A 902,076-nucleotide genomic window follows, 5' to 3' on the forward strand; every position below is an offset into this window, starting at 1 on the left:
GGCCCGGGCCGACTGGATGATCGAGAACTCGCGCAACCTGTGCCTGTACCCCAACGTCTACCTGATGGACCAGTTCAGCTCGCAGATCCGCATCGCCCGGCCGATCTCGGTGGACCGCACCGAAATCACCATCTACTGCATCGCGCCCAAGGGCGAGAGCGACGAAGCTCGGGCCCGGCGCATCCGCCAGTACGAAGATTTCTTCAACGTCAGCGGCATGGCCACCCCGGACGACCTGGAGGAGTTCCGTTCCTGCCAGCTCGGCTACCAGGGCAGCAGCACGGCCTGGAACGACATGTCCCGCGGTGCCGAGCATTGGGTCCGCGGGGCGGACGAGGCCGCCAAAGAAATCGACCTGCAGCCGATCCTCAGCGGCGTGCGCACCGAGGACGAAGGCCTGTTCGTGATGCAGCACAAGTACTGGCAGCAAACCCTGCTGGCGGCCCTGCAGCGTGAAGCCTCACGGCAGATCGCGGTGGAGGCCGTGCAATGACTGTTTCCTACGACACCGTGCGCGATTTCCTGTACCGCGAAGCCCGCTACCTGGACGACAAGGACTGGGACAACTGGCTGGAACTCTACGCCCCGGACGCGACCTTCTGGATGCCGTCCTGGGACGACAGCGACCAGCTGACCGAAGACCCGCAGCGGGAAATCTCGCTGATCTGGTATGGCAACCGCAGCGGCCTGGAAGACCGGGTGTTCCGCATCAAGACCGAGCGCTCCAGCGCCAGCATTCCCGACACCCGCACCTCCCATAACCTGAGCAATATCGAGCTGCTGGAGCAGGGCGACGGCCTGTGCAAGCTGCGCTTCAACTGGCACACCCTGAGCTTTCGCTACAAGACCGTGGACAGTTACTTCGGCTGCAGCTTCTACACCCTCGACCTGCGCGGCGAAAACCCGTTGATCCTGGCCAAGAAAGTCATCCTGAAGAACGACTACGTTCGCCAGGTCGTCGATATCTACCACCTCTGAGGCGACTGCCATGAGCCATCAAATCGCACTCAATTTCGAAGACGGCGTGACCCGCTTCGTCAACGCCAACCCGGGCGAAACCGTGGCCGACGCCGCCTACCGCCAAGGCATCAACATCCCCCTGGACTGCCGCGACGGCGCGTGCGGCACCTGCAAGTGCCTGGCCGAGGCCGGGCGCTACGAGCTGGGCGAGGACTACATCGAAGACGCCCTGAGCGCCGATGAGGCCGAGCAGGGTTTTGTCCTCACCTGCCAGATGCGCGCCTTGAGCGATTGCGTGGTGCGGGTGCCGGCTTCGTCCCAGGTCTGCCGCGCCGGGCAGGGCAGTTTCCAGGCCAGCATCAGCGCCGTGCGCCAGCTGTCCGCCAGCACCATTGCCCTGTCGATCAAGGGCGAGGCCCTGAGCCAGCTGGCGTTCCTGCCGGGGCAATACGTCAACCTCGGGGTGCCCGGCAGCGAACAGACCCGGGCCTATTCCTTCAGCTCCTTGCAGCGCGACGGCGAGGTCAGCTTCCTGATCCGCAATGTGCCCGGCGGCCTGATGAGCAGCTTCCTCACCGGTCTTGCCAAAGCCGGCGACAGCATGACCCTGGCCGGGCCCCTGGGCAGCTTCTACCTGCGGGATATCCGCCGGCCCCTGCTGTTGCTGGCGGGCGGCACCGGGCTGGCGCCGTTCACCGCCATGCTGGAGAAAATCGCCGAGCAGGGCAGCGAGCACCCGCTGCATTTGATCTACGGCGTGAGCAACGATTTCGACCTGGTGGAGCTGGAGCGCCTGGAAGACTTTGCCGCGCGCATCCCGCAGTTCAGCTTCAGCGCCTGCGTGGCCAACCCCGAGAGCCAGTACCCGCGCAAAGGCTACGTAACCCAGCACATCGAGCCGGTGCACCTCAACCAGGGCGATGTGGACGTGTACCTGTGCGGGCCGCCGCCGATGGTCGAGGCGGTGAGCCAGTTCATCCGCGAGCAGGGCATTGCCCCGGCAAATTTCTACTACGAGAAGTTCGCCGCCAGCGCCGCCTGAAGGGCATTGCACTCTTGTGTAGGCGCTGGCTTGCCAGCGAAGGCGTCCATCAGGGCGCTGCAAGGCCCAAAGGCCCTTTCGCCGGCAAGCCGGCTCCTACGAAGTTCCACACGGCAAGCCCGGCCTTGTAGGAGCTGGCTTGCCAGCGAAGACGTCCAGCAGGGCGCTGCAAGGCTCAAGGGTCCCTTCGCCGGCAAGCCGGCTCCTACGAAGTTCCACACGGCAAGCCCGGCCTTGTAGGAGCTGGCTTGCCAGCGAAGGCGTCCAGCATGGCGCGGCAAGGCTCAAAGGCCCTTTCGCCGGCAAGCCGGCGCCGACGTCGGGTGGTGTTCTCCCTATCTTTTTGCATTCACGAGGTTTCCATGAACCGTTTCCACAACCAAGTCGCCCTGGTCACCGGCGCCGCCCAAGGCATCGGCCGTCGCGTTGCCGAACGCCTGGCCGAAGAGGGCGCCCGCGTGGTGCTGGTGGACCGCTCCGAGCTGGTCTTCGAACTGGCCGCTGAGCTGAGCCCCCGTTACCCGGTCCTGGCCCTGACCGCCGACCTGGAGCAGTACAGCGAATGCAGTCGGATCATGGCGGCGGGCATCGCCCACTTCGGCCGCCTGGACATCCTCATCAACAACGTCGGCGGCACCATCTGGGCCAAGCCCTTCGAACACTACGAGCCCGCGCAGATCGAAGCCGAAGTGCGTCGCTCGCTGTTCCCGACCTTGTGGTGCTGCCACGCCGCCTTGCCGCAGATGCTGGAGCAGGGCAGTGGCGCCATCGTCAACGTCTCGTCCATCGCCACCCGCAGCCTCAACCGCGTGCCCTACGGTGCGGCCAAGGGCGGGATCAACGCGCTGACCGCTTGCCTGGCCTTCGAAACCGCCGGCCGCGGCGTGCGGGTCAATGCCACCGCCCCGGGTGGCACCGAAGCCCCGCCGCGGCGCATCCCGCGCAACAGCGCCGAGCCGAGCGCCGAGGAGCAGGCCTGGTATCAGCAGATCGTCGAGCAGACCCTGGACAGCAGCCTGATGAAACGCTACGGCAACATGGACGAGCAGGCCGCGGCGATCCTGTTCCTCGCCTCCGACGAAGCTTCCTACATCACCGGCACGGTGCTGCCGGTGGGCGGCGGCGACCAGGGCTGAAGCCCGGCGGCCGCAGGCTGAGCTCCTGAGCCCGTCAGTAGAACAGCCGCGGCTCGGGTGAGGCGAGCAGGCTGGCCAGCTTGGTCAGGGCAAAGCTCAGTTCGGCGCGGCTCGGCGACATCAAGGCAATGCGCACGCCGCGGCTGGCCGTGGTGCGCTGAGCCAGGAACTGGCTGCCGCTGACCACGGTGACCCCCTGGGCGCGGGCCAGGTTGGCAAACTCATCGCAGTTCCAGGGCTCGGGCAATACCAGCCAGATGTGAAAGCTGTTGGGCTGGCTGCTGATCTGATAGTTGCCGAGAATCTCCCGCGCCATTTGCTGGCGCACCGCCGCCTCTTGCTGCTGGACCTTGATCAACTGCTCGCCGGTGCCGCTGTTGATCAGGTTGCTGGCCAGTTGCGCCATCATCGGCGAGGGCATCCATACACTGCTGCGGACCATGGACGACAGGCGCGAGAGGGTTTCGGGCGGGGCGTACAGGTAACCGATGCGCAGGGCCGGCAGGATGCTTTTCGACAGGCTGGTCAGGTAGATCGAACGCTCGGGGGCGTAGGCCGAGATCGGCTTGTGCACCGTGTGGGTTTCCAGAAAACCATAGATGTCATCGTCGATGATGAACACATCGTATTCGCGGGCGATCTGGGCGATGGCTTCGCGGCGCTCCGGCGGCATGATCGAGTTGGTCGGGTTCTGGTGAGTGGTCACGCACACCAGCAGGGCCGGACGGTGTTCCTGGCATGCGGCGCGGAAGGCCTCGGGCACCAGCCCGTATTCATCGATCTGCACGCCCATCAGGCGCCTGTCCAGGCTGTGGGCCAGGGAGATGATCCCGGGGTAGCAATGCTCTTCGCAGAGAATCAGGTCGTTGGTGTTGGACAGGCTGTTGATGGCCACCAGCAGGCCGTGCTGTGCGCCGCTGGTGAGCACGATCTGCTGCCAGCGCGCCTCGGGCAGGCTGCGCTGCACCCAGCGGGCGCCGGCCTGCTTGTGCACGGCGTGCCCGCCATCGGTGGCGTAGTCCAGAACCCGGTTCAGGTCGGTCGACTGTGCCAGCTCGCCAATGGAATCGCGCAGCCACATCCCGACGTTGGCGTCATTGGGCTTGATGATCGACAGATCGATCTGCGCGCTGTGGCTATCGGCGGCGGTTTGTGCTGCGACAGGTGCCGTCCTGGTCTTGGCCGGCAGGACAAAGGTCCCGCGTCCGACTTCCCCCACCACCAGCCCGCGCTTGGCCGCTTCGTCATAGGCACGACCCACGGTGCCGGGCGTGACTTTCAAGGCCTCGGCCAGCTCCTTGAGGGTGGGCAGCCGATCTTCAGGGCTCAGGCGCCCGGAGCGAATGTCTTGCTCCAGGGCGTCGGCAATCATTAGGTAAACCGGCTGCGCGTGGCCGCTGTATTGAGGAACCCACATAGGTAAAGCACCAGAGTCTGCACAAGCACGCAAGCCTAACATGAACCTGTGAAGGGGCGTAATCCTGTGGTAATCGAGGATATTGCACCTAATTGATGCGATTTAATTTTTTCGAGTAACCCAGTTTTTCCGTCGGTTTTGTCGCGCTGAAATTTTCTTTCACGAGAAATTTCAATAAATTCAATGACTTTAAAGCCGTGTGCGCGGGCTGTAGCACCGATCGGCAGAAATAAATTGAATCGAGTCTATTTGTGTAATTACAATGATTACGTCGATGTTGTTTCGAGATGTTATCGAGGCATTGGCGGGTTTGTCCCGGCATTACACGGGTGTCGTGTGAGCTGAATCACAAAAATACAACAGGTTGTGCCGCCTCCCGGGTCAGGCGCAACGCGCATCGAACTATGGAATTCAACTGAAATGGAAAGCGCACAGCACAAGCAGGCAGTCGAGGCCGTGGCAACGTTGGAAATCCGCTTGCCGTGGGTTATTTCCAGCGCATGGCAAACCGTCTTGAGTCAGACGCCTCTGGAATTCGAGGCCACCAAAGACATTTACTTTCAGCTCAAGGAACAGGCCCAGGATGTACTGGGGGCCGCCCTGACCCGACAGATCCGGGCATTTGTCGAAGACCCCGACATCACCTCGATGGTGATTCGCAACTGCCCGCGAGACCGGGACATTCCGCCGACGCCTTACTCCGGCGTGTTGAGCCCCAAGAGCACCCCCATCGCCTGCCTGGTCAGCCTTTCGCTGCAAAGCCTGCTGGGTATCCATCCGGTGGTCTATGAAGGGGAGAATGACGGGCGCCTGTTTCGCCATGTGATTCCTTCACGCACTTCTTCCAGTCAGAAAAGCTCGCACGGTTCGCGCCTGCGCTTCTCCTACCACGTCGACAACCCGGACTTGCCGCTGTCCTCCGAAGCGCTCGGCGAGCTTTCCTGCTGCCCGGAATACCTGTCGTTCTTCGGCATGCGTTGCGATCCACGGATCAACACCACGCTGGTCAATCTGGACGACGTGATCGAGCAACTGCCGGCGGCCACCGTGCGCGAACTGAGCCTGCCGCAGTTCGAAGTGCGCCGCCCGGACTCGTTCGCCAGCCAACGCCGTTCAACGCCCAACCTGGCGGTGTTGGTGCGCGGCGCGGCCAACGAGTGGCTGTGCCGTTTCGACAGTGAAAACACCTACGGCATGAACGCCACCGCCGAGCTGGCGCTCAATGCCCTGCGCACGCTGCTGGAAACCCGTCGCTTCGATGAACCGCACCTGCTGCTGCCCGGGGATTTCATGATCTTCAAGAACCAGCGAGTGCTTCACGCCCGGGACGGTTTCGAGCCGCAAAACGACGGCGCCGACCGCTGGCTGTTGCGCGTGTTTGCGGTCAATGACCTGAACCGCGTGCGCTTTGCGCGAGCCGACCATCTGTATGAAGTCCTTTGCTGATTCTTTTTTTCTTCGTGGGGTAACGCTATGGAACTGTTAGGAGCCTATTGGGCTGAACACTGGGTATTGGCGATTCTGCTGCTGGGCGCCATTGCTTTCGTCGCCGGCTTTGTCGACAGCATTGCCGGCGGGGGCGGGCTGTTCCTGGTACCGGGATTCCTGCTGGTGGGCCTGCCGCCGCAGGTGGCGCTGGGCCAGGAAAAGCTGGTCAGCACCCTGGGCACCCTGGCGGCGATCAGAAACTTTCTGGTCAACAGCAAGATGGTCTGGAAAGTGGCGCTGGTCGGCGTGCCGTTTTCCCTGCTCGGTGCCTACCTGGGGGCGCACCTGATTGTGTCGATCTCGCAGGAAACCGTGGGCAAGATCATCCTGGCGTTGATCCCCTTCGGCATCCTGATTTTCCTCACCCCCAAGGACCGGCCCGTGCAGGAGCACGTGCTGTCCGATGCCATGCTGTTTACCGTGGTGCCCCTGACCTGCCTGGTCATCGGCTTCTATGACGGCTTCTTCGGCCCGGGCACCGGCAGCATGTTCATCATCGCCTTTCACTACCTGCTGAAAATGGATCTGGTCTCCAGCTCGGCCAACTCCAAGACCTTCAACTTCGCGTCCAACATCGGCGCCCTGGTGGCGTTCATCATGGCCGGCAAGGTGATCTACCTGCTGGCCCTGCCATTGGTGGCCTGCAACATTTTGGGCAACCACCTGGGCAGTGCCCTGGCCATTCGCAAGGGCAACGACGTGGTGCGCAAGGTGCTGGTGCTCTCGATGATGTGTCTGTTCGCCAGCCTCGGCGTGAAATACCTGGCCTGATCGCCAGACAAAGGAGAAACCCATGAAAACCGCATTTGTGACCGGCGCCTCGGCCGGCTTTGGCCAAGCGATCTGTCGCCGACTGATCGCCGAAGGCTATCGCGTGATCGGTGGCGCGCGGCGCATGGACAAGCTCCAGCGCCTGGAGCAGGAGCTGGGTGAGAACTTCATCGCCCTGGAGCTGGATGTCACCGACAAGACCTCCCTGGAACGGGCGGTGGAACAGATCCATGAGGCGTCCCTGGCCATCGATCTGCTGGTCAACAACGCCGGGCTGGCGCTGGGCATCGAACGTGCCCAGCAAAGCAGCGCGCAGAACTGGGAGCGCATGATCGCCACCAACATCACCGGCCTGGCGCTGATTACCCAGCGCGTCCTGCCCCGCATGGTCGAGGCCAACAGCGGGCTGATCATCAACATCGGCTCGATTGCCGGCACCTATCCCTATCCGGGCGGCAACGTCTATGGCGCCAGCAAGGCCTTCGTCAAACAGTTCAGCCTGAACCTGCGCGCGGACCTGGCCGGCACCCGGGTACGGGTGACCAACATCGAACCGGGCCTGTGTTCCGGCACCGACTTCTCGGTGGTGCGGCTTAACGGCGACATGGAAGCGGTGCACGCCTTGTACAAGGATGTTGAAGCCATCCGCCCCGAGGACATCGCCAACACCGTGTGCTGGATCGCCCAGCAGCCGGAGCATCTGAACATCAACTCCATCGAAATCATGCCCGTGGCGCAGAGCAGCGCGGCGCTGAATGTGGTGCGCAACCTTTGAGGGCAGGGGGACGCTGCTGAGTGCGGCGCTCACGCAACCCTGTAGCCGCTGCCGCAGGCTGCGCACGGGCGCAAAGCGCTCGCTAAACCAGACGCTGCGATACCCCGGTGAGACTTCACCGGGCCGGTTTCTGATGGCTGGGCAATCCTCCGCCCTTAGCGGCGACCGTCTCCGTCGCCGCTAAGGGTTTACAGGCATGGGGTAGGGCAAGTCGATTGGCGGGGCGTCCGGCAACTGCCGCGAGGATTTGCGCATCAGATAGCCGATGATCTGCGGCGCAGTCATGTCCACCTGCAACATGTCCGGCTCGCCAAACCACTCGTTGGGCCAGAAGATCAGGTCCGAGGCATTGGCCTCGGGGAAGTTGGTTTCCAGCAGGCTCAAGGCGTAGTCCATATCAGACTCCGTGCCCTCGCATTGACAGATGAAACCCGCCAGGGCACACGCTTCGTCGAAGCTCAGGTCGTCAACGTAGCGCTCTTGATGAAAGGCAGTGCGCAGAAAGTTCTCCGCGCTGGTATGGCTGTGCATCACGAGAAACTCGTGGAACTCGAAAGGCCGGCCGGCGTGGCTGTTCCACTGCTGGATCAGCGCACTGATCTCGGGGCTTTCCCGGCCCTGGTTGTCCCAGATCCGGTCGAGGATCTGCTCCAGCAGGTCCTTCATCAACGCATTTGTTTTCGGCGTCGGTGGTGTTGGTTTCAGCCGTTCCGGCATGGCCATGGGTATCTCCCTGATTGTCATTGCATGTGGCTGGAGAGGGGGGCGCGAGATCGCCTTCGCTGGCAAGCCCGCTCTTACGAGGGATGGTGCCTGCCTGTGTAGGAGCTGGCTTGCCAGCGAAGACGCCCGCCAGACCACCCCCATTCCCGAGCGGCGCACAGAATAGTCCCTCTGCGCCGCCGACTAAAGCACCGGCCCCAGCCGCAACAACGCACACAGCCCGCCCTCAGGCCGATTGCGTAATTCCAGACGGCCACCGATCTTGCTGACGATCATCTGCACAATCGCCAGCCCCAGCCCGGCGCCATGGGCGTTGCCCTGGCTGTAGAAACGCTCCAGCAAACGTCCGCGATCCTTTTCGTCGATACCCGGTCCTGCGTCTTCCACGCACAGGTGCATCGCGCCATCGGCCTGGGGCCGCAGGCCGACCCGCACCTCGCTGCCCGCCGGGGCAAAGTTCAGGGCGTTGGTCACCAGGTTCTGCAGGGCAATGGCCAGGGCCACCGGGTCAGTGTCGATCTGCCAGCCTTCTTCGCCTTCCAGCACCAGTTCGACCTCTTTCTCCAGGGCCAGGGGCGTCAGTTCCGCCAGCTCTTCGCGCACCAGGGCGCTGAGATCGACCCGGCTCAGGCGCGGGCTGTTCAGCTGTGGCTCGATGCGGGCCATGGTCAGCAACTGGCTGGCGATGCGGGTGGCGCGGTCGACGCCGTTGACCAGAAAGTCCAGGGCCTCCCGGCGCTGTTCCGGGCTGCCGGCGCTCTGGGCGTTCTGCGCATGAATCCGCAGGATCGCCAGGGGCGTGCGCAGTTCATGGGCGGCGTCGGCGATAAAGCGCCGCTCGCGTTCCAGCAGGCTGTCGATCTGCGCCAGTAACTGGTTGAGGGCGGTCTGCATCGGTTCCAGGTCCTGGGGCAGGGGCTTGAGCCCGAGCGGCTGCAAGGTGTCGCTGCTGCGCCCGCGAATGGCCCGGGCCATGGCCCGCAGCGGCGCCAGGCCCCAGCCGATGGTCAGCCAGATCAGCAGCGCCAGCAGCGGCACGCCGATCAGGGTCGGCCACAGGGTATGGCGCACGATGCGCTGGATCAGGTCCTGGCGAATGTCGTCCCGTTCGCCCACCCAGATCAGCAGGCCCTGCTGCGGGTCGGCCAAGAGAAAGGCGCACCAGTCCTTGCCGTTTTCCAGGATGTCGTGGGCCCCCAGGGTGGTGGGCGGCGCGTCCAGCAGCGGGGCCTCGGCGGAGCGCATCAGCAACTGGCCGTCGTCGCGCCAGACCTGGAAGGTCAGGCGGGTTTCATAGGGGTGGGCGGCGCCGTCCACGCCGACCCGACTCATGGCCTGGTCGAAGGCCTGGTGCAGGCGTTCCCAGTCCGCCGCGTCCGTCTGTTGAGCCGGGTCGCGCTGGCGCAGCACCCCTTGCAGCAGCCGCGCGCTCTGGGCCAGCTGGGCGTCGTAGACCTCTTCGATTTCATGGTGGCTGTCGCGCAGCACCAGCCAGCTGATCAGCAAATCCCCCAGCAGCACCAGGACCAGGACCGGCAGCAGAATCCGCGTGCGCACCGAGTTCATGGCTTGAGCTCCAGCACATAACCGACGCCGCGCACGGTGCGGATCAGCTCGCTGCAGAGCTTCTTGCGCAGGTTGTGGATCAGCACTTCCAGGGTGTTGCTCTCGACCCGGTCCTGCCAGCCGTACAGCGCCCGGGACAGGCGTTCGCGGGTCACCACTTTGCCCGGGCGCACCATCAGCTGATGCAGCAACTGGTATTCCATGGGGGTGAGCACCACCTCGGCGTCCTGGTAGTGCACCTGCTGGTTGGCCGGATCGAGGCAGATACCGGCGTGCTCCAGCAGCGGCTGGGCACGACCCTGGCTGCGGCGCAGCAGGGCGCGGACCCGGGCCTTGAATTCCTCGACATCGAAGGGCTTGACCAGGTAGTCGTCGGCCCCGGCATCCAGCCCGGCGATGCGCTCGGCGGTGCCGTCGCGGGCGGTGAGAATCAGCACCGGCAGGTCCTGGCGGGCGGCGCGCAATTGCTGGAGCAATTCCAGGCCGTCGAGTCGCGGCAGGCCCAGGTCCAGCAGCAACAGGTCGAAGCTTTCCGTGCGCAGGGCATGCAGGGCGCTGGCGCCATCCTGCAGCCAGTCCAGGGTGTAGCCTTCGGCGCTCAGGGCCACGCGGATGCCCTGGCCGAGGGCACGATCATCTTCGACAAGCAGCAGGCGCATGGGGTGTTCTCGGTTGGGCGGGGGGCAGGGAAGGGGCGCATGATGACGCCGGCCAGGGGCTGCCGGCAGGGGTTTTAGGCGGGGAAAATGTTACCGCGCGTTGCCAACTAAGCTTTCACTAAGCTTGGTTTTGCACAGTGCAATCTCCCCCATTACCGGAGCGTTTCTCTATGCGCAAAGTCCTGCTGCTGTCCCTGGTTCTCGCCAGCCCCCTGGCCATCGCCGGCCCGCAATGCACCACCGCCGAACGCTCGCAATGGCAAGACCCGCAAGCCTTCCAGGACCAGCTCAAGGCCCAGGGCTACCAGATCAGCAAGTTCAAGGTCACCGACGGCAATTGCTACGAGATCTACGGCTTCGACAAGGACCAGCGCAAGGTCGAGATCTACCACGACCCGGTGACCGGCAAGGCGGTGAAGACCGAGATCAAAGGCTGATGCCGCACGCGTCCCTGCGGCTGTGGGACCCGCTGGTGCGACTGTTTCACCTGTCCATCGCCGGGGTCTTTATCGGCAACTACTTCTTCAATGAAGCCGGTGACGACTGGCACGTCTGGCTGGGCTACTACGCCATGGCCTGGCTGCTGCTGCGCACAGTCTGGGGATTTGTCGGGCCGCGCAGTGCGCGCTGGTCCGACTTCTGGCCGACCCGGGCCCGGCTGGCGCGGCATCTGCGCTCGCTGTGGGCCGGGCGCCCCGAGCACCGCTTGGGGCATTCACCCCTCGGGGCTTTGGTGATGCTGCTGATGCTGCTGGCCCTGGTGCTGATCGGCGTCAGCGGTTTCTTGATGGAGGAGGTCGATGCCCTGTGGGGCGCCGACTGGCCGCTGCAAGTGCACGAAACCAGCGCCGATGTGCTGCTGGGCCTGGTGCTGCTGCATGTGTGCGCGGCGATTTTTGAAAGCCTGCAGGTGCGCGACAACCTGCCGTTGTCGATGCTCACCGGCCGCCGCCGACCCTTGCCGGGTCCTGAGCGGCGCTGACGTTTTCCCTTGTTCCCAACCGGCACTTGCCACGGGCTCCTTTATGCGTGCGCTGTCCTTTCGCCTGAGCTTCATCTGCAGCAGTCTGCTCTTGGCCGCCGTCTTTATCGCCGCCTGGCGCAGCCATCCGCCTCACCAACTGGCGCCGTTCGCCCAGGCGGCCGTGAACAGCGACGCGGCCACGGCCAGCAGCACGCCGCAATACACCAGCCGCTTCGTCTCCTCGGACCTGGATGACTTCGTGCATTCGTCCTCGGTGACCGCCTTGCCCGGCGGCGACCTGATGGCCGTGTGGTTCGCCGGCTCCCGGGAAGGCGCCGCCGATGTGCAAGTGCGCAGCGCACGCTTTGACGCCCAGAGCGGCGAGTGGGGTGCCGAGCAGGTGCTGGCCACCCGCGAATCGACCCGTGACGGCACCGGGCGCTACATCCGCAAGCTCGGCAACCCGGTGATCGCCCTGGGCCCGGATCAGCGCCTGTGGATGTTCTACGTTTCGGTGTCGGTGGGCGGTTGGGCCACCAGCGCCATCAACCTGATGGTTTCCGACGACCTGGGGCGCAGCTGGTCGGCGCCGCGGCAGTTGGTGACCTCGCCGTTCTTCAACATCAGCACCCTGGTGCGCGCCGCGCCGGTGTTCCATGCCGACGGCGCCATCGGCCTGCCGGTGTACCACGAGTTCATGGGCAAGTTCGCCGAGTACCTGTACCTGAGCGCCGACGGCGCGGTGATCGACAAATTCCGCATCAGCCGCGGCAAGCACTCCCTGCAACCGACCATCGTGCCCCTGGACGAACGCCGCGCCGTGGCCATGCTGCGCTACGCCGGCGACACCCATCACAAGGTCCTGGCCAGCCGCACCGAAGACGCCGGGCAGACCTGGAGCGAGCCCTATCCACTGCAACCGTCCAACCCCAACTCCTCCCTGGCGGCAGTGGGCACCGACGACCAGGGCCTGCTGGTGGCCCTCAACGACCTGCAGGACGGGCGCTTCAGACTCAGCCTGTACGGCACCGACGCCGGCCTCAGCCAATGGCGCCCCCTGGTGGAACTGGACCAGTCCCCCGACCCTTTGGGGCAGCCGTTTTCCCACGAGGCCTACAAGGACATCATCGGTGAAGGCTTCCGCGCTTCCAGCGGCGCCCGACGCCTGCCCCTGGAACAGCGCTTCTTGAGCAACCTCGACTACCGGGTGTGCAAGCCCCAGGGCTGCGACTTCGAGTACGAATACCCCTACTTCAGCCGCGGGGCGGACGGCCTGTACCACCTGGTCTATTCCTGGAACAACACCTTTATCAAGCACGTCAGCTTCAACGCGGCGTGGCTGGCGGAGCGCCTGTGATGCTGTCCCTGTGGCAAGCCCACCTGAGTTTTATCCTCCTGGGTTTCGTGCTGCTTGGCAGCCTGCGCCTGACCGCGCCCTGGCGCCCCTGGCTGCTGCCCGTGCTGGCCCTGGTCAGCTTCATCCCACTGAACCAACTGCCGCTGGCGGCCTATGTGCGCAGCTTCACCGATGATCTGGCCATCAGCACCCTGGTGCTGCTGGGCTGGGTCAGCCTGCGGCACTTGGGGGTGATTGCGCCCTTGCCAGCCAAACACCGGGCGCAGGTCCTGCTGCTGTTTATCGGCCTGACCCTGAGCCTGTACCCCGCAACCCTGGGCCTGACCTACCTCGATCCCTACCGCTGGGGCTACAACCCACGGCCGATGATCGTGCTGATGGGCCTGGCGGCGCTGGTGCTGCTGTGGCAGCGCAACCTGCTGGGGGGGCTGATGCTGGCGGCCGGGACCCTGGCCTTCGCCCTGCGTCTCAAGCCTTCGGAAAACTACTGGGACTACCTGCTGGACCCGCTGCTGGCGGGCTACTGCCTGGTCGCCGGCAGCGGCGGTCTGCTGCTGTGGCTGTGGCGCCGCGTCACCCAGCGCAGCCGCGGGCAGCCCCTTGCCGGGTAAACCAACCGGCCGCGCCGCGGCCTTCGACAACACCACACAGAGGTCAATGATGGGCGGGTTGCAATCACGCCGCCTGCGCTACGGCGTGGGCGCAATCGGGCTGGTATTCGGCTTGTTGGCACTGCTGCGGCTGCTGTTCGCCGTGGGTTTTTCCGGGGTGGACCTGAGCGCCGCCGACCAGCGCGAGGCCATCCTCCAGACCCTCGGTATCGGCCTGCGCTTCGACCTGCGCCTGACCCTGCTGCTACTGCTGCCCCTGGCCCTGCTGGCCTGGCTGCCGCGCTGGAACCTGCTGCGCCTGCCGGCCCTGCGCTGGCTGGCCCGGGCCTACCTGCTGCTGGTGCTGGGCGGGGTAGGGCTGATGTACATCATCGACTTCGGCCACTACGCCTACCTCGGCGTGCGCATCAACGCCACCGTGCTGCGCTACCTGGACGACGCACAGATCTCCCGGCAAATGCTCTGGGAAAGCTACCCGGTGCTGTGGATCGTCCTCGCCTGGGGCAGCGCTCTGGCCCTGTGCTGCTACGCCTTGCTGCGCCTGGAACGCCTGACCCTCGACCGCCCGGCGCAACCCCTGGGCCGCTGGTCCCTGGCCAGCGTCAGTGCCCTGGGCGTTGCCGCCGTGTTCCTCGCCCTGCTGGGCCGGGTGGAAAACCTTAACCTGGAAAACCCCGTGCCCCTGCGCTGGAGCGATGCCTACTTCTCCGGCAACAGCCAGATCGCCGCCCTGGGCCTGAACCCCGTGCTGTTCTTTTACGACACCCTCAAGGCCGGCCAGGCCCAGTACGACGAAGCCCAAGTGCGCCAACACTACCCGGCCCTGGCCCGCTACCTCGGCGTCGACCATCCGGACCCGCAGCGCCTGAATTTCACCCGCCAACAAGGCGTGCAGCCGTACCGCATCGACCGCCCCCGGCCGCCCAACGTCATCTTCGTCATGCTCGAATCCCTCGGCACCAGCGCCGTGGGTGCCTACGGCAACCCGCTCAACCCCACCCCCAACCTCGACCGCCTGGCCCGCCAGAGCTGGTTCTTCAAACACTTCTACGTCCCGGTCACCGGCACCGCCAAGACCGTGTGGGCCAGCATCACCGGCGTGCCCGACGTCACCCGCCAAGAGACCGCCACCCGCCAGCCGCTGATCACCCGCCAACACAGCCTGATCAACGCCTTCAGCGACTACCACAAGCTCTACCTGATCGGCGGCAACGCCGGCTGGGCCAACATCAACGGCCTGATCCGCCAAAGCATCGACAACGTACGCCTGTACGACGAAAGCCACTGGCAATCGCCCCTGGTGGACGTCTGGGGCATCTCCGACCTCGACCTGTTCAAGGAAAGCGACCGCCTGCTGCGCGCCATCCCCCAGGACCAACCCTTCTTCGCCTACCTGCAAACCTCCGGCAACCACCGCCCGTTTACCATTCCCAAGGACAACGATGGCTTCCAAGCCCAGGACCTGCCCCTGGAACAAGTCCAGGCCGCCGGTTCCCGCAGCCTTGCGCAATACAACGCCGTGCGCCTCCTGGACTTCAACATCGGCCGGCTAATGGACATCGCCAAGGCGGGGGGCTACTACGACAACACGATTTTCGTGTTCTTCGGCGACCACAACACCCGCATCAGCCAGATCCCCCACATGGCTCCCGCGTTTGAACAGCTAGGGCTGGAAAGCAACAACGTACCGCTGCTGATTCATGCGCCAGGGATGTTGCAGCCCAGAGTGATCGAAGAAGCCGTCGGCCTCGCCGACCTGCTGCCCACCGTGGCCGGCATGGCCGGGATGCCCTTCACCAATGGCGCCATGGGGCGGGATATTCAACAGCCAGCGCCGGAGGGGGAGCGGGTGGTGCCGCTGGTATTGAGGGAGGGGACCTTTCCGGTGATTGGCGGCGTGACCAAGGACTTTTTGTTGCAGATGCAGCATGACGGCAGTGGCGCGACCTTGCATGATTTGGCGTCGAGCACCCCGCGGGAGGATGTGGCGCAGGAGCATCCGCAGGAGTTTGAACGGTTGCTGGAGTTGACGCGGGGGATGCATGAGGGGGCGCGGTTGATGTTGTATCGCAACGTTCGCTGACACCGCGTAGTCATCGGTTGACGCCAGCCCGTGTAGGAGCTGGCTTGCCAGCGAAGGCGGCTGCCTAAGCTCTATCGATCTCAAAAAAGAACGTCCAAAGCAGCCATGACATTAGTAGCGGTCCCTACAAGGGGGCCGTCACTGACCGAATATGGACAGGAAAATCCTTACAAGCTACCGTCACACTTCCTACAGCTATACACGCGATTTTCCTCTCATGGACGTCTTGAAATCTCTGCAGACGGAACTAGCCACCTTCGCTGCTGAACGTGACTGGGACCAATTCCACACCCCCAAGAACCTGGCCATGGCCTTGTCCGGTGAAGCCGGAGAACTCCTTGAGCGTTTCCAGTGGCTGACTCCCGAGCAAAGCGAGTTCAACGCCCTATCGAGCGAAGCTTTGCAGGCTATCGAAGAGGAAATGGCCGATGTGCTGTTGTATCTGGTACGGCTCGCTGATCGACTCAATGTCGATCTTGGAGCCATTGCGCAGGCGAAGTTGCAGCTCAACGCAGAGAAGTACCCAGTAGCAGAGGCCAAGGGGAACGCCGTCAAATATTCGAGGAGGGGCGAATGACGGCTCGAGTGATTTACCAGCCCTGCTCGGATGATGTCGCACGCAAGAACCTGCAGACCACGATCCTTAACCCTGTGCTGTTCAGCGAAATTGCAGATTTACTTGAGCCTGAACTGCAAGCTGAACTCCTCGCAGCCTTCCCGGATGGCAAATTGTTTATCTGGGGACTTGCTTCGCCTCGAACCAGAAATACCTGGCTCGCCGCAGAGCCAGGAGACACGGTGATCTTCAATACCAAGACGGTCATTACTGTTAGTGCCTGCTTTACCCATCGAACTCACAACCGCGATCTGGCGTTGAAGCTCTGGGGCTGGGCGGATAAAGAAAATGAAAGCACCTGGGAGAATATCTACTTCGTCACCGACGTACGCCACCAGGCTATCCGTTTCAAAGCTATTCAGGCGCATATCAACAGTCGACATGACAGGTCTTTCTATCGTTACGATGCCGCTCAAAGCGCCGCGATCCTGGAGCGCTTTCCCAGTCTCGATCACGACTACGCCGATAACGAAGTGAGCCTTGAAGAGGCGCAAAAGGATATCGAGGATCAATCAACAGACGGAATGGCCAACAGACCTACGCGTCTTGAGCACAAATACATCGTTCGCCACTTATTCCAGGGCAAACTCACTGGCCGTTGCTGTATTTGCCTTAATGAGTATCCCCGCCATCTACTAGTTGCTGCACATATTAAAAAACGCTCGGTCTGCAGTCAGAAGGAAAAGCTTGATATCAAGAATGTCGCTGTTCCTATGTGCCGACTCGGTTGCGATCCTTTGTTCGAGCATGGTTATCTCTCCGTCAAGGACGGCAAGGTGATCAAACACCCTTCTCGGGAGATGACTGCTGCAACGGCGAGTTATGTGAAAAGTGTGGTTGGAAGAGAGGTAAAGGAGTGGGCGACGAAGAGTCAGAAATATTTCGACTGGCACCTTAATGCTCATGGGTTTGAGCCTGGGGAGTTGGCAAAGTTAAAATAAAGGCAGCTATCTTTTAAAAGCGATTTGGGTCGATTTTTTAATGTGTCTCTCCTGTTATGGCGGTAATTTTGGTTCGTGTGTGATTGGTGGGGCTGGATTAGGTTGTTGTGCTTTTACTGTATATGGTTTAATTGAGTGTGTTTAGGGGGATGACTTGTTACATGCCATAGTGAATGATAATTTTGCTATGTTATTTTTATAAAAGTATCAGCGCTGGAGTGAAAATGTCCCCGTTTGTCATCGGCCAGGAATATGAAAGATCTAGCCTTCTTGAGTTCTTGGGTAGCAGGCAAGCGCAGTCAGGTGTCCTTTGGGGAGATAAAGAATCAGGGTGCCTTATATGTACATCGGGAGGCAGAAGTGGGAAGAAGGCTGGTTACTCAGACGAGCAACTCTCGGACGGTACTTGGTGGTATTTTGGCCAAGGACGCACTGGCGATCAATCTCTAAATAATGCTGCTAACTCCAAGCTCTCTTCAGGGAGGTTTTCAGTTTTGCTTTTCACTACAAGAGAACCAACCGCGAAGAAGGTGGCCGCTCGAGGTACCTACGGAAAGTTGTTTTCTTATCGTGGGCAGTTCAATGTCTTAGATGTTGATAGTTTCGTACCAATTGATGGTGGTCGTCAGGGAGATAAACTATGGCGCTTCCGTCTGTTACCTATTAGTGATGAAGTCTTGGGTTGTTGTAGTAAGCAAAGTAATCTGGATCTAGATGAGTTCACTGATTTGCGGGAGATGCAGTGTCGATTAATGAGTTTAGTCTTCCGAAGCTCCGGATCTCGGATAAGCTTGAAAGAGTATAGGTCTAGGAGTGCTGCCGTTCACCTATATGCATCGCGTAGATCAAATGGGCAGTGTGAAGCTTGTGGATCCTACGCTCCATTTAAGCTTCCTGATGGAAGCGGGTTTCTTGAAGTGCATCATCTCACTCGGCTTGCCGATGAAGGGCTAGATCTACCTTCGAATGTTGCTGCACTTTGTCCGAATTGTCATCGATGTGCCCACTATTCTGTTGATCGGAGGGTGTTCGGTGAGCGTCTAAAAGACTTAATTGCGATTAAAGAAAGTATTATTTCAGGTTGAAGGATAGTAATTTTTATCTGGTGGTTTTAAGTTAAAGTCAGAGGCGGTAGAGGTTTTTGTTTTTAAGATTTTTGCTGTTTTCTAATCATTTTTTATTCGGATCTTATTGATTTTTCAAGCCTCTCCCCAGTGGCTCTTGCTTTTTTTATGGACCCAACTTCACATTCCCAAACGATGAATACTTTCCATCCTGATGCCTTTAGAAGAGATGTCACCCGATTATCCCGGGCGACATTTTTCTCGAATTTCTCCACCCAAAATGCTGTATTACTTTTCGGTGTTGTGGCAATGCTACAGTTGGAATGCCGGTGCCAGAAGCATCCGTGAACGAAAACCACGGCCTTATACCTTGGAAATACAAGGTCAGGCTTGCCGGGCAAGCCAGCCCCATTCAGACGGTAGCGCATGCCGAGCCCATGCAACACTCTGCGCAGTGCTATTTCTGGGCGAGTGTTACTCCCCTTAATTCGGGCCATCCTCTCTGACCTTTCTTTAGGAGAGAGGAAGTCGGTCATATCCGACCTCCAGATCGAGAGCTCCTAGACCGGGCTTTCATCTCCCTCCTTAACCAGTTCGTAGAAAGGTAGGCCGCGAATTACCTCTCCTGAAACATCGAAAGACTTATATAGGCAGTGATGGTTAGGTAAGGTCTTCACATGCTCTGAAAGTTCAGCAAGATCCGATGTAAAACCTAGGACTCCCAGTTCGGCAGGCGTGATATTTGGTACCTTGTGGATGAACCAGGACAGTAGTGGTTCCCTGTAGTCGGTTGCACCGACCTTAAAGTGCCTAAGGAACTGCGATGCTAATATCACGCCAGTGCCAAACTCTCGGCCTTGTAGCAAAAGCTTGCGTAGAACGTCGAATTCATAACGCATGATATTGTCGGCTTCGTCCACCAATAGGTAGGAGTCGATTGCCCTGAGCTGCGGGTCGGTGCCCGTAAACGCTCGCTTGGGTACCCTGAGCATGTTCTCGTAAAACATGTTTAGCAAGATGGCGACGAGCATGTTCTTGCTGCGATCGTCTTGTCCCATGGAACTAAGGGATATCACCACAACACCATCGAAGAATTCGTCGAAAGGTTTTGTTTCACCTTTGGTCTTTGCAAACACCGCCATGTCCACCAGATCGTCAATGATCGCCATTGGTGCGTCCGACTTCTCGCCAAGTATTTCTCTGTACTCTGCGTGGATGTCGTAGATCGTAGGCTGGCGATCTTGAGCATTAGCAGCCTCGTAAGCGTTACGGACAGCTGCTTTGAGTTTGTCCCGCTGCACAGGACCTATGCCCGAGTAAACCTTGTCTAGGACATCTGCGAAAAACCTGAAGCGATCCAACCATGGTGCTGAAGATTCCCCCATTCCAGTGGTGTCGAAGAGGTTCAAGGGGAGGTGATAGGGTTTTACCACCTTTGCCCCGGTGGCCTCTACGAAATCCGAGCTACTAAAGTCGCTCTTATAATCAAAGATCAAAAAGCGTGGCTTGATCCCACGGTTTGCGTCGCTGGATCTGGATATCTGTAGGATAAGCGACTTGAGGAATTGGGTCTTACCTGTACCGAGGTCACCTGCCACACCAATGTTTAACTGATTGAGTCGAGTATCAGAAATGTTCAGGCTTAACTGTCTTGGTTCGAAACCATCAACTGTTTTGCCTACGGAAAGGATTATGCCAGCGCCTAACTCGTCAGGTGTTGAGGACGGTGCGACCTCTCCATTTGAATTGCTGGAGGATGTACCATCGTCGATTAATTGAACTACTGGTAGGTTGTTTGGAATTATCGACGGTTCTAGCGAATGTTCGCTTTTCGTTGCGGAGCTGCCGAAAGAAGGCAAGCTGGTAGTCTGGGGCAGCAGGGGAGGCAATAGTCCCCAATCACCCACCTTGGCACGCACGGCGTCGTAGAAGGACTGTGAGTCATAGTCAACTACGATACGACCTGCATCCTTGCTTGAAATGACAATCGTCTCTTCGAAATTGTCTCCATCACGATCGTGCGGGCCACTTAGGTTTGAATCGTCGACGACGATAAGTCGCCCTCTTAAATCTAGGCTAGGTCTCGAGTCCGGGTCGAGGATCGCTGCGGCGATTCGCTCGTGGTAACCCGCCCAGCGGATAGCCTGTCCCTCTAATGCTTGATGCTGACTGTAGACTCGTAAGCCAAAGCCAATCATAGAAAGTAGTAGGTGCTGGTAGGCAAGGCTCCATGCCATAGATTTACTGGCGCGTTCCTCGATTGCTTGTAAAAGCTTTGAGAGTGCTCTGGCCTGTGAAAGAGCTTCGATGGCGTCCGTGGCTCCGAACACGCTTCCTTGGCGGCACTTGACCTCTATAGGCGTCAGATGTAGATGGACTTTGTCGATACTGATTCGCACGCCGACGACAAGCAGGTCGGGCCGTGAAAGCGAGGTCTCTTTGCGCTCTTTGCCGAGGGAGCGTGCGAGGTCGGCAAGATAGCCTCTGAATGGGTCGACGGGAACGATTAATGCGATTGTAGATTCCTCTGACGACCCCGCAAGAACTGGTAACAAGCTGTCCAGATTTCCTTTAATGCGGAACTGGTCTTGAAGGAGTCGGGCCGCTAGGAAGAGGCCAAGGTCACCTGTAGCACCTGTATCGTCCCCAGAGAGGCCGCGTACAGTGGGGATTCCTCTCTTAGCGACCTCGAGAAGAAGCTGCTCGACCTTGGAGTCATCTAAGTTGTCGCATCCTGGGAGAGGCTTCAGTACACGGCGTAAAGCATCACGATCGGCTTGTTTGACTTGTGACAAGAGATAGTAGCCACTGGTATCTCCGGCGCGATGGGAGTACGAGGGGAGGTCGTAGTCCCATAGATAGGTGCCTTCGATCCATCCGGCCAAAAAACAAGCAGGGTCAATTGCAGAAGACGAGACTGCAACGTAACCGGCGCTATTTTCCTTAAGCATGTCTGACACTGCATGTACGCTAGGTGAGAACTGCAGGCCTACTTTATTGTCCCTCATTCTTTCAACCATAAGCATGCATGCTGACACCTTGTCAGCGAATGGTTCGCCAGAAGGAGGCATCTGCAGGCCTTGACGAGATTCACTTAGGAAAGAGCCTTGAAGCTGACGCCTGACCCTGTGCCTGATTAGGCCGCCAACGCCCATCGGTGAGAGCATGCCTACATCCTTGGATCCAGGTTCTGCCGAATCCAATTGTGCAATGATGCCTAGGTCCGGCGTCGAGCCTAAAGGTTGTTTGTCATACCAGCGGACGTGGTTATCGGTGTCCTCGGAGAGGTTGGCGATCGTGGCCTGGTCAGGCCTCCCTGAAAGCCTAGTATCGAAAACTTCCAAAATCTTCGCACCCACGCTCTGCATCGGTGTGTTCGCGCCTCCGTTACCGAACCGCTTTGTACACCAGTTGGTCAAACCCTCGTTGCAGGCATCAGTGGTACCACCTGCGCTAGACACCACTAGACTGATAATGGGCTTTGCTGCAAGAAGGTTGGTTACATCGTCGAGTGCACGCGAAACCTGAGCTGGGCTGAATCCACTTGAGATACCACCGACAGTTAGGCCGAAGGTGTTGTCGAATGGGGGGCGGCGGGTGCGGGCTGGTAACTGTCCGAGACGAGAGCCATTCCAGAGAACGGACCAATAGTCGGAGCTACATTCGACGGACAGAAAGTTTATTTGCTCTACGCCGCTTGGGGACTGTAGAGAGATGCTCAAAAGGTCGGGAACACAATCTGGGTCAAGAATACTTGCCGCTGGACAAGGTAAGGCTGAATCGCCTTCCACCTCATCCCGTAGGACTTTTTGGGCAAGACAATGCCATGCAAGTCGCAATGGATGAAGGGGGGAAAGGATGATGGCGTCTGGAGTTCTACTCAGGGTTCGTCCATCTAGTTCTAGCGCGCAGACCGCAACGGTGTCTACCCAACAAGCAATGTCCGGATCGGTGTCGAGCCAATACATGTAAGCATCGAGATAGGTTTCGACGAGTGCGCGAAACTCAGTATCCTCTGAGAGCCAGGCTCCTAGTGTCGCAGACTCGATGAGTCCCGACTGGTCATCGCCTCGAATGTATTTTGCAATCTCTTCGCGAGTTTCCACGAATCCTTTTGGTGGCTGGAAGCTCAGGATATTGGGGCGCGGGTCATGCAGGAAGCGGCCTTGCGAGAGAATGGGGCCATTAGCGGTATTCCAATTGGGTGGAACCCAACTAGATACGTAATCATCTGCTATCACTAGGGGTCTGAACGATTTGGCTACGTTCTGCTCCTCAAGTATCCAGGACTGCAGGCTTGAAGCACGCGCGTTCCGGTCCAGATGGACGACGGCCTTTGTGTCGAATTTTTCAAGATGTCGGCGGTTTAGCTTGATTAGGCGCTCGAACTCGCTCCGGCAGCCTTCCTCCTTTGCTTCATCGCAAGCGAGGTAAACTCTGCAGGCCTGAGGGGAGACCTCGCCCAAGAGGTTGAAGGCTATATCTAGTTGATACTTACCGTCGGCCTCAACTTCTACTAGATATTCGTCCTCTCCAACGAGGCGTGCGTCGATGGACTGTTGCTGTCCTTCTAGTTCAGTAGCATCGTCTGGCATACCCTCCACGTTGCCAATGGTTGCTCCTGGCGATAAGTGGAGACGCAGTTCATATCGTCCTGAACCAGGCAGCGAAAGGGATGTCTCCCAGTCCATCGCAGCAGTCTTTTTACTGGGTTTCTTGGGAGGTGATAGTTTTGTCGCTAGCCTACAGGTTACCAGTATCCCTGGCTTCCAGTTCATTAAGGAAATGACCCGGACGCTTGCAGGCTTGCACCCCGTAGAGGTGACCTTATAAGTTAAGGGGGTCTTGTGTGCGGGAGGGAGAAGATCTGTGTATTCATTAAATCCGCTAGAGGATGCTTGTAACGGGGTTGGCGCCTTACCATAGGAGCCCCCCGTAAGTAGAAACTCTTCTGGTTGACCGCTATCGCTTGTAGTGATGGCGAGCCCCACCTTGTCACGCACGATCGCAGGCAAGCCCTTGGTTGCAGGAATAATACTATTTGTGCATCGAATGCTGATCTCTCCGATGACTTCATCGGGCTCTTCGGCAAGCAGGTCAGTCCATTGCTCTATAGTTAGCAGCGTCCACCAACGGGGTGGAGAGGTTAGTTCTAGGGCTTTACCCGGCAAATAAAAAGCCTGGGTCGCACGTTCAAAGGCAGTAGGGACGTCGCAATTTGCTTGAAGGTGGTGGAGCAATTCTCGAAGAGCTTGAGCGATGTCGTCAGTGGCGCCGTGTGCTAGGCGTTCGATACCAGTCTTGAATCCATCAGCGAGCTCATCTGCAATTTTAGCTATGACAGAGAGCTGTGCCTTCGACGAGATCCCACTGTCCACCGTTGGGGGGAGACCGCATGCCAGGGCAAGCGCATTTCCAGATGAAAGATTTAGTTGTGTGGCGTCTATCGAAAATATGCGAGATAGCATGCGCCATGAAGCTGCGTGATTGGCGTGTTCTGGATCCACTTCGTCGATGGAACTAGCTGCTGCACGGATTAATTGCTTCGCATCGTCTCTCTGGAGATCTACGATTCCTGCGACTAGTAACGCCTCATTTACCGATTGCTGCACGAAACCGTCATCCCACCATTTTTCGAGATCGGCACTCATGCCGAATACGTCACTTGAAGACTCGATCGAAAGGTTGTTGTGCTGGCCTGCAGGAACTAGGGCTACGAAGCTGGAATTATTTGGATCATTTCGTACATCCAGCAAATGGTCGTTATCGCATTTACCAGACTCCCCGATACGAAGCTTATGGCTATTCATCTGGTCAGGGGGATACTGGAGCAGCACTGGTAGAGTCACCATACTGCCGTCTATTCCAAGCATGACTTGGATTCCCCCATCACGAGCGAGCTCCTCGTAAACTTGCTCAAGAATCTCGAGGGGAGGGCCACGGAAAATCAGTCGATACTCAAATTTCTTGCCGCTAAGCCCCTGTGTTGCACCCAAAGCTTTTTCACGGACAATTGATGCGAGCCAGTTTGCGAGTTTATTCATGTTCGTATTCCTGAAGGACTTGGCTCGTGTGGAACGGTGGCAATAGCAGCATGCCGCTCTCGGCATCTGGGCTATCGAGCACAAGACCGAGCATCCTTAGTTGGTGCCCCAAGTCATTCCTGGCTATTTCGTGTTTATCTACGGTAACGCCGTAGGCTTCGAGATGTAGTCCTAGTCTATGGATAGAGCGAGGCCCGCCCATACCGGCGAGGGCGCAGTGGACTAGAGCCAACACAGCTACAGGTCCAAGGGATACGATCCATGGACTGGATGGACTGCTTCCTTTCTTCTTGAGGATATATCCCTGGTCATACCCCCTGAGCAACGGGACTGCAGTCTGACGTTGCCCTAGCGCGTGCCTCGCGAACTCCAGCAGGTTCGAGCCGATGCCTTTCCTGCATAGCAACGCGCGAGCTTCTTGCTCGCGCACATCGATAATGGTTTCGAGAGTCCCTGCACGAACGAGGGCATTTCTATGGTTTTGGATATGCTGGCAAAGTGCGGCAATTCCTTTACTTGAGGAGAAGTCGCCCTCGTAGGGCGTTCCTATTTGCTTGAGTGACCAAAGCAGCGTATTGATTCCCAGCCTGGCGTTCAGGTAGCTGGAAACCTTGTCCTTGATACCTTGAAGGGCCTTTCCTCCGTAAGCCATGTATTGCGGAGCCTCAGGGAAAATGGCGATCCTTATCTCTTGCTCGTTAGGCGCTGAGCCTTCGGTAAGTGCTGCGGAGAGACAGCTCCAAATCCTTGCGTGGACGTCGCATAACCATGTCACATGGGAGACTGCTCCTAGACGCAACACCGCCTCTAATAAGCTAGTCCATTGCCGACGAGTCATGGAGTCTTTCGCCTGCATGATGGCTTGCAGGTCCTTGGCAAACCGTCTTGCTGGCAGGAAGTGAATTTCCTGAAAGTCGGACGCCGTCAGTGTTGCCGCTTCCTCTTCTGGAATCCGCGCTAGAGACCATGTGCCTGCGCCTTGATTCCACGACGATGTCTCCTGCTCAAGCCAGCGGGCGAAGAAGTCGTCTTGATCATTGACACTCAGAGAGTCAAAGAGATGTTTCCAAAGGCGCTGCGCTGATTCCTGATCCTTTGAACCCAGGCAGACCATGCGGCGTATCAAGCTGCCGGCAGGCCAGGAGTTGCTACTTAGACGAGCGGAGCCGGAGAAGATCGCTGCTCCTGGTACGAGAGGAGTAACCTGCACAAAGCGCTTAGAGGATTGGTTAGGGAGTTTTGGGCTCTCCAATATCCCGTGAAGCACGGTATGCCAGGCATCCACGCCGATCACCGCTCCACTTGGCGGCAGTTGGCTCTTTTCTCGAAGCTTCTGTATGCGTTTATCTAGATCACGTCCCGCCTGTGGTACGCTGCCTTCGCTTGCTGATTCAAAGCCAATTGTCCGGTAGAGCGAGGCCAGCAGGACCTCTGAGCTTGCGTATTCCGGCGCAGGACTCATAGCTAAAGCCGACTTCTGATAAATGCCATTGGAGAAGCGCCAGGGTGCTTGCTTGAATTCCATAAGGCTCATACGACATCCTCCTTGCTCGCGACTAAACCATCCCAAGAGCGAGCTACTACAGTGCCGTCTGACCCGATACGAATTTTGGCATGCTCGAGAAGTTCCTCATCCCGGACAATGGAACCAGAAAGTCGAGCTTTTGTTGTATCTAATAGGGCTAAGACCGTGCGAGGGAGAGAGGCAGGGGATAGCCCCCTCTCTAGCTCCTTCACTGCCTTGAACAAGTCATAGGTAAGAGGGATTGGTTGCGCCGATTGCATATGGCCGACCCCGAGGTAGCAGATTGGGGGGCGAGGTCGTCCTGGAGTGTTCTGGGGCAGCATCCTGACCTGGCGTAGCGGCACAACCAATGTCGCCTGACGTTGCTTGGGTGGAAGTGGTTGACCGAATGTGGTGGTTAGCGATACCTCGAATTCCTGACCGGTATTTAGCAGGCCCTTCACTTGCTGTACAACCTCGTAAAGCTGGTGCTTGTCATTCTCTTCGACGACCAGCTGAAAAGCTTGCAGGATCTTGAAGTCTGCAACTACTGCCGTTCGGGTACAAATACTTCTGCGGACTAGGCGGCAAGCAAAGTCGCGAAGTAAATGTTGAACACGACTCGCTGCGACGGGTCTCCTTCGTCGGACAATTGGCATAGAAAGCATTTCGTCTGCATTGGAAAGTCGCTTGAGTAACTCAATCTCGTTTCGCGATAACACCTTATATTTGCGTATGAACTCTATTCCGCCGGCGAGGGAGCGACTAAAGCGAATGTCGAGGTCGCTGAGGCTAATCATGCTTTGGCTGCTTACGGCGACCTGGCTGTCGGGACTTGCGAATGCTGGGTCTAATGTATCGACGAGGCCTTCCAGCAATGGCGCAATTGTAGCCGGTAGGTAATGTGTCTTTCTCTCTGCGAGAAAATGCACAAGCCCCATTAGGGTTCGCCCTGCTTCGGCATCTAGCTCCTTCTCGAGCCCTAGGTCCTTGAGATCACGGCGGAGCGAGGTCGCTGCATCCTTGTCCCAACGATGGAACAGTGCATGTTGGTAGCTTGACGTTGCTAGGTGGAAAATCGCAGTGAGAGTTTGCCGGTTGTGCTTTCTTGTGCCTGCTGCTTTTTGGTCAAGCTCGACGAGGTTCTCGGCCCATTGGCAAGGTGTTGATTGGTGCGTTTGCCTTGCTGAGTCATGAACTACAGGGTGGTGACCAGCCAACAAGTACGAGGTAAGGGAGAAAAGGTCACGGAAGCTCCAACGCTTGCCGCTGGCTAACTCATACCAGCGTAGAATCTTTAGTAGCGCAGTTCGGTGCTCGTCTCTAGCTAAGATGAGTTGGCTGGTACAGAAGGGGCATTTTTCGCCCGCTGGACATGCTCCCTTTACGGGCCACATTTCGGATGCAGTGGCTTGGCCGATGAGGATTTCCGCTGGCGCCGAAGTCTCATCGTCAGGCTTGACTAGTAGGGACTCTGCATCCATTGGCCAGACTGCAATCGATGGGAAACCTTCGAGTGGCCAGCAGGAAGGGGCATCGTACGCCAGGCTTACAGCCCTCGTAATAGCTTCGAGGATGGCGCGCGGTTTTTCCAGATTATTGTCGATAGCATGGATCAATGCATCATCAAGGACTCCCCGGTTAACGCAGCATAGATAAGCTTGAGATGGTGGTCCTTCCAGAAGACTGCTGAGCTCTTCGATAAGGAGTGCAGGTGCAGTGCTTCCCTCGTGGCCAGCTGTCGAAGTGGCGTCCTGAACTATATCCAAGCTCAGACTACTATCGAATCTCGAAAGGCTTCCAGCATCGACGCTTACTATCCGTGGGACTTTGAAACCAGCAAATGGATGGAACGCTTTTGACAACTCTTCAATGAGCCGTCCCTCACAGCCTAGGTTCGTATCTAGCCAGTGGATAGTGGACTCGATTGCTTCCGTTTTTCCATTCCCTGGTCCACCAACCAGAAGGATAATCCTTGGGATATTGGTGCTATCGCTTGAAAGCAGTTCGGTCCAGGTTTGTAGTCGGGCTAGAAGGCTCGTCCTTAGTAATAGTTTGTTAGGCTGACCGCTTTCGTTGTCTAAAAGCCGCTTCACTCCCCCCGAGTGATGGCCGGCCCAGTCGACAAGGGCTGCGGGGTAGCGTGCCCCTTCCAGTTGGGTGCTATCCATTCCCCTTGACTCCTATGTTTTCAAGCTATGGCTAAGGTTTCTTGTTCTGCTTCGGTGACTGTTTGTTGACTAGCTGCGGCTGTGGCTTCTTCTAGTAGCGATCTGATAGCTAGGCCAATGGCTCTTGCAAGATAAGGAGGGACTGCGTTGCCTACTTGTGTGTAACGTGGGCATTCCTTAGTTCGTTGGCTACCACCTGTAGTGAATTTACCGCGGAATTGGAACCAGTCGGGGAACGACTGTAGGCGTGCAGATTCTCGGACGGTCAATATTCTGGGCTCGCTGTAATGCAGCACGTCGTCAGGTAGCGTTGTAATGGTCGGTGCCGGATTGTCCGCTCGCATCAGGCAAATACGGTGTTTTTTGAGACCGTACTTTTCCCTTTGTGCAGCATGCATTACAACTCCTTTAGCGCATTCAGGGTCCTGAATGATCCTCATGAATCGTTCCCTGATTTCCGGTTTGTGTTTCGATAGACGCACGCTGTTCATGTCACTTTCAGCGCCTTGATGCATGAGAGATTGATAATGTGTCCGAGGTCTCGTATATGCGAGCTCTTGAAAGCCTGCGGGGGAAGAAGGGTCAGTGCATGGCTTTGTTCCGGCATACTCGATTTCGAGGTCAGAAATAGCATCCCGAGCGCTGATGATTTCTGGAAGGCAAAGTTCCTGCAGTTGCTTGATCCTGACCTCCTCTAGTAGTTCAAATGCTCTGGTGACGCCTCCCTGAAGGTGAAGAGCAAGACTCTTGTGGATCCCTATTACAATTAAGCGTGGCCGCTTCTGGGGAACACCAAAGAGTGAGGAGTCTAATATTCGGCCAAGAACCTGATAGCCGACTCTGTCCAAGCTTTCGACAAGCTTGTCGTAGTAGGACTGGGGCTTTATTTGAATACCAAGTTCCTTCCAGGATTTGGCCTTATGCGCGACTTTCATGCCCGGTACGTTCTCTAGAACGATGGCTGCAGGTTGAAGAGCCTTGACCATTTCCACGTACTTCTCGAACAGTTGGTTTCTCGGGTCAGACTCCAGCCGTCTACCTGCAAAGCTAAAGCCTTGGCAGGGAGGACCTCCAGCAAGAACGTGTACCTTACCCTTTAGCTCGAAAAGCTTAGGTGAATGCTTTTCAAGAATTTCGTCGATGCCCCAGGCTTTTTTCTCCAGCCAATCTGGCCAGGAAAACTGAGCTACGGGTACATCACGTTCTTGAAGAAGATTCGCAGATAGAGTGGAGAAAGCCATTTTATCGCGCTCTACGGCAAAAACACCATTTAGTCCAGCAAGCGACAGGCCGAGAGAAAGGCCTCCACAGCCGGCAAATAAATCTGCAAACATCAAAGGCTGCCCGGGAGCGGGTAGCGGGGGGGGGGTATCAATATTTTTCATGGGCTCCTGCCCGGGGATGGCAATGTTCAGGGTAGGGAGCGTCTCGCGAAGCCCTTGGGTATTGGCTATGTGGGTAGCCCGATGGTGGGTTTTTCTCGTCATCGATACCTTAGGTTTACTCGTTAAGCTGTCTAGAGATATCTCGATAGGCTTTGAAGGATGGATAGTGATAGATAATGGATTGCCTCGCAAGAAAACACAACGAATGGCGTGCTCAGGGTGAAGCTTGAAGTGGAGATTGAGGTTTTCTTCTATCTCATTGAAATTTTTAAAAAAATTTAATTTTGGTACCTCTACGGTGACTCTTTTTGGTGGCAGCATCGTCGATACTCCGTCAGATGGGCCCTAGCGGGTGTGAGTATTGATTTGTAAATGAATTGAGCACCTCCTTGCGTCCAGGCTCCTGTGTGGGCCTCCGCGGCAGGCGTATCGAGTTTCTACTGTATATGAGTACAGTATTCGTCGTGAGAAAAATTTCGCAAGGTACATTCGTCGAATGGATTGGTAGATTGGCGATAGCGGAGGGGATGACGTATATGGATATTGCCGTAGGGTATCTATGAAGTTCGGTATCCAAAGAGTGTTGTTTCTAGAGTGCGGATGTTAGGAGTTATGAGCTTCGCTTTTTCTAGTCTGACCGGAAGATCTATTAAATTATATTTTTAATATATTGGTTTTAAGGGGGTGGTTGTTTGATGTGTGGGTCTGGTGGGTTTCAATGCGCTGTGAGTGAACTTATTTGTATTGGCCTGTCACGAATTAAAATATTCATGCTGCGTAAGTGCTAATGATGTTGGCGGATGAAGTCAGGAAGGCTGCGTGGTTAGAGTTCATTAGGTGGTGCTGAGATGTTTTTTGGGTAAAAAGACCGGTCTATGACCGGTCTTCTTGAGTCAAAAGTTACCCTGCCCTTGTCTCAATCACTGTCAGTACATCTTTCACGTCCTGAAGCAACAAACACGCAACACTGATCACTATCTCGATATCTCTATCGCCTGAGTCTCTCAACCTAGTGCCGCTCATCAAGTTCAGATAATCAAGCGCAGTCACCAGTCGCTCACTCGCACACGCATGCAAATCCACCAACGGCGCCTGGCTGTCGATAAACAGCACCGGCCCATCGCTGGCGATAGGGGTCATAGAAATAAATCGTTCGGACAGATCTTGAGTATTCATGGCGTCATCCTTTTCAAGAATAGAAAAGTTGCCACCTGCTGCTGCGAATCAACGGGTGGCAGCTGTACGCGGGTTCGCAGACCGAGGAAAAGAACAAACCCGGCAGACCCGGAGGTCTCCCACGTACAGCCGCCATAAAACGAAACGCAGGCGAAGTGTGCCTGAGTTGGCTTGGACGGTGTAGTTCGACTTTTCTGTTGGGCTGCGAAACCCTGCCGCTGACAAAATTCAGCGAACGAGAAAACTATAGGGACAGGGCAGGTCCGGGACAATGGCGCTTCTGTAGGAACGGTCTCTATTGCGAGTAAGGGCCGGCTGAACTCTCCAGGGAATTCATATCCGCTGTGCCTGACACTGGCTGTATGGGCCTTTCAGCTTGGTGATCAGCAGCAGATTGTGGCTCCAAGGAAATTGTCCAACAGCCTGTTGGACAATTTCAGAATCGGGTCAGGCCTCGGCAAAACCATCTGACCTTCAATCGATTTTGCTATCCTGCGCCCCTTTTCCCCACCGCAAGGAACGCAGGCATGACCCAGCCCATTGGCGGCAGTCCACAAACAAGGGCTGGCCAACAGCGTCACCTGCCACACCTCCTGTTCCGTCTGACCACAGCACTCCTGCTAGGCCTCGGGCTCATCACCCCCACCGCCCAAGCCAACCCCACCACCACCTACCGCGGCACCCTCGGCGACACCCCGGTTGAACTGGCGCTCACCTACGACTCCCAATACGGCGGCGGTATGTCCGGCTATTGGTTTTCCGAGTCCGAGCGCTTGCCCATGGCGTTGGAGTCCACGCCTTTCCACCCTGGCTCCGCGCTGTTGATCAACATCATGGACAACCCGACCCTGCCGGCGACGGCGGTGTCGTTGCAGCCGTTCGCCGAGGGGGCGGAGGCGTTGCAGGGCAGTCTGGTGGATTTGCGCACGGGCACGCAGCAGCCGTTGCAGTTGCAGCGGGTGACGCGTTTTGGTGGCAGTCAGCGGGAGGCGTTTGAGGGGGAGTTGCTGCAGCCGGTGTTCGATCGGGATTTCTATTTCAGTGTGCATGCCGCGCGCAAGGCTGGGGAGGAGGTGGCGCAGGTGGACAGTATCCGGGTGATCAGCCGGGCCACCGGTAAGCGGGTGCAGGAGATTGGCGGGCAGTGGTGTCTGTCGTCCGTGGGCACCAGGACGCTGACCTTCGGGCATTTTCATGCCGAGGCGCGGATGGACTTTCAGGTCCAGGGCTATCGCGTGGGGGAGGCGGATGGACGGGTGTGGTGCTCGCCCACGCAGTATTACCTGTACAACCGGGATCTGCGGACCTATCGGCGTCATCCGCAGTTGGAGCAGTTCGCGGCGGACGGTGATCTGCGCTTTTCCCCCAGTGGGCAGATGGAGTTCAGCAAGCAGGACTTCATCAATTACGACCAGCGCACTCGGCGTTGGGATTATTACCGGGTGATCACCCCTGAGCGTTTGGAATATCTGTCGTCGGGCGAGGAGCGTTTCTGATGCGTGGGTTTGATTTTGCTCGGGGGCTGGCGGTGCTGGTGTTGGCGCTGTGGCTGTTGCCGGCGCAGGCGTCCCATGGGGTGTATGAGGGGACCTTGGGCAAGCAGGCGATTGTCTTGACCCTGGGTAGCCAGAATGCGGTCTACCAGGGCACCTATGCCTATCAGCGCTATCGCACGCCGATCCGCCTCAAGCCGACCTTCAGCTACAGCAACAAGACGCTGGCCATGGATGAGCTGGACGAGCAGGGCTTGCCGGTGGCGCGTTTGCAGTTCAATGACTTGATGAACTCCCGCCAGCAGGAGCAGGTGCGCGGCACCTGGACCAGTTATCGCACGGGCAAGTCCTTGCCCATTGCGCTGAAGCTGGTGGGGCTGGTGGATTCGGATCGCTCGTGGCCGCAGCCGGTCACCACGCTGTTGCAGAGTGCTTCCACCAAACGCTGGTATTTCCAGGTGCCGATGCCGGGCAATGATCAGCGGATCACGACGGTGGAGGTGATGGACAAGGCCACCGGCAAGTTGCTGGTGAGCCTGGCGATCGCGGCACCGGGCTGTCCGAATCAGGGGGTGGATACCTTGCAGTTGCAGGGTGAGGGGGAGCAACTGCGGATTGCTTTCAAGGACTGCACGTTTCCGGGGTTTCGGTGGAATGAGGGCGGTGGGAGCTTTGCGCCGTTGCCTTGAGGCCCGTTCGTTTGCGCCCTTTGGGGACGTGGCGGCTAGTGGATTAGATGAGTCTGGTGTTGAACCTGGAAGTTGTGGAGCCTCGTATGGATGACAAGCAATCCCCTGTGCTGATTCAGGTGTACATGGCCGATGACGATGGCGCCGTTCGCGAGGAGTTGCTGGCGCGGCGCATCGATGAGGATATTTACGAGTTGCTGTCCTCACCGGGCCTGGCGCAAAACCTGGCGCGGGGCGATATCGTTTCCATCCGCAATCCCGATGCGCCGGCGCAAGTGCTGAAGCGCGGCGGGAATTTCTGCATTCAGATCTATGCCGATTACATTGATCCGACGGTGATCAGTGCGCTTGAAAACGAGGTCGCTGGTGAACTGAGCGGAACCCTGGACGGGCTGTTCGAGGGGAACCTGTCATTCGCTGTTCCTGCAAGGAATGGCATGGACCGTATCAATGCGGTGTTCGATCGCTTCCGCGAGCAAACCGGGATCGAGTGGTACTACGCCAATGTCTATAAAAACCTCGATGACGATGAGGACGAGACGCTGTTGAACTGGTGGTTGGACTGCTGATCTTTCCCGAGGCCTGGGCATGCCACCCAACAAACCGACCAAGTAAGCGACCAAGTCAGCACCCGGTAGTGCTCCAGCGGCCGTTCTGTGGTGTGGGCCTGCATGGGCGTGGGGGAGCGCTAATCGTCCAACAGCGTGTTGGACGATTGAGACTTTTGTACTGGCATTGGAAAGAGGCGGGCCGACCTTTTGTTTGCTCAATCGTTGAGTGTGCTTTTTACCGGCGAGAGCGTGCTTGAGGACGCCTTCGCCGGCAAGCCGGCTTCTGCGGTGGATGTAGGAAGGGTCTGTCTTTTCTGTAAGGCAGGCTGGAGGCGCTGATTGCGGTGCTGTTCTGTGGGATAACCATCAGCGCAACCCTGGACGTACTGATCGATACCAGGGCGTATCCCACGCAGAGAGGTCGTAGCCATGGGCCAGGAAATGCGGCTGTTTCAAGAGGACTTGCTTAAGGCGGTTGCCGATATGAGCGCCGGTAAGGCTGTGCGCTCAGTGACGCTGTTCATGGCGACTCGTCGCCAAGGATGGGCGGGAGGCGCGCAAGGTGTGTTTGTCGAGATTTTGATGGCTGGCCTGTGCCGGCGCTGCAGTTTTTCCGGCAAGCCACAACGCCCGGGATTTCGTGGGCGTTGTAGCCGCTGCCGCAGGCTGCGATCGGCCCCGTAGGGGCCGTCTGCATCAGAAACTCACTGAAGCACTCAACCGCGCCGTCAACGGCGCGCCCTGGAACAGGTAGTCGTCGCCCATGTATTCCCCTGCATCGCGCCAGTAGCGTTTGTCGAACAGGTTGTCCACGGTCAGGCGGAACACCGTCTCGTAACCGTCAAGGCGGGTGCTGTAGCGGCTGCCGATGTTGAAGATGGCGTAGGCGCCGGTGGCGACGTTGCCCTGGCGGTCGGCGTACTTGCTGCCGCTGTATTGCATGCCGCCCAGCAGGGCCAAACCATCGAGCCAGGGCAGGGCGTAGTCGCCTTGGAGGCTGGCTCGTAGGCGGGGGACGTTGAGGGTTTGGTGGCCTTCATAGGCCGGGGTGCCGGTGTCCTCGACTCGGGAGCGAATCGCCGCGACGCTGGCGGCAATCTGCAGGCGCTGGGTGGCCCAGCCGTTGGCGGAGAGCTCCAGGCCGGTGTTCTTTTGCTGGCCTTGCTGGACGTAGGTGAAACCGCCGGAGGCATCGGGGCGCGAGTACTGGTAGGCCTGGCGCATCTGGAACAGCGCGGCGCTAAAACTCATGCGCTGCCAGTCGTACTTGACCCCGGCTTCGATCTGCCGCGAGACAGTGGGGGCCAGGGTGTCGCCACTGTTACTGGCGAACCAGGGCGCCTGACCGCCCAGGCTCAAGCCCTTGCTGTATTGGGTGTACAGCGACAGTTCGCTGACCGGTTTGTAGATCAGCGCGGCCTGGGGCAGGAATACATAGCGTTGGGTGTGGCGATCGCGCACGCCGTCCTTGTCGAAGCTCTCTTCGTCGAGGCGTACTTCGCGTCCGCCGAGAACGGTCTGCCACTGTTCGTTGAAGCTGATGCGGTCGCTGAGGAACAGACCGTATTGGCGGCTGTCGAGGCGTTTGTGGGAGTCGTTGAGGGCGCCGTTGTAGCGTTCGAAGTTTTCCGGCTCGCTCTGGATATTGCCCGTGCCAATCCATTGATTGATGGACTCGCGCCGGTCCACCACGCGGCGAAATGCACTGGTCCCCACGCTCAACTCATGGCCCAGGCCCGCTGCGTCGAAGCGGCCATTGAGCAGCGCCTGCACTTCATCGTTGCGCCGGGTGTCGTCGGGGCTGCGGAAGTCGTAGATGTCGTAGTTGCCTTCGGGGCTGAAGTAGTTGCCGTTGGCATTGATGCAGCCGGTGGTGCAGCCGCCCCAGGCAAACGAACTGTAGTCATCGATCACCACCTTGCTGCGGGACGCGCTGAGGCTGCCGGTCCAGTCATCGTTGAAGCGGTACTCGAAGTTGCCACCGATGTTCAGCGAGTCGTTGGTCACCGGCTTTGACCCGCTCTGGTGTCCCAGGAGTTTTTTCGGCGAGGCGTGGTGGGGCAGGCTGGAGCCGCCCAGCAGTTGGTAACCCGGGGCCGAGCGCTGCTGCTTGTTCTGGTATTCGATATCCAGTTGCAGCAGGGCATCGGGGCTGATGTTCCAGTCGAAGGCCAGGGCGGCAAAGTCGCGCTGGCCATTGGTGTGTTCGACATAGGAGTGCAGGTCTTCATGGGCCAGGTTGGCGCGCAGGCCGAACTGCTGTTCGCTGCCGAACCAGCCGCCCACATCGGTGGCCAGGTAACCGCTGCCGCGATCGTCGGTGGAAACGGTCACCGAACGAATGTCTGTGGGCCGCTTGGTCACGTAGTTGACCAGGCCGCCGGGCTCGCTGACCCCGCTTTGCAGGCCGGAAAGGCCCTTGAGCAGTTCCACCCGCTGTTTGTTTTCCAGGGCGACGTTCTGCTCGCCGGTGATGGTGCGGTTGTTGATCTTGTAGCTGCTGGCCGCGTTCAGGGAGAAGCCGCGCACCTCGAAGTTTTCGTAGTAGCCCACTGGCGCGTAGCTCTGGCCCACCGAGGCGTCGTTCTTCAGTACATCGCTGAGCAGTCGGGCCTGCTGGTCCTTGATCAACTCTTCGTTGATCACGCTGATGGAGGCCGGGGTGTCCAGCAGCGGTGTTTCGCTGAAGCCGCCCACCGACGCGCTGTCGGCTTGGTAGCCGGAAGGCGCTTGCGCGCTGACGGTCTGGCTTGGCAGTTCGGTGGCGGCGTTGGCCACGGCGTGGCTGCCGGCCAGCAGCAGGCCCAAGGTCAGGCGATGGCGCGGCAAGCCGGCGCTGGGGGCGGGTGAGCGGGACATCGAGTGAGCGGGGTTCATGAACATTCCTTGAGGGCAACGCGCTCTCTAGCGCAGGCCCGGGCAGGCCCTTGAAGCAGCGGATGACGGACGTGGGGAGTATCGAGGCCGTGCGGCGAGCATCCGGCTGTCCGGGGCGGTTGCAGGTATGCGCGGTCGGGCGGGCGCCATCATACAAGCTGCGGCGCGGGGGTAAAGGCACACAGGCACAGGGCCGGGGGGCGTGTGGTGGATGCCGGCCCTGCTGGAGGGAAAAGGCAGGGGTTACGGGTTGGACTCGGGAGGGTTCATTTGCAGGGACTCGATCTGCTGTTCCAGGGTTGCAATCTTGCCCAGCAGGATAGTGATGAGTCTTTCGTCGTGGCTGCGGGCTTCGGAAGCGACCAGGGATTTTTCCAGGCGGTCGACGATTTCATTGTTCATGCTGCGGTTTTCCTGCTTGGCGATGCGCTTGACTTGCGTGTGGAGCTCACCAGGCAAGCGAACGATGAATTTTTGAGCGGGGGCGCACATGCCGGACCTCGGGTGATATCAAAAAGAAACATCATAGAAAGGTCGCGGCAGGCAGGGCTTCAAGAAAATTCTGAAAAAACAGCAAGATCGGGCTTAGTTTCGCTGAGCAGGCTTGGCGATCCGCCGGGCCGCATCCAGGCATTGCGCCCCGTCAAGCCAGGCCGCTCAATCAAGAGTCGGGGGCGAGGCCGCCAGGCCCCTCGCCAGCGCTGAACGGCCGTTGGCAACCGGGCCTCTGGCCGCTGGCTGAAGCCCGGTGATCGACCTTAACGCCGATCCAGCCACACCGTCTGCGCATTGCAGAACTCGCGCACGCCGAAGTGCGACAGCTCGCGGCCGAAGCCGCTTTTCTTCACCCCGCCGAAGGTCACCCGAGGGTCGCTGGCGCTGTAGCCGTTGATGAACACGCCGCCGGTTTCCAGTTCGTCGGTCATCTGCCGGGCCCGTTCCAGGTCCTGGGTGAAGATCGTCGCGGTGAGGCCGAACTCGCTGTCGTTGGCCAGCGCCAGGGCGTGTTGCGCGTCCCGGGCGCTGATGATGGCGGCCACCGGGCCGAACAGTTCCTGCCTGAAGGCGGTCATCTGCTCGGTGACGTCGGCCAGCACCGTGGGCTGATAGTAGTTGCCGGCGCCTTCGACCTTGTCGCCTCCCAACAGCAGGGTGGCGCCTTCGGCCAGGGTGGCCTGGACTTGCTGGTGCAGCTCGTCACGCAGGTCGAAGCGGGCCATGGGGCCGAGGTAGGTGTCGCTGGCCAGCGGGTCGCCCATCACCAGGGCGCGGGTGGCCTCGACGAATTTGCGGGTGAATTCCGCGACTACCCCTTGCTCGATGATCAGGCGCTTGGCGGCGGCGCAGACCTGGCCGGTGTTCTGGTAGCGGCCGATCACCGCGGCCTTGACCGCTTCGTCGAGGTCGGCGTCGTTGAGCACGATAAAGGGGTCGGAACCGCCCAGTTCCAGTACGCATTTTTTCAGCGCGGCGCCGGCCTGGGCGCCGATGGCGATGCCAGCGCGCACGCTGCCGGTCAGGGTCACGGCGGCGATGCGGCGGTCGGCGATGGCGCGGGACACGCCGTCCGGGGTGACGTTGAGCAGCTCGAACACGCCTTCAGGGAAACCGGCGCGCTGCATGACGTCCAGCAGCAAGTAGGCGCTGCCCATGACGTTCGGCGCGTGCTTGAGCACGTAGGTGTTGCCGGCCAGCAGCGCCGGCACCGCGCCGCGCAGCACCTGCCAGATCGGGAAGTTCCACGGCATCACCGCCAGTAGCGGGCCCAGGGGGCGGTACTCGATGCGCGCCTTGTTGTTTTCCACCAGGGTCGCTTCCGGGGCCAGCATGGCCGGGCCGTGCTCGGCGTACCACAGGCACAGCTGGGCGCACTTCTCGATTTCGCCGCGGGCCTGGGGCAGGGGCTTGCCCATTTCCTGGCTGATCATCCGCGCCATGGCCTCACTGTTGTCCCGCAGGGCCTGGGCCAGGGCGGTCAGGTGCGCGGCGCGGGTGGCGACGCTCTGGCGCTTCCACAGGGCAAAACCGCGGGCGGCGCGCTCCAGGGTGGCGTCGCTTTCAGCCTGGGACTGGTAGGGATAGGCGCCGATCTGCTCACCGTTGGCGGGGTTGATCGACAAGGCGTGGGTGTGGCTGGAAGCGAGGTTCATGGCACCGTCCTGCAAGGTGGGAATGACGGCAGGTTACGGTGCTGGATCTTTGCTGAAAACTGAATAATATTGAGTGAGTCGTTCACGTTTGGAGAATGCTGTGGATCTGGTCCAGCTGGAAATTTTCAAGGCCGTTGCCGAGCAGGGCAGCATCAGCGCCGCCGCGCAGTTGATCCACCGGGTGCCGTCGAACCTCACCACGCGGATCAAGCAACTGGAGCAGGACCTGGGGGTGGAACTGTTCATCCGCGAAAAAAGCCGCCTGCGCCTGTCGCCCGCCGGGTGGAACTTCCTCGACTACGCCCGGCGCATTCTCGACCTGGTGGCCGAAGCGCGCCTGACCGTGGCTGGCGAGGAACCCCAGGGCCCGTTTGCCCTGGGGTCCCTGGAAAGCACGGCAGCGGTGCGCATCCCGGCGCTGCTGGCGGCCTACAACCAGCAATACGCCAAGGTCGAACTGGACCTGTCCACCGGCCCTTCGGGGACCATGATCGACGGCGTGCTCTCCGGCCGCCTGGTGGCGGCCTTCGTCGACGGCCCGGTGCGCCACCCGGCCCTGGAAGGGCTGCCGGTATTCGAGGAAGAAATGGTCCTGATCGCGCCCCTGGGGCACGCGCCGATTACCCGAGCGCGGGAGGTCAACGGCGAAAGCATCTACGCCTTTCGCGCCAACTGTTCCTACCGCCATCACTTCGAAAGCTGGTTCACCCAGGACGCCGCGGTGCCGGGCAAGATCCACGAAATGGAGTCCTACCACGGCATGCTGGCCTGCGTCAGCGCCGGTGCCGGGCTGGCGCTGATGCCCCGCAGCATGCTGGAAAGCATGCCCGGCTGCGCCACGGTCAGCGTCTGGCCGCTGTCCCCGCGCTTTCGCTTCCTGCGCACCTGGCTGGTCTGGCGGCGCGGCACCGTGTCCCAGAGTTTGAGCAGTTTTGTGAAGTTGCTGGAGGAGCGGGGGGCGGTGCTGGCTGAGGTTTGAGGGGCGCGATGTTCAACGCCTGCTCAAGGCCAGGCGCGCGGCGAACAGCACGAAGATCATCCCTGTGGTGCGGTCCATCCACTGGATCACCTTTTCCCGCTGCAGCACCCCGCTCAGGGAGCGGGTGGCGCCAATCAGCAGCAGGGACCAGACCAGCCCCAGCGCCACGTGGATGCTCACTAGACCGAAGGTCCAGAGCACCAGCGGCTGTCCCTGGGGAATGAACTGCGGCAGAAAGGACACGTAGAAGATCCCCACCTTGGGGTTGAGCACGTTGCCCAGCAGGCCCTTGAGAAACCAGTGGGTGCCGGGATTGCCGTCCGGGTTGGCCGGAGCAAACGAGCGGCGCGGGCGCAACAGCATGTTCAGCCCCAGCCAGGCCAGGTAGGCGGCGCCGCAGTACTTCAACAGGTTGAAGGCCAGTTCCGACACTGCAATCACGGCCCCCAGGCCGAAAGCCACGGCCGCGCCCCAAAGCAGGCAACCGGCGTTGATGCCCAAGGCCGCGCGCAGGGCCTGGTGCTTGCCTTCCACGGTGGCGGTGCGCAGTACCAGGGCAGTGTCCAGTCCCGGGGTCAGGGTCAGCAGGGTGGCGGCCAGGGTGAAGGCCAAGAGATTTTCAGTGATCGACATGGGCAGGGTTTCAGGCCGGGACGTTGGCGAACGTTAGCACAGCCGCGGAGTGCTGATGCGCGCCACGAGCGTGGTCATGTTTGTGGGAGCGAGCTTGCTCGCGATGCTTGCCAAAGCGCCGCCTATTCCCAATGAGTGCGCATTATCGTTGGCGTCCTTCGCGAGCAAGCGCGCTCCCACAAGGGTGGGTCAATACGGGCAGCGGGGTTCTGGGATGCCCAGTTGCTGTTGCCGGGCTGCGATCTGTTTGTCCAGGCTGTGTTTGCCACTGAGTAGCTTGAGGTGCTGCACACTGGGCGGCAGTTGGCTATCGATCAGTGTTAGTACATCCACCTGAGGAACCTTGATGAGGCGCAGGTCAGCGATGTTCGAGGTTTTCAGGCCGCTGATCTCCCCCAGGGTCTTGAGGTTGTTCAGGCTCAGCTTGCGCAACTGCGGCGCCCCGCCAAGGTCCAGCCGGCTCAATTGCGCCTGATCCTCGATCTTCAGCGCTTCAAGCTGTGGAAAGCCGTCCAGGTCCAGGCGGTTGAGGCCGTGAACCCGCATGATCTCCAGCTCCCTGACGTAGGGATTATGTAGCTCAGGCATCTGCTCACGGCTGCCGAACGCCACCGACAGGCTGCGCAGGCCGCTCATGCCGGCGACCATCCCCAGGGTTGTCTCGGCCGGCAGGCGATGCAGGCTCAGGGTGCTGATGCTCGGACACTGGCTCAGAATCTCCAGGTCATGGCTCTGCGGGCTGATGTGCAGGCTCTGCAACTCGGGCATGCGGGCAATCGGCGCCAGATCGATGGCCGGGCCCTGGTCCAGGGAGAGCCGCAGGCTGTGCAGGCGTTCGAGGTTGGGCAGCGCCAGAAGCCCGGGCAGCTCGGCGCGGAAGACTTCCAGAGCAAGCTCCCTGAGCAGGTGCAGGCTGCCAATGGCCTGGAAATGTTCCAGGGTTTCGAGGCCGTCCAGGCTCAGCGAGTGGACGTTGGGCAGGGCGAGCAAGGTCCGGCCATCAAAACCTCTGCTCGAATAGTGGTTGTAGAAACGCACGGTAAGGCGCTCGCCATAACGTGCGCAGAGGGCATCGAGCTGTTCCAGCAGTTGGCAATCGTATTGCTCGACGCTGTGCCACTGGACGATGACCCGGGCCCGCGGATCGGCCTCCAGCCGGGCACCGACCTGCAGGCGCAGGTCGGCCTGGGTAGGTGCTTTGATTCGATGGGGAAACATCAGCGGTCCTTGAAGATTGTCGCGCGGCATCATGTCATACAGCATGCCCGGCTACGCCACGCTGAGCGTCTGGCCACTGTCGCCGCGCTGTCGATTTCTGCGCAGGGGCGATGGGTGCACTGCAGGCCAGCCTCAGGCCTTGCACCGGACCAGCGCCAGATACACCCCCGAGCCTTTCCCGGGTTCGATGTAATGCGCGTCGTCCAGGTCGGCTATCCGAGTTGGTTTCATCATCAGTTCCAGCTCCGGTGCGCCGGCATACCATTCGTTGTTGTCGTTCAGGCCATTCTCGAAAGCGGCGAGAAACGCCGGGCAACTGTCGAACTTGCCGTAGCTGTAGTTGCCTTGCTGGTCGCTGTAGAAGCGTGAGTAGCTCAGCAGCACGATGCCCCAGCGCTCGATGCGCTCATCGGGACTGGTGCGGGGGATCTGCTTGACCAGGTCCTTGCGGATTTCCCAGATCTTGTAATAGGCATTCTTGTTGTTGTGCACCACCTTGAACTCGATGGCGGTTGCGGCCTTTTCGCCGTAGCTGTCCTCGACCCAGATATCCACCTTGCGCCGCTCGGCGGCGATCAGCCAGCGCGGGACGTTGCTGCGCGCAACGCTGATGTTGCTGGGGCGGTAGTCATCGCGTTGATCCAGCTGGCCGCCGAGGCCGAAGTGCTCGCGATTGATGTCCAGCAACGCCGCCGATTCCAGGCTCAGCCAGAGTTCGGGAGCGGCGCTGACCATGATGGATTTGAGGATGCGCTGGCGCTCGTCTTTTTTCAGGTGATTGAGCAGCAGTTCGGTAAAGCCGGGAACAAAGGACATGAGATCTCCTTATCAGGTCCGAAAGGGTGGAGCGGTGAGGTTGATGCTGTTCTGTAGGAGCGAGCTTGCTCGCGATGATCTCCAAAGCGCCGCAGGTTTCCTGTGAGTGCGGGTTATCGTTGACATCCTTCGCGAGCAAGCTCGCTCCCACAAGGGTGGGTCAATATGGGCCACGGGGTTCCGGGATGCCCAGTTGCTGTTGCCGGGCCTCGATCTGTTGGTCCACGGCGCGTTTGCCACTGTGCAACTTCAGGTGCTGCACGCTGGGCGGCAGCTGTTGCTCGATCAGGGCCAGCAGGTCCACCTGTGGGATCTTGATCAGGCGCAGGTCGGCGATTGTCGAGGTGTGCAGGTGGTTGATCAGCCCCAGGTTCTTGAGGTTGATCAGGCTCAGCTTGCGCAACTGCGGCGCACCGCTCAGGTCCAGTTGGCCGAGTTGCGCCTGGTCCTCGATCTTCAGCGCTTCAAGCTGTGGAAAGCCGTCCAGGTCCAGGCGGTTGAGGCCGCGCACCCGCATGATCTCCAGCTCCTTGACCTGCGGGTTGCGCAGCTCCGGCATCTGCTCGCGGCTGCCGAAGGTCACCGAGAGGCTGCGCAGGCCGCTCATGCCGGCGACCATCCCCAGGGGCGCCTTGGCCGGCATGCGGTGCAGGTCCAGGTGGCTGATGCCCGGGCACTGGCTGAGCACGTCCAGGTGATGGGTTTGTACGCTGAGGGACAGGGTGTGCAGTTCGGGCATGGCGGCCAGTGGCGCCAGGTCGATGGCCGGGCCTTTGTCCAGGGACAGGCGCAGTGTTTGCAACCGCCTCAAGTTGGGCAGGGCCAACAGGCCCGGCAGTTCGGCGCTGATGACCTGCAGGGCAAAGTCCTTGACCTGGTGCAGGCTACCAATGGCCTCGAAGTGCTCCAGGCTGTCGAGGCAATCCAGGCTCAGGGACTGCACATGGGGCAGGGCCAGCAACACCCGGGCATCGAACGCGCTGCCCGGGTAATGGCTATAGAAACGCACCTTGAGGCGTTCACCGAAACGGGCGCAGAGCGTGTCGAGCTGACTCAGCAGTTCGCCGTCGTACTGTTCGGCCTTGGCGAACTGGACGATGACCTGGGCCTGGTCATCGGCCTCCAGGCGGGCGCTCACCTGCTGTTCCAGGTCGGCCTGGCTGGGGGCTTGAATTCGATGGGGAAACATCAGCGGTCCTTGATGATTTTCGCCGCGGCATCATGCCATTGCGCACGCTTCATCACCATCTGCGCGCAGGCCCGGCCAGCTGCCGGGCCGCCTTGCCGGAAGCGTTACGGGTCGACCTGGCCCATCAGCTCGGCCACCGATTCCGGGCGCTTGGCGTAGCGCTGGGCCAGCACCGCGCAGACCATCAGCTGGATCTGGTGGAACAGCATCAGGGGCAGAATCAGCACGCCCATGGTGCTGCCGGCGAACAGCACCTGGGCCATGGGCACGCCGGTAGCCAGGCTCTTTTTCGAGCCGCAGAAGAGGATGGTGATGCGGTCTTCCTGGTCGAAGCCGAACAGCTTGCCGAGAAAGCTCGAGGCCAGCAGCACCAGGGCCAGGAGGATGCAGCAGGCCACCACCAGCCCGCCCAGTTCCCACAGCGGGATCTGGTGCCAGATGCCTTCGTTCACCGCCTCGCTGAAGGCGCCGTAGACCACCAGCAGGATCGAGCCCTGGTCGACGAAGCGCAGCCAGTGCTTGTTGCGCCCGACCCAGGCGCCGATCCAGCGCCGGGCGATCTGCCCGGCGATAAAGGGCAGCAGCAACTGCACGCTGATCTTGATGATTGCATCCAGGGTCGAGCCGCCATCGCCGTGCACGTTCAGCAGCAGGGTGACCAGGAGCGGGGTGAGGAAGATGCCGAACAGGCTCGACGCCGCGGCGCTGCAGATGGCCGCCGGGATATTGCCCCGGGCCAGGGAGGTGAAGGCGATGGCCGATTGCACCGTGGCCGGCAGCGCGCACAGATACAGCATGCCCAGGTACAGGTCGTTGCCCACCAGCGGCGACAGCAGCGGCTTGAGCGCCAGCCCCAGCAGCGGAAACAGGATGAAGGTCAGGCTGAACACCAACAGGTGCAGGCGCCAGTGACCGGCCCCGGCGATGATCGCCTCCCGCGACAGCTTGGCGCCGTGAAGGAAGAACAGCAGGCCGATGGCGAGGTTGGTCAGCCAGCCGAAACCGATCGCCACCTGGCCGCTGGCCGGCAGGAAGCTGGCCAGCAGGACCACGCCGATCAGGGTCAGGGTGAAGTTGTCGGGCAAAAGACGTGAGCGAGTCATAGCGGTTTCATCCGGGGGTTGCCAAGTGCAGTGGGGCGACTCTAACGTGGCTGCGGTTTACCGACTAACGCCAAGGAGCCCATTAATGCCGCCTAAAGGACATGAAAAGGTCGTCCGCCGCAGTATTCCCGGGCTGCCGAGTCTGCCGCGACCGGTGTACGGGCGCACCGAATCCTTGCCCAACCGGGCCCTGACCCGGCGCCACAGTCATCCCTGGGTGCAATTGTCCTATGCGATCCAGGGCGTGCTGGAGATCCAGACCCTTGGCGGACGCTTTGTTGCCCCGCCACAGCGCGCGGTGTGGATTCCCGCCGGGGTGCCGCACCGGGTGTTCAGCTCGCCGCGCACCGAAATGCGCAGCCTGTACCTGGATTGCAGCGTCACCGCCTGGGCGGCCACCGACAGCTGCCAGGTGCTGGCGGTCAGCAGCCTGTTGCGGGAACTGATCCGCGCCTTCAGCGAATTGCCGGTGGAGTATGTCGAGGACAGCGCCGACGGCCGCCTGGCCCAGGTGCTGCTGGACCAGCTGGCTGCCGCGCCGCAACTGGACCTGATGCTGCCGCTGCCCCTGGACGCGCGCTTGCGCACGATCTACCGCAGCCTGCAGGCGCACCCGGAGCAGCCGACCACCCTGGGTCAATGGAGCTACAAGCTCGGGGTTACGGAGAAGACCCTCAGCCGCCTGTTTCTCAAGGACACCGGGCTGACCTTTCGCGCCTGGCGCCAACGCTTGCGCCTGCTCGGCGCCCTGACCCCGCTGGAGCAGGGCGAGCGGGTCACCGATGTGGCCCTGGCCTGCGGCTATGACTCGACCTCGGCGTTTATCGCCGCGTTTCGCCAGCAGTTCGACGCCACCCCCGGCGAGTTCTTCCGCGACCTCTGAACCCCCGCGATTCCTGTAGCCGCTGCTGAGCCCGCGAAGCTGCGCAAAGGTCCGCAGGACCTTGCTTGACGACCTCCCGTCGAACCTCTATCGATCTTAAGAACCCTACGTCCCTTCGGGCCGTTCGCAGCCTGCGGCAGCGGCTACAGGGTGCGACGGTGCGGCAGGTGCGACGGTGCGACGGTGCGACGGTGCGGCAGGTGCGGCAGGTGCGACGGTGCGGCAGGTGCGACGATACGACGATACGACGATGCGGCAAGCGCGACAGACGCGACAGGTCAGGCCTTTGATGGGCGCAGCAGTGCGATCTGCTCCGGCGGCACCAGGGTGCGCAGGGTCTTGTACAGGGCCCGGGTTTCCAGCAGGTTCCAGATCCGCAGCAGGGTTTCCAGGGCGTCCAGCGGCTTGCTGATGAAGTCCCGCGCGCCCAGGGCCAGGGCCCGCAGGCGGGTGTCGCGGGTGGCGTCGGCGGTGAGCACCAGGATCGGCAGGTAGTCGTGGGCCGGAATCCGCCGGTTGAGCTGTTCGAGCACGGCAAAACCGTCGAACTCGGGCATGTGCAGATCGAGGATCACCAGGTCCGGCTCGAAGCTGTTGAACAGCTCCAGGGTGCGCAGCGGCTGGGTGCTGCTCAGGACGTTGTGCAGGCCTTCGCGGGCCAGCAGCTGCTCCATCAGGTCGAGGTTGGGGCGCTGATCATCGACGATGAGGATGCGCATATCGGCAGTCATAGGGGCTCCGCTAAACAGGCGTCCAGGTGGGCGAAGAACGCCGGGATGTGAATGGGCTTGGTGAGAATCGCCGTGGCGCCGGCTTCCAGCAGGCTGCGCTGGGTCAGCTCGCTGGCGTCGGCGGTGATCATCAGGATCGGCGTGCTGGCGGTGCTGCCGGAGGCCCGCAGCCGTTGCAGCACTTCCAGGCCTTGCAGGTCCGGCAGGTTGACGTCCAGCAGGATCATCTGCGGTGAGTGCTGGCGGGCCAGGTCCAGGCCCAGCTGGCCCTGCATGCTCGACAGCAACTGAATACCCGGACGGCGCTGCAGCAGGGTTTCGATCAGCGCCAGGCTTTGCAGGTTGTCTTCGATGCATAGGATCTTGCCCCGATAGGGGCTGGGCGTGGGCAGCGTCGGCGGCTTCAGCGCCGGGGTGGCCAGGGGCGTTGCGAGCGGGGCATCAGGCAGGCGCACACAGGGCAGCTCGAGGATGAAGCGGCTGCCGCTGCCCATTGTGCTGTGCACCTCCAGGCTGCCGTCCATCATCTCCAGCAGGCTCTTGCTCAGGGCCAGGCCCAGGCCGGTGCCTTCGACCTTGGGATCGGCGTCCAGGCGTTCGAAAGGCTTGAACAGGCGTTGCAGCTGGTCGGCGGCAATCCCGGCCCCGGTGTCGATCACGGCAATGCGCAGGCGCGCTTCTTCCAGGGTCACCTCGATGCTGACCCGGCCCTGGGCGCGGTTGTACTTGATGGCGTTGGACAGCAGGTTGAGCAGGACCTGGATCAGGCGTTGGCGATCGGCAATCACCCCGCTGTCGGCGGGCAGTTCCGGCAAGGCGCTGAGCTGGATGCCGGCGTCGGTGGCCATCGGCGACACCAGGGTCAGGGCCTCATGCAGCACCGCCGCCAGGGGCATGGGTTCGACGTTCAGCGGCAGGCGCCCGGCTTCGATGCGGGCGATGTCCAGCACCTCGTTGATCAGCCCCAGCAGGTGCTGGCCGGCCCGCAGGATATGCCCGACCTGGGGCCGCTGGCCGGCGCTGGAGTCCATGTCGAGCAATTGCGCGAAACCGAGGATGGCATTGAGCGGGGTGCGCAGTTCGTGGCTCATGCGCGAGAGGAACTCGCTCTTGGCGCGGCTGGCGCTTTCGGCTTCTTCGCGGGCGGTGCCCAGGGCGATTTCCGCGGCGCGGCGGTCGGTGATGTCCCGGGTGATCTTGGAGAACCCCCGCAGGGCGCCGCTGGCGTCGTATTGCGCAGTGATCACCACGCTGGCCCAGAAGCGGCTGCCGTCCTTGCGGCAGCGCCAGCCTTCTTCCATGTAGTGGCCGTGGGCGGTGGCTTCGCGCAGGGCCATGTCCGGGTGCTGCGGGCATTCTTCCGGCAGGTAGAACAGGGAGAAATGGCGGCCGATGATTTCCTGGTCGCGGTAGCCCTTGATCCGCTCGGCGCCGAAGTTCCAGGTGGTGACCATGCCGGCGGTGTCCAGGGCGAAGATCCCGTAGTCCTTGACCCCGTCGATGATCAGCCGCAGGCGTTCTTCGTTGTCGCGCAGGGCGCGCTCGCGCTCGGCCAGCAGTTGCCCGGCTTCCACCAGGCGCGTGCCCAGCTGACCGATTTCATCCAGCTCCGGGGCTTGCGGCAGCAGCGGCTGACCCAGGGCCAGGCGCTGGGCGTTGCCCTGGACCTGTTGCACCCGGGTGACGATGCCCCGGGACAGCAGCAGCACCGCGACGATGGCGCCGAACAGCCCGCAACCGGCGGCCAGCAGGGTGGCGAACAGCAGGCGCATGCGGGTTGCCGCCGCGGCCGCGGTGCGTTCGGCCAGCAGCGCGTCCTCGTGGATGCGCATGGCGCTGATCTGCTCACGCAGCACGTCCAGCACCTGCTTGTTGTCGATGAGGATCGCGGTCACCGTGGCGCTGTCGTCGCGGCTGCCGTTGCGCAGGGCCACCAGGCCTTCGAGCTTGGTCTGGATCAGCGGGGTGATGGTGTGCAGGTACTCGCGCATGCGCGTGTCGCGCACGTTGCGGTCCAGGCGTTGCAGGGCCGCTTCGATCTGCGGGCGGGCCTGGAGGTAGGCGGGCAGGAAGTCCTCGCTGCGGGTCAGCAGGTAGCCGCGCACGCTGGCCGCGGCCTCGGCCAGCAGGGTGTGCACGGTCTGGATATCGCCCTGCACCAGCAGCACCCGGCGCACGTCTTCTTCGGCGCGGGCGGTCTGGCGTTCGGCGCTGTAGATCAGCACCAGGGACAGCAGCAGGATCACCAGGGGCAGGGAGATCACCACCAGCGCCTTGCCCCGCAGCGGCAGGTCGGCCCAGCGCCGGGCGCTGCGCAGGTTCATGGCCACTGCCCGCTGGGCTGGGCCACCAGTCCCAGGGCGATCCCACGCACCGCTGCCTGGGTGCGGTCGGAGGCGCCGAGCTTGCCGATCACCCGCTCGACGTGGGCCTTGGCGGTGCCGGTGGTGATGCCGAGCTTTTCGCCGATCTCGCGGTTGCTGAAGCCGCCGGCCACCAGCCCCAGCACCTGGCGCTCGCGGGCGGTGAGGGCCTGGGCCTGGGGTATCTGGCCGCTGCCGCGTTCGGTCATGCGCCGCAGCAGGCGCGCGCTGACCGCGCTGTTGAGGGCTTCCTCGCCCTGGGCCACCCGCTGCAGGGCGCCGATCACTTCGTCGCGGCTGGCGTCCTTGAGCAGGTAGCCCACGGCGCCGGCGGTCATGGCCGCTTCCAGGTGATCGGGGCTGTCGTCCATGGTGAAGATCACCACCTTGACCTCGGGCTGGCGCTGCTGCAGAAGGCGCGCGGCCCCCAGGCCATTGAGCCGCGGCATGCGGATGTCGAGGATGGCGATGTCCGGGCGCAGTTGCTCGCACAGGGCCAGGGCTTCTTCACCGTCCCTGGCCTGGCCCACCACCTCGAACTCCGGGTTGCCCGCCAGCAGGGCGACGAAGCCGGTGCGGGTCACTTCATGGTCGTCCGCCAGGACCAGGCGTATCAAGCTACTCATGGCGCTTGCTCCAAGGGTTGCACGGGCACGCTGGCCAGCAGCCGGGTGCCGCTGCCGGGCCGGCTGTCGCAGCTGAAATGGCCGCCTAGCAAATGGGCGCGCTCATGCATGGCGACCTGACCCAGCTGCTCGGCCACCGGGGCCGGCGAGCTGACGAATCCGCAACCGTCATCGTTGACCCCGAGCAGCGCCAGGCCGTCTTCCAGGGCCAGGCTCAGGTGCACCTGCGAGGCCCGGGCGTGCTTGAGGATGTTGTTGATGGCTTCCTGGGCGATGCGGAACAGGGCGATCTCCACCGCATCGGGCAGGCGCTGCGGCGCGCGCTGCCCCCAGTACACCAGCAGACCGGCGTCGCGCAGGCGGTCGGCCTCGCGGTCGATGGCCCGCAGCAGGCCGAAGTCGTCGAGCACGTGGGGGCGCAAGCCGCCGATCAGTTGCCGGCCTTCGCCGACGCAGCCCTGGGCCAGTTGCAGGATGGTCTGCAGGTCCTGGTGCAGCTCGGCGGGCAACGGCGGACAGCGCCCGGCGAAGCCCTGCAGGCGCTGGTGCAGCCCGGCCAGGGTTTGCGCCAGGCCGTCGTGCAGGTCATAGGCGACCCGTTTGCGTTCGTCTTCCTGGGCGCTGAACAGGCGTTGCACCAGCTCCGACATGCTGCGCTCCCGGGCTTGCAGGTCGCGCAGCAGACGATGGTTTTCCAGGTGCGCCGCCAGCAGGGTGGCCAGCAGTTGCAGGGATTCCAGGTCTTCGCTGTCCGGCGGGCTGATGGGCACGCTGTTGGCCAGCAGCAGGGCGCCGAAGGCGCGGCCGTCGGCGCGGTGCAACAGCACGCGCAGCACGGCGCTGTCCGGGGTCGGCGGCGGCTCCGGCCATTGCGGGTGATCGGCCAGGGCGCGCAGGCCTTGCAGGCGTTCTTCATGACCCAGGGCGGCGCGGGTGTGGATCACGCCATCCTCGGCCCATTCCAGCAGCAGCCCGTGGTCCATGGCGACGAAGGCGCAGGCCCGTTGCACCACCCGCTGGCGCATCTGCTCGGGGGGCAGTTGCAACAGTTCCTGGCCGGTGTCCACCAGCAGTCGCAGGCGCGCGGCGCGGCTCTGGGACTGTCGATACTGGCTGCGCAGGGCCAGGGCGCTGGCGGGGTCGAAGGATGGGGTGGACATGGCGTTGCTCCAGTGCGGCGGCGCTGCGGTTGAACAAAAGCGGGCATTAGACCCGCTGCTGCACGTCACGCCTATCTGCCGAATGGCATAGGCCGAAAGCTCCAGTTGGCCGATGGCGCGGACGACGGCGATGGGCAAAGTGTGGCTCATTGAAACCCACTGGAGAAATCGTATGAAACTGAAAACCACTGCCCTGGCCCTGTTTTTCGCCTTCACCGCTCCACTGGCTGTGGCCGCCGAGGTCAAGCCCTATGTCTACAGCGCCGTTGCCGAGCAGCCGAAAGCGGCCCAGGACCGTGAGATCGCCGGCCTGTTCGATCGCTGGAACAGCGCCTTGCAGACCGGCAACCCGCAGTCGGTGGTGAGCCTGTATGCGCCGAACGCAGTGTTGCAGCCGACCGTGTCCAACCAGGTGCGCAGCACTCACGCCCAGATCCAGGACTACTTCGAGCACTTCCTGGCGTCCAAGCCGGTGGGGCAGATCAACTACCGTGAAATCCGTCACCTGGGCCCGGATGCCGCCCTGGACAGCGGCGTCTACACCTTCACCCTGACCGACGCGTCCGGCAAGAGCGAGAAGGTCCAGGCGCGCTACACTTTCCTGTACGAGCGCATCGACGGTCAGTGGAAGATCCTCAACCATCACTCCTCGGCCATGCCGGAAGTCCAGTCGCAGCTGGCCGCTCACTGATCCACCTTGCGTTCCCTTCACGCCGAGCCTGTGCTCGGCGTTGTCGTTTCCCGCGGCTCACTGCTCGCGGTAGCGCCCCGGGGTCATGCCGAACCAGCGCAGGCAGGCCTTGTGAAAGCTGCTCTGGTCGCGAAAGCCCAGCAGGGCGCCGATGTATTTGACGCTGCGCATGGAGTTGCGCAGGAAGCTGTGGGCCAGCATCAAGCGGGCTTCGTCCAGCAAGGCCGAGAAATGCACGTCTTCGTGTCCCAGGCGGCGTTGCAGGCTGCGGGTGCTGACCCCGACGATCTGGGCGATGTTCGGCAGGTCGCTCGGTGCACCCTGGGCCAGGCGTTCGGACAAGGCTCGACGGACCCGGGCGGTCATCGAACCGTTGTGCAGCAGGTTGAGGCGGTTACGCGCGTACTCCAGGTGCAGCACATCCAGGGCCGGGTCGGCGGTGGGCAGGGCAATGGCGCAATCCTGGCTGCTGAAGGACAAGCTGTTGTAGGGCGCGCAAAACTGCAGGTTGTCTCCCAGCAACTGGCGCAGGGACCCGGTGTCCAGCGGCTCCGGGTAGGTGAAGGTGGCTGTCAGGGGCCGCACTTTGTGCTGCGGCAACAGCCAGTGCAGCAGGCCCAGGGTCTGGGCCGCGCCGGCGTCGATAAAGGCCCGGGGCATCATCGAGGGTTCGCTGGCCACGTCGAAGCCGATCAGGGTCAGCATCTGCGGCTTGCGCTCCAGGCACATGCAGAAGCCGTTGCTGATCAGCGCGTGGTAATCCACCAGGCGTTGCAGCGCGATGCCCAGGGTGGCGCAGGACATCACCGCATACCCCAATGCCTCCAGGTTGGCCGGATGGGCCTTGCTGTAGGCCAGCAGGCCCAGGTCCGGCTTGCCGGTGCGGCGCACCGCTTCCTGTATCACCTGATAGACCAGTTCCAGCCTCACGCCCTTGGGGTTTTCATACACATCCCGCAGGCTGCTGCCCAATTGCTTGAGCAAGGTTTCGACGTGGGCGCCGCCCTCATTCATGACATCGGCAAGCACCCTAAAGCTGGCGCTGGTCATTCTATGCATAGGTCTTCCTGGACTGATGGCTTAGTGATATCGGAGAGGCCGTTGGCATGATTGCAATAAACACGGGGCCACAGATGATTCGGCAGTGCCGCGCGTTTCCGAGGACAAGCGAAAGGTATCCAGGAACACTTCCTCAAGGCCTGTGCCGGGGTCGATCATGTTCGGCCAGGGCCCTTGGAAAGGGTGACGGCCAGCGCGTCGCATCCGGTTCGCCGCGAGGGTGCCGTTGTCTTGCCCGGGGAGTTGTCATGCAAAGCGTCAGAGACTTTTATCGTGAACTGGCCCAGGGCCGCCTGATGCTGGCGTTCCAGCCGGTGGTGTGGCTGCCCGACAGCAGCCGCGTGCTGTACCACGAAAGCTTGCTGCGCCACATCGATGCTCAGGGCGGCGAAGTCTATCCTCTGGCGCTGCTGGAAAAACACCAACTGATGCGCGAGCTCGATCAAAGCGTGGTGCGCTGCGTGATCGATGCGCTGCACCGTGATGAACGCCTGCGCCTGGGGTGCAATATTTCCGCCCAGAGCGCGATCATCGACGGCTTCTGGTCGCCGATTCTGCAGGTGCTGCGCGACTCACCCTCAGTGGCCGCGCGCCTGGTGATCGAGATCACCGAAAGCGCCACGCCGCCGAGCATCGAGGCGGCCAGCGAGTTCGTCCTGTGCCTGCGGGAGCTGGGCTGCCGGGTGGCCATCGACGATTTCGGCGCGGGCCTGGGCACCCTGGAATTCATCCGCCAGACCCGGCCGGACATCGTCAAGATCGACAAGGGCTACATCCAGCGCGCCCGCAGTGAACTCAACAGCGCCCAGACCCTCAGCCACCTGGTGCAGCTGTGCAAGACCCTGGCGCCCTGCGTGATCATCGAAGGCATCGAGACCAGCACCGACCAGAACCTGGCCACGGCCTGTGGCGGCGAGTGGGGGCAGGGCTATCTGTTCGGGCGCCCGCAAGTCGATCGCCTCGGCCGGCGCTGCTGCCTGGAGCAGCAGATGGCGCCGCGGTGTGCGCTGGATCAGGCCTAGCCCGGTGGCGCCAAGGCACGGCGCGAGCCCGCCTGACGGGGTTCAATCAGCCTGTGGGGTGATGGGCGGGGTGTGGGCCGTCGGGTCTTGCACCTCGGCACTGATGGGCAATGCCGGCAGCTCTTCCTCGGGAATCTCCTTCATGTCCACGTGCAGGTTGCGCTTGGGCCGTTCCGGCTGGAACGCGTCGTAGGGCAGCAGCACGGTGTCGAGCGCCGCATCCAGGGGCAGGCTGGCGATCATCAGGATCGGGCACACCACCGTCACCCAGCAGCCGCCGGTGATCATGCGCGCGTAGCCCATGTCGTAGCCGGTGAGCACTTGGGCGTTGGTCTTGACGCTGCGGTAGTAGCGATCGTCGCGAAAGTCCAGGGCATTGCCGCGAGTCATGTAGGTGCCACAGCCGGACAGCAGCAGGGTGTTGAGCAGCAACAGGTAATGGAGGATTCGGATGATCAGGCTTCCACGCAGGGTCGAGGCAGGGGCCGGCGAGAATCAGTGATTCATCGCGTCATAGGGCAGCAGCGCGGTGTCGGCCACGGCGTCCACCGGCAGGCTGACGATGGCCACCACCGGGCAGACGATGCTCATCCAGCAGAAGAGCGTGGCGTAGCCGTCGTAGCCGCTGGCGCCGCGCATGGTCAGCAGTTCGATATTGGCCTGGGTGCCTTTGTAGTAGTCGTAGCCGCTATGGGCATTGGGCGTGCGGGCGATCAGGGTGCCGCAGCCCGCCAGGGACAGCATGGACACAACGAACAGGGCATTGAGGGCTTTGATGGCGCCATTCCTTAGCAAGCGGATTTTTCCGCGCGCATGGTCGCAGAAGCGCGGTGCAGACGCTAGATTGGGCGCTGAATAAATACTGGGTGCAGTGCCGGGAGGGTTCGATGAGGGGAGAGCGCAGCGTCGCACGGCTGTTTGCCGAGGAACCGCTGTCTTGGGGGTTGCGGGGTGACCCCTATCTGTGGCGAGCCATGGCCGCGCATCTGGCCCACACGTCCTGGCCGGCCACGGCGCAGCAGTTGGAAGCCCTGATCGTCCAGGCCTTCGAGCAATTGACCGGCAGTGCCTGGAGCTCGGCAGGGCATTTCTTCGTCGAGGCCTTTGCCCATGGCGGCATGTCCAGCGGCGGGATTTCCATGGTCTTCTGGCACGAGCACGGCCTGCCCCTGTTGCGCGCCCGTTGGGCGCAAGCCTGATCAGATTTCGCTGGGGATCAGCATAAGCAGGTCGGTATCGCCGACATCCGCCCCGGCCTGGGTCAGCAGGGTGCTGGCCTGGCCCCGGTGATGGGTCTGGTGATTGAAGAAATGCACCAGCAGGCTATAGAAATCGCGCTCGGCGACCACGCCCTGGGTGTTGGTGTAATGCAGGGTGCTGTCCAGGTCGGTGTCGTTCAGGGATTGGCTGAAATCGAGGATCAACTGGTCCAGCCACTGGCGTTGCTGCCAGAGCCCGCCCAGGTTTGGGAACAGCAGGGTCTTGAGGTCCTGGGGCAGGGCCACCTCTTGCAGCGGCGCCAGGGCCGCAAACCGCGCCGGGTGCTGGGCAAAACGCTTGAGCCAGATGGTGTCGCCGGCCAGCAAATGATTGAGGGTGCCGAGGATCGAGCCGAAAAAAGCCTGGCGATCGAGGACGATCTGCGCCTCGGGCAGGGGCATGGCGGCGTGGTACAGCTTGGTGTTCATCCATTGGTTGTAGCGGGCCATCAGGCACAGGTGCTCGGTGCGCTGCATTGTGGTTCCTCTGGGTTTTTGCGGGCGGGGGGGCAGCAGCTTCGCAAGTCTCGCTGCACGCCGGCAAGGGGCGCGACGAAAGCCTTGCGCGCCTGCTGTTTGCAGGGCCTTGCAGCCATTAAAAAAACCGCCCCTTTGGCCCCGATAACATCGTTTCTCGGGGCTTGGGCTTTTCTCTATATTGGCCACCAGATCCAGCGCGGCAACACGCCGCGCACCCTTTATGGTGAGCCGTTGCAATGAATAAAAAACCTGAACGCACAGGGCTGGAAAATCCCGGGACCGCTACCCGAGTGGTCTGGGGCGGAGAGCAAGTCCGTCACCCCTACAACGCCACGCAAACCCCGATTGTCGCCAGCGCCGCCTACGGCTACGACGACATCGACCAGTGGTACGACGTGGCCCTGGGCAAGGCCCCGGGCTTCATCTACAGCCGCATGAGCAACCCCACGGTGGAAACCCTGGAAGCCAAATTGTGCGACCTGGAAAACGCCGAATCGGCGGTGGCCTTCAGCAGCGGCATGGCGGCCATCAGCGGGGTGCTCTACAGCTTCCTGCGCCACGGCCAGCGGGTGGTGTCGACCAAGGACAGCTACGGCGGCACCAACAAGATTTTCGAAGAGTTCCTGCCGCGCATGGGCGTGGCCGTGACCCTTTGCGAAACCTTCGACCAGCAGCAGATCGAAGCCGAGATCGCCAAGGGTTGCGACCTGCTGTACCTGGAAACCCCGACCAACCCGACCCTGAAGATCGTCGACATCCAGCGTCTGGTCACCGCGGCGAAACAGGTCGGCGCCCTGGTGGTGGCGGACAACACCTTCGCCACGCCGCTGAACCAGAATCCCCTGGCCCTGGGCGTGGACGTGGTGATCCACAGCGCCACCAAGTTCCTCAGTGGCCACGGCGATGTGCTGGGTGGCGTGGCCTGCGGCAGCGAGGCGCTGATGAGCCAGGTGCGTCACTACCGGGAAATCAACGGTGCCAGCCTCGATCCGTTCTCGGCCTACCTGATCATCCGCGGGATCAAGACCCTGGCCCTGCGCATGCGCCAGCAACAGCACAGCGCGGCGCAGCTGGCGCAGTTCCTGCTCAACGAACCGCTGGTGGAGTCGGTGAACTACCCAGGCCTGCCGAGCCACCCGAACCACGCCGTGGCCTGTGCGCAGATGCGCGGTTTCGGCGCCATCGTCAGCTTTGTCCTGGTGGGCGGCATGGACAGCGTCAAGCTGCTCCTGCCGCGCCTGCGCTATGCCCACTGCGCCGGCAACCTGGGCGCGGTGGAAACCATCTACGGTCCGGCGCGCACCACCAGCCATGTCGAAAACACCCTGGAAGAGCGTCAGGCCCTGGGCATTTCCGAAGGCCTGGTGCGGATCTCGGTGGGCATCGAAGACACCGATGACCTGCTGGCGGACCTGCAACAGGCCTTTGCCTGGCTGCGCCAATCCCTCAAGCACAACCCGGCGCCCGGCGCCGTCCCTTCCCTGAATGCCCGGGTCGAGGTGGCCCACTGAAAGAGCGCGCAATACCCCCACAGCAAGGCAGCCAGTGGGGGCTTCATGAAGAGGAATAACAATAAAAACCTGATGGCATCCGATTTGTTTTCTGCCCATTTCCACAGTCGCAGAAATTGAGACTTGCCCTGACAACTTTCATGAGAACCATCATGTCCCTACAAGAACAACAGGCCGACTTGCGCGGCGGCTTCAAGCAAGAAATGCAGACCCGGCACATTGTCATGCTCGCCCTTGGCGGGGTGATCGGCACCGGGCTGTTCCTCACTTCCGGCTACACGGTGAACCAGGCCGGCCCGCTGGGCGCGGTGATCGCCTACATCATCGGCGCGCTGATGGTGTACCTGGTGATGATGTGCCTGGGCGAACTGGCGGTGCAGATGCCCGAGACCGGCTCCTTCAGCACCTACGCCACACGCTTTCTCGGCCCCGGCACCGGCTACACCGTGGCCTGGCTGTACTGGCTGACCTGGACCGTGGCCATCGGCTCGGAGTTCACCGCCGCCGGGATCCTCATGGCCCGCTGGTTCCCCGACACCCCGGTGTGGATCTGGAGCGCGCTGTTCGCCATGGTGGTGTTCCTGTCCAACGTGGTGTCGGTGCGGCTGTTCGCCGAAACCGAGTTCTGGCTGTCGCTGGTCAAGGTGGTCACCGTGCTGGCCTTCCTGGCGGTGGGGGGCGGGGCGATCCTCGGTCTTTTACACATCGACCAGGCCCACAGCATTGGCCTGAGCAACTTCACCCGCGAGGGGCTGTTCCCCACCGGCTTCATGCCGATCGCCATGACTTTGCTGGCGGTGGCCTTTGCCTTCTCCGGCACCGAGCTGATCGGTATCGCCGCCGGCGAAACCCGTGACCCGCAACGCAACGTGCCACGGGCGATCCGCACCACGGTGCTGCGCCTGGCGATCTTCTTCGTCGGCACCATCTTCGTCCTCGCCACCCTGTTGCCCCGGGAGCAGGCCGGCCTGGTGGAAAGTCCGTTCGTCACGGTGTTCACCTACATCGGCATTCCGTACTCGGCCGACATCATGAACTTCGTGATCATCAGTGCGCTGCTGTCCGCCGCCAACTCCGGGCTGTACGCCGCCTCGCGGATGCTCTGGACCCTGAGCGACCAGGGCCATCTGCCCAAGCAGTTCTCGGCCCTGACCCGCATGGGCACGCCGCTCAACGCGATCATCGTGAGCATGGCCGGCGGCGCCGCCTCGCTGCTCAGCAGCGTGTTCGCCCCGGACACCATCTACCTGGCCCTGGTGTCGATTTCCGGGCTGGCGGTGGTGGTGGTGTGGATGAGCATCGCCGCCAGCCAGATCGCCTTCCGCCGGCACTTCGTGGCCAACGGCGGCGATGTGCGCGACCTGAAATTCCGTGTCCGTGGCTACCCCTGGGTGCCGCTGGGGGCGCTGTTGTGCTGCGCCCTGGCCTGTGTCGGCATCGGCTTCGATCCCGAGCAGCGTGTGGCCCTGTACTTCGGTGTGCCGTTCATCGCCTGGTGCTACTTCGTGTATTACATTACCCGCAGTAGCCGCCAGCGGCGCCTGGCCCTGGCACCTCTGGCACGCTCGTCCGATGCCCTGCCGGGCTGACGGACGGCAACGGCATCCAGGGTGTCCATGAGAGCCAGGCCATGAAGCAGAAAAGCTTGCCCCCGCTGAACTGGCTGCGCGCCTTCGAAGTGTCCGCCCGCTGCCTGAACTTCACCCACGCCGCCGAGGAGCTGTTCCTCACCCAGGGGGCGGTGAGCCAGCAGATCCGCCAGCTGGAAAGCCACCTCGGGGTGGCGCTGTTCAAGCGCCTGCCCCGGGGCCTGGACCTGACCGAGGAGGGCCGCTCCTACCTGCCGGTGGTGCAGGATGCCATCACCCGGCTGGCGGTGGGCACCAACGAGATTTTCGGCCAGCACCAGCACCGGCCGATCAAGGTGCGCGGCAGCCTGGCGTTCTTCGTCCACTGGCTGGCGCCCAAGCTGCTGACCTTTCAGCAGGCCCAGCCCCAGGTGGACATTCGGTACATCAGCAATATCTGGGTCAAGGAACTGGACGGCGAAGACGACCTGGAAATCCGCTGGGGTCGCGGTCACTGGCCGGGGCTGGTGGCCCAGCGCCTGACCTGGGACAGCCTGGTCCCGGTCTGCGCACCGGCGCTGCTGGCGCACCTGCCGCTGCAGGTGCCGGACGATCTGGCCCGCCATCAACTGCTGCACGTGCTGGGCTACGAAGAGGGCTGGGGCTACTGGCTGGAACGGGCCGGCGCCAGAGGCGTGGACTCGTCCCGGGGCATGCAGTTCGACACCCTGATCTCGACCCTGCGCATGGCCGAACTGGGGCAGGGCGTGGCCCTGGCCCGTTCCTCGATGGTCGCCGACATGCTGGCCGACGGGCGTCTGGTGGAGCCCTTCGAGCAGCGTATCGAGGCCAGCGAATCCTTTTACCTGGTGCGCGGCGCCGATGCCGAGCAACACCCCGATGCGCTGAAGTTCTCCACCTGGCTGGTGGAGCAGGCCCATCGCTACAAATGACTGGCCGGAGCCAAGCATGCGCTATGTGAGTACCCGCAGTGCCGCCGAACAGGTGGATTTTGCAACCGTGGTTTTGTCCGGTGTGGCCTCCGATGGCGGGCTGTATGTGCCGCAGCGGCTGCCGTGTTTCAGCCCCCAGGAAATCGCCAACTGGTCGACCCTGGATTACCCCGAACTGGCCTTTCGCGTGCTCAGCCCCTTTGTCGGCGACAGCCTGCCCGAGGCCGACTTCAAGGCCTTGCTGCACCGTGCCTACAGCGGTTTTGGCCATCGTGCGGTGGCGCCTTTGCGGCAGATCGATCGCAACGAATGGCTGCTGGAGCTGTTTCACGGTCCCAGCGGTTCGGCCAAGGACTTTGCCGCACGCCTGCAGGCCCAACTGGTGAGCTACTTTCTCCAGCGCCGGCAGCGTCGCGGGGTGCTGGTGGGCGCCAGCAACGGCGACACCGGGCTGGCGGCGATCGACGCCTTCAAGGACTGCCCGCAGACCCAGGTGCTGGTGTTCTACCCGCAGCACGGCGTGCCCGAGCAGCAGGGGCGGCAGTTGCAGGCGGCGCATCACCCGGGGTTGTGGCGCTTTGCGGTGCAGGGCAGTTTCGACGACTGCCAGACCCTGGTCAGCCGCCTGCTGCGCCAGTGGCCTTTGCCCGAGCACGAGGCGATCGGCTTCAACTCCAGCAACTGGGTGGGGGTCATGGCCCAGCTGGTGCTGTATTTCCATGCCGTGCTGCAACTGGGCGGCGGTCAGCGGCCCATCGGCTTCAGCGTGCCGGCGGCGAGTTTCGCCGAAGTCTATGCCGGCTACATCGTGCAGAAGATGGGCCTGCCGATCACCCAGATGATTGTCGCCACCAATAGCAATGACGCGCTGCATCAGCTGTTCCTGAAGAACCGCTACTCCCGCGGGCAGGCTCGCCAGAGCCTGTCGCCGGCCATGGACCTGTCGCTGTTTGCCAACCTCGAACGCCTGGTCTGGGAGCTGTATGGCCAGGACCCGCAGGCGGTGGCGGCGCTGATGCGGGGGTTCGAGGACAGCGGCGAGATGAGCCTGAACAACGAGGCTTGGCTGCAGGCGCGGATGATCATCGACTCCTATTCGGTCAGCGACGAAGAGACCGGCAAGGAGATCGTCAGCCTGTATCGGGACACCGGCTACGTCATCGATCCCCACGCCGCCACCGGGGTGCTGGCGGCGCGCCTGTACCGCCGCAGTCTGGTGGCACCGATGGTCACCCTGGGGGAAATCGCACCGGCCAAGTCGGCGCGGCTGCTGGGCTCGCTGGGCATTCCCGGGGTGGTCCCGCCACCGGTGGCAGCGCCCTCGACGCAGCAGTGGCTGACCCTGGCGGCGGATGATTTTGCCGCATTGCTGCATTGCCTGAAGGCACTGTGATGGACCGGTTCAAGGGGGCTGTATGAAGCGGATTCTGGATCCTCTGGACGAGCGCATCCTGGCCGAGCTGAGCGTCAATGCCCGGGCGGCTCATGCCGAGCTGGCGGCCAAGGTCAACCTGTCGCGCAATGCCGTGCGCCAGCGCATCGAACGCCTGGAGCGCGACGGCGCGATCCAGGGCTACACCATTCGCGTGGGCGAAGGGCGCGGGGCGGATACCCGGATCAATGCGCTGATCTTCGTCTACCGCTACGACCGCATGCGTGGCGCCGAGGTGTTGCAGGCCCTGCGCTCGATGCCGGAGATCGTCCAGTGCGAAGTGCTCAGTGGCGAGTTCGACGTGCTGGTGCGGGTCAGCGCCGCCACCGCGGAGCGGGTGCACCGGGTGTGGAATGACATCGCCGCCTTGCCCGGGGTGGAAAACACCGTGACGTCGTTTGTCTTGTCATCGGTGAGTTAGGGCGCTGTTCGCCACGAAAAAAAGCCAACGCAAGTTGGCTTTTTTTATGCCCGCTCACCTGGCTCCAGGGTTGAGCAAAATGCTCAGCAAATACAGCAAAACGGCATATTTCACTGCCCGGCCCCGGCCCCTAACCTTGTCTCCATCAGCTTCTTCAACCCGGATGGAACACAACAAAAATGACTGAATACAACATTGCCCTGGTGGGCTTCGGCGGGGTCAATCGGGCCCTGGCGCAACTGATTGCCGAGCGCAATCAGGCATGGAAAAAACAGCTGGGTTTCAGTTTGAAAATCGTCGGCATCAGCGATCTGTTCCTCGGTTCCATCGTGGCTCCCCAGGGGCTGGATGCCGGTCTGCTGAGCAAGCTGCCGGCAACCAAAGGCGCGTTGGCGCAACTGCCGGGCGGTCAGGTGGAGGCGCTCAATGAACAGGTGATCAAGGACTCCGGCGCCGACATCATCGCCGAGGCCACCTTCACCAATCCGGTGGACGGCGAGCCGGCCAGTACCTTCTGCCGCTGGGCCCTGGAGCAGGGCAAGCATGTGGTGACCACCAACAAGGGGCCGATCGCCCTGCACGGCGCCGAGCTCAAGGCCCTGGCCCAGCGCAATCAGGCGGCGTTCGAGTACGAAGGCGCGGTGATGAGCGGCACCCCGGTGATCCGCATGGCCAAGCAGTCCCTGGCGGGCAGTGAGCTGCTGGGTTTCGAGGGCATTCTCAATGGCACCTCCAACTTTGTGTTGACCCGCATGGACGCCGGCCTGGGCTTTGCCGAGGCGGTGGCCGAGGCCCAGGCCCTGGGGTACGCCGAGGCCGATCCGGCCGCGGATGTCGAAGGTTTTGACGTGCGCTTGAAGGTGGTGATCCTGGCCAACGAACTGCTCGGTGCTCAGCTGACCGTCAGCGACGTCAGCTGCCGCGGCATCTCCGGCCTGACGGCGGCGGACCTGGAGCAGGCCCGGGCCGAGGGCGCGCGCTGGAAGCTGATCGGTTCGGCCCGGCGCCTGGCCGATGGCTCGCTGCAGGCCAGTGTCGAGCCGCGGCTGTTGCCCCTGGCTCATCCGCTGGCGGGTATTGGCGGGGCGATCAACGCGGTGTCGTTCAACACCGAACTGCTGGGCGCGGTGACGGTGTCCGGGCCGGGCGCCGGGCGCATCGAGACGGCCTTTGCCTTGCTCTCGGACATCATCCACATCCACCAGTCGCGCACCAGCCGCTAGGAGCCTGTCCATGAATCTGTCACGTCTGGCGCCGGTCGCCGATTCGATTGACGTCTACAGCCCCTTCGATGGTCGCCTGGTCGGGACCGTGCCACGCCTTGACGCCTGTGCCGTGCCCTACCTGTTGCAGCAGGCGCGCCAGGGTGTGAACGACTGCGCCGCGATGCCGCGCCATCAGCGGGCACGGATTCTGGAGCGGGCGGCCTTGAATATCGAGCGCGACGCCGAGCATTTTGCCCGGCTGATCGTCGATGAAGCGGGCAAGACCCTGAAACAGGCGCAGAAGGAGGTCAAGCGCTGCGTCAACACCCTCAAGCTCTCGGCCGAAGAGGCCAAGCGCAATGCCGGCGAGGTGCTGCCCTTCGATGCTTACGAAGGTTCGGAGAACCGCCAGGGCTGGTTCTCTCGCGAGCCTCTGGGGTTGATCCTGGCGATCACCCCCTACAACGATCCGCTGAACCTGGTGGCGCACAAGCTGGGCCCGGCCATTGCCGGGGGCAACGGGGTGATCCTCAAGCCGTCGGAGCTGGCGCCGCTGTCGGCCATCAAGCTGGTGGACTACTTGCGCGATGCCGGGCTGCCGACTTCGGTGGTGACCCTGGCCACCGGCGGCGCGGAATTGGGCAAGGCCCTGGTGGCGGCCCGCGAGGTGCGGATGATTTCCTTCACCGGCGGCTTTGTCACCGGCGAGCAGATCGCCCGCAGCGCCGGCCTGAAGAAGCTGGCCATGGACCTGGGGGGCAACGCGCCGGTGATCGTCATGGCCGACTGCGACCTGGCAGCGACGGTGGAAAGCTGCGTGTCGGGGGCGTTCTGGGCGGCGGGGCAGAACTGCATCGGCACCCAGCGCCTGCTGGTCCAGGCCTCGATCTATGAGGCGTTTCGCGAGGCCTTTGTGCGCCTGGCCCGGGAGCAGGTCAGTGGCGATCCATCGGCCGACAGCACGGATATCGGGCCGATGATCAGCCTGCAGGCCGCGCAGAACGCGCAGAAGGTCGTGGATGAAGCACTGCAGCAGGGCGCGCGGTTGCTCTGCGGGCATCAGCGCCGGGGTTCGTGCTACGCCGCCACGGTGCTGGAGAATGTCGACCATGGCAGTCGGCTGTGGCAGGACGAGGTCTTTGCGCCTGTGGTGGTCTTGCAGCCGTTCGACGACCTGGATCAGGCCATCGCCCTGGCCAACCAGCCCGAATACAGCCTGCATGCGGGGATCTTCACCAACGATCTGCGCACCGCCATGGACGCCGCGCGGCGGATCGAGGCCGGTGGGGTGATGATCAACGATTCGTCCGATTACCGTTTCGATGCCATGCCGTTTGGCGGCTTCAAGTACGGCAGCCTGGGCCGCGAAGGGGTGCGTTTCGCCTATGAGGAAATGACCCAGCCCAAGGTGGTGTGCCTCAACAGCCTGAGCTGAGGCCAATTGCAGCAACACGACAGGTCGTCGGGCACCGGGCAGGTTTGGTCACCTGCCCGGTGTTTTTTTGTCTGCGCGGCAGCGGATCGAATCGACCCGGGGAGCGGGGGTGGTAGAGTCCGCCCACCCAGGATGAAGGATGCGGGAAGCGCGAATGATCAAGCTGTTGTGGCAACAAGGGCGCGGGCTGTGGCTGGCGTTGTTTCTCGGGCTGCTGCCGGCGCCGGGCTACGCCGAGCCGGTGCCACCGGGGTTGGCGAGGATTGAGCTGGACCGGCGAATCATCGATCTGAGCGGCACGCTGGACGCGGCGCAGCAGCAGCGCATGAGCGAGAAACTTGCGGCCCTGGAGCAGCGCCGCGGTGCGCAGATCGCGGTGATGCTGGTGCCCAGCCTCGGCCAGCAAAGCATCGAAGCCCTGAGCAACCAGCTGTTTCGCGCCTGGAAGCTGGGGCGCAAGGGGATCGATGACGGCCTCCTGCTGCTGGTGGCGAAGAACGATCGCCAGGTGCGCATCGAGGTGGGTTATGGCCTGGAGCCGGTGGTCACCGACCTGCTGGCCGGACAGATCATCGCCCGGGACCTGACCCCGGCCTTTCGCCGGGGGGATTTCGCCGCAGGCATCGAACAGGCCCTGGATGACCTGATTGTGCTGGTGGACGGTGGCGAACTGGCGGAACCGGCGCCCTTGCAGGTGCCCTTGCAGATCCCCCTCGAAGTCTATGCCTTGCTGCTGGCCTTCATCATCGGGGCGGTGGCGGGAGTGATGCTGGCCGCGGGCTGGAAGTGGCGCCGGGTCCTGGTCGCTCTGGTGCTGCTGGTGGTGTTGCTGGTGGGCGCGGTGGGCGGTCGCGAGTGGCTGGTGCAATTGTTCCTGGTGCCGCTGTGCATGCTGGTGGGTGGGGCGACGTTCGCCGGGCTGTGGCAGGCGCGCCGGGTGTTCTACGGGGTGCTGGGGCTGCTGCTGTACATCGCTGTGTTGACCCTGGTCAGTCAGTTCCTGGGCCGTTCGACCTTCCTCTACGGGCTGGCCTGGCCGGCCGGCGTACTGCTGGTGCTGGGAGGGCATTGGCTGCTCTATCGCATGATGCGCAACCGCTGGCGCAAGAGCCCCAAGGGTTTTGCGTGGCGACTGGGGGCGCTGCTGGTGCTGATCCTGCTGATGGCCTGGGGTGTCGACGCCTGGAGTACGGCCCGGCAGTGGCTGACGCTGTTGCCGTTCGCCTACTTCCTCGGTTTCATGCTGTTTGCCAGTACCGGCGGTTTTCACTGGACCCGCGGCGGCGCCAGTGGTGGTGCCAGTGGTGGCGGTAGTGCCGGCAGTTCGAGCTCGGGAGGCGGGTTCTCCGGAGGCGGCGGTTCCAGTGGCGGCGGTGGAGCGTCGGGCAGTTGGTGATTCGCCTGTTGGCCTTTCCCATGGCGGACGGACCGGCCCAGGCGCTGCCGTGTCCGTCCGGGTTCGTGGATCAGACGACTTCGTCGATCAACGAGGTTTTTGGCGCCGTGACCGTGACCGGTGGCTGAGGCTGTTCCTTGGCCTTGTCTCTGAGTTTTTCCAGCGCCTCTTGCTGTTGCGCCGTCAGGGGCGGTGGGGTCAGCACCTTGCCCGAGTCAGGCAGCTTGATGCCGGGCTGAGAGCCGCCGGCGGTCAGGGGGGGAAGGGGACGGTTGTTTATTTCCATGTCACTGCATCCTTCAGTGGGGGGTGAATAAGAGATAACGGCCGTCTTGCGCCGATCTTTAGAGCCGATGCTCTAGATCGCCAGTCGCGGGCGGGTCGATGTGATCGGCAAATCCAATCCACCCTTCAAGGCATGCCGGGGCGGGGCAAGCAATCGCCACAAGGGTTGATCCAGTACCTGCTCCCGTTGGGTTCAGGGCGCCCGATACCCCGCAAGTACTGCCGGGCCCCTTGCTGGCTTAGCGGCCCAGGCGGGCGATCAGGGGCTCGAGCGTCGGACGTTTGCTCTGCCACTCCGCCTTGGTGATGCCCAGCAGGACCACGTCGATGCGCTGGCCATCCTTGAGGATGTTCTGGCGCCGCAGCCCCTCCTGTTGGAAGCCGAATTTCAGGTGCATGTTGATGACGGCCGGGTTACTGGCCAGCACCTCGCAGTTGAGCTTTTCCAGGCCGGCTTCGTTGAAGGCGTAGTCCAGCATCCAGAATTCGATCTGGCTGCCCAGGCCTTTGCCTTGCTGTTCGGCGTCCAGATAGAACGCCCAGTCGGCGGTTTTCTGGCGGGCATTGATGGCATTGAGTGACACGATGCCCAGGGCTCGGCCGTGCCCCATGACCACAAACACCGCCTGGGCCGGATTGCCCCGCAGCGACTCCAGCCAGCGCTGGTGTTCCTGCTCGCTGATTTCGTGGGCGGTGTACATGTACTGGCGCACCTCTTTCTGGTTGCGCAGCGTGCGTACGTGGGCCTGGGTGGCGGGGTCGGCATCGACCAGGGGGATGAACTGCATCCTGATGTCCTTCTCGGATGGGTAAGCGGTGGTGGCGCATGATGGCATATCCACGGCCGCTGCATGGATTTGTCTCGCGGGACAAGAACCGGTAGAAAGAGCCCTCGCATTCAGAAAACAGATACCTGCATGAGCAACATCGAGAAACCCAATAGCCGCCTGTTCGACCTCGACTTGCTGCGGGCCATTGTTACGGTGGCCGATTGCGGCAGTTTCACCACGGCGGCCAGTCGTCTGCATTCGACTCAGTCCACCGTCAGCCAGAAGATCCGCCGCCTGGAGGAGATGGCCGGGCACCGCCTGCTGGAGCGTGGCAATCGCGATGTCCTGCCCACCGATGCCGGCGCCACGCTGCTGGGGTATGCCCGGCGCCTGCTGGCGCTGAACGACGAGATGCTTGAGGCGCTGTCCGGCGCCACGGTGGCGCTGACGGTGCGGATCGGCGTACCGGATGACTTTGCCGCGGGGCGCACCACCGAGCAGTTGGCCGCCTTCAATCGCCGCTATCCCCAGGTCAAGCTGGAAGTCACCAGCGGCATGAGTCGCGACCTGAGCGCCAGCTATGACCGCGGCGAACTGGACCTGGTGGTGCTCAAGCAACTGCGCAACAGCCGCGAGGCCCTGGGCTGCTGGCCGGAGAAGACCCGCTGGGTGGACAGCGCGAAAAACCCCTGCATCGACCTCGACCCGCTGCCCATCGTCACCTTCCCGCCGCGTGGGGTGTACCGCGATGAAATGATCAATGCCCTGGAGTCCATCGGCCGGCGCTGGCACATCAGTTTCACCAGCTCCAGCCTCAGTGGCCTGCAGTCGGCGATTGCCGATGGCATGGGCATCGGCCTGCTGCCGATGCGCGCGGTGACGGCGGGGCATCAGGTTCTGGCCCGCAGCAGCGGGTTGCCGTCGGTGGATGTGTTCGAGGTGGCGTTGCTGCACCGTCCGGCGGCGGATCCCATGGTCAAGGAGCTGGCCCGGGTATTGTCTCGGGTGCTGGCCCAGGAAACCCGGGGCTGAGTCTGTTTGGTATTTGATAAATGAATATGCCGGATTCCGGTATTTAATTTGTGCATGAAAGCGGCGCTGGATATCGTGGTGCACAGCAGAGGTCCGCGCCGCCCTTCGTGGCGCGTCGACCCGCAGCTTTGTTGACCCCGACGGCGCTGCTGTACGGGGCAGCAAAACAACAATGAGGAGAGTCTCGATGTCCAAAACCACTTATTACGCACCCCACGGCGGGCACCCGGCGCAGACCGAAATGCTCACCGACCGTGCCATGTTCACCGAAGCCTATGCCGTGATCCCCAAGGGCGTGATGCGTGACATCGTCACCAGCCACCTGCCGCACTGGGACAACATGCGCATGTGGGTGATTGCCCGTCCGCTGTCGGGTTTTGCCGAAACCTTTTCCCAGTACATCGTCGAAGTGGGCGCCAACGGCGGCAGCGACAAGCCCGAGCAGGACCCCAACGCCGAAGCGGTGCTGTTCGTCGTCGAAGGCGAAGTCAACCTGACCCTGCAGGGCCAGGAGCACGTCCTCAAGCCCGGTGGTTATGCCTTCATCCCGCCGGCGGCCGACTGGAAGCTGCGCAACACCAGCGGCACCGAGGCGCGCTTCCACTGGATCCGCAAGCACTACCAGAAAGTCGACGGCGTGCCGTACCCGGACGCGTTCGTCACCAACGAGCAGGACATCGAGCCGCGGGTGATGCCGGACACCGAAGGTCGCTGGAGCACCACGCGGTTTGTCGACATGAGCGACATGCGCCATGACATGCACGTCAACATCGTCAACTTCGAGCCGGGCGGCGTGATTCCGTTCGCCGAGACTCATGTCATGGAGCACGGCCTGTATGTTCTGGAAGGCAAGGCGGTGTATCGCCTGAACCAGGACTGGGTGGAAGTCGAGGCTGGCGACTTCATGTGGCTGCGCGCCTTCTGCCCGCAGGCCTGCTACTCCGGCGGCCCGGGTCGCTTCCGCTACCTGCTGTACAAGGATGTGAACCGCCAGATGCGCCTGACCCTCAACGCACCGCATTGAGCCGATCGCCGGGCAGGGCCGCTCAAGGGCTCTGCAGCGGCGTGCGGCGAGGGATGAAAACCGGCGAATATTCGCCGGTTTTTTTATTGCTTGTCAGAACAATCACAGCGTTGCCGCTTGATTCGATAAGGCCAGCTTTCTAGAATTTTGCCGCCGCTTGAGCCGGACCAGTAAGCGCTTGTTTTTCCGCGAGACACAAGGAGGTGCCCTATGAGCCAGTTTCCAACGATGTTTCCACTACTGAACCATCAACAAAATTCTGGAGGGGCAATCACTGCTCCGCGGAGACACCCACATGCAAATGCTTTATCCCTCGGTAACCCTCACCCCCGTATCTACTTGCGATGAAGAAGCGCAATGTTGCGCGCTGCAAGTGCGCGACGAGCAAAGTGACTTCATTGCCAGCAACGCAGAATCATTGGAACAGGCCGACCAAAGCCCTTGGTGTGAACCCCTGGCGGTGCGCGCTAGCCATTCCGGTGAACTGGTTGGCTTCCTCATGCATGCCCTGGACCCTGATGATAATGGCCGATGGATCTATCGGCTGATGGTCGATCGACGCTATCAGGGGATGGGCTATGGGCGTGCCGCGTTGCGTGCACTTTTGGCCTATCTGAGGCCATTGCCGGGCGGTCCCTGGGTCACTCTCGGCGTTGCGCCGGACAACAGGGAGGCGCGCAATCTATATGCTTCGGAAGGCTTTCTGGAGACAGGCGAGGTGATTGATGGGGAGCTGGTGATGCGCTTGCGCCTGTCGTGAGCACCGACGTGAAATGAGGTCCCGGATCGGCTTCACTGTCTCCCGGGTTTCAGCCTGACGCATTTGACCATGAACGTTACCGAGCCCCGCCATCGTGCGGGGCTTTTTCATGAGCCGTTCCTGGACGGGAAGGTCGCAGAGCCACCTTGCGGCCCGGGCTGTACCTGCGCCTGGCGTTGGCCAGTGGGCCCTGGGAAGTGCGTTGAACAATCAATGCGCTGAAAAAGCCCGACGATCCCAGGGCGACTGTCTGGCAGTAGTGGTACCGTCTACGCTGCACTCCTGGAGCTTCCTTAATGAATCGCCAATGCCCATCTCGCCTTGTCACAGCGCCTCCAGCTGCGCCGGGCAACGACGATTTTGCTCCTCACCCACCTATTTGGCAGCAAGATCCGGACTTGCCGATCATGGGCAGCGCTGCAGCGGCCATCATGGGGTTCTGCTTCTTGGTGCTTTGGTCTTTCCCGGTCTTGGTGCTGACGATATTGCTCCTTCTGGGGGCCGAAGCGATGCTAGGTGAACCGCGCAGCGATGGGTCGAGTTTCACAACGGCGCTTCTCATCCAGTTCCTGCTGGGCTTTACCGTGCTCATGGGACTGGTCTTCGCGTGGATTTTCTCTGTGCCCAGAGTGCTGGCCTTCACGTTCGACGAAAACCAGCAACTGCTGACCCTTACCGTCAGCCGGCGCGGCCGTAAGCCCACCGAAGTACGGGTGCCATATAGCGACATCATTGGCATCTACCCTTACGTGTTCGCCAGTTATGACCGCGATGGCCATTTCAGCGTTTTGTGTCAGGGGCCAAGGGGCAAGCAGTCGCTATACCGATTGGCCGAGGGTACTTCTCTGGAAGAAATGGAGTTTCATTCGGCGTGGTTGCGAGGAGCGTTAGGCGAGCGGATGCATAACCTGGCGGATCTGGACAAATGAACCAAGCGCGCCCATCCCGCCACTTTTTCGGGCGTTTATCCGTTCGAGGCATTGGGGGAGGAGGTACATGATCCTTGAATTCATGGCCGCGTGGTTGATTGGGATGAGGGTGTTATGGGGGACCTGATAGGGGAGGCGTTGTTTCATGCGACCTGACTGGAACGGCCGGCCAATGAGGGTGAAGCGCATTGGCGTCCAGACAGTTTCTTGCTGTCGGCAAGGCAGTGAACGGCAACCTGGCTGAGGTGTCGTCAGTTCAACTATGTGCAACTTGAGCCTTGAAGGATAAGAGGACGCCACTTGTCGAACAGCCTGTGCGCGGCGTCTCTTGGTTGTTCAATGCACGCTGCGGGCGGCCTTCCAGAGGTCTTGCGCACCCAGGCCGGCCTGCCAGGCTTCGAAGCGGGATCGCCATTGTTCAAAAGCCGGGCCCAGGGGATGACGGGGGTCGCCGCTGAGTGAATAGGCCATACCCTCGATCAGCCATTTGGGCTGGGTGGCGACGGCCAGGTTGCCGAGCGCTTCCGCCTGCCGGTAATGGATCAGTTCGTGGGCCAGATAAAACGCTTTCCAGCCGCGAGGGGCGACGATCAAGCCAGCATCGCCAACGGCGGTTGCTGCGCGCTGGCCAAGTCCAAAGGATTCAGCGCAAGAGTCGGTTGCGCAAAACACCACCCGAGGCACACGGCGAAACGGTCCGACGGCAGTGGCGGCCGTTGCGTATCCCGCGGCATAGAGTTGTTGGGCCTCGGCCAGACGGCTGACGCTGTCTATGCAGATATCCGCAAGTGGGCACGTCACTGGCGCCACCAGCCCGGGCGCGACAACGCGCAGCGGTTTCACAACGGCCAGCACAGCGGCTGGTAGTGACAAGGCAGCGATGGCGGCAATCAGGAGCGGGCGCTTGAGTTTCATGAGGAAGCACGCGTCGGCAGGAGTGGAGAGGGGCGCGGGGCTTTTCAGGGGCGCCGCGTCTCGCCACTAGCCAGCAGACGAGTCAGCAACGGCCTGAGCGACCTCTGTGCCCCGTCGCTGATGCGCATTGCAGCCGATGATGGCCGTGGAGGATTGGAAAAACACGACCGGCGTCCACCGGAATGAACCCGACGAAGGGCTTTATTCGGGCGGCTCGATCAGTTTCAGCCCTGATGCCTGGCGTTGCCCGCCGGTGGTTGACCTTGAGCCAATGGTGATCTGGGCGAGGTGGTTGACCTTGCCAAGACCATCCGTGAAGTGTCGATGCGGTCGAGCATGGTCGCCGGCAAGGTGAGGTGCTGTTCATTGGCGACGCCGGCAAGGCTTGGGAACTAGGTCAGATTCAACCCGCCGTCCGAGAGGAGTATCTCGCCGGTCAAGTAATCCGACTCGACCAGCATGATCACGGCATGGGCGATGTCATCTGGGCTGGCGGCCCTGCGCATCGGGGCGCGAGTTCGCCACAACTCTTGGGCATCGGTCCACTCTGCGGTCATGGGCGTGTCGACCAAGCCTGGCGCCACAGCGTTTACGCGAATGTCTGGCCCCAGCGATAACGCGAGCAAGCGGGTCATGTGATTCAGCGCGGCTTTGCTGACCGCATAGGGAATCGACGCGCCTTTAGGACGGATACCGGCATGTGAACTGATGTTCACGACACAACCCGCTCGCCGCTGACGGGCGGCATCGCGCAATGCCGACTCGGCCAATGTGACGAGGTGGAACGGTGCCACGACATTCACCTCGTTCAGTTCGTGCCACACCATCGAGTTGGCCGAGGCAAGGTCGCCGTGGGGAATGACTCTGCTAATACCAGCGTTATTGACCAATACATCGAGCTGCCCCCACGCGGCGATCGCCTCGTTAACAAGCCTGACCCTGTCAGCTTCGACAGCAAGATCGGCTTGTACATAAACAGCCTGTTTCATTTCAGCGGCCATAGCGCGTCCCGTATCCGCAGAACTTCGCGAATGGAGCACCACCGCATAGCCTGCCTGGCTGAGTGCACGTGCAATGGCTGCACCGATGCCGGAAGTGGATCCTGTCACCAACGCGACGCGTAATCCGTTATCGATTATCGGATTGGGGGTCATATGGACTTCTCTGATGGGTTGCTGGAAAGCCGTTATCGGAACACCAAGCGGGCAAGGTTGGAACGGGTCGGCGTAACCAGGCACGGGCCTTGTTCATCAGCGTCTATTTCCCTGAGGGCCGAGTAGAGCGCCGCATGATAAGGGCTGCCGATTCCAAGTCCAGCATCCTGTCCGTTGGGCAGGTCGACAGGAGCCCTGTATGCGCAAAGATGGGAGCAGGGTTGCCGTTGAATCCGACGCCTGTTAGACAGCCGGCCCAAAGTGTCGCCAAGGACTGCAATCAATGTTTCTGCTAATGATGGTTCTCTCGCTCTGGGCGGAGGATCCTGCCTATGTCGTCAACGAAGAAAACTGCAAATTCGGGCATTTTGTTGAGCTACCGAAGGACAACAGACAGGGGCGGCTGATCAAGGCGTGCATCTAGCGAATGGAAGGTAAAACCCCGCCTCTTTTTGAACGCGTGCAGGCCAATCCTGTTCGGCCACTGACAGAACTCATGGAGGCGCCTGCTGAATTACGCTAACGCGGCTTGGCTAACCGTCCGCTGGAACTTGAGGAAAGTGCTGTGGGGAGGCTGGTTTTATTTCAGGCATGACTTTGATGAAGTCCTGTGCCGCTGCACGTGATGCCAGGAGAACAGACTTCAGAGTGTAGTAGCGATTGCCAGGGCCAGTTGTTCGTCGGTCATGTACGGCTGGCCATAGGCCGAGTGGTAGTAGCGAACGGCTTGCTCGAATTGAGCGCCGCGAATCTCGCCATTTGAGCCTACGAATGCCAGTGCATCAGCCTTGGCAGGCTGGAATTGCTTCACCGCCAGCTCAGATAGTCCGGTTGTTCCTGAAAGAAGCAAGGTTGGAGCCAGCGTTATCATCATCATCGAGTTTTGATAGGAGCCCTTGTTTTCCGCCGCGGCTTGAGCACCGGTCAATGCCAGGATGACGAACACTAGAGTTTTCCATTTATGCATTCCTCACCGCTTCCTTGCTGCCTGCCGAATAGTGGCGCAACGATACCAAGGTGGGTCGCTGTATAGATAGAAGAATCCCGGTGCCGGGCCGGGCTCGATAGGGAGGCCTGTCAATCATCAGCCGTTGTTCACCACATCGCCCCCGGCGGGTTTGGTCGTAGGCTCTATCAGTTCCGCCCCGTGGTTCCTGACGTTGCCGATGGCGGTGCTGACTCTGAACCATTCGAAGGCGTCGGCGGGCTCACCCTGGTGCAAGGCCATCTGTTCGGCGCGCTCCTTCGGCGTGGCTGGATCGAGCCATTCCCGGGCCAGGTCCGGCGCCAGGACCACCGGCCGGCGGTCGTGAATATCGACCATGCCACCTTGGGTGTCGGCAGTGATGATCACAAAGCCGTCGTGCTCTGCGCGGCCTCGCTCTGGATCCGGAAGTTGTCCGATCGAGGCACAGAGGATGGGGGAGCCGTCGCGGTGCCGGATCAGGTAGGGCTGCTTCTTCGCGCCGCCTTCATCCACCCACTCGAACCAGTTGTCGATCGGGCATAGGGCCCGGTGCGGCCAGATCTGGCGGAAGAACGGACCGTGGGCCACTTTTTCGACCCGGGCATTGAACGGGGTTGCGCGATCATCCGCCCAGTGCGGCCGCCAGCCCCAGCGCACGGCGTCGGCATGCAACGCTTCGCCGGCAACATGGAAGAGGGCAAGCTGCATTGTCGGCGCTGCGTTGTAGCGCCCCAGGGGCTGGTCGCCAACGCTGTTGACCAGTGCCCCTGGCATGCTCAGGGCAGCGACGAAGTCGTGGATACCGCGATACTGAGAAAGTCTTCCGCACATTGCTGTGCCCTCACGCTAGGAGCGTAAGCATAGCGCCGCCTGTGGGCTTCTATTCATCAGCGCGCTCAGTGGTGAAGAGATTTGGCATGGCGCAGCTTGGCTTGAACATCAATGGCGTTGAGGAGGTTGACGGGACCCTCTATGCGCCAGCGTGGTGGTACCGCGTCGAGTAGCGATGTGGTGTGTTTTTTTGTTCGGCAGGACGCCGGAGGAGGGTTGGTTAGGGAACACGTCCACAATAGTGATGGAACGCTTTGAGTGGAATGGCACCAAACCTGGACGCCAGACACAAAAAAGCCCTGAAAAATCAGGGCTTTCTCGTTGAGATTTGGCGGAGGCGTAGAGATTCGAACTCTAGGACCTGTTACAGTCGGCGGTTTTCAAGACCGCTATGCAAAGGCCCGTAGATCAAGAGGTCTAGAGTTTTTTCATTGCAAAACTTTGATTTTTTGAATGCTCTACAGGCCGCATTCTACAAGGGGTGTCTTTCGCGTTTTGTAACGGCTTTTCCTCCTATTTGGACGGTTGGGCAATAGCCCCGACTCGCCGGTATACGCGCTCCGTGATGTCGCCTTTGGTGTGCCCTAGGAGCAGGCTTGCCTCGTCGATATCGGTGATTTCTGACGCTGCTTTTGGCCTGATATCTCGGAACTGAAAGTTTGCGATCCTGCTCGCCATAAGCGTGTCGCCCGCTTCAATTGCCTCCGTCTTCGCCTTGTCCCTCGCCTTATCCCATCTGTCGCGCAGCATCTTGGCGGTCATGCGCTTACCTCGTGAGCTCACAATCAGGTAGCTACAAGGATGCTGAGCATTGCGCTTGTTCATCTGCGAAATTAGAAGTCCCAGGCTGTTGAGGACTCCGTTGGCTGATACCTGGATACGAAGCTTCTTGTGCGTCTTGTTCTGCTGCACTCCCAGGTAATCCCCCTCTACATCGTCCCTGCGCATAACCAGGACATCTGCAGGCCGCTGGCCAGTCAGATACGCCAAATCCATAGAATCCTTCAGTTCCTGGCACGCCTTCCGGTAAACCGCATCCCAAACCACATCATTTGCGTAATAGTCGCGAGGAGTTTCCTTATTCTTGCGTACGCCCTGGCAAGGGTTTTCTTTCGTGGTAAGGCCCCACTCGCGCGCCATGTTGAACACATGGGAGAGCGTTGCGATCTCTCTGTTCGCTCGTACTTTCGCCGTTCGTGCATCCCGATACCCGGCAATGGTTGCCGGGGTTATGGAGTCGATCGGGGCGCTATCGAACAGAGGGCGCAGCTGCTTGATCTCGGCGAGGTTGTCGCGCTGCGTGCGAGGGGCCTTCTTCGGGACGATGTCGCGGATGTACCGATCAAATATTCCCTTCATAGTGCGCAGATCCAGAGGCTTGTCCTTGGCTTCAAGCTCGGCCCATTTGAGCCGAGCCAGGTCGAGGTCCTTGCCGAGTGAGATGCGCTTTCCCGCTGAGTCCAGGTAGAAGTAAGCAGTCCATGCTGTGCCGTCTTTTCGTGGCCGGACCCACTGGTACATCCTGGGGGGCAGGTGTCGATTCTCGGTCTTGCGGGGGCGCATATCAGTTCACTCGCGAAAAGTCAGGCGTCCATGCCGGCGCTGCCGGCGGCGGGTTGGGGTCAAGGATTGCCGGAACCACGGCGCCAAGCTTTATGCGGGCGTACTGGCGACCCACTAGCGGCCGGCCGCCGCGGCTCTCGACATAAAGCCACTTTCGGTCGTCCAGCCAGCGTCTCTGGTGGAATCGACCCTTGTAGCCGGTGATGTCGGCTAGCTCTTCTTCCGAAAGGATCTCGGTTTCCATGGGGTTCTCCACGCCGCGCGTGGCGGCAGAAGGTGGTTACTTGTTTGGCCAGCCAATTGGCATGCCATCAGGGCGAATCAGGTGTGCTGGCAGGTCTTCACGCATGCACATAGGGACGGTGCCCGGTACTCCGCAGGTAGGGCATCCGGACGGGGAGCCGTGGCATACAGAATGGAGAACGGGAAACCCGCTGATGCAGCGAGCCTCCTTGGCGTCGTACTCACTACACGGAATTCTTTCGGACATAGGGATACCTCGCCCGCCATCGCCGGCAGGCTTTCCGATTGTTGAGCGGGGTGTTTAGAGTTGTTGCAGGATTCGCTGACCGATCCAGCGGACGACGGTCACGGCCTTGGAGTTGCCGATCGCCTTGTATCGTGGCCCGTCGGGGCATTTCTCGGCAGGTTTGCCGCGCCAGGGGATCAGCGTGTAGTCGTCGGGCATGCCCTGGAGACGTTCGCACTCACGGGGAGTTAGGCGTCGAACCTGAGCGGGGGTCAGCAGTGCCGGTGGTGGACTACATGCGTCAAGGGATGTTGTGTACTCCTCGTACCATTTTCCTGCGCCGAGTGCTGCGGTGTGGTGCAGTTTTGTCGAGTAGGCCAGTACAGCGTTCTCCTGGCCGCTATTGCGGCCCAAGGTTTGAGCCTGGTTGATGCTGACGCAAGGATCTTGTGTGCCGTGCACAACCAGGTGGCTATGACCGTGATTCGCGTCCTGGCCTGAGCAGCCCTGTAAGCGTCCATAGCTGGCGTCTAGAGTTGCGGCAACACACGGCACATCGTCGTAGCTGTAACCGCCATTCTTGCGGGCGCCGCCGGCCAACGTCGGTGCGATAAAGAAGGTTTCACTTTCGATATCGAGCCGGCTGTCCTTGGCGGTGAGCGTTGCAGCGCGCTCGATTGAGCCGCTCAGGCTGTGGCCGCCAAACGCTGGTATCCCGCCGAACATCCCGACCGCCGGCCCTTCGTCCCCCTCGCAGTTGGGGCAGCCAAACACACCTAGGGATTCGGCGAAGACGTATCCGCATCCACACTGGAGTGCAGGGCCGAAAGGAGCTGTTCCGGTAACGTCTTGCCCCTCGCCTCGGCGCGGCGCAGTATCCCGGCGCACGCCTTCGCGCTCAAAAAGTACCTCGGTGGGATCGAACCCGTCTCGAGCACTTGCGACAACGAACACACGACGGCGTCGTTGGGCCAGGCCGAAATATTGGGCGTCCAGGACCCGCCACGCGATTGTTCTTTTGGGTCCATACACACAACCAGCGTCCTGCCATTTCTTCCCTGGAGGCTGCAGCTCGCAGTCTTCCCCAGCAAGCGCGCCAAGAAAGCATCCGAAGGCGTTCCCTCTATCACTGAGGACGCCGGGGACGTTCTCCCAGACGATAACGCTGGCGGCCTTTCGCTGGCCGGCGCGAACATAGTCAACTGCATCTGCAAGCTCCACGTATTTGATGGTGAGGGCGCCGCGCGGGTCTGTGAGGCCTTCGCGCATGCCGGCCACGCTGAAGGCTTGGCATGGTGTTCCGCCGACCAGTATGTCTGGGGCCGTGATCTTGCCGGCCAGCACTTGGGCGCCGAGTTTTGTCATGTCGCCAAGGTTTGGCGTAGTTGGATAGTGATAAGCCAGCACCGCGCTGGGGAACGGCTCAATCTCGGCAAGCCAGGTAGCGCGCATGCCCAGCGGATGCCAGGCCATGGTCGCGGCTTCGATGCCTGAGCAAACCGAGCCATAGGTAATGGGCATAGGTGATCCTCGCCGGTGGCGTGAGGGTTGGTTTCGGGTTTGTCTGATGGGCCGCGGCGTTGCGCCTGGCTATTGTTTGCAGCGTTCGCCCGGTTCGTTGTCAGGCTGCTGCAGCGGCCGGCTTATGCCGGGCCGGGCGGACTCTTCAGTTCTTGTAGCCGCTGCTGATGCGGTCGGCGATCCCTTCCAGGCTTTCAGCCATTCCCCACATTTCGTTGTTGTCGCGGCGCGAAACCACTGCCGAGCGGTGAACGTTCCGGCCTGCCAAGATCCAGGCCGCCAGCCTGATCAGCCACGACTCTGCCTTGCGGCGAAAGAAGCTGCTCATGGCCTTGGCCCCGTGTAGATGTTCCAGGCGAGGTAGAGCAGGGCGGGGAGGATCATGGCCGTACCTCCATGTTGATCTGATCAATCCACTCGATATCGCGCAGGTCGTCATCGTCAATCTGATTTTCCTGGTGATCGATGCTGTTCTGAAGCTCGACAAGTTCTTCCTCGTCGAGCCCTTCAATCACCTTGCGAAACGTGACGACCGCTTTCCCGGTCAGGACGACTGTTCTTTTCATTGGGCAATACCTGTCCTTGGCCGCTATAGCGGCTGACTTGAAGGGGGAGGGGTGGGGTTCTTGCGGGTGGAGTACAAATGTACTCCTGTCAGGGTTTGTTGCCCTGGAGCTTCATCAGTGCATCGGTAACGTTGCCATAGCCCATGCCCCGGGCCAGCTGCCAGACCTCGTCGTACAGCTCGGCCTTGTACTTGTCACTCGTTGAGCTGACTGGTTCGGGCTGCTCGGCTGGGTGGGTGTAGAGCGCGCGCAACTCGTATTCCTCCGGCATGGACTGGAAGTCCTCCAGTGACCCGCTGCCGACTTCTTCCCAGCAGCAAGAGCCATGCGTTCGGACCATGTACACCGGCTCGGCCTGGGGCTTAGCGCCCAGCTCTGCGCTGGCGGATATGGCGGCCTTCATGCGCTGATTCCAGCCGGGAGTGGTGTGCTTTCCGTCCAGCACGTCACGCAGCAGCACATCCCGCTCTGCCAGCTTTGCCTGAAGCCGCTTTATCTTGGTCTGTAGGCTCATGGCGATTTGTGATGGCCGCTTGTCCAGTTCGGCTTGTAGCCTCTGAGCCTCCTCGAACCAGTCGCGCCTCGACAGCTCGCGCTCGTTGTTCTCTGTTGCTGCGTCGTCCAGGGCCTGGTCCCGGGCGTTGAGATCTGACTGAAGGGCAGCTACTCGCTGCTCCAGGTGTTGGGTTTCTGTGGGCATAGGGATACCTCGCGACGCACTCATTAGTCCGGCATAATCACCAGCCAGATATGGAGCGCTAGCGTTGATTAGAGATAGGATTATTTGGGGTGGTTGTGTCGGGCTTTTCTTAGCCGGCGGTCTTTTCTTTCGCGGGCTTTTTGGCGGCACCGATGGAGAGGAAATGAAGCTGGTTGACTGGTTCGCAGCGCTATCTGCGATCGCAACCGCGGTTGCGGCATTTGCAGCATGGAAAGCTGCTAGTGCCGCGCAGAAGCAGTCCTTTGACACTGGGCTTTCGACAAGGAGACAGACTTATAAAACTCACTCTGATTCATTTAATGAGTGGCTTGACGGAATTGAAGCGGAGTTCAAGGTGAAGTTTTTTAGGCGATACGAGTTGTATGATTCGATATTTCCTAACAATCGCAATCCAGACCTCGAATTCAGTGAGGTTGGAAGCGTTGAAGTAGAAGCCTGGCGGAACTCTTTCGAAAGCCTAGTCAGCATGGCTTGCAGGCCAGCGAGGCTGCACATCCGAGAAGTGGAGGGCTGGGCTGCTGACCATATGTTTCTTGCTGGGCATATGAGGTATAGCTACTTGGATTCGAGTGCAGTGCAATTGTTTTTTGACGATAGCATTCCTTCCGGCTTGTCGCTGGAGAACTATCAGTCTTCTCTGGGAGTGATGGGGGCGGTATTGACAGGGTTATCAAAGTTTTCGTTTCGCGGAGACTATGTTGGATCGCGCGGTTTTTCGAAAGAGTTCAATGAGTCGTTTATCGGTTTAATTAATCAAGTGGCCAATGAGTCTTGGCACCAACATAGCTACCGCCCTGGAAAATAGCTGGCGTCAGGCAATTGGTGTCAGTATGTAATTAACCCACCCCACCTTCGGCATCTTGGTTTTTTGATTAATCACTGTCTTGCCCTCGGCGTCGGTGATCTCACACTTTACCCTTATGTGCAGGTCGTGGCACTTGCCGGCGCGCTTGGCCAGCTCTATGAACTGCTGCGCGTAATGAGGTGCGTCGAACAGCTGGCTGAGCTGCTTTACCTTCTCGCCGTCGAAAATGGCCGCAGCCTGTTTTTCCACGGCTTCGTTCCACTCTGCGAGTTTCAGCTCCAGGGGGGGGGCGCCAGCCTTTCCGCTTGGCCTGGTGGTCTTGGTGATCTTCCTGGCCTCAGCCAGCGCTACACCGGCTGTCATGCCGAAGACTGCGAATGTGCTCATGATCGGTCCTCATCCTGTCTTTCCAAGCTGCAGAACAGCCTCACCGCCAGAAGCAAGGCCGGCGTTCAGCTCCACACGCTGGCCCGCCAGCAACCCCTCGATCTGTGCGTTCAGGTCGAGCTCCACTTCGCGCACCTTTCGTGCCTTGCCGATCTCCTTGCTCGCCAGGTACTGATCAACCAGGGCCTTGCTCTGGGCCTCAACCGCTACCAGGTCCCTCCCATTGGAATGCTGAGGCAGAGCCAGATCCTCCTCGCCGCGAGGAACCAGTTCGTGAATCTTGCCGTGCACGGCGGAAACCCATGCCAGCGCAAAGTGATCACCTGCGGTTTCAGGCGAATAGGCGCTGCGCTGCTTGCCTGACCGCACCCGCGATACATACTCGCGCCGGGCCTGGGTAAGCTTGGCCAGAAGCGTTTCGTAGGCATACATCGCGATTTGCGGGCCTGGGTTTATCCCGACGTACATTTCGCACTCAACTACACGACTGGCAGCGGTGCACCAGTGCCGGCGAGAGAAGGACCTGACGCTGAAGGCTTCGCCAATAACCGACCCGAGATTTCGGTCCCAGGTTGGCCGCCGCTTGGCCCTGGACATCTCCGATTCGACTTCCCCTACATCACTGAGGCGCACATCCATTTCGCTCAGGCGGTACTCGCGCATCAGTGACTGCGCCTGGCGCATGGCCGTGGCCGCCTCGTTCTCGTTCGAGCTCTGGGAGAGCGCCAGGCAGCGCTTAATCTTGCGGATGACCCGTTCGAGCTTGCTTTCGTCTTGCTGTTGTTCGGTCATGTTGTCATTCCTACAGGCAGCCGATGGCCGCGGCCTGGCTGGCGTGATCGAGGGGGTGGGGTGGGCGCTGGCGGGCAGCGCAGGATGGTCAGGTGGCTTTCGCTGCGTCTTGCTGGGCGAGGATCGCCTTGGCTGCGTGATTGATCAGGTACAGCCGGTTGATCAGGCTGTCGCGCGGCTTGTCGATGTTGATCTCCCAGTAGTCGCAGCCCAGGCCCAGCTCTTCGTGGTGCTCGCTCATCAGCAGGCTGGCCTGCTCGATGTACTCGACGTGTTCGGCCTCGTAAAGACGATCATTTAGCTCATCCCAGAAGTCATACCCACCCTCACCAAACTCAAGCGGCTTCAGCTTCGCTTCGATCAGCTCCCGTAGCTCGCTCCAGCGGCTGGCTTCGTTACGGCCGCCATCGTTGCGTACCCAATCGGGTAGCTTGCCGCGCTCATACTCGTCGACGTGTTCACATATCCTGTTGCACGTGCCAGTCACCAGGGCGGAGCGGAAGGCGTCCTCGTCGAATTCGCGCTCCTTGCAGTTCTGCTCCAGCTTCGAGTGGATGTAATAGCCGATGTCGTTACCAGCTAGGAACTCGATACCATAGGATAGGCCAACACTGAAGGTCAGCCCGTCGATGTCGCCGATAGTGGCGATGCCGAAGCGCGTCATGAGGATGTCGAAGGCGTAGCAGTTGGTTCCAGGGGCTTTGCAGCGCCATGCCTTCAGTTGATCGGTGTCGGCCAGGACTGTGTACTGGTGATCCTTCAGGCACTCCGCGGCGCGCTCACGGCGCTTGGCTTCTTCAGCTTTGCGCTTAGCGATCCATTCCTGATGGCGTTGTTCGTCGTTCATGGCTTTCTCCATGCATGCGCCGCCCTCCGTGGGCGGATTTGGTGGCGTGAAGTTGGTTTGTGGTCTATCTCTTGATGGCCCGGCATGGAGCCGGATAAAGGAGAGAGTCATGAGTAATCAGGCACAAATAGACGCACTGGAACACCTGCTGATTGCTGTTCTGAGCAGTACGCCCGGGGCACCAAAAAAATACCTGGTCGAAACGGCACAGGGATCTCTGCTGGGAAGTGATGGCCCTGGAGGCCCTGAGCAGAAGTCGGCAGCAGTCGACTATCTCAACTACATAGCATCCCGCATCCGTTAATCGGGCCTTTTGATTTCGTCATCAGGCTCAGGCGGATCGTCAGCGAGCGACTTCATTCCGGCCACTCTGATGAGTCGCGACACCTTTTCGCTTACAACAATAGGTGTCGTGACACAGCGCAGCATCGTTGCCTGCGTCTCAAAGTCTGCGCCGATGAGGTTGATCAGCAGTCGCTGGTGGATGTCCTGCTGATTGTTGATACCGTGAGCCCTCATGACCTTCTTGAGGTCACGCTTGAACACCCCGGCCACCTCAATCGTGAATTTCTCGATGCCAAAGGCGACATTCCTGGCCGCTTCCTTCTCGCGCTTTCTGCGCTGCTTGATGGCTTCCGCCGTTGGCTGTTGTTCTTCCTCGGCCATGGCCGCTTTCTCCAACTTCATGTGCTGGTAAATCCAGCCAAGTCTGCCGGTGCCGGCCGGCTGTCCTGGTGCTGATCCGTCTCAAGTTGTGCCCTCGATGGATATGTTGTTCTCGGCAGCGATCATCAGGACGCGCTGAAGACGAGCTAAACAGTACGTACTTCAAGTGGATGAGGCTCATTGCCGCGATCTCAATACTGCTATGGGGGGGCTTTCACAGATGATGGCAATTTGGTTATCCTTTGAAAAAATATGGAACTGAATATGGATTTTTTTAATAAGTTTGAGATTGATGCCGAAGGCATTAAATACGAGAAGCCACTTCCAGTGACGGCCGGAGTAGGGGGAGCTCTAGAAACTCCTTATTATCTTCATGTTGCGACTGATACTGATCTTGCAGTTCTTGTCCCCAGTGCAGCAGGAGTCTTAGTTGCACTCCTTGTGGGGGTGGTGACTATGTTATTTCAGTTTCGTCAGATACGTGCGAATATTACAAGTTTTAGGCACCAATGGATGGTTGAACTCAGAAGCTCTGCAGCGGAGTATTTGCAGATTCTTTATTCGACTGCACTATGCCTAACTGAGAAAGAAGGATACGCGCTAACCGATGCATATATTGAGAAACAAGAAAAAATTGCAATATTGACATTTAAAATCGAGCTTCTATTGAGTCGTGATGATGATGCAACGAAATCAATCTTCAAACTTGATAAGGAGTTATGCTCTAAACTTTATTCTTTAACATATAAAGCTTCTTGGAGTGAGTTTTTTCAAGATTTTTATAAACTCCGAGATTTGTTTCGCGTTGAATTGGAAGATGCTTGGCTAGATGTTCAGGTCGATTTGTCTACCAAGAAGAGAAATGCTGGTAAAGGAGATATTTTTCGGCGACTCTCACCTTTAATCGTCCGCTCGCCAACTCCTAAGGATCTAAGCACTGAACCCAAACAAGATTAGACGTATTGAATACGTCGTTAGCATAGGAGGGGGCGGGCCGCTCTCATATGACTTCTTGTTCATCTTGTGAATGATGCTGTGGAGTACTGGCATTGGGATTACCTCGGGCAGGCGCCGCCTTCCGCGACCGGATTTGCAGCGAGGAAGGGTGCTGATTGAGGAGAGCTATGCTTCAGGCTCAAACTTCACGAAAGGATCTCGCGATGGTCATTCGTAACGCGGCAAATCACGCAAAAATCGGCGCCAAAATTGGCTGGGAAGCTGAGGATGTCGGGCGGTTCATTGCCCATATAGAGCCAAAGGCTGACGGCTCTGGATATTTCCTATTGCCTCACCAGGACCTGCCGGGTGTCATGCCATACAAACCGCTTCGACTTGGCAGTGAGTGGGTGATACAGACCGGACCAATTGATCTTGAATGCGACTGATCTGGCTATGCTGGCTCGATTATTTCGTCGCCAGGTTCGCGCTTGAGTTCAGCCAAGCTCTCTTTCCGAAACATCCGCGCCACGTTTTCACTTATTGTCACTTTGTGGCGCGGACTTTCGATTGCTTGATAGGAAAGGGTCGGGCCCAGGGCGTGAGCGTTGAGGATCAGATTCTGGATCGCTTCGCTGATCTCTTCGATATCATTCCAGGCCATCAACTCCTCGAGCTTCTGCCGGGTGCCCAGTCGGCACCGATGTCGCAGCTCCTTCTCGTCGTACTCGATCCGTTTCGCGGCGGTTTTCGCAGATCGCTCTTTTCCAGTCTTGGTCATGGCCTACCTCTTCGATACCGCTGGCCGGTATCGTCGACCAGGTTTGACGTTTGCGCTGTTGCGAGCGGTTGTTGAAGCGCCTCAAGCTCGCTTCTCCCAGCGCTTGGGGAAGTTGAATTCGTAGTCGAGCACTAGACGGTTCAGCAGGGTGTCAGAGATCCCGACCTTCCTGCAGGCAGCGATGCGTGACACTCCAGCGTCCCGCAGGGCAGCTAGGCGCTCGATGAGCTTCAAATCCCGCTCCCTATCAACGACCTTGCTCTTGAACGTGAACCCGCCTTCATGGGCCGCCCGGCGCATGGCTGATTCCGACTTTCCAGTGGCTACCATGGCCTGATCGATGGTCATGGTCTTGGCGAGCTCGCGGATGGTGTCTACGTACGCCTTGCGCTCGACGAAGTGGTCTTCGTAGGTGCGCTTGGGCTGCGGGCGGGTGACGCGTTTACCATGCTGGCCACCCAGGTCCTTGCGTGGCCGGCGAGGCTGGAACCTGAAAGATTCCAGCACCTGGACCTTGTTGCCGGACATGAAGAAGGCAGCCTTAGCTGCCTCCAGTTCTGCCTGGCGCTCGGAGCAGACCAGGATGAAGTTGTTGCTCATGGTTACCTCACTTGATGCGAATCGAGCTCTCGCCGCGCTCCAGGTGGGCCCAGCTTGGTTCTTCCAGAAGTTCGGCTTCCGCGTCTTCACCTGCCTCCATTCGCTTGCGCACCGCCTCGTTGTGATCGCGGATTTCCTTGAGGCGGACGGCGATGGTTTTCTTGTCCGGGGTGATCACGCTCTTTAGCGACACGAACTCGTCAGGCACGGCCTTCTCGTCATCGACGATCACCTTTTCAGGCGACAAGGCGAGGGTGATGGTGAACAGCGGTCGTTTGATCGACTTGATGTCCGCGGCTTCCATATTCCGACGCAGGAAGTCGCTGAGCTGGCCCACGGTGTTCTTCTTGATGCGCTTGAGCTCGTTGAGGCGATCGACTTCCTTGTCGATGGCATCGATGTCGCCTTCGATGTTCCGGCGCAGCATGACGATGCTGTCGGCCTTCACTTCGAACTCGCCCTTGATGCCGTCCATGGTGTCTTGGATGGCCTGGCGCAGCCCTTCGTCATCGGTATCTGCCAGGGCGGCGAGTTCGGCCATCTGGCCAGTCAGTGCGTAGAGTTCGGTCATGCTGCACCTTCCATAGCGTCTTCAAGGTCCGCTTTGCGGGCGTCCTTGGCGCGGGTGAACTTGATTTTGTGGGCTTCGCGTTCTGAATCGTTCTGACGAAGGTCCAGTTTGCGCATGGCCGATTTGTAGAGCTGCTGCAGCTCGTTGAGCGACTGCGCGGTGCCGATCAGATGGAGCGTCTCAGCCAGCCATTCGCGGTACTCGGCGGCCAGACGCTCCTTCGCTTCGATCTTGTCCTCGGCGCGCTCGATCTCGGCTTCACCCAGGCGCTCGTTGACGTAGTGAATGTCGTCGTAGAGACCCAGACGAACGTCGGCAGAGAAGCCAAGCTGACTTAGGCATTTGCCGATCGCATCGGTGAGGGACTTCTTCGGCGCGTCGAAGTCGGTACTGATGCCGAAGCGGTTCTGAGTGATGAAGGGCGTGTGCCCGTAGTGCGTGATCGTCTTGCGTTCACCGTCGTCACCCAGGTACCACAGGGCGACCTTGAGGGTGTGTACCTGGGCATGGGCCAGCACCACGCCTTCCTTGTTCAGCAGTGGGCCGCCAATGTCGAAGCGCTCCTCGATCACGTCATAACCCCAGCCGGTACCGCATGGGCCGAACTTTTCCGTGGCGCGCTTGGCCAGGTACTGGGCATTCACCGCGGTACCCGTGAAACCACCGGGGCCGGTGTATTCCTTGGTGAACTTGGGGTCGGTCTTTTCGACCTCTTCCCAAAGGGCGAGGTTAGGTACAGGCATGACTATCTCCCGCCGCGCAGGTGCGCAGCTTTGAAAGATGTAAGTTATTGGGTGAGGTGATCGGTGAGGGTGCCGATCAGCATTGCGGTGGTGCAGAGGGCGAGGCCAGGGAAAGAGCTACGCCAGTAGAGAAAAGCGATCACGACTCGACCAGCGAGAGCAGGCGCTCGCCCAGGGTTATCTTGGCGTTGGCCTGCTCCTTCTTGATGCCGGTGGCCTGGGCCACCTCGGAAAGGGACAAGCCTCCGCGACGGAGTTTTGCGCAGCGGATCGCCAGTTGCTGGCCGCGCTTGTGTGCGCCGGCGCCGCTCATTGCTGCTGCTCCAACTTAGCCACTCGAAAGCGCAGCACCTGTAGCACCCGGCCCCGATAACCTGGCTCCGCGTACTGTTCAACTGGCGGCCCGTAGAAGCCACGGCGCTCGGCCAGGCTGTACGCATCACGCAGGTTGTGGGCGGTGATGTCTTCCAGCTGCTCCTCGATGAGCGACTTGACTGGGGAAGTGGTCATTCTGCCTCCTTGCGCCGGTGACAGGCTTCCATCAGGCGCTTGCAGTAGTGGGTGAATTCGTCAGTGGTGATTGCCCCGTCAGTGAAGAGGCGGGTGATCAGGCCTTGCACCAGGACATCGATGTCGGACTGGCTGTTGGGATCGGCAACGCCTTCGAGGGCTTGGTCGATGAGGATGTGCGGGCTCAAAACCCGCACTCCTGCTCTTGGCGCGCCTGCTCCTGTTCAAAGGCCACCGCGGCCTCTGCGTGAGGCTTCAAAAGCTCAAGCGCGATGTCCTTCAAGGCTGACTTCTTACCAAGCAGGTACACCGCCAGATCCATCAGGAGCCCCGAGCTGCGAAAACCCATGGCACTGATCACCAGCTGGCCGAAGGCGTCTTGCTGGTCCTCACCGTCAATCTGACGCTGGTTCAGGTGGTCCTGCACCGCCCTTGCAAAGTCGGCCTGGGTGACCTCGCCGCGCTCTGAAGGCTGGTAGCCCCAGGAGATCCGGTAGCCCATCAGCAGGCGCTCGGCGTTTGCCTCAATCCATTCCGATTCGGCCAGATCGTCATCGCTTACCGGTGGCGGCATGCGGTTGTCGTATTCGAGCTGTGCCTTGAGTAGTGCTGACATGATTGCCTCCAGGGCGGAGATGACGATGAGATAGACACAGTCATGCGCTCCGCCGGATGCCCTAAGGCGCGGAGTACAAAAGTGTCGGAGTGGAGGAGTAGGGGAGTGGCGCCGGCGTCGGGTCAGTGCCCGGTGCCGGCAGATAGAATGGTTATGGCAACTGCAGCGATGGTTACTCTACGCTGCACACCCACCGATGGTTATGCCGGTAAGGGGCGCGGATGAAGGTCACATCCGTCAGCAAAACCATACCTTTGTTCTGCAGGGCTTCGGTCAATTCAACAAGTGTCTCTGCTTCGATAGTCATTGCTGTTACCTCGTCAGATTTACTGTGTTCATAGTTGTGGACTGACCCCATGCTTGGGGAATTCAATTTTTCTATTCGGTTGATTGCGCAAGTGCAATTGAATTGCGGCGCTCATTACTCAGCGTCTGAGATGGCTTGCTGTAGTTTTGCGAATAGATCTGTAGGCAGGTTCAATGTTGGCCCTGAGTGTTCCAGGCAGTCCGGTGGTATAGCTTTAATGAAGTCCTGTGCTGCTGCACGTATCGCTTCGAGCCGTTGACGGGAGGTGGTAGGGCCACGCATTGATCCCGCGGTCACCTTGGACTTACCGGTCGCCTGGGCCTTTTGCAGCTCGCCACCAAGCACTTTGCCTGCTTCCTCGCCATGCTGACGCACTACCTGCACCGCCGTTGTAGCGGACACTTGGCCCGATGCAACAAGCTGTTGAACGTCTGTGTTGGCATTGCCGAGTGTCATCACTTGCTCAACATGCTGACGTGTTTTGCCGACCTTCTTGGCGATCTGATCAGGCGTCCAGCCAAATGCGGTGAGCCGCTTGTAGCCATCGGCCAGCTCAAGAGGTGAGAGCTTCTTTCCTTCCTGGCTGGTGATGACCCTTGCTACCCGTTCGGCGTCGTTGCCCTCGAAAGGAACAATCGAGATCCACGCCTCCAGGCGCTCTGGGTCGCCCTTGCTCGGCACTCTTGGAAGGCGACCTGCCTGATCCAGTTTTAAGTAGGCGCGGCGACGGCGGTGGCCATCGACAACCCACATGCCACCTTCTGCCCGGGGCCTGACCTCCAGTGCCGGAATCTGACCCCCGGCGAAGATGAACTCGGCCAGTGCGTTGATGCTTTCTTCCAGCTCTTCACCTTCAGCACGAAGGTTGAAACCGGGCTCTTCGTGTAGATCTTCCAGGCGGGCCTTCATCGCATCAGCGCGCTTGAGATCCCCGTCTTTGATCATTTGCTTGAAAGACTTGGCCATGCAATTTATTTCCAAGTGGTTGTCATCCCAAGCAGCCCTCGCGAGAAGGCTGCTCAGTGATACTTTTCATATTGCTCGCGCCTCCTACCGGGTCATTCGCCAGTTCGGTCAACACCTCGTCCGCCGTCGCAGTTCTGCGCGTTGGTAGCCTTTCCGGGCTATCGGATCGCCGGTCGCCAGTAGTGGCAGCGCGATTTTGTTCACCTGACTTTCTCTCGCCCCACAGGTGTGGCCGGGGCTGACCTCCCAGCGAATCGCTGGGTAATCGTTAATGGCGCAGGTTGTTAAAGAGCGGCGCGGCTTTCGCTGCTAGGCCGGTGTTGCGTTGGCTTGCGAATAAAAGTAGCAGTGCTGCTATTTTAAGTAAATAGCACTGCTAATAATATTTTCTTCGGACGCAAAAAGCTCGCGCAAGGCAGGCCTGGTAGAACTGCTGGATCAGTCAATGATTGGTGGGTATTTGCCGCTCACTGATTCTCTGAAGACGAATTCACTGAAGAGGCGAGGGCCGTCACGCAAAAACACCTGTGCGTGCTTGGCCTCATCCTTTGTAGCGAATGGGCCGGCGCCAGTGCTAAACCGATCGCCGGAACCGCAGGAAGCCTGGCATCTCAACTCGCCGCTACCAAGACGAGGGGCGGGTGTATAAGTCTGCACAGTGGTGGGTTAGGAGGCATCATCACGCCAAGCCCCCTCACCTCAATGGCATATGAGTTGATCAGCCCAATGAGGTTTTCCAAGCAGCTTCATAAGCATTAGGGTGTGGCGCTGCAGCGTGAGGGGAGCCAGCCGAGCGAGTGCCATTCAAGGTGACGAATGCTATCTGGTATTACCTTGATAGCTCTCTCGAATAAGGTTTCGTGAACCATCAAGCACAAGCTGATCTCCAACCACTACGCGTCCGCCATCCCTAATGACTACGATGGCAGTGTCGCGTACATTAAGCACCTCAAGCATGCTGCTATCCTACTACGGAAGGAACTCAGCGGCTTATGGTCCAGATTTTTTGCATCTGGCAAAGGAGTGCCCATGCTGCATATAGCTATAGAAGCCCCCTACATGACCACCAGTATTGCCCACACAAAAATCTTCAACTCGAGGCCTATTTCGCCTCTTGAGGAAATGTGTGCTTACGAATCGCTTTGGCAGAATCAAGGTGCTTGGTTTGCCAATCTCGCGGACCTTTTTAGAAAGAATCCAGGCGCTATTCCATCAGATCTAGTCGATGCAGACCGTATCGCAGACACGCTCGAGAACCTCAAAAAGGTGGTGGGTGAGGAAGCCTTGTCCTTAACTGGCATCAGAGTTCATGGGGCTGGTGAGTACCCTGAGAAACTTCGTGATGCGGACCATCCTGTAGAATTGCTTTACTTTCAGGGAAACTGGGAGCTTGTAGAGACTAACTGTGTAGCAATTGTTGGCACACGAAATCCATCTGAAGAAGGTGCATTCAATGCTGGTCGTATAGCTCACAGTTTGGTAAAAAATGGCTTTACTGTAGTTTCTGGTCTTGCAAAGGGCATAGATACTGCAGCTCATAATGCTGCGTTAGCTGCAGGGGGGAATACAATTGCTGTAATTGGCACCCCGCTGAATGACTACTATCCAAAAGAGAATAAAGAGCTTCAGGACCATATTGCGCAAAAGCACTTACTGATATCTCAGGTTCCCTTCCTTAGATATAAAGATCAGAGCTACAAGACCAATCGACTTTTCTTTCCTGCAAGAAATGTCACGATGTCCGCACTAACTAGCGCAACAATCATAGTAGAGGCGGGGAATACCTCAGGAACTTTGGTGCAAGCTAGAGCGGCCTTGGCTCAAAAAAGAAAGCTCTTTATATTGGAAAGTTGTTTTAGGAACACAGAACTGAATTGGCCTGCGAGATTTGAAAAGCTCGGAGCTATTCGCGTACAAAATGTTTCTGACATAATCGGACTGCTCACGGATGACAAGGCCAATACAGCTTGACAATGATTGCTACCGTTATCTCGATGAAGGCGATTTTTGCTATCATTTTTTGGAATACACATCTGGTGGAGGTTTCGGAGTAAGCCAGGGTAATCAACAGATTCTAAATCTGAAAAAGAGACCCTCTTCATCCGAACGTGAACTCTATTACAAAGGAAAATCAGTTGCTTTTTGGGGCGACCTTCTGGCAAGTGCGCTAAACTTGACCGCTGCCTCTGTAAACTCAACCTTCGTTCCGATGCCATGCTCTAAGCCTGTAGGGCATGTAGATTATGATGATCGGATGTTAAAAGTTCTTAGACGCATGAGTCGCTTGACTCCACAGCTGGATGTCCGTGAGCTGCTGGTGCAAGATGCATCTAGGACTAGTCAGCATGAAGGTGAAAGGCTTTCACCTGAGCAAATCGCTTCCTATATGTCCATCAATCAAGATGCTCTTGCGGCACCTATCAAGGATTACCTGATAGTTGTAGATGATGTCATTACAATGGGAGCGTCTTTTAAGGCTGCAAAAATCTTGATTGAGCGAGCCAACATTAGTTCTCAAGTCGTAGGTCTATTTCTGGCGAAGACTGTCTGGCCAGCGAGCGAGCTTGATGATTGGTTGGGCGCTTTATAGATAGATCTGTGACTTCCCTTAGCCCAGTTATCTGCGCAATGATGGCTCCACGTGGCCATCATTGGGGCGAAGTTTAAAGGCATGAGGGGCATTCTTGTGAATTATAGACGCAGCACTAAGGGCATTAAGCAGACAAAATACGATTAGCCCCCACCTGACTCCTGTGCTTTCTGCATTGTAGGCTGCGAATGCTAAGCCAAGGGCAAAGAGAATCATCACAACCGCCATCAAAGACCCCTACAAGTCAGAATTGTGCCATTCTCCTGATCAAGAGTAAGGGCCCTGTGACTCACACCCGTTTTGGTTCGATCCGATGCCAAGTTTAGCCAATATAGGGCATTGAAAAGGGCCTTCGCCTCGGTATCTCGTCCATCACCCCAAGGCCTCTCAGTCATCTTGTTGAGAGCCTGGATGAAGAGTTCGATATCAGTAGTCGTTGCTGCTTTGCTGTGCGCTGGTTTGTTCTTTGGCATTCAAGGCTTCCGCGGCGCTGGAGAATCAGCGAGCAAACATTCCCCACCAAAACACATGGCCCAGGATAGATATCTGCTGCTCCTGGACCTCTGCGAACGTGTAGTCCTCATCCGGGTGCTCGTCACGATTGAAGCTTCGCAGGCGGAGTCCTGTGGGTAGGCGATAGACCTGCTTCACGCGCAGCTGGCCGTTGTGGTTGATCGCATAGAGGTCGCCATCAACGATGTCGCCAAGCGAGTTCTTACCAGTGTTCACGCCGACCGTGGCGCCATCACGTAGTACTGGAAACATGCTGTTGCCGCGGACGATCACGCACCTGGCATTGCTGAACTGCACATTGTTACGGCGCAGATCGCTCTTGAAGAAGCGCAGCTTGGCTGTGTCGCTTTCCTCAATCACGAATCGGCCAGAGCCGGCCGCCAGCTCTACTTCGCGAAGGAAGGGGACGTAGACCTCGTCGTCGGTGAGGGGAGTCGCGTCGTCCCAGGTCTCGATTGTGCCCAGTTTTACATCGGGCCTGATGCGATCTTGCTGCACATTCGCGACGGTAGAAATCAGTCGGGAGCTGACCTCGCTTGCGTCGAAGTTCAGCGCCTTTGCGAGCTTTAGTAGCGCCTCCACATTCAGAGGGACCTTTCCGGTCGCGTACTGGCTGAATGCGCTCTGACCAGACCATCCGCAAGCTTCTGCAACATCGGCCTGCGTCAGGCTGCGCCCGGCAGCTTTCGCAGCCGATTTCCGCTGCTCGTAGATAGCCTTGAGCTTGGCGCTTTCGGCAACTTCTTCGGGGGTAAGGGGGCGACGTATTTTCATGGGGACAAGATTATTAGCAGAACTGATATTTACGCAAACAGCGCTGCTAGTATTGTGTTGCTGATAAAAAGCAGCGCTGCTACTATTTGTTGTAGATAACAAGTCGTGGAAACTCCATGAAAAAGATCCCTTTGAGCAAATACCTAGAAGAGCACGGCACCCAAGCCGCGCTTGCTGCTGCTCTCGGCGTGAACCAGAGCGCGATCTCGCAAATGGTTCGAGCCGGCAGAAGCATCGAAATCACCCTTTATGAGGATGGGCACGTTGAGGCGAATGAGATTCGGCCCATCCCTGCACGCCCCAAGCGTACAGCCGCCTGAAACAGGTGTTGCTGACTGCTTGAGCAAATGATCGCTGCTGCATGGGCAGGGCGCCACGGAAACAGAACTGAGGTTTTACGAATGGAAGATTTTCTGCGGTCCTGCCAGAGCGCTGTGCTGGACAACGAGGCGAAGGCCTTGGCCGCCAAGATGGGGGTTCCACATGTGAGCCTGCTGCAGCGCGCCAACCCGGACAACGATGCACACCACCTGACGGTTGAGCATTTGTTTGGGATTTTGCTTCACACCGGGGACATGCGCCCTTTGGCAGCACTGGCCAGTGAGTTTGGCTTCGACCTGGTGGCTCGCACCGCGCCAAAGCCGCAGGCCCTGACCAAATCACTGATCAGCGTTGGCAAGGAAGTGGCTGAACTGACCATCGCGGTACATGAAGCCCTAGATGACAACCACGTCAGCGCTTTCGAGAAGTCCCAGATCCGCCAAGAGATTCAGCATGTCCGCCACAGCCTCGACGTGATGGATGCGTCGGTGAAGGCGGCCTGACATGCAGTTCATCGCCACGATCAACAAGGTGAACGCGCGAGGGGGTGTTACATGAGCATGGGGCTTATGGTCGCCGCGATGAAGATTCGCGTAGGCAATCCATTGCGCAAGCTGGTACTGATCAAGCTAGCCGACAACGCCAGCGATATGGGGGAGTGCTGGCCGTCCTATCAGCATATCGCCGACCAGTGCGAGATCAGCAGGCGCTCTGTCATGAACCATATTAACGCCTTGTGCGAGGCAGGACTGCTTCGTAAGGAAATTCGGAAGGGTGGGCCGAAGGGTAACTCGTCGAACGTCTACTTCCTGACCCTTGATGGTGGTGCACCTCCTGCACCAGGGGTAGTGCAGCAGATTCACCAGGGTAATGCAGCAGGTTCACCCCCTAGTGAATCTCCTGCACCAGGGGGTAGTGCAGGAGCTGCACCCAGAACCAGTCACTCTTCTGAACCAGTCAATGAACCGGTCACTGAACCAATTGCGCCCCAGGCTTCCGCCAAGGTCGCGACGGGTCAGGTCGTTCCATTCGCTGCCCTGCAGCCACGCTGTGAAATCCCGGCCGATATGCCGGGCCCCAGGGACCAGTCCTGCAAGACCTTCAAGGCCTGGGCCAACTACGCCATGGCCTACCGCAAACGCCACGGTGCATGGCCAGTGTGGAACGCCAAGGTCGCCGGGCAGCTGGGCCAGGTCATCGACCGCCTTGGCATCGACGTCGCACACCACGTTGCCGCGTATTTCCTGACCATCAACGACTCCCGGGTTGTTTCGAACATGCACAGCATCGGCGACCTGCTGGCCAAGGCCGAGGCCTACCACACCCAATGGGCCACCAATCGCCAGATGACTGGGACCACTGCCCGGCAGATCGAGCAGACCCAAACCAACTTCAGCGCTGCCGAGCAGGCCCTTGAAGCGCTCCGAGCCAAGAAGGCTGCAGCCCATGCTGAATGACGCACAGCAAGAACGATTGCTCCTGTCCCTGTTTGCCACTGCCGAGGTGATGGGGCAGCAGCTCACCCAGGCTGCAGCACTGCTGATGGTCGAGGACCTGCGCGAATACACCGAGCCTGTGCTTACCGCAGCGCTTCGCAGCTGCCGTATCGAGGGCGGCCGCCTCACGGTTGCATCGATCCTGAAGCATGCCCAGTCGGCTGATGGGCGCCCGGGAAAGGACGAGGCTTGGGCCATCGCCATGACCGCCAACGATGAATTTGAAACGGTGGTGCTGACCGACGAAATCCAGCTGGCCCTGGCCGCGGCGAAACCCATCTTGGATGGCGGCGACAAAATCGGCGCACGTATGGCGTTCATCGACGCCTACCAGCGGTTCGTGAGTCAGGCCCGCGAGGATGCGAAGCCAGTCAACTGGCATGTATCTGTAGGCTTCGACGCCAACCGTCGCATCCAGGCTGTGACCAAAGCGATGGAGCTGAAACGCATCCCGCGCGAACACGCGCAGAAGTACCTGGCGGACCTGAGTGTCGAGCCGATCACCGAGGATGGTCGGGCCATAGCGGGTTTACTCACTGGCACAGTCACCCGGCCGGAGCCGGCGCTTCGCCAGAAACTGGAGCTCGTGAAAAGCTCGATGCTGGAAATGCGCAAAGCAAGCGCAGAGCAGAAGGACGAGATACGGATTGCAGCGGCAAATGAATTGGCTGATCGCCGGGCCCTGCTGATCAAGCAGGCCCGGGAACTGGAAGCGAAGAGGGCGGCGCAATGACCAAGCCAGCCAAGCCCCGCCCAATGCCCGTGTACCTGGTTCTGCGCCGCCTGATCGACCCAGCCACTGGCAAGGAGGTGGCGGCATTCGTGCCGTCCTCCGATGCCGATCGGTCGATACTTCGAGAGCGTGAGTTTCGGATCAACACGAAGATCCGCGCCGACCTCAAACAGCCGCGCAACCCACGGTTTAACGGTTTGGTCCACGGCTTGGGCCGGGTACTGAGCCAAAACATAGACCGGTTCTCTGGCAAGCAGTCCCACGATGCGATCAAGGCCCTGCAGTTGGAGTCTGGCGTGTACTGCGACGAGGAGTTGTTCGACATCCCGGGCCTGGGTCAGCTCACCCGCAAGACGCCGCGCAGCCTTTCCTACGACTCGATGGGAGAGGAGGTGTTCCAAGACTTCTGGCGCCAGTGCTGCGCGTACCTGGTGCTGAATGACTGGCCGTCGCTCACGGAAGAGCGCTTGACCGAAATGGCTGAGTTCGAAGCATTCAAGGAGGCCGCGTGAAGCGCACCCCACTACAGCGCAAAACCCCGCTCACGTCCGTCGGCAAACGTCGAAAGCGCTGTCCATCTTGCCGGGTTATGTTCACGCCCGTACGCGCCTCCCAGGCTGTGTGCGGGGAGATCGAGTGCGCCATCGCTCATGGCCAGTCAGAGAAGGGACAGGCAAGCGCCCGGAAAGCCCTGGCTGATGTTGAGCGCCGGGAGATCAAGGTCCGCAAGGAAAGGCTGAAGAGTAGGGCGGACCACCTCCGAGAAGCTCAGGCGGTGTTCAACGAATGGGTTCGCCTGCGCGATACTGATCTGCCCTGCGTCAGCTGCGGGCGGCACCACGACGGTCAATACCACGCCGGCCATTACCGCACCGTCGGCGCGAACCCAGAAATCCGCTTCGAGCCCTTGAACGTCTGGAAACAGTGCGCTCCCTGCAATACCCATCTGTCCGGCAACTTGGTGAACTACCGGCTTTCGCTCCTGCAGCGAATCGGCGCCGAGAAACTGGATTGGTTGGAAGGACCGCATCCCACACGCAAGTACACCATCGAAGAGATCAAGGCCATCAAGGCCGACTACCGCGAAAAGATAAAAGAACTGAAGAAGGGGATCGCAGCATGAAGCTGATCAATGCAAGGCAGGTATGGACAGAGGCTCAGCACGAATCGAATGCGTCGATCAGCGCTGTGGCAATTGAGCGGGCCGAGTCGGCACCGGTGAAGACTGGCGGCCGTATTGGAAAGCGCGAGGCGCAGTTTCCGGCGCTGGGCAGTGAGAAAGGGGAGGAGGCTGCGTGCTTCTCGGTTCCGGGGCAGCGGATCAGCATCAGCGAGACACGCCGCACGCCGATTGGCCGGTCCACAGCCCGTGCTGCGCACCTGGCCACGATCGGCAAGGTACTGCGCGCCATCGACACACTGCCGTTCCAGGTGCAGCAGTTCGGGCACTACCTGTACCACCCGGCAATGAACATGCGGCACCTGCTGAACGCAGTGCTGCTCGTCACCGCCAAGGCAGCGCTGCCCGATCTGACATCAGCCAAGCGTGTGAAGGCTCAATACTTGGTAACCCTGGCCCTGCAGTCCTACAAGGGTGAGGCTCACGGCGCGGTAGAGTGGGGGCCGGCCCGGGTCGCCTCCGAGATGAAGGAGTTCTTCGGCGTCACCATCGATCCCAAGAACTGGACGCGTGACTGGCTGGAGTTGTGGGAATCCCTGAAAGAGGTGATTAAGGAAGTGGATATACAGGCTCAGCAGCCAGTATGGCAGGTGATTCACTCGGAAAAAGATCAAGAGGCGGCATAATTGTATTGACATGACGGGGTTTTGTGCGTACTTTTTCCATAGTGCACAAGTAACGCGAAACGCACACGAAACCCTGAACCCGGCCAAGCGCCGGGTTTTTTATTGCCCGAAACTCGTCATCTTAGTTCCAGCGGTCGAGAAGTCGCCTTGTAAGCTGATGAGCTAAGTCGTTAGTGGGGTCTGGTGTGGCGTGATGGCTTTTGGCTGGCATGGCTTTGGGCTCTTGGATATGATCCGGCAAAGGGCCAATCACAAGGAGCTTCGAAGTGGCTGATGAGTCGAAACATGTCGCAAAATTCAGGGCCAAACATCTTCAGAGCGGTGAGCAGATTCTCGCCTGGGGTGAGGGCTACATCGGCGAAATGATGGGCAAAGGGAAGGATGCTCAACACAACGGTGTATTGATCATCACTGGCTCCAGGGCGGCTTTTTACCGGAAGGGGCTTTTTGGCGAGGTCATCGAGACCATGCCGCTGAAGGGCATCACCTCGATCGAGCGAAAGTCTTTCATGGGGCACCGTTCGCTCCGCCTACATACATCGCATGACGCGCTTGAGTTCAAGACCTTTAAAAAGGAAAAGGAGCAGGCGCTATTTGATGCAATTGAAGAGGGCCGCCATGCAGGCGCTCAACCGGCGGTTCCTGCAGCACCCCCGGCAGGCGGCGACGCCATGGCAACGCTAACTAAGTTGGGAGAGCTCAAGGCTGCCGGCGTGCTGACTGAGGAAGAATTCAGCGCCAAGAAAGCTGAATTGTTGGCTCGACTCTAAAGCAGCGGTCAATTGTACCTACTAGAGCCTCGGCATTTGCCGGGGTTTTTTCGTTTATGGCTTCCCACACCCTTTGCTTGGAGCTGCTAATACAGGTGGGCAAACAGGGCTCAAAATACTGGTTGCATGCACAGTATTTTGTTGAGATAGTCATTCCACTCCCCGGGTACACAGGATGCGGAGATCAGCTCGATATAGGTTCTGATCTACACGTGTCCTAGTGAAGGCCTTGAGCCTCGAACCATCGCCTTTGAGCGACATGAAAGCGGAACTATCCGCGCCACTCATTTCACTCAAAAGGTATATGTCATGACTCAGGTTACTGTGGGTAGCAAGTTCATCAACCAAGTAGGTTACAGGCAATACGTCAATGCTCTTGTAGAGCCTGCGGCAAACACTACTGGCATCGTCATTCGTACGGTCTCAGCATGCGGTGGCCGTTTGTATGCGGATACCGTGAAGCCGCCTCTCAGCCATCGGATGGATAGCTACCCTGCAATTTTTGCGGCGTCGTCCGGCTCCAACTTCGACACTCTTCCTTATGAGCTGGTGGTTCCGGCTGGGCTTGGTATTTTCTGGGCCCCAGGGAATGACAACTCCAGCGTATGGATGACCTACGACAACCTGTAAGCGTTCATGAGCGTCCGACTTTTGTGCCGGACGCTCTGCTTCCTGCAAAAAAGCATATGAAATCCTCAATCCCATTGTGCTTCCGATACCCCCTTTTTCTTGAATCGTGCCCACGGAGTCGAGCGCATGGAGTTTCTATACCGCCTGCTCGACAGGCTTGATACGTGGTTTACCGCGGGGTTGGTTGGCGCGTTCGCCGCGAGCTGGTGGCACCGTGACGACTTGGTCGACCGAAAGGCCTGGGCCGTCTTCATTTTCTCGGGTGCTGTATGCGCCCATTACCTGACTGGACTGGTTAGCGCTTATCTGGGAGTGGTCGAGCCACGCAGCGTTGCCGGTATCGGTTTTCTGCTCGGCACCTTCGGCGGCTCATTGATCGCTGCCATTACCCGGGCAATCAAAGCTGCTGACCTTTGGGCGTTCATTCGTTCGAAGTTCGGGGGAGGTGGCACATGATCCTGGAACACGTTGCAACGTGGTCGGCTGGCCTGATCGCGCTATGGGCGACCTGGTGCTGCTTGAGCGGGAAGGTCCGCGACGGGGTGCTGGGAAAGTTGATCTACGTGACTATCGCGCTGAGCGGCTATGCGCTCCTGGTGCGCAACGACAGGCTGATCATGTCTCAGTCGGTGGCTGAGGCGACCTTGTACGCCTCCCTGGCCCTGGCCGGTGTTCGGCACGTCTTCATGGTCACGTACTGGCAGCGGGTGAAGGTCTGGCTGTGCCGGACGCTGAACTGTGAGCACTGTCTGCGCTGTGACAAGGCGCCGGGCGGCATCGAGCGCCGGAGCAAGTAGCCAGCGCCACGTTATAGGGTGCGCCATTTCGTGACGCGAATTACTACGAGTTCTCAGCGACGAACCGCTGCAAGCCATCGATTGCGTAAGAGAGTTCGAATTCCACTTCGTGTAGCCCCCTAGCCCAAAGGTCGCTCTTCGGGTTTGTGTCAGCGCGCAAGCGGAAGTTAGCGGATGTGCTTCTGACTGCTGGCCCGAAGAAACACTGCTCCAGCTCGGTCTTTGCGATTTTTCGCCTCGATAGAGTTTCGTGCTTGGCGGCTTCTTTGATCTCGTTCTTGAGGTCGGAGAGGCGGCGTTTCATTGAGTCGATGCTAGTCGGGGAAAGCCTGGATTTGTCAAAGGCTTCGTCAGCCAAACTACGTGCTTCGTCGTGCCAGCGCTGAAGCTCGGCCTCAACTGCCGCAGCCTCAAGAAGATCAATTTCCATATGTGTACCATTTCATGTGATGAGTGCCGCAGGTGAGTACGGCACGCAGGGATTCAGTTACGGTAGGGCTCGACTGTTTGCCGCGAAGCAGGGAACCATAGCCACTCGCCATCTTGCAGTGGGGTGTGGAAATTCCGCTTCACCTCAAACACAAAGTCAGTTCCTTTGTGGCCGGTCACCGAAATGATGTGAGCCGAATACCAGCCGTTGAATGGTTCCGTCTTCAGGCCCAGCCATCCAGCACGTTGGACAATGCCGCCTGATCCATCTGCACCGGTGTAGAGAGAGCGTTCGCCCGGATTGAAATGGAACGGCACCGCAGAAAGCCTCACATGGCTATCTGATCCTTGGTCAACATTAATTTCCGCTGTTTCGAAATCCATCCCGCGGCTCCTGCGTTGAGTTGATTCTCACCAATACCGGCAACCCGCCACCATTTCAATCCCTGCTTTAGGCTCACCAGAGACAAATTATGACAACCAAGCAACCCGACTGGGAGGCGATTGAGCGAGCCTACCGGGCCGGCGCGCTTTCCATCAGAACCATCGCTGAGCGCCAAGGCGTGAGCGACACCGCGATCAGGAAGAAGGCCAAGGCCCTTGGATGGGCAAGAGACCTTTCTGACCAGGTGCGGAAAGAGGTTCGCAGCAAGCTGGTTCGCGGAGAGGTTCGCAACGACCAAGGCGCGAACCGCGAACTTGATGCAGAAATCATCGAGGAGGCCGCAGAGGAAGGCGCACAAGTGGTTCGCAGCCACCGCCGTGATATTCGCAAGGCCGCGAATATTGCGAACCTCCTGATGGATGACCTGCTCACCACGATCAAGCGCCGCGAGGAGATCGAGGACGCCATCGCTGAAGAGACTGCCGATGATGAGAGTGGCTTTCGTCGTAGCTCGATGTTTGCAGCTGTGGCCCTGCCCAGCAACGCCAAGACCCTTTTCCAGCTGTCCTCGGCTATGAAGAACCTCCAGGTGCTCGAGCGTCAGGCGTTCGGCCTGGACGAGAAGGAGAAGACGGACGAAGCGGACGAACTGTCCAAGCTGATGGATGAACTATCGAAGGAAGCCTGACCCATGAAGCCCGAGCACCTGAAACTGCTCCGGGATCGGTTCTGGCGGCTGAACAACCTCTACTTCATTACGGACAAGCAGGGCAAGAAGGTCCGCTTCCGCATGACGCAGGAGCAGGTCGATTACTTCCAGGGGATGCACACTCGGAACATCATCCTCAAGGCTCGGCAGTTGGGCTTCACCACGCTGGTCTGTATCGTCCAGCTGGATGCCGCGCTGTTTGAGGCCGCCAAGTGCGCCTTGATCGCCCACACCCTGAACGACGCCAAGCGCCTGTTCCGGGAAAAGGTGAAGTACGCCTATGACAACCTGCCCAAGGAGATCAGGGCAGCCAACCCGGCGCGCAACGATGCAGCGGGCGAGCTGGTGTTCAGCAAGGGCGGGTCGCTGTACGTCTCGACCTCCTTCCGGGGCGGCACGCTGCGCTACCTGCATGTGTCCGAGTTCGGGAAGATCTGCGCCAAGTTCCCACACAAGGCGCGGGAGATCGTCACCGGCGCTTTCGAGGCCGTGGCCGCTGAGTGCTTTGTCACCATCGAATCGACGGCCGAGGGCCGGGCCGGCTACTTCTTCGACTACAGCCAGTCTGCCGAGAAGCAGCAACTGGCCGGTGTGCCCCTGGGCCTGCTGGACTGGAAGTTCTTTTTCTTCAGTTGGTGGCGGAACCCGCTGTACTGGCTGGACGCGACTGACGTCACGATCCCGGATCGCCTGACCAAGTATTTCGACGAGCTGGCGGCAAAGCACGGCATCGTCACCAACCCAGGCCAGCGCGCCTGGTACAGCGCCAAGGAGAAGACCCTCGGCGACGACATGAAGCGGGAGTACCCGTCGATACCGGCTGAAGCATTCCAGCAGTCGATTGAAGGCGCCTACTACGCCCAGCAGTTCACCAAGCTGTATGCCGCTCAGCGCATCGGCTCGATACCAGACAACAGCCACTTGCCGGTGATGACTTTCTGGGACATCGGCGTCGGCGACTCCACGGCCATCTGGTTTGTGCGCAAGGTTGGCGAGCAGTACCACGTCATCGACTACTACGAGAACTCAGGCGAGGGCCTGCGGCACTACATGAAGGTGCTCAAGGATAAGGGTTACACCTACTCCGAGCACTGGGGCCCGCACGATATCGATAACCGCGAGTTCGGCAGCGATGCCAAGACCCGCCGAGAGCTGGCCCGTGAGGGCTACGACATCGATGGCGAGAAATACAGCATGACCTTCGAGGTTGTCCCAAAGCTTGGCGTCAACGATGGCATTGAGCAGGTTCGGGAGATTCTTCCGCACTGCGTGTTCGATGAGTCGAAGTGCGAGGAGGGCTTGGGATGCCTCGAGAACTACCGCAAAGAATGGGATGACAAGCGCGGCTGCTGGAAAGACAAGCCGCTTCACGACTGGACCTCACACGGTTCTGACGGATTCCGGTACTTCGCTGTGGCGAAGAGCGCCAGGAAGCCGGCCACCTCTATCAAAATGGGATACGCCCGATGAGCAACGACGTCTCCTTCAAGCGGGCGGACTACATCGAGGCTCTGGGCCGCTGGGCGACAGTCCGCGATGTGTGTGCCGGCCAGCACCGGGTTGTCGACCGACTGCCGTACATCAACGCACACGACAAGTCGCCGGAGAACCAAGACCGTAACCGGGCCTACCGCGAGCGAGCAGTGTTCAAGAACGCCACTGGGCACACCCGAAACGGGTTGCTGGGCCTGGCGTTCCACAAGGCCCCGACATTGTCGGTATCGAAGAAGCTGGAGTACTTGCAGGACAACGCCAACGGTTCTGGCGTGAGCATCTATCAGCACTCACAGGGCACGCTTGAGAAGGTGCTGGAGGCTGGTCGGCATGGCCTCTATGTCGACTATCACCAGGACGATGGCATAGGCGGCCACTCCGTGATCCTGTCCTACTGCGCTGAAGACATCATCAACTGGCGCACCGGGATGGTGAATGGCCACAGTGTGCTGACCCTGGTGGTGCTGCGAGAGGCGCCGGAGGAGGAAGACGGCTTCGGCTTCAAGGTGATTGAGCAGTATCGAGAGCTGGCATTGGAGCCCGATGGCTTCGTCTGCCGGGTCTGGCGTCGATCTGGCCCGAAAGGCGGCGGCCCGCTGGCTATCGTTGAAGAGTTCAGGCCGGAAGGCATTACAGGACGACTGAAAGAGATACCGTTCACCTTCGTTGGCGCGCAGAACAACGACCCGACCATCGATGAGTCGCCCCTCTACGACATCGCCATGATCAACCTGGGCCACTACCGGAACAGCGCTGACTATGAAGACAGCGTCTTCTGGTGCGGTCAGGCCCAGCCGTGGATCTCAGGTTTGACCGAGCAGTGGGTGAAGCTGCTGGAGGAAAAGGGCGTTTACGTCGGCTCTCGTGCGCCGATGCTGCTGCCGGTTGGCGGTCAGTTTGGTTATGCGCAGCCGGAACCGAACACGCTGGTCAAGGAGGCCATGGCCGACAAGAACCAGATGATGATCGAGCTGGGCGCTCGCATGGTCGTGGCGTCTCTATCGTCCAAGACGGCAACCGAGGCTCGCGGCGATCAGTCTGCATCGACTTCGGTCCTTGCCGGGTGCGTGGCCAACGTCAGTGAGGCTTACACCCGGTCGCTCATGTGGTGCTGTTCCTACATGGGCATCACTGACAAGAAGGTCTCCTACCAGGTCAACCAAGAGTTCGTGGAGCTGACAGCGGATCCGCAGATGATCACCGCGCTCGTTGGGCTCTGGCAGAACGGCGGATTCGCGAAGGCTGACCTGCGGGCCTACTTGCGCAAGCTGGGGCTGATCGCTCCTGAACGCACGGACCAGCAGATCGATGGCGAGCTGCAGGAGCAGGGCGATGGCCTGGGCCTGGACGACGAGGACGAACCAAATGGCGGCAAACCAAGCAATCCTTGACGCCACGATCCGGCACGCGGTCTTCCTCGAGAAACTGAAGGCGGGGGAGGTGGGCAAGTTCGCCCCCTTCCTCAAGGAGATTGATCGTTCGATCCGGGATCGGCTCACCCGGTCGGACCTGACCGAGTACAACGTCAAGCGCCTGGAAGCGCTGCTGAAGGAGGTCGATAGCCTGTTGCTGGGCATATTCGACCGCTACAGCACGCAACTGAACCTCGACCTGGTGGACATTGCCAACTACGAGGCTGAGTTTGAGGCTACGAGTTTGGCCAGGTCGGCGCCGGTTGGCGTCTCGCTGGATGTGGCGGCTCCGACTGTTGCAGCTGTTCGCACTGCGGTCCTGACAAACCCGCTCAGTGTGCGCGGCACCGGTGGCGGGAAGCTGCTGAAGGCCTTCATCAAGGGCTGGACCACCGCCGAGCGCGAGCGCGTCACAGGCGCGATCCGGCAGGGCTTCTTCGAAGGACAGACGAACTTCCAGATCATCCGCAACATCCGCGGAACCAAGGCGGCAGGCTACAAGGACGGTATCCTGGCCGCCACCAACCGCAACGCCAGTACCGTGGTGCACACCGCGATTCAGCATGTGTCGTCTCAGGCGCGCATGGAAGTGGCCAAGGCCAACACGGACATCGTGTCCGAGGTTGAGATGGTCGCCACGCTGGACAGCAAGACCAGCCAGACCTGCCGATCGATGGATAAGCGGCGGTTTCCGGTCGACTCCGGGCCCCGGCCGCCGTTTCACCCGAACTGCCGGACAACCTTCGTCCTCATCACCAAGCTGAGCGCGGCTTTCGCCAAGGGCGCAACTCGGGCCTCTGTCGGTGATGGCGGGCCCCAGCAGGTCAGCGCGAGCCTGGACTACTACCAGTGGCTTCAGCAGCAGCCTGCGGCGTTTCAGGACGTGGCAATCGGCCCTGTTCGGGGCAAGTTGTTCCGGGAGGGCGGATTGACCGTGGAGCGGTTCGCAGAGCTGCAGCTTGATCGTAACTTTGCACCGCTGACACTATCGAAGATGAAAGGGTTAGAGCCATTAGCCTTCGAGAGAGCGGGTATCTGAACTCAGAGTTCTGTACATTTCGCCCTCTTGGACTCGACGTCATTCATGATCTGGAAATAGAAAGTAGGCCATTTTTTTGCTGCGGCATTGAGTTCTTTGTAAACACGCATCTTGTCCTGTTCTGGGGCGTTGAAAGTTTCACGCATCAGGTTGGAGACCTTAAGGGTTTCGACGGATATCTCTGGGGCATAGACCGCAATCATGAATGCGTTTTCCATTAGCTTTTCTGCCCGTTCGCTCCAGCCTGCATCATTTCTCAGTGGGCTAACAGAATAGCTTGTGATGCTGGCGAGGTTTAGCAGGAACGCATCTCCTTTGGAGCGCAGTGTTTCTTCAAGCTTGTCCATGCGTTGTACGCAATTCTGTACTCGAATTTGATTCAGCGACTCTTTGTTCGCAAACAATGAGAGGGCTGAGCTACCAAAGGCGCCCATTAATGCCGCTGCGGAGCTTACGATTGCCACGATAACGGTCTCTGATTTAGGCAGGAACCGCTCTTTCCATGTGGGCTTACTCATCATCATCCTCGTTGGTCTATCTGGGTGGTGGATCGTTACAGCCCAGAAACATCAATACAACCCGCTCCGGCGGGTTTTTTTATGCCTGCAAAGCGGGCAACACATACCCAAGGGGTACATCAACGTGGCAGAAGAAAACGAAATCGACCTGGAAAACCCGGCAGTCAAGGCCGCTATCGCGACTGCTGTTGAGGCATCCGTTTCCGGGTTGAAAACCAAGAATTCTGAGCTGCTGGGCAAGCTGAAGGAAACCACTGGCAAGCTGACCCAGTTCGAAACCCAGTTCGAGGGCATCGATATCGACGCCGTCAAAGGACTACTGAGTCGTGCCGGCCAGGATGAAGAAACCAAGTTGCTGACTGAAGGCAAGGTGGACGAAGTCTTCAATCGCCGCACCGAGCGCCTGCGTGGCGACTACGACAAGCAACTGAAGACTGTCACAGCGCGCGCTGAGAAGGCTGAAGCCTTCGCTGCCAAGTTCCAGGGCAAGGTCCTGGGCGACTCGGTACGCGGCGCAGCGCTGAAGGCCGGCGCACTCCCTGAAGCAACCGACGACATCATCCTGCGCGCCAAAGGCGTGTTCACCCTGAACGAAGAGGGCGAAGCCGTTGCCGTTGATGAATCTGGCGAGATCATCCTCGGCAAGGACGGCAAGACCCCTCTGACACCGCTCGAATGGGCGGAGTCTCTGCGCGAAAGCGCACCTCACCTGTGGCCAAGGGCCTCAGGCACACAAGCCCCGGGCGGGGGTAGCGGCCAGGCTGCATTCAAGCGCTCCGAAATGACCGCCGAGCAGAAGCGCGACTACCAGCGCAAGCACGGCCAAACCGCGTACCTCGCATTGCCCAAGTAAGGGGATTCATCCATGCCAACCACTGTTAACAGCGACCTGATCATCTACAACGATGAGGCGCAGACCGCATACCTGGAGCGTGTCCAGGACAACCTGGACGTGTTCAACGCATCCTCCAATGGTGCCATAGTCCTCGACAACGAGCTGATCGAGGGCGACTTCCGCAAGCGCGCCTTCTACAAGATCGGCGGCTCGCTGGAACACCGCGACGTCAACTCCACCGGCAAGGTGATCGCCAAGAAGATCGGTGCCGGCGAGGCGGTGGGCGTCAAGGCTCCGTGGAAGTACGGCCCGTACCAGACCACCGAAGAGGCGTTCAAGCGTCGCGGCCGTCCGGTGGACGAGTTCTCCCAGATCATCGGCGCCGACGTGGCGGATGCAACCCTGGAAGGCTTCATCCAGTACGCCACCGCTGCGCTGCGAGCCTCGATTGGCTCCAACGCCGGCATGGTGGTCACCGCCAACATCGAAACTGACGGCAAAAAGACTCTGACCCGCGGCATGCGTAAGTTCGGCGACAAGTTCGGCCGCATCGCTCTGTGGGTCATGCACTCCAGCGCCTACTTCGACATCGTCGACGAGGCCATCACCAACAAGATCTACGAAGAAGCTGGCGTTGTGATCTACGGCGGCCTGCCGGGCACCCTCGGCAAGCCGGTATTGGTAACCGACACCGCGCCGGCGGACGTGATCTTCGGCCTGCTGCCGAATGCTGTGGTCATTACCGAATCTCAGGCCCCGGGCTTCCGCTCGTACCCTGTGAACGATGAAGAGAACCTGGGCATTGGCTACCGCGCCGAGGGCACCGTTAACATCGATGTTCTGGGCTACAGCTGGAAGGAATCTGCTGGTGGTGCCAACCCGACCCTGGCCGCCGTAGGCTCGGCCGCCAACTGGGCCAAGCACGCAGACAGCAACAAAGTCACCGCCGGCGTAATGATCACGCTGACCCCGACGCCACCGGCTGGTGGTTGATACCTGCCCCTGGAAGCGGTCAGCAATGGCCGCTACGGAGATTTCCATGGAACTGATTTACACGAACCAGCTTGAAGGCTTCGATCCGGACAAGCGGTACCGGACTGCAAGCCTGTTTCGGGGTATCGAGCGCGATGCGACGGCGGTGGCGGTCGTTGGCGACTATCCGGACATTGTCGCTGCCTATGAGGCAGCAGGTGTTGATGTTTCGGTCGTAGAGGCTTCAGCCGTACCTGTCCCAGGCGCCAAGGTGCCTGCATCTGGTGAGCTGGCAGACGAAGTTGCAAAGCTGCGAGCTGAAAATGGCGCGGTCATTCTCCTGCTTGATGGTCTGGATGCTGGCGAAATCCAGCAACCCGGGTCTGGCGAGCTGGCGACCCGCCTGTTTGAGGTGCTGGGCATCATCCATGCCTCAGTCGGCGAGCTGACAGCTGAGCGTGATGGCTTGCTCCTGACTGTCGACGCACTGCGCGGCGAGGTCGAAGCTCTGAAGAAGGCCGCACCTGCGCCGCAAACTGACGACGCTGGCGAAATCGCGGCGCTCAAGGCCAAGCTTGACGCAGCAAACGTGCAGTACCGGGCCAACGCCTCGAAGGAATCGCTTGAAAAGCTCATCGCTGAGCTGCCCAAGGCCTGATACTGCTGGCTGCCGGTGATCCGGCGGCCAATCCTCCACCCATTCCAGCGAGTTGACGCATGACACTCATCATTGAGGACGGCACCGGGAAGCCTGACGCCGAAAGCTACGCATCCGCCGAGGACCTGGCCTTGTACGCCGTCAAGTTCGGCGTGACCATTCCCGCTGAGGTGCCTGCCCAGGAAGCCTTGCTTCGCCGCGCGGCTCTGGCAATGGATGGCATGACCTGGAAGGGCCGCAAGACCAGCAGCGAGCAGGCTCTGGCCTGGCCGCGCCGGGAAGTGCTGCTGGATCAGGAGATCAAGCCTAACAACTACCTGCCGGCGCGGATTCAGTACGGCCAGATGGCCCTGGTCGCCGAGATTCACCAGGACGACATCGACCCGATCGAGAAGCGCAAAGGTGCGGTAACCCTGGAGCGTGTCGAAGGTGCGGTAACCCGCGAGTACGCCACCATCCCGAACACCAGCGGCCGACTTTTGCCGGCGGCGCCGGATCGGCCGAGCGCCACGCAGTTTGCCGATTATCTGCTCAAACGCGGGTTGTTTGCAGTTCGAGCATAGTGATAGCTTTATGCCTTCACTAATGGAGATGCACAAATGTCGGACGAGAGAAGGGTGTTTGCTAATGAGGCAGCCGCGTGGGATCAATATGCCGCAGCTGCGCTAGGCGCAACGATTGTAGGGAGCAAGTCGTCTGAACAGGCCGTTCAGGTTGCAGCTGATCTCGCTGATGGCCTGCTGCGTGAGCGCCAGAAGCGAACCAAAGCTGCAGGTGATTACCTTTCCAGCAAGACAAAGTAAATGTAGCCCAGCCATCGCGCTGGGCTTTTCACATCTGGAGCCTCCATGGCCTTCTACGACGAAATGGCCGTGATGGCTCTGGAGATGATCACAGAGTTCGGCCAGCCCGTAACCATCCGCGACATTAAGCCCGGCGAGTACGATCCTGATACTGACTCGGCCGGTCCTGACACCATCATCGAGCAGACGGCCCAGGGGATCCTTCTCGACTTCACAGGCCTGGAGTTCCAGAACAACAGCCTCATCAAGCTGGGCGACAAGAAGCTCAAGGTCGCCGCTCAGGGGCTGGCGTGGGCGCCGGATCTGCTGAACAAGGTGGTCATTCAGGGCCGGACCTGGTCCATCATCCCACCGCTGAAAGAGATCAACCCCGCCGGTACGCCGATTCTGTACGAGCTGCAGGTGCGGTCATGAACCGGTACGCGGGCAGGAACGGCAGCTTCGCCGAGAACATCCGCCGGTTCGCTGAGCAGGCCAAGGCCGGCATCGATGCCACCTTTCGCGAGATCGTGATCGAGATCGGCAGCAGCGTGATTCGCATGTCACCGGTGGGCAATCCGGAGATTTGGGCCGCCAACGTGGCGCACCGTGCGGCCAACACGCGGGCAGCCGACGACTACGACTTCAAAGTCTCGGTGCGCAACACACTGATCAACCTGGACGAAAGCAACTTCACCAAGGCCGGCAAGCTGCGCCGCGGCGTGAAGTACGCCAAGCCCCTGACCAAGACTGAGCGCGACCAGAACTTCAACGTGAACGGCCTGGTCGCCGGCAAGGACTATGTAGGCGGCCGCTTCCGGGGGAACTGGCAGTTCTCGATCGATACACCCGCCGACGGCACGCTGGATCAGGTCGATCCTTCTGGCGGTGTGACTCTGGCCAAGCTGCGGCTACAGGTCGGACAGCTGACAGCAGGCCAGACAGCCTACATCGTGAACAACCTGCCTTATGCGGTGCCACTTGAATACGGGCACTCCAAGCAGGCCCCCGGCGGCATGGTTCGAATCACGCTCGCCAGGTTCCAGCAGATCGTCGACGAAGCCATCAGGAACAACCAGGTATGAGTCATAACGTCATTGCCACGATCTACCAGGCCAGGGTTATCGGCTGGGCGAAAGCCAGGGTTCCGCCGCTGAAAGTGGTCGTCGAGAACGAGGCCTACACGCCGAAGGACGGAGAGACCCACATCAGGACCTACACGCTGCCGGCGGATACTGCGAGCAACACCCTGGGCGGCGATCACCGGCTGTACACCGGCGTCTTCCAGGCCAGCGTAGTAGTACCATCGGGTAAGTACCGCGGTCCGGCCGGCGGCTTGGCTGACGAGGTCAGCGCGCTGTTTCCGCTGTATGAACGGAACGAGAAGGCCGGCTTGACGGTGATCACCATGACGCCACCAGACCAAGCCCCTGGCATTCAGGGAGACACGACCTACACCGTGCCCGTGTCCTTCCAGTACCGCGCCGATACCAACTGATCGTCATCGCGCTAAAATCGCGTGCATTCAGATTGGGTGATCAGGGTTACGCCATGGATGCAGCAACAAAGGCACGCTTACAGTGGCTGGATGAGTCAGCCGATAACCACGGCTGGAACAATCGAGAGGAAATCAGTGCAAGTGAAAGATGCATCTGCAGCGCCTGCGGCCAGTGGTCTGTTCCAGCTCAAATAGCGAGATGGTACGAAGACAAGCATGCTTGTTGCCCTCACTGTGGACTGGCCGGCGTTGTCGTTGGATCCAAGTCTGGACTGCCACTTGAAGAGTACGAAGGCTGCCGATTTCCTGAGTAGCGCTTCTGCTCCATAAATCGCCCTTCGGGCAACCCTACAAACCCGCCATTGCGCGGGTTTTGTCATTTCTGAAGAGAGGAAACACCCAATGGGCTACAAAATTCCTAATGGCGGCACCTTCCAGCACGCCGCGACTTACGCCGCCGCTCTGTCCTTCACCGCAATTTCCAACGCCTCCGAGGCGGTCGCCACCGTTGTGGGTGCCGACCTGGACGCCGGCGACATCGTGCTGCTGACCTCCGGCTGGAGCAAGCTGGACGACAAGGTGGTGCGCATTAAAGCCGCGACTGCCACGGCGATCACCCTGGAAGGGATCGATACCACCGATACGCAGCTGTTCCCGGCTGGCAACGGTGCAGGCACCATGAAAAAGATCCTCACCTGGGTACTGATTCCGCAGGTCACCGATCTGGCTTTCTCCGGCGGCGAGCAGAACTATCTCGACGTCACCTTCTTGGAAGATGACCAGGGCAAGCAGATCCCTACCGACAAGTCCGCGGCGAGCATGGTGCTGACCATCGCAGATGATCCGGCCCAACCCTTCAACGCGGTGCTGATGGCGGCTGACGCCGGCAAGAAGGTACAGGCCGCGCGCCTCAACCTCCCCGGCAATGACACGCTGCTGTACGGGGCCTACACCTCGTTCTCCAAGCAGCCGGCGGTGTCCCGTAACAACCTGCTGACCCGCACCGTCAACCTGGCGCTGCAATCCGAGCCAACCCGCTATTTGACCTCGGTGTAACCCATGGCCAAGTTCTCGCTGATCCAGAATCCAATCTTCAAGGCCGACGTGCTGATCCCGCAGTTGGGCGGCGAGCCGGTGAAGGTGGGGTTTGAGTTCAAGTACCTGGACCGGACCGGTCTGGCCGAGCTTTACGCTGAGTGGGGCGAGCGCCACAAGGCTCTGGGGTTGAAGGCTGACGAGATGGACCTGAAAGCCTTCACCGCGGCCCAGATCGACCTGCAGGTGGATCAAGTTAAGGCGGTGGTGGCCGGCTGGGACTTCGAAGAAGAGTTCAACGACCAGAACATCCGCATTCTGGTCACCTCGATTGTCTCGATTCCCAGCGCGGTATTGGCGGCCTATTCCGAAGCCTTCAACCAGGCCCGCCTGGGAAACTCCTAAGCGCCGCGCGCGCACTCTACGAGCAGGGGCCTTCGGCTGAAGAGCTGAAGACCTTTGGCTTTCTGGTGGGTGATCTCACCGGCCAGGACTGCGAGGTCTGGCCGGACAACTGGCCGGCCTTCATTGTCTTTGAGGCGATGTACACCCAGTGGCGGGTCGGCGCGTGCGGCGCTACCGGTCTGGACTACGGCGTCCTGCCGAGCGTCATCCGAATGTGTGGTGTGCCGGCTGGCTCCAGGCAAAGCATTTTCAGTGACATCCGGGAGATGGAGGCCGAAGCCCTGCAGGTGATGGCGGAACAGTGGGAGAGTACGAGGGAGGCCTGATCCTCAAGTACAAACAAAGTCGGTTCAGTAATAGCTAGCTGTGCATAGGTGGGTTCGATATTACAAAGGGGAATGCGCCTACTTTTATCTTGCGCATCTTTCAAGCATGATTGATCACGGTCGTTGTTAGCTACAAGAAGCTCGAAGCCCTTGTCTATGAAGTTAATATCACACTTCGTATGACTCAAAACGCATAAGGTGATTACGATGAATAGTTGGCTTGTTAAAGGAGTTTTAGTTGCTGTCATATCGCTTTTTACTGGAGTGGCAGCAGCGATTCCATATGAGTTCGACTACGCGATCTCCAAGCAACTGAGGGCATATCTCGCAACGCAAGTACCTTCAGCCGTTTCCCAAATGAACCCGAGGTACGAGGTAGTTAATGGTGTTGTGCTTCTCACTGGCGTGCTGCCGAACAAAGCGGAGATCGAGCAGCTCGGCGCTTTTGCCAAGAATATACCCAATGTAAAGCGCGTAGAGAATGATGTGACGGTCGGCCGTACTTCTATTTCCCAGCAGAAAATTGATAACAGGATTGAACGAGACCTAGCGGCAATAGAACAAAGAAATCATTTTGTTCGAGCGGTAGCTAGTCAGGGCGTAGCGTATCTTCTAGGGTTTGTAACACGGGCAGAAAAGGACTCTATTACTGCTCAGGTTCAGCGCGTTGACGGCCTAAAACGAATCGTTTTGCTCTTCGAGTACATTGACACGCCGGAGCAGCTGACTGCCAGGGAAAGTTCGGTGCAGGCTGACCTGCCAGACGACCCCAAAGAGGACGAAGAGATGACACGGGATGAAGCCTTAAGCATCCTTGCTGGTGCCGTTCTGAATCAGGCTGCTAAGCAAAAGTCTTACCGTCAGAACAGAATCGCTCCTGAAGAAACTCTTTCGCCGCAACCGCAACGGGCTAATAAAGTCAATGACCCACGTGCACAGGAGAGACAAATTACTGGTGGGGTGGCCGCCGGTACTAGCTTCTCTACACCTGACTCCTCTGACAGCAATCTTGAATACGACCAAGCAGTTAGCGAGTGTGTAGTTTGGGAGAGGCACCCAACACTTAAAGCATACAAACAGTTCCGTAATACCTGCGGGTTTGAAGTATATGTTTTGCGCTGCATGAGTACAGATAACATTGACGGATGCGCAAATCGACAGTGGGGATCTTTCACGCTTAAGCCCTACGCGACGGACATTAGCACAGCCAAAAGTGTTAAGTGGATGGCATGTCGGGCACCTTATGTGGCGCTGGGCTCAAAGGTGACCTTTAATGGCGATAGGCTCTCTGTACCGTGCCAAAAACGCAAATCTTAAAAAGGCGTCCACCTGAGCCACTCACGAAAGTCTAACGCTTAAGGTAGAGCCGAAGCGATCTAAAGCAAGTATAGAGCCACGAGCTCCGTGCACTGTTGTAAAAGCAAGCCGCCTCTGTGCGGCTTTTTATTGCCTGGAGAAAACATGAGCACTACCTTCGCTTCGCTTGGCATTGCGGTTGAGTCGTCTCAGGCGGTCAAGGCTGCCGATGACCTGGATAAACTGGTCGACGCGGCCGAAGGGGCAGAGAAGGCCGTCGATGACCTTGGCAAGGCTGGGGAGGGCCTGGCCAACACCGGCAAGAATATCAGCCAAGCGGAGGCGGAGGCCGCCCAGGGCATCGATAAAGCGACCAATGCGAAGGAGCGCCAGGTCGATGCGAGCCGCAAGGCCGGGACAAGCGCCGCCAGCGAAATCGCAATCATCAGCCAGCTCGACAGGGCGATGACCGGCAATATCGACAGCATGGAGAAGCTGGTCCAGGCAGAGGGATTGCTTGAGCGAGCTCGCAAGGGTGGCCTGGTCACCATTGAGCAGCAGGAGGCCTATCAGGAGCGTCTCGGTAAATCCTTCGACAAGATCGAGAAGGCCGAAGCCAAGGAGACGGCGCAGAAGCAGCGCCTGATCAACGCCGAGAACCGGCAGATCGAGGCACTGAAGCGCACCGTCAACAGTATCGATCCGGTAACGGCGAAGCTAGCCAAGCTGGAGGTGCAGGAAAAGGCGGCTCATGAGGCGTTCCGCGTTGGTGCAATCAACGCTGACCGCTACAGCGAGGCCCTGGCCAAGGTCGGCAAGGATCGGGCCGGCATCACTGCTACAGAGGGCGCATTCGACAAGCTGAAGCTCGGCACCCGCCAGGCTCAAGAAAACGTCATGCAGTTGACCAACGCCCTGCAATCTGGGGATTGGGGGAGCGGTGCGCGAGCTATTGCACAGCTTGGCGCTGGAGCCGGGGCCTCTGCGAAGAGCCTTGCGGCCGCCCTGATACCCGCGGGGCTGCTGGCGGGTGTCATCGGTGGTCTCGGGTATGCCTACTTCGATGCCATGAAGCAGGCGCGGGAGTTCAACAGCGTTATCAATGGTGGTTCCAACGATGCAGGGCAAAGTGTAGCCAGCCTCAAGTCCATGAGTGATTCGGCGGGTACGCTGACCGGCAACCTGGCCGGTGCGCGCGAGGCTGTAATCGCTCTGGCATCTGGGGCGGCAACCAGCGGTGTCCAGATGCAGAACCTGGCCGAGGCCGCAGCGGCCATTGGCGAGGTTACGGGGAGGGGGGCGGGTGATATCGCGAAGTCGCTGGCCAATGCCGGCAACACCGCAACGGAAGCGGCCTCGAAGATCAGCGATCAATATGGGCTGCTGACCTACGAGCAGTACCAGGTCATCAAGGCCATCGACGAGCAGGGTGACCACCAGCGCGCGCTGGATACACTCAGTGAAAACCTGAATCAGTCTGCGCAGGAGCGGCTAAAAAACTACCGCGATTCGCTGTCGGACATCGAGCGTGATTGGGATCGGGTGAAGGTCGCCATCAAGGGTGCTTACGCCGAGATCCGATCTGAAATCTTCCCGGACCTGGCCAAGCAAATCGAGATCACCCAGCGGGTGCTGGATACCCGTAAGGGAGGCGGTGTCGCAGGCGCTGTATCGAATGGCCTGAGCTCCCTCAACTCCTTCCTTGGGTTGGTTGACGGGGAGAACGACGACTCCACGCCTGCGCTGGAAGCAAAGCTTGCTGCACTGAAGGCACGGCAAGCGGCCAGCCAAAGCAATGCGGTAGCAACAGGCGAGGAAACACGGGCGAATAAGGAGCTCATTGCGGTCCAGAAGGAACTGGACAAGCAGATGGAGAATTTGAACCCGCTCGCCAAGCGGCAGGAGGCTTACAAAAAGCTCGACGATCAGTTCACGAAACTTTTCCGGAGGAGCGAAGAGACAGGGAAAAAGGTTTCACTATTGGATGGGGTTCAGTTCGACGGCAAGAAGTTTTCCGGCGGAGCCTACGACCAGTTGCGGAAGGCGATCGACGAGCAGAAAAAGGACCCCAAATCTGCTGCCGGCGCGGTAGACCTGACGGCCTTCAACAACTCGAAAAACAACCTCACCGGCATCCTGTCCGAGTACAAAAACGCCCAGAAGGAACTGGACGCAGCGCAGAAGGCAGGGCTGGTGTCCCAGGCCGAATACCTGCTCAAGCGTGAGGCCATGATCGGCAATGAGCGGGACGAGGTCACGGCGGCCTATGAGGCGGAGATTGCAGCACTGGAGGCCGCTAAGGGTGAGGCCAGCACCTCTGCCGCCCAGCGCATCCAGCTGGACCAGAAAATCGCCGATGCCCGCGCCGCCATGGTCAAGGCTCAGCGGGACGCTGACACCGAGCTGAGCGTGCTGGCCAAGAACGAAGAGGGCCGGCTGAAGAAGCAGGAACTGGCAGTCAAGACCTACACCAGCGCCTTGCAGCAGCAAGTCGACACTCTGCGCGAGCAGGGCATGCGCGCTGCCGCCGGTCTTGGCCAGGGTGATCGCCAGCGCGATCTGACCAACCAGCAGAACGCTATCGACGATCGCATCAACCAGCAGAAGCTGGACCTGGCCAACCAGTACAGCGATGGCTCCCGGGGCATGAGCCTCGACGAGTACACACAAAAGCTGCAGGCGCTGGAAGCCACCCAGCAGAAGCTGCACGACACCGTGGTCAGCAACTATGACGATATGTCGGCTGCCCAGGGCGACTGGACGAATGGGGCATCTTCGGCCTGGCAGAACTACCTGGAGTCGGCGAGGGATGTAGCCGGCCAGACCAAGAGCCTGTTCACCAACGCCTTCGGCTCGATGGAAGACACGATCGTGCAGTTCGCGATGACCGGGAAGCTGTCGTTTGCTGACTTCACCAAATCGATTCTCGCAGATATGGCCAGGATCGCTGTTCGCCAGGCCAGCTCCTCGGCGCTCAGCTCGTTGTTCGGCATGGCGGCCTCTGCTGCTGCATCGTACTTCGGCGGCGGGGCGGCTTCGGCCGGATCAACGCAGGCCGGGTATACCGGGGTCGACTTCTCCAGCTACCAGGCCAATGGCGGTGCCTGGGGAGCTGGCGTGCAGATGTTCGCCAATGGTGGCGCCTTCACAAACAGTGTGGTCAGCAAGCCAACGGCTTTCGGAATGGCTGGCGGCCAGACTGGAGTGATGGGCGAGGCCGGGCCCGAGGCGATTGTGCCGCTGGCCAGGACGTCAGGCGGCCAGTTGGGTATTCGAGCGTTGGGCGGTGCTTCAAGCTCAAGCAATAACCAGGTGGTGATTCAGCAGACCTTCAACGTCCCTGAAGGGGGCGGCGGGGTCAGCGAAGCGGACGGCCAAGTTTTGGCCCAGGCCTATGCCAAGTCCGCCAAGCAGGGCGCCCAAGAGCAGATCGCTAAGGACCTCCGGCCTGGAGGCCAGATCTACATGGCCATCAGGGGGCGTGGTTGATTGGCGTTGCCCGCTTCGGCGGGCTTTTTTATGCCTGGAGAAAATATGGCAACTGAAACCTTTACCTGGAAGCCGAATAACGATCCCGCGGCGACCATTGCGTTTCGCACCAAGTCGGCCAAGTTCGGCGATGGTTACGAGCAGCGCGCCCAGGACGGAATCAACAACCGCTCGCAGTCCTGGCCCTTGACGTTCACGGGCCAGAAGGCGCGCATCAAGGAGATCATGGCGTTTCTCGACCGACATGCCGGCGCAACGCCGTTTTTTTGGTCTGACCCGCTAGGCGGTCAAATGCTCTACCGCTGTTCCGAGTATCAACCCAAGGCCATGGGGGGCGATGCCTACACCCTGACCGCAACCTTCGAGCAGGCATTCCACCCATGAGCATTGTTCCAATTGACGTTGGCCAAGAGCCAAACGACGAAACAGGCGACCCGTTGCGCGATGGCGGGATAAAGATCAATGCCAACTTCGCGGAGCTCGATACCCGAACTGCGGTAGCGCAAGCGAAGGCTGAGCAAGGTGTTGCGGACGCCGCGGCAGCACGGACAAAGGCAGATCAAGGTATAGCGGATGCTGCGGCGGCTAAGGCCAAAGCAGATGCAGCAGTGCCCGCGGCGGCACTTGGTACCTCCGTTGCTCAGTTGGTCAATGGAGTGGTGCCGGCTTCACAGCTGCCGAGTTTCGTCGATGATGTGTTGGAGTTTCCAGCGCGGGCCGATTTCCCAGCAATTGGCGAAACAGGAAAGATCTACATCGCAATCAACGACGGCGATAGCCCTACAAATCCGACACGTCAGTATCGCTGGAGCGGCGCGGCGTATGTGCTGATCCCGTCCTCGCCTGGCTCAACGGACCAAGTCCCTGAGGGGGCTACAAACCAGTACTTCACCGCGGCCAGAGTACGCTCGACGACCCTCGCAGGCCTTGGTGCACTGGTGAATGCCGCTATCGTGGCTGGCGACACGGTCTTGCAGGCCTTGGCAAAGTTACAGGGGCAGCTGAACGCAAAGCTGGGCAGGAGCGAAGTTGCGACGGACTCTGACAAGCTTGGCGGGCAGCCGGCGACGTTTTACACCGCTCCATTCGTCGGAGCTACCGCATCTACTGCCGGGATTAAAGGGCTCGTCCCTGCGCCGGCAGCGGGTGACCAACTCAAGTTTCTTGGCGCCGATGGGCTGTACCGGATCCCTGATGGTCCGGCTGAAGTAGTTACGAATGCCAACGGAACAGCCACCAAGTGGCCTGACGGGACGATGATTTGCCGCACTGTCAGGAAGGACTCAGGCCCGGCAACGACTGCGGTCGCTGCAGGGTTGTTTATCAATACCGGGGTTTCCTTTCAATGGCCGGTTGCTTTTGTTGGGGATATGCCAACAGCTATTGCCGCATCTGAATCCTATTCAGTTACGTTTAGTTGGGTAGCTCTAAACGTAGGGGCCACATTAACCGGGATATCTGATGTTCGAATCGTTTCATCTGGCAGTGGCGCACTATCGAAAGTATTGGTATCAGCGATAGGGAGGTGGAAGTAGTGATCAAGATTAACCTTTCTCCAATCCTCATGGGTGGAAGGCTTGAAGTGTCGGTCAGGGGGTTCGAGCTGACAGTTTGTTGTGAGGTTTTCGACTTCACACCTTTGAAAAAAGGGTATGAGCTATCTGCCGCAGATATAGGCTCTGAACTGTTTGCTGGCCCGGCCGTTATGTCGGGCGATGGTGATCTGGAGGTAACTCTATTGCTGCCGTACAGCGATCCTGATGCGCCTATGTGTGTCCGCTTCCCTGAGCCTATTTTCGTGACAGCTGATGGCCCGGTGGAGATTCCTAAAGAGATCCCAGCCGAACAAACTATCGAGAGGTAAACAATGGACTTCTCGCGGAGCAAGAAAACTTTCACTGAGCAGGACCAAAAGGCGCAGGAGGCGAGGGAGTACCTGCAGCAAACAGACTGGCTTGTTGTGCGCAAGCTTGAGACTGGCAAGGAGATCCCGGCAGATATTGCCGAGAAGCGTGCCGAGGCGCGCAGCCGGATCTAGACCTGCAACACCCAGCCAAGCCCGCCATTGAGCGGGATTTTTTTGCCTGAGGAAACAAGATGCCGATTACGGCCGACATCCAGACCCTGGAGCCTGGCGCGTGGGTGGAGCTTTTCGAGCTCGACGCTACTGCGCTGGGTGCCGAGCTGTACCGCTTTCACGGCTACCCAAAACAATCTTCGATCTACTGGCAGGGCGAGGAGTATTCGCCCTGGCCGATCCAGGCCGAGGGCTTCGAGATGACCGGGCAGGGCGCGCAGCCGATGCCGACCCTGTCCGTCGGCAACGTCGGCGGGTTCATCACGGCCCTGGTGCTGTACTTCGAAGACCTGGTCGGGGCCAAGTTGATCAGGCACCGGACGCTGGGCAAGTACCTGGACGGCCAGCCCGAGGCGGACCCCGACGAAGAGCTGCCGCCGGACATCTGGTATGTCGAGCGCAAGGCAGCCGAAAACAACGAAACGGTGCAGTTCGAGCTGGCCTCGGCCTTGGACTTCGCGGGCGTCCAGCTACCGCGCCGGCAGATCGTGGCAAACGTCTGCTGGTGGCTCAGTTGCGGCGGTTACCGAGGGCCCTGCTGCGGGTACAACGGCGGGCCCGTGGCGGATGAGAACGACATCATTGTCACCGACGCCGCAAAGGACAAATGCGGCGGACGGCTGAGCAGTTGCAAACTGCGTTTCGGCGAAAACAACCCTCTGCCTTACGGCTCATTCCCGGCCGCCGGCCTGCTTCGGAGCTGATCATGAACAAGTCCACCCGCGCCGCCATCGAGCGGCATGCGCTGGCTGAGTACCCGCGTGAGTGCTGCGGCCTAGTGATTCGCGAAGGCAGGAAAGAGGTCTACGTGCCTTGCCGCAACACGGCCTCGACGCCCAGCGAGCACTTCCGCCTGGCGCCCGAGGACTTCGCCGCAGCCGAGGACCGCGGCCAGGTGCTGGCGGTCGTGCACAGCCACCCAGACTATCCCGCAGCACCCAGTGAAGCAGATCGCGTCTCCTGCGAGGCCTCCGGACTTCCCTGGCACATCCTTGAGGTCCGCAAGGGCGATGACGAACAGGTACGCGCAGGTGAGCTTGTGAGCTTCACGCCGGATGGCTATCAGGCCCCTCTGATCGGCCGCAAGTTCGCCCACGGCGTGCACGACTGCCTGAGCATCATCCTCGACTTCTACTGTCGCGAAATGGGCGTCGACCTGGGTCAGTACGAACGGGAGGATGGCTGGTGGGAGAAGGGCGGTAACCTGTACCTGGAGAACTTGCCGGCGGCTGGCTTCACGCAGGTCAGTGCGCCGCGGCATGGCGATATAGTGCTGATGCAGATTCGCTCGAAGGTGCCGAACCATGCCGGGGTATACCTGGCCGACGGTGTGCTGAAGACCGAGCCTCAGCACTTTCCGGCGCCCGGGTCTATCCTGCACCACCTATACAACCGAGACAGCAAGCGGGATACCTATGGCGGCTATTGGCGCGAAGTCACGGTCAGCTACTGGAGGCACAAAGATGCAAAACAACAAACATAACGCGACAGGACCGCAAGATAGCAATATGTGGCAGCGTTAAATGCTGATGGCATTCTATCCACGCGGGATGCCTGATCAGGGGGGGGCGTGACGACACAAATCGTGAGCCCGATGGCTAGGTATTTATGCTGGCACTATGGTACTTTCCCGGCCCATTATGGAGGGGAGACTAGGGATGGGAACATTAGTAATCGGGAATGATGAGTCGGCACTGCTTCTACTGGAGACCCTTTTGCTGGATCCAGATGCAGTTGTGCCGGAGGTCAAGTTCGATAACTGGCCTAGATTTGAGATGCATGTCAAGGGCGAGCGCTATCATTCAACCATAACTCCCGAGCTGATGGAGTCGTTCCTTGATCTCCAAAAGACAATCAACAAATCGTTTGCATTGGTGCGTTACTCGGATTCGAGTAGGCGGCTTACAAACGCAGATCGTGATGATCTGAAGATCCTCGTTAAGGTAGGGGAAGGAAGTTCTGGCTTCGTAGCTAAGCTTGAGGAGCAAGCAACAGCGATAGCTGCTGGACTATGCGAGGGTTTCAAGGCCATGGATTCTAGGCACAAACTTATTACTTTTCTTGCGTTGGGGGCTATGGGCTTCGGCACCTTGGGCTTCAGCTATCATCTGGACCACCAGACTGAGGCGCGGAAGGCCGAGCTGGCCAAGCTTGAGTCGGACGCAGAGCGAGCCGAGCGAATGACGACGCTCGCGCTCGTTAAAGCTGCGTCTGTAAGCTCTTCAGATCGCTATGTTGCGTTAATGAATATGGTGGCAGAGCATACACCGCAGATCCAAACGATATCTGAGCACATGGCGGGTACCTATAATAAAATCATTTTTGCTACCAAGGACTCCGATTCGATTAATGTCCAGGGTGTGCTGGTGCCAGGCGCTGCGGTAGATGAGCTAAGCAATACGCCTCGGAATGTCTCTGTTGAGGATCGTTCTGCAGGCGTGTTCATGATTCGCGGTGTTGATCACAGGTCAAAAACTGAATACAAACTTTCCCTTTATGACGTTCTTAGAAAAAGCGAGATCACCGCAACGCTTCCCAGGGATGGCTCATTTGTGACTGACCAGATCCTGGATGTGATTCAAGAGGCTGAGTGGGGTGGGAAGGTTGTGATGCTTCACCTGATCACAAAGACTAGAGCCGGAAGACTGGTGAAGGCTGAGGTTGAAAAGGTTACAAGGATCACAGATCAAGATGCCTATCAGGATGTCTCTGGTGACCAGTTAGCTACAAGTCGATAAATGAAGCCCAGCCCCGTGCTGGGCTTTTTGCATCTTGCACAACACCTAAAGAGGGACTGAATCAGGAAAGCGCTCTAGGTAAAGCGCAAGCTCTTCTTTTGAGTGAGGTATATAGAAGGTATCTGAGCCAGGGTTTTTGACGATCTTGGGGAATGCTTCGTGAGTGCTCGTCAGCGGAAGAAAGATGTTGCCTTCCTTGAAGCCACTTTTGATCTTGGCTGCACCGCTATCGACGTAAAGCTGGACGCCATCGAACATGGTGGTGCGTTTTTCTAAAAGGGTTTTTACATCAAGGTCAACAATTTTTTCGAGATAAGGCTTGAGATCGTCAATCGAATCGAACGACCAAACCTGAAGGTGTTTGCTTCGGCGGTGAGCGAACCAAAACACCCGGCAAAATTCATTGTAACGTTCACTGTATTCATTTGAGTGGTAAAGCATGGGCAATCCTTGCTTGTTAGTAGAGGGGAAAACTCTTCCTGTCACTTCTTTGGGTAGCGCTTACGGGGCTGTGGGCCTTTCGGCGTTGCAGTGTTACCCACCATAACGTCCAAGGCTCGAAGCGCTTCGTATGCTCGATTGATGGCCGCGCTCATCTCCTCATGATCTTGACCTTCAATCGCGCTTCGATGAGCCTCATCGGTGTTTTGGATCAATGCTTGTTTATTGATGCTTGTCGTGAAAGGCATGGGAACCGTTTCAGATTGATCTTTGTCATCCGCGCCGTAGTTGAAAATCACCTCAACAGAAATTCCCTTTTCTTGACCCATTTCAATGAGCGCGTCCGTGAGTTCACCCATTCCCATCTGCTTTAAATGCGGAGGCGTGAAGCTTTCCTCAAGCCGGGAAATAATTTCCGCGTGCAGCGAGCGAGAACCTTGTCTGGCACTGTCATCGAGACGTTGACGAAGCTCATTAGGCATGCGTACCGGATAGGGAGATATTGCGTGTCGATCACTCATGACGGTCCCAAATTTTGTATTGCGGGCAGTATGCGAAATGAATCAAAAAGACTCAATGAGTCCACTTGACTCTTAAGTGGCATGAGTTAATATGAGTCCACAAACAGCAAGGAGAGGCGCATGAAAGACGCGCATAAGGTAGCGCCGTACAGCTTGAGGATTGCTGAGCAACTGAAGGCAAAGGCAAGAGACGCGGCCGTGATCCATCGGCGCAGCCTAAACATGGAGCTTGAGCTTTTGATAGAGGAGGGCTTCAAGTGGCGGGAAATGCAAAGCAAGCAGGCCATGGTCTGAAACGAAGAAGCCCCGACGAGGTGAGAGTCGTCAGGGCTTCGAGAAACGAGATCAACTTCGGAGAAGAAATCGTCATGGGCGATAATAGCACAAACGTAATTCCGTTCAATTTCGGCACGCAGCAGGTACGCACGCTGCTGATTGTTGATCAGCCATGGTTCGTGGCCAACGATGTTTCCGCTGCACTTCAGTACAGCGAAGCGTCCGCGATGACTCGCCACCTGGACGATGACGAAAAGGGTCTGTCAATTGTGCAGACCCTTGGCGGTGACCAAGAAATGCTGATCATCAATGAGTCTGGCCTTTACTCGGCAATCCTGCGCAGCCGCAAGGCCGAAGCCAAGCGCTTCAAGAAATGGGTGACCGCCGAGGTTCTGCCTGCTATTCGCAAGCATGGCCGCTATGAGGATGCCCAAGGCAAGATGCAGCCCATGCTGGATGAGTTACTTGGCCCGCAAGGCGCTCGAAAGCTCGGAAATATCATGCGCTGCCGAGTCGCCAAATTGGATACCGAGCATCAACGTATCGCGACTGCCAAACTGGCGTCGGCCCTGCATGCGCGTTTCGACGTCCCTCGCATGGAGTTAATCCCGGGCGATCAGTTGGATGCGGCCTGTAGCTTCGTCGCGGCTTACGCAATTGAAGGTGAATACCTGGGCAAGGAAGAAGCCAAGGTTGAGCAGCCGCTGAACATCCACTACCCAGTTGAAGCTCTCGCTCAACGTAGACCTGAAATGGTTAAGCCGCGCGGCGACGGCCATGCGTGGCTCAATGTGTCCCTTAACGATTTGCGCGAATTCCACGAGGGCAGCACTCCTTGCGAGGCCATTCTCATTGAGCTACGCAAGGCGGGCTATGAGTTTGAGGGCGCTTGGTGGGAGCTGCGCACCTATCGGAACAAGATGCGGGAGATCGCTAGCTTCGCCCATGGACTCACCTGCGTGATTGATGAACCTCACCGTTACGCGATCAAGATGGGAGATGCAGCATGAGCGCGCTGATGACTGTTCCGTTCCATGGTGTGAACCTGATGCTGGTCGATTTGGATGGTCAGCCATTTGTGCCAATGCGCCCAGTTGTGGAGGGCATCGGCCTTGATTGGGGAGGGCAGCACAAGAAGCTGACCGCCAACCCTGGGCGCTGGGGTGTCTCCGTTACGGAGATCCCTTCGGCTGGCGGTAGTCAGGATGCGGTATGTCTTCCTTTAAGGAAACTGGCCGGTTGGCTATCCACTGTGCAGGTGGCCCGGGTAAAGAGTCCTCAGGTCAAGAGCAAGATCATCGAGTATCAAAATGAGTGCGACGATGCACTCTGGCAATACTGGAATGACGGCCACGCTATAAACCCTCGAGCGCAGCTACCAGCGGCCAACGACTCTGCTGTTGAATTCGCCAAACTTGCGCTGGAGCACCTGCCGAACTTGGGCGATACCAGCAAGCAGGCTTTGCTCAGTCACATCTCGGAACTGGCCTACGGGCAGCGCTTGATACCTTTGCCAAAAGTAGAGGAGAACTTGCTCCTAGCTGGACAGGTGGGTGAGCTGTTCGGTGTGACTGGCAATCGTATCGGCAAGCTTGCGAATCAGCACGGCATGAAGATTGAGCAGTACGGTGAATATCGACTCGATAAGTCGCGGTACAGCAGCAAGCAGGTTGAGACATTTCACTACAACCAGGCTGCCGTAGAACGCTTCCGAGAGATCTTGCAGGACGTCTAACCCTCCCACTCTCATGAACCCCGCCCATGCGGGGTTTTGGTGCTTGTGCTTTGCAATGCTAGATTGCCCTCAAATCATATAGAGGGACCGACATGCGAATTCTGGTAGGAGCGGTTGCGGTGGCGCTGTTGGCGGGGTGCTCCTCGAATGCCATCACTGTTCAGCAAGCCAAGCAAGCGCCGAAGGATCAGGTGTATGCATTTCAGGCCCGACCTGCCGGTGCTTACGGAGCGATAACTGTTCTTCGAGATGGTGGCATAAACGCATCAGCTTGTGATTTCGTTATCTATGTCGATGGGAAAAAGGCTGCGAAACTTGGGTCCAGCCAGAAGGCCACCTTCTACGTTAAACCGGGATCTTTGAATCTTGGTGTAGGCCTGGCTGGAACGGGGCTTTGCATGGGGCAGGCGATTAGAACCATGGCGGCTGAAGCTGTGGCTGATCGAGAAACAATTTTCCGTGTCAGTTCAGATATGGCAGGTATGTATATAGGTCCATACATTGAGTACTAACTAAATTTCTAATGAGCCGCCCTCGGGCGGCTTTTTGTTGCCTGGAGGAAATATGTCTGCTGAAAAGATGCAAACCGTGTTGCTATCTGGATCCTTGGCTCGAAAGTTTGGGAGGCGTCACCGCATGGTCACTGGCGCAGGTTTCAATGATATTCGTGGTTATTTCAAACAGTTCCCTGGTTTCGAGCAGCACATGCTGGAGAGCGCCAGTAAAGGGTTGCGCTTCGCGATCTTTAACGACAAGCAGAACCTTTCCGAAGATGATCTCGGAAAACCAACGGGGCGAGGCGTAATTCGAATAGTCCCAGTAATTGCAGGCTCGAAGCGTGCCGGGCTATTGCAGACCATCGTTGGAGCTGTACTGATCATCGCTTCTTTTTTTGTTGCGCCTGGCGCTCAAGCAGCATTTCTCGGCGCAGGTGTTGGCATGACCGCCGGCGGCGTGATCCAGATGCTCAGCCCGCAAGCAAAGGGACTAGGCACCCAGGACACCCCCAACAACCGCCCCAGCTACAGCTTCAACGGAGCCGTAAACACCAGCGTCCAGGGCAACCCTGTCCCGCTGCTCTACGGCCGGATGATCGTCGGCAGTGCCGTGATCAGTGCCGGGATCTACTCCGAAGACCAGATGTAAGCCTAACCCGCCAACAGGCCCGCCGAGTGCGGGTATTTTTTTGCCTGAAGGAAAGCCATGAACCAGCACATTACCGGCAGCAAAGGCGGCGAGTCGAAGCCGCGGCCGTCTGTTGAGGCTCCGGACAGTCTCCAGAGCACTGCTTATGCACGCATCCTCGACCTGGTGAGCGAGGGCGAGATCCAGGGCCTGGTCGCGGGCGAGCGCTCTGTCTACCTTGACGAGACCCCCTTGACCAACGCCGACGGCACCCGGAATTTCAGCGGTGTCACCCTGGACGTCCGCACTGGCAGCCAGGATCAGTTGCATATCTCAGGCTTTCCAGCCGTTGAAAGCGAGATCGCGGTAGGGGTTGAGCTGAAGTATGGCCAGCCCTGGGTCCGCGCTGTGCAGAACCTGCAGCTGTCAGCGGTGCGCGTGCGCCTGTCGACGCCGCGCCTGGCCCAGACGAATACTAGCAATGGCGACACAAACGGCTACACCGTGCAGTACAAGATCGAGGTTTCCACCGACGGCGGGCCCTATGTGCAGGTGTTGGCCTCGGCGTTCAGCGGCAAGACCTCGACGAAGTACGAGCGTTCGCACCGGGTGGACCTGCCGCCGGCCAGCAGCAATTGGCAGATCCGCGTCACCCGCCTGACCCCGAATAGCACCTCTGGCGCCATTGCGGACAAGACGAACATCGACGCCATCACCGAAGTGATAGATGCGAAGCTGCGCTATCCGGGTTCCGCTGTTGTGGGCCTGCAATTCGATGCCTCCCAGTTCCAGTCGATCCCCACCAGGTCATTCGACCTGCGCGGCCGGATCATTCGGGTGCCGAGCAACTACGACCCAGAAAGCCGGCTGTACTCCGGCGTCTGGGATGGCTCGTTTAAGACGGCCTGGACCGACAACCCTGCCTGGATTTTCTACGACCTGCTGCTGCACTTCCGCTATGGCCTGGGCCACCTGCTGAACGAAGGCCAGGTGGACCGGTGGGAGCTGTACCGCATCGGCCAGTACTGCGATCAGTTGGTGCCGGACGGGAAGGGCGGCCAAGAGCCGCGGTTCACCTGCAACCTGTTCTTGCAGACTCGGGCCAACGCTCTCGACGTGCTGCAGGACCTGGCCACGACCTTTCGCGGAATGTCCTACTGGGCCGCCGGCTCGGTCATGGCTATTGCCGACATACCCGAGGACCCGGTTTACACCTACTCGAACGCCAACGTGATCGACGGCAAGTTCGGTTACTTCGGCTCGGCCAAGAAGACCCGTTACACCGTTGCCCTGGTGAGCTGGAACGACCCGGCCGACTTCTACCGGCAGAAGGTCGAGTATGTCGACGACCAGGCCGGGATCACCCGCTACGGCATCCAACAAACTGAGATCACCGCCACCGGCTGCACTTCCCAGGCCCAGGCGCAGCGCATCGGCAAGTGGGCGCTGCTGACCAACCGCCTGGAAACCGAAAGCGTGGGGTTCTCCGTGGGCCTGGATGGCACTCTGGCGCGCCCCGGGCAGATTATCCGCATCGCTGACAACGATAGGGCAGGGCGGCGCATTGGTGGGCGCCTGCGCTCGTCGACGCTCGATACCCTGGTACTGGATGCCGATGTGAAGGCATACCCCGGCGACACCATCACAGTGATCATGCCCACCGGTAAGGCGGTGTCTCGGGTGATCAAGTCCGTGGGCTACCCGGTCAAGTGGTCATCCAAGGGCATCAAGTGGTCCAGCGGCAGGATGACCATGGACACCACGGGCTTTCCGGCGGAAGTCCAGCAGGTTGTGCTGGGGAAGAAGTTGGAGGAGCGTCCACCACAGCATTCGATGTGGGCTATCGACTCGCCGACCCTCGCCACGCAGCTGTTCCGCGTCATGTCCGTGGCCGAGGACTTCTCCGACTCAGAGATCAAGTTCACGATCAGCGCGGTACGCCACAACGCGAGCAAGTACGGCGCAATCGACAATGGCACGCGCATCGAGCGGCCACCGGTGACGGTGATCCCGCCGAGCGTCCAGCGCCCTCCGGCGAACGTGACGCTGAGCAATGACCACTTCGTCGACCAGGGCAGCGCGGTCAGCGTCATGACGATTGAGTGGGAGAAGCCAGAAGCGGCGATCGCCTACGAGGTCTACTGGCGCAAGAACGACGGTGACTGGATCTTTGCAGGCCGCACGGGCGCCACGTCCATCGATGTGAGCGGGATCTACGCGGGCCGATATGTGGCCAAGGTGCGGGCCATCAACTCCCTGGACATCGGCTCTGTGTTCGCGACCTCGGTCGAGACCGTGCTGAACGGCAAGACCACACCGCCGCCGGTGCCGTCGTCCTTCACCGCCGCCTCGATCGTGTTCGGCATCAAGTTGGCCTGGGGCATTCCGGCAGGAGTCACCACCGCGGACCTGCAGCGGACCGAGATCTGGTACAGCCAGACTAACCAGGTAGCGACGGCAACCAAGTTCGGGGACTACGCCTATCCGCAGACCGACCTGACGATCATGGGCTTGGCCGCTGGTGTGCGGTTCTTCTTCTGGGCTCGGCTGGTGGACCGCATCGGCAACGTGGGGGCGTTCTACGGGCCGGTGATGGGGCAGTCCTCCGCCGATGCCGGCGTGATCCTCGAGTACCTGAACGATCAGATTACAGAGACGCAGTTGAGTCAGCACCTGCTTGAGAAGATCGACTCAGGCGGTGGCGCACAGGTTGAGGTCGAGGCGCTGAAGAGCGAGCTTGCGGCAATGTACTCGATCAAGACCCAGCTCACGGTCGACAACAAGCCATACCTCGCTGGAATCGGTGTAGGTGTAGAGAACAACGAAGGAATCATCACCAGTCAGGTGTTGATCGCGGCCAGTCGGTTCGCAATTGTCGACCCGAACGCCGCAGAGATCTATTACCCGTTTGTTGTTCAAAACAATGCCGCCTATATCGACACTGCATTCATCAAGAACGGCTCAATCGACATGCTCAAGATCGGTAGCAACTTGCAGTCGAACAACTACGAACCCGACGTTTCTGGCTGGGCATTTCGACCCGATGGAACCTTCCAGATGATGGGCAATACCCCAGGGGGCGCGAGACTCATGATCAACAACAAGGGGCTGTATGTGTTCCATCCGAATGGCGTCAAAGCCATCGATCTGAGCGTAGATGCAACATGACAGTAGGTCTTATAACAAGGGATAGTTCAGGCACAATTACCGCTGATATGACAAAGCATCTCAGTCAAGCTGAAGGTTTTGTCATTACAAACAAATCAAACGGTAGTCTATCAATTCAACTACCTTCAGGTAAAAATTACTTTTATATAATAACCGCTCTAGAGGATTCGGTTAGGACTGCTGGTAAAAAGCCTGGAGTTACACTAAGTCAAAATCTTATATCTTGGAGTTATGTTGTGCCAAGTGGTTTTGCTATGAATTGTAGGATAGATTACGGTTATTATTAGAGGGTGGTGAATGAGTAAGTCGGCTCTTGTTGTAAGAGATGCTTCTGGCAACATGCTTTATGACACATCAAAGACAATTTACGGTCTAATAAAAAGTGGTCCTGTTGAATTTGCAGGGAAGTGGAATAGATATCAATCAGGGATGGGTGATTACATATATGCGTTTAGAGTAACAAGCGCCGTAAGCCCAATTGTTTTTACAGTAGGTACATGTGGAAGGCCTTACCAATCTAAAGAAGGTAACGACACGGTATTTTATTTTTCTGGCCCAGTTAGTGGGCTGCGTGTGTACTGCTTTGACATTATGCGTCCTATATTTACTGGGCCAGCTCTTAAGACAAGAGATGAATCAAGTAACTTTACATTCAATAGCCTGCAAAGACCTCTTAACGTAAAAGGTACAACGGTATGCCCTCCGCCAACTGGCCCATGGGCACCACCACCTTCTGCTCAAGTGCCGACTACACCTGTTGGAATTCAAGGTGGCTCTAGTTATCACGCACAAGCACAGATCATTTCTCAGATGATTGCTGGATTTCGTGCCTATTACTACGATGCTCTAATAGATCCGACAAGACAAAAAGTTTTTGCGGCGCACATACCTTGGTCAAGGGGTTGCTGGATTTTAGGTGACGTCAATGAAGGTTCAGGGAGTTATTACATACAAGGCGGGGATGAGGGATGCAGTGGTATTGGCGGTGGGTTTATAAGGCACATATTTTGGGGGGCACCAGAAACCACTTATACATCTGTTGACGTAAGAAATAGGCCTGGCATGTATTCGCTAACTGTGGATCCTCGTCCGGCTTGCATGTATATAGATACGGCTGAATATCCGTATCCGTTCAATCCACAGTTGTAGCTGTAACTGTCGAAGACACCCGCCCCTGAGCGGGATTTTTTTTGCCTGGAGTTTGACCATGACCATTCAAAATGCCCGTGGCGTCCGCAACCGCAACCCTGGAAACATCGACTACAACCCACGCAACCAGTGGGAGGGCCAGCTCGGCAAGGAGCCGAACGGCCGCTTCGCTATCTTCGATACCGCCGAGAACGGCATCCGTGCCCTGGGCAAGCTGCTGCTCAACTATCGCGGCAAGGATGGCATGCCCGGGGTCGGCGGCCCAGGCATCGACACCCCTCGCGAGTTCATCACCCGCTGGGCGCCCGGGAACGAGAACGACACCGAGGCCTATATCGCTGCAATCGCTAAGCGTCTGGGCGTGAAGGCGAACGATGCTATCGATATCAAGAGCCCGGCGACCCTGCGCGCGGTGATGCTCGGGATCATCGTGCATGAGAATGGCGGCAACCCTTACCCGGATGCAGTGTTCGAGGAAGGCCTGCACAGGGCTTTGAAGTGAGCGCCGGCGCCTGGCGGGTGGTTGGCGTCCTGCTGGCCGTCGTCCTGGTGCTGGTCGCCGGCGCTGCCCTGGGGGCCTGGCTGGCTTCCAGGCATTACCGGCCGCTGCTCGACACCGCCCAGGAGGCTCTGGCCACGGCAAAGGCTGTCCGCGCCAATCTGGAAGCCCTGGCGGGGGAGCAAGGTCGAAAGCTGGGCGACTTGGCGCTGGCCGGCGAGGAACGGGAGCGCCGAGCCGCCCAGGCCCAGGCTGACGCCAAGGAGCTGGCCCGGCACGACTACTCGGCGGCGAATCGCCTACTGCAGGAGCGTACCGGTGGTGACCCGGTGCCGGCGGCCGAATCGATCATTGATCAGGAGCTTGGGTTATGAAGTGGCTGCTGGTGGGAGCCGTGGTGCTGATGGCAGGGTGTGCGGCGCGGGAGCCTGAAGTGCGTACCGTGCGGGGGGAAGTGCCGGTGCTGGTGCCCTGCAAGGTGTCAGCTGTGCCCGTGCCGGCCTGGGCCACGGGCAGCCTCAAGAAGACCGACAGCCTGGAGCTGAAGGTGCGGGCGCTTCTGGCAGAGCGCCGCCAGCGGATCGGGTACGAGCGACAGCTGACAGCAGCTGTCGCTGCGTGTCGATGATTCAGAACTCAGGAAGGCTGCCAAGGTTGTCGCGTTTTGAACCATTTCGATCTGTGGACAGGTACACATCATCTAGTACATGCACGTCCGCCCCCTTTTTATAAGTTCCATCTGCATTCATGACCCATGTTGAAAAGGTTGCCTTGTTCAGACGGATCAAATCTGCCACGAATCCTCTGGGGATAGCTCGCTTGGTTCCAAATTTCTGTGGGAGGTTTTCGCTGACTTCCACATAGGTGATGCGTTGGCGAGCGCCGTCGTATTGAACGCGAGTTATACAAAAATCCGTCATTTCTCTAATCCTTGATTGATGGCGAATTGCCTTGCGTAGAGTGATCAGGGACAAGTGATTTTGCAAGACTCAAGAGTGGTTCTGTTATCTAACGGAAAAGTATGGTGAACAGCAGTCATTGACTCAAACCCCCTCGACTTTCACCGCCTAAGATTCGTACCACTTTTTGTACCAGTTTCTGTTCCCCGCAGGGGGTATCAGGGTCATTTGAAGGCGCTGGAGCCCCCTGTTTACCGCTTTCCCAATACGCCAGCTAATCCGCACATCATCATTGAGTCGCTCTCAGCGTAGCTTTCCGCGTGCGCCGGCGGGTATCTGTCGGCGCAGATCCTCGTTAGCCCGGTCCTTGCTCCGAACACTCAGCTCAAGGTCGCTGACTTTCCGGCGCAGATCTGAAGCTTCTCCGGCCTTCTCACGAAGTCGTGCCAGGGCTTCATCACGATCCTTCACGGTCTGGGCTTGTATGTTCACCAGCTTGAAAATGTTTTCACGGGCTGCGCGCAGCTGCAGGTTCAGCTCTGCCACTTCATTTTCCAGCAGCAAGGCGTGCTGGCGGGCAGTTTCCAGGGGCGAAGGAATGCCCAGCCAATCGGCTGTGTCGTCTTCTGTGTGCACGGTACTACCTCGAATCCAATGCTGTATGTGCATACAGTAATTGAAGCTTGAGAGGCGCGCGATTTGCGCCGACGAACTGTAGGGGGAGGAGGTGGTGCTGGTTCGGCAGGACGCCGGAGAAAGGAAAGTTTTGTAACGGTTACCAAATAGTTTTGTAACGAGGACCAAGAAGCGCCGTTTTGAAAATCCGCCATAAACAAAAAAGCCCTGATAAATCAGGGCCTTCTCGTTGAGATTTGGCGGAGGCGTAGAGATTCGAACTCTAGGACCTGTTACAGTCGGCGGTTTTCAAGACCGCTGCCTTAAACCACTCGGCCACACCTCCAGATCGCATTGCGGGCGCCATAATACCCGAATGAAACACACTGTCAAACTCTCTGCGTCGCGAGTTACAGAGCCTCTGTTATCATCCTTGCCACTAAATGTTTCCCCCAACAGGAGTGTCGCCATGCGCGAACAGGATTACGCAGTTAACAACGGCGTGCAGGCCGAGCAGCTAGAGGTTAGCCGCGTCCTGCGCAACACTTACGGCTTGCTGGCCCTGACCCTCGCGTTCAGCGGTGTCATGGCTTATGTGGCGCAGCAGATGCGGGTCGGCTACCCGAACATCTTCGTGGTGCTGATCGGCTTCTACGGTCTGTTCTTCCTCACCAACAAACTCCGTGACTCGGCCTGGGGCCTGGTGTCGGCTTTCGCCCTGACCGGTTTCATGGGCTTTTTGCTCGGCCCGATCCTCAACCGTTACCTGGGCATGCAGGGCGGTGCTGAAGTGGTCAGCTCGGCCTTCGCCATGACTGCCCTGGTGTTTGGCGGTCTGTCGGCCTATGTGCTGATCACCCGCAAGGACATGAGCTTCCTCGGTGGTTTCATCACCGCCGGTTTCTTTGTCCTGATGGGTGCCGTGCTGGCCAGCCTGTTCTTCCAGATCAGTGGCCTGCAGTTGGCGATCAGCGCCGGTTTCGTGCTGTTCTCCTCGGTGTGCATCCTGTTCCAGACCAGCGCCATCATCCACGGCGGCGAACGCAACTACATCATGGCCACCATCAGCCTGTATGTATCGATCTACAACCTGTTCGTCAGCCTGCTGCAGCTGTTCGGCATCATGGGTCGCGATGATTGATCCTGCTGGTTGAGCCGCTAAAAAAGCCCGCTTCGGCGGGCTTTTTGTTGTCCGGGTTTCAGGAGTGACGAGGTTTCAAGGGCTGTGCAGCTGCAAGCGCGCGCTGGCCATGGCGTCCTTGTTGACTTCGATGGAGAACGACAGGACCGAGACGTGCTGCTGTTCCAGCTGGTCGATCCAGCTGATCAGGCCGTTGAGCGGGCCTTCCAGGCTGAGGTTGACCCGGCCCTGATCCTCCTGGTCCATGCGTTCGAGGTTGAGTCCGGCCTGGCTGCTGGAGCGGGCCAGCATGCCGGGCAGGGCATCGCTGGAAATGGCTGGGCCTCGAAGGGAGGAGGGGCTGGCGGGTAGCTGTTGTAGATCGTGAAGCAATTGCGTTTCCTCGGTATAGCGTTGCTCGGCCTGGGCCAGAGCCTGTTGTTGCGGTTGCCAGAGCAGGTAGAGGCTGGTCAGGCCGGCGAAGACGGTCAGGGCCTGCAACGCCCGTTGTTCGCGTTTTGCCAGACGCTGCCAGCGTTGCCGGAGTGGGTTCGTCAGGGCGTTTCGAGCCGGGATCGAGGCGATGGGGCGCTTCATCGCTTACTCCTTGATTTGAAAACGCGCGGAGACGCCTTGCGCATCACGCACGGATGAATCGGTGCTGACGTTCAGGCCCTGGTTGATCAGGCCCTCGCGCAGCAGTTGCAGATCGGCAAAGGCCGGGGCGCTGACTTGCAGGCTCCAGCCGTCCTCGGCCTGGTAATCCAGGCGCTGGATCTGAGACAGGGCGCCGCCGCTGGCGCTCCAGTGTTGTGCCAGTTGCGACAGGCGCAGGGCCACGCCGGGGGCTTCCTGCACGTGCTGACGTTGCTTGAGCCGCACCTGATGCGCCAGATCGGCGCTGGCCGGTTCATCGGCGAAACGTTCTTGCCAGAGGCTGCGGCTGGCCGCGTGCAACTGGTCGCTGCGCTGCTCCAGGTACAGTCGGTGTTCGACGTTCTGCAGCAGTTGCACGCCGCCGGCCATCGCCAGCACCAGCAGGACCACGCGCCAGGGGGCGCTCTGCCGGGTGCGGCGCTGGAACTGGCCCTGGCACAGGTCGATCGCCTGCAGGCTGCCCTGGCCGAGCACTTGCCAGGGCTGCGCTTCGGCTTGCCAGTGCGGCGGTTCGACACCGTCGAGGGTGGGGGCCTCGGCGCCCTGCCACAGCAGCCCGTCCGGCAGCAGCCGGCCCAGTTCGCCGAGCTCCTGCGGGTTGAGCGTCAGGCGCAGCGCAGCGCTGCCGCCCAGCAGCCAGCGGCCGTCCCAGGCCAGGGCGCGTGGCCGGTCCTGGGGCAGGCAGTCGGCGTCGATGTGCATGCGTGACGGTTGCAGCCCATGCTCGGCCAGGCGCTTGAGGCAACGCTGCAGGCGCTCGCGGTCGATGACCAGCACCGAGCAGTGACGTCCCTCACGCAACGGGCCATGGGCCAGGTGCAGATGCTCGGCGTCGTCGATCAGGTGTTCTTCCAGGGCGCTGTGCAGGGCCTGGCGCAACCAGCGACCGCTGCGGGCCGGGACGCTGACCTGATGAAAGCTGGCCATCTCCATCGGCAGCAGCAGGGCGAAGGCCTGCCCGCGCAGGTGTTCGGCGGCCTGCTGCAGATCGCCTTCCCGGGGGGCGCTGTCGGCAGACCACCAGTGGCAATGCCAGGGGCGGTCGCCCGGGGTATGGGGTGAAAGGTAAAGCCAGTGGCTCATCAATGGTTACTCGGTAAGCGAATGGTCGTTGAGCGGCAAGGGCAGCAAGGTGCGCTGCTGCACGCGGACCTGGTCGGCACTCATGACCCGCAGGTCGCTGACCAGACGCAGGCGTCGGCCATGCAGCTCAACGTCGATGGTGGCGCGGAACTGGCGGCTGTTGACGCTCAGCCCGCGCGCGGTGATGTCCCGGCCCTGCAGCATGGGATTGGCGAGAAACGCGGCGACCGTCGGGTAGCCCTTGGCCGGGCGTGTCTGGGCCAGGGTCCGGGCGGTCGGCAGATCGATGCCTTCGATGCTGGCCAGCACCAGGGCGTCGGCGGTGTTGAGGTTGATGTGCCCCTGATCGTAGGCCGCCACCAGCGGCGCCAGGCGTTGCAGGGTGTCGGCGCCCACCTCTGGCAGTGGCCGCAGTTCGCTGATATCGCTCAGGGGCAAAGGGCGGCCCAGGCGATCCCGGGGGCGCAGCAGCGCCGCCGGGTCGTGGGGCTTGATCTCGGCCAGGGCCAGCAGCCGCTGGTAGCGGGCCCGGGGGATCACATCATCCGGCACCAGCGTGCTGTTGAGGTTGAGCCGGGCGCCCAGATCGCTGATCCGGATCTGCAGCCGGCCACCTTCGACCGGGAACGCCGGGGCCGGCCGGGCCCAGTGCTGGCCCAGATGGGTCACCAGCAGGCCGCCTTCGCTGCGGGCATCTTCCAGCAACTGGCTGCGGGCCCAGCTCTCGCCGCTCAGGGCCAGTTGCCAGAGCTGCTGGTGCTGCACCAGGTGGCTGCTGCTGGCCAGGCTGAGCCGCTGGCGGGCAAGCATGTTGCTGACCACCAGGGTCACCAGTGCGGTGATCAGCAATACGCTGAGCAGGGCGACGCCGCGTTGGGCGCGAGGCCTATTCACGGGGCGGTTCCTCGTCCACTTCAGCGCCGCCGGGCAGCAGCATGACCCGGCGGATCTGGGGAAAGCCGGGCGCGCTGAGCTCAATGTCCACGGCGGCCGGCAGGCTCAGGGCCTCGCTGCCGATGGGCCAGCTGTCATGGGGCTGGCCCAGGGCGTCGATGAAGCGCAAATGGATCAGCTCGACCCCACTGAGCAAGGGTTGCACCTGACTGAGGCTGCCTTGTTCCAGGCCCTGGGCTTCGCGCAGCCACTGGCCGTCGCTGAAACGGTGGCTGACCTGCAACAGGTGGCTGCGGGGATAGTCCAGGGGGTTGCGCCAGCCGCCGCGCAGCAGGCGCAGCCCCTGGGGCTGGCTGATCAGCGCCTGGCTATGGCTGTGGTCGTCCTTGAGGGCGTGACGTTGCACCTGCACCAGGTCGCGTTCCAGCAGGCTCAGGGCCCGTTGCAGTTGGCGCAATTGCAGTTCCTGGGTCTGGATGCGCTGGTCGCTGCGCATCACCCGGTCCAGCAACTGATAGGTCGCCAGGCCCAGCAGGCTGAAGATGGCGATGGCCACCACCACTTCCAGCAAGGTGAAACCGCGCTGGTTCATGGGCTGGCCTCGATGTAACCCAGCAACTGCGCGCGGCTGTACTGCCGGGCCCGTTGCGGGTCCTGCTCGGCCGACACCCGCAGGCTGACCTTGAGCAACCGCGAGTCCGGCGCCGCTTCGATCTCGCTGAACAGCCACCAGCGGCGGCCGCCAAACTCGACCTGCCGTTGCTGGCGGCCGCTGCTGCGCGGCTGCATGCCGCTGCGCAGTTCATTGAGGTAGTTGTCGGCAATCCAGGTGGCCTGGGTGCGTTCGGCCAGATTGCCGCTGTTGATGGCCACATGCTGGATCGCACTGAACAGCGCAATCGACACCGTGGCGAAAATCGCCAGCGCCACCATCACTTCCAGCAGGGTAAAACCCCGCTCAGTTCGCGGTTTCAAGTCGGGGCTCCTGTATGCCGTCGCTGGACAGGGTCAGCAGCGCGCTGTTGCGGTGCTCGATCCGCAGGGTGAAGGCGCTGGTTTCGTCGCTGGACAGCACCAGCAGCTGGGGCAGGGCGCTGCGACTAACCGCCTGGCCCAGGGCCGGGCTGGCTTCGGCAATCTCAAGGCGCAGGCGCAGGCTGCCGGGCAGGCTCTGGGCACGCCAGTCGCGGTCGGCCAGCCATTGCCCCTGGTCATCCAGGCGCATCACGCTGTAGGCGTCGGGTTCGATGCGCAGGCCGTAGTCGCTGTTGCTCAATACCGCCTGCTGGCGCAGCAGTTGCAGCAGCGCCAGCAGGCGATCGCCTTCACGGCGCGCCTGACGGCTGGCGGAGTCGGGGTTGATCAGGCCGATCATGCCCGCGGACAGGGCGATGATCAGCACCACCACCAACACTTCGATCAGGGTGAAGCCCTTGCTGTGGGAGCGTTGCACCGCTCAGCGGTCCCAGTTGCCGATCTCGGCGTTCAGGCCGTCGCCGCCGAGCTTGCCGTCGGCGCCGAAGGAGAACAGGTCATAGCCCGTGCCGCGGGCGCCCGGCACGCGGTACTGATAGGCGTTGCCCCAGGGATCGATGGGCAGGCGCTTGAGATAGCCGTCGGGGTTCCAGTTGCGTGCCGGCGGGTTGCCGCTGGGCTTGCTGACCAGGGCGTCGAGCCCTTGCTGGCTGCTGGGGTACTGGTGGTTGTCGAGTTTGTAGATGTCCAGGGCCATGGCGATGGCCTTGATGTCGCTCTGGGCGGCGGCGGCCTTGGCCTGATCGGGACGGCTCATGATCTGCGGCACCACCAGGGCCGCGAGGACCCCGAGAATGACCACCACCACCATGATTTCAATCAGGGTAAAGCCGCGTTGCTGGTTCTGAGTCTGCACGTAGGGGGTTCCGGATTCAGGTAATCAATTGGTTCAGGCTGAGGATCGGCATCAGGATCGCCAGCACGATGATCAGCACCGAGGCCCCCATGAACACCAGCATGGCCGGCTCGAACAGGCCCACCAGCAAGGCGATGCGGTTGGCCAGTTGTTCTTCCTGCTGCTTGGCGGCGCGTTCGAGCATGCTGTCCAGCTCGCCGGAGCGTTCACCGCTGGCGATCATGTAGAGCATCATCGGCGGGAAACTGCCGTTGAGTTCCAGGGCCCGGGTCAGGCTGATACCTTCGCGCACCCCCCGGACGATGTCTTTCAGACCGGTACGAATTTTCTGATTGGCCACCACCTCGCTGGCGATGGCCAGGGCGTCCAGCAGCGGCACGCCGCTGCGCCCGAGAATCGCCAGGGTGCTGACAAAGCGCGTGCAGTTGCTGGCCCGGATCAGCCGGCCCAGCAGCGGCAGGCGCAGCACCAGGGCATGCCAGCGCTCGCGGGTGGCCGGGTTGCGGACGGCGGCGCGGGCGGCCAGCACCAGGGCCGCCACCAACAGCAGCAGGAGCAGGCCATAGTCCTGGAGGAAGGCGCTGCTGGCGATCAGGCCCCGGGTCAGCAGCGGCAGTTCCTGGCCACTGTCGATGAACACCTTGACCACGTCGGGCACCACGAAGCCCAGTAGGAAGCCGACGATGCTCACCGCCGCCAGCATCAGGATGCTCGGGTAGAGCATGGCCAGCTGGATCTGCTGACGGGCCGCTTGCTGGGCCTCGGTGTAGTCGGCCAGGTTCATCAGCACCTGGTCCAGGTGTCCGGAGCGTTCGCCGGCAGCCACCGTGGCCCGGTACAGATCGGGAAAGGCCCGCGGGTAGGCGGCCAGGGCCACCGCCAGGCTGTAGCCTTCCAGCACCCGCGAGCGGATGGCCAGCAGCATGCTTTTGATCCGTTGCTTCTCGCACTGCGCGGCGACCGCGGCCAGCACTTCCTCCAGGGGCAGGGCGGCCTGGACCAGGGTCGACAGCTGGCGGGTGAGCAAGGCCAGTTCGGCGCTGCTCAAGCCGCCTCCGGACATCTGCAGCAAGCCTTTACCACGCACGCGCTTGCTCTGCGCGGCGCTGAGCTTGAGGATCACCAACTGGCGCTCGCGCAGCAGTTGCCGGGCATGGCGCGGGCTGTCGGCCTCCACCACCCCGGTGGATTTCTTGCCGGCGGCGCACATGGCCAGGTATTCGTAGGCGGCCATGGTCAGTCCCTCTGGGTCACGCGCAGCAGTTCTTCCAGGCTGGTCTGCCCTTGCAGCACCATGGCCTGGCCGTCGTCGAACAGGCTGGCGCTGTGCTTGCGCGCATGCTCCAGCAGTTGGTGCTCGCCGGCGCCGGTGTGGATCAGCTGGCGCAAGGTGTCGTCGAACAGCACCAGCTCATAGATGCCGCGACGTCCGCGATACCCCGAGTGCTGGCAGGCGCTGCAGCCTTTGGGCCGGTACAGCTGCGGCGCGGCGTCGGCGCTCAGGCCCAGGCGTTCGCAGGCGGCGGCATCGGCGCTGTGGGGCTCCTTGCACTCCGGGCACAGCAGGCGCACCAGGCGCTGGGACAACACCCCCAGCAGCGAGGTGCAGAGCAGGAAGGGCTCGATGCCCATGTCCACCAGGCGGGTCACGGCGCCGATGGCGCTGTTGGTGTGCAGGGTCGAGAGCACCAGGTGCCCGGTGAGGGAGGCCTGCACGGCAATTTCCGCGGTTTCGCGGTCGCGGATCTCGCCCACCATCACCACGTCCGGGTCCTGGCGCAGGATGGCCCGCAAGCCCCGGGCGAAAGTCATGTCGACCTTGGCGTTGACCTGGGTCTGACCGATCCCGGTCAGGTGGTATTCCACCGGGTCCTCGATGGTCAGGATGTTGCGTTCCAGGCTGTTGAGGCTGGCCAGCCCGGCGTACAGCGTGGTGGTCTTGCCGGAACCGGTGGGGCCGGTGACCAGGAGAATGCCGTGGGGCTTGTGCAGGGCGAGCTCCAGACGCTGGCGCACGCTGTCGTTCATTCCCAGGTGGCTGAGATTGAGACGCCCGGCCTGCTTGTCCAGGAGGCGCATCACCACCCGTTCACCGTGACTGGAGGGCAGGGTCGAAACCCGTACATCCACCTCATGACCGGCGATGCGCAAGGCAATCCGCCCGTCCTGGGGAATGCGCTTCTCGGCAATGTCCAGCTTGGCCATGACCTTGATCCGCGACACCAGCAGGGTCGCCAGTTCCCGCCGCGGGCGCAGCACTTCGCGCAGCAGGCCGTCGACCCGCAGGCGCACCGACAAATGCTCTTCGAAGGCTTCCAGGTGCACGTCGGAGGCCTTGCTCTTGACCGCCTCGCTGAGGATCGCGTTGATCAGGCGGATGATCGGCGCGTCATCCTCCTGTTCCAGCAGGTCGGTGGTCTTGGGCAGTTGCTCGGCCAGGCTGTTGAGATCGAACTCTTCGTCGAACTGCTCGCCCAGGCCGTCGGCCACCTGTTTGGCGCCGTTCTGCCCGTCGCGGTAGTGGGCGGCCAGGCGCTGGGCGAAGGCCTCGTCGTCCAGCACCTGGCTGCGCAGCAACGCGCCGTTGAAGCGGCGCACTTCGGCCACCACCGACAACGGCGTACTGGCGCGGCAATACAGCACCGCGCCGTCTGCCTGATGGTCCAGCACCACGCCGTGGCGGCGCGCGTAGGCAAAGGCCAGACGCGCGTCTTCGTGGGTGGCGATCATGGCTGGCGTTGGGCGCCGGGGGCGCGCATGTCGATCAGGCCCGCATCGCCATCGCGCTGGGCGTCGAACAGGCGGTGGGCGTCGGCAGGCAACTGGCCGCCGGTCTTGCCGTCCGGGCTGCGCAGCGAGCGCATGTTGTTGTACTTGTGCTGGCTCATCTGCTCGGTGCTGGCGGCGTTGCGCAGCAGGGTCGGACGCAGGAACACCATCAGGTTGGTCTTCTCGTTGACTTCCTTGCTGCTGCTGAACAGACGGCCGACCCAGGGAATGTCCCCCAGCAGCGGCACCTTGCTGACCTGGACCTTGACGTTGTCCTTGATCAGCCCGCCGAGGACGATGATCTGCCCGTCGTTGGCCAGGATGGTGCTCTTGACCGAGCGCTTGTTGGTGATCACGTCGCTGGTGTTGATGCCCGGCGGCGCGGCGGCCAGCTCGGAGCTTTCCTGTTCGACATTCAGGCGCAGGAAGTTGCCTTCATTGATATGCGGGGTGACCTTGAGGGTGATCCCCACATCCTTGCGCTCCACCGTGGTGAAGGGGTTGCTGGCGCCGGCGGTGTCGGTGGTGTAGGAGCCGGTCTGGAACGGCACGTTCTGGCCGACGAGGATTTCCGCCGCCTCGTTGTCCAGGGTCAGCAGGCTCGGGGTGGACAGCAGGTTGTTGTTGGAGTCGCTGGACAGGGCGGTGATCAGCGCGCCGAAGTTGCTGCCGCCGATGCCGATGATCGCGCCATCGGGCAGGTTCGGGCGCTTTTCGTCCTGCAGGCTGTTGAGCAGGGTGCCGATGGACAGGCCGGCGCTATTGAAGTTGGCGGCGGCGGACAGCTTGCCGCGGTTGCCGGCCCATTGCACGCCGAGGGCCTGGTTGATGTCGCCGCTGACTTCGACGATCGCCGCTTCCACCAGCACCTGGGCCCGGGGCCGGTCCAGCTCGTTGATGATGCTTTCGAAGGTCGCCAGCTGGGCCGGCGAGGCCATCAGCACCAAGGCGTTCTGGCTGGTGTCGGCGCTGACCAGCACCGGGCTGTCGGGTTTCTGGCTGTCGCCGCCACGGTTGCCGGACTCCATGCGCTTGCCAATGCCGCCGAGCAGTTCTTCGAGTTTCTTCGCATCGCTGTGGTTGAGCCGGCGCACCCGCGCGGTGTCGCCGACATTGGTCGGCACATCCAGGCTCTGCGCCAGACGCTGCATCTGCTGGCGGACCGGCGCCGGCCCCACCAGGATCAGGCGGTTGCTGCGCGAGTCGCCAATGGCCTTGGCGCTGGTCATGGCACTGTTGCTGTCGGCCAGGCTGTCGGTCAGGGTCTTGGCCACTTCGGTGGCCCAGGCGTGCTTGAGCTGCACGATGCTGAACTGCCGGCCACCGGCGTTATCCAGCTCGTTGATCACCAGGCGCACCCGCTCGACGTTGTTGGCGCTGTCGGAAATCACCAGGGCATTGGAGGTGGTGGAAGGCGCCATGTAGGCGTCCGCGGCCACCAGCGGGCGTACCGCGCTGGCCACTTCGCTGGCGTTGGCGTTGTTCAGTTCGATGACCTGGGTCACGAACTCTTCACTGGCGCCGCTGGGCTCGGCGTGGGCCTTGGTCTTGGCTTCGGCCACCGGCAGGATCAGCACCCGATCGCCCTGGTCCATGGCGACAAAACCCTGGCTGCGCAGGGCGGTGAGAAACAGCGAGTAGATGCCCTGCTGATCCATGGCGGTGCTCGATTGCACCGTGACCTTGCCGTTCAGGCGCGGGTCCAGAATCATCGTCTTGCCGGTGATCTGGCCCACTTCGTTGACCAGGTCGCGCAGCTCGGCGTCCTTCATGTTCAGGGTCCATTGCTGGGCCGCGGCGGTTTTTTCCGTGGCGTACACGGGATTGATCAGGGTGCCCAGGGTCAGCAGGGACCCGGCGATAAAGGCTCGATTCATGATGCTCCAGGGGATTGCACAGACGGTTGCAGCAGGCTCCCGCTGCCTGGCTGTGGATGGGGTTGGGCCGCGGCGGCGTCCTCTGCCTGCGGGGTCAGCAACGGCGTTGCGTGCTGGGGCAGGCTCAGGATCAGTTCCTCGCCGAAGCGTTGCACCCGCACTTGGCCGGTGCCGATCTGGCGCAGGCTGCCCCCGCCTGGCAGGGGCTCGCCGATGCCATAGAAGCGGCTGCCTTCCGGCGATTCGATCAGGGCCCGGGACTGCTCCGGGTGAGCGGCCACTAGGCTGGCCAGCAGGCTCAGCGGCACCCGGGGCAGGTCGCTTGGGTGCTCTTGCAACTGGACGCCGAACAGCCGGGCGATGGCTTGCGGGTCGGGCTGGGACCGGGGGGCCGCCGGCACCACGGCGGGCGCCTGCAGGCTCGCCGGGTTCAGGCTTTGCCGGAACTGCCAGCTGCCGTACGCCAGCCACGCCAGCCAGGCCGCCAGAAACGACAAGGCGCCGACCAGCAGGCCAGCGCGAAGCGAGGGGCGAAGGGCGCTCATAAGCACAGGCGCCTCGGCAGGTTTTCACCCTGCCGGAGCAGGGTTCTTGAATAGGGGGTTGAGCTCATGGGGGGCTTGACCGCTAACAAGGAGCGTGGCGCCGTGGCGCCACGCTCGGGTGGTTGACGCTATGACTTACTTGGCGTTCCAGGCCGACTGCCAGGCGAAACCTATGCCCGGCTCGTAGGCGTTGGAGCCGCTGGTCCACTGGGTGCACCAGCCGGCGACGGCGCCAGGCTTGCACTCATAGGTCTTGCCGTCCTTGGGTTGCAGGACCACGGTGCCGGCCTTGTAGGATTTCAGGCCATTGGGGAACACGTAGTCGTACTTGGCGCCGCCTTCACCGCCGTTGCCGCCTTCGTTGCCACCTTCACCACCGCCGGCTTCGGCCTTGAGGGTGAAGCGGGCGGACTTTTGCAGCACTTCGCCTTTCTTCGAGGTGGCCACGACCACCAGGTCGTAGACCCCGGGGCTGACATTGTTCAGCGGCATGGAGAAGTGCGGGGTGTTGCCGGCCGGCGCTTGCTGGAAGGTCACGCTTTCGCCTTTGGCGTTGAACACGGTGGCCTTCACGGTGTAGTCGCCGTTCTTGGCGATGGCGTTGAAGTGCAGTTCGGTCTTGCCGTCTTTCAGGGTGTATTCGGACTGCATGCCGGTGATGGACAGCTCGCCCGGTTTGGCGGCCTGTTCCTTGTCGATCATCACGTTGACGATGTCGCTGCCTTTCTTGACCAGGATTTCGTTCCTGCCGAAGTTCGGCACCACTTCGTCCTTGTCGTTGAGCAGGCCCATCTGGTAGCCCTGCTTGGCGGCATTGACCTTCTTCGCCAGCTCGCGCGGCCAGACGTCGGCCTTGGCCAGTTCGGCGCTATCGATGTTCAGCACCACTTGCTTGGCGTGGAGCTCGCCCTGTGCGTTGAAGACGCGAGTCTTGACCTTGTCGCCGATGCTCAGCGCTTCAGGTTGTACCGCGCCCACGGTGTTCCAGTTCGACGGGATGACCGCGCCATTGTCGATGTTCAGGTCGACCACGCTGTAGAAGGTGGCGTCGGTGTCGTTGACTTTCCAGGTGGCCAGCAGCACGTGGTAACCGGAGCGATCAGACGGGATGTCCACGGTGTGATGGGTTTTGCCTTTGGACGGGGCCGGGACGGTGCCGGACGGCCATGGCTGATCCAGCAGCGGGGTCATTTCGAACGAGTCGCGGGTCAGTGGCTGGTTCGGATTCCAGTCTTTTTTGGTGATGTAGAACTGCCAGTAGCGGGTGGCGTGACCGGCTTCGTAGTGCCAGGTGAAGTTCTGCGGGCCCGGCTTGATGGTGGTCTTGGCCCAGCGGGTAGCACTCTGCTCGTTGATCGGGGAGAAACGCACCAGGCCGCCGGCGGCGATGGTGCCGTTAGCCGGGCCGCATACCTTGAAGTCGCCGGTGCAGGCCTGGGCGTTGCTTGGAAAGTGCTCGAGATCGTTACGGCCGGGCACGCCGATGTACTCGGTGCTTTGTGGCTCGTACATCACTGGACCGCAGTTGACGTTCAGTCTGCCGCCATCGGAACTGCACATGAAGGCGCGGGACTTGGGGCTTTCGATGTAACCGTGGGCCGAGGCTTGCTGGGCGGCCAGTCCCGCCGTCGCCATGGCGATGACGATCGGCAGTTTGAGGAAGGAGCGAGTCCGGTTGGAGTTGATCATGGTGTATGCCTTGAGCAATAGAAAAATGAGTGTTGAAGCGCTGCGAGGAGCCGGTGATGGGGGAATGGGACACCTTGGAGGTCCGCTGTTCCGGCAGCCTTGCCAGCGAGCACAGGCTACGTGCTGCTCCCGGGTGTTCCCATGGGACGAGTACGAGAGTCAAAGGGCTCTAGAACAAGCTTTTGCTGGATTCTTGGCGGACCGGCGCGACCCGTTTGAAGGGCCTTTGCAGGCGTGCAAAAGCGCGCCGGCCGGATAAAAAAAATGAGCGTGACGCTTGCGCGTCACGCCCCAAGGAGCAACTGGGGAGTTGCCGGATTACTTGAGGATCCAGGCCATCTGCCAGTGAGAGCCGGTGCCGGGTTCGTACTGGGTCACGCCGGCCTTCCACTGCACGCAGTAGCCGCTGTACGGGAACGGCTTGCACTGGTAGGTCTTGCCGTCCTTGGGCTGCAGCACCAGGGTGCCGGCCTTGTAGGACTTCAGGCCTTCAGGGAACACGTGGTCGTACTTGGCCGGCGTCTCGGGAGTGGTGCCGCCCTCGTTGCCACCGCCGCCCGGGGTTTCCTCAACCTCTGGCTCGGCCTTGAGCTTGAAGCTGATGGTCTCTTGCAGCAGCTCGCCTTTCTTCGACTTGGCCACCACCACCAGATCGTACTGGCCCGCTGTCACGCCTTTGAGCGCGAGGCTGAAGTGCGGCGTATTGTTGCCACTGTCGGCTTGCTGGTGAGCAACGGTTTCGCCCTTGGCATTGACCACGCTGGCGGTGATGGTGAAGTCGCCGTTCAGAGCGATGGCATTGAAGTGCAGGTCGACCTTGCCGTCCTTCAGGCTGTACTCGGACTGCATGCCGGAGACCTTGAGTTCAGCCGGCTTGGCGGCTTGTTCCTTGGCGATCAGCACGCTGTTGATGTCGCTGTTCTTGTTGACAAAGATGCTGTTCTTGCCGAACTGCGGCACCACCTGGTCCTTGTCGTTGAGCTCACCGATCTGATAGCCGAGCTTGGCCCGGTTGACCTTTTCCGCCAGCGCCTTGGGCCAGTTGCTTTCCTTGGCCAGTTCCGCGCTGTCGATGTTCAGGGTGACCTGCTTGGCCGACAGTTCGCCGTGCTCGTTGAACACCCGGGTCATGACCTTGTCGCCGATGCTCAGGGCCTCGGGCTGAACGGCACCGATGTTCTTCCAGCTCGACGGCGCGACTTCGCTGTTCTCGATGTTCACGTCCACCACCTGATAGAAGGTGTTGGTGTTGTCGCCCACCATCCAGGTGGCCAGGACGATGTGGTAGCCGCTGCGGTCGGCCGGAATGTTGACCTTGTGGCTGGTGAGGCCGCCGGTCTTGGTCGGCAGGGTGTTGTTCCAGTTGTCGGTCAGCAGCGGCGCCGCTTCGAACGAATCACGGGTCAGCGGCTGGTTGGGGTTCCAGTCTTTCTTGGTGATGTAGAACTGCCAGTTGCGCGTGGCGTGTACCGCGGTGTAGCGCCAGTCGAAGGTGTTCAGCCCGGGCTTGATGCTCATCTTGGTCCAGCGGCTGGCGGTCTGCTCGTTGAGGGCGGCGAAGTGCCGCAGGCCACCGGCGGCAATGGTGCCGTTGGCTGGGCCGCAGCGGGTGAACTCACCGTGGCAGGCCTGGGCGGTGCTGGGGAAACCGTCGCGGCTGGCGTTGGCCAGGTATTCGACGCTCTGTGGCTCGTAGGCTACCGGGCCGCAGTTGGTGTTCAGGTTGCCGCCCTTGGCGCTACACATGTACGAGCGGGACTTGGGGTTTTCGATATAGCCGTGCGCGGCCGCCTGTTGCGCACTGAGCGCCGCCATGCCGATAGCCATCGCCAGCGGAAGTTTGAGGAATGATTGGAAGGTTTGCCGCGTGATCATCGATTGTTCCCTGATTGGACGTTATTGGATTCAACAAGCAATCGAGAGCTGGCGTAGCGACTCGTCGGGAGTCTGGCGCCATTGACTGTCTGTGCTCGAAAGCCAGCGCAAGGTTAGGCAGCAGGGGGCGGCGGTTGAATGAGACAAGTACGAGAGTGGCGCCAGGGCCTGTTGGCCGGCCCAGGCACTCGGCGCACCGAGGTGCGGTTCAGGGTGGCGAGCCTTGGGTCTGTGCGCTCTGGGCCAGGGGCGGGCTGTCGCTGCCAAGGGGGTCGCGCAAGCTGGCCAGCTGGTTCCGGGCCTCTGCGTAAACCTGCTCCATGGCGCTGAGCAGCGCTTGCTGGCAGTTGCGCACGGACGGCGGATGGCTCACGTCGACCTTTCTCAGGGCGTCGCAGGTCCTGGCCATGTCCTGGGCGTTGATCAGGCAGGCCACGCCGCTCAGGCGATGGGTCAGGTCGTTGATCAGGTGCGGGGTATTGGCCAGGACGCAGGTGCGCAGTTCGGCGATTTCCTGCTGCAGGTTCTTGGTCAGTTCGTTGAGGATGCGTCGGTGCAGGGTCGGACTGTTTTCCCCCAGGTCCTTGAGGTGGTCGATGTCGAAGGCGCGCACCCGCTCTTCGCCAGCGCCAGTGTGGCTGCCCAGGACTTCCTGCAGCCGGGCCAGGGTCACCGGCTTGATCATCAGATCGTTCATCCCGGCGTTGGAGCATTGGGTCGCTTCGTTGCTCAGGGCGCTGGCGGTGTAGCCGACGATCAGCCGCGGCTTGGCCCCGCTCTGTTGTTCGGCCTCACGCACCGCCCGGGCCAGGCTGTAGCCGTCCATGCCCGGCATGTTGCAGTCGCTGATCAACACGTCGTAGTGGCGGTGGCGCAGCAGCTGCAGGGCTTCTTCGCCACTGCTGACGTGTTCGGCCACGTGACCGATGCGCTCCAGCTGCAGGGTCAGCACCAGGCCGTTGGTGGAGACGTCGTCCACCACCAGCACCCGCAAGGCTTTGCCGGTGATCGGCGGCACTTCCGGTTTTTCCGTCACTTCCGCGTTTGCCGTCTGCCAGCTCACCGGCAGTTCGACGTGGATGCAGCAGCCTTGTCCGGGTTCGCTTTCCAGCCAGATGCGGCCGCCCATCAGTTGCACCAGCTGGTGGCAGATGCTCAGGCCCAGGCCCGAGCCACCGTACAAGTGGGCGGTGCGCGCGGTGGCCTGGCGATAGGGCTCGAAAATCCCCGCCTGGTTGGCCAGGGGAATGCCGATGCCGGTATCGCGCACGCTCAGGGTCAGCAGGCTGTTGCTGTCCTGCACATGGGTTTCGCGCAGGGTGACCTGGATGTGGCCGCGGTCGGTGAACTTCAAGGCGTTGCTCAAGAGGTTGTGCAGGATCTGCTGCAGGCGTAGCGAGTCGACCCAGTACAGCCGGTTGGGGCTGGCCTGATAGTCGAAGTTCAGTTGCAGGCGTTTCTCCCGGGCTTGCACGGCAAACAGTCCCAGGCCGTTGGCGAGCAGGGGTTCCAGGGCGGTGGGGTGGGGTGCCAGTTGCATCAGGCCACTCTCTATTTTGTCCAGATCCAGGATGTTGCCGATCAGGTCGATCATCGAGGTCGCCGATTGCTGGGCCACCCGCAGGTTGTGCGACGGCGCCTGGCTGGCGCTGGTTTCCAGTTCCAGCAGACCGACCAGGGCATTGAGCGGGGTGCGCAACTCGTGGCTCATGGAGGCAAGGAACTCGCTCTTGGCGGCGCTGGCCTTCTGCGCGATCTGTTTGGCCTCGCGCAATTTGAGTTCCAGGTTCTTGCGCTCGGAGATGTCCAGCCAGCCCCCCAGCAGCCCCTGCAGGACTCCGCGGGCGTTGTAGAACGGCACCAGCCACTGATAGAGGCAGTACTGCTGCTCCTTGATCCACAGGCTGGTGTCGAGAAAGCGCGGCCGGTGATTGGCCAGCAGCAGTTGATGCTCCTCTTGCAGCACCTCGGCGAAGTCGCGCGGCATGTTCGGCTGCTCGGTGGGCAGGCAGCCCTCGACCTGCTCCTGGGAGGTGGCGAAGAACTCCTCATAGGCGCGGTTGCAGGTGCTCAACCGGCCGTCCAGGTCGCAGACATACAGCGGCGTCGGCAGGCCGTTGAGCAGGGAGAACTGGAAGGCCAGCTTGTCCTGTAGGCGGGTCTGCACGCAGATGGTTTCCCGCACCTGGATCTTCAGGCGCCAGTTCCAGATCAGCGACAGCACGAAGATGATCAGGATCACCACGCCCACATGCCAGGCCTGCTCGGCGACCCAGCTCCAGAGCGCGGCGCTGGACTGTTGTTTGGCGATCAGCTGGATGTCGCTTTGCGGGTTCCTGGCCATGGAGTCCAGCAGCTTGTCGAGCACGCTCAGCAACTCCCTGGCACCAGGGGCTGCGGCAAAGCGGTGGGGCGTGGGCAGGGCGTCGAAGGCCAGGCCGAACTGCAGCCCGGAACCGGACAGCGCCTCGGTGCCCACCGGGGTGTCCAGGGTGGCGTCGACCTGACGTTGCAGCACCAGGTTCAGGGCCTGGCGATGATCCTCGGTGAGCACCAGATGGATGTCCGGGTAGCGCTGTTTCAGGTGTTCGAGCAGCGGGTGGTTGCGCGGCAGCGCCAGGTGCCGTCCCAGCATGGCGTCCAGGGAACTGGGAGAACTGTCGCCATGACGCACCACAAAGGCCCAGTTGCGGGTGCCGTAGCTCTGGCTCAGGCCGATGCCCCGGGCGTTGTCGGGCAGGCCCAGGTCGCGGGTGGTCAGGTCGGCGTTGCCGGCGGCCAGTTGTTCCAGGTCGCCGGCCCTGGACAGACTGGGCTGAATGTTGAGTTGCAGGCGGAACGAGCTGGCCAGGGTGCGCAGGATATCGATGCTCAGTCCGGCCCACTGGCCCTCGGCATTGCGGTAGATGTAGGGCGGCGCTTCCTCCGCCAGCAGATTGATCTGCCGGTGCGCGGTGAGCCAGTTCAGTTCGCCGGGGGTCAGGGAAAACGACTCGGTCGGGGCGAAGGGAAAGGGCTCCTGGCTCGACTGGTTCTGGATCCGCCGCTTGTGCTCCTCGGGAATGGCGTTGAGCACGTAGTCGATCAGCGCCCGCAGGGTGGCATCCTCGCGCCGCACGGCGAAGGCGAAGCCGGCGTCGGGCAACTGTGGATAGAACTTGCTGTGCAGCCGCAGGTCGGGGCGGGCCTGCATGTACAGGGTGGTGCGGAAGCGGTCGCTGATAAAGGCGTCGGCCTGTTTGCCGGCCAGTTGCTCAAGGGCCAGGGCGGTGGTGTGCACGCCGCTGATGTCGGCCCGCGGATAGGTCTTGCTGACGGTCTTGAGGTCCAGGTAGTTGTCCAGCACCAGCACCCGCTTGTCTTCCAGGTCCGGTGGCAGGCTCTGGTCGTTGATGCGCCCGACGATGATCGGCTGGTTGTTCAGGTACGGACGGCTGAGGGACAGGCCGGGGGTCTGCGCTTCCAGCGCGGTGGCCCGGGGCAGTAGGTCGATACGGTGTTCGAGCAGGGCGCGGATCGCGTCCTGGGGCGAGGCCAGCTCGACGTACTCGAAGCGCAGGCCCAGCTGCTTGCCGATCAGCTTGAGGTATTCGTCGGAGATCACCTTGAGCACCTGGTTGCCGGCGCTTTCCAGGGGCCGCTCGGGGGGCACGATGGTCGCTACCCGCAGCACCTTGTGGGGCAGGGTGCTGCGCATGTCCAGCAGCCGGGCCAAAGACGGATTGCCCGGCTCTTGCGATTCGGCGCAGTGGGCGGGCAGGCTGAAAAACAGGCTGACCAGGACCATGAAGCTGAACAGCAGGCAGACACGGATCAGCCTCCAGAACTGGGGGGGACGGGAAATCAGGGGCATAGGGGGGAAGCTCCGGAGTTTTGAGGACCGCTCAGCTCAGGCCGTGTTCCTGGATGTACAGGAACAGGCTGGCCGAGGTGTCCAGGCCAAGCTTGCGCATGGCGCTGCTCTTTTGCGTGCTGATGGTCTGTTTGCTGCGGCACAGGTGCTGGGCGATGGCGCCGATGCTCATGCCGGTGCCATACAGGCGCAGCACCTCGATCTCTCTGGCCGACAACTGTTCGGGCTGCAGCAGCGGTTTGCCATGCAGGGCGGTGCTGGTGTCCAGCAGATGCTGGATCGACGGCGACACGAAGGGCGCGCGGGGGTTGGCGGCAATGGCCTTGGGCAGGTCGTTGAGCAGGCCGCGCTTGCTCACCAGGCCCTGGATTCCGAGCTTGAGCAGGCTGCTGATCAGCGCCGGGTTGTCGAGCATGGTGATCACCACGATGGCCAGCTCCGGGTAGCGTGAACGCAGGCGTCTGATCAGACGAATCCCATCCACCTGATCGCCACCGGGCATCATCAGGTCGGTCAGCAGCAGGTCGCAGGGCTGGCGCTGCAGGTTCTCCAACAGGGTTTCCACACTGTGGGCCTGGGCAACGATTTCCAGTTCGGCGCGGTTTTCCAGCAGGGTGTGTATCCCAATCAGGGTCAAGGGATGGTCATCGGCTATCTGCACGCGGATCGGCATGGGTTCTTGTACTCGGCTTTTCGACAGGCATGAGCCCACGACAATGCGCAGCTTCCGCAAAGGAGCAGGCATTTTGCTAGTGGGGTCGTCAGAGGATTCGCAGGGTATCACTGAAATTGACGCCAAAAAGACGTCTGGGAGATTTTAAGAATCGTCTTATGCCTAAGGGGAAACTTTCTGAAAAGTGCTCGAGAAGTCAGCTGGTTTTTCGTAAGAAACGCCTCTGGAACGGCCTTTTCACCCCGCAGTTGCAGGCCGTTTTCAGGGGTTTTTTCCGCGGTGAAAAAGCCCATTTCACGGGGTCAGTTCATGGGCGGCAACCGCCGCTTGATCGGCGATTTTTTGATGATCGCGGTGTTGGTTTCGGCGTCATGGTTGAGTCGGTCCAGCAAGCGGTCCAGCTGTTCCATGGAGCGCACCTGCAACCGAGCGATAAAGCAGTCTTCACCGGTGACCTTGTCGCATTCGGTGAACTCGGCAATCGCCAGGATCTGCCGCTCCACCTCCTGCAAGCGGCCCGGCAACGGACGAATCCGGACAATGGCCTGCAATTGGTAGCCCAGGGACTTGGGGTCGATTTCCAGGGTATAGGCGGTGATCACCCCGCGTTCTTCGAGTTTTTTCAGGCGTTCGGCCACGCTGGGGGCGGACAGCCCGCTGATCTGCGCCAGGGCCTTGAGGGAGCGGCGGGAGTCCTGCATCAGGGCACTGATCAGGGCCTGGTCGATGGCATCGAGCATGGCAACCTCGTTAGGTGATTGGGCGTTTATGCCTTGATAAAAAAGGCCTGAGTGCATACTAGCCCAGGTTTTGAACTGGCGATGGCCGTGTGCCGCTGGGCATAATCTGGCCCTTGTCAGAGGAGATTGATGATGGATGCACTGACCCGTCGCGGATCACTGGAAATGACCGCCGCGATGCTGATTTCCGGAACCATTGGCTGGTTCGTTCTGGTGTCCGGACAACCGGTGCTGGACGTGGTGTTCTGGCGTTGTCTGTTCGGTACCGGCGCGTTGCTGCTGATTTGCGGCGCTTTCGGTTTTTTGCGAAGGAATATTCTGACTCGGCGCAGCCTGTTTCTGGCGGTGCTCAGCGGCGTGGCGATTGTCGGCAACTGGGTGCTGCTGTTCGGTTCCTATTCCCGGGCCTCGATCGCCATCGGCACCGCGGTGTACAACGTCCAGCCGTTCATTCTGGTGGCCCTGGGGGCGTTGTTCCTGGGGGAGAAGATCACCCCGCAGAAGCTGTTCTGGCTGTGCCTGTCCTTTGCCGGGATGCTGGCCATCGTCAGCGCCCATGGCACCGAGGGCGACGCCGGCAGCGACTATCTGCTGGGCATCGCCCTGGCCCTGGGCGCGGCATTGCTCTATGCCTTCGCCGCGTTGCTGATCAAGCGCCTGAGCGGCACGCCGCCGCACCTGATCGCGCTGATCCAGGTCTGCACCGGGGTCCTGCTGCTGGCGCCCTGGGCCAACCTCGCCGAGCCACCCCAGCAGGCCACGGCCTGGGCCAGCCTGCTGACCCTGGGCATCGTGCATACCGGGGTGATGTATGTGCTGTTGTACGGGGCGATCCAGAAGCTGCCGACCGCGCTGACCGGCGCCTTGTCCTTCATCTATCCGATCGCGGCGATCTTCGTCGACTGGCTGGCCTTCGGGCATCGCCTGGGGCTGTTGCAGTGGCTGGGGGTCGCCGCGATTCTGCTGGCCGCCGCCGGGATGCAGCAGGGCTGGACGCTCAAGCGCCGGCGCAGTGTTCTGCAATGAGCGCAGGCTGAGGCCGGGCGGGGACCGGCAATAGGTTCCACGCTGGCGGGCCCGGGCGCCAGCGTCGCGTCTGTGCCGGTCGGCGCCTGAGCTTGACAGGCCGGGGCGCAGCGCTAGCTTTTATCCAGTGTCGGCACTGTTGCGACGCACTACCCCCTGTGATCCAGGCCCCTGGCAACCCGCCCGGGTACGCCTCGACCATCCGCAACCACCGACTCGCGTCGTGCCGGGTCGGCCCTGGAGCGATCATGAGCACTCGACGCAAGGTTCCCGGAATCCGCAACTACGATGGTCCCGCCGGTGGCTGGGGCGCGCTCAAGGCTACCGCCACGGCGGTGCGCGAACAGATGGACGCGCTCAAGGCGCCCCTGACCCTGATGCGCACCAACCAGCCCGATGGCTTTGACTGCCCGGGCTGCGCCTGGCCCGACAAGGAGCACAAGTCGACCTTCCAGTTCTGTGAAAACGGCGCCAAGGCGGTGACCTGGGAAGCCACCAACAAGCGGGTGACCCCGGCCTTCTTCGCCGAGCATCCGCTGACCTCGCTGCTGCAGCGTTCCGACTATCAGCTCGAAGACCTGGGCCGCCTCACCGAGCCCCTGGTCTATGACCGCGCCAGCGATACCTTCAAGCCGCTGGCGTGGCAGGCGGCGTTCGAGCGTATTGGCCAGATCCTGCGGGGCCTGCAGCCCGAGCAGGTGGAGTTCTACACCTCCGGCCGCGCCTCCAACGAAGCGGCCTACCTGTACCAGCTGTTCGCTCGGGAATACGGCAGCAACAACTTCCCCGACTGCTCGAACATGTGCCACGAACCCACCAGCGTCGGTTTGCCGCGCTCGATCGGCATCGGCAAGGGCACGGTGTCCCTGGAGGATTTCGACCTCTGCGAGCTGATCATTTCCATCGGCCACAACCCGGGCACCAACCACCCGCGGATGATGGGCACCCTGCATGAAGCCTCGCGGCGCAAGGTGCCGATCATGGTCTTCAACCCGCTGCGCGAGCGCGCCCTGGAGCGCTTTGCCGACCCGCAGAACATGGTGGAGATGGCCACCTACGGCTCGACCCGCATCGCTTCGTCCTACTTCCAGGTCAAGGCCGGCGGCGATGCGGCGGCGATCAAGGGCATCATGAAGGCCCTGCTGGCCCTGGAGGACAGCCTCGGGCAGGTGCTGGACCATGAGTTCATCGCCGAGCACACCCAGGGCTTCGAGGCCCTGGCGGCGGACCTGCACGCCACCGCCTGGGCGGACATCGAGCAGGCCAGCGGCCTGCACCAGGCGGACCTGGAAATGGTCGCCGCAGCCTACGCCAAGTCCAATGCCACCATCGTCACCTACGGCATGGGCATCACCCAGCACAACGAAGGCACGGCCAATGTGCGGCTGATTTGCGACCTGCTGATGCTGCGCGGCAACCTGGGCAAGCCGGGGGCCGGCATCTGTCCGTTGCGCGGCCATTCCAACGTCCAGGGCAACCGCACCGTGGGCATCACCGAGAAGCCGACGCAGGCCTTTCTCGACAAGCTCCAGCAGACCTTCGGCTTCACGCCGCCTTCGGCCCATGGCCACGATGCGGTGCAGGCCATGCAGGCGATGATCGACGGCAGGGCCAAGGCGCTGCTGTGCCTGGGGGGCAACTTCGCCGTGGCCCTGCCGGACCCGGGCCAGTGCTTCCCGGCCATGAGCCGGCTCGACCTGAGCGTGCACGTGGCCACCAAGCTCAACCGCAGCCATTTGCTGGTGGCCAGGGAGACCTTCATCCTGCCCTGCCTGGGCCGCACCGAGCTGGACCTGCAGGACGGCCTGCGCCAGGCCATCACCGTGGAGGATTCGATGTCCATGGTCCACGCCTCGGCGGGCAAGCTGACCCCGGCGTCGCCGCTTCTGCTCTCGGAACCGGCGATTGTCGCCGGCATGGCCAAGGCCACGCTGCCCGACAGTCGCGTGCCCTGGCTGGAACTGGTGGCCGACTACGACAAGATCCGCGACCTGATCGAACAGACGGTGCCCGGCTTCGACGACTACAACGCCCGGATCCGCGTGCCCGGCGGCTTCCGCATGCCCCTGGCGGCGGCCCAGCGGCAATGGCTGACCCCCTCGGGCAAGGCCGAGTTCTTCGTCTTCCCCGGGCTGCACGAGGACAAGGAAGTGGACGGCGCCGATGTCCTGCGGCTGATCACCCTGCGCAGCCACGACCAGTACAACACCACCATCTACGCCCTGGACGACCGCTATCGCGGGGTCTTCGGCCGTCGCGACGTGCTGTTCATCAGCCCCGGGGATCTGGCCGCCCGTGGCCTGGCCCACGGTGACCTGGTGGACATCGAGACGGTCATCGGCGGGCGGCGGCTGCGCTACGAAAACATCACCGCCATCGAGTACAAGATCGCCCCGGGCACTGTGGGCGCCTATTACCCCGAGGCCAACCGCCTGGTGCCCCTGGACTACCTGGATGTGGACAGCGGCACGCCGTCCTACAAATCGGTGCCGGTGCGGGTCTTGCGCTCGACCTTGGGCAGCGCCGCCTCCTGAGCCGGCAATGGGCGAGGGAGCTCGCTTCCGCTCGGACGCGCAGCGGCCGTAAAACCTGAATCTGCGGTCTGCCTGATAGGAAGGGGACTCAGGCATTGGGAAGGCTGCGCCTTCCAGCGGGAGCAAGCTCCCTCGCCACAGTAAGCGCTCTTGTCACAAGGTTTGTTCAACCTCACAGCTGGTGGCTGACAGCTTGCCGCTTACAGCTGCTTGTTTGTTCAGCCTCACAACTGGCGGCAACCCAGCGGCCGCAAGAACTGCTGCAAACAGCTTGTGGCTGGAAGCTTGCCGCTTGCAGCTGCTTGTTTGTTCAGCCTCGCAGCTGGCGGCAACCCGAAGGCCGCAAGAACTGATGCAAACAGCTTGCGGCTGGCAGCTCACCGCTTGCAGCTGCTTCCCTCACCACCGCCACAATCTGCTAATTTCCTGTCGGTGACTTTTCCGACCGCAGCCCGTGGACCCCACAATGACCCAGTCTTCCTCCCTGGCCGAGCGCAAGCCCGAGCCGCAAGCCATCTGCAACCCCATCACCCGCAGTGCAATTTTCATCGTCGCCACCCTGGCCCCCGGCGCCGCTGCCGCGCACACCCTGCGCGAGTGGTGCGCCGACGTCGCCGCGCTGACCCGCTCGGTGGGCAAGCGCGTGCCGGGGGGCAATCTGTCCTGTGTATGCGGCTTTGGCTCCGCCGCCTGGGACCGGCTGTTCGCTGGCCCGCGTCCGGCGTCGCTGCACCCCTTCATTGAGGTGGGCGTGGAGGGCCGGCGCGCGCCGTCGACCCCCGGCGACCTGTTGCTGCACATCCGCGCCGAGCAGATGGACCTGTGCTTCGAGCTGGCCACGCAATTGCTCAAGCCCCTGGGCGACGCAGTCAAGGTGGTGGACGAGGTCCAGGGCTTCCGCTATTTCGACATGCGCAGCATGGTCGGCTTCGTCGACGGCACCGAGAACCCGGAAGGCCGCGAGGCGGTGGATTTCACCCTGATCGGCGACGAAGACCCGTCGTTCTGCAACGGCAGCTACGTGCTGGTGCAGAAATACCTGCACAACATGACGGCCTGGAACGCGCTGACAGTGGAAGCCCAGGAACGCATCATCGGCCGCACCAAGCTGTCGGACATCGAACTCGACGAATCGGTGAAACCCAGCTGCTCCCACAGTTCCCTGACCACCCTGGAAGAGAACGGCGAGGAGGTGAAGATCCTGCGCGACAACATGCCCTTCGGCCGTCCGGGCGCCGGGGAATTCGGCACCTACTTCATCGGCTACGCGCGTTCGCCACGCCCGGTGGAGCAGATGCTGGAAAACATGTTCGTCGGGCGCCCGGCGGGCAACTACGATCGCCTGCTGGACTTCAGTACCGCAGTCACCGGCGGGCTGTTCTTCGTGCCTTCCGCCGATCTGCTGGAACAGCTGGCCGAGCGCGCGCCGACCGGCCAATAACCGCAAAACCCCGACCCGCTGCTGCGGGCCGGGGTTTCAGGGGGGACCGGCAATTATCAGTGGCTGTGCATACCGGCGGCCTGCATCAGCAGGCGCAGCAGGCCCGCCACCAGCCCCAGGCCGATGACGCTGGCCAGCCAGATGCCGAGCATCCACAGCAGGCGCTGCCAGCCGGGTGCCGGTTGCGTGGGGGGTGTGGTGAGTTTATCCATGGGCCAGCTCCAGCATCAGTGCGCCGCTGCAGGCGAGCATCAGCAGGGCGCCGATGAACAGCAGGCTCAGTTGCGCCACCGTCCTGTGCCAGGGCAGGGGCTTTGCCCGATCAATGGTAGCCATCGCCAATCCTCACTTTGCCGCGGAACACGTAGTAGCTCCAGCAGGTGTACATCAGGATGATCGGCAGGATGAACAGGGTGCCGATCAGGATGAACAGCTGGCTGGTCAGGGGCGATGCCGCGTCCCACAGACTGATGGACGGCGGCACGATGTTCGGCCAGATGCTGAACGCCAGGCCGATGTAGCCGAGGAACACCAGCACCAGGGTGAACACGAACGGCCAGTGGGAATGATGCTGGCGCAAGGTCCCCAGCAGCCCGCACAACGCCAGCAGGCCCAGCACCGCCAACGCACCGAAGATCACGATATGGGCATGGCTGAACCAGCGGGTGGCGATGTCCGGGTGCAGCACCGGGGTCCAGACGCAGAGCACCGCCACCACCGCCATCAGCGCGAACGCCAGGGGCCGGGTGTAGTGGCGCATGCGCGCTTCGAGCATGCCCTCGGTCTTGACCAGCAACCAGGTGCTGCCCAGCAGCGCGTAGGCCACGATCAGCCCCAGGCCGCAAAACAGCGGGAAGGGCGCCAGCCAGTCCAGGGCGCCGCCGGCGAACTGCCGGTTGAGCACCGGGATGCCGGAAATGTAGGTGCCGATCACGATGCCCTGGCACAGGGTCGCCAGCAGCGAGCCGCCGATAAAGGCCCAGTCCCAGACGTGCCGCCGCTCGGGGCTGGCCTTGAAGCGGAACTCGAAGGCCACGCCACGGAAGATCAGCCCCGCCAGCATGAAGATCAGCGGCAGGTACAGGGCTTCGAGGATCACCGAATAGGCCAGGGGGAAGGCCCCATACAGCGCCGCGCCACCGAGGATCAGCCAGGTTTCGTTACCGTCCCAGACCGGGGCCACGGTGTTCATCATCACGTCCCGTTCCCGGGCGTCGGGGATCAGCGGGAAGAGAATCCCCAGCCCCAGGTCGAAGCCGTCCATGATCACGTACATCATCACCCCGAAGGCAATGATCACGCCCCAGATCAACGACAGGTCTATGCCTTGAATCGTCATGTCGATATCCCTTGTTTCAGTGGTGGTGGTCGCTGGACGCAAAGGTCTCGGCGATCGCGGACAGCGGACGGCGCGGGGTCGGCTCCTGGCCGGCAGGGCCGCTCGGCGGATGCTCGTGATGGGGCTGCGGGCCCTTGCGCACCAGCTTCATCATGTAGCCGATGCCCACCGCGAACACCGAGAAGTAGATCGCCACGAACAGCGCCAGAGAGATGCTCAACTGCGCCACGCTGTGGTTGGACGCGGCGTCGCTGGTGCGCAGCAGGCCGTACACCACCCAGGGCTGGCGCCCGACTTCGGTGGTGATCCAGCCCGCCAGCAGAGCGATCAGGCCACTGGGGCCCATCCACAGCACCAGGCGCAGGAACAGGCGGTTGCGGTACAGCGCGCCGTTGCGCCGCAGCAGCAGGCCCAGCGCCCCGGTGAGGATCATCAACATGCCCAGCCCGGCCATGATGCGGAAGCTGAAGAACACGATGGCCGAGTTGGGCCGGTCTTCCCTGGGGAAGCTCTTGAGCGCGGGGATCTGCTTGTCCAGGCTGTGGGTCAGGATCAGGCTGCCCAAGTAGGGCACTTCCACGGCGTAGTCGGTTTTCTCCGTGTCCATGTTGGGAATGCCGAACAGCACCAGGGGCGACGGCTCGTTGCCGTGGTTTTCCCAGTGGCCTTCGATGGCGGCGATCTTCGCCGGTTGATGTTCCAGGGTATTGAGGCCATGGGCGTCACCGACCACCGCCTGGATCGGCGCCACGATCAGCGCCATCCACAGCGCCATCGACAGCATCTTGCGCACCGGCGGCGTGTTATTGCCCCGCAGCAGGTGCCAGGCGGCGCTGGAGCCGACGAAGAACGCCGTGGCGACAAAGGCGGCGATCGCCATGTGCATCAGGCGGAAGGGGAACGACGGGTTGAACACGATCGCCAGCCAGTCCATGGGCATGATCCGCCCGTCGACGATGGAGAAGCCCTGGGGCGTCTGCATCCAGCTGTTGGAGGCGAGGATCCAGAAGGTCGAGATCAGGGTGCCGATGGCCACCATCACCGTGGCGAAGAAGTGCAGCCCGCGGCCGACCCGGTTCCAGCCGAACAGCATGACCCCGAGAAAGCCCGCCTCCAGGAAGAACGCGGTCAGCACCTCGTAGGTCAGCAAGGGCCCGGTGATGCTTCCGGCAAAGTCCGAGAAGCGGCTCCAGTTGGTGCCGAATTCATAGGCCATGACCAGGCCGGAGACCACGCCCATGCCGAAGTTGACGGCGAAGATCTTCGACCAGAAGTGATACAGGTCCTTGTAGGTGTTGTTGTAGGTCTTGAGCCACAACCCTTCGAGCACTGCCAGGAAACTGGCCAGGCCGATGGTGATGGCGGGAAAGATGATGTGGAACGAGACCGTGAACGCAAACTGGATGCGTGCCAGGTCGAGCGCCTGTAGATGAAACATGACGAAACCCTCGTGATGGCTGGGGGCCCGGGCAGGCGCCGGCCGCCGCCGTGAACCAGGGTTCGCGGCGTACGGCAGAAGGCTGCGCGGGGCAGGCTGGAGCGGCGCCTTGGCCGCCCCGGCCGGGTCAAGCGCTGACGGACTGGATCAGGTTGCTGGCCGCCGCCGGCTCCAGGCGGATGGCGATGAACTTGGACGTCGGCGTATAGGTGCGGTCGCCATAGCTCTCCAGGGGCACCAGGGGGTTGGTCTCCGGGTAGTAGGCGGCGGATTGGCCGGCGGGAATGTCGTAGGCGATCAGGGTGAAACCGCTGACCCGACGCTCGCGACCGTCATCCCACAGCGAGACGATGTCGACCTTCTGCCCCGGTTCGAAGCCCAGCTGGCGAATGTCCTGCTCGTTGGCGAACAGCACCTCGCGCATGCCGTAGACCCCGCGATAGCGGTCGTCCAGGCCATACAGGGTGGTGTTGTACTGGTCGTGGGAACGCATGGTCTGCAGGATCAGGTCCGGCTTGACCTTGAGCTTGCGCACCCCGGCGCTGACCAGGTGCTCCGGCAGCACGCTGGGAATGAAGCGCGCCTTGCCGGTGGCGGTGTTCCAGCGCCGCTGGCTGGCGTCGTTGCCCAGGTGGAAGCCGCCGGGGTTCAGCAGTTTGAGATTGAAGTCCTCGAACCCGGGGATGGTGTCGGCGATCAGGTCGCGGATGCGCCCGTAGTCTTCGATCACCCACAGCCAGTCGATGGGGTGACGGCCCAGGGTGGCGTTGGCAATGCCGGCGATGATCGCCGGTTCCGAGCGCAGGTGCGGCGACTTGGGTTTCAGCTGGCCGTGGGAGATGTGCACCATGCTGAAGGTGTCTTCCACGGTGATGCCTTGCGGGCCGTTGGCCTGGATATCGATATCGGTACGACCCAGGCACGGCAGGATCAGCGCCTCGCGCCCGGTCACCAGGTGGCTGCGGTTGAGCTTGGTGGCGATGTGCACGGTGAGCTCGCAGTTGCGCAGGGCGGCGTGGGTCCGCGGGGTGTCCGGGGTGGCCTGGGCGAAGTTGCCGCCCAGGCCGATGAACACCTTGGCCCGGCCCTGTTCCATGGCCGAAATCGCCATCACCGTGTTGTGCCCGTGCTCCCGTGGTGGCTTGAAGCCAAAGCGCGCCTCCAGGGCATCGAGCAGCTCGCTGGGCGCCAGTTCGTTGATGCCCATGGTGCGGTCGCCCTGCACGTTGCTGTGGCCGCGCACCGGCGACAGGCCGGCGCCGGGGCGGCCGATGTTGCCCCGCAGCAACAGCACGTTGATCACTTCCTGGATGGTCGGCACCGAGTGGGTGTGCTGGGTCAAGCCCATGGCCCAGCACATGATGGTGCGCTTGGCCTTGCGGTACATGCGCGCCGCCAGTTCGATGTCGGCCATGCTCAGGCCGGACTGTTCGAGGATATGGTTCCAGGACGTGGCATCGACCTCGGCCAGGTAACTGTCCAGCCCCGAGGTGTGTTCGGCGATGAAGGCCCGATCGAACACTGGCTCGCCGTTGTTGGCCAGGGCTTCGCGCTCCCAGCGCAGGAGGAACTTGGCGATGCCGCGAAAGGCCGCCATGTCGCCGCCCAGGGCCGGACGGAAGTAGGCCGAGGAGGTGGGTTCGGAGCCGTTGGTGAGCATCTCCAGCGGGTGTTGCGGATGCTGGAAGCGTTCCAGCCCGCGCTCTTTGAGCGGGTTGAAGCAGATCACCTGGGCCCCGCGCTTCACCGCTTCGCGCAGGGGTTCGAGCATCCGTGGGTGGTTGGTGCCGGGGTTCTGGCCGATGACGAAGATCGCGTCGGCTTCTTCCAGGTCATGGAACACCACGGTGCCCTTGCCCACGCCAACGCTTTCGAACATGCCCACGGCGCTGGCCTCGTGGCACATGTTCGAGCAGTCGGGAAAGTTGTTGGTGCCATAGGCGCGCACGAACAGCTGGTACAGGTAGGCCGCTTCGTTGCTGGCCCGGCCCGAGGTGTAGAACTCCGCCTGGTTCGGCGAGTCCAGGCCCTTGAGGTGGCTGGCGATCAGCTCGAAGGCTTGGTCCCAGGTGGTTTCCACGTAGCGGTCCTGGGTGGCGTCGTAGCGCATCGGGTGGGTCAGGCGGCCCTGGTATTCAAGCCAGTAGTCGCTCTGCGCGGCCAGGGCCGATACCGTGTACTTGTTGAAGAACGCCGGGTTGACCAGGCGCCCGGTGGCTTCCCAGTTGACCGCCTTGGCGCCGTTCTCGCAGAACTTGACCATGCCGTTTTCCGGCGACTCGCCCCAGGCGCAGCCCGGGCAGTCGAAGCCGCCGTTCTGGTTGGTCTTGAGCATGGCGCGGATGTTCTTGAAGGCGTTCTCGCTGCCCAGCCAGTTCCTGGTCACCGCGATCAGTGCCCCCCAACCGGCGGCCGCCCCCTTGTAGGGTTTATATCGATCAACTTCGCTCATGATATTTCTCCAATACAGCGCACGCAGGCAACCGCCCGACAAATAATCGATGTCAGTGATTGTTTAACTGCACAGGCTAAATGCGGTTTTGTGGTGAAGCCGTTTAAGTTCGGACTGCTTGGGGCAACGGAATCACTTATAGGGCCCGTTTCATGGGCCGCGAATAAAGCCTATTCGGCGCCTGTGTCGGCTGTCTAATCGCAATTAATGACCGGTTGATCGAAAGCCTCTATCAAGTCTTTAATTCATTAAAAATCAACGATTTATCTTGTTGTTTGAATGCCGGTAAAGGGTGCTTTTGCCGCTGATAGATTGCATTGATCAATCGGTTGTTAATAGCGATTGGACGCCACTTTTAATCACTCTTAGTCTTGTCGCCAACAACTTGTCCAATGGCCGTTAATGGACAAAAACTGCAACTAAGACCCCAGGGTCGTAACCGTCGACAGAGGCTGTGATGTCAGATCAAGTATTGGTGGATGGCTTTGCCCGACGGATCGACTACTTGCGCATGTCGGTGACCGACCGCTGCGACTTCCGCTGCGTGTATTGCATGGCCGAGGACATGCAGTTCCTGCCGCGCCAACGCATCCTGACCCTGGAGGAGCTGTACCAGCTGGCCGCGGGTTTCGTCGCCCTGGGTACACGCAAGATCCGCCTCACCGGTGGCGAGCCATTGATCCGTCCTGGGGTGGTGCAATTGTGTCAGCGCATCGGGCAATTGCCCGGGTTGCGGGAGCTGTGCCTGACCACCAACGGCTCGCAGCTGGGCAAGCTCGCCGCGCCGTTGTTCGAGGCCGGGGTCAAGCGCCTCAACATCAGCCTCGACAGCCTCGACCCGGGGCTGTTTCGCCAGCTGACCCGCACCGGCGAACTGAGCCAGGTGATCGCCGGCATCGACGCGGCGATCGCTGCGGGCTTTGCGCGCACCAAACTCAATTGCGTGGTGATGAAAGGCCGCAACGACCGCGAGATCAACGAGCTGGTGGCCTTTGCCATCGACCGCGGCCTGGACATCTCGTTTATCGAGGAGATGCCCCTGGGCAGCATCAGCGAGCACAGTCGTCGCGACGCGTTCTTTTCCAGTGCCCAGGTCCGCGAGCGGATCGCCGAGCGCTACACCCTGATGGAGTCCGCCGAGTCGACCCAGGGCCCGTCGCGCTACTGGCGCCTGGCCGAGGCGCCGCAGATCCGCCTGGGCTTCATCTCGCCCCACAGCCACAACTTCTGCGGCACCTGCAACCGTGTCCGGCTGACGGTGGAAGGGCGCTTGCTGTTGTGCCTGGGCAACGAGCACTCGGTGGACCTCAAGGCCGTGCTGCGGGCCCATCCCGGTGACTCCGAGCGTTTGCAGCGGGCCATGGTCGAGGCGATGAAACTCAAACCCTACCGCCACCACTTCGAACTCAACGACGAGCTGCAAGTGGTGCGCTTTATGAACATGACCGGCGGTTGAAGCCCCGGTCTTTACCGCTTTCCTTCGTGCACAGGTTTCGCCGCGATGATCGTCCGATCCAAACCCAACCTGATCAGCGTGCTGATCTCCCTCAAGGGCTCGATTGCCAAGCGCATCGCCTTGCGCAGCCTGCTGGTGACCCTGCTGGCCTCGGCCATCGTGCTGATCGAGACCCTGCACCCGGCGTACTTTTCCAAGGTCAACGCCACGCCTTTCACCTTGCTCGGCCTGTCGCTGTCGATCTTCATGAGCTTTCGCAACAACGCCTGCTACGACCGTTGGTATGAGGCGCGCAAGGCCCTGGGCACGCTGGTCACCGAGGTGCGCTCGCTGATCCGCGAAACCCAGGTGCTGGAGGAGGCCGGGGCGCGCCGCGCGATCCTCGGCGACCTGTGCGGCTTTGCCCAGGCCCTCAAGGCCCGGCTGCGCCAGGAAGATGAACTGGGCGCTGCCGAAACCTGGCTCAGCCAGCTGCCGCCGGCCACCACCAGCAACCTGCCGGACAGCCTCCTGCGCCAGGTGGCGCGCCAGTGTTCGGAGCAGGCCCTGGCGGGCCGGATCAGCGAGTGGCGCTACCAGCAGCTGGCCAACCACCTGGCGGCGCTGACCGGCGCGCAAACCACCTGCGAGCGGATCAAGAGCACGCCGCTGCCGTTTCCCTACACCTTGCTGCTGCACCGCACCAGCTACATGTTCTGCATCCTCCTGCCCTTTGCCATGGCCGAGCCCCTGGGCTGGCTGACGCCGATTTTCACCGCCATCGTCAGCTACACCTTCTTCGGCCTGGACGCCATTGGCGACGAGCTGGAAGACCCCTTTGGCCACGACGAGAACGACCTGCCGCTGAACGCCATCGTGCGCAACATCGAGCGCGAGATCCTCGAGGCCCAGGGGGCCACCGAACTGCCGCCGGTGCTGTTGCCGGTGGACTATGTCCTGAGCTGAACCACTGTCCTTATCCGAGGTTGCACATGAACCCACTCACTCACCTGGATGCCCAGGGCCGGGCCAGCATGGTGGATGTCACCGCCAAACCGGCCACCGAACGCGAGGCCCAGGCCCGGGCCTGGGTGCGCATGCTCCCGGCCACCCTGCAGTTGATCCAGGACCAGGGGCACCCCAAGGGCGACGTGTTCGCCGTGGCGCGCATCGCCGCAATCATGGCGGCGAAGAAGACCCACGAACTGATCCCCCTGTGCCACCCGTTGCTGCTTAGCGGTATCCACGTCGAGCTGCAGGCGCTGCCGCCGGACCGAGTGCAGATCACCACCTGCTGCCGGCTCAACGGCGCCACCGGGGTCGAACTGGAAGCCATGACCGCCGCCAGCGTCGCGGCGCTGACGATCTACGACATGTGCAAGGCGGTGGACCGCGGCATGGTCATCGAGGGCCTGCACCTGCTGAGCAAGCAGGGCGGCAAATCAGGGGTTTTCATCGCAGGAGCAGCACAATGATTCTGGTCAACTACTTTGCCCGCTACCGCGAACAACTGGGCAGCGGCGGCGAGAAGCTGCCCCTGGACGCCGGCTTGCGCACCGTCGATGACCTGCGCCGGCGACTGATGGCCCGGGGTGAAACCTGGGCTGCGGTGCTGGGGGAGAACAGCCTGATGTGCGCGCTGAACCAGGATTTGTGCAAGCTCGACGCGCTGATCGAGGACTTCGATGAAATCGCCTTCTTTCCCCAAGTGACCGGGGGCTGAGGCATGGGCATTCAGGTGCAGACCCAGGCCTTCAACCTGGATCAACTCACTGCCGGCCTGCAGGCCGGCGACTCCAGTGTCGGCGGCGTGGTGACCTTCGTTGGCTATGTGCGCGATCTCAACCTCGGTGACTCGGTGCAGAGCCTGTTCCTGGAGCACTACCCGGGCATGACCGAGCGCTCGCTGCAGGGCATCGTGCAACAGGCCCAGGCGCGCTGGCCGCTGAACCGGGTGCGCCTGGTGCATCGGGTAGGGTTGCTGCAGGTGGGCGAGCCCATCGTCTTCGTCGGCGTGGCCAGCGCCCACCGCCAAGCGGCGTTCGAGGCCTGCGCCTTCATCATGGATTACCTCAAGACCCGCGCACCGTTCTGGAAGCGCGAAGTCACCCCCAGCGGCGAACGCTGGATCGACGGGCGCGAGAGCGACCGGCAGGCGGCCGAACGTTGGTAATCGTTTGCATCGCTTCTTGTGGCGAGGGACTCACACCGAGTGCGATGTCGAAAGGCTTTTTTGTGGTGAGGGCGCTCGCTCCCGTTGGAAGGCGCAGCCTTCCCAAGGCCTGAATCCGCGGCCTGTCAGCTGGATCGCGGATTCAGGTTCTGCGGCCGCTGCGCGCCCGATCGGGAGCAAGCTCCCTCGCCACGCTGGGGGGCTTACACCGAGTGCGATGTCGAAAAGCTTTTTTGTGGCGAGGAAGCTCGCTCCCGTTGGAAGGCGCAGCCTTTCCAAGCCCTGAGTCCGCGGCCTGTCAGCTGGATCGCGGATTCAGGTTCTGCGGCCGCTGCGCGCCCGATCGGGAGCAAGCTCCCTCGCCACGCTGGGGGACTTACACCGAGGGCGATGTCGAAAAGCTTTTTTGTGGCGAGGGAGCTCGCTCCCGTTGGAAGGCGCAGCCTTCCCAAGGCCTGAATCCGCGGTCTATCAGCTAGATCACAGATTCAGGTTTTGAGCCACCGAGGGGGATTCAGATCGGGCTGTAGATCCGCGGGGCATTGCGGTGGGGCACGTGGATCAGGTTCAGGTGGTGCTTGTTGGCCCATTGCACGGTCAGTGCGGTGGGCGCAGAGAGGCTGACCAGGGTGCCGAGGCGGGCGCGCACCGCCTTGTGGATCAGCTCCAGGCTGCAGCGGCTGGTGACCACGGTGAAACCCTGGCGGCCATCGATCCCGGCGTTCAGCAGGGCGCCGATCAGCTTGTCCAGGGCGTTGTGGCGGCCGATGTCTTCCTGGCACAGGCGCACCTCGCCCTGTTCGTCGAAGTACAGCGCCGCATGCAAGGCGCCGCTGCTGCGGGCCATGTGCTGGGCCTGTTCGATGCGCTCGCGCAGGCCCTGCAGGTGTTCGGCGGGGGGCAGGGGCGAAGGTTCGAGTATCTGCAGTTGCGGCAGCGCCTGTTCCAGGGCCTCCACGCCGCATAACCCGCAGCCGCTGGTCCCGGCCATCTGCCGGCGATGGTCCTTGAGGGCCCAGAAGGCCCGGCTGGAAATCTGCACATCGGCCTGGCAGGCCTGGGGAAAGTGGCTCAGGCGGATGTCGTAGATTTCGCTGAGGTCGCCGACGATGTCGTTGGTGATGCTGAAGCCGCGAATGAAGTCTTCCAGGTTGCCGGGGGACACCATCATCACCGCCTGGCTCAGGCCGTTGTAGGTGATCGCCAGGGCGATCTCGGCGGCCAGCGGCGCCTCGGCCAGCACCCCGTCGGGGCTGTACTCGCGATAGGCCACGCGCTGCGGCGCCGGCGCCGGCGCATTGGCTTCGGGTTGTTGCTGCGTTTGTTCGATCCGGCAAACCATGACCACACCTCGATACAGTCGATTCGCCCGGGCCATGGGCGGCCCGGGGCATGCATTCAGTCTTTGAGCGCAAACAGCTTCCTGGCTTCGGCGAAGCACTTTTCGGCAATCGCCGAGCGCGGTTCGGTCTTGCGCATCACCAGGCCCAGGGGCGCCAGCACGCTGGCATCCGGCAGCTGGATAAAGGCCAGGTTGTCGATGGGCGAATCCAGGCCGCTGTCCAGGGGCATGATCGAGCAGCAGAAGCCCTCGTGGATCGCCTGGAACAGCTGGTAGGTGGAATCGCTTTCCAGGATCGGCGTCGGGTTCAGGCCGCGGCTGCGAAAGCTCAGGTCGATGGACTTGCGATAGTGCATGCCGGTGCTGAGCATGCCCAGGGGCAGCTCGGCGGCGTCTTCCCAGCTCATTTCGCTGCCTTCGAAATGAAAGTGCCGGGTGTCGTAGAGCAGGCCGACCCGGGTCTCGCCGATCTCGAAGAAGTCCAGGTAGTTGGGGTTGACGTGGTCCAGGTAGCAGACCCCGAGGTCCAGCTGGTTGTTGCCGATGTCCTCGATGATCCGGTCGGAGCTGGCGGACGACAGGCTGAACTTGAGCTCGGGAAAGCTCGCCGAGAGCTTCTGCACATAGCTGATGGGGTTGAAGCCGCTCAGCGGCACCAGGCCCAGGCGCAGGTTACCCACCAGTTGCCCGCGGCAGGCGGCGGCCTCGGCGAACAGCCCGTCATGGGCCGCCAGCAGGGTCTTGGCCCAGGCCAGGACCCGCTCGCCGGCCTCGGTGAAGCCTTCGAAGCGCTGGCCGCGGGTCACCAGGATCAGGTCCAGCTCGTCCTCCAGGTTGCGCAGGCGCATGGACAGGGTCGGCTGGGTAATGTGGCAGCGCGCGGCAGCCTGGCCGAAGTGCCGGGTCTGCTCCAGGGCGATCAGAAACTTGAGTTGCTTGATGTCCACAATGGCACCTGTGGTGAAGGGAATCGGAGTCAGTATTAACGCAGGTGTCCGGTTCGTGGAAAGACGTTCAGTCTTCCCGGGCCGAACCCTCGGGGCACACCGTCGGCGTTCAGGCCACGGGCCCTTGGTCTGTTTCAGACAGTAGTTCAGGGGTGTTGAAGTTGCTCAGCCGCGGATCGTCGGCGGCGCAGGGCAAAGGTTTCAGGCCATGGGCGGCGAGGGCCCGCAGCAGGCTGCGCTCGCCGCGCTCCCAGGCGGCGCGCAAGCGGGCTGCCAGGGCCGTGGGTATCAGGCTGAACATGGGTTGCCACTGTCCGTCCTGCTGCACCATCAACGGGCTGAGGGGGTCCGCCGGGCGGGCATCCAGCAGCGCCTGGATCAGCGCGCCGTCGATCCGCGGCGCGTCGCAGGCCAGCACCAGCAGCCAGGGGTGCCGGGCCACTGCCAGGCCCGCCAGCACGCCGGCCATGGGGCCGGGAAAGTCTGCCTGCTCATCCGCCACCAGGCGATCGGCATAGGGCCGGTACTGCTCGGCGTTGCGGTTGCAGGAAATGATCAGGTCGTCGCTGAAGGGCCGCACCGTGGCCTGCACATGGGCAATCAAGGGCCGGCCCTGCCAGGTCACCAGGCCCTTGTCGCGACCGCCCATGCGCGAGCCGCGCCCTCCCGCCAGCAGCAGGATCGAGCAGGGCGGGGAGAGGGTCGGGGCAGGGCGGGTCGGGGTCATGGTCGGGTGCATATCCGGTGGGTGGCGCAACCATCGCATTGTCTTTCGAACGCGTCCAATCGCAAATGTTGAATGGCCGATCGATCCGGCTTATCGGCCGGGCCGCCGGGGCCCGGTGCCGATAGAGCGGATCGATAATCCGGTCAGCCAGAACGATTAGACAGCCGCGCTTTGGCGCCCTTAGCCTGAGCCCATGGTTTTTATCTTACCGGTCGGAGAATGACATGAGCGTGAAGTCGGATGCGTTGTTTGTACCCTTGAACATAGCCGTGCTGACAGTCAGCGATACCCGGGAGTACGCCACGGACACCTCCGGGCAACTGCTGGTCAGCCGCTTGCTGGAAGCCGGTCACACCCTGAGCGAGCGCAACCTGCTCAAGGACGACCTGTACAAGATCCGCGCCCGGGTGGCGGCCTGGATCGCCGACGAGCGCATCCAGGTGGTGCTGATCACCGGCGGCACCGGCTTCACCGGCCGCGACAGCACCCCGGAAGCCGTGAGCTGCCTGCTGGACAAGCACATCGACGGTTTCGGCGAGCTGTTCCGCGCCATCTCGATTCTCGATATCGGCACCTCCACGGTGCAGAGCCGTGCTTTGGCCGGGCTGGCCAACGGCACCCTGGTGTGCTGCCTGCCGGGCTCCACCGGGGCCTGCCGCACGGCCTGGGAAGGCATCCTCGCCGAGCAACTGGATGCCCGCCACCGGCCGTGCAATTTCGTGCCGCACCTCAAGCCGGTGCAGGCTTGCGAGTCGCGCGGATGAGCCAGGGTTCCCTGATGCCGCTGGAAGATGCATTGGCCAGCCTGCTGGCCATGGCCGATGCCCAGCGCCTGGCGGAGAGTGAAACCCTGGCCGTGGACAAAGCCCGGCAACGGGTGCTGGCCACTGACCTGGTGGCGACCCTGGACCTGCCGCCCTGGCCTAACAGCGCCATGGACGGTTACGCCCTCAACCTGCAGCACTGGGACGGCCAGCCACTGCCGGTGTCGCAGACGATCTTTGCCGGCCAGCCCGGCGATCCCTTGCAGCCGGGCAGCTGTGCGCGGATCTTCACCGGCGCGCCGCTGCCGGCCGGCGCCGATTGCGTGGAGATGCAGGAGAACGTCGAGCGGCAGGAGGATGGCCGGGTGCGCTTCACCCAGGCCCTGAAGCCGGGGCAGAACATTCGCCCCCAGGGCCAGGAAAACCGTGTCGGCCAGGTGCTGTTGCCGGCCGGCAAGCGCCTGGGGCCTTTCGAGCTGGCGCTGGCCGCGGCCCAGGGCTGCACCGAGCTGCAAGTGGTGCGCCGTCCGCGGGTGGCGTTGCTGTCCACCGGCGATGAGTTGCTGGAACCGGGCATGCCGATGCGCCCGGGTTGCATCTACAACAGCAACCGCACCTTGCTCCGCCACTGGCTCGACAGCCTGGGATGCGAGGTCATCGACGCCGGGATTCTGCCCGACCAGCCGCAGCAGACCCGGCTCAGGCTGGAACAGTTGCAGCATGGCGCGGACCTAATCCTGAGCACCGGCGGGGTCTCGGCGGGGGATGCCGATTGCCTGGGCCAGGTGCTGAGGAACAACGGCCGACCGCTGTTCTGGAAGCTCGCCATCAAACCCGGAAAACCGCTGACGGTGGGCCACTTCGGCCAGGTGCCGGTGATCGGCCTGCCGGGCAACCCGGCCTCGGCCCTGGTGACCTTCGGCCTGCTGGCCCGGGCCTACCTGTTGCGGATTCAAGGGGTGCAGGAGGTGGCGCCGCTGAGTGTCGCAGTGCCGGTGGCCTTCGCCTGGCCCAAGGCCGGCAGCCGCCGGGAATACCTGCGGGCGCGCCTGGAGCACGGCCGCGCCGTGCTCTATCCGAACCAGAGTTCCGGGGTGCTGTTGGGGGCCAGCTGGGCCGATGGCCTGGTGGAGGTGCTTGAGGGCCACACCCTGCAGGTGGGCGACTCGGCGCGTTTCATTCCCTTCAGCGAGCTGTTCTAGGCTCTGTGCGAAAAGTTTTGAGACGAAGGTCAGGCAAGGCGAAAACGCTCGAGGAACGGCCGGGGTCGCGTTCGACTTTACGGGTTGTCAATGAGCATTCCGATCGGACTCGCGCACGAGACCGTTTTCAACGCAGCATCACCGAGTATCAAGGCTTTTCGTACAAAGCCTAGGGCCTAGATCTTCCAATGCCGGGCGCTCTTGCCCAGGCGCTGGCGCATCTCGCCCAGGGTCGCCGCCAGCTGCCGGGTGAGCAGTCGGTAGCCGTCCAGGGCCGAATACACCGGCGCTTCCAGGGCGTTCTCGGGGCTGCCTTCCACGGCTTTTTCCAGGCGCTGGGTAACCCCCGATTGCAGGGCCCGGGCCATGCCGATCAGCTGTACGCGAATCTGCCGGTGTTCGGCCTTGAGCAGCTCTTGCATCTGCGCCATGGCCTGCCGGTCGCCGGCATCGGGGCGGGTGTTGCCGAGGATCTCCAGGGTGCTGATGCACATCCGCAGATTGCGCTGGATGGCGTCCAGCTCGGTCATGGAAATCCGCACTTCCTTGGACACCGACGGCATCAGCGAACGCAGTTGCAGCATGGCGGCGTTGACCCGGCCCAGGAGCTTGAGGTGTTCGTCGTCGGTCACCGACTGGCCCTGGACGATCCGCCCGTACAGCTGGGCGCAGTCGCGCAGGGCGCTGGCCAGGTTGTAGCGCCAGGAGTACACCGCGTACAGCGGAATGGCGAAGGAAAACGCCAGGGCCAGGGCAATGCCGATGAGGATGTCCACCGCACGCCACAGGCCGTCGCTGACCTGGTTGTCGCCGTGGCCGGCAACGATGAACACGGTGATCGCCGCCAGCAGCGCGGTGTAGCCGCCCTTGCCGATGGCGTGATAGGAAAAGTAGCCGCACACCGCCGACATCCCCAGGTAGGTCAGCCAGGGCTGGCCGAAGTACGCCTGCTGCACCACCAGCACCAGGCCGACCCCGGCGCCCACCAGGGTGCCGATGGCTCGCTCGGCGGCTTTCTTGCCGATGTTGCCGTGGTGCTGCAGGCCGCCGATCACCACCAGCATGGTCACCGAGGCCCATTCGCCGTGGGGCAGGTTGAGGCCGGTGGTCAAGAGGATGGTGGCGATCAGGCCGAGGGCGACCCGCACCGCGTGGATCAGCCGGGCGTGACGGTAGCGCCGGTACGGGTCCAGCACGGGACGCAGCAGGCGGCGCAACAAGGGGGGCAGGGTGAGGCTTGGCAAAAACTTGAACGGGCCCAGGCTGGTTTCTCCCAGTGGCATGAGTGGCAGGATCGGTGGCCGGGACTCGCCGCGTGGCGAGCCCCGGCCAGGCGCTTTTAGAAAATGTAGTCGGTGGTCAGGAAGCTGGAGTCGCGGTTGCGAATGATGTCACTGATCAGCTCCTTGTTGCGCTCCTGGAACTTGGTCGCCACCAGGGTGCGGATCGAGAAGGTGCGCAACGCATCATGCACCGACAGCGTGCCCTCGGCGGAGTTCTTGCGGCCGTTGAAGGGGAAGGTGTCCGGGCCGCGCTGGCACTGGGCGTTGATGTTGATCCGCCCGACCTGGTTGGCGAAGGTGTCCACCAGCCGGCCGATCACCGCCGGATCGCTGCCGAACAGGCTCAGTTGCTGGCCGAAGTCCGACTCCAGGACGTAGTCGATCACCGTGTCCAGGTCGCGGTAGGGCACGATGGGCACCACCGGGCCGAACTGTTCCTCGTGGTAGACGCGCATCTGCGGGTTCACCGGGTACAGCACCGCCGGGTAGAAGAACGACGCCCGCGACTCGCCGCCATGGGGGTTCACCACCTGGGCGCCGTGGGCCTGGGCATCGGCCACCAGGGTGTGCAGGTAGTCGACCTTGGTGTTTTCCGGCAGCGGCGTCAGGGCCACCCCCGGCTCCCAGGGCATGCCCGGCTTGAGGCCTTTGAGCTTGGCGTTGAACTGTTCGATGAAGCGCTCGACCACGGCTTCGTGGACAAACAGGATCTTCAGCGCGGTGCAGCGCTGGCCGTTGAACGACAGCGCGCCGGTAACGGCCTCGCTGACCGCGTTGTCCAGGTCGGCATCGGGCAGCACGATCCCCGGGTTCTTCGCATCCAGGCCCAGGGCCGCGCGCAGGCGGTGCGGCCGGGGGTGGAGTTTCTTCAGGTCGCTGGCGGCCTTGTTGGTGCCGATGAAGGCGAAGATGTCGATCTTGCCGCTGGCCATCAGCGCGCTGACGGTCTCGCGGCCGCTGCCGTAGATGACGTTGATCACCCCGGCCGGGAAGCTGTCGCGGAAGGCTTCGAGCAGCGGGCGGATCAGCAGCACGCCGAGCTTGGCCGGCTTGAACACCACGGTGTTGCCCATGATCAGCGCCGGGATCAGGGTGGTGAAGGTTTCGTTCAGCGGGTAGTTGTAGGGGCCCATGCACAGGGCCACGCCCAGGGGCACCCGGCGGATCTGGCCGAGGGTGTCCTGCTCCAGTTCGAAGCGGCTGGAGCGCCGGTCCAGTTCCTTGAGCGCGCCGATGGTGTCGACGATGTAGTCGCAGGTGCGGTCGAACTCTTTCTCCGAGTCCTTGAGGTTCTTGCCGATTTCCCACATCAGCAGCCTGACCACCGCCGTGCGCTGCTCGCGCATGCGCGCCAGGAAGGCTTCCACGTGCTGGATGCGCTCGGCCACGCGCATCGTCGGCCAGGCGCCCTGGCCGCGGTCGTAGGCGCGCACGGCGGCGTCCAGGGCGGTGAGGGCGGTGTCGGCGTCCAGCAGCGGTGTGCTGCCGAGGATCACTTGCCGGTCGCCGTCGGCGCCGCTCAGGTAGATCGGGCTGCGTACCTGGGCCAGGGGGCCGCTCCAGGTGCGCAGTTCACCGTCCACCAGGTAGTCGCGCTGCTCCACCGGGTCGGGCAGGCGATAGGCTTCGGGGATGTCGGCGGCAGCGGGAAACAGGTTGGTGAGGACATTGGCTGTGGTCATGACTCTACCCCGTGTTGGAAATGGCGGCGGCGCGGATGACAGTGACGCCATCGCTCCCAGGTTTATACGCCTGAATGGGCTGCGCCTTCAGCAGTTTCTGCGGGCGGCGCGCAGGCGGTCACGGTTCGAGATTAAACGTTTCAGCTGCTGCCCAGCAACTGCCGGATCAGGCTCGGGGTGCTGCCGGTCCAGCGCTTGAAGGAGCGGCGGAAATTGGCCGGGTCATTGAAGTTCAGGTACTCGGCCACCGCCTCGTTGCTCCAGCCCCTGATCTGGTACAGGTACAGCGCCACCTGCTTGCGCACCCGGTCCACCTGCTGCTGGTAGCCGCTGTGGTGCTTGCTCAACTTGCGCTTGAGGGTCGCCGGGCTCATGGCGAAGGCCTGGGCGGTCTGTTCCAGGCTCGGCGCATGCCGCACGTTGGCTTGCAGGTAGCGGTCCAGGGCATCGAGAAAACTCCCGGAAAAACCCAGCTGGCGCAGGTGTTCGTCGGCTTCCAGGCGCGCCACCTGGCCGGCGGTGGCCGAGGCCCCGGGCCAGGGCCGGGTCAGGTATTGCCGGGGGATGCGCATCAGGTCCAGGGGCCGCCGGAACTGGGTCTGTTCCCCCAGGTGCACCCAGTACTGCTCGACATAGCGCGGCTCGCCGTGGCTGAAGCTGCATTCCCAGGGCAGGCGCTGGCCGCTGAGCCACTGACTCATGGCCACCAGGGCGGTCATGCTGGCCTCCAGCAGGAAGCGCCCGTGCTCGCCGGCGCCGCAGCTGTCCAGCCAGTAGCAGTAGGCATGCTGTTCATCCAGCACCAGGCGCGGGCTGAGCAGGGGGCTGAGCAGGGCCTGCTGCTGCACCAGGGCGTCCAGGGCCTGCTGCAGGTTCTGTGCATGGCGCAGGGCGTGGCTGGCGGCGCCGTAATGCCCGGGCAGCAGGCGCTGGCCGAACAGGAAACTGCTGTCGTCGGCGTCCAGCAGGCGCCGGCTGTTGCCGATCAGCGCCAGGAACTGCTGCGGGCTGAGGCGGGTCTGTCCGGCCAGGATGTCCTCGTGGAACAGCCCGGTGCCGCGCAGCAGGCGGTGGCTGTCGATGTCCCGGGACAGCGCCAGGTCGATCAGTGTCGCCGGTTGATAGTGCCCGGGGATGAACCGGGTATCGCTTTCGTACCAGCAGGTCTTCACGGTCATGACGGCGCCTCAGGCGGTTTTTGCCAGGGGCTGCTTGGCCCGGGCCAGGGCCAGGTTGAGGCGTTTGAGCAGGACCTCCGGGGTTTCCTCCAGGGCCATCACCACCGCGGTGCTGGCCGCCAGGTACAGGCGCTCGCCGTGTTGCCGGGTCTTGTGCGCCAGGCCTTGCACCGCCTGTTGCAGCTCCAGGGCCAGCAGCCGGGCCTGGCTCTCGCCGGTGTTGGGCAAGAGCACCACGAAGCGGTCGCCGGCCAGCCGGCACAGCAGGTCCTGGCGCCGCAGGTTGAGCAGCAGCACATGGCTCAGGGCCTGCAGCACCGCGTCACCTTCGGCGTGGCCGTAGTGCTGGTTGATCGCGGCGAAATGGTCCAGGTCCAGGGCCAGCAACGACAACGGCTGCTGCTGGCGGCGACTGTCCTCCAGGCTGGCGGCCAGCTCGCGCTTGAGGTAGTCGGCGCCGGCCAGGGGCGTGAGCTTGTCGAACTGCCGGTGCTCGCGAAACAGCCGCTCCTTCTTTTCCATCTGCGCGCTGATGGCCAGCTGTTCGCGGTGCCAGTGGTAGATGCCGATGGTCAGCAGGATCATGCCGATGGGCATCGGCCCGGACTCCAGCCAGTGGTCCCAGGTGATGCTGGCGGGCAGGCGGATGAACTCGTCGAGGCTGTCGATCCACCAGGAAAAGAAAATGCAGCTCAGGCCCAGGGCCAGGTAGTTGGTGACCCGGCCGGCGGGGCGGCTCTTGAGCACCAGTGCGAGCCAGACCAGGGCCAGCAGCGCCGAGCCGCCTTCGCCGATGATGTCCAGCCATTGCCACTCGCTGACTGATTTCAGGCTGCCGCAAGCCAGGTGCAGCAACAGCCCGGCATTGGCCGCCAGCAACAGCGCGGCGAGTTTCCAGCGGTGGGGTTTGAGCACGCAGAACATGGCCGCGATCCTTTTTGCCAGGAGTGAGAGGGCGCCAGCACAGCAGATGTTTGTGACGGTGGGGTGACAGCGGAAAAAACCGTCGAGGGGTCGAATCAGCTCAGGGTTCAGGCGTTTTTTTTGCTGGATGGGGCCGCCTCGAGGGCCTCTTCGCGGGCAAGCCCGCTCCTACGGGGCGGCGGGGGCGCCACGGATGTGTAGGAGCCGGCTTGCCGGCGAAGGGGCCCGCAAGACCTGCGCCCGACGGGTGATGGCTTTTGCGGGCAAGCCCGCTCCCGCAGGGGTCAATTCAGCTCATTTGCCGGGGCTAAACCCGGAATAACGGCTGTTTTGGCGACCTGCCGACCAGGCCTGTCACAGAACCGTCATTCGCCAACCCTAGCGTGCCCTCCCAGTTGCCGGGCCCCTTGCCCGGCGTTGGCGGACTTTTGGGGAGGAACCTCATGTACAAGCGCAGCAGTCCCGGGCTGGTCAGCTTTACCTTGACCGCGCTGGCCATGGCCATCGCCAGTGAACGCTTGAGCGCCGCCGAAACGGCCGCCACCGAGCACGTCCAAGTGGTGGGCCAGGCGGCCAGCATCGATCAGGCGCTCAAGGAACAACGGCGTTCGGACAGCATCCAGAGCGTGGTACACGCCGACGGCGTGGCCCAGTTGCCGGACCAGAACGCCGCCGAAGCGGCGCAGCGCCTGCCGGGCATCAGCATCGAGCGCGACCAGGGCGAAGGGCGCTTTGTCAGCGTCCGCGGCCTGGGCCCGGACCTCAACAGCGTGACCATCAACGGCACCCTGGTGCCGTCCCCGGAAAGCGCGCGCCGCGCCGTGGCCCTGGATGTGCTGCCCTCGGAGCTGGTGCAGTCGCTGTCGGTGATCAAGACCCTGACCCCGGACATGGACGCCAACTCCCTGGGCGGCACCGTGGACGTGAAAAGCCTCTCGGCCTTCGACCACAAGGGCCTGTTCTACAGCGGCAGCAGCGAGGCCAGCTACGACCAGAACACCCGCCAGACCAGCCCGAAATTCTCCGGCGCGGCGAGCAACCGCTTCAGCCTCGGCGACGGCATCGACAACTTCGGCGTGGCCGCGGCCCTGAGCTGGCAGAAGCGCGATTTCGGCTCCGACAACGTCGAGACCGGCGGCGCCTGGGACTTCGAGCGCGGCGCCAGGCTGCAGGAGTTCGAGCAGCGCGACTACGCCATCAGCCGCGAGCGGGTCGGCGGCGGCCTGAACTTCGACTACAAGCCCGACGACAGCAGCAGCTACTACCTGCGCACCCTCTACAGTCGCTACAAGGACAGCGAGACGCGCAACTCCACCAGCATCGAGTTCGCCGACCCGCTGGCGGCCGGGGAGCGCGGCGACGCCGAGGCCAAGCGCAAGCTCAAGCAGCGCGAGGAAACCCAGGAGATCCAGTCCTACGTGTTCGGCGGCGAGCGCCAGTTGGGCCTGTGGACCCTCAGCGGCCAGACCGGCTACAGCCGCTCCAGCGAAGACAGCCCGGCGCATATCGCCGGGGCCACCTTCAAGGGCAACAGCGACTTTTCCGACAGCGGCTTCTACGACAATGGCAAGCCGCGCCCGGTGATCGGCTCAGGCTTCTTTGACGCGGCCAATTTCACCTTGGACAAGGTCGACTGGGAAAAGCAGAACACCACCGACACCGAGAAGAACCTGCGCCTGGACCTGGCCCGGGACTATGACCTCAGTGGCTACGCCGCGCAGTTCAAGTTCGGTGGCAAAGTCAGCCGGCGCAACAAGGACAACGACCTGGAAGCCTGGGTCTACAAGGACTTCGACACCCTGGGCTTCACCGACCAGCAGCTCAACCTCGGGCAGTTCCAGAAGGGCCGCGTGGACTATTCCCTGGGCCGCTTCGGCCCGGGCATCAGCGGCAGCGCCATCAAGCAACTGATCGGTGGCCTGAATCCGGCGGCCTTCTACGACGAGGAAGAATCCCGGGTCAACGACTTCAAGATCCGCGAAGACATCAACGCCGGCTACTTCATGAACACCCTGGACATCGACGACTGGCGCTTCATTGCCGGCCTGCGCTACGAGGGCACCGAGTTCGAGGCCAAGGGCACCGGGGTCACCGACGGCGCCTTCACCGCCACCGACACCAAGCGCCGCTACCAGCACTGGCTGCCCGGGCTGCACGCGCGCTACCAGCTGGACAAGAACACCCAACTGCGCGCGGCCTGGACCAAGAGCGTGGTGCGCCCGACCTTCGGCCAGCTGGCCCCGGGCTTTGTCATCGACGGCGACGAGGCGACCTTCGGCAACCCCGACCTCAAGCCCCTGGAGTCGAGCAACCTGGACCTGGGCATCGAGCACTACATGGGCCGCGCCGGCAGCGTCTCGGCCTTCGTGTTCTACAAGGACATCCAGAACTTCGTCTACAACACCGACCTGGCCGGCACCGGCGCCTGGAGCGGGTTCTCCGAGGCGCACACCTTCGCCAATGGCGACAGCGCCAAGCTGTATGGCCTGGAGCTGGCCTACTCGCAGAAGTTCGACTGGCTGCCGGCGCCGTGGAACGGCCTGCTGCTGGGCGCCAACAGCACCTTCAGCCGCTCCAGCGCGAGCATCGAAGGCTTCGACCAGAAGGCCGGGGTCAACCGCAAGCGCGACATCGACCTGCCCAATCAGTCGGACACCGTGGGCAACCTGATGCTCGGCTGGGAAGACGACAAGCTCAGTCTGCGCCTGTCGGCCAACTACAAGTCGGCCTACCTCTATGAGCTGGCCTCGATCGGCGACAAGGCCCACGACCTGCACGTGGACGCCCAGACCTTCGTCGATTTCAGCGCCAAGTATTCCCTGAGCAAGAACCTGCAACTGAGCTTCGAGGCGCAGAACCTCACCGACCAGCCGTACTTCGTCTACACCGGCAACCGCTCCTACAACGCCCAGTACGAGGAATACGGCCCGACCTACAAGCTCGGCCTGACCTTCACCCATTTCTAAGTACCGGGCCGTTGCCCGACTGCACCTCCAAGGATTGTGATGAGCACTGTATCGATCGCGAAAACCACCCTGCTGGCGCTGTGCATTGGCCTGGCCAGCAGTGCTGCCCAGGCCGCCCCCAGCGTGCCGGGCCTGACCCTCAAACCCTGGGCCGAGCAGACCCCGGGCGTTACCGGGCTGGGCTTCGTGCCCGCCGGCACAGGCGCCGACCGGCTGCTGGCCAGCGAGCGCGAAGGCCTGTTGCTGCTGGATGAACAGGGTCGCCAGTTGGCCCGCTTCAAGGGCTCGTTCAACGGCCTGGACAGCCGCGCCGCCGGCCAGCAACTGCTGGTGGCCAGCCTGGACAACGAACGCCAGCAGGCGCTGCTGCTGAGCCTCGACCCGAAGGCCCGGCATTGGGGTCAGCCGCTGTACCTGCCGCCCCGCGACTTCCCGGTCAACGGCCTGTGCCTGTACCGCGACGAGGCCAGCAACCTGTTCCTGTTCCTGGTGGGCGAGGAGGGCAAGGGCGAGCAGTGGCTGGTGGGCCACGGCGCGCAACTGAGCGCCGAGCCGCGACGGGTGCGTGGCCTGCCGCTGCCGCCGGAGGCCAAGTTCTGCCAGGTGGACGACGCCGCCCAGCAACTGCTGGTCAATGAACAGAACGTCGGCTGGTGGGCCTACCCGGCCCACGCCGAAGCCGACACCGCGCGCCAGCCGGTGGCCCTGCGCGCGCCCTTTGGCGAGATCAGGAAAAGCGCCGGAGCCATGGCCCTGGTGCCGGGCGGGGTGTTGGGCCTGGACCCGAAAGCCGCGCAACTGCATCTCTATCAGCAGCAGGAGCAGGGCTGGTCGGCCCAGGCCACCTTGCCCCTGAGTGGCCTCAAGGAACCGGAAAACATCGCTCTGCGCGCCAGCGCCAAGGGCCTGCAAGTGTTGCTGCGCGATGACGAGGATGGCCGCCTGTACCAGGGCCAGCTGGACTGGCAGGCCCATGCGCCGGTCCTGCCGCCGGTATTGCCCAACGTGCAGGCGGCGGTGCAGAGCGAACCGGTGGGGCGCCAGGGCGATGCCGCCGATGACCCGGCGATCTGGGTTCACCCGCAGCAGCCGTCCCTGAGCCGGGTGCTGGGCACCAACAAGAAGCAGGGCCTGCTGGCCTACGACCTGCAGGGCAAGCTGTTGCAGGAACTGGCGGTGGGGCGCCTGAACAACGTCGACGTGCGCCCCAACTTCAAGCTGGGCCAGCAGACCGTGGACCTGGCCGTGGCCAGCAACCGCGACCGCAACAGCCTCAGCCTGTTCGCCATCGACCGTGCCAGCGGCGAGCTGCGCGAAGCCGGGGAGATCCCCACGCCACTCAAGGCGATCTACGGGCTGTGCCTGTTCCAGCCCGCCAGCGGCGAGATCTATGCGATTGCCAACGACAAGGACGGCACCTTCGTCCAGTACCGCCTGAGTGCGCCGTCCGGCAGTGCCCAGGGCGAGCTGGTGCGCCAGTTCAAGGTGGCCAGCCAGCCCGAGGGTTGCGTCGCCGACGACCAGCGCCAGCGGCTGTTCCTGGGGGAAGAGGACGTCGGGGTCTGGTCCCTGGACGCCCGCCCCGAACAACCGGCGACCCTGCACAGCGTGATCAAGGTCGGCGGCCTGTTGCAGGCCGATGTCGAGGGCCTGGCCCTGTACCAGAGCAACGCCCGCGACTACCTGGTGATTTCCAGCCAGGGCAACGACAGCTACCTGGTGCTGGACGCCGAGCCGCCGTTCGCTTCCCACGGTGCCTTTCGGGTCGGCCTCAACGCCGCGGCGGGGATCGACGGCGCCTCGGAAACCGACGGCCTGGAAGTCACCTCGGCCAACCTCGGCGGGCCCTGGAGCCAGGGCCTGCTGGTGGTCCAGGACGGGCGCAAGCGCATGCCCGAGCAGACCCAGAACTTCAAGTTCGTGCCCTGGGCCGACGTCACCCGGGCCCTGAAGCTGCCCTGAGCGGCTGTCATCACCCGGTCATCGGCATGTCATCGAATAGCCCCGCCGGCACGGCTCAGGCCCCGGCGGGCACCCGCGAAGGAGTTTCACCATGCAAGCCACACTCGAACACATGAGCATCTGGGGGCTGATCAGCGATGCCAGCCTGTTGGTCAAGGCGGTGATGCTGACCCTGCTCCTGGCATCCCTGCTCAGCTGGTACCTGATCATCCAGCGCGGCGCCGTGCTGCGCGGCCGTGAGCGCCGTTGCAACGCGTTCATCCAGCGCTTTCGCGCCGCCCCCGAACTCTTGCCGCTGTACCGCGAAGTGGCCCGCAAGGCCGACGGCGAAGGCGGCGTGGAGCCGATCTTTGTCGCCGGCTATGAGGAATTCGGCCACCTGCACGGCGCGGCCGGCGGCGCCGCTGAAGGCGTGCTGGAGGGCGTGGAACGGGCCCTGTACGTGGCCATCAGCGAGCAGGAAACCCGCCTGGAAAAGGGCCTGCAGTTTCTTGCCACCGTGGGTTCGGTCAGCCCCTATATCGGCCTGTTTGGCACCGTGTGGGGGATCATGAACTCCTTCCTCGGCCTGTCCCAGGTGCAGCAGGCGACCCTGTCCACCGTGGCCCCGGGCATCGCCGAGGCGCTGATCGCCACTGCCATCGGCCTGTTCGCGGCGATTCCCGCGGTGATCGCCTACAACCGCTTCTCGGCCCGCAGCCAGACCCTGCTGACCCGCTACTACGCCTTTGGCAACGAACTGCAGGTGCGCCTGCACCGCACCTTGCAGGGCACCCCGAGCCACCTGGCCGTGGCCGCCTGAGAGAAGGAGCAAGCCGATGTTAGTCAGGCCGCAACGCAAGCACGGACCCAAGGCGGAAATGAACGTGGTGCCCTACATCGACGTGATGCTGGTGCTGCTGGTGATCTTCATGGTCACCGCGCCGATGCTCACCCAGGGGGTGAAGATCCAATTGCCCAAGGTCGCCAGCCAGGCCCTGGCCACCGACAGCCGCCAGCAGATCCTCACCCTGTCGGTGAAGGCCGAGGGCGGCTACTACTGGAACCTGGGCAGCGAACTCGACACCCGGCACCAGACCGACAGCGCCGTGGACCTGGAGCAGATGCGCGCCAAGGTGGCCCAGGTGATTGCCCAGCGCGGCGACACCCAGGTGTACATCCGTGCCGACCAGGACGCCGCCTACGCCAGCGTGGTGGCGGCCATGGCCGCGTTGCAGCAGGGCGGGGTGCACAACCTGGGGCTGGTGACCGAGGCCCCGCAATGACGGCGATGATCATCCACAGCCCCACAGTGCTGCCCATGGGGCCCGAAGCCTCCGGCTTCTGGCGCAACAGCCTGGCGGCGACCCTGGCCCTGGCCCTGCACGCCGGGGTGCTGGCGGCGCTGGTGCTGGGCTGGTCGGTGGACAAACCCCAGGTCGAGGCCCCGGCGGTGCTGACCACCCAACTGGTGATGCTGGCGCCTCCCGCCGCCCCCGCCGACCCCCTGCCGGCGGTGGCCGAGGTGGCACCGCCACCACCGCCCGCGCCAACGGCTCCGCCGCCGCCGAGTCAACCCCAGGTGGACCCCCAGGTGCAGGCGCAGAAGCTGGAACAGGCGGCCCTGGCGCGCAAGCGTGTGGATGACAAGAAACGTGAGCAGGCGCAGGAGCAGCAACGCCAGCAGCGCGAGCGCCTGGACGCCGAACAGCGCCAGCGCGACGCCGAGCAACGCCTGGCCCAGGAACAAGCCCAGGCCCAGCGCGCCGAACAGTCGCGGCTGGCCGCCGAGCGCGCGCGCCAGCAGGCGGCCCAGGCCGCCGCCGACAGCCGCCAGTACCAGCCCCTGAGCAAGGAGGCTCCGGACTACCCGCAGCGAGCCCTGGACAAGAACCTGGAAGGCGACTGCACCGTGGAATACAGCGTCAACCCCCAGGGCCGGGTGGAGAACCCCAAGGTCATCGACGGCTGCCACCCGCTGTTCATGCGCCCATCCCTGGCGGCGGTGGCGACCTTCCGCTACCAGCCTCGGCTGATCGACGGTCGGGCGGTGACGGTGCCGGCGGTGCGCAACACCTTTCACTATCGGATCCACTAGGGGCGCCCCGGCTTCGCCCGCCAGCGGCTGCCGGGCGGGCCGGCGGCCCCTTGGCGCAGGCCGGAGCTGTGCTGTTGCTGCCGGTTGCCAATCCGTTGCGCGACGGCACTGACGCCTGCGCCGCACAGCGGTAAACTCCCCGCCTTTATTCAGGAGTTCCCATGAGTTACTACCAGCCCGGCATCCTCGCTGCACCCGTTCCGTCCCAGGCCCGTCATTTGTTCTTTGCCCTCGAATCCATCGAGGCGTTGCCCCAGGCCCTCGACCAGTTGCTGGCACGGGTGGACGGCGCAACGGCGGTGGCAGGCTTTGGCGCTTCCCTGGTCAAGGCCCTGGGCGCCCGGGTGCAAGGGCTCAAGGCGTTCCCGGCGCTGACCGGCGTCGGTGTCGACAACCCTTCGACCCAGCACGCGCTGTGGGTCTGGCTGCACGGCGCTGATCGCGGCGAACTGCTGCACCGCAGCAACGAACTGGCGGCGGCCCTGGCCCCGGCCCTGCGCCTGGTGGCGATGAACGAAACCTTCCGCCACAAGACCGGCCATGACCTCACCGGTTACGAAGACGGCACCGAAAACCCTGAGGATGAAGCCGCCGTGGCCGCCGCACTGGCCGAGGGTGAAGACGGCCTGCGCGGTGGCAGCTTTGCCGCGATCCAGCAGTGGCAGCACGACTTCAAGGGCTTTGCCGCGATGCACCAGCAAGAGCGCGACCACATCATCGGCCGGCGCCTGAGCGACAACGAAGAGCTGGACGACGCGCCGGAGTCGGCCCACGTCAAGCGCACCGCCCAGGAAAGCTTCACCCCGGAGGCCTTCATGGTGCGCCGCTCGATGCCCTGGGTCGAAGGTGACAAGGGCGGCCTGATGTTCCTCGCCTTCGGTCACAGCCTGAACGCCTTCGAAGTCCAGCTGCGGCGCATGAGCGGCCTGGAAGACGGCATCGTCGACGGCCTGTACCGCATGAGCCGGCCGATCACCGGTGGCTACTACTGGTGCCCGCCGCTGCACAACGGCCAGCTCGACCTGCGCGCGTTGCAAGCGGCGAAATGAGCACCGAGGCCGGGCCGCTGCGCACCGTGCGCTGGGGCATGATCGGATGCGGCAGCGTCACCGAGCGCAAGAGCGGCCCGGCCTTCTACAAGGTCCCGGGTTCGGCGCTGGTGGCGGTGATGGGCCGCCGCGCCGAGGCGGTGCGCGACTATGCCCGGCGCCACGGCATTGCCCGCTGGTACACCGATGCCCAGGCCCTGATCGACGACCCCGAGGTGGACGCGGTGTACATCGCCACGCCCCCCGACAGCCACTACGCCTACAGCCTGCAAGTGGCCGCCGCCGGCAAGCATTGCTGCGTGGAAAAACCCATGGCCCTGCATGCCGGGCAGAGCCGGGCCATGCAGCAGGCGTTCCAGCAGGCCGGGTTGCACCTGTTCGTGGCCTATTACCGGCGTTCCCTGCCGCGCTTTGCCCAGGTGCGGCAATGGCTGGCGGACGGGCGCATCGGTGAGGTCCGGCACCTGCACTGGAGCCTGAGCAAGGCCGCCTCCGAGGCAGACCGCAGCGGCGCGGCCAACTGGCGGACCGACCCACGGATTGCCGGTGGCGGATATTTCGCCGACCTGGCCAGTCATGGCCTGGACCTGTTCCAGTACCTTGTGGGCGACATCGTCGAGGTGGCCGGCATCAGCACTCGCCAGGCCGGGCTGTATGCCGCCGAGGATGCAGTCAGCGCCAGTTGGCGCTTTGCTTGCGGGGCCCTGGGCAGCGGCGCCTGGAACTTCGTTGCCGACCGCCGGGTGGACCGGGTGGAGATCATCGGCAGCCAGGGGCGCATCACCTTTTCCGTGTTCGACGAGCATCCGCTGCAACTTGAAGCCGAAGAGCCCCTGAGCCTGGTCATCGAGCACCCCGAGCACATCCAGTGGCATCACGTGCAGGGCATGAACGCCCATATCCGCGGCGACGCAGTGCACCCGGCCCAGGCCTGCGAGGCGCTGAAGACCGACTGGGTCATGGATCGGATCCTGCAGCGCGGCTGAGCCAATGGCGGCGGTCTTTCGGGCCGCTTCGCCGGCAAGCCGGCTCCTGCGGGACTTGCGGGGCGCCTTGCCTGATGCCCGTCAGTTCAGGGCAAGCACTGTACCTGTGGCGAGGGAGCTTGCTCCCGCTGGGCCGCGCAGCGGCCCCAAAAATGCGACGGCTACGCCCCCGAGCGTCGGCCGCTCCCACGGGAGCAAGCTTGCGCGCCACAGGTTATGTTTCGTTCGTTCTAGCGCTTAACCGACCGGTCTCAGGTGCCTTGCCGGGGTGTTTGCTCAGGCTTTTGCAGGCCCTGGCTTGCCAGCGACGGCGGCCTTCGGGATGGGCATTCAGAAGGTCTTCTTGACGCTGGCCACCCAGGTCGCCCCGCACAGGTCGCTGAAGCCGTAGTTGCTGGTGCACTGGCTGCGAGACAGATCGGTGTCGATGTAGCTCAGGCCCAGTTCCAGCCCGGCAAGGTCCCGGGTCAGTTTGGCCTCCCATTCGTGGTAGCTGTCCTCGCCCTGGCCCGAGGCGCGGATCAGCCGCGGGTCCTTGAAGTCCATCTGGCCGTAGCGCAGGTGCAGCCCCAGGTCCAGCGGCAGTCGAGTCTCGTAGCCGAGGTAGCGGTACAGGGTGCTCTGCTGGCTGTCGATGCCGGGGGCATCGTCGGAGTAATAGGCCGCCAGCTTGACTCCGTAGACGCTGAGAATGCCGTACACCTCGCTCTGGTTTAACCCGGCTTCCCGGGGGTAGCTGTACTTCAGGTAGCCCAGGTCCAGGCTCAGGTCCTCGCTGGCCTGCCACAGCCAGCCGCCGTAGTAGTCGAGTTCCTGGCGGGTCTTCAGGCCGCCGCCGAAATCGACATTGGAGCTCCAGGTGCCCAGGTATAGGCCGCTGCTGTGCAGCAGGGTCGCGGCCGCCTGGGCCGCGGGGTCGTTCTGGGTCTGGGAGATGCCGCGGGTGCGGTAGTCGCTGGCCAGGGTCAGCTCCAGTTCCACGGCCAGGTCGTCGGTCAGGGGCAGGGCGTGGCCGGCCTGCGGCAGCAGGCACACGGCGCCCAGGGTGAGCAGGGTGAGGGTCTTCATGGTTTTCCCGTTGTTGTGATTGTTATGGGGGGAGCGGGCAAGGCGGCGCCGTGCCCCGGCGTCACCAGGGCGCGGGGCGGGCGGTGTAACGGTGGGGCGGGGTCAGAGTGGGCGGCTGTAGACCTCGCGGCCGGCGAACCAGGTCTGCAGCACCTGGGTTTCATGCAGGGCCTTTTCGTCCACGGCAAACACGTCGCGGTCGAGGACGATGAAGTCGGCCTGTTTGCCGGCGGTCAGCGAGCCGATCTGCTGCTCCAGGCCCAGGGTGCGCGCGGCATTCAGGGTGTAGGCATAGAACAGGGTTTCGCGGTCCAGGCGTTCGTCGGCGTTGAGCACCCCCAGTGGCCCCTGGCGGGTGATGGCCTGGGCCATGGCGTTCCACGGGTTGGGAGACGACACCGGCCAGTCGCTGGCGCCGGCGATGGTCGCGCCCTGCTTGAGCAGCGAGTGCGCCGGGTACTGGTAGCGGAACGCCAGGGCACTGACGTAGGGCTTGATCATGTCCAGGGTGTAGTCGTCGGCCGAGGCCCAGAGCAGTTGCATCGAGGCAATCACGTTGAGCGGCTTGAAGCGGGCGAACTCCTTGGGGTTGACCATCTGCAGGTGGGTGATGGAGTGGCTGATGCCGCTCTGGCGATCCTTGCGCGCCTGCTCGATGCCGTTCAGCGACTCACGCACCGCGCGGTCGCCGATGGCGTGGATGTGCACCAGCCAGCCGCGCTGGTCGATGGCGCTGACCAGTTCGCCAAAATGCGCCGGGTCGATCAGCAGTTCGCCGTGTTTGTGGGAGTTGTTGTAGGGCTCGAGCATCGCCGCGCTCTGGGCCGGGTATTCGATCACTCCGTCGGCGAAGATCTTGATGCCCGGCAGGGTCAGGTTGGGAATGCCCTGGAACTGCTGGCGCACCTTGTCCAGGGTGTTGAGGTCGGTGGGGCGGCTGCGGGGGTTGGCCACCAGCAATGCGGCGACGTGGGCGGTCAGCCCGTCGCTCTCGGCCAGGGCCTTGTAGGCCGGCAGCACGCCGACGGTGTGCTCGGTGGGCTTGAGGGCGAACACCGCTTCGCCGGGAGCGGCGTTGGCGGCGGGGTCCATCCAGGCGGTAATCCCCAGGCTGTTGTTGTAGTGCAGGGCCGATTGCGCGGCGCGCAGCATCTGTTCGGGGGCCGGCACCGGCATTTTCGCGGCCACCCGGTCCCAGCCGGCGTCCACCAGGAAACCGTTGGGGCGGCCGTCGGGCAGTTGGCCAATGGTGCTGCGCTCGGCCTCGGGCAGGCTGTTGAGCAGGGCCGCGTCGATTCCGGCGCGCTGGAGCATGAAGTCATTGGCCCAGGCGGTATGGTGATCGCTGCCGGTGAATACCACCGGTACGCTGGCCCATTCACCCTGGTTGAAACGCTGGCCCAGGGCCTGGGCCTGGGCCCAGTAGGCCGAGCTCATGCCGGCGATACTGAGCACGTCGGCATGCCGGGCGCTGCCGTCGTCACGCCAGGCGCGCAGGCGTTTTTCCAGTTCGTCGAGGCTGACCACCTCGTCCTGCAGGTTGGCGCTGGTCATTTCCAGGCCACCGAAGATCGCGTGGGAGTGGGTGTCGATCAGGCCCGGCATCAGGGTCTTGCCCCCCAGATCGACGACCCGGGTGTGGCTGTCGATCAGTGCCTTGATCTGCGCATCGCTGCCGGTTTGCAGAACCTTGCCGTTTTCCACCGCCAGGGCCTGGACCTTGGGCTGGGCGCGGTCGGCGGTGAAGATCTGTCCGTTGAGCAGCACCAGATCGGCGGCAGCCATGGCTTCCAATGAGGCAAAACTCATGGCGACCAGCAGCAGCGTAGGGGTCAATTTTTTCATTGAACATTTCCTTGTTATTACGTCTGATCGCCAGATTAGGGGCTGCCCGTAGCGGGCAGAACGGCCGATTCACGAAAAACATTTTTGCCTGAATGGAAAAACCATGGACAAGTGGAATGCCTTGAAGATGTTCGTAGTCACCGCTCAGCTGGGCAGTTTCAGTCGGGCGGCGGAGCAGTTGGGCAAGACCCCGTCGGCCCTGACCAAGGCGGTCAACCACCTGGAGGCGGAGCTGGGTTCGCGCTTGTTCGAGCGCAGTACCCGGCGCATCGTGCTCACCGAAATCGGCCGGCTCTACCTGGAGACCGCGCGCCAGGTGCTGCAGCGAATGGAGGAGGTGGGCGAGGAGGTGGAACAGTTGCAGCACGGTCTGCGCGGCAACCTCAAGGTCACCGCGCCGCTGGCCTACGGTCAGGCGTTTCTCGATCAGGTGTGTGGCGGGTTTCTTGAACAGTACCCGCAGATCAATCTGCAAGTGGACCTGTGCGACGAGTTCGTCAACCTGCTGGAAAGCGGCTACGACCTGGCCCTGCGCGAAGGCCATGACGACCTGCCGGGGCTGATTGCCCGGGTGGTCGGGAGCAACCGCCTGGCCCTGTGCGCCAGCCCGGCCTACCTGGCGCGCAAGGGCCGGCCGGTGAATCCTCAGACCCTGGAGGAGCATGAATGGCTGCTGTATCGCCACCCCTTGCTCAGCCGGGAATTCTGGTGGGTCGAGCGCGACGGCCAGCGCCTGAGCCTGCCCCAGCCCCAGGCGCCACGCCTGCGCAGTGACAATTACGACCTGCTGCTGGCCAATGCCCTGGCCGGGCGTGGCCTGCTACACACGCCGCTGTGGAGTGCCGCGCCGTACCTGGCTGATGGGCGCCTGGTGCGGGTGATGGCCGATTACGCGATCGACCCCGACAGCTTCGGGCCGCACATCCTCGCGGTCTACCCCAGTCACCGGCGGGCGACTGCCAAGGTGCAGGCGTTCATCGACTATGTCGGCGGCTTTCTGGCCCACCATGGCCTGGACTGATTGGCGGTTCTTGTCAGATAAATCCGAGAGGAGTACAAATGTACTCCATGACGACTTTATCCCCCCGCCGCAGTGCCATCCTGACCTTTATCCGCGAACGCATCGCCGATCATGGCCAGTCCCCAAGCCTCGCTGAAATCAGCGAGGCGTTCGGTTTTGCCTCGCGCAGCGTGGCGCGCAAGCATGTGCTGGCGCTGACCGAGGCCGGGTTCATCGAGGTCAACCCGCATCAGGCCCGGGGCATTCGCCTGCTCAATCAGCCGCGGCGCCCGGAGCTGCTGGAGATCCCGGTGCTGGGGCGGGTGGCCGCCGGTGCGCCGATTGGCGTCGATGCCGACATACACGGCCAGTTGTGGCTGGACCCGGGGATGTTCTCCCGCACTCCGGATTACCTGCTGCGGGTCCAGGGCGATTCGATGATCGATGACGGCATCCTCGACGGCGATCTGGTGGCGGTGCGCCGCAGCAGTGAGGTGCGTAACGGCCAGACGGTGATCGCCCGCCTGGACGGCGAGGTCACCATCAAGCGTTTCGAGCGCAAGGGCCAGAGCATCCGTCTGCTGCCGCGCAACCCGGCCTATCAGCCGATCGAGGTCAGCGCCGACCACGAACTGTTTATCGAAGGTGTGTTCTGCGGTCTGGTGAGGCCAGGCTGATGGGCGCCGTGGTCGCACTGGATACCCTGTTCAATGGCGGACGGGTATGGAAAGGCCGCCCGGCGGCCGCGCCGGCCAGCCTGCAGCCGACGGGGCATGCCGCCCTGGATGCGGTGCTGCCCACCGGTGGCTGGCCGGAGGCGGCGCTGACGGAAATCCTCATCGCTGCCCAGGGCCTGGGGGAGCTGCAGTTGCTGTGGCCGAGCCTGGCGCGGCTGACCGCGGCGGGGGAGCGGGTGGTGCTGGTGGCGCCACCCTTCGTGCCCTATCCCCAGGCCTGGCAGAACGCCGGGGTGGATGTGCGCCAGCTGTCGATCATCCAGGCCGGGGAGCGCGATGCCTTGTGGGCCGCCGAGCAGTGCCTGCGTTCCGGCAGTTGCGGCGCGGTGCTGTGCTGGCCGCGGCAGGTCGACGACCGCGCCCTGCGGCGCCTGCAGGTGGCGGCGGAAAGTGGCCAGACTCTGGCCTTCGCCTACCGGCCCCTGGACGCCGCGCACAACCCCTCTCCGGCGGCCCTGAGGATCAGCGTGCAGGGCCGCCCCGTGCAGTTGCGGGTACTCAAGTGCCGGGGCGGCCTGGCCCATCCGGCCCCGATTGCCTGGCCCGCCGGGCACTGAGGTTGGCATGCGCTGGGTGTGCATTCTGTTCCCGCAATTGGCGCTGGACGCCGTGCTGCGTCAGCGCGCCGAACCCGAGGCGCCCCTGGCGCTGCTCAGTGGCACCCCACAGCGCCGGGTGATCCAGGCGGTGAATGGCGCCGCCCGCGAGCTGGGCCTGCGCCCGGGGCAGTCCCTGACCGCCGCCCAGGCTCTGACCAAGGCCTTTGCCAGCGCCGAATACGACCCCCGACAGATCGAGCACTGGCAGCAGTTCCTCGCCGCCTGGGCCTATGGCTTCAGCTCCCAGGTCAGCGTGGCCTACCCCCGTACCCTGGTGCTGGAGATCGAGTCCAGCCTGGGCCTGTTCGGCCCCTGGCCGCAGCTGGAGGCGCGTTTGCGCCGGGAGTTGCAGGCCCTGGGCTTTCGCCATCGCATCGTTGCTGCGCCCAACCCGGCGGCGGCCCGGGTCCTGGCCAATGCCTATGACGGCTTGGCGGTGGCCGACGGCGAGGCCCTGGCCAGGGCCCTGGGGGCCATGCCCATCGAGCGCCTGGGGCTGGCCCCGGAGCAGGCCACGGCCCTGTCGCGCATGGGGGTGCGCAGCTTCCAGCAGTTGCGGGAGCTGCCCCGGCCCAGCCTGGCCCGGCGTTTTGACGGCAGCCTGCTCAAGCACCTGGATACCCTGCTCGGCGAGCGTCCGCTGGGGCTGGCGTTCTATCAGCCGCCGGACCGTTTCGACCTGCGCATCGAGCTGAATTTCGATGTGCTGTCCCATCAGGCGCTGCTGTTTCCCCTGCGCCGGCTGACTGCCGATCTGGCGGCCTTTCTCTGTGGACGCGACAGCGGGGTGCAGCGTTTTGCCCTGCACCTGGAACATGCCGAAGGCGCCGACACCCTGATCCCGGTGGGCCTGCTCAGCGCCGAGCGCGATCCGGCGATGCTGTTTGAACTGGCCCGTGGGCGCCTGGAGCGGATCCAGGTGCCGGCGCCGGTGCGCAACCTGCGGCTGGTTGCCGAGGACCTGCCGCTGTTCGTGCCCCGGCACACCGAACTGTTCGACGAGCGCCCGCAGCAGAACCTGCCCTGGGAGCAGTTGCGCGAACGCCTGCGGGCGCGCCTGGGGGATGACGCGGTGCAGGGCCTGGGGCACCGCGCCGATCATCGACCGGAGCGCAGTTGGCAACCCCGGGCCGACCCGCAGCCGTGTCCGGCCAACCCCGGGCTGCGCCGTCCCGGCTGGCTGTTCAGCGAGGTGCAGCCCTTGAACGAAGGCAGCGTGCGGATTCTCATGGGCCCGGAGCGCATCGAGTCCGGCTGGTGGGACGGCGCCGACGTGCGCCGTGACTACTACCTGATCGAAACCGCGGCCGGCCAGCAGGGCTGGGCCTATCGCCAGGTGGGCGAACCCGGGCCCTTGCTCCTGCAAGGCTGGTTCGCATGAGCGCCTATGCCGAGCTGCACTGCCTGTCCAACTTCAGTTTTCAGCGCGGCGCCTCCAGTGCCGCCGAGTTGTTCCAGCGCGCCACGGCCCTGGGCTACCAGGCCCTGGCGATCACCGATGAGTGCACCCTGGCGGGAATCGTCCGTGCCTGGCAGGCCTCACGCGATACTGGCCTCAAGCTGATCATCGGCAGCGAAATGCAGGTCGAGGACGGCCCGCGCCTGGTGCTGCTGGTGGAGGACCTGGCGGGTTACCAGGGCCTGTGCCGGTTGATCACCCGGGCCCGGCGACGGGCCGAGAAGGGCAGCTATCGCCTGCTGCGCGAGGACTTCGCCGAACCCTTGCCGGGGCTGCTGGCCCTGTGGCTGACGGGCGCCGACGAGCCGCTGGCCGAGGGCCGCTGGTTGCAGCAGGTGTTTCCCGAGCGCCTGTGGCTGGCGCTGGAGCTGCATTGCGGCCAGGACGATGCCCGGCACCTGCAACAGCGGCTGGCCCTGGCCCGGCAACTGGGGCTGCCGGCCGTGGCCTGTGGCGATGTGCACATGCACGTGCGCGGGCGCCGGGCCTTGCAGGACACCATGACCGCGATCCGCCATCACCTGCCGGTGGCCGAGGCCGGGCAGCGCCTGTTCGCCAACGGCGAGCGTCACCTGCGGCCCATCGAGGTGCTGCAAGGCCTGTACCCGCAGGCCTTGCTCGACGAATCGCTGGCCATCGCCGGACGCTGCGCTTTCGACCTCGGCCAGTTGCGCTACCAATACCCCCGGGAGCTGGTGCCCGACGGCCATGACGCTGGCTCCTGGCTGCGGGTGCTGACCCAGCGCGGCATTCTGCGGCGCTGGCCCGGTGGAGCCCGGGCCGAGGTGCTGCAGCAGATCGAGCATGAGCTGACGTTGATCAGCGACCTGGGCTACGAGAGCTACTTTCTTACCGTGCACGACATCGTCGATTTTGCCCGGCGCCAGCACATTCTCTGCCAGGGCCGGGGTTCGGCGGCCAACTCGGTGGTGTGTTTCGTCCTCGGCATCACCGAGATCGACCCGGACCGCTCGACCCTGCTGTTCGAGCGCTTCTTGTCGCGGGAACGCAACGAGCCGCCGGACATCGACGTCGACTTCGAACACGAGCGCCGCGAAGAGGTGCTGCAGTACGTGTTCCAGCGTTACGGCCGGCACCGCGCGGCGCTGACCGCGGTGGTCAGTACCTACCACGGCGCCGGGGCGGTGCGCGATGTGGCCAAGGCCCTGGGCCTGCCGCCGGATCAGGTCAACGCCCTGGCCGACTGCTGCGGCCACTGGAGCGATACGCCGCCCAGTGTCGAGCGTCTGCAGGAGGCCGGTTTCGACCCCGAGAGCCCGGTGCTGCGCCGGGTCCTGAGCCTGACCGGGCAGTTGATCGGCTTTCCCCGGCACCTGTCCCAGCACCCCGGCGGCTTCGTGATTTCCGAGCAGCCCCTGGACCATCTGGTGCCGGTGGAAAACGCGAGCATGGCCGAGCGCACGGTGATCCAGTGGGACAAGGACGACCTGGACATGGTCGGCCTGCTCAAGGTGGACATCCTTGCCCTGGGCATGCTCAGCGCCATCCGCCGCTGTTTTGACCTGATCCACGGCTATCGCGGCCAGCGCTACAGCCTCACCAGCATTCCGGCCGAAGACCCGGCCACTTACCAGATGATTGGTCGCGCCGACACCATTGGTGTGTTCCAGATCGAGTCGCGGGCGCAGATGTCGATGCTGCCCCGGCTCAAGCCACAGAACTTCTATGACCTGGTGATCGAGGTGGCCATCGTCCGCCCCGGGCCGATCCAGGGCGGCATGGTCCATCCCTACTTGCGTCGGCGTAACCGTGAAGAGCCGGAGACGTACCCGTCGCCGAAGTTGGAAGCGGTGCTCAAGCGAACTCTGGGCGTGCCGCTGTTTCAGGAGCAGGTGATGCAGATCGCCATTGTCGCCGCCGACTACACCCCGGGCGAGGCCGACCAGTTGCGTCGCTCCATGGCCGCCTGGAAGCGCCACGGCGGCCTGGAGCCGCACCGCGAACGGCTGCGCCAGGGCATGCGCAAGAACGGCTACAGCGACGAGTTCGCGGCGCAGATCTTCGAGCAGATCAAGGGCTTTGGCAGCTACGGCTTTCCCGAGTCCCATGCCGCCAGCTTTGCCTTGCTGACCTACGCCAGCTGCTGGCTCAAGTGCCATGAGCCGGCGGCCTTCGCCTGCGCCCTGATCAACAGCTGGCCCATGGGTTTCTACAGCCCGGACCAGATCCTCCAGGATGCCCGGCGCCACGGTTTGCAGATTTTGCCGGTGGAGGTGAGCGCCAGTGACTGGGACTGCAGCCTGGACGCTGGACAGGGCCTGTCCGGGCAGCCGGCCCTGCGCCTGGGGCTGCGCATGATCAAGGGCTTTCGCCAGGAGGACGGCCTGCGCATCGAAAGCGCTCGCCGGCAGCGGACCTTTGCCGACATTGCCGACCTGGCCGAGCGGGCCCGGCTGGATGTCCGGGCCCAGGAGCTGCTGGCGGACGCCGGCGCCCTGCGGGCGCTGGCCGGGGATCGCTACCGGGCGCGCTGGGAAGTGGCCGGGGTGGAGAAGCAACTGGGGCTGTTCGCCGATCTGCCACGCCAGGAGGAGGCCCCGGTGAACCTGCCCCGGCCGAGTGTCGGTGAAGACCTGCAGGCCGATTACCACAGCCTTGGCACCACCCTGGGGCCCCATCCTCTGGCGTTGCTGCGTGCGCAGCTCAAGGCCCGGCGCTGCCGCAGTTCCCGCGAGTTGCTGGCGGTGGAGCACGGGCGTTCGGTGAGCGTGGCCGGGCTGGTCACCGGGCGCCAGCGCCCGGGCACCGCCAGCGGGGTGACCTTCGTCACCCTGGAAGACGAGTTCGGCAACGTCAACGTGGTGGTCTGGCGCGATCTGGCCGAGCGCCAGCGCCGGGTGCTGGTGGGGGCGCAGTTGCTCAAGGTCGACGGCACCCTGGAGACCGAGGGCGAAGTGCGCCACCTGATTGCCGGACGCCTGACGGATCTGAGCCCGTTGCTGGCTGGCATCAGCGTGCGCAGTCGGGACTTTCGCTGACTGCCGCCGAGCCTCTGGCGATCTCAGGACTTTTGCGTCTCCTGCGTCGGAATGCCGCCCAAGCCGTTCACAGCCTGCGGCAGCGGCTACAAAGCCTGGCTCGGCACTGGCCTGTAGCCGCTGCCGAGCCCTGGCGAGGCTGCGCAAAGGCCCGCAGGGCCTTGCTTGGCGATCTCCTGCCGAGCCTCTGGCGATCTCAGGACTTTGCGTCTCCTGCGGAGCCGTTCGCAGCCTGCGGCAGCGGCTACAAAGCCTGGCTCGGCACTGGCCTGTAGCCGCTGCCGAGCTTTGGCGAGGCTGCGCAAAGGCCCGCAGGGCCTTGCTTGGCGATCCGCCGCCGGCCTCTAGCGGTCTCAGGACTTTGCGTCTCCTGCGGAGCCGTTCGCAGCCTGCGGCAGCGGCTACAAAAGTCAGGCTCGGCACTGGCCTGTAGCCGCTGCCGAGCCCTGGCGAGGCTGCGCAAAGGCCCGCAGGGCCTTGCTTGGCGATCCGCCGCCGAGCCTCTAGCGATCTCAGGACTTTACGTCTCCTGCGGAGCCGTTCGCAGCCTGCGGCAGCGGCTACACAGCTACCGGCCCCGAGGTTTTGCGAGCGGAGACAGGTGGACGCTGATGATTTTTTATTCCTTTTCGGCATGGTGGCGCTTTGGCATAATCGCCGCCGATGATGCCCCCTGCATCAAGTTTCAGAACGTCCCGCCGATGCTTTTCCTGCCCCCACAGACTGGGGCCAGAGGCTTACGGCAGGGCGAAAGTGCATCGAGACGGTGCACCCAAATGGATACTCAAAAAGGAACCTAGAGTGAGAGTGATCTCGAAGTTGATGTTGTCCGGCGCAGCACTGGCGGTGCTGACGGGCATGAGCGGTTGTGCCACTGAAAGCTCCCGCGCCTTGCCGGTGGAGAAGGTCCAGAGCGCCAGCCAGGTGTGGACCGGGGCCCGGGTGCCGATGGCGGTGGGCAAGTTCGATAACCGCTCCAGCTACATGCGCGGGATTTTCTCCGACGGCGTCGACCGCCTCGGCGGCCAGGCCAAGACCATCCTCATCACCCACCTGCAGCAGACCAACCGGTTCAACGTGCTGGATCGCGACAACATGGGCGAGATCCAGCAGGAAGCGGCGATCAAGGGCCAGGCGCAGAAGCTCAAGGGCGCGGATTTCGTGGTCACCGGCGACGTCACCGAGTTCGGCCGCAAGGAAACCGGCGACCATCAGCTGTTCGGCATTCTCGGCCGCGGCAAGACCCAGGTGGCCTACGCCAAGGTGGCGTTGAACATCGTCAATATCAGCACCTCCGAAGTGGTCTATTCGACCCAGGGTGCCGGCGAGTACGCCCTGTCCAACCGTGAAGTGATCGGCTTCGGTGGCACCGCTTCCTACGACTCGACCCTCAACGGCAAGGTGCTGGACCTGGCCATGCGCGAGGCGGTCAACCGCATGGTCGAAGCCATCGATGCCGGGGCCTGGAAACCCGGCCGCTGATCAATACTGCTAACAGGGAGATGTAAGCATGTTCAAGACCTTCACCGCGCGGCCCCTGCTGGCCGGCGCCTTGCTGGGCAGCGTTTTGCTGGCCGGCTGCAGCGGGCCGAAGACGCTGTACCAGTGGGAAACCTACCAGGCCCAGACCTACGAATACTTCAAGGGCGAGGAAGCCCGCGAAGCCCAGGTCGAGGCGCTGGAGCGTGACCTGCAGAAGATCAAGTCCACCGGCAAGGCCGTGCCGCCGGGTTACCACGCGCACCTGGGCATGCTCTACGCGGGCCTGGGCAAGGATGACCAGATGGTGCAGCAGTTCAATACCGAGAAGGCGCTGTTCCCCGAGTCCGCCTCGTACATGGACTTTCTGTTGAAGAACGCCAAGCAGGGAGCCGCTAAATGAACTTCACCACCTTGCGCAACCTCCTGGGTCTGTTGAGCGTCAGCCTGCTGGTGGGCTGCGCCGCGCCCAAGACCGTGGACTACTCGGCCTACAAGCAGGCCCGGCCGAAGTCGATCCTGGTGCTGCCGCCGCTCAATGAATCGCCGGACGTCAAGGCCACCTACAGCATGCTGTCCCAGGTGACCTTTCCCCTGGCCGAAGCCGGTTACTACGTGATGCCGATTGCCGTGGTGGATGAAACCTTCCGCCACAACGGCCTGACCAACCCGGCGGACATCCATGGCCTGTCGCCGGCCAAGCTCAACGAGATCTTCGGCGCCGACGCCGGGCTGTACATCACGGTCAAGGAATACGGCACCAGCTACATGCTGATCAGCAGCGAGACGGTGGTCACCGCCAGCGCCACCCTGGTCGATCTCAAGACCGGCACCACCCTGTGGACCGGCAGCGCCCGGGCTTCCAGCGAGGAAGGCAACAACGGCAACAACGGTGGCCTGGTGGGCATGCTGATCACCGCCGCGGTGAAGCAGATCATCAACACCACCACCGACGCCGGGCACCCGATCGCCGGCATCACCAGCCAGCGCCTGCTGTCGGCCGGGCAACGCACCGGCCTGCTGTACGGTCCGCGCTCGCCGAAATACGGCACCGACTGAGGTCCTGGCGGGCGGGCAATCCGCCTGTGGCCGGGAGGGCGCCTGCGGGCGTCCTCCCGGATCGGACGGCATCGCCTATCCTGTTGTTTCAGGCCCGCCCCGGGTCGGTTCAACGGGGCCGCGGCAATTTCCGTGAAACCATCGGCAGAGGCTGTGCTCAAAGGCTCTGGAGGCTGTGCTGCAACCTCTTGAAAATCCATGCTGTATCACGTTTTTCGCAGAGTCCGTTCATGCCGTTCTTATCAGATCATCACGGGTGCCAGGGGTGGAAAGGCGAGATGGCCGAACGCATCCGGGCCTTCGACTGGTCCGTCACCAGCCTGGGTTCATTGCGCAACTGGAGCCACAGCCTGCGCAGCACGGTGCAACTGATGCTCGGTTCGCCGGTGCCGATGGTGATGCTCTGTGGCCCTCTGGGCTACATGATCTACAACGATGCCTACGCGGTATTTGCCGGCGGCCGCCATCCCTATCTGCTGGGCTGCGCGGTGGAGCTGGGCTGGCCGGAAGTCGCCGAGTTCAATCGCGGGGTGATGAACACCTGCCTCAATGGCGGCACCTTGTCCTACCGCAACAAGGAGCTGGTGCTGCTGCGCAACGGCGAGCCGGAAAGCGTCTGGCTGGATCTCTATTACAGCCCGGTGGCCGGCGACGACCAGGCGCCGGCCGGGGTGATCGCCATCGTCGTGGAAACCACCGGCCACGTGATTTCCGAACAGCGTCGGCAGGCCGCCGAGGACAACCTGCGGCAGATGGCGCGCAGTCTCGAACAGCGGGTACTGGAAGAGGTCAACGCGCGTCTGGCCGCCGAAGAGCAACTGCGCCAGTCACAGAAGCTCGAAGCCATTGGCGGCCTCACCGGCGGCGTGGCCCATGACTTCAACAACCTGTTGCAGGTGATCGCCGGCAACCTGCACCTGCTGGCCCGGCACGAGCCGGACAACAGCAATGTGCAGCGCCGCACCCGTGCCGCGCTGACCGCGGTGGAGCGGGGGGCCAAGCTGTCGGCCCAGTTGCTGGCCTTCGCCCGGCGCCAGCCGCTGTCACCGGCGCTCTACGATCCCCGGGAGCTGGATCAGGGGCTGGCTGAACTGCTGCGACGGGCCCTGGGGGAAACCATTCGCCTGCAGGTGCAACTGCCCGCCGAGCCCTGGTGCATCCATGTGGATCGCAACCAGCTGGAGAATGCCGTGCTCAACCTGGCGATCAACGCCCGGGATGCCATGGCCGGCGAGGGCACCATCGGCATCAGCGTGGAGAATCTGCTGCTGGATCGACAGTTCTGCGCCGGCACGGACCTGAGCCCCGGCCAGTACCTGCGGCTGACGGTGGCCGACAGCGGTGGCGGCATGTCCGCCGAGGTGCTCAAGCAGGCCTTCGAGCCGTTCTTCACCACCAAGACCGACGGCCACGGCACTGGCCTGGGGCTGAGCATGGTGTTCGGCTTCGTCAAGCAGAGCGGTGGCCATATCGAGATTCTCAGCCGCCCGGGGCAGGGCACAAGGGTGCAGATGTACTTTGCCCGCAGTGTCGCCCAGCCCGCCTTGCCGGCCGTTGGCCCGGTGCCGCGGGCGAACGCGGGCCAGGAGCGGATCCTGGTGGTGGAGGACGATACCGATGTGCGCAGCGCCGCGGTGGAGATGCTCAAGCACGAGGGCTATCAGGTGTGCTCCGCGGCCAGCGGCGATGCCGCCATGCAACTGCTGCTGCAGGGGCTGGCGGTCGACCTGATCTTCACCGACGTGGTGATGCCGGGGCTGATCAAGAGCACCGACCTGGCCACCTGGGCCAGGACCCAGGCGCCGCCGGTCGCGGTGCTGTTCACCTCGGGGCATACCCGGGACATGATCTCGCGCAATCACCAGCTCAGCCCGGACACCCACCTGCTGAGCAAGCCCTACGCCCCCGAGGACCTGAGCGCCATGGTGCGCTCGTTGCTGGGGGGTTGAGCCGATTCCCACCGCCGCACCAGGGCGTGCCCCGGCACCGGCGGTTCGCCCAGGGTGGGTTTGCGTCCCTTCCGATCTCCAACTGCAGGCAGGTTCATGACTTCTTCGTCCCATGTCCCCCATGACGCCCTGGCGAGCACGCCACCTTCTGATCGCGACGGTTTCGTCCGGGTGCGCGGCGCCCGCGAGCACAACCTGAAGAATGTCGACGTGGACATTCCCCGGGATGCCCTGGTGGTGTTCTGCGGGGTGTCTGGCTCGGGCAAGTCGTCCCTGGCGTTTTCCACCCTGTATGCCGAGGCCCAGCGGCGCTATTTCGAGTCGGTGGCGCCCTATGCCCGGCGCCTGATCGATCAGGTCGGGGTGCCGGATGTCGATCGCATCGACGGCCTGCCGCCGGCGGTGGCCCTGCAACAGCAGCGCGGCACGCCGAGCACGCGCTCCTCGGTGGGCAGCGTGACCACCTTGTCCAGCTTGGTGCGCATGCTCTATTCCCGGGCCGGCAGCTACCCGCCGGGGCAGCCGATGCTCTACGCCGAGGACTTTTCACCGAACACCCCCCAGGGCGCGTGTCCGCAGTGCCACGGCCTGGGCCGGGTCTATGCCGTCGATGAAGCGAGCATGGTCCCCGATCCTTCGCTGAGCATCCGCCAGCGCGCCGTGGCCGCCTGGCCGCTGGCCTGGCAGGGGCAGAACCTGCGGGACATCCTGGTAACCCTGGGCTACGACGTGGACATTCCCTGGCGCGAACTGCCGAAAAAACAGCGCGAGTGGATTCTCTTCACCGAAGAGACTCCCACGGTGCCGGTGTACGCCGGGCTGACCCCGGAGCAGACCCGCGAGGCCCTCAAGCGCAAACAGGAGCCGAGCTACATGGGCACCTTCAGCGGTGCCCGGCGCTATGTGCTGCACACCTTCACCCACACCCAGAGCGCGCTGATGAAAAAGCGCGTGGCGCAGTTCATGCGCGGCAGCCCGTGCCCGCTGTGCGAGGGCAAGCGGCTCAAGCGCGAGGCCCTGGCGGTGACCTTTGCCGGGCTGGATATCGGCGAGCTGGCGCGCTTGCCATTGCTGCAACTGGCCGAGGTGCTGCGGCCGGTGGCCGCCGCGGCTTACCTGGAGCAGGCCACCGCCGATGAGCCGGTGCTGAGCCATGCCCAGACCCGCGCCGCGCGCCAGCAGCGCCATGCCCGGGGCGCTCCGGAGCATCGCGGCGCGCCGGATGTGCGGCACACCCCCAACCTGTCCCCGGAGAAACGCCTGGCCGCGCAACGCATCGCCCAGGACCTGCTGGAGCGGGTCGCCACCCTGACCGACCTGGGGCTGGGCTACCTGGCCCTGGAGCGCAGCACGCCGAGCCTGTCCAGCGGCGAGTTGCAGCGCCTGCGCCTGGCGACCCAGCTGGGCTCGCAGCTGTTCGGGGTGATCTACGTGCTGGACGAACCGTCGGCGGGCCTGCACCCGGCGGATGCCGAGGCGCTGTTCCAGGCCTTGCAACGGCTCAAGGCCGCCGGCAACTCGCTGTTCGTGGTGGAGCATGATCTGCAGACCCTGCGCCGTGCCGACTGGCTGGTGGACGTGGGGCCGGCGGCCGGGGAGCGGGGCGGCCAGGTGCTGTACAGCGGTCCGCCGGCGGGGCTGGCGGCGGTCACGGCTTCCCCGACCCGGGCCTATCTGTTCGCCGAGCGGGCCCCGGCCCGGCGCACCCCGCGCCAGCCCCGGGGCTGGCTGCGCCTGGAGGGGGTCAGCCGCAACAACCTCAAGGACCTGGATGCCGCGTTTCCCCTGGGTTGCTTCACGGCCGTGACCGGGGTGTCCGGGTCCGGCAAGTCCAGCCTGGTGAGTCAGGCCCTGCTGGAACTGGTGGGGGCCCATCTGGGCAAGGTGGGCGGCAGCGAGGAGGCGCCGGAGCTGGACCTGGAAGACGACGCGCCGCCAAGCAGCAGCGGTCGGGTCAGTGCCGGCCTGGAGCAGATCAAGCGCCTGGTGCAGGTGGATCAGAAGCCCATCGGCCGTACCCCGCGTTCCAATCTGGCGACCTACACCGGGTTGTTCGATCAGGTGCGCAAGCTGTTTGCCGCCACCCCCGAGGCCCGGGAGCGCGGCTTTGACGCCGGGCAGTTTTCCTTCAACGTGGCCAAGGGTCGTTGCCCGGCCTGCGAGGGCGAAGGCTTTGTCAGCGTCGAGCTGCTGTTCATGCCCAGCGTCTTCGCCCCATGCCCCACTTGCCAGGGGGCCCGTTACCACCCCGAGACGCTGGCCGTGACCTGGCAGGGCCTGAATATCGCCCAGGTGCTGCAGCTGAGTGTCGAGCAGGCCTTGCCGGTGTTCGCCGAGCAAGCGGGCATCCGCCGCGCCCTGCAGGTGCTCTGCGACATCGGCCTGGATTACCTGCGCCTGGGGCAGCCGGCCACCGAGCTGTCCGGCGGTGAGGCCCAGCGCATCAAGCTGGCCACCGAGCTGCAGCGCAATGCCCGGGGCGCGACCTTGTACGTGCTCGACGAACCCACCACCGGCCTGCATCCGCAGGATGTGGACCGGTTGCTTGCCCAGTTGGACAAGCTGGTGGAGGCGGGCCACAGCGTGGTGGTGGTCGAGCATGACATGCGCCTGGTGGCCCAGGCCGACTGGGTCATGGACATCGGCCCGGGTGCGGGGGACCAGGGCGGCACCCTGGTGGCCTGCGGCACGCCGGAGCAGGTGGCCCGGCAGCGCGACAGCCGTACCGCCGCGTTTCTGGCCCAGGCCCTGGCCGGGCATTGATCCAGGGCAGGGCGGGCGACGAACGGTTACCGCTGGTCTGATTGGCGGTCGACAGACCCGGGGCGCGAAGGCCATTCTGATCACCGGCAGGGGCGTTATCCGGCCCTTGCTGCCATCAACCACGGAGGTGTTCCATGCCGGTGACCCACGACCTTTACCAGGACCTGAGCTGCAGTAAGGAAGACATTCAAAAGCGTCGGGCCAGTGACCCCCACCTGAATGCTCTGTTCGACAAATACACCATCATCGATGATCAGGTGCTCAAGGCCGAAGCGGCGGCTGCTGCCGACGATGAACTGAAGAAACTCAAGGAAAAGCGCCTGCTGATCAAGGACGAGATCTCCGAGAAACTCACCGCCGGTTCCTGACCTTCCCCTGTGGCCAGGGCGCTTGCCCCTACCGGGCGCAGCCGCCCTGACGCCCGCCGGGCTGTCATGCCCCGGCGCGTCGCATCCCATCCCTCATCCGCTCAAGGCGCCAGTGCCTCCTGCAACGGCAGGCGCGCCATGTGCCGGGCCGTCAGCGACCCCAGGTACAGCGCATCGCCGTATTCGCGCACCGTGGTGATTGGCGAGTAGTTGCCACTGCTGGCGTCCTGCAGGTTGGCGATCACCCGGCCCTGGGTGTCCAGGCCCAGCACAAAGCCGCGCTTTTCCACCGGCTTGGGCAATACCGTCATCGCCCGCACCAGCATCTTGCGCACCAGCGGATAGGGCGCCGTGCCGTCGAGCAACGGGTTGCGCGGCGCATACAGGGCCACCCAGAAACGCCCGGCGCCGTTGAAGCTCAAGTTGTCCGGCAGCCCCGGCAGGTTGTCGATGAACAGGTCGTGCCGGCCGGCCTGATCGCCCTTGAGCCAGTAGCGGCTGATGCGGTAGGCGCCGGTTTCATTGACCAGCACATAGGCCTCGTCCGGTCCCAGGGCGACGCCGTTGGCGAACTCCAGGCCCTCCAGCAGCACCTCGGTCTTGCCGCTCTGGAAGTCGTAGCGCAGCAGGCGCCCATCGGCGCCGTGCTCGATCACCGCTTCACCGTCATGGCCGTAGCCCCAGCGGCTGCTGGCGTCGCTGAAATAGGCGTAGCGCCCGGCGGCGTCCACCGCCACATCGTCGGTAAAACCGAATGCCAGGCCATTGGCGGCGGTGCTCAGGGTCTGCAACTGGCCTTGGCTGTCCAGGGCCAGCAGGCCCTTGATGGCATCGGCGATGATCAGGCGTCCATCCGGGTGCCGGGCCAGCCCCAGGGGGCGGCCGCCGGTGTTGACCAGCACCTTGAGGGTGCTGCCGTCGAGGCGGGTCTGGATCACCCGGCCGTCATGCAGGCCGCTGATCAGTTGGTCCTGTTCCAGCAGCAGGGCTTCGGGGCCGTCGATATCCCGGGCGCCCACCGCTTGCAGCGCCTTGAGTTTCTGGTTCTCGGCGAACGCGCCCTGGCTCAGGGACGGTGCCGGCGCCGGTTGCCAGGCCACCGGCTGGACCCGGGTCGGCCACAGCAGCAGGAAGGCCAGGATCGCCAGCAGCACCAGCAGGACAATCCGCGCTGCGCTGAAACGTCGAGGGGCTATGTGATTCATGCAATGACTCCTGTCGGGGGCGGCCTCAGGCCGGGTGGCCTGGCGCCGGGGCGGGCGGCAGTGGAATGGCGTGCTGGGCCGTTTCGCACAATGCCAGCAATGAGGCGGCGGATTCTCGCTCAATCCGCCGCTTGAATAACAGCTGATTGCCCAGGCGCATCAGCAGAGGTTCGAAGCGATATTCCAGGGTGCGGATAAAGCGCGTGCGTTGGGCCGCCAGCGCCTGGCACTCATAGGTCAGGCGCAATGCCAGGCCATGCTCGCCCCGGGCGCTGGCGCGCCAGCGCTGCCCCGGCAGGTGCTCCTCGACCCGCCAGCTAAGGTGGCCGCTGCGCCCGCCGGCATGGATGTCTTCCTCGAAACCCTGCCCGGCGAACAACGGGCCAGCGTCGCCCAGCACCTGCAACGAGGACGGGTGCCATTGCGGCCAGCAGCGCGGACTGGCGGCATAGGCCAGGGTGGCCTCGGCGCTGCGCGGAATATCGACCTGATGCTGCATGCGGGTCATGGGCCTGGCCGGGTCGAAGGCGGTCGCCGCGGACGAAGACTCCTCAGGCTGCCAGTACAAGGTGCCGAACAGCCAGTCCATCAGCGGCAGGACGATATTGAAATTGCGCTCCTGCATCAGTTCCCGGCGGTGATGCAGCTCGTGCAGGCGGCGCATCTGCCGCACCCAGGGCAGGCGCGCCAGCGGGTGGCTGGCGGGCAAGTGCTCGCAGGCATGGAAGACTTCATAGGCCAGGTAGCCGATCAGGGTGCAGCTGGCGAACAGCGCCGCCACGTTGCCGTTCCACAGGCGCAGCAAGGCCCACAGCGGCAGGGCGAAGAGCAGGCTGTGGACCACGATCAGCCAGGCCGGAAACAGGATCACCCGCCAGTCCTTGCGGCCTTGATAGCTCATCAGCCCGGGGGCGAAGAAACTGTGGTGGTCGCCGGTATGGCGGGCATAGAACAGCCGTGCGAAGCGGCGCTTGTGATGCCCCAGCCAGCGGTGCACCAGGTAGATGCACAGGTTGAAGAACAGCAGCGCCAAGGGCACCGCCAGCCATTCCAGGGGCTGCACCTGACGCAGGGTGCTGCACAGGAGGACGACGCACAGCAAGCCATAGCCCAGGACAAAACCGCCATGCAGCCAGGGGTTGTAGCGCGGACTGACCGCGGCTCGATACTGCTCGCGAAAGTGTTCGATGGTGTCTCGCACGACGCTGTTCCTGTTGTTGTTTTTGTCGGCTGCAGCGTAGCCGCCGGCGCTTTATCCGGCCAATGGGCAGGGGGGCAACGGGCAAAAACTCATGAGGCAAGAAGATCGATGGCCGTGCACAATCCCGCCCTTTTACGCTTGCAAGGGCCTGCGCCATGACCGAGGTTCGTTACCCGCGCTTCAAGGTATTCATGAGCTTTATCCTGTGTCCCCTGGTGCCGGGTTTTGTCGCCGGGCTGATCAATAGCGTGCTGCTGGTGGCGCACATAGCCACTCATCCAAGGCTGATCGGCGAGGTGCGTGGCGGCGAGATCCTGCTGATGCCGTTGCTGACGCCGCTGGTGGCGGTCCTGGTGTTTTTCCTGCCGTTGCTCGGGCTGGCCCTGGGCGCGTCCCTGCTCAAGGTCAGGCGCTCGGCGCGCAGCTGCAATGCCCTGGCGCTGCTCGGCGCCGTGCTCGCCACCGGCTGGGTAGCGCTGTTTATCCGCGAGGTGGTCACGCACAGCGCAAGGGCCCGCTATGACGACTACTGGCTAGGGTTGTTCCTGGTGTTCCTGGCCGCCCTCGTCACCTGCTGGTCGACGGCGCGGCTGTTTCTGCCGCCGCGCCTCCAGGAGCCGCGTTCATGATGCCTGCTCGGGTCTAGTCGGGTCCGGCCAGGATCCAGCGCCGGGCTGGCGCTAGCTGGGCAGGGCGATCGGCGTTGGGCAGGCATCACGCGCACAGGCTCTGCGCCGAAAAAAAGCGCCCGGCGCGGGCTTCTTAGTTGTTGCAGGCCCTTCGGGCCAAGGCTTTCGGGGGGGCTCGAGGCCGAACGTCTTGATGGGCCTCCGGTTTGCAATCAAGAATCTTCTCGGTCACGCCCGAGAGCCGTCCTATCTCATTCACAAGTTAACGTTTGTAGGCTTTCCAGGCCTTGAGGAGCAAGGCAAACGTCAAACACGAGATAGGTATAAAACCCATGAAATTCATCAAGTCCGCACTGTCTGTCGCTGTGTGCTGTGTCGCTGCCCAGGCCATGGCGGCCGACGGCGAAATCAACTTCACCGGCTCGATCACTGCCAATACCTGTTCGGTGAGTGTCGGCGACCTCAACGGCGGTGCCGGCGTTAATGTTTCCCTGGGCAACGCGCCCGCCCTGTCGCTGAAAAAGGCCGGCGATACCGCTGGCGCCGGTTCCTTTGCCCTGACCATGACGGCACCGAAGGACGACAAGGATTGTGTGCTGACCGGCAAGACCGCCACCGTGCGCTTTCTCAGCATGAACGGTGCCGCCGGCCCCAACGGTGAGTGGCTGGCCCTGGAGGGCGCAGGCGGCGCCGGGGTGGCCAAGAATGTCGCGGTGCAGATTCGCGACGCCAAGGGCGTGGACGTGCAACTGGGCCGGGCTTCCAGCGAGTACGCGGACCTGACCCAACCGATGCGTTTCACCGCCAACTACATCGCCACCGGTGAAGCCACGCCGGGCACCGCCAACGCCAAGGCGTCCTTCAGCGTCGACTACAAGTAAGCGCGTTCCGGCCGGGGCTCCTGCCTGTGACTTGGGGGCCTCGGCATGCCCTGTTCCCTGCCTCAGGTTCTGATCGATATGACTACTTTCCCTCGCTTTCGCGGCGCGCTGCTGTGCGCGTCCCTGGCGCTGCTCTGGCCCGTCCCCCAGGCCAGCGCCGGCATCATGCTCAATGGCACGCGGATCATCCTCAACGCCGATGAACGCAGTGCCTCGACCATCGTCTCCAACCTCACCAGCAGCGATTACGCGGTGCAGACCTGGGTCAATGACGCCGCGGACAGCAAGGGCTCGCTCAGCCCGTTCATCGCCATGCCGGCGCTGTTCAAAGTGCGCGCGGGCGAGGAGCAGGTGGTACGGATCATCAAGACGCCCGGGCAACTGCCGGAGGATCGGGAGTCGGTGTTTTATTTCAATGCCCAGGAAATTCCCCTGCTGGAGCAAAAGCAGGAGAACACCCTGAAAGTGGCGGTGCGCACCCGGGTCAAGCTGTTCTATCGGCCCGGCCACTTGCCGGGCAGCGCTCAGGACGCGCCCGGCCAGTTGACCTGGAAACTCCTGGCGCAACCGTCGGGAACGGTGTTGCAGGTGACCAACCCGAGTGCCTATCACATCACTTTCATCGCTATCCGGGTGATGGATGGAGACACCCCGATCGAGCTGCAGGACGTCGACATGGTGGCCCCCAAGTCCACCCAGGACTTCCCTCTCAAACGCCGGCTCAAGTCCGGCAGCGCCACGGTGGAATTCTCGATCATCAATGACTACGGGGGTTACAGCGATCCGTTGAAGTCCAGTGCGACGTTCTGAGCCAATGACGTGCCTACGGAATGAAACCAGCGCAGTCATGCAGAGGGTCAAGTTCGGGATGTGTGTGTGTTTGAAAAACTGGGTCGGTTGTTTGGCCGGATCGCTATTGTTGGCCGCCCTCAAGAACAGCGCAGGTGTCGCCGCAGAGTTCGATAGCGGATTCGTGGCGGATTTTGGCGGCAGCGGTGCGCTGAAAAGCGATCTCGAAGCCATGCTCCATGAGCAGGACGTGGGTCCGGGCCGCTACCTGGTGGAGATCAGTCTCAACCGTGATTATTTTGCCCAGCGCGACCTCAGCTTTGTCCCCGGCGACAAGGGCCTCAAGGCCTGCCTGCCGCAGGCACTGCTGACGGAAATGGGAGTCAAGCTGCCTCCCTTGCAGGCCCCCGGCATCGATGAGCAATGCCTGGACTTGCCCGGGCTGGTGCAAGGCGCGAGCGTGAATTTCGACAGCCGCCAGCTCCGGCTGGACATCAGCGTGCCGCAGATAGCCATGAACCGCGATGCTCGGGGCTATGTGGCGTCCGAAGAGTGGGACAGCGGGGTCAATGCCGGCTTTCTCAACTATCAGTTCTCCGGATCCCAGAGCAGGAACCCGCAGCGCAACGCGGCCAACTATTACCTCTACCTCAATGGCGGTCTCAACCTCGGCGACTGGCGCCTGCGCTCCAGTTCGTCCTATCGCAAGGACGGCACCTGGGAGCGTGCCGCCAGCTATGTGCAACGCGACCTGCCGGGGACCCTGGGCAGCCTGACCCTGGGTGAAAGCGTGACCCCGGGAGACACCTTCCAGAGTGTGCCGTTTCGTGGCGTGCAACTGGCCAGCGACACGCAGATGCTGCCCGACTCGCTGCAGGGCTATGCGCCGGTGATCCATGGCGTGGCCCAGAGCCAGGCCCGGGTCGAGGTGCGTCAGCACGGCTATTCGCTGTACAGCACCTTCGTCTCCCCGGGGCCTTTCGAGATCCGCGACCTCAACGCCGCGTCCGGCAGTGGTGACCTGGAGGTGATCATCACCGAGGCCGATGGCAGCGAGCGGCGTTTCATCCAGCCTTACGCGACCCTGGGCAACCTGCTGCGCGACGGCACCTGGCGCTACAGCCTCAGCGCCGGCCAGTACCATGAGCCGAGCTCGCAGGTAGAGCAGCCGACCTTCACCCAGGCATCCCTGGCCTATGGCATGCCGCGGGACTACACCCTGTCCCTGGGCGGGTTGCTGGGGGAGGGCTATCGCGCCTATCAAGTGGGTGTGGGCAAGGGCCTGGGCACCTTCGGCGCTTTGTCCCTGGACGTGACCCAGGCCATGACCGACACCCCGCTGGGGTCGCTCAGTGGACAGAGTTATGGCCTGCGCTACGGCAAGGCGTTCGCCACCGGCACCAACCTGCGCTTTGCCGGCTATCGCTATTCGACCCCCGGCTACCGGGACTTCAGCGAGGCCGTGAGCCAGAGCACCTGGGACAGCGATCACGATGCGGACGGCCGCTATCGGCGGGTCAGCCGGCGCAGTCGACTGGAGGCCAACCTTTCCCAGGCCTTTGCCGACAGCACCTCGCTGTACCTGAACCTGTCGCAACAGGACTACTGGAACTCGTCCCGGCAGCAACGTCAGGTGCAGTTCGGGGTCAGCGGCCAGGTGCAGCGGGTCAACCTGTCGCTGTACGCCAGCAAGAGCCTGAGCGACAGCGATGACCAGGGCGTGCAGGTGGGCCTGACTCTGAGCTTCCCGCTGGGTCGGCAGAACGCCAGCGTCAGCCTGGAGCGCAATGCCGACGGCAGCCACGACCAGCGCCTGGGCCTGAGCGGCCTGGCGGGGGACTACCACAACCTCAGCTACAACCTGGACATGCTGCGCAGCGAGCATTCGGCCAACACCGGCTCGGCCTCCGTCGGCTATCGCGCGCCCTGGGCCAACCTCAATGCCGGCCTGAGCAGCAGCAGCGCCTACAAGACTGCCAACGTCGGCATCTCCGGCTCGGTACTGGCCCACCCCGGTGGTGTGCAACTGGGCCAGAGCCTGGGCGAAACCATGGCCCTGGTGGAGGTCAAGGACACCCCCAATGTGGGGGTCAACAATGCGCCGGGCACCTTTACCGATGCCAAGGGCTACAGCCTGGTGCCCTATGTGCAGCCGTACCGGCGCAACCGCATCAGCCTGGACACCAGCAAGCTGGACGCCAACACCGACATCGACAGCGGCGTGAGCACCGTGACTCCGCGGCGCGGTGCGGTGGTGCTGGCGCGCTTCAAGGCCCGGCACACCGAGAAGGTGCTGGCCAGCGTGACCCTGCCCGGGGGCGCGGTGGTGCCGTTCGGCGCGGCGGTGCTGGATGCCGCCGGGCATAAGGTCAATGCCGTGGGACCCATGGGTCAGGTGTTGCTGGCGGTGGGCGAGAGTCGCGACTTCCGCCTGGTCTGGGGGACCGCCGCCAGTCAGCAATGTGCCTTCACCCTGGACCTGCAACAGACCCGGGAACAGGAAGGCTTCAAGCTGGCGAACCTGCGTTGCGCGCCCTTGGGCCACTAGCGCCCGGTCCTGGCGTCAGACCCGGCCCGCAAGCTTCGGCTTGCGGGCTTTTTTGACTCTGCACCCGGGCTTGGTGCGCCCAGGGTCAATGCGGCTGGGCGGAAGTGGCCAGGGTGCTGTTGAGCTGTTCCATCAGGGTCCTGACCTCCTGGCACAGATGGGCCAGGGTGTCGACGGCGGCGTTGTCCGCCAGGGCTTGCTCCAGGGTTTCACACAAGCGCAGCAGGGCGTCGGACTGCATCATCTGCGCCGAGCTTTTCAGCTTGTGGGCCTGGCTGGCCAGGGTCTTGAAGTCGAGGCGGGCCATGGCCTCCTCCAGGGCCTGAAGGTCCTGCTGATTGCAGACGATCAGGTGGCCCAGCAGGCTGCGGCGCTTGTCCTCCGGCAGGTTGAACAGCAACAGCGCCGAGCTGCCGTCTTCCACTTCCTGCGGCGTCCTGCTCTCGCTGAACAGCGGCACGTAGCGGGCCAGCATCGACACGCTCAAGGGCTTGAGCAGGCAGGCATCCATGCCGGCGGCGAGGCCGGCCTGCATGTCCTCGCCCCGGGCGCTGGCGGTGGTGCCGATGATGGTGCAGGGGGGCATGCGCATCTGCTGTTCCAGGCGGCGGATCTCTTCGGTCAGGCCGATGCCGTCCAGCTCCGGCATGTTGCAGTCGGTGATGATCAGGTCGACCTCGTTGTCCTCCCAGATGAACAGCGCCTCAAGCCCATCGTGGGCCAGGATCGGCAGGTGGCCGAGCAGTTCGATCTGCTCCTTGAGCAGGGTCAGGCTCGGCAGGTGGTCCTCGACGATGAGGATCTTCAGGCGCCGCTGGATGGGCGCCGCCGGTTCGCTCTTGGGCAGCGCCAGTGGGGTGTCGCTGGGGGGGGCTTCTTCGGCGCAGGCGGTCAGGGTCATGGTGGTGCCCTTGCCCGGGGTGCTGTCCACCAGCAGGTCGCCATCGATGATCCGGCTCAGCGACTGGCAGATACACAGGCCGATGCCGGCGCCACTGTTGCGGTTGACGGTGACCCGGGAGAAGGGCGTGAACAGGCTGGCCATGTCGGCCGGATCGATGCCCGGGCCGGTGTCCTGCACGCTGATGGAGAAGGCGAAGCGCTGTTCGCCCAGCGCCACGCCCTGGACCCGCAGGGTGATGTCGCCACTGTCGGTGAACTTGATCGCGTTGCTCATCAGGTTGGAGAGGATCTGCTTGATCTTCAGCCGGTCCAGGCGCAATGGCAGGTCGGCGCAGGCATCGAAGTGGGTGATGATCGACAAGCCCTTGCGGGTCGCCAGGCTGTCGAAGATCCCGCGGATCGAGGTCACTATCTGCCGCAGGGTGCAGGTTTCCAGGTGCAGGCGGGTCTGCCCGGATTCGATGCTGGAGATATCCAGGATGCCCCCCAGCAGCTCCAGCAGGCTGACGGCCGCCTCGTGGGCCAATTGCAGCGATTCGAGGTTCTTGCCCTGGGGCGCCTTGCGGGTCAGTACCAGCTCCAGCATGCCGATGATGGCATTCATCGGGGTCCTGATTTCGTGGCTCATGGTGGCCAGGAAGGTCGACTTGGCGCTGTTGGCCCGGTCGGCGGCCTCCTTGGCCTGGCGCAGTTCTTCGAGGATGCGCAGGCGATCGCCGATATCCAGCCAGCCGCAGACCACGCCGAACACCTGCTGCTGATCGTCGCGCAGCGGCTGGATCCAGTGGTAGATATCCAGGCTCTGGCCGCCCAGGTGCAGGGTCTGGTCCCGGGCAATCGCGCTGCCCGATCGCACCACCTGCTCATAGTCGTGCTGCCATTGATTGACCACGGTGCGGCTGAGCAGCGCGTCGAGGACCTTGCTGTTGGTGCTGGAGGTGGCGCCAGGGGCGAAGGTCTGGGCGTAGGGGGTGTTGAACAGCAACAGCTCGCCGTCACGGTCACGCACGTAGATCGGGTGGGGAATGCTGTCGACGATGTTCTGGATCAGGCTCAGGCGCTCCTGCAATTGCTTGCGCACGATGGATTTCTTGAAGATCAGCTTGCGCAGGTAAAGGATCCAGATGCAGGTGGCCAGAAGCAGGACGAAGGAGACGCTGAGCACCTGATAGACCCGCAGGGTCACCTGTTCCCAGTACTTGTTGTCGGTGGCGGCGTTGGCCCGCCAGCGTCCGGAAATGGCCGCGGTCTCGCTCGGGGAAATGCGCAGCAGGGCCTTTTCGATGATGGAGATCAGCACCTTGTTCTGCGGCTGGCTGGCGAGGCCGATCCGTGCGTTGACGCCCTTGAGCAGGCCCGAGACTTTCAGCGCGTCCTCGTATTTGTAGGACAGGTAGTAGCGGGCCTGGTTGGTGGAGGTCAGGGTGAAGTCGCTGCCGCCGTCGCGTACCCGGTTCAGGGAGTCGGCGACGTTGTCGGTGGTGTGGATCTTCAGGTGCGGGTAGTTCTGGCGGATGTGTTCCAGCAGGGCGTCGGAGGTGGGCAGGGCGATGCTCTGCTCGGGACTGTCCTTGAGGTTGAATTCCTCGGGGCCGTTGTTTCGGGTGATCAGGGTATAGGGCGTGGTGATGACCGGGCGGGTAAACAGGTACTTGCGATCCCGCGAGTCGGTTTCCGACATGATTCCCAGGTCCACTTCGCCCTTGTCGAGCAGTTCCATGGCCTTGTGCACCGAGCGGGTGCGGACGATCTCGAAGCGCAGTCCGGAGTTCAGGCGCACCAGTTCCAGAATGTCGGACATGGTGCCGCCGAACTGGCCGCTGTTGTCGAACAGCGCGTAGGGCGCGAGGTCTTCGCTGACGGCGATCCGGAAGGGCCTCTTGCTCTGCAGCAGCTGCTTTTCCTCGTTGTTGAGCACGCTGACGAATTCGTCATCGCTGCACTTGAGGGTCACCACCCACCAGTTGACCATCCGGATGATCTGGCAGCGGCTGCGCGACTGCAGCTGCTGGTTGAGGATCGAGACCAGGCGCCGGTTTTGCCCGGTGTAGGCAAAGCCGATGTAGGCCTCCAGGCCGTTGACGCTGATGTTGGTCACCAGCTGATTGTTGAAGCTCTGGTTCAGCAGGTAGTTGGTGCTGACGGTGTCGCCCAGGTAGGCCTGGGCCTGCCCCTTGAGCACGGCGGCGATGGCTTCATAGGGCGACTGGTAGTTCTTGATGGTGGCGCTGCGGAAGATCTTGAAGGTGTTCTCGTCGATGAAGCCGTCGGGGGTGGAGGAAATCTGTGCCGCAGGGTCGCGCAGGTCCACGTCAAGCAGGCTGCCGGTGGTGGAATACAGGGCGATCTGGGTATAGGCGTAGGGCGAGGAGATTTGTACGCCGTACTTTTCCGCCTCCGGTTGGGTGGCGGCATCCACCAGATCGATTTCTCCCGCTTGCAGTGCCTTGAAGGCGCTCATGCGGTCCGGATAGCTGCTGATCTCGAAGCGGATGTTGAGGACTTTCTGCAGCGCCAGCAGGTTTTCCGCAAGGATGCCTTCCAGCTGTTTTTTCTCGGTGAAGATGGTCAGCGGCGGGTAGTCGGGGTAGGTCACGCCGATTCTGACCGGCTTGCGCTGGTTGAGCCAGGCCCGGTCTTGCTCGGTGACCTGGGCGGAGAACTGCAGGGCTTGTCCCCGTGACGATAACTGGAAGGGGTCGGCACCTTGGACAACGGCGGGCAGCAGGGCCGTGAACAGAGTCAGGAGTAGCGTCAGGTAGATGGAATTCATAGGGCGCAGGTCAAAGCAGATTCATTTCTTTGGCTATGCTGGCCAGCTCTATGGTAGTGCGTACCCCCAACTTGCGAAGAATGTTGATCTTGTGTCCGCTGACCGTCTTGTTGCTCAAGTGCAGGCGTTCACCGATGGCCACATTACTCAGTCCCTGGACCAGTAGTTGCAAAACGATGATTTCCTTATTGGTGAGTCTCTGCGAAGCCGACTCGTTGTTCTGCCCGTGTTCCATGTAATGGGCTAGTACTTCCTTGGGGAAGTAAAGATAACCGTCATTGATGGTGTTGAGCCCCTTCACCAGTTCATCCATGTTGGCGCTCTTGTTGATGAAGCCCAGGGCTCCGGCTTGCATGCAGCGGGCCGCATAAGTGCTGGCCAATTGCGAGGTGAAGACCAGGGTCTTGATCTTGAGGTTTTCCGAGTGGATGCGTTGCAGCACCGACAGCCCGTCCAGGCTATCGAGGCCGATATCCAGCAGCAGGTACTCCGGGGCCAGGCTGCGGATCTTGGCGAGGGCGTCCAGGCCATCGGTGGATTCGGCAACGACCTGATAGCCATGTTGCTCCAGCGTGACTCTGATCGCCCCGCAGATAATCGGGTGATCATCCACGATCAGTACGGTTCTCGTCATGGTTTCCTCATTCTGATTCTTACTTGGAGAGTGTTTATAGCGGTATACGATAAAGCTCCGGTTTAACATCCGAATTATACCTGCGCACCCTCTTGGACGGTTCTAAAGAGCAGTGCGCTGACGGACTTTTAAGGATGTTCTTGGTTTTCTACAAGAAGCTTCTTGGGTTTTTTGGCGGGTGCTTTTGTTAGCCTGTTGACTCTTTTAGTTGTGCTGGAAAAGAGCATCAGAGGCAGTTAATGCACGGTCGATTATTGTTTTTGCTTTGTTGCATAAGTGGCGGCGCCTGGGCCGATTGCACCGGTGGTGATACTGAAAATTATCTGGACTTCGACATGGGCACTCAGTATGTGCCCCGTGATGCGCCCATCGGTTCGGTGATCGGCACGGCCAATGTCCGTTATTCCTATCAGCACTCCAGCGATATCGTCTGCAATGTCGGCGATTTGTGGGAAGTCAGGATCAATGGATGGCCAAAGGTGAAGGGCATCACTCTGCCGCCGATTACTGGGCTGGAGATGAGCAATGCAATGATCTCCAAGACTAATGTGCCTGGCGTGGGCTTGGTGATGACGGCGCCGGGACGTTCAATGAGCAAGTGGAGTGCCGTCAGCGGAGTGAGTCCTTATGTGCCCTTCAAGCTGAGCAACACCCAGCCGTTGACTATTGTCGATCCGGTGATTACCACGTTTACGCTGGTCAAGATCAGCAACGAGATTCCCATGGGCACTTCGGCCATCAAAAGCAGTAGCTCGGCACTGGGTTTCTGGTCTGGCAAACGACGTTTTCACAGCGTGTTTCTGATGGGGACCGTGGTGCGTTCCGAGTGTTCTCTGGAATCGGCCAACACCGTCATCGAAGTGCCCATGGGCGAGGTCATGCGTCGCCAGTTCAACGGCAAGGACAGCCACATGGACAGCAAGGATGTGGTCATTCCCCTGACCAACTGTACGGCGGGCACCTACCCGACGGATCAGGGCTGGAACTACTATCAGAACGCCAACGCCCACCTGCGCCTGGAGGGCGTCCAGGGCTCGGCGATCCTCGACGCCCATCGGGGCATTCTCGGCCTGACGTCGGACTCCACCGCCAAGGGCGTGGCGGTGCAGGTCCTGCGCAAGGATGGCGTCACCCCCTTGCCCCTGGGGCAGGAGGTATCGATGGCCCGTCTCAGCGGCAGCCAAATGAACATCGAACTCAAGGCCCGCTACATCCAGACCTCCGATTCGGCGGCAGGCCCCGAGCCGGGCAAGGCCAATGCCCGGGCGGCCTTTACCCTGACCTACAAGTAACCGCAGCGACTGGTCACACCCGCCCCTGGGGGCGGTGGGGCCGGCAAGGGCATGAACTCGGAAAGCTCTTGCTCCGATTCAGGAAGCGTCCTGAGTTCAAGCGAAGCTGTTTTGGATAGGATGATTTTTTCCGGAGCTGTCTTGATGTCGACGTTGAGCGTACTGCTGTTGTGTTCGAACGCTTTTCGGGTTCGACGCCTTTCAAGAATACTCACAGCCTCCGGGGTTGCCCGGGTTCAGGTGATCGGTCAGGAAAGCCAATGGGCGCAGTTCCCGCCCGAGTTGGATGAACTGGACCTGGTGATCTGCGATTCCCTGCAGTCGCTGACGGCCATCTACTACCTGCGCCGGCTCTGCGAGCACTATGGCTTTTTCTCGATGATCGAATGCGAGGCCCTGGATGCGCCCATCCGCTGGGGGCTGGCGAATTTCCGCGCACATTCGGGCAAGTACTGCGCCGGCAGCTACAGCGACCTGGACACCACGCAGATCAGCGGCTTGCTGCTCAAGGCCCTGACCGTCAAGCGCGCGGTGCACAAGCACACCCGCAGCAGCACCCTGGTCGCGCCGAAACGCCCCCCCGCCAGCAACGACTGGGTGGCGCAACGGGATGTGTTTCAAGCCCTGGCCGCGCGGCAGTTCATTCCCTACTTCCAGCCTCAGGTGTGCCTGCGCACCCGACGCATCACCGGTGTCGAGGTCCTGGCCCGCTGGCAGCATCCCGACAAGGGCGTGCTGGGGCCGCAATTCTTCCTCGACCTGTTCGACAGTCCGTCGCGGCATCGCCAGTTGTTCGAGTGCCTGGTGCACCAGGGGCTGCAGGTGCAACGGCAATTGCAAGGCACGCCGGGCGGCGAGGCGCTGGTGTTTTCCTACAACATCGAGGCCAGTCAATTGACCGACCCCGAGTTTGCCGCCCGGGTGTTGCAGCAGATCGACGCCGCCGGGGTGCCCAAGACTCAGGTCACCCTGGAGATCACCGAGCGCCAGGCCCTGACCCTGGACATGCAGAGCATCGAGAATATCAGCGTTCTGCTCAACAGCGGGGTACGCCTGTCCCTCGACGACTTTGGCACCGGGCATTCGTCGATCATGCGTCTGGCGGACATTCCCTTCGGCCAGATCAAGCTCGACTCGGGCTTTGTCGCCAGTGCCCTGGGGCACAAGGAAACCCGGATCATCGAGGCCCTGGTGGGGCTGGCCCGTTCGCTCGACCTGGAGTTGGTGGCCGAGGGCATCGAAACCGAGAAGCAGCGCCGGCATCTGCAGCGCCTGGGAATCGATGCGGCTCAGGGTTATCTGTTCCACAGGCCGATGAAGGGGGCGGCGCTGGCCCGGCTGCTGGCCACGGACAGCCCGCCGCTGCGGCTGATCCGTCAGGGCTAGTGCCACTGCGGGCCGGCACCGCTCACAGCAGGTCCATCTCCTTGGCGATGGTGGCCAGTTCGATGGTGGTGCGCACCCCGAGTTTCTTCAGCACATTGATCTTGTGCCCGCTGATGGTCTTGTTGCTCAGGTTGAGCTTGCTGGCGATTTCCAGGTTGCTGTAGCCGCTGGCCAGCAATTGCAGGATCACCAGTTCCTTGTTGGTCAGGTTGTTCAGTGCGTCATTGGCGGCGTGGCCGATTCCCCGGTACATCTCCAGGACTTCCTTGGGGAAATACAGATAGCCGTCGGCCAGGGCATTCAGGCCCTTGACCAGTTCCTGCAGGCCGGCGCTCTTGCTGATGAACCCCATGGCCCCGGCCTGCATGCAGCGCACGCCGTAGGTGCTGGCGCGATTGGCGGTGAACACCAGGGTCTTGACCTCCAGGTGATCCATGGCAATGCGTTGCAGCACCGAGAGCCCGTCCAGGTTGTCCAGGCTGATGTCCAGCAGCATGTAGTCCGGGCGCAGCTGGTGAATCTTCTCCAGCGCGTCGAAGCCGTCGGAGGATTCGCCGATCGGCTTGTAGCCATGTTCTTCAAGCAGCTCGGTGACGGCGGCGCAGATGATCGGGTGGTCGTCGACGATCAGTACACGTTTGTTCTTCATGAGGCCCTCGGAAGACACGCAAGGGAGAGCAGGTGGTTTTCTTGGCGAAAAATGGGTCACTCGACGGTCACTGTCTTTGTTGTGGGGGGGCCTGGGCCTGATGACCCGTTGCAGGGGATCAAGGATTGTTTGCCTGGCCGAGGAGCGCCGGCATGGGCCCGGGGGCGCGAAGGCGTTGCCAGCGGCGCCAGCATGTTAGTTCAGAAAAACGGGCAATGGATTCGTGCAAGAAACGCCTTGTCGCTTTCCAAGAAGCTTCTTGCCGGGGCCTTCGCGCTGTCCTTGAGGGTCGTTCTCAAGTGGGAAGTTTGCGCTGTTGCACCTGCCGCTCAAGGACCGAGGGCAGGTGGCCGGCGTCAGATCGGAGGTCTGTCTGCGAGGGCTGGCAACGGGTTACGGCGCCTTCAGCAGCACATAGGCCTCACCGCCACGGCGATCGTGCATGAGGATGAAGGTCTGCCCGTCGAGGGTGATCTTGGTCGGCACGCTCTGCGCCAGCGGGGTGCTGGAGAACTTGCCGGCCATGCTCAGAAACTGCTGGGTCAGCGAGCTGTCGTTCTGGCTCGGGGTGGTGATTGCGCATTCCTTGCCGGCCTGGACCTGGACCCCCAGGGTCTGGTCCTCGTTCATGCCCATCTTGGCGAAGCCGGCATCGGTGAGTTCAAGAATGCCATGGGCCCGGGCGGCGGTTTCGGCACCGGCGAAGGACGGCGCGGATTTCAGGCAGATATCGCGAAAGGCCAGGATCCCGGCGGAGGTGATGGTGGGTTCCTGCCTGATTTCCCGGGTCACGCTGGAGCAGGCGCCGAGCAGCGCCAGAGCGGCGAGGAGTGAGGCTAGGGATGCGGTGCGGGGCAGAGTGTTCATGGAAATTCCTTGCAAACGGGCCGGCCAGGGCGCGGGGAATGGTGCTTGCCGAAGGAGGCGTCGGCGCTCTAGCAGGTTAGGCAGGGGCACCGTGCAGATCAATCTTTTGTGTGACATCCGCGGAGTCAGGAGCGATTGGCCAAGGGCTGGCGCAGTAATTGCGTGCCTGCTGGATCCGTTCAGCGAGGGGGCCTGTGGCCATGCAGTTACGAGCGTTGCGTTACTTCCACGAGGTGGCCCGGTGTGCCTCCCTGCGTCAGGCGGCCGAGCGTCTGTACGTGACGCCTACCGCCGTGAGCCGGCAGATCGAGCAGCTGGAGCACTTCTTCGGCACTGCGCTGATCGAGCGCGGCCCGCGGGGCATCCGCCTGACGGTGGAAGGCGAGTGCCTGGCCGAGCAGGTCAGCTCGACCTTGCGCGGCTTCGATCAGGTGCGCGATGTGATCGCCAGTCGCCAGAGCCAGGTGGCGGGTAACGTCAGCATCCATGTGTCGGAAAGTATCGTTTCCAGCGTGCTGGCGCCGGTGCTTGCGGCGTTCAACCGGGCCCATCCGAAAGTCACCTTCAATATCGTCATCGCCAGTGCCGGCGCCACCCTGGATGCCCTGTGCAGTGGCGAGGCCGACCTGGGGCTGGCCTTCTACCTGCCGGAGCGGGCCGAGGTGGACGTGACCGCCCATTGCCAGTTGTGGCACCGGGTGCTGGTCAGCGCCGAGCACCCGTTTGCCCAGTGCCCGAGCATTCGCCTGGCGGACCTGCAGGGCCAGCCCCTGGCGATTCCCGATTCGGCCTACGGCGTGCGCCAGGCCCTGGAAGGGGCGGCGAAGAAGCGCGGGGTGAGCATTCTGCCGGTGTTCACCACCAGTTCCCTGGAGGTGCAGAAAAGCCTGGCCCGCCAGCGCGCGGCGGTGCTGATCCTGCCCCAGGTGGATGCCGAGGCCCGGGACCTGGGGGATGGACTGGTGGCGGTGCCGATCGACGACGAGTCCCTGGAGCGGATCCGCGTCGACCTGTGCGTGGTGCGCAACCGGCCCCTGTCGGTGGCCACCCTGAAATGCCAGGACATGCTTGCCCGGGCGATGCAGCGCTACGCCCTGGTCGATTGAGTCCCTGCATACATGACCCTGTAGCCGCTGCCGAGCCTGTGGCGAGGCTGCGACAAGGTCCGCAGGGCCTTGCCTGGCGATCACCCGCCGACCACCACCGGGTGGATTTGAAATCGTTGCGTCTGCTGCGCAGCCGTACGCAGCCTGCGGCAGCGGCTACACAATCGTTCAGATGTGGCTGTAGCCGCTGCCGAGCCTGTGGCGAGGCTGCGACAAGGTCCGCAGGACCTTGCCTGGCGATCACCCGCCATCGCACCGCCCCATTTCTCAGAACAACTTGAACGGAAAGTTGCCCACCAGGCGGAACTCGTCATAGCTGCCGTCGATCTGCCCGCCGCTGGCGCGGTGGTTGTAGACGATGGTGCGCAGCACTGCATCCTTGAGCCGCCCGGATTGCACCACATACGCCAGCATCAGGCCGTTTTCGTCGTGCTTGGCGCCGTCCAGGCCGCGCACGTTGTAGCCGCGGTTGCGGCCGTTGCGATCGCCGTCGTAGTGCGTGCCATCGATGTCCCAGCCCTTGGCGTGCCACAGGCTGGCGCTCAGCCCGGGCACGCCGTAGGCGGCAAAATCCAGGTCGTAGCGCAGCTGCCAGGACTTTTCATTGGGGCCGTTGTAGTCCGAGTACAGGGAGTTGGCCATGTAGTTGCCGGTGGACTCCCAGACATAGTCGAAGTACTCGTTGCCGAACACCTGCTGCCAGGCCAGGGTCAGGCTATGGGCCTGATGGCTGCCGGTGATGGCCAGGCTCAGGGCGTCGTTGTCGATGTAGCCCAGGCGCTGCTGGCCCTGGTCTTGGGTGTGGTAGTAGTTGAACGCGGTCTTCAGCGCCAGCTGGCTTTTGTCCCCGGTACGGTGGGTCAGGCCCAGGTAGTACTGGTCCCACATGTTCTCGAAGCGCGAGGCGTAGAGGCTGCCTTCCAGGCCCAGGCCGGGTTTCACGGTGGCCCCCAGGTAGCTGATGCGCTCACCGCTGTAGGCGCGGTTGCCGAAGGTGGTGGTCAGGCGCTCGCTGCCGGTGCCGGTGCGCGGGATGGCCCGGTCGAAGCTGCCGGCCTGCAGCGCCAGCCAGTCGGTTTCGTTGCTGTACAGGCCCACGCCTTGAAAGCTTGAGGGCAGGGCGCGGTTGTCCTTGAAACGCAGCACCGGGTTGTCGGTCATCAGGCGCCCGGCCTTGAGCTCGGTGTTGGACAGGCGCAAGCGCACGTCGCCGATGCCCAGGCGGCTCCAGGTGGGCAGGGCGTCGCCGTCGCTGTCCACCAGCACCCGGTCGCCGCCGTTGGCCACCCGGCCATGACCGCGCTCCAGGTTCACCGCGCTGAACAGCGCGGCATCCACGCCCAGGCCGATCAGGCCCTGGGTGTAGCCTGAGCTGTACTTGAGCATGCCGGTCTGTACCCAGGTTTCCCTGACCCGGGTGCGTTCGATGCCGTCGGGCTTCTTGATGCTCAGGTAAGTGTCGTGCTGGGTGTGCTGGTTGGAATAGTAGTGACGCAGGTTGAGGTCCAGGTGGCTGCCCTGGATGAACCCCGGCGCCTGGTCCTGCTGGCTCGGGCGCGGGCTGTCCTGGGCGATGACGGCGCTACTGGCCGCCAGTGCCAGGGTGAACAGTACAGGCTGTTGCATGGTGCTTCCCCACAAATCAAAGGCGTCGGTCCTCCGCCCGACCGCGGTCATGCGCGGCCGGCAGGGTAGAGAAAAACGCGGTGCCGTAAAAGGGTGTCGGGCCGTGAGGCGAATGCTCAGCGGGCGCGGGCTTCTGCGAGCCGTTGGCCGGGGTGGCTGCGCCCGGGTGTCTGCGGGCGGGTTTCCTTGGCGAACCAGGCCGCGGTCAGGCACACCAGGTTGGCCACCAACAGGTAGCCCACCGGCGACATCGGGTTGCCGGTGGTGCCGATCAGCCAGGTGATGATGATCTGCGCGGTGCCGCCAAACGCCGCCACGCCAAAGGCGTAGACGATGGAGAAACCGGTGGAGCGCACCGCCTTGGGAAAGCTCTCCACCAGCAGCACGATCAGCGCCGCGCCGCTCATGCCGTGCAGGCCGGAGAGCACCGCCAGGGTCAGCAGGAAGGTGGCCGGGCTGGGGTGTTCGGTCATCAGTTGCAAGGCCGGGAACAGCACCAGCAACAGCACCACTCTTGGTGCCATGAGGATGGTGCGGCGGCCGAAACGGTCGCAGAGCATGCCGCCGGCAATTGCGCACACCGCCATCGCCGCGCCGGCCACCAGGGTCGAGAGCATGGAGATGCTGGTGGGCAGCTTGAGCTCGGTGAGGGCGAAGGTGGTCATGTAGTTGATGAAGTACTGGGTGATGGTGCTGCCGGAGAGAATCAGCAACCCCAGCACCAGGGCCCGGCGATGTTCGCCGAACACTTGGCGCACCAGGCTGCCGGTGCTGGCCTGCTCACCCTGGCCGTGGAAGGTTTCCGCCAGGTTGCGGCGGATGTAGATGCCGATCGGCAGCACCAGCAGGCCAAACACGAACGGTACGCGCCAGCCCCAGGTGTTGAGGTCCTCGGGGGACAGCACCTGGGTCAGGGTGTAGCCCACGGTGCCGGCGGCCATGGCGGCCACGCCCTGGGCCACCACCTGCCAGCAGGCGTAGGTGCCGCGCTTGTGCGGCGGCGCGGCTTCGAGGATGTAGGTGGTGGCGGGGCCGGCCTCGCCGCCCCAGGCCAGGCCCTGGATCAGCCGGGTGAGCACCAGCAGGATCGGCGCGGCGATGCCGATGCTCTCGTAGCTGGGCAGGATGGCGATGCTGCCGGTGCCCACGGCCATCATCACCAGGGTCAGGAGCATCGCCGGCTTGCGTCCGACCCGGTCGGCGTAGGCACCGATCAGCACCGCCCCCAGGGGCCGCACGATAAAGCCGACGCCGAAGGCGGTGACCGACAGCATCAGGCTGACGAAGGCACTGTCGGAGGGAAAGAAGGTGTGGCCGATCATCACCGCGAAGGTGGCGTAGACCCCGAAATCGAAGAACTCCACGGCATTGCCGAGGATCACCGCGAACACGCTGCGCTTGCCCCCTGCCGCGGTGGGCGTTTCGGGCTCGGGTGTGGTGGATGGATTGGACGCTTGGCTGTGCATACTGGCCCCTCGAATTTTTATTCATAGGTTGCCCAGGCCCCGGGCGGCGAGGCCCGGGGCAGGGGTGAAGGTGGCAGTTTCGGTGTGTCAGTGAGACGGCGGATTCGGCCAGCTGTGGATTGCTCCGCGCCAGCTCTCATAGGTCTTGGCCACTTGCAGCAGCCATTGATCGGCAAATCGCGGGGCGATCATCTGCAGGCCGATGGGCAGGCCATCGGCGGCAAAACCGCAGTTGATCGACAGCGCCGGTTGTTCGCCCATGTTCCAGGGCAGGGTGAAGACGATGTGCTCGAACGGTTGCTGCGGGTCGTTGCTCGGCGACGGCCACTGCGCGGGAAAGCTGTTGATCTGGTTGGTCGGCGACAGCACCAGGTCGAACTCGCTGAACACCTGGGCGGCGCGGCGGCGCATCTCGAAGGTCTGGTTGAAGCCCTGCACCGCCTCGACCCCGGACAGCTCGGCCCCCGGCGCCGCCCAGTCGCGGATATAGGGCAGCACCTTGGCAAACTGCTCGGCGCCCAGGGCCGAGAGTTCCGCCCATTGCCGGGCGCGCCAGAAGCGGTCCAGGCCGTCCAGTTGCGTGCGGTCCATGATCGGCGCCAGGGTGCGGACCTGGGCGCCGTGGCTTTCGAACCATTTCGCGGCGCGCTCCACCGCCTCACAGACAAAACCTTCCGGCTGCAGCCCGGCGCCGGGCTCCAGCATCAGGCCGATCTTCAGGCCGTTGACCGACACCGGTTCATCGCTCCAGTCGCCGGTCAAGGGCGGCAGGCTGGTGGCGTCGCGGGCGTCGGGCTTGGCCAGGTAGCGCATCAGCAGCACCGTGTCCTCGACACTGCGGGTCATGGGCCCGGCGCAACGCCCGGTGTAGTACGGATCGATGGGAATCCGCCCCAGGGTCGGCTTGAACCCCACCAGAGCGCACCAGGCGGCCGGCAGGCGCACCGAGCCGCCGATGTCGGTGCCGATGTGCAGCGGCCCGTAACCGGCCGCGGCGGCCGCAGCGGCGCCGGAACTGGAGCCACCGGTATTGCAGGCAGTGTTCCAGGGATTGCGAGTAATTCCGTGGAAGCTCGACAGCCCCGAGGACAACATGCCGAAATCCGGCACCGTGGTCTTGGCCAGGATGATCGCCCCGGCCTCACGCATCCGCGCGGCCGGTGGCGCATCCTGCAGGGCCGGCTTCAGGGCGGTGGCCGCGCTGCCCAGGGGAATCGGCGTGCCTTGGGTGGCGATCAGTTCCTTGATCGTCACTGGAATCCCGTCCAGCGGGCCGTTGGGGGTGCCCTTGTTCCAGCGCTCGGTGGAGGCCCGGGCCAGCAGGCGTACCTGCTCCGGATCGAAGGCGTAGAGCGCACGGATATGCGGCTCCCAGCGCCCGATATGGGCCAGCAGATGGTCGTAGTAGTCCAGGGGCGAGAGCTGGCGGCTGGCGAACTGCGCCAGCAACTGGGCGGTGGATAGATCGTGCAAATCAGTCATCGAACGCATCCTTGTGTCGGGCGTCAGTCGGGTTGCTGATGACCCGACTGTAGCGCTTGCACCTTAGCCCAACCATCACAAAGGACGCAGCGTGGTGTTGCGTTTTTGTGAGCACTGCGGCGGTGTCTCCCTGCATCATCCATTGCGGCCCCACGCATCCCACGTAATGCCGGAAACTTGTGTAGGAGCGGGCTTGCCCGCGAAGGCAGCCTCGGATTCTTCTAGTGATACAAGAACAGCAGGGGGCTACCGAGGCAGCTTTTGACTTCTTCGACCGACACGCACTGAGGGCCAACGCCTTCGGAGTATTTGCTGGTCAGTCGGGCAAAGCAGGCTGCATTGGTCAGGGCTTGTTGGTAGATTTTCGAGTTTTTAGTGGCAGATAAATCCAACTCGGCGGTCAGACTAAAGCCTGTTTCAAAGAGGCTTCCGACACTTTTCTCGACATCCAGCGCGAACAGGTATTTGTCCCAACAGGCCTTGTATTGCGGGGTGGAATAAGATGAATCGGTATGGAGGGATAACTTGCTGCGTATATTGAGATCGCCCACGATGAAGTAATACTCTGGCCGAGGAATCCAGGCTATTGCGTCTCCGTAGCCGCGGTAGTCTGCTTTTGCATAGTCGCCTTTGAGAAAAGCCGCTTTGCCCCGTGCCTCGGCTTCTTTTGCGTATTTGATGTTTTTCTGGTTGTTGATTCCTTTTTTATAATTCTTCACAACTCGCTTGAGTGCCTCCCAGTTTGTTATGTACCTGTCGTCAGCATCCATTGCGAATGCTGTTGCATCGTGGAGGGGAACCAGGGACATGCTAAAAAAACAAAGGATGTTAAGAGTGAGAGTTCTCATCATTGTGTTCTCGCTGGTTTGCCTTTGACAATAAGAGTTCCCACGCTGTTGCCATCGGGACTGCGATGACTGACAAGCGCTTCATGAATCGCAGACCATCGATTCAAACTGACAACGGTGACACATCCTTCCGAGACATTGCCGACGTGAACGTACCGGCTCCTATCTCCATGATCAATTGGAAACCACACTTGGTGGTGGGACAGGTTGGGGTACTCTGCCTTGTATGGCTCGGTATAGTCTTTTGCGTGTGGTACATCGGGTAAGAGGATGCTGTAAGTACCCGGCGGTATGGGAGAGTATCTAAGGTCCCAGACTGTATTCATGGCAGCTTCGAAGTGAATGCCATCGAGCGTCCCATTGGCCAGCTGTTGCGGTAATGCTCTATCTCTGGTGATTGACATCCACTTGTCATTGAAGCGCCCGTAGACCATGACAAGTTCGATAGGCTTCTTTTTAGGCGCAATTTTGCCAAGGTATTCCTTGGCATTGGCTTCAGATAGAAATGCGGTTTTACCTTTGTGCGCGCCCTCCAGAATCCTGAAGTATGTTTTCTGATTTTTTGTGAACGTTAATGTGACCTTGCAATACTTGAAAAGAAATGGCCAGTTCTCGCGAGGGACGTTGTCCATGCCAACAAGCAGCCAGCCACTTTCGTTGGGGACTTTGTTGATGTAGCGCGTGATATCCGCAAATACTTGCTGGATATGTCCTGGAGTAGTCGCTGTTGTGCCGCTGCCTGACCATAAAGGGTTAGTCATCGCCCAGTCTCCCTGAGTGTTTTTTTGATGAGCTGGTCGGTGATTGTATTGATCGTGAACTGTTGAGGCTCCATGCTGCTGGCAATTGAAAGTCATGGTGCGCGCGGGTTGAGTTAATAGCAGGCCGGCACCTGTTATTGGCTCAAAAAAACATCGAATTGCTTTGTCTCGAACAGTGAACGTGCGATCAAGTAGAGCTTTCAGAAGGCAGGATGTATGTGGGAGTTTTCTTATTGTCAGTGGTGACTGGTCTGTTAGAAGGCTGTTTTTCGGCCGCTCCATGTCGCCCGGTAGTTTGTGCTCGGAACGAAAGGAACGGCTTCAGACAAAACCTGTGTGCTGTTGCCAAGGGCGAGGCAATCAACCTCCTCGCTCAGCGCTTGCTTATGTAAGCACTGACTTGCCAGCGAAGACGGCTTTTCTGTACAAGGTTCGCGGACCTTTTTCGCCAGCAAGCCGGCGCGGCGGTTCATCTCAAGTTGTGCGCTTCATCGTGACAGGTATTCAAGCGGATTCAGGGATGGGGCAGAACAGCAATGACTAGCATCAGTGATACCTTCGACCAGCTCTGTGTACTGGTCGCTTTGTCCTATGACGAGACGGGTGACGGGGGCTTCGAGTCGCGTTTGCTGGATATCCTGAAACTGGTGAAGTCTCATCCACAGGCCCGGGATCTGTTTGTCGAGAAATTCAAGATCATGCTTTCTTCCCGTGTCACGCCCTTGGAAGTTGTGGAGTTCTGCATGCGGGAGCTGCAATGGGAGGAGGTCAAGTGCTTCGCCTTGGCGCTTTACCAGCCGTCCATCAATCCTCGCAGTCATGCCTTGGCGGGGCTTATCAGTGTTTACGAGGAGGTTTGGCCGGACGAAGACCTGTATCGGTACTACTGCGACCGATCGCTGTAGGAGCGGGCTTGCCCTCGAAGAGGGCCTCAGGGTTTGCACAAGGCTCACGGGCCTCTTCGCCGGCAAACCGGCTCCTACCGGTTCAGTGGGGCTGTGCTTGGAGTGAAGGAAAAATTTGCCCTAGTAACATTGGAATTGAGTTAGTGCGAAAACTACGAGTCAAAACCCAACTATTGCCGCCGCTGTCCAAATGAAAAATCTATTTTTTGTATTGTCTGTTCTGCTGGTCGCTTATCTATACATTGGTTTCTACGAAAAGATGGAGGACGCCTATCCGGAAAAAGTTTTTTTCATCAAGAGGTATCCAACTTTTCAAATGGCGTTTGAAAACATCTTTGCCTATGAATCAGACGATAAGTCGCTCTCCGAATTAAGCGACCTGGAGAGGCGGAAAGTTATTGCCTACTGTAAATATCGGTTGGGTTTGGCGACAACGTTAACCACTCAAGATGAGTTGGATAAATGTAAGGCCAGATAAGGTATGCCCTGATATCGGCTAGTGTTTTGCAAACCTCTCATCCGGCCCAGGTCAGCGCCCGCAAACGGAGCCTCGACAGTTCTAGTGCACGCAAGGCTTTCATGGGCGCTGGCTTGCCCGCGAAGGCGGCCTCAGAATTACACCCATGACCAGCCGATCCCTGCGCACGATGACTGTTGGATACCGGCCTCAGATTTTCTAGTGATACAAGAACAGCAGGGGGCTACCGAGGCAGCTTTTGACTTCTTCGACCGGCACGCACTGAGGGCCGACGCCTTCGGAGTACTTGCTGGTCAGTCGGGCAAAGCAGGCTGCATTGGTCAGGGCTTGTTGGTAGATTTTCGAGTTTTTAGTGGCAGATATATGCAACTCTGCAGTTAAGCTAAAGCCTCTTTCAAAGTGGTCTATTACGCTCCTGCGTGCATCCAGGGCGAACAGGTATTTGTCCCAGCAGGCTTTGTATTCTGGGGTGGAATAAGGTGATTCAGTATGAAGGTGCAACTTGCTGCGTAGTTGTATGTCGCCAATTATAAAGTAGTACTCTGGCCTGGGAATCCAGGCCAGTGCGTCGCCATAACCATGGAATTCAGCTTTTACATAATCATTGTTTAGAAATGCCTCTTTTCCCCTTGCTTCAGCTTTGCTTGAGTTTTCAATATCTTTTTTGTTTTTTATTCCGGATTTATATCTTTTTATGATCTGGTTGAAAAATTCCCAGTCGGTTATGTAGCGTTCGTTAGTATCTGATGCGCACGCATTTATATGAGGCAGGGTGGCGAGCGATGCAGTGAGGATGGACCATGCGTATAAATTTTTTTTGCGCATTAATTTGCTCTCTCTGGCTTGCCTTTTACAATAAGGTTGCCCACGCTTTTCCCATCGGAGGAGCGATGGCTAATCAGCATTTCTTGAATTTCAGACCATTTATCCAGGCTTATGACAGTGATGCACCCTTCCGATACATTACCTACGTGAACGTATCTGCTCCTGTCACCATGATCAATGGGGAACCATACTTGATGGTGAGACAGGTTGGGAAACTCTTTTTTATATTGTTGGGTGTAGTTTTTCGAGTGAGGGAAGTCAGGTAGCAATATCTTGTAAGTGCCAGGTGAAATAGGGAAGTATATACCGTTCCATACTGTATTCATCGTTGCTTTGAAGTTGATATTGTTGATGTTTCCATTTGCTATTTGTTGTGGGAGATATTCGTTTCTAGTTATTGATTTCCAGTTTTGGTCTAAGCGTTCATAGTTCATGACAAGCTCGATAGGCTTCTGTTTTGGTGCGATTTTTCCAAGGTATTCCTTTGCGTTTGTTTCTGATAGGAATGCAACTTTTCCTTTGTGAACTCCTTCAAGGACTTTGAAATAGGTCTTATTGTCTTTATTGTTTATTAGTGTGACCTTGCAATACTTGAAAAGCTGTGGCCAATTCTCGCGAGGGACATTGTCCATGCCAACAAGCAGCCAGCCACTTTCGTTGTGAATTTTATTGACGTACCGAGTTATATCAACGGTAACTCTCTGGGGGGCGCCGCGAGAGGGGGTCGTTATAGCGGTATGAGACCATAAAGGATTGGCCATTGCACAATCTTCCTGATTGTTATTGAACGATCTATTAATGTTCGTATCAATTGTGAGGTGTTGAGCTTCAATGCTCGTCGCAATTAGGTTTTTTGTCTGTGTGGTCAGACTGCTTGGCAAATTAGCAGGAGAGGTTTTAAGTCGGGGTGCAGTGTTTGTCCTCCAGGAAAATCGAAAAAGCTCGGATGATTAGATCTTTCAAAAAGCGTTATGTCTGTGAGGATTCTCTTATTGTATGTGGCGATTGATCTGGTAGTTCGGTGCTCTTCAGTTTCTCTATATGCCTGGATAGAGAAAGCTCAGGTAAAAACCTCTATTGGGCATATGACGTCCATGCAGTTGCCAATGGCGAGGGCGGCATTGCCCTCGCCGTTGACGGGGTTCAACTTATGGCCTGGGTGCGCAACTGACGACCCAGCACATCCAGCACATCGCAGCCATCGCGCAGCGGGATGGCGCAGATCAGCGCCAGCTCTTGCAGCACCACGGCATCGCCGGGGATGTCGGGGCGGGTGGCGAAGTTTTCCAGCAGTTGAGTGACGGCGCGGATGCGATAGGCGGCTGCTTCGTACAGCACATCGGCAGGGGCCTGGGTATCGATCAGCAGGGAAGGAATGGTGCAGTCGTGGCCGGTGATCGGCATGTATCTGTTCATAAGTAACGCCTCGGTCGGTTGAGAGCGCCACTGGATCGTCGCCAAACGAAAGGTGGCAGCTGTACGCAGGTTGGCGAACCGGGACCGGGGAGCCGGCAGACCCGAAGGTCTCCCGCGTACAGCCGCCATAAAGGCAGCGTTACGGATGCGAAAAGCCCTGCAAAGCAAGCGCAGGGCTCTCGCACACGGTCGTCGGGTCGCCAAACCCGTTCGTCATCAGGACGACCCGGGACTATAGGCATGCCCCCCAAAACGGAACAAGGCACTGACAGGGCAGGACTTTCTGAGTTTGCTGTAGGACTCAGGAGCGCGAGTGTGGATCAAGCGTGCCGCAGGTTCAATGGCGGGGCTCAGTCGAAGCCGACGCTTGCGCTGTGGCGGGTTTCGCGTTCGTGCAGCTGGTCGATATTGGTTTCGTAGGTGCACTGGCCGCTGCAGTGGTGCTCGTAGCTGATGGCCGGCTTGAACTGCAACTTGAGCTTCGGCGTGTCGCTCTCTGGTGCCGGGGCCTGGGCGGTGGCCGGCAACGGAGGCTGCGGGTAGCTCAGGTCAAGGCCGGCGGCCTGGGCCGAACAGGCTGCCATCAGTAACAGGCTGGGGAAAAACGCTTTGCAACTGAACATCATCGAATCCGCATGGCCATAAAAGGGTTGCCGATTATAACGAGCCAGGGGCGGAAAATTTAACCGCACAGGCTCTGGAACGGGCTTTGCACGGGGTTTTCGTCGCCGTGGACGTTTGCACCGTGAAACATTTGTCACGGGGCAGAGGGACCGCTCGCTCCTACACTGCAACTCATCTTCGTGGCCAAGGACACCTCCCATGCCGGCAAAGTCTGCACCCCGCCTTCTCGACACCCTTGAAGGCCAGCGCCTGCAAGGCAGCGAGGCCGAGCACTGGCGCCAGTGGGGGCCGTACCTGAGTGAGCGGCAGTGGGGCACGGTGCGCGAGGACTACAGCGCCGATGGCGATGCCTGGAGCTACTTCCCCCACGAGCATGCCCGTAGCCGCGCCTACCGCTGGGGCGAGGACGGGCTGGCGGGGTTTTCCGACAAGGCCCAGCACTGGTGCCTGGGGCTGGCGTTGTGGAACGAGCACGACAGCATTCTCAAGGAGCGTCTGTTCGGCCTGGACAATGCCGAGGGCAACCACGGCGAAGACGTCAAGGAGCTGTACTTCTACCTCGACGGCGTGCCCAGCCATGCCTACATGCGCATGCTCTACAAGTACCCCCAGGCGGCCTTTCCCTATGCCGACCTGGTGGCGGAAAACGCCCGGCGCGGCCTGAAGGATGCCGAGTACGAGATCCTCGATACCGGGGTGTTCGAGGACAACCGTTACTTTGATGTGACGGTGGAGTACGCCAAGCACAGGGCCGATGATATTTTCATGCTCGTCACCGTGCACAACCGTTTCCACCAGCCGGCGCGGTTGCGGGTGCTGCCTCAGGTCTGGGCGCGCAACACCTGGAGTTGGGGTGGCGACGAGCCGCGACCGAGCCTGCGCCTGGAGGGCGACAGGGTGCTGGCGCGGCACGGGCAACTGCCCGAGCGGCAGGTCACTGCCTGGGGCGCCGAGCCTTGCCAGTGGCTGTTCTGCAACAACGACAGCAACTTCCCCAAGCTGGACGGGCTGGCGACGCCGGGGCCGTTCAAGGACGGCATCAACGACTATCTGGTGGACGGGCAAGCCAGCGCGGTGGCCTTCGATGGCGGCACCCGGGTGGCGGCGCATTTCGTCCTGGAGCTGGCGGGCGGCGAGAGCAAGCGGCTGTTCCTGCGTTTTGCCCCGGCCGGCAGCGAGCCGGTCAGCGCCCGCCACCTGTTCGAGCAGCGGCGGCGCGAGGCCGATGAGTTCTACGCGGCGCTGCAGCAGGGCATTGAAAGCGCGGACGCGCGCAATGTGCAGCGTCAGGCCCTGGCCGGGTTGCTGTGGTCCAAGCAACTGTATGACTTCGACGTCAACCGGTGGCTGGACGGCGATCCCGGGCAGCCGGCGCCCCCCAGCGAGCGCAAGCACTTGCGCAATACTCATTGGCGCCATCTGTCCAACTGCGACATCGTTTCCATGCCCGATACCTGGGAATACCCCTGGTACGCCTCCTGGGACCTGGGCTTCCAGGCGGTGGCCTTCGCCCTGATCGACCCCGGCTTTGCCAAGCAGCAACTGCTGTTGCTGGTCAAGGATAGGTTCATGCACCCCAACGGCCAGCTGCCGGCCTACGAATGGCGCTTCGATGATGCCAACCCGCCGGTGCACGCCTGGGCCTGCTGGCGGGTCTATCAGCAGGAAAAGGCCCTGACCGGCGTGGGCGACCTGGACTTTCTCGAACGCATCTTCCACAAGCTGCTGCTGAATTTTTCCTGGTGGGTCAACCGCAAGGACGCCGAGGGCCGCAACCTGTTCCAGGGCGGTTTTCTCGGCCTGGACAATATCACCCTGTTCGATCGTTCCGCGCCGTTGCCTGATGGCTTCACCCTGGATCAGGCCGACGGCACGGCCTGGGTCGCGGCCTACGCCCTGGACCTGATGCGCATCGCCCTGGAGTTGGCCAAGCGCAATGGCGTGTACGTGGACATTGCGGTGAAGTTCTTCGAGCACTTCCTTTATATCGCCGGGGCCATCAACCGCGTGGATCAAAGCGCCGAGGGGCTGTGGGACGAACAGGACCAGTTTTTCTACGACGTGCTGCACCGTCCCGATGGGCAGAACGAACCCCTGCGCCTGCGCTCCATCGTTGGCTTGATGCCGCTGTTCGCGGTGCAGGTGCTGGAGCAGCACGAGCACCAGAACCTTCCGGGGCTGGCCCAGCGCCTGCTGGGCTTCTTGCATCACCGACCTGACCTGGCGAGCCTGGTGTCGCGTTGGTACGAGCCGGGCAAGGGCAACCGCATGCTCCTGTCGCTGTTGCGCGGCGAGCGCACCAAGGACCTGCTCAAGCGCATGCTCGATGAAAACGAGTTCCTCTCGGACTTCGGTATCCGCTCCCTGTCCAAGGCCTTCGAGCAGCCGTTCGCCATGCAGGTGGATGGCAAGCAACTGTGCGCCCGCTATGTGCCGGCGGAGTCCGATTCACGGCTGTACGGTGGCAACTCCAACTGGCGCGGGCCGCTGTGGATGCCGATCAACTTCCTGCTGATCGAATCCCTGCGTGAGTTTCATCGCTACTACGACGTCAACTTTTCGGTGGAGTACCCGCGGGGTTCGGGGTATCTGGCGTCCCTGGAGGAAGTGGCCGACGGCTTGAGCCAGCGCCTGACGCGATTGTTTCTGCTGGACGAGGACGGGCGCAGGCCGTCCATGAGCGGCTACCCACAGTTGCAGGTAGAGGCCGAGGACCGCGAGCTGGTGCTGTTCCATGAATATTTTCATGGTGAAACCGGGCGTGGGCTGGGGGCGTCCCATCAGACGGGGTGGACGGCGCTGGTGGCGTTGCTGTTGCAGCCACGAGGCTGAAGGCGTCGCCCGGCGAGCCGGGCGACGGTTGCGGAAGGGGAGGCTTTGGATCAACCCACCAGGGCGATGTCCTGGGGTTTGGCCCAGGCTTCGATCAGCCGTTCTGGCGTGCAGCAGGTCTTGCGCTTGTAGACGAAGTTGCTGCACTTCTCGGCGAAGCCCTTGCGGTTTTGCACCATGTCCATGTGCATCTCTTCCAGCTCGGCGTTGCGGCAGTGCTGCATCAGTTGCGGGTCTGCGTCCAGCTTGCGCTGGCGCAGGTGCTGGTAGCGCGGGTCGGTGAGTACGCCATTGGCCCGTTGCAGCAGCCACAGGCCGAACTCGTCCGGGCAGCGTGGGCCGATCTCCTGCACCATGCCCATCTGCAGGGCCTGGAGGGCGCTGATGGGCAGGCAGGCTTCGGTCAGTTGCTTGGCCATGGCCTGGCCGACGGCGCGGGGCAGGCTGTAGGTCCAGTACTCGGAGCCGTACAGGCCCATGCTCTTGTAGTGCGGGTTGTACACGGTGTCGGCGCGGGCCAGGACCACGTCCGCGGCCAGGGCCAGCATCAGGCCGCCGGCGCCGGCATTGCCGGTCAGGCCGCTGACCACCAGTTGGCGGGCGCTGAGCAGTTCCAGGCAGACGTCGTCGATGGCCTGGATGTTGGCCCAGGCCTCAAGGCCCGGCTCCGGGGCGGCCTGGATCACGTTCAGGTGCACGCCGTTGCTGAAGGCGCCGCGGCCACCGCGCACCAGCAGCACCTGGGTGTCTCGGGCCTTGGCCCAGCGCAGGGCGCTGACCAGGCGCTGGCACTGTTCGGTGCTCATGGCGCCGTTGTAGAACTCGAAGGTCAGCTCGCCGACTCGGCCGGCCTCGCGGTAGCGGATCGGCTGGTAGGGCTCGGTGCTGAACGGGCTGCTGGAGACCGACCAGTCCAGCACCGGTACCTCGGCCAGGCGCTCGCCGAGCACGTGGCGGGCCGGGCGCTTGAAGGTTTCCTCGCCGGGCTGGGGCTTGAGGCGCAGGGCGCCGATCCACAGGCTGTGGTCGCCGCAGGCCACCAGTACCGCATCGTCATGCACCGCCAGCAGTTGCCCGGGCATGCCGGTGCGCGAGTCCAGGTGGGCGTCGTACACGTAGTACTGGCCGCCGGCGAGGCTGGCCAGGACGCCGGGCTGGCCGTCGGCGGCGTCGATGCTGCGCTTGATGAATTGCGCGCTGTCGTGCCAGCTGAAAGTGCGGTCGCACTGCTTCATGTTCGGTTGCAGGCGGCCAAGCACCGCGGGGTTGTCGTAGTCCAGAGGGACCGGGGTAAAGCCGTTGCGGAATTTTTCCACCACGTCACGGATGCAGTGGATGGCGGCGTCGCTGACCAGGCCGTTGTACAGCTCGGACTTGCGCAGGCCGGCGGGCAGGTTGAATTCGTGGGTCGACCAGATTGGCCCGGCGTCCATTTCTTCCACCGCCTGCAACGCGGTGACGCCCCAGCGCTTGAGTTCCTTGCTGATGGCCCAGTCCAGGGCACTGGCGCCGCGGTCGCCGACAATCCCCGGATGAATGATCACCACCGGGCGCTTGGTGTTGCTCCACAGCCGTTGCGGCACCCGGTCCTTGAGGAACGGGCAGATCACCAGGTCGGCCTCGGCTTCTTCGATCTGCCGGCAGACGTCTTCTTCTCCGGTGAACAGCACCACGCTGGGGCGGTGCCCGGCCTGGCGCAGGTCGAGCCAGGCGCGTTGGGTCAGGCCGTTGAAGGCGGTGGACAGCAGGATGATCTTCAGTGATCGCATAAGCAGACTCTTCCGTGAGTGATAGCACAGTGGCAAAGGGTTCCGGCTGTGCCGTCCCTGGCCGCGATGGAGGCGCAAGAGTAGAGGGGTGCTGCGCTGGGATAACTGACCGAGATCAATCAAGCGTGCCGCCTGAAATGACGTTCCGCCCAGTGGTATTGACCTGGGGCAAAAGCTTGCGCCAGAGCCTTTGCCGGGAGCAGAAACGACAAATCCCGCCACAGGGGCGGGATTTGCATGCAGCCGGACCTTGTAGGGTCTTAGGCTGGGAACAGCTCGCTCAGCTTCATGGCCAGCATCATGTCGCCTTCGGCGCGCAGTTTGCCGCCCATGAAGGCTTGCATGCCGTCGGTTTCGCCGCTGACGATGCCGTCCAGGGTTTCGCCGTCCATCACCAGGGTGACTTGGGCGTCTGGGTTTTCGCCTTCCTTGAGTTCACAGGTGCTGTCCTTGACGACCAGCGAGAAGTGCTTGGAATCATCGATACGGAAACCGAAAACCAGGTCCAGGCCGGCAGCGGCAGCTGGGTTGAACTTGGCTTGCATGGCTTGTACGGCGTCAGCTACGGAGGTCATGGTTCGATCCTTTTATGGGTGGTTACAGCAAGGGTCACAGTAAGCCGGGCTCAGCGGAAAGTGATGAGCTCCGGAGCCTTCAACAGTTGCAGATGGGCATGACCGTTGAAGGAAGCCAAAGACACCTCGCGCCCGCGGAACTTCAGCTGGTTGAGCGAGGTGTTGACGATTTGCCAATTCAGTTCGAACGCCTGCTGCGCGGGCATCCGGGTGATCAGGTGGAGCAGGGCGGTGATGGTGCCGCCGGAGGTGAACACGGCAATCTTGTGCTGGTTGTCCGCGGCTTCGAGAATCCGCTGCAGGCCGCCCTGGACCCGTTCGACGAAGCCCAGCCAGCTTTCCAGCCCGGGAGGATCGTAGGTGCCGGCCAGCCAGCGCTGGATGATCAGGGCGAAGATGCGTTGGAACTCGGCGCGGTTCTGCGCGGCGTTGCGCAGGATGTTCAGGGCTTCGGGTTCCTGGGGCAACAGGTCGGGGAGCAGGGCGCGGATGATGGCATCGGCGTCGAACTCGTTAAAGGCTGAATCGATTTCCAATGGCGGGTGGTCAAACCCGGCGGCGCTCATCTGTTCCATCGCGGCCTGCGCGGTGTGCTGCTGGCGCCGCAGGTCGCCGGACAGGCAGCGATCGAAGCTGACGCCCAGCGCAGCCAGATGCTCGCCGAGCACCGCAGCCTGGCGCACGCCGGTGGCGGACAACACGTCGTAGTCGTCTGCACCGAAAGAGGCTTGGCCATGTCGAATCAAATAGATGCTGCCCACGTCCGTGTCGTCCCGGTACGTTGAAAGTTTTGCGAGGTTATGAGGATGCCGGTGAGCTGTCAATGAAAAAACATACGCTTGTTTGAAATGCTTGTTGGAGCCTCGTAACACGAGGTTTCGCGACTGGTGGCCGGCAGGTCGCGCCGGTATGCTTGAGCCCATTGCGCTGCTGGTTGGCAGCGGTTCATGTTTGAGGAGTCCCTGTGGAGTTTTTCACCGAATACGCCAGTTTCCTGGCCAAGACCGTGACCCTGGTGGTTGCCATTCTGGTGGTGCTGGTCACTGCCGCTGCCCTGCGCGGCAAGGGGCGCCGCAAGGGCGCCGGGCAGTTGCAGGTCAGCAAGCTGAATGATTTCTACAAGGACCTGCGCGAGCGCCTGGAGCAGAGCCTGCTGGACAAGGATCAGCTCAAGGCGCTGCGCAAGGCCCAGAGCAAGACCGAAAAGAGCCAGAAAAAGCAAAAGAAACAACCGGCCGAAGCCAAGTCCCGGGTGTTCGTGCTGGACTTCAATGGCGATATCAAGGCCTCCGCCACTGAAGGCCTGCGCCACGAGATCACCGCCTTGCTGAGCCTGGCCACGCCCAAGGATGAAGTGGTGCTGCGCCTGGAAAGTGGCGGCGGCATGGTGCACAGCTATGGCCTGGCTTCCTCTCAACTGGCGCGTATTCGCCAGGCCGGGGTGCCGCTGACGGTGTGCATCGACAAGGTGGCGGCCAGTGGCGGCTACATGATGGCGTGCATCGGCGAGAAGATCATCAGCGCACCGTTCGCCATCCTCGGCTCCATTGGCGTGGTGGCCCAGTTGCCCAACGTCAATCGCCTGCTGAAGAAGCACGACATCGATTTTGAAGTGCTCACCGCCGGCGAGTACAAGCGCACCCTGACGGTGTTTGGCGAGAACACCGAGAAGGGCCGGGAGAAGTTCCAGGAAGACCTGGACGTGACCCATCAACTGTTCAAGAACTTCGTGTCCCGCTATCGCCCGCAACTGGCCATTGATGAAGTGGCCACCGGTGAAGTCTGGCTGGGGGTGGCCGCGCAGGAAAAACTGCTGGTGGACGAGTTGCAGACCAGCGATGAGTACCTGGCGGAAAAAGCCAAGAATGCCGAGGTGTTCCACCTGCACTATGCCGAGCGCAAGAGCCTGCAGGAGCGTGTGGGGCTGGCGGCCAGCGGTTCCATCGATCGCGTGCTGCTGACCTGGTGGAGTCGCCTGACCCAGCAGCGGTTCTGGTAAGCCCCGGCTTCAGGAGCCGGTGTCCCAGGCGCCGGCTCCAGCGGTCGATGGGAGAGGCGGATACAAAAAAGCCCTGAACCGGTTTCCCGGTTCAGGGCTTTTTGTTGACGCCAGGGCTTAGCGGCGACGGAACAGCGGCAGCGGTTCGTCAGTGGCGGCCTGGTAGGTCACCGAGAAGTCCTTGAGGCTTTCCAGGGCTTCGTAAGGGTCCTTGTCGGCCCGCAGGGCGTAGGCGTCGAAGCCGCAGCGGTGCAGGTAGAACAGCTGGTCGCGCAATACGTCGCCAATCGCTCGCAGTTCGCCTTTGTAGCCATAACGGTCACGCAGCAGGCGGGCGTTGGAGTAGTTGCGGCCATCGGTGAAGGCCGGGAAGTTCAGGGCAATGACTTGGAAATGCTCGACGTCGTCGCCGATTTCCTCGGCTTCTTCGTCCGCATCCAGCCATACGCCCAGACCGCCATCGCGGGCCTTGAGGGCGTGAGCATGATCACGCCACAAGGCCAGCGGCACGATCAGGTCGTCGCAGTTGGAGATGCCGTCGAGGGTCGCGTCCTTGGGCAGCAGGTGCCAGGTCTCGTCGATGACCTCGTTGTTCTTAATGATTCGCTGCATAGACGCGCTCCTTGAAGAGGTCGATGCCAATACGCTGATAGGTGTCGATGAAGCGTTCGTCTTCGGTACGTTGTTCCACGTACACGTCGATCAGCTTCGAGATCACGTCGGGCATGTCGTCCTGGGCGAAGGACGGGCCGAGGATCTTGCCCAGGCTGGCGTCGCGGCTGGCGCTGCCACCCAGGGACACCTGGTAGAACTCCTCGCCTTTCTTGTCCACCCCGAGGATGCCGATGTGGCCGACGTGGTGGTGACCACAGGCGTTCATGCAGCCGGAGATGTTCAGGTCCAGCTCGCCGATGTCGAACAGGTAGTCCAGGTCGTCGAAACGGCGCTGGATGGATTCGGCAATCGGGATCGACTTGGCGTTGGCCAGGGAGCAGAAGTCGCCGCCCGGGCAGCAGATGATGTCGGTCAGCAGGCCGATGTTCGGCGTGGCGAAGCCGTTTTCACGCAGCTCGCCCCACAGGGTGAACAGCTGGCTCTGCTCGACATCGGCGAGAATCACGTTCTGTTCATGGGAGGTGCGCAACTGGCCGAAGCTGTAACGGTCGGCCAGATCGGCGATGGCGTCGAACTGCTTGTCGGTCACGTCACCCGGCGCTACGCCGGTAGGTTTGAGCGACAGGGTCACGGCAACGTAGCCCGGCTTCTTGTGGGCCAGGGTGTTGCGCGCACGCCAGCGGGCAAAGCCCGGGTGCTCCTTGTCCAGGGCCGCCAGTTCGGCGTCCTGGTTGCTCAGGGCCTTGTAGTCCGGGTCGACGAAGTGTTTGGCCACCCGATGCACTTCGGCTTCGGTGAGGGTGGTCTGGCCGCCGCGCAGGTGGACCATTTCCGCCTCGACCTTCTCGGCGAACACTTCAGGCGTCAGGGCCTTGACCAGGATCTTGATCCGCGCCTTGTACTTGTTGTCGCGACGGCCATAGCGGTTGTAGACCCGCAGGATGGCGTCGAGGTAGCTCAGCAGGTCCTGCCACGGCAGGAACTCGTTGATGAAGGCGCCGACCACCGGGGTGCGGCCCAGGCCACCACCCACCAGGACCCTAAAGCCCAGCTCGCCGGCGGCGTTGTACACCGGCTCCAGGCCAATGTCGTGGACTTCGATGGCCGCGCGGTCGGAGGTCGAGCCATTGATGGCGATCTTGAACTTGCGCGGCAGGTAGGCGAATTCCGGGTGGAAGGTGGTCCATTGACGGACGATCTCGCACCAGGGGCGCGGGTCGATCAACTCGTCGGCGGCGACACCGGCGAACTGGTCGGTGGTGACGTTGCGCAGGCAGTTGCCGCTGGTCTGGATGGCGTGCATCTGCACGGTGGCCAGCTCGGCGAGGATGTCCGGCACGTCTTCCAGGGCCGGCCAGTTGAACTGCACGTTCTGCCGGGTACTGATGTGCGCATAACCCTTGTCGTAGTCGCGGGCGATCTTGGCCATCATCCGCGCTTGGCGCGAAGTCAGTTGGCCGTAGGGCACGGCGACCCGCAGCATCGGGGCAAAACGTTGGATATAGAGGCCATTCTGCAGACGCAGGGGGCGGAATTCTTCTTCGCTCAGCTCGCCTGCCAGATAGCGTCGGGTCTGATCACGGAACTGCTTGACGCGGTCCTCGATGATCCGCTGATCGTACTCGTCGTATACGTACATATAGGTCCAGTTCTCAGGCTACAGGTGGCACACCAGCGCACACGCTCAACGCCACCCATGTAAGCAAATCTGCGCGCACGGCCGCGCACTCCCTTCGGAGCCGGCGAACGATACCAGTTTGTGGTTATGCGCAAAAGTGATGTTTGAGTATATGAAAAGAACCAAAACGACTAACGGTAGGGGAGATGCAGTAACCCCATTTGTGGTAGGGGCAATCCTGAGCTTAACTGTGATCGTGTCTTTGAGCAGTCACCGACAAAATCTACTAGAGGCGATGCTATGAGCCATCCAACCAAAACAAGGAAAAGTGACAGTAGCGTTGATGCTTGGGCCATTCTTTTTCTGATCATACTGGTCGTGGGTACGGCCGTGTTTTGGGTCAGTCACCAGTAGTCGAGTCCAACCCAGGAGCCCGAATTGTCGGACAATCATGACAATTTGCCGCCGTTGGCCAGTACGTTGCCAGTTATACTGCCTGGGATAATTCTGGGGCTCCTTTCGTAATGTTCAAGGTTCTGTTCAAGTGCTTGCTGCTTCTGAGTCTGCCGTTCTGGGCAGTGGCTCAGGCGACGACCGTGGTGTTTCTCAATCCCGGCAATTCGACGGAAACCTTCTGGGTCAGCTATTCGCAATTCATGCAGGCCGCCGCTCGGGACCTGGGCATGGATCTGCAGATTCTCTATGGCGAACGTAATCCCCAGAATTCTCTCGATCAGGCCCGGGAGCTGTTTCAGCGAGAGCAGAAGCCCGATTACCTGATGCTGGTCAACGAGCAATATGTCGCGCCACAGATCCTGCGCATGTCTCAGGGCACCGGGGTCAAGCTGTTCATCGTCAACAGCCCGCTGACCGAAGATCAGCGGGCCTTGATCAGCCAAAGTCGCAGCAGCTACTCCGATTGGATCGGCAGCATGATGGGCAACGACGAAGAGGCCGGCTATCGAATGCTCAACGAGCTGCTGCGCAAGCACGGCCCTGTGCCTGAAGGGCAGACCATCGACTTGCTGGCGTTCTCCGGGGTCAAAGTCACGCCGGCGGCGCAGTTGCGCGAGCAAGGGCTGCGTCGGGCCCTGGCGGAGCATCCTCAGGTGCGTCTGCGGCAAATGGTGTATGGCGAATGGAACCGGCAGCGGGCGCACGAACAGGCGCGGCAGCTGCTGCAGCGTTATCCGCAGACGCAACTGGTCTGGTCGGCCAACGATGAAATGGCCCTGGGGGCCATGCAGGCTGCCCGGGAATTGGGCCGCAAGCCGGGGATCGACCTGCTGTTCAGCGGGCTCAACAGTTCGCCCGAAGCTTTGCGGGCATTGATCGACGGGCAACTGTCGGTGCTGATGGCCGGGCATTTCACGATCGGTGGCTGGGCCCTGGTGGCCCTGCATGACGATGCGCTGGGGCTGGATCCCCGGCGCCTGGGAGGGCCCGACTGGCAATTGTCGCTGTTCCAGTCATTGACCCGCGCTCAAGCCCAGCAGCTCTTGCGCTTTGGCGATCAGGTCGGGGCCCGCGTCGACTTTCACGGGCTGTCCGCCCAGGGCAAGCCGGACAGCTATCGCTATCCCTTCGGTTTGCAGCTGTTGCTGCACTGACCCGCTTTCAGACCCCCGCCAGATGCATCGCCAGGTTGGCGATGCCCAACAGCACCAGGACGAACAGGGCAGTGAAGACAATGCCCAGCACGATGAAGTGACTGGGCTTGCCGTGGCTGAAGTCGCGGGCGCGGTTTTTCCCGCTTTGCACGCCAAAGGCCGCAGCCAGCACGCTTTGCAGCATCTGCAGGAAGGTTGGAGGCTGATGGTCGTTGCTTGGATCGTCCATAAATCCCTCGACACGGTGGGGTGTCAACAGAGCATAGACAATACGGCCGGTGATGGCGGACGGGTGCAGGAGCCGGCAAGCCGGCTCCTGCCGCGCCTGATCAGTTGTCGTAGCCCAGGTTCGGCGCCAGCCAACGTTCGCTCACGGCCAGGTCCTGGCCCTTGCGCTCGGTGTAGCTCTGCACCTGGTCCTTGTCGACCTTGCCCACGGCGAAGTACTGCGCCTGCGGGTGGGCGAAATACCAGCCGCTGACCGCCGCCGCCGGGAACATGGCGAAGTGCTCGGTGAGGAACACGCCACTGCGCCCGGCGCGGCCTTCGCTGGCCTCGGGGTCGAGCAGGGCGAACAGGGTGCTCTTCTCGGTGTGGTCCGGGCAGGCCGGGTAGCCTGGGGCAGGGCGGATGCCGCTGTACTGCTCCTTGATCAGCGCATCGTTGTCCAGCTGCTCGTCCTGGGCATAGCCCCAGTAGTCCTTGCGCACCTGCTGGTGCAGCCACTCGGCGCAGGCTTCGGCCAGGCGGTCGGCCAGGGCCTTGACCATGATCGAGTTGTAGTCGTCGCCGGCGTCCTGATAGGCCTTGGCCACTTCTTCGGCACCGATGCCTGCGGTGGTGATGAAACCGCCCACATAGTCGGTGATGCCGCTGTCCTTGGGCGCGACGAAGTCCGCCAGGGAGAAGTTCGGCTTGCCGTCGGTCTTGATGATCTGCTGGCGCAGGTGGTGCAGGCGGGCCAATGGCTGGCCGTCGTCGCCGTAGACTTCCAGGTCGTCGTCCTGCACCTGATTGGCCGGCCAGAAGCCGAACACCGCGCGGGCGCTGATCAGCTTCTCGTTGATCAGCTTGTCGAGCATCTCCCGGGCGTCCTTGTACAGCGCGGTGGCGGCTTCACCCACCACTTCGTCCTCGAGGATGCGCGGGAACTTGCCGGCCAGGTCCCAGGAGATGAAGAACGGCGTCCAGTCGATGTATTCGGCCAGTACCTTGAGGTCGATGTTGTCCAGCACCCGGGCGCCGGTGAAGGTCGGCTTGACCGGCTGGTAGCCGGCCCAGTCGAACTGCGGCTTCTTGGCGATGGCCGCGGCGTAGCTCAGGCGTTCGGTACGAGCGCTGCGGTTGGCGGTGCGCTCGCGCACTTCCACGTACTCCTCCCGGGTCTTCTCGACGAAGCCGGCCTTGAGCTCCTTGGACAGCAACTGCGTGGCCACGCCCACGGCGCGGGAGGCGTCGGTGACGTAGACCACCGCGTCGTTGCTGTATTTGGGCTCGATCTTCACCGCGGTGTGGGCCTTGGAGGTGGTGGCGCCACCGATCATCAGCGGCAGGTGGAAATCCTGGCGCTGCATCTCGCGGGCGACATGGACCATCTCGTCCAGGGACGGGGTGATCAGCCCGGACAGGCCGATGATGTCGCACTTCTGTTCCTTGGCCACCTGGAGGATCTTCTCCGCCGGCACCATCACCCCGAGGTCGACGATGTCGTAGCCGTTGCAGCCCAGGACCACGCCGACGATGTTCTTGCCGATGTCGTGCACGTCGCCCTTGACCGTGGCCATGAGGATCTTGCCCTTGGCTTCCGGCTTGTCGCCCTTTTCCAGCTCGATGAACGGAATCAGGTGGGCCACCGCCTGTTTCATCACCCGGGCGGATTTCACCACCTGGGGCAGGAACATCTTGCCGGCGCCGAACAGGTCGCCGACCACGTTCATGCCGGACATCAGCGGGCCTTCGATGACCTCGATCGGGCGGCTGAAGCTCAGGCGCGACTCCTCGGTGTCTTCGACGATGTGGGTGGTGATGCCCTTGACCAGAGCGTGTTCCAGGCGCTTGTTGACGTCCCAGCTGCGCCATTCCTCGGTTTCCGCTTCCTTGACGCTGCCGTCGCCCTTGAACTGGTCGGCGATGGCCAGCAGCGCGTCGGTGCCATTGGCGGTGCGATTGAGCACCACGTCTTCCACGGCGTCACGCAGCTGCTGCGGGATCTGGTCGTAGATCTCCAGCTGGCCGGCGTTGACGATGCCCATGGTCAGGCCATTGCGGATCGCATACAGCAGGAACACCGAGTGGATCGCCTCGCGCACCGGGTTGTTGCCGCGGAACGAGAACGACACGTTGGACACGCCGCCGGAGCTCAGGGCATAGGGCAGCTCATCGCGGATGTAGGCGCAGGCGTTGATGAAGTCCACCGCGTAGTTGTTGTGTTCCTCGATGCCGGTGGCCACGGCGAAGATGTTCGGGTCGAAGATGATGTCTTCCGGCGGGAAGCCCACTTCGTTGACCAGGATGTCGTAGGAGCGCTTGCAGATTTCCTTCTTGCGCGCCTCGGTGTCGGCCTGGCCGACCTCGTCGAAGGCCATCACTACCACGGCGGCGCCGTAGCGCTTGCACAGTTTGGCGTGGTGAATGAACTGCTCCACGCCTTCCTTCATGCTGATGGAGTTGACGATGCCCTTGCCCTGGATGCACTTGAGGCCGGCTTCGATCACTTCCCACTTCGAGGAGTCGATCATGATCGGCACGCGGGAGATGTCCGGCTCGCCGGCGATCAGATTGAGGAAGGTGACCATGGCCTTCTTCGAATCCAGCATCCCCTCGTCCATGTTGATGTCGATCACCTGGGCGCCGGCTTCCACCTGCTGCAGGGCGACTTCCAGGGCTTCGGTGTAGTTGTCCTCGCGGATCAGTCGGGCGAACTTCGCCGAGCCAGTGATGTTGGTGCGTTCACCGACGTTCACGAACAGCGAGTTGCGATCGATGGTGAAGGGCTCCAGGCCCGACAGGCGGCAGGCCTTGGGAATGTCCGGGATCTGCCGCGGGGCGTAGCCGGCCACGGCCTTGGCGATGGCGCCGATATGCCCCGGGGTGGTGCCGCAGCAACCACCGACGATATTGAGGAAACCGCTCTGGGCGAACTCCTCGATGACCTTGGCGGTTTGTTCCGGCAGTTCGTCGTATTCGCCGAATTCGTTGGGCAGGCCGGCGTTGGGGTGTGCCGAAACGTGGGTGCTGGCCTTGTTCGACAGCTCCTCCAGGTACGGACGCAGCTCACTGGCGCCCAGGGCGCAGTTCAGGCCCACCGAGATCGGCTTGGCGTGGGCCACGGAGTTCCAGAAGGCTTCGGTGGTCTGGCCCGACAGGGTACGGCCGGAGGCATCGGTGATGGTCCCGGAAATCATAATCGGCAGTTCGAAACCCAACTCCTCGAACACGCCCTGCACGGCGAAGATCGCCGCCTTGGCGTTGAGGGTGTCGAAGATGGTTTCGATCAGGATCAGGTCGGCGCCGCCTTCGATCAGGCCCTTGGTGGCCTCGGTGTAGTTCTCCACCAGTTCATCGAAGGTGACGTTGCGGTAACCGGGGTTGTTGACGTCCGGCGACAGCGAGCAGGTGCGGCTGGTCGGGCCCAGGACACCGGCGACGAAGCGCGGCTTGTCCGGGGTCTCGAGGGTTTTCGCATCCGCCACCTTGCGTGCCAGACGGGCGCCTTCTACGTTCAATTCGTAGACCAGTTCTTCCATGCCGTAGTCGGCCTGGGACACCTGGGTGGCGTTGAAGGTGTTGGTTTCGAGGATGTCGGCACCGGCATCCAGGTAGGCTTTTTCGATGGCGCCGATCACGTCGGGACGGGTCAGCACCAGCAAGTCGTTGTTGCCCTTGACGTCGCTGGGCCAGTCGGCGAAGCGCTTGCCACGGTAGTCCTGCTCCTCGAGCTTGTAGCTCTGGATCATGGTGCCCATGCCGCCATCGAGAATCAGAATGCGCTCTTTGAGGGCTTGCTGGAGAGCGTGGAGGCGAGCACTGCGATCAGACATGAGAACTACCTGGTAGGGCCATTACGAAGGGCGTGGATCATAACAAACCTGCATGGTTTTGCGGCATGTGCGGGTTTTGCATGAATATCGCTCATGTTGGTGGCCGAGCGACATCGGTAGAATCGCGGCGTTTTTTTTACTTTCGGGACCAGGGACATGCCGTACCGTTTTGTCGTTGCCAGCGCTTTGCTGCTGCTCAGTTCATTGTGCATGGCCCAAGGTCCCGCACCGGCCATTTCCTACACCCGCGACATCCAGCCGATCTTTACCGAGAAGTGCGTGGCCTGTCATGCCTGCTACGACTCCGCCTGTCAGCTCAACCTGGGCAGCGGCGAAGGGGCCGGTCGTGGCGCGTCGAAGATTCCGGTGTACGACGGTGAGCGCAGCAAGGCCCAGGCGCCCACGCGGCTGTTCTATGACGCCAGCGGCAAGGCGGCCTGGCAGCGCCAGGGCTTCTATTCGGTGCTCGACGCCCAGGGCAGCCAGGCAGCGCTGATGGCGCGCATGCTCGAACTCGGCCACCGCACCCCCTTGCAACCCAATGCCAAGCTGCCCAGTGAGATCGTGCTGGGCTTGAGCCGCGAGAACATGTGCCCGCAGCCGGGGGAGTTCGACGCCTATGCCGGTGCTCATCCCAAGGAAGGCATGCCCCTGGCCGTCACCGGCCTCACCGACCAGCAGTACCAGACCCTGCAACGCTGGCTGGCCTCCGGCGCGCCGATCGACGAACAGGGCCTGGCCCCCAGTGCCCGGGAAAGCCTGCAAGTGGCCCAGTGGGAGAACCTGCTCAACGCCCCCGGCGCGCGGGAAAGCCTGGTGGCGCGCTGGCTCTACGAGCACTGGTTCCTGGCCCATATCTATTTCGAAGGCGGCGAGCCGGGGCACTTCTTCCAGTGGGTGCGCTCGCGTACCCCCAGCGGCCAGCCGATCGATCTGATCAACACCCGACGCCCCAACGACGATCCGGGCACCCAGGTGTATTACCGCCTGTGGCCGGTGCAGGGGGTGATCGTGCACAAGACCCACATCACCTACCCGCTGAGCGCGGCGAAGATGGCCCGGGTCAAGACCCTGTTCTACAGCGGCGACTGGCAGGTCACCGCCTTGCCGGGCTACGGACCGGCGCGCCGGGCCAACCCGTTCGAGACCTTCGAGGCGATTCCGGCCAAGGCCCGCTACCAGTTCATGCTGGATAACGCCGAATACTTCGTGCGGACCTTCATTCGCGGTCCGGTGTGCCGCGGGCAGATCGCCACGGACGTGATTCGCGACAACTTCTGGGCGCTGTTCCAGGCTCCGGAACACGACCTGTACATCACCGACCCGGTCTATCGCGGCCAGGCCACGCCGCTGCTGGCCATGCCCGGGCAGAACGACGACGTCGGCAGCGTGCTCAGCCTGTGGCTGGCCTACCGCGACAAGCGCAACGAATACGAAGCCTTGCGCCGCGACTTCTATGCCCATGCCCCGGCGCCCAGCTGGTCCAGCCTGTGGACCGGCAACGACAACGCGCTGCTGAGCATCTTCCGCCACTTCGACAGCGCCTCGGTGACCAAGGGCCTGATCGGCGAAGTGCCGCAGACGATGTGGCTGTTCGACTACCCGTTGCTGGAGCGCACCTACTATCAGTTGGCGGTGAACTTCGATGTGTTCGGCAACGTCTCCCACCAGGCCCAGACCCGGCTGTATTTCGACCTGATCCGCAACGGCGCCGAGCAGAACTTCCTGCGCCTGATGCCGGCCGGCAGCCGTGAGGACTTCCTCGACGATTGGTACCAGAACAGCGGCAAGTTCAAGATGTGGCTGGATTACGAGTCCATCGACGACGACAAGCGCAGCGCGCTGAAGCTCGACCCCCAAGACCCGAAAAAGGACTTCGTCAACCAGTTGCTGACTCGCTATGGCGAGCTCAACGCCAAGCCGGACCCGATCAACCGCTGCAACGGCGCCTACTGTTCGCGCCCGAACATCGACCCGGCGCTGCAGGACGCCGAGCAGGCCCTGAGTCGCCTGGCATCGCGTCCGGCGGCGGGGCTCAAGGTCATCGAGCAACTGCCCGAGGCGACGTTGCTGCGTGTCCAGACCGCCAGTGGCAAGCGCGAGTTCTACAGCATGCTGCGCAACCGCGCCCACAGTAACGTGGCCTTCATGCTCGGCGAATCCCTGCGTTATCAGCCGGGGCTGGACACCTTGACGATTTTCCCGGGCATTCTCAGCAGTTACCCGAACTTCATCTTCAACGTTCCGGCCGATCAGGTGCCGGCCTTTGTCGAGGCGATGCAGGCGGTCCGGGATGGCGCAAGTTTCGACAGGGTGGTCGAGCGCTGGGGCATCCGGCGCAGTCACCCGCAGTTCTGGCAGTACTTTCACGATCAGACCCGCTACCTGCAGGAAGTCGATCCGCTGGAAGCCGGGGTCATGGACATGAACCGTTACGAAAACCTCTGACATAGCGCCGTGATCGGCCCTCGGGACGCCCACTGGCGGGCCCCGGGGGCGACCTATACCAAGGTCTATCCCGACAAAAATACTAGGACTTTGTCAGCGGCGTCGATTGGCGTAAACTGCGCCCACGTCTGCGAGGAACCACCATGAGCGCCATAACCATTACCGACGCCGCCCACGATTATCTGGCTGATCTGCTGTCCAAGCAGAACACCCCGGGGATTGGCATCCGCATCTTCATCACCCAGCCAGGGACTCAGTACGCCGAGACCTGCATCGCCTATTGCAAGCCGGGCGAAGAGAAACCCGAAGACAAGGCCCTGGGCCTGAAAAGCTTCACCGCCTACATCGACGCCTTCAGCGAAGGCTTTCTCGATGACGCGGTGGTCGACTACGCCACCGACCGCATGGGTGGCCAGCTGACCATCAAGGCGCCCAACGCCAAGGTGCCGATGGTCAATGCCGACAGCCCGATCAACGAGCGCATCAACTACTACCTGCAAACCGAAATCAACCCGGGGCTGGCCAGTCACGGCGGCCAGGTCAGCCTGATCGACGTGGTGGACGACGGCATCGCCGTGCTGCAATTCGGTGGCGGTTGCCAGGGCTGCGGCCAGGCCGACGTGACCTTGAAGGAAGGCATCGAGCGCACCCTGCTCGAGCGCATCCCCGAGCTCAAGGGTGTACGTGATGTCACCGACCACACGCAGAAAGAAAACGCCTACTACTAAGGCGTTCGCTGCGAACAAAAAAAACGGCGCCCCGTGAGCGCCGTTTTTTTATGCCCGCAAACCAGCTCCTCCCGAAATAAGCCTTCGTAGGAGCCGGCTTGCCGGCGAAAGGGCCCTCAAGCCTTGGGCCAATGCCGAGATTGCCTTTGCTGGCAAGCCAGTTCCCGCAAAGGGCTCAGGGGCGATAGAGGTGCGCGTGTCCGGCGCGGTACAGGGATGATTCGCTGAACGCGTCCGTGGCCAGCACCCGGCCCACCAGAATCAGCGCCGTGCGCCGGAAGCCCTTGGCCGCAACCTTCTCGGCAATGTCCGCCAGGGTGCCCAGGACCCAGTCCTGGTCCGGCCAGGTGGCCCGGTGTACCACGGCAATCGGGCAGTCGGCGCCGTAATGGGGCAGCAGCTCGGTGACTATCTTCTCCAGGTGGTTGACCCCCAGGTGAATCGCCATGGTGGCGCCATGGGCCGCGAGGCTGGCGAAGTCTTCACCGGCGGGCATGGCGGTCTTGTCCGCATAGCGGGTCAGGATCACGCTCTGGGACACATCCGGCAGGGTCAATTCGGCCCCCAGCAAGGCGGCGCAGGCGGCAGTGGCGGTGACGCCGGGGACGATCTCGTAGGGAATGCCCAGCTCCCGCAGGCAGCGAATCTGTTCGCCGATGGCGCCGTACAGGCTCGGGTCGCCGGAATGCACCCGGGCCACATCCTGGCCCTGGTCGTGCGCGTGCCTGATGGCCTCGATGATCTGTTCCAGGTGCAGTTCGGCACTGTTGATCACCCGGTCCGCGCTGTGACCTTCGAGGACGGCCGCGGGCACCAGCGAGCCGGCGTAGATGATCACCGGGCAGCGATGGATCAGGCGCTGGCCCTTGACGGTAATCAGCTCCGGGTCGCCGGGGCCGGCACCGATGAAATAGACAGTCATGGCTGTCTCCTGTGAAAAAAGGGCGGGAACAGGGTCGCAGATGAACGATGTTCATGTTCGCGACGGGGAATTGTCGGCCAGTCTACCGGCTGGCGGCCAATGCCAGGGTGGCCTGGGCGTATTTCTGGCGGGGGATCAACAGCCGGGCCGGGCCGGGGTGCAACTGTTCGGCCAAGGCCAGGGCGGCGCTTTCGGCAACGCCGTAGCAGCCGCTGTGTTCAAAGGCGATCTGGGAGCGGTGGCTCAGGCGCGAGGCAAAAGGCGCCAGTTGACTGCTGCTGAAGCAGGTCAGCGGCAGGGCCAGTTGATCCGCCAGTTGCAGCAGGCCGGGCTCGCTGCGCTTCAAGTCGATGCTGGCCAGGGCCAGGAGTTGCCCGCTCTCCAGGCCGTGGGCTTGCAGCACCTGCTCAAGCAGGGCGCGCAGCGTGGTCACCGGGCAGCCCTTCTGGCACCCCAGGCCGACCACCAGGGCCGGCGCCGCGCGCCTTTCGATCATGCCGGGTACAGGTCCGTGTTCTTGCGCCGGAACAGCCAGGCGCTGATCAGGCCCAGGGCCAGCCAGAAGGCGGCATTGGTCAGCTGCGAGGCAATCTTGAACTGTGCTTCCAGGGCTTCTGGCGCCAGCATCGAGTGCACTTCAGGTTGGGGCGCGCCGATCACGTGGGGCACGGCGATAATCGCCACGCCCAGCAGTTTCAGCAGCCAGTGGCCGGCGAACACGATCAGGGCAAGGCCCACGGCAGTAGAAGCGGCAGCGCCGATCCACCACACCTGGCGCTGCACCAGGTCGGCGGCTGCGGTTCCCGGCAATTCCGGCGGCAGGCCCAGAGTGGGGGCCAGGCAGAAGGTCGCATACCCGGCCAGCCCCCAGAGCAGGCCTTGCGAGGCACGGTTGGGCGCGCGCAGGGTGTAGAGCCCGGCCAGCATCAGGGCGAAGCCGACCGCCACTACCAGGTTGCCGCCGGTGGTGGACAGGGTGCGCTGCCAGCCGTCTTCCGGCTCCCAGGCCTCGGCATCGTGGCTGTGCGCGGCCATGGCGCCGGCGGCGTGCTCATGAGTTTGGGCGGCCGGGGCCTGTTCATAGGTTTCCGCCTGCAGGATCAGCGGAGCGACCCACAAGCTTTGCAGCAGGGTCAGCAGCAGGGCCGCCAGCAGCCCGGTGAACCCTGCGGTTTGCGCAATACGCTTGATCATGTCGGCAGGTCTCAGTGGCAAGGGAAGGCGGCGCTGTGACGGGTGTCGTGGGCGGCGTTGTGCACCGCTTCGATATGGGAGAAACCGGCGAAATACACCAGGCAGGCGCCCAGCAGCGACGCGCCGATGGCGGCCACCAGACGCTGGCTCAGGGTGGAGGTGCTGCTGGCGGAATGGCTGGTGCTGCTGATGATCGACATGGCGCTTCCCTTTGGATTGTCGGCGGGGGAGGAGCGCAGGAAAACCCCGCGTGAGGAGCACGCAGGGTTTGCAACAGCGCCCGCCCACCGCGGGTTTGTTATGTGTGTGTTGCGGGCCGGTCTCCGGGCTCGCGAGGGGCAGGGGGCGACTCATGTCGTACCGTGCCGGCAAGTGTCGCCTTCCCATGCCTTGGCACAGTGGATCTGACACTTCGCTCGCTTACCGTTGCGGGGGCAGCACCGGACTGGTCACGGCCTTTTTAGTTAAGCACGTGATTCACCGGTTTCCCGTTTCACCCTGTGAAGGGCACCCGTAACAAGGCGCGTAGCAAATCACGGGCGGGGTGATGCCGTCAATTGCGCGAGGCGCTGCATTGCCGATTGACCGTCCCCCGCGCTCTGCGTAGCCTTGCGCGTTCGAGGTTCTTCGGCCGGCGGTCGAAGCTAAGAAGGGAACGCGGTCGATGCCGCGGCTGCCCCCGCAACTGTGAAGGGTTTCGTTTCTGCAAGGCCACTGCCTGCGCGTCCAGAACGCCGGCGGGAAGGCGCAGCAACCGCCGGTCCGACGACTGGCAAGCCCTCAGCCAGGAGACCTGCCTCGATCCCAGATTCTCACTACAACCGGGCGGGGTGATCCGGTGGCGAAATCTCCGCGCGCCTCTGCGCTGCGGCTCTCGTCCCGTATGCCCGCCACCTTTGCCAAGGGGCATCCGATGAAAACACTGGCCAAACTTCCCGTCACCATCGTCACCGGCTTCCTTGGCTCGGGTAAGACCACCTTGCTCCGGCACATGCTGGACAACGCCCAGGGCCGGCGCATCGCGGTGATCGTCAACGAGTTCGGCGAGCTGGGCATCGACGGCGAGATCCTCAAGCAATGCTCCATCGGGTGCACTGAAGAAGAGGCCAGCGGCCGGGTCTACGAGCTGGCCAACGGCTGCCTGTGCTGCACCGTGCAGGAAGAGTTCTTCCCGGTGATGCGCGAACTGGTGGCGCGCCGTGGCGACCTGGACCACATCCTCATCGAAACCTCCGGCCTGGCCCTGCCCAAGCCCCTGGTCCAGGCCTTCCAGTGGCCGGAAATCCGCAGCGCCTGCACCGTCGACGCGGTGATCACCGTGGTCGACAGCCCGGCCGTGGCCGCCGGCACCTTCGCCGCGTTCCCCGACCAAGTGGACGCCCAGCGCAAGCTCGACCCCAACCTGGACCACGAATCGCCGCTGCACGAGCTGTTCGCCGACCAGCTGTCCAGCGCCGACCTGGTGATCCTCAACAAGACCGACCTGATCGACCCCGCAGACCTGGCCAAGGTGCGCCTGGAAGTGGCCGAAGAACTGCCGCCGGCGGTGAAAGTCATCGAAGCCAGCAGCGGCCGCCTGCCGCTGGACGTGCTGCTGGGCCTGGGCGCGGGTTCCGAGGAACACATCGACAGCCGTCACAGCCACCACGACCATCACCACGACGGCGATGACGATCACGACGACCACGATCACGACGCCTTCGATTCCATCTCCATCGAACTGCCCCAGGCCGACGAAAGCCTGCTGCTGGACGCCCTGACCCAGCTGGTGGTCAAGCACGGCATCCTGCGGGTCAAGGGCTTTGCCGCGATCCCCAACAAGCCGATGCGCCTGCTGATCCAGGGCGTGGGCACCCGCTTCGACAAGCACTTCGACCGCAAGTGGGGCGCTGACGAAGCCCGCACCACGCGCCTGGTACTGATCGGCCAGGAGCTGGACGCCGCCCAACTCGAAGCGCAACTGCGCGCCGCCCTCAGCGTGTAAGCCATGCACCTGCTCAGGACCCAGCCCGGCGGTTTCGTGTCGGATGACAACATTGCCGACCTTGGACAAACCCCCGCCGAGCTGGTGATCCTGTGCAGCGGCGACTCCAGCCTGGCGCTGCTGGCGGATGCCGCCGAGCAGTTGCCCGAGGATTACCCCAGCTTTCGCCTGGCCAACCCGATGCAGGTGCAGAACCACGCTTCGGTGGACCTGTATGTCGACCAGGTGCTGCGCCACGCCAAGGTGATCCTGATCTCCCTGCACGGCGGCATCGGCTACTGGCGCTACGGCGTCGAGCGGCTGGTGGAGCTGTCCCAGCGCGGGGTGCAACTGATCCTGGTGCCGGGGGACGACCGCCCGGACCCGGAACTCAGCGACCTGAGCACCGTGGGCCCCGTCGAGCGCGATCGACTGTGGCAGTTCCTGCGCCAGGGCGGGCGGGACAACGCGCTGAATTTCTACCGTTGCCTGGCCAGCGGCCTGCTGGGGCGCGACTACCCCTGGAGCGAACCGCAGACCCTGCCACGCACGGCGATCTATCACCCGCACAAGAGCCAGGCCGCCCTCAGCGACTGGCAGGCCGATTGGCAGCCTGGTCAAGCGGTGGCGGCGCTGCTGTTCTACCGCTCCCACCTGCAGGCAGCCAACACCGGATTTATCGACCTGTTCTGCCAGCGTTTGCTGGCGGTGGGCCTCAACCCCTTGCCAATAGCGGTGGCCAGCCTCAAGGAGCCCGGCTGCCTGAGCCAGGTGGAAGACTGGCTGGATGAAACCGCGGCCGGGGTGATCCTCAACACCACCGGCTTTGCCCAGTCCAGCCCCGAGGCGCCGCACTTGCGGCCGTTCCGCCGCAATATCCCGGTGATCCAGGCCATCTGCGCCCAGGACAACGAACCGGGCTGGCGCGACAGCGAGCAGGGCCTGGGCCCGCGGGACCTGGCCATGCACATCGCCTTGCCGGAACTGGACGGACGCATCATCAGCCGGCCCATCAGCTTCAAGGACCTGGCCTGGCGCAGCGAGCGCAGCCAGTCGGACGTGGTGTGCTACCGCGGCCAGCCCGAACGCATGGACTTTGTCGCCGAACTGGCCCGGCGCTGGGTCGAGCTGGGGCGCCTGGACAACGGCCACAAGCGCATCGCCCTGGTGCTGGCCAACTACCCGACCCGCGACGGGCGCATCGGCAACGGCGTCGGCCTGGACACCCCGGCGGCGGCGCTGAACATCCTCAAGGCCCTGCACGCCGAAGGCTATCCGCTGCCGGCCGAGTTGCCCGCCAGCGGCACCGAGTTGATCCAGCAGTTGCTGGGCGGGGTCAGCAACGACCTGGACAGCCTCGACCAGCGTCCGTGCCTGCAAAGCCTGGCCCTGGAGGACTACGCGGCAATGTTCCAGGCCCTGCCGCCTGCCAATCGCGAGGCGGTGCTGCAACGCTGGGGCGCACCCCAGCAGGACCCGATGTTCCGCAACGGGCGGATGATGATCGCCGGCCTGCGCTTTGGCCTGACCTTCGTCGGCATCCAGCCGGCCCGGGGTTATCAGGTGGACCCCAGCGCGGTCTACCACGACCCGGACCTGGTGCCGCCCCACGGCTACCTGGCGTTCTACTTCTGGCTGCGCCAGGCCTACGGCGCCCATGCGCTGATCCACGTCGGCAAGCACGGCAACCTGGAGTGGCTGCCGGGCAAGGGCGTCGGCCTGTCGGAGAACTGCTGGCCGGACGCGCTGCTGGGGCCACTGCCGAACATCTACCCGTTCATCGTCAACGACCCGGGGGAGGGCGCCCAGGCCAAGCGCCGCACCCAGGCGGTGATCATCGACCACCTGATGCCGCCGCTGACCCGCGCCGAAACCTACGGCCCGCTGCGCAACCTGGAACTGCTGGCGGACGAATACTACGAAGCCCAGCTGCTGGACCCACGTCGTGCCCGCGAGCTGCAACGGGACATCCTGCAGCTGGTGCGCGAAACCCATATCGACCGCGAGCTGCAACTGGAGGGCGCGCTCGACAGCGACGCCGACGCCGCCATCTGGCTGCCGCGGCTGGACACCTACCTGTGCGACCTCAAGGAGTCGCAGATCCGCGATGGCCTGCACGTGTTCGGCGAATCCCCCGAGGGCCGCTTGCGCCTCGACACCCTGCTGGCCTTGCTGCGCATTCCCCGGGGCGATGGCAAGGGCGCCCACGCCAGCCTGTTGCGGGCCCTGGCCAAGGCCTTCGGCCTGGGCTTCGATCCGCTGGACTGTGCCCTGGCCGAACCCTGGACCGGACGCCGACCGCAGCCGTTGCGGCAGATCAGCGATGGGCTCTGGCGCACCGCCGGCGATACGCGCGAGCGCCTGGAGCTGTATGCCGCCGAGTTGATCGAGGCGGCGCTCCAGGGCCCGCTGGCGCAGCTGGATGAACCCGGCTGGGAGCCGGTGCAGAGCATTATCGATGGCCTGCGCGAGGTGGTCGCGCCGCGCCTGGACGCCTGCGGCCCGGCGGAAATGCGCGGCCTGCTGGAGGCCCTGAGCGGGCGTTTCGTCCCCGCCGGGCCCAGCGGCGCGCCCAGCCGCGGGCGCCTCGACGTGCTGCCCACCGGGCGCAACTTCTATTCGGTGGACGTGCGCAACCTGCCCACCACCACCGCCTGGCGCATCGGTTTTCAGTCGGCGAACCTGATTCTCGAACGCCACCTGCAGGACCACGGCGATCACCTGCTGCACCTGGGCCTGTCGGTCTGGGGCACCGCCACCATGCGCACCGGCGGTGACGACATCGCCCAGGCCATGGCCCTGATGGGGGTGCGCCCGGTGTGGGCCACCGGCAGCCAGCGGGTCGACGATTTCGAGATCCTGCCCCTGAGCCTGCTGGACCGGCCGCGGGTCGACGTGACCCTGCGGGTGTCCGGGTTCTTCCGCGACGCCTTCGCCAACCTGATCCGCCTGTTCGACGCGGCGGTGCAGGCGGTGGCGGCCCTCGACGAGCCTGAGGACATGAACCCGCTGGCGGCCAGGGTCCGCGCCGAGCGCGCAGCCTTGATCGCCTCCGGCCTGGACCAGGACAGCGCGGCGCGTCAGGCCGGCTGGCGGATCTTCGGCGCCAAGCCCGGGGCCTATGGCGCCGGGGTCCAGGGCGCCATCGACGGTCGCCTGTGGCAGAGCCGCGAAGACCTGGCCGAGGTCTACCTGAACTGGGGCGGCTACGCCTATGGCGGCCAGGATGAAGGCACCGCCGCCCGCGAGCAGTTCGCCACCCGCCTGGGGCAAGTGCAGGCGGTGCTGCAGAACCAGGACAATCGCGAGCACGACCTGCTGGATTCCAACGACTACTACCAGTTCCAGGGCGGCATGCTGGCGGCGGTGGAAAGCCTCAGCGGAGCCAAGGCCGCCAGCTATCACGGCGACCACAGCCAGCCGGACCTGCCGAAGATCCGCACCCTCAAGGAAGAGCTGAACCGGGTGATCCGCTCCCGGGCGGCCAATCCGAAGTGGATCGAAGGGGTCAAGCGCCATGGCTACAAGGGCGCCTTCGAAATGGCCGCGACCCTGGACAACCTGTTCGCCTTCGACGCCACCACCGAGCTGATCGACGATCACCAGTACGCCTTGCTGGCGGACGCCTACCTGCTGGACGACTCGACCCGTGAGTTCGTCCGCCAGCATAATCCCCACGCCCTGCGCGACATGACCGAGCGCCTGCTGGAAGCCCAGCAGCGCGGCCTGTGGCAAGAGCCCGGCGAGTACCGCGAGGCCCTGGAGCACCTGTTGCTGGATATTGAAGAAGATTCCTGAGGCGGCGAGTGCTGCGCACTCGATCGCGAGCAAGCTCGCTCCTACAACGGCAATGCGATGCCTGTAGGAGCGAGCTTGCTCGCGAAAGCGTCCTCCTGGACACCACCGACCCGACCCAAGCGAGCCCCCGACATGAGCGACACCCCCCATTTTCCGCTGTCCGCCGTGGTCGGCGCCGAAGCGCTGAAACTGGCCCTGTGCCTGACCGCCATCGACCCGAAGATCGGCGGCGTACTGATCGAGGGCCCCCGTGGCATGGCCAAGTCGACCCTGGCCCGGGGCCTGGCCGATCTCTTGGCCAGCGGCCAGTTCGTCACCTTGCCCCTGGGCGCCAGCGAAGAGCGCCTGGTGGGCACCCTGGACCTGGACGCCGCCCTGGGCGAAGGCCGCGCGCAGTTTTCCCCCGGCGTGCTGGCCAAGGCCGACGGTGGCGTGCTCTACGTCGATGAAGTCAACCTGCTGCCCGATCACCTGGTGGACCTGCTGCTGGACGTGGCCGCCAGCGGCACCAACCTGATCGAGCGCGACGGCATTTCTCACCGCCATTCGGCGAAGTTCGTGCTGATTGGCACCATGAACCCGGAAGAGGGCGAACTGCGCCCGCAACTGCTGGACCGCTTCGGCCTCAACGTCGCCTTGAGCGGCCAGCCGGCCCCCGAAGAACGCGGGCAGATCATCCGCCGCCGCCTGGATTTCGACAGCGATCCTTTGGGCTTCTGCGCCCAGTGGGCTCCGGCCCAGGCCGCATTGCGCGAGCGTTGCCAGCAGGCGCGGGCGGCCCTGGCCGGCATCCCGCTGGACGACCAGGCCCTGGCGCTGATCACCGAGCGCTGCTTTGCCGCTGCCGTGGACGGCCTGCGCGCCGACCTGGTCTGGCTGCGCGCGGCCCGCGCCCACGCGGCCTGGCGCGGTGCTCCGGCGATTGCCGAGGAAGATATCGACGCCGTGGCCGAGTTCGCCTTGCGCCACCGGCGGCGGGAGACTGCGCCCAGCGCGCCGGCATCGGGGCCAAGCCCCCAGGCACCGGCATCCACCAACGCCAACCCCAGCGAAGGCCAGGGTCAATGGGGCGAAATGCCGGCCCAGGCCTTGCCCACCGGCGCCCGTCGAGAAGTGCCCAGCTGGCCAAAAAAGCCCTAGGCATCCGCCCCCAGAGTGACCGGGGGGCGGATGCCAAGCCCCGGGCGGGGCATCTGGATCAAGGTCGGCACGGCGCCAGTCGCACCGCCGGCAGCGGCGCGATCGACTGGCCCGGCACCTTGCTCAAGGGCCGGCCACGGCTGCGTGAAGACCTGCTGTTTCGCCTGCGCAGCCGCGCGCCCCATGAGCTGTGGCTGGTGATCGTCGACGCCTCGGCCTCGACCCGTCGTCACAGCGCCCTGAGCGACGCCAAGGGCCTGCTGGCGCAACTGTTCGACGACGCCTACCGCCAGCGCGCGCGCCTGGCCCTGCTCACCGCCAGCGGCCGCGCGCCGAACTGGCAGGTCCAGGGCCTGAAGGCCTCCAAGGACTTGCGGCACTGGCTCGACGGCCTCGGTGCTGCTGGCGGCACCCCCTTGCCACAAGCCCTGAGCGAAGCGGCCCGGTGGCTGGAACAGCGCCAGCGGCGCCTGCCGGCGGAACAGCAGCGCGTACTGCTGATCACCGACGGCCGCCTGAAAAGCCTGCCGCCGCTGCAGCCCCTGAACTGCCCGACCCTGCTGCTCGACATCGAACGCGGCCCGATCCGCCTGGGCCGCGCCCGGGAACTGGCCGCCGGCCTCAACGCCGCCTACCAACACATCGACCTGTAGCCGCTGCCGCAGGCTGCGAACGGCCCGCAGGGCCGCAAAAACCCTGAGAGCGCTAGAGACTCGTCAGTCGATCGCCAGGCAAGGTCCTGCGGACCTTTACGCAGCCTCGCCGAGGCTTGGCAGCGGCTACACCAATGCGAGGTTGTAGCCGCTGCCGCAGGCTGCGAACGGCCCGCAGGGCCGCAAAAACCCTGAGAGCGCCAGAGGTTCGTCGGTCGATCGCCAGACAAGGTCCTGCGGACCTTTACGCAGCCTCGCCGAGGCTTGGCAGCGGCTACACTGCCTGCGCCAACACAGGAGTGAAGCGATGCGGGTACTGGTGCGTAACGATAAGGACGATTTCCGGGTCAAGGCCTATGCCGGGACCAATGGGGTGTTGCTGGCCATGGATCTGGATGCGTCACGGCGCAAGGGGCTGCTGGGCTTCGCCATCGAGAAGCAGAGCGGCAGCAAGCCCTGGCTGTTCCTGTTCAACAGCCTGACCTTTCCCGGCAAGGCCCACAGCTTCCCGCAATACAACGCCACCCCCAGCGATCAGGCGCCGCTGCAGAAGTTTCGTTGGGCCGACTACGCGGTCCACCCCGGCACCACCCTCAACTACCGGGTGCACCTGGTGTACGGCAGCCCCGAGGCGCCGCAACTGGGCGAGGCCCTGGAACTGAGCATCGACGCCGACAACGGCCAGCCGCCGGGGCAGCGGGTGATCTTCAATCGCGCGGTGGCCGCCAGTCAGGCCTTCTCGCGCAAGTTTCCCGAGCTCGATGCGCTGCTCAGCGCCAACAGGAACCTGCCCATCGAGGACTGGCCGGACGCGCCCAGGCAATGGCTGGAAAACGGCCTGCTGGAGGAGCTGCTGGGCTTTATCCAGCGTGCCACGGACGCCAGCTGGAGCCTGGACATCGCCATCTACGAGTACCAGTTGCAGGCCGTCGTTGACGCGGTCAACGCTGCCTTCGATCGTGGCGTGCAAGTACGGGTGCTGTACCACGCTGGCCCCGGGGACGACGACACCACGATGAACCAGGCCAGCCTGCAGCACCTGCCCGAGGCCAACAAACGCGGGCGGGTGACCCACGCCATCTTCCACGACAAGTTCATCGTCCTCAGCCGCCTCGACGCCACCGGCCAGCGCCAGCCGCAATCGGTGCTCTGCGGCAGCACCAACTTCACCGCCAACGGCGTCTACCGCCAGGCCAACGTGCTGCACAGCCTCGACCGCGCCGAGCTTGCCGCGCGCTACCTGGAGGTGTTCGAACAGGTCTGGGCGACCCCGGCGGACGTCGGCGCCACCCGTCAATGGCTGACCCGGCACAACCCCATGCAAGCCGATGCACCGCTGTTCGCCGGGTTTTCCCCGCGCAGCGGCCAGGGCGACCTGAGCGAATTCGTCGAGATCATCAACGGCGCTCGCCGCGACCTGCTGTTCGTCACCGCCTTCGCCTTGCCCGACAGCATTCTCGATGCCTTGCTCGGCCAGCCCCATGACGATGTGCTGCGCTACGGCCTGCAGAACACCGCCAGCCGCATCACCGGTTTCCACGCCGACCGCACCGCCGAGTTCGCCGCCACCGCGCTGCTCAACAACGGCCTGGAGGGCTGGCTCAAGGAGGGGCTCAAGGGCCAGAAGGGCAACCTGCTGGTGCACACCAAGGCCATCGTCACCGACTTCACCAGCGACTCACCGGTGATCATCAGCGGCAGCCACAACCTCAGCGTCGGCGCCAGCCAGAGCAACGACGAGAACTTCCTGATCATCCGTGGCGACACCGACCTGGCGGACCGCTACGGCCTGGAACTGCTGCGCTTCTACGAGCACTACCGGTTCCGCTATTTCGCCAAACAGCTGGCCCTCAAGCAGGTGCAGCCGCTGGCGGTGGACGACAGCTGGAGCAACGCCTACTACCTGGAAGGGGATCTGCGCCAGCTATCGCGGCTGCGTTTTTCCGGGCGTTGAAGCCGGCGCAGGTTGGACAGGGGCGGCCCGACTGGGTAGTTTCCACCGACCGCGCACAAGGAACCTGCCATGGCCCCGGACCTGACTTCCATCGAGCTGTTTCTCAAGGCCCTGACCCTGGGCAACCTGTCCCGGGCCGCCGAGCAGTCGCACCTGTCGCTGTCGGCCGCCAGCCGGCGCCTGTCGCTGCTGGAGCAGCATTTCAAGGTGGCGCTGCTGATCCGTACTTCCACTGGGGTCCAGCCGACGGCGGCGGGGCAGGCCCTGGCCGAGCACGCGCGGAGCATCCTGCGGGCGGTGGATGTGATGCACGCCGACCTGGCCGACTTCGCCAAGGGCGCCACCGGCCGGGTCAGCCTCTATGCCAACAGCTCGGCGATGAGCCAGGAGCTGCCCCGGCAGCTGACCCAGTGGAGCGACCTGCATCCGGGCATTCGCGTGGACATCCGCGAGGAGCGCAGCCGCGAGATCATCCTCGCCGTGCGTGACGGTGTGGCCGATGTGGGCATCGTCACCACGCGCCCGCAGGGCCAGGACCTGCACTACATCCCTTATTGCCGCGACCGGCTGTGCCTGATCGTGCCCCGGGAGCACCCGTTCAGGATGAGCCATGCGCGCTTCCAGGACCTCTTGGGCTATGACTTCGTCGGCCTGGAGGACAATGCCGCCATCACCTCGCTGATCACCGAAGCCGCGGCTGCGGTGAGCATGCCCCTGCGCCTGCGGGTGCAGGTGCGCAGCTTCGAGGCGGTGTGCCGGCTGATCGCCGCCGGGCAGGGCGTGGGAGTGCTGCCCCTGGGCGCGGTGCAGATTTTCCGCAAGGAGATGGCCTTGCGTTTTATCGAAATCGACGATGCCTGGGCCGACCGCCAGATGTTCCTCTGCCGACGCCGGGAGCAACCGTCCCTGGCCAGTCGCGAGCTTTTCGACTACCTGGCCGGCTGCGGGCAGGCCGAGACGCAGGCTGGCTAGTCGTTGCTCAAGGCAGGACCTTTCTGACGCGCCTTCGAATTTTGCGAAGGCGGTTTCCACAATGAGCAATTCCCCTGGCCGCTTCCCCGTGCCCAGAATGGGCTCGCCCGTGCGCTTGACCTGCCTCCATAACAACAACACGTCAGACCAGGAGAGACGGCTTGTCCAGGATCAATCCCGCTGTAAAACCTCCCCATCGCATTGCGGTGATCGCCGGTGACGGCATCGGCCGCGAGGTGGTTCCCGAAGGCCTGCGCGTGCTGGAAGCCGTCAGCCGGCGCTTCGGCATCGCCTTGCAGTTCGATCATTTCAATTGGTGCAGCGAGCACTACCAGGCCCACGGCAGCATGATGCCCGCGGACTGGGCCGAGCAGATCGGCGACCACGAGGCGATCTTCTTCGGCGCCGTGGGCGCGCCGGACATCGTCCCCGACCACATTGCGGTGTGGGATTCATTGCTGAAGATCCGCCGCCAGTTCGACCAGTACGTGAATATCCGCCCGGTGCGGCTGATGCCCGGGGTGCCGTGCCCGCTGGCCGGGCGGGTGCCGGGGGACATCGATTTCATCGTGGTCCGGGAAAACACCGAGGGCGAGTATTCCAGCGTCGGCGGCCGCATGTGGGAGGGCACCCCGCGGGAGATAGCCCTGCAGGAGTCGGTGTTCTCCCGCCACGGCGTCGACCGGGTGGTGAAGTACGCCTTCGAGCTGGCCAGCCGCCGGCCCCGGCGCAACCTGGTGGCGGCCACCAAGTCCAATGGCATCGCCATCACCATGCCGTTCTGGGACGAGCGAGTGGAGGCGCTGGCCAAGGCCTACCCCGAGGTCGACACGCGCAAGTTCCACATCGACATTCTCTGCGCGCACTTCGTCCAGCACCCGGACTGGTTCGATGTGGTGGTGGCCTCCAACCTGTTCGGCGACATCCTTTCCGACCTCGGCCCGGCCTGCACCGGCACCATCGGCATCGCGCCCTCGGCCAATCTCAACCCGGAGCGCCTGTACCCTTCGCTGTTCGAGCCGGTGCATGGCTCGGCGCCGGACATCGCCGGTCTTGGGGTGGCCAACCCGATCGGCCAGATCTGGTCGGCGGCGCTGATGATCGAGCACCTGGGGCAGGGCGATGAGCTTTACCAGCGGGCCGCGGCGGCGATTGTCCAGAGCATCGAGACGGTGCTCGCCGAAGGCCCGCGCACCCGGGAAATGGGTGGCAACGCCAGCACCGTGGAAGTCGGGCGGGCGATTGCCGAGTGTCTGGCTGGCAACAGGAGCTGATGAAAATGAGCCTCGAACACTACATCGACAACCAATGGCAAGCCTCGTCCTGGGCCGAGGACATTCCGGTACTCGACCCCAGCACCGGCATCGCCTACGCGTGCATCGCCCGCGGCACCGCCGAGGACATCGACCTGGCGGTGCAGGCCGCGCAACGGGCCCTGGGCGACAACTTCGACGGGCCTTGGGGCGGCCTGTCGGCCCTGGAGCGCGGGCGCTTGCTGGCGCGCCTGGGCCAGGCGGTGCTGGAGCACCACGAAGAGCTGGCGCAGATCGAGGCCCGGGACACCGGCAAGGCGCTGAAGGTGGCCCGGGCCGACGCCACGGCCCTGGCGCGCTACTTCGAGTACTACGCCGGGGCCGCCGACAAGCTGCACGGCGACACCTTGCCCTACCAGGCCGGCTACACCGTGCTCACGGTGCGCGAGCCCCATGGCGTCACCGGGCACATCATTCCCTGGAACTACCCGATGCAGATCTTCGGCCGCAGCGTCGGTGCCGCCCTGGCGGCGGGCAACGCCTGCGTGGTCAAGCCTGCCGAGGACGCCAGCCTGTCGCTGTTGCGGCTGGCGGAACTGGCGGCCCAGGTCGGCTTCCCCGCGGGCACGATCAACGTGGTCAGCGGCTACGGCCATGAAGCCGGCGCGGCGCTGTGCGCTCATCCCGGGGTGGCGCATATCTCCTTCACCGGCTCCACCGGCACCGGCGCCCTGGTGGCCAAGGCCGCCGCGCAGCGCCATTGCCCGGTGACCCTGGAACTGGGGGGCAAGTCGCCGCAGATCGTCTTCGCCGACGCCGATGTGGAGCGCGCGCTGCCGGTGCTGATCAACGCCATCGTGCAGAACTGCGGGCAGACCTGTTCCGCCGGCAGCCGCCTGCTGGTGCAACGCAGCCTCTATGAACCGCTGCTGGAACGCCTGGCCCAGTGCTTTGGCCAACTGCGCGCCGGGCCCTCGGAGCTGGACCTGGACATGGGCCCGCTGATCAATCAGAAGCAGCTGCGCCAGGTCCAGGCGTTTGTCCGCGAGGCCGAGGCCGCCGGCATCCCGGTGGCGGCGCGCGGGCAGGTGGTGGCCGAGGCCGGCAGCGGCGGCTACTTCCACGAGGCGGTGCTGTTTCGCGATGTGCCGCCAGACAGCCGCCTGGCCCGGGAGGAGGTGTTCGGCCCGGTGCTGGCGGTGATGCCCTTCGAAGACGAGGCCGAAGCCATTCGCCTGGCCAACGACAGCGCCTTCGGCCTGGTGGCCGGGGTCTGGACCCGGGACGGCGCGCGGCAGTTGCGCATGGCCCACAAGCTGCGCTGCGGCCAGGTGTTCATCAACAACTACGGCGCCGGCGGCGGCGTCGAACTGCCCTTTGGCGGGGTCAAGGCCAGTGGGTATGGCCGGGAGAAGGGCTTCGAGGCACTGCTGGGTTTCACCACCTTGAAGACCATCGCCATTCGCCACGACTGACGGCCGCCACGGCGGTCCATAACAACAAAAACAGGAGTCACTTCCATGCGTCTAGCCAACAAGACTGCCATCGTCACCGGCGCCGGTTCCGGCTTTGGTGAAGGCATCGCCAAAACCTTCGCCCAGCAGGGCGCCAACGTCATCGTCGCCGACATGAACCCCGACGGCGGCCAGCGGGTGGTGGACGAGATCCGCGCCGCCGGCGGCCAGGCCCACTTCATCGAGGTCAACGTGGCCCAGGACGCCAGCGTTGGCGCCTTGCTGCGCAACACCCTGGAGCAATACGGGGGCCTGGACATCGTGGTCAACAACGCCGGCACCACCCACCGCAACCGGCCGATGCTGGAAGTCGACGAGGCCGAGTTCGACCGGGTGTTCGCGGTCAACGTGAAAAGCATCTTCCTCAGCGCCAAGCACTTCGTGCCGCATTTTCGCGGCCAGGGTGGCGGGGTGTTCATCAACATTGCCTCCACCGCGGCGATCCGCCCGCGTCCGGGGTTGGTCTGGTACAACGGCAGCAAGGGCGCGGTGGTGGTGATGAGCAAGACCATGGCCGCCGAGCTCGGGCCGGACAACATCCGCGTCAACTGCGTCAACCCGGTGGTGGGCGCCACGGCGCTGCTCAGTGAGTTCATGGGGGTGCCGGACACCCCGGAAAACCGCCAGAAATTCATGGCCACCATTCCCCTGGGGCGCTTCTCCACCCCCCAGGACGTGGCCAACGCCTGCTTGTACCTGGCCTCCGACGAAGCGGCATTCATCACCGGCACCTGCCTGGAAGTGGATGGTGGACGTTGCGTCTGATGATCTGTAAAACCCTCCAGGCCCGGGGGTAATCCGTGCTTTGTGTAGCCGCTGCCGCAGGCTGCGAACGGCCCGCAGGGCCGCACAGTTCCAGAGGGCGCCTGAGGGTGACGGTTGATCGCCAGGCAAGGCCCGAGCGGGTGCCGGGGGTTGACGGTTGATCGCCAGGCAAGGCCCTGCGGGCCTTTTCGCAGCCTCGCCGAGGCTCGGCAGCGGCTACAGCCAGTGCCAATCCGGGCTGGTGTAGTCGCTGCCGCAGGCTGCGAACGGCCCGCAGGGCCGCACAGTTCCAGAGGGCGCCTGGGGTGATGGTTGATCTCCCAAGCAAGGCCCCGCGGGTATTTTCGCCCGCTTCAACCCAATCAATGGAGTGCATTCGACATGTGTGGGATCGATAACGACAAGCACCACCCCAATACCCGGCAGTTGCTTGAAGGCCTGCCAAAGAACTGGGGCAAATGGGGGCCGGACGACGAGGTTGGCGCCCTCAACTACCTGCAACAGGCCGAGGTGCTGCGCGGTGTCGCCGCGGTGCGCCAGGGCAAGACCTTCACCCTGCAGGTGCAGATCGGCCACCCCGGCGGTGACCCGATGTGGCCGGCGCGCAACCCTTCGATGCGCTTCAATACCCTGGACCGCAGCCACTATCAGGCCGGCAAGCAGCCGTCGATGACCGGCGGTGCCGAGTACTGCGACGACGTGATCTTCATGCAGTTGCAGGGCTCGACCCAGTACGACGCCCTGGGCCACGCCTGGTACGACAACCAGCTGTGGAACGGCTACGACGCCAGCAGCACCGTCGGCGGCATGGCCAAGGCCAGCGTGCTGCCGATTGCCGAGCGCGGCGTGGTGGGCCGCGCGGTGCTGATCGACATGGCCCGGCATCGCGGCAAGAAGTACCTGGGCCGCGGCGAGACCTTCAATCACCTGGACCTGCTGGCTGCCGCGAAGGCCCAGGGCGTGGCCATCGAGAAACGCGACATCCTGATCATCCGCACCGGCTCCATGGGCGCCTTCTACGAGTACGGCAAGACCGAGTTCTTCAAGGACCTGGTGGAGCCCGGGCTGACCTACAGCCGCGAACTGGTGGACTGGTTCAACCAGATGGAGATCCCCAACCTGGTCACCGACACCATCGCCAACGAAGTGATCACCGACCCGGTGTCCGGGGTGCAGATCCCGCTGCACTGCGCGCTGATGCGCAACCTGGGGATCGCCTTCACCGAGATCGTGCTGCTCGAAGACCTGGCCGAGGATTGCGCCGCCGACGGCCAGTGGACCTTCCTCTACACCGCTGCGCCGTTGAAGATCGTCGGCGGCAGCGGGGCACCGGTGAACCCCATCGTCATCAAGTAGGCGGCGCTTGCTGGTGGAGAGGCGGGCGCAGGGTTTATCCTGCGCCCCCTCACCAAGACCGATAGGGATCATCGACCGATCATGCATGACGATTCGCACCCGCCGGACTGCAGCTGCTGCCTGGATCACGCCAATGCCCATCAGGGCGTACTCGATACCCTGGAGTTGATGGCCGACCACCCCGAGGCCAGCGAGGACGACATCGTCCAACTGCTGCAGGCGCGTGGCTACTCGGCCATCGCCGCGGAAAAACTCAACGCCTTCGTGCCATCGGCCCTGGCCTGGATCGTGCTCAAGCGCCTGGGGGTGAAACACCTGCCCAACCACTTCATCGCCCTGGATGAGGCGGGCGAGGAGGTCCGGGTTCCGGTGGCCGATCAGCACTACTTCACCGCCGCGCTGACCCTGGCCTACAACACCTTCGAAAACGGCTGGAGCGAGGTGCTGCCGCGCAAGACCTACGAAATGGTGGCTGGCCGCAGCGCCGAAATGGCCATGGCCAACGAGGCGCTGTATGCCGGGGAGTCCCTGCAGGGGTCCACCCTGGAGCCCGTGCAACTGCTGCGTCTGGATGCCAGGGCGGCGCTTGAGTAAGCGCCCGGGCACTGGCGGGCCGCAGGTCATGGGGTTACCCTGCGGCTGTTTTTTTTGAGACCGATATGGACCTTCGCCTCCCGTGACCGATACCTGCCCGCCCAACTGCGCGCATTGCGCCGATTACCCTGACCACCAGACCGCCCACCAGGCCGTGGTCGAAGCCCTGCAAGTGATGGGCGCCCACCCCAAGGCCAGCGAAGACGAGATCGTGCAGATGCTCCAGGCCCGTGGCTACTCGGCCATCGTCGCCGAGAAGCTCAACGCCTTCGTGCCCTCGGCCCTGAGCTGGCCGCTGCTCAAGCGCCTGGGGGTGGAGACCTTCGTCGGTCACTTCATCGCCTACGACGACAATGACCAGGAGGTGCAGATCCCGGTTTCCAGCCAGCACTATTTCACCGCCGCGCTGATGCTGGCCTACAACACGCTCGAAGCGGGTTGGAGCGAGGAGTTGCCCCACGGCACCTTTGTCAGCGTGACGCAACACAGCGCCGAGATGAACGCGGCGAACAAGGTGTTGAACCAGGGCGGCAGCCTGGAGGGCGGGACGATCGGGCCCTTGAAGTTGCTGCGGCTGAGCGCCAGCGAAGTGCTGGGGCAAGCCCCTAGCTGATGTAGATGATCTTCGACACCAGCTCGGCGCTGTTCTTGGCCTGCAGCTTCTTCATCAGGCGGGCGCGGTGCACCTCCACCGTGCGGTGGGAAATCGCCAGTTTGCGCGCCACTTCCTTGCAGGTCAGGCCGTTGACGATGTGCAGCGATATCTCGCGCTCGCGTGGGGTCAGGCGCACGGTGGGCGCCAGTTGCCGGTCCAGGCGTTCGAAGTGCCAGATCATCAGCCCGAACGGATCGTCCGGGGTCAGGGAAAAACCATGGGCCCGGGCCCAGAACACTTCGCCGTTGCGGTGCTGCATAAAGCGTTCGTCCGTGTAGGACGCGCCCTGGCCGTTGCGCAGCCAGTGTTCGCTGCGCTCGCCAATGCTCTGGTAGTCGGCCTGGGACGGGTACAGCAACAGGGTCAGGTGATCGAGCAACTGTTCGCGCTCATAGCCGAACAGGCGCAGGAACGCCTGGTTGCAGTCGAGCATGCGCCGATGCCCGGTGATCAACTGCGGTGCGGGGGAAACCTGGAAGGCCAGGCGCTCTAGGTCCTGGAGCTGCTGGGCATATACGGTCATGGGGCATCCTGCCTCGTGGAAGTCGTTGCGCCGCTCTGGCGCGGGGGGCACTACTTACTGTTGTACGTAGTTGCCCCAACTAGCGTCTGATTGTGGCGCTCGCCATTGTAGGGAACGTCCGCTTCAAGCACAGAAGAAAATCACCATGAATCATGCTTCCGTATCCATCGTCGCTGCCGCCCACACATCGTTCGGTCGTCTCCAGGGGCTGACCCTGGAGGACCTGATCGTCCAGGTCACCCGCGAGGCCCTGGCGGATGCCGCGATCGATGCCGCCGAGATCGATGCACTGTTTCTCGGGCATTTCAACGCAGGCCTGGTGCCGGACGGCTTTCCCGCCTCGCTGATGCTCCAGGCCGACCCGCAATTGCGCTTCAAACCGGCCACCCGTTGCGAAAATGCCTGCGCCTCGGGCTCGGCGGCGATCCTCGCGGGGGTCAATGCGATCCGCAGTGGCGCCGCTGAACTGGTGCTGGTGGTGGGCGCGGAAAAGATGACCAGCAACTCCACCGCCGAGGTCACCCAAGCCCTGGCCGGTGCCGGTTACCAGAACGATCCCGCGGAAGCCGGCCTGAGTTTTGCGCAGCTGTTTGCCCGGGTCGCCCAGCAGTACACCGAGCGCTACCACAGCCCGTTGGCCTCGATGGCGGCGATCGCGGTGAAGAACCACAGCAATGCCATGGCCAACCCGCTGGCGCAGATGCACCGAGCGATGGACTTCGAGCATTGCAACCAGGTGTCCCAGAGCAATCCGCTGATCGCGCCGTCCTTGCGCCTCACCGACTGCTCGCTGATCAGTGACGGTGCGGCGGCGATTGTCCTGGCTTCGCCGCAGCGCGCGCGTTTGTTCCGGCGCGAAGTGGCGATCCGCGCCCTGAGCCAGGTCAATGACCTGCTGCCGATGGCCAGTCGCGACATCCTGGCCTTTGACGGTCCGCAGCGGGCCATCCACGGCGCCTTGCGCGAGGCCGGGGTCAGCCTGGGAGACATGAGCTTTGCCGAGGTCCACGACTGCTTCACCATCGCCGAGCTGCTGATCTATGAAGCCATGGGCCTGGCGCCCAAGGGCGAAGGCCATCGGGCCCTGGACGAGGGCATCGTGCGCCACGGCGGCCGTTTGCCGGTCAACCTGTCCGGCGGGCTCAAGGCCAAGGGCCACCCGGTGGGGGCCACCGGCGTGTCGATGCATGCCCTGGGCTTTCGCCAATTGATCGGCGAGCCGATTGGCCTGGGCGTGCCCCGGGCCGAGTTCGGCCTGTTGTTCAACATGGGCGGGATGGCCGTGGCCAACTACGCCACGGTCCTGCAAGCGCTCAGGGCCTGAGCATGAACATCGCCCATTGGCTGCTGGACGCGGCCCAACGCTGGCCGCAGCGCCCGGCGCTGTTCGAGGGCCGCCGCCAGGTGGCCGACTACCAGGGTTTTGCCGCGCGGGTCCGGGCCCGCGCCCTGCACCTGCGGCACGACCACAGCATCGCCGCCGGGGACCGGGTGGCCTTGCTGATGAAGAACAGCTGCGACTACCTGGAACTGCTCTACGCCATCTGGTGGAGCGGGGCGGTGGCGGTGCCGGTCAACAGCAAGTTGCATCCGCGGGAGGCGGCCTGGATCGTCGGCAATGCCGGGGCCAGGTTGATCTTCACCGACGGCGGCCGGACCTTCGAGCTGCAGGATCTGCCCGCCGATTGCCGCGAGCTGCCCGGCGAAGTCATGCCGGCGCCGGCGGGCGCCCCGGACGGCGAACTGCGCGAGCCCTGGCCGTGCGCCGACGATGAGCTGGCCTGGCTGTTCTACACCTCGGGCACCACCGGCCGTTCCAAGGGGGTGATGCTGTCCCACGGCAACCTGATCGCCATGTCGCTGTGCTACCCGCTGGATGTCGATCCGGTGCAGGCCGGCGATGCGCTGGTCTATGCCGCGCCGATGTCCCACGGTGCCGGGCTGTACAACTTCATTCACGTGCGCTGTGGTGCCCGGCACGTGGTGCCGGAGTCCCGGGGGTTCGATGCGCCAGAGCTGTTCGGGCTGGCGCAGGAACTGGGGCAGGTCAGCCTGTTTGCCGCGCCGACCATGGTCAAGCGCATGGTCGAGCAGGCCCGGCAGCAAGGCTATGACGGCACGGGCATCAAGACCATCGTCTACGGTGGGGCACCGATGTACCGGGCGGACCTGGCCCAGGCCCTGGACACCTTCGGCCCGCGGCTGGTGCAGATCTACGGCCAGGGCGAGTGCCCGATGAGCATCAGCGCGCTGTCCCGGGAGCTGATCGCCGAGCGCCAGCACCCGGATTGGCCGGCGCTGGCGGCGTCGGTGGGGCGCCCGCATGCCTGTGTCGAAGTGCGCATCCTCGATCCCCGGGGACAGCCCCTGCCGGCCGGCGAGCCCGGGGAAATCGCCGTGCGCGGCGCCCCGGTGATGCACGGCTACTGGGACAACCCGGCCGCTACCCGGGCGACCCTGGTGGAGGGCTGGTTGCTCACCGGCGATATCGGTTTCCTCGACAGCCGCGGCTTCCTGACCCTGACCGACCGCTCCAAGGACGTGATCATTTCCGGCGGCAGCAACATCTACCCGCGGGAAGTGGAGGAGGTGCTGATGCAGCATCCCCAGGTGTTCGAGGTGTGCGTGGTGGGCCAGGCGGATGCCGAATGGGGCGAGTCGGTGGTGGCCTTCGTGGTTGCGCGCGACCCCGACGGCCTGGACCCGCAGGTGCTCAACCAGTGGTTCGTGACGCGCATGGCGTCGTTCAAGAAACCGCGCAAATACCTGTTTTGCGCCGAGCTGCCGAAGAACAGCTACGGCAAGATTCTCAAGACCCGCTTGCGTCAGTGGCTGCAGGACCCGACCGGGGCCGTTACCGACCGCTGAACGCACTTTCCCATGGACCGCAGTACGACAGGAGTCTCCCAACATGGACGTGTCCTCTTGCAACCCCCAGCGCCAGCGGCGCCGGGCCTTTATCGGCGCCACCTCCGGCCACTTGATCGAGTGGTACGACTACGGCGTCTACGGCTTTCTGGCGCTGTACATCGGCAAGGCGTTCTTCGTCTCCGATGACCCCACCAGCAGCCTGCTGGCGAGTTTCGCGGCCTTTGCCCTGAGCTTTTTCATCCGGCCCCTGGGCGGCCTGTTCTTTGGTCCGTTGGCGGACCGCATCGGCCGGCGCCGGACCCTGATCACGGTGCTGGTGCTGATGGCCGGCTCGACCTTCCTCCTGGGCCTGTTGCCGACCTACGCCAGCATCGGCATCGCCGCGCCGGTCATCCTGGTGCTGATCCGCTGTGTGCAGGGGTTTTCCGCCGGTGGCGAGATCGGCACCATCACCAGCTTCATTGCCGAATACGCCGGCCCCGGGCGCCGCGGCTTCGCCACTTGCTGGCTGATGGTCACCGCGGTGCTCGGTCTGTTGCTGGGCGGCGCGGTGGCCAACGGCATGACCTGGGGCCTGGGGGCGCAAGTGATGCAGGACTGGGGCTGGCGCATTCCGTTCCTGCTCGCCGGTCCTTTGGGCTTCATTTCCCTGTACATCCGCCTGAAGCTTGAAGACAGCCCGGAGTTCCTCGCCCTGGTGCAGGCCGGAGAGACCTCCAAGGCGCCACTGCGCGAAGTCTGGCAGTGGAAACGCTCGATTGCCCTGGTGTTTTTCATCATCACCCTGCATAGCTCGATCTTTTACCTGGTGCTGACCTTCGCCTCGACCTACATGTCCAACACCCTCAAGTTCGACAGTGGCACCACCTTGCTCTATGTGTTCGTCGCCAGCCTCTCGGCGGCCCTGGTCATGCCCCTGGGCGGAGCCTTCACCGACCGCTACGGCCGAAAGCCGTTCCTGATGGTGATCGGCACCCTGGCTACCCTGGCCATGTACTGGTTCTTCAAGACCGCGCCCAACGCCACTCCGGCCACGCTGTTCTGGCCGTTGATGGCGGTGGCGATCCTGTTCGGGCTCTACGCGTCGTCGACCTACGCGCTGATGAGCGAACTGCTGCCCACCCGCATCCGCTCCACTGGTATCGCCGTGGCCTACAACATTCCGGTGGCGGTGTTCGGCGGCAGCGCGCCGCTGATTTCCACCTGGCTGATCAAGCTCACCGGCGACATCACCGCGCCCTGGTACTTCTACGTGGCCACCGGCGTGGCGTCGCTGATTGCCCTGGTGGTGCTGCGCAAGGAAGACTTCGTTGCCTGTGCCACGGAGCACCCGGCAAGGCAGTCAGACGCCGCCTTGAGCCTGCCCACCGTCGGCGCATGAGCCAAGCGCGGATCTGGTCGGTGGCGCGACCGACCAGATCCGAGCTGTCACAACTGGGCGGGTTGATTGCCCGCTATCGGCATCGGCTGCCCCAGGCGCTCGCGGGCAGTCAGCAGGCGGATCAGCGGTGAGGCGATGAAGGTGCTGATGATCGCCATGATCACCAGGATGGTGAAGTACTCTTTGGGCAGCACGCCAAGGTCATAACCGACGTTGAGCACCACCAGTTCCATCAAGGCGCGGGTGTTCATGCAGACCCCGATCAGCGCCGAGTTTCGCGGGCTTTCTCCCAGCAGCCGGCTGGAACCGTAGGCCCCGAAGAACTTGCTGGCAAATGCCACCAGGCACACCAGCAGACAGTTGAGCAGGGCGTTACTGCCCTCCAACGAACCAACGTCGGTTCGCAGGCCCGTATAGGCGAAAAATACCGGCAGGAAGAACGCGTTGACCAAGCCGCCGACCTTGGCGTTCCACTGGGCGACAAAGGGCCGGTGAGTATGCAGCGCCACGCCCATGATGAAGCCGCCAATGATCGAGAACACCCCTATCAGGTTGGTGATGACGGCGCTGGCAAAGAGCACGATCAGCATCAGTGAAATGCCGTGTGCCGACAGGGGCCGACGCTCCAGGTCGCCGATGATCCAGCGCAGGATCAAGGGGCGGACCTGCCACAGCACCACGACGATGAACAGCGCCAGGGCCAGCATCCTCAGGAGCGAGGTCCAGACGTTGAAGTTCGAGGCAATGATCGAGGTCACGCCGCCCAGGATCAGCCAACCGCATACATCGTCGATTGCCGCGGCACCGATGGTCAGGGTCGCCACCCGTGATCGCGACAGGCCCAGTTCCATGAAAATGCGCCCCAGAATCGGCAGGGCGGTGATTGACAGGGCTGTGGCGAAGAACAGTTGAAAGGCCAGCAGCGGAGGCCGCTCACCGGTTATCTGCAGCCAGAAAAATTCGGCGCTGAAAAAGCCGCTGGCGAAGGGCACCAGCAAGCCCCCAAGACTGATGAAGATGATCGAACGCTTGCGGCCTTTGAGGTGCGCGCCAAATTCGAACTCCAGGCCCACCTGGAACATCAGCAGAATCAGCCCGACCTGAGCCGTCGCGATGAATGCGGTAGAGGTCTGCGGCACGAAGATGCTGTGCAACAGCTCTGGAAAAAAATACCCCAGCAAGCTTGGGCCCAGCACCAGGCCTGCAAGGATTTCACCGGCCACCGGGGTTTGTCCCAGGCAGCGGGTGCTGAGCCAGGAGATCACCCGGCTGACGGAAAAGATCACGATCAGCTGGATCAGGAACAGCAACGTCAGGTGTTCGGCCTGGGAGCCCACAGCCGATTGCCCCATGGGTGGGCTGGCGGGCTGTTGGGTTGTCGCACTGGTGGTTTGCATAGAGACTTCCTATCCCTTGAAGTGTGAAAGCGCTGGCTTGAGCCAGCCACCAAACTGAGTTTGCAGAAATACTGCGGCGTCCAGCAGCAAAGCGTCCTGGCCGGGTCCGGCGACCAATTGCACGGCCACCGGGCAACCTTGATCCAGGCGCCCCATTGGCACGCTGAGGGCCGGCAGGCCCAGGGCGTTGAACAGGGCGCAGTAAGCAACGTCTAAGGGGCGCTTGAGGGCATGCCCGTGTTCCGGCGCAACGCCTGGCGTGACGGGCATCAGCAGCACGCTATGGCCGTCGAAGAGCTCGGCGAAGGCTCGTTGCAAGTGATCGCGCTGGGCAAGAAAACGTCCCAGTCCCGGGTTGCCCAGGGCGTCGCCGACACTGTCCAGCCAGGTCGCCAGCAACGGCCCCGTAGCATGTCGCGCACGCCCTGCAAGGCTGGCGCGGGCTGCCCGCCAATAGCTCAGCGGCTGCCCATCGCCCAGGTAGTCCGCCAGGCGGACCTGCGCCTCAAGCTTGAGCACCGCCAGCCAGATGAAAAAGGCGTTGTGCATGCCCGGTTCCTGCCAGGCATGCAGCGTGGCGCCCTGGCTGGCCAGGCATTGCCCGGCGTCGTTCAAGGCCTGGGAGACAGCCTCGGACACCGGGCTGCTCCATTTCATCCTCTCAGGCAGGTACAGGTGTACCCGCCTCAGGCGCGCGGGTTCGGCAACGGGCGCAAACCGCGAATGGATATTGCGGTCGATGCCATCGGGCCCGGCGATGATCTGCAGGACTTCGCTCAAGTCCTCGGCATGTCGGCACAGTGGGCCAGCCGCAAAATGAGCGGATACCGCCTGCGCGTTCGCTTGCTCGCGACCACGCTCGTCCAGTGGCAAATGACCGCTCAAGGGCACCAGGCCGCGCGATGGCTTGAGACCGAAGACCCCATTGAACGCGGCGGGAATGCGCACTGAGCCAGCGCCATCGGTGCCGAGGGCAAAGGGCACGCAGGCGCTGGCCACCATGACCGCATCGCCGCCGCTGCTGCCTCCGGCGGTGCGCGAGGCGCGATACGGGTTGAGCGTGCGGCCATAGAGCAGATTGTCGGTTTCCGGCCACAGGGCCATCTCCGCCTGGTTGCCCAGCGCCACGGGAATGCCCCCCGCGCTGATCAGGCGCTGGGCAACCGTGGCCGTCGAGGAGGCCGTAACCTGCCGACGCAAGGTCGAGCCGCAGGTCTGTGGCCACCCCGCGAGCCCCAGGCCTTCCTTGATCGAGAAGGGCACTCCATGCAAGCGTCCCAGGGGGTGGCCCCGCAAGACATCAGCTTCTGCCCGACGCGCAGCGCTACGGGCGCAGCGGTAGAGTTCGACCGCTATCGGGTTGCACAGGGCCTGGATCTCTTGGCAGCGCTCGATGGACTGTTCCACCAGTTCGACCGGCGAGATGTCCTTGCGCTTGATCAGGTGCGCCAGTTGTACCGCGCTCAGCTCCAGCAACGCGGGCGGGCGGCCGCAGGAGGCCGACGGCGTCAGCGCGGACATCAACGGCGGGCCAGATCGAGAAAACCGCCGTCATTGCCAAAGGGCGACTTCAGCAGTTCCGGCGACTCGCCATATTTGTAGAACAGCGAGGGCTTGAGCCTCAGGCTCAGAGACCGCGCCAGATCCTGCACCACGCCGCAGCTGTGGCGCAGCAACAGTTTCAAGTGCCGCGGCGTCGCTGACCACTTGACCATCTTCATCAGGCGGACCCGCAGTGCGGCCGAACGCAGGTAGTAATGCGCGGCATACAGCGGCCGGGCGCGATGTTCGGCCTTGTACAGGTCGAAGTTGATGGTGCGCGAGTACAGGTTCGGCATCATCTCCGGGCTCAGGCCCGGGTTGGAACGGCGGACTTCCTGCAGCAGGCAGGCAAAGGGCAGGGGAGAAGGCTGCAACTCCCGGGGGTAGCGCGGCAGCAGGTCGGCAAACTGCTGGGCCTGGTGCCCATCGAGGAAGTCGCCGGTCATGTACATCGGCAGCACGACGTGGAAGTAGGCCATGTTGGCGAACAACAGGGTCCAGCCCATCATGAACGGGTCGTCCATGACCTCGTACCATTTGCTCCAGGTGTCCTGCAGCGCCAGTTGCGCTTGAATGTGAGACTCCAGGCAGTTGACATAGGCCGGGGTCAAGCTGGCATGGAGGTCCTTTTCGATCATGGCCGCGATCTGCGGAATCTGCTGTGCCACATAGGCCAGCCCGGCGCTGTTGGCCGGATCGAAGGTGAACGCGGCGTCGCCGAGCAGGAACCAGCCGTCGGTGGAGTAGTACTGCCGTGCTTCATACATGTAGTTGTACATGGCGTGGGCATCGACCACCTGGCCGCTGGCGATCAGTTCGGTGATCACCGGATGATCGGCCATGACCTTGTCGGTGAACTGTTCGAGGGTGCCGATCTTCTGCTCGATCATGTCCGGACGGTAGGTGATGCCGATGCTGATCATGTCTTTGCCATCGTCGCTGCGCATCGGGATCATCCAGATCCAGTAGCCCTTCCCATAGAAGTGATGGGTGACGTAATAGGGGTCGTAGCAGTGGTGCTTGACCTTGTGGATATCGATGGTGGACAGCAGGTTGCGGTCGAAGTCCTTGAGGCGGAACCAGAAGGTGCTGCGCTGATAGGTGGGTTCCTTGTGCAGCTTGAGCTTCTTGGCCATGAAGCGGTTGCGTCCGGTGGCATCGACGATCCAGTCCGCGGTCAGTTGCTGGGGCGCGTCGCTGTCGCTGCGCAAGGTCAGCAGGTGAGTGGCATGCTCGCCCTGGTGCAGGTCCACCGCACTGACGTCGGCCTCGATCATCTGCACTTGATGCTCGTCGACGATCCGCCGCAGGTCCCGGTCGAAACTGAACCGGTTGAGGTTGTAGGCCGGCATGCGAATCACCCCCGGCGCCTCATGCACCACATAGTTGCGGCATTCCGGGTTGTTGCGCAGCTTCAGGTAATAGGTCAGGCCGTACTTGTGGTAGTGCTTCTCCTCCAGCAGGCTGCCCAGTCCCAGGCCCTTGAAGAAGTGGGTGGTCAACTCAACCGTCGACTCGCCCACTATCGGGCGCTTTCGATCCGGGCGGCCGATCAGGATGACCTCGACTCCGGGGAGGCGTTTCTTGAAGTACAGGGCAGCCAGGTGACCGGCAACGCCGGCCCCCATGATAGCGATACGTTTCATTGGCTCAGTCCGTGAACAAATAGGGAGGGCCGAAGGTGCGACGGCCTTCGGCCGGGGGGTGAACGGTTTAGCGGCCAGCAGCCTCGATCAGGGTCGCGGGTTCGACGCGTTCCGAGTAGTCGACATTGACAAAGGCGTGGCGAATCACCCCGTCCTGGCCGATCACGAAGGCGCTGGCCATTGGCAGCGTCAGGGCATCCGAGCCGTTGAAGACTTTCAAGTCGGCGCCCAGCGAGCGGTAGACCGCGTCCAGTTCATCCTCAAGCTTGAAGACGATGCCGTATTGCTCGGCCAGGCGGTTTTCCGGGTCGCTGAGCAGCAAGTAGCGAATGCCCAGCGCCTCACGGGTCTTGGCCGAGGATTGCGGTGTCTGCGCCGATACCGCGACCAGGGTGGCGCCGGAGGCTGCCAGGTCGCCGACCATCTGTTGGTAGGCGCTCAAGGCCAGGTTGCAGAACGGGCACCACAGGCCGCGGTAGAACACCAGTACCAGGGGGCCCTTGTCGAGCAGTTGGCGCAGGTCGACATCCTGGCCATCCGGGTCCTTGAGCACCGCCAGCGGCGCCTTGTCCCGGGCTTTCAGGGCCTTGGCTGCCAGGCCGCTGTCGACCAGTGCCTGCAGTGAGGCCGCGAACTTCTGCAGGATCTCGCCCGGCAGTTGTTCGGCCATCTGCTGTTTTGCGCCTTGCAGCTTTTCCTTGAGAGACATGCGTAACTCCTTTTTTCTAGTGAGACAGGCTTCGGGTAGCCCGGGTGTGAATCCTGTGGGAGGCCTTGCAATCGGGTGGGTAACGTTGAAACAGCTGGCGAACCCAGTCCGGGCGCGTCTTGCTGGCATCGTTGAGCCAGTTGGCGACAGAGTCCTGGGGGTATTTCTGGCTTTCGGCGAGCAGCGGGATCAGTAGCGGCTCGGCTAATTCCGGGGTGTTCTTGAGGGCGGCGATGTGCTCGCACCAGACGCCTCGGGGGCGCAGGATCTCAATGCTGAAGCGGCGGATCAGCGGGTCTTCGCTGAGCGCGTATTGGCGCAGCAGGGGCAGGGCCGTCGCAAGGTCCTGGCTGAGCAAGGGCCGCAAGGCGATCCAGGCCCATTCGCGCACGCCGAAGTGGCTGTCGCAGGCAAAGTGCAGCTGGCTCTGGATCGCCGTGGCCAGGGATTGATTGCGTTCGCGGTAGGCATTGGCGAAGGCCGCCCAACTGCGCACGGTGTCCGATGGATGGGCCTGCAACAGGGTCCAGGCCTGTTGGCGAGCGGGCGGTGCGGCGAGCTCCAGCCATTGCCCGAGAGTCAGCCCCAGGGCGGCGATTCTTTTCGAAATGCCCTGTTTCTCGGTCGCCTGGGCGGCGGCGACCAGCGCCTGTCCCAGGCTCTCGTCGAGCTGGCCGGCAATGGCCGTGGCCAGCGCGGTCTGGTCAACGGCCAGGCACTGCGCCAGGTTGCGGGTCTCGATCAGTCCCTGATTGATCAGGTGGGTGGTGTCTTCACTCATGGCAGGCTACCGGCTCGGGGTTGGCAAGGGGCGCTCGGGTGTCGGCAGGCAGGCAGTAGCGGCCTGGCGAGAGCAGATGATGGGGATCAAGGGCGTGCTTGAGGCGTGCCCCCAGTTGCCAGGCGGGTTGTTGCCGGTCCGCCAGCAACGGCATGAATGCCACCGGCACGCGATAGGGCACGATCCCCCGAGCCTTGCCCAGTTGGAACAGTTGCTGATAGCAGTCATGGGCCCGTGCGGATGCCTGAGGGTCGCTGCGCGCAAACAGCAATGGCACGGTGCAGTCAATGGCCCGGGTCGAGAGCGTGGTCAGGGTGATCGGGCAGAGCATGTCCTGCATCTGGCACTGCTCGTTCATGGCCTGCAGGAAGTCTTCGATCAACTGCTTCTTGAACGGCAGTACCGGGGCGTACCAGATCAGCCCGCAGTGGTCGCGCGCGGGGTTCAGGCCAGGTCCGGGGGGCGGTTTGGCTCCGGCGCTGTAGGCCAGCGGCAGGGCCACCTCGTTGGGGCGCCCTTCCATCAGTTCAACGCCGAGCAACATCTTTTCCAGGGTCCGCTGCCAGCGCCGCGCCCAACTCCCCGGCAGCCGCTGCAACAGGCCGTGCGCCAGGTCCAATTGGCGGTGAGTCTTGAACATCGAGCGATCGGCAAAGCCCTTGAGTTCGCGCCGGATCATGCGCTTGAGCGATGCTTGCTGGTCCGCGTGGCAATAGATCGAACCGACCCCCATCCAGGCCGGCAGCCCCAGGCTATCGGCGGCCTGGCGCAGTTGTTCGCCGGAGCGTCCGGCGAGGCCCTGGCCTTCACTGGCCATGGTCAGCAGGCGAGTGCGGTTCATGAGGTTGATGCCGCCCACCTGGCCCTGGGCCTGTTCGAGGATACGCCGCACACCCTCCAGCGCCGGACCAAGCCTGGCCGGGTCTTCGATCCAGAAATAGAACGGCTGAATGATCTGGGGTTTTCTCACCAGGGCGAGGCTCATCTGGGTCACGATGCCCAACCCGCTCTGGCTGAACAGGCCGTCCAGATAGGGGCCCACGCCCCATTTGAAACACGGACTGGCGGCTCCCATCGACAGCGGCGAGCGGTAGATCTGGCCGTCGGGCAGCACCGCCTCCAGGGCCAGGACGGCTTGGAAGTGGTCGGTCTGCGGGGTGATGCCGTAACCGCGCTCCAGTGCGTTGCCCAGCAGGCTGCAAGAGGGACCGGCGCCGGTTACCGGGGTCAGGTAGGGCAGGCCACGTTCTTGCAGGTATTGCGCCAGCGCGCCTTGGGTAACGCCGGGCTCGAGTGTGACGACTGAGAGCTCCTGGTCGAACGACAGAATCCGCGTCATGCCCGACAAATCCATGACGACGCAGTGCTCGCGACCGGTCGCGGCACAACCGTAGCCCCAGTTGTTACCGGTACTGATGGGGTGCAAGGCGATGCGGTGCCTCTGGGCAATGGCCACACAGGCCGCCACTTGCTCGCTGGAAAGGGGCGCGATCACTGCCTGGGCATAGGCCGGTGAATGCATGGTGTCGTGCTGCACGTGGGCGATGCCGGCGTGATCGAGGCGCACTTGCGACGCTCCCAGAACGTCGCGCCACTGCTCCAGGGCGGCCTGCAGGCGGGTGCTTTCAGAAAGCACTGGCCAACCCTCCCAACCGCAGGAACAGGCGCAGTTGCTGTACATCGGCCTTGCGGCTGGCTGGCAGCGCGGCATAACGGCGCTTGAACTCCGGCTTCATGGTCTTGACGCAGCGTCGCTTGGGCGTGCGGATCACCATCATCAATGGGCTCAGTGCCGTGCTGTAGACCTTGGCGCAAGGCCCCAGGTAGCTGGCCGCCAGCGTCTGGAACTCTTCCAGGGAGAAGGCCGCCAACAGCGAGTGGCGGTAGTCCAACAGGGTTTCCCGATCGGCGCCGTCGCTGGCGCGCTGAACGAAATAATCCACCGATTCGGTTGATTTCAGGCGCCCGAAGTCATTCAGGTAAATGGCGCGATCGTTACGCAGCACCCGGGCAATGTTCCTGAAGGTGGACTCCAGCTGTTCCAGGCTCGCCAGGTGGTGCAGGGCCATGGAGGAAATCACCACGTCGACACTGCGGTCGCCGATCCGGCCCAGGCGAGACATGTCGTCCTCAATCAATTCAACGTTGTCGATGCCTTGTTGCCGAATCGAATCCCGGGCGATGTCGAGCATGTTTCTTGATAGGTCGACCCCCACGAATTCGGCCCGCGGGTTGAGTCGCGCCACCTGCAGCAGCAGGCTGGCGGGCCCGCAGCCGATATCCAGGACAACGTCCCCGGGCTTGATCAGCGCGCACATCTGCGCCGCGTGATACAGGTAGGTTCCAGAGAGGGCCTGGCCCTGTCCGGCACTGTTGGCATAGGACGCAACGCTGGGCTGGGCCTCCATGACCAGCTCCGGTTCCGGTGTGCGAATGAACGGCTGTTTAGTGGTGATTTCTCTGTAAATCGCCCGCAGCAATCCCGTATCCATGACTCATCCTCCATGAAATGATGTGTGAAATTCGGCAGGGGAAGGGCGTGTTTACGCCAGGGCCAGCGCCCGTTTGATGCGGTTGCTCAGGTGCCTGCCATGGACCCCGCAGCGGGCCATGTGGATCAGCACGTCCTGTTGCTGCCAGCGATGCACGCCAGCATCGGCCGGCAGGCGAATCGCATCGAAGTCGCGCTGGCAGAAAAATTCGAAGAAGTTGGTGCTCTTTCCCGCGACCGCCAATTTGACCCCGGAGGACTGATAAACGCTCTTGAAGCTGTCCTGGGCGTCTGCCAGCCCCAGTGACAAAGGCTGGGAAAGGGCGTCGTTGAGCTTGGTGTAGCGCTCCACACGGCCAATCGGCGAAAAGAACAGCACCTTGCGATAGAAGGAGCTGGCCCTGGGATGCACGGCAATCAGCAGCTTTTCAATCCCGCGGTAGTGCATTGCCCATCGGAACATCGCGTTGTAGAGCATCAGCGGCACACCCTTGCCACGGTAATGCGCGGATACCGCGAGGGTCCCGACTTCGGCCAGGCGCTGGCCCGACAGACGCTGCAGCAGGACTTCGTTGCCGTGAACTTCTTCCATCGGCAATCCCAGCATCGAGTCTTCGATCAATGACACCGTGCCGATGACCTGCTGTTCCTTGATCGCGACGAAGGTCGTGGTGCCAGGTAGCAGGTGAAAGGCAGAAAAACGCATGCCGGCACGGCAGACGGTGGAGATTCCCCGGCGTGCATAACTCTCGTTGACCAGTCGCAGGGCTTCTTCCAGCTCGAAGAGGCTTTGTATCGGGCGGAACTCGAAGCCCTCGATGGCCAGGGGCGCGCGGGCGATGCGCGTGAGAAACAGGTGGCGGTAGAGCGGGGGAGGAATGTAACGCTCCAATGAGGCCAGGCTATGCCTGAGCGTATCGACGCTACTGTGAAGACGCGGCTTCCTGCCGAAATTGGTCATTACCTTTTGACTCTGCAACATCAGTCACCTCCATGTGTTGCTACTACCATTGACGCCCGGCGCTAATCCCCGTCAGGAGGTTGCAGTGCCAGGGCGGGGCTTGCAGAAATGCAATAGATCGCTTCAGTCAGCGCCTGGCGTTGTTCCGCGCTCAGGCCTTCGATAATGCTGCAGATCCAATCGGTGTGATCGGCGAACACTTCGTCCACCACCTGCTTGCCTTCCGCGGTCAGGTTGATGATCAGCTTGCGTCGATCCGTCGGGTCTGGCTTGCGCTTGATGAAACCATCGCCTTGCAGGCCATCGAGCAGTCCGGTCACGGTGCCGGTGGTGATGGACAAGCGCGTCGCGAGTTCCAGTGGCGAGAGTTTCCCGCCCGCACTCTTGAGGGTCAGCATGATCACGAAGCGCCCCTCTGAAAGGCTGTAGCGGGCAAGCCGTACAGCACAGACGCGGTTGATGGTCGCTGCGGCCGAAAGCAGTTCGAAGCACAGTCTGACGCTCTCGCGAGCGTCGGGAGAAATGTTCTCCAGTGCCTGCAGCATGATGTGATGTTTGTTCTCTAAAATATTCATAAGGCGCAGTTTATCTTGGCGCCTTACTAAGTCAACGGTTAATTCTTTTGGTTTCTTTTGTTGGTTTTAACGTGTTGTTTTATATGGATTTAATTTGATATTTGCGGCGTGGGAGGGGGAGGTTTGGAGGGGCAATTGGTGACTTGTTTGTGTCATTCATTTGGCGCCATCAATGCGCCTTTGCAGCAGGGCGCGGCGCTTGATCTTGATGGCGAACAGGTAGCACCGTTCCTTGGTGCTAGCGGGGGCCGGTTGAGGTCATGAGCGCGCGGGGATCAACCTGCGCTTGCCGCGCCAACCCAGTTGATAGGCGATGCCCAGCCAGATAAACCACGCCGGCATCACGCACAGTGCCAGGCGGGTGTCCGGGCGCAGGGCCAGCAGGCCGAGGACGAACAGCAGGAAGGCCAGGGCGAACCAGGCCATGGGCACGCCGCCGGGCATCTTGTAGCGCGAGCGGGCGTGCAGTTCGGGGTGCTTGCGACGGTAGGCGATGTAGGACGCCAGGATGGTCGACCAGGTGAAGATCACCAGGATCGCCGACACCGTGGAAACGATGGTGAAGGCGGTCATCACCTCGGGGACGATGTACAGCAGCAGGACCCCCAGCAGCATCAGCAGGCAGGTGAAGGCCAGGCTGGTCACCGGCACGCTGTGCCGCGACAGGTGCTTGAACAGTCGCGGCGCGTTGCCCTGGTCGGACAGGCCGAAGAGCATGCGGCTGGCGGAGAACACGCCGCTGTTGGCCGAGGAGGCTGCCGAGGTCAGGACCACGAAGTTGACGATGCCCGCCGCCGCGGGAAAGCCGGCGATCAGGAACAGTTCGACGAAGGGGCTCTTGTTCGGCGACACCTGCTGCCAGGAGGTCACGGCGATGATGCAGGCCAGGGCCAGCACGTAGAACAGGATGATGCGCAGGGGGATGGCGTTGATCGCCCTGGGCAGGGTGCGCTCCGGGTCGCGGGTTTCCGCGGCGGCGGTGCCGATCAGTTCGGTGCCGGCGAAGGAGAAGATCGCCATCTGGAAACCGGCGAAGAAGCCCATCAGGCCGTTGGGCAGGGCCGCTTGCCGGTCCAGCAGGTGGCTCAGCGAAGCGCTCACGCCGGACGGCGAGACAAAGGCCGTGGCGATCAGTACCAGGCTCACGCTGATCAGGGTGACCACGGCGATGATCTTGATGATGGCGAACCAGAACTCCACCTCGCCGAACAGCTTCACCGTGAGCACGTTGAGGGCGAACAGGGTCAGCAGCATGACGATGGCGGGGATCCAGGCCGCGACGCCGGGGAACCAGTACTGGAAGAAGCCGCCCACCACCACCGCGTCGCCCACCACCGCCACACTCCAGCTCAGCCAATAGGACCAGCCGAGAAAAAAGGCCGCCCGCGGCCCCAGGTAGGCGCCGGCAAAATCGGCAAAGCTCTTGAACTTCAGGTTCGACAGCAGCAGTTCGCCCATGGCACGCATCACCAGGAACACGAACAGGCCGATGATCATGTAGATCAGGATGATCGAGGTGCCGGACATGGCGATGATCTTGCCCGAGCCCATGAACAGCCCGGTGCCGATGGCACCACCCATGGCCATGAGCTGGATATGACGGTTGTGCAGGGTGCGCTGCAGCGCCGGACGCTCGGCGGCGCCCAAGGTATCTGGAGTCATCTCAAAACCTCTTGATTTTATAGTTGTCGAGTTTTGGCAGTGAAAGGTGCTGGGGACTGCGCGCTGTGGTTGTAGGTCGGGGTGGCGCAGCCGGTTCGGAGCGGGCCGCTGAACCGGGGCACGCGGCGCTGGCCCGGTTCAGCGATCCCGGTGCTTTCAGCCGCTGGCCAACCGGCGCGGGGCGCCGGCAGCGGCTGTGGGGCACTGCTCGATCAGTTGGAACAGGTCCTTGATGTTGGTCGGGGTGGGCACCAGCCGGATCTGCTCGCCGATGCCATGCTCGCGTGCCAGGTCATGCAGGTAGCGCAGGGAGGCGAAGTCTTCCAGGGCAAAGCCCACCGAATCGAACACCGTGACCTGGTCGGCCTGCTCGCGGCCCGGCTCCAGGCCCTGGGCGATGCGGAAGTATTCGGTCACCGCAAAGTCCGCCGGCAGTTGCTGGATGTCGCCCTCGATACGGGTCTGCGGCTCGAACTCGACGATCACCCGGGCATGCCGCAGGATCTCGGCGTGCAGTTCGGTCTTGCCCGGGCAATCGCCGCCCACGGCGTTGAGGTGCATGCCGGGTTCGATCAGCTCCGGAGTGAGGATGGTGGCGTAGGCCTTGTCCGCGGTCACCGTGGTGACGATATCGGCACCCTTGACCGCCTCGGCCACGGAACCGGCGATGTGCACTTTTAGGCCCGGCCAGGCTTGCAGGTTGTGCTGCAGCTTGTGCGAGGCGGCCGGGTCGATGTCGAAGATCCGCAGCTCGTCGATGCCGAGCATGTCGTGGAAGGCGATGGCCTGGAACTCGCTCTGGGCACCATTGCCGATCAGCGCCATGACTCGGCTGTCCGCGCGGGCCAGGGACTGCGCCACCAAGGCCGAGGTGGCGGCGGTGCGCACTGCGGTGGTCAGGGTCAGTTCACTGAGCAGCACCGGGTAGCCGCTGTCGACGTCGGCCAGCACGCCGAAGGCCATCACGGTCAGCAACTGCCTCGCCGGGTTGCCGGGGTGGCCGTTGACGTACTTGAAGGCGTACTGCCGGCCATCGTCGGCGGGCATCAGTTCGATCACCCCGGTGGCTGAATGGTTGGCGGTGCGCGGGGACTTTTCAAAGGCCTGCCAGCGTCGATAGTCGGCCTGGATGTAGCCGGCCATCTCCCGGATCGCCCGGGCGATGCCCAGGTGTGCATACAGGGCCGCGGCGTGATCCACATCGATGAACAAGGTCATGGTGTTTTCCCTTTCGGTCAGTAGGTTGAGGGCTGTCTGGAGAAGCCCGGACGCACTAGCGGTTGGCGTGGCCGTGCAGCACGTTGACGGCGTTGATGCCGATCTCGTCGACCATGTAGCCGCCCTCCATGACGAACAGCGTCGGCGTGCCCACGCTGGCGATGACCTGGCCCATGTCCAGGAAGTCCTCGCTCTCCAGGAGGAAGTGGCTGATGGGGTCGTCCTTGAAGGTGTCCACCCCCAGCGACACCACCAGCAGCTCCGGGCTGAAGGCGCGCAGCCGGGCACAGGCTTGCACCAGGGCTTCGCGGTAGCGCTGCCAGGTGGTGCCCCGGGGCAGGGGAATGTTCAGGTTGCAGCCTTCGCCGGCACCGCTGCCGCGCTCCGAGGCGAACCCGGAAAAGTAGGGATAGGACACCGCCGGATCACCGTGCAGCGAGACGAACAGCACGTCGCCGCGGTCGTAGAAAATGTTCTGCGTGCCATTGCCGTGGTGAAAGTCCACGTCCAGCACCGCCACCCGCCCGGCGCCCCGGGTGATGGCCTGCTGCGCGGCAATCGCGGCGTTGTTCAGGTAGCAGTAGCCGCCCATGTATTCCCGCGCGGCGTGATGGCCTGGCGGGCGGCACAGGGCGAAGGCGCTGTCCTGGCCTTCGTCGATCAGCGCCAGGCCGGTGAGGGCGATATCGGCGCTGGTGCGTGCCGCGTCCCAGGTGCTGGCGGTGATCGGCGAGCCGGCGTCCATGGCGAAGAAACCCAGCTTGCCGTCGATGAACTCCGGCACCTGCTGGTTGGCCAGGTCGCGCACCGGCCAGACCAGGGGCAGGGCGTCGTGGCGGCGGCCGGTGGCGGTCCACTGGTTCCAGGCGTTTTCCAGAAAGGCCACGTAGCGTTCGCTGTGGGCGGCGACATAGCAGGCGCGGTCGAAGGCGCGAGGCCCGATGATCTCGCCAAGCCCCACGTGCCTGACCCGGTCACGCACCGTATCGGCCCGGCTGGGCTGCTCGAACGAGGGCTTGAGCACCCCGTCCTTCAATTCGGTGCCGTGGTGCAGGCGGTGGGATTCGCTGAAGACGGTAAGCATGCTGAAGGCATCCATTGTTGTTGTCCGGTGCAAATAGTTTGTTCCGGCATGGCGGCGATTTCTTTGCTTTGTCTTCGGATGAAACTAGAATTTTGGGTAATATTTTTCCCGTGAGTGGCTGATAGTGAAAAAAACTCCCAAGCGCGTCGCCCTCGACGACACCGACCTGGCGATCCTCGCCCTCTTGCAACAGGACGCGAGCATCTCCAATGCCGAGCTCAGCGAGCGCCTGTCCCTGAGCCTTACTCCCTGCTGGCGCCGGCGCAAGCGCATGGAAGAGGAGGGGGTGATCAAGGACTATCAGGCCAACCTCGACCGGCGCCTGCTGGGGCTGGACATCCTGGCGTTCGTCCATGTGCGTTTCGCCACCCACTCTGACCAGACCCCGGACGATTTCGAGAAGGTGATCATGCGTCTGCCCGAGGTCCAGGCCTGCCACAAGATCACCGGCGATGCCGACTACCTGCTGCAAGTGCTGGCCCAGGACCTGGACAGCTACAGCGACTTTGTCGAACACGTGCTCAGGCGCCAGCCGGGCATCGCCTCGATCCAGTCGAGCCTGGCGCTGCGCGAGGTCAAGGCCACCAGCCGCCTGGCGATTTCCCAGCCGCTGCCCAGGTAGGGCAGTGATTTCCCAGGTGATTACCCCTGTGGGGCCATGAAGCTCCATCTGTACAGCCATGTGCGCGCCGAGTGCGACGTTGCTCCGGTGCAGCGACGCCACTGGCTGTCGTTGTCCAAGCCCTAGCGCCTACTGGAACTCGCCGGACTCCAGGCAGAAGGCGACCAGCGCCTGGTCGCTGTCGAGGTTGAGCTTGCGGATCGCCGAGATCTTCTGCGCGCTGACGGTCTTCACGCTGCGCTTGAGGTTGGCGGCAATCTGCATCATCGACTCACCGCGTACGAAGTGCCGCAGCACCTCGTATTCCTTGGGCGTGAGGCTGCTCAGGCCGTCGGCCATGGAGCGCACCGGGCTGCTGTGGAATTCGTTCGGCACCAGGCTCGGCGGGTGGTGGATGCGTCCCAGCCGGACGTTTTCCAGGGCACTGAGCAGTTCGCTCATGTCGTGGCGCTTGAGCAGCACCGAGCGCACGCCGATGTCATACAGCGCGGCCACGATCATCGGGTTGGACATCATGGTCAGCACTAGCACCTGGACCCTGGGAAAGTGGCGGATCAGGTAGGTCACCAGGCGAATGCCGTCGCCGAACTTCTCGTCGCCCTCCATGAAGTAATCGGTGATCACCACATCGATCCGCGGGTCGTCCGCCAGTTGCTGGACCAGCGCGCTCGGGGTGGTGACGGCGGCCACGACTTCATATGTACCGGTCTTGTGCAACAGGTCGCTGACGGCAGCGAGCACCAGGGGATGATCGTCAGCCAGGGCAACTCGGATTTTTTTCATGGTGGACACGATCCATTTTCGTCAAAGGAGATGCGCAGGGATACGGGGGCTGCGAGAGGTCAGTCGGGCTGGCTGATGTCCTGCAAGGCGTGCAACAGTGTCAGGCTATTCGTGCGCGTGGTGGCCGTCAAACCGGCTTCGCGCAGGCTCTGGCCCAAGGCTTCCAACTGTTGGATCAGGGGCTCGTAGCCGGCGACCGCCAGCGACCCGCGAATCCGGTGCAGCAGGTGGAAGATGCGTTCGTAGTCGTGTTGATCAAGGGCCCGGCGCAGGTGTTCGAGGTCGAGCTTCATGGTGTGGGTGAAAATCTGTCGCAGGTTGGGCGGCAGGCTGCCGCTATCCGGGGGCGTCGGTGCGTCGGGTAGCGGGTCCTGATCGTCCTCGGGGGCCACCTGGGTGAGCCGCGCCAGGCTGGCCCGCAGGGTCTGCAGGGGCACCGGCTTGACCAGCCAAGTGTCCATGCCGGCGGCCTGGCAACGGGCTTCTTCATCGCACATGGCGTTGGCGGTGATGCCGATGATCGGCCGGTCATCCCCCGAGGCCCGCAGGATGCAGGTCAGCTCATAGCCGTTCATGCGTGGCATGTTGACGTCGGTCAGCAGCAGGTCGTAGTCGCCCACCCGCCACAGGTCGAGGGCTTCGGCGCCGTCGGCGGCCAGGGTGTTGCGACAGCCCAGTTGCTGCAGCTGATGGCTCAGGGTCGCCTGGTTGATCGGGTTGTCCTCGGCCACCAGCACGTTCAAGCCCAGGGCCGGCAAGCCGCTCAGGTCACTCGGCGACGGCTCGCTGGGCTCCGGTGCGCGCCCCAGGCGGCGTTCGATCAAACGGCCGATGGCCATGAAATCACAGGCCTCGGCCAGGCTCGTGCCCGGGGCCTGGTGCTGCCCGCCGAGGTCAATCCGCAGCAGGCCTGTGGCCGGCGACGGCGCTTGCGGGCCGTTGTCCAGCAGGCGCAGGAGGATGCCCTCGCCGTGGGGCGTGGCGGCCGCGGCGTCCAGGGGGCTGGCCTGGGCGCCCCATTTTTGCAGCCACAGGCACAGGTTGTCGGTCAGCTCGTGGTGCGGACTGTGGACATGGATCTGCGTGCCGCCGAGGTCCGGCACAGGCGCGTCGGGCACCTCGTCCGCCACCGGCAGTTCCAGGCTCATGGTGAAGCTGCTGCCCAGGCCCAGCTCGCTGGTGAGGTGGATCTGGCTGCCCATCAGTGCCGCCAGTCGGGCGCAGATCGACAGGCCCAGCCCGGCGCCGTGCACCGTGTGGGAGTGGGCGTCGATCTGATAGAAGGGGATGAACAGCTGCTGCTGTTCCTCCTGGCCGATGCCGATCCCGGTGTCCACTACCTGCAGTGACAAGCGCACCCGGCCCTGGCTGCCGGGCTCGCTGCGGGCCCGTACGATCACATGCCCGGAATGGGTGAACTTGACCGCATTGCTGATCAGGTTGGTGAGGATCTGGCTGATCCGCCCGGGGTCGCCCAGCAACGGCGGCAGCGCCGGGTCGACCGAGGCAAACAGCAGCAGGCCCTTGTTGCGGGCCGCGTCGACAAACGCCGCGGTACAGCGCTGCACCAGCGCCCTGGGGTCGAACGGCTGATCGCCGAGGGACAGTTGGCCGGATTCGATGCGGGTGATGTCGAGGATGTCACTGATGATCTGCAGCAACAGGCCCGAGGACACCTGGATGCGTTCGAGCAACTGGCGTTGCTCGCGGTCCAGGTCGGTGAGCCCCATCAGTTCCAGCGAACCGAGCACGCCGTACAGCGGCGTGCGGATTTCATGGCTCATGGTCGCCAGAAACACCGACTTGGCGCCGTTGGCCTTGTCGGCCGCCTGTTTTGCCTGGGTCAGTTGCTGTTCCATCTGGGCCCGCACGCTGAGGTCGGCGAAGGCGCAGACCAGCACGTCCTGGTTGCGGTAACGGGTCGGTGCGTAGGCGATGTAGAACGAGCGGCCATCGTGGCTCTGATAGTTCTCGATCTCCCCCGGTTCCCTGGCCTGGCTGATCTGCTCCAGCAGCCCCGGTTCCAAGCCGCTGTCCTGCAGGCTCTGGCCGACCTGGGTGTCGAACCACTTCAGCGCCAGGGTGTTGGCGAAGACAATCAGGCTGCGCTCGCGGCGCAACACGCACAGCGCCACCGGGGTGGTTTCCAGCAAGGTCCGGTTGAACTGGTCGCTTTCCACCAGCTCGCTGTGGGCCCGCTGCGCCGGCACGATGACCCGGCGCTGATACCAGCGTGCGTAGGCGCGGCCGGCCACGGGGCTGAGCACCAGCAGCAGGAGGATCCCCGCCAGGGGCCAGGAATGGCCGAGGAACAGGGTCCGGTAGCTCAGCAGGTAGTAGCCGGTCCAGGTGGCACTGTCGTCACTGACGCGAAAGACCAGGCCGTCGCTGCGCAGGTTGACCGCCCGGTCCATGTCCGCCGGTTGCGGGCGTTCCCCCAGCAGCAGGCCATCGTGCGGGCTTTCCAGCCAGAAGGCGTCATAGAAGGTCGGTTGCCTTGGCCGGGAAAAGACATCGATGCGCTGGCGGTAGCTCAGGGTGGCGGCGTAGGTGCCGGTGTCGGTGGCGCCGTTGCTGAAGCGCGGGTTGCGCAGTGCTTTGAAGGCCAGCAGGTGGCCGGCAAACCCCGGCAGGCGGATCCAGCGAACCTCATCGTTGCCGCCGCCGCGGGCGCTGTTGCGGATGGCCTGGATGCTGGCCATGACCTGGGCGGCGGACAGAGACGGCTGGTGCGCGCCGACGGTCGGCACGGTAAAACTGCTGCCGGTACCGGCATCCACCACCAGCAAGGCCGAGGCCGGGTAGCTGGAGCGGACCCAGAAGCTGGAGTAGAGGTCCGCCAGGTAGCGGCCGAAGCTTGCGGCCCGGGCGCTATCCAGGGGGCAATGGAGCATGTCCTCGCAGACCAGGGTGAAGGGGGTTTCCACAGGCGACGGGCTGCCCTGGAACAGGGTCGCGCCGAGCGCCTGCTGCTCGTCCATCAGGCGAAAGATGCGCGCCGTGCTCTGCGGGTCGTCGTCGCCGAACGGCTCGTTCTTCAGGCGTTCGAGCAGGGCTTTCTGCTCGCCCATGTAGCGGGTCAGCAGTTTGAAGTCCACGGCGATCCGTTCCTGCTCCTGGCGAATGATCCGTTGGCCACCCCAGAACAGGGCGCCCCCCATGATCAGCAGCAAGGGCAGGATGACGAACAGAACCAGATTCAGTCGTCGGAAGTTTTGTGCAATGCGTCGTAGCGGGATGTCTGGCATGGATGTGGAGAGACGGGCCGGGTGGGTGAAGAAAGAAGGGGTGTGACACTGCATCCCAGCAATTGTGTAAAAGCGTCCAGCTCCAATGCCGCCGAAATAAGATAGCCCTGGGCGCTATCGCAGCCAATCAAGCGCAAGAACTCCAGGTCGCGGGCCGATTCTACGCCTTCGGCCACCACTTCCAGGCCTAACTGCCGGCCCAGTTGCACCGCCGCTACCAGGGCCGCGGCACGGGCGTCATCGGCGGCGGCGCCATGGACGAAGTGGCGATCGATTTTCATCTCGGTGAATGGTGTGGAAATCAGCGCGTACATCGAACTGTAGCCCATGCCGAAGTCATCCTGAGCCAGGCCGAAACCTTTCAGGCGCAGGCGGCTGGCGCCCATGTGGTACTGGCCTGGGGACAGCGGCCGTTCGGTCTCCAGCAGCTCGAAGCACAGGTCGCTGGTGGACAGCCCGGCGGCAACGGTCAGGCGCTGCAACTGGTCCGGCAGGCCGGGGTCGTCCAGCAGCCCGGTGGGCAGGTTGACCGAGACCTTGAGGCGATAGCCCAGGCGCTGCCAGTGCTGCTGCGCCTGGATCGCGTCGTCGAGCATCAGCAGCAACAGTTGATGGTCCAGTTGGCAGCGGCTGATCGAGGCCAGGAACGAGTTTGGCATCAGCAGGCCGAAAGACGGGCTGTCCCAGCGCACCAGGGCCTCGGCGCCGACGATCCGGCCACTGCTCAGCGAGCGCCGGGGCTGGAACCTGGCCTTGAGTTCGCGACGCTCGATGGCCCGCTCCAGCACCTGGCGGTCGAACACCGCCGCATGCTCGGGCCGGGGCACGACCCCATGGCCTTGGTGGTTGCCGATGATGGCGCTGATCTGCTCGACGTGGGTCGCTTCCAGTGGCTTGGGGAAGGTCCCGAGCACCGCCAGGCCTTTCTCCTTGGCCATCAGGCTGACGCTGTTCATCAGCCGTCGCGAGCAGGAGGAAACGATCGCCAGGATCGGCACTTGCTCGACGCCGGTCAGGGCGTGGATGAACTGCACCCCATCCATTTCCGGCATGTGCAGGTCCACCAGCACCAGGTCATAGACCTGGCGGTGCAGCATGGCCAGGGCCTGGCGCGCGTCCAGGGCGCTGTCCACCGGGCCGAACCCTGCCTGCTGCAGCAGTTGCCGGGCCTGCATGCAGTGTATCGGGTGGTCGTCCAGCACCAGGACGCGCAGGGTTTTGGGCAAGCTCACATGACTTTCCTCTTGATGGATTGCAGTACCTCGCTCAAGGCGTCCAGGGGGACCGGCTTGAGGAGCAGTTGGCGGATCCCGGCCGCTTCGCAGCGGCTGCGCAGCACCGGTGACAGTTCACCGGTGATGCCGATGATGGGGCCGCAGAACCCGCGCTCGCGCAGGGTGCGGGCAAACGCCAGGCCGTCCATGTGCTCCATCTGCAGATCGGTCAGCACCCCGTCGAAGGACAGCAGGTCATCGCGTTTCAGGGCGTCGATGGCACTGGCACAGGCCACCATGTGGTTGCCCAGGTAGCGGCCCTGCTGAAAGATCACCTGCAGCGACAACGGGCTGTCGTCCACCGCCAGCAGCTTGAGGTCCAGGCTCGGAGCCAGGGCCTCGGGGGAGGCGAAGCGGCGCTCGGCGACGATGCCGGACTGGGCCTGGGCCACGGCATTGCGCAGGCTGTCGAGGCTGAAGGTGCGGGCGATCCAGCTGTCGCTGGCCTGGCGCTGCGGCGGGCCCATGCCGGGCGCGTGCATGATCACTCGCGGGCCACTCCAGGCCACCGGCCGCGATGGGCCGAGAAAGGCCTCGACCAGCACCGCCTTGCGGGACGGCGGGTCGCGCTCGGCGACATAGGGGGTCGCCAGCGCGCCCCAGCGGCGTAACCAGTGGCAGAGGTTGAGGTTCACTTCCTGGACATCACCGCGCACATACACCGGGGTTACCCCCAGGCGCAGCAGGTCCGGCGCCGGTGCCGCGTTGCAGGGCTCCAGGGCCAGGCTGAAACTGAAACTGGAGCCCAGCCCCGGCTCGCTGATGGCGGTCAACTGACCCTGCATCATGCACGCCAGCCGTTGGCAGATGGCCAGGCCGAGCCCGGTGCCTGAGGTCTTCTGGCCCAGCCAGTTGGGGACGCGGTAATAGGGCTCGAACAGGTTGGCCTGGAACTCCGGAGCGATTCCCGGGCCGCTGTCCACCACCTGGAAACGCAGGCGCGGAGCCTGGCCCGCCGGTGCTTCGGCATGCAGGCGCAGCACCACATGGCCGGATTCGGTGAACTTGATGGCGTTGCTCACCAGGTTGTTGAGGATCTGGCGAATGCGCTCGCCGTCGCCGAGCACCTGCTCGGCAACATTCGGGTCCAGGGTCACGTACAGGCGCAGGCCTTTGCTGCGGGCCCGGGCCGAGTAACTGAAGGCCACTTCCTCCACCAGCCGGATCGCAGAGAACGGTGCGTGGTTCAGGCTCAGCCGGCCGGACTCGATCAGCGACAGGTCGAGGGTATCGTTAATGGTCCGCATCAACGCCGAGGAGGCTTGTTGGGTGGCTTCCAGGTAGTCGCCCTGCTGGGTGCTGAGGGCGGTGGTACGGAGCATTTCCAGGGAGCCGAGGATGCCGTACATAGGGGTGCGGATCTCGTGGCTCAAGGTACTGAGGAACAGGGTTTTCTCGCGGTTGGCCTGGTCCGACAGCAGCTTGGCCTGCAGCAGCGACTGCTCGGCCACCTTGAAGTCGGTGACGTCGCTGATGCAGCACAGCACCGCCGCCACGCCGTTGTAGCCGGTGGGTGCGCAGGTCAGTTGGATGAACGTGCCATCCTCCAAGGCATGGTCGATGGCGTGCACGCGGCTATGCGGCTCGCCGAGAATCCGCTCGCACAAGCCGGGGACCGAGGTCAGCCAGCGCCGTCCGGACTCGTTGCAGAGGATCAGCCGGCCATTGTCGCGGCGCATCAGGCACAGGCCCACCGGCGCGACCTCGATGAAGCGCCGGTTGAGCGAGACGCTGTCCGCCAGGGCGCTGTAGTGGCGCATCGCCGGTTCCACCAGGCGCAGGCGGATATAGCGAGCGCCGAGAAAGATCGCCGCGAACAGCAGTAAGGTCACCAGCAGGGTGCTGTACAGCGGGCCGGAACTGTCTTGCAGCAGTTGGCTGACCGGCGCGTAGTACACCAGGCGCCAGCCGGCGTTGCCCACGGATTTGTTGAGCACGATGTAGTCGGGCAGCCCGCCCAGGCGGTGCAGGCCGAAGGAGTCTTCGTCGGCTTGCAGGCGCGCCAGGCTGCCGGGCACTTGCCAGTTGGCGCTGTGCAGCACCAGCGCGCCTTCGGCGTCATAGAGCAGGTATTTGCCCTGGTGCAGGCCCAGCGGGTCGAGCGCCAGGTCGATCTCGGTGAGTTCCAGGCCGAGCCAGCCCTCGCTGGCGTGATGCTCGTCCACCGGGCGCAGCAGGTACACCTGCTTGTTGCCGTCGGCACCGGCCCAGTACCACAAGGTGCGCGCCCCCGGGTGCAGGGTCAGCAGGTTCTGCGCGGCGCGCTGGTCAAGCTGCTTGAGCCAGGGGGCGGCGCTGGCGTTGTCGGATGGCGGGGTGGGTTGGCTGCCCGGCGGCTCGTAGAGGGTGCTGACCAGACCCTGTTCCGGGGCCAGGTAGAGCAGTTGGCTGTGGGTGTTGTCGACCTCGACCAGATCGCGGGCGGTGAGCACCAGCGCCCAGCGCGGTGACTCGGCACGGCCGAATGGCAATACCCGCAGTTGCTCGTTAGTTGCCAGAAAGTTGCGGGTGGAAGAACTAAGGCGATCATCGCTAGTGCGTACCGCCGAGGAAGAAATGGCCTTCAACAGGCTTTCCCGTTGATTGAAGAATTGTTGGGCGTTAAATGCCGCGGCGTTCATCTGCCGGCGATAGTTGGAAAGTGTTTCATTAAGTGACCATTGAATCACGAAGCCGGCGATGATCAGGATGCAGAACAGCAGGCTGTACATGAACAGCCGCAGCAGGACCACCGGAATATAGGACCCGGAAAAGTGGCTGGTAAGGGCTGGAAAATGGGCTGGTGTATGCATTGCTCTATGGTAAGGAGAACTTTCCATACCCATCTTCAGAATATTCTTAATGCCGGGGGGTTTAAGAAGATTCTCATTTGTTAGTTTGCCTATTGGCTCGACCATTTCTGCCTCTTGTGCTCTAACACAAAGGCTTGGAAGTTATGGTTGTGCTTAAGAAAACCATCAGTCTCGCGGTCAGCTCCGCGTTGTCGTTGATGACATTTGTTGCTCCATTCGCCACCGCTGCCGACTATGAAAACATCGATGTTTCTTCCGCCGAAGGTGAATCGCGGGTGCTGGATGACGCGCGCGTCGACCACGCCGGCAGCGGCCCGGCGGTGCGCGTCACCGGTTCGCAAAATCAGTTGCAGGGCAGCGGCTACGATATCCGCGCCACCGCGGGTGGCCCGAGCAACTCGGTGGTGGGCGTGCAGGTGGAGGCGGGTGGCAAGGCCCAGTTGTCCGATGTGACCATCACCACCGGCGGCTCCGATTTCGCCACTGGCGCCACGTCTGCTGGCGCCGGCAGCCGCTTGGTCCTGAACAACGTGAACATCACCACCCAGGGAAACCAGAGCCGCGGCGTGGTGGCCTCTGCCGGTGGTCAGGCGGAGCTGTCCGGGGGCTCCATCAGCACCTCGGGCAACCAGGCCTCGGCGTTGTCGGCCACTGGCAAGGGCTCGGCGATCAAGGCATCAAACCTGACCTTGAGCAGCACCGCGAGCGGATTTTCCTCGATCGTGCAGGCCCAGGACGGCGCGAGCATCGAACTGGAGCAGGTTGACATCAACTACCAGGGCTCTTCGTCGGCGCTGTCCGCCGATGGCGTGGGGTCGTCCATCAACGCCAATGGCGTCAACATCAGTGCCAGCAACGGGCGCGGCGTGGGCGTCAACAGTGCTTCGCTGACCTTCAGCAACGGCACCATCAACGCCAAGGGCGACGGCATCACCTTGAGCGGCCTGTACCAGAAGCCGGGCGGCACAGCGGTGGTCAGCAACAGCCGGATCACCTCGCAGAACGGCTACGGCATCAACGTCAACGCCGACCAGTCCGCCGCCGACCTGGACAACGTGCACATCACCACTCTGGGTGCCTATGGCTCGGCGATCTGGATGCCGGGCAGCAATACCCGGGTCGACGTCAAGAACAGCATTCTGCAAACCAGCGGCACCCAGGCCGTGGCCATCGACAACCGTGGCGGCGTGTTCAGCATGGACGGCGGCTCCATCATCACCCAGGGCAACAGCTCCCATGCGCTGTACGCCTCGCCGGACACCCCTGCCAGCCCCGGCGCGGTGTTCAACGTCAGCCGCGTGCTGATCGAAACCAGCGGGCGTGGCGCCGTAGGGGCATTGGCCCGGATGTCGGGGGCGAACATCAGCCTGAGCAACAGCCGCATCGTCACCCACGGTGATCTGGGCTATGGCCTGTTCGCCTCGGGCCGCGGCGCCAGCGTGCAACTGCTCGACAGCGACGTGCAGACCTCGGGCGCGCAGGCCCACGGCCTGGCCATCAGCAACAACGCGACCACCCGGCTGCAGGGCTCGACCCTGGTGACCGGCGGAACCGACGCCCACGGCATCGTCAGCTACGCCACGGGCGCCGGGGTGGTGAACAACGTCGAGGTCACCTCCAGCCATATCCAGACCCAGAACGGCGCCGGCATCCTGGTCAACGGCGGCGGCCTGACCACGCGCTTCACCGACAGCAGCCTGAGCGCCCGCAGCGGCGGCGAGCCGGGCATCGCCTTGTGGATCACCGACCGTGCCGATGGGGTGCTGGCCGGCGCCGTGCAACTGCAGGCTGTCCGGTCGCAGCTGGTGGGTGACGTGCAGGTGGACGGCGGCAGCCTGCAACTGTCCCTGGCCGACCATTCCAGCCTGGACGGGGCGATCAGGGGCGGCAGCCGGGACACTCAGTTGAGCCTGGATGACAGCAGCGCCTGGACCCTGCGTGGCGACTCGCAGCTCACGCGCCTGAGCAACAACGGCGTGGTGGAGTTTGCCGACCCCGGGCTGGCGGGCGCCTTCAAACAGTTGCACATCAGTGGCGATCTGAGTGGCGATGGCCGCTACATCATGAACACCGACCTGGGGCGCCAGCAGGGCGACCAGTTGCAGGTCGGCGGCCAGGTCACCGGCCACAACGACATCCTGGTGCGCAACTCCGGCGGTGAGCCGGGGGCTGAAGGGCAGAGCCTGACCCTGGTGCAAAGCGCGGGCGGCCCGGGTTCGTTCAGCCTGGCCAACCGTGGCGGCGTGGTAGATGCCGGGACCTATCGCTACGGCTTGCAGGCCGATAGCCAGGGCAACTGGAATCTGGTCAACGTCGGCCGGACCCAGCCGGCGCCAGGGCCGGACAACCTGTCCACCGGCGCCAGCGCGGCGCTCAACAGCAGCGCCATCGCCACCTTGCGGGCGACCTGGGACGCCGAGCGCGCGACCCTGGTACAGCGTCTGGGCGACCTGCGCGAAGGCGCGGATCGCCAAGGCCTGTGGATCCGTGGCTTCGGCCAGCAGCAGTCGCTGGACAACAGCGTCGGTCGCGATTTTTCCCAGCAGGTGCAAGGCACCCAGTTGGGCCTGGATACCCGGCTCGACACCGCCGGCGGCACCCTTGTGCTGGGCGCGCTGGCCGGCTACAGCCAGACCGACCGCGACTTCAAGCGCGAAGGCAGCGGTAAGCTCGACAGTTACCACCTGGGCGGCTACGCCACTTACCTGGATGATTCGGGCTGGTACACCGACACCCTGCTGACCCTGAACCGCTGGTCCACCCGCCTGGATGTGTGGGGCACCGACGGCGCCAAGGTTTCCGGGCATTCACGCAGCAAGGGCGCGGGCCTGTCGGTGGAAGCCGGCAAGCAGATCGACCTGGGCAATCGCTGGTTCGTCGAACCCCAGGCGCAGGTGTCCATGCTCTATGCGCGCTCCGACAACTACCGCCTGGACAACGGCCTGCAGGTGCAGCCCGGCGAGGGCCTGTCGACCCAGATCCGCAGCGGTGCCCGGGCCGGGCGCCACCTGCAACTGGACAATGGCACGCGTTTGCAGCCTTACCTCAAGGCCGGCTGGGTCGAGGACCTGTCGGCGCAGAACAAGGTCCGCACCAACGGCATCGCCAGCCGCCCCGATGGCAGCGGTGGCGGCTGGTACGCTGGCGCCGGCATCAGCGCCGAGCTGAGCCGCCGCCACCAGCTGTATGCCGAGCTGGAGACCAGTGAAGGCACGAACATCGACCGGCCGTGGGCGGCCAACCTGGGTTATCGCTTGTCCTTCTGAGGTGCATTCATCGCCGCGGCCAGGGTCTGGCGCACGCCGTCGGCATAGCGGGTCTTGGCGATCGGCCCGAGCAAGCGTTGCAGGGCCGAGTCGTCGAGGATCAGCGGCGAGCTGAGCAGGTAGTGCATCTCCACCATCTCCCGCAGCAAGGGGGCGAACAGTCCCAGCAGGCGCAGCAGGGTCTTGCCGATCACCCGTTGCTTGAAGGGCACGGCGCCGTGTTGGCGGATCAGCTCCAGCAGTTGGCGCTGGCTGGTGACCCCGGCGCCGCCCAGGTGCCAGGTCTTGCCGAAGGCGTCGGGCTGCTCGATCAAGCGGCAGACCACCGGGCCGACGTCGGGCACGAAGACGAATTCGTGAGGGCGATCAAGGGGGCCCACCAGGTTCGCCGTACCGCCCCGGACGGCAGCCTGGAACGCGCCGTGCAACAGGCTTTTATCGACCCCCGGGCCGTAGAAGTCCGGCAGGCGCAGCACCGTGGCCTGGATTTTTCCCTCGGCATGGGCCTGCCACAGCACCTGTTCCTGGGCCAGGCGCATGCGCCCCTTGTAGCTGTTGGGCCGGCGCGGGTGATCTTCGGTCACGGGATTGCTCTGGGCCGGACCGTAGGGATAGACGGTGCCGATCAGCAGGATCTTGCGCACCCCGGCGGCGATTGCCCCGTCCAGGGTCTTGCGCATCAGTTGCGGGTGCAGTTCGAACTGCCAGTAGTTGACCCCCACCAGATAGATCAGGGTGTCGATACCGGCGGCTGCGGCTTCGATGCTGGCGCTCTGCTCGGGGTTCCAGGTTACGCATTCGGCCAGCGGGTCGGCGCCGAACGCCTGTTGCAGGCTGGCCGCATCGCGGCCCACCACCCGATAGGCCTGTCCCTGGCTGCGCAGGCTGCTGGCGATACTTTGACCGATGGCGCCGACGGCACCCAACAGGGCAATTTTTGGCATGGCGAGGTTCCTTTTGGTTGACGAGTGCTTGCAGGGTGCAAAATCCTCGACTAAATGAAAATTGCCTGTTCCTTGATGGTCTCTATAAAAAAATGCATACCCAGACAGACAACACCCCCCACTGGGATTGGTACCGCAGCTTTCTCGCGGTGCTGGAAACCGGTTCGCTTTCCGCTGCCGGCCGCGCCATGGGCCTGACCCAGCCCACGGTTGGCCGGCATATCGACCAGCTTGAGGCCACCCTGGGCCTGAAGCTGTTCATCCGCTCCTTCGACGGTTACGCCGCCACCGAAGCGGCGCTGGAACTCAAGCCCTACCTGCTGCAGCTGGCGGCGGGGGAGGCGGCCTTGCGCCGGGTGGCCAGCAGCCACGGGCAGGGCGTGCAGGGCTGTGTGCGGATCTCGGCCAGCGAAGTCATAGGCGTCGAGGTGTTGCCGCCGATGCTCGCCCGCTTGCGCCAGCAGCATCCCCAACTGGTGGTCGAGCTGGTGCTGTCCAACCGTGCCGACGACTTGCTGCAGCGCGAGGCGGACATCGCAGTGCGGATGTTTCGCCCGACCCAGGAAGCGTTGCTGGTGCGCCGTGTCGGGGATATCGAACTGGGCCTGCATGCCCATCGCGATTATCTGGCGCGTGAGGGCACGCCGCAGACGCAGGAGCAGCTGGACGGCCATGCGCTGATCGGCTTCGACCGGGAAAGCGCCTTTATCCGACGCATGCAACAGCAGTACCCGCTGCTGTCCCGCGGTCGTTTTGCCCTGCGCAGCGACAGCGATCTGGCGCAACTGGCGGCCCTGCGCGCCGGGTTCGGCATTGGTGTCTGCCAGGTCCGGCTGGCCAGCGCCGACCCGCAGCTGGTGCGTGTCCTGGCCGCGGAGTTTGCACCGCGCCTGGAAACCTGGGTGGCCATGCACGAAGACCTGCGGGACAGCCCGCGTTGCGCGGTGACCTTTGCCGCGCTGGTGCAGGGGCTGGCGGCCTACGCCGAAGGCGGCTGACGGCCGCGAGCTTGAGAAGGGTTGTCAGGCGGCCCCGCCGGCGGTTTATCATACGCTGTATGTTTAAGCCCTCAGGAGGCAACGCCCATGGCATTCGGCAAGGTATTCATCGCCACTTCGGTGGACGGTTTCATCGCTCGCGACAATGGCGCCATCGATTGGCTGCCCAGCGGCGAATCCGGCGAGGACTATGGCTACGCGGCGTTCATGGACGGGGTGGACGGGATCGTCATGGGCCGCGGCACCTACGACAGCGTGCTGGGTTTTACCCCCTGGCCGTTCGCCAAGCCGGTGGTGGTGCTCAGCCGCACCCTTGGCCAGCAGGACGTGCCCCAGCGCCTGGAGGGCCGGGTGCGCATCAGTGCCGTGCAGCCTGTGGAGCTGGTCGCGCAGTTGCGGGCCGAGGGCTGGAAGAGCGCCTATATCGATGGCGGCACACTGATCCAAGCCTTTCTCCAGGCCGGCCTGATCGATGAAATGACCCTGACCCGGGTTCCGCTGCTGATCGGCAGTGGCCGGCCGCTGTTCGGCGCCCTGGCGCAGGACCTGCGCCTGAGTTGCATCGACTCCCGGCGCTATCCCGACGGGCTGGTCAGCACTCGCTACCGGGTCGAAGGCGAGGTCGCCCATGACTGAGCGCCCCAAGCGCAGCGGCCGCCCCGCGGCGGGTCGCGAGCTGAGCCTGGAACAGGTCCTCGACGTCGGTCTGGAATTGCTGGAGGAACTGGGCCCCCAGGGCTTCGGTGGCCGGGCCCTGGCGCGGCAACTGGGGATTACCCCGATGTCGGTGGCCTACCACGTTGGCGACCAGCACAACCTGATGCGCCTGCTGGTGGAGCGGGTGCACGCAGAGCCCTTGCCCGAGCCGGCAGCGTCGTTGCCGCCGGGACAACGGATCCAGGCGCTGCTGGGCGCCTATATGGCCCGGGTCCGGCGTCACCCGGCGCTGACCTTGTGCATTCTCGGTGATCCGCGGTTGTTCGGCGGCTCCCTGGCGGCCTTCAGCCAGCGCCTGCGCGAGGAAGTGCGCGCCTTCGACACCGACCCGGTGCTGTTCGACCTGCTGGTGGACTACAGCCACGGCCATGCCCTGGCGCTGGCCCTGGCCGGGGAGGCCGGGGCGGAACTGGACGGAGCCTTCGAGGCGGGGCTGCGGCGCTTGCTGCGCTGAACGGCGTTTAGCGGGGCGCGCCGAGCAGTGCGGCAGACCGCTCCGGGCGCGTTTTACATCCCTGCACGTTTGTTCACAGAAAATCACCGCTGCGCCACAGATTGCAACGCAGGCGCTGGGGATACTGGCGCCTGCTCCGCCGGAGCACCCCGGGCCCGACGCGACTGAAGGACGAACGACATGCGCGCACTGCTGACCTGCTTGCTGATCTCGACCCTGGGGGCCTTGCCCCTGGCCCATGCCGGCGCGCCCCCGGCGTTCCACAAGGTGTTCGAGGATATTGCGGCCGACCAGCCCGGTTGCGCCGCCGGGGTGATGCGTGGCGGCAAGCTGATCTGGAGCGCGGGCTACGGCCGCGCCAACCTGGCAACCGGCGCGCCGATCCAGGCCGACACCCTGTTCAACCTGGCCTCGGTGTCCAAGCAGTTCACCGGCTTCGCGATCCTCCAGCTCGAGGCCCAGGGGCGCCTCAGCCTGGATGACCCGATCCGGCGTTTTCTGCCCGAACTGCCGGCCTATGCCCAGGGCATCAGGATCCGCCATCTGCTGCACCACACTTCAGGGTTGCAGGACTACATGCTGCTGGCCGAGCTGGCGGGGATCCCCCTGACCCAGCGCTTCACCCAGCAACAGGCGCTGGACCTGCTGGTGCGCCAGGACAGTTTGATGTTCCCGCCCGGTAGCGAATTCAGCTACAGCAACAGCGGCTACCTGCTGCTGTCGAGCATCGTCGAGCGGGTCAGCGGCCAGCCGCTGAAGCACTACGCCCGGGCGAACATCTTCCTGCCCCTGGGCATGGAGCGCTCCAGCATCGTCGACCAGTACCCGGTGCAGTTGCCGAACCTGGCGCAGGGCCATGAACTGGACGAGCAGGGCAAGGCCCTGGTGGCGGTGGAGGCGCGCTGGGAACAGACCGGCGACGGCCAGGTGCACAGCACTGTGGCGGACCTCATGCTGTGGCTGCGCAACCTGTCCACCGGGCGGGTCGCCGGTCCGGCATTGGTGCAGCAGATGCGCCAGACCGCGCCCTTCAACGACGGTGACCCGGGCCACTACGGCGCGGGCCTGGTCAACCGCAGCTACCGCGGCCTGCAGGAGCTGTCCCACAGCGGCAGCTGGGCCGGTTTCAGCACCGACGTGGCCTGGTATCCCACGCTGGATGTCGCCACGGCGGTCTTGTGCAACCTGGAGGACGGCCAGGCGTCGGAGCGCGCTCATCGGTTGCTGGACACCTTGCTGGGCTCGCCCGGCGCTCCCGCGCCGGGTGATATTCCAGTGCCGCCGCCCAGCATCAGGGCGGTGCCCAAGGCTGCCCTGGACACCCTGGTGGCCGGCCTCTACCTGGATGCGTCGGGTCATCAACTCCAGTTGCAACGCAGCGGCCAGGAGTGGGCCCTGGAGAGCTTCCCCGATGTCCTGCCGCTGCTCCGCCGCAGCGACCGGGTGCTGGCGGCAGACAACGACGGCGCGCCGATCTACCTGGCGGCGGCTGGGCCAGGGCGGATCGTGGCCAACAACCCGGCTTCGAGCTATGCCCTGGCCCCGGCCTGGAAGCCGGCGGACATCCGCCCCTACGTCGGCCTCTATGCCCTGACAACCAGCCCCGGGCAGCTCAAGGTCTATGCCCGGCAAGGCAAGCTCTACGTGCGTATCGGCCCGCACACCTACCCGATGCAGCCGCTGACCGCGGAGCGCTTCAGCGCCGGGGAACTGGGGGTGCTCAGCTTTGCCGAGCAAGGGGCGGTACTGACCAGCAGCCTGGCGCGCAATCTGCGCTTCGGCAGGGTCCGCCAGGAGTAGCGCCATGCCTGGCGCGGCGGCGCCCGGAAGCGCTGGCCGCTTTGCTCAACGTGGCGCAAGTCCTGGAGCTGACAACAGGCCTCTTGTTCTTTTGTCGAACCCGCCAGGCTTGGCACCTTGCTACGTGGCCCGGGAGCGCGGAAAAGGCTGCAGCAACTTCGGCAGCCGGCTCAGGCCCGGTGTGCAACGTCCTCGCCGGTCACTGGGCCAGGTGCCGTATGGGCGACCGCAGAGTGGGTGGTGCCGATGAACAGGTACATGGCCGGCACCATGAACAGGGTCAGCAGGGTGCCGATGGACAGCCCGGCGAAGATCACCAGGCCCATGTCGTGGCGGCCCGCGGCGCCGGCGCCGGAAGCCCAGACCAGCGGCACCACCCCCAGGACCATGGCCGCGGTGGTCATCAGGATCGGTCGCAGGCGCACCGCCGCCGCCTCTTCGATGGCCTCGCGCTTGCTGTAGCCGGCCAGTTGCAACTGGTTGGCGAACTGCACGATGAGGATGCCGTGCTTGGTGATCAGCCCCAGCAGGGTCACCAGGCCGACCTGGGTGTACACGTTGATCGAGGCAAAGCCCATGGTGATGAAGGCCAGGGCGCCGAACAGTGCCGGCGGCACCGAGAACAGGATCACCACCGGGTCGCGGTAGCTCTCGAACTGGAACGCCAGGGCCAGGTAGACGATCAGGATCGAGAACAGCAGCAGGCCGACGAAGCCTCCGGATTCCTGGATGAACTGCCGCGATTCGCCGGCGTAGTCGCTGGAGTAGCCCGCAGGCGCCACCTGTTCCAGGATGCCCTTGAGCTTGGCCAGCAGCTCGCCCTGGGACAGGCCGCTGACGCCGGACAGGGTGGCCGAGTTGAGTTGCTGGAAGTGGTTGATCGACTCCGGTTCCGTGGACGTCTCGATATGGGCCACGGTGCTGGCCGGGATCATGCTCCCCGATGGGGTGCGGATGTAGTAGTCAAGGATCTGCTGCGGGTTCAGGCGGTCCACCTGCAGCACCTGGGGGATCACCCGGTAGGAGCGCCCGGCGGTGGAGAAGTAGTTCACGTAGTTGCCCCCCAGGGCCGCCGACAGTGCCGCGCCGACGTCGGCCTGGGTCATGCCCAGGGCGGCGATCTTTTCCCGGTCCACCACCAGTTTGGCCTGGGGCTTGTCGAGCTTGAGGTCCAGGTCGGAGAACCAGAACAGCTGCTGCTTGGTGGCTTCGGCCAGCACCGCCTGGGCCACTTCGTTGAGGTTTTCCACCGACTCGGTGGTGGTGATCACGAACTGCACCGGCAGGCCCTGGGCCCCCGGCAGTGACGGCAGGGGGAAGGCGGCGATGGCGGCGCCGGGCACCTGGTTCCATTTCTGCTGCAGGTCGAGGATCAGCTGCGCCTGGGTGCGGCTGCGGTCTTCCCAGGACTTGAGCAACACCCCGCCCAATCCCTGGTTCAGCGACGGCAGCCCGGTGAGCTGGAACATCTGCAGGTACTCGGGCTCCTTGTTGGCGATCTGGAACGCCTGGTCGGCAATCCGCTCCATCTGCTGCGGCGAAGCGGTGGGCGCGCCCTTGATCTGCATGAACACCAGGCCCTGGTCCTCGGTGGGCGACAGCTCGCTCTTGGCGGTCATGCCGCTGGCGGCCACCAGCAGGAACAGCAGGAAGCCGAAGGTCACCAGCACCGGCCAGATGTTCAGCCCGGCGGCCAGCACCCGGTGATAGTGCCCCCGCAACCAGTCGAAGCCGCGATCCAGGCGCTGGGCGAAGCGGCCTTCTTCCTGGCCGTTCTTGAACAATCGCGAGGTCATCATCGGCGACAGGGTCAGGGCGATCACCGCCGACACCGTCACCGCGCCGGCCAGGGAAAAACAGAACTCCTTGAACAGCGCCCCGGTCAGGCCGCTGCGCAGGCCGATGGGCACGTAGGCGGCGATCAGCACCACGGTCATGGCGACGATCGGGCCGCCCAGCTCCCGGGCCGCCAGCAGCGCGGCCTCCAGCGCTCCCTTGCCTTCCTCCTTGATGTGCCGGTCGACGTTCTCCACCACGATGATCGCGTCGTCGACCACCAGGCCGATGGCCAGCACCAGGGCCAGCAGGGTCAGCAGGTTGATGGAGTAGCCCAGCAGGTACATGACGAAGAAGGTGCCCACCAGCGACAGCGGGATCGCCACCAGGGGCACGATCACCGCGCGGAACGAGCCGAGGAACAGGTAGATCACCACCGAGACGATGACCATGGCTTCCACCAGGGTCTTGACCACCTCGTAGATCGAGGTGTTGATGAACGCCGTGGAGTCGTAGACGATCTCGCCGCGCACCCCGGCGGGCAATTGCGATTGCAGGTCGGGAAAGGCTTTGCGCACGTTCTCGGCGACATTGAGGATGTTGGCCGTCGGCGCCGCCTTGATGCCGATGAACACCGAACGCTTGCCGGAGAAGGCCACGCTGCTGTCGTAGCTTTCGGCCCCCAGGGTGACGGTGCCCAGGTCTTCCAGGTAGACCAGGGCGTCGCCGTTGTGCTTGACCACCAGGCGCTTGAATTCGTCCACCGTGTGCAGGTCGGTGCCGGCGGTGAGGTCCACGGTGATCATCTGGCCCTTGGTCGAGCCCACGGCGGACAGGTAGTTGTTGTTGGCCAGGGCGCTGGCCACGTCCTGGGCGGTGACGTTGTGGGCCGCCAGCTTGTCGGGATCGAGCCAGGCGCGCAGGGCGAACTGGCGGCCGCCGAGAATTTCCGCAGTCTGTACGCCTTCCAGGGAGTCGAGCTTGGGCTTGACCACCCGCACCAGGTAATCGGTGATGTTGTTGGTGGCCAGGGTGTCGCTGTAGAACCCCAGGTACATGGCATCGGTGGTCTGGCCCACCGCCACCGTCAGCACCGGCTCCTGGGCCTGGGCCGGCAGCTGGTTCTTCACCGAGTTGACCTGGGTGTTGATCTCGGTCAGCGCCTTGCTCGAGTCATAGTTCAGGCGCAGGGTCGCGGTGATGGTGGACAGCCCGGTGATGCTGGTGGAGGACAGGTAGTCGATGCCCTGGGCCTGGGCGATCGCCGCTTCCAGGGGCTGGGTGATGAAACCGGCCACCGTCGCCGCATCCGCGCCGTAGTAGTAGGTGCTGATGGTCACCACGGTGTTTTCCGTGCGCGGCCACTGGTTGACCGGCAACTCGAAGATCGAGCGCAGACCCAGGATCAGGATGAACAGCGAGACCACCACGGCCCAGACCGGGCGCTTGATGAAGGTGTCGGTGAAATTCATGGCCGGGCCCTAGTGTTCTTGTGGCGTCGGGGAGGGATCGTTCAAGGGCGCGTCGCGGTCGACGATCTTCACCGGCGAACCGTTCTTGAGCTTCATCTGGCCGCTGGTGATCACCAGGTCGCCTTCCTTGACGCCGGACAGCACCGCCACCTGGTCGCCCCGGGTCGGGCCGGTTTCGATAAAGGTCTGCTGCGCGGTGAACAGCGCCTCGCCTTGCTCGTTGTTCTTCTGGGTGGCGACGAACACCGTGGTGCCGTAAGGGTTGTAGGTGACCGAGGTCTGGGGCAGGGTCAGGTAGCGCTGGGTGCCGCCGGAGGCGACCACGGCCCGGGCGAACATGCCCGGCACCAGGCTGTGCCGGGGGTTGTCGACGGTGGCCTCCACCGTGACGTTGCGGGTATTGGCATCGAACTGGGTGTCGATGGAACTGACCCGACCGTTGAAGCGCTGCTTGGGCAGGCCGTCGGCGCTGACCGTGACGCTCTGGCCCAGGGCGATCTGCTGCACCTGGGTCTGGGGCACGTTGAAGTCGATGTAGATGGGGTCGAAGGTCTGCAGGTTGGCGATCTTGTCTCCGGGGTTGAGGTACTGCCCGAGGTTGATCCTGGTGATCCCGATACGGCCGGCGAAGGGCGCGCGGATGCTCTTTTTCGCCACCAGCGCGCGTTGCTGCTCGGCGGCCGCGAGCTTGGCCTTGAGGTCCGCCTCGTCGGCTTCGACCTGGGCCTGGGACACCGCATTCACCGCCAACTGTGCCCGGTCGCGCTTGAGCACCGTGGCGGCCAGATTGGCCGTGGCCTCCAGCGCGCGCAACTGGGCGATGTCGGCGTCGGCATTCAATTGCACCAGCAGGTCACCTGCCGCCACTTCCTGGCCGGGTTTGAAGCCGATGCTGCGAATGATGCCGCCGACCTCGGTGGTGACATCCACCCCGCGCACGGTCTTCATCGAACCGACGGCCGAGAGGCTCGGTTGCCAGTCTTCGTACTGCGCCTTGAGCGCGGTCACCACGGCGGGAGGCAGGGGCACCTTGGCCTGGGCGATCAGCTTGGAAATCTGCACGAACTTGACCCCGCCGATCACCGCGACAATCAGCAGCACCCCACCCAGCATGATCAGCATGGGCCACAGCAGGCGGCGCTTGCGCGGCGTCTGCGGGGCCGCGGCGGGGTGCGCGGTGGAGGGGCTGGAATTGACGTCGGCCATGGCGGATCTCACTTAGGGCAAGGGTGCAGGTCGGGTGGGGGCCGCCGGCGCGGGTGCCGCGGGCGCGACTTGAGCGTGGTCGCGGTCGTGCCCAGGGGCCGGCGGATACATCTCCTTGAGCGACGGCCAGCCGAAACGGTCGGGGCTGCCGAGGCTGGCGGGATCGACATCGCGGCGTTGCCACCAGCCGCCACCCAGGGCCTGGAACAGCGCGGCGGTGTCGCTGTAGCGGGCGGCCTGGGCCCGGACCCGGCTGACAATGGCGTTCTGGTAGGTCTGCTGGGCGGTGAGCAGGTTCAGGTAGCCCACGGCGCCCAGGCGGTACTGGGCCTGGGCCAGGTCCAGGCTCTGGCGCGCGGCGCTCTCGGCAGTCACTTGCTGCTTGAGGGCCTCGGCGTCGGCTTCCAGGGCGCGCAGGGCATTGGCCACATCTTCGAAGGCGGCGATCACCGTGCTGCGATAGCGCGCGGCGGCCTCATCGTAGGCGGCCACCGCGGCGCGCTTGCGATGCTCCAGGGCGCCGGCGTCGAAGATCGGCTGGGCGATCGAACCGGCCAGGCTCCAGACCCCGGTGCCCGAGGAAAACAGCCGGGTGCCGGCCAGCGCCGTGGAGCCCAGGGAACCGGTGATGCTGAACTGCGGCAGCTGATTGGCGATGGCCACGCCGATACTGGCGCTGGCCTGATGCAACTGGGCCTCGGCGGCACGCACGTCGGGGCGCTGCTCGACCAGGGCCGAGGGCAGACTCAGGGGCAGTTCCTGAGGCAGGTGCAGGGACGCCAGCTGGAACTGCTCGCCGCGGTCCTGGCTGGGCAGGCGGCCGAGGTAGGCCTGCAACTGGTTGCGGGTTTGCGCCAATTGCTTCTGCAGCGCTGGCAGGGTGGCGCGGGTCTGGGCCAGGGTCGCTTCCTGGGTCAGCAGGTCGCTGTCGCCGATGGCCCCGAGCCGGCGTTGCGCCCGCAGCAGGTCGAGCTGATCGCTCTGCAGGCCGATCACGGTTTCGGTGGCGGCGATCTGGTCGCGCACCGAGGCCAGGCTGATGGCGCTGTTCACCAGGTTGGCGGTCAGGGTCAGGTAGGCGGCTTCAAGCTGGTAGCGCTGGTAGTCCACCTGAGCGCCGCTGGCCTCGATCTGCCGACGGTTGCCGCCAAACACATCCGGCGCGTAGGACACCGTCAACGACGCCGAGTTGAGGGTGAAGATCTGCCCTGGCGAGCCACCGGCCGCCGCCGCGCCGCCGGCGCCCAGGGCGCTGGCGGCGGAGGCTTTTTCCCGGGTTTTCGACGCCGAGGCGCTGAGGGACGGGAACAGCGAAGCCTGCTCGGCATACAACTGCTCATTGGCCTGGCGCAGGGCGGCCTGGGCGGCGCTCAGATCCGGGTTGGCCCGCAGCGCTTCCTCCACCAGGGCATTGAGCTCCCGGGAGCGAAACAGCGTCCACCATTGCCCGGGGATGTCCATGCCGGCCACCCAGCGCTGCGCCGCGCCACCGCTGGCGATCTGCGCCGAGGCGGTGGTGGCGGGCAGGGGCGTGGCGCTGTAGCCGGCGTCTGCCGCGAGTTCGGGGCGAGTGAAGTCCGGCCCCACCGCGCAGCCGGCCAGCCAGGCGTAGCAGATCAGGCTCAAGGGCCGCAGGGCGAAGGCGAACAGAGCAGGGTGTCGGGCGGGTTCTCGACCGGCGCGGCCGCTGCACGGTCGCCGGCCGCCGGGGGATGGGGGCGGCAGCTGTCGCTCTTTCATAATCACTCGAATGGATCGAACGGTGAGTGGTTTCAACGACCATCTGGCTGCCGGGCCAACCGCAGGACAGGCATCCCCCTCACGCAGCAGGCTGCGCGAGGTGCCATGAACGTTAATGGATGACTGGACTAACCGCCAATAGAGGAAATCTTGTGCGGCGCGGCAATCGGTGGCCTGGAGCTATCTCCACCGGTGTCCATCGACCCCGCGCCTGCTCGGCGGCGCTGGCCCTACCAGTGATCGAACAGCTGCTTGACCTGTGCCGCTTCCTTGCAGCGCAACAGCGCCTGGCGAAAGCGCGGGTTGGAAAACAGCCGTGCCGTGTCCGCCAGCAAGTCCAGGTGCTGCTGATCGGCGGGGGCGGGCACCAGCAGCACGAGAATATCGCTCACCGGCTGGTGGTCGGGGGCGGCAAAGGCCATGGGGCTCTGCGGCCGCAGGTACAGGGCGTGGATGCCGTCCAGTTCTGCAAGCCGGGCATGGGGCAGCGCCACGCCATCGCCGATCGCGGTACTGGCGGCCAGCTCCCGGCGCCACAGACTGGCTGTGATCCCGTCGCCCGGTAACTGTCGCGTCTCCTGAAGATGACGGCCCACCTGTTCGAACAACCGCTGTTTGTTCGAGACGTTGACGGCCAGGAGAATGTCTTCGACCTGCAGGTAGCGGGCAAGCTTGCTCATGGTGTGCTCCGGGAGTTTCAGGCTTGGCGTGAGCGTTATTGAAGCGCATTTGCCGCGCCCAACGGGGGCCGCCGCGGCATTCTTTACGAACTCTTTAGGGCGGCGCCGGGCCCTGAAGTCGCTGCCTTCCAGCCCATGGCCGGGGCCCTGCGCCGCCATCGGGCGCCCGTTGGTTGATCCCTCAGGCAAAACGCGCCGGGCGGCAGCCGGCGAGTTCGGCGCAGTCTTGCCCCAGTGCCAGTTCCTGGGCGATCAGGCGCCCCACGGTGGGGGCGAGGGTCACGCCGGCGTGCATCACGGCCAGGTAAAGGCCCGGGTAGGACGCACAGCGGCCAATGATGGGCAACTGGTCCTGGGGCATGGGGCGCTGGCCGACTTCAACGCTGCGCAAGGCGATGCTCTCGGCGCCGCGGAACGCGCGCCGCAGGCTGGCCATGGCCTGCTGCGCGATGGCTTGCGGCCCGCGGGGACCGTCGGCGTCGAGGTAGTCTTCCGCCAGCAACAGCCTGCCGTCGGCCGCTTCGCGGATCTCCAACTGGTTGTTGGAAATCAGGGTCTTGACCAGGCCTGGCGGGGCATCGACACGGATCAGGATCGACGGCGAAGCCTGTACCGGCAGGTGGATGCCCAGGGGTTGGAGCAAGGCCGGGGTCCAGCAGCCGGTGGCCAGGACCAGGTGTTCGGCGCGCACCACGCCGGTGGCGGTTGCGACCCCGATCACCCGCCGGTTCTCGACGCACAGGCCCAGGCCCGGGCTCTGCTCGAACACCTGCGCCCCCAGGTCACGGGCGCCTTGCAGCAGGACGCGGGTGGCGGCGACCGGGTCCAGGCTGCCTTCGCCGGGGGCGTAGCGGGCCCGCTCCGGCAACGGTTGCAGGTGGGGTTCCAGCTCGGCGATCCGGGCCCGGTCGATCCACTGGGCCGACCCGCCGGGCAACGGCTCAAGGGGGCTGGCGGCACCTTCGGCGGCGTCATAGCACAGGGCGCCGGACCAGCGGATCTGCAGGTCCGGCAGTTCCTGCTGCAGCCGTCGATAGTCCGCCAGGGCCTGGGAGCGCAATGCTCGGGCGGCGGCGGGAAACGCGCCATGGGGGTTGATCCAGGCAAACGAATGGGCGGTGACGCCGGAGCCGGGGCCGGCCTGTTCCAATACCGTCACCGCCATGCCCTGGCGGGCCAGGTGGTAGGCAATGGACGCGCCGACAATCCCGGCGCCCAACACAATCACGGTTGCAGGCGGCATGTGCACCTCGTTACGGCATGAAGGGGGGGGCCGGGCGCACCTTAGTCGGGGACTGAACCCTGGAGCAATGGGCGCACTGTTATGAAATTGCAAGCGAACCTCGAGCCTTGTACCCGCTGGCGCACTGCGCCAGCGGGTACCAGGCGGCTACTCCAGCTTCAGGGCCAGCCCTTGCGCCTGGGGCAGGGGATTGCGCATCAGGCGCCCGACCACCAGCGCGCCGAGCAGGGCCAGCAGGCCCGCTACCGCCAGCACCAGCCCGAAGCCGCCGACGAACGCCTGCTGCGCCAGGGGCTCAACCAGGTCCCGGGCTGCCGGCGGCAGGCCAGCCAGGGCGCCTTGCATGTCCCCGGCCACCACCCGGGAGGCGATGTCCGGCGCGTGTAGCGCCCAGTTCCCGGGCAGTTGCCGCAGGCTGCCTTGCAACAGTTGCTGGGTATGGCTGGCCAGCAGCGCACCGAACACGCCGATGGCCAGCATGATGGCGCTGAAACGCATGGTGGTGCTCATGCCCGACGCCATGCCGGTGCGTTCCCGGGGGACGCAGGCCATGATGTTTTTCTGCGTGTCGCCGTTGAGCAGGCCTGCCCCGGCGCCGGTCACGGCGATCGCCAGGGCGAAGCTCAGGTAGCCGCCGCTGTGCACCGCCCAGGCGCTGAGCAGGTTGCCGCTGCCCGCCAGGGTCAGCCCGGCGGCCATCAGGGTTGCCGGAGCATAACGCCCCGCCAGGCGTGCGCCGATCCGGGGGCAGATCAGCATGGTCAGGGCGAAGGGCAGCATGCCCAGGCCCGAGGCAATGGCCGAGAAGCCCAGGCCGTTCTGCAGGTAGAAGGGCAGCAGGGTCATCATCACCTGGGCGCAGCCGGCGTAGGCGAACATGCCCAGCAGGGCGCCGATGAAACGCGGGTGACGGAACAGCTGCAGATCCACCATGGGCCGGCGTTGCAGGCGTTCGATCAGCACGAACAGGCCCAGTAGGGCCAGACCTGCCAGCAGTCGGGTGGTGGTGGCCGGGTGGCTCCAGCCGATGCGGTTGGCTTCGATCAGGCCCCAGATCAGGCACAGCAGGCTGGCGCTGAAGGCCAGGCTGCCCCAGGGATCGAGGCGGGCGGCCTGGGTATCCCGGGATTCGGGCACGTTGCGCAGCACGCTCCACAACAGCAGGGCGCCCACCGGCAGGTTGAAGTAGAAGATCCAGCGCCAGCCGCAGTATTCGGTGATCAGCCCACCGACGGTGGGCGCGGCGGTCATCGCCATGCCCATGCAGGCGCCCCAGAAGGCCCAGGCCCTGGCCCGTTCCGCCTCGTCATGAAAGGTGTGGCCGATGGAGGCCAGGGCCGAGGTCAGCAGCAGCGCCGCGCCCACGCCCTTGCAGGCCCGGGCGATATCCAGCAGCAGGGCGTTGGGCGCGGCGCCGCAGCCCAGGGAGGCGAGGATGAACAGACCGAGGCCGCAGAGCAGGGTCTTTCGGCGGCCGAAGCGGTCTGCCAGGCTGCCCGCCGGCAGCAGCAGGGCGGCGAAGGCCAGCATGTAGGCACTGACCACCCATTCGATATCGGCGAAGTTGGCCCCCAGGTCCCGGGCGATGCTCGGCAGGGCCACGGCGACGATGTTGGTATCCAGGACGATCAGCGAGCAGACCCCGGAGGCGGTCAGCAGGGTCGCGCGCGGGTTGATGGGGCGGTTCATGGCGCGGTCCGTCGGTTGAGGAGGGCATCGAGCAGGTTCTGGTGAGTGGCCAGGGTGGCGATTGCTTTGTAGGCAATGCCGACTTGAGTGCGCCCGGCCACAGCGTTATGTGGGCCGCAGCAGACGGTCATTGCCGTAAATAGAGGTTTGACGGGCATGGCAGAGGCTCTCTACTGTGAAGGTCCGCCCAGCTTATCCCGGGCTTTGCGGGCTTTTGTTAGCCGCCAAGCGCCAGTTCATTACCTTTGAGCTAATGCCGTTAATGGAAATTCGTCACTTTCGCTACTTCCTCGCCGTGGCCCGGCAACGCAATTTCACCCGGGCCGCCGAGCAGTTGGGGATCGCCCCGCCGACCTTGAGCCGGCAGATCCAGGACATGGAAAAAGCCCTCGGCACCCGCCTGTTCGTGCGTCAGCAGCGCGAGGTCAGCCTCACCGAAGCCGGTGCCACCTTGCTCCTGGAGGCCGAAGCCACGGTACGCCAGTTCGAGTTCGCCCAGCGCAATGCCCAGCGCGCCGGGCGGGGCGAGATCGGTCATATCGAGCTGGGTTATGTAGCGTCGGCGGTGTATGGCGGGTTGCTGCAGAAGCAGGTGCAGGGTTTCAGCCGCGATTGTCCGGACGTCAGCCTGAATGTGCGGGAGTGCCCGATGGCGACCCTGCCGGCGCGGATCGCCGACGGGCGCCTGGATGTCGGCTACATCCGCTCGCCCATGACCCTGCCCGAAGGCGTCGAGGCCATTGCCCTGGACGCTGAAGGCTTCGTCCTGGCGCTGTCCGCCGAGTCCTGGCTGTGCCGCCTGCCACAGATCGCCTCCGAGCACCTGCTCAATGAAACCTTCATCCTGCCGGAGCAGATCAGCGGCACCTTGCAGGTGGCGGCCCAGGGGGCCTACGCCCCCAAGCTGGGCGCCCAGCCCGGTGGCCTGGTGGCGGTGCTGGCCCTGGTTTCCCTGGGGCAGGGGGTGGCGGTGGTGCCCGAATCGGTGGTGGGCCATGTGAACCTGCCCAACGTTCTGTACCGGCCCATCGGCGGCAGCTCGGCAACCTCCTGGCTGTCGTTGATTCACCGGCGTTTCGAACAGGCGCCGGCGGTGGTGCGCTACATCGAGCAGGTGCGTCGCGAGTACCGGCGCAAGGCTTGATAGCGCATGTTCAAGGGCTCGCCCGGCGCGCATAATCCCCGGGCCGTTTCTTACCCTTCAGGAGTGATGTCGTTGATGCTTGATCACCTGGACCATCTGGTACTGACCACCGTCGATCCCGTGGCTGCCGAGGACTTCTATGTACGGGTGCTGGGGATGCGCCTGGAAACCTTTGCCGGAGGGCGCAAGGCCTTCAAGTACGGCAATCAGAAGATCAACCTGCACGTGCGCGGTCAGGAATTCGAGCCCAAGGCCCACCTGCCGGTGCCGGGGGCGCTGGACCTGTGCTTTATCGCCAGCGTGCCCCTGGAACAGGTGATTGCCCACCTGCAACAGGTCAACTGGCCGATCATCGAAGGGCCAGTGCCGCGCACCGGTGCCACGGGGCCGATCCGTTCGGTGTACCTGCGGGACCCGGACCTGAACCTGATCGAGATTTCCGAGCGGCTCTAGTGTCGACGTCAGGAACGCCGGATAAAGTTTTGTAATGATTTCCCGCTGGGGAAATACGCCGACGTCCCTGTAACCTCCAAGTCCGTTTTTTCACTCAGGACTTGCATGAACACGCTCTCGGAGCCCCCCAGTCGGCGCTCTTTTCTGGTTTTCCCCCATGATTTCTCAGGCCTGCCGGCCGTTCTGAGGTCCCATTCCTCAGGCTGCTATTCTCCTGGCCGCACTTCCCTGGCATTTGCCGCTCCCTATTGCGCTCAGTCCGTCCCCCCGCGTTTGCAGTCCCTGCTTACTGGCGCCGGCCTGCGTCTGGCCGTTTGAATTTTCCGGAGAACTTGAGTCGTTATGGAATGGATTGCAGACCCCACGGCCTGGCTTGGCCTGTTGACCCTGATCGTCCTGGAGCTGGTGCTGGGCATCGACAACCTGGTGTTCATCGCCATCCTCGCGGACAAGCTGCCGCCGGAGCAGCGTGACCGCGCGCGCTTGATCGGCCTGTCCCTGGCATTGCTGATGCGCCTGGGCCTGCTGGCCAGCATCTCGTGGATGGTGACCCTGACCCAGCCGCTGTTCGAGGTGTTCGAGCACAGCTTCTCCGGTCGTGACCTGATCATGCTGTTCGGCGGTGTGTTCCTGTTGTTCAAGGCCACCATGGAATTGCACGAGCGCCTGGAAGGCCATGTCAGCCAGCGCGCGGGCAGCACCACCTACGCCCTGTTCTGGCCGATCGTGGCGCAGATCGTGGTGCTCGATGCGGTGTTTTCCCTGGACGCGGTCATCACCGCGGTGGGCATGGTCGAGCATCTGGCGGTGATGATGATCGCGGTGGTGGTGTCCATCGGTGTGATGATCGTCGCCAGCAAGCCGCTGACCCGCTTCGTCAACGCCCACCCGACGGTGATCATGCTGTGCCTGGGCTTCCTGATGATGATCGGCTTCAGCCTGACCGCCGAAGGCCTGGGCTTCCATATTCCCAAGGGCTACCTGTACGCGGCCATCGGCTTCTCGATCCTGATCGAGCTGTTCAACCAGATCGCCCGGGCCCGGCGCAAGAAATCCATGCAGGGCCTGCGCCCGATGCGTGAGCGCACGGCTTACGCGGTGATGCGCCTGCTGGGCGGGCGCAAGCTGGCGGCGGAAGAGGTGGGCGAGGACATCGCCGACCTGCTGGAAGATGGCGAGGCCCCCAGCAGCGAGCTGTTCGACCGCCGCGAGCGGGTGATGATCAGCGGCGTGCTGCAACTGGCGGAGCGACCGATCCGCAGCCTGATGACGGTGCGCGCCGAAGTCGACTGCATCGACCTGACCGACAGCCCGGAAAGCATTCGGACCAAGCTGATGCATTCGTCCTACTCGCGCCTGCCGCTGATTCGCGACGGCGCGGTGGATGAGCCCCTGGGCTTCGTGCACAAGAAGGAGCTGCTCAAGGAGTACCTGGCGGGCAACGAGCCGAACCTTGAGCACCTGGCGCGCAAGACCATCAACCTGCTGGAGAGTTTTTCGATCCTCAACGCGCTGGAGCAGATGCGCAAGGCGTCGACCCACATTGCCTTCGTGATCAACGAATTCGGTGACTTCATGGGCATTCTGACCATGACCGACATTCTCGAATCCATCGCTGGCGAGCTGCCGGATGCCAGTGAGATCGAAGGGCCGGACGTGGTGGAACAAGAGGGCTGCTTTCTGGTCAACGGCGCGCTGAATCTGCCGCAGGTGCGCCAGCGCACCGGCTTTGGCGCCGAGCCCACCGAGGACTACCAGACCCTGGCCGGGCTGGTGATGAGCCTGCTGGACCGCTTGCCGGTCAAGGGCGATCGGGTGGAGTGGGACGGTTGGGCGCTCCAGGTCAAGGCCGTGGAAGAGCGCCGGGTGACCCAGGTGCTGCTGTCGCGGCAGGCCGCGGATTGAGCAAATGGCGAGGGCGCGAGCCTTGGCCATGCCCGTGATGGGATGTCGGCGGCGATGTGCTTGCGCCTATCGTCGCCGCTGTCGCGTGGCTAGGCTTCGTTGACCTGCTTGAGCGGGCCGTTCTCTGCCTGTGCAGGCAAGGCGCATGCTCTGTCAGGCCGGGCCCTTGCCTTGAGCCAGTCGTACAGGCGGCGGGCAATGCGTTCGCTGGCGTGGCCGTCGCCATAGGGGCTGAGTACCCGGCTCATGCGGGCATGGAGCTGGGCGTCGTCCAGCAGTTCACAGACATGGTGCACGATGCGCTCACGATCGGTGCCCACCAGCCGCACGGTGCCGCCCTCCAGCACTGACGGCCGTTCGGTGACGTCCCGCAGTACCAGCAACGGCTTGCCGATGGCCGGGGCTTCTTCCTGGACCCCGCCGGAGTCGCTGAGGATCAAGTACGAGCGCGCCATCAGCGAGACAAAATGCTGATAGTCCTGAGGCGCTATCAGGTAGATGTTGGGGGTATCCGAGAGCAGGTCACCGACCACGCTCTGCACCTGAGGGTTGAGGTGTACCGGGTAGACGAACTGCACATCCGGATAGCGCTGGGCCAGGATTGCCAGGGCCTGGCAGATATGGCGGACACCCTGGCCGAAGTTTTCCCGGCGATGGCAGGTGATCAGCACCATGCGCCGGTTGTGTTCCAGCACCGCCAGAGGCGAATCGATGGCGGGGCTCCATTGGCTCTGTTGCTGGTGCTGCCGCATCCACCGCAGCGCATCGATCACCGTGTTGCCGGTGACCTCGATGCTGTCCGCGGGCACGTTTTCCCGCAGCAGGTTGGCTTTGGCTTCGGCGGTCGGAGCGAAGTGCAGGTCGGCAATGACCCCGGTCAGGCGCCGGTTGGCCTCCTCGGGCCAGGGTGTCCTGAGGTCGCCCGTGCGCAGCCCGGCCTCGACATGACCGATGGGCAACTGGCGGTTGAAGGCGGCGAGGGCGGTGATGAAGCTGGTGGTGGTGTCGCCATGGACCAGGACGATATCCGGTTGCAGGCGTTCGAGGGTGGTGTCCAGGTGCTTCAGCAATTGTTGCGACAGGCCATTGAGGGATTGGCCGTGGGTCATCACTTCCAGGTCTTGGTCGACTTGCAGTTCGAAGGCGTCCAGGACCTGCTTGAGCATTTCCCGGTGCTGCCCGGTGGAGCATATATGCAGTTGCAGACCGGGCCAGTGCCGCAGCACCCGGGCCAGCGGCGCCATTTTGATTGCCTCCGGGCGCGTACCAAAAACCATCATGATCTTAAAAGGCATTGACTCACTCCCTGAGCGCACTGCAGCCGGACCAGGCTGTGAATGAAAGCAGTGGGAACCGCTCTTGTCCAACCAGCAAACCGAGAGCGTCGCGCTCAAGCACCAGAGCCAAGCACAAGAGGGCTGCTGGTGCGCGGCTGGCAAAGGAGATGGGGGCAGGTCGGAAAACGACGCGAAAAATGCCCAGTCATCTGGCCTCTGGCACAGCCCCGGGGGTGGTTCCCTGGCGCATACCCCAGGCGTTGGACCAGTTGGGCCCATCAGGTCGATGCCTTGGGGGCATGCTGGCGTTTTCCTACGCAGAAAATTTTGTGAGGTCCCGCGCCGGCCTTTATGCTCAACGCCCCTGTGACGCTAGAGCCTGTTTCAGGTCCAGGGGCCGAGGCCCTTTTTCATGGAGTGAACCGTGCACGCCCCCTTCACGACTGACCTGACCCGCGCCGTTCTGGCGACGCTGATGCTCGCCGGCCTGCTGGCGCTGGGCGCCTGCAAGAACGCCGCCCCAGAGACGCCGGAGCAACAGCAGCAGCGCCGCTACGAACACTTTCTCGACGCCTTCCGCCTGGTGCTGGACCAGGGCGTGCGCAACGCCGATCTCGATGGCTGGTCCGGCGGCGTGTCGCTGCGAGCGGTGATCGATCCGCTGAATCGGATGGTGGCCTGCAGCACCGAGGCACTCCCCGAATACCCGTTGCCGCGTTACCCGGATAACCGCCTACTGGCCGCGGCGGTGGAGCGGGTCTGTTGGGACTCGGTGTTCCCCAGGGCCGAACCGGCGCTGTTCTCAGGTCGGCCCGCAGCCAATCTTGAGGTGGTGTTGCCGGTGGTGGTCACCCGTCCCGGTCGCTTGCCCATGGAGCAACAGAAGGTTCGCGAGACGGTGCGCGAGTACAAGGCCCAAGAGCAGTATTTCTGGCAGCACCTGTTCGCCGTAGAGACCCTCGACAGCCTGGGCAGCGCCCGGATTGAGGGCCACGCCAACGCTCAGGGACAGGTGCAGGGTTGTCAGGTGCGACTGTCCGCCATTGCCGCCAGAGCCTCCGACTTCAAGCCGGACCCTGAACGGGTGCAGCGCCTGCAAGAGCGTTGCGCGGCCCTGGATGTGCGGCAGATGCCCGGCTTTTTCGCCTCGGAGACGGTGGGCGATCGATTCCTCGTCGAACTGCAGTACAGCCCCTGGAGGGGTGGGCCGAAGCGGCCTTGAGCAAGGTGCGAAATATCGGCTGGTAACAGAGCGGTGGAGGCAAGTGAAGCAATGGCTGGACCAACCATCAGTGTGCTGCTGCGTTTTGAGCCTGATCAGTCAACCGAAGAGCTTGTGCAGGCATATCTAGCCCAGCGCGCGGATCACCTACGTCCAGGTTGCCGCACCTTTTCGGTTGGCGGCTGTGCCTTGTTGTATGCGTTTGGCCCGCACTATCCCGAAGAGCTTGCGCATTACGCCGGGCTGTTGAAACTGCTGGACTGGAACCCCAGAGGCATCCTCAATCTGGCCGCCATGGGCAACGACCTCCCGGATCACCAAAGGCTCGGAGAAGTGGCGTTGGACATGACGCGGCGCTTGGATGGCGTAGTCGCCTTTGGCGGCAGAATCGGCGCGTATACGGCGGATGCGGTTTTTTTTGTCACGGCTTGCCGTTCTGGAGCATGAGGGTGAGTCGCTTTTCAGTGCTGGGGATTTCGAACGCTGGTTGCAGCATGCTGATTTTCGCTTGGTCAAATGATTTGGGGCTGATGGCTGATGGCTGATGGCTGATGGCTGTGGGTCGATGGGGTTTTCTAATCAATGATGAGGTCGGTCCGTGAGCAAACTAGTCTGCAGATGCGGTCATATCATTGTCGATCAGACCGATGATTTGCCTTACAAAGCCGCTTTGCTGCGTGAGCAGCACGAAGAGGTTTTTTTTTCCGATGCCTCGCTACTGGCCAATGAACTGCTGGCCGCCGCGAGTGCCGGTAGTGTCGATGAACTGCTTGAGCGGCACTATGGCAGGGGGGGCTGGCGGCCCAGGCCCACGGAGTTCTTCGGGGACAAGTTCACCAGTCTCTACCTGGCCTCTATTTCGACGGTTTATGAGTGTGAGTGCTGTGGACGCTTGTGGGTCCAGAAGAAAGGCGTCAACAGCTTCGTCTGCTTTACCCCTGAGAGCGGTCGGTATGAGTCGATCTTAAGCTCCCAGACTCCAGAGTAGGCGTGCGGGCACGCCGATTCATTGCGACTCGCGGTGTTCCGCAGCGTGCATCGCGAGGTAGGCGGTCAGGTTGGCGTCGCTGATGCCCAGGGTGCCGAGAATCTGCGCCATGAAGCTCACCGGGGCACTGCCCGGGGCGGTGATCACGCGCTGGTCCGCCACGGCGTGTGGCACATCCTCATAGTGCGCGGCGCCGGCATAACCCACCACCAGCAGGTTGTCCGCCGAATTGGAGGTGTGCTTGAGGTTATCCAGCACCCCGGCCCGGGCCAGTTCGCGGGTGCCGTCACAGATGGCGGCGATCACGATCTGGCGTGCCTGGGCGGCGCGCAGCAGGTCGCCGATGTCCGGTGCGTTGGCGCTTTGCCAAATGCTGCCGCCGCAGACCATCAGCAGGTCGACCTCATCCAGATGAATGTCTTCCAACGCCAGGTCCGGGGTCACCCGCAGGCCGCCCATGGAGGTGACGACGGCGCCCTTGGGGGTGGCGTAGCGGCAGTCGAAACCGTAGAAACCACGAGCGGTGGCGTTGATCAGGGCGGTTTCCCAGTCGGCGAAGTTGTCACTGAGCAGGGTGATGGCGCGGGTCATGGAGCTTCCTTCCTTGGGGTGATGAGCGGGTGGGGAGCGCCAGGGTAACCTGATTTTCGGCGGGCGGCCGGAGAAGCTTCTATGGCACCGTTGCCAATCGCGAGCCTGGAGCAGCGACGGTCGTGGCGTTGGCTTTCAACGTGGCTGTTGCTTTAGGATCCGGCCTCTTGAGGTCATTGAATGCAGAACAGGACGGTTCGTGAGTGAACCCATCAAAGGAACTGAACATGTACAACTGTCTGAACGGAACCCCGGCGCAGTGCGGGTTCCTGGTCGGGCTGCTGCTGACACTGTCCGGTTGCCAATCGGACTTGCCGGGCTCCCCGCTGTCCCAGGACGAGCAGCAACGACAGCTGGAGACGCAGTTCTATGCCAACGCGGTGCAGCAAGTGCTGTACCGCGAGAGCCTCAGGGCCAATGCCGAGCAACTGATGGGCAGCGTGGAGTTGGTCATGCGGTTCAATCGGCAGAATCAGGTCATCGGTTGTGCAGCGCAGAGCAGCCCCTTGCCTGAAGCGCGGGCTTATCCCTACAACCCGAAACTGGGCGAGATGCTCGAGGGTGTCTGCTGGAACACCGTGTTCCCTCTGGCGCCCGCCGCCGCCTTTGAGCCTGATGGCGTGCTGGAGGTCAAAGGGACGTTGATGTTCCCTCGCTTGACCCTGGAAGGCGAGCAATTGAAGGAGTTTGCCTTCGATACCGCTCAATACGCCAAAGGCCATTTCTTCTGGACGCACACCCTGGCCCAGTTGCCGCTGGACAGCGTCGGAGTGGCCAGTTTTGAGGTCAAGGCCGATCCCCGGGGCCGGGTGCAGGAATGCTGGGTGAACCTGCGGGCGGTGCGCTACCGACCCGAGTCATTCAAGCCCGACAATCAATTGCGCAATCGCGTCACCCAACTGTGTGAGCAGTTGGACCTGCGGCAAATGCCGGGTTTTGCAGCCGAGCAGGGCCAGGCGCAGCCGATCCATGCCAGCGTGTTTTACACGCCGTGGAAAGGCGGGCCGAACAAGGCCACGCAGCGTGTGCAGGCAAGCGGCGCCGAACCTTGAGCCTGGCTGGTGCGCATCGCTGATGCAGATTTCACTAAAGCTTCGGCTATTGGTTCGTTCAGTGATTGAGCCGGCCCTTTCCGGGGCGCGGGGCGTGGCCCTTGCGCCCGGTCATTGATCAATGAGTTCCCCATTCATGTCATTAGCATTCTTGCGCACCTCGACCCTGGCCTTGCTGACTCCGGCCGTGTTGACCCTGGGCGCCTGCCAGAGCAAGACTCCGGAGCAGAGCGCCGCCCAGGCCCTGGAAACCCAGAAAAGCCTGGAATTCTCTGTCGCCATCAGCGAAGTGCTGAGGCGCAACATGATGGCCGCCAACCATCAGGGCCTGAGTGGCGCGGTGAAGTTGCGGATCAAGCTCAATCGGCAGAACGACGTGCTCGACTGCACGGTACGCCCCGGCAGCGGTGATGTTTCCCAGGTCCTGGCCACCCCAACCCTGCTGCACCTGGCCCGACAGGTGTGCTGGAACACCCTGTTTCCTGCCGCCGCGCCCGAGGCCTTTGGCGATGGGGACATCATCAATGCGATTGCCAACCTGGAGTTTCCGCGCTTCAGCCAACTGCCCAGCCGTGAGCAGCAGGTGTATCGGCTGAGTTCCAGCCTCTACCAGCAAAGCCGGTTTTTCTGGGAGCAGGCAGTCGCCGGGCCGGGCATCGACAGCATCGGCGTGGCCAGTTTTTACTACACCGCCAATGCCCAGGGGCAGGTCCAGGAATGCCTGGTAAACCTGGAGCGCAGCGCGTTCCGGCCGGAAGCGTTCAAGACCGACGCCGCCCTGCGCCAACGTTTGACCCAGCGTTGCCAGCAGCTGGATCTGCGGCAGATGCCGGGCTTTGTCAGTCAGCCCGATGGCCTGAGCCGCGGTGAGGTGCTGGTGGAATACATGCCGTGGCGCGGCGGCCCGGCACCGCACTGACGCCACGCCGTCCGGCAGGCACCTCCCCAGGTGCCTGGGCAAATAATTTCCCCCGGGCTATTTACATCCACGGCGTCATTCCCCATTATCCGCGCCGTCTAAGTTTCGCTGCTGACCAGACAATTCCAGCCACCAAAAGGGTGGTTGTTTTGTTGCGTCCAAGAAAAGCAGTTGAAAATGACCAAGACTCCTCTGAAAAGAATTCAGCACAAGCTCGCCCGTTCCGGGGTGGCCATCGAACGCCTGAATTCCAATTCCCTCTCCATCTCTTCAATCAATGACGCCGGGCTCAAGGTGGAACTGTTGCTGCCCGAAAGCTTTGCCATCGAAGAAAAAGCCGTCCTGCAGCTGATGGATTTCGCCAAGGTGGCTCACCCCCATGGCGGCGAAGTGAAGTGCGCCTGCGCCACGCCGGACTTCCACACCGGCAGCCCGATTCCGGTGGGCAGCGTGATTGTCACCAGTCACGACATGGTGGTACCGCAGGCCATCGGCACCGACATCAATTGCGGCATGCGCCTGCACAAGCTGGGGCTGAACTACGAGCAGTTCATGGCGCAGAAAGCCAAGTGGACCGCCCTGGTGCGCGGCGATCTGCTGGAGGGCACGCGCAACATTCCCACCAGCCCAATGGCCATGACCGCGCTGTTTCAGGCCGGGCTCGGGGATTTCTGGGCCCAGGTGCAGCAGCAGGACCCGATCGGGTTGTTTGCCGGGGCGGACTTCGCCCAGCTGCAACGTGAGCTGTCGGGTTTGCATGAGTCGTCGTTCGCCCGCGGTAGCGCCGACTACGCGCCGGAAGCCTTGCAGGACCGTTCGCGCAAAATCCTCCGCGACCCGGGCCTGGGTTCCCTGGGCGGCGGCAATCACTTTGTCGAGATCCAGGTGGTCACCGAACTGGTGGATCGTCAGGCCTGTTTTGCTCAGGGCCTGTCGGTGGGGCAGGTGGTGATGATGATCCACACCGGCTCGCGCGACGTGGGCTTCTATGTCGGGCGGCGCTGGATGGACAAGGCCAAGGCCCTGTGGCCGGCGGGGATCAAACACCCTGATTCGAAGATCTTCGCCCTGTTTGGCGAGATGGCCGACGAGTACCTGCTGGCCATGCACAGCGCTGCCCACTACGCCGACGCCAACCGCGCGCTGATCGCCGAGATGGTGCGCCAGCGCACCCGGCAAGTGTTTGGTGCGGGCATCGAAGCACCGCTGATTGTCGATGTGCCGCACAACATCGTGCTGCGCGAAGAAGAGGGCAACGTGCATCGCAAAGGCGCGACACCGGCCTATGCCGGCCAGCCGCTGCTGATCCCGGGGAGCATGGGGCATGACTCCTACCTGCTCACCGGGCTGGGCAACGAGCGCTGGCTGCGTTCGGCCAGCCACGGCGCCGGGCGCTCGATGTCGCGCAGCGAGATTGTGTTCAAGGCCAAGAAGGACAAGGCATTCCTCGGCTTGCAGGGCGTGGAGTGCATCACCACCAAGGAAGAGCGGATGATCGAAGAGGCGCCAGGGGCCTACAAGGAAATCGGCCAGGTGATCCAGTCCCAGGTGGAAGAGGGCACGGTGTCGGTGATGGCGCGGTTTTCGCCGATTCTGACCTTCAAGGCGTAAGCGCGCTGCGCGGGTGCGGGCGGGGATGGTTTTCGGGTTTGCCGTGCAACGGTACGGCCGATACATTGTCGCCCCTCCCGGCCTGTTCGCTCCGAGCGGTGCCGTTGCAGTTGTCTGCGGTCGCAAAAGCCCAGGGTGCGGTAGCCGCTGGGGTGTTTGTCTGTTTGTGATCAACCTTCGGTGCTTAAGCATGAATCAAGATGAAAACCTGAAGCACGATGCGCTAGCGCCATTGACCGCTGCCAGCGAGTTTGTCGTCGACAAGCAGCCCCTTGCCGAACTGCTTGCGGTGCTTGCCCAGTGTGGCGAGGTGGTGTCCTGCTTCTTCAAGCCTGATCCCGCCATCAAGGTGTTGGGTGAGAGGCCGCGACTGACGGAGTTTCTCGAACGTTTCAGCGGCCTCGCCAGCTCGACGGCCATCGGGCAGATCGAGCCTGAGTTCGGGCCCTTTTCCATGCTCAATCGATACGAGTTCGAGGGCTCGTTGCTGGCGGCGCTGCTGCGGGGAGGGTGTCATCCGTCCAGCCGTGGAGGGTCCGTGGCCAATGCCCGCCAGGTGGTGTCCGAAGCGCTGGATGCTGTGTTTCCGGCGCCGTTTTCCGAGCTGGTGGTGTATCGGTTCGATAGTCCTGATTGGTGTGAGTTGACCAGGGATTCGACTATTTCTTCTGCCTATGTCGCCTGCCAGGGGGCGCGGAATCTGTGGTGGGTGTTGTGCGTGGCTGATGTTGATTGAGGCCCGGTGCGGCTAACCCGGCCTCCTGCCGGGTTGCCCACGGATCAATGCCTGCGTTCGGCCATTTTGGGCTATGCCGCCTCCACTGATACCGCAAGACGTTTACCTAGGGCTGCCAGGGCATTTTCCAGCTGTTCCATTTTGGAGCTGTGTAGAAAGTCCACCAGGCGATCTCCCTGGGCCTGGTGGATTCCGAGCAGTCGGCATAGATCGGCCTTGCGCATGTCCCGCTCCATCATCGTGTTCCAAAGCGCTATCTTGGCCACGGTCACCATTGGCAAATGAATGACCTGTTCCCCTGGTAGCGGCGCGGAGGCCGGGGGAATGGCGCGGCGCTGGTCGACGTAAAGGGACAGAGTGGTTTCGAGCGCGTCGATGGCCTGGTTGATGGCGTGCCCAGGATCATCGCCAAAGCTGTTGAGTTCGGGCAGATCGCGGCAGAAGACCGCCAGTCCCGGTGCACGGTCTTGCTCGAAGCGAAGGGCGTAGTCGTACATGGTCACTCCTCGGAGGCGATGTTTCAGCATGCAGAGAATGGATGTGAGTCCTAGAGCCCCAATTGCCTGATGATTGCCTTGCGGGTGGGTTCGGGCATTTCCTTGCTGCCGTGATCCGCGAAGGTGGTCTGGTTGCCGTTTGGGGCCGTAACTTTGAAGTGGCTGCCTTTACCGGCCTCGAAGACCACGCCTTGAGCTTTCAACCATCGTCTGAATTCGCTGAATTTCATCACCTCGCCTCATGGCTTGGATTTCTGCACGGTACAACATTCATATTTTTGTACAACACTTGTGTGTTGTTTTTTGCGAAGCCTGACCATTACTCCCGGGGCAGATCCATTGCCCGTTGCTCAACTGCATGCAACACATCGCAGCCGTCCTGCAACAACAGGGTCGCCACGCTGGAGAAGCGCTTGAGGTCGAGGTGATCGGCGTTGCGGCTGGTCATGTCGGCAAGGCTGTCCAGCATGTCCCGGGCGGCGCGGATGCGCAGGCCGGCGTAGGTCAGCAGGTCGAGCAGCGGCGCTTGTGGGTTGATGAAGGCGACGGGGTGATCGGTGGTGCAGGTGAAAGGTTGGAGATCCATAGCAGTGACGCTCCATGAAGGAATATTGAGGTGTGCTCATGGAGATTCGGACGGCCAAATCCGGTCGCGGACGGCTGCGACGCAACGGAATGTAGAAGGTGGCGAGCAGCATCACCAGGCATTCGGGCGTGCCTTCAGCAAATACAGAAATGCCTGACATTGGCTGATGGCCGTTTCTCATCTCTCCATTCCTCGTTCCGGAAAGTTTTTCCATCCCCCCTGTTATCTCCTTTGTGCTCCATGGCACACTCTGGCGCCTGTTCCGCTATTTGATATTTTATTCCGTTGTAGCGGAATGTATTTGTTCCACGCCTTTGCGTTTCCAGGCCATCGCGGGTTGCTGCGGCAGAGTTCGCGCAGAAGTCCGCGGCGAGTCGGGTGACGCTCGGGCAGGGCGGCCAGATGGTCAACCTTCAACCAGGAGAATCGCTCATGAGCATCACCCGTTACGGCACCGGTAGCACCGCAGGCGGTGGCCAGCCGCGTCCTTTCGCTCGCGCCGTCGAAGCCGATGGCTGGCTGCATGTGTCCGGCCAGGTGCCGGCGCTGGATGGCGAGATCATTCACGGTGGGATCGTCGAGCAGACGCATCAAACGATGCGCAATCTGGTGGCCATTCTCGAAGAGGCCGGGTACGGCCTGGAGGATGTGGTGCGGGTTGGCGTGTGGCTGGAAGACCCGCGGGATTTCTGGAGTTTCAACAAGGTGTTCGGTGAGTACTTCAAGCCCGAACACGCGCCGGCCCGGGCCTGTGTGCAGGCCAGCATGATGGTGGACTGCAAGGTCGAGATCGATTGTGTGGCCTACAAGAAGAAGGCCTGATGGCCACGGCCTGTAGGAGCTGGCTTGCCAGCGAAGATGCCCGTGAGGGCGACACAAGGCTTGAGGGCCTCTTCGCCGGCAAGCCGGCTCCTACGGGTCGATAGAGGGAGCGCAGGTAGATGAGCGAAGACAGCATCAAGCGCCGGGCCAAGGGCCTGGATCGGGCGTTCGATATTCTCGATTTCCTCAAGGAGATCGGCCAGCCGCTGCGGCCCAACGATATCGCCAAGGGCATCGGCAGTCCCAAGTCCACGGTCTACGAGCTGGTGGCGTCCTTGCTGGAGCGGCGGGTGCTGGAGCCGGTGGGCAAGGATGGCCATGTGTACCTGGGCCGCCAGTTGTACTTTCTCGGCCAGGCGCATTTGCGCCATTTCGATCTGAGCCGCGAAGCCGACCAGGCCTTGCAGGAGATCGTCAGCCAGACCGGGGAGACCGCGCAGATGTGCCTGCTCAACGGGCGCAAATACACCGTGGCGCTGATGAAAGAAGGCGAGCGGCATTTTCGCATCTCCTCGGACATCGGCGAGAACGCACCGATCCCCTGGACCGCTTCCGGGCGTTTGCTGCTGGGGCACATGAGCGATGCGCAGATTGCCGAGCTGATCGATGAGCGCGACTTCATCCTCCCCGATGGCCAGAGCCTGCCGCTGGCGACCTTCCTCAAGGAAATCCGTCAGGCCACCGAGGAGGGGTTCTTTTCCTTCGACAGTGTCGCCGACACCTTCACCCATTGTTTTGCCGCGCCGGTGCGCGATGAGCGCGGGGTGTGCATTTGCACCCTGTGCATCGTCGCGCCGAGGGCCGATGCGCAGAGCCATTACCAGGAATACCGCCGGGTGCTGATCGACAGCGCCAACCGCCTGGCCCGGCGTATCAACGATTGATGACAGTGTCGCGGCTGTGCGCAGCCGCCTTGATAAGGAGTGCCAACATGTCTTCCGCTTTGAATCTGCCCCTGGTGGAAAAGGGCGCCGCTGCCCACGCTGCAAGCCTGCTCAGCGACGTCAGCCTGCCCGCCCTGGTGCTGCACCGCGAGGCGCTGGAACACAACATCCGCTGGATGCAGAAGTTCGTCAGCGACAGCGGTGCCGAGCTGGCGCCCCACGGCAAGACCAGCATGATGCCCGCGCTGTTCCAGCGGCAGCTGGACGCCGGTGCCTGGGGCATCACCCTGGCCACCGCGGTGCAGACCCGCGCCGCCTACGCCCATGGCGCGCGTCGGGTATTGATGGCCAACCAACTGGTGGGCGCGCCGAACATGGCGCTGATCGCCGAGCTGCTGGCGGACGCGGATTTCGATTTCTATTGCATGGTCGACCACCCGGACAACGTCGCCGACCTGGGGGCGTTTTTCGCCCAGCGCGGGGTCACCCTCAAGGTGATGATCGAGTACGGCGTGGTCGGCGGGCGTTGCGGCTGCCGCAGTGAGCAGGAGGTGCTGGCCCTGGCCAAGGCGATCCAGGCGCAGCCGGCCCTGGCCCTGTGCGGCATCGAAGGCTACGAAGGGGTGATCCATGGCGATCAGGCCATCAGCGGCATTCGTCAATTTGCCGATTCCCTGGTGCGCCTGGCGGTGGATCTGCAGAGCGACGGGTTGTTCGCCATCGAGCGGCCGATCATCACCGCTTCGGGGTCGGCCTGGTACGACCTGATCGCAGAGTCGTTCGAGACCCACAACGCCAAGGGGCGCTTCCTCAGCGTGCTGCGTCCGGGCAGTTACATCGCCCACGACCACGGTATCTACAAGGAGGCCCAGTGCTGCGTGCTGGATCGACGCAGTGATCTGCACGAGGGCCTGCGCCCGGCCATGGAAGTCTGGGCCCATGTGCAGTCGCTGCCGGAGCCGGGTTTTGCCGTGGTGGCCCTGGGCAAGCGCGATGTGGCCTACGACGCCGGTTTGCCGGTGCCGCTGCGACGTTATCGCGCCGGGGCCGAGGCGGGCGCCGGGGATGATGTGACGGCGTGCAAGGTCACCGCGGTGATGGACCAGCATGCGTTTCTCACCGTGGCGCCGGGCGTGGAACTGCGCATTGGCGACATTATTTCCTTCGGCACCTCGCACCCGTGCCTGACCTTCGACAAGTGGCGCGTCGGGCTGCTGGTGGATGAGCACCTGCGCGTGATCGAGAACCTGGAAACCTGCTTCTGACGCCTTCGCTGGCGAGCCAGCGCCTGCAGGGTGGGTGCAATACACGATGTTGTAGGAGCCGGCTTGCCGGCGACGCGGCCCTTGGATGGGGCGCAGGTTTTGCGCATGGCTTTCGCTGGCAAGCCAGCTCCTACAGGGAGATGAACATGAATAACAAGAAACGCATCGCGGCCATCGGCGAATGCATGATCGAGCTGCAGCAGCATCACGATGGCAGCCTGCAACAGGGCTTTGGTGGCGATACCTTGAATGCGGCGGTGTATCTGTGCCGCGAGCTCGGGCCGCTGGCCGAGGTGGATTACGTCACCGCCCTGGGCCTGGACAGTTTCAGCGATGCCATGTGCCAGGGCTGGGCCGAGGAAGGGATCGGCCTGGGCAAGGTCCAGCGCCTGCCGGGGCGGTTGCCGGGCCTGTATTGCATCCAGACCGATGCCCGGGGGGAGCGGCGCTTCTTGTATTGGCGCAATGAGGCGGCGGTACGGGACTGTTTCAACACCGCGGCGGCGGGGCCGATCCTGGCGGACCTGTGCGATTACGATGTGCTGTATTTCAGCGGCATCACCCTGGCGGTGCTCGGCGAGGCGGGGCGCAAGAAGCTGATTGACCTGCTGGTGGAAGCACGCATCCGCCGGGCGCAGATCGTGTTTGACAACAACTACCGGCCAAGGCTCTGGGCCTCGGTGGAGCAGGCGCGGACGGCCTATGTGCAAGTGCTGGAGCATGTGGACCTGGCGCTGTTGACCCTGGAGGACGAGCAGGCGCTGTTTGGCCATGACTATGCCCATGGCGTGTTTGCGGCCTACCCGAACATTGCCGAGGTGGTGATCAAGCGCGGGGCGGATTCGTGCCTGGTGCGTTGCGGTGCCGAGCGCTACGAGGTGCCGGCGCTGCCGGTGCAGCGGGTGGTGGACACCACGGCGGCGGGGGATTCGTTCAGCGCGGCTTATCTGGCCTGTCGCTTGCGAGGCGGCAGCCCGGTACAGGCCGCCGAGGCCGGGCACCGGTTGGCGAGCCGGGTGATTCAGCATCACGGGGCATTGATTCCCCGGGAGGTCGATTTGTAGGAGCCGGCTTGCCGGCGAAGAGGCCTTTGAAGTCGGCGCTGTGCTTGCGGGCGCGTTCGCTGGCCAGCCAGCTCCTACGGCGGGGAGGTACGGGCCGGGGCTGGGGCGTCAGTCGCGGAAGAACACCTGCACCAGGTGATAGCCGAACTTGCTCTTGATCGGGCCATGCACGGTGCGCAGGGGCTTCTTGAAGATCACCTGGTCGATGGCGCCGACCATTTGCCCCGGACGCACTTCCCCCAGGTCGCCGCCGCGCTTGCCGGACGGGCAGGTGGAGTATTTCTTGGCCAGGACGTCGAAGGCTTCGCCCTTGGCGATGCGCTGCTTGAGCTGTTCGGCTTCTTCGGCGGTTTTCACCAGGATGTGGCGGGCTTGGGCTTTCATGGGCGGGTGACCTTGTAGCGGGAAATCGGCGGCCGCGGATTATGCCTGAATTCAGGGCTCGCAACCGATCATCTGACGAATCTTCTGCGCCAGTTCTTCAATGGAAAACGGCTTGGCCAGCAGGTCCATCCCCGGCTCCAGGAAGCCCTGGCGCTCGGCGGCCTTTTCCGCGTAGCCGGTCATGAACAGCACCTTGAGCCCCGGGCGCTGCTGGCGGGCAATCTCCGCCAACTGCCGGCCGTTCATGCCCGGCAGGCCGACATCGGTCACCAGCAAATCAATGCGCGTCGGCGACTCCAGCAAGGGCAGGGCGCTGCGCGCGTCCTCGGCCTCGAAGGCGCGGTAGCCCAGTTCGTTGAGCACATTGAGCACCAGCATGCGCACCGCCGGGTCATCTTCCACCACCATCACGCTTTCCCCGGCCATGGCCTGGGGCGCTGGCGGGCTGCCCGCCGGTTCCGCCGTTGCCGGGGGCGCGCTGTGCAGGCGCGGCAGGTACAGGCGCACGCAGGTGCCCTGGTCCGGTTCGCTGCTGATGGTCACGTGGCCGCCGGACTGCTGGGCAAAGCCATAGATCATCGACAGCCCCAGCCCGGTGCCCTGGCCGATGGGTTTGGTGGTGAAGAACGGGTCGAAGGCCTTGGCCAGAATGCGCGGGCTCATGCCGGCGCCGTTGTCGCTGACCCCCAGCATCACGTAGTCACCGGCCTTGACCGGTTCCAGGGTGCGGATGTCGCTGCCGTCGAGGTAGCTGTTGGCCGTCTCGATCAGCAGTCGGCCGCCGTGGGGCATGGCGTCGCGGGCGTTGATCACCAGGTTGAGCAGGGCGTTCTCCAACTGGCTGGCGTCGGTGTTCACCGGCCAGACATCGTCGGCCAGGTGCATCTGCAGTTGGATGTGCTCGCCCTTGGTGTGGTTGAACAGCTCGTGCAGCGAGCGCACCAGCTGGTTCGGGTCCAGGGGCCGGCGGTCCAGGGACTGGCGACGGGAAAAGGCCAGCAGGCGGTGGGTCAGGGAGGCGGCACGCTTGGCCGAGGACATGGCGGCTTCGGTAAAGCGGCCGATTTCGTCGCCGCGCCCGTTATCGATGTAGCGCTGCATCAGGTCCAGGCTGCCGATGATGCCGGTGAGCATGTTGTTGAAGTCGTGGGCGATGCCGCCGGTGAGCTGGCCCACGGCTTCCATCTTCTGCGCATGGCGCAGGGCGTCTTCGGCGCGCTCGCGCTCGAACATCTCGTTCTGCAGGCGCTGGTTGGCGGTGGCCAGGGCTTCGGTGCGCCGATTGACCCGCTCTTCCAGGGTTTCGTTGAGGTTGCGCAGGGCTTCTTCGGTCTGTTTGCGCTCGGTTTCATCGATCACGAAGATGTAGAAACCGTTGATCGCGCCGTCGGCGCCGTGGCGCGGCAGGTACTTCATCAGGGCATGGCGCGGACGGCCGTCGCGGTGCGGCGAGTTGGCCTCGAAGCTGCACGGCGTACCGGCCAGGGCCGCCTTGATGTTTTCGGCGCGGGTGGCGTAGATCTCGTCTCCCACCACTTCGCGAATGGTCCTGCCGTACAGCTCCTGCGGGGTCAGGCCGTACCAGTCCAGGTAGGCGCTGTTGTTCAGGCGAAAGCGTTCTTCGTGGTCGACATAGCCGATCAGCACCGGCATGGCGTTGATGATCAGTTGCAGCTCGGTCTGGCTCTGGCGCAGGGCCTGCTCCATCTGCTTGCGTTCGGTCAGGTCCAGGGCGGCGCCGAGAAAGCGCGTGGGCCGGCCATGGTGATCCTTGTAGCAGCGGCCCCGGGCGAACACCCAGCGCACCTGGCCGTCGGCCAGTTGCAGGCGGTACTCCTCGGCGTATTCGCTGCCCTGGGTGATGCAGTGCTTGATGCTCCGGGCCACCATGGCCCGGTCTTCCGGGTGCACGCCCTTGAGGTATTCACTGATGGGCAGTTGCCGGGATTGCTGCGGGTCGACGCTGTGCAACTGGGCAAAGTGGGCGTCGGCAATGAAGCGGTCTTCGCCAATGTCCCAGTCCCAGGTGCCCACCGCGTCGGTGGCCGCCAGGGCCAGTTGCAGGCGTTCTTCGGTTTCGTGCTGGGCCCGCAGACTGGCCTCGGAGCGCTGTTGCAGCTCCAGGGCGATGCGCCGGCGTTCGTTGGTTTCGATGGCGGTCACCAGGATCCCGGCGACGTCCCCGCGCTCGTTGCGGATCGGGCTGTAGGTCAGGTCCAGCCACAGGTCGTATTCGCTGCCGTTGCTGCGTTGCAGGCTGAAGCGCTGCTCGCTGAAGCTGCGCACCTGGCCGTTGAGCACCGCGCGGTAGACCGGGTCGGTGAAGTCCATCAGCTCCGGCCAGATCAGGTGCGCCGGCTGGCCGAAGGCGTGGGGGTGCTTGTTGCCAGCCAGCAGGGCGAAGCCGTCGTTGTAGATCTGGGTCAGCTCGCCGCCCCACAGCAGCAACATCGGCATCGGTGAATGGATCACGATGTCCACCGCGGTGCGCAGGCTCTGGGGCCATTGGCCGGAGTGACCGAGGGCCGTGGCCGACCAGTCCAGGCGGGCAATCAGGGTGGCGGCTTCGCTGCCGGAATGGGGGGCATTCATGTCGGGTGGGTCCTGGGCGCAGCGGTGTTACACGGCAACGTCATGGGTCGCGTACTGAAAAAGTCGCATGGACATGCCGTGCATATTCAAACGGATGGAGTCTAGGCGTTTATGACGCCGGCATTTTCACCCGCTTTTGCGGCGGATGACCAGTCTAGAGGGGCTGAACGGTTCCTGTAGCCGCTGCCGCAGGCTGCGAACGCTCCGGGCGGAAGCGCTGCCCTTGAGATCGTCGAAGGTCCTGCGGCCCTTTGCGCAGCCTCGCGGGCTCGGCAGCGGCTACAGTGCTGCGCCGTGAAGGGGGGGGCGGCGGTGGTTGGCCGTCGTCAGTGGCGCAGTTCCTCGCGGTCGCGAAACTGCTCCAGGGCCTCGGGGTTGGCCAGGGCGTCGGTGTTTTTCACCGGCAGGCCATGCACCAGGTTGCGCACCGCCAGTTCGACGATCTTGCCGCTGATGGTGCGGGGGATGTCGGTGACCGCGAGGATCTTCGCCGGGACGTGGCGCGCGGTGGTGTTGTCGCGGATCACCTGGCGGATCCGTTCCCGCAAGGGCTCATCCAGCACCACGCCGTCCTGCAGGCGCACGAACAGCACCACCCGCACGTCGTGCTCCCAGCTCTGGCCGATGGCCAGGCTTTCCAGGACCTGTTCCAGCTTCTCCACCTGGCGGTAGATCTCCGCGGTGCCAATGCGCACGCCACCGGGGTTGAGCACCGCATCGGAGCGGCCGTGAATCAACCAGCCGCCATCGGCCAGCTGTTCGGCGTAGTCGCCCTGGGCCCAGACCCCGGGAAACAGGCTGAAGTACGAGGCCTTGAGCTTGCTCTGGTCCGGGTCGTGCCACAGGCCCACCGGAATGCTCGGAAAGTGCCGGGTGCACACCAGTTCGCCTTTCTCGCCGATCACCGGCTGGCCCTGGTCGTTCCACACTTCGATGGCCATGCCCAGGCCCTTGCCCTGCATCTCGCCGCGGCGTACCGGCTGGATCGGGTTGCCGGCGACGAAGCAGGCGACGATGTCGGTGCCGCCGGACATCGAGGCCAGGCACAGGTCGCGCTTGATCTCGCGGTACACGTAGTCGTAGCTCTGCGGCGACAGCGGCGAGCCGGTGCACAGCAGGGTCTTCAGGCTGTCCAGGTGGTGGCTGTGGCGCGGCCGGCTGCCGGCCTTTTCCAGGGCGGCCAGGTACTTGGGGCTGGTGCCGAAGACATTGATGGCTTCGCTATCGATCAGGTCGATCAGGTGCTCGTTGGTCGGGTGGAAGGGCGAGCCGTCGTAGAGCACCAGGCTGGCGCCGGTGGCCAGCGCCGACACCAGCCAGTTCCACATCATCCAGCCGCAAGTGGTGTAGTAGAACAGCCGCTCGCCGGGGCCGAGGTCGGTGTGCAGGCCGTGTTCCTTGAGGTGTTGCAGCAGCACCCCGCCGGTGCCGTGGACGATGCACTTGGGCACCCCGGTGGTGCCGCTGGAATAGAGGATGTACAGCGGATGGGCGAAGGGCACCGGGACGAACTCGGGCTCGCCGCCGGGGCGGTAGAAGTCGTCCCACACGCTGACGCGGGCCTGGGTGCAAAAGTCCTCGACCCGGGCTTGCGGACGGGCATGGGGCACGATGAGCAACTGCTCCAGGGACGGCAGGCGCTCGAGGATTTCATTGACCTTGGCGGTCTGGTCGATGTCCTTGCCGGCGTAGCGATAGCCGGCGCAGGTGATCAGTACCTTGGGTTCGATCTGGCCGAAGCGGTCGATCACCCCCTGGGTGCCGAAGTCCGGCGAACAGCTGGACCACACCGCGCCGAGGCTGGTGCTGGCGAGCATCGCCACCAGGGTTTGCCAGGTGTTGGGCATGCAGGCGGCGACCCGGTCGCCGAGGCCGACCCCGGCCGCCCGCAGGCTGCGTTGCAGGCCGGCGACCTGGGCCGCCAGTTCGGCGTAGGTCAGTTGTTCGCGCTGGCGGCTTTCGTTGATCGCCACCACCGCTATTGCGTCGTCCCGGCGCTTGAGCAGGTGCTCGGCGAAGTTCAGGGTGGCGCCGGGAAACCACTGCGCGCTGGGCATCTGCGGGCCTTCGCGGAGCACGCATTCGGCGCTCTGGTGGAAGCTGACCTCGAAGAAGTCGACGAGGGCCTGCCAGAAGCGTTCGCGCTGGTCGATGCTCCACTGGTGCAGGCTGGGGTAGTCGTGAAGGTTCAGACCGTGGCGCTGATTAACGAAGCGGCGGAAGGCATCCATCCGCGTCTTGCCGATGCGTTCGGCGCTGGGTTGCCAGAGAAGGTCGGACATGCAAGGCCTCTATTTCTTCTTATGTTCGGTGTGCACTGTCGTTCATTGTGGCGAGGGAGCTTGCTCCCGTTCGGCCGCGTAGCGGTCGTCCACCAGACGACCGCGTTTTGTCGTTGAATCTCGGTTGCCTGGTTTTAGGGCCGCTACGCGACCCGGCAGGAGCAAGCTCCCTCGCCACAGAAAGAGTGGGGGGCAGGGGCGGGGTTATTGCGCCAGCCAGCCACCGTCGATGTTCCAGGCCGCGCCGCGCACCTGGGCGCCGGCGTCACTGCACAAAAATAGCACCAGCTCGCCCAGTTGCGACGGGGTGACGAACTCCAGGGACGGCTGCTTTTCCGCCAGCAGATCATGCTGGGCCTGTTGCGGATCGGTGCCCGCGGCGACGCGGTCGTCGATCTGCTTCTGCACCAGCGGGGTCAGCACCCAGCCGGGGCAGATGGCGTTGCAGGTGATGTTGCTGGTGGCTGTTTCCAGGCCCACCACCTTGGTCAGGCCGATGACCCCGTGCTTGGCCGCCACATAGGCGGCCTTGCCCACGGAACCGACCTGGCCGTGCACCGAGGCGATGTTGACGATCCGCCCCCAGCCCTTGGCGCGCATTCCCGGCAGCCCCAGGCGGGTGCTATGGAACACCGAGGACAGGTTGATGGCGATGATCGAATCCCAGCGCTCCACGGGGAATTCCTCCACCGCCGCCACGTGCTGGATGCCGGCGTTGTTCACCAGGATGTCGACGCCGCCGAACTCCCGTTCGGCGTAGGCGAACAGCTCGGCGATCTGCGCCGGGTCGCTGACGTCCGCCGGGTGATGGCCGACCTGGCCGCCGAATTGTGCGACCTCGGCGATCGCCTTCGAGGCATCGCCGAAGCCGTTGAGAATCAGCTTGGCCCCGGCCTTGGCCAGGACCCGGGCGATGCCCAGGCCAATGCCGCTGGTGGAACCGGTGACCAGGGCGGTCTTGCCAGAAAGAGTGCTCATGAATACCTCACACGATGCCGGTGGCGTAGAAAGTGGCGATGACGACGAACACCGCCAGGGTCTTGATCAGGGTGATGCAGAAAATGTCCTTGTAGGCTTCGCGGTGGGTCAGGCCGGTGACTGCCAGCAGGGTGATCACCGCGCCGTTGTGCGGCAGGGTGTCCATGCCGCCGCTGGCCATGGACGCCACCCGGTGCAGCACTTCCAGGGGAATGTTGGCGGCATGGGCGGCGCTGATGAAGCTTTCGGACATGGCCGCCAGGGCGATGCTCATGCCCCCCGAGGCCGAGCCGGTGATGCCCGCCAGCAGGGTTACGGTGATGGCTTCGTTGACCAGCGGGTTGGGGATGCTTTTGAGCCAGTCGGCCAGCACCAGAAAGCCTGGCAGGGAGGCGATCACGGCACCGAAACCGTATTCCGAAGCGGTGTTCATCGCCGCCAGCAAGGCACCGCTGACCGCGCTCTTGCTGCCCTCGGCGAGCTTGCTGCGAATCGCCGAGAAGCCGCACACCAGCACCATCAGGATGCCCACCAGCAAGGCCGCCTGCACCGCCCAGATGGCGGTGAGCTTGGCGATTTCGCTGGTTACCGGGGCGGCCATGCCCGGCAGGCTGAGGCTGTGGGTCTTGCCGTACCACTGGGGAATCCAGTGGGTGAACAGCAGGTTCATGATGCCCACCAGCAGCAGCGGCGACAGCGCCAGCCAGGGGTTGGGCAGCTTCAGGTCCTCGGCGGTTTCCGGTTCGTTGCGCAGTTCGGTGCCGTAGCCTTCACCGGCCTTCTGCGCCTTGTTGCGCTGGCGCTGCAGGAACAGCATGCCGGCGCAGAACACGAAAATGGTGCCGATCACGCCCAGCCAGGGCGCGGCCCAGGCGGTGGTGTTGAAGAAAGTGCTGGGGATGATGTTCTGGATCTGCGGGGTGCCGGGCAGGGCGTCCATGGTGAAGGAGAACGCGCCCAGGGCGATGGTCGCCGGGATCAGCCGCTTGGGGATGTTGCTCTGGCGGAACATCTCGGCAGCGAAGGGGTAGACGGCGAACACCACCACGAACAGCGAGACGCCGCCGTAGGTCAGCAAGGCGCAGACCAGCACGATCACCAGCATCGCCTGGCGAGTGCCGAGCAGGCGGATCGCCGCGGCGACGATGGAGCGCGAGAAGCCCGACAGCTCGATCAGCTTGCCGAACACCGCACCCAGCAGGAACACCGGGAAATACAGTTTGATGAAGCCGACCATCTTCTCCATGAACACCCCGGTAAAGGCGGGCGCCACGGCGGACGGATCGGTGAGCAGCACTGCGCCGAGGGCGGCAATGGGGGCAAAGAGGATGACGCTGTAGCCACGGTAGGCCGCCAGCATCAGCAGCGCCAGGGCTGCCAAGGCAATGATCACACTCATGGTGTGTCTCTCCAGGATTGTTATTGTTGTCGGGTGTTGCGTGTGGAGAGCGTTATAGCGAGAACTGTGCCATCTACTTAAGTTGTTGAAATGTATGAGTATTTTTATTTTTCTAAGGGCGGTTCGGAGTTGATTGTCTCTTTTTTGAGACTTTTTTGGATTGGTCGGCCGCTTCGCTGGCAAGCCTGCTCCTACAGAGATCGTTCGGAGCGCCGTAGGAGCTGGCTTGCCAGCGAAAAGCGCGGAGCACGCCGGTAACTTCTCTAAATAGAGATTGATGTCTCTTTATGGAGACTCAGCAATCCCCAAGGCCGCCATCTTCTTGTACAGCGTCGAACGGCCCAGCCCCAGGCGTCGCGCCGCTTCGTCCACCTTGCCGGCGCACTGGGCCAGGGTGGCGCTGATCAGTTGCCGGTCGAACCGTTCCCGGGCCGCGGCGAAGGTTTCCTGGCTCGGCGACTCGGCGGGCAGCGAGGCCGCATCGCGCTGCGCCGGGCTGAAGCTGCCGATTGCCGCGCGAATGTCCGCGGCAGTGAGTATCAGGTCGTCGCTGAGCAGCGCCGCCCGTTCCAGCACGTTGCGCAGCTCGCGGATGTTCCCCGGCCAGGCATGTTGCGCCAGCAGGGCCAGGGCTTCGCGATCCAGTTCATGCTGGCTGCGCAGTTCTTCGAGAATCCCTTCGCTCAGGGCCGGCAGGTCGTCCAGGCGTTCGCGCAGAGCCGGCACCTGGATCGGCAGCACGTTGAGCCGGTAGTACAGGTCGGCGCGGAACTCGCCGCGCTTGATCGCCGCTTCCAGGTCGGTGGAGGTGGCGGCGATCACCCGCACATCGCTGTGGATCACTTCGTTGGAGCCCACCGGCTCGAACTCCTTCTCTTGCAGCACCCGCAGCAACTTGCTTTGCAGGGGCAGGGGCATGTCGCCGATTTCATCGAGGAACAGGGTGCCGCCCTGGGCGATCTGCAACTTGCCGGCGCGCCCCTTGCGGTCGGCGCCGGTGAAGGCGCCGGGGGCGGTGCCGAAGAACTCCGCCTCCAGCAGCGCCTCGGGAATCGCCGCGCTGTTGATGCTGACAAAGGGCTTGTGGGCCCGGGGCGACGCGGCATGGATGGCCTGGGCCAGCAGCTCCTTGCCGGTGCCGGTTTCGCCTTGCAGCAGCACCGGGGATTCGGCACTGGCGCTGCGTCGGGCCCGGCGTTTGACTTCCAGGCTGGCGGCGCTGGTGCCGATGAAATGGGCGAAGTTGTACTTGGTCTGCCGGGCCCGCAGCAGGGAGCGGGTGGAGGCCAGTTCTTCCTGCATGCTCAGGTAGCGCTTGAGCATCGGCGACAGGCTGCGCAGTTCGTCGAACAGGGCAAAGCCGATGGCGCCGATCACCGTGCCGGCGGCGTCGTGGATCGGCAGGCGCATCACCACCAGCGGTTCCTTGGGGGTGTCCTGCATGTCCAGCAGGATCGGGCGTCCGGTGCGTACCACTTCCCGCAGCAGGCTGCCGGGGATCACGCTTTCGCAGGGCTTGCCGATGGCGAAGGCCGCCGATTCCAGGCCGAAGCGCCGGGCGTAGCGCTCGTTCATCCAGACGATATTGGCGTCGCGGTCGACGATCACCGTGCCTTCGCTGGACTGCTCGATGATCTCGAACAGCGAGCGGATCGCCAGTTGGCGCACACGCTGGTAATCCTTGAGGCTTTCGCTGTCGTTCATGGCGGCATCCTGAAAATGGGCGCGGCGATTATGCCGCAGTCTGCCCCGGTTGTTGCGCTGTAGCCGCTGCCGAGCCTGCGAGGCTGCGCAAAGGGCCGCAGGACCTTCGGCGGTCTCTAGGGCGGCGTCTGCTGCGCAGCCGTTCGCAGCCTGCGGCAGCGGCTACAAAGAACAGCGCGCCTTCTGTAGCCGCTGTCGAGTCTGCGAGGCTGCGTAAAGGGCCACAGGACCTTCGGCGGCCTTGAGGGCAGCGTCTGCTGTGCAGCCGTTCGCAGCCTGCGGCAGCGGCTACAAAGAACAGCGCGCCTTCTGTAGCCGCTGCCGAGCCTGCGAGGCTGCGCAAAGGGCCGCAGGACCTTCGACGGCCTTGAGGGCAGCGTCTGCTGCGCAGCCGTTCGCAGCCTGCGGCAGCGGCTACAAAGAACCGTGCACCTTCTGTAGCCGCTGCCGAGCTTGCGAGGCTGCGCAAAGGGCCGTAGGACCTTCGGCGGCCTTGAGGGCAGCGTCTGCTGCGCAGCCGTTCGCAGCCTGCGGCAGCGGCTACAAAGAACCGCGCGCCTTCTGTAGCCGCTGCCGCAGGCTGCGAAAAAGGGTCGTCGGCGGCGGGTCAGCCGGGATGGGCGGCGGCCAGCAGCTCCTGGGTGTAGGGGTGCTGCGGGTTGTCGAACACGTCGTGGCTGGCGCCGCGCTCCACCACCTGGCCGTCCTTGATCACGATCATGTCGTGGGCCAGGGCCCGTATCACCGCCAGGTCATGGCTGATGAACAGGTAGGTCAAGCCGTACTTTTCCTGCAGTTGGCGCAGCAGGGCCACCACTTGTTTCTGCACGGTGCGGTCCAGGGCCGAAGTCGGTTCGTCCAGCAGGATCAGCGCCGGCTTGAGCACCAGGGCCCGGGCAATGGCGATGCGCTGGCGCTGGCCGCCGGAGAACTCGTGGGGGTAGCGGTGGCGGCTGTCGGGATCGAGGCCGACTTCCTCCAGGGCGCGGATCACCTGTTCATCGCACTGGCGGGCGTCGTACTGGCTGTGCACTTCCAGGCCTTCGCTGATGATCTGCGCCACCGACATGCGCGGGCTGAGGCTGCCGAAGGGGTCCTGGAACACCACCTGCATCTGTTTGCGCCAGGGCCGCAGTTGTTTCTGGTCGAGGCCGTCCAGGGCCTGGCCCTGGAAACGGATGCTGCCCCGGGAATCCAGCAGGCGCAGGATCGCCTGGCCCAGGGTCGACTTGCCCGAGCCGGACTCGCCGACGATGCCCAGGGTCTTGCCTTGCTCGACGCTGAGGCTGATGTCGTCCACTGCCCGCAGGTATTGCTTGCGCCGGAACAGACCGCCGGCTATCTGGAAATCGACGCTGAGATTGTTCACCTCCAGCACGGTTTCCCGGCTGTCGCGACACAGTGGCCGGCCTTCGGGCTCGGCGTGCAGCAGCTCGCAACTGTAGGGGTGTTGCGGGGCGCGGAACAGGGTGTCGCAGTCGGCCTGTTCGACGATTTCCCCGGCCTTCATCACGCACACCCGCTGGGCGATGCGCCGCACCAGGTTGAGGTCGTGGCTGATCAGCAGCAGGGACATGCCCAGGCGCTGCTGCAGGGATTTGAGCAGCAGCAGGATCTTGCGCTGCACGGTCACGTCCAGGGCCGTGGTGGGTTCGTCGGCGATCAGCAGCTCCGGCTCGCAGGCCAGGGCCATGGCGATCATCACCCGTTGGCGCTGGCCGCCGGAGAGCTGGTGCGGGTAGGCCTTGAGCCGTTCACGGGGTTTCTGGATGCCCACCAGTTCCAGCAGTTCGAGAATCCGCGCCTGGGCCTGTTTGCCGCCCAGGCCGCGATGCAGCAGCAGGGTTTCGCCGATCTGCTTCTCCACGCTGTGCAGCGGATTGAGGGAGGTCATGGGCTCCTGGAAGATCATGGCGATGCGGTTGCCCCGCAGCTTTTGCAGGGTCGCCGGGTCGCTGCCCATCAGCTCCTGGCCGCGGTAGCGCACGCTACCGGAGCTGCTGCAGCCGGTCTGCGGCAGCAGTTGCAGGATCGAGTGGGCGGTCACCGACTTGCCCGAACCGGACTCGCCCACCAGGGCCAGGCACTCGCCGGGGCGGATGTCCAGGCTCAGGTCGCGGACCACGGTCTGTGCGCCGAAGCTGACCTTGAGCTGGCGGATTTCGATGAGGTTGTCAGTCATTGCTACCGTCCGCTTCAAGATCGTGGATCAAAGGCATCGCGCAAGGCTTCGCCGATAAACACCAGCAGCGAGAGGATCAGCGCCAGGGTGAAAAACGCCGTCAGCCCCAGCCACGGCGCCTGCAGGTTCTGCTTGCCCTGGCCGATCAACTCGCCCAGGGAGGCGCTGCCGGCGGGCATGCCGAAGCCGAGGAAGTCCAGGGCGGTGAGGGTCGAGATGGCGCCGGTGAGGATGAACGGCAGGTAGCTCAGGGTGGCGTTCATCGCGTTGGGCAGGATGTGCCGCAGGATCACCTTGCGGTCGCTCAGGCCCAGGGCTCGGGCGGCCTTGACGTACTCCAGGTTGCGCCCGCGCAGGAACTCGGCGCGCACCACGTCCACCAGGGCCAGCCAGGAGAACAGCGCCATGATCCCCAGCAACCACCAGAAGTTCGGCTCGACGAACCCCGAGAGGATGATCAGCAGGTAGAGCACCGGCAGCCCGGACCAGACTTCCAGCAGGCGCTGGCCCAAGAGGTCGACCCAGCCGCCGTAATAGCCTTGCAGGGCGCCGGCGGCGATGCCGATCAGGGCGCTGATGGCGGTCAGGGCCAGGGCGAACAGGATCGACACCCGGGCGCCGTAGATCACTCGCGCGGCCACGTCCCGGGCCTGGTCGTCGGTGCCCAGCCAGTTGACCTTGCTCGGCGGGCTGGGGGCGGGCTGGGTCAGGTCGTAGTTGGGTGTGTCTTCGCTGAAGGGAATCGGCGGGAACAGCAGCCAGCCACCGTCCTTGCGGATCAGCTGCTGCACGTAGTCGCTGCGGTAGTCGGCCTGGAACGGCAGCTGGCCGCCGAATTCCTGCTCGGTGTAGCGCTTGAACACCGGGAAGTACAACGAGCCCTGGTAGCTGACCACCAGCGGCTTGTCGTTGGCGATCAGCTCACCGCCCAGGGTCAGGATGAACAGGCCGATGAACAGCCACAGCGACCACCAGCCACGGCGGTTTTGCTTGAACCGGTCCAGGCGCCGGCGGGCCACGGGAGAAAGCTTGAGCATCAGGCGTTCCTCGCGGCGAAGTCGATGCGTGGGTCGACCAGGGTGTAGCACAGGTCGCCGATCAGTTTTATCAGGAGGCCGAACAGGGTGAAGATGAACAGCGAGCCGAACACCACCGGGTAGTCCCGGGACACCGCGGCCTCGTAGCTCATGCGGCCCAGGCCGTCGAGGGAAAAGATCACCTCGATCAGCAGGGAGCCGGCGAAGAACACGCTGATGAAGGCCTGGGGGATCCCCGACACCACCAGCAGCATGGCGTTGCGGAACACATGCCCATACAGCACCCGGCGTTCGCTCAGGCCCTTGGCCCGGGCGGTGACCACGTACTGACGGGTGATCTCGTTGAGAAAGGAGTTCTTGGTGAGGATGGTCAGGGTGGCGAAGCCGCCGATCACCAGGGAGCTGACTGGCAGCACCAGGTGCCAGAAGTAGTCGGCGACCTTGCCCAGGGTGCTCAGTTGCTCGAAGTTGTCCGAGACCAGGCCGCGCACCGGGAACCAGTTCAGCGAGGTGCCGCCGGCGAACAGCACGATCAGGAACATGGCGAACAGGAAGGCCGGCATGGCGTAGCCGATGATGATCGCGGTGCTGCTCCAGATGTCGAAGTGGCTGCCGTGGTGCACCGCCTTGCGAATGCCCAGGGGGATCGACACCAGGTAGGTGATCAGGGTGGCCCAGAGGCCGAGGGAGATGGTCACCGGCATTTTTTCCAGGATCAGGTCGGTGACCGTGGCGCCACGGAAGAAGCTCTTGCCGAAGTCCAGCCGGGCGTAGCTTTTCAGCATCAGCCACAGGCGCTCGTGGGCCGGCTTGTCGAAGCCGTACTGCTTCTCGATGTCCTGGATCAGTTTGGGGTCCAGGCCGCGGCTGGCTCGGGAGCCGCTGCTGCTCATGGCATCGGCGGAGCCGCCGACCGCGCCGCCGCCGATCCCTTGCAGGCGGGCGATGGCCTGTTCCACCGGGCCGCCGGGGGCGGCCTGGACGATGACGAAGTTCACCAGAAGGATGATCAGCAGGGTCGGAATGATCAGCAGCAGGCGCCGCAGGATGTAGGCCGGCATCAGTGGCGCCCTCCGGGTTGGCCACGGCGGATCAGCTCGGCGGCCATCTGTTCATTGGTCAGCGCGGTGCTGCTGACTTCCCACCAGCTTTCGATGGCTTCGTCGTTGCTCGCCGGCACCTTGGGCATGCCGAAGCGGTTCCACCACACCGTGGAGGTGCCGGGCGGGTAGTAGTTGGCGATCCAGTAGTAGTTCCACTGCAGCACCCGGTCCAGGGCGTGGGCGTAGCGCAGCATCTCCGGCTGGCTGGTGGCTTTCACCAGGCCGTTGAGCAGGCTGTCCACCGCCGGGTTCTTGAGCACCATGTAGTTGTTGGAGCCCGGATCGTTGGCCGCGGCCGAGCCGAAGTAGTTGTGCAGCTCCATGCCCGGTGAGGTGGTCACCGGGTAGCCGGTGACGATCATGTCGTAGTCCCGGGCCATCAGGCGGTTGACGTATTGCGAGGGGTCGATGCGGCGGATGTTCAGGCTGATGCCGATCTGCGCCAGGTTGCGCTTGTAGGGCAGCAGCAGGCGTTCGATGGAGCCCTGGGTGATGAGGAAGGTGAAGCTCAGGGGTTCGCCGTCGGCATTCACCAGTTTGTCGCCCTCGGCTTTCCAGCCGGCCTGTTCCAGCAGGGCCAGGGCCTGCAGTTGCTTGTCGCGGATCACGCCGCTGCCGTCGGTTTTCGGTGCTTCGAAGACCTGGGTGAAGACTTCGTCGGGGATCTGCCCGCGCAGCGGTTCGAGGATCTTCAGCTCTTCGGCGTCCGGCAGGCTGCGGGCCGCCAGCGGGGTGTTGGAGAAGAAGCTCTGCTGGCGGATGTAGAGGTTGCGCATCATCTGCCGGTTGCTCCATTCGAAATCCCAGAGCATGGCCAGGGCCTGGCGCACCCGGCGGTCCTGGAATACCGGCCGGTCGAGGTTGAACACGTAGCCCTGGGCCGGTTGCGGCGCCGATCGGGCCAGGTGGGCCTTTTGCAGGCGGCCGTCGTTCAGGGCCGGGCTGTCGTAGCCGATGGAATAGCCGGTGGCGGAGAATTCGCGGTTGTAGTCGTAGGCGCCGCCGCGCAGCACTTGCCGGGCGACGTCGATATCGCCGAAGTACTCGACACTGAAATGATCGAAGTTGTACAGGCCGCGGCTGACCGGCAGGTCCTTGCCCCACCAGTCGGGGTTGCGGGCAAAGGTGATGCTGTTGCCCGAATCCACCTTGGCCACCCGATAGGGGCCGCTGCCCAGGGGCGCTTCATAGCCACCGCCAGCGGCGAAGTCGCGACTCTTCCACCAGTGTTCGGGGAACACCGGCAGGGTCGCGATATCCAGGGGCAGGGTGCGGTTTTCGTTGCTCTTGAAGTCGAAACGCACCACCCGCGGCGATTCCACGGTGACGCCTTTGACGTCCTCGAACTGGGTGCGGTAGCGCATGCTGCCCTGGGTCATCAGCAGGTCGTAGCTGTAGCGCACGTCTTCGGCGGTGATCGGCGTGTTATCGGCGAAGCGGGCCTTGGGGTTGAGGTAGAAGCGCAGCCACAGGCCGTCTTCGGCGCGCTCCATCTTCTGTGCCACCAGGCCGTAGACGGTGTAGGGCTCGTCCAGGGAGCGCAGGGCCAGGGGCGAATAGACCAGGCCGTCGAGCTGGGAGACGCCGATGCCCTTGTCTATATAAGGCAGCACATGGTCGAAACGGCCGATCTCGATGGCCGAGCGGCGCAGGGTTCCGCCCTTGGGGGCCTGGGGGTTGACGTAGTCGAAGTGGCTGAAGCCCTGGGGATACTTGGCCGGTTCGCCGTAGACGGTCATGGCGTGTTGCGGTGCCGCCTGGGCACCCGCGGCGCCCAGTAGCAGGACGGTGAAAAGCACAGTGGAGGAAAGCAGTCGCATTGTCAGCCTTAGGAGCCGGGTGATCGATGACCACGATTTGTACGCTAGCGGCCTGTGACTGGCCAGCCGCTTTTACAAGCGCAACGGCCCACCAGGAGGCGGGCCGTTGAGCAGGCACAAGCGCGAGGGGATCAGTCCTGGCGGCTGGTGACTTCCAGCAGGTGGTAGCCGAACTGGGTCTTCACCGGGCCTTGCACGACGTTGACCGGGGCGCTGAACACCACGGTGTCGAATTCCTTGACCATCTGGCCCGGGCCGAAGGAGCCCAGGTTGCCGCCGTCGCGGCTGGACGGGCAGGTGGAGTTCTTTTTCGCGACTTCGGCGAAGTCGGCGCCGGCTTCGATCTCGGCTTTGAGTTCGTTGCACTTGGCTTCGCTGGCAACCAGGATGTGACGGGCAGTGGCTTTGGCCATGGATGTTGCTCCTTTCAAGAAAGTTGAGAGCCTACCGGATTCAGGTGGCTATTTCTTGTCAAAGTTCCTGCAAAGCGTTGCCGCCCGGCGCTTGCGCGGGCGGCGGGCGGGGTTGGGGCGGTGGCGGTCAGGCGGGGACGGCGGCGACCTTGCCTGCTTGTTGCAGTTGTTCTGCGCCGCGGCGCAGCAGTTGCTCGGTGGCGGCCCAGCCCAGGCAGCCGTCGGTCACCGACACGCCGTAGCGCAGTTGGCCGCTTAAGGGTTGGCAGCCTTCGAACAGGTGGCTTTCCAGCATCACTGCGACCAGCGAGCGATCGCCCTGCAGGCGTTGCTCCAGGACCTCGTTGAACACCGCCGGCTGGCGCAACGGGTCCTTGCCGCTGTTGGCGTGGCTGCAATCGACCATGATCCGTGCCGGGATCTTCAGCTTGTGCAGGTCGCGCTGGACCTGGGCCACGCTCTGGCGGTCGTAGTTCGGCCCGCGATGGCCGCCGCGCAGTACCAGGTGGGTGTCGGGGTTGCCCGGGGTCTGGATGATCGCCGGGTGGCCCTGGCTGTCGACGCCGAAGTGACGGTGCGGGTGCGCCGCCGAACGCATGGCGTCACAGGCGATGGCGACGCCGCCGTCGGTGCCGTTCTTGAAGCCCACGGGCATTTCCAGGCCGCTGGCCATTTCCCGGTGGATCTGCGATTCGGTGGTGCGCGCGCCAATGGCCACCCAGCTCAGCAGATCGTCGAAGTAGCCGGCGGCCATGGGTTGCAGCAGTTCGGTGGCGATCGGCAGGCCCAGGCGCAGCATCTCGCGCATCAGGTCCCGGGACAGGCTCAGGCCGCCGGCCATGTCGTCGCTGCCATCCAGGTGCGGGTCGTAGGCCAGGCCTTTCCAGCCGACGGTGGTGCGGGGCTTTTCCACGTAGGCGCGCATCACCAGGAGCATCTGGTCGCTCAACTCTTCGGCCAGGCGGGCCAGGTTGGCGGCGTATTCCAGGGCCGATTGCGGGTCGTGGATGGAGCAGGGGCCGACGACGACCAGCAGGCGTGGGTCGCGACCTTCGAGAATGGCGCGCACCGCCAGGCGGTGGTTGGCAACTTGCTGGCTCAGGGCCAGGGACAGCGGCAGTTGCTGCTTGAGCTCCAGGGAGCTGGGCAGGCGCCGGGTCAGGGGTTCATTGGCGCTGACGTGGGCGGACAGGGGCAGAGCGGATACGGACGAGTTCATGTGCGGTCTTCCTGGGCGGGCGGCGGGTGATGTCCCGCGCGCGGCCCTACTGGGGTGTTCGACAATTGGCCGTACTGGCCATCAGTGTGCAATTGCCACCGGTAGGTGACCGATCGGAGGCGGCAGGCTGTCCCGAGCGGAGGCTGCTAAATCGCCAGGCGGAAAACATGTCGTAGCGGTAATAGGTGGCGTAGTTCATGGGGCAATCCTCGGTAAGTTCGGTGTGTTGCAGAAAAGTCGTGGTTGAAAACGTGGTGCCGGAAAAAACAAAACCCCCGGTCGGGAGGCCGACCGGGGGTTGAGATTTCTCTGGTAGGCGACCCGTCAAAGTGGGCGCCGGTTGGGTATCAGGCGCGCCAGTGGCTAAACCAATACCCAAAATAAAAGTTGACCGGAGCCAGGTTGCCATTGACCCGGACAGCCGCAACCGAACGCAGTGCGCTGGCGGTGTGGCGGTGCAGGGAAGGGGTCTGGGACAGCATGGGGTTTCTCCGTGAAGTGGGGCGAGCTTACTAGAGGCCAGGGCCGCGATTCAATCAGTAATTTCTATGGACGCTGTTGTCTCGGGCGATGGATTAAGCGCCGCCAGGATTTATGCCACACTCGCCGCTCCCCCTCGTTGCCTCGCCAAGGAATCTCCATGACCGTGCTGACCCTCGCTGCCGCCCAATCGGTATCCATTGCTGGCGACTGGCAGGGGAATCTGGCCCGGCATCAGCATCTGATGCGCCTGGCGGCGCAACAGGGGGTGCAGGTCCTGGTGTTTCCCGAACTGTCCCTGACCGGTTATGAGCCGCCACTGGCCGCGCAACTGGCGCTGGCACCGGATTCCCCACGGTTGCAGCCGCTGCGGGACCTGGCCCGGGAACTGCTGATGACGGCGGTGGTGGGCTTGCCGATTCGCCTGGCGGAGGACGGGCCGGTGCTGATCGGGGCGCTGGTGCTGGCAGCCGACGGCTCGCAGGCGGTGTACAGCAAGCAGCATCTGCATGCCGGGGAGGAGCGCTTCTTTGCCCCCGGCACGGGCGGGGCGCCGCTGCAACTGGCAGAGGCGAGGTTGGCCCTGGCGGTGTGCGCGGATTTTTGTCATGCCAGTCACGTACAGGCTGCAGTGGCTGCCGGTGCCGACATCTATGCCGCCGGGGCGCTGATCAGCGAGGGCGGTTATGCCGCCGACAGCGCCTTGTTGCAAGGTTATGCCCGGGACTACGGCATTGTGCTGTTGATGGCCAATCATGGCGGTCCCAGCGGTGGCTGGGCCTGTGCCGGGCGTAGCGCGATCTGGGGCCGTGACGGCCAGTTGCTGGGCGCCGTGGAGGGGGTTGGCGAAGCGCTGTTGATTGCCCGCTGCGTGGCCGGGCAATGGCAGGCCCAGGTTGTGCCGGTGGCCGGCTGATGAATGCACTGCAATTGCGCCCGGCGTCAGCGGCCGACCTGGCTTTCGCCCGGGACCTGACCCGCTCGACCATGCTCGGCTATTACATTCGCAATGACCTGCTGTGGCTCGATGAGGCGTTCGATGTGGCCTGGGCCGGTCGCGAGAATCTGCTGATCTGCCAGGCAGACGAGGTGCTGGGCTATGTCAGCCTGAGTCGGGACCTGCGGGCCCTGTATATTCGTGAATTGCATGTGCTGCAGGCGTGGCGCGGGCGCGGTGCCGGCGCCTGGGTCCTGGCGCGGCTCTTGGAGCGGGCGCGCCAGGAGCACCTTGGCCTGTTGCGCCTGACCGTGTTCAAGGGCAACCCGGCACAGCGTCTGTATGAACGGATGGGGTTGCAGGTGGTGGGGGAGGAGGAGTGTTTCTGGCGCATGGAGCGTCCTACTGTCGCAGGCCCCGGACCCGGGTAGCGGGCCCCGGGCTGCCGGGGCTTGAAGGTGCGACGCGGCCTGCGGTCTGGCAGGCGGCGTGGCTTTATCGCTCGCCGATGAATTTTATATAGCGCTTGTGATTAGGTTTGTACGTCGCTTTTTTGCTAAGGTGTCCGGCAACCTTTAAAGACCAAATCGCGAGGTGTCTGCTTGATTAGGGTGCTAGTAGTCGATGACCATGATCTCGTTCGTACGGGCATTACACGAATGTTGGCTGACATCGATGGCCTGCAAGTAGTCGGGCAGGCGGAGTCAGGGGAAGAATCCCTGCTCAAGGCGCGGGAGCTGAAGCCCGACGTCGTCCTGATGGACGTCAAGATGCCCGGGATCGGAGGTCTTGAAGCCACGCGCAAACTGCTGCGCAGCCATCCGGACATCAAGGTCGTGGCGGTGACTGTCTGCGAGGAGGATCCGTTTCCGACTCGCCTGCTGCAAGCCGGCGCGGCGGGCTACCTCACCAAGGGCGCAGGCCTCAACGAAATGGTCCAGGCGATTCGCCTGGTATTTGCCGGCCAGCGTTACATCAGCCCGCAGATTGCCCAGCAATTGGTCTTCAAATCGTTTCAGCCTTCCAGCGACTCGCCGTTCGACGCGTTGTCCGAACGTGAGATTCAGATCGCGCTGATGATTGTCGGTTGCCAGAAAGTGCAGATCATCTCCGACAAGCTGTGTCTGTCGCCGAAAACCGTGAACACCTATCGCTATCGTATTTTCGAGAAGCTCTCGATCAGCAGCGATGTCGAGCTGACGCTGCTGGCGGTTCGTCATGGCATGGTCGATGCCAGCCTCTGAAATGACCGACCTGTTTGATCCCAGCGCTTTTCTTTCTACCTGCAGTGGCCGTCCTGGCGTGTATCGCATGTTCGACAGCGATGCACGCTTGCTGTACGTCGGTAAAGCCAAGAACCTGAAAAACCGCCTGTCCAGCTACTTCCGCAAGACCGGCCAGGCACCGAAGACCGCCGCCCTGGTGGCGCGTATCGCCCAGATCGAAACCACCATCACTGCCAACGAGACCGAAGCGCTGCTGCTGGAGCAGACGCTGATCAAGGAATGGCGGCCGCCGTACAATATTCTGCTGCGCGACGATAAATCCTATCCCTATGTATTCCTTTCGGACGGCGATTTTCCGCGATTCAGCATCCATCGTGGGGCGAAGAAGCAGAAGGGCAAGTACTTCGGCCCTTACCCAAGCGCCGGAGCCATCCGCGAAAGCCTGAGCCTGTTGCAGAAGACCTTCATGGTTCGCCAGTGCGAGGACAGCTACTACAAGAACCGTACCCGACCCTGCCTGCAGTATCAGATCAAGCGCTGCAAGGGGCCTTGTGTCGGCCTTGTGGCGCCTGAAGTGTATGCCGAGGACGTGCGCCACTCGGTGATGTTCCTGGAAGGACGCAGCAACGCCCTGACCGATGAACTCTCCAGCGCCATGGAAGCGGCCGCCGGCACCCTGGATTTTGAAAAGGCCGCCGAGCTGCGGGACCAGATCTCCCTGCTGCGCCGGGTCCAGGACCAGCAGAGCATGGAAGGCGGCACCGGCGATGTGGATGTGGTGGCCGCGTTCGTCAACCCGGGCGGCGCCTGCGTGCACCTGATCAGCGTGCGTGGCGGGCGGGTGCTGGGCAGCAAGAACTTCTTTCCCCAGGTGGGCATCGAGGAAGACGTGGCGGAAGTCATGTCGGCCTTCCTCGGCCAGTATTTTGTCAGCAGCCCGGAGCGCGACCTGCCTTCCGAGCTGATCGTCAACGTGGTGCACGACGACTTCCCGACCCTGATCGCCGCCATTGATGAATTGCGCGGGCGCGAGCTGACCATCAGTCACCGGGTCCGCGGCACCCGGGCGCGCTGGCAGCAACTGGCGGTGACCAACGCCGAACAGGCCCTGAGCGCGCGCCTGGCCAACCGTCAGCATGTCGCGGCGCGATTCGAAGCCCTGGCCGAAGTACTGAGCCTGGACGAGCCACCGCAGCGCCTGGAGTGCTACGACATCAGCCACTCCAGCGGCGAGGCCACTGTCGCGTCCTGCGTGGTGTTCGGCCCGGAAGGGCCGCTGAAATCCGATTACCGGCGCTACAACATCGAAGGCGTCACCGCCGGCGACGACTATGCAGCCATGCACCAAGCCCTGACCCGACGCTTCAGCAAGCTCAAGGAAGGCGAGGGCAAGCTGCCGGACATCCTCCTGGTGGATGGCGGCAAGGGGCAGTTGTCCATGGCCCGTGACGTGCTCAACGAGCTGGCGGTGCCGGACCTGATTCTCCTTGGCGTCGCCAAGGGCGCCACGCGCAAGGCCGGTTTTGAAACCTTGTACCTCAACGATGCGGCCCACGAGTTCACCCTCAAGGGCGATTCCCCGGCCCTGCATCTGATCCAGCAAATCCGCGATGAGGCCCACCGCTTCGCGATCACCGGTCACCGTGCCCGACGCGGCAAGACCCGGCGCACCTCGACCCTGGAAGGGGTGGCGGGCGTCGGACCCAAGCGTCGACGGGATCTCCTTAAACATTTTGGTGGATTGCAGGAACTGTCCCGTGCCAGCATCGACGAGATTGCCAAAGCACCGGGAATCAGTAAAAAGCTCGCAGAGTTGATTTATGCAAACCTGCACAGCGATTAGAATGCCCAATCACCTCGTAGCCAGTTGTGCCGATGAATATCCCGAATCTGATCACCGTTCTACGCGTCCTGCTCATCCCGATTTTCATATTGCTGTTCTATTTGCCCTATAGCTGGAGCTACATGGCAGCCAGTTCAGTGTTTGCCTTCGCGGCCGCCACGGACTGGCTGGACGGGTACCTGGCGCGACGCCTGCAGCAGAGCACGCCATTTGGCGCGTTCCTCGACCCTGTGGCCGACAAGCTGATGGTGGCGGTGGCTCTGGTGCTGCTGGTGCAAGAGCACGGCAACCTGTGGCTGACCCTGCCGGCCGCCGTGATCATCGGTCGTGAAATCGTGGTTTCGGCCTTGCGCGAATGGATGGCCGAACTGGGCGCTCGGGCTCAGGTGGCGGTATCCAACATGGGCAAATGGAAAACCGCAGCGCAGATGCTGGCGTTGGTGATTCTCCTGGCCAACCCATCGGATTTCAGTTTCTGGGTGCTGGTGGGTTACGCCTTGCTGCTGGTGGCGGCGGGGCTGACCTTGTGGTCGATGTTGCAGTATCTGCGGGCCGCCTGGCCCCACCTGAAAATCGACAACGAAAAAAAATAAGTTTTTTTGAATCAAAGGCTTGACGCGCATTCGGATTTCTATAGAATGCGCAACACCAAGACGTTGCGGGAATAGCTCAGTTGGTAGAGCACGACCTTGCCAAGGTCGGGGTCGCGAGTTCGAGTCTCGTTTCCCGCTCCAAACATAGCGCTGCAGAGTTCCACGAATTCTGTAGCGATCGCAAAAAGGACCTTCGGGTCCTTTTTGCGTTTCTGCGGGTTCCACTCGAATCCAGCACCCTCCAGCGCTTTCAAGTCCTGAATTGAGTCCGAATGAGCCTCTTGAATTCGAACGCGTATTGAATCGGTTTGTTGCTGGAGCCGCTTGTATAGCTAGACGAGCATTTGGCCCTGAGTCTGATCAGGCACTCGCCATGGCACTCTCGAATACCACCGCTGGGCAAGCCCTAATTACCGGCAATGATGACTCCCTCGGCGTCATCGATATCCTGTCCGAAGGCGTGGACCTTCAAGGCGCATCAGCCTCGCCACACCATGCCGAGCGCAATCTTCACCGACCTCACGCTAGCCAGTGACCCGCTTGAGTTCCGCTCGCAGACGACGCCGCTCAGCGTGTTGATCATCGTCCTGCTGCAATTCTTCTTGAGGAGTGCTGTAGCGCTTTATCCAGGCTGCGCCGCCCCCCCAAAAAAAGGTGTCTACCTAACCTGGGGCGATACAACTCATGTGGCTCCCGTGAAAGGGCTACCGGATGAGCGGGCGCTGTGGGCAGAAGACGTTTATAGGGGCTGCAGTACCCTGCGTGATCGCGGCTGCGGGCAGACGGTCAAACACCGTTCGGCATCTCGTGGGCATTTTTAGCGAACGCACCTTGAGAAAAAACGGACCACTGCTAGCGTACTGACAGTACTCGATGCCAGCAGTAAATGGCACCTACGCTATCTCCAGTGGAAGGTTCATATGCGCGCCAGGTTTTACTGCGGGTTTTTATTGCTATCGACCCTGATTCCCTCCATTGCCGCCCAGGCTCAAATCACCGGTTCGCTTGACTTGCCGATAGGCAGTGGCGTCGGCCAGGTCGGTGTCGAGCGCATTCCCAATGAAGAGTGCAGGGGGCCGACCACGATCGCTTCCGGTCCCGATGGCCAGTTGGCCATTCTGGATAGTGTCAACCATAAGATCCTGGTTGTCGGTGAAAAAGCCGCCACAGAAATCCGATTGCCCTCCGACCTGCTTGAGCCAGTCGATCTGGTCTCGACAACATCAGGCTATCTGGTGGCCGGGGCGCTGGGCGACGTAGTGCTGGTTTCAAAGGCGGCCAAGGTCATTGCGCGTACGTCCACCGGCTACGACCCCGAGTCGGGCGCACCCCGTTTCGTGGTGCTCTCGGATAGCAGGTTCACGCTTGAGAACCTCACCGGCAAACAAGTGCCCGTCGATATCGACAGCAAACGGTTGGGCAAGCTTACGGACCCTGGCCTGCTGGCTGCGGCGTCCTTTAATTTCAAACTGGAGAAGCCCACGCTCGCCGTGGGGAGCAACACCCAATCCAGTACCGGGTTGAAGCAGACGAGCATTGCTTCGCAGAGACGCCTGGTCGATGTGCGCATGCTCTGGGCGAACGCGATGGATGGCGCCCTGATTGCAACGCAAGAGACCGTGAAAGCGCCAGAAGAACAGAGTTTTGTGCGCCTGATCAACACCGATGCCCAAGGCACGCCCACCACCGAGGCGTACGTGGCGCCCAACGCCTATGCGTGCAATATCCGTCGCCCGTTCGCGCGATTGACCAACGGTGTGGTCGTCAGCCTGTTATTCGCCAAGGATGGACTGGTCACAGTTGAACCCATGGTGTTTTCCAAAGTCGGCACTGCCGAGCCGGTGGCCATCGCCCGGTCCTCCGATGTTCAACTTATTGCCTCGCAGACAGACACGCTCAAGCAACTGGAGCAGTTGAACGGAACCAGCGCTGTCGGACTGGTGGCTCTGCAGCAAGTCAGTCGCCAGAGCATTTTGAAAAAAGCGCTTGAGGCACTGGAGCTCAAGTGGATGATGCATGCCAGGAACTACAGCCGCGATGGGGTTCCCAACCTGTGTAACCCCACGGCCAATATCTGGCACCGGCCAAGCCGGCTGGATGCGTTCCTGGAGAAAGAAGTCACCGCAATTCCCTACCGGTGGGGCGGTTATGCCAGTTCACTCGAGACTTTTCGCAAACACCTCGATGACGGCAAGCTGGCGGGTTCGGATTGCACATGTCGCAATGCCGATTGCGTTTATTCCGGTGCAACGGGCCTTGATTGTTCGGGCTTCGTTTCCTACGCCTGGCAAACAGGGACCTACTACACCACAAGCAGCCTGCCGAATGCCAAAGTCAGTGCCGCGGTGCGTTGGGACGCGGTGCAACCCGGCGACATCGTGAACAAGGCCGGATCTCATGTTCGACTGCTCGAAAGCACCGCGAACGGTCCCAACGGACGCTTCCATACCGTCATCGAGTCAACCACCAAAACGTCCTGCGGCGGTGTTTGTCGCCGCTCGTACACCGAAGCTGAACTGATGCGGGATGGCTACAAGCCCCTGTCTCGGCTGAACCTCAATCCCTGAAGGACGTGACGCATGACCGGCATGAATCAACTCGCGATCACGTTGCTGTTGACGGCCATGCCTCTGGGCATGGCGCACGCCATGGACGTCAGCTGTCTGTTTCATCGCAACAAGGAAGCCATGACGCGCATCGATTACACCTGCATTCTGACCAATGGCGATGGCAAGTGTGAAAGCAGTGGTTCGGGTTTCATCGTGTCCGAATCGGGACTGGTCATCACCAACAATCACGTAATCAGCCCGGTGGGAAATGTAACGGTCGAATCCGAAAAGATCCAAGTCAAGGTCGGCAGCCGCGGGGCTGGCAACGTCCCGGCCACCGTGGTTGCGCGTGACAAGATCAGGGATATTGCCTTGCTGCAACTGGCGCCGCGTGACAACGGCGAGGGCTGGCAGACTGTTGCGATCGGTACGGCGGTGCCGACGCCGGTCGCGGCGCCATTGATGGCCCTGGGGTACGGCGGGTGGGAGCTGTCGCTAATACCTCCCGGTATGAAAACGGCGGAATTGGCCGAGGTCGATGGCGGATACAAGCCGTGGTGGCAAACCAACCTGGCCTTGAATGAAGGGAACAGTGGCGGCCCTGTATTTGGCAGCAATGGCACGGTCATCGGGATCTCTGTCGCCTATAAAAGATCCAGCCAGTTGGTCTCCTACGTCATCCCGATCTACTACGCCAAGCCGTTTCTTGATCAGGCAGGTGCCCGATCCGTCACGTACGGTAGTTGCGTTTCCGGCCAACTGGAAAAAGACCCGCAGTATCAAGCCTTATAAGGCCAATGACGCAGTCGGAAAAACACGGCGAGTAGCCATCGAAGAAATCCAGCAGCCCGTAATTTTGCAGCTCGTATCTTTCGAAGCTTGAAATACGCTATCCACAATCCGAATTCACTGACTTGGAATCCGACCAACGCATGAACAGCGTTTGGTTCTGGAGTAGTTGGCTGAGAGTAAAGCTGAAGGCCGAGACACAGAAGCAAAGGTGAACAGCAGCATTCAATCGCAAATCCCAGGTTGGGTACTTGTCTGCATTCATAACCGTCCGCTGTTTGTTCACACAGTTGACGGTAGCTCGATGGATTCGGCTCCCGCCAACGCCTGCGTCACAGAGCACAGGCTATGACAAAAGCTCATGGCCGCATGACTTTTAATGGTTACGGGCTCTAGCAAGCCCGGTGCTAAAACAACGCAAACACAGCTCATCCATAACAACAAAGAGCGTTTGCGCCATGACTCAGTCCGTTACCGCCCATTTGCAGAACCCACTCTGGGTTCATGTTCACTCGCGCTCTTTGAAACCAACCAATGAAAGGTAGTGGGACCAGGCACCGCCGATCCCGCGTCATTTCTTCCCTTGTGTCCTCAAAGAGTAAATCCCCATGCAACCACTCGACCTCTATATCGGCGAAGGCTTCGCAGGCCCGGGCGTGAATGCCGCTCACATCAACATTCTTCTCGGGCCGCGTAACGGTCCCGCCGGACAGGCCTTCGCCAACAGCCTGGCTTCGCCGAGTCAGGGCCATTGCCCGTTCATGGTGATTGCCCAGCCCAACATCCCGGTCAAGCCCATGACCCTGTACGTGAACAAGGCGGCGATCGCCAGCGAACTGCACGGCAACGCGACCTGGGGGGCATCCCAGGCAGGTATTGCCAAGGCGGTACTCGAAGCGCTGCTGGACGGCACCTTGCCGGCCGAAGCCGAAGATCAATGGGCGATCGTCACCGCCAACTGGGTCAATCCGGATTGCGATGATCTGGAGGCGGTCTACCACAACAACTACAACGCCTGCCGCACGGCGATCCGCGCGGCCCTGACCGGCCAGCCCGAGCGCGGCCAATTGGCGGACGTGGTGAACCAGATCAGCAACCCGTTCTACACCCCCAAGGCCTGAGGAGCGCAGCATGCAATACATTCGTTTGGGCCACTCGGGCCTGCAAGTCTCGCGCCTGTGCCTGGGCACCATGAACATGGGGACCCCGGACTGGAAACCCTGGATCTTCGACGAAAAACAGAGCGAGCCCATCGTCGCCCACGCCCTGGATCACGGGGTGAATTTCATCGACCTGGCGGACTTCTATTCAGCCGGGGTCGGCGAAGAGGTGGTGGGGCGCATCGTCAAGCGTCTGGCGCGCCGTGAAGACCTGGTGATCACCACCAAGGTCGGCTACGGCACCCGCAGCGCAATCAACGCCAGCGGGCATTCGCGCAAGCACATCCTCGACAGCATCGATGCGTCGCTCAAGCGCCTGGGCATGGATTACGTCGATGTGTTCATGCTGCATTACTTCGATGTGAACACCCCGGTGGAAGAAACCATGCAGGCGCTGGACGACATTGTCCGCGCCGGCAAGGCCCGCTACATCGGCGTCTCCACCATGCTCACCGGGCAACTGGCGAAGCTGCTCATGGCTTGCGAGCGCCATGGCTGGGTCAAACCGATCAACATGCAGCTGCAACTGAACTGCGCCTACCGCGAAGAGGAGCGCGAGATGATCCCGTTCTGCCGTGACCAGGGCCTGGGCGTTTCGGTGTTCAGCCCGCTGGCCCGGGGGCTGCTCACCGGTGATGTGCAGTCGACCCGCAATCAGACCGACTTCTTTACCCAACAAATGTACAGCGATGAGGCCTCGTTCCAGATCGCCCGCTCGGTGCAGCGCGTGGCCCGCGCTCGCGGTCTGTGCAACGCCCAGGTAGCCCAGGCCTGGGTGCTCAATCATGCCGGGGTCGATTGCATGCTGGTGGGCGCCGACACCACCGCGCAGTTCGACAGCGCCCTGGCGGCCCTGGATACCGCCCTGGATGCCGAGGAGCTGCACGAGCTGGAGCGCAACTACACCCCCTGCGATGTGATCAACGACTACAGCGCCGGCAAACGTATCCTGCGCACGGCCCGCCCCGGGCTGGAGCGCTTCTCCCCGAGTGAGGCACTGGCATGAGCGCATTGATCCGTACCGGCCATTTCATCGATGGCCAATGGTCCAGCGGCGGCGCCAGCTACCCGGTGTACAACCCGGCCAATGGCGAGTTGATCGTTCAGGTGCAAAAGGCCGGCGCCGCAGAAACCCGCCTGGCCATCGCTGCTGCCCAACGTGCATTGCCGGCCTGGCGCGGACTGACCGCCAAGGAGCGCAGTCAGCGTCTCAAGCGCTGGAGCGAGCTGATGCTCAGCCAGCAGCGCGAACTGGCCACCTTGCTCAGCCGCGAACAGGGCAAGCCCCTGGCCGAAGCCATGGGGGAGGTGGTCTATGCCGCGAGCTTCCTGGAGTGGTTCGGCGAGGAGGCCAAGCGCGCCTACGGGGATGTGATCCCCAGTCACAAGGCTGACGCGCGAATCATCGTGACCAAGGAAGCCATCGGCGTGGTTGCAGCGATCACCCCGTGGAACTTCCCCTTGGCCATGGTCACGCGCAAGGTCGGCCCGGCCCTGGCTGCCGGCTGCACGATGATCCTCAAGCCTTCGGAAGAAACCCCGCTATCGGCCTTCGCCCTCGGGGTGCTGGCAGAGCAGGCAGGGATCCCGGCCGGGGTACTGAACATCGTGTCCGGCGATGCCCCGGCCATTGGCCAGGCGCTGCAGGCTTCGAGTGCGGTGCGCAAGCTGTCGTTCACCGGCTCGACCCGCACCGGCAAGCTGCTGATGCGTCAGTCCGCCGACACCCTGAAGAAAGTCTCGCTGGAACTGGGGGGTAACGCGCCGTTCATCGTCTTTGACGACGCCGACCTGGATGCCGCGGTCAAGGGCGCCATGGCCTCGAAGTTCCGCAACACCGGGCAGACCTGCGTCTGCGTCAACCGTTTCTTCATCCAGGACGGCGTGTATGAGGCCTTTACCGCCAAGTTGGCCGAGGCGGTGGCCGCGCTGCGGGTCGGCAGGGCCCTGGACGGTGATACCGAGCAGGGCCCGCTGATCAATGCAACGGCCCTGGCCAAGGTCGAGGCGCATGTCGGCGATGCGCTGGAGAAGGGCGCCCGGCTGCTCTGCGGCGGTCGGCGCCATGCCCTGGGCGGCACCTTCTTCGAACCGACCATCCTCATCGAGGCCAGCGACCAGATGCAGATCGCCGCGGAAGAAACCTTCGGTCCGGTGGCGGCGTGCTTTCGCTTCAAGGACGAAGCCGAAGTGCTGCAGCGGGCCAACGACACGCCATTCGGCCTGTCGGCCTACCTCTACAGCCGCGACATTGGCCGGGTCTGGCGCATGGCCGAGGGTTTGGAAGCAGGCATGGTGGGCATTAACGAAGGCATCATTTCCACCGAAGTGGCGCCCTTTGGCGGAATCAAGGAGTCGGGCCTTGGCCGCGAAGGTTCCAGATACGGCCTGGAAGACTACCTGGAGATCAAATACCTGCTGATGGGCGGTCTTTGATCCTCAGCCCTCCCGCTGCAGGAGCTGGCCGGGCGGCGTTGCGCTTGCCAGCGCAAATGGCGCAAGGCTCAAGAGCCGTTTCGCCTGCCAGCCGGTTCCTGCGTGGTTCGATTCATCTCTTATCCAAGAACAATAAATGGAGACGAACATGAGCACTGCAACCGTCAAGATCGATGACCTGCCCATTGGCCGGTTCCACCTGAAGATTGCCGGCCTGACCTTTGGCGCGCACTTCACCGACGGCTACATCCTCGGCCTGATCGGCATCGCTTTCACCCTGCTTAGCCCCCAGATGCAACTCGATGCATTCTGGCAGGGCCTGATCGGTGCTTCGGCGCTGATGGGGCTGTTTATCGGCAGCCTGTTCTTTGGCTGGATCTCCGATCACCTGGGGCGGCAGAAGATCTTCCTGGTCAGCTTCGTGCTGATCACTCTGGCCTCGGTGATGCAGTTCTATGCCGAGACGGCCATGGGCCTGTTTCTTTGCCGGGTGCTGATCGGCATCGGCCTGGGTGGCGATTTCAGCGTCGGCCACGCGATGCTCGCCGAGTTTGCACCGAAGAAACACCGTGGCGTGCTGCTGGGGTCGTTCAGCGTGATCTGGACGTTCGGCTACGTCGCCGCAACCTTTGTCGGCACCGCCATGCTCAGCCTCGGCGACGATGCCTGGCGCTGGATGCTGGCGTCATCGGCGATTCCCGCCGGCTTGATCCTGCTGGCGCGCATCGGCACCCCGGAGTCGCCGCGCTGGCTGGTCAACCGCGGACGCATAGCCGAGGCCCGGGCCATCGTGCACCAGCACCTGGGGGCCCATGTGGAACTGGACGAGCAAGCCTGCGGTAACGCCCGCTCCGGCTATGCGGTGCTGTTCAGCCCCGAGTACCGCAAGCGCACCGCGTTCAACTGCCTGTTCTTCGTGTGCATTGTCATGCCGTATTTCGCCATCTACACCTTCCTGCCGTCGATCCTGCAGAAGATGGGGCTGGCGGAGGGGTTCGGCACCGAACTGATGCTCAACCTGCTGCTGATCCTCGGCGCGTTGATTGGCATCTGGTGCACGGTGAAGTTTTCCCGCCGGGGGTTCCTGATCAACGCCTTTGTCATCCTGGCGGTGGCACTGTTGCTGCTGGCGGTGTTGCCGGGTAGCGCAGCCTGGTTGATGGTGCTGCTGTTCGGGGTCTTTACCCTGGTGCTGTCCGCGGTGAGTAACCTGGTGGGAGTCTTTCCAGCGGAGAGTTTTCCCACCGAAGTACGTGCCAGCGGCATTGGCCTGGCCACCGCCGTCAGTCGCCTGGGCTCGGCCATCAGCACCTTTCTGCTGCCGGTGAGCGTGGCCGGGATCGGCCTCAGTCCGACCATGGGCATCCTCGCCGGGATCCTGGCTCTGGGGGCGCTGATTTCCTGGGCCTGGGCGCCAGAGACCAAGTCCCTCACGCTCAACCAGGCGTGCAGCGTGAGCGCTGCCGACTCGAACAGAAGCGAGCTGCCGAAGGTCGCCTCGCCGATCTGATGCCACCCCGCACCACCGTTGCCGGCGAAGAGGCCAGAGAGCTTGAGGTTGACTTCGCTGGCAAGCCAACTCCCAAGAGAAACCACGAGCCGTCAGGGATTGCTCACCAGCCCCAGCCATTGGGTGAACAGCTGCACTTTGGACAGTCCCTGTCTGTCATTCGCCACGTCCAGCCAGTAGCCATAAGGGCCGATCACCTCCACCGGGGTGATCGGCAGCAGGCGTCCATCCGCCAGTTCCCCCTCGATCATCTGCCGGTCGATCACCGCCAGCCCGCCACCGGCCAGGGCTGTGTGGATCACCTGGTCCAAGGTGCTGAATTCCAGACCTGCACGGGCGTCTACGTCGTCGCGACCCATGGCCAGCAACCAGTTCTCCCAGACCTGCAGGCGCTTGCCGTCATGCAGGATGTGCAACAGGGGAAAGCGCCCGAAGTCCGGCGCCTGGCCGTCGCTGAACAGCTCCGGGCTGGCCACGGCCATATGCCGCTCCATCACCAGCAGTTGGCTCTGGCAATGGGGAGCGGCCTGCTGGCCGAAGCGGATCTCGCAATCGACTTCGGCCGCGCTGTCGTGGCTGCTTTGCTGGGTCACGCTAAGGCTGATATCCGGGTAGCGCTGGCAGAAGTCCCGCAGGTGCGCCGACAGCCAGCGGGTGGCCCAGGTCGGCGGCGCGACGATGCGCAGGCGCTGGCGCAGATTGGGTACTCGCAGGGCTTGCAGGGCCCGCTCCATTTGATCGAAGGCCTGCCCCAGGCTTGGCGCCAGGGCCGCGCCGGCCTCGGTCAGCGCCAACCCTTGAGGGGAGCGGCTGAACAGCGCCACACCGAGGTAATCTTCCAGTTGTTTGATCTGTCGGCTGACCGCGCCCTGGGTGACGTTGAGGACGGGGGCGGCCTGGCTGAAGCTGCGATGGCGGGCGACTTCCTCGAAGACCCGGAGCATGTTCAGGGAGGGCAGTTGGCGCATGGCGGGCAGACTCCGCACCTGGCGCCAGGCTGTAGCGATCCGCGCCTGGCGGGCTGAGCGCTGGAAGTGGCGGGGCAGGTTTATTGTTGTTGTAGGGCACTTCATCTAGGGCGCCCATCTTAGCCTGTAGGTGCCCTTTGCGGAGGTTGGCTTGCCCGCCAAGAGGTCCGTGAGATCGCTTTCGCCGGCAAGCCGGCTCCTACAGAGAGATACATATTTTCCTGCCAACTGTAGGAGCTGGCTTGCCAGCGAAAGGGCCGGCAAGAATTCAGAAGTAGTAGCCGATATTCACATACACCTGGTTTTCCCACTGGTTGCTGCCTCCGGCCCCCAGGCTCTGGGCATAACTGCTACCGCCTATGTACGGATCGTTCTTGCCGAACAGCCATTCGGTGGCTATCCACAGTTTGCTCAGCGAGAACGAGCTGCCGAGGATCATCCGCTGGGATGTCTTGTAGTCGCTGGCCGATTTGTCGAAGGCGCTGTAGTTGGCGTACAGCTTGACCCCGCTGATCTGATCGAACAGGTACTTGCCGTCGACGTCGTAACTCAGGTCGGCGACATACAGGTTGCCGCGGCTGGCGACGTTGAAGGTGCCGTCGTAGCCGCCCAGAGTGACCAACTCATCGGTGCCCGGATTGCGTGGCGACATCTGCTGGCGCGCTGCCTGCAATTGCACGCCCCACGGGCCGTTCTTACCCAGGTAGTGGACGGCCAAGGCATTGCGTCTGCCGTCGTTGTGGGTGTCGTTGTTCTTCAGGGTCGAGGTCAGGCCCGAGACTCCGACTTCCGATGCCCAGTCACCCAATTGCACGGCCCGCGCCACCCGCAGCACCAGGGTGTTGCGTTCGCGGTTGTCGCTGCCGTCGGCCACGTAGCTGTCGGCCGAAGATACAACGCTGGAATAGGTGCGGCCGTTGCTGGTGCCCTTGCCCTGCCAGGCGGGACGCAGGTAGTAGCCGGCCTGGAGGTTCCAGTCCCCGCTCTGCTGGATGTACTTGGCACCGATCTGCTCGATGTCCTCCAGGCCCACCACGTTGCCCAGGGTTTCAAAAAAGGTGCTGCCAAAATACGGCTGCAGGCCGAAGGGAATCTGGTTCAGGCCGACCTGTACCTGCTGCTCGGGGTTGAACCGGTAGCCGATCCAGGCGCTCTCGGCAAAGGCGATGTCGCCCACCTTGTCGGTGTAGCGGTAGGGGTAGGCGCGCCCGTAAAAGCGGTACTTGGCGGCGCCGATCCAGGTGTCGGAGCTGTACTTGGCACTGAGAATCGCGGTGTCGAAGTTGAAGGTCTGGATATCCCGGTCCGGGTCGTAGTCCCAGCGCGCACGAACCGCGCCGCCCAGGTCCAGGTGGTCGGTGACTTGCACGGCCAGAGCGGGGGTGGCGAGGCTGCCCAGTAGGGCAATGTTGCACAGAAAGCCGGAGCGTTTGGAAAGCATGGGGTTTTCTCCCGGATTGTTATTGTCGGGTGCGATGAACCCGGCCGCGGCAAGGGCGGCAGCCAAGGGTGAAAGGATTGAGAGGGGGGTGAACGCTGTGGCTTCAGCCGGTGGCGATCATCGAGACAAGCGGGAAATGAGGCATGGGCGGTACTCGTTGTTGTTTTTGTAATGTGCCTGCAGTGTTGCTATCTGCTCTTGGCCCGACAAACGATTTATTCATCGCCTGCGCATGACAAAAACGAATGTTAGTCCCATGGATTCCGTCTACGGGTGCATGCGATGCTTTGCGCCTCCTGCAGCTGTCACAGAGAGACTGTCGTGAAACGCAAAATGCCTGCGCTCAATGCGCTCAAGGCCTTCGAGGTCGCCGGCAGCACCGGCAGCTTTACCCGGGCCGCCGAATTGCTCAACGTCACCCAGAGCGCGGTCAGCCGCCAGGTCCGGCAACTGGAGGAGCAGTTGGGGGAAAGCCTGCTGAAACGACGCCACCATCACCTGGAGCTGACCAGTGCCGGGCGAGTATTGCTGCGTGCCCTGCACCAGTCCTTCGACAAGATCGAGTTGACGTTGCGCGGCATTGCGCAAAAGTCCCACACCAATCGCTTGCACCTCAATGCACCGCCAACCTTCGCCAGTCGCTGGCTGTTGCCGCGCCTGGGACGTCTGCGTGAGCAGCACCCTGAATTGGAGCTGAGCCTGACCACGCGTTTGCAGGACAGCCTGGCGGAAACCGCGACCCTGGATTGTGCGATCCGCTTTGGTGACGGTGAGTGGGATGGCCTGGACAGCTCCCTATTGTTTCAGGAGCGGCACATCGCGGTCTGCGCGCCTTCGCTGCTGGCCCGGGAATCGGCGGAACAGGGCATCGATCTCAAACGCATGACCCTGTTGCATGTATTGGCCCGGGAAGACCAGCGCTACCTGACCTGGAAGCACTGGCTGGATGCCGCGCGGATCACCGGGGTCGATACTCAGGGCGGCTATGAGTTCGACCTACTGGATTTGGCCATCCACGCGGCCACCGAGGGCTTGGGGATTACCATTGCCGACTGGCACATGGTGGCGGCGGAACTGGCAGCGGGGCAGTTGACCCAGGTGCACAACGTGCATGTCGAGGGGCACCAGTCCTACTGGCTGGTGACACGTCCAGCCCAGGTTCCGTTGCCGCAACTGCAGGTATTTAGCCAGTGGCTCGAAGAAGAAATCTGGCTGGCGCAACGCCAGCTTGAGCCCTCCACAGCCTCAACACCCCTGGGCTAGAGGCCGCGCGACCGCCTTTGTCGGCAAGCCGATTCCTGCAAGTCCCCCATGCAGGGGCTGGCTCGCCAGCAAAGGGGCCCGTCAGGCCGTCATCATCGGTGCGCCGTAACCTGCGTTTTTTGCATGTTAGTCCGCGCAATTAATCGTTTGTCCTTGTCGTGCCGGACGACAAGACTGCCTGCACTCACATAACAACAACCCGAGTGCCCAGCCATGCCCTATCCGGTCCTTGTCGATTGCCTGTCGCTGCACCTTGCCCGCGGTTTCCCGCCTTGCCTGCAGGCCATAGCCCTGTCCGTCGATCGCTGCGCTGTGCCCGCTCGGCCACTCCAGACCCTTTGATCGCCGGGCCTGGATTGCGTCCAGGCTGCCTGCGCCACTTCTCTGCCAACGACGGGGCAACTTCCATGCAACTTGAACAGAATTTTGTTAACGGCGACTTCATCAAACCCGCCAGCGGCGTATCCATCGCGGTCTATGATCCGGCCGACGAAAGCCTTGTGGGGCATGTCTCGGCCGCCACTCAGGAAGAGGCCCATGCTGCGGTGACTGCCGCCTGTGCGGCGCAGAAAAAATGGGCTGCCTTGACCAGCATCCAGCGCGGTGACTATCTGCGCGCATTGGCCGATGCCCTGGAGTCGCGTGCCGACGCCATTGGCCAGGCGCTGGCGGCCGAATCGGGCAAAAGCCTGGCGGACGCCAGCAACGAAGCCCGTTACGCCGCGCAGATCACTCGTTATCACGCTGAATGGGCGCGCCGCATCGAGGGCGAGATCATTCCCAGCGACAGCCCCGACGAAAAGCTGTTTCTGCACCGCGAGGCGATTGGCGTCGTGGCTTGCCTTATCCCGTTCAACTACCCGGTCTATACCCTGCTGCGCAAGGTGGCGCCGGCGCTGATCGCCGGCAACACGGTGGTGGTGCGTCCGAGCAACAACACGCCGATCTCGGCTTTTGAAATCGCTCGGGCGGTCCAGCAGGCCGGCCTGCCGCCTGGGGTGGTGAACATCCTGACCATGGACCACGCCACCGCTGCCACCGTCTGTACCCACCCGGCAGTGGGCATGATCACCCTGACCGGCAGCGTCAATGCCGGGCGTATCGTGCTCGACTACTGCAAGGCCAATATCGCCAAGCCGTCCCTGGAACTGGGCGGCAAGACCCCGGCCATCATCGAGCCCGACGCCGACCTGGAGCAGGCCGCCAGCGCCATCATCGCTTCCAAGACGACCCACTGCGGCCAGTTGTGCACGGCAGTGGAACGGGTCTATGTCCATGAAAGCGTGCACGAGCGATTCCTGGCCCTGCTCAAGGACAAGATCGCCGCCGTGCAATTCGGTGATCGGCGCCAGGATCCGGGCCGCATGGGGCCTCTGGTGAGTGCGGCATCGCGGGAGGCGATCCATGGCCTGGTGCAGCGGGCGGTCGCCCAGGGCGCGGTGCTCGAAGCCGGTGGCGTGATGCCCGAGGGGCCGGGGCATTTCTATCCGCCGACGCTGCTCAGCGCGTGCCGCCAGGACATGGAGATCGTTCAGGAGGAAATCTTCGGGCCGGTCCTGCCGGTGCTCAAGTACCGGGATATCGATGAAGCCCTGGCCTTGGCCAATGACCACCAGTTCGGCCTGGCCTCGGTGCTCTACACCGAGAACTACCGCACCGCGATGAAAGTCGCCGGGGCCATCCAGGCCGGCGAGTTGTACGTCAACCGAACCCCGGCTGACCCCTACCAGGGCTACCACGCCGGCTGGAAGCGCTCAGGGCTGGGCGGTGACGACGGCAAGCACGGCATGCTCGAGTTCACCCAGACCCGCCTGGTGGTCATGCCTTTCTAAAGGCAGCTGCACGTTTCAAGCGGCAAGCACCCAGCCAAAGCGTGCAATCGATTTTGCCGCTTGCCGTCGTTGTATCAAGACAGCCGCAAGCTGCAAGCAAGAACACCGCAGTCGTTCTTGCCGCTTGAAGCTCCAAGCTTGCCGCTGCCCCACTAATAATAATGAGCGGCGCCGGTTACCGGCGCCCGAGGGCATCGTTATGTCTAAGCATGCAGCCGATCTGATCTCGGCCCAGGACCCCGCCGGGTTGCCGGTGAGCCACAGCGACAAGGGCAGTCGTTACTTTCAACTGATGCTGCTGGTGCTGGCCGCCGGAGCGATCTACCCGATCCTCTACCTGCGTCAGGTCTACCAGACCACCATGCTTGAGGTGTTGCACATCAACCACAGCGAGCTGGGTTATCTGTACTCCATGCTCGGCACCATTTTCCTGATCAGCTACCTGCCCAGCGGCTGGCTGGCGGACCGTATCGCTCCGCGCTTGCTGATATTTTTCTCCCTGGTGGCTACCGGTGCCCTGGGCCTGTGGTACTCCACTGCGCCATCACTGACGTCGCTGATGATCATCTTCGGCTGCTGGGGGCTGACCACCGGGCTGACGTTCTGGGCCTCGGTGCTCAAACGGGTAAAGATGATTGCCCGCCACAATGAGCAGGGGCGTTTCTTCGGCATCCTCGACGGCGGCCGTGGCCTGGTGGAAGCCTTGCTGGCGACCCTGGCCCTGGGTTTGTTCGCCCTGGCCACCGAGACCCGCGGCGAGTCGACGGCCGAGGGTTTCCGTCACGTGGTCTACCTGTATTCCTTTACCTGCATCGTCATCGGCTGCGTGCTGGTGCTGCTCAAGGACCCCAAGTCCCTGCAAGACACAGCACCGGTGGAAAAGGGGCGGTTCAACCTGCTCGGCGATCTGGCGACCCTGGTGAAAATCCCCGAGCTGTGGCTGGTGACCGCCATCGTGTTCTGCGGTTACCACATCTTTTGGGCTACCTACAGCTTTTCCGACTACCTGCAGGGCAACGGCATGACCGCGGTGATGGCCGGCACCATCACCACCATCAAGCTGTGGATGCGGCCGCTGGGTGGCATCGGTGGCGGCTGGCTGGGTGACCGTTTCTCGAATATCTCGGTGTTGATCGTCGCCCTGTTGCTGGCCACCCTGGGCATCGTCGGGCTGATCCTGTTCCCGGCCATGGGCAGCTTGGGCTTGTTGATCGCCACCGTGATCTTCATCGGTCTGATGACCTACGCCATTCGCGGGCTGTACTGGGCGATCCTCGACACCTGCCGTATTCCCCTGCGCATCACCGGTCTGGCCATCGGCATCGTCTCGGTGGTGGGCTACCTGCCGGACGCCTTTATCCCGCTGATCAACGGCTACCTCACCGAACACTTCCCCGGGGCCTTGGGCTACCGCTTGTACTTCGGCTACATCGCCGCGGTCGGCGCCCTCGGCACCCTGGCCGCGATCGCCTTGCGCGCTCGCATCAAGCGTACCCAGCCACATTCGCAAACAGGAGCCTGAGATGAAAATCGTCGCCCTTGAAACCCATATTGTCGCTGTCCCGCCACCGCATATCGGCGGCATGTACTGGCTGTTCGTCAAGCTGCGCACCGCCTGCGGCATCGAAGGCGTGGGCGAGATCTATGCCGCCACCTTCGGTCCCCAGGCGATGCGGCCGATCATCGAGGACGTGTTCCAGCGCTATCTGCTGGACCAGGACCCGCACCACATCGAACGCTTCTTCCGCCAGGCCTATTCCAGCGGGTTCACCCAGCGCCCGGACCTGACCATGATGGGCGTGGTCAGCGGCCTGGAGATGGCCTGTTGGGACATCATTGGCAAGGCGGCAAACAAGCCGGTGTACGAGCTGCTGGGGGGCAAGGTCCATGAACGCCTGCGCTCCTATACCTATCTGTATCCGCAGAACAGCCGCGGCGAATACGACTACGACGACCCGGACCTGGCCGCCGAATGCGCGGTACAGAACATGAACCAGGGCTTCACCGCCCTCAAGTTCGACCCGGCCGGCCCCTACACCGCGTACTCCGGGCACCAGTTGTCCCTGCAAGTGCTGGAGCGCTGTGAAACCTTCTGCCGCAAGATCCGTGAAGCGGTGGGCAATCGCTGCGACCTGCTGTTCGGCACCCATGGGCAGATGGTGCCGTCCTCGGCCATTCGCTTGGCCAAGCGCCTGGAGCAATACGACCCGCTGTGGTTCGAAGAACCGGTGCCGCCTGGCCAGGAGCAGGCCATGGCCCAGGTGGCAGCCAAGACCAGCATCCCGATCGCCACCGGTGAGCGCCTGACCACCAAGTACGAGTTCTTCAAGCTGCTGCAGGCCGGTGGTGCCTCGATCCTGCAAATGAACGTGGCGCGTTGCGGTGGCCTGCTGGAGGCGAAGAAGATTGCCAGCATGGCCGAGGTCTACTACGCGCAGATCGCCCCGCACCTCTACAACGGCCCAATTGGCGCAGCGGCGAGCTTCCAGCTGGCGGCCTGCACGCCGAATTTCCTGATCCAGGAAAGCATCATGACCTGGGGCGGCTTCCACGCCGAAGTGCTGACCAAGCCTTTGCAATGGGAGGACGGCTACATCATCCCGTCCAGCGAGCCGGGCCTGGGGGTGGAGCTGAACATGGACGTGGTACGCAGGCACTCGCCTTACAGCGGCGAACGTCTGCACCTGCAAATGGCCGCGACGCCGGCCGACGTCAACGACCACTCCCCGGCCAAGGGCTGAGCACTTCCCGCCCGGAGACGGGCAGGGCATGGGCAGCCGGCATGGCTGCCTTCAATACGACCTGAGCGGTAACCCTGCATGACATACGACTACATCATCGCCGGCGCCGGTGCCGCCGGCTGCGTTCTGGCCAACCGGCTCTCGGCCTCGGGCCAATACTCGGTATTGCTGCTGGAAGCGGGCGGCAAGGACTCATCGTTCTGGTTCAAGATTCCGGTGGGTTTCGCCAAGATGTATTACAACCCGCGTTTCAACTGGATGTACTACAGCCAGCCGCAGAAGCAGCTCAACGGCCGGGCGATCTACGCGCCGCGGGGCAAGGTCCAGGGGGGCTCCGGCTCGATCAACGCGATGATCTATGTGCGCGGCCAGGCCCATGATTTCGATGATTGGGCGGCCAATGGCAACGACGGCTGGAGCTTCGACGAGGTGCTGCCGTATTTCCGCAAGCTGGAGAATCACCCCCTGGGAGACAGCCAGTACCACGGCGGCAGCGGCCCCATCAGCATCACCCCGATGAAGGGGCAGACCCATTCCATCTGCGATGTGTTCCTCAAGGGCTGTGAGGAACTGGGCTATTCGCGCAGCGAAGATTTCAATGGCGCCCGATTCGAGGGCGCGGGGATCTACGACGTCAACACCCGCGATGGCCAGCGCTGCTCCAGCAGTTTTGCCCACCTGCATCCGGCGTTGCGCCGGCCAAATCTCAAGGTCGAGCATTACGCGCTGGTGGACCGGGTGCTGTTCGATGAGCAGCAACAGCGCGCCACGGGTGTCCGCGTGACCCAGCAAGGGGTGTTCCGGACCTTCAGCGCCAACAAGGAAGTGATCCTCTGTGCTGGCGCGGTGGACACGCCGAAGATCCTGCAACTCTCTGGTGTCGGTGATCGCGGGTTGCTGGCCCGGCACCAGATTCCTCTGGTTCGCCACCTGCCGGCGGTCGGGCAAAACCTGCAGGACCACTTGTGCGTCAGCTACTACTACAAGGCCAATGTGCCGACCCTCAACGACCAGCTCAGCTCGCTGCTCGGCCAGCTCAAGCTGGGCCTGCAATACCTGCTGACGCGCAAGGGCGCGCTGGCCATGAGTGTCAACCAGGCTGGCGGCTTCTTCCGTGGCGACCCGGGGCAGGAACACCCCAACCTGCAGCTGTACTTCAACCCGCTGTCGTACCAGATTCCCAAGAGCAACAAGGCCAGCCTCAAGCCCGAGCCGTATTCCGGCTTCCTGCTGTGCTTCAACCCCTGCCGGCCCACCAGTCGCGGCAGCATCCAGATCGCCTCGAACAACCCTCGGGATGCAGCGCTGATCGACCCCAACTACCTGAGCACCGACAAGGACATAGCCGAGGTGATCCAGGGCAGCCGGCTGCTGCGCAAGATCATGCAGGCCCCGGCGCTCAAGAGCATTACCCTGGATGAGGTGCTACCGGGGCCGGCGGTGGACAGTGATGAGCAGATGCTGCAGTACTTTCGCGAGAACTGCGGCTCGATCTACCACCTGTGCGGTTCCTGCGCCATGGGCCGCGACGAGCAGCGCTCGGTGGTGGACAAACGCCTCAAGGTGCATGGCCTGGCGGGGCTGCGCATCGTCGATGCCTCGATCTTCCCCAACGTCACTTCCGGCAACACCCACGCGGCGGTGTTGATGGTGGCGGAGAAGGGCGCCGACCTGATTCTTGAGGATGCCCGCTCGATGGTCGGTGGATGAGCATGCAGGAGCAGTGGCCTGAATGCGGCCCGCCTCATTCAGCCAGGTTCTCCGGCGCTACCACCCATACGCTGCACGGCATCCGGTACAGCAGGTGTTCCACCGTGCTGCCGATCAGGCGTCCCATGCCCCGGCGGAGGACCCGCCCCATGACGATCATGTCGACATCGTAGGCATCCGCATAACTGGCCAGCACCTTGGCCGGGTCGCCCATGATCATGTGCTGGTTCTCGGCGGGGATGCCATTGCGTTCGGCCAGTTCGCGAAAGGCGTCGCCCTGCGCTTCGAAGAACAGTTTGGCCGCGCTTGAGGAAAAGAACGCCGAGGCGTTGTTGAAACCGAATTCGGCGGCGCTGATGGACGACAGGTCATGGGCATAGATGACATCGAGCACCGCATTGCAGGTGCTCGCCAGTTTTGCGGCTTCGCGCAAAATCCTGTCATTCAGGCCCTGGTAGCGTCCATCGCGATGGAACGGGTCGACAGCGGCGACGATGCGGCGGGGCAGGGCGTGCTGCACATGGCTGACAAAGTGCAGAGGCACCGGGCACTCGCGCAGCAGGTGAACATCCAGAGGCGTGAACATCAGGCGCGACAGCGGCGACTCGTGGTCCAGCGCCTTGATCAGCGCGGCCATCGGTTGCTCCTTGAGGTGAATGAGGATCTCCTGCAGCGGGCTCTGCACCCAGACCACCTCGGTGGTGACCGTGACGCCGATCTTGCGTAGGGGATGGGCCTGCTCTTCGAGCCACTGGCGGTGACGTTCGACATAGCCCAGACGCATCTGCTCCAGGGCCTGGCCGTTGACCATGCCGGCAGTGGCCAGGCCTTCCAGGTAGTCGAACGCGACGATGTGCAGCGCTGAGTCCGAAGCCTTGGCCAGGGCCGCGGCCCGTTCGAAGGCTGGACTTTTGTGCATGAGGGGCGAGACGACGAGCATGAAGCGTGATGGCTCGGACATGATCAATCTCCGTCAGGTTAATGCAGCAACGCCGAGGCACCCGGGCAAGCCGGTGTACGGACATGGCGGCCACGACCCTATGCTGGCTTGAGTCGCGGCGACCGGCTTGATTTTTGTCAAGCCGGCGGGAGAGCGGAGCATGGGGCAGATCAACGGCGTCGTGTGCCCGGAAGATCTGCAACTGAACGTCGGCAGCCAGGAGCAGGCCAATGCCTTGGTTCGACCGCGCAAGGCGCGGTTCGAGGCGCCCCATGCCTGGTCGTGCGGCCACGGCACTTCAGGGCGTGAGCACGATGGCGCCGTTGAAGCGGCCGCTGCGCAAGCACGCCAAGGCCTGATTGGCGTCGTCCAGGGCAAAGCGGGTGATATCGCAGTGCACCGGCGTGTGTTGCAGCTCGGCAAAAAAGGCATGGCCGTCTTCGCGGGTCAGGTTGGCCACCGAGCGCACGCTGCGTTCGCCCCAGAGCAGGCGATAGGGAAAGGCGGGGATGTCGCTCATGTGAATCCCGGCGCAGATGACGCAGCCGCCCTTGACGGTGGCTGCCAGCGCCAGGGGCACCAGCGCCCCGACGGCCGCGAAGATCAGGCTGGCGTCCAGTTCATGAGGTGGCGGCTGATCCGAAGGTCCGGCCCATGCCGCGCCGAGGGATCGGGCATAGTCCTGGCTTTCCTGGTCATGCGGGCGGGTGAAGGCATACACCTGTTGCTGGCGCCCACGGGCGATCTGGATCGCCAGGTGTGCCGCCGCGCCGAAGCCATACAGCCCGAGGTGCTGCGCGCCTTGGGCCATGCGCAAGGCGCGAAAGCCAATGAGTCCGGCGCACAGCAATGGCGCCGCCTGGATGTCGCTGAGTGCGTCAGGGATGGGGAAGCAGAAGCGCGAATCGGCCAGGGTGTATTCGGCGTAACCGCCGTCCAGATGACAGCCGGTGAACTGCGCCTGATCGCAGAGGTTCTCGCGGCCCGCAAGGCAGAACGCGCATTCGCCACAGGTCCAGCCCAGCCACGGAACCCCAACCCGCCGGCCGATCCAGCCAGGGTCGACCTGGGGCCCCACCTCCGTGACTTCACCGACGATTTCATGCCCGGGCACCCGCGGCAGCAGCGCCTGCGGCAACTCGCCGTCCAGCAGATGCAAATCGGTGCGGCAGACCCCGCAAGCCAGCACCCGGATCAGCAACTGGCGGGCGCCGGGTTCGGGCAGGGCGCGTTCCTGTCGTTGCAGTGGCTGGCCCGGGGCATTCAGAACCATGGCGCGCATGAGGCGGCTCCTGGCAGTGGGCGGCCAGCGCCCGTGGGCGCTGATGCCGCCGAGGATGGATGAAACAGACGAGTCGTCATCCGCTCACCTGCGAAGGGCAGGCGGGCGTCACGCCGGTCCTTGCCATGCTCGTGGCAGCCGATTGCGCCGGCAGCAGCGCGGCGAACTCCTCGGGAGTCAGGGTTTCCTTCTGCAGCAAGAGACGGGCCCCGGCGTCCAGATCGGCCCGCAGCCGTTCGAGCAAGGCCTTGGCGCGCTGGTAGGCTTCATCGAGCAGCGCGCGAATGCCAAGGTCCACTTCCCGGGCGGTCTGCTCCGAGTAATCCTTCTCGCCCGTGCCTTGGATGCGTTCACCCAGGTAGGTGGCGTTGCGCTGTTCCAGCACGGCCTGGCCGAGTTCGGCGCTCATGCCAAACCGGGTGATCAGCTGGCGGGCGATATCGGTGGCATGGGCCAGATCATCGGCGGCTCCGGTCGAGGTCTGTCCATAGACCAGAAACTCGGCGGCGCGCCCGGCCATGAGCACGACCATCCGGTCCTTGAGCATCTGGCAGCTGATCAGGAAGTGGTCCTCGGTGGGGCGCTGCAAGGTGTAGCCCAGTGAGCCCATGGAGCGCGGCACGATCGAAACCTTGTGCACCGGATCCATGGCCGGCAGGTGGCTGGCGGCCAGGGCATGGCCCATCTCGTGATACGCCACGACCTGGCGTTCTTCCGGGCGCAGCACGCTGCTTTTTCGTTCGACCCCGGCCACCAGGCGTTCGATCGCCGCGGTAAAGTCGTCAAGCTCGACCGCCGCGGCGCCACGACGGGTGGCGACGATGGCAGCCTCGTTCACCAGGTTGGCCAGGTCGGCCCCGGTGAAACCGGTGGTCATCTCGGGGATCCGCTCCGCATCCAGGGCTGGCGACGCGGTTATCTTCTGCAGGTGGACCTTGAGAATCGCCTGTCGACCGGTGCGATCCGGCCGATCGATCAGCACCTGACGGTCGATGCGCCCGGCGCGCAGCAGGGCCGGATCGAGAATCTCCGGCCTGTTGGTCGCAGCCAGCAGCACCACACCCTCACGGGGGTCGAATCCGTCCAGCTCGGCGAGCAACTGATTGAGGGTCTGCTCCTTTTCATCGTTGCCGCCGAACGCGCCGACGCCGCGGGCTTTGCCCAGCGCATCGAGTTCATCGATAAAAATGATGCAGGGCGCCGCCTGTCGAGCCTGTTCAAACAGGTCGTGAACCCGGGCCGCGCCGACGCCGACGAACATTTCGACGAACTCCGACCCCGAAATCGAGAAGAACGGCACACCGGCTTCACCGGCAACGGCCTTGGCCACCAGGGTCTTGCCGGTGCCGGGCGGGCCGACCAGCAGCGTCCCCTTGGGAATGTGCGCGCCCAGACGGGCGTATTTGGCCCGGTCCTTGAGAAAGGAGACCACTTCCACCAGTTCGGCCTTGGCTTCATCGATCCCGGCGACATCGGCGAACCTGACCCCGGTATCGCGTTCGACGAACACCTTGGCCCGGGACTTGCCGATGTTCATCAAGCCGCCAAGCCCCTGCCTTTCGGCCAGGCCGCGAAACAGGAAGTGCCAGATCACCATGATCAGGACCAACGGCAACAGCCAGCCGATCAGCCCGCTCAAGAATGAAGAGTCGTTGACCCCGGTAAACCCGACGCCTGACTGGACAAGGTCGCCAGCCAGTGACGGATCGACCCGCACCGTGGTGAAGCTGTCGTGGCCGTCGATGGGAGCCAGCAGTCTGCCGCTGATCCGTTCCTTCTCGATCTGCAGGTCGCTGAGTTTTTTTTCGTTCAGCAGTTGCAGGAACTGGCTGTAAGGAATGTTCTGCGCGGCATGACGTTCGATGAACAGAGTCTGCACGAGCGTGAACAGCATAAAGGCGATCACGAAGTACGACAGGTTCCACTGGTGGTTCTTCTTCATGCTCATGACTCGACAAGGGCAGGGCCACGCAGCCCGTCACCAGTACCACGGCCTGGACAACGTGCTGGGCAGCACCACCGAACACATCCTCTACCAGGTGCCCTGCAGCGTCCTGGCGGTCAAGGCGCAGTCAGCGGTGGCCTCAAGCCGTTCGCCATTTGCAGCGCCGGGCGGGCACTAAAGCCCGATGGTGGAGCGACACATCGATCGTCTTCGGGCGGCGCCAGGAAAAAGCCCCTTGCCGCTGTTGCGGCAAGGGGCACCCTAGTGCGGAACCTACTCGCCCTTGATCGGCACGACTGTGTCCGCCTTCATGGCTTCAGGCTTTTTCGGCAGCGAGATGCTCAGCACGCCCTTGCTGAAACTGGCATCGATCTTCTCGGCGTCGACGCCTTTGGGCAGATTGAACACCCGCTCGAAAGAGCCGTAGTGACGCTCGCTGAGGTGATAGCCCTTGCGGTTCTCTTCCTTGTCCTCTTTCTTTTCGCCCTTGATGATCAGGCTGCCGTTGGACAGTTTGATCTCGATGTTCTTCTGGTCCATGCCGGGCAGTTCAGCGGTGATCTCGTAGCTCTTGTCCTTCTCGCAGATGTCCACGGCAGGCATGCCGTGGCCCATCAGTTCGCGGCGCCAGAAGGGTTCGACATCGAACAGTCCACGACCGAAGGGTGAAAGCCCCGAGCCGCGATTGAAGTCATCGAACAGGTGATCGACTTGTTGGCGCAGTTTTTCCAGGGGCCGCCAAAGGTCTGTGGCCAGCGGATGCCGGGTGGATTTGTCTTCAGTGGTGACCGGCATCTTCTTCACGGAGTTGCTCATTTTCGGTTCTCCTCTTCGGATGGCAGGCGGACGATGAACATCCTCTCTTCGAGCCGCCTGGGCAGATCGGATGTGCTTGCCGATTCAACGTCCAGCATCACGGCGTCCGTCCGGCGCAAGCCGCCGTAGCCAACGCCTGTGATGAAGCCGTTGCTGGGTCTTAATCTCGGCGCTCACCTCTGGGGAGTCGTTGATCTGGATCAGAAGAGCGGTGAACTGTCTTGGGCAGGCGATGAGATGCGCAAAGCCCCTCGGAAACAATTGGAATAATTTGCTCACAAACTCAAATAACCCCGTGCACGCAAGGGTGGATCCGCGGGCGGCGGCTGCCCCATCATCGGAGCCCTGCAAGCAGTGCAGTGGGGCTCCAGCAGCCGTTTATTCACCGACTATCGCTACCCGCCTGCGTCGATACAGGGACGTCATATGAACCCGGATGCCAATGCGTTTTTTGGAAGGCACACCCTGGGCGAGCTCTATCAGATCTCTCCCGAACAGCTCAACGACATAGAGGCCCTGACCCGGTTGCTGTGCGCAGCATCCGTCGAAGCCGGGGCCACAGTGTGCGGCACCATGACCAAGCGCTTCGAGCCGCAGGGGGCGACGGTGCTGGTGATGCTGGCGGAGTCCCATGCTTCCTTTCACACCTATCCCGAGCACGGTGCGCTGTTTCTCGACATCTTTACCTGCGGAACCCGCTGCGACCCGGTCAAGGCCTTCGACTACATCTGCGCCAGCCTGAAGTGCGATGTACGGGCGATGAAGATCGTCGAGCGCGGAGCGCCGGGCGGCGACAGTCAAGCGGCCAGGCCGGCGCTGGCGACTCCGGGGCTGCGCAGTTACTGAGCGAACACCCCAGGGGAGCGCAGGGCGCTCGCAGGTACATCGGTGGATGAACAGCCGATCAATGCGTTAAGCCAGTTTGTTGCAAGTCGATGTTTGTTTCAGGGGGTCTTGTTCATCCAGGACGTGATGGTCTGTTTTGGCATTGCCATTAAATGACCTGTCCGCTTGCAAGTTGCACTGTTTCTTTCAAGTTTGAAAGAGCAGGACCTTAGTTGATTGCTTTTTATAAGTGGTTATAGGCCAGTGGCCGGCTGGTGCCTGTTCGTAACCTGCTGTTCATTATGTTTATCTCTTGGGAGTGAATGATCATGGAAGATCAAAAGTTGAAGTTGCTGGTCTTCGGTGTCGATGGCGCCTCCCATGCCGTGCTCCAGCAATTGATGGCGCGGGGCCTGTTGCCCAACTTCAGCGCATTGCGTCGGCACGCCGCCCATGGGGTGCTGCAATCGACCTTTCCACCCCATACCGCACCGGGCTGGGCCTCCATGTTTACCGGGGTTTCCCCGGGTGAGCACGGGATCTACCAGTTCTGGTCGACCCACAGTGACGACTATCGTTTCAGGGCCATGAATGCCGCCGATTACGGGCGCGAGCCCTGCTGGCTGACCCTGCAGCGCCATGGCCTGAAAGTGGGTGCCTACAACATCCCCATGACTCATCCGCCGGCCGACTTGCAGGGCGGCTACATGATCAGCTGGCCCCTGGCAAAGACATTGAGATATACCGCACCCGGCAACTTGATGCATGAATTGATGCAGGCGGGCCTGCACTATCATTCCGATCTGGTCACCATGTATCGCGGTCAGGAAGATTATTGCGAGCAGGCGCGAAAGTTTATCGACGGTCGTGCTGAAACTTGCTGTTTTCTGCAAAAGAACCGGCCGGTAGATGCACTCTTCGTGGTCTTTACCGAAGTTGACCGGGTCAGTCATTACTACTGGGGCGATGCCCAGGCCCCCAGTGCGGCCGTGGAACAGTGCTATGTCGACATCGACCGGGCGCTGGGCACCTTGCTGACCCTGACCGACGACCAGACCCTGGTGGTGGTGGCTTCCGACCACGGCTTCGGCCTGTGCGAGGCCGACTTCAGCGTGCACGAATTCCTCCAGCAGCATGGCCTGCTGGCAACCCGCTTCGAACGGCAGCAGGACGGGGCCGAGACGGCGCACGACGATCCGGGCGCGCGCTCCTGGTTCGATGACCCCGCCAGCTACCGGCGGCTGATCGACTGGTCGCGCACCGACTTCTACATGCCCACTCCCGGCTGCTTCGGCCTGAACGCCAACCGGGTCGGGCGCGAGGCCCAGGGCCGCTTGACCGACGAGCAGTTGCCGGCCGCCGAAGAGCGCCTCAAGCGCGCCCTGGCCCAGGTGCTCGACGATCAGGGCCGGCCCTGGTTCAGGCTGGTCCGTGCCGACCAGGTCTATGTCGGGGCGCGCCTGTCGGATGCCCCCGACTACCTGCTGATCCCCAGGGACTTCAGCGTCATGCCGACCCCGAGCCTCACCGGGCAGGTCTGGAGCTCGCCGGCCCAGCGCGGGGTGCATCGTCCCGACGGCATCGTCTTCATCCGCGGTTCGAGCTTTGCGCAAGACGTCGCGCTGCAAGCGCGCATCGAAGACATCTACCCGACGATCCTCGCCCATCTGGGGCTGCCGGTGCCGGAAGGGCTCGAAGGCCACTGGCTGCTGGAACCGCCCCACGAGCCCCGGCGCGAGCCCGGGCGCAAAGGCAGTGGCGGGCCCCGCATGAGTGAAGAAGAGCAGCGCTTCATGGACAGCCAATTACAGCAAATTGGGTACTTTTAATGGAAACCGTACCGTTCACCAACGCCGCCGAAGGGCTGATTCCCCTGACCAATCTGGCCGAGTCGCTCGATGCGCCGGCGGCCAATCCACTGCATTCCAGTGTCGACTTCCGCAAGCCGCACCCCATGCGGGTGTGCTTCCCGGTGCTGCTCGACGGCGACCTGGTCATGAGCTCCGAGCACCTGGGCGTCAGTTACCTGGTGTCGATCCTGCGGGACCTGGGGGCCGAGTGCCTGGTGGTCGAGGTCAAGTCGATCCAGCACGGCGACGAGATCGCCATCGCCGAGGTGGTGGCCTTCAAGCCCGACCTGATCGGGTTCTCCCTGACCACGGTCACCGTCAGCCACGCCACCGCATTCGGTTCGGCATTGCGCGCGGCGCTGGAGCCGCGGGTGGCCTTTCTGGCCGGCGGTCCGCTGGCCACCTTCCTCGGCTCCAAGCTGTTGAGCAACCCCAACTGGAGCTTCCTCGACGCCCTGGTGCGGGGTGAGGGCGATGTGCCGTTAGTGCGCTACGTGGAGGCCTTCTGGGATCACGGTGACTACGCCTCGGTGCCCAGCCTGAGCTGGCGCGAGGAGGGCGGGTTCGTCATCGACAACCCCATCGGCAAGCCGGTGCCGGAGCTGGACATGCTGCCCGAACCGGCCCGGGATCAGTTCGAACTCAACCATGGCAAGCTGCCTTATCTGCGCCTGGCTACCACCCGCGGCTGCACCGCCCGCTGCACCTTCTGCAACGCCCCCCACGCCGGCAACAAGATCAACCCCGGCAAGCTGTGGCGGGCCAGGACCCCGGACAACATCGTCGACGAAATCGAGCGCCTGTATCACAAGTACAACTTCAACACCTTCGACTTCGTCGACTCCACGTTCGAAGACCCGGGTGGCGCGCCATTCGCCAAACAGCGCATCGCCGACATCGCCCAGGGCGTGCTCGATCGCGGCCTGAAGATTTATTACAACTGCTGCATGCAGGCCAAGAACTGGCACGCCGAGGACCAGCCGCTGCTGGACCTGCTGTACCGCTCGGGCCTGGAAAAAGTGCTGATCGGCATCGAGTCGGGTTCGCAGATCGGCCTGGACCGCTGGAAGAAGAAATCCACGGTCGAGGACAACAAGCGTGCCATCGAACTGGTGCGTGGTGCTGGCATCTACGTGGCCTTCGGCTTCATCGCCTACCACCCCTGGTCGACCTTCCAGGAGATCCGCGACAACAACCTCTTCCTGCGTCAGTACATGGGCTACAACCTGCGCCGCTACACCGTGCGCCTGGAGCTCTATCCCGGAGCCGAAGCCGTGGAGACCCTGCGCGCCGAAGGCAAGCTGCATGACGATTTCGACGTCTCGCTCAATGCCCTGAGCTACGACTTCGAAGACCCGCGGGTGCGCCAGCTGTCGTCCATCAGCGCCTTGCTCTACGGCGAGAAGTACGCCTCGGAAATGGTCATCGAGAAGGAACCGGCGGTGTTCGAGTTCGAGACCTACGACATCGTCATGCACACCTTCATGTCGCGCCTGCGCCGAGCGGTGCTGGATGACCCCCGGGGCCTGGCGATCCTGCAGGCGGGGGAAGCCAAGGCCACCGAGCTGCGCCGGCAGATGAGCGACTTCAACTATGAGCTGATTTCCCAGATGACCGACCTGGCCGAGGAGGGCACCCTCACCGAGGCCTATGCCCACGAGCGGCGGCCCCAGGTCGAGCAGTTCTACCGGGGCAAGCTCGGCGAGCTACGCCAGGTCCAGTTGGGCATCAGCATGCAGTTGCACCGCGCGGGCCTGAGCTTGCGCGATATCCAGTTCAGCAAGGAGGCCTGAGCCATGACCAATGCCGAACCGGTGAACTTCCTCGGCCACAGCCGCTTGCTGGGCAACGACCTGGTGATCAACGAGGATTCCTGCAACCTGGGATGCACCTACTGCCTGACCGGGCAGAGCAACATGAAGTCGTCCCACGAGGGCAAGTTAATCTTTCAACCGCCGGTGCATGACGTCTACAGCGAAGACAGCGAACTGGGCCAGCGCCTGCAGACCATCGTCGAGCGGGTCAACCGCACCTTCAGGCCGCCGCTGCTGAAACTCACTGGCGGCGAGATCTTCATCATCAAGGGCATCATGACCTTCATCGAGCGCATGGCGCCGCTGCACGAGGTGCTGATCGTCCAGACCAACGGCCTGCCGCTGACCCGGGACAAGGTGCGGCGCCTGGCCGCACTGGGCAATGTCGTGGTGCAGATATCCCTGGACAGCAGCCACTATGAGGGCAACAGCTACCGGGTCCTGTCGCCGCGCATCCACGAGATGATCATGGAGCGCATCGCCATGGTGCTGGAGGCCGGCCTGCCGCTGGAAATCTACGGCGTGCTGAATGATCGCAGTGCGCCTTACCTGCGGGAATTCGTCGAATGGTGCGCCCGCTTCGAAGACAATCCGCCGCAACTGTTTCCCTTCCCCGTGCGCGGCCCGGACAGCGACAGCTTCAAGGTCCGGCCCGAGCAGTATCCGCTGATCGATGAGTTGTTCGAGCTGCGCGAGCGCTACCCGCAGATCCTGCCGCCCAAGGCCTACCTGGACCGGCTCAGCTCGTTCTACCACCAGGGCCGGCGCACTTGGCGCTGCCACCTGCCGCGGCTGGTGCTGTCGACCTTCAGCGACGGCGTGGCCACACCGTGCCCGAACATCTGGTTCCACAACATGGGCAACCTGCTGGAGGACGACTGGAACAAGGCCCTGGCCCCGGTCAACCGTTCACCGTTCTATCAACTGTTGCTGGCCGAGCGGCCGCGCCTGGATGCCTGCAAGGGCTGCTTCACCCCCTGGGACACCCTGAGCCTGTACTTCGAGGACGCCATCAGCCTCGACGAACTGTGCCGCGCGCCGTCTTACGCCCCGGCAGCGGTCAGGAGCCTGCTCGAACACGCCAAGGAGGCCTATCGCAATGGTGCATGAGTTGCCTGACGACGAGCGCTGGTTCAGCGAAGTGACCGCAGGCCCGGTGCTGGCCGCCTTGCCTGCCGCCATGCGCGAGCGCTGGGTGCCGCCGCTGGCAGCGCTGGCCGACAGTGGTCAGCAGCGCCTGCTGCTGGTGTTCGACAGCTCCCTGGAGCATGTCGCTCTGCTGCTGATGCTGTTGCAGCACGGCCTGTCGCCGCTACTGGTGGCCAGTGACGCCCGGCCCGGGGAATTGCAGCGCTACGCGGCTCAGGCCGCCATCAGCCATTGTCTGGCGCTGGACCAGGGGCAATTGCAGGTGACTCGCCTGGAGCCGGGCACTGGCGTGCCGGCGCAGTTGCCGCAGCGGCGTGGCATCTATCTGTTGACCTCGGGTACCACCGGCGAGCCATCGCTGATCTTTCGCGACCTGCAAAGCTGGCGCGACGAAGGCCTGCGCTACTGCCGCCTGCTGCAACTGGGCCCCGAGGACCGGGTGCTGTTCATCGCTCCGGTGTATCACGCCTATGCGCTGGGCTGGTTATGGGGTGCGCTGCTGGCCGGGTGCCAGGTGCAGATCTGCAAGCCCACGGAGCTGGGGGCCGGGTTGCAGGCGTTACGCCACTGGGCCAGCCATGCCGTGGTGACGCCACTGCTGGCCGGTCTACTGGCCCAGCGCGGCGGACCCGGAACGCGTCCCGAGCGGCTCAAGGGGGTGATGTCCGGCGCCGGTCCCGTGGACGGACACCTCGACCAGCAGTTCCAGCAGGCCTTCGGCATCGGCCTGTCGCGCAACTATGGCAGTACCGAAAGCGGTGCCGTATTTGCCGGCGTCGCGCCGTTGCCGCCGCTGTCCATCGGCTTTCCCATGCCGGGGATCGAGGTGCTGCAGCCCGGGGCGCCGGGCCAGCCCTTCGCCCTCAAGGTACGACTCGAGGACGGGCGTCTCTACGACACCGGCGACATCGCCGAACAGAGCGCCGCCGGCTACAGCATCGTCGGTCGCGAAAGTACGGCGATCCGCCGTGGCGAGCGCTGGATCTCGCCGTTCGAGATCGAGTCGGTGCTGGGCAGCCACCCGGATGTGCAGGACTGCGCGGTGCGCGCGGTCAAGTCCGCCCAGTCGGGCAACGACCATGTCTTCGCCTTCGTGGTCTGGAACCCGCAACGCCCGTGGGACCCGCGACTGCTGCGCGAACATTGCCTGGCCCACCTGGCGCCGGCCAAGGTTCCCGATCGCTTCGAGCGCACGCCGCTGATCGCCCGCAGCGGCAACGGCAAGCCGCTGCTCAGCCGGCGTTATCGTCCGGCGAGCAATCAGGTGTTGCTGGAGGCTGCCCATGCCTACAAGCGTTCGCAGTTGCTGTTGGCACTGTGGGAGAGCGGGGCCTTGCAGCTCAGTGCCCAGGGCCTGAGCGTCGATCAGATCGCCCAGCGCACCGGCCTGCATGCCCACACCCTGGCAGTGGCCTTCGACACGGCCCAGGCCAACGGCCTGCTGCACGAGGCCCCGGAGGCCGAGACGCCGCGGGACCTGGAGGACCTGGCCGCGGTGCTGGACCTGGAGTCCTTCAACTGTCGCCACTGGAATCGCCTGGACGCGATGCTGGCGGTGCTGCACGACGGCCTTGATCGGCGCGCCTTCGAACAGACGCCCAAGCACCCGCAGCTGCAGCGGCGCTACCAGCGCGCGGTGGCCGGGGCGGACAAGCAGCTGGCGGCCCAGCTGACCTGGCGCAAGGCCCTGCACAACGCGCCCAGGGCCATCGCCCTGCTGGATATCTGCGCCACCGGCGCGGTGTACACCCAGGCCCTGCTGGGCCGTCGGCGCCTGGATTGCCGGGCCAGTCGGATCGTCCAGCTGGGCGGGCTCAATCCACCGGCGGCGGATATCCCGGTGCACAGCCACGAGGACCTGGTGCAACTGGACGCGCGCGGGTTCGACGTGATCGTGCTCGACAACACCCTGCATCAGCCCGGGGTGGCCCAGGCCCTGCCGGCCTTGCTCGAACGCCTGGGGCCCGATGGCCAGCTGATCATCGACGAGATCTTTTTCAACGACACGGCTTCGGCGGCCGTCGGCGTGGACTGGCTGACCCATGGCGGCTGCCAGTACCCGAGGCAGGCCGAGGTGGTGACGGCGCTGGCGCGCCAAGGATTCGTAGCCGAGCAAGTCTGGCGCCGCGAATCGACGATTTACCAATGCACGATGTTATTCACCAGGAGTTTAGAAAAATGACCGACACCGACCGCTTGATCAAAGTGTTCTCCAGCACCGTGGGCCGTGAACTGAACCGGGAAGACCTCTCGGGAGGGGATCTGATCGGCAGCCTCGGGCTGAACTCGATCGACGCCCTGCAACTGCTGATCCAGGTGGAAACCGAATTCGGCTTCTCCATCGAGGACAACGAGCTGTCCATCGAACTGGTCAATTCCCTGGAGCGTCTGGAGGCCTTCGTCGCCGACAAGACCCAGGCCCGGATTGGCTGACACGGCGGGCGGCCGATCCCGTTTGCCAAGGTCGGGCGTGCTGTTCTCGGCCCGTACCGACGAGGGAGATCCGGCATCCGCCGGATCACCCGGAAGATTCGAAAGACGAGGGAATGCGTGTGAACGACGTAAACAAGACCGCGGCGGAGTTTGCCAATCGTCCCGGCACCGACGCCCAGTTGCCCTGGCTCAACCAGTTGAACCGCCAGCGCCTGGCCGGCCCGGCGATGGCCAACAATCGTTGCCTGAACCAGGGCGAGACGGCAGCGACACTCTGTGTGCACGCCGGCACCTATGAGGACCCGGTGACCGGGGCGGTGGGCACGCCGATATTTCCCAGCACCACCTTCCGTTTCAGCCAGACCACCTACGAGTCGTTCCTGGAAGGCTATATCCGCGACATCCCGACCTACAGCCGCTACGGCAACCCGGGGCAATGGTCGGTGCAGTTGAAGGTGGCCGCGCTGGAAGGCGCGCAGAGCGCCCTGGTGCTGTCCTCGGGCATGGCGGCGATCTCCTCGACCCTGTTCGCCCTGACCAATCGCAACGGCCACATCATTTCCTCCTATGACCTGTACGGCGGCAGCTACAGTCTGCTGCACGCCGATATCGGTCAGGCCGGGCGCTCGGTGAGCTATGTCGATCCGCTGGACCTGGAAGAGATCCGCCGGGCCATCCGCCCGGAGACCCAGATCATGTTCTTCGAGCTGCTGTCCAACCCGTTGATGAAGGCCATCGACCTGGTCGCCATCGCCGCGCTGTGCAAACAGCAGAACATTCTGCTGGTGGTGGACAACACCTTCCTGTCCCCCATCAGTTGCCGCCCCCTGGAGTGGGGCGCGGACATCGTCCTCCACTCGGCCACCAAGTACCTCAACGGCCACAGCGACGCCACCAGCGGCGCCGTGGCGGGCAGTCGCAAGTTGGTGGACCGCATCTGGGCCCAGCTGCTGCGCTTTGGCGGCAGTCTCGACCCCTTCGTGTGCTTTCTCCTGGAGCGGGGCATGAAGACCCTGGCGGTGCGCATGCAGGCCCACGCCGCCGGCGCCCGGCAGGTCACGGCTTTTCTCGAACGGCATCCGCAGGTCAAGCGGGTGCATTCGCTGTACGCCCAGGACTATGCCCATCCCCATCTGTACCAGTACGCCGGCCAGGCCACCTGCGGCATGCTCAGCTTTGAGCTGGAGGGCGGCGATGCCGCGGCGCTGGCGCTGCTGGAGCACCTGCGGCTGATCACCTGCGCCACCAGCCTGGGCGGCGTGGAGTCCCTGGTGAGCCTGCCGTTCAACACCTCCCACAGCGGCTTGACCCGCGAGCAGCAGACCCGGATCGGCCTCAACCCCGGGCTGGTGCGGCTGTCGGTGGGGATCGAGGACCCCGACGACCTGTGTGCCGACCTCGAACAGGCCCTGCAGCAGGTCTATCAAGGAGGCGAGCAGCCATGAGAAACGGTATGAACATCTCGGGTTTCAGCGAGATCGTCCACGAGATCCAGCAAGAGCCGGCCCAGGCGATCTTCCGCTATGGGGCCTACGCCCAGTATTCGCCTGCCGCCGGCATGCTCGCCGGGGTCGCCCCGGCGACCATCGGCCTGCTGCGCGCGCCGCGGCATTTCGAGGTGCCGATCCGCCCGAGCCCGGCGTTGCAGTGCCAGGGCCTGCTGGACCCGGCGTGGCCCCAGGAACTGGCCCTGGCGGCGTTGTCCGGGTGCTTCCTGGTGTCGGCGGTTTCAGGGTTTTCCGCGCGCCGGACCACCGTGGATCACTTGTCCATGACCACCCGCGCGCACCTGCAGGAGGCCGGCGCCGCTGCGCCCCAGGTGCGCTACGAGATCCGCTCGGGAACCGACAAGAAGCTCAGCGAGGCCCTGGAGGTGATCGAGGCGGTGAAGACCCATAGCCCCAACCATCAGACCTTCGTCCAGCCCCTGGGGCTGGCGGCGCGGCTGGTGGACGCCGGGCGCCCGGGGGCCTGGCAGCACTTTGCGCCACTGGACAGCGCCCCCGCGTGCGCCGCTGAGGCACCGGGGCAGGCCCTGAGCCTGGATTGCCAGTGGCTCTACGGCACCCAGTTGCGCGCCGACTTTGCCGGGCAGGCGCCCGAGGATCGGCGCAGTTTTCCCATCGACCAGCCCAAGCAACTGGCAGGTATCGACTGGGGCCCCAACCCCCAGGAGTACCTGCTGATGGCCATCGCCGCCGATGTGCTTGCCCAACTCAGCCGCCGCCAGCAATTGCCCGGCGCGGTGCGCCTGGACATCCGCGCCATGGTGGACATCCGCGGCATGTGCGAGGTGGCACCGACCCCGGTGCACCTGCAGGACATCGAGCTTGACCTGCAGGTCGAGGGTTGGCCGGCGGCGCAACGGTCCCGGCTGCAGGCACAGCTGGCGGCGAGCATCGAGGCCTCGGTGGTCTGCGCGCTGATCCGGCACCGGGTTGCCTTCGAGTTCCAGGTCGGCGCCCGGCCGCAGCCCGAGGAGGCGCGCCAATGCCTGCCCTGTTGAGTGGCTCGACCCTGTGCTTCGTCACCCTGGCGGTACCCGACCTGGCCGCCGCCGAGGACTTCTACGTGGAGGTCCTGGGGTTGCGCGTCAGTCGGCGCTTTGCCCCGACCCGCTGGATCAGCCTGGACGTGGACGAGCAGGGCGGCGCCGGCTTCGGCCTGATCGAGGACCCGCAGCGCCCCTGGCCATCGGCGGCGGTGATGCATGACCTGCTGGTGCCCGGGCTGGATGCGCTGATCGCCCGGCTGCCGGCGGCGGTGCGGATCATCCAGCCGCCGGTGGCGACCCTCTGGGGCAGCTACAAAGCGGTGATCGAGGACCCCTTCGGCCACCGGCTGGGGCTGGTGCAGCGCGAGCCTCGGGACTTGGGTGCGCAACAGAACGACTAAGGAGCAGGGATGCTTAAGCAATATGAGTGCATGAACGTGCCGGACTGTGTCGCTGCCGATGGCGGCTGGGTGACCGTGGTGTCGGGGCTGCCGCGTTCCGGCACCTCGATGATGATGCGCGCTCTGGCCTGCGGTGGCCTGGCGCCGCTGACCGACCACCTGCGCCAGGGCGACGCGCGCAATCCCCATGGCTACTTCGAGTGGGAGGCGGTGAAGTCCCGGGACGGCTATCTGGGCTGGATGGATCAGGCCCGCGGGCGGGCGGTCAAGCTGGTGTCGCGCTTTCTCCAGCACCTGCCGGCGACCCATGGCTATCGGGTGCTGTTCATGCACCGTGAGATCGACGCGGTGATCCGCTCGCAGCGGGACATGGCCGAGCACCACAGCGGTCAGGCCTGGGGCGTGCGCGAGGCGCAGGACCTGGCCCGGCTGTATCGCGAGCACGTGGCGCAGGCCCTGGCCTGGGTCAGTCAGCGGCCCAACATGCAACTGCTGGAGCTGGACTATCAACGGGTGCTGCAGGACCCGCACGGCGAGTTCGCCCGGGTCGCGGCCTTCCTGGCGCCGCAGTCCCTGGCGCTGGCCCCCATGGTGGCCACGGTGGACCGTGGCCTGGATCATCAAGCGGCGATGGAGGCTGCGGCCCATGTCTGAATCTGCGATCAAGGCGGTCATTTTTGACCTCGACGGCACACTCATCGACAGCAAGCAGGTGATCCGCGAGGCCTATCACGCGGCCCATGCCCAGGTGCTGGGGGCGGATGTCGAGCCGCCACCCTTCAGCGAATACTGCAAGCACCTGGGCCGCAGCTTCGTGCAGATCATGAAGATCATGGGGCTGCCGCCCCAGATGCATCCGGTGTTCATGCGTGAAAGCAATGCGCGCATGCAGCAGATCCGCGTGTTCGATGGCGTTCGTCCGCTGCTGGCGGGGCTGCGGGCCCGGGGCATTCCCATGGCCATTGCCACCGGCAAGGATCACTCGCGCACGGTGGCGATTCTCGATCACCTGGGCCTGCTGGAGTACTTCGCGCGGATAGTCGGCAGCGACGATGTGGCCAACCCCAAGCCAGCGCCGGACATGGCCCGGATCATCGTCGAGCACTTGCAGGTGCCGGCTGCCGGCTGCCTGTTCATCGGCGACGCCCTGGCCGACCTGCAATGCGGCGAGGCGGCGGGCATGCAGACCGCGCTGGCGCTCTGGGACCATCCCGCCGAGGACATCCGGCGCTACCCCTGCACCTATCAATTGACCGATCCACGCCAGATTCTGGCCTTGCTGGAGGTGGCCAGCCATGCCGACGTTACTCCTGCTTAATGGCCCCAACCTGGGCCGCCTGGGACAGCGTGAGCCGCAGGTCTACGGCGCCAAGAGCCTGGCCGAGATCACCCGCGAGGTCAGCGCGGTGGCCGCCGCCCGCGGCTGGACGGTGCTGGCCCGGCAGAGCAATCACGAAGGCGAGCTGATCGACTTCATCGAAAGCCAGCACCAGGCCGAAGCCCTGATCATCAACCCGGGGGCCCTGATGATGTCCGGCTGGGCCCTGCGCGATGCGCTGCAGGATTACCCGGGCCGCTGGATGGAAGTGCACATATCCAACCTGTTCGCCCGCGAAGCCTTTCGCCACAACTCCGTGCTGGCGCCCCTGTGCCACGGCTTCATCGCCGGCCTGGGCAGCGACGCCTATGTACTGGCGGCCCGGGCGCTGCTGGGAGCCGTCCATGACTAGTGCAACCTCGACGGGGCCGTTGCAGGCCCGACTGCTGGACGACGTGCTGGGGCTTTGTGCCCAGTTGCTGAAACTGGCGCCGCATCAGTTGAGCGGTGCGGCCAATTTCTTTGCCTGCGGTGGTAGCTCGCTGCAGGCCCTGCAACTGTGTGCGCTGCTGGAACAACGCCACCCGCAGCTGTGGGGCCAGGACGGTATTGACCTGACCCTGATTGTCGGCACCGCCAGCCTCGGCGAGTTCGTCACCGCGCTGCTGCGCTCGGCGGACAGCGAGCCGCAAGCGCCGATGCTGGAGGGCGAACTATGAGTCAGGCGGTGGCGACACTGATCGAGCATTGGGAGCAGCGTGGCGTCCATCTCTACGAAGAGGCCGGGCGCCTGCGCTATCGCTGCGACGAGGCCGGGCTGCCCGAGGACATCCGCCACAGCGTGGGTCACGAAAAGCACCGTCTGCTGGATTACCTGGCGCCGCCCGACCCGCTGGCGGCACCCTTGGCCGGCCTGCGCCAGGCCTACTGGCTGGGGGAGCACTCGGCCTTCAGCCAGGGCAGCGCCGCCTACCTGCACCTGGTGTATGCCGGTGCCGTACCGACGGCGGCACAGCTGCAGAGCGCCCTGGCGCGGATGCTGGTCCGGCACCCGGTCCTGGGCTACACCCTGGACGCCCATTCACCGCGCTTCAAGCCCCTGGCCACCGGGTTGCCCGGCGTCGAGCAGCAGCTCGCCGTGGCCGGCGAGCGGGCGCGGCGTTGCGCCTCCCTGGCGGACAGCTCCATGCCCATTGCGCCTCTGGCCGCGGAACAGCCGCTGCTGCGCCTGGTGCTGGTGGAGGACCACCAGGAGCGCTGCCTGCACGTGGTCTACCGACTGGCGCTGTTCGATGCGTCGGCGGTGCAGATCTTCATCAACGATCTGCTGGCGCTGGTGACGCAGGAGGCCGACGGCGCGCTCCCCGGCTATGCCCCGGGGGCGCTCGCGGCCCTGAGCCGCAGCCGCCGCCTGGCGCGGTTCAAGGCCCGCCACTACTGGCAGCGCAAGATTCCCCAGCTGGCCGCCGGCCCCGATCTGCCCCTGGCCCGGCGCAGCCCAGGAGCTTCGGCGGCGCCGCGTTTCATCGAGCACCGGCGGGTCCTGGCCCCGGCGCTGCAGCAGGCCCTGGAGGCCGCGGCAAGACGCCATCAGGTGTCGCTCAACGCGACCTTGCTGACCCTGTTCCTGCAGACCCTGGCACGCTGGTCGGGCAAGGCCTCGGTGACCTGCAGCGTCATGTACAACACCCGGGCGCAGCTCGAACCGGCGCTGGCCTCGACCATCGGCAACCAGGCCGACACCCTGTTGCTGGATCTGCCGCCCCAGCCGCTGGCGTTCGCCGCCTGTGCCCGGCAGGTCCAGCAGGATCTGTACGCGGCGCTGCAGCATGGCGCCTACGACGGCGTGTCGGTGGTTCGCCAGTGGATCCGCGAGCACGACCAGCGGGCCAGCAGCGCCGAGCCGCCGATGCCCTATGTGTTTTCCTCGTTGCTGGAGATGGACCTGCCGGCCGCGCCCCTGCAGCAGACCGACCACGCGATGATGACGCCGCAGATCTGGATCGACGCCCAGGCCTTCGCCAGCGCCGACGGCCTGTGCCTGTCCTGGGACGAGCGCGAGGGGCTGTTCGAAACAGGGCTGATTGCCCAGGCCTTCGAGCATTTTCATGGCGCCCTGGAGCGCCTGGCCCTGCAGCCGCAGAGCTGGGACTTGAGCGAGCTGCCGTTGCCGCAGGCCTTGCTGGAACAGGTCGACCGTTTCAACCACCTGCAGCGGCCCCTGTCCGGGCAGACGCTGTATCAGGGGCTGCTGCATCAGGCGGCGCAACGCCCGGACGCCCCGGCGGTGTTGAGCGACGATGCCAGCCTGAGCTTTGCCCAGTTGCTGTGTCTGGCCAGTCGCCTGGCCAGCCACCTGAACGAGAACGGGGTAGGGCCCAGCGACCATGTGGTGGTGCGCGGCAGTCGTGACGTGGGCAACGTGGTGGCGATCTATGCAGTGCTGATGGCCGGTGCCACCTATGTTCCGGTGAGCAAGGCTTCGCCGCCGCGCCGGGTGCATTCGATCATCAATCAGGCCGCGGCCACCACGGTCCTGGGCGACGACGACGGCGACATTGCGGCGATCATCGCTTCGCCGGTGAACTGGTCGCTCAACTACCGGCACTGGCTGCAGTCGTCCGAGGCCCGGGGCCCGGCGATCAGGCCGGCCTACCCGGCGGTGGACACGGCCCTGGCCTATATCATGTTCACCTCGGGCACCACCGGTACGCCCAAGGGCGTGGCGATCAGCCATCGCGCGGCGCTCAACACCTTGCAGGACTGCCGCGAACGCTTTGCCATCGAGCCCGGGGACCGCTTGCTCGGGGTCAGTGAGTTCAGCTTCGATCTGTCTGTGTTCGACCTGTTCATGCCGGCCCTGTGCGGCTGCGCGCTGATCCTCGCGGCCAATGCCCAGCGCAGCGCTGATCCGCAAGCCTGGCTCGATGCGGCGCAGCGCCACCGGGCAAGTGTCTGGAACTCGGTCCCGGCGATCATGGAAATGGCCCTGGGCTACGCCCGGGCCGTGGACCGGCCGGACGCCCTCGCCAGCGTACGGCTGTGGATGGCCAGCGGCGACTGGATCGCCCTGGGCCTGCCGGAGCGTTTGCGGGAACTGGCCCCGGGCTCGCGCTTCGCGGCCCTGGGCGGGGCCACCGAAGCGGCCATCTGGTCCAATTGCTTCGAGGTGCAGGAGGTGGACCGGCAATGGCCGAGCATTCCCTACGGACGGCCCTTGAGCAATCAGCGTTTCTACATACTCGACGACCTGGGCCGCCGTTGTCCGCCCTCGGTCAAGGGCATGCTGTACATCGCCGGCGAAGGCCTGGCCGCCGGCTACATTCACGATCGCCAGCGTACCGATCAGGCGTTCTTCATCGAGCCCGGGTTGCAGCAGCGGGTCTACCGCACCGGCGACATGGGTCGCCTGCGCATGGACGGGGAGATCGAGTTCCTCGGCCGCCAGGACCTGCAAGTCAAGCTCAATGGCATGCGCGTGGAGCTGGCGGAAATCGAGGCGGTGCTGGCCCGGGCCCCCGGGGTGCAACAGGCGGCCACCTGCGTCGACGGCAGCGGCACCCTGTACGGCTTCTTCGTGGCCCGGGAGCCGCTGCCCAGTGGCGAGTCGGTGCTGGACTTCGCCGCCCAGTACCTCAACCCCTACATGGTGCCGGTGCGCCTGTTCGCCCTGGCGCAACTGCCGCTGACGGCCAATGGCAAAGTCGACCGCGGGGCGCTGCTGGCCTTGCTGCCGGGGCTCTGCGAGCCACAGGCACCGGCCGCGAATGCGCAGTTCTCGGCACGCCGGGACCTGCTGCTGGGCTGCGTGCAGCGGGTCCTGCCGGCGTTGCGCGAGCCCGACGCGTCCTGGTTCGACCAGGGGGCTTCGTCACTGCACGCGGTGCACATCCTGCTGGCGCTGAACAGCGAGCTGGGGCTGGACCTGAGTCTGGCGGACATCTACGCCTATCCCTCGGTCAATGCCTTGCTCGGCTACCTGCAGGGATGCGGGTCGCGGCCGCGCAATCGGGTGGACTTCTGCGCCAGCGCCGATGACCGCCGGCCGCTGCTGGTGCTGGTGCACCCGGTGGGCGGCGCGCTGTCGTGCTACTGGCCACTGATTCGCCTCATGCGCGAGAGCTTCGAGGTGATCGGCCTGTGCGCCGACGCCGGCCAGCGCTTCGACAACCTCCAGGCCCAGGCCCGGGAATACCTCGGGCAGTTGCAGGAGCGCCTGCTGGCCGGGCGCCCGGTGGTGGTGGCCGGCTGGTCGTTCGGCGGCGTGCTGGCGGTGGAAATGGCCCGCCTGCTGAGTGCCGACGGGCAGGTGCGGCCGGCCCTGGTGACCCTCGACGCGGGCGCGCCGCCGGAACCGGCTCCGGAGTTGCCGCCCAGCCTGTTGCAGCAACTGTTCCAGCGCGACCTGGAGCAGTCCGCACAGATCCAGGCCCAGGGCCAGGCGCTGCCGGCCATTGCCGAAAGCGCCTCCCAGGAGCGCTTTGCCCTGTTCTGTCGGCACTACGCGGCCCTGCTGGATTATCGCTACCGGCCGGTGAACTGCCCGAGCTGGCACCTGCGGGCCAGTGTCGAACACCGCTCCAGCGGCCTGCGGCCCCTGGCCGAGCAAGCCGTGGGCGAGCGTTGCCTGACCCTGACCGCGGATCACTACAGCCTGCTGTCCGGGGCCGCCCTGGAACAGGTGGTGCAGTGCCTGATGCAGGCGGCGGCCCGATGAAACCCGGGCGGCAGGGGCATTCAGTGCTGGCGCAAGTGCAGCCTTACCGGGAAAATCCACACCGGCTCGCGGGTGCCCTTCGGCACCACGAGTCGCATAAACAGAGCAATTAAGGAGTGACACTGTGAAGTTTGGATACACGATTGTTTATGTCCCCGATGTCGAAGCCTCGATCCGTTTCTTCGAAGACGCTTTCGGCTTCTCCCGGCGCTTTCTCGACGAATCCGGTGATTACGGTGAACTCGACAGTGGCGCCACCACCCTGGCATTCGCCAGTCGCGAACTGGCCCATTCCAACTGCGAAGGCGGCTACCAGTTCTGCAGCCCCCAGCAGCAACCCCTGGGTATCGAGATCGCCCTGGTCACCGACGACGTGCCCAAGGCCCATGCCAAGGCCCTGGCCGCCGGCGCCACGGAACACGCGGCGGTGCAGAAAAAGCCCTGGGGGCAGGTGGTTTCCTATGTCCGCTGCCCGGCCGGGACCCTGGTGGAACTGTGCACCCCGGTGGGCCAGTGATTGGTCGGCCCGACCCAAGACACCGGCAGGGAGTGCCCAAGCATGCGTAAAACCGAGGATGCCGTCCTGGCCTTGCTCGAGGACATCGGCAGTACCCACGGCCACCTGCTGCAGGTGGTGCAACGGGTACGCCAGGTGGTGGAGGAGTGCTGCGGCACGGTCGCCGAATCGGTGAAGTACGGGGGGATCCTGTTTTCCCGTGTCGCGCCTTTCTGCGGGGTCTATGCCTATACCGGACACGTGTCGGTGGAGTTTGGCCAGGGCTATCTGTTCGACGACCCGCATGGGGTTCTGGAAGGCTCGGGAAAGTTTCGTCGACATATAAAGCTGCTGACACTAGCGGATGTTCAAGACAAGCAACTTGCCGATTATGTAAGGCAAGCACTCAAACACTAGTTCTTTGAACTGAACACATAACTAACGGTTGTTTCCTGCGGGGGATTCTATCCCCCGCACGGGACCTCATTGCCCTTAAAAAACACAGAGTGGAACAGCACATGAGCGATGCCAGCACCTACGGCGAAACCCTGGCCGATATCTATGACGATCTGTATGGCGAGGCTCCGGCCAATGCCATCGAAGTGCTGGTGGCCATGGCCGGCACCCGTGAACCGGTCCTGGAACTGGGCATCGGCACCGGACGCTTCGCCTTGCCGATGCGCGAGCGCGGGGTCCAGGTGCATGGCGTCGATGCTTCGCCGTCGATGCTGGAGAAACTGCGGGCCAAGCCCGGCGGCGCCGAGCTGCCGCTGACCCAGGCCGACTTCGCCACCCTCGAAGGAGTCCGCGGCGGGCCCTTCAGCATGGCCTTCTGCACCTTCAGCTCGTTGTTCCTGCTGCCGTCCCAGGCCGCCCAGGTCAGTTGTTTCAAGGCCACCAGCGGCTTGCTCAAGACGCGCGGACGGCTGGTGATCGAAACCTTTTACCCGGACCTGTCGCGCTACGCCAAGGACCAGCCGGTGTACGTCGGCGGCCTGGAGCGCAACGAGGTGCTGCTGGAAGCCTCGCGCCTGGACCCGGTGGCCCAGCGGGTCAGCTGCCGCTTTATCCGTCTGCAGGCGCAGGGCATGCGGGTGATTCCGGTGGAGCTGCGCTACGCCTGGCCGGCCGAGCTGGACCTGATGGCCGAACTGGCCGGCATGCGTCTGCTGGAGCGCTGGTCGAGCTGGGACAAGACGCCCTTCGTCGAGGGCTCGTTCAAACATATATCCGTTTATGAAAAGTTGCCGCAGGCCTGAACTTATTGAACTTCGGAGTTGCTCATGGAAGTTCCGCAAATTGCAATTGATGCAAACCGGAAACAGCCTTCGGCCCGCGAACTCATGTTGGCCGGCGAATGGTTCTGCACCCCTGACATGGAGTTGGCACGGATGCGCATGCGTGCCCAGGAGTTACAACGGCTTTACAACAATTGTTCGCCGCTGGATATCAAGCAACAACAAGCCTTGCTGGCCCGACTGCTCAAGCGAGTGGGGCGCGACAGTTGGGTGGAAGCCAACTTCCATTGCGATTACGGCGTGCATATCGAAATCGGCGACGAGGTGTTCATCAACATGAACTGCACCTTTGTCGACGGCAACCGGATCGTCCTTGGCGATCGGGTCTACCTCTCGCCCAACGTGCAGCTGATGACCACCCGCCACCCGCTGCAGCCCGAGGCGCGCACGGTGCTGGTCGATGGCCGGCGCAAATGCGTGCAGCGCGCGGCGCCCATCGTCCTGGGCAACGACGTCTGGGTTGGTGCCGGGGCCGTGCTGCTGGGGGGCGTGGAGGTGGGCGACAACAGCGTGATCGGCGCCGGCAGCGTGGTCACCCGTTCGATTCCCCCCGGTGTGCTGGCGGCGGGTAATCCCTGCCGAATCATTCGCTCGGTCTATGAGTGAACCCATTGGATGTGCCTATGAGAGACGTGACAGTGAATATCGATGACATGAGCAAGGGCAACACCGGCGGCTTGGCCTGCGGTGGCGCAGCGGCGCTGGCCCACGGGCCGCTGTGCGTCTGGTTCACCGGCCTGTCCGGTGCCGGCAAGTCGACCCTGGCCAGGGCCCTGGAGGCTCGGCTGGGGGCGCTGGGGGCGCGGGTCAGGGTGCTCGATGGTGACGATCTGCGCAGTGGCTTGAACAGCGACCTGAAGTTCGCCGCCGCCGACCGCAAGGAGAACATTCGTCGTTTGGGGGAGGTCGCCCGGCTGTTCTACGACAGTGGCTACATCGTGCTGGTCAGCGCCATTTCGCCCTTTATCGAAGATCGCCAGCGGGCGCGGGCGCTGTTTCCTGGCGGGCATTTCCTTGAAGTGCACGTGGCCACCGCCCTGGCGCTGTGCGAGTCCCGCGACCCCAAGGGCCTGTATGCCCGGGCTCGCAGCGGCCAGCTGGCGCAATTCACCGGGATCGACAGCGCCTATGAGCCGCCACCGGCTTGCGAGTGCCAGATCGATACGGCCGGACGCAGCGTCGAGGAGGGCGTCGCCCAGTTGCTTGAGCTGATCGGTCCCGGTCCGGGAGGGCGCCGTTGATGGCCACTTCAACCTTCGAACGCTGGCTCAAGCGTTACCGCTTCTGGCTGTTCGCCCTGACACTGATTCTGGTGGCGGTGCTGTCCTGGGGGATGACCTCGATTCGGTTCGCCGCCGACTACCGGGCGTTCTTTCCCGAGGGCGAAAAGACCGTCGAGCAACTGGATGCGCTGCATCGTCAGTTCGGCAAGTCCGACACCTTGCTGTTCGTGATCAAGAACCCCAAGGGCACGATGTTCAACCGTGCCTACCTGGAACAGCTGCATGAGCTGACCCAGCGAGCCTGGCACATTCCCCACGCCTATCGGGTCGACTCGGTGACCAACTTCCAGCATGTGTTCGCCGAGGACGACACGGTGCACGTCGAGGCCCTGGTGCGCGAACCGGCGGACCTGACGCCGGCGCATATCCAGCTGATGGAGCGCCTGGGACGCAACGACATCGAGCTGGTCAAGCGCCTGGTGTCCAGCGATGGCCAGACCGTGGGCGTGCTGGTGACCCTGCAGTTTCCGCCCCAGACCCTGGACGCGGCGCTCGCCGCCACCGCCGAAGGCCAGCGCCTGCTGGATGACTTCGCGCGCAACAACCCCGGCCTGGAAGTGCACCTGACCGGGCTGGCCGCCGTGGAGGCGGCCTACCCGCAAGCCGCGCAACAGGACATGGCGGTGCTGACTCCGCTGATGTACCTGATCATTCTCCTGGCCAGCGTGCTGATGCTGCGCAGCCTTGGCGCGCTGCTGGTGGTGTTGATCGCCATCAGCCTGGCCACTGCCGCGACCCTGGGCGCCAGCGGCTGGCTGGGGTTCGAGGCGACGGCTCTGACCGGGCTGCTGCCGACCATCGTGCTGGCCACCTCGGTGGCGGAGATCATGCATGTGCTGTCGGCGGCGCGGCAGATGAGCGGCCAGTACGGCGAGCGCCGGGTGGACCTGGCCTGTGCGGCAATCAAGGACACCATCAAGCCCATCGCCATCGGCACCGCGACCAATGCCGTGGGCTTCTACAGCCTGGTGTTCGCCGCGTCGCCGCCCTACAAGGAGTTCGGCGTGCTGGCCGCCATCGGCGCGGTGATGGCGCTGCTGGTGACCCTCTCGGTGGCCGCAGTGTTGATTCCGCTGCTGCGCCTCAAGCCGCTGGAAGGCGCGGCCAGCCGCCGCTACTCGGCGTACATGGAGCCGTTGCTGCGCTACCCGAAACTCTGCCTGCTGGGGTTCGTGGTGCTGTTCGTGCTGGCGATCGAACCGGCCCGCCACAACCTGATCAACGACCGGATCGTCGAGAACTTCGACACCAGCATCCCGGTGCGCAATGCCACCGAGTTCGCCATGGACAACCTGTCCGGCATCTATCGCCTGGAGTACGTCGCCACCTCCAGCAAGGGCGATATCTCCGACCCGGCCTTTCTGCAGGAACTCGATCGCTTCGCCCAATGGCTCAGGGTCCAGCCGGAGGTCGATTCGGTGACCACCCTCGGCGATGCCCTTAAGAAGCTCAACCAGACCATGAATGGCGGCCGGCCCGAGGACTACCGCTTGCCGGTGGACCCGGCGCTGGCGGCGCAGATGCTGCTGGTCTACGAGATGTCGTTGCCCTTTGGCCTGGACCTGGGCAGCCAGATCAACATCGACAAGTCGGCGACGCGCCTGGTGGTGACCCTGACCCGGCTCGACACCCAGCAGATCCGCGACATCAAGCAGCGGGCCGATGACTGGTGGCAGGCCAATGCCCGGCGCAGCGCGCTGATCCCGGGCCTGGGCACGGGGGAGGCGGTGGTGTTCGCCAACCTGACCCACATCAGCATCGAGTACATGGTCAACGGCCTGCTGTTCGAGTTGCTGACCATCACCCTGATGGTGGCGTTCTTCCTGCGCAATGCCGGCCTGGGGCTGATCAGCGTGCTGCCCAACGTCTTTCCGTTCTTCATCATGTTCGGCCTCTGGGGCCTGTGGCGCGGCGAGATCAACACCGCGGCGATCAACGTCTGCGTGGTGGTCTACGGCCTGATCGTCGAGGCCACGATCCACATCATGAGCCACTACAAGGGGCTGCGCCTGGAGCAGGGCCACTCGCCCCGGGAAGCCCTGCGCCTGACCTACCAGCATGTGCTGCCATCGGTGTTCGCCAACTCGGTGATCCTCGCCTCGGGCTTCATGGTGATGACCCTCTCGCCGTTTTCCATGAACGCCGATTTCGGCCTGCTGGCGGTGATCGCGATCTTCCTCGGACTGATCTTCGACGCCCTGTGCCTGCCCCTGGTGCTGCTGACCTTCGACCGCTTTCTGTGGGGCCGTGCCGCCACCCGGCTGGCGGCCCGCGAAGCCTGACCCGACCCTCATTCAGACAAGGACTCGACCATGAATCACAAAGCCGCATTCGGCGCCTGCCTGTCACTGTGCGCCCTGTTGCACCAGGCACCGACCCTGGCCAGCCCGGAACAGGAACTGGGGCAGCAATACGCCCATCGCTGGCGTGACAGCGACCTGGGCTACCAGGACACCAGCGCGCGGATCCGCCTGACCCTGGTGGAGAAGGAGGGCGCCCGCACCGATCGCTTCATGCGCATGAACAGTTTCGAAACCGCCAGCACGGCGGTGGGGGACAAGGTGCTGCTGACCTTCGAGGCCCCGGAGAACATCAAGAATTCCCGGGTGCTGATCCACTCCAAGATCAAGGAAGGCGATCAGGTCTGGCTGTACCTGCCGGCCCTGAAACGGGTCAAGCGGGTGGCGGCGGCCGACCGTTCCGGCTCGTTCTCCGGCAGCGAATTCTCCTACGAGGACATCGGTTCGATGGAGGTCGGCAACTACGACTACCAGTGGCTGCGCGACGAGCCCTGCGGCGATGCCGAGTGCGCGGTGGTCAAGCAGGTGCCGCTGTACCCGTACTCGGGCTATTCGTCGATCTGGGTCTGGTACAACAAGGCCGACTACCGGCAGATGAAGACCGAGTACTACGACCGCAAGGGCAGCAAGTTCAAGACCTTGACCCTGGATGGCTACCAGCTGTTCCTGGGGCGCTACTGGCGCGCCCTGAACATGACCATGGTCAACCACATCACTGGACGCCAGACCATTCTGGTCAGCTCCGACGTGCAGTTTCGCACCGGCATCGGCGAGGACGCCTTCGAACCGGCCCGGCTCGGAAACCTGACCCAATGATCACCCGCCGTCCCGGGCTGGCGGCCCTGGTGCTGGGGCTGTGCGGCGCTGTCGCGCAGGCCCGGGCACAGGTCCAGACCCTGCCCCAAACCCAGGCGGCGGAGCAGGAACTGTCGGCGAAGATCGCCCTCAAGCGCTATTTCTTCACCTCGTCGCCCGCCGACGGGGTCGACGACGACAGCCTGCCCGGCACCGCGCAACTGGGCCTGGACTATCAGTACCTGCAGAGCTGGGACAACCTGCGCCTGCGGCTGGTGGTCAACCCGCGCTACCTCGCCAGCGCCAAGAGGGATCCGCGCCCGGACTTCTACTGGGATGAGCTGTTCGTGCTGCTGGAGCAGGACAGCCGGGAGCTCAAGGTTGGCCGGATCAAGGAACACTGGGGCGTCATGGAAACCCGTCAGTTGGTGGACGTGATCAACACCTACGACAACCTCGACGGCCTGCAACCGGAGGAAAAGCTCTCGCAGAAGGCCCTCAAGCTGGGCAGCAGCCTGGGCCCCGGGCACCTGAGCCTGTACCTGCTGGACGGCTTCGAACCGGTGCAGTTCTACCGCGAACCGGCACGCTTTGCCGCTTACCGGGTGCAGTCGGAGGCCGAGTATATCCACGGCGCCGACCGGGATGGACTGGATGTGGCGGCGCGTTATTTCGTTTCGGTGTCCGATCTGGACATCGGCCTGAGCTACTTCAAGGGCACCAACCGCGCGCCGGCGTTTCGCACCGCGGGCGACAGCCTGGTGGCCCAGTACACCGAGGTCACGCAGTGGGGGCTGGACGCCATCTGGGTCCGCGAGCAGTGGCTGTACAAGCTCGAAGCCCTGGACCAGCGGGTTTCGGACAGTGCCTACAACTCGCGCAAGCTGTCCGTTGGCCTGGAGTACGCCATCACCCGGGCCTGGCGTGACGCCGACCTGAGCCTGATCGGCGAGTACCACCGCGACCAGGATCAGCGCCTGGCCCCGGTGAGCATCTTCGACCGCAAGTTCCTGCTCGGCGCGCGCCTGGAACTCAACGATGCGCACCTGTCTTCGCTGTTCCTGGGCTACACCGCGCAGGCCTCGGACCTGGGCAACAACATGCTCAGCGCCTCCCTCGACCTGGGGCTCAGCGATGCCCTGCGGGCCGGGGTTTCCGCCGTGCTGGTCAACAGCTCCAGCAGCGATGCGGTGTGGGATGCGCTGGCCAGCGACTCCCACCTGGCCCTGGAACTTTCCTATTCATTCTGATCGCGCCGGTCACCACCGGGGCGATCCCATGCAGTCGCTATAAGGGGTAACGCCATGGAAACGCTGCTACAGATCGTCGGCTTCGGGCCCGCCGCCCTGGGCCTGTTCATTGCCGCGGACCGCAATGGACGCTTGCAGGCATTGCTCGACGGCGGGGTGCAGGTGCATGAGCGCAGTGCGTCCTTCAGTCAGTGGGCGTGCCTGGCCTACGCCATTGAGGCCAACTCGCCGATCGCGGACTTTCTCCGGGGCATCCGCAGCGATGGGGTGTTCGCCCAGTGTCTGCGCCAGCCCCGGGTGCAGCGCTGGCTGCAGAACCCGGAGCAGGTGGTGTCGCTGGTCGAAGTCTCGGCGTTCCTGCGCCAGCTGGCCCAGGTGATCCTCGATCTGTGCCGGGACCAGCCCAACGCGGCGATCCATTTTGCCCACCCGGTGGCCAGTGTTCGCAGCGCCGCCAGCGGTTTCAGCGTCCAGGGCGACTGGGGCAGCAGCCACAGCCGTTACCTGGTGCTGGCCTGTGGCGCCCGGGTGCGCGACCTGCAGCCGCAGGAGGGCGCGGCGCCAACGGCAAGCCTCAGCTGCGACCGGGTGTTGCGGGGCCAGGCCGACCCGCTGCTGCTGCAGGCCCTGGAGCAGGGCCGGCAACTGCTGGTGCTGGGGGGCAGCCACAGCGCCTTCTCCGTGGTCGGCTACCTGCTGGAACGTTTTGCCGGTCGCCTGCCGACGGGGGCGATCCAGGTGCTGTGCCGACAGCGTCCGGCACTGTGGGCGGCCTCGGCCGGGGTCGCGCCACCCTTGCAGGCCCAGGACCTGATCGACGAGGAAAGCGGCGAGGTCAACCGTTTCTGTGGCTTGCGCGGCGCCGCCCGCGACACCCTGCTGCAGATCGAGGCAGGGACCCGGGCCTGCGTCGAACTGCATATCGGCAGCGCCGATCCACGCCCCTGGCTCAGCCGCGGCGCGCTGCTGATCAATGCCACCGGCTACCGCCCGAGGGTGCCCGGGCTGCTGAATGCGGCGGGCGTCAGCCTGACCCTCGACCAGCGTGACGGCAATCTGTGCAAACACCCGCGAACCCACGAACTGATGGTCGGCGGTCAGGCGCTGCCCGGGCTGTTCGGTACCGGGCTGGGTTATGCCGACCGCCGTGGCGACACCCTGGAAGTCGGGGTCAATTTCTTTCATGGCCGTTGTGCCGGAAACATTCTGCATGCCGTGCTCTGACGGCATTTCACTTCAAGCAAAGCCACAGGAGGCTGCATGCATACAGTGACTGCAACACGTTCGGAACTTCAGGCGGCGCTGGCGACACTGCCCGGCGCGGGCGGCGCGCAACCGGCGGCGCTGGACGATCTGTTGGCCAAGCTCGGGCGCCCGCAGCGGATCTACCAACTGCTCTCGTCGCGCCTGACGGTGCGCCAGGTGCTCTGGTGCCTGGCGCAACTGCTGGCCGATGAGCGCGTGGGCCAGGTGCCGGGCACGGATGCACCGCGTTTCGTCTGGCAAGGCGCGCCGCACACGCCGGCGCCCGGGCAGGGGCTGCATCTGGTCAGCGATGACTGCCTGCAACTGAACCCGCATTTTCGCGAGATCCTTGCCGACCTCGTCAGCGACAAGCAGAACCGCTACAGCCAATCCATCGAGACTTACGAGACCCTGGTGCGGCGCTACAAGATCATGCAGAGCCTGGGCGACCTGAACCATGAGGCGCTGTTGCTGCTGGGGGACGACGCGTTGTTCTCGCTGTTTCTCGCGGTCCACGGCTACCGCCGGCAGATCGTGGTGGCGGACATCGATCCACAGTTGCTGGCGACCATCGCCCGGGTCGCGGCGCAACAGGGTTTCGACAATATCGAGGTGGTCCACTACGACGTCTTTGAGCCGTTGCCCCCCAGCTTGCATGGCCGCTTCGACTGCTTCGCGGTCAATGGCTTCAAGGACCTGGGGGGGCTGCTGATGTTCGTCGGCCGCGCCCTGCAAGCACTCAAGGCACCGGCGGCGATGGCCAGCGGTTACCTGAATTTCGGCAGCCACGAGGTGCCCTCGACGGCCCGGGTCCAGGAGGAGGCGGAGCTCTATCAGACGCTGTTGCGCTTCGGCATGTACCTGGATTACTGCGTGCCCTGTCCGGAAACCCATGTCGGCCCGGACTTCGAAGAGGCCTTCAGCGCTAGCGCCCGGCGCCTGGCCCAGGTGCCGCCGGCCTTGCGCCTGGCGGCCTGTGCTGTCGAGCTGCAGGGGCTGTACCGGGATTTCGAGCAACTGTCCTGGGTGCAGATGGCCAATTTCCCCGACATCCAGCTCTCGCCGCTGAAAATGGGCCGTTGCCGGGTGGTGGAGCGCAACGACCGGGAGATCTCTCGTTTCCTGCGCCTGGGCCAGCTCTATGCCGGCGGCGCCATCAATGCCCGCTGAGGCGCCGCGTGGCCGGGTGGTGGTGCTGTCGCCGCACCCGGACGACGCTGTCTGGTCGCTGGGCAGCGGCCTGGGACCCTGGGCCGGGGGGCGGGAGATCGTGCTGCTGAGCCTGTTCGCCGGCGACGCCGCTCCGGCAATCGCCCGGGCCCATGCCGGCGAACAGCGCTGGCGGTGTTTTTCCAGCCCCGGGCAGCGGCGCCAGGAGGATCAGCGCGCCGCGGCGGTCCTCGGTTACACCTGCTCGAGCCTGGGGGCGCAGGATGCCGCCTTGCGCCTGGATGGCCACGGCGAGTTCGTGCATGCCAGCCCGCAGTCGCTGTTTCTCCAGCCCGACCCGGCCTCCTGGCCGGAGCCCGACCCTGGGCTGCTGCAGCGCCTGCGCGGCTGCCTGCGGCCGCAGGATGTGCTGTGCGCGCCCCTGGCCATCGGTGCCCATGTCGATCATTGCCTGACCCACCGTCTGGCGCGCACCCTGGACAACCGGCTGTTCTTCTACAGCGATTTTCCCTACGTCGAACAGTGCTCCGCACAGCTTGAGCAGGCGCATGTGCAGGCCCTGGGCCTGCGCCTGCGGGCGCGGGACATTGCCTGCTCCTGGTCACGCTGGCGCGAGGCCGCGCTGTGCTACCGCTCCCAGGTGCTGATGCTGTTTGGCAGCCAGGGGCGCTTTCTCGATGCGCTACAGCGTCACTCCCGGGCGCAGGGGGAAAGCGCGTTCTGCCGGATCTGGTCGACCCGGGCGATGTAGCGCTGCAGCGACCCGGTGGGCGACAGCAACTGGTCCAGGGCCAGGGCCTCGGCGATGGGCGCCTGGGCCTGGAACAGCGCCAGGTTGTGCCGGTGATCCTGCCAGCGCTGGGGGTTGTGATGGGACATGTGATAACCGCAGGCGGCGGGGGCCAGACTGAGCCGGACCCCGGCCCGCCACAGGCGGTAGCCCAGGTCCAGGTCTTCCATGCCCCAGCGCCGGCCATAGGAGGCATCGAAACCGCCAACTTGCTGCCAGGCGCTGCGGGACACCGAGATATTGGCTCCGGCACTGGCCAGCCACGGCCACTGGCTGGCCCGTGGATGTTCCGCGGCCTGCTCCAGGGGATTGGCGACGACGCGCGCGCCTTCGGCGGTCCAGCGCCCGGCCAGCAGATCCTCCGGCAGGATCGGCGGACAGCCGGGGCAGCCCAAGGCCGGATCGCTCAGGGTGCTCAGGGCGATCAGTTCCCGCAGGCGGCCGTGGACCAGGCCGCCCTGGGCGCGCTGGGCCTGCAGGTGAGCCTCGAAGAAACCGTCCCGGACCAGGATATCGTCGTCGAGAAACAGCAGTACCTCGCCCTGGGCCAGGCTCGCCCCGAGGTTGCGCGCCGCCGCGCGCCCCAGGCCTGGCGAGTGGAGTATCCGCACATCGCTCAAGGCGGCGAGCTGGGCCGTGACCGCCGGTTCCGCGGCGTCGGCGACGATCAGGGTTTCGAATTCGCAACGTTGCTGCTGGCGGCGCAGGCTGGCCAGGGTCAAGCGCAGGCGCTCGGCCTTGGCGTGTACCGGGATGATCACCGAAAGCCGCATCAGACCCCCTCGTCGCGCAGGGCGGCGGCCGGAGCGGCCTGGGCAGCGCGTCGGTTGAGCTGGTAGTGGCGCTGGGTCATCAGCGCCGCCGCCACCAGGTTGCCGATCAGCATGGCTTCCACCAGACCGTTGAGGCCGCGCTGCCAGTGCAAGGTCAGCAGCCAGCCCAGGGGCACCATCAGCAGCAGATAGGCAATGCCGTGGATCAGGGTGGGCGCCAGGGCGTCCTCGCGTCCGCGCAGGGCATTGGACATGACGCCCTGCCAGGCGTCGAAGGGCAGGGCCAGGGCCAGCAGCAGCATGCTCGACAGCGCCGCCGCCAGCAGTTGCGCGTCATGGCTGTACTGCGCCAGCAGCGGTCCGGGCAGGGCGCCCAGGAGCAGGGCGCACAGCGTGCTCAGCGTCACCCCCAGCCACAGGCCGGCCTGGGTCGAGCGCTGGATGTCCGGCAGGTCGCGGTTGCCGTGGGCCATGCCGACCAGGATCGAGGTGGCAAAGCCTACGCCCATGGGAATCATGAACAGGATCGAACGGATGTTGACCAGCACCGCGCAGGCGGCGGCGATCAGCGGCGAGGCCACCCCGGCCATGACGGCGATCAGCATGAAGGCGCCGGCCTCGATGCCGAAGCTCAAGCCGCCGCCATAGCCGATGCGCCGCTGCATCTGCCATTGCGACCAGCCCCAGGCGAAGCGCCGGTTGATGCCGAAGTCGGCCCGGTCCGCCATGAAGCGGTGCACGTAGAGCACGATCGCCAACGCCATCAGCAGCCTGACCAGGGTGGTGCACCAGGCCGAGCCCAGGGCGCCCATTTCCGGCAGGCCGAAGGCACCGTAGACCATGGCGTAGCACAGCACCCCGTTGATCAGGTTGCCGCCCAGGATCACCAGTGTGGCGGGCATGGGCCGGGAGATGCCTTCGAGGAAGAACGAATAGGCGATGTAGATCAGGATCGCCGGCAACCCCAGGGCCACCACCCCCATCAGTTGCGCGATGGCCGCGGCCAGGTCTGCCTGGACCCCGAAGCGGCTCAGCAGGGGCAGGCTGGCGACGCTGGCCAGGGCACACAGCAGGCCCAGGCCCAGGGCCTGGACCACGCCGCGCTGGGCGGCCAGGCCGGCGGCGCGCGGGTCTTGCTGGCCGATGGCGATCGAGCCCATGACCAGGATGCCCAGCAGCAGCCCGGCGGCGATCAGCATGTAGGTGTCGGCGATGGCGTGGGTGATGGAGATCGCCGCCAGCGACTCGGTGGCGTAGCGCCCGACCATCATGGTGTCCACCAGCGACAGCAGCAGGAAGCCGATGCGCGATACCACGATCGGGCCGGAGAGTCTGGAGAGTTGCAGCAACTTGTCTTTGAGCAGGCTTGAATCGGCCATGGGATGGGCTCCTGGCTGCGGCGCGCGGTCATTGAACCGAAGGTTCGGCGCCGGATGACGATAGGTGGGGGTACAGGGCGGACATGGCCGAGGCCAGCGAGCGCAGCTTGCGGTATTCACCCTCGCGGGCCTGGGGGTTGCCGCCCAGGGTGGCCAGGTGCTGGCGGAGAAAGGTCCGGTAGGGGGCGACATTGTCCTCGGCGGCAAAGGCCAACGGGGTTTGCCGGCCGTCCACCGTCAGCGTCAGGCTGGGTTGCGCCACCCGGTTCAGGCTGAAGCCGAAGGTGGTGTGCAGGTGCAGTTCCCCGGCACTGCCGTACAGGGTGATCCGGGTGGCGTCCCGTTCCTGGTGCGAGGCCCAGGCCGTGCTCATGCGGATCAGCGGGCCGCCCTCGACCTTCAGGCAACTGAAGGACTGGGACTCGACCTCAATGCGTGCCTCGCTGGCCAGGGCCTGGTCGGCGCGCCAGCTGGCCTGGTGCTGCCCGGCGTCGTCTGGCGCGGCCACGTGGTGGTAAAGCGCGGCCTCGACCAAGGGGTAGTCCAGCACCTGCAGCGCCACCTCCAGCAGGTGCCAGCCCAGGTCGGCGCCGGACCCGGCCAGGGCTTGATCGGCCCGGGTGAACCAGGAGCCGGGGCGCGGTATGCCGCGTTGGCGCCGCCAGCTGATATCGAGGCAGTGCAGGGTGCCGACGGCGCCGCCGGCCACCGCCGCGACCAGGGCCCGGACATCGCTGCGGTGCGAGGCCGCGGCGCTGACCAGCAGCTCGGTTGCGCCGGCCCGGCTGCGCTGGATCAGGCATTCGGCGTCTGCCAGGGACAGGCAGGCGGGTTTTTCCAGGATCACGTGCAGGCCCTGGTCCATGGCCCGCAAGGCTTGGTGCACGTGATGCACATTGGGTGAACAGATCAGCGCCAGGTTGCAGCCGTGCAAGGCCTGGGTGCTCATGCAACGGTGCCAGCGCGGCGCCGGTGACAGGGCCGGGAAGGCCTCGGCGGCGTCGACCTGGGGGTCGATCACCGAGACGATCTGCGCGTGCTGTTGCACCAGCAGCGGCGCCCAGACCTGGCGCACCACCCACCCGGCTCCGACCAGGGCGACACGGGGCTCGATCATTGCGCGCCGACCAGATGCTGGTGGACCTTGGCGATTGCCGCGGCAATGTCCAGGGTGTCCTGCTCGCTGCCGAGCAGGGCCCGGTGATGGATCCAGATACCGCGCTGGGCCATGCGCTCGCTCACCGGGCAGGCGGCAATGCACTGCTCCAGGTCCTGCCGCGTCGGTGCCGGTGCCTGCCAGTAGCTCGGTATGCGGTACAGCGCCTGGTAGGCGCGAAATGCCGGAATGCCTTCGGCCACCAGGCAGTCCACCACCTGGTTGCGGTCCAGCGGCGGCTGTCCCGGGAGGTCGTCGAGGGTGAACAGGAACATGTAGTAGGGGTGGGTGTGGGCATCCGCGGTACGCACCTGCGGCGTCACCAGCCCCTGGCGCACCAGGGTTTCGCCCAGCAGGTGGGCGTTGTGCTGGCGTACCCGGGTCTGCTGTTCCAGGCGCCCTAATTGGGCACTGAGCACGGCGGCGCTGAATTCGCTCAAGCGGGCATTGGTGCCGACCACGGTGTGCTGGTAGCTGCGATCCCCCAGGGGCCGCCCGACGTTGCCATAGAGGAAGACCTTTTCCCGCAGTTCTTCATTGGGGCACAGCACCAGGCCGCCTTCACCGGCGGTCATCAGCTTGAAGTTCTGGAAGCTGAAGCAGGCCAGGGAGCCGTATTCGCCGATCCCGGTATCGCCCAGGCCACGTGCGCCGTGGGCGTGGGCGGCGTCCTGGATGATCACCAGTCGATGCTGGTCGGCGATGCGCGCCAGGCTGCGCATGTCGCATAGGTGCCCAGCCATGTGCACGGCAATGATTGCCCGGGTGCGCGGACCGATGGTGGCCTGCACCGCCGCCGGGTCAATGCACAGGGTATCGGCCAGCACATCCACGGCGATCGCCGTGGCGCCGATGCGCTGGCAGGCCATGGAAGTAGAGATGAAGGTGAAGGCCGGCACTATCACCTCGTCGCCGGGGCCGATACCGGCCGCCTGCAGGGCGATTTCCAGGGCTACCGTGCCGTTGCTCACGGCAAAGGCCGAATGGCCCCCATGAAGTCGGGCAAAGGCCTGCTCGAAATCGAGGTTCTCGCGGCCCTGCATGCGCCACCACTGGCCCTGATGCAGGCTGCGCAGCAGGGCGTTTTCTTCCTCGACGCCAAACTGCGGCCAGTCGGGGTAGGGCGTGTGTCGAACCGGGGTGCCGCCATGAATAGCCAGGGTCATATGTCCATTCCCTTGGAAAGGTTGAGCAAGCGACAGGCAAACAGGATCCGACCGAGATATCCGCGGGAAATCTCGGGGGCTGGAAGTGTTGTGCCTTAAGTTTTATCCGTTTGTCGGATTGGCTTGCGTTATTGCTTTTTAAGTTTCGATTAAAAGGCTGTTGGTGGGTGACTTTCAGCCAGGTGCCGAAGATAGCATGGGATTTAAAAGTCAATGCAAGGTTATTTTTAGCAATGCTTTGTAATATTATGAAATAAACTCGAAGTTGCAGTTATCGTGCGGGAATTAATTCCTGTGTTAAAAAATCGCAAACAACCTGAAGGGCCGGAAAGGCCCGTAATCTATGGGGTTTTCCTGGTTATTCAGTGGGCCTTGGTCTGCTGCTGCAAGTACTGCTGACGTCAAGGAAGTGGCGTCTTATATGTAAAATACTCTCTGCGGCAACTCTTTTAATCAAGGGAGTTGTTTGTGAGTGGCTGCCGTTTATCTGTTTTGTATATGTGTTGAAGTTCGCCTTGTTGCAAGGCGAATGTCATTTCGTGGTCATGTTTAAGTGTTGGTTCGATACTCGTTAAGTGTGTCGCAATCAAGGACGATAAAGGGCGAACCGCTATTATGAAAACGCTGATTGTCATTGCCGAAGGAATGGACCCGCAGGTCTTGGAGTCTGAAGTTGCCAAAGGACGGCTGCCCTGGTTTTCGCAACGCCTGGGAGCCAAGACGTACCGGCATCTGGACTGTGGTCCGGTGCCTTATGAGCCGAGCAACCTGGCAACCGCATTCTCGGGCGTCAACCCCGGTCGGCACGGCTGTTTTTCCTACTGGAGTGCCCACAGTTCGGGAGAGATCCCGCGGATTCTGGAAGCCACCGATGTCATGGCGTCCCGGCTCTGGGAGTGGCCGGAAATGGCCGACCTGCGTTTCGCCGTGGTCAACGTGCAGCTGACCCATCCGCCGCGGCCGCTCAATGGCACGCTGATCACCTACCCGATGCAGAACTCGATGAACACCAGCCACCCGCGCAGCCTGTTGCGCGACCTGAACGCTCAGGGGGTGCGCTATGCCCACGACGTTTCGCTGTTCTATACCGGCCAGCCCTTCGAGGAATTCGCCGCCCAGGCCATGCGGATCGCCGAGCACCAGCTCGACAGCGCCATGGCCCTGGGGGCGGAGGCGGACGTGATGATCGTCAACCTGACCCTGGCCGATCGCCTGTCGCATTTCATGTGGTACGAGATGCTCGACCCCGAACCGGCCCGGCGCCCGCAGATACTGCAGGCCTATGACTTCATCGATCGCGCCTGTGCCCGCCTGCAGACCCTGGCGCCGGAGTCGATGCTGGTGTTTTCCGAGATGGGCTTCGGCGAATTGAAGGGTTTCTTTTCCATCAACCAGCACTTGCAGGCCGCCGGTTTGCAGGTGCTCGACCCGCAGGGCCAGGTCGACCTGCAGCGCAGCGTGGCCTTGGAGACGGTGCAGGGCTCCCACGGGGTGATGCTGTGCCGCGACCTGTGCAATGAAGGGCGAGCCAGCGATGCCGAGCGCCAGGCGGTGATGCAGTGCCTGGAGGCGATGCGCTTTGCCGACGGCCAGCCGGCGCTGGCCGTCGTGCGGCCGCGGGAGGCGGTCTACCAGGGCCCCTACAGCCACCTGGCGCCGAGCCTGATCGTGACCCCGGCAGATGCCCGGCGCCCGCCGTTGGGCGACCCGCGCTGGGCCAGTCATGTGCGCCGCACCGCCCAGTCGGGATGGCACCGCGAGTGCGGCTTTGTGCTGCTGGACGGGGCCTGGATCGACGCCGCGCCGGGGCCTTTGCAGTTGCAGCAGATCGCCCCGACCATCGCCGGATTGAGCGGTTGCCAGGCCTCGGACCAGTGCGAAATGCCGGGTTTCGCATGCTGAATCCGGTCCGGCAGCGGCTGGACCTGGCCCAGGGCATTCTGCACAACCTGGCCAAGGTCGATGACCGGTATCGGCGCTTCAGCGTGGCCGCGGCGCAGGCCGGACTGTATGGCTTGGCCGCCGACGAACTCTCGGCCCTGGAGGCCATCGGCCTGGCCTCGCGGCACCAGGGCGAGGAGCGGTTCTTCGACCCCGACGATCTGTACAACCTGTCGCTGCACCTGCGTCTGCCGTCGTTGCACAAGCTGGCCATGCGCAGCTGGGCCGCGGCGTTTCGCCATTCCGAGCGCGATCGGCGGGTGGAGCTGGTCTACGCCCTCGACGAGAAAACCCCGCCCCGGGGGCCGATACAGGTACTGGTCGGCGATGAGCGTCTGTGCTCCCTGGAGGCCGCCGCGGGCGGTGACTTCCATCGCCAATGCCTAGTCATACCGGGCCGAAGACTGCTCCTGCCGAGCCCCTTTCGGGAGCTGGTCGAAGAGGTCTGCGCCGACATGCAGTTCTACATGCTGCATGACGGCATTCGCTGGGACCTCGACTTCATGCGCCGACACCAGTTGGCCGAATGCGGTGGATTTTCGAAATTGCTGGTCGAACAGGCACAGGCTCGTGGCCTGCCGGCCAGGCAGGTGTTCGGCCTGTTGCTCAGTTCACCCTATGCCACCGGCCATTACTGGGCCGAGCTGCAGATCTGTGGCGAGTGGGTCGCCGTGGACCCCCTGATGATCCGCCTGTTGTCTGAACAGGCGGGGCTTGGCTGTGGTCCGTGGCCGCTGCACCGGTCGCCGCTGGGCGCCCTGTTGCGGCTCTGTGTGGTCGATGCCTACGACCAGGACGGAGCGCCATGCCTGAGCTGTTTCGATGACAAGTACTTTCGCCAGCTTCCCGTGGCGACGGCAGGAACCACGCAGTACCGGGTGTCTTACAGGGTAGCGGTTCAGCTGCCCGCCTAAATCGATCGCAGATAGGGAAAATCATGCTGAAACTGAATGGACGAGTGTGCCTGGTCACAGGGGCATCCGGTGTGCTGGGCGCCGCGATATGTGAAGCGTTGGTCGCCGAAGGCGCATGGGTATTCGGGGTCTACCAGCACAACATCGAGCGTATGCAAGCTCTGGTCGCCAGGACCGGGGAACTGCCCGGCACACTGATTCCGGTGGCCTGCGACCTGACATCCGCGCAAGACACCACGCGCCTGCTGGCCACCCTGGCCGAGGGTTCGCGACCGGTCTACGCCCTGATCTGTTGCGCCGCCAGGATGCTGCGCAAGTCCGCCTTGCTCAGCCATCAGCAAGACAGCGAGCAGCTGTTCGATCTCAATGTGCAGGCCACGATACGCCTGGTGCGCCAGGTGGTGCGGCCGATGATCGGCCAGCGCGAGGGGCGGGTGGTGCTCCTGGGCTCGCTGGCCGGCGAAAGCGGCATGCCGGGACAGAGCCTGTACGCAGCGTCCAAGGCGGCCCTGCATGGCTATGCCCGCTCCCTGGCGTTCGAGGTCGGCGAGTTGGGCATCACCGTCAATGTGGTGGCCCCCGGCGCCATCGCCGCGCCGTCGAGCCACTACAGCGCCGAGGACGAGCGGCAGGTCTGCCAGCGCATTGGTCTGCGGCGCCTGGGGCGTCCTGAAGAAGTGGCGGCGGTGGTCGGCTTTCTGGTTTCGCCCCAGGCGTCCTATGTCAACGGCGCGGTGCTCGCGGTCGATGGCGGGGGGCGTTTCTGATGCATTGCGCAAGTGTCGATCTGGGTGGCAGCAAGATGGCCATCCATTGCAGTGTCGGCGGCCGGGTGGTGCAGCGTGAGCGCATCGAGATCGCGGCCGGTTGCAAGCCGCAGAGCATCATCGAGCAGGCGGTGGTCCTGCTGTATCAGCAGATCGCCCTGTACGGCCCGATCAATTGCCTGGTGATTGCCAGCGCCCCGACCATCAACGCCGACGGCACCATCATCCGCTGGCCCAACCGGCCGGACTGGGAAGGCCTGGCCATTGGCCCGGCGCTGCGCATCGAAGGGGTCGAGCGGGTGATCTGGTGCGATGACGGCACGGCCGCGACCTTTGGCGACGCCACGGTCATGCGCGCCTCCAATCTGGTGCATTTTTCCCTGGGCACCGGGGTCGGTGGCGGGGTGGTCTATCAGGGGCGCATGTTGCCCAATCGGGAGCTGGGACACCTGCTGGTCTGGCCCGGCGGCGCTCCCTGCTCCTGTGGCCGGGCGGGCTGTCTGCAGGCCTATGCCTCGTTTCGCTCGCTGGACAAGTTCGTCGCGTCGATGGGCTTTTCCGATGAGGCCACGCTCAATCACTGGCGCTTGCGGGCGGTACAGGCCCTGGCCCTGGCCACGGCCAATCTGGTGGAGCTGTTCCGGGTCGAGGTGATCTGCCTGGGCGGCGGCATGCTCGGGCGCTTTCCGGAAATTCCCCAGCAGGTGGGCATGCTGCTGCGCGAGCCGGGCTACCTGAAGCCGTCACTGACGCCGCCGCTGGTCATGCACTCGCCCCAGGGCACCGAAGCCACGGTGATGGGCGGCCTGTATCTGGCCCAGGCCAGCCCCGAGGTGCAGAACGAGATCTGCGACGGCGGCATCGACAATTCCAGGGTCACCATCCGCCATGTCAGCAACGGCATGAGTTTCATCTCCATGAGTGCCAAGTGAGTGCGCCATGCCAGACCTGCACGGACGTATCAATCATCAGAAGAGGGAAGCGCTATGACCCAGGAACAACACGTCGGGCCCAAGGGCATCAAGCAGGCACTGGCGGCCTCCGTTCGAGCCTGGCGCTCGCCGGACCGGCTGGCGATGTACTTGATAGGGGTAATGATCTTCTCCCTGGGGGCGCTGTTCTTCATCGTCAGCCAGTTGGGGACCGATCCGTTGGATGTGTTTGTGATTGCCCTGAACAACCAGCTGCAGGTCGGGCTGGGAGCCTGTTCGGCGCTGTTCTCGGTGGGTTTGCTGCTGTGGTGGGCGCTGTGGAACCGCCAGTGGCCGCCGCTGAGTCCGTTCATCACCACCACCCTGACCGGCCTGTTCATCGACCTTTGGCTACTGCTCGAGCTTGATCAGGCGCTGGCGGCGATCCTGGGGCCCTATGTACTGCTGAGCATTGGCCTGGCCCTGTGCGCCTATGCCTCGGCGCTGATCATCATGAGCGGCATCGGCATCCGGGTCATCGATCTGCTGGTGATCAGCATGATGAACAAGCTCGGCTGGTCCTTCACCCTGGCGAAGATGGTGCTGGAGATCAGCATCTTTCTTGTTGGCTGGGCCCTGGGTGGACCCTTCGGCATCGGCACCATTGCCTTTCTGCTGATCATTGCGCCGATGATCAAGCCGTTCATGAACATGAACGAGCGCTACCTGCGCATGGGCAACTATGGGCTCAAGCGGCGCAATGCCGAGTTTGCCCCGCCGGTGTCGCTCTCGGGCAAGTAGGCCCGGCAGGCTCAGGGGGCGATTGGCCATGGCGGCGCAGGTGGCTGTTGCGCCCTCGGGTGTCTGCGGTGTCTGTGCAAGGGGCCGGGTCAAGCGGCAGCGTCGGCCGGTGCCGCACGCTGCCGGTGTTTGAATATTCCCGGGAATAATGCTGTGATTGCGCCCCCGCCCCTGGGGCGACCGCGCTTTTACAGAGACACAACGAAATGGATAGCCAAGAGACGACAACCGGGATGTCGCAGTTGCCTCCCGGCAGCCAGGGGCGCGAGCGCCTGGAGGCGATTGCCGCCAGCTGCGCCCTGGTGCTGGAAACCAACAACCTGCGCGGCGGCAAGGATGCCCTGGAGGCCCTGCACAGTCTTGAGCGGCTGATCGCCCGGCTGGCCCGGCAGAGTCTGGCGCCCCAGTCCCTTGCCCAGTGGATCATCACCCACGATGGCCTCGACCTGGCGGCGCGCGAGGCCTTGTGCGCCCTGGCGGGGCGGCCCGTGGATTTTGTCGAGATCGATGGCGGCACCGGCTACTACGACGCCAAGAATGTCGGCTTTGACGCGGTCGACCGGCAGCGCTGCCAGTACGTGGTGTTTGCCGACGCCGACTGCATTCCCTGTGCCGGCTGGCTGGAGCAGTTGCTTGCCCCCCTGGCCGGGCCCGATGCGCCGCTGGCGGTGGCCGGGCGCACCAGCTATGCGCCCAGCGTCGCCGGCAGCGCCCTGACCGCCATCGACTTCATGTACTTCCCCAGCCCCTTGCGCCAGGGGGCCACGCGTAACTTCTATGCCAACAACGTGGCTTTTCGTTGCGACACCTTCGAGCACTACCGCTACGAGTCGCTGGACGGGGTGTACCGGGCCCATTGCCAGGTCATGGGCCTGCGCCTGCAAGCGGCCGGGGTGGCGGTGCTCTATGCCCCCGCCGCCCACACCGAGCATCGTCTGCCCGACAGCCAGGGCGAAGTGCTCAAGCTGCGCTGGCTCAGGGGCGGCGACAGCGTCGACCTGACCCCTTATCTGGTCCGCGCCTACCTGCCGGGCTGGCTGCAATGGCTCGCGCGCAGCGGGCCCCTCGGCCCCCTGTGCGTGATGCTTGGACGCCTGGGCTACAGCCTGCGCGCCCTCAATCACCAGGACCTGCCGCCCTTGCGCGGGCTGCGGCGCCTGGGGGCGATGGCCATGGTCACGGCCATTTCCCTGCTCGATACCGCCGGCGCCGTGGTCCGTGGTTGCGGACTGCAGATCGGCCGCGCCAGTGCTCGCCACAGTGAAGCGCTGTCCTACCACCGCCACCTGGATTGATCCGCGTCGCGCCGCATCGTCGCACGCCACCGGCGTGCCTAGAGGAAACTTCCATGCACAAACCTTCACTTGCCTCATTCGGCCGTTCCCTGCTGTGCCTGGCGGTGCTGGCCCTGGCAGCCCAGGCCCAGGCCGCGCCCAGCGAGTTCACCGGTCGAGGGGTGTATCACTTCGCCTCGGACAGTGGCTGTGCCACGCCTGTCTCCAGCGACATCGAGTGCAACCGGGTGGCCCTGGACGTGGCCGACGCCCGTGCCAGCGTCGACCGGCAAGCCCGATCCATCGTGATCGAGGCCGCCAGCGATCATGACGACAAGACCGTGATCGGCGACATCCTGCTGCACGGCAGCGGCATCGCCGGTGATGGCCAGCGCGTGCCCCTGAGCCTGCAGGTGCTGTTGCGCCGCTCCGGTCCCAAGTGGAAGACCGACACCTATGTGCATGCCCCGGTGCGCGGCGCGTTTCGCGACATCGCTCTTGATCCCTACCGCATCAGTGTCCGCGAGGGGGCCGGCGAGCGCCTGCTGCTGAGCGCCGAGCAGGCGCGCAAGGTACTGGCCCAGCCGTCGATCGCCGCGCGGGTGGCCAGCTATTTGGTGGTGGTGCGCCCCAGTGACGCGCAGAACCCGGCGGCCGACGACATCACCATCGGCCTGGGCATTGGCCGGGTGTCCAAGTCGCTGATGCGCGCCAGCTTCGACGCCAGGCAGGCGGACACCCAGGCCCTGCAGCAGGTGCTGGAGCAGGGCACCTGGAACCTCGACCTGCGCGCCCTCAGTGGGCAGATTCCGCGGTGGGTGGTGCAGCGCCAGCTGTTCGTGTTCGGCCTTGAGGACAGCCCGTTGCTCCAGGAGGTGCGCCGGCGCGGCCTGAACAAGCACGACAATCTGCAACTGGGCGCGGTCAACGGCCAGGGCTACCTGCGCTACAACGGCCAGGAGCAAGCCTTTCCCGGTGCCGCTGCCAGCGGTAGGGCCTTTATGCGCGACAGCTTCATCGGCCTGATCCTGGCCTGGCACCACAGCCAGCAGGCGAGCAGCGCCGCCGCGGCGCAGCCCGGGCAATGAGCGCGGAGCAAGGGCGGGTGGGCGCGGCCGATTTCAGCTGCCTGAACCAGCCCCGGGCCCGGGGCCTGGGGGCGCTGCAGGCGCGCCTGGTGGACCGCATCAAGCGCGCCGCGCTGCGGCGCCTGCACCTGAGCCAAAGGGGCGAGCGCCTGTTGTTGCGCATGTACCTGGCCGGCGAAGACGCCACCGAGCGGGCGCTGCTGGACGAGCTGCTGCCGCAGTCGCCGCCCTGGCTCGAACGTCAGGTGCAGCAGCATCTGGCCGATGAGCAGCGTCATGTGACCCTGTTCGCCGAGGCCCTGCGGGCGCTGGGCGACCAAGGCGCCCAGCGCCTGGAACCGGACTGGCTGAGCCGGCGCAAGATCCTGCGCTGGCAGCGGCTGGCCCATCGCTATGCCGGGTATTTCGAGCATGGCCTGCTGGTGCCGGCCTATGCCACCGGGCTCTGCGCCGAGCAGATGGCCGAGCGGGTGTTGCGCCGCCACTGCGCCGTGCTGGACCCCGGGCATCGCCTGTATCCGCTGTTGGCGCGGGTGCTGGCCGACGAGCAAGCCCACGTGCGCCTGTGCCAGAACACCCTGCGGCGTATCGTGGCGCCCGGGGAAGCGCACCGGCTGGCGGCCTTGCTCAGGGAGATACGCGCCGTGGATGCCAGCTTCGGCGTCAGCGGGGCCCTGGCCATGCTGGGCGCCGGCTGGGTACTGGGTGGCGTGGGCCGCCGCCGATGAGTGGGCGAATTCTCTACCTGGCCACCGCCGACGCCCGCGGCCACCTGATGCGCGCGCAGTTGCTGGTGCATGCCCTGCGTGCGGCCGGGGCCCAGGTCGAGGTGCTGACCACCTCGGCGCCGGGGCAGGCATTTCTGCAGCGCTTCGGCATCCAGGCGCAGATCCTTTCGCTGCACTACGCGGTGCAGTTCGACCGCGAACAGAACATGCAACGCCAGGCCACCAACCGCAATGTCGCCCATTACCTGTTCCGTCCCGGACGCATGCTGCGGGACATCTTGCACTTGAGGCGCCGCTGGCGCGGCGTCGACCTGGTGATCAACGATTCCTTCCACCCGGCGTTGCTGTACATGGGCATGCTGCCGGGGTGGCGGCGCAAGGTGGTGCATGTCTACGGCGCCAGCCTCAAGCGGGCGCTGCTGAACAACTTCGAGGGCTTGTGGCCGCGGCAGTTCGGGCGCCTGTTCGGCTGGATCGTCGGCCGCCAGATCGATGCGGCGCGGGCGCGTATCGAGCATGATTTTGCCTATGACGTCGATGATGCCCAGGCCCCGGCGCTGTATCGCCTGCCGACGCCGGTGGCCCTGGCCGAGGCCTTGCCGGACGCGCTCGGGGCGGACGCGGCGGTGTACCTCAATCCGCATTTTTGCGAGCTCGGGCTGGCCGACGCCTTGAGCGCCGGGCTGGGGGATGCCGGTCTGCACGGGCATCGGGTGGGCGAGGGGTATGCCGGGCACGATGGCTGGCTCGGGGTCGATCCGCACTGGGCCAGTCGTGCGGCCCGGGCCCGGCTGATGGTGTCGGCCCCCGGCATGGCCGCGCTGGCCATTGCCCGGGTCTATCAGCGGCCGATCATCCTGGTCCTCAGCGACCAGCCTGAACAGACCAGCAATGCCGCTCGCGCCGCCCAGCTGCAGGTGCTGCACCGGGTGGTGACCTGGCGCGGCGACGCCGCCGATTTTCGCCGGCAGGTGGCGCAAGCGGCGCAGCAGTTGAGCGCGGCGGCGCCGGCGCCCGACGTGGTGGCGGGCAACCAGCGTGCCCGGGCGCGGACCGATGCCTGGGTCAGCCGTTTGCTCGGCTTGTGAGGACGCCACCTTGAAGCGCCGTGCCTCCCCGCAACCGTCCCGCCAGTCGGCCTGCCAGTTGCAATGGCCAGCCCCTTGCGCCGCCTGATCCTGGCCGCCCGCCCCGGGCAGGCCCTGGCGGCAGCGTGCGCCCTGCTGCTGGGGCTGGCGCTGTTCATCGGCCTGCAGCGCCTGGTCAGGCCGCGCTACAGCTGGGTCACGCCGTGGGATCAGTGGATCCCGTTCGTGGCCGAGTCCTGGTTCCTGTATGTGCTGTTCTTTCCCTTTGTCCTGCTGGCGGCGGCCTACGCCAGCCCGGAGCGCTTTCGCGCGCTGCGCAACGCCACCGGTCTGGCCTTCGGCGTCGCGCTGCTGTGCTTCTGGCTGTTTCCGGAAGATCTGCCCCGGCCGGAGATCGGCGCCCTGGACAGTGCCTTCCTGCAACAGCGGCTGAGCCGCATGTGGCAACTGGACCGGGCCTGCAACGGCTTTCCCAGTCTGCATGTGGCGGTGACCTGCCTGGCCTGCCGGGCGCTCTGGGACCGCCCCTACCCATGGCTGAGCGCCACCAGCGGACTGCTGATCTGCCTGTCGACCCTGACCCTCAAGCAGCACACGCTGATCGATGTGGCGGGGGGCATGCTCCTGGCCCTGGTCTGTGCCCTGGCCACCCAACGACAAGGAAAACACCGCCGTGTCCCAGCCTGAACCCCGTGCCGGCGACAACCGCCTGCTGCGTGCCTTTGTCCCCGAGGCCGAGCTGTTCGTGCTCAAGCCGCGGATCGCCGTGCTGGCGCTTCTGGCGGACTGGGGCCTGATCGCTGCCGCATTCAGCGCCGCCGCGCTCTGGCCGCACCCGCTGACCTACCTCCTGGCGGCGCTGCTCATCGCCCGCAGCCAACTGGCCCTGGCGGTGCTCATGCACGAGAGTGCCCACGGCCTGCTGCTGCGCGGGCAGGCGCGCAATGATGCCGTGGGGCAGTGGTTGGCGGCCGGCCCGCTGTTTCTGTCCTTGGCGACCTACCGTGCCGGCCACCTGAAGCATCACCGCCAGCCGATGCAGCATGACGATCCGGTGATTGCGGTATTCGGCATGGGGGATTACCCGCTGCCGCGGGGCAAACTGGCCAGGCGCTTGCTGGCGGATCTGCTGGGGGGGGGGTACGTCATCAGTGCCTGCCGATTTGCCCGGGGCGACTACCGCGCGGTCATGCCCAGGGTCGACAAGTCGGCGAGGCTGCGGTTTTCGGAGTTCCTTTCCATGTTGCTGGGCAACGGCCTGCTGTTCGGCCTGCTGGCCTGGAGCGGGCACCCCTGGCTCTATCTCGGCTTGTGGCTTTTGCCGGCGATGACCCTGTTGCCGCTGATGGGCCGGGTGCGGGCGATCATGGAGCACGCCGGCCTGCCGGCCCATGCCGACCAGAGCCAGAACGCCCGCAGCATCGTGCGGCCAAACTGGCAGACCTTCCTCTTCGGCCCCCACGCCATCCACTACCACATCGAGCATCACCTCTATGTGCGCGTGCCGTTCTACCACCTGCAGCGTCTGCATCGGCAACTGGCCGCACGGCAGTTGCTGCCGGCAGGCAATCTCTACCGGGGCTACATCGGGGTGCTGCGCGATGTCAGCGATCCGTCCTGGAAGTCGTCGGCAGACTGAAGCCTGGGCCGAGCCTGGCGGCGTGCGGGGACGGGGGAAGGGAGGTGGCGCGCCCGTCCTCGCGGGCGGGCGCGCCGGGGCACTCAGAGCTTGGGCAACTGGCCGATGCGGCCCATCATTTCGGTGACGATCTGCAGGTCCAGCAGGAACTGCTCCCGGGTCTTGAACTCGTTGTCGGTGTGGCCGGTGTACTTGACTTCGGGCCGCGCCAGGCCGAACTGCACGCCGTTGGGCAGTTCATGCACCGAGGTGGCGCCGGCGGAGGTGCCGAACGTGTGCGCCATGCCCAGGTTCTCGCTGGCCACCGCCAGCAGCGCCTTGACCCATTCACCCTCGGGGTTGCGGTACATCGGTTCGGCGATCTTGGTGTCGATGGTCACGGCCACGCCGCTCTTCTTGCTCCAGGCCGCCAGCTTGTCGCTGATTTCGCCCTTCAGCACCTCCGGGGTCTTGCCCTTGGGCACCCGCAGGTTGACCGCCAGCTTGAGGTTCTGCTCATCCACGCTGACCAGGGTCGGCGAGGTGGTCAGCGGGCCCATGAAGTCGTCGGAAAAACCGATGCCCAGCTGCTTGCCCAGGTAGTCCAGGCCCCAGTTGTCGGCGAGGTAGCGGGCGGCGTCGGTGAAGGCGTTGTGCTTGAAGGCCACCTTGCCGTCCAGGCTGTTGATGAAATCCAGCATCCGCGCCACCGGGTTGACCCCGGACTCGGGCTCGGAGGAGTGGGCCGAGACGCCGGTGACGGTCAGTTGCACGTCCGCGCCCGCCACCTTGGCCGCGACCTGGAAGTTGCCGCCATGGGCCTTGGCGTACTCGGCCCCGGCCTGTTGCAGGCTGGCAGCCAGTTGCGCCGGGTTGTCGCTCTTCAGGGTGGCCACCGAGGTGGACGGGATCTGGTTGGTCGCCAGGCCACCGGTGAGGTGGGTGATCTCGGCGCCCTGGCCTGTGGCGGCGCGCCGGGCAAAGGTCGCCATCACCGTGCCGTAGCCTTTCTCGGCGATCACCACCGGGTAGCCGCCGTCCAGGGCCAGGTTGTAGTTGGGCGTCGGGTTGTGCTCGAAGTAGTAGGGAATGGCGTCGCCGCTGGTTTCCTCGGTGGTGTCCACCAGCAGCTTGAAGTGGCGCGCCAGGGGCAGTTGCTCTTCCTTGATGATCTTCATCGCGTAGAGCGCGACGACGATGCCGTTCTTGTCATCCTCGGTGCCGCGACCGTACATGCGGTCGCCGATCAGGGTGACCTTGAACGGGTCGAGGCGGGTGCCGTCTTCGAGTACCCAGTTTTCCGCGGTCACCGGCACCACGTCGGCGTGGGCGTGGATGCCGACCACTTCCTGGCCGGCGCCCTCCAGGGAGATCTCGTAGACCCGGTTGTCGATGTTGCGAAAGTTGAGGTTGAAGGCCTTGGCCAGCCCCTGGATCTTCTCGGCGATCTTGAGGAACTCGGGGTTCTTGTACTGCGGCACGCCGTCAACGTTGAAGGTGGGGATGGCCACCAGTTCGCGCAGGGTTTCGGTGGCGGCCTTGCCGTACTTGATCCGGGCGTAGAGACCCAGCAGGCGATGGATTTCGTTCTGCTGTTCGGCGCTCAGGGCTTTTTTGTCGAGGAAGGCGGCAATGGCCGGACCCAGGTTGGCGCTCTTGCCCGTTTCGCTCTTGGCCAGGGCGCCGAGGAACTGGCGGAAGTCGCCCGCCGGGGCGTCACTGAAGGTCTTGAGGATGGCCGCGCTTTGCTGCGGGGTGATGTTGGCTTGGGCGCTGCTGGTGAACGCGGACAGGCTGGCGAGCATCAGGGTGGCCGCAGCCAGGTGCTTGAGAGAGAAATCCATTACGGAGGGCATTCCTTTGCAGGGAGTGATTAGGAAATGTCTGAGCGATCAGACAGAAACCTGCTCAAGCTAACACTACGAAGGAGGAGGGCGGGAGCCCCGCCAGTGCGATCTGTCGCACAGAACGGCAAAAGCGACGCACCATCGACAATGGCGAAAGGGCTGCAACAGAGGGCGCCGTTGCCGGCGCCCGCTGCGGCTGGAGCTAGATCAGAGGGCGGCGTCCCAAGGACGATCGCCATGCTCGTCCTTGATCCGGGTCGGCAGGCCCATCACGTCCAGCGCCTTGAGGAACGGCTCGGCGGCCAGCTCCTCGACGTTGACCATGCGCTGCACGTCCCACTCGCCACGGGCCACCAGCAGGGCGGCCGCCACGGGCGGCACGCCGGCGGTGTAGGAAATGCCCTGGCTGTCGGTCTCGGCGTAGGCTTCTTCGTGGTCAGCCACGTTGTAGATGAAGACTTCGCGCGGCTGGCCGTCCTTGGTGCCCTTGACCAGGTCGCCGATGCAGGTCTTGCCGGTGTAGCCCGGGGCCAGGGAGGCCGGATCAGGCAGCACCGCCTTGACCACCTTGAGCGGCACCACTTCCAGGCCTTCGGCGGTCTTGACCGGCTGCTCGGAGAGCAGGCCGAGGTTGCGCAGCACGGTGAACACGTTGATGTAGTGCTCGCCGAAGCTCATCCAGAAGCGCACGTTGGGCACGTCGAGGTTCTTCGACAGCGAGTGCACTTCGTCGTGGCCGGTCAGGTACAGGTTCTGCGAGCCGACCACCGGCAGGTCGTCGGTGCGCTTGACTTCGAACATGGTGTTGCTGGTCCACTGGCTGTTCTGCCAGCTCCACACCTGTCCGGTGAATTCGCGGAAATTGATTTCCGGGTCGAAATTGGTGGCGAAATATTTGCCATGGGATCCGGCATTGACGTCGAGAATGTCGATGGAATCAATGCGGTCGAAATGCTGTTGCTTGGCCAGGGCGGCATAGGCGTTGACCACGCCCGGATCGAAGCCCACGCCGAGAATGGCGGTGATGTTCTTCTCCCGGCACTCCTCGAGGTGCTTCCACTCGTAGTTGCCGTACCAGGGCGGCGTTTCGCAGATCTTGCCCGGCTCTTCGTGGATCGCGGTGTCCAGGTAGGCCACGCCGGTATCGATGCAGGCGCGCAGCACCGACATGTTGAGGAAGGCGGAACCGACGTTGATGACGATCTGCGACTCGGTCTCGCGGATCAGCGCCTTGGTCGCTTCGATGTCCAGCGCGTTGAGCGCATAGGCTTTTATTTCAGCGGGCTGTTTGAGGCTGCCCTTGGCCTTGACGCTGTCGATGATGGCCTGGCATTTGGAGATGTTGCGCGACGCGATGGCAATACGACCGAGTTCGTCGTTGTGCTGCGCGCACTTGTGGGCCACCACCTTGGCGACACCTCCTGCACCAATGATAAGAACATTCTTCTTCAATTTATTTACTTCTCCTCGTGTCTGTCCGCTCAGGAAAGGCTGGACAGGTAGTCTTCGAAACCAAACTCGCGAACCACGTCGATGCTGCCATCGAGTTGTTTCACAACGATGGATGGCATTTTCAGGCCGTTGAACCAGTTTTTCTTGACCATGGTGTAGCCCGCCGCGTCGACGAACGACAGGCGATCGCCGATGGCCAGCGGACGTTCGAATTGATACTCGCCAAAGATGTCTCCGGCCAGGCAAGACTTGCCACAAATCATGTAGCTGTGTTCGCCGCTGCTGGGGGCCAGCTTGGCGTTCAGGCGATAGATCAGCAGGTCGAGCATGTGGGCTTCGATGGAGCTGTCCACCACGGCCAGGTGCTTGCCGTTGTACAGGGTGTCGAGCACGGTCACTTCCAGGGATGCGCTCTGGGTGATCGCCGCTTCGCCCGGCTCCAGGTAGACCTGCACGCCGTACTGCTCGGAGAAGGCCTTGAGCCGCGCGCAGAAGGCGTCCAGGGCGTAGTCCTCGCCGGTGAAGTGGATGCCGCCGCCGAGGCTGACCCACTCGACCTTGTGCAGCAGGTGGCCGAAGCGCTCCTCGATGGTGCTCAGCATCTGGTCGAACAGGCCGAAGTCGCCGTTCTCGCAGTTGTTATGGAACATGAAGCCGGAGATCTGCTCGATCACGCCTTCGATCTTCGCCGGGTCCCATTCGCCCAGGCGGCTGAAAGGCCGGGCCGGGTCGGCCAGCAGGTAGTCCGAGCTGCTCACCTGGGGGTTGACCCGCAGACCGCGGACCTTGCCCGCGCTGGCGCCGGCAAAGCGCTGCAGCTGGCTGATGGAGTTGAAGATGATCTTGTCGCAGTTGGCGAGCATCTCTTCGATCTCATCGTCGGCCCAGGCCACGCTGTAGGCGTGGGTTTCGCCGGCGAACTTCTGCCGGCCGAGCTTGAGCTCGTACAGCGACGAGGAGGTGGTGCCGTCCATGTACTGCTGCATCAGGTCGAACACCGACCAGGTGGCGAAGCACTTGAGGGCCAGCAGGGCCTTGGCGCCGGACTGCTCGCGCACATAGGCGATCTTCTGCATGTTGCTCAAAAGCTTCTGCTTGTCGATGAGGTAGTACGGCGTCTTGATCATTTCAGGGTCTCCGGCAGGGCCAGCCAAAAAGGTACGCATTGTGCCTTCAGTGCCTGCAGATCGAAAGCACGGAAATGCATTTTCGCCGGGTAATCATCTGAAAGGCCCTGGTGATCAGTCTGATCGCTCGGGCCGCTGCCGAGTGTGCCTGCGGGCCTTGCCCCGAGCCGGCTCAGGGACGGGTGCAGGCCCCGTGCTGCCTCGCTTTTTCTTATCCAGGGAGCACATTTTTAATAATTTTCCTTCGCGGGCGTCTGTCGCACCATCTGTCGCATCCGACTTATCCCGGGTTCCGAACCGCGTGTGCCAGGCCTTCCGGCCGGTGCCAATCGTCTCGCAGAAGGACACAGACATGACCGTAGAACAACAAATGCAAGTGGACACCCTGGTGGTCGGCGCGGGTCAGGCCGGCGTGGCCATGAGCGAGCACCTGAGCAAGCTCGGCGTGCCCCACCTGGTGCTGGAACGCAGCCGCATCGCCGAAGCCTGGCGCAGCGCACGCTGGGATTCCCTGGTGGCCAACGGGCCGGCCTGGCATGACCGCTTTCCCGGGATGCCCTTCGCCCTGCCGGACGATGCCTTTGCCGCCAAGGAGCAGGTGGCGGACTACTTCGAAGCCTATGCCCGTACCTTCAACGCGCCGATCCGTACCGGGGTCGAGGTGCGCAAGGTGCAGCGCAATGTCGGTCGTCCGGGCTTCACCGTCGAGACCTCCGACGGGGTGATCCAGGCCCGGCGCGTGGTGGCCGCCACCGGTCCGTTCCAGCGTCCGGTGATCCCGCCGATTGCCCCCGCCAATGGCCGCCTGACGCAGATCCACTCCGCCGAGTACCGCAATCCGCAGCAGTTGCCCGAGGGCGCGGTGCTGGTGGTGGGCGCAGGCTCGTCCGGGGTGCAGATCGCCGATGAACTGCAGCGGGCGGGGCGCCGGGTGTATCTGTCGGTGGGCGCCCATGACCGTCCGCCGCGTTCCTATCGCAACCGGGATTTCTGCTGGTGGCTCGGGGTGCTGGGGGAGTGGGATGCGGAGATCGCCAAGCCCGGGCGCGAACACGTGACCATCGCCGTCAGCGGCGCTCGCGGCGGCCAGACCATCGACTTTCGCGCCCTGGCCCACCAGGGCATCACCCTGGTCGGACTGACCCGGGCCTTTGCCGGCGAGCACGTGACCTTCCAGGCGGACCTGCTGGACAACCTGGCCCGGGGCGACGAGAACTACCTGGCGCTGCTGGACGCCGCCGATGCCTATGTCGAGCGCAACGGCCTCGACCTGCCGCTGGAGCCCGAGGCGCGCCGGCGCCTGCCGGACCCGGACTGCGTCAGGCAGCCGATCCTCGAACTGGACCTGCAACAGGCCGGCATCAACTCGATCATCTGGGCCACCGGCTACGCCGTGGATTTTTCCTGGCTGCAGGTCGACACCTTCAGCGAACAGGGCAAGCCCCTGCACCAGCGTGGCGTGTCCCGCGAGCCCGGGGTGTATTTCCTCGGCCTGCCCTGGCTGTCGCGCCGTGGCTCGTCATTCATCTGGGGGGTGTGGCATGACGCCAAGCACATCGCCGATCACATCGCCACCCAGCGCAAATACCAGGCCTATGGCAGCCCGGCCCCAGCCGCGGCGCCGCATCACAACCTCAGCAGCGTGGGAGCCCTCTGATGCCGACTCATACCCGTATCCGCATGTTCAACACCAAGGACACCTACCCCAACCAGTCCCTGGACAACGACCTGTGCCAGGCGGTGCGCGCCGGCAACACGGTGTACGTTCGCGGTCAGGTCGGCACCGATTTCGACGGCCGCCTGGTGGGCCTGGGCGATCCCCGGGCCCAGGCCGAGCAGGCGATGAAAAACGTCAAGCAACTGCTGGAAGAGGCGGGCAGCGACCTGTCCCATATCGTCAAGACCACCACCTACCTCACCGACCCGCGCTACCGCGAGCCGGTGTACCAGGAAGTGGGCAAGTGGCTCAAAGGGGTGTTCCCGATCTCCACCGGGCTGGTGGTCTCGGCCCTCGGCCAGCCGCAGTGGCTGATGGAGATCGACGTGATCGCGGTCATTCCCGAGTGAGCCCGACGCTGTTTTCACGGACGCCGCACCCGGCGTCGACGCAGGCCCGGCGGGCCAAGGAGTTTGCATGACTTTTTCCATCGTGGGCCGTTGCGCCGAAACCGGCCAGCTGGGCATCGCCATCAGTTCGTCGAGCATCGCGGTCGGCGCCCGTTGCCCCTGGGTGCGGGCCGGAGTGGGCGCGGTGGCCACCCAGAACGTCACCCTGCCGGCCCTGGGGCCGCAGATTCTCGACCTGCTGGAACAGCGCAAGCTCGACCCCGGCACCGCCCTGGAGCAGGCCCTGGGTCGCAACGGCTGGAGCCAGTACCGCCAGGTGACGGTGATCGACAACCAGGGCCGCACGGCGCTGTTCAGTGGCCAGCAGGCGTTGGGCATCCACCACGCGCTGGCCGGCGAGCAGTGCGTGGCCGCCGGCAACCTGCTGGCGGACGCCGGGGTCATCCAGGCCATGGTCCAGGCGTTCGAACAGACGCCGGGGATTCTGGTCGAGCGCCTACTGGCGGCGATGCACGCGGCCATGGCCGCCGGTGGCGAGGCGGGCCCGGTGCATTCAGCGGCGCTGAGCGTGGTGGACGACCTGACCTGGCCCATCGTCGACCTGCGGGTGGACTGGGCCGATGCCGACCCCATCGGCCAGCTCGACGGCCTGTGGCAGGCCTACCGGCCGCAGATGCAGGACTACCTGACCCGGGCCCTGGACCCCACGGCGGCCCCCAGCTACGGAGTGCCGGGCAATGAATGAGCATTCGAGCCGCGAGCTGTTGGCGCGGCTGGTGGGCTTTGCCACGGTCAGCCGCGATTCCAACCTGGAATTGATCGGCTTTATCCGCGACTACCTGGCGCGCCACGGGGTGGACAGCGAGCTGATCTACAACCCGCAGCGGACCAAGGCCAACCTGTTTGCCAGCATCGGCCCCAGCGATCGCGGCGGGGTGGTGCTGTCCGGGCACACCGACGTGGTGCCGGTGGACGGTCAGGCCTGGAGCGTCGAGCCGTTTGTCTTGAGTGAGCGCCAAGGGCGGCTGTACGGCCGTGGCACCGCCGACATGAAAGGCTTTATCGCCTCGGTGCTGGCGGCGGTGCCGGGCTTTACCCGGCGCCGCCTGCGGCTGCCGCTGCACCTGGCGTTTTCCTACGACGAGGAGGTGGGCTGCCTGGGCGTGCGACCGATGCTCGAACGTTTGCGACAGCGGCCACACCCGCCGCTGCTGTGCCTGATCGGCGAGCCTACCGAGCTGCGCCCGGTGCTCGGGCACAAGGGCAAGCTGGCGATGCGCTGTCAGGTGCGGGGCGCGGCCTGCCATTCGGCCTATGCGCCTTACGGGGTCAACGCCATCGAGTACGCGGCGCGGCTGATCGGCAAGCTGGGAGACATCGGCAGCCGGCTGGCGCAACCCGAGCACCACGACCCGCGTTTCGATCCGCCGTATTCCACGGTGCAGACCGGCACCATCCAGGGTGGCCGCGCGCTGAACATCGTGCCGGCCGAGTGTCAGTTCGATTTCGAGGTGCGCACCCTGCCGGGCCATGACGCCCAGGCCGTGGTGGCCCAGTTGCAAGACTATGCCGACACCGAGCTGGTGCCGCAGATGCAGGCGGTACGGGCCGACACCGGGATCGACCTGCACCCCTTGAGCGCCTACCCGGGGCTGGCCACCGCCGCCGACAGCCAGGCCGCCGAACTGCTGGCACTGCTCAGCGGCTCGCGGGAGTTCACCACCGTGGCCTTCGGCACCGAGGGCGGGCTGTTCCATGAGGCGGGCATCCCCACGGTGGTCTGCGGTCCGGGCAGCATGGACCAGGGCCACAAGCCGGACGAGTTCATCAGCCTTGCACAGTTGCACGCCTGCGACGCCCTGTTGCAGCGCCTGGGCGACTGGCTGGAGCACCCCGCCCGAACCTGATGCGGTTCCTGCACGTCGGCCAACGACGCGCTGCGGCGCGGGGACGGCGTAGGAATAGGGGAGACAAGGCTTCTTGTGGCGAGGGAGCTTGCTCCCGCTCGGGCGCGCAGCGGCCGCAAAGCCTGAATCCGCAATCCACCTGACAGGCCGCGGATTCAGGCCTTGGGAAGGCTGCGCCTTCCAGCGGGAGCAAGCTCCCTCGCCACAGGGTTGTGGGCTTTCGCCGTTACCTGGGGCTTTGGGTGGCGGCGTTTTGCGTGGGGGCGCCAAGCCGTCTGGCTACAGAGCTTTTTCATGGTGCTGGAGCATATTTTTAGTATTTTTCCTCTGGCTCGCGCTGACGCACCATCCCTCAGGACCCAATAACCAACAGGCCGTCGCAACGGCCGACGAGGGAGTGCAGCGTGTTCGAACTCGGTGACTGGCAGCAGCGGGCTGCCCAACAGACATTCATTGATCAGGCGCTGATTGGCGGCCAACGGATGGCCGCCCAGTCCGGCGCCACTTTCGATGCGGTCAACCCGGCCACCCTTGGGGTACTGGCCCGGGTCAGTGCCTGCGGCGCGGCCGATGTGGACCTGGCGGTGGCCGCCGCGCGTCGGGCCTTCGACCAGGGGCCCTGGGCGCGCATGGCCCCGCTGGAGCGCAAGAAGGTCCTGCTGCGCCTGGCCGAGCTGATGCTCGCCCACCGCGAGGAGCTGGCGCTGCTGGACTCCCTGAACATGGGCAAGCCGGTGATGGACGCCTGGAATATCGACGTGCCCGGTGCGGCCCACGTCTTCGCCTGGTACGCCGAGAGCGTCGACAAGCTCTACGATCAACTGGCCCCCGGCGGCCACAACAGCCATGCCAGCATTCGTCGCGAAGCCCTGGGGGTGATCGGCGCGGTGGTGCCCTGGAACTTCCCCCTGGACATGGCCGCCTGGAAGCTGGCCCCGGCCCTGGCGGTGGGCAACTCGGTGGTGCTCAAGCCTGCCGAACAGTCGCCGTTCTCGGCCCTGCGCCTGGCCGAGCTGGCCCTGGAGGCCGGCGTGCCGGAAGGGGTGTTCAACGTGGTGCCGGGCCTGGGCAGCGATGCCGGTCGCGCCCTGGGCCTGCACCCGGATGTGGATTGCCTGGTGTTCACCGGCTCCACCGAGGTGGGCAAGTGCTTCATGCAGTATTCGGCGCAATCGAACCTCAAGCAGGTCTGGCTCGAATGCGGCGGCAAGAGCCCGAACCTGGTGTTCGCCGACTGCCAGGACCTGGAGCTGGCCGCCGAGAAGAGCGCCTTCGGCATCTTCTTCAACCAGGGCGAGGTGTGCTCGGCCAACTCGCGGCTGCTGGTGCAGCGCAGCATTCATGACGAGTTCGTCGAGCGCCTCAAGGCCAAGGCCCGGGACTGGCGCCCGGGCAACCCGCTGGACCCGGCCAGCCGCGCCGGGGCCATGGTCGACGCGCGCCAGACCGCCCGGGTCATGGCCTATATCGAGGGCGCCCGGGAGCAGGGCGCGCAGTTGGCCTGTGGCGGCCGCCAGCTGCACATCGACGGCAGCGACAACTACATCGAGCCGACCCTCCTCACCGGGGTGAAGCCGCAGATGAGCATTGCCCGGGAGGAGGTGTTCGGCCCGGTGCTGGCGGTAATCCCCTTCGATGACGAGGAGCAGGCCATTGCCCTGGCCAATGACAGCGTCTACGGCCTGGCCGCCTCGCTGTGGACGGACGACCTCAACCGCGCCCACCGGGTGGCCCGGCAGTTGCGGGCCGGCACGGTGTCGGTGAACACCGTGGATGCCCTGGACGTCACCGTGCCCTTTGGCGGCGGCCGGCAATCGGGATTCGGTCGCGACCTGTCGCTGCATGCCTTCGACAAGTACAGCCAACTGAAGACCACCTGGTTCCAACTGCGCTAGCGCTACGGAGCCCAGGCGGCGCCACCCGGGCGCCGCTGCACCTGCCGCTGCCGCGGCAGGCCCACAACAATAAGAAAGGAGTGCGTGCGATGACTGCAAATCTCTCCCCGGCGGCCTTGAGCCCCACCAGCAACGGCGGCTTGCGCCGGGTCCTGGGCCTGGGTTCGCTGGTGTCGGTGGCCGTTGGCCTGGTGGTGTCCCAGGGGGTCATGGTGTTGATGCTGCAAGGCGCGGGGATGGCCGGGCTGGGCTTCTTCATCCCACTGCTGCTGGCCTACCTGCTGGCGCTGACCTATGCCTTGTCGTTCTCCGAACTGGCGCTGATGGTGCCCCGGGCCGGTAGCCTGAGCAGCTACACCGAAGTGGCCATCGGGCACTTTCCGGCGATCCTCGCGACCTTCTCCGGCTACATGGTGGTGGCGATGTTCGCCCTGTCCGCCGAGCTGCTGCTCCTGGACCTGATCATCGGCAAGGTCTACCCCGGGGTGCTGCCGCCGATGCTGGTGGCCTATGGCGTGCTCGGTACTTTCACCGCGCTCAACCTGCTGGGCATCGATGTCTTCGCCCGGCTGCAGACGGTGCTCGCGGTGGTGATGGTGGTGATTCTCCTGACCCTGGGCCTGGGCGCCATCGGCAGCCCCCAGGCCGACTTGCAACGGCCGCTGGACCAGGGCTGGAACCCCATGGAGATCGGCGCGCTGGCCTTGGCGGCGATGGCCATCTGGGGGTTTGTCGGGGCCGAGTTCGTCTGCCCGCTGGTGGAGGAAACCCGCCGCCCGGAACGCAATGTCCCGCGCTCGATGATCATCGGCCTGAGCATCATCTTCCTGGTGATCACCCTGTATTGCCTCGGCGCCTTGCTGTGCATTCCCCGGGAGCAACTGGCGAGCCATCCGCTGCCGCATTTCCTGTTCGCCACCACGGTGTTCGGCGAGGCCGGCAAGCTGTTCCTGGTGGGCGCGGTGATCACCGCCACCTGCAGCACGGTCAACTCGTCCCTGGCGGCGCTGCCGCGGATGCTCTACGGCATGGCCCAGAACGGCCAGGCCTTCCCCCAGTTCAAACGCCTCAGCCCGCGCAGCCGCACACCCTGGGTGGCGGTGCTGTTCGTCGCCGCGCTCACGGGGCTGCCGATCCTGATCCTGGGCCAGGACCCGGACTCCATCAGCCTGCTGCTGTTGGCCGCGGCCCTGGCCTGGCTCTTGGCCTACATCATCGTGCACATCGACGTGATCGCCCTGCGCCGGCGCTACCCCGACGCGCCACGGCCGTTCCGTTCGCCGTTCTACCCCTGGCCCCAGGTGCTGGGCATCGTCGGCATGCTGTTTGCGATCTATCACGTGTCGCCGTCCCCGGAGATGACCGCGCGGATCTTCGGCAGCGCCGGCGTCGTGCTGGGGGTGATCTCGCTGATCGCCGTGGTCTGGATCAAGTGGGTGATGCGCAAGCCACTGTTTGTTCCCGAACCGCTGCTGCCCACGGGGCCGAGTCCCGTCGCCACGCCTTCCCTTGAATCCACTTGTCGTGCAGGAGAATGACCATGAGTGCTGAAAACCCAACCGCCCAACGCAGTACCCAGGACTACCAGGCCCTGGATGCCGCCCACCATATCCATGCCTTCCTCGACCAGAAGGCGCTGAACGCCGAAGGCCCGCGGGTGATCGTCCGCGGCCAGGGCCTGCACCTGTGGGACAACGACGGCCAGCGCTACCTGGACGGCATGTCCGGGCTGTGGTGCACCAACCTGGGCTACGGTCGCCAGGACCTGGCGGCCGCCGCCAGTGCCCAGCTCGAGCAGTTGCCGTACTACAACATGTTCTTCCACACCACCCACCCGGCGGTGGTGGAGCTCTCCGAGCTGCTGTTCAGCCTGTTGCCCGGGCACTACAGCCACGCCATCTACACCAACTCCGGCTCCGAGGCCAACGAGGTGCTGATTCGCAGCGTGCGCCGCTACTGGCAGATCCTCGGCCAGCCGCAGAAGAAGGTGATGATCGGCCGCTGGAACGGCTACCACGGCTCGACCCTGGCCGCCACCGCCCTGGGCGGGATGAAGTTCATGCACGACATGGGCGGGCTGATTCCGGATGTGGCGCACATCGACGAGCCTTACTGGTTCGCCCACGAAGGCAACCTGACGCCCGCCGAGTTCGGCCTGCGCTGCGCCCGCCAGCTGGAAGAGAAGATCCTCGAACTGGGGGCCGAGAACGTCGCCGGTTTCATCGCCGAACCGTTCCAGGGCGCCGGCGGCATGATCTTCCCGCCAGACAGCTACTGGCCGGAAATCCAGCGCATCTGCCGCCAGTACGACGTGCTGCTGTGCGCCGACGAAGTGATCGGCGGTTTCGGCCGCACCGGCGAGTGGTTCGCCCATCAGCACTTCGGCTTCGAGCCCGACACCCTGTCCATCGCCAAGGGCCTGACCTCCGGCTACATCCCCATGGGCGGCTTGGTGCTGAGCAAGCGCATCGCCCAGGTGCTGGTGGAGCAGGGCGGGGTGTTCGCCCACGGCCTGACCTATTCCGGGCACCCGGTGGCCGCCGCCGTGGCCATCGCCAACCTCAAGGCCCTGCGCGATGAAGGCGTGGTGACCCGGGTCAAGCAGGACACCGGCCCCTACCTGCAGCAGTGCCTGCGGGAAGTGTTCGGCAACCACCCGCTGATCGGCGAGATCCAGGGCTGCGGGCTGGTGGCGGCCTTGCAGTTCGCCGAGGACAAGGCCAGCCGCAAGCGCTTTGCCAACGAGAACGACATCGCCTGGCGCTGCCGCACCCTGGGCTTCGAAGAGGGGGTGATCATCCGCTCGACCCTGGGGCGGATGATCATGGCCCCGGCGCTGGTGGCGACCCGCGGCGATATCGACGAACTGATCGACAAGACCCGGCGCGCGGTGGAACGCACGGCCCGGGAGATCGAGAGCGGGCAGTTGCTAACGGCCTGAGGGCCGGCGCTGGATCGACTGCTTGTCGGCGCCGCTGAAACACCACACCCCGCCAGAGTCCGACTCTGGCGGGGTGTGTTTTTTCGGCTCGGCTCGGGGGGAGCCATTTCCTGCTGTAGGGCCCGGTCCCGGGCCACTAATCTGTGGCCAGGGTGCACAACCGGCGGTTCAGAACTTACCGTTCAAAACTTGCCATTCAAACCCAGGCGGAAGGTGTCGTTGCGTTCGTCCGAGCCCAGGGCGGTCTTGTACGAGACGCCCAGTTGCCAGGCACGCCCGAGGTTGAAGTCGACGCCCATGTCCAGGCTGGCGAAATCGCTGTCCAGGGCGTCGGGCTTGAGCCGGTACAGCGTGCCTTCGTCACCCTGGTCGGTGTAGCGCATCTTGTAGTCGCTGCTGCTACTGAAGTTGTGGCCCCAGGCCAGGCCGACCTTGGGCGTGACCACGCCGATCCGGGTCATCAGGTCGTAGCCAGAACGTACACCGAGGTAGGAGGTGAAGTTCTGCTGGCGCTGTTCGTCGTAGGACAGGCCGTAAATGCCGCCGCCACTTTCACGGTAGGCATCCAGGCGCGTGGTGCTGGCGTTCAGGCGACTGTAGGGCGTCAGCGACAGCGGCCCCTGGCGATACTCATAGCTGGCGGTCAGGGAGGCGAACAACTGATCGGCATCCCGCGAGCCGCGGGCGTAGTCGTCGTTGCTGCCGGTGATGTAGCGGCGCGAGTCGAAGCTGATGCGGTTGTAGCCCAAAAGGCCGTCGACAAATACCTGCGGGGCCAGGTTCAGGCTCAGGTAGGTGGCGATGCCGATGGCGTCCCCATCGCTGCGGGTGTGGTTCTTGCCGATGTCGCTGCGGTCGTTGCCGTAGCCGATACCGACCCCGGCAATGGCGCTGGGCGACAGGCGATAGTCGACACCGACGCTCAGGCCCAGGGTGGTGAAGCTGTTGTCCCGCGCGCCCCGGGTGTGGGTCGAGCCGACGTTGACGAAGCCGTCGCTCCAGAACGCCAGGGCGTCCTGTTTGCAGTTGTCCTGCAGGGCGGCCGCGGCTTCGCGTTTTTCCTGCTCGGTCTGGTTGGCGGTGCCTCCCAACTGGTCCTGGACGGCTTTGGCGATTTCGCCCAGCGGCACGTCGCGGCCTTCCTTGCGCAAGCTGGCGTTGAACGAATTGCGCTCGCAACTGATCTGGTGCAGTTGCTCCAGGCGCCGGTTGAAGTTGTCCATCTGGGTGCTGGCAAAACGCTCGGCGGCGCGGGTCTGGGCGTTGAGCAGGCCGATGACCTCGGCGTCCTTGGTCGGGTCCGGACGCTCCTGGATCATGAAGCTGACGGTGCTCGCGGCGCTGGCGCCGCTGCCGTTCTGCAGGCTGAAGCTGACCACGGCGGTGCCGGCGAAGGCCGCCGAAGGCACGAAGCGCATCGAGAAGCGGCCGACCATCATCGCCCGCCCGGCCGATGCCGGGGTGACCGAGCCGAGGACGGCCTGGGTGAACGGGCCACCGGTGGCGCCCTGGGTCAGGTCGACGGTGGCCGACTGGCCCGCCGCGAGGATCTGGCTGGAAGCCGGTACGGTAATCGCCACGGCAGCGATGGTCAGGGTGTAGGTCTGTGAGCCGGTAGCGCCGTTGGCATCGGTGACGGTGATGCTCAGGTTGCTGCTGCCGCTGGTGGTCGGCGTACCGCTGATCAGGCCGCTGGCGGTGTTCAGGCTCAGGCCGGCCGGCAGGCTGCCGGAGGTGATGGCGTAGGTGTAGGGCGCGGTGCCGCCGGTGGCGCTGAGGGTGGCGCTGTAGGCGCTGCCTGCGGTGCCGGCCCCCAAGGACGCCGGAGTCAGTACCAGGCTGGGCGCGCTGACCGTGAGGGTCACCGTGGCCGGGCTGGAGGTGCCGCCGGCGTTGGTGGCGGTGTAGGTGAAGCTGTCGCTGCCGGAATAACCGGCGGTTGGGGTGTAGGTGATGCTGGTGCCGCTGGCGGTGGCGGTGCCATGGCTGGCGGCAGTGGCGATGGCCACGCTGCTGGCGGCGCCACCGGTGATGTTCAGGGTGATCGGGTTGGCGCTGCTGTTGGCGGCCACCGTGGCGCTGACGGCATTGGCCACCGGCGCCTGCACGCCGATGGTGATCGAGAAGGCCTGGGAGCCGGTGGCGCTGTTGGCGTCGGTGGCGGTGATGGTCAGGTTGAGGGTGCCGCTGGCCATGGGGGTGCCGCTGATGGCGCCGGTGGCGGTGTTGAGGATCAGGCCGGCCGGCAGGCTGCCGGAGGTGATGGCGTAGGTGTAGGGCGCGGTGCCGCCAGTGGCAGTGACGGTCTGGCTGTAGGCCGTGCCGACGCTGCCGTTGCTCAGGGAACCGGGGCTCAGGGTAATGCTCGGCGCACTGACGGTAATGGTCACGGTGGCCGGGCTGGAGGTGCCGCTGGCGTTGGTGGCGGTGTAGGTGAAGCTGTCACTGCCGGAATAACCGGCGGTTGGGGTGTAGGTGATGCTGGTGCCGCTGGCGGTGGCGGTGCCATGGCTGGCGGCAGTGGCGATGGCCACGCTGCTGGCGGCGCCACCGGTGAGGTTCAGGGTGATCGGGTTGGCGCTGCTGTTGGCGGCCACGGTGGCGCTGACGGCATTGGCCACCGGTGGCAGGCCGTTGATCTGCAAGGTGTAGGCGCGGGAGCCGGTGGCGCTGTTGGCGTCGGTGGCGGTGATGGTCAGGTTGAGGGTGCCGTCGGCCATGGGGGTGCCGCTGATGGCGCCGGTGGTGGTGTTGAGGATCAGGCCGGCCGGCAAGCTGCCGGAGGTGATGGCGTAGGTGTAGGGCGCGGTGCCGCCAGTGGCCGTGACGGTCTGGTTGTAGGCCGTGCCGACGCTGCCGTTGCTCAGGGAGCCGGGGCTCAGGGTAATGCTCGGCGCACTGACAGTGATGGTCACGGTGGCCGGGCTGGAGGTGCCGCTGGCGTTGGTGGCGGTGTAGGTGAAGCTGTCACTGCCGGAATAACCGGCGGTTGGGGTGTAGGTGATGCTGGTGCCGCTGGCGGTGGCGGTGCCATGGCTGGCGGCTGTGGCGATGGCCACGCTGCTGGCGCCGCCGCCGGTGATGTTCAGGGTGATCGGGTTGGCGCTGCTGTTGGCGGCCACGGTGGTGCTGACGGCATTGGCCACCGGTGGCAGGCCGTTGATCTGCAAGGTGTAGGCGCGGGAGCCGGTGGCGCTGTTGGCGTCGGTGGCGGTGACGGTCAGGTTGAAGGTGCCACTGACAGTCGGCGTACCGCTGATCACGCCACTGCTGGTGTTCAGGCTCAGGCCGGCCGGCAGGCTACCGGCGCTGATTGCATAGGTGTAGGGCGTGGTGCCGCCGGTGGCGGTCACGGTCTGGTTGTAGGCCGTGCCCTGAATGCCGTCGGGCAGTGTCGTCGGCGTTATCGCCAGGGTGGGTGCACTGACGGTGATGGTCACCGTGGCCGGGCTGGAGGTGCCGCTGGCGTTGGTGGCGGTGTAGGTGAAGCTGTCGCTGCCGGAGTAACCGGCGGTTGGGGTGTAGGTAATGCTGGTGCCGCTGGCGGTGGCGGTGCCATGGCTGGCGGCAGTGGCCACGGCCACGCTGCTGGCCGCGCCGCCGCTCAGGCTCAGGGTGATCGGGTTGGCGCTGCTGTTGGCGGCCACCGTGGCGCTGACCGGGCCGACGGTGGGGGGCGGAACGTTGTAGGTATAGCCGTTGGTCAGGGTCGCGGTGCCCCCTGGGGTGGTGACTACCACGTTAACCGCACCTGCGGCGTGGGCCGGGGTGGTGGCGGTGATGGTGGTGGCATTGTTGACGATGTAACCGGTGGCGGATGTCCCGCCAAAGCTCACCGCCGTGGCACCGGTCAGGTTGGTGCCGGTGAGGGTGACGGAGGTGGCGCCTGCGGTGCTGCCGTTGTTCGGAGTGACGGCGGTCAGGGTCGGGGTCGCGGAGCTGGTGACCACCAGGGTATAGGTGGCGACGCCGCCCTGATTCAGGCCGTCATTGAGGGTGATGCTGAATGTGTAGGTGCCGGCGGTGGTGGGCGTGCCGTGGAGTATGGTGTTCGAGCTGCCCGGTGACGGATCGAGGATCAGGCCCGGCGGCAGGCAGGGAGTCACGCCGTCGTAGTCCGGGTCATTGGCGTCGCACTCTACCCATTTGTCCAGTGGTTGCGCGCCACCGACGGAGTTGATGACGATGCTCATGGACTGGCCCACTGCCACGCTGGGCAAGGTACTGCCCGTAGCCGGGTTGGTGATCACGGGAGCGGCGGCCATTGCCTGGCTGCTCAGGGTCAACATGACCAGGAGCAGGAACAGTGAAGTCAGCGGGCGTGTCAGCCAGGTACCTAGCGTGGTCAGTGGTGTTCTCATGAGGGCTTCCTGCCTTGCGACCGGTTGAGGGTCGTATCCAGCGTAAGTGTTGATAAAGGTCCAGCGGTTACAGCACGGCTACAGCCGGCCCCTTGGGGGCTGGTCATAAACGATGGTCAGGGACTGTCGACGGCCTCCCGGGCGTCTAGCCGCGCGGGACGCTGCATCTGGGTGTACAGGCCGGTGTCGGCGCCGGCGCGAAAGCCCAGCCGCTCATACAGCCGGCGGGCACGGCTACCCTGTTCGACGCTCAGGCTGCAGGTCTGGCCCTGGGCGTCGGCCTTGGCCAGTACCCTGCGCAGCAACTCGGTGCCGATGCCCCGGCCATGCCAGTCCGGCAGCAGAGCAATATCGACTATGCGCACATCGTCGGCCGCGTAATGCACGCACAGGCGCCCGATCGGGCTACCGGCCTGCTCGACGATCAGAAAATCCGCGGCGGGAAAGTGCTTTTCATAATGCTGGCGCTGCAGTTCGGCCTGGGCGTGCAGGAAAGCCCGGCGCTGGACGTCGTTCCAGCCCGGCACTGCGCTGACTTCGGCCCAGCGGCGTGAGGCGTACAGCGCCTGGAGAAATCCCAGGTCGTGGCCGTCCTGCTTGCGCAGTACGGCCACGTTGCCCGCCGGCAAATGGGGAGGGCTGATGTGGGTCATGAGGCTCTGATCGGGTACTCGCCATCCAGGCAGATGCAGTAGGCCAGCGTCTGGAAGGGTTGCATGGTGTTACGCAAGGCCGTCGACGTTGCGCCAGTACCGGCGATGCCCACCGTGGTGGCCGCCAGCGTCTGGGTTGTCGTCGTTGGTGCGGTGTTGTTGTACAGGCGTATGTTGCGCGGCTGCGCCAGGAAGGCGGTGTTGTTGGGGATATCCAGAGCGGCACCCGATTCGCTGCCGTCCTTGACCATCACCGAATGGGTATGGGGGGCAAAATTGCTGGGCCCCATGGTTATCCGGTCGGCTCCGAGGGCCGTGCCAACGGGCCTGTCGGTCAGCCCGGGCGCCAGCCCGGCACCCATGGCCACGCGCCCGTTGAGATTGGGCAGCTTGAAGTTCTGGCCGGGGGTACCGCCATACAGGGTGCCAATCACCGAATAGAGCGCAGGATTCTGCTGGACCGTGATGGTCGATCCATCGCAATACGCCCAGTTTTGCGGGACGAAGTTGTAGGGGAACAGTCTGATTTCACCGGTAAACGCATCCATGATCGGTCATTCCAGATTGAGTAGAGGGGGTCACTGGTTTCGGGTCGGATAGAGGCCGAGCAGGCAAATGATGTAGTTGATCGCCAATGAGCCCATCAGGTTGCTATGGGGGGCCACGGCGCCAGTGGGCGTGCCCAGTGCCGGGTCGAGAAACTGCGGGTTCATCGGGACGGCGGCGGATGTTCCGGTGCCTGCGCTGTACAGCCCGGTGATGATCCCCGCGCCCGCGAATTTGCCAAAGGTCATGCTGTTGGGCGTCGCGGCAGGGGAGGGGGCCGGCGACGTGGCATCCTGGCCGCTCACCATGAAGCCATGGGTGTGGGGCGCGGTGTTTTCCGGCCTCATGGTCACCGTTTCCACGCCGAATTTCTGGCTCAGCGCCCTGGGGGTCAGGCCCATCCCGGTGCCCTGGCCAACCGGCAGGCGACCCCGGTAGTCCGGCAGGCCGAAGTTGGTGCTGCCGTTGCCGCCGTACAGAGTGCCGAGCAATGAATACAGGGCCTCAAAGCTGCTGATCGGCAGCAACGAACCGTCACAAAACGCCCAATTTTCCGGCGCGTAGTTACCGGCAAACATGCGGATCTCTCCGACAAAGGCTTCAGACATGTCAGTTTCCTTACTTGAGGGTCTGTGGACGGCCGTTACTGGCGCGGCGGGTAGACACCCGTCGTTGCGATGCAGAAGTAGCCGACGATGGAGGGCTGGATGTTGGGCATGGCCGCGCCCTGGGTTGTGGTGATGGTGGCACTGTTGAGGCTGGTCAGGGTGCCGGTTGCCGCGGTGTAGGTCGGTTTTGCCGCGACCCCCTTGGAGTTCGAGCTGACAGCGGGAATGTTGCCGTACGGACCATCATTGCCCGGGTCGTTGGAGACATGCGTGGCATGGTTATGCTGGGCCACCGAGCTTTGCGGCATCGTCACGGTTTCGCTACCGCCTTTGGTGCCCAGCGCGTGCACATCCATGATCGGATCGACGGTGGAGACTTTGTAGTTTTGTCCCAGGGCGACCCGGCCACGCAGATCCGGTATGCCGAATGTCGTGGTGCCGTCACCGCCATAGGTTTTGCCCAGCAGGGAAGCCAGCGCGACATTGCTATTGATGGGTAGAACCTGGCCCTCGCAAGGCAGCCAACCCTGGGGTGCCCAACCCCAGGGGAACAAGCGAATTTCTCCGATAAAGGGATCCATGTTCTTTTCTCCTTGAACAAGTTTCTGACGCCAGGAATCCGTCTCTCACTAATAGACTAGCAAGTGCGTAGGCGCACAATAAACAAAAGTGAATTTAGTGTGCAAATGTTATTTCAAGTTGTTTGCTGGCAATTAACAGAGGGGGTGTCTATTAGCAGGTAGTTGACGCTCTGGCTAAGAGATCTCAAGAGGGAAGTCTTTCTGAGTGTTACTGGTTGGCGCCCGCTCTAGGGTGTTTTGTCCAGCAGGGGCGGGGGTGTGGCTGATTGTTCAGCTTGGGGGGATAGGCTTGGGAGTTCGGTTTGTCGGACTTGTAAGTTCATTGTCAAGGAACTAAGCGTGCTAACGATCTACGCCTAAAGTATGGGTTTTCAGTCTGGGTTCTGGCGGGTTTACAGCGGGATTTAAGTGTGGCGGTAACATGTCTTAGTTACTGTATTGGGGTGGTTATTCCCAAGTTGCCAAGTAGGTTATTCTTTTGGCGGGTGGGAGTTGCGGTAAAGTCTTTTTGCTCTAAGGCCATGTTTTATTTGAAGTTGTTGTATTTTTTTTGACGCCGGCGGGACGCCGCTCCCCGGAGAGGAGCGGCGCGCCGTTACCGGATTACAGCCCGGCGCTTTCTGCCGCTACGCTCTTGGGCTTGCCGTAATGCCATTCATAGACCACGAACTTGAAGTCCTTGAGGTCGCCTTTTTCGTCGAAGCTCAGATCGCCGGTCGGGGTCTTGAAGGTGCCCTTGTGGATCGCCTCGGCGACTTTTTCCGGGTCTTCGCTCTTGGCCGCGGCGATGCCCCCGGCAATCACTTCCACAGCCGAGTAGGACGGCAGCACGAACGGACCGCTGGGGTTTTCCTTCTTGGCTTCGAAGGCTTCCACCAGGGCCTTGTTGGCCGGGTCCTGGTCGAAGGACTTGGGCAGGGTCACCAGCATGCCTTCGGAGGCGTCCTTGGCGATCTGCGAGATCGAGTCGTTGCCCACGCCTTCAGGCCCCATGAAGCGTGCGGTCAGGCCCTTTTCCTTGGCCTGGCGCAGCAGCAGGCCCATTTCCGGGTGGTAGCCGCCGAAGTAGACGAAATCGACATTGGCCTGCTTGAGCTTGGCCAGGATCGATGAGTAGTCGCGCTCGCCGACGTTGATGCCTTCGAACATCGCCACCTTGATGCCTTCCTTGCCCAGGATGTCCTTGACCGAGCTGGCGATGCCTTCGCCGTATTGCTGCTTGTCGTGCAGCACCGCGACATTGCTCGGCTTGAGCTGGGCGATGTAGCGCGCCGCGGCCGGGCCCTGGGCGTTGTCCAGGCCGATGGTGCGGAACACCATCTTGTAGCCCCGGGCGGTCAGCTCGGGGCTGGTGGCGGCCGGGGTAACCATCACGATGCCTTCGTCTTCGTAGATGTCCGACGCTGGCTGGGTGGAGCTGGAGCACAGGTGCCCGACCACGAACTTGACGCCGTCATTGACCACCTTGTTGGCCACGGCCACGGCTTGCTTGGGATCGCAGGCATCGTCGTATTCCACGGCCACCAGTTGCTTGCCGTCGACGCCGCCCTTGGCGTTGATCTGCTCGATGGCCATGCGCGCGCCGCTGAACTGCATGTCACCGTATTGCGCCACCGGGCCGGTCTTGGCCCCGGCGATGCCGATCCGGATGCTGTCGGCGGCCAGGGAATGACAGGCCAGGCCGGCCAGGATCATGGCGCTGAGCAGTTGGGTGGCTTTGTTATTGATACGACTCATGGGTTGTTCCACTCCTGTGGGTAACGGTTCAAAGGGTGTTGCAGGTGATGCATGGGCTGTCGCCGCCGCGCCTCGGGCACGGCCGCGACACCCCGGGGTGTTGTAGAGCGCCCGGACCCGGGCGGTACTGATCCCGCTCAAGGAAGGGCCTTGCCGATTCTGGGAATGGCCTCCAGCGCCGGCCGCGTCGCCGCGGGCTCGGCACAGGCATCCAGGGCCTGGGCGATATCGGCCAGCAGGTCGGCGACGTCTTCCAGGCCTACCGACAGGCGGACCAGGCCCTCGGAGATGCCGTGTTCGACACGCTCCTCGGGGCTGTAGGTGGAATGGGTCATGCTCGCCGGGTGCTGGGCCAGGGATTCGGCGTCTCCCAGGCTGACGGCGCGGCTGAACAATTGCAGGGCATTCATGAAGCGGGTGCCGGTAGTCAGTCCGCCCTTGAGCTCGAAGGCGATCATGCCCCCGGGCAACTTCATCTGCTGTTGCGCCAGGGCGTGTTGCGGGAAGGATGGCAGGCCGGGGTAGGCCACCCATTGCACTTGCGGCTGTTGCTGCAGGTATTCGGCGATGGCCTGGGCGCTGCTGCAGTGGCGTTCCATGCGCAGGGCCAGGGTCTTGAGGCCGCGCATCAGGAGAAAGGCGTCCTGGGGCGACAGCACCGCACCGGTCATGTCCTTGAGGCCTTCCAGGCGAATGCGCTCGGCCAGGCTCTGGCGGGTGACCACGACACCGGCGGTGATATCGCCGTGGCCATTGAGGTACTTGGTGGCCGAGTGCACCACCAGGTCGGCCCCCAGCTCCAGCGGACGCTGCAGGTAGGGAGTGCAATAGGTGTTGTCCACGACGAAGGTGATGCGCGGATGCTGGCGGGCGATTTCGGCCACCGCGGCAATGTCCACCAGCTGCATGTTGGGGTTGGCCGGGGACTCGCAATAGATCATCCGCGTGGCGGGGCTGATGGCGGCCCGCAGGTTGCCCAGGTCGCTCATGTCGACATGGCGCACCTTGACGCCGAACTCGGCCAGCCCGTGGTGCAGCAGGGCGAAGGTGCAGCCGTACAGGGTCCGGCAGACGATGATCTCATCGCCGGGCCGCAGCAGGGTCCACAGGGTGGCGGCAATCGCCCCCATGCCGGAGCCGAAGGCCACCGCCGCCTCGCCGTTTTCCAGGGCCGCCATGCGCGCCTCCAGCAGCGCCAGGGTCGGGTTGCCGATGCGGGTGTAGAAGTAGCCGGGCTCCTGGCCGGCAAAGCAGCCGGCGCCGTATTCGGCGGTGGCGAAAGTGAAGGTGGAGGTCAGATAGATCGGCGGGATCAGCGCGCCTTGATGCTCCTGAGGGTTGTAGCCGTGATGGATGGCGCGCGTGGAAAAACCAAGGTCACTGTTTTTATTGTTCATGGTGAACGCTCCCGGATTTGCTCTAATGCTATGCTCAAATCCGGCGCAATAATTGCTAATTTGGCTGATTAAATGCCATGTAATTGAAATAAAAATTCATAAAAACAAGATTAAGAGGCAAAACATGCCCAGTGGACTGGATCGAACCGACAAAGCCCTGCTGCTGGCTCTGCAGGACAACGCCCGCCTGACCACCGCCGAGCTGGCCGACAGCGTCGCCCTGACCACGTCGCCTTGTTGGCGGCGAGTGAAGATCCTCGAGGAAAGCGGGGTGATCACCGGCTATCAGGCGATTCTCTCGCCCAAGGCCCTGGGTTTTGGCGTCACCGCCTTTGTCAGCGTGATGATGGAATCCCACTCCCGGGAAACGGCCCGGGCCTTCGAGCAGCGACTGCTGGAAATTCCGGAAATCATCGCCTGCCACAACGTCTCCGGACGCTACGATTTTCTCCTCGAAGTGCTGGCCAGGGACCTGGAATCCTTCGGCGAGTTCGCCCGCGAAGTGCTGCAGACCCTGCCGGCGGTGAAAGAGATCTACTCGAGCTTTTCCTTCAAGTCGGTGAAGCCGTTGCGGCAGATTCCGGTGTCGCAGCCCGGCGCCTGAGGCCGGGGCCAGGTGCAGGGCCGACAGTGATTGCCAGGTGAAACAGAGCGGGCCCGCGATCTTGATCGCGGGCTTTTTTTTGCCTGCCCGGACCCGCGCCTGTCCGATCGCGGCCTTCGCTGGCAAGCCCGCTCCAGGGGTCAACCCGTGCGCCGGAAAGGGTCTTTCTGCAACGCGATGATTGACGCGGCAGCGGCGCCTCCCTATTCTTTGTCGACCAACAAAGAATAGGGAGCAATGCGATGAAAACCCTCAAGGGCCCCAGCCTGCACCTGGCGCAATTCAGTGCCGACAGCGCGCCATTCAACAGCCTGCCGGCGATGGCCCAATGGGCCGCCGACCTGGGTTTCAAGGCGCTGCAGATTCCCGCCTGGGATGCGCGCTTGTTCGATGTCGCCACGGCGGCCGAGAGCCAGGACTATTGCGATGAACTCAAGGGCCAACTGGCGCAGCAGGGCCTGCAGATCAGCGAGCTGACCAGCCATATCTTCGGCCAGCTGGTGGCGGTGCACCCGGCCTACGATGCGATGTGCGACAACTTCGCCCCCGAGGCGCTGCGGGGCAAGCCTCAAGCCAGAACCGAGTGGGCGATAGCGCAAATGAAGCTGGCGGCCAAGGCATCGCGGCGCCTGGGGCTGAGTGAGCTGGGCACTTTCTCCGGGTCCCTGGCCTGGCCTTACCTGTTTCCCTTTCCGCAGCGCCCCGAAGGCCTGATCGAGACGGCATTCGAGGAGCTGGCGCGCCGCTGGCGGCCGATCCTCGATGAGTGCGACGAGCAGGGGGTCAACCTGTGCTACGAAATCCACCCCAGCGAGGACCTGCACGACGGCACCAGTTTCGAGCGCTTCTATGAACGGGTGGACCGTCACCCACGCTGCAACATCCTCTTCGACCCCAGCCATTTCGTGCTGCAACAGCTGGACTACCTGAGCTACCTGGACATCTACCACGAGCGCATCCGCATGTTTCACGTCAAGGATGCCGAGTTCAATCCCACGGGGCGCCAGGGCATCTATGGCGGCTACAGCTCCTGGGTCGAGCGCGCCGGGCGCTTCCGTTCCCTGGGCGACGGCCAGGTGGATTTCAAGGGGATCTTTTCCAAGCTGGCGCAATACGACTACCCGGGCTGGGCGACCCTGGAATGGGAGTGCTGCCTCAAGGACCAGGAAGACGGTGCCCGGGAAGGCGTGGCGTTCATCAACCGCCACATGATCCAGGTCACCGAGCGGATCTTCGACGACTTCGCCGGTGCACGGATCGACCGCCAACAGATCAACGCCATGCTCGGCATGGCCTGAACCCCCTCAGCGAGAAAACCCATGAATGCTTTGACAGACAACACCCAGGCCGACACCGACGGCCTGACCCATCGCTATGTGCGCATCGATGGCCAGCGCATCCATTGCGTCAGCGCCGGCAGCGGCCGCCCGGTGCTGCTGATCCCCGGCTGGCCACAGACCTGGTACGCCTGGCGCGGGGTGATCCGGGCCCTGGCGGCCCAGGGTTTCCAGGCGATCGCCGTGGACCCGCCGGGCAGCGGCCAGTCCGACCGCCCGGAGCAGGGCTACGACACCGGCCATGTGGCCGAGGTGCTGCATCAGGTGATGCTGCAACTGGGCTTTGCCTCTTACAGCGTGGTCGGCCATGACGTCGGCATGTGGATCGCCTACGCCCTGGCCAGCGACCGGCCGCAGGCGGTGGAGCGCCTGGCGCTGACCGAGGCGGTGATCCCCGGGTTGGCGGAGGCGCCGCCGATTTTCGTGGCGCCGGAGCAGAACATCTTTCTCTGGCACTTCATGTTCAACCAGCTGCGGGATCTGCCCGAGGCACTGATCGCCGGGCGCGAGCGGGCCTACCTGAGCTACATCTTCGACCACTGGTCCCATCGCCGCGAAGCGGTGGCCGCCGAGGTCTACATCGACGCCTATGCGGCGCCGGGCGGGCTGCGGGCCGGCTTTGCCTACTACCGGGCGATTCCCGAGACGGTGCGCCAGAACCGCCTGCGGGCCCAGCGGCCACTGGCGATGCCGGTGCTGGCGATCGGCGCCGAACACGCCACCAACGATGCGCCGCTGCTGACCCTGCAAGGCCACGCCAGCGACCTGCGCGGCGCCATAGTGCCGGACTGCGGACACTTCATCATGGAAGAGGCACCCGAGGCATTTCTCGCGCTGCTGCTGCCGTTTCTGCAGGAGGGCCGTGACTGAGGCACGGCGCAGGCACGGCCGCGGGCACGGAAAATGGCCGCGGCCGGCGCAAATCTAATATCATTTCGTCCCGGCGCGCTGCGCCACCCGGCTGTTCGGCCTGCGCCGAACGCCTTCCCTGTCCTGACGAGATACCCGACCCCCATGGCTGGAAGACCCCGCGAATTCGATCGTGACCTGGCGCTGCGCCAGGCACAGGAACTGTTCTGGGCCCGAGGTTTCGAAACCACCTCCATGGCCGACCTGGTGGCGGCCCTGGGCATTGCTTCGGCACGCATCTATGCCGCCTTCGGTTCCAAGGAGGCGCTGTTTCGCGAGGCCATCGAGCTGTACGAAAGCCAGGAAGGCGGCTTCGCCGACCTGGCCCTGCAGGAGCCCAACGCCTACCACGCCATCGAGCGCATGCTGCAGGACGCGGTGGCGCTCTACACCCGCCCCGACGGTCCCCGGGGCTGCATGGTGGTGGCCTCGGCGGTGAACTGCTCGAGCGACAACGACAGCGTGCGCGAATGGCTGGCCGAGCATCGCCGGGCGCGGACCGCGAGCATCATCCAGCGCCTGGAAGCGGCGGTGCAGGCGGGTGAATTGCCTCGCCACAGCGATGCAACGTCTTTGGGCGACTATTACTCCATGGTGCTCCACGGCCTCTCGGTGCAGGCCCGCGACGGGGTCAGCGCGGCGCGCCTGCTGCAGGGCGTGGCGCTGGCCATGCAAGTCTTCCCGGGCGGCGTCCAGGGGCATTGAGGCGGCGCCCGGCAAGGCTCCGGGCAGCGGGCTTGGCTCGGCAACCCGGGGGCCGGCAAGGCTGGCCCGGGTTGTGCATTTTTTATCGGGTCCTGGACCTGTTCCATCATCCAAAGAGTACGACGCCCCCCATGAGCGATTCCCCGGCGACACCTCAAGGCAACTGGCAGCCGGTCATCGCACTGGCGCTGGCGGCCTTTGTCTTCAACACCACCGAGTTCGTGCCGGTGGGCCTGCTCAGCGCCATCGGCGCCAGCTTCGACCTGCCCACCGAGCGGGTCGGGCTGATGCTGACCATCTACGCCTGGATCGTGTCCCTGACCTCGCTGCCGGTGATGCTGCTGACCCGCAACGTCGAGCGGCGCAGGTTGCTCACGGTGCTGTTCGGCCTGTTCATCGTCAGCCATGTGCTGTCCAGCCTGGCCAACAGCTTCGGCCTGCTGATGCTCAGTCGCATCGGCGTGGCCCTGGCCCATGCGCTGTTCTGGTCCATCACCGCGTCCCTGGCGGTGCGCCTGGCGCCGGCGGGCAAGCAGGTGCAGGCCCTGGGCCTGCTGGCCACCGGCACCTCGCTGGCCATGGTCCTGGGGATTCCCCTGGGGCGTTTGCTGGGCGAGGCCCTGGGCTGGCGCACCACCTTCGGCGTGATCGCCGCCATGGCCGGCTTGCTGGTGCTGTGGCTGATGCGCACCTTGCCGCTGCTGCCGAGCCAGAACTCCGGTTCCCTGCGCAGCCTGCCGCTGCTGTTCAAGCGCCCGGCGCTGGTGGCGATCTACGTGCTGACGGCGCTGGTGGTGACGGCGCAGTTCACCGCCTACAGCTACATCGAGCCCTTTATCAAGGTGGCGGCGGGCCTGGGCGGCGAGGTGGTGACCCTGGTGCTGCTGGTGTTCGGCGGCGCCGGCATCATCGGCTCGCTGCTGTTCAGCGTCCTGCACCGCCACAGCCCGCAGGGCTTCCTGCTGACCGCGGTGCTGTTGCTGGCGCTGTGCCTGAGCCTGCTGTTGCCGCTCAATGGCCACGTCTGGTCGCTGGTGGCGCTGAGCGTGGTCTGGGGCATGGCGATCATGGGCTTCGGCCTGGCCCTGCAATCCAAGGTGCTGGTGCTGGCGCCGGATGCCACCGACGTGGCGATGGCGATGTTCTCCGGGATCTACAACATCGGCATCGGTGGCGGCGCGCTGCTGGGCAGCTGGGTTGGCGGGCAACTGGGTTTTGCCTATGTCGGCCTGGCGGGCGGGGCCCTGGCGAGCCTGGCCTTGCTGCTGTACAGCCTGGCCCTGCGGCGCATGGCCCGCACCAACGTGTAGCCGCTGCCGCAGGCTGCGAACGGCTCCGCAGGAGACGCGGCGGCCTTGCAGGCGCCGGAGGTTCGGCGGTCGATCGCCAAGCAAGGTCCTGCGGACCTTCGCGCAGCCTCGCCAGAGGCTCGACAGCGGCTACGGTGGGGCGATGTCGACCATGCGCGCCGGGCGCCCGCCAGGGTTAGCGGCGCCGGGCGTCGGGCCAGCAGGCCACCAGCACCAGCAGCAGCGCCGCCAGCAGGTAGGGCAGGCGCGGTTCCAGCCCGTAGATCAGGGTCCCGGCCAGGGGCCCGACCACCACCCCCAGGCCCTGGGCCGCGCCGACGGAACCGGCGGTGGCGCCTTGCTCGGCGGCGTCCACCGCGTTGCTGGCCAGGGCGGCGAACGAGGGGAAGATCCAGCCCATGCCCGCGGCCGAAACGAAGAACCCCAGCCACAGCACCCAGGCCTGGGCCGCGACGATGCTCGTGGCAAAGCCCAGCGCCGCCACCAGGGCGCCGATGCGAATCATCCGCAGCGGCGGCCACTCCAGCTTGCGCACCAGCAGTTGCGAGGCGATCAGCGCCACCCCGACCAGGGTCAGGGCGATGCCGGCGGTCTGCGCCGCGTGCGCCGGGTCCATGCCCAGGCGGTCGAGGGCGAAGAAGCCGACGGTGATCTGCGCCATGGCCACGCACAGCATGGCGACGAACGCCACCAGCAGCGGCCGGCGCAGGCGCGGGTCGCTCAGGCGCACCGATTTGGGCGGCTGCTTGAGGTGCAGCTCCTGGCGCGGCAGCCGCGCCTTGAGCAAGGCGAAACCCAGCAGCGGCAGCACGGCCAGCACGTAGAACGGCAGGCTCAGGCTGTGGCGCGCCAGCAGCGCGGCAATCGCCGGGCCCAGCACCAGGCCGCAGGCGTTGGCCGCTCCCAGGGACGCCATGGCCCGGGTCCGGTGCTCGGGTGCGATGTTGTCGGCGATCAGCGCGTAGCCGCCCACCGGGATCGCGGCATAGAACACCCCGATCAGGCCCCGTCCCAGCAGCAGCCCGGCAAAGGCCAGGATGGCCGAGGGCAGGGCGTGCAGCGCCAGGTCGATGAACAGGCTGAGGGCGACAAAGGCCAGGGTGAAGCCGCCGGTGCCCAGCAGCAGGATGCGCCGCCGGCCGAGGCGGTCGCTGGCCCGGCCCCAGGGCCGGGCCAGGAGCATCCAGATCACCCCGGAAACGGTCACCGCCATGCCCGCCTGCCAGGTGGCCAGGCCAAGAATCCGCGCGATGGGGCCGATCAGCGAGACAAAGGCCATCATCGCCATGGTGCAGGTCAGGTTGGCCAGCAGTAGCGGACGCAGGTCGAAGGCCGCCGCAGCCTGGGGCGTTTCCAGGGTGTCGATGGGCAGGTGTTGAGCGTTGGTCATGGTTTATCCCAGGGCAGAGTGAGAGGGCAGGCGGCCGTCGACCATCACCAGCGGTCGACCGCGCACCTGCTCCAGGCGGCCGTCGACGCCATAGACGTCGCGCAGCAACTGTTGGTTGATCACCTCCAGGGCCGGTCCGGCGGCGGCCACGGCGCCGTTGTGCAGCACCACCACCTGCTGGCTGAAACCCAGGGCCAGGTTGATGTCGTGGACCACCACCAGGGTGATCAACTGGCGTTCGCGGGTGGCCCGGGTGATGGCCTCCACCACCTGGCACTGGTGGTACAGGTCCAGGGCGCTGGTGGGTTCGTCCAGCAGCAGCACCCGGGGCTGGCGCACCAGGGCCTGGGCCAGCCCCACCAGCTGGCGCTGGCCGCCGGACAGGGCGTCGATCGGGCGGTCGGCCAGGGTGGCCAGGTCCAGGTCCTGCAGCACCTGTTCGACCCCGTGCAGCACCGCGGCACTGGGCCGCCCGGGGGCGAAGCCACCACCGCGATGCCCGGCCATGGCGGCGCTGAGCACCGCTTCGAAGGCGCACAGGCGGGTGCGTTCCGGCAGGCTCTGGGGCAGGTAGACGATGTGCTGCGCCCGTTCCACCTGGGGCAGGCGGTTCAGGTCGACGCCATCGAGCAGCACCTGGCCGCTGGTTTTCTGCAACCCGGCGATGCCCCGCAGCAGGGTCGACTTGCCCGCCGCATTGGGGCCGATCAGCGCGGTCACGCTGCCGCCGGCCAGGCTCGGCAGGGCGACGTCACGCAGCACCTGGCGGTTGCCGTAATGCATGTTCAGGCCGGTGGTGCACAGCCCGGACGTGGAGGGGGCGGTCAGGCTCACAGGACACCTCGACGGTTGCGCATGACAATGGCCATGAAAAAGGGAATGCCCACCAGGGCGGTGACGATGCCCACTGGCACCAGCACCCCGGGAATCAGGGTCTTGCTGGCAATGGAGGCCATGGACAGGATCAGCCCGCCGCTGAGCACGCTGGCCGGCAGGAACAGCCGATGGTCCTCACCCACCAACAGGCGGGCGATGTGCGGGGCGATCAGGCCGATAAAGCCGATGGTGCCGACAAAGGACACCGCCAGCGCCGACAGCAGGCTGATGCGCAGCAACGCCAGCAGGCGCAGGCGGCCGACATCGATGCCGAAGCTGCGGGCCCGTTCCTCGCCCAGGGTCAGGGCGGTCAGGGCCCAGCTCTGGCGCAGGGAAAACGGCAGGCACAGGGCCAGGGCCAGGGCCAGCAGGGCGAGCTTTTCCCAGGAGGCCCGGGCCAGGCTGCCCAGGGTCCAGAACACCAGTTGCTGCAGGCTGTCCTGGGTGGCGACGAACTGCAGCAGGGCCACCAGGGCATTGAAGGCGAACACCAGGGCGATGCCGAACAGCACCAGGCTCTCGACGCCGAAGCCGCGCCAGCGCGCCAGCAGGTACAGCAAGGCCACCGAGGCCAGGGCGAAGAGAAAGGCGTTGGCCGAGATCAGGTACTGCGCCGGCACCCCGGGAATGCCCAGGCCCAGGACAATCGCCAGGGCCGCACCGAAGGCCGCGGCGGCGGACACCCCGAGGGTGAAGGGGCTGGCCAGCGGGTTGTCGAGCACGGTCTGCATCTCCGCTCCGGCCAGGGCCAGGGCCGCGCCCACCAGCACCGCCATCAGCGCGTAGGGCAGGCGCACGTTCCACACGATCACCGCCTCGACCCGGGGCATCGAGCCCGGGTCCCAGAGCACCTGCAGCAGGCGCGAAAGGCTCATGCCCGAAGGCCCGGTGGTGATGTCCAGGGCCAGGGACAGCAGCAAGGCCAGGGCCAGGGCGGACAACAGCAGCACCCGGCGGCCATGGCGCTTGCGGTAATGCCCGCTGGCGATGCTGTCCTGCACCTCGGTGGCGGCCCGGGTCATGGTTGCAGGCTCGTGGCGAACACGCCGCTGGCGGGAATCGGCATGAAGCGCTGGTACAGCTCGCGGCGGGTCTGGTCCGGGTCCAGGTCCTTGAACAGCTCCGGGTGCAGCCACTTGGCCAGGGCCTGAACCGCGATCAGGTGCTCCGGCGAGTCATAGAAGATGTGCCACAGGCCATGCACATTGCCTTGGCGCACCGCCCGCAGCTCGTTCAGCGGTGGGCGCTGGGCGGCCTGGCGCAGACTGTCCCGGGCCTGCTGCAAGGTCGCCGAATAGCCCAGGGTCACGCCGCCCTGGCCGGCGGCGAAGACCCCGGTGGCGACGTACACGTCCGGGTCGCTGGAGAGGATGTATTCCACGTTGAGCACGCCAATGGGCCCGGGGATGCGCCCATCGGCGATGTTGCGTCCGCCGGCCAGCTTGATCATCTCGCCGAAGTTGCCGGTGCCCGGCGAGCCGCAGCAGTCCTGCAGCCCGGCGAGCATGTCGATGAATATCGTCGGCTGCTTGAGCGGCGCCGCCTGGGCCAGGGTTTCGGTGACCCGGGCCAGGGCCTGTTGATAGAAAGCGATGAAGGCCTCGGCCTGCTGCTCGCGGCCCAGGGCCTGGCCCAGCAGGCGCATGCTGGGCACGGTGTTGCTCAGGGGATGGTCGCTGAAGTCGACGAAGATCACCGCCACCCCGGCGGCTTGCAGCTGCTTCACCGCCTCGCTGTCGGGACTCGGCCCGTGGCCGCCGCTCAGGGCCATGATCGCCAGGTCCGGGTGCACCGCCAGGGCCTTTTCGACGCTGAAGGTCTCGGCGGACGTGCCGCCCACCAGCGGCACCTTGTCCGCCTCGGGGAAGACCTTGCGATAGGCCTCGTAGCCCTGCACGTCGAGGCCGCGAAAATCTCCCTGCCAACCGGCGAGACGGGCGAAGGGGTTCTGGCCTTCGAGCAGCGACAGCGAATAGATCATCCGCCCCTCACCCAGGAGGATGTGTTCAACCTTGTCCGGCACCTGGACCTGGCGCCCGGCCAGATCGGTGAGGGTCGCGGCGCCGGCCGTGGCGGCCCATAGCAGGCTAAGGGGCAGCAGGCCCCGCAGTAGCCCGTGCCGGGCGCGGCGCAAGAAATCACGGTGTGTCATGTCAGGTTTCCTTGAACGATTGGACGGCCCGGCGGGCGACGCGCTTGCGCCACCACAGCAACAGACCGGTGATGTACAGCAGGGGTAACGAAAGGCCGCAGGCAAACGCCAGCCAGGCGCCGGGAGCCCCCAGCAGCAAATGCCCGTGGGCGGCGGAGAACAGCGGCTTGAGCGCCATGGGCGGGGCGCCGGGCCAGGTGAACAGATCGGGGCGCGCCAGCCAGGCGCCGCTGCCGGCAATCAGCAGCAGCGGCAGGCACAGCCACGCGGCGGCCAGGTTGTGCCATTCGCGCAGGCGTCGGCTGCCCCGGCTGCCGGGGCGCAGGCTGGCGGCTTTCCACCAACTGCGCCGGCCCGGCCACCACAGGTACAGGCCGCTGCCCAGCGAGCCCAGCAGCACCAGGCCGCACAGCAGCACCAGGTTCGACCCCAACGCCTGGGGCAACAGCAGGCTGCGGTGCAGCGCCACCAGCTTGGCCAGCCACAGGTCCTCGAAGACGAAGAAGCCCCGGGGCTCGCCGTTGTAGGGATCGATCATGGCGATGCCGGTGCCGGGGCGCTCCTTGAGGGCACCGAAGACGATCACGTTGTCCGATTCAAGAAAGCCCTGGCGCGGCGGCGCCGCGCCGAAGACTTTCTGCAACTGCGGGTAGGCGCTGCTGGCCGCGCTGATCCAGGCGCTCTGCTCAAGAGGGCCGCCGTGTTCGCCGGGGGCCAGTTGCAGCATCGGCGCCCCGACTTCCCAGCGCAGGATCGGCCCCTTGAGCTCCAGCATCGAACCACTGAGGCCCAGCAGCGCCAGGAACAGGCCCAGGCTCAGGGCCAGCCAGCGATGCAGGCCGAGCCAGATGTGACGCAGGCGCAGCACGGCGGCTTACCAGCGGTAGCGCAGGCTGGCGATGACGCTGCGGTCATAGCCGGCGCTGCAGCTGGTCAGCGAGCAGCCTTCGTAATAGCGCTTGTCGGTGAGGTTGGTGGCGTTCACCGCCAGGCGCAGGCCCTTGGCCGCCGGGATCAGCTTGTCGAAGTCGTAGTGCACCGCCGCGTCCAGCAGGGTGTAGGAGGGCACGCTGACGGTGTTGGCGGCATCGGCTTCGGTGGAGCCGATGTAGCGCACCCCGGCGCCGAAACCGAGGCCGCTCAGGGGGCCTTCGGGCAGGGTGTAGTCGGCCCACAGCGAGGCCATCTTTTCCGGGGTGTCGGTGGGGCGTTTGCCCTTCTCCAGCAGGTTGTTGCTCTTGCTCACCTCGGCGTCGTTGTAGGTCAGCGCCGCCAGCAGGTCCAGGCCACGGGCCAGGCTGGCCTTGCCTTCCAGTTCAATGCCGCGCACGTTGATTTCGCCAGTCTGGAGCTTGTTCAGGCGTTCGGCCGGGTCGGTGGTCAGGACGTTTTCCTGGGTCAGGTCGAACAGCGACAGGGTGATGTAGCTGTCGATCCCCGGTGGCTGGTACTTGACCCCCACTTCCGACTGCTTGGCGCTGGTGGGCTTGTACGGCGTGCCGTAGAAGTTGGTGCCCAGCACCGGGTCGAACGAGGTGGAGTAGCTGATGTAGGGCGCCAGGCCGTTGTCCGCCAGGTACACCAGGCCGGTGCGGTAGGTGAACTTCTCGTCGTTCTGTTTGCTCCCGGTGTGTTCCAGGCGATTGTCGGTACGGGCGCTGGAGCGGTCCTGGCGTCCGCCGACGGTGAGCACCCAGTGCTCGTCGAAGGTGAACTGCTGCTGGGCATAGACCCCGACCTGATCGGCGCGCTGCACAGTGTTGGTGAACGGCGTGCTGGGGTCGAACACGCCGCCATGCACCGGGTGGTAGATGTCGATGGGCGAGGCGCTGCCGCCGCGCAGGTAGTAGTCCTCGCGGGTGCGCCGGTAGTCGACCCCCAGCAGCGACAGCATCTGCGTGCTGCCCAGGTTCCAGCGGGCCTGGGCGTTGTTGTCCAGGGAGTAGGTGTCGCCGACGATGCGAAAGCGGTAGGCGTCGCGCTTCAGGGTGCGCAGGTCCGACTCCAGGGCCCTGCCGCTGGCGGTGTTGGTCAGCAGGTTGACGTGGCCGTAGCGGGCGCTGGAGTTGAGGCTCCAGACGTCATTCAGGCGGTGCTCCAGCAGGTAGCCCAGGGAGTACTGGGTGCGGTCGTTGTCCAGCCCCGGTTCATCGAGGAAGACGTTGTGCTTGACCTTGCCATTGGGGTTGCCGAGCAGGGTGCCGCGGGCCGGCAGGAACACCCTGGGGGCGCCGAACGCATCCTGGGTGTAGTCGGCCAGCAGGGTCAGGCGGGTGTCGTCGTTGGGCTTCCAGGTGAAGGAGGGCGCGAAGTACTGCTTGTCGTCCTTGATGTGATCGAACTGGGTGCCGCTGTCGCGCTCCAGGCCCACCAGGCGGTAGAGGAACTGCCCCTCATCGTCCAGCGGGCCGCTGAAGTCGAACTGGCCCTGGGCCCGGTCGAAACTGCCGCCCTGGATCTGCACTTCATGGAAGGGCTGTTCCAGCGGGCGCTTGCTGATCTGGTTGACCACGCCCCCCGGCGAGTTCTGGCCGAACAGCACCGAGGCCGGGCCCTTGAGCACGTCGATGCGCTCCAGCCCATAGGCTTCGACCTTGGGCCAGGCCTGGGCGGTGTTGCCCTTGAGGCCGTCGCGCAGCATGCCGGTGGTGACGTCGAAGCCACGGATCGAGATCGTGTCGAAACGCTGGCTGGCGGCGGTGGTGTTGGCCTGGACCCCGGCGGTGTAGCGCAATGCCTCGTTCACCGACTGCACCTGCTGGGCGTCCATCTGATCGCGGGTGACCACGGAAATCGCCTGGGGAATTTCACTCAGCGAGGCGTCGGTCTTGGTCCCGCTGAGGCTGCGCTTGGCCACGTAGCCGCTTTGCTGGCCGGTCGGCGAGTCGATCTGGGTAGCGCTGATCACGCTGGTGTCCAGGGTCAGGGTGTGGTCCTTGTCGGCCTCGCCATCGGCGGCCAGGGCGGCGCCGGCCTGGGTCAGCGACAGGCCCAGGGCCAGGCCATGGATCAGGCACGCCAGCGGGCTGCGGCGCAGCGCCGGACGCAGGACCGGACAATCGGCCGGCCAACCTTGGGTGTTTTGGTGCGCAACGCGGCTACCCATGCTTCACTCCGTGATGGGGATTAAATGAGAATGCAAACGTATCTCATTTGTGCGCCTGGGTTGCCGGCTAAAACTTTGGCTTGAGCGACCATTTCTTTCGTTTGCGGCACCGCGCGGGCAGGGCGCCCTGGGCAACAGACGCGCGGTTCGACAGCGCCGGGCTGCGGCGTTGTTCAAGGTTCCAGGCATGCAAGGCCAGGGCGATTCAGCGCAAGGACTTGGGCGACACCCCGAAGCGCTTGCGAAAGGCGGTGGAGAAATGCGCCGGGCTGTAGCCGACCCGATAGGCCGCGCTGGAGACATTGGTTTCGCCGCTGGCCAGCAAGCGGTATGCCTCGCTCAGGCGCTGCTCCTGCAGGTAGGCATAGACGCTGGTGCCGAACACCTGGCGAAAACCGGCGGTGAGCTTGCGCGGGTTGAGGCCGACCTGGCGCGACAGCTCGGACAGCGACGGCGAGGCCTGCAAGGAACCGAGCAGCAGGTCCCGGGCGGCATGGATGCGCTCGATGTCCGCGGCGCTGCCGGGGCTGTCCTGCAGCGGCCGCGACTCGGCATGGGCGAGGATGCCCTCGACCCCCAGGGCGGTGAGCTCCAGGGCCTTGCCACCCAGGTAAAAGGATCGGGTCGGGCCTTGCAGCGGGCAGGTGAGGATCTGCTGGGCCAGGGCCAGCAGCGGCTTGCTGGCCGGCTGGCAGAACAGCATCGGCCCGCCGCCGAGCGGGTCCAGCAAGCGCTCGGGCTCCAGGCCTGCCTGGCGGATCGCCGGGAAGTCCAGTTGCACCGTGGTGTAGCGCACCGGCACGCCGCGGGCGAACAGATGGTCGCCGCAATGCTCGCCCTGGTTGGCCACGGCGCACAGGGTCGGGCCGCGAATCTCCACCTCCGGTTGGCCCTCGACCCGGCAGTTGAGCTGGCCGCTGAGCACCAGGATGATTTTCAGGCCTTGCCAGAGCGGTTCCTGCATCCACATCTGGCTGTCCATCAGCACCGTCCCGGTGGACAAGGTGATTTCCGGCACCACGGCCGCCGTGCCGGCGTGCTGCGGATTGGGAAAGTGCAGGGTGAAATCCCCTTGGACAGGCTGCGGCGCAGCGTGGGGGCTGAGCATGGCGAACTCCCTGTAGACCGGAAAAGAGGCCATACGCTATCAGGAAAATCCTTTCATGTAATTAAGAATGATTATCCTTTAGCTTCTGCGCCCCGTACTGCCGGGACTTGCCGCGCAATCAAAAGAAAAAGCCGCGCAAACGAATGTCCTGCCGATTGCCGGGCCCCGGAAATTACCGGTTAATAATCACTCTCATTTGCAAGCGCAGCCGCTCAACATGGACGACCCCGCCATCCGCCGCCCCGCAGGAGCGCCGACAGGCCCGCATTTTTCGCCGCGCTGACGGCTCATCTTTCCTTCATTCCGGGGGCCTGACATGTCAGGTCCGGGGCGGCCTTTTGCCGAAAAAAACTCAGGAGACAGCATGTCCACTTTCGACGATTCGCAGGATTGCCCCGCTTGGCCCGAGGCCTTCGCCCAGGCTTACCGCGAGGCCGGTTACTGGCGCGATGAAACCTTTGGCGATCTGCTGCGAGGTGCGGCCCGGACCTTCGGCGAGCGCGAGGCGCTGAGCGATGGCCAGCGGCGCCTGAGCTATCGGCAACTGGACCTGCGGGTCGACCAACTGGCCGCCGGCCTGCACCGGCTGGGGTTGCGGGCTGGCGACAACGTGGTGCTGCAACTGCCCAACGGCGTGGCCTTCGTCGAAGTCTGCTTCGCCCTGTATCGCCTCGGTGTGCGGCCGATCTTCGCGCTGCCGGCCCACCGGCACCTGGAAATCGGCCGCTTCTGCGAGTTCGCCCGGGCCCGGGCCTACATCTGCGCCGACTGCGACGGCGGCTTCGACTTTCGCGCCATGGCCCGCGAACTCAAGGCCGGCCACCCGTCACTGGAATGGGTGCTGGTGGCCGGCGAAGCCGAGGAGTTCAGCGCCCTGCACAGCCTGTATGACGACAGCAGCTCCTGCACTTTCCCGGCCCCCAGTGCCGACGCGGTGGCCTGTTTCCAGCTCTCCGGCGGTTCCACCGGGATTCCCAAGCTGATTCCGCGTCGCCATCACGAATACCTCTACAACCTGCGGGCCAGCGCCGAGCGTTGCGCTTTGTCCGACGCCAGCGTGTACCTGGTGGCGCTGCCCATGGCGCACAACTTTCCCATGTGCTGCCCGGGGTTCATCGGCACCTTCGCGGTGGGTGGGCGGGTGGTGCTGAGCCCCTCGCCGAGCCCGGAAGTCTGCTTCGAGCTGATCGAGCGCGAAGCCGTGACCCACACCGCCCTGGTGCCGCCCCTGGCCCTGGTCTGGCTGGAGGCGGCCCAGGCGCGCGGACGCGGGCTGGCATCGTTGCAACTGCTGCAAGTGGGCGGCGCCAAGCTCAGCTTTGAGGCGGCGCGGCGTGTCGAGCCGGTGCTCGGCTGTCGCCTGCAGCAGGTGTTCGGCATGGCCGAAGGGCTGATCTGCTACACCGACCCCGAGGACCCGCCACAGCGGGTGCTGCACACCCAGGGCCGGCCGCTGTCGCCGGCGGACGAAATCCGCGTGGTGGACGAGCACGAGCAACCGGTGCCGGTGGGGCAGGTCGGGCAGTTGCTGACCCGAGGTCCCTACACCATCCGCGGTTATTACCGTTACCCCGAGCACAACGCCCAGGCCTTCACCGCCGACGGCTTCTATCGCACCGGCGATCGGGTGCAGCTCACCGCCGACGGCTACCTGATGGTGGAAGGGCGGGACAAGGACCTGATCAACCGCGGCGGCGAAAAGATCGCCGCCGAAGAGGTGGAGAACCTGCTGCTCAGCCACCCGGCGGTGGCCGACGTGGCCCTGGTGGCGATGCCCGATGCCTTCCTCGGCGAGCGCACCTGCGCCTTTGTCATCCCCCGTGGCGCCGCGCCCCGCGCCCCGCAACTGCTGCGTCATCTGCGGGCCCAGGGGCTGGCGGCGTTCAAGCTGCCGGACCGCTTCGAGTTCATCCCGGCGTTTCCCCAGACCGGGGTCGGCAAGGTCAGCCGCAAGCACCTGCGCGAGGCGATCCAGGCCCTGTATTTCGGCAACCGGGCCCAAGCCCTGGAGGCCGCTGATGGCCGTGGCTGAACCGGCAGGACTGGCCGCACTGTTGCGCCCGGTGCGCGGGCGCCTGCTGGCGGCGATGCTGCTGCAAGTGCTGGCGGCGCTGGTGGGCCTGCTGCCGCTGATCGCCGTGGCCGAACTGGCGCCGCTGCTGCTGGCCGGCGAATTGGACCTGGAGCGCGCGGGTTTCTGGCTGCTGGCCGGGGCCGGGGCGCTGCTCCTGCGCCTGCTGGGGCTGGCGGCGGGGTTGCAGATCACCCACCTGGCCGACAGCGACCTGCAGCGCCATCTGCGCCAGCGCATCGCCGCCCATCTGGCGCGGGTGCCCCTGGCCTGGCTGGACGGCCAGCGGCAGACCGCCGAGCGGGTGCTGCTGGAGGACGTCGGGGCCCTGCATCAGCTGGTGGCGCACCTGCCCAACAACCTGGTCGCGGCCCTGGTGGTGCCCCTGGCCAGCCTGATCTACCTGCTGACGGTGAGCCTGCCCATGACCCTGGTGGTGCTGGCGCCGCCGATGATCGCCCTGTGGCGCCTGCGGGTGATGCGCACCCCGGCCTATCGCGACGAGCGCCAGCGCCTGGGCGGCGCCATGGGCGCGCTGTCGACGGCGACCCTGAACTTCGTGCAGAGCATTGCCATGGTCAAATCCTTTGGCCGGGTGCAGCGGGTACAGGACGAGTTCTTCAAGGCGGTGGAGGATTTTGCCGGGTTCTTCTCCCGTTGGGTCGAGCGCTGGGCGGGCCTGGGTGCCAGTGTCGAGGTGCTGCTCTCGCCCCTGCTGGTGCTGGCCCTGGTGCTGGTGGCCGGGGTGCCGCTGATCGCCGTCGGGGTCTTGCAGCCGCTGCAGTTGCTGCCGTTTGCCTTGCTGGGGCCGGCCCTGGCGGCGCCGGTGGCGGCCCTGGGGCATGGCGCCGATTCCCTGGTCCAGGGACGGGCGGCGGCGCAGCGCATCAGTGCGCTGCTCAAGACCCCGGTGCTGGCGCAACCGGCCTGCTCCCGGGAACCCGAGGGGGCTGTGGTGAGCTTCGACGCCGTGGACTTCAGCTACCCCGACGGCAGCCAGGTGTTGCACGGCATCGATCTGTGCCTGCAACCGGGCACCCTGACCGCCCTGGTGGGGGATTCCGGGGCCGGCAAATCCACCCTGGCCACCTTGCTCGCGCGCTTTGCCGATGTCAGCGCCGGGGCGATCCGCATCGGCGGTGTCGACCTGCGGGACATGGACAGCGCGACCCTGTATCGCCAGGTGGCCTTTGTCTTTCAGGAGGTGCGCCTGCTGCGCGCCAGCGTCCTCGACAACCTGCGCCTGAGCCGGCCCGGAGCCAGTCTGGCCGAAGTCGAAACCGCGGCCCGGGCGGCGCAGATCCACGAACGCATCTGCGCCTTGCCCCAGGGCTATCACAGCCAGCTGGGGGAGGGGCTGCAGCTGTCCGGCGGCGAAATCCAGCGCCTGGGCATCGCCCGGGCCATGCTCAGCCGCGCGCCGATTTTGGTGCTCGACGAGGCCACCGCCGCCAGCGATCCGCAATCGGAGGCGGCGATCCAGCAGGCCCTGTCGCGCCTGGCCCAGGGGCGCACGGTGCTGGTGGTCGCCCATCGCCTGAGCAGCATCCAGGACGCCGAGCAGATTGCCGTGCTGCAGGGCGGACGCCTGGTGGAATGCGGCCGGCATCAGGCCCTGCTGGAGCAGCAGGGGGTGTATGCCGGGCTCTGGGCCGCGGAGCAGCTGGACGCCGCCGCGCTGAACGGGAGCCGCCCATGATTGCCGCACTGTTACGCAGCCTGCAGCCGCGGGACGCCGCGCTGTTGCGCCGGGCCTTGCTGGCCATGGCCGCCAGTGCCCTGGCCCAGGGCCTGGCCCTGGGGTTGCTGCCGATGGCCCTGGCCAGCGCCCTGGAGGCCGCCACGGCGCGCACGCCCTGGCTCTGGGCCGCAGCCTTTGGCGGATTCGCCGGGCTCTGCCTGTGGCTGCGCCGCCGGGCGCAACTGGCGGGCTACCGGGCCGGGGCCGCGGCGGCGCGTTCGTTGAACCTGCGCATTGGCCGGCATCTGGCGCGCCTGCCCCTGGAGTGGTTTGTCGAGCGCCGCGGCGCCGAGCTCAACCGCCTGGTGACCCATACCGTGGCGCAGATCATGAGCGCTCCGGCGCACTTGCTGCAGCCCATGGCCAATGCCTTGCTGACGCCCCTGGCCCTGCTCGTGGCGCTGTTGTGCTACGACCTGTCCATGGCCCTGGCGGCCCTGGCCTGCCTGCCGTTGCTGGTGCTGTTCTATCACTGGGGCGTGCGCTGGGGCGGGCAGGCCGAGCAGCACAGCGAAGCGGCGGCCGGTGAAGCCGCGGCGCGGGTCCTGGAATACCTGCGCCAGCAGCCGCTGCTGCGGGCCAGTGGGCGCAACGGTGAAGGTTTCAGCCTGCTCGGCGCGGCGCTGCAGCAACAGCGCCAGGCCCAGCGCCGGGCGCACTGGCGGACCTTTCCGGCGGCCCTGGGGCTGGTGCTGGCGCTTCAGGCCGGCTACACCGCGGTGCTGTTGTGCGGGCTCTACGCGGTGCTCGGCGGCAGCCTCGGCGCCGTGCAATACCTGGCCCTGGCGGTGCTTGCCACCTGCCTGGTGGAACCCATGGGCGCCCTGGTCAACCTGGGCACCAGCCTGCGCCAGACCCGCCATGGCCTGGACAGCCTGCGCCAGTTGCTGGACCTGGCGCCGCTGCCGGAACCGGCCCGGCCCCGGGTGCCGGCCGACCGGCGCCTGGAGGTTCGCCAGCTGGGCCTGGAACGCCAGGGCCGGGCGATCCTGCAGGACATCAGCTTCACGCTGGAGCCGGGTTCGCTGAACCTGCTGGTGGGGCCATCCGGTTCCGGCAAGTCGAGCCTGCTGCGGCTGCTGGCGCGCTTTTGCGATGTCAGCCAGGGCGCCATCCTGCTGGGCGGTGTCGACTTGCGTGAGCTGTCGGCCAGCCAGCGTGATCGGGATATCGCTCTGATGTTCCAGGACTGCCCGCCGCTGGCCGCCAGCCTGCTGGACAACCTGCGCCTGGGCCGCCCCGAGGCCGACGAAGCGCAATTGCTGGAAGCGGCCCGCGCCACCGGCCTCGACCGGCTGGCCCAGCGCCTGCCCCAAGGCTGGCAGACCCGGGTCGGCGAGGGCGGCGTGAGCCTTTCCGGCGGCGAACGCCAGTGCCTGGCCCTGGCCCGGGTCATGCTCAAGGACGCCACGCTGATCCTTCTGGATGAGCCCACCTCCGCTCTGGACGCCATCAGCGAGGCCCGGGTCAACCAGAGCCTGCGGCAACTGGCGCGCAAGCACACGGTGCTGCTGGCGACCCACAAGCCGACCCTGGCTCCGTGCGCCGGGCAGATCCTCCTGCTGGACCAGGGCCGCCTGGCCCAGCACGGCACCCATAGCCAACTGATGACGGCCCCGGGCCGTTATCGCCAGTTGTTCCACGAGCGCGAAGCGATCAATCGCTGGCGCTTGCGCACACCTTCTTCCGTACCCCAAAGGACCGTCCACCATGACTGATAACCCAGCACTGGCATGCGCTCATCCCGCGCCCGCCGGCCTGAGTCATTCACCCCAAGGACTCTGCGAAGGCATCGCCCGGTTGCTCGGCTACGCGCCCGGGGACCTTGAGGCGGAGGCGTCGCTGATCGAGCAGGGCCTCGACTCGGTGAGCATCATGCGCCTGCCGGCGCTACTGGCCGGCGAAGGCGTGAGCCTGAGCTTCGCCGAGCTGATCCAGCAGCCGACCCTGGTCGCCTGGTGGGCGCTGATCGAGGCTCGCCGTGGCCTCGCGGCGCCGCGCCTGCAGGCCGTGGCCAGCGCCCCTGCCAACAGCGATTTCGCCCTCACTCCGCTGCAACAGGCCTACTGGTTCGGCCGCGATCCGGGTATGCCCCTGGGCGGGGTCGGCTGCCACCTGTACCAGGAGCTGGACGGCCACGGCCTGGAGCCCGAGCGCCTGGAGCAGGCCCTGCGCCGCTTGTGCCAGCGCCATCCGATGCTGCGCGCCTGTTTCATCAGCGACAGCTGCCAGCGCATCCTGCCCCAGAGCCCATGGCCCGGGCTGACCGTCCATGATCTGCGTCAGGCCTCCTGCGTCGGCGCCGCCGAGGCCCTGGAGCAGATCCGCGAAAACCTCTCGCACCGGCGCCTGGAGGTCAGCCGCGGGCAGGTGTTCGACGTGCAACTGAGTCTGCTGCCCGACGGCCGCAGCCGCCTGCACCTGAACATCGATCTGCTGGTGGCCGACGTGCTCAGCATCGGCATCCTGCTGCGCGACCTGGCGCTGATTCACGCCGGCGAGGAGCACCGCCTGCCGGCCCTGGAATGGACCTTCGCCGACTACCTGCGGACCGAGCAGGAACTGCGCGCGCCGCAGCTGGCAGCGGCCCGGGACTATTGGCTGGAGCGCCTGGAGGATCTGCCGGACGGCCCGCAACTGCCCCTGGCCCAGGAGCCGCAGCAGCTCGGCACGCCGCGTTTTCGCCGGCTGGCGATGCGCCTGAACCACGAGCAGTTGCAGGCCCTGGAACAGCGCGCCCGGCAACACGGCCTGACCCTGGCCAGCGTGCTCGCCTGCGCCTATGCCCAGGTGCTGGGGCGCTGGAGTGCCAGCCAGCATTTCCTGCTCAACGTGCCGCTGTTCGACCGCCAGGAACTGCACCCCTGCGTGCCCCATCTGCTGGCGGATTTCTCCAACCTGGTGCTGCTGGAAGTGGACCTGCGCCAGCCCGCGTCCTTCTGCCAGCAGGCGTCGGCGTTGCAGGCCCAGTTGCACCGCGACATCGCCCACAGCGCCTGGCCCGGGGTCGAGGTGCTGCGCGAGCGTGCGCGGCTGCGCCAGGGCGGCGGCCAGGGCGTGCCGGTGGTGTTCGCCTGCAACCTGGGCCCGGCCTTTGTCGACGCCACCTGCCGCGAGCAATTGGGTGAGCCCGGCTGGGCGCTGTCGCAGACGCCCCAGGTCTGGCTCGACCACCAGAGCTACCCGCTGGCCGACGGCCTGCTGCTGAACTGGGACGCGGTGCAGGGGCTGTTTCCCGAAGACCTGTTGGAGCAGATGTTCGACGCCTACCGCGGCTTGCTGCTGTGGCTGTGCGCCAACGACTGGCAACAGCCGGCGCCCTTGCCGTTGCCGGCGGCGCAGCAGCAACAGCGCCAGCGGGTCAACGCCACCGAACACCCCACGCCCGCGCAGTGCCTGCACCAGGGCTTCTTCCAGCAGGCGCGCCAGCGCCCCGAGGCGCTGGCACTGATCGACGAGCAGGGCCACCTGAGCTACGCCGAGCTGGCCCGGCAGTCCCTGCAACTGGCCGGGGCGCTGGTGCAGTGGGGCGTGCAGCCGGGGGATGCGGTGGCGATCACCCTGCCCAAGGGTCGCGAACAGGTGATCGCGGTGCTGGGGATTCTCGCCGCCGGGGCGGTCTATGTGCCGGTGGGCATCGAACAGCCGCCGGCGCGCCGCGACATGATCTATCAGCGCGCCGGGGCGCATTTGGTGCTCACCGATCAGGCCCACCGCGAGGGTGGCATCTGGCTGGCCGAGTTGCGGGTGGTGACCCTGGCCCAGGCGGCGCCGGCCCGCGCCCTGCAGCAGCCCCTGGCGCTGGCCGCCGACGCCCTGGCCTACGTGATCTTCACCTCGGGCACCACCGGCGAGCCCAAGGGCGTCGAGCTCTGCCATCAGGCGGCGATGAACACCGTCGAGGCGATCAACCGCCGCTACCAGGTTGGCGCCGAGGACCGGGTGCTGGGGCTCTCGGCCCTGGATTTCGACCTGTCGGTGTACGACCTCTTCGGTCCGCTGAGCGTCGGCGGCGCCCTGGTACTGCCGGCGGACAGCCTGCGCAAGGAGCCCCGGGAATGGCTGCGGCTGATCCGCCAGGAGCAGGTGAGCCTGTGGAACTCGGTGCCGGCGCTGCTGGAGATGCTGACCCTGCAAGTGCGCGACGGCGCCGGGCTCGGGGCATTGCGCCTGGCCATGGTGTCCGGCGACTGGGTCGGCCTCGACCTGCCACGGCGCCTGGAGCAAGCGGCGGGCCGCCCCGTGTCGTTCGTGGCCCTGGGTGGCGCCACCGAGGCGGCGATCTGGTCCAACTACCAGGAGGTGGCGGCGGTGCCCGCGCACTGGCGCTCGATTCCTTATGGCCGGCCCCTGGACAACCAGCGCTTCCGGGTGGTGGACAGCCAGGGCCGGGACTGCCCGGACTGGGTGCCCGGCGAGCTGTGGATCGGCGGCGCCGGGGTGGCCGCCGGCTATCGCGGCCTGCCGACCCTCAGCGCCCAGCGCTTTGTCGAGCATGACGGCGGGCGCTGGTACCGCACCGGCGACCAGGGCCGCTACTGGGCCGACGGCAGCCTGGAGTTTCTCGGGCGCCTGGACCATCAGGTCAAGGTCCGCGGCTTTCGCATCGAACTGGCGGAAATCGACCTGGCCCTGGAGCGCCATCCGGCCATCGACCGCGCGCTGAGCCTGGTGCTGCCCGGCAGCGAACCGCAGCTGGCGGCGGTGCTGCTGGCCCGGGAGCCGCTGCCCGAGCCCCAGGCCCTGCGCCAGTGGTTGGGGCAATGGCTGCCCGAGCACATGCTTCCGGACAGTTGGCTGACCCTGTCCGCGCTGCCCCTGAGCGCCAACGGCAAGGTCGATCGCGCGGCCCTGTCGTGGTTGCTGCAGGAGCAGCGCCGGGGCGTCCAGCCGCACAGCGCCGAACCGCCGCAAGGGGCGTGGGAGGAAGCCGTGGCCGCGCTGTGGCAGGAGCTGCTGCAAGTGCCCCAGGTGGGCCGGCATCAGGGCTTTTTCGCCCTGGGCGGCAACAGCCTGCTGGCGGCCCGGCTGATCGAACGCATCGCCCGGCAGTTCCAGCTGGAACTGTCGCTCAAGGATTTTTTCAACGCGGCCACCGTGGCCCTGCAGGGGCAGTTGCTCGCCTCGCGCCGGGAACAGCGGCCCGTCACTCAGAACGCAATGGTGGAGGGCGTGTTATGACGCTGCAACAACTGCAACAGGACCTGCAACAGCTGGGCGTGGAGCTCTGGGAAGAACAGGGCCGCCTGCGCTATCGGGCCCCGGCCGGGGTCATGGACGAGGCGCGCCTGAACCAGCTGCGCGAGCACAAGGAGGCGTTGCTGCAACAGCTGCAGGCGGCGCAGTTGCCGACCCTGGAGGCCGACCATTCGGCCCGCGAAGAACCCTTCCCGCTGACCGACGTGCAGGCCGCCTACCTGCTGGGCCGCACCAGTGCCTTCAGCTATGGCGGGGTGGCCTGCCACGGCTACCTGGAATTCGCCCAGCAGGACCTTGACCCGCTGCGCCTGGAACAGGCCTGGAACCAGTTGATCGCGCGCCACGAGATGCTCCGGGCGGTGGTGCTGGAGGAGGGCTACCAGCGCATCCTGCCCCAGGTGCCGCACTACAGCGTCGCCTGCCACGACCTGTGCGAGGACGACGGCAGCGCCTTGCAGGCCCTGCGTGAGGGCATGGAACTGCGCCGCGCCACGCCGCAGCAATGGCCGCTGATCGAGCTGTGCGTGAGCCAGGGCCGCGACACCTCGCGCCTGCACCTGTCGGTGGACCTGCTGGTGTGCGACTACCAGAGCGTGCGCATGCTGCTGGCCGAACTGCAGCAGCTGTATCGCGGCGAATCCCTGCCGGCACCGGCGCAGATCAGCTTTCGCGACTATGTGCTGGGGGAACGGCGCCTGCGCGAGCAACCGCGCTACCAGCGTGACCGCGACTACTGGTGGGCGCGGGTCGACAGCCTGCCGGGGGCGCCGGAGTTGCCCACGCTGGGGGCACCCAGCGGGCCGCGCTTCCAGCGCCGGGCCATGAGCCTGCAAGCCCGCGACTGCAACGCCCTGCGCCTGAACGCGGCGGCGGCCGGAGTCGGGGTGTCGGCGGCGATCCTCTCGGCCTATGCCGAAACCCTCGGGCGCTGGAGTCGGCGCGGGCATTTCTGCCTGAGCCTGACCCTGCTCAATCGCCTGTCGCTGCACCCCCAGGTCGACCGCCTGGTGGGCGATTTCAGCTCGGTGGAACTGCTGGAAGTGCAGACCCTGCAAGGCGGCAGCTTCGGCCAGCGCAGCCAGCAACTGCAGGAGCGCCTGTGGCAGGACATGGACCATCGCCTGTGTTCGGGCATCGAAGTGCTGCGCGAGCTGGCGCGGCGCAAGGGCCAGGAGGCGGCGCTGATGCCCTATGCCTTCACCAGCACCCTGGGCGCTGGCGGCGAGAGCGGCGGCGGGGCCTTCATGCCCGGTGCCGAGCTGGTGTTCGGCATCAGCCAGACGCCCCAGGTGCTGATCGATTGCCAGGTCAGCGAGCGTGACGACGGCCTGGCGATCAACTGGGACATCCGCGAGGGGGTGTTCAGCGAAACCCTGTTGGACGCGCTGTTCGACACCTTCGAACGGCTGCTCAAGCGCCTGGCCCGGGAGCCCTCGGCCTGGACCCTGGACGACTGCCTGGAGCTGCCGGCGGCGCAACGCCTGCAACGCGAGCTGGTGAACCAGAGCGCTGCGCCCTTGCCCGAGGGGCTGCTGCATGAGCCGTTCTGGCGTCAGGCGGCCGCGGCGCCGCAGCGTGTGGCGCTGATTCAGGGCGCCGCGCAGATGAGCTACGGCGAACTGGCCGGGCGCGCCGAAGCCGTGGCCGAGGCCCTGCTCGACGCCGGCTGCCAGCCTGGGGAGCGGGTCGCGGTGTGCATGCACAAGGGCCTGGAACAGGTGATCGCGGTGCTCGGCATTCTGCGTGCCGGGGCCACCTACCTGCCGCTGGACACCAACCAGCCCGAGGCCCGGCGCCAGCTGATCCTGGACAACGCCGAGGTCGGCCGGGTGCTCAGTCAGTCCTGGCTGGGCGATGAGCTGTGCTGGCCGCCGCGGGTGACCCAGGTGATCCAGGTCGACCAGGGCCCGCGGCTGCCGCAGCGGCCCGTGCCCGGCGTGGCCATCGACCCGCAGCAACTGGCCTACGTGATCTACACCTCCGGCTCCACCGGGGTGCCCAAGGGCGTGATGATCAGCCATCAGGCGGCGCTCAATACCGTGGTCGACATCAACCAGCGCTTTGCCATCGACGCCGATGACCGGGTGCTGGCCCTGGCCAGCCTGGGCTTCGACCTGTCGGTGTACGACATCTTCGGCCTGCTGGCGGTGGGGGGCGCCCTGGTGCTGCCGGACCCGCAGCGCCGCGCCGACCCTTCGCACTGGGCCGAGTGCGCCCGGGAACACGGGGTGACCCTGTGGAACTCGGTGCCGGCGCAATTGCAGATGCTCACCCACTACCTGCAGGCGCTGCCGTCCATGGCCCCGGCGACCCTGCGGCTGGCGTTGCTGTCGGGGGACTGGATCCCCCTGAACCTGCCGGCGGAGGCCGCCCAGCTGCTGCCCCGGCTGCGCCTGATCAGCCTGGGGGGCGCCACCGAAGCGGCGATCTGGTCGATCTACTACCCGATCACCCAGGTCGACCCGCAGTGGCGCAGCATTCCCTACGGCCGGCCGCTGGCCAACCAGCGCTTCATGATCCTCGACGAGCAGGGCCGCGACCGCCCGCAAGGGGTGGCCGGCGAGCTGTACATCGCCGGCAGCGGCCTGGCCCTGGGCTACCTGGGGGATGCCGAGAAAACCGCCGAGCGCTTTGTCGATCATCCGCGCAGCGGCGAGCGCCTGTACCGCACCGGTGACCTGGGGCGCTACCTGGAGGACGGCCTGATCGAGTTCCTGGGCCGCGAGGATTTCCAGGTCAAGGTGCGCGGCCACCGCATCGAACTGGCGGAAGTGGAAAGCGCCTTGCTCAGCCATCCGCATGTGGAATCGGCGGTGGTGGTGGCCGCGGGCGAGGGCGCCTTCGACCGGCGCCTGCAAGCCTGCCTGACGGCCAGCCTGCGCGACACGCCGCTGGCCTGGCCGGAGGCGCTGCTGGCGCGGACCCGGGCGGCGGCCCAGGCGGTGCGTGGCGACTTGAGCGATGCCTTGGTCAGCGAGATGTCGGCTTGCGTCGAGCGCGCCGCGCTTTTGTCCATGGGCCTGGCCCTGCAGCGTCCGGGGCTGTTCGACGCCGCGGGGCAGAGCCATGCGCTGGAGGAGATCGTGGCGCGCTGCGAAGTGGCGCCGCGCAATCAGCGCCTGATCCGCCGCTGGTTGCAGGCCCTGGCCCGGGAAGGCCTGGTGCACTGGGACCGGCACACCGGGCGTTATTCGGGCTTGCAGGTGTCGGCTGCGGAATACCGCCGGCAGTGGCAGCGCATCGACGCCCTGGAACCGTCCGTGGGCTGGGGCGCCGAGGTCCTGCGCTACCTGCGCGAAAGCCAGGAGCAACTGCCGGCGCTGATGAGCGACCGGCTCGACCCGCTGCACCTGCTGTTCCCCCAGGGCCGCACCGACACCGCCGAGGGCGCCTACCGCAAGAACCTGATCAGCCAGTACCTGAACCAGGCGGTGTGCGCCGCAGTGCAGGAGATCATCCGCCAGCGTCCGGCCGGCCAGCGCCTGCGCCTGCTGGAAATCGGCGCCGGGGTCGGCGGCACCAGCGCCGATTTGATCCCGGCCCTGGACGGCCTGCCGGTGGATTACCAGTTCACCGACCTGTCGCAGTTCTTCCTCAACGAGGCGCGGGAGCATTTCGCCGCCTACCCCTGGGTCAGCTACGGCCTGTTCGACCTCAACCAGGACCACTGGGCCCAGGGCGTGGCCGCCAACTCCCTGGACGTGATCCTCTGCGCCAACGTGCTGCACAACTCACGGCATGCCAGCCGGGTGCTGGCGCGGCTGCGGGAGATGCTGGCCCCGGGTGGCTGGCTGATCTTCATCGAGGCCACTCGCGACACCTACCAGATCATGGCCTCCATGGAGTTCAAAGAAGGCCTGACCGCCTTCGAGGATTTTCGCGCCGAGCAGGACACCACCTTCATCCGTCGCGAGCAGTGGCAGCAGTTGCTGCTGGAGGCCGGGGGCGAAAGCCCGCTGTGCCTGCCCGAGGCCGGCGACGCCATGTCGCAGATCGGCCAGCACCTGTTCATCACCCGCTTCAAGAGCCAGCGCCAGACCCTGGAGCCCGAGGCGCTGCGGGCCCACCTGGCCCAGCGCCTGCCGGACTACATGATCCCGGCGGACTGGCAGGTGCTGGATGACATGCCCCTGACCGCCAATGGCAAGGTCGATCGCCAGGCCCTGGCGCGGATCGGCGTGGCCGGCCCCGAGCAGCAGGTCAGCAGCGGGGCGGCGCCACTGGACGCGCTGGAGCGCAGCATCGCCGAGGTCTGGCAGACCCTGTTGCGGGTGCCGGCGGTGGGCCGCGACCAGGGGTTCTTCGAACTGGGCGGCGACTCGCTGCTGGTGGCACAGGTGGTGGGGCGTCTGCGGGAAGTCCTGCCCCAGGCCCGGCCGTTGCCCTGGAGCGACTTGCTGCGCCAGTTGATCAACCAGCCGACGGTGGCGGCCCTGGCCGACTACCTGCGCGGCCAGGGCGTGGAAGGCGATTCGCCGCTGGTGCGCATCAGCGACAAGGCCCAGGGCCCGACGCGGATCTTCGTCCACGACGGCAGTGGCACCCTGGCGCCGTACCGCGCCCTGTTCGCCGCCCTGGGGGAGGACGTGCCCCTGGAAGGGCTGGTGCTCAACGATGTACCGGGCTATCTGGCCCTGGAACCGGCCACGGCGATTCGCCAGTTGGCCGAGCGTTATGCCGACACCCTGCAGGCCGAGGGACGGCGTCAGGTGAGCATCGTCGGCTATTGCCTGGGTGGGCTGCTGGCCACGGAACTGGCGGCGTGCCTGGCGGCGCGTTCGATCCAGGTGCTGCAACTGAGCGTGATCAGCAGCTACCGGGTGCCGTTCATGATCGAGGACGACCTGTTGGCCGAGTACGTGTTCGCTCGGGTGATGCAGGCCGATCCGCTGGCCCTGGGGTACCCCGAGGATGAACAGGCCATGGAGCGCAGCATCGCCCGGGTCCTGGAGCAGACCCCGGGGCGGGTGCCCCAGGGGTCGCTGCTGGCCTTGAGCGAGGACGCCCAGTGCGCCCCGGCCCTGGCCTGCCTGCGGCGCCTGGCAGAGAAGACCCCGGAACAGCGCCTGCAGGCGATTGCCGAGGCCATGCGCCACGCCGGTTCGCCCCTGAGCGACCTGCGCTGGCTGGGCGAGCAGTTGCAGGTGCTGCGCCACAGCCTGGCGGCGGTGGCCCTGCACGAGGCCACGCCGTACCAGGGCGACCTGCTGTTCATTCGCCAGAGCGGCGAGGTGCAGGTGCTGCCCGGCATGCACCGCGACATGAGCGCCTATTGGCAGGCCCTGTGCCTGGGTGAACTGCGGGTGGTGGATGTACCCGGGGATCACTTCAGCTGCATGCAGCAGCCCCAGGTGCAAGCCGTGGCCCGGGCCTTCGAGGCGGTCGCCGAGGTGGCGGCATGAAGGAGGCGCTGATTGGCCTGGTCGGGGCCTATGGCAGCGTCGGCCGTCAAGTGGCGCAACTGCTGGCACCCAGGGTCGCCTTGCGCCTGGGCGGACGCGACCGGCAGCAGGCCGAGCAGTTGAACCGGCAACTGGGGGCGCGCGCCGAGGTGCGCGCCCTCGACCTGTGGGACTCGCAGAGCCTGGCGGATTTCTGCGCCGGTTGTGCGCTGGTGATCAACTGCGCCGGGCCCAGCTATCGGATCCTCGATCGGGTGGCCCGGGCCGCGCTGGCCGCGGGGGCCGACTACCTGGACGTGGGCGGCGACGATCCCGTGCATGAGCGCTTGTCGGGGCAGGTGCCGGCGGGGCGCCGGGTGCTGTTGTCGGCGGGCATGCTGCCGGGACTGTCAGGGCTGTTTCCGCGGTTGCTGGCGCAGTCCTTCCAGCGGGTCGACGCCATGCGCTGCTATGCCGGTGGGCTGGGGCGCTTGTCGGCCACCGCCGCCGAGGACTTTCTGCTGAGCCTGGGCAATGGCTTCGGTCAGGCCCAGTGCGCCTTCAGCCAAGGGCAGCAGGTGCGCAGCAGCGCCAGTACCCCGCAGCCGCTGGAGCGGCCCTGGCTGCCGGTGAGCGGCGTACCGGCCTATGCCTACCTGAGCTGCGAACAGCTGCGACTGTTTCGCGACCTGCAGGTTGGCCACGGGCAGGGCTTCAACCTGTTCGAGGGCGGTCAGCTGGCGGCGACCTTGCAACGGATCCAGGGCCTGGCGCCGCAGGCGCGCGACGCGGCGCAGAACGTCGCCGCGCTGGTCCAGGCCAGCGCCCTGGATGTGGCCGGGCGCCAGCCCTATCAGTTGCTGGCGGTGGAGATCGAGGGGCTGCGGGACGGGCGGGAACAGCACGCCTGCGCCTGGCTGCGGGCGTCGGACGGTTCACGCCTGACCGGCAGCGTTGCGGCCTTCTGCGCCCTGCACTGGGCGCAGTGGCCTGCAGGCTTGCATTACGCCGCCCAGGTGCTGGACCCGGTCGCCTGCCTGGAACAGCTGCAGCGCTGGCTGCCGGATACTCGGGTGCAGTTGCCCGACTTCAGCGGCGTGGCCCTGGTCGAGGCAGAGGAGGGCGTGCTGTGAGAAAGGCTCCCAGTGCCTGGCTGCGGCGTTACCCGCAGCCACAACCGCCGCGTTGCCGGCTGGTGTGCCTGCCCCATGCCGGGGGCAGCGCGAGCTTCTTCAATGACTGGCGCCACCTGTTGCCGACGGATATCGAGCTGATCAGCGTGCAGTACCCGGGGCGCGAGGAGCGCCTGAGCGAAACCTGGCCCGGCAGCCTGGAGTGGATGGCGGGCAACATCACCCGGGCCCTGTCGGACCTGGTGGAGCGGCCGCTGGTGCTGTTCGGCCACAGCCTGGGCGCGGCCCTGGCCTATGAGGTGGCCGCGCGCCTGCAGCAGCAGGGCTCGGCGCCGCAGCGCCTGATCGTGTCCGCGCATCCGGCGCCCCATCGCCAGCGCCACAGCGAGCTGCACCTGGGCTCGGACGAGGCGTTGCTGGCGGACGTGCGGCGTCTGTCCGACGGTGCGCCGTCACTGCTGGACGACCCGACGCTGCGCGACCTGTACCTGCCGGCCTTGCGCAACGACTACCGGCTGATCGAGTGCTATCGCGGCGCTGTCGGTCGTGCCCTGGACCTGCCCCTGAGTGTGTGCCTGGGGGGCCAGGACAGCGAAGTCGATGCGGACGAAGCCTATGCCTGGGCCGAGGTCAGTGCCCAGGTCACGGATTTCCAGACGTTTCCCGGCGGGCACTTCTACCTGCGCGAGCAGCAGGCCGAAGTGCTGCGGCACCTGACCCGACTGCTGGCGGGCCTCGGCGAGCAGCCGTGGCAGTGCTGGCCTTCGACCCCATGAATCTTTCTTTGGTAGACCTCCACATGAAGACCCCCGAGCAGTGCAGCGGCCTGGACGATGTCCGCTGCGGTATCGACGCCATGGACCGGCAGATCATCCAGGCCCTCGGCCAGCGCCTGGCCTACGTCAAGGCGGCGGCGCAGTTCAAGCCGACCGAGGACAGCATCGCCGCCCCGGAGCGGGTCGCGGCGATGCTCCCGCAACGCCGGCAATGGGCCGAACAGGCGGGCCTGGACCCGATGTTCGTGGTGCCGCTGTTCACCCAGATCATTCACTGGAACATCGCCCAGCAGGTGTGCCACTGGCGCCTGCAGCACGGGCTGCAGCAGGGAGCCGGCAATGAGTGAGTCGTGCCTGTGCGGATTGACCCGGGCCCTGCAACAAGGTGAAGCCCGGGCCCGGCGTGAGGGCCGGGCGGTGCTGGTGGTGTTCAGTCAGGCCGCTGAGCGCCTGCAGCCGCTGCGGCTGTTCGCCGCCAACCGCCAGGTGTTCGGCCAGAGCCTGTTCTGGTCCAGCGACCAGGGGGCGCTGGCCCTGGCGGGCTTCGGCTGCACCGAGGAAATCAGCCCGTCGGCGGGGGAACGCTTCGGCGCCAGCACCCGGGCCTGGCGTCAGTTGCTGGAGCGGGCCCATCAAGTGGGGCCGCGCCAGGCGTACCTATGTGGCGGGTTCGCCTTTGATCCCCAGGTGCCGCGCAGCGCCCAGTGGCAGTCGTTTGCCAGCACCTCCCTGGTGCTGCCGCGCCTGCTGTTGCTGGGCGAGGGCGAGCAGCAGCACTGGCTGTTCAGCCTGTGGGTCGAGCCCGGCGCCGATGTGGCCCAGTGCGCCGCGGCCCTGGAGGCGGAATGGAGCCTGCTGCTGGCGCGCTATCAGCACGCCCCGGCGGCGCAGTTGCCGGACGGGATCCGGGCCACGGCAGAGCCCCTGGCCGCCGAACGCTGGCAGGACTGCGTGGCCCGGGCGATCGGGCGAATCCAGGGCGGTGAGTTGGGCAAAGTGGTGCTGGCCCGGGAAGTCTGTCTGCAGGCGAGCCGCAACATCCCCTGCGGCCCCTTGCTGGAAAACCTCGGGGCGGCCTATCCCCAGGCCTTCCTGTTCGCCTTCAGCCGTGGCGACAGCTGCTTTTTGGGCGCCACCCCCGAGCGCCTGGTGCGGGTGGCCCGGGGCACCTTGAGCACCGTGGCCCTGGCCGGCACCTGCGCCCGAGGCCTGCATGAACAGCAGGACGCGGAACTGGGCCAGGCCCTGCTGGACAGCGCCAAGGACCGCCACGAACACGCCCTGGTGGTGCAGACCCTGCGCGAGTCGCTGCAGCCCTACTGCGCGATGCTGGAAATCCCGCCGCAGCCGCAGCTGCACCGCCTGGCCCACGTCCAGCACCTGCTGACCCCGGTGCTGGGACGCTTGCGGCCCCAGGTGGACCTGCTGCAAGTGGTGCAGGCCCTGCACCCGACCCCGGCGGTGGGCGGTTTGCCACGGGACAAGGCGCTGGGCTACATCCGCGAGCACGAGCAACTGGACCGTGGCTGGTACGCAGCGCCGGTGGGCTGGCTGAACGCCGAGGGCGATGGCGAGTTTGCCGTGGCCCTGCGCTCGGCCCTGATTCGCGGCAACCGCGCGCACCTGTTCGCCGGTTGCGGCATCGTCGGCGAGTCGGACCCAGCGAGTGAGTACCAGGAAACCTGCCTGAAACTGCGCACCATTAGCGAGGCGTTGCGCCCGTCAGCGGCTTCGCCGAGCGTGGCCGTGAGCGGCGGACAAAGCGCCTTGTAGCCGCTGCCCGAAGGCTGCGAACGAGCCGCAGGCTCGCAGCGATCCTGAGGGCGCCGAGGCCCCTTCGGTGCCTTGCGCAGCCTGCGGCAGCGGCTACACACAGGGTTTCCTGTAGCCGCTGCTGAGCCTGCGAAGCTGCGATAAGGCCCACAGGGCCTTGCCTGCCGAGTGCTTGGAGCCTTGGGCTGCAGGTTCAGCCAGTGGGCACCGTGAGCGCTGCCGGGCCGGCGATGCTGGACGCCGGCTTGGCCCGCAGCAGGGCGTTGATCGCCTGGGCGTAGTCCTTGCCCGCCAGGCTCATGCTGTTGTTGTGGGTGCCGCCGGGCACCAGCAGCAGCTTTTTCGGTTGCAGCGCGACCTTGAACAGTTCCTGGCTCAGGCGCGGCGGTACGTAGTCGTCTTTCAGGCCGTGCACCACCAGCAGTGGCATGCCGATGTCGCGGATCTTGTCGACGGAGTCGAACTTCTGCGACAGCACCCAGCGCACCGGCAGCGAGGTCTTGGTCACCGCCGCGGCGGCATCGGCCAGGGTGGTGAAGGTGGACTCGACGATCAGCCCGCGGGCGGCAATCGGGGTTTTCTCGGCGGCGGCCGTGCGCCCCAGTTCGGCGGCCAGGTCGATGGCCACCGCGCCGCCCAGGGAATGGCCGTAGATCAGGCGCTTGCGGGCGTCGGGCTGCAGCAGCTTGAGCCGATCCCAGGCGATGCGCGCGTCTTCATACACGCTGCTTTCCGAGGGCAGGTCGCCGTGGCTCTGGCCGAAGCCGCGGTAGTCGATGGCCAGCACCGAGTAGCCCAGGGCGTGCAGTTGCTCGATGCGAAACAGCTGGCCGGTAAGGTTCCAGCGCACCCCGTGCAGGTAGAGGATCGCCGGGGCGTCGGCGCGCGTGGCCGGCCACCACCAGGCGTGGAGGTTCTGCCCGGCCTTGAAGCTTTTCGGCTTGAGTTCCAGCTCCTGCACCGTGCTCGGCAGGCCGCGATACCAGCCGGCGGTGCCCGGCTCGATGCGAAACACCAACTTGCGCTCCTGGTGTTCGAGCACCGCGCAGCTCACCGGCAGGCCACCGACCAGCGCGGCCAGGCACAGCAGGGAAAACCAGCGACGGCGCAGGCGCTGGGACAGGGTTGGGGACATGGAAGGTTTCACCACGGAACGATCAGCCAGGAGTTTTAACAGAAGTGTGCGGATGGCTGTAGTGATTTTGCTGCCGTGGTCGCCGCATCGGGCTACCCGATACCAGGTGATTGTCAGCGGCCCGACCCTGCCCGATTGGGCAGGGTGCACCGATTGGGGGACTAGGTCTTAGAAGTCCCAGCGAGTGGTCACCATCACATTGCGTGGGTCACCGTAGTAGGCCGAGTCATAGAAACCGATGTTGGTGTAGTACGACTTGTCGAACAGGTTGTTGACGTTCAGGGTCGCCGAAAGGTTGTCGGTGACTTGGTAGCGCGCCATCAGATCCACTAGCCAGAACGGGTCCTGGGAGAACTTTTCGTAACGGTCCTTGCCACGGTTGTACAGCGTTTGCCAGCCCTCACCCTGCCAGCGGGCGCCACCGCCCAGGGTCAGTTTGTCGAGGCTGCCGCCGAGCTTGTAGCTGCTATAGAAACTGAGCTGATCTTGCGGTTCCCAGGTGGCCACCTTCACCCCGTCGGCATCACGGCTGACCTTGTGGGTATAGCCGGCCTGCAATTGCCAGCCAGGACGCAGCTCACCGGAGATCTCCGCTTCGTAGCCCTTGGTCTTGGTCTTGGTGGCGATATAGGAGAAGTCGACCCCAGGATTGGAGTTGTAGAGGGTGTCGGCGATTGGACGGTTTTCCTCGTGTACCTCGAAGTAGGCGAGGCTGGAGTTCAGGCGACCGTCGAAGAACTCGCCCTTGAGCCCGATCTCGTAGTTTTTCCCTTCGTTGGGTTCGAGCATCTTGCGCGTGCGGTCACGGTACTGGGTTTGCGGTTGGAAAATCTCGGTGTAGCTGGCGTAGGCGGAGACATTGTCGTGGAGGTCGTAGACCAGGCCGGCATAGGGCACTACCTTGCCGCTCTCCTTGGTGTCGCTGGTACCGGTGACCTGGAAATTGGCGACGCGGGTGCCGAGCAGCAGCGACAGGTCGTCCATCAGGCTGAAGCGGCCGGTGATGTAGGTGCCGGTCTGGCGCGTGGTTTCATCGTTGATCTTGGTCGGCTGGTTCCACAGGGGCTCGATGGCTTCGCCGTGCCAGTTGTAGAAGTCATAGGCGTTGTCGAAATAGGTGGCGTCGGAATAGTCCTTGCCCTTCCATTCCGAGATCGACAGGGACTGGCCCACTACCAGCTGGTGTTCTCGACCGAAGAGTTCGAAAGGTCCGGATGCATAGACGTCGAGGCTGTCACTGGTGGTTTCGCCAGTGTATTTGCGAGCGTAGATCGAACTGGTGGTAGCGGTGTCCTGGGAGACGTAGCCCAGGGGCGCGTTATAGCCGTTGATCTGGTGGTTGTACTGGGCCTTGGCGACCCAGCCATTGTCGAAGTTGTGCTCCAGGGTGGCGAACACGGTACGGGTGTATTGTTCCCAACTGCTCCACTTCGGACCATTGTTGAACGAGCGAGGCAGGTTCAGATAATTGCCGTCCGGGTCATAGACGGTACGTGTGCCGGTCCAGCTCGAGCCCTTCGGGTCGCTGTCCTGATAGTCGGCACCCAGGGTCAGCAGGGTGTCCGGTGACAGGTCGAATTCAAGGATGCCGTAGTAGACATTGGTCTTGCGCTGGTAGTGATCAAGAAACGATTTCTTGTCTTGGTAGGCGGCCACCGCCCGGCCGCGGACGTTGCCGGAGTCGGTCAGCGGCCCGCTGACATCAATCTGGGTGCGATAGTTGTCCCAGGAGCCGGCGCCGAGCTCGATGCTGCTCTTGAACTCGGACGTGGGCTTCTTGCGGATCAGGTTGATGGTGCCGCCAGGACCGCCGGCGCCGGTCAGCAGGCCGGTCGCGCCCTTGAGCACTTCGACGCGGTCGTACAGCGCCATGTCGGTCATGGTCTGGCCGGCCGAGTACTGGGCGTCACGCAGGGTCGGGATGCCGTCGTACTGGAAATTGACGATGGAGAAACCGCGGGAATAGTAGTTGGTGCGTTCGCTGTCGTAGGTGGATACGGTGATACCCGGCGTGTGGCGCATCACGTCGTCTATTGCCGTGAGGCCAAAGTCATCCATCACCTGGCGGGTCACCACCGAGATCGACTGCGGGGTTTGCCGCGGGGTCAGCACCAGCCGGGTGGCGGTGGCGATGGTGCCTGGGGTATAGGAACCGGTGCCTTCGGTAACGCTGCCCAACTGGTTGGCGCTGACCGTGGTCGCCCCCAGCTCGACCCGTTCACCGCCGCTGGCCTGGACCACCCGATAGCCCGCGCCCTCGGCCACGGCTTGCAGGCCCAGGGGTTTGAGCAGGCGCTGCAGGCCTTCGTCCACGCTGAAGCGGCCATTGAGGCCGGTGCTGCGCTTGCCGGCGCTGAGGCTGGCATCGATGGCGATCATGCTTGCCGATTGCTGGCCGAAGGCGCCCAGCACCTGATCCAGGTTGCCCGGGGCGATGGCGTAGTCGCGCTGCTGGCGGTCGGTCACGGCGGCGCCGGCTTCGGCGGCCATCAGCGGCAGGCTGGTGCTGGCGATGGACAGGCCGATGAACACCGGGCGCAAGGCCGCGGCAAGGGGCGTAAGGCGAATGTGCATAAGGGAAATCCATGGGTTGAGAAGGGTGGCGCTGAGCTGTTTTCCAGCTTCTTCCCTGGTCTTGATGCACGAGATTGAAAAAACTGCCGCCGCTTCGGAAAAAAACGGAAAAAATCAGCTGGCCTCCACGGTGGCCCAGTAACCCATCACCCGCCGGATGCGAATCGGCAGGGTCTTGGCCAACAGGTCGAGGCTGGCGTCCGGCTGGTCCAGGGAGAACGAGCCGGAGACGCGCAACCCGGCGACCTCGGCGGCGCAGCGCAAGAGGCCCGGGCGATAGCGGTCGAGCTCGGCGATCACCTCGCCCAGGGGCTGGCGCTCGGCGATCAGCAGGCCCTGGGTCCAGGCACTGGCGGTGGCGGGCACTGTGGTCAGGGCGCCGATCCGCTGCTGGTTGATTTCCACTTGCTGGCCCGCGCCCAGGCTCAGCGCGGGGTGCTGGGCGTTACTGAGCGAGCCGCTGCCGGCGAGCACCTGTGCCCGGGTGCCGTGGCTGCCCGGCCAGCCGACGCTGAGGATCAGTTGCGACTGGGGCGCCAGCAGTATCCACGCATCGGCGGTGACGATCCGCAGCGGCGCGGCGTTGCCCAGGGTCAACAGCAGGCGGCCAGTGTTGAGCCGCAGTTGCAGGCCCAGGGGGCTGTGCTGCTGATCGAGGCTGGTGCGGGTGTCCAGTTGCAGGCTGGCGCCCGTGGCCAGTTGCAGTTGGCGGCGCTCGCCGGTGCTGGTGTGGTAGTCGCTGAACAGCTGCGGCAACAGCAGCCGTTCACGCACGCTCCAACTGCTGGCGGCCACCACGCCGAGGCCGACGATGCCCTTGAGCAGGGTGCGCCGCCCAGGGTGGCTGCGGGCCTGCAGCAGCTGCCGGGCACGGGGCGCGGGCAGGCTGCGGGTGCTGTCACGCAGGTCCTGGCCGATGCCGACCAGGCGTTGCCAGGCCAGTTCGTGTTGCCGCTCGGCCCGGCGCCAGGCCAGGCAGGCGGCCTGCTGCTCGGGGTTGCTGATGCCCGATTGCAGCAACACCAGCCACTCCAGGGCCTGGTCCAGGACCTGCTGTTCCACGGCGCCCTGATCGTCCACCGGCTGGAAGGCGTTCATCCCGGGTACACCGCCGCGTAGCAATGGCGGTAGGCCTTGAGCATGGCTTTCTGCACCACGTTGACCGAGAGCTGCAGGCGCTCGGCAATCTGCGGGTAGGTCAGGCCTTCGAGCTGGGACAGCAAGAACACTTCGCGCACCCGGGCGCCCAGGCCATCCAGTACCTGGCCCACGGCGTCCAGGGCTTCGAGCACCAGCAGGCGGGTTTCCGGCGAAGGCTGGTGCTGTGGCTCCAGCTGCGCCAGGGATTCCAGGTAGGCGCGCTCCAGGGCCTGGCGGCGGAAATACTGGCCGCACAGGCGGCTGGCCACGGTATTGAGGTAGGCCCGGGGTTCACGCAACAGCGGCAGTTGCTCGCTGCGCAGAATGCGCAGGAAGGTGTCCTGCGCCAGGTCCAGGGCCTGGTCCTGGTTGCCGAGCTTGCGCCGCAGCAACTGCACCACCCAGTTGTGATGCTGGACGTAGAGCTCGCCCACGGCGTGCTGTAGCGAAGAATTGGGCACCATCGATAGAGGTTCCGGGACCGAGGCGGGCGAAAAGGGTGTTTATGGTAATGCTTCTCATTAGTGAGTGCTCGAGTTTTTATCGCTGCCGACCAGGGCCCGAGCACATCGGGCTTGTCGGCTATATAGTTGTAAGCTACAACTAAAAAGTCCACGAACGAGGTCACGCTTATGTCGAGCCCATCCGCAGGTTTCATCCCTCAATTGCGCCAAGCTTCCCGGCAGATGGTTCGCGAGCTGGGCTTCATGCACAGCACCCTGGCCGCCACCGACTACCCGCCCTCGGCGGTGCACGCGCTGCTGGAAATCGGCCAGGGCAATGCCTTGACCGCCAGTGACCTAGTGACGCTGCTGGGCCTGGAGAAATCCAGCGTCAGCCGGCTGGTGCGCAAGCTGGTGGAGGCGGGCGAGCTCAGCGAACAGGCCGATGCGCAGGATGCCCGCTCGAAGCGGCTGCACCTCACCGTCCAGGGACGCCAGACCCTGGCCGGCATCGACCGTTTTGCCCAGGCCCAGGTGGCCGCGGCCCTGGCGCACCTGAGCGCGGACCAGCAGCTTTGCGCCTCGACAGGCATCGCCGACTACGCCCGGGCATTGCGTGCGGTGTGCCTGGGCGAGGCGCCCGAGCCGCCCGAGTGCTGGTCCATCGCCCGTGGCTACCGGCCGGGGGTGATTGGCCGCATTGCCGAAATGCATGCCTGCTACTACGCCGCCCGGGCCGGTTTCGGTCAGCCCTTCGAAAGCCTGGTGGCGGCGGACATGGCCGAGCTGATGGGGCGTTTGCACAACCCGCGCAACCAGGTCTGGGTGGCGCTGCGGGGCGAGCGGATCGTCGGGTCCATCGCCATCGATGGGGAAGGCGAGGGCGGCGAGGCGATCCTGCGTTGCTTCATCCTCGATGATGCTGCCCGCGGTCGCGGGCTGGGCCGGCGACTGCTGGGCGAGGCCCTGGCGTTCTGCGACCAGTGGGGCTTTGCCGCCACCCGCTTGTGGACCTTCAAGGGCCTGGACGCGGCGCGCACGCTGTATGAGCAACACGGCTTCGTATTGGCGCAGGAGCAGGTGGGCGAACAGTGGGGTGCGACGGTGACCGAGCAGTGTTTTGTGCGAGCCAGGGAGGGGGAGCGTTGAAACCCGCTGAGCGTTGTAGCCGCTGCTGAGCCCGCGAAGCTGCGCAAAGGCCCGCAGGGCCTTGCTTGGCAGTCCCGAGCCGAGCCTCTAGCGGCACTGAGAACCTGCGTCTCCTGCGCAGCCGTTCGCAGCCTGCGGCAGCGGCTACAGATCGCCGGTATTGGTGGTAGGGTTAGCCCCCTGGACAATTATCGATCTGTGGAGACCCATTCCATGCAAGCCATCAAGCTCAGCCTGCCGGCATCCCTGGACAACCTGAAAACCGTGGAGCTGGCCGATCCCGGGCAACCCGGCGCCGGGCAGATCCGCGTGCGCCTGCATGCCTGTTCCCTGAATTTCCACGATTACGCCGTGGTCACCGGCGCGCTGCCGACTGCCGATGGGCGGATTCCCATGGCCGACGGTGCCGGGGTGGTGGAAGCGGTGGGCGAGGGCGTCAGCGAGTTCAAGGTCGGCGATGCGGTGGTGTCCTGCTTCTTCCCCCATTGGCACGATGGCGGCCCGGCGATTGCCGATTTCAGCACCACCCCGGGCGATGGCGTCGACGGCTACGCCCGTGAAGTGGTGATCCAGCCCAGCCACTGGTTCACCCACGCGCCCCAAGGCTACAGCCACGCCGAAGCCGCGACCCTGACCACCGCCGGCCTGACCGCCTGGCGCGCGCTGGTGGTGGATGGCGCGCTCAAGGCCGGGGACACCGTGCTGGTGCTGGGCACCGGCGGGGTGTCGATCTTCGCCCTGCAACTGGCCAAGGCCATGGGCGCCACGGTGATTGCCACCTCGTCCTCGGACGCCAAGCTGGCCAGGGTCCGCGAACTGGGGGCCGACCACACCATCAACTACCGCACCCAGCCTGAGTGGGGCAACGAAGTGCTCAGGCTCACCGGCGGGCGCGGCGTCGATCACGTGGTGGAAGTCGGCGGCCCGGGCACCTTGCCGCAGTCGATCACGGCCTGCCGCATCGGCGGGCATATCGCCCTGATCGGCGTGCTCACCGGCTGGTCCGGCCCGGTGCCGACGGCGGCGCTGATGGCCAAGCAACAACGCCTGCAGGGCCTGATCGTCGGCAGCCGCCAGCAGCAGATCGAGATGGTCCGTGGCCTGGAAGCCACCGGCATCAAGCCGGTGATCGACAGCACCTTCCCCCTGGCAGAGATCGCCAAGGCCTTCGCCCATGAAGCCTCGGGCGCGCACCTGGGGAAAATCTGCCTGACGTTCTGAGGCGTTGATCGCGGCAACGCCCGGGTGGCTCCGGGGGTTGCCGCAGCCCCGATGGCGCTTGTTACCGGGCGCAACCTGTATGCCCCACTTTGACTCACTGCCTGCGCGTTTTCGTAGCAGCCCGGCCTTGGCCGCGCTCCTGGCACCTTCCTGCTCATCGAGCACTGGTTCGGCAAATCAATGACTTGAGTCCGCTTGCGCAAAGCTGGCACGCATTCTGCTTTTTTGTATCTATGGATAATTGGATACAAAAATACAAAAGGTGCCTCTATGCAATTCGCTCCCGCCTACGTTGACCGCCAGCCGCTGACCGCCGAGGAGGAGGCCTACAACTTTCTCCTGGAGGCGATCTGCGGCGGCCGCTACCGCAAGGGCGACCGGCTGATCGCCGAGGACATCGCCAGCGAGATCGGCATGAGCCGCATGCCGGTGCGCGAAGCCTTTCGCCGCCTCGATGCCCAGGGCCTGGTGACCCTGCGGCCCAATCGCGGGGCGGTGGTCAGCGGCCTGGACATCGAAGAGCTGCACGAAGTGTTCGAGATGCGCAGCGCCCTCGAAGGCCTGGCGGTGCGGGTGGCGGTGGGGCGTATCGGCGAGCGCCAGCTGGCGGCCCTGGAACGGCTGCTGGACGAGATGGACGACTACCGCGACGAGAGCGCCGAGTGGGTCAGCCGCCATCGGGCCTTCCATGAATACCTGTGCAGCCTCAGCGGCCGGCCCCGGCTGATGAAGCAGATCTCGGCCCTCTATTCGCTGGTGGAGGCGCCCATGCGCCTGTGGCTGCAACACGGCGAAAAACCCCTCAGCGCCCGCCAGGAGCACGCGGTGATCCTCGATGCGATTCGCGCCGGCGATGCCGAGCGTGCCGAAGCGGTGGTGCGCGAGCACATCGAGGGCACGGTGCCGGCGCTGATCCAGTTTCTGCAAACGGAACAATAGAAGCGGGCCCGAGCCCGCCCCTTGTGTTGACTTTGAATCCTGCCCCCGTTGTTCAACGAAGTGGAGTGTCTGGTCATGCATAAACGCCGCGCCTTGCTGGTGGCCGTATCCCTGGGACTCTGTGCACAGTGGGCCGCCGCCGCGCCCCAGGTGCCGGAGCGCCTGCAACAGGTCGACAAGCTCACCTATTGCTCGGGGATGGATTCACCGCCCCTGGTGTCTTTCGACCAAGCCCAGAAGCCCCGCGGGCTGAGCGTCGACCTGGGCCTGGAAATCGCCCGCCGCCTGGGCAACAAGGAGGTGCAATGGCGGGTGATTCCGTTCTCCGGGTTGCTCCCGGCGCTGCTGGCCCGGCAGTGCGACATGATCGTCGACCAGCTGTTCGACAAGCCCGAACGGCGCGAAGTGATCGACATCGTCAACTACATGTATTCCAGCCAGTCGGTGGTGGTGCCCAAGGGCAACCCCAAGGCGATCAAGAGCCTGGATGATTTGTCCGGGCGCAAGGTTGCGGTGCTCAATGGCTCGACCATCAAGACCCTGCTGGACGCCCACAACGCCAGCCTCGCCCAGGCTGGCAAGGCACCGATGACACTGGTGGTCTACAACAGCGACACCGATGCCTTCCAGGCCTTGCGTATCCGTCAGGTGGACGCCTACGGCACCACCGTGGAAACCGCCGGCTACTACGCCGCCATGGCCCCGGACCTGTTTCAGGAAGGGGTGCCGGCCTTCAGCCGGATCCTCACCGGCCTGGGCATCCGCAAGGACGATGCGCAGTTGAGCGCCGCGGTGCAGCAGATCATCAGCGACATGCGCAGCGACGGCAGCTATGCCCGGTTGCTGAGCCAGTGGCAGGTCAGCAGCGACACCCTGAACTGAGGCAGCGCCGCGATGAATTTCAATTGGGATGTGTTCTGGCAGTACCTGCTGCAACCCAGCGGGGTGTACCTCACCGGGCTCTGGCTGACGTGCGTGATCAGTGTCCTGGGCATGGCGCTGGGCTGTGTCCTGGGGCTGGCGGCGGCGCTGCTGCGCCTGTCGCGCAACCCCTTGCTGCACCTGCCGGTACGTTTTTACGTGTGGCTGATGCGCGGCACGCCGTTGCTGGTGCAGATCGTCTTTCTCTACACCGCCCTGGCGGCTGGCGGGATCTTTCGCTTCGAGGACCTGCAACTGTTCGGCCTGGTGGTGCCGGGCAACATCCAGGCGGCGATCATCGCCCTGGGCCTCAACGAAGGCGCCTACATGGCGGAGATCATCCGCGCCGGGATCGGCGCCGTGGACAAGGGCCAGTACGAGGCCGGGCGCTGCCTGGGCATGACCTTCGCCAAACTGATGCGGCGCATCGTCCTGCCCCAGGCGTTCCGGGTGATCGTTCCGCCCCTGGGCAACGAGTTCAACGTGATGCTCAAGAACACCACCCTGGTCAGCGTGATCGGCGTGCAGGAGCTGCTGCTGAGCACGCAGATGGTCACTTCGGCGACCTTCCGGGTGTTCGAGCTGTACCTGGTGGTGGCCCTCTACTTCCTGCTGCTGACCACCCTGTGGGGCTTCTTCCAGCGCTGGCTGGAAAAGCGTTTCGGCCAGAGTGACCGACCCGCGCCGCCGGCCGCCGGCCACCGGATGTTCGGGCGCCACACCTTCAAATTGCTGCGGGGACGTTGAACATGGCACACCAGAGTGAAGACTTGATCATCGAGGCCCGGGACCTGCACAAGTCGTTCGGCGCCCTGCAGATCCTCAAGGGCATTTCCCTGTCGGTACGCCGCGGTGAAGTGGTGGTGCTGATCGGCGCCTCGGGCTCGGGCAAGACCACCTTCATCCGCTGCATCAATCTGCTGGAGCAGATCCAGTCCGGGCTGATCCGGGTCAACGGCCGGGCCATGGGCTATCGCGAGCGCGCCGACGGCAGCCTGGTGCGCGATAGCGAGCGCAACATCGCCCGCCAGCGCCGGGACATCGGCATGGTGTTCCAGCGCTTCAACCTGTTTCCCCACATGACGGCCCTGGAAAACATCATCGAGGCGCCGATCCAGGTCCTCGGCGTGCCCCGGGCCGAAGCGGTGGAGCAGGCCCAGGCCTTGCTCGCCCGGGTCGGCCTGGCGGACAAGGCCGGGCACTACCCGTCGATGCTGTCCGGCGGCCAGCAGCAACGGGTGGCCATCGCCCGGGCCCTGGCGATGAAACCCCAGGCCATGCTCTTCGACGAGCCCACCAGCGCCCTGGACCCGGAAACCGTGGGCGAGGTGCTGCAGGTGATGAAGCAGCTGGCGCAAGAGGGCATGACCATGGTGGTGGTCACCCACGAGATGGGCTTTGCCCGGGAGGTGGCCGACCGAGTGGTGGTGCTCGACCAGGGCGAGCTGATCGAGCAGGGGCCGCCGGAACAGATCTTCAGCCGCCCCAGCCACCCGCGGACCCAAGCCTTTCTCAGCCGTGTGCTGTGATTTTTTGCGGCCTCAACCCTTGCACGAGCCTTTGCCATGCTGAATTTTTCTGCCCATGAGTACCCCTACGCCTCACAACGCCAGAGCGTGTATGCCCGTCGCGGCATGGTCGCCGCGTCCCAGCCCCTGGCCGCCGAGGCCGGGATCGAGATCATGCGTGGCGGTGGCAATGCCATCGACGCCGCGATTGCCAGCGCCGCAGTGCTGACAGTGGTCGAACCCACGGGCTGCGGCCTGGGGGGCGACGCCTTTGCCCTGGTCTGGACCCAGGGCCAGTTGCATGGCCTGAGTGCCAACGGCCAGGCCCCGGCCGCCCTGAGCATCGAGGCAGTGCGGGCCGCCGGGCACGCGCAGATGCCGCTGTATGGCTGGACCCCGGTCACCGTGCCGGGCTGCCCCTCGGCCTGGGCCGAACTGTCCCGGCGCTTCGGCAAGCTGCCCTTTGCCCAGTTGCTGCAACCGGCCATTGAACTGGCCCGGGACGGTTTCCCCCTGTCGCCGGTGGTCGCCCGGCAATGGCAGATCGCTCTGGAGGAGTTCGCTCCCCACCGCGACCCGCTGCTGCAACCCTGGTTCGACACCTTCCTGATCGACGGCCGCGCGCCCCGGGCCGGGGAGGTGTTTCGCAACCCGGCCCAGGCGCGGACCCTGCAGGAACTGGCAGCCAGCCTCTGCGAGAGCTTCTACCGCGGCGAACTGGCCCAGCGCCTGGACGCCCATTCCCGGGCCACCGGCGGCTACCTGCGGGCCAGTGACCTTGAGGGCTACAGGGCGCAGTGGGTGCAACCGATCAAGGTCGATTACCGCGGCTATCAGGTCTGGGAGATCCCTCCCAGCGGCCAGGGGCTGGTGGCGCTGATGGCGCTGAAGATCCTCGAAGGCTTCGACTTCGACCAGCGTGACAGCCAGCAGACCTGGCACCGCCAGCTGGAGGCGATGAAGCTGGCCTACAGCGACGGCCTGCACCACATCACCGACCCGGCGCACATGCGCGTGGCGGTGGCCGATCTGCTCAGCGACGCCTACAGCGCCCGGCGGCGGGGGCAGATCGCCGAACAGGCGCAACCGCCCAAACCCGGCGACCCCCATGCCAGCGGTACGGTGTACCTGGCCACGGCGGATGCCGAGGGCAACATGGTGTCGTTCATCCAGAGCAACTATCACGGCTTCGGCTCCGGGGTGGTGCTGCCGGACAGCGGCATCGCCCTGCAGAACCGCGGCCAGGAATTCAGCCTCGACCCGGCGCACGCCAACGCCCTGGCGCCGGGCAAGAAGACCTTCCACACCATCATCCCGGGCTTTCTCAGCCAGGCCGGTGTGCCCCTCGGGCCGTTCGGTGTGATGGGCGGCTACATGCAGCCCCAGGGCCATGTGCAGATGGTCATGAACCTGGTGGATTTCGGCCTCAACCCGCAGGCCGCACTGGATGCGCCGCGCTGGCAATGGCTGGGGGACATGCGCGTGGGCATCGAGCAGGGCGCCTCGGGCGATCTGGCCAACGCCCTGGCCCGGCGCGGCCATCAGGTGCAGATCGCCCACGACTCGCTCAACTACGGACGCGGCCAGATCATCCTGCGCGACCCGGTCAGCGGCGTGTTCTGTGGCGGCACCGAGCCCCGGGCGGACTCCCATATTGCGCTGTGGTAGCCGGCTGTGGCGTGGGGACTGCCAGGCGGCTGCGCGGCGCCGGTCTGAACCTGGCCAGTGCGCCGATGGGGCATGAGCGGGGCGGGGCACGCCAGGACCAGGGCAACGAAAGAAGGTGTGCCGGCGAGCGATATTAAATAGAATGAGTCTCATTTGATTTAACGTGCCACGCCGGGTGCCCTTGCCATGAATGACGCCGTACTGCCAACGGAGCACACCTTCGACAACCTGTACCGTGAGCACCGCAGTTGGCTTGAAAGCTGGCTGCGGCGACGCCTGGGCAACGCCTGGGATGCCGCCGACCTGAGCCAGGACACCTTCCTGCGGGTGCTCGGCAGCGCCCAGCCCCTGGCCCAGTTGCAGGAGCCGCGGGCCTACCTGCTGACCGTGGGCAAGCGCTTGCTGATCAACTTCCATCAGCGGCGCAGCCTCGAACAGGCCTACCTCAACGCCCTGGCGACCCTGCCCGAGGCCTGCGTGCCTTCGCCCGAACAGCGCTGGATTGTCCTGCAAGCGCTGCAGGCGCTGGACGAGCTGCTCGATGGCCTGCCCCATCCGGTGCGCCGGGCGTTTCTCTGGAGCCAGCTGGAAGGCCTGGGTTACCGCGAGATTGCCGAGCGCCTGCGGGTGAGCGAGCGCACGGTCAAGCGCTACATGGCCCAAGCCTACGAACACTGTCTGCTGGTGGAGCTGTGACCTCGTCCACCGGCAGCGATCCGCGTCAGGTCGCCCGCGCCGCGGCGCGCTGGCTGGCCTTGCTGGAGTCCGGCAGCGCCAGCGAGAGCGACCAGCAGGGCCTGCAACAATGGCGCGAGCGCTGCGCCAGCCACGAACAGGCCTGGCAGAAAGCCCAACTGTTGCGCCAACGTTTCGCCGAGCTGCCCCCGGCCCTGGCCCTGGCCAGCCTCGACCGCCCACAAGTGGGACGTCGGGCCCTGCTCAAGCGCGGCCTGGGGGTGGCGCTGCTGGTGCCGAGCGCCTGGTGGCTGAGCCGGCAATTGCCCCTGGAGGCGTGGCGCGCCGACCTGCACACCGCCACCGGCGAGCGCAGGCAGCTGTCCCTGGCCGATGGCAGTTTCCTGCAACTCAATACCGCCACGGCGCTGGACCTGGACCTGGCGGCGCGCCGCCTGACCCTGGTGCAGGGCGAGATCGCGCTCAAGGTGCCGGGCCATTCGGCCCTGACCCTGTACACCGACTTCGGCCGGGTGCGGGTCAGCCAGAGCGAAGTCTGCGTGCGCCAGGAGCGCCTCGGCTGTCGGGTCTCGGTGGTCAGCGGCGTGGTCCAGGTGCAGCCCTTGCAGGGGCCGGCCCTGACCCTGCACGGCGGGCAGCAGGTCAGTCTGCAGGCTTCCGGCGCCGGGTTGCCGCAGGTCTTCGACAGCGCGATACCCGGTTGGCGCGAAGGGGTGTTGCTGGCCCAGGACCAGCCGCTGGGGGATTTTTTGCGCGAGTTGAGTCGTTACCGCCGCGGCGTGTTGCGCTGGGACCCGGAGTTGGAGGCGCTGCGGGTCACCGGCAGTTTCCGTGTCGAGGACACCGACCGGGTGCTGGCCTTGCTGGCCGCCAGCCTGCCGCTGGAGGTGCAGGCGCGGACGCGTTTCTGGGTCACGCTGCGTTCGCGTAAAAAACTCGCTTGAGGGCTGTCCCCTTTTTTCCAGGTGCCTGTCATTGCAGGTAAGTGAACAAAAAAGAGAGCCTCTTCAATGCCCTGCGTCATGCCTGCTGCTGTGCGTCCCTTGTTGCGTCTGAGTCTGCTGCTGAGCCTGAGCGCCAGCCCGTTGCTGGTTCCCTTGAGCTGGGCCGAGGAGGGTGGCCGCCGCAGCTACCAGGTGCCGGCCGGCAGCCTGGGCGCTGTCCTGACCCGCTTTGCCGGGCTGTCCGGAGTCGATCTGGCGGTGGACCCGCGGCTGGTCGAAGGGCGCAGCAGCCCCGGGCTTTCCGGTGAGTTCGCGGTGCAGGAGGGCTTTGCCCGGCTGCTGCAGGGTTCGGGCCTGCAGTTGCACGCGGTGGGTGAACAGGCCTACACCCTGGCGCCGGTCCCCGAGGACGGCGGCCTGGCGCTGCCCGCCACCTCGATTCTCGGCAGCGATCTCCCTGTCAGCGGCGAGCCCTATGCCGGGGGCCAGGTGGATCGCAAGGGCGGCCAGGGCCTGCTCGGCGACCGCGATTTCATGGACACCCCGTTCAACCTCACGTCCTACACCGCCGAGGCGCTGAAGAACCAGCAGGCGCGAACCTTGGGCGACGCCGTGGCCAGCGACCCCTCGGTCCGCACCACCAACCCGGCCAGCGGGCGTTTCGAGCAGTTCTCGGTGCGCGGCTTCAGCCTGTTCAACAGTGACGTGTCCTACGGCGGCCTGTACGGGATCCTGCCGACCTACGCCATCGACATGGAAATGGTCGGGCGCCTGGATGTGCTCAAGGGGCCGGGCATGCTGCTGGGCGGGATTGCGCCCCGGGGCAGCGTCGGCGGCGGCATCAACATCGAGCCCAAGCGCGCCGCGGACAGCCCCCTGACCGAGTTCACCGCGCTCTATGCGTCCGCCGGGCAGACCGGTGGCGCGGTGGACATCGGCCGGCGCTTTGGCGAGGGCAACCGCTTCGGCCTGCGTTTCAATGGTGTGCGCCAGTCCGGCGACACCGAGTGGGACCACCAGCAGCTCCAGCGCGAAACCGGAGTCATCGGCCTCGACCTGCGTGATGAGCGGCTGCGCCTGTCCCTGGACCTGGGGCACCAGGAACGTCACGCCGACGCGCCGATCGAGCGGGTCGAAGTGGCGGCCACGGCGAAAATGCCCAAGGCCGAAGACATCCGCCACAACATCGCCCAGTCCTGGACCTATGCCCATTCCAAGGACAGCTTCGGCGCGCTGCGTGGCGAGTATGACCTCAGCGATTCATTGATGGTGTACGCCGCCCTGGGGGCGCGCAAAGGCAACTACGACTTTCTGCGCCATGCGGTGCAGGTGACCAACAGCGCCGGCGACTTCACCGTGACCCCGCGCACCTTCCGTCGCGACGAGGACGTCAAGACCGCCGTCATCGGCCTGCGCAGCGGGTTTCAGACCGGGCCTGTCGGGCACAGCGTGAACCTGAGCCTGAACCGCTTCAACATGGATTTCGACAACGCCGGCGAGCGCTACCCGCGCGGTGTCAGCAACCTCTACCGACCGGTGGAGCTGCCGTTGCCCGGGCGTCCCAATCGCCTCGACACCAGCACCCACACGCAAAACCGCTTCACCAGCCTGGCCCTGGCCGACACCTTGAGCCTTGCCGAGGACCGGGTGCTGCTGACCCTGGGCGCACGCTTGCAGCGGGTCCAGGTCAGCACCTGGAGCGATGGCGTGCGCGAAGAACCGGTGAATGACGAGAAGGCCCTGTCCCCGGCCCTGGGCCTGGTGGTCAAGGTCACCGATCAGCTGTCGCTGTACAGCAACTACATGGAAGGCCTGAGCCAGGGCGCAACCGCCCCGACCACCGCCACCAATGCCAACCAAGTGTTCGCCCCGTATCGCAGCAAACAGGTGGAGGTCGGCGCCAAGTACGACCTGGGCCGTTTCGGCATGAGCGCCAGCCTGTTTCGCATCCAGCAGCCGTCCTATGTCTACGACGAGAACAACAACTACAAGCCCGATGGTCAGTTGCGCAACCAGGGCCTGGAGTTGAATGTCTTCGGCGAGCCCCATGACGGCGTGCGCCTGCTGGGCGGGCTGATGCTGCTAGACAGCGTGCAGACCGAAACCGGCCAGGGCCTTTATGACGGCAATCGCGGCACCGGCTCGCCGGTGGTCAACGCCAACCTTGGCGCCGAATGGGACATCGACAGCCTGCGCGGCCTGACCCTGACCGCGCGGGCGATTCACTCCAGCTCGCAATACCTGGACCCGGCCAACCAGCAGAAAATCCCCGGCTGGGAGCGCTATGACCTGGGGGCGCGCTATGCCTTCGAGCTGGGCAAGAAACCGATCACCCTGCGCGCCAGTGTCGAGAACGTGCTCAACACCGCCTACTGGGCCTCGGCCGCAAGCTCGTCCGACAGCGCGGCGGGGTTGACCTTGTCGACGCCGCGCACCTGGCTGGTGTCGGCGACGGTGGGATTCTAGGGCCGTCCTCGAACAGTGCGCAGTCGCGGGCCAAGCTTGTTGGCGCGGTTACCGGGAGCCCGGTAACCGCCCTGTGCAAGGTTCAATGCGCAGGCTTGAGCTCCGGCGTGGCGTTGGCCCGGGCGATGACCGTGAGGATCGACAGCGCAGCGATGACCAGCCCTGGCGAGGTGGCCAGCAAAACCCCGGCGGTGCCGGCGCCGGCGGCGAGGATCTGCCCGGCGGCCAGGGGCCCGGCCACCGAGCCCAGGCGGCCGATGGCCACGGCAGCGCCCACGCCGGTGGCACGCACCGCGGTCGGGTAGGAGGGCGGTGCCAGCGCGTAGAGCACCAACTGTGCGGCCATCACGAACAGCCCCGCGGCAAATCCGGCCAGGGCCATGGGCGCAATGCCCTGTGACAGCCCGACCCCGGCCAGCGCCGCCAGCAACCCGGCGTACACGAACAGCACCACCTTGAGCCCGTTGCAGCGGTCCAGCAGCAGGCCGCCGAGCAGCGAGCCGAGGGCGCCGCCGATGTTGAACAGCATCTGCACCAGGCCCGCCTGGGGTTTGCTGAAGCCCTGTTCGAGCAGCAGCGAGGGCAGCCAGTTGAGCAGCATGTACATCACGGTCAGGGTGAAGAAGTAGCTGAGCCACAGGGCCAGCGTGGTGCGCGCGCGACCTGCGCCGAACAGCGCCTGGGCGGTGGAGGCGCGCTGGGTGCCGGCACTGGCGGTGTGTTGGCGAAAGGCACTGGATTCGGGCAGCAACCCGGCCATCAGCGGCACCACCAGCAGCGGCGCCAGGCCGCCGATGATGAAGGTGGTCTGCCAATGTTCGCTGGAGAACATCGCCACCACCGCCGCCAGCGCGCCACCCAGGGGCACGCCGCAGTACATGACGCTGATGGCCGTGCCCCGGTGGCGTTCGCTCACCGCTTCGGCGCACAGGGCGATCAGGTTGGGCAGCGCCGCGCCGAGGCCGAGGCCGGTCATGAAGCGCACCAGCAGCAGGCTCGAATAGCTCTCGACGTAGGCCGTGCACAGCGAGAACAGGCCGAACAGCAGCACCGCGCCGACCAGGATCTTCTTGCGCCCGATACGGTCGGCGACCCAGCCGCCGAAGAACGCCCCGGGCAGCAGGCCGATGATCCCGGCGCTGAACACCCAGCCCATCATCTTCGGATCCAGGGCGAAGCTCTGGCGCAATCCGGCGGCGGCGGTGCCGGCCGCCTGCAGATCGAACCCCTCGATCAGCGCAACGATAAAGCACAAAGCGATGGTCAGCGTCGAACGACGCGATGGACTGTCCATGGGCAAACCTCATTGTTGTTTTTGTTGTGGTGGCCAGTCGGACGCCGGGCCTGAATGCGCCGGCGCTGGTGGCTGGCGATTAAGATAACAAAGATAACTAAAAAATGAACAGCGCCTTGATTTAGGCCAATAAATGCAAATAAATCCATTTAAATCAGATAGATAAACTATCAATAATGATTTCCTGTAAAAATAGATAATATTATTAATGTTCGATTATCGGTCGTTTGCGGTTGACGTCAGGCTTGGGCTGTTTCCATTCTCTGTCCGCGACGTCGGCTGCCAGGCCCTCGTTCGCCCCCTAAAACAACAACAAAAAATGGACATCGGACATGCCAAATCTCCCCACCAACGCCGTTGCGGCGTCAGCTTCCTGTGTGCCCAGTCTCCCCACGCGGCTGGCTCTGGCCTTGCTGGGCTTGAGCCTGTTGTCCGGCCCAGTCCGGGCGGCGGGTTTTATCGACGACAGCCACGGCACCCTGACCCTGCGCAATTACTACCTGGATCGCGACTACAAGGACGATGGGGCGAAGACCGCCGCCCGGGAATGGGCGCAGGGTTTCATCATGAACATGGAGTCGGGGTTCACCGAGGGCCCCGTCGGTTTCGGCCTGGATGTGCGCGGGCTGCTGGGGGTCAAGCTCGACTCCTCGCCGGACCGCAGCGGCACCGAACTGCTGCCGGTGTCGGCCAGCGACAAGCGCGCCGCGGATGAATACTCGCGGCTGGCGCCCACCGCCAAACTGCGCTTTGCCCAGACCACGGTGAAGACCGGCGATGTCTCGATCTTCCTGCCGTTCGCCTTTGCCAGCCCGTCGCGCCTGCTGCCGCAGACCTTTCGCGGCACCACCCTGAGCTCCAGGGACATCGACGGCCTGACCCTCAACACCGGCTACATCGATCGCATCAACAAGCGCGACTCCACCGATTACCAGGCCATGACCATTGCCTCGCCCAACCGGCGTTTCAATGCCACGGCCAGCACCTCGCACCTGGCGTACCTGGGGGGCGACTACCAGGTCAACAAGGACCTCGGTCTGCGCGCCTATCACGCCCAGGTGGCCGACCTCTACCAGCAGGACACCCTGGCCCTGTTGCACAACCTGCCCCTGGGCGATGGCGTGCTGAGCAGCGACCTGCGCAGTTTTTTCAGCCGGGAAGACGGCAGCGCCAAGGCCGGTCGGGTCGACAACCGCAACCTCTCGGCGCTGTTCGGCTACAAGTTCGGCGGGCACCGGGTGAGCCTGGGCTACATGCATTCCAGCGGCGACACGGCCACGCCCTACATCTCCGGCACCGAGTTGATGGGCATGAGCGAGCTGACCATGAGTTCGGACTTTCTCAACGCCAAGGAGCGCACCTGGCAAGCCATCTACGACTATGACTTTGCCGCCTCCGGCCTGCCCGGGCTCAAGAGTCGGCTGCGTTACGTGCGCGGCGACCATATCGAGCTGGCGGCCTTCAACGCCAGCGACCGCAAGGAGCGCGAGTTTCAGATGGAGTTGGGGTACGTGCTGCAGAGCGGTCCGTTGAAGAACCTCGGGCTGGTGGCGCGCAAGTCGATCTATCGCAATGATTTTCCGGCGGGCGCGGCGTTCCGCGATGAAAACCAGACCCGCTTCCTGGTGCTCTACACCTTGCCGATCTGGTAGGCCCGCAAGCACCTTGCCGCCTCAGCGTGCCGGCCCTGTGCCGGCACCTTGGCTTTGGTCCTGGTAAACCTTCTTCAGCAGGCGCAGCAGTTCTTCGCGTTCCTCGCCACTCAAGGCCGACGTGGCGTCGACGTCGCTTTGCGCGGCGATCTGCTTGAGCTCCTTGAGCAGGGTTTCGCCGGTCTTGCTGAGGAAAATCCCGTAGGAGCGCTTGTCCGGCTTGCAGCGCACCCGTACCGCCAGCGCGCGGCTTTCCAGTTTGTTGAGCAGGGGCACCACTTGCGGCGGCTCGATGGCCAGGGCGCGAGCCAGGTCGGCCTGCATCAGCCCCGGGTTGCTGTCGATGATCGCCAGGGCCGAGAACTGCGCGGGCCGCAGGTCGTGGACCGAGAGCCGGCCGATCAGGTTCTGGAACAGCTTGAGCTGGGCGCGACGCATGGCGTAGCCAATCAGTTCGTCCAGGGCCGAATCCAGCGGCGCCTGGACCTCGGCGTTGGCGGGTGGGGCCTCGCGCGGGTCGGCGAGGGGAGCGGGCTTGGCCATGACAAAAACATCCTGGGTCGGTTAACAAGGCTATCCAGTTTGCCGGGGTCGGCCGCTGATAGCTACGTTTGCCTGTGTTGGCAGGCGTTGCAGAAGGATTTTTCCGCGGTGAAGAAAAATGGTTAATCAAATTAATAGTTAATTGACATAACTATTTTTGCGGTTTAATTTCGACCCATCTTCAAGCCAGAACAAGAGAGCATCGCCATGAGCAACTACGAAGGTCGCTGGACAACGGTCAAGGTCGAAATCGAAGAGGGCATTGCCTGGGTCATCCTCAATCGCCCGGAAAAACGCAACGCCATGAGCCCGACCCTGAACCGGGAAATGATCGACGTGCTGGAAACCCTGGAGCAGGACCCGGCCGCCGGCGTTTTGGTGCTGACTGGCGCCGGTGAAGCCTGGACCGCCGGCATGGACCTCAAGGAGTACTTTCGCGAGGTGGATGCCGGCCCGGAGATTCTTCAGGAAAAAATCCGTCGCGAAGCCTCCCAGTGGCAGTGGAAACTGCTGCGCATGTACGCCAAGCCGACCATCGCCATGGTCAACGGCTGGTGCTTCGGTGGCGGCTTCAGCCCGCTGGTGGCCTGCGACCTGGCGATCTGCGCCGATGAGGCGACCTTCGGCCTCTCGGAAATCAACTGGGGCATCCCGCCGGGCAACCTGGTGAGCAAGGCCATGGCCGACACCGTCGGCCATCGCCAGTCGCTGTACTACATCATGACCGGCAAGACCTTTGGCGGGCAGAAAGCCGCCGAGATGGGCCTGGTCAATGAAAGCGTGCCCCTGGCGCAACTGCGTGAAGTCACCATCGAACTGGCGCGCAATCTGCTGGAGAAAAACCCGGTGGTGCTGCGTGCCGCCAAGCATGGCTTCAAGCGTTGCCGCGAGCTGACCTGGGAGCAGAACGAAGACTACCTGTACGCCAAGCTCGATCAGTCGCGCCTTTTGGACACCGAAGGCGGCCGCGAGCAGGGCATGAAGCAGTTTCTTGACGACAAGAGCATCAAGCCCGGCCTGCAGGCGTATAAACGCTGAGCCCGGCCGGCGAACGGCGGGCCCATCCCGCCGTTCGCCATGCCCCTGGCCTTACTGTTACACCGCTGCGCTGCATTCCCGACAAAGACAACAAGAGGAATCACCATGCTGGACGTGCCCCTGCTGATCGGTGGCCAGTCGCGCCCCGCCGGCGACGGTCGAACCTTCGAACGCCGCAACCCGGTGACCGGCGCGGTGGTATCGCGCGTGGCCGCCGCGACCCTGGACGATGCCGACGCCGCCGTGGCCGCGGCCCAGGCCGCATTCCCCGCCTGGGCGGCCCTGGCCCCCAACGAACGCCGCAGCCGCCTGCTCAGGGCCGCCGAGCAATTGCAGGCCCGGAGCGACGAATTCATCGCCGCCGCCGGCGAGACCGGGGCCATGGCCAACTGGTACGCCTTCAACGTGCGCCTGGCGGCCAACATGCTGCGTGAAGCGGCGTCGATGACCACCCAGATCAACGGCGAAGTCATTCCCTCGGATGTTCCCGGCAGTTTCGCCATGGCCCTGCGCCAACCCTGTGGCGTGGTGCTGGGCATCGCCCCGTGGAACGCCCCGGTGATTCTCGCCACCCGGGCCATCGCCATGCCCCTGGCCTGTGGCAACAGCGTGGTGCTCAAGGCTTCCGAACTGAGCCCGGCGGTGCATCGCCTGATCGGCCAGGTGCTGCAGGACGCCGGCCTGGGCGATGGCGTGGTCAACGTCATCAGCAATGCCCCGGCCGATGCCGCGGCGATTGTCGAGCGGCTGATCGCCAACCCGGCGGTGCGCCGGGTCAACTTCACCGGTTCGACCCATGTCGGGCGGATTGTCGGCGAGCTTGCGGCGCGCCACCTCAAGCCGGCCTTGCTGGAGCTGGGCGGCAAGGCGCCGCTGCTGGTGCTGGACGATGCCGACCTGGATGCGGCCGTCGCGGCCGCGGCGTTTGGCGCCTACTTCAACCAGGGACAGATCTGCATGTCCACCGAGCGCCTGATCGTCGATGCCAAGGTGGCCGATGCCTTCGTCGCCAAGCTGGCGGCCAAGGTCGAGAGCCTGCGCGCCGGCGACCCGGCGGCCGCAGATTCGGTGCTCGGTTCGCTGGTGGATGCCAGCGCCGGCACGCGTATCCGGGCACTGATCGACGATGCCCTGGAGCAGGGCGCGCGGCTGGTGGTCGGCGGGCAACTGGACGGCAGCATTCTGCAGCCGACCCTGCTCGACGGCGTCACCGCATCGATGCGCCTGTACCGCGAGGAGTCCTTCGGACCGGTGGCGGTGCTGCTGCGCGGCAGCGGCGATGAAGAGTTGCTGCGTCTGGCCAACGACTCCGAGTTCGGCCTGTCGGCGGCGATTTTCAGCCGCGATACCGGGCGGGCCCTGGCCCTGGCGCAACGGGTCGAGTCGGGCATCTGCCACATCAACGGGCCCACCGTGCACGACGAGGCGCAGATGCCGTTTGGCGGCGTCAAGTCCAGCGGCTACGGCAGTTTTGGCGGCAAGGCCTCGATCGAACACTTCACCCAATTGCGCTGGGTCACCTTGCAGAACGGCCCGCGGCACTACCCGATCTGATCCGTCGCCACGGGCGCGGTGCCCTCTGAACCGGCTTTCGATCTGGCGAACAACGCTTTTTAACGCCGCGTCAGCCAAGCGCAGCAGATCGCAAGCAGGTTCTTGAGCACGCGGCCCGTGTGCAGGCAGGGCATAACAATAACAAGGCCGCAGCCCCCGGCTGCCACGCTTGCCAGCCGTCGCCCTGCGTGCGCGGCGCAGGCGTGCCTTGATGGAGGACATGTACGTGAGTTGCCAATTCAGAGCGCCATCCCCACCCGCGGCCGAGCCGCCGCGTTACCGCCAGGTGTCCATCGGCCGGCCGGCGGTTGCCGTCAGTGAAGAGCAGGGCGTGTTGCACATGCGCTCCCTGGAACCCCTGGCGCCCTTGCCGCAGCGCTTGCTCGATCGCCTGGTGCACTGGGCCCGGGTGCGCCCCGAGCAGACCTTCATTGCCGCGCGCGAGGCCGGCGGCGATTGGCGCCGGGTCAGCTATGGGCAGATGCTCGACAGCGTGCGCGCCATCGCCCAGGGCCTGCTCGGCTACGGGTTGTCGGCCGACAAGCCGCTGGCGCTGCTTTCGGGCAATGACATCGAACACCTGCAACTGGCCCTGGGCGCGATGTACGCCGGGATTCCCTATTGCCCGGTGTCGCCGGCCTATTCGCTGTTGTCCCAGGACTTTGCCAAGCTGCGCCACGTCTGCGATCTGTTGCAGCCGGGGCTGGTGTTTGTCAGCGATGCTGGCGCCTACCAGCGGGCCATCGACGCGGTGCTGCCCCCCGAGACGCCGCTGATCTGCGTGCGTGGCCAGGTGCCGGGGCGACGCCAGGCGAGCTTCGCCAGCCTGCTGGCCGAGCCCGGTGGGGCCGAGGCCGATGCGGCCTTTGCCGCCACCGGGCCGGACAGCATCGCCAAGTTTCTCTTCACCTCGGGCTCGACCAAGCTGCCCAAGGCGGTGATCACCACCCAGCGTATGCTCTGCGCCAATCAGCAGATGCTGTTGCAGACCTTCCCGGTGTTCGGCGAAGAGCCGCCGGTGCTGGTGGACTGGCTGCCCTGGAACCACACCTTCGGTGGCAGCCATAACGTCGGCATCGTGCTCTACAACGGCGGCAGTTTTTATCTGGACGACGGCAAGCCCACGGCCCAGGGCTTCGCCGAGACCTTGCGCAACCTCAAGGAGATCTCGCCCACCGCCTACCTGACCGTGCCCAAGGGCTGGGAGGAGCTGGTCAACGCCCTGGAGCAGGACGCCGAGCTGCGCGAGTGTTTTTTCAAGCGCATGAGCCTGTTCTTCTTCGCCGCCGCCGGGCTGTCGCAAAGTGTCTGGGACCGTCTCGATCGGGTCGCCGAGCAGCATTGCGGCGAACGCATCCGCATGATGGCCGGGCTCGGCATGACCGAGGCCGCGCCGTCCTGCACCTTCACCACCGGGCCGCTGTCGATGGCCGGCTACATCGGCCTGCCGGCGCCGGGGTGCGAAGTGCGCCTGGTGCCGGTGGACGGCAAGCTCGAAGGGCGCTTTCGCGGGCCGCACATCATGCCCGGCTACTGGCGCGCGGCGCAGCAGACCGCCGAAGTGTTCGACGCCCAGGGCTTCTATTGCTCGGGGGATGCGCTCAAGCTCGCCGACCCCCAGGACCCGCAGCTGGGGCTGATGTTCGACGGGCGCATTGCCGAGGATTTCAAGTTGTCGTCCGGGGTCTTTGTCAGCGTCGGCCCGCTGCGCAATCGCGCGGTGCTCGAAGGCTCGCCCTATGTCCAGGACCTGGTGGTGGCCGCCCCGGACCGCGAGTGCCTGGGGGCCCTGGTGTTCCCGCGGCTGTATGAATGCCGGCGGCTGGCGGCGCTGGGCGCCGAGGCCAGCGATGCCCAGGTGCTGGCCAGCGCGCCGGTGCGCCAGTGGTTCGGCGACTGGTTGCAGCGCCTGAACCGCGAGGCCAGCGGCAACGCCAGCCGCCTGGAGTGGATCGCCCTGCAGGTGGAGCCGGCGTCCATCGACCGCGGGGAAATCACCGACAAGGGCTCGATCAACCAGCGCGCGGTGTTGCAGTGGCGCGCCGAGCAGGTCGAGGACCTGTATCGCGGCCGCGAACCGTCGATCCTGCGCGCCGAGCCCAAGCCATGAACGGTGCCGGGCAGTACAGCGAGTTTGCCGATGTGGCGATCCTTGAGGCGTTGCGCACGCCCTGGGTCGACCTTGGCGGGGACCTGGCGGAGATCTCGCCGATCGATCTGGGGATCAAGGTCGGCCGCGAGGTACTGCTGCGCGCCGGCATCGATGCCCGGGCGGTGGACAGCGTGCTGGCCGGCTCCATGGCCCAGGCCAGTTTCGACGCCTACCTGCTGCCCCGGCACATCGGCCTGTACAGCGGCGTCGGGCAAGCGGTGCCGGCCCTGGGGGTGCAGCGCATCTGCGCCACCGGTTTCGAGCTGTTGCGCCAGGCGGCCGAGCAGCTGCGGGGCGAGGTGCAACTGGCGTTGTGCGTGGCCAGTGAATCGATGTCGCGCAACCCGATTGCCGCCTACACCCATCGCGGCGGCTTTCGCCTGGGGGCGGCGGTGCAGTTCAAGGACTTCTTATGGGAGGCGCTGTACGACCCGGCGCCGGGGCTGGACATGATCGCCACCGCCGACAATCTGGCGCGGCGTTATGGCCTGACCCGCGAAGCCGTGGACGGCTATGCCTGCGCCAGCCATCAGCGGGCCCTGGCGGCGCAGCAGGCGGGCTGGTTCGCGCCGGAAATCGTCGCCGTAAGCCAGCAAGCTTTCGAACTCGACGGCTATCGACCGCGCGGCATTCGCCTGCCACGGGGTGTCGAGACGGTCAGCCGGGACAGTCATCCGCGTCCCAGTGAGTTGTCTGCCCTGGCGCGCTTGCGGACGATCCACGAGGGCGGGGTGCAGACCGCCGGCAACAGTTGCGCGGTGGTCGATGGCGCGGCGGCGGCCCTGGTTGGGCGGGCGTCGGCCTGCAGCACGACGCCCCTGGCGCTGTTGCGGGCCAGCGCGGTGGTCGGGGTGGCGCCGGAGTGCATGGGCATCGGCCCGGCTCCGGCAATCCGCCTGCTCTTGCAGCGCAGCGGCCTGAGCCTGGAACAGGTGGGCCGCATTGAAATCAACGAGGCTCAGGCGGCCCAGGTGCTGGCCGTGGCCCGGGAGCTGGAGCTGGACAGTGACCGCCTGAATGCACGGGGCGGCTCCCTGGCCCTGGGGCACCCCCTGGCCGCCAGCGGCCTGCGCCTGGTGCTGACCCTGGCCCGGCAACTGCGCGAGCACAACCTGCGCTACGGAATCGCCGCCGCCTGCGTGGGAGGCGGCCAGGGCATGGCGCTGCTGATCGAAAACCCGGCCTGGCGCGGCTGAGCCCGACCGGCCCGCCGCCCCTGGCGGGTCATTCTATTTCTACTCGATGAGGTGTCCCCATGTGGAGCTACCAGGCGCCGCTGCGCGATATGCAATTTGTCCTTGAGCACTGGCTGGAGGCCCCCGAGGCGTGGCGTCGGAGCCCGGCGTTCGAGGCGCTGGACCTGCCCTTGGCGCTGCAGGTGCTGGAGCAGGCCGGGCGTTTCAGCCAGGACGTGCTGGCGCCGCTGAACGCCAGCGGCGATCGCCAGGGCTGCCGGTGGGCGGACGGGCAGGTCAGCACCCCGCAGGGGTTTGCCGAGGCCTACCGGGCCTATGTCGAGGGCGGCTGGCCGGCCCTGGCTTGCGCCGAAGCCCTGGGTGGCCAGGGCCTGCCGCAACTGCTGGACGCGGCGCTGCAAGAGATGCTCTATGCCAGCAACCACGCCTGGGCCATGTACACCGGCATCGCCCACGGCGCCTACCTGTGCCTCAAGACCCACGGCGCGCCCTGGCTCCAGGAGCGCTACCTGCCGGGGATCATCAGCGGCGCAAGCCTGCCCACCATGTGCCTGACCGAGCCCCAGGCCGGCAGTGATGTCGGCCTGTTGCGCTGTCGCGCCGAGCCCCAGGCCGACGGCAGCTATCGCCTCAGCGGCAGCAAGCTGTTCATTTCCGGCGGCGAGCATGACCTCACCGACAACATCCTGCACCTGGTGCTGGCCCGGCTGCCGGGCGCGCCGGAGGGCAGCCGCGGGATCTCGCTGTTCCTGGTGCCCAAGCGCCTGGAGCGGGGCCAGGGCAACGGCGTGCGCTGCGACGGCATCGAACACAAGATGGGGATCAAGGGCAGCGCCACCTGTTCCCTGGTGTTCGAGGCGGCCCAGGGCTGGTTGGTGGGCGAGGCCCATCGCGGCCTGGCGGCGATGTTCGTGATGATGAATTCGGCGCGCCTGCACGTGGGCCTGCAGGGCCTGGGGCATGTCGAAGCGGCGTGGCAGAACGCCCGCGACTACGCTGGCGAACGCCAACAGATGCGTGCGCCATTGCGCCCCGCCGGTGTCGCCGCCCAGGCCGCCGACCCGATTCGCTACCACCCGGCCATGCGCCGCGTGCTGTTGGAATTGCGCGCCACCAGCGAGGGCTTGCGGGCCATCGGTTATTGGGCTGCGCACCTGCTGGATGAGGCCGAACATCACCCTGAGCCCCAGGTCCGGCGCCAGGCCGATCAACTGGCGCAGCTGCTGACGCCGATCATCAAGGCCTTCTTTACCGAGCAGGGCTTTCGTCAGGCCAGCAACGCCTTGCAGGTCTTCGGCGGCTACGGCTACGTCGCCGAGTTCGCCATCGAGCAGACCTTGCGCGACAGCCGCATCGCCATGATCTACGAAGGCAGCAACGAGATTCAGGCCAACGACCTGCTGTTGCGCAAGGTGCTGGGGGATGGCGGGCAGGGCTTCGCGCTGTTGCTTGAGCAATTGCGCGATGAGGCCGGGCACAGCGCCCAGGTGCCCGAGTGCGCGGGGTTCGCCCGGTCGTTGGCGGATCTGGCCGAGGCGTTGCAGGCACTGGTGGCCCAGGTGCAGCAGTGGGCGCTGGAGGATGCCGAGTACCCGTATCGCGCGGCCGGGGATTTTCTGGCGTTGTGTGGCCTGAGCCTGCTGGCACTGGCCTGGACCCGGGCGGCACGGGTGTCGCGCAGGCTGCCCGAGGGCGACCCGCTGCGTGGGGCCAAGCTGGAGACGGCGGGGTTCTTTTTCAGCTACCTGTTTCCCCAGGTCGAACAGCGGATGACGGCGGTGCGCAACGCCCGGGCAGGGTTGGCCTTTATCTGAGGTGATGCAGGTTATTGGATCCAATCAAGGGGGCAAACCTTGTGGCGAGGGAGCTTGCTCCCGCTGGGGTGCGCAGCGCCCCCATCGCTGGCCGGCGAGCGTTTCCAGGCCTACCGCACCCGCAGGCTGTGCGATGGCTGCGCCATCGAACGGGAGCAAGCTCCCTCGCCACATGCTTGGTTGGCCGATAATCGCCCGCTAATCCCGGCGCCGTGTCGGGCACCTAAGCGTTTGATCCTTATGGAAATTGACCCCGTCCATGGCTGGCCAAGGGGTTTTTGAGCAGCCTTTTCAGCCGGCTTATCCCTTGCTAATGGATCCATTAAGCGCTTTATTGGCGACCTGGCGATGGCAGGAGCCCTCCTGACCGTCCGCAATAAAAACAACAAAAAGGGTTTCGTCATGAATGTCTTTTCGACGGCGTGCAGCCACCTGGCTGGCGCGCGCTGGCTGTCTGTGTGCACAGGTTCGCTGGGTGTTGCGCTTCGGCTCGTGGCCGAACGGCAGGTGCGGCCATGAACGGTGATCTCAAGCAACGGCTCGATCAGGGGCCGATGGGTGCGTTCCAGTGCCTGGCGATCGGTATCTGCATCGTCCTCAACATGATCGACGGCTTCGATGTGCTGGTGATGGCCTTCACTGCCGCCTCGGTGTCCGCCGAGTGGCAACTCAACGGAGCGCAGATCGGCCTGCTGCTCAGTGCCGGGTTGTTCGGCATGGCCGGCGGTTCGCTGTTTATCGCGCCCTGGGCCGATCGCTTCGGGCGCCGGCCGCTGATTCTGGGGTGCCTGTTGCTGTCCGGTGTCGGCATGCTGCTTTCGGCCACCAGCCAGAGTCCGTTGCAACTGGCGTTGTTGCGCGGCCTGACCGGCTTGGGCATCGGCGGCATCCTGGCCAGCAGCAACGTGATCGCCGCCGAATACGCCAGCCGCCGCTGGCGGGGGCTGGCGGTGAGCCTGCAATCCACCGGCTATGCCCTGGGGGCGACCCTGGGCGGCTTGCTGGCGGTGTGGCTGCTGAGCCACTGGGGCTGGCGCTCGGTGTTTGTGTTTGGCGGCGTCGTCACCTTGCTGGTGATCCCCCTGGTGCTGCTCTGGCTCCCTGAATCCCTGGACTTTCTCCTGGCCCGACGCCCGGCCGATGCGCTGCCGCGGGTCAATCGCCTGGCCCAGCGCCTGGGGCACCCGACGCTGGCGCGGCTGCCCGCGGCGGCGCTGCGCGAGGAGGGCGCCGGCAGCGGCTTCGGCCAGCTGTTCGCCGGGCCGATGCGGCGCACCACACTGCTGATCTGGCTGTTGTTTTTCCTGGTGATGTTCGGCTTCTACTTCGTCATGAGCTGGACCCCGAAACTGCTGGTGGCCGCCGGGCTTTCGGCGCAGCAGGGGATCACCGGCGGGGTGCTGCTGAGTGTCGGCGGGATCTTCGGCGCGGCGCTGATCGGCGGCTTGTCTTCGCGCTGGCCGCTGACCCGGGTGCTGTCGCTGTTCATGCTGGTGACCGCCGGGCTCCTGGTGCTGTTTGTCGGCAGCGCCTCGTCGATTGCCGCGGCCCTGGGCCTGGGGCTGCTGATCGGGCTGTTCGCCAACGGCTGCGTGGCCGGGCTGTATGCCTTGTCGCCGGTGGTCTACGACGCTTCGGTGCGGGCTACCGGGGTGGGCTGGGGGATCGGCATCGGGCGCATCGGCGCGATTGTCTCGCCGACGGTGGCCGGGGTGCTGCTGGATGCCGGCTGGCAGCCGCTGCACCTGTACGGGGTGTTTGCCGTGGTCTTCGTGCTGGCGGCGGCTTGCCTGTTGCTGCTGCGCCCGGCGCCGCCGCAGGCGCAAGCGGCCCTGGCCTAGCCTGCGCAACCGGATGCGCCCGCGGGCGCCGCTTCACGCCTGGCCGTCGATGATCGCCGCGGCCACGGTCTGGCGGAACCAGGTCAGGGCGGCGGAGCTGTCGCTGTTGGGGTGCCAGTGCAGGGACACGTCGAACTCCCCCACCGGGAACGGCAGCTCCAGTTGCCGCAGGCCGCCTTCGAGGGTGAACAGGCGGGCGATCTGCGCCGGCAGCACCGCCAGCAGGTCGGTGCCGGGCAGGACCTTGGGCAGCACCGAGAAGTGCGGCACCTGCAGGCTGATGCGGCGCGTGGCGTTCATCTGCTTGAGCACGTCCTCGACGCTGCCGTGGCCGGTGGTGCGGGTCACGGCGATGTGCCGTTCGGCGAGGAACTGTTCCAGGCTCAGGTGTTCGCCGATGCGCGGGTGGCGGTCGCTGAGCAGGCACACGTAGCGCTCGCGGATCAGTACCTGGCTGCGGGTGCCGGTCAGGGGCTTGCGGCAGATCAGCGCGTCGACCTTGGCGCTGCCGAGCCATTCGCCGGCCTGGTCCACCTGCAGCGGCAGGACCTCGACTTCGGCCTCCGGGGCCTGCTGGTTCAGGCGCGCCAGGATCAGCGGCAGAAAGCCCATTTCGCCGAGGTCGGAGAGGGCGATGCGAAAGCGTCGCTCGGTGGTCGCCGGGTCGAAGTGCCGGGTGCTGTGCACGGTGTTTTCGATCCGCGTCAGGGATTCGCGCAGGGGCGGGTACAGCTCATCGGCCAGTTGGCTGGGCTGGATGCCGTCGCGGCTGCGGCTGAACAGGCCGTCGTCGAACAGGTCCCGCAGCCGCGCCAGGGCGTAGCTGACCGAGGGCTGGGTGACGAACAGGCGCTCGGCGGCCAGGGTCACGCTGCGGGCTTCGTAGAGGGTGACGAAGGTGCGGATCAGGTTCAGATCGATGTGGCTCATGCTGCCTCATGGATATAGATGGATCTTATTTTTAATAGAAATAGTATCGATTTGATCAATTTCATCGCGGCTGCAAGAGTAACTCAAATTCTAAAAAAGCAGCGGCAAAGGTCCCTATGAAAACCGTCCATAGCGCTTCCTACGACATCCTCCGGCAACACGGCCTGACCACGGTGTTCGGTAACCCGGGTTCCAACGAGTTGCCCTTTCTCAAAGGGTTTCCCGAAGACTTCCGCTACATCCTCGGCCTGCATGAAGGCGCGGTGGTCGGCATGGCCGACGGCTTCGCCCTGGCCAGCGGCCAGCCGGCGTTCGTCAACCTGCATGCGGCGGCCGGCACCGGCAACGGCATGGGCGCGCTGACTAATGCCTGGTACTCCCACAGCCCGCTGGTGATCACCGCCGGCCAGCAGGTGCGCTCGATGATCGGCGTCGAAGCCATGCTGGCCAATGTCGATGCCGCGCAGTTGCCCAAGCCCCTGGTCAAGTGGAGCCATGAACCGGCTTGCGCCGAGGATGTGCCCCGGGCCCTGAGCCAGGCCATCCACATGGCCAACCAGGCGCCCAAGGGCCCGGTGTACCTGTCGATTCCCTACGACGACTGGGGCCGCGCCGCCCCGGCCGGGGTCGAGCACCTGGCCCGGCGCCAGGTGGCCACGGCCGGGCTGCCTTCGGCGGCGCAATTGCGCCAGCTGGTGCAGCGTCTGGTGGCGGCGCGCAACCCGGTGTTGGTGCTGGGGCCGGATGTGGACGGCAGCCAGAGCAACCACCTGGCGGTGCAACTGGCGGAAAGACTCGGCATGCCGGCCTGGGTCGCGCCGTCTGCGTCCCGTTGCCCGTTCCCGACCCGCCACCCGAGCTTTCGCGGGGTGCTGCCGGCGGCCATCGCCGGCATCAGCCGCTGCCTGGCGGAGCATGACCTGATCCTGGTGGTGGGCGCCCCGGTGTTCCGTTACCACCAGTTCGCCCCGGGGGACTACCTGCCCGAGGGTTGCGAGCTGCTGCACATCACTTGCGACCCCGGCGAAGCGGCACGCTCGCCCATGGGCGATGCGCTGGTAGGGGACATTGCCGAGACCTTGCAGGCCCTGGTCTGGGCGCTGCCGGAGTGCGACCGGCCGCAGCCGCCAGCCTTGCCGGCACCGGCGCCGGTCGAGGAAGCCGGTGGCCTGCTGCGCCCGGAAACCGTGTTCGACGTGATCAACGAGCTGGCGCCCAGGGATGCGATCTACGTCAAGGAATCCACCTCCACCGTCGGTGCCTTCTGGCAGCGGGTGGAGATGCGCGAGCCCGGCAGTTACTACTTTCCGGCGGCTGGCGGCCTGGGCTTCGGCCTGCCGGCGGCGGTGGGGGTGCAACTGGCCCGGCCCGAGCGGCGGGTGATCGGGATCATCGGCGACGGTTCGGCCAATTACGGCATCACCGCGCTGTGGACCGCCGCCCAGTACCAGATCCCGGTGGTGTTCATCATTCTCAAGAACGGCACCTACGGCGCGTTGCGCTGGTTCGCCGATGTGCTGCAGGTCAGCGATGCGCCGGGGCTGGACGTGCCGGGCCTGGACTTCTGCGCCATCGGCCGCGGCTACGGTGTGCACGCGGTGCAGGCCAACACCCGCGAGGCGTTTGCCGAGGCGTTTGCCGCGGCCCTGGCGGGCCAGCGCCCGGTACTGATCGAGGTGCCGACCCTGACCATCGAACCCTGAAGACAGCCTTGTCGCCGGGCCCGGTGCCCGGCCTTGCCCACCGCAGCTTGCGGACTCACCAGAAGAATAAAAAGAGGTGGATATGAACACGACTTCGGTCACAGCAGCGATAGACGATGCGCCCCAGTCGGCGCGTTGCGCTCCCTCCCATGCCGACATCGGCACCTTGCTCGACCAGGGCCCCTTCACCGGCATGCAGAAGCTGGTGGTGCTGTTGGCGGCGCTGTCCATCGTCATGGACGGCTTCGACGGTCAACTGATCGGTTTTGCCATTCCGCTGATGATCAAGGAATGGGGCATCACCCGCGAGGCGTTCGCCCCGGCGGTGGCCGCCGGGCTAATCGGCATGGGCATCGGCAGTGCCTGTGCCGGACTGTTCGCCGATCGTTTCGGCCGGCGCATGGCGGTCATCGCCAGCGTGTTCGTGTTTGGCGCGGCCACCTGCGCCATTGGCCTGGCGCCCAATGCGCTGGCGGTGGCGGTCCTGCGCTTCATCGCCGGCCTGGGCATCGGAGGCGCGCTGCCCAGCGCGACCACGGTGACGGCGGAGTTCACTCCGGCGCGGCGGCGCACCCTGGCGGTGACTGCGACCATCGTCTGCGTGCCCCTGGGCGGGATGCTGGCGGGGCTGTTTGCCTCCCGGGTATTGCCGCTGTATGGCTGGCGCACCTTGTTCTTCATCGGTGGCAGCCTGCCCATGGTGCTCGCCCTGCTGTTGCTGGTGACGCTGCCGGAGTCGCCGCGCTTTCTGGCGCGCCGACCGCAGCGCTGGGGGGAGTTGAGCGCGTTGCTGGGGCGCATGGGCCGGCCCATGGCCGCCGGGGTGAGCTACAGCGATGCCCTGGAGCAGAAGAGCGAGAAGCAGGGCGGTTTCCGCAGTCTGTTCGACCGGGGCTACGGGCGCGACACCCTGGCCCTCTGGGTGGCCTTCTTCATGTGCCTGACCGCGGTCTACAGCGCCTTCAGCTGGCTGCCGACCATGCTCCTGGCCGAAGGCCTGGAGCTGTCGGTGGCCGGTTCCGGGTTGACCGCCTACAACCTCGGCGGGGTCATCGGCGCGCTGGTCTGTGCGGTGGCCATCACCCGCTGGGGCTCGTTCTGGCCGTTGCTGATCTGTTGTGCCGGCGGCGCGGCCAGCGCCTTTGCCTTGCAGGGGGTGGATATCCATCAGCACACCGGCTTGCTGATCTTCGGCTTCGGCGTGCACGGCCTGTTCGTCAACGCGGTGCAGTCCACCATGTATGCGCTGTGTGCCTTTATCTACCCCACCGGCGTGCGCGCCACCGGCACCGCCTCGGCCCTGGCCTTCGGGCGCCTGGGGGCGATCCTCAGTGCCTTCGCCGGGGCCCTGGTGATCACCCGGGGCGGCGCCCAGGGCTACCTGACACTGCTGGGCGCGGTGATGCTCATGGCGCTGATCGCGCTGCTGATCGTGCGCCGGCACATTCCCCGGCGCCTGCCGGGCCAGTCATGAACGTGGCCCTTGAAAGGCTCATTCCATCAGGAGGTTCGATGAACATCACCATTCTCGGCGCGGGCGCCATGGGTTCGCTGTTTGGCGGCCTGCTGGCCGAAAGCGGGCAGCAGGTGACGCTGCTGGATATCAACGACGCGCATCTGGCGGCCATCCAGCGCGACGGCCTGTTGCTGGCCACCGACCACGGCGAGCGGCGCATCCGGGGCTTGAACGCCTGCCGTCCGGAACAGGTCAGCGGGCACCCGGACCTGTTGCTGGTCTTCACCAAGACCCTGCACACCGACAGTGCCTTGCGCAGCGTTGCCGGGCATATCACCCGGCACACCCGGGTGCTGACCCTGCAGAACGGCCTGGGCAACGCCGAAGCGGTGTCGCGCCACGTGGCCGCGCAGCAGGTGCTGATCGGCATGACCAACTGGCCCGCCGACTTGCTCGGGCCGGGGCAGGTGCATTCCCATGGCCAGGGCATGGTCCGGGTGCTGGCCCTCGACGAGGGTGAGCGCCAGGCCAGCGCTGAAGTGGCGGCGGTACTGGACGCGGCCGGGCTGAGTTGCGCGGTGGACCCCGAGGTGTGGATGTCGATCTGGGAGAAGGTCGCCTTCAACGCGGCGCTGAACAGCCTCTGCGCGGCCACCGGCTGCACCGTCGGCCAGTTGGACGCGGCGCCGGAAGGCGTGGCGCTGGCCCGGGCCATCGTCATGGAGGTGGTGGCCGTGGCCGGCGCCCAGGGCATAGTGCTGGATGCCCAGCGCTGCCTGGACAGCGTGGCCTTTGCCATGGCCAACCACCGCAGCCACAAGCCCTCGATGCTGCAGGACGTGCTGGCCGGACGGCCCACAGAGATCGGCGCGATCAACGGCCAGGTAGTGGCCCGGGCGCGGCAGGCGGGGGTGGCGGTGCCCCACACCGAAACCCTGCTCGGCCTGCTGCGGCTGATCGAGCAACGCGCCGCCGTGTAGGCGCCGGCTTGCCGGCGAACAGGGCCTTGGGTCTTGTGTGCTTGTTGCGGGCGTCTTCGCTGGCAAGCCAGCTCCTACACAAGCCCGCCCCATACAAGCCGGGTTTTGGGCGACACATCGGTTTATGAATGCTGTTTCTTGAGGAGATTGTTCATGAGTGAATCCAACGCGGCCTATCGCGATCTGCATCTGCAACCCATCGCCGGGCAGTGGCGCGCCGGTGCCGCCGGCAAGACCCTGGCGGTGACCAACCCCTACGATGGCGCGCTGTTGCTGGAAGTGGCCCAGGCCAACCGCAGCGACCTGGATGCGGCCTACGCCAGGGCCGCCCAGGTGCAGCCGCAATGGGCGGCCCTGGGCCCGTCGCAGCGTGCGGCGGTGCTGCACCGGGCGGTGGCGATCTTCGACCGGCGCCAGGAGGAAATCGTCGACTGGATCATCCGCGAATCCGGCAGTACGCGGATCAAGGCCCTGGCCGAGTGGGGCGCGGCGCGGGCCATTACCCTGGAGTCGGCGTCGTTCCCGGCGCGGGTCCATGGGCGGATTGTCGAGTCCGATGTACCGGGCAAGGAAAGCCGGGTGTACCGCAGCGCCCTAGGGGTAGTGGGGGTGATCAGCCCGTGGAACTTTCCGCTGCACCTGACCCAGCGTTCCATCGCACCGGCCCTGGCCCTGGGCAACGCGGTGGTGGTCAAGCCGGCCAGCGATACCCCGGTGTGCGGCGGCCTGCTGCTGGCGAGGATCTTCGAGGAAGCGGGGCTGCCCGCCGGGGTGTTCAGCGTGGTGGTGGGGGCCGGCAGCGAGATTGGCGATGCCTTTGTCGAGCACCCGGTGCCGGCGCTGATCACCTTTACCGGCTCGACCCCGGTGGGGCGCGGTATCGGCCGCATCGCCAGTGGTGGCGAGCATCTCAAGCACGTGGCCCTGGAGCTGGGGGGCAACAGCCCGTTCGTGGTGCTCGACGATGCCGACCTGGAGCAGGCGGTGAACGCCGCGGTGTTCGGCAAGTTCCTGCACCAGGGGCAGATCTGCATGGCGATCAACCGGATCATCGTCGATGAGCGGCTCTACGAAGCCTTTGCCCAGCGTTTCGTGGCCCGGGTCAAGCAACTCAAGGTGGGGGATCCGCAATCGCTGGAGACGGTGATCGGCCCGGTGATCAATGCCCGCCAGTTGCAGGGCCTGCAGGACAAGATCGCCCTGGCCCGGGAGCAGGGCGCCGAGCCGCTGTACGAGGGCGGGGTGAACGGCAATCTGCTGGCGCCCCATGTCTACGGCGAGGTGGGGGCCGACATGGACCTGGCGCGCAATGAGATCTTCGGCCCGCTGGTGGGGCTGCTGCGCGCTCGGGACGAAGCCCATGCCCTGGAGCTGGCCAATGCCAGCGAGTTCGGCCTGTCCAGCGCGGTGTTCACCCGCAGCCTGGAGCGCGGGGTGAACTTCGCCCGCCAGGTGCGCGCGGGCATGACCCACATCAACGATGTGCCGGTGAACGATGAGGCCAACGCGCCGTTCGGTGGCGAGAAGAACTCCGGGCTGGGGCGCTTCAACGGCGACTGGGCGATCGACGAGTTCACCCGCGACCACTGGATCAGCGTGCAACACCGGCCGCGTCAGTATCCCTTCTGACGGGCTGACCTGAACAACCCCGGCCGCCCTGGCCGGGTTTTTGAGCATCCGTGAATGGACGGGCCGTCACGGGCCTGTCGGGGCACGGCTGCGTCCATGAAAAACGGAGAACAATAATAATGAACACCCGTCATCCGATGCTTTGCCGTTCCCTGGTCGGGGCTTGTCTGTCAGCGGGCCTGTGCGCCCCTTCCTGGGCTGGCGAGGACAGCGGTTTCTTCGAGGGGAGCAAGACCGACCTGCTGCTGCGCAACTACTACTTCAACCGGGATTTTCGCGACCACGACGCGCCCAAGGGGCAGATCGAGGAGTGGGCCCAGGGCTTCATCCTCAAGTTCAGCTCCGGCTACACCCCGGGCACCGTGGGTGTTGGCCTGGATGCCATCGGCCTGTTCGGCCTCAAGCTCGACAGCAGCCGCCGGGTCAGCGGTTCGGAGTTGCTGCCGGTGCACGACGACGGCCGCGCGGCGGACAATTTCGGCCGCGCCGGGGCAGCGTTGAAGGCGCGGATTTCCGCCACCGAGTTCAAGCTCGGCGAACTGCTGCCGGACGTGCCGCTGCTGCGCTATGACGATGGCCGCCTGCTGCCGCAGACCTTTCGCGGGGCCATGCTGGTGTCCCGCGAGATCGACGGCCTGGGCCTGCAGGCCGGGCAGTACCGGGCGGTGAGCCTGCGCAACTCGTCGGACATGCAGGACCTGTCGGCCTGGGCCGCGCCGGGGGTGAAGTCCGATGGCTTCAACTACGTGGGCGCCGACTACCGCTTCAACCAGCAGCGCACCCTGTTCGGTGCCTGGCATTCGCAACTGCAGGACATCTACCGCCAGAGCTATTTCAACCTGCAGCACAAACAGCCGCTGGGCGACTGGGTGCTGGGGGGCAACCTGGGCTACTTCATCGACCGCGACGATGGCAGCGCGCGCATCGGCCGGGTCGACAGCCACACCGCCTATGGCCTGTTTTCCGCCGCGCGGGCCGGGCACACGCTGTACCTGGGGGTGCAGAAGGTCAGCGGCGACAGCCCCTGGATGTCGGTCTATGGCAGCAGCGGCCGGACCCTGGGCAACGACATGTTCAACGGCAATTTCAGCAACGCCGGCGAGCGTTCCTGGCAGCTGCGCTACGACTATGACTTTGCCGCTTCCGGGGTTCCCGGGCTGCTGGCCATGGTGCGTTACGGGCGTGGCGACAACGCCACCACCAAGGCCGGCAAGGACGGCCATGAGTGGGAGCGTGATACCGAGATCGGCTACACCCTGCAGAGCGGCACCTTGAAGAACCTCAGCCTGCGGCTGAACAACGCCACCAATCGGCGCAGCTTCAACAGCGACTTCGACCAGACCCGGCTGATCGTCAGCTACCCCTTGTCACTCTGAAAACCCTGTAGCCGCTGCCGCAGGCTGCGAACGCTCTGGGCGGCACTTCGTCGCAGGAGGCGCGGCGGTTTTGAAGGCGCTGCAGGTTCGGCGGGAGATCGCCAGGCAAGGTCCTGCGGACCTTTGCGCAGCTTCGCGGGCTCAGCAGCGGCTACAGGTATTGTCGGGGGGCGTGTTGTGGCGGGCCTTGCGTTACTATGGCCGCCCACCTTTTTTAAGGAAGCTGCCCGGATGAGCAAACCCGGTCAAACGGTGCTGGTCGCGCTGCGCAAGATGATCGCCTCGGGCGAGCTGGCGGCAGGCGAGCGCTTGATGGAAGTGCCTACCGCCGAGCGCTTCGGGGTGTCGCGCATGCCGGTGCGCATGGCGTTTCGCACCCTGGAGCAGGAAGGCCTCTTGGTGCGTTTCGGCGGTCGCGGTTTTCAGGTGCGGTCGGTCAGCGCCGAGGACATTGCCGGGGCGGTGGAGGTGCGCGGGGTGCTGGAAGGCCTGGCAGCGCGCCAGACCGCCGAGCGCGGGCTGTCGGCCGAGGGCCGGGCGATTCTCGAACGTTGCCTGGTCGAGGGCGATGCGCTGTTCGACAAGGGTTACGTCAACGAGGAAGACCTGGAGGTCTACCACGACCTCAACATGCGGTTTCACCAGGTGATCGTGGCGGGCAGCGGCAACCCGGCGATCGCCGATGCCCTGGCGCGCAACGACCATCTGCCGTTCGCCTCGGTCACCGCCCTGGCGGTGGATCGCCAGGACATGGCCCGGGAATACCGGCGCTTCAACTACGCCCACATGCAGCACCATTCGGTGTTCGACGCCCTGGTCAATGGCCAGGGCGCGCGGGCCGAAGCGCTGATGCGCGAGCATGCCAACGCCACCTTGCGCTACGCCGAGATCTTCGGCTCGGCCGTGGCCGACGAGCGCATGAAGCTGATCCTGCCCTCGCCGTGAGGCGCAAGGCTCTGTACGAGCAGTTTTGAGATGTAGGTCAGGCAAGGCGAAAACGGTCGAGGAGCGGCCGGGGTCGCGTCCGACTTTACGGGGTGTCAATGAGCATTCCGATCGGACTCGCGCACAAGACCGTTTTCAACGCAGCATCACCGAGTATCAGGGCTTTTCGTGCAACGCCTAGAGATCCAGCACCAGTAACGGGGTCTTGGCGCGGGAACAGCAGGGCGTGAACTGATCGTTGCACGCCTGTTCTTCCTCGGTGAGGAACAGGTCGCGGTGCTCCGGTACACCCTCCAGCACCCGGGTCAGGCAGGTGCCGCAGATCCCTTGTTCGCAGGAAATCGCCACTTCGATGCCCTGGTCCTGCAGCACCTGGACCACGCTGCGATCGGCCGGCACCTGGAACACCTGGCCGCTGCTGGCCAGCTTGACCGCGAAGCTGCCGTCGCTGCCGTGGTCCACGGGCGCGGAGCTGAAGTACTCGCGGTGCAGGCATTGTTCCTTCCAGCCCAGGGCCCTGGCGCTGTCCAGCACGTGTTGCATGAACCCGCCGGGGCCGCAGACGTACAGGTGCAGATCATCCTGCGGCGCGGCCAGGGCGTGCGCGATATCCAGGGCCGTCTCGGGCTGTTCGTCGAAATGCAGGCTGACCCGCTCGGCGAAAGGCGATTGCCGCAGGCGCGGGACAAAGGCCGCGCGCTCGGCGGAACGGGCGCAGTAGTGCAGCTGGAAATCCGCGCCGCCGTGGGCCAGGTGCTCGGCCATGCTGAGGATCGGGGTAATGCCGATGCCGCCGGCGAACAGCAGGCTGCGCCGCGCGCCGGGGGCCAGGGCAAACAGGTTGCGCGGCTGGCTGATGCGCAGGCGCGTGCCCACTTCCAGCTCTTGGTGCAGGCTGCTTGAGCCGCCTCGCGAGGCTGGATCCTTGAGCACCCCGATCACGTAGCGGTGGCGTTCTTCGGGGTGGTTGCACAGTGAATATTGGCGCACTAGACCGTTGGCCAGATGCACGTCGATATGGGCGCCGGCGCTGAAGGCGGGCAGGGGGCTTGCGTCGGCCGTGGCCAGTTCGAAGCTGCAGATGTCCAGGGCTTCGTTGTGGCGCGCGACCACCAGTACGTCGATCATTGTCGGTCCTCGCCATTGGCCGCATCCGGGCCGGCTGGCTGTCGGGGGCGGAGAAGGGCTTAACGGCTTGCCGCGATCAGTGCTTCCCGGGGCTCGCGCTCCTGGGCGATCAGGCGTTCCAGTACCCGTCGCGACTGCACGCCGCCGGCGTCGATGTTCAGCTTGAGCAGGCTGCGCTGGGGCTGGGCGAGCAGGTTCTGCTGCTGGCGTTCGAGCATCTCCAGGTCTTCGCTGAAGATCTTGCCCTGGCCTTCGCGGATGCTGGCGGTGAGGGCCTGGTCCTGGGGGTTGAAGTTGCGCGCCATGCCCCAGAAGTACCAGATCGAGGTGTCGCTTTCGGGGGTGATGAAATCCACCACGATGCTCGATGCCTTGAATGCCGCCGGGGCGTCGTAGCCGCCGTGGCCGGCGTGGGCCACGCCGACTTCGATCAGCACATGGCTGGGCGGGCTGAAGCGGCAGATCTGCCAGCGGTCCACCGGAACGTCGTCGGCCAGCTGGTTGCCGCGCAGGGCCATGCGCCAGAACGGCGGCGGCATGACGTTGTGCATATGGCGGGCGGTGACCACCTGATCGCCGTCCACGGTGGTCTGTGGCGGCGCCTCGTCGATCTCCTTCTGGCCGATGCTGGAGGCGTGGACGTAGGTTTCGTGGGTCAGGTCCATCAGGTTGTCGATCATCAGTCGGTAGTCGCACTGGATGTGGAACAACCCGCCGCCATAGGCCCACTGTTCGTTGTCGGCCCATTCCAGGTGATGGATCAGTGCCGGATCGGCCAGGCTCTGGTCGCCGGGCCAGACCCAGATGAAGCCGTAGCGCTCGACCGCGGCGAAGGTCTTGTTGCAGGGGAAGCCGCGTACCCGCTGGCCGGGCATGTCCACGGTCTTGCCGTCGCAGCCCATCACCAGGCCGTGGTAGCCACACACCAGGTTGCCGTTCTCGACATAGCCCAGCGACAGCGGGGCGCCGCGATGGGGGCAGAAATCCTCGACGGCGGCTACCCGGCCTTCGTGGGCGCGGTAGAACACCATTCGTTCGCCGCAGATCTGCCGGCCCAGGGGCTTGCCCTGCAATTCATCGGGGGTGCAGGCAACGTACCAGGCGTTCTTGGGGTACATGACGTCTCTCCAGGCGTTTGTTGTTTTTATTTAATGGATCCATTAAAGGGTTCGTGCTCTGGGGGTGTCAAATGAATACGCGGATTTTCTGTTCGATAATCGGCTATTTTTGAGGTTTTAGAGCTTTGTGGATCCATTGGCGTGAATTTCATGGATCCATTGGGCGCGTGTCAGCGCACCGCCCGGGGCAGGGCGGGGGCGTGGCTGCGGGGGCCGGCCAGGAGGGCGCAGCGCCAGGGGCGGGAACCTGGCGGCTGCGCGGGCGGGGTGGGTTTGTGCGGCGATCAGCGCCGTTGCAGGCTGTCCTGCAGGCGCTGGATGCCTTCTTCGAGCATGGCCCGCGGGCAGCCGAAGTTCAGGCGCACGAATTGCCCGCAGTCGTCGCCGAACTCCAGCCCGGCGCTGAGGCCGACCTTGGCCTCCTTGAGGAAGTAGCCATGGGGATCGTCCAGCCCCAGCTCGCTGCAATCGAGCCAGGCCAGATACGTGCCCTGGGGCGCGTGCATGCGGATGCCCGGCAGGCGGGTCTGCACCGCGTGCAGCAGGTAGTCGCGGTTGGCTTGCAGGTAGCCGAGCAGCGCCTGCAGCCAGGGGCCGCCGTGGGTCAGGGCGGCCAGGGTCGCCTCCAGGCCCAGGGGGCTGACGCTGTCCACCATGCCGGCGCGGGCGTTGTTGAAGGCCAGGCGGGTGGCCGGGTCCTGGACGATGGCGAAGCAGGTCTTCATCCCGGCGATGTTGTAGGCCTTGCTGGCCGACATCAGGGTGATGGTGCGGCGGGCGATTTCCGGGCTCAGGGACGCGGTGGGAATGTGCCGGCGGCCGTCGAAGCACAGTTCGGCATGGATCTCGTCGGAGATGATCAGTGCGCCCTGTTCCAGGCAGGCGTTGGCCACCGCTTGCAGTTCGTCCCGGGGGAAAACCTTGCCCAGCGGGTTGTGCGGGTTGCTCAGGAGCATCGCCCCGGCGCCTTGCAGGGCCTGGCGCAGTGCATCCATGGGGGTGGCATAGGTGCCCTGGGCGGTGAGCTGGAACGGCACTTCGACCTTGTCCAGGCCCCAGTTGCCCGGGGCCAGGCGCAGCGGGCGATAGTTGGGAGTCTGCAGCACCACCGATTGCCCGGGCTTGACGAAGGCATGCAGGGCCATGTTGAAGCCGGGCTCGACCCCAGGGAGGAAGATCAGTTCGTCGGGTTGCACGCGCCAGGCGTACTTGTCCCAGAGGTCGGCGACCACCGCGTCGCGCAATTCGTCGCGGGCCACGCTGTAGCCCAGCAGCGGGTGCTCCAGGCGCTGGCGCAGGGCCTGGAGGATGCCGTCGGCCACGGCGAAGTCCATGTCGGCCACCCACATCGGCAGGACATCTTCGGGGTAGCGGCTCCATTTGGTGCTGCCGGTGCCATGGCGGGGGTGCAGGGTATCGAAATCGAAGCTCATGAACGGCTCTCGTCGCCTGGGAAAGGTAGCGCAGATTCTAGCGCTTGCGCGGGCATCCGGTAGGGAATAACGGGGTGGGCCGTTGGTCGGCATGCCGGTCGCCCACGGCGGTCGCAAGCGTTTGTGGCGAGCGCGGTGCGGCTTCAACAAGCCCTGACGCCTGCTTATTTAAATAGGGAGATTTGGAGTGCGAATGTTTCGGTTCAGGGCGTTTTTTTTGAGCCGTATTTGCGCTGTTTTTTAAGGTATTTCTTAGGTCGGGTTTTGACTCGCTGTTATATGGTGTGGCGGTTGTTGCAAGTCTTGTGTGCCAAGCAAAACAGTGTGGGCTGCGAAAAAAACCAATAAAAAGGAGCAGGGCGATGAAACTTGAAAATGGAATTCGCTACCGTGATTTTTCCGTCCCCTATCTGGTGGATGAAACACTTCGGGAGGGGATTGAACGCACAGCCTTTCCCATCACGCTGGACGCCAAGTTATCCATCCTCAAGTCCATGGTCGAGGCCGGACTGCGGGATTTCGTGGTGGGTTGCGGACCGGAGGAGCCGCTGGTCTGGGACCGCCTGCATCGGGCACGGCAAGCCGGCGAATTGCCGGCCGATACCCAGGCCACGTTCATCGTCCTGTTGAACTGCTGGGAAACCGCCTTGGCTTATTTCAAGGCCCGGGCCCATCGACGTGAATGGATTGCCGACACCGTCTTCAGCTTCGGCATGATCACCTACCGGCAGAGCGACCGTGAGTTCGAGCGCGCAATCCGGGCGTTTCGCGACCTCGGCGCCGTCAAGTTCAAGGCCAGCGTGCTCAACAACTTCCGCAATGGAGTGTGCGAGCAGCGTTATGCCGAGATCTGCCGGCAGATCGACTGGGCCGTCAACCTGGGCGTGGACATCATCCGCATCAACGACTCCGTGGGTTCGCTGCAACCCCATGTGACCCGCTGGCTGTGCTCCAAGCTGGTGGCGGATTACCCCCGCCTGGTGTTCTGCCTGCATGCCCATAACGACAACGGGCTGGCCCTGGCCAATACCATGCAGGCGATTCAATGCGGTTTTCAGATGGTTGAAGGGGCCCTGGCCGGATTTGGCAACCGCTCCGGAATTGCACCGCTGGAGCAAGTTGTGAAGTTGTGTCGGGACAACAATATACAGTTGGGCGCGCAGCCGCTGGATCTGGACAAGTTGATCGGTGCCGCCCGTTACTGTGAGGAAAAGTTGTTGCAGTTGCCCGGTGTCTATCGTCCGGTCAGTGGCAAGTTTGAAACACTTTCCAATTATGGCGTCTTGAATATTCCGGACTTTCTGGAAACTCAGGATGAGAAGGCTTACTTCGTCAATTATGTGGGCTTGCATCCGCAGACCATCCGTCAGGCCCTGGCCGATTATTCATCGCTGAGCACCCAGGTGGCCGAGATTGCCGATGAGGAGCTGTGGCCAATCGTCGAGAGTCTGAAGGAGGAAATGCGGGCCTCGATGCCGGACATCGAGGTCCGTTATCAGCACGCGATGGCCGGGGTGATGGAGTTCTATCGCTCCTGCACCTACAGCCCGATGCACCTGGCCCGTTATGCCGAGCGCCAGCTTCTTCAGGAGCAACCGGCCCATGGATAAGGTCTTTACGGTGGTGGTGCCGCTGTTTGCGATGATTTTTGCCGGCTACTGGATAGTGCGGCTGGAGGTGATCGGCAAGGAAACGGTCAAGGGCCTGGTGGGGGTGGTGTTCTGGTTGTTCCTGCCGTGCTTCATCTTTATCAAGACCCTCGGCACCCGGGACCATGGTGAGCTGGATTGGGCCTTGCTCGGCGCCTATTACCTGGCCTGCCTGGTGACCTTCATGATCGCCGCCGTGGGCGGGCGGCTGATCTGGGGCGGCAACGCGCGGGTGGCCGGCCTGCGCGGGCTGTCGTCCATCTCCGGGGTGGTGGGGTATATGGGGTTGCCCTTGATGGTCATGGCGTTTGGCGATGAAGCGGCGCTGCCCACGCTGATGATCACCATGGCCGACAACCTGGTGATCCTGGCGGGGGGCGCCCTGATCATGGAACTCACCGAACCGCGCGAGGCCCGGGACAAGCCGGATCTGAGCCGTGTGTTGCTGACCACCGGCAAGTCGATCATCAGCAACCCGCTGATTCTGGCGGTGGCCCTGGCGGCGCTGTGCATTGCCTTGCAGTGGCGCTTGCCCGGTCCGCTGCAGATCTTCGCCACGCAGATGACCAACGCCACCGGCCCCCTGGCGCTGGTGGCCCTGGGTGCTGCCTTTGCCGTGCACCGCCAGCAGAACCTGATCAAGGGCGACTCCCTGGCCCTGGCGCTGTTGAAGGTGGTGGTGCTGCCGGTGCTGGTGTTCGTGTCCGCCCGCTATGTGTTCGGCCTCGGCGATTTCCTGGTCAAGATCGCGGTGATCATGGCGGCGCTGCCAGTGGCGGTGAACGTCTTTATCCTGGCCTCGCGCTACAAGACCTACGAGATCGAGGTATCCAGCAGCATGCTGCTCTCGGCGGTGATGGGCATCGGGGTGATCTCGGGGTTGCTGGTTGTGCTGGATTGAGCTGCGGCGCCCTTGACCCATGAGTTGTCAAAACGCCCCGCCCGGGTAATGCCCTGGCGGGGTTTCTGTTGTTGCTCCGGCGGACTTGCTTGTCCGTCCAGGCGCGCCGCTCGGTGCGCGCATTCCCTTCGTCGATCTCGGGCCGAGTCTGCCGTCTAGGCAGCTTTTCCCTTGCCTGTGCCTCAGAAAAACCTCGTTTCGCAATGCCTCGGGTTGGGCAAACAATAAACCCCTGCATGCGCCTGCCCGACTGCCCGGGACGTTGTTGCGATGCACTGCCGATCGATTTGTTCTTCCTACAAAAACAACAGGGAGCAAGCGATGAACCGCCATTCAAGCAAGACCGCGTCCGGCGACCCCGGACAGGTCGCCAATACATCAAGCGAACGGGGCCACAGAGCCCGCAACGGTAACCATCCGGCTGCGCAACCAAGGCTGCGCCGGTTCGTGTACCGCTGACCAAGACTCGTCGTGCCTGGTGCTGTACCGCCCGTGAATACGGTCGCTTCCAGGCTCCTGCTGTGCAGGTTCGTGCGGGCGAGCCGGCTTTCTTGAGGAAGGGTTTCATGTCCAACACCTTGCGTTGCGGCGTTGCATTGTCGTGGCTTGTGCTATGTGCCGGGGCTTCGGCCCAGGCGCAGAACCTCACGGTCATTTCCTTTGGCGGGGCCACCAAGCAGGCCCAGGAAAAGGCCTATTTCCAGCCATTCAACCAGAGCGGGGCGGGCCGAGTGGTGGCCGGCGAGTACAACGGTGAACTGTCGAAGATCAAGGCCATGGTCGATGTCGGCAAGACCAGCTGGGACGTGGTCGAAGTGGAAAGCCCGGAACTGTTGCGCGGCTGCGACGAGGGCCTGTTCGAGCCTTTGGACCTGTCGCGTTTTGGTGATCCGGCGCAGTTCGTTCCAGGCACCCTGAGCGAGTGCGGTGTGGCGACCTATGTCTGGTCGATGGTCATGGCCTTTGCCCCGCAGAAATTGGCCAAGGCCCCGGGCTCCTGGGCGGACTTCTGGAACCTCAAGGACTTCCCTGGCAAGCGCGGCTTGCGCAAGAGCGCCAAGTACACCCTGGAGATCGCTCTGCTGGCGGACGGCGTCGCCCCCGAGCAGCTGTACCAGGTGCTCGGTACTGCGCAAGGGGTGACCCGGGCCTTCGCCAAACTGGATCAGATCAAGCCCTTTATCCAGTGGTGGGAAGCCGGGGCCCAGCCGCCCCAATGGCTGGTGGCCGGCGATGTGGTGATGAGCGCGGCCTATAACGGACGCATTGCCATGGCTCAGAAGGAGGGCATGCAGTTGAGCATTCTCTGGCCTCAGAGCCTGTACGACCCGGAGTACTGGGCCGTGGTCAAAGGTTCGCCGAACAAGGCCCTGGCCGAGGATTTCATCCTGTTCGCCAGTCAGCCCCAGGCGCAGAAGGTGTTCTCGCAGAACATTCCCTACGGCCCGGTCCACCGTCAGGCCTTGCCGCTGTTGCCTGAAACGGTGCAGCAGCAATTGCCGACCTATGAAGCCAACCTGAAAGGCGCGCGAGCGGTGGATGCGGCCTTCTGGGTCGACCATGGCGAGGAGTTGGAGCAGCGCTTCAACGCCTGGGCCGCGCGCTGACGGCATCCCCCCGCCGCCTTGAAAAACGCCGTGTTCACCCCGTGGACACGGCGTTCTTGTTGTGGGGCATCAGCAGCACACTCACTCCCGTGGCGCTTCAGCCGGCGGCGGGCTGGGTCAGCCAGTCGATAAACAGCGAAAACAGCTCGGCCTGGGAGCTGATGGCCAGTTTGGTGTAGAGATTCTTGCGGTGCATGCGCACGGTTTCCGGAGAGATCTGCAGCACCTTGGCGGTGGATTTCACCGAGTGGCCGCGCAGGATCAGGTGGGCAATCTCCCGCTCGCGGACCGTCAGCAGCGGATGGCCGAAACTCATGAAGGCAGCTTCGAGCTGCTGGTTGAGGTTGGCCGGTGCCCGGGTTGGCAAGCGATCGACCGGGGCCTGGCGCAGCAGTTGCTGCAGGCCGCCGGCAGTGCCGAAACGGCGCAACAGCTCGCGCACCAGCGGCTCCACGGCCCTTAGCAGGGCCAGGGGCGCGCTGGCGAATCGTGCGCCGCTCAGGCCCTGGAACATGCACAGGGAAATCTTGCTCTGGGGGTCGAGGTCGACGATGTAGTAGCTGTCCTCGGCACCTCCGGTCTTGAGGTAGTAGGTCTTGTAGTACTGGCTGCTGAAGAAGTCGTCCGGGGCGATTTCCGAGAGGTGGTAGAAGCCTTCCGCCAGGCCGTTTTCCACGGCTAGGCAAAAGGGATCCAGCAGGTAGCCCCGGGAGAAGTAGCGGTTGATGATCTCGTCGCGGTATTCGCCGACTATGCCTTGTTCGTGCAGCAACTGCGGCGGCAGGCCTTTGCGCTCCAGGCTGATCATCATGGATTCGATCGGGGTCAGGGCGTTCAGCGCTGCTGCCAGGCGGGGCAGGAATGTATCGTCGTCCACCGCCTGGAAAGCTTCGGCCAGGCCGGCATGCCAGGTCTGCAGGGCCTGGAGGGACGGAAGGGCGGAGGAGGTATCGGCAGGTGCGCTCATGCCCGGCAGTTTAACTGCCGGGCGCAGGCCGGGTAAGAGCCCGCGACAGGGCGCCGGGGGCATCGGTTGCAGGCGCGTCACCCCAGGTACTGACCGTCGCGACGCAGCTCGGCGGCGGCCTCCAGAATGCACTCGCGCAGGGTGTCGACGATCTGGTCGATCTGCTGGCGGTTGATGATCAGCGGCGGTGACATGACGTTGAGGTGGCCGATCGGGCGCACCAGCAAGCCCTTGGCCTGGGCCCGCAGGTGGATGCGCTCGGCGATGTTCAGGGCTTCCGGCAGCAGCGCCTTGCTCTGCTTGTCCGCAACGAATTCGACACAGGCCATCAGCCGCATGCAACGCACATTGCCCACCAGGGGCAATTCGGCCAGGGTCTGCAGGCGCTGCTCCATATAGCGCCCGACATCCTCGACATGGGCCAGCAGGTTCTCCCGCTCGATGATCTCGATGTTCTTCAGCGCTGCGACGCAGCTCACCGGGTGCCCGCTGTAGGTGAAGCCGTGGGTGAAGCAGCGCCCCTTGCCCGGCTCGCCGATCACCTGCCAGATGCGCTCGGAAAACAGGCAGGCCCCCAGGGGCAGGTAGCCCGACGTCAGGCCCTTGGCGGTGGTGATGATGTCCGGCTGCATGCCGAACACCTCCTGCGAGGCGAAGAAGGTGCCCAGACGTCCGAATGAGGTCACCACTTCGTCAGCCACATACAGCAGGTCGTAGCGCTGGCAGATTTCCCACATGCGCCGGTGATAACCCTCGGGCGGAATGATCACTCCGCCGGAGCCCATGATGGGTTCGGCGAAGAACGCTGCCACCTTGTCCGGGCCGATGGTGAGGATCTTGTCCTCGAACTCGGCCACCAGGAAATCGAGGAAATCCGCCTCGCTCATCCCGGCCGGGGCGCGGTAGTAGTTGGGGCAGGAGATGTGGTGGAACAGATCACTCATGAAGTCGAATTCGGGAGCGCGGTCGGCGGCCTTGTTACCGATGGACATGGTGAGGAAGGTGGAGCCGTGGTAGGCATTGATCCGTGAGATCACGTGCTTTTTCTCGTGCTTGCCGCGACTGTTCTGATAGAACTGCACCAGGCGGTAGGCCGTATCCACCGCGGTGGAGCCTCCGGTGGTGAGGAACACGTGATTCAGGTCGCCCGGCGCCAGGCTGGCGAGTTTTTCACAGAGCTGGATGGCGCTGACGTTGGCCATGTCGCAGAACGGATTGGAGTAGGCCAGTTGCCGCACCTGATCGGCGATGGCCTCGGCCATTTCCTCGCGTCCCAGGCCGATGTTGGTGCACCACATGCCACCGACCGCATCCAGGTAGCGCCGGCCGGCGGTGTCATAGATGTAGGCGCCTTCACCGGCGGCGATGTTCAGCGAACCCTGCTCGCGGTGTTCGTCGAACATGTGGAAACCGTGCATGTAATGCGCCTTGTCGGCGGCCACCAGCTTTGGCTCGTCTAACTGCTGGAAGAAGGTTGCGGATTGGATAGCCATGGGCTTCACCTCGGGTCAAAGCGTTGCGTGGACAGCGTGTGGGATCCGCACCGCCGGATCACTTGCCGATCTTCACCATGTTCCAGGTGCGAGTGATCAGGCGGGTACTGGCGGGTGACTGGATGGTCTGGGTAAACAGGCGCTCGCGGGTCTGGGCATCGGGGTAGATCGCCGGGTTGTCGCGCACTTCGGCGCTGAGCAGCGGTGTGGCCTTGAGGTTGGCATTGGCATAGCGGATGTAGTCGCTGACCTCGGCCATGACCTGGGGCTGCAACAGGTACTCGATAAAGGCGTGGGCATTGGCCGCATTCGGGGCGTCGGCGGGGATGTAGAAGTCGTCGAACCAGATCAGCGAACCTTCCCTGGGAATGAAGTAGTTAAGCTTGACCGGTGCTCCGGCTTCATTGGCGCGGGCCTGGGCCGTGGCGTAGTCGCCGGACCAGGTGGCACTCAGGCACAGCTCGCCATTGGCCAGGCCGTTGAGGTAGCTGGTGGAGTCGAACTTGCGGATGTAGGGGCGCACGGCCATCAAGGCGTCCTGCGCGGCCTTGAGATCGGCGGGCTCGGCGCTGTTGGGATTGCGCCCCAGCCAGGCCAGGACCAGCGGCAGGATATCGGTGGGCGAGTCCTGCAGAGTAACTCCGCAGTCGGCGAAGCGCGACACCACCTTGGGGTCGAACAGCATCGCCAGGGAACCGATGGGTGCATCCGGCATCCGCTCGCGGATCTTGTCGACGTTGTAGGTCACGCCATTGCTGCCCCAGGTGTAGGGCGCCGAATACTGCACGCCCGCGTCGTAGTTCTCCAGGCTCTTGAGTACCAGAGGGTCGAGATTGTGCCAGCTGGGTAGCAACTGCTTGTTCAACGGCTGGAACACCCGCGCCTTGATCAAGGGCGGCACCAGCGCGGCGTTGAGCACCACCAGGTCATAGCCGGAGCGCCCCGGAAGCAGCTTGCCCTGCACGGTCTCGTAGGAGTCGAAGGTGTCGTAGATCACCCTGATCCCGCTGGCCTTCTCGAAGCCGGCGAGGGTGTGCTCACCGATGTAGTCCGACCAGTTGTACAGGCGCAAGGTCTTGTCCGCGGACTCCTGGGCCTGCCCCCCGACTGCCGCCACCGCCAGAACCACGCCAAATACCGCAGGGAATGCTATGCGCATGCTGGAATTCCGCCTTGAACCTGATGGAAGGAGCCCGGGTCGAGCCGTTGGCGCTACTGTCCGCGAGCGGCCGGACACACGCCATAACCCGATCGGGTAGGTGGCAAGGTGCGGAAAGAGCAGCGAGCAATCCGCCGTCATCTGTGCAATCATCCAGCGCCGTTGCCCACTCCGACACGGATTTGCAGTTGCCCGGAAACCTGTAGAAACAGCCCGGCAGAAAAAATATCGAATAGGAGTTGCCAGGAATGGAAAACATGTCCATAATTGCGACCATTCCTCAGCGAGGAAACGGAAAAACTCTTTAAAAATCAAAGAGTTGCGAGATGAGGTTGATCTCGAAAGCCGTTCCAGTTTGTACGTGTTCAGTGTTGTTTTACGGTACTGGACACTTGGGGCCGAGTAGCAAAATGGTTATGCAGCGGATTGCAAATCCGCCTACGCCGGTTCGATTCCGACCTCGGCCTCCACCCTTGAAAACCCCGTAGATTAACGTCTACGGGGTTTTTTATTGCCTGCGTGAAAGTGCTGGCGAACCAAACTTTTCTATTTCGTCGGGTTCGCGATGGCTCCGATGCGAACGTAAGACGATTTCTCTGTTGGCTCTTGTTTTCGCAGACCGCTTATCGCGATAGGCCGCAATCATCGATGGTGCTATCGCATCAATCGGTATTTCTTCAAAAATCGGTTTTAGTTGTCGTAACTCGGCTTTGTTGTCCTGCCGTTCCAGCTGACAGCTGAGTAGGATTCACCGCGTGGAACGCCGCAATGTCGGCAGATCCGCGGGAGCGTGACGGTGATTGAGGCTTGGCCCGCTTGCTGCTCCCGGGCTGGGATGGTTACCGTTCTCTCTACAGGCATGACTTCGTCCTTGGCCCCTATAGCGGCTTGCTGGGGAGGGGTGGGTAGCCGCTGCTAAGGGGAATTAAGGGGGGGGGGGGAAAGAGTGCATGCTTCGACAAAAATCCACCCTGGAACTACTGTGATTGAAAGCGGCAAGGGTGGCCTCATCATGTTCAATCAATATCCAAATCAAAAATTTGCTCGGCGGCTGTTCTTTTCAGGGGGGTTATTGATGCTGGGCGTAGCGATCGCCGTCCTTGTTAGTACCGATTGGGTTGGATTTTTATTGACTGCTGTGGTCTCGAGTATCTTTTTCATACCCGCGTTCATCCTTAACGAAAAAGCCTTTGACCGCTTTGTAAAATCTGCGGACAAGATCAGCTTTCTAGCTCCCGTCATTCGATTTTTCAGCGGCTGAGATAGATGAGCGTTCGGTTTTTATGGGTGGAGTGCAAATGTACTCCTATCGGGATTTTTTGCCCTGGCGCTGCATCAGCGCATCAGTGACGTTGCCCAAGCCCAAGCCCAAGCCCATGTCCCGTGCCAACTGCCAGCCCTCGTCGTACAGCTCGGCCTTGTACTTGTCGCTTGTGGAACTGATGGGCGCTGCCGTCTTCATCGCACAAATCGGTGGCCTCGGGCATGGCGAACAGCACTTGGCCAGAGAACTCCATCTCTGAAACTCCTCCTTCAAGCAGCCATTCCAGGTACATCCCGTCATCGTTCTGGCAAGTTACGGCTACTGCCTGGATCAGGCTTGGTGACACTGGCCCAGCAGTCGGTATGGCAGGTTATTCACGCGGAAAAAGATCAAGAGGCGGTATAAATATATTGGCATGACGTCGTTTGGTGCGTGCTTTTCCCATAGTGCACAAGTAACGCGGAACGCACACGAAACCCTGAACCTGGCCACTGCGCCGGTTTTTTTATTGCATACGGAAGGACTACTCAGCAAAAGGAGTTTGCAGATGTTGAAAGAGTTCACTCCAGATCGTTCGAGTTAACGGCCTGATTGCGCGGCCGATGATATCAGTCGTTGAGGCGCTACAATCCGACCATTGCCGGATTGTAGGTCATAGCATGTTGGTAAGCTGTATTAATCGACAGCATCAACACAGTTGGTCGCTCCACGGCGCATGCATAGGCGATAACGCATTTTTTCCGCCCAGTACTTTCCTGCCGCCGTTACGTCGCTCCACTCGTCATAAGTACTGCTTTCGAACAGGCCGATAATTGGGCGACGCGAGCCTGTGCGGCGGTCGATTGCTGCGGCGACGATTTCACCTGTTTGTGAATCGTACATCTTGCCTTCGACGGTCACTTGACCGGTGGCGAGCGGTTGGCCGGTGGCTTGCGTCACTGCCTTCGTCGCTACTACTTTCGCTCCCGGAAGGCCTAGCGGAATGTACGAGGCGGCCTTGAGAGTGGTGTCGGCGGCTTCGGCATCGACGATCGCTACAGATATCTGCAGTGTATTCGGGCCGGGAGTCTGGACCATCTGATAATCCTTGCCAAACTGCTCATGCAACTGGTTATAGAAGCTTTGGGCGATCGCTTTGGCCTGGTCTTGAGGGACATCTTTCAATTTCGACTTGGAACCGACATACAGTTTGACCGGTTCGAGCAGCACTTTGGTGAAGCGAGTAAAGCTCGCTGTCGAGGCATATTTTGGATTGCGGTAAAGGCGCAGCGCTTCGCCGTCCTTGCCTTCTTTCATCAGCGGGTAGACGTCGGAAAGAAAGCCTGAACCATTGAGGTTATCTTCGCCCAGGGGGGTATTTCTGTCGGGTTGAGAAGTCGTTGAACAACCGGCCAGCGTGATGATTGCGACAGCGAGTGCCAATGAGCTCATGAGCGGCTTCATACAATTTTTCCTTTTTTAATGTATGGCGTGGGTGGACAAATTGAATCGTCCTGGGTCTTCCAGACACTTTCCAAGCTCGCAGCGTAGCGCGCTTCAGACTCTACCGGTGCCAGATTATGGTTGGAACTATGACGTCATGGAGGGTGGGTAAATTTGTGTAATTAGCACTGATTACTCATACGGTGTCAGATGCCCTGTATCTTTCGAATCACACGGGCAGAGCCGATTTCAGCGACTTCCCCATCCCCGGCTCTTCCATCTCCTATGTCCGACTGGTTGCGATCGATTTGCCGGGGATGATCTCTTTTTCGTACCGGTCGAATACGTAGCTCATCAGATGGTTGGGCTGGGGTGGCGTTCTGCGTTCCAGCCTGGCCCATTCCACTTTGGCCTGATCGAGGTAGGTGCCCAGTGGGATGTCCTTGCGTTTGCCGGCGGCGTGCCTGCCGTCGTAGTAGTACGCCGTCCAGATCTGGCCTTTCTTGCCCTTTTTGATACAACGCACCATGCGTGGCGGCAGGTCGCGGTTGGCTGTGGTTCTCTTGCGCAAGGGTCAGCTCACATTCGCGAGGTTGAGTGACCAAGTTTCAGTCTCGGCATTAGAGACCGAGGGTTTAACGCCAGCTACGTGACGAGATCTTCTAAGCAACTTCGAAGAGTGTGCAGCTCGGACACCGTCGATGTTGGTTAGAATGGCGTGTTGAAGTCTATTGCTCGCAAGGGAACCCCATGAGCACTGAAAAGCCAGAGCTTTTGTTCGTCCTTCAAAGGTTTCTAGATAATATTTATGAGAGGGCTTCGAGAAGCCAGAGTGTTCTACTCAAAAGAAATCATGGCCACTACACATATGCGAATGAAAGACTCTTCGTCTACGTGACGATCTTCCCTAAAGAGGTTGAGCTTGTTTTTGAGAGTCAGCAGGTAGGTGACGGAGTTTTTAGTATTGCTTTGGATATGTGCATGTCCAGTGGAGAAGTATTGGCTGGCGATCTGTTGTCTCTGAATGGGAGATGCGAGGAGATCAGCGCCGTATTGGCTTCGCAAGAAGACAGGGTGTTGGCCCAGTTGTTAAAGTGCTTGGACAACTGAGTCTCTTTTCAAAAGAGTGGACGCCGCAGGCGTTCCGGTTTGCCGGTTCGCGAGCGTCAAGTTTATGCAGTGGCTGCTCCTGGCCTGAAGCGCCGCTCATGACTGACCTCTTTTGAGCATTCGACGCCCCCAGGAAATCAGTTCCCCAATCAAATTCATGACCCGCATAGGCCGTGGGTTGCAGCCTTTCTAGGTGATGGCACTTGCGGAACGGATTTGTAACTAACTAGTTGAAATTATGAAGTGTTGTCTGGATTGCAAGTCCGCCTACGCTGGTTCGATTCCGACCTCGGCCTCCCCTTAAAAAACCCGTAGATTAACGTCTACGGGTTTTTTATTGCCTGGGATTTTTTTGGGGGGGGCTCCGCAGTTTTTCGAATCGCTTCCGCAACTCTGGGGGGCTTGCGACCGCCGTTTTCGTCAAAGGCATAGGACGGATGTGCTAGATAGCCCTTTGCTACATGTTCAGGGTGCGAAGCTATCGCCTTCAAAAATAACGGCAAAGGACCGCCCCCATGATCGCTTTTGCAAGGCAGCTTTTGCCTGCCGCATTACTGTGTAGTGCCCTCGCTGCCCAGGCGAGTGAAGTGCTGAAGGGCGACTACTGGGTCGTTCATTACCAGGGTGTCTTGGGCAAGAATCAGGTGTTCATCGCCGACGGCGACCCCACTCACATCGTCAATCGTCCAGGTGGCGCGAAATCATTGGGTGTCTATCAACTTTACGAAGAGCCCGGCAAACCCAACTTCACCGCTTACGATGTCGAAATCGATTGTGCGAAGAACCGCGTGCGCATCATGGGTGCGGCGGATTTTCGCAGCGTGTTCAATGATTTTCGCAATGTGAAGTATTCCAGCCAATGGCAGAGCAAACCTGACGCCTGGCTGGCACAAAGCCGTGACTTTGTCTGTAAGCCGACTGAACGCCAGGCCAAGAAGATGGAGCACTTGGGTGTGATGCCCGCGTCGCAAATGAGCAAGGCAGGGCCGCAGTTCTTCGAGATATTGAACCGGGAGGCAGCCAAGGCGGCCATCATGCAGAAGATAGATGAAGGGTTCGCGCAGATGTCTGCCAAGTAACGCGACCGTCAGGGAGAAGACCTTATGAACCGATTGTTTATGTTGGCCCTGCTCGCCACCTTGCTCAGTGGCTGCGCATCATTGTCGGCCAGCAGCGCCTGGAAAGATCGTCCGGTGGGCGAACTGATCGACTTCTTCGGCGTGCCAAGGCAGATCTTGGTGGCGCCGGAGGAAGATATGGTCGTGCTCAGATATGTACGTGACAGTAGCTATGTTTCACGTGAGGCAGCGGGTACTTACACGGGGCCGCAGAACGGGCAACTTGTGCACGCAGAATACTGGGAAGACGTGCAGCACTCAGGCAGTTGCGAAATCAATGTGTTCGTCAACAGAGCACGACTGGTGGAGAAGGTGAGAACTAAAGGGCGTTGTGTAGCGGTCCAGATGACGCCGGCAGGGTAGGAATGGCCACTGGCGAGGATGGATTCCGATTAGTATTTCAACTATTAGTGACGCCAATCAGGCTCAGCGGCTCGTACGAATAAGTACGCTGGCACCGTCCAAACCTCCGGACTCGCTGCACCAGCTCCGCCCTTAGACTTTCGGATGCAACTTGGGGCGCCAAACCATGCTGCGATGTGCTCCTCGGGGACATTTGGATCTCCCTCAATACCGACCACGACCGCAAGAAGGCCGTCTAGCTCGACTAAGTCACCACGTTGCCAATTTGTCATGCGCAGCCCCTTTGAAGTTTTTCGATTTTCAAGTCAGCTCGTTCGTCGGAATCGCGACACTCACCACAACTCAAGTCGGGAATGGCTGCCACCACCCTGCGATTCCGTCTTTTTCTTCTTCTGCTTAATTTTTGCTAAAGCAATGATATTTTTGCCTATAAAGCTATGAATTATAAGAATTATTTTTTGTGCGATCCATCAACTGCCGGGTTGGGTGGCTGAGTCTGCTACCCGTTGCTATAGATTGCGACTTGCATAGAAAAAAATAGCTTCACCCAGAAAGTCGACCATCTTTGGATGGTAGGCGTTATGAAATACCTTCATGTCGGGGTTGTCTCTATAGAACAAAGCCATCCCAATGTATGCCTTTTGAGAAGGAAGATAGAAGCGTGAGGCGATCGAATAGTGACGCGCTATGATTGCTTGAACTTCGGGCGATGCTGGAAACGAGCCATCTATCAGAGGGGTTAATTCCTTGTACAAGACATCCCAATCAATATGAGTTTGCGCTTTATCAACGTGTGACCAATTTTTCGTCTCGGCAAGGGACTTTGTTTGCTCTACCGTCAGTGCTTGTCGACATTGTTCGAGATATTCAGAGGCTGAATCTTGAAGAGTCATGGGGCTGCTCGTTTGGATAGAAAAATTGTTGTGTGCAACGGTGTAGGTTGATTATGACGCCCAACTACAAGTAGGTGACACATGTGGTGTAATTTTTTGCGCTGGTTGTGTCGCACAATGACCCTTGCCGCTCTGTAAGCGATTATCTAGCCTGCGCTTAATATCTAGATTGCGCCATGACTCAGGATGCAAAGCGATGCTGATGACAAAACTGCTTGGTTAAGTGCACGAGCAAATTTACTTCTCGTTTTATTGGGCTGGCATGGTGCTATCTGTCAGATAAAACCGATTTATCTTGGCGACCTTTCCTGCGTCACCCGGCTCCGGGACGCCTCCCTCCCCAGCGTTCCTGAGTGTATTTTCGGCTTTGCAACCAGTCTTCTGTCCGCATCAACATCGGCCAAATCAACGGTGGGTGGTCTTGCAGGCGCAGATTGATCTGGTGGTAGCGATACCGCACCTTGTGAGGGAGCCCATCAGGCTTATGCAGCAGGGCTAAGCGCTTCGGCTGCATTTTCATCGTTCGGTACGCGCTGCTGCTCTTCGAGCCATTGCCAGAGCAGCGGCCGGCGCTGCCTCAGCCACTCGGTGATACCTCGTTCGGGAAAGAGTGCTGCGGATGTAAACAGACCTTTTAGCCTATCGCGAGATCTGGCAAACAGCTGGTACGACCGAAGTAATGGAGATACAGCCTGACTCCCGCCTCTTGTTGATCTTGTGGATGATGCGGTGAAGTGCTCGCATCGCGATGATTGCAGGCAAGTGCCGCCTTCCGTGGCCGGTGGGTTTGGGGTGGGGGTTTAGATGCAGAGAATTAAAACAGTCGCAGGAGCCGGCCAGGTCTGTTCGGTCGCCTCCTGCTTTTCGCAACTCGCTCCGCTCCTAGCCTTGACCATGCAATGGGTCGCTCAGGCACGGAAAGCGAAGCGCCGTCCTTTGGGAAATTCCCTTGCCCGATGGACGAACATCGAGCAAAGGGTGCAATTACAGGTGGAAGTCGCCCGCAGCCTCCGGCTGGTAAAGCACTTTCCTGATCTCAATCCGGCGGGTCCGATCAGAAATTCGCCAGTCGATGGCGTCCCCCTCCTGATAACCAAGGATGGCGGCGCCTAGATCGGAATACACGGAATACTTCCCTGCGCTGCTGTCCGCGTCTTCTGGGTAGACCAAGGCCGCTTCGAACTCTTCGTCGTCCAGTTGCAGCAACGCCCTAGAGTTCATCGTGATGACATTGCGCGCCACCTGTTGCGGCTTGACGACAATGGCTCGCTCAAGCTCATGTTCGAGTTCAACAATCGCCGGGCCTTGCTCGAGCGCGATTAGGCTTTCGAGCCTGGCCTTGTCGATTTCAGTGATGTAGATCCTGGTGGAGTCGTCACCGGCTCCTTCGCGCAAGAACTGGAGATAGCGTCCCGCCGTCATGGACAATGACTTCAATGTCGGCGTTTCGCTCTCAAGCATAAAACCGCTACGCAGAAAGGCTTTCAGCGAGCGCGAGTTATCTGGGTGAATCTTGGCGATGAGCTTCTCGGCCAGCATGTCGAGGAAGGCCATTTTCATGCCTTCGCGAATCGTGCGGGTGCCAAGGTTTCGGCCCCATTTTTCGCAGTCTCCAATGGCCAGGACGATCTCGCAATTTGAGCCGGTCTTGATCAGGCGGACAAAGCCCACCGGGACGTCATGCCGGTCATAGGCCATGAAGAATCGGCCGCCCTGGTTGAATAGATGGGTCAGGATCGGCAACTGAGTCCGATCAATGGCTTGCTCAATGGAACGGGAGACATGAGGCGAGTCGCTCAGATAGCAGGTCACGCGCTCATCTTCCAACCAACTCATCAACTTCAGCGCGTGCGCCCGAGTTATTTCAGGGCACAGCGTAATGAAAGGCTTGTTCATCTTAACCACACTTCTCTGCAAAGGATGGAAGCCCTTCATGGCTATAGACATGACGGTTCTTCGGCAACCGGCCATTCTAAGATATATCGCGAGTAATGGCGAAGATCCCCGAGAATTTGCGCAAGCCTGCGTTTTGCTGAACCCGAACCAGTCAAGCGCTCAAGCCTCGACGAACTCGACGGTATTGAGAATGCTCGGCGCTGTATCGTTCTGGTCCTTGATCCGAGCCAGAGGTTCGTCACAAGCAGCTGCAGCAAATGTACGTGGAGGGCCTGGTAAAAAGTTTTAGTGTTTTGGGGGATTTGCCCAACCCCGCTTTTGGGGTGGTTACGAGAGTTTTGCGCGTTGTTCTCTGTGGGCCGTCGGCGCCTCCCCGAAGAGGGGAGGCGCTTCAGCTTGAGGAGCCTGTTGACCTATCAGGCGGATACCCGGTCCAGGCGGTCAACGCTTTACCATCAAACGGTGAATCGGCTGATCAGCACGCCAAATGAGGTCGCGAGTCGCGACAGTTCGGCGCTTGAAGCGCTGGTTTGATGGGCGCCTGTAGCGGTTTGTGCGGAAAGGTCCTGGATGTTGACCAGGTTACGGTCAACCTCACGTGCGACCTGAGCTTGTTCTTCAGCAGCACTTGCGATGACCAGGTTCTTTTCGTTGATGATGGAAACACCCTCGGTGATGCTGTCCAGGGCCTGGCCGGCCTCAATCGACTGGGCCCGTGTATCGGCGGCCAGTTCCTTGCTTTTGTTCATTGCAAGGACGGCTTCTTCAGCGCCCGAGCGGACCTGTTGCATCATCGATTCGATGTCCGCCGTCGAGGCCTGGGTCCGGTGGGCCAGCGCGCGCACTTCATCGGCCACCACGGCGAAGCCGCGACCCTGTTCACCCGCCCGGGCGGCTTCGATGGCCGCATTGAGGGCCAGGAGATTGGTCTGCTCGGCGATAGCCCTGATCACTTCAAGCACTTTTGTGATCTCGTTGACGCGGGTTGCAAGCACTTCAACCTTGCCGGTCGAGTTGGAAATCTCGTCCGCCATTGCTCCAACGGAGTCAACGGCTCTGCGCACTTGATCGCGGCCTTGCACGGCACTGCGACTGGTCTGCTCGGAGGCTTCTGAGGCGCCTGTGGCATTGCGGGCAACTTCTTCCACTGCCGCGGTCATTTCGTTGACTGCGGTTGCGGCTTGCTGAATCTCGTCATTCTGCCGCGTCATACCCCGTGAGCTTTCTTCCGTAACGGCGTTCAGCTCTTCGGATGCAGAGGCCAGCTGATCAGCAGCACTGCCGATCTCCTTGACCGTGGCCCGCAGGTTTTGCTGCATTTTATCCAGCGCGTTGAGCAGCGCACTGACCTCGTCCCGACCGCTGACCTGAATGCTCTTGGAAAGGTTTCCTTCCGCTACTTCCTCTGCGCTGTGTACAGCGATGGAAAGGGGGCGGGTGATCGAGCGGGTGATGATCATGCCCAGCGAGACGGCCGCGAGGAAAGCGATCAGCACCCCGATGCCCAATGTCCAGTAAGCGCTGGTAGTGGCGGTCTCGGCCGCGTCGGCGGCTTCACCGCTTTGGCGATAGTTGGAGGCAACTATGACTTGCAGCTGATCGATAATTCTCTTGGACGCCGGAGAAAGCTGCTGCTGGAAAATCTGCGTGGCGCTGTCAAGGTCGCCGGCTCTTGCCAGGGCGATGACCTTGTTCGCCCCCTGGACATAGGCCGGCCAGTCCTTTTCGAACTGATCGCCCGCCACGCGCTCGTCATCGGCGAGAGGCGTCTGACGGTACTCCTTGAAAAGCCGCTCAACTTCCCGCTGGTTTTCGGACATGGACTGTACGGCCGATTCGAACATCCCTGAATCTGCCTTGGTGTACTTAAGAAGCAGCGCCGCATGCAGATCCTTGGAGTATGCAAAAACACCGGCCCGAGCATTGCCCGTATTGTTAACGGACACCAGGTTATTGCTAACGATTGCGTTTATTGTTGTTTTTAGCGATGCAATACCCGAACGTCCCAAGAGCCCCACTCCCAGTGTGATGATGGCGCACACCACAAATGCAGAGATTAATCGCGTGGAAAGCTTGATGTTGCGTAATGCGTCCATAGGACCCTCGACGAACTCTTAGTTGGCTGGCCCAAGCTGGCTTGGGTTTACATGTATCCGCCGAGATCTCTATTAACTTTAACGACGAGCCGATTATTTTTTAGAGTATTCGTTAACTGGTTAAGTGTTTTTTCTGCAAGAGGATATAGGTTTAATTTGGAACTAGCGTGCAATATTAACGGTAAGTTTCCGTCAGGGCTCCTAGTTGGCGTCATGGACGATATCGATGTAGCGCCAATCAAGGGTTGGCGCCCAGGGCTGCGATGCTGCGGCCAGTGGCACCGATGCGAGACTTCTTGCCCGAAAAATCGGGGCTGTGTATCGGCAGGGTGCGTTCGCAGGCGGCCTAGGGGAGTCTGCGCAAGGCCTCGGCCATCGGAGGGCCGCCGATACCCAGGGCTTCGCGTGCACCGGCGGCATTGCGGCTGGTGCTGAAAATCTGTCGGCTTGCATCGCGGAGGAAGTCTCTATCTCGGTAAACTTGTTTTCCACGCAATTGAGTGCCGAGACCATTGCGAGTGATCCAGCGATTCGTCCACTGATTGTTTTTGCACTCGAAGCATTCAAGCACAAGATCGAGGGGCAAGAGGCGAACTAGCGTTGCCAGTACAGAGGTGCCACGGTGGGAGTACAGAGGTGCGTTGCGCAGTTGCGTTATTCTTGATGCCACGGTGGGTACGGTGACTTCTTCAGATGCTTATTAACGACCATCTATTTACCGCTAGTTGATCTGAAATGGACTTTTTACCCGCGGCGGCCAGTTTAAATTTTTACCTATCTATTACAATCGCTACACTAGAACTTGAACCGTACTATCCATAAGGTGGGAACGTGAAGCGTGACACACGCTTGGTTGTGCTGTTGCTGTTGGTCGTTGGTTGCTCCCTGGCGTCATTGACTGTCTGGAAAGTGTGGGCATCTCGAGAGCAGGTATTGAGGGATGTGAATGTCCATAGCTTGAATCTGACCCAGGCGCTGGCTACCTACTCCGAAGGCATTGTCCGCCAAAGCTCGGCGCTTTTGCTCGGGCTCGTCGAGCGCCTGGAAACCGAAGGGAGCGGCCCCACACAGATTCAGCGCCTGAGTAAGTTGATCCGCCGGCAAGAGTCGCTGATGCCACAGCTCAGTGGCGTCACCATCTACGATAATCAGGGCCGTTGGTTGATGTCTTCCAATCGGCCCATTCCTGCCGGGGCGAACAGCAGTGATCGGGCTTATTTCATTCATCATCGCGACGATCCATCCCGTGAGACCTTTATAGGGCCGCCCATCCAGAGCCGTACCAATCAGGAGTGGGTGATCACCCTCAGTCGGCGTTTCAATGATCCGCGCGGCGAGTTTGCCGGAGTGGTGGCGGTGACCTTGGGGATCGAAAACTTCCTGCGGTTGTTCGGCAAGATCGATGTCGGGCAGGAGGGGGCCATCGGCTTGTCCAATACCGATGGTACGTTGCTGGTTCGCTATCCCTTCCGTGAGCAGGATATGGGGCGCAACTTTTCCAAGTCGCCGATCTATGCCAAGTACCTTGTGGATCGATCCGTCGGTACCGCGTCGTTTACCTCCAGCCTGGACGGTGTCGAACGCCTTTATGCCTTTCGCAAGAGTGACCGGCTGCCTCTGATCACGACCGTTGCACTCGGCAAGCGAGAGGCCCTTGCCGCGTGGCGTATGGAGGCGCTGTTGTCGACGGTCGTAGTGGCGGGGCTGCTGGGGCTTACCGCGCTGATCGGTTGCTTCTTGATCCTGGATATTCGCCGGCGAACCGAGGTTGAAGGCCAGTTGCGAGGCGCCCAGCAGCAGTTGCTCTCATCCAATCGCCAGCTGGAGTTGCTGGCCATGAAGGATCCCCTGACGGGGCTGGCCAATCGGCGCTGCTTCGACGAGAGCCTTGCCACTGAAGCGCGACGTGCACAACGTGCCAATGCCTCCTTGGCTTTGATGATGATTGATATCGACCATTTCAAACTGTTTAACGATTCGCTCGGGCACGTAGCCGGAGACGCCTGCTTGCAGGCGGTTGGCAGAGTCCTGGAGGAGTGTGTGCGACGGCCGTCGGATCTGGTGGCCCGTTATGGCGGCGAGGAGATGGGCGTCATCATGCCGGATACCGACAGCGACGGTGCCAGGATAGTGGCGCAACTTATTCTCAGTCGCTTGGAGCAGGAGAACATTGCGCACACCTCCAGCCCGTTGGGACGTGTGAGTGTCAGCATTGGCATTGCGGCCGCCACGGGCGCGGAACTGAATCACTTGCAAGGACTGATCGAGGCGGCAGATCAGGCGCTGTACATTGCCAAGGCATCGGGACGTAACCGCTTTGCCGAGGCGAAGGTGGAGTAGGCGCTGCCAGGCAGGTTCAGCTGTCGGAGACCATAGCCGGGTCTTGAGTGGCTTCAGCCGCCAGTTTCAATCGGTCGGCCTTGCTGATGTAGGTCGACTTCTTTTTCGGTGCCAGTTTGGCGCTGGCCTTCTTGGCGTTGGCCTTCAGCAGTTGGTTTATTTTCTTGCGGCGATTCATCGTTGTTACTCGGCGGATAAGTTGCCGGATGATATCAGCTAAGGGGATTGGGCCGTTCACCCGTGCCGAGTACGGGGCGCACCGGGTTGGCTGGCGGCCCAGGTCTGTTCGGCAGTTCTGGTCCTTGCCGTCGATCACGCAGGCCCAGGTGATGATGTCGCGACCTTGGGTGTTGAAGGTGACAAAGAGGGCCCCATGTCCCGGTCGGGGCAGATGGCCTGTGGCGTGACACTGTGCCGCACTGGCGCAATCGCAGGCTGTGGTCTTTGCTGTTTCGGGCCCGCTGGCGGGAGTGCTGGCGGGAGTTGCAGCGCGCCTTGCCAAGGGCGTGCATCCGCCCCCTGAAACAAGGGGAAAGCGCGGATCGTGATCATTGTCTCGACCAAGGAGGTCAGGTTGAAAAGAAAAATGCTGGCGGCGTCGTTGCTGCTGTGGATGTTCTCGCTGACAGCGCAGGCGGACTGCGCGGTGCTCGGGCCTGGGGAAGATCCCTGTGCCGGTCCGGTGCTCGGCCCGACGGTCTGCGAGTGCCCTTGATGACTGTCCGTGCCCTCGCCAGGGCACATGGACGATTGGATGACTGACCAGGAGGTCGCAAATGAAGAAAGTATTGTTGGCGGTATTGCTGCTGTGGGGTTTCTCCCTGACTGCCCAGGCCTCGTGCCCGGTGTTCGGCCCATCCAAGGATCCGTGCAGCGGTCCGGTATTCGGTCCATCGACCTGCGAATGCCCTTGAGATAGTGGCTACGGCAGGCCCGGCGCCGATCGGGTCTGCCTGCTCAGCTGGTAGACCGGCAGGTGCCGAAGCATCTCCGACAAGTGCTTTACAAGTGGGCAATCAATTGCTGGTGATAGCCACTTTCCTCGCTCGGGGCCGGGTAGCGGCTTTCATCGATCAGCGAGCGCAACTGCTGTGAGTGGCTGGATTGCCTGAAGGCGACCTGGCATTCGGCAGCGTCGAAAAACCCTCGCAGCAATGGCAGGGCCAGAGGCAGCAGCGCAGGCTCTATCTTCAACGAGACGCTGACGATATCCAGTTGGTCGGTGGGGTCTCGGTACAGATCGATGACCAACAGGCTCTGACTCCCAGTACTCGGATAGACATGCACATCACCCGTACCGACCGGGGTGTCATCGAAGTAGCGGGTGTATAGCTGGCCAATGTCGAGGGCGATGCCCAGGGTACTCAATGCTGCCGCCAGGTCGGCGTTGGGCAGGTGCCGGTCTTCGACCCAGGTGACGAAGTCGGGCATTGAGACGCAGATGTCGAACTCATTGGCGCAGATGATGGGCGTCACTGGAAAACCTTCCTGGTGGTGGAGGGCGGCTAGCCTACCACCTGGGCATGCAGCCTATGCAAACACCGCTTACGTGCGGCCTCCCGTTGCTGAACGATCGAGCGAAGCCGCTCAAGGTGTGGCGCGCAGCCACGGTTGTCCTGTAGTTTTCACCGGGGTCGGCGACAGTCTGCAACCCAGCCGGCCAGGCGCGGACGTTGGGAGTTCCGTGCATCTCAATCCAAGGAAAGTGGCCCCAGATGACTCAGCTCATTGATTTCAAATCCATCGTTGCAGCGGCGCAACGGATTGATGGATCGGTAACTCGCACGCCGACGGTCAACAGTTTGGTGCTCAGCGACAAGGCGCGGCGGCCGGTGTTTCTCAAGCTGGAAAACATGCAGGTCGGGGGTTCGTTCAAGGCCCGTGGCGTACTCAACAAGTTTTCGGCGTTTGCCGAGAATCTCGGCGACAACCATTTCGTTGCCGTCAGCGGCGGCAATTTCGGGATTGCCATCGGCGAGGCGGCCAGGAGCTTTGGCGCCAAGGTCACGGTCATCATGCCCGAGAGCGCGCCTTCCTCATCGGTCGAGCGAATTCGCGCCAGTGGCAGTTCGGTGCTGATCGAAAAAGACGTTCATGGCGCATTTGCCCGGGCCAAGGCGCTTGAGGAAGAGGGCTATGTGGTTATCGACGATTGCGCCGACACCCTGATCGCCGAGGGGCATGGAACCCTGGCCCTTGAGTTCATTGCCGACTGCCCGTCCCTGACCGACGTATTCGTCGCGGTGGGTGGCGGGGCGATGCTGGCGGGAGTGGCCACGGCGTTGAAGGCGATCAAGCCCGAGATCCGTGTCTGGGGTGTCGAGACCGCCGGCGCAAGCTCCATGCATCAGGCGTTGCAGGCAGGCAAACCGGTGGACGTGGACATCAGTTCTGTCGTCTCGACCCTGGGTGTTCCCATCATCGATGAGCTGATGTTTGCCCACGCTCGTCACTATCTGGAAGACGTGGTCGTGGTTTCTGACCATGACGCGATCAAGGGCATGGTTTGCTTCGCCCAGGACGCCAGGCAATGGGTTGAACTGGCTTGCGGAGCGCTGGTTCCGGCCATGCTGGCCACTGCGCCGACGCTGCCTGAGGACGCGGTCATCGGTCTGGTGGTCTGTGGCGGCAACATATCCCTGCAAGACATGACGAAGTGGGCTGCCTACGCGGGAATATCCTGAGCCTCCCCCAAGTATTTTTCCTTGCATCAGGAGCGGCGTTTCGGGCCATTTATGGCCCGTCGGGCCGATCCTGTGGCGTCAAGCTCATCCCGGCCAAAGAACTGAAAGCACAGAAGCATGGACAACCGAACCGACATGCAGCGCGTGATCGTTGCCTTCTTGTTCATCATCGTGGCGTTAGGCGGCATCGCCTTCGTGGGCTGTTTGGCTGTGCCCGCAGGGTCCTTCCCGGGCCTTGGTGCAGTCCTGGCGATCATGGCGCTGGGGATCACCTGCCTGCTGTGCTACCCGCTGGTCTTCGCTTATTGGCTGGTCAGCGGCAGGACAACTGGAATGCGCGACCTGTTGATTCTTCATAGCGTGGTGTCAGCAGGCTTTGTCATCTGGTACCTGATGATGGTATTCGGCTGAAGGGCGAGGGTGTCCCGACAGTGTGCCGGGGCTCTCCCCGCGTCGCGCTGTGGCGCCGAGAGGATGGCCAGAGCGGCCATCCACCACTGGTGACGAATCAGCAAAGGCTGTCGGTGGCACTGAGCATGGGCAGCGCCGGCAGGCTCGTGTCGCGAATGGCCGCTTCGAGCTTGTCCTGATAGAGGCTCAGGATGGAGTAGTCGAGTTTCTGGGTGATGCTGGCGCCGCCTGCGCAATTTTGCAGCAGCTCCTCCAGCGCGCCGGCCACCAGGTCGGCGGTGACTTGCAGGACATTCAAGCCAAACGGGCTATCGACAATGACCAGACTCGTTAAATCGTACATACAACCTCTGCGGTCACTGTGATCAACAATAATGGCTATGAGCCATCACTATTTTAACTAAACCGCCGCCGGGCTGTCACTGTGCGAGCGCGGTGGCGGCGGTTTTTGTGCGGTGAATTTCCTGCACCCGGAGGCCGCTGTGTGTACCATTCGGGCCCGCGTAACAATCAGGTTCGATCGGCATGCTGATACTGACAAAGGGCAACCACCAGGGCCTGAGGATAGGGCCGCGCTGGCCGTCCTCAAGGGTCATGGTGGACCACCGGGCCTTTGCACAACTACTTGAGGTTCAGTCCAGGCTGCCGTGCTCTGTGCAACTGCTGGTGACCCGTGGTTACGAGCACAAAAGCAGCTACCTGGGCGCTTTCAGGAGCCTGTCACGCTGGCTGGGCATCCGCCTGTTCTGCTGGTGTTATCCGCAACGCAAGCAGGAACTTGAGGACATCTTCGGCTCCAACGGCCACGATGTGGATGGCGCTCATGTCGATGTGTCGATCGTCCTCGACGGCAAGCGCTTGCGTTTCCTGCCACTGGGCGTCTTCACTTCGCCGGCGCGCCAGAACCGGCGCCAGGCGCGTTACGCGGCGGTGGTTGATGAAGTCAAGGAAACCCTGAGGCAATGTGGCTTCGAGATCCACCGCAACCCTACGGAAAGCCTGCAGATCCATTGCGACTACAAGGCTTGAGCGTGTTCAGTGCCGCCTCGGCCATGCAGCGCCGAGGGCGCTTGCCGATGCAATTAATAAGGATGTTACGTGTTGCGAAGTCTGTTGTTGCTGGTCCTGGCCCTGGGGCTCAATGGGTGCACGGCCTTGATTGCCCGTACCACTCCCTACACCTGTCCCTATATCGGCGTGCGCATAGACTGGGCCCTGGCGAAGGAAAACAACGGAGTGCTCTGGCCATTGCTGGCGCTGGATGCACCGTTTTCCGGCGTGGTGGATACGCTGATGTTTCCTTTTGAGCATCAGTACAGCTGCTCGCTTTGATACGTGAGGGCAGACAGTGTGCCGCTGTGAATGGGGAGCCGCTACTGTGTGAAAGCGCTTTGCCAACTGATCTGCGGGCTCCTTCGAGGTGCAATGCCGTCTACATTGGAGTGTGACAGAAGCCTTCTGAAGAGCATTGATATGCACAAGTCCAATCGGCTGGTTACCACTCTTGCCTGTCTTTTCCTGATCACGGCTTCTCCTCTGGTCTTGGCCGACCCGGGCGGTGGTAAGGGCCAGGGCCATTCCAGGTCTGACTCCGCCGATGAACACGGGCACGGCAACCAGAACGGACACGGCAAAGGTAAAAAGTCCGCGTCCGAGGATTGGCAGCACGGCCCCAGCATCGATCGTGGCGGTGTCGTGGGTATTCTCGGCGGGCATCGTGATTATTGGAGTCCTGGCCCGGCATTGCCTCCCGGCATCCAGAAGAACCTGGCCCGTGGCAAGCCTCTTCCTCCGGGAATCGCCAAGAAACTCGACAGCCGGCTGCTTGGCCAACTGCCTCGCTACGACGGTTACGAATGGCGACAGGCCGGAACAGACCTGATCCTGGTGGCCATTGCCAGCGGGATCATCTACGAAGTGCTGAATGACGTCTTGAACTGAGGAAGGCTGTCGAGGTTTCAGCCCATCGCGGCTGCAACCTCGACATGGGGCCCGCCGGTTCGACGGTTATTCCCAGCGCTTGAACAGCACGCTGGCATTGACCCCGCCAAAACCGAATCCATTGGACAAGGCGTATTGCATGGCCACCTGACGTGCCTGGCCGCTGACCAGGTCAAGTCCCGCAGCGTCGTGGTCGGGGGTTTCCAGGTTGAGCGTGGCCGGGGCGATCTGGTCGCGCAAGGCGAGAATGGTAAAGATCGCCTCGATCCCGCCGGCCGCGCCCAGCAAATGGCCAGTGGCGGATTTGGTGGCGCTGATGGCCGGGCCACGGCCGCTGCCAAATACGCTCCTGATCGCTGCCAGCTCGCCTTTGTCGCCCACGGGGGTGGAAGTGGCATGGGCATTCAGGTGCTGTACCTGGGCAGGCTGGACGCCGGCCTGACTCAGTGCCTGCTGCATGGCGCGCCGGGCGCCGTCGCCATCTTCCGGACCGGCAGTCATGTGGTAGGCGTCGGCGCTGGTGCCATAGCCCACCAGTTCGGCGATGGGTTGCGCGCCTCGGGCCAGGGCATGCTCCAGCTCCTCGATGACCAGCAGACCGGCGCCTTCGCCCATGACAAACCCGTCCCGGGCCTGATCGAAGGGGCGTGAGGCACGCTCCGGCGTGTCGTTGTAATCGCTGGACAAGGCACGTGCAGCGGCGAAGCCGGCCAGGCTGACCTGGTGAATCGCCGCTTCCGCTCCGCCACAGACGGCGATATCGATTTCTCCGGCGCGGATCATTCGTGCCGCGTCACCGATGGCCTGCACCCCGGCGGCGCAGGCAGTGACAGGCGCTCCCAGCGGTCCCTTGAGGCCGTGGCGGATCGAAACGTGGCCGGCGGCCATATTGCTCAGGAATGATGGAATGGTGAACGGCGACAGACGCCGCGGGCCTTTGCTGTCGCTGGTGCGCACGGCATCGGCAATGGCCGGGAAGCCTCCGACTCCCGAGGCAATGATGGTGGCGGTCCGTTCCTGGGCGGCGGCGTTATCGGGTTTCCACTGCGCCTGGGCCAGGGCTTCTTCCGCCGCGGCCAGGGCAAAGAGAATGAAGCGGTCCATCTTGCGCTGTTCCTTGGGCGTCAGCAGACGGTCCGGATCGAAGCCGGCCTGCGGATCCTGCAGCGAGTCGGGCACCTGGCCGCCAATGGTGGTGGACAGGCCCTGGATGAACTCCTCCGGCAGTTGACGGATGCCGGACTGCCCCGCCAGCAGGCGTTGCCAGACTTGCTCGACGCCACAGCCCAGGGGAGTGATTGCGCCCATGCCGGTGACTACGATGCGTTTACTCATACGGGTCCTGCTCCTTCGCTTGTTTGGGGGAACAACGAAACGTGGACGATACTATCATCATGAAAGTAACATTCGAATCCACAAAAACCGAGGTGCACTGCAGGAGCCCGTCATGCAACGAAAAAGTCTGATCGAAGCCGAATGTCCGATCGCCAGGAGCCTGGAGCGGGTTGGCGAGTGGTGGAGCATCTTGATCATGCGCGACGCGCTGCATGGCTTGAGGCGTTTCGACGAGTTCTCCCGCAGCCTGGACATTGCCCCGAACATGCTGACCCGGCGCCTGAACGCCCTGGTGGAGGCCGGGTTGCTGGAGCGCCGCGCCTACAGCGAGCGGCCCTTGCGCCATGAATATGTGCCGACCGCCAAGGGCGAGGACTTTCGCGTGGTGTTGCTGGCGTTCGTGGCATGGGGCAACCGCCACTTCGCTCCCGAAGGCGAGAGCGTGCAACTGATCGAGCGTGAAAGCGGACGACCTGTGCACCCGGTCATGGCGGATAGGGTCGACGGGCATCTGGTGGCGTTGCAGGATTGCACCGTGCAAGCCGGGCCCGCCGCCAGTGCCAGCATGCGCCAGCGCTTTGCGTCTATGACGGATTGAGCGCGCCGGGGGCGGGCTGATTCTGCGCCGCGCCCGCCTCAGCTTGGGGCGCCGGTTGCTGAGACTCGATGGCCGGCATGGGACCGCTCGCGGCAGGGTTCGGGCTCGTGGGGATCAGTTTGCCGACCACGTAGCCGCTGTGGCTGATCAGGGCCAGCAACAGCAGGGTGGTGTGCAGTTTCGGCAAGTCCTGCAGAACCCAGTAGCCGGACCCCAGGCTATGACCGACGGCTGCCCCATACACCAGGATCACCACCAGGGTGATCAGCAGCATCTGCAGGCGCGGCAGGTCGACGATGGTGCCGTTGCTCACGTCTTCACCGCGAATCAGATCGGCCAGTCGCGCATCCTGCGGATTACCCTTCATCAACACCTGGCCATTGGCCGATGGCATGGAAGCGAGGTTCTGGCTGTCGAGCAACTGCTGGCCGGTGCTGGCCAGCGCTCCGCTGTCGGTAGGTTGCTCGGCTTTACGGCTCAGGGCCATGGGCGCGCTGACAAAACTGGCCAGGCTGAACCCCATCAACGTGATCAGGTTGTAGTCCAGATCCACCATCAGCGCCGTGGTGGCATCGCCGCGGACAATGTTCGCGATGTACACCGTGTACAAGGTGGCCAGCACCAGCAGGGTCCACAGGCTCATCTGCAGACGCGACAGCGAGTAGCGATTGCGCTCGTCTATCAGTACCCCGAGGACGCGTCCGCGAATGCGCAGGCCGGCCAGCACGAACAGCGCGGCCAGGCCCAGCAGGCAGCAGCCCCAGGCGCCCAGTCGAGGCCAGTCGAGGTGGGGGGCAAACGGCGGGTAGGTGGTGGGGCGGGTATGACCGAGGAGGATCACCGCGGGGACGATGGCCGCCAGCAGCACGGCCAGGGTACGCAGCAGATAAGCATGAGCTTTCACGGTGGCAGGCCCTCTCCCTGTGTGGGCGGCTCATGTCCTGGTCTGCGTGAGCCGCTTTTGTACGGGCGGTGGGGCTTTTGGCGAGCGTCCCGGCGCCTGCTCTTGGGTATAGCGAATCCTGGTGCGGGCGACCGGCCGTTGGTCGGGTGCCGGGGGCGTCAGCGAGGAGGTTGCCCGCGGCGCCAGCTCGGGTGGAAGTGGCGCCAGTGAGGGTCCTGGGCCGCTGCCAGTAGCTCGTGGTCACCCCGGGTATCGCCCCAGGCCCGGACACGGTATTGGCTCAATGGGCCGTAGACGCTTTCCAGGCGCAGTACCTTGTTCTGGCAACGGCAATTGCCACCTGTGATATGCCCGGTCAGCACGCCGTCGACCACCTCCAGTTCGGTGCCGATCAGTTGGACCCCCAGGCGCGTGGCAAAAGGTTGCAGGACCAGGGCCGGCGAGGCCGAGCACAGGGTCACCCGCGCACCGGAGCGCAGTTCGTCGGCCACTGCCTGCAGACCGTTTGGACGCATCAGCCGGCTCCAGGATCGCCGGCAGAACGCTTCGGCCTGTTGTTGCACCCATGTCGCCTCGACACCGGTCAGAAAGGTGCGGATCAGTTGCGCCTTGAGCTGGTCGCGGTCCATCCGCCGGGCCAGATACTCCAGACTGGGCAAGGCCAGTCTGAGTATTTGCCGGTTGAAGCGCTGCTTGCCGAAGGCAAACCGCAGGAAGGGCACGAAGCTGTCATGGCGGGTGAGGGTGCCGTCAAAGTCGAATACCGAGAGCACCTGGGCGGCATCGGCGTCCACGGCCAGGGTGTCCAGGGTGGGCGCAGGCGTTTGACCGTCTGCCGTCGAGGGAATCATGGGCGTGGGCGCAGGGGAGTGGGGCGGCATGCTGTTCTCGGTGGTTGGGGCGGCCTGTTGGTGGGGCCGCCGGGAGTGCCAGGGTTGGCAGCAGTTTACGCCTTGCTGCCGGCCGGGTGCGGATCGCCGGTGATTCACCAGCGCAGCATGGGGAGGGGCTTCCAGGGGCGAGTCAGGCATTGCTTGGCGGACAATTGAACCAGCCGCAGATGAAAGCCCGCGTCAGGAAACGCCGAAAAGACCTGCCGCCGTGCGTCCCGCGGGATGCCGAAACTGATCAGCCCCAGGGAGACATCGATCCAGTCGGCCCGCCGGAAGCTCTCCACCAGGCTGCCTGGATGCGCCGTGGCGGCACCGATCTTGTGGTGCAGTTCGATCATCGCCAGCACTTCGCTTTTCCATTCGGGCCTGGCGATTTCATCCAGATGGGCCTCGGCCAGCTGTAGTGAGGGAGGCAGGTAGTCAAAGGTGCTGGCGGTCCAGATCCCCAGGTCGTGGAAGGCGCCGGCGATGGCCAGTTTTTCCAACTGCTGGGCGTTGGCGTCGATCAGCAGATTGCAGAAGTTGATGACTCGGTACACATGGTTGCGATAGCCGATGAAGTCCTTGCCCAGCGCCGGGCGATGGCGCTGGAGCAGTTCATCCAGAGGTTGCAGGCGGGTCAGAAGCATTGCCTCTTCCTTGTAGGACCGTCGCCTGAACGCGGTCGTCAATGTCCGGATAACCGTGTTAGTTCGCAGTGGCGGCGCGGCTGCGCGCTCTTTCAACCATGGCCACGATGGTGGCGCGCAGTTCTTCCTGGGCGTGTTCGGGGCTGATTTCTCCCAGCGCCGCCGCGTGAGAGAGCGCTTCGGCGGCACCGAGCATTGCCCGCAAGCCGGCCGTGGTCAGCCTGGCACCGGCGGCGAAGGGCTCCAGGTTGGCGCGGCATTTTTCCAAAAATAGCCGTTGGTAGTCGCGCTTGATGGCCTCCAGTTCCGGTGAGCTGGCCAGGGCCGCGATGACCCCCGGTATTTCCCGGCCCTGCAGCAGCACGCACTCCACATAAGAGCTGGCGATGACCGCGGCGCGGGCGGCCAGGGTCGGTTCGCAGGCTTCCAGGGCCTGATCCATCAGCGCGGTCTGGCGCTGGTCGAAATCCTCATAGAGCGTCGCCAGGAGCACTGCGCGGGTGGCGAAATGATCGTAGACCACCGGCTTGGTGACCTCGGCCTGTTCCGCCAGGTGGCCCAACGTCAGGGCTTCGGTGCCGTGCTCGCGGACAATTTGCCAGGCCACGGCCATCAACTGTTGCAGGCGCTGTTCCCGGGACAGGCGGCGTCGCGGTACCGAGGCCGGGGCGGATTTCTGGCGGCTTGACATGCTTATATACCAAAGGTAACTTAAAAGACGTAACTTACTAAAAGTATATAGATCCCGGTTCATCCTGCGCAATCCGTCCTTTGGAGTACTCGTCATGCACGCTCTCATCGTGGTCGCTCATCACGACCCCAAGTCCCTGACCCACAGTCTCGCGCGGAAGATTGCCGAGGGGCTGGGGCGCTCTTGCGAACATTCCTGCGAGATTGCCGATCTGTGGGCTGAAGGATTTGACCCGCGTTTCACCGCCGCCGATATCGCGGTGCATCGCACTCAGCTGCCGCCTCCTGCGGATGTGCTCGCCGAACAGGCGCGTATCGACCGTGCCGACGCACTGGTGCTGGTCTATCCGGTGTACTGGTGGTCCATGCCGGCGTTGCTCAAGGGGTGGATCGATCGGGTTTTCGCCAATGGCTGGGCCTTCGATTTTCGAGCTGACGCCAAACTGGTGAAGAAACTCGGGCAGTTGCAGGTGCACCTGTTGGGTGTGGCTGGGGCCGATGCCGGTACCTATGAGCGGCATGGTTATCGGCAGGCGATGCAGACCCAGATCGATCACGGCATCTTCGACTACTGCGGAGCCCGAGTGCTGAGCTCGCAATTGCTCTTTGATTCTGAGGGCGGCGAGGTGATCCCGGCTCTGGAACAGGCGCACGCGCTCGGACAGGCACTGTTCAGCGTCAGCCAGGCAAGCGAGTCGGCGTGAAGGTGAAAGGCGGCGTGGGAGGGGCAATGCAGGGGACGTGGTCGATGGGATTGAGGTCTTCAGCCCCAGCAGCACCAGGCAAAGGTGGTCAGGCAGAGCACCAGGGGCAGGGCGTCGAGAAAGTCATTCATACCAGCGCACACCATTGAGAACGGTGCCGGCAATTTATGATGGGCAGGCACGTCTGTCTGTTGCGATTCTGTGAATTTTCAGCGCACTTTTGTTTAAGCCTGGGGGCGCTTGCGCGGAGTCGCCTTTCACCAGGAAAAAGCATTGGAGAGCGGGCCTGAAAAAACCAAAGACTCAAAAAAAGTGTGGATATTTAATGACTTAGGTGATTATATTTGCGTTTTTTTTCTCAAAATATCTTGTTACAGAATGTACTGTTCCGTTACTATAGCCCTGCGTTCACCTACCACGGTTTATGCATTTTTAGTCCCAAGTGTCCATCAGCTACTTGGGCTTTTTTTTGCCTGAAATTTGACCTCGCCGCCCATTGTCACGGCACATTTCCTTTGCCGGACTGACAGTCGGGCCCCTTGCAGGGCCCGTTGGTCGAACATCAGGCCGCGGGGTGCAGGACGATATGCAGTCCTTCATCCGCCTGCGGAGGCACGAAGTAGCGGCAGATCAACGCGAACTGCTCCTCGCTGGTGCTGAAGGGGTGGTCGCCCCGCTCGTTGCGCTCACGCAGCCGGGTGCGACAGGTGTCTTCGTCCACCTCCAGAAAGTGCAATCGATGGGCGACTCCGGCCCGATCCGCCAGGGCCCGCAATCCGGCGCGCTGGGCAAGGGTGTTGGCCGGAAAATCCAGTACGACATCGGTTCCAGCCTGGAGCATGGCGATCACCAGCGGCTCCAGCACGTCTTTCAGGCGTTGGGCATGCTGCAGATAGTCCGCGAGCGAGTGAATCTGGCCTGGATACAGCCGTGCCAGCCACTGGTCTTCGCTGATCAATACACTGCCGCTAGCCTGTGCCAGATGACTGGCCAAGGTGGATTTGCCCGAGGCGATCTTGCCGCATAACAGGTGCAGCGTGGCGGGGGACGATGAGTTCATGTTGTGTCTCCTGGGGGGGGCGTGCCTCAGAAGAGCGGTCATGAACCCGCCTTCGAGGCGGGTTGGTTGCGGTTTGGACAGCCGCTAGCCCACCTGGCTGATGCAGGTGGTAATAATCGCGGTGCGCCGATGCCAAAGATTCCGGTTCATGGGCTGGAACTTACACAGTGGAGGGCCGAAAACCTAGAAAATATTCGTGCACATCCATCGATGACTGCAGGCTCGGTGGCAGGTGGCAATAGCATCGAGGAACTGTGAGTCAGTTATCATTTCTTGTGTGTTTTTCGACACACACGCTCAGATGCTGACCTATCCTCAACGGGAAAAACTCACCCCATCTCACACAGGCGAGACAGCCATGCTCTCCACCAGCGAGCTTTGTCACATACTGGAGTCCGGCTTTCTCCCCCTTTCCTGCACCTGCAGCCTGGCTGCCAATGGCGCCCTGACCATCAAGATCTACGATGCCGAAACGGGGCGAGTGGACCTGTTGCTACCCGGGGTTTCCACCGCGGGACTCACCAGCGTGCGAGACATTTCCAATCTGATCGGCGAGTTGCGCACCGAACTGCGGGCCGGGCGCAGGGCCTTTGCCGGTGGTTTCACCCATCATGCCGGCTGAATCCGCGCAGCCAGTGATTGCTGACAGTTGAACATGTTATTGAGAACGCATAGCGTTATGCCGTTCGCCCGGTATCTATGACTCTTTACCGGTTCATGGATGGCGAGGTCATGTGTACTGGGCGAACTCCATTGGTCAATCGGCGAGTTTTATCGGCGCCAAGGCCATGTTTCCTCCCCCCTGCCTTGTTCGCCGCATCGGACGCAGTGTCCGGGATATCCCATTTGCCAGCCATCGCAGGCACCACTGGATTGATTCGATATCAAGGACGGCCTTCATGAACGTCGGCAATACGCGCCCTGGTAATTACACCTGCGCCCAACTGTCCAAAGTGTTGGAACTCAATCGTGGCGTTGCGCAAGTCAAGGGTGCTGAAGTTCGCGATACGCCAGTGGTAAAGCAAGTATTTTCCACCCAACTGGAGCGCCAACAGGCCGCAACCAAGGACGAAGCGCTCAAGCTCAAGTTATCGCTGAGTTTTTCGGCCGAGGCCTGACCCTTGATTGCCCAGCCACGCCCCGTGCGCTCATCCGCGCAGCCCGACGCCCGCTTCAAATGCGCTGCCGCTTGATGATAAGTCGTTAAAAATCAGTTGGTTAGCTATGGATGCCATGTTAGTCTTGCCGCCGCCGACGCGGGGGCCGAGCTGCATGGCGGTCTTGTTGTCGGCAAATGAACGGATGCTGTAGATCCCTGATTTAGCGTGCTTTTTCACTGGGTTTTAGTGAGCGCAGAAGCGTTTTTTTTGCAGACTCCGTTCTTGCTTCACCTGGGCTGGATGTATATATTCCTCTCCCTGCTTCAAGCACTGGACGGGCTGATGCCTATTTACAGCTCCAGTGCCGCGTGATCGCGCTACCGCCCGAATGGCGAAACTGGTAGACGCATGGGACTTAAAATCCCCCGCTCGTAAGGGCGTGCCGGTTCGATTCCGGCTTCGGGCACCATCTATTTCAAGGGCTTGCATAACGTATGTTATGCAAGCCCTTAGTTATTTTTTCCGCAATCAAAAAACTTTTCCGTAATTCGCTTATTTCGTCGGCGTAACTTTGGCTCCGCGACGCCTGCGAATGTACTGCTCTGTCATGCTCACAGTGGTGTGTCCAAGTTGGTCGCGCGTCTCGCGAATGCTCCCTGTAGATTCTTCTTTGTCCGTGGCCGCATTGGCCAGCAGGTCTCGCATTTGGAACTCTGACTTCAAAATTTCGGCGGCTTCGCGAGCGTCGTCAAACCGCGTTCGCAGCATGCTCTTTGTCATAGGCTGTCCATCCTCCATCACTACAAGCCGAGTAGATCTCACTCTGTAGCCCGCTTTCCTGGCCGCAACCGGCGCGGTCTTTCCTCGTTCCCATAGATATTGCCGCACATGTTGCGGCTCAATATCCTCGAGCGGTGCCGGTGGGTCATTGAAGAAATCGAGTAGGTTTTTCAGCTCGCGCTGGTTGGACTTTTCTGGACCAGTCCTGTCGGAGTGTGACCAGTCCGCTGAGTTTTACAACTCAGCTGGCTTGGGCCGTGACGGTTTTGTTGAACTTAGGTAACTTGGCATTTTCCCTTCACGGATGACGGATTCATGCCAAGAACGAATCGTATTGCAAAAAATGCCCTGAGCATCTCGCTGCTGGGCCTACTAGTCACTAGCACATTGGCCTTGGCGGAAACTCAAAAGGTGACCGATCTGTTACGCAGTGGCTATGAGATCAAAGCCGCCTACCAGTCGCCAGCAAGAGTCGGCACGGTTCACTTTCTAATCTTGCAAAAAGGCTCGTCTGCGTTCCAATGTATGAGCTACGGCTCCGAATTAAGGCCGAAATTCTACGACTATTCCAACACCTACTCTTGCGCAGAAGTTCAGGATCTGATTCCCGTCCAGCCTAACCTTGGGCAATGAACCAACAGTGCATTTACGGTTACTGGACCAAAGCGTGGTGCTCGGCGCTGGCAGTCCGGGATGAACGCTTGCAACGTACTGGCTTTCTGATCGCTGAACAGGTGCAGCCACCCGGTTGTTGCTGCGATCAAGAACGACGAGCGCGCACTGTGAAGCAAGTGCCTGGTCAAACCACTCGCGGAAAACGGGTGCCTGATAGCGCATTGGGCTTGGATGCTGGGCCCAAACCAAGGGATCGGATGCGACGTTGTACAGCGACTCGAAGTCTGTGGCCAGCAGCGGGCGTAGTTCTAGCGACTCACCCACAATTGACCGTGGCACGGGTAGCGATTTCATCATTTGTCCTTTGGGTTGGACGGTGGTTGTTCCTTCCACCGTCATCAGGCCGTGGGACATGAGAATAGGCGGCCCGCAGTTGAGTGCGGTACTGAGTGATCGGCTTTGATAGGTAGAGGGCGCGCTGTCCTGGGCTGAAGTGGCGCGGCACTGGCAAAAGACCAACATTGATCAGCGTGGAGCAGGGCAATGACGCGTGAGCAGGTCCGCGTCGGCCCTGGGGCAAGGGGGCGGCCTTCAGGGCAACGTTGCGATGGCCAGGGCCAACTGTTGATCGGTCATGTGCGGCTGGCCGTAGGCCGAGTGGTAGTAGCGCACGGCTTGTTCAAATTGGGCGCCGCGAATCTGGCCATCCGAGCCGATGAATGCGAGCGCGTCGGCCTTGGCCGATTTCATGCTTCCCGGGCCGTAGACCGTTAGCGCAGTGGTTCCGCTAACAGTCAGGAGGGGGGCGACCGTCGTGATGAACATCGCTTTTTCGACGGGATCATTATTCTCGTGGGCTACCACTGAAGTGCTGGCCAATGCCAGCAAAACCACTGCCAGTGTTTTCGTTGAATCCATTCCCGATCGCTTCCTGCCATCTGGTTGAAGGGCGCAACCATAACAGGGAAAAGGGTGGGCGGGTACGAGAAGCCCGGCGCTGGACCGGGCCCGGAGGGGAGGCCGGCCAGCGCCCCGCCGTTGTTCACCGCATCACCACTCGCGGGCTTGAACATGGGCTCCATCTGTTGCGCTTGATGATTTTTGGCGTTGGCGAAGGCGCTGCGCCACTGGAGCCACGCGAAGGCTTCGGGCGCCTTTACCTGGACAACGACAGCGGTACGCCCCAGATGGGATCCTCCATGCCTTGCTTGCCCAGCGGCGTGATCTGCATGGGCTGGAGCCTGGACAAAAGGTGCCGGTGCTTCTCGCTCAGGCTGCGTTGCTCAATGAGATTCTGGGCAAAGCTCATCGGCGCCGGCCAGGTGTAGATGGTCAGGTTGTCGAGCGGACACTCGATCTTCCGCGGATCGACCGCCCGGCACTTGGACTGTTGGTACTTGTAGCCAGGGGTCTTCAGGTGCATGCGCGGGGCCAGCAGCAATTGCCCGCCTTGCAGGGTGAAGCTGGCGAGCGCCTTGTCCACCGGCAAGCGCGCCTGGACCTTGATCGCGGGAACGTCGCGCGAGTCGGTTTGTTGGTAATAGCCGGCCGGTGCGCCCGCGGTCGTCTGGGTATATTGCTGTTCACCCCAGCTCACGCAGGCTCCCGACGCCCTGAGCACGGCGGTACAGACCGTCTCGGTCTTGGTCTCGCTGCCGTAGGTGGCGTCCTTCCAGACCTCTTCTCGGTAGTACTCGCGATACAGCTCGGGGGACAGGTACGCCGTGCCGTTGGCGCCACGGCCGGAACCGGGCGGGCCGCTGCGGGCGCCGATCTGGTCGAGCAAGCCGCGGATCTGGTAGTCATCGCCGCCGGTCAGCAGGTATTTGCCGGGCGGCAGGATGTGCACTTCGAAGGCCTTGAACAGATAGGTTTCACCGGGTTTTCGCTGCAGTGCGTTGGTCTGGAACTTGCGGCCGAAGGTCACCTTTGGATCCTTCTCGTATTCCCAGATCGCCGTCGGCGTCCATTGCGTCATGGTCAGTGCATCGCTCAGCGACTTGTGTGGCATCACGTCGGCCACCAGCACCACCGCCATGTTCGCCTTGAGCGCTGCGTCCACCTGGTCCAACAGCTGCGCGTAGCGCGGATCGTCCATGCTGCCGTAGGCGCCCGAATCGAGATCGGACATGCAGCCGGAGAGGGAAAGGGTAAGCAGCAACGCGGCGGGGAGGGCAAAACGCGGCCGGAACAGTCTCATGTATCAATCCTTGATAAGCGTTGGCATGGGGGGCTGGAGCGGAAATATTACTGCGTTGAGGGACGAGCACAATATTCAGCAGCGTTTATCGGACAGCATGCAAACGTGCTGGAAAACGGCGCCAACTGCTGCAGACGTTGCACCCCGAGCGCGGATATCCACCGCGCCGCGCAGGCAATCGGCGGGGCGGGGGACTAGGACGACAAGGCCACAGACTCAATGGCGTGCTTGGCCTGGGCGATGCTGAAGGCGCCCGGCAAGCTGGCGCCGTTCTTGGCGGCAAGGATCTCGGCCATCACGCTGACGGCGATTTCCGCAGGTGTCTTGCTGCCGATGTAGATGCCGATCGGTCCGTGCAGGCGCTCGAGTGAGGCCGGGGTTTCACCAAAATGCTCGATCAGGCGTTCGCGGCGCAGTTGGCTGTTGCGCCGCGAGCCGATGGCGCCGATGTAGAACGCCGGGCCGTGGAGGGCTTCGAGGAGTGCGAGATCGTCGAGTTTGGGGTCATGGCTCAAGGCGACGATGCAGGTTCTCAGGTCGACGGCAAAGTCGCGGACCACGTCGTCGGGCATGCCGATGATGCGCTCCACGCCCTGTACCGCCCAGGTTTCGATGTATTCCGGACGAGGGTCGCAAACCGCGACCCTGAAGCCGTTGAACAAGGCCATGGTGGCCAGATACTCGGCCAGCGCGCCGGCGCCGATCATCAGCAGCCGATACGCCGGCCCCAGGGTATTGAACATCTGCCGGCCGTCGAAACTGAACTGCTCGGGTGTCGCCGTGGCGGTCAGCGTCACCTCATTGCTGGCCAGAGTCAGGCCCCGACGTATCAGGCGTCCGCTGTCGAGCGCAGCGAGCAGTTCATCCAGCGATGACCTCGACGGGTTGAATTCGAGAACCAGCTGCAGGGTGCCGCCGCAGGGCAAGCCGAAGCGATGGGCGTCGTCGGCGCTGACGCCATACTGCACCACCTCAGGCACGCCGTCCTTGAGCCCGGCGCCGCCATGGACGGTGCAATAGCGATGGATCAAGTCGTCCTCGATGCAGCCGCCGGACACGCTGCCTACCACCCGCCCATCCCCACGCAAGGCCATCATCGACCCCACCGGGCGCGGTGAGGAGCCCCAGGTGCGTGCCACCGTGACCAGCAACACCGGTTCCGCGGCGGCGCGCCAGTCTCGTGCGGTGCGCAGGACTTGCAAGTCGATGCTTTCCATCCGGCTCTCCTCTAGCGCATGTGCAGGATGATCGGGCTACTGCTGGCCGGATCGGTGTGCCGACGCAACTGGCTCACTGCCTGGGCCTGGACGGCGCTGCCGTGATTGCCCCAGGCGCTGCGCACGAAGGTCAGGACCTCGGCGATCTGCTGAACCGACAACTGTTCACGCAAGGCCGGCATGCGATAGGCGTCCGGCACTCCCGCGGCCACGACACGCTGCGAAGCGTTCAGGGTGATGTTGATCGCCGAGGCGCTTTCCCCGGCCAGGGCAGAGGTCGCCCCCGCCAGCGGCGGTATCCATTCGGCTTGCCCCTTGCCGTCCGGGCCGTGGCACGAGGCGCAGTGTGTCAGGTAGGTGTGGGCGCCAGGAGCGTCCAGCGCCGTCGCGGTCGACAGCTCTTGATACTGCCAGGGCGTGCCGTCGCGCTGGCGATCCCCGGGCAGCGACTTGAGGTAACGGGCAATGGCCATCAGGTCCTGATCGGTCATGAACTGCGTGGAATTGTTGAACGCTTCGGTCATCGAGCCATAGACCACTGCGTGCTCATTGCGGCCGGTCTTGAGGAACTGCACGATCTGCGCTTCGCTCCAGCGGCCCAGGCCCGTGTTGTGGTCGCCACGCAGGCTTGGCGCATACCAGCCATCGAGCAAGGCGCCGGCGAGAAACGGCGCTGCGGACTCATCCAGCGCCTTTTCATTGAACGCCAGGCCCCGAGGCGTATGACAACTGCCGCAATGTCCGGGGCCCTGGACGAGGTAAGCGCCGCGGTTCCACACATCGTCCTGCTTCGTTTTGGCCACGTAGGGCTCAGCGTCGACGAACACCGCGTTCCACAGTGCAATCGGCCAGCGCAGGTTCAGCGGCCAGGGAATGGCGCTGGGAATGTTCGCCTGTCTGACCGGCGCCACGCCCTTCATGAAGAACGCGTACAGCGCCCGCACGTCGTCGTCGCTGAGCTTGGCGTAGGACGGATAGGGCATCGCCGGGTACAAACGGCGGGCGCCGGGTGCCACGCCGTGGCGCAGCGCCCGGTCGAAGTCCGCCAGGCTGTAGTGGCCGATGCCGGTTTCGGTGTCCGGCGTGATATTGGTCGCATGGATCGCGCCCAGCGGCGTGGCCATTTCCAGGCCACCGGCGAACGGCGCGCCGCCCGGCACGCTGTGGCAAGCCACGCAATCGCTGAGCCTGGCGACGTATTCGCCGCGGGCGACCAGCGCCGGGTCGAGCTCGGCCGCAGTGATCGGGTGGCTGGCAAGAGGCGAGGCGGGCTGGCGAGTGACGTACCAGGCCAGCAGGCCGGCCACGACCAGGCATGACACCGTCAGCCAGCCAGCGGTTCTTGCGAATCGGCGGTTATTCATGGACGCTCCGGCGCTGATCAGGTGAAGGTGTGTCGGCTCATGGGCAGGCTGCGGACCCGCTGCCCGGTCAGTGCCGCCACCGCGTTCGCGACGGCCGGCGCAACCGCGGGCAACGGCGGTTCGCCGATACCGCCCATCTTTTCCCCGCTCTCGACGACTCGCACGTGCACCCGAGCCATCCGCGCAGGCGGCAGGATCGGATACAAGTCGTAGTTGCGAGCCCGAGGCTTGCCATCGACCCACACCGATTCTTCCACCAGGGTCTGCGACAGCCCCAGCGCCACGGCGCCGTTGACTTGAGCCTCGACAATCGCCGGGTTGACGATGCTGCCGGGGTCGATCGCCTGCCAGATGTCGTGCACCTTGACCTGCCCGTTCTCGATGGAGACTTCGGCGATCACCGCGGTCTGGGTGCCGAACGGCGACGCCATGGCCACGCCCCGCGCCCGCCGGGTGCCGTCCTCGGCGGTAAAGGGCCCGCGCTTCCAGCCCCCCGACAGTTCACCCACCGCCTGCAGCAGGGTGGTCAGGCGCTGGTTGTCGCGCAGCAAATGCAGGCGCAGTTCGAAGGGGTCCTTGCCACCCTTGTCAGCCAGCTCGTCAAGAAAGGCTTCGTAGAAGAAGTCGTTGAGGGAGTTACCCACCGAACGCCAGTAACCCAACATGGCCGGGCCCTTGACGTAGATCTGCGCTATCCGCTTGTGGGGGATCGCGTAGGACTTGCCCGACAAGCCTTCCAGCGCCGTGGGGTCGAGCTTCTCACCTTGGCGGCCGGCGAGGGCCTCGGTCGGCCCCTCGGTGGCGCTGATGGCTTCGATTGCCAGGGGCCAGCCGTCGTTATCCAGCGCGGCGCGGAAATTCACCGCCGCCACCGGACGCAGCACGTCACGCAGGAACTCTTCCTCCCGACTCCAGATCAGTTTCACCGGACGGCCAACCGCCTTGGACAGCTCGATCGCCTGGGGATAGGGGCTGGCTGAGTCGTAGAGGAAATGCCGCCCGAAGAATCCCCCCAGCAATGGCGAATGCAAGGTGATGCGCGACGGATCCAGCCCGGTGCGCTTGGCGATGTCCGCCAGGAACATGTCCGGCGCTTGGTTCGGCAGCCAGACCTCCAGCGAACCGTCGGGGTTGAATCTGGCCAGGGCAGAAGGCGGTTCCAGCTGCCCGTGGTTCAGGTATTGGTTGTGGTAGGTGGCGTCGATCCGGGTCTTGGCGGCGGCCAGAATCGAAGCCACGTCGCCCTGGTTTTCGTCGTCCCGGGCCGGGCCCTTTTCACTGGCAAGGCGCTGGATCCAGCCGTCGCTGGAAAAGTCCTTGGGCATCGGCCGCACCTTGCTGTCGGCCGATGGCTCCAGCCAGTCGACCTGAATCGCTTCCACCGCGCGCCTGGCGTGCCACCAGCGCTCGGCGACCACCGCCACGGCGCCCGGCAGACGATGCACGGAGTGCACGCCTTTCATCGCTTTGACCTGCTCTTCGTTGCGCAGGCCGCCCACGGTCATGCCCAGGCGGGGGGCATGCTGAACGGCGGCATGCAGCATGCCGTCGACCTGCAGATCGATGCTGTAGAGCGCCTTGCCCGTGGACTTGTCATAGGCATCGACGCGCTTGACCGGCTTGCCGATCCAGCGGAACCGGCTCGGGTCGCGCAGTTGCACCGAGGCAGGATCGGGAACCGGCAGGTCCATCGCCCGCTCGGCCAGTTCACCGTAGGTCAGCGAGCGGCCCGACGCGGCATGCAGCACCTTGCCAGGCTCGGTGCTCAACTCGCTCACCGCCACCCCCAACTGCAATGCACCCGCCTGCAGCAGCATGGCGCGGGCCAGGGCACCGAGGCGGCGCATCACCGGGTAACTCATGCGCACCGACATGCTGCCGCCGGTGATGCGCATGCCGTTGTCCATGACCACATAGGCCTCGCCGGGTGGCGCCGCCTCCACCAGGAAGCTCGCCGGATCGGCGTCCAATTCTTCACCGACGATCTGCGCCATCGCGGTGAACGTACCCTGGCCGCCTTCCATGAACGGGCACAGCAGGCGCACGCGGTTGTCCGGGCGGATTTCCAGAAACGCCGGAACCTGGGTGCCGCGCGCGGCAGTTGCCGCCGCTTGCACTCGGGGCGACCCCAGCGGCAGGCCGAACCCCAGCACCAGCGCGCCGACGGCGGTGCCGGTCAAAAAGCGTCTGCGCGACAGATTGACCGGATCCTGCAGGGCCAGCGCCGCTGCCTGGAGGGAAGGATCGATAGCGGGCTTCATGCCGGGGTCCTCCTGCCGGCCAGCTCACGCATGGCGGCATGAATGGCGTTGTAGGTTCCGCAGCGGCACAGATTGACCATCGCCGCCTGGATCTGCGCGTCGCTCGGCTCGGGGTTCTGCTTGAGCAGCGCCGTGGCCGCCATCACCTGTCCGGACTGGCAGTAGCCGCACTGGGCGACCTGCAGGTCGACCCAGGTGGCGACGACCCGCTTGCCCACGGCATCGGCTTCGATGGCCTCGATGGTGGTGACCTCGCGGCCGACCACCCCGGCCACCGGCGTCACGCACGAACGCACCACATTGCCGTCCACCAGCACAGAACAGGCGCCGCACTGCGCCAGCCCGCAACCGTACTTGGTGCCGGTCAGGCCCAGATCATCGCGGATCACCCACAGCAAGGGCGTATCGGCGTCGGCGTCGACCTGATAGGTCTTCTGGTTGATTCTCAGTTCCATGGCTCACCCGCTGGATCATCGGTTGAAGGTCATTGTTGTAGGGGCTGGCACGCAGCGAGGCGCATCAGCGGTATAACCGGCGCTCGGCTCAATGTGCCGCGTTGTCGAGCGCTTGTGCGGCAACGGGCTGTCCACGCAGCAGCCCGATGTCACGACTGGGTGCGGCGCCGAACAGGCGGCCATATTCGCGGCTGAACTGCGAGGGACTTTCATAGCCGACGGCGAACGCCGCCCGCGAAACGTCCAGGCGCTCCATCAACATTAGTCGACGGGCCTCGTTCAGCCGCAGCCACTTCTGGTAGCGCAGCGGACTCATGCCGGTGAGCTGACGGAAATGATGGTGAAAGGTCGGGGCGCTCATCTGGACCCGCGCCGCCAGTTCATCGATGCGCAGCGCTGCGGTGTAGTTGACCTTGAGCCAGTCGATGGCTTTGGCAATGCGGTAGCCCTGGCCATCGACGGCGGTGATCTGCCGCAGCCGTGATCCCTGGTCGGTATTGAGCAGCCGATAGTGGATCTCCCGCAGAATCAGCGGCGCCAGCACCGGGATCGCCTCGGGTTCATCGAGCAAGGCCAGCAGGCGACCGAGGGCACCCTCCAGGGGCGGCGACATCTGGCCAATGCCCGCACCAGCCGCCGCAGCCGGCTGGCGGTTTGCCGGCAAACCGCCCTGGGTGATGATCTCGGCGAGCAGGCTGACATCCAGCTTCAGCACCAGCCCGACGCAGGGTTGCCGGGGGCTGGCAAGCAGCACTTCGGAGTTGGCCGGCAGGTCCAGTGAGGTGACCAGAAACCGGGAAGGGTCGTAGCTGTAGCCCGCACCACCGACCCACAAACGTTTTTCCCCACGCCCCACCAGCACCAGGCTCGGCTCGATCATGCACACGGCAGGGGGCGCCGGCTGGTCGCGACGAAACAGCGACAGGCCGGGGATGGCGGTGGCGACGTCTCCGGGGGCGTTCACGCGCGGGTCGATGTGCAGCGCCAGAGGCGATTCGTGGCGCGGGGCGGTGTGGATCATGTCGGCTGGCTCCTGTTGAGCGAACTCTAATCCGCTCATCAGAGGTTTCCTATCCAGCTGCCTGCATCCTCATAGGATTAGGCAAGCATTCAAGCGGAATGCACTAGGGCAGGGGCGGATCGACCGGGAAAAATGTGCCGAACTGTCAAAGGAGAGCCTCCATGCAAGTCTTCGCTTATGGCGCCCACGCGGGCGACAAACCGCTTGAACCGCTGCGCATCACCCGTCGCGATCCCGGCCCGGACGATGTGCTGATCGAGATTGCCTATTGCGGCATCTGCCACTCCGACCTGCACCAGGTGCGCGGCGAATGGGCCGGGACCCGCTTTCCTTGCGTGCCCGGCCACGAGATCGTCGGCCGGGTCGCCGCGGTAGGTCAGAAGGTCACCGGCTTCGCCCCGGGTGACCGGGTGGGAGTGGGCTGCATTGTCGACAGCTGCAAGCATTGCCAGGAGTGCGCCGAGGGCCTGGAGAACTACTGCGACGGGATGATTGGCACCTACAACTTTGCCACGCCCGATGCGCCGGGCTGGACACTCGGTGGCTACTCCCAGGCGATCGTCGTGCACCAGCGCTACGTGCTCCGCATTCGCCACCCCGAGGCGCAGTTGGCGGCCGTCGCGCCGCTGCTGTGTGCCGGCATCACCACCTGGTCGCCGCTGCGTCACTGGAAGGCCGGGCCCGGGAAGAAAGTCGGCGTGGTGGGCATCGGCGGCCTGGGCCACATGGGCATCAAGCTGGCCCACGCGCTGGGCGCGCAGGTGGTGGCTTTCACCACGTCGGAGTCCAAGCGTGAGGCGGCCAGACGCCTCGGTGCCGATGAAGTGGTGATCTCAAGCGATGCCGGGCAAATGGCCGCGCACCTGCAAAGCTTCGACCTGATCATCAACACCGTTGCTGCGCCCCACGACCTGGATGCCCTGCTGGTGCTGCTCAAGCGCGATGGCGTGATGACCCTGGTGGGAGCGCCGGCCTCGCCGCACCCGGCGCCCAACGTGTTCAACCTGATCATGAAGCGCCGCACCCTGGCCGGATCGATGATCGGCGGCATTGCGCAAACCCAGGAGATGCTCGACTTCTGCGCCGAGCACGGCATCGTTTCGGACATCGAGCTGATCGCCGCGCAGCACATCAATCAGGCCTACGAGCGGATGCTCCGGGGCGACGTCAAATACCGTTTCGTGATCGACAACGCGACGCTGGCGAAGTGAAAGACCCCGCCGTTGGGGCGCAATCGACCGCGGCTGCGAGCGCCAGCCGCAGCGAGCGCCCCATGCAGCGTTTTCCTGCAGGCAACACCCACCCGCTTTTATCCGCACAGGTAGAGTCAATGACCTTTGGTTGCACAGAAAAAACCGGCTGGAGCGCCGTGCTGGCCATGTCCCTGGCCGCATTCGCCCTGGTCGCTTCGGAGTTCATGCCCGTCAGCTTGCTGACCCCCATCGCGGCAGACTTGCACATCACCGAAGGCCAGGCCGGGCAGGGCATTTCCGTGTCCGGGGCCTTTGCATTGGTCACCAGCCTGGTGATTGCGGCAGTTGCCGCCCGGGTCGAGCGCAAGAAGCTGCTGCTGTGCCTGACCCTGCTGATGATGGTGTCGGGCACCCTGGTCGCGCTCGCACCGGGCTACTCCTGGTTCATGTTCGGGCGTGCCTTGCTGGGTATCGCCATTGGCGGTTTCTGGTCACTGTCGGCGGCCACTGCAATGCGCCTGGTGCGGCCTGATCAGGTTTCCCGGGCGCTGGCCATGGTCAATGGGGGCAATGCTCTGGCCACGGTGATCGCCGCCCCCGCGGGCAGCTTCCTGGGCTCGCTGATAGGCTGGCGCGGCGCATTCTTCTGTGTGGTGCCTGTCGCGACGCTTGCCGCCGTGTGGCTGCTGATCAGCCTTCCGTCCTTCAAGGTCGAGCGCCGGGCCGCGAGCGGCAATGCCTTGCGACTGATGAAGCAGACGCCGGTCGCCCTGGGAATGGCCGCCGTCAGCGTGTTCTTCATGGGGCAGTTCATGCTGTTCACCTACCTGCGTCCATTTCTCGAGGTCGTCACCGGCGTCAGCGTTACCACCCTGTCTTTCATGCTGCTGGGGCTGGGAGTGGCCGGTTTCATCGGCACCTGCGTGATTGAGCGCTTCATGGGCAATGCTCTTTACCGCACGCTGACGCTCATACCTCTGGGCATGGCGGTCATCGCGCTGGCCCTGGTGAACTTCGGCAGCTCGCCGCTGCTGACCGCCGCGCTGCTCGGGGCATGGGGGCTGGTCGCCACGGCCGCTCCCGTTGGCTGGTGGACCTGGCTGGCGCAAACCCTGCCCGATGATGCCGAAGCCGGAGGCGGCTTGCTGGTGGCCATCGTACAACTGGCGATCGCCGGCGGGGCGATCATCGGTGGGCTGGCCTTTGATCTGCGCGGCTATCAAGCCACGTTCGCGCTCAGCGCGGTGGTGCTGGTCGCCGCTGCGGTGCTCGCTTGGCTTGCAGGTCGCAGCGCTGCGCAAGTGGGTATGGCGGAGGCGCACGCCAGGGCCTGACGAGAGCAGGAGCGGCTCAGGGCGTGGGGGCATGAACCCGTGCCGGCTGACAATGGCCTGTGGGCGAGCTTTGCGTGGCAAGCCTGGAACCGGGGCGTTCACGCATTTCCCTGGAAGATCGTTGCAAGCCTGGGTGTGCCGAAAGAGAATGGCCGGCTTTCAATCGGCGGCAGCAGGGGTTGCCCGGTGAAATCAATGCGTTGATTTCATGGGTGTGCTGCGCCGCCGTGTTCGCCCTCGCTACCGCCCAGGGTTTTCAACAAGGCCATATGGACATGAACATAAAAATACTGTGTATCGCGGCACTCGGGTTCTGGTCGCTTGCTCAAACCCCGCTGTCCCTGGCGGAGAACGCCAATGGAAAGACCCTCTATCTGCAGCGATGCGCCGTGTGTCACGGAGCGGACATCAAGGGCACGGGGCCCTTGGCGCATAAAAGCAAGCCGCCGACACCGGACCTGACCACTGCCGCGTTCAAGAAACGCCTCAAGGACTATCCGGGCGTGATCGTCTCTTCGGTCATTCTTCGTCCCAATGGCGACTTGATCCCAAGAATCTTGCGAGAGAACGGCGTAAAGATCGCGCCGCACCCTTGGAGCGTTAAGGATTTTCGCGACTTGAATCAGTACATGAGTGAGGTCATCGCCAAAAGTCGATGATGTCGCAGGGGCGGCTACAGCGCAGCCACTTGAGGTGAACAGCCCCTGGCCGGCGGTTGATCGGGACGGTGGCCCGCGTTATGCCTCAATGCAGCGTGACAATCCTGCGGCTCTCTCCAATCCGGATCCGATCCAGTGCCCGGTTTAATCCGTCCAGGGCATTGATCAGGGCCTGGGCTTCCGCTTCCCGGCCATCTCCCCACAGGCGCTCGGCCATCTTGTTGAGGGCCTGTATGGAGCGTTCGATATCGGCAGCAGTCACGGTGTTGCTCTCTGCCGGCTGTTTCTTGGTCATTGGATCGGTCTTCCACGGCGCTTGAGAATCAGCGCGAAGGCTACCACGCTCTTGATGGCGCAAGAGCACGAGCCCACGGGCTGATGGCTCAACCGAGGGCCCAGGAGCCGGTCGATCGGCTGTGCGGGGCCGGCTCCTGGGCGGCTGTTCACTCGGATCAGGGCTCGCAATTTTGTCGGTTGCCGTTGCAGGGTGGTTTCAGCGTTGTCCCGGATCCGGCTGCACCAGATGCCGCCAGGGAAATACGTGCCGGGCAAAATGCGTTACGTAGCCGCCGCCAGTGGCTTGGATCACCATGAACTGCAATGCAGGGCGCAGCTGTTGCAGGCGCTCGAGCTGTTCCAGGCTCAGGCAGGTGTTGCGCAGGCGTAGCGCCCTCAAAGGGTCGCAGGCAGCACTGGCCAATAGTTGTTCATAGTCGGCGAAGGAGGTGACGGACTGTTCTTCGCGCTGATCCGCCCAGTTGTTCTGCAGCGCGCTGGATTCGGTGAAGTCCAGGTTGCTCAGCCGCGGCAGATTGTCCGAGCCGGCCAGGTTGGCAATGAAGTGCTGGGTGTCCCAATGGCCGCCAATGCGTAGGTGGGTAAGGTGCGGCAGCTGGACCTGGAAGAAGCTCGAGTCGGGGGCATTGGGCAGGGTCAATTCGCTCAGATGCGGCGCCTTGGCGACAAAGCGGGCGATCTCTCCTGCTTCCTCCATCAGCGTGCCGGCTTTCTGGATCAGCGAGGCATTGTGGTCCTGGGGCTCGCTGGGGCGAACCGACAGCGACCTGAGAATGGGAAAGTTCACGTCGCTGTCCAACAAGGGTGTGAACTCCCATTCGCGGGTGCCGTTTGCCCCTTGGTCCGGGCCGGAAAAGGCCAGGGAACTGAGGGTATCGGCCACTGCCTGGTCGGCGAGGCATTCCAGGGTCCAGGCAAAGGGCTCCTCCCACAGGTCGCCATGAAACTCCAGATGCAGGCCACCACGTATCGGGGCCAGGGCCAGGTAGTTGTAATCGCTGACCCACAGCGGTCCCGTCAGGTCCTCGGGGTTGTCGTCGCGCTCGCTGGCCTGGTCCCGGGTGAAGTCATGGATGCGTTGCTGCAGGGCCAGCAGGCGCTGGTAGCCGGGCGAAGACAGAGGTGAGGACATGCTTGCAATCCGTTGCTGGGTGGGGGGAGCCGCTGGCGCGGGGCGCCCATGATAAATCCAGGGGCCTGCCTGAGTCTTGGTCAGGCACCGTGCGTTATACATCTTTTCAACAAATGGACCATGTCGCCGGTTGTGCAGGGAGCGCTAGGATCGCCTTTTCATGCACGGGTCTTGTGGCCCTCTCGGAGCGTTATCCCATGCAACAAGGCCCCTTGCCTCATTCATCCACTGGACTGTGGGCCAGGGAGATCACCCTGCTGGATGTCGAGCGGTTGCAGGCGTTCTTCGTTGAGAATCCGGACTACTTCCACAGGGTTCACGGCTGTGCGCCGCAGCCGGATGAAGCCCGCGATGAAATCGATGACCGCTTGCCAGAGGGCTGGTCCTTCACTCGCAAGTGGAAGATCGGTTACTTCGACGCCACAGGAGCCCTGGTGGCCATGGTCAGTATCGTCAGCGATCTGCTGGCGCCCGGGGTCTGGCACATTGGTCTGTTCATGCTGGCCGGCTCGCTGCAGGGCCAGGGCATTGCCCGGCAGTTGCATCGCGAGCTGGAAGATTGGGCCGCAGGTCTGGGGGCGCGCTGGCTGCGCCTGAGCGTGGTGGTCGAGAACGTCCGGGCCGAGGGCTTCTGGAGAGCCTGCGGCTACGTTGAGGCTCGTACCCGTGACGGGATCGAGCTAGGCCGGCTGCGGCACCGGGTGCGCATCATGATCAAGCCGCTGGCCTCGGATGCTCTCGAAGACTACCTGACCCTGATGCCCCGCGATCGGGTCGAGTCCCCGCTGGCAGTCTGAGAAAAAACGGTTGGCAGTGGCGCCGTGCGTCGGGTGGGGCGGGGCGTGCAAATCCGCCGCCGTGTGCGCCCGTCCAGCACCTGAGCAAGGGCGGTGCTGGCACGCCCGGCAGCCCAGGGTGAGGCCTTTCGGGCATGAACTAAAATCGCGGTCGGCAGTCCCATGGGGCATCTTTGACCGTCCGGGGGAAATACCGTGAAAACTCGTCTCGCAATGCTCTGCGCCGCGGCTTTGGCTTCGGCCCTGCCGATTCTCACCGAGGCTGCCCAGGCTCAGTCACCCACCCCTGAACCGACCTATCAGAGCCAGGTGGCGCGCTATCGGTGCGAGGGCAATGTCCGCATCGATGCGGCCTACCTGAACATCGACAATGGCACCTCGTTCGCCACGCTCTACTACAAGGACCAATTGATTCCCATGCACATTGCCCGTTCGGCTTCCGGTGCGCTGTATGTGGCGGACGACGAACAGAACAGCTTTCGCTGGCACACCAAAGGCAAGATGGCCATGTTGTCGTTCCTGGAGGCAGATCACACCGCCAAGGAGCAGCAACTGCTCAACGACTGCCAGGAGATCGACCCTCAGTGAGCCCTGGCCGGCGTGGCTTGCGGGCAAAAAAAAGCCCGCGGGAGAGGGCGGGCGAACGTAGTTGCTTGAATGAGCGAGGGGACTATACACAGACGCGGTCGGCCCTTGGGTGAAAGAAATTTCATCTTGACCGGCGGTGCTCCGGTCGACGGCACCGGGTGGTGGCCGGATCTGTTCTAACCTGAACAGGCGAGTCAAAAATCCCTTCAGGAAGAGAGGTGGGCATGACAACACCAGAGCAACGCCCTTACGAGCATGAACGCAGCGATGAAACGGAGCAGCACCCGGTCGAACACCGGGAGCCGCCACCGCAGACCTGGAAACACCCGGACGACGGCAAGAGCCTCTCCGAGCTGGATGAAGAGCGTCCCTTGAAGCCCTGAGCCCAAGCCCCGCCAAAGAGCGGGGCTTTTTGTGCCGGGTGCTCAACCGCACATGGCCGGCGCCGAATCTCCGGGCTCTGCTACCATCGCCGGCTTTGCCGTTCCAAGATCTCGGGACGGGCTGTTCGCTCAAGGGAGAAGTACATGATCGTCACCACCACCGCCCATATCGAAGGCCGGGAAATTGCCGGTTATCTGGATATCGTCAGCGCCGAATCGGTTCAGGGCATCAACGTGGTCCGCGACCTGTTCGCCGGGATGCGCGACTTCTTCGGTGGCCGTTCCCAGACTCTGGAACGGGCCCTGAGAGAGGCGCGGATCCAGGCCACCAGTGAAATCAAGGAGCGCGCCCGCGGGCTCAATGCCGACGCGGTGGTCGGCCTGGATTTCGAGATCAGCATGCCTTCGGGGCGTGGCGGCATGGTGGTGGTGTTTGCCACCGGGACCGCCGTCAAGCTCAAGTGACCCCCCGCACGGTGCCGAGGGCAATTCGGCGCCGCCCCCGGCTGCGCTAAGCGTCTGCAGGCCGACATCCGGGCCAGGGCGCCGCGCTTGCGGGCAGTGCTGCTTCATGGCCGGCACTCGCGCAGCTGCCAGCCGCGGGCAGACCATTGCCACTCATGGGTCGGTGCCAGGGCCTGGAGAAAGGCCTCATCGTGGGAGGCCACCAGCAACGCGCCGGGAAAGTCCCGCAGCGCTTGCTCGAAGGCCTGTACCGACTCCAGGTCCAGGTGGTTGGTGGGCTCGTCGAGCAGCAACAGCTGCGCCGGATTACCGGCCCACAACGCCAGCGCCAGGGCAGCTTTAAGGCGTTCGCCGCCGCTGAGCAAGGCGCAGGGTTGCTGGACCCGACGGGCATCGAGTTGCAGGCGCGCCAGCCGGGTGCGCAGGGTGCTTTCCTCCAGGGCCGTGGCGCCGCTTTGCAACTGCTCCAGCAGCGAGCGCTCGGCGGCCAATTGCAGCAGGTGCTGATCCAGATAGGCGCTGGCCACCGTTACCCGGCATTGACCACTGAGCGGCCGCAGATGCCCGGCCAGCATCTTCAGCAGGGTGGATTTGCCACACCCGTTGGGACCGACCAGGGCAATGCGCGCCGGGCCGCTGAGGTTGCCGGTGAGATAGGTCGCCGGCGACTCGCTGTCCAGCCAGGGCAGTTGCGCCCGCTGCAGATTGAACAGCGCCTGGCCGGCCGCCATGCGGGTCTCGGGCAGGGTGAGCAGGGTAGGTTGCTCCGGGGTGACCCGGGCGTAGGCATCGCGAACCTGTTGGTCGAGGGCGCTTTTGTGTTGCTGATGCTGGTGCCGCACCTGGCCCATGATGTTCCGGGCGCCGCCGAGCATGCTGGCCCGTTCCATGCTGGAGACATTGGCGGTCTTGGCGTGCTTGCGCGACGCCGCGGCGTGGCGCTGGATGGTGTCGTGCTCGCGCTGCAGGCGCTTGAGTTCGCGGCTGCGTTGGCTGCGGGCCTGTTCCAGTGTCGCCTGGGTGGCACCTTCAAGGGCCTGGCGCTGGGCCTGGAACAGCGCGTAATTGCCGCCATAGACCCGGGCGCCCAAGGGGCCAAGCTCGACGATGCGCTGCACCTGCATCAGCAACTGGCGGTCATGGCTGACCAGGATCAGCCCGCCGCGCCAGTGCCGCAACTGCTCCATCAGCCAGCGCCGGCCGGCCCGGTCCAGATGGTTGCTCGGCTCATCGAGCAGGAGCAGTGGCGCGTCGCCGAGCAGGGCGCCGATCAGCGCCACCCGGGCCAGCTGTCCGCCGCTCAGGGTGGCCGCCGGGTCCTCGGGCTGCAGCCACGCCAGGCCGGCCTGATCCAGGGCCTGACGCAGCCGCTCGGCCAGGTCCCAGCGGCCATCGACCTGCTGCCAATCCTCCGCGGCCGCGGTGCCGGCCGCCAGGCGTTGCAGGGCGTGCAGGGCTTCGGCCAGCCCGGCGACCTGGGCCACCGTCTGCTGCGGCGCCGGTCGCGGATCCTGGGGCACGTAGGTCAGGCGGGCAGGGCGCTGGATGCTGCCCGCAGAGGGTTGCAGTTCCCCGGCGATCAGGCGCAGCAGCAGGGATTTGCCCGCGCCATTGCGCCCGACTATGGCTGTGGGCAGGCCATCGAACGTCAGGTTCAGGGCATCGAACAGGGTGTCGCCATTGGCGAATTGATAAGACAGCCGGTTCAGTGAAACCAGCGCAGGCAGCCGTTTGACGTGAGTCATCAGCACCTCCGGAAAATGTGGCAACAGACCAACGAGCGCGGTTGAGGGGCTCGTCGCGGATACATTTTGGAAGGCTTAGTTGTTCACGTCGGCAATCGTCCTGGGACGGCAAGGAAGGCGCGAAGCCTAACGCCGGACCCGGGGCCCTGGCAAGGGCGGAGATGGATTCAGGCCAGTACCGCCACCGCCTTGATCTGGGCCCAGAGCTGCTGGCCGGGATGCAGCTCGAGCTGGTCCCGGGAGTAACGAGTGATACGTGCCAGCAGCGGGGTGCCCGCCGCGTCCAGGCGCACCAGGACGTGGGCGACGTTGTCCGCCGGGATCTCTTCGCACACGGTCACCGGCAGGCGGTTGAGGATGCTGCTGTGTTCGCTGGCCTGCAGGCTCAGGCTGACGTCGCGGGCCTGGACCTTGAAGCGCAGGGCCTTGCCCTGGGCCAGCGCACCGTGGGCCACGCGTACCTGCAGTGGGCTGTCGGGCAGTTGCAGGGTCAGCAATTGATAATTCGGGTCGTAGTGGCTGACCCGGCCCTCGACCACCACGCCGGCATCGTCACCCAGGGCCAGGGGCAAATCCAGGCGCGCCAGGGTCTGGCCGATGGGGCCGCTGGCCAGGGCGCGGCCATCGCTGAGCAGCACGATGTGGTCCGCCAGGCGTGCCACTTCGTCCTGGGAATGACTGACATAGAGCACCGGGATATCCAGCTCGTCGTGCAGGCGCTCCAGGTAGGGCAGGATTTCGCCCTTGCGTCTGGAGTCCAGGGCCGCCAGGGGCTCGTCCATCAGCAGCAGGCGTGGACTGGTGAGCAAGGCCCGGGCGATGCCGATGCGCTGGCGCTCGCCGCCCGAGAGGTGCTGCGGATGGCGCTGCAGCAAGTGGCCGATGCCCAGCAGTTCGGTGGCTTGGGCCATGTCCACCCGGCGCTGCGCCTTGGGGATGCGGCGCAGGCCGAACTCCAGGTTGGCCTGGACCGACAGGTGGGCAAACAGACTGGCCTCCTGAAACACATAACCCAGGGACCGCTTGTGCGGTGGCACGAACAGCCGTTGCCGGCTGTCCTGCCAGACCTCGTCGTTGATCTGGATGCGACCGCGCCCGGCCTTTTCCAGGCCGGCGATGCAGCGCAGGCAGGTGGTCTTGCCGGATCCGGAGTGGCCATAGAGCGCGGTGACCCCGCGGCCCGGCAGTTGCAGATCCAGGTCCAGGTCGAATGCCTGGTAATCCAGGTGCAGCTTGATGTGGAGGCTCATGGCTCAGCTCCAGCCGGCTTTGGTCTTGCGGCTGGAATACAGCGCCAGCAGCACCAGAAACGAGAACACCAGCATGGCGCCGGCCAGCCAGTGGGCTTGGGCATACTCCATGGCTTCGACGTGGTCGTAGATCTGCACCGAGACCACTCGGGTCTTGTCGGGAATGTTGCCGCCGATCATCAGCACCACGCCGAACTCGCCGACGGTGTGGGCAAAGCCGAGGATCGAGGCGGTGATGAAGCCCGGCCGCGCCAGGGGCAGGATCACCGTGAAAAAACTGTCCCAGGGGCCGGCGCGCAAGGTGGCGGCGACCTCCAGCGGGCGACTGCCGATGGCGGAAAAGGCGTTCTGCAGCGGTTGCACGACGAAAGGCATGGAATAGATCACCGAGCCCAGCACCAGGCCGCTGAAGCTGAAGGTCAGGGTGCCCAATCCCAGGGACTGGGTGAGCTGGCCCAGGAAACCCTGGGGCCCCAGGGCCAGCAGCAGGTAGAAACCTATCACCGTGGGTGGCAGCACCAGGGGCAGGGCCACCACGGCACCGACCGGCCCGCGCAGCCAGGAACGGGTGCGCGACAGCCACAGGGCAATCGGAGTGCCGACGACCAGCAGGATCAGCGTGGTCAGGGACGCCAGTTTCAGGGTCAGCCAGATGGCGGAAAAATCGGCACTCGAGAGGCTCATTTACAGTTGATAACCGTAGGACTGGATGATGGCAGCGGCTTTCGGGCCCTTGAGGTAGTCGACCAGCGCCCGGGCGGCCGGATTGTCCTTGCCCTTGTTGAGGATCACCGCATCCTGCTTGATCGGGTCATGCATCTGGGCGGGCACTATCCAGGCCGAACCGCTGCTGACTTTGCCGTCCTTGTAGATTTGGGACAAGGCGACAAAGCCCAATTCGGCGTTGCCGGTAGAGACGAACTGATAGGCCTGGGTGATGTTCTGGCCTTCGACGAGCTTGCCCTTGACCTTGTCGCTCAGGCCCAGCTTGGCCAGGACCTGGGTAGCGGCCAGGCCGTATGGCGCGGCCTTGGGATTGGCGATGGACAGGTGCTGGTACTGGTTGTCCTTGAGTACCTGGCCCTTGCCGTCGACATAGCCTTCCTTGGCCGACCACAGGGCCAGGGTGCCGATGGCATAGGTGAAGCGCGAGCCCTTGACGGTATCGCCTTCGCTTTCGAGCTTCTGCGGGGTGCTGTCGTCGGCGGAGAGAAAGACTTCGAAGGGCGCGCCATTCTTGATCTGGGTATAGAACTGCCCGGTGGCCCCGTAGGCGGCCACCAGCTTGTGGCCGGTGTCCTTCTCGAAGTCGGCGGCAATCGCCTGGATGGGCGCGGTGAAGTTGGCGGCCACCGCCACCTGGACTTCAGCGGCCTGGGCCGAATTCAAAGCGAAGACGGCGAGCAGGGCCGCAAGGCCGGTCGGGGCAAAGCCTGAGGCGCGAAAGTTCATCAAACAGCTCCATTGGGGGGAAGGAAGTCGGGGCGCAAGCGGTGATTGCAGGGCCTGTGCAGCCAGGCGAGGTCAAGCGCTGTATAGCGAAATATATAGCGTATCGCTCGCAAGCGGAACCGTGAGCCTGCCCCCAATGCACAGGGCCGCGATCGCCGTCGCGGCCCTGTTCCTCAGCGTCTGTTCAACTGGGCCAGCGTCCGTTCGGCCAGGCGCAGGGTCAACTCGTAGGCCGGCAGCTCGATGCCCAGGCGCAGGGCCTGGCCGGACCACAGATTGGCAAAGTCCGCATCGTCCTTGGCCTTGAGCGGCATCAAGGCGCCGCCAGCGCGGGGAAAGGCCGGAGCCAGCGGGCTGATGGGGCCGATCTCACGCATCACCCGGTTGACGATGCCGCGGGCCGGGCGGCCGGTGAACAGGTTGGTCAGGGCGGTCTGACTGTCCTTGGCGGTGCGCAGGGCCCGGTGATGGGCGGCGCTGATCCTGGCTTCCGGGGTGAACAGGTAGGCGGTGCCCAGTTGCACCGCCGAGGCGCCCAGGGCCAGGGCGGCGACGATACCCCGAGCGTCGCCGATACCGCCGGCGGCAATCACCGGCACCTGCACCGCATCGACGATCTGCGGCACCAGGGCCATGGTGCCGACCTGGGTGTTGAGGTCATCGCTGAGGAAGATCGCCCGATGGCCGCCGGCTTCGTAGCCCATGGCGATGATCGCGTCGCAGCCGCGGGCTTCCAGCCACAGCGCCTCGTCCACGGTGCTGGCCGAAGACAGCACCTTGGCCCCCGTGGCCTTGACCCGCGCCAGGAGCGCCGGTGCCGGCAGGCCGAAGTGAAAACTCACCACTTCGGGCCGCAGCTCTTCCACCAGTTGGCAACTGGTTTCATCGAAGGGCGCACGGTTGCTGACCGGCGTCGGGGCGTCGAAATCCGCCCCCAACTCCTGATAGTAGGGTTTCAGGGCGTCTTTCCAGCGTGCCTCCTGCTCGAGGTCGACGGCGGGCATCGAATGACAGAAGAAGTTCAGGTTCAGCGGATGACGGCAGGCGGCCCGGATGGTCTGCACCTCCAGGCGAATCTGTTCCGGCCCGAGCATGGCGCAGGGCAGCGAGCCCAGGGCGCCGGCGCGACTGGCGCCGATCACCATGGCGGCGTCGGTGGCCCCCGCCATGGGGGCTTGGATGATGGGCAGTTCGATGCCCAGCAGGTCGAGGAGGCGGCGATCGGTCCAGTGGCTCATGTGAAAGGGTTCTCCGTCGGCAGGATTGGGCGGGGCGCCCCGAGGTTTTTATCAGGCCAGGGCGCTGTGCGGCCAGCTGACTTTTCAACCCGGGCCCAAATAGACGCGTCGACCACCGATACAGCGACCGTGTCGGCGACTGTCGGCGGCGTCTATCCGACGCTAGACTGCGGCGGATATTTTTCCTCACCGCCCCATAAAGGAACGCCGACCATGGATGTAAAACTGCGCGAAGTACTGCCCTTTCGTGTTGCAGGCCTGCAAGTACGAACCTGCAACGCCGCGGAGCAACAGGCAGACAGCGCCCGGATCGGGCCGATGTGGCAATGTTTTTATGTCGAAGACCTGTTCAACAAGATCGCCTCGCGGCAACCGGACTCGTTCGTCTATGGCGTCTATTCCAACTACGAGTCCGATGCCTTGGGGGCGTTCGACGTGATGGCCGGGGTGGCGGTGAGCGACGCCGGCGCCGATTACCCCAGTGTGCAGATCCAGGGCGGTGACTACCTGGTGTTCAGCGCCCAGGGCGCGATGCCCGATTGCGTGATCCAGGCCTGGGGCCTGATCTGGGCCTACTTCCAGGACAACCCCCAGGTCCGTCGCGCCTTCGCCACGGATTTCGAGGTCTATACCAGCCCCGACTCGGTGGCCATCTACATCGGCATTCAGGATTCGGGCAGCGCCTCGCGTTCCAGCAACTGACGCTTGCGCTCCACGCCCCAGCGGTAGCCCGAAAGGCTGCCGTCGCTGCGCACCACCCGGTGGCAGGGGATCGCCACCGCCAGGCAGTTGGCGGCACAGGCCTGGGCCACCGCACGCATGGATTTGGGCGCGCCAATGCGCTGGGCGATCTCGGCGTAGCTGGCGGTGCTGCCGGCGGGAATGCTCTGCAGGGCCTGCCACACCCGTTCCTGGAACGCGGTGCCGCGCAGGTCCAGGGGCAGATCCAGGCCAATGGCCGGCGCTTCGATAAAGCCCACCACCCGGGCCACCAGACGCTCGAAATCAGCGTCGGCGCCCAACAGGTTGGCCCGAGGAAACTTGTCTTGCAGTTGCTCCACCAATTGGTTGGGGTCGTCCCCCAGGAGGATCGCGCAGACCCCGCGTTCGCTGCGGGCCACCAGGATCGCTCCCAGGGAGCACTGGCCCACGGCAAAGCGGATATCGGTGTTGGGGCCGCCGGCGCGGTAGTCGCTGGGCTTCATGCCCAGCAACTGGTCGGCGGCCTCATAGAAGCGGCTGTTGGAGTTGAAGCCGGCGTCGTACAAGGCGTCGGTCACCGAGTGGCCGTTCTCCAGGTGGTGGCGGACTTTGCGTGAGCGCTGCGCGTTGGCATAGCCCCGGGGCGTGAGTCCGGTGGCGGCCTTGAACACCCGGTGGAAGTGGTAGCTGCTCATGCCCGCGTGCTGCGCCAGTTGCTCCAGGCTGGGGGCCGATTCGGCGCGCTCGATCTGCCGACAGGCTTCGGCCACCATCGCCGCGTGGTGGGCGGCGACCTGGGTCTGGTCGCTGGCCTGGCGTTTGCTCGGCCGATAGCCTGCGGCTTCGGCCTGTTGGGCGTTATCGAAGAACTCGACGTTTTCCGCTTTCGGCAGTCGCGACAGGCTGCTGGGGCGGCAGTACACGCCGGTGGTGCGCACGGCGTAGACGAAGCTCGCATCGGCGCTGGCGTCGCGCTTGAGCACGGCCTGCCAGCGTGGGTCCTGTTCGATGCGCTGTTTGCGCGATGGGGCATTCATGATCGGTCCTCGGCCGGGAATGGCGGCCAGATTAATCCCTTGGGGCCTGCCCGGCACTCCGCGGCTTGCGCTTGAATTTTCGCGTTCAACCGGCGTGGCGAAAGGTCAGGTTGATCCGCTGTCGGCCAAGCTCCGGGTGAGTGCCGTCCTTGAGCGGCAGCACCCCGTGATAGCGCAGGCGGTCCACGCCGCCCCAGACCACCACGTCAGCGTGGAGCAGCGGCACCCGCTGGCTCTTGTCGCTGCGCTGCTGGCCGCCAAACAGGAAGATCGCCGGCAGCCCCAGTGACAGGGAGACAATGGGCGCGTTGAAGTCGCGTTCGTTCCGGTCCTGGTGCAGGGACATTTTGGCGCCGGGGCGGTAACAGTTGATCAGGCAGGAGTCGGGATTGAAGTCGTTGAAGCCGGCGGCTTGTGCCGCGCGCTCGGCCAGTTGCCGGAACACCTCGGGCATTGCCGGCCAGGGCCGCAGGCTTTGCGGGTCGATGGCGCTGTAACGGTAGCCGCTGCGGTCGGTGGTCCAGCCCAGCTGGCCGCAACTGCTCAAGCCGACGGACATGGTATGGCCGCCCGGCGTCATCATCTGGCGAAAGGGAGCCGCCGCCAGCACTTCGTGGAGCCTGGGCAGCAGGCGTTCGATCCAGGGCAGGGCAAAGCCCCGCAAGACCCGGGCCTGGGGGCCCAGCACCTCGGTACGTGCCGGCTGCAGCAGGTCGCTTTCGGCAAAGAGCCCGAGATTGACCGGGGCGTCAGGGTTACAAGGCATCGTGAAAGATCACTCCTAGGGTGTGGCGCTGGCCACTGTGCACGCGGCTGACCCCGTGACGCAGGGTCACCCGATAATGCCCGCGCGCGCCTTTTACCGGCCGATGATGCACGGCGAAAACCAGCCCATCACCTTGCTTCAGACCAATGACCTGTGGCCGGGACTGCATGCGCGGGCGCTGCTCGGTGAGCACCAGTTCGCCGCCGGTGAAGTCGGTCCCCGGCCGGGACAGCATGAACACCGCCTGCAAGGGAAACACCTGCTCGCCGTACAGGTCCTGATGCAGGCAGTTGTAGTCCCCAGGGCCGTATTGCAGCAACAGCGGCGTGGGGCGCCACTGGCCGGCGGCGTGACAGCGCTGGATGAACGCCGAATGTTCTGCCGGGTAGCGGACGTCGATGTGCATGTCCTGGTTCCAGCGGTTGGCCTGCTCCACCAGATGGGGATAGAGCTGCTGGCGCAGTTGGGCCACCGGCTCGGGCAGCGGATAGCCAAAGTACTGGTACTGACCGCGCCCGAAACCATGGCGGGCCATCAGTACTTTCGAGCGGAACAGTTCGGGCTGCGGATACAGGTCGCACAGGGCCTGGCACTGCTGGGCCGTCAACAGGCCTTCGAGGCGGGCGCAGCCGTCCTGGTCCAGGGCCTGCGCGATGCGGGCCCAGTCCAGTTGTTGCAGACGCTGGTGAAGCGAGGAAGCGGGCATGGCGCGAGTGTCCTGGGCCGGAGATATCCCGGGCAGTCTGGGGCTCGGCCGGCCAGTGCGCACTCCGCTGCTTGCGCTCGAATCCGTGGTGGGGGAATTACAGGGCCTTGCTGACGCTGACGTCGCTGATCACGTCGCCGGACTGACCATGCAGGGCTTCCAGGGTGGCCCGGGCCTCTTCCTGGGTGCCGTTTTCCAGCTGGGCGAATTCGAAGCGGCGCTCACCGTTGAGCTTGTATTTGATGACGTACTTGGTGGTCTGGGGCACGGGATTACCTGTTGTCGCAGAAGGGCTGTGGCTTAACGCAGTTTCGAGCTGGAACGGCGAATGATGCGGATCGAGTGGCTCAGGTTCGGCTTGCGGGTCACGCTGATCGGGCGCCGGTTGACGGTGTCGATGGTGATGTTCCAGAAGCCGGTGCTGGGGGCGGTGATCTTCGCCGGAAACTTGTCGAAAGCGCCGCCGTGATAGGTGTGGCGGCCGCCATTCTTGAAACTGCGGAAGTTGGCGTCGCTCATCAGGCGAATGTTGCAGACCTGGGAGCATTCGATGACGACGATATCGTCTTCGTTCAGGTGCTCGCGCTGGTGGATGAATTTCATGGGCGCCTCCAGAAGGGCTATAGCTACAAAAAAACAAAACAGGTGCGTGGGCGATGGCGCAGTTTATCAGGCCCAACGGGGTATTATTCGGCCCCCGCGTCGGGGTTTGACAATTTAAAACAGTTATTTGGATTTTTATCGGCGATAAAGCCGTGCCTCCGGAGAAAAACAGCGCCGTTGCTGTCGGAGGGGCATTTATTGGAGGTTTGTTATGAAACGCTGGGTGTGGATTGTGCTGTTGGCCATCAGTGGCTGCGCGACGGTTTCGGACATCAACCAGACGCCGCCGACCCTGAGCGTCATCTCCGGCAAGAAGCCCCAGGAGTACGTCCAGTGCCTGAGCGGCAAGCTCTCCGGCAGTCGCGGTGCATTGCAGGTCGAGCCGCACAAGGACGGGTATCGGGTGATCGTGCCCCAGAGCCTGTCGTCGGCGCCGGCGGCGGTGTTCTACATCGATGAGCGCTCCGGGGGCAGCAGCATCAAGCTGCACGAACAGATGTCCAACAACCCCTTGCGTCCTCAGGACGTGCGCAAGGCGGGGGAGGCCTGCATCTCCGGTTGAGCGTCCAGGCCCAGGCGTGTCCTGGCCTGCCTTTCGCCGGTGCCTCAGGCGCTGGCCGGTTCAAACCTCCCTGCTGGGCCACGTCCGTTCGGCGCGACAGCGGCCTGCCTGCAGTGGCACAGGCAGCTGTTGCGCATTGTCGCTGTGGATCTATTGCCCTACTATTTGTGCGCTTATACCGGCTGGGTCTAAGCATATAACTAGAATAATGGAGTACATATGATCCCACTGGATCGGATGCTATTGAGTGGCCTGATGCTGCTGTTCATACAATCTGCCTCTGCCGCCGACGGCCAGAAGGTGTTCACCCAGGGTGGCGCCCAGCCAGGGGCCACGGCCTGTCTGGCTTGTCACGGTGCTGATGCAATGGGGCTGGCGCCTGCCGGCTTTCCGCGTCTGGCGGGGTTGCCGGCGGGCTACCTGGCCAAGCAGTTGCACGATTTTCGCAGCGGCGCCCGCAGCAACCCGGTGATGCAGCCCCTGGCCAAGGCTCTGAGCGAAGAGGAAATTGCCGCGGTCACCGCGACCCTGGCGGCCATGCCCGGACCACAGACCCCGCAGACCCACCGCAGCCAGAGCGCCAGCGGCGTTGGCGAGCGCCTGGCCCTGCGCGGTGCCTGGGAGCGTCAAGTACCCGAGTGCGTCAGCTGTCACGGACCGGGTGGTGTCGGTGTGGGCGTGGCATTTCCGCCGCTGGCCGGACAGCCCGCCAGTTACCTGGTGGCTCAGTTGAACGCCTGGCGCGACGGCACTCGTCACAACGATCCCAATGACCTGATGGGGCATGTCGCCAAATCCCTGACTGGCGACGAGGTCACGGCGGTGGCGGACTACTTTGCTCAATTGAAAACCCAGGAGGCGCGGCCATGAAACTATTGATTGCCGGGCCGTTGCTGGCGTTGCTCGCCGCCCAGGTACACGCCGCGGGCATTGCCATGGAAGATCAGTCGCAGATACCGGCGCCCAGCGCCTCGCCCCAGGCCGAGTATTTCAGGCCGCCCGCCGAAAGCGAGTTGCCGGACAATGCCTACGGCAAGCTGGTGCGCGAGGGCCATGCGCTGTTTGTCGACACCAAGCGCCGCGCGCCGCAATACGTGGGCAATGGACTCAATTGCAGCAACTGCCACCTCGATCAGGGGCGCCTGGCCAACTCCGCGCCGCTGTGGGGCGCGTATCCGATGTACCCCGCCTACCGCAAGAAGAACGACAAGGTGAACACCTTTGCCGAACGCTTGCAGGGCTGCTTTCAGTTCAGCATGAACGGTGGTCAGCCGCCGGCGGCCGACAGTCCGGAGATTACCGCGCTATCGGTGTATGCCTACTGGCTGGCGAGCAAGGCCCCGCTGGGTGTCGAACTGCCCGGCCGCGGCTATCCCGATGTGGCCCAGCCGGCCAAGGGGTATGACCTGAAGCAGGGGGCTGCGGTGTATCAGGCGCAATGCGCGGTCTGCCATGGTGAACAGGGGCAGGGGCAGAAGGTCGGGGCCGATTACGTCATGCCGCCGCTGTGGGGCAAGGACTCCTATAACTGGGGGGCGGGGATGCACCGGATCAATACGGCGGCGTCCTTCATCAAGCACAACATGCCCCTGGGCAAGGGCGGCAGCTTGAGCGATCAGCAGGCTTGGGACGTGGCGGCCTTCGTCAACAGTCATGAGCGACCTCAGGATCCGCGCCTGGTGGAGGGCTCGATCGAGAAGACCCGGGTCAAGTTTCACGCCAATGACGGGGTAAATTTGTACGGTCAGACCGTAGAAGGCGTGCTGATCGGCCAGGGCATCCGATAAACTAGCGCCTATCGTTACCGATGCCGCCTGGGCTCACGCCCTGGCGGCATCGTTTTTTTGGGAGAGAGCATGAAGCGGGAACACGTCAGGGAAAAGCATGCAGAGGGCTCGATCTCTGCCACCCATGTGATCCAGAACCCGGCCAATTCCGGGGAATGGATCGTGTTCTTCAAGAAAAGCGCCGGGCGCAGCTATTTTCTGGTGGATGACAGCGACGAGGTGGAGTCCTTTGCCCGCCTCGACGACTTGATCGAAACCATTCGTGGCCTGGGCATCAAGTTCGCCGAAATTCATATGTAGCGGGCGTCCGTGCGCTACTTGCAGACCACCACCACGCTGCGGCTCTTGTAGTTGCCGACATCGACGCCCAGGGTCTTGTCGCTTTCCTTGGGGGCCGGGGTGCCTTCGGTGCTGACGATCCGATAGCCGGTACCGGCGCAGGAAGCATCGGCTTTTTCATAGCAGCTGGCCCAGGAGCCGGCCTCTCCGGAGCAATCGATGCTCAGGCCCTGCTCGCCATTGGCCAGGTAAGTATTGGAGGCGGTGGCGCATCCGCTCAGAGCCAGTACCGCGGTAACTGCGAGAAGCTTGTTCATGGGGGTTTCGTCGTCTGCAGAGGAGGGGATCTTGGGGCTGTGCATCAGTGTGGCGATGCTATAGCCAATGGCCATTTCGGTACAGCGCATCCCTTTAGTCCGCCGCCGCTGCTGAAAAGTGCCGTTGCTCGATAGGCGGGATATTCCGCAAGCAGCCCAGGGAGTGGCTGATGGCGATTGACGGTGCCATCAGTCGCGCCTGGCATGGGCTTTAGGAGGGGGTTTCGGATCGCTGCGGCCGTGTGTTGCCCGGTGCCTGGGTGCGGCGTGCAGGCGCCGGATTTCAAGGCCTGCGGGGGGATGGACGTTTACCTTGAGCGCTAACTGATGGATGCTACGGAACTATCTGGCGCTTTATTTCTCTATGATGGCAGCGGTTAGCCAGCGCGGGGCATTGTAAGGTGCACGCCGCCTGATTAGACTGCGCCGAAACTCGCACGCACAGCCTTTTTAAGGACTCATATGATCAAGAAATGCTTGTTCCCAGCAGCCGGTTACGGTACTCGCTTCCTGCCAGCGACTAAAGCCATGCCTAAAGAAATGCTGCCGGTGGTGAACAAGCCACTGATCCAGTACGGCGTTGAAGAAGCGCTGGATGCCGGATTGAATGAAATCTCCATCGTGACCGGCCGTGGCAAGCGCGCCCTCGAAGACCACTTCGACATCAGTTACGAGTTGGAAAACCAGATCAAGGGCACCGACAAGGAGAAATACCTGGTCGGTATCCGCAAACTGCTGGACGAGTGCTCGTTCTCCTACACTCGCCAGACTGAAATGAAAGGCCTGGGCCACGCGATCCTGACCGGCCGCCCACTGATCGGTGACGAGCCCTTCGCCGTGGTGCTGGCGGACGACCTGTGCGTCAACCTCGAAGGCGACGGCGTCCTGACCCAGATGGTCAAACTGTACAAGCAGTTCCGCTGCTCGATCGTGGCCATTCAGGAAGTCGACCCGCAGGAAACCAACAAGTACGGCGTGATCGCCGGCGAGATGATCCGCGACGACATCTACCGCGTCCACAGCATGGTCGAGAAGCCAAAGCCGGAAGATGCGCCGTCGAACCTGGCGATCATCGGTCGTTACATCCTGACTCCGGACATCTTCGACCTGATCGAGCAGACCGAGCCGGGCAAGGGGGGTGAAATCCAGATCACCGACGCCCTGATGAAGCAGGCGCAGAACGGCTGTGTAATGGCCTACAAGTTCAAGGGCAAGCGTTTCGACTGCGGTGGCGCCGAGGGCTACATCGACGCGACCAACTTCTGCTTCGAGAACTTCTACAAGACCGGCAAGGCTTACTGATAGTCGCTGCATGGGTTTGTCGGAAAAAGCCACCTTCGGGTGGCTTTTTCATTGGGCGCCCTTATGTCAATCCACTGCGCTGACCCGATCGCCATCTGCGGTTATGCTTGTCAGCCTGCCTGGGAGAGTGAAATGGCCTACGATTTTGATCTTTATGTAATTGGCGCCGGTTCCGGCGGTGTGCGTTGTGCACGCTTTGCGGCGGGCTTCGGCGCGAAAGTTGCGGTGGCCGAAAGCCGCTATCTGGGCGGTACCTGCGTCAACGTCGGGTGTGTGCCGAAAAAGCTGCTGGTGTACGGCGCACACTTTGCCGAAGACTTCGAGCAAGCGTCGGGTTTCGGTTGGTCCCTCGGCGAGGCCCATTTCGATTGGGCGACCTTGATTGCCAACAAGGACCGCGAAATCAATCGTCTCAACGGCATCTACCGCAATCTGCTGGTCAACAGCGGCGTGACCCTGCACGAAGGCCACGCCAAGCTGATCGATCCGCATCAGGTGGAGGTCAATGGCCAGCGCTACACCGCCAAGCACATTCTGATTGCCACTGGCGGCTGGCCGCAGATTCCGGACATCCCGGGGCGCGAGCATGCCATCAGCTCCAATGAGGCCTTCTTCCTCAAGGCGTTGCCCAAGCGCGTGCTGGTGGTGGGCGGTGGTTACATCGCGGTGGAATTTGCCGGGATCTTCCACGGTCTGGGCGCCGACACCCAGCTGCTGTATCGCGGTGATCTGTTCCTGCGCGGCTTTGACGGTGCGGTGCGCAAGCACTTGCAGGAAGAGCTGACCAAGCGGGGCTTGGGGCTGCAGTTCAATGCGGACATCGAGCGTATCGACAAGCAGGCCGACGGCAGTCTTGAGGTCACGCTCAAGGATGGTCGCAAGCTGGTCGCCGACTGCGTGTTCTACGCCACCGGGCGTAGGCCGATGCTCGACAACCTGGGCCTGGAGAACACCGGGGTCAAACTCGACAAGCGTGGCTTTATCGAGGTGGATGAGCAGTACCAGAGCAGCGAGCCATCGATCCTGGCAATTGGCGATGTGATCGGCCGGGTGCAATTGACCCCGGTGGCCCTGGCCGAAGGCATGGCCGTGGCTCGGCGCCTGTTCAAGCCCGAGCAGTACCGCCCGGTGGATTACCGGATGATCCCTACGGCGGTGTTCAGCCTGCCGAATATCGGCACTGTCGGCCTGACCGAAGAGCAGGCGCGGGAAGCGGGGCACAAGGTGCAGATCTTCGAAAGCCGGTTCCGGCCGATGAAGCTGACCCTGACCGACTGCCAGGAACGCACCCTGATGAAGCTGGTGGTGGATGCCGACAGCGACAAAGTGCTGGGCTGCCACATGGTCGGTCCGGACGCCGGTGAAATCGTCCAGGGGCTGGCGATTGCTCTGAAGGCCGGTGCGACCAAGCGTGACTTCGACGAAACCATCGGCGTGCACCCGACCGCCGCCGAAGAGTTCGTCACCATGCGTACGCCTGTCGCCGACTGATCAGGAGTCGGCTTTCTTGCCTGCCTTCGCCTTGCTGGCGGAGGCCAGGCGCAGCGCCTCGAGGCCGGCCTCGGCCTTGGCGGCGCGCAATTCCATCTCCTTGCTCAGACGAGTCTGCTCATCGGCTCTTTCCCTGAGTGCCTGCATCTCCTCCGAAGCCACTCGCAGGCGTTCCTGCAGCAGGGTGCTGGCGCTGTCCAGGCGTGTCAGTTGCTCGCGCAATTGTGCCTGCTGGGTTGCACCCTTGCTGGCGGCTTCCTGGGCTTGCACAAGCTCCTTGTGGCTGGCCCGTTGCTCGCCGAGCAGGCGTTCGTTGTCGCGATGCAGTTGAGTGATTTCGTCCTGGCGAACCAGGGCGCTCTGCTGGGCTTGCCGCAGTTCGGCCTGCAGCTGCTGTAGCTGGCCCTCGTGGCGGCGATGCTCCTGCTCGCGCTGTTCCTTGCTGGCGGCGCGATAGTGTTCCAGGGCGTCCCGGGCGTGCAGGTGCTTGTCTTCCAGGGAGCGGATCTGCTGCTCCTTGTCTTCCAGGCGTAGGTCGTAGTCCTTCAGTGCCTGGTTGAGCTCGGCATTGCGGGTCTGTTCGCTCTGCAGCATCGAACGCGTGTCTTGCAGTGCGGCACTTTCAACGGCCAGGGCGCTGGCCTGGATCTGCAGTTGCTGTTGCAGCTGCTCCTCTGTGCGCCGGGCTTGCTCCAGCTGTTGCTCGAATGCCTGCTTCTGCTGTTCGGAGTGGGCGAGGGCCTGTTCCAGGGGTTCCCGGGCTTGCTCCTTAAGGCGCTGCGCCAGCCGCCCGACCAGTTCGCCAAGTTCCTCGTCCAGCGCTACCGGGCCGGCCTCCCGGCGAGTGCTGCCATCGTCGAGCTCCTTCAGGTAGCGGTGGATGGTGGTTTTTGAGCCGGTATTGCCCATTTCTATGCGTACTGCGTCGATGCTCGGGTGTTCGCCGCGGGCAAGAATCGCCTGGCGCGCCTTTTTCACCACCGCTTTGTTAATGCCTCCGCGAGCCATGTGTCCTCCGACGATTTAATACTGTGATACGTGGTATGTAATTATCGATAATTGTACAGGTAGAAAGACGCATCCGATAGCGTAAATTTGACATTGGATATTGTAGTATTACCCCGTGTGACAGGCGCGGCGGTCGGTTTTCGTCCCTGGTCGCCGTACATTTGCCTCAGTGGAGCTGCCATGAGTGAGCTGGATCGTTACCTGCAAGCCGCCACCCGCGATAACACCCGCCGCAGTTATCGGGCGGCCATCGAGCACTTCGAGGTGCAGTGGGGCGGATTCCTGCCGGCCACCGCGGACAGCGTGGCCCGCTACCTGGTGGCCTATGCCGGTGAACTGTCGATCAATACCTTGAAGTTGCGCCTCTCGGCCCTGGCCCAATGGCACAACAGCCAGGGCTTTGCCGACCCGACCAAGGCGCCGGTGGTGCGTCAGGTGTTCAAGGGGATTCGCGCGGTGCACCCGGTTCGCGAAAAACAGGCCGAGCCGTTGCAGTTGCGGCACCTGGAGCGGGTGATTGCCTGGCTCGATGGCGAGGCAGCGGCGGCCCGCGGCGACGGACGTCAGGCTGATCTGTTGCGGGCGCTGCGCGATCGGGCGTTGATCCTGCTGGGTTTCTGGCGAGGCTTTCGCAGTGATGAGCTGTGCCGCCTGCAGATCGAGCATGTGCAGGCCAGCGCCGGATCCGGCATCAGCCTTTATGTGCCGCGCAGCAAGAGCGACCGCGACAACCTTGGTCGCACCTATCACACGCCGGCCTTGCAGCGCCTGTGTCCGGTGCAGGCCTACATCGAATGGATCAATGCCGCGGCCCTGGTTCGCGGCCCGGTGTTTCGCGCGATCGATCGCTGGGGCCACCTGGGTGAGCAGGGCTTGCACGCCAATAGCGTGATTCCCCTGTTGCGCCAGGCCCTGGAGCGCGCCGGCATCGCCGCCGAGCATTACACCAGTCACTCCCTGCGCCGGGGCTTTGCCACCTGGGCGCATCGCAGCGGTTGGGACCTGAAGTCGCTGATGAGCTATGTCGGCTGGAAGGACATGAAGTCCGCCATGCGTTACCTGGAGGTCAATCCATTCATGGGCATGGCGCGCATCGACGAGAAACCTGTGCGCCAGTGATCAAAGGTTTCTTCTATCAATACGGTAGCCTTATAGCCAAAACCAATCGTTGGCATCAGGTTTGCCAATGAGCCAAGCGGCGACTGATTGGCTAGGATTCTCCCCATCAAGTTTTCACCCAACGTTTTCAACCACTGATGGAGAGTCAACGATGCCTATCATCAACAGCCAAGTTAAACCGTTCAAAGCCACCGCATTCAAAAACGGCGCATTCGTCGAAGTGTCGGACGCTGATCTGAAAGGCAAATGGTCCGTCGTATTCTTCTACCCGGCTGACTTCACCTTCGTCTGCCCGACCGAGCTGGAAGACCTGGCCGACAACTACGCCGAATTCCAGAAACTGGGCGTTGAGATCTACAGCGTTTCCACCGATACCCACTTTGCCCACGCTGCCTGGCACAACACTTCGCCAGCCATCGGCAAGATCCAGTACACCATGATCGGCGACCCGACCCTGGCCATCTCGCGCAACTTCGATGTGCTGATCGAAGAAGCCGGTCTGGCTGATCGTGGCACCTTCGTGATCAACCCTGAAGGCCAGATCAAGATCGTTGAAATCAACGATGGCGGCGTAGGTCGTGACGCTTCCGAGCTGCTGCGCAAGATCAAGGCCGCTCAGTACGTTGCCGCGCACCCGGGTGAAGTCTGCCCAGCCAAGTGGAAAGAAGGCGAGGCCACCCTGGCTCCGTCCCTGGACCTGGTCGGCAAGATCTAAATCCATGCTTCATTCAAGGGCGGTCATCCGCACTTAAGTCAGCCGCACCGCCCTCAAATAACGCCCGGGCGAGATTCGCTCGGGCGTTGTTTTTTATACCGAATCAATAGGAAATCGCCCGTATGTTGGACGCCAATCTTAAAGCTCAGTTGAAGTCATACCTGGAACGGGTCACCCAGCCGATCGAGATCGTCGCCTCCCTCGACGACGGTGCGAAATCCCAGGAAATGCTCGCGTTACTCAAAGACATTGTCAGTCTTTCCAACCAGATTACCTTGCTCGACAACGGCACCGATGCGCGCAAGCCATCGTTCTCGTTGAATCGCCCGGGGAGTGATATCAGCCTGCGTTTCGCCGGTATTCCCATGGGGCACGAATTCACTTCCCTGGTGCTGGCCCTGTTGCAAGTAGGCGGGCACCCCTCCAAAGCCAGCGCTGAAGTGATCGAGCAGATCCGCTCGCTCAAGGGCGAGTTCAACTTCGAGACCTATTTCTCGCTGTCCTGCCAGAACTGCCCGGACGTGGTCCAGGCGCTGAACCTGATGGCGGTGCTCAACCCCAACATCCGCCACGTGGCCATTGACGGCGCGCTGTTCCAGGCCGAAGTCGATGAGCGCAAGGTGATGGCGGTGCCGAGCATCTACCTCAACGGTGTGAACTTCGGCCAGGGACGCATGGGCCTGGAGGAAATCCTCGCCAAGCTCGACACCGGTGCGATGCAGAAGCAGGCGCAGAAGCTCAGCGCCAAAGAGGCCTTTGATGTACTGGTGGTCGGCGGTGGACCGGCCGGGGCGTCGGCCGCCATTTACGCCGCTCGCAAAGGCATACGTACCGGGGTTGCCGCCGAGCGTTTCGGCGGCCAGGTACTGGACACCATGGCCATCGAGAACTTTGTCTCGGTGCAAGAGACCGAAGGGCCGAAACTGGCGGCGGCGCTGGAGGAGCACGTCAAGCAGTACGACGTCGACATCATGAACCTGCAGCGTGCCAGCGCCCTGGTGCCGGCCAAGGAGGTCGGCGGCCTGCACGAGGTCCAGTTCGAAAGCGGTGCCAGCCTCAAGGCCAAGTCGGTGATCCTGGCCACCGGTGCCCGCTGGCGTGAAATGGGCGTGCCCGGCGAGCAGGAATACAAGGCCAAGGGCGTGTGCTTCTGCCCGCACTGCGACGGTCCGCTGTTTAAAGGTAAGCGCGTGGCGGTGATTGGTGGCGGCAACTCCGGCGTCGAAGCGGCCATCGATCTGGCGGGTATCGTCAGCCACGTGACCCTGCTTGAGTTCGACAGCAAACTGCGGGCCGATGCGGTGTTGCAGCGCAAGCTCTACAGCCTGCCCAACGTCAAGGTCATCACCAGCGCCCTGACCAGTGAAGTCAAGGGCGACGGGCAGAAGGTCACCGGCCTGGTGTACAAGGATCGCGATTCGGGCGAGTTCCACACGGTGGACCTGGAAGGCATCTTCGTGCAGATCGGCTTGCTGCCCAACACCGACTGGCTCAAGGGCACCGTCGAGTTGTCGCCCCGTGGCGAGATCATTGTCGATGCCCGTGGCGAGACTTCGCTGCCGGGGGTGTTCGCCGCCGGAGACGTGACCACCGTGCCGTACAAGCAGATCGTGATCGCGGTGGGCGAGGGCGCCAAGGCCTCTCTGAGTGCCTTCGATCACCTGATCCGCACTTCAGCCCCGGCATAAGCCCGCAGTGGAAACACAAAACCCCATGAGCCTTCGCTCATGGGGTTTTTTATTGGCGTTTTGCAGGGTGGGGCGCTTGCGTGTCACGGAGCAGGCCCTTGGGCCTGCTCCGTGCTCTACCAGGCCTTCGCTGGCGAGCCAGCGCCTGTGTAACCCGGGTTACAGCGGGGTGGGCTGGATGATCTCGACCCAGTAGCCGTCCGGGTCCTTGATGAAGGCCAGGCTCTTCATGCGGCCGTCGCTCAGGCGTTTTTGAAAGTCGCAGCCCAGGGCTTCGAAGCGTTCGCAGGCGGCAACGACGTCAGGGACCGAGATGCAGATGTGGCCAAAGCCCCGCGGGTCGCTGTTGCCGTTGTGGTAGACGAAGTCCGGATCGTTTTCGGTGCCATGGTTGTGGGTCAGTTCAAGGACGCCGGGGATGGCGTTCATCCACTGGGTACGGGCCGCGGCGTCCGCCGGGATCTGCGCCTTGTCCACCAGGGCGAGGAAGTACAGGCTGAACTCGGCTTCGGGAAAGTCGCGTTTCTCCAGCAGGGAGAAGCCCAGGACCCGGGTGTAGAAATCCAGGGAGCGGGTGATGTCCTTGACCCGCAACATGGTGTGGTTGAACACGAAGCGTGCGGTCGCCGCATCCGGTTGGGCGGTCACGCCGGGGAAAGTGTTGAGTTGTTCGAGGCTCATGGGCCCTCCAGGAAAAAGTGCGGCAAAGGTTGTGGGCGAAGGCGAACCGGCCCTTGGCTGGCAAGGGTTCAGGCGTCGTTGGGATCGGGCAATGATACGCAACCGGACGCCATGACGCCAAACCCAAAGCTCCTGATCTATTGCCCATTCCTGGCGTCGGGCTCAGACTTCCAGGCCCGTTTCCCTGGTGTGCAAATCCATGATCGAATCGTTCAACCCCCGGGTCGCGGCCCTGTTTGTGCTGGCGTTTGCCGGCTTTGTCCAGGCCGCGCCACAAGTCGCCTGGCCGCAAGGCTGGACGGTGGAGCCGGTGCCTGCGCAGGAGGGCGATCCGGCGGCCGAGGTTTCCCGTCAGCGGGCGGTGAAAAACGATGCCGCCGGCAATCCGCAGATGGTCATGGAGTTGACCATGACGCAAGTCGACAGCGGGCATGTAGTCAATCTTCAGGGGGTATTACTGGAGATGCGCAAATCCGTGCAGAAGGACTTTGCCCGAGGCGGTTATCAGAGTGTCTGTAACAAGATTCATGCGGCACAGTTGAGTCGGCTGCAAGCCCTGGAGACCACTTGCACCATTACCCAGAATGGCCGGCATGTGCTGTCGCAAACATTGGTGGCCGCTGTGGATGGGAATAAGGCTTATGTACTTTCATACGCCGGCCAGGCACAGGCTTATGCTGATAGTCGGGACGAAATATTAGCTGTACGAAATAGCCTTAAACTTTGAGGAAAATTCTGAAGCTGCCGGTTTGCTTTCTCAGGTCGAGGGTGGGTTAGCGGAAAGGTATTAAGTCTGAAGTTGTAGTGAGGCTGTTGTTGCAAGGCACAATCCCCGGCGGGCTTGCAGTCGTCGCGTGCGGTGAAAATGCCGGCCATCGGTGCTGAAGGCGGTCTTAGATGCAAGTCGTAATAAGAATATTCTTATCAATGTAAAAAGCCCTGCATATGCAGGGCCTTTTTCAGGTGGCGGCTTTGTTCAAGCGCGCAGCCAGGAATCCACAGTGGCGGCGCCATACTGTTCTTTCCAGGCTTTCAGGCCGCGATGGTTGCCGCCTTTGGTTTCAATCAGTTCGCCGGTGTGCGGGTTCTGATAAACCTTGACCACTCGTGCGCGCCGCTGTTTAGGGGCGTTGGCCGGAGGCAGGCCGGTTTTGCCCAGGTTTGGATCAAGGATTGCGATGATGTCACGCAGACTCTTGTCATAGGACTTCATCAGGGCCTGGAGCTTCTCTTCGAACTCGATTTCCTTTTTGAGTCCGGCGTCATTCTTCAGGGATTCAAGCTGCGCGAGCTGTTCTTGAAGTGCTTTTTCTGCAGCACGAAATTCAGCAAGTCTGGACAATATCTTCACTCCAATAGTCTATTTTGGCTGATACAAACCACAAACAAAGCTATAAGCCATGAGCCGATTAAGGTTCGATTAAGTGGCCTACCTGTGAATCATGAACAGGCGTGAAAAATTGTAGTAGTTAATGACGGCGGAGTAAATCAGGTTGTTCTTGTTTGCCTCGGTATTGGCTGAATGATTCAAATTGCTGCAGCTTGCGAGTTGTCAATTCGAGTACTTGTTGTTCTGGTATGGCTATTTAATGGCGCGCTAGAACGGCAACAAATTCACTACTGGGCATCGGTCGGCCAAATAAATAACCCTGTAGGAAATCTACCCCTTGGGCGACCAGATAGTCGCGCTGTTCGGTGGTTTCTACGCCTTCGGCGACTATACCCAGATCGAGTTTGGCCGAGAGTTGGATAATGCTGTCGAGTATATGCAGGGACAGGGCATCGGCACCGATCATGGCCACGAAGCTTTGATCAATCTTCAAGTAGTCGACATTGAACTGGCGCAGATAAGCCAGGCTGGAATGCCCGGTGCCGAAGTCGTCGATGGCGATCATCACGCCCAGTTCGTGCAGGGCGGCAAACAGCTGCTGGGTGATGGCCGTGGGTTTGATCAACTCGCGCTCGGTCAGCTCCAGCACCAGAATCACCTTGCCCGGCGCAAAGGCCGCGAGGAAATCCCGACAGTCGTCCAGCAACTGCAGATCGTTGCAATGACTGGCCGTGATGTTGATGCCGATATGAAAGCCGTCGCTGAAGTGCCTGGCGTGGGGAGCCAGGGCTTTCCGGGTCTGCTGCATCAGCGAGCGGGTCATGGGCACGATCAGCCCCGAATGCTCGGCGAAGGGAATGAACAGATCAGGACGCACCAGCCCTTCCTTGGGGTGTTGCCAGCGCATCAGCACTTCAATCCCGGCCCATTGCAGGCTGTCGCCGCGCACCACTGGCTGGAAATAGGCAATGAACTCCTGGGCGTCCAGCGCCCGGCGCAGCTCCTGGCTGGGGGAGGCGGAGCGCTTCTGCAGCCAGTGGGCGAGGACGCCGGTGGCGGCGCCGAGGAACACCAGCAGGCCAAATAGCGCCGGGTACTGGCTTTTCATGTAGTGCCAGACATCCCCTGGGGGAAAGCCGGCGCTGACGCTGTAGGGATAGCGCGCCGAGGTCAGGTGCTGGCTGGCCACCGCCGCCTGGGGCGCAGCACCCGCGTGGACCTGGCCGTCGCTGGACAGCCAGTGCGCCCCCACCTGCAACTGCAGGTCGGCAAAGCGGCTGATCAGGCGCAGGGCGTTGGCCAGGTGGTAGCCGTCGATGGTGGCCAGGACCGCGCGCTCGCCCTCGCTCCAGCGGTAGATCAGCAACGCCGTATTGGGCGTGATGGGGTTGCCGTCCATCAGCCAGAGTCGGCCATCCACATAATCCTGGGGATCGAGGGGCACCGCGTAACTGCCCAGCAACGAGCTGCAATAGTTGCTGTTGCGCCACACCAGATTGGTCGAGCGCACGAAGGGCCGGCGCGTGACCTGATCACGCAGGGCCAGTTGCCGTGCGGCGTCGCAATCCTGGCCCACCAGGGGCAGCAGCGCCTTGGCGGCGATATCGGTGTTGTCCAGCATCAGGTCGAATTGGCGAATGGCTTCTTCGGCGGTTTCCAGGCTGCTGCGCTCCAGGGTTCGCTCAGCCTGGGCATAGAGGATGACGGCGCCCAGCGCAATCGGCAGGACAATGGCCAGCAAGGTCCAGAGGGTACGGGTCGAGCGTTTCAGTGGACCTTTGGCGGTCAAGGGCATGGATCGGACCTGTGGCAGAGGAGGGGAGGCTTGAGAATCCGACCGTGGCCGCGGGCGCGACGCTCTTGTGGCGTGTTTCGATCACCGCAGGATAGACGGCTTTGTCTGACCATACAGGCGTTGCGCGTGACCAATGAAGGCCAGGGTCGCCGGCGACGACTGGCGCTGATCGAGCACGGCAATCCCCACCTGGCGCCGCACCGCTGGCGCCAGGGCCCGGCTGACATAACGGGCATCGATGGCCGCAGGCAGGGACAGCTCGGCCAGGATACTCACGGCCTCGCCCCGGGCCACGGTTTCCAGGGTGCTGAGCAACTGCGAGCTGCGGTAGCGGATGTTGGGGCGCAAGCCGGCACCGACGAACAAGCGTGACACCAGTTCCGCCGAACCGGCCTCGGTCAGCACGAAGGGGTCGTGACACAGCTGATCCAGGCGCACCTGCCGCTCCCGGGCCAGGGCATGGGCCGCGGGAATCAGCGCCACCAGTTGGTCCTCCAGCAGGGGGAAGGTGTCGAAACGCTCCTCGGGCAGCACCACGAAACCCAGGTCGATCCGCCGTTCTTCCAGCCATTGCAGGACCTGGCGGTCCGGCCCCTCGTCGATATGCACCTCGATTCCGGGATACGCCTTGCGGTACTCCCCAAGGATCTGCGGCAACAGGCGCGTGGAGGAGGTGGGACCGAACGAACCGATGCGCAGGGTGCCGCGCTTCATGCCTCGGGCATCGGCGGCCTCCTGTTCCAGGGTCACGGCCAGCCCCAGCATGGCCCGGGCCCGCAGCAGGAGCTGGCGCCCGATGTCGGTGAGTTCGACCTGGGCTTGATGGCGGCGGAACAGCTCCACCCCCAGTTCCTGCTCCAGGGACTTGATGGCGTGGGATACCGCCGACTGGCTGATGCCCAGGCGCGTGGCGGCGCTGGTGAAACCGGCAAGCTCGGCCACCCGGGAAAAGATTTCCAGTTGGGTCAGGGTCATGAGTAAAAGCTCATTTTACGATGATCGATCATTAGACAAAGAATTGCCCGGCGGCACAAATCCACCGGCACAGAGCGTCACGACCATGAGCGACAGCAGTATCAACGGCCCCTTGGCGGCCAACCACGGGGACCTGGCGGTCTATTGCAGACTGGCGGCGGTGACCATGATCTGGGGCGGCACCTTTGTCGCCGGCCGCTATCTGGCTGGCGCCCTTTCCCCCTTGCTCCTGGCCAGCCTGCGCTTCGCGCTCGCCAGCCTGGCCTTGCTCGGCTGCATGGCCGCGGCCGGCATTCCTCTGGTGCGTCCCAGCCTGCGCCAATTCGGCCAACTGGCGGTGCTGGGGTTTTGCGGCATCTTTTTCTGCAACCTGTGCTTCTTCGTCGGCCTGCAACAGGTCAGTGCCTCCCGCGCTTCGCTGATCGTGGCGCTGAATCCGGCGGTGATCGCCCTGGGCGCCTGGGCCCTGTTCAAGGAGCGCCTGAGCCGGCGCCAATTGCTGGGCATCCTGCTGTGCCTGAGTGGCACCGCGCTGGTGATCTGCAGCCGGGATCCGGCGGCCCTGGAGTCCCCGGCCGGCGGCTGGCAGGGCGACTTGCTGATCCTCGGCTGTGTTCTGGGCTGGGGCCTGTACTCGCTGCTGTCCCGGGACCTCAACCAGCGCCTGGGCCCCTTGCAGACCGTCACCTACTCGATCCTGCTGGGCACCCTGATGCTGTGCGGCGCGACCTGGCTGCGTGGCGAGTTCGACCTGACGGCCATCGCCCGGCTGAACTCGGTCCAGGGCCTGAGCCTGCTGTACCTGGGGGTGCTGGGCTCGGCGCTGGCCTACATCGGCTACTACGACGGGTTGCGGCGCATCGGCGCCACCCGTGCCGGGGTGTTCATCGCCCTCAACCCGCTGACCGCGGTGATGCTCGGTGCGCTGCTCTTGGGCGAGCCGTTGAGCCTGATGATGGGGCTGGGCGGGGTGCTGATTCTGGGCGGCATCTATCAGTGCAACAAACCCCTTGCGGGCCGGGCAAAAAAGGCGATTTTATAGAGAATGCGGACAAAGGCTTTTACGCTGTGTAGAATCCGGTTACGCATACAATAATAAAGTCTTCTGGCAGCAGAAGCCTCGCCCCCCAGCCTGTAAGACAGGGTCGAAATGAAGATTCTCGGGTTTCAACTGATCTACGGTGACTTCCTTGCCCGCAGCGTGCGAGGCATCTCCTGTGCGCCACCGGCCTTCCTCAGCATTGATAGCAACTAACGATCCGTTAATTCTAAAAATATGATGAGGCGCCAACCATGGCAGATATCTTCGAAAACCCAATGGGCCTGATGGGCTTTGAATTCATCGAATTCGCATCGCCCACCCCCAACACCCTCGAACCGATCTTCGAGATCATGGGTTTCACCAAAGTCGCGACCCATCGTTCAAAAGACGTGCATCTGTATCGCCAGGGTGCGATCAATCTGATCCTCAACAACGAACCCCACAGCGTCGCCTCGTACTTCGCCGCCGAACACGGCCCGTCGGTGTGCGGCATGGCGTTCCGGGTCAAGGATTCGCAGAAGGCCTACAAGCGTGCCCTGGAACTGGGCGCCCAGCCGATTCACATTGAAACCGGCCCGATGGAGCTGAACCTGCCGGCGATCAAGGGCATCGGCGGCGCGCCGCTGTACCTGATCGACCGTTTCGGCGAAGGCAGCTCGATCTATGACATCGACTTCGTGTTCCTCGAAGGCGTGGACCGCAACCCACAAGGCGCGGGCCTGAAGATCATCGACCACCTGACCCACAACGTGTACCGCGGCCGCATGGCCTACTGGGCCGGTTTCTACGAGAAGCTGTTCAACTTCCGCGAGATCCGCTACTTCGACATCAAGGGCGAATACACCGGCCTGACCTCCAAGGCCATGACCGCCCCGGACGGCATGATCCGCATCCCGCTGAACGAGGAATCGTCCAAGGGCGCCGGGCAGATCGAAGAGTTCCTGATGCAGTTCAACGGCGAGGGCATCCAGCACGTGGCCTTCCTCACCGACGACCTGGTCAAGACCTGGGACGCGCTGAAGAAGATCGGCATGCGCTTCATGACCGCGCCGCCGGACACCTACTACGAGATGCTCGAAGGCCGCCTGCCGAACCACGGCGAGCCGGTCAAGGAACTGCAAGCCCGAGGCATCCTGCTGGACGGTTCTTCGGAAGCCGGCGACAAGCGCCTGCTGCTGCAGATCTTCTCGGAAACCCTGATGGGGCCGGTGTTCTTCGAATTCATCCAGCGTAAAGGTGACGACGGTTTCGGTGAAGGCAACTTCAAGGCACTGTTCGAATCGATCGAACGCGACCAGGTGCGTCGCGGAGTACTGGCCACCGAGTAACCCTCGGCCGGCTTGAACTCAGAGCCCGATCAGGCCCCGCCTGATCGGGCTTTGTTTTGCCTGTCGGCTGGCGATTGTGAATGTGTTAATGTTCGCGCCTCTGTTTCCCAGCCCTCGACCGACGCCTTGATGAACACACCCAGACCTTCCCTGACCCTGACCCTGTTGCAGGCCCGTGAGGCCGCCATGGCGTTTTTCCGCCCCTCGCTGAACCAGCACGACCTGACCGAGCAGCAGTGGCGGGTGATCCGCATCCTGCGCCAGAACGGCGAGCTGGAGAGCCACCAGCTGGCGAAGATGGCCTGCATCCTGCCGCCGAGCATGACCGGGGTACTGACCCGCCTGGAGCGCGACCAGTACGTCAGCCGCCGCAAGTCGCCGGAAGACCAGCGCCGCTTGTTCATCACCCTGACCGACAAGGGCCAGGCCTGTTTCGAGTCCATGAGCGGCGACATGGAAATCAACTACCAGAAGATCCAGCAGCAATTTGGCGAAGACAAGATGCAGGCCTTGCTGGCCCTGCTCAATGAGCTCAAGCAGATCAAGCCCTGAACCCCGACGACGCCCGAAGGCCCGTTCGGGCCAACGCGGGCGCGTCCGTCAGATGCGGCGTTGGCGCATCAGGTGCTTGACCCCTTCAAGCACCAGCACCAGCACCGCCAGCCAGACCGGTATGTAGGTCAGCCATTCCCCGGCCTTGATGCTTTCCCCCAGCAGCAACGCGACAAACAGCAGCAACACCGGTTCCACGTAGCTGAGCAGGCCGAACAGGCTGAAGGCCAGCAAGCGGCTGGCAATGACATAACACGCCAGCGCCGAAGCGCTGATCACCCCCAGCAGGGGAATCAGCAGGTACAGGCCGGGGTGGCTGTCGACCACGGCAAATCCCTGTTCGCCGCCTTGCACAAACCACAGTGCCACCGGGATCAGCAGCGCCATGTCCAGCCACAGGCCGCCCAGATGATCGGTGCCCAGGCGCCGGCGCAGGACGAAATACACCGGGTAGCCCAAAGCCACCACCAGGGTCGCCCAGGAAAAACTGCCCACTTGATACAGCTCGTTGAGCACCCCGAAGCAGGCCAGCAGCGTGGCGACTTTCTGCAAGCGCGACAGACGCTCGCCATACACGATGCGTCCGGTCAGGACCATGGTCAGCGGCAGCAGGAAATAGCCCAGGGACACATCCAGGCTGTAGCCGTTGAGCGGCGCCCACATGAACAGCCAGAGCTGCACCCCCACCAGGACCGACGACAGCAGCAACACCAGGCTCAGCAGCGGTTTGCCTGCCACCTGGCGCAGCACTTGGCCGACCCGGTGCCACTCGCCACTGAAGATCATGAACAGGGTCATGCAGGGCAGGGTCAGCAGCATGCGCCAGCCGAAGATCTCCACCCCGGTCAGGGGCGCCAGCAGCGAGGTGTAGAAATACATGACGGCAAACAGCACCGACGCCAGGACCGATAACGCAATACCTTTAGACACACTGTCCTCGTAATACCCGAACGCTCGGGACACATAGAAATAAGGGCGCAGAAGCGAGGGGCAATATAGAGGGTCAGGCGCGAGTTTTTTGCTCTGATTGCGCCATCGTGGCGGGAATTTTTCTCGTTTATGGCCAAGGTGCAACACGGCCGGTCGAGCCCGAGGCCGGTGGCGCGCGCCTTTGCGTCGCCACCGGCGTCATTCAGCCCAAGTGCGGAAAACGACCCGAGACGAAGTGGCCGACGTCATTGAAGCCCGGGGTCGAGGCATGCCCCGGACTCACCAGGGAGTCGATGAAGGCTTCGTCCTCGGCGCTGATCTGCACCGCCAGGGCCCGGGTGTAGGCATCCCACTGGGCCTCGGTGCGCGGACCGACGATGGCCGAGCTCACCGCCTGGTTGTTCAAGACCCAGGCGATGGCGAATTCGACGATATCGACGCCGCGGCCCCGGGCGTGGGCCTGGATCTGCTGGGCGATGCGCAGGGACTCCACCCGCCATTCGGTTTCCAGGATGCGCTTGTCCTGACGCCCGGCGCGGCTGCCGCTGTCCGGGGCCACATCCGGGGCGTACTTGCCGCTGAGCACACCCCGCGCCAGCGGGCTGTAAGGCACCACGCCCAGGCCATAGGCCTTGGCCGCGGTGATCTGCTCGGCCTCGGCCTGACGGTTGACGATGTTGTACAGCGGCTGGCTGATCACCGGGCGGTCCACCCCCAGCTGGTCGGCGAGGCGAACCGCCTCGGCGATCCGCCAGCCCCGGTAGTTGGACAGGCCCCAGTAGCGGATCTTGCCCTGGCGCAGCAGGTCGCCGATGGCCGAGATGCTCACGTCCAGCGGGGTGTTGTGGTCCTCGCGGTGCAGGTAGTAGATGTCCAGGTAGTCGGTGCCCAGGCGGGTCAGGCTGGCCTCGATGCCGTTGAAGATGTGCTTGCGGCTCAAGCCGCTGCGGTTGGGCAGGCCGTCCACCGGGCCGAACCCCACCTTGGACGCCAGCACCCACTCATGGCGGTGGCGGGCGATGGCTTCACCGACGATCTCCTCGGAGCGGCCCTGGGTGTAGACGTCCGCGGTGTCGATGAAATTGATCCCCTGGTCCCACGCCTTGTCGATGATGCGCAGCGAGTCTTCGGTGCTGGTCTGCTCGCCGAACATCATGGTGCCCAGGGTCAGGGTGGAAACCTTGAGACCGGAATGGCCGAGGATGCGATAGCTCATGGGCGAAATCCTTGTGCTAGAGGGGTGGCCGGGGCATTTCCGGCCAGGCTGGGCGCCCATCAAATACCACAACACCGGCCTTGCGCAATGCCTGAATGGCGCCTCCTCGCCGGGGCCGGCTTTTCGGCAAAGAGGCCCGTGAGATCACCTGCGAGGACATTGCGTAGGAGCCGGCTTGCCGGCGAACCGCGCAGCCGCCAGCCGCCCCCGGACTGGCGCTCAACACGGGCACAGCGCCCGACAGCGCTGCAACACAAAGCCATGCAGCAGCCGCACCCGCTCCGATACCTGCAAGCGATGGGGGCACAGCAGGTTGAAGGGCGTCAGTTCCCCTTGCCAGTCGTCGAGCAGCGGCACTAGGCGCCCGGCGCGAATGTCCTCGGCCACATCCAGCCGGGCCTTGTAGACGATGCCGTGGCCGGCCAGGGCCCAGCGCCGGGCCACTTCGCCGTCGTCGCACAGGTAGTCGCCGCGCACCGGCACCTCGCGGGTGTCGGCGCCACGGCTGAAGCGCCAGCTGTCATAGGGCCGATCGTTGCGCAGGTAGAGCAGGGCGCTGTGGTGCGACAGATCCTCGGGCGACCGCGGGGTGCCGCAGCGGGCCAGATAGGCCGGGCTGGCGCAGGCCACGCGCCGATGCTCGGGAAGGATCGGCAGGGCCACCAGGCTCGAATCCTCGGGCACGCCAAAGCGCAGGGCCACATCCACGGCATCGCGGAACAGGTCGGCGCGGCGATCGTTGAGCCGCAGCTGCAGGCGCAGTTGCGGGTGTTCGGCCTTGAAGTCGTCAAGCCAGGGCAGCAGCGCGTTGCGCCCGAAATCCGAGGGCGCCGACAGTTGCAGCACCCCGCTCAGGCCCTGGCTCTGCTGCTTGAGCGCCTGCTCGCCGTCCTCCAGGGTGGCCAGGGCCAGGCGCACGCTGTCCAGATAGCGCCGGCCTTCCTCGGTCAGGCGCATGCTGCGGGTGGAACGGGCCAGCAAGCGGCTGCCGAGGCGGGTTTCCAGACGTTTGAGAGCGATGCTGGCGGCGGCCGCGGTCAGGCCCAGGGAGCGGGCGGCGGCGGAAAGGCTGCCGGAGTCGGCGGTGCGCACGAAGATTTCCAGGTCGAGGATCGAGCTCATTAATAAAAATCCTTTAAAGATCTTTGCGTTTTAGCGGTATTTTTCCTCGATTGGCAAGCTGGGAAGATGCAATCACTTTCAATCGCAACAGGTGATCGCAATGACTCTTTCCAACTCAAGCGTGGCCGGGCAGACCGTGGTGGTGATCGGCGCCGGCAGCGGCATTGGCGCCGCGGTGGCCCGTCAGGCCGCTGAACGGGGTGCCCGGGTGGTGCTGGCCGGGCGCAGCCTCGATGCCCTGCAGCGCCAGCAGGCGCAGTTGCCGGCATCGGCCCACAGCCTCGTCGTGGATATCACCGATGCCGCCAGCGTCCGCGATCTGTTCAGCAGCGTGGGGGCCTTTGACCATCTGGTGATCAGTGCCGGTCCGGCGATCACCGCCAAGCCCCTGGCCGACACCGATCTGCTGGAGGCCCAGCGGGCGTTCGAGGTGAAGTTCTGGGGCGTGTGGCGCGCGGTCCAGGCGGCGCTGCCCCATCTGGCGCCCCACGGCAGCATCAGCCTGACCTCGGGCCTGCTGTCGCGCAAAATGGTCCCCGGGCAGGTGCTCAAGACCACCCTCAATGCCGCCCTCGAAGCCCTGGGCAAGCACCTGGCCAAGGAGCTGGCGCCACGTCGGGTGAATGTCATCAGCCCCGGGGTCACCGCCACCGAAGCCTATGCCGGGATGTCCGAGGAGGCTCGTCAGGCGATGTTCGCGCGCACGGCCGCCAGCCTGCCGGTGGGCCGTGTCGGCCAGCCGGACGACATCGCCGCGGCCTTTATCCTGGCCATGGAAAACGGTTTTATCAGCGGCAGCCTGATCGACGTCGATGGCGGTGGCCTGCTGTGAACTGGCGCTTCGACCACCTGGCGTTCAACGTCGCCGAGGGCGAGGCGTTGCAGGCGGCGTTCGCCAACTTGCTGGGGCTGCAAAGGGGACGGCGCCCGCCGTTTCCCTTTCCCGGGCGCTGGCTGTATCAGGACCGGCAGGCGCTGGTCCACGTCATCGAGCAGGCCGATAGCCCCGAGCCGCAACTGAGCCATATCGCCTTCAGCACCCAGGAGGCGGCCGAAGCGGTATTGCGGCGGGTGCAAGCCAGTGGCCTGGAGCATCAAGTGGCGCAGGTGCCGGAAGACGGCATCTGGCAGATCTTCGTCCGTCTGCCCGGGGGGCTGGTGCTGGAGCTGGATGCTCCGGCGGCGGGGGCATTGACCATCAGTCACGATTACACCCGGCACGCCGGTGCGCCGGACTGACGCCGGCGCTGAAAAAAGCCCGTTCCAGCCTGGGCTCGAACGGGCTTTTGGCGTTGCCGCGGCTCAGCGGTTCAGGGTGCGGGTCATGCGCAGGGCCAGCAGGCTGCCGCCGACAATGACCGCCGCCAGCAGGTACAACGCGGCATCGGTGGAGCCGGTGCTGTCCTTGACCCAACCGACCAGGTAGGGGCTGAGAAAGCCGGCCATCTGGCCCATGGAGTTGATCAGCGCCAGGCCGCCGGCCGCCGCGCCGGCACTGAGCAGGGCCGTGGGCACCGGCCAGAACATCGGCAGGCCGGTGAGGGCGCCCATGGTGGCGAGGGTCAGGCCGAGGATGGCCAGGGCCGGGTTGGTGGCAAAATTCACCGCGATCAGCAGGCCCACGGCGCCCATCAGCATCGGTACGACAAGGTGCCAGCGGCGCTCCTTGCGCAGATCCGCCGAGCGCCCCACCAGCAGCATGAACACCGCCGCCAGCAGGTAGGGAATGGCGCTCAGCCAACCGATCACCAGGTTGTCGGCAAAGCCCAGGTTCTTGATGATCGACGGCAGCCAGAAGTTGATCGCGTAGACCCCGCTCTGGATGCAGAAATAGATCAGGCCGAAGGCCCAGATCGCCGGGTTATTGAACACCGCGGCCAGGGAGTCGCTGGCGGTTTTCGGCTGGTTGGCGGCGTCGCTGGCCTGGTCGGCGGCCAGCACTGCGCGTTCAGCGGGTGTCAGCCACTTGGCGTGGGTGAAGCTGTCGCTGAGCAGGAAGAACGCCAGGGCGCCCAGTACCACCGTGGGAATGCCCTGCAGCAGGAACATCCACTGCCAGCCGGCGAGGCCGCCTTGCCCGGCGGCGAAATGGTTGAGGATCCAGCCGGAGAACGGGCTGCCGAGCAAGCCGGACACCGGGATCGCCGACATGAACAGGGCCATGATCCGGCCCCGGCGAAAGGTCGGGAACCACTGCGAGAGGTACAGCACCACCCCGGGGAAGAACCCGGCTTCGGCGGCCCCGGTGAACAGGCGCAGGGTATAGAACTGGGTCGGCGTGGTGACGAACAGCAGGCAGGTGGACAGGGTGCCCCAGGTGATCATCATCAGCGCGATCCAGCGCCGCGGGCCGAACCGGTTCAGCGCCAGGTTGCTCGGCACGCCGCACAGCACGTAGCCGATGAAGAAGATCCCGGCCCCCAGGCCGTAGACCGTCTCGCTGAACTTCAGGGCGTCGAGCATCTGCAGCTTGGCAAAGCCGACGTTGACCCGGTCGAGGTAGTTGAACAGGTAGCAGACGAAAATGAAGGGGATCAGGCGCAGGGTGATGCGCTTGTAGACGGCGTTCTTGTCGTCAGCCTGGGCCAGTGGGACAGCGGCGCTCTGTGACATGGTGTGTCTCTCTTTATTATGATTTTTCGCGGTGCAAGGGTAACGTTGACCGCCCCGAGAGTCTCGGTCACGCCGCGGTCGCTGTCTTTGTGCCGGCGCACAGCGATTGGCCACGGCCCCTGTGCCACTGAACAATGTCCAAGGATCCTCTCCCTATGTTCGAACTCGATCATGACCTGGCGCAGGACATCGTCGACCGCGCGATGGCCATCCTGCCCTACAACGTCAACGTCATGGACAGCCAGGGCCTGATCCTCGGCAGTGGCGAGCCGGAGCGGATCAACACCCGGCATGAAGGCGCGCAACTGGTGCTGGCCAACGGTCGGGTGGTGGAGATCGACGCGCCCACCGCGCAGCGGCTCAAGGGCGTGCAACCGGGAATCAATCTGCCGCTGCTGCACGACCAGCGGCTGATCGGGGTGCTGGGCATCACCGGCGATCCGGCCTTGCTGCGTACCTACGCCGAACTGGTGCGCATGACCGCCGAGATGCTGGTGGGCCAGCGTCACCAGCAGGCCGAGCAGCAATGGCGGCGCCAGCGTTGCGACGATCTGCTGGCCCTGCTCCTGAGCGACGGCGGCGACTCCCCGCGCCTGGTGGACGAAGCCCGGCAGATGGGCCTCAAGCCGCAACTGGCGCGCACGCCCTACCTGTTCGAACTGGCGCCGGAACAGCCCGTGGGGCAGGGCGTCGAGACCCTCAGCGCCTGGCTGATGAGCCGCTACCCGGACAGCTGGTGCGTCAGTTCGTCGAAGACTTCCCTGCTCTGGTGTCGCCCGGCGAACCTCGGCCTGGACAACCCGCGGCTGCTGGAGAAACTCGACGGTCAGGGCTGGAACATCCTGCGGGTCGCCGTGGGCGGGCAGGCCGATGGCCTGGCCGGATTGCGCCGTTGCTATCGCCGGGTCAGCGACCTGCTGGCCTACGGCCGCGACCTGCTGCCGGACTCGCGCCTGCTGACCCTCAACCGCTACCGCCTGCCGGTGATGCTCTGGCGCCACCGCAACGACGACGCCCTGGACGAATTGCTGACCCCGTTGCGCAAGGTGCTGGCCAAGGACAGCAACGGCCAGTTGCTGGCGACCCTGCGCAGCTGGTGCGACCACGATGGCCAGAGCCAGGCCTGCGCCGACGCCCTGGGCATCCACCGCAACAGCCTGCGCTACCGCATGGAGCGCATCGCCGAACTCAGCGGCGTCGACCCCTTGCGCCTGGACGGCATGCTGGCCCTGTACCTGGGGGTGCAATTGCTGCCCCCCAACACGGCTCAACACAACCCCCTGTAGCCGCTGCCGAGCTTCAGCGAGGCTGCGCAAAGGCCCGCAGGGCCTTGCTTGGCAATCTCCAGTCAAACCTGCATCGCCTTCAAGACCCTCGCGAGCGCTACGCGCCCGTTCGCAGACTGCGGCAGCGGTTTCAACGCTAGGCGAGGTTGCGCCGTTGTAGCAATGAACAATAAAGCGCCCTCGGACTTGTGCAGCGGCCCGGGGTCAGCGCCTGCGCCAAGTGGCAGCATGGCGGCACAAGAACCGGAGAACGCCCCATGAAGATCATCATCGCCCCCGACTCGTTCAAGGACAGCCTGAGTGCCGCAGGCGTGGCCCAGGCCATTGCCCAGGGGCTGGCCGAGGTCTGGCCCGATGCCGAGCTGTGCCAATGCCCGATGGCCGACGGCGGTGAGGGCACGGTGGAGTCGATTCTTGCCGCCTGTGACGGGCAACTGCGCCATCATCGGGTCCAGGGGCCGCTGGGGGCGCCGGTCGAAGCCCGCTGGGGCTGGCTGCCCCAGAGCCACACGGCAATCATTGAAATGGCCGAGGCCAGTGGCCTGCAATTGCTGGCGCTGGACCAACGCGATGCCTGCAACAGCAGCACCTTCGGCACCGGGGAGCTGATCCTGGCCGCGCTGGATGCCGGGGCCCAACGCATCATCCTGGCCATCGGCGGCAGTGCCACCAACGATGGCGGCGCCGGCGCCCTGCAAGCTCTGGGTCTCAAATTGCTGGATCGCCAGGGCCAGGCACTGCCCCGTGGTGGTCTGGCCCTGGCTGATCTGGCCGCCATCGAACTGGACGGCATGGACCCGCGTCTGGCCCGGGTGCGCTTTGAAATCGCCGCCGACGTCAACAACCCGCTGTGTGGCGATCACGGTGCCTCGGCGATCTTCGGCCCGCAGAAAGGTGCCACGCCGCAACAGGTGCAAGCGCTGGACCGGGCCCTGGGGCACTTCGCCGACCTCTGTGCCGAGGTGTTGCCCAAGGACGTGCGTGACGAACCCGGCAGCGGCGCGGCTGGCGGCCTGGGGTTTGCCGCCAAGGCGTTCCTCGGCGCGCAATTTCGCCCGGGGGTGGAAGTGGTGGCGGAACTGGTGGGCCTGGAACAGGCCGTGCGCGGTGCCGATCTGGTGATTACCGGCGAAGGGCGTTTCGACGCCCAGACCCTGCGGGGCAAGACGCCGTTTGGCGTAGCGCGCATTGCCCGGGAGCAGGGCGTTCCGGTGATCGTCATTGCCGGCACCCTGGGCGAGGGTTACCAGCAGATGTATGCCCACGGCGTGGATGCAGCCTTCGCCCTGACCTCAGGCCCCATGAGCCTGGAACAGGCCTGCCGCGAAGCCCCGCGCCTGCTGCGCGAACGCGCTGCCGACATCGCCCGCGTCTGGCACCTGGCCCGCAACGCCTTGTAGGAGCTGGCTTGCCAGCGAAGAGTCCGCCAAGCCTTGCACCACACGCGAGAACGCCTTCGCCAGCAAGCCGGCTCCTACGGAAAAGCCCCGCGAACCTTGCCCCCCCGTGTAGGAGCTGGCTTGCCAGCGAAGAGCCCGCCAAGCCTTGCACCACCCGCGAGAACGCCTTCGCCGGCAAGCCGGCTCCTACGGCCATCGCCCGTCAGTAGACCCCGCCGTCGCGGGTGGGGGTGTCCAGGGTCTTGTACTGGCCGGCCAGACTCCGCAGGCCCTTCATCAGCACGGTGGTATCCACGCCTACCGCGACAAAATTCGCCCCCAGTTCGATGCTGCGCCGCGCCAGGCGCTGATCGGCACTGAGAATCCCTGCGGCCTTGCCCGCTCGACGAATCCGCACGATGGCGTCTTCAATCGCGGCCACCACGTCCGGGTGCCCGGGGTTGCCGCGATGGCCCATGGCCGCGGACAGGTCCGCCGGGCCGATGAACACGCCATCGACGCCGTCCACCGCGAGAATCTCATCCAGGTTGCGCAGGCCTTCGAGGTTCTCCACCTGCACCAGCAGGCACATCTGTTCATCGGCCCGGTCCAGGTAGTCGGCGATGCTGTTCCAGCGCGATGCCCGGGCCAGGGCGCTGCCCACGCCACGCACCCCCCGCGGCGGATAGTGCATGGCGCGCACCAGCTGGCGCGCCTGCTCGGCGCTTTCGACCATGGGGATCAGCAGGGTCTGGGCGCCGATGTCCAGCAATTGCTTGATCAGCGCGGTGTCGCCGATCGGTGGGCGGATGATGCCCTGGGCTGGGTAGGGGGCGATGGCCTGCAACTGCGCCAGCAGGCTGCGCAGGTCGTTGGGGGCGTGTTCGCCGTCCAGCAGCAGCCAGTCGAAACCGGCGTTGGCCGCCAGTTCGGCGCAGTAGCCGTCCGCCAGCCCCAGCCACAGGCCGATCTGCGGTTCGCTGTGTTGCAGGCGTTGTTTGAACAGGTTCAGTGGCATATCCATGGCCGTCTCCTCAGACAAAGCGGCAGGCAATGCTGCCCAACTGATCGTAGTCCACGTGGAAGACATCCCCGGGACGGGCCGCCACCGGGCGGGTAAAGGAGCCGCCGAGAATGATCTGCCCGGCTTCCAGGCCGACGTCATGGGCCGCCAGCTTGTTGGCCAGCCAGGCCACGCCCTTGGCCGGGTGGTTGAGCACCGCCGCGGACACCCCGGACTCCTCGATCACGCCATTGCGGTAGAGCACCGCCGGCACCTTGCGCAGGTCCACATCCCCGGGGCGCACGGCGCGGCCGCCCATCACCACCCCGGCGTTGGCGGCGTTGTCGGAGATGGTGTCGAACACCTTGCGCGTGGCCTGGGTCTGCGGGTCCACCTGCTGGATGCGGGCGTCGATGATCTCCAGGGCCGGGATCACCCAGTCGGTGGCGTCCAGCACATCGAACAGGGTGCAGTGAGGGCCTTTCAAGGGCTTGCCGAGGATGAACGCCAGCTCCACCTCGACCCGCGGCACGATAAAGCGCTGGAAGGGAATGTCCGTGCCTTCATCGAACAGCATGTCGTCCAGCAGGGCGCCGAAATCCGGCTCGGTGATGTTCGACGACACCTGCATCGCCCGCGATGTCAGGCCGATCTTGTGGCCCACCAGCTTGCGCCCGTCGCGGATCTTCTGTTGCACCCAGCTGCGCTGGATGGCGTAGGCCTCCTCGATGCTGATGTCGGGGTATTGCAGGGACAACTGGCCGATCTGTTCGCGGCTGCGTTCGGCGGCATTCAGGCGCGCGGCGGCTTCCTGGATATCCGAGGGGCTGAGCATGGTTATTTCTCCTGAGGGTTGACGATATGGGCCGGCACCTGGAGCACCAGCCAGGCGCCCAGGGCGATCAGCAGGGACAGGGCATAGAGGGCCAGGCTGGCGCTCTGGGTGGCGTCGCGCACCACGCCGATCAGGTAGGGCGCGAGGAAGGCGGCCACACTGCCGAAGGAACTGATCAGGGCGATGCCCGCGGCCTGGGTGTTGCTGGCCAGAAAGGCCGGCGGCAGTTGCCAGAACATCGGCAACGCGGCGCTGGCGCCCATGCCGGCCACCAGCAGGCCGAACATCACCAGCCACGGGTTGCCTGGGGCCAGCCCGGTGAGGATCAGGCCGAGGCTGGACATCAGCAGCGGTATCGCCAAATGCCAGCGGCGCTCGCGCAGGCGGTCCGAAGAGCGGCCGATGCCGAGCATGAACAGGCAGCCGGCCAGATAGGGCAGGGCACTGAGCAGGCCGACATTGCTGTCCCGGGCGATGCCGGCGTGATGGATCAGGGTCGGCATCCAGAAGGCGATGGTGTTCACCGCCAGCATCACCGCGAAGTAGATGCACACCAGCAGCCAGACGTGGCGATCCTTGAGGATGCCGCTGAAGCGGGTGATCGATTTGCGCTGTTCTTCCTGTTGCAGGGCCTGGCGCAGCCAGGTTTTCTGCGCCGGGGTCAGCCAGTCCACCTGCTCGATGCTTTCCGGCAGGGCCTTGAGCACCACCAGCCCCAACAGGACCACCGGCAGGCCTTCGATCAGGAACATCCATTGCCAGCCGCGCAGGCCACCAAAGCCGTGGAAGCTTTCCAGGATCCAGCCCGACAAGGGGCCACCGATGACCCCGGCCATGGGTACGGCGATGGCGAACAGCGCGGTGACCTGACCCCGGCGGCTGGCCGGGAACCAGCGGTTGAGCAGCACCAGGATGCCGGGGAAGAAGCCTGCTTCGGCAACCCCCAGCAGAAAGCGCAGCACATAGAAGCCCCAGGCGCTGTCCACCAGCATCAGGGCACTGGACAGCAGGCCCCAGACCAGCATCAGCAAGGCGATCCAGCGCCGTGGGCCGACCCGCTCCAGGGCCAGGTTGCTGGGCACCCCGAACAGCGCATAGGCCACGAAGAACAGCCCGGCGCCGAGGCCGTAGACGCTGTCGCTGAAGCCCAGGTCCTGGGTCATCTGCAACTTGGCGAAGCCGATATTGATGCGGTCCAGGTGGGCGAAGATGTAGCAGACGAACAACAGCGGCATCAGCCGCCAGGTGATCTTGCGATAGCAGTCGTTGACCTCGGCCACAGGAGCCTCGGCGATTGCGGGATGGGACATGGGGAGAGCTCGTTATTGTTCTTGTGTGGGTCGGCATGCCAGCGAAGTCTGCCTCGGGGCTGGCGCCTGGCTTGCGGGCCTGTTCGCTGGCAAGCCAGTTCCTACGGGTGGCATGGGCGTTGTGTAGGAGCCGGCTTGCCGGCGAAAGGGCCGGCACAATGCTCAGGCCTGTCCGCGCAGGAACTCATGCACGTTGTTGTGCTTGAAGTTCAGCTCGGCCTCCAGCTCGCTCATCTCGAACGACAGGGCCAGCAAACGCTGCGCCTGCAGCTCGGCGAAGTGCGCCTTGATGATCTCGAACAGCTCCTCGGCCACTTGGCGCCGGGTGGCCAAGTCACGACCGGCACCCACCTGCAGGCGCATATGGACAAAGGCGTAGTCGTGCTTGCCGTCGGCCATGCGCCAGGTGTCCAGGCGCACCCCGCGGCTGCGAATGCCGCCCAGGGGGAACACGCCCGTGGCGCCCAGGTAGTCATGAACCTTGGTGAACAGCCCTGGCAGATCGGCGGCCTGTTCGATGTTGTCGGTGTACTCAGCGATGAAATGCGGCACGGAGGCCTCCTTCGGAGGCAGCGGCAAGCGGCAAGCTACAAGCTGCAAGAGGGTTCTCTTGCGGCTGTAGATTGGCGACTTGCCGCTGCTGTCGATGTGGTCTTGCAGCTTGTGGCTGGAAGCTTGCTGCTGCTTCTAGAAAATGGCGTTGATCTGGCCGGTGCCGGAGCTGCCGAACAGCGGCGTGACGATCTCCGCCGGGCGGTTGTGTTCAGGCCCGCCCAAGAGCCCCAGGAGCATTGCCGTGTCGTGCATGCCGCCTTCGCCATGGCAACTGGTGGCGTAGTCCGGGAGCATGGCGCAGAACTCGCGAAAGCGACCCTGCTGCCACAGCTCCACCACCCGCTGGTCCACCTGCTTGTCGAATTCCCGGGTCCAGTTGTGGATGTTGGCCTCGGCTTCGCGGTCGTTGGAAAAACGGTGGGACAGCGAACCGGACGCCAGCACCAGGACCTTGCGCTCGCTCTTTTCGATCGCCCGGCGCACCGCGGCGCCGAAGGTGAAGCTGTCTTCGAGTTTGTGCCAGGCGCACCAGGCGGCGATCGACACCACCTTGAAGTGCTCGGCGGCGGGTACGTCCATGTGCATGTAGCGCATGGGCACCAGGGTGCCGTACTCCAGCTCCAGGCTGGGGATGTTGTGGGCCAGGGTGCGCACGTCGGCGGCGTTGGCCTCGGCGGCGATCAGCTCCCCCAGATCCGGGCAGCCCTGGTAGTCGTAGGTCATGTTCTTGATGAAGTGCGGCAGCTCGTTGCTGGTGTAGGTGCCGTTGAAGGCTTCACCACAGTTGATGTGGTAACCGCTGTTGACCAGCCAGTGCACATCGAACACCACCGCGGTGTCGGCCCCCAGCGCCCGGGCGCGGCGAGCAATTTCCTTGTGCCCGGCAATGGCCGCCTCACGGCAGCCGTGGTGCTTGCCCGGCAGTTCGGACAGGTACATCGATGGAACGTGGCAGACCTTGGCGGCCATGACGACTTCGCCCATGGTGCTTCTCCTGAAACATCTTCTTGTTGGCGTGATCCGGGACGGTTGTAAACCTTACACGCCCCAGCGCGGGATGTGATGGCTGCCCATGGAGAGGCAGACGTTCTTGATCTCGGCAAACACCTCGAAGCTGTATTCGCCGCCTTCGCGGCCGGTGCCCGAGCCCTTGACGCCACCGAAGGGCTGGCGCAGGTCGCGGACGTTCTGGCTGTTGATGAACACCATGCCGGCCTCGATGCCCCGGGCCAGGCGATGGGCCTTGCCGATGTCCTGGGTCCAGATGTAGGAGGCCAGGCCGTACTCGGTGTCGTTGGCCAGTTGCAGGGCCTGGGCCTCGTCCTTGAACGGGATCAGGCACACCACCGGGCCGAAGATCTCTTCCTGGGCGATGCGCATCCGGTTGTCGACGTCGGCGAATACCGTGGGCTGGATGAACTGCCCGCGGGCCAGGTGCGCCGGCAGGTTGGCCGGACGTTCCAGGCCGCCGGCCAGCAGGGTCGCGCCTTCTTCCAGGCCGATGCGGATGTAGCCGGTGACCTTGTCGTAGTGGGCCTGGGTGATCATCGAGCCGACCTGGGTCTTGGGGTCCTGCGGGTCACCGACGATCAGGCGCTTGGCCCGGGCGGCGAACTCCTTGACGAACTGCGGGTAGACGCTTTCCTGGATGAAGATCCGGCTGCCGGCGGTGCAGCGTTCGCCGTTCAGGGAAAAGATGGTGAACAGCGCGGCGTCCAGGGCCCGTTCCAGGTCGGCGTCCTCGAAGATCAGCACCGGCGACTTGCCCCCCAGTTCCATGGAGTACTTCTTCAGGCCGGCGGTCTGCATGATCTTCCTGCCGGTGGCGGTGCCGCCGGTGAAGGAAATCGCCCGCACGTCCGGGTGGCGCACCAGGGCATCGCCGGCGGTGGCGCCGTAACCCTGGACGATGTTCAGCACCCCGGCGGGAATCCCGGCTTCAACCGCCAGCCGGCCCAGCTCGTTGGCGGTCAGCGGCGACAGTTCGCTCATCTTCAGCACCGCGGTGTTGCCCAGGGCCAGGCAGGGCGCGGTCTTCCAGGTGGCGGTCATGAACGGCACGTTCCATGGCGACACCAGGGCGCAGACGCCCACCGGCTGGTACAGGGTGTAGTTGAGCATCTGGTCGTCCACCGGATAGCTGTGGCCATCCATGCGGGTGCAGACCTCGGCGAAGAAATCGAAGTTGTGCGAGGCCCGGGGAATCAGCACGTTGCGGGTCTGGTGGATCGGCAGACCGGTGTCCAGGGTTTCCAGCTCCGCCAGGTGCGGCACGTTCTCCTCGATCAGCGCACCCAGGCGGCGCATCAATCGCGCGCGCTCCTTGGCCGGGGTATTGGCCCATTTCGGGAAAGCGTCCTTGGCCGCGGCCACCGCCTGGGCGATCTCCTCGGCGCCGCCGCTGGCCACCTCGCCAATGGCTTCGCCGGTGGCGGGGTTGTAGTTGGTGAAGACTTCACGGCTTTCGACTTCGCGGCCGTTGATCCAGTGCTTGATCATTTATGCGTGCTCCTTGGCCACGGCGGTGGGCTCTGGGTGGGCGTGATGGGCGAAGAATTCGCTTTCGCTGACGATGCGGTTGACCAGCCGGCCAATGCCTTCGATCTCCACCACCACCTCATCGCCGGGCACTACATCGCTGAGGCCTTCGGGGGTGCCGGTGGCGATCATGTCCCCCGGTTGCAGGGTCATGAAGCTGGACAGGTATTCGATCAGGTAGGGGATGTCGAAGATCATGTCGGCGGTGCTGCCTTGCTGGCGCAGCTCGCCGTTGACCCAGGTGCGCAGGGTCAGCTTGTTGGGCTCGGGCACCTCGGCCACGTCGATGATCCACGGACCCACCGGGGTGGTGGCGTCGCGGTTCTTCACCCGCAGGTTGGGCCGGTAGTAGTTCTCCAGGTAATCGCGGATCGCGTAGTCGTTGCACAGGGTGTAGCCGGCCAGGTAGTCCAGGGCGTCCTCGCGCTTGACGTTGCGCGCGGTCTTGCCGATCACCGCCACCAGCTCGCACTCGTAGTGCATGTAGGCGACGTTGTCCGGGCGCCAGGTCACCTGCTTGTGGCCGGTGTAGGTGCCCGGCGACTTGATGAACACCAGGGGCTCGGTGGGCGGCTTGAAGGCCAGTTCGGCGGCGTGGTCGGCGTAGTTCAGGCCCAGGGCGAACAGGGTGCCGGTGGCCGGCGGCAGCCACTGCACCTGGTCTTCGGCCAGGACCCGGCCGTCCTCCAATTGCAGGGTGTTGGGGCCGGTGACCCGAGCGTCGTGGACCTGGCCCTGATAACGGATGCGCGCGTGTTTCATGTCGGTTCCTTATTCGGCAACGATGCGATTGGCCAGGCGGCCCAGGCCACTGATCTGTACTTCGACCCGGTCGCCGGGCCGCACATCGACCCGGCCCTCGGGGGTGCCGGTGATCAGCACGTCTCCGGCATGCAGGGTCATGAATTCGCTGATCTCGGCAATCAGCTGGGGGATGCTGCGTACCAGGTTGGCGGTGCTGTTGTGCTGCACCCGCTCGCCGTTGACGAACAGCTCCAGGCTCAGGTCGTGGGGATCGCTGATCCCGGCGGCCGGCACCAGCTCCGGGCCGATGGCGCAGAAGCCGTCGCGGCACTTGGCCTTGACCGCCGGGCGGTAGTAGCTGTCTTCCGGCAGGCTGAACTCGTTGACGATGGTGTAGCCGGCCACATGCTCCAGGGCGTCCTCCAGGCGCACCCGGCTGGCACGCTTGCCGATCACCACCCCCAGGGCCGGGCCCGGTTGCAGGCGCTCGACGTCCTTGGGAAACACCACCGGTGCTTCATGGCTGTTGCGGGTGTTGGGGGTCTTGATGAACAGCACCGGCTTCACCGGAGGCTTCTGGTAGGGCGGCTGGGTGAAGCTTTGCAGATGGCTCTGCAGCAAGCCCTGGTAGTTCAGCGCAACGCCGAACAGGGTGCCGCCGGCGTGATCGTTCAGTGCACGGCTCATCGAGCGTCTCCTGGTTCCTGGTGTCGGACCCCGCTGTGCGCTTGCCGCTGGCGGGGTGAATTCGTTAATGTGTTAACGTTATATTTAATATGTTAACAATCGTCAAGCGACGGCCCGAACTATTGCCTCATGCCCTGGCGGGCAAGCCGCGAATCGCGCAGGATGCCAACGCTTTGCGTGCTGAAAAATAAAAAACAGAAGGGTGCCATGAACCCACGTCAACCCATTCCCAACATCAACATCGGCCAGGTCTACGATCAGCGTTACGCCGATGCCCAGGTGCATTACGACAAGCTCAGCAACCTGGCCGGCTTCTTCGGCCGCAACATGCCGGTGCACCGCCATGACCGCTTCTTCCAGGTGCATTACGTGCAAAGCGGCGCGGTGCGGGTTTACCTCGATGACCAGCAGTACCTGGAGTCGGGACCGATGTTCTTTCTCACCCCGCCGACCATTCCCCATGCCTTTGTCACCGAGGCCGACAGCGAGGGCCACGTGCTCACCGTGCGCCAGCAGTTGGTGTGGGAGCTGATCGGCGCCGATCCGACGCTGGCCCCCGCGCCGCTGGTGCCACCGGCCTGCGTGGCCCTGGCGCGGCTGGGGCCGCAGTTCGTCGGCGAGGTGCGGCGCCTGGAGTGCCTGTTCCATGAGTTGCAGCAGGAAATCGCCGGGCAGGACGCGGGGCGCGAGCCGGCCCTGGAAGCCCTGACCCGGCTGCTGATGATCAGCCTGCTCAGGCTGTCGGCGAATTCCCTGACGGCGCGTCCGGCGCGCCACGAAGACCTGCAGATCTTCCATCGCTTCAACGAGCTGATCGAGGCCCGCTACCTGGAGCACTGGCCCCTGGCGCGTTACGCCAGCACCCTGGGGGTGACCGAGGCGAGGCTCAACGATGTCTGCCGACGCATTGCCGACCTGCCGTCCAAGCGCCTGGTGTACGAGCGCCTGATGCAGGAGTCCAAGCGCCTGCTGCTGTTCACCGCCAGTTCAGTGAATGAAATCTGCTACCAGTTGGGCTTCAAGGACCCGGCCTATTTCAGCCGCTTCTTCCAGCGTTACGCCAAGACCGCGCCGGGGGAATACCGCGCGCGCCAGGGCCAGACGAACCCGCCAGGGGCCGACGCGCCAGGCCCTTGAGCGCTGGCGCCAGGCCCTTGAGCGCTGGCGCCGGGCCGTTCGGCGCGGCGGCGATGCCTCGCCCCGGGGCGCTGGCGATAGCGGTATTCGAACCTGGGCGAGCGTGGCAGAATCCGCGCCTTTGTCTGACCAGGAGCGTCGTCATGCTGCGTCCCGCTGTGCTGTCTTCGCTGGTGCTTGGCGCCGCTCCCTGCCTGGCCCAGGAGCTGCCGGAACTGACCCCGCTGTGGGTGCAGCAGCAGGGCTGGATCAGCGCCTGCGACAACCGCCGCGACTGCCAGCTGCTCTACACGCCGAACATCGGGTTTGCCGAGCCGGTCAACCACCTGACCCTGATCATCCGCAGCCAGGCCGGTCCCGAAGGCCGGCTGCAGTTGCAACTGGAGCACCAGGGCGCGCCTATCGAGCCCAACGCGCTGCGCCTGGACGGCCGCCCGCTGGAGCCCGCCTTGCTGGCGGCGCTGGTGCAGGAAGTGGAAGCCCCCGACAGTACCCGGCAGCAGCAGTATTACCGGGTTGACGATCAGGCCCTGGCCCGGCAATGGCTGGCGCGGTTGCGCAGCGGGCAGGTGCTGGAACTGCCGGGGGCGCAACTGGCCCGGGTGCTTCTGACCGGGCTGGCCGAATTGCTGCAACAGGTCGATCAGGTGCAGCACCGCCAGGGCACGCTCAGCGCCCTGGCCACGCCCGGCGAACAACCGGCCAGCGCGGTGCCCAGGGTCCAGGCGGCCCCGGCGCTGCGTCCCTATCCCGGGGTGACGCCGCTCAGTGCCCGGGAGCGCAGCGGGCTGCGGGCGGCGGTGCAGAAAACACTGCCTCCGCCCAAGTCGGAAGAGGACGACGACTACGTCATGCCTGCGCGCATCGAGCTCTATCCGCTGACGGCGCAGCAGGCGCTGGTGTTCGAGTTCTCCGACTGCGGCGCCTATATCTGCCTGTTCGACATCAGCAGCCGCTCGCGCACCGCGCCCTATGCGCTACAGCCCCTGCAGATGCAGGCATTGCCGGACGGCAGCGTCGACCATACCGGCGGCATCAACTATGACCCCGAAACCGGGACGCTCAGCAGTTTCCTCATGGGCCGCGGGATCGGCGACTGCGGGGAAATGGCCAGCTGGCACTTCGACGGCCAGGCCTTCCAGCTCACCGACTACCGGCGCATGCCCAATTGCAGTGGCCTGGGCTATGACAACTGGCCGGTGCTCTGGAGTGCCGAGGCGCCGAAGCGCCCCTGAACCCTGGCCTCAGGCGCACGCGTGGCCCTGGGGCTCGGCGCTCGGCTGTGCCAGTGACGAGCCCAGCAGCAGGTCGGCGGCCTTTTCCCCGATCATGATCGCCGCCGCGTTGGTGTTGCCGGTGATCAGGCTTGGCATGATCGAGGCGTCCGCCACCCGCAGTCCCTGCAGGCCGTGGACCCGCAGTTGATCGTCGACCACCGCCAGTTCGTCATGGCCCATCTTGCAGCTGCCCACCGGGTGGAACACCGTGCCCAGGTGCTGGCGAATCCATTGCTCGATCTGCTCCTGGCTCTGCACCTGCGGACCGGGCAGCAGTTCGCCCTTGAGGCGCCGGGAGAAGGCCCGGGTCGCGGCCAGCTGACGCACCAGGCGCAAGCCGGCCACCAGTTTGCGCAAGTCCTCCGGGTGGCTGAGAAAGTTGGCCTCAATCAGCGGTTTGTCGTGGGGATCGGCGGAGTTCAGGCGCACCCGACCTCGGCTTTGCGGATGCATCACCGCCACATGCAGGCTGATGCCATGGCCCACGGGAATCAGGCGCCGGGGCTGGTTCTTCAGGGCCGGGGCGACGATCAGCCCCAGCTCCGGCACCGGGTCTTCGGGCGTAAGGCGCAGAAAGGCCCCGGACTCCACGGTGTTCGACGTCAGCGGGCCCTGGCGCCGGGTCAGGTATTGCCAGGGCGAACGGGCCAGGGGCAGCAGGCCCTTGGGCGAAAGGCCGTAGCCCAGCTCCGGGTCGCTGCGGTACATCAGCACGATGTCCTGGTGGTCCTGCAGGTTCAGGCCGACCCCCGGCAACGGGTGGCGCGGCAGGATGCCGTGGGGTTTGAGTTCCTCCGCCGGGCCGATGCCGGAGAGCAGCAGCAACTGCGGCGAGTTGATCGCCCCGGCGCAGAGAATCACTTCCCGGCGCGCCTGCAATTGCCGCACCTGGCCGTCCTGGCTGATCTCCACGCCGCTGGCGCGAGTGCCTTGCAGCAGCACCCTGTGGGTCAGGGTGTTGCTCAGGACGGTCAGGTTCGGCCGCTGCAGGATCGGGTGCAGGAAGGCCCGGGCCGAGCTGCAACGCTCGCCGTTGACCTGGGTGACATGGAAGGGCCCGAAGCCTTCCTGTTCCGGGCCGTTGAAATCCGGGTTGTAGCGCCAGCCCAGCTCCGTGGCCGCCTCATAGAACACCTGGTTGACCGGGCTCGGGCTGCGCTGTTCGGCGACGTTGAGCTCGCCGTGCCGGCCGTGCCAGGGCGAATCCCCCGGTTCGAAATGCTCCGAACGCTTGAAGTAGGGCAGCAGCTCGTCGTGGCTCCAGCCCTGGTTGCCGGCGGCGGCCCAGCGGTCGAAGTCCTGCCGGTGACCACGGATGTAGATCATGCCGTTGATGGCACTGGAGCCGCCCCAGACCCGGCCGCGGGGGCAGGGGATCGGCACGTCGCCGCTGGCGGCCTGGGGGCTGAATTGATGCATCCAGTTCCAGCGCGGGTTGGCGATCAGGCGGATGATCCCCGCCGGTGTGCGCACATAGGCCGCCGGCAGCAGGCTGCGGTCGCTGGGGCCAGCCTCGATCAGGCACACCTGAAGCTTGGGATCGGCGGACAACCGGTTGGCCAGCACGCAACCGGCGGAGCCGGCGCCGACCACGATGTAGTCGAAGGTTTGCGTGGTGTGTTCAGTCATGGGGATACCTCCTTGGGCAGTCACAAAGATCCAGCTCACAACCCCAGCAGCGAGCCAACGTCGAGGGTCACTTGCAGGCCGACGACAAAGCCGTTACCGCTCAGCTCGCGGGCTTCGGGGTTGTAGAAATTGTCCGGATTGATCAGGTACTGGACGCTGGGCTCCAGGGCCAGTTGCCGGGTCAGGGCGATGTGGGCGTTGGCTTCCAGGGCATAGACATTGCGCTCGCCCAGGCGCGGGTCGCCGCCGTTGGCGCTGCGTGCCTGTTGCTGGAAACGCAGTTGATGATCGTTGAGGCGCAGGTAGCTGGCCTTGAGGTTGAGCTTGTCCCGGGGCCGGTTGAAGGGCGCCAGATAGGTCAGCCCGGCTTCGGCGAACTGGCTGAAGGGCTGTTTGTCGTCGGCCGCCGCCGACAGCGAACCGAACAGCAGCAAGGCCTGGGGCGCGTTGCCGGTGCCAGCGTCGGCGCGCCACAGCGCCTGCTGGAACTTGAAGAAGGCGCCGCCGCTGCCGAATGCGGTGGCCCCGGTCAGCGGATCCACCTGTTTGGAGGTGTTGTAGTAGCCGTTGAGCTCGTAGTGGGCGCTGTAGGCCTCTTGGTTCTGGCGGCCGATGCCCAGCAGCAGGCTGGTGCCGCTGGCGTCGTCGGTGCTGAAATCCAGGCCCTTGCGCTCCTTCAGGTAGTCCACCGGGTTGGATTCGAAGGCGCCGCCGTGCACGTACCACTGGGGCGTCAGCTGGTACTTCAGGTAGCCGCCCCAACTGCCGTAGGGCGGCGGCAGGATGCCGGTGGAAGAGTCGATGATCGGGTCGTTGCAGGTGACGGTGCTTTCGCAGTTGTAGATATAGAAATAGCGCCGCGCGTTGGTCCGTCCCAGGCTCAGGTCGACCCGGCCGTCGAGCCAGGTCTGCTGGTAGGTCAACAGGCTCAACTGGTGGCTGGTGAGGTCGTTGTGGATCGGCGCGCCGCCAAAGTAGCTGCCGGCGGCGCCTTGCCAGTTGCGCGAAGTGGGCACGCCGGTCTGCTGGTCGAGGATGAACAGGGTCTGCTCGACGTGCAGCGCCGCGCCGTCCAGGCCGGCCAAGGTGCCCAGGTCGATATCGGCGCCGACGAACAGGTCGCCGCTGTTGCCGAAGCTGTGGGGCCGCGGGCCGGTGTCGAGGTTCTTCATCGCCAGGCTGAGAAACTGCACATGGGGCGTAATGCCCTGGTCGGCCAGGTAGTCGCCCAACCCGGACAGCGGTCCGCTGCGGGGCGCAGCCGGGGCATCGGCGAAGCCATCAAGGGGCAGCAGCAAGGCTGCCAACAGCGGGCACAGCGCATGGATAGGTTTCATGTCGGGTACTCGTTTCTTGTTGTTTTTGTCTTGAGTGTTGAAAGCGATGGGTCAGGCCTCGGCCAGGGCCGGCGTCGGGTTGACCAGCACCTTGATCTGACTCTTGTCGTGCAATAGCGCCTCGAAGCCCTGTTCCACCGCCTGCTCCAGGGCCAGGCAGCGGGTCACCAGCCGCGACAGGTCCAGGCGTCCGCTGGCCAGCAGCTCGATCAGTTCGGGGTACACATGGCGGTAGCCGACGCTGCTGAGCAGGCGCAGTTCGTGGTTCACCAGGTGGAAGGCGTCGACCTGCACTTGGCCCATCAGGCCCACCAGCACGGCCTCACCGCCCTTGCGCAGGCAGTGCAGGGCATGGCTCAGGGTCTGCTGGCTGCCGGCGGCCTCGAAGGCCGTGTCGAGGCCGCCGTCGCTCAGTTGCCGCAGGCGCTCCTGCAGCTGTGGGTCGGCGCCGTCCAGGGCGGCGCTGGCGCCCAGTTCCAGGGCCAGGCGCCGGCGCTCGGGGTCCAGGTCCACGGCGTAGATACGCTCCACGCCCCGCAGCCGTGCGAGCAGGACCAGCAGCAGGCCGATGGGTCCCAGCCCGAACACCACGCAACTGTCGCCGGCCAGCAGGCTGCTCTGGTTCAGGGCGTGGTAGGCCACCGCCGCCGGCTCCAGCACGGCGGCCTGTTTGAAGCTGACGTGCTCTGGCAGCCGGTGCAGCATGTAGGCGGGCACCAGGGCCTGCTCGGCAAAACCGCCGTCGCCCATCAGGCCGATAAAGCCCATGGATTCACAGAGGTTGTACTGGCCCATGCGGCAGTATTGGCATTCGCCGCAGCGGTACTCCGGCTCCACCGCCACCCGCTGCCCCAGCAGGCTCGGATCGACACCGGGGCCCAGGGCTACCACCTGACCGCAGAACTCATGGCCCAGGGTCAGTGGCGCCCGGCAGCCGGACAGCGGATGGGCCTCCTGATGGGGAATCGAGTGCGGCCCATCGGCGTATTCATGCAGGTCGCTGCCGCAAATACCGCAGTAGGCGACCTGCAGCAGGACTTCCCCGGGGCCGGGCTGGCGCAGTTGCACCTGGCTCAGGCGCAGGTCCCGGGCGGCGTGCCAACGCAGTGCGTTCATGGCTGGTTTCCTTGCAGGACAGAGGGGGTGTGCTGGCGCTGTTGACGGGCCAGCAGCGCCGGGGCGGTTTCCTTGAGGAACAGCGCCAGCAGCGCCGCCAGCAAGGCGCCGCCACAGGACATCCACATGACGATGGACAGGCCGAAGCGGTCGGCGGCGAAGCCGGCGAGGGTCGGGGCGACGAAGCCGCCCACCAGTTCGCCGATGCCCATGATCATGCCCAGGGCGGTGGCCATTACCTCCCGGGGCACGGTTTCCGCCGGGATGGTGGCCATGAACAGGGTGAAGCAGCCCAGGCCGGTGTAGGTCAGCAGCATCAGTGCGCCGAGCATCCAGGGTGAGGTGGCGTAGAGCAGGGCGATCGGGCAGCAGGCGGCGATCAGCGAGAACAGCACCAGGGTCGGTCGTCGGCCGATGCGGTCGGAGATCGCCGGCACGCCGAAGCCCCACACCACCCAGGCGCCGCCCAGGCAGCTCATCACCGTGCCCATGCTGGCCGGGCTGTAATCGCGGACCTTGACCAGAAAGGTCGGGGTAAAGGAAATCAGGATGATGAACCAGGTCAGGAACACGCAACTGATCAGGGTGCAGAGCACGATGTTGCGGCTTTGCAGCAGGGCCAGCCGCTGTCCGCCGCCCTGGCGCGGGTGCGCCTCGACCTGGGGCGCGCTCGGCGGCCGGTCGGGCTGCACGAAGCGCCAGATCAGCAGGGCGATCAGCAGCCCCGGAAGCAGCGAGACGATGAAGGCGTGGCGCCAGCCGTAGGCTTGGGCCAGGGTGATCAGCACCGGCGGGCCGATCACCGCCCCCAGCAGGCCCGCCGCCGAGCCTTGCAGCAGGCCCATGTTCAAGCCCCGGCGTTGGGGCGATGAAGCCTCCACCATCAAGGATTGCGACAAGGGCAGGATCGGCCCTTCCGCCAGGCCCATGATGGCGCGGAACAGCAGCAGGCTGAGGAAGCCGGTGACCAGCCCGGAAAGCGCCGAACACAGGGAAAACAGGAGCACCGCGACGATCAGCAGCGGCTTGCGCCTGCCGCTGCGGTCTGACCAGGCGCCCACCAGGGCCCCGGACACGGCCCAGGCCAGGGCCAGTACCGACGACAGCATGCCCAGGTGGCTGTTGCTCAATTGCAGTTCGTCGGCCATGAAGGGGAACAGGAAAGACAGCGCCAGACGATCGAAAAAGACGAAGCCGAAAGTCAGGAACAGCACCCCGAGCAAGGTGTTCTGGTAACCGGCCTTGTTGTTTTTATAAGCCATGGTGGTTCTCCAAAGGAGGCGTGAGCAACGTCGATCAGCGAAACAGGGTGTCGATATGGGCCGCGCCCAGGCCGATCTTTTCGTAGTGTTCGCGGCACAGGGCAATGTAGGAATGCACGTCGAAATAACCGTCGGGCTCGCCCTGTTGGTCGAGCCAGATCAGCGGGCCCTTGACGATGAAGAACACCCGCATCGGTTGTTCATGCTCGTAGGCCACCAGGGTGTGGCCTTCGCCCGGCGTCTCGTAGACGAAGTCGCCGGCGCTGGCGGTCCATTCGTGCTCCAGGTAGCCCCACTTGCCGGACAGGGTGTAGGCGAAGACTTCGTGGGGGTGGTAATGGCGGTTGACCAGCCCGGCGCTGCGGGCCATGAGGATGTCGCACCAGCGGTTCTCGCTGGGGGAAATCCATAGCGGCCGCGACGACACGGTTTCGGTGAAGGGCACGTACAGACTCAGGTCGTCGCTGGCGGCGTTCGGCAGGTAGACCTCGGGCTTGGCGTCGGGCTTGAAGCAGTGGGCGATGGGCTGCAGGTCTTTCCAGAATTCACGGGTGGCGGCTTCAGGCATGGTTGATCTCGATGCTGGTCATAGGGGGAACCCGGGCTGCCGCGAGGGCAGTCATGGCAGCTACAGCGCCGACTTTAGGGGGAGGCCGGGCAACGGGTTTGCTCGGATCGGACCCATTGTTTGCCTGTTTCGGACGAGATTTTTCCGACCGCAGCCAGCGATGCGCCAAGGGCGTCCAGGCGCTCGGCGGCGACAGCGGTTGAAGTTGACAGGCTATATAGTTCAGATGTTAATGAATGGCCGCGCCCCGCCGATCATGGGGTTCCAGGTGCCCGGGCCGAGCCTTGCCGTCCGGGGAACATCCCGCCGCCCATGAGAAGAACAACAATGTCTCCATGCGCCTTGCTCGAAACCCGGCACGCCAGCACCCAGGCGGTCGACCTGGACCAACGCCTGAGGTTCTGGGAGGACTACAACGCCACCACCCTGGTGGGACTCAAGTGCAATTCCTACGCCGAGAGCGGATTTCGCGCGCGCCAGGACAACCTGCAACTGAGCGCCATGCGCCTGGCCTGCATCGTCGGCAACCAGCATGTGGTGGAGCGCGACAGCTCGATGATCCGCGGCGTGCCCAAGGAATCGATCTTCGTCTCGCTGGTCAGCGGCAGCGGCTCGTTCTTCTACCAGGATGGCGCCTGCCAGGTCCTGGAACCGGGCGAGCTGGTGGTCTATCGCACCGACAAGCCCTACCTGTTCGGCTTCTCCGGGGCGATGCGCCAGTTCATCTTCGACATCCCCCAGGTGCAGTTCGCCGAGCGCTGCCTGAAACGCTTCGACCGGCCCCTCAAGATCGGCGTGCAGACCGGCGTCCAGCGCCTGCTGTTGCGCACCCTGGGCGAACGCACCCGGGAGTTCTTCCAGCAGCCGCTGTGCGGCGAGGCCGAGGCCTACCAGGAACAGGCTTTCGAACTGCTGGCCAGCCTGATTGCCGGGCAGGCGGGCGAGCGGCCGATCAACGCCCTGAGCGGGGCCTATCTGCTGGCGGCCAAGCAGTGCATCCAGGAACAACTGGCCGACCCGTCCCTGAGCTGCGAGCGGGTGGCGGCCCAGACCGGCATCTCTCCCCGGCACCTGGCCCGGCTGTTTGCCCTGGAGGGCACGGTGCCCAGTCGCTTCATCCTGGAAAAACGCCTGCATCTGGCCCGCCAACTGCTGGGCAGCCCCCAGGGCGCGGGCCTGGATATCAGCGAGATTGCCTATCGCCATGGCTTTGCCAGCCAGGCGCACTTTGCCCGGGCGTTCAAGGCCCGCTATCAGCTGACCCCCACTGAGGCCCGGGCCCGGGAGTCGTCCTAGCCGCCGTGCTGCCCACGCGGCTTCAGTCCGCCGGTTCCGTCGGCGGCGTGCTCCCGCCGGCCCCGTACCGGGATGGCGCAGCCTGTTCGGAGTCGCGACGCAGTGCGTCCAGGCCGCAGCGCTGCAACAGATCGTCCAGCGGTTCCTTGGCGGCATCGAGCACGGCGGCTTGCCCCGGGCCAGGGGGAGGCTCGCGCCATTGGGCCGCGTGCTGCAACAGGCGGGCGCGGGCCCGCTGCCAGAAGTCGATCTCGTCGAGGTAATGCTTGGTCTTGCGGTCCATGGACATCTCCTTTGTCTCAGCGGATAGGCAAGCCCCCGATCAGTGGCAAATCCTGGCAACCGGGGAGGGTGGGCAAGCAGACGGACAGGCCCCGGCGCGCGACACACCCGTCCCGAAGGCAAGGGCGCGTTGCTGCGGCACGCAAGGGTTGTTCTTTAGGGGAACGGCGAGGAATCGGACCTGCGGGTCAGGTGGTTGAGGAGAGAATAGAAAACCTTTGGCCTTTGTCGGGGCGAATGTGCCGGGTCAGCGCCCGCGGCGGCAGGCCGAGAAGCGCCGGCCGGGCATCGGTCCCGGGGCGCCGCTCAATGGGCTTTGCTGGCAACCCTTGGCCTGGGGCGCAAGGAGGCTGGGAGGGAGGGTAAGGCAGGCGGTGGCTGATGCCCGGCGTCTTGCCGCAGGACATCAGCCCCGGAAGGGAGCGGGGCGGATCAGCGAGTGGCGGCCACTATGGCCGCGGCCTGGCGGTCCAGCAGCTGGCGCTGAAAGGCCGCGAAGTCCGGTTTGGGCTGCTGCTGGCGCACGAATTCCAGCATCGGGTCCTGGACCGCGGTACGGATGCCCGATAGCGCCTCTAGGGTCGCCAGCCCGCAAAAAGGCACGTAGGCCTCGGAGTAGCCGCCTTCGTGCACCAGCACCAGGCGCCCATGGCACAGGCGCTCGGCGGCGTCGCGCAGGCACTGGGTCATCTCGCGGAACGAATCACTGTGCAGCAGCATCCGCGCCAGCGGGTCCACGGCGTTGGCGTCGTAGCCGCAGGCGACGATGATCAGCTCGGGTTCGAAGCGCTCCAGGGCCGGCACCACGATTTGCCGCATGGCGTACAGGTAGGCGTCATGGCCGCCACCGGGCAGCAGCGGGACATTGATGTTGCAGCCCAGGCCGGCGCCGCGTCCGCGCTCGTGTTCACCGCCATAACCCGGTGGAAAGCAGCCATCCTGGTGCAGGGACAGGGTCAGAACGTCGGCCCGTTCCTCGAAGATCGACTGGGTGCCGTTGCCGTGGTGCACGTCCCAGTCGATGACCGCCACCTTGCCCAGGCCGTGGCGGGCTTTGGCGGCTTCGATGGCGATGGCGATGTTGGCCAGAAAGCAGAACCCCATGGCCTGGTCGGCTTTGCAGTGGTGTCCCGGTGGCCGCGACAGGGCATAGGCATTGTCGGCTGCGCCGCTGAGCACGGCGTCGACCGCGGCCAGGGCCAGACCGGCAGACAGCTTGGCGATTTCATAGCTGCCCGGACCCACCGGTGCTTCATCCCCCAACTGGCCGCCGCCGGCATCGCTCAGGGCCTTGAAGCGTTGCAGGTAGTCGGCAGTGTGGACCCGCAGCAGGTCCGCCTCGCTGGCAGGTGGGGCGCTGTGCACCTGCAATTGTCGGGTCAGGCCGCAGACGTCCATCAGGCTTTTCAGGCGACGCTTGGTTTCCGGGGATTCGGCGTGTCCGGCGGCGGACGGCGGTTGCACCCAGCCGCCCACCGGCAGGGTCAGCACATGGGGGCCGCCGCTGTGCCACAGGCAGAGTTCATCGAAGAAGAACGCGGTTTTGCAGGTCATGGTGATGTCCATTTTTCAGGGGAAAGGGGCAGCGCAGCCCGGCTGCCGACCGGGGCGCTTGGCGGGTGGCTAGCGAGGAGGGCGGCAACCGAGCACCAGGGCCAGGGATGCCAGGGTGATCAGTGCGCCGCCCAGCAACAGTCCCTGGAAACCGCCGCTGCTTTCGATCAGGCGCCCGGCCAGGGACGGGCCTATGGCCAGACCGGCGCTGATCACCAGGTTGGAGGCATTCATCAGCCGGCCGCTGCGGTCCATCTCGGCCATGCGCGCCAGGATCAGCGGCAGGATGAAGGTCCAGGTGAACTTGAACACCAGCGCCGCCAGGGCGAAACGCGCCAGCTGCGGCTGGTCCAGAAGCAGCAGCACCGAGCCTGCCATCAGGCCGTAGCCCAGCAGGAGCAGGGCGCTGCGCGGCAGGCGATCGCCGAACAGGGTGGCGCACAGCGCCCCGACGATGCCCATCAGGGTGGCGATGGCCAGGATGTCGCCGCTGGTCTGGGCCGAGAGGCCGGACTGGCTGCCGATGGCGCCGATGAAAGTCCAGACCCCGCTGAGGCTGATGTAGAAGGTGAGGATGCCGAGAATCCCCAGGCCCGCCTTGAATCGGGAGATCGCCGATGCCGGCGGCGCGTCGGCGTCAGGGCGCGCTGCTCCCGATGGAAAGCAGCGGACCAGGGGCAGGCACAGGGTCATCAGCAGCGCCAGGATCAGGTAGCAGGCGCCCAGGCCGAAGCGTTGGAAGAGCATGGGCAGCAGGCTCAGGCCGATGGCCCCCAGCACCAGCTGGCCCATTACCCAGAAGCCGTAGGCACGGCTGGGCGTGGGGCTGGCGGCGGCGCTGGCCAGGCAGATGATCATCAGCGAGCCGCCGGCCAGGGCGCTGCACAAGCGCGCCATCAGCAACAGTGAGTAGTCGTGGGCCAGCATCGACAGCAGGTTGGCGACGATGAACAGCAGGGCGCTGCACAACGCCGCCCGTCGCCAGTCGATGTGTTTCAGCCACCAGATGGCCGGCAGCGTGGCAAGGCTCATGGCCCCCAGCTCGGCGGAAAACAGGTCGCCGATCCGGGTCGGACTCAGTTGCCATTGGCTGGCCAGTTGCGCGGCAATGGCCGGGGCCGTCAACAGCACCGCGGGGGTGATGGCGGCGAACAGCACGATGGCCGCCAGCAGGCCCAGAGGCGGGTGGCTGAGGTGTGAGGTGACGCTCAAGGTGGGGTTCCGGGTGGTCATGGACAGGCTCCGCAGGCAAGGGGTTCAGAACACGTGGACCAGGCGCAGCAAGGCATCGGTGCCGGCAAAGCCGTTCTCGGTGGCGACGTTTTGCGAGAGGCTGAACAGCAGCTGGTTCTGCTTGTCCAGCCAGTGCCCGAGCTCGAAGCCGACCTGGGTGTAGCGCTTGTGGGTGTCGTCGATGCGCCGGTCGTTGATCCGCAGTTCGCCGCCGTCGGCGTGGATCAGGCGCAGGGCGCCGTAGGTAGCGGGGGTGAAGTCGTAGGAGGCGAAGGCCTGCAGGCGATAGAGCGGGTCCTGCTTGAGGTCGCTGCCGAAATAATCGTTGTTGCTGCCATAGAGCTGGGCTTCGAGGTTGGCTTCCAGCACCCATTTTTCCCCCAGGCCCTGGGTGTAGTTGTAGACAAAGGTCGCGCCCCAGCGGTTGGCCCCGGGTGACACGTCCGGGTTGCGCCCGTGGTACTCGCCCAGGGGCAGCGTGACCAGGGTCAGCAGGCCGCTGTAGGTGCGGGTTTGCGGCTGGTTGATGAAGAACAGCGTGCCGCCGACCTGGGGATCGCCGAAGCCGCTTTCGCCGCTGCGGCGCTCGGCGCCGGGCAGGCGGGCGCTGATGTCGGCGAAGGGCACGATGAACTGTGGGGTGCACAGGGTGCCGCACAGGTCGCTGAAGAACACCTGGCGGTAGGCCATGGCGTTGATCCGCAGATCGGCCTTGCCGCTGCTGTCGGCCGGGCCGTGGAAATCGCCGGCGCGGGTGGCGGGCAGGTACAGCACGCCGAGGCTGGTGCCCGGGGGGGCGGCGAAGAAGTCGCGGGCGTTGAGGTCCGCGGCGTTGAGCGACAGGCTGGCCAGGGAGCCAGCCAGGGCCAGGGCGATACGGGTCGGAATCCTTGTCATGGGCGGTGCGTCTCTTGTCGGTGTTGTTATTCGGCGAATGGCTCGCCGGCACGCGGCAGTGGGGCAAAAAACAGGCAAAGGCTGCCCGTGGCCGTCAAACACGACGGCGCCAGTCAGTGCGGATCAGCGGTCTGGATCAGTCGGGCGGGGCGTGGAGCAACTGGGCGATGCGTGCCTTGTCCTTGACTCCGAGCTTGCTGTAGATGGCGCGGATGTGATGGCGCACGGTGTTGGGCGACATGCCCAGGTCCCGGGCCACTTCCTTGTAGGTCTTGCCGTCGCCGAAGCATTGGGCGACGGCGTTTTCCCGGGGGCTGAGCTTGGGCAGCAGGGCGCGGCTGCGGGCCGCCAGCAGGTAAAGGTCGCCCACGGCCGAGCAGTCGATCTGCAGGCGCTTGCCCTCGAAGCCGTTGCTGTCCAAAGCCATGGGCAGTTGCGGACCGTTCCACCGCGGCCATTCATTGAGCAGCAGGTCGACAAACCCCCGTTCGGCGCACTGCAGCACGCCGCGCTGGTCGCACACCGCCAGGGCCAGGTTGCGCGGGCGACTGAGCCTTTCGCGCATCGCCACCAGGGTGCGGATCTGATTGGCCGACACCGCCGCCACCAGATGCAGCATCAGGTTGTTCAGCAGCTGGCAGTCGTCCTGGTTGAAGCGCGTCGCTCCCGGGGCGCGGTACAGGGCCAGGTGGTTGTTCAGCTGGGTATGGGGGTCGATGTGCACCACGCACAGCAGTTCGCCGATGTGGTACTGGCGGCCCAGCCAGTTGAGGCCGGCGCCGTTGTCCGGGTCGGCCATGTCGACGATCACTGCCCGGCCCGGCACTTCGTGCACCCGGCGCACGGTGACATCGGTGTGGCGGATCGATTGCCAGTCCGGCAGGTAGCTCGGCGGCAGGCGGTGCAGGTAGCAGCTGTGCTCATCCGGCAGGCCGTCCACCAGGGCGGCGCGCCCCCACCAGGCGCTGTCGAAGGGCAAGAGTCTGCCGATGCGCGCCAGGGCATGGGAGTGAAGGCTTTCGATGTCCTTGTTCTGCGCCAGTTGCTGCAAGTCCAGGGTCAGCTCGCTGAAGGCCTGCAACAGGCTGGCCGGAGCGTGATCGGGTCGGTTCATGGGGCTGTACCTCTGTGCGACGTTGTTATTGTTTTCGTCACGGAAGTGGTTGAGGACCGTACGCCTGGGGGACGTGGGCAGGGCCTGGGACGAGTATCGATGGCTGGGGCGGCGGCCGCCATCCTACAGATGCAGGAGGTGGCCCATGGCCCAGTGGCGTTGTTCGCTTATGCTTGGGCGGGTCGATCCGTGATCAGCATTGGGAGTGAGTTCGATGCCCAGGCAGCCCTTGCCCGTTTCGCACTGCGTCAGCGGGTTTGATGCCCTCAGGCTGCGGCCCTGGGGCGCGCGCTTGTACGGCTTCAGCGAGACACTGCCGGGCACCGTGCAACGGCTTGAGATCGCGCAGCCCCAGGTCAAACTGGTGCTCGGGCTGGCGTCCCCCTACGGGCTCGCCGCCAATGGGCGCGAGCAGCGTTGCCAGGCGTTCGTGGTCAGCCGCCCGGCCGCTCCGCTGATCGTCGAGCAGAGCGGTGTGCATTCATGCATCGAGGTGGAGCTGCCGCCCTGGGCCGCGTACCGCCTGTTTCAGGGCGATGGCCAAGTGCTCGCCAGCCCTTGGCTGGATTTGCCGGAACTGTGGGGCCCGTCGGTCGGCTTGTTGGTCGAGGCCCTGGAAGAAACCCCTTGCTGGACGAGTCGATTGCAGCGAGTCGAAACCTTTCTTGTCGAGCGTTTGCGCAACTCGCACCGCGAGGTGCCCGAGAGGCTGCGCCGGGCCTGGGAGCAACTGCAGCGAAGCGCTGGCGGCACCTCGATCCGTGATCTGAGCCAGCAGGCCGGCTGCAGCGGCCGGCACTTCGCCAGTCGCTTCAAGGCCCATCTGGGACAAGGGCCCAAGGCCTGCGCCCGGCACCTTCGTTTTGCCCGCGCCCAGCAGTTGCTGGAAGCGCGCCCGGCGCCGGAGCTGGTGCAGGTGGCGGTGCTGTGCGGCTACAGCGACCAGAGCCACTTCACCCGGGAGTTCCAGGCCTTCGCCGGCTGTTCCCCGGGCGCCTATGCCCGGGGCGGCTGGGCCGATATTCCCGGCAAACCGGCATCCTTGCTCGAAGGCCGGGAGAATTGAGTGGTCCGGTCAGTTTTGTTCAAGACTCACGAAGCCGTTGCGGCGGACAGTGACGGCTCTGTCTCTTGAACGTGGAGGATGTATGTCCGGTAGCCTTTCTCATGTGGAAATAGGTGTGGTCGATGGCCCGCAGTCACGGGTGTTTTTCCAGGGGCTGTTCGGCTGGTCGCCGCAACCGATGGGAGCCACGCAGGACGCCTGGTTGCAGGCGCCCTCGGTGCGGGTCGGGGTGCACGGCGACGATCCGCAGTCGCGCATGGTCCTGTACTTCCGGGTCAGCGACATGACGGATAGCGTCGCCCGGGTTCTGGCCCTGGGGGGCCGCGCGGGGGACATCAGCCCCCCTGAGCCGGGCTTCGGGCGGTTCTGCCTGTGTCACGACCCCCAAGGTGTGTGCTTCGGCCTGCACCAGCCGGATTGCCCTGGGTCCTAGCCGCTGCAGCGGGGCGATCAGGCGGCCGGGCAGGGGTGCTGCAGGCGGTGGAAGCAGCGGCTGAAGTACACCAGCGAATCGCCCTGTTCGCGCACGCTGATTTCATCCAGCTCCACCAGCATCACCGAATGGGTGCCGATTTCCTGGACCTCGGTGATGCGCCCCTGGAGGCTGGCCAGGGCGCCATCCAGCACCGGCAGGGCTTGCAGGCCGTCGCGCCAGGGGTGCAGGCCAAAGCGCTGGTCCATGGCCACCCCGGTCATGCCGGCAAAATGCCGGGCCACGTCTTCGTGTTCGCCGCTAAGGACGTTGACGCACAGCTGGCCGTTGCCCTTGAACACCGGGTTCAGGGCACTGGTGCGGTTGACGCAGACCATCAGGGTCGGCGGGCTGTCGGTGACCGAGCAGACCGCGGTGGCGGTGATGCCGCAGCGGCCGGCGGGGCCGTTGCTGGTGATGACGTTGACCGCTGCGGTCATGTGCGCCATGGCGTTGCGAAAGGCGAGTTGCTTGGGATCGAGTACAGACATGACGAATTCCTCGTGGGCGCAGGGCGGCCGGACGTCTGGCTGCCAACGCGGGGCTGACGGCGGGCTCAAGCTGTAGGAGCCGGCTTGCCGGCGAAGCGGGCCTGGGGCTTGTGGTGCTCTGGCGGGCGTCTTCGCTGGCGAGCCAGCTCCTACGACAACAGGTGGACATTGGCCTTTTCGGTAGGAGCCGGCTCGCCGGCGAAGAGGGCGCTGAGCCTTGTGGTGCTCTGGCGGGCGCTTTCGCTGGCAAGCCAGCTCCTACACACGCCGGCCTCGCGGCTATTGGCGGATGCGGTCGAGCATGTTGATGTCGTCGGGGTTGCTCAGGTGCGGCACGGTCCAGCCGTCGAGGTCGTAGTCCCCCAGGCACTTGTCCACCAGGTCGGTCATGGCCTTCATCGAACCGCTGGCCTGGGCGTGGCGCAGGCACTGCATGCGGATCTCGTCCTGGCTGCCGGCGTAGTTGATCTCGTACAGCTCGTGGCGCCCGCCGAACTCGGTGCCGATGGCGTCCCAGAGCAGTTTGAGGATCTTGATCCGCTCTTCGTGGCCCATGCCGCCGGAACCCCGGCAGTAGGTGCCGAGGTACTGGTTGAGCAGCGGGTCCTTGAGGTCGCGGGAGCCGGAGGGCAGGTAGATCAGGCCGCTGGCCACCACCTGCTCGATGATCTTCTTGATGTCGGTGTAGGCCTGGGGCGCCAGTACCCGGTAGGCCTGCAGGGCCTGGGTGCTGGGCAGGTAGACGCCGTTCATCCATTCGCTGGCGTTGCCGTGCATGGCGTCGGTCAGCGACCAGAACAGGTTGCGCCAGGCCACCACTTCGCCCACTTGCGCCTGGACCCCGCGAAACTCCAGGGAGCCGGTGCATTGCAGGGCCTTGACCAGCAGCCCGGTGATGAAGTCCAGCTTGACCGCCAGCCGGGTGCAGCCCTGCATGGGGAACAGCCGACCGAAACCGCCTTGCGGGAACCACTGGCGGCAGCGCTCGAAGTCGCGGTAGATCAGCACGTTTTCCCAGGGGATGAACACCTTGTCCATGATCAGGATCGCGTCGTTCTCGTCGAAGCGGCTGGACAGCGGGTAATCGAAGGGCGAACCGGTCATGCCGGCCTGGAGTTCGTAGGACGGGCGGCAGATCAGCTTCATGCCGCGGGTGTTCATCGGGGCGATGAACATCAGGGCGAAGTCGGTGTTGTCCCCCAGCAGCTGGGCCGAGCCCTGGCCGACGAAGTTGTAGTGGGTCAGGGCCGAGTTGGTGGCCACCACCTTGGCGCCGCTGACGATGATCCCGCCGTCGACTTCCTCGTCCACCGAGATGAACACGTCCTTGACCTGATCCACCGGTTTGTCGCGGTCGATGGGCGGGTTGACGATGGCGTGGTTGAGGTAGAGGCAGGCTTCCTGGATGCGCTTGTACCAGGTGCGGGCGTTGTCCGCGAAGCGCCCGTAGAACTCCGGGTTGGCCCCCAGGGCGCTGCCGAAGGCGGCCTTGTAGTCGGGGCTGCGGCCCATCCAGCCGTAGGTCAGGCGCGACCAGTCGGCGATGGCGTCGCGCTGCTGGCGCAGTTCGTCGGGGCTTTTCGCCGAGCGGAAAAATTTATGGGTGTAGCCGCCGTTGCCGGTGTCGGTGTCCCAGCACAGTTGCTCCCGGGTGGCCGGGTCGTGCAGGGCGTCGTACAGGCGGGCCATGGAGGCCGCCGAATTGCGGAAGGCCGGGTGGGTGGTGACGTCCTTGACCCGGTCGCCATAGATGTAGATTTCACGGTCGTCGCGCAGGCTGGCCAGGTATTCGGCACCGGTCAGCGGGCGGTCGGTTGCGGCACGAAAGTCTTCAGGTTTCATATCCAGTCTCTGCGTTGTTTTTATGGACTGGGCCCATGATGGGCAGGCGCCGGCGCTGAAAAAATGGCTTTTCCGGCGAATGACTTGCACTTTCCATGGCGCCGGGGGCGGCAGGTGGCCGGCGCCGGATACTGGCATTTTGCCGCTTTATCGATTCACTTCGAATCGCGTTGTATCAGGCCTGAAACACTTGTCATATTCAGAAATATTTTTGCGAATCAGCCATATAAAAGCTCAAGTTCGGCCGATATCTCCTATAGGCCCACGAGCCTTGGTTCCGTGGTGTCCCTCGTCGGTGCAGCCCCTGATGCGCCTGACGGTCAATGGCATGGATGCCCGCCGCCCCGTTCTCCTTCGAGAGTCGCCCTATGTCTCTGCGTAACCTGAATATCGCCCCTCGTGCTTTTCTCGGTTTTGCCTTCATTGCCCTGCTGGTCGTGGTGCTGGGGGGGTTTGCAGTCAATCGCATGTCGATCATCCGCGAAGCGTCGATCGACATGGAAAGCAACCAGCTGCCCAGCGTCGGCTTTCTCGGCAACCTCACGGAGAACGTGCTGCGCCTGCGGATTCTCTCGTTCCGGGTGCTGGTCAACCGCGACCCGGCGGGGCTGGCCGAAGCCCAGACGCGCATCGGTGTGCTGGTGGACAAGGTCCGGCAGGCCCAGTCCGGTTATGCGGCGCTGCCCATGGTTGGGGAGGAGGCGGACCTCTACAAGGCCTTCGCCCTGACCCTGGAGAACTACCTGCAGGCGCAGAAGGAAATGATCGAACTGTCGCGCCAGGACAAGCTGGATGAGCTGCGCAACCTGATCAACACCCGGATCAAGGACGGCACCGACCAGATGGGCGAGCAGCTGAACAAGCTCATCGCAATCAACGCCGCCGGAGCCAGGAGCGCCTCCCAGGCCGCCGGCGAGCACTACAGCGGGGCCATTACCGGGATCGTCATCGTCGCGGTGATCGCCGCCGTGCTGACCATCGTCCTGGCGCTGTTGCTGACCCGCAGCATCGTCACCCCCCTGAACAAGGCGCTGAACGCCGCCGAGGTCATTGCCGGTGGCAACCTGCGTCAGGTCATCGAGGTCGACGGCAAGGACGAACCGGCGCGACTGCTGCGCGCCTTGTCCGAGATGCAGGCCAGCCTGCGCCGGACCATCGAACAGATCGCCGGTTCGGCAACCCAGCTGGCCTCGGCCTCGGAAGAACTCAGCGCGGTTACCGAAGAAGCCTCCCGCGGGGTGCAGCAGCAGAACACCGAGATCGAACAAGCGGCCACCGCGGTCAACGAAATGACCGCGGCGGTGGAGGAGGTGGCGCGCAACGCGGTGTCCACTTCCGAGGCCTCCCAGCAATCGACCCAGGCTGCCCGCGATGGCCGCGACCGGGTGGTGCAGACCGTCGAGGCGATCCAGACCATGGCCCAGGACGTGCAGAGCACTTCGCTGATGATCGAAGGGCTGGCGGCCCAGGGACGGGACATCGGCAAGGTGCTGGACGTGATCCGCGCCATCGCCGAGCAGACCAACCTGCTGGCGCTCAACGCCGCCATCGAGGCGGCCCGGGCCGGCGAGGCCGGGCGCGGCTTTGCCGTGGTGGCCGACGAGGTGCGGGCCCTGGCCCATCGCACCGCCCAGTCGACCCAGGAAATCGAGAAGATGGTGGCCGGCATCCAGAACGGCACCGGCGAAGCCGTGGAGTCCATGCAGCAGAGCAACCAGCGCACCCAGAGCACCCTGCAACTGGCCCGTGCCGCCGGCGAGTCTCTGGAGCAGATCGCCCAGTCCATCCATCAGATCAACGAGCGCAACCTGGTGATCGCCAGCGCCTCGGAAGAGCAGGCCCAGGTGTCCCGTGAAGTGGACCGCAATCTGGTCAACATCCGTGACCTGGCCACCCAGTCGGCGGCCGGCGCCGACCAGACCAGCGCCGCCAGCCACGAGCTGTCGCGCCTGGCGGTGGACCTCAACACCATGGTCGGGCGTTTCGTGATCTAGGGGCACGAACGGTGGGTCCGGGCGCTCGACGAGCGGCCCGGCAGCACCTAGGGTTTTGCCTGAGGCATCTTTCATGGAGAAAACGATGCGCTACTCAGCCCTGACCCAACGGATCGCCGGTGAAGGTTCCGCGGCCTGGAACATCCATTACCGGGCCCTGGCTTTGCGCGAGCAGGGCAGGGACGTGTTGCTGCTGACCATCGGCGACCCGGACTTCGACACCCCCAGGCCCGTGGTCCAGGCGGCGATCGACAGCCTGCTGGCCGGGGACACTCACTATTCGGACGTGCGCGGCAATCTGGCGCTGCGCAGCTGCATTGCCCGGCATCACCATCGGCGCAGCGGGCAGATCGTCGACGCCGAACACGTGGTGGTGCTGCCCGGGGCGCAATGCGCGGTGTTCTCCGTGGCCCAGTGCTTGCTCAATCCCGGGGACGAGGTGCTGGTGGCCGAGCCCATGTACGTCACCTACGAAGGCGTGTTCGGTGCCTGCGCAGCCCGCATCGTGCCGGTGCCGGTGCGCGCCGAGCAGGGGTTTCGCGTCGATCCGCGGGAAGTGGCGGCGCGGATCACCCCGCGTACCCGGGCCATGCTGCTCAACAGTCCCAACAACCCCTCGGGCGCCAGCCTGTCCCTGGACGACTGGCAAGCCCTGGCGCGGCTGTGCCTTGCCCACGATCTGTGGCTGATTTCCGATGAGGTCTATTGTGACCTGCTGTACGAGGGCCGGCACTTCAGTCCGGGCAGCCTGCCGCGCATGGGCGAGCGCACCGCCACCATCAACAGCCTGTCCAAGTCCCACGCCATGAGCGGTTGGCGGGTGGGCTGGGTGATTGCTCCGCCGACCCTGGCCGGGCACCTGAGCAACCTGTCCCTGTGCATGCTCTATGGCCTGCCGGATTTTGTGCAGAACGCCGCGGTGGTGGCCCTGGACCGCGACCTGCCGGAGGTGGCGCAGATGCGCGAAGAGTACCGGCGGCGCCGGGACCTGGTGTGTTCGCTGCTGAGCCAGTGCCCGGGCCTGGCGCCGATCCGCCCGGACGGCGGCATGTTCGTCATGGTGGACGTGCGCAGCACCGGGCTGGACGCCCAATCCTTCGCCGACTGCCTGCTGGAGGGCCATGGCGTCTCGGTGCTGGCCGGCGAAGCCTTCGGCCCCAGCGCCGCGGGGCACATCCGCATCGGCCTGGTGCTGGACTGCGAGCGCCTGGCCGAAGCCTGCCGGCGCATTGCCCGCTGCACCGGCGAACTCCTCGAACGCCGTCCCCCCACCCGCCACCCCTAGGCGCCAGACGTACCGCGTCGCCTCTTGCAGGAGCCGGCTTGCCGGCGAAGCGGCCATCAGGTCTTGCATCGCCCTGGCGAGCGCCTTCGCTGGCAAGCCAGCTCCTGCGGTCGCCCTGGCACTGCACGATATTTTCGTAGGAGCCGGCTTGCCGGCGAAGCGGCCATCAGGTCTTGCATCGCCCTGGTGAGCGCCTTCGCTGGCAAGCCAGCTCGTACGGCCGCCCTGGCACTGCACGATATTTTCGTAGGAGCCGGCTTGCCGGCGAAGCGGCCATCAGGTCTTGCATCGCCCTGGTGAGCGTCTTCGCTGGCAAGCCAGCTCCTACGGCCGCCCTGGCACTGCACGATATTTTCGTAGGAGCCGGCTTGCCGGCGAAGCGGCCATCAGGTCTTGCATCGCCCTGGCGAGCGCCTTCGCTGGCAAGCCAGCTCCTACGGCCGCCCTGGCACTGCACGATATTTTCGTAGGAGCCGGCTTGCCGGCGAAGCGGCCATCAGGTCTTGCATCGCCCTGGTGAGCGCCTTCGCCAGCAAGCCAGCTCCTACGGTCGCGAGGGGCGTGGTGGGGGCAATTCCTTAACCGGTCTGTCGTGTCCCGAGGCTCCACGCGGCGCTATTGACCAGGTTGGGCGGGCGCTGGCCGGACAGGGCCGCCAGCAGGTTGTCCACGGCGCAGCGGGCCATGGCTTCGCGGGTTTCGTGGGTGGCCGAGCCCATGTGCGGGGTGGCCACCACGTTGGGCAGTTGCAGCAGCGGTGAGTCCGGGTCCAGCGGTTCGCGCTCGAACACGTCCAGCCCGGCGCCGCGGATCCGCCGGGCCTGCAAGGCTTCGATCAGCGCCGCTTCGTCCACCACCTTGCCTCGGGAAATATTGATGAAGATGCTCTCCGGGCGCATCAGCGCCAGTTCGCGGCGGCCGATCAGCCCCTGGGTCTTCTCGGTCAAGGGCAGGGTCAGGCAGATGAAGTCGGCCTCTTGCAGCAGTTGCTCCAGGCTCCGGTAGCGGGCATTGAAGCGTTGTTCCACCGCCGGCTTGGGGCGGTTGCTGTGGTAGATCAGCGGCATGCCGAAGCCGAAATGCCCGCGCTGGGCCAACGCCTCGCCAATGCGGCCCATGCCGATGATGCCCAGGGTCTTGCCGTGCACGTCGCTGCCGAAATGCAGCGGACCGATGTTGCGCTTCCATTGCCCGGCGCGCACCAGGTTGGCCAGTTCCACCACCCGCCGGGCGGTGGCCAGGATCAGCGCGAAGCCGGTGTCGGCGGTGGTTTCGGTGAGCACGTCCGGGGTGTTGCTGAGCAGGATCCCGCGTTGGGTCAGGTAGTCGATGTCGTAGTTGTCGACCCCCACCGAGACACTGGCCACCGCCTGCAGGCGCGGTGCCAGGTCCAGCAGTTCGGCGTCCAGGCGCAGGCTGGCCCCCAGCAGCCCGTCGGCGCTGGGCAGGGCCTGGCGCAGAGCCTTGAGGCCGTTGGGGCCCAGGTCCTCGATCAGGGTGACCTCGGTCTGTTCCTGCAGGCGCGCCATCAGCGACGGCGAGAGTTTCTTGTACAGCACCAGGTGTTTTTTCATGACGGTTCTCTGTGGCAGTTCAGGAGTGGGCCAGGCGGCGCGGCAGGGGCAGGCCCTTGGCCCGAGGCGCTCCGGCGCCGGGCGTCAGCAGCAGGGTCAGCAGCACCGAGAGCAGCAGCGCGCCGCTCATCAGCAGGTAGGAGGCACCGGGGGAGCCGGTGGCGCTGTTCAGGTAGCCCACCAGGTAGGAGCCGCCGAAGGAGCCCAGGGCCCCCATGCTGTTGATCAGGGCCATGGCGCCGCCGGCCACGTTGGCCGGGAGAATCTCCGGAACGATGGCGAAGAACGGCCCATAGGGCGCGTACATGCAGGCTCCGGCGATCACCAGCAGGCCGTAGGACCACCAGAAGTGCTCGGCACCCAGCAGGTAGGAGGCGTAGAAGGCGATGGCGGCCACCAGCAGCGGCGGCCAGACGAAGCGCTTGCGCTTCTGGGTCCGGTCCGAACCCCAGGACACCGCAAGCATGGCGATCACCGCCGCCAGGTAGGGCAGGGCCGAGAGCCAGCCGGCTTCGACCATGTCCATTTGCGCGCCGTGCTTGAGGATCGACGGCAGCCACAGGACGAAACCGTAGACCCCGATGCTCCAGCAGAAAAACTGCAGGGCGAGGATGATCACCTTGGGCGAGCGGAAGGCTTCGGCGTAATTCTTCACTGCCTTGATGCCTTGCTGTTCGGCGGCCAGGGCGCTTTCCAGGTCCTGCTTCTCCTGGGGGCTGAGCCACTGGGCCTGGCTGGGCCGGTCATCGGCCAGGCGCCACCAGATAAAGGCCCAGAGCACCGCCGGCAAGCCTTCGACGATGAACATCCAGCGCCAGCTGAAGTGCTCCACCAGATAGCCCGAGACCACCGACATCCAGAGCATGGTCACCGGGTTGCCGAGGATCAGGAAGGTATTGGCCCGGGAACGTTCGGCCCGGGTGAACCAGTGGCACAGGTACACCAGCATCGCCGGCATCACCGCCGCTTCCACCACCCCGAGCATGAAGCGGATGGCGATCAGCATGTAGGCGTTGGACACGATCCCGGTGAGGGTGGCCAGGCCGCCCCAGAGGATCAGGCTGACGAAGATCAGCTTCTTCACGCTGCGTTTTTGCGCGTAGATCGCCCCCGGCACCTGGAAGAAGAAATAGCCGAGGAAGAACAGCGCCCCCAGGAGCGAGGACAGCCCCGGGGTGATCTGCAGGTCGTTGGCCATCCCGGAGGCGGCGGCGAAGCCATAGTTGGCGCGGTCCAGGTAGGCCAGGCTGTAGGTGATGAAGACAATCGGCATGATGTACCACCAGCGGCGGGCGGCGAGTTTGAGGCTGTCCATGAAAGTTCTCCTGAGCTTGTTGTTTTTGTCGCAACAGGTGGTTCTGGTTTTTTGTTCGCATGCGCACTGCTGTTGTGCAGGAGCCGGCTTGCCGGCGAAAAGGCCCTCGAGCCTTGCATCGCCCTGGCGGGCCCCTTCGCTGGCAAGCCAGCTCCTACAGGGCGCAGGCGGTTTTCAGGGGCGCTGCCTGGTCCGGCAGTTCGTGGCGTCGGGGCAGGCCTTCCATGTCGCCCCGGCTCTGTATCGCGCGGCTGCCGACCCAGTTGGCGCGCTGCACCGCTTCGATCACGCTGCGGCTTTCCAGCAGGGCGCTGATCAGGCCCACGGCGAAGGCATCGCCGGCGCCGACGGTGTCCACCACCTGGGGCACCGGCACGCCGTCGACGAAGCCGGCGTCCAGGTGGGTGCGGTAGTAGGCGCCATGGGCGCCGAGCTTGATCACCACGGCTTCGGCGCCCTGGTCCAGGTAGAACGCGGCAATGTCCGCCGGGTCGTCACGGCCGGTGAGCAGGCGACCCTCGCCGAGGCCCGGCAGCACCCAGTGGGCCAGGGCCGCGAGGCGGTTGATCTCACGGATCATCAGCGCTTCGCTGGCCCACAGGCCGGGACGCAGATTGGGATCGAACGACACGCTGCGGCCGCTGGCGCGCTGGGTCTGCATCAGGTGGCCGGACAGCTCCCGGGCCGAGTCCGAGAGGGCCGGGGGAATGCCGGTGGCGTGCAGGTGACGGGCCTGGAGCAGGGCCGGGGCCAGGTCGTCGAGGCTCAGGTGGCTGGCCGCTGAACCTCGGCGGAAGTACTCGACCCGCGGGTCGTCGCCGGTGTCTTCCCGGGACTTGAGCTGAAAGCCGGTAGGGTGCAGCGGGTCGCGGCGCACGAAGCGGCAGTCCAGGCCCTCGGCTTCGAGGGTGTCGAGCACGAAGCGTCCCAGGGAGTCATTGCCGACCCGGCTCAGCCAGGCCACCTTGAAGCCCAGGCGCGACAGGCCGATGGCGACGTTGCTGTCGGCCCCGGCGATGCGCTTGTGAAAGTGCTCGACCCGGGCCAGATCGCCGCTGTGTTCGGCGACGAACATCGCCATGGTTTCACCGAAGGACAGGATATCGATCTCAGACATGGGCAGGCTCCAGTCGCGACTGACCGAGGCCGGCCAGCAGGTTGACCTGCAGGGCGCTGACCTGCAGCAGGTCGGCGCCTTGCAGCGGGTATTCCACGGCCCGGGTAATACCTTGGGTCATGTGCCGCAGCAGGTGTTCCCACTGCTGCAGCTCCGGGGCGTCCGGCGCTACGGCCACCCGCTTGCCATCGGTTCGCAGGCGCACGGCCTTGCAGTGCACATAGGCCACGTGGCGGCCCAGCAGGCGCGCGGCGTCGAGCGCCGACTGCGCTTGCCATTGCCAGTTGCCGATATCGAAGGTCATGCGCAGCGGCAGGTTCAGCGCCTCCACGGCGCTGAAAAAGCGCTGGAAGGGTTCGATGCGGCCACCGTGCCCGGTCTGGTCGTTCTCCACCAACAGCCGCACCGGCTGATCCGCCAGCAGGCTGGCGAGGCTGTGCAGGTCGTGATGCTCGCTGAAGTGACCGAGGGACACCTTGAGGTCGCGGGCGCCGAACGCCCGGGCCCGCTGCAAGGCGGCGGCGAGTTCGAGGTTGGGCGCGCGGCGCTCGGCCTGCCACAGCTCCAGGGGTGAGGAAAACACGCTTTCCAGGCCATGTTGCTCGGCGCCTTGGGCCAGCTGCGCGGGGTTTTCGCCGCTCAGCAGCTCTTCGCGCCATTCAATGCAGGACGCGCCGGCGGCGGCCACCAGGGGGATGAAATGCGCCTGACCGTGCTCGCGCACAAGGTCCGCGCCGTAGCTGGACAGACTGATGGAAACGGGGGATCGCTGCATGTTCCTGACCTCTGAAACCGGTTTCATTTTTGTTCGAAAAAAGTCTTGTGGCGCGTGCCACCACCGTTACAACACGGTGGAGCCGCGCACGATCAATTGCGTCGGAAAATCCATCACCCGCGGCGCGGCATCGTCGCCCCGCAGACGCTTGAGCAGGCAGTCGAAGGCGCTGGCGCCGATGGCGGCGGTGGGCTGGGCCAGGGCGGTGATGCCGCTGCCCACCAGGGGGTACCAGTCCAGGTCGTCGAGGGCGATCAGGCCGATGCCCTCGAACAGCGGGCACTGCAGTTCGCGCAGGGCGCGGGTCGCCGCCAGGGTCGCCACGCCGTTGGCGCAGAACAGCGCCTTGGGCCCGGGCCCGGGCGTGTCGAGAAAGTCCTTCAGGTGGCGGGCCAGGGCCTCGCCGGTCTCCAGCGACTGGCCGCGCAAGGCCGGGCGCCGGGCGATCTCGGCCTGGAACGCGGCGCTGCGTTCGAGCCGTGAGCTGGTGCCGTCATGGGGTTCGCTGACCAGCAGCAGGTCGCGGTAGCCCTGGTGTTCCAGGTGCTCGATGGCGCTGTGCACCGCCGCCGGATTGTCCAGGCCCACCAGATCGGCGTGCAGGGGGTCGAGCTTGCGGTCCACCAGCACCAGGGGCATTTCCTGCTGCAATTCCAGCAACTGCTCCAGGTGGTGGCCCAGGGTGTTCACGATCAGGCCTTCGATGTTGTAGGCCCGCAGGTTGGCCAGGTGCCGGGCTTCCTGTTCGTCGTCACGGTCGGTGTTGCACACCACCAGGCTGTAGCCATGCTGGCGGCAGGCGGTTTCCACACCGTGCATCACGGCAATCGAATAGGGGTTGCGGATATCCGCCACCAGCATGCCGATCAGCCGCGTGCGCCCGCGCTTGAGGCCGCGGGCCATCTGGTTCGGGCGGTAGCCCAGGTCGTTGATGGCTTGCTCGATGCGCAAGGCGGTGGCGGTGGACAGCAGGGCGCGGTCGTCGCCGATGAAGCGCGACACGCTGGCCTTGGAGACCCCGGCATGACGGGCGACATCGAGCATGGTGACGCGATTGCGCTGGGCGGCGGAAAACGGATTCACGGGCGCGGACCTTATTCTTGGAATTATCGGTTTGCAGTCTTTCCGGAGATCAGGCTGAAACCGGTTTCAGGAAACCGCAAAATGCCGTTCGCCGTCAAGGGTGCCAAGACAGGAAATACCCCGTGCGGCCGTGGATGGCTGACCAACGGTCGCTCTCAGGGACGCTCCAGGTGCTGCTGCAGGTAGCGCAACAGGGCACTGTAGAGCGCGTCGACTTCGGCGGCCAGGCCCCTGGCGCGCAGGCAACCGTGCACCAGCCCGAGGCCGGGGTACAGCTGGCTGGCGACCCCGGCCCCGAGCAGGTGCCGGTGATAGCATTCGCCGTCGTCGCGCAGCGGGTCGAACTGCGCCAGGGCGATGAAGGCCGGCGGCAGGCCGCTGAACTGCTCCGCCAGCAGCGGCCGGGCATAGGCCGAGCGCTGTGGCCGGCCGGGCAGGTACAGGGCCTGGAAACAGTCCAGGTCGCTGCTGCTGAGCAGCGGGGCATCGGCGTACTGGCTGCGCGAGGGCAGGTCGGCCGCGCCACCCAGTCCGGGGTAGACCAGCACCTGGGCGGCGGGCAAGGGTTCGGCGGCGTCGCGCAGGGCCAGGCACAGGGCCGCGGCCAGATTGCCCCCGGCGCTGTCGCCCATCACCAGCCGTCGCCGGCTGTCCAGGGGCAGCGGGCTCAGGCCCTGCTCCAGGGCGCGCCAGATCCCCAGGCAATCGTCGAAAGCCGCCGGGAACGGATGTTCCGGAGCCCGTCGGTAGTCCACGGCGATCACCAGTATGTCCAGTTCGTCGGCCAGTGCGGCGCAGATGAAATCGTGGGAGTCCAGGCTGCCCAGCACCCAGCCGCCGCCGTGCAGGTACAGCAGCCAGGGCCAGCCGGACGCGGGGGCCGGGCGGTCCGGGTGATAGGCCCGCAGCGGCACCTTTGCCAGTTGCAGGTCATGCACGGCCAGCCCGGGGGGACGGGGCGGGGTGAAGTCCCGGCACATGCGTTCATAGCTGTCGCGCAGGCCTTTGAGGCTGTTGTCCGCGCTGGTGTAGCTCAGGGTGCGCCGGACGAAGGCCGTCAGCTCGGCGGAAAGCGGGTAATGGCTCATGGATAGCCTCGCTGGGGGTAGGCGCCGGCTTGCTGGCGAAGAGCTGCGTGAGGCGGCCTTCGCCGGCAAGCCGGCTGCTGCGACAGGCGGTTACAGGTGGGCTTTGACCGCCGCCACACCATCGCCGCCGTCGAAGGTGCTCACCCCCGTCAGCCAGCGCTGCAGGTCTTCGGGATGCTCGCGCAGCCACTGTCGGGCCACGTCCTGGGGCGTCTTGCGCTGCATGATCGGCACCATCAGCTGGCTTTCCTGGGCCGCGCTGAAGCTCAGGTTCTGCAGCAGCCGATACACGTTGGGGCAACGCTCGGCGTAGTTCGGCGCGGTGACCGTGGACACCGTGGCCGCCCCCTCGTTGGGGCCGTACACGTCCTCGCTGCCGGTGAGGTAGGTGATGGCCATGTTGATGTTCATCGGGTGCGGGGTCCAGCCGACGAACACCACGAATTCCTTGCGATTGATCGCCCGCTGCACCGCCGCCAGCATCCCGGCCTCGCCGGATTCGATCAGCTTGAAGCCCTTGAGGCCGAAATGGTCGGTGTCGATCATGGTCTTGATCGTGGTGTTGGCGCCGCTGCCGGGCTCGATGCCGTAGATCTTGCCCCCCAGCTGGTCCTTGAAACGGGCAATGTCGGCGAAGGTTTTCAGCCCCGCCTGGGCCACGTAATCCGGCACCGCCAGGGTCGCCTGGGCGTCCGTGAGGCTGGGCCGGTCCATGACCTTGACCTGCCCGGCCTCGAGGAAGGGCGCGATGTTCTGGTCCATGGCGGGCTTCCAGTAGCCGAGGAAGATGTCCAGGCGCTGGTCGCGAATGCCGGCAAAAATGATCTGCTGCACCGCGCTGGTCTGCTTGCTGTCATAGCCCAGCCCGGTGAGCAGGACATCGGCCACGGCGCTGGTGGCGATCACATCGGTCCAGTTGACCACTCCCATGCGCACGGTCTTGCAGGACGCGGGCTCGGCGGCCCAGGTGGAGGCACTCAGCAGTGCGCTGGCGCAGAGGACCAGGAAACAACGCTTGAACGGTGTTTTCATCAGAGGATCTCTTCCGGCAGGTGGCTTGTTGTTCTGAGCGGCGTCTTGTCGCGCCGTGCTGGCCACCTTACGTGGCCCCGATGGCCCGGGAAACGCTCTGTAGCGACCGGCTTTTGCACTGTGACGACTGCCCGGGCGCACTTCACGCCTACAGGCTTGTCCAGGTCGCGATCAGCAACAGCCCTGGCGGTGCGCCAGGGCTGGGGTCTTGACATGCAGTGCAGCCTCGACCGGGCTGATGTGGAGTACCGCGAGACAGGGCAGGAGCCGTTATCAGAACTGATAGGTAAAGGCGGTTTGAATACCGGTCGTGTCATTGCCGCCCGGCTCCTGTGTCCAGAACACACCGGCATGCACGGCGCTGTTCTCGTTCAAGGCATAGCTTGCCCCGGTGCCCGCGGCAAAACGGGTGTCGTGCTGTTTATCGGCCTGGTAGGTATAGCGACCCAGGTAGTCCATGCGCGCTTGAAAGGCGTCCTGGTCTTTGTCCAGGTCCTGGATCAGGCCCAGGCTGGCATTGAGCTCCAGCTGTTTTGTCAGGCGTTTGGCAGTCCGTACGCCGGCGTTCAGGCGGGTCACCGAGCGCTGCATTTTTGCGTAGCTGGCCGCCATGACGGCGCCGCTGTGCTCGCTATAGCCCTGGCGGCTGACTTGAGTCTGGCTGAGGCCGATGTAAGGCGTCACGGTCAGGCTATCGAGCCGCAGGCCATAGCCACCCTCGATGCTGAAGGCCTTGCCACGCAGGCTCGAACGCCCTTGACCGGCATCGGTATAAGCCAGTTGCTCACGGCGGATATCGACCTTGGAAGACAGATAGGCCGCAGCCAGACGCCCCTGCCAACCCAGGCCCTGGCCCGATTCGTCCATGGCAACGAACATCGCTACTGCGGGTGCGTTGGACCCTGCCTTGGTGTAGTTGTCCGGCAACTGTTGATCGAGGTTCTGGTCCAGGGTGATGCCTACGCGCAGATGGTCGCTGGGACGGGCGCCCAGGGTCAGACTCGTGGAGGTCTGGCGAGTCTCGCGGTTTCTGCTGTAGCTGGGGCCAACCCCAATACAGAACGAGCCGCTGTCGATCTGGCACTCCTGGCTCATCAACCGGTCCAGTTGCGCACTGCGCAGGTCCAGGACTCCCCATGCCCGGTTGGCGCTTTTGGCCATCGCGGTCCGGGTATTGTCCAGATCAAGCAGGTGAGTGCCGGTTTCCGTGATCTTCCACAGCGCGGCGTGTAGGTCACCACTCGCCGTGAGGCTCAGGCCGACAGCAATATTGCCGTCGGCGGACACGGCAGTCGCTGCCGAATGTTGGCCGCCTAACGTGCCCAGATCGATCATGCCGTCGGCATCGGTGTGTCTGAAGGCGTGGCTATCGCCCTCTGCGGTAATGGCAAAACCGACGACAACGCGGCCGTCGGCGGATGCCGCGCTAGCACTGGAGTCGCCCCCCCAGGAGCCGAGCTCGACCATGCCGTTGGCGTCAGTGTGTTTGAACGCTTGAGTAGCGCCGGTGATAGTTTCCGAACTGCCCACGACCACCTGGCCGTCGGCGGATATTCCCAGAGCCTGGGAAGATGTTCCGCCGAGGGTGCCCAGGTCGGTCATGCCGTTGGCATCGGTGTACTTGAACGCGTGTTGTACGTTCGGATCGGTATCGATGTCCGACTGCCCGACGACGACGCTACCGTCGCCGGACACCGCAGTTGCAAGGGAGTCGCCACTGTTGTCTGCCTTCAAGGTCCCCAGATCGATCATGCCGGTCGCCTCCGTGTGCTTGAAGGCACGAGTCCTCCCTTGGAGATTCAAGGAGTCGCCAACCACCACGGCGCCGTCAGCGGATACGCCATTGGCGCTGGATGATGCGCCGCCCAGTGTGCCCAGATCGATCATGCCGGTCGCATCGGAGTGCTTGAAGGCATGAGCCGAGGCCGGGGTAGCCGCTTTTCCCACGACCACGCTGCCGTCGGCGGATATTGCATAGGCAAAGGAATAGTCTCCACCCAAGGTGCCCAGATCGACCATGCCAGTCGCATCGCTGTATTTGAATGCGCGATCTTGGCCTGTGGGTAATGTTTTGTTTACCGCGATTAGACGACCGTCGGTAGAGACGCCGAAGGCCATAGAGTACTCGTTACTCAAAGAGCCTAAATCAATGCTGTCGATTGCAGTGATTGCATGGGACTGTACTGAATAAGTGACGCTGTATAGCAGGGTAATAGCTGTTATTACGGATGGGTATTTCAACGTTGTAACCTTTTGGCGAAGCAGAAAACACAACAGTCTGTGGAAGTTACAGGCTGCTTTGGGGGTGGCTGTTTGCTGTTGGGCCCATGGATTGGGTGCGCGGGCGCTCTATTGCAAGTACTTTCGTCATTTGGATATGGCGAGGTCGGCAAACTTCAGGTTCGGGGAAAAGGGGGGGATTAGTTGAAAGCGAGGGACTAACGTTAAGACGTTAGTTGGCTAAATCCAGGGCTGTAAAAGGCGGCTATTTTATTGTTAGTAAGAGGGCGGGTCTTTAAGATGATTCTTAAATTGCTCTTGAAGTGTTGGGGCGATTTGTTTGGAAGGTCGATCAGCACAACTGAATTTAGTTGCTTGGTATTGGCGGTCGTTCGAATAAGATCAACTAGGCTTACCCAGCCTGACACTCGCTATATGGCACCTCGGACGAAGCCGTCGCGATTCTCACGGACGATCCCGCGAAGCTGCCAGGACTGGGCTCAAGCCGTCTCGTACCGGTTCAGCTGAACAGCCCGGCGGCAATGTTGATGGAAAAACCGAGGATCGCGGTGTTGAACAGAAAGCCGATCAAGGACTGGGCGAGGACGATCTTGCGCAGCTCGCGGGTGGCGACACCGACGTCCGAGGTTTGCACCGCCACGCCGATGGTGAAGGAGAAGTACAGGAAGTCCCAGTAGTCCGGGTCGATCGGGCCTTCGGCAAAGCGCAGCGCCGGTTCCTGGCCGTCCCAGGTGTAGTACAGGCGCGCGTAGTGCAGGCTGAAGATCACCCCGACCAGCAGCCAGGAACCGATCACCGTCAACCCGGTAAAGGCGTAGTGGACCAGCCGCCGGGTGCTGTCCAGGTCCTTGCTGCCGACCAGTTCCAGGGTGATCGCCACCAGGCTGGCGATAGCGGCGATGCATACGATGAGCAACACCAGCCCGGCGTTTTCGTCCTCGGCTTCGGCGATGCGCTTCACCTGGTCGGCGCGAGCGCGCAGGGTCAGCCAGAACATCAGCAGCAGGTAAGTCCAGACGGCGGCGTTCCAGCCGATGAGGATCTTGCTGGTGAGGGTCGCGGCGGGGGCGAAGAGGCCGACGGCGCAGCCGATCAGTACGCCGATGGTTAAGCGAGGGTGGGTGCGGATTACGACGGACATGGGGGCTCGTGGCGTTGGGGCTGAAGGAGGGGAACATTAGCATGTGGGGCGGTGGGGGTTATGTTTTGGGCGTGTGCTGGGAGGGGGCATATCCGTTGCTGCGGGTGTGGCGGCTGGCGGTTTCGCCTTTACGGCGAGTTTTAGGGGGTACATATCCGTTGCTGTGGGTGTGGCCACTTACGGTTTCGCCCTTACGGCGAGTGGGACGGTGTGCATATCCGTTGCTGCGGTCACGGCTGCTTATGGTTTCGCCCTTACGGCGAGTCCCTTTTTACAATCGCCTAAAAAGGAACCAAAAACGCTTGCCCCTCCATGAGCCCCTCGCTGGGGCTCGGGGTTCCCTCTCTCTGGCATTGCTCCGGGGGCCCGCCGCCAACCGGCCATCCATGGCCGGGTGGCGGCTAGCTCGGCATCCCTGCCGAGCTGCCCCCTACGCAACGCCTGCGCTCGGCCTGCTGGGAAGGGGCCTGAAGATCAAAAGCCAAAGCCAAAGCCAAGGTGCGCAGGCTGGTTCCTTGTAGCCGCTGCCGCAGGCTGCGAACGAGCGCTCGCGCTCGCAAAACCAGGCGGCGCGGTGTCTCAGGAACATTGGGGAGGCAGGTTTAGCGTCTCCTGCGGAGCCGTTCGCAGCCTGCGGCAGCGGCTACATGTAACGCGAACGGCAATGAAACAGGTCGGCCGGTAGGCCGCCGTCAGATGTTGATCTTGATCTGGTTTTTGATCTTCCTGCCCCCTTAAACACGATGGCCGAACGCAGGCATTGAGCCGTGGGTAACCCGGCAGGACGCCGGGTTAGCCGCACTGGGCCATGGATGGCCCATTGCGGCGGCCCACGGATCAATGCCGGAGTTCGGGCATGCCGAGCCTAGGCGAGGCACCGAGTGGAGGGGCAAGAGCCTTTGGTTACTTTGGGCTCTTTCCAAAGTGACTCGCTGTAAGAGCGAAACCGCCAGTGGCCGTGACCGCAGGAATGGATATGTACCCCCTCCCACTCGCTGTAAGAGCGGAACCGCCGGCGGCCGCACCCGCAGAAACGGATATGTACCCAACCCCGCTGTAAAAGCGGAACCATAAGCCGCTACACCCGCAGCCCCGGATATGTACCCAACCCCACAACAAAAACTCACGCCAAAGTCTTGGCCATGACCCCCACAAACAACTTCGATTCAAGAAACACCTGCAACCACTCCTGCAACGCAGGATAAGGCGTCTGCGCAAACCACTCCCGGTCCACGTGAGCAAACTGGCGAACAAACGGCAGCAGGGCCATGTCCGCCAAGCTCGGATGCGCCGCCAGCAGATGGCGTCGCTTCTGCAGCAGGCGCTCCAACTGCGCCAGAAACACCTCGCCCTGGGCCCGGTAATGCTCCATGGGCGCTTCGGGATAACGCTCGGCGTACTTGTAGCGATTGAGGTGAACCTTGAACACCTGATCATTCTCGGCAATCAAGGCCGCCATCTGTGTCTGGGCCTCGGGGGCGCCGATGAGCCGCCAGTTGTCCGGATCATGCTGCGCCAGGGCCCAGTGCATGATCTCCAGGCTCTCATCGATCACCCGCCCATCCACCGCCAGCACCGGCACCGTGCCCTTGGGCGACAGCGCCAGCATCTCGGCCGGCTTGGCCTTGAGGCTGACCTCGACGATCCGCACGGGCACCTGGGCATAGCGCAGCGCCAGTCGCGCGCGCATGGCGTAAGGGCAGCGGCGGAACGAGTAGAGGGTCGCCTCGGGCATCGGCCGCGTGCTCATTTCACCTCCAGGGTGCTCAGGCCGTTGCCCTGGCGGCTGACCTGGATCTGCACCGGGATCCGTTCGTGCATTTCCTGCACGTGGGAAATCACCGCCACTTTGCGTCCCTGGGCCTGCAGGCCGTCGAGGGCGTCCATGGCCAGTTGCAGGGACTCGGGGTCGAGGCTGCCGAAACCTTCGTCGATGAACAGCGATTCGATCTTCAGGGTGCTGGAGGCCATGGACGCCAGCCCCAGGGCCAGGGCCAGGGACACCAGGAAGGTTTCGCCGCCGGACAGCGAGTGCACCGAGCGCAGTTCATCGCCCATTTCGGTGTCCAGCACCAGCAGACCGAGCATGCTGCCGCCGCGCTTGAGGCGGTAGCGTCGCACCAGTTGGCGCAGTTGGGCGTTGGCGTGGTGCACCAGCAGGTCGAGGTTGTAGGCCTGGGCGATCTTGCGGAAGGTGTCGCCGGTGGCCGAGCCGATCAGGGCATTCAGGCGGGCCCAGCGCTGCCATTGCTGGTAGGCGTCGTGGATCTGCTGGCCCAGGGCCTGATTGGCCTCCTGGCGGCGCTGGTCCTCGCTTTGCCGGGCGCGCAGTTCCGCCACCTGCTGTTCGCTGGCGAGGGCTTGTTGCTGCAGCTCTTCAAGGGCCTGGGCCAGTTGCCCGGCCTCCAGGTTGCCGTTGTGCTGGGCCTGGTGCTGTTGCAGGCGTTGCTGACGCTCCTGGAGCAGGACCTTGGCTTGTTCGATGGCCTTGTCGTTGGCCTGCAGGTGCTGGCGCAGTTGCTGGACCTGTTCCTCGTCCAGTTCCAGCAGCTGTTGCAGGCCGCTGTCGTCCAGCTCCGGATGCTGGGCGCGCCATTGTTCGATGCTGCCGGCCAGTTGCTGTCGTTCGCTGTCCAGGGCTTGCAGACGCTCTTGCCGGGCCTTGAGCTCGGCGCTCAGTTGGATCAGTTGCTGCTGCAGCTCCTGCTGCTCGTGCTGGGCCTTGGCCTGGGCGCTGCGGGCCTGTTCCACGGCTTGATCGAGCTGTTGCTGCCAGAGCTCGGCGCTAGGGTGCGACCCCAGCAGGGCGGCCAGCCGGTCCTGGCAGGCCTGGTGCTGTTGGCTCAGGGCGTCGAGCTGCTGCTGAGCGTCGCTCAGTTGCTGCTGGCGGGTCAGTTGGCGGTCCTGTTCCTTGTCCAGCAGCAGTTGGCGCTGCTGCTGTTCTTCGGCTTCGTCCTGGCGCTCGCGCAGTTGTTCGATGCGTTGCAGCACCTGCTGGTCCAGTTGCATGAAGGTGCTGGCCGGATCACGGCGCAGGCCTTCGAGCACCTCGGCCGGCAGCAGGTTGTTGAAGCTGGCCAGTTCTTCTTCGAGACGCTGTTGATCGGCGGCCAATTGCTCCTGCTGCTTGTGCAGATGCTGGGCCGCCTGCTGGCTGGCATCTTGTGCTTGCTGCAACTGCTGCTGGAGCCGCGTGGCGTCCTTTTGCAGGGTCAGCAAGGCATCCAGGCGGCTTTCATCCTGGGTGATGCTCTGTTGCAACTGTTCCAGTTGCTGGCGCAGCCAGGCATCGCGTCGCGCCGGGTCCTGGTCCAGCAGGCTGGCACTCTGCGGGTGGGCTTGCAGGCTGGGGGCCAGTGCCTGTTGCTGGCCGGCCAGTTGTTCCTGTTGCTGGAGGAATTCCTTCTGCTGGGCGATCAGGCCCTGGACCTGGGCCCGCAGTTCGTTGAGCTGTTCCTTGAGCCTGTCCACCGCCTGACGGGCGTTGGCTTCTTCGCTTTCGTCATGGCGCCCCAGGCTTTGCAGCAGGGCTTCGGGCTGGTGATAGGGGTGCTCGACGCTGCCGCACACCGGGCAGGGCTGGTCGTCCTGCAACTGCCCGCGTAGCTCCTCGACACTGGCACTGCGGGCCAGGCGCTGGCGCTCCAGCAAGGCCTGGGTGACGCTCAGGGTCTGCTCGGCGACGCTCAGTTCGGCCTTGGCTTGCAGGCCGGCCTGGTTCAGCGCCTCGCGCTGGGCGGCCACGGCTTGCTGCTTGTCTTGCAGGGCCCGGCCGCGCTGGTCCAGTTCCTGTTGCTGGGCCCAGAGCCGTGCCAGCTCTTCGGTGGCCCGTTGTTGCTTGCGGTTGTCCTTGAGCAGGCCGTCCAGCAATTGGATCTGCTCGGCCACGGCCTGGGGTTCGGCACCGGCTTCGCTGTAGAGCAATTCAAGGTGGGAACGTTGTTCGGCCAGTTGCTGAGCGGCGGTGCCGGCCCGCTGTTCCAGGGCTGGCAGTTCGCTCTGGCCCTGATTCAGGCGGTTGCCGATCAGCATCAGTTGCTGCAGGCGTTCGCGGTAGAGCGTCCAGGCTTCGCTCAAGGGGGCGAGGGCGGCGCTGTGCGCCAACTGCCCGGCAATCCGCTCCAGGCGCTCACCCACCAGACGCTGCTTCTCCAGCAGTTGGGCGATGCTTTGTTGGCCTTGGGCACTGACGCTTTGCGCGCGGTCACGGGTTTCGCCGGCCTCGCTCAGGCTCTGGCCAAGACGGCTCAGATTGGCCTGTTCGGCAAAGGCTTCGCGCAGCAGCGGGACGCTGTCGCTGTGCTGGCTCTGGGCCTGGGTCAGGGCGCTGTCGGCGTCGAGCACGTGCTGTTGCAGCTGTTGGTGACGTTGTTGCAGCTCAACCTGTTGCGCGGCCTGCTGCTCGATCTGTTGGCCCAGGGGCTCCAGGGCTTGGTGCAGCTCGATCTGGCGCAGGAACTGGTGGCGCTGCGGCGCCAGTTGTTCCAGACGCTGCAGGCGCAGGCGCTCTGGGGCCAGAGCCAGGGCCTGCTGCTCGGCCTGTTGCAACTGCTCGGCGGCGTCCTGTCGGGCCTGCTGCCACTGTCCCAGCTCCTTGAGCCAGCTGTGCTGGGCCTCCAGTTGCTTGAGCCGGGCCTGCTGTTCCTTGAGCTGCTGCCGGGCGGCGTCGAACTGTTGATCCAGCTCGGCCCGGGCTTCGGGGTCCAGCGGGGTGATGCCGCTGGCCTGGGCCTTGAGTTCCTTGTGGACCTCTTCGGCCTCCTTGCTCTTGCTGTAGGCGCGCCGCCCCAGCTGGCTGTAGATCGAGGTGTTGGTGAGCTTTTCCAGCAGCTCGCTGCGTTCCTTGTCATCGGCCTTGAGGAAGGCGCTGAACTCGCTCTGGGCCAGCATCACCGCGCGGGTGAATTGCTCGAAGTTGAGCCCCAGGCGGGCCTCGATCAACTGCTTGTATTCGCTCTTGCTCTGGTTGCTCAGCAGTTGTTCGCTGTCCAGGTCGGTGAGGTTCTGCCGGCTGGCCTGCAGCTTGCCGTTGGCCTTGTCGCGGGCGCGGTTGGCCTCCCAGCGGGCGCGGTAGCGGCGCCCGTCAATGCCGACAAAGTCCACCTCGGCATAGCCGCTGCCGCTGCCCCGGCGCAGCAGGGTGCGCGGGTCGCTGGTGAGGATCTCGCTGTCGACCTCGGGGACCTTGGTCTCGCGGCCGATGTTGTTCAGCCGCGGCACCGCGCCGAACAGCGCCAGGCACAGGGCGTCGAGCAGGGTGCTCTTGCCGGCGCCGGTCGGCCCGGTAATGGCAAACAGCCCGGCGCTGGCCAGGGGCTCGGCGGTGAAGTCGATCTCGAACGGGCCAGCCAGGGAGGCCAGGTTCTTCAGGCGGATGGCCAGGATCTTCATGGCTGTTCCCCTTCTTGCTGCACGTCCTGCAACAGCAGGGCGAAATCCTTGAGGGTGGTGTCGTCCACCTCGTTGCCGTAGGCGTCGCGCCAGGCCCGGCGGAACAGTTCTTCGGGGCTCAGTTGATCCAGTTCGATCAGCTCGGCGCCGCTGTCTTGCGCGTCGCGCCCGCCCTTGCCGGCGTATTCGGCGGCAATCCGTACCAGGCGCACGGCCTTGCCTTGCAGGGCGCTTTCCACTTGCTGGCGCAGGTCCGGCTGCGGTTCGTCCAGGCGCACCCGTACTTCCAGCCAGGGCTGGCGCTGTTCTTCGGCCAGAAGGTCAATGTCCGGCAGCTCGCCGAGCTGGTCGAGGATTTCTCCGAGGGGCGCCGGGCCCAGGCGTTGCAGGTTCACCGCCCGGGGAATCAGCCGCGGTTCGACGCTGACCAGGGTCTCGCCGTCCAGGCGCACATCGAGGATCTGGTGCTGATAGCCGATCTCGGAAAACGACAGCGGGATCGGCGAGCCGCTGTAGCGAATGCGCTCCTCGCCATTGACCTTTTGCGGCTGGTGCAGGTGCCCCAGGGCCACGTAGCTGATGTCCGGGCCGAACAGGCTGGCGGGCAGGGCCTCGGCGTTGCCGATGATCAGGCTGCGCTCGGAATCTTCCGAGATTGAGCCGCCGGCCATGTGGGCGTGGCTCACCGCCACCAGGGCCTGGCCCGGCTGGCGCTTGGCGTTGGCCGCGGCGATCAGCCATTCATGGACCTGGGCGATGCCCTTGAGGTAGTCGTCGCCCCGTTGCGGGCCGGTGACTTCCGCCGGCCGCAGAAACGGCAGCGCCAGGCACCAGGCGCGGACCGCGCCACTGGCGTCGGGCAGCGGCAGCAGCAGGCGTTCGACATCCAGCTGGCCGTCATCCAGCCACAGCACCCGGCCCAGGGCGTGGGTGCGCAGGCGCCGCATCAGGGGCGCCGGCAGTTCGATGCGCGAGCCGGAGTCGTGGTTGCCGGCGATCATCACCACGGTCAGGGCCGGCTGTTGTTCGTGGGCGCTGACGATGAAGTCGTAGAGCCGCTCCTGAGCTTTGACCGGCGGGTTGACGGTGTCGAAGATGTCGCCGGCGATCAGCAGCACATCCGGCTGCTCATGCTTGAGCTGACGCAGCAGCCACTCAAGGAAGCAGGCGTGTTCGAAGTCGCGTTCCTGGCCGTGGAGGTTCTGGCCCAGGTGCCAGTCGGAGGTGTGAAACAGACGCAAGGCAAACTCCAGGTAAAGCAGCGGCAAGTGGCAAGCGGCAAGCTACGAGCTGCTTGAGGCTTGCAGCTCGCCGCTTGCGGCTGCCGTTATTTGGGGTAGAGCGGTGGCAGGCTGGTGGTGTCCGTCAACGGGTCCTGGACCCGCTCGTTGATGGGAATGGCGCGGATTGCCCGCCACAGCTCCTCACCTTGCCAATACTGGCCGGTTTCGCTGTAGAGGGCGCCGTTGAGGCCGTCCAGGGCATCGGACAGCGGGATGAATCGCGCCGCCATGTCGGCCAGGGTTTCCGGTTGCTGGCGCGCCCAGGCGTCCAGGGCCTGGCGGGTGGTCTGCGGGTCGTTGGCCTGACAGGCACGCTTGAGGTCGTCCAGCAGCGAACGCGGGCTCGGGCCGGTCTGGGTGGCGCGCAGCACCGCCGGTTGCGAGCGCGCCCGCCACCACAGGCCGAAGCCCAGGAGGGTGGTGCAGGCCAGCAGCAGGGTGCTCAGTTGCCAGGGCCAGAGCGGACCATCGTTGCTGCCGGCCTGGGGCGTGCCGGCCGGGGTATCCACCACCAGGCTCGGGTTGTTCGCCACCTGCAGGCTGCGGGCCGGCAGGCGGGTGAGTTCCAGGCGTTCTTCCTGGGTGTTCCACCAGGTCACTTCCAGGCCCGGCAAATTCACTTCGCCGGTGCGGGTCGGCACCAGCGCCTGGCGCTCTTCGCGAATGCCCAGCAGGCCCTGCTCGACGTGCTGGTTGCTCAGCTGCGGCTGGTCGGGGTAGCTGCGCAGGCCGTTGACCTCGGGCTGGGGCAGGGGCGGCAGTTGGGTGCTGGACAGGCCTTCGGCGCGCAGGGTCAGGGTGCGGGTCAGGGAGTCGCCGACCTGCGGGTGATCGGGCTCCGGGTTCCAGCTTTCAGTCAACTCCAGGCGGCGCGCCGGCAGCCAGGGGACGTCGGCGGGATAGCCGGCGGGCTTGCCCAGCACGTCCAGGCTCATGGGCTCGGAGCTCACATGGATCAGCTTGCCGGGCTTGGGAGCCTGGGGCGCGGGTTCCTGGTCGTTGCCCGGGTTGGCCAGGGTGGCGCTGAAGGTCAGCGCCGGGATCTGCAACTGGCCGCTGCGCTGGGGGTACAGGGCGTAGCGCATCTCGATCACCCCGTGACGCACGCCATTGATGAGTTTTTCGTAGGTGCGCGGCTCGCCCAGTTGCTCGACCCGGGCATCGTCGAGTTGCAGGGGGCTGAGGTTGCTGTCGTCGAACAGCGGCACCGAATGGTAGATGTGCAGGGTCAGCAGGGCCTGGGCCTGGACGTAGACCTTGGGCCGGTCGAGTTCGGCCTTGATGAACACCGGCTCCAGCCGGGCGTCCTGGTCCTGGGCCGCCCCGGCGTTGACTTGCAGGCTCAGGGCCTGGCTGTGCAGATTGCCCAGTTGCAGCGGGGCGATCTCCAGGGTGCCGAGCTGGCGCGGCAGCAGGGTGATGATCCAGCGGGTGCTGGCGTGGTTGTCGCCCAGGCTGTTGAGCTGGTTGACCTGGCGTGTGCCGCGCACTTCGAACTGACTGTCCAGGGGCGTGAGATCGGGCTTGCCGAACTGGGTGACGTCGGTGGACTCCAGGGTCAGCTCGACGGTTTCCCCGGCGTTCACCTGGCTGCGGTCCAGGCTGGCGGACAGCCCGGCAGCCTGGGACGGGGCAGTCCAGAACGCGAGGGCTAGCAGAAGGGCGGCGGTGCAGCGGGTCATCGAGTTTTTCCCTGATCCTGATGTTGTTGCTGTTCGTACCAGAATTTACGCCTCAGCAGTTCGCCCGGATCGTCCGGGATCTTGCGCAGCCATTGTTCCAGCGCCTGCTGGTGTTCGGCGTCCAGGCTGTCCTGGGCCGGACGCAGCGGGGTGGTGGTGTGCTGGTCGTCCAGTTCGCTGCCGGGCACCTCGCTGTGGCCGTTGCCCGGTGGCGGCGGCGCCGTGGCCTCGCCGGTTTCGGTCGCGGTCTGCCCGGTGTTGTCCGGGGGTTCGCTGCCGCTGGTCGGCTGGGTTGCGGCGCCGCTGGGCCCGGCGTTGTTGCTCTCGTCGCTGTCGGGGTTCTGCGGCTTTTGCGGCGCGGTCGGCGGCGCAGCCTGCTGCTGTTGCAACAGGCTTTGCACCAGGGACTTGTTGTACAGGGCCGGTTGCAGGTCCGGCTGGCGTTCCAGGGCTTGCTCGTAGGCGTCCAGGGCCGCTTCCAGTTCGCCGCTGCGGGCCAGGGCATTGCCGCGATTGTAGTGGGCGCGGGCGTCGTTGCCTTCGGCAAAGCGCTCGGCGGCGGCATTGTAGTTGCCGGATTCGTACAGGGCCACGCCTTGCCATTGCGGGTCCTGGAAGCGCCGCGCAGCTTCGGCCGGGCGCTGCTGCTCCAGCAGGCGCCGGCCCTGTTGGTCGGGACGCAGCCACAGGTCTTGCAAGTCGAAGGCGTAGCTCGGTTGCGGCGCGGCCAACAGCAGCAGCGGCAGGCAGAACAGCCAGCCCCGGCGCCCGGCGCAGGCGGCCAGCAACAGCAGCGGCAGCAACAGCCAGTAGCCCTGGTCGGCCCAGGTGTCCAGGCGCAGGGTCTGGCCGTCGTTGCGCAATCCCTGGGGGCCGCCCAGCAGGCCCAGGCCCTTGAGGTCGCTGTCGTCCAGGCGCGCCTGACGGTAGCGGCCGCCGACCTCGCCGATGAACTGCTTGAGGTCCGGGCTGTCCAGGCGCGACACCAGGATCGCCCCCAGGTCGTCCTTGAGGTAGCTGCCGTCTTCCAGGGTCACCGGGGCGCCGTCGCGGCTGCCCAGGCCCAGCATCAGCAACTGCGGCGCGTCACCGCTCAGGGCCTGGCGGATGCCCTGGCGCTCCTGTTCGCTGAGGGACGCGGCCATCAGCAGCACCCGGCCCTGGCCCAGGGCACCCTGGTCCAGCAGCTTGAGGGCCTTGAGCAGGGCCAGGTCGGCGCGCTGGCCGGGCTGGGGCATGATCGACGGTTTCAGCGCGTCCAGCAGATTGCGGCTGGTGGCCAGGTCGTCGGACAGCGGCACCAGGGTGTGGGCGCTGCCGGCATAGACCACGATCGCGGTCTGGGCGTCGCTGCGCGCTTGCAGCAGGTCCAGCAACTTGTGCCGGGCCTGCTCCAGGCGGTTGGGCGGCACGTCGCTTGCGAGCATCTGCGGGGTCAGCTCCAGCAGCACCACCAGCGGGTCGGCGGGTTTCTGGCTGGTCTGTTCCACGCGCTGCCAGCCGGGGCCGAGCAGGGCCAGCACCGCCAGCAGCCAGGCCAGGCCCAGGGCCACCCAGGGCAGCTTGCTTTCGCGGCCGTTGCCGCCGCTGAGCAGGGCGGCGTGAAAGGCCGGCGGCAGGATCATCTGCCAGCGTCCGGCGCGCTTCTGCCGGTGCCACAGCTTCCACAGCAGCAGGGCCAGCAGCGGCAGCACCAGCAACCATCCGGGCCGGAACCAGTGGGGCCAGAGACTGATCATCGACGCCTCCGCAAGCGCAGGCGCTTGAGCCGCTGGCGCCAGTCATGGGCCGGCAGCAGGAAGTTCGACTCGCTGAAGAAACGCTGCAGCGGGTTGTGCGGCCAGCGCTCGCGCAGCACCAGCAGCACGCTGAGCAGCAGGGCGGCCGCCAGCGGCCAGTGGTACAGGGCCTGGGCCGGGCGGGCCTGGGTCGGTTGCTGGGCCACGGGCTCCAGTTGGTCGAGGGTTTCCTTGATGGCCTGCAGCTCCTGGCCGTCATGGGCGCGGAAGTAGCGCCCGCCGGTGACCTCGGCCAGCTCCTTGAGCGCCGGTTCGTCCAGGTCCAGGCTCGGGTTGAGCCCCAGTACCCCGAGCGTGGCGCTGTCCTGCGGGTCGGCGCCGATACCGATGGGGTAGATCTTCACCCCTTCCGCGGCGGCCAGCCGGGCGGCGGTGATCGGTGCGATCTCGCCGCCGTTGTTGGCGCCGTCGGTGACCAGGATCAGCACCCGGCTCTGCGCCGGACGCTGGCGCAGGCGCTTGAGGGCCAGACCGATGGCGTCGCCGATGGCGGTGTTCTTGCCGGCGATGCCGATCTTCGCCTCGTCGAGCCAGATGCGTACCGTGCGCCGGTCGAAGGTCAGGGGCGCCTGCAGATAGGCCTTGCTGCCGAACAGGATCAGGCCGACCCGGTCACCCTCGCGATGTTCGAGAAAGTCCCCCAACAGGTGCTTGACCAGGCTCAGGCGGCTGACGTCTTCGTCCTGCCACTGCATGTCGGGAAAGTCCATGGAGCCGGACACGTCCACCGCCACCAGCAGGTCGCGGCCACTGGCGGCCACCGGCAGCGGTTCCCCCAGCCATTGCGGGCGGGCCGCGGCCAGCAGCAACAAGACCCAGAGCAGGACGAAGCGGACCTGCTGGCGCCAGGCCGGCATGTGGGCCCGGGCCCGGCGCCGCGACAGACCTTCCAGATCACTGAGAAAACTCACCTTCAGCGCCGGTTCGCCGCTGTCGGCCACCGGCAGCACCAGGCGCAGCAGCCAGGGCAGCGGCAACAGGGCGAAGATCCACGGCCAGGCGAACTCAAACATGCTTGCGAATCCAGGTGTCCACCGCCTGGGTCAGGCCGGCGATGGCTTTGTCGTCGAGCTTGCACTCGGGTTTGTAGGCGCCTTCCACCAGCACCATCCAGCGGGTCAGGCCGGCGGCGGGGCAGCGGTTGTCGAGAAACGCCAGCCACTTGCGGCCATTGAGGGTATGGCTCTGGCTGTAGGGATAGTGGTTGCGGCACAGGCGCTTGAGCAGGGCATTGAGGGCCTGCAGCCAGGCGCCGGCCGGGGCGCCGTCATAGGGCTTGGGCAACAGCGCCAGTTCCGCCAGGGCGGCCAGGCGCACCGGGTCCAGGGGCTGTTCGCGGCGAGGACGGGTGGTCTTGCGCGGCCACAGGTGACGCCAGCGCCACAGGGCCAGGCCCAGCAGCGGCAGGACCACCGCCAGCACCCACCAGCCCGGGGCCGGTGGCCACAGGCCGATATCCGGCGGCGGCAGCAGCGGTTGCAGTTGTTCCAGGCTGCTCATCGGCCGGCTCCCGGGCGCTGCGGATTGAGGTACTCGCGCAGTTGCTCGACCATTTCGCTCTGGGTGCTCAGGGGCATCAGCAGCACCCGCAGTTTTTGCGCCAGGCGTTCCCAGCGGGCGATGCGCGCCTCGCTCTGGGCCCGGTAGGCCTGGCGCAGTTCGTAGTTCAGGGTGTCCAGTTCCAGCTGCGCGCCGCGTTCGGCAAAGCGCAGCAGGCCGGCGGCGGGCAGGGCGTGGTCGAGGGGATCGGACAACGGCATCAGCAGCAGGTCGCAATGGCGCGACAGCAGGCTCAGCTGTTGCTCGGCGGCGTCGCTTAAGGCGCGCTCGTCGCAGATCACGATCACCAGGCTGCCGGGACGCAGCACTTCGCGCCCGCGCAGCAGCGCGGTGCCCAGGGCATCGCGCTGGGGCTGGGCTTCGCTGTGCAGCGACTGGTTGACCCGCACCAGGCGGTTGAGCAGCTGCAGCAGGCTCTGCTTGCTGCGCCGGGGCTTGATCTCGTAGTGCTCGTCGTCGCCGTAGACCAGCCCGCCGACCCGGTCGTTATGGCCCAGGGCGGCCCAGCCGATCAGGCTCGCGGCCTGGGCGGCGAGCACCGACTTGAACATCAGCCCGGAGCCGAAGAACAGCTGGCGGCTCTGCTCGACCATGATGAAGATCGGCCGCTCGCGCTCCTCGTGGAACAGCTTGGTGTGGGGTTCCTGGGTGCGCGCGGTGACCCGCCAGTCGATGGTGCGCACGTCGTCGCCGGCCTGGTAGACCCGCACCTGGTCGAAGTCCACGCCGCGCCCGCGCAGCTTGGAGTGGTGCAGGCCGATCAGCGGGCTGCGCTGGCTCGGGGTGGAGAACAGCTGCACCTCGCGCACGCGGTGGCGCATCTCGATCAGTTCACCGAGGGTGATGCGAATGCCGGGTTCGGCAACGGGCTGGGTCATGGGGGTCAGGCGACGGCAACGACGTCGAGGATGCGCTGTACCACACGGTCCTGGTCGATGCCTGCCGCTTCAGCCTCGAAGGACAGAATGATGCGGTGGCGCAGCACGTCGAACAGCACGGCCTGGATGTCTTCCGGACTGACGAAGTCGCGGCCGGCGAGCCAGGCGTGGGCCCGGGCGCAGCGGTCCAGGGCGATGGAGCCGCGGGGGCTGGCGCCGTAGGCGATCCACTCGGCCAGTTCCGGGTCGAACTTGGCCGGGGTGCGGGTGGCCATCACCAGTTGCACCAGGTATTCCTCCACCGCGTCGGCCATGTACAGGCCGAGGATTTCCTTGCGCGCGGCGAAGATCGCCTGCTGGCTGACCCGGCGCTCGGGCTTGGTTTCGCCGTTCAGGGCTTCGCCACGGGCCTGCTGCAGGATCCGGCGCTCGACGGCGGCGTCCGGGAAACCGATCTTGACGTGCATCAGGAAACGGTCGAGCTGGGCTTCGGGCAGCGGGTAGGTGCCTTCCTGCTCGATGGGGTTCTGGGTCGCCATCACCAGGAACAGCGGCGACAGTTCATAGGTGCTGCGCCCGACACTGACCTGCCGCTCGGCCATGGCCTCCAGCAGCGCCGACTGGACCTTGGCCGGGGCACGGTTGATTTCGTCGGCCAGCACCAGGTTGTGGAAGATCGGCCCTTGCTGGAACACGAAGCTGCCGGTTTCCGGGCGATAGATTTCGGTGCCGGTGATGTCGGCGGGCAGCAGGTCGGGGGTGAACTGAATCCGATGGAATTGCGCTTCAATGCCTTCGGCCAACTCTTTGATGGCCTTGGTCTTGGCCAGCCCCGGAGCGCCCTCGACCAGCATGTGGCCGTCGGCGAGCAGGGCGATGAGCAAGCGCTCGATGAGTTTTTCCTGGCCGAGAATCTGCGTTGAAAGAAAGGTTCGCAGCGCCAAAAGCGCTTCACGATGTTCCATCGGTGACTGTTCCTGGAGAGGGTGCACCCCGGGCGTCGAAATAACCTTGGGGCTGGGGGCGATACTTTAATCCATAGCGGGGTGCGGCGACTAACGGGGAACAGCTGATTTAGCGAATTAGTCGAAAAAAAACAGCGCCGCCCACCGATTCCCCCGGGCGGGTCCTGTAGCCGCTGCCCCAGGCTGCGAACGGCATGGGTGGCATGCCGGCGCAGGAGACGCGGGGATCTGGAGGCCGTCCAGGATCGGCGGGCGATCGTCAGGCAAGGTCCTGCGGACCTTTGCGCAGCTTCGCCGTGGCTCAGCAGCGGCTACAGGCCAATGCCGATCGGGGTTGTGTAGCCGCTGCCGCAGGCTGCGCACGGCTGCGCACGGCTGCGCAGGAGACGCGGTGATCTGGAGGCCGCCGCAGGTTCGACGGCGGCTCAGGACAGCTGGCTGATGTAGGTGCCGGTGCCCTTGAGGATGTTCTGCAGGGTCAGTTCCACTTCGGCCAGGTCCGAGGCGGCGGTGCTGTGGCGGATTTCCAGGTGGTCGGCGCCATTGAGGGCGTCGGCATCGGCCGCGGCGATTTCGATCAGCAGGGTGGTGGGGCTCAGGGTGACCTTCACGCCATCGAGGGTCGAGGGCTCGCCGTCGAGGGTGATTTCCAGCTCGTCCTCGTCCGGGTAGCGGCTCATCAGGAACATCTCGCCCTGGCTGCTGTGGCAGCAGAGCATGGCCATGTTGTCTTCTTCGTCGTCGCAGGGGTTGGCGATCAGGTGGGCGGTGGTCATCAGCATGGGGGCATTCCTGAGGCTGGGGCCGGCAGCGGCCGGGCGGTGCAAAAAAAAGAAGCAATTCTGCCAGCCCGGGGGAATTTCTGCTGGCCTGTCTGTCTGAGGACAGGTCGTGGACGCATCGGGTCCGGCAGTCGCTTTTGGTACGCAAGTACCCTGAAACCGGGGAAAAACCCTGGTTTTTTCCCGCTGCCTGCTAGTGTTGTTCAGGGCATGAGCGTCCGGATGCGTGCCGTTGACCGAATATGTCGCAGCATCGCAAGCAGCTGTCGCGTTTCACTCGTTAAGCTGCGCAGCGGACATTTTGTTCTCAAGTGCAATAGGTTGCGTCTGATTTGTGATGGTCACCTGTAAAGGCATTGCGCGGCATGCCGGCGCCAGTCGTTTTTGCAGATGCCCATCCCGGGAAGGTGAATGTGACCTGCACGTCTCGTCCAGCTTCATCCACCTGGCATCCTGCGACCTCTGCCCGAGACCAGGAGCAGGATGCACCAACGCCCCGCAAGGGGTTTGCACGCGACGCTACCATCAATAACAAGCCCAAGCGGAGTACCACAGATGGCGTTCTTCACCGCAGCCAGCAAAGCCGACTTCCAGCACCAACTGCAAGCGGCACTGGCGCAGCACATCAGTGAACAGGCACTGCCACAAGTGGCGCTGTTCGCTGAACAATTCTTCGGCATCATTTCCCTGGACGAACTCACCCAGCGTCGCATGTCCGACCTGGCGGGCTGCACCCTTTCTGCCTGGCGCCTGCTTGAGCGCTTCGACCACGCGCAACCGCAAGTGCGCGTCTACAACCCCGACTATGAACGTCACGGCTGGCAGTCGACCCACACCGCGGTGGAAGTGCTGCACCACGACCTGCCGTTCCTGGTGGACTCGGTACGCACCGAGCTCAACCGTCGCGGCTACAGCATCCACACCCTGCAGACCACCGTGCTCAGCGTGCGCCGTGGCAGCAAGGGCGAGCTGCTGGAAGTCCTGCCCAAGGGCACCCAGGGCGAAGGCGTGCTGCAAGAGTCGCTGATGTACCTGGAGATCGACCGTTGCGCCAATGCCGCCGAACTCAGCGTGCTGGGCAAGGAACTGGAGCAGGTGCTGGGCGAAGTGCGAGTGGCCGTGGCCGACTTCGAGCCGATGAAGGCCAAGGTCCAGGAACTGATCGAAAGCATCGACAACAGCCAGTTCGCCATCGCTGCCGATGAAAAGACCGAGATCAAGAGCTTCCTCGAATGGCTGGTGGGCAACCACTTCACCTTCCTCGGCTATGAAGAGTTCGTGGTCGGTACCGATCAGGACGGCGGGCATATCGACTATGACCCGAGCTCCTTCCTCGGCCTGGCCAAACTGCTGCGCGCCGGCCTGACCGCCGAAGATCTGCGCATCGAAGACTACGCCGTCAACTACCTGCGCGAACCGACGCCGCTGTCGTTCGCCAAGGCCGCGCACCCAAGCCGCGTGCACCGTCCGGCCTACCCGGACTTCGTCTCGATCCGCCAGATCGATGCCGACGGCAAGGTGATCAAGGAATGCCGCTTCATGGGCCTCTACACCTCGTCGGTGTACGGCGAAAGCGTGCGGGTGATTCCCTACATCCGCCGCAAGGTCGAAGTCATCGAACAGCGCTCGGGCTTCCAGGCCAAGGCGCACCTGGGCAAGGAACTGGCCCAGGTCCTGGAAGTGCTGCCTCGGGACGATCTGTTCCAGACCCCGGTGGACGAGCTGTTCAGCACCGTGATGTCCATCGTGCAGATCCAGGAACGCAACAAGATCCGCGTGTTCCTGCGCAAGGACCCCTACGGTCGCTTCTGCTACTGCCTGGCCTACGTGCCGCGCGACATCTATTCCACCGAAGTGCGGCAGAAGATCCAGCAAGTGCTGATGGATCGCCTGCAAGCCACCGACTGCGAATTCTGGACCTTCTTCTCCGAGTCGGTGCTGGCCCGCGTGCAGTTGATCCTGCGAGTGGACCCGAAACAGCGCATCGACATCGACCCGCTGCTGCTGGAAAAAGAAGTGGTGCAGGCCTGCCGCAGCTGGCAGGACGACTACGCCAGCCTGGTGGTGGAAAGCTTCGGCGAAGCCCACGGCACCAACGTGCTGGCGGACTTCCCGAAAGGTTTCCCGGCCGGTTACCGCGAGCGTTTCGCCGCGCACTCGGCGGTGGTGGACATGCAGCACCTGCTGAGCCTCACCGAAGCCAATCCGCTGGTGATGAGCTTCTACCAGCCCCTGGGCCAGGTGTCCGGCCAGCGCGAGCTGCATTGCAAGCTGTACCACGCCGACACCCCGCTGGCGCTGTCCGACGTATTGCCGATCCTGGAAAACCTCGGCCTGCGGGTGCTCGGTGAGTTCCCGTATCGCCTGCGCCACAACAACGGCCGCGAGTTCTGGATCCACGACTTCGCCTTCACCGCTGCCGAAGGCCTGAACCTGGATATCCAGCAGCTCAACGACACCCTGCAGGACGCCTTTGTCCATATCGTGCGCGGCGATGCCGAGAACGATGCGTTCAACCGCCTGGTACTGACCGCCGGCCTGCCATGGCGCGACGTGGCGCTGCTGCGTGCCTACGCCCGCTACTTGAAGCAGATCCGCCTGGGCTTCGACCTGGGCTACATCGCCAGCACCCTGAACAACCACACCGACATTGCCCGCGAGCTGACCCGGTTGTTCAAGACCCGCTTCTACCTGGCGCGCAAGCTCACCAGCGAAGACCTGGAAGACAAGCAGCAGCGTCTGGAGCAGGCGATCCTCACCGCCCTGGACGACGTTCAGGTGCTCAACGAAGACCGCATCCTGCGGCGCTACCTGGACCTGATCAAGGCCACCTTGCGGACCAACTTCTACCAGACCGACGCCAACGGCCAGAACAAGTCCTACTTCAGCTTCAAGTTCAACCCGCACCTGATCCCCGAGCTGCCCAAGCCGGTGCCCAAGTTCGAGATCTTCGTCTACTCGCCACGGGTCGAAGGCGTGCACCTGCGCTTTGGCAACGTGGCCCGCGGCGGCCTGCGCTGGTCCGACCGTGAAGAAGACTTCCGTACCGAAGTCCTGGGCCTGGTCAAAGCCCAGCAAGTGAAGAACTCGGTGATCGTGCCGGTGGGCGCCAAGGGCGGCTTCCTGCCCCGTCGCCTGCCATTGGGCGGCAGCCGGGACGAGATCGCGGCCGAAGGCATCGCCTGCTACCGCATCTTCATCTCCGGCCTGCTGGACATCACCGACAACCTGAAGGACGGCGTCCTGGTGCCGCCGGCCAACGTGGTGCGTCACGACAACGATGACCCGTACCTGGTGGTGGCGGCGGACAAGGGCACCGCGACCTTCTCCGACATCGCCAACGGCATCGCCATCGACTACGGCTTCTGGCTGGGCGACGCCTTCGCCTCCGGCGGTTCCGCCGGTTACGACCACAAGAAGATGGGCATCACCGCCAAGGGCGCGTGGGTCGGCGTGCAGCGCCACTTCCGCGAACGCGGGATCAATGTCCAGGAAGACAGCATCACCGTGGTCGGCATCGGCGACATGGCCGGCGACGTGTTCGGCAACGGCCTGCTGATGTCCGACAAGCTGCAACTGGTGGCGGCGTTCAACCACCTGCACATCTTCATCGACCCGAATCCGGATCCGGCCACCAGCTTCGTCGAGCGCAAGCGCATGTTCGAGCTGCCGCGTTCGGCCTGGAGCGACTACGACACCAGCATCATGTCCGAGGGCGGCGGCATCTTCTCGCGCAGCGCCAAAAGCATTGCCATCTCGCCGCAGATGAAAGAGCGCTTCGACATCCAGGCCGACAAGCTGACCCCGACCGAGCTGCTCAACGCCTTGCTCAAGGCGCCGGTGGACCTGTTGTGGAACGGCGGTATCGGCACCTACGTCAAGGCCAGCAGCGAAAGCCACGCCGACGTCGGCGACAAGGCCAACGACGCCCTGCGGGTCAACGGCAACGAGCTGCGCTGCAAGGTGGTGGGCGAGGGCGGTAACCTGGGCATGACCCAATTGGGTCGTGTGGAGTTCGGCCTCAATGGCGGCGGCTCCAACACCGACTTCATCGACAACGCCGGTGGCGTGGACTGCTCCGACCACGAAGTGAACATCAAGATCCTGCTCAACGAAGTGGTGCAGGCCGGCGACATGACCGACAAGCAGCGCAACCAGCTGCTGGCCAGCATGACCGACGAAGTCGGTGGCCTGGTGTTGGGCAACAACTACAAGCAGACCCAGGCCCTGTCCCTGGCGGCGCGCCGTGCCTACGAGCGTGCGGCCGAGTACAAGCGCCTGATGAGCGATCTGGAAGGCCGCGGCAAGCTGGACCGGGCCATCGAGTACCTGCCGACCGAGGAGCAGCTCACCGAGCGCGCCGCGACCGGCAAGGGCCTGACCCGTCCCGAGCTGTCGGTGCTGATTTCCTACAGCAAGATCGACCTCAAGGAAGCCCTGCTCAAGTCCCTGGTGCCGGATGACGACTACCTGACCCGTGACATGGAGACCGCGTTCCCGCCAAGCCTGGTGGCCAAGTTCTCCGAAGCCATGCGTCGCCACCGCCTGAAGCGCGAGATCGTCAGCACCCAGATCGCCAACGACCTGGTCAACCACATGGGCATCACCTTCGTGCAGCGCCTGAAGGAGTCCACCGGCATGAGCCCGGCCAACGTCGCCGGTGCCTACGTGATCGTGCGGGACATCTTCCACCTGCCGCACTGGTTCCGTCAGATCGAGGCCCTGGATCACCAGGTCTCGGCCCAGGTGCAACTGGAGCTGATGGACGAGCTGATGCGTCTGGGGCGTCGGGCCACTCGCTGGTTCCTGCGCAGCCGGCGCAACGAGCAGGATGCCGCGCGTGATGTCGCCCACTTCGGTCCGCACCTGGCGGCCCTGGGCCTGAAGCTCGACGAGCTGCTGGAAGGCCCGACCCGCGAAGGCTGGCAGAGCCGTTACACCGCCTACGTCGAAGCCGGCGTTCCGGAGCTGTTGGCGCGCATGGTGGCAGGCACTACCCACCTGTACACCTTGCTGCCGATCATCGAGGCCGCCGATGTCACCGGTCACGATGCCGCCGAAGTGGCCAAGGCCTACTTCGCCGTGGGCAGTGCCCTCGACCTGCCGTGGTACCTGCAGCAGATCAGCGATCTGCCGGTGGCCAACAACTGGCAGGCGGCGGCGCGCGAAGCCTTCCGCGACGACGTGGACTGGCAGCAGCGGGCGATCACCATCTCGGTTCTGCAAATGGCCGATGGCCCGCAAGACATGGAAGCCCGCGTGGCCCTGTGGCTTGAGCAGAACCAGAGCATGGTCGAGCGCTGGCGCTCGATGCTGGTGGAAATCCGTGCCGCCAGCGGCACCGACTACGCCATGTATGCGGTGGCCAACCGTGAACTGCTGGACCTGGCCATGAGCGGTCAGTCGGCGCTGTAACGGCCTGACCCCGCCCAGAGCAAAAAAAGCCCCGTATCGCAGGATACGGGGCTTTTTTATTGCCCGCCGCTGGTGAGCGATCGGGAGGTGTTGGCGCCGGTCAGTGGCCCTGGGCCGAGGCGTCCTGCTCGACCACCATGTCCAGCACGTAGACCGTGGACGGGGCGTCGGCGGGAGCATGCTTCCATTCGTATTGCTTCACCCGCAGCACGTTGCGCACGCCGTCCTGGTGCTCGTAGCCCTCGATGGACTGATACAGCGGGTGCCAGGTGTCCTGGGTCGGCAGTTGCAGGCCGGCGGCGTCGTAGCGTCGCTCACGCACTTGCAGGCACTGGTAGTCGGGGATCAGCGGGTGGCTGCACTTGACGGTCTTGGCCGCCACTTCCAGGAAGCGGGTCTGGCCCTGGCTGCCATAGCGGGTTTCTGCGGTTGGCTGGCCCTGGAACTTGAGCTGCGTGCCGTTCTGGGTGGTCAGTTGCAGGGTCGGAGTCGATTCGTCACCGCCGAAGGTGGTGCGCAGCTCGCCCTTGAACAGGCGCCCGACTTCGGCGTCCAGGGTCATCAGGCTGGGCTCGCAGGCCATCAGGGTCGAGGCCAGTGGCTGCACCTTGAGCAGGCCGTTTTCATGCTCGAAGCCGCCGAACTGGCGATTGCAGCCGCCGCTGATGCTCAGGTTCTGCTCGACGAAGGTCAGGCGCAGCGGGCGCTCGATGCCCTTGTCCAGGGCGGCGATGGGCTTGCCCGCCGCATCGCTGGCCGCGATCAGCTGCCAGTAGTAGGCGGACAGTGCAGGCTGGGCGCTGGCGGAGGCCGTGCTGGCGGGCATGGAGGGACGTCCTTCAGGAGTGGTGGAAACCGGGGTGCAGGCCTGGAGCAGGGCGGCACAGACGGATACGAGGAGGAGGTTTTGCTTCATGGTTCGCTCTTTCAGCCTTGAGGGAATAGGGCTTGCCGCGGGGGCAGCAGGCCAAGGCCGGTAACCTGTGGCAGTCAAGCACTCGTGCGTGCGCGGCGCCGCCACCTGGGCCGCCGGTCGCCGGACGAGCTGTGCCGTTACCGATTGCGATGTGACAGCACTGTGCCAGTTCCGTTGCATGCTCGGGGGTGCCCGGGAGTGTTACCAAATCTTGCACGATGCCGATCTACGGGGTTGCCCGCTTCCGGCCGGGCGCGGCGGGCCTGGATGCGGCCGCACTCGCGGTGCGGCGCTGATCCCGGGGGGACGCCCGCCTTACCAGAACCAGTAAGGCAGGAACTTGGGGGTTGGCTCGTTGGCCAGTTCCAGGTGATAGGTGATGGCGTTGAAGAAGAACCCATCCAGCAGCAGGAAGGCCGCCACGCCGAACGCCAGGACGATGACCTCGTAATGCCGGTGTGCGGCGTACTGCCGGGTGATCCAGTAGCGCACGCCGCTGAGCAGGGCAAAGCTTGCGAACACCCCGGCGAAGTTGGGTTGCAAGGGCCGCGGGGCAAAGCAGTTGTAGCCCAGCACCAGCAGCGCCAGGAGCGCGCCGATGGTCGGCAGGTTCAGGCACAGGCGCAGCAGGCGTCTGCGGGTGGCGCTGAACACGCCGTTGGGGTCGATGAAGATATAGGCCGCCAGCAGGGAAATGGCCGGGGTGATGGACAGCACATAGCGCGCCTTCTTCGAGTTGGGGATGGTGAAGAACAGGATCAGCACCACGAACCACGCCCCTAGGTGAAGCAGCAGGCGCGGCGCCGACAGCGGCGGAGCGCCGAGCCACTGGCGACCGCTCCTGGCCATGACGCAGAGGGCGTAGAACGCGGTGAAGCTGTAGGTGAGCAGCCCGACGCTGAAGTAGAAGTAATAGCGCGGCGAGTGATCGCTGGCGATCCGCCCCAGCCCCTGCATCTCCAGCACTTCCTGCATGAAGGCGTCGCCGCCCTGCACGTGGGCGGCCCAGGCCAGCAGGGCGACCCCGGCGGCGAACAGCAGGCCGCAAAGCAGCGAGAAGCCGACCAGGGTCCGCCATTGCCGGCTCAGCAGGTAGTAGGTGCCGACCACCAGCGCCGGGCCGATCATGCCGATGGGGCCGCGCAGGGAAAAGCCCAGGATCAGGCCGAGGAACACCAGCGCCAGGCGTCCCCGCTGCTGCTTGAAATCGGCGGAGTAGGCCAGGTAGAAGCAGCCCGCGGTAATCAGGGCGGGATAGATGTCCAGGGCCAGGGAGTTGACGCTGTCCAGAAAGGCCCAGGTGAACAGCGCAAAGAGCACGCCGCAGACGCCCCATTTCTGCTCATGCAGGGCCCCCAGCTTGTAGATGAACACCAGCATCAGCGCGGCGGCGATGCAGAAGGGCAGGCCCATCGACAGCACCGACAGCTGGCCGAACGGCAGCGAGGCCAGATAGACCAGCACCGTGTTGACAATGGTGTAGTCGGGGTAGGGCTGCAGATCGTCGGCGATGGGGAACAGCGTCATGCCGTGCTGCAGCATGTAGTCGGCAAAGTCGACGAAGCGCGTGGTGTAGTTGAGCACTGCCGGTTTGTACTGCAGCCCCATGAACAGCGCGAGGGCGATCAGGAAAATGCTCTGGCAGGGTCGTTGCAAGATCAGTTTTTTATAGCTTTCCATGCTTCCAACATGCAAAAAAAAACGCCAATGATACGGTGGCCGCTAGTCGAACGCCATCCACGTGCCGTGCTCGGAGCCCTTGTCGGCTCCGGGTTTCAAGGCGCGGCAATCTAGCGCGATCAAGGTTAACGCCCGGTATACGGAGCGTGGCCGATCAGGGGCTGGCGGCGCGGTGCGCGATGGCGCGCAGGGCGATCTTCGCCCGCTGCGTTTGTCGCTGCCCAGGCTCGCTGCCAGCCGCGGCAACGGGCCCGGTGGCGGTCAGTGGCCCGGGGGGCCACTCAGGGCCGTTGCGGCTTGACCGAGGTGCCGAAGGTGTTGCCCATGCGCACGCTGGTGGCCGCCGGAGTCGACAGTCCCACCTGGTTCGGCGGGCGCTTGTTCACCGGTTTGTCCATGGCCTGCTGGTTGGCCTGGGCGGCCTTCACCGCGTCCGGGTTGTTGCCCATCTGTTTGCTCAGGCAGTTGTAGTCGGGGGCCTTGTAGCCGCCGACACTGACTTCCACGCAGCCCTCGCTGGCGTCCTCGGCGTGCAGCGTCCAGGGCAGGGCGCTGAGCAACAGCAGGGCAGCGGTGTAGCAGCTTAAACGTTTCATCCTGGCCTCCTGGCTGGCCCGCGGAATCGGGCCTCGATGGCGGCCGAGTGTAGTGCAAAGCCCAGGCCTGAAAAGTGATGGTTTTTTTGCCGCGCTCGTAACACCAGATTCATAAATTGGCCTCAGGATGACGCTTTTCAGGGATTGGACGCTCGTGCAGCAACACAGCGCGCAGGTCGGGCGATGGACTTCATTGCACGGGGGCTTGGCGACCTGTGTGCTGGGCCTTGTGCTGCTGGCGCCACTGCCTCTGGCCTGGGCGCAGGCTGCGGTCGAAGGGCCGCCCCGGGTGGATTCCCAGGCGGTGCTGGAATTGGAGATTCCGGCCCAGGACCTGGCCCAGGCCCTGGAGCGGTTCAGTCGCTTGACCGGGATGGCCGTGCTGGTGGACCAGGAACTGGCCCGGGGCCGGCGCTCGGTGGGGATCAAGGGCCGCTACAGCGCTCGCGAGGGATTGAGTCGCCTGTTGGCGGGCACTGGCCTGATGGCGCGTTACGCCCGCAGCGACGCTTTCACCCTGCAGGTGCCGCCAGCCTCGGCGCCTGCGACGCCCCAGGGCGTCAGCAGCGCCCGCGCGACGCGGCTCAACAGCAGCTACGCCAGCGCCGTGCAGCAGGCGGTGGAGCGCAGCCTGTGTGCGTCGCGCTTGACCCGGCCCGGGGCGTTCCGTGCCTTGCTGCAACTGTGGATCGGCGCCGATGGCACGGTGCAGCACAGTCGCCTGGTGAGCTCCACCGGTGATCTGCAGCGGGACGAAGCCCTGGTGCAGCGCCTGGCGGCAACCCGGGTCGAACGCCCGGCCCCCAGCTCGCTGCGTCAGCCGCTGACCTTACTCTTGATACCGGACACAACAGGGAAACGCATGGACTGCAAGGAATGGGAAGGAGCTTCCGGGGTATGAAAAATACCGGACACAGTACGATGGTCAGGCTGTTCCTGACGTCCTACGAGGACTTTCGGGTGCGCTTGCGCAGGCGCCTGGGGTCCGAGGACCTGGCCAACGACGTCCTGCATGAAACCTACCTGCGGGTCGACCGCATGGAAGAGCCGCCGAACCTGCTGCAGCCCAATGCCTACCTGTACCGCATGGCCCTGAACATCGCTGCCGATCGGCGCCAGTCCGACGCGCGCCTGCTCACCGGCGAGGAGGTCGAGGAACTGCTGCAGATCGCCGATGACGCCCAGGACCCGTCCCGGGTGGTGGGCGGGCAGAAAGAAATCCAGACCCTGCTCAAGGCCCTCTACGAGTTGCCGGCACGGCGGCGCCAGATCTTTATCGCCGCGCGCCTGGAAGAGGCGCCGCACCTGGAAATCTCCCAACGCTTCGGCATTTCCACACGGATGGTGGAGAAGGAACTCAAGGCCGCCCTCGGGCATTGCGCCCTGCGCCTTGAAAGAAAAGTCATTCAGCGGTTCGGTCCCGGGGCCGGAAAACCGTCCTAGACAAGAGTCCCTGATCAATCCGTGAGTACCTGCGCGCTTGAACATTTTTAGCATCTCCCCACCCCAGGCCTCGGCGGACCAGCAACTGCTGAGCGAAGCCCGGGACTGGCTGGTCCTTCTGACGTCGGGCCGGGCCACCGCCGCCGACGCCCGTGCCCTGCGCCAGTGGTGCGCGCAGAGCCCGCAGCACGCGGCGGCCTTCGAGCAGACCAAGGCCCTGTGGCACTGCCTGCAACCGGCGGCGGTGCAGCTGGAGCAGCAATCGCGGCCGCGCCACTTCGGGCGGCGCGCCTTTCTGGGCGGTGCGCTGGCCGCCTCGGCGGCGCTGTTCATGGTCCGCTACACGGTGCCCGGAGGCCTGGCCGGGTTGACCGCGGATTTTTCCACGGCGGTCGGCGAACAGCGTCGGGTCGATCTGGCCGAGGGCCTGAGCCTGGAACTCAACACCCAGACCAGCATCAGCCGCCGTGATCCGGCCCCGGGGGAACAGGCCTTCGAACTGCTGGAGGGCGAGGTGGAAGTCTTCAGCCAGCGCCAGCAGCCGCTCCAGGTCCAGGCCGGTGACGGCAGGCTCAGTGCCCGTCAGGCCCGTTTCAACCTGCGCAACACTGACCATCAGGTCTGCGTGACCTGCATCGAAGGCAGCCTGCAGGTGGCCGTGGCCGGGCGCAGCATCCGCCTGGACAGCGGTCGGCAACTGACCTACGACGCCAAGACGGTGGGCGAGCCGACCGCCGTGGATCCCCGGAACGTCCTAGCCTGGCGCGAACAGGTGCTGGTGTTCGACAACGCCAGCCTCGACACGGTGATCAGCGAGATCAACCGTTACCGCCCGGGGATGCTGGTGCTGCTCAACGCCGAACTGGGCCGGCGCAAGGTCCAGGCGCGTTTCACCCTCAACCAGCTGGCGGGCGTGGCCCTGCTGATCCGCGACGCCTACGGCGCCAAATGCACCGAACTGCCGGGCGGCGTGGTGCTGCTCAGCTGAGCGCCCGGCCGCACCGCCCCAATGTCGCCGCTGCGTAGCCGCTGCCGAGCTTCCGGCGAGGCTGCGCAAAGGCCCGCAGGACCTTGCCTGGCGTCCTGCCGCCGAACCTCCAGCGCTTTCCAGCCCTCCACGTCGCCTGCGTCGGCCTGCCGCCCAAGCCGCTGGCAGCCTGCGGCAGCGGCTGCACCAAGCCGGTCAGGGCAGGGGGCCCAGCACTTGCCGGTAATGCTCCTGGCCCTGGGGCGTTTGCCGGGTCAGGCGGATCTCCAGGCCCTGGGGGTTGTCCCGGCGATTGCCGCTGAGCTGGCGCCAGCCCTTGCCGCTCTCCCAGACCCGCACCTGCAGATCACTGACCCGCCGCAACACCGCCACCCCGTCGCTTGGCGCGGGCAGGGGGTAGCGGTCCCGGGGCTCGGCCGCGGCGCGGTACAGGGTGTCGCCCTTGAGCCACCAGCGCACCCGTTGCAGGCCGTCGCCGGGGTTGGCGGCGCTGCGGATCACCTCCAGGCGAAAGCCCTTGCTGTCGGAGCTGCGCACGCTCAGCGGCACCGGGCTGTCGGGCTCGGCCTCTTCGCTGTCGCTCTGGATCGGTTCGCGCAGTTGCACGGCGGCTCGCAGGGCGACGTCGCGCTCCAGCTGGTTGAGGCTGCGCAGCAGTTCCTCGGTCTGTTCGGTGCTGGCCTTCAGGTGGGTGTCGGCCCGGGTGACGCTGTCTAGGCCGCGCCAGGCAATCAGGCTGACGATGGCCATGAGCATCACCGCCACCAGCACTTCGATCAGGGTGAAGCCGCTTTGCCCAGGCTTCATGGCTGGTTCACCACCCGCAGCTGGCCGGCGGCGCTGCGTTCCACGCCGAGGCTGTGGCGGCCGTCGGAGAGCACCAGCCGCAACGGCGGGGTGATCCATTCGGCGTTGAGGATCAGCCGTGGACCGGGTTCGATGCGCACTTGCAGCCCCGGGGTTTCCCAGGCGCGGGGGCGCAGCAGGGGATCGCCACGCAGGTCGTCGATACCGCTGCCGGATTCCGCCCGGCGGCTGAAGGCAAAGCCCTTGGCGGTGGCCCGCCAGGTGATCGGTCGACCATCGGCGCGGGCCTCGGCCTGGGCCACTTGCAGCAGCTGCGCCAGGCGTTCGGCGTCCTTGCGCACCTGTTGCAGCGGGTCGGGCTTGATGCTCAGGCCCACCGCCGCGCTGGCGATGCCGATGATCACCAGGACCACCATCAGTTCGATCAGGGTGAAGCCCCGTTGCTTGCCCGACGGCATCGGATTGCACTCCTTGGCGATAGGATCAGCCGGCCTGGGGCCGATGATCGCGGGGTGAAATAAAACCGTGAGAATTGCCCTGTAGGCTGCGGGAACGGACAAACAGGAGGTCCCGCCAATGCTTGCCACCATGCTGCGTGCCGCAGATTTTTCCGCCCCCCGACTGTTGCAATACACCGCGCTGCTGGCGGCCCTGGCCGGGGTGGCCACCTGGTCGTCGCTGCTGCTGACCCCGGCCGAATCCCAGACCCCGGCCGTGGCGCCCCAGGTGCTCGCCGCCCGTTCCGACAGCCCGGCCCTGCAGTGGTTTGCCAACCAGCCCAGCGCCGTGGAGATCAAGGTCTCCGGGGTCCTGGCCGGGGCCCGTGGCGCGGTGGCGATCCTGCGCCTGAACGACGGACCGCCCCGCAGCTTCCTGGCTGGCGAACAGTTGACCCCGGGTGTGCGCCTGGCGGCAGTGGAGGCCGATGGCGTGCTGATCGAGCGCGGCACCGAGCAGTCGCGGATCAAGGTCAGCAAGCTGCCGGACTCGCCGCTGTTGCCGCGGCTGACCCGCTGACGCTCACCGCCCTGGCTCCTGGGGGCGGCCGAGCAGGGTTTCCAGGCGGGCCAGGGGCGGTGCTTCGCGACCGCGTTCGCGCACCTGGACACTGACCCGCAGCAGCCCGGGCAGCGCTGTGGCGCCGATCGACTGTTCGCAGCGCAGCGCCAGGCGCCCCTGGTCGCAATCGACGCTCTTCAATCCGCTGGGCCAGCGACCTTCCAGGCGCAGCTCGGCGAGCCGGCTCTGGGCCGCCAGCAGGGCCAGGGACTTGTCCCGCAACAGGCCGTTGCTCTGGGTCATCAGCGCGGCCACGCGCACCGCCGCGGCCATGGCCACGGCAATGATGGCCAGGGCCACCAGCACTTCGATCAGGGTAAATCCAGCTTGTTTGCGCAGGGCTTGCATGGGCCGCTCGACACCGGGAAACAGCCTCGCAGCCTAGCCTGCAGGCTTGACCGAATGGCGACCGAAACTCCCGAGGTTTTTCAATACCACTGACATATCTTCTTGCAACACTGCGCGACGAATCGAACTCAAGCCAAGGAATGTCGAGATGGATATCGCGCCTGTAACGTCAACCGCCGCACCCCGAGGCCAGCGTGGCTTCACCCTGATCGAGATCATGGTGGTGGTGGTCATCCTCGGGATTCTCGCGGTCATGGTGGTGCCCAAGGTGCTCGACCGTCCCGACCAGGCGCGGGCCACCGCGGCCAAGCAGGACATCGCCGGACTGATGCAGGCCCTGAAGCTGTATCGCCTCGACCACGGCAGCTACCCGAGCATGAACCAGGGCCTCAAGGTGCTGGTGGAACGTCCGGCCAACGCCAAGGACAGCAACTGGCGCTCCTACCTGGAACGCCTGCCCAACGATCCCTGGGGACGCCCCTATCACTACCTCAACCCGGGGGCCAACGGCGAAGTGGACGTGTTCTCCCTGGGCGCCGACGGTCAGCCCGACGGCGAAGGCGTGAATGCCGATATCGGCTCCTGGCAGCTCTAGGGCCGCCCATGAACAGTCATTCGCCCTGTGCGGCGAAGCAGCGCGGCATGGCCATCATCAGCGCCTTGCTGATTGCCGCGGTGGTGGCGGTGCTCGCCGCCGGCATGCTCTCGCGGCAGACCGTCCTGACCCGCGCGGTGGAAGCCGAGCAGGCGCGGATCGTCGGCGGCGGGGCGTTGCAGGGCGGCCTGGAATTCAGCCGGCAACTGCTCTGGGAAGCCCGCCAGCGCGAGGTGCTGACCCGGCTCGACCAGCCCTGGGCGCGGCCCATCGGCGATCCGGCCCTCGGCGCATCCGGTGGCGGTTTCCAGGGCCGCCTGCAAGACCTGCAGGGCAAGTTCAACCTGCGCAACCTGGTGTTCAACCAGCAGGTGGACCCGGAGCAGGTGCAGAGTTTCCAACAGCTGTGCCAGCTGCTCGGCGTCGACGCCGCCCTGAGCCGGCGCATCAGCCAGCGGGTGATCGCCTCGTATCCCCAGCGCCTGTCCAGTCCGGCCGCCACCGCAGGCACCCCGGGTGCATTCAACAGCGGTCGCCTGACCTCGCCGGGGGCGGCGGTGCAGACCTTGCCGCCGCGCCAGCCAATGCTGCGCAGCCTGGACGACCTGCTGGGCGTTCAGGGCGTCGACGAGGCGCTGCTGGCGCGCCTCGAGCCCTACGTCAGCGTCCTGCCGGGCAACACCTGGATCAATGGCAACACCGCCAGCGCCGAAGTACTGGCGGTGGCGGTGCCGGGGCTGTCGTTGTCCCGGGCCCGGGCCCTGGTGGCAGAGCGCGACGCCGGGCACTGGTTCATCAACCGGGGCGACTTCGTCAATCGCCTGCGCATGCCCTTTGCCGCGCAGGAGCGGATCAAGGTCGGCATCACCAGCGAGTGGTTCCTGCTCCAGGGGCAGGTCCGTCGCGACCAGCGGCGGATCACCCTGCATGCCTTGCTGCACCGCCCCGAAGACCGCATGCCCCAGGTGATCTGGTCGCGGGTGGGAGCATGAGCCGCTTGCGCCTGGCCTTGCCGCCCCTGGCCGAGCTGTTGCACGCGCCCCGGCCCCTGGCCGTGCCCGTGGAATGCGCCCGGCTGGACCGCGCCGGGCGGGTGACCGCGCTCGGCCGCAGGGCGCTTGAGGCACTGGCCCAGGACGCCCGAGGGCTGGCCCTGGAGTGCTTTCTGCACCCGCAGGACAGCCTGCTGGCCTGCATCGAGCTGCCGCCGTTGCCGGCGGCGCGGACCAAGGCCGCGGTGGACTGCGCGGCCCAGGCGCTGATCCTCGGTTGCGGCGAGCAGATGCATGTCGCCCACGGCCCGCGGGATGCCCAGGGCCAGGTGACCTTGAGCTGGCTGCCCATCAGCCGCCTGCAGGCCCTGGGCGAGCTGCTGCAACAGGCCGGGCTGAAGCTTTCGGGCCTGTACCCGGCGCCATACGCCTTGGCGGTGCCGGCGCCGGGGCAGCACAACCTGTGCCTGCTGGACGGTCAGTTGCTGCTGCGCCACAGCGCCGCCCAGGCCAGCGTGGAGCCTCTGGTCGAGGAAACCCTGGAACAGTTGCGCGCCTCCGGCGCCGGGCTGGGCTGGATCGGTGACGACGCGCCGGAGGGCGCGCTGCAGCGCCTGCCGGTCGAACAGCGCTGGAGCGGCGCGGCGCCGGCCTGGGGCCTGCAGGCGGGGGCGATGGCGACCCGCGGCGCGGTCCAGGGCTGGGGCCGGGCCCTGGGTTGCTGCGCCCTGGCCGTGGCCGTGTGGGTCGTGGGCCTGAACCTGTATGCCGCCCGTGAGGCCGAGCAGGGCCTGCGCCTCAAGAACCAGATGAGCCAGCGGGTCCGGCAGGTGTTTCCGCAGTTGCCGGTGGTGCTCAATCCCCTGCAACAGGCCCGCCAGCAACTGGCGGCGCAGCAGAGCGGGGCGGCGGACCCGAGCCAGGGGTTCGTCAACCTGCTGCTGCAGGCCGGCAGCGCCATGCCGTTCATGGTGGGCAGTGTGCAGAGCCTGAGTTTTGCCGACCAGCGCTTGCAGTTGGAACTGCTGCCCGATACCCCGAAACGCACCGACAGCGGCTGGCAGGGCGCCTTGACCCAGGCCGGCTACAGCGTCCAGGCCGAGGGCAACGGCTGGACCCTGAGCCCGGCCGCGGGCGAGCCCGCTGACCTCGCCGCCGACGCCCCGGGAGCCGAAGATGAATAAGCCCGGGCTGGCCCAGTATCAGGCGCGCTGGTCGCGCCTGCGGACCCAGGCCCGGGGCCATTGGCAGGCTCTGGCGCTCCGGGAGAAACGTCTGCTGAGCGCCACCGCCCTGGGGGTGCTGGGGCTGTTGCTGTGGTGGCTGCTGATTCAGCCGCCGCTGAAGAAGATCGACTACTGGCAAGCCGAGACGCCGAAGCTGCGCTCCCAGGCCGAGGCCCTGGAAGTGCTGTTGCACGAGGCCGCGGGCACGGATCGCCGGGGCGTCGACCTTGAGCAGTCCCTGCGCCAGACCCTGGATCGGGCCGGGCTCAAGGACCGCTACCAGTTGCAACGCACCGATCAAGCCGGCCCCGAGAGCTGGCGCTTGACCTTTGAGCAGGCTCCGGCGGATGCCGTGGTCGGCTGGCTGCTGGGGACTCCCCGACAGCTTTCACTGCAGGTGGTGGAGGCCCGGCTGCAACGCGCCGCGCCGGCCACCGCCCAAGACTCGGCAGGCACACTGTCCGGGACCGTTCGCATGGATCAGGCGCAGGGCGCTAAGGAAGCTTCATGAAGGGGTCAGGCTCCAACTACGTGCGCCAGTGTCGCAAGGTCGCACCTTTTCTGCTGCTGGCGCTGGGGGCTTGCAGCAACACCACCTCCACCACGCCGCCGCCCTTGCTGGTGGACAGTGAACTGGGCCAGCCCCTGGCCGACACCCGGCGCAGCGGCGACGCCCTGGCGGACCGCGAACGCGTGCAGGCGCAACAGGCTACGCGACCCAAAGTCCTGCACCCGGTGACCGACAGCCGCCGTGGCCAGGGCACGCCACGCAGCACCAGCGTGCCGCGCAACCCCCTGGGGGACCAGCCGGTGCAATTGAACTTCGTCGAGGCCGATATCCAGGCGGTGGTGCGCGCCCTGGCCCGTTCCACTGGCCAGCAGTTCCTGGTGGACCCGCGGGTCAAGGGCAACCTGACCCTGGTCAGCGAGGGCCAGGTGCCGGCCCATCAGGCCTACGACATGCTGCTGGCGGCCCTGCGCATGCAGGGTTTTGCCGTGGTGGACGTGGGCGGGGTGGCCCAGGTGGTGCCCGAGGCCGATGCCAAGCTGCTGGGCGGGCCGATCTACAGCGGCGACAAACCGGCGGGCAACGGCATGCTGACCCGCACCTTCCGCCTGCAGTATGAAAACGCGGTGAACCTGATCCCGGTGCTGCGGCCCATCGTCTCGCCGAACAACCCGATCAACGCCTACCCGGGCAACAACAGCATCGTGGTCACCGACTACGCCGAGAACCTGCAGCGGGTGGCGCAGATCATCGACGGCATCGACACCCCCAGCGCCATCGACACCGATGTGGTGGCGGTGCACAACGGCATCGCCGTGGACATTGCCACCATGGTGGCCGAACTGCTGGAAACCCAGGGCGCCGACCCGACCCAGAAGATCAGCGTGATCGGCGATCCGCGTTCCAACTCCATCATCATTCGCGCCGGCAGCCCGGAGCGCACCGAGCTGGCGCGCAACCTGGTCTACAAACTGGACAATGCCCAGAGCAACCCGAGCAACCTGCACGTGGTCTACCTGCGCAACGCCCAGGCCGGCAAGCTGGCCCAGGCCCTGCGCGGCCTGCTCACCGGCGAGAGCGACAGCACCGGCAACGATGGCGCCCGAGCCATGCTCAGCGGCATGGGCGCCAGCACCCAGGGCACCCAGGGCAGCGCCCAGAACAGCAGCGGCACGCCCACCGCCAGCGGCAACCTCAACGGCAGCGCCAGCACCAGCGGCGCCTATGGCCAGGGCGCCAGCGCCAGCAGCCTGAGTGGCAACGGCCAGCAGAACGACCAGAACACCGCCTTCAGCGCCGGCGGCGTGACCATCCAGGCCGACGCCACCACCAACACCTTGCTGATCTCCGCGCCGGACCCGCTGTACCGCAACCTGCGGGAAGTCATCGACCAGCTCGACCAGCGCCGGGCCCAGGTGGTGATCGAAAGCCTGATCGTCGAAGTCGGCGAAGACGACGCCAGCGAGTTCGGCGTGCAGTGGCAGGCCGGCAACCTCGGCGGCCGCGGCGGCTTTGGCGGAGTCAACCTCGGCGGCAGCGGGCTGGTGGGGACCCCGGCCAGCAAGACCAGCATCGACGCACTGCCCAAGGGCCTGAACATCGGCGTGGTCAACGGCACCGTGGACATCCCCGGGATCGGCAAGGTGCTGGACCTCAAGGTCCTGGCCCGGGCCCTGAAGAGCAAGGGCGGGACCAACGTGCTGTCGACCCCGAACCTTTTGACCCTGGACAACGAAGCGGCGAGCATCTTCGTCGGCCAGACCATTCCCTTCGTCACCGGCAGCTACGTCACCGGCGGTGGCGGCACCAGCAACAACCCGTTCCAGACCGTGCAGCGCGAAGAAGTGGGGTTGAAGCTCAATGTGCGGCCGCAGATTTCCGAGGGCGGCACGGTCAAGCTGGACATCTACCAGGAGGTCAGCAGCGTTGACCCCCGGGCCTCGGTGGACGCCGGGACCGTGACCAACAAACGGGCGATCGACACCAGCATCCTGCTGGATGACGGGCAGATCATGGTCCTGGGCGGTTTGCTGCAGGACGGCTACAGCCAGAGCAACGACGCGGTGCCGTGGCTGTCGAGCATCCCGGGGATCGGCGCCTTGTTCCGCAACGAGAAGCGCAGCATCACCAAGACCAACCTGATGGTGTTTCTGCGGCCTTACATCATTCGCGACAGTGGCGCGGGGCGCAGCATCACCCTCAATCGCTATGACTTCATGCGCCGGGCCCAGGGGGAGTTGCAGCCGGAGCGCAGTTGGGCGATGCCGGATATGCAGGCGCCGCAGTTGCCGGCGGCGAGCAAGGCGATTCCCGGGGCGGTGCCGGTGTCGTTGCAGGGCGTGCCGCAGACGCCGCGGGCGCCGATTCGGGCGGTGCCGGTGCAATGAAGGGGGCGTTGATGGGTGATGGTGGGGTGGAGGGCATGGCGGCGGCTGCGGTGGCTGGCGGTTGCGCCTCTGGGGCACTGTGCTACGGGGTACCCATTTGTGGCTGTGGTCAGGGCTGCTCAGGGGTTCGCTCTGACAGCGGTGGGCTGTGTACATATCCGTTGCTGCGGTCACGGCCACTTAGGGTTTCGCCCTTACGGCGACTTACTTTTTTCAAACGCCAAAAAAGTAAGCAAAAACGCTTGCCCCTCCATACGGCCCCTCGCTGGGGCTCGGGGTGCCCTCCCTTCGGCATTGCTCCGGGGGCCCGCCGCCAACCGGCCATCCATGGCCGGGTGGCGGCTAGCTCGGCATCCCTGCCGAGCTGCCCCCTACGCAACGCCTGCGCTCGGCCTGCTGGGAAGGGGCCGGAAGATCAAGATCAAGATCAAGATCAAAAGCCAAGGTGCGCAGGCCGGCTCCTTGTAGCCGCTGCCGAAGGCTGCGAACGAGCGCTCGCGCTCGCAAAACCAGGCGGCGCGATAGGTCAGGAATATCGGGGAGGCAGGTTTAGCGTCTCCTGCGACGGAGTGCCGCCCAGAGCGTTCGCAGCCTGCGGCAGCGGCTACAGAGTACGTGCGTTCTGTAGCCGCTGCTGAGCCTGCGAAGCTGCGAAAAGGTCCGCAGGACCTTCGACCATCCCAAGAGCAGCATCGCCCTGTGAAGGACAAATGAAACAAGGCCGGCAGGCCGCCGTCAGATTTTGATCTTCCTGCCCCCTTAAACACGATGGCTCAATGCCTTCGTTCGGGCATGCCTCGCTAGGCGAGGCACCGAGTGGAGGGGCAGGAGCCTTTGGTTACTTTGGGCTGGCCGGCATTCCGGGTTTCAAAGTGACTCGCTGTAAGAGCGAAACCGCCAGCCGCCGTGACCGCAGCAACGGATATGTACCCCCAATCAGGAGCCCCAAACAATGCCCCCCCAATCCCCCCAGCTCCCCTACGCCTGGGCCAAATCCCACCGCATTCTCCTGCGCCACAGCGAGGAGGGCGCCACTCTGCTGGTCTGCCCCTCGACCCCCGGCTGGTCCATCGGCGAAGCCCGCCGCCAGTTCGGCCCCGCCCGCCTGGAGCGGATCCGTGACGAGGAACTCGACGGTCTGTTGGCCACGGCCTACGCCGACACCGGCAGCGCCGCGGCGGTGGTCGGCGCCGCGGAGAACGAGGTGGACCTGGACCGCCTGATGCAGGACATGCCGGAAATCACCGACCTGCTGGACACCCAGGACGGCGCGCCGGTGATCCGCATGATCAACGCCTTGCTCACCCAGGCCGCGCGGGACGAGGCCAGCGATATCCATATCGAACCCTTCGAGACGCACTCGGTGGTGCGCTACCGGGTCGATGGCACCCTGCGTGACGTGGTGTCGCCGCGCAAGGCGTTGCACGGCGCGCTGGTGTCGCGGATCAAGATCATGGCCCAGTTGGACATCGCCGAGAAACGCCTGCCCCAGGACGGTCGCATCGCCTTGCGCGTGGCCGGGCGGCCCATCGACATTCGGGTGTCCACGGTGCCCACCGGCCACGGTGAGCGGGTGGTGATGCGCCTGCTGGACAAGCAGGCCGGGCGCCTGCAGCTGGAAACCCTGGGCATGGACCCGGACTTGCTGGCGCGCCTGGATACCCTGATCCACCAGCCCCACGGCATCGTCCTGGTCACCGGGCCCACCGGCAGCGGCAAGACCACCAGCCTCTACGCCGCGCTGGCCCGGCTGGACGCCAGCACCAGCAATATCCTCACCGTCGAGGACCCGGTGGAATACGACCTGCCGGGCATCAGCCAGATCCAGGTCAATGCCAAGATCGACATGACCTTCGCCCTGGCCCTGCGGGCGATCCTGCGCCAGGACCCGGACGTGATCATGATCGGCGAGATCCGTGACCTGGAGACTGCGCAGATCGCGGTCCAGGCCTCGCTTACCGGGCACCTGGTGCTGGCGACCCTGCACACCAATGACGCGGTGTCGGCGGTCAACCGTCTGGTCGACATGGGGGTGGAGCCGTTCCTGCTGGCCTCGTCGATGCTCGGGGTGCTGGCCCAGCGTCTGGTGCGGCGCTTGTGCAACCAGTGCAAGGCGGCGGATCCGGCCAACCCCGGCACCTGGCGCCCGGTGGGCTGCCCGGCCTGCAATCACATCGGCTACAGCGGGCGGACCGGGATCCATGAGCTGTTCTGCATCGACGACGACATTCGCAGCCTGATTCATCAGGGCGCGGATGAGCAGGCCTTGCGCGCCGCCGCGCGCCGGGCCGGGATGCTCAGCATGCGCGAGGACGGTGAGCGCTGGGTACGCAGCGGCGCCACCGCCGCGGAAGAAATCCTACGTGTGACACGGGACGCCTGATGAATCGCTATCGCTACGAAGCCGCCGACGCCCTCGGCAAGATCGAATCCGGGCACCTGGAAGCCGACAGCCAGGGCGCGGCCTTCGCCAGCCTGCGCAGCCGTGGCCTGACCGCCTTGCAGGTGCAACTGGACAGCAACGGCGCCGCCACTGGCACCGGAGGCGTATTCAGCCCCAGGCTCTCGGACAACGACCTGGCCTGGGCCACCCGCCAGCTGGCCAGCCTGCTGGGGGCCAGCCTGCCGCTGGAGGCGGCGCTCAGCGCCACGGTGGAGCAGGCCGAGCGCAAGCACATCGCCCAGGCCCTGAGCGCGGTGCGCGCCGATGTGCGCAGCGGCATGCGCCTGGCCGAGGCCCTGGCGGCGCGACCGCGGGATTTTCCGGAAATCTACCGGGCGCTGATCGCCGCGGGCGAGGAGTCCGGCGATCTGGCCCAGGTCATGGAGCGGCTGGCGGATTACATCGAGGAGCGCAACGGCCTGCGGGGCAAGATCCTCACCGCCTTCATCTACCCCGGGGTGGTGGGGCTGGTGTCCATCGCTATCGTCATCTTCCTGCTCAGCTATGTGGTGCCCCAGGTGGTCAGCGCCTTTTCCCAGGCGCGCCAGGACCTGCCGGGGCTGACCCTGGCCATGCTCAACGCCAGCGACTTCATTCGTGCCTGGGGCCTTGAGTGTTTCGGCGCCATGGCGGCGGGGTTCTGGGGCTGGCGGCTGTACCTGCGCAACCCCCGGGCCCGCTTGAGCTGGCACAGTCGGATTCTGCGTCTGCCACTGTTCGGGCGTTTTGTCCTGGGGTTGAACACCGCGCGTTTTGCCTCGACGCTGGCGATTCTCAGTGGCGCCGGGGTGCCGCTGCTGCGGGCCCTGGACGCGGCGCGCCAGACCCTGTCCAACGACCGTCTGAGCCAGAGCGTCAGCGAGGCCACGGCCAAGGTGCGCGAGGGGGCCAACCTGGCGGCCGCGCTGCGGGTGGAGAAGGTCTTCCCGCCGGTGCTGATCCACCTGATCGCCAGCGGCGAAAAGACCGGCGCCTTGCCGCCGATGCTGGAGCGCGCGGCGCAGACCCTGTCCCGGGACATCGAACGCCGGGCCATGGGCATGACCGCCTTGCTCGAACCGCTGATGATCGTGGTCATGGGCGGCGTGGTGCTGGTGATCGTCATGGCGGTGATGTTGCCGATCATCGAGATCAACCAGCTGGTGACCTGAGCCACACAACCCGATTCGACCTGACCCCGTCCGGCCCGGTCTGGCCCGGTCCGTAGGAGCTGGCTTGCCAGCGAAGGCGTCGGCACCGGCGATGCAGGTCTCGCGGGCCCCTTCGCCGGCAAGCCGGCTCCTACGAGAGGCGTAGCGAAGGTGTGGTCCGAAGCGCAGGGCGGGACAGCCAGAAAATTTCACGCTGCCTACCTCACTCCCGCCCCGGCAATCGGCCAAGCTCGGGTTCCTTGTTCTGTCATGTTCCGGCGCTGTCTGCACCACCTTCGGCGCTTGCAGAGCGATGCCGGCGCCAGCTCGGGCAATCTTGCTGTCACCTTGCCGGCAAAGGCCGGAAAACCCTTGCTGAACACCCGAGAATCTTTTGCAAAAACAGTCGGTTTCTCCCGAGGTTTTTTCCTTTATCTGTCACCGGAAACTGCGAACTTCTCTTCCCATGGCCTCACCCATCAAGCCGTCTGGATCAAGGCTTCTGGCCCGAGTGCCATGGCGTCATGCAAGCGCTATTCACCCAACGTACGAACACGACGAAAGGAGATTCTTCATGTTTAAGCGCAACGTTCTCGCGGCATCCCTGACCCTGGCAGCCCTGTGCTCGGCACAGGCTGCCCTGGCTGATATCAACGGCGGTGGCGCCACCCTGCCACAACCGCTGTACCAGACCGCTGGCGTACTGACCGCCGGCTTCGCTCCCTACATCGGCGTAGGCAGCGGCAATGGCAAGGCTGCCTTCCTGAACAACGATTACACCAAGTTCGTGGCCGGCACTACCGGCAAGAACGTGCATTGGGCCGGTAGCGACTCCAAGCTCAGCAGCACCGAGCTGTCCAACTACGCCGCGGCTCACAACGCTGCCTGGGGCCCGCTGATCCAGGTGCCTTCGGTGGCCACTTCGGTGGCCATTCCGTTCAACAAGGCCGGTGCCACCGCCGTTGACCTTAGCGTCGATCAGCTGTGTGGCGTGTTCTCGGGGCGCTTGTCGAAGTGGGAAGATATCCCGTCTTCCGGCCGTACCGGCCCCCTCACCGTGGTTTACCGTAGCGAAAGCAGCGGCACCACCGAGCTGTTCACCCGCTTCCTCAACGCCAAGTGCGCCGAGACCGGCACCTTCAACGTCACCACCACCTTCGCCTCCAGCTACACCGGCGGTCTGCCTGCCGGTGCTGTGGCCGCGACCGGCAGCCAGGGCGTGATGACCGCGCTGAACGCCGCCGACAGCCGCATCACCTACATGAGCCCGGACTACGCCGCGCCGACCCTGGCCGGCCTGGACGATGCCACCAAGGTCGCCCGCGTCGCCGGTGTCTCGCCGGCTCCCGGCAACGTTTCCGCCGCCATCGGTGGGGTCGCGATCCCAGCCCTGGCGGACCGTGCCAATCCGGACAAGTGGGTTCCGGTCTTTGGCAAGGCCGGCGTTGCGGGCACCGTGCCTTACCCGGACAGCGGCTACCCGATCCTGGGTTTCACCAACCTGATCTTCAGCCAGTGCTACGCCGACGCCACTCAGACCAGCCAAGTGCGTGACTTCTTCGCCCGTCACTACGGCCAGAACACTTCGTCGAACAACGACGACGCCATCCAGGCCAACCGTTTCGTGCCACTGCCGGCGTCCTGGAAGGGCGTGATCCGCACCACCTTCCTGACCGCCTCCAACGGCCTGAGCATCGGCAACAGCAACGTCTGCAACAACATTGGTCGTCCGCAGTAAACCGGCCTTTGGGCTGTCTGCAACACCCGATCAGCAACGGCTCCGGCCGTTGCTGATTTTGTTTTTTGCGGCACTTACACCCCGCAGATGAATTTTCCGTGACATCCGTTCGGTCGCGCCCCGCGCCAACGGCCTATTCCCTGAAGCAGTGACGCGTGCCCTGGGCCATACAAGCGTCGCGCACCCCTGGGCGTCATCACAAAGGATGAGTAGTAATGGTTCGCTGCAAACCACCGGTCAAATCCCCAGCCATGCGCCATGACGGCGAACTGCCGATCCTGCGGCTCAAGCCCCTGGCCCATGCCATCGCCTTGTTGATGATGGCCGGCAGCGCCCATGGCGCCACGGCCTTCAGCTCCGGCTGGTTCGCCGACAAGGGCGCGTCCCAGGCCGCTACGGCCGCGCGCACCGGCGGCCAGGTGCCGGGGATTCCACCGCTGTCGCAGCAGACCCGGGCCAATCAGCAGTTGCAGCGTTCCTTGAGCAACCTCAATTCCACGGTCGCCGCCATCGCCGCCCAGCAGGCGGCCCAGGCCGCCGCGCGTCAGGCGGCGTTTGGCACGGTGAGCCAGATTCCCGATGGCCTCGGCCAGGGCGGGCTGAAGGTCGACAACAGCCTGACCCAGGGCTGGATCAACGCCAAGGGGCCGGTGCAGAGCCAGTCCGGTGGCAAGACCACGGTGACCATCGAGCAGACCGCCGACAAGGCCATCCTCAACTGGGAAACCTTCAACGTCGGGCGCAACACCACGGTCGACTTCCAGCAGCAGTCCAACTGGGCGCTGCTGAACAAGGTCAATGACCCCAACGGTCGGCCCAGCGAGATCCAGGGCCAGATCAAGGGCGCCGGCACGGTGATGATCATGAACCGCAACGGGGTGATCTTCAGCGGCACCAGCCAGGTCAACGTGCGCAACCTGGTGGCCGCCGCGGCCAGCATCAGCGACGAGCAGTTCACCCAGCGCGGGCTCTATGTCGACGCCAACGGCACCCAGCCGACCTTCACCGACGCCCTGGGCAAGGTCCAGGTGCAGCGCGGCGCGCTGATCCAGACCCACCCGGCGGCCAGCTCCACCGAATCCGGTGGCTACGCCTTGCTGCTGGGCGCGGAGGTGGAGAACGCCGGCACCATCGTCACCGCCAAGGGCCAGACCACCCTGGCCGCGGGTGACAGTTTCTACATCCGCCGTGGGGTCGGCACCAGTGGCAACCAGCATTCGACCACCCGCGGCAATGAAGTCGCCACCGCGCTCAAGCCCGGCAGCAGCGCCGGCAACGTCAGCAACAGCGGCCTGATCATGGCGTCGACCGGCGACATCACCCTCACCGGGCACCGGGTGCAGCAGAACGGCGTGGCCCTGGCCAGCACCTCGGTGGACACCCGCGGCACGATTCACTTGCTCAATGCCGCCAGCGACGGCACCGGCAGCGTGACCCTGGGGCAGGGCAGCACCACCGCGATCCTGCTGGACAGCAGTGGCAGCACCGCCCTGGACAGCCAGCGCAACAATGGCCAGATCAACCTCGACGGCACCCCGACCAACCTGATCACCGGCCAGTTCAACAACCTCAGCAGCGTCGCCGACCGCAGCGACCAGTCGCGAGTGGAGATCGTCAGCGGTGGCACCGTGGACTTCCAGAACGGCTCCATCACCCTGGCCACCGGTGGCCAGGTGGCGGTCAGCGCCGGGCAGCGCAGCCTGGTGCGCGACGGCGCGGTGATCGATGTCGCCGGCGCGGTCGGGGTCAAGGTGGCGATGGAGTCCAACACCATCAAGATCAACGTCCAGGGCAACGAGCAGCGCGACTCGGCGGGCAACCGCGACAGCGGCCAGTTGATCAACAACGATGTCTGGGTCGATTTGCGCGAGCTGGTGTTCGTCCCGGCCGGCACCAACGGCTACGCCACCGACCGCTGGTACACCGCCGGTGGCCTGCTGGAAGTGGGCGGCTACCTGGGCACCCAGGGCCACAATATCGGCGAGTGGATGGCCCAGGGCGGCACCCTGACCTTCACCGGCAAGGACGTGGTGACCCAGTCCGGCGCCCAGTTGAACCTCTCCGGTGGCACCGTCGACGTGCAGGCAGGTTACATCCAGCAGACCTGGCTCAAGGGCGTGGACGGGCGCCTGTACGAACTCTCCCGGTCCCCGGGGGACCTGCTCTACACCGGTATCTACAAGGGTTACGTGGACAGCAGCCCGCGCTGGGGCCGCACCGATTACTACTACAACCCGCTGATCGCCCAGCAGCGCCGCTACGAAGCCGGTTATACCGTGGGCCGCGACGCTGGCAAGCTGGTGATCGGCACCGGCAATGCGGTGCTCGAAGGCCAGTTGATCAGTGAGGTGTTGAAGGGCGAGCGCCAGACCCAGGCGCCCAACGTCAAGCTCGACGGCTACCAGCAGTCGCACAAGGCCGCGGCCCAGCGCGCGCAACTGATCATTGGCAACTACACGCCGATCTACAACAAGACCACCGGCACCTTGGGCCATGCCCTGGGGGCCAGCACCGATCAGGTGCTGATCGCCGGCAACCAGCAGAAGATCGCCGACGGCCTGGATCTCGCCACGGCCCTGCCGGCCAATCGCCAGGGCCAGTTGGTGCTCGACAGCGATCAGCTCAACGGTTTCCAGCTGGGGGCGATCAAGGTCGGCGCCAAGCAGCAGATCCAGGTCAACGGCGCGCTGAAGGTGGCCGACGGTGGCGACATCACCCTGTTCGGGCCCCAGGTGCAGCTCAATGCCAACCTGACCGCCCATGGCGGCAGCCTCAACGCCGGCAACGTGCTGAAGCAGGTGGATGTAAACCGCAACTTCGTGGTCGGCGACGTGATCCTCGCGCCCAGCGGCGGCGCCCAGGCCCGGGTCGATGTGGCCGCCGGGGTCAAGCTCGACGTGTCCGGGCGCTGGAGCAACCTGGCCCTGGACCCTGCGGACAACAGCGGCCTGGCCTTTATCAACGGCGGCAAGCTGTCGTTGCGCAGCAGCGGCGACCTCAACCTGGGCAACGGCACCCTGGTGGACGCCAGCTCCGGTGCCAACCTCGGCTACGACGGCAAGGCCACGGGCGGCAAGGGCGGCGACGTGACCCTGGCCGCCGACGGCAAGCTCGACCTGAACGGCGAGCTGCGCGGCTATGGGGTCAACGGCGGCGGCACCCTGGCCTTGCAGGCGCACAAGGTGCTGATCGGTGCCAAGGATGTCGCCGCGCAAGCCGGCACCCTGCAACTGGCCGAGGGCTTCTTCAACAAGGGCTTCGGCGCCTACGACATCACCGGCAACGAAGGCCTGACCGTTGCCGACGGCGCCAAGGTCGAGGTCAACCTGCCGGTCTACCGCATCGGGGCCCAGGCCGGCAGCAGTGCCACCGGCAGCGACCCGGCCACGGTGCTGGAACGCTGGCTGCCGGAGCTGTACCAGCAGGATCCGCTCAAGGGCGTGTTGACCCAGCGCCGTGGCGCCGGGCTGACCCTGAGCGCCGGCAATCAGTACGCCACGGCTGCCCAACTGGCCAGCACCGCGTTGAACGTGGGGCAGGGCGCGGTGATCAGCGTCGACCCGGGGCAGGCGATCAACCTGCGCAGCGTCGGCCAACTGACCATGAACGGCACCCTCAATGCCTGGGGCGGCAGCGTCAGCCTCGGTGGCCTGAGCCTGCCGCCGGCCAGCGCCGAAGCGGCCAATGCCGCCGGTCATGGGCGGTCGATCTGGGTTGGCGAACAGGCGCTGATCGACGTTGCGGCGCGGGCGGTGAGCGCGGTGGACAACCGCGGGCGCCATTACGGCCAGGTGCGCGATGGCGGCAAGATCGCCATCGGCGGCGAGATCGACCTGGCCACCGGCATCGCCAAGGCCAGCGACCTGTTCGTGGTGGTGCGCGAGGGCGCGCGCCTTGAGGCTTCCGGCGCCCAGGCGGCCCTGGACATTCCCGGCCAGGGTCGGGTGCAGGTGGTCAGCAACGGTGGCAGCATCAGCTTCGCCTCCAACAACGGCCTGTACCTGGACGGCAGCTTCGTCGCCCGGGCCGGCGGCGCCGGGGCGGCGGGGGGCAGCTTGTCCCTGGCCCTGGAAAGCCCGTACTACATCAAGAACGCGGTCAACGACCGGGTGCTCAAGGCGCGGGAACTGGTGCTCAGCCAGGTCCACCAGGGCAGCACGTTGCCGGACAGTGCCGAGGCGGCGGCCGCGGGCCTGGAATATGGTCATGGGCGCCTCGGGGTGGATCAGGTCCGCGCCGGCGGTTTCGACAATCTGGCGTTGCTGAGCAACGGCCTGCTGAGCTTTGACGGCGATGTGTCGCTGAACATGGGCCAGAGCCTGCGCCTGTACAGCGGCGCGCTGAACCTGAGCGAGGGCGCCGCGGCCAACTCCCGGGTCAACATGTCGGCGCCGTACCTGCTGCTGGCAGGCATCCTCGCGCCGCCGGAGGCCAAGGACCAGTACCTGCGCCCGGTCTCCACCGGCACGCCGTCGCAACGGGCCACCCAGGCCCGGTTCAATGCCAGCGCCCAGTTGATCGATGTGCGCGGCAACGTGGTGTTCGGCAGCAAGGGCAACCTGATCCAGGCGGACAGCAGCCTGGTCGGTGTCGAGCGTCGGGGCTTCGATGACGTGCAACTGACCAGCCAGGGCGATTTGCGTTTCCTCGCCGGTGCCGGCGCGGACGTCATCGCCAAGGGCATCAGCACCCAGTTGCTGACCCACGGCGACATGACCCTGCGGGCGGCGCAACTGTACCCGGCCACCGAGGTCGGGGCCCGGGTGCTGGCCGGCTACCTCAATGACGCCTCGGGCGTCAGCATCAACTTCGACCCTGCGCGGACCCTGACCATCGGCCGCACCGGCAACGGCCAGAGCGCGGTGCCCTATTCGGCTTTCGGGCGCCTGCAACTGGGCGCCGCCACCATCAAGCAGGGCGGGGTGGTGCGCGCGCCCCTGGGCCTGATCGAGATCGGCAACCAGGGCTCGAGCAAGGTCGAGCTGCTGCCCGGCAGCCTGACCTCGGTCAGCGGCAAGGGCCTGGTGCTGCCCTACGGCGGCACGGTCGACGGGCAAATCTACAAGTACAACGGCAAGACCGTGACCTTCCTCGGCCAGGGCTCCCTGGCGAATGAAAACAGCGACCTGAGCGTCGGGGTGATCCTCGGTGGCAAGTCGGTGCAGGTGCTGCCCGACGCCACCGTGGACCTGTCTGGCGGCGGCGAGCTGCTGGGCGCCGGGTTCGTCTCCGGGCGCGGCGGCTCCACCGATGCCCGCTACAGCCCGCTGGTGCAGATTGGCGCCAACGGCAGCTTTGTCCTCCCGGGCCTGGGCAGCAACCCGATCTACGCCATTGTCCCCGGGGTGCAGCCGGGCTATGCGCCCGTGGCGCCGGAGGGTGGCGCGGTGGACCCGCTGATCGGCCAGCAGATCAGCATCGGCGCCGGGGTGCCCGGGCTGGCGGCGGGCACCTACACCCTGATGCCGTCCACCTATGCACTGATGCCGGGAGCCTTCCGGGTCGAGATCAATGGCCTGGCCGGGCTGGGCAGCGAAGGCGCCACACAGCAGTTGCGCAATGGCTCCTGGTCCACCGCCGGGCGTTTGTCGATCGCCCATACCGGAATCAGCAACAGCGTCGCCAGCCAGTTGATCCTGACCTCGGCCGACACCTTGCGCCGCTATTCGCAATACAACGAAACCGGCTACGCCCAATTTGCCCTGGCCGATGCGGCCAAGCTCGGGGTGCCGCGGCCGATGTTGCCGGTGGATGCCAAGACCCTCAAGCTGGCCCTGCAACCGGGGGCCGGTGCGCAGGCCTTCTCCTTCCAGGGCATCGGCCGCTTCGATGCCGCTGCCGGGGGCTACGGCGGCACCGTGGCGGTGCTGAACATGGGCAACGGCGATATCGAGGTGGTTGCGGCCGGCAAGTCGGCCACCAGCGGTTTCGCCGGCGTGACCCTGGAGGCCGAGAGCCTCAATGCTCTGGGCGCCGCGCACCTGATGCTCGGCGGCATGACCCTGATCAAGTATGGCCAGCCCGGCAACTTCATCACCCTGGCCGAGGGCCTGAATGCCGCCAAGGGCTCGATCACCCTGCGCGAGGGCGCGACCCTGGCCGCCCCTGAAGTGTTCCTGGTGAGCAATACCGGGGCGATCGTCGTGGAGCAGGGCGCCTCGATCAACAGCATCGGCCGGGGCAAGGCCAGCTACGACGCGCGTGACGGTTTCACCTACCAGATGGCCAACGTGCTGGCGGTGTCCAACGGCCTGCTGAATGTGATCAACAAGGGCAAGGCCTCAGGCACCAGCGGCGGCATCAAGCTGGGCAGCTGCGCCAGCCCGCCTTGCAGCGGGCAGACCGCCTTGTACTCCGAAGGCAGCATCGTTGCCTTGAGCGACAGGAACTTCGAGTTGGGTGACCAGCTGAGCTACGGCACCCGGCATCTGAACCTGGGCTTGAACACGATCAATGTCGGCAGCCCCGAAGCCTTGGCGGCCGCGGCGGCCGGCGGCCGGCTGCCCAGCGGCATGACCCTGACCCAGCAAGTGCTCGACCGCCTGCTGCACGGCGACACCCGGTTCGGCGCGCCGGCCCTGGAAACCTTGCAGCTCTCGGCCCGCGACGCGTTCAACTTCTATGGCAGCACCACCCTGGACACCTATGACCCGCTGACCGGCAAGTCGCTGCTGAGCAACCTGATGCTCTCCACCCCGGCGATCTATGGTGCCGGGGAGGCCAGCGACGTGGCGCGCATCCACACCGCCAACCTGATCTGGCAGGGGGGGCAGACGCCCGCCGGGGCGGTGGTGGCCGGAGGCGCCGGAACCGGCAGCGGGCGCCTGGAGGTCAACGCCGAGCGCATCGAGTTCGGCTATGGCGCCTTTGCCCAGCCCAGCTCGACCCAAACCTTCGACCGCCTGGCCCTGGGTTTTGCCAACGTCGACCTGAACGCCAGCCAGCGCATCACCGCCAACCACAAGGGCAGCCTCGCGGTCTACCAGAGCCAGGGCGCCTACGACCCGGTCAAGGGCTTTGCCTACAGCGGCGGCAACCTGAACATCCTCACCCCGCTGATGACCGGCGAGGCCGGCTCGGTGAACCGCATCACCGCCGGCGGCGCCATCGATATCAGCGCCTCGGCCGGGCCCCGTGGCACCGCCAATGGCCAGGGCGCGGAACTGTCCCTGCAGGGCGACAGCATCCGTCTGGCCAGCGCCGTGGTGCTGCCCAGCGGCAAGGTGACCCTGGGGGCTCGCGGGGATGTCAGCCTGACCGACGGCTCGCTGATCGACGTGGCGGGCCGGGCTATTGCCTTCAACGACCTGACCCGCTACGGCGCCGGTGGCGAAGTGCTGCTGGAAAGCCGCGCCGGCAATGTACTGCAGGCGGCCGGCGCGACCATCGATCTCTCGGCCAGCAACAACCAGGCCGGCAAGTTGCGGGCGGTGGCGCTGGACAGTGCTGCCGGGCAGGTGGACCTGGCCGGCAAGCTCCTCGGCGCCAGCAGCGGCTCTTACGATGCCGGCGGCACCCAGGTGCCGTACCTGGGGGGCGCGGTGGAAATCCAGGCGCAGCGCCTGGGCGGCAGCGGCACCCTGGACGAGCAGTTCGCCGCGCTCAACCAGCGCCTGAACCAGGGCCAGGTCTTTGGTGCGCGCAGCTTTCAGCTCAAGCAGGGCGACCTGAGCATCGGCAACGGGGTCAAGGCCAACAGCGTCAATGTCTCGGTGGACCACGGCAGCCTGCGGGTCAATGGCCTGATCGACGCCAGCGGCGAGCGGGTCGGGAGCATCAACCTGGCGGCGAGCAACGGCCTGACCCTGGAGGCCGGCGCGGTGCTCGATGCCCACGGCAGCCGGCTGCGGGTGGACAGCTACGGCAAGATCATCGACTCGCCCAACCGTGCCACGGTGGTGCTCGGCTCCGGCCTGGGCCGGCTGACCCTGGCCGATGGCGCGCGCATCGACCTGCGCCATGGCACCGACGTGGCCGTGGGCAGCGCCGCGGGGCAGAACGACGGCCGCAGCCGCGGCACCCTGGAGCTGAATGCGCCGCGGCTGTTCAAGCCGGACGGCAGCAGCAACGACATCGACATCGACGCCCGTGGCCGGCTGGATATCCGGGGCGCGCGTTCGATCGCGGTCAACGGCATGGTCAGTTATGACGATGCGCCGCAGAAGAACGACGCCGTCAGCGGTCGTCCCTACCAGGAAATCACCCAGGACTATCTGACAAAGAAACATGACTTGAGCACGGCGTTCATCAACGCCGCGCTGCAGAACAGCGACCTGCTGCAGAACAAGCTCGCCGGCCTGAACAACGCGACCTACGCCGATGCCTTGCACCTGCGGCCCGGGGTGGAGATCGTCAGCAAAACCGCGGATGGCGATCTGGTGGTGCAGGGCGATCTCGATCTGTCCGGTTATCGCTACGCCAGTCTCAATCCCCATACCCGCAAGGACGACAATGTCTACGGTTCGGGCGAGGTGGGCAGCCTGACCCTGCGCGCCGGCGGTGACCTGAATATCTACGGCAGCATCAACGACGGCTTTGCGCCACCGCCGCCGACCGACGATGACAACGGTTGGGTGCTGTTGGCCGGTATCGACTACACCGGCGGCGTCCAGGTGGTGCCGGGCACCGGCGTGACCCTGGCCGATGGCAGCCGCTTCCCGGCCGGCTCGATCCTCAATTTCGATCTGCCGATCAAGGCCCAGACCCTGCCGGCGGGCACCCGCCTGCCGGTGGCGGCGACCCTCAATCAGCCATTGGTGTTGCCGGCGGGGACCGTGCTGGCGGCAGCGGTGCGCGACGCTTCGGGCAATGTGCTGTTCGCCGCGGGCACGCTCTTGAGCCAGGGCCAGACCCTGGCTGCCGGCAGCACCCTGGATGCCGGTTACCTGCTGGGCAGCGACGCCAGCGTCGCGTCTCTGACCTGGCCCAAGGGCGTGCCACTGCCCGGGCGCCTGGGCAGCAGGGAGATGGTCACCCTCAGTGGCAACAAGCCGCTGCTGCGTGGCGCGCTGTTGCCCGCGGGCACCGACGTCAAGTTGCCGGGGGGCGCGACCTCGGTACAACTGCGGGCCCAGGACTCCGGCCGCCAGGGCAAGAACTGGGCGGTGGCGCCGATGCTCGCCGAAGGTGCCCAGTCCTGGTCGATACGCCTGGTGGCGGGGGCCGACACCGAGGCCGCCGACAGCCGCCTGCTGCAGCCCAAGCCCTTGAGCGGCCACCTGCGTCTGGCCGACAGCCACTACGGGATGTTCGGCCAGGGCACCCTGGTCTGGACCGAGGAGGGCTCCCTGGGATGGTTCGGCGACGACAGCCGGGTGGGCCAGCCGATCGATTTCGACGAAGCCTATCCCGGCATCTGCGAGGACTACCTGGGGTACTGCGCCTCGGGGGGCGATGAGTACACCCTGTTGGCGGGGGGCAGCACCCGCTTCAGCGTGATCCGTACCGGGGCGGCGGACCTCGACCTGCTGGCCGCGGGCAACCTGAGCATGGAGTCGCTGTTTGGTGTCTACACCGCGGGCAGTTCTTCCACCGGCACCGCGGCCAACGACCCTTACAACCGCCCACGGGCCCTGGGCAGCAACGACAAGGTGCTGGGCAACATCGCCGGAGGCAACGAGAAGCTGGTCAATGGCGGTCCCGACAGCCTGTACCGTGCCTGGTACCCGGACGGTGGCGGCAACCTGTTGCTGAAGGTGGGGGGCAACCTGACCGGCAACATCACCAGCCTGGCGACGAGCAACCAGCAGCGCCCGGTCAACAGCGACCTGGGGCAGGATTCGGCCAACGTCGGCAACTGGTTGTGGCGCCAGGGCAACGGCGTGAGCGGCAGCCAGGCGCAAGCCACCGCCTGGTGGATCAACTTCGGCTCCTACGCCCCCAACATGAACCAGGGCGCCGCCGACCAGCTGTTGGGGTTCACCGGGTTCGGCACCCTGGGCGGCGGCAACCTGAATGTCGAGGTCGGGGGCGACGGCGGGATCCTCCGGCCGCTGGCGGCGGACTCCATGGCGCAAAACATCAGCCCCCGCAGCCAGGGGCTGGTGCTGGCGGTAGGCAGCACCGGGCGGGTGGCGGCCGATGGCAGCCTGCAACTGACCGGGGGCGGCGATCTCAACCTGCGGGTCGGTGGGGTGCTCAATCCGGGCAGCCAGATCACCCAGGGCCATCTTAATGGCGCCCTGGTGGATGTGCGCGGCCATGCCCAACTGAGCGGCGGCGCCCTGGGCGCCCTGACCCTGCGTTATGGCAACCAGCGGGTGGATCAGAGCCCGAGCGAGGTCCGCGCCTACGAGCCACTTCGCGCCACCTCGGCCATCGCCACCGGGGGCTTGAGCCTGTTGCCGGGAGACGCCACCTTCAGCCTGGCCACCCGCGGCGACCTGGTGCTACAGGATGTGGCCGACCCGGGGCGTGCTCCGCAGATGAATGCCCAAGCCTTCAAGAGCGGGGCGGTCAACGGCATCGGGCAAAGCTGGTTCAGCCTGTGGAGCGAACGCACGGCGGTGGACCTGTTCTCCGCCGGGGGCAACCTCACGCCGCTGACCCAGACCACGGAAACCGATATGGCGGCGGTCTATCCCGCGACATTGCGCGCTGTCGCCGCCAGCGGCAGCCTGTATTACGGCCGGGCCTCGGTCATGGACGCGGGCAACCTGGGGCCTCTCAGGGCTCTGGTGCTGGCGCCTTCGAACCTGGGGCAGTTGCAACTGCTGGCGGGCAATTCGATCTACGGTGGCGACCTCAGCATCAGCCGCTCCAGCGCGGCGCCGGACAGCCTGGCGACGATCTGGAAGCCGGCATTCGTCGGCTTCCTCAACGGCGTCGAGGTCTTGGGCAGTGGCAACCTGTCCAGCGACGGCAGCCGGGTCAAGATCGGCGTTTCGCCGTTGTTCGCCTTTGGCCCCGACAGCGCCAGCCTGCAGTGGCGCAACCCCCAGGAGCCGGCGCGCTTCTATGCATTGAGCGGAGACCTGCTGGGGGTCAACAGCGGGCGCAGACTGACCATCACCACCATGGAAGATCCGCGTAACGGGCAGACCTACCATGCCGGCGCAGGCCCGGTGTGGATGATGGCCGGGCGCGATATCGTCAGCAGCGGCACGCCACTGGGCGGTGCCACGGGCGGCGAGAAGGAGTTCGGCGGCTACAGCTTTGCCGGCAACCTGTTCGTGCACGACAACCCCAACGATATCTCGGTGGTCAGTGCCGGCCGCGACATCCTCTACAGCAGCTTCAACGTCGCCGGCCCCGGTACCCTGGAGCTGACGGCGGGGCGCAACATCCTGATGGAGGACAAGGTCAGCGTCACCAGCCTCGGCGCCGTGGCGCCGGGGGACAGCCGACCCGGGGCGAGCATCGTGATGCAGGCCGGGTTCGGCGCCAACGGCCCGGACTTCCGCCGTTTCGTCGCGGCCTACCTGGAGCCGGCCAATCTGGCCCAGCCCGGCGAGAGCCTGTCGGCTGGCAAGGTGGCCAAGACCTATGACAGCGAACTGTTGGGCTGGCTGGGCGCGCGCTTCGGTTTCGTCGGCGACAGCGCCCAGGCCCGGGCCTATTACGCGGCGCTGCCGGCCGAGCAGCAGCGGGTGTTCGCCCGCGAGGTGTATTTCGCCGAGCTCAAGGCCGCCGGCCGCGAGTACAACCAGGAAGGCGGTGTGCGCCAGGGCAGCTACGCCCGGGGTCGGGCGGCGATTGCCGCGCTATTCCCGAGCAGCGACGTGGCCGGCAACCCCATCACCTACAAGGGTGACATCACCCTGTTCGGCGGTGCCGGGGTGCACACCAACTTTGGCGGCAATATCCAGATGCTGACCCCGGGCGGCAACCAGACCTTCGGCATCGAAGGCACCGCGCCACCGGCGTCGGCGGGGGTCATCACCCAGGGCGCGGGGGACATCCAGCTGTACTCCCTGGGCAGCATCCTCCTGGGCCAGAGCCGGATCATGACCACCTTCGGCGGCTCGATCATGGGCTGGTCGGCGGCCGGCGACATCAACGCCGGCCGGGGTTCCAAGACCACCGTGGTCTACACCCCGCCCAAACGGGTCTATGACAACTGGGGCAATGTCGGCCTGTCGCCGTCGGTGCCCAGCACCGGGGCGGGGATCGCTACCCTCAACCCGATTCCCGAGGTGCCGGCCGGCGACATCGACCTGATCGCGCCCCTGGGCACCATCGACGCCGGCGAGGCGGGGATTCGCGTGTCGGGCAACGTCAACATCGCCGCGCTGCGTGTGGTCAACGCGGCGAACATCCAGACCCAGGGCAAGTCCTCCGGAGTGCCGGTGAGCGCCACCGTCAACACCGGCGCCATGACCTCGGCCAGCGCCGCCGGCTCCGCCGCGTCCCAGGCCGCGGAAGATGCCGCCCGCAACCAGCAGGCGGCGGCCAAGCAGGGCCGGGCCTCGATCGTCACCGTGGAAGTGCTGGGCTTTGGCTCCGAGCCGGTGCAACGCCAGCGCGAAGAAGCCAGCCGCGGCCCGGGCTACAACCCCGACAGCCCGGTGCAGGTCCTGGGCGCTGGCCCCTTGAGCGACCAGGCCCGGGCGCGCCTGACCGATGAGGAGCGTGGGCAACTGACACTGTAGGAATTTCTCGTGGTAGCACGCTTGGGGGGCGATCGCTGATCGCCCCCTTTTTTTGGGCTGATGGGAAGGGGTTGTGGTGATGGTTGGCGGGGAGGGAAGAGCAGGGGGCGGCGTTCATGACGGTTTGCTTATAGTTCCGGCCTGCGGTCCGGGTGTTCTGCGTCGAAGCCTTGGGTCGGGTGTGGGGGGAGAGGGTGGTCTTTCATGAGGTTGGGGAAGAGTAGTCTGGGGTCTTCATCAAGTTGTTTGGATAAGCTTGAATAAAGCGCACAGAGCTTTTCGTCTGGTTTGTATCCAAAGTTATGGATGGGCCTGGGGATTGGTTTGAATACTCCTATCAGATAGTTGAATCCGATTGAGTTTCCTAAAGACGCTGCGCGTTGATAATAGAAAAGTGAGCGTGGCTTATTGTTCTTGGCCGTGTCGTAGAAACTTGCGGTTTTTAAGATTGCATCTGAGTCTTCCTGAGCACCTGCGCACCGATAGTAACGTTCGGCCATGTCGTCATCTTGTTTGTGTCTCGGCAGCGCATAAGCAAAATATTGACCTATTTGAACTTGTGCTAATGGGCTGCCTAATTGTGCCGCTTGAAAAAGATATGAAGCAGCCATTCGCTCAGGCTTTAACACTCCTTTTCCACGCTCGGTAATAACGGACCAGTTATAGTAACCCAGTGGCACTTTAAGCTTAACCATGCGCTCATAGAGATCGAGCATCTTGCCGGTGTCTTGTTCAACGCCAGGCCTTCCGGGCCAACCCGTACGATAAAGGCCGGCCAAGTTGTGCATGGCTTTCCAATGATCCTTGGCAATGGCTTGCTCATAAAGCCCCACTATTTTTTTCCAATCCTTAACCCCGCGCGTTTTTTCTAGAGTGCGCGCTTGTTGAAACCAAGACTCAGCCTGTGGATCCAGTGGCGGGTTGTTATCTAGTTCATAGGCGCAGGTAAAAATTGGGTATGCCACGGCAACTGCTCCGTTCAATAGAAGTAAGACAATACAGGCGCAAAAGCCTATGACTTTAATCAACTGCTTTGGCATAAGGTGTCTCCACATCCCAAAAACGTGTTAGATGAGCCATCAAAGGTTCATTTTTGTTTTTACTTTCCCAGTTTTTATCCATGACATGATTCCATTCTTTAAAATTTCTCGCCGAGTCACACCGTCCATTGCCACCACTAAACGATCTACCCACATGCAACTTCCACAACTCCTCCCGCCAAGTCTTCGCCAACTCCGCATCCGGCGCGGCCAGTCCCAGTTCAGAGTCGGTGTGCATACTGCGGGTATTGATATTGGCGGAGCTGAGCAGGCTGAACACGTCGTCCACCACCAGCAGTTTCGAGTGTACGTAGATGTCCCGGAAATACGCCTGTTCGCCTTCGGCCAGGGTGCTGCCGGGTTCGGGGCTGCAGGCGGTGATTACCACTTTAAGTCGGGTATATGTGTGAGGCTGTAGTATTTGCCCTCTTCGCCATCGCGCGCGAGATCACTTTGGATCGATTTAGTTGTACGCATTGCAGAAGCCGGCATGTATTTTCCAGACTTTTCTAGCCAATTAGAAGTAGCAAACTTTGTGCTGCTTGTTCACATAAACCGCTGATAGGGTGCGGGTAAGAGGATCACTTTAGTGGCCTACCGATCCCAGGATATCCTTTAGATTTAATATGTCGTCCTCATATAAAAAACTGCACTGTGAAACGGCTGTAAATACGTCGCTTGAATTATTTATGAAAGTGCTACAAACCACATCTGCCCCTTCCGTCCCATCTGATTTTCCGTATGTGAAATTTTTTATATCCAATAACTTCCATCCTTCTTTAACCAGCTTTACTCTTACGGCTTTGGATACTTCTGTAACACGAAGTATTGCACTAGGGTAAGGAAGCTTTATCAAGTTGTTATAAGGCTGATGTGTTCCTTTGCCGAGCACCCGCAGGACCTCGTTAAATGCTTTTCCCATGACAATAAATGTCGGCAAGTTTTCCAGGTTTGTGTCATAGGTCGGTTGGTCCCTGGGAGCTAGTTTGAGTATGGTTACACCACCCTCCTGAAAGCAGCCGAAAACTTCAAGCTTGGTTTTCGGCATGTTGGGTAAGCATTGCTGTTCGTTAGAGAAAGCCTGCAACGAACAAAAAGCAGAACAAAACAGTGCCAGCAACCTAAGAGAAAACTTATGCCTCATCATTTAATACACTCCAGATGGCTTCGAACGCCTGTCGCCTCTCATTGTTATGGCTGGGTATACCATTTGGATTTCCTCTGTTAATTATTGCCCCCACAACTCTAGAGGCTGTTTGGGTTGAACCTTCATCTGCACGCCTATTGATTTTCTCCCTGGCCCAATAAAATCCAGATGCATCGCAAGCATTATAATCATCTGTAGCAAGCAGGTTAGGATTTGGATCTATTGTAAAATTTCGAGCTCTATACTGTTCATAATTTTTATAGTTTCGTCGCCCAGTAATTTGTAGAAAACCTCGACCGTGAAATCGATCGCCATCTCCTACCATCCCTCCGGCCAGTGCGTTGGCAACGCCGTTATCCATGCCAGCCGCCTTTACTGCTATCTGATTTGGGCGACTCGCCATATAGTTTTCGCGAGTAATTGTTGGTCTAGGGTTAGGGCCCGGATTGGGCAGTTCAATCGGGCGACGCCCCGTTGGCAAGTTCCGCTCTCTAGCGATTGCTGTATCGTAATCTTCACCTGCTTCAGTTGGCGTGATGACCTCATACATTGTTCGAAAGTACCGTGGCCCACCAATTTCCTGCCTGTACTCCCACCACCCAGTTTCTATGCCTACTTGTGCGAGAAAATGAGATATTCGAATGCTTGAGGTGTTGATTATGTATTTAGAGAGCATTTTATTCATTGGCACTCTCAACTCTTCTGCCCTTTGCCTCCCAAGCTCAGGAGCCTTTACCAAAGCTCTTATTAACTCATTGCTACTGAGCCATCCACACTTTCTAAAAACCCGAACAAACTCCTTCGGTGGAAAATGCCAGTGCTCTGAATTAATATCTTTCAGATCCATATCTTCCCAAAAGGCCAACGCCTCATAGTGCAACTTCAATTTTTCTTGAGCCTGTGCGGAAATAATAGGCTCATTACCTTCACTCAACCAGTTGTACCTGTTGAAAAAGTTGGCTCTTTCCCATTCGCTGGGAAATTTACAAATCAGTCGTTTAAGTTTTTTCTGGTTTTCAGGTGTGTTGATCATCGCACTATGGGCAGTACGCTGTTGTGGCGTCACTGGAATCTCGGAAATACCCAGTAATTCCATAACCTGTTCAGACTGGCAACGACCATCGCCATCGGTGTCATCGTCAATCAATTTCCAACCCTGCCAATGGGGAAAGTCGGCGTCGCTATAGACAGTAACGGTAGGACTTTTCAGGTTGACCCAGCGACGCCTGCCGGATGGGCGCCGCTCGCCGGATAGGCTACTTGTCGCCAGTGCGCCGCATCATGGGGCTGTAGTAGATCTGGACCCAATATCCGGCCAAATCGCAATAACTCATAACCCGCACTCGGTGAGCGGGGATACAGCGTTTTGGCAGTCGTATAGAGGTTGTATTCGTAATCTTGCGTTTCCTGCCATTCTCCCAGTCGAGTGCCGGATTCATTGAAAGTGGTTAATGTGCACTGTCCTTGTTCATATTTCATGGAAACAAAATACGCATCGATATGCCGGTGAACAATGGCCGATTCATTAGTTGCGCTTGTTGGGTTGGTCGGCCGGGCGGCATAGAACAGTATTTCTGGAGGAATGTAGAAGTGAACATCGCCCCAACAACTATCGGTTCGCCCATTCCTGGTGGTGGTCAGGCGCCCGGTACTCCTGCCTAGAAAATGGCCAAGTTGCTCCTGAGAGCAGATGACTTCAAAGTGAATTTTATGGGGAGCACCATAAATCCTGCCCGCCGTACCTAATTCGTCCTTCCGGTAAATAGGCATATCAATTGCGATATCGACGGATTTAATAGCGGATAAGTGCATGTAGATTGAATAAAAAACAACCTTGCCGTGGGCGCCTTCGCCTATATCCGTTTCGTGTTTCAGAATCAGGCAGCCGTCATCGGTCCAGCCATTTCGATAATTCAAAGGATGGCTGGTATCCGTGTTGGTTGCCGTAGGCTGACGAACATAAGCCACGGCTCCATCGGCGATGGCGCGAACGGGCAGGTGAGTGTTCCCTTCCCTCGGTGCCGTGAGATGGATACCACCGTGCCAGATCATGTTCTGACCGAGAGGAAAGGCTCCTTCAGTACTGTTCATCGCCCGATTGATAAAGTCCTCATCGCTTTCGTTTGGGGCGGCTAACGGGAGAAAAGGCGGGCTGATCAACATAGTCGGACTCCATATCCATCAATCTGCATGTCCATGAAATCGAGGGTTACAGCGAGAACGGATAATCTTCTTCAGGTTTGGTTTTCTGCTTGGGATTCACCAAGGCCTTCTCCATCAAGCTCCCGGCCTTATCCTTGTCCGCCACACCGGGTAGCATCGGCGGCTCAATACCGACGCCGCTGCCTTGCCCCGCAGCGCCCCCCGCATTCACCTTGAGCAACGCCCCACTCACGCTGACGCCGCTGGCGTCGAGCTTGATAAAGCTGCCCCCGGCTTGCACCGTCAGTTCACTGGCCGCTTCGATCACCATCTTCTGGCCCGCTTGCAGATGAATCTCACGTCCGGCCTGGAGCAGTTGTGCGGTGCCCAGCTGGATGTGCTGGTCGTGCGCCACGTTCAGGTGGTCGTCGGCGCGGATTTCGGTTTTGCGTTCGCCGTGGATGGTGCGGTGTTCCTCGGCCTTGAGTTCGCTGTAGCTGTTGCCTTCAACTGTGTCGTGACGCTCGTGGCCGACGCGAATTTTCTGGTCGTGCTGGATGTTTTCATCCCAGTCGCGCTGGGCGTGGACGAAGATCTGTTCGGCGCCTTTTCTGTCTTCGAGGCGCACTTCGTTGAAACCGCCGCCGCCCGGCGAACTCAGGGTCTTGAAGGTGCTGCGGGTCTTGTTGATCGGCAGTGCGTAAGGCGTTGGATGTTCCTGGTGGTACAGGCAACCGCTGATCAGCGGCTGGTCGGGGTCGCCTTCGAGAAAGTCCACCAGCACTTCCATGCCGACGCGCGGGATGGCGAGGGCACCGTAGCGGTCGCCGGCCCAGCTGGAGGCGACCCGCAGCCAGCAACTGGTCTGGTCGTCGCCCTGGCCTTCGCGGTCCCAGTGGAACTGCACCTTGACCCGGCCGTATGGATCGGTGTGGATTTCCTCTCCTGCCGGGCCTGTAACCACTGCGGTCTGACTGCCCAGGACCCGGGGTTTGGGGTGCTCCAGCGGCGGGCGAAAGAACACATCCCAGGGGGTGGCGAGGAAGCGGTTGCGGTAACCCTGCTGGAAGCCGTCTGCGGTCTCGGTGTCGCTGGTGATCGATTCCTCCAGCACCTGGGGCTGCTTGCCTTCGTGAGTCACCCGGGTCAGCAGCCACAGGTCGTTCCACTCGCCACGCGGGTGATCAGTCAGCTCAAGAAAATGCCCGCTGACCAGTCGCGGCTCATCGCCCCAGCCTTCGGCCTGGCGGTAGTCGGCGCGGTGGCGTTCCAGGGCGCGCTGGCTGAGGAACTTGCCGCGCTGGCGATCGGTGAAGCGCCCGGGGTAGTCGTAGTCCTCCAGGTCCGGTTCCTGGGTCTTGGCGTCGGGCTTGTAGGCAGCCTCCATTTGCAGGCGCGGCTTTTCGAAGTCGTAGTCGCGCCGGGTGATGCGGTTGGTACGGGTTTCCAGGCGCACGTTGAAGCCCTTGATCACCGGCTCGTCCGCCACCAGCCCGCTGCCCTGCACGTAGGCGGTGGGTCGGCCGAGCTTGCGGAACACGCTCTGGTTGTCGCTGAACACCAGCAAATGCGCCTCGCGGCTGTGCTGGAAGTGGTAGTGCAGGCCTTCTTCTTCGCACAGGCGCTGGATGAAGTGCAGGTCGCTCTCGTCGTACTGCACGCAGTAGTTGCGCTCGGGGCAGGGCTGCTGGATCTGGAACTGGTAGGCATCGCCGAGAATGCCGTGCTCTTCAAGGATCTGGGCGATGATCTGCGGCGCCGAGAGCTGCTGGAAAATCCGCTGGTTGCTGCGATGGCGCAGGTAATCCAGGTGCGGCAGCAGCGACAGGCTGTAGCGGCTCAGGCGCTTGCCAGCGTCGCCCTGGGCGATGCGCTGGATCAGCCCATGGATGCCATGGCCCTGGGGATCGAAGGCGAGAAAGGCCGGTTGGTGCAGCAGGGGTTCGAGGTCGATGAAGGGTCGTTCGCTGACCAGTTGCAGGTCAAAGCGAAACGGTTGGCTGATGGCTTCGGTGCCCTGGAACGAGAGCACCTGGAAGTCGTGCTGGATGCCTTGGATGTCCAGGCTGAAGTGGGTCTGGTCGGCCGGGCTGAACATGGGTCGCTCCTTGACGTATTGCGGCTGATTCCATTGGCCGAAGCGCCGCTGATCAACGAGAAGATTGTCGATCAGCGGCGGACAGCTGAAAAACAGCGGACAACTTAACAAGGAGCGGGCGGCCACCGTCATCGGACTTATCTGAACGTTTTGGCGAAAAGATACTGCCGTCCGCTGATTCAAGCCGGCGGGTTGCCCCGGTCCCGCCTCAACGCCGGTCGCTAGTCGATGACCGTCTCCGGCGTGGACACCTGTTGCTCAAGACCGGGGGCCAATGCTGGCGACCAGATCGGGAAGGCGTCGGGCATGGCCTTGCCTCGGCGGGCCTGTTCAAACCGTGGCGATCATGCAGCCCAGGGCCCCGGACTCCTGATAGTTCACCCGTCCCTTGTGGGTGTTGGCAAAATCCCGCAGCCCGCGTTTGGCCACGTCGCTGTAGCCCAGGGCGACGGCCCAGCGCGCAGCCACCGGGTCGGTGTACTGGGTCAGCTTGTCGATGTCTTTCTGGGTTTCGGCCAAGAGTTTGTTGCCGGCATTGGTGGCGCTTTCGACTTTGAGTTCGATCGCGTAGTTCTCCACGTTATGTTGCGCCAGCACGTCCAGGCGCAAGGCCTGGTTGGGCGCCGGATAGGGCACCTCGCGGGCGGCGGCCACATGGACCGAGCGCAGCAGGATCAGGAACTCCACCTGAAACCACACTTCCCAGGCCGCGCCGGTGCTGATGGCGGCTTCGATGCGCGCGTGGTCGCTGAGGATCAGGTGGCTGAGATCGGTATTTTTCATGGTGCGTTGCTCTTTGTAGGGGAGGGTACAAAGGGGAACGAACCTTCAGGGGCGCTGTGAATGGCAGGTGAGGGCCCGGTTGGCCGGGCGGGGCCCTCAGGGCATGACGTCTGCCTGGGTTTCGTTCTCCGAGGGCCGTTGCAGATTGGCCGCGCCCAGCCAGTAGAACAGTCCGCCCAGGACAATGAACGCCCCCAGCATGTAGAAGATCCAGTGCGCCGGCTGGCTTGCCAGGACCATGCCGCAGAGTATCGGGCCCAGGGCCCCGCCGAGGTTGGAGAGGTTTTGCGCGCCGTAGTACAGGCCTCGCAGATGCTCGGGGGCGATCAGGTCGATGAACATGTATTCGGCAGGAAACACGATGATTTCCCCCAGGGTGAACACCACCATCGACAGCACCCACAGCGGCAGGCTGGTGGACAGGGCGAACCCGGCGACCCCCAGCAGGAACAGGCTCAGGCCTGCCGTCAGCCACTGCTTCAGGTGGTTGGGGGTGATCCTGCGGCCAATGGCGTACTGCAGGGCAATGACCAGCAACGCATTGGTCGCCACCAGGGTGCTGATGGTGGTGTAGGCGACTTGCGCGGACTCGGTGACCACCAGGTACTGGGACAGATAAGCCGAGAACTGGCCAAAGACCACCGCGCTGAGCAAGCCGCCCAGGGTGAAGCAGATCAGGCGGTAATCCCGCAGCAGCTGGCGGCCCAGCGCGAGAAAGGACAGGGGCTGATGGGGGCTGGCGCCGGACTGGAGCTGCCTGTCGCCCTGTGTCAGGTACAGGGCAAAGAATCCCGCCGCCAGGGCGCTCGACGCGACAAAGGGCAGGCTCATGCCTTGCTGGGCCAGCCAGGCGCCGAGCAACGGGCCGACGGCATAACCGATGTTGGTCAGGGTGTACTTGATCGAGAACACTTCACTGCGCTCGGTCACCGGTAACTGTTGGGCAAAACCGGCTTTGACCGCGATATCGAACACCGCGTAGGCGAGGTTGATCGATACCAGGCACAGGTAGAGCAGCCACAGGCCGGGGGCGGCAAAGGCGCCGACAAAGCCCAGGGTGAAGACCGCGACGCAGGCCAGGATCAGCCGGTAGGTGGCGATCCGATCCACCAGGTAACCGCCGTAGAGGCTCAGCAGCGAGCCGACGATCAGGCTGCTGCCGATCACCAGGCCGATGTCGGCGACGCTCAGGCCGTAGCTAGCGGACAGGTAGATCACCAGATAGGGCAGGGTGATCGCCCGCGCCAGGGTCAGGATCAGCGAACCCGACAGCAACAGCTTGATGGTGCCCGGGTAGTTTTTCAGGGTGTACAGCATCCATGCCTCTTCAAGTGGTGCAGGTTGAGTCGGGGGGATTGAGCTTACTGAGGAATTGGCTTCTGTTTTATGATGATTTTTCTTTAGTGAATGGAAACTGATTCATGAATAAGGACGTTGCATGTTTGCTTCCGAACGCCTGAAGGGCATCGATGTTTTTGTCTGTGTCGCCGACTCCGGCAGCTTCAAGGCCGCCGCCGAGCGCCTGAACCTGACGCCGTCCGCTGTCAGCAAGGCCATCGCCCGCCTGGAAGGCCGCCTGCAGGCCCGGCTGTTGCAGCGCACCACTCGCAGTCTGGCGCTGACCGATGCGGGGCAGGCCTTCTATCGCACCTGCACCGGGGTACTGGCCGATCTGCAAGAGGCCGAGTGGGCGTTGCAGGCGGAAAACACCGAACTGAGGGGCAAGGTGCGCCTCGATCTGCCGGGGGCCTTTGGTCGCACTCAAGTGCTGGAGCTGATCTTGCGCTTTGCCCGGGAACACCCCTTGCTGCAACCCCACGTGACCTTTGCCGATGCCTTTGCCGATCCCCTTGAGGCCGGTGTCGATATTGCCGTGCGACTCGGCGGACCCGCGCAGTGGCCCGTCGCCCTGGGGCATCGTCAGCTGGGCCACGAGCGGCACCTGTTCTGTGCCTCGCCGGCCTACCTGGAGCATCAGGGCACGCCCTTGACCGATGCCGATCTGCTGCGCCACCGCTGCATCGCCTACGGCTGGGTGGATGGACGGGTCAACCCCTGGACTTTTCCCGGCAGCCGGCGAGGGGAGATCGAGCGTCGGGTGATGCCGGCCGCTTGCGTGGTGGGGGATGGGCAGGGGTTGCTGATGACGGTGATGGCGGGCTACGGGATTGCCCAATTGCCGTCGTGGCTGGTCAAGCGTCAGCTGGATGAGGGCAGCCTGGTACAGGTGCTGCCGCACTGTGCAACCCAGGGACAGGCAATCCATCTGCTATGGATGAAGAATCGTCAGGCACTGCCCAAGGTCAGCGCCTTGCTGGAGCTGTTGGCAGAACACTTGATGGGATAGACAGAAAGAAAATGGCAGGGGCGGCTGGATTCGAACCAACGCATGGCAGGATCAAAACCTGCTGCCTTACCGCTTGGCGACGCCCCTGTAGCTGTTGCGACGTTACTTGCCTTGATTGCCGGTCCGGGGAGGTCCGCTGCAAGAACGGGCGCAAATTTACCAACTTATAGACGGGCTGTGAAGCCCCCCAATGCAAAAAAATGAGTTTGAAAACAGCTGCTTAGTCTTTTTCTGGGCGCTTTTATCCGCCCCGGGGTTCAGGGGACCAGGTAGTCGGGCTGTGAATCCTTCAGGGGCCGGGCCATGGCCAGCGCGCGGCGGATGGCCCGCAACTCCGCGCCTTGCAGGAGGCGCCGGCCAAAATCATAGTCGTCGCCCCCCGGGCCCAGGTGCACCGAAAGCAGCCCGAACAGTTGTCCGCCCAGGTCCTCGATGAACATTTCCATATAGGTTTCGTCGCGGCGGTAGGTGCTGAGGTAGATCAGCCCCTGGACCTCGGCGCGACTGCAGTTGTCGATGGCCTCCCAGGTCAGGCAACTGCCCTGTCCATTCTCGATCAGCGGCATGTGCCAGGCGTCCTGTGCCAGCGGTTGGGCGCGCAGGGCCGCCGGCAGTGGCTGGCAGGACAGGACCAGGAAGCGGTACCTCGGCCGGCCATGGTGGATGGCATTGCGTGGTGTCGGCGGCTCGGGCGCCGGGCCGGTGATCCGCACCCGCAGGAGCTGGCTCAGGGCAATTTCCGAAGGCTGCTCGTTCCAGCCATTGAGGTCGGCAACCGGCGGGCACCAGATCAGTTGCAGGGTTTCGCCGATCAGGATGCCGTCCCGGTTCTGGAAGAAGGCCGAGTGTTCCTCTCCCACCACGGGCAGCAAGTCGTGCAGGTGCAAGGTTGGCGCGCCGTAGTCGATGCCCAGGTCGGTGGACCAGAACAGCGGGGCGCAGGTTTTCAGGGTTGTCGGCATGGACGCGAGCCTGTGATGGGGAGGGTGCGGATTCTTCGGTAACTGGCGCCGGATGTCACCTGTGTCTGACTCAATCGGCTACATCCTCTGGCGCGATGCGACCGTGACAGCGTTCAGCCGCGCACTAGTATAGGGAGCCTGAAGCAAGACCTATAAGAACAGCACAAGGACACACGTATGCGACGCTGGAACGGCTGGGGGGATGCATCCACGGTGGTCGAATTGCCGGCCCAGGGCGCGGGGTTTCTCGCCGAACGCCTGGGGCCGGGGCACCGCTTGCCGGAGGCGACTCTGGAACAGGCGCTGGCCAAGGTACCGGCTTCACGCCTTGCTGCCCACCCGTTGTATTGCATCGATCCCCAGGAACGCCTGCTGCACGCCCGCGGCCAGAGTCTGGCGGACTGGCTGGCCCTGCGCGAAGGCGCGCTGGGGGTCTACCCCGACGCCGTGGCCTTTCCGGAAACCGCCGAACAGATCCGCCAATTGCTGGCCCTGGCCGAGGACCGCGACCTGTGCCTGATTCCCTACGGCGGCGGCACCTCGGTGGCCGGGCACATCAACCCGCCCTGGTCCGAACGCCCAGTGCTGACGGTGTCCCTGGCGCGCATGAGCCGCCTGCTGGAGCTGGACGAAGACAGCCTGCTGGCCACCTTCGGCCCCGGTGCCAGCGGCCCGCAAGTGGAAAGCCAGCTGCGCGCCCGGGGCTACACCCTGGGGCATTTCCCCCAGTCCTGGGAGCTGTCGACCCTGGGCGGTTGGGTTGCCAGCCGTTCCAGTGGCCAGCAGTCGCTGCGCTACGGGCGCATCGAGCAGTTGTTCGCCGGCGGCACCCTGGAAACCTTTGCCGGGCCGATGCCCATCGCCAGCTTTCCGGCGTCTGCCGCCGGGCCGGATATGCGGGAGGTGGTGCTGGGCAGTGAAGGGCGCTTCGGGATCATTTCCGAGGTCAAGGTACGGGTCAGCCGCCTGCCCGATGACGAGCGCTTCTATGGGGTGTTCCTGCCCGACTGGTCCCAGGCCCTGCAAGCGGTGCGCGCCCTGGCCCAGGCTCGGGTGCCGCTGTCGATGCTGCGCCTGTCCAATGCCGTGGAGACCGAGACCCAACTGGCCCTGGCCGGCCATCCGACGCAGATCGCCTGGCTGGAAAGATACCTGGCCCTGCGCGGCGCCGGGGCGGGCAAGTGCCTGCTGACCTTCGGCGTCACCGGCGACCGTCAGCAGAACGCCCTGTCGCTGCGTCATGCCCGGCGCCAGCTCAAGGCCTTCGGCGGGGTGTTCACCGGCACCTTGCTGGGCAAGAAGTGGGCGCAGAACCGCTTTCGTTTTCCCTACCTGCGCGAAAGCCTGTGGAACGCCGGCTACCTGGTGGACACCCTGGAAACCGCCACCGACTGGAGCAATGTCGACCGCCTGTTGCAGCGCATCGAGGGCAGCCTGCGCGATGGCCTGGCCGCCGAGGGCGAGCAGGTGCATGTGTTCACCCACCTGTCCCATGTCTATGGCGAAGGTTCGAGCATCTACACCACCTACGTGTTCCGCCCGGACGCCCAGTACCCGGCGACCCTGGCCCGCTGGCAGGCGCTCAAGCACGCCGCCAGCCAGACCATCGTCAATCACCATGGCACCATCAGCCACCAGCACGGGGTGGGCAAGGACCACGCGCCGTACCTGCTGCGGGAGAAGGGCCCGCTGGCGATCGACACCCTGCAGGCGCTGAGTCGCCACTTCGATCCCGCCGGGCGCCTGAACCCCGGCACGCTACTGGAGCAGTGAGGTCATGAGCCAGGACTGGAATGCCCAGTGGCGGCAACAGGTACTGCCGGAGCTGGCAGCGCAGCCGTGGGACCTGATCGTCATCGGCGGCGGTATCAGCGGCGCCGGCATTCTGCGCGAGGCGGCGCGGCGCGGTTGGCGCTGCCTGCTGCTGGAGCAGCGGGACTTTGCCTGGGGCACCTCCAGCCGTTCCTCGAAGATGGTCCACGGCGGGCTGCGCTATATCGCCAAGGGCCAGTGGCGCCTGACCCGGGACTCGGTGCGCGAGCGCCAGCGCCTGTTGCAGGAAGTCCCGGGGCTGGTGGAGCCCATGAGTTTCCTGATGCCCCATTACCGCGGTCAGTTTCCCGGGCCCACGCTGTTTGGCGGCCTGCTGAGCCTGTATGACGCCCTCGCCGGGCGGCGCAATCATCGCTTTCACGATGCCCGGCAACTGCAGTACCTGGCCCCCGGGGTCAAGGAACCGGGGTTGCTCGGCGGCACCAGCTTTCTCGATGCCCTGACCGACGATGCGCGGCTGGTGCTGCGGGTGCTGGCCGAGGCCCGGGCCGACGGCGCCGTGGCCATCAATGGCCTGCGGGTGACCCGCCTGCTGCGGGAGAACGGGCGAGTGTGCGGGGTGGCGATCGAGGACAGTGAAACCGGCGCCGTGCACACCCTTGGCTGCGCGGCCCTGGCGGTGGCCACCGGGGCCTGGGCCGAGCGCCTGCGCCCGGCGAGCAGCCGTCGGCAGTTGCGGCCGTTGCGCGGCAGTCACCTGCTGCTGCCGGGCTGGCGCCTGCCTGTGGCCCAGGCTTTGAGCTTCATGCATGGCGAGGATCGGCGGCCGGTGTTCGTCTTCCCCTGGGAAGGCGCCACCGTGGTGGGCACCACCGACCTCGACCACCGCGACGACCTGGACCAGAGCGCCAGCATCAGCCAGGAAGAACTGCGCTATCTGCTGGCCGCCTGCGCCCAGCAGTTTCCCCAGGCACAGATCGGTCCCGGGGACGTGCTGTCGACCTGGGCCGGGGTACGCCCGGTGGTGGCCGGTAGCGAGGGGCAGCAGGGCAAGCCGTCCAACGTCACCCGTGAACACGTGCTGTGGCAGGAGCCCGGCTGCGTGACCCTGGCCGGCGGCAAGCTCACCACCTTCCGCCCCCAGGCCATCGAAGTGCTGCAAGCCTGCGGTGCGATGCTCGGGCGGGACGTGGTGGATGACGGCGCCCCGGTGTTCGCGCCCGCGGCCGCGCTGGACATCCCCGGCCTGAGTCGCGCCCAGACTCGGCGCCTGGCCGGCCGCTATGGCCGCGACCTGCCGCGCCTGGCGCAACAGGTGGCGCGCCTCGGCGGCGACTGCATCGGTGCCAGCGACACCCTGTGGGCCGAGCTGGCGTTCGCCGCCGAGACGGAGATGGTCCTGCACCTGGACGACCTGCTGCTGCGCCGCACCCGCATCGGCCTGCTGCTGGCCGAGGGCGCCGCCCAGTACCTGCCGGCCATCCGCCGCCTGTGCCAGCCGCTGCTGGGTTGGGACGATAGCCGCTGGCAGGCCGAGGAACAGCGCTACCGGGCCTTGTGGCAACGCCACCACAGCCTGCCCGCCAATGCCTAACGATGCTCAACCAAGAGAGCCCCATGGATAACCACAACAACAAGAAGCAGGACTACCTGCTGGCCATCGACAATGGCACCCAGAGCGTTCGCGCACTGCTGTTCGACCTCCAAGGCAACCTGCTGGGCAAGGGCAAGGTGGAACTGGAGGCGTATTTTTCGACCCAGCCCGGCTGGGCCGAACAGCACCCGGACTACTACTGGGCCAAGCTCGGCGAAGCCTGCCAGCTCTTGTGGCAGCAGACCGGCATCGACCGCTCGCGGATCCGCGGCGTGTCCCTGACCACCCAGCGCGGCACCCTGATCAATGTCGACGCCCAGGGCCGCGCCCTGCGTCCGGCGATTCTCTGGCTCGACCAGCGCCAGGCCGCCGTCGAGGGCCGCATCAAGGGCCCCTGGGGCTGGCTGTTCAAGCTGATCGGCGCCGAGGCCACGGTGGACTATTTTCGCGCGCAGGCCGAAGCCAACTGGGTGGCCCAGCAGCAACCCGAGGTCTGGGCGGCCACTGACAAGTTCCTGCTGCTCTCGGGTTTTCTCACCCATCGCCTGACCGGCAACTTCGTCGACTCGGTGGGCTGCTCCGTGGCTTACCTGCCGTTCGACTACAAACGCCTGTGCTGGGCCGCTCCCAGCGACTGGAAGTGGCAGGCCCTGGCGGTGCGTCGCGAGCAGTTGCCGACCCTGCTCAAACCCGGCGAAACCCTGGGCCGGATCAGCGCCGAAGCCAGTCGCCACACCGGTATTCCCGAGGGCTTGGCGCTGATTGCCGCCGGTGCCGACAAGGCCTGTGAGGTGCTCGGTTCGGGCGTCCAGGATTCGACCACGGCCTGCCTGTCCTACGGCACTACGGCCACCATCACCACCACCCGTTCCCGCTACCTGGAAGTGGTGCCGCTGATTCCGCCTTACCCGGCGGCGGTGCCGGATCACTACAACTGCGAGGTGATGATCTTTCGCGGCTACTGGATGGTCAGCTGGTTCAAGCAGCAGTTCGGCCTGCGGGAAGTGCAGCAGGCGGCCGAGCAGGGGCTGGAACCGGAACAGCTGTTCGACGCCCTGGTCCAGGCGGTGCCGCCCGGGTCCATGGGCCTGACCCTGCAACCCTACTGGTCGCCGGGCATCCGCGAGCCGGGCATGGAGGCCAAGGGCGCGATGATCGGCTTTGGCGACGTGCACACCCGGGCCCACATCTACCGGGCGATTCTCGAAGGCCTGGCCTACGCCCTGCGCCAGGGCATGGAACGCATGGAACAACGCTCCAAGCTGAAGATCACCCGCTTGCGGGTGGCCGGCGGCGGCTCCCAGAGCGACGCGGCCATGCAGCTGACCGCAGACATCTTCGGCCTGCCGGTGGAACGCCCCCATGTCTATGAAGCCTCGGGGCTGGGGGCGGTGATTGCCTGTGCGGTGGGCCTGGGCCTGTACCCGGACTTCCCCACGGCGATCAGCGCCATGACCCGGGTCGGCGCGGTGTTCGAGCCCCAGCCGCAGGCGCAGCAGATGTACCAGCGGCTGTACCGCGAGGTCTACCTGCGCATGTATCGCCAGCTCAAGCCGCTGTACCAGAGCATTCGCGAGATCACCGGCTACCCGGCCTGAAGGCGCGGCCAGTAGGGCAAGGGTTCCCGGTCGAAAAAACACCCCCGCGCGGCACGGCTCAACTATCGTCATCCAGGTGGACGGAACCCCTACGACAACCTGAACCGGTGAGCCGAACATGAACCGCCAGGACGCGCTGAACATCCTCTGGAAGCGACTGTTCATCATCTTTGTGCTGCTGTTGGCGGCGTCCCTGGGGGCGGTTGCCATGGCCGACGGCTACACCATTCCCTCGGTGGTGTTCATCGTGGGCAACATCGGCGGCTACGTAGGCTTTCACCGGCAGCTGTCCCACCTCAGCGAGGAGGAAATCGTCAGCCTGTGCAGCTCCTGGTTCAACGTGCTGCTGCCGTCGTTCATCGGCGGCATCCTCGCGGGCCTGCTGTACATCCTGTTTATCTCCGGCGTGGTGCAAGGGGAGCTGTTTCCCGAGATCGTCGGTGACAGGAGCTGCAGGTACCCGGACAACAGTTTCTATGTGATTTTCTGCCAGCACGCCGACGGCTATGCCGCCTACGGCAAGTTGCTGTTCTGGTCCTTTGTCGCGGGCTTCAACCAGAACTACGTGGTCGACCTGATCGAGAACATCAAGAGCAGCAAAAAAGCACGGGGTGAAGCATGAGTGAAGACAGCAAGAGCAAAGCCAGCCAAGTCAAAGGCCCGGCGTCGTACTTTCCTTCCATTGAAAAAAACTACGGTCAGCCCATCAGCCACTGGCTGGAGCTTCTTGGCGCCGTCAGCGGCAAGAAGCACATGGAGCTGGTGGCCTGGCTCAAGTCCGAATACGGCATGGGCCATGGTCATGCCAATGCCTTGGTGGCGCACTTTCTGGCGGGGGCCAAGAACCCTTAGCGCTGAGTGCTGGACGCTGTGGCTTCGCCCGTGAAGGCGTGACTGCCGACATCCGCTTTCCTGGCGAAAAAAAGCCTGATTCCCCTGTGTTCTCTTGGTTCTTTCCTGCGTCGCAACTTGCATTGCCCCCTTTCTGCCTGTCGGAGTTTTCTCGATGTCTTCGCCAAAATCCTTGCCCACGGCCCTGTTGGGCCTGGCCCTTGCCTGCCCGGCAATCGCCGAGATCCGGAGCGTGGAACTGGCCCCGGCGCAGGTCCTGGGGCAGGAGCAGAGCGGCGAGGGACAGCGGGTGGAAGAGGCCGAGGCGCGGCTGGCCCAGGTGCCGGGCGCCAGCAATGTGGTGGACATGCGCCGGCCGCTGCAAGGCCGGGTCGCCAGCAACCAGGATGTGCTGGCCTATCAGCCCGGGGTGTACGCCCAATCGGCGGGCAACGAAGGGGTGAAGATCTCGATTCGCGGCTCGGGCATCAACCGCGCGCCGGGCGCCCATGCCTCGGGGCTGTACACGATGCTCGACGGCCTGCCGCTGACCGGCCCCGGCGGTACACCCTATGAGTTGCTGGAGCCGTTGTGGGTCGACCATGTGCAGGTGCTGCGCGGCGCCAACGGCTTTGACCGTGGCGCCCTGGCCCTGGGCGGGGCCATCGATTACGTCAGCCATACCGGCTACGACGCGCCGCTGTTGCAGGTGCGCTACGCCACCGGCAGTCACGGTTACCAGCAGCGTCAGGTCAGCTCCGGGCAAGTGCTGGGGGACTTCGACTATTACGTCTCGCTGACCGATGCCAACGCCGACGGTTACCAGGACCACACCCGCAGCCAGAGCCGCGGGGTGATCGGCAACTTCGGCTACCGCTTCAATCCGAACCTGGAAACCCGTTTCTACCTGCGCTACCGCGAGACCGACAACGATCTGGCCGGACGGGTCAGCAAGCGTTCCATCGAGCACGACCCGCGGGCGGCCAACCCGGCCTATGTCAGCCGCGACGACCGGCGCAAGCAGCCGGGCAGCACCTTTGTCGGCAACAAGACCACCTACTACATCGACGATGACTCGAGCATCCAGACCGGCCTGGTCTACCACGACTACCCGATGGACCTGCGCGAAGGCCCCAACCGCCTGAAGGTGGCCTACAGCGACGTCAGCGGCACCTTGGACTACAAGCGCCGCGACAGCCTCTGGGGCCGGGAAAGCCGCAGCACCCTGGGCCTGCGGGTGACCAAGCACCTGCCCAATGACGGTGCCAGTGAGTTCGTGCGGATTCCTGGCGGCAACACCGCCGGCTATGCGCCGGGCACGCGGATTCGCAACTTCACTTACCAGGGCTCGGACACGGTCCTGCATGTTGGCAATGACCTGGAGATCGCCGACGACCTGTGGCTGACCACCGGGCTGGCGGCCATCTACACCCGTCGCGAAAGCGCGGTGACCTACCCCGAGGGCGGCGGCAAGACCAGCCTTGGCGACTGGGACTACGCGCCGCGCCTGGGCCTGCGCTATCAGCTGACGCCGGATGTACAGCTGTTCGGCAACCTCAGCCGTTCGGTGGAAGCACCGCACCCCTGGTCGCTGATCTACAGCTCGAACCTGCGTTTTCCAGCCGGTAGCGGAGTGGCCAGCGGCGCCCAGCGTGATCCGATCACGCTGCGCAACCAGACCGCCACCACCCTGGAGCTGGGCGGCCGTGGCGACAGCGGCCTGGGTCAGTGGAGCCTGGCCTGGTACTACGCCCAGGTGCGCCACGAGCTGCTTTCGGTACTGCCCGATCCCAGCGCCACCACGCCCTATGAACTCAATGCCAGCCCCACGGTGCACCAGGGCGTGGAAGCCAGCCTGCACAGCGAGCTGTGGTCGCGCCCGGGTGTGGGCCGCCTGAGCCTGCGCCAGGCCTACACCTTCAGCGATTTCCACTACCGCGACGACGCGCGTTTCGGCGACAACCGCCTGCCGGGCCTGCCCATGCACTACTACCAGGGCGAGCTGCGTTACGACTGGCCCCTGGGCTTCTTTGCCGCGGTCAACACCCAGCTGGTGTCGAAGGTGGCGGTGGACTACGCCAACAGCTATTACGCCGACCCTTACGCACTGTTCGGCGCCACCCTGGGCTACAACGCGCCGAAGAACGACTGGCAGACCTGGATCGATCTGCGCAACCTCACCGACAAGCGCTACGCCGCCACCGTCACTCCAGGCTACGACGACAAGGGGCAGGATCTGGCGCGCTCGACGCCGGGGGAAGGGCTGGGGGTGTACCTGGGGGTGTCCTGGAGCTTGCGTTGACCCGCTAGCGCGGCAGGCCGCGCCTTAAAAAAAAGTGCCCGCGGCTGCGGGCGCCTGGGTCAGGCCCATCATTGACCGGCCAGGCCCAGGCCCAGGCTCAGTTGCGGAAATACAGCTCGTCCAGCTGCCGTCGGCGGATCGCCAGGTACTCGTCCCAGACCTTGGGGAAATCCTCGTCCCGGGTGAAGGGAAAGGTCAGGTAGACGGTGCGGCCGATGACACTGATGTACTCCCGCGTGCGCTTGTACGCCGGTTGCTCCAGCAGCGAAATGTACTCGTCATAGGCGTGGTGGTAGTGGCTGATCGTGACCCGGTGGGGCGCGATCATGCCGCGGGAAAAGTCGATCACCCAGCCGTGACTCATGCCGTTGCCCAGGTAGCCGTAGACCCCGTCCTCGGACAGGCTGATGTGATTTCGTGCCTGCTCGCCATCCTCGTCGTTGACCAGCACGATCTGGGTTTCGAAATAGCGGATGGCCTGTTGCTCGGGGCCGCGCAGGTGCAGGTTCCAGCTGATGGCGCCCATGCGGAATTCACCTTGTTCGGCAAATTCGGCAATCCAGCCATTGGCGAGGGTAATGCGGTGTGTGGTCATCGTTGTCCTGGTGCTGGCTGTCCCTGAAGGCTGGGGATTGTACGCCAGCCGCCGGCTGAAACAGTGCCTGAATTGCAGGCGCGACGACGCTGCCGCAAGCCGTGCATTTGCCTGCATAATGCGCGGCCGTTTGGCTCAACCGAAGAATTGATCAGGAGGATCAGGCTGGTATGTACAGACTTGGGCACATGATAGACAACCAGTGGGTGGAACACAGTTATCCGCCTGTATTCGTGGTCAAGCCCGTGGGTGAAGGGCAGCGCGTGGTGGCCGGGGCGCCTGGCTCGGACCCGCAGGTGCTGCTCAGTCTGGTGCGCTGCCTGGCCGAACCCCTGGTCCTGCTCTTCGTTCTGCATACGCCTCGGGACGAATCGCCAGCGGGCCGCTACTGCAGTCCGCCGCTGTCACGGGAAGAGGTCGAGGATTTCATCCATGACTTCAAGCCCTTTCTGTGTGGCGATAGCCGCTTCGATCTGTGGGTGTATTCGCCCGAGCAACAGGCCACCGTGGTCTGGGACCGGCACAATCTGATCTACGCCTACGGGCCCATCGAGGATTACGCCAGGGCCCTGCGCGCACTGGGATTCGGCCATGGCGAGCCGCAGCTGCCGGTGCCGCATACCCATCACTATCATCCGCAACTGGATGACCTGTGCCGCCAGTTGCTCAAGCACTTCGACTGGCAGCACTCGCCGTTGCAGCCCGAGGATGAGCAGTGATGGCCCTGGGCTGATCAGGCAGCGGCCTGCCCAGGCTTGCCTGGGCCGCCCCATGCAGCGCGGTTAACGCCTTGTCGTTGGGCGCCGCCGTTGCAGCCCTGGCGATCAGGCCCACTCATGCTTCAGTGCGGGCCTGACCAAGCGGCTCAGTTGGCGCGGTGCAAGGCCGGCGTCCGTGGCGGAATCAGCCTCTTGCTGCCGGTGGATTCGAAGGCCGACGCCAGGCGCAGCAGGCTCGAATCGTCATAGGCGCGGCCAGCGAAGGTCAGGCCGACCGGCATGCCGATGTCCGCCATCACCCCCATCGGCACGGTCACCGTGGGCACGCCCAGGTGGCGGATGGCGAGGTTGCCGTTGGCCACCCACACGCCGTTGCTCCAGGCGATGTCCGCCGACTCGGGATTGATGTCGGCATCCGCCGGGCCAACGTCGGCGACGGTGGGGAACAGCACCGCGTCCAGCCCCAGGCGGTCCATCCATTCTTCCAAGTCGATGCGCCGGGTCTGTTCCAGGCCGCGCAGGCCGTCGGCCAGGGAGGCGATCTGGTCCCAGCTCTTGAGTCCGCGCTTGGCCATGGTCACGTACTGGTCCATGCCGGCGGCCAGGTCGTCTTCGCGGTTGGGCAGGGTGCCGGGGTCGTGGGGGAAGATCTGCGGCCCGTCGACATCCGCCAGGCGGTTGAGCTTGGGATCGTCGTTGGCCCGCAGGAAGTCGTCGAAGGCCCAGCCCGAGAGTTCCCACAACTCGTCATGGAGAAATTCCTTGCTCACCAGGCCGCGGTTGTACACGGTCGGTGCGCCGGGGCGGTCGCCTTCGCAGTTGGACACCAGGGGGAAGTCCACTTCCAGCACCACGGCGCCGGCAGCTTCCAGGGCTTGGCGCGCCTGTTGCCAAAGGTCGATCACCGAGGGCCGGGTGTGGATGCGCTGGCCGGTGGGGCCGCCGATGCCGGGTTTGTCGCTGGTGCCGGCTTCGGGGTCGGCGTTGATGTACATGCGCGGTACGCCAAAGCGCTTGCCCTTGAGCGCCGAGGCGTCGGCTGCCAGTTGCGGGTAGGACGCCGGGCGCACCGAGGTCACGCTGGGGATCGGCACCCAGGGCTGCAGGCGCCACAGGTCACCGCGGGTGTCCGGGTCTTCGGCCACCACCACGTCCAGCACTTGCAGCAGGTCGGCCATGGTTCGGGCGAAGGGCACCACCACGTCCATGGTCGGGGTCAGCGGCCAGTTGCCGCGCACCGAGATCACCCCGCGCGACGGCGTGTAGGCGCACAGGCCATTGTTGGAGGCCGGGCCACGCCCGCTGGACCAGGTTTCCTCAGCCAGGCCGAAGGCGGCGAAGCTGGCGGCGGTGGCGGTGCCGGCGCCGTTGGACGAGCCGGAGGCGAAGGGCGCGGTCAGGTAGTTGGCGTTATAGGGGCTTTCTGCGCGGCCATAGACGCCGCGCTGCATGCCGCCGTTGGCCATGGGCGGCATGTTGGTCTTGCCCAGGCAGATGGCCCCGGCAGCCCGCAGGCGCTCGATGGTGAAGGCGTCGCGGTAGGCCACCAGCTCGGCAAAGGCCGGGCTGCCCGAGGCGGCGGTCAGGCCCTTGACCAGGTAACTGTCCTTGGCGGTGTAGGGAATGCCGTCCAATGGGCCCAGGGTCTGGCCCTTGGCGCGACGCTCATCGGACGCTTTGGCCTCCTTCAGGGCCTCGGGGTTGCGCACCACCACGGCGTTCAGCGCGGTGGCGGTCTGCGGGCCATCGTAGGCATCGATCCGCGCCAGATAGGCCTGGACCAGTTCCACGGCAGTGGTCCGGCCCGATTCCAGGGCGGCGCGCAGGTCGGCAATGGACACTTCAGTGACTTCGATCATGCTGCTACCGCCGCTGGCTGGTGGGTGAGGAGGTCAATAGGGCGCAACGGGGCGCGGGTCTTCGGGTATTGGCTGTGCATGGTGGTTCTCGTGATACGGCTTGGCACGACAGGGGTGGCCTGGAAAGCAGGGGGCCTTTTTAGCATTTAGCGCGGTGCAGAGGAATCGTTGAACTCGCCCAGGTAAACAAGCGTTGCCGTGTTTGCCGGTTTGCGCTGGTTGGGGCCGGGGGCGTCCGACTGTCGGTCGCCATGGATCGACTCACTGCCGATGAGGATGTAGTGGCTGTAGCCGGGGTCGATACGCGTGCGCAGTTGCTGCTGTTCGGCGTCGCTGCGGATCAGTGATTCCAGGTAGGGCGGGCCGTCTTCACGGTCGATCAGTTCGACGAAGTCGGCGTCCATGTAATAGCCCAGCTCCTGTTTGAGGCGCCAGCTGGGATTGCGGGCTTCCCAGGCGCTGAACTCGGCGGCGCTGGCATTCGCCGCAGGCTCGGCTTCCCACTGTTCGAAGGTGAACAGTTCGGCCTCGGCCTGGTTCGGGAAGCGCGCGGCGAACAGGTGAAAGGCAAAGTAGTCATCGGCGGCGTGCATCGGCTTCAGGGCTCCCACGTTCAGATCACGCTGGCGCGCTGCAGGTGGCTGACATGGCCCAGGCCTGCCGCGTTCAGCCGCGCGGCCAGGTCTTCCCGGGCCTGGGCACCGCCGTTGCGCACGTAGTCCAGCTCCGAGGCGGTGATCAGCACCACCGGCACCAGGGTCACCGGCGACAGGGGCATGTCGTCCAGGCGGGTCGGGAAGTCCGGGGCCGGGCCGCCGATCAGCACTCCAGCGCAGTCGTCGGTGCTGACGAAGTGCGCCGGCAGTTGCTCGCTCATGGCCCGGGACTGGCTGACCCCGGGCAGTTCCAGGGACAGCACGCCGTAGCGCTCCAGGCGCGAGCCATAGCCGCCGGCATCGGCCACGGTGCCGGCCACGCAGCGCAGCAGTTCGAAGGTCCAGCTGTCGGCAAAGGGCGAAACGTCGCCCGCCGCGCCCTGGGCGTGGGCCGGGATGTCCGGGGTTTCGATGAACAGCTCCATCTCGAAACCGTTGCCCAGGTCGTCGCCTTGCACACCATCGAACGGGTCGGACAGGCCCTCGGTGGCGAGGATGATGCGCTCGTTGCGGCGCACGATACGGTAGGCCTGGCGAGTGGAGGGCCAGTGGGGGCCGCCCATGAAGCTGGGGCTGATGGCGAAGCCGAGAACGTCTGCCTCGCAGGTGCCGACGGCTTGCCAGTGGCGCTCAAGGCAGGCGGCGCCGGCTTCGAGCAAGGCCAGGTTGGCGGCTTCGGCATCCGCCGTGGGCTCGACCGAGTCGAGCGCCGGGCTCGCCGTGTCGGCGGCATGCGTGGCGCCAATGGCCGACGGGGCCGGTTTTTTGAGGCGGTCGAACAACTGGCTGAAGAAGCTCATGGGCGGTCCTTGCGATCAGTGATACGGGCGCCAGGCTGGGGGGGGCTGGCTTGGGGCGAGGCATTGTGACGGGTTGCAGCGGGCGTGAAAACCGCGGACTGCGCGCGGCGCGAGGCAAGACTATTTTCCTAGTTGCCAATCGGATCAACCTCGGTAGACTGCGCGGCTCTAACGCCAGGCGTTCTTATAGCCAAGCGATGCAGGCGTTTTGACGATGTCCGACGCATGATGATCGGTGTGTCGAGGGTGCATGGACGCAAATGATCTGGTGTTGGCAGGCGGTGGCCGCCACATCGAATTTTTTGTCTGCTCGCTCACCCGGATGTCGTTCAATGCCTACCCGGCCCAAGCCCAAGCTCAATCTGCGTGTCCTGATTCTGGTCTTTGTGCTGTTTGCGGCACTGGCCACCCTGGCCAACAGCTTCTGGGTCATGTTCAAGATTCAGAAACAGGAACTGATTGACAGCGCCTTGCAAGTCAATCAGGCCTACGCCACGCGGATCGCCTCCGGTGTGGAGCAGGTGCTCAGCTCCGATCAGAAGCGCCTGGAATACGCTGCCGGCCTGCTGGGCGGGTCGTTCGGCGATGCCCGGCAACTGGAGGGCGAAGCCCGGCGCTTGCTCGGGCAGGACAACAGCTTCAACTCGGTGCTGGTCACCAATGCCGCCGGCACCATTATTGCTTCGGCGCCCGAACACCTGCATCTCAACGGCCGTTCCCTGCAAGACCCGGCGCCCCTGGAGCAGCGTCAGCCGATCATCAGCAAGGCCTTCAAGTCCATCGCCGGCAACCTGCTGGTCTTCGTTTCCCAGCCGGTGTTCGACAGCCAAGGCCAGTACCTGGGGCTGGTCGGTGGCAGCATTCGCCTGGAACACAAGAACGCCCTGCAAGACCTGATGGACCGCCAGGTGCGCCAGGATGGCGCCCATGTGTACCTGGTCGACGGCAACCGGCGAGTGCTCTATCACCCGTACCCCGAGCGCATTGGCGAGATCGTCGCCCGGGACCCGATCGTCGATGCGGCCTTGAGCCAGGGCGGTGGGGCGTTGCAGGCGCAGGATGCCCAGGGCGTGGAGATGCTTGCGGGGTTCGCCCGGGTGCCCAGCAGCGGTTGGGGGGTGATCTCCCAGCAGCCCCTGGGCAATATCCAGACCCTGCTGCAGGGAACCATGTCCAAAGTGGCCAAGGGCATACTGCCGCTGGGGTTGTTCGGGGTGGTGTTGATCTGGTGGCTGGGGGCGCGGATTTCGGCGCCGCTGTCCCGGCTGGCCGACAGTGCCAAGCGCCTGGACAGCCCGGACAGCTATGCGCGCATCAGCGCAATCCCGGCGCAGTATTTTGAAAGCTGGCAGATCCGCCGGGCGCTGCTGTTGGGCACCAGCCTGCTCCAGGAAAAAATCGGCCGGCTCAACCAGCAGGCGCAAAGTGATGCGCTGACCGGGCTGGCCAACCGACGCGCGATGCAGGACGCCCTGGCGCACTGGCAGCAGGTCCGCCAGCCGTTCGCCATTGTTTCCATGGACATCGATCACTTCAAACGGGTGAACGACACCTTCGGCCATGGCGTGGGGGATGAAACCCTGAGGGCGATTGCCGGCTTGATGAAGCAAAACTCCCGCGCCGACGACTTGCCGTGCCGGGCCGGTGGCGAGGAGTTCGTCCTGCTCCTGCCCAACAGTTCGCTGCGCACGGCCACCGAGGTGGCGGAGCGTCTGCGGGCCTCGATCGCCGCCGCGGACATCGACACCGTGGGTCACATCACGGTGTCCCTGGGCGTCAGTTTGTGGCAACCCGGAGAGGGCTCGATCACCGCCGCCCTGGAAAAGGCCGACCAGTTGCTGTACCTGGCCAAGCAGGGCGGGCGTAATCGCGTGGTTGCCGAACAGCGCTCATTGGCCGTCAGCTAACGGCGAGTGCCTGCGCACGCGCCGTGCGCCTTGCCTGCAAAGCGGCCGCTCATTGAGAATCCGCCCCCGCCCGACATCAATCAGAGACGATCAGCATGCTTTACCCGAAGAAGCTCAGTCCGGAATTTTCCGGGGCCCTGCGCACGTTCAGTTTCTGGGTCGCCAACGGCACCCTCGGTTACCCGCTGCTGGAGGGCGTCGACTATCGCAGTTGCCTTGGCGAAGAACCGAGCATGTTGGAGATGGTCTACGCGATCTTTGCCAATGTGCTGGAGCTGGACGAGGAGGGCGTGCCGGTGAATGCCAAGTACGCCGAGTACCGCGCGGCGCAGTACATCCGCCAGTATTGCGACGCGGATTACACCGCGGTGCCGGCATTCGAGGAGTGGGAGCAGGAGTTGTATGGCCCGCCGGAAAGAGAGGACCGCAAGCCCTGGCCGCCCGGGGCGCCCAAGGCCTGACGAGTCACTGTAGGAGCGAGCTTGCTCGCGATGGTCGTCAACGAAAACGCCGCGTTCACTGGGGAACGCGGGGTTCTTGAGGGCTTCGCGAGCAAGCTCGCTCCTACAGGTGCCGGGGAGGGCGGGGTGTCAGCGCTTGGCTGCGGTCCACTTGGCCCGTGCCGCGTGCAGCTTCTTGTAGCTGTCGATCAGGCGCAGGTGACGGTCCAGGCCTTCGAGCTGCAGGTTGGTCGGGGTCAGGCCGTAGAAGCGCACGCTACCGTCCACCGAGCCGATCACCGCGTCCATCCGCTCGTTGCCGAACATGCGTCGCAGGTTGGCCTCGTAGTCGCCCAGCTCCAGTTCGTCGTCCAGCTCCACTTCCAGCACCGCGTTCAGCGCCTGATAGAACAGCCCGCGCTCGACGGTGTTGTCGTTGTACTGCAGGAACATCTCCACCAGCTCCTTGGCCGGGTCGAACTGCCCCAGGGCCACGTGGAGCAGCAGCTTGAGTTCCAGAATGGTCAACTGGCCCCAGGCGGTGTTGTCGTCGAACTCGATGCCGATCAGGGTGGTGATGTCGGTGTAGTCATCCAGCTCGCTTTCTTCCAGGCGCTCCAGCAGTGAGCGCAGACCGTCTTCGTCCAGGCTGTGCAGGTTGAGGATGTCTTCGCGGAAGAACAGCGCCTTGTTGGTGTTGTCCCAGATCAGGTCGTCCACCGGGTAGATTTCCGAGTAGTCCGGCACCAGGATGCGGCAGGCCGTGGCGCCCAGGTGCTGGTACACCGCCATGTAGACTTCCTTGCCCAGGCTTTCGAGGATGCCGAACAGGGTCGCGGCTTCCTCGGCGCTGGCTTGTTCCCTTTCGCTGAAGCCGCCCTGGCTGGTGAAGTCCCACTCGACGAACTCGAAGTCCGCCTTGGCGCTGAAGAAGCGCCACGACACCACGCCGCTGGAGTCGATGAAGTGTTCGACGAAGTTGTTCGGCTCCATCAGCGCCTGGCTTTCAAAGGTCGGCTGCGGCAGGTCGTTCAAGCCTTCGAAGCTGCGGCCCTGGAGCAGTTCGGTGAGGCTGCGCTCCAGCGCCACCTCGAAGCTCGGGTGGGCGCCAAAGGAGGTGAACACCCCGCCGGTGCGCGGGTTCATCAGGGTCACGCACATCACCGGGAACTGCCCGCCCAGGGAGGCATCCTTGACCAGCACCGGAAAGCCCTGTTCCTCCAGGCCCTGGATGCCGGCCAGAATGCTCGGGTACTTGGCCAGCACCTCCTGCGGCACATCCGGCAGGGCCAGCTCGCCTTCGAGGATCTGGCGCTTGACTGCGCGCTCGAAGATCTCCGACAGGCACTGCACCTGGGCTTCGGCCAGGGTGTTGCCAGCGCTCATGCCGTTACTGAGGAACAGGTTCTCGATCAGGTTGGAAGGGAAGTACACCACCTCGCCGTCGGACTGGCGCACGTAGGGCAGGCAGCAGATGCCGCGCTCGATATTGCCCGAGTTGGTGTCGTACAGATGGGAGCCGCGCAGCTCGCCATCGGGGTTGTAGATGGCCAGGCAGTGCGCGTCGAGGATCTCCTTGGGCAACTCGTCCTTGCGCCCCGGCTGGAACCAGCGCTCGTCCGGGTAGTGCACGAACTCGGCGTTGGCGATGTCCTCGCCCCAGAACTGGTCGTTGTAGAAGAAGTTGCAGTTCAGGCGCTCGATGAACTCGCCCAGGGCCGAAGCCAGGGCGCTTTCCTTGGTCGCGCCCTTGCCGTTGGTGAAGCACATCGGCGACTGCGCATCGCGGATATGCAGCGACCAGACGTTGGGCACGATGTTGCGCCACGAGGCGATTTCGATCTTCATCCCCAGGCCCGCGAGGATCCCGGACATGTTGGCGATGGTCTGCTCCAGGGGCAGGTCCTTGCCGGCGATGTAGGTGCTCTGGGTCGCGCTCGATGGCGGCATCAGCAACGCCTGGGCGTCGGCGTCGAGGTTTTCCACTTCCTCGATGATGAACTCGGGACCGGTCTGCACCACCTTCTTCACCGTGCAGCGGTCGATGGAGCGCAGGATGCCCTGGCGGTCCTTGTCGGAGATGTCCGCCGGCAGCTCGACCTGGATCTTGAAGATCTGGTTGTAGCGGTTTTCCGGATCGACAATGTTGTTCTGCGACAGGCGGATATTGTCGGTGGGGATGTTGCGGGTCTGGCAGTACAGCTTGACGAAATACGCCGCGCACAGCGCCGAGGACGCGAGGAAATAGTCGAACGGCCCCGGCGCCGAGCCATCGCCCTTGTAGCGGATCGGTTGGTCGGCCACCACCGTGAAGTCGTCGAACTTGGCTTCAAGTCGAAGGTTGTCGAGAAAGTTGACCTTGATTTCCATGGGGGGCACCGGCGTGACGAGGCAAAAAATGGCGGGCATTATCCGGGATTTTGCGCGCCAGTGGGGCGGTTTTTGGCGATGGGGGACCGATGGGCCTTGATCGGTGGCCGCAAGTCAATGAACAGGGCGTTTGGCAGGTGCCAAGGTCGGCCATTCGGATAAAAGGTATGCGGGGCAATGACCACAGTGTTGAGTGAGGCTGATCTTCAGCGGGTGTTGGAAACCATCGAAAACGGCTCCAGCCAGGAGCTGAATCTTCTCCATGAGGGATTGCAGATCGAACGGTGCGAGCTTTTGAACCAGGTGGCCATTGCCGTGGCCCGGCTCTTTACCAGCGCTCGCCGCGACTTTCATGACTGCGATGCAATCGTGAACACCTTGTTCAGCGACATCATCGATGTGTCCTTGAGCGCGGACATGCCAGAGCCGGCCTTTTCCATCTATCTCGCGTTCGATGCGGGAGAGTATTGGCATCGAGGTGACGCGCAGGATGTCATGCCCTGGGAGAAGTGGACGCGGCCGGAGCTGGAAAGGATTTTGCGGGAGCTAGGTGCTGCAGAAGCGGGTGGTGCGCACTAGGCAAATGTCCGGGGGAAGAGGGCGGTATCGCCCTGTTTCCTCCTACTGCTCAAGCATCAGGCTGCGCCAAACGATCGCTCGCGGTTCAACAGGCACCACGTCCGGTTGCCGTGCCTGCCTGTTCCGCTCCGGCGCTGACGTCGCCGGATTCTGCTCTGGCGATGACTGGCAAGGCGCTGGAAGGTGCTCAGGCTCGGCCCGCTCTGTTGAGTCATCGGTCGATGGAGTCGTCATTTGATCCTGACCACGACCTTGCCCTTGGCCCGGCCCTGCTCGACGTACTCCAGTGCTTCTGCCGTGGCTGCAAAGGCGAAGCTGCGATCAAGCACCGGCTTGAGGACTCCCGCCTCAATCAGCGCGGTGATCTGTTGCAGTTGGGCGCCATCGGCCCGCATGAACACAAAGGCGTAGCGGATGCCCAGCTTGCGTGCCTTGCGCCGGATACCCCAGCTCAGCAGGCGCATGACCTGCTGCAACGGCCAGGACAAGCCTTGCTCCTGGGCGAACTGCACGGTGGGGGGACCGGAGATGGAGATCAGCTGGCCGCCGGGCTTGAGGACCTTGAGGGATTTTTCCAGGACGTCGCTGCCCAGGCTGTTCAACACCACGTCGTAGCCATGCAGGACGCTTTCGAAGTCCTGCTGCTTGTAGTCGATCACCTGATCGGCGCCCAGGGCTTTGACCCACTCGACATTCGCCGTGCTGGTGGTGGTAGCGACGAAGGCGCCGAGGTGTTTGGCAAGCTGGATGGCAAGGGTGCCGACCCCGCCCGCGCCTGCATGGATCAGCACTTTCTGGCCCTTTTTCAGTTGGGCGGTTTCCACCAGCACTTGCCAGGCAGTGAGTGCGACCAGAGGAATGGACGCGGCTTGGGTCATGTCGATATTGGCCGGTTTCAGGGCAATCGCGTCTTCGTGCACGGCGATCAGTTGGGCGAAGGTTCCGATCCGCTCCTGCGGCGGTCGCGCGTAGACTTCGTCTCCCGGCTTGAAGGCTTGCACCTGCGGGCCGACCGCAACCACGACGCCCGCCAGGTCATTGCCCAGTATCAGGGGCAATGCGTAGGGCAGGATCAGCTTGAATTCGCCGTTGCGGATCTTCGAGTCCAGCGCGTTGACGCCGCTGGCGTGCACCTCGATCAAGACGTCGTGGGCACCCACCTCGGGGGCGGGCACTTCGCGCATGTGCCCGGTGTTCTTGCCATAGCGATCAATTGAAAATGCCTTCATCGGTGTGCGGCTCGTGTCGGTTGTAATAGGGGGGCGGTGCTTGGGTGGCGTGGCGCTCATGGGGGCTCAGTCGTCAAGGAACGCCAGGGCCTTGGCCACGAAGTCAGCGTAGTACTGGAAAATGCCGCCGTGCCCGGCATCCTCGTACATCACCAGCTGTGCGTTGGGGATACGCTTGGCCAGGGCATGGGAGTTGACGCTGGGCACCATGATGTCGTTGTCGCCATTGACGATCAGCGTTGGCGCCTGCAAGCGCTCGAGAGACTGCGGCGCCTGTCTGCCCCACGCGGTGATGGCTTGCAGCTGCCGCAGGAAAGCGCCGGGCGTCGGGCCCTTGTCGCGATGCTTGCTGCGGGCTTTGAGGCGTTGCAGATACTCCGCGGCGGCTCGACGACCCTGGGGCGTCGAGGTAAAGAACAGGTAGAACTTGGGATCGCGCAAGGTCAGCAGGCCTTTGAGCATCAAGGGCCAGGTCACCGAGCCGACCTGGTCGATACCGCTGCCGCCGGCCGGCCCGGTGCCGGTGAGAATCAAGCGACGCACCGATTGCGGGGCCTTCAGGGCAATGTCCTGAGCGACGAAGCCGCCGAGTGAAAAGCCCAGCACATCGACGCGCTTGAACCCCAGGGCCTGTATCAGCTCGATGGCGTCTTGCGCCATTTCGCCGACCGTCATTGGCGCGCTGCCACCCGAGCCGCCGATGCCGCGATAGTCGGTGGTGATGACCCGCCGGGTCTGGGCCAGTCCATCGATGATGGCCGGGTCGAAGTGGTCCAGCACCGCGCCCCAATGGTTAAACAGCACCAGGGGCACGCCGCCCGCGGGACCGGTATCGCGGTAGGCGAAGGGAATGCCCCTGACCATGATCGACTGGTTCGCCGCGTTGATGAACGAGGTCTGCACAGCCGGGGTGCGAGTTGTCTGTATGGGATTCATTGCTACTCCGAACAGCGGAGCGGATTCGTCGCAGTGCCTGCCGCGAATCCGCCGCGAATGCTCGCTATCTGACGATCATTGTTGGGCCTGGTAACGCTGGGCAACCTCGGATTGACGGATCTGCCCCAGCAGGGCCTGACGCGCGTTCTGCAGGTCATCCCAGCGTTCGGCCTGTTGCAGCGGCGGGATGGTCACCGGTTCGCGCCGATCGAAACCGACCAGGGCGGCATCCACCAGATCGCCGACTTCCATGATGTCGCTCAGGGTGTTGATGTCGACGCCTGAGCGGTCCCAGATCTCCGTGCGGGTCGCCGCCGGCAGCACGGCCTGCACGTACACGCCCTGGGGCGCCAGCTCCAGGCTCAGGCCTTGGGAAAGGAACAGTACGAAAGCCTTGGTCGCGCCATACACCGTCATGCCGAACTCCGGCGCCAGGCCCACCACCGAACCGATGTTGATGATCGCGCCGTCGCCGGCCTTGGCCAGGCGCGGGGCAATGGCACTGGCCAGGCGCACCAGCGCGGTGGTGTTGAGGGCGACCAGTTGCGCAACGCTGTCGGTGCTTTGCTCGATGAAGCTGCCGGACAGGGCGGCGCCGGCGTTGTTGACCAGGATGCCGATTCGGGCGTCGTCGCGCAGGCGGGTTTCCACGGCGGTCAGATCGCCGGATTGGGTCAGGTCCGCCGCGATGACATCGATGGCGACCCGGTGTTCGCTGCGCAGTCGGGCGGCCAGTGCGTCCAGGCGTGCCTGATCGCGGGCGACCAGCACCAGATCGTGGCCGCGCTGCGCGAAGCGCTCGGCGTAGACGGCGCCAATGCCGGTGGAGGCGCCGGTGATGAGAACGGTAGGGCGAGTGCTCATGGATTCATCTCTCTTTCAGGGGTGGCAAAGGCAGGTTGTGCGATCAGGGAGGGCTCAGCTGGCGCTGGTGCCCGATTCAGCCAAGGTCGGGTAGTCGATATAGCCCGTCGCGCCGCCGCCATAGAGCGTGGCGGGATTGAAGGCGGACAGCGGCGCGCCGCTTTGCAGGCGCTCCACCAGATCCGGGTTGGCAATGAACGGGCGACCGAAGGCGATCAGATCGGCCTGGTCTTCGGCCAGCCTCGACGTCGCCAACTCCAGGTCATAGCCGTTGTTGGCGATGTAGGTGTTTTTGAAGCGCTGGCGCAGGGCGCTGAAGTCGAACGGCGCCACCTCGCGCGGACCGCCGGTCGCCCCTTCGACCACATGCAGGTACACCACGCCCAGGGCATCAAGTTGATCGACGAGGTAATTGAACTGCGCCTGCGGATCACTGCTGGAAACGTCGTTGGCCGGCGACACCGGTGACAGGCGTACCCCGGTGCGATCCGCGCCGATTTCGTCGATCACGGCTGCCGTCACCTCAAGCAACAGACGGGCGCGATTTTCAATCGAACCGCCGTAAGCGTCGGTGCGCGAGTTGGCGCTGTCCTTGAGGAACTGATCCAGCAAATAGCCGTTCGCGCCGTGTATTTCCACGCCATCGAACCCGGCAGCGACAGCGTTTGCTGCGGCCTGGCGGAAGTCGGCGACGATCCCCGGCAGCTCGTTGATATCCAGCGCGCGGGGCTCGGAGACGTCCTCAAAGCGGTTATTGACGAACACCTTGGTGGCCGCGCGCAGCGCGGAAGGAGCCACAGGGGCGGCGCCGTTTTCTTGCAGATCAACGTGGGATACGCGGCCGACATGCCACAGTTGCATAAAGATCTTGCCGCCCTTGGCATGCACCGCGTCGGTCACCGTGCGCCAGCCATCAATCTGCGCCTGGGTGTAGATCCCGGGGGTGTCCTGATAGCCCTGGCCCTGTTGGGAAATCTGCGTGGCTTCGCTGATCAGCAAGCCTGCGCTAGCGCGTTGGCTGTAATAGGTGGCCGCGAATTCGCTTGGAACAAAGCCTTCGCCCGCGCGGTTGCGTGTCAGTGGCGCAAGGACGATGCGGTTCGACAGCGCGAGGGTGCCAAGGGTGTAAGGGGTGAACAGATTCTGATCGGTCATCGGGTGTCTCTTCCGTGCCTGGTGGTGGAGGTCGGTGGTGCGTGCAATTAGGATGATGATCGAAATCTAAACTGTCAACGGTTTTGATTATGGTCGACATCTATGTATGATTGGGGCCATGATTTCCCAATGAACATGAGGTATTGCACGTGAGAGTGAGCAAGGCCCAGGCACAGGCCAATCGAGAGCACATCGTTGAAACGGCCTCTGAACTGTTCCGTGAGCGCGGCTTCGACGGGGTCGGCGTGTCGGATCTCATGGCGGCGGCCGGTTTCACCCACGGCGGCTTCTACAAGCATTTCGGCTCCAAGGCCGACCTGATGGCCGAAGCCTCGGCCTGCAGCCTGTCCAAATCCCTGGCCGCGGCGGCGGCGCTTGATGTACCGGGGTTCATTGAAGTCTATGTGTCGAGAGCGCACCGGGACCGGCGTGGCGATGGATGCACCATGGCCGCGTTGGGAGGCGATGCGGCGCGTCAGTCGGATGATCTGAAAGCGACGTTTGCCGAAGGGATCGAGCACACCCTGCAGACCCTGGGGGAGAAATACCCGACCGGACCGGACGCGCTGGCGGGCGAGGGCAGAAAGAAAATGATCGACCTGCTGTCACGTGCGGTCGGTGCGATCCTGTTGTCGCGAGCCTGCCCGGATGATTCCGCGCTGGCGGATGAGATTCTTGAGGTGTGCCGCGCTGAGATGTTGGCGTCGTTGCCGGTGGCGGATGGCGAGCCTGCTTGATGGGGGCGAAGCGCTTAAAACTGCCGGGATAGCGGGGCTGCTGCGGTTCTGCGCTGGGGGAGCGGCAAGATCATGCAGCAGCCGGCTGAATTCACTGCCCGTGACGGCCTCTGAGCCGGCGCTTATGCGCCATGCGCAGGGCTGCTCCACTGCCCGATAAAGTCGCCAATTCTCCGCTCAATGTCACTCTCAACGGTCCGCAACCGGAGAATAGGAATGCCACTTCTAGCCAAAATTTCATTTTTCATGGCGTCCCGAGCTGCCTGCACGGGGCGGTCGTGGTACCCGCCATCGACCTCGATCACCCCTATCGGTTTCTTGCCCACTTTGAAATAGATCACGAAATCGCAACTGGCACGCCTCATGAACGCCCGCTGGGGTTCCGTCCAGTCGAGGCTGCCCGGCGATGCAAGCTTATCCAGCTGGATCTGTGTGTGGTACTTCAATGCCTGGCACGCCGGAGCTGATAACGCTTCGCGCAGCAACTGCGCCACGATCTGCTCGGACTTGTAGCGTGAGTCCGCTGATCGCAGGCGGGCGTCCAAGCGTGCCAGAGACTGGTCGTACTCGCGATACAGCAAGTCGAATGCCGACACCACCGGCGCGCGCACGATCTGCTCGTCCTGCGCGTAATAGCTGATGTAGCGGATCAGCGCGGCGATATGGCCATTGTTGTCCGTGAACACCTCGTCGCCGGTCACCAGGGTGAAGCGATGTTTGGCCCGCGACACTGCCACGTTGATCATGCGCGGGTCGTCGACGAAATCCAGGCGTGTTTGCGTCTGGTTGTAGCGCTTCTTGTCCAGCACGGTAGAGAAGACGATCTCGTCGCATTCGCGCCCCTGAAACTTGTGCACGGTGTCCTTGACGAAATCCGTTGGCAAGTGGGTGTCGGATAGGGTGACTTGCGCCCTGAACGGGGCGATGTAACCGCGGCCTTCGCTGTCCATTCCGACAGGCTGCCCCTCGTCCTCAAGCACCTTCAGCAGGGAGTCCAATTCCCGAAGATTGGTGTTCTTCCTGGCGTGGTTGCCCTTGGCGGTCACCACCAGGCGCAGGGGGGCTTTGCCCTTGTCCTCGGTCATCGGCACCAGTGCGTTGTCGTAGAACTGCTGGTTGCAGAACTGGATGATCCTGGGGTGGCAGCGGTAATGTTCTTTCAGCAGGGTTCTGGGCAGCGCGTCCTGGAACACGGCAATACACGAATCCAGCAAGCTGTAGCGCTCGCAATCGTAGACCTCGGCCGGCGCCTGAAGCCCCAGTGCCACAGGGATATGCGGCAACTGGCGGTTGTCTCCAACGACGATCAGGTTCTTTGCGCAGCCCAGTGGCAGGATGCCCGGCACGATGTCCTGCAAGGAGGCTTCATCGATGATCACGTAGTCGAGGACTGCGCCCGGCGCGATCGAGTTGACGATGGAGTGCGTGCCGCTGCCCAGAATAGGGAAACGCTGCACGAAGGCATCGAAATGCCTGCAGTAGGTTTTGACATCAAAGCTGTCCGACGGCGGTACCTGACGTTGCAGATGCTGCTTCAGATGGTGCATCGAAGCGGTTGTCAGTTCATTGAGCAGGGCTGTGAAATTCGCGCGTGCCAACGATTCACGGCACGCCCGCAGTTCAGCTTCCTTATCCCGTAGCGACTTGTCGTAGTAATGCAGCTGCAGGGCATGGAAAACGGCCATGCGCGCCTCGCCCTCGGCGAATGGCTTGGTGCGAAAGATTCTGAATTTGAACAGGAGCTCAATACGGTCCTTGAGGTGAATGCGCTGCTCGCCGAGGTAAGCCAGGTAGGCCATGAGGTCGGCAGTCTTGCGCGGTGTCAGGCCGTACTTGTCGAGCGGGCCTATGGCCTGTACCTCGTTTTCTGCCTGCCATTGCTGCAGGTAGCGCCGCTCGATGACCAGTTCGTCCAGCTCGATTTGCAGTTGTGCCGCCCTGTTGTGGTCTTGCAGGTGTTGCTTCAAGCGGGCCAGCAAGGCCTGGATCTCATCCAGGGACGGCGCCGGCTCGGGCGCGCTTGATGGCCAAGCAGGCAGGGCGGCGAAGAAGGCCTCACGTTTCTCCTGGTTGCCAAGCTTGGCGACCAAGTGGCCCAGGCCGTATTTCTCCAGTTTTTCGTAGACGTTCTCCACGGCCGCATTGTTGTTGGACAGCACCGCCACCGTCTGCCCACGTAACAGAATATTGGCGAGGATGTTGAGGATTGTCTGGGTCTTGCCGGTCCCTGGCGGGCCTTCGATCACGCTGATTTGTGCGCTGAACGCCCGCTCGACCGCCTGAAGCTGACTCTCGTTGAGTCCGAACGGATAGATAAGCCCCTGACCCGGCGGCAACGTGCCGTTGCGCGCCGTGCAATAGGCTTGCAAGGCCGTGTCAGCGATGGCAGGCAGTTTTCCGAGCTGGCGCACCACGTTGTCGGCAATTTCACGGTCAGTCTTCGACTCAGCGTGATCCCGTCGAGCATTCGCCACGCTCGTGAAATAGCGAAAGGCTGGCGTTTCCTTCACCGATGTCGGGGCGGAAAATCCGATACCGTCCATCTTGAAGACGTAAGGTTTTTGGGTCCCGGGGTAGTGCACGACAGCATATCGCTCGCCGTAAATCTTGGCTTTGGCAATGGGCTTGACGACTGTGCTGCCGGACTTGTGCAGCAATACGTTGCTCAACTCTCGGGTGGGCAAGACTTGGCATTCACTGAGCGGGCGGGTGTGTTTTTTCCTGGGAGGGTAGTGATAGGTCAGTTCCAGGGTTTCATTTTTATCGCTCCAGCGAATCGCCCAGTCGCTGATCTTTGCGGTCTTGTCCTCACCATCCACCTGAATCGAAGCCATATTCCATATCCTTATGCGCATGACATCCGGCTTCGTCTTGTGCCGAATGCGACCTTCTCCAAGAGGAGTCATATTGCCATCATTGTTTGCAGGGTCGATAGCCGGCTCATGCGTTTAGCCATTTTCCGTGCTTCCTGCCGATAGCTTTCCTTCGCGTAGGGCTACTCACGGCCCATGGCCGTTGTCCGAATTGCCCCCTGGATGCCTTAAATCATGTCGTGCTCGTGAACCGATACGCCTGTTCTTCCAGGCTGGTCTTGATCAGTGCGGCCAACAGTTGGGTGGCGGGTGTTGGATCGCTGCCATGGCTGTGCAGCACATAGCCGAGGCTTGGCACCGGGGGGAGGCCAGACACAACGGTGAGATGGTTCGGCAGGCCGATGCGGGTACGCAGCGTCAGGCCCAATCCGGCGGCGACGGCCGCCCAGATACCGCTGACGCTGGGGCTGGTGAGGGCGATTCGCCAGGGTAGGTGCGCGGCATCCAGCGCCTGGAGGGCGGCGCTGCGCAACAGGCAAGGTGCGTCGAACATGATCAGTGGCAGCGGTGAGTCGTCGGCTGCCATAAGCAGGGAGGTATCGCGGGGCCCGATCCAGTGCATCGGCGTTTCGCCCAGGCGTGTGGCATGGGGCGGCAGGTGCCCGGTGTCCCAGGTCAGGGCCAGGTCCAGATCGGCGCTTTCGACCAGCGCCAGCAGTTCGGCGTTACGGGCGATCCTGACTTCAAGCTTCACCCTCGGGTACGTCTGAACGAAGCGGCGCAGGATATCGCTCAGGAAATGTTCGCCGAAGTCCTCTTGAAGCCCGAGGCGTATGGTGCCGGCGGTTTGGCTTTCACGCAGAGTCTGGAAAATACCGTCGTTCAGCTCCAGCAACCGGCGGGCATGGCTGATCAGTGTTTCTCCCGCGGCGGTCAAGACCAGTCCGCGACCGGACTTGGTCAGCACCGGCGTACCTATCTGTTCCTCAAGTTTCTTCAATTGAGCGCTTACGGCAGACGTTGACCGACCGAGCCGAGTCGACGCCTTGGCAAAACTGTTGAGCTCCACGCCGGTGACGAAGGTGCGCAATACGTCAAGATCTAAAGTCGGGCGACGCATTCAATGGTCCACTTATTTGGGATGATTGGCGCTATTAAATCTGATATTCGGCACTGTCGCGACTTGATAGTTTGCCCCCGTCAATTGGGACGTCAGGGGAGGAACATCATGAATGCATCGACGGGCACGGAACGAGAACATCAGAGCCGCTACCCGCAGAAATTCGCCGAGCTGACCGACAGCGTATTGTTTGGCGACATGTGGACACGCACGCAATTGAATCCCCGTGAGCGCAGCCTGGTGACAGTGGCCGCGCTGGTGGCAATGTACCGTCTGGAACAACTGCCCTTTCATTTGAGGCGGGCCCTGGATAACGGCTTGGCTGTCGACGAGCTGGTCGAAGTCATGACCCACCTGGCGTTCTATTCAGGTTGGCCGACCGCCGCCTCGGCGCTGAATGTGCTCAGTGAGCTACAGGCCTGCCTTGCAGAACCTCAGGAGTGATCGTTGATGCCGTTTGCACGAATTTCACTGCACCGCGGCAAGTCGGCCGAGTATTTACGGGCGTTGTCCGAGGGCTTGCACGACGCCTTGGTCGAGAGCTTCGAGGTGCCGAAGTCTGATTGCTTCCAGGTCATTCACCAACATGAGCCCGGCGAGCTGATCTTTGATCCCCACTACCTGGGAGGGCCGCGCAGCCATGACTTTGTGCTGATCGCGATAACCGCGGGCCGCCCGCGAAGCGTGGCGACCAAACAGCGTTTTTACCGCGATCTGGTCGACAAGTTGCGGCGGGCGACGGGGCTCAACGCGGAGGACGTCATGGTGGTGATTTCCACGACGGCCAGTGATGAGTGGTCATTTGGAGGAGGGCGCGGTAACTAGCCGTCGGGTTTGTGCGGCGTCTGTATTGACGCCGTGCATCCGTTATCAGGTGGACAGGTAGGTCCATTAGTTGCCGTTCAGCCCGCTGTCGCGGGTCAGAAGGCGGCGTTTCCAATGAATTTCCTTCTGCATCATTTCGTCCTTGCCAGTGTGCTTGTCGGCAATTTCAAGGATGCTGAACCTGAAATTTTCCGCGAAATTCTCGCCACGCCGGGTGTGCAGGTCACGTAGGCGGATGTTTCCGCCATGTCCGTTATGGGCGTAGGTGACCCAGCGTTCCCATACACCGCCAGTGCCGGTCGCGGAGCCTACGTATAGCTGATGCTCGCCTTCGGTGCGGTCGGAGATGAGGTACACGCCCGCCACGCTGGAAAGCGCGGTCTGCCATGACTCCAGGCCTTGCTTGACGATGATGTTCAGTTCCCGATGGGAGATATCGACTTCCTTGAAGCCAGGAAACTTGCCGACCGTCATGGGCTTTTCCAGGATCGAGGACACCACCATGCTTTTCAGGCAGGTTTCCAGCCAGAGATAGTTCCCCCGCGGCTTGGCGTAGTCGAGTATCAAGCGACCCTCCAGCTCGGCAAATTCAGGCACGCGGCGGTAGTCATAGACAAAGTCATGCTTGTCTTTATTAGTCTCCGACTCGTTGAGTTTGAGTGAGTCGTAAACGCCAGCCAGCAGCCATTTCTTGGTGCCAGGCAGTTCCACCAGGCCGATCACGTATTCGCATTCGAAGTTCCTGCGCGACTGCCACGACTGCCATTTGTCGAACTCGCCGGCGAGGTAAACGTCCATCGGGTGGTCAATGCCGTTGTGTTGGGCCAGATGAACCTTGGTGTTCTGCATGCTGAGTGACGGCAGGAGGCTGGTCAGAAGCTGTATAAGCATGAGGGATTGGCTCTGTTGAGAAATCACGTAGCGAAGCCACAAATGTGCGCGGCCGCCTGAAACGGGGTGACGTTGCGCAACAAGCATATTTGCGCACCGCCGGTAAGCCTGGGTGGCTGTCAGGAAAATCGCTGGCGACGCTCAATCTTTCTGCGCGCCAGCGAACCTCCCGCTAGCACCGCCGGCATGATGGCCAGGCAGCAGGTGAAATGCACCCAGCCCATTTGGCTTCCCGAGAAGAACCCCACCGGTAGGCCCCAGACCAGCAGGATGATGACCCCGACCCAGATGGCGGGACGCAAGGTGCGGGTCGCCTGGGTCCGGGTGCTGACAAATCCGCCAATGCCTGCCGCGAGGGCCCAGCCAAGCACCGTCAGCCATTGAACGCTGTTGATGCTGACCAGTTGATCGTGCTGTTGTCTCCAACCCGGTTCGCCCAGGGCAACGAACGCAGGAGGGAGAAGCTGTGAAATGGCCAGACCGAAAACAGGCAGCACCAAAGCGCAGGAGAGCAGGCCGAAGACAATGGCTTTAAACATGGGGTGTTCGACATCCGTGTTGAGAGGGGCTTGGAGGGTGTTGCTGGTGGGATGCGGGGTTCGTGAGGCATCCAGGCTAAGCAGTGGTTTGTTTACGGCTTCCCGGGTAGGAGCGTCAGCGAGGTTGTTGGCGTCAAGAGAGCACCTCCTGTTTGGGCATGAAGAAGCGAGCGAAGAGTTCGGATTGTGACTTGATGTTCAGCTTGGCGTAGATGTTACGGCGATGAACCTTGACGGTTTCCGCGGAGAGGGAGAGCTTGCCGGCGATTTCCTTGTTGGAGAAGCCGCTGAGCAACAGCCGCAGTACATCGCTTTCCCGCGTGGTTATCTGGGTGCCCAGTTGGCCGATGGTTTCCGGCCATTGCGGCGGGGCGGCGAGGCTCTTCTCCAGATCGATCTCAAAGCACATGCGTTGATGCATCAGAGCCATCACCCAAGGCTTGATGAGGTCGAGCATGGTGATTTGTTCTTGATTGAAACGAACCCGGCTGCCGATGGAAATGCACAGGGTTCTATCGGCATCCAGTTGCACGTTGTATTGCACTTCATCCATGGAAATGTATTGGGCGAAGTACTGGTGGTAGTACTCGGTTTCAACGAAGTATTCCGGGGCAATGTCCAATAAGTGAAAGAAGCCGCTTTGCGGGTTTTCCCGGTTGGCGATGTAAAAGGGGTCCAGCAAGTAAAGTCCCTTTACATATAGATGAGTGAAGGCGTCCACCTCTTCCACATCGGCAATCTCGGGAAGACTGATCACTTGCACCTGTTGATTGCTGAAGATCAGTACAACCCAGTTATCGATCTGCACATATTCATTGAGCGTACGAATAAGCGAACTCCAGAAGTCTGGACGGTTCAACTGCATGATCAGTTTTCCAATCGATCGATGCCAGGCCAGGCTATGAAGGTCGAGTGGCATTTTCTACCCCTTTAGGGTTAGGGAATCGTGGGTCAAGGGTAAGTATTTGGAGGTATTTACTATTGGCTTGGGCTCGGTATATTCGCTTGCAGGATTTACGACAGCCATGAGGGCACGTCGTCTGGACAAGGATGTTGCATGAGAAAATCACCTTTGCGAACCGTTTTTTCAGCCGCGCTTCTCTGTGCCGGGATCAGCACATCGGCAGGGGCGGCAGAGCCCGGAATGTACTTGTACAACTGGTTCGGGCTGCTCGCGCCGGAAACCCCAAAAGAGTTCGAGCAGGCCACCGGCACCCGCATTCACATGGATGCCTTCGACAGCGCCGAGATCATGCAGAGCAAGGTCATGGCCGGGCGCACGGGGTATGACGTGGTGGTGGCGACCTCCAACGTGCTGCCCAGCCTGATCCAGGCCGGAGTGCTGCAGCCGCTGGACCCGGCGCAACTGAGCAATCTGTCCCACGTCGACCCGGACATCCTGGCCCAGCTCGCGGTCAATGATCCGGGCAATCGTTACGCGGTGCCCTATCTGTGGGGCACCACCGGGATCGGCTATGACGTGGACAAGGTCAAAGCGGCGCTGGGCGACGATGCGCCGGTCAATAGCTGGGACCTGATCTTCAAGGAAGAGAACATCAGCAAGCTGCAGTCCTGTGGCGTGGCCATGCTCGACTCGCCCAGCGAGATCATTTCCATCGCCCTGAACTACCTTGGGCTCCCGAGCAACAGCAAGAACCCGGATGACTACCAGAAAGCCCAAGCCCTGCTGTTGAAAATCCGTCCCTACATCCTTTATTTCGATTCGTCCCGCATCGACGCCGACTTGGCGGATGGCAACATCTGTGCGGTGGTGGGCTGGGCCAATGGTGCGCTTGCCGCCCAGGCCATCAATGAAAAGTCCAACACTGGGCGCCGGATTACCTACAGCCTTCCGCGTGAAGGCGCACTGGTCTGGTCGGAGAATCTGGTTCTGTTGAAAGACGCTCCGCATCCCAAGGCCGGCATGGCGTTCATCAACTACATGCTGCGCCCGGAAGTGATTGCCAAGACTTCAAATCACACCCTGTACCCCAATGCCAACAAGGATGCCACGGAGTTTGTCCAGCAGAAGTTGCGCGACAATCCCTGGATTTATCCAGACAAGCAAACGGTTGCCACACTGGTTCCACTTGAGCCGCTGCCATTGAAACTGGAGCGGATCCGAACTCGGGTCTGGACCAAGGTGAAGAGCAGCATCTGATTTCGTTGGACTCTTCATCTTCTGCCCTGTGCAAGTTTCATCGCCAGTGCGGGCTCATTATTTAAAACATTCGATGAAATGTACTGGCCATGCGGAGAACAACTTTTCCGCATGGCGGTTTGTGCCTGCGTCCATTCAACACCTCAAGCAACAGGAGAACAGTGGATGTTCAGCCCAGCCCATCAAACGCACTTCAGCTTGACACTCGACGCACTTGATCAGGAGGTTCAAGTGCTTGCCTTCACCGGCGAGGAGGCGATCGGCAAGCCTTACTTCTTCAAGGTGGAGTTTGTCTGCGAGCGACCAGAGCAGGAGCTGCAAAGCCTGGTCGACAGCGAGGCCTTTCTGGCCTTCGACCCCCAGGGCAACGGCGTTCATGGACGCATCTATCACATCGGCAAAGACACTGAGCATTCGCATCCGCAGCGCTACAACCTGGCCCTGGTCCCGCATCTGTCCTACCTGCGCCATCGCACCAACCAGCGCATCTATCAACAGTTTTCGGTGCCGGCCATCGTCGCCTTGATACTCGAAGAACACGGGATCCTGGGGGACGCCTACCGCTTCCAGCTGGGTTCCACCTACCCCAAGCGTGACTGCTGCACCCAGTTCGGTGAAACGGATCTGCATTTCATTCAGCGCTTGTGCGAGGAGGAGGGGATTCACTTTCACTTCCAGCACAGTGCTCAAGGACACGTGCTGGTGTTTGGCGATCATCAGGCGGTCTTCCCGCGGATCGAGCCCGCCACGGCGGTCATGCCCGAGCCCGCCAGAGCGATCAGCCCGCCGACCGGCGAGTACCGCCGCGCGGCTTATCGTCAGGTGGAGGGGCAGGGTTCGCGCACCGAACTGCACAGCGGCCATGTTGTGGACCTCTGTGGCGCCCCTGGCCAGGAGCGCAATGAGGCATGGCTGCTGACTCGGGTCATCCACGCAGGCGGCCAACCGCAGCTGTCGGACGAGCACGCCGTCGACAACCCGAGCGCCGGGGATGGCCGGCAGTCGGGTTACCGCAATCGTTTCACGCTGGTGCCCTGGGACCTGGCCTACCGTCCGCCTTCGGCGCACGAAAAACCCCAGGTGAGCAGCCAGACCGCAGTGGTCATCGCGGTGGACGACGAGGCACTGCGCGGTGATCGGCGCCTGGCAAGGCTCAAGGTCAAGTTTCCCTGGGACCGCGAAGGACGGTTCGATGACAAAAGCAGTTGCTGGCTTGGGGGCGCCGCCAACTGGCACTGCGCAACGACCCCGCTGCGAGCGGGCGTGGAAGTCAGAGTCACCTTTCTTGAAAGCGACCCCGATCAGCCCCTGATCAGCGGTTGCCTGTGCTGTGGCTAGCGCCCGGTCATTGCCCGGCGCTTCTGGCGGCGAAGGTTTCGCCGCTCAGGATGATGACGTTGTCTCTTGAGTGGATGCTGGTGATGCTGTTGATCACCACCTTGAGTGCGCTTGAGTTCGGCAACAGGAAAAAAAACAACTCGAAATGCAGGTAGTCCTGGATCAGGCGCGCCGCCAGGTCCGGATGGTCTTGCAGCAGCGCCCTGAAGCTTGGGTAGTCCAGCTCTGCCAGTTGCGGAATGTCGATAAAACCTTGGGCCAGATCGTCGGTTCTGCATTCGGCGTTGAAGGTGTCGGCGACATCAAGAAAGCCAGGCGGCAGATCGCTGTGGTTGATGCGCAGCTCATAGGGCGTTGCCGGGATCGACAGCGCCTCGCCGAAGCCCAGGCTGCGATAGCCGACGGTTCGCGGGTCGATGAGTTGGCCGGCTGAGGTGAACTTCATGATGGGCTCTCGGGTTGCTCGGGTGCTGAAGGGGTGGGGCTATCTTCGAGCCTGCCCGCTTGGGGTTTGGCGGTTGCGAGGTAGTAAAGGATATAGCCCGAATACACCAGCGAGCCGGCTGCCACTTCCTGCTCGAAGCACTGCTTGAGCTCATCCTCATCGGTAAAACCGTACTGCGCGAGCCGGTTCTCGGCAAAGCCGGCGAGCCTGGACAGGGTGACGCCGTCGATCTCTCCCTGCTCGCCAAAGTCAAAACTCACCGTTGCCGTTGGCAGGTGAACGGCGCAGCCATAGCCGTGCTTGAAGTAACCAATGCCGCCAGTCAGCTGCCCTTGCTCCGGAATGTCGAGCCCCGCCCAGTCGCTGTTGCTGGCGGGGAGGGGGATGGCGCATTGCTGCATCAACTCGACGGCGCAGCGGACGCTGGCCTGGTAGTCGCACACAAGCTGGGCGAGGCGTGGGTTCATGGGGATGGGGGGCGTGGTCAAAGGGGCAGACAATTCCAGAGTTTGCAGCGCGACACAAGCGGCGAGGCTGCAGGATGCGCGAAAGGATCGTGATGTCGGTATATTCGCCCGGACGAATTTTGGAGCCGAAAACATGGGGTTCTCCACCACTGTCTGGGAGTGGTACGGGCAGGATGAGTACAAGCGGGTGCTGGCGGTGGGCGAGGCGATCGATGCCCTGGGGTTTCTGGCACTGGATGCGCAGGCTCAGCAGGCCAGCATCCCTGATTGCCCCGCCTGTGAGGCCTGGTCCATGGCGATGTTGCCGTTGGAGGCGCTGCTAGCAACGTGCGCCAGTGCCTTGCCGGATGAAGTCCGGGCTGGGCTGCACAGCCTCTGGGGGCAATGCAATGGGTTGTCCGAGGCGGCCTTTCACTGTGGCGACCGGGAGATCTTCCAACATGGGCAGTGGCAGTTGCTGCGGGAGGCGGCTGGACAGTTGCTGGCGTTGATGGAGGAGGCGCAGTTGCGGCCCTTTCTGGAGGAATTGAGGGTGGATTGTCGAGGCAAGGTGTATGGCCTGAAGCCTTGACGCCGGTATTGGCCTGAGGTTGTTAACGAAGGCTGCAACCCATGACTGAGTGCAAAGAAACGCATGTTTGACGAGCTGATATTTACCGGTGAAACGCCTGCAAAAGATGATGCCTATGTCGGCGGCGGGGCCTGTCTGCCGACCGATCTGGCTTGGCCCCGTTCGCCTGATGGAGTCCCACTGACCCACCTCATGGCCTTTCCTGGACGTTGGTTTTCAGAGGCCTTGATCGATAGGAATTACTGGGTGTCGGTTTTTGTGCCGTACTGGCCGGGCGAGGTCGGCCACTATCGAAAGTTGCGTGCCGTCCAGGGGCGCTCGGAAGCGGTTGTCATGGGCTATTCGCGAGCCGGTTCCGAGCGGGATGAGGCGGCTCAGCCGATTTCAGATCGCGGGACGGTGCGGCTGGGGGTGAACGGCGACGCGGACGATGATGAAAACCTGGCGTCCAAGTTGGATGGTGTGGACGCCTGGCTGCAGTCGCCTGTTTTAGCGGGGGCAGGGCGCAGAAGAGTTTCTATATATGGGGGTGATCTGGATATAGCGCTGCCTGAGCATAAAGGCGTGCTTTCGGATGGCATGGGGTATCTGTTTCTGGATGAGGACTTTTCAGAGAGGGCAGGCGCGGGGATTGGTCGGTTCTTTTTGCAGTTGGGGTAGGGCGATACGGCGATACCGAAAAATGCGCCAGAACATCTCTTCCCCTACAGTGGCTGTTGGCACGGCGACGCGGTTAGCCGAGTCTGAGGGTGGTTTTTGTGTTGTATTTGCCGGGCGAAGTTGAGCAGGTGACAACGGGTTCAAGTCGTTCGCTTTGCTCACCGAAACGGCTTGAGCTCGTCTCTCAACCAAACGTCAAATGGCAAATTAAAGTCGGTAGCATGGTCGAGAATAAATGAAATTCAATGATGGTGACAGGGTAAAAGTTAAGCCCCACGTGTGGTGGCCGAATGGCGGAGTTGGAGTGGTTTCGTTACCTCCAGAATATGTAAAGGAAGCCTTGGGTGGTGAAGTGGAGTTATCTAGCACTCAACGAACTATGGCTGGAAAAGACAGGATTATTACCAGTGTATGGATTGATTTTGACGAGCCGGCAATGGATTGCAGTGATGACGGCCCTTACCTCGGTGGCGAGGTTCTCTTGGAATATTTGGAACATGTATAGGGTGAAAGTTGAAAAGTAAGTAAGTCTGGAAGATAGCACTTCGCTTGTTTTTCTGCGCAAAAATGCTTGTGCTTATCGACTCGGTTTTGATTCGTCCCATTGGCTGCAAAGAAAATTATGAAACTTTGTTCTCGCCATAGGGAAAATTGAAGGCGAGCGTTTCAAAGTAATAGGAGTGAATTTTTAGCATCGTAGGATCAGGTCACATTAAGCATTTGTCAGATTACCCAAGCAGTGCTGCGACTAGAAACGGAGTCGCAGCAGTTTATGCGTATGGAGTAGAAGGATATTTAACTCGCAAAAACTGACGGCCAAGAGCTGATGGTGGCTACAGGCAGAAATCGACCCGAAACGGCCCTTCGCGAAGGGCAGTAATCGGCCAAGAAGCGCGAAACCACACACGCGCCCTGCTTTTTTGCACCTCATTCAATGAACGGAGTTGCCACGCAACCCAAAAACTCGAAGCTGATAGCCTGTGACTGCTTTTGCAGCATCGACTTTGCGATCTGTCTCAATCGCTCTACCCCCAAAGCGGGTGCGTCGGCATCCTTTGGCTACGTGCCAGCGACGCATGGCTTCGACTCGCATCGATGTATTTGTTGGGCTTTTCGGAGGGTTCTTGTATATTTCCTGCCATAGGCGAAACGGTCAGCAAAAATACTTGATAAACAAAAGCTATTCCGCACTTCCCTCTCCACGCTATAGGTAATGAAAGGGCTCCATTATGAAGTTTGATCTGCCAAATAAAGCGTCCGGGTTCGTGCCAGTAGTTGCAAGAACCTTGGTAAAGGTTCAACCACATGAGAGCCAACATGATGTTTTAGGGCTGAACCATCCCGCTGATGTTTTTATATTTTCCTTCATGAATGCTATACATAGCCTAGACAGGCTTGCGAAGGCGGTAGAAAGAGGTGGCAGCAAAATAAAGGAGTCCGACGAAAGCTTTCTTGATGATCTTAATATTGATATATTCAACATGTTGTTTTATTCAAATAACTACATTGAATCATGCCAGTCCATAGTGAAATCATTGTTCCCTGCTGACGGAGAGACAAAATTTAAGACGGTCTCCAGAGAGTTTCTCGGCGCCATAAAGAGCTATCATAGTCGTACAGCGACTATCATTAACGATATAAAACACAAGCACAGAAGAATTAGAGCATTCACTTTCTCTTGGGCTGATAATGCGATCATCGGTTACTACATCGAAGGTATTGTAGATGAGGGAGTGATCGGCCCTGACTCCGCAATACATAAACCATTCAATGGGATGGGGACTGGCTTTTCGCTAAACACGGAAATCCCATATCATCTATTCCACCTCTACAAAACAGCAGAGTGCCTAGACTCCATCCTTCGAAAATACATCAAGGCTAAACCGGACGAATCATACGTGGCCGGAAGAATGGATGATATCGCTAAATGCCTAAAACAGATTTCTTTAATTCCAACTTTTCTGCTGCCAAACGAGTTTGAAAACGAATATGCTACCGTTGTCAGGAAAGATTCCGATAGCTACACTATCTCTCTGCCTGGAACTCGCAAGCCGCAAAATAATAAACCAGCTATTTGCGATGTAAAACTCGCATCTACTATAGGTCTTAAAGCGCGGACGTTTGCGCCTCCGTACTTCCGTGTACGATGAATATTGATTTCACTTCATAATCTGCAGCTATGACGAGCATGCTCAAGGAATCGAGAGACTTGGAGTGGATAGAGATGGCTTTATCCGCGTCGTTTGTGGGTGTGCTGGGGGGGGCGGCCCCCATGTTGAAGAGCCTATACAAGCCCTCGATGCTCGCCGAATCCAGCACTGCAACCGTCTCTAGTCTCAGCACAAAACCGGAAGCGCGATTACCAGCACGCCACAGTTCGTCTGCACTAAAGTTCCTGATTGATGCGGACTAAGAGTTAGATCGTTTGAACTTTAACTGCTGGTGGCAGGTTCAGCGTAGCTATTGCGTCCTTCATGCTCATGCCCGCTTCCAGCCATAAAGGTTTGCTGGCGGTTCAAGTGGCAACTCATCCGCCTCGATATTTTCAGGGGATTTGATAGCGTAGAAGAGTAAACGCTTGAATGGGAATAACGGGGAAGCTCTTGTTTAAGAGTTCCCTGTTCGCCAACAAATCATAGAATGCAAATTGTCCACGCAACTTACGTTTTACTATTGCCGTGAGCCGAATTAGTAAACAATATTCGCAATGTCTGCTGCAGCGTTTAATCCACCGCGATGATCACTAGCCGTTTTTGGAAGAACATAGGTATAGCGCTCATCGTCTTGATAAGTCACTTTCCAGTGTTTTCCATCTGCGGTTATCGAGAAACCAAGGTTTTCAAAAGTGTCCTTTACTCTTTTGTTCATATCGCGATAGTCACGAAGCACCTCTTTAAGCGTCTTTGTCTTCTGTTCGTGTAGGTCTTCAGTGCTGTTGCTGTTTAGTATAGCCGTGAGAATGTGTTCGCGTCGTGAATTAGGATGTACGCTTTTTCGAAGGTAGTCCTTGATTGCATGCAAAGCTAAAGCAAGTATTTCCTCATTGAAATAGTCTTCTTCATCCCCAGTATTAATAAGTATTCCTCCTTGGACAGGGGTCTTCGCTTCGCGAACTCTAAGCAGGGCGCTTAATCGATCGATTTCACGATTGAGGGTTTGGATGTTGTCAGTCTTCTCAGCCAGTTCCACTTCGTACAATGATACGATCTCATTAGCTTCGGTAGCGTTTAAACCTTCTCTCTTTAAATGTTCAATAGCGTTTCTATTTTTGACGTGTATAACTTCTTCCCAGCTGCATTTTTTTGGTGAGATTAGAACTGATAAAGCATCGCAAATAGTGTTGAAGATGTCTTTTTCGAAGGCCTTTATTTCAGTTGTATCTCTTCTGAAAAGTGTTACGCCACTTCCTTTAGGCCAATAGATACCTACTACCCCACCATAAACATTGCGAGAAGACACTTCTTTCCTAAGGCTGTGCGAAAAGGCTCTGTTTGGTTCGATGACTACATGAGCCATTCCACTTAAGGCTCTAGCGAGTCTATCGGGGATAATTGTGTGGCGATTGTTGTTAGTTGAACTCACATAAACAATAGGCAAGGTACAGCTATTGTTAGAGTTTATGACCGCCGCAGCAATTTCTTTACCATTTTTGCTTTCGTCCAATAGGATGGGATTTATGCTGATTGGTACGCCACCGTCATCGCCTCCACCAAAACGGCTAATTAACCGAATGATGATTAACGGTTTTTTGATTTCAGGTGGTTCTTTCGAAGCGGTGTTTGTAACTATGCTCGCAACTACGTTGATCCAGTGTTCTCCATTTTCAATTCTTGATGACACTTCCGTAATCCATTGCGCGACTTCAGTCGATTTTGTATAGCGTAATGAGGACACGAAAAGACTTGGGGTTTCAGAGCGGGAGAACTCAATAAGCTCGTTATTTCTTGAGTGACTGAAGTCATCAGCATTTGTTAGCTGAGTGAGTTCTTCTTGCGCAAACTCAGTGAACGGAGAGTCCAGAATCCAATTAATGCACTCTTGAAATACATCTTCACTGGTGACGTTATTATTCAGTGGAAAACATACTTTTATACTCACAGGCCCATCTCCATATTAGGAGCTGCGAAGCTATCATTCTGATATCGCGAATGTCTATAGGCCTATCGTGCCTTCTCGAGAGCAATGGCTCCCACTCGCATAGAATTCAGGCTGTGAGGAATATAGCGATCAAGCATTTCGCCCAGAAAATTTGCGCATGGCACGAAAAGCCCAGTTGAGTAACCGCTTTTGGCCGAAACCAGCCTTTTACGAACGGCTGTTATTGGCCGTTTTCAGCCACTTTTATATGAAACGCTCCGCGCCACCCAGTAGCGCGGAGCGCTCAGGGCTCAGGCTTGCAGTCGCCAGCCGACGACACCCAACAGGTCGCAACTATCACGCAGCAGAATGGCTGCTACGTTGGAGATATGTTGCAGATCGGTATCGTCGGCATTCTTCAGCTCTGCGCGGGAGAAGCTTTCCATCAGTTGAGTCACGGCCAGTAAACGTGCGGCACCGTTGGCATGCAGCACGTCCAATGGTGCGGTCTTGTCTATAAACAGGCAGGGAATAAGGCAGTCGACTCCGGTGATGGGGATGTATCGCTCTGTCATGGGTAAGGCTCCGTATTAACCAATATTGAACAGGCCGTCCTTTGAGGCTGTCCTGTTTAGCCGTGTTCAGAGGGCTGTCGTCAGCGGTGTTGCTGGGCGATGAGCGCTGTGAACGTGGTTGCTTGTTGGTTAATTCCAGGTCGCCAAACCTGATCACCGGTTGGGTGTGAAGGGAACCATAGTCTCTGTGGATTGGGGTGGATAGTCAGGTGATTCTGCAAGTTTTGTAGGATTGCGGAGGGGGACTTGGCGGCCTGAGAGCCGGCCAGTTTTTCTGGTGGGGGGGGGTACATATCCGTTGCTGCGGGTGCGGCGGCTGGCGGTTTCGCCCTTACGGCGAGTCCCTTTTTACAAACGCCGGAGTGCCGGCCCAGCAAAAAGGAACCAAAAACGCTTGCCCCTCCATGGGCCCCTCGCTGAGGCTCGGGGTTCCCTCTCTCCGGCATTGCTCCGGGGGCCGCCGCCAACCGGCCATCCATGGCCGGGTGGCGGCTAGCTCGGCATCCATGCCGAGCTGCCCCCTACGCAACGCCTACGCTCGGCCGGCTGGGAAGGGGCCTGAAGATCAAGATCAAAAGCCAGAGCCACGGCTAACGGCGCGCCCGTCCGGGCGGCGCATTTTTAAGCCTTCTTCAGCACAACAATTCCCTCTCGTAGGAGCCGGCTTGCCGGCGAAGAGGGCGGTCTGGTCGTGCGCGGAATAAAGACAGTTCAGCGTTGTCCGGCCGGCAGTCTTCGCCGGCAAGCCGGCTCCTACAACGTTCGCGCGTTCCTCTCGTGAATGAAGCTTTTATGACAAAAGTTCGGTAGCACATGGCCACGCACGTCTTGGGTATGTAACGCGCTTGAGGGGGCCGCCAGGCCACTTTTTTAAGCCGAGGCGGGACGCCGGGAGTGAGGCTATGGGGACTATGGAACGCTACTCGAAAGTGGGCATGCAGGAGCTGGATCAACGGCTGTCGAAGATTGTCGAGGCCGCGCGCAAGAAGCCGGTGTCGGTCTATCGCTACGGGGCGCCGTGGGTCTGGATCGTGTCCCAGGATGATTGGCAGGGCGCCTTGAAGGAGGTGGCCAGCTATATCCCGCCGGGGCATTCGCTGGTGCTGCTGCGTCCGCAGATCGATGAGTTGCTGGATCAGCACCGCGATCTGCTCCAGGGCCTCAATGCCGAGCCCGGCATGCTGATCGCGCCGCGTACGGTGATGCACATTCTGTTGCTGCAGTTGCTGTATTCGGTGCCCAGCGAACAGCAGCTCTATGAACAGCTCAGTTACAACCTGCTGTTCCGTTGGTTCGTCGGTCTGGATCTGAACCAGAAGGTCTGGGCCTTCAGTGTCCTGAGTCGCGACATCGCCACGCTGTTGAACAACCCGCGGGCGGTGCAGTTGATCCAGAAAATCATCGGTGAAGTGTTTTGCGGCGCGCTGCTGCAAATGCCCGAGTTCTCGCTGAATTTTGCGCTGTTGCACACCTGGCTGGCGCGCCACGAAAACACCTCGATCAGCAGCAATTGAAGCGGCCAAACGCTGTGCAGACGGCGACGGCGACAGCAATGCGCGTGCGCGCGCCAATTTTCAGTTTTTTAGGGGGCGGTGTGGAGCATCTGGGCAAATCAGGGCGACCCGGCAGTGGCGGGCGCTGGTGGCCGTTGTGCGGCTGGTTGACGGTGTTGGCGCTGGCGCCGGCGGTGCAGGCCGAGGAGGGTGAGCCGGTTGCGGTTGAAGCCACGGCGGCGCGGTTGGTGGACGTCAATGAGTACTTCGTGCGCGGCAATACCGTGCTCGATGCGCGGGCCATCGAGGAGGCGGTGTATCCGTTCCTCGGGCCGCAAAAAGCCCTGGCCGATATCGAAGGCGCCCGGGATGCGCTGCAGAAGGTCTATCAGGAGCGCGGCTACCAGTCGGTGTTCGTCGAGCTGCCGGAGCAGAAGGTCGAGGACGGCATCGTTTATCTGCAGGTCAGTGAAACCAAGGTCGGCCGGGTGCGGGTGGTGGGCGCCAAGCATTACTCGCCGGTGGAGATCCGCGATCAGGTGCCGGCGCTGCAAGAAGGTCAGGTGCCGGATTTTGCCACGGTGCAAAGCCAGCTGGCCGGGCTCAATCGTGGTGCCGGGCGCCAGGTCATGCCGCTGGTGCGCGAGGGCCAGCGCCCGGGGACCATGGACGTGGACCTGCAAGTGGAGGACCAGAACCCCTGGCACGCCAGCGTCGGCCTGAACAACGACTACAGCGCCGACACCGAGAAGCTGCGCACGGTGGTCAATGTCGGCTACGACAACCTCTGGCAGCTGGGCCACAGCATTTCCCTGACCTATTTCACCGCGCCCCAGGACACCGACAACGCCAAAGTCTGGTCCGGTTCCTACACCGCGCCTTTGAGCGAGCGCTGGGCCCTGCAGTTCTCCGGCTACCAGTCCGACAGCAACATCGCCACCATCGGCGGCAGCAACGTGCTGGGCAAGGGCCATTCCTACGGGGTGTCGGCGATCTACACCTTGCCCGCGGCCGGCAACTGGGCCAACTCGCTGTCGGTGGGGGTGGACTTCAAGGACTTCGAGGAAGAGATGCGCTTTGGCCGCAGCAGCGACCAGATTCCGCTCAAGTACGCCCCCGTGACCTTTGGCTACAACGGCTACCGCTACAGCGAAAAATCCCAGCTGGGCCTGGGCCTGAACCTGATCGTCGGCACCCGGCGCTTCTTCGGCTACGGCAGCGACGCCGAGGAATTCCACTACAAGCGCGACGAGGCCAGCGCCAGTTTCTCGGTGCTCAAGGGCGACCTGAATTTCACCTACACCTTCGCCAACGACTGGCAGTCGGCGTCCAAGACCGCCTTCCAGCTGGCCTCCGGGCCCCTGGTGTCCAACGAGCAGTATTCCGCCGGTGGCGCCACCTCGGTGCGCGGCTACCTGGCCGCCGAGCGCACCGGGGACGAGGGCTACCTGTTCTCCCAGGAACTGCGCACGCCATCGCTGGCCAAGTTCCTCGGCAGCTACGTGCAGGAGTGGCGTTTCTATGCCTTTGCCGAAGGCGCGCACCTGTCCCTGCACGAGCCGCTGCCGGAGCAGGAAGACCAGTACAGCCTGGCCAGCGTTGGCCTCGGCACCCGCGCCAGTTTGAGCAAGTGGCTGTCCGGCAGCCTCGACTGGGGCTACCCGCTCAAAGACGGCCCCAACACCCAGAAATACGACCCGCGCCTGCACTTCAGTGTGCAAGCGACGTTCTGACTTTACGGAGACCCTTCCCATGCAACGCTTATTCCTGAGCCTGTTGATCTGCCTGGGCTTCGTGCTCCCGGCCACGGCCCACGCCTGGTGGCAGGACGACTGGCATTACCGCAAGCAGATCAGCGTGGACACCACGCCCCAGGGCGCGGCCATCAACGAGGCCCTGGGCCGCACCGCGCTGCTGGTGCGCCTGCACACCGGCAATTTCACCTTCGACGGGGTCAAGGAAGACGGCGCCGACCTGCGCTTTGTCGCCGCCGATGACAAGACCGTGCTCAACCACCAGATCGAAAGCTTCGACCCGCTGATGGGCATGGCGCTGATCTGGGTCGATGTGCCCAAGGTCGAAGGCGGCCAGCGCCAGGACATCTGGATGTACTACGGCAACCAGAAGGCGCCGAGCACCGCCAACGGCCAGTTGACCTTCGACCCCAGCTACACCGCCATCTACCACTTCGACGGCAGCAACGGCACCCCGGCCAAAGACACCACCGCCTACGGCAACACCGCGCAGAACGCCACCGGCGCGGCGATTGACGGGGTCATCGGCCGTGCCTTGCAGTTCAGCGGCCAGCCGCTGCTACTGCCGGCCAGCCCGTCGCTGCAGCACAACGCCGGCGGCGCCTTCACCTTCAGCGCCTGGGTGCGCCTGGATCAGGCCAGCGGTGAGCAACTGCTGCTGGCCCGTCGCGAAGGCGCCGGCAGCCTGCTGATCGGCATCAACCAGGGCATGCCCTTCGTTGAAGTGGACGGCCAGCGCGCCGCCTCCACCCAGCCGCTGAACCCGGGGCAGTGGCAGCACCTGGCCCTGAGCGGCGAGGGCAGCCGCCTGGCGCTGTACGTCAACGGCCGCGAAACCGCGAGCCTGGCCCAGGCCATTCCCACCTTCAATTCGGTGCTGGCGATCGGTGCCGACCTGCCGCCGGCTGCCGGCGCCGAGGCCAGCCACTTCCTGCCGTTCACCGGGGCCCTGGACGAGCTGCGCCTGTCCAAGGTGGCGCGTCCGGCGGCGCTGATCCTGGCCGATGCCAGCGCCCAGGGCGCGGAGTCGAAGCTGGTGGCTTATGGCGTCGATGAAGAACAGTCGGGTTTTGGTTTCGGCAGCCTGGGCTTCTTGCTCAAGGCGGTGCCGGTGGATGCCTGGGTGATCATCCTGGTGCTGGTGGGGATGATGATCCAGTCCTGGGTGATCATGCTGCGCAAGAACCGCATGGTCGGCCGGGTCAGCGCCGCCAATGCGCTGTTTCGCGAGCAGTTCGCCAAGGTTGGTACCCGCCTGGAGATGTTCGCCGACGATCAGGTCCTGGCCAGCCGCCTGGAGCATTCCTCGCTGTGGCGCCTGTACCTGGTGGCGGTGAAAGAGATCCGCACCCGCCGCGAGCAGGGCGCCGATACCTCCTCGGTGTCGGCGGCCACCATCGAAGCCATCCGCTGCTCGATGGACGGGGTGCGCACCCGGGAAAACCAACAGCTGAGTTCCAAGCTCTCGACCCTGTCCAACGCCATTGCCGGCGGCCCCTACATCGGCCTGTTGGGCACGGTGCTGGGGATCATGGTGGTGTTCCTCGGCACCGCCATGGCCGGTGACGTCAACATCAACGCCATCGCCCCGGGCATGGCCGCGGCCTTGCTGGCCACCGCCATGGGCCTGTTCGTCGCGATCCCGGCGCTGTTTGGCTACAACCGCCTGATCACCCGCAACAAGGAAGTCGGCGCCGACATGCGAGTGTTCGTCGACGAGTTCATCACCCGGCTGGCGGAGCTGCATGGCGAGAGCCAGCACAGCGAGAACGCCCACTGGCGGGTCAGTCATAGCAACGCGTCGGTTCCGGCCTGAGGAGAACTGCCATGGCTTCCGTGAACGCCTCCCATGACGACGAAGACGACGCCGCCGTCGACAGCATCAACATCACGCCCCTGGTGGACGTGCTGATGGTGGTACTGGTGATGTTCATCCTCACCGCCACCGCCCAGGTATCGGGCATCCAGATCCACCTGCCCAAGGCCAGCGCCTCGGTGTCGCTGTCCGAGGCCAAGACCAAGGCCATTTCGGTGAACGACGGCGGCCAGGTGTTCCTCGACGCCTACCCGGTGACCCTGGGCGAGCTGGAAGAGCGCCTGCGCATCGAGAAGGCGCAGAACCCGGACTTCCCGATCATCGTCCGTGGCGATGCCACGGTGCAGTACCAGAAGGTCATCGAAGTCCTCGACCTGCTGCGCCGCCTGGAGTTGTCCCAGGTCGGCCTGGTCACCGGCAAACCGAGCCAGGGCTGAGCCATGACCGCACAACAACCGATCGAGCTGCCGCCGGTGCAGCACAAGCCGCGCGCCGTGCGCCTGCTGAAGTGGGGCGCCGGGCTGCTGCTGGGGGCCGTGGCCGCCTGGCTGCTGTGGCAGTGGGCCAATGACATGGCCGGGGTGCGTCGGGAAGCGCCGAAGGTGCCGACCATCATCCCGCTGCCGCCACCGCCGCCACCCCCACCGCCGCCTCCGGAGAAGCCCAAGGAGCCGGAGCCGGTGGAGGAGAAGGTGCCGGAACCCGAACCCACGCCCGCCCCCGAGGAGGTCAAGCCGGAGGAGGAAGCACCGCCCTCGCCGGCGGACGATCTGGCCAACCCGATGCAGATCGATGGCGACGCCCAGGCGGGCAACGACGGCTTCAACGTCGGTGCCGGCAAGGGCGGTGGCATGGCCGGCGCCGGTGGCGGCGGGCTGGGCACCGGCACCTACAAGCAGTACCTGGCGGCGACCTTTCAACGGGTGCTGCGCGAGGACCCGGAGCTGCGCAAGAAGGCCTATGCGCTGCAGGTGGACCTGTGGCTCGGCGCCGACGGCCAAGTGACCCGCGCCGAACTGGCCGGCTCCAGCGGCAACCCCGAGACCGACCAGCAGGTGCTGGCGGCGCTGCGGGCCACGCCGCGCCTGAAAGAACGTATGCCGGCGTCCCTGACCTTGCCGGTGCGCTTGTCCCTCAAGGGCCGGCGGCCGGAATGAGCGAACCCCTATTTGCAGTTTCTACAGGAGTTGTGTGCAGATGATTTCCACCGTGAATCGATTGACCCTGGCGCTCGGCATGGTCGCCCTGACCCTGGCCGGACAGGCCTCGGCCGCCGCGGCCGCGCCTTCGGAGAACGCCACGATCAACCTGATCCGTCTGTTGGTGCAGCAGGGGGTACTGCCGCAGGCCAAGGCCGAGGCACTGATTGCCCAGGCCGAAAAAGAGGCCCAGCAGGCTCGCCAGGCCAGCGCCGCCACCGCCGTGGCGGCCACCGGCCCCGCGGCGGCGCCGGGGGATGTGCGGGTGCAATACGTGCCGGCGATCGTCCGCGAGCAGATCCGCGATCAGGTCAAGGCCGAGGTCATGGCCACCGCCAAGCAGGAAAACTGGGCCCAGCCCAACACCTTTCCGGACTGGGTGTCGCGCATCAGCTTTGACGGCGACATCCGCCTGCGCGAGGAGTCGCGTTTCTTTGCCGACAACAACAGCAACGAGATCGTCGACTACGCCAAGCTCAACGACAACGGCCCCTACGACGTCAACAAGGACACCAACAGCAAGCTGCCGCCGCTGCTCAACAGCCGTGAAGACCGCGACAACCTGTTCCGCCTGCGGGCGCGCCTGGGGATGAAGGCGGTGATCTCGCCGGAATGGACCGCCGGCATCCGCATCGGCACCGGTTCGGACAACAACCCGGTGTCCACCACCCAGACCCTGGGCGGCGGCTTCGGTAAGAAGGACATCTGGCTCGACCAGGGCTACCTGACTTGGAAGGCCAGCCAGGACCTGACCCTGACCGGCGGGCGTTTCGCCAACCCGTTCTATGCAACCGACATGCTGTATTCCAACGACCTGAACTTCGACGGTGTGGCGGCGCTGTTCAACCACAAGCTCAGCAGCGACTGGGGCCTGTTCGGCACCCTTGGCGTGTTCCCGGTGGAGTACACCAACGACACCGCCACCAGCAACGGCTTCGACAAGAACGAGAGCGACACCAAGTGGCTGTTCGGCGGGCAGATCGGCGCCAACTGGAAGATCAACCGCAGCAACAGCCTCAAGGGCGCCTTGGCCTACTACCGCTTCGACGACATCGAAGGCCAGCGCTCCAGCCCTTGTGCGCCTTGGGCCGGGGCCCCGGGCTGCGACACCGACGGCTCGCGGGTGGCCTTCATGCAGAAGGGCAACAGCGTGTTCCTGCTGCGCGACATCACCCCCAACCCGGCCACCCCGGGCCTGACCCCGCAGCCGCAGTTCGTCGGCCTGGCCTCGAAGTTCGACGTGCTCGACCTGAACCTGGCCTGGGACACCGAGCTGCCGGACGACCTGCGCCTGCGCAGCCAGACCAACTACATCCGCAACCTGGCCTACGACAAGGGCGAGATGCTCAAGCGCAGCGAAGGCGAGATCGTCAACAACATCAACCGCAACGGCCAGTTTGAAAGCGGCGGCAACGCGCTGCTGGTGCAGTTCACCCTGGGCAACGCCCTGGACATGAAGAAGTCCGGCGACTGGAACCTGCTGGCCGGCTACAAGTACATCCAGCCCGACGCCTTGCCCGACGGCTTCAACGACTCCTCGTTCCACCTGGGGGGCACCAACGCCAAGGGCTATTTCGTCGGCGGCAACTACGGCATCGACAAGAACATCTACGCCACGGCCCGCTACATGAGCGCCTCGGAAGTCTATGGGCCGCGTTACGAAGTCGACGTCATGCAGCTTGAACTCAACACGCGCTTCTAAGCGGGAGGAAGGTTATGAACAGCCGAGTGAGGGCAGGGGCGGTCAGCCTGTTGCTGGCCTGGGGCGTGCTGGCCAGTGCCGGCGCCAGCGCCGAAGGCATGGAGGAACGCCTGCGCACCCAGTTGCGCAGCACCACCCAACAGTTGCAGGCCCTGCAAAGCGAGCAGGCCCAGGCCGCGGCCGCGCGGATCGCCGCCGAGAACGCGGCCAGGGAGGCCCAGACCCAGGTCAAGCAACTGAGCGCCGAGCTGGCCAAGACCCGCGGCGTGGCCGAGCAACTGGCCGGCCAGCAGCAGAACCTGCAGAGCCAGGCCCAAGCCCAGGCGGCGGCCAGCAGCGAGCAGTTGGGCAAGTTCAAGAAAGCCTACGAAGACTTGCTGGTGCTGGCCCGGGGCAAGGAAGCCGAACGGGCGAAATTGCAGGCGCAATTGAGCGAACGTGACACACAAGTGCAGCAATGCGCGGTCAAGAATCAGCAGATGTACGGCATCGCCAAACAGATTCTGACGGCCTACGAAAAGATCGACGTGGCCGAGGTGGTGAACATCCGCCAGCCCTTCGCCGGCAAGGCCCGGGTCAAGTTCGAAGAACTGGCCCAGGGTTTTGGCGACGAGCTTTACCAGACCCAGTTCGACGCCCCGCGGGCGGCGAGCGCCCACTGATCACCAGGGAAGAGATGACCATGACTTTGATTACCAGCGTGACCACCGACAGCCTCACCGACCTGCTGCAAGGCGCCGGCTACCGGGTCAACCAGACCGAGCAGAACGGCATCGTGCAACTGCTCAGCGCCAGCCAGGGCATCGGCTATGCCGTGCGTTTCGGCAACCCGGGCAGCGAGGCCGGGCACTATGTGGACTTCACCTACAGCTGCGCCCTGCGGGTGCAGGGCGAGCTGCCGGCGGGGCTGGCGGAGCTGTGGAACGCCTCGCGGCGCTTTGCCCGGTTGTCGCTGCAGGGCGAGTTCCTGGTGATGGAGATGGACGTGGTGGTGGCCGGGGTCGGCGAGACTCACCTGCGCAGCCAACTGGAGCTGTGGGACCGGTTGCTGCAGGAGTTCATCGTCTACCTGCGCGAATACAGCCAGCAGGCGGCCCAGTTGCAGGCCCGGGGCGAACAGCCGCTGCCTGAGGAACAACCCCAGGAAGAGGCGGCCAGCCTGTGAAGAAGCCGACCCTGGTGGTCGGTGCCGGGGCACTGACCTTGCTCGGCCTGGCGCTGGGGCTGGCCCTGCGCCCGGGCAACGACCCGGTGGCGGCGCAGCAGCCGGCACCGGCCGTGCTGCAGCAGTCACTGGCGACCACACCGACCGTGGCGCGCCTGGGCAACCAGCAGGTGGCGGCCGAGGAACTCAAGACGCTGTTCGCCAGCCTGCCCGAGGACGCCCGCGCGCAATTGCGCGGCAACCGCCCGGCGCTGGAAGCCTGGATCCGTTCGCGGCTGGCGGAAAAGGCCGTGCTGGAACAGGCCGATGCCCAGGGCTGGCGCCAGCGCCCGGAGGTGGAGCAGCAGACCCGCGCCGCCACCGAACAGATCGTGTTTCGCGACTATTTGCAGTCGGTCAGCCAGGTGCCGGCGGACTACCCCAGCGCGACGGAATTGCAGCAGGCCTATGACAGCGGCAAGGCGGCCTGGATGACCCCGCCGCTGTACCGGGTCAGCCAGATCTTCCTTGGCGTCAGCGACCCCCAGGCCGTCGAGCCGGTACGGCGCCAGGCCCAGGAGCTGAGCCGCAAGGCCCAGGCCGCGCCGGCAGACTTCGCCGCCCTGGCGGCGCAGTACTCCCAGGACCGGGACAGCGCCCAGCGCGGCGGTGACTCGGGGCTGCAACCTTTGCAGCAACTGCTGCCGGAAGTGCGTAGCGCGGTGGCCCGGCTCAAGGTCGGTGGCGTTTCGGAGGTGGTGCAGAGCGCGGCGGGTTTCCATGTGCTCAAGCTCACCGAACAGCAACCGGCGCGCACCGCGACCCTGGACGAACTGCGTGATCGCCTGACCCAGGCCCTGCGCGCCCAGCGCCAGGAACAGATCGCCAAGGCCTACCTGGAAGGCATGCTCAACACCGCGACCCTGAGCATCGATGGCGCCGTACTGAACCAGGTCCTGGAGGACAAGCTGTAGGCGCGGGCCTGCCAGTGAAGGCGATCTTACGGGCCTCTTCGCCGGCAAGCCGGCTCCTACGGGGCAATACGCAGCATCGGCAACTGTAGGAGCTGGCTTGCCAGCGAAAGCGATCTCACGGTCCTCTTCGCCGGCAAGCCGGCTCCTACGAGGCAATACGCAGCATCGGACAAACGTAGGAGCTGGCTTGCCAGCGAAGGCGGTCTTAAGGGCCCCTTCGCCCGCAAGCCGGCTCCTACGAGGCAAGACGCAGCATCGGGCAAACGTAGGAGCTGGCTTGCCAGCGAAGGCGGTCTCACGGTCCTCTTCGCCGGCAGCAGGCACCCACGGGGCAATAGGCAGCATCGGACAAATGTAGGAGCTGGCTTGCCAGCGAAAGCGATCTCACGGTCCTCTTCGCCGGCAAGCCGGCTCCTACGGGGCAATACGCAGCATCGGGCAAACGTAGGCGCTGGCTTGCCAGCGAAGGCGATCTCACGGGCCTCTTCGCCGGCAAGCCGGCTCCTACGGGGCAACACGCAGCACCGGCAACTGTAGGAGCTGGCTTGCCAGTGAAGGCGATCTCACGGTCCTCTTCGCCGGCAAGCCGGCTCCTACGGGGCAACACGCAGCATCGGACAAATGTAGGAGCTGGCTTGCCAGCGAAGGCGGTCTCACGGGCCTCTTCGCCGGCAGCAGGCACCCACGGGGCAATACGCAGCATCGGACAAACGTAGGAGCTGGCTTGCCAGCGAAGGCGATCTCACCGGCCCCACCGCCCGCCAGTCAAGGAAGCAACAGTCAACAAGACAGGGAGTCACCGATGGCATTTCTCGAACCCGCCCCACTTCAGGGCGTAGCGCCGTACACCGCGCCCCAGGAACCTCGCGAGGCCTGGCTGGCCCTGGCCGCCGGGATCGATCCGGAGGTCGCCCAGTACTTTCTGGTCAGTGCCCGTTGCGGCTGCTTCATGCAGGCGGCACGCAGCCTGAACATCAAGGCCACCCTGTTGCGCAAGCAACTGGCGCTGCTGGAGGAACACCTGCGGCGTTCGCTGTTCTGCTATCAGGGCAATGTCCTGAGCCTGAGCCGCGAAGGCCTGCAACTGCAGGGCCAACTGCTGGCCCTGGCGCACCAGCGCCGGTTGCCGGTGGTGGAACAGCCGCTGATTCGCCTGGCCGTGGCAGAAACCATCCTCCACGACATCCTCGGCCGCGACCTGATCGCCTTGTTGCGGCGCAACGCCAGCGCTCGCCTGGAGATCATCTCCATCGACAGCGACCTGTCCCTGCAGGCCCTGAGCGCCGACCTGGTGCTGTGGCTGGCGGCCGAAGACTCGCCGCTGCCGGGCCCCAGCTTCGCCACTCGCGAACCCGTGCCCCTGGCGCGCATCGACTACCTGCCGCACATCGCCAAGCGCTACTCACGGGTGGCGGCGCGTCCCGACAGCCTCGACGACCTCAGCGACTACATGCTGGTGCAATGGCAGCACGACCGTCAGGTGGAGCCGTTCCGGCCCTGGAACAGCCTGGTGGAACAGCGCCTGGCCGGCGTGGTGCAGGTGCACTCCTATGAACTGATGCTGGAAATGATCCGCTGCAGCGCCTGCATCGGCCTGCTGCCGCAGTACATGAGCCACTTCGACCGCGGCCTGACCGCCTTGCCGGGACTGTTCAAGGACAGCATGCAGCGCCGCGCCTGGCTGGCGGTGAATGCCCGGGTGGAGCATGAGGAACAGGTGCAGCAACTGGTGGAGCTGATCCTCAATACCTTCAGCGAGCGTGAGGATTGGTTTGTCTGAACGAGCCTGCTTGCTATAGGGCGCCGGCTTGCCGGCGCAGGGTTCGCAAGCCTGGCCTCGGCCCGAGATTCGCCTGCGCTGGCAAGCCCGCTCCTGCACCGCGACTGATCTGCGCGTGGCCGTCGGGGAGGCGCGGGTGTCGGCTCAGGGCCGGCGAGCCTGGGCAACCATCCCCTCGTCAGCTCCAGGCTGATCGCCTTACACTCTTTGGCCATTTCCCCTTCAAGGAAGACCGGCCATGCCTAACGCCAATCCCACTATCGTTATCGAGCGTTGCACCGAAGCCCATATCGAGGGTCTGACGGCGCTGTACAGCGAACCCAGCGTGGCGGCCCAGACCCTGCAACTGCCTTATCAGTCCCGCGAGTTGTGGCGCAAGCGCGTCGGGCTGGGGCAGGAAAATGAAGGGCTGGTGGCCCTGGTGGCCCTGCACCAGGGCGCGGTGATCGGCAGTTGCAGCCTGAACCAGGTGGCGCGGGTGCGCCGCGCCCATTGCGCGGACGTGGCCATGGGGGTGTCCCCGGCCTGGCAGCGTCAGGGCGTCGGCAGCCGTCTGCTGGCGGCGGTGCTGGAGGTGGCGGATAACTGGATGAACCTGCGCCGGGTCGAACTCACGGTGTATGCCGATAACCAGCCGGCCATTGCGCTGTACCAGAAATTCGGCTTCGAAACCGAAGGCCGGCTGCGGGACTACGCCGTCCGTGGCGGGCAATTCGTTGACGTGCTGAGCATGGCGCGGCTGCGTGGTTGAGGCCGGGCTTGTGTAGCCGCTGCCGTAGGCTGCGAACGGCTCCGCAGGAGACGCAGGGATCTTGAGGCCGCCCAAGATTGACAGGCGATCGCCAAGCAAGGCCCTGCGGGCCTTTTCGCAGCCTCGCCAGGGCTCGGCAGCGGCTACAGGTCAGTGCCGAACCAGGCTTTGTAGCCGCTGCCGCAGGCTGCGCCCTGCGGGCCTTGAGGTTCACTCCAGCAAAGCAAAATCCACCGCTGCCCGGGCATGCAGTTCGGTGGTGTCGAGCAGGGGCAGGGGGCTGTGCTCGGGCTTGAGCAGCAGGCCGATTTCCGTGCAGCCGAGGATGATCGCCTGGGCGCCGCGGGCCCTGAGTGATTCGATCACTTGCTGGTACACCCGGCACGACGCGTCGCTGATGATCCCCACGCACAACTCTTCATAGATGATCCGGTGCACCGCCTGGCGCTCCTGCGCATCGGGCACCAGCACATTCAGTCCTTGTTGGCTCAGGCGGCTCTTGAGGAACTCCTGTTCCATGGTGAAGGCGGTGCCCAGCAGCCCGACGTTCAGGGTGCCGGCCGCCAGCGCGGCCTGGGCCGTGGGGTCGGCGATATGCAGGAAGGGCACGGCAGTGGCCGCCTGAATCTGCTCGGCCACCTTGTGCATGGTGTTGGTACAGAGCACCAGGCACTCGGCGCCGCCGTCCTGCAAGCGCTGGGCGGCGTCTATCAGGATCCGCGCCGCGTCATCCCAGCGCCCGGCATGCTGGGCCTGTTCGACAGGCCCGAAGTCGACGCTGTACATTAGCAACCGCGCGGAACGCAGCGGCCCCAATTGATCGCGAATCTGCTGATTGATCAGGCGGTAGTATTCGGCGCTGGACTCCCAACTCATGCCGCCAATCAGGCCGATGGTGCGCATGGGCAACTCCTCTGTGGTGTGGGTGAGTGAGCCGCAGTCTGGTCGCGCTAACGCTTGCGATCTATCAGGAAATTTCACATGCCCGAGGTGCTCGAACATCGCCTGCTGGACGGTCGCTTGCTGCTGCAACTGCTGCCGGCCGCGGCCTACAGCGCCCGTGACCCGGTGCAGTGGCAGACCCTGGGGGTGACCCTGGAGCGCCAGCGCGGGGTGCATGCCATCGACTCCGACCGGCGCGAGGATTTCGACACCTGGCCCGGCACCCTGGCCTTGACGCCCAAGGGCGTGGAAGTGTTCTCCGAATCTGCCTGTGGCGGTGAATACCTGCTGGCGCGCTGGCAGGAGCAGACGCCGCTGATCCCCGGCGAGCGCCGTCTGCAGAGTTCGGGGCATGCCCAGGCCCTGGCCCTGGGGCGTGAAGCCCGGCGCCTGCTGTTGGCGCCTGTCATCGATGAGTTGGCCCTGGAGCACTGTGCCCTGGCCTTTGTCGGTCTGTCCCAGTCCCGCCACATTGCCACGGCGCCGTTACCACGGCTGGGGCAGGTGCTGGAGCAGATGGCCGACCAGTACGCCCAGCCCTTGTCCCTGGCGCAATTGGCACTCACATACGGTCACAACGAACTGCGACTGCTGCGGGACTTTCGCCGCGCCGTCGGCATGACGCCCCATGCCTGGATCACCGAGGTGCGGCTGCAGGCAGCCCGGCGCTTGCTGGAGCGCACGGACCTGCCGCTGGCGGCCATTGCCCACGACAGCGGCTTTGCCCACCAATCGCACCTGGGCAGCGCCTTGCGCAAAAGCCTCGGCCTGACCCCGCGCCAGTACCGGCTGCGTTTTCACTCGTGTCTCCCTGCACCTGTCCGGTATCCCAGCCGCGGGCAGTAAACGGCCCGCAGCGACGTGGCGGGGCAAGGCCGGTGCCATGCCCGCCGACGCCAGCGGCTAGAGGAATGGGCCGGCCCTGGGGTAAACACCCCAACGCCCGGCACCGGCATCTGCCATGATCAAGACCGGCGACCTGCAGTTCCCAAGGGTCGATGCCAGGGACACACCGCAATGGACGATATCCAGCAATTGGGCGAGATGCTCCGGCACTATGCCGCCAGCGAAGCCCACAAGAAGCAGCTGTTCGACAGCCAGTCATTGGTCTGGGCCCGGCGTATTCATGAGCTGTTCGGGCAGATTGAAGAGTGGCTGGCACCGGTGCTGCAGCCGGACCTGCTGGAGCTGCATCGCGAGCCTTATGTGGCCTTCAGCGCGGCATTGCCGGTGCAAAGCTCCACCTTCAACAGCGAGAAACTGACCATCAGCATTGCGGGCAAGCCGGTGGAGTTCGTCCCGGATGTGATGGGGTCCAATGGACAGATATCCCTGGCGGTGATCGGCCTGACGGCGGCGCGCCTGGGCAGTGTTTCCCTGGTGGGCGAGGCCTCCGGCAGTTGGCAATGGCGCAAGACCAATGGCCTCAAGGACCCTGACACCTTCGTTTTCGACGGCAACTTCCTGGCCGCCCAATTGCAGAGCCTGATCCCCCGCGAGCGCGCCTGATGTAGGCGCCGGCTCGCCGGCGAAAGCGATCGCCGGCAAGCCGGCTCCTACGGGGCAACACGCAGCGCCGGCAACTGTAGGAGCTGGCTTGCCAGCGAAAGCGGCCGCCGGCCATGTGCACGTCTTGCGGGCCTCTTCGCCGGCAAGCCGGCTCCTACGGAGTGCGTTACATGTCCAGGTTGATCCAGCCCGGCTTGGCTTCCTCCGGCGCCACGGCGTTGACCTTCTTGCCCGTGGCCAGCTCGACCCGGCGGGCGACGTCGGGGTCGTCGGCGAAGGGAATCAGGCTGGCGTCGTCCAGGCTCTTGGCGCTCTGGTGGCGCAGGCAGTACTCGATGCAGAGGTAGAGAAACGCCACCCCCAGCAGGTTGAACAGAATATCCATCGGCCCAAGGCTCCCTGAAAAAAAAACGCCGGCCACTGGGGCCGGCGGGCAAGGTTCGGCTCAGGCGATCTGCGCGTCGCTCAGGGCCAGCTTTTCATCGGAGACGCGCACGGTGCGCCAGGTGTTGTAGGCCATCAGCAGCATGCCGCTGAGGAAGAACACGCCGCCGGCGAAACGCACCACGAACCCCGGATGGCTGGCCACCAGGGCCTCGACGAAGGAGTAGGTGAGGGTGCCGTCTTCGTTCACCGCGCGCCACATCAGGCCCTGGGTGATGCCGTTGACCCACATCGAGGCGATGTACAGCACGGTGCCGATGGTGGCGAGCCAGAAGTGCAGGTTGATCAGCGGCACGCTGTACATCTGCTCGCGGCCGAAGACCTTGGGCACCATGTGGTAGATCGCGCCGAAGGTGATCATGGCCACCCAGCCCAGGGCCCCGGCGTGCACGTGGCCGATGGTCCAGTCGGTGTAGTGCGAGAGGGCGTTGACGGTCTTGATCGCCATCATCGGGCCTTCGAAGGTCGACATGCCGTAGAACGCCAGGGACAGCACCAGAAAGCGCAGGATCGGGTCGGTGCGCAACTTATGCCAGGCGCCCGACAGGGTCATCATGCCGTTGATCATGCCGCCCCAGCTCGGGGCCAGGAGGATCAGCGACATGGCCATGCCCAGGGACTGGGCCCAGTCCGGCAGCGCGGTGTAGTGCAGGTGGTGCGGGCCGGCCCAGATGTACAGGGTGATCAGCGCCCAGAAGTGCACGATGGACAGGCGATAGGAGTACACCGGGCGTCCGACTTGCTTGGGCACGAAGTAGTACATCATCCCGAGAAAGCCGGTGGTCAGGAAGAAGCCCACGGCGTTGTGGCCGTACCACCACTGCACCATGGCGTCGGTGGCCCCGGAATACACCGGGTAGGACTTGAACCAGTCCACCGGGATCGACAGGTGGTTGACCACGTGGAGCATGGCGATCACCAGGATGAAGGCACCGAAGAACCAGTTGCCGACATAAATGTGCTGGCTCTTGCGCCGCACCACGGTGGTGAAGAAGACGATCGCGTAGGCCACCCAGACCACCGCCATCCACACCGCGCCGGCGAATTCGATCTCGGCGTATTCCTTGGTGGTGGTGTAGCCCAGGGGCAGGGTGATCAGCATGATCACGATCACCGACTGCCAGCCCCAGAAGGTGAAGGCGGCCAGGGTGTCGGAGTACAGCCGTACCTGGCAGGTGCGCTGTACCGCGTAGTAGCTGGCGGCGAACTGGGCGCTGCCGGCGAAACCGAAGATCACCAGGCTGGTGTGCAGCGGCCGCAGGCGGCCGAAGGTGCTCCAGGGCAGATCGAGGTTCATCTCCGGCCATACCAGTTGCGAGGCGATCCACACCCCCATGGCCATGCCGATCACGCCCCATACCACGGTTGCGACGACGAATTGGCGAACCACCTTGTAGTTGTAGGCCTGTCCGATTGTTGCTGAGTTCATGGTCAATGCTTCCACGGTTGCAAAGTCTTGCCAGGCCACCCGGTCTGGCACGGGGTGCACTGTAGGAATCAGCGAGGAAACAAAACAGGCTCAGAAAAACTGCATTAATACGGATCAGATTTATCTCGTGTCCACGGTGCTGCCGTCACGGCTGATATGGTTTTTTAGTTTTTACCTGAATCTGTAACGTTCTGCGCCGCACGCGCATAGTCGCCCCCTCACAGCACGCGCCGTTAGAGCACGACCAGTTTCGATGAGGTAGGGATATGTATCAGTACGACGAATATGACCGGGCCCTGGTCTTTGAGCGGGTGGCACAGTTTCGTGATCAGGTCGAGCGCTTCATGGGCGGCCAGCTCAGTGAAGAGGAGTTCCTGCCTCTGCGCCTGCAGAACGGTCTCTATATGCAGAAGCATGCGTTCATGCTGCGGGTGGCGATTCCCTACGGCACCCTGAGCGCCCGGCAGATGCGCACCCTGGCCAGCATCGCCCGGGACTTCGACCGCGGCTACGGTCACTTCACCACCCGGCAGAACCTGCAGTTCAACTGGATCGAGCTGGCCCAGGTGCCGGACATCCTGCAGCGTCTGGCCGAGGTGGAGATGCACGCCATCCAGACCTCCGGCAACTGCGTGCGCAACATCACCACCGAGGCCTTCGCCGGGGTCGCCGCCGATGAATACCTCGACCCGCGCCCGCTGGCGGAGATCCTTCGGCAGTGGTCCACCATCAACCCGGAATTCCTGTTCCTGCCGCGCAAGTTCAAGATCGCCATCTGCTCGGCCAAGCAGGACCGGGCGGCGATCATGATGCACGACATCGGTCTGTACCTGTACCGCGACCGCAGTGGCCAGATGCTGCTGCGGGTGATCGTCGGTGGCGGCCTGGGGCGCACCCCGATCCTGGGCCTGCAGATCCGCGACGGCTTGCCCTGGCAGCACCTGCTGTCCTATGTCGAGGCGGTGCTGCGGGTCTACAACCGCCACGGCCGGCGCGACAACAAGTACAAGGCGCGGATCAAGATCCTGGTCAAGGCCCTGGGCATCGAGGCCTTCGCCAAGGAAGTGGAAGAGGAGTGGCAGCACCTCAAGGACGGTCCGGCGCAGCTCACCGACGAGGAGTACCAGCGGGTGGCCAGCGCCTTTGTGCCGCCGATCTACGAGCACCTGGCGGACACCGACCTGGACTACGGCAGTCACCTGGCCGAGTCCCCGGCCTTCGCCCGCTGGGTGGCGCGCAATGTGCACCCGCACAAGGTGCCGGGCTACACCTGCGTGGTGCTGTCGACCAAGCCGGGCCCGGCGTCGCCGCCCGGGGATGTCACCGCCCAGCAGATGGAGGCGGTGGCCGATTGGTCCGAGGACTACGGTTTCGGTGAGATCCGCATTGCCCACGAACAGAACATCGTCCTGCCGGATGTGCCCAAGTCGCGGCTGTACGAGCTCTGGCAGCGGGCCTGCGAGCACGGCCTGGGCACCGCCAACGTCGGCCTGCTGACCGATATCATCGCCTGCCCGGGCGGCGACTTCTGCGCCCTGGCCAACGCCCGGTCGCTGCCGATTACCCTGGCCATCCAGCAGCGTTTCGACGACCTGGACTACCTCCACGACCTGGGGGACATCAGCCTGAACATTTCCGGCTGCATGAACGCCTGCGGTCACCACCACATCGGCAACATCGGCATCCTCGGGGTCGACAAGAACGGCAGCGAGTGGTTCCAGGTCACCCTGGGCGGGGCCAAGGGCACGGACAGCGCCCTGGGCAAGGTGATCGGCCCGTCCTTCAGCGCCGAGGAAATTCCCGAGGTGATCGAGCGCATCATCGCCACCTTCGTGCGTTACCGCGAAAGCGACGAGCCCTTCGTCGATACCCTGCAGCGCATCGGCCTGGAGCCGTTCAAGGAGCGGGTCTATCCCAAGGCTGCGGAGGCACTGGCATGAACAACCTGCTGCGTCTGCATGAAGGTGAAGCCCAGTTGGTGGAGGACGATGCCTGGAGCCTGGTGCGCGAAGTCGAAGGGGCGCTGCCCGAGGGGCCGCTGATCCTGCCCCTGGCGCTGTGGCTGATCCGCCGCATCGAGCATCACCCGGCCCGGGACGGGGTGTGGATCGGTCCGGACGACGAGGTGGAGAGCCTCAAGCCCTGGCTCAAGCTGATTCCGCTGATCGCCGTGGACTTCCCCAGCTTTCGTGATGGCCGGGGCTACAGCCAGGCTTACCTGCTGCGCACCCGCCTGGGCTGGATGGGCGAATTGCGCGCTGTCGGTGACGTGCTGCGCGACCAGCTCAGCCACATGCGCCAATGCGGCTTCGACAGCTTTGCCGTGCGTGAAGACAAATGCGCCCAGGACGCCCTCAAGGGCCTGGCGGGCATGAGCGTGCTCTACGGTCGCTCGGTGATCGAACCGCGCCCATTGTTCCGCCGCCGCTGACCTCCCTGATGTAGGAGCCGACTTGCCGGTGAAAGGACCGGCGAGTCATGCGCCTGGCTGATGGCCTCGAAGGCGCGAGGGTGCTCCAGGTCGCCCGGGGAGTGGGCGATAAAAAACACTCCTGGGCCGATCGGCCTTGGCTATACCTGTAACTCCCCCTCGCCAGTTCCTGGCTGCTTCACCTACAGGAGTGACCCATGAAGCTTGCACTGATGATTGGCACGGCGTGCCTGGCCTCCCTGGCTCTGGCCGGCTGCTCCAGCAACCTGACTCAGCCCGACGAGTATTCCGGGTTTCTCCAGGATTACAGCCGTCTCAAGGAGGCCAAGTCGCCCTCCGGGGTGGAGGTGATGCGCTGGATCGATCCCAAGCTGGATGTCAGCCGGTACCGGGCGATCTATATCGAACCCACCCAGTTTTACCCTCAGCCCCAAGCCACGGCGAAGATTCCCCAGGGCACCCTCAATGCGATCAATCAGTACTACGACCAGGCCCTCAGGCGCGAGGCGGCGCGCAGCCTGCCTCTGGCTCAGGGCCCCGGTCCGGGTGTGGTGGTGGTACGCGCGGCCATCACCGCGGTCAGCAGCAAGACCGAAGGCCTGAAGCCTTATGAAGTGATTCCCGTGGCGCTGGTGGCGGCGGCGGTGAGCACCGCCACCGGGATTCGCGACCAGCAGACCACCCTCGGCACTGAGGCGGTGTTTCTCGATGGCAGCAGCGGCAAGGTGATCGCCCAGGTGGTGCGCAAGGGCACCGGCAAGCCCCTGGCGAATGACAGCCAGGTGATGAAGGCCGATGACGTGAAAAACGTCATCGACGGCTGGGCCGCGGACTTCCATCAGTCGTTCGCCAAGCTCAAGGCGCGCTAGTCGCCGTCCATCCGGCGGCGGTCCAGCGAACCGCCGCCCCTTTTCAGTAATCCACCTGGGCCTGCTTGTTGTAGTAGCTGAGCAGCGAGTCGTAGGCCCGCACCACGGCGTGATAGTCCTCGCTCAGGCGCTCGGGCGCGACCCGCTCCTGCCAGTCCTCGTGCAAAGTGCGCAAGGCCTGCTGGTAGTTCAGGGCCGGTCGGGTGATCTGGCTCCACAGGTAATAGGCTGGCTGGCTGCGGCCGTTCTGCGGTCGGTTGCGCAGGGGTTGCCCGGCATCCCAGGCCTGCTGCAGATCCTGGCTGGCCTTGGCCAGCTGCACCGGGGTCAGGGTTTTCTCGCGCACGCCCTGACTGAGCTGCTCCACCGTGAGCCGCGCCTGGATCATGTAGTCCAGGAGGTGCCAATGGATGTCCCGCCCCAGGCGCTGTTCAAGCAGCCGCTGTTGTTCGCGTCGGGCGCCAATGTCTGCGCTGGCCAGGGCGGCGCGCAGGTCGGCGGAGGCTTGCAGGTAGCGGTCGAACCCGGGCTGGAGTCGGGCCACGGTGGCCGGATCTTCCTCGGCCGGCATGTAGGCGCCGGGCATCGCGCTGGAATGGGCGCGACGGGCCAGGTTGGCCTGGTGCAGCGCATCGATGTAGCGCTCGGCCAGGCCGATCAGCGGCGCATCGGGCTGCAGGAGGCGCAGGCGATAGAGCATGCGCGGCTCGCATTCGCGCGCGGGCAGGGTGTCCATGTTGGTTTTCGCGCTGTCGGCAAAGTCCCGGGCATTGTTCAGCAGGTCGTCGAACGCCATGCGCCAGGCCGATTGAGCGCCGTAGGTGTAGTAGCCCAGGCGCCACGGCATGTCGTACTGGTTGACGCAGTCGATCAGTGGCGCCCGGGCTGCGGCCTCGGCGCTGGCGCGGCTGTCCAGGCCCGCCAGCCAGAGTTCGAAGCGGGCGATTGGCGAGCCGGCTCCCAGGAGGGCAAACAAGCCGAAGATCAGCGCGCAACCGAAGATCAGCAACGGACGTTGGCTCATGGCCGGGCCTCCTTGGGATACCACTGGGCTTCGGTGGCGGGCGCCGCGCACTCGGCGACCTGGGCCGGCATGCGCGCGCACAGGCGTTCGGTCCATGGCTGCAGGCCCTGATAGCGCCCGGCGGTGTGGCGCTCGTCGAACCATTTGAGGGTGGCGATGGCGGCCACCAGCAGGATCAGCGCCGTGCCCAGCAGCAGGCGGCGTGGCCAGGGGTTGATGCGTTGCCAGGCGCTCAGCGGGTCGATCCGGCGTTGGCGGGCCAGGGCGACCAGCAACTGGACCCCGAGATAGGCCGGGGTGGCCAGCGGGTGGATCACCGCGCCCAGTAGGCCGCCGAGCAGCGCGACGGGCAACAGGTCGCGGATCAGTTGCATGGAGTGATAGGGCGCGTGGCGCCATGGCAGGCACCGGCTGAGGCGTTCGTCCCACTGCAGCAGGCGCTGGCTCAGGGGCTGCCAGAGCCGCTGCAGCCCTTCGCCCGCGGCGCAGAAGCACAAGGACCAGACCAGCGTCACCCCGACGATCTCCCAGGGGCTGGCGTCTTGTCCGCTGTACTGGGCCACGGCGCCGGCCAGGCAAGCCAGGACCACGCCCAGCAGCATCGGCCAGCTGTCGATGGCGTGCTCCCAGTCACGCCAGAAGTAGGGATTGCCGGCCGGCATGCCGGCGGCGATGTCCGGGTAGTCGGCGGCCAGACTCGCCGCCAGCTTGTGGCAGGCCTGCCAGTCCTGGCTGCCCAGGTGCCGGGCCCAGGCACGGCGCTGGCTGAAGCCCAGGGGCGCCAGCAACAGGCGTGCGGCGCGGTGTTGCGGGGTCATGGGCGGTTCGCTGGCCAGTTGTTGCTGGCGGGCCAGGAACAGCGGGGCCTGATGGCGTTTGAGCAGGCGCGGCCAGAACACCTCCGGGCAGTTGTTGTCGGCGGCGGATCGCCAACCCTGGCCGGCGCACAGCGCCTGGAAGATCGCCACCGACCAATAGGGACTGTCCGCCAGCAATTGCGCCAGCCAGTGGTTGAACCATTGGCGATGTTGCAAGTGCAGCAGCCAGGGGTGCGCCGAGCGCTGGGCGTAGGCCTGCAGGAACGCCGTTTCATCCCTGGCCTGCAGTGCCGCGGCCAGCGGCGCCTGAACCTGTTGATACAGCTGTTGCTGCAGCTCCAGCACCAGGTATTCCGGCAGGTCCAGGCGCTGCCAGGCGCTCATCCAGCGCAGATGCTCGAAGCCCCAGTGCAGGACCGCCTTGGCCTGGGCCGGGTGTTCGACGCAATGGCGCAGCAGGGCCAGTTCGAACTCATGGGCGCAGTCCTGTTCCTGGGCCTGCCGATAGCGCTGATCGAGCTGCTCGACGTGCAGTTCCTTGAGCAGGACGGCCACCCGCTGCACCGGCGACAGCGCCGACAGCATCGGCTCGCTGGCGGCCGGGCTGTGGTCGGTGTCGCTTTCCAGGGGCTGGTTCTGCTCCCAGTCCTTGTGGGCCAGGGCTTGTTCATAGGCCTCGCGCAAGCGCTGGAAACCTTGCGGATCTTCATCCGGGCGGGTCTGTTTCAGCAGCTTGGCGTAGTGGCGCTTGATGGTGCGAGTATCCGCGGTGACCGGCAGGCCGAGTAGGGTCCAGCAACTCATTGGGCGATAGAACTCCATGCAACCCTTGGCAACATCCAGACATGACTGGAGGAAATGGCGCACCCTACCGGTTTCCCGGGTAAAAGTCCCTCGACTCGAATCCGTCTAATCAACAGCGACAGGCGTCTGGCGATTCAGTCCGGGTGGCAGGGGCGCGCGGGTTCTGCTGTGCCGCGCTCAGTTGCGCCGGGCGGGCGCGGGGTAGGTCCGAGCGGATGGCCGTCAGTGGAAAAGGGCTGTTAAAGCGATTTGTGACTATTTCCATGCTTTATGTATGGCTTAGTTAATGTTGTTTCTAGATTATTAAAAAGCAAATAAAAACAATTAGTTATCATGTTTATGTGATGTTGATTGTAATTATTTTGTTGGCTGAGCAAGGAGCTATCAACTATGCCTGTAGTGGAACGCACGACTTTTCTGCCGGGCCGCAGCCCGGCCCAGGTCTTGGATTTCTGCCTCGAAGGGGCCAACTTTCCCAAGATCTTTCCCGAGCGCGTGACCCCCTTGGGGGGCATCGACATCAATGACCTGCGCATCAGTGTCGGACGCCAGTTCAGCTTCCTGCACTGGATGTTCGGTGTCATACCGGCGAAATGGACGGTGGTTATACGTGAGGTCAGCGATTGGCATTTTGTCGACGAGATGCTCAAGGGGCCGCTGCGTGCCTTTCGTCACGAACATCGGGTCGAGGCCGCCGAAGGGGGCACCCTGTACACCGACCGCGTGACTTATCGGGCCATCGGTGGCGCACCTTTGGAACGCTTGGTGGTCAACGCCTACATGGCGCGGATTTTCGATGCCCGGCACCGCAACATGTTGCGCTTGCTGGGGTGACGGCGCCGCGATGCCGTGTTTGCCCATTCCTATTCCAAGTTCAAGTTCAAGGAGCATGCCCATGAGCAAGAAGATACTGGTGGTCCTGACCAGCGTGGCCAAATACCCCAACCTGAACCGTGCCACCGGTCTGTGGCTGGGGGAGGCGGTGCATTTTGTGAAGAAGGTGCAAGCAGCCGGGTTCGAGGTGGATTACGTCAGTCCCAAGGGCGGCTACGTGCCGATCGATCCCCACAGCCTGGCCATGGCCGACGACATCGATTGGCAGTGGTACCAGGACAGCGCCTTCATGAGCCGCCTGGGCGCGACCTTGCAACCGTCGCAGGTCCAGGCCCGGGACTATGTGGCCATCTATTACGCCGGTGGACATGGCGTGCTCTGGGATTTCCCCGACAACCCCGAGTTGCAGGCCCTGAGTCGCGATATCTATGAGCAGGGTGGTTACGTCAGTTCGGTCTGTCATGGCGCGGTGGGCTTGCTGAACATCAGGCTCAGCGATGGTTCACTGTTGATCGCCGGCAAGCAGGTCACCGGGTTCTCCAATGAAGAGGAGAAGCTCGCCGAGCTGGACGCCTATGTGCCGTACCTGACCGAAACCGAACTGCTCAAGCGCGGCGCCCTGTACCAGAAGGCCGCCGAGCCCTGGGCGCCGTTTGCCGTGCAAGACCAGCGGGTGATCAGCGGACAGAACCCGGCCTCCGGTGGCCCCGTGGCGGACCTGCTGCTGGCGCACTTGTAGGAGCCGGCTTGCCGGCGAAGGGGACCTTGAGTCCTGCGGTGCTTTGGCGGACGCCTTCGCTGGCAAGCCAGCTCCTACGCAAGCAGGTGGTGCGCGGGTTGTTGTAGGAACCGGCTTGCCGGCGAAGGGGGCTTTGAGTCTTGCGGTGCTCTGGCGGACGCCTTCGCTGGCAAGCCAGCTCCTACGCCAGCAGGTGGTGCGCGGGTTGTTGTAGGAGCCGGCTTGCCGGCGAAGGGGGCCTTGAGTCTTGTGGTGCTCTGGCGGACGCCTTCGCTGGCAAGCCAGCTCCTACGTAAGCAGGTGGTGCGCGGGTTGTTGTAGGAGCCGGCTTGCCGGCGAAGGGGGGGCTTGAGTCTTGCGGTGCTCTGGCGGACGCCTTCGCTGGCAAGCCAGCTCCTACGCAAGCAGGTGGTGCGCGGGTTGTTGTAGGAGCCGGCTTGCCGGCGAAGGGGGCCTTGAGTCTTGTGGTGCTCTGGCGGACGCCTTCGCTGGCAAGCCAACTCCTACGCCAGCAGGTGGTGCGCGGGTTGTTGTAGGAATCGGCTTGCCGGCGAAGACGACCCTGACGGATGCCAGCTTCGAAACCGCCTTGGCTGGCAAGCCTGTCCCTGCAATCTGCCAGGTTGTTGGACGATTTATCCGCCTGGCAATAGGTGCTCGCGCCGTTTCATGCTTAACTTCGGCCTCTCAAGAATGCTCATTGCTGTTCCATCATCACTGTTCAATAAGGACTCCGTTCATGGCTCAAGTCACTCTCAAAGGCAATCCGGTGCAGGTTAATGGCCAACTGCCGCAAGTCGGTTCCAAAGCGCCTGCCTTCACCCTGGTGGGCGCCGGCCTGGCCGATGTTTCCCTGAGCAGCCTTGCCGGCAAGCGCAAGGTGCTGAACATCTTCCCAAGCGTCGACACCCCGACCTGCGCCACGTCGGTGCGCAAGTTCAACGCCCAGGCCAACGATCTGGCCAACACCGTGGTGCTGTGCATCTCCGCCGACCTGCCATTCGCCCAGGCGCGCTTCTGCGGTGCCGAAGGCCTGGAAAACGTGCAGAACCTGTCGACCCTGCGCGGCCGCGAGTTCATCGAGAACTACGGCGTGGCCATCGCCGACGGCCCGCTGGCTGGCCTGACCGCCCGCGCCGTGGTGGTGCTGGATGAAAACGACACCGTGCTGCACAGCGAGCTGGTCAAGGAAATCGCCGAAGAGCCGAACTACGACGCGGCCCTGGCTGTGCTCAAGTAAGCGCTTTTACAATTATTCACGGCCTGGCTCTGTCCAGGCCGTTTTTATTTGTGCTTCAGTGGCTTAGCGCCGCACCTTAAAACGTCAGTCAAAGGTAAATTGCCGGTAAAGGCGCTTTGCTAAACCCGCTCTAGTGCTTATCGTTCAGCCTTCCTCAAAGAAGACTCCCACGCGCCCAATGGTTGATCACTCCATGCAATCCTCTGCTCCCCGCAACTCTCGTCGCTGGCTGTTCGGCCTGTTTGTCCTGCTGTTGGTGGCCGGCCTGTGCTGGAAATTCTGGCCCGCCGGCAGCGCCCCCAAAGAGGGTGCACAGGCGAAGGCCGCGGCCGGGCATACCGGACGCAGCGGCAGCCTGCGCCCCGGTTTCGGCGGTGCCAGCGGGCCGATCCCGGTGCGCGTGGCGCCGGTGACCCAGGGTGATTTCGCGGTGTACTTCAAGGCCCTGGGCACGGTGACCGCGTTGAACACCATCAATGTGCGCAGCCGGGTGGCGGGGGAACTGGTCAAGGTCAACTTCGAGGAAGGGCAGATGGTCAAGGCCGGCGACCTGCTGGCGCAGATCGATCCGCGTCCGTACCAGAACGCCTTGCTCCAGGCCGAAGGCACCTTGCTGCAGAACCAGGCCCAGCTGAAGAACGCCCAGGTCGACCTTGAGCGCTACCGCGGCCTGTATGCCCAGGACAGCATCGCCAAGCAGACCCTGGACACCGCCGCGGCGCTGGTGGGCCAGTACCAGGGCACGGTCAAGACCAATCAGGCGGCGGTCAACGACGCCAAGCTCAACCTCGAATTCACCAATATCCGCGCACCGATCGCCGGACGCGTGGGCCTGCGCCAGCTGGACGTGGGCAACCTGGTGTCGGCCAACGACACCACGGCGCTGGTGATCATCACCCAGACCCAGCCGATCAGCGTGGCCTTCACCCTGCCGGAGAACAGCCTGGACACCGTGCTCAAGCGCTACCACAGCGGCGCCAAGCTGCCGGTGGAAGCCTGGGACCGGGGCGATGTGAAGCTGCAGGCCAGCGGCGTGCTGCAAAGCCTGGACAACCAGATCGACACCACCACCGGCACCCTGAAGTTCAAGGCGCGCTTCGATAACCGCGACCAGGGCCTGTTCCCCAACCAGTTCGTCAATGTGCGGCTGCTGGCCGACACCCTGAAGAATGTAGTGCTGGCGCCTTCGGCGGCGATCCAGTTCGGCACCAACGGCACCTTCGTCTACGCCCTGGATGGCGACAACAAGGTGAAGATCCGTCAGTTGCAGGTAGGCGACAGCAACGGCGAGTCGACGGTGATCAAGGACGGCCTCAAGGCCGGCGATCGCGTGGTGATGGAAGGCACCGACCGCCTCAAGGACGGCAGCGAGGTGGAAGTGGTCAACGACAGCTCGGCCGTGCCCACCACCCCCACCGAACACCTGCAGGGCAAGCCCGCCGGTGCGCCGGCCGCGGATGGCAAGTCGGCTGATGGCAAGGCGCAAAAGGTCGGCGCATGAATTTCTCGCGACTGTTCATCCTCCGTCCGGTAGCCACCACCCTGAGCATGCTGGCCATTGTCCTGGCCGGCCTGATCGCCTATCGCCTGTTGCCGGTGTCGGCCTTGCCCCAGGTGGATTATCCGACCATCCGGGTCATGACCCTGTACCCCGGGGCCAGCCCGGACGTGATGACCAGCGCGGTCACCGCGCCCCTGGAGCGCCAGTTCGGGCAGATGCCGGGCCTGACCCAGATGGCGTCCACCAGTTCCGGCGGCGCCTCGGTGCTGACCCTGCGTTTCAGCCTCGACATCAATATGGACGTGGCCGAGCAGCAGGTGCAGGCGGCGATCAACGCCGCCACCAACCTGCTGCCCAAGGACCTGCCGGCGCCGCCGGTGTACAACAAGGTCAACCCGGCGGACACCCCGGTGCTGACCCTGGCCATCACCTCCAAGACCATGCTGCTGCCCAAGCTCAATGACCTGGTGGACACGCGCATGGCGCAGAAGATCGCCCAGATCAGCGGCGTCGGCATGGTCAGCATTGCCGGCGGCCAGCGCCAGGCGGTGCGGATCAAGGTCAACCCCGAGGCCCTGGCGGCCAACGGCCTGAACCTGGCGGACGTGCGCACCCTGATCGGTGCATCCAACGTCAACCAGCCCAAGGGCAACTTCGATGGCCCGACCCGGGTCTCGATGCTCGATGCCAACGACCAGCTGACTTCGCCCAAGGACTACGCCGAGCTGATCCTGGCCTACAAGAATGGCGCGCCACTGCGCTTGAAGGATGTCGCCGAGATCGTCGACGGCGCCGAGAACGAGCGCCTGGCGGCCTGGGCCAACGAGAACCAGGCGGTGCTGCTCAATATCCAGCGCCAGCCCGGGGCCAACGTGATCGAGGTGGTGGACCGGATCAAGGCGCTGCTGCCGAGCATCACCGACAACCTGCCGGCTGGCCTGGACGTCACGGTGCTCACCGACCGCACCCAGACCATCCGCGCCTCGGTCAAGGATGTGCAGCACGAACTGCTGATCGCCATCGCCCTGGTGGTGATGGTGACCTTCCTCTTTCTGCGCCGGGCCAGCGCCACCATCATCCCCTCGATTGCCGTGCCGCTGTCGCTGATCGGCACCTTCGGGGTGATGTACCTGGCCGGTTTTTCGGTGAACAACCTGACCCTGATGGCCCTGACCATCGCCACCGGGTTCGTGGTGGACGACGCCATCGTCATGCTGGAGAACATCTCGCGCTTCATCGAGGAGGGCGACAGTCCGCTGCAGGCGGCGCTCAAGGGCGCCAAGCAGATCGGCTTCACCCTGATCTCCCTGACCCTGTCGCTGATCGCGGTGCTGATCCCGCTGCTGTTCATGGCCGACGTGGTCGGGCGGCTGTTTCGCGAGTTCGCCATCACCCTGGCGGTGGCGATCCTGATTTCCCTGGTGGTGTCCCTGACCCTGACCCCGATGATGTGCGCGCGGTTGCTCAAGCGTGAGCCCAAGCCTGAAGAGCAGGGGCGCTTCTACCGCGCCAGCGGCGCCTGGATCGACTGGTTGATCGAAAGCTACGGGCGCAAGTTGCAGTGGGTGCTCAAGCACCAGTTCCTGACCCTGATGGTGGCCGTCGGCACCCTGGGCCTGACCGTGCTGCTGTATCTGGTGGTGCCCAAGGGCTTCTTCCCGGTGCAGGACACCGGGGTCATCCAGGGCATTTCCGAGGCGCCGCAGTCGGTGTCCTTCGCCGCCATGAGCCAACGCCAGCAAGACCTGGCGAAGATCATCCTGCAGGACCCGGCCGTGGAAAGCCTGTCGTCCTACATCGGCGTCGACGGCGACAACGCCACCCTCAACAGTGGCCGCCTGCTGATCAACCTCAAGCCCCACGGCGAGCGTGACCTGAGCGCGGCCCAGGTGATCGCGCGGATCCAGCCCGAGGTCGACAAGCTGCTGGGCATCCGCCTGTTCATGCAACCGGTGCAGGACCTGACCATCGAAGACCGGGTCAGCCGTACCCAGTACCAGTTCAGCCTGTCGTCGCCGGATGCCGAGCTGCTGAGCCTGTGGAGCAATCGCCTGGTGGAAGCCCTGGCCCAGCGTGCGGAACTCACCGACGTGACCAGCGACCTGCAGGACAAGGGCTTGCAGGTGTACCTGGTGATCGACCGCGATGCGGCGTCCCGGGTCGGGGTTTCGGTGTCCAACATCACCGACGCCCTGTATGACGCCTTCGGTCAGCGGCAGATCTCCACCATCTATACCCAGGCCAGCCAGTACCGGGTGGTGCTCCAGGCCCAGGCCGGCGAGCGCATCGGGCCTCAGGCGCTGGAGCAGATCCACGTCAAGACCACCGACGGCGGGCAGGTGCGGCTGTCGAGCCTGGCCCATGTCGAGGAGCGCCAGGCGCAGTTGGCCATCGCCCATATCGGCCAGTTCCCGGCGGTGATGATGTCCTTCAACCTGGCCCCGGGCGTGGCCCTGGGCAAGGCGGTGAACGTCATCGAGCAGGTGCAGCAGGAGATCGGCATGCCGGTGGGGGTGCAGACCCGCTTCCAGGGCGCCGCCGAGGCCTTCCAGGCGTCGCTGTCGAGCACCTTGCTGCTGATCCTGGCGGCGGTGGTGACCATGTACATCGTGCTCGGCGTGCTCTACGAGAGCTACATCCACCCGATCACCATCCTGTCCACCTTGCCCTCGGCGGCGGTGGGGGCCTTGCTGGCGCTGATCCTCAGCGGCAACGACCTGGGCATGATCGCCATCATCGGCATCATCCTGCTGATCGGCATCGTCAAGAAGAACGCGATCATGATGATCGACTTCGCCCTCGACGCCGAACGCCACCAGGGCATGGCCCCGGAACAGGCGATCTACCAGGCGGCGCTGCTGCGCTTCCGGCCGATCCTGATGACCACCCTGGCGGCGCTGTTCGGCGCCGTGCCGCTGATGCTGGCCACCGGTTCCGGCGCCGAGTTGCGCCAGCCCCTGGGCCTGGTGATGGTCGGCGGCCTGCTGGTGAGCCAGATCCTCACCCTGTTCACGACGCCCGTTATCTACTTGTACTTCGACCGCTTGGGCCGCCGGTTTGCCAAGCCCGCCGTAGGAGACGTGGTGTGAGGGGCGTCAGCGGCAAGCTGCACGCCGCAAGCTGCAAGCTCGATCAAAAGCAGAAGCAAGAGCGTGCACCGATCCCGCTTTTCTCTTGCCGCTTGAGGCTTGAAGCTTGGAGCGGTCGCCCATGAACCTTTCGGGTCCTTTCATCAAGCGCCCGGTGGCGACCATGCTGCTGTCGCTGGCGATCATGCTGCTGGGCGGGGTGAGCTTCGGCCTGTTGCCGGTGGCGCCGCTGCCGCAGATGGATTTCCCGGTGATCGTGGTCCAGGCCAGCCTGCCGGGGGCCAGCCCCGAGGTCATGGCCTCCACCGTGGCCACGCCGCTGGAGCGCTCCTTCGGCGCGATCGCCGGGGTCAACACCATGAGCAGCCGCTCCAGCCAGGGTTCGACCCGGGTGATCCTGCAGTTCGACCTGGACCGCGACATCAATGGCGCGGCCCGGGAAGTGCAGGCGGCCATCAACGCCTCGCGCAACCTGTTGCCCAGCGGCATGCGCAGCATGCCCACCTACAAGAAGGTCAACCCGTCCCAGGCGCCGATCATGGTGCTGTCGCTGACCTCCGATGTGCTGGAAAAGGGCCAGCTGTACGACCTGGCCTCGACCATCCTGTCCCAGAGCCTGTCCCAGGTGCAGGGCGTGGGCGAGGTGCAGATTGGCGGCAGCTCCTTGCCGGCGGTGCGCATCGAGCTGGAGCCGCAGCTGCTCAACCAGTACGGCGTGGCCCTGGACGACGTGCGCAACGCCATTGCCAACGCCAACCAGCGCCGGCCCAAGGGCTCGGTGGAGGATGATCAGCGGCTGTGGCAGATCCAGGCCAACGATCAGCTGGAAAAAGCCCGTGATTACGAACCGCTGATCATCCATTACAACAACGGTGCGCCCCTGCGCCTGAAAGACGTGGCCAAGGTCAGTGACGGCGTGGAGGACCGCTACAACAGCGGCTTCTTCAACGACGATGCGGCGGTGCTGCTGGTGATCAACCGCCAGGCCGGGGCCAACATCATCGAGACGGTGAACGAGATCAAGGCCCAGTTGCCGGCGTTGCAGGCGGTGCTGCCGGCCAGCGTCAAGCTCAACCTGGCCATGGACCGCTCGCCGGTGATCAAGGCCACCTTGCACGAGGCCGAGATGACCCTGCTGATCGCCGTGGCCCTGGTGATCCTGGTGGTGTTCCTGTTCCTCGGCAATTTTCGCGCGTCGGTGATTCCGACCCTGGCGGTGCCGGTGTCGCTGGTGGGCACCTTCGCCGTGATGTACCTGTATGGCTTCTCCCTGAACAACCTGTCGCTGATGGCGCTGATCCTCGCCACCGGTCTGGTGGTGGACGACGCCATCGTGGTCCTGGAGAACATTTCCCGGCATATCGACGAAGGCATCGCGCCGATGAAGGCGGCGTACCTGGGGGCCAAGGAGGTGGGTTTCACCCTGCTGTCGATGAACGTGTCGCTGGTGGCGGTGTTCCTGTCGATCCTGTTCATGGGCGGGATCATCGAGAGCCTGTTCCGCGAGTTCTCCATCACCCTGGCGGCGGCCATCGTGGTGTCCCTGGTGGTGTCCCTGACCCTGACCCCGATGCTTTGCGCGCGCTGGCTCAAGCCGCATACCCCGGGCCAGGAAAACCGCCTGCAGCGCTGGAGCCGGCGCAGCAACGAGTGGATGGTGGACAAGTACGCCACCAGCCTGGACTGGGTGCTGCGGCACAAGCGCCTGACCCTGTTCAGCCTGCTGGTCACCATCGGCGTCAACGTGGCCCTGTACGTGGTGGTGCCCAAGACCTTCATGCCGCAGCAGGACACCGGCCAGTTGATCGGCTTCGTGCGTGGCGACGACGGCCTGTCCTTCAGCGTGATGCAGCCGAAGATGGAGATCTTCCGCCGCGCGGTGCTCAAGGACAGCGCGGTGGAAAGCGTGGCCGGCTTCATCGGCGGCAACAACGGCACCAACAACGCCTTCATGCTGGTGCGCCTCAAACCGATCAAGGAGCGCAATATTTCGGCGCAGAAGGTCATCGAGCGCCTGCGCAAGGAAATGCCCAAGGTGCCCGGCGCGCAACTGATGCTGATGGCCGACCAGGACCTGCAGTTCGGCGGCGGCCGCGAGCAGACCACCTCGCAGTATTCCTACATCCTGCAAAGCGGCGATCTGGGCGAATTGCGCCAGTGGTACCCGAAAGTGGTCACCGCGCTGCGCGCCTTGCCCGAGCTGACCGCCATCGACGCCCGCGAGGGCCGCGGCGCCCAGCAGGTGACCCTGGTGGTCGACCGCGACCAGGCCAAGCGCCTGGGGGTGGACATGGACATGGTCACCGCGGTGCTCAACAACGCCTACAGCCAGCGGCAGATCTCCACCATCTACGACAGCCTCAACCAGTACCAGGTGGTGATGGAGGTCAACCCGAAATACGCCCAGGACCCGATCACCCTGAATCAGGTGCAGGTGATCACCAGTGCCGGGGCGCGGATCCCGCTGTCGGCCATCGCCCACTATGAAAACAGCCTGGAAGACGACCGGGTCAGCCACGAAGGGCAGTTCGCTTCGGAGAGCATTTCCTTCGACATGGCCGAAGGCGTGACCGTGGAGCAGGGCACCGCCGCCATCGAACGGGCGATTGCCAAACTGGGCATGCCCGAGGACGTGATCGTCAAGATGGCCGGCACCGCCGACGCCTTCGCCGCCACCCAGAAGAGCCAGCCGTTCATGATTCTCGGTGCGCTGCTGGCGGTGTACCTGGTGCTCGGGGTGCTCTATGAAAGCTACATTCACCCGCTGACCATTCTCTCCACACTGCCGTCGGCCGGGGTCGGCGCCTTGCTCTCGATCTACGTGCTGGGCGGCGAGTTCAGCCTGATCTCGCTGCTGGGGCTGTTCCTGCTGATCGGCGTGGTGAAGAAGAACGCGATCCTGATGATCGACCTGGCGCTGCAACTGGAGCGCCACCAGGGCCTGGACCCGCTGCAATCGATCCGCAGTGCCTGCCTGCAGCGCCTGCGGCCGATCCTGATGACCACCCTGGCGGCGATCCTCGGCGCCTTGCCGTTGCTGCTGGGGGGCGCCGAGGGCTCGGAAATGCGCCAGCCCCTGGGCCTGACCATCATTGGCGGCCTGGTCTTCAGCCAGGTCCTGACCCTCTACACCACCCCGGTGGTCTACCTCTATCTCGATCGCCTGCGCCACAAGTTCAACCACTGGCGTGGGGTCCGTACCGATGCCGCTCTGGAAACGCCGCTATGACCGACCAATCGTCCCGTCCCGTTACTCTGCTGTCCGCCCAGCGCCTGGCCATGGCCCGGGGTTCGCGGGCCTTGAGCCTGGGCCTGTGCGTGGCGCTGCTCAGTGCCTGCGCCATCGGACCCGACTATCAGCGGCCCCAGGTGGCCGAACCGGTGCAGTACAAGGAGGCCCAGGGCTGGCGCCAGGCCAATCCCAGCGATGCCCTGGCCCGGGGCGCCTGGTGGGAGCTGTACGGTGACGCCCAGCTCAACGGCCTGATCGAGCGGCTCAACCGTTCCAACCAGAGCGTGGCCCAGTCAGAGGCCCAGTACCGTCAGGCCCAGGCCCTGGTGCGCAGCTCCCGTGGGGCGTTCTTTCCCAGTGTCGACCTCAGCGCCGGCAAGACCCGGGCCAGCCAGGGCACCGGCAGCAGCAGTTCGGGGCTGAGCAGCTCCAGCAGCGGCATTCGCGACACCTACAACACTCAGTTGGGCGTGAGCTGGGAGGCGGATGTCTGGGGCAAGCTGCGCCGTGGCCTGGAAGCCAATCAAGCCAGCGCCGAGGCGAGCTTCGCCGATCTGGCGGCGATGCGCCTGAGCCAGCAGTCGGAACTGGTGCAGAACTACCTGCAACTGCGGGTGATCGACGAACAGAAGCGCCTGCTGGAAGCCACGGTGGCGGCCTATCAGCGCTCCCTGACCATGACCCAGAACCAGTATCAGGCCGGGGTGTCCGGCAAGGACGCCGTGGCCCAGGCCCAGACCCAGCTCAAAAGCGCCCAGGCCGACCTGATCGACCTGATCTGGCAGCGGGCGCAGTTCGAAAACGCCATCGCGGTGCTGATGGGCGTACCGCCGGCCGAGTTCAACCTGGCAGAAACCCCGCGGATTCCGTTGCTGCCCCAGGTCCCCCTGGCGGTGCCCTCGCAGTTGCTGGAGCGGCGTCCGGACATCGCCTCGGCGGAGCGTTCGGTGATGGCCGCCAATGCCAATATCGGCGTGGCCAAGGCGGCCTATTACCCGGACCTGACCCTGAGCCTGGCCGGCGGCTACAGCAGCAGTACCTACGCCGACTGGATCAGCCTGCCGAACCGCTTCTGGTCGGTGGGCCCCAAGCTGGCCATGACCCTGTTCGACGGTGGCCAGCGCTCGGCGGAAGTGGATCGCACCCAGGCGGCCTATGACCAGACCGTGGCCAAGTACCGGCAGACCGTGCTCGACGGTTTCCGCGAGGTGGAAAACTACATGATCCAGCTCAAGGTCCTGGAGGACGAGGCGGGGGTGCGTCAGCAGGCCCTGGATTCGGCCCGCGAGGCCCTGCGCCTGACCGAGAACCAGTACAAGGCCGGACTCATCGGTTATCTGGACGTGGTCACCAGCCAGACCACCGCCCTGAGCAACGAGCGCAGCGTCCTCAGCCTGCTGCAGAGCCGGCTGATTGCCAGCGTGCAATTGATCGCCGCGCTGGGTGGCGGCTGGGACGGCCAGCTGCAGGTCGGCGAGCAGAAATAGGCCGCCATCAGGGCCTCGCGCAGGGGGGCGCGAGGGCCGCGGACATGGCCGCGCAACGGCCTTGCCCACAAGCCTTGTAGGGGCATCAAAGGCCCGGGGCAGACGTTCTGTCCGGCTACTGGCGGTTTGCTCACTTTGTAGATGCGTTCTTCTGCGCAATCAGTACAATCTGCGCTTTTGCCCGCCGGGCAAACATCGGCACAACGGCCAAGAGATGCCCCATGCTCATCGGTAGTTACTCCCCCGCGTTGGTCGTGATCTCCATTTTCGTGGCGATCCTCGCTTCCTACACCGCCCTCGATCTCACCGGACGCATCGCCACCACCAAAGGCCGTGCGGCCTACCTGTGGATGTGCGGCGGAGCCTTGGCCATGGGCATCGGTGTGTGGTCCATGCACTTTATCGGCATGCTCGCCTTCGAGCTGCCCATCGAGCTGGGCTACGACATCGCGCTGACCGCCTTGTCGCTGCTGATCTCGATCCTCTCCTGCGGCTTTGCCCTGTGGCTGGTGAGCCAGCCTCGCCTGCCGCTATGGCAACTGCTGTTCGGCGCCTTGATCATGGGCGCCGGCATCAGTGGCATGCACTACACCGGCATGGCGGCGATGCGCATGCAGCCGGGTATCGACTACGACCCGAGCCTGTTCAGCGCCTCGTTGCTGATTGCCTTCGGTGCTTCGCTGGCGGCGTTGTGGATCGCCTTCCGCCTGCGCCAGAACACGCCCCATGTGCGTCTGGCCCGCACCGGCGCGGCGGTGGTCATGGGGTTTGCCATCGTCGGCATGCATTTCACCGGCATGGCCGCTGCGCGTTTCAGTGACGGCAGTTTCTGCGGGGCCCTGGGCAATGGCCTGAGTGGCAAGGGCCTGGACAATCTGGTGCTGATCACCACCCTGGCGGTGCTGATCATCGCCTTGCTGACCTCGGTGCTGGACGCGCGCCTGGAAGCCCGCACCGCGGTGCTGGCGCAGTCCTTGACCGAGGCCAACAAGGAGCTGACCCAACTGGCTCTGCACGACACCCTGACCGGTCTGCCGAACCGCATTCTGCTGGCGGACCGCATCGATCAGGCGATGCACCGGGTAACCGCCCATGGCGGCTGCTTTGCGCTGATGTTCATCGATCTGGACGGCTTCAAGCCGGTCAACGACGCGTTTGGCCATCACATGGGCGACCAGTTGCTGCGGGAGGTGGCCCTGCGCCTGCGCGAGGACCTGCGCAGCGAAGACACCCTGGCACGGATCGGCGGCGACGAGTTCGTGCTGCTGGTGCAGCTCGGCGAGCCGGATGATGCCTTGCGCCTGGCGGCGCGGCAGGTGGGCCTGGTGTCCCGCTCGTTCCGCGTGGCCGACCACGAGCTGCAGATTTCCGCCAGCATCGGCATCGCGGTGTATCCCGGCAATGGCCTGACCGCCCAGGAACTGCTGATGAATGCCGACGCGGCCATGTATCACGCCAAGGCCACCGGCAAGAACGGCTACAGCTTTTTCGATGCGTCGATGAACAGCAACGCCCGGCGCCAGCTGCAGTTGCTCCAGGACCTGCGCAATGCCCTGGAACACAATCAGTTCCGCCTCTACTACCAGCCCAAGTTCGATGCCAGCGACGGGCGTCCGGTGGGGGCCGAGGCGCTGTTGCGCTGGGAGCATCCGCAACACGGCCTGCTGCTGCCGGACAAGTTCATCGAACTGGCGGAGAAGAGCGGGCTGATCATCGCCATCGGCGACTGGGTGCTGCACGAGGCCTGCCGGCAGATGCGCCAGTGGTATGTCCAGGGCTACACCGACTGGCGCATCGCGGTGAACCTCTCGGCCTTGCAGTTCTGCCATGTGGGGCTGGTCAAGAGTGTGGCCCAGGCCCTGGAGCGCAATCAGTTGCCGGCCAACAACCTGACCCTGGAAATCACCGAGACAACGGCGATGAACGACGCCGATGTCAGCATGATCGTGCTGCAGCAGCTGTCGGACATGGGGGTGGACCTGTCCATCGACGATTTCGGCACCGGCTATTCGAGCCTGATGTACCTCAAGCGCCTGCCGGCCAACGAGTTGAAGATCGACCGTGGTTTCGTCCGTGACCTGGAGCACGACAGCGACGACGCCGCCATCGTCTCGGCGATTGTCGCCCTGGGCCAGGCCCTGGGCCTGCGCATCGTCGCCGAGGGGGTGGAGAGCGGGGTGCAGCAGAGCTTCCTCACCCAGCTGGGCTGCGACTCGCTGCAAGGCTATTACCTGGGTCACCCGCTACCGCCCGAGAGCTTCATGCAGGGTATCCACCAGGCTGAACAACAGGCCCGGCACGACACCTGAGGCTGGCCTCGGCCGGCCATCGCCAGGGGCACGGTCCTGTGAGCCCGGAATAGAGGCTGTTTGATGTCACTGCGGTTTTCATCGCTGCCTGCGGGGTGTTTAATGGCGGGCGTTGAAATGATCAGTCAGGGAGTCGGCAGTATGGACAAAGTCATCGTCATCACCGGTGGCGGGCGGGGAATCGGTGCGGCCACGGCATTGCTGGCCGCACAGCAGGGTTTCAAGGTGTGCATCAATTACCAGGCCGACGAGCAGGCGGCTCATCAGGTGCTGGAGCAGGTTCGCGCCCTGGGCGTGCAGGCCATCACGGTGCGGGCCGACGTCAGTATCGAAGACGAAGTCATCGGTTTGTTCCAGCGGGTCGACAGCGAGCTGGGCCGGGTCACCGCCCTGGTCAACAACGCCGGGACCGTGGGGCACAAGTCCCGTCTCGATGAAATGTCCGAATTCCGCATCCAGAAGATCATGAAGACCAATGTCATGGGGCCGATCCTCTGCGCCAAGCACGCGGTGCTGCGCATGTCGCCGCGCCATGGCGGGCAGGGCGGCAGCATCGTCAACGTCTCGTCGGTGGCGGCGCGCCTGGGTTCTCCGGGCGAATACGTCGACTACGCCGCGTCCAAGGGTGCCCTGGACACCTTTACCATCGGCCTGTCCAAGGAAGTGGCGGGCGAGGGCATCCGCGTCAATGCGGTGCGTCCGGGCTACATCTACACCGACTTCCATGCCCTGAGCGGCGACGCCGACCGGGTCAGCAAACTGGAATCGGCGATTCCCATGGGCCGTGGCGGACGTCCCGACGAAGTGGCCGAAGCCATTCTCTGGCTGCTGTCGGACAAGGCCTCCTACACCACCGGCAGCTTCATTGACCTGGGCGGCGGCCGCTGAGCCCCCGCAAGTCTGCGGCCTATCCGCAGGAGCCGGCTTGCCGGCGAAGGGGCCCTCAAGCCTTGCGCCGACCTCGCCGACGCCTTCGCTGGCAAGCCAGCTCCTACAGCCCCCCCTGAGCTTGTGGTCTGCCATGTAGGAGCCGGATTGCCGGCGAAGAGGCCCTCAAGCCTTGTGCCGACCTCGCAGACGCCTTCGCTGGCAAGCCAGCTCCTACAGCCCAGTCTGAGCTTGTGGTCTGCCATGTAGGAGCCGGCTTGCCGGCGAAGGGGCCCTCAAGCCTTGCGCCGACCTCGCAGACGCCTTCGCTGGCAAGCCAGCTCCTACAGCCCCCCCTGAGCTTGTGGTCTGCCATGTAGGAGCCGGCTTGCCGGCGAAGAGGCCCTCAAGCCTTGTGCTGACCTCGCTGACGCTTTCGCTGGCAAGCCAGTTCCTGCGGTTTCCTTCAGTTGGCGCGGCGGCGACCGGGGCCGATCAGCAACGCCAGCAACAGCCCCAGCACGTTGATGACAAAACCCATCAACAACGGCGCCAGGTACCCCAGGGTTTCCCCCGGACGGGTGCAACTGTAGCCATATCCGTAGCCTTGTTCATGGGCCCAGACGTCTGGTGTGGCGCCCAGGTCCACGGGTGCCGAAGGCTCGGGCTGCTCCTCGGAGAACCCCAGGTTCGAATGGCTCGCGCTGCGCCTTTCCAACTGTTCGATGGCCTGCAACTGGGCATCGTTGCAGCGGCTCTGCGCCCAGCTGCCCACCACCACCAGGGTCGACAACAACAGCAGCAGAGGCACCGGGTAGTAGCGCCGGGTGCGCAGCAGGGGCGCCACCAGCAGCCCGGCGAAGAAACCGGCCAGCAGCAGATTGATCCAGTACCAGGGGGCGCCTTCCAAGCTTGGCGGTACCAGGAACGACAGCAGCAGTGGCAGGACAACGCGGGCAAACAGCAGGCACAAGGCCGCGGCAAGCAGAGTGATCAGCAGGGTCTTGATCCAGGATTTCATGGGCAGTGCATCACCTTTTTTAAGCAGGGGAGGTAAACGGGGCGTATCAGTCCGGTATCGCCCCTTGGGAAATTGGCGGGGTAAAGCGCCGGGCGTATTCGAGCATCTCCCGGGGGAAGATCATGTGCTTGACCGCGCTGTCGTCCAGGCCGAACAGGTAGGCCACGGCAGCGGCTTCAAAGGCCCAGTAGCCGAAGTAGGAACCCTCGTCGCCTTGCAGGTGGGAGTCGTGCCAGGGAGCCTGTTCGAACGCCTCGTACCACTGGTTGCAGTACTCCACCAGCAGTTCCCGAGGCTCGTCCGGGTCTTCGCTGTAGATCGCCCAGATCAGGGGCGAGTAGAGGCTGTGGTACCACTCATCGAGCTCGGCGCGATCCGGCAGGTAGGGCTTGAGCAGGTCCTCGATCAGGGTGTCCTGGCCGCCAAAGCCGGCGCGGTCCTGCAGCAGCACCAGACGCGGTAGCAGGTCGCTGCGTTGCAGGAGGATGCACAGGCTGATCACCTGGACATATTCCTCGTACTCGTCGGGGTAGTCTTCGATGTTCAGTGGCGCGATATCCGGCCGTTCTTCATAAACCTCCAGCTTGCGCTGGTAGTCCTCGTAACCTTCGATCACCCCGTCCAGCTCCCGGGCCAGTTGCTCCATGGGGGCACCGCCGGTGTAGCCCAGGATCAAATGGTGCAGGCGCGCGCTTCGCACCGTGGAGGCCTTGAGGGAGGCTTCCTGCTCGGGGCTGTCGGCCATCATCGAATGGGTCTGCCAATGGGCCTCTTCGCCGGCCAGGCTTTCGAGGAAGTCGTGGTACTGCTTGTGGCTGAGAAACACTTGTCTGCGGTTCATGTCGGTGCCTGGCTTCAGTAGACGGGAATCAGGGTGAAGGGCGCCTTGCGCTGCGAGGTTTCCAGCAGCAGGGTCGCCAGGTCGACTTCGGCGGGCTCCAGGTCGAGCTCTTCCAGCTCTTCTTCCAGTTGCTGCGCATCGGCCGCCAGGGCCTTGATCGGCTGGCGCAGGTAGGGACGCGGGTCTTCGCCGTAGTAGATCTTCACCGGGCCTTCAGGGATGCCTTCCAGGCGGGCAAAACCCTCTTCATCGAGGCTGCCCTCGGCTTGCGAGCCGTCACTGAACACCGCTCGGTAGGCGGCGCCGGATACCGGTTCCAGGTTGGGGTAGTGCAGGTTCAGCTCCAGCCAGTGACCTTCGCCGGTGAGGTGTTCCAGGCCCTGGTTGATGTCCTGGGCAAGGCTCGCGGCGTCCTGGCTTGCCGGCTGCGGCGCGGGGGTGAGGGTGGTTGCGCGCGGCTCCAGGGAAGACTGCGGCTTGGGCACCAGGGCCGGGCCGCGGCTGTGGGCGGCGGCCGAGTTGTTGCGCTGCTCGGCGATCCACGGGGCTATGCGCTCTTGCACCGAGGCCATGAGGAATTCGGTGTGTTCGCAGGCTTCGTTGAGGTTGTGCAGCACCAGGCGCTGCTGCTGGGGCGTCAGGCCGTTGAAGGTGCTGGAGGCGCTCACGCCGCGGATGATCTCAGGCAGTTCTTCGGCCAGGCGCATTGGGTCCAGGCACTTTTCCAGCAGCTGTTCGGGGCTGGTTTTCAGGCGGCAGGCCATCAGGGCGTAGCGGATCATGTCAAAGAGCTTTTCGGCGTGGAGCTGGGGGGCGTGGTTGATCAGGCGCAGGAGGATCTTCAGGCCTTGCCCCGGGCCGGGGATCCAGCCGATCAGGGCCAGGGCCAGGTCGAAGAAGGCGTCTTCCTCGTCCTTGGGGTTGTTGATGGCGTCCAGTTCGAAGATCGCCTGGATGCAGTCGTAGGCGTTGAGTTCCTGGGTCAGCAGGGGCAGGCGGCTGCGTTCGATGGCCTTGAGCAGTTCGGCCTTGGCCTCTGGGTAGTCGTCGTAATACAGGTCTTCGACCATGACGTGTTCCTTTCCCTGGAAAATTGGAGTGCGGATGCTGAAGGAAACGAGGGGGTGGGGCAAGGTAGTTTGGGTTCTTTCAGGGGCTGGAATGCCGACCCAGACAAACGACCATCGTGTTTAAAGGGGCAGGCAGATCAAAAGCCTAAGCAAGACGGCGGCCTATCGACCTGGTTTCATTTGACCTTTACAGGGCTACGTTACTCTTGGCAGGGCCGAAGGTCCTGCTGACCTTTTCGCAGCTTCGCCGTGGCTCAGCAGCGGCTACAGAACAATATAGGGCCCTGTAGCCGCTGCCGCAGGCTGCGAACGGCCGACGCAGCAGGCACTAAACCTGCCACCTCGATGCACCTGATACACCCCATCGCCCGACTCCCCCTGCGCCTGCAGCACTCAAAAGGAACGGATGATCCGTCCCAGGGTTTCCATGGCCTGTTCCGCGGCGTCGTTCCAGGGGCTGCCGTAGTTCAGGCGGATGCAGTTGCGAAAGCGCTGGGTCGGGGAAAAGATCGGTCCGGGGGCGATGCTGATGCCTTGCGCCAGGGCCATCTGGAACAGTTTCAGCGAGTCCATCTGCGGTGGCAGTTCCAGCCACAGGAAGTAACCGCCCGCCGGCTGGCTGACCCGGGTCTGCGCCGGGAAGTAGCGGGCAATCGCCGCCAGCATGGCGCTCTGCTGTTCTTCCAGGGCGTAGCGCAGTTTGCGCAGGTGGCGGTCGTAGCCGCCGTGCTGCAGGTAGTCGGCAATCGCCGCCTGGGCCGGCATCGAGGCGCACAGCGAGGTCATGAGTTTCAGCCGTTCGATTTTCTGTGCGTAACGCCCGGCGGCCACCCAGCCGATGCGGTAGCCCGGGGCCAGGCTCTTGGCGAAGGAGCCGCAGTGCATCACCAGGCCCTCGGTGTCGAAGGCCTTGGCCGGTTTCGGTGCCTGCTGGCCGTAGTACAGCTCGGCATAGACGTCGTCTTCGATCAGCGGCACCTGGTGCTGGCGCAGCAGCTCCACCAGTTCCTGCTTCTTGGCCTCGGGCATGCTCGCGCCCATGGGGTTCTGGAAGCTGGTCATGCACCAGCAGGCCTTGATCGGGTGCCGCTCCAGGGTCTGGGCCAGGACTCCAAGGTCGATGCCGTCCCGCGGGTGCACGGGAATCTCCACCGCCTTGAGCTTGAGCCGTTCCAGCACTTGCAGGCTGGCGTAGAAGGCCGGGGCCTCGATGGCCACCAGGTCGCCGGGCTCGGTCACCGCCTGCAGGCACAGGTTCAGGGCTTCCAGGGCGCCATTGGTGATCAGCAGCTCCTCCATGGGCAGCATCAGCCCGGCCACCATGTAGCGCAGGGCGATCTGCCGACGCAGTTGCGGGTTGCCCGGGGACATGTCGGTGACCACCACCCGCGGGTCCATCTCGCGGCTGGCGCTGGCCAGGGAGCGGGACAGGCGCTGCAGGGGGAACAGGGTCGGGCTGGGGAACGCCGAGCCGAAGGGCACGGTGCTCGGGTCCTTGATCGAGTCGAGCACCGAGAACACCAGTTCGCTGACATCGACTTCGGTGGATTCGTTGACTTCGCTGCTGATCACCGGCTCGGAGAACGGGCTCGGCGCGTGGGCGTTGACGAAGTAGCCGGAGCGCGGGCGGGCGCGGATCAGGCCGCGGCGCTCCAGCAGGTAGTAGGCCTGGAACACCGTCGACGGGCTGACCCCGTAGGTCTGGCTGGCGTAGCGCACCGAAGGCACGCGCTGGCCCGGACCCAGGACCCCGGAACGGATCAGTTCGGCGATGTCGTCGGCGAATTTTTCGTAGCGTTTCATCTGCGGGGCAAGATCCAGTCTGGTCATCGGGTCAAGGTGTTCGGTGGCGAGGGAGTCGGGGGACTCGACGGCCAGGGCGGGCCCATGGCGGCGTCGAGTACAGCGTTCCCGTGGTCCGGGGGAGTCAGCAGGCTCCCCGGCCACGGCATTCTAGAGGCTTAGCGGTTCATCGGCGCGACAAAACGGCTCTTGGCCACGGCGTAGACGCCAGGGTCATCGCTGTCGGCGACCTTGAAGCTGATGGCCTGGGAACTGCTTTGCGCACGGTCCTGGGTCATTGCCACCGACACCGGCAGGTCGGTGATTTCCCCCGGGGCCAGGCTCAGCTCGGTCTTGCCTTGCAGTTCGAAGCCATCGCCGTCCACCAGGGCCAGGCGGTAGTTCTGGCGTTCCTGGGTCTTGTTGATGATCTTCAGGCTGTAGATGTTCTCGATCTGCCCCATGGCGTTCTCGCGGAACAGGCCGCGGTCCTTGCTCACGTCCAGGGACACCATCGGCCGTTGCACCAGGGCCAGGACCAGGGCGCCGATCATCACCAGCAGCACCGCGCTGTAGCCCACCAGGCGCGGCCGCAGCAGGTGGGTCTTGCCCCCTTGCAGCTCGTGTTCGGAGGTGTAGGCGATCAGGCCCCGGGCATAGCCCATCTTGTCCATGATCGAGTCGCAGGCGTCGATACAGGCGGCGCAGCCGATGCACTCCATCTGCAGGCCGTCGCGGATGTCGATGCCGGTGGGGCAGACCTGCACGCACAGTTGGCAGTCGATGCAATCCCCCAGGCCGACGTCGGCAGGCTTCACATCGCGTTTGCGCGGGCCACGGCTTTCACCGCGCACCGGGTTGTAGGAGATGGTCAGGGTGTCTTTGTCGAACATCACGCTCTGGAAGCGGGCATAGGGGCACATGTGCATGCACACCGCTTCGCGCAGCCAGCCGGCGTTGATGTAGGTGGCCGCGGCGAAAAACAGCACCCAGAACAGGCTCAGGCCGCCGATCTGCAGGGTCAGCAGCTCGTGGGCCAGGGGGCGGATCGGGGTGAAGTAGCCGACGAAGGTCAGCCCGGTGAGCAGGCTGATGCCCAGCCACAGGGTGTGCTTCATGGCGCGGCGGGCCAGCTTGTTCAGGCCCCAGGGCGCGGCTTGCAGCTTGATGCGCTGGTTACGCTCGCCTTCGGTGACCTTTTCGCACCACATGAACAGCCAGGTCCACGAGCTTTGCGGGCAGGTGTAGCCGCACCAGACCCGGCCGGCGAACACCGTGATGGCGAACAGGCCGAAGGCGCAGATGATCAGCAGCGCCGAGAGGAGAATGAAGTCCTGGGGCCAGAAGGTCGCGCCGAAGATGTGGAACTTGCTTTCGGCCAGGTCCCAGAGCACCGCCTGGCGGCCGCCCCAGTTCAACCAGACCGTGCCGAAGAACAGCAGGAACAGAAAACCCGCGCCGGTCATGCGCAGGGTACGGAACAAACCGGTGAAGCTGCGGGTGTAAACGTGTTTGTCGGTGGTCTTCGACTTCATCTGTTTGGGTTGTGAAGGTTCGAAGGTCTCTACTAATCGGACGGGGATTCTTTCGCTCATGGTCGTTCGCTCATCAGCCTCCATCAGGCCGCGCAACTATGACCACGGATCTGTTTGCATAACAGACTCAGGTATTTGATAAAAAACCGTATCAGATGAGCTTTTCCGGGGCCCTGCGACAACTTGCTGCACCCCCTCCAGCACCCCTAGGGATGGCCGCAGGGGCCTCTGGCACAGGCCTGTGCGGACAGCCCTGATCCAGGTCAGTCAAATCACCGAATCACCCTCGGTGGCCTTCAGATGGCGCCGGCCGTCGGTAGCGCCCGCCACGGTCAAGGCGTCGGCTTGGGCCTCGGTGATGTAGACCCGTTCGCCTGTCAGATCCACCGCCGACATGGATTTGGCGCTGTCGGTGATGACGGTCACGGCGCTGGCGGGCAGGCGCAGGTGAAGGGTGTCGGTGTCGAAATAGCAGGTCTGGTTTTCTATGCGCAGGCTCATGGTGCGTTCCTCTTGGCGGTGGGCATACAGGTTAGGGGGCGGGGTGGAGCCCGGGTTCGACGGCGGCGATCAACGGTGCCTGGCGGCGGTTGCCGCCGCCGACCTGCCGGGACCGCTGGCTATGCTTGGAGCTCCACCGGTGGCTGGGTAGTGGGCGGATCGCCCTTGGGCGGTGCGGTGGTGCCGGGCGGATCCTGCTCGGGCACCGGTGGCGGTTCGCTGGGGGGCAAGGGCGGTTGGTCGAGGTTCGGGTCGGGGGTTTCTGCCGGGATCGGGATATTCATCGCTATGGCCTCCTTTGTGCTTGTCGATGCACAGGCTCTTGCGGTGGGCCCTGCGCACGCGGATTTGATTCCCGTCGCCTGGCCGAGCAATTGCGCTGAACTTTCGCCGCGGCCTGTGGCTCGGACACTAGGTGCATGGATTCACCGGGGTGCCGCCGGCTCCACAACCAGAGCGTCTTGGACGTGTTAGAGGGGTGATGCTCGATGACTGCAGAGAAACCGACACAACAGCACGACCATCCGTCGCAGCTGCCCTTGTCCCAGGCCTTGCTGCTGCCGCGCATCGCCATCGAGAACACCCGTCCGGTGCTCGAAGGCGGGCAGTTTGCGGTCAAGGCGGTGGAGGGCCAGGAGGTCGAGGTGACGTGCAAGGTGTTCGCCGACGGTCACGACCGGCTGGCGGTGCGCGTGCGCTGGCGCAACGAGGGCCAGGACAGCTGGTACAGCCAGGCTCTGGAGGATCAGGGCAACGATGGCTGGCTGGGGCGCTTCCCGGTGCCGGTGGTGGGTCGCTACCGCTTCTGCATCCAAGCCTGGATCGACCAGTTCGCCAGCTTCTGCCACGAGCTGGAGAAAAAGCACCAGGCCGGGGTGCCGGTGAGCCTGGAGCTGCAGGAGGGGCGCAATCAGGTGCAGCAGGCCGCCGAACGCAGCGAGGGGCCGTTGCGCGAGCAATTGCTTGCGTTGCGCGAGCAACTGGCCGGATTGCTGGAGACCGAGCAGGTGGCGTTGTTTCTCGCGGAGCGCAGCGCCCGGCTGATGGCCGAGGCCGATCACCGTCCCTACCTGAGCCTGAGCCCCGAGTACCCGGTGGATGTGGAGCGCAAGCGCGCGCAGTTCGCCAGCTGGTACGAGCTGTTTCCCCGTTCGATCACCGATGATCCCCGGCGCCACGGCACCTTCGACGATGTCCATGGGCGGCTGTCGATGATCCATGACATGGGCTTCGACGTGCTGTACTTCCCGCCGATCCATCCCATTGGCCGCCGCCATCGCAAGGGCCGCAACAATGCCCTCAGCGCCGCGCCGGACGACCCCGGCAGCCCTTACGCGATTGGCAGCGAGGAGGGCGGCCACGAGGCCATCCATCCGCAACTGGGCAGCCGGGAGGACTTTCGCCGGCTGGTGGCCGCCGCCGCCGACCACGGCCTGGAAATCGCCCTGGACTTTGCCATCCAGTGCTCCCAGGACCACCCCTGGCTCAAGCAGCATCCGGGCTGGTTCAACTGGCGACCGGACGGCACCATCAAATACGCCGAGAACCCGCCGAAGAAGTACCAGGACATCGTCAATGTCGACTTCTATGCCGCCGAGGCCATCCCCGGTCTGTGGCTGGAACTGCGGGACATCGTCCTCGGCTGGGTCGAGGAGGGGGTCAAGCTGTTTCGCGTGGACAACCCCCACACCAAGCCGCTGCCGTTCTGGCAGTGGCTGATCGCCGACGTGCGCGGCCGGCACCCGGAGGTGATCTTCCTGGCCGAAGCCTTCACCACCCCGGCGATGATGGCGCGCCTGGGCAAGGTCGGTTACTCCCAGAGCTACACCTACTTCACCTGGCGCAACACCAAGAGCGAACTGGCCAGCTACTTCAGCGAACTCAACCAGTCGCCATGGCGCGAGTGCTTCCGGCCGAACTTCTTCGTCAACACCCCGGACATCAATCCGGCGTTTCTGCATGAGTCGGGGCGCCCGGGGTTTCTGATCCGCGCGGTGCTGGCCAGCATGGGCTCGGGGCTGTGGGGCATGTACTCCGGGTTCGAACTCTGCGAGTCGGCGGCGCTGCCGGGCAAGGAGGAATACCTGGATTCGGAGAAGTACGAGATCCGCCCCCGGGATTTCAACGCCGCCGGCAACATCATTGCCGAGATCGCCCAGCTCAACCGCATCCGCCGGCAGAACCCGGCGCTGCACAGCCACCTGGGACTCAAGCTGTACAACGCCTGGAACGACCAGATCCTGTATTTCGGCAAGCGCAGCGCCGAGGGCGACAACTTCGTGCTGGTGGCGGTCAGCCTCGATCCGTTCAACCCGCAGGAGGCCCATTTCGAGCTGCCGCTGTGGGAAATGGGGCTGCCTGACGACGCCTCGACCCAGGGCGAAGACCTGATGAACGGCCACCGCTGGACCTGGTACGGCAAGACCCAATTCATGCGCCTGGAACCGGCGCAGCCCTTCGGCATCTGGCGCATCAGTCCCCTGTAGGAGCCGGCTTGCCGGCCAAGAGCCCCATGAGCCTTGCGCCGGCCTGGCCAACGCCTGCGCTGGCAAGCCAGCTCCTACCGCTGTCGTGGCGCATCGGCAGGTGCGTCGGCGCTCATTCATTTTTTCAAGGAGTCCGACATGGCCAAGAAACCCCGCACCGCGACCTTTATCAAGGACCCGCTCTGGTACAAGGACGCGGTGATCTACCAGGTGCATGTGAAGTCCTTTTTCGATTCCAACAACGATGGAATCGGCGACTTTCCCGGGCTGATCGCCAAGCTCGACTACATCAAGGACCTGGGGGTCAACACCCTCTGGCTGTTGCCGTTCTACCCCTCGCCACGGAGCGACGACGGCTACGACATCGCCGAATACCGCGGGGTCAGCCCCGACTACGGCACCCTGGCCGACGTGCGGCGCTTTATCGCCGAGGCCCATAAGCGCGAGCTGCGGGTGATCACCGAACTGGTGATCAACCACACCTCGGACCAGCACCCCTGGTTCCAGCGGGCGCGCAAGGCCAGGTCCGGTTCGGCGGCGCGCAATTTCTACGTGTGGTCCGACGACGACCAGAAGTACGCCGGCACCCGGATCATCTTTCTCGACACCGAGAAGTCCAACTGGACCTGGGACCCGGTGGCCGGCCAGTACTTCTGGCACCGCTTCTATTCCCACCAGCCGGACCTCAACTTCGACAACCCCCAGGTGATGAAGGCGGTGCTCTCGGTCATGCGCTACTGGCTGGACATGGGCATCGACGGCCTGCGCCTGGACGCCATTCCCTACCTGATCGAGCGCGATGGCACTCACAACGAAAACCTTCCCGAAACCCACGACGTGCTCAAGCGCATTCGCGCCGAGATCGATGCCCACTACCCGGACCGCATGCTCCTGGCCGAGGCCAACCAATGGCCGGAAGACACCCAGCTGTACTTCGGGCAGGCCGTCAACGGCACCGACGGCGACGAGTGCCACATGGCCTTTCACTTCCCGCTGATGCCACGCATGTACATGGCCCTGGCCCAGGAAGACCGCTTCCCGATCACCGATATCCTGCGCCAGACCCCGGAGATCCCGGCCCACTGCCAATGGGCGATCTTCCTGCGCAACCACGATGAGCTGACCCTGGAGATGGTCACCGACAAGGAGCGCGACTACCTGTGGAACTACTACGCCGCCGACCGCCGGGCGCGGATCAACCTGGGCATCCGCCGGCGCCTGGCGCCGCTGATGGAGCGCGACCGGCGGCGCATCGAGCTGCTCAACAGCCTGCTGCTGTCGATGCCCGGCACTCCGACCCTGTATTACGGCGACGAGATCGGCATGGGCGACAACATCTACCTGGGGGACCGCGACGGCGTGCGCACGCCGATGCAGTGGTCCATCGACCGCAATGGCGGCTTCTCCCGGGCCGACCCGGCCAGCCTGGTGCTGCCGCCGATCATGGACCCGCTGTATGGCTATCAGTCGGTCAATGTCGAGACTCAGTCCGGCGATCCTCACTCCCTGCTCAACTGGACCCGGCGCATGCTGGCGGTGCGCAAGCAGTCCAAGGCCTTTGGCCGTGGCAGCCTGAAGATGCTGTCGCCGAGCAACCGGCGGATCCTGGCCTACACCCGGGAATACACCGACGCCGACGGCCATCAGGAAATCATCCTGTGCGTGGCCAACGTCTCGCGCAGTGCCCAGGCCGCGGAGCTGGACCTGTCGGCGTTCGCCGGCAGGGTCCCGGTGGAAATGCTTGGCGGCAATGCCTTTCCGCCCATCGGCCAATTGCACTTTCTGCTGACCCTGGCGCCCTACGGTTTCTACTGGTTCGTCCTGGCCGCCGAGCAGCAGATGCCCAGCTGGCACGTGGAGCCGGCCCAGAGCCTGCCGGACTTCTGCACCCTGGTCCTGAAAAAGCGCCTCGAAGAATTGCTCGAAGCCCCGGCGCGCACCACCCTGGAGCACGAAGTGCTGCCCCTCTGGCTGCCCAAGCGCCGCTGGTTTGCCGGCAAGGACAGCGCCCCGCAAGCACTGCGCATCGCCTACGCCGTGCGCTTTGGCGACCCTCGGCATCCGGTGCTGCTCAGCGAGATCGAGGTCAGCGGCGACGGCCAGTCCGAGCGCTATCAGTTGCCCTTCGGCCTGCTCGGTGAAGAGCAGTTCGGCAGTGCCTTGCCCCAGCAACTGGCCATGGCCCGGGTGCGCCGCGGGCGCCAGGTGGGCCTGATCACCGATGCCTTCGCCCTCGACAGTTTCGTGCGCGACGTGCTCCAGGCCCTGCAGGCCCGCACCCGGCTGCAGAGCGAGGCCGGGTCGATCCGTTTCGAGGGCAGCCCGGCCCTGGACGGGCTGGGCCTGGGGGCCGAGTCCGAGGTGCGCTACCTGTCGGCGGAGCAGTCCAACAGTTCGGTGGTGGTGGGCGGCAGCCTGGTGCTCAAGCTGCTGCGCCGGGTGTCCGCCGGCGTGCATCCGGAGCTGGAAATGGGCGCCTTCCTCACGGCCGCGGGCTTTGCCCATATCTCGCCCCTGCTGGGTGCGGTGCTGCGTTGCGATGCCCAGGGCGAGGACCACCTGCTGATGATCGCCCAGGGCTACCTGAGCAATCAGGGCGACGCCTGGGAGTGGACGCAGAACACCCTGCAGCGGGCCATCCACGATGAGCTGGCGGATGCCATGTCCGAGCAGGAGCAGCATTACAACGCCCTTGGCGAACTGCGGGAGTTTGCCGGGCTGCTGGGCCGGCGCCTGGGGGAAATGCACCTGTTGCTGGCGGCCCCGGGCAGCGGCCCGGACTTTGCACCACAAGTGAGCACGCTCAAGGACACCCAGGCCTGGAATCGGCAGGTGGCCGGGCAAGTGGAACGAGGGTTGCAGGTGCTCAAGCAGCATCAAGGTGCACTGAGCACCCGGGACCGGCAGTGGGTGAGTCGATTGTTGCAGCACAAGGCGCAGATCCTCGGTCATATCCAGCAGCTGGCCAAACAGCTGGTGGGCGGCCTGCGCATCCGGGTCCACGGCGATCTGCACCTGGGCCAGGTGCTGGTGGTCAAGGGCGACGCCTACCTGATCGACTTCGAGGGCGAGCCGGCGCGGTCCCTGGCCGAGCGCCGGGGCAAGCACAGCCCGTACAAGGACGTCAGCGGGGTGTTGCGCTCCTTCGACTATGCCGCGGCCATGGCCCGCGAGGCGCCGGTGGTCGATGGCTCGCCGGCGGCCGCGGCGGCGCGGGAGCGGGTGCTGCGGCGTTACCTCGACCAGGCCCGGCAGGCCTTTGTCCAGGCGTATCGGCTGGCGACGGCTACGCTTGCCCATGGCTGGCAGGAGCCCGGCGCCGCGGATGCCGCCCTGGCCCTGTTCAGCCTGGAGAAGGCCGCCTATGAGTTGGCCTATGAAGCGCAAAACCGGCCCACCTGGCTCCACGTGCCCTTGCACGGCCTGGTCGGGCTGTTGAGTGAGCTGCAAGCTTTTTCCGAACTTGAGCGTGGTGGAGAGCAGTCATGAGTGTCTCGAACAAGGAACAGGGAAAGCCCACAGCGGCATTGCTGCCCTCGGCCAAGGCCATCGAAGCCCTGGTACGGGCGGAACATCAGGACCCGTTCGCCATTCTCGGCCCCCACGGCGACGGCGTGGGCGGTCAGTTCATCCGCGCCTTTGTGCCCGGGGCACTGAGCGTGCAAGTGCTGGACCGGGACCAGCAGCAGGTCCTGGGCAGCCTGCAGGCCGCCGAGGCGCCGGGGCTGTTTGTCGGGCATTTCGACGAGTGCCGGGCCTATCTGCTGCGGGTGCAGTGGGCCGGAGGCGAGCAGGTCAGCGAAGACCCCTACAGCTTCGGCCCGTTGCTGGGGGAGATGGACCTGTACCTGTTCGCCGAAGGCAATCACCGCGATCTGAGTGCATGCCTGGGCGCCCAGGTGATGTGCGTGGACGGCGTCGCCGGGGTGCGCTTCGCGGTCTGGGCGCCCAATGCCCGGCGCGTCTCGGTGGTGGGGGACTTCAATATCTGGGACGGGCGCCGCCATCCGATGCGCCTGCGCCATCCTTCCGGGGTCTGGGAGCTGTTCATCCCGCGGCTGCAGGCCGGCGAGGCCTACAAGTACGAGATTCTCGGGGCCCAGGGCATCCTGCCGCTCAAGGCCGATCCCATGGCCCTGGCCACGCAACTGCCGCCGGAGACCGCCTCGCGGGTCGCCGAACCGCTGGATTTCGACTGGCAGGACCAGTCGTGGATGGCGCAACGCAGCCAGCTGCAGCGGCCCGACGCGGCACTGTCGATCTACGAGCTGCACGCCGGCTCCTGGCAGTGCGAGGTGGACGACCTGGGGGAGGTGGCCCGCCAGTACAGCTGGGCCGAGCTGGCCGAGCGCCTGATTCCCTACGTCAAGGACCTGGGGTTCACCCATATCGAACTGATGCCGATCATGGAGCATCCCTTTGGCGGCTCCTGGGGCTACCAGCCGTTGTCGCAGTTCGCCCCCAGCGCCCGCTATGGCAGCCCGCGGGATTTCGCTGCCTTTGTCGACGCCTGCCACCGGGCGCAGCTCGGGGTGATCCTCGATTGGGTGCCGGCGCATTTTCCCACCGATGCCCACGGCCTGGCGCAATTTGACGGCACCGCGCTGTATGAATACGGCAATCCCCTGGAAGGCTTCCATCAGGACTGGGACACCCTGATCTACAACCTCGGGCGCAGCGAAGTGCACGGTTTCATGCTGGCTTCGGCGCTGCACTGGCTCAAGCATTTCCACGTCGATGGCCTGCGGGTGGACGCCGTGGCCTCGATGCTCTACCGCGACTATTCGCGCAAGGCCGGGGAGTGGGTGCCCAACCGCCATGGCGGTCGCGAGAACCTGGAAGCCATCGATTTTCTGCGCCACCTCAACGACGTGGTGGCCCTGGAAGCGCCAGGGGCCCTGGTGATCGCCGAAGAGTCCACGGCCTGGCCCGGGGTCAGCCGGCCCACCGACCAGGGCGGCCTGGGCTTTGCCTACAAATGGAACATGGGCTGGATGCACGACTCGCTGCATTACATCCAGCAGGACCCGGTGTACCGCGCCCATCACCACAACGAGCTGAGTTTCGGCCTGGTGTATGCCTGGTCCGAACGCTTCATCCTGCCGATCTCCCACGACGAGGTGGTGCACGGCAAGCATTCGCTGATCGACAAGATGCCCGGCGACCGCTGGCAGAAGTTCGCCAACCTGCGGGCCTACCTGAGCTTCATGTGGACCCATCCGGGCAAGAAGCTGCTGTTCATGGGCTGCGAGTTCGGCCAGTGGCGCGAGTGGAACCACGATCAGCAACTGGACTGGTACCTGCTGCAATACCCCGAGCACCGCGGGGTGCAAAAGCTGGTGACGGACCTCAACCAGCTGTATCGCCAGTACCCGGCACTGCATGACCAGGACGACGTGCCCCAGGGCTTCCAATGGCTGATCGGCGATGACGCGATCAACAGCGTGTACGCCTGGTTGCGCTGGAGCCGCAGCGGCGAGCCGTTGCTGGTGGTGGCCAACTTCACCCCGGTGCCGCGCCAGGCCTACCGGGTCGGCGTGCCCCTGGCCGGGCGCTGGAGCGAACTGCTCAACAGCGATTCGCAGCTGTATGCCGGCTCCAACTACGGCAACGGCGGCGAGGCGTTCAGCCAAGAGCAGGGCAGCCATGGCCAGGCCCTGTCCCTGGTGCTCAACCTGCCGCCCCTGGCGGTCCTGGTGCTGCGCCCTGACCGTGGCGATGCCCCGTAGAAGCCGGCTTGCCGGCGAACCGTGCGCGGCGCCCGGTGCGGCCACGGTGCACGCCGTCGCTGGCCGGCCCGCACCTGCGGCGGTTGCCCGCGCACCCCTGGCGGGCCGGGCAGCGAGCCTCGGCTAGAGGTGCACTTCCACCGCCAGGGGCAGGTGGTCGGAGAGGTGGGTCCAGGGTTTGTTGCCGAGAATCTGCGGTCGATGGCTGCTGGCGTTGCGCAGGTAGATGCGGTCCAGGCGCAGCAACGGCCAGCGGGCCGGGTAGGTCTTGGCCGGGCGGCCGTGATGGCGCTCGAAGGCTTCGTGCAGGTCGTCCCGTCGCCCCAGGGTGACATTGCCGTGCATCTGCCAGTCGTTGAAGTCGCCGGCGATGATCACCGGCGCCTCGGCGGGCAGGGATTCGAGCAACTGGCACAGCAGGGCCAGTTGCTGTTGCCGATGGCTCTCCAGCAGGCTCAGGTGCACGCAGATGGCGTGCACTTCGGCGTGGCCCGGCACATCCAGTACGCAGTGCAGCAGGCCCCGGCGTTCGGGACCGGTGATGGAGACATCAAGGTTGCGGTACTGGCGGATGGGAAACTTCGACAGCAGGGCGTTGCCGTGATGGCCGTCGGGGTACACCGCATTGCGCCCGTAGGCGTAATCGCTCCACATGCTGTCGGCGAGAAATTCGTATTGCGACTGCTCGGGCCAGTTGTTCAGGCGTGAGGCGTGGCGCTCATGCTCCCCCAGCACTTCCTGGAGAAACACCAGATCGGCCCGGGTGCTGCGTACCGCCTCGCGCAGCTCCGGAAGAATGAAGCGCCGGTTGAGGGCGGTGAAGCCCTTGTGAGTATTGACGGTCAGCACCCGCAGGCGGCGGATGCCTGGTGGGTCGGGCTGAGGGGGGCAATCGATGCTCACGCGGGCTCCTGTGTTTCCGTGGCGGTTACTGATGGGACTGACGGCAGGCGCTCGCGTTCAGCTGAATGTGCATCGGCCCCGGTCTACATCAGGATGATCTCGTAGGGCAGGCGCAAGCGCTCCAGCAGCACCGGAGACAGCGCCGGCTCCAGGCCGATCTCCGGCTCGCCCTGCAGCTGGCTGGCATAGGCGTGGGCGGCATGCCGCTTGCGGGCCACGGTCCAGGTGTCCAGGCGCAGCTTGCGGGCCCGCTGCCAGGGGATCTGATGCTCCTCCCGCGACGGCCAGTGCCAGGCCCACAGCGGAATTTCGTAGAAGCGTGCGCCCACCAGGGCCGTCGCCTTGGCCGTCGCCCGGCCCACCGCTTCGTGATCGAGGTTGCCGTCGGCGCGCCAGGTGCTGAACACCACGTCGCTGTCGCGCAGGTAGCGGCTGATGAAGGGCACCAGTTGCTGCTCGCGCTCGCTCAGGGCGTTGTCGGCAAAGCCGCCGCGAATCCACTTCAGGCTGTGCAGCGGCAAGCCCAGGCGACGCAGGGCCTCGGCGCTTTCCTGGGGGCGGAACACGCTGAGGCGGCGCTTGGGCCAGCGTTCCGAGCCCGGGTGGCTGGCACTGCCGTCGCTGATGGAGATCAACTGCAAAGGGTGGCCGTGGTGGGCCAGCACTTGCAGCAGTCCGCCGCTGGCGACCACCTCGTCACCGGGGTGGGGGGCGACGATCACCGCCCGTGAGCCTGGCGGAACCAGGCTGGCCAGGTTGATGGCCGGGACCTCGGCCAGTCGGCGGGCGGAGTTCCATATCTGGCTGGACCAGCTGTTGTCTACTGCGGGTATGGCTTTCATGAGGTGTCACGTCCCTGTTTGTCGGGTCGCGGCCTGGGCGGTGGAACCACCGTCGAGCCGCGCCCCTGGGTTTGTCCGCACGCTGATTCCGGCATCCGCCTCAGCGTGAAGTACCGGCGCTCCATCCCTTTGGGGCGCCGCGATGCGGGGCTCATCATACACAGCCTGGAACCCTCCACGCAGGGGCGGACCAAGCTTTGTTCGAGCATTACGAACCCTGTCACAGGGTAGACGGCAATTGCTTCCCCGGGGAGGCCACAAGACGAAAGTCGTGCGCTACTTCCTCGCCCTTCAAGGTTCGACCAGGCTTTGCAGGTAATCGCCAAAGCCGCCCCGGGCCCGGCTGTCCAGGCGCCCGCTGGTAATCACCTGCGGGTGCCGGCTCCAGGCGATGCTGGCGCCGCTGCGCTGCAGCTGTCGCACCAGTTGCACGTCCTCGTGACACGCCAGGGCTTCGAAACCGCCGGCGCGAACATAGGCCGCGGCGCTGATGCCCAGGTTGGCGCCATGGACATGCCGATGCTCATCGGCGCTCTGGTAGGCATCGTGGTAGCGGGCCTGGGCCTGGGGCGCGAAGCCTTCGCTCCAGCTGTCGACGGTGACCGTGCCGCAGACGGCGTCGGTGCCCTGGGCCAGCTGGGCCACCAGCCAGTCCGCGGGCACCCGGCTGTCGGCGTCGGTGCACGACAGCCAGCGTGCCCCGGCCTGCAGCAGCCATTGCGCGCCGGCGGCGCGCGCCCGTCCGACATTGCGCACCTGCAATTGCAGGTGCTGGACGGCGTACTGGCGGGCGATGCTCAGGGAGCGGTCGGAACAGCTGTCGAGCACCACCAGGATCAGCACGTCCTCCTTCAGCTCGGGGTGGCTGGCGGCTGTCAGGGCACATTGCAGGCAGTCGGCCAGCAGTTGCTCTTCGTTATGGGCGGGAATCACCACACCGATCATCGCAGGCCCTCCAGGGTCGCGACCGAATCCGCGTCGCGGCCCCAGAGGTCGAGGAGAAAATCCGCATCCTGATGTTCCAGCAGGCGTGGCAGCTGCAACTGCCGGTGGAGCATTGCATGCACTTGCCCGCCCTCCAGGGGACAGCCGGCGATGGGCGGACGCCAATGACAGGCCAGCAACTGACCGTCGGCGGCCAGGGAGTCCAGGGCCCGCGTCACCAGGCGCGCCAGATCCCCGGGGTCCAGGTAGTAGCCAAGCTCGCTGATGACAATCAGCTCGAAGGGGCCGTCGGGCCAGTCCTCGGGCAGGCGCGCGCATTCCACCCGGGCCTGGGGCATCGAACGCAGGCGTTGCCGGGCCAGGCCGACCGCAGTCTGTGCGGTGTCGCAGCACAGCAGGCTGTCGCAGCGGGTCGCCAGTTCGGCGCTGAGTTCGCCGTTGGCGCATCCGGGTTCGAAAATGCTCCGGTAATGGCGCCGCGGCAGGCTGGCCAGGGTGATGGCGCGCTTGCGCTGTTCGTACCAGCGTCGGCGAAAGGCCCAGGGATCCTGGTCCCGGGCGAACAGCCCTTCGAAATAGTGACTGTCGACGCTCATAGGAATACCACCTCGAAGGGTTGCAGCAGACGCTCGATGATGTGTGGCGCCAGTACCGGTGCCAGGCCAATGTCCGGGTCGCCTTCCAACTGGCTGGCGAAGGCCTGGATGGCGTGACGCTTGCGTGCCACCTGGGCGGGGCTGAGCAGCACCTTGCGGGCGCGCTCCCAGGGCAACTGGCGGCCCTCGGGATCGGCCCAGTGCCAGCCCCAGATGGGTAGCTCCCTGAGGCGCGCACCCGCGGCCCGGGGGGCCAGGGCGCTGGCCCGGCCCACGGCCTCGTGGTCGCAATGGCCGTCCTCGCACCAGGTGCTGAACAGCACATCGTCCGGCCGCAGGCGCGCCTGGATGTAGCGCGCCAGGGCCGCTTCGTCCCGGGCCACGCGGCTGTCCTCGAAGCCGCCGCGCAGCCATGTGATCCGCGCCAGTGGCAGGTCCAGGCGGCGCAGGCCTTCGGCGGACTCCTGGGGCCGCACCAGGCTCAGGCGCTCGATGGGCCAGCGCGGTGAGCCGGGATGGCTGGCGCTGCCATCGGTGACCGAAATCAGCAACAGTTCCCGTCCCGCGGCCGCCAGCAATTGCAGGAGGCCACCGCAGCCGAGGATTTCGTCGTCCGGGTGCGGGGCCACGATCACCGCCCGCGAACCGGGCGCAACCAGGGTCTGGATATCCACGCAGGCCATCGCCCGCAGGTGCGAGGAGGCCTGCCAGGCCTTCAGTGAAGTGCCGCGGCCGACAATCGGATTGGCTTTCACAGGTACCATCCTCCCTGGTCCCCCGCAGCGGCTTCGCCGGCCAGCTGTTGGCCGAGCTGGGCCAGGTCGCGTTCGGCATGGCTCTGGCGGATAAACACCGGCAGGTCGGCCAGCAGCCGGGCGAAGTGCCGGTCCAGGCAGTAGGGGCCCGCGCCCAGGGCCCGACCGACATGCCGCAGCAGGCTGTCGACGCTGGCTTCGGTCACGGCCCGGGTGCGCCGGGCCAGCAGTTGGCAATCGGCGTCGGGGGCCTGGTCCAGCTGCCGGGCACTGTGGCGCAGGACGCAGGCGGCCTGATGCAGGGCGCTGTCCACCGCCCCCAGATGCGCCTGGGCGTGGGGCTCGTCGCGCTTGGCGCAGTGTTCGCGCAGCGGCAGGGCGATGGCCTGGGCCGCGCCCAGCCAGCAGGCGGCGATGCCTATGGCGCCCTGCCAGAAACCCGGGCGCTGCAGGTAGTCGTCCGGCCCGCCGACCCAATGGCCCCGTGCCTGGTCGAACCGCACCTGCCGGCTGTCGGTATTGGCCATGCCCACCGCCTGCCAGCCGCCGCGCTCGACCTGCACCCCGGGCTGGTCCAGGGCCACCGCCACCAGGCGCTGGCGCCCCGCGCTGTCCCAGGCGGTGAGCAGGGCATGGCTGAGCACCGCGGCTCCCGAGCACCAGGCCTTGGTCCCGCGCAAGCGGCAGTGCGGGCCGTCGGCGTCGGCCTGAACCCGGGCCCGGGGCGGTTCGGCGGCCCAGGTGCCCCAGGTGGTGCCGGGGGCGACGGTGCAGTCCAGCTCTTGCATGATCGCCAGGGCATCGGTGTGTCCCTCGTAGAGCTTGCACAGGCCCAGGTCATGTCCGGCGATCCGGGCCAGGGCCTGCCAACGCTGCAGGGTGGCCCCGCCCGCCGGCCGCGGCAGGCGATCCAGGCCGGCGGCCACCAGAGCCTCCAGGCACAGGCCCAGCGCCGGGGCATCGGCGTGCCCCAGGTCGGGGTAATGGCGCAGGAAGGCTTGCAGGTCCATTTCAGTCTTCTTCCTCATGCTGCAACTCGAACAGCAGCAGCGAACGTCCGGTCACCGAGTAGCTGTGGCCGAAGGCGAAACGCTCCTGGCCGCGCACCGCCGGCTGGTTGGTGTCGAGCATGCAGCTCCAGAACTCGCCGGCCGGCACCTCGGGCAGGCGGAAATTGACGATGTCGTGATGGGCATTGACCACCAGCAGCACCGTGGCGTCGGCCCCGGGGCGCAGGATCCCGGTTTCCTGGGCGCGGCCGTCCAGCAGCATGCCCAGGCAACGGCCGTGGGGGTCTTGCCATTGTTCGGTGCTCATCTCGTTGCCGTCCGGGGCCAGCCAGGTGACGTCCTTGACCCCGAGGTCCTCGTTGTAGCTGCCGACCAGGAAGCGCCCACGCCGCAGGATCGGGTAGTTCAGGCGCAGCTTGATCAGGCGCTTGACGAACTTGAGCAGCGCCTTGCCGTCGGCGTCCAGCTCCCAGTTGACCCAGCCGATCTCGCTGTCCTGGCAGTAGGCGTTGTTGTTGCCGTGCTGGGTGCGGGCGAATTCGTCGCCGGCCACCAGCATCGGCGTGCCCTGGGCCAGCAGCAGGGTGGCGAAGAAGTTGCGCATCTGGCGCAGGCGCAGGGCGTTGATCTCGGGGTCGTCGGTGGGGCCTTCGACGCCATGGTTCCAGGACAGGTTGTTGTCGCTGCCGTCCTGGTTGTTCTCGTCGTTGGCCTGGTTGTGCTTGTCGTTGTAGGACACCAGGTCGCGCAGGGTGAAGCCGTCGTGGGCGGTGACGAAGTTGACCGACGCATAGGGCCGCCGGCCGCGCTGGTTGAACATCTCGCCGGAGGCGGTCATGCGCCCGGCGAAGTCCGCCAACTGGCCGTCGTCGCCTTTCCAGAAGGCCCGCACGGTATCGCGGAAACGGTCGTTCCATTCCACCCAGCCCGGCGGAAAGCGCCCCACCTGGTAGCCGCCGGGGCCGCAGTCCCAGGGTTCGGCGATCAGCTTCACCTGGCGCAGCACCGGGTCCTGGCGGCAGGCCACGAGGAAGCTGTGGCGCTCGTCGAAACCATCGTGGTAGCGGCCGAGGATGGTCGCCAGGTCGAAGCGGAAACCGTCCACGTGCATTTCCGTGGCCCAGTAGCGCAGGGAGTCGGTGACCATCTGCAGCACGCAGGGATGACTCAGGTCCAGGGTGTTGCCGGTGCCGGAATCGTTGATGTAGAAGCGCTTGTCGTCGGGCATCAGGCGGTAGTAGGAGGCGTTGTCGATGCCGCGCATGGACAGGGTAGGGCCTTGTTCATTGCCTTCGGCGGTGTGGTTGTAGACCACGTCCAGCAGCACCTCCAGTCCGGCTTCGTGCAGGTGCGCGACCATTTCCTTGAATTCGGCGATCTTGCCGCTGGCCAGGTAGCGCGGGTCCGGGGCGAAGAAGGCGATGCTGTTGTAGCCCCAGTAATTGGTCATGCCCTTGTGCAGCAGGTGCTGATCGTTGACGAAGGCGTGGATCGGCAACAGCTCCACCGACGACACCCCCAGCTTGCGAATGTGCTCCAGCACGTCGTCGACCATCAGCCCGGCAAAGCTGCCCCGTAGGTTTTCCGGCACCGCGGGATGGCGCATGGTGAAGCCGCGCACGTGGGTCTCGTAGATGACCGTCTTGTCCCAGGGCACTTTGATCTGCTGGTCGTGGCCCCAGGTGTGGGCCGGATCGATGACCTTGCACTTGGGCACGAAGGGCGCGCTGTCACGCTCATCGAAGCTCAGGTCGGCATCCGGGTGGCCGATGGTGTAGCCGAACAGCGCCTCGGACCATTTCAGTTCCCCCACCAGTTGCTTGGCATAGGGGTCGATCAGCAGTTTGTTGGGGTTGAAGCGGTGGCCGTTGGCCGGGTCGTAGGGGCCGTACACCCGGTAGCCGTAGATCAGCCCGGGGTGGGCATCGGGCAGGTAGCCGTGGAAGATCTCGTCGGTGTATTCCGGCAGTTCGATGCGCTCCAGTTCCACTTCACCGGTGGCGTCGAACAGGCACAGTTCGACCCGGGTGGCGTTGGCCGAGAACAGCGCGAAGTTGACGCCCAGGCCATCCCAGGTGGCGCCCAGCGGGAAGGGCAGGCCTTCACGGATGCGCGAGGGTTCGTGCTCGGGAGTCTGCTTGGATCGGCTCATGGTTGCTCCTGCAGGTCTGATGACAAGTGCTGATACCCGTGTTGCTCCGGTTTTTTCCGGGCGAGACAAACCCTTGTGGCGCCATGACGCGCCACGGGTCGGCGGTGATCAACGGGTGGGGAAGGGCGTCAGTGGGCGGGCGGCTTGCGCGGGGCCCGGGGTTTCTTCGGCGCCGGCTTCTCGCCCGGAGGCAGGACCACGGCGGCGGCCGGCTTGGCCTTGGGCTTGGCGGCGGCGGTGCGGGTCCTGGGCTTGGCGACCTTGGCCGGGGGCGGCGGCGCCAGGGCTTCGGCTTCGGCCAGCTTGCGCGCCATGTCCCAGTGCCGGGCTTCCTGGCCCTGGGGTTTGCCTTCCGATTCCCAGATCTGATAGGCGAATTCACGAATGCGTTTGTCGTCGGTACTCATCGCAATGCTCCTGGACTGGATTCAATGTTGAATCAAAAGATTGAGCGGAAAGTCTTGCAATACGGCACTGATCAGCAACTCCTTATGGGGTGTGACTGCTCCGGTTGAAAAAAGTCCATTCAGGTTGCGGCGCGAGGCGGTGAACGGTAGTTGCACCCGGGTATCGCCCCATCGTTGTGCATCGACCTTGGGCACTGCGCTGTCCTCCAGCAGCGCGGCGACCCGGATCGGCACTACCACCACCAACCGTTGCTCCCGGTATTCACGCATGAAGGCCAGAACTCGTCCCGCCTCCTGGCCGAGCACCGGCAAGGGCTGGTAGTGGCCGCGCCGGAACAGCTCCGGGTACTGGCTGCGCAGGCCCAGGGTCCGGGCGATCAGGCCTTGCTTGATGCGCCCGTCACGCCAACCGGTGAGCCACTCGCGGGGATCGCGCAGGCGGTTCAGCGCCTGTTGCCGGGCCCCGTAGTCCACCGGCCGGCGGTTGTCCGGATCCACCAGGCTGAAGTCCCAGAACTCGTTGCCCTGATACAGATCCGGCACCCCCGGCACTGTCATGCGCAGCAAAGTTTGCGCCAGGCTGTTGAGGGCGCCGGCGGGGGCGATGGCATTCACCGCATCGGCGATCGAGCGACGCAAGGGCAGGCCCTCGGGTGCGCACAGCAGGCGCTCGATAAACCCTTGCGCGGCCTCTTCGTACTCCGGGTTCGGCGCGGCCCAACTGCTGTGCAGCTTGGCCTCGCGCAGGGCCTTGAGTTGCCACTGCCCGATCCGCCGGGCGTAGTCGGCCAGGGCCGGTTGATCATCTGCCTGCAGGTCCAGGGGCCAACTGCCCAGTAGGGTCTGGTAGAGGATCAGCTCATCCGCCGCCGATGGCCCGTCGCGGCCTTGGCGCAACGGATCGGCCAGCGGCCGCCACGCCTGCACCTGGCGCACGTACCAGGCGGCGCGCTCGCTGAGCACCGCCAGGCGCGCGCGACTGTCCTCGCCGCGCTTGTGGTCGTGGGTGGCGCTGGTCAGCAGGTTGTCGGGGAACCGCTCCAGGCGCTGTTCGCAGGCGCTGTGGAAGGCCGCGGGCGGCGCGCTGAACTGCTCGGTGTCGAAGCCCACGTCATTGCGCGCCAGGAGCACCGCCGAGCGATAGAAGGCGGTGTCCTCCACCGCCTTGGCCGCCGCCGGCGAGGTCAGTTGCTGGAAGCGCACGCAGGCGTGGCGCAGCAGTTTGCGTGGGCGACCCGCTGGCTGTTGCCGCCAGCCCTGGCCGCCGAGCCAGCGCTCCAGGTAATCGAGCACCGGCCAGTCGGCTTCGCCCAGGCTGGCCCGGGCCCCCTGCATGGCCTGCTGGAAGAACCGCTGGTCCTGGGGGCCGCGGCCGCGGGCGCTGATGTAGGTGCGATACACCGGGAAGTGCACGATCAGTTCCTGCAGCGCCCGGCGAATGGCGCCCAGGGTCAGGTCGCGGCTCATCAGGTCCAGGCGCGCCACTTGCAGCAGGGCCTGGGCCACGCTTTCAAAGTCGCCGGCCAGAGAACCGTTGAGGATCTGCTGACGGGCCAGCAGTGCCTCCCGGGCAAACTGCGCCGGCCGCCGACTGTATCGGCTCCAGAGTTCGGCCAGCAGTGGCCGGCCCGTGGCGGCCTGTTGCAGCAGCGACATCTGGTTCATGAATTCGTAGCCGGTGCTGCCGTCCACCTGCCAGTCGCGGGCCAGGGTTTCTTCGGCGCCGAGGATCTTTTCGACATAGATCGGCAGGTGCTGGCCGGGGCGCAGGCGCTCGACCCGGCGCCGCAGCTTGCGGCAGTAGGCCCGGGGATCGGCCAGGCCGTCGATATGGTCGATGCGCAGGCCGTCCACCAGGCCTTCTTCGATCAGCTGGAAGATCTTGGCGTGAGTGGCCTCGAACACCGCCGGGCGCTCGACCCGCAGACCGCCCAGCTCGTTGACGTCGAAGAAGCGCCGCCAGTTGATGTCATCGGCGGCGGTGCGCCAGCTGGCCAGTCGGTAGCTCTGGCGCTCCAGCAATTGATGCAGACGGCTCAGACCTTCGGGCTGACGTCCGTCGTAGCCTTGCAAGTGCTCGGCGACCGCTTGGCGCAGCGCCGGCTGTTGCAGCAGGCGCGCCAGGGCCTGTTGCAGGGGCCGGGCCTGGGCCTGGGCATCACCGCGCAAGCGCAGGGCGTCGAAGGCGCCGGCCAGGGCCTTGAGTTCGGCCGCGGCCGCCAGCGCCAGGGGCGATTCGATCCGCAACAGCTCCCCGTAGTCGGCAGGGCAGATGGGAAAACGATGCTCGTGGTGCTGCACATGAAAGCCCGCCAGATCCTCGTCCAGCTGCAAGGGCAGGCTGCCTTGCTGCAGCGCTACGCCGTAGTCACTGGCCAGAAAGGGCACCAACAGCTGGCCTTGCATCAGCGGGTCGGGAGAGTGCCACTGGATATCGAAGAATTCGCCATAGGGGCTCAGGCGCCCCCACTGCAACAGGTCCAGCCACCAGGGGTTGTCACTGCCGCCCACCGCCATGTGGTTGGAGACGATGTCCAGGATCAGGCCCATGCCCTGGGCGCGCAAGGCGCTCACCAGGCGTCTGAGGGCCGCTTCGCCGCCCAGTTCCGGGTTGACCCGGGTCGGGTCCACCACGTCGTAGCCGTGCATCGATCCGGCCCGGGCGCACAGCAGCGGCGAGGCATAGAGGTGGCTGATGCCCAGGCGGGCGAAGTAGGGCACCAGAGGCACGGCGTCGTCGAGGCTGAACCCCCGGTGGAACTGCAGGCGCAGGCTGGCCCGCAACAGGGGCAGGGGCTGGGGCAGGGTGCTGGAGTTCATCGGTCACGCTCTAGGGCTTGCTGGCGGGCGCAGGCCAGCAGTTCCAGGCGCCGGGCGGCGTCGCTGTCCTCCAGCAGGCGGCGGCTCGCGCTGGCCAGGCGCCGGCGCCAATTGGGGTGGCTGTCGAGGGTGCCGGGCAGGTTGGCCTGTTCATCGATGCCCAGGGCGTCTTCCAGGGGTAGCAGCACCAGTGGCGCCCGGGTGTGGCCGAGAAAGCGCACGGCAGCGTCGATCACCTGCTCGGTTTCCTGGCAGTCCTGGCGAAAGTTCTGCGGGTCCCGGGCCAGGGCCTGGCGCAGGCCGTCACGCTCGCGCTGGCGGTGTTCGGCCCATTGCCGGGCGCCGTGTTCGTCCACCATGCCCAGGCGCAGGTTCCAGTCGATGTCGCGGCCCTGCCACCAGCCATTGAGGGTCGGCAGGTCGTGGGTGCTGGTGGTGGCCAGGGCGTTGTCCGGCCAGTCGAGGATCGGCCTGAAGTGGCAGCCGTGGTCCTGTTCGAACAGCAGCACGCGCATGCCGAGCATGGCCCGGGCGGCGAGCTTGTCCCGCAGGCCGTCGGGCACCGTGCCCAGGTCTTCGCCGAGAACGATGGCCTGATGGCGGTGGGACTCCAGGGTCAGCAGGCGCAGCAGGTCGTCCACCGGGTAATTGAGGTAGGCGCCGTCGCTGGGCGGCGCGCCCAGGGGAATCACCCACAGGCGTTGCAGGCCCATGACATGGTCGATGCGCAGGCCGCCGGCGTGGGCGAAGTTGGCCCGCAGCATTTCGATAAAGGCACGAAAGCCATGGCGCTGCAGACCCTCGGGGGAGAAGGCGCAGATGCCCCAGCCCTGGCCCTGGCGATTGAGCACGTCCGGTGGCGCGCCCACGGTCAGGGACGCCAGCAGTTGCTCCTGGCGGCTCCAGGCCTGGCTGCCGCCGCCGTCGGCGCCCACCGCCAGGTCGGCGATCAGGCCGATGCCCATGCCGCCGCTGCGGGCCGCGCTCTGGGCCCGTTCCAGGCCGCGGGCAATCAGCCACTGGCAGAAGGCATGAAAGCCGATTTCCTCAGCCTGCTCCTGGGCAAAGCGGGCCAGGGCTGGGCTGGCCGGGTTGCGCCACTGTTCTGGCCAGTGGCGCCAGTCCAGGTCTTCGCCACGGGCCGCCCGCTGGGCCTGGATGGCTTCGAAGCGGCAGTGGTTTTCCAGGGCTTCGCCGGCGGCCCGGCGATAGCTGGCGAAGTCCTCGTGCAGTGGGTGCTGGCCGTGACAGAAGCCCGCATACAGGGCCCGTAATGCCAACTGCTTGGCCTTGGCGGCCTGGGGCCAGTCGATCAGCGGCTCATGCTCCAGGGCCTGCAACTGTTCGCCGACCCCGCAGGACTGGATGGCGGTGCGCCAGGCCCGGTCCCCGAGAATGGCCGCCGGCGCGGCGTACAGACTGTTGAGAAACAGCCGGCTGGAGGGCGAGTAGGGGCTGTAGCGCTGGGGATCGGCGGCGAACATGGCGTGCAGCGGGCTGATGGCCAGGGCGTCGGCACCGCGCTCGGCGGCCTGGCGGGCCAGATCCTCCAGGGCCTGGGTATCGCCAAAGCCGCCATCCCCGGGACGCCGCAGGGCATACAGCTGCACCGTCAGGCCCCAGGCGCGGGGCGTGGCCTGGTCCACGGCGTCGGCCACGCTGTAGCAGCGTTCGGGGGCCACGGCGAGGACGAAGTGTTCGTCGTTCACCTGTATCCCGTGGTAGCCCACGGGCAGCACGCCGGGCAGCACGCTGGCCTGATCCAGGGACAGGGACAGCGGGTTGCCGTCTTCCAGCTGGATGGCGCAGACCGTGTGCGCCGGAAAGTAGCGGGCCAGATCCAGCCCCTGGCCGACGTCGACAGTGAGCAGCGGCGGCAGGTGGCGACTGTGTTGCAGTTCCTCCAGTTGCTGCAGGCTGTGCCGGATTTCCTGGTCGTTGTCGGCAGGGTGGCCCAGGCCCGCCAGCACTGCCCGCAGGACCCGGGGCTCGACCTTCTGCCCACGGCCGTTGGCATCGATCCAATCCACGGCCAGGCCGGCGCGGCTGGCCAGCAGTTCCAGTTGCGCATCGCTCATAGGCGTTCTCCATCAGGGGCTGTCGGGGCATGTATGTCGTCCAGCTGGACCACCACGCTGAAGGCCGGCAGCCAGCCTTGGCGCCAGTGGTCGAGGCTGTGGGGCGGGTGTTCGAACCAGAGTTGCCCCGGGGGCTCGGGCGCCAGCTCGACCCGGTGCGGGCTCAGGTTGAGGTCGATGCGCAGGCGGCTGCCATCCCCCAGGCGCCAGTGCGCGCTGAGGGCGCCCTCGGCCAGCACCCGCGTGCCCAGGGCCTGGGCGGCGGGCAGGCGCGGGAGCAACTGGCGGTGACGGATCTGCAGCAGGCTCTGGTACAGCGCCCGGGTCGCGGCGGCCTGGTCGGAGCGCGGCTGTGGCCGCGAGGCCTGGAAGGTCGAAAGGGCATTGGGGTCGGGGATGCCCTGGCGCTGCCGGGCATCGGCAAAGGCCCTGAAGGCGGCGAACTCGTTGCGCCGGCCCTCGCGCACCGCCTCGGCCAGTGGTCCCTGATGACTGGTGAAGAACAGGAAGGGTTCCTCGGCGGCGACCTCGTCGCCCATGAACAGCAGCGGAATCATCGGTGACAGCAGCAACAGCGCGGTTGCGGCGTGCAGGGCCTGGGGCGGTGCCAGCTGGTTGAGGCGCTCGCCGAAGGCCCGGTTGCCGATCTGGTCGTGGTTCTGCAGGAACAGCACGAAAGCGCTGGGGGGCAGGTGGCCGCTGGGTTCGCCCCGGGCCTTGCCGTGGCGGTCGACATGGCCCTGGAAGGCGAAGCCCTGGCTCAGGCAGCGGGCCAGTTGCGTGGTCGGGTCGTCGGCGAAGTCGGCGTAGTAGGCCTCGGTTTCGCCGGTCAGCAGCACGTGCAGGGCGTTGTGGCCATCATCGTTCCACTGGGCATCGAAGCCCTGTTGCAGCAGGCTGGCCTGATTGCGTTCGTTCTCCAGGTTGAGCCACACATGGCGCTCGGGAGGCACGGCCTGGCGCACCCGCCGGGCCAGTTCGAGGAGAAAGTCCGGGTCGTCGATGGCGTGCACCGCATCCAGGCGCAGGCCGTCGAAGCGGTATTCCAGGAGCCACATCAGCGCGTTGTCGATAAAGAAGTCGCGTACCGGGCGGCGGCGAAAGTCGATGGCCGCGCCCCAGGGCGTGTGCAGGTCCTGGCGAAAGAAGCCCTTGGCGTAGTGCGGCAGGTAGTTGCCGTCGGGGCCGAAGTGGTTGTAGACCACGTCGAGAATGACCGCCAGGCCCAGGCCGTGGGCGCAGTCGATCAGCGCCTTGAGCGCTTCGGGCGGGCCGTAGGAGGCTTCCGGCGCATAGGGCAGAACCCCGTCGTAACCCCAGTTGCGCGCACCGGGGAATTCCGCCAGGGGCATCAGCTCGATGGCGGTCACCCCCAGTTCCACCAGGCCCGGCAAGGCCTGTTGCACCGCCTGGTAGCCGCCCATGACGCCCACATGCAGCTCGTAGATCACCGCCTCGTGCCAGGGCCGGCCAGCCCAGGCCGGGTGCTGCCATGGATAGGCGTCGGCGGCGACCACCAGGCTCGGGCCGTGGATGTCGCCGTCCTGGGCCCGGGACGCCGGGTCCGGCACCAGCAGCTGTTGGTCGATCTTGAAGCGGTAGCGGCTGCCCGGAGGACAGGGCGCCTGGAGCACGAACCAGCCCTCGGCCTCGGCCTGCATGGGCAGCGACCGGCCCTGGTCGAGTTCGAGACTGACGCTGCGCGCATCCGGGGCCCAGAGGGCGAAGCGGGTGCGCGCAGCGTCCAGGACAACCGCGCCGTGGCTCGCGGGGGGGCTGAGTGACATGGGGCCGGCCCCTAAGGCCTCACGGCCTGCCCCAGGGCCTTGGCCACCAACTGCTCATAGAGCTCGGCGTAGGGTTCCACCGCCTTGCACCAGTTGAACGGCGCCGCCATGGCCCGGCAGCGCATGGCGTTGAGCAGCGCCGGGTAGGCAAACACCTTGAACGCCCGGGTCAGGGCCTCCTGGTAGCTGGGGACCGTGGATTCGTCGAAGAGGAACCCGGTGACGCCATTGTCGATGGTGTCCGCCAGGCCGCCGGTGTTGCGGGCCACCGGCAGCGAGCCGAAACGCTGGGCGTACATCTGGCTCAGGCCGCAGGGCTCGTAGCGCGAGGGCATGAGCAGGAAGTCGCTGCCGGCGAACATGCGCCGGGCGTCGGTTTCGTTGAAGCCGATATGCACCCCGATGCGCCCGGGGAAGCGCCGGGCCAGGGCGCGCATGGATTGCTCCTCTTCCGGTTCGCCGCGGCCGATGATGGCGATCTGGCCACCTGCTTGCACGATGAATTCGGCCACCGCCTCGGTGAGGTCCAGGCCCTTCTGGTAGACCAGCCGCGAGACCACCGCGAACAACGGGCCGTTGCTGGGGTCGAGGCCGAACATCTGCCGCACATAGGCGGCATTGGCCGCCTTGCCTTCCCAGTCGCCGATGCTGAAGGGGCGGAACAGATGGCTGTCGGTGGCGGCGTCCCAGCTCTCGTCGATGCCGTTGGGAATGCCGCTGAGCAGGCCCTGCTGGGTCTTGCTGGCAAGGAAGCCGTCCAGCCCGCAACCGAAGGCCGGGGTGGTGATTTCCTGGGCATAGGTGGCGCTGACCGTGGTGATGTGACTGGCGTAGGCCATGCCGGCCTTGAGGAACGACAGCTTGCCGTAGAACTCCATGCCTTCCTGTTGCAGGGCGTGTTCGGGAATGCCCAGCTCCGGGCAGGAGGCCAGGCTGACCACGCCCTGGTAGGCCAGGTTGTGGATGGTGAACAGGGTCGGCGTGCGTTGTCCGCGCCAGTGCATGTAGGCCGGGGCCAGGCCGGCGGGCCAGTCGTGGGCGTGCACCAGATCGGGGCACCAGTGGATCTGCGCCAGGTTGGCGGCGATATCGGCGGCGGCCAGTCCCAGGCGGGCGAAGCGAATATGGTTGTCGGGCCAGTCGCGGCCATTGTTGGCGCCGTAGGGCGTGCCTTCGCGCTCATAGAGCTCCGGGCAGATCAGCACGTAGATCACCAGGCCGTCGGGCATGTCCATGCGCCCGATCTTGCACGCCGGCAGCGCCGCGTGGCCGCCCAGCTCGCCGATGATGTGAATGGGGTTCTCGCTGTGCAGCACCTGGGGGTAGCCGGGGATCAGCACCCGCACATCGTGCAGGTGGGCCATGGCTCGGGGCAGGGCCGCGGAGACATCGCCCAGGCCGCCGGTCTTGACCAGATCGGCGATTTCCGAGGTGACGAACAGCACCCGCTTGCGGTTGGGATTGTGCCGGGCCAGCGGCAGCACCGTCTTGCTCCCCGAAGTCGGCTGGGCGGTGCGTTCACCGGCCTGCGGTTGAGGATGCTCTCCCTGAGTATTCAATACGGCGCTGATCATAGGTCTCTCCCGTTTTTATTGAAGTGCTGTCGGCCAATCCTGTGGCCGGGCGCAAACGCGCCACACATCGATCAGCCTGAGCTGCTCGAGCGCTGAAGCAGAAAGGGTGAATCAGCCGCTGCAAGGAATGCACCAGTGGCAGCGGCCCTACCTTTAACCTGACCCTGGGCCGAAGCGAAAAGTTTCGACTTTTTCAGTGTCAAAGTGACCGGCCGGTCACGGGGCGAAATTCAGTCTAGGACAGAACCTAGAGCGTCGCCGTGGGCCCCGGGTTTTTCCCCCGGAGGGCTGGCGGGAGCCAGGACATCTCCCGACGAAAGGTCGTGGCTGCACCGTCGGCGAGCGTGGCCGTGCAGCCCTCGGCGCGAAAACGGTGAGGCCCTGCCAGCCGCTGGTGCAGGGCCTGGGGCGCGCTGCCCGAAAATGGGCCGGGGAGGCGGCGGGTCAGTTGAGCAGACGGATCGGCCGGCCGGCGTGCCAGGCCTGCAGGTCCTCGATCATCTGGCTGAAGAACAGTCGGTAGTTCTGCTCAGTGACATACCCGATATGGGGCGTGGCCAGGACATTGGGCAGGTGCCGGAACGGATGCCCGGCGGGCAAGGGCTCTTGGGCGAACACGTCGAGGGCGGCTCCGGCCAGCCGGCCCTGTTCCAGGGCGGCGATCAACGCCGCCTCGTCGACGATCGGCCCCCGGGCGGTGTTGACCAGCAGGGCGTCGGGCTTCATCCAGGCCAGGGCTTGGGCGTCCACCAGGTGGCGGCTGCGTTCACTGAGCACCAGGTGCACCGAGAGCACATCGGCCTGTTCGAACAGGGCCTGCTTGCTGACGTGGATCACCCCCGCGGCGGCGGCGCGCTCGGCGCTGAGGTTCTCGCTCCAGGCAATCACCCGCATGCCGAACACCTGACCGAACTGCGCCACCCGCTGGCCGATGTTGCCCAGGCCGAGCAGGCCCAGGGTCTTGCCGTACAGATCGCCGCCCAGGCCCTGTTGCCAGTGGCCGGCACGCAGGGCATTGGCCTCGTTGAGCAGGTTGCGGGTCAGGGCCATGAGCAGGGCCCAGGTCAGTTCCGGGGCGGCCTGCCGGTAGCTGTCGCTGCCGCAGACCTGGATCCCCAGGGCCTTGGCGGCTTCAAGGTCGATGGCGGCGTTGCGCATGCCGCCGGTCAGCAGCAACTTGAGTTGGGGCAGGCGTTGCAGCAGATCGGCGTCGAACAGGGTGCGCTCGCGCATCACGCAGATCACCTGGTACGGCAGCAGGCGCTGCACCAGAAGCTCGCGCTCGCCAGGGTAGTCATGCAGGAAGCTGACCTGGCCGATGCTCTGCAGCACCGACCAGTCGACCACCTCGCGGGCCACGTCTTGCCAATCGTCGATTACCGCAATCTGCAGCGTCATGTACGGGCTCCTGATTCGGGGGGCGGATCAAGCGGCCCGGCGGGGCCTGCTGAGGCTGCCGATCATGGCGCAGATCCGCCGCCCCGCGCACGCAGATTTCGCCGGCGTCGGCTGCTCGGCGAGCAGGTCCCAGGAGGCGCATGGTCCTGGCCGTACCCTGGTTGGCCAGCCCGCTACGGGGTGTTAGTCAGGCGCCCGGGCCGGTCAGCCAGCCCAGGGTCAGCCACACCAATACGGCGTAGCGCGCGCCCTTGGCCAGACTGACCAGCAGCAGGAAACGCTTGAGGGGCTCGCCCATGACGCCGGCCACCAGGGTCAGCGGGTCGCCGATCAGAGGCATCCAGCTCAGCAGCAGCGACCAGTGGCCGTAGCGCTGGTAGTGCTGGCGGGCCCGCTCCAGATGCCGCGGGCCGACCGGGAACCAGCGGCGCTCCTTGTACTGCTCCAGGCGGCGTCCCAGCCACCAGTTGACCAGGGAGCCCAGGACATTGCCCAGGGTCGCCACCAGCCACAGCCCGAGCACGCTCAGTTGGTCGTTGTGCAGCAGGCCCACCAGCAGGGCTTCCGATTGCAGGGGCAGCAGGGTGGCGGCGGCGAAGGCCGCCAGGAACAGCCCGAGGTAGGCGCCGAGGATCAACGGGCCGGGTAGTCCGCCACCAGCACATCACGGCCGTCGCGGGTCAGGCCGATGATCTGGAAGGCTTCGGCGCCCATGCCGTCCATCTCCATGCCGGGGGAGCCCATGGGCATGCCGGGGGCCGCGATGCCCAGCAGGTCATCGCGCTTGCGCAGGGCCAGCACCTGCTCGGCCGGTACGTGGCCCTCGACGAACTTGCCGTCGATGACCGCGGTGTGGCAGGAGCTCAGGCGCGGTGCCACGCCCAGGCGCTGCTTGACCGGGCTCATGTCGGCCTCGACATGATCGCGGACGTTGAAGCCGTTGGCCTGCAAATGCTCGATCCACTTCTTGCAGCAGCCACAGTTGGCGTCCCGGTGGACATCGATGTCGATGCTGCCGGTGGCCTGGGCCAGGGAGGTGAGGAACAGGGCGGACAGGGCCGCCAGACGCAGTGTGTGTTTCATGGAATATCTCGTGTGGATGCGCGGGCCATTGCCGGGTGCCGCGCATTTTTGCGGTTTTTGCCGGTTTGTGGCGCCCGTGTATGTATCAAGGTGATACAAAGCCGCTGCCCGGGCACCACCGGCTGCGGACCTGATGCACCGATGGCTTGTTGCAGGGCCCTGCATGCCGATAGAGTCCTGCGGGTTTGGCACAGCCTAAGCGGCGCTGGCTGTCAGCAACCTGAGGCCTGGGTTACAGATTTGTCAGGTGGGCTGGCGGCCAGGGCGAACATTCTTATACAGGGCCGGGCGCACGGCCCGCGGCACACAAGCGAGGTTCCATGAAACCCTACCTAACGTTGTTGTTCCTGCTGTTGTTGGCCACTCCGGCGCTGGCCGGGTACAGCGCCCAGGAGCAGGAGAACCGGCGCAATGTGCTGGCGTTCTATCAACTGGCCCTGAACGACAAGGACTTCGCCGCTGCCCGACCCTACCTGGGCGCGCACTACATTCAGCACAATCCGGCCGTGGCGGACGGCATCGAGGGATTCAGGACCTTTATCGAATTTCTCAAGCAGCACTACCCGCAATCGCGCAGCGAGATCAAACGCCTGTTCGTCGATGGCGACTTCGTGATCGTGCATGTGCGCAACACCGGCCGCGAACCGGGGGTGGTCAAGTCGATCATCGATATCTATCGCCTGGAGCAGGGCAAGATCGTCGAGCATTGGGACACCAGCCAGGTGCTGCCGGACCAGGCCGCCAATGCCAACGGCGCCTTCTGATCAGCCGGTCGCGGCTTCCAGGCGCTGCTTGAGATTGCCCAGGGCCTGGGCCGACAGCTGCTCCATGCGCAGGCGCAGGCCGTTCAGATGCAGGTCGGTGGAGAACGCCAGGGTCCGGCGCAGCAGTGTGCCGTCCCCCTGTTTGCTCAACTGGTAGTGAATCGAGCCGTCCAGCGCGGCGGAGCTGAACACGGCCTTGAACTCCTTGGGAAACTGCGCGACCAGCACCCGGTAGCTCATGGGGATCTGCACCCCCAGCAGGTCCATGGTTTCGCTGAAGCGGTGGCCGGCCGGCAGCGAGCCGCCGAGCCCGGTGTCGGCCCGCAGGCTGCAAGGGTGCCATTCCGGCCAGCGGTCCGGCTGGGTCACGTAGTAGTAGACGGTGTCGATACCGGCATGGATGTACAGCTCGTGGCGGATCTGTTCCTGCAACAGATGTGATTGGCGCTGGCCCATGACGCACTCCACTTCCTTGTGACCGGAGCCACCAATATAGTCCCGCCGCCCTGGGCTGCCAGCGGCGGCGGGTGACCGTTCAGCGGACTTTGAAGCGGCTCATCAGGTGGCTGACCTGGGCGTTGGCCTGCAGCAGGCTCTGGGTATTGCTTTGGCCGGCCCGGGCGCTCTCCACCAGTTCCTCGACCATGTGTCGGATGCTCACCATGCTGCGGTTGATCTCCTCGGTCACCGCGCTCTGCTGTTCGGCGGCGGTGGCGATCTGGGTGCTGAGGCTGTTGATCTGGTTCACCGAATCGGCCATCTGGTCAAGGCCGGTGTTGACCCGCGCGGTGGCGTCCGCCGCCGACTGGCAACTGGCCTGGGTGTTTTCCATGGCGCTGACCGAGGAGCTGACGCCCTGGCTCAGGCGGCTGAGCATTTCGTTGATCTGCGAGGTGCTGTCCTGGGTCCGCGCCGCCAGTGCCCGGACTTCGTCGGCGACCACCGCGAAGCCGCGTCCCTGTTCTCCGGCCCGGGCCGCTTCGATGGCGGCGTTGAGGGCCAGCAGGTTGGTCTGTCCGGCGATGTCGCCGATCACCCCGAGGATTTCGGTGATGCGCTGGGCGTCGGCCTGCATGGCTTCGACCTTGTGGGTGGCATCGGCCACTTCGTCGATCAGGGCGATGACGCTGCCCGAGGCCTGGCCCACCACCACTCGCGAATGCTCGGCATGCTCGTTGGCGCGGCGGGTGAAGTCCGCGGTCTGCGCGGCGTTGGCCGCGACGCTGTCGGCGGTGCTGCTCATCTGCGTGATGGCGGTCACGGTCTGGTCGGTTTCCGAAGCGTGACGCAGCAGGATCTGCTGGCTGTGGGCCGAACTCTGTTGCAACTGCGCCAGGCTGCCGGCCATGGCGTCGGTGGCCTGGGTCACTTCGCCGATCATCGTCTGCAGGTACTGGATGAAGTGGTTGACCGAATGGCCGATGGCGCCGAGCTCGTCTTCGGCGCGGATCACGATGCGCCGGGTCAGGTCGGCGTCGCCGGTGGCCAGGGCATCGATGTTGCCCTTGAGGATTTTCATCCGTTGCACCAGCTGACGGATCGCATAGACCTGCAGCAGCACCAGCAGGATCACCATGGGGATCTGCAACAGGCTCAGGGTGCTCAGCACATCGTCGCGCTGGGCGGTGATCTGCTGGGTGGGCAGGGTGCTGGCGAGGAACCAGGGGGTGCCTTCGATGGCGCGCATGAAGAAGGTGCTGGGCACCCCGGCGTTATCGAATTCGACGCGCTGGCTGCCCTTGTCGCGTTGCTCCAGCGCGGCCTGGATCCGGGCGGCGAAGGGCGAGGCGGCGGCCAGTTCGCGAATGTTCTTGAGGACGATCGGGCCGCTGATGCGCGAGCTGTTGCTGATGATCTTGCCGTCGCCCTCGACGATCAGCATCTGCGCGTTGAGTTCCTTTTCCTGGCGGGCCACCAGGTCGTTGAAGAAGCCCAGGGTCACGTCGATGGTGGCCACGCCCCAGGGCTGGCCGTCACGGCGGATGGCCATGGCGCAGTTGGTCCGCGGTTCGGCGCTGGCGTCGTCCTTGTAGGCCGCGGCCCAGGCGCACTGGCCGGGAGCGGTCTGCATGCCGCCCTTGTACCAGGACTGGTCGTAGTAGTTGGGGGCCGGGTCGCTGTTCCAGAACGTGTTGACCACCAGCTTGCCGGAGGCGTCGCGGTGCCAGAAGGTGCTGTGCTTGTTGCGGCCCGGGGTGCGCTGGCCCGGAAGGGGCCAGATGCCGCCACCGAAGACTTTCTGTTCGCCGTACTGGTCCACCAGCCCCGGCAGGACCCGGTCGATGCTGTCGCTGTCGAGCAGGGGAATGGTCTGGGTGATGCTGCGCTGCTGGGCCTGGACCTTGTTCAGTTCGCCCTGGATGCGTTCCGCCACTTCGGCGATGCGATTGAGGGCCACCTGTTCTTCGGTGTGGCGCAGCTTGGGCGCGACCAGCTGACTGATGCCCACGACGGTGAGTATCAGCATCAAGACAATGAACAGGACCAGAAACAGCGTGTAGCGGGCTTGAATGGTGCGCAAAGCGGGCATGGGACCTGTCCTTACCGAGCGTTTTTTATTATTCGGGGGGATGAGCCGTGTCAGGGCATCCACAGGATGTCGGCGCGGTTTTTCAGCTCTTTAGTACGATCGTCCAATAAAATCGCGACGGGTTTGAAAACCGCCATGAGCGCGGCTCGGCCAAGGCCCCGGGCAGGGGCGCAAAGCCTCGATCAGACCAGGAAAAGATGACGGTTGGAGCAGGGGCGATCCTCTGTCCACCCTGTAAATCAAGCCTTTGGGCGAATTGTGTCGAGTTTGTACAAAAATTGTAAATTGTGGAAATAAAGCGTTGTTGCCGGGCTCCCCCGGCGTTGATACTGGCGCCCATTCAGATGATTCAACACGGCTTCCACCCAGTTTCAGGTCCCTTGTCAGAGCTTTCAGGGGCTGGCGCTAGCAAGCGCAACAGGGGGATCGGCAAGCCGGACTACAGGAGTGTCAGCATGGCAATCGGATACGTTGGAGGCTGGACCAGCAAGGCGGGTCTGTTGGTGCAGGACGGCGGTGGCAGTTCCTCCAAACCGGTTTCGCAGAGCGCCAAGGTGCGGCAGATGTTGAGCCTGGTGGGAAGCAACCCCACGGTGCTGGACATCCGCAAGATGGACCAGTTGAAACTGCACAAGCAGATCAAGGGCTTTGATCCGACCAACGTGACCACCAAGTCCCTGGGCGGCATGAGCACCTTCTTGAAGAACAACGGGCTGATTTCCGACGTCACCGCGCTGAATCTGCTCAACGCCGGCGACAAGTTCGACCGCTTCGGCATTCCGAAGAACCCGGACGAGCCCTTCAATGCTCTGGAATACTTCGCCATGAAGCTCGATGACATCCAGAACAACAACATCAAGGGCAACAAGTACGCCAACTACCTGGTGCCCGAGTACAAGAAGGCCATCTACGTGCTGCAGAGCCTGCAGAACTACGGCAAGGGCAACGGCACCACGGTGACCGACAAGAACGTCTCCACCAAAGCCTGATTGCGCGACGCTTGCGCGCTCGCCCGGCGAGCGCGCAAGCCGCTTGCTTCAACGCGTCAGCAGCGCCATGACCTCTTCGGGATAGCGATTGCCCGCCGTGTTGCCCGGGCTGAAGATCTGCTCCAGCGACGCCAGTTCCTGCGCACTCAAGCGCACCTCCAGTGCCCCCAGGTTTTCCTCCAGATAGCGCCGTTGCTTGGTTCCGGGAATCGGAATCAGGTAGTCGCCCTGTGCCAGCACCCAGGCCAGGGCCAGTTGCCCGGCACTGACCTGCTTGTCCGCCGCCAGTTGCTGCACCTGTTGCACCAGTTGCAGGTTGCGCTGGAAGTTCTGCCCCTGGAAACGCGGGCTCAGGCGCCGGTAGTCATCAGCGGCGAAATCGTCCGGGCTTTGCAGGGCGCCGGTGAGAAAACCCCGGCCCAGGGGGCTGTAGGGCACGAAGGCGATCCCCAGGCGCTGGCAGGCGGCGAGGCAGCCGTTGTCTTCCTGATCCCGGCTCCACAACGAATATTCGCTTTGCAGGGCGCTGATGGGATGCACCTTGTGCGCCCGCTCCAGGGTCGCGGCCGAGGCTTCGCTGAGGCCCAGGTAGCGCACCTTGCCGGCCTGGACCAGCTCGGCCATGGCGCCGACCGTTTCCTCGATGGCCACTTGCGGATCGACCCGGTGCAGGTAGTACAGGTCCAGGGTGTCCACGCCGAGGCGACGCAGGCTGCCGTCGATGGAGGCGCGCACGTATTCCGGGCGGCCATTGACGCCGCGGGCCGTGGCGTCGCCCGGATCGCGGACGATGCCGAACTTGCTGGCCAGGAACACCTGCTGGCGCTTGCCGCGAATCGCCTGGCCGATGAGTTCTTCGTTGCTGTGGGGGCCATACATGTCGGCGGTGTCCAACAGGTTGATCCCCAGTTCCAGGGCGCGGTGCAGGGTGGCGATGGCTTCCCGAGGATCGCTGTCGGGGGTGTAGAAGTCGCTCATGCCCATGCAGCCTAGGCCAATGGCGGAAACCTGCGGACCGTTGTGACCCAGTTGTCGAGTGTGCATCGGTGATTACTCCGGTGAGTGGGGAAGAGCGTGCAGTTTGCTACTCGACAAAAAACCGATAAACAGGCTAAAAACGCTATCACTATTGGTATTTTCTAAATAATCGCGAGCCTGTATTCCATGGACCGTTTCAACGCCATGCGCGTCTTCACCCGCATCGTCGAGCTTGGCGGCTTTGCCCGGGCCGCCGACGACCTGCAACTGCCCCGGGCTTCGGTGACCATCCTGATCAAGCAATTGGAAGCGCACCTGGGGGTGCAACTGCTGCATCGCACCACCCGCCAGGTCAGCCCGACCCTGGACGGCGCCGCCTATTACCGGCGCTGCGTGCAACTGCTGGCGGACCTGGAGGAAACCGAGGCGGCGTTTTCCCTGACCCGGCACCATCCCCGGGGGCTGTTGCGCATCGACATGCCGGTGGGCATCGGTCGCCTGATGGTGATTCCGGCATTGCCGGAGTTCTCCGCCCGCTACCCGTTGATCGAGCTGGAAATCGGCCTCAATGACCGTCCGGTGGACCTGATCCGCGAAGGCGTCGATTGCGCCCTGCGTGGCGGCCCGACGCTGGACGAGAGCCTGGTGGCGCGGCCGCTGGTGCAATTGCAGCAGGTGACGTGCGCCAGCCCCGGCTACCTGCGCCAGCGGGGGATTCCACGGTCCCCGGCGGAGCTGGAGGGGCATCAGATGGTGGAGTACTTCTCCAGCGTCAGCGGCAAGCGCTATGGCCTGGAGTTCTTCGTCGACGGCCAGTTGCGCCAGATGCAGTTGCCCAAGCAGGTGGCGGTCAACAGCGCCGACGGTTACCTGGCGGCCTGCGAGGCCGGTTACGGGCTGGTGCAGACCCCGTACTACAACGTTGCCCGGCAGTTGCAGGCCGGCCTCCTGCAGGAGGTGCTGCAGGACTGCCCGGCGCCGACGCTGCCCTTGACTGCGCTGTATCCGCCCCAGCGCCACCTGTCGACCCGGGTACGGGTGCTGGTCGACTGGTTGGTGGAGCTGTTCGCCCGTCCCGGCAACCTGACTTCGCGCCCCTGAAACCGCCACCCCTGGCAGCAAAACGCCCGCGACGGGGCGGGCGTTGGTGGTAGGCAATGCGCTGCGGCCGATGGATTGGCCGCACGTTTCAGCGGTGGTAGTAGCCGGGACCGCCGTCGTAGTAACGATGATGGCCGCCATCGCGGGGCATGATGATGCAGCCTGACAGGGTCAGGATGGCCAGCAGGGGAATCAGCAGCGTGATTCGACGAAACATTTATCAATCCTCAAAGGGCACGGAAAACGCAACAGGCCGTCAAGTAAGCAAAATCTCCTTGGTGCCTGTACCATGTGACCCCGATTTCCCCGGCTCATCCCCAAAACCTGGTAGGTGCTTGGCATCGACCTTGATACACAGCGGATACATTTTCAGCTTCAGGACCCCGCAATGACCCAGTCACAACGCTTGAAATACTCGATTCTGATTTCCCTGGTGGTACTGGGGATCATGCTTGGCCTTTCCTACCTGCAGAACCACGGTGTGATCAGCGAAAAACTGTTCCAGTACATCGCCATTGGCGTGGCGGTGGTCGTGGTGGTGATCAATGGCGTGATGCGTCGCAAGGTCAAGCCCTGAGCCGCCGGCGGCCTCAGGAGAGGCCGTCGAGTACCGCTGCGGCCCGCTGGTGCAGGCTGTAGCTCTTGTCCGCATTGAGGGTCAGCACGCCCTCGCTGCACAGGCGTTTCAACACTTCCCGGACACTGAGAAACGACAGCGGAATGTCCAGTTCCAGCAATTGGCTGTGGATTCCGCGCACGCCCAGGGAGCGTTCGCTCTGGGCGGCGGTGAGCAGGGCGTCGATGACTTTCAGGCGAATCAGGCTGGTGCGCAGGCCAAAGCTCTTCAGCAGCTGCTTGATGCGCTCGTTGCTGGTGCGCTCGGCGCTGCGGCCGAAGACGCCGGCGCCGGCATTCAGCGCAGGCGGATTGTTCATGGTGGTGCCATCCATTGGCAGTTGCGGGTTGTACATGCAAGAACTCCTTATCAGAGCCTGATCAGGAAAAGAATGATGGGTGCTCTAGTACTAGACGAGCGAGCGCGACCAATCATGAGGCCCGGGATGTAGAAAAATTGTCAGTATCGAGTCACTGACATGTCATGACCGCGGCGGCCGCGGCGATGGGAGTAAATTTTTTTCCCGCTCTTCGTCCTTATGGGCAGGCAGGCGCCGGTTGATCCGTGCGCGGCTGGATTCCCAGACTGGCGGCATCGCCGTACCCCGCCTGCGCACCAGTCCTGGTTGTGTTCTTTTGTATCAGGAGTCGGTGTGATCATTTCCAGGCAGTTCCCGCATTTTGCCCTTGCCGCCGTGTTGCTGAGCCTCGGTTGTGGGGGTCACGCACAGGCGCAGCCGGACTCGGTCCAGGCCGAGATCCGCCGCACCAGCTTTGGTGTCCCGCATATCCGTGCCGCCGATGAGCGCGGACTGGGCTACGGCATCGGTTACGCCTATGCCCAGGACAATCTGTGCCTGATGGCCAATGAAGTGCTGACGGTCAACGCCGAGCGCTCCAGGTATTTCGGTCCGGAGGGCCAGACCCTGGAGCAGCGCGACAATCTGGCCAGCGACCTGTTCTTCAGCTGGCTGAACTCGCCCCAGGCGGTGGCGGCGTTCTGGCAGGCGCAGACCCCGGCGCTGCGCGAGCGCATGCAGGGCTATGTCGAAGGCTTCAACCGGCAATTGCTCGAGCGCCGCGCCCAGGGCCTGCCGGAGCAGTGCCAGGGCGACTGGGTGCGGCCGCTGACCAGCGCCGACCTGGTGAAGCTGACCCGGCGCCTGCTGGTCGAAGGCGGTGCCGGCCAGTTCGTCGAGGCCCTGGCCCTGGCCGCGCCTCCGGGAGACGCCGCCCAGGCGGCCTTGAGCCCCAGGCAGTGGCAACTGGCGGCGAACCGGCAACAGGCTTTTGCCCTGGACCGGGGCAGCAACGCCGTGGCGGTGGGCGGCGAGCGTTCCTTCAATGGGCGCGGTCTGCTGCTGGCCAATCCGCACTTTCCCTGGGTCGGCGGCATGCGCTTCTACCAGATGCACCTGACCATTCCCGGTCAGTTGGATGTGATGGGCGCTGCCTTGCCCGGTCTGCCGCTGATCAATATCGGCTTCAACCAGCACCTGGCCTGGACCCACACCGTGGATACGTCCAAGCACTTCACCCTGTACCGCCTGCAACTGGACCCCAAGGACCCGACCCGCTACCTGCTGGATGGCCGCTCGCTGCCATTGCAGCGTCAGGTGGTGACGGTGCAGGGCAAGACCGCGGACGGTCGCTTGCAGCCCCAGTCGCGCACCCTCTACAGCTCGGTGTTCGGCCCCGTGGTGCAATGGCCGGGGGAGCTGGACTGGAACCGCCAGTACGCCTACAGCCTGCGTGACGCCAACCTCGACAACAGCCGCGTGCTGGCCCAGTGGTACGCGATGAATCAGGCCGGCAGCGTCAGCGACCTGCAAGACAGCGTGCACCGGTTGCAGGGCATTCCCTGGGTCAACACCCTGGCGGTGGATGACCAGGGCCGCGGCTTGTACATGAACCAGTCGGTGGTGCCCAACGTGACCCAGGCCAAGCTGGCGCAGTGCAGCGATCCGCGGGCCGGTACCCGGGTGATCGTTCTCGACGGATCGCGCAGCGCCTGCGCCTGGGATATCGATCCGGCCGCGGCGCAGCCGGGTATCTTCGCCGCCAGCCAGTTGCCGCAGCTGGCGCGCAACGACTACCTGCAGCACGCCAACGACTCGGCCTGGATGGTCAACCCGGCGGCGCCGCTGCAAGGCTTCTCGCCGGTGATCAGCCAGCAGGACGTACCGTTGAAGATGCGTGCGCGTTTCGCCCTGGAGCGCCTGGGCCGGATGCAGCAGATCAAGGCTGCCGATCTGCTGCACATGGTCAGCGACAACCAGGTGTACCTGGCCGGCCTGGTGATGCCGGACCTGCTGCAGTTCTGTGCACAGGACCTGGGCGCCGATGCCCGGCGCCTGGCGCGGCTGTGTGGCAGCCTCGGGTCCTGGGACCGCACTGCCGGCCTGCACAGCGGCCTGGGCCTGGTGTATTTCCAGGGCATCATGCAGCCGCTGCTGCAGGATCCGGACATCTGGCGGGTGGCGTTCGATGCCAGGGACCCGCAGCACACGCCGCGGGGCCTGGCCATCGGCCGCGAACCGGTGGCCCGGGCCCTGCGTGCGGCCATGCTGGCGGCGGCGCAGGTGGTGGACGAGGCCGGGTTGGCCGATGACGTGCGCTGGGGCGAGCTGCAGCAGGTGAGCCGGGGCGGCCGACCGACCCCGGTGCCCGGCGGCCCGGAAAGCCTGGGGGTGTACAACGCCATCCAGAGCGTGCCGGGGGACGGCGGCAAGCGGGAGGTGGTGAGCGGCACCAGCTACCTGAATGTGGTCAGTTTCGATGAGCAGGGGCCGCGGGCCCTGGGGTTGCTGGCGTTTTCCCTGTCCAGCGACCCGGCCTCGGCGCATTTTCGCGACCAGACCGAGGCGTTCGCCGCCAAGCAGTGGCAGGTGCTGCCCTTTACCGAGGCGCAGATCCGCGCCGATGGCCAGTATCAGGTGCAACGGATCCAGGAGCCGCGCCGGGAACCTTAGCCATTGGCGGCGCTGTGAAGGTCGGTGGGATCATCTGGGCCGCCCGGGCAACCGGGCGGCCTTCAGCTGTTTGGCGGGGACTGGGGCAGGGCGTTGATCACCGGGTTGCCCTGGCGATTGCGCGTCAGGTAGACCGGCAGCACCTTGGGCAGCGAGGTCAGCAGGCTCTTGATCTCCCGGGTGTTGTAGATGCCGCCGACGCGAATGCTGCCGGTCTGGCTGTCAGCCAGCTGTACCGGGCTATCCAGATAGCGATTGATCAGCGGCAGGGCCTCGTTGAGGGACAGGTTGTCCAGCACCAGCTTGCCGTTGCGCCAGGCCAGGGAACTGTCGTTGCTGTAGGTCTGGCTGATCTGGGGCGCGTAGTCGCCTTCCTGGTAGCGGGCCTGCATGCCGGGCTCCAGGCGGAAGCCTTCGCCAGGCTGGGCGGTATCGCTGTTGACCAGCACCGAGCCCTGCAGCAGGGTGACCCGCACCTGATCTTCATACATCCACACGTTGAACTGGGTGCCGGTGACCTTGACCTGGCCCCGGGCGGCCTTGACCACGAAAGGATGGGCGCTGTCATGGCTGACCTTGAAGAAGGCCTCGCCCTTGTTCAGGGTGACCCGGCGCTGGTCCTTGTAGTTGCTGTAGGTCAGGGCGCTGCCCAGGTTCAGCTCGACCTGGCTGCCGTCGGCCAGGGTCACGCTGCGCAGGCTGTCGCCGGCTTCGAAGCGTTCGTAGGATGAGGGCAGCCAACCCAGTTCCCAGCCGCTGTAGGCGGCCAGGGGCAGGGCGCACAGGGCAATGGCCGCCGCCACGCCGTAGCGTTGCCAGCTGCGCCGTGGCGCAGGCTGGGGCGCCGGGGTCGACAGGGCGGAGGGTGGCAGTTGGTCGGCCACTTCCCAGATTTCCCGCATGGCCTGGTATTCGAAGGCGTGCAGTGGGTCGGCATCGTGCCATTGCTGAAAGGCCAGGCGTTCGGCATCGCTGCAGTCTGCTTCGTGCAGGCGCATGCACCATTGCGCCGCAGCCTGGGTAATGGCGTCGTACTCGGCTTCTGAGAGGATCTGTTGGCTCATTGACTCTTCCTGATTTCGCGCATTCTACCCTTCGCGACAAGCCTTGGAGAACAACCATGATGGCGATTGCCCAGTAACCGGTGGTTATTTTCATCCGCGATGCCCCTTGGCAGGCGCTGGGGCAGGGTGGCGCATGCCGCCGCGAGGGGGATCCTGGCACCTTCCCTGCAAGCTTCAGGCAGTGGTTGACAGGGTTGCGGCTCGGCGTTGTTTAATCGCGGGTCACGCGCTGTTGCCCCCTCCAATAACTACTCTGGAGCTTCAGATGTCTGCCTCGTCCCCGGTTGTTGATACCCCCTCCGAATACCTGTCGTTCCCGGCTCTGGTGCAGTTGCTGGAGACGATCTTCCTGGGCCACGGCTGTCGCGCCGACGTCGCCCGGTGCCTGGCCGAGAACTGCGCCGGCGCCGAGCGTGACGGCGCCCACAGTCATGGCGTGTTCCGTATTCCAGGTTATGTCTCGACCCTGGCCAGTGGCTGGGTCAATGGCCAGGCGCAGCCGCGGGTGGAAGACGTGGCCGCCGCCTTTGTCCGGGTCGATGCCGACAACGGGTTTGCCCAGCCGGCCCTGGCGGCGGCCCGTGAGCTGCTGGTGCACAAGGCCCGCGAGGCCGGGATCGCCGTCCTGGCCATCCGCAACTCGCACCATTTCGCGGCACTCTGGCCGGATGTCGAACCCTTTGCCGAAGAAGGGCTGGTGGCCCTGAGCGTGGTCAACAGCATGACCTGCGTGGTGCCCCATGGGGCCGACCGGCCGTTGTTCGGCACCAACCCGATCGCCTTCGCCGCGCCCCAGGCCCAGGGCCAGCCGATTGTCTTCGACCTGGCCACCAGCGCCATTGCCCATGGCGATGTGCAGATTGCCGCACGGGAAGGCCAGCGCCTGCCCCTGGGCATGGGGGTCGACAGCCTGGGGCAGCCGACCCAGGACCCCAAGGCGATCCTCGAAGGCGGGGCGCTGCTGCCCTTTGGCGGGCACAAGGGCTCGGCGCTGTCGATGATGGTGGAGTTGCTGGCCGCGGCGCTGACTGGCGGGCATTTCTCTTTCGAATTCGACTGGTCCAATCATCCCGGGGCGAAGACGCCCTGGACCGGCCAGTTGCTGATCGTCATCGATCCGAGCAAGGCCGCCGGACAGAGTTTCGCCGAGCGCAGCCAGGAACTGGTGCGGCAGATGCACGCGGTGGGACTCAAGCGCCTGCCCGGGGAGCGCCGGCATCAGCAGCGCGAGCGTTCACTGCAACAAGGGATTGCCATCGGCGCTGCGCAACTGCAGCAGTTGCGGGATCTGGCGCGGGGCTGAGGGATGCACAGATGCAGGCCAGGCCCACCAGAGGCCCGGCCTGCAGGGGCGGTCAGGAACGACGGCCCAGCAACAGGCCGACCACCAGCCCGACACCGGCGGAGATGGCCACGGTCTGCCACGGATGGCCACCGATGTACTGTTCGGTGGCATCCACCACCGGCTTGCTGCGCTCGCGCACATGGCTCACCGAGTCCAGCGCCTGCTTGAGCTTGAGGCTCACCTGCCGGCGCAGGCTTTCACCTTCTTCGCCCACCAGGGTGGCGCTGCCCTTGAGCAGTTTTTCCGATTCTTCGATCAGCGCCTGCAACTCGCTGAAGGCCTGATCCTTGATTTGATCGTTTTCCGCTTGCGCGGCTGATTTACGAGCCATGAAGTTTTTCCTTGGACAATGTGAACGGTGGTGCATGAGCGCGCCTTCCGGAGCGGGAGGCCGGCTCAAGCCGATTGCAGTCTGCGGCAGCGGCTGCAGTGATCGGGTACCTGCAATGGAGTCCGCTGCCGGGGCAAAAGTTGCAGCCATTTTGCTCCTTGCTCGCCAGTCCGGGGTAAACCCGTCAGCCCCTACAGTGTAAGATGTCGCCTATTTTACGCAGCAGGAATTTCCCATGAGTTTCAATCTGGCTAACAAGCCCCTGGCCGAGCGCGCCGCCATCGAGGACGAGAAGTCCCGTCTGTTCGAACTGTGGCAGAGCAACCTGGGCAAGGCCAAGGGCGAGGCCGCGCGGTTGTTCGGCGAGCGCGGCAAGCGCAAGGGCAAGTGGGCCGAGTGGGTCCGCGCCGAGCTCGACGGCATGTCGCCGCCGGAGTTCTCCAACATGGTGCGCAGCGAAGTCAATCGCCTGATGGCGGCGAACAAGTAAGGGCGAAACTCTCGACGATCGCCTCGCGTACCTTCACCAACAGCGGATCGGTCTGCGGGCTGGTGCGCCAGCCCAGTTCGATCGGATAACGCGGCAGCGCCAGGGGGCAGGGCAGCAGTTGCAGGCCGGTGAGCTCGGCGATGCGCCGGGCGGCATGGTCGGGAATGGTTGCCACCGCCTGGCTGCCCTTGAGCAGAAAGGGCAGCGCGGCAAAGTGCGTGGTCGAGGCGCACACCCGGCGACTGAGGCCCAGGTTCGCCAATCCTTCATCGGTGATGCCGATAAAACCCTGGGACGACACCAGCAGGTGCTCCCGCTCGACGAACTCTTCAAGGCTGATGCGTTGCTGCCCGGGAGCCAGGCTGGCCGGGTCGGCCAGGCACAGGTAAGCCCCTTCTCCCAGCACCTGGCGGCTGAGCAGGCGTTCGGCAAAACCGCCGGCGCTGATGGCCAGGTCGACGCTGCGCTGCAACAGCGCCTCGGCGACGATCTGGCTGTGGGTCTGGCGGAAAATCAGCCGCAGCTTGGGCGCCCGCCGGGCCACGGCCTCGATCATCTGCCGGCCATAGGCAATCTCGAAATCATCCGACAGCCCGACCGTCACCGAGCGCCCCTGATAATCGCCGGTGTCCGGAGCGACCATGGCCAGGCTCTGCCGGCATTTGTTCAGGGCATCGCTGACCACCGGCTTCAACTGATTGGCCTTGAGGGTCGGTGCCAAGCCGCGCCCGGTGCGCACGAACAGCGGATCGCCATACAGCTCCCGCAGCCGGCGCAAGGCCGCGCTCATGGCCGATTGGGTGACCCCCAGGCGCAGGGCGGCGCGGCTGGCGCTGGACTCGTCATGCAAGGCTTCGAAGGCCTTGAGCAGGTTGAGATCGACGCTGGCGATATTCATCTGATTCATATCATTAAGCACTGAGTTGGGGTTTATCGATGATCGGCGGCGCCCGCAGAATGCGCAACACCTGATCGTCCGAGGAAACACGTCATGCCCAAGTCCATCGTCGCTGCCCTGCAAATCGGTGCCCTGCCTGAAGGCAAGGCGGCCACCCTGGAGCAGATCCTGTCCTACGAAGCCGCCATCATCGAGGCCGGTGCGCACCTGGTGGTGATGCCCGAAGCGCTGTTGGGGGGCTACCCCAAGGGTGAAGGCTTCGGCACTCAACTGGGCTATCGCCTGCCGGAAGGGCGCGAGGCCTTCGCCCGCTACTTTGCCAATGCCATCGATGTCCCCGGGGCCGAAACCGAGGCCCTGGCCGGGTTGTCGGCGCGGACCGGGGCCAATCTGGTCCTGGGGGTGATCGAGCGCAGCGGCAGCACCCTGTATTGCACGGCGCTGTATTTCGACCCGCAGGCGGGGCTTGTGGGCAAGCATCGCAAATTGATGCCCACCGGCACCGAGCGGCTGATCTGGGGCAAGGGGGACGGCTCGACCCTGCCGGTGCTGGACACCCAGGTCGGCCGGGTCGGCGCGGTGATCTGCTGGGAAAACATGATGCCGCTGCTGCGCACCGCGATGTATGCCCAGGGCATCGAAGTCTGGTGCGCGCCGACGGTGGACGAGCGGGAAATGTGGCAAGTGAGCATGCGTCATATCGCCCACGAGGGCCGCTGCTTCGTGGTCAGCGCCTGTCAGGTGCAGGCCTCGCCCGAGGAACTGGGGCTGGAGATTGCCAACTGGCCGGCGCAGCGGCCGTTGATTGCCGGCGGCAGCGTGATCGTCGGGCCCATGGGCGATGTGCTGGCCGGGCCGCTGGTGGGCCGCGCCGGGCTGATCAGCGCCGAGATCGACACCGCCGACCTGGTGCGTGCGCGTTATGACTACGACGTGGTCGGCCATTACGCCCGCCCGGATGTGTTTGAACTGACCGTGGACCAGCGCGCCCGCCCCGGAGTGCGCTTTACCTGAGCCGGCGCCACTCTTCGCGGGTGATTTCCCACAGCTCCACGGGGAACCGCCCGCTGACGAATTCGCCGTCCCGGGAGTCGATCAGGCGCATGCCGCCACGCTCGGAAATCCGCCGCGATCCCTGGTTCGGCGCCGCCTTGGGCACGCGCATCAAGGGCCGTTGCAGCACCTCGAACCAATAGTGGTCCACCGCCTTGCAGGCTTCGCTCATGTAGCCCTGGCCCTGCCATGGCGGGGCCAGCCAGAAGCCGCGGTTGTCGTCCACCTGGTCCATCAGGCTGATGCAGCCGATCATCTGGCCCGGGTCGCTGCGCCGGCGCAGGGTCCAGTGCCATTCCGTGCCTCGGGCCATGGCCGGCAGGGCCAGGTCGCGCACGTAGCTCAAGGCACCGTCGGCCGGGTAGGGCCAGGGCACCAGGGCGTTGAGGTAGCGCACCACTTCCCAATGTGGAAACAGCTGCTGGATGGCGTCGGCATCCGCCAGTTCCAGGGGTCGCAGCAACAGGCGCTCGGTGTGCAGGGTGGGCAGGTTGCCAATCATCGTCAGGACTCCTTGTGAGGTTTGCCGAGCAGCAGATGCTCGCCGAGAAAGTCGACGAACACCCGCAGCTTGGGCAGCAGGTGCCGGCTGCTGGGCCAGAGTATGGAGAACTTGCCGCGCTCTTGCTGGAAGTCGTCCAGCACCGACACCAGGCTGCCGTCGGCCAGGGCGCCACCGACCACGAAATCCGGCACGTAGGCGATGCCCAGGCCCTGGGTCGCGGCATGGATCAGCGACTCCAGGTTGTTGCTGGTCAGGGCGCTGCCCAGCACCAGCGGCGCGGCGCTGTCGGCCAGGTGCAGGCGCCACGGCTGCAGCTGGGTGCCACCGGGGAACTTGTAGCGCAGGCAGGCGTGGTGCTCCAGGTCCCTGGGCGTCTGGGGCGTTCCGCGGCGCGCGAAGTAGCCGGGCGCGCCGACCAGCACGAAGCCGAAGGGCCCGAGGTTGCGGGACCTGAGCTGGGAGTCCGGCAACTCGCCGCTGCGAATCACCGCATCCACCCCTTCGGCGATCACGTCGATCAGCCGGTCGTTGAAATCCAGGTCCAGTTCGATGTCCGGATAGCGCGCGGAGAACGCCGGAAGGATCGGCAGCAACATGCGATAGCCGATGGCCGGCAGGCTGACCCGCAAGCGCCCCCGTGGCGCATCACTGATCCGCGCCAGTTCGGCTTCCGCTTCCTGTACCTGATCGACGATGCGCTGGCCGCGTTCGTAGAACAGCGTGCCTTCGTCGGTCAGGCTGATGCGCCGGGTGCTGCGGTTGAGCAGGCGCACGCCGAGCCGTTGTTCCAGGCGTGACAGGGCCTTGCCCACCGCCGAGGCGGACAGCCCCAGGCGTTCACCGGCGGCCACCAGGCTGCCGCTCTGGACCACGCAGACAAACACTTGCAGGCCGTTCAGGTTGTCCATGGCGCTCCTCGATTGCAGCGTTTTTTTCCGTAAAGAGCGGAATAATGCCCTGTTTTTTACCAATTGCGGCCTGCCTATCCTGGGTTTTTCTTCCAAGAGCCCTGATGACCGGGGCGTAGAGGTGTCCGTGAATCCTGAACTCGACCTATCCCTTGGGCTGCCGGCTCGTACCCGCGAGCGGGGTGCCTACGGCGTATTGGCAGCGGTGTGCCTGGCGGCGCTGATGCTGCCCCTGACCTTTGTCGGGGTGGCCGTGGCGACCCCGGCCATCGCCCGCGAACTGGGGGGCAGCCCCCTGGCCCTGAGCTGGACCACCAACGCCTTCATGCTGACCTTTGGCAGTGTGTTGATGGCCGCCGGGACCCTGGCCGACGAGTACGGTCGCAAGCGCCTGTTCAGCCTGGGGGTGGCGCTGTTCGGCCTGAGCTCCCTGGCCCTGGTGTTCGTGCCGTCGCTGCTGTGGCTCAACCTGCTGCGCGGGGTCCAGGGACTGGCCGGGGCCGCCGCCCTGGCCGGTGGTTCGGCGGCCCTGGCCCAGGCCTTCGACGGCCCCGGGCGGACCCGGGCCTTCAGCCTGCTGGGCACCACCTTTGGCGTCGGCCTGGCCTTTGGCCCGATCCTCGCCGGGGTCCTGGTGGAACACAGCGGCTGGCGCGGGATCTTCGTCTCCGGAGCGCTGATCGGCGGCCTGTCCCTGGCCTTTGGCGTGCCGCGCATGCAGGAGTCCAGGGATCCCGAGGCCCGGGGCGTGGACTGGCCCGGGACCTTGAGCTTCACCCTGGCCCTGGTGCTGCTGACCTGGGGCATTCTGCAGGCGCCGCAAAGCGGCTGGGGCAGCCCCTGGGTTCTGGCGCTGCTGCTGGGAGCGCTGCTGGCGCTGGGGCTGTTTGTCGTCGTGGAGCGGCGGGCGGCACGGCCGATGCTCGACCTGTCGCTGTTTCGCTACCCGCGCTTTGTCGGGGTGCAGGTGCTGCCTATCGCTACCTGCTATTGCTACGTGGTGCTGCTGATCCTGCTACCGATCCGCTTTATCGGCGTCGAAGGCTACAGCGAGATCGACGCCGGGCTGCTGATGCTGGCCCTGTCCGCGCCGATGCTGGTGGTGCCGTTGGCTGCGGGCTGGCTCAACCGCTGGTTCAGCGCCGGCAATCTGTCGAGCCTGGGGCTGGTGGTGGCCGCCGGCGGACTCTGGTGGCTCAGTCGCCTGGCGCCGGGGCAGGGCAGCGGCGAACGGGTCTGGCCGTTGCTGGTGATCGGCCTGGGCAGCGGCCTGCCCTGGGGCTTGATGGACGGTCTGTCGGTGAGCGTGGTGCCCAAGGAGCGGGCCGGCATGGCCAGTGGCATCTTCAGCACCACCCGGGTGGCGGGCGAGGGCATTGCCCTGGCCCTGGTGGTGGCCTTGCTGGCGGCACTGCTGCAACAGGCCCTGGGCGCCCAGGGGGCCACGGGCGAGTCCCTGGTGCTGGCGGCCCGGCAACTGGCCGGGGGGGATCTGGCGGCCAGTGCCGGGACTTTGCCGAGCGGGTCCCGGGAGGCGTTGCTGCAGGGCTATGCCCAGGCCTTCAGCCAGCTGTTGCAGGTGCTGATGGTCATCACCCTGGTGGCGGCCCTGGTGGTGAAGGTGGCGTTGCATGAGCCGCGCCACCCGCGTCGCTTGCGGAGCTGATCAGCGGAACTCGAAGAACTCGTAGTGCAGGTTGGCTTCGGGAATCCGGTACTGGTGCATCAGCTCGCGGACCTGGGCCAGCAGACCCTTGGGGCCGCAGAAACTGATGCGTATCTGCTGCGGGTCGGTTTGCGCCGCGCTGCGTTGCAGGGTTTGCGCCAGGGACTCGGTGCCGCCGCTGTTGGCGACGAAGTCCACGCCGCGAGCCTGGGCCATGCCCTGCAGGGTGTCGACGCTGGGAAAGGCCCGGGACGGGTTGTAGCAATACACCAGGGTGGCCTTGTCGAACTCCCCGGCGGCCGCGTCCTGCAGCCAGGAAATGAACGGCGAGATGCCCACTCCGCCGCCGATCCAGATCTCCCGGGCCGCCGCCTCGGGCCGCTTGAAGCGGCCATAAGGCGCGTAGAGATCAGCACGCATGCCGACCTTGACCTGCTTGCGCAGCCGTTGGGTGTAGTCGCCCAGGGCGCGGATGACGAACTCGATGCGCCCGTCCTCGGCCTGGGCACTGGCGATGGTGAAGGGGTGCGGCTCGCGCAGGCCCTTTTCCTGCATCGACAGAAACGCGAACTGCCCGGCCTTGAAGGGAAAGCCGCGGCCCAGGGGGCGCAGTTCCAGGTGCAGGGAGTTCTTCTCCACCCTGACCGCGCTCACCTGATACTCGCCGGCCTTGGCCACCAAGGGGTAGAGCAGCAGTTTGTACAGGGCGCCCAGCACCCCGAGGATGCACAGCGCGCCAAGCCACAGGCCCGATGGCGAGTCCAGGGTGATCGGCGACTTGAAGCTCAAGCCGTGCAGGATGACGATCAGGAACAGCGGCCCGGACAGCTTGTGCCACCAGCGCCACTGGCTGTAGGGAATGTTGCGGTTCAGTGCCAGGAGCACGATCAGGCCCAGGGCCACGTAGCTCAACTGGCGCACCAGGCGCGTCCAGTACTTGGACAGTTCGAGGATCGGCACGCTGTTCCATTCGTCCAGGTTGGCCTTGAACACCAGGTGATAGCTGGCGAACGCCAGGGCCCAGATCCCCAGCCATTTATGCACCTCGTAGACCCGGTCAAGGCCGCCGAACAGGCGCTCGACAACGCCCCAGCGGGCGGCCAGCAGGCAGGACAGGGCCATGTAGGCCAGGGCGGTGCTGCCCAGGACCATGCTCAGGGTGGCGGAGGTCAGCCAGGTGGTGGAAGGGATCTCCAGCAGGAGGGTGAACGTGGTGATCAGCAGAACGCCGATTATCGTGTGCCAGGTTTTCAAGGGTGCATGACTCCGCTCAGGAAATGCCGTCATGGCATGAACATCGACTGCCGCAAAGGTCCCGTTGCAAGGGGGGCAAGGCCATAAGGCGCGATGCATGGAGTGGTGTGGCGCTGGGGTATAGCGGGATATGACAGCTTTGTTCGCGCGTAACCGGAGGCCATTCTAGCGCCTGAACCTTAATTCAAGCTGATGCGGGTCATCGACAGCGTGTTTTGTGATTGCTGGAAATGATCGAATCTCAATTGCATTTCGATTTCATGTGCCGGGCCTGCCGCGCTGTTGCTGGCCTCTCGGCACCTGCGCGATGGCGTGGGCCCTGCCGGCGAAGGGGGCCTGGAGACCGGTACAGGGCCTGGGCGTGCTTTCGCAGACCTGCCAGCGCCGGCAAAAGTGCCGGCGGATGTGCACTCGGGTGTGCTGCGCAGGGCCTGGCGTGCGTCTAGCAGCCATAGCCCCGCAGCCGTACCGGGGCCCGTGATGATGAGCCTGAACATGCAAGCCCTGTTGAACCAGATTCTCGATGAAGTCCGCCCCCTGATCGGCCAAGGCCGGGTCGCCAACTACATTCCGGCCCTGGCCGACGTGCCGGCCAACCAGCTGGGGATTGCCGTATATGGCAACGATGGCCAGGTATTCAGCGCCGGTGACGCCGACACGCCATTCTCGGTGCAAAGCATTTCCAAGGTCTTCAGCCTGGTGCAGGCCATCGGCCATTCCGGCGAAGCGATCTGGGAACGCCTGGGCCACGAGCCCTCGGGACAACCCTTCAACTCCCTGGTGCAACTGGAGTTCGAGCGCGGCCGCCCGCGCAATCCCTTCATCAATGCCGGCGCCCTGGTGATCTGCGACATCAATCAGTCGCGTTTCGCCGCACCGGCCTTGTCCATGCGCGATTTCGTCCGGCGCCTGTCGGGCAACCATCAGGTGCTGGTGGATGGCCGGGTGGCGGAGTCGGAATATCAGCACCGGGCGCGCAACGCGGCCATGGCCTACCTGATGCAGTCCTTCGGCAACTTCCATAACGATGTCGAGGCGGTGCTGCGCAACTATTTCAGCCATTGCGCGCTGCGCATGAGCTGCGTCGATCTGGCCCGGGCGTTCTGCTTTCTGGCCAACGACGGCTTCTGCAAGCACAGCGGCGAGCAGATTCTCACTCGGCGCCAGACCCAGCAGGTCAACTCGATCATGGCCACCAGCGGCCTGTACGACGAGGCTGGCAACTTCGCCTATCGAGTTGGCCTGCCGGGCAAGAGCGGGGTCGGTGGGGGGATTGTCGCCGTGGTGCCGGGGCAGTTCACGGTGTGCGTGTGGTCGCCGGAACTCAACGCCGCCGGCAACTCGCTGGTGGGCATGGCGGCCCTGGAACTGCTCAGCCAGCGCATAGGCTGGTCAGTGTTCTAGGCTTTGTACGAACAGCCTTGATACTCGGTGATGCTGCGTTGAATACGGTCTCGTGCGCGAGTCTGATCGGAATGCTCATTGACAACCCGTAAAGTCGAACGCGACCCCGGCCGTTCCTCGACCGTTTTCGCCTTGCTTGCCCTTCGTCGCAAAACCTTTGGTACAGAGCCCAGGGCTTACCAGGCGCCGGGGTTGTTCAGGCTGATCTGCCCGCGATCGATGAAGCGCTGGGTGCCGAACAGCCCGCCGGCCAGCTTGCCGCGCAGCACGTAGGGCAGGTTGTCCAGGCTCTGGGTCTGGCTCAGGCCCAGGGTCTGGCGCAGCACCGCAAAGGCCGAGACGCTGACCGGAATCACCAGGATGTCTTCCGAGTAGCGGCCGATGTGCCCCTGCTGGTCGCTGACCCCGGAGGCCAGCGGGCGGCCGTTGACCTCCAGGTCCAGGGCCACGCCGTTGTAGTCGATGGGGCTTTCGTTGGGGTTCTGCAGGCGCAGTTTCACCGCAAAGCGCATTTCCAGGTCCTGGCTCGGCAGCGGCTCGATGCCCACCACGTTGATCGCCAGCGGATCGCGGTTGGGCAACAGCGCGCAGGCGCCGAGGCTGAGCAGTACCAGGGTCAAGGCGATCAATCTACGCATGCAATACCTGTCAACAATGGAAATGAATGACGGACCGGCACCTTGTAGCCGCTGCCGAGCCTGCGAGGCTGCGACAAGGCCCCCAGGGCCTTGCAACATCCAAAGCCGAGAGCCCGACACCCGCGCACGCAGCATAGACGCCCGCCAGCCTCAGGAGTTCGCTTTAGCGCTCATGTCCGGGTCTTGCATGACCTTGAGGGTCGCCGCTTCCGGGTCGAACTCATCCTCTTCCAGTTCGAGGAATTCTTCCGGCAGGAAGAGGTTGAGCAAGATCGCGCAGAAAGCCCCCACGGTGATCGGCGACTCGAAGATGTTGTGCAGGGCCTTGGGCAGCTCGCGCAGCACCTCCGGCACCGCCGCCACCCCCAGGCCCATGCCCAGGGAAATGGCCACGATCAGCACGTTGCGCCGGTGCAGCCCGGCCTCGGCGAGAATCTTGATCCCGGCCACCGCCACGGTGCCGAACATGATCAGGGTGGCGCCGCCCAGCACCGGCTTGGGCATCAGTTGCAGCACCGCGCCGATCACCGGGAACAGGCCCAGCAGCACCAGCAGCCCGGCAATGAAGTAGGCCACGTAGCGGCTGGCCACGCCGGTCAGTTGGATCACCCCGTTGTTCTGGGCAAAGGTCACCATCGGCAGGCTGTTGAACACCGCCGCCACCGCCGAGTTGAAACCGTCCGCCAGCAGTCCGGACTTGATGCGCTTGATGTACAGCGGGCCCTTGACCGGCTGCTGGGAAATCATCGAGTTGGCGGTCAGATCGCCGGCCGCCTCCAGGGGCGAAATCAGGAAGATCACCGCCAGCGGGATAAAGGCAATCAGGTCGAAGGAAAAGCCGTACTTGAACGGCACCGGCACGCTCACCAGCGGCACCTCGGGCAGGGCCGCCAGGTCCACCCGGCCAAGCATCCAGGCCACCACGAAGCCCAGGGTCAGGCCGATGACGATCGAGCCCAGGCGCAGCATCGGGTGGTTGAAACGGTTGAGTATCACGATGGTCAGCAGCACCAATGCCGCCAGCCCCAGGTTGCTCGCCGCACCCAGGTCGCTGGCGCCGTAGCCGCCGGCCATGTCGGTGACCGCCACCTTGATCAGCGACAGGCCCATCAGGGTGATGATGGTGCCGGTCACCACCGGGGTGATCAGCTTGCGCAGCTTGCCGATGAACTGGCTGAGGAACATCTCGATAAAGGCCGCGACAAAACAGATGCCGAAGATGGTGGAGAGGATGTCGTCGGTGCTGCCGCCCCGGCCCTTGACCATGAAGCCGGCGCTGAGCAGCACGCTGATAAAGGAAAAGCTGGTGCCCTGCACGCACAGCAGGCCGGAACCGATCGGCCCCAGGCGCCGGGCCTGGACGAAGGTGCCCAGGCCCGAGACGAACAGCGCCATGCTGATCAGGTAGGGCAGCTCGCTTTCCAGGCCCAGCACGCCGCCGAAGATCAGGGTCGGGCTGATGATGCCGACAAAGCTGGCCAGCACATGCTGCAGGGCGGCGAAGATCGCCGCGCTGAAGTGCGGACGGTCGTCGAGGCCGTAGATCAGGTCGGACGTGTAGCGGGGCGGGGAACGATCAGGTGCGGTCATGGGAAAAGGCCTGCCAGTGGCGTGTGCAAACAACGGGAACACACGTCGGAAAGTGGACGGGACTTGGGCCGCACAGCCATGGCATGGACAAGACTTGCGCACCCGGTCAGAAAAAAGGAGGCGCAGGATGCCAGAAAGGCGCCGCTGTCAGAAGGGCAGGCCGGTGGATAAAGGCAATTTGCCAGGGATACGAAAGATACTGTTTCTCATTTGCCTTTGTGGAATAATCCGCCTCCCCGATCCGCGGACCGCCTTCCGATGCTGCCCACCCCCAGCCTGCTGCGCAGCTTTCAAGAGCATTACAACGACCTGCTGAAGTTTCTCACCCGGCGCATGAGCGATCGCCAGCGGGCGGCGGACGTGGCCCAGGAAACCTACCTCAAGCTGCTCAAGGTCGACCAGCAGACGCTGGAGGTGCACGACGATCGCCGCTTCATCTTCCGCGTGGCCGGCAACCTGGCCATCGACACCCTGCGCCGCGAGCAGCGCCTGGCGGCCAACCTCAGCGACGGCGAGCCACACAATGACGCGGTGGACCCGGCCCCGGCGCCGGAAGCGGTGCTGCTGGCCAAGGAGCGCCTGGCGCTGCTCGACCAGGCCCTGGCGCAGCTCTCGGACAACGCCCGCCAGGCCTTGCTGCTCAATCGTCTGGAAGGCCTGACCCAGGCGCAGATCGCCTTGCGCCTGGGTGTTTCCGAAAGCATGGTGGCAAAATACATCGGCCAGGCCCTGCGCCATTGCCGCGATTGGCTGAAGGTCCACCATGAATAATTCCCTGCCAGCGGCTGCCGACGCCATGACCGACCACCCCGAAAACCTGGAAGACGCCGCCATCGACTGGCTGGTGCTGCTGCATTCCGGCCACGCCACGCCAGCCCAGCGCCTGGCGTTCCAGCAGTGGCGCCAACGCAGCCCGGCGCACGCCGCGGCTGCTGCCGAGGCCCAGCAGTTGTGGGGCGATCTGGGGCACACCGAGGCTGCGCAGCAGCATCAGGCGCCGGTGGCCCGCCGGCCGCGGCGCTTCTGGCCGGCCCTGGCGGCTTCGCTGCTGCTGGCAGTGGGTGCTGGCATCGGCTGGCAGCAGTGGCCGGCCTTGAGCTCGGACTACCACACCGGGGTCGGCCAGCAACAGCGCATCACCCTGGCGGATGGCTCCCGGGTCACCCTCAACAGTGGCAGTGCGTTGTCGGTGGCCTATTCGCTGGACGAGCGCCGGGTGATCCTGCGCGCGGGCGAGGCGCTGTTCGAACCGCTGGCCGACCCGCAGCGACCGTTCGTGGTCCAGGCCCAGGCTCAGCAACTGCAAGGCGCTGCCGGTGCCTTCAGCGTGCGCCGCGAGGGCGAGCAACTGACGGTGGTGGTGCGCGAGGGCCAGGTGCAGTTCAGCGGCGACCACGCGCCGGTGCTGCTCCAGGCCGACCAGCGCCTGCAATACCGGGCCGGCCAGCCGCTGCTGGCCCAGCAGCGCGTGGATGCTGCCAGCCTGACCGCCTGGCAGCGCGGCAAGCTGATCTTCAACGGTCGGCCGCTGGGGGAGGTGATCGCTGAACTGGAGCGCTACCAGCATGGGCGCATCCTGATTTCCGATGGCCCATTGGCGGCCCTGCCGATCAGCGGGGTGTTCGACCTGAACGACCCGCGCGGCTCGCTCAACGCCTTGCAGCAGCGCTATCCGCTGCATGTCACCTACCTGCCTTGGCTGGCGCTGTTGCACTGAGGCAAATTTTTTTGCCCGGTGCACTGCAAGTTCCGCTGCGGGAAATCGTCGTAGTGAGACTGAGAAGAAAATCATTCTCATTGACGACATTTCAACCGGCTGGGAAGGAACACGTGAAAGCTATGTTCAAGCTGTCGACACTGGGGCGCGGTCAACACATCATGCGCCGCACATTACTGGCTCAGGCGCTGTTCGCCGGAGCCTTGAGCCCGGTTCTGGCGCTGGCCGACGAGGCCGCCACATTCACCCAGGCCAGCGCTGCCGAGGCGCGTCGGGTTTCGCTGAACCTGCCGGCCCAGCCACTGGATCAGGCGCTGACCCGCTTCGCCGACCAGGCCGATGTGCGCCTGCTGTACACCACCAGCGATGTCGCGGGCCTGCAATCCACCGCGCTCAACGGAGAACTGACCCTGGCCCAGGCCCTGCACAGCCTGCTGGCCGGCAGCGGCATGAGCTGGTCGTTCAGCGATGGCCGCACCGTGATCCTGCGCCGCGCGGCTGCTCCGGCTGCAAGCCTGGACCTAAAGCCGACCCAGGTCAGCGTGGCCTCGCGCACCAGCGCCGCGATCAGCGAGATCCCCGGCACGGTGTGGGTGGTGGAGCAGAGCCAGCTGCGCGAGCAGTTGAGCACTGGGGTCAGCCTCAAGGAAGCCATCGGCAAGCTGGTGCCGGGCCTCGATCTGGCGCCGGAAGGGCGCACCAACTATGGCCAGAACATGCGTGGGCGCAACGTCCTGGTGATGATCGACGGGGTCAGCCAGAACAGCTCCCGGGGCCTGTCCCGGCAGTTCGATAGCATTTCGCCGTTCAACGTCGAGCGGGTTGAAGTGCTGTCCGGGGCCAGCGCCATCTACGGCGGCGGTGCCACCGGCGGCATCATCAACATCGTCACCAAGAAAGGCGAGCCGGGCCCGGCGCGTTTCGAGACGCAACTGGGCGCCAGCAGCGGCTTCAACAACAGCGACGACCTGACCACCCGCATCGCTCAGTCGGTGAGTGGCGGCAACGACGCCATCAGCGGCCGGCTGGCGGTGGCGGGGGAGCAGAACCGGGCGTTCTATGACGGCGCCGGCCAGCAGATCTTCATCGACAACACCCAGACCGACCTGCAGTACAACCGCACCCTGGACCTGATGGGCAGCCTGGCCCTGCAGTTCAACGAGGAGCAGAGCCTGGACCTGCTGGCCCAGTACTACGACTCGGGCAACCACGGCAGCACCGGGATCTACTTCCCCAACCTCAGGTACAAGGCGCCGTCCAACCTGGAGGACGCCGAGCTGCGCAGCGGCTACTCCACGGACCTGGAACCGCGCACCAAGCGCCTGCTGCTCAACGCCAACTACCACCACAGCGACGTGCTGGGCCAGGACTTCTACCTGCAGGCCTCGTACCGCAAGGAAGACGACAACTTCTTCCCGTTTCCCTACTACAACAGCGGCAGCCCGGCAGGTTCCAAGGGCGTGTATTTCGCCGCTTCGCAGCAGAACTTCGAGGTCACCAGCCTCAAGGCGCTGTTCGCCAAGGAGTTCGAAGCGTTCAAGCTGACCTACGGCGTGGACCTGGACCGGGAGCGTTTCAACGCCGAACAGAGCACCTTCGACCAGGGCCTGTCCTCGGGCAGCGGCGGCCTCGACCTGGTGACCCAGAGCAAGGCGCCGCGCTATCCCAGCTACCGGGTCGACGGCCTGTCCGGCTACGCCCAGCTGGACTGGCACGCCACCGACAACCTGACGGTGTCCGGCGGCTACCGGCGCCAGCAAATGGACGTGGATGTCGACCAGTTCAAGAACGTGCCTGGGGGCAGCAACGACTATGCGGTCAACCTCTACAACCTGGGCAGCATCTACGACTTCAAGAACGGCCATCAGCTGTGGGTCAACTACGGCGAGGGCTTCGATCTGCCGGACCCGGCCAAGTTCTACGGCAAGCCGGGGCTGAGCGTCGACGACAACCCGCTGGCCGGGATCAAGAGCCGCCAGGTGGAAACCGGCTGGCGTTTTTCTGACAGCGACTGGGACGCCCAGGCAGCGCTGTACTACATATGGTCGGACAAGGTGATCACCACCGACCAGGCCACCCTGACCATCGACGTCAAGGATCAGAAGAGCCGCGACTACGGTTTCGAGAGCGCCCTGACCCGGCATTTGCAGAACGGCTGGGAGCTGGGAGGCACCCTGCACGCGGTGCGTTCCGAGGAGGAGGGCAAGAACGGCGGCTGGAAGAAGCGCGACGCCCGTTATGCATCCCTGTCCAAGTTGACCGCCTTCGTCGGCTGGAAGGACGACAGCAGCAGTGTGCGCCTGCAGGGCAACCACGCCTTCAGCCTCAAGGACGACGCGGTCAGGCAGATCGACGCCACCCACAGCGTCGATGCGCCCAACACCATCGACGGCTACACCACCTTCGACCTGCTGGGCAGCCACGACACAGCCTTCGGCACCTTCAGCGGCGGCATCCAGAACCTCCTGGACAAGCAATACAGCACGGTCTGGGGCCAGCGCGCCAAGCTGTTCTATTCGCCGACCTACGGCCCGGACTACCTCTATGACTACCAGGGCCGTGGCCGTACCTACACCCTGACCTGGACCATGGCCTACTGACGCTGCTGCGGTCGCCGCTGCCGGGCCCCGGCGAGGCAGCGCCTAGGCCCGCGGGGCCTTGTTTGGCGATCCCCGGCCGGACCTTGGAGGGCGGCCGGGATCCTGCGTCCCCGGGGCCGTTCGCAGCCTGCGGCAGCGGCAACACAATCCCCCGCCAGCACTCAGCCTCCTGACAGAAACTGTCAGGAGGCTTTGGTAATCTGCGCCGGTGTTTTTTTCCGGAGTCCGTCCAAGGTGTCGCGAGCCAGCCGTTTACTCACCCTGTTGCAGATGCTGCGAGGCAAGAGCCGTCCCGTTACCGCCGCTACCCTGGCGGCGGAGCTGGAGGTGTCCGAGCGCACCCTGTACCGCGATATTGCCGAGCTGACCTCCCTCGGCGCGCCGATCTACGGCGAGGCCGGCATCGGCTATGTGCTGCGCAGCGGGCTGTTCCTGCCGCCGTTGATGCTCAATGCCGATGAAACCGAGGCCGTGGTGTTGGGCCTGCGTTACGTCGATCAGCGTGGCGACGAGGTGTTGAGCAAGGTCGCCGCCGACGCCATGGCCAAGATCGCCGCGGTGCTGGCCCCGGCGGCCCAGGATGCCTTGCGCAACCCGACCCTGCTGCCGGGCCCGGCGGGCTGGGGCTTTCCGGACAACCCGGTGTCGCTCAACGTGTTCCGCCAGGCGATCCGTCATCAGGCCAAGCTGTTGATCGACTATGCCGACGTCAACCGCACCCCCAGCCAGCGGCTGATCTGGCCGCTGGCCCTGGGTTTTCTCAACGAGGCCCGGGTGATCGTGGCCTGGTGCGAGCTGCGGGGCGATTACCGGACCTTTCGCACCGACCGCATCGCCGCCGCCCAGGAGCAGGGCGAGCTGTATCCGGGGCGGCGCAGCGACTGGCTGCGAGCCTGGCGCAAACGCCTGCAGAGCGATGAGCAGGGTCGATTCACTGCTGACAGGAAATGACGCAAGGGGGCTTTAGCATGGCGTCCTCATTCAACAGCAAGGAGCTTTTGTCATGTCGGCCACAGACCCTTCCCTGGCCCCGGCCATCGTCGCTTATGTCGCGGCGGTCAACAGCGGCGACAGTACGCGGGTGGCGTCGATCTTCGCCGCCCGGGCGCAGATTTTCGATGAGCGTGAGCACTGCGTGGGGCCCCAGCAGATTGCCCGCTGGATGGGCGCAGGCGCGCGTCGCCTGGAAGTCCTCGGGGTTCAGCAGCGTACCGGAAAGATCTTGCTCGACAGTCGGGTGTGCGGTGATTTCCCCGGCAGCCCCCAGGCGTTGCGCCACACCTTCCGCCTGGACGACCAGGGCCGCATTGAGCGCCTGGACATCTCGCGCTGATGCAGCCGCGGCCGCAGGCCGCCAACGGCCGGCAGGGGCGCAAAGGGCCTGGGCGCGGCCCAGGCCCTGGCGCCGCTCGCGGGTTTGGCGGCGGCCACGGATCAGGCCCGGAGCGGCGGGTGATGGCATACTGCGGCTCTTTGCCAGGAGGCCAGCGGCCCATGCCATTCGATTCCCCCATGAGCGCTTACCGGCATGCCCTGGAGCAGGACGGCTTTGTCGCCGATCCCGCCCAGGCGCGTGCGGTGCAAGCCTTGCAGCAATGTCATGAGGCGCTGCATCAGGGGCGCAAGCCGGTGCAGGGGGTCTATCTGTGGGGCGCGGTCGGGCGCGGCAAGACCTGGCTCATGGATCAGTTCTACCAGAGCCTCAGGGTGCCGGCCCGGCGTCAGCATTTTCATCACTTCATGGGCTGGGTGCACCAGCGCTCGTTCCAGCTCACCGGCACCGCCGATCCCCTGCAGGCCCTGGCCCGGGAGCTTGCCGAAGAGGTGCGGGTGCTGTGTTTCGATGAGTTGTTCGTCAACGACATCGGCGATGCGATCATTCTCGGGCGCCTGTTCCAGGTGATGTTCGAACAGGGAGTGGTGATGGTCTGCACCTCCAACCAGCCCCCCGAACAGTTGTATGCCGATGGCTTCAATCGCGAGCGCTTCCTGCCGGCCATCGACGCCATCCGCCAGCACCTGCAGGTGCAGGCGGTGGACGGCGAGCAGGACCACCGCCTGCACCCCGGCGCCGCCACGCAGCGCTATTGGCTGAGCGTCGAGGGCCAGCCCAGTGCCCTGGAGCCGCTGTTTCGCGAGTTGAGTGCGGGGCAGGCGGTGTCCAGCGAGCCGCTGTTGATCGGCTATCGAACGGTATCGGTGGTCAAGGCGGCGACGACGGTGATCTGGTGCCGCTTTGCCGACCTTTGCGAGCAGCCGTTCTCGGCCATGGATTTCATGGCCCTGTGCGACCGCTACCGGGCGATCCTCCTCAGCGAGGTGCCCAATCTCAGTGCCCGGCAACGTCCGGGGCGCATTGCCCGGGGCACCGAGGATGGGGCCCAGCGGGTGGTGGCGGGCGATCGGGAACTGCCGCAACTGTCGATCCACGACGACAGCGTGCGGCGCTTCATCGCCCTGGTGGACGAATGCTACGACCGTGGAGTGCCGCTGTACCTGGAGGCCCGGGTGCCAATGGAGCAGCTGTACACCGAGGGCTACCTGGAGTTTGCCTTCCGCCGCACCCTCAGCCGCCTGCGGGAGATGCAGTTGCAGCGTTTTGCCCGGCAGCCGGGTGCTTGACTGGGAAGTGCTTGCCGCTGATGCGAGTCGTTTCCATTGCCTAGGATTTTTCTCTGGCAAGTGGCGGGAATATCTTCGTTTGGTCAAATCCACCGGCCTACAATCCAGGCTGCCCGAGCCCTGAGCGCTCTCTTCCAATGCGTTGATCGAGGATGAACATGGACGTTGCCGATGTCGTGGTGCTGCAAGCTAGCTACAGCAATCCGGTGCATGCCGAAGCCATAGGGGTACTGCTCAACCACTATGCCGAGGACCCCATGGGGGGTGGTCGGCCCCTGGAGCAGGACCTGCTCCGGCAACTGCCGGCGGAACTGGCCAAGCGGCCTCAGGCGTTCAGTGTGCTGGCCTTTGCCGGGGGCCAGCCGGTGGGGCTGGTGAACTGCTTCGAGGGTTTTTCCACCTTTGCCTGTCGGCCCCTGGTGAATGTCCACGATGTGCTGGTGCTCGACGGCTTTCGCGGTCAGGGCCTGAGCCGGCGGATGCTGCAGAAGGTCGAGGACATCGCCCGGCAACGGGGCTGCTGCAAGATCACCCTGGAGGTGCTGGAGGGCAATGCCCGGGCTCAGGCGGCCTACCAGGCCTGCGGTTTCGCCGACGCCAGGCTCGATCCGGCCCATGGCCGCATGCTGTTCTGGAGTAAAGCCTTGTAATGTCCGCTGTCAGCCCGGCGTCCGAGCCTTGCGCGTCCAGGGAAAGTCCCTGGCAGATTTTCCTGATGTTCCTGCGTCTGGGGCTGACGTCGTTCGGTGGGCCGGTGGCGCACCTGGGGTATTTCCGTCAGGAGTTCGTCCAGCGCCGCCGCTGGCTGGGGGAGGCGGCCTACGCCGAGCTGGTCGCCCTGTGCCAGTTTCTTCCGGGACCGGCCAGCAGCAAGGTCGGCATAGTCCTGGGGGTGTCACGTGCGGGCCTGCCCGGTGCCTTGTGCGCCTGGCTCGGTTTCACCTTGCCGTCGGCGCTGGCCCTGGCCTTGCTGGCGCTGGGAATCGGCAGTGGGGTGCCTCCCGGGGTGCTCAAGGGCTTGCAGATTGTGGCGGTCGCCGTGGTCGCCCTGGCGCTGTGGGGAATGGCCCGCAACCTGTGTCGTGGTGCCTTGCGTATCGCCATTGCCTTGCTCGCCGCGTGGCTGGTGCTGCGCTGGCCAGGCCTGAGCGGACAGTTGCTGGTGATGCTGCTGGCGGCACTGGTGGGGGGTGTGCTGATCACCCCGGCCGCCCGGACCGAGGTCGATGCGCTCGCCCCCTGGGGCAGTCGGCGCCTGGGTGCGCTGCTACTGGCGGTGGCTGCCTTGCTATTGCTAGTGCTGCCCTGGCTGTCGGCGCTGTGGCCACACACCTGGCTGCGCCTGTTCGACGCGTTCTATCGCATCGGCGCCCTGGTCTTTGGCGGCGGGCATGTGGTGTTGCCGCTGTTGCAGAGTCAGGTCGTGGAGTCCGGCTGGATCAGCGATCCCCTGTTCATGACCGGCTATGCCAGCGCCCAGGCGGTGCCGGGGCCGTTGTTCAGTGTCGCGGCGTTCATCGGGGCGGCCATCGACGGTTGGTCCGGGGCCCTGATCTGTCTGTTGGCGATCTTCTTGCCGGGTTTTTTGCTGGTGATCGGCGTGCTGCCTTTCTGGCAGACCTTGCGCCAACGTCGGCGCATCCAGGCGGCGCTGGCCGGGGTCAATGCCGCGGTGGTGGGGGTACTGGCGGCCGCGCTGTACCAGCCGCTGGGGACCAGCAGCGTGACCGGGCCCACAGAACTGCTGGCGGTGCTGCTGGCCCTGGTGATGCTGCGCAGCGGCCGGGTACCGCCCTGGGCCCTGGTGCTGCTGGGGGCGGCGCTGGGCGGCTGGCTGCTCTAGGCATCGTGCAAGGCCGGATCGGGCTTGGGGAACACCAGGCGGAACTCGGTGAGGTGCTGTGGATCGCTGGCGACCTCGGTGCGTCCTTGATGCAGGTTCATGATTGAGCGAACGATCGCCAGGCCCAGTCCGGTCCCGCCTTCGGCCCGGGTGCGGCTGCTGTCGACCCGGTAGAAGCGCTCGAACAGATGGGGCAAGTGGCAGGCGGCGATGCCCGGTCCCGGGTTGCCCACGGCCAGGCTGACGTCCTGCAGTTGGCGTTCGATCCGCAGGGTGATCCGTCCCTGTTCCGGGCAATGGCGAATGGCATTGGACAGCAGGTTGGAAATCGCCCGCTGGATCATCAGGCGATCGCCCTGCACCCAGGCGTCGCCGCTCAACTCAAGTGCCAGCTGCTTGTCCTCGGCACTGAGGGCGAACAGGTCCACGACCCGGCGTGCCTCCTCGGCCAGGGATACCCGGGTGAAGCGGGCCTGGGAGGCCGGCTGGCTGACCTGGGCCAGGAACAGCATGTCGGCGACGATCCGGGTGACCCGCTCCAGTTCCTCGATGCTCGATTCCAGCACGGCCTTGTATTCCTCCGGCGGGCGTTCCCGGGACAGGGTCACCTGGGCCTTGCCCATCAGGTTGCTGATGGGCGAGCGCAGTTCATGGGCCAGGTCGTCGGAGAACTGCGACAGGCGCTGCACCCCGCCATCCAGGCGGTGCAGCATGACGTTGAAGCCCTGGCCCAGTTCCGCCAGCTCCCGGGGCAACCGCTCCAGGTTCAAGCGATGGGTCAGGTCCTGGGTGGTGACCTTGGCGGCCACCCGGGTGAACTGCTGCAGGGGCAGCAGGCCGCGCTGCACCAGGCGCCAGGCGCCGATGCCGATCAGCAGCAGCAACAGCGGCAGGGCAATCACCGTGGAGCGCAGATAGGCGCTGAGCAGGGCCTGATCGTTGCTGCGGTCCAGGCTCAGGATCACCCGCACCTGTTCGCCGTTGCGCAGGCTCATCGCTCGGGCGGCGCCGAGTAACTGAGTGCCTCGGTGGTCGCGCCAGTCGAAGTAACCGCTGTCGGGCACCTTCTTCAGGGCCTCGGGCAGCGATTGCTGCAGATCGCCGCCGACATTGAGCAGGGGCTCGGCCAGCGGGTCGCTGCCCAGGATGCTCAATTGCAGGTTGTCGTGGCCCAGCACCAGGTCCAGCAGGGAGTGGGGGCGGGCGGCCAGGTCGCTGCTCTTGAGGTCGCTGGTCAGGCTGTGGCGGATCTGTTCCAGCTTGCTGTCCAGGCCCTTGCGCGCCAGGTTGTCCAGCTCGTGGCTCAGGGCCAGGTAGGCCAGGCTCGCCAGCAGCAGCACCAGCGCCGCCCCCATCAGGCTGACGGTCAGCCCCAGGCGCATGGACAGGCTGCTATTGCTGGCGGGGGCGGGCAGGGTTTTCATGGGCGCACTTCCAGGACATAACCGACACCGCGCAGGGTGTGGATCAACCGCACCTCGCGGGCTTCGTCGATCTTGGCCCGCAGGCGGCTGATGGACACTTCCACCACGTTGGTGTCGCAGTCGAAGTTCATGTCCCAGACCAGGGAAATGATTTGCGTGCGGGTCAGTACTTCTCCTGAATGACGCATCAATACATGTAGCAGGGTGAATTCCTTGGTGGTCAGGTCAATACGCCGATCGCCGCGATAAGCCCGATGACGTCGCGGATCAAGTTGCAGATCGGCCACTTGCAATACTTGCGAAGGGGCTGCAGGTTCAGCGCGCCGTATCAGGGTGCGCACCCGTGCCAACAACTCGGGAAACTGAAAGGGTTTGACCAGATAATCATCGGCGCCCATGTCCAATCCCTTGACCTTGTCTTCCAGACGACCGCGAGCGGTCAACATCATGACCCGTGCCTGAGATTGTCCGCGCATATCTTGCAACACTTGCCAGCCATCTTTGCCCGGCAGGTTTATATCCAGGATGACCAACTCGTAAGGCTGCTGTTGAATCAGGTGCAAACCGTCCACGCCATTGTTGGCGCGATCGACCACATAACCACTTTCACTCAGGCCTTGGTGCAAGTAGTCCGCTGTTTTGGGTTCGTCTTCAACCACCAGGATGCGCATTGCCGGATTCTCTTCAAAGTGCTTGGGAAGTATCGAATGAGGGAGAGGATGAAGCCTGTAGTAGCTACAGGGTCAACAGAAATAATCAATTAATTCAGATGATTAGCCGCTGAGTCGATGAATGGCGTGTGATCGGACGCAGGCATCCTAATTCAATCGGCACGCGCGCAGTGGCAAATGACAGAGTTGTAATGCAGGGGTCATTGTGGTGACAGAAAGTTGTTTTAAGCGGATATAAAAAAGGCGCCCAACAGGGCGCCAAACGTCCATCTCTGTCACAGGAGCACAATGTCCAGAGTGGGTATTGCGTTGAACATGGATCAAGCGTCGGGCTGTTGTTTCTTGGCGTCCGGCGCGGAATAGTGAGTACCGGCCTTGTCTTGCTCGGTCTTGGCGAGGTTCTGGTTCTTATCGCCGTGAATCTGTTGCTGATTGACCCGGAAGTTCTCGTAGAAGCGTTGCATATGCTCGGCTCCGCCTTCGGCAAAGGCTGCACTGGAAGTGGCTAGGATCAAACCGCTAAATACCAAAGTTGAAAGTTTCATACTGCGTTTCCTACTTAAGAGTGTTCGGTCACTTGTTTCGTCCCTGTACAAGAAGTGATGGGGCAAGTTTCAGCGAAGTGTATTAAGTGAGGGTTAACGTCAGCCTGAATGCACAATTGCATTCTTGACAACATGTGTCCGTTGCCAGGTGCAGGTCGCTATGAGCCGCTGTGCCGACAGAGGCATTGATCAGGCCGGGCGCTGGCGCTTTCGTCGACCAGCAGGCTTCTACGGGGCAGGGGGAAGGGGGAAGGGCTGTTGCGTATTGGCGGGGATGGGGGCCGTTGCGGCCCCCGGTGTGGATTCTTACTGCTGCACCACGGCGGCGTCGGTCGGCGGCTTGGGCTTCATCAGGCTGAAGTCGATCAGCGGCTTGCTCTGGCGCGAGTAGGGGTTGCCAATCAGCAGGGGACGAGGCTTGAAGCTGTCGCTGATCAGGCTGCGGCTAGGGTCCAGCTGATCGAAGCTCAGGCCGGCCAGTTCGGCCCAGGTATGCACCAGCTGGGAGCTGATGTAGGGCCGGCTGAGGTCGGAAGCAAAGTTCCAGTCATGGGTTTCGCGCCATTTCGGCGAGGCCCAGGCCATGAACGGAATGGTGTACATCGGCGCGGTGGGCTTGCCTTCGTTGCGTCCCAGGGTGTCGTGGCCGGCAGAGTCGAAGACGTCTTCGCCGTGGTCCGACAGGTACAGCAGGAAGCCGTTGGGGTCGGTCTTGGCGTAGTCCTTGATCAGGCTGGACACCACGAAGTCGTTGTACAGCACGGCGTTGTCATAGCTGTTGTAGGTCGGCACCTGGTCGTCGTGCACGCCGGCCGGCACGCCCTGGCGATCGGTGAATTTTTCAAAGGTCGGCGGGTAGCGGTACTGGTAGCTCATGTGGGTGCCCAGCAGGTGCACCACGATGAACTTGCGCGGGGCGCTGTCGGCCAGGGCCTTGGAGAAGGGCTCCAGGACGTCGCCATCGTACTGGCGGGCGTTCTGGTTGCGGTTGTTGTTCAGGTAAACCTGCTCGTCCGCCTGTTCAGAGAAGGTGGTGAGCATGGTGTTGCGCTTGGTCATGGTCTGCTGGTTGGTGATCCAGTAGGTCTTGTAGCCGGCCTGCTTCATCACGCTGACCAGGGAGGGGGTCTTGAGATACAGGTCGGGGTTTTCTTCATCGGCGAAGGTCAGTACCTGTTGCAAGGCCTCGATGGTATAGGGGCGCGGGGTGATGACGTTGTTGAACACCGCCAGCTGGTCCTTGAGCTTGTCCAGCTCCGGAGTGGTCTGGCGCGGGTAGCCGTACAGGCTCATGCGCTGGCGGTTGGTGGATTCACCGATCACCAGCACCAGGGTGGCCGGCTGGTTGGCCATGCTGTCCTTGAGGTTGGTCAGGGGCGGGATCTTGCTGACGCTGTCGAGCATGCCTTGCATGCCGTCCAGTTGCTGACGGTAGCGGCGATAGGCGACCACCATCTGCCATGGCACTGCCGGCTCGATGCGGGTTTCGAACTTTTCCAGGCCGTCGGCCAGGGTGTCCGCGCGCGAGATCTGCTTGACCAGGGGGTAGCCGACAATCGCCACCAGGATCGCCGCGGCGGCGACCAGTGCCTGGCCCCGGGGCAGGTAGACCGGGCGCAGGCGGGTCCAGAGGAAGATGGCAAAGGCCGTGTGGGCCAGGAAGGCCGCAACCATCCACCAGGCAAAGTACTGGGTCAGGTATTCACCGGCTTCCGAGGGGTTGGACTCGAACATGATGAAAATGACGCTTTGCGAGAACTCCTGCTGGTAGATGAAGAAGTAGCCCAGGCTGGCCATGGAACAGGCCCAGAGCACCACGCCGATCACCGCGGCCATGACTTTGGTGCGCGCCGGGAACAGCAGCATCGGCGCCAGCCAGATGGCACTCATGAAGAACGCCTGGCGGAAACCGGCGAAGCCGGAGGTGTCGGTCAGCTGGATCAGCAGTTGAGTGATGCCGGAGAAATACCAGAAGAACAGGAACAGCCAGAGCAGGCCCATCCAGTCGAAACCTGCCGCAGACGTCGTACTGCGTTTGAACAAAGCCATTCAGTGCTCCCCACAATTCCAAGATCATTGGGCGCAGGTGTCGCGCCGCAAATGAAGCCCGCCGTCGGTAACAAGACGGCCATAATGGCCTGGAGTATCGAATGCCAAGTGTGAAAAGTTCGTGAGGCCGACGTGGGATTTTTGTCTGGGAAGCCGTGGCAGTCACGGCTGTTCGGCGGATGCGCCGTTGGACAGATAACGCAGGCCGGGCCTGCGTCGAGGGGCGAGTTCAGCTCGCGGAGGGAAGGTGCAGCTCGGCGACAGGGCCTTGAGCCTGGGCCTGCAACATCCGACGCAGTTGTGCGACCTCTTGTTGCAACTGGTCGCGTTGCTCCTTGAGCTGACGCAGTTCGTCGCGACGAATGGTCACATAAAGGGTTTGTGCAGGTCGTGCCGGTTGTACTGTGCCCATTGCTTCACCTCGCAAATGGTGTGCCTCAACTATGCTGTGCTCTGCCCATGCCGGGCGTGGAGCGCTGTCGCAGGCGGCGATTTTATTTCTTTTTCGGATAATGGGAACTTTTTTATTTTTCGGGGTCGCTGTGTCTTGCCGTGGTTTTCTGTCGTTATTCCCCCGGGCTCTGCGAAACTTCGCCCCGGGTGCCTGGACTAATCTTCACTCGTTGCCCGCCCGCCGGGGCGGGAACCGGGCCCGGGCACGTCGCGTTGAGCGCAGGTGGCCGCAAAAACTGCGCTTTTGTCTGAAGATTGCGCTGTCTTGGAGCGTCTTGCCTTGTATAGTTGCGCCCCTTGAAGTGGGTACCGGCCCATTGGGCTATACATTTTTTGATCTGAATTTTTTGCAGTAGGAGCATCAGCACATGCAACTGGGGATTATTGGACTGGGCCGCATGGGCGGTAACATTGCACGGCGCCTGATGCTCAATGGGCACGAAACCGTAGTCTTTGACCGCAACACCGAGTTCGTCAGCACCCTGGCCGCCGAAGGCGCCAAGGGCGTCGCCGATCTGCCGGCCCTGGTGGCCGGCCTGGAAAAACCCCGCGCCGTCTGGGTCATGCTGCCCGCCGGCGAACCCACCGAAGACACCATCGATACCCTCAGCCAGTTGCTGGAACCGGGTGACGTCATCATCGACGGCGGCAACACCTACTATAAGGACGACATCCGTCGCGCCCGCGATCTGGCGCAAAAGGGCCTGAAGTACATCGACGTCGGCACCTCCGGCGGCGTCTGGGGCCTGGAGCGCGGCTACTGCATGATGATCGGCGGCGACGCCGATGAGGTGCTGCGCCTGGATCCGCTGTTCGCGGCCCTGGCCCCGGGCCTGGGTTCGATTCCACGGACCAAGGACCGGGTCGCCGCTGACGACCGTGCCGAGCGCGGCTACATCCACGCCGGTCCCGCCGGTGCCGGACACTTCGTCAAGATGATCCACAACGGCATCGAGTACGGGATGATGCAGGCCTTCGCCGAGGGCTTCGACATTCTCAAGACCAAGTCGTCGGACATCCTGCCGCAGGATCAGCGTTTTGACCTGAACGTGGCGGACATCGCCGAAGTCTGGCGTCGTGGCAGCGTGGTGTCGTCCTGGCTCCTGGACCTGACCGCCGATGCCCTGGCCGGCGATCCGAAACTCGAAGGCTTTTCCGGTTCCGTGGCCGACAGCGGCGAAGGGCGCTGGACCATCGAAGCGGCCATGGAGCAGGCGGTGCCGGTGCCGGTGCTGTCCAACTCGCTGTTCTCCCGCTACCGCTCCCGCGGCCAGGGCACCTACGGCGACAAACTGCTCTCGGCCATGCGCTTCGGCTTTGGCGGCCATGTGGAGAGCGGGAAGAAATGACCGCCACGCGAAAGAAGTCCAAGGCGTTGCCGGCGCCGCCGACCACGCTGTTCCTGTTCGGTGCCCGGGGCGATCTGGTCAAGCGCCTGTTGACCCCGGCGCTGTACAACCTGAGCCGCGACGGCTTGCTGGATGAGGGACTGCGGATTGTCGGCGTCGACCACAATGCGGTGAGCGACGCCGAGTTCGCCACGCTGCTGGAAGACTTCCTTCGCGATGAAGTGCTGAACAAACAAGGCCAGGGGGCGTCGGTGGACGCCGCCGTCTGGGCCCGCCTGACCCGGGGCATCCGCTACGTCCAGGGCGATTTCCTCGACGATTCCACCTATGTCGAGCTGGCAGCACGGATTGCCGCCAGCGGCACCGGCAATGCGGTGTTCTACCTGGCCACCGCTCCGCGCTTCTTCGGTGAAGTGGTGCAGCGGCTGGGGGCGGCGGGGCTGCTGGAGGAGCGGGAGGACGGCTTTCGCCGGGTGGTGATCGAGAAGCCCTTCGGCTCCGACCTGCAGACCGCCGAAGCCCTCAACGCCTGCCTGCTCAAGGTCATGAGCGAAAAGCAGATCTATCGCATCGACCATTACCTGGGCAAGGAAACCGTGCAGAACATTCTGGTCAGCCGGTTCTCCAACAGCCTGTTCGAAGCGTTTTGGAACAATCATTACATCGACCACGTGCAGATCACCGCGGCGGAAACCGTCGGGGTCGAAACCCGTGGCAGCTTTTATGAACACACCGGCGCCCTGCGGGACATGGTGCCCAATCACCTGTTCCAGCTGTTGGCGATGGTGGCGATGGAGCCCCCGGCGGCCTTTGGCGCCGACGCGGTGCGCGGCGAGAAGGCCAAGGTGGTGGGGGCGATCCGCCCCTGGTCCCTGGAAGAGGCCCGGGCCAACTCGGTGCGCGGTCAGTACAGTGCCGCCGTGGCGGACGGCAAGCCGGTGCCGGGTTATCGCGACGAGGCCAATGTGGCGCCGGACAGCAATACCGAAACCTATGTCGCGCTGAAGGTGATGATCGACAACTGGCGCTGGGTCGGGGTGCCGTTCTACCTGCGTACCGGCAAGCGCATGAGCGTGCGCGACACCGAGATCGTCATTTGCTTCAAGCCGGCGCCTTATGCGCAATTCCGTGACACCGAGGTCGAGCGCCTGTCGCCGACCTACCTGCTGATCCAGATCCAGCCCAATGAGGGCGTATGGTTCGATCTGCTGGCCAAGCGGCCCGGGCCGAGCCTGGACATGGCCAATATCGAGTTGGGCTTTGCCTACCGCGATTTCTTCGAAATGCAGCCGTCCACCGGCTACGAGACGCTGATCTATGACTGCCTGATCGGCGATCAGACCCTGTTTCAGCGCGCCGACAACATCGAGAACGGCTGGCGTGCGGTACAGCCCTTTCTCGATGCCTGGAAGCTGGACGCCAGTGTGCAGCCTTATCCCGCCTGCACCGATGGCCCGGCGGCCGGCGACGAGCTGCTGGCGCGGGACGGCCGGGTCTGGCGCCCCCTCGGATGAGTGTCTCCAAGGCGCCGTCGATCCAGTTCCTGCTCAGTGACATGGACGGCACCCTGTTGCGTCCCGACCACAGCATCAGCCCCCGCACCCTCGATGCCGTTCGCGCCTTGCGCGAGGCTGGGGTGGCGTTCAGCCTGGCCACCGGCCGACCGCCGCGGGCCATGCAGCAGCAGATCGAGGCCCTGGGCGTGGACCTGCCGACAGCGGGGTTCAATGGCGGCAGCATCGTCAGGCCCGATGGCTGCTTTCTGGTTCGCCATCATGTGCCGGTGCCAGCGGCGGTGAGCGCCTTGCTGCTGTTCGAAGCGTTCCCGCAGATCGAGACTTGGGTGTTCGCCGACAACCAATGGCTGCTGCGCCACCTCGATGGCGCCCTCATGCCCCTGGAGCGCCAGGCGCTGGGCTTTGGGCCGAAAGTGGTGGACAGTTTCGAGGAGTACCTGCCGCGCATCGACAAGATCGTGGCCGCCAGCAGCGACCATCGGTTGCTGGTGGAGCTGGAGGCTCGCTTGCATGCAAGCACCGCCGGGCAGGCCCAGGCGTCCCGTTCCCAACCCAGGTTCCTTGATGTCACCGCCCTGCAGGCGGACAAGGGACAGGCCCTGGTCACCCTGGCCGAGTACCTGGGCGTGCCGCTGCAGCGCACCGCGGCGCTGGGGGATGGCGGCAACGACCCGGCGATGTTCCAGCGTGCCGGCCTGTCGATTGCCATGGGCCAGGCGCAGGAGCAGGTCAAGCGCCAGGCGGATGTGATCACCGGCAGCAACCTGGAAGACGGCGCCGCCGAGGCCATCGAGCGCTACATCCTCCTGCGCTGAGGAGCATGGCCGGGCGTTGCGCCGGGCCACGGGCTTGCTGCTATCGATTCAAGCGCGCCGCAACGTCCAGCCCCGAGGCGGCGCGGCAATGCCTACAGCCAGTAGCTCACCGCGTACCAGCCCAGCAGGCCCATGACCACGGTGTAGGGCAGGGCCATCCACACCATGCGGCCGTAGGACAGGCGAACCAGCGGCGCAATCGCCGACGTCAGCAGGAACAGGAACGCCGCCTGGCCGTTGGGCGTGGCCACGCTGGGCAGGTTGGTGCCGGTGTTGATGGCGATCGCCAGGGTCTCGAAGTGTTCGCGGCTCATCTGTCCGGCGACGAAGGCCCGTTTCACTTCGGTGATGTAGATGGTGGCGACGAACACGTTGTCACTGATCGCCGACAGCAGGCCATTGGCGATGAACAGCATGCCCGGTTGCTGCTCCTGCGGCAGCGCCAGCACCCACTGGATCAGCGGCACGAACAGTTGCTGCTGGTGAATCACTGCGACCACGGCAAAGAACACCACCAGCAGGGCGGTGAAGGGCATGGCGTCCTTGAAGGCGTTGCCCAGCCGGTGCTCATCGGTAATCCCGGTGAAGGCGGTGATCAGCACGATCACCAACAGCCCGATCAGCCCGACTTCGGCCACATGCAGGGCCAGGCCGACAATCAGGATCAAGGCCGCCAGCCCCTGCACCACCAGGGCCGCCCGTTGCCGCGCGCTGCGCTGGGCATCGTCTTCGGCGGCGTAGTTGGCCAGCACCCGGCGCACATTGTCCGGCAGCAGGGTGCCGTAACCGAACCAGCGCAGTTTTTCCAGCAGCACGCAGGTCGCCAGCCCCGCCGCCAGCACCGGCAGGGACACCGGCGCCACCTTGCTGAAGAACTCGGCGAAGTGCCAGCCCATCTCGTGGCCGATCAACAGGTTCTGCGGTTCACCCACCAGGGTGCACACGCCGCCCAGGGCCGTGCCCACGGCGCCGTGCATCAACAGGCTGCGCAGAAAGGCACGGAACTGCTGCAGGTCGTCGTGATGCAGGGTCGGCAGGTGCTGGTCGTCGCCAAAGGCGCTGTCCTGGCGCGGGTCATTGCCGGAGGCCACACGGTGGTACACCGAGTAGAAGCCCACGGCGGCGCTGATGATCACCGCGGTGACGGTCAGGGCGTCGAGAAAGGCCGAGAGAAAGGCCGACAGAAAGCAGAACAGCAAGCCCAGCAGCGCCTTGGAACGCACCCCCAGCAGTAGCCGGGAGAACAGGAACAGCAGCAGTTCCTTCATGAAATAGATGCCGGCCACCATGAACATCAGCAGCAGGATCACCGGGAAGTTGTGCACCAGTTCGTCATACAGGGCCTGGGGCGTGGCCATGCCCAGCAGCAGCGCCTCCACCAGCAGCAGGCCGCCGGGCATCAAGGGGTAGCACTTGAGGGCCATGGCCAGGGTGAAGATGAACTCGATCACCAGGCACCATCCGGCCGCCGCCGGGCTGACCCAGAAGTACAGCAGGGGATTGAGCAGCAGGAAGGCGAGGATGCTGGCCTTGTACCAACGTGGGGACTGGCCGAGAAAATTGTGCGCAAACGCCTGGGCCATTGAGCCGGACATGGGCTGCTCCTTGTGTTGAGAAGCGCGCAACTTGCCGCATGGCGAATTGAGAATCAAGAATTGATGAAATCTTTTGCGACAATCGCCTCCACCCAAGCGATCCGGCCCCCACCCTCGTAGGCGCCGGCTTGCCGGCGAGCAGGCCCTTGGCTCCTGCGCAGTGCCGCTGGGCGCCTTCGCCGGCAAGCCAGCGCCTACGGTCGGCACACCATCGGGGGTGCTCTTGCAGGCGCCGGCTTGCCGACGAATGGGCCTGTGAGTCTTGCGCAGCGTTCAAGGACGCCTTCGCTGGCCCGCCAGCGCCTGCCTGGGGGTGGGGTTTAGTCGGGGCGCTTGGCGACCAGGGTCAGGATGTCGTAGCTGGCCACCAGTTCACCCAGTTGGTTGGTCACTTCCACGTCCCAGGCCACCACCCCTTGCGGCGTGCCCTGGGGGCTCTGCTTGCCCTGATCGATCTTGCGTTTGCAGGTCAGGCGCGCCTGCAGCGTGTCGCCAATGCCCACCGGGCTGATGAAGCGCAGTGTGTCCAGGCCATAGTTGGCCAGGACCGGGCCGGGCCCCGGGGAGACGAACAGACCGGCCGCCGCCGAGAGCACGAAATAGCCGTGGGCAATGCGCTTGCCGAACTGCGACTGCTTGGCGGCAATCTCGTCGAAGTGCATATAGAAGTGGTCCCCCGACAGGCAACCGAAATTCACCAGATCGGCTTCGGTCACGGTGCGCCGGTGGGTCAGCAGGGATTCACCGACCTGCAGGTCCTGGAAGTGCCGGCGGAACGGGTGGACCTCGGTTTCGATGACCTTGGCGCCGCGCACGTATTCACCGGTCACTGCCGCCAGCATGCTCGGGGAGCCCTGCACCGCGGCCCGCTGCAGGTAGTGCTTGACCGCCCGCAGGCCGCCCAGCTCTTCACCCCCACCGGCGCGACCCGGGCCGCCGTGCTTGAGTTGCGGCAGTGGCGAGCCGTGGCCGGTGGATTCGCCGGCGCACTCGCGGTCCAGCACCAGCAGCCGGCCGTGCCAGGCCGCGGCCAGGGGAATGACCTGGGCGGCGATGCCTGGGTCCTTGGTCACCAGGCTGGCCACCAGGCTGCCCTTGCCACGGGCGGCCAGTTCCAGGGCCTGGTCCAGGTCGTCATAGGCCATCAGGCTGCTGACCGGACCAAAGGCCTCGATATCGTGGGCGCCGCCCTGGGCCAGGGGATCGCGGGCCAGCAGCAGGGTCGGGGCAAAGAACGCGCCCTGGCTGACGTTTTCGCCCCGGGGCTCGAAGCCGTCCCGGGCACCGAACAACAGGTCGCTGCTGTGCAGCAGGCTTTCCAGGCGCTCGGCCACGTCCCGCTGTTGCGCGTGGGAGGCCAGGGCGCCCATGCGCACGCCTTCCAGCGACGGATCGCCGACCACCACCTTCGCCAGGCGCTCGCGCAAGCCCGTGGCCACGGCGTCCAACTGCCTGGCCGGAACGATGGCACGGCGGATGGCGGTGCATTTCTGCCCGGCCTTGACCGTCATTTCCCGCACCACTTCCTTGATGAACAGCTCGAACTCCGGGTCGTCCGGGGTCACGTCCGGCGCCAGGATCGCGCAGTTCAGCGAATCGGCCTCGGCGTTGAAGGGCACCGAGTGGCGGATCAGGTTGGGGTTGGCCCGCAGCGTGGCGGCGGTGACCGCCGAACCGGTGAAGGTCACCAGGTCCTGGCCTTGCAGGCGATCGAGCAGATCGCCGGTGCCGCCGATCACCAGTTGCAGGCTGCCTTCGGGCAACAGGCCGGACTCATGCATCAGGCGCACCGCCGCCTCGGTCAGGTAGCTGGTGGCACTGGCCGGTTTGACGATGCAGGGCATGCCGGCGAGAAAACAGGGGGCGAACTTTTCCAGCATGCCCCAGATGGGAAAGTTGAAGGCGTTGATGTGCACCGCCACGCCGCCACGGGGTACCAGGATATGGGTGCCGGCAAAACTGCCGAGCTTGCTCAGGGTCTGTGCCGGGCCTTCGTGCAGCAGGTTGCCCGAGGGCAGCTCGCGGGCGCCGAGCCCGGCATAGCTGAACAGGGTGCTGTTGCCGCCCTCGATGTCGATCCAGCTGTCTGCCCGGGTCGCGCCGCTGTGGTGGGACAGGGCGTACAGCTGTTCCTTGCGCTCGCCAAGGTACAGCGCCAGGGCCTTGAGGCGCCGGGCGCGCTCCTGGAAATCCAGGGCCAGCAGGGCTCGGGCGCCGTTCACGCGGCCATGTTGCAGCGCTTCGGCGAAGTCCAGGGGCTCTTCATGGGTGCGCGCCACTTCATGGCCGTCGATGGCGCTGCGCAAGGCCTGGGCCGGGTGCTGGCCGATCCAGCGGCCGCCGATAAAGCTTTGCAGGGTAGGAGACTGTGGCATGGGAGAAAGGCTCCGAAGGGTCAAGTGAGGGCCGGCGCACCGTACCGGGCGCCGGGAGACAACTCAGTGATGGCTGGCGCCGCCAGCGCCGATGCCGGTCATGGACCGGATGAACTGCGCCAGGTAGCGGCCGCGCTCCAGCTCGGCCCGGGGCGAGCGGTCGCTGACGGACAAGGCCCAGGCCGTAAGGAACGCCAGGCTCATGGAGAACAGCGCCGGGTTGGCGTAGGGAAACAGCGCCTGGGGGTGGTGCAGCACATTGACCCAGACCGCCGGGCTGAGGATCAGCAGGACAATCGCCGAGATCAGCCCGGCCAGGCTGCCGCCCACCGCGCCCCGGGTGGTCAGGCCTTTCCAGAACATGGAAAGAAACAGCACGGGGAAATTCACCGACGCGGCAATCGCCAGCACCAGCCCCGAGAGAAAGGCGATGTTCTGCGATTCGAACAGCAGCCCCAGCAGCACCGCCAGGACGCCGATGCACAGGGTGGCGATCTTCGAGACGCGCATTTCCTGCTGGGTGCTGGCCTGGCCTTGGCGCATCACGCAGGCATACAGGTCATGGGACACCGCCGAGGCGCCGGACAGCGCCAGCCCGGCCACCACCGCAAGGATGGTGGCGAAGGCCACGGCCGAGATGAAACCCAGGAACAGGTTGCCACCCACCGCCTGGGCCAGGTGCACCGCGATCATGTTGGCGCCGCCGATGATGGCGCCGCTGGCGTCGCGATACTCGGGCTCGGTGCCGACCATGACGATCGCGCCGAAGCCGACCACGATCAGCAACAGATAGAAGTAGCCGATGAAACCTGTGGCATAGAGCACGCTCTTGCGCGCTTCCCGGGCGTCGCTGACGGTGAAGAAGCGCATGAGGATATGGGGCAGCCCGGCGGTGCCGAACATCATCCCCAGCCCCAGGGAAATGGCGTCGATGGGGTTCGACAGCAGCCCGCCGGGGGCCATGATCGCGCTGCCCTTGGCGTGCACCTCGCTGGCGCGGGCGAACAGCGCCTCGCTGCTGAAACCGAAGTGCTTGAGCACCATGAAGGCCATGAAGCTGGTGCCCGAGAGCAGCATCACCGCCTTGATGATCTGCACCCAGGTGGTGGCCAGCATGCCGCCGAAGGTCACGTAGCAGACCATCAGCAGGCCCACCAGCATCACCGCGTGGAGGTAGCTGAGGCCGAACAGCAGTTCGATCAGCTTGCCGGCGCCGACCATCTGCGCCACCAGGTACATCAGGGCCACGGTCAGGGTGCCGAACGCCGAGGTCAGGCGCACCGGCGTCTGGGCCAGGCGATAGGACACCACGTCGGCGAAGGTGTAGGTGCCCAGGTTGCGCAGGCGTTCGGCGATCAGGAACAGGATGATCGGCCAGCCGGCCAACACCCCAAGGGCGTACAGCAGGCCGTCGTAGCCGTTGAGAAACATCATGGCCGAGATGCCCAGGAAGGACGCGGCGGAGATCATGTCACCGGCAATCGCCAGGCCGTTCTGCAGGCCGCTCATGCCGCCGCCGGCGGTGTAGAAGTCCTTGGCCGAGCGGGTGCGCAGGGCGGCCCAGCGGGTGATGCCCAGGGTCAGCAGGACGAACACCAGGAACATGCCGATGGCGTTCTCGTTCAGCGGGCGGGCGCTGTCGTCGGCGGCCAGGGCCAGGTCCCAGACCAGCAGGCAGGGCAGCAGGAAGGCTCCTGCACCGCGCTTCATGACCGGTACTCGCGCTTGAGTTTGTCGTTCAGCGGGTCCAGCAGCCGGTTGCTGCGATACACATAAAGACCGGTGAGGGCAAAGGCCAGGAGAATCATCGCCACGCCCACTGGCATGCCGACGCTGGTGGCCCCGCCGGACAGCGAGCGGCCCAGCAGGCCGGGATTGAAGGCCACCAGCAAAACGAAGCCGTAGTAGGCCAGGAGCATGACCAGGGTCAGGGACCAGTAGAGTCGCTGCTTGCGCCGGACCAGCTGGATAAAGTCCGGGTGGCGGGTGATGCGGTCTATTTCTTGCGGGCTCATGGGCGGTTCTCTCTTGTTGTTGTTCTGGGGCACGCGTACCGACGCTGGGTTCAGGGTTGGTCGAAGTCCAGGACCACCTTGTCGCTGAGGGGATAGGACTGGCAGGACAACACATAACCGGCCGCCACTTCGTAGTCTTCCAGGGCGTGGTTGCTGTCCATTTCCACCTCGCCTTCGATGACCTTGCACTTGCAGGTGGAGCAGACCCCGGCCTTGCACGAATAGGGCAGTTCGGCGCCCTGGGCGTTGCCGGCATCCAGCAGGCTCTGGCTGTTGCGCGGCAGGTCAAAGGCCAGGGCTCGACCGTCGCTGATCACGGTGATCCGGCTGACCTGCGGGTCCTGGGCGCGGGCGGCTTCCCGGGCCTGGCGCTTCTGGCCGTCGCCGGCGGCATGGAACAGCTCGAAGTGGATGCGCTCGGCCTTCATGCCGGCGGCCTTGAGGCTGTCGCGCACGGTTTCGGTCATGGCCTGGGGGCCGCAGATGAAGGCCGCGTCCAGTTGCCTGACATCGAGCCAGCGGGAAAACAGTTGCCGGCATTTGTCCTGGTTGATGCGGCCGTTGTAGAGGTCGATGTCCTGCTGTTCGCGACTGAACACGAACACCAGGTTCAGGCGCTGCAGATAACGGTTCTTCAAGTCCTCCAGCTGCTCGCGAAACAGCGCCGAGGCGCTGGAGCGGTTGCCGTAGAGCAGGGTGATGCGACTCAGCGGCTCGCCTTCCAGGGTGCTCTTGATGATCGACAGGATCGGCGTGATGCCGCTGCCCGCGGCCACCGCCAGGTAGTGGCCGCGACGGGTCGGCTCCAGCTCGACATGGAAGCGGCCGGCCGGAGGCATGACCTCCAGCGACTGCCCGGGCTTGAGCCGTTCGTTGGCGAAGGCCGAAAAGCGCCCGCCGCTGACGCGTTTCACCGCGATGCGCAGCTCGTCGTCATTCACCCCGCTGCAGATGGAGTAGGAGCGCCGGACTTCCTCGCCCTCCAGTTCGGTGCGCAGCACCAGATGCTGGCCCTGGGTGAAGTGGAACTGCGCTTGCAGGTGCCGGGGAATCTCGAAGGCGATGGACACCGCATCGCGGGTCTCGCTGCGTACATCCTTGATGGTCAAGCGGTGGAACTGGCTCATGGTGATTCTCCTCTGGGGCGCGGGCGGCTCAGATGCACTTGAAATAGTCGAAGGGTTCCAGGCAGTCGCGGCAGCGGTACAGGGCCTTGCAGGCGGTGGAGCCGAACTCGCTGAGGCGCTCGCTGTGGGCACTGCCGCATTGCGGGCAGAGCACCTGGGGCGCGTCCCCCAGCAGGCTGTGCTTGCTGCTGCCCGAGGGCGGCGCGATGCCGTAGGCCCGCAGGCGCTGGCGACCGCGCTCGGTGATCCAGTCGGTGGTCCAGGCCGGGGTCAGTTGGCGCACCAGGCGCGGAGCCTTGAAGCCGGCCTGTTCCAGGGCCTGGCGAATGTCGTTCTCGATCACCTCGGTGGCCGGGCAGCCGGAGTAGGTGGGGGTCAGCGCCACCTGCAGATGGCCGGCCTGCCAGTCCAGGTCGCGGACGATGCCCAGGTCGAGCACGCTGACCACCGGCACTTCCGGGTCCATGACCTGATCCAGGGTGCTCCAGGCCAGGTCCAGGTCGCCCCGTTGCAGGCTCCGCGCGCCCTGGTCGCTGCCGATCAGTTCACCAGACCGCATCGGGGTAGGCCCTCGGCAGGAATTGCATCTCGGCCAGCAGTGGGCCCAGGTGCTCGGTGTGCAGGCCCCGGCGTGCATCCAGGTAGAAGTGGCTCGGCGCCTCGGGCACGGGCAGGGTGGCCCGGGCGAAGTGGGTTTCGACGGTGGCGCGCCAGGCCTCGGCCACCTGGACCGGATCGGCCCACAGGCCGGCCCGGTGCAGCTCGATTTCCGTGGCGTGGTGCTCGACCAGCTCGCCGGTGAAGCGCCACAGCCGGGGGATCGCCTGCAGCATGCGCTGGTGGCTTTCCTCGGTGCCGTCTCCCAGGCGCTCGACCCATTCGCTGGAGCGCCGCAGGTGATAGGTGACTTCCTTGAGGGCCTTGGCGGCGATGCCGGCCATCCGCTCATCCGCCGACTGGCTCAGGCCCTTGAGGGTTTCCAGGTGCCAGGCGTCGTAGAAGAACTGCTTGAGCAGGGTCACCGCGAAATCGCCATTGGGCTGCTCCACCAGCAACAGGTTGCGGTAGGCCCGCTCGTCACGACGGAAGGCCAGGTGATCGGCGTCGCGGCCATCGGCCAGCCGTTCGGCGGCGTAGTCCAGCCAGTTGCGGGCCTGGCCCACCAGGTCGAGGCCGACGTTCATCAGCGCCAGTTCTTCTTCCAGGGCCGGGGCCCGGCCGCACCATTCGCACAGGCGCTGGCCCTGGATCAGGGCGCTGTCGCCCAGGCGCAGCAGGTGGTTGATCAGATCGTTTGCAGGGTTCATGGCCGGCCTCACATGTGTCCGACTTCAGGGGGCAGCTGGTAGAAGCTGGCGTGGCGGTAGACCTTGTCGTCGGCCGGATCGAACAGCGGGTCCTTGTCATCCGGGGAGGAGGCAACGATCTGCGCCGAGGGCACCACCCACAGGCTCACGCCTTCGCTGCGCCGGGTGTACAGGTCCCGGGCGTTGGTCATGGCCATGGCGGCGTCGGCGGCGTGCACGCTGCCCACATGCTTGTGATTGAGGCCGTGCTTGCTGCGCACGAAGACTTCGTAAAGGGTCCATTCAGACATGGGATTGACTCCGGATCAGGCAGGCGCGCTCAGGCGGCGTTCTTGTTGGCTTGTTTCTGGGCGTGGGCCACGGCGGCGGCCCGCACCCAGGCGCCGTCGTCGATGGCCCGGCGGCGGGTTTCCAGGCGCTCCTGGTTGCATGGGCCATTGCCCTTGAGCACCTCGTAGAATTCCTGCCACTGGATCTCGCCGAAGTCGTAGTGGCCGCGTTCGGCGTTCCACTTCAGGTCCGGGTCGGGGCAGGTGCAGCCCAACAGCTCCAGCTGCGGGATGGTCTGGTCGATGAAGCGCTGACGCAGTTCGTCGTTGCTCTGGCGCTTGATTTTCCAGGCCATGGACTGGGCGCTGTTGGGGGAGTGTTCGTCGCTGGGGCCGAACATCATCAGTGCCGGCCACCACAGGCGGTTGATGGCGTCCTGGACCATGTCTCGCTGCGCCTGGTTGCCCTCGCGCATCATGGTCAGGAGGATTTCGTAGCCCTGGCGCTGGTGGAAGCTCTCTTCCTTGCAGATGCGCACCATGGCCCGGGCATAGGGGCCGTAGGAGGTGCGCTGCAGCACCACCTGGTTGACGATGGCGGCACCGTCCACCAGCCAGCCCACCGCGCCCATGTCGGCCCAGTTCAGGGTCGGGTAGTTGAAGATGCTCGAGTACTTGGCGCGGCCGCTGTGGAGCTTGGCGATTTCCTCGTCGCGGTCGGCGCCCAGGGTTTCCATGGCGCTGTACAGGTACAGGCCGTGACCGGCTTCGTCCTGGATCTTGGCCATCAGTTGCAGCTTGCGCTTGAGGGTCGGGGCGCGGGTGACCCAGTTGCCTTCCGGCAGCATGCCGACGATTTCCGAGTGGGCGTGCTGGGAGATCTGCCGGATCAGCGTCTGGCGGTAGGCATCGGGCATCCAGTTCTTGGCCTCGATCTTGATCTCGCCGTCGATTTTTTCCTGGAAGGTGCGTTCCTGCTCGGACATTTCTGCCAGCGGCGTGATGCGCTTGACCCCCGTGTCTACCAGCTGTGCGTACATGCAGTGTCTCCCGGGTTGAAGGTGTGGATGAGGCTGTGATGTTTATATGTGATACACAAATAAATATCAAACATAAAATAGCGTGTCATGTTTTGTTTCTGTATCGCTTTGTCGGCAAGCTGTTTGTCCAGGCCAAAAAAAGCCCCGTCATCGCAGGGCTGTTGGTTTTTGTTGAGGACTACTTGCGCTTGTCGAGCACTCGACAAGCCTTGCCTTCGGAGCGTTTCAGGCTGAATGGCGGCTGCAAAACGATACGTGAGCTGATGCCGATATGGTTCTTTATGTGGCGACTCAACTCGCTGCAGATGGCCCGTTGTTGCGGGTCCCCCAGGTGCTGGTGCTCGCTCTTGAGCTCGACATGGATGTCGACACTGTCGAGATTGCCGTGGCGGTACAGGTGGATCTCGTAGCAGGGCGCCAGGTGCTCGGCCTTGAGCACCAGTTCCTCGACCTGGGTGGGGAACACGTTGACCCCGCGAATGATCAGCATGTCGTCGCTGCGTCCGGTGATCTTGTCGATGCGCCGCATGGGGCGTGCCGTTCCCGGTAGCAGGCGGGTCAGGTCGCGGGTGCGGTAGCGGATCATCGGCAGCGCCTCCTTGGTCAGGGAGGTGAGCACCAGTTCGCCCATTTCCCCGTCGGGCAGGACCTGGCCGGTCTGCGGATCGATGATCTCGGGATAGAAGTGGTCTTCCCACAGGGTCGGTCCGTCGCGGGTTTCGGCGCATTCCATGGCCACCCCGGGGCCAATGATCTCCGACAGTCCGTAGATGTCCAGGGCGCTGATGCCCAGGCGCCGCTCGATGGCGCCGCGCAGTTCATCGGTCCAGGGTTCGGCGCCGAAGATGCCCAGGCGCAGTGCCAGTTGCTGCGGGTCCAGGCCCTGGCGTTCGATCTCGTCGGCGATGTTGAGCATGTAGGAGGGCGTGACCATGATGATGTCCGGCTGGAAATCCTTGATCAGTTGCACCTGCTTTTCGGTCTGGCCGCCGGACATGGGGATCACCGTGCAGCCCAGGCGCTCAGCGCCGTAGTGCGCTCCCAGGCCGCCGGTGAACAGGCCGTAGCCGTAGGAGATGTGCACCTTGTCTCCCGGTCGGCCGCCGGCGGCGCGGATCGAGCGCGCCACCACCTGGGCCCAGGTGTCGATGTCGTTGCGGGTGTAGCCGACCACCGTGGGCTTGCCGGTGGTGCCGCTGGAAGCGTGCAGGCGCGCCACCTCCTGCATCGGCACCGCGAACATGCCGTAGGGATAGTGGTCCCGCAGGTCGGACTTGGTGGTGAAGGGCAGTTGCGCCAGATCTTCCAGGTGGTGGATGTCCTGGGGGTGCACGCCCTGGGCGTCGAAGCGCTGGCGATACAGGGGCACCCGCTCGTAGGCGTGGTTGAGGCTCCAGCGCAGGCGCTCCAGTTGATGCTGGCGCAACTGGTCGATGCTGGCGGTTTCCATCGGGTCCAGCGGGGTGTCGGGCACGGTTCGGGCAATCGGCATGTTCATGGTTTCACTCGAATTGTTGTTGTCTTGTCTCTCGCCGGCAGGCGGGGTCTGAGTGCATGCAGGGATGGAATCCTGAGGTTGTTACAGCCTCTCGATGATCAGGGCAATGCCTTGGCCGACCCCGATGCACATGGTGCACAGGGCATAACGTCCCTGACGCTGCTCCAGTTCGTGCAGGGCGGTGGTCACCAGTCGCGCGCCGCTCATGCCCAGGGGATGCCCCAGGGCAATGGCGCCGCCGTTGGGGTTGACCCGTGGGTCGTCGTCCGCCAGCCCCAGTTCGCGCAGCACCGCCAGGGCCTGGGCGGCAAAGGCCTCGTTGAGCTCGATCACGTCCAGGTCCGTCAGGCTGAGCTGGGCCAGGTCCAGCACCTTGTGGCAGGCCGGTACCGGGCCGATGCCCATGATCCTGGGCTCGACCCCGGCGGTGGCCATGGCCACCACCCGGCCCCGGGGCCGCAGGTCATGACGCTGGGCCAGGGCCGGGCTGGCCAGCAGCAGGGCGCAGGCGCCGTCGTTGAGTCCCGAGGCGTTGCCAGCGGTGACGCTGCCATCAGGGCGGAAGGGCGTCGGCAGTTTCTGCAGCTGTTCCAGGGTGGTTGCGGCCCGGGGGTGTTCATCGACGCTCACCTCCAGCGGCGGGCCTTTACGCTGGGCAATGCTTACCGGGACGATCTCCCGGGCCAGGCGGCCGCTGGCCTGGGCCGCGCTGGCGCGCAGTTGGCTGCGCAGGGCGAAGGCGTCCTGATCGGCGCGGGAGATGCTGAACTGTTCGGCGACGTTCTCCGCAGTCTCGGCCATCGAATCGATGCCGTACTGCTGCTGCATCAAGGGGTTGACGAAACGCCAGCCCAGGGTGGTGTCGTACAGCTCGGCCTGGCGCGAGAAGGCGCTTTCGGCCTTGGCCAGCACCATGGGTGCCCGGGACATGGACTCCACGCCGCCGGCCAGGACCAGTCCGGCCTCGCCACTGCGAATCGCTCGGGCGGCGCTGCCCACGGCATCCAGCCCGGAGCCGCACAGGCGGTTGAGGGTGACCGCCGATACGCGGGTCGGCAGCCCGGCCAGCAGTGCCGACATGCGGGCCACGTTGCGATTGTCCTCGCCGGCCTGGTTGGCGCAGCCGTAGATCAGGTCGTCCACCTCGCTCCAGTCGACCTGCGGATGGCGGCGCAGCAGTTCGCGCAGGGGGATCGCCCCCAGGTCGTCGGCGCGCACGCTGCTCAGCGCCCCGGCATAGCGCCCGATCGGGGTTCGGACGGCATCGATGATCAGTGCGTCATTCATGGTCTGTCTCCTGTGTCAGCACTGGGCCGCGCACTTTGTAGGATTTGCCTTGAAACAGGGCAATCAGCTGTCCCTGCTGGTTTTCGATGCGAACCGCATAGTGCCCTGTGCGCCCCCTGCGGTTCTGTTCATGGCAGTCGGCGGTCAGGGTGTCTCCCTGATGCGCCGGTGCGATGTATTCGATGCTGCAGCCCATGGCCACCGTGGCTTGGTCGTAGCTGTTGCAGGCGATGGCGAACGCCGAGTCGGCGAGGGCGAAGAGCACGCCGCCGTGGCAGGTGCCGTGGCCCTGGAGCATGTCCTGGCTGACGGTCATGCCCAGGCGCGCCGCGCCAGGGGCCACCGAGAGCAGGCGCATGCCCAGCGCCTGGCTGGCCCGGTCGCGCTGGAAAAGGCCCTGGGCGCAGCGTCGGGCCAGCTCCATGGCGGCTTGCTCAGTCATGGAAGGTCCTCCCTTCGGCCACGTGGCGCCGCAGCAGCAGGGAGGGCCGGTAGCGTTCCTCGCCATAGGCGCCCTGGAGGTGTTCCAGCACCTTGAGCAGGGGGTGCAGGCCCAGTTGGTCGGCCCAGGCCAGGGGCCCCAGGGGGTAGTTGACCCCGCTGCGCATGGCCAGATCGATATCCGCCGCCGAGGCCACGCCCTGCAGTACGGCATCGGCGGCTTCGTTGACGAGCATCGCCACGGTGCGCAATACGGCCAGGGCCGGGGTATCGCTGAGCCGACTGACCTGCAGCCCGGCCCGTTGCAGCAAGGCGACGGCCTGGTCCAGGGCCTGGGGCGCGATCGCCTGGGGGCAACTGATGGCCAGGCGGCTGGCTTGGCGATAGTCCAGGGCCAGGTCCAATAGCACCAGGTTGTTGCCCAGGCCTTCGTCCCGGGCCCGCTGGCCGGCCGGGCGGCCGTCGCTCGGCGCCAGGATCGCCTCGCCGACCCGCAGCAGGCCCCGACCGTCGCGGCGGATCACCTGGACGCCCCGGCTCTCCAGGCGCTGGACCAGGGGGGCAGCCCAGCCCAGGTCGCCTTCCACGACGCAGTGGTCGACGGTCGTGTCGCTGCTCAGGCCGACGGCGGGCGGGCGTGTCGCGTCTGCGGCGTAGCGATAGAAGCCCTGGCCGCTCTTGCGCCCCAGGTAGCCGGCATCCACCAGTTCCTTCTGGATCAGTGACGGCTGGTAGCGCGGATCACCGTAATAGGCCGCGTGCACCGAGCAGGTCACCGCGTAGTTGATGTCCTGACCGATCAGGTCGGTGAGTTCGAAGGCGCCCATGGCGAAGCCGCCGGCCTCGCGCAGCAGGGCGTCGAGGGTGGCGCAGTCGCCGGCCCCTTCCTGCAGCAGGCGCAGGCTTTCGCCGTAGAAGGGCCGGGCCACGCGATTGACGATAAAACCCGGGGTCGAGCGGCTGTGCACCGGATGCTTGCCCCAGCGGCTCATGGTTCGGTACAGGTCGTCCGCCAGCGCCGGATCGCTGGCCAGTCCGCGCACCACCTCCACCAGGGCCATCACTGGCGCGGGGTTGAAGAAGTGCAGGCCCAGCAGGCGCTGTGGGTGGCGCAGGCCGGCGGCAATGGCGGTGATCGACAGGGAAGAGGTGTTGCTGGCGAGGATGCAGTCGGCGCGACACAGGGCTTCCAGCTCGGCGAACAGTTGCTGCTTGGCCGGCAACTGTTCGGCGATGGCTTCGATGATCAGGTCGCTGTCCGCCAGTTGCTCCAGGCTCTGCGCCGCCTGCAGGCGGCAGCGGACGGCCTCCTGGGCACTCGGCGCAAGCTTGCCCTGGAGCACTCGCTGGCCGAGACGCTGGTCGATCGCGGCAATGGCCTGGGCCGCGGCGCCCGGCCGCTTGTCCAGCAGCAGCACCGGGTGCCCGGCCTGGGCCGCGACCTGGGCGATACCGGCGCCCATGGCCCCGGCGCCGACCACGGCGATACGGGCGTTATGGCTGAGTGGGTTCATGTTCAGCACCCCTTGAAGACGGGGCTGCGCTTTTCCAGGAAGGCGCTGACGCCCTCGCGGTAGTCTGCGCTGCGGCCCGCCAGGCGCTGCAGGTCGCGCTCCAGATCCAATTGCTGGTCGAAGCTGTTGTGCAGGCTGGCATTCAGGCTGCGCTTGATCAGGGCCAGGCCATAGGTGGGTTGGCTGGCCAGGTGGCGGGCCAGGCGCAGGGCTTCGTCCCGCAGCGCGTCGTCGTCTACGCATTGATGGATCAGCCCCCATTGTTCGGCCTGCTCGGCGCTCAGGCGGTTGCCGAGCATGGCCAGGGACTTGGCCCGGGCCATGCCCACCAGCCGGGGCAGCAGCCAGGTGCCGCCGGAATCGGGAATCAGCCCCAGCTTGCAGAACGCCTGGATAAAGCTCGCGGAGCGCGCCGCCAGCACCAGATCGCAAGCCAGGGGCAGGTTGGCTCCGGCGCCGGCGGCCACGCCGTTGACCGCGCAGATCACCGGCAACGGCAGGTCGCGCAACTCGCGCACCAGCGGGTTGTAGAAGGCTTCGATGGATTGCCCCAGATCTGGCGGCGCCTCGCCGGGGGCGACGTTACGCTCGCCCAGGTCCTGCCCGGCGCAGAAGCCGCGGCCTTCGCCGGTCAGCAGCAACACCCGCACCTCGGGGTTGTTGCGCACCTGCTTGAGGGCGCTGCGCAGCTCGCCGTGCATCTGCGGGGTGAAGCTGTTGAGCTGTTCGGGACGGTTGAGGCTGATGAGGGCGACGCCCTGGTCGATGGAGAACAGGAGGGTGGCGAAGTTCATGGTCGGGACACTCTGTGCAGGTCGAAAGGGACGGTGCGGGTTGTTCTCAGTGGCCCGAGAACTGCGCCGGGCGTTTTTCCTGGAATGCGGCGATGCCTTCCTCGCGGTCGCGGGTGCCGGCCAGCACGGTAAAGGCATGGCGTTCCAGGCGCAGGCCGCTGGCCAGGTCGGTGTCCATGGCCTTGAGCAATGCCTCCTTGGCCAGGCGCAGCGCCAGTGGCGCCTTGCCGGCGATCAGGCGGGCCAGTTGCAGGGCGCGCTCGACCACCAGCTCCGGCTGGGTGACTTCGCTCACCAGGCCGGCGCGCAGGGCATGCCGGGCATCTATGGCTTCGCCGGTGAGCACCATCTGCATGGCCAGGGACTTGCCGACGGTGCGCGGCAGGCGCTGGGTGCCGCCGGCGCCGGGCATGATCCCGAGGTTGATTTCCGGTTGGCCGAAGCGTGCGTCCTCGCCGGCGATGATGATGTCGGCGTGCATGGCCAGCTCGCAGCCACCACCGAGGGCGAAGCCGTTGACCGCGGCAATCAGCGGCTTGCTGAAGCGGCGGATCTGTTCCCAGCTGGACTGGCGCGGATCGTTGAGGATGCCGGTCAGGTCGCGTTCGGCCATTTCCTTGAGGTCGGCGCCGGCGGCGAAGGCCTTGCGGTTGCCGGTCAGGACCACGACTTGGGTATGCGGGTCGGCCTCGGCTGCAGCCAGGGCCTGCGCCAGCTCGGCCAACAGGGCTGTGGTCAGGGCGTTGAGGGCTTGCGGACGTTGCAGGGTGATCAGGCGAACGCCACCGCTCGGGGTGTCGACTGCAAGGTGTTGAGGCATGGTGAACCTCCTCGGGAGGTTGCGGCCGGTTGCCGGCTCGATTATTGGATCGGCTGGGGAGCCGGTTTTGGCCGAGTATATCGCCAAAGCGATACATAAAATCAATAGCGATATTGATTAATGTGTCTCATTGTTTGGCGCGTAAGAGGTCTGGCTGGAGAGTTTGATCCGGCTTGATCAAGCTGTTTATGGGCTTTTTCTGGGCGTGCAGGAGGGGCGGTGCGCTGCTCGACCAGGGTTTCTTGTGTGCCGAGAATAATCTGATACAAAATGCCGGCTTTGTTGGTTTTGTAATAGGCTTAAGTCGCGTCGCGCTGTTGCGGTGCTGCATTCGCCGGCAACGGTGGTCTATTGGTGTTTGGACAGGGGTAGAGCATGACGTGTTACAGCCTCGATGGATTGACTCCCGTGGTCGATCCCAGTGCTTATGTACATCCTTCGGCGGTGCTGATCGGTGATGTGATCGTCGGTCCGCACTGCTACGTCGGGCCGCTGGCCAGCCTGCGAGGGGACTTCGGGCGGATCATCCTCGAAGAGGGCGCCAATCTGCAGGACACCTGCGTCATGCACGGCTTTCCCGACAGCGATACGGTGGTCGAGCGCAACGGTCATATCGGCCATGGCGCGGTGTTGCATGGCTGCCGGATCGGCGCCGATGCGCTGGTGGGCATGAACGCGGTGGTGATGGACAACGCGGTCATCGCGGCGCGCTCCTTCGTTTCGGCGGCGGCGTTCGTCAAGGCCGGCTTCGCGTGTGAGCCGCAGTCGCTGGTGATGGGCGCGCCGGCTCGGGTCACGCGTACCTTGAGTGATCAGGAAGTGGCCTGGAAACAGGCCGGCACCCGCGAATATCAGCACCTGACCCGACGCTGCCTGGAACGGATGCAGGTCTGTGAGCCACTGGTGCAAGTGGAGGCCGACCGGCCAAGGTTTGCCGGCAGCCAGGTGCGCCCCAAGCACAGTCTTTGAGGCCAAGCGCGGCAATCAACGGCTCGGGCCGCTGCTTGCCCTTGAAACCCGCTATATTTCTTCCTTTTTTTCCGGTACGTCCATGTCGTCCCTCGCGCCACTGAATCATCTGATCAAACGCTTTCAGGAACAGACCCCGATCCGCGCCAGCTCGCTGATCATCACCTTGTACGGCGATGCCATCGAGCCCCATGGCGGCACGGTTTGGCTGGGTAGCCTGATTCAATTGCTGGAACCCATGGGGATCAACGAGCGGCTGATCCGCACTTCGATCTTCCGTTTGAGCAAGGAGGGCTGGCTGAGCGCTGAAAAGGTCGGGCGTCGCAGCTACTACAGCCTGACCCTCAGTGGCCGCCGGCGTTTCGACAAGGCCTTCAAGCGGGTGTACAGCGCCGCTGTGCCGGCTTGGGACGGCTCCTGGTGCCTGGTGATGCTCTCGCAGTTGCAACCGGAGCTGCGCAAGCAGGTGCGTGAGGAGCTGGAATGGCAAGGTTTTGCCGCGATGTCGCCGCTGTTGCTGGCCTGTCCGCGCAGTGATCGCGCCGACGTCAATGCCACCTTGCAGGAACTGGGCGCCCAGGAAGACACCATTGTCTTTTGCACCACGGCCGAGGATGTCCTGGGTTCCAGGGCCCTGCGCCTGCAAGTGCGCGAGAGCTGGAACATCGATGAGCTGGCGGCGCATTACAGTGAGTTCATCCAGTTGTTCCGCCCGCTGTGGCAGGCCTTGCGCGAGCAGGAGCAACTGCAGCCGGCCGACTGTTTCCTGGCCCGTCTGCTGCTGATCCATGAGTACCGCAAACTGTTGCTGCGTGATCCGCAGTTGCCGGACGAGCTGCTTCCCGGGGACTGGGAGGGCCGGGCGGCACGCCAGCTGTGCCGCAATATCTATCGCCTGATCCAGGCCAAGGCCGAGCAATGGCTGGCCAGCGCCCTGGAAAACGCCGACGGTCCGCTGCCGGATGTCGGCGAGAGTTACTACCGACGCTTTGGCGGACTGCTCTAGGCGCAAGCTTTGGTGACCGGGCCGGGCAGTTTCAGCGATCTGTTGATGGGGCTGGGGCGCGGTCACCTGGCAAAGGCCCACTAAGTGCGCTGGCTAGTTGCCAGAAACATTCTTCGTGGTGACTCGTTTATAACAACAGAAACAACCAGCGGCAGGGCGCGAAAGTTGTCGGAGGAGGGGAGATAGATAGCGTGCTTAGTTGTTTGTCTTGAATAACGGATCACCCCGTAGGGTGATCCGTTAACAGCATCCCTTACTTGGGCATGGCCCAAGACTGCAGGATATAACCTTCCTGGCTCAGTTCAGCCCGGGCCTGCTTGAGCAGGTCTTCGAGCTGGGCCGGATCGGAGTAGGCGCTGGTGGGAATACGGGTCTGGCCGATACGGGTGCTGGTACGGTCGATGACGGTCAGGCTCAGTTCGCCGTTCCCGTCCTGTGGGGCCCAGGCCACGCATTGAAAAGGCTTGAATGCGCGGTCGGCGATCAAAAGTGCTTCGTTTCTACGGAGCGGGGCGTTCATGGGGTCTTCTCTCTGTGTGCCCAATCAGATGATGTGCCGTCGGTTGGGCTTACCGTTCGGCTGGTTATGTGTACTGATGCACTGAGGTGGGGATCGGGTCACACCGAAAAACAAGTTTTTACAACTTTCGTGCTGCACGCTTGTGGGCGGGCCATTAATTGCGGCGCTTTTTAAAAACTACTGCGACAATCAGTCGCTCGCAGAGCCCGTTCGCCGACCGCTTAGTTCTTTTGGTAATCGACGCTATAAGCAATCGATACATTCGGCCGTCAAGTTCTTGCTAATGTTACAGCCAGGTTTGCCAAACCACTGTTTCTAATAACTTTTTCGAACTTTTGGCGTCAAGGAATACTCATGCTCGAAGCTCCTGTGCAGCGGCGCCTGCTGGTGGTCGATCCCTGTGACGACTGTCACCGCCTGTTACCCGGATTGCGCACCATAGGTTGGGATGTCGACAGCTGTGACCTGGAAGCGGCCCGCGAGCGTTCCTGCGATGTCGGCCTGCTGCGCCTGCAGCCCTTTCACCTGGAGCGCCCGGAGGCGGTCAAGGAGCTGATCAGCCACAGCGGCACCGAGTGGATTGCGGTGTTGAGTCCGGAAGTGCTGCGCCTGCAGAAGGTCGGTGACTTCGTCTGCGAATGGTTTTTCGATTTCCATACGCTGCCGTTCGACGTATCCCGGGTTCAGGTCACCCTGGGCCGGGCCTTTGGCATGGCTCGCCTGCGTGGCCAGGGCTCGATTCATGTGGACCAGCCCGAGCACGAGTTGCTCGGCGACAGCCGGCCGATCCGCGACTTGCGCAAGTTGCTGAGCAAACTGGCGCCCACCGAGTCGCCAGTACTGATCCGCGGTGAGAGCGGCACCGGCAAGGAACTGGTGGCGCGCACCCTGCATCGCCAGTCCCAGCGTCATGACAAGCCCTTTGTGGCGATCAACTGCGGGGCGATTCCCGAGCACCTGATCCAGTCCGAGCTCTTCGGCCATGAAAAGGGCGCCTTTACCGGGGCCCATCAGCGCAAGGTCGGGCGTATCGAGGCCGCCCATGGCGGCACCTTGTTTCTCGATGAGATCGGCGACTTGCCGTTGGAGCTGCAAGCCAATCTGTTGCGCTTTCTGCAGGAAAAACACATCGAGCGGGTTGGCGGCAGCCAGCCGATTCCAGTGGATGTGCGCGTCCTGGCGGCGACCCACGTCGATCTGGAGGCGGCGATCGCCGCTGGCCGTTTCCGTGAGGACCTGTACTACCGGCTGAATGTGTTGCAGGTGATCACCGCACCCTTGCGCGAGCGTCACGGCGACCTGGGCATGCTCGCCAGTCACTTTGCCCATTTCTACAGCCAGGAAACCGGGCGCCGGCCCCGCAGTTTCAGCGAGGATGCCCTGGTGGCCATGGGCAAGCACGATTGGCCGGGCAATGTCCGTGAACTGGCCAACCGGGTGCGCCGGGGCCTGGTGCTGGCCGAGGGGCGGCAGATTCAGGCCAGCGATCTGGGGCTGCAGAGCCTCCAGGCCCAGGATCTGCCCATGGGCACCCTGGAGGACTACAAACACCGCGCCGAGCGCGAGGCCCTGTGCGATGTGCTCAACCGGCACAGCGACAACCTCAGCGTTGCGGCGCGGGTGCTGGGCATCTCGCGCCCGACCTTCTACCGTTTACTGCACAAGCATCAGATCCGCTAGGGCGGGGAGAAACGCCAAGGCCCGCGGCGATTGGGGAATCGTCGCGGGCCTTGTTGTTTTGGGTGGATCAGAAGTAGTACGGGAATTTCAGGCTGAAGGTGAAGTCGGGCGCATCCTGGGTCATGCCCAGGGACAGGTTGGGCACGATGGTCAGGTGCTCGGTGGCGGCAATGGTCATGCCGACGTTGAAGTAGGCGGCGTTGGCGTCGCTGGACTCCACCGTTTGCCAGTCCTGGCCGGTGTACTTGATCTTGCTCTTCTTCTGGATCTGATCCGATACCGAGAACGCCATGCTCATTTTTTCGTTGAGGGCGAAGGCTACACCGGCGCCAATCTGGAAGCTGTCGCCCAATTGCACCTTGCCGGGGATCTTCTGCCCGGCATTGGAGCTGATGTCGCCGAACGATTCTTCCAGGTTGTGGGTGTAGGACAGGCTGCCGAACAGCACCGCCGGATCAAACGTCTTGACCAGCGAGATCCCGGGGGTCACCGACCAGACACCATTACCGGTGGGCAGGCTTTCAGGCACGACCAGGTTGTTGTTGCCAGGGTCCGGATTGATGAACTTGATACCGAAAGGGTCCTTGCCGGTGGGCGCCTTGACCCGCAGGCTGACCACGGCGTCAGGCAGGGAGTCGGACTCGTCGAGGAACTTGTAGGCCACCCCGACGTTGACGTCACCCAGAGTCGGGTCGCGAGTGACGGTACTTTCCGAGATGGATTGGCTGCTGCCGCCGTTGGCGCCACCCGACTGGTAAGTCGACTCGCGATAGACAACCGGCGCGTTTATATCGAATTGCCAGCGGTTGTCCAGGTTGTAGCGGGCGGTCAGGTCCAGGGTCCAGGTGTCAGACTTGATCCGATCCAGGTTGACGGTGCCCAGCAGGATCGAGTCCAGGGCCAGAAAGCCGTTGAGGGTCAGTTGACGGGTGTCGTAGCGGGCGTAGCTGATGCCCGTTTCAACGCTGAACTTGCCGCCGCCGAAGAAGCCGCTGGCCTCGTCGTAGAGGTTGGTCACGCTTTGCGCCGGCGTCGAGTCATCCTTGAGTGACTGGCCATAGCTCGCGCCACCCGCAGCGCCCCCTGACGCTGCTGCGGCCCCTCTGCCGGCAACCTGCTGGTTGCCCTTGAGGTCGGCGGGTGATTTTGCCAGGCGCTTGGGAGGAGGCGCCGCAGGCTGGTCTTCGACCTGGCGTACCCGTTGTTCCAGCACTGCCAGCGCCTTCTGCTGCACTTCGTAACGTTGCTTCAGCTCCAGAAGTTCTTGTTTCAGGGTCTCTACGTCCGCATCAGGCGCCGCCTGCAAGGCCGCCGCCGGAAATAGAGTGCTCAAACATACAACCGCGCGCAGTGAAACCGATCGATACATGAAATAAACCGTCCCTTGTGAACCCCAATGGTCGAAAAAAGCGTAGTTCAGAATTTCAAATTGCGTAGTCCATTGAGGGTGGTCAGGTTGCAGTCCAGTGCCCCTTTGCTGGGACCGTTGTTTTGCAGGACTACGTTGAGCTGGGTCAGGTTGCTGACCAGGTTGCTGTTGCCCAGCAGCCGGGTGTTCTGCAGGACGTTGCCCTGGCCCACCTGCTGCAAGGTGCCGCCCTGGTTGGCGCTGGCCAGAATGGCCATCTGGATCCCGCCATTGAGCGCCGACACCGAGACACTGCCGGCGGCATTGCTGCCGGTGATGGTCTGGCCGCTGAGCAGGGCCTGGCCGGGGTTGCTGCTCAGGCCGGGCGCCTGATTGGCTTCGCTGACATTGATGCTGACGTTGTTGTAGGCGCTGTTGCCGTCGCCGGCGGCGCGCACCACCTGAGTCACGCCCTGGCCGGTGCCCAGGCCGGCGCCACCGATCACGTTGCCGGTGCCTTGAGAAGGCGTGCTGCCGTTGCCGGCCTGGTTGATGGTGGTGACGTAGAATTGCGGGGTGACGGTGGACTGTTGAATCTGCAGGGTGCTGGTGGCGCCGATCAGGTCGCCACTGGCGTTGCGCCAGGTACTGCTCATGACGATGCCGAAACTGATGATCCGTCCCGGCATCACGTAGCGGCCCCGCAATTGCGAGAGTTCCTGGTCCTGGACTTCGATGGGTTTGAAACCAGCATGGGCTGGAAGCGCTGCTGCCAGACAGGCCGCTGCCAGCCAGTATGTAGTCTTCATCTGCTGCTCCCGGAGCGTCCTGCCCCCCTTTTTTATCGTGGCGCGATCCCCTTAGAAGAAGTCGCTCTGGATGAAACCGAAATCCATCAGTTCCGCGTCTTTGACTGGGTAGAAGGTGTCGAGCTTGTTTTTCGCGGTCAGCGGGGCGGGCGGGTCGAGCAGGGCGTTGGCCTTGTCATAGCCCGGGCCGATGATGGCAAAGACGATGCCGTTCCAGCCCTTGACGAAGTCTTCATGGGTGTAGCGTTTGTGACCCAGCACCGGATCACCGATGTAGACCCAGTCTTTCTGGGCCCGCTGCATCACCACGAAGTGTTTGTAGCCGCGAATTTCCATCAGTACGACCACCGGGATGGTCACCGCCTCGAGCTTTTCCGGAGGAATCCGGTAACCCCTGGCGCGCATGCCGATGCTTTCTGCATAGCGTTTCATGTCAAGCATCGAGAAGCCCTGAGTCTGGACCAGCTTCTGGTCCGAATTCATCAGCATGCCCTTGATCACTTGTTCCTCGTTGACGTCCAGCCAGTAGGCCTGACGCAGGATGGTTGCCAGCGCCGCGGCGCCGCAACTGAAGTCGGTCTTCTGTTCGACGATGTCGCTGAATTTGCGCTCACGCACACTTTGCACTTGCTTGAAGATCAGGCCGCCGCCCGCGAGTCCGGCCACGGCCATCTGTGCCGAGTACACGGGGCCGCATAGGCTCAACAGTAGAATGATGATCGCAGTACGCATGATCGTTACGCCTGGTGAGACTGTGGAAAAGCCCCGTTTCCGGGGCTTTCGTTACGATTGCTACTACATGCAGGCTTTGCAGCCGGCGGCGATGGACAGCGAGTTGCTTTGTTGGTTGCCCACACCGGCCGAGACGTTGGCGCCGCCGTTGCCGGAGAAGCCGTTCATCGAGTTGGTCATGCTGGCGTTGTTGACCACTGGGTTTTTCCAGCCGTCTTTGGTCAGCACTTGCTGGGTCCAGTAGCCGGCCAGTTCGATGGTGCCTTGTTCCTTGAAGGTGAGTTTCTGATCGTCGTTGCCGTGGCCTTTGTTGTCGCCATAGCCATGACCGCTGTGATCGTCGCCGCCTTCGATCTTGCCGCTGCCGGTGCCTTTGTAGCTGCCGGAGGCCACGAAGCCGCCAGTGAGGGTGTCTTTTTTGTAGGCCTGGACACCTTTGTTATCCACCACCAGATTGGTGGAGGTTTGGTTGGCCGAGGCGGCGGCGGTGGCTACGCGACCACCGGACACGGCAATGGCCAGGTTGTTTTTCTGTTGGTTGAAGTCGCCGGCGGTGACGTTGACGCCGATGTTGCCGGAGCCGTTGTTGCCGGAGTTGTTCATCGTCGCGTTGTTTTGGGTCGACGAGTTTTTCACGTAGTTGTTGTTGTTGACCTGGGTGGCGCTGGAAGCGGCCACGGCGCTGCCGAAGATGAAGCTTTCATCAGCGGTTGCCAGGGCAGCGGCGTTGTCTTGTTGGTTGCCGTCGCCGGCGGCGACGTTGGCGCCCATGTTGCCGTTGGAGCTGTTCAGGGAGTTGTCCATCTTGGCGTTGTTGTTGGTGCCCTGATTTTTCACCACGTTGGTGTTGCTGTTCTGCACGTCGATCACTGCAGCACCGGCCCCAGCGGTGATTTGCAGCAGAGTGTTGAGATCCGGACCTTGGTTGTGATCGCCATGGCCGTTGCCATGACCGCCGTTGTGACCATGTTCGTTACCACCTGCCTGAGCGGCCATTGCCATGACTGCGGCCAGTGCGAAAACCAGTGGTTTGAGAGCCATTGTAGGTTTCATGGTGTTTCTCCGGTGCTTATTAGTTGGTTAAGTGTTGGTACTTTCTAATTGCACTACGACGGGTCAATCGGCGACCCGGATGCTCAGGGTGTTAGCCATGCGGTTCCCCACCCCGGCACTCTGGTTCACCTGAATCACCCCACGGCTGCCGGTGAAGGCCTGGTCGCTGGTAACGACCTGGCGGCTGCCTTGCTGAGGGTCAGATGCGCCCGAGCTTGGTAACAGCGCGACGTTCTGCTGCGAGAGCGCGCTGTCGTCGATGCTTTGCGGATTGGCGCTGATGCTGATCCGCAAGGCATTGACCATCTGGTTATTGGCCCCGGACGACTGGTTGACACCCAGTGCGCCGTTGCCGTTGCTGAAAGAGTGGCCGCCGATGGTGCTGCTGGCATTGACCGAGCGGTCGGCTGGCGTGGTGATCTTCTGGGTCACGCTGGTGCTGGCCTTGGCATTGGTGCCGATGGCGATGGCCCGCACGTTGGTCTGCTGTTGCTGGTCGCCGGCGGCCTGGTTGATGTTCAGGTTGCCGGTGTAACCCGAGCCGGAATTGTTCAGGGTCGCGGTGTCCTGGACCTGGGTGGCGCTGTCGGCCATGGCTGAAGTACAGGCCAGCAGGGCGATAAACAGCAGTGAGCGCTTCATCTCAGCGGCCTCCGATGTTGCTCAACGGCGCCATGCCGGAGCTGATGGAGCGGTTGATCGACCCGGAGATCGACGACCCGGAGCCGCCACCGTGGCCAGCGCTCATGCCGGGCAGGCCGTTGGGATTGGTCACCACGTTGAGGCCGGCGACCCCGCTGCCGTTGGGCATCACGGCGCCGCGAACCAGGGAACCGCTGTTGATGCCGGCGAACTCGCTGTCGCTCATTTCGTTGTTGAGTGTGCCGGTGACCGGCCCCGACGGATTGGCGTTGACCGTGGTCGGGTTGGGATCCAGATTCAGGGGACGACCGGCAGGGGTCGGATGCACCTGGCGTTCCAGAACGATCTGGCCATTGCCTGCTGCCAGGACCGGAAGGCTATGCACCGCGCTGACGGCACAGCCGATCAGCAGTAGGCGGGTGAAACGTTGCTTCAGAGTCCCCACGGCGGCATTCCTTCTTCTCAGTGCTGGCCCTAGTCAGCGTTGACAGGGAGAGAGCAGAAGCCGTGCCGCTTTTGATTTGTCTTGCAGATTCAAGGGCTTGCGAATGCAGTGCGGAAATGGGCCGCCTGACTGTTTCATGCTTGAGACAGTTCGCCATACCGGCCACTAGCCATGGCCTTGCAAATGCTCTGCAACAGGGGTTGCTGCAGGGGTGTATCAGTGACTTAACAGTTTCCCCCGCGCGTGACGCAGGCCCCGGAAATGGCGGCCTGATCGGCTGGGGAGTGTTTCAGAAATGGACACTCTGGTGCCGGGCCACCCGGCAGGATCAGTCCTGCAGCAGTTGCCGGACCTGGGCAAAGGCCTGTTGCCGGCGCGCCTGCCAATCCCCGCGAATGACCCGATAGGCTTGCCCATGGCGCTCCAGCCACTGCCGGGTGGCGGCAAAGAAGGCCAGGCGCTGTTCCAGTTGCGGCTGGCAGCGCTGACCGTCATCGCTCCAGTCCACATCCTCCGGCGATAGCAGCAGGTGCAGGTCGTAGTGGCGGGCCAGCAGTTGCGGCTCCAGCCAGGCCGGGCAATCGCCGAACAGGGCCTGGCTCCACAGCAGGTTGCTCAGCAGGTGGGTATCGAGGATCAGCAGGGCCGGCTGCTGCGAGCGCGCCTGATCCTCCCAGGCCAATTGGCCATGGGCGATCGCGGGGATGTCCGCCAGGCAGGTGTCGCGGCGTTCCTGCTCGATGAAGTGGCGCACGTACTCGCCCACCTGGATGCCGCCGAAGTGCGCTTGCAGCTCGGCCGCCAGCCAGCTCTTGCCGCTGGACTCGGGGCCGGTGAGGACCAGCACCTTCACGATTGCAGGGCCGGGTCGGCGCGCCAGGTGCGCCAGCCCTGGACCGCCAGCAGGGTGAACAGGGCGTAGAGCGCGGCGGTCAGGTACAGCGCCTTGTAGACGAACAGGCCGACGAAGATCACGTCCACGGCGATCCACAAAGGCCAGCATTGCACGCGTTTCTGCGCCATCCACCACTGCGCCACCAGACTGAAGGCGGTCAGGGCGGCATCGAGCCAGGGCTGGGCAGCGTCGGTCCAATGGGCCATGGCCGCGCCCAGCAACAGGCTGCCCAGCGCCCCCAGGGCCAGGCCCTGGAGCAGGCCGACGGTCTGCAACTGGCTGACCGGGCGCCCCTGATGCTGATCGCCACCCCGGGTCCATTGCCACCAGCCATAGAGCTGCAGCACGGCGTAGACCACCTGCAGGAGCATGTCGGAATAAAGTTTGACCTCGTAGAAGATCCAGCTGTAGAGCAGCACCATGACCAGGCCGATGGGCCAGCACCAGGGGTTCTGCCTGACCGTCAGCCAGACGGCGATCACGCCTAGCGCAGCGGCAAACAGTTCAAGCCCGGACATGGCGGTTCCTTTGGGAAATGGAGGAGGGGGCGGATTGTACCCAGAGTCGGCCCCGGACGTTAGCCCGGAGCCGCGCGCCCGTGGCGCCTAGACGCGGAATTGGCGCAGCAGGCCGTTGAGCTGTTCCGAGAGTTCCTTGAGGTGCCGGCTGGCGGCGCTGGAGTGCTGGGCGGCCAGTGCGGTGCCCTGGGACAGGCCCGCGGCCTGACCGACGTTGTGGTTGATGTCCTCCACCACGTGGGCCTGTTGCAGGGTGGCGCTGGCGATCGAGGCGTTCAGGCCGTTGAGGGTGCGCAAGGCCTGGCCGATGGCGTTGAGGCTGGTGCCGGCCAGCCCGGCCTGTTCGATGGTCGACTGCGAGGCCCGGCTGCTGTCGCCGATGACCTTGACCGCGGCTTCGGAGTGACTCTGCAGGCGTTCGATCATGCCCTGGATTTCCGCGGTGGACTGCTGGGTACGCTGAGCCAGCAGGCGCACTTCATCGGCCACCACGGCAAACCCCCGGCCCTGTTCCCCGGCCCGGGCGGCCTCGATGGCGGCGTTCAGGGCCAGCAGGTTGGTCTGCTCGGCAATGGCGCGGATCACCTCCAGCACGCTGCCGATCTGGGTGCTTTCCGTCGCCAGGGTGCGGATCACTTCCACGGCCTGGTCGATGGTCGCGGACAACTGGTCGATCTGCTGCAGACTGCCGTCGATGTTGAGCTGGCCCTGCTGGGCCTGGGCTTCGGCTTCGCGCACTTCGCTGGCCGCGTGTTCGGCATTCCTGGCCACATCCTGCACGCCGCTGGTGACCTGACTGATGGCCGCAGCCACCTGTTCCATCTGCTGGGACTGTTGCTGACTGCGTTCCTGGGCTTCGCTGGCGTTGCTGCCCAGCTCGCTGGATGACTGCTCCAGTGCGGCAGCGCTGGACTGCAACTGGGTGACCACCCCGCGCAACTTGGCGGTGAAGCCATTGAAATGCCGGGCCAGCTCGGTGACTTCGTCCTGGCCATGGGTATCCAGGCGCCGGGTCAGGTCGCTTTCACCGCTGGCGATGTTGGCCATGGCGTGCACCGTCTCGCGCAGCGGGTTGACGATGCTGCGCACGATCAGCACCACCAGCACGGTCATCAGCAGGGCGATCACCAGGCCGATGGAGGAGGCCTGCAGGACCTGGGCATAGAACTCCTGTTGCAGGTCATCGATGTAGACCCCGGAACCGATGATCCAGCCCCAGGGCTGGAACAGCTGTATATAGGAGGTCTTCTGTACCGGCTGCTCGGCCCCGGGCTTGGGCCAGCGGTAATCCACCATGCCGGCGCCCTTGGACTTGGCCAGGGCGACCATTTCATTGAACACCTCGAAGCCGTCCGGATCCTTGACCGCCGCCAGGTTCTGTCCGTCGAGCTTGGGGTTGGCCGGGTGCATGATCATCACCGGCCTCAGGTCGTTGATCCAGAAGTAGTCATTCTGGTTGTAGCGCAACCCGCGGATGGCTTGCAGCGCCTGTTGCTGCGCCTGTTCGCGGCTCAGGCTGCCGGCGGCTTCCAGGCCCTGGTAGTAAGTGAGCACACCGGCGGCGGTCTGCACCACATGCTGGGTTTTCTGCGCCTTGGCTTGGTACAGGTCACCGTGAATCTGTCCAAGCATCATCACGCCCAGAGTCACCAGGGTCAGCACTGCCACGATCAGGATCAGCCACAAACGCTGACTGATGGACATCTTGCGCAAGCTATTCATCATCCGGTCACTCCTGGTTTTTGTACTTGTCATAAAAGGCCGTGTGCATCCAAGCACGCCTGCCTTCGAGCGCCTACCCTACGGAAGTCCAATAACATCGCGGTGTATTTTGCGCCTGTCTGTTAGGATTTCGGCGCCTTCGCGCAAAACCTGAACCTTTCTGCCCTTTTCACAGAATTTTCATGGGCTTGTGTTGAACTTACGGCCGGAAAATTTCACCTGCGCCCAGCGCAGTGACTGAGTCGACTACTTAAAAAAGAGGCATGCCACGAGCATCGCCTTATGGGGGATTAATGGATCTTTGGAGCGCCGCACAGGCATTGATACTCGGGATTGTCGAAGGCCTGACCGAGTTTTTGCCCATCAGCAGTACCGGACACCAGATTATCGTCGCTGACCTGCTCGACTTCGGTGGCGAGCGGGCGATGGCCTTCAACATCATCATTCAGCTGGGGGCGATCCTGGCCGTGGTCTGGGAGTTTCGGCGCAAGATCCTGGAGGTGGTGATCGGTCTGCCGAACCAGCCCAAGGCCCAGCGCTTCACGGTCAACCTGCTGATCGCCTTTCTGCCGGCGGTGGTGCTGGGGGTGATCTTCGCCGACCTGATCCACGCCTATCTGTTCAATCCCATCACCGTGGCCACGGCCCTGGTGATCGGCGGGGTGATCATGCTCTGGGCCGAGCGGCGCCAGCACCGGGTGCACGCCGAAAGCGTGGACGAGATCACCTGGAAGGACGCACTGAAAGTCGGTTGTGCCCAGTGCCTGGCGATGATCCCCGGGACTTCGCGCTCCGGCTCGACCATCATCGGCGGGCTGCTGTTCGGCCTGTCGCGCAAGACCGCCACCGAGTTTTCGTTCTTCCTGGCCATGCCCACCATGGTCGGGGCCGCGGTGTATTCCGGCTACAAGTACCGGCACCTGTTCCAGCCTGACGATTTTCCGGTGTTCGCCATCGGCTTCGTCACGGCCTTCATCTTCGCCATGATCGCGGTCAAGGGGCTGCTGAAGTTCATTGCCAGCCACAGCTATGCGGCGTTTGCCTGGTACCGCATCGCCTTCGGCCTGCTGATCCTGGCGACCTGGCAGTTCGGTTGGGTCGACTGGACGGCGGTCAAGTCGTGAAGAGCGCCGGCCGCGCACCGCAGCCGGGCAGCGCTGCGCGAATCCGCCACCTGAGGTTCAAGCTGCTGGTGCTGGTGCTGGTCGTGCTGTGCGCCTTGCCGTTGTTCGGTTCGCTGTCCCTGTGGTGGCGCGGCATCTCGATCGTGCCCCTGGTGGCCTACGGCGCGGTCAGTCTGCTGACGTTTCTGTGTTACTGGCACGACAAGCGTCAGGCCCGGGCCGAGGGCCGGCGGATTCCGGAGAATGTGCTGCATGCCCTGGAACTGGCCGGCGGCTGGCCCGGGGCCCTGCTGGCCCAGCAACTGTTGCGGCACAAGACCCGCAAACTGTCCTATCAGACCTTGTTCTGGCTGATCGTGGCCTTGCATCAGGTCTACTGGATTGACCGGCTGTTCCTGGAAAACAGCCTGCTGAGCCTGTTCTAGAGCAGCAGCCCGACCTGCGCCCGCTTGGGCAACTTGCCCACCACCAGTTGATGGGAGCGTTGCAGCAGTGCCCGGAGTTCCTCGGCACCCAGCGGGTAGGGCGTTTGCATGATGATCCAGTGCGCCCGCGCCAGATAGGGCGCCGGGGCAATGCCCGGACGGTCGACATGGCCGAGAAACAGCTCCTGGTCGACCTTGAAGGCCAGGGAGCTGCCCCGCAGGTTCTGCAGGGCGAACATCTTGCTGCCGGCGATCGAGAACACGCGCACACCGCCCCATTTGTAGTCCTCGCGCGCCCCGGGCAGGTCCAGGCAGAACTGCGCCACTTGTTGTTCATTGAGGATTGCGTCTTTCACAGCAGTCTTTCTCCACAGCCTTCGAAGGATTCGCTCAGGTGCTCGATCCAGGCCCGCACCGCCGGCAACACACCGCGGCGGTGAGGATACACCGCTTGCAGCCAGCCGCCGGGCAATGACCATTGCGGCAGCATCTGCACCAGTTGGCCGCTGGCCAGTTCAGCCTCGCAATACAGCATCGGCAGGACAGTGCAGCCCAGGCCGGCGAGGGCACAGGCGCGCCGCACGATGAAGTCGTCGATGCCCAGGCGCGCTTCCAGGGCCAGGTCGCAGGCCAGGCCTTGCTGGTCCAGCAGGCGCAGGTGCACCAGCCGATCGGCCTCCAGGGCGCCGAGGATGGGCAGCTGCCGCAGGTCTTCCGGATGCAGCACCGGGTGCTCCTTCACAAAGTCGGGACTGGCGACGATTGCGGTTTGCGCCGGGCGCAGGCGGCGGGTCACCAGCAGCGGATCTTCATCGCCGTGTTCACGCACCCGCAGGGCCACGTCGATGCCTTCGGTCACCAGGTCGACGCGGCGGTTGAGCAAGAGCATTTCCAGTTGCACCTGGGGGTATTTCTGCAGGTAGCTGCTGACCAGCGGTGTCAGCAACTCATGGGCCAACCCCACCGGGCTCGACACCCGCAGGCGTCCCCTGGGTTCGCTGGCCATGCTGGCCACGGCTTCATCGGCCATTTCCGCTTCCAGCAACATCGCCTGGCAATGGCGCAAGTAACGCTCGCCCACGGCAGTGAGCTTGAGCTGGCGGGTGGTGCGTTGCAGCAAGCGGGCCTTGAGTCGCTCTTCCAGTTCGGCGATGCGCCGCGACAGCCGCGACTTGGGAATGCCCAGCAAACGCCCGGCGGCGGCGAAGCCACCGGCTTCCACCACCTTGGCGAAGTAATACAGATCGTTGAGGTCTTGCATGAGAGGAGGGCTCGATTGTCCTGCTGATGGGACGAACTATCGCATTTATGCCGTCTAATCAGCTATTGAATTCATCTGTAGGATTGCGCACATCCGATCGCCCAGTGGCGGTCCTCACTTGGAGATCCCAGATGAAACTCTTGCATATCGATTCCAGCATCCTTGGTGACAACTCGGCCTCCCGTCAGCTGAGCCAAAGCGTGGTCCAGGCCTGGAAAGCCGCCCAGCCTGAGGTAACCGTGACCTACCGCGACCTGGCCGGGGATGCCATCAGCCACTTCTCCGCAGCCACCCTGGTGGCCGCCGGCACCGCCGCTGAACTGCGGGACGCCGCACAGCAGCATGAGGCCGAGCTCAGCGCCCAGGCCCTGGCCGAATTCCAGGCCGCCGATGCGGTGGTGATTGCCGCGCCGATGTACAACTTCACCATTCCGACCCAGCTCAAGGCCTGGATCGACCGCATTGCCGTGGCCGGCCAGACTTTCCGCTACACCGAAGCCGGCCCGCAAGGCCTGTGCGCAGGCAAGAAAGTGATAGTGGTTTCCACCTCCGGCGGCTTGCATGTGGGCCAGGCCACTGGGGCTGCCCACGAGGATTACCTCAAGGTGCTGTTCGGTTTCCTCGGTATCACCGACATCGAGTTCGTTCGTGCCCACGGCCTGGCTTACGGTGAAGAAGTGCGCAGCAAAGCCCTGAGCGATGCCCAGGCGCAAATCAGCGAGCAACTCTTCGCCGCGGCGTAAGGCTTGTGTAAAGACGCTTTCCTGTACGGCAGGCAGCACTAGACTCTGTATTCTGATCACTGCTTGAAGTGATCAGGATGCGGAGTTTTTTTATTGGCGGTTTTCAGTATTTCTGGCCCAGGTTATGCACGTTTACCGATGAGCGCAGTGGTGCTTGCGCGCTGTGCATCCCAGGGGCTGGGCCGATCTCGCTACAAGGCCTTGGCGGCAAGGGATGGCAGGGGCAGGGGGCTTTCTCGATCCAGCGGCAAAGGTGGGCGTGTCATGAAACGTCTTGGTGCAGTGTTACTGATCTGCCTGCTCAGCAGCCTGATGACGGTGCAAGCCGCCCCCGGGCCACATCCACACTGGAGCGTGGGTTTCCATGAGATGAGCTTTCTCGATCCCCTGGACCTGCAGCCGATGCGCGCCATCGCCTTTTATCCGTCCACCGGCATCGAGCATGCCAGTGTGCTCGAGGGCTACACAATCGACGCCTCGCGGGATGCCAAGATCGCCATTGGCCGCTTTCCGATGCTGATGCTGTCCCACGGCAATACCGGTACGCCCCTGGCCCTGCACGACCTGGCCACCTCCCTGGCGCGCAAGGGGTTCGTGGTGGTGGCGGTGATTCATCCCGGTGACAACTCCAAGGACCACAGCCGCCTGGGCACCTTGAGCAATCTCTATGGACGGCCGATCCAGATTTCCGAAGCCATTACCGCGACCCTGGGCGATCCGATGCTGTCGCCCTTCGTCAATGCCGACCAGGTCGGGGTGATTGGCTATTCCGCCGGCGGCGAGACGGCCCTGATTCTTTCCGGCGCCACGCCCGACCTGGATCGCCTGCGGCGCTATTGCCAGGAGCGCCCCGATGACCGGGATGCCTGCAACACCCGGGGCGAGCTGATCGTCGACCGTGACGACCTGCAGCCCGTGGCCGATCCGCGGGTGCATGCGCTGATGCTGATGGCGCCCCTGAGCCTGAAATTCGGCCGCCATACCCTGGCCGGGGTGCACGTGCCCGTACTGCTCTACAGCGGCGATGGCGACCAGCTGGTGGCCCTGGACAAGAACGCCGCGGCCCTGGCACGCAAGCTGCCGGTGGCTCCGGACTTCAAGCTGCTGGCCGGCGCCGGGCACTTCGTGTTCATGGCGCCGTGCACCGCCGAGCAGTTGGCGGCCATGCCGGCCCTGTGCACCGACGCCGACGGTGTTGATCGCGAAGACATTCACCGCAACCTGATTGCCGAAGCCGGTCGCTTTTTCGCCCATACCCTGGGTCGCCCAAGCCGGGCCGGGATGCAGACCGCCGACCAGTAACTCAGGCGCCGGCCCGGCGCTTGAGCAGCAGCGTCAGTCCCAGGCCGGTGATCGAGAGCAGGGCGGCGCAGAAGAAAATCCACGAATACCCCAGGTTCAGGGCCACCGCGCCCATCAAGGGGCCGGCGATGGCCAGGGCCAGATCGAAAAACACCGCATAGGCACTCAAACCGGCACCACGGCTGCTGTTGGGCACCTGCTTGATGGCTTCCACCCCCAGCGCCGGGTACACCAGCGACAAGCCGAAGCCGGTGAGCCCGGCGCCGATCAGCGCCCAGGCCGTGGACGGCGCCAGCCAGAGCAGGGTCAGCCCCAGGGTCTCGACGCACATGCAGGCAATGGCCGAGCGAAAGCCGCCAAAGCGGCTGATGCTGGAGATGAACAGCAACCGCGAGCAGATGAAGCACACCCCGAACACCGTCAGGCAATAGGCGGCGCCGGTCCAGCCGCGGCTCAGGTAGAACAAGGTAATGAAGGTGGTCAGGGTGCCATAGCCGATGGAGGCCAGGCTGAGGCTGGCGCCGAAGGGGGCAATGCGCCCGAAGACCGCCCAGAACGGCAGGCGCTCGCCGCGAATCACCGGCACCGAGGGTTTGTTGCGAATCAGCAGCAGGGCCAGCACTGCCAGAACCGACAGGGCGATGCCCAGGCTGGTGAAACCGTATTGCTCAACCATCACCACCCCCAGCGGCGCGCCGATGGCAATGGCGCCGTAGGAGGCAATGCCGTTCCAGGAAATCGAGCGTGCCGTGTGTTCCGCGCCCACCTGGCCCATGCACCAGCTGATGGTGCCGACCCCGATCAAGCCTTGGGCCACGCCCAGCAGCAGGCGTGCGCCCAACAGCACGGCAAGGCTCAGCAGTGGCCAGTGTTCCAGCCACACTGAAATCAGGGTCAAAAGCCCGCTGAGGAGAATCCCCAGCAAGCCGTAGATGATCGAGCGCTTGGTGCCCACGGTGTCCGACATGCGCCCGGCCATGGGCCGGCTGAGCAGGGTGGCCAGGTATTGCGCGCCGATGGTCAGCCCGGCAATCACCGCGCTGAAGCCCAGCTGTTCATGGACGTAGCCCGGCAGCACGGCGATTGGCAGGCCGATGCAGAGGAAGGCGATAAAGGTATAGAAGACGATGGAGACGATCTGCAGGGTGATCGCCATGGAGCTTTGAGCGGAGGTCTGTGGCTCGGGCATGAAGGCTCGTTCGCGGGCGGCGGTTAGAGAGCCGCATCATCGCGTGCCGCGATGATAAAAGGAAGCAGGCTAACTATCTTGCCCCTCCGCCCCGTAGGAGCTGGCTTGCCAGCGAAGGCGTTCTCAGGGGTAATGCCGACTCAAGGGCCTTTTCGCCGGCAAGCCGGCTCCTACGAGAGGGGGTGGTGCATACGAAAAAGCCCCGTCACAACGGACGGGGCTTTTCTTGACGCTAGTGGCTTGAAACTGGCTGCTGCTTTAGAACATCACGCCCTGGCTGCGCAGGTAGTCGTCGTAGGTGCCGCTGAAGTCGGTCACGCCGCTTGGGCTCAACTCGATGATGCGAGTGGCCAGGGACGAGACGAATTCACGGTCGTGGCTGACGAAGATCAGGGTGCCCGGGTAGTTTTCCAGGGCCAGGTTCAAGGCCTCGATGGATTCCATGTCCAGGTGGTTGGTCGGTTCGTCCATCACCAGCACGTTGGGCTTTTGCAGGATCAGCTTGCCGAACAGCATGCGGCCTTGCTCACCACCGGAAATCACCTTCACCGACTTGAGGATCTCGTCGTTGGAGAACAGCATCCGGCCGAGGGTGCCGCGGATCATCTGCTCGCCCTGGGTCCATTGGCCCATCCAGTCGAACAGGCTGACATCGTCTTCGAAGTCATGGGCGTGGTCCTGGGCGTAGTAGCCGATTTCCGCGCTTTCGGTCCATTTCACCGAACCGGCGTCCGGGGTCAGCTCGCCCACCAGGGTGCGCAGCAGGGTGGTCTTGCCGATACCGTTGGGGCCGATGATCGCCACACGCTCGCCGGCTTCGACGGTGAAGCTGAAGTTCTGGAACAGGGTCTTGCCATCGAAGCCCTTGGACATGCGCTCCAGGGTCACCGCCTGGCGGTGCAGCTTCTTGGTCTGTTCGAAGCGGATGAACGGGCTGACCCGGCTCGACGGCTTGACTTCGGCCAGCTGGATCTTGTCGATCTGCTTGGCCCGGGACGTGGCCTGCTTGGCTTTCGAGGCGTTGGCCGAGAAGCGGCTGACGAAGGTCTGCAGTTCGGCGATCTGGGCTTTCTTCTTGGCGTTGTCCGACAGCAACTGCTCGCGGGACTGGGTCGCGGCGATCATGTACTCGTCGTAGTTGCCCGGGAACAGGCGCAGCTCGCCGTAGTCCAGGTCGGCCATGTGGGTGCAGACACTGTTAAGGAAGTGCCGGTCGTGGGAAATGATGATCATGGTGCTGTTACGCGCCGTGAGAATGTTTTCCAGCCAGCGGATGGTGTTGATGTCCAGGTGGTTGGTCGGTTCGTCCAGCAGCAGCACTTCCGGATCGGAGAACAGCGCCTGGGCCAGCAGCACCCGCAGTTTCCAGCCTGGAGCGACTTCGGTCATCGGGCCGAAATGCTGTTCCAGGGGAATGCCCAGGCCCAGCAGCAGTTCACCGGCGCGGGACTCAGCGGTGTAGCCGTCCATCTCGGCGAATTCGGTTTCCAGCTCGGCCACGGCCATGCCGTCTTCTTCGGTCATTTCCGGCAGCGAGTAGATGCGATCGCGCTCGGCCTTGACCTTCCACAGCTCTTCGTGACCCATGATCACGGTGTCGATCACGGTGAATTCTTCGTAGGCGAACTGGTCCTGGCGCAGTTTACCCAGGCGCACGTTGGGCTCCAGCATGACCTGGCCGCCGGACGGCTCGAGGTCGCCACCGAGGATTTTCATGAAGGTCGACTTGCCGCAACCGTTGGCGCCGATCAGACCGTAACGGTTGCCACCGTTGAACTTGACCGAAACGTTCTCGAACAGTGGCTTGGCGCCGAACTGCATGGTGATGTTAGCTGTGGAGATCAATTACTTACCTACCAATGATTTAGCGCCGACCTTGAATCCACAAAGCGCGATCTGGAGCCTTCCAGGTCGGGCCGGTCTGAGTGTGGAGCTGAGCCAGCGGGCGTACGTCGAGCGCAACATTCCGGCGCCAGGGCCGGGTTGCTGAGCAAAAAGTGCGGGGTGCGTGTTGGAATTTGTGCGCATTGTCGCATATGTAAACGAGCAGTTGTATGACGCTCGGGTAGGGAATTTAGCCAGGTGGTGCGATGTTCAGTGGTCACCGGCTCCGGTGCGGGCAGGAATCAGCGCTTGGATAAAGGCTTGCAACTGCGCGGCGGCCTCTCGCGGCGAGGCCTGGAGCAGGCAGTGTGGGCCGTCGATCTCCACCAGGCGCGCATCCGGGCGCAACTGCCTGACCAGGGCCGCCGCCGAGGCGGGCACCAGCCGATCGCGGGAGGCCCGCAGGTACAACACAGGCACCGAGGTTTCGCTCAGGGCCCGGCTCGCGTCCACCGCGATCACCTCTTGCAGCCGGGCCTGCAATACGGGTGGCGCCACCTGGGCAATGGCGGCCCCCAGCGCCTGGCGCAGCGATGGCGTGGAAAAACCGCCGAGCAGCAGGGCGTCCATCGGCCAGAAGGGCAAGCGCCCCATGGGCAACAGCCCGAACAGCGGCGCCAGGGGCGCCAGTGCCGGCCGTGGGTTGCGCACGAAACTGCAGCACAGCACCAGCCCCTGCAATCGCGCCGGACGCCGGGCGGCAATGCTCACCGCCACCGGGCCGGAAAACGACTCGCCCAGCAATACGAACGGGCGGTCCGTCGGCAGTTGTTGCCATACCCGTTGCACCAGGGCGGCGTAGTCCAGCACCTGATCGGCGGGGTAATCCAGCACCTGCACGGGCAGGCTCGGGTCCAGGGCCAGGCGCAGCGGTTCGAACAGGGTGCCGGTGCCATCCATCCCCGGCAGCAGGACCAGGGTTGGCAAAACAGTGGGGGCGATCAATGGCGCTGTCCTTGCGGGGCGGAAGGGAAGTGGGCGGCGCGCAGCATAGCGCAGCCACCTGTTCGACACAGCCCTCAGGGGCAGGCCAGAGGGCTGCAGAGGGTTTTGTTGCGCTGCATCAAAACCTCACCCGATACCGGCAATTTTCTACAGAAGTAGCGCAGCTTTTCACAAATTTGAGTTAACCCTTGGTTACAAACTGTGGCTAAAATGCCAGCCGACGGCCAGATGCCGAGGGTCGGATCGGCGATGGAAACCTTCGCCGATCACGCTTTTTTCAACTCAGACGCTGCCATTTGCCTTTGGCCCTCCGGGCTTTCAGGGGCGCAGCATGTTCTCTTCTGACGTGTGACGATTTCCGTGAAACTCATCATTGCCGCTGTATACGTTTTATCCATTGCGTACGTACACCTGCGGGGGCGCGTGCGCCATAAACTGGGACGCCAACTCAGCGATCACTCGACCTTCCTGGCCCCCATCAACTGCTTCCTTTATCTGTTCTCCAAGTTTCCCAACCGGCCCTACCTGGACCCGGCCGACTTCCCCGAGATGAACAAGTTGCAGGAACACTGGGAAGAGATCCGCGCCGAAGGTCAGCAACTGTTGCAGGCCGGGGAGATCAAGCGCTCGGACCAGTACAACGACGTGGGTTTCAATTCGTTCTTCAAGACCGGCTGGAAGCGCTTCTACCTGAAGTGGTACGGCGACAGCCACCCTTCGGCGATGAAACTGTGCCCGCGCACCACTGAACTGGTGCAGAGCATCGGTTCGATCAAGGCGGCCATGTTCGCCGAGTTGCCTCCGGGTTCGCGCCTGGTGCGCCACCGCGACCCCTACGCCGGGTCCTACCGCTATCACCTGGGGCTGTCCACGCCGAACAACGAGGGCTGCTTCATCGAAGTCGACGGCGAGCGCTATCACTGGCGCGACGGCGAAGCGGTGATGTTCGACGAGACTTACATCCACTACGCGGAAAACACCACCGAGCAGAACCGCATCATTCTGTTCTGCGACGTCGAGCGGCCGATGAAGTATCGCTGGGCCGCGGCGTTCAACCGCTGGTTCAGCCGCACCGTGATGTCCGCCGCCGGCTCGCCCAACGACGCCGGGGACAAGACCGGTGGCCTCAACCGCGCCTTCAACAAGCTGTACAAGATCCGCCTGCGGGGCAAGGAGCTGAAGAAGCGCAACCGCACCCGCTACTACCTGGAAAAGTGGGCGATCTTCGCTGCATTGCTGCTGCTGTTCATCTACATCTGATCGACCCGGCCGGCACTCGGCCGGCAGCGGTTTCCGGTCGCAGGCCGGTGCGGGAGCTGGCTTGCCAGCCAACGCCCCCTCAAGCCTGCGGCCGGGCTCGGCGGCCTCTTCGCCGGCAAGCCCGCGGACATCGGGTGTTACGTTCTGCAGGATTATTTAATTAACAAAGCCGAACCCTGGGCGTAGCGTGGAATCGTATTCGATACCTTGTCGCTCCTCAGGAGGCTTGTCATGAACAGTCTGGCTCGCGGCTTTGCCGCATTGATCACGCTGGCTTGGGCCAGCGGCACTGCCTGGGCCGCCAGCCCTGAAACGCCTTCTTTCAACGCCCTGCCAGGTTCCGTGCAGCTGGCGCAAAACCTGCCCAACAGCGGCAACAACGACCCCTACAGCAACCCCATTCGCCGGGCCAATCCCAACAGCATGCAGGGCACCCGCAGTGCCACTCCGCCGGTGCGCGGCCCCGGCACCGCGCCCATTGGCCGGCCGCCGACCCTGGAGAACGGCGGTATCGGCAACGGCTATCCCCGTGGCGGGGTGCAGCGGCCAAACCCCGACCCGCGGGTGCAAAGTCCTCGAAACATCGATAACGACAACAGCAACCGGCGCTGAGCTGTCTTGCTGGATGGGCGGCCGCTGCGGTGCGGCTCGCCAGGGATTCTCTTGAGCCATAGAAGGAAGCGAGCATGTTGCGTAAAACCCTATTCGCCACCTTGTGCGCCAGCGTTCTGCTGGGCAGTGCCTTGCCCGCTGCGGCGGCCAGTGCCCAGTCCTTTGCCAGTGAGCAGGGCCGTCTCAGCCTGACCCCGGTGGTGCAAGGTCTGCAGCATCCCTGGGCCCTGGCATTCCTGCCGGATCGCCAGGGCCTGCTGGTCACCGAACGTCCCGGCAACCTGCGGGTGGTGAGCCCGGACGGCAAGCTGTCGGCGCCGTTGAGCGGGGTGCCCAAGGTCTGGGCCAATGGCCAGGGCGGCTTGCTCGACGTGGCACTGTCGCCGGACTTCAAGCAGGACCGCCTGGTGTACCTGTCCTACGCCGAGGGCGGTGGCGAGGGCGGGACTGCCGGCACCGCCGTGGGGCGCGGGCGCTTGAGCGACGACCTGAGCGGGCTCAAGGATTTCCAGGTGATCTTCCGCCAGGAGCCCAAGCTGTCCACCGGCAATCACTTCGGTTCACGGCTGGTGTTCGACCGTGACGGCTACCTGTTCATCACCCTGGGGGAGAACAACAACCGGGCCACCGCGCAGGACCTGGACAAGCTTCAGGGCAAGATCGTGCGCCTGTATGCCGATGGCCGGGTGCCGGACGACAACCCCTTTGTCGGCCAGGCCGGGGTGCGGCCGGAGATCTGGAGTTTCGGCCACCGCAACCCCCAGGGCGCGGTGCTCAATCCCTGGAGCGGCACCCTGTGGGAGAACGAGCACGGGCCCAAGGGCGGCGACGAGATCAACCTGATCGAGCGCGGCAAGAATTACGGCTGGCCCCTGGCGACCCACGGGGTCAACTATTCCGGCCAGCCGATCCCAGAGGCCTCGGGCCAGACGGTCCCGGGCACCGTGGCCCCGCATCATGTCTGGGAAAAGTCTCCCGGCATCAGCGGCATGGCCTTCTACGACGCCGATCGCTTCAAGCCCTGGCAGCACAACCTGTTCATCGGCGCCCTGGCCGGCCGCGAACTGATCCGCCTGCAATTCGATGGCGACCGAGTCGTTCATGAAGAGCGTCTGCTGGGGGACCTCAAGGCGCGCATTCGCGACGTGCGCCAGGGGCCGGACGGTTATCTGTACATCCTCACCGACGAGGATCAGGGCGGCCTGTACAAGGTTGGCCTGGAATAATCCGCCCCAACACCTCCAAGCGCAGGAGCTGGCTTGCCAGCGAAAGCGTCGGCGAGCACAGCACCAGGCTCAAGGACCGCTTCGCCGGCCAGCCGGCTCCTGCGCCTGGGGGCGCGAGGAGAGGATCACCGCGGCCCGCAGCTTGCTGCTGCCGAAGCTGCACATCTTGTCGAACTCGCCGTGGCTCACCGGCAGGTGCTGGCAGTCCATGGGCTGGCGGTGCTGGCTGTGGTCCACATCCGGATCGTGCAGGTAGACGAAGTCGTCGTCGCAGTCGGTGACTATCACCCAGTGAGGGGCCTTGGAACGGGTCAGGCGGTAGCTGCTGATCAGCACCAGGGGCTGGCCGCCTTCACTGAGGCGCTTGGGCAGGTCCAGCGGTCCTCCCAGTACCTGCTGCACTTCGCTGGCGTCCAGTTCCCTGCAGAACTCGTCGTGGACCAGGCGCATGACGTCCTTTTTATGCTCGTCACGCACGCCATTGAGAAACAACGGCCCGGCGCTGTTGACCTGCAGGCGCACCGCAAAGCCCCGGCGCCAGGCAGCCAGCGCCAGGCCCTGGGGGCTGCAACCGCCGTGGCCCGAGGTCATGAACACCGTGGTGGCTTCACGCCAGATCTGCAGTTCCTCGCGCCGCTCCAGCGGGCGCGAGGGTTGCAGCGCGGCCATGGCCATCAACAGGCAGGCCGGGCCGCAGGTGAAGTCGGTGGTCTGCTGGTAGTAAGGCACGCGGATGCTGCGGGTTTCGCGGTGCTGGAGGATGCGCTTTTCCAGGCGCAGGGCATCGGCGTGGTCTTCGTAGTAGTCGTGGATCCGGGCAAAGCGCCGGTAGCCATGGCGTTCGTACAAGGCCAGCGCCGCCGGATTGTCGGTGCGGACCTCCAGGCGCAGATAGGCGCAGTCATGGGCCAGGGCGCAGGCCTCGATCCGTTGCAGCAGGCGTTTGCCCAGGCCCAGCCCCCGGGCGTCCTCGGCAATGGCGATAGAGTACAGGCGCGCCAGGGAGGTGCCGCGATGAAACAGCACCAGGGCATAGCCCAGCACGCGCGCCTGATGTTCGGCCACCAGCAGTTGCCCGTGGGCGCGGTTGATCATCCACTGGAAGCTGCGCGGGGTCAGCCGGTCGCTGGTGAAACATTGCTGTTCCAGGGCCACCAGCGCCGGCAGATCGTCGGGGGTTGCAGTGCGAAAGACAAGATCCATATAACCGCCGTAAAAGTTGCGTAACGAAACGAGACTTCAAAAAAAGTTCGTGCTTAATAGAAAGGGTCAGGTTCTTCAGCGAGAGCGAACTTTATGTCAGCGGTACAAGGTCATTGGCGAGAAGTATCCGAGCAAAGTTTGCCGGCGACAATCACTTCGACAAGTTATTTTTCCCCACTGGGCAGAACTTCAAGTCAAGTCATCATCATTGTCGAGCGCAAGGAAGACTGGGCCTCCTACTTTCCCAGCGAAGACATTCTCACGGCCCAGGAATACCTCGAACAAAGCCGCGAAAGTGTGCCGGGAAAACGGGTCCAGGTGATCAACCTGTGCCGCAGCTACAAGTACCTGGGGCACGGCTACTACTGCTCGTTGCTGGCCGAAGCCCGCGGCCACCGGGTGATTCCCTCGGTGCGCACGATCAGCGAACTGACCCGCAAGGCCCTTTACGGACTGGCTCTGGACGACCTGGACAAGACCCTGGAAAAGGCCCTGAGCAATCACCTTTACAGTGATACCGAAGGCTTCACCTTGACCCTTTACTTCGGCAGGACACATATCGAGCCATTGCAGGAGTTGGCCCGCCAGTTGTTTGAACTGTTTCCCTGTCCGATCCTGTTAGTTGATTTCAAAAGAACTGACAGTTGGCATATCGAAGGCGTGAAGTCCGGTGCCTTGCACAAGTTGCGCGACGATCAGGAAGATCAGTTTGCCAACTCGCTGGACAGTTTCAGCCGCAAAGTCTGGCGGGTGCCGCGATCCCGGCAACTGGCCCGTTATGACCTGGCGATACTCCACGATCTCCATGAAGCGCTGCCGCCTTCCAATGCCCGGGCGCTGGAGAGTTTTATCCGGGTTGGCAAGGGCCTGGGTATCGACGTGGAGCTGATCGAGAAGAAAGACTACTCGCGGCTGGCCGAATACGACGCGTTGCTGATCCGCGAAACCACCAGCGTCGACAACCACACCTACCGCTTTGCCAAGAAGGCCGAGAGCGAAGGGCTGGTGGTGATGGACGATCCGACCTCGATCCTGCGCTGCACCAACAAGGTCTATCTCACCGACCTGCTCAAGGGCCATCAACTGGGCATGCCCGCCACCGAGATTCTCTACAAGGAGCGACCGGAGGATTTCGAGCGAGTGGGCGAACGCCTGGGCTTTCCCCTGGTGCTGAAGATTCCCGACGGCTGCTTCTCCCGGGGGGTGATCAAGGTCGAGAGCCAGCAGGCGCTGCTGGCGGCCACCGCCGAACTGTTCGAGCACTCGGTGCTGCTGCTGGCCCAGGAGTTCTTCTACACCGAGTACGACTGGCGCATCGGCGTGCTCAACCGCAAGCCGATCTTTGCCTGCCAGTACTTCATGTCCAAGGGCCACTGGCAGATCTACAACCACAAGGCCAAGGGCCAGGACATCAACGGCGAGTGCCGCACCCTGGCGGTCCACGAAGCACCGCGGGCGGTGGTGGAGCTGGCAGTGAAGACTGCCAACCTGATCGGCGACGGGCTGTACGGGGTCGACCTCAAGCAGTCCGGGGACAAGGTGGTGGTGATCGAGGTCAACGACAACCCCAACCTCGATGCCGGCATCGAGGACGCCTACCTGCAGGACGACCTGTACTCCCTGGTGCTGGAGGAATTCGTCCGCCGCCTGGAACTCAAGCGTCGCGGCCAGGCCTGGTGAGGCGGCGATGCTCCACAGCTATCGGCTGGACCTGGGCAGATTGCAGGCGGCACCGGCAGGGGAGGCCCAGGTCATGCTGTTCAGCAACCCGGACCTGGCGGAGCGCGAGCTGTTGCACAGCGCCTTCAAGCTCGACGAGCACGCCCTGGCCTCGGCGCTGGACCCGGACGAAGTGTCGCGCATCGAATTCCATCCCGATTACCTGTTCCTGATCTGGAAGCGGCCGGAAAACTATTCCGGTGGCGGCAGCCTGTCCTTCGAAGTGTCGTCCTGCGGCCTGCTGTTCTGCCCCGACCGGCTGCTGGTGATCGCCCCCGACGACACGCCACTGCTGGGCCTGGGGGCGCGGCATCATCTGCACAGCCCGCTGGACGTGCTGCTGGACCTGTTGCTCAACAACATCCATCACTACCTGGGGCACCTCAAGGTGATCAAGCTGGTGGCCCGGGAGCTGCAGCACAAGTTCAACAGCTCGATGGAAAACCGCCACCTGATGCAGATGTTCAACCTGAGCGAGAGCCTGATCTATTACCTCAATGCCCTGCACAGCAACGGCGCGCTGCTGACCCGCCTGCGCAACCATGCCGAAAAGGAGCGTTTCGGCCCGCAGGCGGTTGGCCTGATCGACGACCTGATCATCGAGAACAACCAGTGTTACAAGCAGGCGGAAATCTACTCCACGGTGTTTGCCGGGCTGATGGACGCCCGGGGCAACCTGATGAACAACAGCACCAACAAGCTGCTGCGCAAGCTGACGCTGATCAATGTGGTGTTCCTGCCGCTGAACCTGATTGCCAGCATTGGCGGCATGTCCGAGTTCAGCATGATGACCGCCGGCACGCCGTGGTGGATCGCCTATTCGCTGTTGCTGCTGGCCATGCTGCTGGCGGCGGCCGGCATGTCCCTGGGGCTGCGTCGGCTCACCGGCCACAGTGACCGGGCCGGATGAGGCTTACTGCGGCTGCAGGGTCAGCACCTCAAAGCCGTCGCGGGTCACCGCCACCGTGTGCTCCCACTGGGCCGAGAGGCCGTTGTCGCGGGTCACCACGGTCCAGCCGTCCTTGAGCCCGCGGACCCGGGCGCTGCCCTGGTTGAGCATGGGTTCGATGGTGAAGACCATGCCTTCACGCAGTTCCAGGCCGGTGCCGGGACGACCGAAGTGCAGGATCTGCGGCTCCTCGTGCATCTGCCGGCCGATGCCGTGGCCGCAGTATTCGCGCACCACGCTGTAGCCCTTGGCCTCGGCGTGGGCCTGGATGGCATGGCCGATATCGCCGAGGCGAGCGCCGGGGCGCACCACCTTGATCGCCGCCCACATGGCCTCGAAGGTGGTGTCCACCAGGCGCCGGGCCTTGGGGCCGACCTCACCGATCAGGTACATCTTGCTGGAGTCGGCGATGTAGCCGTTCTTTTCCAGGGTGATGTCGATGTTGACGATGTCGCCGTCCTTGAGCACGGCCCTGGCGTCGGGCATGCCGTGGCACACCACCTCGTTGATCGAGGTGTTGATGCAATAGGGGTAGTTGTACTGGCCCTTGCTGGCCGGGCGCGCCTTGAGCTGGTGGCGGATGAAGTGCTCCACCGCGCTGTCCAGCTCCAGGGTGGACAGGCCGGCGCCGACAAAGCCGTCGAGGAAACTGAACACCTCGGCCAGCAGCCGCCCGGATTCGCGCATCAGCGCCAGTTGTTCCGGAGTCTTGATCAATGCCGGGGTCATGCCTGCCCCCTGAGCAGATCGGTCTTGTTGAGCAGCAACTTGTTGATCAGGTCGTTGTAGGCCAGGTGCGGGTTGAGCTCGGCCAGCAGGCCGATCTTGATCCAGAACTCGGCCTGGGCGTTGATCGAGCGATCCATGGCGGCGCTGGCCACGCGGATCTGCTGGTGCAGTTCATCGGAGATCTTGACGATGCCCATGTTTGGGGGCTCCCTTGAGCAAATATATGAATCGTATATGTTTCGTATAATCAGCTGCAAGCTGCAAGCTGCAAGCTGCAAGCTGCAAGCGGTAAGCAGGAGGGAGCAGGAGCTGTGGTGTTGGGTATCAGTCTCGGAGAAAAGCATTGACCGCCAGGGGCCGGCGCGGTTAGTTTCCGGTCCATGACTTTTTCTGCCTATCGTTCCCAGCCAAGCATTATTACCGCCATTCCTGATTGGCGGGCTTGCTGACGACTGCACCCAACCCGCCCTGGAGGCGGGTTTTTTCTCTCTGTCTCCCGGGCTCCGAACACAGCCAGGAGCACCCTCATGAATCACCCCAGCCGTCTTGCCAGTACCCCTTTGCCCAGCGCCGACATGGCCTTGCTGGAGCGCTACGTGAAGATGATCCTCGCCGCGCCGGTGTACGACCTGGCGATTTGCACGCCGCTGCAGGCCGCCCCCGCGCTGTCGCAGCGGCTGGGCAATCAGATCCTGCTCAAGCGCGAGGACCTGCAGCCGACCTTTTCCTTCAAGATCCGTGGTGCCTACAACCGCCTGGCGCAACTCACCCCGGAGCAGAAGCGGCGGGGGGTGATCACCGCGTCCGCCGGCAATCATGCCCAGGGCGTGGCCCTGGCCGCTCGGGAGCTGGGGATCAAGGCCACCATCGTAATGCCCGCCAGCACCCCGGAACTCAAGGTGCTCGGAGTGCGCAGCCGCGACGCCGAGGCGATTCTGCAGGGCGAGAGTTTTCCCTTTGCCCTGGCCCACGCCCTGAGCCTGGCCCAGCACACCGGGAGCACCTTCGTCTCGCCCTTTGACGACCCCCATGTGATTGCCGGTCAGGGCACCGTGGCCATGGAGATCCTGCGCCAGCACCCGGGGCCGCTGGATGCGATCTTCGTCCCGGTGGGCGGCGGCGGGTTGATCGCCGGGATCGCCGCCTACGTCAAGTACCTGCAGCCACAGATCCGCATCGTGGGCGTTGAGTCAGAACATTCCAACTGCCTGCAGCAGGCATTGGCGGCGGGGGAGCGGGTGGTCTTGCCCACGGTGGGCACCTTTGCCGACGGCGTCGCGGTGGCGCAGATCGGCGAGCACGGTTTTCAGATCTGCCGGCATCACGTGGACCAGGTGATCAGCGTCAGCAACGACCAGCTGTGCGCCGCCATCAAGGACATCTACGACGACACCCGCTCGATCACCGAGCCGTCCGGCGCGCTGGCGGTGGCCGGGATCAAGCAGTACGTGGCCCAGGGCGGCATCAGCGGCCAGACCCTGGTGGCCATCGACTCCGGCGCCAACATCAATTTCGACAGCCTGCGCCACGTCGCCGAACGCGCCGCCTTGAGCAGCATTCCGGCCTAGCCGCTGGCTTGCCAGCGCAGACGCCCGTCAGAGCGGCACCCGTCGTTGCGGCCTGTGCGCCGGCAAGCGGAAGGCCGCCCGGCCGTTTCCTATGAGAGCAGTGGACGCAGGAAGCTGCGCTCGTAACTGAGGATGAATTTCTTCTCCATCACCGACGCCACCAGGGCCACGCTGTCCGGATCGCTGAGGGCGTTCTGGCGATAGGCTTCGTAATCGGCCAGGGACGGGAAGCTGAACAGGCAATAGGCAATGTTGCTGGCCCCTTCCGAGGGCAGGAAATAGCCATGGTGGGTGCCGCCCAAACGCCTGACCACGGCGATCCAGGCTTTGGAATAGGCTTCGAACTCGGCCAGTTGGTAGGGATCGATCACGTATTTGACATGGCAGGTAATCAAGGCGGGAACTCCGGGCGAGGGCAAGGATCAGCGTTGTATCAGGTGTGACTCTTGGAGCGGGCGACGCTGTTGAGCAATACCCAGGCATTCTGCGGGGCGGCAAACCCGCCGCGCAACCGCCTGCCATGGCCGGCTTAAAGTCGAAACCCTCGGTACTGAGAGCGAAATCGAATTTAGCAAGGTCGCCAAAGCGGCCTACTCTGTAACCTGGCTTCGTCTGTTAGGACAAAACGGACCTGAGCCAGGATCGCTAACGAACACGGATGTCGCGACCAGCAGGGACTCGCCCATTGACTGGTCGTGTTGAATAGATGGAGAGCGTCAGCATGTTTTTATCTGCCCTGGAACTGCGCAACATCATTGAGAGCAGCTTTCTGCCCAAACGCTGCCAATGCACCCTGAGCCCGGACCTGTCGATGACGGTCAAGGTCTATGGCGACCATGAAACCGACCGGGTCGAGCTGGTGGTCAGCGGCATCGACGCTGCGCAGCTCAATGGCTGCCGGGAAATCAATGAACTGATCGCCGAATTGCGCTACGACCTGGCCAATGCCTCGGGCGGGCTGCCTGGTCTCAAGCGCAGGGCCCATTGAGCGCGGTCCCCTGACAACGCTCACCTTGGCGGGTCCCTTGGGCGGCACGCATCAGTTTTCGTACATGCAGGCGTGGGCGTGCTTCTGGTAGGAGATTTCCGCCAGTTCTCCCGCCTTGTTGATGTAGCGCATATTGGCGGTCACCACCTCGCAGCGACTGGTCGGCGGCTCGGTCATTGAGATGACCTTGGCGACGTCCAGGCGCATGCCGTACTGATAGGGCACGACTTCAACGTTGACATCCGAGGCCTGGGCCAGGCCGGTGAATCCGCACAGGGCCAAGGCGGCCAGGGCAAAGCGCTTGCGTGTGTTCATAGTGGTTCTCCATTACAGACAGTGACGGTTCAGCCCGAGGGCTGAACCCGCTGCACGAAGCCCTAAAAGCGTTCCGGGCCAGTGCGCTCCGAAATAGAGTGCTTATTTAGGATTAATCTATCATTAAGAGTCTGTTGATAGATTTTGAAATATTTCGTTCCCGTCCTATATACCGCCCGGCGATCGACGGCTTTCGCGCCACGCCCGATCCGGCTTCACAGTTCGCTGTAGGCGATCCGTTGATGCCGGGGCAGGGCGCGGTTCAGCAACTGCTCCAGGGATTGCCCGGCTGGCAGGTAGTCGTCGCCGAAATCACCGTCGGCCAAGCGGGTCGGGTGAGCCACCACCTCCACCACACCGGCCGGGCAAAAGCCCTCCAGCAAGTCCCTGGGCGTGCACACCCAACGCACCGTGCCTCCCGCCAGCCAGGCGATGCGCCGGTTCAAGGCGCTTTTGAACATCCGCTTGAGCGGACCGATACTGCCACCGACATTGCGCGCCAGGCGCACAGGCACCCCCTGCCGGGCGGCGAAGCGGGCGACGATCGGCGCCACTGGCCACAGGTTGTGCACATGCTGGTGCGAGTCGATATGGCTGGGCCGCAGGCCCTGGTCGAGGCAGCGTTGCCACTGCGCCTGCAGTTCCTGCCATACCGCGTCGGCCGCGGCCTTCGACAGGCGCAGGGCCGAGCGCGGCAGGCTCAGCTCGAATTGCCCCCGTGCATTGCACAACAGCGGCTGGCGGGCAATGTCCTGGCTCAGGGGCGCGCCGTAGGTCAGGTTGAAGTGCAGGCCGATGCGTCCCAGCAACCCGTGTTCAT

At 64.2% G+C, this 902,076-nt stretch carries 806 protein-coding genes, 5 tRNA genes, 3 pseudogenes and 2 riboswitches (2 of these 816 only partly in view); of the genes and pseudogenes, 414 read left to right on the plus strand and 400 right to left on the minus strand.

What is annotated here, in order from left to right:
- The 4 genes from benA to L1O02_RS11300 all read left to right on the plus strand — a co-directional run.
- Window positions 1-493, plus strand: partial view of a benzoate 1,2-dioxygenase large subunit gene (gene benA / locus L1O02_RS11285; RefSeq protein WP_235759858.1) — the 3' portion only. It extends 872 nt beyond the left edge of the window; the window shows 493 of its 1,365 coding nt (coding positions 873-1,365); its start codon lies beyond the left edge, outside the window; its stop codon occupies window positions 491-493.
- Entirely contained in the window at window positions 490-978 is a 489-nt protein-coding gene (benB, locus tag L1O02_RS11290; RefSeq protein ID WP_060840103.1) for a benzoate 1,2-dioxygenase small subunit, read from the plus strand. Before benA ends, benB begins: the two co-directional genes overlap by 4 nt.
- A 10-nt stretch (window positions 979-988) precedes the next feature.
- The gene (gene benC / locus L1O02_RS11295) at window positions 989-2,002 is read left to right on the plus strand and encodes a benzoate 1,2-dioxygenase electron transfer component BenC (protein WP_060844093.1); all 1,014 of its coding nucleotides are present in this window, start codon (window positions 989-991) and stop codon (window positions 2,000-2,002) included.
- 362 nt (window positions 2,003-2,364) lie between these two features.
- Complete coding sequence (locus tag L1O02_RS11300) at window positions 2,365-3,138, plus strand: 1,6-dihydroxycyclohexa-2,4-diene-1-carboxylate dehydrogenase (protein ID WP_060844092.1); 774 nt, start codon at window positions 2,365-2,367, stop codon at window positions 3,136-3,138.
- Between the two features lie 34 nt (window positions 3,139-3,172).
- Here the strand turns inward: L1O02_RS11300 and L1O02_RS11305 are convergent, their stop codons facing one another.
- A complete protein-coding gene (locus L1O02_RS11305) occupies window positions 3,173-4,555 on the minus strand; it encodes a PLP-dependent aminotransferase family protein (RefSeq protein ID WP_060844091.1) in 1,383 nt (460 codons plus the stop codon).
- Window positions 4,556-5,068: 513 nt separating this feature from the next.
- On the opposite strand from L1O02_RS11305, the gene L1O02_RS11310 reads away from it, so the two are divergent.
- From L1O02_RS11310 to L1O02_RS11320, 3 genes are read left to right on the plus strand one after another with little or no spacing between them, the layout of a single operon-like run.
- Complete coding sequence (locus L1O02_RS11310; protein WP_231978974.1) at window positions 5,069-6,001, plus strand: TauD/TfdA family dioxygenase; 933 nt, start codon at window positions 5,069-5,071, stop codon at window positions 5,999-6,001.
- A 27-nt stretch (window positions 6,002-6,028) separates the two neighbouring features.
- On the plus strand, window positions 6,029-6,814 hold the full coding sequence (locus L1O02_RS11315; RefSeq protein ID WP_047305291.1) for a TSUP family transporter: 786 nt from the start codon (window positions 6,029-6,031) through the stop codon (window positions 6,812-6,814).
- A gap of 22 nt (window positions 6,815-6,836) precedes the next feature.
- Window positions 6,837-7,589: an SDR family NAD(P)-dependent oxidoreductase gene (locus tag L1O02_RS11320; RefSeq protein ID WP_060840098.1), complete on the plus strand. Its 753-nt coding sequence runs from the start codon at window positions 6,837-6,839 to the stop codon at window positions 7,587-7,589.
- 180 nt (window positions 7,590-7,769) lie between these two features.
- On the opposite strand, the gene L1O02_RS11325 is transcribed toward L1O02_RS11320, so the two are convergent.
- From L1O02_RS11325 to L1O02_RS11335, 3 genes are all read right to left on the minus strand, one after another.
- Complete coding sequence (locus L1O02_RS11325; RefSeq protein WP_235759859.1) at window positions 7,770-8,312, minus strand: hypothetical protein; 543 nt, start codon at window positions 8,310-8,312, stop codon at window positions 7,770-7,772.
- A 183-nt stretch (window positions 8,313-8,495) separates the two neighbouring features.
- Window positions 8,496-9,878, minus strand: a complete 1,383-nt coding sequence (locus tag L1O02_RS11330) for an ATP-binding protein (protein ID WP_235759860.1) — start codon at window positions 9,876-9,878, stop codon at window positions 8,496-8,498.
- The gene (locus L1O02_RS11335) at window positions 9,875-10,537 is read right to left on the minus strand and encodes a response regulator (RefSeq protein ID WP_060840095.1); all 663 of its coding nucleotides are present in this window, start codon (window positions 10,535-10,537) and stop codon (window positions 9,875-9,877) included. The genes L1O02_RS11330 and L1O02_RS11335 overlap by 4 nt, the downstream gene beginning before the upstream one ends.
- A 170-nt stretch (window positions 10,538-10,707) precedes the next feature.
- Here L1O02_RS11335 and L1O02_RS11340 point away from each other — a divergent pair, with 170 nt between their 5' ends.
- From L1O02_RS11340 to L1O02_RS11375, 8 genes are all read left to right on the plus strand, one after another.
- Window positions 10,708-10,974, plus strand: coding sequence for a PepSY domain-containing protein (locus tag L1O02_RS11340; RefSeq protein WP_060840094.1), 267 nt, complete (start codon window positions 10,708-10,710; stop codon window positions 10,972-10,974).
- Window positions 10,974-11,519, plus strand: coding sequence for a cytochrome b/b6 domain-containing protein (locus L1O02_RS11345; RefSeq protein ID WP_108545734.1), 546 nt, complete (start codon window positions 10,974-10,976; stop codon window positions 11,517-11,519). The genes L1O02_RS11340 and L1O02_RS11345 overlap by 1 nt, the downstream gene beginning before the upstream one ends.
- Before the next feature lie 43 nt (window positions 11,520-11,562).
- A complete protein-coding gene (locus L1O02_RS11350; RefSeq protein ID WP_235759861.1) occupies window positions 11,563-12,858 on the plus strand; it encodes a sialidase family protein in 1,296 nt (431 codons plus the stop codon).
- Complete coding sequence (locus L1O02_RS11355; protein WP_235759862.1) at window positions 12,858-13,469, plus strand: hypothetical protein; 612 nt, start codon at window positions 12,858-12,860, stop codon at window positions 13,467-13,469. Before L1O02_RS11350 ends, L1O02_RS11355 begins: the two co-directional genes overlap by 1 nt.
- Before the next feature lie 49 nt (window positions 13,470-13,518).
- Entirely contained in the window at window positions 13,519-15,552 is a 2,034-nt protein-coding gene (locus L1O02_RS11360; RefSeq protein WP_235759863.1) for an LTA synthase family protein, read from the plus strand.
- Between the two features lie 217 nt (window positions 15,553-15,769).
- Window positions 15,770-16,129, plus strand: coding sequence for a nucleotide pyrophosphohydrolase (locus L1O02_RS11365; RefSeq protein WP_060841984.1), 360 nt, complete (start codon window positions 15,770-15,772; stop codon window positions 16,127-16,129).
- The gene (locus L1O02_RS11370) at window positions 16,126-17,109 is read left to right on the plus strand and encodes a hypothetical protein (protein WP_235759864.1); all 984 of its coding nucleotides are present in this window, start codon (window positions 16,126-16,128) and stop codon (window positions 17,107-17,109) included. Before L1O02_RS11365 ends, L1O02_RS11370 begins: the two co-directional genes overlap by 4 nt.
- 224 nt (window positions 17,110-17,333) lie before the next feature.
- On the plus strand, window positions 17,334-18,194 hold the full coding sequence (locus L1O02_RS11375; RefSeq protein WP_235759865.1) for an HNH endonuclease signature motif containing protein: 861 nt from the start codon (window positions 17,334-17,336) through the stop codon (window positions 18,192-18,194).
- Window positions 18,195-18,286: 92 nt separating this feature from the next.
- Here the strand turns inward: L1O02_RS11375 and vsr are convergent, their stop codons facing one another.
- The 6 genes from vsr to L1O02_RS11405 form a co-directional block, all read right to left on the minus strand.
- The gene (gene vsr / locus L1O02_RS11380) at window positions 18,287-18,709 is read right to left on the minus strand and encodes a DNA mismatch endonuclease Vsr (protein WP_235759866.1); all 423 of its coding nucleotides are present in this window, start codon (window positions 18,707-18,709) and stop codon (window positions 18,287-18,289) included.
- A 24-nt stretch (window positions 18,710-18,733) separates the two neighbouring features.
- Window positions 18,734-24,217 (minus strand): ATP-binding protein, encoded by a 5,484-nt coding sequence (locus L1O02_RS11385; RefSeq protein WP_235759867.1) that lies wholly within the window; start codon window positions 24,215-24,217, stop codon window positions 18,734-18,736.
- Window positions 24,210-25,751, minus strand: coding sequence for a hypothetical protein (locus L1O02_RS11390; RefSeq protein ID WP_235759868.1), 1,542 nt, complete (start codon window positions 25,749-25,751; stop codon window positions 24,210-24,212). Before L1O02_RS11390 ends, L1O02_RS11385 begins: the two co-directional genes overlap by 8 nt.
- Entirely contained in the window at window positions 25,748-27,892 is a 2,145-nt protein-coding gene (locus L1O02_RS11395; protein ID WP_235759869.1) for a hypothetical protein, read from the minus strand. The genes L1O02_RS11390 and L1O02_RS11395 overlap by 4 nt, the downstream gene beginning before the upstream one ends.
- Window positions 27,893-27,912: 20 nt before the next feature.
- Window positions 27,913-29,598, minus strand: a complete 1,686-nt coding sequence (locus L1O02_RS11400) for a DNA cytosine methyltransferase (RefSeq protein WP_235759870.1) — start codon at window positions 29,596-29,598, stop codon at window positions 27,913-27,915.
- A gap of 579 nt (window positions 29,599-30,177) precedes the next feature.
- Entirely contained in the window at window positions 30,178-30,453 is a 276-nt protein-coding gene (locus tag L1O02_RS11405; RefSeq protein WP_235759871.1) for a fructose-bisphosphate aldolase, read from the minus strand.
- Window positions 30,454-30,980: 527 nt separating this feature from the next.
- Between L1O02_RS11405 and L1O02_RS11410 the strand changes: the two genes are divergently transcribed.
- The 3 genes from L1O02_RS11410 (at window position 30,981) to L1O02_RS11420 (ending at window position 33,204) form a co-directional block, all read left to right on the plus strand.
- Window positions 30,981-31,949, plus strand: coding sequence for a hypothetical protein (locus L1O02_RS11410; protein ID WP_235759872.1), 969 nt, complete (start codon window positions 30,981-30,983; stop codon window positions 31,947-31,949).
- Window positions 31,949-32,635: a hypothetical protein gene (locus L1O02_RS11415; RefSeq protein ID WP_235759873.1), complete on the plus strand. Its 687-nt coding sequence runs from the start codon at window positions 31,949-31,951 to the stop codon at window positions 32,633-32,635. The genes L1O02_RS11410 and L1O02_RS11415 overlap by 1 nt, the downstream gene beginning before the upstream one ends.
- Before the next feature lie 86 nt (window positions 32,636-32,721).
- Window positions 32,722-33,204 carry a DUF4265 domain-containing protein gene (locus L1O02_RS11420; protein ID WP_235759874.1) on the plus strand — a complete coding sequence of 161 codons (483 nt, stop codon included), beginning with the start codon at window positions 32,722-32,724 and terminating at the stop codon, window positions 33,202-33,204.
- Between the two features lie 678 nt (window positions 33,205-33,882).
- Here the strand turns inward: L1O02_RS11420 and L1O02_RS11425 are convergent.
- From L1O02_RS11425 to L1O02_RS11435, 3 genes are all read right to left on the minus strand, one after another.
- Window positions 33,883-36,045 (minus strand): TonB-dependent siderophore receptor, encoded by a 2,163-nt coding sequence (locus tag L1O02_RS11425; protein WP_235760240.1) that lies wholly within the window; start codon window positions 36,043-36,045, stop codon window positions 33,883-33,885.
- A gap of 261 nt (window positions 36,046-36,306) precedes the next feature.
- A complete protein-coding gene (locus L1O02_RS11430) occupies window positions 36,307-36,465 on the minus strand; it encodes a hypothetical protein (protein ID WP_231978973.1) in 159 nt (52 codons plus the stop codon).
- 356 nt (window positions 36,466-36,821) lie between these two features.
- Window positions 36,822-38,213, minus strand: coding sequence for an aldehyde dehydrogenase family protein (locus L1O02_RS11435; protein ID WP_235759875.1), 1,392 nt, complete (start codon window positions 38,211-38,213; stop codon window positions 36,822-36,824).
- A 100-nt stretch (window positions 38,214-38,313) separates the two neighbouring features.
- Between L1O02_RS11435 and L1O02_RS11440 the strand changes: the two genes are divergently transcribed.
- Entirely contained in the window at window positions 38,314-39,192 is an 879-nt protein-coding gene (locus tag L1O02_RS11440; RefSeq protein ID WP_060841982.1) for a LysR family transcriptional regulator, read from the plus strand.
- Window positions 39,193-39,204: 12 nt separating this feature from the next.
- Here the strand turns inward: L1O02_RS11440 and L1O02_RS11445 are convergent, their stop codons facing one another.
- The 5 genes from L1O02_RS11445 to L1O02_RS11465 form a co-directional block, all read right to left on the minus strand.
- Complete coding sequence (locus tag L1O02_RS11445; protein ID WP_235759876.1) at window positions 39,205-39,825, minus strand: LysE family translocator; 621 nt, start codon at window positions 39,823-39,825, stop codon at window positions 39,205-39,207.
- Window positions 39,826-40,014: 189 nt separating this feature from the next.
- Window positions 40,015-41,043, minus strand: a complete 1,029-nt coding sequence (locus L1O02_RS11450) for a hypothetical protein (RefSeq protein ID WP_235759877.1) — start codon at window positions 41,041-41,043, stop codon at window positions 40,015-40,017.
- A gap of 132 nt (window positions 41,044-41,175) precedes the next feature.
- Complete coding sequence (locus tag L1O02_RS11455) at window positions 41,176-41,859, minus strand: hypothetical protein (protein WP_235759878.1); 684 nt, start codon at window positions 41,857-41,859, stop codon at window positions 41,176-41,178.
- A gap of 160 nt (window positions 41,860-42,019) precedes the next feature.
- Window positions 42,020-43,048: a hypothetical protein gene (locus tag L1O02_RS11460; RefSeq protein ID WP_235759879.1), complete on the minus strand. Its 1,029-nt coding sequence runs from the start codon at window positions 43,046-43,048 to the stop codon at window positions 42,020-42,022.
- A gap of 104 nt (window positions 43,049-43,152) precedes the next feature.
- On the minus strand, window positions 43,153-44,151 hold the full coding sequence (locus L1O02_RS11465; RefSeq protein ID WP_235759880.1) for a bile acid:sodium symporter family protein: 999 nt from the start codon (window positions 44,149-44,151) through the stop codon (window positions 43,153-43,155).
- 85 nt (window positions 44,152-44,236) lie between these two features.
- On the opposite strand from L1O02_RS11465, the gene L1O02_RS11470 reads away from it, so the two are divergent.
- Window positions 44,237-45,034, plus strand: a complete 798-nt coding sequence (locus L1O02_RS11470) for a helix-turn-helix transcriptional regulator (RefSeq protein WP_235759881.1) — start codon at window positions 44,237-44,239, stop codon at window positions 45,032-45,034.
- Window positions 45,035-45,312: 278 nt separating this feature from the next.
- On the opposite strand, the gene L1O02_RS11475 is transcribed toward L1O02_RS11470, so the two are convergent.
- Genes L1O02_RS11475 through L1O02_RS11490 form a run of 4 tightly spaced genes read right to left on the minus strand, consistent with a single transcriptional unit; the run spans window position 45,313 to window position 49,914 of the window.
- A complete protein-coding gene (locus L1O02_RS11475; protein ID WP_060840076.1) occupies window positions 45,313-45,765 on the minus strand; it encodes a response regulator in 453 nt (150 codons plus the stop codon).
- Complete coding sequence (locus L1O02_RS11480; RefSeq protein ID WP_060840075.1) at window positions 45,762-48,089, minus strand: ATP-binding protein; 2,328 nt, start codon at window positions 48,087-48,089, stop codon at window positions 45,762-45,764. The genes L1O02_RS11475 and L1O02_RS11480 overlap by 4 nt, the downstream gene beginning before the upstream one ends.
- Window positions 48,086-48,754, minus strand: a complete 669-nt coding sequence (locus L1O02_RS11485) for a response regulator transcription factor (protein WP_060844069.1) — start codon at window positions 48,752-48,754, stop codon at window positions 48,086-48,088. The genes L1O02_RS11480 and L1O02_RS11485 overlap by 4 nt, the downstream gene beginning before the upstream one ends.
- Window positions 48,751-49,914 (minus strand): sensor histidine kinase, encoded by a 1,164-nt coding sequence (locus L1O02_RS11490; protein WP_235759882.1) that lies wholly within the window; start codon window positions 49,912-49,914, stop codon window positions 48,751-48,753. Before L1O02_RS11490 ends, L1O02_RS11485 begins: the two co-directional genes overlap by 4 nt.
- A 172-nt stretch (window positions 49,915-50,086) precedes the next feature.
- Here L1O02_RS11490 and L1O02_RS11495 point away from each other — a divergent pair, with 172 nt between their 5' ends.
- Window positions 50,087-50,605 (plus strand): SgcJ/EcaC family oxidoreductase, encoded by a 519-nt coding sequence (locus tag L1O02_RS11495; protein WP_235759883.1) that lies wholly within the window; start codon window positions 50,087-50,089, stop codon window positions 50,603-50,605.
- A gap of 57 nt (window positions 50,606-50,662) precedes the next feature.
- Here the strand turns inward: L1O02_RS11495 and L1O02_RS11500 are convergent, their stop codons facing one another.
- Complete coding sequence (locus L1O02_RS11500; RefSeq protein WP_060840071.1) at window positions 50,663-51,664, minus strand: AraC family transcriptional regulator; 1,002 nt, start codon at window positions 51,662-51,664, stop codon at window positions 50,663-50,665.
- 248 nt (window positions 51,665-51,912) lie between these two features.
- Between L1O02_RS11500 and L1O02_RS11505 the strand changes: the two genes are divergently transcribed.
- Window positions 51,913-52,686 (plus strand): EAL domain-containing protein, encoded by a 774-nt coding sequence (locus L1O02_RS11505; RefSeq protein WP_235759884.1) that lies wholly within the window; start codon window positions 51,913-51,915, stop codon window positions 52,684-52,686.
- Window positions 52,687-52,728: 42 nt separating this feature from the next.
- Here the strand turns inward: L1O02_RS11505 and L1O02_RS11510 are convergent, their stop codons facing one another.
- Together L1O02_RS11510 and L1O02_RS11515 are read right to left on the minus strand one after the other, a co-directional pair.
- Window positions 52,729-53,118: a YceK/YidQ family lipoprotein gene (locus L1O02_RS11510; RefSeq protein ID WP_233789229.1), complete on the minus strand. Its 390-nt coding sequence runs from the start codon at window positions 53,116-53,118 to the stop codon at window positions 52,729-52,731.
- 63 nt (window positions 53,119-53,181) lie between these two features.
- Window positions 53,182-53,481: a YceK/YidQ family lipoprotein gene (locus L1O02_RS11515; RefSeq protein WP_060840068.1), complete on the minus strand. Its 300-nt coding sequence runs from the start codon at window positions 53,479-53,481 to the stop codon at window positions 53,182-53,184.
- A gap of 92 nt (window positions 53,482-53,573) precedes the next feature.
- Between L1O02_RS11515 and L1O02_RS11520 the strand changes: the two genes are divergently transcribed.
- Window positions 53,574-53,885, plus strand: a complete 312-nt coding sequence (locus tag L1O02_RS11520; protein ID WP_235759885.1) for a hypothetical protein — start codon at window positions 53,574-53,576, stop codon at window positions 53,883-53,885.
- On the opposite strand, the gene L1O02_RS11525 is transcribed toward L1O02_RS11520, so the two are convergent.
- The gene (locus L1O02_RS11525; RefSeq protein WP_235759886.1) at window positions 53,886-54,422 is read right to left on the minus strand and encodes a DinB family protein; all 537 of its coding nucleotides are present in this window, start codon (window positions 54,420-54,422) and stop codon (window positions 53,886-53,888) included.
- Window positions 54,423-54,661: 239 nt separating this feature from the next.
- Between L1O02_RS11525 and L1O02_RS11530 the strand changes: the two genes are divergently transcribed.
- The 8 genes from L1O02_RS11530 (at window position 54,662) to L1O02_RS11565 (ending at window position 64,346) form a co-directional block, all read left to right on the plus strand.
- Window positions 54,662-55,936, plus strand: coding sequence for a cystathionine gamma-synthase family protein (locus L1O02_RS11530; RefSeq protein ID WP_060840066.1), 1,275 nt, complete (start codon window positions 54,662-54,664; stop codon window positions 55,934-55,936).
- Between the two features lie 152 nt (window positions 55,937-56,088).
- Window positions 56,089-57,525, plus strand: coding sequence for an amino acid permease (locus L1O02_RS11535; protein ID WP_060840065.1), 1,437 nt, complete (start codon window positions 56,089-56,091; stop codon window positions 57,523-57,525).
- Between the two features lie 41 nt (window positions 57,526-57,566).
- Window positions 57,567-58,457, plus strand: coding sequence for a LysR substrate-binding domain-containing protein (locus L1O02_RS11540; protein ID WP_235759887.1), 891 nt, complete (start codon window positions 57,567-57,569; stop codon window positions 58,455-58,457).
- Between the two features lie 16 nt (window positions 58,458-58,473).
- Window positions 58,474-59,850: a threonine synthase gene (gene thrC / locus L1O02_RS11545; RefSeq protein ID WP_235759888.1), complete on the plus strand. Its 1,377-nt coding sequence runs from the start codon at window positions 58,474-58,476 to the stop codon at window positions 59,848-59,850.
- A 22-nt stretch (window positions 59,851-59,872) separates the two neighbouring features.
- Window positions 59,873-60,310, plus strand: coding sequence for an Lrp/AsnC family transcriptional regulator (locus tag L1O02_RS11550; RefSeq protein ID WP_060844064.1), 438 nt, complete (start codon window positions 59,873-59,875; stop codon window positions 60,308-60,310).
- Between the two features lie 179 nt (window positions 60,311-60,489).
- A complete protein-coding gene (locus L1O02_RS11555) occupies window positions 60,490-61,533 on the plus strand; it encodes a homoserine dehydrogenase (protein WP_235759889.1) in 1,044 nt (347 codons plus the stop codon).
- A gap of 10 nt (window positions 61,534-61,543) precedes the next feature.
- The gene (locus L1O02_RS11560; protein WP_235759890.1) at window positions 61,544-62,950 is read left to right on the plus strand and encodes an aldehyde dehydrogenase family protein; all 1,407 of its coding nucleotides are present in this window, start codon (window positions 61,544-61,546) and stop codon (window positions 62,948-62,950) included.
- A gap of 154 nt (window positions 62,951-63,104) precedes the next feature.
- Window positions 63,105-64,346, plus strand: a complete 1,242-nt coding sequence (locus L1O02_RS11565; RefSeq protein ID WP_235759891.1) for a TPM domain-containing protein — start codon at window positions 63,105-63,107, stop codon at window positions 64,344-64,346.
- A 70-nt stretch (window positions 64,347-64,416) separates the two neighbouring features.
- Here L1O02_RS11565 and L1O02_RS11570 read toward each other — a convergent pair whose 3' ends face one another.
- Window positions 64,417-64,632, minus strand: a complete 216-nt coding sequence (locus L1O02_RS11570; RefSeq protein WP_108545704.1) for a hypothetical protein — start codon at window positions 64,630-64,632, stop codon at window positions 64,417-64,419.
- Between the two features lie 85 nt (window positions 64,633-64,717).
- On the opposite strand from L1O02_RS11570, the pseudogene L1O02_RS31160 reads away from it, so the two are divergent.
- Window positions 64,718-64,801, plus strand: a pseudogene (locus L1O02_RS31160) (50S ribosomal protein L36); the annotation flags it as partial.
- A gap of 69 nt (window positions 64,802-64,870) precedes the next feature.
- On the opposite strand, the gene pseH reads toward L1O02_RS31160, so the two are convergent.
- Window positions 64,871-65,419, minus strand: coding sequence for a UDP-4-amino-4,6-dideoxy-N-acetyl-beta-L-altrosamine N-acetyltransferase (gene pseH, locus L1O02_RS11575; RefSeq protein WP_060840055.1), 549 nt, complete (start codon window positions 65,417-65,419; stop codon window positions 64,871-64,873).
- A 129-nt stretch (window positions 65,420-65,548) separates the two neighbouring features.
- Here pseH and L1O02_RS11580 point away from each other — a divergent pair, with 129 nt between their 5' ends.
- From L1O02_RS11580 to L1O02_RS11595, 4 genes are all read left to right on the plus strand, one after another.
- On the plus strand, window positions 65,549-66,433 hold the full coding sequence (locus L1O02_RS11580) for a LysR family transcriptional regulator (protein WP_235759892.1): 885 nt from the start codon (window positions 65,549-65,551) through the stop codon (window positions 66,431-66,433).
- Between the two features lie 187 nt (window positions 66,434-66,620).
- Window positions 66,621-67,457: a bifunctional allantoicase/(S)-ureidoglycine aminohydrolase gene (locus L1O02_RS11585; protein ID WP_047305085.1), complete on the plus strand. Its 837-nt coding sequence runs from the start codon at window positions 66,621-66,623 to the stop codon at window positions 67,455-67,457.
- Window positions 67,458-67,752: 295 nt separating this feature from the next.
- A complete protein-coding gene (locus L1O02_RS11590) occupies window positions 67,753-68,217 on the plus strand; it encodes a GNAT family N-acetyltransferase (protein WP_235759893.1) in 465 nt (154 codons plus the stop codon).
- A gap of 296 nt (window positions 68,218-68,513) precedes the next feature.
- A complete protein-coding gene (locus tag L1O02_RS11595; protein ID WP_235759894.1) occupies window positions 68,514-69,146 on the plus strand; it encodes a hypothetical protein in 633 nt (210 codons plus the stop codon).
- Window positions 69,147-69,482: 336 nt separating this feature from the next.
- Here L1O02_RS11595 and L1O02_RS11600 read toward each other — a convergent pair whose 3' ends face one another.
- The 10 genes from L1O02_RS11600 to L1O02_RS11645 form a co-directional block, all read right to left on the minus strand.
- The gene (locus L1O02_RS11600; protein WP_235759895.1) at window positions 69,483-70,061 is read right to left on the minus strand and encodes a hypothetical protein; all 579 of its coding nucleotides are present in this window, start codon (window positions 70,059-70,061) and stop codon (window positions 69,483-69,485) included.
- A 392-nt stretch (window positions 70,062-70,453) separates the two neighbouring features.
- On the minus strand, window positions 70,454-71,215 hold the full coding sequence (locus L1O02_RS11605) for an SDR family oxidoreductase (RefSeq protein ID WP_235759896.1): 762 nt from the start codon (window positions 71,213-71,215) through the stop codon (window positions 70,454-70,456).
- A gap of 643 nt (window positions 71,216-71,858) precedes the next feature.
- Window positions 71,859-72,182 carry a DUF2388 domain-containing protein gene (locus L1O02_RS11610; RefSeq protein ID WP_047305084.1) on the minus strand — a complete coding sequence of 108 codons (324 nt, stop codon included), beginning with the start codon at window positions 72,180-72,182 and terminating at the stop codon, window positions 71,859-71,861.
- A 117-nt stretch (window positions 72,183-72,299) separates the two neighbouring features.
- A complete protein-coding gene (locus L1O02_RS11615) occupies window positions 72,300-73,013 on the minus strand; it encodes an SOS response-associated peptidase family protein (protein ID WP_235759897.1) in 714 nt (237 codons plus the stop codon).
- Between the two features lie 513 nt (window positions 73,014-73,526).
- The gene (locus tag L1O02_RS11620) at window positions 73,527-74,576 is read right to left on the minus strand and encodes a tyrosine-type recombinase/integrase (protein WP_235759898.1); all 1,050 of its coding nucleotides are present in this window, start codon (window positions 74,574-74,576) and stop codon (window positions 73,527-73,529) included.
- Window position 74,577: 1 nt separating this feature from the next.
- Window positions 74,578-74,820: a DUF4224 domain-containing protein gene (locus L1O02_RS11625; protein ID WP_235759899.1), complete on the minus strand. Its 243-nt coding sequence runs from the start codon at window positions 74,818-74,820 to the stop codon at window positions 74,578-74,580.
- A 300-nt stretch (window positions 74,821-75,120) separates the two neighbouring features.
- Window positions 75,121-76,566 carry a DNA (cytosine-5-)-methyltransferase gene (gene dcm, locus L1O02_RS11630; RefSeq protein WP_235759900.1) on the minus strand — a complete coding sequence of 482 codons (1,446 nt, stop codon included), beginning with the start codon at window positions 76,564-76,566 and terminating at the stop codon, window positions 75,121-75,123.
- Between the two features lie 145 nt (window positions 76,567-76,711).
- Window positions 76,712-76,894, minus strand: coding sequence for a hypothetical protein (locus tag L1O02_RS11635; protein WP_235759901.1), 183 nt, complete (start codon window positions 76,892-76,894; stop codon window positions 76,712-76,714).
- A 52-nt stretch (window positions 76,895-76,946) separates the two neighbouring features.
- Window positions 76,947-77,132, minus strand: a complete 186-nt coding sequence (locus L1O02_RS11640) for a hypothetical protein (protein ID WP_235759902.1) — start codon at window positions 77,130-77,132, stop codon at window positions 76,947-76,949.
- An 88-nt stretch (window positions 77,133-77,220) separates the two neighbouring features.
- The gene (locus tag L1O02_RS11645) at window positions 77,221-77,832 is read right to left on the minus strand and encodes a hypothetical protein (protein WP_235759903.1); all 612 of its coding nucleotides are present in this window, start codon (window positions 77,830-77,832) and stop codon (window positions 77,221-77,223) included.
- A 163-nt stretch (window positions 77,833-77,995) separates the two neighbouring features.
- Here L1O02_RS11645 and L1O02_RS11650 point away from each other — a divergent pair, with 163 nt between their 5' ends.
- The gene (locus tag L1O02_RS11650) at window positions 77,996-78,658 is read left to right on the plus strand and encodes a hypothetical protein (protein ID WP_235759904.1); all 663 of its coding nucleotides are present in this window, start codon (window positions 77,996-77,998) and stop codon (window positions 78,656-78,658) included.
- Between the two features lie 6 nt (window positions 78,659-78,664).
- On the opposite strand, the gene L1O02_RS11655 is transcribed toward L1O02_RS11650, so the two are convergent.
- From L1O02_RS11655 to L1O02_RS11665, 3 genes are all read right to left on the minus strand, one after another.
- Window positions 78,665-79,045, minus strand: coding sequence for a hypothetical protein (locus tag L1O02_RS11655; protein ID WP_235759905.1), 381 nt, complete (start codon window positions 79,043-79,045; stop codon window positions 78,665-78,667).
- Between the two features lie 9 nt (window positions 79,046-79,054).
- Window positions 79,055-79,837, minus strand: coding sequence for a DUF2786 domain-containing protein (locus L1O02_RS11660; RefSeq protein WP_235759906.1), 783 nt, complete (start codon window positions 79,835-79,837; stop codon window positions 79,055-79,057).
- 88 nt (window positions 79,838-79,925) lie between these two features.
- Window positions 79,926-80,684 carry a hypothetical protein gene (locus L1O02_RS11665; protein ID WP_235759907.1) on the minus strand — a complete coding sequence of 253 codons (759 nt, stop codon included), beginning with the start codon at window positions 80,682-80,684 and terminating at the stop codon, window positions 79,926-79,928.
- 109 nt (window positions 80,685-80,793) lie between these two features.
- Here L1O02_RS11665 and L1O02_RS11670 point away from each other — a divergent pair, with 109 nt between their 5' ends.
- The gene (locus L1O02_RS11670; protein ID WP_235759908.1) at window positions 80,794-80,988 is read left to right on the plus strand and encodes a hypothetical protein; all 195 of its coding nucleotides are present in this window, start codon (window positions 80,794-80,796) and stop codon (window positions 80,986-80,988) included.
- On the opposite strand, the gene L1O02_RS11675 is transcribed toward L1O02_RS11670, so the two are convergent.
- On the minus strand, window positions 80,985-81,350 hold the full coding sequence (locus L1O02_RS11675; RefSeq protein ID WP_235760241.1) for a hypothetical protein: 366 nt from the start codon (window positions 81,348-81,350) through the stop codon (window positions 80,985-80,987). The two genes, L1O02_RS11670 and L1O02_RS11675, sit on opposite strands and share 4 nt — an antisense overlap.
- A gap of 264 nt (window positions 81,351-81,614) precedes the next feature.
- Here L1O02_RS11675 and L1O02_RS11680 point away from each other — a divergent pair, with 264 nt between their 5' ends.
- Window positions 81,615-82,307, plus strand: coding sequence for a hypothetical protein (locus tag L1O02_RS11680; protein ID WP_235759909.1), 693 nt, complete (start codon window positions 81,615-81,617; stop codon window positions 82,305-82,307).
- 203 nt (window positions 82,308-82,510) lie between these two features.
- Window positions 82,511-82,735, plus strand: coding sequence for a hypothetical protein (locus L1O02_RS11685; RefSeq protein WP_235759910.1), 225 nt, complete (start codon window positions 82,511-82,513; stop codon window positions 82,733-82,735).
- 5 nt (window positions 82,736-82,740) lie between these two features.
- On the opposite strand, the gene L1O02_RS11690 is transcribed toward L1O02_RS11685, so the two are convergent.
- From L1O02_RS11690 to L1O02_RS11730, 10 genes are all read right to left on the minus strand, one after another.
- Window positions 82,741-83,067: a hypothetical protein gene (locus tag L1O02_RS11690; protein ID WP_235759911.1), complete on the minus strand. Its 327-nt coding sequence runs from the start codon at window positions 83,065-83,067 to the stop codon at window positions 82,741-82,743.
- Between the two features lie 81 nt (window positions 83,068-83,148).
- A complete protein-coding gene (locus L1O02_RS11695) occupies window positions 83,149-83,667 on the minus strand; it encodes a hypothetical protein (protein ID WP_235759912.1) in 519 nt (172 codons plus the stop codon).
- A 7-nt stretch (window positions 83,668-83,674) separates the two neighbouring features.
- The gene (locus L1O02_RS11700; RefSeq protein ID WP_235759913.1) at window positions 83,675-84,238 is read right to left on the minus strand and encodes a siphovirus Gp157 family protein; all 564 of its coding nucleotides are present in this window, start codon (window positions 84,236-84,238) and stop codon (window positions 83,675-83,677) included.
- Window positions 84,235-84,981, minus strand: coding sequence for a hypothetical protein (locus L1O02_RS11705; RefSeq protein ID WP_235759914.1), 747 nt, complete (start codon window positions 84,979-84,981; stop codon window positions 84,235-84,237). The genes L1O02_RS11700 and L1O02_RS11705 overlap by 4 nt, the downstream gene beginning before the upstream one ends.
- Before the next feature lie 139 nt (window positions 84,982-85,120).
- Complete coding sequence (locus tag L1O02_RS11710) at window positions 85,121-85,294, minus strand: hypothetical protein (protein WP_235759915.1); 174 nt, start codon at window positions 85,292-85,294, stop codon at window positions 85,121-85,123.
- Window positions 85,291-85,491 (minus strand): hypothetical protein, encoded by a 201-nt coding sequence (locus L1O02_RS11715; RefSeq protein WP_235759916.1) that lies wholly within the window; start codon window positions 85,489-85,491, stop codon window positions 85,291-85,293. Before L1O02_RS11715 ends, L1O02_RS11710 begins: the two co-directional genes overlap by 4 nt.
- Complete coding sequence (locus tag L1O02_RS11720) at window positions 85,488-85,679, minus strand: hypothetical protein (protein WP_041118603.1); 192 nt, start codon at window positions 85,677-85,679, stop codon at window positions 85,488-85,490. The genes L1O02_RS11715 and L1O02_RS11720 overlap by 4 nt, the downstream gene beginning before the upstream one ends.
- On the minus strand, window positions 85,676-86,107 hold the full coding sequence (locus L1O02_RS11725) for a hypothetical protein (protein ID WP_235759917.1): 432 nt from the start codon (window positions 86,105-86,107) through the stop codon (window positions 85,676-85,678). The genes L1O02_RS11720 and L1O02_RS11725 overlap by 4 nt, the downstream gene beginning before the upstream one ends.
- Window positions 86,108-86,279: 172 nt before the next feature.
- A complete protein-coding gene (locus tag L1O02_RS31105) occupies window positions 86,280-86,414 on the minus strand; it encodes a hypothetical protein (protein WP_281063684.1) in 135 nt (44 codons plus the stop codon).
- Window positions 86,415-86,528: 114 nt separating this feature from the next.
- Window positions 86,529-87,380: a ParB N-terminal domain-containing protein gene (locus L1O02_RS11730; RefSeq protein WP_235759918.1), complete on the minus strand. Its 852-nt coding sequence runs from the start codon at window positions 87,378-87,380 to the stop codon at window positions 86,529-86,531.
- 1,029 nt (window positions 87,381-88,409) lie between these two features.
- Here L1O02_RS11730 and L1O02_RS11735 point away from each other — a divergent pair.
- Together L1O02_RS11735 and L1O02_RS11740 are read left to right on the plus strand one after the other, a co-directional pair.
- Window positions 88,410-89,351, plus strand: a complete 942-nt coding sequence (locus L1O02_RS11735) for a DNA-processing protein DprA (RefSeq protein WP_235759919.1) — start codon at window positions 88,410-88,412, stop codon at window positions 89,349-89,351.
- Entirely contained in the window at window positions 89,329-89,970 is a 642-nt protein-coding gene (locus L1O02_RS11740) for a hypothetical protein (protein ID WP_235759920.1), read from the plus strand. Before L1O02_RS11735 ends, L1O02_RS11740 begins: the two co-directional genes overlap by 23 nt.
- Window positions 89,971-90,197: 227 nt before the next feature.
- On the opposite strand, the gene L1O02_RS11745 is transcribed toward L1O02_RS11740, so the two are convergent.
- Both L1O02_RS11745 and L1O02_RS11750 read right to left on the minus strand, forming a co-directional pair.
- Window positions 90,198-90,443, minus strand: coding sequence for a hypothetical protein (locus L1O02_RS11745; RefSeq protein ID WP_235759921.1), 246 nt, complete (start codon window positions 90,441-90,443; stop codon window positions 90,198-90,200).
- Between the two features lie 25 nt (window positions 90,444-90,468).
- Window positions 90,469-91,257, minus strand: a complete 789-nt coding sequence (locus tag L1O02_RS11750; RefSeq protein ID WP_235759922.1) for a S24 family peptidase — start codon at window positions 91,255-91,257, stop codon at window positions 90,469-90,471.
- Between the two features lie 116 nt (window positions 91,258-91,373).
- Between L1O02_RS11750 and L1O02_RS11755 the strand changes: the two genes are divergently transcribed.
- The 11 genes from L1O02_RS11755 to L1O02_RS11805 all read left to right on the plus strand — a co-directional run bounded on the left by L1O02_RS11755 (window position 91,374) and on the right by L1O02_RS11805 (window position 97,810).
- Window positions 91,374-91,577, plus strand: coding sequence for a Cro/CI family transcriptional regulator (locus L1O02_RS11755; RefSeq protein ID WP_085600386.1), 204 nt, complete (start codon window positions 91,374-91,376; stop codon window positions 91,575-91,577).
- 81 nt (window positions 91,578-91,658) lie between these two features.
- Complete coding sequence (locus tag L1O02_RS11760) at window positions 91,659-92,081, plus strand: phage regulatory CII family protein (RefSeq protein WP_123394334.1); 423 nt, start codon at window positions 91,659-91,661, stop codon at window positions 92,079-92,081.
- 51 nt (window positions 92,082-92,132) lie between these two features.
- The gene (locus L1O02_RS11765) at window positions 92,133-93,035 is read left to right on the plus strand and encodes a helix-turn-helix domain-containing protein (protein WP_235759923.1); all 903 of its coding nucleotides are present in this window, start codon (window positions 92,133-92,135) and stop codon (window positions 93,033-93,035) included.
- Window positions 93,025-93,807, plus strand: coding sequence for a hypothetical protein (locus L1O02_RS11770; protein ID WP_235759924.1), 783 nt, complete (start codon window positions 93,025-93,027; stop codon window positions 93,805-93,807). The genes L1O02_RS11765 and L1O02_RS11770 overlap by 11 nt, the downstream gene beginning before the upstream one ends.
- Window positions 93,804-94,319, plus strand: a complete 516-nt coding sequence (locus tag L1O02_RS11775) for a hypothetical protein (RefSeq protein WP_229365226.1) — start codon at window positions 93,804-93,806, stop codon at window positions 94,317-94,319. The genes L1O02_RS11770 and L1O02_RS11775 overlap by 4 nt, the downstream gene beginning before the upstream one ends.
- Window positions 94,316-94,930, plus strand: coding sequence for a recombination protein NinG (locus tag L1O02_RS11780; protein ID WP_235759925.1), 615 nt, complete (start codon window positions 94,316-94,318; stop codon window positions 94,928-94,930). Before L1O02_RS11775 ends, L1O02_RS11780 begins: the two co-directional genes overlap by 4 nt.
- A complete protein-coding gene (locus tag L1O02_RS11785; RefSeq protein WP_235759926.1) occupies window positions 94,927-95,613 on the plus strand; it encodes a hypothetical protein in 687 nt (228 codons plus the stop codon). Before L1O02_RS11780 ends, L1O02_RS11785 begins: the two co-directional genes overlap by 4 nt.
- Window positions 95,614-95,879: 266 nt before the next feature.
- Window positions 95,880-96,383, plus strand: a complete 504-nt coding sequence (locus L1O02_RS11790; RefSeq protein WP_235759927.1) for an SHOCT domain-containing protein — start codon at window positions 95,880-95,882, stop codon at window positions 96,381-96,383.
- Between the two features lie 309 nt (window positions 96,384-96,692).
- The gene (locus L1O02_RS11795) at window positions 96,693-97,013 is read left to right on the plus strand and encodes a hypothetical protein (protein WP_041117060.1); all 321 of its coding nucleotides are present in this window, start codon (window positions 96,693-96,695) and stop codon (window positions 97,011-97,013) included.
- Window positions 97,014-97,139: 126 nt separating this feature from the next.
- The gene (locus L1O02_RS11800; RefSeq protein WP_022639557.1) at window positions 97,140-97,469 is read left to right on the plus strand and encodes a hypothetical protein; all 330 of its coding nucleotides are present in this window, start codon (window positions 97,140-97,142) and stop codon (window positions 97,467-97,469) included.
- Window positions 97,466-97,810, plus strand: coding sequence for a hypothetical protein (locus tag L1O02_RS11805; RefSeq protein ID WP_235759928.1), 345 nt, complete (start codon window positions 97,466-97,468; stop codon window positions 97,808-97,810). Before L1O02_RS11800 ends, L1O02_RS11805 begins: the two co-directional genes overlap by 4 nt.
- Before the next feature lie 43 nt (window positions 97,811-97,853).
- Here the strand turns inward: L1O02_RS11805 and L1O02_RS11810 are convergent, their stop codons facing one another.
- Complete coding sequence (locus L1O02_RS11810; RefSeq protein WP_235759929.1) at window positions 97,854-98,240, minus strand: hypothetical protein; 387 nt, start codon at window positions 98,238-98,240, stop codon at window positions 97,854-97,856.
- A 53-nt stretch (window positions 98,241-98,293) separates the two neighbouring features.
- Window positions 98,294-98,623 (minus strand): hypothetical protein, encoded by a 330-nt coding sequence (locus L1O02_RS11815; protein WP_235759930.1) that lies wholly within the window; start codon window positions 98,621-98,623, stop codon window positions 98,294-98,296.
- Between the two features lie 89 nt (window positions 98,624-98,712).
- On the opposite strand from L1O02_RS11815, the gene L1O02_RS11820 reads away from it, so the two are divergent.
- The 4 genes from L1O02_RS11820 to L1O02_RS11835 are packed head-to-tail and all read left to right on the plus strand — an operon-like array spanning window position 98,713 to window position 103,278.
- Window positions 98,713-99,312, plus strand: a complete 600-nt coding sequence (locus tag L1O02_RS11820) for a hypothetical protein (RefSeq protein ID WP_235759931.1) — start codon at window positions 98,713-98,715, stop codon at window positions 99,310-99,312.
- 3 nt (window positions 99,313-99,315) lie between these two features.
- Window positions 99,316-100,803, plus strand: a complete 1,488-nt coding sequence (locus tag L1O02_RS11825) for a terminase (RefSeq protein WP_235759932.1) — start codon at window positions 99,316-99,318, stop codon at window positions 100,801-100,803.
- Window positions 100,800-102,218 (plus strand): DUF4055 domain-containing protein, encoded by a 1,419-nt coding sequence (locus L1O02_RS11830; RefSeq protein WP_235759933.1) that lies wholly within the window; start codon window positions 100,800-100,802, stop codon window positions 102,216-102,218. The genes L1O02_RS11825 and L1O02_RS11830 overlap by 4 nt, the downstream gene beginning before the upstream one ends.
- Window positions 102,193-103,278: a minor capsid protein gene (locus L1O02_RS11835; protein WP_235759934.1), complete on the plus strand. Its 1,086-nt coding sequence runs from the start codon at window positions 102,193-102,195 to the stop codon at window positions 103,276-103,278. The genes L1O02_RS11830 and L1O02_RS11835 overlap by 26 nt, the downstream gene beginning before the upstream one ends.
- A 2-nt stretch (window positions 103,279-103,280) precedes the next feature.
- On the opposite strand, the gene L1O02_RS11840 is transcribed toward L1O02_RS11835, so the two are convergent.
- A complete protein-coding gene (locus L1O02_RS11840) occupies window positions 103,281-103,796 on the minus strand; it encodes a hypothetical protein (protein ID WP_235759935.1) in 516 nt (171 codons plus the stop codon).
- Window positions 103,797-103,920: 124 nt separating this feature from the next.
- Here L1O02_RS11840 and L1O02_RS11845 point away from each other — a divergent pair, with 124 nt between their 5' ends.
- From L1O02_RS11845 to L1O02_RS11940, 20 genes are all read left to right on the plus strand, one after another.
- Window positions 103,921-104,649: a hypothetical protein gene (locus tag L1O02_RS11845; protein WP_235759936.1), complete on the plus strand. Its 729-nt coding sequence runs from the start codon at window positions 103,921-103,923 to the stop codon at window positions 104,647-104,649.
- 12 nt (window positions 104,650-104,661) lie between these two features.
- The gene (locus L1O02_RS11850; RefSeq protein WP_235759937.1) at window positions 104,662-105,624 is read left to right on the plus strand and encodes a major capsid protein; all 963 of its coding nucleotides are present in this window, start codon (window positions 104,662-104,664) and stop codon (window positions 105,622-105,624) included.
- A 46-nt stretch (window positions 105,625-105,670) separates the two neighbouring features.
- Window positions 105,671-106,261 (plus strand): hypothetical protein, encoded by a 591-nt coding sequence (locus L1O02_RS11855; RefSeq protein ID WP_235759938.1) that lies wholly within the window; start codon window positions 105,671-105,673, stop codon window positions 106,259-106,261.
- A 59-nt stretch (window positions 106,262-106,320) separates the two neighbouring features.
- Complete coding sequence (locus tag L1O02_RS11860; protein WP_235759939.1) at window positions 106,321-106,824, plus strand: DnaT-like ssDNA-binding protein; 504 nt, start codon at window positions 106,321-106,323, stop codon at window positions 106,822-106,824.
- 36 nt (window positions 106,825-106,860) lie between these two features.
- A complete protein-coding gene (locus tag L1O02_RS11865; protein WP_235759940.1) occupies window positions 106,861-107,064 on the plus strand; it encodes a hypothetical protein in 204 nt (67 codons plus the stop codon).
- A 45-nt stretch (window positions 107,065-107,109) separates the two neighbouring features.
- Entirely contained in the window at window positions 107,110-107,478 is a 369-nt protein-coding gene (locus L1O02_RS11870) for a hypothetical protein (RefSeq protein ID WP_235759941.1), read from the plus strand.
- Window positions 107,475-108,128 (plus strand): hypothetical protein, encoded by a 654-nt coding sequence (locus L1O02_RS11875; RefSeq protein ID WP_235759942.1) that lies wholly within the window; start codon window positions 107,475-107,477, stop codon window positions 108,126-108,128. The genes L1O02_RS11870 and L1O02_RS11875 overlap by 4 nt, the downstream gene beginning before the upstream one ends.
- A complete protein-coding gene (locus L1O02_RS11880) occupies window positions 108,125-108,541 on the plus strand; it encodes a phage tail terminator-like protein (RefSeq protein WP_235759943.1) in 417 nt (138 codons plus the stop codon). The genes L1O02_RS11875 and L1O02_RS11880 overlap by 4 nt, the downstream gene beginning before the upstream one ends.
- 402 nt (window positions 108,542-108,943) lie before the next feature.
- Entirely contained in the window at window positions 108,944-109,597 is a 654-nt protein-coding gene (locus L1O02_RS11885) for a phage tail protein (RefSeq protein WP_235759944.1), read from the plus strand.
- Between the two features lie 3 nt (window positions 109,598-109,600).
- On the plus strand, window positions 109,601-109,981 hold the full coding sequence (locus tag L1O02_RS11890; protein WP_183001616.1) for a phage tail assembly chaperone: 381 nt from the start codon (window positions 109,601-109,603) through the stop codon (window positions 109,979-109,981).
- Window positions 109,982-110,046: 65 nt separating this feature from the next.
- Window positions 110,047-110,307, plus strand: a complete 261-nt coding sequence (locus L1O02_RS11895; protein WP_235759945.1) for a DUF1799 domain-containing protein — start codon at window positions 110,047-110,049, stop codon at window positions 110,305-110,307.
- A 207-nt stretch (window positions 110,308-110,514) separates the two neighbouring features.
- Entirely contained in the window at window positions 110,515-111,624 is a 1,110-nt protein-coding gene (locus L1O02_RS11900; protein ID WP_235759946.1) for a BON domain-containing protein, read from the plus strand.
- A 144-nt stretch (window positions 111,625-111,768) separates the two neighbouring features.
- Complete coding sequence (locus L1O02_RS11905) at window positions 111,769-115,092, plus strand: phage tail tape measure protein (RefSeq protein WP_235759947.1); 3,324 nt, start codon at window positions 111,769-111,771, stop codon at window positions 115,090-115,092.
- A 45-nt stretch (window positions 115,093-115,137) separates the two neighbouring features.
- Window positions 115,138-115,476: a phage tail protein gene (locus L1O02_RS11910; protein ID WP_210713272.1), complete on the plus strand. Its 339-nt coding sequence runs from the start codon at window positions 115,138-115,140 to the stop codon at window positions 115,474-115,476.
- The gene (locus tag L1O02_RS11915; protein ID WP_235759948.1) at window positions 115,473-116,627 is read left to right on the plus strand and encodes a hypothetical protein; all 1,155 of its coding nucleotides are present in this window, start codon (window positions 115,473-115,475) and stop codon (window positions 116,625-116,627) included. Before L1O02_RS11910 ends, L1O02_RS11915 begins: the two co-directional genes overlap by 4 nt.
- Complete coding sequence (locus L1O02_RS11920) at window positions 116,627-116,956, plus strand: hypothetical protein (RefSeq protein WP_235759949.1); 330 nt, start codon at window positions 116,627-116,629, stop codon at window positions 116,954-116,956. The genes L1O02_RS11915 and L1O02_RS11920 overlap by 1 nt, the downstream gene beginning before the upstream one ends.
- A gap of 3 nt (window positions 116,957-116,959) precedes the next feature.
- Window positions 116,960-117,130, plus strand: a complete 171-nt coding sequence (locus tag L1O02_RS11925; protein ID WP_235759950.1) for a hypothetical protein — start codon at window positions 116,960-116,962, stop codon at window positions 117,128-117,130.
- A gap of 59 nt (window positions 117,131-117,189) precedes the next feature.
- Window positions 117,190-117,873 carry a phage minor tail protein L gene (locus L1O02_RS11930; RefSeq protein ID WP_235759951.1) on the plus strand — a complete coding sequence of 228 codons (684 nt, stop codon included), beginning with the start codon at window positions 117,190-117,192 and terminating at the stop codon, window positions 117,871-117,873.
- Window positions 117,874-117,875: 2 nt separating this feature from the next.
- On the plus strand, window positions 117,876-118,652 hold the full coding sequence (locus L1O02_RS11935) for a Mov34/MPN/PAD-1 family protein (protein WP_235759952.1): 777 nt from the start codon (window positions 117,876-117,878) through the stop codon (window positions 118,650-118,652).
- Window positions 118,653-118,827: 175 nt separating this feature from the next.
- Window positions 118,828-119,907: a hypothetical protein gene (locus L1O02_RS11940; protein ID WP_235759953.1), complete on the plus strand. Its 1,080-nt coding sequence runs from the start codon at window positions 118,828-118,830 to the stop codon at window positions 119,905-119,907.
- Between the two features lie 45 nt (window positions 119,908-119,952).
- Here the strand turns inward: L1O02_RS11940 and L1O02_RS11945 are convergent, their stop codons facing one another.
- Window positions 119,953-120,348 (minus strand): hypothetical protein, encoded by a 396-nt coding sequence (locus tag L1O02_RS11945; RefSeq protein ID WP_235759954.1) that lies wholly within the window; start codon window positions 120,346-120,348, stop codon window positions 119,953-119,955.
- Between the two features lie 41 nt (window positions 120,349-120,389).
- Window positions 120,390-120,869 carry an Arc family DNA-binding protein gene (locus tag L1O02_RS11950; RefSeq protein ID WP_235759955.1) on the minus strand — a complete coding sequence of 160 codons (480 nt, stop codon included), beginning with the start codon at window positions 120,867-120,869 and terminating at the stop codon, window positions 120,390-120,392.
- A 120-nt stretch (window positions 120,870-120,989) separates the two neighbouring features.
- On the opposite strand from L1O02_RS11950, the gene L1O02_RS11955 reads away from it, so the two are divergent.
- The 10 genes from L1O02_RS11955 to L1O02_RS12000 all read left to right on the plus strand — a co-directional run bounded on the left by L1O02_RS11955 (window position 120,990) and on the right by L1O02_RS12000 (window position 129,449).
- Entirely contained in the window at window positions 120,990-121,163 is a 174-nt protein-coding gene (locus tag L1O02_RS11955) for a hypothetical protein (protein WP_235759956.1), read from the plus strand.
- 74 nt (window positions 121,164-121,237) lie between these two features.
- Window positions 121,238-122,155 (plus strand): Bro-N domain-containing protein, encoded by a 918-nt coding sequence (locus L1O02_RS11960; RefSeq protein WP_235759957.1) that lies wholly within the window; start codon window positions 121,238-121,240, stop codon window positions 122,153-122,155.
- A complete protein-coding gene (locus L1O02_RS11965; RefSeq protein ID WP_235759958.1) occupies window positions 122,152-122,880 on the plus strand; it encodes a phage antirepressor N-terminal domain-containing protein in 729 nt (242 codons plus the stop codon). Before L1O02_RS11960 ends, L1O02_RS11965 begins: the two co-directional genes overlap by 4 nt.
- 92 nt (window positions 122,881-122,972) lie before the next feature.
- A complete protein-coding gene (locus L1O02_RS11970) occupies window positions 122,973-123,392 on the plus strand; it encodes a hypothetical protein (protein WP_235759959.1) in 420 nt (139 codons plus the stop codon).
- Between the two features lie 52 nt (window positions 123,393-123,444).
- Window positions 123,445-124,026 (plus strand): tail assembly protein, encoded by a 582-nt coding sequence (locus L1O02_RS11975; protein WP_235759960.1) that lies wholly within the window; start codon window positions 123,445-123,447, stop codon window positions 124,024-124,026.
- 57 nt (window positions 124,027-124,083) lie between these two features.
- Complete coding sequence (locus L1O02_RS11980) at window positions 124,084-127,173, plus strand: host specificity protein J (RefSeq protein ID WP_235759961.1); 3,090 nt, start codon at window positions 124,084-124,086, stop codon at window positions 127,171-127,173.
- Window positions 127,174-127,470: 297 nt separating this feature from the next.
- Window positions 127,471-128,322: a hypothetical protein gene (locus L1O02_RS11985; protein WP_235759962.1), complete on the plus strand. Its 852-nt coding sequence runs from the start codon at window positions 127,471-127,473 to the stop codon at window positions 128,320-128,322.
- A 64-nt stretch (window positions 128,323-128,386) separates the two neighbouring features.
- Window positions 128,387-128,824: a structural protein P5 gene (locus L1O02_RS11990; protein ID WP_235760242.1), complete on the plus strand. Its 438-nt coding sequence runs from the start codon at window positions 128,387-128,389 to the stop codon at window positions 128,822-128,824.
- 17 nt (window positions 128,825-128,841) lie between these two features.
- Window positions 128,842-129,195, plus strand: a complete 354-nt coding sequence (locus L1O02_RS11995) for a hypothetical protein (protein ID WP_235759963.1) — start codon at window positions 128,842-128,844, stop codon at window positions 129,193-129,195.
- Window positions 129,192-129,449: a hypothetical protein gene (locus L1O02_RS12000; RefSeq protein WP_235759964.1), complete on the plus strand. Its 258-nt coding sequence runs from the start codon at window positions 129,192-129,194 to the stop codon at window positions 129,447-129,449. Before L1O02_RS11995 ends, L1O02_RS12000 begins: the two co-directional genes overlap by 4 nt.
- A gap of 1 nt (window position 129,450) precedes the next feature.
- Here L1O02_RS12000 and L1O02_RS12005 read toward each other — a convergent pair whose 3' ends face one another.
- The 3 genes from L1O02_RS12005 to L1O02_RS12015 form a co-directional block, all read right to left on the minus strand.
- Window positions 129,451-129,795 carry a DUF3892 domain-containing protein gene (locus L1O02_RS12005; protein ID WP_235759965.1) on the minus strand — a complete coding sequence of 115 codons (345 nt, stop codon included), beginning with the start codon at window positions 129,793-129,795 and terminating at the stop codon, window positions 129,451-129,453.
- A 228-nt stretch (window positions 129,796-130,023) separates the two neighbouring features.
- Window positions 130,024-130,356 (minus strand): hypothetical protein, encoded by a 333-nt coding sequence (locus L1O02_RS12010; RefSeq protein WP_235759966.1) that lies wholly within the window; start codon window positions 130,354-130,356, stop codon window positions 130,024-130,026.
- Window positions 130,357-130,593: 237 nt separating this feature from the next.
- Window positions 130,594-130,681: transfer RNA gene (locus tag L1O02_RS12015), tRNA-Ser, on the minus strand.
- A 123-nt stretch (window positions 130,682-130,804) separates the two neighbouring features.
- On the opposite strand from L1O02_RS12015, the gene L1O02_RS12020 reads away from it, so the two are divergent.
- Window positions 130,805-131,476 carry a Bax inhibitor-1/YccA family protein gene (locus tag L1O02_RS12020; protein ID WP_011062013.1) on the plus strand — a complete coding sequence of 224 codons (672 nt, stop codon included), beginning with the start codon at window positions 130,805-130,807 and terminating at the stop codon, window positions 131,474-131,476.
- Between the two features lie 75 nt (window positions 131,477-131,551).
- Here L1O02_RS12020 and gspM (L1O02_RS12025) read toward each other — a convergent pair whose 3' ends face one another.
- The 16 genes from gspM (L1O02_RS12025) to L1O02_RS12100 form a co-directional block, all read right to left on the minus strand.
- On the minus strand, window positions 131,552-132,052 hold the full coding sequence (gene gspM, locus L1O02_RS12025) for a type II secretion system protein GspM (protein WP_108545645.1): 501 nt from the start codon (window positions 132,050-132,052) through the stop codon (window positions 131,552-131,554).
- A gap of 3 nt (window positions 132,053-132,055) precedes the next feature.
- Entirely contained in the window at window positions 132,056-133,195 is a 1,140-nt protein-coding gene (gene gspL, locus L1O02_RS12030; protein ID WP_108545644.1) for a type II secretion system protein GspL, read from the minus strand.
- Between the two features lie 6 nt (window positions 133,196-133,201).
- Window positions 133,202-134,089: a type II secretion system minor pseudopilin GspK gene (gene gspK, locus L1O02_RS12035; protein ID WP_181321611.1), complete on the minus strand. Its 888-nt coding sequence runs from the start codon at window positions 134,087-134,089 to the stop codon at window positions 133,202-133,204.
- The gene (gspJ, locus tag L1O02_RS12040) at window positions 134,082-134,681 is read right to left on the minus strand and encodes a type II secretion system minor pseudopilin GspJ (RefSeq protein WP_060840045.1); all 600 of its coding nucleotides are present in this window, start codon (window positions 134,679-134,681) and stop codon (window positions 134,082-134,084) included. The genes gspK (L1O02_RS12035) and gspJ (L1O02_RS12040) overlap by 8 nt, the downstream gene beginning before the upstream one ends.
- On the minus strand, window positions 134,678-135,064 hold the full coding sequence (gene gspI / locus L1O02_RS12045; RefSeq protein WP_231978971.1) for a type II secretion system minor pseudopilin GspI: 387 nt from the start codon (window positions 135,062-135,064) through the stop codon (window positions 134,678-134,680). The genes gspJ (L1O02_RS12040) and gspI (L1O02_RS12045) overlap by 4 nt, the downstream gene beginning before the upstream one ends.
- Entirely contained in the window at window positions 135,048-135,542 is a 495-nt protein-coding gene (gspH, locus tag L1O02_RS12050; RefSeq protein WP_181321610.1) for a type II secretion system minor pseudopilin GspH, read from the minus strand. The genes gspI (L1O02_RS12045) and gspH (L1O02_RS12050) overlap by 17 nt, the downstream gene beginning before the upstream one ends.
- 3 nt (window positions 135,543-135,545) lie before the next feature.
- Window positions 135,546-135,980 (minus strand): type II secretion system major pseudopilin GspG, encoded by a 435-nt coding sequence (gene gspG / locus L1O02_RS12055; RefSeq protein WP_060840043.1) that lies wholly within the window; start codon window positions 135,978-135,980, stop codon window positions 135,546-135,548.
- Between the two features lie 16 nt (window positions 135,981-135,996).
- Window positions 135,997-137,214: a type II secretion system inner membrane protein GspF gene (gene gspF / locus L1O02_RS12060; RefSeq protein WP_108545643.1), complete on the minus strand. Its 1,218-nt coding sequence runs from the start codon at window positions 137,212-137,214 to the stop codon at window positions 135,997-135,999.
- 2 nt (window positions 137,215-137,216) lie between these two features.
- The gene (gene gspE / locus L1O02_RS12065; protein WP_060840041.1) at window positions 137,217-138,710 is read right to left on the minus strand and encodes a type II secretion system ATPase GspE; all 1,494 of its coding nucleotides are present in this window, start codon (window positions 138,708-138,710) and stop codon (window positions 137,217-137,219) included.
- Complete coding sequence (gene gspD, locus L1O02_RS12070; RefSeq protein ID WP_108545642.1) at window positions 138,707-140,626, minus strand: type II secretion system secretin GspD; 1,920 nt, start codon at window positions 140,624-140,626, stop codon at window positions 138,707-138,709. The genes gspE (L1O02_RS12065) and gspD (L1O02_RS12070) overlap by 4 nt, the downstream gene beginning before the upstream one ends.
- Entirely contained in the window at window positions 140,623-141,171 is a 549-nt protein-coding gene (locus tag L1O02_RS12075; protein WP_060840039.1) for a type II secretion system protein N, read from the minus strand. The genes gspD (L1O02_RS12070) and L1O02_RS12075 overlap by 4 nt, the downstream gene beginning before the upstream one ends.
- Window positions 141,172-141,306: 135 nt before the next feature.
- Complete coding sequence (gbpA, locus tag L1O02_RS12080; protein ID WP_108545641.1) at window positions 141,307-142,860, minus strand: N-acetylglucosamine-binding protein GbpA; 1,554 nt, start codon at window positions 142,858-142,860, stop codon at window positions 141,307-141,309.
- A 318-nt stretch (window positions 142,861-143,178) separates the two neighbouring features.
- The gene (gene gbpA, locus L1O02_RS12085; RefSeq protein ID WP_108545640.1) at window positions 143,179-144,735 is read right to left on the minus strand and encodes an N-acetylglucosamine-binding protein GbpA; all 1,557 of its coding nucleotides are present in this window, start codon (window positions 144,733-144,735) and stop codon (window positions 143,179-143,181) included.
- A gap of 208 nt (window positions 144,736-144,943) precedes the next feature.
- On the minus strand, window positions 144,944-148,588 hold the full coding sequence (locus L1O02_RS12090; RefSeq protein WP_060844040.1) for a transporter substrate-binding domain-containing protein: 3,645 nt from the start codon (window positions 148,586-148,588) through the stop codon (window positions 144,944-144,946).
- A gap of 31 nt (window positions 148,589-148,619) precedes the next feature.
- A complete protein-coding gene (locus L1O02_RS12095; protein WP_060840035.1) occupies window positions 148,620-149,261 on the minus strand; it encodes a response regulator transcription factor in 642 nt (213 codons plus the stop codon).
- Between the two features lie 302 nt (window positions 149,262-149,563).
- The gene (locus L1O02_RS12100) at window positions 149,564-150,001 is read right to left on the minus strand and encodes an Lrp/AsnC family transcriptional regulator (RefSeq protein WP_060840034.1); all 438 of its coding nucleotides are present in this window, start codon (window positions 149,999-150,001) and stop codon (window positions 149,564-149,566) included.
- Between the two features lie 132 nt (window positions 150,002-150,133).
- On the opposite strand from L1O02_RS12100, the gene L1O02_RS12105 reads away from it, so the two are divergent.
- The 3 genes from L1O02_RS12105 (at window position 150,134) to L1O02_RS12115 (ending at window position 155,002) form a co-directional block, all read left to right on the plus strand.
- Entirely contained in the window at window positions 150,134-151,027 is an 894-nt protein-coding gene (locus L1O02_RS12105) for a DMT family transporter (protein ID WP_235759967.1), read from the plus strand.
- 248 nt (window positions 151,028-151,275) lie between these two features.
- On the plus strand, window positions 151,276-153,561 hold the full coding sequence (locus tag L1O02_RS12110; protein ID WP_108545637.1) for an FdhF/YdeP family oxidoreductase: 2,286 nt from the start codon (window positions 151,276-151,278) through the stop codon (window positions 153,559-153,561).
- Window positions 153,562-154,027: 466 nt separating this feature from the next.
- Window positions 154,028-155,002: a Dyp-type peroxidase gene (locus tag L1O02_RS12115; RefSeq protein WP_129405744.1), complete on the plus strand. Its 975-nt coding sequence runs from the start codon at window positions 154,028-154,030 to the stop codon at window positions 155,000-155,002.
- A gap of 56 nt (window positions 155,003-155,058) precedes the next feature.
- Here L1O02_RS12115 and L1O02_RS12120 read toward each other — a convergent pair whose 3' ends face one another.
- The 5 genes from L1O02_RS12120 to L1O02_RS12135 all read right to left on the minus strand — a co-directional run bounded on the left by L1O02_RS12120 (window position 155,059) and on the right by L1O02_RS12135 (window position 160,231).
- Window positions 155,059-155,214, minus strand: coding sequence for a DUF2474 domain-containing protein (locus L1O02_RS12120; protein ID WP_235759968.1), 156 nt, complete (start codon window positions 155,212-155,214; stop codon window positions 155,059-155,061).
- Window positions 155,207-155,338 (minus strand): hypothetical protein, encoded by a 132-nt coding sequence (locus L1O02_RS31110; RefSeq protein WP_258230369.1) that lies wholly within the window; start codon window positions 155,336-155,338, stop codon window positions 155,207-155,209. The genes L1O02_RS12120 and L1O02_RS31110 overlap by 8 nt, the downstream gene beginning before the upstream one ends.
- Complete coding sequence (gene cydB, locus L1O02_RS12125) at window positions 155,325-156,341, minus strand: cytochrome d ubiquinol oxidase subunit II (RefSeq protein ID WP_060844037.1); 1,017 nt, start codon at window positions 156,339-156,341, stop codon at window positions 155,325-155,327. The genes L1O02_RS31110 and cydB overlap by 14 nt, the downstream gene beginning before the upstream one ends.
- Window positions 156,342-156,357: 16 nt before the next feature.
- The gene (locus tag L1O02_RS12130) at window positions 156,358-157,779 is read right to left on the minus strand and encodes a cytochrome ubiquinol oxidase subunit I (RefSeq protein WP_235759969.1); all 1,422 of its coding nucleotides are present in this window, start codon (window positions 157,777-157,779) and stop codon (window positions 156,358-156,360) included.
- Between the two features lie 127 nt (window positions 157,780-157,906).
- Window positions 157,907-160,231: an FdhF/YdeP family oxidoreductase gene (locus L1O02_RS12135; protein ID WP_060840028.1), complete on the minus strand. Its 2,325-nt coding sequence runs from the start codon at window positions 160,229-160,231 to the stop codon at window positions 157,907-157,909.
- A 457-nt stretch (window positions 160,232-160,688) separates the two neighbouring features.
- Here L1O02_RS12135 and moaA point away from each other — a divergent pair, with 457 nt between their 5' ends.
- Genes moaA through moaE form a run of 5 tightly spaced genes read left to right on the plus strand, consistent with a single transcriptional unit; the run spans window position 160,689 to window position 163,839 of the window.
- A complete protein-coding gene (gene moaA, locus L1O02_RS12140) occupies window positions 160,689-161,687 on the plus strand; it encodes a GTP 3',8-cyclase MoaA (protein ID WP_060844035.1) in 999 nt (332 codons plus the stop codon).
- Window positions 161,688-161,732: 45 nt separating this feature from the next.
- A complete protein-coding gene (locus L1O02_RS12145; RefSeq protein WP_235759970.1) occupies window positions 161,733-162,632 on the plus strand; it encodes a bestrophin family protein in 900 nt (299 codons plus the stop codon).
- A 26-nt stretch (window positions 162,633-162,658) separates the two neighbouring features.
- A complete protein-coding gene (gene moaC, locus L1O02_RS12150) occupies window positions 162,659-163,141 on the plus strand; it encodes a cyclic pyranopterin monophosphate synthase MoaC (protein WP_060840025.1) in 483 nt (160 codons plus the stop codon).
- Window positions 163,138-163,389 (plus strand): MoaD/ThiS family protein, encoded by a 252-nt coding sequence (locus tag L1O02_RS12155; protein WP_235759971.1) that lies wholly within the window; start codon window positions 163,138-163,140, stop codon window positions 163,387-163,389. The genes moaC and L1O02_RS12155 overlap by 4 nt, the downstream gene beginning before the upstream one ends.
- A gap of 3 nt (window positions 163,390-163,392) precedes the next feature.
- A complete protein-coding gene (gene moaE / locus L1O02_RS12160) occupies window positions 163,393-163,839 on the plus strand; it encodes a molybdopterin synthase catalytic subunit MoaE (RefSeq protein WP_108545634.1) in 447 nt (148 codons plus the stop codon).
- A 514-nt stretch (window positions 163,840-164,353) separates the two neighbouring features.
- Here moaE and fdhD read toward each other — a convergent pair.
- The 3 genes from fdhD to mobA form a co-directional block, all read right to left on the minus strand.
- The gene (gene fdhD / locus L1O02_RS12165) at window positions 164,354-165,181 is read right to left on the minus strand and encodes a formate dehydrogenase accessory sulfurtransferase FdhD (protein WP_129405740.1); all 828 of its coding nucleotides are present in this window, start codon (window positions 165,179-165,181) and stop codon (window positions 164,354-164,356) included.
- A 56-nt stretch (window positions 165,182-165,237) separates the two neighbouring features.
- Window positions 165,238-166,128: a LysR family transcriptional regulator gene (locus tag L1O02_RS12170; protein ID WP_060840021.1), complete on the minus strand. Its 891-nt coding sequence runs from the start codon at window positions 166,126-166,128 to the stop codon at window positions 165,238-165,240.
- A 109-nt stretch (window positions 166,129-166,237) separates the two neighbouring features.
- Window positions 166,238-166,855, minus strand: a complete 618-nt coding sequence (gene mobA / locus L1O02_RS12175) for a molybdenum cofactor guanylyltransferase MobA (protein ID WP_206736601.1) — start codon at window positions 166,853-166,855, stop codon at window positions 166,238-166,240.
- Between the two features lie 224 nt (window positions 166,856-167,079).
- Between mobA and moaB the strand changes: the two genes are divergently transcribed.
- Both moaB and glp read left to right on the plus strand, forming a co-directional pair.
- Complete coding sequence (gene moaB / locus L1O02_RS12180) at window positions 167,080-167,619, plus strand: molybdenum cofactor biosynthesis protein B (protein ID WP_235759972.1); 540 nt, start codon at window positions 167,080-167,082, stop codon at window positions 167,617-167,619.
- On the plus strand, window positions 167,616-168,821 hold the full coding sequence (gene glp / locus L1O02_RS12185) for a gephyrin-like molybdotransferase Glp (RefSeq protein WP_129405739.1): 1,206 nt from the start codon (window positions 167,616-167,618) through the stop codon (window positions 168,819-168,821). Before moaB ends, glp begins: the two co-directional genes overlap by 4 nt.
- A 176-nt stretch (window positions 168,822-168,997) precedes the next feature.
- Here the strand turns inward: glp and L1O02_RS12190 are convergent, their stop codons facing one another.
- From L1O02_RS12190 to L1O02_RS12205, 4 genes are all read right to left on the minus strand, one after another.
- Window positions 168,998-170,038 carry an FUSC family protein gene (locus tag L1O02_RS12190; protein ID WP_235760243.1) on the minus strand — a complete coding sequence of 347 codons (1,041 nt, stop codon included), beginning with the start codon at window positions 170,036-170,038 and terminating at the stop codon, window positions 168,998-169,000.
- 122 nt (window positions 170,039-170,160) lie between these two features.
- Window positions 170,161-171,786 (minus strand): NADP-dependent glyceraldehyde-3-phosphate dehydrogenase, encoded by a 1,626-nt coding sequence (locus L1O02_RS12195; protein WP_235759973.1) that lies wholly within the window; start codon window positions 171,784-171,786, stop codon window positions 170,161-170,163.
- Between the two features lie 140 nt (window positions 171,787-171,926).
- On the minus strand, window positions 171,927-172,964 hold the full coding sequence (locus L1O02_RS12200) for an AraC family transcriptional regulator (protein WP_060840017.1): 1,038 nt from the start codon (window positions 172,962-172,964) through the stop codon (window positions 171,927-171,929).
- A gap of 9 nt (window positions 172,965-172,973) precedes the next feature.
- Window positions 172,974-173,888: a GGDEF domain-containing protein gene (locus L1O02_RS12205; protein ID WP_108545630.1), complete on the minus strand. Its 915-nt coding sequence runs from the start codon at window positions 173,886-173,888 to the stop codon at window positions 172,974-172,976.
- A gap of 443 nt (window positions 173,889-174,331) precedes the next feature.
- Between L1O02_RS12205 and L1O02_RS12210 the strand changes: the two genes are divergently transcribed.
- The 7 genes from L1O02_RS12210 (at window position 174,332) to L1O02_RS12240 (ending at window position 182,928) form a co-directional block, all read left to right on the plus strand.
- On the plus strand, window positions 174,332-176,854 hold the full coding sequence (locus L1O02_RS12210) for a TonB-dependent receptor (protein ID WP_108545629.1): 2,523 nt from the start codon (window positions 174,332-174,334) through the stop codon (window positions 176,852-176,854).
- Window positions 176,855-176,893: 39 nt separating this feature from the next.
- Window positions 176,894-178,816, plus strand: coding sequence for a phytase (locus L1O02_RS12215; RefSeq protein ID WP_235759974.1), 1,923 nt, complete (start codon window positions 176,894-176,896; stop codon window positions 178,814-178,816).
- A gap of 91 nt (window positions 178,817-178,907) precedes the next feature.
- On the plus strand, window positions 178,908-179,618 hold the full coding sequence (gene tolQ, locus L1O02_RS12220; protein ID WP_108545627.1) for a protein TolQ: 711 nt from the start codon (window positions 178,908-178,910) through the stop codon (window positions 179,616-179,618).
- A 16-nt stretch (window positions 179,619-179,634) separates the two neighbouring features.
- The gene (tolR, locus tag L1O02_RS12225; RefSeq protein WP_060840012.1) at window positions 179,635-180,081 is read left to right on the plus strand and encodes a protein TolR; all 447 of its coding nucleotides are present in this window, start codon (window positions 179,635-179,637) and stop codon (window positions 180,079-180,081) included.
- Window positions 180,078-180,893: an energy transducer TonB gene (locus L1O02_RS12230; protein ID WP_108545626.1), complete on the plus strand. Its 816-nt coding sequence runs from the start codon at window positions 180,078-180,080 to the stop codon at window positions 180,891-180,893. Before tolR ends, L1O02_RS12230 begins: the two co-directional genes overlap by 4 nt.
- Before the next feature lie 161 nt (window positions 180,894-181,054).
- On the plus strand, window positions 181,055-181,942 hold the full coding sequence (locus L1O02_RS12235; protein WP_235759975.1) for a Dyp-type peroxidase: 888 nt from the start codon (window positions 181,055-181,057) through the stop codon (window positions 181,940-181,942).
- Window positions 181,943-181,959: 17 nt separating this feature from the next.
- Window positions 181,960-182,928, plus strand: coding sequence for a Gfo/Idh/MocA family oxidoreductase (locus tag L1O02_RS12240; protein WP_181321621.1), 969 nt, complete (start codon window positions 181,960-181,962; stop codon window positions 182,926-182,928).
- Between the two features lie 330 nt (window positions 182,929-183,258).
- Here the strand turns inward: L1O02_RS12240 and L1O02_RS12245 are convergent, their stop codons facing one another.
- Both L1O02_RS12245 and L1O02_RS12250 read right to left on the minus strand, forming a co-directional pair.
- A complete protein-coding gene (locus L1O02_RS12245) occupies window positions 183,259-183,996 on the minus strand; it encodes a TorF family putative porin (RefSeq protein WP_108545622.1) in 738 nt (245 codons plus the stop codon).
- Window positions 183,997-184,098: 102 nt separating this feature from the next.
- On the minus strand, window positions 184,099-185,841 hold the full coding sequence (locus L1O02_RS12250) for an amidohydrolase (RefSeq protein WP_108545621.1): 1,743 nt from the start codon (window positions 185,839-185,841) through the stop codon (window positions 184,099-184,101).
- A gap of 103 nt (window positions 185,842-185,944) precedes the next feature.
- On the opposite strand from L1O02_RS12250, the gene L1O02_RS12255 reads away from it, so the two are divergent.
- The 11 genes from L1O02_RS12255 (at window position 185,945) to L1O02_RS12305 (ending at window position 200,253) form a co-directional block, all read left to right on the plus strand.
- Window positions 185,945-186,862, plus strand: a complete 918-nt coding sequence (locus L1O02_RS12255; RefSeq protein WP_108545620.1) for a LysR family transcriptional regulator — start codon at window positions 185,945-185,947, stop codon at window positions 186,860-186,862.
- Window positions 186,863-186,900: 38 nt separating this feature from the next.
- Window positions 186,901-187,518 carry a transcriptional repressor LexA gene (gene lexA / locus L1O02_RS12260; RefSeq protein ID WP_060840005.1) on the plus strand — a complete coding sequence of 206 codons (618 nt, stop codon included), beginning with the start codon at window positions 186,901-186,903 and terminating at the stop codon, window positions 187,516-187,518.
- A complete protein-coding gene (imuA, locus tag L1O02_RS12265; RefSeq protein ID WP_108545619.1) occupies window positions 187,518-188,135 on the plus strand; it encodes a translesion DNA synthesis-associated protein ImuA in 618 nt (205 codons plus the stop codon). Before lexA ends, imuA begins: the two co-directional genes overlap by 1 nt.
- A 7-nt stretch (window positions 188,136-188,142) precedes the next feature.
- A complete protein-coding gene (locus L1O02_RS12270; RefSeq protein ID WP_108545618.1) occupies window positions 188,143-189,558 on the plus strand; it encodes a DNA polymerase Y family protein in 1,416 nt (471 codons plus the stop codon).
- Window positions 189,555-192,635, plus strand: a complete 3,081-nt coding sequence (locus tag L1O02_RS12275) for an error-prone DNA polymerase (protein ID WP_235759976.1) — start codon at window positions 189,555-189,557, stop codon at window positions 192,633-192,635. Before L1O02_RS12270 ends, L1O02_RS12275 begins: the two co-directional genes overlap by 4 nt.
- Window positions 192,636-193,457: 822 nt before the next feature.
- Window positions 193,458-194,117, plus strand: a complete 660-nt coding sequence (locus tag L1O02_RS12280; RefSeq protein ID WP_162492856.1) for a CsgG/HfaB family protein — start codon at window positions 193,458-193,460, stop codon at window positions 194,115-194,117.
- Between the two features lie 28 nt (window positions 194,118-194,145).
- The gene (locus L1O02_RS12285; protein ID WP_102864845.1) at window positions 194,146-194,517 is read left to right on the plus strand and encodes a DUF4810 domain-containing protein; all 372 of its coding nucleotides are present in this window, start codon (window positions 194,146-194,148) and stop codon (window positions 194,515-194,517) included.
- Entirely contained in the window at window positions 194,514-195,173 is a 660-nt protein-coding gene (locus L1O02_RS12290; RefSeq protein ID WP_060839999.1) for a DUF799 domain-containing protein, read from the plus strand. Before L1O02_RS12285 ends, L1O02_RS12290 begins: the two co-directional genes overlap by 4 nt.
- A 230-nt stretch (window positions 195,174-195,403) precedes the next feature.
- On the plus strand, window positions 195,404-197,122 hold the full coding sequence (locus L1O02_RS12295; RefSeq protein WP_108545615.1) for an ATP-binding protein: 1,719 nt from the start codon (window positions 195,404-195,406) through the stop codon (window positions 197,120-197,122).
- A gap of 96 nt (window positions 197,123-197,218) precedes the next feature.
- Window positions 197,219-199,885 (plus strand): excinuclease ABC subunit UvrA, encoded by a 2,667-nt coding sequence (locus tag L1O02_RS12300; RefSeq protein ID WP_235759977.1) that lies wholly within the window; start codon window positions 197,219-197,221, stop codon window positions 199,883-199,885.
- A gap of 134 nt (window positions 199,886-200,019) precedes the next feature.
- Window positions 200,020-200,253, plus strand: coding sequence for a DUF465 domain-containing protein (locus L1O02_RS12305; protein ID WP_060839997.1), 234 nt, complete (start codon window positions 200,020-200,022; stop codon window positions 200,251-200,253).
- Between the two features lie 101 nt (window positions 200,254-200,354).
- On the opposite strand, the gene L1O02_RS12310 is transcribed toward L1O02_RS12305, so the two are convergent.
- Both L1O02_RS12310 and L1O02_RS12315 read right to left on the minus strand, forming a co-directional pair.
- Window positions 200,355-201,458 (minus strand): SMP-30/gluconolactonase/LRE family protein, encoded by a 1,104-nt coding sequence (locus L1O02_RS12310; RefSeq protein ID WP_060844020.1) that lies wholly within the window; start codon window positions 201,456-201,458, stop codon window positions 200,355-200,357.
- 25 nt (window positions 201,459-201,483) lie between these two features.
- A complete protein-coding gene (locus tag L1O02_RS12315; protein WP_235759978.1) occupies window positions 201,484-202,659 on the minus strand; it encodes a sterol desaturase family protein in 1,176 nt (391 codons plus the stop codon).
- Between the two features lie 155 nt (window positions 202,660-202,814).
- Here L1O02_RS12315 and L1O02_RS12320 point away from each other — a divergent pair, with 155 nt between their 5' ends.
- From L1O02_RS12320 to L1O02_RS12335, 4 genes are all read left to right on the plus strand, one after another.
- Window positions 202,815-203,288 carry a hypothetical protein gene (locus tag L1O02_RS12320; RefSeq protein WP_082729912.1) on the plus strand — a complete coding sequence of 158 codons (474 nt, stop codon included), beginning with the start codon at window positions 202,815-202,817 and terminating at the stop codon, window positions 203,286-203,288.
- 332 nt (window positions 203,289-203,620) lie between these two features.
- Complete coding sequence (locus tag L1O02_RS12325) at window positions 203,621-204,169, plus strand: fimbrial protein (RefSeq protein ID WP_060839994.1); 549 nt, start codon at window positions 203,621-203,623, stop codon at window positions 204,167-204,169.
- 78 nt (window positions 204,170-204,247) lie between these two features.
- Window positions 204,248-204,979, plus strand: a complete 732-nt coding sequence (locus tag L1O02_RS12330) for a molecular chaperone (RefSeq protein ID WP_060841976.1) — start codon at window positions 204,248-204,250, stop codon at window positions 204,977-204,979.
- A gap of 109 nt (window positions 204,980-205,088) precedes the next feature.
- Window positions 205,089-207,506 (plus strand): fimbria/pilus outer membrane usher protein, encoded by a 2,418-nt coding sequence (locus tag L1O02_RS12335; protein ID WP_235759979.1) that lies wholly within the window; start codon window positions 205,089-205,091, stop codon window positions 207,504-207,506.
- A gap of 85 nt (window positions 207,507-207,591) precedes the next feature.
- Here L1O02_RS12335 and L1O02_RS12340 read toward each other — a convergent pair whose 3' ends face one another.
- The gene (locus L1O02_RS12340; protein ID WP_235759980.1) at window positions 207,592-211,182 is read right to left on the minus strand and encodes a transporter substrate-binding domain-containing protein; all 3,591 of its coding nucleotides are present in this window, start codon (window positions 211,180-211,182) and stop codon (window positions 207,592-207,594) included.
- Window positions 211,183-211,192: 10 nt separating this feature from the next.
- On the minus strand, window positions 211,193-211,816 hold the full coding sequence (locus L1O02_RS12345; protein WP_060839990.1) for a response regulator transcription factor: 624 nt from the start codon (window positions 211,814-211,816) through the stop codon (window positions 211,193-211,195).
- Window positions 211,817-212,151: 335 nt separating this feature from the next.
- On the opposite strand from L1O02_RS12345, the gene L1O02_RS12350 reads away from it, so the two are divergent.
- Window positions 212,152-213,108 carry a fimbrial protein gene (locus tag L1O02_RS12350; protein WP_060839989.1) on the plus strand — a complete coding sequence of 319 codons (957 nt, stop codon included), beginning with the start codon at window positions 212,152-212,154 and terminating at the stop codon, window positions 213,106-213,108.
- A gap of 144 nt (window positions 213,109-213,252) precedes the next feature.
- Complete coding sequence (locus L1O02_RS12355; RefSeq protein ID WP_235759981.1) at window positions 213,253-214,494, plus strand: EAL domain-containing protein; 1,242 nt, start codon at window positions 213,253-213,255, stop codon at window positions 214,492-214,494.
- A 22-nt stretch (window positions 214,495-214,516) separates the two neighbouring features.
- Here L1O02_RS12355 and L1O02_RS12360 read toward each other — a convergent pair whose 3' ends face one another.
- Together L1O02_RS12360 and L1O02_RS12365 are read right to left on the minus strand one after the other, a co-directional pair.
- On the minus strand, window positions 214,517-215,143 hold the full coding sequence (locus L1O02_RS12360; protein ID WP_060839987.1) for a response regulator transcription factor: 627 nt from the start codon (window positions 215,141-215,143) through the stop codon (window positions 214,517-214,519).
- 393 nt (window positions 215,144-215,536) lie between these two features.
- On the minus strand, window positions 215,537-216,010 hold the full coding sequence (locus L1O02_RS12365) for a hypothetical protein (protein ID WP_060839986.1): 474 nt from the start codon (window positions 216,008-216,010) through the stop codon (window positions 215,537-215,539).
- A gap of 200 nt (window positions 216,011-216,210) precedes the next feature.
- Here L1O02_RS12365 and L1O02_RS12370 point away from each other — a divergent pair, with 200 nt between their 5' ends.
- Window positions 216,211-217,116, plus strand: coding sequence for a LysR family transcriptional regulator (locus L1O02_RS12370; protein WP_060839985.1), 906 nt, complete (start codon window positions 216,211-216,213; stop codon window positions 217,114-217,116).
- Window positions 217,117-217,383: 267 nt separating this feature from the next.
- On the opposite strand, the gene L1O02_RS12375 is transcribed toward L1O02_RS12370, so the two are convergent.
- The 5 genes from L1O02_RS12375 to L1O02_RS12395 all read right to left on the minus strand — a co-directional run bounded on the left by L1O02_RS12375 (window position 217,384) and on the right by L1O02_RS12395 (window position 223,299).
- Window positions 217,384-218,742: an OprD family outer membrane porin gene (locus tag L1O02_RS12375; protein WP_235759982.1), complete on the minus strand. Its 1,359-nt coding sequence runs from the start codon at window positions 218,740-218,742 to the stop codon at window positions 217,384-217,386.
- 116 nt (window positions 218,743-218,858) lie between these two features.
- A complete protein-coding gene (locus L1O02_RS12380) occupies window positions 218,859-220,208 on the minus strand; it encodes a citrate-proton symporter (protein WP_235759983.1) in 1,350 nt (449 codons plus the stop codon).
- An 87-nt stretch (window positions 220,209-220,295) separates the two neighbouring features.
- A complete protein-coding gene (locus L1O02_RS12385; protein ID WP_235759984.1) occupies window positions 220,296-221,690 on the minus strand; it encodes an amidase in 1,395 nt (464 codons plus the stop codon).
- Between the two features lie 221 nt (window positions 221,691-221,911).
- On the minus strand, window positions 221,912-222,460 hold the full coding sequence (locus tag L1O02_RS12390) for a hypothetical protein (protein WP_235759985.1): 549 nt from the start codon (window positions 222,458-222,460) through the stop codon (window positions 221,912-221,914).
- A 77-nt stretch (window positions 222,461-222,537) separates the two neighbouring features.
- A complete protein-coding gene (locus L1O02_RS12395) occupies window positions 222,538-223,299 on the minus strand; it encodes a hypothetical protein (protein WP_060839980.1) in 762 nt (253 codons plus the stop codon).
- A gap of 536 nt (window positions 223,300-223,835) precedes the next feature.
- On the opposite strand from L1O02_RS12395, the gene L1O02_RS12400 reads away from it, so the two are divergent.
- Both L1O02_RS12400 and L1O02_RS12405 read left to right on the plus strand, forming a co-directional pair.
- The gene (locus L1O02_RS12400) at window positions 223,836-224,204 is read left to right on the plus strand and encodes a hypothetical protein (protein ID WP_060839979.1); all 369 of its coding nucleotides are present in this window, start codon (window positions 223,836-223,838) and stop codon (window positions 224,202-224,204) included.
- Window positions 224,205-224,394: 190 nt separating this feature from the next.
- Complete coding sequence (locus L1O02_RS12405) at window positions 224,395-224,682, plus strand: hypothetical protein (protein WP_235759986.1); 288 nt, start codon at window positions 224,395-224,397, stop codon at window positions 224,680-224,682.
- 198 nt (window positions 224,683-224,880) lie between these two features.
- Here L1O02_RS12405 and L1O02_RS12410 read toward each other — a convergent pair whose 3' ends face one another.
- From L1O02_RS12410 to L1O02_RS12425, 4 genes are all read right to left on the minus strand, one after another.
- A complete protein-coding gene (locus L1O02_RS12410) occupies window positions 224,881-225,507 on the minus strand; it encodes a hypothetical protein (protein WP_235759987.1) in 627 nt (208 codons plus the stop codon).
- Complete coding sequence (locus tag L1O02_RS12415; protein WP_235759988.1) at window positions 225,507-226,268, minus strand: hypothetical protein; 762 nt, start codon at window positions 226,266-226,268, stop codon at window positions 225,507-225,509. Before L1O02_RS12415 ends, L1O02_RS12410 begins: the two co-directional genes overlap by 1 nt.
- A gap of 382 nt (window positions 226,269-226,650) precedes the next feature.
- Window positions 226,651-226,923 carry a hypothetical protein gene (locus tag L1O02_RS12420; RefSeq protein ID WP_060839977.1) on the minus strand — a complete coding sequence of 91 codons (273 nt, stop codon included), beginning with the start codon at window positions 226,921-226,923 and terminating at the stop codon, window positions 226,651-226,653.
- 350 nt (window positions 226,924-227,273) lie between these two features.
- Window positions 227,274-227,546: a hypothetical protein gene (locus L1O02_RS12425; protein ID WP_231978970.1), complete on the minus strand. Its 273-nt coding sequence runs from the start codon at window positions 227,544-227,546 to the stop codon at window positions 227,274-227,276.
- Between the two features lie 199 nt (window positions 227,547-227,745).
- Here L1O02_RS12425 and L1O02_RS12430 point away from each other — a divergent pair, with 199 nt between their 5' ends.
- The gene (locus tag L1O02_RS12430; protein ID WP_235759989.1) at window positions 227,746-230,379 is read left to right on the plus strand and encodes a glucosidase; all 2,634 of its coding nucleotides are present in this window, start codon (window positions 227,746-227,748) and stop codon (window positions 230,377-230,379) included.
- Between the two features lie 50 nt (window positions 230,380-230,429).
- Here the strand turns inward: L1O02_RS12430 and L1O02_RS12435 are convergent, their stop codons facing one another.
- The 3 genes from L1O02_RS12435 to L1O02_RS12445 all read right to left on the minus strand — a co-directional run bounded on the left by L1O02_RS12435 (window position 230,430) and on the right by L1O02_RS12445 (window position 233,484).
- Window positions 230,430-232,148 (minus strand): hydrogenase maturation protein, encoded by a 1,719-nt coding sequence (locus tag L1O02_RS12435; protein WP_235759990.1) that lies wholly within the window; start codon window positions 232,146-232,148, stop codon window positions 230,430-230,432.
- A gap of 260 nt (window positions 232,149-232,408) precedes the next feature.
- Window positions 232,409-232,723: an SCP2 sterol-binding domain-containing protein gene (locus tag L1O02_RS12440; protein ID WP_011061945.1), complete on the minus strand. Its 315-nt coding sequence runs from the start codon at window positions 232,721-232,723 to the stop codon at window positions 232,409-232,411.
- 50 nt (window positions 232,724-232,773) lie between these two features.
- Window positions 232,774-233,484, minus strand: a complete 711-nt coding sequence (locus L1O02_RS12445) for a histidine phosphatase family protein (RefSeq protein WP_235759991.1) — start codon at window positions 233,482-233,484, stop codon at window positions 232,774-232,776.
- 203 nt (window positions 233,485-233,687) lie between these two features.
- On the opposite strand from L1O02_RS12445, the gene sohB reads away from it, so the two are divergent.
- Window positions 233,688-234,722 (plus strand): protease SohB, encoded by a 1,035-nt coding sequence (gene sohB / locus L1O02_RS12450; RefSeq protein ID WP_060839972.1) that lies wholly within the window; start codon window positions 233,688-233,690, stop codon window positions 234,720-234,722.
- Between the two features lie 117 nt (window positions 234,723-234,839).
- Here sohB and L1O02_RS12455 read toward each other — a convergent pair whose 3' ends face one another.
- Window positions 234,840-235,334, minus strand: a complete 495-nt coding sequence (locus tag L1O02_RS12455) for a DUF934 domain-containing protein (protein ID WP_016966421.1) — start codon at window positions 235,332-235,334, stop codon at window positions 234,840-234,842.
- Window positions 235,318-236,976 carry a nitrite/sulfite reductase gene (locus L1O02_RS12460; protein WP_047305033.1) on the minus strand — a complete coding sequence of 553 codons (1,659 nt, stop codon included), beginning with the start codon at window positions 236,974-236,976 and terminating at the stop codon, window positions 235,318-235,320. The genes L1O02_RS12455 and L1O02_RS12460 overlap by 17 nt, the downstream gene beginning before the upstream one ends.
- A 503-nt stretch (window positions 236,977-237,479) precedes the next feature.
- Between L1O02_RS12460 and L1O02_RS12465 the strand changes: the two genes are divergently transcribed.
- Window positions 237,480-238,565: an ABC transporter substrate-binding protein gene (locus L1O02_RS12465; protein WP_060839971.1), complete on the plus strand. Its 1,086-nt coding sequence runs from the start codon at window positions 237,480-237,482 to the stop codon at window positions 238,563-238,565.
- Window positions 238,566-238,572: 7 nt separating this feature from the next.
- Here the strand turns inward: L1O02_RS12465 and L1O02_RS12470 are convergent, their stop codons facing one another.
- Window positions 238,573-238,794, minus strand: a complete 222-nt coding sequence (locus tag L1O02_RS12470; RefSeq protein WP_060844002.1) for a DUF2970 domain-containing protein — start codon at window positions 238,792-238,794, stop codon at window positions 238,573-238,575.
- 100 nt (window positions 238,795-238,894) lie between these two features.
- Window positions 238,895-242,605, minus strand: a complete 3,711-nt coding sequence (gene metH / locus L1O02_RS12475) for a methionine synthase (protein WP_060839969.1) — start codon at window positions 242,603-242,605, stop codon at window positions 238,895-238,897.
- Between the two features lie 156 nt (window positions 242,606-242,761).
- Between metH and L1O02_RS12480 the strand changes: the two genes are divergently transcribed.
- Both L1O02_RS12480 and nfuA read left to right on the plus strand, forming a co-directional pair.
- Window positions 242,762-245,053: a fatty acid cis/trans isomerase gene (locus L1O02_RS12480; RefSeq protein WP_235759992.1), complete on the plus strand. Its 2,292-nt coding sequence runs from the start codon at window positions 242,762-242,764 to the stop codon at window positions 245,051-245,053.
- 143 nt (window positions 245,054-245,196) lie between these two features.
- Window positions 245,197-245,781, plus strand: coding sequence for a Fe-S biogenesis protein NfuA (gene nfuA / locus L1O02_RS12485; protein ID WP_047305029.1), 585 nt, complete (start codon window positions 245,197-245,199; stop codon window positions 245,779-245,781).
- Between the two features lie 175 nt (window positions 245,782-245,956).
- Here the strand turns inward: nfuA and cobM are convergent, their stop codons facing one another.
- From cobM to L1O02_RS12505, 4 genes are all read right to left on the minus strand, one after another.
- Entirely contained in the window at window positions 245,957-246,703 is a 747-nt protein-coding gene (cobM, locus tag L1O02_RS12490) for a precorrin-4 C(11)-methyltransferase (RefSeq protein WP_108545603.1), read from the minus strand.
- Between the two features lie 82 nt (window positions 246,704-246,785).
- Complete coding sequence (locus tag L1O02_RS12495; RefSeq protein ID WP_060839966.1) at window positions 246,786-247,199, minus strand: cobalamin biosynthesis protein; 414 nt, start codon at window positions 247,197-247,199, stop codon at window positions 246,786-246,788.
- Window positions 247,196-247,897, minus strand: coding sequence for a CbtA family protein (locus L1O02_RS12500; RefSeq protein WP_060843997.1), 702 nt, complete (start codon window positions 247,895-247,897; stop codon window positions 247,196-247,198). Before L1O02_RS12500 ends, L1O02_RS12495 begins: the two co-directional genes overlap by 4 nt.
- An 11-nt stretch (window positions 247,898-247,908) precedes the next feature.
- Entirely contained in the window at window positions 247,909-248,097 is a 189-nt protein-coding gene (locus L1O02_RS12505; protein ID WP_060839964.1) for a CbtB-domain containing protein, read from the minus strand.
- A 96-nt stretch (window positions 248,098-248,193) separates the two neighbouring features.
- Window positions 248,194-248,427: riboswitch (cobalamin riboswitch) on the minus strand.
- A gap of 73 nt (window positions 248,428-248,500) precedes the next feature.
- A riboswitch (cobalamin riboswitch) is annotated at window positions 248,501-248,713 on the plus strand.
- Between the two features lie 97 nt (window positions 248,714-248,810).
- Here L1O02_RS12505 and cobW point away from each other — a divergent pair.
- The 12 genes from cobW to L1O02_RS12565 all read left to right on the plus strand — a co-directional run bounded on the left by cobW (window position 248,811) and on the right by L1O02_RS12565 (window position 264,472).
- Window positions 248,811-249,881, plus strand: coding sequence for a cobalamin biosynthesis protein CobW (cobW, locus tag L1O02_RS12510; protein WP_060843996.1), 1,071 nt, complete (start codon window positions 248,811-248,813; stop codon window positions 249,879-249,881).
- Between the two features lie 3 nt (window positions 249,882-249,884).
- A complete protein-coding gene (cobN, locus tag L1O02_RS12515) occupies window positions 249,885-253,658 on the plus strand; it encodes a cobaltochelatase subunit CobN (RefSeq protein WP_235759993.1) in 3,774 nt (1,257 codons plus the stop codon).
- Between the two features lie 132 nt (window positions 253,659-253,790).
- Entirely contained in the window at window positions 253,791-254,798 is a 1,008-nt protein-coding gene (locus tag L1O02_RS12520) for an AAA family ATPase (RefSeq protein WP_060843994.1), read from the plus strand.
- Window positions 254,723-255,451, plus strand: coding sequence for a VWA domain-containing protein (locus L1O02_RS12525; RefSeq protein ID WP_235759994.1), 729 nt, complete (start codon window positions 254,723-254,725; stop codon window positions 255,449-255,451). The genes L1O02_RS12520 and L1O02_RS12525 overlap by 76 nt, the downstream gene beginning before the upstream one ends.
- A 307-nt stretch (window positions 255,452-255,758) precedes the next feature.
- Window positions 255,759-257,405 (plus strand): phospholipase D-like domain-containing protein, encoded by a 1,647-nt coding sequence (locus L1O02_RS12530; RefSeq protein ID WP_235759995.1) that lies wholly within the window; start codon window positions 255,759-255,761, stop codon window positions 257,403-257,405.
- 69 nt (window positions 257,406-257,474) lie between these two features.
- Window positions 257,475-258,377 carry a LysR family transcriptional regulator gene (locus L1O02_RS12535; RefSeq protein WP_235759996.1) on the plus strand — a complete coding sequence of 301 codons (903 nt, stop codon included), beginning with the start codon at window positions 257,475-257,477 and terminating at the stop codon, window positions 258,375-258,377.
- Between the two features lie 161 nt (window positions 258,378-258,538).
- Complete coding sequence (locus L1O02_RS12540; protein ID WP_235759997.1) at window positions 258,539-259,651, plus strand: tartrate dehydrogenase; 1,113 nt, start codon at window positions 258,539-258,541, stop codon at window positions 259,649-259,651.
- A gap of 5 nt (window positions 259,652-259,656) precedes the next feature.
- On the plus strand, window positions 259,657-261,105 hold the full coding sequence (locus L1O02_RS12545; RefSeq protein ID WP_060843990.1) for an aldehyde dehydrogenase family protein: 1,449 nt from the start codon (window positions 259,657-259,659) through the stop codon (window positions 261,103-261,105).
- Window positions 261,106-261,150: 45 nt separating this feature from the next.
- Window positions 261,151-261,909, plus strand: a complete 759-nt coding sequence (locus L1O02_RS12550; protein WP_060839955.1) for an SDR family oxidoreductase — start codon at window positions 261,151-261,153, stop codon at window positions 261,907-261,909.
- A gap of 381 nt (window positions 261,910-262,290) precedes the next feature.
- A complete protein-coding gene (locus L1O02_RS12555) occupies window positions 262,291-263,265 on the plus strand; it encodes a cyclase family protein (RefSeq protein WP_060839954.1) in 975 nt (324 codons plus the stop codon).
- An 81-nt stretch (window positions 263,266-263,346) separates the two neighbouring features.
- Window positions 263,347-263,859, plus strand: a complete 513-nt coding sequence (locus L1O02_RS12560) for a hypothetical protein (RefSeq protein ID WP_060839953.1) — start codon at window positions 263,347-263,349, stop codon at window positions 263,857-263,859.
- An 82-nt stretch (window positions 263,860-263,941) separates the two neighbouring features.
- Window positions 263,942-264,472, plus strand: a complete 531-nt coding sequence (locus L1O02_RS12565; protein ID WP_060839952.1) for a hypothetical protein — start codon at window positions 263,942-263,944, stop codon at window positions 264,470-264,472.
- On the opposite strand, the gene L1O02_RS12570 is transcribed toward L1O02_RS12565, so the two are convergent.
- A complete protein-coding gene (locus L1O02_RS12570) occupies window positions 264,465-265,037 on the minus strand; it encodes a LuxR C-terminal-related transcriptional regulator (protein WP_016967597.1) in 573 nt (190 codons plus the stop codon). The two genes, L1O02_RS12565 and L1O02_RS12570, sit on opposite strands and share 8 nt — an antisense overlap.
- Before the next feature lie 145 nt (window positions 265,038-265,182).
- Here L1O02_RS12570 and L1O02_RS12575 point away from each other — a divergent pair, with 145 nt between their 5' ends.
- From L1O02_RS12575 to L1O02_RS12585, 3 genes are read left to right on the plus strand one after another with little or no spacing between them, the layout of a single operon-like run.
- Window positions 265,183-266,361, plus strand: coding sequence for an acetyl-CoA acetyltransferase (locus tag L1O02_RS12575; RefSeq protein ID WP_060839951.1), 1,179 nt, complete (start codon window positions 265,183-265,185; stop codon window positions 266,359-266,361).
- A 2-nt stretch (window positions 266,362-266,363) separates the two neighbouring features.
- Window positions 266,364-267,905, plus strand: coding sequence for an AMP-binding protein (locus L1O02_RS12580; RefSeq protein WP_060839950.1), 1,542 nt, complete (start codon window positions 266,364-266,366; stop codon window positions 267,903-267,905).
- 43 nt (window positions 267,906-267,948) lie between these two features.
- Window positions 267,949-269,289 carry an MFS transporter gene (locus L1O02_RS12585; protein WP_060843987.1) on the plus strand — a complete coding sequence of 447 codons (1,341 nt, stop codon included), beginning with the start codon at window positions 267,949-267,951 and terminating at the stop codon, window positions 269,287-269,289.
- A gap of 47 nt (window positions 269,290-269,336) precedes the next feature.
- Here the strand turns inward: L1O02_RS12585 and L1O02_RS12590 are convergent, their stop codons facing one another.
- From L1O02_RS12590 to L1O02_RS12645, 12 genes are all read right to left on the minus strand, one after another.
- Window positions 269,337-270,686: a cation:proton antiporter gene (locus L1O02_RS12590; protein ID WP_060839948.1), complete on the minus strand. Its 1,350-nt coding sequence runs from the start codon at window positions 270,684-270,686 to the stop codon at window positions 269,337-269,339.
- Between the two features lie 9 nt (window positions 270,687-270,695).
- The gene (locus L1O02_RS12595) at window positions 270,696-272,207 is read right to left on the minus strand and encodes an amidase (RefSeq protein WP_060843986.1); all 1,512 of its coding nucleotides are present in this window, start codon (window positions 272,205-272,207) and stop codon (window positions 270,696-270,698) included.
- A complete protein-coding gene (locus L1O02_RS12600; RefSeq protein ID WP_235759998.1) occupies window positions 272,207-273,874 on the minus strand; it encodes a tryptophan 7-halogenase in 1,668 nt (555 codons plus the stop codon). Before L1O02_RS12600 ends, L1O02_RS12595 begins: the two co-directional genes overlap by 1 nt.
- A gap of 67 nt (window positions 273,875-273,941) precedes the next feature.
- Window positions 273,942-274,583, minus strand: a complete 642-nt coding sequence (locus L1O02_RS12605) for a peroxiredoxin-like family protein (RefSeq protein WP_108545596.1) — start codon at window positions 274,581-274,583, stop codon at window positions 273,942-273,944.
- Window positions 274,584-274,599: 16 nt separating this feature from the next.
- The gene (locus L1O02_RS12610; RefSeq protein ID WP_235759999.1) at window positions 274,600-275,364 is read right to left on the minus strand and encodes a DNA alkylation repair protein; all 765 of its coding nucleotides are present in this window, start codon (window positions 275,362-275,364) and stop codon (window positions 274,600-274,602) included.
- Window positions 275,357-277,000 carry an FAD-binding oxidoreductase gene (locus L1O02_RS12615; RefSeq protein WP_235760000.1) on the minus strand — a complete coding sequence of 548 codons (1,644 nt, stop codon included), beginning with the start codon at window positions 276,998-277,000 and terminating at the stop codon, window positions 275,357-275,359. Before L1O02_RS12615 ends, L1O02_RS12610 begins: the two co-directional genes overlap by 8 nt.
- Complete coding sequence (locus L1O02_RS12620) at window positions 276,990-277,856, minus strand: class I SAM-dependent methyltransferase (protein WP_108545593.1); 867 nt, start codon at window positions 277,854-277,856, stop codon at window positions 276,990-276,992. Before L1O02_RS12620 ends, L1O02_RS12615 begins: the two co-directional genes overlap by 11 nt.
- Window positions 277,857-277,907: 51 nt before the next feature.
- Window positions 277,908-278,837: a GNAT family N-acetyltransferase gene (locus tag L1O02_RS12625; RefSeq protein ID WP_060843980.1), complete on the minus strand. Its 930-nt coding sequence runs from the start codon at window positions 278,835-278,837 to the stop codon at window positions 277,908-277,910.
- A 41-nt stretch (window positions 278,838-278,878) separates the two neighbouring features.
- Window positions 278,879-279,391 (minus strand): MarR family transcriptional regulator, encoded by a 513-nt coding sequence (locus L1O02_RS12630; protein ID WP_060839940.1) that lies wholly within the window; start codon window positions 279,389-279,391, stop codon window positions 278,879-278,881.
- Window positions 279,392-279,649: 258 nt separating this feature from the next.
- Complete coding sequence (locus L1O02_RS12635; protein WP_060839939.1) at window positions 279,650-281,053, minus strand: amino acid permease; 1,404 nt, start codon at window positions 281,051-281,053, stop codon at window positions 279,650-279,652.
- Between the two features lie 156 nt (window positions 281,054-281,209).
- Window positions 281,210-282,271 (minus strand): ornithine cyclodeaminase, encoded by a 1,062-nt coding sequence (locus L1O02_RS12640; RefSeq protein WP_235760001.1) that lies wholly within the window; start codon window positions 282,269-282,271, stop codon window positions 281,210-281,212.
- Window positions 282,272-282,326: 55 nt separating this feature from the next.
- Complete coding sequence (locus L1O02_RS12645; protein WP_235760002.1) at window positions 282,327-283,355, minus strand: histone deacetylase family protein; 1,029 nt, start codon at window positions 283,353-283,355, stop codon at window positions 282,327-282,329.
- Window positions 283,356-283,479: 124 nt separating this feature from the next.
- On the opposite strand from L1O02_RS12645, the gene L1O02_RS12650 reads away from it, so the two are divergent.
- Window positions 283,480-283,977, plus strand: coding sequence for an Lrp/AsnC family transcriptional regulator (locus L1O02_RS12650; RefSeq protein ID WP_060839936.1), 498 nt, complete (start codon window positions 283,480-283,482; stop codon window positions 283,975-283,977).
- 129 nt (window positions 283,978-284,106) lie between these two features.
- Here the strand turns inward: L1O02_RS12650 and L1O02_RS12655 are convergent, their stop codons facing one another.
- Genes L1O02_RS12655 through L1O02_RS12670 form a run of 4 tightly spaced genes read right to left on the minus strand, consistent with a single transcriptional unit; the run spans window position 284,107 to window position 292,074 of the window.
- Window positions 284,107-284,760 (minus strand): response regulator, encoded by a 654-nt coding sequence (locus L1O02_RS12655; protein ID WP_060839935.1) that lies wholly within the window; start codon window positions 284,758-284,760, stop codon window positions 284,107-284,109.
- A gap of 59 nt (window positions 284,761-284,819) precedes the next feature.
- Complete coding sequence (locus L1O02_RS12660) at window positions 284,820-288,008, minus strand: hybrid sensor histidine kinase/response regulator (RefSeq protein ID WP_235760003.1); 3,189 nt, start codon at window positions 288,006-288,008, stop codon at window positions 284,820-284,822.
- A complete protein-coding gene (locus L1O02_RS12665) occupies window positions 287,960-289,240 on the minus strand; it encodes an EAL domain-containing response regulator (RefSeq protein WP_082729908.1) in 1,281 nt (426 codons plus the stop codon). Before L1O02_RS12665 ends, L1O02_RS12660 begins: the two co-directional genes overlap by 49 nt.
- Entirely contained in the window at window positions 289,237-292,074 is a 2,838-nt protein-coding gene (locus L1O02_RS12670; RefSeq protein ID WP_060839934.1) for an ATP-binding protein, read from the minus strand. The genes L1O02_RS12665 and L1O02_RS12670 overlap by 4 nt, the downstream gene beginning before the upstream one ends.
- Window positions 292,075-292,271: 197 nt before the next feature.
- Here L1O02_RS12670 and L1O02_RS12675 point away from each other — a divergent pair, with 197 nt between their 5' ends.
- The gene (locus tag L1O02_RS12675) at window positions 292,272-295,340 is read left to right on the plus strand and encodes an autotransporter outer membrane beta-barrel domain-containing protein (RefSeq protein ID WP_060841973.1); all 3,069 of its coding nucleotides are present in this window, start codon (window positions 292,272-292,274) and stop codon (window positions 295,338-295,340) included.
- On the opposite strand, the gene L1O02_RS12680 is transcribed toward L1O02_RS12675, so the two are convergent.
- Window positions 295,322-296,284, minus strand: coding sequence for an SDR family oxidoreductase (locus tag L1O02_RS12680; RefSeq protein WP_235760004.1), 963 nt, complete (start codon window positions 296,282-296,284; stop codon window positions 295,322-295,324). The two genes, L1O02_RS12675 and L1O02_RS12680, sit on opposite strands and share 19 nt — an antisense overlap.
- A 92-nt stretch (window positions 296,285-296,376) precedes the next feature.
- Between L1O02_RS12680 and L1O02_RS12685 the strand changes: the two genes are divergently transcribed.
- The 4 genes from L1O02_RS12685 to L1O02_RS12700 all read left to right on the plus strand — a co-directional run bounded on the left by L1O02_RS12685 (window position 296,377) and on the right by L1O02_RS12700 (window position 300,253).
- Entirely contained in the window at window positions 296,377-297,282 is a 906-nt protein-coding gene (locus L1O02_RS12685) for a LysR family transcriptional regulator (protein WP_060839932.1), read from the plus strand.
- 87 nt (window positions 297,283-297,369) lie between these two features.
- Complete coding sequence (locus L1O02_RS12690) at window positions 297,370-297,918, plus strand: dihydrofolate reductase family protein (RefSeq protein ID WP_060839931.1); 549 nt, start codon at window positions 297,370-297,372, stop codon at window positions 297,916-297,918.
- Window positions 297,911-298,453, plus strand: a complete 543-nt coding sequence (locus tag L1O02_RS12695) for a TetR family transcriptional regulator (RefSeq protein ID WP_060839930.1) — start codon at window positions 297,911-297,913, stop codon at window positions 298,451-298,453. Before L1O02_RS12690 ends, L1O02_RS12695 begins: the two co-directional genes overlap by 8 nt.
- 180 nt (window positions 298,454-298,633) lie before the next feature.
- On the plus strand, window positions 298,634-300,253 hold the full coding sequence (locus L1O02_RS12700; protein WP_060839929.1) for a serine hydrolase domain-containing protein: 1,620 nt from the start codon (window positions 298,634-298,636) through the stop codon (window positions 300,251-300,253).
- A gap of 170 nt (window positions 300,254-300,423) precedes the next feature.
- Here L1O02_RS12700 and L1O02_RS12705 read toward each other — a convergent pair whose 3' ends face one another.
- The 6 genes from L1O02_RS12705 to L1O02_RS12730 form a co-directional block, all read right to left on the minus strand.
- Window positions 300,424-303,501 (minus strand): efflux RND transporter permease subunit, encoded by a 3,078-nt coding sequence (locus tag L1O02_RS12705; RefSeq protein ID WP_060839928.1) that lies wholly within the window; start codon window positions 303,499-303,501, stop codon window positions 300,424-300,426.
- A gap of 9 nt (window positions 303,502-303,510) precedes the next feature.
- On the minus strand, window positions 303,511-304,707 hold the full coding sequence (locus L1O02_RS12710) for an efflux RND transporter periplasmic adaptor subunit (protein ID WP_235760005.1): 1,197 nt from the start codon (window positions 304,705-304,707) through the stop codon (window positions 303,511-303,513).
- 12 nt (window positions 304,708-304,719) lie between these two features.
- A complete protein-coding gene (locus L1O02_RS12715; RefSeq protein WP_235760006.1) occupies window positions 304,720-306,447 on the minus strand; it encodes an efflux transporter outer membrane subunit in 1,728 nt (575 codons plus the stop codon).
- A 230-nt stretch (window positions 306,448-306,677) separates the two neighbouring features.
- Window positions 306,678-307,127, minus strand: a complete 450-nt coding sequence (locus tag L1O02_RS12720; protein WP_235760007.1) for a PTS sugar transporter subunit IIA — start codon at window positions 307,125-307,127, stop codon at window positions 306,678-306,680.
- A 181-nt stretch (window positions 307,128-307,308) separates the two neighbouring features.
- On the minus strand, window positions 307,309-308,370 hold the full coding sequence (locus L1O02_RS12725; RefSeq protein ID WP_235760008.1) for an FAD-dependent oxidoreductase: 1,062 nt from the start codon (window positions 308,368-308,370) through the stop codon (window positions 307,309-307,311).
- Between the two features lie 147 nt (window positions 308,371-308,517).
- Entirely contained in the window at window positions 308,518-310,059 is a 1,542-nt protein-coding gene (locus L1O02_RS12730) for an MFS transporter (RefSeq protein ID WP_235760009.1), read from the minus strand.
- A gap of 262 nt (window positions 310,060-310,321) precedes the next feature.
- Here L1O02_RS12730 and L1O02_RS12735 point away from each other — a divergent pair, with 262 nt between their 5' ends.
- From L1O02_RS12735 to L1O02_RS12745, 3 genes are all read left to right on the plus strand, one after another.
- Window positions 310,322-311,203, plus strand: a complete 882-nt coding sequence (locus L1O02_RS12735) for a LysR family transcriptional regulator (protein ID WP_129405704.1) — start codon at window positions 310,322-310,324, stop codon at window positions 311,201-311,203.
- A gap of 75 nt (window positions 311,204-311,278) precedes the next feature.
- The gene (locus L1O02_RS12740) at window positions 311,279-311,656 is read left to right on the plus strand and encodes a VOC family protein (protein WP_060839921.1); all 378 of its coding nucleotides are present in this window, start codon (window positions 311,279-311,281) and stop codon (window positions 311,654-311,656) included.
- Between the two features lie 342 nt (window positions 311,657-311,998).
- Window positions 311,999-313,561: a TerC family protein gene (locus tag L1O02_RS12745; RefSeq protein WP_235760010.1), complete on the plus strand. Its 1,563-nt coding sequence runs from the start codon at window positions 311,999-312,001 to the stop codon at window positions 313,559-313,561.
- An 89-nt stretch (window positions 313,562-313,650) separates the two neighbouring features.
- On the opposite strand, the gene wecB is transcribed toward L1O02_RS12745, so the two are convergent.
- A complete protein-coding gene (gene wecB, locus L1O02_RS12750; RefSeq protein WP_235760011.1) occupies window positions 313,651-314,856 on the minus strand; it encodes a UDP-N-acetylglucosamine 2-epimerase (non-hydrolyzing) in 1,206 nt (401 codons plus the stop codon).
- Window positions 314,857-315,262: 406 nt separating this feature from the next.
- Here wecB and L1O02_RS12755 point away from each other — a divergent pair, with 406 nt between their 5' ends.
- The 3 genes from L1O02_RS12755 to L1O02_RS12765 all read left to right on the plus strand — a co-directional run bounded on the left by L1O02_RS12755 (window position 315,263) and on the right by L1O02_RS12765 (window position 317,048).
- Window positions 315,263-316,060 (plus strand): hypothetical protein, encoded by a 798-nt coding sequence (locus tag L1O02_RS12755; protein ID WP_235760012.1) that lies wholly within the window; start codon window positions 315,263-315,265, stop codon window positions 316,058-316,060.
- 51 nt (window positions 316,061-316,111) lie between these two features.
- Complete coding sequence (locus L1O02_RS12760) at window positions 316,112-316,507, plus strand: DUF6368 family protein (protein WP_235760013.1); 396 nt, start codon at window positions 316,112-316,114, stop codon at window positions 316,505-316,507.
- A gap of 151 nt (window positions 316,508-316,658) precedes the next feature.
- Complete coding sequence (locus L1O02_RS12765) at window positions 316,659-317,048, plus strand: hypothetical protein (RefSeq protein WP_060843962.1); 390 nt, start codon at window positions 316,659-316,661, stop codon at window positions 317,046-317,048.
- A gap of 18 nt (window positions 317,049-317,066) precedes the next feature.
- Here the strand turns inward: L1O02_RS12765 and L1O02_RS12770 are convergent, their stop codons facing one another.
- Entirely contained in the window at window positions 317,067-317,639 is a 573-nt protein-coding gene (locus L1O02_RS12770) for a type 1 glutamine amidotransferase family protein (protein ID WP_235760014.1), read from the minus strand.
- A 227-nt stretch (window positions 317,640-317,866) separates the two neighbouring features.
- On the opposite strand from L1O02_RS12770, the gene L1O02_RS12775 reads away from it, so the two are divergent.
- The 4 genes from L1O02_RS12775 (at window position 317,867) to L1O02_RS12790 (ending at window position 321,957) form a co-directional block, all read left to right on the plus strand.
- Window positions 317,867-318,691 (plus strand): hypothetical protein, encoded by an 825-nt coding sequence (locus L1O02_RS12775; RefSeq protein WP_235760015.1) that lies wholly within the window; start codon window positions 317,867-317,869, stop codon window positions 318,689-318,691.
- A 136-nt stretch (window positions 318,692-318,827) separates the two neighbouring features.
- Window positions 318,828-319,610, plus strand: coding sequence for a hypothetical protein (locus tag L1O02_RS12780; protein ID WP_146189207.1), 783 nt, complete (start codon window positions 318,828-318,830; stop codon window positions 319,608-319,610).
- 177 nt (window positions 319,611-319,787) lie between these two features.
- Window positions 319,788-321,221 carry an RtcB family protein gene (locus L1O02_RS12785; protein WP_235760016.1) on the plus strand — a complete coding sequence of 478 codons (1,434 nt, stop codon included), beginning with the start codon at window positions 319,788-319,790 and terminating at the stop codon, window positions 321,219-321,221.
- A 190-nt stretch (window positions 321,222-321,411) separates the two neighbouring features.
- Entirely contained in the window at window positions 321,412-321,957 is a 546-nt protein-coding gene (locus tag L1O02_RS12790; protein WP_235760017.1) for a hypothetical protein, read from the plus strand.
- Window positions 321,958-322,028: 71 nt separating this feature from the next.
- Here the strand turns inward: L1O02_RS12790 and L1O02_RS12795 are convergent, their stop codons facing one another.
- From L1O02_RS12795 to L1O02_RS12805, 3 genes are all read right to left on the minus strand, one after another.
- Entirely contained in the window at window positions 322,029-322,454 is a 426-nt protein-coding gene (locus tag L1O02_RS12795; protein ID WP_235760018.1) for a type II toxin-antitoxin system HicB family antitoxin, read from the minus strand.
- Window positions 322,455-322,504: 50 nt separating this feature from the next.
- The gene (locus L1O02_RS12800) at window positions 322,505-322,684 is read right to left on the minus strand and encodes a type II toxin-antitoxin system HicA family toxin (protein WP_060839909.1); all 180 of its coding nucleotides are present in this window, start codon (window positions 322,682-322,684) and stop codon (window positions 322,505-322,507) included.
- A gap of 89 nt (window positions 322,685-322,773) precedes the next feature.
- A complete protein-coding gene (locus L1O02_RS12805) occupies window positions 322,774-323,040 on the minus strand; it encodes a hypothetical protein (protein ID WP_060843956.1) in 267 nt (88 codons plus the stop codon).
- A 432-nt stretch (window positions 323,041-323,472) separates the two neighbouring features.
- Here L1O02_RS12805 and L1O02_RS12810 point away from each other — a divergent pair, with 432 nt between their 5' ends.
- The 4 genes from L1O02_RS12810 (at window position 323,473) to L1O02_RS12825 (ending at window position 327,075) form a co-directional block, all read left to right on the plus strand.
- Window positions 323,473-323,862, plus strand: coding sequence for a RidA family protein (locus L1O02_RS12810; RefSeq protein WP_060843955.1), 390 nt, complete (start codon window positions 323,473-323,475; stop codon window positions 323,860-323,862).
- A gap of 119 nt (window positions 323,863-323,981) precedes the next feature.
- Entirely contained in the window at window positions 323,982-324,746 is a 765-nt protein-coding gene (locus L1O02_RS12815) for an IclR family transcriptional regulator (RefSeq protein ID WP_235760019.1), read from the plus strand.
- Between the two features lie 47 nt (window positions 324,747-324,793).
- Window positions 324,794-326,011 (plus strand): amino acid deaminase, encoded by a 1,218-nt coding sequence (locus L1O02_RS12820; protein ID WP_235760020.1) that lies wholly within the window; start codon window positions 324,794-324,796, stop codon window positions 326,009-326,011.
- A gap of 146 nt (window positions 326,012-326,157) precedes the next feature.
- Complete coding sequence (locus L1O02_RS12825; RefSeq protein ID WP_235760021.1) at window positions 326,158-327,075, plus strand: sugar kinase; 918 nt, start codon at window positions 326,158-326,160, stop codon at window positions 327,073-327,075.
- 108 nt (window positions 327,076-327,183) lie between these two features.
- On the opposite strand, the gene L1O02_RS12830 is transcribed toward L1O02_RS12825, so the two are convergent.
- From L1O02_RS12830 to L1O02_RS12885, 12 genes are all read right to left on the minus strand, one after another.
- Window positions 327,184-327,459: a peptidylprolyl isomerase gene (locus L1O02_RS12830; RefSeq protein ID WP_011061856.1), complete on the minus strand. Its 276-nt coding sequence runs from the start codon at window positions 327,457-327,459 to the stop codon at window positions 327,184-327,186.
- Window positions 327,460-327,510: 51 nt separating this feature from the next.
- On the minus strand, window positions 327,511-330,051 hold the full coding sequence (locus L1O02_RS12835) for a PAS domain-containing sensor histidine kinase (protein WP_060839903.1): 2,541 nt from the start codon (window positions 330,049-330,051) through the stop codon (window positions 327,511-327,513).
- A 326-nt stretch (window positions 330,052-330,377) separates the two neighbouring features.
- Window positions 330,378-332,333, minus strand: a complete 1,956-nt coding sequence (locus L1O02_RS12840; protein WP_235760022.1) for an acetoacetate--CoA ligase — start codon at window positions 332,331-332,333, stop codon at window positions 330,378-330,380.
- Between the two features lie 204 nt (window positions 332,334-332,537).
- The gene (hbdH, locus tag L1O02_RS12845; protein WP_060839901.1) at window positions 332,538-333,311 is read right to left on the minus strand and encodes a 3-hydroxybutyrate dehydrogenase; all 774 of its coding nucleotides are present in this window, start codon (window positions 333,309-333,311) and stop codon (window positions 332,538-332,540) included.
- Window positions 333,312-333,318: 7 nt separating this feature from the next.
- On the minus strand, window positions 333,319-334,710 hold the full coding sequence (locus tag L1O02_RS12850; RefSeq protein WP_016967002.1) for a GntP family permease: 1,392 nt from the start codon (window positions 334,708-334,710) through the stop codon (window positions 333,319-333,321).
- Between the two features lie 285 nt (window positions 334,711-334,995).
- Window positions 334,996-336,414, minus strand: coding sequence for a sigma 54-interacting transcriptional regulator (locus L1O02_RS12855; protein WP_060839900.1), 1,419 nt, complete (start codon window positions 336,412-336,414; stop codon window positions 334,996-334,998).
- Between the two features lie 607 nt (window positions 336,415-337,021).
- Window positions 337,022-338,596: an ABC transporter ATP-binding protein gene (locus L1O02_RS12860; protein ID WP_060839899.1), complete on the minus strand. Its 1,575-nt coding sequence runs from the start codon at window positions 338,594-338,596 to the stop codon at window positions 337,022-337,024.
- A gap of 14 nt (window positions 338,597-338,610) precedes the next feature.
- Window positions 338,611-339,633, minus strand: coding sequence for an ABC transporter permease (locus L1O02_RS12865; protein ID WP_060839898.1), 1,023 nt, complete (start codon window positions 339,631-339,633; stop codon window positions 338,611-338,613).
- Complete coding sequence (gene yejB / locus L1O02_RS12870; protein WP_060839897.1) at window positions 339,633-340,694, minus strand: microcin C ABC transporter permease YejB; 1,062 nt, start codon at window positions 340,692-340,694, stop codon at window positions 339,633-339,635. Before yejB ends, L1O02_RS12865 begins: the two co-directional genes overlap by 1 nt.
- Window positions 340,694-342,556, minus strand: a complete 1,863-nt coding sequence (locus tag L1O02_RS12875; protein WP_060839896.1) for an extracellular solute-binding protein — start codon at window positions 342,554-342,556, stop codon at window positions 340,694-340,696. The genes yejB and L1O02_RS12875 overlap by 1 nt, the downstream gene beginning before the upstream one ends.
- A gap of 131 nt (window positions 342,557-342,687) precedes the next feature.
- The gene (locus tag L1O02_RS12880; protein ID WP_007924449.1) at window positions 342,688-342,969 is read right to left on the minus strand and encodes a peptidylprolyl isomerase; all 282 of its coding nucleotides are present in this window, start codon (window positions 342,967-342,969) and stop codon (window positions 342,688-342,690) included.
- Between the two features lie 127 nt (window positions 342,970-343,096).
- Complete coding sequence (locus tag L1O02_RS12885; RefSeq protein WP_235760023.1) at window positions 343,097-344,188, minus strand: 3-deoxy-7-phosphoheptulonate synthase; 1,092 nt, start codon at window positions 344,186-344,188, stop codon at window positions 343,097-343,099.
- Window positions 344,189-344,828: 640 nt separating this feature from the next.
- Between L1O02_RS12885 and L1O02_RS12890 the strand changes: the two genes are divergently transcribed.
- The 12 genes from L1O02_RS12890 (at window position 344,829) to L1O02_RS12945 (ending at window position 357,711) form a co-directional block, all read left to right on the plus strand.
- On the plus strand, window positions 344,829-345,584 hold the full coding sequence (locus tag L1O02_RS12890; protein WP_235760024.1) for a carbon-nitrogen hydrolase family protein: 756 nt from the start codon (window positions 344,829-344,831) through the stop codon (window positions 345,582-345,584).
- Complete coding sequence (locus tag L1O02_RS12895) at window positions 345,584-346,036, plus strand: GNAT family N-acetyltransferase (protein WP_060843946.1); 453 nt, start codon at window positions 345,584-345,586, stop codon at window positions 346,034-346,036. Before L1O02_RS12890 ends, L1O02_RS12895 begins: the two co-directional genes overlap by 1 nt.
- 171 nt (window positions 346,037-346,207) lie before the next feature.
- Window positions 346,208-346,849 (plus strand): UvrY/SirA/GacA family response regulator transcription factor, encoded by a 642-nt coding sequence (uvrY, locus tag L1O02_RS12900; RefSeq protein ID WP_011061841.1) that lies wholly within the window; start codon window positions 346,208-346,210, stop codon window positions 346,847-346,849.
- A gap of 1 nt (window position 346,850) precedes the next feature.
- Complete coding sequence (uvrC, locus tag L1O02_RS12905) at window positions 346,851-348,674, plus strand: excinuclease ABC subunit UvrC (RefSeq protein ID WP_235760244.1); 1,824 nt, start codon at window positions 346,851-346,853, stop codon at window positions 348,672-348,674.
- Window positions 348,675-348,706: 32 nt separating this feature from the next.
- On the plus strand, window positions 348,707-349,267 hold the full coding sequence (gene pgsA, locus L1O02_RS12910) for a CDP-diacylglycerol--glycerol-3-phosphate 3-phosphatidyltransferase (RefSeq protein ID WP_060839891.1): 561 nt from the start codon (window positions 348,707-348,709) through the stop codon (window positions 349,265-349,267).
- Between the two features lie 65 nt (window positions 349,268-349,332).
- Window positions 349,333-349,408, plus strand: a tRNA-Gly gene (locus L1O02_RS12915).
- A 779-nt stretch (window positions 349,409-350,187) separates the two neighbouring features.
- Window positions 350,188-351,834: a hypothetical protein gene (locus L1O02_RS12920; protein WP_060839890.1), complete on the plus strand. Its 1,647-nt coding sequence runs from the start codon at window positions 350,188-350,190 to the stop codon at window positions 351,832-351,834.
- 12 nt (window positions 351,835-351,846) lie between these two features.
- Window positions 351,847-352,608 carry a serine protease gene (locus L1O02_RS12925; RefSeq protein WP_108545559.1) on the plus strand — a complete coding sequence of 254 codons (762 nt, stop codon included), beginning with the start codon at window positions 351,847-351,849 and terminating at the stop codon, window positions 352,606-352,608.
- 605 nt (window positions 352,609-353,213) lie between these two features.
- Window positions 353,214-353,726 carry a formaldehyde-activating enzyme gene (fae, locus tag L1O02_RS12930; RefSeq protein ID WP_108545558.1) on the plus strand — a complete coding sequence of 171 codons (513 nt, stop codon included), beginning with the start codon at window positions 353,214-353,216 and terminating at the stop codon, window positions 353,724-353,726.
- Window positions 353,727-353,736: 10 nt separating this feature from the next.
- Entirely contained in the window at window positions 353,737-354,771 is a 1,035-nt protein-coding gene (locus tag L1O02_RS12935) for an aldo/keto reductase (protein WP_108545557.1), read from the plus strand.
- Window positions 354,768-356,201, plus strand: a complete 1,434-nt coding sequence (locus L1O02_RS12940) for an NAD-dependent succinate-semialdehyde dehydrogenase (protein ID WP_108545556.1) — start codon at window positions 354,768-354,770, stop codon at window positions 356,199-356,201. The genes L1O02_RS12935 and L1O02_RS12940 overlap by 4 nt, the downstream gene beginning before the upstream one ends.
- 148 nt (window positions 356,202-356,349) lie before the next feature.
- Window positions 356,350-357,711, plus strand: a complete 1,362-nt coding sequence (locus tag L1O02_RS12945) for an MFS transporter (protein ID WP_235760025.1) — start codon at window positions 356,350-356,352, stop codon at window positions 357,709-357,711.
- 92 nt (window positions 357,712-357,803) lie between these two features.
- Here the strand turns inward: L1O02_RS12945 and L1O02_RS12950 are convergent, their stop codons facing one another.
- Both L1O02_RS12950 and L1O02_RS12955 read right to left on the minus strand, forming a co-directional pair.
- Window positions 357,804-358,679 (minus strand): LysR substrate-binding domain-containing protein, encoded by an 876-nt coding sequence (locus L1O02_RS12950; protein ID WP_235760026.1) that lies wholly within the window; start codon window positions 358,677-358,679, stop codon window positions 357,804-357,806.
- A 268-nt stretch (window positions 358,680-358,947) separates the two neighbouring features.
- Entirely contained in the window at window positions 358,948-360,120 is a 1,173-nt protein-coding gene (locus L1O02_RS12955; protein WP_060839883.1) for a hypothetical protein, read from the minus strand.
- A 321-nt stretch (window positions 360,121-360,441) separates the two neighbouring features.
- On the opposite strand from L1O02_RS12955, the gene L1O02_RS12960 reads away from it, so the two are divergent.
- The 5 genes from L1O02_RS12960 (at window position 360,442) to L1O02_RS12980 (ending at window position 367,666) form a co-directional block, all read left to right on the plus strand.
- Window positions 360,442-361,383: a LysR substrate-binding domain-containing protein gene (locus L1O02_RS12960; protein WP_060839882.1), complete on the plus strand. Its 942-nt coding sequence runs from the start codon at window positions 360,442-360,444 to the stop codon at window positions 361,381-361,383.
- Between the two features lie 407 nt (window positions 361,384-361,790).
- Entirely contained in the window at window positions 361,791-363,215 is a 1,425-nt protein-coding gene (gene aldA / locus L1O02_RS12965; protein WP_060839881.1) for an aldehyde dehydrogenase, read from the plus strand.
- Between the two features lie 199 nt (window positions 363,216-363,414).
- Window positions 363,415-364,737 carry an MFS transporter gene (locus L1O02_RS12970; protein ID WP_060843937.1) on the plus strand — a complete coding sequence of 441 codons (1,323 nt, stop codon included), beginning with the start codon at window positions 363,415-363,417 and terminating at the stop codon, window positions 364,735-364,737.
- A 1-nt stretch (window position 364,738) separates the two neighbouring features.
- Window positions 364,739-365,956 carry a mandelate racemase/muconate lactonizing enzyme family protein gene (locus L1O02_RS12975; protein WP_060839879.1) on the plus strand — a complete coding sequence of 406 codons (1,218 nt, stop codon included), beginning with the start codon at window positions 364,739-364,741 and terminating at the stop codon, window positions 365,954-365,956.
- A gap of 78 nt (window positions 365,957-366,034) precedes the next feature.
- A complete protein-coding gene (locus L1O02_RS12980; RefSeq protein ID WP_235760027.1) occupies window positions 366,035-367,666 on the plus strand; it encodes a GMC family oxidoreductase N-terminal domain-containing protein in 1,632 nt (543 codons plus the stop codon).
- Between the two features lie 34 nt (window positions 367,667-367,700).
- Here the strand turns inward: L1O02_RS12980 and L1O02_RS12985 are convergent, their stop codons facing one another.
- From L1O02_RS12985 to ftsH, 3 genes are all read right to left on the minus strand, one after another.
- Complete coding sequence (locus L1O02_RS12985; RefSeq protein ID WP_108545552.1) at window positions 367,701-368,627, minus strand: universal stress protein; 927 nt, start codon at window positions 368,625-368,627, stop codon at window positions 367,701-367,703.
- 277 nt (window positions 368,628-368,904) lie between these two features.
- Window positions 368,905-369,888, minus strand: a complete 984-nt coding sequence (locus L1O02_RS12990) for a zinc-dependent alcohol dehydrogenase family protein (RefSeq protein WP_108545551.1) — start codon at window positions 369,886-369,888, stop codon at window positions 368,905-368,907.
- Between the two features lie 76 nt (window positions 369,889-369,964).
- Window positions 369,965-371,830, minus strand: a complete 1,866-nt coding sequence (gene ftsH / locus L1O02_RS12995) for an ATP-dependent zinc metalloprotease FtsH (protein ID WP_235760028.1) — start codon at window positions 371,828-371,830, stop codon at window positions 369,965-369,967.
- Between ftsH and L1O02_RS13000 the strand changes: the two genes are divergently transcribed.
- Window positions 371,829-372,011 carry a universal stress protein gene (locus tag L1O02_RS13000; protein ID WP_235760279.1) on the plus strand — a complete coding sequence of 61 codons (183 nt, stop codon included), beginning with the start codon at window positions 371,829-371,831 and terminating at the stop codon, window positions 372,009-372,011. The two genes, ftsH and L1O02_RS13000, sit on opposite strands and share 2 nt — an antisense overlap.
- A gap of 95 nt (window positions 372,012-372,106) precedes the next feature.
- Here the strand turns inward: L1O02_RS13000 and L1O02_RS13005 are convergent, their stop codons facing one another.
- Entirely contained in the window at window positions 372,107-372,649 is a 543-nt protein-coding gene (locus L1O02_RS13005) for an Hsp20/alpha crystallin family protein (RefSeq protein ID WP_060839873.1), read from the minus strand.
- A gap of 426 nt (window positions 372,650-373,075) precedes the next feature.
- Here L1O02_RS13005 and speD point away from each other — a divergent pair, with 426 nt between their 5' ends.
- The 25 genes from speD to L1O02_RS13130 all read left to right on the plus strand — a co-directional run bounded on the left by speD (window position 373,076) and on the right by L1O02_RS13130 (window position 400,238).
- Window positions 373,076-373,495: an adenosylmethionine decarboxylase gene (gene speD / locus L1O02_RS13010; RefSeq protein WP_082729906.1), complete on the plus strand. Its 420-nt coding sequence runs from the start codon at window positions 373,076-373,078 to the stop codon at window positions 373,493-373,495.
- Between the two features lie 308 nt (window positions 373,496-373,803).
- Entirely contained in the window at window positions 373,804-375,303 is a 1,500-nt protein-coding gene (locus L1O02_RS13015) for an alkaline phosphatase family protein (RefSeq protein ID WP_235760029.1), read from the plus strand.
- The gene (locus L1O02_RS13020; RefSeq protein ID WP_108545546.1) at window positions 375,303-377,117 is read left to right on the plus strand and encodes a radical SAM protein; all 1,815 of its coding nucleotides are present in this window, start codon (window positions 375,303-375,305) and stop codon (window positions 377,115-377,117) included. The genes L1O02_RS13015 and L1O02_RS13020 overlap by 1 nt, the downstream gene beginning before the upstream one ends.
- Window positions 377,118-377,120: 3 nt before the next feature.
- Complete coding sequence (locus L1O02_RS13025; RefSeq protein WP_060839870.1) at window positions 377,121-378,248, plus strand: radical SAM protein; 1,128 nt, start codon at window positions 377,121-377,123, stop codon at window positions 378,246-378,248.
- Complete coding sequence (locus L1O02_RS13030) at window positions 378,238-380,469, plus strand: fatty acid--CoA ligase family protein (protein ID WP_108545545.1); 2,232 nt, start codon at window positions 378,238-378,240, stop codon at window positions 380,467-380,469. Before L1O02_RS13025 ends, L1O02_RS13030 begins: the two co-directional genes overlap by 11 nt.
- Window positions 380,466-380,720 carry a phosphopantetheine-binding protein gene (locus L1O02_RS13035; protein ID WP_060839868.1) on the plus strand — a complete coding sequence of 85 codons (255 nt, stop codon included), beginning with the start codon at window positions 380,466-380,468 and terminating at the stop codon, window positions 380,718-380,720. Before L1O02_RS13030 ends, L1O02_RS13035 begins: the two co-directional genes overlap by 4 nt.
- 119 nt (window positions 380,721-380,839) lie before the next feature.
- Window positions 380,840-382,165, plus strand: coding sequence for an aminotransferase class I/II-fold pyridoxal phosphate-dependent enzyme (locus L1O02_RS13040; RefSeq protein ID WP_197662853.1), 1,326 nt, complete (start codon window positions 380,840-380,842; stop codon window positions 382,163-382,165).
- The gene (locus tag L1O02_RS13045; RefSeq protein ID WP_082729902.1) at window positions 382,162-383,226 is read left to right on the plus strand and encodes an OsmC family protein; all 1,065 of its coding nucleotides are present in this window, start codon (window positions 382,162-382,164) and stop codon (window positions 383,224-383,226) included. Before L1O02_RS13040 ends, L1O02_RS13045 begins: the two co-directional genes overlap by 4 nt.
- Complete coding sequence (locus L1O02_RS13050; protein ID WP_060839866.1) at window positions 383,211-383,615, plus strand: VOC family protein; 405 nt, start codon at window positions 383,211-383,213, stop codon at window positions 383,613-383,615. Before L1O02_RS13045 ends, L1O02_RS13050 begins: the two co-directional genes overlap by 16 nt.
- Before the next feature lie 9 nt (window positions 383,616-383,624).
- Window positions 383,625-384,269, plus strand: coding sequence for a sulfotransferase (locus L1O02_RS13055; protein WP_108545544.1), 645 nt, complete (start codon window positions 383,625-383,627; stop codon window positions 384,267-384,269).
- Entirely contained in the window at window positions 384,262-384,933 is a 672-nt protein-coding gene (locus tag L1O02_RS13060; protein ID WP_108545543.1) for an HAD-IA family hydrolase, read from the plus strand. The genes L1O02_RS13055 and L1O02_RS13060 overlap by 8 nt, the downstream gene beginning before the upstream one ends.
- Entirely contained in the window at window positions 384,911-385,345 is a 435-nt protein-coding gene (locus L1O02_RS13065) for a type II 3-dehydroquinate dehydratase (protein ID WP_129405691.1), read from the plus strand. Before L1O02_RS13060 ends, L1O02_RS13065 begins: the two co-directional genes overlap by 23 nt.
- Complete coding sequence (locus L1O02_RS13070) at window positions 385,338-385,652, plus strand: phosphopantetheine-binding protein (RefSeq protein ID WP_164990720.1); 315 nt, start codon at window positions 385,338-385,340, stop codon at window positions 385,650-385,652. Before L1O02_RS13065 ends, L1O02_RS13070 begins: the two co-directional genes overlap by 8 nt.
- Window positions 385,649-389,650 (plus strand): amino acid adenylation domain-containing protein, encoded by a 4,002-nt coding sequence (locus L1O02_RS13075; RefSeq protein WP_235760030.1) that lies wholly within the window; start codon window positions 385,649-385,651, stop codon window positions 389,648-389,650. Before L1O02_RS13070 ends, L1O02_RS13075 begins: the two co-directional genes overlap by 4 nt.
- 124 nt (window positions 389,651-389,774) lie before the next feature.
- Complete coding sequence (locus L1O02_RS13080) at window positions 389,775-390,167, plus strand: VOC family protein (RefSeq protein WP_060839860.1); 393 nt, start codon at window positions 389,775-389,777, stop codon at window positions 390,165-390,167.
- 42 nt (window positions 390,168-390,209) lie between these two features.
- Complete coding sequence (locus L1O02_RS13085) at window positions 390,210-390,563, plus strand: DUF1801 domain-containing protein (protein WP_060839859.1); 354 nt, start codon at window positions 390,210-390,212, stop codon at window positions 390,561-390,563.
- Between the two features lie 101 nt (window positions 390,564-390,664).
- Window positions 390,665-391,405: a class I SAM-dependent methyltransferase gene (locus tag L1O02_RS13090; RefSeq protein ID WP_235760031.1), complete on the plus strand. Its 741-nt coding sequence runs from the start codon at window positions 390,665-390,667 to the stop codon at window positions 391,403-391,405.
- Between the two features lie 132 nt (window positions 391,406-391,537).
- Complete coding sequence (locus tag L1O02_RS13095; protein WP_231978967.1) at window positions 391,538-392,050, plus strand: sugar O-acetyltransferase; 513 nt, start codon at window positions 391,538-391,540, stop codon at window positions 392,048-392,050.
- Between the two features lie 17 nt (window positions 392,051-392,067).
- Complete coding sequence (gene cysC / locus L1O02_RS13100; protein WP_219915008.1) at window positions 392,068-392,685, plus strand: adenylyl-sulfate kinase; 618 nt, start codon at window positions 392,068-392,070, stop codon at window positions 392,683-392,685.
- Window positions 392,685-395,009 (plus strand): MMPL family transporter, encoded by a 2,325-nt coding sequence (locus tag L1O02_RS13105; protein ID WP_108545538.1) that lies wholly within the window; start codon window positions 392,685-392,687, stop codon window positions 395,007-395,009. The genes cysC and L1O02_RS13105 overlap by 1 nt, the downstream gene beginning before the upstream one ends.
- Window positions 395,010-395,039: 30 nt before the next feature.
- Window positions 395,040-395,843 (plus strand): outer membrane lipoprotein-sorting protein, encoded by an 804-nt coding sequence (locus tag L1O02_RS13110; protein ID WP_060839855.1) that lies wholly within the window; start codon window positions 395,040-395,042, stop codon window positions 395,841-395,843.
- On the plus strand, window positions 395,840-397,072 hold the full coding sequence (locus L1O02_RS13115; RefSeq protein ID WP_060839854.1) for a hypothetical protein: 1,233 nt from the start codon (window positions 395,840-395,842) through the stop codon (window positions 397,070-397,072). Before L1O02_RS13110 ends, L1O02_RS13115 begins: the two co-directional genes overlap by 4 nt.
- Before the next feature lie 54 nt (window positions 397,073-397,126).
- A complete protein-coding gene (locus L1O02_RS13120) occupies window positions 397,127-398,296 on the plus strand; it encodes a hypothetical protein (RefSeq protein ID WP_060839853.1) in 1,170 nt (389 codons plus the stop codon).
- A 36-nt stretch (window positions 398,297-398,332) separates the two neighbouring features.
- A complete protein-coding gene (locus L1O02_RS13125) occupies window positions 398,333-399,487 on the plus strand; it encodes a bis-aminopropyl spermidine synthase family protein (RefSeq protein ID WP_060839852.1) in 1,155 nt (384 codons plus the stop codon).
- Window positions 399,477-400,238 (plus strand): PIG-L family deacetylase, encoded by a 762-nt coding sequence (locus tag L1O02_RS13130; RefSeq protein WP_235760032.1) that lies wholly within the window; start codon window positions 399,477-399,479, stop codon window positions 400,236-400,238. The genes L1O02_RS13125 and L1O02_RS13130 overlap by 11 nt, the downstream gene beginning before the upstream one ends.
- On the opposite strand, the gene L1O02_RS13135 is transcribed toward L1O02_RS13130, so the two are convergent.
- Genes L1O02_RS13135 through L1O02_RS13150 form a run of 4 tightly spaced genes read right to left on the minus strand, consistent with a single transcriptional unit; the run spans window position 400,178 to window position 404,751 of the window.
- The gene (locus L1O02_RS13135) at window positions 400,178-401,050 is read right to left on the minus strand and encodes a glycosyltransferase (protein ID WP_060839850.1); all 873 of its coding nucleotides are present in this window, start codon (window positions 401,048-401,050) and stop codon (window positions 400,178-400,180) included. The two genes, L1O02_RS13130 and L1O02_RS13135, sit on opposite strands and share 61 nt — an antisense overlap.
- The gene (locus L1O02_RS13140) at window positions 401,050-402,429 is read right to left on the minus strand and encodes an MATE family efflux transporter (protein ID WP_164990719.1); all 1,380 of its coding nucleotides are present in this window, start codon (window positions 402,427-402,429) and stop codon (window positions 401,050-401,052) included. Before L1O02_RS13140 ends, L1O02_RS13135 begins: the two co-directional genes overlap by 1 nt.
- 28 nt (window positions 402,430-402,457) lie before the next feature.
- Window positions 402,458-403,546 (minus strand): Gfo/Idh/MocA family oxidoreductase, encoded by a 1,089-nt coding sequence (locus L1O02_RS13145; RefSeq protein WP_060839848.1) that lies wholly within the window; start codon window positions 403,544-403,546, stop codon window positions 402,458-402,460.
- Window positions 403,543-404,751 carry a DegT/DnrJ/EryC1/StrS family aminotransferase gene (locus L1O02_RS13150; RefSeq protein WP_060839847.1) on the minus strand — a complete coding sequence of 403 codons (1,209 nt, stop codon included), beginning with the start codon at window positions 404,749-404,751 and terminating at the stop codon, window positions 403,543-403,545. Before L1O02_RS13150 ends, L1O02_RS13145 begins: the two co-directional genes overlap by 4 nt.
- Window positions 404,752-405,366: 615 nt before the next feature.
- On the opposite strand from L1O02_RS13150, the gene L1O02_RS13155 reads away from it, so the two are divergent.
- From L1O02_RS13155 to L1O02_RS13205, 11 genes are all read left to right on the plus strand, one after another.
- Complete coding sequence (locus L1O02_RS13155) at window positions 405,367-406,653, plus strand: alkaline phosphatase family protein (RefSeq protein WP_060839846.1); 1,287 nt, start codon at window positions 405,367-405,369, stop codon at window positions 406,651-406,653.
- On the plus strand, window positions 406,647-407,606 hold the full coding sequence (locus tag L1O02_RS13160; protein ID WP_235760033.1) for a transglutaminase domain-containing protein: 960 nt from the start codon (window positions 406,647-406,649) through the stop codon (window positions 407,604-407,606). The genes L1O02_RS13155 and L1O02_RS13160 overlap by 7 nt, the downstream gene beginning before the upstream one ends.
- Window positions 407,607-407,629: 23 nt before the next feature.
- The gene (locus tag L1O02_RS13165) at window positions 407,630-408,373 is read left to right on the plus strand and encodes an SDR family NAD(P)-dependent oxidoreductase (protein ID WP_060839844.1); all 744 of its coding nucleotides are present in this window, start codon (window positions 407,630-407,632) and stop codon (window positions 408,371-408,373) included.
- Complete coding sequence (locus tag L1O02_RS13170; protein WP_060839843.1) at window positions 408,373-409,305, plus strand: ROK family protein; 933 nt, start codon at window positions 408,373-408,375, stop codon at window positions 409,303-409,305. The genes L1O02_RS13165 and L1O02_RS13170 overlap by 1 nt, the downstream gene beginning before the upstream one ends.
- 54 nt (window positions 409,306-409,359) lie before the next feature.
- The gene (locus L1O02_RS13175) at window positions 409,360-410,085 is read left to right on the plus strand and encodes a membrane protein (RefSeq protein WP_060839842.1); all 726 of its coding nucleotides are present in this window, start codon (window positions 409,360-409,362) and stop codon (window positions 410,083-410,085) included.
- Window positions 410,086-410,318: 233 nt separating this feature from the next.
- Window positions 410,319-411,380 (plus strand): glycosyltransferase family 2 protein, encoded by a 1,062-nt coding sequence (locus L1O02_RS13180; protein WP_235760034.1) that lies wholly within the window; start codon window positions 410,319-410,321, stop codon window positions 411,378-411,380.
- A 53-nt stretch (window positions 411,381-411,433) separates the two neighbouring features.
- Window positions 411,434-412,447 carry a hypothetical protein gene (locus tag L1O02_RS13185; RefSeq protein WP_235760035.1) on the plus strand — a complete coding sequence of 338 codons (1,014 nt, stop codon included), beginning with the start codon at window positions 411,434-411,436 and terminating at the stop codon, window positions 412,445-412,447.
- On the plus strand, window positions 412,444-413,175 hold the full coding sequence (locus L1O02_RS13190; protein ID WP_060843930.1) for a hypothetical protein: 732 nt from the start codon (window positions 412,444-412,446) through the stop codon (window positions 413,173-413,175). The genes L1O02_RS13185 and L1O02_RS13190 overlap by 4 nt, the downstream gene beginning before the upstream one ends.
- Complete coding sequence (locus L1O02_RS13195) at window positions 413,172-414,263, plus strand: hypothetical protein (protein ID WP_108545529.1); 1,092 nt, start codon at window positions 413,172-413,174, stop codon at window positions 414,261-414,263. Before L1O02_RS13190 ends, L1O02_RS13195 begins: the two co-directional genes overlap by 4 nt.
- A gap of 63 nt (window positions 414,264-414,326) precedes the next feature.
- Complete coding sequence (locus L1O02_RS13200; protein ID WP_235760036.1) at window positions 414,327-414,950, plus strand: phosphatase PAP2 family protein; 624 nt, start codon at window positions 414,327-414,329, stop codon at window positions 414,948-414,950.
- Window positions 414,937-415,902, plus strand: a complete 966-nt coding sequence (locus tag L1O02_RS13205; RefSeq protein WP_235760037.1) for a fatty acid desaturase family protein — start codon at window positions 414,937-414,939, stop codon at window positions 415,900-415,902. Before L1O02_RS13200 ends, L1O02_RS13205 begins: the two co-directional genes overlap by 14 nt.
- A gap of 83 nt (window positions 415,903-415,985) precedes the next feature.
- Here the strand turns inward: L1O02_RS13205 and L1O02_RS13210 are convergent, their stop codons facing one another.
- The 3 genes from L1O02_RS13210 to L1O02_RS13220 all read right to left on the minus strand — a co-directional run bounded on the left by L1O02_RS13210 (window position 415,986) and on the right by L1O02_RS13220 (window position 420,307).
- Complete coding sequence (locus L1O02_RS13210) at window positions 415,986-417,725, minus strand: dipeptidase (protein ID WP_235760038.1); 1,740 nt, start codon at window positions 417,723-417,725, stop codon at window positions 415,986-415,988.
- 210 nt (window positions 417,726-417,935) lie between these two features.
- Window positions 417,936-419,180, minus strand: a complete 1,245-nt coding sequence (locus tag L1O02_RS13215; RefSeq protein WP_060839834.1) for a saccharopine dehydrogenase family protein — start codon at window positions 419,178-419,180, stop codon at window positions 417,936-417,938.
- 29 nt (window positions 419,181-419,209) lie between these two features.
- Complete coding sequence (locus tag L1O02_RS13220; RefSeq protein ID WP_235760039.1) at window positions 419,210-420,307, minus strand: carboxynorspermidine decarboxylase; 1,098 nt, start codon at window positions 420,305-420,307, stop codon at window positions 419,210-419,212.
- 352 nt (window positions 420,308-420,659) lie between these two features.
- Here L1O02_RS13220 and L1O02_RS13225 point away from each other — a divergent pair, with 352 nt between their 5' ends.
- From L1O02_RS13225 to L1O02_RS13255, 7 genes are all read left to right on the plus strand, one after another.
- Window positions 420,660-421,964, plus strand: coding sequence for an NAD(P)/FAD-dependent oxidoreductase (locus L1O02_RS13225; protein WP_235760040.1), 1,305 nt, complete (start codon window positions 420,660-420,662; stop codon window positions 421,962-421,964).
- Complete coding sequence (locus L1O02_RS13230; RefSeq protein WP_011061806.1) at window positions 421,964-422,374, plus strand: RidA family protein; 411 nt, start codon at window positions 421,964-421,966, stop codon at window positions 422,372-422,374. Before L1O02_RS13225 ends, L1O02_RS13230 begins: the two co-directional genes overlap by 1 nt.
- A 67-nt stretch (window positions 422,375-422,441) precedes the next feature.
- The gene (locus L1O02_RS13235; protein ID WP_235760041.1) at window positions 422,442-423,119 is read left to right on the plus strand and encodes a DUF1028 domain-containing protein; all 678 of its coding nucleotides are present in this window, start codon (window positions 422,442-422,444) and stop codon (window positions 423,117-423,119) included.
- Window positions 423,112-424,281, plus strand: a complete 1,170-nt coding sequence (argE, locus tag L1O02_RS13240) for an acetylornithine deacetylase (protein ID WP_235760042.1) — start codon at window positions 423,112-423,114, stop codon at window positions 424,279-424,281. The genes L1O02_RS13235 and argE overlap by 8 nt, the downstream gene beginning before the upstream one ends.
- Window positions 424,282-424,685: 404 nt before the next feature.
- Entirely contained in the window at window positions 424,686-426,176 is a 1,491-nt protein-coding gene (locus L1O02_RS13245; protein ID WP_060839829.1) for an aldehyde dehydrogenase, read from the plus strand.
- A gap of 89 nt (window positions 426,177-426,265) precedes the next feature.
- The gene (locus tag L1O02_RS13250) at window positions 426,266-427,714 is read left to right on the plus strand and encodes an APC family permease (RefSeq protein WP_235760043.1); all 1,449 of its coding nucleotides are present in this window, start codon (window positions 426,266-426,268) and stop codon (window positions 427,712-427,714) included.
- 2 nt (window positions 427,715-427,716) lie between these two features.
- Complete coding sequence (locus L1O02_RS13255) at window positions 427,717-429,117, plus strand: aspartate aminotransferase family protein (RefSeq protein ID WP_129405683.1); 1,401 nt, start codon at window positions 427,717-427,719, stop codon at window positions 429,115-429,117.
- A gap of 182 nt (window positions 429,118-429,299) precedes the next feature.
- Here the strand turns inward: L1O02_RS13255 and L1O02_RS13260 are convergent, their stop codons facing one another.
- The 7 genes from L1O02_RS13260 to L1O02_RS13290 all read right to left on the minus strand — a co-directional run bounded on the left by L1O02_RS13260 (window position 429,300) and on the right by L1O02_RS13290 (window position 439,000).
- On the minus strand, window positions 429,300-433,478 hold the full coding sequence (locus tag L1O02_RS13260; RefSeq protein ID WP_235760044.1) for a putative Ig domain-containing protein: 4,179 nt from the start codon (window positions 433,476-433,478) through the stop codon (window positions 429,300-429,302).
- Window positions 433,479-433,594: 116 nt separating this feature from the next.
- A complete protein-coding gene (locus tag L1O02_RS13265; RefSeq protein ID WP_060843919.1) occupies window positions 433,595-434,131 on the minus strand; it encodes a GNAT family N-acetyltransferase in 537 nt (178 codons plus the stop codon).
- Window positions 434,128-434,679 carry a tail fiber protein gene (locus L1O02_RS13270; RefSeq protein WP_060839824.1) on the minus strand — a complete coding sequence of 184 codons (552 nt, stop codon included), beginning with the start codon at window positions 434,677-434,679 and terminating at the stop codon, window positions 434,128-434,130. The genes L1O02_RS13265 and L1O02_RS13270 overlap by 4 nt, the downstream gene beginning before the upstream one ends.
- A 30-nt stretch (window positions 434,680-434,709) precedes the next feature.
- The gene (locus L1O02_RS13275) at window positions 434,710-435,285 is read right to left on the minus strand and encodes a tail fiber protein (protein ID WP_060839823.1); all 576 of its coding nucleotides are present in this window, start codon (window positions 435,283-435,285) and stop codon (window positions 434,710-434,712) included.
- A 35-nt stretch (window positions 435,286-435,320) separates the two neighbouring features.
- Entirely contained in the window at window positions 435,321-435,866 is a 546-nt protein-coding gene (locus L1O02_RS13280) for a tail fiber protein (protein WP_108545521.1), read from the minus strand.
- A gap of 603 nt (window positions 435,867-436,469) precedes the next feature.
- Window positions 436,470-437,603 (minus strand): branched-chain amino acid ABC transporter substrate-binding protein, encoded by a 1,134-nt coding sequence (locus L1O02_RS13285; RefSeq protein ID WP_060839821.1) that lies wholly within the window; start codon window positions 437,601-437,603, stop codon window positions 436,470-436,472.
- Window positions 437,604-437,740: 137 nt separating this feature from the next.
- The gene (locus tag L1O02_RS13290; RefSeq protein ID WP_235760045.1) at window positions 437,741-439,000 is read right to left on the minus strand and encodes a methionine gamma-lyase; all 1,260 of its coding nucleotides are present in this window, start codon (window positions 438,998-439,000) and stop codon (window positions 437,741-437,743) included.
- A gap of 124 nt (window positions 439,001-439,124) precedes the next feature.
- Here L1O02_RS13290 and L1O02_RS13295 point away from each other — a divergent pair, with 124 nt between their 5' ends.
- The 5 genes from L1O02_RS13295 to L1O02_RS13315 all read left to right on the plus strand — a co-directional run bounded on the left by L1O02_RS13295 (window position 439,125) and on the right by L1O02_RS13315 (window position 443,865).
- Complete coding sequence (locus L1O02_RS13295) at window positions 439,125-439,604, plus strand: Lrp/AsnC family transcriptional regulator (protein WP_235760046.1); 480 nt, start codon at window positions 439,125-439,127, stop codon at window positions 439,602-439,604.
- Between the two features lie 242 nt (window positions 439,605-439,846).
- Complete coding sequence (locus L1O02_RS13300; RefSeq protein WP_060839818.1) at window positions 439,847-440,902, plus strand: sugar phosphate isomerase/epimerase family protein; 1,056 nt, start codon at window positions 439,847-439,849, stop codon at window positions 440,900-440,902.
- A gap of 21 nt (window positions 440,903-440,923) precedes the next feature.
- The gene (locus L1O02_RS13305; RefSeq protein ID WP_060839817.1) at window positions 440,924-441,811 is read left to right on the plus strand and encodes an alpha/beta hydrolase; all 888 of its coding nucleotides are present in this window, start codon (window positions 440,924-440,926) and stop codon (window positions 441,809-441,811) included.
- 144 nt (window positions 441,812-441,955) lie between these two features.
- Complete coding sequence (locus L1O02_RS13310; RefSeq protein WP_060839816.1) at window positions 441,956-442,555, plus strand: TetR/AcrR family transcriptional regulator; 600 nt, start codon at window positions 441,956-441,958, stop codon at window positions 442,553-442,555.
- A gap of 131 nt (window positions 442,556-442,686) precedes the next feature.
- Window positions 442,687-443,865 carry a sugar transporter gene (locus L1O02_RS13315; protein ID WP_060843914.1) on the plus strand — a complete coding sequence of 393 codons (1,179 nt, stop codon included), beginning with the start codon at window positions 442,687-442,689 and terminating at the stop codon, window positions 443,863-443,865.
- Between the two features lie 175 nt (window positions 443,866-444,040).
- Here the strand turns inward: L1O02_RS13315 and L1O02_RS13320 are convergent, their stop codons facing one another.
- From L1O02_RS13320 to L1O02_RS13350, 7 genes are all read right to left on the minus strand, one after another.
- Window positions 444,041-445,255, minus strand: a complete 1,215-nt coding sequence (locus L1O02_RS13320; RefSeq protein ID WP_235760047.1) for an MFS transporter — start codon at window positions 445,253-445,255, stop codon at window positions 444,041-444,043.
- A 3-nt stretch (window positions 445,256-445,258) separates the two neighbouring features.
- Window positions 445,259-446,089, minus strand: a complete 831-nt coding sequence (locus L1O02_RS13325; protein ID WP_235760048.1) for an ABC transporter ATP-binding protein — start codon at window positions 446,087-446,089, stop codon at window positions 445,259-445,261.
- Window positions 446,086-447,153 (minus strand): iron ABC transporter permease, encoded by a 1,068-nt coding sequence (locus tag L1O02_RS13330; RefSeq protein WP_060839813.1) that lies wholly within the window; start codon window positions 447,151-447,153, stop codon window positions 446,086-446,088. Before L1O02_RS13330 ends, L1O02_RS13325 begins: the two co-directional genes overlap by 4 nt.
- The gene (locus L1O02_RS13335) at window positions 447,150-448,283 is read right to left on the minus strand and encodes an ABC transporter substrate-binding protein (RefSeq protein ID WP_235760049.1); all 1,134 of its coding nucleotides are present in this window, start codon (window positions 448,281-448,283) and stop codon (window positions 447,150-447,152) included. Before L1O02_RS13335 ends, L1O02_RS13330 begins: the two co-directional genes overlap by 4 nt.
- Window position 448,284: 1 nt before the next feature.
- Entirely contained in the window at window positions 448,285-449,151 is an 867-nt protein-coding gene (locus tag L1O02_RS13340; protein ID WP_235760050.1) for a PepSY domain-containing protein, read from the minus strand.
- Between the two features lie 6 nt (window positions 449,152-449,157).
- The gene (locus tag L1O02_RS13345; RefSeq protein WP_235760051.1) at window positions 449,158-451,389 is read right to left on the minus strand and encodes a TonB-dependent siderophore receptor; all 2,232 of its coding nucleotides are present in this window, start codon (window positions 451,387-451,389) and stop codon (window positions 449,158-449,160) included.
- Between the two features lie 205 nt (window positions 451,390-451,594).
- On the minus strand, window positions 451,595-452,497 hold the full coding sequence (locus L1O02_RS13350) for an AraC family transcriptional regulator (protein WP_060841969.1): 903 nt from the start codon (window positions 452,495-452,497) through the stop codon (window positions 451,595-451,597).
- Window positions 452,498-452,861: 364 nt separating this feature from the next.
- Between L1O02_RS13350 and L1O02_RS13355 the strand changes: the two genes are divergently transcribed.
- The 9 genes from L1O02_RS13355 to L1O02_RS13395 are packed head-to-tail and all read left to right on the plus strand — an operon-like array spanning window position 452,862 to window position 470,571.
- Complete coding sequence (locus L1O02_RS13355; RefSeq protein WP_235760052.1) at window positions 452,862-454,529, plus strand: AMP-binding protein; 1,668 nt, start codon at window positions 452,862-452,864, stop codon at window positions 454,527-454,529.
- Window positions 454,516-456,267 (plus strand): ABC transporter ATP-binding protein, encoded by a 1,752-nt coding sequence (locus L1O02_RS13360; RefSeq protein ID WP_235760053.1) that lies wholly within the window; start codon window positions 454,516-454,518, stop codon window positions 456,265-456,267. The genes L1O02_RS13355 and L1O02_RS13360 overlap by 14 nt, the downstream gene beginning before the upstream one ends.
- The gene (locus tag L1O02_RS13365; RefSeq protein ID WP_235760054.1) at window positions 456,264-458,027 is read left to right on the plus strand and encodes an ABC transporter ATP-binding protein; all 1,764 of its coding nucleotides are present in this window, start codon (window positions 456,264-456,266) and stop codon (window positions 458,025-458,027) included. The genes L1O02_RS13360 and L1O02_RS13365 overlap by 4 nt, the downstream gene beginning before the upstream one ends.
- Window positions 458,020-461,490: an amino acid adenylation domain-containing protein gene (locus tag L1O02_RS13370; protein WP_235760055.1), complete on the plus strand. Its 3,471-nt coding sequence runs from the start codon at window positions 458,020-458,022 to the stop codon at window positions 461,488-461,490. Before L1O02_RS13365 ends, L1O02_RS13370 begins: the two co-directional genes overlap by 8 nt.
- Window positions 461,487-466,910 carry a non-ribosomal peptide synthetase gene (locus L1O02_RS13375; protein ID WP_235760056.1) on the plus strand — a complete coding sequence of 1,808 codons (5,424 nt, stop codon included), beginning with the start codon at window positions 461,487-461,489 and terminating at the stop codon, window positions 466,908-466,910. The genes L1O02_RS13370 and L1O02_RS13375 overlap by 4 nt, the downstream gene beginning before the upstream one ends.
- Window positions 466,907-468,022 (plus strand): saccharopine dehydrogenase NADP-binding domain-containing protein, encoded by a 1,116-nt coding sequence (locus L1O02_RS13380; protein WP_235760057.1) that lies wholly within the window; start codon window positions 466,907-466,909, stop codon window positions 468,020-468,022. The genes L1O02_RS13375 and L1O02_RS13380 overlap by 4 nt, the downstream gene beginning before the upstream one ends.
- Window positions 468,019-468,798 (plus strand): alpha/beta fold hydrolase, encoded by a 780-nt coding sequence (locus tag L1O02_RS13385; RefSeq protein WP_060839804.1) that lies wholly within the window; start codon window positions 468,019-468,021, stop codon window positions 468,796-468,798. Before L1O02_RS13380 ends, L1O02_RS13385 begins: the two co-directional genes overlap by 4 nt.
- A 23-nt stretch (window positions 468,799-468,821) precedes the next feature.
- Window positions 468,822-469,145, plus strand: a complete 324-nt coding sequence (locus L1O02_RS13390) for an isochorismate lyase (protein WP_235760058.1) — start codon at window positions 468,822-468,824, stop codon at window positions 469,143-469,145.
- On the plus strand, window positions 469,138-470,571 hold the full coding sequence (locus L1O02_RS13395) for an isochorismate synthase (RefSeq protein WP_108545506.1): 1,434 nt from the start codon (window positions 469,138-469,140) through the stop codon (window positions 470,569-470,571). The genes L1O02_RS13390 and L1O02_RS13395 overlap by 8 nt, the downstream gene beginning before the upstream one ends.
- Before the next feature lie 193 nt (window positions 470,572-470,764).
- Here the strand turns inward: L1O02_RS13395 and L1O02_RS13400 are convergent, their stop codons facing one another.
- The 4 genes from L1O02_RS13400 to L1O02_RS13415 form a co-directional block, all read right to left on the minus strand.
- Complete coding sequence (locus L1O02_RS13400; RefSeq protein ID WP_108545505.1) at window positions 470,765-471,706, minus strand: alpha/beta hydrolase; 942 nt, start codon at window positions 471,704-471,706, stop codon at window positions 470,765-470,767.
- Window positions 471,707-471,874: 168 nt separating this feature from the next.
- Window positions 471,875-474,280 (minus strand): TonB-dependent siderophore receptor, encoded by a 2,406-nt coding sequence (locus L1O02_RS13405; RefSeq protein WP_108545504.1) that lies wholly within the window; start codon window positions 474,278-474,280, stop codon window positions 471,875-471,877.
- A gap of 114 nt (window positions 474,281-474,394) precedes the next feature.
- A complete protein-coding gene (locus tag L1O02_RS13410) occupies window positions 474,395-475,378 on the minus strand; it encodes a DUF4880 domain-containing protein (protein ID WP_235760059.1) in 984 nt (327 codons plus the stop codon).
- A complete protein-coding gene (locus L1O02_RS13415) occupies window positions 475,375-475,884 on the minus strand; it encodes a sigma-70 family RNA polymerase sigma factor (protein WP_102863112.1) in 510 nt (169 codons plus the stop codon). Before L1O02_RS13415 ends, L1O02_RS13410 begins: the two co-directional genes overlap by 4 nt.
- A gap of 168 nt (window positions 475,885-476,052) precedes the next feature.
- Between L1O02_RS13415 and L1O02_RS13420 the strand changes: the two genes are divergently transcribed.
- The 10 genes from L1O02_RS13420 (at window position 476,053) to L1O02_RS13465 (ending at window position 487,375) form a co-directional block, all read left to right on the plus strand.
- A complete protein-coding gene (locus L1O02_RS13420; RefSeq protein ID WP_235760060.1) occupies window positions 476,053-477,012 on the plus strand; it encodes a GNAT family N-acetyltransferase in 960 nt (319 codons plus the stop codon).
- Window positions 477,013-477,225: 213 nt separating this feature from the next.
- Window positions 477,226-478,233 (plus strand): NAD(P)-dependent alcohol dehydrogenase, encoded by a 1,008-nt coding sequence (locus tag L1O02_RS13425; protein WP_060839796.1) that lies wholly within the window; start codon window positions 477,226-477,228, stop codon window positions 478,231-478,233.
- A gap of 270 nt (window positions 478,234-478,503) precedes the next feature.
- Entirely contained in the window at window positions 478,504-479,172 is a 669-nt protein-coding gene (locus L1O02_RS13430; protein WP_060839795.1) for a GntR family transcriptional regulator, read from the plus strand.
- 75 nt (window positions 479,173-479,247) lie between these two features.
- Window positions 479,248-480,054 carry an ABC transporter substrate-binding protein gene (locus L1O02_RS13435; protein ID WP_235760061.1) on the plus strand — a complete coding sequence of 269 codons (807 nt, stop codon included), beginning with the start codon at window positions 479,248-479,250 and terminating at the stop codon, window positions 480,052-480,054.
- Window positions 480,055-480,066: 12 nt separating this feature from the next.
- Complete coding sequence (locus L1O02_RS13440; protein WP_060839794.1) at window positions 480,067-480,840, plus strand: amino acid ABC transporter permease; 774 nt, start codon at window positions 480,067-480,069, stop codon at window positions 480,838-480,840.
- Window positions 480,841-480,842: 2 nt separating this feature from the next.
- The gene (locus L1O02_RS13445) at window positions 480,843-481,622 is read left to right on the plus strand and encodes an amino acid ABC transporter ATP-binding protein (RefSeq protein ID WP_207166065.1); all 780 of its coding nucleotides are present in this window, start codon (window positions 480,843-480,845) and stop codon (window positions 481,620-481,622) included.
- Window positions 481,623-481,658: 36 nt separating this feature from the next.
- Entirely contained in the window at window positions 481,659-483,269 is a 1,611-nt protein-coding gene (locus L1O02_RS13450; protein WP_060839792.1) for a gamma-glutamyltransferase family protein, read from the plus strand.
- Between the two features lie 186 nt (window positions 483,270-483,455).
- A complete protein-coding gene (locus L1O02_RS13455; protein ID WP_060843894.1) occupies window positions 483,456-483,965 on the plus strand; it encodes a sigma-70 family RNA polymerase sigma factor in 510 nt (169 codons plus the stop codon).
- Window positions 483,962-484,909 (plus strand): FecR domain-containing protein, encoded by a 948-nt coding sequence (locus L1O02_RS13460; protein WP_235760062.1) that lies wholly within the window; start codon window positions 483,962-483,964, stop codon window positions 484,907-484,909. The genes L1O02_RS13455 and L1O02_RS13460 overlap by 4 nt, the downstream gene beginning before the upstream one ends.
- A 78-nt stretch (window positions 484,910-484,987) precedes the next feature.
- Window positions 484,988-487,375, plus strand: coding sequence for a TonB-dependent receptor (locus L1O02_RS13465; protein ID WP_235760063.1), 2,388 nt, complete (start codon window positions 484,988-484,990; stop codon window positions 487,373-487,375).
- 82 nt (window positions 487,376-487,457) lie between these two features.
- Here L1O02_RS13465 and mhpT read toward each other — a convergent pair whose 3' ends face one another.
- A complete protein-coding gene (gene mhpT / locus L1O02_RS13470; RefSeq protein ID WP_108545498.1) occupies window positions 487,458-488,669 on the minus strand; it encodes a 3-(3-hydroxy-phenyl)propionate transporter MhpT in 1,212 nt (403 codons plus the stop codon).
- 332 nt (window positions 488,670-489,001) lie between these two features.
- Between mhpT and L1O02_RS13475 the strand changes: the two genes are divergently transcribed.
- The gene (locus tag L1O02_RS13475) at window positions 489,002-490,321 is read left to right on the plus strand and encodes an OprD family porin (RefSeq protein ID WP_060839787.1); all 1,320 of its coding nucleotides are present in this window, start codon (window positions 489,002-489,004) and stop codon (window positions 490,319-490,321) included.
- A gap of 21 nt (window positions 490,322-490,342) precedes the next feature.
- Here the strand turns inward: L1O02_RS13475 and L1O02_RS13480 are convergent, their stop codons facing one another.
- Complete coding sequence (locus L1O02_RS13480; RefSeq protein WP_060839786.1) at window positions 490,343-490,864, minus strand: MarR family transcriptional regulator; 522 nt, start codon at window positions 490,862-490,864, stop codon at window positions 490,343-490,345.
- Between the two features lie 207 nt (window positions 490,865-491,071).
- On the opposite strand from L1O02_RS13480, the gene L1O02_RS13485 reads away from it, so the two are divergent.
- The 6 genes from L1O02_RS13485 (at window position 491,072) to L1O02_RS13510 (ending at window position 500,459) form a co-directional block, all read left to right on the plus strand.
- Complete coding sequence (locus L1O02_RS13485) at window positions 491,072-491,902, plus strand: p-hydroxycinnamoyl CoA hydratase/lyase (protein ID WP_010567568.1); 831 nt, start codon at window positions 491,072-491,074, stop codon at window positions 491,900-491,902.
- 105 nt (window positions 491,903-492,007) lie between these two features.
- Entirely contained in the window at window positions 492,008-493,456 is a 1,449-nt protein-coding gene (locus tag L1O02_RS13490; RefSeq protein ID WP_108545497.1) for an aldehyde dehydrogenase, read from the plus strand.
- A gap of 226 nt (window positions 493,457-493,682) precedes the next feature.
- Window positions 493,683-495,566 carry a feruloyl-CoA synthase gene (locus L1O02_RS13495; protein WP_108545764.1) on the plus strand — a complete coding sequence of 628 codons (1,884 nt, stop codon included), beginning with the start codon at window positions 493,683-493,685 and terminating at the stop codon, window positions 495,564-495,566.
- Window positions 495,563-496,804: a thiolase family protein gene (locus L1O02_RS13500; protein ID WP_108545496.1), complete on the plus strand. Its 1,242-nt coding sequence runs from the start codon at window positions 495,563-495,565 to the stop codon at window positions 496,802-496,804. Before L1O02_RS13495 ends, L1O02_RS13500 begins: the two co-directional genes overlap by 4 nt.
- 59 nt (window positions 496,805-496,863) lie before the next feature.
- Window positions 496,864-498,618: an acyl-CoA dehydrogenase gene (locus L1O02_RS13505; protein WP_108545495.1), complete on the plus strand. Its 1,755-nt coding sequence runs from the start codon at window positions 496,864-496,866 to the stop codon at window positions 498,616-498,618.
- Window positions 498,619-499,133: 515 nt separating this feature from the next.
- Window positions 499,134-500,459, plus strand: coding sequence for an MFS transporter (locus L1O02_RS13510; protein WP_060839781.1), 1,326 nt, complete (start codon window positions 499,134-499,136; stop codon window positions 500,457-500,459).
- 33 nt (window positions 500,460-500,492) lie between these two features.
- Here the strand turns inward: L1O02_RS13510 and L1O02_RS13515 are convergent, their stop codons facing one another.
- Window positions 500,493-501,389 (minus strand): LysR family transcriptional regulator, encoded by an 897-nt coding sequence (locus L1O02_RS13515; RefSeq protein WP_060839780.1) that lies wholly within the window; start codon window positions 501,387-501,389, stop codon window positions 500,493-500,495.
- Window positions 501,390-501,505: 116 nt separating this feature from the next.
- Here L1O02_RS13515 and mdlC point away from each other — a divergent pair, with 116 nt between their 5' ends.
- The 6 genes from mdlC to L1O02_RS13545 all read left to right on the plus strand — a co-directional run bounded on the left by mdlC (window position 501,506) and on the right by L1O02_RS13545 (window position 509,478).
- Complete coding sequence (gene mdlC, locus L1O02_RS13520) at window positions 501,506-503,092, plus strand: benzoylformate decarboxylase (protein WP_235760064.1); 1,587 nt, start codon at window positions 501,506-501,508, stop codon at window positions 503,090-503,092.
- Window positions 503,093-503,174: 82 nt separating this feature from the next.
- The gene (locus L1O02_RS13525; RefSeq protein ID WP_060843884.1) at window positions 503,175-504,566 is read left to right on the plus strand and encodes an MFS transporter; all 1,392 of its coding nucleotides are present in this window, start codon (window positions 503,175-503,177) and stop codon (window positions 504,564-504,566) included.
- Window positions 504,567-504,604: 38 nt separating this feature from the next.
- Window positions 504,605-505,528 carry a 2-dehydropantoate 2-reductase gene (locus tag L1O02_RS13530; protein ID WP_235760065.1) on the plus strand — a complete coding sequence of 308 codons (924 nt, stop codon included), beginning with the start codon at window positions 504,605-504,607 and terminating at the stop codon, window positions 505,526-505,528.
- A gap of 153 nt (window positions 505,529-505,681) precedes the next feature.
- Window positions 505,682-507,157, plus strand: coding sequence for an aldehyde dehydrogenase family protein (locus L1O02_RS13535; protein WP_108545492.1), 1,476 nt, complete (start codon window positions 505,682-505,684; stop codon window positions 507,155-507,157).
- Window positions 507,158-507,276: 119 nt separating this feature from the next.
- Window positions 507,277-508,533 (plus strand): OprD family porin, encoded by a 1,257-nt coding sequence (locus L1O02_RS13540; RefSeq protein WP_060839775.1) that lies wholly within the window; start codon window positions 507,277-507,279, stop codon window positions 508,531-508,533.
- 231 nt (window positions 508,534-508,764) lie between these two features.
- The gene (locus L1O02_RS13545) at window positions 508,765-509,478 is read left to right on the plus strand and encodes a GntR family transcriptional regulator (RefSeq protein ID WP_060839774.1); all 714 of its coding nucleotides are present in this window, start codon (window positions 508,765-508,767) and stop codon (window positions 509,476-509,478) included.
- Window positions 509,479-509,655: 177 nt separating this feature from the next.
- Here L1O02_RS13545 and L1O02_RS13550 read toward each other — a convergent pair whose 3' ends face one another.
- From L1O02_RS13550 to L1O02_RS13560, 3 genes are all read right to left on the minus strand, one after another.
- Window positions 509,656-510,606 (minus strand): PDR/VanB family oxidoreductase, encoded by a 951-nt coding sequence (locus L1O02_RS13550; RefSeq protein WP_235760066.1) that lies wholly within the window; start codon window positions 510,604-510,606, stop codon window positions 509,656-509,658.
- A 59-nt stretch (window positions 510,607-510,665) separates the two neighbouring features.
- On the minus strand, window positions 510,666-511,724 hold the full coding sequence (locus L1O02_RS13555) for an aromatic ring-hydroxylating dioxygenase subunit alpha (RefSeq protein ID WP_102863131.1): 1,059 nt from the start codon (window positions 511,722-511,724) through the stop codon (window positions 510,666-510,668).
- 284 nt (window positions 511,725-512,008) lie between these two features.
- Window positions 512,009-513,157 carry a PatB family C-S lyase gene (locus tag L1O02_RS13560; protein WP_235760067.1) on the minus strand — a complete coding sequence of 383 codons (1,149 nt, stop codon included), beginning with the start codon at window positions 513,155-513,157 and terminating at the stop codon, window positions 512,009-512,011.
- 362 nt (window positions 513,158-513,519) lie between these two features.
- Here L1O02_RS13560 and L1O02_RS13565 point away from each other — a divergent pair, with 362 nt between their 5' ends.
- The 3 genes from L1O02_RS13565 to L1O02_RS13575 all read left to right on the plus strand — a co-directional run bounded on the left by L1O02_RS13565 (window position 513,520) and on the right by L1O02_RS13575 (window position 517,314).
- Window positions 513,520-514,767 (plus strand): pyruvate carboxyltransferase, encoded by a 1,248-nt coding sequence (locus tag L1O02_RS13565; protein ID WP_060839770.1) that lies wholly within the window; start codon window positions 513,520-513,522, stop codon window positions 514,765-514,767.
- A complete protein-coding gene (locus L1O02_RS13570) occupies window positions 514,760-515,707 on the plus strand; it encodes an AEC family transporter (RefSeq protein WP_129405649.1) in 948 nt (315 codons plus the stop codon). Before L1O02_RS13565 ends, L1O02_RS13570 begins: the two co-directional genes overlap by 8 nt.
- Window positions 515,708-516,273: 566 nt before the next feature.
- Window positions 516,274-517,314 carry an ABC transporter substrate-binding protein gene (locus L1O02_RS13575; RefSeq protein WP_235760068.1) on the plus strand — a complete coding sequence of 347 codons (1,041 nt, stop codon included), beginning with the start codon at window positions 516,274-516,276 and terminating at the stop codon, window positions 517,312-517,314.
- Between the two features lie 97 nt (window positions 517,315-517,411).
- Here L1O02_RS13575 and L1O02_RS13580 read toward each other — a convergent pair whose 3' ends face one another.
- The 3 genes from L1O02_RS13580 to L1O02_RS13590 all read right to left on the minus strand — a co-directional run bounded on the left by L1O02_RS13580 (window position 517,412) and on the right by L1O02_RS13590 (window position 520,933).
- Entirely contained in the window at window positions 517,412-518,281 is an 870-nt protein-coding gene (locus L1O02_RS13580; RefSeq protein WP_235760069.1) for a helix-turn-helix transcriptional regulator, read from the minus strand.
- Between the two features lie 77 nt (window positions 518,282-518,358).
- Window positions 518,359-519,774, minus strand: a complete 1,416-nt coding sequence (locus L1O02_RS13585; RefSeq protein ID WP_235760070.1) for an aminotransferase — start codon at window positions 519,772-519,774, stop codon at window positions 518,359-518,361.
- Window positions 519,775-519,832: 58 nt separating this feature from the next.
- The gene (locus tag L1O02_RS13590) at window positions 519,833-520,933 is read right to left on the minus strand and encodes an extracellular solute-binding protein (RefSeq protein WP_060839766.1); all 1,101 of its coding nucleotides are present in this window, start codon (window positions 520,931-520,933) and stop codon (window positions 519,833-519,835) included.
- A 396-nt stretch (window positions 520,934-521,329) separates the two neighbouring features.
- Between L1O02_RS13590 and L1O02_RS13595 the strand changes: the two genes are divergently transcribed.
- Window positions 521,330-521,403 (plus strand) — tRNA-Cys (locus tag L1O02_RS13595).
- Window positions 521,404-521,507: 104 nt separating this feature from the next.
- On the opposite strand, the pseudogene L1O02_RS13600 reads toward L1O02_RS13595, so the two are convergent.
- Window positions 521,508-521,657: pseudogene (locus tag L1O02_RS13600) on the minus strand (integrase); the annotation flags it as partial.
- Between the two features lie 258 nt (window positions 521,658-521,915).
- Here L1O02_RS13600 and L1O02_RS13605 point away from each other — a divergent pair.
- Complete coding sequence (locus tag L1O02_RS13605) at window positions 521,916-522,194, plus strand: hypothetical protein (RefSeq protein WP_235760071.1); 279 nt, start codon at window positions 521,916-521,918, stop codon at window positions 522,192-522,194.
- Between the two features lie 45 nt (window positions 522,195-522,239).
- Here L1O02_RS13605 and L1O02_RS13610 read toward each other — a convergent pair whose 3' ends face one another.
- The 3 genes from L1O02_RS13610 to L1O02_RS13620 all read right to left on the minus strand — a co-directional run bounded on the left by L1O02_RS13610 (window position 522,240) and on the right by L1O02_RS13620 (window position 524,190).
- Window positions 522,240-522,395 carry a hypothetical protein gene (locus tag L1O02_RS13610; protein WP_235760072.1) on the minus strand — a complete coding sequence of 52 codons (156 nt, stop codon included), beginning with the start codon at window positions 522,393-522,395 and terminating at the stop codon, window positions 522,240-522,242.
- 477 nt (window positions 522,396-522,872) lie between these two features.
- Window positions 522,873-523,640 carry a DUF3313 domain-containing protein gene (locus tag L1O02_RS13615; RefSeq protein ID WP_129405645.1) on the minus strand — a complete coding sequence of 256 codons (768 nt, stop codon included), beginning with the start codon at window positions 523,638-523,640 and terminating at the stop codon, window positions 522,873-522,875.
- Window positions 523,641-523,902: 262 nt separating this feature from the next.
- The gene (locus L1O02_RS13620) at window positions 523,903-524,190 is read right to left on the minus strand and encodes a hypothetical protein (RefSeq protein ID WP_235760073.1); all 288 of its coding nucleotides are present in this window, start codon (window positions 524,188-524,190) and stop codon (window positions 523,903-523,905) included.
- A gap of 179 nt (window positions 524,191-524,369) precedes the next feature.
- Between L1O02_RS13620 and L1O02_RS13625 the strand changes: the two genes are divergently transcribed.
- The 3 genes from L1O02_RS13625 (at window position 524,370) to L1O02_RS13635 (ending at window position 526,210) form a co-directional block, all read left to right on the plus strand.
- Window positions 524,370-524,729: a hypothetical protein gene (locus L1O02_RS13625; RefSeq protein WP_060843870.1), complete on the plus strand. Its 360-nt coding sequence runs from the start codon at window positions 524,370-524,372 to the stop codon at window positions 524,727-524,729.
- A gap of 515 nt (window positions 524,730-525,244) precedes the next feature.
- Window positions 525,245-525,808 carry a hypothetical protein gene (locus L1O02_RS13630; RefSeq protein ID WP_235760074.1) on the plus strand — a complete coding sequence of 188 codons (564 nt, stop codon included), beginning with the start codon at window positions 525,245-525,247 and terminating at the stop codon, window positions 525,806-525,808.
- Between the two features lie 24 nt (window positions 525,809-525,832).
- The gene (locus tag L1O02_RS13635; protein WP_235760075.1) at window positions 525,833-526,210 is read left to right on the plus strand and encodes a hypothetical protein; all 378 of its coding nucleotides are present in this window, start codon (window positions 525,833-525,835) and stop codon (window positions 526,208-526,210) included.
- Window positions 526,211-526,719: 509 nt separating this feature from the next.
- Here L1O02_RS13635 and L1O02_RS13640 read toward each other — a convergent pair.
- The 3 genes from L1O02_RS13640 to L1O02_RS13650 form a co-directional block, all read right to left on the minus strand.
- A complete protein-coding gene (locus tag L1O02_RS13640) occupies window positions 526,720-527,103 on the minus strand; it encodes a TipAS antibiotic-recognition domain-containing protein (protein ID WP_235760076.1) in 384 nt (127 codons plus the stop codon).
- A 984-nt stretch (window positions 527,104-528,087) separates the two neighbouring features.
- The gene (locus tag L1O02_RS13645; protein ID WP_235760077.1) at window positions 528,088-529,050 is read right to left on the minus strand and encodes a bifunctional GNAT family N-acetyltransferase/nucleoside diphosphate kinase regulator; all 963 of its coding nucleotides are present in this window, start codon (window positions 529,048-529,050) and stop codon (window positions 528,088-528,090) included.
- Between the two features lie 404 nt (window positions 529,051-529,454).
- Window positions 529,455-531,095, minus strand: coding sequence for a methyl-accepting chemotaxis protein (locus L1O02_RS13650; protein ID WP_060839720.1), 1,641 nt, complete (start codon window positions 531,093-531,095; stop codon window positions 529,455-529,457).
- 831 nt (window positions 531,096-531,926) lie between these two features.
- Here L1O02_RS13650 and L1O02_RS13655 point away from each other — a divergent pair.
- Window positions 531,927-533,435: a diguanylate cyclase gene (locus L1O02_RS13655; RefSeq protein ID WP_060839718.1), complete on the plus strand. Its 1,509-nt coding sequence runs from the start codon at window positions 531,927-531,929 to the stop codon at window positions 533,433-533,435.
- 16 nt (window positions 533,436-533,451) lie between these two features.
- Here L1O02_RS13655 and L1O02_RS13660 read toward each other — a convergent pair whose 3' ends face one another.
- The gene (locus L1O02_RS13660) at window positions 533,452-533,613 is read right to left on the minus strand and encodes a DUF2986 domain-containing protein (protein ID WP_235760078.1); all 162 of its coding nucleotides are present in this window, start codon (window positions 533,611-533,613) and stop codon (window positions 533,452-533,454) included.
- A gap of 396 nt (window positions 533,614-534,009) precedes the next feature.
- Here L1O02_RS13660 and L1O02_RS13665 point away from each other — a divergent pair, with 396 nt between their 5' ends.
- Entirely contained in the window at window positions 534,010-534,150 is a 141-nt protein-coding gene (locus L1O02_RS13665; protein ID WP_003083582.1) for a hypothetical protein, read from the plus strand.
- Window positions 534,151-534,211: 61 nt separating this feature from the next.
- A complete protein-coding gene (locus L1O02_RS13670) occupies window positions 534,212-534,349 on the plus strand; it encodes a hypothetical protein (RefSeq protein WP_016966878.1) in 138 nt (45 codons plus the stop codon).
- 88 nt (window positions 534,350-534,437) lie between these two features.
- On the opposite strand, the gene L1O02_RS13675 is transcribed toward L1O02_RS13670, so the two are convergent.
- Window positions 534,438-534,911, minus strand: coding sequence for a hypothetical protein (locus L1O02_RS13675; protein ID WP_060839717.1), 474 nt, complete (start codon window positions 534,909-534,911; stop codon window positions 534,438-534,440).
- Window positions 534,912-535,150: 239 nt separating this feature from the next.
- On the opposite strand from L1O02_RS13675, the gene L1O02_RS13680 reads away from it, so the two are divergent.
- Window positions 535,151-536,119: a pyridoxal-phosphate dependent enzyme gene (locus L1O02_RS13680; protein WP_060839716.1), complete on the plus strand. Its 969-nt coding sequence runs from the start codon at window positions 535,151-535,153 to the stop codon at window positions 536,117-536,119.
- A gap of 117 nt (window positions 536,120-536,236) precedes the next feature.
- A complete protein-coding gene (locus L1O02_RS13685) occupies window positions 536,237-536,530 on the plus strand; it encodes a hypothetical protein (RefSeq protein WP_235760079.1) in 294 nt (97 codons plus the stop codon).
- A 97-nt stretch (window positions 536,531-536,627) separates the two neighbouring features.
- Here the strand turns inward: L1O02_RS13685 and L1O02_RS13690 are convergent, their stop codons facing one another.
- A complete protein-coding gene (locus L1O02_RS13690; protein WP_060839714.1) occupies window positions 536,628-536,873 on the minus strand; it encodes a hypothetical protein in 246 nt (81 codons plus the stop codon).
- A gap of 182 nt (window positions 536,874-537,055) precedes the next feature.
- Between L1O02_RS13690 and L1O02_RS13695 the strand changes: the two genes are divergently transcribed.
- The 3 genes from L1O02_RS13695 to L1O02_RS13705 all read left to right on the plus strand — a co-directional run bounded on the left by L1O02_RS13695 (window position 537,056) and on the right by L1O02_RS13705 (window position 538,471).
- Complete coding sequence (locus tag L1O02_RS13695) at window positions 537,056-537,559, plus strand: hypothetical protein (RefSeq protein WP_235760080.1); 504 nt, start codon at window positions 537,056-537,058, stop codon at window positions 537,557-537,559.
- Window positions 537,560-537,628: 69 nt separating this feature from the next.
- Window positions 537,629-537,862 (plus strand): YceK/YidQ family lipoprotein, encoded by a 234-nt coding sequence (locus tag L1O02_RS13700; protein ID WP_235760081.1) that lies wholly within the window; start codon window positions 537,629-537,631, stop codon window positions 537,860-537,862.
- Window positions 537,863-538,003: 141 nt separating this feature from the next.
- Window positions 538,004-538,471: an anti-virulence regulator CigR family protein gene (locus tag L1O02_RS13705; RefSeq protein WP_060843862.1), complete on the plus strand. Its 468-nt coding sequence runs from the start codon at window positions 538,004-538,006 to the stop codon at window positions 538,469-538,471.
- Between the two features lie 66 nt (window positions 538,472-538,537).
- Here the strand turns inward: L1O02_RS13705 and fabF are convergent, their stop codons facing one another.
- Window positions 538,538-539,806 (minus strand): beta-ketoacyl-ACP synthase II, encoded by a 1,269-nt coding sequence (fabF, locus tag L1O02_RS13710; RefSeq protein ID WP_235760082.1) that lies wholly within the window; start codon window positions 539,804-539,806, stop codon window positions 538,538-538,540.
- A gap of 112 nt (window positions 539,807-539,918) precedes the next feature.
- On the opposite strand from fabF, the gene L1O02_RS13715 reads away from it, so the two are divergent.
- Window positions 539,919-540,404: a helix-turn-helix domain-containing protein gene (locus tag L1O02_RS13715; protein WP_060839709.1), complete on the plus strand. Its 486-nt coding sequence runs from the start codon at window positions 539,919-539,921 to the stop codon at window positions 540,402-540,404.
- Here the strand turns inward: L1O02_RS13715 and L1O02_RS13720 are convergent.
- The 4 genes from L1O02_RS13720 to L1O02_RS13735 all read right to left on the minus strand — a co-directional run bounded on the left by L1O02_RS13720 (window position 540,391) and on the right by L1O02_RS13735 (window position 543,521).
- Entirely contained in the window at window positions 540,391-541,308 is a 918-nt protein-coding gene (locus L1O02_RS13720; RefSeq protein ID WP_060839708.1) for a hypothetical protein, read from the minus strand. The genes L1O02_RS13715 and L1O02_RS13720 overlap by 14 nt on opposite strands.
- Window positions 541,309-541,466: 158 nt before the next feature.
- On the minus strand, window positions 541,467-542,159 hold the full coding sequence (locus L1O02_RS13725; protein WP_082729265.1) for an HAD family hydrolase: 693 nt from the start codon (window positions 542,157-542,159) through the stop codon (window positions 541,467-541,469).
- 134 nt (window positions 542,160-542,293) lie between these two features.
- The gene (locus L1O02_RS13730; RefSeq protein ID WP_060843859.1) at window positions 542,294-542,830 is read right to left on the minus strand and encodes a hypothetical protein; all 537 of its coding nucleotides are present in this window, start codon (window positions 542,828-542,830) and stop codon (window positions 542,294-542,296) included.
- A gap of 58 nt (window positions 542,831-542,888) precedes the next feature.
- Complete coding sequence (locus L1O02_RS13735) at window positions 542,889-543,521, minus strand: TetR/AcrR family transcriptional regulator (RefSeq protein WP_108545473.1); 633 nt, start codon at window positions 543,519-543,521, stop codon at window positions 542,889-542,891.
- 94 nt (window positions 543,522-543,615) lie between these two features.
- Between L1O02_RS13735 and L1O02_RS13740 the strand changes: the two genes are divergently transcribed.
- Entirely contained in the window at window positions 543,616-544,224 is a 609-nt protein-coding gene (locus L1O02_RS13740) for an NAD(P)H-dependent oxidoreductase (protein ID WP_235760083.1), read from the plus strand.
- 562 nt (window positions 544,225-544,786) lie between these two features.
- On the opposite strand, the gene L1O02_RS13745 is transcribed toward L1O02_RS13740, so the two are convergent.
- Window positions 544,787-545,284, minus strand: coding sequence for an ATP-binding protein (locus L1O02_RS13745; RefSeq protein WP_235760084.1), 498 nt, complete (start codon window positions 545,282-545,284; stop codon window positions 544,787-544,789).
- A gap of 358 nt (window positions 545,285-545,642) precedes the next feature.
- On the opposite strand from L1O02_RS13745, the gene L1O02_RS13750 reads away from it, so the two are divergent.
- Together L1O02_RS13750 and L1O02_RS13755 are read left to right on the plus strand one after the other, a co-directional pair.
- The gene (locus tag L1O02_RS13750; protein WP_060843856.1) at window positions 545,643-545,906 is read left to right on the plus strand and encodes a DUF1652 domain-containing protein; all 264 of its coding nucleotides are present in this window, start codon (window positions 545,643-545,645) and stop codon (window positions 545,904-545,906) included.
- Between the two features lie 277 nt (window positions 545,907-546,183).
- Window positions 546,184-546,402 (plus strand): hypothetical protein, encoded by a 219-nt coding sequence (locus tag L1O02_RS13755; protein WP_235760085.1) that lies wholly within the window; start codon window positions 546,184-546,186, stop codon window positions 546,400-546,402.
- Between the two features lie 30 nt (window positions 546,403-546,432).
- On the opposite strand, the gene L1O02_RS13760 is transcribed toward L1O02_RS13755, so the two are convergent.
- Entirely contained in the window at window positions 546,433-546,621 is a 189-nt protein-coding gene (locus L1O02_RS13760) for a hypothetical protein (protein WP_235760086.1), read from the minus strand.
- Window positions 546,622-546,766: 145 nt separating this feature from the next.
- Between L1O02_RS13760 and L1O02_RS13765 the strand changes: the two genes are divergently transcribed.
- Window positions 546,767-546,853, plus strand: a tRNA-Leu gene (locus tag L1O02_RS13765).
- An 83-nt stretch (window positions 546,854-546,936) separates the two neighbouring features.
- On the opposite strand, the pseudogene L1O02_RS13770 reads toward L1O02_RS13765, so the two are convergent.
- A pseudogene (locus L1O02_RS13770) lies at window positions 546,937-547,359 on the minus strand (hypothetical protein); the annotation flags it as partial.
- Window positions 547,360-547,479: 120 nt separating this feature from the next.
- On the opposite strand from L1O02_RS13770, the gene L1O02_RS13775 reads away from it, so the two are divergent.
- On the plus strand, window positions 547,480-547,797 hold the full coding sequence (locus L1O02_RS13775) for a hypothetical protein (protein ID WP_060839628.1): 318 nt from the start codon (window positions 547,480-547,482) through the stop codon (window positions 547,795-547,797).
- A 573-nt stretch (window positions 547,798-548,370) separates the two neighbouring features.
- Here L1O02_RS13775 and L1O02_RS13780 read toward each other — a convergent pair.
- The 7 genes from L1O02_RS13780 to L1O02_RS13810 form a co-directional block, all read right to left on the minus strand.
- The gene (locus L1O02_RS13780) at window positions 548,371-548,697 is read right to left on the minus strand and encodes a DUF2388 domain-containing protein (protein WP_060839627.1); all 327 of its coding nucleotides are present in this window, start codon (window positions 548,695-548,697) and stop codon (window positions 548,371-548,373) included.
- A 238-nt stretch (window positions 548,698-548,935) separates the two neighbouring features.
- On the minus strand, window positions 548,936-549,979 hold the full coding sequence (locus L1O02_RS13785; RefSeq protein WP_235760087.1) for a hypothetical protein: 1,044 nt from the start codon (window positions 549,977-549,979) through the stop codon (window positions 548,936-548,938).
- 194 nt (window positions 549,980-550,173) lie between these two features.
- Window positions 550,174-551,196: an XdhC family protein gene (locus L1O02_RS13790; protein ID WP_235760088.1), complete on the minus strand. Its 1,023-nt coding sequence runs from the start codon at window positions 551,194-551,196 to the stop codon at window positions 550,174-550,176.
- 11 nt (window positions 551,197-551,207) lie between these two features.
- Window positions 551,208-552,560 carry a cytochrome c gene (locus tag L1O02_RS13795; RefSeq protein WP_235760089.1) on the minus strand — a complete coding sequence of 451 codons (1,353 nt, stop codon included), beginning with the start codon at window positions 552,558-552,560 and terminating at the stop codon, window positions 551,208-551,210.
- 17 nt (window positions 552,561-552,577) lie between these two features.
- On the minus strand, window positions 552,578-554,821 hold the full coding sequence (locus L1O02_RS13800) for a molybdopterin cofactor-binding domain-containing protein (RefSeq protein WP_060843819.1): 2,244 nt from the start codon (window positions 554,819-554,821) through the stop codon (window positions 552,578-552,580).
- Entirely contained in the window at window positions 554,818-555,276 is a 459-nt protein-coding gene (locus L1O02_RS13805; protein WP_235760090.1) for a (2Fe-2S)-binding protein, read from the minus strand. The genes L1O02_RS13800 and L1O02_RS13805 overlap by 4 nt, the downstream gene beginning before the upstream one ends.
- Window positions 555,277-555,364: 88 nt before the next feature.
- Entirely contained in the window at window positions 555,365-556,297 is a 933-nt protein-coding gene (locus L1O02_RS13810) for an AraC family transcriptional regulator (RefSeq protein WP_235760245.1), read from the minus strand.
- A gap of 161 nt (window positions 556,298-556,458) precedes the next feature.
- Here L1O02_RS13810 and L1O02_RS13815 point away from each other — a divergent pair, with 161 nt between their 5' ends.
- From L1O02_RS13815 to L1O02_RS13825, 3 genes are all read left to right on the plus strand, one after another.
- Window positions 556,459-557,508, plus strand: coding sequence for an NAD(P)-dependent alcohol dehydrogenase (locus L1O02_RS13815; RefSeq protein WP_129405628.1), 1,050 nt, complete (start codon window positions 556,459-556,461; stop codon window positions 557,506-557,508).
- Window positions 557,509-557,627: 119 nt separating this feature from the next.
- Window positions 557,628-558,824, plus strand: coding sequence for an MFS transporter (locus tag L1O02_RS13820; protein ID WP_235760246.1), 1,197 nt, complete (start codon window positions 557,628-557,630; stop codon window positions 558,822-558,824).
- A 275-nt stretch (window positions 558,825-559,099) separates the two neighbouring features.
- On the plus strand, window positions 559,100-559,483 hold the full coding sequence (locus L1O02_RS13825) for a cytochrome c (RefSeq protein ID WP_235760247.1): 384 nt from the start codon (window positions 559,100-559,102) through the stop codon (window positions 559,481-559,483).
- An 85-nt stretch (window positions 559,484-559,568) separates the two neighbouring features.
- Here L1O02_RS13825 and L1O02_RS13830 read toward each other — a convergent pair whose 3' ends face one another.
- Both L1O02_RS13830 and L1O02_RS13835 read right to left on the minus strand, forming a co-directional pair.
- On the minus strand, window positions 559,569-559,778 hold the full coding sequence (locus L1O02_RS13830; protein WP_016967305.1) for a hypothetical protein: 210 nt from the start codon (window positions 559,776-559,778) through the stop codon (window positions 559,569-559,571).
- A 198-nt stretch (window positions 559,779-559,976) separates the two neighbouring features.
- Complete coding sequence (locus tag L1O02_RS13835; protein ID WP_108545462.1) at window positions 559,977-560,912, minus strand: hypothetical protein; 936 nt, start codon at window positions 560,910-560,912, stop codon at window positions 559,977-559,979.
- 197 nt (window positions 560,913-561,109) lie between these two features.
- On the opposite strand from L1O02_RS13835, the gene L1O02_RS13840 reads away from it, so the two are divergent.
- The 4 genes from L1O02_RS13840 to L1O02_RS13855 all read left to right on the plus strand — a co-directional run bounded on the left by L1O02_RS13840 (window position 561,110) and on the right by L1O02_RS13855 (window position 563,145).
- Window positions 561,110-561,709 carry a GNAT family N-acetyltransferase gene (locus L1O02_RS13840; RefSeq protein ID WP_060843813.1) on the plus strand — a complete coding sequence of 200 codons (600 nt, stop codon included), beginning with the start codon at window positions 561,110-561,112 and terminating at the stop codon, window positions 561,707-561,709.
- 195 nt (window positions 561,710-561,904) lie between these two features.
- Complete coding sequence (locus L1O02_RS13845; protein WP_016967307.1) at window positions 561,905-562,297, plus strand: MliC family protein; 393 nt, start codon at window positions 561,905-561,907, stop codon at window positions 562,295-562,297.
- Between the two features lie 224 nt (window positions 562,298-562,521).
- Complete coding sequence (locus L1O02_RS13850) at window positions 562,522-562,680, plus strand: hypothetical protein (RefSeq protein WP_235760091.1); 159 nt, start codon at window positions 562,522-562,524, stop codon at window positions 562,678-562,680.
- Between the two features lie 144 nt (window positions 562,681-562,824).
- The gene (locus L1O02_RS13855; RefSeq protein ID WP_016967309.1) at window positions 562,825-563,145 is read left to right on the plus strand and encodes a YbjQ family protein; all 321 of its coding nucleotides are present in this window, start codon (window positions 562,825-562,827) and stop codon (window positions 563,143-563,145) included.
- A 104-nt stretch (window positions 563,146-563,249) separates the two neighbouring features.
- Here the strand turns inward: L1O02_RS13855 and L1O02_RS13860 are convergent, their stop codons facing one another.
- The 5 genes from L1O02_RS13860 to L1O02_RS13880 all read right to left on the minus strand — a co-directional run bounded on the left by L1O02_RS13860 (window position 563,250) and on the right by L1O02_RS13880 (window position 568,830).
- The gene (locus tag L1O02_RS13860) at window positions 563,250-564,890 is read right to left on the minus strand and encodes an ATP-binding cassette domain-containing protein (RefSeq protein WP_235760092.1); all 1,641 of its coding nucleotides are present in this window, start codon (window positions 564,888-564,890) and stop codon (window positions 563,250-563,252) included.
- 167 nt (window positions 564,891-565,057) lie between these two features.
- On the minus strand, window positions 565,058-566,140 hold the full coding sequence (gene modC, locus L1O02_RS13865; protein ID WP_060839616.1) for a molybdenum ABC transporter ATP-binding protein: 1,083 nt from the start codon (window positions 566,138-566,140) through the stop codon (window positions 565,058-565,060).
- Window positions 566,141-566,143: 3 nt separating this feature from the next.
- Window positions 566,144-566,824: a molybdate ABC transporter permease subunit gene (gene modB, locus L1O02_RS13870; protein WP_060839615.1), complete on the minus strand. Its 681-nt coding sequence runs from the start codon at window positions 566,822-566,824 to the stop codon at window positions 566,144-566,146.
- Window positions 566,825-567,592, minus strand: a complete 768-nt coding sequence (modA, locus tag L1O02_RS13875; RefSeq protein WP_060839614.1) for a molybdate ABC transporter substrate-binding protein — start codon at window positions 567,590-567,592, stop codon at window positions 566,825-566,827. It abuts the gene before it with no gap.
- A 173-nt stretch (window positions 567,593-567,765) separates the two neighbouring features.
- Complete coding sequence (locus L1O02_RS13880; protein ID WP_129405623.1) at window positions 567,766-568,830, minus strand: nitronate monooxygenase; 1,065 nt, start codon at window positions 568,828-568,830, stop codon at window positions 567,766-567,768.
- Between the two features lie 213 nt (window positions 568,831-569,043).
- Between L1O02_RS13880 and L1O02_RS13885 the strand changes: the two genes are divergently transcribed.
- Window positions 569,044-569,532 carry a GyrI-like domain-containing protein gene (locus L1O02_RS13885; protein ID WP_235760093.1) on the plus strand — a complete coding sequence of 163 codons (489 nt, stop codon included), beginning with the start codon at window positions 569,044-569,046 and terminating at the stop codon, window positions 569,530-569,532.
- On the opposite strand, the gene ada is transcribed toward L1O02_RS13885, so the two are convergent.
- The 5 genes from ada to L1O02_RS13910 form a co-directional block, all read right to left on the minus strand.
- Window positions 569,496-570,569, minus strand: a complete 1,074-nt coding sequence (gene ada / locus L1O02_RS13890) for a bifunctional DNA-binding transcriptional regulator/O6-methylguanine-DNA methyltransferase Ada (RefSeq protein WP_060839611.1) — start codon at window positions 570,567-570,569, stop codon at window positions 569,496-569,498. The genes L1O02_RS13885 and ada overlap by 37 nt on opposite strands.
- An 85-nt stretch (window positions 570,570-570,654) precedes the next feature.
- Window positions 570,655-571,335 carry a DNA oxidative demethylase AlkB gene (gene alkB / locus L1O02_RS13895; protein ID WP_235760094.1) on the minus strand — a complete coding sequence of 227 codons (681 nt, stop codon included), beginning with the start codon at window positions 571,333-571,335 and terminating at the stop codon, window positions 570,655-570,657.
- The gene (locus L1O02_RS13900) at window positions 571,325-572,041 is read right to left on the minus strand and encodes a 2OG-Fe(II) oxygenase (protein ID WP_060839609.1); all 717 of its coding nucleotides are present in this window, start codon (window positions 572,039-572,041) and stop codon (window positions 571,325-571,327) included. Before L1O02_RS13900 ends, alkB begins: the two co-directional genes overlap by 11 nt.
- Before the next feature lie 97 nt (window positions 572,042-572,138).
- Window positions 572,139-572,309, minus strand: a complete 171-nt coding sequence (locus L1O02_RS13905) for a hypothetical protein (protein ID WP_164990718.1) — start codon at window positions 572,307-572,309, stop codon at window positions 572,139-572,141.
- A 32-nt stretch (window positions 572,310-572,341) separates the two neighbouring features.
- Entirely contained in the window at window positions 572,342-572,644 is a 303-nt protein-coding gene (locus L1O02_RS13910; RefSeq protein WP_016964155.1) for a DUF1883 domain-containing protein, read from the minus strand.
- Window positions 572,645-572,855: 211 nt separating this feature from the next.
- Between L1O02_RS13910 and L1O02_RS13915 the strand changes: the two genes are divergently transcribed.
- The 4 genes from L1O02_RS13915 to L1O02_RS13930 all read left to right on the plus strand — a co-directional run bounded on the left by L1O02_RS13915 (window position 572,856) and on the right by L1O02_RS13930 (window position 575,293).
- Window positions 572,856-573,206, plus strand: coding sequence for a hypothetical protein (locus L1O02_RS13915; protein ID WP_060839608.1), 351 nt, complete (start codon window positions 572,856-572,858; stop codon window positions 573,204-573,206).
- Between the two features lie 219 nt (window positions 573,207-573,425).
- Window positions 573,426-574,076: a c-type cytochrome gene (locus L1O02_RS13920; protein WP_060843807.1), complete on the plus strand. Its 651-nt coding sequence runs from the start codon at window positions 573,426-573,428 to the stop codon at window positions 574,074-574,076.
- Entirely contained in the window at window positions 574,073-574,993 is a 921-nt protein-coding gene (locus tag L1O02_RS13925; protein ID WP_060839606.1) for a c-type cytochrome, read from the plus strand. The genes L1O02_RS13920 and L1O02_RS13925 overlap by 4 nt, the downstream gene beginning before the upstream one ends.
- Window positions 574,994-575,062: 69 nt before the next feature.
- Window positions 575,063-575,293 (plus strand): hypothetical protein, encoded by a 231-nt coding sequence (locus L1O02_RS13930; protein WP_016964159.1) that lies wholly within the window; start codon window positions 575,063-575,065, stop codon window positions 575,291-575,293.
- A gap of 14 nt (window positions 575,294-575,307) precedes the next feature.
- On the opposite strand, the gene L1O02_RS13935 is transcribed toward L1O02_RS13930, so the two are convergent.
- Window positions 575,308-575,589 carry a hypothetical protein gene (locus tag L1O02_RS13935; RefSeq protein ID WP_060841957.1) on the minus strand — a complete coding sequence of 94 codons (282 nt, stop codon included), beginning with the start codon at window positions 575,587-575,589 and terminating at the stop codon, window positions 575,308-575,310.
- A 462-nt stretch (window positions 575,590-576,051) separates the two neighbouring features.
- Here L1O02_RS13935 and galU point away from each other — a divergent pair, with 462 nt between their 5' ends.
- Window positions 576,052-576,891 (plus strand): UTP--glucose-1-phosphate uridylyltransferase GalU, encoded by an 840-nt coding sequence (galU, locus tag L1O02_RS13940; protein WP_011061681.1) that lies wholly within the window; start codon window positions 576,052-576,054, stop codon window positions 576,889-576,891.
- A 132-nt stretch (window positions 576,892-577,023) separates the two neighbouring features.
- Window positions 577,024-578,382: a glutathione-disulfide reductase gene (gene gorA / locus L1O02_RS13945; protein ID WP_060843806.1), complete on the plus strand. Its 1,359-nt coding sequence runs from the start codon at window positions 577,024-577,026 to the stop codon at window positions 578,380-578,382.
- On the opposite strand, the gene L1O02_RS13950 is transcribed toward gorA, so the two are convergent.
- A complete protein-coding gene (locus tag L1O02_RS13950; RefSeq protein ID WP_235760095.1) occupies window positions 578,383-579,390 on the minus strand; it encodes a DNA-binding protein in 1,008 nt (335 codons plus the stop codon).
- A 180-nt stretch (window positions 579,391-579,570) separates the two neighbouring features.
- Between L1O02_RS13950 and L1O02_RS13955 the strand changes: the two genes are divergently transcribed.
- From L1O02_RS13955 to ahpF, 3 genes are all read left to right on the plus strand, one after another.
- The gene (locus L1O02_RS13955; RefSeq protein ID WP_235760096.1) at window positions 579,571-580,509 is read left to right on the plus strand and encodes a site-specific integrase; all 939 of its coding nucleotides are present in this window, start codon (window positions 579,571-579,573) and stop codon (window positions 580,507-580,509) included.
- 151 nt (window positions 580,510-580,660) lie between these two features.
- Complete coding sequence (gene ahpC, locus L1O02_RS13960; RefSeq protein ID WP_011061677.1) at window positions 580,661-581,224, plus strand: alkyl hydroperoxide reductase subunit C; 564 nt, start codon at window positions 580,661-580,663, stop codon at window positions 581,222-581,224.
- A gap of 122 nt (window positions 581,225-581,346) precedes the next feature.
- A complete protein-coding gene (ahpF, locus tag L1O02_RS13965; protein ID WP_235760097.1) occupies window positions 581,347-582,912 on the plus strand; it encodes an alkyl hydroperoxide reductase subunit F in 1,566 nt (521 codons plus the stop codon).
- A 159-nt stretch (window positions 582,913-583,071) separates the two neighbouring features.
- Here ahpF and gloA read toward each other — a convergent pair whose 3' ends face one another.
- Window positions 583,072-583,593, minus strand: a complete 522-nt coding sequence (gene gloA / locus L1O02_RS13970) for a lactoylglutathione lyase (RefSeq protein ID WP_108545452.1) — start codon at window positions 583,591-583,593, stop codon at window positions 583,072-583,074.
- 199 nt (window positions 583,594-583,792) lie between these two features.
- Between gloA and L1O02_RS13975 the strand changes: the two genes are divergently transcribed.
- Complete coding sequence (locus L1O02_RS13975) at window positions 583,793-584,320, plus strand: DUF4946 domain-containing protein (RefSeq protein ID WP_108545451.1); 528 nt, start codon at window positions 583,793-583,795, stop codon at window positions 584,318-584,320.
- Window positions 584,321-584,569: 249 nt separating this feature from the next.
- Here the strand turns inward: L1O02_RS13975 and L1O02_RS13980 are convergent, their stop codons facing one another.
- The 3 genes from L1O02_RS13980 to L1O02_RS13990 form a co-directional block, all read right to left on the minus strand.
- Window positions 584,570-584,935 carry a histone-like nucleoid-structuring protein, MvaT/MvaU family gene (locus L1O02_RS13980; RefSeq protein ID WP_060839599.1) on the minus strand — a complete coding sequence of 122 codons (366 nt, stop codon included), beginning with the start codon at window positions 584,933-584,935 and terminating at the stop codon, window positions 584,570-584,572.
- A gap of 244 nt (window positions 584,936-585,179) precedes the next feature.
- A complete protein-coding gene (locus L1O02_RS13985; RefSeq protein ID WP_108545450.1) occupies window positions 585,180-586,718 on the minus strand; it encodes an EAL domain-containing protein in 1,539 nt (512 codons plus the stop codon).
- Window positions 586,719-586,799: 81 nt separating this feature from the next.
- Window positions 586,800-587,693 (minus strand): LysR family transcriptional regulator, encoded by an 894-nt coding sequence (locus L1O02_RS13990; protein ID WP_108545449.1) that lies wholly within the window; start codon window positions 587,691-587,693, stop codon window positions 586,800-586,802.
- Between the two features lie 85 nt (window positions 587,694-587,778).
- Here L1O02_RS13990 and L1O02_RS13995 point away from each other — a divergent pair, with 85 nt between their 5' ends.
- From L1O02_RS13995 to hpaR, 3 genes are all read left to right on the plus strand, one after another.
- Window positions 587,779-588,735 carry an EamA family transporter gene (locus L1O02_RS13995; RefSeq protein WP_235760098.1) on the plus strand — a complete coding sequence of 319 codons (957 nt, stop codon included), beginning with the start codon at window positions 587,779-587,781 and terminating at the stop codon, window positions 588,733-588,735.
- A 251-nt stretch (window positions 588,736-588,986) separates the two neighbouring features.
- Window positions 588,987-590,063, plus strand: a complete 1,077-nt coding sequence (gene hppD / locus L1O02_RS14000) for a 4-hydroxyphenylpyruvate dioxygenase (protein WP_016968663.1) — start codon at window positions 588,987-588,989, stop codon at window positions 590,061-590,063.
- A 129-nt stretch (window positions 590,064-590,192) separates the two neighbouring features.
- On the plus strand, window positions 590,193-590,615 hold the full coding sequence (gene hpaR, locus L1O02_RS14005) for a homoprotocatechuate degradation operon regulator HpaR (protein WP_011061668.1): 423 nt from the start codon (window positions 590,193-590,195) through the stop codon (window positions 590,613-590,615).
- A gap of 48 nt (window positions 590,616-590,663) precedes the next feature.
- On the opposite strand, the gene rarD is transcribed toward hpaR, so the two are convergent.
- The 3 genes from rarD to L1O02_RS14020 all read right to left on the minus strand — a co-directional run bounded on the left by rarD (window position 590,664) and on the right by L1O02_RS14020 (window position 593,883).
- Window positions 590,664-591,545, minus strand: a complete 882-nt coding sequence (rarD, locus tag L1O02_RS14010; protein ID WP_235760099.1) for an EamA family transporter RarD — start codon at window positions 591,543-591,545, stop codon at window positions 590,664-590,666.
- A gap of 202 nt (window positions 591,546-591,747) precedes the next feature.
- Window positions 591,748-592,761 carry an aldo/keto reductase gene (locus L1O02_RS14015; RefSeq protein WP_235760100.1) on the minus strand — a complete coding sequence of 338 codons (1,014 nt, stop codon included), beginning with the start codon at window positions 592,759-592,761 and terminating at the stop codon, window positions 591,748-591,750.
- Window positions 592,762-592,980: 219 nt separating this feature from the next.
- Complete coding sequence (locus tag L1O02_RS14020) at window positions 592,981-593,883, minus strand: LysR family transcriptional regulator (protein ID WP_235760101.1); 903 nt, start codon at window positions 593,881-593,883, stop codon at window positions 592,981-592,983.
- Between the two features lie 100 nt (window positions 593,884-593,983).
- Between L1O02_RS14020 and L1O02_RS14025 the strand changes: the two genes are divergently transcribed.
- Together L1O02_RS14025 and L1O02_RS14030 are read left to right on the plus strand one after the other, a co-directional pair.
- A complete protein-coding gene (locus L1O02_RS14025; RefSeq protein ID WP_108545445.1) occupies window positions 593,984-594,715 on the plus strand; it encodes an SDR family oxidoreductase in 732 nt (243 codons plus the stop codon).
- On the plus strand, window positions 594,712-595,122 hold the full coding sequence (locus L1O02_RS14030) for a hypothetical protein (RefSeq protein ID WP_060839591.1): 411 nt from the start codon (window positions 594,712-594,714) through the stop codon (window positions 595,120-595,122). The genes L1O02_RS14025 and L1O02_RS14030 overlap by 4 nt, the downstream gene beginning before the upstream one ends.
- Window positions 595,123-595,185: 63 nt before the next feature.
- Here L1O02_RS14030 and L1O02_RS14035 read toward each other — a convergent pair whose 3' ends face one another.
- A complete protein-coding gene (locus L1O02_RS14035; protein ID WP_108545444.1) occupies window positions 595,186-596,496 on the minus strand; it encodes an MFS transporter in 1,311 nt (436 codons plus the stop codon).
- 155 nt (window positions 596,497-596,651) lie between these two features.
- Between L1O02_RS14035 and L1O02_RS14040 the strand changes: the two genes are divergently transcribed.
- Together L1O02_RS14040 and L1O02_RS14045 are read left to right on the plus strand one after the other, a co-directional pair.
- Window positions 596,652-597,782 (plus strand): sugar diacid recognition domain-containing protein, encoded by a 1,131-nt coding sequence (locus tag L1O02_RS14040; RefSeq protein ID WP_060839589.1) that lies wholly within the window; start codon window positions 596,652-596,654, stop codon window positions 597,780-597,782.
- Between the two features lie 257 nt (window positions 597,783-598,039).
- Window positions 598,040-599,182, plus strand: coding sequence for a glycerate kinase (locus L1O02_RS14045; RefSeq protein WP_235760102.1), 1,143 nt, complete (start codon window positions 598,040-598,042; stop codon window positions 599,180-599,182).
- Between the two features lie 202 nt (window positions 599,183-599,384).
- Here L1O02_RS14045 and hpaI read toward each other — a convergent pair whose 3' ends face one another.
- The 8 genes from hpaI to L1O02_RS14085 form a co-directional block, all read right to left on the minus strand.
- On the minus strand, window positions 599,385-600,185 hold the full coding sequence (gene hpaI, locus L1O02_RS14050) for a 4-hydroxy-2-oxoheptanedioate aldolase (protein ID WP_108545442.1): 801 nt from the start codon (window positions 600,183-600,185) through the stop codon (window positions 599,385-599,387).
- A gap of 10 nt (window positions 600,186-600,195) precedes the next feature.
- Window positions 600,196-600,999: a 2-oxo-hept-4-ene-1,7-dioate hydratase gene (gene hpaH, locus L1O02_RS14055; RefSeq protein WP_108545441.1), complete on the minus strand. Its 804-nt coding sequence runs from the start codon at window positions 600,997-600,999 to the stop codon at window positions 600,196-600,198.
- Between the two features lie 2 nt (window positions 601,000-601,001).
- Window positions 601,002-602,309, minus strand: coding sequence for an MFS transporter (locus L1O02_RS14060; protein WP_108545440.1), 1,308 nt, complete (start codon window positions 602,307-602,309; stop codon window positions 601,002-601,004).
- A gap of 162 nt (window positions 602,310-602,471) precedes the next feature.
- On the minus strand, window positions 602,472-602,861 hold the full coding sequence (locus L1O02_RS14065; RefSeq protein WP_235760103.1) for a 5-carboxymethyl-2-hydroxymuconate Delta-isomerase: 390 nt from the start codon (window positions 602,859-602,861) through the stop codon (window positions 602,472-602,474).
- A 135-nt stretch (window positions 602,862-602,996) separates the two neighbouring features.
- Window positions 602,997-603,848 carry a 3,4-dihydroxyphenylacetate 2,3-dioxygenase gene (gene hpaD, locus L1O02_RS14070; protein WP_235760104.1) on the minus strand — a complete coding sequence of 284 codons (852 nt, stop codon included), beginning with the start codon at window positions 603,846-603,848 and terminating at the stop codon, window positions 602,997-602,999.
- A 54-nt stretch (window positions 603,849-603,902) separates the two neighbouring features.
- Window positions 603,903-605,363 carry a 5-carboxymethyl-2-hydroxymuconate semialdehyde dehydrogenase gene (gene hpaE, locus L1O02_RS14075; RefSeq protein WP_102863283.1) on the minus strand — a complete coding sequence of 487 codons (1,461 nt, stop codon included), beginning with the start codon at window positions 605,361-605,363 and terminating at the stop codon, window positions 603,903-603,905.
- Window positions 605,364-606,164, minus strand: coding sequence for a fumarylacetoacetate hydrolase family protein (locus L1O02_RS14080; protein WP_235760105.1), 801 nt, complete (start codon window positions 606,162-606,164; stop codon window positions 605,364-605,366).
- 9 nt (window positions 606,165-606,173) lie between these two features.
- Complete coding sequence (locus L1O02_RS14085; RefSeq protein ID WP_235760106.1) at window positions 606,174-606,833, minus strand: fumarylacetoacetate hydrolase family protein; 660 nt, start codon at window positions 606,831-606,833, stop codon at window positions 606,174-606,176.
- A 207-nt stretch (window positions 606,834-607,040) separates the two neighbouring features.
- Between L1O02_RS14085 and hpaA the strand changes: the two genes are divergently transcribed.
- Window positions 607,041-607,970, plus strand: coding sequence for a 4-hydroxyphenylacetate catabolism regulatory protein HpaA (gene hpaA / locus L1O02_RS14090; RefSeq protein WP_129405607.1), 930 nt, complete (start codon window positions 607,041-607,043; stop codon window positions 607,968-607,970).
- A 143-nt stretch (window positions 607,971-608,113) separates the two neighbouring features.
- The gene (locus L1O02_RS14095) at window positions 608,114-609,205 is read left to right on the plus strand and encodes a DUF1176 domain-containing protein (protein WP_235760107.1); all 1,092 of its coding nucleotides are present in this window, start codon (window positions 608,114-608,116) and stop codon (window positions 609,203-609,205) included.
- 9 nt (window positions 609,206-609,214) lie between these two features.
- Here the strand turns inward: L1O02_RS14095 and L1O02_RS14100 are convergent, their stop codons facing one another.
- The 5 genes from L1O02_RS14100 to L1O02_RS14120 are packed head-to-tail and all read right to left on the minus strand — an operon-like array spanning window position 609,215 to window position 615,159.
- Complete coding sequence (locus L1O02_RS14100) at window positions 609,215-610,876, minus strand: GMC family oxidoreductase N-terminal domain-containing protein (RefSeq protein WP_235760108.1); 1,662 nt, start codon at window positions 610,874-610,876, stop codon at window positions 609,215-609,217.
- 35 nt (window positions 610,877-610,911) lie between these two features.
- The gene (locus L1O02_RS14105) at window positions 610,912-612,213 is read right to left on the minus strand and encodes a carbohydrate porin (RefSeq protein ID WP_129405604.1); all 1,302 of its coding nucleotides are present in this window, start codon (window positions 612,211-612,213) and stop codon (window positions 610,912-610,914) included.
- A 51-nt stretch (window positions 612,214-612,264) separates the two neighbouring features.
- Window positions 612,265-613,329, minus strand: a complete 1,065-nt coding sequence (locus L1O02_RS14110; RefSeq protein WP_129405603.1) for a 2,3-butanediol dehydrogenase — start codon at window positions 613,327-613,329, stop codon at window positions 612,265-612,267.
- Window positions 613,326-614,591, minus strand: a complete 1,266-nt coding sequence (locus L1O02_RS14115; protein WP_235760109.1) for an MFS transporter — start codon at window positions 614,589-614,591, stop codon at window positions 613,326-613,328. The genes L1O02_RS14110 and L1O02_RS14115 overlap by 4 nt, the downstream gene beginning before the upstream one ends.
- Before the next feature lie 34 nt (window positions 614,592-614,625).
- Window positions 614,626-615,159, minus strand: a complete 534-nt coding sequence (locus L1O02_RS14120; protein WP_060839573.1) for a 2,4'-dihydroxyacetophenone dioxygenase family protein — start codon at window positions 615,157-615,159, stop codon at window positions 614,626-614,628.
- 327 nt (window positions 615,160-615,486) lie between these two features.
- Here L1O02_RS14120 and L1O02_RS14125 point away from each other — a divergent pair, with 327 nt between their 5' ends.
- Window positions 615,487-616,455 carry an AraC family transcriptional regulator gene (locus L1O02_RS14125; protein ID WP_060839572.1) on the plus strand — a complete coding sequence of 323 codons (969 nt, stop codon included), beginning with the start codon at window positions 615,487-615,489 and terminating at the stop codon, window positions 616,453-616,455.
- 22 nt (window positions 616,456-616,477) lie between these two features.
- On the opposite strand, the gene L1O02_RS14130 is transcribed toward L1O02_RS14125, so the two are convergent.
- From L1O02_RS14130 to L1O02_RS14150, 5 genes are all read right to left on the minus strand, one after another.
- A complete protein-coding gene (locus L1O02_RS14130) occupies window positions 616,478-616,738 on the minus strand; it encodes a hypothetical protein (protein WP_235760110.1) in 261 nt (86 codons plus the stop codon).
- Between the two features lie 431 nt (window positions 616,739-617,169).
- Window positions 617,170-618,291: a class II histone deacetylase gene (locus L1O02_RS14135; RefSeq protein ID WP_235760111.1), complete on the minus strand. Its 1,122-nt coding sequence runs from the start codon at window positions 618,289-618,291 to the stop codon at window positions 617,170-617,172.
- 69 nt (window positions 618,292-618,360) lie between these two features.
- Window positions 618,361-619,524, minus strand: a complete 1,164-nt coding sequence (locus L1O02_RS14140) for an MFS transporter (RefSeq protein ID WP_235760112.1) — start codon at window positions 619,522-619,524, stop codon at window positions 618,361-618,363.
- Window positions 619,525-619,548: 24 nt separating this feature from the next.
- The gene (locus L1O02_RS14145; RefSeq protein WP_060843776.1) at window positions 619,549-620,421 is read right to left on the minus strand and encodes a transporter; all 873 of its coding nucleotides are present in this window, start codon (window positions 620,419-620,421) and stop codon (window positions 619,549-619,551) included.
- A gap of 136 nt (window positions 620,422-620,557) precedes the next feature.
- Window positions 620,558-621,535: a helix-turn-helix transcriptional regulator gene (locus L1O02_RS14150; RefSeq protein ID WP_060839567.1), complete on the minus strand. Its 978-nt coding sequence runs from the start codon at window positions 621,533-621,535 to the stop codon at window positions 620,558-620,560.
- A gap of 214 nt (window positions 621,536-621,749) precedes the next feature.
- Between L1O02_RS14150 and L1O02_RS14155 the strand changes: the two genes are divergently transcribed.
- Both L1O02_RS14155 and L1O02_RS14160 read left to right on the plus strand, forming a co-directional pair.
- Window positions 621,750-622,601 carry an AraC family transcriptional regulator gene (locus L1O02_RS14155; RefSeq protein ID WP_082729882.1) on the plus strand — a complete coding sequence of 284 codons (852 nt, stop codon included), beginning with the start codon at window positions 621,750-621,752 and terminating at the stop codon, window positions 622,599-622,601.
- A gap of 82 nt (window positions 622,602-622,683) precedes the next feature.
- Window positions 622,684-623,034, plus strand: a complete 351-nt coding sequence (locus L1O02_RS14160; RefSeq protein WP_060839565.1) for a VOC family protein — start codon at window positions 622,684-622,686, stop codon at window positions 623,032-623,034.
- Window positions 623,035-623,051: 17 nt separating this feature from the next.
- Here L1O02_RS14160 and hpaC read toward each other — a convergent pair whose 3' ends face one another.
- Window positions 623,052-623,564: a 4-hydroxyphenylacetate 3-monooxygenase, reductase component gene (hpaC, locus tag L1O02_RS14165; protein ID WP_060839564.1), complete on the minus strand. Its 513-nt coding sequence runs from the start codon at window positions 623,562-623,564 to the stop codon at window positions 623,052-623,054.
- Between the two features lie 279 nt (window positions 623,565-623,843).
- On the minus strand, window positions 623,844-625,406 hold the full coding sequence (gene hpaB, locus L1O02_RS14170; protein ID WP_060843774.1) for a 4-hydroxyphenylacetate 3-monooxygenase, oxygenase component: 1,563 nt from the start codon (window positions 625,404-625,406) through the stop codon (window positions 623,844-623,846).
- 368 nt (window positions 625,407-625,774) lie between these two features.
- Here hpaB and L1O02_RS14175 point away from each other — a divergent pair, with 368 nt between their 5' ends.
- A complete protein-coding gene (locus L1O02_RS14175) occupies window positions 625,775-627,400 on the plus strand; it encodes a methyl-accepting chemotaxis protein (RefSeq protein WP_235760113.1) in 1,626 nt (541 codons plus the stop codon).
- A gap of 85 nt (window positions 627,401-627,485) precedes the next feature.
- Window positions 627,486-628,685, plus strand: coding sequence for an aminotransferase class I/II-fold pyridoxal phosphate-dependent enzyme (locus tag L1O02_RS14180; RefSeq protein ID WP_060839561.1), 1,200 nt, complete (start codon window positions 627,486-627,488; stop codon window positions 628,683-628,685).
- 578 nt (window positions 628,686-629,263) lie between these two features.
- Here the strand turns inward: L1O02_RS14180 and L1O02_RS14185 are convergent.
- From L1O02_RS14185 to L1O02_RS14275, 19 genes are all read right to left on the minus strand, one after another.
- Window positions 629,264-630,259 carry a D-glycerate dehydrogenase gene (locus L1O02_RS14185; RefSeq protein WP_235760114.1) on the minus strand — a complete coding sequence of 332 codons (996 nt, stop codon included), beginning with the start codon at window positions 630,257-630,259 and terminating at the stop codon, window positions 629,264-629,266.
- Between the two features lie 19 nt (window positions 630,260-630,278).
- On the minus strand, window positions 630,279-631,574 hold the full coding sequence (locus tag L1O02_RS14190) for an MFS transporter (protein ID WP_060843771.1): 1,296 nt from the start codon (window positions 631,572-631,574) through the stop codon (window positions 630,279-630,281).
- A 154-nt stretch (window positions 631,575-631,728) separates the two neighbouring features.
- Window positions 631,729-632,691, minus strand: a complete 963-nt coding sequence (locus L1O02_RS14195; RefSeq protein ID WP_060839558.1) for a sugar kinase — start codon at window positions 632,689-632,691, stop codon at window positions 631,729-631,731.
- On the minus strand, window positions 632,684-633,466 hold the full coding sequence (locus L1O02_RS14200; RefSeq protein WP_129405592.1) for a TIM barrel protein: 783 nt from the start codon (window positions 633,464-633,466) through the stop codon (window positions 632,684-632,686). The genes L1O02_RS14195 and L1O02_RS14200 overlap by 8 nt, the downstream gene beginning before the upstream one ends.
- 66 nt (window positions 633,467-633,532) lie before the next feature.
- The gene (locus L1O02_RS14205; protein WP_060843768.1) at window positions 633,533-634,549 is read right to left on the minus strand and encodes a LacI family DNA-binding transcriptional regulator; all 1,017 of its coding nucleotides are present in this window, start codon (window positions 634,547-634,549) and stop codon (window positions 633,533-633,535) included.
- Window positions 634,550-634,704: 155 nt separating this feature from the next.
- Window positions 634,705-635,637, minus strand: a complete 933-nt coding sequence (locus L1O02_RS14210; protein ID WP_235760115.1) for an alpha/beta hydrolase — start codon at window positions 635,635-635,637, stop codon at window positions 634,705-634,707.
- Window positions 635,638-635,727: 90 nt separating this feature from the next.
- Entirely contained in the window at window positions 635,728-636,669 is a 942-nt protein-coding gene (locus tag L1O02_RS14215) for a choline ABC transporter substrate-binding protein (protein WP_129405589.1), read from the minus strand.
- 273 nt (window positions 636,670-636,942) lie between these two features.
- Entirely contained in the window at window positions 636,943-638,787 is a 1,845-nt protein-coding gene (locus tag L1O02_RS14220; protein ID WP_235760116.1) for an autotransporter outer membrane beta-barrel domain-containing protein, read from the minus strand.
- A gap of 622 nt (window positions 638,788-639,409) precedes the next feature.
- On the minus strand, window positions 639,410-640,051 hold the full coding sequence (locus tag L1O02_RS14225; RefSeq protein WP_060839553.1) for a DUF1345 domain-containing protein: 642 nt from the start codon (window positions 640,049-640,051) through the stop codon (window positions 639,410-639,412).
- A gap of 1,123 nt (window positions 640,052-641,174) precedes the next feature.
- Window positions 641,175-641,801 carry a glutathione S-transferase gene (locus tag L1O02_RS14230; RefSeq protein ID WP_235760117.1) on the minus strand — a complete coding sequence of 209 codons (627 nt, stop codon included), beginning with the start codon at window positions 641,799-641,801 and terminating at the stop codon, window positions 641,175-641,177.
- Window positions 641,798-645,442: an AAA family ATPase gene (locus tag L1O02_RS14235; RefSeq protein ID WP_235760118.1), complete on the minus strand. Its 3,645-nt coding sequence runs from the start codon at window positions 645,440-645,442 to the stop codon at window positions 641,798-641,800. The genes L1O02_RS14230 and L1O02_RS14235 overlap by 4 nt, the downstream gene beginning before the upstream one ends.
- Window positions 645,439-646,683, minus strand: a complete 1,245-nt coding sequence (locus L1O02_RS14240; protein ID WP_108545762.1) for an exonuclease SbcCD subunit D C-terminal domain-containing protein — start codon at window positions 646,681-646,683, stop codon at window positions 645,439-645,441. The genes L1O02_RS14235 and L1O02_RS14240 overlap by 4 nt, the downstream gene beginning before the upstream one ends.
- Before the next feature lie 86 nt (window positions 646,684-646,769).
- Window positions 646,770-648,407 (minus strand): BatD family protein, encoded by a 1,638-nt coding sequence (locus L1O02_RS14245; protein WP_235760119.1) that lies wholly within the window; start codon window positions 648,405-648,407, stop codon window positions 646,770-646,772.
- The gene (locus L1O02_RS14250; RefSeq protein ID WP_235760120.1) at window positions 648,404-650,146 is read right to left on the minus strand and encodes a VWA domain-containing protein; all 1,743 of its coding nucleotides are present in this window, start codon (window positions 650,144-650,146) and stop codon (window positions 648,404-648,406) included. The genes L1O02_RS14245 and L1O02_RS14250 overlap by 4 nt, the downstream gene beginning before the upstream one ends.
- The gene (locus tag L1O02_RS14255; protein WP_060839548.1) at window positions 650,143-651,219 is read right to left on the minus strand and encodes a VWA domain-containing protein; all 1,077 of its coding nucleotides are present in this window, start codon (window positions 651,217-651,219) and stop codon (window positions 650,143-650,145) included. The genes L1O02_RS14250 and L1O02_RS14255 overlap by 4 nt, the downstream gene beginning before the upstream one ends.
- Entirely contained in the window at window positions 651,212-651,706 is a 495-nt protein-coding gene (locus L1O02_RS14260) for a DUF4381 domain-containing protein (RefSeq protein WP_060839547.1), read from the minus strand. Before L1O02_RS14260 ends, L1O02_RS14255 begins: the two co-directional genes overlap by 8 nt.
- Window positions 651,703-652,644: a DUF58 domain-containing protein gene (locus tag L1O02_RS14265; RefSeq protein WP_060839546.1), complete on the minus strand. Its 942-nt coding sequence runs from the start codon at window positions 652,642-652,644 to the stop codon at window positions 651,703-651,705. The genes L1O02_RS14260 and L1O02_RS14265 overlap by 4 nt, the downstream gene beginning before the upstream one ends.
- A 5-nt stretch (window positions 652,645-652,649) precedes the next feature.
- Window positions 652,650-653,609 carry a MoxR family ATPase gene (locus tag L1O02_RS14270; RefSeq protein ID WP_060839545.1) on the minus strand — a complete coding sequence of 320 codons (960 nt, stop codon included), beginning with the start codon at window positions 653,607-653,609 and terminating at the stop codon, window positions 652,650-652,652.
- A gap of 425 nt (window positions 653,610-654,034) precedes the next feature.
- Window positions 654,035-654,391, minus strand: coding sequence for a hypothetical protein (locus tag L1O02_RS14275; protein ID WP_060839544.1), 357 nt, complete (start codon window positions 654,389-654,391; stop codon window positions 654,035-654,037).
- 555 nt (window positions 654,392-654,946) lie between these two features.
- Between L1O02_RS14275 and L1O02_RS14280 the strand changes: the two genes are divergently transcribed.
- A complete protein-coding gene (locus tag L1O02_RS14280; RefSeq protein ID WP_108545416.1) occupies window positions 654,947-659,806 on the plus strand; it encodes an NAD-glutamate dehydrogenase in 4,860 nt (1,619 codons plus the stop codon).
- Between the two features lie 100 nt (window positions 659,807-659,906).
- Here L1O02_RS14280 and L1O02_RS14285 read toward each other — a convergent pair whose 3' ends face one another.
- The 3 genes from L1O02_RS14285 to L1O02_RS14295 all read right to left on the minus strand — a co-directional run bounded on the left by L1O02_RS14285 (window position 659,907) and on the right by L1O02_RS14295 (window position 662,998).
- Entirely contained in the window at window positions 659,907-660,632 is a 726-nt protein-coding gene (locus L1O02_RS14285; RefSeq protein ID WP_235760121.1) for an META and DUF4377 domain-containing protein, read from the minus strand.
- Window positions 660,633-661,037: 405 nt separating this feature from the next.
- Window positions 661,038-662,402: a hypothetical protein gene (locus L1O02_RS14290; RefSeq protein WP_129406822.1), complete on the minus strand. Its 1,365-nt coding sequence runs from the start codon at window positions 662,400-662,402 to the stop codon at window positions 661,038-661,040.
- Between the two features lie 281 nt (window positions 662,403-662,683).
- Window positions 662,684-662,998: a hypothetical protein gene (locus L1O02_RS14295; RefSeq protein WP_060839541.1), complete on the minus strand. Its 315-nt coding sequence runs from the start codon at window positions 662,996-662,998 to the stop codon at window positions 662,684-662,686.
- A 127-nt stretch (window positions 662,999-663,125) separates the two neighbouring features.
- On the opposite strand from L1O02_RS14295, the gene L1O02_RS14300 reads away from it, so the two are divergent.
- From L1O02_RS14300 to L1O02_RS14310, 3 genes are read left to right on the plus strand one after another with little or no spacing between them, the layout of a single operon-like run.
- A complete protein-coding gene (locus tag L1O02_RS14300; protein ID WP_148654966.1) occupies window positions 663,126-663,899 on the plus strand; it encodes a secretin and TonB N-terminal domain-containing protein in 774 nt (257 codons plus the stop codon).
- The gene (locus L1O02_RS14305) at window positions 663,896-664,441 is read left to right on the plus strand and encodes an RNA polymerase sigma factor (protein WP_060839540.1); all 546 of its coding nucleotides are present in this window, start codon (window positions 663,896-663,898) and stop codon (window positions 664,439-664,441) included. The genes L1O02_RS14300 and L1O02_RS14305 overlap by 4 nt, the downstream gene beginning before the upstream one ends.
- A gap of 37 nt (window positions 664,442-664,478) precedes the next feature.
- The gene (locus L1O02_RS14310; RefSeq protein WP_235760122.1) at window positions 664,479-665,429 is read left to right on the plus strand and encodes a FecR domain-containing protein; all 951 of its coding nucleotides are present in this window, start codon (window positions 664,479-664,481) and stop codon (window positions 665,427-665,429) included.
- Between the two features lie 195 nt (window positions 665,430-665,624).
- On the opposite strand, the gene gspJ (L1O02_RS14315) is transcribed toward L1O02_RS14310, so the two are convergent.
- On the minus strand, window positions 665,625-666,236 hold the full coding sequence (gene gspJ, locus L1O02_RS14315; RefSeq protein WP_108545412.1) for a type II secretion system minor pseudopilin GspJ: 612 nt from the start codon (window positions 666,234-666,236) through the stop codon (window positions 665,625-665,627).
- Complete coding sequence (gene gspH / locus L1O02_RS14320) at window positions 666,233-666,694, minus strand: type II secretion system minor pseudopilin GspH (RefSeq protein ID WP_060839537.1); 462 nt, start codon at window positions 666,692-666,694, stop codon at window positions 666,233-666,235. Before gspH (L1O02_RS14320) ends, gspJ (L1O02_RS14315) begins: the two co-directional genes overlap by 4 nt.
- Window positions 666,695-666,824: 130 nt before the next feature.
- Between gspH (L1O02_RS14320) and L1O02_RS14325 the strand changes: the two genes are divergently transcribed.
- On the plus strand, window positions 666,825-667,253 hold the full coding sequence (locus L1O02_RS14325) for a type II secretion system protein N (RefSeq protein ID WP_235760248.1): 429 nt from the start codon (window positions 666,825-666,827) through the stop codon (window positions 667,251-667,253).
- Window positions 667,254-667,256: 3 nt separating this feature from the next.
- On the opposite strand, the gene gspI (L1O02_RS14330) is transcribed toward L1O02_RS14325, so the two are convergent.
- Complete coding sequence (gspI, locus tag L1O02_RS14330) at window positions 667,257-667,643, minus strand: type II secretion system minor pseudopilin GspI (protein ID WP_060839536.1); 387 nt, start codon at window positions 667,641-667,643, stop codon at window positions 667,257-667,259.
- Window positions 667,644-667,791: 148 nt separating this feature from the next.
- Here gspI (L1O02_RS14330) and gspG (L1O02_RS14335) point away from each other — a divergent pair, with 148 nt between their 5' ends.
- From gspG (L1O02_RS14335) to L1O02_RS14375, 9 genes are all read left to right on the plus strand, one after another.
- Complete coding sequence (gspG, locus tag L1O02_RS14335) at window positions 667,792-668,238, plus strand: type II secretion system major pseudopilin GspG (protein WP_047304124.1); 447 nt, start codon at window positions 667,792-667,794, stop codon at window positions 668,236-668,238.
- An 8-nt stretch (window positions 668,239-668,246) separates the two neighbouring features.
- Window positions 668,247-669,230 (plus strand): type II secretion system minor pseudopilin GspK, encoded by a 984-nt coding sequence (gene gspK, locus L1O02_RS14340; RefSeq protein ID WP_060843757.1) that lies wholly within the window; start codon window positions 668,247-668,249, stop codon window positions 669,228-669,230.
- Entirely contained in the window at window positions 669,227-670,414 is a 1,188-nt protein-coding gene (gene gspL / locus L1O02_RS14345; protein ID WP_235760123.1) for a type II secretion system protein GspL, read from the plus strand. Before gspK (L1O02_RS14340) ends, gspL (L1O02_RS14345) begins: the two co-directional genes overlap by 4 nt.
- Complete coding sequence (gene gspM, locus L1O02_RS14350; protein ID WP_108545410.1) at window positions 670,407-670,967, plus strand: type II secretion system protein GspM; 561 nt, start codon at window positions 670,407-670,409, stop codon at window positions 670,965-670,967. Before gspL (L1O02_RS14345) ends, gspM (L1O02_RS14350) begins: the two co-directional genes overlap by 8 nt.
- Window positions 670,964-673,351, plus strand: coding sequence for a type II secretion system secretin GspD (gspD, locus tag L1O02_RS14355; RefSeq protein WP_060839531.1), 2,388 nt, complete (start codon window positions 670,964-670,966; stop codon window positions 673,349-673,351). Before gspM (L1O02_RS14350) ends, gspD (L1O02_RS14355) begins: the two co-directional genes overlap by 4 nt.
- Before the next feature lie 952 nt (window positions 673,352-674,303).
- Window positions 674,304-675,734, plus strand: a complete 1,431-nt coding sequence (gene gspE / locus L1O02_RS14360; protein ID WP_108545408.1) for a type II secretion system ATPase GspE — start codon at window positions 674,304-674,306, stop codon at window positions 675,732-675,734.
- Window positions 675,734-676,945: a type II secretion system inner membrane protein GspF gene (gspF, locus tag L1O02_RS14365; RefSeq protein WP_235760124.1), complete on the plus strand. Its 1,212-nt coding sequence runs from the start codon at window positions 675,734-675,736 to the stop codon at window positions 676,943-676,945. Before gspE (L1O02_RS14360) ends, gspF (L1O02_RS14365) begins: the two co-directional genes overlap by 1 nt.
- Window positions 676,946-677,498: 553 nt before the next feature.
- A complete protein-coding gene (locus L1O02_RS14370; RefSeq protein WP_060839528.1) occupies window positions 677,499-678,662 on the plus strand; it encodes a substrate-binding domain-containing protein in 1,164 nt (387 codons plus the stop codon).
- A 215-nt stretch (window positions 678,663-678,877) separates the two neighbouring features.
- A complete protein-coding gene (locus tag L1O02_RS14375) occupies window positions 678,878-691,252 on the plus strand; it encodes a filamentous haemagglutinin family protein (RefSeq protein ID WP_235760125.1) in 12,375 nt (4,124 codons plus the stop codon).
- 128 nt (window positions 691,253-691,380) lie between these two features.
- On the opposite strand, the gene L1O02_RS14380 is transcribed toward L1O02_RS14375, so the two are convergent.
- The 8 genes from L1O02_RS14380 to L1O02_RS14415 form a co-directional block, all read right to left on the minus strand.
- Window positions 691,381-692,292 (minus strand): tetratricopeptide repeat protein, encoded by a 912-nt coding sequence (locus tag L1O02_RS14380; protein WP_108545406.1) that lies wholly within the window; start codon window positions 692,290-692,292, stop codon window positions 691,381-691,383.
- Window positions 692,273-692,680, minus strand: coding sequence for a phospholipase D-like domain-containing protein (locus L1O02_RS14385; protein ID WP_235760126.1), 408 nt, complete (start codon window positions 692,678-692,680; stop codon window positions 692,273-692,275). The genes L1O02_RS14380 and L1O02_RS14385 overlap by 20 nt, the downstream gene beginning before the upstream one ends.
- 198 nt (window positions 692,681-692,878) lie before the next feature.
- Entirely contained in the window at window positions 692,879-693,439 is a 561-nt protein-coding gene (locus tag L1O02_RS14390) for a hypothetical protein (protein ID WP_146189202.1), read from the minus strand.
- Complete coding sequence (locus L1O02_RS14395) at window positions 693,426-694,586, minus strand: hypothetical protein (RefSeq protein WP_235760127.1); 1,161 nt, start codon at window positions 694,584-694,586, stop codon at window positions 693,426-693,428. The genes L1O02_RS14390 and L1O02_RS14395 overlap by 14 nt, the downstream gene beginning before the upstream one ends.
- 59 nt (window positions 694,587-694,645) lie before the next feature.
- A complete protein-coding gene (locus tag L1O02_RS14400; protein WP_235760128.1) occupies window positions 694,646-695,602 on the minus strand; it encodes a M23 family metallopeptidase in 957 nt (318 codons plus the stop codon).
- Window positions 695,603-695,648: 46 nt separating this feature from the next.
- Window positions 695,649-697,679 carry a type VI secretion system tip protein TssI/VgrG gene (gene tssI / locus L1O02_RS14405; RefSeq protein WP_235760129.1) on the minus strand — a complete coding sequence of 677 codons (2,031 nt, stop codon included), beginning with the start codon at window positions 697,677-697,679 and terminating at the stop codon, window positions 695,649-695,651.
- A gap of 330 nt (window positions 697,680-698,009) precedes the next feature.
- Window positions 698,010-698,462, minus strand: a complete 453-nt coding sequence (locus L1O02_RS14410; protein WP_108544014.1) for a hypothetical protein — start codon at window positions 698,460-698,462, stop codon at window positions 698,010-698,012.
- A 96-nt stretch (window positions 698,463-698,558) separates the two neighbouring features.
- Window positions 698,559-699,779: an MFS transporter gene (locus L1O02_RS14415; RefSeq protein ID WP_108544012.1), complete on the minus strand. Its 1,221-nt coding sequence runs from the start codon at window positions 699,777-699,779 to the stop codon at window positions 698,559-698,561.
- A 121-nt stretch (window positions 699,780-699,900) separates the two neighbouring features.
- On the opposite strand from L1O02_RS14415, the gene L1O02_RS14420 reads away from it, so the two are divergent.
- Window positions 699,901-700,809: a LysR family transcriptional regulator gene (locus L1O02_RS14420; protein WP_235760130.1), complete on the plus strand. Its 909-nt coding sequence runs from the start codon at window positions 699,901-699,903 to the stop codon at window positions 700,807-700,809.
- 12 nt (window positions 700,810-700,821) lie between these two features.
- On the opposite strand, the gene L1O02_RS14425 is transcribed toward L1O02_RS14420, so the two are convergent.
- Window positions 700,822-700,896: transfer RNA gene (locus L1O02_RS14425), tRNA-Gln, on the minus strand.
- Window positions 700,897-701,066: 170 nt separating this feature from the next.
- Window positions 701,067-701,771 (minus strand): hypothetical protein, encoded by a 705-nt coding sequence (locus L1O02_RS14430; protein ID WP_235760131.1) that lies wholly within the window; start codon window positions 701,769-701,771, stop codon window positions 701,067-701,069.
- A gap of 177 nt (window positions 701,772-701,948) precedes the next feature.
- Between L1O02_RS14430 and L1O02_RS14435 the strand changes: the two genes are divergently transcribed.
- From L1O02_RS14435 to L1O02_RS14460, 6 genes are all read left to right on the plus strand, one after another.
- Window positions 701,949-703,544: an FAD-binding oxidoreductase gene (locus tag L1O02_RS14435; protein WP_235760132.1), complete on the plus strand. Its 1,596-nt coding sequence runs from the start codon at window positions 701,949-701,951 to the stop codon at window positions 703,542-703,544.
- A gap of 4 nt (window positions 703,545-703,548) precedes the next feature.
- Complete coding sequence (locus tag L1O02_RS14440; RefSeq protein ID WP_235760133.1) at window positions 703,549-705,138, plus strand: glycerol-3-phosphate dehydrogenase/oxidase; 1,590 nt, start codon at window positions 703,549-703,551, stop codon at window positions 705,136-705,138.
- A 23-nt stretch (window positions 705,139-705,161) separates the two neighbouring features.
- Window positions 705,162-706,736 carry an FGGY-family carbohydrate kinase gene (locus L1O02_RS14445; RefSeq protein ID WP_235760134.1) on the plus strand — a complete coding sequence of 525 codons (1,575 nt, stop codon included), beginning with the start codon at window positions 705,162-705,164 and terminating at the stop codon, window positions 706,734-706,736.
- A gap of 118 nt (window positions 706,737-706,854) precedes the next feature.
- Window positions 706,855-707,358, plus strand: a complete 504-nt coding sequence (locus L1O02_RS14450) for a hypothetical protein (protein ID WP_060839517.1) — start codon at window positions 706,855-706,857, stop codon at window positions 707,356-707,358.
- On the plus strand, window positions 707,355-707,588 hold the full coding sequence (locus L1O02_RS14455; RefSeq protein ID WP_060839516.1) for a DUF4287 domain-containing protein: 234 nt from the start codon (window positions 707,355-707,357) through the stop codon (window positions 707,586-707,588). Before L1O02_RS14450 ends, L1O02_RS14455 begins: the two co-directional genes overlap by 4 nt.
- 154 nt (window positions 707,589-707,742) lie before the next feature.
- Entirely contained in the window at window positions 707,743-709,869 is a 2,127-nt protein-coding gene (locus tag L1O02_RS14460) for a TonB-dependent receptor (protein ID WP_235760135.1), read from the plus strand.
- Window positions 709,870-709,966: 97 nt separating this feature from the next.
- On the opposite strand, the gene L1O02_RS14465 is transcribed toward L1O02_RS14460, so the two are convergent.
- Complete coding sequence (locus L1O02_RS14465; RefSeq protein ID WP_060839514.1) at window positions 709,967-710,464, minus strand: hypothetical protein; 498 nt, start codon at window positions 710,462-710,464, stop codon at window positions 709,967-709,969.
- Window positions 710,465-710,652: 188 nt separating this feature from the next.
- Between L1O02_RS14465 and L1O02_RS14470 the strand changes: the two genes are divergently transcribed.
- The gene (locus tag L1O02_RS14470; protein WP_235760136.1) at window positions 710,653-711,183 is read left to right on the plus strand and encodes a hypothetical protein; all 531 of its coding nucleotides are present in this window, start codon (window positions 710,653-710,655) and stop codon (window positions 711,181-711,183) included.
- Window positions 711,184-711,329: 146 nt separating this feature from the next.
- Here the strand turns inward: L1O02_RS14470 and L1O02_RS14475 are convergent, their stop codons facing one another.
- The 3 genes from L1O02_RS14475 to L1O02_RS14485 all read right to left on the minus strand — a co-directional run bounded on the left by L1O02_RS14475 (window position 711,330) and on the right by L1O02_RS14485 (window position 714,498).
- On the minus strand, window positions 711,330-713,042 hold the full coding sequence (locus L1O02_RS14475) for an amidase (protein WP_235760137.1): 1,713 nt from the start codon (window positions 713,040-713,042) through the stop codon (window positions 711,330-711,332).
- A gap of 146 nt (window positions 713,043-713,188) precedes the next feature.
- Window positions 713,189-713,653, minus strand: a complete 465-nt coding sequence (locus L1O02_RS14480; RefSeq protein WP_235760138.1) for a hypothetical protein — start codon at window positions 713,651-713,653, stop codon at window positions 713,189-713,191.
- A gap of 2 nt (window positions 713,654-713,655) precedes the next feature.
- Window positions 713,656-714,498 (minus strand): suppressor of fused domain protein, encoded by an 843-nt coding sequence (locus L1O02_RS14485; protein WP_060843737.1) that lies wholly within the window; start codon window positions 714,496-714,498, stop codon window positions 713,656-713,658.
- Between the two features lie 332 nt (window positions 714,499-714,830).
- On the opposite strand from L1O02_RS14485, the gene L1O02_RS14490 reads away from it, so the two are divergent.
- Both L1O02_RS14490 and L1O02_RS14495 read left to right on the plus strand, forming a co-directional pair.
- Window positions 714,831-716,405: a diguanylate cyclase gene (locus tag L1O02_RS14490; protein ID WP_235760139.1), complete on the plus strand. Its 1,575-nt coding sequence runs from the start codon at window positions 714,831-714,833 to the stop codon at window positions 716,403-716,405.
- A gap of 95 nt (window positions 716,406-716,500) precedes the next feature.
- Complete coding sequence (locus tag L1O02_RS14495; RefSeq protein WP_060839509.1) at window positions 716,501-716,866, plus strand: hypothetical protein; 366 nt, start codon at window positions 716,501-716,503, stop codon at window positions 716,864-716,866.
- 129 nt (window positions 716,867-716,995) lie between these two features.
- Here the strand turns inward: L1O02_RS14495 and L1O02_RS14500 are convergent, their stop codons facing one another.
- Window positions 716,996-719,215, minus strand: coding sequence for an OsmC domain/YcaO domain-containing protein (locus L1O02_RS14500; protein ID WP_235760140.1), 2,220 nt, complete (start codon window positions 719,213-719,215; stop codon window positions 716,996-716,998).
- Window positions 719,216-719,392: 177 nt separating this feature from the next.
- On the opposite strand from L1O02_RS14500, the gene L1O02_RS14505 reads away from it, so the two are divergent.
- Window positions 719,393-719,794, plus strand: coding sequence for a hypothetical protein (locus tag L1O02_RS14505; RefSeq protein WP_235760141.1), 402 nt, complete (start codon window positions 719,393-719,395; stop codon window positions 719,792-719,794).
- 230 nt (window positions 719,795-720,024) lie between these two features.
- Here the strand turns inward: L1O02_RS14505 and L1O02_RS14510 are convergent, their stop codons facing one another.
- The 4 genes from L1O02_RS14510 to L1O02_RS14525 form a co-directional block, all read right to left on the minus strand.
- Window positions 720,025-721,023 carry a zinc-binding dehydrogenase gene (locus tag L1O02_RS14510; protein WP_235760142.1) on the minus strand — a complete coding sequence of 333 codons (999 nt, stop codon included), beginning with the start codon at window positions 721,021-721,023 and terminating at the stop codon, window positions 720,025-720,027.
- A 66-nt stretch (window positions 721,024-721,089) separates the two neighbouring features.
- A complete protein-coding gene (locus L1O02_RS14515; RefSeq protein ID WP_235760143.1) occupies window positions 721,090-721,959 on the minus strand; it encodes an alpha/beta hydrolase in 870 nt (289 codons plus the stop codon).
- A gap of 75 nt (window positions 721,960-722,034) precedes the next feature.
- Window positions 722,035-722,823, minus strand: a complete 789-nt coding sequence (locus L1O02_RS14520) for an SDR family oxidoreductase (protein ID WP_235760144.1) — start codon at window positions 722,821-722,823, stop codon at window positions 722,035-722,037.
- Window positions 722,824-722,877: 54 nt separating this feature from the next.
- The gene (locus L1O02_RS14525; protein ID WP_235760145.1) at window positions 722,878-723,978 is read right to left on the minus strand and encodes an alkene reductase; all 1,101 of its coding nucleotides are present in this window, start codon (window positions 723,976-723,978) and stop codon (window positions 722,878-722,880) included.
- 149 nt (window positions 723,979-724,127) lie between these two features.
- Here L1O02_RS14525 and L1O02_RS14530 point away from each other — a divergent pair, with 149 nt between their 5' ends.
- Window positions 724,128-724,715 carry a TetR family transcriptional regulator gene (locus L1O02_RS14530; protein ID WP_235760146.1) on the plus strand — a complete coding sequence of 196 codons (588 nt, stop codon included), beginning with the start codon at window positions 724,128-724,130 and terminating at the stop codon, window positions 724,713-724,715.
- A 122-nt stretch (window positions 724,716-724,837) separates the two neighbouring features.
- Here L1O02_RS14530 and L1O02_RS14535 read toward each other — a convergent pair whose 3' ends face one another.
- Window positions 724,838-727,549, minus strand: a complete 2,712-nt coding sequence (locus L1O02_RS14535) for an AAA domain-containing protein (RefSeq protein ID WP_235760147.1) — start codon at window positions 727,547-727,549, stop codon at window positions 724,838-724,840.
- Between the two features lie 211 nt (window positions 727,550-727,760).
- On the minus strand, window positions 727,761-728,648 hold the full coding sequence (locus L1O02_RS14540; protein ID WP_235760148.1) for a LysR substrate-binding domain-containing protein: 888 nt from the start codon (window positions 728,646-728,648) through the stop codon (window positions 727,761-727,763).
- Window positions 728,649-728,756: 108 nt separating this feature from the next.
- Between L1O02_RS14540 and L1O02_RS14545 the strand changes: the two genes are divergently transcribed.
- A complete protein-coding gene (locus L1O02_RS14545; protein ID WP_235760149.1) occupies window positions 728,757-729,092 on the plus strand; it encodes a carboxymuconolactone decarboxylase family protein in 336 nt (111 codons plus the stop codon).
- A gap of 6 nt (window positions 729,093-729,098) precedes the next feature.
- Window positions 729,099-729,473 carry a tautomerase family protein gene (locus tag L1O02_RS14550; RefSeq protein ID WP_108543976.1) on the plus strand — a complete coding sequence of 125 codons (375 nt, stop codon included), beginning with the start codon at window positions 729,099-729,101 and terminating at the stop codon, window positions 729,471-729,473.
- A 66-nt stretch (window positions 729,474-729,539) separates the two neighbouring features.
- On the opposite strand, the gene L1O02_RS14555 is transcribed toward L1O02_RS14550, so the two are convergent.
- The 3 genes from L1O02_RS14555 to L1O02_RS14565 form a co-directional block, all read right to left on the minus strand.
- On the minus strand, window positions 729,540-730,451 hold the full coding sequence (locus L1O02_RS14555) for a GIY-YIG nuclease family protein (protein ID WP_235760150.1): 912 nt from the start codon (window positions 730,449-730,451) through the stop codon (window positions 729,540-729,542).
- Window positions 730,452-730,483: 32 nt separating this feature from the next.
- Window positions 730,484-730,903, minus strand: a complete 420-nt coding sequence (locus L1O02_RS14560; protein WP_235760151.1) for a hypothetical protein — start codon at window positions 730,901-730,903, stop codon at window positions 730,484-730,486.
- A gap of 133 nt (window positions 730,904-731,036) precedes the next feature.
- Window positions 731,037-731,822 (minus strand): helix-turn-helix transcriptional regulator, encoded by a 786-nt coding sequence (locus L1O02_RS14565; protein ID WP_060839497.1) that lies wholly within the window; start codon window positions 731,820-731,822, stop codon window positions 731,037-731,039.
- A gap of 138 nt (window positions 731,823-731,960) precedes the next feature.
- On the opposite strand from L1O02_RS14565, the gene L1O02_RS14570 reads away from it, so the two are divergent.
- Window positions 731,961-733,064, plus strand: a complete 1,104-nt coding sequence (locus L1O02_RS14570) for a polyamine ABC transporter substrate-binding protein (protein ID WP_108543970.1) — start codon at window positions 731,961-731,963, stop codon at window positions 733,062-733,064.
- Between the two features lie 165 nt (window positions 733,065-733,229).
- The gene (locus tag L1O02_RS14575; protein ID WP_235760152.1) at window positions 733,230-734,402 is read left to right on the plus strand and encodes a contractile injection system protein, VgrG/Pvc8 family; all 1,173 of its coding nucleotides are present in this window, start codon (window positions 733,230-733,232) and stop codon (window positions 734,400-734,402) included.
- Between the two features lie 7 nt (window positions 734,403-734,409).
- Here L1O02_RS14575 and L1O02_RS14580 read toward each other — a convergent pair whose 3' ends face one another.
- Together L1O02_RS14580 and L1O02_RS14585 are read right to left on the minus strand one after the other, a co-directional pair.
- Entirely contained in the window at window positions 734,410-734,847 is a 438-nt protein-coding gene (locus tag L1O02_RS14580) for a hypothetical protein (protein ID WP_235760153.1), read from the minus strand.
- Window positions 734,844-735,449, minus strand: coding sequence for a hypothetical protein (locus tag L1O02_RS14585; RefSeq protein ID WP_235760154.1), 606 nt, complete (start codon window positions 735,447-735,449; stop codon window positions 734,844-734,846). The genes L1O02_RS14580 and L1O02_RS14585 overlap by 4 nt, the downstream gene beginning before the upstream one ends.
- On the opposite strand from L1O02_RS14585, the gene L1O02_RS14590 reads away from it, so the two are divergent.
- The 4 genes from L1O02_RS14590 to L1O02_RS14605 all read left to right on the plus strand — a co-directional run bounded on the left by L1O02_RS14590 (window position 735,448) and on the right by L1O02_RS14605 (window position 738,695).
- Entirely contained in the window at window positions 735,448-735,885 is a 438-nt protein-coding gene (locus L1O02_RS14590) for a hypothetical protein (protein WP_235760155.1), read from the plus strand. The genes L1O02_RS14585 and L1O02_RS14590 overlap by 2 nt on opposite strands.
- A 63-nt stretch (window positions 735,886-735,948) precedes the next feature.
- The gene (locus tag L1O02_RS14595; RefSeq protein WP_235760156.1) at window positions 735,949-736,545 is read left to right on the plus strand and encodes a hypothetical protein; all 597 of its coding nucleotides are present in this window, start codon (window positions 735,949-735,951) and stop codon (window positions 736,543-736,545) included.
- A 235-nt stretch (window positions 736,546-736,780) separates the two neighbouring features.
- Window positions 736,781-737,050 carry a hypothetical protein gene (locus L1O02_RS14600; RefSeq protein ID WP_199009405.1) on the plus strand — a complete coding sequence of 90 codons (270 nt, stop codon included), beginning with the start codon at window positions 736,781-736,783 and terminating at the stop codon, window positions 737,048-737,050.
- 724 nt (window positions 737,051-737,774) lie between these two features.
- Window positions 737,775-738,695: a hypothetical protein gene (locus tag L1O02_RS14605; RefSeq protein ID WP_235760157.1), complete on the plus strand. Its 921-nt coding sequence runs from the start codon at window positions 737,775-737,777 to the stop codon at window positions 738,693-738,695.
- Between the two features lie 538 nt (window positions 738,696-739,233).
- On the opposite strand, the gene L1O02_RS14610 is transcribed toward L1O02_RS14605, so the two are convergent.
- On the minus strand, window positions 739,234-740,643 hold the full coding sequence (locus tag L1O02_RS14610) for a hypothetical protein (protein ID WP_199009403.1): 1,410 nt from the start codon (window positions 740,641-740,643) through the stop codon (window positions 739,234-739,236).
- 290 nt (window positions 740,644-740,933) lie between these two features.
- A complete protein-coding gene (locus L1O02_RS14615) occupies window positions 740,934-741,197 on the minus strand; it encodes a short-chain dehydrogenase (protein WP_199009402.1) in 264 nt (87 codons plus the stop codon).
- 911 nt (window positions 741,198-742,108) lie between these two features.
- Here L1O02_RS14615 and L1O02_RS14620 point away from each other — a divergent pair.
- The 11 genes from L1O02_RS14620 to L1O02_RS14670 all read left to right on the plus strand — a co-directional run bounded on the left by L1O02_RS14620 (window position 742,109) and on the right by L1O02_RS14670 (window position 753,810).
- Window positions 742,109-742,711, plus strand: a complete 603-nt coding sequence (locus L1O02_RS14620; protein ID WP_060839484.1) for a transposase — start codon at window positions 742,109-742,111, stop codon at window positions 742,709-742,711.
- Window positions 742,708-744,423, plus strand: coding sequence for a ShlB/FhaC/HecB family hemolysin secretion/activation protein (locus tag L1O02_RS14625; protein ID WP_235760158.1), 1,716 nt, complete (start codon window positions 742,708-742,710; stop codon window positions 744,421-744,423). Before L1O02_RS14620 ends, L1O02_RS14625 begins: the two co-directional genes overlap by 4 nt.
- A 19-nt stretch (window positions 744,424-744,442) precedes the next feature.
- Window positions 744,443-746,260, plus strand: a complete 1,818-nt coding sequence (locus tag L1O02_RS14630) for a MotA/TolQ/ExbB proton channel family protein (RefSeq protein ID WP_108543952.1) — start codon at window positions 744,443-744,445, stop codon at window positions 746,258-746,260.
- A gap of 11 nt (window positions 746,261-746,271) precedes the next feature.
- A complete protein-coding gene (locus L1O02_RS14635) occupies window positions 746,272-746,697 on the plus strand; it encodes a biopolymer transporter ExbD (protein WP_011061113.1) in 426 nt (141 codons plus the stop codon).
- 3 nt (window positions 746,698-746,700) lie between these two features.
- Window positions 746,701-747,417 (plus strand): energy transducer TonB, encoded by a 717-nt coding sequence (locus tag L1O02_RS14640; protein WP_235760159.1) that lies wholly within the window; start codon window positions 746,701-746,703, stop codon window positions 747,415-747,417.
- A gap of 40 nt (window positions 747,418-747,457) precedes the next feature.
- Entirely contained in the window at window positions 747,458-749,161 is a 1,704-nt protein-coding gene (locus L1O02_RS14645; RefSeq protein WP_060839480.1) for a putative porin, read from the plus strand.
- A gap of 14 nt (window positions 749,162-749,175) precedes the next feature.
- The gene (locus tag L1O02_RS14650) at window positions 749,176-749,823 is read left to right on the plus strand and encodes a DNA repair protein (RefSeq protein WP_235760160.1); all 648 of its coding nucleotides are present in this window, start codon (window positions 749,176-749,178) and stop codon (window positions 749,821-749,823) included.
- Between the two features lie 20 nt (window positions 749,824-749,843).
- Window positions 749,844-750,326: a YbjN domain-containing protein gene (locus tag L1O02_RS14655; protein ID WP_235760161.1), complete on the plus strand. Its 483-nt coding sequence runs from the start codon at window positions 749,844-749,846 to the stop codon at window positions 750,324-750,326.
- Window positions 750,323-751,279, plus strand: coding sequence for a peptidylprolyl isomerase (locus L1O02_RS14660; RefSeq protein WP_235760162.1), 957 nt, complete (start codon window positions 750,323-750,325; stop codon window positions 751,277-751,279). The genes L1O02_RS14655 and L1O02_RS14660 overlap by 4 nt, the downstream gene beginning before the upstream one ends.
- An 802-nt stretch (window positions 751,280-752,081) precedes the next feature.
- Window positions 752,082-753,059 (plus strand): LysR family transcriptional regulator, encoded by a 978-nt coding sequence (locus L1O02_RS14665; RefSeq protein WP_060843707.1) that lies wholly within the window; start codon window positions 752,082-752,084, stop codon window positions 753,057-753,059.
- A gap of 238 nt (window positions 753,060-753,297) precedes the next feature.
- The gene (locus tag L1O02_RS14670) at window positions 753,298-753,810 is read left to right on the plus strand and encodes a GNAT family N-acetyltransferase (protein WP_060839472.1); all 513 of its coding nucleotides are present in this window, start codon (window positions 753,298-753,300) and stop codon (window positions 753,808-753,810) included.
- 210 nt (window positions 753,811-754,020) lie between these two features.
- On the opposite strand, the gene L1O02_RS14675 is transcribed toward L1O02_RS14670, so the two are convergent.
- The gene (locus tag L1O02_RS14675; RefSeq protein WP_108543940.1) at window positions 754,021-754,713 is read right to left on the minus strand and encodes an aspartate/glutamate racemase family protein; all 693 of its coding nucleotides are present in this window, start codon (window positions 754,711-754,713) and stop codon (window positions 754,021-754,023) included.
- A 78-nt stretch (window positions 754,714-754,791) separates the two neighbouring features.
- Here L1O02_RS14675 and L1O02_RS14680 point away from each other — a divergent pair, with 78 nt between their 5' ends.
- Complete coding sequence (locus L1O02_RS14680; RefSeq protein WP_060839470.1) at window positions 754,792-755,598, plus strand: AraC family transcriptional regulator; 807 nt, start codon at window positions 754,792-754,794, stop codon at window positions 755,596-755,598.
- Between the two features lie 171 nt (window positions 755,599-755,769).
- The gene (locus L1O02_RS14685) at window positions 755,770-756,261 is read left to right on the plus strand and encodes a hypothetical protein (RefSeq protein WP_108543936.1); all 492 of its coding nucleotides are present in this window, start codon (window positions 755,770-755,772) and stop codon (window positions 756,259-756,261) included.
- 166 nt (window positions 756,262-756,427) lie between these two features.
- On the opposite strand, the gene L1O02_RS14690 is transcribed toward L1O02_RS14685, so the two are convergent.
- Both L1O02_RS14690 and ccoN read right to left on the minus strand, forming a co-directional pair.
- Window positions 756,428-756,646 carry a hypothetical protein gene (locus tag L1O02_RS14690; RefSeq protein ID WP_047286345.1) on the minus strand — a complete coding sequence of 73 codons (219 nt, stop codon included), beginning with the start codon at window positions 756,644-756,646 and terminating at the stop codon, window positions 756,428-756,430.
- A 60-nt stretch (window positions 756,647-756,706) separates the two neighbouring features.
- A complete protein-coding gene (gene ccoN / locus L1O02_RS14695) occupies window positions 756,707-758,134 on the minus strand; it encodes a cytochrome-c oxidase, cbb3-type subunit I (RefSeq protein WP_060839467.1) in 1,428 nt (475 codons plus the stop codon).
- Between the two features lie 266 nt (window positions 758,135-758,400).
- Here ccoN and L1O02_RS14700 point away from each other — a divergent pair, with 266 nt between their 5' ends.
- The 3 genes from L1O02_RS14700 to L1O02_RS14710 all read left to right on the plus strand — a co-directional run bounded on the left by L1O02_RS14700 (window position 758,401) and on the right by L1O02_RS14710 (window position 761,434).
- Window positions 758,401-760,074, plus strand: coding sequence for a nitrite/sulfite reductase (locus tag L1O02_RS14700; protein ID WP_060839466.1), 1,674 nt, complete (start codon window positions 758,401-758,403; stop codon window positions 760,072-760,074).
- Entirely contained in the window at window positions 760,071-760,565 is a 495-nt protein-coding gene (locus tag L1O02_RS14705) for a DUF934 domain-containing protein (protein WP_108543934.1), read from the plus strand. Before L1O02_RS14700 ends, L1O02_RS14705 begins: the two co-directional genes overlap by 4 nt.
- Window positions 760,566-760,762: 197 nt before the next feature.
- Complete coding sequence (locus tag L1O02_RS14710) at window positions 760,763-761,434, plus strand: DUF3313 domain-containing protein (RefSeq protein WP_060839464.1); 672 nt, start codon at window positions 760,763-760,765, stop codon at window positions 761,432-761,434.
- 43 nt (window positions 761,435-761,477) lie between these two features.
- Here L1O02_RS14710 and L1O02_RS14715 read toward each other — a convergent pair whose 3' ends face one another.
- Window positions 761,478-762,458, minus strand: coding sequence for a DUF3829 domain-containing protein (locus L1O02_RS14715; protein WP_060843698.1), 981 nt, complete (start codon window positions 762,456-762,458; stop codon window positions 761,478-761,480).
- Window positions 762,455-764,080, minus strand: a complete 1,626-nt coding sequence (locus L1O02_RS14720; RefSeq protein WP_108543930.1) for a J domain-containing protein — start codon at window positions 764,078-764,080, stop codon at window positions 762,455-762,457. Before L1O02_RS14720 ends, L1O02_RS14715 begins: the two co-directional genes overlap by 4 nt.
- 390 nt (window positions 764,081-764,470) lie before the next feature.
- Here L1O02_RS14720 and L1O02_RS14725 point away from each other — a divergent pair, with 390 nt between their 5' ends.
- The 9 genes from L1O02_RS14725 to L1O02_RS14765 all read left to right on the plus strand — a co-directional run bounded on the left by L1O02_RS14725 (window position 764,471) and on the right by L1O02_RS14765 (window position 779,399).
- Window positions 764,471-764,914 carry a polyketide cyclase gene (locus tag L1O02_RS14725; RefSeq protein ID WP_235760163.1) on the plus strand — a complete coding sequence of 148 codons (444 nt, stop codon included), beginning with the start codon at window positions 764,471-764,473 and terminating at the stop codon, window positions 764,912-764,914.
- Between the two features lie 61 nt (window positions 764,915-764,975).
- On the plus strand, window positions 764,976-765,653 hold the full coding sequence (locus tag L1O02_RS14730; RefSeq protein WP_060843696.1) for a type 1 glutamine amidotransferase domain-containing protein: 678 nt from the start codon (window positions 764,976-764,978) through the stop codon (window positions 765,651-765,653).
- Window positions 765,654-766,392: 739 nt separating this feature from the next.
- A complete protein-coding gene (tpx, locus tag L1O02_RS14735) occupies window positions 766,393-766,893 on the plus strand; it encodes a thiol peroxidase (RefSeq protein WP_060839459.1) in 501 nt (166 codons plus the stop codon).
- 178 nt (window positions 766,894-767,071) lie between these two features.
- Window positions 767,072-768,394, plus strand: coding sequence for an MdtA/MuxA family multidrug efflux RND transporter periplasmic adaptor subunit (locus tag L1O02_RS14740; protein ID WP_060839458.1), 1,323 nt, complete (start codon window positions 767,072-767,074; stop codon window positions 768,392-768,394).
- Complete coding sequence (locus tag L1O02_RS14745; RefSeq protein ID WP_108543927.1) at window positions 768,391-771,483, plus strand: MdtB/MuxB family multidrug efflux RND transporter permease subunit; 3,093 nt, start codon at window positions 768,391-768,393, stop codon at window positions 771,481-771,483. Before L1O02_RS14740 ends, L1O02_RS14745 begins: the two co-directional genes overlap by 4 nt.
- A gap of 121 nt (window positions 771,484-771,604) precedes the next feature.
- Entirely contained in the window at window positions 771,605-774,712 is a 3,108-nt protein-coding gene (locus L1O02_RS14750; protein WP_108543925.1) for an efflux RND transporter permease subunit, read from the plus strand.
- A complete protein-coding gene (locus tag L1O02_RS14755) occupies window positions 774,709-776,202 on the plus strand; it encodes an efflux transporter outer membrane subunit (RefSeq protein ID WP_060843692.1) in 1,494 nt (497 codons plus the stop codon). Before L1O02_RS14750 ends, L1O02_RS14755 begins: the two co-directional genes overlap by 4 nt.
- Window positions 776,203-776,423: 221 nt before the next feature.
- Window positions 776,424-778,511 (plus strand): EAL domain-containing protein, encoded by a 2,088-nt coding sequence (locus tag L1O02_RS14760; protein ID WP_108543923.1) that lies wholly within the window; start codon window positions 776,424-776,426, stop codon window positions 778,509-778,511.
- Window positions 778,512-778,652: 141 nt separating this feature from the next.
- Window positions 778,653-779,399 (plus strand): SDR family oxidoreductase, encoded by a 747-nt coding sequence (locus tag L1O02_RS14765; RefSeq protein ID WP_060839453.1) that lies wholly within the window; start codon window positions 778,653-778,655, stop codon window positions 779,397-779,399.
- Window positions 779,400-779,844: 445 nt separating this feature from the next.
- Here L1O02_RS14765 and L1O02_RS14770 read toward each other — a convergent pair whose 3' ends face one another.
- From L1O02_RS14770 to L1O02_RS14800, 7 genes are all read right to left on the minus strand, one after another.
- On the minus strand, window positions 779,845-780,399 hold the full coding sequence (locus tag L1O02_RS14770) for a hypothetical protein (RefSeq protein ID WP_060839452.1): 555 nt from the start codon (window positions 780,397-780,399) through the stop codon (window positions 779,845-779,847).
- A gap of 46 nt (window positions 780,400-780,445) precedes the next feature.
- Window positions 780,446-781,240: a PoNe immunity protein domain-containing protein gene (locus L1O02_RS14775; RefSeq protein ID WP_060839451.1), complete on the minus strand. Its 795-nt coding sequence runs from the start codon at window positions 781,238-781,240 to the stop codon at window positions 780,446-780,448.
- 14 nt (window positions 781,241-781,254) lie between these two features.
- The gene (locus L1O02_RS14780) at window positions 781,255-782,310 is read right to left on the minus strand and encodes a hypothetical protein (RefSeq protein WP_235760164.1); all 1,056 of its coding nucleotides are present in this window, start codon (window positions 782,308-782,310) and stop codon (window positions 781,255-781,257) included.
- Window positions 782,311-782,703: 393 nt separating this feature from the next.
- On the minus strand, window positions 782,704-784,113 hold the full coding sequence (gene mapR / locus L1O02_RS14785; RefSeq protein WP_047304573.1) for a GntR family transcriptional regulator MpaR: 1,410 nt from the start codon (window positions 784,111-784,113) through the stop codon (window positions 782,704-782,706).
- Window positions 784,114-784,271: 158 nt separating this feature from the next.
- Complete coding sequence (gene ccoG / locus L1O02_RS14790; RefSeq protein ID WP_060843689.1) at window positions 784,272-785,687, minus strand: cytochrome c oxidase accessory protein CcoG; 1,416 nt, start codon at window positions 785,685-785,687, stop codon at window positions 784,272-784,274.
- 207 nt (window positions 785,688-785,894) lie between these two features.
- Window positions 785,895-786,128, minus strand: a complete 234-nt coding sequence (locus tag L1O02_RS14795; RefSeq protein WP_060839448.1) for a DUF3203 family protein — start codon at window positions 786,126-786,128, stop codon at window positions 785,895-785,897.
- 119 nt (window positions 786,129-786,247) lie between these two features.
- On the minus strand, window positions 786,248-786,412 hold the full coding sequence (locus L1O02_RS14800; protein WP_164990736.1) for a hypothetical protein: 165 nt from the start codon (window positions 786,410-786,412) through the stop codon (window positions 786,248-786,250).
- A 204-nt stretch (window positions 786,413-786,616) separates the two neighbouring features.
- Here L1O02_RS14800 and L1O02_RS14805 point away from each other — a divergent pair, with 204 nt between their 5' ends.
- The 3 genes from L1O02_RS14805 (at window position 786,617) to glgB (ending at window position 794,343) form a co-directional block, all read left to right on the plus strand.
- A complete protein-coding gene (locus L1O02_RS14805; RefSeq protein WP_235760165.1) occupies window positions 786,617-788,614 on the plus strand; it encodes an alpha-1,4-glucan--maltose-1-phosphate maltosyltransferase in 1,998 nt (665 codons plus the stop codon).
- Between the two features lie 138 nt (window positions 788,615-788,752).
- Complete coding sequence (gene treS, locus L1O02_RS14810; RefSeq protein WP_235760166.1) at window positions 788,753-792,103, plus strand: maltose alpha-D-glucosyltransferase; 3,351 nt, start codon at window positions 788,753-788,755, stop codon at window positions 792,101-792,103.
- Window positions 792,100-794,343 carry a 1,4-alpha-glucan branching protein GlgB gene (gene glgB, locus L1O02_RS14815; protein ID WP_235760167.1) on the plus strand — a complete coding sequence of 748 codons (2,244 nt, stop codon included), beginning with the start codon at window positions 792,100-792,102 and terminating at the stop codon, window positions 794,341-794,343. The genes treS and glgB overlap by 4 nt, the downstream gene beginning before the upstream one ends.
- Window positions 794,344-794,466: 123 nt before the next feature.
- Here the strand turns inward: glgB and L1O02_RS14820 are convergent, their stop codons facing one another.
- From L1O02_RS14820 to L1O02_RS14890, 15 genes are all read right to left on the minus strand, one after another.
- Window positions 794,467-795,246 (minus strand): endonuclease/exonuclease/phosphatase family protein, encoded by a 780-nt coding sequence (locus L1O02_RS14820; RefSeq protein ID WP_235760168.1) that lies wholly within the window; start codon window positions 795,244-795,246, stop codon window positions 794,467-794,469.
- 83 nt (window positions 795,247-795,329) lie between these two features.
- Window positions 795,330-796,088 (minus strand): PIG-L family deacetylase, encoded by a 759-nt coding sequence (locus tag L1O02_RS14825; protein ID WP_060843683.1) that lies wholly within the window; start codon window positions 796,086-796,088, stop codon window positions 795,330-795,332.
- 291 nt (window positions 796,089-796,379) lie between these two features.
- A complete protein-coding gene (locus L1O02_RS14830; RefSeq protein WP_108543912.1) occupies window positions 796,380-797,033 on the minus strand; it encodes a glycosyltransferase in 654 nt (217 codons plus the stop codon).
- On the minus strand, window positions 797,030-797,629 hold the full coding sequence (locus L1O02_RS14835; RefSeq protein ID WP_108543910.1) for a class I SAM-dependent methyltransferase: 600 nt from the start codon (window positions 797,627-797,629) through the stop codon (window positions 797,030-797,032). Before L1O02_RS14835 ends, L1O02_RS14830 begins: the two co-directional genes overlap by 4 nt.
- Window positions 797,626-798,384, minus strand: coding sequence for a PIG-L family deacetylase (locus tag L1O02_RS14840; RefSeq protein ID WP_235760169.1), 759 nt, complete (start codon window positions 798,382-798,384; stop codon window positions 797,626-797,628). Before L1O02_RS14840 ends, L1O02_RS14835 begins: the two co-directional genes overlap by 4 nt.
- The gene (locus L1O02_RS14845; protein ID WP_108543908.1) at window positions 798,381-799,394 is read right to left on the minus strand and encodes an acyl-CoA dehydrogenase family protein; all 1,014 of its coding nucleotides are present in this window, start codon (window positions 799,392-799,394) and stop codon (window positions 798,381-798,383) included. The genes L1O02_RS14840 and L1O02_RS14845 overlap by 4 nt, the downstream gene beginning before the upstream one ends.
- 1 nt (window position 799,395) lies before the next feature.
- Window positions 799,396-801,546 carry a glycogen debranching protein GlgX gene (glgX, locus tag L1O02_RS14850; RefSeq protein WP_108543906.1) on the minus strand — a complete coding sequence of 717 codons (2,151 nt, stop codon included), beginning with the start codon at window positions 801,544-801,546 and terminating at the stop codon, window positions 799,396-799,398.
- Between the two features lie 128 nt (window positions 801,547-801,674).
- Window positions 801,675-801,953, minus strand: coding sequence for a DUF2934 domain-containing protein (locus tag L1O02_RS14855; RefSeq protein WP_060843678.1), 279 nt, complete (start codon window positions 801,951-801,953; stop codon window positions 801,675-801,677).
- Window positions 801,954-801,974: 21 nt separating this feature from the next.
- The gene (locus L1O02_RS14860) at window positions 801,975-804,773 is read right to left on the minus strand and encodes a malto-oligosyltrehalose synthase (protein ID WP_108543904.1); all 2,799 of its coding nucleotides are present in this window, start codon (window positions 804,771-804,773) and stop codon (window positions 801,975-801,977) included.
- Window positions 804,770-806,851 (minus strand): 4-alpha-glucanotransferase, encoded by a 2,082-nt coding sequence (gene malQ / locus L1O02_RS14865; protein WP_060839435.1) that lies wholly within the window; start codon window positions 806,849-806,851, stop codon window positions 804,770-804,772. Before malQ ends, L1O02_RS14860 begins: the two co-directional genes overlap by 4 nt.
- Window positions 806,848-808,638 (minus strand): malto-oligosyltrehalose trehalohydrolase, encoded by a 1,791-nt coding sequence (gene treZ / locus L1O02_RS14870; protein ID WP_235760170.1) that lies wholly within the window; start codon window positions 808,636-808,638, stop codon window positions 806,848-806,850. Before treZ ends, malQ begins: the two co-directional genes overlap by 4 nt.
- Before the next feature lie 11 nt (window positions 808,639-808,649).
- Complete coding sequence (gene glgA / locus L1O02_RS14875; RefSeq protein WP_060839433.1) at window positions 808,650-810,212, minus strand: glycogen synthase GlgA; 1,563 nt, start codon at window positions 810,210-810,212, stop codon at window positions 808,650-808,652.
- Between the two features lie 444 nt (window positions 810,213-810,656).
- The gene (locus L1O02_RS14880) at window positions 810,657-811,610 is read right to left on the minus strand and encodes a D-2-hydroxyacid dehydrogenase family protein (protein WP_235760171.1); all 954 of its coding nucleotides are present in this window, start codon (window positions 811,608-811,610) and stop codon (window positions 810,657-810,659) included.
- 187 nt (window positions 811,611-811,797) lie between these two features.
- Complete coding sequence (locus L1O02_RS14885; RefSeq protein ID WP_060839431.1) at window positions 811,798-812,247, minus strand: YqaA family protein; 450 nt, start codon at window positions 812,245-812,247, stop codon at window positions 811,798-811,800.
- Window positions 812,244-812,693, minus strand: coding sequence for a DUF411 domain-containing protein (locus tag L1O02_RS14890; RefSeq protein ID WP_235760172.1), 450 nt, complete (start codon window positions 812,691-812,693; stop codon window positions 812,244-812,246). The genes L1O02_RS14885 and L1O02_RS14890 overlap by 4 nt, the downstream gene beginning before the upstream one ends.
- 320 nt (window positions 812,694-813,013) lie before the next feature.
- Between L1O02_RS14890 and L1O02_RS14895 the strand changes: the two genes are divergently transcribed.
- Window positions 813,014-813,457: a nuclear transport factor 2 family protein gene (locus L1O02_RS14895; RefSeq protein WP_108543892.1), complete on the plus strand. Its 444-nt coding sequence runs from the start codon at window positions 813,014-813,016 to the stop codon at window positions 813,455-813,457.
- Here the strand turns inward: L1O02_RS14895 and L1O02_RS14900 are convergent, their stop codons facing one another.
- Complete coding sequence (locus L1O02_RS14900; protein ID WP_060843671.1) at window positions 813,458-813,913, minus strand: SRPBCC family protein; 456 nt, start codon at window positions 813,911-813,913, stop codon at window positions 813,458-813,460.
- A 79-nt stretch (window positions 813,914-813,992) separates the two neighbouring features.
- Entirely contained in the window at window positions 813,993-815,987 is a 1,995-nt protein-coding gene (locus L1O02_RS14905) for a methyl-accepting chemotaxis protein (protein ID WP_235760173.1), read from the minus strand.
- A gap of 455 nt (window positions 815,988-816,442) precedes the next feature.
- Between L1O02_RS14905 and L1O02_RS14910 the strand changes: the two genes are divergently transcribed.
- Entirely contained in the window at window positions 816,443-816,976 is a 534-nt protein-coding gene (locus tag L1O02_RS14910; protein WP_060839426.1) for a hypothetical protein, read from the plus strand.
- Window positions 816,977-817,024: 48 nt separating this feature from the next.
- On the opposite strand, the gene L1O02_RS14915 is transcribed toward L1O02_RS14910, so the two are convergent.
- Window positions 817,025-818,020, minus strand: a complete 996-nt coding sequence (locus L1O02_RS14915; protein ID WP_060843669.1) for an aldo/keto reductase — start codon at window positions 818,018-818,020, stop codon at window positions 817,025-817,027.
- Window positions 818,021-818,140: 120 nt separating this feature from the next.
- On the opposite strand from L1O02_RS14915, the gene L1O02_RS14920 reads away from it, so the two are divergent.
- A complete protein-coding gene (locus tag L1O02_RS14920; protein WP_060839424.1) occupies window positions 818,141-819,055 on the plus strand; it encodes a LysR family transcriptional regulator in 915 nt (304 codons plus the stop codon).
- Between the two features lie 88 nt (window positions 819,056-819,143).
- On the opposite strand, the gene L1O02_RS31115 is transcribed toward L1O02_RS14920, so the two are convergent.
- A complete protein-coding gene (locus L1O02_RS31115; RefSeq protein ID WP_256596732.1) occupies window positions 819,144-819,272 on the minus strand; it encodes a hypothetical protein in 129 nt (42 codons plus the stop codon).
- 171 nt (window positions 819,273-819,443) lie between these two features.
- Here L1O02_RS31115 and L1O02_RS14925 point away from each other — a divergent pair, with 171 nt between their 5' ends.
- Entirely contained in the window at window positions 819,444-819,632 is a 189-nt protein-coding gene (locus L1O02_RS14925; protein WP_042941707.1) for a hypothetical protein, read from the plus strand.
- A 13-nt stretch (window positions 819,633-819,645) separates the two neighbouring features.
- Here L1O02_RS14925 and L1O02_RS14930 read toward each other — a convergent pair whose 3' ends face one another.
- Window positions 819,646-820,026: a fe2+ zn2+ uptake regulation protein gene (locus L1O02_RS14930; RefSeq protein WP_060839423.1), complete on the minus strand. Its 381-nt coding sequence runs from the start codon at window positions 820,024-820,026 to the stop codon at window positions 819,646-819,648.
- A gap of 297 nt (window positions 820,027-820,323) precedes the next feature.
- Here L1O02_RS14930 and L1O02_RS14935 point away from each other — a divergent pair, with 297 nt between their 5' ends.
- Window positions 820,324-822,642, plus strand: a complete 2,319-nt coding sequence (locus tag L1O02_RS14935; RefSeq protein WP_235760174.1) for an acylase — start codon at window positions 820,324-820,326, stop codon at window positions 822,640-822,642.
- A 62-nt stretch (window positions 822,643-822,704) separates the two neighbouring features.
- Here the strand turns inward: L1O02_RS14935 and L1O02_RS14940 are convergent, their stop codons facing one another.
- A complete protein-coding gene (locus L1O02_RS14940; RefSeq protein WP_060839421.1) occupies window positions 822,705-823,706 on the minus strand; it encodes a FecR family protein in 1,002 nt (333 codons plus the stop codon).
- A gap of 265 nt (window positions 823,707-823,971) precedes the next feature.
- Between L1O02_RS14940 and L1O02_RS14945 the strand changes: the two genes are divergently transcribed.
- Window positions 823,972-825,009 carry an Ldh family oxidoreductase gene (locus L1O02_RS14945; RefSeq protein WP_060839420.1) on the plus strand — a complete coding sequence of 346 codons (1,038 nt, stop codon included), beginning with the start codon at window positions 823,972-823,974 and terminating at the stop codon, window positions 825,007-825,009.
- 52 nt (window positions 825,010-825,061) lie between these two features.
- On the opposite strand, the gene L1O02_RS14950 is transcribed toward L1O02_RS14945, so the two are convergent.
- Window positions 825,062-825,382 carry a DUF883 family protein gene (locus L1O02_RS14950; RefSeq protein ID WP_060839419.1) on the minus strand — a complete coding sequence of 107 codons (321 nt, stop codon included), beginning with the start codon at window positions 825,380-825,382 and terminating at the stop codon, window positions 825,062-825,064.
- A gap of 235 nt (window positions 825,383-825,617) precedes the next feature.
- Between L1O02_RS14950 and L1O02_RS14955 the strand changes: the two genes are divergently transcribed.
- Window positions 825,618-825,872 (plus strand): hypothetical protein, encoded by a 255-nt coding sequence (locus tag L1O02_RS14955; protein WP_016962601.1) that lies wholly within the window; start codon window positions 825,618-825,620, stop codon window positions 825,870-825,872.
- Here the strand turns inward: L1O02_RS14955 and L1O02_RS14960 are convergent.
- A complete protein-coding gene (locus L1O02_RS14960) occupies window positions 825,844-826,779 on the minus strand; it encodes a LysR family transcriptional regulator (RefSeq protein ID WP_108543884.1) in 936 nt (311 codons plus the stop codon). The genes L1O02_RS14955 and L1O02_RS14960 overlap by 29 nt on opposite strands.
- 84 nt (window positions 826,780-826,863) lie before the next feature.
- Here L1O02_RS14960 and L1O02_RS14965 point away from each other — a divergent pair, with 84 nt between their 5' ends.
- Window positions 826,864-827,784 carry a carbon-nitrogen hydrolase family protein gene (locus L1O02_RS14965; RefSeq protein ID WP_060839417.1) on the plus strand — a complete coding sequence of 307 codons (921 nt, stop codon included), beginning with the start codon at window positions 826,864-826,866 and terminating at the stop codon, window positions 827,782-827,784.
- Here L1O02_RS14965 and L1O02_RS14970 read toward each other — a convergent pair.
- Both L1O02_RS14970 and L1O02_RS14975 read right to left on the minus strand, forming a co-directional pair.
- On the minus strand, window positions 827,777-828,325 hold the full coding sequence (locus L1O02_RS14970) for a GNAT family N-acetyltransferase (RefSeq protein ID WP_060839416.1): 549 nt from the start codon (window positions 828,323-828,325) through the stop codon (window positions 827,777-827,779). The genes L1O02_RS14965 and L1O02_RS14970 overlap by 8 nt on opposite strands.
- Before the next feature lie 2 nt (window positions 828,326-828,327).
- Window positions 828,328-829,236 carry a LysR family transcriptional regulator gene (locus L1O02_RS14975; protein ID WP_129406159.1) on the minus strand — a complete coding sequence of 303 codons (909 nt, stop codon included), beginning with the start codon at window positions 829,234-829,236 and terminating at the stop codon, window positions 828,328-828,330.
- 127 nt (window positions 829,237-829,363) lie between these two features.
- Between L1O02_RS14975 and L1O02_RS14980 the strand changes: the two genes are divergently transcribed.
- Window positions 829,364-830,902 (plus strand): MFS transporter, encoded by a 1,539-nt coding sequence (locus tag L1O02_RS14980; RefSeq protein ID WP_235760175.1) that lies wholly within the window; start codon window positions 829,364-829,366, stop codon window positions 830,900-830,902.
- Here the strand turns inward: L1O02_RS14980 and L1O02_RS14985 are convergent, their stop codons facing one another.
- Window positions 830,903-832,156 carry a ferredoxin reductase family protein gene (locus tag L1O02_RS14985; protein WP_129406157.1) on the minus strand — a complete coding sequence of 418 codons (1,254 nt, stop codon included), beginning with the start codon at window positions 832,154-832,156 and terminating at the stop codon, window positions 830,903-830,905.
- 495 nt (window positions 832,157-832,651) lie between these two features.
- On the opposite strand from L1O02_RS14985, the gene glsB reads away from it, so the two are divergent.
- Window positions 832,652-833,560 carry a glutaminase B gene (gene glsB / locus L1O02_RS14990; RefSeq protein ID WP_060843662.1) on the plus strand — a complete coding sequence of 303 codons (909 nt, stop codon included), beginning with the start codon at window positions 832,652-832,654 and terminating at the stop codon, window positions 833,558-833,560.
- Between the two features lie 176 nt (window positions 833,561-833,736).
- Here glsB and L1O02_RS14995 read toward each other — a convergent pair whose 3' ends face one another.
- Window positions 833,737-834,198 carry an LEA type 2 family protein gene (locus L1O02_RS14995; RefSeq protein ID WP_060839411.1) on the minus strand — a complete coding sequence of 154 codons (462 nt, stop codon included), beginning with the start codon at window positions 834,196-834,198 and terminating at the stop codon, window positions 833,737-833,739.
- Window positions 834,199-834,348: 150 nt separating this feature from the next.
- Window positions 834,349-835,788 (minus strand): nucleobase:cation symporter-2 family protein, encoded by a 1,440-nt coding sequence (locus L1O02_RS15000; RefSeq protein WP_060839410.1) that lies wholly within the window; start codon window positions 835,786-835,788, stop codon window positions 834,349-834,351.
- Window positions 835,789-836,046: 258 nt separating this feature from the next.
- On the opposite strand from L1O02_RS15000, the gene L1O02_RS15005 reads away from it, so the two are divergent.
- The 8 genes from L1O02_RS15005 to chrA all read left to right on the plus strand — a co-directional run bounded on the left by L1O02_RS15005 (window position 836,047) and on the right by chrA (window position 844,570).
- A complete protein-coding gene (locus L1O02_RS15005) occupies window positions 836,047-836,559 on the plus strand; it encodes an RNA polymerase sigma factor (RefSeq protein ID WP_235760176.1) in 513 nt (170 codons plus the stop codon).
- Complete coding sequence (locus tag L1O02_RS15010; protein WP_060839408.1) at window positions 836,552-837,505, plus strand: FecR family protein; 954 nt, start codon at window positions 836,552-836,554, stop codon at window positions 837,503-837,505. The genes L1O02_RS15005 and L1O02_RS15010 overlap by 8 nt, the downstream gene beginning before the upstream one ends.
- Window positions 837,506-837,627: 122 nt before the next feature.
- A complete protein-coding gene (locus L1O02_RS15015; RefSeq protein WP_235760249.1) occupies window positions 837,628-840,105 on the plus strand; it encodes a TonB-dependent receptor in 2,478 nt (825 codons plus the stop codon).
- 234 nt (window positions 840,106-840,339) lie between these two features.
- Complete coding sequence (locus L1O02_RS15020) at window positions 840,340-841,056, plus strand: YafY family protein (RefSeq protein ID WP_060843659.1); 717 nt, start codon at window positions 840,340-840,342, stop codon at window positions 841,054-841,056.
- A 52-nt stretch (window positions 841,057-841,108) separates the two neighbouring features.
- The gene (locus L1O02_RS15025; protein ID WP_108543869.1) at window positions 841,109-841,438 is read left to right on the plus strand and encodes a ketosteroid isomerase; all 330 of its coding nucleotides are present in this window, start codon (window positions 841,109-841,111) and stop codon (window positions 841,436-841,438) included.
- Window positions 841,439-841,599: 161 nt separating this feature from the next.
- The gene (gene zapE, locus L1O02_RS15030; RefSeq protein ID WP_235760177.1) at window positions 841,600-842,727 is read left to right on the plus strand and encodes a cell division protein ZapE; all 1,128 of its coding nucleotides are present in this window, start codon (window positions 841,600-841,602) and stop codon (window positions 842,725-842,727) included.
- A 158-nt stretch (window positions 842,728-842,885) separates the two neighbouring features.
- Window positions 842,886-843,377, plus strand: a complete 492-nt coding sequence (locus tag L1O02_RS15035; protein ID WP_235760178.1) for a GNAT family N-acetyltransferase — start codon at window positions 842,886-842,888, stop codon at window positions 843,375-843,377.
- Window positions 843,377-844,570, plus strand: a complete 1,194-nt coding sequence (gene chrA / locus L1O02_RS15040) for a chromate efflux transporter (RefSeq protein ID WP_235760179.1) — start codon at window positions 843,377-843,379, stop codon at window positions 844,568-844,570. Before L1O02_RS15035 ends, chrA begins: the two co-directional genes overlap by 1 nt.
- Here chrA and L1O02_RS15045 read toward each other — a convergent pair.
- From L1O02_RS15045 to L1O02_RS15065, 5 genes are all read right to left on the minus strand, one after another.
- Window positions 844,567-845,994: a heavy metal sensor histidine kinase gene (locus L1O02_RS15045; RefSeq protein ID WP_235760180.1), complete on the minus strand. Its 1,428-nt coding sequence runs from the start codon at window positions 845,992-845,994 to the stop codon at window positions 844,567-844,569. The two genes, chrA and L1O02_RS15045, sit on opposite strands and share 4 nt — an antisense overlap.
- Window positions 845,991-846,665, minus strand: a complete 675-nt coding sequence (locus tag L1O02_RS15050; protein WP_235760181.1) for a heavy metal response regulator transcription factor — start codon at window positions 846,663-846,665, stop codon at window positions 845,991-845,993. The genes L1O02_RS15045 and L1O02_RS15050 overlap by 4 nt, the downstream gene beginning before the upstream one ends.
- Before the next feature lie 320 nt (window positions 846,666-846,985).
- Window positions 846,986-847,210, minus strand: a complete 225-nt coding sequence (locus L1O02_RS15055; protein WP_016963250.1) for a hypothetical protein — start codon at window positions 847,208-847,210, stop codon at window positions 846,986-846,988.
- Between the two features lie 306 nt (window positions 847,211-847,516).
- Window positions 847,517-849,259 (minus strand): phosphoethanolamine transferase CptA, encoded by a 1,743-nt coding sequence (locus tag L1O02_RS15060; protein ID WP_235760182.1) that lies wholly within the window; start codon window positions 849,257-849,259, stop codon window positions 847,517-847,519.
- Window positions 849,260-849,488: 229 nt separating this feature from the next.
- Window positions 849,489-849,671, minus strand: coding sequence for a DUF6026 family protein (locus L1O02_RS15065; RefSeq protein WP_082729251.1), 183 nt, complete (start codon window positions 849,669-849,671; stop codon window positions 849,489-849,491).
- A gap of 409 nt (window positions 849,672-850,080) precedes the next feature.
- Between L1O02_RS15065 and gnd the strand changes: the two genes are divergently transcribed.
- From gnd to L1O02_RS15080, 3 genes are read left to right on the plus strand one after another with little or no spacing between them, the layout of a single operon-like run.
- A complete protein-coding gene (gene gnd, locus L1O02_RS15070; protein ID WP_060839398.1) occupies window positions 850,081-851,061 on the plus strand; it encodes a phosphogluconate dehydrogenase (NAD(+)-dependent, decarboxylating) in 981 nt (326 codons plus the stop codon).
- A complete protein-coding gene (gene zwf, locus L1O02_RS15075) occupies window positions 851,058-852,575 on the plus strand; it encodes a glucose-6-phosphate dehydrogenase (RefSeq protein WP_235760183.1) in 1,518 nt (505 codons plus the stop codon). Before gnd ends, zwf begins: the two co-directional genes overlap by 4 nt.
- Entirely contained in the window at window positions 852,572-853,393 is an 822-nt protein-coding gene (locus tag L1O02_RS15080; protein WP_235760184.1) for a Cof-type HAD-IIB family hydrolase, read from the plus strand. The genes zwf and L1O02_RS15080 overlap by 4 nt, the downstream gene beginning before the upstream one ends.
- A gap of 92 nt (window positions 853,394-853,485) precedes the next feature.
- Here the strand turns inward: L1O02_RS15080 and nhaB are convergent, their stop codons facing one another.
- From nhaB to paaF, 15 genes are all read right to left on the minus strand, one after another.
- Window positions 853,486-854,988, minus strand: a complete 1,503-nt coding sequence (gene nhaB, locus L1O02_RS15085; RefSeq protein ID WP_235760185.1) for a sodium/proton antiporter NhaB — start codon at window positions 854,986-854,988, stop codon at window positions 853,486-853,488.
- A 320-nt stretch (window positions 854,989-855,308) separates the two neighbouring features.
- Window positions 855,309-857,363 carry a phenylacetic acid degradation bifunctional protein PaaZ gene (gene paaZ, locus L1O02_RS15090; RefSeq protein WP_235760186.1) on the minus strand — a complete coding sequence of 685 codons (2,055 nt, stop codon included), beginning with the start codon at window positions 857,361-857,363 and terminating at the stop codon, window positions 855,309-855,311.
- A gap of 63 nt (window positions 857,364-857,426) precedes the next feature.
- Window positions 857,427-859,073 carry a cation acetate symporter gene (locus L1O02_RS15095; RefSeq protein WP_235760187.1) on the minus strand — a complete coding sequence of 549 codons (1,647 nt, stop codon included), beginning with the start codon at window positions 859,071-859,073 and terminating at the stop codon, window positions 857,427-857,429.
- The gene (locus tag L1O02_RS15100; RefSeq protein ID WP_102863492.1) at window positions 859,070-859,378 is read right to left on the minus strand and encodes a DUF485 domain-containing protein; all 309 of its coding nucleotides are present in this window, start codon (window positions 859,376-859,378) and stop codon (window positions 859,070-859,072) included. Before L1O02_RS15100 ends, L1O02_RS15095 begins: the two co-directional genes overlap by 4 nt.
- A 50-nt stretch (window positions 859,379-859,428) precedes the next feature.
- Window positions 859,429-860,505, minus strand: a complete 1,077-nt coding sequence (gene paaE, locus L1O02_RS15105; RefSeq protein ID WP_060839391.1) for a 1,2-phenylacetyl-CoA epoxidase subunit PaaE — start codon at window positions 860,503-860,505, stop codon at window positions 859,429-859,431.
- Window positions 860,506-860,533: 28 nt separating this feature from the next.
- A complete protein-coding gene (paaD, locus tag L1O02_RS15110) occupies window positions 860,534-861,064 on the minus strand; it encodes a 1,2-phenylacetyl-CoA epoxidase subunit PaaD (protein ID WP_235760188.1) in 531 nt (176 codons plus the stop codon).
- A complete protein-coding gene (gene paaC / locus L1O02_RS15115) occupies window positions 861,051-861,812 on the minus strand; it encodes a 1,2-phenylacetyl-CoA epoxidase subunit PaaC (RefSeq protein WP_102863495.1) in 762 nt (253 codons plus the stop codon). Before paaC ends, paaD begins: the two co-directional genes overlap by 14 nt.
- 8 nt (window positions 861,813-861,820) lie before the next feature.
- The gene (gene paaB, locus L1O02_RS15120; protein WP_060843646.1) at window positions 861,821-862,102 is read right to left on the minus strand and encodes a 1,2-phenylacetyl-CoA epoxidase subunit PaaB; all 282 of its coding nucleotides are present in this window, start codon (window positions 862,100-862,102) and stop codon (window positions 861,821-861,823) included.
- 29 nt (window positions 862,103-862,131) lie between these two features.
- Window positions 862,132-863,121 (minus strand): 1,2-phenylacetyl-CoA epoxidase subunit PaaA, encoded by a 990-nt coding sequence (gene paaA / locus L1O02_RS15125; protein ID WP_060839387.1) that lies wholly within the window; start codon window positions 863,119-863,121, stop codon window positions 862,132-862,134.
- 178 nt (window positions 863,122-863,299) lie between these two features.
- A complete protein-coding gene (gene paaK, locus L1O02_RS15130; protein WP_235760189.1) occupies window positions 863,300-864,619 on the minus strand; it encodes a phenylacetate--CoA ligase PaaK in 1,320 nt (439 codons plus the stop codon).
- 81 nt (window positions 864,620-864,700) lie between these two features.
- Complete coding sequence (pcaF, locus tag L1O02_RS15135) at window positions 864,701-865,906, minus strand: 3-oxoadipyl-CoA thiolase (protein ID WP_235760190.1); 1,206 nt, start codon at window positions 865,904-865,906, stop codon at window positions 864,701-864,703.
- Window positions 865,899-866,348 (minus strand): hydroxyphenylacetyl-CoA thioesterase PaaI, encoded by a 450-nt coding sequence (gene paaI, locus L1O02_RS15140; RefSeq protein WP_060839384.1) that lies wholly within the window; start codon window positions 866,346-866,348, stop codon window positions 865,899-865,901. The genes pcaF and paaI overlap by 8 nt, the downstream gene beginning before the upstream one ends.
- Window positions 866,341-867,861 carry a 3-hydroxyacyl-CoA dehydrogenase PaaH gene (paaH, locus tag L1O02_RS15145; protein WP_235760191.1) on the minus strand — a complete coding sequence of 507 codons (1,521 nt, stop codon included), beginning with the start codon at window positions 867,859-867,861 and terminating at the stop codon, window positions 866,341-866,343. Before paaH ends, paaI begins: the two co-directional genes overlap by 8 nt.
- A 2-nt stretch (window positions 867,862-867,863) precedes the next feature.
- The gene (gene paaG, locus L1O02_RS15150) at window positions 867,864-868,655 is read right to left on the minus strand and encodes a 2-(1,2-epoxy-1,2-dihydrophenyl)acetyl-CoA isomerase PaaG (RefSeq protein ID WP_060843641.1); all 792 of its coding nucleotides are present in this window, start codon (window positions 868,653-868,655) and stop codon (window positions 867,864-867,866) included.
- Window positions 868,656-868,701: 46 nt separating this feature from the next.
- Window positions 868,702-869,475 (minus strand): 2,3-dehydroadipyl-CoA hydratase PaaF, encoded by a 774-nt coding sequence (gene paaF / locus L1O02_RS15155; protein WP_108543841.1) that lies wholly within the window; start codon window positions 869,473-869,475, stop codon window positions 868,702-868,704.
- Between the two features lie 375 nt (window positions 869,476-869,850).
- Here paaF and paaY point away from each other — a divergent pair, with 375 nt between their 5' ends.
- The gene (gene paaY / locus L1O02_RS15160; protein ID WP_060839380.1) at window positions 869,851-870,444 is read left to right on the plus strand and encodes a phenylacetic acid degradation protein PaaY; all 594 of its coding nucleotides are present in this window, start codon (window positions 869,851-869,853) and stop codon (window positions 870,442-870,444) included.
- A gap of 82 nt (window positions 870,445-870,526) precedes the next feature.
- Window positions 870,527-871,450 carry a phenylacetic acid degradation operon negative regulatory protein PaaX gene (gene paaX / locus L1O02_RS15165; protein WP_060839379.1) on the plus strand — a complete coding sequence of 308 codons (924 nt, stop codon included), beginning with the start codon at window positions 870,527-870,529 and terminating at the stop codon, window positions 871,448-871,450.
- Window positions 871,451-871,703: 253 nt separating this feature from the next.
- On the opposite strand, the gene L1O02_RS15170 is transcribed toward paaX, so the two are convergent.
- Entirely contained in the window at window positions 871,704-871,970 is a 267-nt protein-coding gene (locus L1O02_RS15170; protein ID WP_042941674.1) for a hypothetical protein, read from the minus strand.
- Between the two features lie 354 nt (window positions 871,971-872,324).
- Between L1O02_RS15170 and L1O02_RS15175 the strand changes: the two genes are divergently transcribed.
- Window positions 872,325-873,650: a sigma-54 dependent transcriptional regulator gene (locus L1O02_RS15175; RefSeq protein WP_060839378.1), complete on the plus strand. Its 1,326-nt coding sequence runs from the start codon at window positions 872,325-872,327 to the stop codon at window positions 873,648-873,650.
- 67 nt (window positions 873,651-873,717) lie between these two features.
- Here L1O02_RS15175 and L1O02_RS15180 read toward each other — a convergent pair whose 3' ends face one another.
- The 9 genes from L1O02_RS15180 to L1O02_RS15220 form a co-directional block, all read right to left on the minus strand.
- The gene (locus L1O02_RS15180) at window positions 873,718-875,019 is read right to left on the minus strand and encodes a hypothetical protein (RefSeq protein WP_235760192.1); all 1,302 of its coding nucleotides are present in this window, start codon (window positions 875,017-875,019) and stop codon (window positions 873,718-873,720) included.
- 47 nt (window positions 875,020-875,066) lie between these two features.
- Complete coding sequence (locus L1O02_RS15185; RefSeq protein WP_060839376.1) at window positions 875,067-875,807, minus strand: hypothetical protein; 741 nt, start codon at window positions 875,805-875,807, stop codon at window positions 875,067-875,069.
- A gap of 51 nt (window positions 875,808-875,858) precedes the next feature.
- On the minus strand, window positions 875,859-876,539 hold the full coding sequence (locus L1O02_RS15190) for a C39 family peptidase (protein WP_060839375.1): 681 nt from the start codon (window positions 876,537-876,539) through the stop codon (window positions 875,859-875,861).
- A 63-nt stretch (window positions 876,540-876,602) separates the two neighbouring features.
- Window positions 876,603-877,592 carry a hypothetical protein gene (locus L1O02_RS15195; protein WP_060839374.1) on the minus strand — a complete coding sequence of 330 codons (990 nt, stop codon included), beginning with the start codon at window positions 877,590-877,592 and terminating at the stop codon, window positions 876,603-876,605.
- A 63-nt stretch (window positions 877,593-877,655) separates the two neighbouring features.
- Window positions 877,656-878,234, minus strand: a complete 579-nt coding sequence (locus tag L1O02_RS15200; RefSeq protein WP_060839373.1) for a hypothetical protein — start codon at window positions 878,232-878,234, stop codon at window positions 877,656-877,658.
- Between the two features lies 1 nt (window position 878,235).
- On the minus strand, window positions 878,236-878,679 hold the full coding sequence (locus L1O02_RS15205; RefSeq protein ID WP_060839372.1) for a hypothetical protein: 444 nt from the start codon (window positions 878,677-878,679) through the stop codon (window positions 878,236-878,238).
- 328 nt (window positions 878,680-879,007) lie between these two features.
- Window positions 879,008-879,532 (minus strand): AAA family ATPase, encoded by a 525-nt coding sequence (locus L1O02_RS15210; RefSeq protein ID WP_108543835.1) that lies wholly within the window; start codon window positions 879,530-879,532, stop codon window positions 879,008-879,010.
- Complete coding sequence (pnuC, locus tag L1O02_RS15215) at window positions 879,529-880,092, minus strand: nicotinamide riboside transporter PnuC (protein WP_060839370.1); 564 nt, start codon at window positions 880,090-880,092, stop codon at window positions 879,529-879,531. The genes L1O02_RS15210 and pnuC overlap by 4 nt, the downstream gene beginning before the upstream one ends.
- 87 nt (window positions 880,093-880,179) lie before the next feature.
- Window positions 880,180-881,814, minus strand: coding sequence for a methyl-accepting chemotaxis protein (locus L1O02_RS15220; RefSeq protein WP_060841948.1), 1,635 nt, complete (start codon window positions 881,812-881,814; stop codon window positions 880,180-880,182).
- Between the two features lie 293 nt (window positions 881,815-882,107).
- Here L1O02_RS15220 and L1O02_RS15225 point away from each other — a divergent pair, with 293 nt between their 5' ends.
- Together L1O02_RS15225 and L1O02_RS15230 are read left to right on the plus strand one after the other, a co-directional pair.
- On the plus strand, window positions 882,108-882,938 hold the full coding sequence (locus tag L1O02_RS15225; protein ID WP_060843635.1) for an undecaprenyl-diphosphate phosphatase: 831 nt from the start codon (window positions 882,108-882,110) through the stop codon (window positions 882,936-882,938).
- A complete protein-coding gene (locus L1O02_RS15230; protein ID WP_235760193.1) occupies window positions 882,935-883,363 on the plus strand; it encodes a DUF1294 domain-containing protein in 429 nt (142 codons plus the stop codon). Before L1O02_RS15225 ends, L1O02_RS15230 begins: the two co-directional genes overlap by 4 nt.
- On the opposite strand, the gene L1O02_RS15235 is transcribed toward L1O02_RS15230, so the two are convergent.
- Together L1O02_RS15235 and L1O02_RS15240 are read right to left on the minus strand one after the other, a co-directional pair.
- Entirely contained in the window at window positions 883,360-883,719 is a 360-nt protein-coding gene (locus tag L1O02_RS15235; RefSeq protein ID WP_235760194.1) for an MmcQ/YjbR family DNA-binding protein, read from the minus strand. The two genes, L1O02_RS15230 and L1O02_RS15235, sit on opposite strands and share 4 nt — an antisense overlap.
- Window positions 883,716-884,624: a LysR substrate-binding domain-containing protein gene (locus L1O02_RS15240; RefSeq protein ID WP_108543833.1), complete on the minus strand. Its 909-nt coding sequence runs from the start codon at window positions 884,622-884,624 to the stop codon at window positions 883,716-883,718. The genes L1O02_RS15235 and L1O02_RS15240 overlap by 4 nt, the downstream gene beginning before the upstream one ends.
- Before the next feature lie 131 nt (window positions 884,625-884,755).
- Between L1O02_RS15240 and L1O02_RS15245 the strand changes: the two genes are divergently transcribed.
- On the plus strand, window positions 884,756-885,367 hold the full coding sequence (locus L1O02_RS15245; RefSeq protein WP_108543831.1) for an FMN-dependent NADH-azoreductase: 612 nt from the start codon (window positions 884,756-884,758) through the stop codon (window positions 885,365-885,367).
- A gap of 264 nt (window positions 885,368-885,631) precedes the next feature.
- Complete coding sequence (locus L1O02_RS15250) at window positions 885,632-886,669, plus strand: dienelactone hydrolase (RefSeq protein ID WP_060843632.1); 1,038 nt, start codon at window positions 885,632-885,634, stop codon at window positions 886,667-886,669.
- A 1-nt stretch (window position 886,670) separates the two neighbouring features.
- Here the strand turns inward: L1O02_RS15250 and L1O02_RS15255 are convergent, their stop codons facing one another.
- The 3 genes from L1O02_RS15255 to L1O02_RS15265 form a co-directional block, all read right to left on the minus strand.
- Window positions 886,671-887,858, minus strand: coding sequence for an MFS transporter (locus tag L1O02_RS15255; RefSeq protein WP_060839364.1), 1,188 nt, complete (start codon window positions 887,856-887,858; stop codon window positions 886,671-886,673).
- Between the two features lie 258 nt (window positions 887,859-888,116).
- Complete coding sequence (locus L1O02_RS15260; protein ID WP_016965368.1) at window positions 888,117-889,703, minus strand: ABC-F family ATPase; 1,587 nt, start codon at window positions 889,701-889,703, stop codon at window positions 888,117-888,119.
- Window positions 889,704-889,952: 249 nt separating this feature from the next.
- On the minus strand, window positions 889,953-890,687 hold the full coding sequence (locus L1O02_RS15265) for an alpha/beta hydrolase (RefSeq protein ID WP_060839363.1): 735 nt from the start codon (window positions 890,685-890,687) through the stop codon (window positions 889,953-889,955).
- A gap of 360 nt (window positions 890,688-891,047) precedes the next feature.
- Between L1O02_RS15265 and lpxO the strand changes: the two genes are divergently transcribed.
- The 3 genes from lpxO (at window position 891,048) to L1O02_RS15280 (ending at window position 893,785) form a co-directional block, all read left to right on the plus strand.
- Entirely contained in the window at window positions 891,048-891,947 is a 900-nt protein-coding gene (gene lpxO, locus L1O02_RS15270) for a lipid A hydroxylase LpxO (RefSeq protein WP_060839362.1), read from the plus strand.
- Between the two features lie 231 nt (window positions 891,948-892,178).
- Window positions 892,179-892,559 (plus strand): hypothetical protein, encoded by a 381-nt coding sequence (locus L1O02_RS15275; protein WP_235760195.1) that lies wholly within the window; start codon window positions 892,179-892,181, stop codon window positions 892,557-892,559.
- A 74-nt stretch (window positions 892,560-892,633) separates the two neighbouring features.
- Window positions 892,634-893,785, plus strand: coding sequence for a PQQ-dependent sugar dehydrogenase (locus L1O02_RS15280; protein WP_235760196.1), 1,152 nt, complete (start codon window positions 892,634-892,636; stop codon window positions 893,783-893,785).
- 69 nt (window positions 893,786-893,854) lie between these two features.
- Here L1O02_RS15280 and rimI read toward each other — a convergent pair whose 3' ends face one another.
- The gene (gene rimI, locus L1O02_RS15285) at window positions 893,855-894,988 is read right to left on the minus strand and encodes a ribosomal protein S18-alanine N-acetyltransferase (protein ID WP_060843628.1); all 1,134 of its coding nucleotides are present in this window, start codon (window positions 894,986-894,988) and stop codon (window positions 893,855-893,857) included.
- A gap of 93 nt (window positions 894,989-895,081) precedes the next feature.
- Here rimI and L1O02_RS15290 point away from each other — a divergent pair, with 93 nt between their 5' ends.
- Both L1O02_RS15290 and L1O02_RS15295 read left to right on the plus strand, forming a co-directional pair.
- Window positions 895,082-896,668, plus strand: a complete 1,587-nt coding sequence (locus L1O02_RS15290; RefSeq protein WP_235760197.1) for a RimK family protein — start codon at window positions 895,082-895,084, stop codon at window positions 896,666-896,668.
- Between the two features lie 7 nt (window positions 896,669-896,675).
- Complete coding sequence (locus tag L1O02_RS15295; RefSeq protein WP_060839357.1) at window positions 896,676-897,617, plus strand: magnesium transporter CorA family protein; 942 nt, start codon at window positions 896,676-896,678, stop codon at window positions 897,615-897,617.
- A 3-nt stretch (window positions 897,618-897,620) separates the two neighbouring features.
- Here the strand turns inward: L1O02_RS15295 and map are convergent, their stop codons facing one another.
- A complete protein-coding gene (map, locus tag L1O02_RS15300) occupies window positions 897,621-898,385 on the minus strand; it encodes a type I methionyl aminopeptidase (protein ID WP_060839356.1) in 765 nt (254 codons plus the stop codon).
- Window positions 898,382-898,582 carry a ParD-like family protein gene (locus tag L1O02_RS15305; protein ID WP_047304509.1) on the minus strand — a complete coding sequence of 67 codons (201 nt, stop codon included), beginning with the start codon at window positions 898,580-898,582 and terminating at the stop codon, window positions 898,382-898,384. Before L1O02_RS15305 ends, map begins: the two co-directional genes overlap by 4 nt.
- A gap of 330 nt (window positions 898,583-898,912) precedes the next feature.
- Here L1O02_RS15305 and ilvA point away from each other — a divergent pair, with 330 nt between their 5' ends.
- Entirely contained in the window at window positions 898,913-899,953 is a 1,041-nt protein-coding gene (gene ilvA, locus L1O02_RS15310; protein WP_108543819.1) for a threonine ammonia-lyase, biosynthetic, read from the plus strand.
- Window positions 899,954-900,042: 89 nt separating this feature from the next.
- Here ilvA and L1O02_RS15315 read toward each other — a convergent pair whose 3' ends face one another.
- The gene (locus tag L1O02_RS15315; protein WP_060839355.1) at window positions 900,043-900,348 is read right to left on the minus strand and encodes an NIPSNAP family protein; all 306 of its coding nucleotides are present in this window, start codon (window positions 900,346-900,348) and stop codon (window positions 900,043-900,045) included.
- A gap of 326 nt (window positions 900,349-900,674) precedes the next feature.
- On the opposite strand from L1O02_RS15315, the gene L1O02_RS15320 reads away from it, so the two are divergent.
- Window positions 900,675-900,941, plus strand: coding sequence for a DUF1652 domain-containing protein (locus tag L1O02_RS15320; RefSeq protein WP_129406149.1), 267 nt, complete (start codon window positions 900,675-900,677; stop codon window positions 900,939-900,941).
- 51 nt (window positions 900,942-900,992) lie between these two features.
- On the opposite strand, the gene L1O02_RS15325 is transcribed toward L1O02_RS15320, so the two are convergent.
- Together L1O02_RS15325 and L1O02_RS15330 are read right to left on the minus strand one after the other, a co-directional pair.
- Window positions 900,993-901,256: a DUF2790 domain-containing protein gene (locus L1O02_RS15325; RefSeq protein ID WP_047304506.1), complete on the minus strand. Its 264-nt coding sequence runs from the start codon at window positions 901,254-901,256 to the stop codon at window positions 900,993-900,995.
- Window positions 901,257-901,471: 215 nt separating this feature from the next.
- Window positions 901,472-902,076, minus strand: the 3' portion of a protein-coding gene (locus tag L1O02_RS15330) for a ChbG/HpnK family deacetylase (RefSeq protein WP_235760198.1). It continues 175 nt past the right edge of the window; 605 of the gene's 780 nt are visible here — the last part of the coding sequence; the start codon falls outside the window, past its right edge; its stop codon occupies window positions 901,472-901,474.

Origin of the sequence: Pseudomonas sp. BC42 (assembly GCF_021560055.1) — a bacterium.
Lineage (GTDB): Bacteria > Pseudomonadota > Gammaproteobacteria > Pseudomonadales > Pseudomonadaceae > Aquipseudomonas.

Excerpts from the sequence above, each read along its gene's own strand:
- benB (WP_060840103.1), top strand. The coding sequence starts at position 490 with ATGACTGTTTCCTACGACACCGTGCGCGATTTCCTGTACCGCGAAGCC.
- benC (WP_060844093.1), top strand. The coding sequence starts at position 989 with ATGAGCCATCAAATCGCACTCAATTTCGAAGACGGCGTGACCCGCTTC.
- L1O02_RS11300 (WP_060844092.1), top strand. The coding sequence starts at position 2,365 with ATGAACCGTTTCCACAACCAAGTCGCCCTGGTCACCGGCGCCGCCCAA.
- L1O02_RS11305 (WP_060844091.1), bottom strand. The coding sequence starts at position 4,555 with ATGTGGGTTCCTCAATACAGCGGCCACGCGCAGCCGGTTTACCTAATG.
- L1O02_RS11315 (WP_047305291.1), top strand. The coding sequence starts at position 6,029 with ATGGAACTGTTAGGAGCCTATTGGGCTGAACACTGGGTATTGGCGATT.
- L1O02_RS11320 (WP_060840098.1), top strand. The coding sequence starts at position 6,837 with ATGAAAACCGCATTTGTGACCGGCGCCTCGGCCGGCTTTGGCCAAGCG.
- L1O02_RS11325 (WP_235759859.1), bottom strand. The coding sequence starts at position 8,312 with ATGGCCATGCCGGAACGGCTGAAACCAACACCACCGACGCCGAAAACA.
- L1O02_RS11330 (WP_235759860.1), bottom strand. The coding sequence starts at position 9,878 with ATGAACTCGGTGCGCACGCGGATTCTGCTGCCGGTCCTGGTCCTGGTG.
- L1O02_RS11335 (WP_060840095.1), bottom strand. The coding sequence starts at position 10,537 with ATGCGCCTGCTGCTTGTCGAAGATGATCGTGCCCTCGGCCAGGGCATC.
- L1O02_RS11340 (WP_060840094.1), top strand. The coding sequence starts at position 10,708 with ATGCGCAAAGTCCTGCTGCTGTCCCTGGTTCTCGCCAGCCCCCTGGCC.
- L1O02_RS11345 (WP_108545734.1), top strand. The coding sequence starts at position 10,974 with ATGCCGCACGCGTCCCTGCGGCTGTGGGACCCGCTGGTGCGACTGTTT.
- L1O02_RS11350 (WP_235759861.1), top strand. The coding sequence starts at position 11,563 with ATGCGTGCGCTGTCCTTTCGCCTGAGCTTCATCTGCAGCAGTCTGCTC.
- L1O02_RS11355 (WP_235759862.1), top strand. The coding sequence starts at position 12,858 with ATGCTGTCCCTGTGGCAAGCCCACCTGAGTTTTATCCTCCTGGGTTTC.
- L1O02_RS11360 (WP_235759863.1), top strand. The coding sequence starts at position 13,519 with ATGGGCGGGTTGCAATCACGCCGCCTGCGCTACGGCGTGGGCGCAATC.
- L1O02_RS11365 (WP_060841984.1), top strand. The coding sequence starts at position 15,770 with ATGGACGTCTTGAAATCTCTGCAGACGGAACTAGCCACCTTCGCTGCT.
- L1O02_RS11370 (WP_235759864.1), top strand. The coding sequence starts at position 16,126 with ATGACGGCTCGAGTGATTTACCAGCCCTGCTCGGATGATGTCGCACGC.
- L1O02_RS11375 (WP_235759865.1), top strand. The coding sequence starts at position 17,334 with ATGTCCCCGTTTGTCATCGGCCAGGAATATGAAAGATCTAGCCTTCTT.
- vsr (WP_235759866.1), bottom strand. The coding sequence starts at position 18,709 with ATGACCGACTTCCTCTCTCCTAAAGAAAGGTCAGAGAGGATGGCCCGA.
- L1O02_RS11385 (WP_235759867.1), bottom strand. The coding sequence starts at position 24,217 with ATGAATAAACTCGCAAACTGGCTCGCATCAATTGTCCGTGAAAAAGCT.
- L1O02_RS11390 (WP_235759868.1), bottom strand. The coding sequence starts at position 25,751 with ATGAGCCTTATGGAATTCAAGCAAGCACCCTGGCGCTTCTCCAATGGC.
- L1O02_RS11395 (WP_235759869.1), bottom strand. The coding sequence starts at position 27,892 with ATGGATAGCACCCAACTGGAAGGGGCACGCTACCCCGCAGCCCTTGTC.
- L1O02_RS11400 (WP_235759870.1), bottom strand. The coding sequence starts at position 29,598 with ATGCTGCCACCAAAAAGAGTCACCGTAGAGGTACCAAAATTAAATTTT.
- L1O02_RS11405 (WP_235759871.1), bottom strand. The coding sequence starts at position 30,453 with ATGAATACTCAAGATCTGTCCGAACGATTTATTTCTATGACCCCTATC.
- L1O02_RS11410 (WP_235759872.1), top strand. The coding sequence starts at position 30,981 with ATGACCCAGCCCATTGGCGGCAGTCCACAAACAAGGGCTGGCCAACAG.
- L1O02_RS11415 (WP_235759873.1), top strand. The coding sequence starts at position 31,949 with ATGCGTGGGTTTGATTTTGCTCGGGGGCTGGCGGTGCTGGTGTTGGCG.
- L1O02_RS11420 (WP_235759874.1), top strand. The coding sequence starts at position 32,722 with ATGGATGACAAGCAATCCCCTGTGCTGATTCAGGTGTACATGGCCGAT.
- L1O02_RS11425 (WP_235760240.1), bottom strand. The coding sequence starts at position 36,045 with ATGTCCCGCTCACCCGCCCCCAGCGCCGGCTTGCCGCGCCATCGCCTG.
- L1O02_RS11430 (WP_231978973.1), bottom strand. The coding sequence starts at position 36,465 with ATGAACAATGAAATCGTCGACCGCCTGGAAAAATCCCTGGTCGCTTCC.
- L1O02_RS11435 (WP_235759875.1), bottom strand. The coding sequence starts at position 38,213 with ATGAACCTCGCTTCCAGCCACACCCACGCCTTGTCGATCAACCCCGCC.
- L1O02_RS11445 (WP_235759876.1), bottom strand. The coding sequence starts at position 39,825 with ATGTCGATCACTGAAAATCTCTTGGCCTTCACCCTGGCCGCCACCCTG.
- L1O02_RS11450 (WP_235759877.1), bottom strand. The coding sequence starts at position 41,043 with ATGTTTCCCCATCGAATCAAAGCACCTACCCAGGCCGACCTGCGCCTG.
- L1O02_RS11455 (WP_235759878.1), bottom strand. The coding sequence starts at position 41,859 with ATGTCCTTTGTTCCCGGCTTTACCGAACTGCTGCTCAATCACCTGAAA.
- L1O02_RS11460 (WP_235759879.1), bottom strand. The coding sequence starts at position 43,048 with ATGTTTCCCCATCGAATTCAAGCCCCCAGCCAGGCCGACCTGGAACAG.
- L1O02_RS11465 (WP_235759880.1), bottom strand. The coding sequence starts at position 44,151 with ATGACTCGCTCACGTCTTTTGCCCGACAACTTCACCCTGACCCTGATC.
- L1O02_RS11470 (WP_235759881.1), top strand. The coding sequence starts at position 44,237 with ATGCCGCCTAAAGGACATGAAAAGGTCGTCCGCCGCAGTATTCCCGGG.
- L1O02_RS11475 (WP_060840076.1), bottom strand. The coding sequence starts at position 45,765 with ATGACTGCCGATATGCGCATCCTCATCGTCGATGATCAGCGCCCCAAC.
- L1O02_RS11480 (WP_060840075.1), bottom strand. The coding sequence starts at position 48,089 with ATGAACCTGCGCAGCGCCCGGCGCTGGGCCGACCTGCCGCTGCGGGGC.
- L1O02_RS11485 (WP_060844069.1), bottom strand. The coding sequence starts at position 48,754 with ATGAGTAGCTTGATACGCCTGGTCCTGGCGGACGACCATGAAGTGACC.
- L1O02_RS11490 (WP_235759882.1), bottom strand. The coding sequence starts at position 49,914 with ATGTCCACCCCATCCTTCGACCCCGCCAGCGCCCTGGCCCTGCGCAGC.
- L1O02_RS11495 (WP_235759883.1), top strand. The coding sequence starts at position 50,087 with ATGAAACTGAAAACCACTGCCCTGGCCCTGTTTTTCGCCTTCACCGCT.
- L1O02_RS11500 (WP_060840071.1), bottom strand. The coding sequence starts at position 51,664 with ATGCATAGAATGACCAGCGCCAGCTTTAGGGTGCTTGCCGATGTCATG.
- L1O02_RS11505 (WP_235759884.1), top strand. The coding sequence starts at position 51,913 with ATGCAAAGCGTCAGAGACTTTTATCGTGAACTGGCCCAGGGCCGCCTG.
- L1O02_RS11520 (WP_235759885.1), top strand. The coding sequence starts at position 53,574 with ATGAGGGGAGAGCGCAGCGTCGCACGGCTGTTTGCCGAGGAACCGCTG.
- L1O02_RS11525 (WP_235759886.1), bottom strand. The coding sequence starts at position 54,422 with ATGCAGCGCACCGAGCACCTGTGCCTGATGGCCCGCTACAACCAATGG.
- L1O02_RS11530 (WP_060840066.1), top strand. The coding sequence starts at position 54,662 with ATGAATAAAAAACCTGAACGCACAGGGCTGGAAAATCCCGGGACCGCT.
- L1O02_RS11535 (WP_060840065.1), top strand. The coding sequence starts at position 56,089 with ATGTCCCTACAAGAACAACAGGCCGACTTGCGCGGCGGCTTCAAGCAA.
- L1O02_RS11540 (WP_235759887.1), top strand. The coding sequence starts at position 57,567 with ATGAAGCAGAAAAGCTTGCCCCCGCTGAACTGGCTGCGCGCCTTCGAA.
- thrC (WP_235759888.1), top strand. The coding sequence starts at position 58,474 with ATGCGCTATGTGAGTACCCGCAGTGCCGCCGAACAGGTGGATTTTGCA.
- L1O02_RS11550 (WP_060844064.1), top strand. The coding sequence starts at position 59,873 with ATGAAGCGGATTCTGGATCCTCTGGACGAGCGCATCCTGGCCGAGCTG.
- L1O02_RS11555 (WP_235759889.1), top strand. The coding sequence starts at position 60,490 with ATGACTGAATACAACATTGCCCTGGTGGGCTTCGGCGGGGTCAATCGG.
- L1O02_RS11560 (WP_235759890.1), top strand. The coding sequence starts at position 61,544 with ATGAATCTGTCACGTCTGGCGCCGGTCGCCGATTCGATTGACGTCTAC.
- L1O02_RS11565 (WP_235759891.1), top strand. The coding sequence starts at position 63,105 with ATGATCAAGCTGTTGTGGCAACAAGGGCGCGGGCTGTGGCTGGCGTTG.
- L1O02_RS11570 (WP_108545704.1), bottom strand. The coding sequence starts at position 64,632 with ATGGAAATAAACAACCGTCCCCTTCCCCCCCTGACCGCCGGCGGCTCT.
- pseH (WP_060840055.1), bottom strand. The coding sequence starts at position 65,419 with ATGCAGTTCATCCCCCTGGTCGATGCCGACCCCGCCACCCAGGCCCAC.
- L1O02_RS11580 (WP_235759892.1), top strand. The coding sequence starts at position 65,549 with ATGAGCAACATCGAGAAACCCAATAGCCGCCTGTTCGACCTCGACTTG.
- L1O02_RS11585 (WP_047305085.1), top strand. The coding sequence starts at position 66,621 with ATGTCCAAAACCACTTATTACGCACCCCACGGCGGGCACCCGGCGCAG.
- L1O02_RS11590 (WP_235759893.1), top strand. The coding sequence starts at position 67,753 with ATGCAAATGCTTTATCCCTCGGTAACCCTCACCCCCGTATCTACTTGC.
- L1O02_RS11595 (WP_235759894.1), top strand. The coding sequence starts at position 68,514 with ATGAATCGCCAATGCCCATCTCGCCTTGTCACAGCGCCTCCAGCTGCG.
- L1O02_RS11600 (WP_235759895.1), bottom strand. The coding sequence starts at position 70,061 with ATGAAACTCAAGCGCCCGCTCCTGATTGCCGCCATCGCTGCCTTGTCA.
- L1O02_RS11605 (WP_235759896.1), bottom strand. The coding sequence starts at position 71,215 with ATGACCCCCAATCCGATAATCGATAACGGATTACGCGTCGCGTTGGTG.
- L1O02_RS11610 (WP_047305084.1), bottom strand. The coding sequence starts at position 72,182 with ATGCATAAATGGAAAACTCTAGTGTTCGTCATCCTGGCATTGACCGGT.
- L1O02_RS11615 (WP_235759897.1), bottom strand. The coding sequence starts at position 73,013 with ATGTGCGGAAGACTTTCTCAGTATCGCGGTATCCACGACTTCGTCGCT.
- L1O02_RS11620 (WP_235759898.1), bottom strand. The coding sequence starts at position 74,576 with ATGCGCCCCCGCAAGACCGAGAATCGACACCTGCCCCCCAGGATGTAC.
- L1O02_RS11625 (WP_235759899.1), bottom strand. The coding sequence starts at position 74,820 with ATGGAAACCGAGATCCTTTCGGAAGAAGAGCTAGCCGACATCACCGGC.
- dcm (WP_235759900.1), bottom strand. The coding sequence starts at position 76,566 with ATGCCCATTACCTATGGCTCGGTTTGCTCAGGCATCGAAGCCGCGACC.
- L1O02_RS11635 (WP_235759901.1), bottom strand. The coding sequence starts at position 76,894 with ATGAGCAGCTTCTTTCGCCGCAAGGCAGAGTCGTGGCTGATCAGGCTG.
- L1O02_RS11640 (WP_235759902.1), bottom strand. The coding sequence starts at position 77,132 with ATGAAAAGAACAGTCGTCCTGACCGGGAAAGCGGTCGTCACGTTTCGC.
- L1O02_RS11645 (WP_235759903.1), bottom strand. The coding sequence starts at position 77,832 with ATGCCCACAGAAACCCAACACCTGGAGCAGCGAGTAGCTGCCCTTCAG.
- L1O02_RS11650 (WP_235759904.1), top strand. The coding sequence starts at position 77,996 with ATGAAGCTGGTTGACTGGTTCGCAGCGCTATCTGCGATCGCAACCGCG.
- L1O02_RS11655 (WP_235759905.1), bottom strand. The coding sequence starts at position 79,045 with ATGAGCACATTCGCAGTCTTCGGCATGACAGCCGGTGTAGCGCTGGCT.
- L1O02_RS11660 (WP_235759906.1), bottom strand. The coding sequence starts at position 79,837 with ATGACCGAACAACAGCAAGACGAAAGCAAGCTCGAACGGGTCATCCGC.
- L1O02_RS11665 (WP_235759907.1), bottom strand. The coding sequence starts at position 80,684 with ATGAACGACGAACAACGCCATCAGGAATGGATCGCTAAGCGCAAAGCT.
- L1O02_RS11670 (WP_235759908.1), top strand. The coding sequence starts at position 80,794 with ATGAGTAATCAGGCACAAATAGACGCACTGGAACACCTGCTGATTGCT.
- L1O02_RS11675 (WP_235760241.1), bottom strand. The coding sequence starts at position 81,350 with ATGGCCGAGGAAGAACAACAGCCAACGGCGGAAGCCATCAAGCAGCGC.
- L1O02_RS11680 (WP_235759909.1), top strand. The coding sequence starts at position 81,615 with ATGGATTTTTTTAATAAGTTTGAGATTGATGCCGAAGGCATTAAATAC.
- L1O02_RS11685 (WP_235759910.1), top strand. The coding sequence starts at position 82,511 with ATGGTCATTCGTAACGCGGCAAATCACGCAAAAATCGGCGCCAAAATT.
- L1O02_RS11690 (WP_235759911.1), bottom strand. The coding sequence starts at position 83,067 with ATGACCAAGACTGGAAAAGAGCGATCTGCGAAAACCGCCGCGAAACGG.
- L1O02_RS11695 (WP_235759912.1), bottom strand. The coding sequence starts at position 83,667 with ATGAGCAACAACTTCATCCTGGTCTGCTCCGAGCGCCAGGCAGAACTG.
- L1O02_RS11700 (WP_235759913.1), bottom strand. The coding sequence starts at position 84,238 with ATGACCGAACTCTACGCACTGACTGGCCAGATGGCCGAACTCGCCGCC.
- L1O02_RS11705 (WP_235759914.1), bottom strand. The coding sequence starts at position 84,981 with ATGCCTGTACCTAACCTCGCCCTTTGGGAAGAGGTCGAAAAGACCGAC.
- L1O02_RS11710 (WP_235759915.1), bottom strand. The coding sequence starts at position 85,294 with ATGAGCGGCGCCGGCGCACACAAGCGCGGCCAGCAACTGGCGATCCGC.
- L1O02_RS11715 (WP_235759916.1), bottom strand. The coding sequence starts at position 85,491 with ATGACCACTTCCCCAGTCAAGTCGCTCATCGAGGAGCAGCTGGAAGAC.
- L1O02_RS11725 (WP_235759917.1), bottom strand. The coding sequence starts at position 86,107 with ATGTCAGCACTACTCAAGGCACAGCTCGAATACGACAACCGCATGCCG.
- L1O02_RS31105 (WP_281063684.1), bottom strand. The coding sequence starts at position 86,414 with ATGACTATCGAAGCAGAGACACTTGTTGAATTGACCGAAGCCCTGCAG.
- L1O02_RS11730 (WP_235759918.1), bottom strand. The coding sequence starts at position 87,380 with ATGGCCAAGTCTTTCAAGCAAATGATCAAAGACGGGGATCTCAAGCGC.
- L1O02_RS11735 (WP_235759919.1), top strand. The coding sequence starts at position 88,410 with ATGCTGCATATAGCTATAGAAGCCCCCTACATGACCACCAGTATTGCC.
- L1O02_RS11740 (WP_235759920.1), top strand. The coding sequence starts at position 89,329 with ATGACAAGGCCAATACAGCTTGACAATGATTGCTACCGTTATCTCGAT.
- L1O02_RS11745 (WP_235759921.1), bottom strand. The coding sequence starts at position 90,443 with ATGCCAAAGAACAAACCAGCGCACAGCAAAGCAGCAACGACTACTGAT.
- L1O02_RS11750 (WP_235759922.1), bottom strand. The coding sequence starts at position 91,257 with ATGAAAATACGTCGCCCCCTTACCCCCGAAGAAGTTGCCGAAAGCGCC.
- L1O02_RS11755 (WP_085600386.1), top strand. The coding sequence starts at position 91,374 with ATGAAAAAGATCCCTTTGAGCAAATACCTAGAAGAGCACGGCACCCAA.
- L1O02_RS11760 (WP_123394334.1), top strand. The coding sequence starts at position 91,659 with ATGGAAGATTTTCTGCGGTCCTGCCAGAGCGCTGTGCTGGACAACGAG.
- L1O02_RS11765 (WP_235759923.1), top strand. The coding sequence starts at position 92,133 with ATGAGCATGGGGCTTATGGTCGCCGCGATGAAGATTCGCGTAGGCAAT.
- L1O02_RS11770 (WP_235759924.1), top strand. The coding sequence starts at position 93,025 with ATGCTGAATGACGCACAGCAAGAACGATTGCTCCTGTCCCTGTTTGCC.
- L1O02_RS11775 (WP_229365226.1), top strand. The coding sequence starts at position 93,804 with ATGACCAAGCCAGCCAAGCCCCGCCCAATGCCCGTGTACCTGGTTCTG.
- L1O02_RS11785 (WP_235759926.1), top strand. The coding sequence starts at position 94,927 with ATGAAGCTGATCAATGCAAGGCAGGTATGGACAGAGGCTCAGCACGAA.
- L1O02_RS11795 (WP_041117060.1), top strand. The coding sequence starts at position 96,693 with ATGACTCAGGTTACTGTGGGTAGCAAGTTCATCAACCAAGTAGGTTAC.
- L1O02_RS11800 (WP_022639557.1), top strand. The coding sequence starts at position 97,140 with ATGGAGTTTCTATACCGCCTGCTCGACAGGCTTGATACGTGGTTTACC.
- L1O02_RS11805 (WP_235759928.1), top strand. The coding sequence starts at position 97,466 with ATGATCCTGGAACACGTTGCAACGTGGTCGGCTGGCCTGATCGCGCTA.
- L1O02_RS11810 (WP_235759929.1), bottom strand. The coding sequence starts at position 98,240 with ATGGAAATTGATCTTCTTGAGGCTGCGGCAGTTGAGGCCGAGCTTCAG.
- L1O02_RS11815 (WP_235759930.1), bottom strand. The coding sequence starts at position 98,623 with ATGGATTTCGAAACAGCGGAAATTAATGTTGACCAAGGATCAGATAGC.
- L1O02_RS11820 (WP_235759931.1), top strand. The coding sequence starts at position 98,713 with ATGACAACCAAGCAACCCGACTGGGAGGCGATTGAGCGAGCCTACCGG.
- L1O02_RS11825 (WP_235759932.1), top strand. The coding sequence starts at position 99,316 with ATGAAGCCCGAGCACCTGAAACTGCTCCGGGATCGGTTCTGGCGGCTG.
- L1O02_RS11830 (WP_235759933.1), top strand. The coding sequence starts at position 100,800 with ATGAGCAACGACGTCTCCTTCAAGCGGGCGGACTACATCGAGGCTCTG.
- L1O02_RS11835 (WP_235759934.1), top strand. The coding sequence starts at position 102,193 with ATGGCGGCAAACCAAGCAATCCTTGACGCCACGATCCGGCACGCGGTC.
- L1O02_RS11840 (WP_235759935.1), bottom strand. The coding sequence starts at position 103,796 with ATGAGTAAGCCCACATGGAAAGAGCGGTTCCTGCCTAAATCAGAGACC.
- L1O02_RS11850 (WP_235759937.1), top strand. The coding sequence starts at position 104,662 with ATGCCAACCACTGTTAACAGCGACCTGATCATCTACAACGATGAGGCG.
- L1O02_RS11855 (WP_235759938.1), top strand. The coding sequence starts at position 105,671 with ATGGAACTGATTTACACGAACCAGCTTGAAGGCTTCGATCCGGACAAG.
- L1O02_RS11860 (WP_235759939.1), top strand. The coding sequence starts at position 106,321 with ATGACACTCATCATTGAGGACGGCACCGGGAAGCCTGACGCCGAAAGC.
- L1O02_RS11865 (WP_235759940.1), top strand. The coding sequence starts at position 106,861 with ATGTCGGACGAGAGAAGGGTGTTTGCTAATGAGGCAGCCGCGTGGGAT.
- L1O02_RS11870 (WP_235759941.1), top strand. The coding sequence starts at position 107,110 with ATGGCCTTCTACGACGAAATGGCCGTGATGGCTCTGGAGATGATCACA.
- L1O02_RS11875 (WP_235759942.1), top strand. The coding sequence starts at position 107,475 with ATGAACCGGTACGCGGGCAGGAACGGCAGCTTCGCCGAGAACATCCGC.
- L1O02_RS11880 (WP_235759943.1), top strand. The coding sequence starts at position 108,125 with ATGAGTCATAACGTCATTGCCACGATCTACCAGGCCAGGGTTATCGGC.
- L1O02_RS11885 (WP_235759944.1), top strand. The coding sequence starts at position 108,944 with ATGGGCTACAAAATTCCTAATGGCGGCACCTTCCAGCACGCCGCGACT.
- L1O02_RS11890 (WP_183001616.1), top strand. The coding sequence starts at position 109,601 with ATGGCCAAGTTCTCGCTGATCCAGAATCCAATCTTCAAGGCCGACGTG.
- L1O02_RS11900 (WP_235759946.1), top strand. The coding sequence starts at position 110,515 with ATGAATAGTTGGCTTGTTAAAGGAGTTTTAGTTGCTGTCATATCGCTT.
- L1O02_RS11905 (WP_235759947.1), top strand. The coding sequence starts at position 111,769 with ATGAGCACTACCTTCGCTTCGCTTGGCATTGCGGTTGAGTCGTCTCAG.
- L1O02_RS11910 (WP_210713272.1), top strand. The coding sequence starts at position 115,138 with ATGGCAACTGAAACCTTTACCTGGAAGCCGAATAACGATCCCGCGGCG.
- L1O02_RS11915 (WP_235759948.1), top strand. The coding sequence starts at position 115,473 with ATGAGCATTGTTCCAATTGACGTTGGCCAAGAGCCAAACGACGAAACA.
- L1O02_RS11925 (WP_235759950.1), top strand. The coding sequence starts at position 116,960 with ATGGACTTCTCGCGGAGCAAGAAAACTTTCACTGAGCAGGACCAAAAG.
- L1O02_RS11930 (WP_235759951.1), top strand. The coding sequence starts at position 117,190 with ATGCCGATTACGGCCGACATCCAGACCCTGGAGCCTGGCGCGTGGGTG.
- L1O02_RS11935 (WP_235759952.1), top strand. The coding sequence starts at position 117,876 with ATGAACAAGTCCACCCGCGCCGCCATCGAGCGGCATGCGCTGGCTGAG.
- L1O02_RS11940 (WP_235759953.1), top strand. The coding sequence starts at position 118,828 with ATGGGAACATTAGTAATCGGGAATGATGAGTCGGCACTGCTTCTACTG.
- L1O02_RS11945 (WP_235759954.1), bottom strand. The coding sequence starts at position 120,348 with ATGCTTTACCACTCAAATGAATACAGTGAACGTTACAATGAATTTTGC.
- L1O02_RS11950 (WP_235759955.1), bottom strand. The coding sequence starts at position 120,869 with ATGAGTGATCGACACGCAATATCTCCCTATCCGGTACGCATGCCTAAT.
- L1O02_RS11955 (WP_235759956.1), top strand. The coding sequence starts at position 120,990 with ATGAAAGACGCGCATAAGGTAGCGCCGTACAGCTTGAGGATTGCTGAG.
- L1O02_RS11960 (WP_235759957.1), top strand. The coding sequence starts at position 121,238 with ATGGGCGATAATAGCACAAACGTAATTCCGTTCAATTTCGGCACGCAG.
- L1O02_RS11965 (WP_235759958.1), top strand. The coding sequence starts at position 122,152 with ATGAGCGCGCTGATGACTGTTCCGTTCCATGGTGTGAACCTGATGCTG.
- L1O02_RS11970 (WP_235759959.1), top strand. The coding sequence starts at position 122,973 with ATGCGAATTCTGGTAGGAGCGGTTGCGGTGGCGCTGTTGGCGGGGTGC.
- L1O02_RS11975 (WP_235759960.1), top strand. The coding sequence starts at position 123,445 with ATGTCTGCTGAAAAGATGCAAACCGTGTTGCTATCTGGATCCTTGGCT.
- L1O02_RS11980 (WP_235759961.1), top strand. The coding sequence starts at position 124,084 with ATGAACCAGCACATTACCGGCAGCAAAGGCGGCGAGTCGAAGCCGCGG.
- L1O02_RS11985 (WP_235759962.1), top strand. The coding sequence starts at position 127,471 with ATGAGTAAGTCGGCTCTTGTTGTAAGAGATGCTTCTGGCAACATGCTT.
- L1O02_RS12000 (WP_235759964.1), top strand. The coding sequence starts at position 129,192 with ATGAAGTGGCTGCTGGTGGGAGCCGTGGTGCTGATGGCAGGGTGTGCG.
- L1O02_RS12020 (WP_011062013.1), top strand. The coding sequence starts at position 130,805 with ATGCGCGAACAGGATTACGCAGTTAACAACGGCGTGCAGGCCGAGCAG.
- gspM (WP_108545645.1), bottom strand. The coding sequence starts at position 132,052 with ATGAAGCGCCCCATCGCCTCGATCCCGGCTCGAAACGCCCTGACGAAC.
- gspL (WP_108545644.1), bottom strand. The coding sequence starts at position 133,195 with ATGAGCCACTGGCTTTACCTTTCACCCCATACCCCGGGCGACCGCCCC.
- gspJ (WP_060840045.1), bottom strand. The coding sequence starts at position 134,681 with ATGAACCAGCGCGGTTTCACCTTGCTGGAAGTGGTGGTGGCCATCGCC.
- gspF (WP_108545643.1), bottom strand. The coding sequence starts at position 137,214 with ATGGCCGCCTACGAATACCTGGCCATGTGCGCCGCCGGCAAGAAATCC.
- gspE (WP_060840041.1), bottom strand. The coding sequence starts at position 138,710 with ATGATCGCCACCCACGAAGACGCGCGTCTGGCCTTTGCCTACGCGCGC.
- gspD (WP_108545642.1), bottom strand. The coding sequence starts at position 140,626 with ATGAATCGAGCCTTTATCGCCGGGTCCCTGCTGACCCTGGGCACCCTG.
- L1O02_RS12075 (WP_060840039.1), bottom strand. The coding sequence starts at position 141,171 with ATGAGCGCCCTTCGCCCCTCGCTTCGCGCTGGCCTGCTGGTCGGCGCC.
- gbpA (WP_108545641.1), bottom strand. The coding sequence starts at position 142,860 with ATGATCAACTCCAACCGGACTCGCTCCTTCCTCAAACTGCCGATCGTC.
- gbpA (WP_108545640.1), bottom strand. The coding sequence starts at position 144,735 with ATGATCACGCGGCAAACCTTCCAATCATTCCTCAAACTTCCGCTGGCG.
- L1O02_RS12090 (WP_060844040.1), bottom strand. The coding sequence starts at position 148,588 with ATGCCCCTGATTTCCCGTCCCCCCCAGTTCTGGAGGCTGATCCGTGTC.
- L1O02_RS12095 (WP_060840035.1), bottom strand. The coding sequence starts at position 149,261 with ATGCCGATCCGCGTGCAGATAGCCGATGACCATCCCTTGACCCTGATT.
- L1O02_RS12100 (WP_060840034.1), bottom strand. The coding sequence starts at position 150,001 with ATGCTCGATGCCATCGACCAGGCCCTGATCAGTGCCCTGATGCAGGAC.
- L1O02_RS12105 (WP_235759967.1), top strand. The coding sequence starts at position 150,134 with ATGGATGCACTGACCCGTCGCGGATCACTGGAAATGACCGCCGCGATG.
- L1O02_RS12110 (WP_108545637.1), top strand. The coding sequence starts at position 151,276 with ATGAGCACTCGACGCAAGGTTCCCGGAATCCGCAACTACGATGGTCCC.
- L1O02_RS12115 (WP_129405744.1), top strand. The coding sequence starts at position 154,028 with ATGACCCAGTCTTCCTCCCTGGCCGAGCGCAAGCCCGAGCCGCAAGCC.
- L1O02_RS12120 (WP_235759968.1), bottom strand. The coding sequence starts at position 155,214 with ATGGATAAACTCACCACACCCCCCACGCAACCGGCACCCGGCTGGCAG.
- L1O02_RS31110 (WP_258230369.1), bottom strand. The coding sequence starts at position 155,338 with ATGGCTACCATTGATCGGGCAAAGCCCCTGCCCTGGCACAGGACGGTG.
- cydB (WP_060844037.1), bottom strand. The coding sequence starts at position 156,341 with ATGACGATTCAAGGCATAGACCTGTCGTTGATCTGGGGCGTGATCATT.
- L1O02_RS12130 (WP_235759969.1), bottom strand. The coding sequence starts at position 157,779 with ATGTTTCATCTACAGGCGCTCGACCTGGCACGCATCCAGTTTGCGTTC.
- L1O02_RS12135 (WP_060840028.1), bottom strand. The coding sequence starts at position 160,231 with ATGAGCGAAGTTGATCGATATAAACCCTACAAGGGGGCGGCCGCCGGT.
- moaA (WP_060844035.1), top strand. The coding sequence starts at position 160,689 with ATGTCAGATCAAGTATTGGTGGATGGCTTTGCCCGACGGATCGACTAC.
- L1O02_RS12145 (WP_235759970.1), top strand. The coding sequence starts at position 161,733 with ATGATCGTCCGATCCAAACCCAACCTGATCAGCGTGCTGATCTCCCTC.
- moaC (WP_060840025.1), top strand. The coding sequence starts at position 162,659 with ATGAACCCACTCACTCACCTGGATGCCCAGGGCCGGGCCAGCATGGTG.
- L1O02_RS12155 (WP_235759971.1), top strand. The coding sequence starts at position 163,138 with ATGATTCTGGTCAACTACTTTGCCCGCTACCGCGAACAACTGGGCAGC.
- moaE (WP_108545634.1), top strand. The coding sequence starts at position 163,393 with ATGGGCATTCAGGTGCAGACCCAGGCCTTCAACCTGGATCAACTCACT.
- fdhD (WP_129405740.1), bottom strand. The coding sequence starts at position 165,181 with ATGGTTTGCCGGATCGAACAAACGCAGCAACAACCCGAAGCCAATGCG.
- mobA (WP_206736601.1), bottom strand. The coding sequence starts at position 166,855 with ATGACCCCGACCCGCCCTGCCCCGACCCTCTCCCCGCCCTGCTCGATC.
- moaB (WP_235759972.1), top strand. The coding sequence starts at position 167,080 with ATGAGCGTGAAGTCGGATGCGTTGTTTGTACCCTTGAACATAGCCGTG.
- glp (WP_129405739.1), top strand. The coding sequence starts at position 167,616 with ATGAGCCAGGGTTCCCTGATGCCGCTGGAAGATGCATTGGCCAGCCTG.
- L1O02_RS12195 (WP_235759973.1), bottom strand. The coding sequence starts at position 171,786 with ATGACCACAGCCAATGTCCTCACCAACCTGTTTCCCGCTGCCGCCGAC.
- L1O02_RS12200 (WP_060840017.1), bottom strand. The coding sequence starts at position 172,964 with ATGACCGTGAAGACCTGCTGGTACGAAAGCGATACCCGGTTCATCCCC.
- L1O02_RS12205 (WP_108545630.1), bottom strand. The coding sequence starts at position 173,888 with ATGTTCTGCGTGCTCAAACCCCACCGCTGGAAACTCGCCGCGCTGTTG.
- L1O02_RS12210 (WP_108545629.1), top strand. The coding sequence starts at position 174,332 with ATGTACAAGCGCAGCAGTCCCGGGCTGGTCAGCTTTACCTTGACCGCG.
- L1O02_RS12215 (WP_235759974.1), top strand. The coding sequence starts at position 176,894 with ATGAGCACTGTATCGATCGCGAAAACCACCCTGCTGGCGCTGTGCATT.
- tolQ (WP_108545627.1), top strand. The coding sequence starts at position 178,908 with ATGCAAGCCACACTCGAACACATGAGCATCTGGGGGCTGATCAGCGAT.
- tolR (WP_060840012.1), top strand. The coding sequence starts at position 179,635 with ATGTTAGTCAGGCCGCAACGCAAGCACGGACCCAAGGCGGAAATGAAC.
- L1O02_RS12230 (WP_108545626.1), top strand. The coding sequence starts at position 180,078 with ATGACGGCGATGATCATCCACAGCCCCACAGTGCTGCCCATGGGGCCC.
- L1O02_RS12235 (WP_235759975.1), top strand. The coding sequence starts at position 181,055 with ATGAGTTACTACCAGCCCGGCATCCTCGCTGCACCCGTTCCGTCCCAG.
- L1O02_RS12245 (WP_108545622.1), bottom strand. The coding sequence starts at position 183,996 with ATGAAGACCCTCACCCTGCTCACCCTGGGCGCCGTGTGCCTGCTGCCG.
- L1O02_RS12250 (WP_108545621.1), bottom strand. The coding sequence starts at position 185,841 with ATGAAAAAATTGACCCCTACGCTGCTGCTGGTCGCCATGAGTTTTGCC.
- L1O02_RS12255 (WP_108545620.1), top strand. The coding sequence starts at position 185,945 with ATGGACAAGTGGAATGCCTTGAAGATGTTCGTAGTCACCGCTCAGCTG.
- lexA (WP_060840005.1), top strand. The coding sequence starts at position 186,901 with ATGTACTCCATGACGACTTTATCCCCCCGCCGCAGTGCCATCCTGACC.
- imuA (WP_108545619.1), top strand. The coding sequence starts at position 187,518 with ATGGGCGCCGTGGTCGCACTGGATACCCTGTTCAATGGCGGACGGGTA.
- L1O02_RS12270 (WP_108545618.1), top strand. The coding sequence starts at position 188,143 with ATGCGCTGGGTGTGCATTCTGTTCCCGCAATTGGCGCTGGACGCCGTG.
- L1O02_RS12275 (WP_235759976.1), top strand. The coding sequence starts at position 189,555 with ATGAGCGCCTATGCCGAGCTGCACTGCCTGTCCAACTTCAGTTTTCAG.
- L1O02_RS12280 (WP_162492856.1), top strand. The coding sequence starts at position 193,458 with ATGTTGTCCGGCGCAGCACTGGCGGTGCTGACGGGCATGAGCGGTTGT.
- L1O02_RS12285 (WP_102864845.1), top strand. The coding sequence starts at position 194,146 with ATGTTCAAGACCTTCACCGCGCGGCCCCTGCTGGCCGGCGCCTTGCTG.
- L1O02_RS12290 (WP_060839999.1), top strand. The coding sequence starts at position 194,514 with ATGAACTTCACCACCTTGCGCAACCTCCTGGGTCTGTTGAGCGTCAGC.
- L1O02_RS12295 (WP_108545615.1), top strand. The coding sequence starts at position 195,404 with ATGCCGTTCTTATCAGATCATCACGGGTGCCAGGGGTGGAAAGGCGAG.
- L1O02_RS12300 (WP_235759977.1), top strand. The coding sequence starts at position 197,219 with ATGACTTCTTCGTCCCATGTCCCCCATGACGCCCTGGCGAGCACGCCA.
- L1O02_RS12305 (WP_060839997.1), top strand. The coding sequence starts at position 200,020 with ATGCCGGTGACCCACGACCTTTACCAGGACCTGAGCTGCAGTAAGGAA.
- L1O02_RS12310 (WP_060844020.1), bottom strand. The coding sequence starts at position 201,458 with ATGAATCACATAGCCCCTCGACGTTTCAGCGCAGCGCGGATTGTCCTG.
- L1O02_RS12320 (WP_082729912.1), top strand. The coding sequence starts at position 202,815 with ATGACCGAGGTTCGTTACCCGCGCTTCAAGGTATTCATGAGCTTTATC.
- L1O02_RS12325 (WP_060839994.1), top strand. The coding sequence starts at position 203,621 with ATGAAATTCATCAAGTCCGCACTGTCTGTCGCTGTGTGCTGTGTCGCT.
- L1O02_RS12330 (WP_060841976.1), top strand. The coding sequence starts at position 204,248 with ATGACTACTTTCCCTCGCTTTCGCGGCGCGCTGCTGTGCGCGTCCCTG.
- L1O02_RS12340 (WP_235759980.1), bottom strand. The coding sequence starts at position 211,182 with ATGAATTCCATCTACCTGACGCTACTCCTGACTCTGTTCACGGCCCTG.
- L1O02_RS12345 (WP_060839990.1), bottom strand. The coding sequence starts at position 211,816 with ATGACGAGAACCGTACTGATCGTGGATGATCACCCGATTATCTGCGGG.
- L1O02_RS12350 (WP_060839989.1), top strand. The coding sequence starts at position 212,152 with ATGGGCACTCAGTATGTGCCCCGTGATGCGCCCATCGGTTCGGTGATC.
- L1O02_RS12355 (WP_235759981.1), top strand. The coding sequence starts at position 213,253 with ATGTCGACGTTGAGCGTACTGCTGTTGTGTTCGAACGCTTTTCGGGTT.
- L1O02_RS12360 (WP_060839987.1), bottom strand. The coding sequence starts at position 215,143 with ATGAAGAACAAACGTGTACTGATCGTCGACGACCACCCGATCATCTGC.
- L1O02_RS12365 (WP_060839986.1), bottom strand. The coding sequence starts at position 216,010 with ATGAACACTCTGCCCCGCACCGCATCCCTAGCCTCACTCCTCGCCGCT.
- L1O02_RS12370 (WP_060839985.1), top strand. The coding sequence starts at position 216,211 with ATGCAGTTACGAGCGTTGCGTTACTTCCACGAGGTGGCCCGGTGTGCC.
- L1O02_RS12375 (WP_235759982.1), bottom strand. The coding sequence starts at position 218,742 with ATGCAACAGCCTGTACTGTTCACCCTGGCACTGGCGGCCAGTAGCGCC.
- L1O02_RS12380 (WP_235759983.1), bottom strand. The coding sequence starts at position 220,208 with ATGCACAGCCAAGCGTCCAATCCATCCACCACACCCGAGCCCGAAACG.
- L1O02_RS12385 (WP_235759984.1), bottom strand. The coding sequence starts at position 221,690 with ATGACTGATTTGCACGATCTATCCACCGCCCAGTTGCTGGCGCAGTTC.
- L1O02_RS12390 (WP_235759985.1), bottom strand. The coding sequence starts at position 222,460 with ATGGATGCTGACGACAGGTACATAACAAACTGGGAGGCACTCAAGCGA.
- L1O02_RS12395 (WP_060839980.1), bottom strand. The coding sequence starts at position 223,299 with ATGACTAACCCTTTATGGTCAGGCAGCGGCACAACAGCGACTACTCCA.
- L1O02_RS12400 (WP_060839979.1), top strand. The coding sequence starts at position 223,836 with ATGACTAGCATCAGTGATACCTTCGACCAGCTCTGTGTACTGGTCGCT.
- L1O02_RS12405 (WP_235759986.1), top strand. The coding sequence starts at position 224,395 with ATGAAAAATCTATTTTTTGTATTGTCTGTTCTGCTGGTCGCTTATCTA.
- L1O02_RS12410 (WP_235759987.1), bottom strand. The coding sequence starts at position 225,507 with ATGCGCAAAAAAAATTTATACGCATGGTCCATCCTCACTGCATCGCTC.
- L1O02_RS12415 (WP_235759988.1), bottom strand. The coding sequence starts at position 226,268 with ATGGCCAATCCTTTATGGTCTCATACCGCTATAACGACCCCCTCTCGC.
- L1O02_RS12420 (WP_060839977.1), bottom strand. The coding sequence starts at position 226,923 with ATGAACAGATACATGCCGATCACCGGCCACGACTGCACCATTCCTTCC.
- L1O02_RS12425 (WP_231978970.1), bottom strand. The coding sequence starts at position 227,546 with ATGTTCAGTTGCAAAGCGTTTTTCCCCAGCCTGTTACTGATGGCAGCC.
- L1O02_RS12430 (WP_235759989.1), top strand. The coding sequence starts at position 227,746 with ATGCCGGCAAAGTCTGCACCCCGCCTTCTCGACACCCTTGAAGGCCAG.
- L1O02_RS12435 (WP_235759990.1), bottom strand. The coding sequence starts at position 232,148 with ATGCGATCACTGAAGATCATCCTGCTGTCCACCGCCTTCAACGGCCTG.
- L1O02_RS12440 (WP_011061945.1), bottom strand. The coding sequence starts at position 232,723 with ATGACCTCCGTAGCTGACGCCGTACAAGCCATGCAAGCCAAGTTCAAC.
- L1O02_RS12455 (WP_016966421.1), bottom strand. The coding sequence starts at position 235,334 with ATGCAGCGAATCATTAAGAACAACGAGGTCATCGACGAGACCTGGCAC.
- L1O02_RS12460 (WP_047305033.1), bottom strand. The coding sequence starts at position 236,976 with ATGTACGTATACGACGAGTACGATCAGCGGATCATCGAGGACCGCGTC.
- L1O02_RS12465 (WP_060839971.1), top strand. The coding sequence starts at position 237,480 with ATGTTCAAGGTTCTGTTCAAGTGCTTGCTGCTTCTGAGTCTGCCGTTC.
- L1O02_RS12470 (WP_060844002.1), bottom strand. The coding sequence starts at position 238,794 with ATGGACGATCCAAGCAACGACCATCAGCCTCCAACCTTCCTGCAGATG.
- metH (WP_060839969.1), bottom strand. The coding sequence starts at position 242,605 with ATGTCTGATCGCAGTGCTCGCCTCCACGCTCTCCAGCAAGCCCTCAAA.
- L1O02_RS12480 (WP_235759992.1), top strand. The coding sequence starts at position 242,762 with ATGCCGTACCGTTTTGTCGTTGCCAGCGCTTTGCTGCTGCTCAGTTCA.
- nfuA (WP_047305029.1), top strand. The coding sequence starts at position 245,197 with ATGAGCGCCATAACCATTACCGACGCCGCCCACGATTATCTGGCTGAT.
- cobM (WP_108545603.1), bottom strand. The coding sequence starts at position 246,703 with ATGACTGTCTATTTCATCGGTGCCGGCCCCGGCGACCCGGAGCTGATT.
- L1O02_RS12495 (WP_060839966.1), bottom strand. The coding sequence starts at position 247,199 with ATGATCGAAAGGCGCGCGGCGCCGGCCCTGGTGGTCGGCCTGGGGTGC.
- L1O02_RS12500 (WP_060843997.1), bottom strand. The coding sequence starts at position 247,897 with ATGATCAAGCGTATTGCGCAAACCGCAGGGTTCACCGGGCTGCTGGCG.
- L1O02_RS12505 (WP_060839964.1), bottom strand. The coding sequence starts at position 248,097 with ATGTCGATCATCAGCAGCACCAGCCATTCCGCCAGCAGCACCTCCACC.
- cobW (WP_060843996.1), top strand. The coding sequence starts at position 248,811 with ATGAAAACACTGGCCAAACTTCCCGTCACCATCGTCACCGGCTTCCTT.
- cobN (WP_235759993.1), top strand. The coding sequence starts at position 249,885 with ATGCACCTGCTCAGGACCCAGCCCGGCGGTTTCGTGTCGGATGACAAC.
- L1O02_RS12520 (WP_060843994.1), top strand. The coding sequence starts at position 253,791 with ATGAGCGACACCCCCCATTTTCCGCTGTCCGCCGTGGTCGGCGCCGAA.
- L1O02_RS12525 (WP_235759994.1), top strand. The coding sequence starts at position 254,723 with ATGGGGCGAAATGCCGGCCCAGGCCTTGCCCACCGGCGCCCGTCGAGA.
- L1O02_RS12530 (WP_235759995.1), top strand. The coding sequence starts at position 255,759 with ATGCGGGTACTGGTGCGTAACGATAAGGACGATTTCCGGGTCAAGGCC.
- L1O02_RS12535 (WP_235759996.1), top strand. The coding sequence starts at position 257,475 with ATGGCCCCGGACCTGACTTCCATCGAGCTGTTTCTCAAGGCCCTGACC.
- L1O02_RS12545 (WP_060843990.1), top strand. The coding sequence starts at position 259,657 with ATGAGCCTCGAACACTACATCGACAACCAATGGCAAGCCTCGTCCTGG.
- L1O02_RS12550 (WP_060839955.1), top strand. The coding sequence starts at position 261,151 with ATGCGTCTAGCCAACAAGACTGCCATCGTCACCGGCGCCGGTTCCGGC.
- L1O02_RS12555 (WP_060839954.1), top strand. The coding sequence starts at position 262,291 with ATGTGTGGGATCGATAACGACAAGCACCACCCCAATACCCGGCAGTTG.
- L1O02_RS12560 (WP_060839953.1), top strand. The coding sequence starts at position 263,347 with ATGCATGACGATTCGCACCCGCCGGACTGCAGCTGCTGCCTGGATCAC.
- L1O02_RS12570 (WP_016967597.1), bottom strand. The coding sequence starts at position 265,037 with ATGACCGTATATGCCCAGCAGCTCCAGGACCTAGAGCGCCTGGCCTTC.
- L1O02_RS12575 (WP_060839951.1), top strand. The coding sequence starts at position 265,183 with ATGAATCATGCTTCCGTATCCATCGTCGCTGCCGCCCACACATCGTTC.
- L1O02_RS12580 (WP_060839950.1), top strand. The coding sequence starts at position 266,364 with ATGAACATCGCCCATTGGCTGCTGGACGCGGCCCAACGCTGGCCGCAG.
- L1O02_RS12585 (WP_060843987.1), top strand. The coding sequence starts at position 267,949 with ATGGACGTGTCCTCTTGCAACCCCCAGCGCCAGCGGCGCCGGGCCTTT.
- L1O02_RS12590 (WP_060839948.1), bottom strand. The coding sequence starts at position 270,686 with ATGCAAACCACCAGTGCGACAACCCAACAGCCCGCCAGCCCACCCATG.
- L1O02_RS12595 (WP_060843986.1), bottom strand. The coding sequence starts at position 272,207 with ATGTCCGCGCTGACGCCGTCGGCCTCCTGCGGCCGCCCGCCCGCGTTG.
- L1O02_RS12600 (WP_235759998.1), bottom strand. The coding sequence starts at position 273,874 with ATGAAACGTATCGCTATCATGGGGGCCGGCGTTGCCGGTCACCTGGCT.
- L1O02_RS12605 (WP_108545596.1), bottom strand. The coding sequence starts at position 274,583 with ATGTCTCTCAAGGAAAAGCTGCAAGGCGCAAAACAGCAGATGGCCGAA.
- L1O02_RS12610 (WP_235759999.1), bottom strand. The coding sequence starts at position 275,364 with ATGAGTGAAGACACCACCCACCTGATCAATCAGGGACTGATCGAGACC.
- L1O02_RS12620 (WP_108545593.1), bottom strand. The coding sequence starts at position 277,856 with ATGGATACGGGATTGCTGCGGGCGATTTACAGAGAAATCACCACTAAA.
- L1O02_RS12625 (WP_060843980.1), bottom strand. The coding sequence starts at position 278,837 with ATGTTGCAGAGTCAAAAGGTAATGACCAATTTCGGCAGGAAGCCGCGT.
- L1O02_RS12630 (WP_060839940.1), bottom strand. The coding sequence starts at position 279,391 with ATGAATATTTTAGAGAACAAACATCACATCATGCTGCAGGCACTGGAG.
- L1O02_RS12635 (WP_060839939.1), bottom strand. The coding sequence starts at position 281,053 with ATGACTCCAGATACCTTGGGCGCCGCCGAGCGTCCGGCGCTGCAGCGC.
- L1O02_RS12640 (WP_235760001.1), bottom strand. The coding sequence starts at position 282,271 with ATGACCTTGTTCATCGATGTGGATCACGCCGCGGCCCTGTATGCACAC.
- L1O02_RS12645 (WP_235760002.1), bottom strand. The coding sequence starts at position 283,355 with ATGCTTACCGTCTTCAGCGAATCCCACCGCCTGCACCACGGCACCGAA.
- L1O02_RS12655 (WP_060839935.1), bottom strand. The coding sequence starts at position 284,760 with ATGAAAAAAATCCGAGTTGCCCTGGCTGACGATCATCCCCTGGTGCTC.
- L1O02_RS12660 (WP_235760003.1), bottom strand. The coding sequence starts at position 288,008 with ATGCCAGACATCCCGCTACGACGCATTGCACAAAACTTCCGACGACTG.
- L1O02_RS12670 (WP_060839934.1), bottom strand. The coding sequence starts at position 292,074 with ATGCATACACCAGCCCATTTTCCAGCCCTTACCAGCCACTTTTCCGGG.
- L1O02_RS12675 (WP_060841973.1), top strand. The coding sequence starts at position 292,272 with ATGACATTTGTTGCTCCATTCGCCACCGCTGCCGACTATGAAAACATC.
- L1O02_RS12680 (WP_235760004.1), bottom strand. The coding sequence starts at position 296,284 with ATGCCAAAAATTGCCCTGTTGGGTGCCGTCGGCGCCATCGGTCAAAGT.
- L1O02_RS12685 (WP_060839932.1), top strand. The coding sequence starts at position 296,377 with ATGCATACCCAGACAGACAACACCCCCCACTGGGATTGGTACCGCAGC.
- L1O02_RS12690 (WP_060839931.1), top strand. The coding sequence starts at position 297,370 with ATGGCATTCGGCAAGGTATTCATCGCCACTTCGGTGGACGGTTTCATC.
- L1O02_RS12695 (WP_060839930.1), top strand. The coding sequence starts at position 297,911 with ATGACTGAGCGCCCCAAGCGCAGCGGCCGCCCCGCGGCGGGTCGCGAG.
- L1O02_RS12700 (WP_060839929.1), top strand. The coding sequence starts at position 298,634 with ATGCGCGCACTGCTGACCTGCTTGCTGATCTCGACCCTGGGGGCCTTG.
- L1O02_RS12705 (WP_060839928.1), bottom strand. The coding sequence starts at position 303,501 with ATGAATTTCACCGACACCTTCATCAAGCGCCCGGTCTGGGCCGTGGTG.
- L1O02_RS12710 (WP_235760005.1), bottom strand. The coding sequence starts at position 304,707 with ATGGCCGACGTCAATTCCAGCCCCTCCACCGCGCACCCCGCCGCGGCC.
- L1O02_RS12715 (WP_235760006.1), bottom strand. The coding sequence starts at position 306,447 with ATGAAAGAGCGACAGCTGCCGCCCCCATCCCCCGGCGGCCGGCGACCG.
- L1O02_RS12720 (WP_235760007.1), bottom strand. The coding sequence starts at position 307,127 with ATGAGCAAGCTTGCCCGCTACCTGCAGGTCGAAGACATTCTCCTGGCC.
- L1O02_RS12725 (WP_235760008.1), bottom strand. The coding sequence starts at position 308,370 with ATGCCGCCTGCAACCGTGATTGTGTTGGGCGCCGGGATTGTCGGCGCG.
- L1O02_RS12730 (WP_235760009.1), bottom strand. The coding sequence starts at position 310,059 with ATGAACCGCCCCATCAACCCGCGCGCGACCCTGCTGACCGCCTCCGGG.
- L1O02_RS12735 (WP_129405704.1), top strand. The coding sequence starts at position 310,322 with ATGGAAATTCGTCACTTTCGCTACTTCCTCGCCGTGGCCCGGCAACGC.
- L1O02_RS12740 (WP_060839921.1), top strand. The coding sequence starts at position 311,279 with ATGCTTGATCACCTGGACCATCTGGTACTGACCACCGTCGATCCCGTG.
- L1O02_RS12745 (WP_235760010.1), top strand. The coding sequence starts at position 311,999 with ATGGAATGGATTGCAGACCCCACGGCCTGGCTTGGCCTGTTGACCCTG.
- wecB (WP_235760011.1), bottom strand. The coding sequence starts at position 314,856 with ATGCCTTTTAAGATCATGATGGTTTTTGGTACGCGCCCGGAGGCAATC.
- L1O02_RS12760 (WP_235760013.1), top strand. The coding sequence starts at position 316,112 with ATGGCTGGACCAACCATCAGTGTGCTGCTGCGTTTTGAGCCTGATCAG.
- L1O02_RS12770 (WP_235760014.1), bottom strand. The coding sequence starts at position 317,639 with ATGACCCGCGCCATCACCCTGCTCAGTGACAACTTCGCCGACTGGGAA.
- L1O02_RS12775 (WP_235760015.1), top strand. The coding sequence starts at position 317,867 with ATGTACAACTGTCTGAACGGAACCCCGGCGCAGTGCGGGTTCCTGGTC.
- L1O02_RS12780 (WP_146189207.1), top strand. The coding sequence starts at position 318,828 with ATGTCATTAGCATTCTTGCGCACCTCGACCCTGGCCTTGCTGACTCCG.
- L1O02_RS12785 (WP_235760016.1), top strand. The coding sequence starts at position 319,788 with ATGACCAAGACTCCTCTGAAAAGAATTCAGCACAAGCTCGCCCGTTCC.
- L1O02_RS12790 (WP_235760017.1), top strand. The coding sequence starts at position 321,412 with ATGAATCAAGATGAAAACCTGAAGCACGATGCGCTAGCGCCATTGACC.
- L1O02_RS12795 (WP_235760018.1), bottom strand. The coding sequence starts at position 322,454 with ATGTACGACTACGCCCTTCGCTTCGAGCAAGACCGTGCACCGGGACTG.
- L1O02_RS12800 (WP_060839909.1), bottom strand. The coding sequence starts at position 322,684 with ATGAAATTCAGCGAATTCAGACGATGGTTGAAAGCTCAAGGCGTGGTC.
- L1O02_RS12805 (WP_060843956.1), bottom strand. The coding sequence starts at position 323,040 with ATGGATCTCCAACCTTTCACCTGCACCACCGATCACCCCGTCGCCTTC.
- L1O02_RS12810 (WP_060843955.1), top strand. The coding sequence starts at position 323,473 with ATGAGCATCACCCGTTACGGCACCGGTAGCACCGCAGGCGGTGGCCAG.
- L1O02_RS12815 (WP_235760019.1), top strand. The coding sequence starts at position 323,982 with ATGAGCGAAGACAGCATCAAGCGCCGGGCCAAGGGCCTGGATCGGGCG.
- L1O02_RS12820 (WP_235760020.1), top strand. The coding sequence starts at position 324,794 with ATGTCTTCCGCTTTGAATCTGCCCCTGGTGGAAAAGGGCGCCGCTGCC.
- L1O02_RS12825 (WP_235760021.1), top strand. The coding sequence starts at position 326,158 with ATGAATAACAAGAAACGCATCGCGGCCATCGGCGAATGCATGATCGAG.
- L1O02_RS12830 (WP_011061856.1), bottom strand. The coding sequence starts at position 327,459 with ATGAAAGCCCAAGCCCGCCACATCCTGGTGAAAACCGCCGAAGAAGCC.
- L1O02_RS12835 (WP_060839903.1), bottom strand. The coding sequence starts at position 330,051 with ATGAATGCCCCCCATTCCGGCAGCGAAGCCGCCACCCTGATTGCCCGC.
- L1O02_RS12840 (WP_235760022.1), bottom strand. The coding sequence starts at position 332,333 with ATGTCCGACCTTCTCTGGCAACCCAGCGCCGAACGCATCGGCAAGACG.
- hbdH (WP_060839901.1), bottom strand. The coding sequence starts at position 333,311 with ATGAGCACTCTTTCTGGCAAGACCGCCCTGGTCACCGGTTCCACCAGC.
- L1O02_RS12850 (WP_016967002.1), bottom strand. The coding sequence starts at position 334,710 with ATGAGTGTGATCATTGCCTTGGCAGCCCTGGCGCTGCTGATGCTGGCG.
- L1O02_RS12855 (WP_060839900.1), bottom strand. The coding sequence starts at position 336,414 with ATGAACGACAGCGAAAGCCTCAAGGATTACCAGCGTGTGCGCCAACTG.
- L1O02_RS12860 (WP_060839899.1), bottom strand. The coding sequence starts at position 338,596 with ATGACTGACAACCTCATCGAAATCCGCCAGCTCAAGGTCAGCTTCGGC.
- L1O02_RS12865 (WP_060839898.1), bottom strand. The coding sequence starts at position 339,633 with ATGCTCAAGCTTTCTCCCGTGGCCCGCCGGCGCCTGGACCGGTTCAAG.
- yejB (WP_060839897.1), bottom strand. The coding sequence starts at position 340,694 with ATGCCGGCCTACATCCTGCGGCGCCTGCTGCTGATCATTCCGACCCTG.
- L1O02_RS12875 (WP_060839896.1), bottom strand. The coding sequence starts at position 342,556 with ATGCGACTGCTTTCCTCCACTGTGCTTTTCACCGTCCTGCTACTGGGC.
- L1O02_RS12880 (WP_007924449.1), bottom strand. The coding sequence starts at position 342,969 with ATGGCCAAAGCCACTGCCCGTCACATCCTGGTTGCCAGCGAAGCCAAG.
- L1O02_RS12885 (WP_235760023.1), bottom strand. The coding sequence starts at position 344,188 with ATGAACTCGTCCGTATCCGCTCTGCCCCTGTCCGCCCACGTCAGCGCC.
- L1O02_RS12890 (WP_235760024.1), top strand. The coding sequence starts at position 344,829 with ATGACCGTGCTGACCCTCGCTGCCGCCCAATCGGTATCCATTGCTGGC.
- L1O02_RS12895 (WP_060843946.1), top strand. The coding sequence starts at position 345,584 with ATGAATGCACTGCAATTGCGCCCGGCGTCAGCGGCCGACCTGGCTTTC.
- uvrC (WP_235760244.1), top strand. The coding sequence starts at position 346,851 with ATGACCGACCTGTTTGATCCCAGCGCTTTTCTTTCTACCTGCAGTGGC.
- pgsA (WP_060839891.1), top strand. The coding sequence starts at position 348,707 with ATGAATATCCCGAATCTGATCACCGTTCTACGCGTCCTGCTCATCCCG.
- L1O02_RS12920 (WP_060839890.1), top strand. The coding sequence starts at position 350,188 with ATGCGCGCCAGGTTTTACTGCGGGTTTTTATTGCTATCGACCCTGATT.
- L1O02_RS12925 (WP_108545559.1), top strand. The coding sequence starts at position 351,847 with ATGACCGGCATGAATCAACTCGCGATCACGTTGCTGTTGACGGCCATG.
- fae (WP_108545558.1), top strand. The coding sequence starts at position 353,214 with ATGCAACCACTCGACCTCTATATCGGCGAAGGCTTCGCAGGCCCGGGC.
- L1O02_RS12935 (WP_108545557.1), top strand. The coding sequence starts at position 353,737 with ATGCAATACATTCGTTTGGGCCACTCGGGCCTGCAAGTCTCGCGCCTG.
- L1O02_RS12940 (WP_108545556.1), top strand. The coding sequence starts at position 354,768 with ATGAGCGCATTGATCCGTACCGGCCATTTCATCGATGGCCAATGGTCC.
- L1O02_RS12945 (WP_235760025.1), top strand. The coding sequence starts at position 356,350 with ATGAGCACTGCAACCGTCAAGATCGATGACCTGCCCATTGGCCGGTTC.
- L1O02_RS12950 (WP_235760026.1), bottom strand. The coding sequence starts at position 358,679 with ATGCGCCAACTGCCCTCCCTGAACATGCTCCGGGTCTTCGAGGAAGTC.
- L1O02_RS12955 (WP_060839883.1), bottom strand. The coding sequence starts at position 360,120 with ATGCTTTCCAAACGCTCCGGCTTTCTGTGCAACATTGCCCTACTGGGC.
- aldA (WP_060839881.1), top strand. The coding sequence starts at position 361,791 with ATGCAACTTGAACAGAATTTTGTTAACGGCGACTTCATCAAACCCGCC.
- L1O02_RS12970 (WP_060843937.1), top strand. The coding sequence starts at position 363,415 with ATGTCTAAGCATGCAGCCGATCTGATCTCGGCCCAGGACCCCGCCGGG.
- L1O02_RS12975 (WP_060839879.1), top strand. The coding sequence starts at position 364,739 with ATGAAAATCGTCGCCCTTGAAACCCATATTGTCGCTGTCCCGCCACCG.
- L1O02_RS12980 (WP_235760027.1), top strand. The coding sequence starts at position 366,035 with ATGACATACGACTACATCATCGCCGGCGCCGGTGCCGCCGGCTGCGTT.
- L1O02_RS12985 (WP_108545552.1), bottom strand. The coding sequence starts at position 368,627 with ATGTCCGAGCCATCACGCTTCATGCTCGTCGTCTCGCCCCTCATGCAC.
- L1O02_RS12990 (WP_108545551.1), bottom strand. The coding sequence starts at position 369,888 with ATGCGCGCCATGGTTCTGAATGCCCCGGGCCAGCCACTGCAACGACAG.
- L1O02_RS13000 (WP_235760279.1), top strand. The coding sequence starts at position 371,829 with ATGCTCATGACTCGACAAGGGCAGGGCCACGCAGCCCGTCACCAGTAC.
- ftsH (WP_235760028.1), bottom strand. The coding sequence starts at position 371,830 with ATGAAGAAGAACCACCAGTGGAACCTGTCGTACTTCGTGATCGCCTTT.
- L1O02_RS13005 (WP_060839873.1), bottom strand. The coding sequence starts at position 372,649 with ATGAGCAACTCCGTGAAGAAGATGCCGGTCACCACTGAAGACAAATCC.
- speD (WP_082729906.1), top strand. The coding sequence starts at position 373,076 with ATGAACCCGGATGCCAATGCGTTTTTTGGAAGGCACACCCTGGGCGAG.
- L1O02_RS13015 (WP_235760029.1), top strand. The coding sequence starts at position 373,804 with ATGGAAGATCAAAAGTTGAAGTTGCTGGTCTTCGGTGTCGATGGCGCC.
- L1O02_RS13020 (WP_108545546.1), top strand. The coding sequence starts at position 375,303 with ATGGAAACCGTACCGTTCACCAACGCCGCCGAAGGGCTGATTCCCCTG.
- L1O02_RS13025 (WP_060839870.1), top strand. The coding sequence starts at position 377,121 with ATGACCAATGCCGAACCGGTGAACTTCCTCGGCCACAGCCGCTTGCTG.
- L1O02_RS13030 (WP_108545545.1), top strand. The coding sequence starts at position 378,238 with ATGGTGCATGAGTTGCCTGACGACGAGCGCTGGTTCAGCGAAGTGACC.
- L1O02_RS13035 (WP_060839868.1), top strand. The coding sequence starts at position 380,466 with ATGACCGACACCGACCGCTTGATCAAAGTGTTCTCCAGCACCGTGGGC.
- L1O02_RS13045 (WP_082729902.1), top strand. The coding sequence starts at position 382,162 with ATGAGAAACGGTATGAACATCTCGGGTTTCAGCGAGATCGTCCACGAG.
- L1O02_RS13050 (WP_060839866.1), top strand. The coding sequence starts at position 383,211 with ATGCCTGCCCTGTTGAGTGGCTCGACCCTGTGCTTCGTCACCCTGGCG.
- L1O02_RS13055 (WP_108545544.1), top strand. The coding sequence starts at position 383,625 with ATGCTTAAGCAATATGAGTGCATGAACGTGCCGGACTGTGTCGCTGCC.
- L1O02_RS13060 (WP_108545543.1), top strand. The coding sequence starts at position 384,262 with ATGTCTGAATCTGCGATCAAGGCGGTCATTTTTGACCTCGACGGCACA.
- L1O02_RS13065 (WP_129405691.1), top strand. The coding sequence starts at position 384,911 with ATGCCGACGTTACTCCTGCTTAATGGCCCCAACCTGGGCCGCCTGGGA.
- L1O02_RS13070 (WP_164990720.1), top strand. The coding sequence starts at position 385,338 with ATGACTAGTGCAACCTCGACGGGGCCGTTGCAGGCCCGACTGCTGGAC.
- L1O02_RS13075 (WP_235760030.1), top strand. The coding sequence starts at position 385,649 with ATGAGTCAGGCGGTGGCGACACTGATCGAGCATTGGGAGCAGCGTGGC.
- L1O02_RS13085 (WP_060839859.1), top strand. The coding sequence starts at position 390,210 with ATGCGTAAAACCGAGGATGCCGTCCTGGCCTTGCTCGAGGACATCGGC.
- L1O02_RS13090 (WP_235760031.1), top strand. The coding sequence starts at position 390,665 with ATGAGCGATGCCAGCACCTACGGCGAAACCCTGGCCGATATCTATGAC.
- L1O02_RS13095 (WP_231978967.1), top strand. The coding sequence starts at position 391,538 with ATGCGCATGCGTGCCCAGGAGTTACAACGGCTTTACAACAATTGTTCG.
- cysC (WP_219915008.1), top strand. The coding sequence starts at position 392,068 with ATGAGAGACGTGACAGTGAATATCGATGACATGAGCAAGGGCAACACC.
- L1O02_RS13105 (WP_108545538.1), top strand. The coding sequence starts at position 392,685 with ATGGCCACTTCAACCTTCGAACGCTGGCTCAAGCGTTACCGCTTCTGG.
- L1O02_RS13110 (WP_060839855.1), top strand. The coding sequence starts at position 395,040 with ATGAATCACAAAGCCGCATTCGGCGCCTGCCTGTCACTGTGCGCCCTG.
- L1O02_RS13115 (WP_060839854.1), top strand. The coding sequence starts at position 395,840 with ATGATCACCCGCCGTCCCGGGCTGGCGGCCCTGGTGCTGGGGCTGTGC.
- L1O02_RS13120 (WP_060839853.1), top strand. The coding sequence starts at position 397,127 with ATGGAAACGCTGCTACAGATCGTCGGCTTCGGGCCCGCCGCCCTGGGC.
- L1O02_RS13125 (WP_060839852.1), top strand. The coding sequence starts at position 398,333 with ATGCATACAGTGACTGCAACACGTTCGGAACTTCAGGCGGCGCTGGCG.
- L1O02_RS13130 (WP_235760032.1), top strand. The coding sequence starts at position 399,477 with ATGCCCGCTGAGGCGCCGCGTGGCCGGGTGGTGGTGCTGTCGCCGCAC.
- L1O02_RS13135 (WP_060839850.1), bottom strand. The coding sequence starts at position 401,050 with ATGCGGCTTTCGGTGATCATCCCGGTACACGCCAAGGCCGAGCGCCTG.
- L1O02_RS13140 (WP_164990719.1), bottom strand. The coding sequence starts at position 402,429 with ATGGCCGATTCAAGCCTGCTCAAAGACAAGTTGCTGCAACTCTCCAGA.
- L1O02_RS13145 (WP_060839848.1), bottom strand. The coding sequence starts at position 403,546 with ATGATCGAGCCCCGTGTCGCCCTGGTCGGAGCCGGGTGGGTGGTGCGC.
- L1O02_RS13150 (WP_060839847.1), bottom strand. The coding sequence starts at position 404,751 with ATGACCCTGGCTATTCATGGCGGCACCCCGGTTCGACACACGCCCTAC.
- L1O02_RS13155 (WP_060839846.1), top strand. The coding sequence starts at position 405,367 with ATGAAAACGCTGATTGTCATTGCCGAAGGAATGGACCCGCAGGTCTTG.
- L1O02_RS13160 (WP_235760033.1), top strand. The coding sequence starts at position 406,647 with ATGCTGAATCCGGTCCGGCAGCGGCTGGACCTGGCCCAGGGCATTCTG.
- L1O02_RS13165 (WP_060839844.1), top strand. The coding sequence starts at position 407,630 with ATGCTGAAACTGAATGGACGAGTGTGCCTGGTCACAGGGGCATCCGGT.
- L1O02_RS13170 (WP_060839843.1), top strand. The coding sequence starts at position 408,373 with ATGCATTGCGCAAGTGTCGATCTGGGTGGCAGCAAGATGGCCATCCAT.
- L1O02_RS13175 (WP_060839842.1), top strand. The coding sequence starts at position 409,360 with ATGACCCAGGAACAACACGTCGGGCCCAAGGGCATCAAGCAGGCACTG.
- L1O02_RS13180 (WP_235760034.1), top strand. The coding sequence starts at position 410,319 with ATGTCGCAGTTGCCTCCCGGCAGCCAGGGGCGCGAGCGCCTGGAGGCG.
- L1O02_RS13185 (WP_235760035.1), top strand. The coding sequence starts at position 411,434 with ATGCACAAACCTTCACTTGCCTCATTCGGCCGTTCCCTGCTGTGCCTG.
- L1O02_RS13190 (WP_060843930.1), top strand. The coding sequence starts at position 412,444 with ATGAGCGCGGAGCAAGGGCGGGTGGGCGCGGCCGATTTCAGCTGCCTG.
- L1O02_RS13195 (WP_108545529.1), top strand. The coding sequence starts at position 413,172 with ATGAGTGGGCGAATTCTCTACCTGGCCACCGCCGACGCCCGCGGCCAC.
- L1O02_RS13200 (WP_235760036.1), top strand. The coding sequence starts at position 414,327 with ATGGCCAGCCCCTTGCGCCGCCTGATCCTGGCCGCCCGCCCCGGGCAG.
- L1O02_RS13210 (WP_235760038.1), bottom strand. The coding sequence starts at position 417,725 with ATGGATTTCTCTCTCAAGCACCTGGCTGCGGCCACCCTGATGCTCGCC.
- L1O02_RS13220 (WP_235760039.1), bottom strand. The coding sequence starts at position 420,307 with ATGATCAAGACGCCGTACTACCTCATCGACAAGCAGAAGCTTTTGAGC.
- L1O02_RS13225 (WP_235760040.1), top strand. The coding sequence starts at position 420,660 with ATGACCGTAGAACAACAAATGCAAGTGGACACCCTGGTGGTCGGCGCG.
- L1O02_RS13230 (WP_011061806.1), top strand. The coding sequence starts at position 421,964 with ATGCCGACTCATACCCGTATCCGCATGTTCAACACCAAGGACACCTAC.
- L1O02_RS13235 (WP_235760041.1), top strand. The coding sequence starts at position 422,442 with ATGACTTTTTCCATCGTGGGCCGTTGCGCCGAAACCGGCCAGCTGGGC.
- argE (WP_235760042.1), top strand. The coding sequence starts at position 423,112 with ATGAATGAGCATTCGAGCCGCGAGCTGTTGGCGCGGCTGGTGGGCTTT.
- L1O02_RS13250 (WP_235760043.1), top strand. The coding sequence starts at position 426,266 with ATGACTGCAAATCTCTCCCCGGCGGCCTTGAGCCCCACCAGCAACGGC.
- L1O02_RS13255 (WP_129405683.1), top strand. The coding sequence starts at position 427,717 with ATGAGTGCTGAAAACCCAACCGCCCAACGCAGTACCCAGGACTACCAG.
- L1O02_RS13260 (WP_235760044.1), bottom strand. The coding sequence starts at position 433,478 with ATGAGAACACCACTGACCACGCTAGGTACCTGGCTGACACGCCCGCTG.
- L1O02_RS13265 (WP_060843919.1), bottom strand. The coding sequence starts at position 434,131 with ATGACCCACATCAGCCCTCCCCATTTGCCGGCGGGCAACGTGGCCGTA.
- L1O02_RS13270 (WP_060839824.1), bottom strand. The coding sequence starts at position 434,679 with ATGGATGCGTTTACCGGTGAAATCAGACTGTTCCCCTACAACTTCGTC.
- L1O02_RS13275 (WP_060839823.1), bottom strand. The coding sequence starts at position 435,285 with ATGTCTGAAGCCTTTGTCGGAGAGATCCGCATGTTTGCCGGTAACTAC.
- L1O02_RS13280 (WP_108545521.1), bottom strand. The coding sequence starts at position 435,866 with ATGGATCCCTTTATCGGAGAAATTCGCTTGTTCCCCTGGGGTTGGGCA.
- L1O02_RS13285 (WP_060839821.1), bottom strand. The coding sequence starts at position 437,603 with ATGAGTCGTATCAATAACAAAGCCACCCAACTGCTCAGCGCCATGATC.
- L1O02_RS13290 (WP_235760045.1), bottom strand. The coding sequence starts at position 439,000 with ATGAACAATAAAAACAGTGACCTTGGTTTTTCCACGCGCGCCATCCAT.
- L1O02_RS13295 (WP_235760046.1), top strand. The coding sequence starts at position 439,125 with ATGCCCAGTGGACTGGATCGAACCGACAAAGCCCTGCTGCTGGCTCTG.
- L1O02_RS13300 (WP_060839818.1), top strand. The coding sequence starts at position 439,847 with ATGAAAACCCTCAAGGGCCCCAGCCTGCACCTGGCGCAATTCAGTGCC.
- L1O02_RS13305 (WP_060839817.1), top strand. The coding sequence starts at position 440,924 with ATGAATGCTTTGACAGACAACACCCAGGCCGACACCGACGGCCTGACC.
- L1O02_RS13310 (WP_060839816.1), top strand. The coding sequence starts at position 441,956 with ATGGCTGGAAGACCCCGCGAATTCGATCGTGACCTGGCGCTGCGCCAG.
- L1O02_RS13315 (WP_060843914.1), top strand. The coding sequence starts at position 442,687 with ATGAGCGATTCCCCGGCGACACCTCAAGGCAACTGGCAGCCGGTCATC.
- L1O02_RS13320 (WP_235760047.1), bottom strand. The coding sequence starts at position 445,255 with ATGACCAACGCTCAACACCTGCCCATCGACACCCTGGAAACGCCCCAG.
- L1O02_RS13330 (WP_060839813.1), bottom strand. The coding sequence starts at position 447,153 with ATGACCCGGGCCGCCACCGAGGTGCAGGACAGCATCGCCAGCGGGCAT.
- L1O02_RS13335 (WP_235760049.1), bottom strand. The coding sequence starts at position 448,283 with ATGACACACCGTGATTTCTTGCGCCGCGCCCGGCACGGGCTACTGCGG.
- L1O02_RS13345 (WP_235760051.1), bottom strand. The coding sequence starts at position 451,389 with ATGGGTAGCCGCGTTGCGCACCAAAACACCCAAGGTTGGCCGGCCGAT.
- L1O02_RS13350 (WP_060841969.1), bottom strand. The coding sequence starts at position 452,497 with ATGCTCAGCCCCCACGCTGCGCCGCAGCCTGTCCAAGGGGATTTCACC.
- L1O02_RS13355 (WP_235760052.1), top strand. The coding sequence starts at position 452,862 with ATGTCCACTTTCGACGATTCGCAGGATTGCCCCGCTTGGCCCGAGGCC.
- L1O02_RS13360 (WP_235760053.1), top strand. The coding sequence starts at position 454,516 with ATGGCCGTGGCTGAACCGGCAGGACTGGCCGCACTGTTGCGCCCGGTG.
- L1O02_RS13365 (WP_235760054.1), top strand. The coding sequence starts at position 456,264 with ATGATTGCCGCACTGTTACGCAGCCTGCAGCCGCGGGACGCCGCGCTG.
- L1O02_RS13370 (WP_235760055.1), top strand. The coding sequence starts at position 458,020 with ATGACTGATAACCCAGCACTGGCATGCGCTCATCCCGCGCCCGCCGGC.
- L1O02_RS13375 (WP_235760056.1), top strand. The coding sequence starts at position 461,487 with ATGACGCTGCAACAACTGCAACAGGACCTGCAACAGCTGGGCGTGGAG.
- L1O02_RS13380 (WP_235760057.1), top strand. The coding sequence starts at position 466,907 with ATGAAGGAGGCGCTGATTGGCCTGGTCGGGGCCTATGGCAGCGTCGGC.
- L1O02_RS13390 (WP_235760058.1), top strand. The coding sequence starts at position 468,822 with ATGAAGACCCCCGAGCAGTGCAGCGGCCTGGACGATGTCCGCTGCGGT.
- L1O02_RS13395 (WP_108545506.1), top strand. The coding sequence starts at position 469,138 with ATGAGTGAGTCGTGCCTGTGCGGATTGACCCGGGCCCTGCAACAAGGT.
- L1O02_RS13400 (WP_108545505.1), bottom strand. The coding sequence starts at position 471,706 with ATGTCCCCAACCCTGTCCCAGCGCCTGCGCCGTCGCTGGTTTTCCCTG.
- L1O02_RS13405 (WP_108545504.1), bottom strand. The coding sequence starts at position 474,280 with ATGCACATTCGCCTTACGCCCCTTGCCGCGGCCTTGCGCCCGGTGTTC.
- L1O02_RS13410 (WP_235760059.1), bottom strand. The coding sequence starts at position 475,378 with ATGAACGCCTTCCAGCCGGTGGACGATCAGGGCGCCGTGGAACAGCAG.
- L1O02_RS13415 (WP_102863112.1), bottom strand. The coding sequence starts at position 475,884 with ATGGTGCCCAATTCTTCGCTACAGCACGCCGTGGGCGAGCTCTACGTC.
- L1O02_RS13420 (WP_235760060.1), top strand. The coding sequence starts at position 476,053 with ATGTCGAGCCCATCCGCAGGTTTCATCCCTCAATTGCGCCAAGCTTCC.
- L1O02_RS13425 (WP_060839796.1), top strand. The coding sequence starts at position 477,226 with ATGCAAGCCATCAAGCTCAGCCTGCCGGCATCCCTGGACAACCTGAAA.
- L1O02_RS13430 (WP_060839795.1), top strand. The coding sequence starts at position 478,504 with ATGCAATTCGCTCCCGCCTACGTTGACCGCCAGCCGCTGACCGCCGAG.
- L1O02_RS13435 (WP_235760061.1), top strand. The coding sequence starts at position 479,248 with ATGCATAAACGCCGCGCCTTGCTGGTGGCCGTATCCCTGGGACTCTGT.
- L1O02_RS13440 (WP_060839794.1), top strand. The coding sequence starts at position 480,067 with ATGAATTTCAATTGGGATGTGTTCTGGCAGTACCTGCTGCAACCCAGC.
- L1O02_RS13445 (WP_207166065.1), top strand. The coding sequence starts at position 480,843 with ATGGCACACCAGAGTGAAGACTTGATCATCGAGGCCCGGGACCTGCAC.
- L1O02_RS13450 (WP_060839792.1), top strand. The coding sequence starts at position 481,659 with ATGCTGAATTTTTCTGCCCATGAGTACCCCTACGCCTCACAACGCCAG.
- L1O02_RS13455 (WP_060843894.1), top strand. The coding sequence starts at position 483,456 with ATGAATGACGCCGTACTGCCAACGGAGCACACCTTCGACAACCTGTAC.
- L1O02_RS13465 (WP_235760063.1), top strand. The coding sequence starts at position 484,988 with ATGCCTGCTGCTGTGCGTCCCTTGTTGCGTCTGAGTCTGCTGCTGAGC.
- mhpT (WP_108545498.1), bottom strand. The coding sequence starts at position 488,669 with ATGGACAGTCCATCGCGTCGTTCGACGCTGACCATCGCTTTGTGCTTT.
- L1O02_RS13475 (WP_060839787.1), top strand. The coding sequence starts at position 489,002 with ATGCCAAATCTCCCCACCAACGCCGTTGCGGCGTCAGCTTCCTGTGTG.
- L1O02_RS13480 (WP_060839786.1), bottom strand. The coding sequence starts at position 490,864 with ATGGCCAAGCCCGCTCCCCTCGCCGACCCGCGCGAGGCCCCACCCGCC.
- L1O02_RS13485 (WP_010567568.1), top strand. The coding sequence starts at position 491,072 with ATGAGCAACTACGAAGGTCGCTGGACAACGGTCAAGGTCGAAATCGAA.
- L1O02_RS13490 (WP_108545497.1), top strand. The coding sequence starts at position 492,008 with ATGCTGGACGTGCCCCTGCTGATCGGTGGCCAGTCGCGCCCCGCCGGC.
- L1O02_RS13500 (WP_108545496.1), top strand. The coding sequence starts at position 495,563 with ATGAACGGTGCCGGGCAGTACAGCGAGTTTGCCGATGTGGCGATCCTT.
- L1O02_RS13505 (WP_108545495.1), top strand. The coding sequence starts at position 496,864 with ATGTGGAGCTACCAGGCGCCGCTGCGCGATATGCAATTTGTCCTTGAG.
- L1O02_RS13510 (WP_060839781.1), top strand. The coding sequence starts at position 499,134 with ATGAACGGTGATCTCAAGCAACGGCTCGATCAGGGGCCGATGGGTGCG.
- L1O02_RS13515 (WP_060839780.1), bottom strand. The coding sequence starts at position 501,389 with ATGAGCCACATCGATCTGAACCTGATCCGCACCTTCGTCACCCTCTAC.
- mdlC (WP_235760064.1), top strand. The coding sequence starts at position 501,506 with ATGAAAACCGTCCATAGCGCTTCCTACGACATCCTCCGGCAACACGGC.
- L1O02_RS13525 (WP_060843884.1), top strand. The coding sequence starts at position 503,175 with ATGAACACGACTTCGGTCACAGCAGCGATAGACGATGCGCCCCAGTCG.
- L1O02_RS13530 (WP_235760065.1), top strand. The coding sequence starts at position 504,605 with ATGAACATCACCATTCTCGGCGCGGGCGCCATGGGTTCGCTGTTTGGC.
- L1O02_RS13535 (WP_108545492.1), top strand. The coding sequence starts at position 505,682 with ATGAGTGAATCCAACGCGGCCTATCGCGATCTGCATCTGCAACCCATC.
- L1O02_RS13540 (WP_060839775.1), top strand. The coding sequence starts at position 507,277 with ATGAACACCCGTCATCCGATGCTTTGCCGTTCCCTGGTCGGGGCTTGT.
- L1O02_RS13545 (WP_060839774.1), top strand. The coding sequence starts at position 508,765 with ATGAGCAAACCCGGTCAAACGGTGCTGGTCGCGCTGCGCAAGATGATC.
- L1O02_RS13550 (WP_235760066.1), bottom strand. The coding sequence starts at position 510,606 with ATGATCGACGTACTGGTGGTCGCGCGCCACAACGAAGCCCTGGACATC.
- L1O02_RS13555 (WP_102863131.1), bottom strand. The coding sequence starts at position 511,724 with ATGTACCCCAAGAACGCCTGGTACGTTGCCTGCACCCCCGATGAATTG.
- L1O02_RS13560 (WP_235760067.1), bottom strand. The coding sequence starts at position 513,157 with ATGAGCTTCGATTTCGATACCCTGCACCCCCGCCATGGCACCGGCAGC.
- L1O02_RS13565 (WP_060839770.1), top strand. The coding sequence starts at position 513,520 with ATGAAACTTGAAAATGGAATTCGCTACCGTGATTTTTCCGTCCCCTAT.
- L1O02_RS13570 (WP_129405649.1), top strand. The coding sequence starts at position 514,760 with ATGGATAAGGTCTTTACGGTGGTGGTGCCGCTGTTTGCGATGATTTTT.
- L1O02_RS13575 (WP_235760068.1), top strand. The coding sequence starts at position 516,274 with ATGTCCAACACCTTGCGTTGCGGCGTTGCATTGTCGTGGCTTGTGCTA.
- L1O02_RS13580 (WP_235760069.1), bottom strand. The coding sequence starts at position 518,281 with ATGAGCGCACCTGCCGATACCTCCTCCGCCCTTCCGTCCCTCCAGGCC.
- L1O02_RS13585 (WP_235760070.1), bottom strand. The coding sequence starts at position 519,774 with ATGGCTATCCAATCCGCAACCTTCTTCCAGCAGTTAGACGAGCCAAAG.
- L1O02_RS13590 (WP_060839766.1), bottom strand. The coding sequence starts at position 520,933 with ATGCGCATAGCATTCCCTGCGGTATTTGGCGTGGTTCTGGCGGTGGCG.
- L1O02_RS13610 (WP_235760072.1), bottom strand. The coding sequence starts at position 522,395 with ATGAAGACGGCAGCGCCCATCAGTTCCACAAGCGACAAGTACAAGGCC.
- L1O02_RS13615 (WP_129405645.1), bottom strand. The coding sequence starts at position 523,640 with ATGAAGCCGCTCATGAGCTCATTGGCACTCGCTGTCGCAATCATCACG.
- L1O02_RS13625 (WP_060843870.1), top strand. The coding sequence starts at position 524,370 with ATGAGCACTGAAAAGCCAGAGCTTTTGTTCGTCCTTCAAAGGTTTCTA.
- L1O02_RS13630 (WP_235760074.1), top strand. The coding sequence starts at position 525,245 with ATGATCGCTTTTGCAAGGCAGCTTTTGCCTGCCGCATTACTGTGTAGT.
- L1O02_RS13635 (WP_235760075.1), top strand. The coding sequence starts at position 525,833 with ATGAACCGATTGTTTATGTTGGCCCTGCTCGCCACCTTGCTCAGTGGC.
- L1O02_RS13640 (WP_235760076.1), bottom strand. The coding sequence starts at position 527,103 with ATGACTCTTCAAGATTCAGCCTCTGAATATCTCGAACAATGTCGACAA.
- L1O02_RS13645 (WP_235760077.1), bottom strand. The coding sequence starts at position 529,050 with ATGTCTATAGCCATGAAGGGCTTCCATCCTTTGCAGAGAAGTGTGGTT.
- L1O02_RS13650 (WP_060839720.1), bottom strand. The coding sequence starts at position 531,095 with ATGGACGCATTACGCAACATCAAGCTTTCCACGCGATTAATCTCTGCA.
- L1O02_RS13660 (WP_235760078.1), bottom strand. The coding sequence starts at position 533,613 with ATGAATCGCCGCAAGAAAATAAACCAACTGCTGAAGGCCAACGCCAAG.
- L1O02_RS13670 (WP_016966878.1), top strand. The coding sequence starts at position 534,212 with ATGAAGAAAGTATTGTTGGCGGTATTGCTGCTGTGGGGTTTCTCCCTG.
- L1O02_RS13680 (WP_060839716.1), top strand. The coding sequence starts at position 535,151 with ATGACTCAGCTCATTGATTTCAAATCCATCGTTGCAGCGGCGCAACGG.
- L1O02_RS13685 (WP_235760079.1), top strand. The coding sequence starts at position 536,237 with ATGGACAACCGAACCGACATGCAGCGCGTGATCGTTGCCTTCTTGTTC.
- L1O02_RS13690 (WP_060839714.1), bottom strand. The coding sequence starts at position 536,873 with ATGTACGATTTAACGAGTCTGGTCATTGTCGATAGCCCGTTTGGCTTG.
- L1O02_RS13695 (WP_235760080.1), top strand. The coding sequence starts at position 537,056 with ATGCTGATACTGACAAAGGGCAACCACCAGGGCCTGAGGATAGGGCCG.
- L1O02_RS13705 (WP_060843862.1), top strand. The coding sequence starts at position 538,004 with ATGCACAAGTCCAATCGGCTGGTTACCACTCTTGCCTGTCTTTTCCTG.
- fabF (WP_235760082.1), bottom strand. The coding sequence starts at position 539,806 with ATGAGTAAACGCATCGTAGTCACCGGCATGGGCGCAATCACTCCCCTG.
- L1O02_RS13715 (WP_060839709.1), top strand. The coding sequence starts at position 539,919 with ATGCAACGAAAAAGTCTGATCGAAGCCGAATGTCCGATCGCCAGGAGC.
- L1O02_RS13725 (WP_082729265.1), bottom strand. The coding sequence starts at position 542,159 with ATGATTCCCTCGACGGCAGACGGTCAAACGCCTGCGCCCACCCTGGAC.
- L1O02_RS13730 (WP_060843859.1), bottom strand. The coding sequence starts at position 542,830 with ATGCTTCTGACCCGCCTGCAACCTCTGGATGAACTGCTCCAGCGCCAT.
- L1O02_RS13735 (WP_108545473.1), bottom strand. The coding sequence starts at position 543,521 with ATGTCAAGCCGCCAGAAATCCGCCCCGGCCTCGGTACCGCGACGCCGC.
- L1O02_RS13740 (WP_235760083.1), top strand. The coding sequence starts at position 543,616 with ATGCACGCTCTCATCGTGGTCGCTCATCACGACCCCAAGTCCCTGACC.
- L1O02_RS13745 (WP_235760084.1), bottom strand. The coding sequence starts at position 545,284 with ATGAACTCATCGTCCCCCGCCACGCTGCACCTGTTATGCGGCAAGATC.
- L1O02_RS13750 (WP_060843856.1), top strand. The coding sequence starts at position 545,643 with ATGCTCTCCACCAGCGAGCTTTGTCACATACTGGAGTCCGGCTTTCTC.
- L1O02_RS13755 (WP_235760085.1), top strand. The coding sequence starts at position 546,184 with ATGAACGTCGGCAATACGCGCCCTGGTAATTACACCTGCGCCCAACTG.
- L1O02_RS13775 (WP_060839628.1), top strand. The coding sequence starts at position 547,480 with ATGCCAAGAACGAATCGTATTGCAAAAAATGCCCTGAGCATCTCGCTG.
- L1O02_RS13780 (WP_060839627.1), bottom strand. The coding sequence starts at position 548,697 with ATGGATTCAACGAAAACACTGGCAGTGGTTTTGCTGGCATTGGCCAGC.
- L1O02_RS13785 (WP_235760087.1), bottom strand. The coding sequence starts at position 549,979 with ATGAGACTGTTCCGGCCGCGTTTTGCCCTCCCCGCCGCGTTGCTGCTT.
- L1O02_RS13790 (WP_235760088.1), bottom strand. The coding sequence starts at position 551,196 with ATGGAAAGCATCGACTTGCAAGTCCTGCGCACCGCACGAGACTGGCGC.
- L1O02_RS13795 (WP_235760089.1), bottom strand. The coding sequence starts at position 552,560 with ATGAATAACCGCCGATTCGCAAGAACCGCTGGCTGGCTGACGGTGTCA.
- L1O02_RS13800 (WP_060843819.1), bottom strand. The coding sequence starts at position 554,821 with ATGAAGCCCGCTATCGATCCTTCCCTCCAGGCAGCGGCGCTGGCCCTG.
- L1O02_RS13805 (WP_235760090.1), bottom strand. The coding sequence starts at position 555,276 with ATGGAACTGAGAATCAACCAGAAGACCTATCAGGTCGACGCCGACGCC.
- L1O02_RS13810 (WP_235760245.1), bottom strand. The coding sequence starts at position 556,297 with ATGATCCACACCGCCCCGCGCCACGAATCGCCTCTGGCGCTGCACATC.
- L1O02_RS13815 (WP_129405628.1), top strand. The coding sequence starts at position 556,459 with ATGCAAGTCTTCGCTTATGGCGCCCACGCGGGCGACAAACCGCTTGAA.
- L1O02_RS13820 (WP_235760246.1), top strand. The coding sequence starts at position 557,628 with ATGACCTTTGGTTGCACAGAAAAAACCGGCTGGAGCGCCGTGCTGGCC.
- L1O02_RS13825 (WP_235760247.1), top strand. The coding sequence starts at position 559,100 with ATGAACATAAAAATACTGTGTATCGCGGCACTCGGGTTCTGGTCGCTT.
- L1O02_RS13830 (WP_016967305.1), bottom strand. The coding sequence starts at position 559,778 with ATGACCAAGAAACAGCCGGCAGAGAGCAACACCGTGACTGCTGCCGAT.
- L1O02_RS13835 (WP_108545462.1), bottom strand. The coding sequence starts at position 560,912 with ATGTCCTCACCTCTGTCTTCGCCCGGCTACCAGCGCCTGCTGGCCCTG.
- L1O02_RS13840 (WP_060843813.1), top strand. The coding sequence starts at position 561,110 with ATGCAACAAGGCCCCTTGCCTCATTCATCCACTGGACTGTGGGCCAGG.
- L1O02_RS13850 (WP_235760091.1), top strand. The coding sequence starts at position 562,522 with ATGACAACACCAGAGCAACGCCCTTACGAGCATGAACGCAGCGATGAA.
- L1O02_RS13855 (WP_016967309.1), top strand. The coding sequence starts at position 562,825 with ATGATCGTCACCACCACCGCCCATATCGAAGGCCGGGAAATTGCCGGT.
- L1O02_RS13860 (WP_235760092.1), bottom strand. The coding sequence starts at position 564,890 with ATGACTCACGTCAAACGGCTGCCTGCGCTGGTTTCACTGAACCGGCTG.
- modC (WP_060839616.1), bottom strand. The coding sequence starts at position 566,140 with ATGAGCCTCCACATCAAGCTGCACCTGGATTACCAGGCATTCGACCTG.
- modB (WP_060839615.1), bottom strand. The coding sequence starts at position 566,824 with ATGAGCCTCTCGAGTGCCGATTTTTCCGCCATCTGGCTGACCCTGAAA.
- modA (WP_060839614.1), bottom strand. The coding sequence starts at position 567,592 with ATGAACTTTCGCGCCTCAGGCTTTGCCCCGACCGGCCTTGCGGCCCTG.
- L1O02_RS13880 (WP_129405623.1), bottom strand. The coding sequence starts at position 568,830 with ATGAGCCACTGGACCGATCGCCGCCTCCTCGACCTGCTGGGCATCGAA.
- L1O02_RS13885 (WP_235760093.1), top strand. The coding sequence starts at position 569,044 with ATGGATGTAAAACTGCGCGAAGTACTGCCCTTTCGTGTTGCAGGCCTG.
- ada (WP_060839611.1), bottom strand. The coding sequence starts at position 570,569 with ATGAATGCCCCATCGCGCAAACAGCGCATCGAACAGGACCCACGCTGG.
- alkB (WP_235760094.1), bottom strand. The coding sequence starts at position 571,335 with ATGCCTTGTAACCCTGACGCCCCGGTCAATCTCGGGCTCTTTGCCGAA.
- L1O02_RS13900 (WP_060839609.1), bottom strand. The coding sequence starts at position 572,041 with ATGCCCGCTTCCTCGCTTCACCAGCGTCTGCAACAACTGGACTGGGCC.
- L1O02_RS13910 (WP_016964155.1), bottom strand. The coding sequence starts at position 572,644 with ATGAAATTCATCCACCAGCGCGAGCACCTGAACGAAGACGATATCGTC.
- L1O02_RS13915 (WP_060839608.1), top strand. The coding sequence starts at position 572,856 with ATGAAACGCTGGGTGTGGATTGTGCTGTTGGCCATCAGTGGCTGCGCG.
- L1O02_RS13920 (WP_060843807.1), top strand. The coding sequence starts at position 573,426 with ATGATCCCACTGGATCGGATGCTATTGAGTGGCCTGATGCTGCTGTTC.
- L1O02_RS13925 (WP_060839606.1), top strand. The coding sequence starts at position 574,073 with ATGAAACTATTGATTGCCGGGCCGTTGCTGGCGTTGCTCGCCGCCCAG.
- L1O02_RS13930 (WP_016964159.1), top strand. The coding sequence starts at position 575,063 with ATGAAGCGGGAACACGTCAGGGAAAAGCATGCAGAGGGCTCGATCTCT.
- L1O02_RS13935 (WP_060841957.1), bottom strand. The coding sequence starts at position 575,589 with ATGAACAAGCTTCTCGCAGTTACCGCGGTACTGGCTCTGAGCGGATGC.
- galU (WP_011061681.1), top strand. The coding sequence starts at position 576,052 with ATGATCAAGAAATGCTTGTTCCCAGCAGCCGGTTACGGTACTCGCTTC.
- gorA (WP_060843806.1), top strand. The coding sequence starts at position 577,024 with ATGGCCTACGATTTTGATCTTTATGTAATTGGCGCCGGTTCCGGCGGT.
- L1O02_RS13950 (WP_235760095.1), bottom strand. The coding sequence starts at position 579,390 with ATGGCTCGCGGAGGCATTAACAAAGCGGTGGTGAAAAAGGCGCGCCAG.
- L1O02_RS13955 (WP_235760096.1), top strand. The coding sequence starts at position 579,571 with ATGAGTGAGCTGGATCGTTACCTGCAAGCCGCCACCCGCGATAACACC.
- ahpC (WP_011061677.1), top strand. The coding sequence starts at position 580,661 with ATGCCTATCATCAACAGCCAAGTTAAACCGTTCAAAGCCACCGCATTC.
- ahpF (WP_235760097.1), top strand. The coding sequence starts at position 581,347 with ATGTTGGACGCCAATCTTAAAGCTCAGTTGAAGTCATACCTGGAACGG.
- gloA (WP_108545452.1), bottom strand. The coding sequence starts at position 583,593 with ATGAGCCTCGAACAACTCAACACTTTCCCCGGCGTGACCGCCCAACCG.
- L1O02_RS13975 (WP_108545451.1), top strand. The coding sequence starts at position 583,793 with ATGATCGAATCGTTCAACCCCCGGGTCGCGGCCCTGTTTGTGCTGGCG.
- L1O02_RS13985 (WP_108545450.1), bottom strand. The coding sequence starts at position 586,718 with ATGCCCTTGACCGCCAAAGGTCCACTGAAACGCTCGACCCGTACCCTC.
- L1O02_RS13990 (WP_108545449.1), bottom strand. The coding sequence starts at position 587,693 with ATGACCCTGACCCAACTGGAAATCTTTTCCCGGGTGGCCGAGCTTGCC.
- L1O02_RS13995 (WP_235760098.1), top strand. The coding sequence starts at position 587,779 with ATGAGCGACAGCAGTATCAACGGCCCCTTGGCGGCCAACCACGGGGAC.
- hppD (WP_016968663.1), top strand. The coding sequence starts at position 588,987 with ATGGCAGATATCTTCGAAAACCCAATGGGCCTGATGGGCTTTGAATTC.
- hpaR (WP_011061668.1), top strand. The coding sequence starts at position 590,193 with ATGAACACACCCAGACCTTCCCTGACCCTGACCCTGTTGCAGGCCCGT.
- L1O02_RS14015 (WP_235760100.1), bottom strand. The coding sequence starts at position 592,761 with ATGAGCTATCGCATCCTCGGCCATTCCGGTCTCAAGGTTTCCACCCTG.
- L1O02_RS14020 (WP_235760101.1), bottom strand. The coding sequence starts at position 593,883 with ATGAGCTCGATCCTCGACCTGGAAATCTTCGTGCGCACCGCCGACTCC.
- L1O02_RS14025 (WP_108545445.1), top strand. The coding sequence starts at position 593,984 with ATGACTCTTTCCAACTCAAGCGTGGCCGGGCAGACCGTGGTGGTGATC.
- L1O02_RS14035 (WP_108545444.1), bottom strand. The coding sequence starts at position 596,496 with ATGTCACAGAGCGCCGCTGTCCCACTGGCCCAGGCTGACGACAAGAAC.
- L1O02_RS14040 (WP_060839589.1), top strand. The coding sequence starts at position 596,652 with ATGTTCGAACTCGATCATGACCTGGCGCAGGACATCGTCGACCGCGCG.
- L1O02_RS14045 (WP_235760102.1), top strand. The coding sequence starts at position 598,040 with ATGAAGATCATCATCGCCCCCGACTCGTTCAAGGACAGCCTGAGTGCC.
- hpaI (WP_108545442.1), bottom strand. The coding sequence starts at position 600,185 with ATGGATATGCCACTGAACCTGTTCAAACAACGCCTGCAACACAGCGAA.
- hpaH (WP_108545441.1), bottom strand. The coding sequence starts at position 600,999 with ATGCTCAGCCCCTCGGATATCCAGGAAGCCGCCGCGCGCCTGAATGCC.
- L1O02_RS14060 (WP_108545440.1), bottom strand. The coding sequence starts at position 602,309 with ATGTCCCATCCCGCAATCGCCGAGGCTCCTGTGGCCGAGGTCAACGAC.
- hpaD (WP_235760104.1), bottom strand. The coding sequence starts at position 603,848 with ATGGGCGAAGTCGTCATGGCCGCCAAGGTCTGCCACGTTCCATCGATG.
- hpaE (WP_102863283.1), bottom strand. The coding sequence starts at position 605,363 with ATGATCAAGCACTGGATCAACGGCCGCGAAGTCGAAAGCCGTGAAGTC.
- L1O02_RS14080 (WP_235760105.1), bottom strand. The coding sequence starts at position 606,164 with ATGAAACACGCGCGCATCCGTTATCAGGGCCAGGTCCACGACGCTCGG.
- L1O02_RS14085 (WP_235760106.1), bottom strand. The coding sequence starts at position 606,833 with ATGAGCCGTGCACTGAACGATCACGCCGGCGGCACCCTGTTCGGCGTT.
- hpaA (WP_129405607.1), top strand. The coding sequence starts at position 607,041 with ATGAACCCACGTCAACCCATTCCCAACATCAACATCGGCCAGGTCTAC.
- L1O02_RS14095 (WP_235760107.1), top strand. The coding sequence starts at position 608,114 with ATGCTGCGTCCCGCTGTGCTGTCTTCGCTGGTGCTTGGCGCCGCTCCC.
- L1O02_RS14100 (WP_235760108.1), bottom strand. The coding sequence starts at position 610,876 with ATGACTGAACACACCACGCAAACCTTCGACTACATCGTGGTCGGCGCC.
- L1O02_RS14105 (WP_129405604.1), bottom strand. The coding sequence starts at position 612,213 with ATGAAACCTATCCATGCGCTGTGCCCGCTGTTGGCAGCCTTGCTGCTG.
- L1O02_RS14110 (WP_129405603.1), bottom strand. The coding sequence starts at position 613,329 with ATGAACGCACTGCGTTGGCACGCCGCCCGGGACCTGCGCCTGAGCCAG.
- L1O02_RS14115 (WP_235760109.1), bottom strand. The coding sequence starts at position 614,591 with ATGGCTTATAAAAACAACAAGGCCGGTTACCAGAACACCTTGCTCGGG.
- L1O02_RS14120 (WP_060839573.1), bottom strand. The coding sequence starts at position 615,159 with ATGCCTGAAGCCGCCACCCGTGAATTCTGGAAAGACCTGCAGCCCATC.
- L1O02_RS14125 (WP_060839572.1), top strand. The coding sequence starts at position 615,487 with ATGTCTCCATGCGCCTTGCTCGAAACCCGGCACGCCAGCACCCAGGCG.
- L1O02_RS14130 (WP_235760110.1), bottom strand. The coding sequence starts at position 616,738 with ATGGACCGCAAGACCAAGCATTACCTCGACGAGATCGACTTCTGGCAG.
- L1O02_RS14135 (WP_235760111.1), bottom strand. The coding sequence starts at position 618,291 with ATGACCTGCAAAACCGCGTTCTTCTTCGATGAACTCTGCCTGTGGCAC.
- L1O02_RS14140 (WP_235760112.1), bottom strand. The coding sequence starts at position 619,524 with ATGACCACCCGGAACCCCACCTTGAGCGTCACCTCACACCTCAGCCAC.
- L1O02_RS14145 (WP_060843776.1), bottom strand. The coding sequence starts at position 620,421 with ATGACAAGGATTCCGACCCGTATCGCCCTGGCCCTGGCTGGCTCCCTG.
- L1O02_RS14150 (WP_060839567.1), bottom strand. The coding sequence starts at position 621,535 with ATGAACCGACCCGATCACGCTCCGGCCAGCCTGTTGCAGGCCTTCAGC.
- L1O02_RS14155 (WP_082729882.1), top strand. The coding sequence starts at position 621,750 with ATGCCCAGGCAGCCCTTGCCCGTTTCGCACTGCGTCAGCGGGTTTGAT.
- L1O02_RS14160 (WP_060839565.1), top strand. The coding sequence starts at position 622,684 with ATGTCCGGTAGCCTTTCTCATGTGGAAATAGGTGTGGTCGATGGCCCG.
- hpaC (WP_060839564.1), bottom strand. The coding sequence starts at position 623,564 with ATGTCTGTACTCGATCCCAAGCAACTCGCCTTTCGCAACGCCATGGCG.
- hpaB (WP_060843774.1), bottom strand. The coding sequence starts at position 625,406 with ATGAAACCTGAAGACTTTCGTGCCGCAACCGACCGCCCGCTGACCGGT.
- L1O02_RS14175 (WP_235760113.1), top strand. The coding sequence starts at position 625,775 with ATGTCTCTGCGTAACCTGAATATCGCCCCTCGTGCTTTTCTCGGTTTT.
- L1O02_RS14180 (WP_060839561.1), top strand. The coding sequence starts at position 627,486 with ATGCGCTACTCAGCCCTGACCCAACGGATCGCCGGTGAAGGTTCCGCG.
- L1O02_RS14185 (WP_235760114.1), bottom strand. The coding sequence starts at position 630,259 with ATGAAAAAACACCTGGTGCTGTACAAGAAACTCTCGCCGTCGCTGATG.
- L1O02_RS14190 (WP_060843771.1), bottom strand. The coding sequence starts at position 631,574 with ATGGACAGCCTCAAACTCGCCGCCCGCCGCTGGTGGTACATCATGCCG.
- L1O02_RS14195 (WP_060839558.1), bottom strand. The coding sequence starts at position 632,691 with ATGTCTGAGATCGATATCCTGTCCTTCGGTGAAACCATGGCGATGTTC.
- L1O02_RS14200 (WP_129405592.1), bottom strand. The coding sequence starts at position 633,466 with ATGCAGCGATCCCCCGTTTCCATCAGTCTGTCCAGCTACGGCGCGGAC.
- L1O02_RS14210 (WP_235760115.1), bottom strand. The coding sequence starts at position 635,637 with ATGAGCCATTACCCGCTTTCCGCCGAGCTGACGGCCTTCGTCCGGCGC.
- L1O02_RS14215 (WP_129405589.1), bottom strand. The coding sequence starts at position 636,669 with ATGAAAACACCGTTCAAGCGTTGTTTCCTGGTCCTCTGCGCCAGCGCA.
- L1O02_RS14220 (WP_235760116.1), bottom strand. The coding sequence starts at position 638,787 with ATGGCCTTCGGCGTCTCTACCGACGGTCGTCTAATCGCGGTAAACAAA.
- L1O02_RS14225 (WP_060839553.1), bottom strand. The coding sequence starts at position 640,051 with ATGTCCGTCGTAATCCGCACCCACCCTCGCTTAACCATCGGCGTACTG.
- L1O02_RS14230 (WP_235760117.1), bottom strand. The coding sequence starts at position 641,801 with ATGAGCACGCGGCCGATGCCCGAGGCGACCCTCTACTCGTTCCGCCGC.
- L1O02_RS14235 (WP_235760118.1), bottom strand. The coding sequence starts at position 645,442 with ATGAAGATCCTGGCCATCCGCCTGAAGAACCTGGCCTCCCTGGCTGGC.
- L1O02_RS14245 (WP_235760119.1), bottom strand. The coding sequence starts at position 648,407 with ATGACCCGCTGCACCGCCGCCCTTCTGCTAGCCCTCGCGTTCTGGACT.
- L1O02_RS14250 (WP_235760120.1), bottom strand. The coding sequence starts at position 650,146 with ATGATCAGTCTCTGGCCCCACTGGTTCCGGCCCGGATGGTTGCTGGTG.
- L1O02_RS14255 (WP_060839548.1), bottom strand. The coding sequence starts at position 651,219 with ATGTTTGAGTTCGCCTGGCCGTGGATCTTCGCCCTGTTGCCGCTGCCC.
- L1O02_RS14260 (WP_060839547.1), bottom strand. The coding sequence starts at position 651,706 with ATGAGCAGCCTGGAACAACTGCAACCGCTGCTGCCGCCGCCGGATATC.
- L1O02_RS14265 (WP_060839546.1), bottom strand. The coding sequence starts at position 652,644 with ATGACCCAGCCCGTTGCCGAACCCGGCATTCGCATCACCCTCGGTGAA.
- L1O02_RS14270 (WP_060839545.1), bottom strand. The coding sequence starts at position 653,609 with ATGGAACATCGTGAAGCGCTTTTGGCGCTGCGAACCTTTCTTTCAACG.
- L1O02_RS14275 (WP_060839544.1), bottom strand. The coding sequence starts at position 654,391 with ATGCTGATGACCACCGCCCACCTGATCGCCAACCCCTGCGACGACGAA.
- L1O02_RS14280 (WP_108545416.1), top strand. The coding sequence starts at position 654,947 with ATGGCGTTCTTCACCGCAGCCAGCAAAGCCGACTTCCAGCACCAACTG.
- L1O02_RS14285 (WP_235760121.1), bottom strand. The coding sequence starts at position 660,632 with ATGCCCGCCAGCACGGCCTCCGCCAGCGCCCAGCCTGCACTGTCCGCC.
- L1O02_RS14290 (WP_129406822.1), bottom strand. The coding sequence starts at position 662,402 with ATGGAAAGCTATAAAAAACTGATCTTGCAACGACCCTGCCAGAGCATT.
- L1O02_RS14295 (WP_060839541.1), bottom strand. The coding sequence starts at position 662,998 with ATGAAACGTTTAAGCTGCTACACCGCTGCCCTGCTGTTGCTCAGCGCC.
- L1O02_RS14300 (WP_148654966.1), top strand. The coding sequence starts at position 663,126 with ATGACGCTTTTCAGGGATTGGACGCTCGTGCAGCAACACAGCGCGCAG.
- L1O02_RS14305 (WP_060839540.1), top strand. The coding sequence starts at position 663,896 with ATGAAAAATACCGGACACAGTACGATGGTCAGGCTGTTCCTGACGTCC.
- gspJ (WP_108545412.1), bottom strand. The coding sequence starts at position 666,236 with ATGAAGCCTGGGCAAAGCGGCTTCACCCTGATCGAAGTGCTGGTGGCG.
- gspH (WP_060839537.1), bottom strand. The coding sequence starts at position 666,694 with ATGCCGTCGGGCAAGCAACGGGGCTTCACCCTGATCGAACTGATGGTG.
- L1O02_RS14325 (WP_235760248.1), top strand. The coding sequence starts at position 666,825 with ATGCTGCGTGCCGCAGATTTTTCCGCCCCCCGACTGTTGCAATACACC.
- gspI (WP_060839536.1), bottom strand. The coding sequence starts at position 667,643 with ATGCAAGCCCTGCGCAAACAAGCTGGATTTACCCTGATCGAAGTGCTG.
- gspG (WP_047304124.1), top strand. The coding sequence starts at position 667,792 with ATGGATATCGCGCCTGTAACGTCAACCGCCGCACCCCGAGGCCAGCGT.
- gspK (WP_060843757.1), top strand. The coding sequence starts at position 668,247 with ATGAACAGTCATTCGCCCTGTGCGGCGAAGCAGCGCGGCATGGCCATC.
- gspL (WP_235760123.1), top strand. The coding sequence starts at position 669,227 with ATGAGCCGCTTGCGCCTGGCCTTGCCGCCCCTGGCCGAGCTGTTGCAC.
- gspM (WP_108545410.1), top strand. The coding sequence starts at position 670,407 with ATGAATAAGCCCGGGCTGGCCCAGTATCAGGCGCGCTGGTCGCGCCTG.
- gspD (WP_060839531.1), top strand. The coding sequence starts at position 670,964 with ATGAAGGGGTCAGGCTCCAACTACGTGCGCCAGTGTCGCAAGGTCGCA.
- gspE (WP_108545408.1), top strand. The coding sequence starts at position 674,304 with ATGCCCCCCCAATCCCCCCAGCTCCCCTACGCCTGGGCCAAATCCCAC.
- gspF (WP_235760124.1), top strand. The coding sequence starts at position 675,734 with ATGAATCGCTATCGCTACGAAGCCGCCGACGCCCTCGGCAAGATCGAA.
- L1O02_RS14370 (WP_060839528.1), top strand. The coding sequence starts at position 677,499 with ATGTTTAAGCGCAACGTTCTCGCGGCATCCCTGACCCTGGCAGCCCTG.
- L1O02_RS14375 (WP_235760125.1), top strand. The coding sequence starts at position 678,878 with ATGGTTCGCTGCAAACCACCGGTCAAATCCCCAGCCATGCGCCATGAC.
- L1O02_RS14380 (WP_108545406.1), bottom strand. The coding sequence starts at position 692,292 with ATGCCAAAGCAGTTGATTAAAGTCATAGGCTTTTGCGCCTGTATTGTC.
- L1O02_RS14390 (WP_146189202.1), bottom strand. The coding sequence starts at position 693,439 with ATGATGAGGCATAAGTTTTCTCTTAGGTTGCTGGCACTGTTTTGTTCT.
- L1O02_RS14400 (WP_235760128.1), bottom strand. The coding sequence starts at position 695,602 with ATGTTGATCAGCCCGCCTTTTCTCCCGTTAGCCGCCCCAAACGAAAGC.
- tssI (WP_235760129.1), bottom strand. The coding sequence starts at position 697,679 with ATGTTCAGCCCGGCCGACCAGACCCACTTCAGCCTGGACATCCAAGGC.
- L1O02_RS14410 (WP_108544014.1), bottom strand. The coding sequence starts at position 698,462 with ATGAAAAATACCGATCTCAGCCACCTGATCCTCAGCGACCACGCGCGC.
- L1O02_RS14415 (WP_108544012.1), bottom strand. The coding sequence starts at position 699,779 with ATGCTGTACACCCTGAAAAACTACCCGGGCACCATCAAGCTGTTGCTG.
- L1O02_RS14420 (WP_235760130.1), top strand. The coding sequence starts at position 699,901 with ATGTTTGCTTCCGAACGCCTGAAGGGCATCGATGTTTTTGTCTGTGTC.
- L1O02_RS14430 (WP_235760131.1), bottom strand. The coding sequence starts at position 701,771 with ATGCCGACAACCCTGAAAACCTGCGCCCCGCTGTTCTGGTCCACCGAC.
- L1O02_RS14435 (WP_235760132.1), top strand. The coding sequence starts at position 701,949 with ATGCGACGCTGGAACGGCTGGGGGGATGCATCCACGGTGGTCGAATTG.
- L1O02_RS14440 (WP_235760133.1), top strand. The coding sequence starts at position 703,549 with ATGAGCCAGGACTGGAATGCCCAGTGGCGGCAACAGGTACTGCCGGAG.
- L1O02_RS14445 (WP_235760134.1), top strand. The coding sequence starts at position 705,162 with ATGGATAACCACAACAACAAGAAGCAGGACTACCTGCTGGCCATCGAC.
- L1O02_RS14450 (WP_060839517.1), top strand. The coding sequence starts at position 706,855 with ATGAACCGCCAGGACGCGCTGAACATCCTCTGGAAGCGACTGTTCATC.
- L1O02_RS14455 (WP_060839516.1), top strand. The coding sequence starts at position 707,355 with ATGAGTGAAGACAGCAAGAGCAAAGCCAGCCAAGTCAAAGGCCCGGCG.
- L1O02_RS14460 (WP_235760135.1), top strand. The coding sequence starts at position 707,743 with ATGTCTTCGCCAAAATCCTTGCCCACGGCCCTGTTGGGCCTGGCCCTT.
- L1O02_RS14465 (WP_060839514.1), bottom strand. The coding sequence starts at position 710,464 with ATGACCACACACCGCATTACCCTCGCCAATGGCTGGATTGCCGAATTT.
- L1O02_RS14470 (WP_235760136.1), top strand. The coding sequence starts at position 710,653 with ATGATAGACAACCAGTGGGTGGAACACAGTTATCCGCCTGTATTCGTG.
- L1O02_RS14475 (WP_235760137.1), bottom strand. The coding sequence starts at position 713,042 with ATGATCGAAGTCACTGAAGTGTCCATTGCCGACCTGCGCGCCGCCCTG.
- L1O02_RS14485 (WP_060843737.1), bottom strand. The coding sequence starts at position 714,498 with ATGAGCTTCTTCAGCCAGTTGTTCGACCGCCTCAAAAAACCGGCCCCG.
- L1O02_RS14490 (WP_235760139.1), top strand. The coding sequence starts at position 714,831 with ATGCCTACCCGGCCCAAGCCCAAGCTCAATCTGCGTGTCCTGATTCTG.
- L1O02_RS14495 (WP_060839509.1), top strand. The coding sequence starts at position 716,501 with ATGCTTTACCCGAAGAAGCTCAGTCCGGAATTTTCCGGGGCCCTGCGC.
- L1O02_RS14500 (WP_235760140.1), bottom strand. The coding sequence starts at position 719,215 with ATGGAAATCAAGGTCAACTTTCTCGACAACCTTCGACTTGAAGCCAAG.
- L1O02_RS14505 (WP_235760141.1), top strand. The coding sequence starts at position 719,393 with ATGACCACAGTGTTGAGTGAGGCTGATCTTCAGCGGGTGTTGGAAACC.
- L1O02_RS14510 (WP_235760142.1), bottom strand. The coding sequence starts at position 721,023 with ATGAAGGCATTTTCAATTGATCGCTATGGCAAGAACACCGGGCACATG.
- L1O02_RS14515 (WP_235760143.1), bottom strand. The coding sequence starts at position 721,959 with ATGAATCCCATACAGACAACTCGCACCCCGGCTGTGCAGACCTCGTTC.
- L1O02_RS14520 (WP_235760144.1), bottom strand. The coding sequence starts at position 722,823 with ATGAGCACTCGCCCTACCGTTCTCATCACCGGCGCCTCCACCGGCATT.
- L1O02_RS14525 (WP_235760145.1), bottom strand. The coding sequence starts at position 723,978 with ATGACCGATCAGAATCTGTTCACCCCTTACACCCTTGGCACCCTCGCG.
- L1O02_RS14535 (WP_235760147.1), bottom strand. The coding sequence starts at position 727,549 with ATGGCTTCGATTCAGGTGGATGGTGAGGACAAGACCGCAAAGATCAGC.
- L1O02_RS14540 (WP_235760148.1), bottom strand. The coding sequence starts at position 728,648 with ATGCGTCGCCCGACTTTAGATCTTGACGTATTGCGCACCTTCGTCACC.
- L1O02_RS14545 (WP_235760149.1), top strand. The coding sequence starts at position 728,757 with ATGAATGCATCGACGGGCACGGAACGAGAACATCAGAGCCGCTACCCG.
- L1O02_RS14550 (WP_108543976.1), top strand. The coding sequence starts at position 729,099 with ATGCCGTTTGCACGAATTTCACTGCACCGCGGCAAGTCGGCCGAGTAT.
- L1O02_RS14555 (WP_235760150.1), bottom strand. The coding sequence starts at position 730,451 with ATGCTTGTTGCGCAACGTCACCCCGTTTCAGGCGGCCGCGCACATTTG.
- L1O02_RS14560 (WP_235760151.1), bottom strand. The coding sequence starts at position 730,903 with ATGTTTAAAGCCATTGTCTTCGGCCTGCTCTCCTGCGCTTTGGTGCTG.
- L1O02_RS14565 (WP_060839497.1), bottom strand. The coding sequence starts at position 731,822 with ATGCCACTCGACCTTCATAGCCTGGCCTGGCATCGATCGATTGGAAAA.
- L1O02_RS14570 (WP_108543970.1), top strand. The coding sequence starts at position 731,961 with ATGAGAAAATCACCTTTGCGAACCGTTTTTTCAGCCGCGCTTCTCTGT.
- L1O02_RS14575 (WP_235760152.1), top strand. The coding sequence starts at position 733,230 with ATGTTCAGCCCAGCCCATCAAACGCACTTCAGCTTGACACTCGACGCA.
- L1O02_RS14580 (WP_235760153.1), bottom strand. The coding sequence starts at position 734,847 with ATGAAGTTCACCTCAGCCGGCCAACTCATCGACCCGCGAACCGTCGGC.
- L1O02_RS14590 (WP_235760155.1), top strand. The coding sequence starts at position 735,448 with ATGGGGTTCTCCACCACTGTCTGGGAGTGGTACGGGCAGGATGAGTAC.
- L1O02_RS14585 (WP_235760154.1), bottom strand. The coding sequence starts at position 735,449 with ATGTTTTCGGCTCCAAAATTCGTCCGGGCGAATATACCGACATCACGA.
- L1O02_RS14595 (WP_235760156.1), top strand. The coding sequence starts at position 735,949 with ATGTTTGACGAGCTGATATTTACCGGTGAAACGCCTGCAAAAGATGAT.
- L1O02_RS14600 (WP_199009405.1), top strand. The coding sequence starts at position 736,781 with ATGAAATTCAATGATGGTGACAGGGTAAAAGTTAAGCCCCACGTGTGG.
- L1O02_RS14605 (WP_235760157.1), top strand. The coding sequence starts at position 737,775 with ATGAAGTTTGATCTGCCAAATAAAGCGTCCGGGTTCGTGCCAGTAGTT.
- L1O02_RS14615 (WP_199009402.1), bottom strand. The coding sequence starts at position 741,197 with ATGACAGAGCGATACATCCCCATCACCGGAGTCGACTGCCTTATTCCC.
- L1O02_RS14620 (WP_060839484.1), top strand. The coding sequence starts at position 742,109 with ATGGAACGCTACTCGAAAGTGGGCATGCAGGAGCTGGATCAACGGCTG.
- L1O02_RS14630 (WP_108543952.1), top strand. The coding sequence starts at position 744,443 with ATGCAACGCTTATTCCTGAGCCTGTTGATCTGCCTGGGCTTCGTGCTC.
- L1O02_RS14635 (WP_011061113.1), top strand. The coding sequence starts at position 746,272 with ATGGCTTCCGTGAACGCCTCCCATGACGACGAAGACGACGCCGCCGTC.
- L1O02_RS14640 (WP_235760159.1), top strand. The coding sequence starts at position 746,701 with ATGACCGCACAACAACCGATCGAGCTGCCGCCGGTGCAGCACAAGCCG.
- L1O02_RS14645 (WP_060839480.1), top strand. The coding sequence starts at position 747,458 with ATGATTTCCACCGTGAATCGATTGACCCTGGCGCTCGGCATGGTCGCC.
- L1O02_RS14650 (WP_235760160.1), top strand. The coding sequence starts at position 749,176 with ATGAACAGCCGAGTGAGGGCAGGGGCGGTCAGCCTGTTGCTGGCCTGG.
- L1O02_RS14655 (WP_235760161.1), top strand. The coding sequence starts at position 749,844 with ATGACTTTGATTACCAGCGTGACCACCGACAGCCTCACCGACCTGCTG.
- L1O02_RS14665 (WP_060843707.1), top strand. The coding sequence starts at position 752,082 with ATGGCATTTCTCGAACCCGCCCCACTTCAGGGCGTAGCGCCGTACACC.
- L1O02_RS14670 (WP_060839472.1), top strand. The coding sequence starts at position 753,298 with ATGCCTAACGCCAATCCCACTATCGTTATCGAGCGTTGCACCGAAGCC.
- L1O02_RS14675 (WP_108543940.1), bottom strand. The coding sequence starts at position 754,713 with ATGCGCACCATCGGCCTGATTGGCGGCATGAGTTGGGAGTCCAGCGCC.
- L1O02_RS14680 (WP_060839470.1), top strand. The coding sequence starts at position 754,792 with ATGCCCGAGGTGCTCGAACATCGCCTGCTGGACGGTCGCTTGCTGCTG.
- L1O02_RS14685 (WP_108543936.1), top strand. The coding sequence starts at position 755,770 with ATGGACGATATCCAGCAATTGGGCGAGATGCTCCGGCACTATGCCGCC.
- L1O02_RS14690 (WP_047286345.1), bottom strand. The coding sequence starts at position 756,646 with ATGGATATTCTGTTCAACCTGCTGGGGGTGGCGTTTCTCTACCTCTGC.
- ccoN (WP_060839467.1), bottom strand. The coding sequence starts at position 758,134 with ATGAACTCAGCAACAATCGGACAGGCCTACAACTACAAGGTGGTTCGC.
- L1O02_RS14700 (WP_060839466.1), top strand. The coding sequence starts at position 758,401 with ATGTATCAGTACGACGAATATGACCGGGCCCTGGTCTTTGAGCGGGTG.
- L1O02_RS14705 (WP_108543934.1), top strand. The coding sequence starts at position 760,071 with ATGAACAACCTGCTGCGTCTGCATGAAGGTGAAGCCCAGTTGGTGGAG.
- L1O02_RS14710 (WP_060839464.1), top strand. The coding sequence starts at position 760,763 with ATGAAGCTTGCACTGATGATTGGCACGGCGTGCCTGGCCTCCCTGGCT.
- L1O02_RS14715 (WP_060843698.1), bottom strand. The coding sequence starts at position 762,458 with ATGAGCCAACGTCCGTTGCTGATCTTCGGTTGCGCGCTGATCTTCGGC.
- L1O02_RS14720 (WP_108543930.1), bottom strand. The coding sequence starts at position 764,080 with ATGAGTTGCTGGACCCTACTCGGCCTGCCGGTCACCGCGGATACTCGC.
- L1O02_RS14725 (WP_235760163.1), top strand. The coding sequence starts at position 764,471 with ATGCCTGTAGTGGAACGCACGACTTTTCTGCCGGGCCGCAGCCCGGCC.
- L1O02_RS14730 (WP_060843696.1), top strand. The coding sequence starts at position 764,976 with ATGAGCAAGAAGATACTGGTGGTCCTGACCAGCGTGGCCAAATACCCC.
- tpx (WP_060839459.1), top strand. The coding sequence starts at position 766,393 with ATGGCTCAAGTCACTCTCAAAGGCAATCCGGTGCAGGTTAATGGCCAA.
- L1O02_RS14740 (WP_060839458.1), top strand. The coding sequence starts at position 767,072 with ATGGTTGATCACTCCATGCAATCCTCTGCTCCCCGCAACTCTCGTCGC.
- L1O02_RS14745 (WP_108543927.1), top strand. The coding sequence starts at position 768,391 with ATGAATTTCTCGCGACTGTTCATCCTCCGTCCGGTAGCCACCACCCTG.
- L1O02_RS14750 (WP_108543925.1), top strand. The coding sequence starts at position 771,605 with ATGAACCTTTCGGGTCCTTTCATCAAGCGCCCGGTGGCGACCATGCTG.
- L1O02_RS14755 (WP_060843692.1), top strand. The coding sequence starts at position 774,709 with ATGACCGACCAATCGTCCCGTCCCGTTACTCTGCTGTCCGCCCAGCGC.
- L1O02_RS14760 (WP_108543923.1), top strand. The coding sequence starts at position 776,424 with ATGCTCATCGGTAGTTACTCCCCCGCGTTGGTCGTGATCTCCATTTTC.
- L1O02_RS14765 (WP_060839453.1), top strand. The coding sequence starts at position 778,653 with ATGGACAAAGTCATCGTCATCACCGGTGGCGGGCGGGGAATCGGTGCG.
- L1O02_RS14770 (WP_060839452.1), bottom strand. The coding sequence starts at position 780,399 with ATGAAATCCTGGATCAAGACCCTGCTGATCACTCTGCTTGCCGCGGCC.
- L1O02_RS14775 (WP_060839451.1), bottom strand. The coding sequence starts at position 781,240 with ATGAACCGCAGACAAGTGTTTCTCAGCCACAAGCAGTACCACGACTTC.
- L1O02_RS14780 (WP_235760164.1), bottom strand. The coding sequence starts at position 782,310 with ATGGTCGAAGACCTGTATTACGACGACTACCCAGAGGCCAAGGCCGAA.
- mapR (WP_047304573.1), bottom strand. The coding sequence starts at position 784,113 with ATGAAACGCTACGAAAAATTCGCCGACGACATCGCCGAACTGATCCGT.
- ccoG (WP_060843689.1), bottom strand. The coding sequence starts at position 785,687 with ATGAGCGAAAGAATCCCCGTCCGATTAGTAGAGACCTTCGAACCTTCA.
- L1O02_RS14795 (WP_060839448.1), bottom strand. The coding sequence starts at position 786,128 with ATGAGCCTGCGCATAGAAAACCAGACCTGCTATTTCGACACCGACACC.
- L1O02_RS14800 (WP_164990736.1), bottom strand. The coding sequence starts at position 786,412 with ATGAATATCCCGATCCCGGCAGAAACCCCCGACCCGAACCTCGACCAA.
- L1O02_RS14805 (WP_235760165.1), top strand. The coding sequence starts at position 786,617 with ATGACTGCAGAGAAACCGACACAACAGCACGACCATCCGTCGCAGCTG.
- treS (WP_235760166.1), top strand. The coding sequence starts at position 788,753 with ATGGCCAAGAAACCCCGCACCGCGACCTTTATCAAGGACCCGCTCTGG.
- glgB (WP_235760167.1), top strand. The coding sequence starts at position 792,100 with ATGAGTGTCTCGAACAAGGAACAGGGAAAGCCCACAGCGGCATTGCTG.
- L1O02_RS14825 (WP_060843683.1), bottom strand. The coding sequence starts at position 796,088 with ATGAAAGCCATACCCGCAGTAGACAACAGCTGGTCCAGCCAGATATGG.
- L1O02_RS14830 (WP_108543912.1), bottom strand. The coding sequence starts at position 797,033 with ATGATCGGTGTGGTGATTCCCGCCCATAACGAAGAGCAACTGCTGGCC.
- L1O02_RS14835 (WP_108543910.1), bottom strand. The coding sequence starts at position 797,629 with ATGAGCGTCGACAGTCACTATTTCGAAGGGCTGTTCGCCCGGGACCAG.
- L1O02_RS14845 (WP_108543908.1), bottom strand. The coding sequence starts at position 799,394 with ATGGACCTGCAAGCCTTCCTGCGCCATTACCCCGACCTGGGGCACGCC.
- glgX (WP_108543906.1), bottom strand. The coding sequence starts at position 801,546 with ATGAGCCGATCCAAGCAGACTCCCGAGCACGAACCCTCGCGCATCCGT.
- L1O02_RS14855 (WP_060843678.1), bottom strand. The coding sequence starts at position 801,953 with ATGAGTACCGACGACAAACGCATTCGTGAATTCGCCTATCAGATCTGG.
- L1O02_RS14860 (WP_108543904.1), bottom strand. The coding sequence starts at position 804,773 with ATGAACTCCAGCACCCTGCCCCAGCCCCTGCCCCTGTTGCGGGCCAGC.
- malQ (WP_060839435.1), bottom strand. The coding sequence starts at position 806,851 with ATGAGCGATGCGCAACTGGAACTGCTGGCCAGCCGCGCCGGCCTGGCC.
- treZ (WP_235760170.1), bottom strand. The coding sequence starts at position 808,638 with ATGTCACTCAGCCCCCCCGCGAGCCACGGCGCGGTTGTCCTGGACGCT.
- glgA (WP_060839433.1), bottom strand. The coding sequence starts at position 810,212 with ATGATCAGCGCCGTATTGAATACTCAGGGAGAGCATCCTCAACCGCAG.
- L1O02_RS14880 (WP_235760171.1), bottom strand. The coding sequence starts at position 811,610 with ATGACGCTGCAGATTGCGGTAATCGACGATTGGCAAGACGTGGCCCGC.
- L1O02_RS14890 (WP_235760172.1), bottom strand. The coding sequence starts at position 812,693 with ATGAAACACACACTGCGTCTGGCGGCCCTGTCCGCCCTGTTCCTCACC.
- L1O02_RS14895 (WP_108543892.1), top strand. The coding sequence starts at position 813,014 with ATGAAACCCTACCTAACGTTGTTGTTCCTGCTGTTGTTGGCCACTCCG.
- L1O02_RS14900 (WP_060843671.1), bottom strand. The coding sequence starts at position 813,913 with ATGGGCCAGCGCCAATCACATCTGTTGCAGGAACAGATCCGCCACGAG.
- L1O02_RS14905 (WP_235760173.1), bottom strand. The coding sequence starts at position 815,987 with ATGCCCGCTTTGCGCACCATTCAAGCCCGCTACACGCTGTTTCTGGTC.
- L1O02_RS14910 (WP_060839426.1), top strand. The coding sequence starts at position 816,443 with ATGGCAATCGGATACGTTGGAGGCTGGACCAGCAAGGCGGGTCTGTTG.
- L1O02_RS14915 (WP_060843669.1), bottom strand. The coding sequence starts at position 818,020 with ATGCACACTCGACAACTGGGTCACAACGGTCCGCAGGTTTCCGCCATT.
- L1O02_RS14920 (WP_060839424.1), top strand. The coding sequence starts at position 818,141 with ATGGACCGTTTCAACGCCATGCGCGTCTTCACCCGCATCGTCGAGCTT.
- L1O02_RS31115 (WP_256596732.1), bottom strand. The coding sequence starts at position 819,272 with ATGTTTCGTCGAATCACGCTGCTGATTCCCCTGCTGGCCATCCTGACC.
- L1O02_RS14925 (WP_042941707.1), top strand. The coding sequence starts at position 819,444 with ATGACCCAGTCACAACGCTTGAAATACTCGATTCTGATTTCCCTGGTG.
- L1O02_RS14930 (WP_060839423.1), bottom strand. The coding sequence starts at position 820,026 with ATGTACAACCCGCAACTGCCAATGGATGGCACCACCATGAACAATCCG.
- L1O02_RS14940 (WP_060839421.1), bottom strand. The coding sequence starts at position 823,706 with ATGAGCCAACAGATCCTCTCAGAAGCCGAGTACGACGCCATTACCCAG.
- L1O02_RS14945 (WP_060839420.1), top strand. The coding sequence starts at position 823,972 with ATGTCTGCCTCGTCCCCGGTTGTTGATACCCCCTCCGAATACCTGTCG.
- L1O02_RS14950 (WP_060839419.1), bottom strand. The coding sequence starts at position 825,382 with ATGGCTCGTAAATCAGCCGCGCAAGCGGAAAACGATCAAATCAAGGAT.
- L1O02_RS14955 (WP_016962601.1), top strand. The coding sequence starts at position 825,618 with ATGAGTTTCAATCTGGCTAACAAGCCCCTGGCCGAGCGCGCCGCCATC.
- L1O02_RS14960 (WP_108543884.1), bottom strand. The coding sequence starts at position 826,779 with ATGAATCAGATGAATATCGCCAGCGTCGATCTCAACCTGCTCAAGGCC.
- L1O02_RS14965 (WP_060839417.1), top strand. The coding sequence starts at position 826,864 with ATGCCCAAGTCCATCGTCGCTGCCCTGCAAATCGGTGCCCTGCCTGAA.
- L1O02_RS14970 (WP_060839416.1), bottom strand. The coding sequence starts at position 828,325 with ATGATTGGCAACCTGCCCACCCTGCACACCGAGCGCCTGTTGCTGCGA.
- L1O02_RS14975 (WP_129406159.1), bottom strand. The coding sequence starts at position 829,236 with ATGGACAACCTGAACGGCCTGCAAGTGTTTGTCTGCGTGGTCCAGAGC.
- glsB (WP_060843662.1), top strand. The coding sequence starts at position 832,652 with ATGCAAGCCCTGTTGAACCAGATTCTCGATGAAGTCCGCCCCCTGATC.
- L1O02_RS14995 (WP_060839411.1), bottom strand. The coding sequence starts at position 834,198 with ATGCGTAGATTGATCGCCTTGACCCTGGTACTGCTCAGCCTCGGCGCC.
- L1O02_RS15000 (WP_060839410.1), bottom strand. The coding sequence starts at position 835,788 with ATGACCGCACCTGATCGTTCCCCGCCCCGCTACACGTCCGACCTGATC.
- L1O02_RS15005 (WP_235760176.1), top strand. The coding sequence starts at position 836,047 with ATGCTGCCCACCCCCAGCCTGCTGCGCAGCTTTCAAGAGCATTACAAC.
- L1O02_RS15010 (WP_060839408.1), top strand. The coding sequence starts at position 836,552 with ATGAATAATTCCCTGCCAGCGGCTGCCGACGCCATGACCGACCACCCC.
- L1O02_RS15015 (WP_235760249.1), top strand. The coding sequence starts at position 837,628 with ATGTTCAAGCTGTCGACACTGGGGCGCGGTCAACACATCATGCGCCGC.
- L1O02_RS15025 (WP_108543869.1), top strand. The coding sequence starts at position 841,109 with ATGTCGGCCACAGACCCTTCCCTGGCCCCGGCCATCGTCGCTTATGTC.
- zapE (WP_235760177.1), top strand. The coding sequence starts at position 841,600 with ATGCCATTCGATTCCCCCATGAGCGCTTACCGGCATGCCCTGGAGCAG.
- L1O02_RS15035 (WP_235760178.1), top strand. The coding sequence starts at position 842,886 with ATGGACGTTGCCGATGTCGTGGTGCTGCAAGCTAGCTACAGCAATCCG.
- chrA (WP_235760179.1), top strand. The coding sequence starts at position 843,377 with ATGTCCGCTGTCAGCCCGGCGTCCGAGCCTTGCGCGTCCAGGGAAAGT.
- L1O02_RS15045 (WP_235760180.1), bottom strand. The coding sequence starts at position 845,994 with ATGAAAACCCTGCCCGCCCCCGCCAGCAATAGCAGCCTGTCCATGCGC.
- L1O02_RS15050 (WP_235760181.1), bottom strand. The coding sequence starts at position 846,665 with ATGCGCATCCTGGTGGTTGAAGACGAACCCAAAACAGCGGACTACTTG.
- L1O02_RS15055 (WP_016963250.1), bottom strand. The coding sequence starts at position 847,210 with ATGAAACTTTCAACTTTGGTATTTAGCGGTTTGATCCTAGCCACTTCC.
- L1O02_RS15060 (WP_235760182.1), bottom strand. The coding sequence starts at position 849,259 with ATGGCTTTGTTCAAACGCAGTACGACGTCTGCGGCAGGTTTCGACTGG.
- L1O02_RS15065 (WP_082729251.1), bottom strand. The coding sequence starts at position 849,671 with ATGGGCACAGTACAACCGGCACGACCTGCACAAACCCTTTATGTGACC.
- gnd (WP_060839398.1), top strand. The coding sequence starts at position 850,081 with ATGCAACTGGGGATTATTGGACTGGGCCGCATGGGCGGTAACATTGCA.
- zwf (WP_235760183.1), top strand. The coding sequence starts at position 851,058 with ATGACCGCCACGCGAAAGAAGTCCAAGGCGTTGCCGGCGCCGCCGACC.
- L1O02_RS15080 (WP_235760184.1), top strand. The coding sequence starts at position 852,572 with ATGAGTGTCTCCAAGGCGCCGTCGATCCAGTTCCTGCTCAGTGACATG.
- nhaB (WP_235760185.1), bottom strand. The coding sequence starts at position 854,988 with ATGTCCGGCTCAATGGCCCAGGCGTTTGCGCACAATTTTCTCGGCCAG.
- paaZ (WP_235760186.1), bottom strand. The coding sequence starts at position 857,363 with ATGCCACAGTCTCCTACCCTGCAAAGCTTTATCGGCGGCCGCTGGATC.
- L1O02_RS15095 (WP_235760187.1), bottom strand. The coding sequence starts at position 859,073 with ATGAAGCGCGGTGCAGGAGCCTTCCTGCTGCCCTGCCTGCTGGTCTGG.
- L1O02_RS15100 (WP_102863492.1), bottom strand. The coding sequence starts at position 859,378 with ATGAGCCCGCAAGAAATAGACCGCATCACCCGCCACCCGGACTTTATC.
- paaE (WP_060839391.1), bottom strand. The coding sequence starts at position 860,505 with ATGAGCCAGTTCCACCGCTTGACCATCAAGGATGTACGCAGCGAGACC.
- paaD (WP_235760188.1), bottom strand. The coding sequence starts at position 861,064 with ATGCGGTCTGGTGAACTGATCGGCAGCGACCAGGGCGCGCGGAGCCTG.
- paaC (WP_102863495.1), bottom strand. The coding sequence starts at position 861,812 with ATGAACCCTGCAAACGATCTGATCAACCACCTGCTGCGCCTGGGCGAC.
- paaB (WP_060843646.1), bottom strand. The coding sequence starts at position 862,102 with ATGTCTGAATGGACCCTTTACGAAGTCTTCGTGCGCAGCAAGCACGGC.
- paaA (WP_060839387.1), bottom strand. The coding sequence starts at position 863,121 with ATGTACGCACAGCTGGTAGACACGGGGGTCAAGCGCATCACGCCGCTG.
- paaK (WP_235760189.1), bottom strand. The coding sequence starts at position 864,619 with ATGAACATGCCGATTGCCCGAACCGTGCCCGACACCCCGCTGGACCCG.
- pcaF (WP_235760190.1), bottom strand. The coding sequence starts at position 865,906 with ATGAATGACGCACTGATCATCGATGCCGTCCGAACCCCGATCGGGCGC.
- paaI (WP_060839384.1), bottom strand. The coding sequence starts at position 866,348 with ATGACTGAGCAAGCCGCCATGGAGCTGGCCCGACGCTGCGCCCAGGGC.
- paaH (WP_235760191.1), bottom strand. The coding sequence starts at position 867,861 with ATGAACCCACTCAGCCATAACGCCCGTATCGCCGTGGTCGGCGCCGGG.
- paaG (WP_060843641.1), bottom strand. The coding sequence starts at position 868,655 with ATGAACTTCGCCACCCTCCTGTTCTCCATCGACCAGGGCGTCGCCCTC.
- paaF (WP_108543841.1), bottom strand. The coding sequence starts at position 869,475 with ATGCCTCAACACCTTGCAGTCGACACCCCGAGCGGTGGCGTTCGCCTG.
- paaY (WP_060839380.1), top strand. The coding sequence starts at position 869,851 with ATGACGTGTTACAGCCTCGATGGATTGACTCCCGTGGTCGATCCCAGT.
- paaX (WP_060839379.1), top strand. The coding sequence starts at position 870,527 with ATGTCGTCCCTCGCGCCACTGAATCATCTGATCAAACGCTTTCAGGAA.
- L1O02_RS15170 (WP_042941674.1), bottom strand. The coding sequence starts at position 871,970 with ATGAACGCCCCGCTCCGTAGAAACGAAGCACTTTTGATCGCCGACCGC.
- L1O02_RS15175 (WP_060839378.1), top strand. The coding sequence starts at position 872,325 with ATGCTCGAAGCTCCTGTGCAGCGGCGCCTGCTGGTGGTCGATCCCTGT.
- L1O02_RS15180 (WP_235760192.1), bottom strand. The coding sequence starts at position 875,019 with ATGTATCGATCGGTTTCACTGCGCGCGGTTGTATGTTTGAGCACTCTA.
- L1O02_RS15185 (WP_060839376.1), bottom strand. The coding sequence starts at position 875,807 with ATGAAGACTACATACTGGCTGGCAGCGGCCTGTCTGGCAGCAGCGCTT.
- L1O02_RS15190 (WP_060839375.1), bottom strand. The coding sequence starts at position 876,539 with ATGCGTACTGCGATCATCATTCTACTGTTGAGCCTATGCGGCCCCGTG.
- L1O02_RS15195 (WP_060839374.1), bottom strand. The coding sequence starts at position 877,592 with ATGAAACCTACAATGGCTCTCAAACCACTGGTTTTCGCACTGGCCGCA.
- L1O02_RS15200 (WP_060839373.1), bottom strand. The coding sequence starts at position 878,234 with ATGAAGCGCTCACTGCTGTTTATCGCCCTGCTGGCCTGTACTTCAGCC.
- pnuC (WP_060839370.1), bottom strand. The coding sequence starts at position 880,092 with ATGTCCGGGCTTGAACTGTTTGCCGCTGCGCTAGGCGTGATCGCCGTC.
- L1O02_RS15220 (WP_060841948.1), bottom strand. The coding sequence starts at position 881,814 with ATGAATAGCTTGCGCAAGATGTCCATCAGTCAGCGTTTGTGGCTGATC.
- L1O02_RS15225 (WP_060843635.1), top strand. The coding sequence starts at position 882,108 with ATGGATCTTTGGAGCGCCGCACAGGCATTGATACTCGGGATTGTCGAA.
- L1O02_RS15240 (WP_108543833.1), bottom strand. The coding sequence starts at position 884,624 with ATGCAAGACCTCAACGATCTGTATTACTTCGCCAAGGTGGTGGAAGCC.
- L1O02_RS15245 (WP_108543831.1), top strand. The coding sequence starts at position 884,756 with ATGAAACTCTTGCATATCGATTCCAGCATCCTTGGTGACAACTCGGCC.
- L1O02_RS15250 (WP_060843632.1), top strand. The coding sequence starts at position 885,632 with ATGAAACGTCTTGGTGCAGTGTTACTGATCTGCCTGCTCAGCAGCCTG.
- L1O02_RS15255 (WP_060839364.1), bottom strand. The coding sequence starts at position 887,858 with ATGCCCGAGCCACAGACCTCCGCTCAAAGCTCCATGGCGATCACCCTG.
- L1O02_RS15275 (WP_235760195.1), top strand. The coding sequence starts at position 892,179 with ATGAACAGTCTGGCTCGCGGCTTTGCCGCATTGATCACGCTGGCTTGG.
- L1O02_RS15280 (WP_235760196.1), top strand. The coding sequence starts at position 892,634 with ATGTTGCGTAAAACCCTATTCGCCACCTTGTGCGCCAGCGTTCTGCTG.
- rimI (WP_060843628.1), bottom strand. The coding sequence starts at position 894,988 with ATGGATCTTGTCTTTCGCACTGCAACCCCCGACGATCTGCCGGCGCTG.
- L1O02_RS15290 (WP_235760197.1), top strand. The coding sequence starts at position 895,082 with ATGTCAGCGGTACAAGGTCATTGGCGAGAAGTATCCGAGCAAAGTTTG.
- L1O02_RS15295 (WP_060839357.1), top strand. The coding sequence starts at position 896,676 with ATGCTCCACAGCTATCGGCTGGACCTGGGCAGATTGCAGGCGGCACCG.
- map (WP_060839356.1), bottom strand. The coding sequence starts at position 898,385 with ATGACCCCGGCATTGATCAAGACTCCGGAACAACTGGCGCTGATGCGC.
- L1O02_RS15305 (WP_047304509.1), bottom strand. The coding sequence starts at position 898,582 with ATGGGCATCGTCAAGATCTCCGATGAACTGCACCAGCAGATCCGCGTG.
- ilvA (WP_108543819.1), top strand. The coding sequence starts at position 898,913 with ATGAATCACCCCAGCCGTCTTGCCAGTACCCCTTTGCCCAGCGCCGAC.
- L1O02_RS15320 (WP_129406149.1), top strand. The coding sequence starts at position 900,675 with ATGTTTTTATCTGCCCTGGAACTGCGCAACATCATTGAGAGCAGCTTT.
- L1O02_RS15325 (WP_047304506.1), bottom strand. The coding sequence starts at position 901,256 with ATGAACACACGCAAGCGCTTTGCCCTGGCCGCCTTGGCCCTGTGCGGA.